General features: G+C 63.4%; 782 protein-coding genes, 5 tRNA genes, 2 other RNA genes and 13 pseudogenes (2 of these 802 running past the window's edge). 422 read left to right on the top strand and 380 right to left on the bottom strand.

Annotated features, from left to right (window positions below; genetic code table 11):
• Window positions 1-135 carry the beginning of a hypothetical protein gene (locus tag IPL79_09895; GenBank protein ID MBK9071298.1) on the bottom strand. 3,585 nt of this gene lie to the left of the window's left edge, so 135 of the gene's 3,720 nt are visible here — the first part of the coding sequence; its start codon is at window positions 133-135; the stop codon falls past the left edge of the window.
• A gap of 581 nt (window positions 136-716) precedes the next feature.
• Between IPL79_09895 and IPL79_09890 the strand changes: the two genes are divergently transcribed.
• Together IPL79_09890 and IPL79_09885 are read left to right on the top strand one after the other, a co-directional pair.
• A complete protein-coding gene (locus IPL79_09890) occupies window positions 717-1,184 on the top strand; it encodes a hypothetical protein (GenBank protein MBK9071297.1) in 468 nt (155 codons plus the stop codon).
• Window positions 1,185-1,322: 138 nt separating this feature from the next.
• Window positions 1,323-1,745 (top strand): hypothetical protein, encoded by a 423-nt coding sequence (locus IPL79_09885; protein MBK9071296.1) that lies wholly within the window; start codon window positions 1,323-1,325, stop codon window positions 1,743-1,745.
• Here the strand turns inward: IPL79_09885 and hflX are convergent.
• The 4 genes from hflX to IPL79_09865 form a co-directional block, all read right to left on the bottom strand.
• Window positions 1,742-3,070: a GTPase HflX gene (gene hflX, locus IPL79_09880; GenBank protein ID MBK9071295.1), complete on the bottom strand. Its 1,329-nt coding sequence runs from the start codon at window positions 3,068-3,070 to the stop codon at window positions 1,742-1,744. The two genes, IPL79_09885 and hflX, sit on opposite strands and share 4 nt — an antisense overlap.
• A 212-nt stretch (window positions 3,071-3,282) precedes the next feature.
• Window positions 3,283-3,543 carry a hypothetical protein gene (locus tag IPL79_09875; protein ID MBK9071294.1) on the bottom strand — a complete coding sequence of 87 codons (261 nt, stop codon included), beginning with the start codon at window positions 3,541-3,543 and terminating at the stop codon, window positions 3,283-3,285.
• Window positions 3,528-4,988, bottom strand: a complete 1,461-nt coding sequence (locus IPL79_09870) for a transposase (protein MBK9071293.1) — start codon at window positions 4,986-4,988, stop codon at window positions 3,528-3,530. The genes IPL79_09875 and IPL79_09870 overlap by 16 nt, the downstream gene beginning before the upstream one ends.
• 57 nt (window positions 4,989-5,045) lie before the next feature.
• Window positions 5,046-5,525: a hypothetical protein gene (locus IPL79_09865; protein ID MBK9071292.1), complete on the bottom strand. Its 480-nt coding sequence runs from the start codon at window positions 5,523-5,525 to the stop codon at window positions 5,046-5,048.
• Window positions 5,526-6,355: 830 nt separating this feature from the next.
• Here IPL79_09865 and IPL79_09860 point away from each other — a divergent pair.
• Both IPL79_09860 and IPL79_09855 read left to right on the top strand, forming a co-directional pair.
• A complete protein-coding gene (locus IPL79_09860; protein ID MBK9071291.1) occupies window positions 6,356-6,802 on the top strand; it encodes an IS5 family transposase in 447 nt (148 codons plus the stop codon).
• The gene (locus tag IPL79_09855) at window positions 6,697-7,104 is read left to right on the top strand and encodes an IS5 family transposase (protein MBK9071290.1); all 408 of its coding nucleotides are present in this window, start codon (window positions 6,697-6,699) and stop codon (window positions 7,102-7,104) included. Before IPL79_09860 ends, IPL79_09855 begins: the two co-directional genes overlap by 106 nt.
• 279 nt (window positions 7,105-7,383) lie before the next feature.
• Here IPL79_09855 and IPL79_09850 read toward each other — a convergent pair whose 3' ends face one another.
• The gene (locus IPL79_09850) at window positions 7,384-8,763 is read right to left on the bottom strand and encodes a phenylacetate--CoA ligase family protein (protein MBK9071289.1); all 1,380 of its coding nucleotides are present in this window, start codon (window positions 8,761-8,763) and stop codon (window positions 7,384-7,386) included.
• A gap of 4 nt (window positions 8,764-8,767) precedes the next feature.
• On the opposite strand from IPL79_09850, the gene IPL79_09845 reads away from it, so the two are divergent.
• The 7 genes from IPL79_09845 to IPL79_09815 all read left to right on the top strand — a co-directional run bounded on the left by IPL79_09845 (window position 8,768) and on the right by IPL79_09815 (window position 17,036).
• Window positions 8,768-9,895 carry a hypothetical protein gene (locus IPL79_09845; GenBank protein ID MBK9071288.1) on the top strand — a complete coding sequence of 376 codons (1,128 nt, stop codon included), beginning with the start codon at window positions 8,768-8,770 and terminating at the stop codon, window positions 9,893-9,895.
• A 124-nt stretch (window positions 9,896-10,019) separates the two neighbouring features.
• A complete protein-coding gene (locus IPL79_09840) occupies window positions 10,020-11,576 on the top strand; it encodes a serine/threonine protein kinase (GenBank protein ID MBK9071287.1) in 1,557 nt (518 codons plus the stop codon).
• A 20-nt stretch (window positions 11,577-11,596) separates the two neighbouring features.
• Window positions 11,597-12,586 (top strand): GTP-binding protein, encoded by a 990-nt coding sequence (locus IPL79_09835; protein ID MBK9071286.1) that lies wholly within the window; start codon window positions 11,597-11,599, stop codon window positions 12,584-12,586.
• Window positions 12,583-13,134: an FHA domain-containing protein gene (locus tag IPL79_09830; protein ID MBK9071285.1), complete on the top strand. Its 552-nt coding sequence runs from the start codon at window positions 12,583-12,585 to the stop codon at window positions 13,132-13,134. Before IPL79_09835 ends, IPL79_09830 begins: the two co-directional genes overlap by 4 nt.
• Window positions 13,127-14,263: a hypothetical protein gene (locus IPL79_09825; protein MBK9071284.1), complete on the top strand. Its 1,137-nt coding sequence runs from the start codon at window positions 13,127-13,129 to the stop codon at window positions 14,261-14,263. Before IPL79_09830 ends, IPL79_09825 begins: the two co-directional genes overlap by 8 nt.
• A gap of 64 nt (window positions 14,264-14,327) precedes the next feature.
• Window positions 14,328-16,244: a signal peptide peptidase SppA gene (sppA, locus tag IPL79_09820; protein ID MBK9071283.1), complete on the top strand. Its 1,917-nt coding sequence runs from the start codon at window positions 14,328-14,330 to the stop codon at window positions 16,242-16,244.
• A gap of 9 nt (window positions 16,245-16,253) precedes the next feature.
• Window positions 16,254-17,036, top strand: coding sequence for a thymidylate synthase (locus IPL79_09815; protein MBK9071282.1), 783 nt, complete (start codon window positions 16,254-16,256; stop codon window positions 17,034-17,036).
• Here the strand turns inward: IPL79_09815 and IPL79_09810 are convergent.
• Window positions 17,014-17,628: a dihydrofolate reductase gene (locus IPL79_09810; GenBank protein ID MBK9071281.1), complete on the bottom strand. Its 615-nt coding sequence runs from the start codon at window positions 17,626-17,628 to the stop codon at window positions 17,014-17,016. The two genes, IPL79_09815 and IPL79_09810, sit on opposite strands and share 23 nt — an antisense overlap.
• 149 nt (window positions 17,629-17,777) lie before the next feature.
• Between IPL79_09810 and IPL79_09805 the strand changes: the two genes are divergently transcribed.
• Together IPL79_09805 and IPL79_09800 are read left to right on the top strand one after the other, a co-directional pair.
• Window positions 17,778-18,965, top strand: coding sequence for a hypothetical protein (locus tag IPL79_09805; protein MBK9071280.1), 1,188 nt, complete (start codon window positions 17,778-17,780; stop codon window positions 18,963-18,965).
• Between the two features lie 125 nt (window positions 18,966-19,090).
• The gene (locus tag IPL79_09800; GenBank protein ID MBK9071279.1) at window positions 19,091-20,215 is read left to right on the top strand and encodes a hypothetical protein; all 1,125 of its coding nucleotides are present in this window, start codon (window positions 19,091-19,093) and stop codon (window positions 20,213-20,215) included.
• A gap of 18 nt (window positions 20,216-20,233) precedes the next feature.
• On the opposite strand, the gene IPL79_09795 is transcribed toward IPL79_09800, so the two are convergent.
• Window positions 20,234-26,455, bottom strand: coding sequence for an Ig-like domain-containing protein (locus IPL79_09795; GenBank protein ID MBK9071278.1), 6,222 nt, complete (start codon window positions 26,453-26,455; stop codon window positions 20,234-20,236).
• 125 nt (window positions 26,456-26,580) lie between these two features.
• Window positions 26,581-27,201 carry a hypothetical protein gene (locus IPL79_09790; protein MBK9071277.1) on the bottom strand — a complete coding sequence of 207 codons (621 nt, stop codon included), beginning with the start codon at window positions 27,199-27,201 and terminating at the stop codon, window positions 26,581-26,583.
• 306 nt (window positions 27,202-27,507) lie between these two features.
• Between IPL79_09790 and IPL79_09785 the strand changes: the two genes are divergently transcribed.
• The 7 genes from IPL79_09785 (at window position 27,508) to IPL79_09755 (ending at window position 39,196) form a co-directional block, all read left to right on the top strand.
• Window positions 27,508-28,491: an AAA family ATPase gene (locus tag IPL79_09785; protein ID MBK9071276.1), complete on the top strand. Its 984-nt coding sequence runs from the start codon at window positions 27,508-27,510 to the stop codon at window positions 28,489-28,491.
• Window positions 28,492-28,505: 14 nt separating this feature from the next.
• Window positions 28,506-29,510 carry a DUF58 domain-containing protein gene (locus IPL79_09780; protein MBK9071275.1) on the top strand — a complete coding sequence of 335 codons (1,005 nt, stop codon included), beginning with the start codon at window positions 28,506-28,508 and terminating at the stop codon, window positions 29,508-29,510.
• Between the two features lie 65 nt (window positions 29,511-29,575).
• On the top strand, window positions 29,576-30,571 hold the full coding sequence (locus tag IPL79_09775) for a hypothetical protein (protein MBK9071274.1): 996 nt from the start codon (window positions 29,576-29,578) through the stop codon (window positions 30,569-30,571).
• On the top strand, window positions 30,568-31,608 hold the full coding sequence (locus IPL79_09770; protein ID MBK9071273.1) for a VWA domain-containing protein: 1,041 nt from the start codon (window positions 30,568-30,570) through the stop codon (window positions 31,606-31,608). The genes IPL79_09775 and IPL79_09770 overlap by 4 nt, the downstream gene beginning before the upstream one ends.
• Entirely contained in the window at window positions 31,605-34,961 is a 3,357-nt protein-coding gene (locus IPL79_09765) for a VWA domain-containing protein (GenBank protein MBK9071272.1), read from the top strand. Before IPL79_09770 ends, IPL79_09765 begins: the two co-directional genes overlap by 4 nt.
• Window positions 34,962-34,970: 9 nt before the next feature.
• Window positions 34,971-37,544 (top strand): BatD family protein, encoded by a 2,574-nt coding sequence (locus IPL79_09760; GenBank protein MBK9071271.1) that lies wholly within the window; start codon window positions 34,971-34,973, stop codon window positions 37,542-37,544.
• An 80-nt stretch (window positions 37,545-37,624) separates the two neighbouring features.
• A complete protein-coding gene (locus tag IPL79_09755) occupies window positions 37,625-39,196 on the top strand; it encodes an MCE family protein (GenBank protein ID MBK9071270.1) in 1,572 nt (523 codons plus the stop codon).
• Between the two features lie 220 nt (window positions 39,197-39,416).
• Here IPL79_09755 and IPL79_09750 read toward each other — a convergent pair whose 3' ends face one another.
• The 6 genes from IPL79_09750 to IPL79_09725 all read right to left on the bottom strand — a co-directional run bounded on the left by IPL79_09750 (window position 39,417) and on the right by IPL79_09725 (window position 48,580).
• Entirely contained in the window at window positions 39,417-41,867 is a 2,451-nt protein-coding gene (locus IPL79_09750) for a serine/threonine protein kinase (protein MBK9071269.1), read from the bottom strand.
• Window positions 41,868-41,910: 43 nt separating this feature from the next.
• Window positions 41,911-44,016 carry a Flp pilus assembly complex ATPase component TadA gene (gene tadA / locus IPL79_09745; protein ID MBK9071268.1) on the bottom strand — a complete coding sequence of 702 codons (2,106 nt, stop codon included), beginning with the start codon at window positions 44,014-44,016 and terminating at the stop codon, window positions 41,911-41,913.
• 64 nt (window positions 44,017-44,080) lie between these two features.
• Complete coding sequence (locus tag IPL79_09740; protein MBK9071267.1) at window positions 44,081-44,989, bottom strand: tRNA threonylcarbamoyladenosine dehydratase; 909 nt, start codon at window positions 44,987-44,989, stop codon at window positions 44,081-44,083.
• Window positions 44,990-45,192: 203 nt separating this feature from the next.
• The gene (locus tag IPL79_09735) at window positions 45,193-45,606 is read right to left on the bottom strand and encodes a zinc ribbon domain-containing protein (protein ID MBK9071266.1); all 414 of its coding nucleotides are present in this window, start codon (window positions 45,604-45,606) and stop codon (window positions 45,193-45,195) included.
• 626 nt (window positions 45,607-46,232) lie between these two features.
• Window positions 46,233-47,543, bottom strand: coding sequence for an ATP-binding protein (locus IPL79_09730; GenBank protein ID MBK9071265.1), 1,311 nt, complete (start codon window positions 47,541-47,543; stop codon window positions 46,233-46,235).
• A 182-nt stretch (window positions 47,544-47,725) separates the two neighbouring features.
• Window positions 47,726-48,580 carry a TatD family hydrolase gene (locus IPL79_09725; protein MBK9071264.1) on the bottom strand — a complete coding sequence of 285 codons (855 nt, stop codon included), beginning with the start codon at window positions 48,578-48,580 and terminating at the stop codon, window positions 47,726-47,728.
• A 26-nt stretch (window positions 48,581-48,606) separates the two neighbouring features.
• On the opposite strand from IPL79_09725, the gene IPL79_09720 reads away from it, so the two are divergent.
• The 3 genes from IPL79_09720 to IPL79_09710 all read left to right on the top strand — a co-directional run bounded on the left by IPL79_09720 (window position 48,607) and on the right by IPL79_09710 (window position 53,315).
• Window positions 48,607-49,362, top strand: coding sequence for a hypothetical protein (locus tag IPL79_09720; protein MBK9071263.1), 756 nt, complete (start codon window positions 48,607-48,609; stop codon window positions 49,360-49,362).
• Entirely contained in the window at window positions 49,347-50,912 is a 1,566-nt protein-coding gene (locus IPL79_09715; protein ID MBK9071262.1) for an NAD(P)/FAD-dependent oxidoreductase, read from the top strand. Before IPL79_09720 ends, IPL79_09715 begins: the two co-directional genes overlap by 16 nt.
• 207 nt (window positions 50,913-51,119) lie before the next feature.
• Window positions 51,120-53,315, top strand: coding sequence for a hypothetical protein (locus IPL79_09710; protein MBK9071261.1), 2,196 nt, complete (start codon window positions 51,120-51,122; stop codon window positions 53,313-53,315).
• A 21-nt stretch (window positions 53,316-53,336) separates the two neighbouring features.
• Here IPL79_09710 and serA read toward each other — a convergent pair whose 3' ends face one another.
• On the bottom strand, window positions 53,337-54,572 hold the full coding sequence (gene serA, locus IPL79_09705) for a phosphoglycerate dehydrogenase (protein MBK9071260.1): 1,236 nt from the start codon (window positions 54,570-54,572) through the stop codon (window positions 53,337-53,339).
• Between the two features lie 50 nt (window positions 54,573-54,622).
• Complete coding sequence (locus IPL79_09700; protein MBK9071259.1) at window positions 54,623-54,973, bottom strand: hypothetical protein; 351 nt, start codon at window positions 54,971-54,973, stop codon at window positions 54,623-54,625.
• Between the two features lie 234 nt (window positions 54,974-55,207).
• Here IPL79_09700 and IPL79_09695 point away from each other — a divergent pair, with 234 nt between their 5' ends.
• A complete protein-coding gene (locus IPL79_09695; protein MBK9071258.1) occupies window positions 55,208-56,041 on the top strand; it encodes a M23 family metallopeptidase in 834 nt (277 codons plus the stop codon).
• 925 nt (window positions 56,042-56,966) lie between these two features.
• On the top strand, window positions 56,967-58,541 hold the full coding sequence (locus IPL79_09690; protein MBK9071257.1) for an MMPL family transporter: 1,575 nt from the start codon (window positions 56,967-56,969) through the stop codon (window positions 58,539-58,541).
• On the opposite strand, the gene IPL79_09685 is transcribed toward IPL79_09690, so the two are convergent.
• A complete protein-coding gene (locus IPL79_09685; GenBank protein MBK9071256.1) occupies window positions 58,511-59,392 on the bottom strand; it encodes a 3-hydroxyacyl-CoA dehydrogenase family protein in 882 nt (293 codons plus the stop codon). The two genes, IPL79_09690 and IPL79_09685, sit on opposite strands and share 31 nt — an antisense overlap.
• 103 nt (window positions 59,393-59,495) lie before the next feature.
• On the opposite strand from IPL79_09685, the gene IPL79_09680 reads away from it, so the two are divergent.
• Both IPL79_09680 and IPL79_09675 read left to right on the top strand, forming a co-directional pair.
• A complete protein-coding gene (locus IPL79_09680) occupies window positions 59,496-61,130 on the top strand; it encodes an FAD-binding oxidoreductase (GenBank protein ID MBK9071255.1) in 1,635 nt (544 codons plus the stop codon).
• On the top strand, window positions 61,127-62,413 hold the full coding sequence (locus tag IPL79_09675; GenBank protein ID MBK9071254.1) for an FAD-binding oxidoreductase: 1,287 nt from the start codon (window positions 61,127-61,129) through the stop codon (window positions 62,411-62,413). Before IPL79_09680 ends, IPL79_09675 begins: the two co-directional genes overlap by 4 nt.
• A 7-nt stretch (window positions 62,414-62,420) precedes the next feature.
• On the opposite strand, the gene IPL79_09670 is transcribed toward IPL79_09675, so the two are convergent.
• From IPL79_09670 to IPL79_09625, 10 genes are read right to left on the bottom strand one after another with little or no spacing between them, the layout of a single operon-like run.
• The gene (locus tag IPL79_09670) at window positions 62,421-63,128 is read right to left on the bottom strand and encodes a penicillin-insensitive murein endopeptidase (GenBank protein MBK9071253.1); all 708 of its coding nucleotides are present in this window, start codon (window positions 63,126-63,128) and stop codon (window positions 62,421-62,423) included.
• Window positions 63,129-63,162: 34 nt separating this feature from the next.
• On the bottom strand, window positions 63,163-64,215 hold the full coding sequence (locus IPL79_09665) for an aminopeptidase (GenBank protein ID MBK9071252.1): 1,053 nt from the start codon (window positions 64,213-64,215) through the stop codon (window positions 63,163-63,165).
• Entirely contained in the window at window positions 64,212-64,622 is a 411-nt protein-coding gene (locus IPL79_09660; protein MBK9071251.1) for an HIT family protein, read from the bottom strand. The genes IPL79_09665 and IPL79_09660 overlap by 4 nt, the downstream gene beginning before the upstream one ends.
• 33 nt (window positions 64,623-64,655) lie before the next feature.
• A complete protein-coding gene (locus IPL79_09655) occupies window positions 64,656-65,564 on the bottom strand; it encodes an acyl-CoA desaturase (protein ID MBK9071250.1) in 909 nt (302 codons plus the stop codon).
• 49 nt (window positions 65,565-65,613) lie between these two features.
• Window positions 65,614-66,243 (bottom strand): hypothetical protein, encoded by a 630-nt coding sequence (locus tag IPL79_09650; protein MBK9071249.1) that lies wholly within the window; start codon window positions 66,241-66,243, stop codon window positions 65,614-65,616.
• A complete protein-coding gene (locus IPL79_09645) occupies window positions 66,240-66,761 on the bottom strand; it encodes an EVE domain-containing protein (GenBank protein ID MBK9071248.1) in 522 nt (173 codons plus the stop codon). The genes IPL79_09650 and IPL79_09645 overlap by 4 nt, the downstream gene beginning before the upstream one ends.
• A 35-nt stretch (window positions 66,762-66,796) precedes the next feature.
• Window positions 66,797-67,612, bottom strand: coding sequence for a phosphatase (locus IPL79_09640; GenBank protein ID MBK9071247.1), 816 nt, complete (start codon window positions 67,610-67,612; stop codon window positions 66,797-66,799).
• A gap of 31 nt (window positions 67,613-67,643) precedes the next feature.
• Window positions 67,644-68,885: an ABC transporter permease gene (locus IPL79_09635; GenBank protein MBK9071246.1), complete on the bottom strand. Its 1,242-nt coding sequence runs from the start codon at window positions 68,883-68,885 to the stop codon at window positions 67,644-67,646.
• A complete protein-coding gene (locus IPL79_09630) occupies window positions 68,878-69,885 on the bottom strand; it encodes an ATP-binding cassette domain-containing protein (protein ID MBK9071245.1) in 1,008 nt (335 codons plus the stop codon). Before IPL79_09630 ends, IPL79_09635 begins: the two co-directional genes overlap by 8 nt.
• On the bottom strand, window positions 69,882-70,829 hold the full coding sequence (locus IPL79_09625; GenBank protein ID MBK9071244.1) for an aspartate carbamoyltransferase catalytic subunit: 948 nt from the start codon (window positions 70,827-70,829) through the stop codon (window positions 69,882-69,884). The genes IPL79_09630 and IPL79_09625 overlap by 4 nt, the downstream gene beginning before the upstream one ends.
• Window positions 70,830-70,854: 25 nt before the next feature.
• Between IPL79_09625 and IPL79_09620 the strand changes: the two genes are divergently transcribed.
• The gene (locus IPL79_09620; protein ID MBK9071243.1) at window positions 70,855-71,832 is read left to right on the top strand and encodes a serine/threonine protein kinase; all 978 of its coding nucleotides are present in this window, start codon (window positions 70,855-70,857) and stop codon (window positions 71,830-71,832) included.
• A 28-nt stretch (window positions 71,833-71,860) separates the two neighbouring features.
• On the opposite strand, the gene IPL79_09615 is transcribed toward IPL79_09620, so the two are convergent.
• From IPL79_09615 to IPL79_09600, 4 genes are all read right to left on the bottom strand, one after another.
• Window positions 71,861-73,306, bottom strand: coding sequence for a cytochrome P450 (locus IPL79_09615; GenBank protein ID MBK9071242.1), 1,446 nt, complete (start codon window positions 73,304-73,306; stop codon window positions 71,861-71,863).
• Window positions 73,307-73,401: 95 nt separating this feature from the next.
• Window positions 73,402-74,331 carry a hypothetical protein gene (locus tag IPL79_09610; protein ID MBK9071241.1) on the bottom strand — a complete coding sequence of 310 codons (930 nt, stop codon included), beginning with the start codon at window positions 74,329-74,331 and terminating at the stop codon, window positions 73,402-73,404.
• A gap of 200 nt (window positions 74,332-74,531) precedes the next feature.
• Window positions 74,532-76,496, bottom strand: a complete 1,965-nt coding sequence (locus IPL79_09605) for a carboxypeptidase regulatory-like domain-containing protein (GenBank protein MBK9071240.1) — start codon at window positions 76,494-76,496, stop codon at window positions 74,532-74,534.
• A gap of 10 nt (window positions 76,497-76,506) precedes the next feature.
• Window positions 76,507-77,394, bottom strand: a complete 888-nt coding sequence (locus IPL79_09600; protein MBK9071239.1) for an enoyl-[acyl-carrier-protein] reductase — start codon at window positions 77,392-77,394, stop codon at window positions 76,507-76,509.
• A gap of 192 nt (window positions 77,395-77,586) precedes the next feature.
• On the opposite strand from IPL79_09600, the gene IPL79_09595 reads away from it, so the two are divergent.
• Window positions 77,587-78,339, top strand: a complete 753-nt coding sequence (locus IPL79_09595) for a DUF2262 domain-containing protein (GenBank protein ID MBK9071238.1) — start codon at window positions 77,587-77,589, stop codon at window positions 78,337-78,339.
• Window positions 78,340-79,085: 746 nt separating this feature from the next.
• The gene (locus IPL79_09590; GenBank protein ID MBK9071237.1) at window positions 79,086-79,811 is read left to right on the top strand and encodes a hypothetical protein; all 726 of its coding nucleotides are present in this window, start codon (window positions 79,086-79,088) and stop codon (window positions 79,809-79,811) included.
• Between the two features lie 161 nt (window positions 79,812-79,972).
• Here the strand turns inward: IPL79_09590 and IPL79_09585 are convergent, their stop codons facing one another.
• The 12 genes from IPL79_09585 to IPL79_09530 form a co-directional block, all read right to left on the bottom strand.
• A complete protein-coding gene (locus tag IPL79_09585; protein MBK9071236.1) occupies window positions 79,973-81,379 on the bottom strand; it encodes an ABC transporter permease in 1,407 nt (468 codons plus the stop codon).
• Window positions 81,380-81,383: 4 nt separating this feature from the next.
• Entirely contained in the window at window positions 81,384-82,436 is a 1,053-nt protein-coding gene (locus IPL79_09580) for a helix-hairpin-helix domain-containing protein (protein MBK9071235.1), read from the bottom strand.
• A complete protein-coding gene (locus tag IPL79_09575) occupies window positions 82,433-83,359 on the bottom strand; it encodes a hypothetical protein (GenBank protein MBK9071234.1) in 927 nt (308 codons plus the stop codon). Before IPL79_09575 ends, IPL79_09580 begins: the two co-directional genes overlap by 4 nt.
• A gap of 1 nt (window position 83,360) precedes the next feature.
• A complete protein-coding gene (locus tag IPL79_09570) occupies window positions 83,361-84,296 on the bottom strand; it encodes a hypothetical protein (GenBank protein MBK9071233.1) in 936 nt (311 codons plus the stop codon).
• A 30-nt stretch (window positions 84,297-84,326) separates the two neighbouring features.
• Complete coding sequence (locus IPL79_09565) at window positions 84,327-85,880, bottom strand: hypothetical protein (GenBank protein MBK9071232.1); 1,554 nt, start codon at window positions 85,878-85,880, stop codon at window positions 84,327-84,329.
• Window positions 85,877-86,992, bottom strand: a complete 1,116-nt coding sequence (locus tag IPL79_09560) for a hypothetical protein (GenBank protein ID MBK9071231.1) — start codon at window positions 86,990-86,992, stop codon at window positions 85,877-85,879. Before IPL79_09560 ends, IPL79_09565 begins: the two co-directional genes overlap by 4 nt.
• Before the next feature lie 67 nt (window positions 86,993-87,059).
• Window positions 87,060-88,880: a glutamate mutase L gene (locus tag IPL79_09555; GenBank protein ID MBK9071230.1), complete on the bottom strand. Its 1,821-nt coding sequence runs from the start codon at window positions 88,878-88,880 to the stop codon at window positions 87,060-87,062.
• A 92-nt stretch (window positions 88,881-88,972) separates the two neighbouring features.
• Entirely contained in the window at window positions 88,973-89,314 is a 342-nt protein-coding gene (locus IPL79_09550; protein ID MBK9071229.1) for a PilZ domain-containing protein, read from the bottom strand.
• A 76-nt stretch (window positions 89,315-89,390) separates the two neighbouring features.
• Window positions 89,391-90,020 (bottom strand): CPBP family intramembrane metalloprotease, encoded by a 630-nt coding sequence (locus IPL79_09545; protein ID MBK9071228.1) that lies wholly within the window; start codon window positions 90,018-90,020, stop codon window positions 89,391-89,393.
• A gap of 5 nt (window positions 90,021-90,025) precedes the next feature.
• Window positions 90,026-91,024, bottom strand: a complete 999-nt coding sequence (locus tag IPL79_09540) for an NAD(P)H-binding protein (protein MBK9071227.1) — start codon at window positions 91,022-91,024, stop codon at window positions 90,026-90,028.
• 21 nt (window positions 91,025-91,045) lie between these two features.
• Complete coding sequence (locus IPL79_09535) at window positions 91,046-91,336, bottom strand: hypothetical protein (protein ID MBK9071226.1); 291 nt, start codon at window positions 91,334-91,336, stop codon at window positions 91,046-91,048.
• Window position 91,337: 1 nt separating this feature from the next.
• Window positions 91,338-91,772, bottom strand: coding sequence for a hypothetical protein (locus IPL79_09530; GenBank protein ID MBK9071225.1), 435 nt, complete (start codon window positions 91,770-91,772; stop codon window positions 91,338-91,340).
• Between the two features lie 92 nt (window positions 91,773-91,864).
• Between IPL79_09530 and IPL79_09525 the strand changes: the two genes are divergently transcribed.
• Window positions 91,865-92,863 carry a hypothetical protein gene (locus tag IPL79_09525; protein ID MBK9071224.1) on the top strand — a complete coding sequence of 333 codons (999 nt, stop codon included), beginning with the start codon at window positions 91,865-91,867 and terminating at the stop codon, window positions 92,861-92,863.
• Window positions 92,863-93,390, top strand: a complete 528-nt coding sequence (msrA, locus tag IPL79_09520; GenBank protein ID MBK9071223.1) for a peptide-methionine (S)-S-oxide reductase MsrA — start codon at window positions 92,863-92,865, stop codon at window positions 93,388-93,390. Before IPL79_09525 ends, msrA begins: the two co-directional genes overlap by 1 nt.
• A 20-nt stretch (window positions 93,391-93,410) precedes the next feature.
• Here the strand turns inward: msrA and IPL79_09515 are convergent, their stop codons facing one another.
• The 3 genes from IPL79_09515 to IPL79_09505 form a co-directional block, all read right to left on the bottom strand.
• Complete coding sequence (locus IPL79_09515; GenBank protein ID MBK9071222.1) at window positions 93,411-94,430, bottom strand: zinc-binding dehydrogenase; 1,020 nt, start codon at window positions 94,428-94,430, stop codon at window positions 93,411-93,413.
• Window positions 94,431-94,465: 35 nt separating this feature from the next.
• The gene (locus tag IPL79_09510; GenBank protein MBK9071221.1) at window positions 94,466-95,626 is read right to left on the bottom strand and encodes a 1-acyl-sn-glycerol-3-phosphate acyltransferase; all 1,161 of its coding nucleotides are present in this window, start codon (window positions 95,624-95,626) and stop codon (window positions 94,466-94,468) included.
• Between the two features lie 73 nt (window positions 95,627-95,699).
• Complete coding sequence (locus IPL79_09505) at window positions 95,700-96,071, bottom strand: hypothetical protein (GenBank protein MBK9071220.1); 372 nt, start codon at window positions 96,069-96,071, stop codon at window positions 95,700-95,702.
• Window positions 96,072-96,383: 312 nt separating this feature from the next.
• Here IPL79_09505 and IPL79_09500 point away from each other — a divergent pair, with 312 nt between their 5' ends.
• The 11 genes from IPL79_09500 (at window position 96,384) to IPL79_09450 (ending at window position 110,225) form a co-directional block, all read left to right on the top strand.
• Complete coding sequence (locus tag IPL79_09500) at window positions 96,384-97,025, top strand: cytochrome c3 family protein (GenBank protein ID MBK9071219.1); 642 nt, start codon at window positions 96,384-96,386, stop codon at window positions 97,023-97,025.
• 49 nt (window positions 97,026-97,074) lie between these two features.
• Window positions 97,075-100,179: a Fe-S-cluster-containing hydrogenase gene (locus IPL79_09495; GenBank protein ID MBK9071218.1), complete on the top strand. Its 3,105-nt coding sequence runs from the start codon at window positions 97,075-97,077 to the stop codon at window positions 100,177-100,179.
• A 12-nt stretch (window positions 100,180-100,191) separates the two neighbouring features.
• Window positions 100,192-101,592, top strand: coding sequence for a polysulfide reductase NrfD (gene nrfD / locus IPL79_09490; GenBank protein MBK9071217.1), 1,401 nt, complete (start codon window positions 100,192-100,194; stop codon window positions 101,590-101,592).
• Window positions 101,593-101,613: 21 nt separating this feature from the next.
• Complete coding sequence (locus IPL79_09485) at window positions 101,614-102,876, top strand: DUF3341 domain-containing protein (protein ID MBK9071216.1); 1,263 nt, start codon at window positions 101,614-101,616, stop codon at window positions 102,874-102,876.
• A 21-nt stretch (window positions 102,877-102,897) separates the two neighbouring features.
• Complete coding sequence (locus IPL79_09480) at window positions 102,898-104,169, top strand: hypothetical protein (protein ID MBK9071215.1); 1,272 nt, start codon at window positions 102,898-102,900, stop codon at window positions 104,167-104,169.
• Window positions 104,170-104,191: 22 nt separating this feature from the next.
• Window positions 104,192-104,773, top strand: coding sequence for a hypothetical protein (locus IPL79_09475; GenBank protein ID MBK9071214.1), 582 nt, complete (start codon window positions 104,192-104,194; stop codon window positions 104,771-104,773).
• Entirely contained in the window at window positions 104,757-105,662 is a 906-nt protein-coding gene (locus IPL79_09470; GenBank protein MBK9071213.1) for a hypothetical protein, read from the top strand. Before IPL79_09475 ends, IPL79_09470 begins: the two co-directional genes overlap by 17 nt.
• The gene (coxB, locus tag IPL79_09465; protein ID MBK9071212.1) at window positions 105,659-106,858 is read left to right on the top strand and encodes a cytochrome c oxidase subunit II; all 1,200 of its coding nucleotides are present in this window, start codon (window positions 105,659-105,661) and stop codon (window positions 106,856-106,858) included. The genes IPL79_09470 and coxB overlap by 4 nt, the downstream gene beginning before the upstream one ends.
• A 10-nt stretch (window positions 106,859-106,868) precedes the next feature.
• On the top strand, window positions 106,869-108,539 hold the full coding sequence (locus IPL79_09460; GenBank protein ID MBK9071211.1) for a cbb3-type cytochrome c oxidase subunit I: 1,671 nt from the start codon (window positions 106,869-106,871) through the stop codon (window positions 108,537-108,539).
• Window positions 108,540-108,605: 66 nt separating this feature from the next.
• On the top strand, window positions 108,606-109,022 hold the full coding sequence (locus IPL79_09455; protein MBK9071210.1) for a cytochrome C oxidase subunit IV family protein: 417 nt from the start codon (window positions 108,606-108,608) through the stop codon (window positions 109,020-109,022).
• A gap of 135 nt (window positions 109,023-109,157) precedes the next feature.
• Complete coding sequence (locus tag IPL79_09450) at window positions 109,158-110,225, top strand: hypothetical protein (GenBank protein MBK9071209.1); 1,068 nt, start codon at window positions 109,158-109,160, stop codon at window positions 110,223-110,225.
• A gap of 28 nt (window positions 110,226-110,253) precedes the next feature.
• Here the strand turns inward: IPL79_09450 and IPL79_09445 are convergent, their stop codons facing one another.
• A complete protein-coding gene (locus IPL79_09445) occupies window positions 110,254-110,535 on the bottom strand; it encodes an oxidative damage protection protein (GenBank protein ID MBK9071208.1) in 282 nt (93 codons plus the stop codon).
• A 126-nt stretch (window positions 110,536-110,661) separates the two neighbouring features.
• Here IPL79_09445 and IPL79_09440 point away from each other — a divergent pair, with 126 nt between their 5' ends.
• The gene (locus tag IPL79_09440; protein ID MBK9071207.1) at window positions 110,662-111,339 is read left to right on the top strand and encodes a MotA/TolQ/ExbB proton channel family protein; all 678 of its coding nucleotides are present in this window, start codon (window positions 110,662-110,664) and stop codon (window positions 111,337-111,339) included.
• Window positions 111,340-111,343: 4 nt separating this feature from the next.
• Window positions 111,344-111,841 carry a biopolymer transporter ExbD gene (locus IPL79_09435; protein ID MBK9071206.1) on the top strand — a complete coding sequence of 166 codons (498 nt, stop codon included), beginning with the start codon at window positions 111,344-111,346 and terminating at the stop codon, window positions 111,839-111,841.
• Here the strand turns inward: IPL79_09435 and IPL79_09430 are convergent.
• From IPL79_09430 to IPL79_09420, 3 genes are read right to left on the bottom strand one after another with little or no spacing between them, the layout of a single operon-like run.
• Complete coding sequence (locus IPL79_09430) at window positions 111,838-112,332, bottom strand: DUF393 domain-containing protein (GenBank protein MBK9071205.1); 495 nt, start codon at window positions 112,330-112,332, stop codon at window positions 111,838-111,840. The genes IPL79_09435 and IPL79_09430 overlap by 4 nt on opposite strands.
• 1 nt (window position 112,333) lies before the next feature.
• Complete coding sequence (locus IPL79_09425) at window positions 112,334-113,128, bottom strand: DUF2071 domain-containing protein (GenBank protein MBK9071204.1); 795 nt, start codon at window positions 113,126-113,128, stop codon at window positions 112,334-112,336.
• A 19-nt stretch (window positions 113,129-113,147) separates the two neighbouring features.
• A complete protein-coding gene (locus IPL79_09420) occupies window positions 113,148-113,582 on the bottom strand; it encodes a hypothetical protein (GenBank protein ID MBK9071203.1) in 435 nt (144 codons plus the stop codon).
• Window positions 113,583-113,729: 147 nt separating this feature from the next.
• On the opposite strand from IPL79_09420, the gene IPL79_09415 reads away from it, so the two are divergent.
• Window positions 113,730-114,317 (top strand): hypothetical protein, encoded by a 588-nt coding sequence (locus tag IPL79_09415; protein ID MBK9071202.1) that lies wholly within the window; start codon window positions 113,730-113,732, stop codon window positions 114,315-114,317.
• Between the two features lie 210 nt (window positions 114,318-114,527).
• On the opposite strand, the gene IPL79_09410 is transcribed toward IPL79_09415, so the two are convergent.
• Window positions 114,528-116,474, bottom strand: coding sequence for a sigma 54-interacting transcriptional regulator (locus tag IPL79_09410; protein MBK9071201.1), 1,947 nt, complete (start codon window positions 116,472-116,474; stop codon window positions 114,528-114,530).
• 97 nt (window positions 116,475-116,571) lie between these two features.
• Between IPL79_09410 and IPL79_09405 the strand changes: the two genes are divergently transcribed.
• Window positions 116,572-117,120 carry a hypothetical protein gene (locus IPL79_09405; protein ID MBK9071200.1) on the top strand — a complete coding sequence of 183 codons (549 nt, stop codon included), beginning with the start codon at window positions 116,572-116,574 and terminating at the stop codon, window positions 117,118-117,120.
• Between the two features lie 20 nt (window positions 117,121-117,140).
• On the opposite strand, the gene IPL79_09400 is transcribed toward IPL79_09405, so the two are convergent.
• Together IPL79_09400 and pyrE are read right to left on the bottom strand one after the other, a co-directional pair.
• Window positions 117,141-117,797: a hypothetical protein gene (locus IPL79_09400; GenBank protein ID MBK9071199.1), complete on the bottom strand. Its 657-nt coding sequence runs from the start codon at window positions 117,795-117,797 to the stop codon at window positions 117,141-117,143.
• A gap of 67 nt (window positions 117,798-117,864) precedes the next feature.
• On the bottom strand, window positions 117,865-118,431 hold the full coding sequence (pyrE, locus tag IPL79_09395) for an orotate phosphoribosyltransferase (GenBank protein MBK9071198.1): 567 nt from the start codon (window positions 118,429-118,431) through the stop codon (window positions 117,865-117,867).
• A gap of 338 nt (window positions 118,432-118,769) precedes the next feature.
• On the opposite strand from pyrE, the gene IPL79_09390 reads away from it, so the two are divergent.
• A complete protein-coding gene (locus tag IPL79_09390; protein MBK9071197.1) occupies window positions 118,770-119,891 on the top strand; it encodes a glutamate--cysteine ligase in 1,122 nt (373 codons plus the stop codon).
• A 14-nt stretch (window positions 119,892-119,905) separates the two neighbouring features.
• On the opposite strand, the gene IPL79_09385 is transcribed toward IPL79_09390, so the two are convergent.
• The gene (locus IPL79_09385) at window positions 119,906-120,202 is read right to left on the bottom strand and encodes a carboxypeptidase regulatory-like domain-containing protein (protein ID MBK9071196.1); all 297 of its coding nucleotides are present in this window, start codon (window positions 120,200-120,202) and stop codon (window positions 119,906-119,908) included.
• 182 nt (window positions 120,203-120,384) lie between these two features.
• On the bottom strand, window positions 120,385-120,882 hold the full coding sequence (locus tag IPL79_09380; protein MBK9071195.1) for a hypothetical protein: 498 nt from the start codon (window positions 120,880-120,882) through the stop codon (window positions 120,385-120,387).
• Window positions 120,883-121,078: 196 nt separating this feature from the next.
• Between IPL79_09380 and IPL79_09375 the strand changes: the two genes are divergently transcribed.
• Entirely contained in the window at window positions 121,079-121,327 is a 249-nt protein-coding gene (locus tag IPL79_09375; protein ID MBK9071194.1) for a hypothetical protein, read from the top strand.
• 7 nt (window positions 121,328-121,334) lie between these two features.
• Here the strand turns inward: IPL79_09375 and IPL79_09370 are convergent, their stop codons facing one another.
• From IPL79_09370 to hpt, 3 genes are read right to left on the bottom strand one after another with little or no spacing between them, the layout of a single operon-like run.
• Window positions 121,335-123,248, bottom strand: coding sequence for a carboxypeptidase regulatory-like domain-containing protein (locus IPL79_09370; GenBank protein ID MBK9071193.1), 1,914 nt, complete (start codon window positions 123,246-123,248; stop codon window positions 121,335-121,337).
• A gap of 18 nt (window positions 123,249-123,266) precedes the next feature.
• Window positions 123,267-124,283: a sensor domain-containing diguanylate cyclase gene (locus IPL79_09365; protein ID MBK9071192.1), complete on the bottom strand. Its 1,017-nt coding sequence runs from the start codon at window positions 124,281-124,283 to the stop codon at window positions 123,267-123,269.
• 18 nt (window positions 124,284-124,301) lie between these two features.
• A complete protein-coding gene (gene hpt, locus IPL79_09360) occupies window positions 124,302-124,880 on the bottom strand; it encodes a hypoxanthine phosphoribosyltransferase (GenBank protein ID MBK9071191.1) in 579 nt (192 codons plus the stop codon).
• A gap of 131 nt (window positions 124,881-125,011) precedes the next feature.
• Between hpt and IPL79_09355 the strand changes: the two genes are divergently transcribed.
• The gene (locus IPL79_09355; protein ID MBK9071190.1) at window positions 125,012-126,523 is read left to right on the top strand and encodes an HAD-IG family 5'-nucleotidase; all 1,512 of its coding nucleotides are present in this window, start codon (window positions 125,012-125,014) and stop codon (window positions 126,521-126,523) included.
• 15 nt (window positions 126,524-126,538) lie between these two features.
• Here IPL79_09355 and IPL79_09350 read toward each other — a convergent pair whose 3' ends face one another.
• Window positions 126,539-126,721 (bottom strand): hypothetical protein, encoded by a 183-nt coding sequence (locus IPL79_09350; protein MBK9071189.1) that lies wholly within the window; start codon window positions 126,719-126,721, stop codon window positions 126,539-126,541.
• Window positions 126,722-126,796: 75 nt separating this feature from the next.
• On the opposite strand from IPL79_09350, the gene IPL79_09345 reads away from it, so the two are divergent.
• From IPL79_09345 to alaS, 3 genes are all read left to right on the top strand, one after another.
• Complete coding sequence (locus IPL79_09345) at window positions 126,797-127,990, top strand: type IV pilus twitching motility protein PilT (GenBank protein MBK9071188.1); 1,194 nt, start codon at window positions 126,797-126,799, stop codon at window positions 127,988-127,990.
• Window positions 127,991-128,076: 86 nt separating this feature from the next.
• Complete coding sequence (locus IPL79_09340) at window positions 128,077-129,573, top strand: hypothetical protein (protein MBK9071187.1); 1,497 nt, start codon at window positions 128,077-128,079, stop codon at window positions 129,571-129,573.
• Between the two features lie 85 nt (window positions 129,574-129,658).
• A complete protein-coding gene (gene alaS, locus IPL79_09335) occupies window positions 129,659-132,313 on the top strand; it encodes an alanine--tRNA ligase (GenBank protein MBK9071186.1) in 2,655 nt (884 codons plus the stop codon).
• A gap of 20 nt (window positions 132,314-132,333) precedes the next feature.
• Here the strand turns inward: alaS and IPL79_09330 are convergent, their stop codons facing one another.
• On the bottom strand, window positions 132,334-133,977 hold the full coding sequence (locus IPL79_09330; protein ID MBK9071185.1) for a hypothetical protein: 1,644 nt from the start codon (window positions 133,975-133,977) through the stop codon (window positions 132,334-132,336).
• A gap of 41 nt (window positions 133,978-134,018) precedes the next feature.
• On the opposite strand from IPL79_09330, the gene IPL79_09325 reads away from it, so the two are divergent.
• On the top strand, window positions 134,019-134,582 hold the full coding sequence (locus tag IPL79_09325) for a hypothetical protein (GenBank protein ID MBK9071184.1): 564 nt from the start codon (window positions 134,019-134,021) through the stop codon (window positions 134,580-134,582).
• A gap of 67 nt (window positions 134,583-134,649) precedes the next feature.
• Window positions 134,650-135,714 carry a beta-ketoacyl-ACP synthase 3 gene (locus IPL79_09320; protein ID MBK9071183.1) on the top strand — a complete coding sequence of 355 codons (1,065 nt, stop codon included), beginning with the start codon at window positions 134,650-134,652 and terminating at the stop codon, window positions 135,712-135,714.
• A 16-nt stretch (window positions 135,715-135,730) separates the two neighbouring features.
• Here the strand turns inward: IPL79_09320 and IPL79_09315 are convergent, their stop codons facing one another.
• Together IPL79_09315 and IPL79_09310 are read right to left on the bottom strand one after the other, a co-directional pair.
• Window positions 135,731-136,627 carry a helix-hairpin-helix domain-containing protein gene (locus IPL79_09315; protein ID MBK9071182.1) on the bottom strand — a complete coding sequence of 299 codons (897 nt, stop codon included), beginning with the start codon at window positions 136,625-136,627 and terminating at the stop codon, window positions 135,731-135,733.
• A gap of 386 nt (window positions 136,628-137,013) precedes the next feature.
• Window positions 137,014-137,814, bottom strand: a complete 801-nt coding sequence (locus IPL79_09310; GenBank protein ID MBK9071181.1) for a hypothetical protein — start codon at window positions 137,812-137,814, stop codon at window positions 137,014-137,016.
• Between the two features lie 330 nt (window positions 137,815-138,144).
• Here IPL79_09310 and IPL79_09305 point away from each other — a divergent pair, with 330 nt between their 5' ends.
• From IPL79_09305 to IPL79_09295, 3 genes are all read left to right on the top strand, one after another.
• Entirely contained in the window at window positions 138,145-139,677 is a 1,533-nt protein-coding gene (locus tag IPL79_09305) for an outer membrane protein transport protein (GenBank protein MBK9071180.1), read from the top strand.
• A gap of 73 nt (window positions 139,678-139,750) precedes the next feature.
• On the top strand, window positions 139,751-140,935 hold the full coding sequence (locus IPL79_09300) for a hypothetical protein (GenBank protein MBK9071179.1): 1,185 nt from the start codon (window positions 139,751-139,753) through the stop codon (window positions 140,933-140,935).
• A 127-nt stretch (window positions 140,936-141,062) separates the two neighbouring features.
• The gene (locus tag IPL79_09295; GenBank protein MBK9071178.1) at window positions 141,063-141,779 is read left to right on the top strand and encodes a type II secretion system protein; all 717 of its coding nucleotides are present in this window, start codon (window positions 141,063-141,065) and stop codon (window positions 141,777-141,779) included.
• A gap of 14 nt (window positions 141,780-141,793) precedes the next feature.
• Here the strand turns inward: IPL79_09295 and murJ are convergent, their stop codons facing one another.
• The gene (murJ, locus tag IPL79_09290; GenBank protein MBK9071177.1) at window positions 141,794-143,368 is read right to left on the bottom strand and encodes a murein biosynthesis integral membrane protein MurJ; all 1,575 of its coding nucleotides are present in this window, start codon (window positions 143,366-143,368) and stop codon (window positions 141,794-141,796) included.
• Window positions 143,365-143,961: a hypothetical protein gene (locus tag IPL79_09285; GenBank protein ID MBK9071176.1), complete on the bottom strand. Its 597-nt coding sequence runs from the start codon at window positions 143,959-143,961 to the stop codon at window positions 143,365-143,367. Before IPL79_09285 ends, murJ begins: the two co-directional genes overlap by 4 nt.
• A 153-nt stretch (window positions 143,962-144,114) precedes the next feature.
• Between IPL79_09285 and lexA the strand changes: the two genes are divergently transcribed.
• The 8 genes from lexA to IPL79_09245 all read left to right on the top strand — a co-directional run bounded on the left by lexA (window position 144,115) and on the right by IPL79_09245 (window position 153,749).
• Window positions 144,115-144,825: a transcriptional repressor LexA gene (gene lexA, locus IPL79_09280; protein ID MBK9071175.1), complete on the top strand. Its 711-nt coding sequence runs from the start codon at window positions 144,115-144,117 to the stop codon at window positions 144,823-144,825.
• 160 nt (window positions 144,826-144,985) lie between these two features.
• Window positions 144,986-147,190, top strand: coding sequence for a hypothetical protein (locus IPL79_09275; GenBank protein MBK9071174.1), 2,205 nt, complete (start codon window positions 144,986-144,988; stop codon window positions 147,188-147,190).
• 214 nt (window positions 147,191-147,404) lie between these two features.
• Window positions 147,405-147,932, top strand: a complete 528-nt coding sequence (locus tag IPL79_09270) for a thioredoxin family protein (protein MBK9071173.1) — start codon at window positions 147,405-147,407, stop codon at window positions 147,930-147,932.
• Between the two features lie 397 nt (window positions 147,933-148,329).
• Window positions 148,330-149,520, top strand: a complete 1,191-nt coding sequence (locus tag IPL79_09265) for a serpin family protein (GenBank protein ID MBK9071172.1) — start codon at window positions 148,330-148,332, stop codon at window positions 149,518-149,520.
• Window positions 149,521-149,591: 71 nt separating this feature from the next.
• Window positions 149,592-151,244: a SpoIID/LytB domain-containing protein gene (locus IPL79_09260; GenBank protein ID MBK9071171.1), complete on the top strand. Its 1,653-nt coding sequence runs from the start codon at window positions 149,592-149,594 to the stop codon at window positions 151,242-151,244.
• A gap of 40 nt (window positions 151,245-151,284) precedes the next feature.
• Window positions 151,285-152,904, top strand: coding sequence for a hypothetical protein (locus tag IPL79_09255; protein MBK9071170.1), 1,620 nt, complete (start codon window positions 151,285-151,287; stop codon window positions 152,902-152,904).
• A gap of 103 nt (window positions 152,905-153,007) precedes the next feature.
• A tRNA-Leu gene (locus IPL79_09250) sits at window positions 153,008-153,088 on the top strand.
• Window positions 153,089-153,122: 34 nt separating this feature from the next.
• Entirely contained in the window at window positions 153,123-153,749 is a 627-nt protein-coding gene (locus tag IPL79_09245; protein MBK9071169.1) for a CPBP family intramembrane metalloprotease, read from the top strand.
• A gap of 9 nt (window positions 153,750-153,758) precedes the next feature.
• Here the strand turns inward: IPL79_09245 and IPL79_09240 are convergent, their stop codons facing one another.
• The 4 genes from IPL79_09240 to IPL79_09225 are packed head-to-tail and all read right to left on the bottom strand — an operon-like array spanning window position 153,759 to window position 157,810.
• Entirely contained in the window at window positions 153,759-154,781 is a 1,023-nt protein-coding gene (locus tag IPL79_09240) for a sigma 54-interacting transcriptional regulator (protein MBK9071168.1), read from the bottom strand.
• The gene (locus IPL79_09235) at window positions 154,774-155,898 is read right to left on the bottom strand and encodes a PAS domain S-box protein (GenBank protein MBK9071167.1); all 1,125 of its coding nucleotides are present in this window, start codon (window positions 155,896-155,898) and stop codon (window positions 154,774-154,776) included. The genes IPL79_09240 and IPL79_09235 overlap by 8 nt, the downstream gene beginning before the upstream one ends.
• Window positions 155,899-155,908: 10 nt before the next feature.
• Window positions 155,909-156,430: an asparaginase gene (locus tag IPL79_09230; GenBank protein ID MBK9071166.1), complete on the bottom strand. Its 522-nt coding sequence runs from the start codon at window positions 156,428-156,430 to the stop codon at window positions 155,909-155,911.
• Window positions 156,431-156,457: 27 nt separating this feature from the next.
• Window positions 156,458-157,810, bottom strand: coding sequence for a protein kinase (locus IPL79_09225; protein MBK9071165.1), 1,353 nt, complete (start codon window positions 157,808-157,810; stop codon window positions 156,458-156,460).
• A gap of 78 nt (window positions 157,811-157,888) precedes the next feature.
• Between IPL79_09225 and IPL79_09220 the strand changes: the two genes are divergently transcribed.
• From IPL79_09220 to IPL79_09200, 5 genes are all read left to right on the top strand, one after another.
• Window positions 157,889-158,539, top strand: a complete 651-nt coding sequence (locus IPL79_09220; protein MBK9071164.1) for a hypothetical protein — start codon at window positions 157,889-157,891, stop codon at window positions 158,537-158,539.
• On the top strand, window positions 158,530-160,035 hold the full coding sequence (locus IPL79_09215; GenBank protein ID MBK9071163.1) for an SDR family oxidoreductase: 1,506 nt from the start codon (window positions 158,530-158,532) through the stop codon (window positions 160,033-160,035). Before IPL79_09220 ends, IPL79_09215 begins: the two co-directional genes overlap by 10 nt.
• Window positions 160,036-160,045: 10 nt before the next feature.
• The gene (locus IPL79_09210) at window positions 160,046-161,260 is read left to right on the top strand and encodes an OmpA family protein (GenBank protein MBK9071162.1); all 1,215 of its coding nucleotides are present in this window, start codon (window positions 160,046-160,048) and stop codon (window positions 161,258-161,260) included.
• Window positions 161,261-161,754: 494 nt separating this feature from the next.
• Window positions 161,755-163,278 (top strand): BamA/TamA family outer membrane protein, encoded by a 1,524-nt coding sequence (locus IPL79_09205; GenBank protein MBK9071161.1) that lies wholly within the window; start codon window positions 161,755-161,757, stop codon window positions 163,276-163,278.
• Window positions 163,278-167,846, top strand: a complete 4,569-nt coding sequence (locus IPL79_09200; GenBank protein MBK9071160.1) for a translocation/assembly module TamB domain-containing protein — start codon at window positions 163,278-163,280, stop codon at window positions 167,844-167,846. The genes IPL79_09205 and IPL79_09200 overlap by 1 nt, the downstream gene beginning before the upstream one ends.
• Window positions 167,847-168,176: 330 nt before the next feature.
• Here IPL79_09200 and IPL79_09195 read toward each other — a convergent pair whose 3' ends face one another.
• On the bottom strand, window positions 168,177-169,208 hold the full coding sequence (locus IPL79_09195) for an IS30 family transposase (GenBank protein ID MBK9071159.1): 1,032 nt from the start codon (window positions 169,206-169,208) through the stop codon (window positions 168,177-168,179).
• Between the two features lie 342 nt (window positions 169,209-169,550).
• On the opposite strand from IPL79_09195, the gene IPL79_09190 reads away from it, so the two are divergent.
• On the top strand, window positions 169,551-170,108 hold the full coding sequence (locus IPL79_09190) for a transposase (GenBank protein MBK9071158.1): 558 nt from the start codon (window positions 169,551-169,553) through the stop codon (window positions 170,106-170,108).
• Between the two features lie 102 nt (window positions 170,109-170,210).
• On the opposite strand, the gene IPL79_09185 is transcribed toward IPL79_09190, so the two are convergent.
• Window positions 170,211-170,843, bottom strand: a complete 633-nt coding sequence (locus IPL79_09185; protein MBK9071157.1) for a uracil-DNA glycosylase family protein — start codon at window positions 170,841-170,843, stop codon at window positions 170,211-170,213.
• Between the two features lie 186 nt (window positions 170,844-171,029).
• On the opposite strand from IPL79_09185, the gene IPL79_09180 reads away from it, so the two are divergent.
• The 5 genes from IPL79_09180 (at window position 171,030) to IPL79_09160 (ending at window position 175,737) form a co-directional block, all read left to right on the top strand.
• Complete coding sequence (locus IPL79_09180; protein ID MBK9071156.1) at window positions 171,030-172,466, top strand: hypothetical protein; 1,437 nt, start codon at window positions 171,030-171,032, stop codon at window positions 172,464-172,466.
• A gap of 19 nt (window positions 172,467-172,485) precedes the next feature.
• Window positions 172,486-172,953 (top strand): GNAT family N-acetyltransferase, encoded by a 468-nt coding sequence (locus IPL79_09175; protein MBK9071155.1) that lies wholly within the window; start codon window positions 172,486-172,488, stop codon window positions 172,951-172,953.
• An 84-nt stretch (window positions 172,954-173,037) separates the two neighbouring features.
• Entirely contained in the window at window positions 173,038-173,640 is a 603-nt protein-coding gene (locus IPL79_09170) for a sigma-70 family RNA polymerase sigma factor (protein ID MBK9071154.1), read from the top strand.
• A 244-nt stretch (window positions 173,641-173,884) separates the two neighbouring features.
• Window positions 173,885-175,090: a FecR domain-containing protein gene (locus IPL79_09165; protein MBK9071153.1), complete on the top strand. Its 1,206-nt coding sequence runs from the start codon at window positions 173,885-173,887 to the stop codon at window positions 175,088-175,090.
• Window positions 175,091-175,257: 167 nt separating this feature from the next.
• The gene (locus tag IPL79_09160; GenBank protein ID MBK9071152.1) at window positions 175,258-175,737 is read left to right on the top strand and encodes a hypothetical protein; all 480 of its coding nucleotides are present in this window, start codon (window positions 175,258-175,260) and stop codon (window positions 175,735-175,737) included.
• Between the two features lie 57 nt (window positions 175,738-175,794).
• Here the strand turns inward: IPL79_09160 and IPL79_09155 are convergent, their stop codons facing one another.
• Window positions 175,795-176,490 (bottom strand): hypothetical protein, encoded by a 696-nt coding sequence (locus IPL79_09155; protein ID MBK9071151.1) that lies wholly within the window; start codon window positions 176,488-176,490, stop codon window positions 175,795-175,797.
• Between the two features lie 102 nt (window positions 176,491-176,592).
• On the opposite strand from IPL79_09155, the gene IPL79_09150 reads away from it, so the two are divergent.
• Together IPL79_09150 and IPL79_09145 are read left to right on the top strand one after the other, a co-directional pair.
• Window positions 176,593-176,895: a DUF4234 domain-containing protein gene (locus tag IPL79_09150; protein ID MBK9071150.1), complete on the top strand. Its 303-nt coding sequence runs from the start codon at window positions 176,593-176,595 to the stop codon at window positions 176,893-176,895.
• A 321-nt stretch (window positions 176,896-177,216) separates the two neighbouring features.
• Window positions 177,217-178,221, top strand: a complete 1,005-nt coding sequence (locus IPL79_09145) for a hypothetical protein (GenBank protein ID MBK9071149.1) — start codon at window positions 177,217-177,219, stop codon at window positions 178,219-178,221.
• Here the strand turns inward: IPL79_09145 and IPL79_09140 are convergent.
• Together IPL79_09140 and gloB are read right to left on the bottom strand one after the other, a co-directional pair.
• On the bottom strand, window positions 178,202-179,353 hold the full coding sequence (locus IPL79_09140) for a hypothetical protein (protein MBK9071148.1): 1,152 nt from the start codon (window positions 179,351-179,353) through the stop codon (window positions 178,202-178,204). The two genes, IPL79_09145 and IPL79_09140, sit on opposite strands and share 20 nt — an antisense overlap.
• Window positions 179,354-179,765: 412 nt before the next feature.
• Window positions 179,766-180,608: a hydroxyacylglutathione hydrolase gene (gene gloB, locus IPL79_09135; protein MBK9071147.1), complete on the bottom strand. Its 843-nt coding sequence runs from the start codon at window positions 180,606-180,608 to the stop codon at window positions 179,766-179,768.
• A gap of 58 nt (window positions 180,609-180,666) precedes the next feature.
• Here gloB and IPL79_09130 point away from each other — a divergent pair, with 58 nt between their 5' ends.
• Both IPL79_09130 and IPL79_09125 read left to right on the top strand, forming a co-directional pair.
• Window positions 180,667-181,419 (top strand): ABC transporter ATP-binding protein, encoded by a 753-nt coding sequence (locus IPL79_09130; GenBank protein MBK9071146.1) that lies wholly within the window; start codon window positions 180,667-180,669, stop codon window positions 181,417-181,419.
• A gap of 5 nt (window positions 181,420-181,424) precedes the next feature.
• On the top strand, window positions 181,425-182,528 hold the full coding sequence (locus tag IPL79_09125) for an ABC transporter permease (protein MBK9071145.1): 1,104 nt from the start codon (window positions 181,425-181,427) through the stop codon (window positions 182,526-182,528).
• On the opposite strand, the gene IPL79_09120 is transcribed toward IPL79_09125, so the two are convergent.
• The gene (locus tag IPL79_09120; protein MBK9071144.1) at window positions 182,525-183,151 is read right to left on the bottom strand and encodes an adenylate kinase; all 627 of its coding nucleotides are present in this window, start codon (window positions 183,149-183,151) and stop codon (window positions 182,525-182,527) included. The genes IPL79_09125 and IPL79_09120 overlap by 4 nt on opposite strands.
• 58 nt (window positions 183,152-183,209) lie before the next feature.
• Window positions 183,210-184,061: a zf-TFIIB domain-containing protein gene (locus IPL79_09115; protein MBK9071143.1), complete on the bottom strand. Its 852-nt coding sequence runs from the start codon at window positions 184,059-184,061 to the stop codon at window positions 183,210-183,212.
• A gap of 53 nt (window positions 184,062-184,114) precedes the next feature.
• Between IPL79_09115 and pruA the strand changes: the two are divergent.
• Window positions 184,115-185,739 (top strand): annotated as a pseudogene (pruA, locus tag IPL79_09110) (L-glutamate gamma-semialdehyde dehydrogenase).
• 27 nt (window positions 185,740-185,766) lie between these two features.
• Here pruA and IPL79_09105 read toward each other — a convergent pair.
• On the bottom strand, window positions 185,767-186,459 hold the full coding sequence (locus tag IPL79_09105; GenBank protein MBK9071142.1) for a hypothetical protein: 693 nt from the start codon (window positions 186,457-186,459) through the stop codon (window positions 185,767-185,769).
• 182 nt (window positions 186,460-186,641) lie between these two features.
• On the opposite strand from IPL79_09105, the pseudogene IPL79_09100 reads away from it, so the two are divergent.
• Window positions 186,642-187,123 (top strand): annotated as a pseudogene (locus tag IPL79_09100) (NAD(P)H-dependent oxidoreductase).
• A 15-nt stretch (window positions 187,124-187,138) separates the two neighbouring features.
• On the opposite strand, the gene IPL79_09095 reads toward IPL79_09100, so the two are convergent.
• On the bottom strand, window positions 187,139-188,068 hold the full coding sequence (locus IPL79_09095) for a hypothetical protein (protein ID MBK9071141.1): 930 nt from the start codon (window positions 188,066-188,068) through the stop codon (window positions 187,139-187,141).
• A 170-nt stretch (window positions 188,069-188,238) separates the two neighbouring features.
• Between IPL79_09095 and IPL79_09090 the strand changes: the two genes are divergently transcribed.
• The 3 genes from IPL79_09090 to IPL79_09080 are packed head-to-tail and all read left to right on the top strand — an operon-like array spanning window position 188,239 to window position 191,028.
• Entirely contained in the window at window positions 188,239-189,264 is a 1,026-nt protein-coding gene (locus tag IPL79_09090) for a hypothetical protein (GenBank protein ID MBK9071140.1), read from the top strand.
• Window positions 189,257-189,871 (top strand): type II secretion system protein, encoded by a 615-nt coding sequence (locus IPL79_09085; protein MBK9071139.1) that lies wholly within the window; start codon window positions 189,257-189,259, stop codon window positions 189,869-189,871. The genes IPL79_09090 and IPL79_09085 overlap by 8 nt, the downstream gene beginning before the upstream one ends.
• A 59-nt stretch (window positions 189,872-189,930) precedes the next feature.
• Complete coding sequence (locus IPL79_09080) at window positions 189,931-191,028, top strand: 23S rRNA (adenine(2503)-C(2))-methyltransferase RlmN (protein ID MBK9071138.1); 1,098 nt, start codon at window positions 189,931-189,933, stop codon at window positions 191,026-191,028.
• 61 nt (window positions 191,029-191,089) lie between these two features.
• Here the strand turns inward: IPL79_09080 and IPL79_09075 are convergent, their stop codons facing one another.
• The gene (locus IPL79_09075; GenBank protein MBK9071137.1) at window positions 191,090-191,752 is read right to left on the bottom strand and encodes a hypothetical protein; all 663 of its coding nucleotides are present in this window, start codon (window positions 191,750-191,752) and stop codon (window positions 191,090-191,092) included.
• A gap of 68 nt (window positions 191,753-191,820) precedes the next feature.
• Here IPL79_09075 and IPL79_09070 point away from each other — a divergent pair, with 68 nt between their 5' ends.
• Window positions 191,821-192,474 carry a glutathione S-transferase family protein gene (locus IPL79_09070; GenBank protein MBK9071136.1) on the top strand — a complete coding sequence of 218 codons (654 nt, stop codon included), beginning with the start codon at window positions 191,821-191,823 and terminating at the stop codon, window positions 192,472-192,474.
• A gap of 7 nt (window positions 192,475-192,481) precedes the next feature.
• Here the strand turns inward: IPL79_09070 and IPL79_09065 are convergent, their stop codons facing one another.
• On the bottom strand, window positions 192,482-192,838 hold the full coding sequence (locus IPL79_09065; GenBank protein ID MBK9071135.1) for a 4a-hydroxytetrahydrobiopterin dehydratase: 357 nt from the start codon (window positions 192,836-192,838) through the stop codon (window positions 192,482-192,484).
• 68 nt (window positions 192,839-192,906) lie between these two features.
• Here IPL79_09065 and IPL79_09060 point away from each other — a divergent pair, with 68 nt between their 5' ends.
• Window positions 192,907-193,839, top strand: a complete 933-nt coding sequence (locus IPL79_09060; GenBank protein ID MBK9071134.1) for a DMT family transporter — start codon at window positions 192,907-192,909, stop codon at window positions 193,837-193,839.
• Here the strand turns inward: IPL79_09060 and IPL79_09055 are convergent.
• A complete protein-coding gene (locus IPL79_09055; GenBank protein MBK9071133.1) occupies window positions 193,790-194,971 on the bottom strand; it encodes a VWA domain-containing protein in 1,182 nt (393 codons plus the stop codon). The genes IPL79_09060 and IPL79_09055 overlap by 50 nt on opposite strands.
• A 259-nt stretch (window positions 194,972-195,230) precedes the next feature.
• Between IPL79_09055 and IPL79_09050 the strand changes: the two genes are divergently transcribed.
• The 5 genes from IPL79_09050 (at window position 195,231) to IPL79_09030 (ending at window position 202,215) form a co-directional block, all read left to right on the top strand.
• On the top strand, window positions 195,231-195,848 hold the full coding sequence (locus tag IPL79_09050) for a hypothetical protein (protein ID MBK9071132.1): 618 nt from the start codon (window positions 195,231-195,233) through the stop codon (window positions 195,846-195,848).
• Between the two features lie 17 nt (window positions 195,849-195,865).
• Window positions 195,866-196,018, top strand: coding sequence for a hypothetical protein (locus IPL79_09045; GenBank protein MBK9071131.1), 153 nt, complete (start codon window positions 195,866-195,868; stop codon window positions 196,016-196,018).
• Between the two features lie 41 nt (window positions 196,019-196,059).
• On the top strand, window positions 196,060-198,117 hold the full coding sequence (locus IPL79_09040; protein MBK9071130.1) for a cobalamin-dependent protein: 2,058 nt from the start codon (window positions 196,060-196,062) through the stop codon (window positions 198,115-198,117).
• Window positions 198,114-199,052 (top strand): methylmalonyl Co-A mutase-associated GTPase MeaB, encoded by a 939-nt coding sequence (locus IPL79_09035; protein ID MBK9071129.1) that lies wholly within the window; start codon window positions 198,114-198,116, stop codon window positions 199,050-199,052. The genes IPL79_09040 and IPL79_09035 overlap by 4 nt, the downstream gene beginning before the upstream one ends.
• Window positions 199,053-199,197: 145 nt before the next feature.
• The gene (locus IPL79_09030; GenBank protein ID MBK9071128.1) at window positions 199,198-202,215 is read left to right on the top strand and encodes a DUF349 domain-containing protein; all 3,018 of its coding nucleotides are present in this window, start codon (window positions 199,198-199,200) and stop codon (window positions 202,213-202,215) included.
• On the opposite strand, the gene IPL79_09025 is transcribed toward IPL79_09030, so the two are convergent.
• From IPL79_09025 to IPL79_09005, 5 genes are all read right to left on the bottom strand, one after another.
• Window positions 202,212-202,448, bottom strand: coding sequence for a hypothetical protein (locus IPL79_09025; protein MBK9071127.1), 237 nt, complete (start codon window positions 202,446-202,448; stop codon window positions 202,212-202,214). The genes IPL79_09030 and IPL79_09025 overlap by 4 nt on opposite strands.
• Before the next feature lie 705 nt (window positions 202,449-203,153).
• Entirely contained in the window at window positions 203,154-203,912 is a 759-nt protein-coding gene (locus IPL79_09020) for an MBL fold metallo-hydrolase (protein ID MBK9071126.1), read from the bottom strand.
• 125 nt (window positions 203,913-204,037) lie between these two features.
• On the bottom strand, window positions 204,038-204,991 hold the full coding sequence (locus IPL79_09015; protein ID MBK9071125.1) for an SRPBCC domain-containing protein: 954 nt from the start codon (window positions 204,989-204,991) through the stop codon (window positions 204,038-204,040).
• A complete protein-coding gene (locus IPL79_09010; GenBank protein ID MBK9071124.1) occupies window positions 204,975-205,310 on the bottom strand; it encodes a winged helix-turn-helix transcriptional regulator in 336 nt (111 codons plus the stop codon). The genes IPL79_09015 and IPL79_09010 overlap by 17 nt, the downstream gene beginning before the upstream one ends.
• A gap of 59 nt (window positions 205,311-205,369) precedes the next feature.
• The gene (locus tag IPL79_09005) at window positions 205,370-206,035 is read right to left on the bottom strand and encodes a hypothetical protein (GenBank protein MBK9071123.1); all 666 of its coding nucleotides are present in this window, start codon (window positions 206,033-206,035) and stop codon (window positions 205,370-205,372) included.
• Window positions 206,036-206,162: 127 nt separating this feature from the next.
• Between IPL79_09005 and IPL79_09000 the strand changes: the two genes are divergently transcribed.
• Entirely contained in the window at window positions 206,163-207,647 is a 1,485-nt protein-coding gene (locus IPL79_09000) for a hypothetical protein (GenBank protein ID MBK9071122.1), read from the top strand.
• A gap of 37 nt (window positions 207,648-207,684) precedes the next feature.
• A complete protein-coding gene (locus tag IPL79_08995) occupies window positions 207,685-208,155 on the top strand; it encodes a universal stress protein (GenBank protein MBK9071121.1) in 471 nt (156 codons plus the stop codon).
• A 19-nt stretch (window positions 208,156-208,174) separates the two neighbouring features.
• Here the strand turns inward: IPL79_08995 and IPL79_08990 are convergent, their stop codons facing one another.
• Both IPL79_08990 and IPL79_08985 read right to left on the bottom strand, forming a co-directional pair.
• A complete protein-coding gene (locus IPL79_08990; protein ID MBK9071120.1) occupies window positions 208,175-208,711 on the bottom strand; it encodes a manganese efflux pump in 537 nt (178 codons plus the stop codon).
• Entirely contained in the window at window positions 208,708-209,262 is a 555-nt protein-coding gene (locus tag IPL79_08985) for a CopD family protein (protein ID MBK9071119.1), read from the bottom strand. Before IPL79_08985 ends, IPL79_08990 begins: the two co-directional genes overlap by 4 nt.
• Before the next feature lie 188 nt (window positions 209,263-209,450).
• Here IPL79_08985 and IPL79_08980 point away from each other — a divergent pair, with 188 nt between their 5' ends.
• On the top strand, window positions 209,451-210,704 hold the full coding sequence (locus tag IPL79_08980; protein MBK9071118.1) for a TolC family protein: 1,254 nt from the start codon (window positions 209,451-209,453) through the stop codon (window positions 210,702-210,704).
• A gap of 27 nt (window positions 210,705-210,731) precedes the next feature.
• On the top strand, window positions 210,732-212,036 hold the full coding sequence (locus IPL79_08975; protein ID MBK9071117.1) for a copper oxidase: 1,305 nt from the start codon (window positions 210,732-210,734) through the stop codon (window positions 212,034-212,036).
• Between the two features lie 22 nt (window positions 212,037-212,058).
• Here IPL79_08975 and IPL79_08970 read toward each other — a convergent pair whose 3' ends face one another.
• Both IPL79_08970 and IPL79_08965 read right to left on the bottom strand, forming a co-directional pair.
• The gene (locus tag IPL79_08970; protein ID MBK9071116.1) at window positions 212,059-213,930 is read right to left on the bottom strand and encodes an ATP-binding cassette domain-containing protein; all 1,872 of its coding nucleotides are present in this window, start codon (window positions 213,928-213,930) and stop codon (window positions 212,059-212,061) included.
• A 66-nt stretch (window positions 213,931-213,996) separates the two neighbouring features.
• Window positions 213,997-215,634 (bottom strand): IgGFc-binding protein, encoded by a 1,638-nt coding sequence (locus IPL79_08965; GenBank protein ID MBK9071115.1) that lies wholly within the window; start codon window positions 215,632-215,634, stop codon window positions 213,997-213,999.
• Between the two features lie 126 nt (window positions 215,635-215,760).
• On the opposite strand from IPL79_08965, the gene IPL79_08960 reads away from it, so the two are divergent.
• Together IPL79_08960 and IPL79_08955 are read left to right on the top strand one after the other, a co-directional pair.
• Window positions 215,761-217,386, top strand: a complete 1,626-nt coding sequence (locus tag IPL79_08960; protein MBK9071114.1) for an ABC-F family ATP-binding cassette domain-containing protein — start codon at window positions 215,761-215,763, stop codon at window positions 217,384-217,386.
• A gap of 777 nt (window positions 217,387-218,163) precedes the next feature.
• Window positions 218,164-219,345, top strand: a complete 1,182-nt coding sequence (locus IPL79_08955; protein ID MBK9071113.1) for a multidrug effflux MFS transporter — start codon at window positions 218,164-218,166, stop codon at window positions 219,343-219,345.
• Here IPL79_08955 and IPL79_08950 read toward each other — a convergent pair.
• The 5 genes from IPL79_08950 to IPL79_08930 form a co-directional block, all read right to left on the bottom strand.
• Window positions 219,317-222,463 carry a thrombospondin type 3 repeat-containing protein gene (locus IPL79_08950; protein MBK9071112.1) on the bottom strand — a complete coding sequence of 1,049 codons (3,147 nt, stop codon included), beginning with the start codon at window positions 222,461-222,463 and terminating at the stop codon, window positions 219,317-219,319. The genes IPL79_08955 and IPL79_08950 overlap by 29 nt on opposite strands.
• Complete coding sequence (locus tag IPL79_08945; GenBank protein ID MBK9071111.1) at window positions 222,376-222,819, bottom strand: hypothetical protein; 444 nt, start codon at window positions 222,817-222,819, stop codon at window positions 222,376-222,378. Before IPL79_08945 ends, IPL79_08950 begins: the two co-directional genes overlap by 88 nt.
• A gap of 230 nt (window positions 222,820-223,049) precedes the next feature.
• Window positions 223,050-223,757, bottom strand: coding sequence for a YebC/PmpR family DNA-binding transcriptional regulator (locus tag IPL79_08940; protein MBK9071110.1), 708 nt, complete (start codon window positions 223,755-223,757; stop codon window positions 223,050-223,052).
• Between the two features lie 93 nt (window positions 223,758-223,850).
• Window positions 223,851-224,069 carry a hypothetical protein gene (locus IPL79_08935; protein ID MBK9071109.1) on the bottom strand — a complete coding sequence of 73 codons (219 nt, stop codon included), beginning with the start codon at window positions 224,067-224,069 and terminating at the stop codon, window positions 223,851-223,853.
• Between the two features lie 10 nt (window positions 224,070-224,079).
• Window positions 224,080-224,301, bottom strand: coding sequence for a hypothetical protein (locus IPL79_08930; GenBank protein MBK9071108.1), 222 nt, complete (start codon window positions 224,299-224,301; stop codon window positions 224,080-224,082).
• 82 nt (window positions 224,302-224,383) lie between these two features.
• On the opposite strand from IPL79_08930, the gene IPL79_08925 reads away from it, so the two are divergent.
• On the top strand, window positions 224,384-224,692 hold the full coding sequence (locus tag IPL79_08925) for a hypothetical protein (protein MBK9071107.1): 309 nt from the start codon (window positions 224,384-224,386) through the stop codon (window positions 224,690-224,692).
• On the opposite strand, the gene IPL79_08920 is transcribed toward IPL79_08925, so the two are convergent.
• Together IPL79_08920 and IPL79_08915 are read right to left on the bottom strand one after the other, a co-directional pair.
• Entirely contained in the window at window positions 224,664-225,494 is an 831-nt protein-coding gene (locus tag IPL79_08920) for a CHAD domain-containing protein (GenBank protein ID MBK9071106.1), read from the bottom strand. The genes IPL79_08925 and IPL79_08920 overlap by 29 nt on opposite strands.
• A gap of 18 nt (window positions 225,495-225,512) precedes the next feature.
• On the bottom strand, window positions 225,513-226,697 hold the full coding sequence (locus tag IPL79_08915; GenBank protein MBK9071105.1) for a class I SAM-dependent rRNA methyltransferase: 1,185 nt from the start codon (window positions 226,695-226,697) through the stop codon (window positions 225,513-225,515).
• A gap of 174 nt (window positions 226,698-226,871) precedes the next feature.
• Here IPL79_08915 and IPL79_08910 point away from each other — a divergent pair, with 174 nt between their 5' ends.
• Both IPL79_08910 and IPL79_08905 read left to right on the top strand, forming a co-directional pair.
• Window positions 226,872-228,512, top strand: a complete 1,641-nt coding sequence (locus tag IPL79_08910) for a serine/threonine protein kinase (protein MBK9071104.1) — start codon at window positions 226,872-226,874, stop codon at window positions 228,510-228,512.
• Window positions 228,513-228,516: 4 nt separating this feature from the next.
• The gene (locus IPL79_08905; GenBank protein ID MBK9071103.1) at window positions 228,517-229,119 is read left to right on the top strand and encodes a hypothetical protein; all 603 of its coding nucleotides are present in this window, start codon (window positions 228,517-228,519) and stop codon (window positions 229,117-229,119) included.
• A gap of 27 nt (window positions 229,120-229,146) precedes the next feature.
• Here the strand turns inward: IPL79_08905 and IPL79_08900 are convergent, their stop codons facing one another.
• The 6 genes from IPL79_08900 to IPL79_08875 all read right to left on the bottom strand — a co-directional run bounded on the left by IPL79_08900 (window position 229,147) and on the right by IPL79_08875 (window position 235,450).
• Entirely contained in the window at window positions 229,147-229,833 is a 687-nt protein-coding gene (locus tag IPL79_08900; protein ID MBK9071102.1) for a hypothetical protein, read from the bottom strand.
• A 3-nt stretch (window positions 229,834-229,836) separates the two neighbouring features.
• Entirely contained in the window at window positions 229,837-230,025 is a 189-nt protein-coding gene (locus IPL79_08895) for a hypothetical protein (protein MBK9071101.1), read from the bottom strand.
• Between the two features lie 5 nt (window positions 230,026-230,030).
• The gene (locus tag IPL79_08890; protein MBK9071100.1) at window positions 230,031-231,551 is read right to left on the bottom strand and encodes a hypothetical protein; all 1,521 of its coding nucleotides are present in this window, start codon (window positions 231,549-231,551) and stop codon (window positions 230,031-230,033) included.
• Between the two features lie 78 nt (window positions 231,552-231,629).
• On the bottom strand, window positions 231,630-232,187 hold the full coding sequence (locus tag IPL79_08885; protein MBK9071099.1) for a hypothetical protein: 558 nt from the start codon (window positions 232,185-232,187) through the stop codon (window positions 231,630-231,632).
• A 34-nt stretch (window positions 232,188-232,221) separates the two neighbouring features.
• Window positions 232,222-233,799 carry a hypothetical protein gene (locus tag IPL79_08880; protein ID MBK9071098.1) on the bottom strand — a complete coding sequence of 526 codons (1,578 nt, stop codon included), beginning with the start codon at window positions 233,797-233,799 and terminating at the stop codon, window positions 232,222-232,224.
• A 178-nt stretch (window positions 233,800-233,977) separates the two neighbouring features.
• Window positions 233,978-235,450 carry a hypothetical protein gene (locus tag IPL79_08875; protein ID MBK9071097.1) on the bottom strand — a complete coding sequence of 491 codons (1,473 nt, stop codon included), beginning with the start codon at window positions 235,448-235,450 and terminating at the stop codon, window positions 233,978-233,980.
• Between the two features lie 332 nt (window positions 235,451-235,782).
• Between IPL79_08875 and IPL79_08870 the strand changes: the two genes are divergently transcribed.
• Window positions 235,783-236,664 (top strand): pre-peptidase C-terminal domain-containing protein, encoded by an 882-nt coding sequence (locus IPL79_08870; GenBank protein MBK9071096.1) that lies wholly within the window; start codon window positions 235,783-235,785, stop codon window positions 236,662-236,664.
• 306 nt (window positions 236,665-236,970) lie between these two features.
• Window positions 236,971-238,134: pseudogene (locus tag IPL79_08865) on the top strand (DEAD/DEAH box helicase).
• 676 nt (window positions 238,135-238,810) lie between these two features.
• Here the strand turns inward: IPL79_08865 and IPL79_08860 are convergent.
• Together IPL79_08860 and IPL79_08855 are read right to left on the bottom strand one after the other, a co-directional pair.
• Window positions 238,811-239,299 (bottom strand): hypothetical protein, encoded by a 489-nt coding sequence (locus tag IPL79_08860; GenBank protein ID MBK9071095.1) that lies wholly within the window; start codon window positions 239,297-239,299, stop codon window positions 238,811-238,813.
• Window positions 239,300-240,035: 736 nt separating this feature from the next.
• Window positions 240,036-240,929, bottom strand: a complete 894-nt coding sequence (locus tag IPL79_08855; GenBank protein MBK9071094.1) for a hypothetical protein — start codon at window positions 240,927-240,929, stop codon at window positions 240,036-240,038.
• 990 nt (window positions 240,930-241,919) lie between these two features.
• On the opposite strand from IPL79_08855, the gene IPL79_08850 reads away from it, so the two are divergent.
• Entirely contained in the window at window positions 241,920-242,522 is a 603-nt protein-coding gene (locus IPL79_08850; GenBank protein ID MBK9071093.1) for a hypothetical protein, read from the top strand.
• Between the two features lie 19 nt (window positions 242,523-242,541).
• Here IPL79_08850 and IPL79_08845 read toward each other — a convergent pair whose 3' ends face one another.
• Both IPL79_08845 and IPL79_08840 read right to left on the bottom strand, forming a co-directional pair.
• Window positions 242,542-242,760, bottom strand: coding sequence for a hypothetical protein (locus tag IPL79_08845; GenBank protein MBK9071092.1), 219 nt, complete (start codon window positions 242,758-242,760; stop codon window positions 242,542-242,544).
• Window positions 242,761-243,462: 702 nt separating this feature from the next.
• Window positions 243,463-244,254, bottom strand: coding sequence for a hypothetical protein (locus tag IPL79_08840; protein ID MBK9071091.1), 792 nt, complete (start codon window positions 244,252-244,254; stop codon window positions 243,463-243,465).
• A gap of 167 nt (window positions 244,255-244,421) precedes the next feature.
• On the opposite strand from IPL79_08840, the gene IPL79_08835 reads away from it, so the two are divergent.
• A complete protein-coding gene (locus IPL79_08835; protein MBK9071090.1) occupies window positions 244,422-245,492 on the top strand; it encodes an MBL fold metallo-hydrolase in 1,071 nt (356 codons plus the stop codon).
• Between the two features lie 22 nt (window positions 245,493-245,514).
• Here the strand turns inward: IPL79_08835 and IPL79_08830 are convergent, their stop codons facing one another.
• From IPL79_08830 to IPL79_08805, 6 genes are all read right to left on the bottom strand, one after another.
• Window positions 245,515-246,264, bottom strand: coding sequence for a hypothetical protein (locus IPL79_08830; protein ID MBK9071089.1), 750 nt, complete (start codon window positions 246,262-246,264; stop codon window positions 245,515-245,517).
• Between the two features lie 209 nt (window positions 246,265-246,473).
• Window positions 246,474-247,274, bottom strand: coding sequence for a 1-acyl-sn-glycerol-3-phosphate acyltransferase (locus IPL79_08825; protein ID MBK9071088.1), 801 nt, complete (start codon window positions 247,272-247,274; stop codon window positions 246,474-246,476).
• A 5-nt stretch (window positions 247,275-247,279) separates the two neighbouring features.
• Complete coding sequence (gene argG, locus IPL79_08820) at window positions 247,280-248,644, bottom strand: argininosuccinate synthase (GenBank protein MBK9071087.1); 1,365 nt, start codon at window positions 248,642-248,644, stop codon at window positions 247,280-247,282.
• Entirely contained in the window at window positions 248,641-250,263 is a 1,623-nt protein-coding gene (locus IPL79_08815; protein MBK9071086.1) for a neutral/alkaline non-lysosomal ceramidase N-terminal domain-containing protein, read from the bottom strand. Before IPL79_08815 ends, argG begins: the two co-directional genes overlap by 4 nt.
• A gap of 52 nt (window positions 250,264-250,315) precedes the next feature.
• Entirely contained in the window at window positions 250,316-251,536 is a 1,221-nt protein-coding gene (locus tag IPL79_08810) for an NADP-dependent isocitrate dehydrogenase (GenBank protein ID MBK9071085.1), read from the bottom strand.
• 78 nt (window positions 251,537-251,614) lie between these two features.
• Window positions 251,615-252,235: a hypothetical protein gene (locus IPL79_08805; GenBank protein MBK9071084.1), complete on the bottom strand. Its 621-nt coding sequence runs from the start codon at window positions 252,233-252,235 to the stop codon at window positions 251,615-251,617.
• Between the two features lie 166 nt (window positions 252,236-252,401).
• On the opposite strand from IPL79_08805, the gene IPL79_08800 reads away from it, so the two are divergent.
• The 4 genes from IPL79_08800 to IPL79_08785 all read left to right on the top strand — a co-directional run bounded on the left by IPL79_08800 (window position 252,402) and on the right by IPL79_08785 (window position 258,242).
• Window positions 252,402-253,079 carry a hypothetical protein gene (locus IPL79_08800; protein MBK9071083.1) on the top strand — a complete coding sequence of 226 codons (678 nt, stop codon included), beginning with the start codon at window positions 252,402-252,404 and terminating at the stop codon, window positions 253,077-253,079.
• Between the two features lie 208 nt (window positions 253,080-253,287).
• Complete coding sequence (locus IPL79_08795; protein MBK9071082.1) at window positions 253,288-256,824, top strand: hypothetical protein; 3,537 nt, start codon at window positions 253,288-253,290, stop codon at window positions 256,822-256,824.
• A 125-nt stretch (window positions 256,825-256,949) separates the two neighbouring features.
• A complete protein-coding gene (locus IPL79_08790; GenBank protein ID MBK9071081.1) occupies window positions 256,950-257,948 on the top strand; it encodes a trypsin-like serine protease in 999 nt (332 codons plus the stop codon).
• A gap of 102 nt (window positions 257,949-258,050) precedes the next feature.
• Window positions 258,051-258,242, top strand: coding sequence for a hypothetical protein (locus IPL79_08785; GenBank protein MBK9071080.1), 192 nt, complete (start codon window positions 258,051-258,053; stop codon window positions 258,240-258,242).
• Between the two features lie 404 nt (window positions 258,243-258,646).
• Here the strand turns inward: IPL79_08785 and ssrA are convergent.
• Window positions 258,647-258,999, bottom strand: a transfer-messenger RNA (tmRNA) gene (gene ssrA, locus IPL79_08780).
• Between the two features lie 138 nt (window positions 259,000-259,137).
• Here ssrA and IPL79_08775 point away from each other — a divergent pair.
• Window positions 259,138-260,862: a hypothetical protein gene (locus IPL79_08775; GenBank protein ID MBK9071079.1), complete on the top strand. Its 1,725-nt coding sequence runs from the start codon at window positions 259,138-259,140 to the stop codon at window positions 260,860-260,862.
• Here IPL79_08775 and IPL79_08770 read toward each other — a convergent pair.
• Window positions 260,855-262,057, bottom strand: a complete 1,203-nt coding sequence (locus tag IPL79_08770) for a hypothetical protein (protein MBK9071078.1) — start codon at window positions 262,055-262,057, stop codon at window positions 260,855-260,857. The two genes, IPL79_08775 and IPL79_08770, sit on opposite strands and share 8 nt — an antisense overlap.
• Before the next feature lie 182 nt (window positions 262,058-262,239).
• Here IPL79_08770 and IPL79_08765 point away from each other — a divergent pair, with 182 nt between their 5' ends.
• Together IPL79_08765 and IPL79_08760 are read left to right on the top strand one after the other, a co-directional pair.
• Window positions 262,240-262,614 carry a hypothetical protein gene (locus tag IPL79_08765; GenBank protein ID MBK9071077.1) on the top strand — a complete coding sequence of 125 codons (375 nt, stop codon included), beginning with the start codon at window positions 262,240-262,242 and terminating at the stop codon, window positions 262,612-262,614.
• A 177-nt stretch (window positions 262,615-262,791) separates the two neighbouring features.
• On the top strand, window positions 262,792-263,496 hold the full coding sequence (locus tag IPL79_08760; GenBank protein MBK9071076.1) for a hypothetical protein: 705 nt from the start codon (window positions 262,792-262,794) through the stop codon (window positions 263,494-263,496).
• Between the two features lie 11 nt (window positions 263,497-263,507).
• Here the strand turns inward: IPL79_08760 and IPL79_08755 are convergent, their stop codons facing one another.
• Window positions 263,508-264,140 (bottom strand): ComF family protein, encoded by a 633-nt coding sequence (locus tag IPL79_08755; protein MBK9071075.1) that lies wholly within the window; start codon window positions 264,138-264,140, stop codon window positions 263,508-263,510.
• 63 nt (window positions 264,141-264,203) lie between these two features.
• Between IPL79_08755 and smpB the strand changes: the two genes are divergently transcribed.
• A complete protein-coding gene (gene smpB, locus IPL79_08750; protein ID MBK9071074.1) occupies window positions 264,204-264,683 on the top strand; it encodes an SsrA-binding protein SmpB in 480 nt (159 codons plus the stop codon).
• Window positions 264,684-264,694: 11 nt separating this feature from the next.
• On the opposite strand, the gene IPL79_08745 is transcribed toward smpB, so the two are convergent.
• From IPL79_08745 to IPL79_08720, 6 genes are read right to left on the bottom strand one after another with little or no spacing between them, the layout of a single operon-like run.
• Complete coding sequence (locus IPL79_08745) at window positions 264,695-265,129, bottom strand: 23S rRNA (pseudouridine(1915)-N(3))-methyltransferase RlmH (GenBank protein MBK9071073.1); 435 nt, start codon at window positions 265,127-265,129, stop codon at window positions 264,695-264,697.
• The gene (gene rsfS, locus IPL79_08740) at window positions 265,126-265,932 is read right to left on the bottom strand and encodes a ribosome silencing factor (GenBank protein ID MBK9071072.1); all 807 of its coding nucleotides are present in this window, start codon (window positions 265,930-265,932) and stop codon (window positions 265,126-265,128) included. The genes IPL79_08745 and rsfS overlap by 4 nt, the downstream gene beginning before the upstream one ends.
• Before the next feature lie 35 nt (window positions 265,933-265,967).
• Window positions 265,968-267,224 (bottom strand): glutamate-5-semialdehyde dehydrogenase, encoded by a 1,257-nt coding sequence (locus tag IPL79_08735; GenBank protein MBK9071071.1) that lies wholly within the window; start codon window positions 267,222-267,224, stop codon window positions 265,968-265,970.
• A 5-nt stretch (window positions 267,225-267,229) separates the two neighbouring features.
• Window positions 267,230-268,021, bottom strand: coding sequence for a glutamate 5-kinase (gene proB, locus IPL79_08730; GenBank protein ID MBK9071070.1), 792 nt, complete (start codon window positions 268,019-268,021; stop codon window positions 267,230-267,232).
• A complete protein-coding gene (locus IPL79_08725; protein ID MBK9071069.1) occupies window positions 268,014-268,781 on the bottom strand; it encodes a hypothetical protein in 768 nt (255 codons plus the stop codon). The genes proB and IPL79_08725 overlap by 8 nt, the downstream gene beginning before the upstream one ends.
• 27 nt (window positions 268,782-268,808) lie before the next feature.
• Window positions 268,809-269,729: a hypothetical protein gene (locus tag IPL79_08720; protein MBK9071068.1), complete on the bottom strand. Its 921-nt coding sequence runs from the start codon at window positions 269,727-269,729 to the stop codon at window positions 268,809-268,811.
• Between the two features lie 64 nt (window positions 269,730-269,793).
• On the opposite strand from IPL79_08720, the gene IPL79_08715 reads away from it, so the two are divergent.
• From IPL79_08715 to IPL79_08705, 3 genes are read left to right on the top strand one after another with little or no spacing between them, the layout of a single operon-like run.
• Entirely contained in the window at window positions 269,794-270,720 is a 927-nt protein-coding gene (locus IPL79_08715) for a prepilin peptidase (protein MBK9071067.1), read from the top strand.
• A gap of 6 nt (window positions 270,721-270,726) precedes the next feature.
• On the top strand, window positions 270,727-271,995 hold the full coding sequence (locus tag IPL79_08710) for a hypothetical protein (protein ID MBK9071066.1): 1,269 nt from the start codon (window positions 270,727-270,729) through the stop codon (window positions 271,993-271,995).
• Window positions 271,992-273,536: an Hsp70 family protein gene (locus tag IPL79_08705; protein ID MBK9071065.1), complete on the top strand. Its 1,545-nt coding sequence runs from the start codon at window positions 271,992-271,994 to the stop codon at window positions 273,534-273,536. The genes IPL79_08710 and IPL79_08705 overlap by 4 nt, the downstream gene beginning before the upstream one ends.
• On the opposite strand, the gene IPL79_08700 is transcribed toward IPL79_08705, so the two are convergent.
• The 3 genes from IPL79_08700 to IPL79_08690 are packed head-to-tail and all read right to left on the bottom strand — an operon-like array spanning window position 273,484 to window position 277,018.
• Window positions 273,484-274,884 carry a phosphomannomutase/phosphoglucomutase gene (locus tag IPL79_08700; protein ID MBK9071064.1) on the bottom strand — a complete coding sequence of 467 codons (1,401 nt, stop codon included), beginning with the start codon at window positions 274,882-274,884 and terminating at the stop codon, window positions 273,484-273,486. The genes IPL79_08705 and IPL79_08700 overlap by 53 nt on opposite strands.
• 18 nt (window positions 274,885-274,902) lie before the next feature.
• A complete protein-coding gene (locus tag IPL79_08695; GenBank protein MBK9071063.1) occupies window positions 274,903-275,991 on the bottom strand; it encodes a mannose-1-phosphate guanylyltransferase in 1,089 nt (362 codons plus the stop codon).
• 52 nt (window positions 275,992-276,043) lie between these two features.
• Complete coding sequence (locus tag IPL79_08690) at window positions 276,044-277,018, bottom strand: hypothetical protein (GenBank protein MBK9071062.1); 975 nt, start codon at window positions 277,016-277,018, stop codon at window positions 276,044-276,046.
• 216 nt (window positions 277,019-277,234) lie between these two features.
• On the opposite strand from IPL79_08690, the gene IPL79_08685 reads away from it, so the two are divergent.
• Complete coding sequence (locus tag IPL79_08685; GenBank protein MBK9071061.1) at window positions 277,235-279,925, top strand: carboxypeptidase regulatory-like domain-containing protein; 2,691 nt, start codon at window positions 277,235-277,237, stop codon at window positions 279,923-279,925.
• A 186-nt stretch (window positions 279,926-280,111) separates the two neighbouring features.
• Here the strand turns inward: IPL79_08685 and IPL79_08680 are convergent, their stop codons facing one another.
• Window positions 280,112-281,260, bottom strand: a complete 1,149-nt coding sequence (locus IPL79_08680) for an ATP-binding protein (protein MBK9071060.1) — start codon at window positions 281,258-281,260, stop codon at window positions 280,112-280,114.
• A gap of 618 nt (window positions 281,261-281,878) precedes the next feature.
• Here IPL79_08680 and IPL79_08675 point away from each other — a divergent pair.
• Window positions 281,879-281,968: pseudogene (locus IPL79_08675) on the top strand (prepilin-type N-terminal cleavage/methylation domain-containing protein).
• A gap of 581 nt (window positions 281,969-282,549) precedes the next feature.
• Here IPL79_08675 and IPL79_08670 read toward each other — a convergent pair.
• The 3 genes from IPL79_08670 to IPL79_08660 form a co-directional block, all read right to left on the bottom strand.
• Entirely contained in the window at window positions 282,550-283,131 is a 582-nt protein-coding gene (locus tag IPL79_08670) for a hypothetical protein (GenBank protein ID MBK9071059.1), read from the bottom strand.
• Window positions 283,132-283,490: 359 nt separating this feature from the next.
• Window positions 283,491-283,823, bottom strand: a complete 333-nt coding sequence (locus IPL79_08665) for a hypothetical protein (GenBank protein MBK9071058.1) — start codon at window positions 283,821-283,823, stop codon at window positions 283,491-283,493.
• A 240-nt stretch (window positions 283,824-284,063) separates the two neighbouring features.
• Window positions 284,064-284,978, bottom strand: a complete 915-nt coding sequence (locus IPL79_08660) for a branched-chain amino acid transaminase (protein ID MBK9071057.1) — start codon at window positions 284,976-284,978, stop codon at window positions 284,064-284,066.
• A gap of 172 nt (window positions 284,979-285,150) precedes the next feature.
• Here IPL79_08660 and dnaJ point away from each other — a divergent pair, with 172 nt between their 5' ends.
• Together dnaJ and IPL79_08650 are read left to right on the top strand one after the other, a co-directional pair.
• Window positions 285,151-286,254 (top strand): molecular chaperone DnaJ, encoded by a 1,104-nt coding sequence (dnaJ, locus tag IPL79_08655; GenBank protein ID MBK9071056.1) that lies wholly within the window; start codon window positions 285,151-285,153, stop codon window positions 286,252-286,254.
• 3 nt (window positions 286,255-286,257) lie between these two features.
• Window positions 286,258-287,142 (top strand): alpha-ketoglutarate-dependent dioxygenase AlkB, encoded by an 885-nt coding sequence (locus IPL79_08650; GenBank protein MBK9071055.1) that lies wholly within the window; start codon window positions 286,258-286,260, stop codon window positions 287,140-287,142.
• On the opposite strand, the gene IPL79_08645 is transcribed toward IPL79_08650, so the two are convergent.
• From IPL79_08645 to xseB, 4 genes are all read right to left on the bottom strand, one after another.
• Window positions 287,139-288,038: a hypothetical protein gene (locus IPL79_08645; protein ID MBK9071054.1), complete on the bottom strand. Its 900-nt coding sequence runs from the start codon at window positions 288,036-288,038 to the stop codon at window positions 287,139-287,141. The genes IPL79_08650 and IPL79_08645 overlap by 4 nt on opposite strands.
• Window positions 288,039-288,147: 109 nt before the next feature.
• A complete protein-coding gene (locus tag IPL79_08640) occupies window positions 288,148-290,580 on the bottom strand; it encodes a transglycosylase SLT domain-containing protein (GenBank protein ID MBK9071053.1) in 2,433 nt (810 codons plus the stop codon).
• Between the two features lie 28 nt (window positions 290,581-290,608).
• Window positions 290,609-291,445: a polyprenyl synthetase family protein gene (locus IPL79_08635; protein ID MBK9071052.1), complete on the bottom strand. Its 837-nt coding sequence runs from the start codon at window positions 291,443-291,445 to the stop codon at window positions 290,609-290,611.
• Window positions 291,446-291,447: 2 nt separating this feature from the next.
• Window positions 291,448-291,741 carry an exodeoxyribonuclease VII small subunit gene (gene xseB, locus IPL79_08630; GenBank protein ID MBK9071051.1) on the bottom strand — a complete coding sequence of 98 codons (294 nt, stop codon included), beginning with the start codon at window positions 291,739-291,741 and terminating at the stop codon, window positions 291,448-291,450.
• Between the two features lie 104 nt (window positions 291,742-291,845).
• Here xseB and IPL79_08625 point away from each other — a divergent pair, with 104 nt between their 5' ends.
• From IPL79_08625 to IPL79_08615, 3 genes are all read left to right on the top strand, one after another.
• Entirely contained in the window at window positions 291,846-292,361 is a 516-nt protein-coding gene (locus IPL79_08625; protein ID MBK9071050.1) for a transcriptional repressor, read from the top strand.
• 177 nt (window positions 292,362-292,538) lie between these two features.
• The gene (locus IPL79_08620) at window positions 292,539-293,867 is read left to right on the top strand and encodes a VWA domain-containing protein (GenBank protein MBK9071049.1); all 1,329 of its coding nucleotides are present in this window, start codon (window positions 292,539-292,541) and stop codon (window positions 293,865-293,867) included.
• A gap of 9 nt (window positions 293,868-293,876) precedes the next feature.
• Entirely contained in the window at window positions 293,877-295,214 is a 1,338-nt protein-coding gene (locus IPL79_08615) for a VWA domain-containing protein (GenBank protein ID MBK9071048.1), read from the top strand.
• A 70-nt stretch (window positions 295,215-295,284) separates the two neighbouring features.
• On the opposite strand, the gene IPL79_08610 is transcribed toward IPL79_08615, so the two are convergent.
• Window positions 295,285-295,689, bottom strand: coding sequence for a hypothetical protein (locus IPL79_08610; GenBank protein MBK9071047.1), 405 nt, complete (start codon window positions 295,687-295,689; stop codon window positions 295,285-295,287).
• 21 nt (window positions 295,690-295,710) lie between these two features.
• Entirely contained in the window at window positions 295,711-296,475 is a 765-nt protein-coding gene (locus IPL79_08605) for a Stp1/IreP family PP2C-type Ser/Thr phosphatase (GenBank protein ID MBK9071046.1), read from the bottom strand.
• Between the two features lie 135 nt (window positions 296,476-296,610).
• On the opposite strand from IPL79_08605, the gene IPL79_08600 reads away from it, so the two are divergent.
• The 7 genes from IPL79_08600 (at window position 296,611) to radA (ending at window position 306,656) form a co-directional block, all read left to right on the top strand.
• Complete coding sequence (locus IPL79_08600) at window positions 296,611-297,894, top strand: CinA family nicotinamide mononucleotide deamidase-related protein (GenBank protein ID MBK9071045.1); 1,284 nt, start codon at window positions 296,611-296,613, stop codon at window positions 297,892-297,894.
• Between the two features lie 21 nt (window positions 297,895-297,915).
• Window positions 297,916-298,608, top strand: coding sequence for a hypothetical protein (locus tag IPL79_08595; protein MBK9071044.1), 693 nt, complete (start codon window positions 297,916-297,918; stop codon window positions 298,606-298,608).
• Window positions 298,609-298,678: 70 nt separating this feature from the next.
• The gene (gene recA, locus IPL79_08590; protein ID MBK9071043.1) at window positions 298,679-299,854 is read left to right on the top strand and encodes a recombinase RecA; all 1,176 of its coding nucleotides are present in this window, start codon (window positions 298,679-298,681) and stop codon (window positions 299,852-299,854) included.
• A 340-nt stretch (window positions 299,855-300,194) separates the two neighbouring features.
• The gene (locus IPL79_08585; GenBank protein MBK9071042.1) at window positions 300,195-301,064 is read left to right on the top strand and encodes an Ig-like domain-containing protein; all 870 of its coding nucleotides are present in this window, start codon (window positions 300,195-300,197) and stop codon (window positions 301,062-301,064) included.
• Window positions 301,065-301,085: 21 nt separating this feature from the next.
• Window positions 301,086-304,298 (top strand): TonB-dependent receptor, encoded by a 3,213-nt coding sequence (locus tag IPL79_08580; protein ID MBK9071041.1) that lies wholly within the window; start codon window positions 301,086-301,088, stop codon window positions 304,296-304,298.
• Window positions 304,299-304,406: 108 nt separating this feature from the next.
• Window positions 304,407-305,246 carry a tetratricopeptide repeat protein gene (locus tag IPL79_08575; GenBank protein MBK9071040.1) on the top strand — a complete coding sequence of 280 codons (840 nt, stop codon included), beginning with the start codon at window positions 304,407-304,409 and terminating at the stop codon, window positions 305,244-305,246.
• A 33-nt stretch (window positions 305,247-305,279) separates the two neighbouring features.
• Window positions 305,280-306,656: a DNA repair protein RadA gene (gene radA / locus IPL79_08570; protein ID MBK9071039.1), complete on the top strand. Its 1,377-nt coding sequence runs from the start codon at window positions 305,280-305,282 to the stop codon at window positions 306,654-306,656.
• Window positions 306,657-307,042: 386 nt separating this feature from the next.
• On the opposite strand, the gene ttcA is transcribed toward radA, so the two are convergent.
• Together ttcA and IPL79_08560 are read right to left on the bottom strand one after the other, a co-directional pair.
• Window positions 307,043-307,912 (bottom strand): tRNA 2-thiocytidine(32) synthetase TtcA, encoded by an 870-nt coding sequence (ttcA, locus tag IPL79_08565; protein MBK9071038.1) that lies wholly within the window; start codon window positions 307,910-307,912, stop codon window positions 307,043-307,045.
• A 123-nt stretch (window positions 307,913-308,035) separates the two neighbouring features.
• Window positions 308,036-309,193, bottom strand: a complete 1,158-nt coding sequence (locus tag IPL79_08560; protein ID MBK9071037.1) for a hypothetical protein — start codon at window positions 309,191-309,193, stop codon at window positions 308,036-308,038.
• A 353-nt stretch (window positions 309,194-309,546) separates the two neighbouring features.
• Between IPL79_08560 and IPL79_08555 the strand changes: the two genes are divergently transcribed.
• From IPL79_08555 to IPL79_08535, 5 genes are all read left to right on the top strand, one after another.
• Window positions 309,547-309,972, top strand: a complete 426-nt coding sequence (locus IPL79_08555; protein MBK9071036.1) for a hypothetical protein — start codon at window positions 309,547-309,549, stop codon at window positions 309,970-309,972.
• Window positions 309,973-309,992: 20 nt separating this feature from the next.
• Window positions 309,993-310,418 carry a hypothetical protein gene (locus tag IPL79_08550; protein MBK9071035.1) on the top strand — a complete coding sequence of 142 codons (426 nt, stop codon included), beginning with the start codon at window positions 309,993-309,995 and terminating at the stop codon, window positions 310,416-310,418.
• 125 nt (window positions 310,419-310,543) lie between these two features.
• Window positions 310,544-311,803: an MFS transporter gene (locus IPL79_08545; protein MBK9071034.1), complete on the top strand. Its 1,260-nt coding sequence runs from the start codon at window positions 310,544-310,546 to the stop codon at window positions 311,801-311,803.
• Window positions 311,804-311,824: 21 nt separating this feature from the next.
• Window positions 311,825-312,967: a cysteine desulfurase gene (locus tag IPL79_08540; protein ID MBK9071033.1), complete on the top strand. Its 1,143-nt coding sequence runs from the start codon at window positions 311,825-311,827 to the stop codon at window positions 312,965-312,967.
• Window positions 312,968-313,100: 133 nt separating this feature from the next.
• Window positions 313,101-314,219, top strand: a complete 1,119-nt coding sequence (locus tag IPL79_08535; GenBank protein ID MBK9071032.1) for a HAMP domain-containing histidine kinase — start codon at window positions 313,101-313,103, stop codon at window positions 314,217-314,219.
• On the opposite strand, the gene IPL79_08530 is transcribed toward IPL79_08535, so the two are convergent.
• The 7 genes from IPL79_08530 to IPL79_08500 all read right to left on the bottom strand — a co-directional run bounded on the left by IPL79_08530 (window position 314,216) and on the right by IPL79_08500 (window position 320,186).
• The gene (locus IPL79_08530) at window positions 314,216-315,460 is read right to left on the bottom strand and encodes a hypothetical protein (GenBank protein MBK9071031.1); all 1,245 of its coding nucleotides are present in this window, start codon (window positions 315,458-315,460) and stop codon (window positions 314,216-314,218) included. The genes IPL79_08535 and IPL79_08530 overlap by 4 nt on opposite strands.
• Window positions 315,461-315,836: 376 nt before the next feature.
• Entirely contained in the window at window positions 315,837-316,808 is a 972-nt protein-coding gene (locus IPL79_08525) for a nucleoside hydrolase (protein MBK9071030.1), read from the bottom strand.
• 84 nt (window positions 316,809-316,892) lie between these two features.
• Entirely contained in the window at window positions 316,893-317,570 is a 678-nt protein-coding gene (locus IPL79_08520) for a hypothetical protein (protein MBK9071029.1), read from the bottom strand.
• Window positions 317,560-318,099: a hypothetical protein gene (locus IPL79_08515; protein MBK9071028.1), complete on the bottom strand. Its 540-nt coding sequence runs from the start codon at window positions 318,097-318,099 to the stop codon at window positions 317,560-317,562. The genes IPL79_08520 and IPL79_08515 overlap by 11 nt, the downstream gene beginning before the upstream one ends.
• A 125-nt stretch (window positions 318,100-318,224) precedes the next feature.
• The gene (locus tag IPL79_08510; GenBank protein ID MBK9071027.1) at window positions 318,225-318,497 is read right to left on the bottom strand and encodes a hypothetical protein; all 273 of its coding nucleotides are present in this window, start codon (window positions 318,495-318,497) and stop codon (window positions 318,225-318,227) included.
• Window positions 318,498-318,657: 160 nt separating this feature from the next.
• Window positions 318,658-319,050 carry a hypothetical protein gene (locus tag IPL79_08505; GenBank protein ID MBK9071026.1) on the bottom strand — a complete coding sequence of 131 codons (393 nt, stop codon included), beginning with the start codon at window positions 319,048-319,050 and terminating at the stop codon, window positions 318,658-318,660.
• Window positions 319,051-319,259: 209 nt separating this feature from the next.
• Window positions 319,260-320,186: a hypothetical protein gene (locus tag IPL79_08500; GenBank protein MBK9071025.1), complete on the bottom strand. Its 927-nt coding sequence runs from the start codon at window positions 320,184-320,186 to the stop codon at window positions 319,260-319,262.
• A gap of 244 nt (window positions 320,187-320,430) precedes the next feature.
• On the opposite strand from IPL79_08500, the gene IPL79_08495 reads away from it, so the two are divergent.
• Window positions 320,431-320,589 carry a hypothetical protein gene (locus IPL79_08495; GenBank protein MBK9071024.1) on the top strand — a complete coding sequence of 53 codons (159 nt, stop codon included), beginning with the start codon at window positions 320,431-320,433 and terminating at the stop codon, window positions 320,587-320,589.
• Window positions 320,590-320,722: 133 nt separating this feature from the next.
• Here the strand turns inward: IPL79_08495 and IPL79_08490 are convergent, their stop codons facing one another.
• On the bottom strand, window positions 320,723-323,101 hold the full coding sequence (locus IPL79_08490; GenBank protein MBK9071023.1) for a glutamine--tRNA ligase/YqeY domain fusion protein: 2,379 nt from the start codon (window positions 323,099-323,101) through the stop codon (window positions 320,723-320,725).
• A 107-nt stretch (window positions 323,102-323,208) separates the two neighbouring features.
• Between IPL79_08490 and IPL79_08485 the strand changes: the two genes are divergently transcribed.
• Together IPL79_08485 and IPL79_08480 are read left to right on the top strand one after the other, a co-directional pair.
• A complete protein-coding gene (locus tag IPL79_08485) occupies window positions 323,209-324,423 on the top strand; it encodes an efflux RND transporter periplasmic adaptor subunit (protein MBK9071022.1) in 1,215 nt (404 codons plus the stop codon).
• Window positions 324,420-327,541 (top strand): annotated as a pseudogene (locus tag IPL79_08480) (efflux RND transporter permease subunit). Before IPL79_08485 ends, IPL79_08480 begins: the two are co-directional and overlap by 4 nt.
• Here IPL79_08480 and IPL79_08475 read toward each other — a convergent pair.
• The gene (locus tag IPL79_08475) at window positions 327,538-328,623 is read right to left on the bottom strand and encodes an NADH:flavin oxidoreductase (GenBank protein ID MBK9071021.1); all 1,086 of its coding nucleotides are present in this window, start codon (window positions 328,621-328,623) and stop codon (window positions 327,538-327,540) included. The pseudogene IPL79_08480 and the gene IPL79_08475 sit on opposite strands and share 4 nt — an antisense overlap.
• Window positions 328,624-328,679: 56 nt before the next feature.
• On the opposite strand from IPL79_08475, the gene IPL79_08470 reads away from it, so the two are divergent.
• A complete protein-coding gene (locus tag IPL79_08470) occupies window positions 328,680-329,909 on the top strand; it encodes an LL-diaminopimelate aminotransferase (protein ID MBK9071020.1) in 1,230 nt (409 codons plus the stop codon).
• A 59-nt stretch (window positions 329,910-329,968) separates the two neighbouring features.
• Window positions 329,969-330,568 carry a hypothetical protein gene (locus IPL79_08465; GenBank protein MBK9071019.1) on the top strand — a complete coding sequence of 200 codons (600 nt, stop codon included), beginning with the start codon at window positions 329,969-329,971 and terminating at the stop codon, window positions 330,566-330,568.
• A 27-nt stretch (window positions 330,569-330,595) separates the two neighbouring features.
• On the opposite strand, the gene IPL79_08460 is transcribed toward IPL79_08465, so the two are convergent.
• Window positions 330,596-331,096, bottom strand: a complete 501-nt coding sequence (locus tag IPL79_08460) for a hypothetical protein (protein ID MBK9071018.1) — start codon at window positions 331,094-331,096, stop codon at window positions 330,596-330,598.
• Window positions 331,097-331,108: 12 nt separating this feature from the next.
• Window positions 331,109-332,938: a M2 family metallopeptidase gene (locus IPL79_08455; protein ID MBK9071017.1), complete on the bottom strand. Its 1,830-nt coding sequence runs from the start codon at window positions 332,936-332,938 to the stop codon at window positions 331,109-331,111.
• 128 nt (window positions 332,939-333,066) lie between these two features.
• On the opposite strand from IPL79_08455, the gene IPL79_08450 reads away from it, so the two are divergent.
• From IPL79_08450 to IPL79_08440, 3 genes are read left to right on the top strand one after another with little or no spacing between them, the layout of a single operon-like run.
• Window positions 333,067-334,311 (top strand): hypothetical protein, encoded by a 1,245-nt coding sequence (locus tag IPL79_08450; protein ID MBK9071016.1) that lies wholly within the window; start codon window positions 333,067-333,069, stop codon window positions 334,309-334,311.
• A 10-nt stretch (window positions 334,312-334,321) separates the two neighbouring features.
• Complete coding sequence (locus IPL79_08445; GenBank protein MBK9071015.1) at window positions 334,322-335,245, top strand: ABC transporter ATP-binding protein; 924 nt, start codon at window positions 334,322-334,324, stop codon at window positions 335,243-335,245.
• On the top strand, window positions 335,242-336,114 hold the full coding sequence (locus tag IPL79_08440; protein MBK9071014.1) for an ABC transporter permease subunit: 873 nt from the start codon (window positions 335,242-335,244) through the stop codon (window positions 336,112-336,114). The genes IPL79_08445 and IPL79_08440 overlap by 4 nt, the downstream gene beginning before the upstream one ends.
• Here IPL79_08440 and rsgA read toward each other — a convergent pair.
• Window positions 336,065-336,958, bottom strand: coding sequence for a GTPase RsgA (rsgA, locus tag IPL79_08435; protein ID MBK9071013.1), 894 nt, complete (start codon window positions 336,956-336,958; stop codon window positions 336,065-336,067). The two genes, IPL79_08440 and rsgA, sit on opposite strands and share 50 nt — an antisense overlap.
• The gene (locus IPL79_08430) at window positions 336,948-337,775 is read right to left on the bottom strand and encodes a thioredoxin domain-containing protein (GenBank protein MBK9071012.1); all 828 of its coding nucleotides are present in this window, start codon (window positions 337,773-337,775) and stop codon (window positions 336,948-336,950) included. Before IPL79_08430 ends, rsgA begins: the two co-directional genes overlap by 11 nt.
• A 69-nt stretch (window positions 337,776-337,844) precedes the next feature.
• Here IPL79_08430 and IPL79_08425 point away from each other — a divergent pair, with 69 nt between their 5' ends.
• From IPL79_08425 to IPL79_08415, 3 genes are all read left to right on the top strand, one after another.
• On the top strand, window positions 337,845-338,705 hold the full coding sequence (locus IPL79_08425; GenBank protein ID MBK9071011.1) for a DUF3108 domain-containing protein: 861 nt from the start codon (window positions 337,845-337,847) through the stop codon (window positions 338,703-338,705).
• A gap of 200 nt (window positions 338,706-338,905) precedes the next feature.
• Window positions 338,906-340,432 carry a thiol-activated cytolysin family protein gene (locus tag IPL79_08420; GenBank protein MBK9071010.1) on the top strand — a complete coding sequence of 509 codons (1,527 nt, stop codon included), beginning with the start codon at window positions 338,906-338,908 and terminating at the stop codon, window positions 340,430-340,432.
• 169 nt (window positions 340,433-340,601) lie between these two features.
• On the top strand, window positions 340,602-342,170 hold the full coding sequence (locus IPL79_08415; protein ID MBK9071009.1) for a thiol-activated cytolysin family protein: 1,569 nt from the start codon (window positions 340,602-340,604) through the stop codon (window positions 342,168-342,170).
• Between the two features lie 17 nt (window positions 342,171-342,187).
• On the opposite strand, the gene IPL79_08410 is transcribed toward IPL79_08415, so the two are convergent.
• On the bottom strand, window positions 342,188-343,516 hold the full coding sequence (locus tag IPL79_08410; GenBank protein MBK9071008.1) for a hypothetical protein: 1,329 nt from the start codon (window positions 343,514-343,516) through the stop codon (window positions 342,188-342,190).
• Window positions 343,517-343,537: 21 nt separating this feature from the next.
• Between IPL79_08410 and IPL79_08405 the strand changes: the two genes are divergently transcribed.
• Complete coding sequence (locus IPL79_08405; GenBank protein ID MBK9071007.1) at window positions 343,538-344,107, top strand: hypothetical protein; 570 nt, start codon at window positions 343,538-343,540, stop codon at window positions 344,105-344,107.
• Here IPL79_08405 and IPL79_08400 read toward each other — a convergent pair.
• On the bottom strand, window positions 344,079-345,368 hold the full coding sequence (locus IPL79_08400; GenBank protein MBK9071006.1) for an SH3 domain-containing protein: 1,290 nt from the start codon (window positions 345,366-345,368) through the stop codon (window positions 344,079-344,081). The genes IPL79_08405 and IPL79_08400 overlap by 29 nt on opposite strands.
• A gap of 160 nt (window positions 345,369-345,528) precedes the next feature.
• On the opposite strand from IPL79_08400, the gene IPL79_08395 reads away from it, so the two are divergent.
• A complete protein-coding gene (locus tag IPL79_08395; protein MBK9071005.1) occupies window positions 345,529-346,431 on the top strand; it encodes a hypothetical protein in 903 nt (300 codons plus the stop codon).
• 43 nt (window positions 346,432-346,474) lie between these two features.
• Here IPL79_08395 and IPL79_08390 read toward each other — a convergent pair whose 3' ends face one another.
• Both IPL79_08390 and IPL79_08385 read right to left on the bottom strand, forming a co-directional pair.
• Window positions 346,475-346,783, bottom strand: a complete 309-nt coding sequence (locus IPL79_08390) for a type II toxin-antitoxin system RelE/ParE family toxin (GenBank protein ID MBK9071004.1) — start codon at window positions 346,781-346,783, stop codon at window positions 346,475-346,477.
• Entirely contained in the window at window positions 346,780-347,010 is a 231-nt protein-coding gene (locus IPL79_08385) for an addiction module protein (protein ID MBK9071003.1), read from the bottom strand. The genes IPL79_08390 and IPL79_08385 overlap by 4 nt, the downstream gene beginning before the upstream one ends.
• A 209-nt stretch (window positions 347,011-347,219) precedes the next feature.
• Between IPL79_08385 and IPL79_08380 the strand changes: the two genes are divergently transcribed.
• The 3 genes from IPL79_08380 to IPL79_08370 all read left to right on the top strand — a co-directional run bounded on the left by IPL79_08380 (window position 347,220) and on the right by IPL79_08370 (window position 349,609).
• Window positions 347,220-348,422 (top strand): hypothetical protein, encoded by a 1,203-nt coding sequence (locus tag IPL79_08380; GenBank protein MBK9071002.1) that lies wholly within the window; start codon window positions 347,220-347,222, stop codon window positions 348,420-348,422.
• Window positions 348,423-348,510: 88 nt separating this feature from the next.
• On the top strand, window positions 348,511-349,164 hold the full coding sequence (locus tag IPL79_08375; protein MBK9071001.1) for a hypothetical protein: 654 nt from the start codon (window positions 348,511-348,513) through the stop codon (window positions 349,162-349,164).
• A 7-nt stretch (window positions 349,165-349,171) separates the two neighbouring features.
• Window positions 349,172-349,609, top strand: coding sequence for a hypothetical protein (locus tag IPL79_08370; protein MBK9071000.1), 438 nt, complete (start codon window positions 349,172-349,174; stop codon window positions 349,607-349,609).
• Between the two features lie 442 nt (window positions 349,610-350,051).
• Here IPL79_08370 and IPL79_08365 read toward each other — a convergent pair whose 3' ends face one another.
• From IPL79_08365 to IPL79_08350, 4 genes are read right to left on the bottom strand one after another with little or no spacing between them, the layout of a single operon-like run.
• On the bottom strand, window positions 350,052-350,753 hold the full coding sequence (locus IPL79_08365) for a CPBP family intramembrane metalloprotease (protein MBK9070999.1): 702 nt from the start codon (window positions 350,751-350,753) through the stop codon (window positions 350,052-350,054).
• A gap of 11 nt (window positions 350,754-350,764) precedes the next feature.
• A complete protein-coding gene (locus tag IPL79_08360) occupies window positions 350,765-353,941 on the bottom strand; it encodes an AAA family ATPase (GenBank protein MBK9070998.1) in 3,177 nt (1,058 codons plus the stop codon).
• Window positions 353,938-355,146, bottom strand: a complete 1,209-nt coding sequence (locus IPL79_08355) for a serine/threonine protein kinase (protein MBK9070997.1) — start codon at window positions 355,144-355,146, stop codon at window positions 353,938-353,940. The genes IPL79_08360 and IPL79_08355 overlap by 4 nt, the downstream gene beginning before the upstream one ends.
• A gap of 17 nt (window positions 355,147-355,163) precedes the next feature.
• Window positions 355,164-355,835, bottom strand: coding sequence for a hypothetical protein (locus IPL79_08350; GenBank protein MBK9070996.1), 672 nt, complete (start codon window positions 355,833-355,835; stop codon window positions 355,164-355,166).
• Between the two features lie 193 nt (window positions 355,836-356,028).
• On the opposite strand from IPL79_08350, the gene IPL79_08345 reads away from it, so the two are divergent.
• The gene (locus tag IPL79_08345; GenBank protein ID MBK9070995.1) at window positions 356,029-356,967 is read left to right on the top strand and encodes a 3'-5' exonuclease; all 939 of its coding nucleotides are present in this window, start codon (window positions 356,029-356,031) and stop codon (window positions 356,965-356,967) included.
• 41 nt (window positions 356,968-357,008) lie between these two features.
• Window positions 357,009-358,136: a 23S rRNA (adenine(2503)-C(2))-methyltransferase RlmN gene (gene rlmN, locus IPL79_08340; protein ID MBK9070994.1), complete on the top strand. Its 1,128-nt coding sequence runs from the start codon at window positions 357,009-357,011 to the stop codon at window positions 358,134-358,136.
• Here rlmN and IPL79_08335 read toward each other — a convergent pair.
• The 3 genes from IPL79_08335 to IPL79_08325 all read right to left on the bottom strand — a co-directional run bounded on the left by IPL79_08335 (window position 358,133) and on the right by IPL79_08325 (window position 363,777).
• Window positions 358,133-360,211, bottom strand: a complete 2,079-nt coding sequence (locus IPL79_08335; protein ID MBK9070993.1) for a gliding motility protein — start codon at window positions 360,209-360,211, stop codon at window positions 358,133-358,135. The two genes, rlmN and IPL79_08335, sit on opposite strands and share 4 nt — an antisense overlap.
• Window positions 360,212-360,248: 37 nt before the next feature.
• Complete coding sequence (gene ndk / locus IPL79_08330) at window positions 360,249-360,680, bottom strand: nucleoside-diphosphate kinase (GenBank protein ID MBK9070992.1); 432 nt, start codon at window positions 360,678-360,680, stop codon at window positions 360,249-360,251.
• 115 nt (window positions 360,681-360,795) lie between these two features.
• Window positions 360,796-363,777 (bottom strand): protein kinase, encoded by a 2,982-nt coding sequence (locus IPL79_08325; GenBank protein MBK9070991.1) that lies wholly within the window; start codon window positions 363,775-363,777, stop codon window positions 360,796-360,798.
• Between the two features lie 149 nt (window positions 363,778-363,926).
• On the opposite strand from IPL79_08325, the gene IPL79_08320 reads away from it, so the two are divergent.
• Entirely contained in the window at window positions 363,927-364,946 is a 1,020-nt protein-coding gene (locus tag IPL79_08320; protein MBK9070990.1) for a hypothetical protein, read from the top strand.
• Between the two features lie 11 nt (window positions 364,947-364,957).
• On the opposite strand, the gene IPL79_08315 is transcribed toward IPL79_08320, so the two are convergent.
• Complete coding sequence (locus tag IPL79_08315) at window positions 364,958-365,560, bottom strand: hypothetical protein (GenBank protein ID MBK9070989.1); 603 nt, start codon at window positions 365,558-365,560, stop codon at window positions 364,958-364,960.
• Window positions 365,561-365,630: 70 nt separating this feature from the next.
• On the opposite strand from IPL79_08315, the gene IPL79_08310 reads away from it, so the two are divergent.
• The 6 genes from IPL79_08310 (at window position 365,631) to IPL79_08285 (ending at window position 371,450) form a co-directional block, all read left to right on the top strand.
• Window positions 365,631-367,679, top strand: coding sequence for a S9 family peptidase (locus IPL79_08310; protein ID MBK9070988.1), 2,049 nt, complete (start codon window positions 365,631-365,633; stop codon window positions 367,677-367,679).
• A gap of 57 nt (window positions 367,680-367,736) precedes the next feature.
• Window positions 367,737-368,960, top strand: coding sequence for a hypothetical protein (locus tag IPL79_08305; protein MBK9070987.1), 1,224 nt, complete (start codon window positions 367,737-367,739; stop codon window positions 368,958-368,960).
• A gap of 45 nt (window positions 368,961-369,005) precedes the next feature.
• Window positions 369,006-369,182 carry a hypothetical protein gene (locus IPL79_08300; protein ID MBK9070986.1) on the top strand — a complete coding sequence of 59 codons (177 nt, stop codon included), beginning with the start codon at window positions 369,006-369,008 and terminating at the stop codon, window positions 369,180-369,182.
• 106 nt (window positions 369,183-369,288) lie between these two features.
• Window positions 369,289-369,849, top strand: a complete 561-nt coding sequence (locus tag IPL79_08295; GenBank protein MBK9070985.1) for a hypothetical protein — start codon at window positions 369,289-369,291, stop codon at window positions 369,847-369,849.
• 9 nt (window positions 369,850-369,858) lie between these two features.
• Window positions 369,859-370,374: a hypothetical protein gene (locus IPL79_08290; GenBank protein ID MBK9070984.1), complete on the top strand. Its 516-nt coding sequence runs from the start codon at window positions 369,859-369,861 to the stop codon at window positions 370,372-370,374.
• A 128-nt stretch (window positions 370,375-370,502) separates the two neighbouring features.
• Window positions 370,503-371,450, top strand: a complete 948-nt coding sequence (locus IPL79_08285; GenBank protein ID MBK9070983.1) for a malate dehydrogenase — start codon at window positions 370,503-370,505, stop codon at window positions 371,448-371,450.
• A gap of 625 nt (window positions 371,451-372,075) precedes the next feature.
• Here the strand turns inward: IPL79_08285 and IPL79_08280 are convergent.
• Window positions 372,076-372,885: a hypothetical protein gene (locus tag IPL79_08280; protein MBK9070982.1), complete on the bottom strand. Its 810-nt coding sequence runs from the start codon at window positions 372,883-372,885 to the stop codon at window positions 372,076-372,078.
• A 27-nt stretch (window positions 372,886-372,912) separates the two neighbouring features.
• On the opposite strand from IPL79_08280, the gene IPL79_08275 reads away from it, so the two are divergent.
• The gene (locus IPL79_08275; GenBank protein MBK9070981.1) at window positions 372,913-374,517 is read left to right on the top strand and encodes a serine/threonine protein kinase; all 1,605 of its coding nucleotides are present in this window, start codon (window positions 372,913-372,915) and stop codon (window positions 374,515-374,517) included.
• A 63-nt stretch (window positions 374,518-374,580) separates the two neighbouring features.
• Here the strand turns inward: IPL79_08275 and IPL79_08270 are convergent, their stop codons facing one another.
• From IPL79_08270 to sucC, 3 genes are all read right to left on the bottom strand, one after another.
• Window positions 374,581-374,901 carry an HNH endonuclease gene (locus IPL79_08270; GenBank protein MBK9070980.1) on the bottom strand — a complete coding sequence of 107 codons (321 nt, stop codon included), beginning with the start codon at window positions 374,899-374,901 and terminating at the stop codon, window positions 374,581-374,583.
• A gap of 160 nt (window positions 374,902-375,061) precedes the next feature.
• Complete coding sequence (gene sucD, locus IPL79_08265) at window positions 375,062-375,949, bottom strand: succinate--CoA ligase subunit alpha (GenBank protein MBK9070979.1); 888 nt, start codon at window positions 375,947-375,949, stop codon at window positions 375,062-375,064.
• Window positions 375,946-377,118, bottom strand: coding sequence for an ADP-forming succinate--CoA ligase subunit beta (gene sucC, locus IPL79_08260; GenBank protein ID MBK9070978.1), 1,173 nt, complete (start codon window positions 377,116-377,118; stop codon window positions 375,946-375,948). The genes sucD and sucC overlap by 4 nt, the downstream gene beginning before the upstream one ends.
• A gap of 221 nt (window positions 377,119-377,339) precedes the next feature.
• Here sucC and IPL79_08255 point away from each other — a divergent pair, with 221 nt between their 5' ends.
• The 5 genes from IPL79_08255 (at window position 377,340) to IPL79_08235 (ending at window position 382,873) form a co-directional block, all read left to right on the top strand.
• Window positions 377,340-379,196, top strand: coding sequence for a GNAT family N-acetyltransferase (locus tag IPL79_08255; protein MBK9070977.1), 1,857 nt, complete (start codon window positions 377,340-377,342; stop codon window positions 379,194-379,196).
• Between the two features lie 19 nt (window positions 379,197-379,215).
• Window positions 379,216-380,031 carry an inositol monophosphatase gene (locus IPL79_08250; protein ID MBK9070976.1) on the top strand — a complete coding sequence of 272 codons (816 nt, stop codon included), beginning with the start codon at window positions 379,216-379,218 and terminating at the stop codon, window positions 380,029-380,031.
• A 5-nt stretch (window positions 380,032-380,036) separates the two neighbouring features.
• Window positions 380,037-380,636, top strand: a complete 600-nt coding sequence (locus IPL79_08245) for a molybdenum cofactor guanylyltransferase (GenBank protein MBK9070975.1) — start codon at window positions 380,037-380,039, stop codon at window positions 380,634-380,636.
• Between the two features lie 79 nt (window positions 380,637-380,715).
• Window positions 380,716-381,798, top strand: a complete 1,083-nt coding sequence (dusB, locus tag IPL79_08240) for a tRNA dihydrouridine synthase DusB (protein MBK9070974.1) — start codon at window positions 380,716-380,718, stop codon at window positions 381,796-381,798.
• Window positions 381,799-381,817: 19 nt separating this feature from the next.
• Window positions 381,818-382,873 (top strand): sigma-54-dependent Fis family transcriptional regulator, encoded by a 1,056-nt coding sequence (locus IPL79_08235; GenBank protein ID MBK9070973.1) that lies wholly within the window; start codon window positions 381,818-381,820, stop codon window positions 382,871-382,873.
• A gap of 22 nt (window positions 382,874-382,895) precedes the next feature.
• Here IPL79_08235 and IPL79_08230 read toward each other — a convergent pair whose 3' ends face one another.
• Window positions 382,896-383,381 (bottom strand): FixH family protein, encoded by a 486-nt coding sequence (locus IPL79_08230; GenBank protein ID MBK9070972.1) that lies wholly within the window; start codon window positions 383,379-383,381, stop codon window positions 382,896-382,898.
• 37 nt (window positions 383,382-383,418) lie between these two features.
• Here IPL79_08230 and IPL79_08225 point away from each other — a divergent pair, with 37 nt between their 5' ends.
• The gene (locus IPL79_08225) at window positions 383,419-383,778 is read left to right on the top strand and encodes an alcohol dehydrogenase catalytic domain-containing protein (protein ID MBK9070971.1); all 360 of its coding nucleotides are present in this window, start codon (window positions 383,419-383,421) and stop codon (window positions 383,776-383,778) included.
• Window positions 383,667-384,434 carry a zinc-binding dehydrogenase gene (locus IPL79_08220; GenBank protein ID MBK9070970.1) on the top strand — a complete coding sequence of 256 codons (768 nt, stop codon included), beginning with the start codon at window positions 383,667-383,669 and terminating at the stop codon, window positions 384,432-384,434. Before IPL79_08225 ends, IPL79_08220 begins: the two co-directional genes overlap by 112 nt.
• On the opposite strand, the gene IPL79_08215 is transcribed toward IPL79_08220, so the two are convergent.
• Window positions 384,431-384,832: an aspartate 1-decarboxylase gene (locus IPL79_08215; protein ID MBK9070969.1), complete on the bottom strand. Its 402-nt coding sequence runs from the start codon at window positions 384,830-384,832 to the stop codon at window positions 384,431-384,433. The two genes, IPL79_08220 and IPL79_08215, sit on opposite strands and share 4 nt — an antisense overlap.
• 186 nt (window positions 384,833-385,018) lie before the next feature.
• Window positions 385,019-385,756 (bottom strand): carboxypeptidase regulatory-like domain-containing protein, encoded by a 738-nt coding sequence (locus tag IPL79_08210; protein MBK9070968.1) that lies wholly within the window; start codon window positions 385,754-385,756, stop codon window positions 385,019-385,021.
• An 83-nt stretch (window positions 385,757-385,839) separates the two neighbouring features.
• Between IPL79_08210 and IPL79_08205 the strand changes: the two genes are divergently transcribed.
• The 4 genes from IPL79_08205 to IPL79_08190 all read left to right on the top strand — a co-directional run bounded on the left by IPL79_08205 (window position 385,840) and on the right by IPL79_08190 (window position 390,303).
• Window positions 385,840-386,415 (top strand): hypothetical protein, encoded by a 576-nt coding sequence (locus IPL79_08205; protein ID MBK9070967.1) that lies wholly within the window; start codon window positions 385,840-385,842, stop codon window positions 386,413-386,415.
• Between the two features lie 54 nt (window positions 386,416-386,469).
• Window positions 386,470-387,747, top strand: a complete 1,278-nt coding sequence (locus IPL79_08200) for a flotillin family protein (GenBank protein MBK9070966.1) — start codon at window positions 386,470-386,472, stop codon at window positions 387,745-387,747.
• Window positions 387,747-389,003, top strand: a complete 1,257-nt coding sequence (locus tag IPL79_08195; protein ID MBK9070965.1) for a flotillin family protein — start codon at window positions 387,747-387,749, stop codon at window positions 389,001-389,003. Before IPL79_08200 ends, IPL79_08195 begins: the two co-directional genes overlap by 1 nt.
• A 163-nt stretch (window positions 389,004-389,166) precedes the next feature.
• The gene (locus tag IPL79_08190) at window positions 389,167-390,303 is read left to right on the top strand and encodes a Fic family protein (protein MBK9070964.1); all 1,137 of its coding nucleotides are present in this window, start codon (window positions 389,167-389,169) and stop codon (window positions 390,301-390,303) included.
• A 28-nt stretch (window positions 390,304-390,331) separates the two neighbouring features.
• Here IPL79_08190 and IPL79_08185 read toward each other — a convergent pair whose 3' ends face one another.
• The 9 genes from IPL79_08185 to IPL79_08145 form a co-directional block, all read right to left on the bottom strand.
• Window positions 390,332-390,913, bottom strand: a complete 582-nt coding sequence (locus IPL79_08185; protein MBK9070963.1) for a hypothetical protein — start codon at window positions 390,911-390,913, stop codon at window positions 390,332-390,334.
• 187 nt (window positions 390,914-391,100) lie between these two features.
• A complete protein-coding gene (locus IPL79_08180; GenBank protein MBK9070962.1) occupies window positions 391,101-391,724 on the bottom strand; it encodes a hypothetical protein in 624 nt (207 codons plus the stop codon).
• Between the two features lie 363 nt (window positions 391,725-392,087).
• Window positions 392,088-392,384: a hypothetical protein gene (locus IPL79_08175; protein ID MBK9070961.1), complete on the bottom strand. Its 297-nt coding sequence runs from the start codon at window positions 392,382-392,384 to the stop codon at window positions 392,088-392,090.
• A gap of 175 nt (window positions 392,385-392,559) precedes the next feature.
• Entirely contained in the window at window positions 392,560-393,522 is a 963-nt protein-coding gene (locus IPL79_08170) for a hypothetical protein (GenBank protein ID MBK9070960.1), read from the bottom strand.
• Between the two features lie 189 nt (window positions 393,523-393,711).
• Window positions 393,712-394,812 (bottom strand): YkgJ family cysteine cluster protein, encoded by a 1,101-nt coding sequence (locus tag IPL79_08165; GenBank protein ID MBK9070959.1) that lies wholly within the window; start codon window positions 394,810-394,812, stop codon window positions 393,712-393,714.
• 207 nt (window positions 394,813-395,019) lie between these two features.
• Window positions 395,020-396,552 (bottom strand): mechanosensitive ion channel family protein, encoded by a 1,533-nt coding sequence (locus tag IPL79_08160; GenBank protein MBK9070958.1) that lies wholly within the window; start codon window positions 396,550-396,552, stop codon window positions 395,020-395,022.
• 270 nt (window positions 396,553-396,822) lie between these two features.
• Window positions 396,823-398,208 (bottom strand): hypothetical protein, encoded by a 1,386-nt coding sequence (locus tag IPL79_08155; protein MBK9070957.1) that lies wholly within the window; start codon window positions 398,206-398,208, stop codon window positions 396,823-396,825.
• Window positions 398,209-398,235: 27 nt separating this feature from the next.
• Entirely contained in the window at window positions 398,236-399,666 is a 1,431-nt protein-coding gene (locus tag IPL79_08150; protein ID MBK9070956.1) for a sigma-54-dependent Fis family transcriptional regulator, read from the bottom strand.
• Complete coding sequence (locus IPL79_08145; GenBank protein ID MBK9070955.1) at window positions 399,663-401,792, bottom strand: hypothetical protein; 2,130 nt, start codon at window positions 401,790-401,792, stop codon at window positions 399,663-399,665. The genes IPL79_08150 and IPL79_08145 overlap by 4 nt, the downstream gene beginning before the upstream one ends.
• A gap of 85 nt (window positions 401,793-401,877) precedes the next feature.
• On the opposite strand from IPL79_08145, the gene IPL79_08140 reads away from it, so the two are divergent.
• The 7 genes from IPL79_08140 (at window position 401,878) to IPL79_08110 (ending at window position 410,684) form a co-directional block, all read left to right on the top strand.
• On the top strand, window positions 401,878-403,386 hold the full coding sequence (locus IPL79_08140) for a helix-turn-helix domain-containing protein (protein ID MBK9070954.1): 1,509 nt from the start codon (window positions 401,878-401,880) through the stop codon (window positions 403,384-403,386).
• A 133-nt stretch (window positions 403,387-403,519) separates the two neighbouring features.
• Window positions 403,520-403,774, top strand: a complete 255-nt coding sequence (locus IPL79_08135) for a hypothetical protein (protein MBK9070953.1) — start codon at window positions 403,520-403,522, stop codon at window positions 403,772-403,774.
• The gene (locus tag IPL79_08130; protein ID MBK9070952.1) at window positions 403,771-404,754 is read left to right on the top strand and encodes an RluA family pseudouridine synthase; all 984 of its coding nucleotides are present in this window, start codon (window positions 403,771-403,773) and stop codon (window positions 404,752-404,754) included. The genes IPL79_08135 and IPL79_08130 overlap by 4 nt, the downstream gene beginning before the upstream one ends.
• Window positions 404,751-405,428 (top strand): hypothetical protein, encoded by a 678-nt coding sequence (locus IPL79_08125; protein MBK9070951.1) that lies wholly within the window; start codon window positions 404,751-404,753, stop codon window positions 405,426-405,428. Before IPL79_08130 ends, IPL79_08125 begins: the two co-directional genes overlap by 4 nt.
• A gap of 43 nt (window positions 405,429-405,471) precedes the next feature.
• Window positions 405,472-406,206 carry a guanylate kinase gene (gene gmk / locus IPL79_08120; protein MBK9070950.1) on the top strand — a complete coding sequence of 245 codons (735 nt, stop codon included), beginning with the start codon at window positions 405,472-405,474 and terminating at the stop codon, window positions 406,204-406,206.
• A gap of 32 nt (window positions 406,207-406,238) precedes the next feature.
• Entirely contained in the window at window positions 406,239-408,413 is a 2,175-nt protein-coding gene (locus IPL79_08115; GenBank protein ID MBK9070949.1) for a bifunctional (p)ppGpp synthetase/guanosine-3',5'-bis(diphosphate) 3'-pyrophosphohydrolase, read from the top strand.
• Between the two features lie 411 nt (window positions 408,414-408,824).
• Window positions 408,825-410,684 (top strand): serine/threonine protein kinase, encoded by a 1,860-nt coding sequence (locus IPL79_08110; GenBank protein MBK9070948.1) that lies wholly within the window; start codon window positions 408,825-408,827, stop codon window positions 410,682-410,684.
• Window positions 410,685-410,694: 10 nt separating this feature from the next.
• On the opposite strand, the gene IPL79_08105 is transcribed toward IPL79_08110, so the two are convergent.
• Together IPL79_08105 and IPL79_08100 are read right to left on the bottom strand one after the other, a co-directional pair.
• Window positions 410,695-411,591, bottom strand: coding sequence for an alcohol dehydrogenase catalytic domain-containing protein (locus tag IPL79_08105; GenBank protein MBK9070947.1), 897 nt, complete (start codon window positions 411,589-411,591; stop codon window positions 410,695-410,697).
• A gap of 35 nt (window positions 411,592-411,626) precedes the next feature.
• Window positions 411,627-412,106, bottom strand: coding sequence for a hypothetical protein (locus tag IPL79_08100; GenBank protein ID MBK9070946.1), 480 nt, complete (start codon window positions 412,104-412,106; stop codon window positions 411,627-411,629).
• 65 nt (window positions 412,107-412,171) lie between these two features.
• Here IPL79_08100 and pgeF point away from each other — a divergent pair, with 65 nt between their 5' ends.
• The 4 genes from pgeF to IPL79_08080 all read left to right on the top strand — a co-directional run bounded on the left by pgeF (window position 412,172) and on the right by IPL79_08080 (window position 417,257).
• Window positions 412,172-412,981: a peptidoglycan editing factor PgeF gene (pgeF, locus tag IPL79_08095; GenBank protein MBK9070945.1), complete on the top strand. Its 810-nt coding sequence runs from the start codon at window positions 412,172-412,174 to the stop codon at window positions 412,979-412,981.
• A 43-nt stretch (window positions 412,982-413,024) separates the two neighbouring features.
• The gene (locus IPL79_08090; protein ID MBK9070944.1) at window positions 413,025-413,732 is read left to right on the top strand and encodes a peptidylprolyl isomerase; all 708 of its coding nucleotides are present in this window, start codon (window positions 413,025-413,027) and stop codon (window positions 413,730-413,732) included.
• Window positions 413,733-413,795: 63 nt separating this feature from the next.
• Window positions 413,796-414,542, top strand: a complete 747-nt coding sequence (locus tag IPL79_08085; GenBank protein ID MBK9070943.1) for a peptidylprolyl isomerase — start codon at window positions 413,796-413,798, stop codon at window positions 414,540-414,542.
• Window positions 414,543-414,548: 6 nt separating this feature from the next.
• Window positions 414,549-417,257 (top strand): HAMP domain-containing protein, encoded by a 2,709-nt coding sequence (locus IPL79_08080; protein ID MBK9070942.1) that lies wholly within the window; start codon window positions 414,549-414,551, stop codon window positions 417,255-417,257.
• Here the strand turns inward: IPL79_08080 and IPL79_08075 are convergent.
• Window positions 417,247-418,764, bottom strand: a complete 1,518-nt coding sequence (locus IPL79_08075) for a proprotein convertase P-domain-containing protein (GenBank protein ID MBK9070941.1) — start codon at window positions 418,762-418,764, stop codon at window positions 417,247-417,249. The genes IPL79_08080 and IPL79_08075 overlap by 11 nt on opposite strands.
• A gap of 194 nt (window positions 418,765-418,958) precedes the next feature.
• On the opposite strand from IPL79_08075, the gene IPL79_08070 reads away from it, so the two are divergent.
• From IPL79_08070 to gspN, 14 genes are all read left to right on the top strand, one after another.
• A complete protein-coding gene (locus IPL79_08070) occupies window positions 418,959-420,515 on the top strand; it encodes a sigma-54-dependent Fis family transcriptional regulator (protein ID MBK9070940.1) in 1,557 nt (518 codons plus the stop codon).
• A complete protein-coding gene (locus tag IPL79_08065) occupies window positions 420,512-421,408 on the top strand; it encodes a hypothetical protein (GenBank protein MBK9070939.1) in 897 nt (298 codons plus the stop codon). Before IPL79_08070 ends, IPL79_08065 begins: the two co-directional genes overlap by 4 nt.
• Window positions 421,409-421,652: 244 nt before the next feature.
• On the top strand, window positions 421,653-421,913 hold the full coding sequence (locus IPL79_08060; protein MBK9070938.1) for a hypothetical protein: 261 nt from the start codon (window positions 421,653-421,655) through the stop codon (window positions 421,911-421,913).
• Between the two features lie 10 nt (window positions 421,914-421,923).
• Window positions 421,924-424,449 carry a type II secretion system secretin GspD gene (gspD, locus tag IPL79_08055; GenBank protein MBK9070937.1) on the top strand — a complete coding sequence of 842 codons (2,526 nt, stop codon included), beginning with the start codon at window positions 421,924-421,926 and terminating at the stop codon, window positions 424,447-424,449.
• On the top strand, window positions 424,446-426,218 hold the full coding sequence (gspE, locus tag IPL79_08050; protein MBK9070936.1) for a type II secretion system ATPase GspE: 1,773 nt from the start codon (window positions 424,446-424,448) through the stop codon (window positions 426,216-426,218). The genes gspD and gspE overlap by 4 nt, the downstream gene beginning before the upstream one ends.
• Before the next feature lie 5 nt (window positions 426,219-426,223).
• Entirely contained in the window at window positions 426,224-427,468 is a 1,245-nt protein-coding gene (locus tag IPL79_08045) for a type II secretion system F family protein (protein ID MBK9070935.1), read from the top strand.
• Between the two features lie 19 nt (window positions 427,469-427,487).
• Window positions 427,488-427,946, top strand: a complete 459-nt coding sequence (locus tag IPL79_08040) for a prepilin-type N-terminal cleavage/methylation domain-containing protein (GenBank protein MBK9070934.1) — start codon at window positions 427,488-427,490, stop codon at window positions 427,944-427,946.
• A gap of 15 nt (window positions 427,947-427,961) precedes the next feature.
• Window positions 427,962-428,750, top strand: coding sequence for a type II secretion system protein (locus IPL79_08035; GenBank protein MBK9070933.1), 789 nt, complete (start codon window positions 427,962-427,964; stop codon window positions 428,748-428,750).
• Entirely contained in the window at window positions 428,747-429,460 is a 714-nt protein-coding gene (locus tag IPL79_08030; GenBank protein ID MBK9070932.1) for a prepilin-type N-terminal cleavage/methylation domain-containing protein, read from the top strand. Before IPL79_08035 ends, IPL79_08030 begins: the two co-directional genes overlap by 4 nt.
• Entirely contained in the window at window positions 429,457-430,161 is a 705-nt protein-coding gene (locus IPL79_08025) for a prepilin-type N-terminal cleavage/methylation domain-containing protein (protein ID MBK9070931.1), read from the top strand. Before IPL79_08030 ends, IPL79_08025 begins: the two co-directional genes overlap by 4 nt.
• Entirely contained in the window at window positions 430,158-431,576 is a 1,419-nt protein-coding gene (locus tag IPL79_08020) for a general secretion pathway protein GspK (protein MBK9070930.1), read from the top strand. Before IPL79_08025 ends, IPL79_08020 begins: the two co-directional genes overlap by 4 nt.
• A gap of 3 nt (window positions 431,577-431,579) precedes the next feature.
• On the top strand, window positions 431,580-433,094 hold the full coding sequence (locus IPL79_08015) for a hypothetical protein (GenBank protein MBK9070929.1): 1,515 nt from the start codon (window positions 431,580-431,582) through the stop codon (window positions 433,092-433,094).
• Between the two features lie 3 nt (window positions 433,095-433,097).
• The gene (locus IPL79_08010) at window positions 433,098-433,685 is read left to right on the top strand and encodes a type II secretion system protein M (GenBank protein ID MBK9070928.1); all 588 of its coding nucleotides are present in this window, start codon (window positions 433,098-433,100) and stop codon (window positions 433,683-433,685) included.
• 35 nt (window positions 433,686-433,720) lie between these two features.
• Complete coding sequence (gspN, locus tag IPL79_08005; GenBank protein MBK9070927.1) at window positions 433,721-434,998, top strand: type II secretion system protein GspN; 1,278 nt, start codon at window positions 433,721-433,723, stop codon at window positions 434,996-434,998.
• Here gspN and IPL79_08000 read toward each other — a convergent pair.
• Window positions 434,961-435,401 carry an MGMT family protein gene (locus IPL79_08000; GenBank protein MBK9070926.1) on the bottom strand — a complete coding sequence of 147 codons (441 nt, stop codon included), beginning with the start codon at window positions 435,399-435,401 and terminating at the stop codon, window positions 434,961-434,963. The genes gspN and IPL79_08000 overlap by 38 nt on opposite strands.
• Window positions 435,402-435,426: 25 nt before the next feature.
• Between IPL79_08000 and IPL79_07995 the strand changes: the two genes are divergently transcribed.
• The gene (locus IPL79_07995) at window positions 435,427-436,104 is read left to right on the top strand and encodes a molybdenum cofactor biosynthesis protein MoaE (GenBank protein ID MBK9070925.1); all 678 of its coding nucleotides are present in this window, start codon (window positions 435,427-435,429) and stop codon (window positions 436,102-436,104) included.
• Here IPL79_07995 and IPL79_07990 read toward each other — a convergent pair whose 3' ends face one another.
• Together IPL79_07990 and aspS are read right to left on the bottom strand one after the other, a co-directional pair.
• Entirely contained in the window at window positions 436,105-436,710 is a 606-nt protein-coding gene (locus tag IPL79_07990) for a response regulator transcription factor (GenBank protein ID MBK9070924.1), read from the bottom strand.
• A gap of 78 nt (window positions 436,711-436,788) precedes the next feature.
• A complete protein-coding gene (aspS, locus tag IPL79_07985; protein MBK9070923.1) occupies window positions 436,789-438,585 on the bottom strand; it encodes an aspartate--tRNA ligase in 1,797 nt (598 codons plus the stop codon).
• Window positions 438,586-438,863: 278 nt separating this feature from the next.
• Here aspS and IPL79_07980 point away from each other — a divergent pair, with 278 nt between their 5' ends.
• From IPL79_07980 to IPL79_07840, 29 genes are all read left to right on the top strand, one after another.
• Entirely contained in the window at window positions 438,864-439,628 is a 765-nt protein-coding gene (locus IPL79_07980; GenBank protein MBK9070922.1) for a hypothetical protein, read from the top strand.
• Between the two features lie 150 nt (window positions 439,629-439,778).
• Window positions 439,779-440,498, top strand: coding sequence for a DUF4255 domain-containing protein (locus tag IPL79_07975; protein MBK9070921.1), 720 nt, complete (start codon window positions 439,779-439,781; stop codon window positions 440,496-440,498).
• An 86-nt stretch (window positions 440,499-440,584) separates the two neighbouring features.
• Window positions 440,585-441,799 (top strand): phage tail sheath family protein, encoded by a 1,215-nt coding sequence (locus IPL79_07970; GenBank protein MBK9070920.1) that lies wholly within the window; start codon window positions 440,585-440,587, stop codon window positions 441,797-441,799.
• A gap of 89 nt (window positions 441,800-441,888) precedes the next feature.
• Window positions 441,889-442,785 carry a phage tail protein gene (locus tag IPL79_07965; GenBank protein ID MBK9070919.1) on the top strand — a complete coding sequence of 299 codons (897 nt, stop codon included), beginning with the start codon at window positions 441,889-441,891 and terminating at the stop codon, window positions 442,783-442,785.
• A 16-nt stretch (window positions 442,786-442,801) separates the two neighbouring features.
• Window positions 442,802-443,227: a phage tail assembly protein gene (locus IPL79_07960; GenBank protein MBK9070918.1), complete on the top strand. Its 426-nt coding sequence runs from the start codon at window positions 442,802-442,804 to the stop codon at window positions 443,225-443,227.
• A gap of 11 nt (window positions 443,228-443,238) precedes the next feature.
• Window positions 443,239-443,403: a hypothetical protein gene (locus IPL79_07955; GenBank protein ID MBK9070917.1), complete on the top strand. Its 165-nt coding sequence runs from the start codon at window positions 443,239-443,241 to the stop codon at window positions 443,401-443,403.
• 19 nt (window positions 443,404-443,422) lie between these two features.
• Entirely contained in the window at window positions 443,423-445,183 is a 1,761-nt protein-coding gene (locus IPL79_07950; GenBank protein MBK9070916.1) for a phage tail sheath family protein, read from the top strand.
• 21 nt (window positions 445,184-445,204) lie between these two features.
• A complete protein-coding gene (locus tag IPL79_07945) occupies window positions 445,205-445,771 on the top strand; it encodes a phage tail protein (GenBank protein ID MBK9070915.1) in 567 nt (188 codons plus the stop codon).
• 19 nt (window positions 445,772-445,790) lie between these two features.
• Window positions 445,791-448,700, top strand: coding sequence for a hypothetical protein (locus IPL79_07940; protein MBK9070914.1), 2,910 nt, complete (start codon window positions 445,791-445,793; stop codon window positions 448,698-448,700).
• Complete coding sequence (locus tag IPL79_07935; GenBank protein MBK9070913.1) at window positions 448,700-449,275, top strand: hypothetical protein; 576 nt, start codon at window positions 448,700-448,702, stop codon at window positions 449,273-449,275. Before IPL79_07940 ends, IPL79_07935 begins: the two co-directional genes overlap by 1 nt.
• Window positions 449,276-449,281: 6 nt before the next feature.
• The gene (locus IPL79_07930) at window positions 449,282-450,349 is read left to right on the top strand and encodes a hypothetical protein (GenBank protein ID MBK9070912.1); all 1,068 of its coding nucleotides are present in this window, start codon (window positions 449,282-449,284) and stop codon (window positions 450,347-450,349) included.
• Entirely contained in the window at window positions 450,346-451,014 is a 669-nt protein-coding gene (locus IPL79_07925) for a hypothetical protein (protein MBK9070911.1), read from the top strand. The genes IPL79_07930 and IPL79_07925 overlap by 4 nt, the downstream gene beginning before the upstream one ends.
• Window positions 451,011-451,736, top strand: a complete 726-nt coding sequence (locus IPL79_07920; GenBank protein ID MBK9070910.1) for a hypothetical protein — start codon at window positions 451,011-451,013, stop codon at window positions 451,734-451,736. The genes IPL79_07925 and IPL79_07920 overlap by 4 nt, the downstream gene beginning before the upstream one ends.
• A 100-nt stretch (window positions 451,737-451,836) precedes the next feature.
• Window positions 451,837-452,028: a hypothetical protein gene (locus IPL79_07915; GenBank protein ID MBK9070909.1), complete on the top strand. Its 192-nt coding sequence runs from the start codon at window positions 451,837-451,839 to the stop codon at window positions 452,026-452,028.
• The gene (locus tag IPL79_07910) at window positions 452,025-452,429 is read left to right on the top strand and encodes a GPW/gp25 family protein (GenBank protein MBK9070908.1); all 405 of its coding nucleotides are present in this window, start codon (window positions 452,025-452,027) and stop codon (window positions 452,427-452,429) included. Before IPL79_07915 ends, IPL79_07910 begins: the two co-directional genes overlap by 4 nt.
• Window positions 452,426-455,437, top strand: coding sequence for a putative baseplate assembly protein (locus IPL79_07905; GenBank protein ID MBK9070907.1), 3,012 nt, complete (start codon window positions 452,426-452,428; stop codon window positions 455,435-455,437). The genes IPL79_07910 and IPL79_07905 overlap by 4 nt, the downstream gene beginning before the upstream one ends.
• Window positions 455,434-456,339: a phage tail protein I gene (locus IPL79_07900; GenBank protein ID MBK9070906.1), complete on the top strand. Its 906-nt coding sequence runs from the start codon at window positions 455,434-455,436 to the stop codon at window positions 456,337-456,339. The genes IPL79_07905 and IPL79_07900 overlap by 4 nt, the downstream gene beginning before the upstream one ends.
• Window positions 456,336-457,238, top strand: coding sequence for a hypothetical protein (locus IPL79_07895; GenBank protein ID MBK9070905.1), 903 nt, complete (start codon window positions 456,336-456,338; stop codon window positions 457,236-457,238). The genes IPL79_07900 and IPL79_07895 overlap by 4 nt, the downstream gene beginning before the upstream one ends.
• Window positions 457,239-457,243: 5 nt before the next feature.
• Window positions 457,244-457,861, top strand: a complete 618-nt coding sequence (locus IPL79_07890) for a hypothetical protein (protein MBK9070904.1) — start codon at window positions 457,244-457,246, stop codon at window positions 457,859-457,861.
• 53 nt (window positions 457,862-457,914) lie between these two features.
• Window positions 457,915-458,604: an FHA domain-containing protein gene (locus tag IPL79_07885; protein MBK9070903.1), complete on the top strand. Its 690-nt coding sequence runs from the start codon at window positions 457,915-457,917 to the stop codon at window positions 458,602-458,604.
• The gene (locus IPL79_07880; protein ID MBK9070902.1) at window positions 458,601-460,079 is read left to right on the top strand and encodes an FHA domain-containing protein; all 1,479 of its coding nucleotides are present in this window, start codon (window positions 458,601-458,603) and stop codon (window positions 460,077-460,079) included. The genes IPL79_07885 and IPL79_07880 overlap by 4 nt, the downstream gene beginning before the upstream one ends.
• A 110-nt stretch (window positions 460,080-460,189) precedes the next feature.
• A complete protein-coding gene (locus tag IPL79_07875) occupies window positions 460,190-462,112 on the top strand; it encodes an FHA domain-containing protein (GenBank protein MBK9070901.1) in 1,923 nt (640 codons plus the stop codon).
• Window positions 462,113-462,201: 89 nt separating this feature from the next.
• Window positions 462,202-463,713, top strand: a complete 1,512-nt coding sequence (locus IPL79_07870; protein ID MBK9070900.1) for an AAA family ATPase — start codon at window positions 462,202-462,204, stop codon at window positions 463,711-463,713.
• On the top strand, window positions 463,713-464,120 hold the full coding sequence (locus tag IPL79_07865; protein MBK9070899.1) for a DUF1257 domain-containing protein: 408 nt from the start codon (window positions 463,713-463,715) through the stop codon (window positions 464,118-464,120). The genes IPL79_07870 and IPL79_07865 overlap by 1 nt, the downstream gene beginning before the upstream one ends.
• On the top strand, window positions 464,120-464,335 hold the full coding sequence (locus IPL79_07860) for a DUF2997 domain-containing protein (GenBank protein MBK9070898.1): 216 nt from the start codon (window positions 464,120-464,122) through the stop codon (window positions 464,333-464,335). The genes IPL79_07865 and IPL79_07860 overlap by 1 nt, the downstream gene beginning before the upstream one ends.
• A gap of 73 nt (window positions 464,336-464,408) precedes the next feature.
• On the top strand, window positions 464,409-464,969 hold the full coding sequence (locus IPL79_07855) for a DUF4157 domain-containing protein (GenBank protein ID MBK9070897.1): 561 nt from the start codon (window positions 464,409-464,411) through the stop codon (window positions 464,967-464,969).
• The gene (locus tag IPL79_07850; protein MBK9070896.1) at window positions 464,969-465,640 is read left to right on the top strand and encodes a pentapeptide repeat-containing protein; all 672 of its coding nucleotides are present in this window, start codon (window positions 464,969-464,971) and stop codon (window positions 465,638-465,640) included. The genes IPL79_07855 and IPL79_07850 overlap by 1 nt, the downstream gene beginning before the upstream one ends.
• Window positions 465,641-465,654: 14 nt before the next feature.
• Window positions 465,655-466,176 carry a hypothetical protein gene (locus tag IPL79_07845; protein ID MBK9070895.1) on the top strand — a complete coding sequence of 174 codons (522 nt, stop codon included), beginning with the start codon at window positions 465,655-465,657 and terminating at the stop codon, window positions 466,174-466,176.
• Window positions 466,176-466,610, top strand: coding sequence for a tetratricopeptide repeat protein (locus IPL79_07840; protein ID MBK9070894.1), 435 nt, complete (start codon window positions 466,176-466,178; stop codon window positions 466,608-466,610). The genes IPL79_07845 and IPL79_07840 overlap by 1 nt, the downstream gene beginning before the upstream one ends.
• Before the next feature lie 162 nt (window positions 466,611-466,772).
• On the opposite strand, the gene IPL79_07835 is transcribed toward IPL79_07840, so the two are convergent.
• From IPL79_07835 to IPL79_07800, 8 genes are all read right to left on the bottom strand, one after another.
• Window positions 466,773-467,522 carry a serine/threonine-protein phosphatase gene (locus IPL79_07835; protein MBK9070893.1) on the bottom strand — a complete coding sequence of 250 codons (750 nt, stop codon included), beginning with the start codon at window positions 467,520-467,522 and terminating at the stop codon, window positions 466,773-466,775.
• Window positions 467,519-468,088: a hypothetical protein gene (locus IPL79_07830; GenBank protein ID MBK9070892.1), complete on the bottom strand. Its 570-nt coding sequence runs from the start codon at window positions 468,086-468,088 to the stop codon at window positions 467,519-467,521. Before IPL79_07830 ends, IPL79_07835 begins: the two co-directional genes overlap by 4 nt.
• Window positions 468,085-469,332, bottom strand: a complete 1,248-nt coding sequence (locus IPL79_07825) for a protein kinase (GenBank protein ID MBK9070891.1) — start codon at window positions 469,330-469,332, stop codon at window positions 468,085-468,087. The genes IPL79_07830 and IPL79_07825 overlap by 4 nt, the downstream gene beginning before the upstream one ends.
• Window positions 469,329-470,366, bottom strand: coding sequence for a hypothetical protein (locus tag IPL79_07820; protein MBK9070890.1), 1,038 nt, complete (start codon window positions 470,364-470,366; stop codon window positions 469,329-469,331). The genes IPL79_07825 and IPL79_07820 overlap by 4 nt, the downstream gene beginning before the upstream one ends.
• Window positions 470,367-470,440: 74 nt before the next feature.
• On the bottom strand, window positions 470,441-471,520 hold the full coding sequence (locus tag IPL79_07815; GenBank protein MBK9070889.1) for a hypothetical protein: 1,080 nt from the start codon (window positions 471,518-471,520) through the stop codon (window positions 470,441-470,443).
• A gap of 6 nt (window positions 471,521-471,526) precedes the next feature.
• Window positions 471,527-472,765: a tRNA epoxyqueuosine(34) reductase QueG gene (queG, locus tag IPL79_07810; GenBank protein MBK9070888.1), complete on the bottom strand. Its 1,239-nt coding sequence runs from the start codon at window positions 472,763-472,765 to the stop codon at window positions 471,527-471,529.
• The gene (locus IPL79_07805) at window positions 472,725-473,939 is read right to left on the bottom strand and encodes a KamA family radical SAM protein (GenBank protein ID MBK9070887.1); all 1,215 of its coding nucleotides are present in this window, start codon (window positions 473,937-473,939) and stop codon (window positions 472,725-472,727) included. Before IPL79_07805 ends, queG begins: the two co-directional genes overlap by 41 nt.
• Before the next feature lie 27 nt (window positions 473,940-473,966).
• Complete coding sequence (locus IPL79_07800; GenBank protein MBK9070886.1) at window positions 473,967-474,470, bottom strand: NUDIX domain-containing protein; 504 nt, start codon at window positions 474,468-474,470, stop codon at window positions 473,967-473,969.
• Between IPL79_07800 and IPL79_07795 the strand changes: the two genes are divergently transcribed.
• Window positions 474,471-475,451 carry a hypothetical protein gene (locus IPL79_07795; GenBank protein MBK9070885.1) on the top strand — a complete coding sequence of 327 codons (981 nt, stop codon included), beginning with the start codon at window positions 474,471-474,473 and terminating at the stop codon, window positions 475,449-475,451.
• Between the two features lie 218 nt (window positions 475,452-475,669).
• On the opposite strand, the gene IPL79_07790 is transcribed toward IPL79_07795, so the two are convergent.
• The 4 genes from IPL79_07790 to IPL79_07775 all read right to left on the bottom strand — a co-directional run bounded on the left by IPL79_07790 (window position 475,670) and on the right by IPL79_07775 (window position 479,401).
• Window positions 475,670-476,218: a CoA pyrophosphatase gene (locus IPL79_07790; protein ID MBK9070884.1), complete on the bottom strand. Its 549-nt coding sequence runs from the start codon at window positions 476,216-476,218 to the stop codon at window positions 475,670-475,672.
• Window positions 476,219-476,270: 52 nt separating this feature from the next.
• Entirely contained in the window at window positions 476,271-477,680 is a 1,410-nt protein-coding gene (locus tag IPL79_07785; GenBank protein ID MBK9070883.1) for an FAD-binding protein, read from the bottom strand.
• Between the two features lie 60 nt (window positions 477,681-477,740).
• A complete protein-coding gene (erpA, locus tag IPL79_07780; protein ID MBK9070882.1) occupies window positions 477,741-478,160 on the bottom strand; it encodes an iron-sulfur cluster insertion protein ErpA in 420 nt (139 codons plus the stop codon).
• Between the two features lie 65 nt (window positions 478,161-478,225).
• The gene (locus IPL79_07775; protein MBK9070881.1) at window positions 478,226-479,401 is read right to left on the bottom strand and encodes a trypsin-like serine protease; all 1,176 of its coding nucleotides are present in this window, start codon (window positions 479,399-479,401) and stop codon (window positions 478,226-478,228) included.
• A 176-nt stretch (window positions 479,402-479,577) separates the two neighbouring features.
• On the opposite strand from IPL79_07775, the gene IPL79_07770 reads away from it, so the two are divergent.
• The 5 genes from IPL79_07770 to IPL79_07750 all read left to right on the top strand — a co-directional run bounded on the left by IPL79_07770 (window position 479,578) and on the right by IPL79_07750 (window position 487,620).
• Window positions 479,578-481,671 carry a hypothetical protein gene (locus tag IPL79_07770; protein MBK9070880.1) on the top strand — a complete coding sequence of 698 codons (2,094 nt, stop codon included), beginning with the start codon at window positions 479,578-479,580 and terminating at the stop codon, window positions 481,669-481,671.
• 21 nt (window positions 481,672-481,692) lie between these two features.
• Entirely contained in the window at window positions 481,693-482,868 is a 1,176-nt protein-coding gene (moeB, locus tag IPL79_07765; GenBank protein MBK9070879.1) for a molybdopterin-synthase adenylyltransferase MoeB, read from the top strand.
• 34 nt (window positions 482,869-482,902) lie between these two features.
• On the top strand, window positions 482,903-484,351 hold the full coding sequence (locus IPL79_07760; protein MBK9070878.1) for a protein kinase: 1,449 nt from the start codon (window positions 482,903-482,905) through the stop codon (window positions 484,349-484,351).
• Window positions 484,352-484,353: 2 nt separating this feature from the next.
• Window positions 484,354-485,922, top strand: a complete 1,569-nt coding sequence (locus IPL79_07755) for an HDIG domain-containing protein (GenBank protein ID MBK9070877.1) — start codon at window positions 484,354-484,356, stop codon at window positions 485,920-485,922.
• Window positions 485,923-486,129: 207 nt separating this feature from the next.
• Window positions 486,130-487,620, top strand: a complete 1,491-nt coding sequence (locus IPL79_07750; GenBank protein MBK9070876.1) for an aspartate aminotransferase family protein — start codon at window positions 486,130-486,132, stop codon at window positions 487,618-487,620.
• 2 nt (window positions 487,621-487,622) lie between these two features.
• On the opposite strand, the gene def is transcribed toward IPL79_07750, so the two are convergent.
• On the bottom strand, window positions 487,623-488,147 hold the full coding sequence (gene def / locus IPL79_07745; GenBank protein ID MBK9070875.1) for a peptide deformylase: 525 nt from the start codon (window positions 488,145-488,147) through the stop codon (window positions 487,623-487,625).
• 111 nt (window positions 488,148-488,258) lie between these two features.
• Here def and ribA point away from each other — a divergent pair, with 111 nt between their 5' ends.
• The 4 genes from ribA to IPL79_07725 all read left to right on the top strand — a co-directional run bounded on the left by ribA (window position 488,259) and on the right by IPL79_07725 (window position 492,777).
• Window positions 488,259-488,900 (top strand): GTP cyclohydrolase II, encoded by a 642-nt coding sequence (gene ribA, locus IPL79_07740; GenBank protein ID MBK9070874.1) that lies wholly within the window; start codon window positions 488,259-488,261, stop codon window positions 488,898-488,900.
• Window positions 488,897-489,997: an Mrp/NBP35 family ATP-binding protein gene (locus IPL79_07735; GenBank protein MBK9070873.1), complete on the top strand. Its 1,101-nt coding sequence runs from the start codon at window positions 488,897-488,899 to the stop codon at window positions 489,995-489,997. Before ribA ends, IPL79_07735 begins: the two co-directional genes overlap by 4 nt.
• Window positions 489,998-490,076: 79 nt before the next feature.
• A complete protein-coding gene (locus IPL79_07730) occupies window positions 490,077-492,041 on the top strand; it encodes a hypothetical protein (GenBank protein MBK9070872.1) in 1,965 nt (654 codons plus the stop codon).
• Window positions 492,042-492,060: 19 nt separating this feature from the next.
• Complete coding sequence (locus tag IPL79_07725; protein MBK9070871.1) at window positions 492,061-492,777, top strand: hypothetical protein; 717 nt, start codon at window positions 492,061-492,063, stop codon at window positions 492,775-492,777.
• Between the two features lie 9 nt (window positions 492,778-492,786).
• On the opposite strand, the gene IPL79_07720 is transcribed toward IPL79_07725, so the two are convergent.
• Genes IPL79_07720 through IPL79_07710 form a run of 3 tightly spaced genes read right to left on the bottom strand, consistent with a single transcriptional unit; the run spans window position 492,787 to window position 495,920 of the window.
• A complete protein-coding gene (locus IPL79_07720) occupies window positions 492,787-494,217 on the bottom strand; it encodes a hypothetical protein (protein MBK9070870.1) in 1,431 nt (476 codons plus the stop codon).
• A 45-nt stretch (window positions 494,218-494,262) separates the two neighbouring features.
• The gene (locus IPL79_07715; GenBank protein ID MBK9070869.1) at window positions 494,263-494,652 is read right to left on the bottom strand and encodes a hypothetical protein; all 390 of its coding nucleotides are present in this window, start codon (window positions 494,650-494,652) and stop codon (window positions 494,263-494,265) included.
• A 44-nt stretch (window positions 494,653-494,696) separates the two neighbouring features.
• On the bottom strand, window positions 494,697-495,920 hold the full coding sequence (locus tag IPL79_07710; protein ID MBK9070868.1) for a TIGR02266 family protein: 1,224 nt from the start codon (window positions 495,918-495,920) through the stop codon (window positions 494,697-494,699).
• A gap of 121 nt (window positions 495,921-496,041) precedes the next feature.
• Between IPL79_07710 and ggt the strand changes: the two genes are divergently transcribed.
• The 3 genes from ggt (at window position 496,042) to IPL79_07695 (ending at window position 501,060) form a co-directional block, all read left to right on the top strand.
• The gene (gene ggt, locus IPL79_07705; protein ID MBK9070867.1) at window positions 496,042-497,748 is read left to right on the top strand and encodes a gamma-glutamyltransferase; all 1,707 of its coding nucleotides are present in this window, start codon (window positions 496,042-496,044) and stop codon (window positions 497,746-497,748) included.
• Window positions 497,749-497,796: 48 nt separating this feature from the next.
• Complete coding sequence (locus IPL79_07700; GenBank protein MBK9070866.1) at window positions 497,797-499,329, top strand: acetyl-CoA carboxylase biotin carboxylase subunit; 1,533 nt, start codon at window positions 497,797-497,799, stop codon at window positions 499,327-499,329.
• Between the two features lie 117 nt (window positions 499,330-499,446).
• Window positions 499,447-501,060 (top strand): CTP synthase, encoded by a 1,614-nt coding sequence (locus tag IPL79_07695; GenBank protein ID MBK9070865.1) that lies wholly within the window; start codon window positions 499,447-499,449, stop codon window positions 501,058-501,060.
• Window positions 501,061-501,671: 611 nt separating this feature from the next.
• On the opposite strand, the gene IPL79_07690 is transcribed toward IPL79_07695, so the two are convergent.
• The 3 genes from IPL79_07690 to IPL79_07680 all read right to left on the bottom strand — a co-directional run bounded on the left by IPL79_07690 (window position 501,672) and on the right by IPL79_07680 (window position 503,472).
• A complete protein-coding gene (locus IPL79_07690) occupies window positions 501,672-502,601 on the bottom strand; it encodes a hypothetical protein (GenBank protein MBK9070864.1) in 930 nt (309 codons plus the stop codon).
• 231 nt (window positions 502,602-502,832) lie between these two features.
• On the bottom strand, window positions 502,833-503,213 hold the full coding sequence (locus tag IPL79_07685) for a HigA family addiction module antidote protein (protein ID MBK9070863.1): 381 nt from the start codon (window positions 503,211-503,213) through the stop codon (window positions 502,833-502,835).
• The gene (locus tag IPL79_07680) at window positions 503,188-503,472 is read right to left on the bottom strand and encodes a type II toxin-antitoxin system RelE/ParE family toxin (GenBank protein MBK9070862.1); all 285 of its coding nucleotides are present in this window, start codon (window positions 503,470-503,472) and stop codon (window positions 503,188-503,190) included. The genes IPL79_07685 and IPL79_07680 overlap by 26 nt, the downstream gene beginning before the upstream one ends.
• Before the next feature lie 339 nt (window positions 503,473-503,811).
• Here IPL79_07680 and IPL79_07675 point away from each other — a divergent pair, with 339 nt between their 5' ends.
• From IPL79_07675 to IPL79_07660, 4 genes are all read left to right on the top strand, one after another.
• Window positions 503,812-504,936, top strand: a complete 1,125-nt coding sequence (locus IPL79_07675) for a hypothetical protein (GenBank protein MBK9070861.1) — start codon at window positions 503,812-503,814, stop codon at window positions 504,934-504,936.
• A 211-nt stretch (window positions 504,937-505,147) separates the two neighbouring features.
• On the top strand, window positions 505,148-506,011 hold the full coding sequence (locus IPL79_07670) for a hypothetical protein (protein ID MBK9070860.1): 864 nt from the start codon (window positions 505,148-505,150) through the stop codon (window positions 506,009-506,011).
• 86 nt (window positions 506,012-506,097) lie between these two features.
• Complete coding sequence (locus tag IPL79_07665; GenBank protein ID MBK9070859.1) at window positions 506,098-506,571, top strand: hypothetical protein; 474 nt, start codon at window positions 506,098-506,100, stop codon at window positions 506,569-506,571.
• Complete coding sequence (locus IPL79_07660; GenBank protein MBK9070858.1) at window positions 506,568-506,768, top strand: hypothetical protein; 201 nt, start codon at window positions 506,568-506,570, stop codon at window positions 506,766-506,768. Before IPL79_07665 ends, IPL79_07660 begins: the two co-directional genes overlap by 4 nt.
• Before the next feature lie 27 nt (window positions 506,769-506,795).
• Here IPL79_07660 and IPL79_07655 read toward each other — a convergent pair whose 3' ends face one another.
• The 3 genes from IPL79_07655 to IPL79_07645 all read right to left on the bottom strand — a co-directional run bounded on the left by IPL79_07655 (window position 506,796) and on the right by IPL79_07645 (window position 508,762).
• Window positions 506,796-507,587 carry a trypsin-like serine protease gene (locus IPL79_07655; protein ID MBK9070857.1) on the bottom strand — a complete coding sequence of 264 codons (792 nt, stop codon included), beginning with the start codon at window positions 507,585-507,587 and terminating at the stop codon, window positions 506,796-506,798.
• A gap of 19 nt (window positions 507,588-507,606) precedes the next feature.
• The gene (locus tag IPL79_07650; protein ID MBK9070856.1) at window positions 507,607-508,266 is read right to left on the bottom strand and encodes a hypothetical protein; all 660 of its coding nucleotides are present in this window, start codon (window positions 508,264-508,266) and stop codon (window positions 507,607-507,609) included.
• Between the two features lie 295 nt (window positions 508,267-508,561).
• On the bottom strand, window positions 508,562-508,762 hold the full coding sequence (locus tag IPL79_07645; GenBank protein ID MBK9070855.1) for a hypothetical protein: 201 nt from the start codon (window positions 508,760-508,762) through the stop codon (window positions 508,562-508,564).
• 328 nt (window positions 508,763-509,090) lie between these two features.
• On the opposite strand from IPL79_07645, the gene rpoN reads away from it, so the two are divergent.
• The 8 genes from rpoN (at window position 509,091) to IPL79_07605 (ending at window position 518,615) form a co-directional block, all read left to right on the top strand.
• Window positions 509,091-510,572 carry an RNA polymerase factor sigma-54 gene (gene rpoN, locus IPL79_07640; GenBank protein MBK9070854.1) on the top strand — a complete coding sequence of 494 codons (1,482 nt, stop codon included), beginning with the start codon at window positions 509,091-509,093 and terminating at the stop codon, window positions 510,570-510,572.
• 291 nt (window positions 510,573-510,863) lie between these two features.
• Complete coding sequence (gene raiA, locus IPL79_07635) at window positions 510,864-511,202, top strand: ribosome-associated translation inhibitor RaiA (protein MBK9070853.1); 339 nt, start codon at window positions 510,864-510,866, stop codon at window positions 511,200-511,202.
• A gap of 90 nt (window positions 511,203-511,292) precedes the next feature.
• On the top strand, window positions 511,293-511,754 hold the full coding sequence (locus IPL79_07630; protein ID MBK9070852.1) for a PTS sugar transporter subunit IIA: 462 nt from the start codon (window positions 511,293-511,295) through the stop codon (window positions 511,752-511,754).
• A 7-nt stretch (window positions 511,755-511,761) separates the two neighbouring features.
• Window positions 511,762-512,724, top strand: coding sequence for an HPr(Ser) kinase/phosphatase (gene hprK, locus IPL79_07625; protein MBK9070851.1), 963 nt, complete (start codon window positions 511,762-511,764; stop codon window positions 512,722-512,724).
• 2 nt (window positions 512,725-512,726) lie between these two features.
• Entirely contained in the window at window positions 512,727-513,566 is an 840-nt protein-coding gene (gene rapZ / locus IPL79_07620) for an RNase adapter RapZ (protein MBK9070850.1), read from the top strand.
• 18 nt (window positions 513,567-513,584) lie between these two features.
• Window positions 513,585-513,923 (top strand): HPr family phosphocarrier protein, encoded by a 339-nt coding sequence (locus tag IPL79_07615; GenBank protein MBK9070849.1) that lies wholly within the window; start codon window positions 513,585-513,587, stop codon window positions 513,921-513,923.
• Entirely contained in the window at window positions 513,920-515,683 is a 1,764-nt protein-coding gene (gene ptsP / locus IPL79_07610; GenBank protein MBK9070848.1) for a phosphoenolpyruvate--protein phosphotransferase, read from the top strand. Before IPL79_07615 ends, ptsP begins: the two co-directional genes overlap by 4 nt.
• Before the next feature lies 1 nt (window position 515,684).
• Window positions 515,685-518,615, top strand: a complete 2,931-nt coding sequence (locus tag IPL79_07605; protein ID MBK9070847.1) for a PD40 domain-containing protein — start codon at window positions 515,685-515,687, stop codon at window positions 518,613-518,615.
• Here IPL79_07605 and IPL79_07600 read toward each other — a convergent pair.
• Both IPL79_07600 and IPL79_07595 read right to left on the bottom strand, forming a co-directional pair.
• A complete protein-coding gene (locus tag IPL79_07600; GenBank protein ID MBK9070846.1) occupies window positions 518,578-519,627 on the bottom strand; it encodes a GTP-binding protein in 1,050 nt (349 codons plus the stop codon). The genes IPL79_07605 and IPL79_07600 overlap by 38 nt on opposite strands.
• Window positions 519,628-519,645: 18 nt before the next feature.
• A complete protein-coding gene (locus IPL79_07595) occupies window positions 519,646-520,293 on the bottom strand; it encodes a redoxin domain-containing protein (GenBank protein MBK9070845.1) in 648 nt (215 codons plus the stop codon).
• Between the two features lie 39 nt (window positions 520,294-520,332).
• Here IPL79_07595 and IPL79_07590 point away from each other — a divergent pair, with 39 nt between their 5' ends.
• Window positions 520,333-521,562 carry a hypothetical protein gene (locus tag IPL79_07590; GenBank protein MBK9070844.1) on the top strand — a complete coding sequence of 410 codons (1,230 nt, stop codon included), beginning with the start codon at window positions 520,333-520,335 and terminating at the stop codon, window positions 521,560-521,562.
• Here IPL79_07590 and IPL79_07585 read toward each other — a convergent pair.
• Genes IPL79_07585 through IPL79_07575 form a run of 3 tightly spaced genes read right to left on the bottom strand, consistent with a single transcriptional unit; the run spans window position 521,459 to window position 524,626 of the window.
• Entirely contained in the window at window positions 521,459-522,727 is a 1,269-nt protein-coding gene (locus IPL79_07585) for a hypothetical protein (GenBank protein MBK9070843.1), read from the bottom strand. The genes IPL79_07590 and IPL79_07585 overlap by 104 nt on opposite strands.
• Window positions 522,711-523,676, bottom strand: a complete 966-nt coding sequence (locus IPL79_07580; GenBank protein MBK9070842.1) for a TraB/GumN family protein — start codon at window positions 523,674-523,676, stop codon at window positions 522,711-522,713. The genes IPL79_07585 and IPL79_07580 overlap by 17 nt, the downstream gene beginning before the upstream one ends.
• Window positions 523,673-524,626, bottom strand: coding sequence for a TraB/GumN family protein (locus tag IPL79_07575; GenBank protein ID MBK9070841.1), 954 nt, complete (start codon window positions 524,624-524,626; stop codon window positions 523,673-523,675). Before IPL79_07575 ends, IPL79_07580 begins: the two co-directional genes overlap by 4 nt.
• A gap of 95 nt (window positions 524,627-524,721) precedes the next feature.
• On the opposite strand from IPL79_07575, the gene IPL79_07570 reads away from it, so the two are divergent.
• Window positions 524,722-526,518 (top strand): 5'-nucleotidase C-terminal domain-containing protein, encoded by a 1,797-nt coding sequence (locus IPL79_07570; protein ID MBK9070840.1) that lies wholly within the window; start codon window positions 524,722-524,724, stop codon window positions 526,516-526,518.
• On the top strand, window positions 526,511-527,854 hold the full coding sequence (locus tag IPL79_07565; GenBank protein ID MBK9070839.1) for a 3-deoxy-7-phosphoheptulonate synthase class II: 1,344 nt from the start codon (window positions 526,511-526,513) through the stop codon (window positions 527,852-527,854). The genes IPL79_07570 and IPL79_07565 overlap by 8 nt, the downstream gene beginning before the upstream one ends.
• A gap of 205 nt (window positions 527,855-528,059) precedes the next feature.
• Here IPL79_07565 and kynA read toward each other — a convergent pair whose 3' ends face one another.
• The 4 genes from kynA to IPL79_07545 form a co-directional block, all read right to left on the bottom strand.
• Window positions 528,060-528,839 (bottom strand): tryptophan 2,3-dioxygenase, encoded by a 780-nt coding sequence (gene kynA / locus IPL79_07560; GenBank protein ID MBK9070838.1) that lies wholly within the window; start codon window positions 528,837-528,839, stop codon window positions 528,060-528,062.
• A gap of 34 nt (window positions 528,840-528,873) precedes the next feature.
• A complete protein-coding gene (locus IPL79_07555) occupies window positions 528,874-530,640 on the bottom strand; it encodes a M3 family oligoendopeptidase (GenBank protein ID MBK9070837.1) in 1,767 nt (588 codons plus the stop codon).
• A 380-nt stretch (window positions 530,641-531,020) separates the two neighbouring features.
• Window positions 531,021-531,338 carry a hypothetical protein gene (locus tag IPL79_07550; GenBank protein MBK9070836.1) on the bottom strand — a complete coding sequence of 106 codons (318 nt, stop codon included), beginning with the start codon at window positions 531,336-531,338 and terminating at the stop codon, window positions 531,021-531,023.
• A gap of 775 nt (window positions 531,339-532,113) precedes the next feature.
• A complete protein-coding gene (locus IPL79_07545; GenBank protein ID MBK9070835.1) occupies window positions 532,114-533,124 on the bottom strand; it encodes a hypothetical protein in 1,011 nt (336 codons plus the stop codon).
• Window positions 533,125-533,695: 571 nt separating this feature from the next.
• Here IPL79_07545 and IPL79_07540 point away from each other — a divergent pair.
• A complete protein-coding gene (locus IPL79_07540; protein MBK9070834.1) occupies window positions 533,696-534,175 on the top strand; it encodes a hypothetical protein in 480 nt (159 codons plus the stop codon).
• A 499-nt stretch (window positions 534,176-534,674) separates the two neighbouring features.
• Here IPL79_07540 and IPL79_07535 read toward each other — a convergent pair whose 3' ends face one another.
• On the bottom strand, window positions 534,675-535,328 hold the full coding sequence (locus tag IPL79_07535; GenBank protein MBK9070833.1) for a hypothetical protein: 654 nt from the start codon (window positions 535,326-535,328) through the stop codon (window positions 534,675-534,677).
• A gap of 162 nt (window positions 535,329-535,490) precedes the next feature.
• On the opposite strand from IPL79_07535, the pseudogene IPL79_07530 reads away from it, so the two are divergent.
• Window positions 535,491-535,859, top strand: a pseudogene (locus IPL79_07530) (kinase/pyrophosphorylase).
• An 88-nt stretch (window positions 535,860-535,947) separates the two neighbouring features.
• Here IPL79_07530 and IPL79_07525 read toward each other — a convergent pair.
• The 6 genes from IPL79_07525 to IPL79_07500 form a co-directional block, all read right to left on the bottom strand.
• Complete coding sequence (locus IPL79_07525) at window positions 535,948-537,288, bottom strand: hypothetical protein (protein ID MBK9070832.1); 1,341 nt, start codon at window positions 537,286-537,288, stop codon at window positions 535,948-535,950.
• A 94-nt stretch (window positions 537,289-537,382) separates the two neighbouring features.
• On the bottom strand, window positions 537,383-537,700 hold the full coding sequence (locus IPL79_07520) for a hypothetical protein (GenBank protein MBK9070831.1): 318 nt from the start codon (window positions 537,698-537,700) through the stop codon (window positions 537,383-537,385).
• 8 nt (window positions 537,701-537,708) lie between these two features.
• Complete coding sequence (locus IPL79_07515) at window positions 537,709-538,074, bottom strand: DUF4340 domain-containing protein (GenBank protein ID MBK9070830.1); 366 nt, start codon at window positions 538,072-538,074, stop codon at window positions 537,709-537,711.
• Between the two features lie 491 nt (window positions 538,075-538,565).
• Window positions 538,566-538,943 (bottom strand): hypothetical protein, encoded by a 378-nt coding sequence (locus tag IPL79_07510; protein MBK9070829.1) that lies wholly within the window; start codon window positions 538,941-538,943, stop codon window positions 538,566-538,568.
• Entirely contained in the window at window positions 538,940-539,104 is a 165-nt protein-coding gene (locus tag IPL79_07505; protein MBK9070828.1) for a hypothetical protein, read from the bottom strand. Before IPL79_07505 ends, IPL79_07510 begins: the two co-directional genes overlap by 4 nt.
• Before the next feature lie 93 nt (window positions 539,105-539,197).
• Entirely contained in the window at window positions 539,198-539,827 is a 630-nt protein-coding gene (locus IPL79_07500; protein ID MBK9070827.1) for a GNAT family N-acetyltransferase, read from the bottom strand.
• A gap of 98 nt (window positions 539,828-539,925) precedes the next feature.
• On the opposite strand from IPL79_07500, the pseudogene IPL79_07495 reads away from it, so the two are divergent.
• Both IPL79_07495 and IPL79_07490 read left to right on the top strand, forming a co-directional pair.
• A pseudogene (locus IPL79_07495) lies at window positions 539,926-540,186 on the top strand (SDR family NAD(P)-dependent oxidoreductase).
• 17 nt (window positions 540,187-540,203) lie between these two features.
• Complete coding sequence (locus IPL79_07490; GenBank protein ID MBK9070826.1) at window positions 540,204-540,854, top strand: SDR family NAD(P)-dependent oxidoreductase; 651 nt, start codon at window positions 540,204-540,206, stop codon at window positions 540,852-540,854.
• On the opposite strand, the gene IPL79_07485 is transcribed toward IPL79_07490, so the two are convergent.
• Together IPL79_07485 and pyk are read right to left on the bottom strand one after the other, a co-directional pair.
• Window positions 540,835-542,028 (bottom strand): MFS transporter, encoded by a 1,194-nt coding sequence (locus tag IPL79_07485; GenBank protein ID MBK9070825.1) that lies wholly within the window; start codon window positions 542,026-542,028, stop codon window positions 540,835-540,837. The two genes, IPL79_07490 and IPL79_07485, sit on opposite strands and share 20 nt — an antisense overlap.
• A gap of 99 nt (window positions 542,029-542,127) precedes the next feature.
• Complete coding sequence (gene pyk, locus IPL79_07480) at window positions 542,128-543,543, bottom strand: pyruvate kinase (GenBank protein ID MBK9070824.1); 1,416 nt, start codon at window positions 543,541-543,543, stop codon at window positions 542,128-542,130.
• Between the two features lie 105 nt (window positions 543,544-543,648).
• On the opposite strand from pyk, the gene IPL79_07475 reads away from it, so the two are divergent.
• Genes IPL79_07475 through IPL79_07465 form a run of 3 tightly spaced genes read left to right on the top strand, consistent with a single transcriptional unit; the run spans window position 543,649 to window position 548,478 of the window.
• Window positions 543,649-545,505, top strand: coding sequence for a bifunctional metallophosphatase/5'-nucleotidase (locus IPL79_07475; GenBank protein MBK9070823.1), 1,857 nt, complete (start codon window positions 543,649-543,651; stop codon window positions 545,503-545,505).
• 8 nt (window positions 545,506-545,513) lie between these two features.
• Window positions 545,514-546,683 (top strand): hypothetical protein, encoded by a 1,170-nt coding sequence (locus IPL79_07470; protein ID MBK9070822.1) that lies wholly within the window; start codon window positions 545,514-545,516, stop codon window positions 546,681-546,683.
• A gap of 7 nt (window positions 546,684-546,690) precedes the next feature.
• Window positions 546,691-548,478 carry a hypothetical protein gene (locus tag IPL79_07465; GenBank protein MBK9070821.1) on the top strand — a complete coding sequence of 596 codons (1,788 nt, stop codon included), beginning with the start codon at window positions 546,691-546,693 and terminating at the stop codon, window positions 548,476-548,478.
• A gap of 252 nt (window positions 548,479-548,730) precedes the next feature.
• Here IPL79_07465 and IPL79_07460 read toward each other — a convergent pair whose 3' ends face one another.
• From IPL79_07460 to IPL79_07410, 11 genes and pseudogenes are all read right to left on the bottom strand, one after another.
• A complete protein-coding gene (locus tag IPL79_07460) occupies window positions 548,731-549,531 on the bottom strand; it encodes a transposase (GenBank protein MBK9070820.1) in 801 nt (266 codons plus the stop codon).
• 671 nt (window positions 549,532-550,202) lie between these two features.
• Complete coding sequence (locus tag IPL79_07455; protein MBK9070819.1) at window positions 550,203-550,643, bottom strand: hypothetical protein; 441 nt, start codon at window positions 550,641-550,643, stop codon at window positions 550,203-550,205.
• 261 nt (window positions 550,644-550,904) lie between these two features.
• Window positions 550,905-551,690, bottom strand: a complete 786-nt coding sequence (truA, locus tag IPL79_07450) for a tRNA pseudouridine(38-40) synthase TruA (protein MBK9070818.1) — start codon at window positions 551,688-551,690, stop codon at window positions 550,905-550,907.
• 19 nt (window positions 551,691-551,709) lie between these two features.
• Window positions 551,710-553,854 (bottom strand): hypothetical protein, encoded by a 2,145-nt coding sequence (locus tag IPL79_07445; GenBank protein MBK9070817.1) that lies wholly within the window; start codon window positions 553,852-553,854, stop codon window positions 551,710-551,712.
• A 150-nt stretch (window positions 553,855-554,004) separates the two neighbouring features.
• Entirely contained in the window at window positions 554,005-556,179 is a 2,175-nt protein-coding gene (locus IPL79_07440; GenBank protein MBK9070816.1) for a DUF3488 domain-containing protein, read from the bottom strand.
• The gene (locus IPL79_07435) at window positions 556,179-557,321 is read right to left on the bottom strand and encodes a DUF58 domain-containing protein (protein MBK9070815.1); all 1,143 of its coding nucleotides are present in this window, start codon (window positions 557,319-557,321) and stop codon (window positions 556,179-556,181) included. Before IPL79_07435 ends, IPL79_07440 begins: the two co-directional genes overlap by 1 nt.
• Before the next feature lie 17 nt (window positions 557,322-557,338).
• On the bottom strand, window positions 557,339-558,367 hold the full coding sequence (locus tag IPL79_07430) for a MoxR family ATPase (protein ID MBK9070814.1): 1,029 nt from the start codon (window positions 558,365-558,367) through the stop codon (window positions 557,339-557,341).
• A gap of 92 nt (window positions 558,368-558,459) precedes the next feature.
• A complete protein-coding gene (locus tag IPL79_07425; GenBank protein ID MBK9070813.1) occupies window positions 558,460-559,194 on the bottom strand; it encodes a Bax inhibitor-1/YccA family protein in 735 nt (244 codons plus the stop codon).
• Between the two features lie 73 nt (window positions 559,195-559,267).
• Window positions 559,268-560,232, bottom strand: a pseudogene (locus tag IPL79_07420) (electron transfer flavoprotein subunit alpha/FixB family protein).
• Window positions 560,233-560,257: 25 nt separating this feature from the next.
• Window positions 560,258-561,073 (bottom strand): electron transfer flavoprotein subunit beta/FixA family protein, encoded by an 816-nt coding sequence (locus IPL79_07415; protein ID MBK9070812.1) that lies wholly within the window; start codon window positions 561,071-561,073, stop codon window positions 560,258-560,260.
• Between the two features lie 2 nt (window positions 561,074-561,075).
• Entirely contained in the window at window positions 561,076-561,753 is a 678-nt protein-coding gene (locus IPL79_07410) for a TetR/AcrR family transcriptional regulator (protein ID MBK9070811.1), read from the bottom strand.
• Between the two features lie 132 nt (window positions 561,754-561,885).
• Here IPL79_07410 and IPL79_07405 point away from each other — a divergent pair, with 132 nt between their 5' ends.
• Window positions 561,886-562,848, top strand: a complete 963-nt coding sequence (locus tag IPL79_07405) for a thioredoxin domain-containing protein (GenBank protein ID MBK9070810.1) — start codon at window positions 561,886-561,888, stop codon at window positions 562,846-562,848.
• Between the two features lie 49 nt (window positions 562,849-562,897).
• On the opposite strand, the gene prfA is transcribed toward IPL79_07405, so the two are convergent.
• From prfA to IPL79_07355, 10 genes are all read right to left on the bottom strand, one after another.
• On the bottom strand, window positions 562,898-563,989 hold the full coding sequence (gene prfA, locus IPL79_07400; protein ID MBK9070809.1) for a peptide chain release factor 1: 1,092 nt from the start codon (window positions 563,987-563,989) through the stop codon (window positions 562,898-562,900).
• Between the two features lie 75 nt (window positions 563,990-564,064).
• On the bottom strand, window positions 564,065-564,277 hold the full coding sequence (gene rpmE / locus IPL79_07395; GenBank protein ID MBK9070808.1) for a 50S ribosomal protein L31: 213 nt from the start codon (window positions 564,275-564,277) through the stop codon (window positions 564,065-564,067).
• A 126-nt stretch (window positions 564,278-564,403) separates the two neighbouring features.
• The gene (locus IPL79_07390) at window positions 564,404-565,732 is read right to left on the bottom strand and encodes a hypothetical protein (protein ID MBK9070807.1); all 1,329 of its coding nucleotides are present in this window, start codon (window positions 565,730-565,732) and stop codon (window positions 564,404-564,406) included.
• A 105-nt stretch (window positions 565,733-565,837) separates the two neighbouring features.
• On the bottom strand, window positions 565,838-566,575 hold the full coding sequence (dapB, locus tag IPL79_07385) for a 4-hydroxy-tetrahydrodipicolinate reductase (GenBank protein MBK9070806.1): 738 nt from the start codon (window positions 566,573-566,575) through the stop codon (window positions 565,838-565,840).
• Window positions 566,572-567,453, bottom strand: a complete 882-nt coding sequence (locus IPL79_07380; GenBank protein MBK9070805.1) for a 4-hydroxy-tetrahydrodipicolinate synthase — start codon at window positions 567,451-567,453, stop codon at window positions 566,572-566,574. Before IPL79_07380 ends, dapB begins: the two co-directional genes overlap by 4 nt.
• A gap of 51 nt (window positions 567,454-567,504) precedes the next feature.
• Complete coding sequence (locus IPL79_07375) at window positions 567,505-567,789, bottom strand: riboflavin kinase (GenBank protein MBK9070804.1); 285 nt, start codon at window positions 567,787-567,789, stop codon at window positions 567,505-567,507.
• Between the two features lie 39 nt (window positions 567,790-567,828).
• Window positions 567,829-568,491, bottom strand: coding sequence for an adenylyltransferase/cytidyltransferase family protein (locus tag IPL79_07370; GenBank protein ID MBK9070803.1), 663 nt, complete (start codon window positions 568,489-568,491; stop codon window positions 567,829-567,831).
• Between the two features lie 29 nt (window positions 568,492-568,520).
• Window positions 568,521-569,309: a hypothetical protein gene (locus IPL79_07365; protein ID MBK9070802.1), complete on the bottom strand. Its 789-nt coding sequence runs from the start codon at window positions 569,307-569,309 to the stop codon at window positions 568,521-568,523.
• 225 nt (window positions 569,310-569,534) lie between these two features.
• A complete protein-coding gene (locus tag IPL79_07360) occupies window positions 569,535-570,875 on the bottom strand; it encodes a Glu/Leu/Phe/Val dehydrogenase (protein MBK9070801.1) in 1,341 nt (446 codons plus the stop codon).
• Between the two features lie 56 nt (window positions 570,876-570,931).
• A complete protein-coding gene (locus tag IPL79_07355) occupies window positions 570,932-571,273 on the bottom strand; it encodes a DUF3306 domain-containing protein (protein ID MBK9070800.1) in 342 nt (113 codons plus the stop codon).
• A gap of 6 nt (window positions 571,274-571,279) precedes the next feature.
• On the opposite strand from IPL79_07355, the gene IPL79_07350 reads away from it, so the two are divergent.
• From IPL79_07350 to IPL79_07340, 3 genes are all read left to right on the top strand, one after another.
• A complete protein-coding gene (locus tag IPL79_07350; protein MBK9070799.1) occupies window positions 571,280-572,323 on the top strand; it encodes an RsmB/NOP family class I SAM-dependent RNA methyltransferase in 1,044 nt (347 codons plus the stop codon).
• Window positions 572,324-572,356: 33 nt separating this feature from the next.
• Window positions 572,357-574,084, top strand: coding sequence for a GNAT family N-acetyltransferase (locus IPL79_07345; protein ID MBK9070798.1), 1,728 nt, complete (start codon window positions 572,357-572,359; stop codon window positions 574,082-574,084).
• 100 nt (window positions 574,085-574,184) lie between these two features.
• The gene (locus IPL79_07340) at window positions 574,185-576,641 is read left to right on the top strand and encodes a helix-hairpin-helix domain-containing protein (GenBank protein MBK9070797.1); all 2,457 of its coding nucleotides are present in this window, start codon (window positions 574,185-574,187) and stop codon (window positions 576,639-576,641) included.
• Between the two features lie 21 nt (window positions 576,642-576,662).
• Here the strand turns inward: IPL79_07340 and IPL79_07335 are convergent, their stop codons facing one another.
• Window positions 576,663-577,307, bottom strand: a complete 645-nt coding sequence (locus IPL79_07335; GenBank protein MBK9070796.1) for a hypothetical protein — start codon at window positions 577,305-577,307, stop codon at window positions 576,663-576,665.
• A 73-nt stretch (window positions 577,308-577,380) separates the two neighbouring features.
• Here IPL79_07335 and udk point away from each other — a divergent pair, with 73 nt between their 5' ends.
• A complete protein-coding gene (udk, locus tag IPL79_07330) occupies window positions 577,381-577,992 on the top strand; it encodes a uridine kinase (GenBank protein ID MBK9070795.1) in 612 nt (203 codons plus the stop codon).
• On the top strand, window positions 577,989-578,723 hold the full coding sequence (locus IPL79_07325) for an RNA methyltransferase (protein MBK9070794.1): 735 nt from the start codon (window positions 577,989-577,991) through the stop codon (window positions 578,721-578,723). Before udk ends, IPL79_07325 begins: the two co-directional genes overlap by 4 nt.
• 8 nt (window positions 578,724-578,731) lie before the next feature.
• Here the strand turns inward: IPL79_07325 and IPL79_07320 are convergent, their stop codons facing one another.
• Window positions 578,732-579,151: a hypothetical protein gene (locus tag IPL79_07320; GenBank protein MBK9070793.1), complete on the bottom strand. Its 420-nt coding sequence runs from the start codon at window positions 579,149-579,151 to the stop codon at window positions 578,732-578,734.
• Window positions 579,152-579,257: 106 nt separating this feature from the next.
• On the opposite strand from IPL79_07320, the gene IPL79_07315 reads away from it, so the two are divergent.
• The gene (locus IPL79_07315; GenBank protein ID MBK9070792.1) at window positions 579,258-580,223 is read left to right on the top strand and encodes a class I SAM-dependent methyltransferase; all 966 of its coding nucleotides are present in this window, start codon (window positions 579,258-579,260) and stop codon (window positions 580,221-580,223) included.
• Here the strand turns inward: IPL79_07315 and IPL79_07310 are convergent.
• Window positions 580,220-581,155, bottom strand: coding sequence for a 1-acyl-sn-glycerol-3-phosphate acyltransferase (locus IPL79_07310; GenBank protein ID MBK9070791.1), 936 nt, complete (start codon window positions 581,153-581,155; stop codon window positions 580,220-580,222). The two genes, IPL79_07315 and IPL79_07310, sit on opposite strands and share 4 nt — an antisense overlap.
• Window positions 581,156-581,324: 169 nt before the next feature.
• On the opposite strand from IPL79_07310, the gene IPL79_07305 reads away from it, so the two are divergent.
• From IPL79_07305 to IPL79_07275, 7 genes are all read left to right on the top strand, one after another.
• Entirely contained in the window at window positions 581,325-581,822 is a 498-nt protein-coding gene (locus IPL79_07305; GenBank protein ID MBK9070790.1) for an NAD(P)H-dependent oxidoreductase subunit E, read from the top strand.
• Window positions 581,819-583,177 carry an NADH-quinone oxidoreductase subunit NuoF gene (nuoF, locus tag IPL79_07300; GenBank protein MBK9070789.1) on the top strand — a complete coding sequence of 453 codons (1,359 nt, stop codon included), beginning with the start codon at window positions 581,819-581,821 and terminating at the stop codon, window positions 583,175-583,177. The genes IPL79_07305 and nuoF overlap by 4 nt, the downstream gene beginning before the upstream one ends.
• The gene (locus IPL79_07295; protein MBK9070788.1) at window positions 583,174-583,962 is read left to right on the top strand and encodes an NADH-quinone oxidoreductase subunit J; all 789 of its coding nucleotides are present in this window, start codon (window positions 583,174-583,176) and stop codon (window positions 583,960-583,962) included. The genes nuoF and IPL79_07295 overlap by 4 nt, the downstream gene beginning before the upstream one ends.
• 17 nt (window positions 583,963-583,979) lie before the next feature.
• The gene (gene nuoK, locus IPL79_07290) at window positions 583,980-584,279 is read left to right on the top strand and encodes an NADH-quinone oxidoreductase subunit NuoK (GenBank protein ID MBK9070787.1); all 300 of its coding nucleotides are present in this window, start codon (window positions 583,980-583,982) and stop codon (window positions 584,277-584,279) included.
• Window positions 584,280-584,286: 7 nt separating this feature from the next.
• Complete coding sequence (nuoL, locus tag IPL79_07285; GenBank protein MBK9070786.1) at window positions 584,287-586,593, top strand: NADH-quinone oxidoreductase subunit L; 2,307 nt, start codon at window positions 584,287-584,289, stop codon at window positions 586,591-586,593.
• A gap of 3 nt (window positions 586,594-586,596) precedes the next feature.
• A complete protein-coding gene (locus tag IPL79_07280; GenBank protein ID MBK9070785.1) occupies window positions 586,597-588,219 on the top strand; it encodes an NADH-quinone oxidoreductase subunit M in 1,623 nt (540 codons plus the stop codon).
• A gap of 115 nt (window positions 588,220-588,334) precedes the next feature.
• Window positions 588,335-589,672: an NADH-quinone oxidoreductase subunit N gene (locus tag IPL79_07275; GenBank protein MBK9070784.1), complete on the top strand. Its 1,338-nt coding sequence runs from the start codon at window positions 588,335-588,337 to the stop codon at window positions 589,670-589,672.
• A gap of 15 nt (window positions 589,673-589,687) precedes the next feature.
• Here the strand turns inward: IPL79_07275 and IPL79_07270 are convergent, their stop codons facing one another.
• From IPL79_07270 to IPL79_07250, 5 genes are all read right to left on the bottom strand, one after another.
• Window positions 589,688-590,167, bottom strand: coding sequence for an EF-hand domain-containing protein (locus IPL79_07270; GenBank protein ID MBK9070783.1), 480 nt, complete (start codon window positions 590,165-590,167; stop codon window positions 589,688-589,690).
• Between the two features lie 119 nt (window positions 590,168-590,286).
• A complete protein-coding gene (locus IPL79_07265) occupies window positions 590,287-590,835 on the bottom strand; it encodes a hypothetical protein (protein MBK9070782.1) in 549 nt (182 codons plus the stop codon).
• Between the two features lie 166 nt (window positions 590,836-591,001).
• The gene (locus IPL79_07260; protein ID MBK9070781.1) at window positions 591,002-591,331 is read right to left on the bottom strand and encodes a hypothetical protein; all 330 of its coding nucleotides are present in this window, start codon (window positions 591,329-591,331) and stop codon (window positions 591,002-591,004) included.
• A gap of 3 nt (window positions 591,332-591,334) precedes the next feature.
• Window positions 591,335-592,396: a hypothetical protein gene (locus tag IPL79_07255; GenBank protein MBK9070780.1), complete on the bottom strand. Its 1,062-nt coding sequence runs from the start codon at window positions 592,394-592,396 to the stop codon at window positions 591,335-591,337.
• Window positions 592,397-592,457: 61 nt separating this feature from the next.
• Window positions 592,458-593,090 (bottom strand): hypothetical protein, encoded by a 633-nt coding sequence (locus IPL79_07250; GenBank protein ID MBK9070779.1) that lies wholly within the window; start codon window positions 593,088-593,090, stop codon window positions 592,458-592,460.
• A gap of 362 nt (window positions 593,091-593,452) precedes the next feature.
• Here IPL79_07250 and IPL79_07245 point away from each other — a divergent pair, with 362 nt between their 5' ends.
• Entirely contained in the window at window positions 593,453-593,995 is a 543-nt protein-coding gene (locus tag IPL79_07245; GenBank protein ID MBK9070778.1) for a GNAT family N-acetyltransferase, read from the top strand.
• Here IPL79_07245 and IPL79_07240 read toward each other — a convergent pair.
• Both IPL79_07240 and IPL79_07235 read right to left on the bottom strand, forming a co-directional pair.
• Window positions 593,992-594,711 carry a response regulator gene (locus tag IPL79_07240; GenBank protein ID MBK9070777.1) on the bottom strand — a complete coding sequence of 240 codons (720 nt, stop codon included), beginning with the start codon at window positions 594,709-594,711 and terminating at the stop codon, window positions 593,992-593,994. The two genes, IPL79_07245 and IPL79_07240, sit on opposite strands and share 4 nt — an antisense overlap.
• The gene (locus IPL79_07235) at window positions 594,708-596,126 is read right to left on the bottom strand and encodes a HAMP domain-containing protein (protein MBK9070776.1); all 1,419 of its coding nucleotides are present in this window, start codon (window positions 596,124-596,126) and stop codon (window positions 594,708-594,710) included. The genes IPL79_07240 and IPL79_07235 overlap by 4 nt, the downstream gene beginning before the upstream one ends.
• A gap of 777 nt (window positions 596,127-596,903) precedes the next feature.
• Between IPL79_07235 and IPL79_07230 the strand changes: the two genes are divergently transcribed.
• On the top strand, window positions 596,904-597,761 hold the full coding sequence (locus IPL79_07230; protein MBK9070775.1) for a transposase: 858 nt from the start codon (window positions 596,904-596,906) through the stop codon (window positions 597,759-597,761).
• A gap of 1,011 nt (window positions 597,762-598,772) precedes the next feature.
• Here the strand turns inward: IPL79_07230 and IPL79_07225 are convergent.
• Together IPL79_07225 and IPL79_07220 are read right to left on the bottom strand one after the other, a co-directional pair.
• Window positions 598,773-599,159 carry a hypothetical protein gene (locus tag IPL79_07225; protein MBK9070774.1) on the bottom strand — a complete coding sequence of 129 codons (387 nt, stop codon included), beginning with the start codon at window positions 599,157-599,159 and terminating at the stop codon, window positions 598,773-598,775.
• Window positions 599,160-599,424: 265 nt separating this feature from the next.
• Window positions 599,425-599,958, bottom strand: a complete 534-nt coding sequence (locus tag IPL79_07220) for an aspartyl protease family protein (GenBank protein ID MBK9070773.1) — start codon at window positions 599,956-599,958, stop codon at window positions 599,425-599,427.
• Between the two features lie 275 nt (window positions 599,959-600,233).
• Between IPL79_07220 and IPL79_07215 the strand changes: the two genes are divergently transcribed.
• Window positions 600,234-600,530, top strand: a complete 297-nt coding sequence (locus IPL79_07215; GenBank protein MBK9070772.1) for a hypothetical protein — start codon at window positions 600,234-600,236, stop codon at window positions 600,528-600,530.
• 544 nt (window positions 600,531-601,074) lie between these two features.
• Here IPL79_07215 and IPL79_07210 read toward each other — a convergent pair.
• Both IPL79_07210 and typA read right to left on the bottom strand, forming a co-directional pair.
• Complete coding sequence (locus IPL79_07210; GenBank protein MBK9070771.1) at window positions 601,075-601,599, bottom strand: hypothetical protein; 525 nt, start codon at window positions 601,597-601,599, stop codon at window positions 601,075-601,077.
• Between the two features lie 101 nt (window positions 601,600-601,700).
• Window positions 601,701-603,563, bottom strand: a complete 1,863-nt coding sequence (gene typA, locus IPL79_07205) for a translational GTPase TypA (GenBank protein ID MBK9070770.1) — start codon at window positions 603,561-603,563, stop codon at window positions 601,701-601,703.
• A 131-nt stretch (window positions 603,564-603,694) separates the two neighbouring features.
• Between typA and IPL79_07200 the strand changes: the two genes are divergently transcribed.
• The 4 genes from IPL79_07200 to rnpB all read left to right on the top strand — a co-directional run bounded on the left by IPL79_07200 (window position 603,695) and on the right by rnpB (window position 607,739).
• Complete coding sequence (locus tag IPL79_07200) at window positions 603,695-604,885, top strand: hypothetical protein (protein MBK9070769.1); 1,191 nt, start codon at window positions 603,695-603,697, stop codon at window positions 604,883-604,885.
• A 446-nt stretch (window positions 604,886-605,331) separates the two neighbouring features.
• Window positions 605,332-606,525, top strand: coding sequence for a hypothetical protein (locus IPL79_07195; protein ID MBK9070768.1), 1,194 nt, complete (start codon window positions 605,332-605,334; stop codon window positions 606,523-606,525).
• A 174-nt stretch (window positions 606,526-606,699) separates the two neighbouring features.
• A complete protein-coding gene (locus tag IPL79_07190; GenBank protein MBK9070767.1) occupies window positions 606,700-607,284 on the top strand; it encodes a hypothetical protein in 585 nt (194 codons plus the stop codon).
• 96 nt (window positions 607,285-607,380) lie between these two features.
• An RNA gene (rnpB, locus tag IPL79_07185) (RNase P RNA component class A) lies at window positions 607,381-607,739 on the top strand.
• Window positions 607,740-607,765: 26 nt separating this feature from the next.
• Here rnpB and IPL79_07180 read toward each other — a convergent pair.
• The gene (locus tag IPL79_07180; GenBank protein ID MBK9070766.1) at window positions 607,766-608,491 is read right to left on the bottom strand and encodes a hypothetical protein; all 726 of its coding nucleotides are present in this window, start codon (window positions 608,489-608,491) and stop codon (window positions 607,766-607,768) included.
• A 129-nt stretch (window positions 608,492-608,620) separates the two neighbouring features.
• Between IPL79_07180 and IPL79_07175 the strand changes: the two genes are divergently transcribed.
• Window positions 608,621-608,693: transfer RNA gene (locus tag IPL79_07175), tRNA-Ile, on the top strand.
• A 104-nt stretch (window positions 608,694-608,797) separates the two neighbouring features.
• Complete coding sequence (locus IPL79_07170; protein MBK9070765.1) at window positions 608,798-609,553, top strand: hypothetical protein; 756 nt, start codon at window positions 608,798-608,800, stop codon at window positions 609,551-609,553.
• Between the two features lie 11 nt (window positions 609,554-609,564).
• On the opposite strand, the gene IPL79_07165 is transcribed toward IPL79_07170, so the two are convergent.
• The 3 genes from IPL79_07165 to dnaG all read right to left on the bottom strand — a co-directional run bounded on the left by IPL79_07165 (window position 609,565) and on the right by dnaG (window position 614,701).
• Window positions 609,565-610,497, bottom strand: a complete 933-nt coding sequence (locus IPL79_07165) for a hypothetical protein (GenBank protein ID MBK9070764.1) — start codon at window positions 610,495-610,497, stop codon at window positions 609,565-609,567.
• Window positions 610,498-610,745: 248 nt separating this feature from the next.
• Window positions 610,746-612,953: an RNA polymerase sigma factor RpoD gene (gene rpoD / locus IPL79_07160; GenBank protein ID MBK9070763.1), complete on the bottom strand. Its 2,208-nt coding sequence runs from the start codon at window positions 612,951-612,953 to the stop codon at window positions 610,746-610,748.
• A gap of 2 nt (window positions 612,954-612,955) precedes the next feature.
• Window positions 612,956-614,701 carry a DNA primase gene (gene dnaG / locus IPL79_07155; protein MBK9070762.1) on the bottom strand — a complete coding sequence of 582 codons (1,746 nt, stop codon included), beginning with the start codon at window positions 614,699-614,701 and terminating at the stop codon, window positions 612,956-612,958.
• 144 nt (window positions 614,702-614,845) lie between these two features.
• On the opposite strand from dnaG, the gene IPL79_07150 reads away from it, so the two are divergent.
• Window positions 614,846-615,013 carry a hypothetical protein gene (locus tag IPL79_07150; GenBank protein MBK9070761.1) on the top strand — a complete coding sequence of 56 codons (168 nt, stop codon included), beginning with the start codon at window positions 614,846-614,848 and terminating at the stop codon, window positions 615,011-615,013.
• Between the two features lie 20 nt (window positions 615,014-615,033).
• Here the strand turns inward: IPL79_07150 and IPL79_07145 are convergent, their stop codons facing one another.
• Both IPL79_07145 and IPL79_07140 read right to left on the bottom strand, forming a co-directional pair.
• A complete protein-coding gene (locus IPL79_07145) occupies window positions 615,034-616,530 on the bottom strand; it encodes a hypothetical protein (GenBank protein MBK9070760.1) in 1,497 nt (498 codons plus the stop codon).
• 202 nt (window positions 616,531-616,732) lie between these two features.
• The gene (locus IPL79_07140; protein ID MBK9070759.1) at window positions 616,733-617,800 is read right to left on the bottom strand and encodes a class I fructose-bisphosphate aldolase; all 1,068 of its coding nucleotides are present in this window, start codon (window positions 617,798-617,800) and stop codon (window positions 616,733-616,735) included.
• A 158-nt stretch (window positions 617,801-617,958) separates the two neighbouring features.
• On the opposite strand from IPL79_07140, the gene IPL79_07135 reads away from it, so the two are divergent.
• The 5 genes from IPL79_07135 to IPL79_07115 are packed head-to-tail and all read left to right on the top strand — an operon-like array spanning window position 617,959 to window position 623,058.
• The gene (locus tag IPL79_07135; GenBank protein ID MBK9070758.1) at window positions 617,959-618,816 is read left to right on the top strand and encodes a hypothetical protein; all 858 of its coding nucleotides are present in this window, start codon (window positions 617,959-617,961) and stop codon (window positions 618,814-618,816) included.
• A gap of 41 nt (window positions 618,817-618,857) precedes the next feature.
• Window positions 618,858-620,633 carry a hypothetical protein gene (locus IPL79_07130; protein ID MBK9070757.1) on the top strand — a complete coding sequence of 592 codons (1,776 nt, stop codon included), beginning with the start codon at window positions 618,858-618,860 and terminating at the stop codon, window positions 620,631-620,633.
• A 32-nt stretch (window positions 620,634-620,665) separates the two neighbouring features.
• Complete coding sequence (locus IPL79_07125; GenBank protein MBK9070756.1) at window positions 620,666-621,382, top strand: CPBP family intramembrane metalloprotease; 717 nt, start codon at window positions 620,666-620,668, stop codon at window positions 621,380-621,382.
• Between the two features lie 25 nt (window positions 621,383-621,407).
• Window positions 621,408-622,265 carry a carboxylating nicotinate-nucleotide diphosphorylase gene (nadC, locus tag IPL79_07120; protein MBK9070755.1) on the top strand — a complete coding sequence of 286 codons (858 nt, stop codon included), beginning with the start codon at window positions 621,408-621,410 and terminating at the stop codon, window positions 622,263-622,265.
• Between the two features lie 4 nt (window positions 622,266-622,269).
• Window positions 622,270-623,058 (top strand): biotin--[acetyl-CoA-carboxylase] ligase, encoded by a 789-nt coding sequence (locus IPL79_07115; protein MBK9070754.1) that lies wholly within the window; start codon window positions 622,270-622,272, stop codon window positions 623,056-623,058.
• Here the strand turns inward: IPL79_07115 and IPL79_07110 are convergent.
• Entirely contained in the window at window positions 623,024-623,866 is an 843-nt protein-coding gene (locus tag IPL79_07110) for a FadR family transcriptional regulator (protein MBK9070753.1), read from the bottom strand. The two genes, IPL79_07115 and IPL79_07110, sit on opposite strands and share 35 nt — an antisense overlap.
• Window positions 623,867-624,012: 146 nt before the next feature.
• Here IPL79_07110 and IPL79_07105 point away from each other — a divergent pair, with 146 nt between their 5' ends.
• Entirely contained in the window at window positions 624,013-625,398 is a 1,386-nt protein-coding gene (locus IPL79_07105) for a phosphoesterase (protein MBK9070752.1), read from the top strand.
• Window positions 625,399-625,575: 177 nt separating this feature from the next.
• On the opposite strand, the gene IPL79_07100 is transcribed toward IPL79_07105, so the two are convergent.
• Both IPL79_07100 and IPL79_07095 read right to left on the bottom strand, forming a co-directional pair.
• Window positions 625,576-628,416 (bottom strand): valine--tRNA ligase, encoded by a 2,841-nt coding sequence (locus IPL79_07100; GenBank protein MBK9070751.1) that lies wholly within the window; start codon window positions 628,414-628,416, stop codon window positions 625,576-625,578.
• Window positions 628,417-628,506: 90 nt separating this feature from the next.
• A complete protein-coding gene (locus tag IPL79_07095) occupies window positions 628,507-629,754 on the bottom strand; it encodes a response regulator (GenBank protein ID MBK9070750.1) in 1,248 nt (415 codons plus the stop codon).
• A gap of 211 nt (window positions 629,755-629,965) precedes the next feature.
• Here IPL79_07095 and argS point away from each other — a divergent pair, with 211 nt between their 5' ends.
• Window positions 629,966-631,687, top strand: coding sequence for an arginine--tRNA ligase (argS, locus tag IPL79_07090; protein ID MBK9070749.1), 1,722 nt, complete (start codon window positions 629,966-629,968; stop codon window positions 631,685-631,687).
• On the opposite strand, the gene IPL79_07085 is transcribed toward argS, so the two are convergent.
• Genes IPL79_07085 through IPL79_07070 form a run of 4 tightly spaced genes read right to left on the bottom strand, consistent with a single transcriptional unit; the run spans window position 631,649 to window position 636,185 of the window.
• Entirely contained in the window at window positions 631,649-632,533 is an 885-nt protein-coding gene (locus IPL79_07085) for an ABC transporter permease (GenBank protein MBK9070748.1), read from the bottom strand. The two genes, argS and IPL79_07085, sit on opposite strands and share 39 nt — an antisense overlap.
• Window positions 632,526-633,548, bottom strand: coding sequence for an ABC transporter permease (locus tag IPL79_07080; GenBank protein ID MBK9070747.1), 1,023 nt, complete (start codon window positions 633,546-633,548; stop codon window positions 632,526-632,528). The genes IPL79_07085 and IPL79_07080 overlap by 8 nt, the downstream gene beginning before the upstream one ends.
• Window positions 633,541-635,121, bottom strand: a complete 1,581-nt coding sequence (locus tag IPL79_07075; GenBank protein MBK9070746.1) for an ATP-binding cassette domain-containing protein — start codon at window positions 635,119-635,121, stop codon at window positions 633,541-633,543. Before IPL79_07075 ends, IPL79_07080 begins: the two co-directional genes overlap by 8 nt.
• On the bottom strand, window positions 635,121-636,185 hold the full coding sequence (locus tag IPL79_07070; GenBank protein ID MBK9070745.1) for a BMP family ABC transporter substrate-binding protein: 1,065 nt from the start codon (window positions 636,183-636,185) through the stop codon (window positions 635,121-635,123). The genes IPL79_07075 and IPL79_07070 overlap by 1 nt, the downstream gene beginning before the upstream one ends.
• A 66-nt stretch (window positions 636,186-636,251) precedes the next feature.
• Between IPL79_07070 and IPL79_07065 the strand changes: the two are divergent.
• Window positions 636,252-637,285 (top strand): annotated as a pseudogene (locus IPL79_07065) (SPFH domain-containing protein).
• Between the two features lie 62 nt (window positions 637,286-637,347).
• Window positions 637,348-638,055: a methyltransferase domain-containing protein gene (locus IPL79_07060; protein MBK9070744.1), complete on the top strand. Its 708-nt coding sequence runs from the start codon at window positions 637,348-637,350 to the stop codon at window positions 638,053-638,055.
• Window positions 638,056-638,065: 10 nt separating this feature from the next.
• On the opposite strand, the gene IPL79_07055 is transcribed toward IPL79_07060, so the two are convergent.
• The 3 genes and pseudogenes from IPL79_07055 to IPL79_07045 all read right to left on the bottom strand — a co-directional run bounded on the left by IPL79_07055 (window position 638,066) and on the right by IPL79_07045 (window position 641,869).
• Entirely contained in the window at window positions 638,066-639,547 is a 1,482-nt protein-coding gene (locus tag IPL79_07055) for a sigma 54-interacting transcriptional regulator (protein MBK9070743.1), read from the bottom strand.
• 244 nt (window positions 639,548-639,791) lie between these two features.
• A pseudogene (nhaA, locus tag IPL79_07050) lies at window positions 639,792-641,140 on the bottom strand (Na+/H+ antiporter NhaA).
• 162 nt (window positions 641,141-641,302) lie between these two features.
• Window positions 641,303-641,869 (bottom strand): isochorismatase family protein, encoded by a 567-nt coding sequence (locus tag IPL79_07045; GenBank protein ID MBK9070742.1) that lies wholly within the window; start codon window positions 641,867-641,869, stop codon window positions 641,303-641,305.
• Window positions 641,870-641,878: 9 nt separating this feature from the next.
• Between IPL79_07045 and IPL79_07040 the strand changes: the two are divergent.
• A pseudogene (locus tag IPL79_07040) lies at window positions 641,879-642,551 on the top strand (DTW domain-containing protein).
• 166 nt (window positions 642,552-642,717) lie between these two features.
• Window positions 642,718-643,392: a transposase gene (locus tag IPL79_07035; protein MBK9070741.1), complete on the top strand. Its 675-nt coding sequence runs from the start codon at window positions 642,718-642,720 to the stop codon at window positions 643,390-643,392.
• Between the two features lie 38 nt (window positions 643,393-643,430).
• On the opposite strand, the gene IPL79_07030 is transcribed toward IPL79_07035, so the two are convergent.
• Entirely contained in the window at window positions 643,431-643,916 is a 486-nt protein-coding gene (locus IPL79_07030) for a peptidylprolyl isomerase (GenBank protein MBK9070740.1), read from the bottom strand.
• Window positions 643,917-644,069: 153 nt separating this feature from the next.
• Between IPL79_07030 and IPL79_07025 the strand changes: the two genes are divergently transcribed.
• On the top strand, window positions 644,070-644,423 hold the full coding sequence (locus IPL79_07025) for a hypothetical protein (GenBank protein MBK9070739.1): 354 nt from the start codon (window positions 644,070-644,072) through the stop codon (window positions 644,421-644,423).
• A 20-nt stretch (window positions 644,424-644,443) separates the two neighbouring features.
• On the opposite strand, the gene IPL79_07020 is transcribed toward IPL79_07025, so the two are convergent.
• Window positions 644,444-645,016: a hypothetical protein gene (locus IPL79_07020; GenBank protein MBK9070738.1), complete on the bottom strand. Its 573-nt coding sequence runs from the start codon at window positions 645,014-645,016 to the stop codon at window positions 644,444-644,446.
• Between the two features lie 56 nt (window positions 645,017-645,072).
• Between IPL79_07020 and IPL79_07015 the strand changes: the two genes are divergently transcribed.
• Complete coding sequence (locus IPL79_07015; GenBank protein ID MBK9070737.1) at window positions 645,073-645,345, top strand: hypothetical protein; 273 nt, start codon at window positions 645,073-645,075, stop codon at window positions 645,343-645,345.
• Between the two features lie 234 nt (window positions 645,346-645,579).
• Here the strand turns inward: IPL79_07015 and IPL79_07010 are convergent, their stop codons facing one another.
• On the bottom strand, window positions 645,580-646,089 hold the full coding sequence (locus IPL79_07010; protein ID MBK9070736.1) for a pilin: 510 nt from the start codon (window positions 646,087-646,089) through the stop codon (window positions 645,580-645,582).
• A gap of 409 nt (window positions 646,090-646,498) precedes the next feature.
• Here IPL79_07010 and IPL79_07005 point away from each other — a divergent pair, with 409 nt between their 5' ends.
• The gene (locus IPL79_07005) at window positions 646,499-647,242 is read left to right on the top strand and encodes a hypothetical protein (protein ID MBK9070735.1); all 744 of its coding nucleotides are present in this window, start codon (window positions 646,499-646,501) and stop codon (window positions 647,240-647,242) included.
• Here IPL79_07005 and IPL79_07000 read toward each other — a convergent pair.
• Window positions 647,180-648,562: a sigma-54-dependent Fis family transcriptional regulator gene (locus IPL79_07000; protein ID MBK9070734.1), complete on the bottom strand. Its 1,383-nt coding sequence runs from the start codon at window positions 648,560-648,562 to the stop codon at window positions 647,180-647,182. The two genes, IPL79_07005 and IPL79_07000, sit on opposite strands and share 63 nt — an antisense overlap.
• A 64-nt stretch (window positions 648,563-648,626) precedes the next feature.
• On the opposite strand from IPL79_07000, the gene IPL79_06995 reads away from it, so the two are divergent.
• The 9 genes from IPL79_06995 to IPL79_06955 all read left to right on the top strand — a co-directional run bounded on the left by IPL79_06995 (window position 648,627) and on the right by IPL79_06955 (window position 660,131).
• Window positions 648,627-649,253 (top strand): hypothetical protein, encoded by a 627-nt coding sequence (locus IPL79_06995; protein ID MBK9070733.1) that lies wholly within the window; start codon window positions 648,627-648,629, stop codon window positions 649,251-649,253.
• Between the two features lie 184 nt (window positions 649,254-649,437).
• Window positions 649,438-650,274, top strand: a complete 837-nt coding sequence (locus tag IPL79_06990; protein MBK9070732.1) for a tetratricopeptide repeat protein — start codon at window positions 649,438-649,440, stop codon at window positions 650,272-650,274.
• A 12-nt stretch (window positions 650,275-650,286) separates the two neighbouring features.
• Window positions 650,287-651,036 carry a hypothetical protein gene (locus IPL79_06985; GenBank protein ID MBK9070731.1) on the top strand — a complete coding sequence of 250 codons (750 nt, stop codon included), beginning with the start codon at window positions 650,287-650,289 and terminating at the stop codon, window positions 651,034-651,036.
• A gap of 92 nt (window positions 651,037-651,128) precedes the next feature.
• Window positions 651,129-651,812, top strand: coding sequence for a MotA/TolQ/ExbB proton channel family protein (locus IPL79_06980; GenBank protein ID MBK9070730.1), 684 nt, complete (start codon window positions 651,129-651,131; stop codon window positions 651,810-651,812).
• Between the two features lies 1 nt (window position 651,813).
• A complete protein-coding gene (locus IPL79_06975; GenBank protein ID MBK9070729.1) occupies window positions 651,814-652,287 on the top strand; it encodes a biopolymer transporter ExbD in 474 nt (157 codons plus the stop codon).
• Window positions 652,288-652,310: 23 nt separating this feature from the next.
• On the top strand, window positions 652,311-652,787 hold the full coding sequence (locus IPL79_06970) for a biopolymer transporter ExbD (GenBank protein ID MBK9070728.1): 477 nt from the start codon (window positions 652,311-652,313) through the stop codon (window positions 652,785-652,787).
• A gap of 296 nt (window positions 652,788-653,083) precedes the next feature.
• On the top strand, window positions 653,084-654,328 hold the full coding sequence (locus IPL79_06965; protein ID MBK9070727.1) for an Ig-like domain-containing protein: 1,245 nt from the start codon (window positions 653,084-653,086) through the stop codon (window positions 654,326-654,328).
• A 12-nt stretch (window positions 654,329-654,340) separates the two neighbouring features.
• The gene (locus tag IPL79_06960) at window positions 654,341-657,715 is read left to right on the top strand and encodes a TonB-dependent receptor (protein ID MBK9070726.1); all 3,375 of its coding nucleotides are present in this window, start codon (window positions 654,341-654,343) and stop codon (window positions 657,713-657,715) included.
• A gap of 139 nt (window positions 657,716-657,854) precedes the next feature.
• Window positions 657,855-660,131, top strand: coding sequence for a UvrD-helicase domain-containing protein (locus IPL79_06955; protein MBK9070725.1), 2,277 nt, complete (start codon window positions 657,855-657,857; stop codon window positions 660,129-660,131).
• Between the two features lie 5 nt (window positions 660,132-660,136).
• Here IPL79_06955 and IPL79_06950 read toward each other — a convergent pair whose 3' ends face one another.
• From IPL79_06950 to IPL79_06935, 4 genes are all read right to left on the bottom strand, one after another.
• Window positions 660,137-663,121, bottom strand: a complete 2,985-nt coding sequence (locus IPL79_06950; protein MBK9070724.1) for a winged helix-turn-helix domain-containing protein — start codon at window positions 663,119-663,121, stop codon at window positions 660,137-660,139.
• On the bottom strand, window positions 663,099-664,508 hold the full coding sequence (locus IPL79_06945; GenBank protein MBK9070723.1) for a FliI/YscN family ATPase: 1,410 nt from the start codon (window positions 664,506-664,508) through the stop codon (window positions 663,099-663,101). The genes IPL79_06950 and IPL79_06945 overlap by 23 nt, the downstream gene beginning before the upstream one ends.
• A 122-nt stretch (window positions 664,509-664,630) precedes the next feature.
• Window positions 664,631-665,386: a hypothetical protein gene (locus IPL79_06940; GenBank protein MBK9070722.1), complete on the bottom strand. Its 756-nt coding sequence runs from the start codon at window positions 665,384-665,386 to the stop codon at window positions 664,631-664,633.
• 31 nt (window positions 665,387-665,417) lie between these two features.
• Window positions 665,418-667,001: an AMP-binding protein gene (locus IPL79_06935; protein MBK9070721.1), complete on the bottom strand. Its 1,584-nt coding sequence runs from the start codon at window positions 666,999-667,001 to the stop codon at window positions 665,418-665,420.
• Between the two features lie 37 nt (window positions 667,002-667,038).
• Here IPL79_06935 and rsmD point away from each other — a divergent pair, with 37 nt between their 5' ends.
• The 5 genes from rsmD to IPL79_06910 are packed head-to-tail and all read left to right on the top strand — an operon-like array spanning window position 667,039 to window position 670,299.
• Entirely contained in the window at window positions 667,039-667,587 is a 549-nt protein-coding gene (rsmD, locus tag IPL79_06930; protein MBK9070720.1) for a 16S rRNA (guanine(966)-N(2))-methyltransferase RsmD, read from the top strand.
• On the top strand, window positions 667,584-668,093 hold the full coding sequence (gene coaD, locus IPL79_06925; GenBank protein MBK9070719.1) for a pantetheine-phosphate adenylyltransferase: 510 nt from the start codon (window positions 667,584-667,586) through the stop codon (window positions 668,091-668,093). Before rsmD ends, coaD begins: the two co-directional genes overlap by 4 nt.
• 21 nt (window positions 668,094-668,114) lie before the next feature.
• On the top strand, window positions 668,115-669,332 hold the full coding sequence (locus tag IPL79_06920) for a pyridoxal phosphate-dependent aminotransferase (GenBank protein ID MBK9070718.1): 1,218 nt from the start codon (window positions 668,115-668,117) through the stop codon (window positions 669,330-669,332).
• Window positions 669,329-670,003, top strand: coding sequence for a hypothetical protein (locus IPL79_06915; GenBank protein MBK9070717.1), 675 nt, complete (start codon window positions 669,329-669,331; stop codon window positions 670,001-670,003). The genes IPL79_06920 and IPL79_06915 overlap by 4 nt, the downstream gene beginning before the upstream one ends.
• Window positions 670,004-670,035: 32 nt before the next feature.
• Window positions 670,036-670,299 carry a DUF1844 domain-containing protein gene (locus IPL79_06910; GenBank protein ID MBK9070716.1) on the top strand — a complete coding sequence of 88 codons (264 nt, stop codon included), beginning with the start codon at window positions 670,036-670,038 and terminating at the stop codon, window positions 670,297-670,299.
• Here the strand turns inward: IPL79_06910 and IPL79_06905 are convergent.
• From IPL79_06905 to IPL79_06870, 8 genes are all read right to left on the bottom strand, one after another.
• Window positions 670,243-671,208: a hypothetical protein gene (locus tag IPL79_06905; GenBank protein ID MBK9070715.1), complete on the bottom strand. Its 966-nt coding sequence runs from the start codon at window positions 671,206-671,208 to the stop codon at window positions 670,243-670,245. The genes IPL79_06910 and IPL79_06905 overlap by 57 nt on opposite strands.
• Before the next feature lie 93 nt (window positions 671,209-671,301).
• A complete protein-coding gene (locus IPL79_06900) occupies window positions 671,302-671,643 on the bottom strand; it encodes a PilZ domain-containing protein (GenBank protein ID MBK9070714.1) in 342 nt (113 codons plus the stop codon).
• Window positions 671,644-671,700: 57 nt separating this feature from the next.
• Complete coding sequence (locus IPL79_06895) at window positions 671,701-672,456, bottom strand: peptidylprolyl isomerase (GenBank protein ID MBK9070713.1); 756 nt, start codon at window positions 672,454-672,456, stop codon at window positions 671,701-671,703.
• Window positions 672,422-672,709, bottom strand: a complete 288-nt coding sequence (locus tag IPL79_06890) for a hypothetical protein (GenBank protein ID MBK9070712.1) — start codon at window positions 672,707-672,709, stop codon at window positions 672,422-672,424. Before IPL79_06890 ends, IPL79_06895 begins: the two co-directional genes overlap by 35 nt.
• A gap of 83 nt (window positions 672,710-672,792) precedes the next feature.
• Complete coding sequence (locus IPL79_06885) at window positions 672,793-673,803, bottom strand: peptidylprolyl isomerase (protein ID MBK9070711.1); 1,011 nt, start codon at window positions 673,801-673,803, stop codon at window positions 672,793-672,795.
• Complete coding sequence (locus tag IPL79_06880) at window positions 673,800-677,318, bottom strand: transcription-repair coupling factor (GenBank protein MBK9070710.1); 3,519 nt, start codon at window positions 677,316-677,318, stop codon at window positions 673,800-673,802. The genes IPL79_06885 and IPL79_06880 overlap by 4 nt, the downstream gene beginning before the upstream one ends.
• Window positions 677,319-677,322: 4 nt before the next feature.
• On the bottom strand, window positions 677,323-678,138 hold the full coding sequence (locus tag IPL79_06875) for a hypothetical protein (GenBank protein ID MBK9070709.1): 816 nt from the start codon (window positions 678,136-678,138) through the stop codon (window positions 677,323-677,325).
• Window positions 678,135-678,458, bottom strand: a complete 324-nt coding sequence (locus tag IPL79_06870; protein ID MBK9070708.1) for an AAA family ATPase — start codon at window positions 678,456-678,458, stop codon at window positions 678,135-678,137. The genes IPL79_06875 and IPL79_06870 overlap by 4 nt, the downstream gene beginning before the upstream one ends.
• A gap of 45 nt (window positions 678,459-678,503) precedes the next feature.
• Between IPL79_06870 and IPL79_06865 the strand changes: the two genes are divergently transcribed.
• Window positions 678,504-679,013 (top strand): hypothetical protein, encoded by a 510-nt coding sequence (locus tag IPL79_06865; protein ID MBK9070707.1) that lies wholly within the window; start codon window positions 678,504-678,506, stop codon window positions 679,011-679,013.
• A 66-nt stretch (window positions 679,014-679,079) separates the two neighbouring features.
• On the opposite strand, the gene IPL79_06860 is transcribed toward IPL79_06865, so the two are convergent.
• Window positions 679,080-681,236, bottom strand: a complete 2,157-nt coding sequence (locus IPL79_06860) for a beta-propeller domain-containing protein (GenBank protein ID MBK9070706.1) — start codon at window positions 681,234-681,236, stop codon at window positions 679,080-679,082.
• A gap of 161 nt (window positions 681,237-681,397) precedes the next feature.
• Between IPL79_06860 and IPL79_06855 the strand changes: the two genes are divergently transcribed.
• Together IPL79_06855 and IPL79_06850 are read left to right on the top strand one after the other, a co-directional pair.
• The gene (locus IPL79_06855) at window positions 681,398-681,937 is read left to right on the top strand and encodes an inorganic diphosphatase (protein MBK9070705.1); all 540 of its coding nucleotides are present in this window, start codon (window positions 681,398-681,400) and stop codon (window positions 681,935-681,937) included.
• The gene (locus IPL79_06850) at window positions 681,937-683,232 is read left to right on the top strand and encodes an insulinase family protein (protein ID MBK9070704.1); all 1,296 of its coding nucleotides are present in this window, start codon (window positions 681,937-681,939) and stop codon (window positions 683,230-683,232) included. The genes IPL79_06855 and IPL79_06850 overlap by 1 nt, the downstream gene beginning before the upstream one ends.
• Before the next feature lie 7 nt (window positions 683,233-683,239).
• Here IPL79_06850 and IPL79_06845 read toward each other — a convergent pair whose 3' ends face one another.
• Entirely contained in the window at window positions 683,240-684,571 is a 1,332-nt protein-coding gene (locus IPL79_06845) for a peptidase M1 (GenBank protein ID MBK9070703.1), read from the bottom strand.
• On the bottom strand, window positions 684,555-685,493 hold the full coding sequence (grxD, locus tag IPL79_06840; protein ID MBK9070702.1) for a Grx4 family monothiol glutaredoxin: 939 nt from the start codon (window positions 685,491-685,493) through the stop codon (window positions 684,555-684,557). The genes IPL79_06845 and grxD overlap by 17 nt, the downstream gene beginning before the upstream one ends.
• Here grxD and IPL79_06835 point away from each other — a divergent pair.
• Window positions 685,492-686,688: an N-acetyltransferase gene (locus IPL79_06835; protein ID MBK9070701.1), complete on the top strand. Its 1,197-nt coding sequence runs from the start codon at window positions 685,492-685,494 to the stop codon at window positions 686,686-686,688. The genes grxD and IPL79_06835 overlap by 2 nt on opposite strands.
• 86 nt (window positions 686,689-686,774) lie before the next feature.
• A complete protein-coding gene (locus IPL79_06830; protein ID MBK9070700.1) occupies window positions 686,775-687,959 on the top strand; it encodes a class I SAM-dependent methyltransferase in 1,185 nt (394 codons plus the stop codon).
• Here the strand turns inward: IPL79_06830 and IPL79_06825 are convergent.
• Window positions 687,940-689,031 (bottom strand): trypsin-like serine protease, encoded by a 1,092-nt coding sequence (locus IPL79_06825; GenBank protein ID MBK9070699.1) that lies wholly within the window; start codon window positions 689,029-689,031, stop codon window positions 687,940-687,942. The two genes, IPL79_06830 and IPL79_06825, sit on opposite strands and share 20 nt — an antisense overlap.
• Window positions 689,032-689,239: 208 nt before the next feature.
• Here IPL79_06825 and IPL79_06820 point away from each other — a divergent pair, with 208 nt between their 5' ends.
• Entirely contained in the window at window positions 689,240-691,138 is a 1,899-nt protein-coding gene (locus IPL79_06820) for a long-chain fatty acid--CoA ligase (GenBank protein ID MBK9070698.1), read from the top strand.
• 480 nt (window positions 691,139-691,618) lie between these two features.
• On the opposite strand, the gene IPL79_06815 is transcribed toward IPL79_06820, so the two are convergent.
• Together IPL79_06815 and IPL79_06810 are read right to left on the bottom strand one after the other, a co-directional pair.
• On the bottom strand, window positions 691,619-693,226 hold the full coding sequence (locus IPL79_06815; protein ID MBK9070697.1) for a response regulator: 1,608 nt from the start codon (window positions 693,224-693,226) through the stop codon (window positions 691,619-691,621).
• Window positions 693,227-693,233: 7 nt separating this feature from the next.
• Window positions 693,234-694,109: a hypothetical protein gene (locus tag IPL79_06810; protein ID MBK9070696.1), complete on the bottom strand. Its 876-nt coding sequence runs from the start codon at window positions 694,107-694,109 to the stop codon at window positions 693,234-693,236.
• Window positions 694,110-694,158: 49 nt separating this feature from the next.
• On the opposite strand from IPL79_06810, the gene IPL79_06805 reads away from it, so the two are divergent.
• From IPL79_06805 to IPL79_06775, 7 genes are all read left to right on the top strand, one after another.
• Entirely contained in the window at window positions 694,159-694,926 is a 768-nt protein-coding gene (locus IPL79_06805; GenBank protein MBK9070695.1) for a type III pantothenate kinase, read from the top strand.
• 24 nt (window positions 694,927-694,950) lie between these two features.
• A complete protein-coding gene (locus tag IPL79_06800) occupies window positions 694,951-696,141 on the top strand; it encodes a hypothetical protein (GenBank protein MBK9070694.1) in 1,191 nt (396 codons plus the stop codon).
• A 34-nt stretch (window positions 696,142-696,175) separates the two neighbouring features.
• Window positions 696,176-697,255 carry a TlpA family protein disulfide reductase gene (locus IPL79_06795; protein ID MBK9070693.1) on the top strand — a complete coding sequence of 360 codons (1,080 nt, stop codon included), beginning with the start codon at window positions 696,176-696,178 and terminating at the stop codon, window positions 697,253-697,255.
• A 292-nt stretch (window positions 697,256-697,547) separates the two neighbouring features.
• Window positions 697,548-698,669 (top strand): hypothetical protein, encoded by a 1,122-nt coding sequence (locus IPL79_06790; GenBank protein MBK9070692.1) that lies wholly within the window; start codon window positions 697,548-697,550, stop codon window positions 698,667-698,669.
• The gene (locus IPL79_06785) at window positions 698,666-699,967 is read left to right on the top strand and encodes an MFS transporter (protein ID MBK9070691.1); all 1,302 of its coding nucleotides are present in this window, start codon (window positions 698,666-698,668) and stop codon (window positions 699,965-699,967) included. The genes IPL79_06790 and IPL79_06785 overlap by 4 nt, the downstream gene beginning before the upstream one ends.
• A gap of 95 nt (window positions 699,968-700,062) precedes the next feature.
• The gene (gene rimO / locus IPL79_06780) at window positions 700,063-701,487 is read left to right on the top strand and encodes a 30S ribosomal protein S12 methylthiotransferase RimO (GenBank protein MBK9070690.1); all 1,425 of its coding nucleotides are present in this window, start codon (window positions 700,063-700,065) and stop codon (window positions 701,485-701,487) included.
• Between the two features lie 338 nt (window positions 701,488-701,825).
• Window positions 701,826-702,074 carry a hypothetical protein gene (locus IPL79_06775; GenBank protein MBK9070689.1) on the top strand — a complete coding sequence of 83 codons (249 nt, stop codon included), beginning with the start codon at window positions 701,826-701,828 and terminating at the stop codon, window positions 702,072-702,074.
• Window positions 702,075-702,327: 253 nt separating this feature from the next.
• On the opposite strand, the gene IPL79_06770 is transcribed toward IPL79_06775, so the two are convergent.
• The 7 genes from IPL79_06770 to IPL79_06740 are packed head-to-tail and all read right to left on the bottom strand — an operon-like array spanning window position 702,328 to window position 708,015.
• Window positions 702,328-703,083 (bottom strand): ABC transporter permease, encoded by a 756-nt coding sequence (locus IPL79_06770; protein ID MBK9070688.1) that lies wholly within the window; start codon window positions 703,081-703,083, stop codon window positions 702,328-702,330.
• Between the two features lie 2 nt (window positions 703,084-703,085).
• Window positions 703,086-704,027, bottom strand: coding sequence for an ABC transporter ATP-binding protein (locus tag IPL79_06765; protein MBK9070687.1), 942 nt, complete (start codon window positions 704,025-704,027; stop codon window positions 703,086-703,088).
• A gap of 2 nt (window positions 704,028-704,029) precedes the next feature.
• Window positions 704,030-704,557 carry an ABC transporter permease subunit gene (locus tag IPL79_06760; GenBank protein MBK9070686.1) on the bottom strand — a complete coding sequence of 176 codons (528 nt, stop codon included), beginning with the start codon at window positions 704,555-704,557 and terminating at the stop codon, window positions 704,030-704,032.
• Window positions 704,544-704,966: a hypothetical protein gene (locus IPL79_06755; protein MBK9070685.1), complete on the bottom strand. Its 423-nt coding sequence runs from the start codon at window positions 704,964-704,966 to the stop codon at window positions 704,544-704,546. The genes IPL79_06760 and IPL79_06755 overlap by 14 nt, the downstream gene beginning before the upstream one ends.
• Window positions 704,963-705,940 (bottom strand): ABC transporter ATP-binding protein, encoded by a 978-nt coding sequence (locus IPL79_06750; GenBank protein ID MBK9070684.1) that lies wholly within the window; start codon window positions 705,938-705,940, stop codon window positions 704,963-704,965. Before IPL79_06750 ends, IPL79_06755 begins: the two co-directional genes overlap by 4 nt.
• A gap of 9 nt (window positions 705,941-705,949) precedes the next feature.
• Complete coding sequence (locus IPL79_06745) at window positions 705,950-706,351, bottom strand: septal ring lytic transglycosylase RlpA family protein (protein ID MBK9070683.1); 402 nt, start codon at window positions 706,349-706,351, stop codon at window positions 705,950-705,952.
• Between the two features lie 14 nt (window positions 706,352-706,365).
• On the bottom strand, window positions 706,366-708,015 hold the full coding sequence (locus tag IPL79_06740) for a hypothetical protein (protein ID MBK9070682.1): 1,650 nt from the start codon (window positions 708,013-708,015) through the stop codon (window positions 706,366-706,368).
• Window positions 708,016-708,181: 166 nt separating this feature from the next.
• Here IPL79_06740 and rpsP point away from each other — a divergent pair, with 166 nt between their 5' ends.
• The 6 genes from rpsP (at window position 708,182) to IPL79_06710 (ending at window position 711,321) form a co-directional block, all read left to right on the top strand.
• The gene (gene rpsP / locus IPL79_06735) at window positions 708,182-708,433 is read left to right on the top strand and encodes a 30S ribosomal protein S16 (GenBank protein MBK9070681.1); all 252 of its coding nucleotides are present in this window, start codon (window positions 708,182-708,184) and stop codon (window positions 708,431-708,433) included.
• Between the two features lie 7 nt (window positions 708,434-708,440).
• Entirely contained in the window at window positions 708,441-708,692 is a 252-nt protein-coding gene (locus tag IPL79_06730; protein ID MBK9070680.1) for a KH domain-containing protein, read from the top strand.
• Between the two features lie 11 nt (window positions 708,693-708,703).
• Complete coding sequence (gene rimM / locus IPL79_06725; GenBank protein ID MBK9070679.1) at window positions 708,704-709,243, top strand: 16S rRNA processing protein RimM; 540 nt, start codon at window positions 708,704-708,706, stop codon at window positions 709,241-709,243.
• Window positions 709,240-710,325, top strand: coding sequence for a tRNA (guanosine(37)-N1)-methyltransferase TrmD (gene trmD, locus IPL79_06720; GenBank protein ID MBK9070678.1), 1,086 nt, complete (start codon window positions 709,240-709,242; stop codon window positions 710,323-710,325). The genes rimM and trmD overlap by 4 nt, the downstream gene beginning before the upstream one ends.
• A gap of 115 nt (window positions 710,326-710,440) precedes the next feature.
• Window positions 710,441-710,854 (top strand): 50S ribosomal protein L19, encoded by a 414-nt coding sequence (gene rplS / locus IPL79_06715; protein ID MBK9070677.1) that lies wholly within the window; start codon window positions 710,441-710,443, stop codon window positions 710,852-710,854.
• A gap of 74 nt (window positions 710,855-710,928) precedes the next feature.
• Window positions 710,929-711,321, top strand: coding sequence for a YraN family protein (locus IPL79_06710; protein ID MBK9070676.1), 393 nt, complete (start codon window positions 710,929-710,931; stop codon window positions 711,319-711,321).
• Between the two features lie 16 nt (window positions 711,322-711,337).
• Here IPL79_06710 and IPL79_06705 read toward each other — a convergent pair whose 3' ends face one another.
• Window positions 711,338-711,802, bottom strand: a complete 465-nt coding sequence (locus IPL79_06705) for a hypothetical protein (protein ID MBK9070675.1) — start codon at window positions 711,800-711,802, stop codon at window positions 711,338-711,340.
• A gap of 313 nt (window positions 711,803-712,115) precedes the next feature.
• Here IPL79_06705 and IPL79_06700 point away from each other — a divergent pair, with 313 nt between their 5' ends.
• The 9 genes from IPL79_06700 (at window position 712,116) to IPL79_06660 (ending at window position 734,918) form a co-directional block, all read left to right on the top strand.
• Entirely contained in the window at window positions 712,116-713,783 is a 1,668-nt protein-coding gene (locus tag IPL79_06700; GenBank protein MBK9070674.1) for a hypothetical protein, read from the top strand.
• Window positions 713,784-713,837: 54 nt separating this feature from the next.
• Window positions 713,838-715,664: a tetratricopeptide repeat protein gene (locus tag IPL79_06695; GenBank protein MBK9070673.1), complete on the top strand. Its 1,827-nt coding sequence runs from the start codon at window positions 713,838-713,840 to the stop codon at window positions 715,662-715,664.
• On the top strand, window positions 715,591-717,276 hold the full coding sequence (locus tag IPL79_06690) for a hypothetical protein (GenBank protein ID MBK9070672.1): 1,686 nt from the start codon (window positions 715,591-715,593) through the stop codon (window positions 717,274-717,276). The genes IPL79_06695 and IPL79_06690 overlap by 74 nt, the downstream gene beginning before the upstream one ends.
• 33 nt (window positions 717,277-717,309) lie before the next feature.
• Window positions 717,310-717,630: a hypothetical protein gene (locus IPL79_06685; GenBank protein ID MBK9070671.1), complete on the top strand. Its 321-nt coding sequence runs from the start codon at window positions 717,310-717,312 to the stop codon at window positions 717,628-717,630.
• Entirely contained in the window at window positions 717,609-718,604 is a 996-nt protein-coding gene (locus IPL79_06680) for a tetratricopeptide repeat protein (GenBank protein MBK9070670.1), read from the top strand. The genes IPL79_06685 and IPL79_06680 overlap by 22 nt, the downstream gene beginning before the upstream one ends.
• 54 nt (window positions 718,605-718,658) lie before the next feature.
• The gene (locus IPL79_06675; GenBank protein ID MBK9070669.1) at window positions 718,659-718,913 is read left to right on the top strand and encodes a hypothetical protein; all 255 of its coding nucleotides are present in this window, start codon (window positions 718,659-718,661) and stop codon (window positions 718,911-718,913) included.
• Between the two features lie 689 nt (window positions 718,914-719,602).
• A complete protein-coding gene (locus tag IPL79_06670; protein ID MBK9070668.1) occupies window positions 719,603-721,756 on the top strand; it encodes an AgmX/PglI C-terminal domain-containing protein in 2,154 nt (717 codons plus the stop codon).
• Window positions 721,757-722,023: 267 nt separating this feature from the next.
• Window positions 722,024-722,974, top strand: a complete 951-nt coding sequence (locus IPL79_06665; protein MBK9070667.1) for a tetratricopeptide repeat protein — start codon at window positions 722,024-722,026, stop codon at window positions 722,972-722,974.
• 3,202 nt (window positions 722,975-726,176) lie between these two features.
• Complete coding sequence (locus tag IPL79_06660) at window positions 726,177-734,918, top strand: tetratricopeptide repeat protein (GenBank protein ID MBK9070666.1); 8,742 nt, start codon at window positions 726,177-726,179, stop codon at window positions 734,916-734,918.
• A gap of 394 nt (window positions 734,919-735,312) precedes the next feature.
• On the opposite strand, the gene IPL79_06655 is transcribed toward IPL79_06660, so the two are convergent.
• The gene (locus tag IPL79_06655) at window positions 735,313-736,926 is read right to left on the bottom strand and encodes an FHA domain-containing protein (protein MBK9070665.1); all 1,614 of its coding nucleotides are present in this window, start codon (window positions 736,924-736,926) and stop codon (window positions 735,313-735,315) included.
• Window positions 736,927-736,986: 60 nt separating this feature from the next.
• Window positions 736,987-737,067 (bottom strand) — tRNA-Leu (locus IPL79_06650).
• Between the two features lie 258 nt (window positions 737,068-737,325).
• Here IPL79_06650 and IPL79_06645 point away from each other — a divergent pair.
• Window positions 737,326-738,087 (top strand): sulfite exporter TauE/SafE family protein, encoded by a 762-nt coding sequence (locus IPL79_06645; protein MBK9070664.1) that lies wholly within the window; start codon window positions 737,326-737,328, stop codon window positions 738,085-738,087.
• Window positions 738,088-738,089: 2 nt separating this feature from the next.
• On the opposite strand, the gene IPL79_06640 is transcribed toward IPL79_06645, so the two are convergent.
• Both IPL79_06640 and IPL79_06635 read right to left on the bottom strand, forming a co-directional pair.
• Window positions 738,090-739,817, bottom strand: coding sequence for a protein kinase (locus tag IPL79_06640; GenBank protein ID MBK9070663.1), 1,728 nt, complete (start codon window positions 739,815-739,817; stop codon window positions 738,090-738,092).
• Between the two features lie 26 nt (window positions 739,818-739,843).
• Window positions 739,844-739,916: transfer RNA gene (locus IPL79_06635), tRNA-Phe, on the bottom strand.
• Between the two features lie 154 nt (window positions 739,917-740,070).
• Between IPL79_06635 and IPL79_06630 the strand changes: the two genes are divergently transcribed.
• Window positions 740,071-741,828, top strand: a complete 1,758-nt coding sequence (locus tag IPL79_06630; GenBank protein ID MBK9070662.1) for an ABC transporter ATP-binding protein — start codon at window positions 740,071-740,073, stop codon at window positions 741,826-741,828.
• Here IPL79_06630 and IPL79_06625 read toward each other — a convergent pair.
• Window positions 741,807-742,673 carry an SAM-dependent methyltransferase gene (locus IPL79_06625; protein MBK9070661.1) on the bottom strand — a complete coding sequence of 289 codons (867 nt, stop codon included), beginning with the start codon at window positions 742,671-742,673 and terminating at the stop codon, window positions 741,807-741,809. The two genes, IPL79_06630 and IPL79_06625, sit on opposite strands and share 22 nt — an antisense overlap.
• A 68-nt stretch (window positions 742,674-742,741) precedes the next feature.
• Here IPL79_06625 and IPL79_06620 point away from each other — a divergent pair, with 68 nt between their 5' ends.
• Both IPL79_06620 and IPL79_06615 read left to right on the top strand, forming a co-directional pair.
• Window positions 742,742-743,764 (top strand): NAD-dependent isocitrate dehydrogenase, encoded by a 1,023-nt coding sequence (locus IPL79_06620; GenBank protein ID MBK9070660.1) that lies wholly within the window; start codon window positions 742,742-742,744, stop codon window positions 743,762-743,764.
• A gap of 3 nt (window positions 743,765-743,767) precedes the next feature.
• Window positions 743,768-745,003 (top strand): PQQ-dependent sugar dehydrogenase, encoded by a 1,236-nt coding sequence (locus IPL79_06615; GenBank protein ID MBK9070659.1) that lies wholly within the window; start codon window positions 743,768-743,770, stop codon window positions 745,001-745,003.
• Here IPL79_06615 and lon read toward each other — a convergent pair.
• From lon to IPL79_06590, 5 genes and pseudogenes are all read right to left on the bottom strand, one after another.
• Window positions 744,993-747,485: an endopeptidase La gene (lon, locus tag IPL79_06610; GenBank protein ID MBK9070658.1), complete on the bottom strand. Its 2,493-nt coding sequence runs from the start codon at window positions 747,483-747,485 to the stop codon at window positions 744,993-744,995. The two genes, IPL79_06615 and lon, sit on opposite strands and share 11 nt — an antisense overlap.
• Entirely contained in the window at window positions 747,482-748,294 is an 813-nt protein-coding gene (locus tag IPL79_06605; protein ID MBK9070657.1) for a J domain-containing protein, read from the bottom strand. The genes lon and IPL79_06605 overlap by 4 nt, the downstream gene beginning before the upstream one ends.
• Window positions 748,291-750,915: pseudogene (clpB, locus tag IPL79_06600) on the bottom strand (ATP-dependent chaperone ClpB). Before clpB ends, IPL79_06605 begins: the two are co-directional and overlap by 4 nt.
• A gap of 110 nt (window positions 750,916-751,025) precedes the next feature.
• Complete coding sequence (locus IPL79_06595) at window positions 751,026-751,958, bottom strand: hypothetical protein (protein ID MBK9070656.1); 933 nt, start codon at window positions 751,956-751,958, stop codon at window positions 751,026-751,028.
• Between the two features lie 219 nt (window positions 751,959-752,177).
• On the bottom strand, window positions 752,178-753,893 hold the full coding sequence (locus tag IPL79_06590; GenBank protein MBK9070655.1) for a peptidyl-prolyl cis-trans isomerase: 1,716 nt from the start codon (window positions 753,891-753,893) through the stop codon (window positions 752,178-752,180).
• A 216-nt stretch (window positions 753,894-754,109) separates the two neighbouring features.
• Between IPL79_06590 and IPL79_06585 the strand changes: the two genes are divergently transcribed.
• From IPL79_06585 to rodA, 6 genes are read left to right on the top strand one after another with little or no spacing between them, the layout of a single operon-like run.
• Window positions 754,110-755,123: a rod shape-determining protein gene (locus IPL79_06585; protein MBK9070654.1), complete on the top strand. Its 1,014-nt coding sequence runs from the start codon at window positions 754,110-754,112 to the stop codon at window positions 755,121-755,123.
• Between the two features lie 6 nt (window positions 755,124-755,129).
• The gene (locus IPL79_06580; protein MBK9070653.1) at window positions 755,130-755,777 is read left to right on the top strand and encodes a rod shape-determining protein MreC; all 648 of its coding nucleotides are present in this window, start codon (window positions 755,130-755,132) and stop codon (window positions 755,775-755,777) included.
• A complete protein-coding gene (locus IPL79_06575) occupies window positions 755,764-756,051 on the top strand; it encodes a rod shape-determining protein MreC (protein MBK9070652.1) in 288 nt (95 codons plus the stop codon). The genes IPL79_06580 and IPL79_06575 overlap by 14 nt, the downstream gene beginning before the upstream one ends.
• The gene (locus IPL79_06570) at window positions 756,052-756,597 is read left to right on the top strand and encodes a hypothetical protein (GenBank protein MBK9070651.1); all 546 of its coding nucleotides are present in this window, start codon (window positions 756,052-756,054) and stop codon (window positions 756,595-756,597) included.
• On the top strand, window positions 756,597-758,468 hold the full coding sequence (gene mrdA / locus IPL79_06565; GenBank protein MBK9070650.1) for a penicillin-binding protein 2: 1,872 nt from the start codon (window positions 756,597-756,599) through the stop codon (window positions 758,466-758,468). The genes IPL79_06570 and mrdA overlap by 1 nt, the downstream gene beginning before the upstream one ends.
• A complete protein-coding gene (gene rodA, locus IPL79_06560; GenBank protein ID MBK9070649.1) occupies window positions 758,465-759,571 on the top strand; it encodes a rod shape-determining protein RodA in 1,107 nt (368 codons plus the stop codon). Before mrdA ends, rodA begins: the two co-directional genes overlap by 4 nt.
• 421 nt (window positions 759,572-759,992) lie before the next feature.
• Here the strand turns inward: rodA and trxA are convergent, their stop codons facing one another.
• Window positions 759,993-760,322, bottom strand: a complete 330-nt coding sequence (gene trxA, locus IPL79_06555; protein MBK9070648.1) for a thioredoxin — start codon at window positions 760,320-760,322, stop codon at window positions 759,993-759,995.
• A gap of 149 nt (window positions 760,323-760,471) precedes the next feature.
• Between trxA and IPL79_06550 the strand changes: the two genes are divergently transcribed.
• The 8 genes from IPL79_06550 (at window position 760,472) to topA (ending at window position 769,991) form a co-directional block, all read left to right on the top strand.
• Complete coding sequence (locus tag IPL79_06550) at window positions 760,472-760,768, top strand: hypothetical protein (protein ID MBK9070647.1); 297 nt, start codon at window positions 760,472-760,474, stop codon at window positions 760,766-760,768.
• A gap of 27 nt (window positions 760,769-760,795) precedes the next feature.
• Complete coding sequence (locus tag IPL79_06545) at window positions 760,796-761,626, top strand: hypothetical protein (GenBank protein MBK9070646.1); 831 nt, start codon at window positions 760,796-760,798, stop codon at window positions 761,624-761,626.
• On the top strand, window positions 761,623-762,999 hold the full coding sequence (locus IPL79_06540; protein ID MBK9070645.1) for a glutamyl-tRNA reductase: 1,377 nt from the start codon (window positions 761,623-761,625) through the stop codon (window positions 762,997-762,999). Before IPL79_06545 ends, IPL79_06540 begins: the two co-directional genes overlap by 4 nt.
• Entirely contained in the window at window positions 762,996-763,880 is an 885-nt protein-coding gene (gene hemC, locus IPL79_06535) for a hydroxymethylbilane synthase (protein MBK9070644.1), read from the top strand. The genes IPL79_06540 and hemC overlap by 4 nt, the downstream gene beginning before the upstream one ends.
• 96 nt (window positions 763,881-763,976) lie before the next feature.
• On the top strand, window positions 763,977-765,044 hold the full coding sequence (gene ybgF / locus IPL79_06530) for a tol-pal system protein YbgF (GenBank protein MBK9070643.1): 1,068 nt from the start codon (window positions 763,977-763,979) through the stop codon (window positions 765,042-765,044).
• Entirely contained in the window at window positions 765,041-766,285 is a 1,245-nt protein-coding gene (locus IPL79_06525) for a LysM peptidoglycan-binding domain-containing protein (GenBank protein MBK9070642.1), read from the top strand. Before ybgF ends, IPL79_06525 begins: the two co-directional genes overlap by 4 nt.
• 141 nt (window positions 766,286-766,426) lie before the next feature.
• On the top strand, window positions 766,427-767,368 hold the full coding sequence (locus IPL79_06520) for a DNA-processing protein DprA (GenBank protein MBK9070641.1): 942 nt from the start codon (window positions 766,427-766,429) through the stop codon (window positions 767,366-767,368).
• Window positions 767,358-769,991 (top strand): type I DNA topoisomerase, encoded by a 2,634-nt coding sequence (gene topA, locus IPL79_06515; protein MBK9070640.1) that lies wholly within the window; start codon window positions 767,358-767,360, stop codon window positions 769,989-769,991. The genes IPL79_06520 and topA overlap by 11 nt, the downstream gene beginning before the upstream one ends.
• 23 nt (window positions 769,992-770,014) lie before the next feature.
• On the opposite strand, the gene IPL79_06510 is transcribed toward topA, so the two are convergent.
• A complete protein-coding gene (locus IPL79_06510; GenBank protein MBK9070639.1) occupies window positions 770,015-770,785 on the bottom strand; it encodes a hypothetical protein in 771 nt (256 codons plus the stop codon).
• A gap of 122 nt (window positions 770,786-770,907) precedes the next feature.
• Between IPL79_06510 and IPL79_06505 the strand changes: the two genes are divergently transcribed.
• The 6 genes from IPL79_06505 (at window position 770,908) to IPL79_06480 (ending at window position 776,950) form a co-directional block, all read left to right on the top strand.
• A complete protein-coding gene (locus IPL79_06505) occupies window positions 770,908-771,399 on the top strand; it encodes a CAP domain-containing protein (protein ID MBK9070638.1) in 492 nt (163 codons plus the stop codon).
• A 2-nt stretch (window positions 771,400-771,401) separates the two neighbouring features.
• The gene (gene trmFO / locus IPL79_06500) at window positions 771,402-772,841 is read left to right on the top strand and encodes a methylenetetrahydrofolate--tRNA-(uracil(54)-C(5))-methyltransferase (FADH(2)-oxidizing) TrmFO (protein ID MBK9070637.1); all 1,440 of its coding nucleotides are present in this window, start codon (window positions 771,402-771,404) and stop codon (window positions 772,839-772,841) included.
• Window positions 772,842-772,887: 46 nt separating this feature from the next.
• Complete coding sequence (locus tag IPL79_06495; GenBank protein ID MBK9070636.1) at window positions 772,888-773,961, top strand: tyrosine recombinase XerC; 1,074 nt, start codon at window positions 772,888-772,890, stop codon at window positions 773,959-773,961.
• A complete protein-coding gene (gene hslV, locus IPL79_06490; GenBank protein MBK9070635.1) occupies window positions 773,906-774,454 on the top strand; it encodes an ATP-dependent protease subunit HslV in 549 nt (182 codons plus the stop codon). Before IPL79_06495 ends, hslV begins: the two co-directional genes overlap by 56 nt.
• Complete coding sequence (gene hslU, locus IPL79_06485; GenBank protein ID MBK9070634.1) at window positions 774,447-775,814, top strand: ATP-dependent protease ATPase subunit HslU; 1,368 nt, start codon at window positions 774,447-774,449, stop codon at window positions 775,812-775,814. Before hslV ends, hslU begins: the two co-directional genes overlap by 8 nt.
• A 341-nt stretch (window positions 775,815-776,155) precedes the next feature.
• On the top strand, window positions 776,156-776,950 hold the full coding sequence (locus IPL79_06480; GenBank protein MBK9070633.1) for a hypothetical protein: 795 nt from the start codon (window positions 776,156-776,158) through the stop codon (window positions 776,948-776,950).
• On the opposite strand, the gene IPL79_06475 is transcribed toward IPL79_06480, so the two are convergent.
• The gene (locus tag IPL79_06475) at window positions 776,947-777,540 is read right to left on the bottom strand and encodes a hypothetical protein (protein MBK9070632.1); all 594 of its coding nucleotides are present in this window, start codon (window positions 777,538-777,540) and stop codon (window positions 776,947-776,949) included. The genes IPL79_06480 and IPL79_06475 overlap by 4 nt on opposite strands.
• 176 nt (window positions 777,541-777,716) lie before the next feature.
• Between IPL79_06475 and IPL79_06470 the strand changes: the two genes are divergently transcribed.
• Together IPL79_06470 and IPL79_06465 are read left to right on the top strand one after the other, a co-directional pair.
• A complete protein-coding gene (locus tag IPL79_06470; GenBank protein ID MBK9070631.1) occupies window positions 777,717-779,183 on the top strand; it encodes a hypothetical protein in 1,467 nt (488 codons plus the stop codon).
• Between the two features lie 28 nt (window positions 779,184-779,211).
• The gene (locus IPL79_06465; GenBank protein ID MBK9070630.1) at window positions 779,212-781,011 is read left to right on the top strand and encodes a DEAD/DEAH box helicase; all 1,800 of its coding nucleotides are present in this window, start codon (window positions 779,212-779,214) and stop codon (window positions 781,009-781,011) included.
• A gap of 16 nt (window positions 781,012-781,027) precedes the next feature.
• On the opposite strand, the gene IPL79_06460 is transcribed toward IPL79_06465, so the two are convergent.
• Window positions 781,028-781,306, bottom strand: coding sequence for a GlsB/YeaQ/YmgE family stress response membrane protein (locus IPL79_06460; GenBank protein ID MBK9070629.1), 279 nt, complete (start codon window positions 781,304-781,306; stop codon window positions 781,028-781,030).
• A 78-nt stretch (window positions 781,307-781,384) separates the two neighbouring features.
• Window positions 781,385-782,185 (bottom strand): hypothetical protein, encoded by an 801-nt coding sequence (locus tag IPL79_06455; protein ID MBK9070628.1) that lies wholly within the window; start codon window positions 782,183-782,185, stop codon window positions 781,385-781,387.
• A 163-nt stretch (window positions 782,186-782,348) separates the two neighbouring features.
• On the opposite strand from IPL79_06455, the gene IPL79_06450 reads away from it, so the two are divergent.
• The 3 genes from IPL79_06450 to IPL79_06440 all read left to right on the top strand — a co-directional run bounded on the left by IPL79_06450 (window position 782,349) and on the right by IPL79_06440 (window position 784,508).
• Entirely contained in the window at window positions 782,349-782,498 is a 150-nt protein-coding gene (locus IPL79_06450) for a hypothetical protein (protein MBK9070627.1), read from the top strand.
• A 31-nt stretch (window positions 782,499-782,529) separates the two neighbouring features.
• Window positions 782,530-783,714 (top strand): sigma-54-dependent Fis family transcriptional regulator, encoded by a 1,185-nt coding sequence (locus tag IPL79_06445; GenBank protein MBK9070626.1) that lies wholly within the window; start codon window positions 782,530-782,532, stop codon window positions 783,712-783,714.
• A gap of 146 nt (window positions 783,715-783,860) precedes the next feature.
• Window positions 783,861-784,508: a response regulator gene (locus tag IPL79_06440; GenBank protein MBK9070625.1), complete on the top strand. Its 648-nt coding sequence runs from the start codon at window positions 783,861-783,863 to the stop codon at window positions 784,506-784,508.
• A gap of 72 nt (window positions 784,509-784,580) precedes the next feature.
• Here the strand turns inward: IPL79_06440 and IPL79_06435 are convergent, their stop codons facing one another.
• A complete protein-coding gene (locus IPL79_06435) occupies window positions 784,581-784,847 on the bottom strand; it encodes a hypothetical protein (protein ID MBK9070624.1) in 267 nt (88 codons plus the stop codon).
• 217 nt (window positions 784,848-785,064) lie between these two features.
• On the opposite strand from IPL79_06435, the gene IPL79_06430 reads away from it, so the two are divergent.
• The 8 genes from IPL79_06430 to IPL79_06395 all read left to right on the top strand — a co-directional run bounded on the left by IPL79_06430 (window position 785,065) and on the right by IPL79_06395 (window position 793,521).
• The gene (locus tag IPL79_06430) at window positions 785,065-785,322 is read left to right on the top strand and encodes a hypothetical protein (GenBank protein MBK9070623.1); all 258 of its coding nucleotides are present in this window, start codon (window positions 785,065-785,067) and stop codon (window positions 785,320-785,322) included.
• A gap of 16 nt (window positions 785,323-785,338) precedes the next feature.
• Window positions 785,339-786,562, top strand: coding sequence for an aspartate aminotransferase family protein (locus IPL79_06425; GenBank protein MBK9070622.1), 1,224 nt, complete (start codon window positions 785,339-785,341; stop codon window positions 786,560-786,562).
• Complete coding sequence (gene argF / locus IPL79_06420) at window positions 786,559-787,491, top strand: ornithine carbamoyltransferase (GenBank protein MBK9070621.1); 933 nt, start codon at window positions 786,559-786,561, stop codon at window positions 787,489-787,491. The genes IPL79_06425 and argF overlap by 4 nt, the downstream gene beginning before the upstream one ends.
• A 53-nt stretch (window positions 787,492-787,544) precedes the next feature.
• On the top strand, window positions 787,545-788,840 hold the full coding sequence (locus tag IPL79_06415) for a DnaJ domain-containing protein (GenBank protein ID MBK9070620.1): 1,296 nt from the start codon (window positions 787,545-787,547) through the stop codon (window positions 788,838-788,840).
• 111 nt (window positions 788,841-788,951) lie between these two features.
• The gene (gene dnaK / locus IPL79_06410; protein MBK9070619.1) at window positions 788,952-790,787 is read left to right on the top strand and encodes a molecular chaperone DnaK; all 1,836 of its coding nucleotides are present in this window, start codon (window positions 788,952-788,954) and stop codon (window positions 790,785-790,787) included.
• Window positions 790,788-790,790: 3 nt separating this feature from the next.
• Entirely contained in the window at window positions 790,791-791,912 is a 1,122-nt protein-coding gene (locus IPL79_06405; GenBank protein ID MBK9070618.1) for a tetratricopeptide repeat protein, read from the top strand.
• On the top strand, window positions 791,903-792,454 hold the full coding sequence (locus IPL79_06400; protein MBK9070617.1) for a hypothetical protein: 552 nt from the start codon (window positions 791,903-791,905) through the stop codon (window positions 792,452-792,454). Before IPL79_06405 ends, IPL79_06400 begins: the two co-directional genes overlap by 10 nt.
• A gap of 128 nt (window positions 792,455-792,582) precedes the next feature.
• Window positions 792,583-793,521 carry a sugar kinase gene (locus IPL79_06395; GenBank protein MBK9070616.1) on the top strand — a complete coding sequence of 313 codons (939 nt, stop codon included), beginning with the start codon at window positions 792,583-792,585 and terminating at the stop codon, window positions 793,519-793,521.
• Between the two features lie 4 nt (window positions 793,522-793,525).
• Here the strand turns inward: IPL79_06395 and IPL79_06390 are convergent, their stop codons facing one another.
• From IPL79_06390 to IPL79_06375, 4 genes are read right to left on the bottom strand one after another with little or no spacing between them, the layout of a single operon-like run.
• A complete protein-coding gene (locus tag IPL79_06390; GenBank protein ID MBK9070615.1) occupies window positions 793,526-794,425 on the bottom strand; it encodes a hypothetical protein in 900 nt (299 codons plus the stop codon).
• The gene (locus tag IPL79_06385) at window positions 794,422-794,928 is read right to left on the bottom strand and encodes a hypothetical protein (GenBank protein MBK9070614.1); all 507 of its coding nucleotides are present in this window, start codon (window positions 794,926-794,928) and stop codon (window positions 794,422-794,424) included. The genes IPL79_06390 and IPL79_06385 overlap by 4 nt, the downstream gene beginning before the upstream one ends.
• A complete protein-coding gene (locus IPL79_06380) occupies window positions 794,909-795,325 on the bottom strand; it encodes a hypothetical protein (protein MBK9070613.1) in 417 nt (138 codons plus the stop codon). Before IPL79_06380 ends, IPL79_06385 begins: the two co-directional genes overlap by 20 nt.
• Window positions 795,229-796,452 carry a hypothetical protein gene (locus IPL79_06375; GenBank protein MBK9070612.1) on the bottom strand — a complete coding sequence of 408 codons (1,224 nt, stop codon included), beginning with the start codon at window positions 796,450-796,452 and terminating at the stop codon, window positions 795,229-795,231. The genes IPL79_06380 and IPL79_06375 overlap by 97 nt, the downstream gene beginning before the upstream one ends.
• Before the next feature lie 92 nt (window positions 796,453-796,544).
• On the opposite strand from IPL79_06375, the gene tsaE reads away from it, so the two are divergent.
• The 4 genes from tsaE (at window position 796,545) to IPL79_06355 (ending at window position 801,356) form a co-directional block, all read left to right on the top strand.
• Entirely contained in the window at window positions 796,545-797,060 is a 516-nt protein-coding gene (gene tsaE / locus IPL79_06370) for a tRNA (adenosine(37)-N6)-threonylcarbamoyltransferase complex ATPase subunit type 1 TsaE (GenBank protein ID MBK9070611.1), read from the top strand.
• Window positions 797,057-798,640, top strand: a complete 1,584-nt coding sequence (locus IPL79_06365; protein ID MBK9070610.1) for a thioredoxin domain-containing protein — start codon at window positions 797,057-797,059, stop codon at window positions 798,638-798,640. The genes tsaE and IPL79_06365 overlap by 4 nt, the downstream gene beginning before the upstream one ends.
• Window positions 798,641-798,645: 5 nt before the next feature.
• Complete coding sequence (locus IPL79_06360) at window positions 798,646-800,037, top strand: FAD-dependent oxidoreductase (GenBank protein MBK9070609.1); 1,392 nt, start codon at window positions 798,646-798,648, stop codon at window positions 800,035-800,037.
• A gap of 86 nt (window positions 800,038-800,123) precedes the next feature.
• Window positions 800,124-801,356: a hypothetical protein gene (locus IPL79_06355; GenBank protein MBK9070608.1), complete on the top strand. Its 1,233-nt coding sequence runs from the start codon at window positions 800,124-800,126 to the stop codon at window positions 801,354-801,356.
• A gap of 322 nt (window positions 801,357-801,678) precedes the next feature.
• Here IPL79_06355 and IPL79_06350 read toward each other — a convergent pair whose 3' ends face one another.
• Both IPL79_06350 and IPL79_06345 read right to left on the bottom strand, forming a co-directional pair.
• On the bottom strand, window positions 801,679-802,140 hold the full coding sequence (locus IPL79_06350; protein MBK9070607.1) for a GatB/YqeY domain-containing protein: 462 nt from the start codon (window positions 802,138-802,140) through the stop codon (window positions 801,679-801,681).
• 38 nt (window positions 802,141-802,178) lie between these two features.
• A complete protein-coding gene (locus IPL79_06345) occupies window positions 802,179-803,579 on the bottom strand; it encodes a response regulator (GenBank protein MBK9070606.1) in 1,401 nt (466 codons plus the stop codon).
• Between the two features lie 216 nt (window positions 803,580-803,795).
• On the opposite strand from IPL79_06345, the gene IPL79_06340 reads away from it, so the two are divergent.
• Together IPL79_06340 and sppA (IPL79_06335) are read left to right on the top strand one after the other, a co-directional pair.
• Entirely contained in the window at window positions 803,796-806,789 is a 2,994-nt protein-coding gene (locus IPL79_06340) for a serine/threonine protein kinase (GenBank protein ID MBK9070605.1), read from the top strand.
• Between the two features lie 96 nt (window positions 806,790-806,885).
• Window positions 806,886-809,453, top strand: a complete 2,568-nt coding sequence (sppA, locus tag IPL79_06335; GenBank protein MBK9070604.1) for a signal peptide peptidase SppA — start codon at window positions 806,886-806,888, stop codon at window positions 809,451-809,453.
• A gap of 6 nt (window positions 809,454-809,459) precedes the next feature.
• On the opposite strand, the gene IPL79_06330 is transcribed toward sppA (IPL79_06335), so the two are convergent.
• Window positions 809,460-809,705: a hypothetical protein gene (locus IPL79_06330; GenBank protein ID MBK9070603.1), complete on the bottom strand. Its 246-nt coding sequence runs from the start codon at window positions 809,703-809,705 to the stop codon at window positions 809,460-809,462.
• 9 nt (window positions 809,706-809,714) lie between these two features.
• Window positions 809,715-810,908, bottom strand: a complete 1,194-nt coding sequence (locus IPL79_06325) for an RluA family pseudouridine synthase (GenBank protein ID MBK9070602.1) — start codon at window positions 810,906-810,908, stop codon at window positions 809,715-809,717.
• A gap of 67 nt (window positions 810,909-810,975) precedes the next feature.
• Between IPL79_06325 and IPL79_06320 the strand changes: the two genes are divergently transcribed.
• Together IPL79_06320 and IPL79_06315 are read left to right on the top strand one after the other, a co-directional pair.
• Window positions 810,976-812,454, top strand: a complete 1,479-nt coding sequence (locus tag IPL79_06320) for a sigma 54-interacting transcriptional regulator (GenBank protein ID MBK9070601.1) — start codon at window positions 810,976-810,978, stop codon at window positions 812,452-812,454.
• Between the two features lie 31 nt (window positions 812,455-812,485).
• Window positions 812,486-813,472 (top strand): metallophosphoesterase, encoded by a 987-nt coding sequence (locus IPL79_06315; GenBank protein MBK9070600.1) that lies wholly within the window; start codon window positions 812,486-812,488, stop codon window positions 813,470-813,472.
• A gap of 212 nt (window positions 813,473-813,684) precedes the next feature.
• On the opposite strand, the gene IPL79_06310 is transcribed toward IPL79_06315, so the two are convergent.
• The gene (locus tag IPL79_06310; protein MBK9070599.1) at window positions 813,685-814,410 is read right to left on the bottom strand and encodes a CDP-alcohol phosphatidyltransferase family protein; all 726 of its coding nucleotides are present in this window, start codon (window positions 814,408-814,410) and stop codon (window positions 813,685-813,687) included.
• A gap of 175 nt (window positions 814,411-814,585) precedes the next feature.
• Here IPL79_06310 and IPL79_06305 point away from each other — a divergent pair, with 175 nt between their 5' ends.
• A complete protein-coding gene (locus IPL79_06305) occupies window positions 814,586-819,511 on the top strand; it encodes a tetratricopeptide repeat protein (GenBank protein MBK9070598.1) in 4,926 nt (1,641 codons plus the stop codon).
• 5 nt (window positions 819,512-819,516) lie between these two features.
• A complete protein-coding gene (locus IPL79_06300) occupies window positions 819,517-820,437 on the top strand; it encodes an SUMF1/EgtB/PvdO family nonheme iron enzyme (GenBank protein ID MBK9070597.1) in 921 nt (306 codons plus the stop codon).
• Window positions 820,438-820,883: 446 nt separating this feature from the next.
• Here the strand turns inward: IPL79_06300 and IPL79_06295 are convergent, their stop codons facing one another.
• From IPL79_06295 to IPL79_06270, 6 genes are all read right to left on the bottom strand, one after another.
• Window positions 820,884-821,195 carry a hypothetical protein gene (locus IPL79_06295; protein MBK9070596.1) on the bottom strand — a complete coding sequence of 104 codons (312 nt, stop codon included), beginning with the start codon at window positions 821,193-821,195 and terminating at the stop codon, window positions 820,884-820,886.
• 4 nt (window positions 821,196-821,199) lie between these two features.
• The gene (gene orn, locus IPL79_06290) at window positions 821,200-821,775 is read right to left on the bottom strand and encodes an oligoribonuclease (GenBank protein MBK9070595.1); all 576 of its coding nucleotides are present in this window, start codon (window positions 821,773-821,775) and stop codon (window positions 821,200-821,202) included.
• Between the two features lie 23 nt (window positions 821,776-821,798).
• Window positions 821,799-822,983, bottom strand: coding sequence for a class I SAM-dependent rRNA methyltransferase (locus tag IPL79_06285; GenBank protein MBK9070594.1), 1,185 nt, complete (start codon window positions 822,981-822,983; stop codon window positions 821,799-821,801).
• Window positions 822,984-823,014: 31 nt separating this feature from the next.
• Window positions 823,015-823,842 (bottom strand): hypothetical protein, encoded by an 828-nt coding sequence (locus tag IPL79_06280; GenBank protein MBK9070593.1) that lies wholly within the window; start codon window positions 823,840-823,842, stop codon window positions 823,015-823,017.
• Between the two features lie 92 nt (window positions 823,843-823,934).
• Window positions 823,935-825,938, bottom strand: a complete 2,004-nt coding sequence (locus tag IPL79_06275) for a RecQ family ATP-dependent DNA helicase (GenBank protein MBK9070592.1) — start codon at window positions 825,936-825,938, stop codon at window positions 823,935-823,937.
• Window positions 825,939-826,103: 165 nt separating this feature from the next.
• Entirely contained in the window at window positions 826,104-826,601 is a 498-nt protein-coding gene (locus IPL79_06270; protein MBK9070591.1) for an SET domain-containing protein-lysine N-methyltransferase, read from the bottom strand.
• Between the two features lie 77 nt (window positions 826,602-826,678).
• On the opposite strand from IPL79_06270, the gene IPL79_06265 reads away from it, so the two are divergent.
• The 3 genes from IPL79_06265 to IPL79_06255 all read left to right on the top strand — a co-directional run bounded on the left by IPL79_06265 (window position 826,679) and on the right by IPL79_06255 (window position 829,314).
• A complete protein-coding gene (locus tag IPL79_06265; protein ID MBK9070590.1) occupies window positions 826,679-827,761 on the top strand; it encodes a 6-phosphofructokinase in 1,083 nt (360 codons plus the stop codon).
• A gap of 58 nt (window positions 827,762-827,819) precedes the next feature.
• Window positions 827,820-828,455 (top strand): hypothetical protein, encoded by a 636-nt coding sequence (locus IPL79_06260; GenBank protein ID MBK9070589.1) that lies wholly within the window; start codon window positions 827,820-827,822, stop codon window positions 828,453-828,455.
• Between the two features lie 277 nt (window positions 828,456-828,732).
• Complete coding sequence (locus tag IPL79_06255) at window positions 828,733-829,314, top strand: hypothetical protein (GenBank protein ID MBK9070588.1); 582 nt, start codon at window positions 828,733-828,735, stop codon at window positions 829,312-829,314.
• A 31-nt stretch (window positions 829,315-829,345) separates the two neighbouring features.
• Here IPL79_06255 and IPL79_06250 read toward each other — a convergent pair whose 3' ends face one another.
• Together IPL79_06250 and IPL79_06245 are read right to left on the bottom strand one after the other, a co-directional pair.
• The gene (locus IPL79_06250; protein ID MBK9070587.1) at window positions 829,346-830,287 is read right to left on the bottom strand and encodes a hypothetical protein; all 942 of its coding nucleotides are present in this window, start codon (window positions 830,285-830,287) and stop codon (window positions 829,346-829,348) included.
• A gap of 209 nt (window positions 830,288-830,496) precedes the next feature.
• Complete coding sequence (locus tag IPL79_06245) at window positions 830,497-831,138, bottom strand: DUF2807 domain-containing protein (protein MBK9070586.1); 642 nt, start codon at window positions 831,136-831,138, stop codon at window positions 830,497-830,499.
• A 243-nt stretch (window positions 831,139-831,381) separates the two neighbouring features.
• On the opposite strand from IPL79_06245, the gene IPL79_06240 reads away from it, so the two are divergent.
• Window positions 831,382-832,191, top strand: coding sequence for a trypsin-like serine protease (locus IPL79_06240; GenBank protein MBK9070585.1), 810 nt, complete (start codon window positions 831,382-831,384; stop codon window positions 832,189-832,191).
• Window positions 832,192-832,247: 56 nt separating this feature from the next.
• On the opposite strand, the gene IPL79_06235 is transcribed toward IPL79_06240, so the two are convergent.
• On the bottom strand, window positions 832,248-833,192 hold the full coding sequence (locus IPL79_06235; protein MBK9070584.1) for a hypothetical protein: 945 nt from the start codon (window positions 833,190-833,192) through the stop codon (window positions 832,248-832,250).
• A gap of 198 nt (window positions 833,193-833,390) precedes the next feature.
• Here IPL79_06235 and IPL79_06230 point away from each other — a divergent pair, with 198 nt between their 5' ends.
• Window positions 833,391-834,251 carry a hypothetical protein gene (locus IPL79_06230; GenBank protein ID MBK9070583.1) on the top strand — a complete coding sequence of 287 codons (861 nt, stop codon included), beginning with the start codon at window positions 833,391-833,393 and terminating at the stop codon, window positions 834,249-834,251.
• A gap of 110 nt (window positions 834,252-834,361) precedes the next feature.
• On the opposite strand, the gene IPL79_06225 is transcribed toward IPL79_06230, so the two are convergent.
• From IPL79_06225 to IPL79_06215, 3 genes are read right to left on the bottom strand one after another with little or no spacing between them, the layout of a single operon-like run.
• Window positions 834,362-836,797 carry a response regulator gene (locus IPL79_06225; protein MBK9070582.1) on the bottom strand — a complete coding sequence of 812 codons (2,436 nt, stop codon included), beginning with the start codon at window positions 836,795-836,797 and terminating at the stop codon, window positions 834,362-834,364.
• A gap of 12 nt (window positions 836,798-836,809) precedes the next feature.
• Window positions 836,810-838,630 (bottom strand): ABC transporter ATP-binding protein, encoded by a 1,821-nt coding sequence (locus tag IPL79_06220; GenBank protein ID MBK9070581.1) that lies wholly within the window; start codon window positions 838,628-838,630, stop codon window positions 836,810-836,812.
• Window positions 838,627-840,471 (bottom strand): ABC transporter ATP-binding protein, encoded by a 1,845-nt coding sequence (locus IPL79_06215; GenBank protein MBK9070580.1) that lies wholly within the window; start codon window positions 840,469-840,471, stop codon window positions 838,627-838,629. The genes IPL79_06220 and IPL79_06215 overlap by 4 nt, the downstream gene beginning before the upstream one ends.
• A gap of 141 nt (window positions 840,472-840,612) precedes the next feature.
• On the opposite strand from IPL79_06215, the gene IPL79_06210 reads away from it, so the two are divergent.
• Window positions 840,613-851,946, top strand: a complete 11,334-nt coding sequence (locus IPL79_06210; protein MBK9070579.1) for a tetratricopeptide repeat protein — start codon at window positions 840,613-840,615, stop codon at window positions 851,944-851,946.
• 9 nt (window positions 851,947-851,955) lie between these two features.
• Here IPL79_06210 and IPL79_06205 read toward each other — a convergent pair whose 3' ends face one another.
• On the bottom strand, window positions 851,956-852,999 hold the full coding sequence (locus tag IPL79_06205; protein MBK9070578.1) for a hypothetical protein: 1,044 nt from the start codon (window positions 852,997-852,999) through the stop codon (window positions 851,956-851,958).
• Between the two features lie 67 nt (window positions 853,000-853,066).
• Here IPL79_06205 and queA point away from each other — a divergent pair, with 67 nt between their 5' ends.
• Both queA and IPL79_06195 read left to right on the top strand, forming a co-directional pair.
• The gene (gene queA / locus IPL79_06200) at window positions 853,067-854,173 is read left to right on the top strand and encodes a tRNA preQ1(34) S-adenosylmethionine ribosyltransferase-isomerase QueA (protein MBK9070577.1); all 1,107 of its coding nucleotides are present in this window, start codon (window positions 853,067-853,069) and stop codon (window positions 854,171-854,173) included.
• 53 nt (window positions 854,174-854,226) lie between these two features.
• Complete coding sequence (locus IPL79_06195; GenBank protein ID MBK9070576.1) at window positions 854,227-854,928, top strand: hypothetical protein; 702 nt, start codon at window positions 854,227-854,229, stop codon at window positions 854,926-854,928.
• A 4-nt stretch (window positions 854,929-854,932) separates the two neighbouring features.
• On the opposite strand, the gene IPL79_06190 is transcribed toward IPL79_06195, so the two are convergent.
• From IPL79_06190 to IPL79_06180, 3 genes are read right to left on the bottom strand one after another with little or no spacing between them, the layout of a single operon-like run.
• Window positions 854,933-856,531: a methylmalonyl-CoA mutase gene (locus tag IPL79_06190; GenBank protein MBK9070575.1), complete on the bottom strand. Its 1,599-nt coding sequence runs from the start codon at window positions 856,529-856,531 to the stop codon at window positions 854,933-854,935.
• On the bottom strand, window positions 856,528-857,208 hold the full coding sequence (locus tag IPL79_06185; GenBank protein MBK9070574.1) for a CoA transferase subunit B: 681 nt from the start codon (window positions 857,206-857,208) through the stop codon (window positions 856,528-856,530). The genes IPL79_06190 and IPL79_06185 overlap by 4 nt, the downstream gene beginning before the upstream one ends.
• 52 nt (window positions 857,209-857,260) lie before the next feature.
• Window positions 857,261-857,959 (bottom strand): CoA transferase subunit A, encoded by a 699-nt coding sequence (locus IPL79_06180; protein ID MBK9070573.1) that lies wholly within the window; start codon window positions 857,957-857,959, stop codon window positions 857,261-857,263.
• Window positions 857,960-858,076: 117 nt separating this feature from the next.
• Between IPL79_06180 and IPL79_06175 the strand changes: the two genes are divergently transcribed.
• The 3 genes from IPL79_06175 to IPL79_06165 all read left to right on the top strand — a co-directional run bounded on the left by IPL79_06175 (window position 858,077) and on the right by IPL79_06165 (window position 860,131).
• Window positions 858,077-858,715 (top strand): TRAM domain-containing protein, encoded by a 639-nt coding sequence (locus IPL79_06175; protein MBK9070572.1) that lies wholly within the window; start codon window positions 858,077-858,079, stop codon window positions 858,713-858,715.
• A complete protein-coding gene (locus tag IPL79_06170; GenBank protein MBK9070571.1) occupies window positions 858,667-859,311 on the top strand; it encodes a hypothetical protein in 645 nt (214 codons plus the stop codon). The genes IPL79_06175 and IPL79_06170 overlap by 49 nt, the downstream gene beginning before the upstream one ends.
• Before the next feature lie 64 nt (window positions 859,312-859,375).
• The gene (locus IPL79_06165) at window positions 859,376-860,131 is read left to right on the top strand and encodes a hypothetical protein (protein MBK9070570.1); all 756 of its coding nucleotides are present in this window, start codon (window positions 859,376-859,378) and stop codon (window positions 860,129-860,131) included.
• 216 nt (window positions 860,132-860,347) lie between these two features.
• On the opposite strand, the gene IPL79_06160 is transcribed toward IPL79_06165, so the two are convergent.
• From IPL79_06160 to IPL79_06140, 5 genes are all read right to left on the bottom strand, one after another.
• Entirely contained in the window at window positions 860,348-861,298 is a 951-nt protein-coding gene (locus tag IPL79_06160; protein MBK9070569.1) for a hypothetical protein, read from the bottom strand.
• A gap of 5 nt (window positions 861,299-861,303) precedes the next feature.
• On the bottom strand, window positions 861,304-862,239 hold the full coding sequence (locus IPL79_06155) for a hypothetical protein (GenBank protein MBK9070568.1): 936 nt from the start codon (window positions 862,237-862,239) through the stop codon (window positions 861,304-861,306).
• A 133-nt stretch (window positions 862,240-862,372) separates the two neighbouring features.
• Window positions 862,373-862,519 (bottom strand): hypothetical protein, encoded by a 147-nt coding sequence (locus IPL79_06150; protein ID MBK9070567.1) that lies wholly within the window; start codon window positions 862,517-862,519, stop codon window positions 862,373-862,375.
• Window positions 862,520-862,633: 114 nt separating this feature from the next.
• Window positions 862,634-862,939 carry a hypothetical protein gene (locus IPL79_06145; protein ID MBK9070566.1) on the bottom strand — a complete coding sequence of 102 codons (306 nt, stop codon included), beginning with the start codon at window positions 862,937-862,939 and terminating at the stop codon, window positions 862,634-862,636.
• Between the two features lie 239 nt (window positions 862,940-863,178).
• Window positions 863,179-863,322: a hypothetical protein gene (locus tag IPL79_06140; GenBank protein MBK9070565.1), complete on the bottom strand. Its 144-nt coding sequence runs from the start codon at window positions 863,320-863,322 to the stop codon at window positions 863,179-863,181.
• Window positions 863,323-864,387: 1,065 nt separating this feature from the next.
• Between IPL79_06140 and IPL79_06135 the strand changes: the two genes are divergently transcribed.
• The 3 genes from IPL79_06135 to IPL79_06125 all read left to right on the top strand — a co-directional run bounded on the left by IPL79_06135 (window position 864,388) and on the right by IPL79_06125 (window position 867,106).
• Entirely contained in the window at window positions 864,388-864,543 is a 156-nt protein-coding gene (locus IPL79_06135) for a hypothetical protein (protein MBK9070564.1), read from the top strand.
• 244 nt (window positions 864,544-864,787) lie between these two features.
• Window positions 864,788-865,243, top strand: coding sequence for a hypothetical protein (locus IPL79_06130; protein MBK9070563.1), 456 nt, complete (start codon window positions 864,788-864,790; stop codon window positions 865,241-865,243).
• A 99-nt stretch (window positions 865,244-865,342) separates the two neighbouring features.
• Window positions 865,343-867,106, top strand: a complete 1,764-nt coding sequence (locus tag IPL79_06125; protein ID MBK9070562.1) for a hypothetical protein — start codon at window positions 865,343-865,345, stop codon at window positions 867,104-867,106.
• A 418-nt stretch (window positions 867,107-867,524) separates the two neighbouring features.
• Here the strand turns inward: IPL79_06125 and IPL79_06120 are convergent.
• Window positions 867,525-868,321 (bottom strand): annotated as a pseudogene (locus IPL79_06120) (transposase).
• Window positions 868,322-868,951: 630 nt separating this feature from the next.
• Here IPL79_06120 and IPL79_06115 point away from each other — a divergent pair.
• Entirely contained in the window at window positions 868,952-870,118 is a 1,167-nt protein-coding gene (locus IPL79_06115; protein MBK9070561.1) for a DUF692 family protein, read from the top strand.
• A 5-nt stretch (window positions 870,119-870,123) separates the two neighbouring features.
• Here the strand turns inward: IPL79_06115 and IPL79_06110 are convergent, their stop codons facing one another.
• The 7 genes from IPL79_06110 to IPL79_06080 form a co-directional block, all read right to left on the bottom strand.
• A complete protein-coding gene (locus IPL79_06110) occupies window positions 870,124-870,483 on the bottom strand; it encodes a hypothetical protein (GenBank protein MBK9070560.1) in 360 nt (119 codons plus the stop codon).
• Window positions 870,484-870,631: 148 nt separating this feature from the next.
• A complete protein-coding gene (locus tag IPL79_06105; protein MBK9070559.1) occupies window positions 870,632-870,970 on the bottom strand; it encodes a DUF5615 family PIN-like protein in 339 nt (112 codons plus the stop codon).
• A complete protein-coding gene (locus IPL79_06100) occupies window positions 870,967-871,194 on the bottom strand; it encodes a DUF433 domain-containing protein (GenBank protein ID MBK9070558.1) in 228 nt (75 codons plus the stop codon). Before IPL79_06100 ends, IPL79_06105 begins: the two co-directional genes overlap by 4 nt.
• Window positions 871,195-871,237: 43 nt before the next feature.
• A complete protein-coding gene (locus IPL79_06095; GenBank protein ID MBK9070557.1) occupies window positions 871,238-871,450 on the bottom strand; it encodes a hypothetical protein in 213 nt (70 codons plus the stop codon).
• A gap of 243 nt (window positions 871,451-871,693) precedes the next feature.
• Entirely contained in the window at window positions 871,694-872,059 is a 366-nt protein-coding gene (locus IPL79_06090) for a hypothetical protein (GenBank protein ID MBK9070556.1), read from the bottom strand.
• Between the two features lie 644 nt (window positions 872,060-872,703).
• Window positions 872,704-873,174: a hypothetical protein gene (locus IPL79_06085; protein MBK9070555.1), complete on the bottom strand. Its 471-nt coding sequence runs from the start codon at window positions 873,172-873,174 to the stop codon at window positions 872,704-872,706.
• Between the two features lie 33 nt (window positions 873,175-873,207).
• Entirely contained in the window at window positions 873,208-874,590 is a 1,383-nt protein-coding gene (locus tag IPL79_06080; GenBank protein MBK9070554.1) for an amidohydrolase family protein, read from the bottom strand.
• Between the two features lie 82 nt (window positions 874,591-874,672).
• On the opposite strand from IPL79_06080, the gene holA reads away from it, so the two are divergent.
• Window positions 874,673-875,671, top strand: coding sequence for a DNA polymerase III subunit delta (holA, locus tag IPL79_06075; protein MBK9070553.1), 999 nt, complete (start codon window positions 874,673-874,675; stop codon window positions 875,669-875,671).
• A 36-nt stretch (window positions 875,672-875,707) separates the two neighbouring features.
• On the opposite strand, the gene rpsT is transcribed toward holA, so the two are convergent.
• Together rpsT and mazG are read right to left on the bottom strand one after the other, a co-directional pair.
• Entirely contained in the window at window positions 875,708-875,962 is a 255-nt protein-coding gene (gene rpsT, locus IPL79_06070; GenBank protein MBK9070552.1) for a 30S ribosomal protein S20, read from the bottom strand.
• A 384-nt stretch (window positions 875,963-876,346) separates the two neighbouring features.
• A complete protein-coding gene (gene mazG, locus IPL79_06065) occupies window positions 876,347-877,189 on the bottom strand; it encodes a nucleoside triphosphate pyrophosphohydrolase (protein MBK9070551.1) in 843 nt (280 codons plus the stop codon).
• Window positions 877,190-877,239: 50 nt separating this feature from the next.
• Between mazG and IPL79_06060 the strand changes: the two genes are divergently transcribed.
• From IPL79_06060 to ybeY, 3 genes are read left to right on the top strand one after another with little or no spacing between them, the layout of a single operon-like run.
• Window positions 877,240-878,256 (top strand): PhoH family protein, encoded by a 1,017-nt coding sequence (locus tag IPL79_06060; protein MBK9070550.1) that lies wholly within the window; start codon window positions 877,240-877,242, stop codon window positions 878,254-878,256.
• A gap of 14 nt (window positions 878,257-878,270) precedes the next feature.
• Window positions 878,271-879,830, top strand: a complete 1,560-nt coding sequence (locus tag IPL79_06055; protein MBK9070549.1) for a GAF domain-containing protein — start codon at window positions 878,271-878,273, stop codon at window positions 879,828-879,830.
• A 5-nt stretch (window positions 879,831-879,835) separates the two neighbouring features.
• Window positions 879,836-880,315, top strand: coding sequence for an rRNA maturation RNase YbeY (gene ybeY, locus IPL79_06050; GenBank protein ID MBK9070548.1), 480 nt, complete (start codon window positions 879,836-879,838; stop codon window positions 880,313-880,315).
• Window positions 880,316-880,431: 116 nt separating this feature from the next.
• Here the strand turns inward: ybeY and hutI are convergent, their stop codons facing one another.
• From hutI to hutH, 7 genes are all read right to left on the bottom strand, one after another.
• On the bottom strand, window positions 880,432-881,685 hold the full coding sequence (gene hutI, locus IPL79_06045) for an imidazolonepropionase (protein MBK9070547.1): 1,254 nt from the start codon (window positions 881,683-881,685) through the stop codon (window positions 880,432-880,434).
• Window positions 881,686-881,748: 63 nt separating this feature from the next.
• Window positions 881,749-882,261, bottom strand: coding sequence for a hypothetical protein (locus IPL79_06040; protein ID MBK9070546.1), 513 nt, complete (start codon window positions 882,259-882,261; stop codon window positions 881,749-881,751).
• Window positions 882,262-882,488: 227 nt separating this feature from the next.
• Entirely contained in the window at window positions 882,489-883,313 is an 825-nt protein-coding gene (locus IPL79_06035) for a hypothetical protein (GenBank protein ID MBK9070545.1), read from the bottom strand.
• The gene (locus IPL79_06030) at window positions 883,310-884,725 is read right to left on the bottom strand and encodes a hypothetical protein (GenBank protein ID MBK9070544.1); all 1,416 of its coding nucleotides are present in this window, start codon (window positions 884,723-884,725) and stop codon (window positions 883,310-883,312) included. The genes IPL79_06035 and IPL79_06030 overlap by 4 nt, the downstream gene beginning before the upstream one ends.
• Window positions 884,726-884,756: 31 nt before the next feature.
• Window positions 884,757-886,451, bottom strand: coding sequence for a urocanate hydratase (gene hutU, locus IPL79_06025; GenBank protein ID MBK9070543.1), 1,695 nt, complete (start codon window positions 886,449-886,451; stop codon window positions 884,757-884,759).
• 263 nt (window positions 886,452-886,714) lie between these two features.
• Window positions 886,715-888,685 carry a hypothetical protein gene (locus IPL79_06020; protein MBK9070542.1) on the bottom strand — a complete coding sequence of 657 codons (1,971 nt, stop codon included), beginning with the start codon at window positions 888,683-888,685 and terminating at the stop codon, window positions 886,715-886,717.
• Between the two features lie 69 nt (window positions 888,686-888,754).
• Window positions 888,755-890,299, bottom strand: coding sequence for a histidine ammonia-lyase (gene hutH, locus IPL79_06015; GenBank protein MBK9070541.1), 1,545 nt, complete (start codon window positions 890,297-890,299; stop codon window positions 888,755-888,757).
• A 123-nt stretch (window positions 890,300-890,422) separates the two neighbouring features.
• Here hutH and IPL79_06010 point away from each other — a divergent pair, with 123 nt between their 5' ends.
• From IPL79_06010 to IPL79_05995, 4 genes are all read left to right on the top strand, one after another.
• The gene (locus IPL79_06010; protein MBK9070540.1) at window positions 890,423-895,315 is read left to right on the top strand and encodes a hypothetical protein; all 4,893 of its coding nucleotides are present in this window, start codon (window positions 890,423-890,425) and stop codon (window positions 895,313-895,315) included.
• On the top strand, window positions 895,312-900,453 hold the full coding sequence (locus IPL79_06005) for a hypothetical protein (protein MBK9070539.1): 5,142 nt from the start codon (window positions 895,312-895,314) through the stop codon (window positions 900,451-900,453). The genes IPL79_06010 and IPL79_06005 overlap by 4 nt, the downstream gene beginning before the upstream one ends.
• Window positions 900,443-900,670: a hypothetical protein gene (locus IPL79_06000; GenBank protein MBK9070538.1), complete on the top strand. Its 228-nt coding sequence runs from the start codon at window positions 900,443-900,445 to the stop codon at window positions 900,668-900,670. Before IPL79_06005 ends, IPL79_06000 begins: the two co-directional genes overlap by 11 nt.
• 103 nt (window positions 900,671-900,773) lie before the next feature.
• Window positions 900,774-902,327 (top strand): serine/threonine protein kinase, encoded by a 1,554-nt coding sequence (locus IPL79_05995; GenBank protein ID MBK9070537.1) that lies wholly within the window; start codon window positions 900,774-900,776, stop codon window positions 902,325-902,327.
• A gap of 8 nt (window positions 902,328-902,335) precedes the next feature.
• Here IPL79_05995 and IPL79_05990 read toward each other — a convergent pair whose 3' ends face one another.
• Complete coding sequence (locus IPL79_05990; protein MBK9070536.1) at window positions 902,336-902,620, bottom strand: hypothetical protein; 285 nt, start codon at window positions 902,618-902,620, stop codon at window positions 902,336-902,338.
• A 181-nt stretch (window positions 902,621-902,801) separates the two neighbouring features.
• Between IPL79_05990 and IPL79_05985 the strand changes: the two genes are divergently transcribed.
• Window positions 902,802-904,313 (top strand): YXWGXW repeat-containing protein, encoded by a 1,512-nt coding sequence (locus tag IPL79_05985; GenBank protein MBK9070535.1) that lies wholly within the window; start codon window positions 902,802-902,804, stop codon window positions 904,311-904,313.
• A gap of 357 nt (window positions 904,314-904,670) precedes the next feature.
• Window positions 904,671-905,330 carry a hypothetical protein gene (locus IPL79_05980; GenBank protein ID MBK9070534.1) on the top strand — a complete coding sequence of 220 codons (660 nt, stop codon included), beginning with the start codon at window positions 904,671-904,673 and terminating at the stop codon, window positions 905,328-905,330.
• A gap of 85 nt (window positions 905,331-905,415) precedes the next feature.
• Here the strand turns inward: IPL79_05980 and IPL79_05975 are convergent, their stop codons facing one another.
• The 3 genes from IPL79_05975 to IPL79_05965 all read right to left on the bottom strand — a co-directional run bounded on the left by IPL79_05975 (window position 905,416) and on the right by IPL79_05965 (window position 906,983).
• A complete protein-coding gene (locus IPL79_05975; protein MBK9070533.1) occupies window positions 905,416-906,153 on the bottom strand; it encodes a FadR family transcriptional regulator in 738 nt (245 codons plus the stop codon).
• A gap of 300 nt (window positions 906,154-906,453) precedes the next feature.
• Window positions 906,454-906,732 (bottom strand): hypothetical protein, encoded by a 279-nt coding sequence (locus IPL79_05970; GenBank protein MBK9070532.1) that lies wholly within the window; start codon window positions 906,730-906,732, stop codon window positions 906,454-906,456.
• Window positions 906,690-906,983, bottom strand: coding sequence for an FKBP-type peptidyl-prolyl cis-trans isomerase (locus IPL79_05965; GenBank protein ID MBK9070531.1), 294 nt, complete (start codon window positions 906,981-906,983; stop codon window positions 906,690-906,692). Before IPL79_05965 ends, IPL79_05970 begins: the two co-directional genes overlap by 43 nt.
• Before the next feature lie 712 nt (window positions 906,984-907,695).
• Here IPL79_05965 and IPL79_05960 point away from each other — a divergent pair.
• Together IPL79_05960 and IPL79_05955 are read left to right on the top strand one after the other, a co-directional pair.
• Entirely contained in the window at window positions 907,696-908,679 is a 984-nt protein-coding gene (locus IPL79_05960; protein ID MBK9070530.1) for a SagB family peptide dehydrogenase, read from the top strand.
• A gap of 10 nt (window positions 908,680-908,689) precedes the next feature.
• Window positions 908,690-911,044: a YcaO-like family protein gene (locus IPL79_05955; GenBank protein MBK9070529.1), complete on the top strand. Its 2,355-nt coding sequence runs from the start codon at window positions 908,690-908,692 to the stop codon at window positions 911,042-911,044.
• A 1,005-nt stretch (window positions 911,045-912,049) separates the two neighbouring features.
• Here IPL79_05955 and IPL79_05950 read toward each other — a convergent pair.
• Window positions 912,050-912,235, bottom strand: a complete 186-nt coding sequence (locus tag IPL79_05950; protein MBK9070528.1) for a transposase — start codon at window positions 912,233-912,235, stop codon at window positions 912,050-912,052.
• Window positions 912,236-912,624: 389 nt separating this feature from the next.
• Window positions 912,625-912,706 (bottom strand) — tRNA-Leu (locus IPL79_05945).
• A gap of 105 nt (window positions 912,707-912,811) precedes the next feature.
• Between IPL79_05945 and IPL79_05940 the strand changes: the two genes are divergently transcribed.
• Window positions 912,812-913,258, top strand: a complete 447-nt coding sequence (locus IPL79_05940; protein MBK9070527.1) for a hypothetical protein — start codon at window positions 912,812-912,814, stop codon at window positions 913,256-913,258.
• A 5-nt stretch (window positions 913,259-913,263) separates the two neighbouring features.
• Here IPL79_05940 and IPL79_05935 read toward each other — a convergent pair whose 3' ends face one another.
• From IPL79_05935 to rlmD, 4 genes are all read right to left on the bottom strand, one after another.
• Window positions 913,264-913,584 (bottom strand): hypothetical protein, encoded by a 321-nt coding sequence (locus tag IPL79_05935; GenBank protein ID MBK9070526.1) that lies wholly within the window; start codon window positions 913,582-913,584, stop codon window positions 913,264-913,266.
• A 107-nt stretch (window positions 913,585-913,691) separates the two neighbouring features.
• On the bottom strand, window positions 913,692-914,354 hold the full coding sequence (locus tag IPL79_05930) for a hypothetical protein (protein ID MBK9070525.1): 663 nt from the start codon (window positions 914,352-914,354) through the stop codon (window positions 913,692-913,694).
• Between the two features lie 78 nt (window positions 914,355-914,432).
• Window positions 914,433-914,867 carry an aminoacyl-tRNA hydrolase gene (gene arfB, locus IPL79_05925; GenBank protein ID MBK9070524.1) on the bottom strand — a complete coding sequence of 145 codons (435 nt, stop codon included), beginning with the start codon at window positions 914,865-914,867 and terminating at the stop codon, window positions 914,433-914,435.
• 50 nt (window positions 914,868-914,917) lie between these two features.
• A complete protein-coding gene (gene rlmD, locus IPL79_05920; GenBank protein ID MBK9070523.1) occupies window positions 914,918-916,180 on the bottom strand; it encodes a 23S rRNA (uracil(1939)-C(5))-methyltransferase RlmD in 1,263 nt (420 codons plus the stop codon).
• Between rlmD and mnmA the strand changes: the two genes are divergently transcribed.
• The gene (gene mnmA, locus IPL79_05915) at window positions 916,142-917,515 is read left to right on the top strand and encodes a tRNA 2-thiouridine(34) synthase MnmA (GenBank protein MBK9070522.1); all 1,374 of its coding nucleotides are present in this window, start codon (window positions 916,142-916,144) and stop codon (window positions 917,513-917,515) included. The two genes, rlmD and mnmA, sit on opposite strands and share 39 nt — an antisense overlap.
• Before the next feature lie 26 nt (window positions 917,516-917,541).
• Complete coding sequence (gene rnc / locus IPL79_05910) at window positions 917,542-918,192, top strand: ribonuclease III (GenBank protein ID MBK9070521.1); 651 nt, start codon at window positions 917,542-917,544, stop codon at window positions 918,190-918,192.
• 13 nt (window positions 918,193-918,205) lie between these two features.
• Here the strand turns inward: rnc and IPL79_05905 are convergent, their stop codons facing one another.
• The gene (locus IPL79_05905) at window positions 918,206-919,888 is read right to left on the bottom strand and encodes a hypothetical protein (protein MBK9070520.1); all 1,683 of its coding nucleotides are present in this window, start codon (window positions 919,886-919,888) and stop codon (window positions 918,206-918,208) included.
• A gap of 83 nt (window positions 919,889-919,971) precedes the next feature.
• Window positions 919,972-920,706 (bottom strand): hypothetical protein, encoded by a 735-nt coding sequence (locus tag IPL79_05900; protein MBK9070519.1) that lies wholly within the window; start codon window positions 920,704-920,706, stop codon window positions 919,972-919,974.
• A gap of 312 nt (window positions 920,707-921,018) precedes the next feature.
• Between IPL79_05900 and tilS the strand changes: the two genes are divergently transcribed.
• Together tilS and ftsH are read left to right on the top strand one after the other, a co-directional pair.
• The gene (tilS, locus tag IPL79_05895) at window positions 921,019-922,269 is read left to right on the top strand and encodes a tRNA lysidine(34) synthetase TilS (protein ID MBK9070518.1); all 1,251 of its coding nucleotides are present in this window, start codon (window positions 921,019-921,021) and stop codon (window positions 922,267-922,269) included.
• A gap of 55 nt (window positions 922,270-922,324) precedes the next feature.
• On the top strand, window positions 922,325-922,746 hold the 5' portion of the coding sequence (ftsH, locus tag IPL79_05890) for an ATP-dependent zinc metalloprotease FtsH (GenBank protein ID MBK9070517.1). 1,522 nt of this gene lie beyond the right edge of the window; the window shows 422 of its 1,944 coding nt (coding positions 1-422); it begins with the start codon at window positions 922,325-922,327; its stop codon lies off the right edge, out of view.

The raw sequence follows: 922,746 nt of genomic DNA, 5'->3' as shown, positions 1-922,746 counted from the left end.
ACTTATCGGCGCGGGGCAAGTGACAGTAGGGTTGACGTCAAGAAAACTAACGAAGAAGTTTCCTGTAAACCAGTTTGCCTCAAATAGCAGCGTCGGCGAGACGACAAGCTTTTGCTCGCTAGGCTCGGTCAACACCGATTCGGATTCTGACGCGCAGGCCCCAAGCGATACGAGCAACGCGGCGCTGCACGCTACCATCGATTGGAGAAAGAACGTTTTTCGAGACTTGTGATCCACCATTGCGCGTAGGGTCGCCCAATGCCGCGGCCGAATCAACGGGGATAGGAAATTTCAGGCGGAAAAGGCGGAGGGTGGCAAAGGCCGCGCGGGGCAGGCAAGGTGCCAGATGCCGGGGTGCGGGTGATTTAAAGCCTTCAGAGCACTGATATTGGTGCGGCGGCAAGCGGCGAGCGAACCGAGGACAACGATCGGGATTTCATGCGCATGGCGATAGCTAATGCAGATTCCGGGCCGTCGCTTTGCCTACGTAAAATCAGCCACTTGCCCGCAATGTACGGGCCAAATGGGAACGCGACTCACCACTGGGTGGTCATGCGGTCCCGGCCTACGTCGGGCCAATGAACGGCCGCCGAATCAACCTGCAGCCCCTCAGATTTCTATGCCAGTCGGTGAGCCTTCCGCGGAAATTCGGGATCGCGACGCGGCTGGGCTGAACAAGGCGCGACCCCATTGTTGGACTGCAATCGGTGGAAATTATGTCGGATTTGTTAATCTCAGCCGCATTTGTTGGTCTGCATCCGCAATTTGGTATGGCGCTTGCTCTGCGGCCAGGTATGTCGCGCACCAGATCTCTTGTCCTGCTCACCGCACTCATGCTCGTTCTCGGCGCCTGTGATCCGGCCGACGACACCTCCCCCGCCGGGCCAACGCCACCCGGCCCCGCACCGACCGCCCCAACCCGAACCTATGTCGGCTATCGCTACGTGAACACCTTAGCGACGGGTCAGGTATGCGAAGACCTCTTAGAAAACGGCATCAATTGCACCCAATGGTTGCTGCTCGATGAGGCAGGCCGCGCGGAGATCATGGTGGCGGATATCATTAATACCGGCACCTGGTTGGATCAAGCGGACACCATCGAAACGACGTGGCCAAACCCCGGGGACGTCGTCCCATCGATCGTCTTCACCAAAGTCGAGGAGACTCCCGATCTGGGGGGATAGGAAATTTCAGGCGGAAAAGGCGGAGGGTGGCAAAGGCCGCGCGGGGCAGGCAAGGTGCCAGATGCCGGGGTGCGGGTGATTTAAAGCCTTCAGAGCACTGATATTGAATGCGGCGACGTCTGGCATGTGGTGGTGGCCATGGACAAGGGCCAGGTCATCAAGGTCCAGTGCAAGCAGTGCCAGGGCTATCACCGCTACAAGCCGCTCAAGGCCGCCGAGCGCGGCACCGTGGGCCCAAGCCGCCGCCGCACAGAAATCGACGCCGAAGGCAACATCGTGCCCATCGCCAAGGCGCCCAAAGAGCCGCGTGCCAAATCTGCCACCGGCGCCAAGCCGCTGGCCAACGCGCCCATGGTGAAGGCCGACATCAACAAGCCCTCCCGCACGTACAAGCCGCGCGAACTCTTTGCCGTGGGCGACCGCATTGACCACCCAACGTTTGGCCTCGGCGTCGTCGAGCTGCTGCCCTCCCCGGGCAAGATGCAGGTGTTCTTCCCCAGCGGGCGCAAGCTGCTGGTTTGCGGGCTGCCAGGCAGCGCGGTCTCAGCTGCAGTAAACTAGCTCGCGTCTCTTTCGGCTCCCGCCCGCAGCTGCGCAATCACCGCGGGCTTGGCAGCAATTGTGGCGGTGACGGTCTCGCCCCAGTCTTCGTCGAGCACGCGGATGTGGCGGCGGAGCTTGGCAAGCAGGCCCTGCTGATCGTAGGACATCTCCAGGCGCGCGGTTTGCAGCTGCGCGTCGAAGAAGGCAATGAGCCGCTCGCGGAGCAGCTTGCCATCGGCCGCCGCATGCGCGCTGATTGCCATGGCGTCAGGGAATTCGGCACGCAGCGCCAAGCGCTCCTCAGGCGACACCATGTCTATCTTGTTGAGCACTAGCCAGGTGGGCGTGGCGGCCTCGCCCAGGTCGGCAATCATCTGGCGCGTCACCGCCAATTGGCCGCGCAGATCGCTGTCGGCGGCGTCCACCACAATGATGAGCAACGACGCGCCGTGGATTTCGTCTAGCGTCGAATGAAACGACGAGATGAGCGCATGCGGCAGGCGCTTGATAAAGCCCACGGTGTCCGAGAGCAAGACGGCCGGCGAAGTCGGTGGCGCAAGTTGCCGCGTGGTGGTCCCCAACGTCGCAAAGAGCTTGTCCTCCACCAGGACCTCGCTGCCGGTGAGCAAGCGCATGAGCGACGACTTGCCGGCGTTGGTGTAGCCAATGAGCGCGGCGGTGAAGGTCTCGGCGCGCTGCTTGCGCCGTGTGGCATCGCCCACGTGCAGGGCGTCTAGCTCCCGCCGCAGCTGCTGGATGCGGTCGCGCACGCGCTGCTTCATCAGCGCCACATTGGAATTGCCGCGCGAGGCTCGCCCGCCGCCGCCCTCGCGATCGCCCATGTTCTCGTCGTCGCGAATATGCGGCAGGTCGTATTGCTGGCGCGCCAGCTCCACCTCCAGGCGCGCGCGCTTGGATTGGGCGCGGCGCTCGAACACCCGCAGAATGACGTTGGTGCGGTCCCACACCTCGGCGCCGGTGGCCTGCTGCAAATGGCGCAGCTGGCCGGGGCTGAGGTCGTCATCCACCACCACCAAGTTGACGCGCGCCGCATGCGGATCAGGCTGCCCTGGCTTAGGCCTGGTCTTCGGCGGCCCGCGATGGATTTCACCGCTGCCGCCTGTCAGCGCCGCGAGGTCGCGCAGCTTGCCCGCGCCCAAATAGGTGGCAACGCCACCGCCCGTTGGCCTCTTTTGCACAAGCTGGTGGCTGGGCGCAATACCCAGCCCGCGCAGCAAATGCGCCAGCTCCTCCATAGAGCGCGTGGTTTCTTGTTCGGTGATATCTGGGCCATGAACCGCGATGAGCGCGGCTCGATACACGTTAAAATGAGAATTTGTCATAGGCAACCTCCGTGAGATGAGGGATCACCGGGCCACCGCGCGCATGCGCCTGAACTGCTGCCACGCCGTCGCGCAAACTCGCAAACGGACGCAGCCAAAGTAGATCAAGCGAATTCAACGCGCGATATGCGCCCGGCATTCCCTGAAAATGGGGAATGAGGGAACAGAAATTAACGCAAGCGTTGAAATGCGATCTTCACAGTGACTTCAAGCTACGCGATTCCCCAATACTCGTCAACGGGGGGGATAGGAAATTTCAGGCGGAAAAGGCGGAGGGTGGCAAAGGCCGAGCGGGGCTGGCAAGGTGCCAGATGCCGGGGGGCGGGTGATTTAAAGCCTTCAGTGCACTGATATTGCTGGAAAATCAGGTCGTTTTCACGGCAGCGGACGCAGGTCGGCACGGCGGCCAGGGAGCGAGCTGGCTGCGGCGTTTGAATCTCGGTCACAAAAAATTCAGCTACGGCGATGGCCATGCCCACCCGGGCGCTGGCGGCGGGGCGCGAGCTGGCGGTGGGGAGGGTGCTACCTCGTGCAGGCCGAGATGGCTCAGAATCTTGGCGATGACGTCGGGGTCGATGATCTCGGCAATGACGCGGATCTTGCCGGGGCAGGAGGGCCGCTGACAGCGCGTGAGGTCTTCGGCAAAGACGCGGGCCAGAAGCTGTGCCCACCGATAGCGCGCGGGAGCGGTGTTGCGTGAGGGCTTTGGCTGGGTCGGCTCGACACGCGGAGCGTCGGCAGCTTTCGCTGCGAGTGCGGCAATCTCATTGCGAAAGGCATGCCGTGGCGCAAACACGCCAAAGAAGCGCAGCATGTGGACGCGGGGCGGCGGCATGAGCGCGGCGAGCCGGCGCAAAAATGCCACGGGCGGCAAAACCACGTGAGTTTGGCCGGTGTGGCTGGGGCGGCGCAGTTCATAGGCGACCTTGCCGCTGGGTGTTTGCGTTAGCCGCGATGAAGCCAAAGGCGGTCGGGCACCATAGCGCAGCAAGCGCTCGAGGCGGTCGCGCTTGTTCGCGGGTATCGCCTTACTAATGTGGAGCGAGATGCCGCCAACGTACGCGGCATCCGTCTGCGGGCGAGCGAGCGGTCGTTTCGCATCGGGGCTGTCGCCGGCATCAAACACAAGTTGGCGCGGCATGGCCTCGGCGAGCGATGCGCTCAGCGCGGCTTGTACATCTGCTGCATCGGCATCCGCGGCGAGCTCGGCCAGCGGTCCTCGCTGCGGCGCGCGCTCGAAGAGCCGATGCACGCGGATGGCCATGCGATGCGCGAGGTGCGCCAGGTCCCCGGGCGATGGCGGTGGGATTGGAATTTGCACGAGCTGGCCGCCATCGGCGCGCATAAACACCACGTCCGGCACGATAGCGTGAACATGTGGGTGCAGATTGAGCGATGAGCCAAAGCGCTGCACGAAGGCGATAGCGCCGGGTTGCGGTGACGTCACGTTCATGCGGCGGGCAATGCGGCGCTGATAATTGAACACTTCTTGCATCAGCGCGGTGAGGACCGCGGAGAGCACGGCGGGCTGCGAGGCCATGGCCAACCGAAACCTGTGGGGCACGACAATGGTCCACTGCCGATAGGGCGCCGGCGGCAAGATGCGGTCGACCAAGTGCGCGGCGGCTTCGCTCATGCGGCGGGTCTGACAAGCAGGGCAGACGCCGCGGCGCTTGCAGGAGAACGCGACCAAGGCTTCATCGCCGCACGCATCGCAGCGCACGCGGACAAAGCCGTGAGCGAGCAGACCGCAGCGCAGATACGCGCGAAACGTTTTTTCGATGTGGCGCGGATAGCCATAAGGGAAGCGCTCATCGGCGTCGCGCAGCAAGGCGGGCAGATGCTCACTGACTACGGCGTGGAGCACCGTGGTTTCTGGCCTGCGGCGGTGATAGTGCGGGGCGCGAGCCAACGACATCGCGACGCTGCCAACGCAGCGGGCGTGCCAACGAAGACGCGCAACGCTGGCGCGGGATTAGGGAAGCGCATAGCCCGTGTCCTGGCCAGATAGCCCATTGCCTGCACAAAGTGACCGCGTCAAGCCAGCCCGCCGTAGTTCAGCGAAGGCCGCCATCGCCTCACCGTCACCGCCAAGCGCTGTATGGCACCCATCATGGCGCACGTACACGAGCGCATTGCGGACTTCCTTTGGCACGCAGAGTCGCCGCGCGGAGTAGCGGCCGCGCCACACCTTGCCGTCGCGACCCAGCTCGCGATTGACGGCCTTCGCGATGCGAAAGGCGCCACGGCTAGCGTCGTGCTGGCCGCGGCTGGCGCAGATTGGGCACGCCGGGCGCTGGACCTTCATCGAACTATGCAGCGGATGCGCGGCATTATGCGATGGACGCCGCAGATGCGACACCATCGCTACCTCGCCGTTGGGCTTGCGCCCCGCGCCCGGGCGCTTACCCCCGCGTCGCGATCCATCTTTTGCCTTGCGATGCGGCGTGCCCACGGTCAGCTGAAGCTGCGCCCCTAAAGTGCCGTTCCGTTTGGATTTGACACCGTGCATTGATTTGGCATTAACGCAAAAATCGGGCGCCAAGGGCTATAAGAATCAACAGGGGTACAAACCGGCTACACAGCTGACACCACGGGCCCTCGTCACTTAAGCTTCCGGCCAGGACCGGGGACGCGGCAGCACAATTCTCAGACTTAGTTCCGATCAGTTATCAACTACGCACCGTTGGCCGAAGGGGTTACGACGATTGCGAGCGGAGCGTTCTTCGCAGTTGCGCAGGGTTGGCGATGGAGCGCCGGGGCGCTGGCCATTTGAAGCCGCACCCGGCGCCTACACGAACAATTTCACGCGTGAATGAGGGATGTGGCCGCCGAGCGCAGTGATGGCGTGCATGGCATTGACCACGGTTGCGTACGGGGCCAACAGCGCGTCCACCGTCACCTTCTCATGGTTGACAAACCTGTACGCGGCCTCCAGGTCTGCGGGGGCAAGCTCTCCGGCAGGCTGGCGACAACATCGAAGGAAGCGACAACGGCGGCGAGCCGGTTAACAGATCAGCATGATTGCGCTCCAGGCCGCTTGGCCCGGGCGCATGGGCCGCAAAAGATGTGATGGATCATGAGCCGTCTGGCTGTAACGAGGCTCGCGCGTGCATGGGTTGGCGCGGCCTTTCTCTGACGAAACACAAGCGCACGATTCCAGCATTCGGACACTAGGGGGCGTCCCTAGTTTTTGCATGCGGAAACCTCGATCATTTCGATCGGTTACGTGAAAGCATGTGGCGCGGCTTGTCCGCGCTACTGAGCATGTGATCCAACCAAGGCATGCGACGGCATGCTTTAACAGACGAGCAGTGGGCGCGCTTGGTCGCGGTCATACCCAAGCAGCAGCGTGGGCCAAGCGCCAAAATCGGCGACCGACAGTTCGTAGATGCGGTGCTCTTTCGCGCCAAGACAGGCCTGCCGTGGCGTGATCTGCCCGAGCGCTTCGGGCCGTGGAAAAGCGTCTACAATCGCTTCAACAACTGGGCTAAGCGCGGTTATTGGAAACTCATCTTTAAGGCGCTGCAGGTTCGTGTCGATAAATCCGGATCTATTGTTGATGGCAGTAACGTCCGCGCCCACCAAGATGCCGCGGGTGGAAAAGGGGGCCCGAATTCAACTGTTTGGGTCGTAGTCGAGGCGGCTTCTCCACCAAGATCCACGCGATCACCGACGGCGGGGGCCGGCCGCTCCACGTCACGCTCACGCCCGGCCAGCGCCACGAAATGACCGCCGCCATGGAGCTGCTCGACTATGCTCAGGGCGCAGCGCTCCTCGGCGACACGGGCTACGACTCCGACGCGTTCGTCGCTGAAGTCAGAGCGCGGGACATGCGGCCCGTGATTGCCGCGCTTCCGGTACGCACGCGGCGGCGTCGACTTGATCGCCACGCCTACGCCAGTCGGTACCTCGTCGAATGCTGTTTTCACGGCCTTAAGCGGTTTCGTGCCGTCGCCAGCCGCTACGAGAAATCCGCCCGTAACTACCTCGCGCTGGTCGAACTCGCCTGTGCCTGGAGGTGGCTAACCTAGGCCGCGCATCGCCTGCGTGGGCCACCTACCGGCAGGTGGCGCACGTTTCTTCCGCGAGCATAGATTGCAGGGCGGTGTGACTAGCACCGAGGGATGTGGATACCACAGCGGTCTCGCAGCGCCCGGGAGGGTGCTATCTGCGAGCAGGAAGACATGTGCGCTCACCTGCCGGTCCGCTTGCGCGGCCCACATATCGGACAAGCACTTCGCGCCATGGCAAATCACGCATGGGCCACGCTCAAAAACTAGGGACACCCCCTAGCGTGTCCGCGTTTCTGTTTAGCGCTCGACGACGACGAGGCGCAGCTTGCCGGCCTTGGTTAATTCGATGTCGTCGACGTAAGCGACGTCGAGCGTGGTGGCGGGCAGGTATTGCGCGCAGAACGCCTGAGCGATGGCGGTGAGCTCGGGCGCAGGCGGCGAAGTCATCGGCACGACGCGCAGGCAGACGCTGCCATCGCGGCGCTGCACGACCTGAAATTGCTTGGCATAGGGTTGCAGCTTGACGAACAAGATGGAAAACAACAGCCCACTGACCGGGTTGCCGTGGCCGTCATGCAGGGTCTCGGTGACGCGACCCTCAACGCTTCCAAGGCGCCGCAGTTGCCGGCCGCACGCGCAGGTGGCATCGCCATAGGGGCTCGCCACCGCCATGTCGCCGGTGGCGTAGCGCAGCATGGGATTGGCGAGATTATGCAAATCGGTGACTACGACCTCGCCGGCCTCGCCGGGCGCGGCGGCGCGCCACGCGTCGCCCTGACGGACCAAGATCTCGGTGATTATATTTTCCATCGCGAGGTGCATGCCGTCGTGCTGCTCGCACTCGCCGCCAATGAGCATGACCTCGCGGCAGCCATAGGTCTCAAACACGCCGGGCCCAAAGGCAGCGGCGATGGTGGCGCGGTCATGTGGCCACAGCCGCTCGGCCGCGCAGATGATGGGAATGTCGTCCCAGGCGCGGGCGTCGTGCGCCGCGACAAATTTGGCGAGTGCCACCGCGGCTTGCGTATAAGCGACGATGACCTCGGGGCGCGCTCGCTTGATCGTGGCGACGACCTCGGCCAAGGCGGCGTCGCTGCGCGGGGTGCTGTCGACATAAAGGTCGCGCTTGAAGCGATGATCGATCGCCATCTTGAGGCGCTGCGCCGGTGCGACCTGGCTGCCGAGCATGCCCCAATAGTGCATCGCCTTGTTGCCGACGCGGTAGCCGGCCCAGCCATAGGCGCGCCAACGCATGGCATCGCGAAAATGGCGCGATTCCTCGTTGTACGCCACCTTCATCGGTTCGCCGGTGGTGCCGCTGCTGGCTTTTTGCACCGCAATGCGCGGCGGCACCTCGCTGGTGCGCGCGTGAAAAGACGTGCGCGCTAGCTGACGCTCAAGCACCGGCAGGCGTGCCAGCCACGCCAAGGAATCGACGTGCGTGGCGGCCAACCCATGGCTGGCCGCGAGCTCGCGATAATGCGGCGTATGGGCAAACGCATGGCGCACCAGCCGCCGCAACAGGCCGAGCTGATACGCCTCAAGCTGCGCCAAGGGCCACCATTGGCTCTCGTCTAGGAAGCGCATCAGCGCGACCGTGGGGCGACCGCGCAAGTGTTCAAAGGCGGGGAACAAGACGCCCGAGAGCAAGCGTGCGTAGGCGTCGCGGTTTCCCATTGCGATGGTTCCAGCGTATCATGGGCCGCGCATGCGATGGCCACCGCTTCCCCGCAACCTGCATCAATGGCTCGGCGGCGCGTTGGCGGCGAAGTGGCGGCGCGCCCGCGCACGGCATGTGCCGGTGCGCCACGTGCTGTTTTGCCTGTGCGATCACTATGAGCCGCTGTGGGGCGGTGTCGATGAGGCGCGCGGCCAGGCTCGCGTTAATGCGTGGGTGGAGCGCTACCCAGAGTTCGCGGCGGTCCATCGCGACGTCAACGGGCGCGCGCCGCGCCACAGCTTTTTCTTTCCCGGCGATGAGTATCGGCCGGCGTTTATGGAAGGCTTGGCGTCGCTGGCGCGACGAGGCCTCGGGGAGATCGAGGTGCACCTGCACCACGACGGCGACACGCGCGAGACCTTGCGCGAAACGTTTCGTCAGCATCTGGCGGCGTTCGCCAAACATGGCGCGTTACCGGTCGTCGCGGGGCAGCCGCGCTGGTCATTTATCCATGGCAATTGGAGCCTGGCCAACAGCCGTCCCGATCGCAAGTGGTGTGGCGTCGACGACGAATTGACGCTGCTGCATGAGCTGGGGTGCTACGCCGACTTTACGTTTCCGTCGGCGCCAGACCCATGTCAGCCGCCGCTGGTCAATGCGATCTATTGGCCGGCGGGCGATCTAACCAAGGCGCGCGCGGCCGATCATGGCGTGCATGCGCGGGTGGGCGTGCGCTACGACGATCGCCTGCTGCTAATCACGGGGCCGCTGGCGCTGGCGCGCAAGGGCGCGCGGAACCTGCGGATCGAAAACGGCGCGATCACCGGCCGCGATCCGGCAACCGCGCAGCGCGTGGCGACGTGGCTCGATCAAGGCATCTGCGTCACCGGCCGCGAAGAATGGTTGTTCGTCAAGGTCCACACCCATGGCGCGATCGAGGCGACCGCTGACTCGCTGCTCGGCAGCGGTGGGCATGCCCTGCACACCGCCTTGCGCCAGGCCTGCCAGGCGCGGGGCTGGGAGCTACACTACGTCGCCGCGCGCGAAATGTTTAACGTCGCCGTCGCCGCCATGGAAGGTCGCGCCGGCGCGCCGTCGCAATGGTTTGACTACTTGATTCCACCGGCGCCAATCGTCTCGGGCGGTTAGCGCGAGCGGCTGGACACACATGTGAGACACGCGCACGCCAAGGCCCACGTGCTCGGTTTAAGCTGACATGCGATGCGGCGCTAAGGCGCTATCGCGGCCGCACTCGCGCGGCCTATAATTATCGATGGTGGGCTCGCCTGGCGCTTTCGGTCTCGATCGCGACGCGATTGGCGATTTTGAGCTGATCGCCAAGCTCGCCACGGGCGGCATGGCCGAGATTTTTCTCGCGCGGCGCCGCGGCGGTGCCCCAGGCGCGGGTGGGCTCTTCGTAATCAAGCGCATCCTCGCGCATCTCGCCGATGACGAGCACTTTATTCAAATGTTTCGCGATGAGGCCGAGCTCGCCAGCCGCATCGTGCATCCCAACGTCTGCCGCGTCTATGGCCTGGATTGCGATCGCGGTGCGTGGTTTATGGTGATGGAGTATCTCCATGGGATGCCGCTGTCGCGCATTATGTCGCTGCAGTCACGGCTAGCCAAGCCGTTCCCGCCGAGCGTGCTGACGGCGCTGCTGGCGCAAGCGTGTGAGGGCCTCGGCTTTGCCCACGAGCTTGCTGATGCCGCGGGCCAGCCGCTCGGGCTCGTGCATCGCGACATCTCGCCGCCCAATCTCTACGTAACAGCGAGCGGTGCGGTGAAGGTCCTCGACTTTGGCATTGCCAAGGCTAAGACCTCAAGCACGCACACGCGCACCGGCACCATTAAGGGCAAGAACGCCTACATGTCACCCGAGCAGATCCTCGGGCTGCCGCTCGATCGGCGCAGCGACGTATTCGCGCTCGGCGCGGTGATGTGGGAGCTGGTGACGTTGCGACGCCTGTTTCATCGCGACGCGGATTTCGCGACCTTCAAGGCGATCACCGAGCAGCCGATTCCCGACGTGCGGCAATGGTGCCCGAGCACGTCGCCCGCGGTGGCGGAGGTCGTGGCCAAAGCGCTCGCCCGCGATCCCGCGGATCGGTTTGAGACGTGCGCTGCCTTTGCCGCGGCATTTGAGGCGGCGGCGGGTGAGGCGCCGCGTCCGGCGATCCTCGCCGAGCTGCTCGCGACTTCGTTTGCGGATGAGATGGCGATCAAGGACCGCATCGTCGCCGAGGTGGATCACGAGCGCGCCCGGCCAACCTTTCAGGCAGCGGCGCAGGCCGCGTTTGCCGCCGAGTTCGGCAATGTGCGGCCGGCGCGCGTCAGCGGCAGCGATGTGGCCGCGATGCCATCGCCGGAATTAATCGATCTTCGTGGGCCATCGCGTCGCCGCGCGCAGCGGTGGATTGGCGGTGGCCTAGCGGCGATCGCGCTGTGTGTTGTCTACGCCCTGTTTGTTGCGCAGCGCTCGCCGGGCGACGCGGTCGCAGGACAGCCTACGATCGGCGAAGCCGCCGGTGCCAAGTCCGCGCTCGGCGCCGCAAAAGACGCCACGCCTGCGCCGCCGCGCGCACGCGCCTTGCCGGCGCGCGATGAGATTGAGGCGCTCAGCAAGTTCGGATTTTGGTCGTTTTCGGCGCCGGGCAAGGCCGTGGTGTACATCGACGGCAAGCGCGTCGGCGAGGCGCCCTTTGTCCGCTTCGCCCTAACGCCGGGTTTTCATGACGTCCGCGTGGTGGGACCGGGGGGCAAATCGGGGTCGTTTCGCATCGCGATCTATGGCGGCCAAGAAACGCTCACCCCGACGTGGTCGTGGTAGCGGCGGAGTATAGTCCCGCCATGGTGCCAGTTTTTTTGGTGACCGGCTTTTTGGGGGCTGGCAAGACGTCGCTGCTCAACCAATTCCTAGCGCGGCGCCAGCGAGCGGGCGAGCCCGCCACGCGCGTCGCCTTGGTGGTCAATGAACTCGGGGCCGTGGGCATTGATGGCAGCTTGCTGCCCGATGCCATGTCGCGACAAATTGAGCTGCCCGGCGGCTGCATTTGTTGCACCCTTAATGAGTCGTTCGACAAGACGCTGCTCGGGTTGATCGAGGCCTATCCCGATCTCGAGGCAATCATCGTTGAGACGACGGGCGTCGCCGAGCCCTTGCCCATTATCTGGTCGTGCGAGAAGTCGCCCCTCGCCGAGGCCGTGCGCTTGGCCGCCGTGATCACGGTCGTCGATGCCGAGAACATCTTGACGTCCTTCGCCGCGAGCCCGGCCGCGGAATCGCAAATCGTCTCGGCGGATGTCTTGCTGGTTACCAAGCACGAGCTGGTGCCCGCGGCGCAGCTGGGGCAGGTCATGGCAAAGCTCGCCGACCTCGCCCCGCATGTGCTCGTGCTTTCGCCCGCGCGCGATGAGCTGGGCGCTTGGCTGGCCAGCTTCGTCGCCTCGGAACCGCTAGCAAGCGCCGCCGGAGGCCATCGCCCGACCGGCGCGGGTCATCATCACGCCGACGACGGAGCGCCGCATCCACACGGCTTGGTCGCGCATGCGTATGATCTGCCCGCCTTGGTCGACCTTGAGGCGCTCTGCGATGCCATCGACGAATTGGGCGCCGGCTATGTCCGCATCAAGGGCCTCGCCTACGGCATCGATCGACGCACCGGTAGCGAGGTCGCGCACGGCGCCGTGTTTCACCGCGTCGGCCGCCGCGTTTCGATCGAGCCGTTTGGCGGCGCCATCGAGCCGCGCATGGTGGTGATCGGCGCTCACGTCGACGATGCGGAAATCCAAGCGTGCCTTGCGCAGGCTCGCTGGCCTCGTGATACGGTAGCCCCGTGAAGCTCGACGGCGTGGATGGGCGTGGCACCTGCCAATTTGGCGACTTGTTGCGGGCGGTTGGCCGTGGCGAGACGCTGTTTGTGCCGCTGCTCGTCGAAACGGTGCCACCCGAGGTCACCGAGCGCACGGGCGTTACCGGCGGCCAGTTCGTAACCGGGGCGAGCACAGGGATCGATACGCCCGGCAATTGGTTAGCCGGGCTCTCCGCAGAGCTTGGTACGTGCGTCACGATCTTGCTTGGGCCCAATCGCCCGTTTGCCGCGCCGGAGACCTCGCTAACCATCGGTCGCGCCGACGGGATGGACATCCAGCTACCGAGTCATCGCGTCAGCAAGCGCCACGCCTCGCTGATGGTGCGCAGCCTCAAGCGCACGTATGCGGTCATCGACCATCACTCAAAGAACGGTACCTATATCAATGGGGAACGCATCCCCGCGGAGACCGAAATTCCGGTCTGGGCTGGCGCCTACGTGACGTTTGCCGACGCGGTGTACTTGTTCCTCGATCCGTCGACGGTCAAGCGTATCGCCCAGGTGAGCAATGACTAGGCACCTGGCATGGGGCCTAGCCCTTGTCTTCGTCGTGGCCCTTGCCGCGGGTTGTGGTAGCGCCGAGGTCGAAGTGCGGCCCGACCAAGGCGGCGACTACAATCGCACCGAGCTCTATGACGCGATCGCGGTCTTTGCGGCCGCAGGCCGCACGCCTGAAGCATATTGGAAAATGGCGCAGCAGCTCCGGATGCTGCGGGCCGGTATGGACGAACAAGTTGCCAATGAAACCGAGCGACGCTTGGTCGTTTTGGCACTCGAGCCGGTGGCGCAATACCTCGATGTGCCGTGGTCGACGCGGGCACAGCAGCTAGCCACCACGGTGTGGTCGGTCGGCCTGGCGCCCAGTCTGGCGCGAGAAAGCCCTGATGGCCGTTATGACAGCCAAGCCGACGGCCTGGCGCCAAAAGTCGTCAATGGTGCCGTCGAGGGGGCGAGCGCGTATTTGCTGCGCCTTTGTGCCGACGTCTTGCCTAACGAATGCAAATATATCGTGCCGGAGTATCAAAACGCCATCGTCGGCGCGCTCGCGGCGCGGCGGTTTACCGAGCGCGTGCGGGCGGCCGTTTCGGCCTGCCGAGAGTGTGGCGATCCGGCGTGGCGGCGGTTTGTCGAGCGATGGGAAGCGATCGATCGCCAATTCACCGGCGAGCTGCGCCAGATCAGCCGATGGGCCGATCCGCGGCGGTGGCCGCTTGCGGGTGACAAATCGGAGCCGTGGGAAGGGCACCCGACGGTCGAGCTCGACGAGCACGGCGATACGATGGTCGAGGGCGCCGCGGTTACCGACGTCCGCGTCGCCTTGGCTCAGGCCAAGCCGAAGTATCCCGAGTTGGCCGTGCATCTCTTGCCGTCGGCCACGGTGGCGCAGTTCGATCGCCTGCGAGCGCACGCCAAGCGGGCGGGGTATCGCGAACTCGCAGTGGTGGTGCGCAGCGCCAGCTATCCCTGGGCCAAGCGTGTGTATCGCTTGCCAACCGGCGGTGCGCTTGGCCGCGATTTGCGCCCCATCGATAGCGTTCAGCTCATGTTGCGGCGCATGGATCCGACGATCCTCGCCAATCCGCGCGAGACCTCATCGCAAATGCCTCCCCCCGCGCCAGCGGACGCCCAGCCGAGCTCGCGGTAGCGGCGTCGACGTGGACGGACGACCGCGGCGGCAACGCGTCGTAAAGGTGCTACAACCGCGATCTATGGGCAAATGGACCGCTTGGATTAGCATGAGCTTGGTGAGCGCGCTCGCGCTTGGTTGCAAAGGTGGCGACGGCGACAAGGTAGATCCTTGGAGCACACCGCCCAAAGGGGGCGCGGCGGCGGGCAAGGCGTCCGCCAATGGCGAGGGCGACACGCTCGACACCGAGAACCTCCAAGCGATGTTGGAAAAACTCGGCAAGGCAATCGAGCAGCCAGGACCCTACGAGGCGCCGAAAGCGTCTGCTAGTCAGGACGATAGCAAACCCTACGTCGCCTTGATGTCGCTCGACGGCGGCGTCGCGGAGCTCGAAACCTATTCGTGGAGCGGCGCGTCCGGCGCGTCGTTGCGCGAGATGCGCACGCGCTTGGCATCGCTCGGCGGCGACGCCAACGTGACGGCTGTGTTGCTGCGCATGTCGGCGCTCGACATCAGCCTGGCCGATGCGCAGGAGCTGCGCGAAACCATGCTGGCCGTGCGCAAGGCGGGCAAGCCCATCCACTGCCATGCCGAGCGCCTGAGCAATGCCGAGTATGTCGTGGCAACCGCTTGTGAATCGATTGCGCTCGCGCCGCTAGGCGAGTTAGCGATTCCCGGGCCCCTGACCATGCCGATTCACTTTAAGGGCCTGCTCGATCGGCTCGGCGTCACCGCCGACTTTTTGCATGTCGGGGCATACAAGGGCGCCGCCGAACCGCTGACGAGGCGCGAGCCGTCTCCCGAAATGCGCGAGACGCTGGGCGAGATCGTCGGCTCGGCGCATGCGTGGATGGTCGCGACGATCAGCAGCGATCGCAAGCTGCCGCCTGAGGCGGTGGTCGCGGCGATCGATCAGGCGCTGTTTGGCGCCGAGGAGGCGCAGGCGGCAAAACTCATCGACAGCGTGGCGAGCTTTGAAGCCTGGCGCGACGGCCACGGCGCGTGGAAGTCGGTGCCATGGCGGGTCGAGAACTCGCTGCATAGCGCGATGAAGCTCATGACGTTTCTTGGCATCGTGCCCTCGTCGCGGCCCACCGCGCCGCACGTGGCGCTGGTATATGCGGTCGGCAATATCGCCGATGGCGCGGGCGACGGCGTGCTCGGCGCGCGCGAAGGCATCTACTCGCATACGTTGGTCTCGGCGCTGCGCGTGCTCACCGACGACGACAACGTCAAGGCCGTGGTCCTGCGCATCGATTCCGGTGGTGGCAGCGCGCAGGCCTCGGAACTGATTTGGCATCAGCTCAGCGCGCTGGCCGGCAAAAAGCCGCTGGTGGTGTCGATGAGCGATTATGCCGCCTCGGGCGGCTATTATATCGCGGCGCCGGCGGCGCGTATTTTTGCGCTGCCGACGACGCTGACGGGCTCGATTGGCGTGGTGGGCGGCAAGCTGGCACCGGGCAAGGCCTTGGCCAAGCTCGGCATCGACACCTATGCCATCGGCAAGGGCAAGCGCGCGGGCATCTATAGCTCGCTGGCGCCGTGGACGGCCGACGAGAAAAGCGCGATCGAGGCGAGCATGAAGCGCGTCTATCAGGCTTTCGTCGGACGCGTCGCGCAGGGGCGTGGCAAGACCGCCGCGCAGGTCGAGCCGCTGGCCCAAGGCCGCGTGTGGACGGGCGGCGCAGCGCTAGCCAACGGCCTCATCGACGAACACGGCGGGCTCGATGCGGCGATCGCGTTTGCGCAAGAAAAAAGCGGCGTCGCGCCGAGCGTGCCGCTTGAGGTGTATCCGCCCGAGCCAACGCTGCGCGACGTGGTGGTGTCGATGGGCGGCGTGACGGAGGGCCTAGTCGGCGAGCTCGTCAAGGCGGGCGTCGGCGACCTGGCGACCAATGCCGGGCTGCCGCGCGCGATGACCAAGACGTTGCTCGCGTATGTGACGTCGTTTGCGACGACGCATGTTCAGACCGTTGTCATCTTGCCGCAGATTCACTAGGCTGGCGGGATGCAGGGCTATCTAGATCTGGTGCGCCACGTGCTCGAGCATGGCGAGCCGCGCGGCGATCGCACCGGGACGGGCACGCTGTCCGTGTTCGGCGCGCAGACGCGTTACGACTTGCGGCAAGGGTTTCCGCTCGTCACCACCAAGAAGGTGCTCTTCCCCGCGGTGGTGCGCGAGCTCTTGTGGTTTCTCCGCGGCCACACCAACATTCATCAGGACGACCTCACCAAGCACACGCCGATCTGGGACGCGTGGGCCGATGAAAATGGCGATTTAGGGCCCATCTACGGCGCGCAATGGCGAAATTGGGGGGGCACTGGCATCGACCAAATCGCTCAGGTTGTGGCGCAAATTAGGCGCGATCCGACCTCGCGCCGCTTAATTGTCTCGGCGTGGAACGTCGCCGACTTGCCCAAGATGAAGCTGCCGCCATGCCACGCCTTTTTTCAATTTTATGTCGCGGGCGAGCGGCTCGACTGCCAGCTCTATCAGCGCTCGGCCGATATCGCGCTCGGGGTCCCATTTAACATCGCGAGCTACGCGCTGCTGACGCACATGATCGCGCAGGAGTGCGGGCTAACCCCAGGCTTTTTTGTTCACACCATGGGCGATGCGCATATCTACGCCAATCACGTCGAAGGCCTCAAAGTTCAGCTGGCGCGCGAGCCGCTGCCGCTGCCGACGCTGCGTCTCGCCGCCAAGCCCTTGCTTGAACTGCAATTTGAAGACGTGGTGCTCGAAAATTATCAGCACCACCCGTTCATCAAATTTGCGGTTGCGGTGTAGTCGCTACCGCGCGCATCAGCCGCGAGATGCGAAAGCGCACGTCGCCCTCGCTGTGCGACTGCGCCGGCCAACCCAGATCGGGCACAAAGTCCGGCAGCGCGACGAGCGTCGTATCGCAGTCATATGTTGCGTCGATTTCGGTGAGGTAGATGTGTTGGCAGCGCGGGTGCGTGACGGCCTCGGCGTAAATCTGGCCGCCACCAACGACAAAGATTTGGTCACACGTTGGAAGCCCCGCGGCCTTGGCGAGCGCATCAGGCAGCGAGGTGGCGGCGAGGGTGCCCGGGGGTAACAATTGAGGCTGCCGCGAAATCACCACGTTGTGGCGCCGCGGCAAGGGCCGATACTTGTCGGGCAACGACGCCCACGTCTTGCGGCCCATGATGACCGCGTTCATGCGGCCAGGCGAGGCCGTCGTGGTCAGGCGCGCGAAGTGTTGCAAATCACCCTTAAGCGGTGGCCACGGCAAATCGCCATGACGGCCAATGCCTCGCGCGGCGTCCATTGCCACCACGCAGGCGAAGTCGCGCGGCGCGGAAGCCTCGCCGGCAGCGGTGGTGACGCGGGTGGCGGAGGTCTGCGGCTTGCTCACGACCAAGCTGTATCACACCGCCACGACGGCGCCTTATGTAAGTAAACCTGCGCCGCAGGGGGACCTCGGTGCACCATGTTGCAAGCACGGGGCGTGCAGCGTTCGTTCCCCCTAGATCTTGACCTTAATTCGGCAGACCATATGGGCGTATGAAACATATTCTTGTTGTTACCTGCGCCTTGTTGATCGGGCTGATGGCCGCATGCACCAGCGGCGGCGGTAGCAGCGGGCCGCCGAGCGGACCCTGCACCGACGGCCAAATTCAGTGCGAGGGCCGCGAGCTGCAAACCTGCAGCGGCGGTGCTTTTGCCACCACCGAGGTCTGCGACTTCGCGTGCGCGGCGGATCTAGGTCGATGCGCCGAGTGCGATCCGGGCGTCGGCACCGGCTGTGATGGCAACGACATTGTTGGCTGCAGCGCCGACGGCACGCTGGGCGAGGTGATTTCGACTTGCAATGCCGAACAGCAATGCGTCGCCGGCGTTTGCAGCGACGAGTGCACCGCCGATGGCGTCGACCTGATCTATGTCGTCGACGACAACAACGCAATCTACAGCTTTGACCCGCGCAAAATTACCCAAGGGCAAGCCGCCGCGTTCACCGAGCTTGGCGACCTAAACTGCAATGCCCCCGGACCGGCCGTCCAGGGTTGGAACGGCGGCGTCACGCCGTTCTCGATGGCCGTGGATCGCGACGCCGTGGCCAAGGTGCTGTTTACGAACGGCCACATCTACAACGTGACTACCACGCAGGGTGCCGTCACCTGCGCCGACTCAGGCTATACGCCGCTGCAAGGCGGCGATGCCTTTCGCGTCTTCGGCATGGGCTATGTCTCCGACGTCGCCGGCGGCGATACGGAAACGATGTTCGTTTCGGGCTCAATGCACGTGCAGGGCCTAGATTGCGCGAACTCAAGCTATTGCGGCACGCTTGGCAGCGTCAATGCTAGCAACACGCTCGCGTCGATCGGCCAGATGCCCGCCGCGCAACAAGAGCCCGAGCTGACCGGCGATGGCAATGGCCAACTCTGGGCCTTCTTTCCCGGCGCGTCGGCGGCGTCGGTCAAGCCAATCGACAAGACCAATGCCGCCGGTGGCACCTCGATCGACATTCCGGGCGGTCTAGGTGGGACCGCGCAAGCGTGGGCGTTTGCGCATTGGGGCGGTAAGTTCTACATTTTTGTGACCATCAACACAGGCGGTGGCGGCACCAACTCCAAGGTCTTGGTGTTGACCAAGGCGGGCGCCGTGACCACGGCATTTGAAAATCTGCCGATGAAGCTGGTCGGCGCCGGCGTATCGACGTGTGCGCCGGTCGTCGAACCGCCGATTAGCTAGCCTCCTGGTTTGAGGCGCGGTCAGGCCTAGCTATCAGCCTCGCGCGCGCGCGAATTTGCCTTGCGCGGGCGCGATGGGTGCGTTAAACGGCAGGCGCGGCGCCAACGCCGCAGCAAGGTCTTGTCATGACTACATTTTCATTTCGACGTGTCGCGCCCGCGGCGACCCTCGCGTGGCTCTTGGCCTCGGCGTGCGGGCCAACCTCAAGCCTCGGCGATCCGTGCACAGGTGAGGCCTCGCGCTGCAACGGCAGCAGCTACCAGCTGTGTCAAAACGACGTCTTCGTCACCGTGCAAGAGTGCGGCGGCCAATGCGTCGAGGGCTTTGGCTGCGGCGACTGCAACCCCGCGGTGGCGACCGCGTGTTCGGGCAATGACGTCGTGGAATGCAACGCCGACGGCTCGCTCGGCGAAACGGTGACGACCTGCACCGGGGGCCTGGTGTGCAACGGCGGCCAGTGCAGCGACTCGTGCACCGCGAACGGCACCAGCCTGATCTATGTCGTCGACACCGAGTACAACTTGCTGAGCTTTAACCCGGCGCTGATCGGCAGCGGCGACGATCCGTTTTCGCTCATTGGCGAGCTGAATTGTCCCGGCGCCAGCTTTTTCGATACGCCATTTTCGATGTCGGTCGATCGCGATGGCATGGCTTGGATCTTGTACTCGAACGGCTCGCTCTATACGGCGTCGACCCAGGACGCGTCGTGTGCGAGCGCGGGCGTCGCGAGCATCAGCGGCTTTGATCTGTTTGGGATGGGCTTTGCCACCGACGGCTTTGGCACCGATACCGAGTCGCTTTGGCTGGCGAGTTCGATCGAAGACGGCGGTTGCTGCGGCGAGCTTGGGTACATTCGCAATAACACCATGACGCGGGTGAGCAGCATAAGCGCCAATGCCGAGCGTTCGCCCGAGCTGACCGGCACCGGCGAAGGTGAACTGTTTGCATTCTTCCCCGATACGGGTAGCGCTTTTGTGCAGCAGCTATCCAAGACCAACGGCTTGCTCACAGGCACCAAGTACAATATTGGCAGCCTCGGCAACGGCACCGTCGGCGCCTGGGCCTTTGCGCAATGGGGCGGCAAGTTCTACATCTTTGTATCGCTGGTCGACGACTTCGGCTTTCCAATCGAGAGCCTGGTCGGCGAGCTCGATGCGGAGACCAATACCTATGATCAGGTGCTATCTGACACGGGCTACAATGTCGTCGGCGCCGGCGTTTCGACCTGCGCGCCGGTCGGCCCGAGCTGAGGGCCCGCCGGCAGGGCGCTACTTCACGGTAACGATGTCGCTGCCGCTGCGGCCAAAGGTTTCCGGGCTGTACATCTCCTCGGCCTTGGTCGGCGGCACGATGAAGCGGCCTGGCGTGGTGGCGCGCGCGACGTAGGTGTATTCGTGGACGCCGTCCCACAGCAGCGAGGTGAAGGCCTCGACGCGTTCGTCGCGCATGTTTTGGTGCTCGTACCAGGTGCGCGACCACCACCAGTAACCACCGCCTCCGCCCTTGCTACTTGCGCCGGCGGCCGCGTCTTGCGGAATGGGGCCGGTCACCGCGAGCGCGGGATTCATGGCCTCGAGGCCCGCCGGGAGCGGATCGACCAGCGCCACGTGGTAGCGGCGATTTTCGGCGACCATGGTCAGCCGTACACGGATGCGCGCGCCGGCCTTCATGGTCCACGTGCCGTCGGCCTCGTGCACCACGTCGCCCGCGTTATCTGCGCCTTCATAGCTGCGCAGCACGGTGAAGCCGTAGTCGGCGGGAAAGAGCTTGAGGTCGGCCGGCGCATAGCGCATGCCGATGCGGTAGTACATGCGGCCGGCGCCGTCTTTCTGCAAGATCAAGTTGCCCTTGCCCGTGCCGCCACCGAGCTCTGACACTGCGAGCATCGGCACCATAAATTGGTGACGCTTGGTCTCGCGGCCGCGAAAGGCCATCTCGCCGGCGTACTGGTCGGCCAGCCACGCGCGGGCGACAAAGTTAGGCGTGATGTTCTCGTAGGTGTGAAAGTACTTATCGAGCGCCAGCAAGATCAGCGAGTTTTCTTGCGTGTTGCCCCAGCGGCCTTTCTTTTGGTGGGCGAGGAGGCCCATCACCAGCTTGGGAATGAGCTCGCTGTCTTTTTGCGCGGCAATCAGCGATTCCAAGATCACGCCATCGACGCGGCGCTCGGACGCCAAGAGCAAATAGCCGCCGTCGCTGTAGCTTGTGGTGAAGTTCGCGGCGCCTGCGGTCTCGCTGACGCGATTGCCGAGAAACTTGATGAGGCTCGCCTGCTCGGTGGCCGCATCGCGCTGCGCGGCAAACACGCCGAGCAGCCAGCCAATGGATTCCATCGACATGTTTTCGAGCTTGCCGGCCTCGCGCAAGATGCCCTTGGCCTTGGCGACGTCGCGGTCGCCGTTTAGCATGCGGATATAGAGGGCGTAGCTTGAGATGGTCCAGCGAATTTGCGGGCCGTAATAGTGCGGGTAGTAGCGCTCGATGTCTTTTAGGTAGCGCATGGTGCGATCCAGCATGCCGGCGGGCACCGCGTAGCCTTTTAGCTTGGCGCGCACCAGCGCATTGGCGACGTGCACCGTGTTGTACGGCCACGACTCATAGCCGCGGCGCCAAAACGGAAAGCCGCCTTCGCTATTTTGGATCGACGCGAGCAGTTCCAGGTCGCGCGCGATGCGGGCCTCAAGCTCGGCCTTGCGAGGCAGCCCTTCGGCCTTGAATTCTGTCAGCACATCGCGCAGGGCGACGATGCTGAGCATGCGCGAGGCCATTTGCTCGCTGCATTCGAACGGATAGGTGACCAAGTAGATAAACGCATCGGTGAGCGCTTGCAGCTGCGTCGACGAGGTTTCGACCTCGAGGCCGCCAAATTGCGTGACGACCTTGCCCGGCAGGGCGACGGGCTGGGTAATCGCACCCTTGTCAATGACGCCATAGGTGGCAAAGGCCTCGGTGGTTGCGGGCGTCCACACCGGGAGTGACAGCTCGGCGGCATCGCTGGCACTGCCGGCGGCGCCGACGATTTGCATGCGCGCGGTGCCGGCCATCTGCGCTTCCATCGGAAAGCGCACCTCGACGCGGTCGTTTGCTGGCACGGTGACTTGGCGGCCACCGCCGTCGGTGAGTTTGGCGTTGGTCGAGCGCATGGCGAGCTTGACCGTCATCGCGGCGTCGGTTTGGTTTTGCAGCACCACCGGCATCTCAAAGCGGTCGCCGAAGTTTAGAAAGCGCGGTGCCGAAGGGCGCACCATCAGCGGCAGACGCGCGGTGAGATTGCTCTCGCCCTTGCCAAACTGTTTGCCGCCGGCGACGGCAATCGCCACGACGCGATAGCGGGTGAGGTTGTCCGGCATCTTGACGGTGAGCGTCGCCTTGCCGCTGGCGTCGGTTTGCAGCGTCGGCGAGAACGCGGCCAGCGGGTTAAAATCGGTGCGCACGGCGATGGCGGTCTGTGGGCTGTTTTCACTGTCGAAAAAGCCATCGCTAACTTTTTCCAGCCTGTCTTCCTGGCGCTGACGCTTCGGCGCCTCATTCTTGGCCGCTAGTCCCGGTGCGGGCGGCGCCGCCGCCGACGGGCGGCGATCCATCGTCTCTGCGATAGCGCCGCCGACGGCCATATCGCTGCGCTCCATGGTTTTCATCGCGTCCGCTTCCGCTCCGGATTGTGCCAATGCGCCAACGTCGGGCTTGGCAAGCTTCACCCATGCGCGCAAATACGTATCGGCGACACCGCTGTCGCGCCCCGTGTAAAACGTATCGAGCGGATTTGGATGCGTGTAACCCGAGAGCGCCAGCACGGATTCATCAACAACCATAAGGGCCACTTCGGCGGCGGGCACGCTCTTGCCTGCCGCGTCGGTGACATGCACCGCAAAGGTCGCCTTGTCGCCAGGGCTCACTTTGCTCGCTGCCGGTGTGACTTTCACACCAAGCGTGCGCTGCTTCTTGGAAATCGTAAGATTGAGCTCGCCGCGGGCAAAGGCCGGGCGCTTAGGCAAATCGGCCTTGGGCTGGCCGTCATCGCCGAGGCGAGGCGCGGCGCCCACCAAATCAACCGTAGCGTAGAAGTTTGGCACATAGCCTTCGACTACCGGAATGCTCAGCGTGGTCGTGGCCTCCTTCATGGTGAAGCGGCGGACGTCGACCAGGCCGCTGCGGCGAATGCTCAGCACGCCCTCGGCTGGATAAAACGGCGCCTGCACCAAGATCTTCACCGTATCGCCGGCGGCGTATTCCTTCTTGTCAGGAATGAGCTGAACTTGTTCTTGCTCAACCTCGCGCGCTGGAATCACACTGCCGCCGCTGACCCACACCGTAAGCTCGGTCAGGCTTGGCCGACCGCGGTCGTCGGTGATCACCGCCGAGATGCGATATTGCCCGCCGTTTTTGGTGGTGAACGAACATGCGCTTGCGCCGTCTTTGGTGGTGACGCTGCACGATTGAGCGTCTTTCTCGACCTCTTCGTATTTGCCCTTTTTATAGGTCCAGTCCAGACGCACCGCTTTGACGTCAAAGGTGCGGCCCGGCGCGAATTTGCCGTCGATGTCGACGCCAATCACGTCGAGCTCGATGGGCTGTCCCTTTTCGAGAAACGTTCGCTTGGTTTTTAGGCCGACGTAAAGCGAGCTTGGATGCACCAGCAACGACGTGCTCGCGCCCCAGCTTTGCCGATTGACATCGGTGACATTCGCGGCCGCGGTGACGCTGTAAGGCAGCGCTGGGTTGGCCGAGACAAAGTCGAGCTTGAGCGTATGCTCGCCCGACGCATTGGTGGTGCCTTTGTGGTTCCACGAAGCCGTCTCGCCGGTAGGGCGCGAGCGGCCGCCGTAGCCGCGGGTGTGGCCTTCGTAGCCGTAGAAGCCCCACCACGGCACCCACTTGCCAAACGAGTATTCATCGCGGTTTGGCGGCGTGTAGCTGCTTTGCTGCGCGGTGACGTACCAATTAGTTTCGGCATTCACCAGGCCGCCGCCGGCGTAGTAGCTCGCCTTGACCGTCGCCGTGGAAGACGACGCCAAAATGTGCGGCCCGGCGCTCGCCGACGCGCTGACTTCGTATTCGGGGCGGCGAAATTCTTGGATCTGAAAGCTGTGCTGCGCCGAGCTGCTCTCGCGGCCACTCGCGGAAAATTGCACATAAGCATGTCCGAGGTTCGGCGTCTTGGGCAGCGTAAAGCCGACATCAAAGCCGCCAAGCGGCGAGATGGTGCCGGTGCCTTTGGCAATTTCGTTGCCGGTAGAATCATGCGCGGTGTAGCTGATGGTGCTAAGCGCGCCGTCAATGCCAGCGACGTCGCCACCCTTGTCATAGCCAACCCGGCGTAGCCAACCCTTGATTTTAACTTCTTCGCCGGGGCGATACATTTGGCGGTCGTCGGCGAGGTACCACTGGATCGAGCTGCCGCGGCTGCGCTTAACCCAGGTCGCGTAGTCGTTCCAATAGTCGCCCGAGGCGATAAAGGCGGTGTCGGCGCCGCTTTGCGCAACGACGTAGTCTTTGCCAGGTGCCGCCGCGGGCAGCGTGATTTTCGCCATGCCGTCGGCACCGGTGGTGGCGGCGACGCCGCTTGGCATCAGGCGCAGCGCGACGCCGCTCACCGGCGAGCCGTCTTGCAGCTTGGTCACCCACGCCGACATGACATCTTGGTCGACAGCGGCATCAAGCGCCAGCTTGGTCGATTGCACCCACGCAACAGCGGCTGGTGCGGGGTAAGTCTCGGTCCACGGCGAGGGCTCGGCGTAGACGATGACATGGCCGAGGCCGCCCTTGAGCGCGCGGCTGAGATCGATCGGCGTTTCTTTGAGCTGATCGATGTCGCCGCGCACGTCGACGGCAAACTCGGGCAGCGCGGTGCCTGGAAAATCCTTGGTGCCGCTGCGCCAGCGTTCTTGGCTGGCCTTAAGAAAGGCGTTGTAGTCCTTGGGCTCTACCTTCCACAGGCGAACCTTGACCTGCCTGTAGTTGCTGGTGAAGACGCCAAACGTCGGCGTCTTGGCGACGGGGTCGAGCACGATCATGCCATCGGCGCCATAGAAGGTCGGGCTCGACTTGCCGACTGAGAACGTCTTCTCAATGTCGCTGCCGAGCGTCTGTTCAAACTGGTCGCGCAGCTTGCCGCTGATCTTGACCGTGTACTTGGTATTGGGCTTGGTGATGCCTTGCAAGGTGACGTGGCGGTAGCTCGCGACGATTTTCAGGTCGTCGATGGCCGGCGAAACCGTCACCCAGGACTCATCAAATAGCTCCTCGTCGAGCTGGTTGTTAAAGCGAAACGAAAACTGCATACCGGGCCGACAATCGTCGCGCCAACCGCATTGGGCCTCCTCTAGCTTTAGCGCGTGGAACGTTTCGTAGGATTCGCTAAGGTCAGACGGCGTCTTGTTCGGCCCTTCCGCGCCGCGCGCACCAGCCTTGACGACAATGGCAATTGACGTGGCGGCGGGCAAAATCTCGGCAGGGCGCACCGCGATCCACCAACCGTCTTTCTTGGCGTCCTTGGCCTGCGCGACCATGGCCGCGATGGTTTCGTGCTTGGCAATTTCCTCGTCGGTCATGAGCTGCGCCGCGATGGCGCCGCCGGCATTGGCAAAACCGCCGCCGCTGGCCTTAAACCCGAGGTATTCGAGCATGGCGCGCTGGTCGATTTTTTGGTTGAACTGCAAGAACACGCCTTCGTCGCGGCGTGAGGGTCGGCCGACGTAATAGGTCTCAATCGCGAGCGTTGGCGTCGTGAAGGAAAACCCCTCGGCCTTGGCCAAGACACCCCCCGTGGCGCTCTTGGTGCCTGCGGGAATCTCGACCTTGTACGTGGTGCTCATGGGAAAACGCACGTCGGGGTCAAACATCAGCGTCTTGGTGCCAAGCCACCGCCATTTGCCGGCAGGCGTCGGTGTCAGGGTTACCGGGACGGTCTTGGCCGCGTCGTCTTGCGACGTGATCGCGACCATTGGTTGTGAAAAGGTAACGGTCAGGTTTGGCGCGACCGGCACCTCGCCTTGCGGCGCAAAGCGCACGACCGAAAGCGCGCCGGTTTCCACCACGGGGGCGGTCGCCGATGACGGCGGCGGTGGAAACGCGGTTTTGATCGTTTCGCCGGTGCGCGGCGGCGGTACCGGGCCTTGCCGCAAGGCAAAGGCCTGAACGTCGGCGGCATCGGTCACAATTGGCTTTGTGCGCGCGAGCAAGGCCTCGGTGTCGCGATCTGACAGCTTGGCCGCCGCCGGGCGCGCGATGGCTTCGCCGGCCTCGGCGCCGAGCGTGCCGTCCGAAAGCCGAATGACCATGCCCGGCTTGTCGCTCGCGACATAGGCCATCTCGCCGGCGCCGGTGCCGGCCCCCGCCGTCACTGGGCGCGACGTCGTCTTGCTATTGCAACCGGCGATCATGGCAGCCGCGATGGTGGCGGCGACCAGGCGGTGCCCGAGGCTATGGACGATGCGGTGGTGGACTAGCCGGGGGCGGGGCGTCGTGTTGGGTGGCGTGGTGGTGGGCATTTGGCGGGGCTCCTTGGCCGCCATTCTAGGCCGGCCGCTACCACGCTGAAACGCGTGGGGCGGATATTCGATCTGGCAGCCCGGTTCGATGACGAAATTCTCGCCATTTGCCGCCGTTCGCGCGTTTAGCTGTTTGGCGCCGGGCATGCCGCGGCCGTGGCGCCGGTCAGTTGGTGGGTCGTGTCGTTGGCGCTGCCGGGTAAGCCGGTCGAAAGGGTAATCGCAAGCGATCCATCCGCCTCGATTTCGCCTCTGATTTCGCATGGGGCTGCGGCGTCGTCGCAGGTCAAATAGACGAAGTAGGGATACGCGTAGGGGTCGTCGCCATCGGCATAGGCATTAAATAGATCGACGCTGCCGCTGACTGCGCGCGCGGGGGTAATTGTTTCGCTTTCAATGGTCCCTCGCACGAACGCGACATTTTGGGCGGTGCAGCCGCCACCGCACCCCTGGGCTTGCGGCGCTTCATGATCCATGCCTCGGCCTTCGCCGCGAACCACGTGATTTACAATGCAGCCGTCTTGTAGTGAATCATCAACCGATAAATCCTCGCAAATTGACAGTTGGATTCCCTGCGGCGTACCTTCATCCCACACCCGCGCGATCGCCAGCATCGCCTCTGCGTCGGCCTCGGCTGTGTACTGGTAGGTGCTCTCGCTGCAGGCACAGGCGAGGGCGAGCAGCCAAAGCGCCCGCGGCGTGCGTGGGATGTTAGCTAGCGAACTCGTGCTATTGGTAGGCATCATTGTTAGGCGCAAATGCAAGTTGAATGCCATTGGGGTTCTTAGGCGTCGTGGTCGCTCGTCCGGCACCGCCAGCCCTTTCAGCCCTGCGCCAGTCCGCCGGGGCGATCAAGGTATCGCGGCTTGATACATGGGGTGGCATGAATGTCAGAGTTTTCAGGCCTTGGTGCAAGGCTGTCCACGCGAAGGGGCGCGACGTACCGCTGCGGAAATCGCTAAAAATAACGGCCATGTGGGAATACGCCGCGGCGCGGGTGCGGTTTGGCGCGGGCGGGAGTAAAAAACCACTACCTCGGGAGCGAAATAGGCATGTCAGATCAACTCAGTGAACAGGTAGCGTCGATGCAGGCTCGGTTTGCCGGGCTGAAGGCCGAAATTGGCAAGGTGTTGGTGGGCCAGGACGACATGGTGCATCGCCTGTTGCTGGGCTTGCTCGCGGGCGGCCACGTGCTGCTCGAGGGCGTGCCGGGCCTCGCCAAGACGCTGGTCATCAAGACGCTCGCCGACGCGCTCGACGGTGATTTTTCGCGCATTCAGTTTACGCCGGACATGCTGCCGGGCGACGTCGTCGGCACCCAGGTGTTTAATCCGCGCGAGGGCAATTACTCGGTGAAAAAAGGTCCGGTGTTTGCCAATCTCGTGCTCGCCGACGAAATCAACCGCGCGCCGGCCAAGGTGCAATCGGCCTTGCTAGAAGCGATGCAAGAGCGGCAATGCACCATTGGCGATCAAACGTTTGCCTTGCCGCAGCCGTTCATGGTGCTGGCGACGCAAAATCCAATCGAGCAAGAGGGGACGTATCCGCTGCCCGAGGCGCAGCTGGATCGCTTTATGATCAAGGTGCGCGTCGGCTATCCGAGCAAAGATGAAGAAGTCAAGATCATCGATCGCATGGCGGGGGCGATGGCCGAGCCGAGCGCGAGCAAGATCATGACGCTCGCCGACGTGCTGGCGGCGCGCCAGGTGGCGACGCACGTGTTTGTCGATGACAAGGTCAAGCGCTATGCCGTCGAGTTAGTGGCCGCGACGCGCGATCCGAAGGCCAATGGTTGTGCCTCGCTCGCCTCGCTCATCGATAACGGTGCCTCGGTGCGCGGCTCGATCAATCTCATCAAGGTGGCCAAGGCGCACGCGCTGCTCGCCGGGCGCAGCTACATTAGCCCGCACGACGTCAAGACCGTGGCGCCCGATGTGCTGCGCCACCGCGTGATGGTGAGCTATGAGGCCGAAGCGCAAGGCAAGACCAGCGATGTCGTGGTGGCCCAAATCCTCGAAAACGTGGCCGTACCCTAAAGTGTAGGGCATTTATGCTCAGCCAAGAACTCCTCGCGCAGGTTAGGCGCCTGCAAGTCATCACGCGTCGGCAGGTTGCCAGCGTGATGGGTGGCGCCTACCTTTCCGTGTTTCGCGGCCGCGGCATGGAGTTTGACGAGGTGAGGCCGTATGTGCCCGGCGACGACGTGCGCAGCATCGACTGGAATGTCACGGCGCGCACCGGCGAGCCGCACGTCAAGCGCTACGTCGAAGAGCGCGAAATGACAATTATGCTCGTGGTCGATGTCAGCTCGTCGCTCGAGTTTGGCTCGGGGCAAAAGAGCAAGCGCGAGGCGGCGGCGGAAGTGGCCGCGATGTTGGCGATGGCGGCGAGTGCCAATGGCGACAAGACCGGCTTGGTCATGTTTCATGGCCAGGCCGAGCAGTTCATTCCGCCGCGCAAGGGCGAAAAGCACGCGCTACGGGTGATTCGCGAGGTGCTCGCGCCCGAGGCGTCGCTGGCTAAATCGATGGCGCTGCCCGCCGCGGCTGGTCAAGCGGCGGCAGCCAACGCGCGCCAATCTAGTTGGTGGCGCCGCCTGTGGGCCGCGTTGGTCGCGAGGCGTCGCCACGCCCCTGCGTCACGCGGCACCGACATCGCGGCCGCGCTGGAGTTTTGTCGCCGCGTCTTGCCGCGCAAGACCGTGATGTTCGTCATCTCAGATTTTTTTGATGAAGATTACTTGCAGGTGTTGGCGCACGCCAATCAGAAACACGACGTGGTTGGGGTGTGGCTGACCGATCCGCGTGAACAAACCATGCCGGCGCTCGGCCTGTTGGCGTTGCAGGACGCCGAATCGGGGCAGGTGGCGCTGGTAGATACGGCGGGCGCCGATTTCGCGAGCACGTATGCGGCGGGTGCGGCGGCGGCGCGGGCGCGCTTGATCGACGCGTGGAGGGCGCGCGGCATCGATCTGTTTGAGGTATCGGCGGGCGCCTCGGTGGTTGATCCCTTGCTGAGGTTTTTTCGCCAACGCGCGCAGCGGAGGCGGCGATGAGGCGCGCGCTGCGGCCAATGCCTGCCGCGACGCAGGCAGCGCTGATGACAGTCTTGGCGTTAGTTGTGAGCGCCGGGTGTCGTGAGTCGGCGCCGACGGCATCACCGAAGGCGATGCCGGTCGTCCCTGCCGACGCGATCAGCAAGGCCGTGGAGAATGGCCCGGTCAAGGCGGTGGTCTCGGTGTGGCCTGCGGCGCCGAGCGTGCTCGATCTGATCTACTTGCATGTCGAAGTCACCTCGGCCACGGGCACGCAGGCCACGCTCGAGCTTGAGACCGAGCTGCTCACGGCATTTTGGCAAGACACCTGGCAGCAAGCGACGGCGACGCGCGCGGACGGCACGACGATACAAACCAAAGTCGCGGGGCTCTATGCCGAATTTGCGGGCAAACAACGCATCCCGTCCTTTCGCGTCGCCTATGTCGATGCGGGTGGCGAGGCGCACGAGCTGCTCACCGAGGAAATCTCGCTCACGGTGGCGCCGCCGCCCGAGGACGCCGCCACCGCCAGCATGCAGCCGGCGCCCGGCAATTTGGATCCGGCGCGCGGCGCATGGCCGTGGTGGGCGTGGGTTGTCGTGGGGACCTTGGCCATAGCAAGCGCATGGCTGGCTTGGCGAGCTGTTGCCGCCGCGCGATCGGCAAGGGCACGGGAGGCGCAGATCAGCGCCTACGATGCCGCGCGCGCGCGTTTGAGCGAGTTGATTGCCCGCGGCGCCCCTGATGGGCAGGACCTCGCCGTCCTCGACGCATGGTATGTCGAGCTGTCGGCCATCGTGCGCCTATACATCGAGCAACGCTTTGGCCTCCGCGCGCCGGAACTCACCTCCGAAGAATTTTTGGTAGTCGCCAAGGAGTCGGAGGCGCTCGCCGGGCCGCAGCGGACGCAGCTCGCCGCCTTTCTTGAGGCCTGCGACCGCGTGAAGTTTGCCGGCTATCACCCGACCAGCGATGAGTCGCTGGGCAACTTTGCCCTTGCAGAGCGATTTATCGAAGGCACAGCGAGCGGCATCGAGGCGACCTTGACCGTTACCTCACCGGCCACGGAGGGCACGCCATGAGCCCTTCGTGGTGGTCGCAATTGTCATGGGCGCAGCCGTGGGCTCTCTTGCTGCTGCTGCTCGTCGCGCCGACGTGGTGGTGGGCGAGGCGTCATGCGGCGACCATGGTGTTTTCGTCGCTCACGCTATTGCCGAAGCAGACGCGCTCATGGCGCACCCGCTTGGCGTGGGTGCCAGCGAGCCTGTTGGCCTTGGCCTGCGCCGCCTGGGTCATCGCGCTCGCGGGCCCACGCGTGGGCAAGCGCAACTCGTTGGTGCGCGCCGACGGTATCGCCATCATGATGGTGGTCGACATTTCATCGTCCATGCTGGCGCTCGATCTTTCAGACGAAGGTGGCGAGAAAACCCGCCTAGATGCCATCAAGGGGGTGTTTAGGCGCTTCGTGCTCGGCGATGGCGAGCTCGCTGGGCGCCGCGACGACGCGATCGGGCTGGTGAGCTTTGCCGCCTACGCCGATACCAGGAGCCCGCTGACGCTCGACCACGGCAATCTCTTGAGCGCGCTCGATGGCACCGAACTCGTGGAGCCTGGGTCGGAAGAAGACGGCACCGCGATTGGTGACGGCTTGGCGCTCGGCCTGCAGCGCTTGCAACAATCGCCCGCGAAATCCAAGGTCGTGGTGCTGCTAACCGATGGCGAAAACAACGCCGGCGAGCAAGACCCACGCGCGGTCGCCGAGATCGCCGCGGGCCTTGGCATAAAGGTCTATACCATTGGCGCGGGCACCAATGGTCGCGCCCCCGTGCGCGTCGGAGGTGGACCACAATCTGAGCTGGTGTATCGCCGCGTGCAGATCGATGAAGAGCTGTTACAAGCCGTGGCGAGCAAGACGGGAGGTCAATACTTCCGGGCAACCAACAGCGCCGGGCTGCACGACATTTACGCGACGATCGACCGTCTCGAGAAGACGCGCATGGCCCAGGAGCGCTTTCTTGAGTACCGCTATTTTTTCGAGCCGCTGGTGCTGCTTGGGCTCATCGCCGTCGCGCTGGGGTTTGCGCTGCGCTGGTCGCTGCTACGGAGGTATCCCGAATGAATGGCCTGCTAGATATCTCGTTTGCCGAGGTCGCACGCATCCATCTCTTGTGGCCTGTGGCGCTGATCATCATGGCACTGGGATGGCTCGAGCGTCGTGGCGAGGCCGGCATGGATGCCGTGCTGTCGCCCACGATGCAAGCCAGGTTGGTGGTGGGGCCTGCGCGTAACCAGCGGCGATGGCGCTTGGCGCTGTTGACGCTGGCAATGGTGGCGGCGGTGTTTGCGTTGATGCGGCCGCAAGCCGCGGCGCAGCCAACCACCGAGGCCATCGCGGCGCATAGCGCCGACGTGATGATCGTGCTCGATGTATCGAAATCGATGCTCGCCGAGGACGTCACGCCCAATCGCCTCACGCGTGCGAAGGCCGACATCGCGCGGCTCGCGACGCGCCTGGCCGGGGCGCGACTTGGCTTGGTCGTATTTGCGGGGCGCGCCGCCGTTGCGTGCCCGCTGACGATTGATGACGCGTTTTTTCGCTTTGTCTTACGCGACGTCGATACCAATTCGGTGGCACGAGGTGGCACCCGCATCGGCGAGGCGTTGCGCGTGGCAACGAAGGCGTTTCCGCCGGGCCTCGGCGCCAAGCTGGTCGTGCTTATTACCGACGGCGAAGATCAAGATTCGTATCCGCTGGAGGCCGCCAAAGAGGCCGCCGCGGCCGGCGTGCGCGTGATCGCGGTCGGGCTCGGCAGTGAGGAGGGCAGCCAGATCGTCATGACCGACGCGACCACCGGCGCCAAGACGGTGATGTTGCACGACGGCGTACCGGTCATCTCGCGCATCGACGGTAAAATGTTGCAACAGCTCGCGGAGGCAACCAATGGCGCGTTCGTGCCGGCGAAGACGGCGGCGATCGATTTGGAGTCGATCGTCTCTGAGCACGTCGTGCCCATGCTGCGCGACGAGGTGGTCAAACACACGCGCACGGCGCATCGGCCCTTATATGGATGGTTTGTGCTGGTCGCCCTGGCGGCGTTGCTCGGCGCGGTGTGGGTGGGCTCGCGCATCCCCGCGATGCGGCCAGGGCTAACGCCTGCGGCAAACAAGCTGATCGCGGCAAGCCTGGCGGTAATGCTGCTTGGCTGTGCCAGCGAGGACGCCGCGCGCGTGACATATAATGAAGGGGTCGCCGCCTTGGCCGCCGGCAAGCTCGACGAAGCGGAGGCCGCCTTCACCACCGCGCGCAGCGATGCCGGCGCCGATGCGGAGCTGCGATTTAACGCCGCCTTCAACCTCGCCGCCGTCGCGGTCGCGCGCGCCGAGGCGGCAGCCGCGGCGACGCCGCCGAAACTTGAAGAGGCAATCAGCCAGCTCAAGGCGGCCGAGGGATGGCTCTATAGCGCGCGGTCGTTGCGGCCTGCGCATGCGGCGACGGCAGAGAACTTGCGGGCGGTCAAGACGCGATCGATCGCGCTGATCGAACAGCTTAACGCCGGCAAGCATGGCCTCGAGGCGCGCCTCGACGCGGCGATCGCGGCGCAGCGAGGGCTCCGCGATGCCGCGCGCGAGCTGCACGCGCACGTGCTGACGGCGGGTACGGCGGCAGATCCGATGCAGCTCGCGCCCGAGGGCGCAAAGCTCGCCTTGTCGCAACAGGCGCTGCTTGCGGAGGCTGGGGTCGTCTCAGACATGGCCGCTAGTGAGATCGAGTCGCTCTCGCAAGCAGGTGGCGCGGCCGGCACAAATGGCGGCGGCGAGGATGGCGGCGCGCAGGCCGCGCGCCTCGCGCAACTACAGGCGCTCGACCAATATATCGCGTTGGCGCGCTCGGCCATGGTCGACGCCCGGCGCCTGGCACAGCAAGTTCGCACCGAGCTGGCGGCTTCGCGTAGCGCCGATGCCCTTGAGCACCTCAAGCGCGCGCGCGAACAATTAATGGATCCCATCGCCGTGATGCAAGCGATCGCCGGCGAGCAGGTTGAAACGCTTACGCTTACCGCGCAAAAACCCACCGGCGAGGCGCCGGCGTGGGCTACTGACGCCTTGCTACGCGCGCAGCAGACACAGCTGACGTCGCGTTTGCGGCAAGTCCAGGCGCCGCTAATCGCGGCAGTGGAGGCCGCGCCGTCCGCGCCGACAACGCCAGCCTCCGGTGAGGAAGCGGCGCAGGCACAAGCTCGCGCCAAGCTGCTTGCCAAGGTTGCGAAGGCCCTGCCGCATATCGCCAGCGCGCTTGGACATATGGAAAACGCCGACGTGCAGCTCGCCGCTAAGGCGTGGACGGCGGGGGCCGCGGCGCAAGAGCTAGCGCTCGCGGAGCTTTCGCAGGCGATGGAACAATTTGCCGATGCGCGCCAGATGATCGACATGGCGTGGCAGAGCCAGCAGATGGTGGGACAGGCGTTGCTAGCGCCGACCGTCTCGGCGCAGTTGGCCAGGCACGTGCGCGAGGCTGTCGGTCGAAACGGGGCACGGCTGGTCATGCTGGAGGCCTTGCTCGCCGAGCTCAAAGCCAGTGAACTAGCGACCGCGGCGCAGGCCCCACAGGCCGCACAGGCAGCGCCACCCACGGGCGATGATCCGAGCGCGGCGATCGAGGCTCGATTTGCCAAGGCCGAGACGCTGCGCCTCGAGGCGGCGGCGGCGACGGCGGCACTGAAATCCGCCATGGCGCGCGGCGATAAGACGGCTCAGGCGAGGGAGGCCACACGCGCGCTGACGGCGCTCACCGAGCTGCGCACGCTGTTTTATACGCTGATCGAACATCTCAAGCAGCTCGCCGCCGACCAAGCGCAAACCCGCGACGACACGACGGCGGCGGGCGATGCCTTAGACGATCGAGCGGCGCGGCTTGCGTCGCCGTTGGCTGGGCAAGAGACCCACCAGGCCATGGCCGATGCGATCGCTACCGCGCTTGCCGAGGCCGCCGATGCGGCCGCGGGCGCGCCGCCGCCGGCCGACGCCAGCAACGCTGGACCCAGCGCAGAACAACTTCGCGGAGCGGCGCAAGAGGTTGCGATCGCCAAGGCGCGCATGCAAACCGCCATCACGACGCTGCAGGCTGCCATTGGCCAAGCGAGCGTCGCCTCGGTCGACGTAGCGCCGACGTTACAAGAGCAGGCGACGGCGCTCGAGCACCTGCGTAAGGCGATCGAGATCCTTGAGCCACCGTCGCAGGACGAGCCTAAAGAGCAAAAGCAAGACAAGCAAGCTCAGCAGCCGCAACCGCAAGCCGGCCAAGATCAACCAAAAGATCAAGCGAGCGGGCAGGCATCCGGCGCCAAACCCGATGACAAAAAACCAACCCAACCGCCAACTGGCAATGCCTTGCAGCGTGCTCAAGAACGCGAGGCCGAACGCCGCCGCAATCAGCCACGCGCACGCCCGCAGCCGGTGGAGAAAGACTGGTAGGGTATGGGCGTGCGAACGCTGACAATCCTCAGCCGTGTCGGCTTGCTCGCGCTGACGGTGGCGTGCTTGCTCGCCGTGTCGGCTCGGCCCGCGTTGGCGCAAGGCGAGCCCGAGCCCGAGGTGGCGCTCCGCCTCGCCGGCAACGGCGCCTACGTCGGCATGCCGTTCGTGCTCGTCGCCTCGGTGACCGGTTTCGATGACAAAAATGCGCCGCCACAACCACCACTGTCGCTGCCGGGCGCCACGGTGAAACCAACCGGCGTTGCGACGAGCGGCGCTCAAAGCGTTAGCATTACGATCAACGGCCGCCGCACGATTCGGCAGGAGACGATTCTCTCCTATACCTACGAGATCACCGCGAGCAAGGCCGGCGCGCTGACGATTCCGCCCATGACATTTGCCGCGGGTGGCAAGCGCGCGCGTTCGCAACCCGCGCGCTTGGTGGTGGAGCGCATTCCCACCAGCCGGTCGATGCAACTACGCAGCCAGGTGCCTGCGCGCACGGTTTATGTCGGTGAGGCGATCGCGATCGACTATGAATGGAGCATCACCGAGAATATCGATCCAACGCGCTTCGAGGTGCCGTTGCTCGGCATGACCGACACCTTGGCGGTGTCGGCGCCAAAAGTTGACAACGCCGAGGTCAAGCTGCCGATCACCAGCGGCGCTAACGAATTGGTGGTGGGGGCCACCAGCGAACGCGCCGGCCGCGGCCAGACCTATAAATTTACCTTGCTGGTGACGCCGCTGAAGGCGGGCACCATTGCGCTGCCGCCGGCGTTTGTGCTCGGACGCTCGGCCTTTGGCTCGTTTGGATTCGGCGAATCAGAGCTATCGCGCGCCGACGATGAAGCGCAAACCCTCACCGTCAAGGAGCTGCCCTTGACGGGCCGCCCCGCGAGCTTTCACGGCGCCGTTGGCTCTGCCTTTGCATTCGGGGTGCGCGCCAGCCGCTCGGTTGTTGCGCTCGGCGAACCCATGGAACTCGAGGTGACGATCAAGAGTGACACGCGGCTCGATACGACCACGCTTGGGTCGTTGGTTGGACCCGACGCCCTGCCGCCCACGATGTTTGCGAGCGAGCCGGGTGCGCCGGTAGGCGAGTTAGCCCCGGATGGCAAGACCAAGACATTTCGCGTTCCGGTGCAGGTGATCGGCCCAGCGATAGAGATCCCGGCGATTGCCTTCGCTTACTTTGATCCCGCGACCGCATCTTATAAGACCATCAAGAGCGAGCCCATCGCGCTGGCGGTGCGCGGCACCGAATTAGTGGGCGCGGCGCAGGTCACGCGCACCGCGGCGGCGGGTAACGATGGCGGCAAAACCGCGCAGGGTGGCTCGATCGTGGCTAATCTCACGGCGTTAGTGGGCGTAGATTTGGCGCTCAGCGGCGACGCCGAGGCGCGCCGCCCCGTCGACGCCTGGCGGCAATGGTTTTGGCCGCTGCTCGTGGTCTTGTACGTCGTCCCCGTGCTCATCTTTTTTGCTGGCTGGTGGCTGATGCGCTCACGGAGCGCCCGGCAGGCCAGCAGCGTGCGCGCCACGCATCGGCGCGAGCTGCTCGCACGGCTCGCCGCGGCGGTGGCCTTGCCGGCTCGCGATGCCGCGCCTGGCTTGGCGGCGGCGTTGCGCACCTATGCACAGCATGGCGGCGCCGACGCGCTGCGCCCTGAGGTCCTACAACGTCTCGAGGTCGAGGCGTTTGCGCCCAGCAGCGCGCAGCATCCGCTGGCGCCGACGCTTTTGTCCGAAATCCGTACGATGATTGAAACCATGGATCGCGCGACGCTGGCGTCAGGGCCGCGCCTTGCCGCAACGGGCCTTGCGTTCGTGCTTGGCGCGGCCGCGCTGGCGCCGGTGGGCGCATGGGCGGGGGCACCGGCCGGCGATGGTCGCGCCGCCTATCAAGCGGCCTTGCAAGCCCCACAGGGCACCGCGAGGCAGGCGGCGTTTGCGCGCGCCGAAGCGCAATTGGCCGCCGCCGCCGCCCGCTCGCCCAGCGCACCGGCCTATACGGACTGGGGCAATGCCGCGCTCGGTGCCGGCCAGATCGGGCGCGCCGTGCTTGCGTACCGCCGCGCGCTACACCTTGATCGCAGCTACGCGCGGGCGCTTCGCAATCTGCAGTGGGTGCGTCGTCACGTTGGTGGCGAAGCACAATCTGCCACCACGGCGACCCAGACCCTATTTTTCTTTCACAGTTGGTCGCGCGAGGCGCGCTTGCTGGCATCCGGGCTGTGGTTTGCAATGCTCGTGTTGGTGCTTACGCCCGGTGTTGGGCGCCGCTTGCGCGCGGCGAGGCCGCTCGCCGCCGCGGTCGCCGCGGTGGCGTGGGTGGCGCTCGCCGGATCGCTACTACTGGAGCGCGGCGGCGGCGACGAGGTGGTGATTGTTGTGCCAACGTCGCTGCATGCGGCCGACGGCGAGAACTCGCCATTGGTCCTGCCCGCGCCGCTTGCCGCGGGGAGCGAGGCGAAAGTGCTCGAAGATCGCGGTACTTGGCAAAAAATTGAGCTGTCTCAGGGTGCGGTCGGCTGGGTTGGCGCCGCCAGCGCCGAGCGCATCGCGCCGGCACCGCGTTAGCCGCGCGCGGCCTCAAATTGGCCTGGAATTGGCCGGCCTGGGGGTTTGGAGATTATTGCGGGCGCGGGTAGCATGCCCCGGTGGAGCTCGCCAAAGTCATTCGGCTTGCCACGATCGCGCTGATCGTCGGAGGCATCGCCTGGTGGGGCAAGAGCAAGGTCGATAGCCGTTCGGTGAGCGGGTCATTTGCGACCTACGCCTATTTCCGCGACGGGTCGCGCCTGCCAATTGGTTCCAAGGTGCTCGTGGCGGGCATTCAGGTCGGGCGCATCGAAGAACTCAGCATCGAGGGCAGCCTGTCGCGCGTCGACATGGCGCTGACGCCGGGGGTCGCGCTGTATTCCGATGCCGTTGCGCACAAGCGCACGTCGTCGGCGCTGGGCGATAACTATCTCGAAATCTTTCCCGGCGGTCCCGACGTCGACGGCGTGATGCCCGAGGGTGTACGCAGGCTGCGCTCCGGTGAGCAGGTGAGCCGCGTGGTTGAGGCGGCCTCGCCCGAGAAGATGATGCGCTCGATCGACGACGGCTTGCCGCTCATCGATCAACGCCTTGCCGCGATGAATGACACCTTGCGCGTTGGGCGCACGCTCATCCAAGGCCCGGTGACCGGCAAGCTCGGCGAATTTGAGGCGTATCTCAATCGCGGCGCCTGGGATGGCGCTATCGTCGCCGCCGCCACGGGCGTGACCAAATTTGATGCGTGGACCGAGGACGTCGCGCGCGGCACGGCCGGGATGGCCGACACGCTGCTACCCAAGCTCGACAAGTTTAACGGCAGCCTGGTGCAGCTAACGAAGGACATGCAGGCCGGTCGCGTCACGATCACGACCTCGCTCGGCGAATTTCGCACCAAGCTAAATCAGGTCGATCCGTATATCGAAAAGGCGGGCCGTGTGGTGGGTGGCCTAAATGGCGAGCGCGGCGACGCCGACCAAGGCATGCTCGGCAAGCTCATCAACAAGGGCGATCTCGGCGAGACGCTTGATGACGGCGCACGCGCCGTGGCCAAGGGCATCGGCAGCGTCACCAAGATGCAGGTGTTGCTCGGCCTGCGCGGCGAAATCGACATGCGCAGCACGCTGTCGCGGCAATACATCACCTTGGAATTCGGGCCGCGCAATGGCTACTTCTACGCTTTCGAGGCCCTGGCTGGCTCCTACGGCGAAACGCCCGTCGCGACGCTCACCAACGATGGCACCAGCACCAGGTGGGTCGAGACGGCGGAAATCTCCAATGGGCTTCGCTTCTCGGCGCAGTGGGGCAAACGCTTTCGCTGGTTCTCGTATCGCGTCGGCATCAAGGAGTCACAGCTCGGCGTCGGCATCGATGGCGATTTTTTTCGCAGCCGCCTCAAGCTGAGCGCCGATGCCACGTTGCACGACTACAAGGCCGGCTTTCGCGGGCGCTTCAGCGCCGCGTTTGAGATCTACCGCAACCTCTATTTTTGGGCGGGCGTTGACGACGCCTTCAACCCGCCGAGCTCGCTGACGATTGCCCCTTATCCCGGCGGCCGCGACGCTCACCCTGGTGCGCTCGATCGCGTGTATTTTGGCCGCGACATCTTCATCGGCCTCTCGGTGGTCTTCCGCGACGAAGACCTGCGCACGTTTTTGCCTCTCTACGGCGGCGTCGCAACTGGGTTCCTCTAGCAGCCGGATCGCAGAACAAAAGGGCCAAAAATACGGACAACAGAACGCAGTGGGTGGAGGCGGACACGCTAGTGTCAGAATGCTGGAATCGTATGCTTGTGTTTCGTCAGAGCCAGGCCGCACCAACCGCTGCACGCGCGATGAGGCAGGCGCAGCCGTCTGGCTGTAACGAGGCTCGCGAAGCCGTACACCGAAAGATTCCCACTCAATGCGTTTCTGTTTAGAGCAGGAGCTCGGTCGAGGCCGACGCCATGACCGGGTCGGTCACCGGCGTCACCTTGACCGCGCCGCGCGTCACGCTGCCGACCGCGTCGAGGATGCTGGCGATGGGTTCGCGCATTTCTTCGGCGCTCTGCCAGCGCGCATTTGGCGAGAACGCCAGGCCGCGCATCACCGCATCGTTGAGCAAGTCAGGCAGCGCGGGGACATACTCGTTGGGCGGCTTGGGCGCCGCATGGCGCTCCATGCCCTCAAATGGCATGTGGCCGGTAAAGAGCTCATACATCGTTACCGCGACCGAAAACAGATCGGTGCGGGCATCGACCAGTTCGCCACGCAATTGCTCCGGGGCCATGTATTGCGGCGTCCCGGCGATCATCGACTGCTGGCGGCCCGAGTCGATTGATTTGGCGAGGCCAAAATCCATCAGCTTGACCAGGCCGTCGTCCGTTCGCATGAAGTTTGCCGGCTTGATATCGCGGTGGATGATGCGGCGCGAATGCGCGTAGGCGAGCGCGGTCAGCACCTGCGTCGCGATGTTAAGCCCTTCCACGATCGTCAGCCCATTGGGATCGGTCATCAGGCTCTCGACCGAGCGCCCCGCGACGAACTCCATGCAAAGGAAGGCGCGGCCATCGAGGACGCCGACGTCGTGGATGGTGACGATGTTGGGGTGGTTGAGCGCGGCTACCGCGCGGCCTTCCCGCTGGAACATGTCGCGCACCTCGGCGATGGCGCTCATCTCGCTCGAGAGAAACTTGAGGGCAACCTCGCGGTCGAGCACGGTGTCGTACCCGCGATAGACAATGGCCATGCCGCCGCGCCCTAGCTCGCCGCGCAATTCGTAGCGGCCGCCGCCTTCTTCGGCCTTGCCCAGCCGCGTCCGCTTGTCGCCAATTGCTTGTTCCCACACGCGCACTTCTTCAGCGCGCTTCCAGGCATCGCGATAGCCCGGCGAGGCGTCCTCGACCGCATCAAAGGCCTTGGCCGCATCGGCCCAATTGCCACCCGCCATGTGTGCGAGGCCCAGGCGATAGTAAACCTCGATGTTACCGAGATCGCATTCGCGTCCGCCGGTGAAGCGCATCAGGGTGTCAATCGACGCGCCTTGGCGGGCCGCCTGAACCGCGGCGTCAAAAGCCAGGTCGAGCTCGAGCTTGCTGATTTCTAGGCCGACGCCCTCTTTGATGACGGTCTTTACCGAGGTGCCGGTGTGGGAGATTGCGATCGCGCCAAAATCGAGGCTATTGGCGCGCCGGAGCTGCGCCGCGGCCGCCTGCGCGACTTGGTCGGCGAGCATTTGCAGCTGTTCAGCAGAGAGCAGCGTGAGAGCATCGGCGCCTGCGCCCGAGCCTTGCCCCGCGGCGGCCGACGCCGAGGCACCGGTCCATCCCGCCCCCGTGCCCGCACCGCCACCGCGGCCGACACCCGTTTGCACCATGCGCGCAAGATCTTTGATGCGAACCACGGTCTCCTTGTAGCCAGGCACCGCTTGTTCGATCTGGTGATAAATCTCTAGTGCGCGCACTTGCTCACTGAGCGCATTGAGCAGTTGAGCCAGGCGGTAAAACAACTCGACGGTGTCTGGCCCCATGCCGCGCCGCTGGGTTTCTTCTTCGAGAAACGTTTGCGCCTGCGGCGGCGACAGGTGTTCGATGCGGTCGATATAGGCTTCAGGTTGCTTGGCGCCGCGCGCGATGCCAATCCAGGTCGCGGCGGCTTGCTCGGTTTCGCCGGCTTGCTCAAATAGCTCGGCGGCCCGTTCGTGGTGGCCAAGCTGCGCCAGGATGGGCGCGGCCTGGCCTGGCTTGCCGAGCACGTTTACGTAGAGATGAACCGCTTCTTCATACAGCCCGGCTTCGTTGTAGATGCCGGCCGCCACCGACATTTCGCCTTCCGCGAGCAGGGCATCGGCGGCGCGCCGCGCCAACGCTTGCAGCTGCGCGCGGGCGGCCTCGCTCTGATCGCGCTTGGCGGCCAGGGCGCGAAACTCGGTCTCGAGGGTGCGACCGTTGCTATGGGCCATGGCACTCTTGGCCTCGGCGGCGATGTGCGTTGGAGACTTGGCGCTGAGCTCGGTCACTTTTTGACCCATCCCTGCGCGCTCGTAGTAGCTGATCGCCTTGGCCGTAGCGCCCGCACGTTCGAAAAGTTCGGCCGCTTGGCGGTAGTCGCCCAGGCGTGCTGACATGGCCGCCGCGTTTTCAGGCTGCTGCGCGCGCAAGTAGTAGTCGCGCGCTAGCTCAAGCAGTCCCGCATTGGCGGCGGCGGTGGCGGCGCGACCAAAGTTGCCGTCGCGGACGTAGCGCTGCACATCGCCGGGCACTCGCTGCGGCTTTGCGGGGCCCTTGGCCCTCGGGGTGAGCACGCGGCGAAGGATGAGCACGGCGATGATGACCACAACGAGTGCCGCACCGCCAAGGCCAATGGGAGAGAGTAGAAGTTCCTTCATAGGTGAATTGGCTTTTGCTATGGGTGAGGCGACGTGGGCGGTGTTACGCGACGACGAGGAGCGCCTCGGTTGGCGTGAGCAATTGGCGTGACATCAAGAAAGAGGCGTAGCGGCGAAACGGCATCAAGGCGCCGCTCTCGGCGGCGACATTTTCAATTTCCGCCAGCGGCGCATTGGTCATGATAAGCGCGCGCAGTTGGTCGGTGGGCGACAGCAACTCGATGACGGCAACGCGGCCGCTGTAGCCGGTTTGGCCGCAGTCGGCGCAGCCCGTCGCGCGCGGCAGCGGGATCGCGGCCGCCTTTTCCACGAGCCCGCGCGCGGCAAGTGATTCTAGCAAAAGCGGTGGTGGCACTTCCGAGGTGACGCACTTTTGGCACAGCTTGCGCGCCAAGCGCTGCACCAGCACAGATCCGAGGGCTTGCGCAATGAGTGGTCGCGAGCAGCCAAGCTGTTCCAGGCGTTGAATCACGCCAATCGCGTTATTGGCGTGCAGCGAGGTGAACAGCAAGTGGCCGGTCATCGCAGCCTCAAGCGCGAGCTGCGCGGTTTCCGGATCTCGCGATTCGCCGACCATGATGATGTCGGGGTCTTGCCGCAGCATGGCGCGCAGGACGCGTCCGAACGTCAGATCGGCGACGTGGTTGACCTGGGTTTGGGTAATGCCCTGCAAGCGATACTCGATCGGATCTTCGACGGTTACGATCGACGTGTCCGCGCGCATGCGCTTGCGTTCGCCCAGTGCGGCGTAAAGAGTTGAACTCTTGCCGGAGCCGGTTGGTCCCGCGATAATAATCGCCCCATACGGTCGATTGATGGAATTGCGAAAACTCGCCAGCGCATTGGCGTCGGCGATGATCGCCTCAAGCGGCCTCGATACCGAGCTCGCCTCGAACATACGCATGACGATCTTCTCGCCGCGGCTGGCTGGGAGCGTGGAAATCCGCGCATCCACTTCGCGCTTGCCGATGCGCATGCCAATGCGGCCGTCTTGCGGCAAGCGGCGCTCGGTGATGTCTAGGCCCGCCAGCACTTTGAAGCGCGCGACGAGGCTCTTGCCAAACGACGCCGGGACAAATTGATCCCAGTCTTGCAAGGCGCCGGAGGTGCGAAAACGCACCCGCACGCCGGTGCCATCTGTCTCGATGTGCACATCAGACGCCCCAACGTTAAGCGCGCCCGCGATAATCTTGCTGGCGAGCTGCACGACCTCATCACCGATGACGCCAACGGCATTCTTGGCCTCGCGCTCGGAATCTGCGATGTCGTACTGGATGGTGTCCGGGTTGGTAAGGTCGGCGCCACGTGCCTTAGGGGGGCCCGCTTCGATGCGAAATCGGACGATGGTCTCGTTAAAGTCTTCCAGGCCTATCGCCATCACGCGGATGTCGACGTTTGACAGCACGCGCTTGATCTCGCCCAGCGAGGCCTGATTGTACGGATCGACCATGCCGAGCAACATGTTGCGACCTCGCAGCTCAAGCGGCAGCATGCGGTGCTGGTGGATCAGCTTGCTGGGCACCAGGCTTATGAGTTTTTGATCGACCGGGTAGCTGGCGATGCGACAAAAGGTGATGCCATCGGCGTGGGCGGCCGCCGCGGGCGGTGGCGCGCTGATCTGCAGATCGAGCAGAGGCGCGTCGGCGGCGGCGCCGGTGGCCCCGGGCGCCCCCTGGCCGCGAATATTGGCAACCGACGCCATGACGACGCGCGTCGCGAGCCGCTTGGCGATGGCGGCCGCAAACGGCGCCACCTTGGCGAGCATTTGCGCGAGCAGATCTTTGTTGAGCAAGACGACGATACATTTTTGATCGGCGACGACTTCGGTCGCCTGGGCGGTACCAAGGACGGCGCCTACCTCACCAAAGCTATCGCCGACGCGAATTTCTTCGAGCACCGTGGAGGCGCCGGAGATCGCGTTGACCGAGCGGACCGCCAATTTGCCGGCGTAGACGATGCCAAGCAGCGGCTCGGCCGAGCCGGCGCGCGAGACGATGGTGCCGCCGTCGACCTCAATTGCCTCGACGTGCGGCGCGATGCGGTCGACGACCTGCCGATCGCAGGCCTTAAACAGCGCCGAGCTCGCCAAGAAATCGGCAATGGCTGTTGGTTCCAGCGCGCCGCGTCGTCCCGCCCCTAAGTCTGCCATGCGGCTAAATCATCGCATTGCCAGCAAATTCTCGGCAACACTCGCTCGCACGCAAATGGTGCGCCTACGTTGCGCCTAATGTAGGCAAGTCGCCTTTGACGCCGGGCGCATGGGCAGCATGGGCATGATCATGCGGAAGGTGCGCGGGGCGCACGGCAACGTCGGCGGTGAGCGTCTTGACGACCACGCTCGCGGCCACCATTCCAAACACCGAGGTTACATAAGCGACCGAGCCATCGATGCGGTGCTTGTGATCGCAGTCGTTGAGGCCGTTGGTGCCGCCGGGGCACACGCAGCGAAAGACGCCGTCATCATACGCCAGCCATTGCGGCTCGGCGGGTACTTCTTCGGAATAGACAACCGGCAAGCCGACAAAGCGGGAGGCGTCGAGGTCATGGTTGCGCCGCAAGTACTTGCGGAGATGGCGCGCGAGCGGACACATCTTGGTCGCCGAGAGGTCGGCGACGCGCACCATGGTGGGATCGACCTTGGCGGCCGCGCCCATCGACGACACGATGCGAATGTTTTGCCGCAGGCAGGTCACGATCAAGTGCATCTTGGCCGTGACGTTGTCGATGGCGTCGATCACCATGTCGGGCTCGGGCGTAAGCAGTCGCGCCGAGGACTTCTCATTGTAGAACTCAACCCGCGTTTCGATCACCGCGTCGGGATTAATGAGGCGCAAGCGCTCGGCCATGACCTCCACCTTGGGCTTGCCCAGCGTGCCCTTCATCGCATGCAGCTGGCGATTGACGTTGGTAACGCAAATGCGATCAAAGTCGACCAAGGTGATTCGCCCAATCCCGGTGCGGACCAGCGACTCCGCGGCAAATGAGCCAACGCCACCGACGCCAAAAATAACGACGTGCGAGGCGGCCAGGCGGTCGATCGCGGGCTCTCCGAGCAAGCGTCCGGCGCGGTCAAAACGGCGATGCATGGCGGTACGTATAGCCGCGACGAATAGGTGGCGCAATCCCCAAGTTCTCGGCTGGTTTGCTGCGAGTGATTTGACTTCATACGTGGTAAGGGGCGCGCAGGGCTGGCTGGGTGCAAAATGTCACCTATGTTCCGGGTTGCACACCCACTTTTCGGGTTCTCACAGATTTTGAGCACTTGTCCGAGGCGCGATCGTTCGGTTCGAGACCGCCGCGGGCACGAGCCTTCTCATAACCGAATCTAAAGCTTGAGGCCGCTCGGTACTTCGAACGTGTGACCGCACTGGTGGCTGGAACACTTGCCGATTTTTGGCAGTAGCAAGAAGACCAGCCCAAGCGGAAACAAAAAGATCGCGCCCGCCAGATAGAGCCCGCGATATTTTGACGAGGACTCCGATCCGCATCGCGGACAGCCAAGAACGGGAGCAATTTGAACTTGTGGTCGTAGGGCACCGCTGGGGAAAGTAAGTGTGGCTCCCGCCGCAGGAGCAAATGGACGTCCGCAATTGGGACACGCCTTGGCAGAAATACTGACGTTGTTCCCGCAGTCAGGACACTTGACAACGGGAGGTGCTGCCGGACGCCCGCAATGAGGGCATGCAGCGGCTGAAGTACTGACCGTTTTTCCACAGTCGACGCAGTTAGACACGGCCATACGAGAAGAGTAGCCCGAGTTACAATTTCGGGGGAACGAGCAGTGACGGATATACGTGCAGGAGGATAGGATATTTCAGGCCTAATTGGCGGAGGCCTGCACGGCAGCAGATGGAGACATCTTCAGTCGATTGCGGATGCTGCCGATTTTCGTCCTCGGCGGCTTTAAATTCCCCGTGATCCGGCATCTTGCACTCCTGCCAGCCCTCCGCCCCTCTTGCCTCCCACCGCAATTACCGTCTGAAGTTTCCTATCCCCGCTCGCTAGCTTCACAAGCGAGATGCGACAGCGCGCCTACTCTGATTTCACCCACTCATCTGCAGAAGTCAGAAGTCCCCACAGAAGTCCGGACCCTGGTTGAACACATTTAGCTCTTTTGCAAATACTGTCGCCAAAATATCCTCGCACGTGCGTATGTCGGCAGTGCGCCGAGCCATCTAAGCGGGGTAGTTGCGGGCAAATTTAGAACTCGTGCCGTGTCCCAGATGTTATGAGCCAGGCTGCGCCGGGATGACGTCCGAGGCGGGGCGCGAGGAGTGGAGTTTGGTGGTTCCAAACGACCGACGAGCAACGCAGGCATCGGGCGTTAGACCTAGCAGGGGGGCTCATGTTATCTGGGACACGGCACTAGCCCTGCAATGCCCAGCGATAAAACGGCACGACCTCAATGTGATGGCGATTGTCTTTTAATTGATCTGTTTCGTACGCCGTTACCACCGTGAGCTTGGCCTTGGGCCATTTCTTTGCGGCGTCCCATAGCGGTTTGAGTTCACGAGCACGGGTTGTCTCGTCGGCGATGGACCAGGCAACTTGCATCAGTGCGCTTGGTTCGCCGTCACTCCCGATAATAAAATCAATTTCACCTCGACCAAAATCACCGTAAAACGGCTGATGACCACGACGGCGAAGTTCTATATAGACCAAGGTTTCCAGCGCAAGCCCACGATCGAAATGTCCGGGCGCGGTGTTGGCATTCACAAAGCCAGGATCAATGCTGTAGCACTTCTTTGGATTCACCTGTTGCTTGCGTACTGAATCCGAAAAAATGGGTACGAAGAAAAAACAATAAGCGTCCTGCAGGTACGCGACGTAGTCATGCAAGGTGTTTTTTCCAACCTCGATGTGCTGCGATGCCATGTCTCGAGACATTTTATTGATGCTTACCTTGCGGCCCGATGCTCTAAGTAGCTGCCTAACAAAGGTGCGCAATGCGTTGGGGTTGGAAACCGAGTGTCGCTCAATGACGTCGCGCATCAGCGTTACATCAAGATATTCTCGCAAAACCTTAGACCATGTAAGGTCAGGCAAGGTGACGACTTCAGGAAAACCGCCACGCACCACGTAGCGCTCAAACAGCGATTCGAGTTCTGATTGCGCGCGCTTGGTGACCGGCCAGTTGGCTGGCACTGAATGCGCGGTATGCCGCAAGGTTTCCCGCAGTGAAAATGGCCAGACTTCGGTCGCTAAGCTGCGGCCACGCAGACTGGTTGAAATCTCGGTGGAAAGTAATTTTGCAGAACTGCCGGTTACGGTTACATCAATAAGTGGCGACTCGATCAACTCACGTAGCGCGCGTTCCCACCGCTGAATTTGCTGAATCTCATCTAAGAACAGATAAAGCTTGGCTGTCCTCATCTGCGGAAACTGCTTGCGCCACGCCTCCACCAATGCCAACAAATCGCGACCCGTAAAATCTTCAAACGCAATGTTGTCAAAGTTGAACAAGGCGATCTGTTCTCGCGTTGCACCGCCCTTGGCCATCTTGCCATATGCGCGCTGCATGAGCAGACTGCTCTTGCCGGTTCGGCGCATGCCAAGCAGCACAGTTGCCTTGCCTCGAACCACAGGGATTTCCAGATCGCGCGCAGTTCCCTCCAAAAGTGGAACCGCCGCAGATTCAACAACGAGCTGTAGAAGGGAATCAGCGCTGGTTGACATTGTCTCTCCGTGAAAGACGATACTGGCACAAACCGTCTTCGCAAGGAAGACAATTTGTGGATGGCAAATGGTAGGCGGAAACTGCGGCGGATGGCAGGGGCCGGGCAGGGCTGGCGGACCGCGAGCCAGGCAGCCGGGATGCATCGGGGGCGCGAACGAGCGAGTTACCCATTCGGTGGCCCTCAGGGCGTGCGAGTCGGTATCGGCATTGGAGTTAACGCCGGAAACAGACGGAGCGCGTTTGCGGTCGTGGCAGCGACGAGGTCCGCGTCGGGCAAGCCGCGCGCCTGCGCGATCGCCGCGGCAATGAGTGGCAGGAAGGCCGGCTCGTTGCGGCCCGGTCGCCGCGGCGTCGGCGTTTGATCGGGCGCGTCGGTCTCGAGCAATAACCGGTCGAGCGGCACCGCCTGCGCCACGCGGCGCGGCTTATGCGCGCGCTCATAGGTCACCGGGCCTGCCAACGAAATGTGCAGGCCCAGCTCGAGATACGTTGGCAGCAGGTCCTCGCCACCACTATAGGAATGCATGACACCGCCGCATTCCCACACCTTTTCCTCGCGCAGCACGCGCGGCGCGAGGTGGTGGGCGCGCAGCACATGAATGATGACGGGCAGGCGCACCGCACGCGCGACGCGAACGTGCGCGCGCAGCAGCTCGATTTGGGCGTCCATGTCCGCGGTGCCGCCGTCGAGCCCGGTTTCCCCGAGCGCGATGACGGGAATAAGCGCGGCGGGGCGCTGTTGAGCTAGCACCATGCGGTCATGCAACTCATCGGCGGTCAGGCGGTCGCACGCCGCCAACCCGGGAACGAGCTGCGGATGAATGCCAAGGCCGCAGCCAAGCGCGAGCCCGGGGCGTTCGCCGTCGCTTGCGTGGCTCGCGTGCCCAGACGGCCACTGCAGCAACGCCGCCCAGGTCGCCGGCATCAGCGCGGGAACCACGATGCCGGTGACGCCCGCGGCCACCGCGCGATCGAGCACCTCGCCGCGATCGTCGCCAAACGCATCGACATCGAGATGGCAATGCGTATCAATCATGCGTCCTATGATACATTGGAGCCCTTATGAAGCCAGCGGCGTTTAATCGCATCTTCCTGCCATGTGGCGTTGTCCTGCGCGTCGGGTTGGTGGCCGTCGTGACGCTGCTCGTTGGCGCCTCTTGTGCGAAACCCCAGGCGACGCGCGGCGCGGCCTCATCGCCTGCCTCGTCTGCTACGGGCGCCTACGAGTTTTCGCTGAGCACTTACCAGCCAGGGCAGCGAATTGCCACCATGCTTTCGCGCGAAACGGCGCGTGACCTTATCTCCGGCACGGGGGAATCTCGCACCGACCGCGCGTCGTTTTCGGCGAAGTGTGAACACGAGCTCGTCGCGCTCAGTGGCGCGCAAATCACCAAATTTGACGTGCAGTGCAAGGACGTCAACGGGGAGGCCAGCGACCAAACGCTAACGGGCACCTGGACGCTCGCCGACGGCCTGCAAGTGGAATCATCCAACATGGGTTGGCAACTTAGAGACAACACGCGGCCAGCCGTGCTGTACGTCTCGCCACGCGCGCTGGAGTCGTTGTTTGGCGGCGTGTGGCAGCCGGGCACGACGCGGCAGGTGCCTAGCAGCCGCCAGTTATGGCAGCTTATCTCGCCCGAGCTGAGCGACGTGCGCGATTTCAGGTGCCGTCGTCCTCGACACCCGCACCGGTTGGCCATCGCGTCTCACGGTCCAGGCCGATTCAAAGCAGGACATGGCCAAGGTGTCGCTGAAGGTCGAAAAAACCATTACACCGCAGCCGTAAGGCGCCATTTCGCATGGACCCGTCGTTAGAAATTGAATGCGAGCTCGAGCTCGCCGAGCCCGACAGCGAGCAGCATCTACGCGCCAAGGTCGCGCGCAAGCTCGGCATCCCACTCGATCAGGTGCCCCGCCTCGAGGTCAAGCGTCGCGCCATCGACGCGCGGCGCGGTCACGTACGGTTTCATCTCACGCTCGGCGCGCTAGAAGATTCATCGTTGCCAATGGGCGGCGCGTTGCCTCGCGCCGTCTCGGGTGACCCAGTCGTCATCATCGGCGGCGGCCCGGCGGGACTATTTTGCGCCTATGAATTGGCGCGCCAAGGCATCGCCTCGATCGTGCTTGATCGCGGCAAGCAGGTGCAGGCGCGGCGCCGCGACCTAAAGGGCCTGACGCAACACGGCGTGATTAATCCCGACAGCAATTATTGTTTTGGCGAGGGCGGGGCCGGCACGTATTCCGACGGCAAGCTTTACACGCGCTCGCACAAGCGCGGCGATGTGCGCGACGTCATGGAGACGTTGTTTCTGCATGGCGCCCCCGCGGACATCCTGGTCGACGCGCGGCCGCACATCGGCAGCAACCGGCTGCCCAAGGTGATCACCGCGCTGCGCGAGCGGCTCGAGGCCTGCGGCGTGCAATTTCGCTTCGAGGCCAAGGTCGCCAGCATCGCCGTCCATGCCGCCACCCGCGCAGTGCAAGGCGTCATGGTCGCTAGCGGCGAAACGCTCGCCGCCAGCCGCGTCGTGGTCGCCACCGGCCACTCCGCGCGCGACGTCTTTGACATTATGCTCGCCATCGGCGCGGCCTGCGAGGCCAAGCCATTTGCGCTCGGCGTGCGCATCGAGCACCCGCAGCCGCTCATCGATCAAATCCAATACGGCCGTGCGGCGGGCCATCCCAAGCTGCGCGCGGCGCCGTACAAGCTCGTGCATACGCCGCCGGGCGATCGCGGCGTGTTCTCATTTTGCATGTGCCCAGGCGGGTGGATCGTGCCGGCCGCCACCGAAACCGATGGCCTGGTGGTCAATGGTATGAGCCTGTCGCGCCGCGATTCGCCGTTTGCCAATTCAGGCCTCGTGGTGTCGGTCGAGCGGCAAGACTTTGCGACGGCGGGGCTGGGCGACGGCGTGCTCGCCGGCGTGGAGCTGCAGCGCATGCTCGAGCGCGCGGCACTGATCGCAGGCGGCGGCATGATCAAGGCGCCCGCTACGCGCGTCACCGATTTTCTCGCCGGGCGCGCTTCTACCACCTTGCCGCGCTCAAGCTACGAGCCAGGCCTCACCGCGACCAACATCGCCGACGTGCTCGCCGCGACGCGTCTGCCCATCGCCGACAAGCTCCGCCACGCGCTGCACATCTTCGGCAAACAAATGCGCGGCTACGTGACGGAAGAAGCTGTGCTCGTCGGCGTCGAATCGCGAACCTCTTGCCCGGTCCGCGTGCTGCGCGATGCCGAGTCACTGCAAAGCCCTACCGTTGCCGGGCTCTATCCATGCGGCGAGGGCGCCGGTTATGCCGGTGGCATCGTCAGCGCCGCGCTCGACGGCGTGCGCGTTGCGCATAGACTCTCACGGGGTTAGATCGAGCGCGGGTGGGGTTGCATGGCCCCAGCTTGGGAGTTGGCAGGATCGCAGGCAGCGTTGGGTTGGTGCCCTAGCGCGTGCAAGCGCCGATGCTTCACCTGGCACGCCATGTGCAAAGTACAGCTCCAGCCGTCGCAAACGCCGCGGCGCGACTAGCCCTCAAGAACACGTATGCCGCTCGCTCAGCCCCTCTCACCATTGGCAATGTTGGCAACGGCCGTGGTCTGCGCAGCGCTGGTCATGCCAGTCGTAGCCGTGGACCTCGGCCACGCGTCGCCCAAGGCCAAGCCGACTAGCACGCGTGGTCAGCCGCAAACGCGCAAGACCAAGACCTATAGCGCCTCCGTTGAAAAGCGCGAACTCGTCTTGCCGGCCGAAGCCTTCGACGCGGCCAAATCGAAATTTCGCGGCGCCGAGCGGCATGCACAGGGCAAGACCATCGAGGTGACCGAAACAAATGGCAGCGTCGTGCGACGTACCGAAGTCGATAGCCCGATTAAAGACGCAACGTTCACGCGCACGATCACCACGCTCAAGCTAGAGCCCACTGGGCATGGCAAAGGCAGCAAGCGCACCGAGCCTGCCAAGGCGGCAGATCCGTACAAGCGGCCGTGGACCAAGCGGCAGGCCAAATTCTTGGTCTCAGACCAAGTCCTGGGGCCAACACTAGATTTCGACGCCGGCACCGCAGAAGTGAAATTGTGGTGGCCCGACGCCGAGCAGGTCGAGCTACATCTCATCGACAGTGGCAAGAAACTGCGCATGATACCCGGCCGCGATGGCGTGTGGTCGGTCGCCGCGGGCGCGCCCGCGCAGCTCACGGGACAGCGCTATGAGTTTATCCTCGACGGCAGCAGGCCCATCGCAGACCCGTATGGCCACGCGCAAACTGGCGATGCCGGCCCCTCGCGCTTCGTCGATCTGCGCTATCGCTGGAACGATCAAGGCTTCTTGCCGCCCAAGGCTCCGAGCGATTGGGTGATCGCGGAGCTCCACGTTGGCGATGAGACTAACCACGGGTCGGCGCCTGTGCCGGCCGCGCTGCGCGGCACCTTCAAGGGCATGGCCCACCCGGCGGTCGTGAAATACTACAAAGACCTCGGCGTCAACGCCATCCAGCTCTTGCCGATCATGCAATCCGTTGAAGGCAAGCATTGGGGCTACATGACCAGCGGCTATTTTGCGGCCGCGGAGCGCTACGGGACGCCAGCGGATTTTCAGCACCTCGTCGACGAGTACCACAAGGCTGGCATCGCGGTGATGATGGACGTCGTCTACAACCACACGGCGACCCAGGCGCCACAATTTGGCATGTTCGACGGCAACTACCACTATCGCCGCACGGCCGACGGCCAGTACGCCAACGGAGCCGGCGTCGGCAACGAAACTGCCACCGAGAACCCGATGGTGCGCAAGCTTATTCTCGACTCCAAGCGCTATTGGCGCGAACATTTTCACGTCGATGGCTTTCGCGACGACCTCGCGGCGATGATCGATCGCGGCACGATCCGCAGGGCGTCGCGGTTGTACGTCCGCAGTGACGACAGCCTCAGCGGCACACCAGGCCGCAAGGCGCCCGCGCGTCGCCCCGGCAGTCGCAAGGCGCTGGCCACCGGCGAGCCGTGGTCGGCAGATGGCCGCACGCAGTGGCAGGCGGGCGACGGCCTCCCCATCTCATCGTGGGATGACTCCTTCCGCGAGGCCGCGCGCGCCTTCGTGCTCGGCCACGGCAACCTCGATCAGATTCGCACCGTGGTGGCGGGCAACGTCCGGCCCTTTGGCATCGGCGCCACGCCCGCGGCCACCATGAAATATATCGAGAGCCACGACGAGGAAACGGTGGGCGATTTGGTTGGCCCGGGTGGTGCGGCCCGCGCGCGGTTGGCGCTCGGCTTGCTCGCTATCACGCAAGGTCCCGTGATGATCGGGCAGGCCCAAGAAATAATGCGCAGCAAAGACGGCCCGCCCAACCTCTACGACAATCCAATTCGCGGCCAGAAAAAATGGGCCGCCATCAAGACGCAGGCGACCGAATTCTCCTTCACGGCTGGCATGCTGAAATTTCGCGCCACCACGCCGTATTTTCGCTACAACCAGCCGCTCACCTCACGCGACGTCACGTGGTTGACGCCGAAGCAGGGCACGCGCAATACCTGGTTTGGCTTTGAAATCAAGGCGCCCGCCGATGCCGTGCCTCCCACGGGTGGTGGCGCCTGGCCCAATGTCATCGTGCTAGCCAACTCCGAGGAGACCGAGTGGGCGCACTTTGATTTGCCTGCGGGCGAGTGGAAGGTGGTCACCGATGGCGTGCGCGTCGATGCGATCGCGGGCGTCGCGCCGGCGGCTGCCGGCGATTACCGCGTGCCGCCGAAATCGTTGGTGATGCTGATGCAACGCTGAACGCGCGCTCACACTCGCGTCTCAATACAAAATGCGTGTCTTGATATTCGTCGGGAGCGCGGCGATTTGCGCCCGCACCTGATCGGACACATTGTGCTCGAGATCCATCGCGAGGTAGCCGATGTCGCTATTGGTGGCGAGCACCTGCGAGCGAATGTTGGCGCCGAGGTCAGACACGATCTTGTTGATCGCCCCCAGCACGCCGGGCACGTTGCGGTGCACGTTTAAGATGCGATGCGCGCCTTGGCTTGGCGGCAACTCGACCTGCGGAAAGTTAACCGCGCCGGCGGTGTGGCCCGCGTTGATAAAGCCGAGCAGCGACGCGCTCACCTCGAGGCCAATCGCGGCCTGCGCCTCTTCGGTAGAGCCGCCAACATGCGGCGTCAAAATAACATTGGGCAGGCCGCGCAGTGGGCTTTCAAAGGTTTCGGCGTTGGTCTCGGGCTCCTTGGGATAGACATCGACCGCCGCGCCGGCGAGGTGGCCCCGCGTCAGCGCCGCCGCCAACGCGTCGATATCGACTACCGTGCCGCGGCTCGCGTTGAGCAAGTAGCCGCCTGGCTTCATCGCGGCGAGCTCGGCCGCGCCGATCATGCGATGGGTCTGCGGCGTCTCGGGTACGTGCAGCGTCACAAAGTCGCTTTGCCCCAGCACCTCGGCCAACGTATCGGCGTGGCGCACATTTCCCAGTGGGAGGCGCTTGGCAATGTCGTAGTAGACGACGCGCATGCCGAAGGCTTCGGCCAGCACGCCTACCTGGCCGCCAATGTGCCCGTAGCCGATGATGCCAAGCGTCTTACCGCGAATCTCGTAGCAGCCCGCGGAAACCTTTTTCCACTCGCCGCGGTGGACCTCGGCGTTGCGGTCGCCTAGTTGGCGGGCGAGCGCGACGATCTCTGCCAAGATCAGCTCCGCGACGCTGCGCGTGTTCGAGAAGGGCGCGTTGAACGCCGGCACGCCGTGCATCGCCGCGGCCGCCAGGTCGATCTGATTGGTGCCGATACAAAACGCGCCAATCGAAAGCAGGCGCGGCGCGGCGGCGAGCACGGCGGGGGTGACCTGCGTCTTGCTGCGAATGCCGAGCACGTGGACGTCAGTAATGGCTTCGCACAACGAGGCCTCGCTCAGCGCGCCTTTGATCGCCTTGACGGAAAAACCTTCGCGCTCAAAAGCCGCTTGGGCCGAGGCGTGGATATTTTCGAGCAGCAAGATCTGAATTTGCGACTTAGGAAAAGAGGTGGCCGGGCGACTCGTCACGGCGCATGATTGCCAAAAGCGGCGTCGTCGTCCACCGCGCCTTCCGGCTTTCACACGCCGGGTGAGGGTGACAACGCCACCTTATGGCGGCTCAACGCCGCGCTGACCGACGCGATGACTGCGGCGCCGATCAAGGCGAGCGCGCCCCAACCGGCATGGCCCGAGGTCAGCGATGGTGCCAGGCTCAGAAATGCGATGGTCGTCGTAAGTGCGACGGCGGCTGCGGCCCACGTCCATCGGTTAATGAGCGTCGAGTTACGGCCTGCGGCGGCGGCGGCGGCAACCGCGATACATCCCAGGGCAAGCAGGTAGGCGGACAAGTCGACGGCCGCCGCGAGGCGGAGCCAAAGGTCGCTGGGCTCAAGCCATCGATGGTTTGACTCGATGCATGGCGACTCCAAGCAATGCAAAGTTTTACTAGGTAAAATTCTGATATTTTCTAAGTTCCACCAGCTCAGCGAGACAACCGCAAATACGCTGGACAAAGCCCCTAGCAACCCAAGTACAATAATTATCGCGCGGCGAATTGGTCGCATTACTGAACACTTAGAGCCGGAATGTCATTCATGCTATCGATTGGGGACATATTTGGGTTGATCTCGCGCGGGATGGGTAAGACACTGCCCGCTATCGCCATGAAGGTAACTCACATACTGGTAGGCATTTCACTAGCGGCTTGTCTGACGCCGCGTGGGCTGCTGGCTGAAAATCCCGGTGAGCGAGTGGCGATTTCGCGCACCACCATCCGTCACGGTAGTTCGGTCGATGGAATCCAAGATTCTGAAAAGAAAGACAAAATTCCTGGATCTGGCACGCCTTCGCAAGCCGATTCGTGGCGCGTCGCTGACCTTAAGCCGCTCTCGCTAACCCCGGTTCCTGGGGTCGAAAGTTCGGGTTATGGGTGGCGTCAGGACCCGGTTCGCCGACGCAAAGTTAAGTTTCACAAGGGTCGCGACTATCGCGCACCTAAGGGCACGCCTGTCTACGCAGCCGGTGCCGGCACGGTGGTTTTCGCCGGACGTCAAACCGGCTATGGCCGCGTCATATATGTCGACCATGGCGACGGGCTCTCCACCCGGTACGCCCACCTAAGTGCGTTTGACGCCAAAAAAGGCAGCCGGGTTGCCGCTGGCGACCAGATCGGTAAGGTCGGTGCCACCGGGCGCGCGACCGGCAACCACCTTCATTTCGAAGTCCGGATTGACGGCCGGGCGATTGATCCCGTGATCGCCCTGCGCATCGCCGGGCTGCAACGCACGGAGCCCGACCAGGCCAATAAGCTCGTGGTGGAGCTGGCCCCCGACGTTCAGGGCGACCTCGAAGACGAGCACTCACCTCCGCCGACGGCGCGGCGTGGACGTGCGGCGGCCAAAGCGGCATCGCACCGCCCCGCGCGCAAGGCGAATTTGACGTCGCGCTCGGACAAGCGCAAGGCGACGGCTGGCGGCAGTGGCGCGCGCGTTTGGTAAGATCAGGCCGTTAACGGCTGTTTGGGATTAAATCGCGTGCACGAACGTCGAGCAAGATTGGTTGCGCGCTACTTGGCATGGTCGGTGCCGCGTTGGCGCTGGTTCGTCGCGGGCAGCCTCGGCCTTTTGCTCGGCGCGCTGTATCTCGTCGCGTTTCGCCTGCCGATCCGCGCCGATCTCTCGTACTTGCTGCCACCCAACGCGCCATCAGTGGTCGCGCTGCGGGCGATCGAGGCGCGCCTGGTGCAACAAGAGGGCGCCTACATCGTCATCCAAGCCGCTTCGCCGCAGGCGCGCGCGGAGGCCACCGAGGCGGCCTTGGCAGCGGTTCGCCGCGTCGACCCGGCGTTGGTCGCGGCGGTCTATGCCGACGACCTTGAGCTGCGGCAATTTATCGAGGCGCATGGGCCGCTCTACGTGCCGCTGGCCAACCTGATCGAAATTCGCGATGTCTTGCGCGAAAAAATCAATGCGGCCAAGCTCAAGGCCAATCCGTTATTTATCGATCTCGCCGACGACCTCGGCGATGCCGAGGGTGGCGAGGCGGCGGCGCTTGAGGCGCGCATCAGCGCGCTCAAGGAACGACAAGCCGAGGCATCTAAGAAATTGGCGTCATCATCCTATGTGAGTGCCGACGGGCTGACGGGCTACATCGCCGTCCTGCCGACGTTCGGCAAGACAGACCCACAGCGAGGCAAGCAACTGGTGACGGCGCTGCAGGCTATTTGTGATCGGGTCGCCAGCCCGCAGGTAAAGCTTGGCCGCAGTGGCGGGCTCGTCAATGGCGTGCTCGAGCAGGCGGTCTTGTTGCGCGGCATGGTGATGTCCGGGGCCATTACGGGGCTGCTCGTCGCGTTGTGCCTCATCTGGTTTTTTGCGCAGCGTCCGCCTATTTGCCGTCTTATCCGCGGTGTTGATCTGGGCCGTGATTCTGTCGCAAGGTGCGGCCTCGCTCACCGTCGGCTACCTCAACGGGGCGACGGCGTTTCTGGGGTCGATCATTGCGGGCAACGGCGTCAATTTCGGCGTCGTCTTGTTGGGGCGTTTTGTCGACGAGGCGCGCCGCGGTGATGTCGACATCCAGCGCGCCATGCAGGCTGCCATGACCCTGACGATCGGCCCCACCATGGTGGCCTCGCTCGGCGCCTCGATCGCGTATGGATCGCTCGCCGCGACGAGCTTTCGCGGCTTCGCCGATTTCGCGGTCATCGGCGCGGTGGGCATGCTCATCTGCTGGATCGCGACGTACATGCTCTTGCCTGCGCTCGTGGTGCGGTTCGCCACCTTGCCCAAGCAAACGCCGAAAGAGCCGGCCTTGGCGCGTTTTTTGGCGCGGGGTACCTCACTGCTCTCGCTGCGCGCCACGATCGCCGTGGTGGCGGGGTTGGCGCTTGGCGGAGGCTTGCTCGCGTGGCGCTACATCGCCAACGATCCCTTTGAGTATCGCTTGCAGAAAATGCGGGGCATTGGCGAGGACACGCTCCGCGCGCGCGCGCTCATGCAGGAGCTAGAGGCTGCCCTTGGCCGCAATTTCGCCGGCCAGTCGTTTATCGTCGCCGATTCAATCGATCAGGTCTTGCCGATCGTCACCGGGCTCGAACAGATCGACGCGGGCAAGCCCGACGCCGAACGCTTGCTCGGTCCAGTTACCTCGCTGTATTCGGTGCTGCCGCGCGACCAGGTGGCGAAGCTGGCGCTGATCGAAGAGATTCGCACCATCATTTCACCCGCGGTGCTGGCCGAGCTCCCCGATAGCGAGCGCGCCTCGCTGGAGGCCCTCCGCCCCGCCGCAGACCTCGCCGCGCTGGAGCCGCGGGACCTGCCTGCCAGCATTCAGGCTAGCCTGCGTGAACGCGACGGTCGTGTCGGGCTTGTGCTCGCGGTCCAGCCCTATCGCGAAATCGGCGACTGGGATGGCCACACGCTGCTTGCCTATGCCAACGCGATTAGGTCGGTCAAGTTGCCTGACGGCAGCCCTGTCGCGGCGTCTGGCGCCGCGGTAATTCTGGCCGACATCTTAGATACCCTTCGCCGCGATGCCCCGCGCGTGGCGCTGTTGGCCACGGCCTTGGTGATGGTGATGTTGCTCGGCGTGGTCGGGTTTAATCGCCGCGCCGTGGCGGTGCTCGTCTCGACCATGCTCGGCTCGCTCCTGCTCATCGCGATTTGCGCGCTGGCAGGCTTTCGCATCACCTTTCTCGATTTCGTCGTCTTGCCGATGACGCTCGGGCTGGGCATCGACTACGGCATCAACTTGGCGACGCAGCGCGATGACGGCGCGCCCGACGACACATTAATATCCACGGCCGGCGCCGCGGTCTTTGTGTGCTCGCTGACCACAATCATCGGTTATGGCTCGCTGCTGGTAAGTGACAACCAGTCCATCCGCGGCTTTGGCGTGCTCTCGCTGCTTGGCGAGCTGTGTTGCCTCTTGGTATCACTCTTGGTCGTCCCGGCGGTCATTCGCACTTATGCGCGGCGGCCGTCGACCCAGCGGTAAAAGCCCCGGCCGCTCTTTTTGCCGAGGTGTCCCTGCGCGACTAAATCGCGTAGCACCTGCGGCGGCGTGAAGGCGGGCCCTAGCGTCGTCGTGAGGTAGTCGGCAATGCCGAGGCGCACGTCGAGTCCCACCAAATCGGTAAGCTCAAGCGGCCCCATCGGGTGGCCGTAGCCGAGCTTCATCGCGGTGTCGATGTCGCCGGCCGAGGCGACACCTTGCTCCACCATGCGCATGGCCTCGAGCCCGATGACAAGGCCGAGGCGACTGGAGGCAAAGCCAGGGCTATCGGTGACCACGATGGCCGTTTTGTCCATCGCGCTCGCCCACGCGGTCGCGCGCGCTACCGCCTCGGCCGCGACCTTGGCGTGCGTCACCACCTCAACCAACTTCATGATGTGGACGGGATTAAAAAAATGCATGCCGAGCAGGCGCTCAGGACGCGCCAGCGGCCCCGCAATGGCGGCGATTGACAACGACGACGTATTGGTCGCCAGCAGTGTGCTGGGGGCGACGTACCCCTCAACCTCGGCCAAGACACGTTGCTTGAGCGCTAGCTCCTCGGGAATCGCCTCGACCACGGCATCGGCGCCCTGGCACGCGGCGGCCAAGTCGCTCTCCAAATGCAGCCGCGATAACGTCGCCTCACGCGCCTCTGCGGTGACCTTGCCAAGCCCCACGCCCTTGTCCAGCGCTGCGGTGATTGCCGCGTGCGCGCTTGCCAGCGCGGCTGGCGCTTGATCGTACAAATATACCGTCGCGCCCGCGCTCGCGGCTACCTGCGCGATGCCGCGCCCCATCGTACCGGTGCCGATCACCGCAACTCGCTTCATGGTCGTCGTCGTCGCCGTCATGCCGGCAGGCTAACACGAGGGCGAAGGCGCCTTTTGAACGTGATCTCAAACTTTGCAGGCAAATGCCAGGCGCGTGATTTGTGCTAGGCTACAGCCGCGCAACATGCCCGCCTCGGCCCAGCCCAACTTCACAGCATTGCGGCGCGAGCTCGAGGCGATCTGTGGCCCGCGCTGGGTGTCGAGCACCGATGCTGATCGACGGGTCTATGGCCGCGACATGTGGCCGAGGTTGTTGCTTGAACAAGGCGAGGGCCACCGGCTCGCGCGCTTACCGCATCTCGTGGTGTGGCCGGCATCGACGCGAGAGGTGGCGCAAATCATCAAGGTGGCGTTGGCCGCGAGCGTGCCGATCATTCCTTACGGCGGTGGTTCAGGGGTGTGCGGCGGCGTGGTGCCGGTGAACGGCGGCATCACGGTTGACGTCAAACGCATGGACAGGGTGCATCGCATCGACGACGACGAGCTTGTCGTGTCGGCGGACGCAGGCATCAATGGGGAGCGGCTCGAACGCAGCATCGCGCGGCGGGGTTTTACGCTGGGGCATTTTCCGTCGTCTATTTATTGTTCGACGCTTGGTGGCTGGCTGGCCACGCGCGCCGCGGGTCAGCTCTCGACCAAGTACGGCAAGATCGAAGACCGCGTGCTCGGGTTGACCGTCGTCACGGGGCGCGGCGACGTGATCGAGACCGACGGCTTACAGCGCGCCACGCGTGGCCCCAACTGGAACCACCTCTTGCTGGGCAGCGAGGGCACGCTGGGCATCATTACGTCGGCGCGCCTGCGCTTGGCCCCGGCGCCACAGCTACGCGTCTACCGCGGCTTTAGTTTCGCGAGCGTCTCGCAAGGGACGGAGGCAATCCGCACGCTCATGCAGGCAGGTTTTAGACCCGCCGTCGTGCGCCTTTACGACGACGCCGATACATTTTTGGGATCGGTGTCGCTTGGCCACAAGCATGCTGATGCGGGGCCTGGGGCGGTGGTCGCGCCAGATGCCGACGTGCACATGCAAGCTCAACCCCAACTGGCTGGCAAACCCAGCTTGGCGGCGCGCTTGCTCGCCACCGCGCTGGCGCATCCAAAGCTCGCCAATGCCGCCGTCGCGGGCGCGGCGAAGTTTTCGCGCGGCGGCAGCTGCAAATGCATCATCGGGTTTGAGGGCGCGGCCGCGCGCACCGAGGTTGAGGCGCGGCTTGGCATCGCGCATCTCATGGCCGCGGGCGCCGTTGATCGCGGCGAGGCGCCCGGCCTGCACTGGCTGGCGCATCGCTACGCCGTCTCCTACAAGATGTCGCCAATCTTTGTCCAGGGCGCGTTTGTCGACACGATGGAGGTTGCGTCAACCTGGGACCGCCTGCTGCCGATGTATCACGCGGTGACCGCGGCCCTGGGCAAGCACGCCCTCGTGATGGCGCATTTTTCGCACGCGTATCACGAGGGTTGTTCGATCTACTTTACGTTCACCGCGCGCGCTGCCTCGCGCGAGGCCTCGCTCGCGCGTTACGACGCGATTTGGCGCGATGGCATCGCCGCGGCGCAGGCCGCAGGTGGCACGATGAGCCATCACCATGGCGTTGGCTTGCTCAAGAGCGCGCACTTGGCAGGTGAATATCGCCAGGCCATGGCGGTGCTTGGCGCGGTCAAGCAGACCTTTGACCCCGCGGGGATCATGAATCCCGGCAAGCATGACACCCAGGCCAGCATCGCTTCCTTGCCCAGGCCACACGGAGCTGGCTTATGACCCCGACGGCTCCCCCTAATTCGCTGCAGCCCGAGCTCGCCGCCATCGTCGGCGCGGCGAACGTACAACCTCGCGACGCGCAATGGGTGGTCCAGCCCGGCGGCGAGCAAGAGGTGGTCGAGCTGGTGCGATTTGCCTTTTCGCGCCGCCTGCAAATCGTGCCGCTGGGCGCACGCACCCACTTTGGGATGGCGGGCAGCCCCGTCATTGCCCTTGAGCTGGCGCGCATGCAGGCGGTGCTTGAGCTCGATCCGGTCAGCATGCTGGTGCGCGCGCAGGCCGGCCTCACCGGTGTCGGGCTCGAGCGCTTATTGCTCGCGCGCGGCCTCTCGATTGGTGATTATCCGCCCGCGGTGTTGCGCTCATCGCTTGGCGGCATGGTCAGCGTGCGCACGCCGGGCAAGTCGTCGATGCGGCATGGCTTCTTCGAAGACGCCGTGCTCGCCTTGTCCTATGTTCTTTCCGACGGTCGGTTGGTGCATGCGGATCCGGTGCCTCGTCGCGCCGCGGGGCCAGATCCGTTGCGCGCCGTCTGCGGCAGCGAAGGCACCTTGGCGGTGGTGACCTCGGTAACGTTGCGCGTGCATCACCGGCCCGAGAAGCGCCTCTTCGTTGCCTACCGGCTGCCGACCTTGCAGGCCGCGGTGTCGGCGGTGTACCTGGCGCTGCGCGAGGAAATCGCGCCGAGCGGGCTGCGCCTCTACGATGCACAAGAGGCCGCGGTTCACTTCGGCGACGGTACCGTGGCCGACGGCGAATGCCTCATGGTCATGACCGCTTCGGGCAGCCTCGAGATGGCAACGTGCGATTGTGAGCTCATGGCCAGCGCCGTGATCGCCAACGGTGGTGGTGCGGCCAATGCCGCCCACGCCGAGCTATGGTGGAAACGCCTCTACGCCAATGAGCCAACGCCGGTCGCGGCGCCGACGCTGCAAATCACCGCTTCGCCGCGTCGGATCGAGCCGGTGTACCAGGCGGTGCGCGCGGCAGCGGGCGACGTCCTGCCGCGCATTCACGTGTCGCGCTTTGACGCCAACGGCGCCATTTTGTTCGTGTCGTTTGGGCCGCAGGCGCCGGCCGATGTGCGCCCCCGCGTGCTCGCCGCCGCGGCCGCGGCGGGTGGCGTCTTGCTGGGCGCGCTGCCCGATCATCTTGCGACCTACAGCAACGCCTTGGGCACGGCCCTCGATCCGCGCCACGTCTTCTATCCCGCGCTCGCCAGCGCGCTGGGCGCCGGCAAGCAAGCCGATCACGCCGACGCCGACGTGCCGACGAGCGTGTAGGCCCCACCTACTCGCAAAAATAATCGGCTTCGTGACAGGCAAAGCGAATGTGAAAATGGTCGAGATGGCCGGGCACGTGGCGCACGATCGCGCCGGGCGCGCCGATGCCGCGCGGATACTGGAAAGTCTCGTACAACACCTGGTGCGGCACGCCGATCGACTCGCCATATTCAAACAGCCACTGCTGCACCTGATAATCGACAAACACGGTGGCGACGCCGCCGTTTTGGTCGCGCAGCGAAAGGAATTGCCACAGTAACTCCCACGTCAGCTGGAGATCGAGGCTTGCCTTGGTCGCCGCCACGAAGTCTTGCGGATAATTGCTTGGCCGCGCCGCATAGTAGAATCCGAGATCAATGTCGCGCCCCGTCTGATGCGAGCGGTGCAACGTAATTTTTGTGCCGCTCCGCACCGACAGGTCGCCAACCGCCAGGGTATGGGCGAGGGGCCGCGAGGCGTGCATATTGGCGAGCGCGCGTTGCACGAGCGCCACGGTGGACGGTGTGCCCCACGTGCGCTCGGGGCGCCGGATCGTAAAACCTGGCCCAGGGGCGAGGCGCACGGCCCCCGGCCCAAGCTCGCCAAACCATGGCGCACCGACGCTTGCCGGCAAGGTGGCCGCCGGCGACGAGAGTGCCGATTCGGCGGGCATCGCGATCACCGCCACGGCCATGGCAAGCCAGGCCGAGGTGGTCAGGACGCGAGAAGCCGCCATGGCTTTAGAATATCACCCCGGCACGCCATGGGCGCTATTTTTTCCCGCACAGCGCCACCAGGCGGGTAGCGACAGGTGCGAGGTCTTCCTGCATGCTCGTCTTAAAATCGCGCTTGCGTAGGCGCTTTGACGCGCGCAAGAGCGCCGGCACGGTGCCACAGGCCGTCAGCGCCGCGGCAAATTGCTCTTGCCCGCCCTTATAGAGCCGCACCTCAATAAGCGACGCGTTGTTGGGGCGTCGTTGCAGGCGCAGATCGGCGACCAGGGCATCAATAATTTTTTCCTTCTTGGCCAATTTATCCGTGCGTGATGCCGTGCCCGCGTAGAGCGCCGCGAGCTCCTTGTATGTCGCCATCAGGCGCTGCACTCGGGTTTCGCGCCACACCTCGTCGGCGAGAAATTCCGCAACCAGCGGGTTACCTTCGCCGTGCTTGGCGTTGAAGTATTGGATGGTAAGGGCATCGCCGATGAACTCAGCAAAGCTTTCGTTGAAAAACATCTGGTCGTGAATCAGCACCGTGGCGTGGACGGACTCGTGAAAGATCACATTGGCGAGGTCGACTAGGCTCGACGGCCCGCTGGTCAGCATCGCCGAGGTGACCGGGTCGGGGAACCAGCCGCCCGTAGAGTAGGCGGCCGCCGGGCGGACAAACACGTCGTAGCCCTTGGCGCGCATTTCTTTTTGGTAGATCAAAGCTTCATCGAGATCAAACCAGCCCAAGCCCGTAAAGCATCCGGCGATGGGAAAACAAAACCGCCGGCTCTTGAAGCTAAGCGGGTCCGCGGCGCCGACGAACCAAACCGTGGCCTCGGGCGCGACCTCGACATAGTCGAGATATTGTCGCTTGATGCGCAGGCCCGCCTTGCGGCCAAAGGTCTTAAGCTCGTCCAGCTCGGCCAGCAGCTCGCGGGTGGAAAGCGGCACGTCCGGGTCGTAGAGAATTTCGTCGATAGGGCGAGCTCGCGTCAGCAGATCAAACTGGCCGCTGCTCGCTTGCATGAGATAGCGCGACGTCAGGCATCCGCTCCAGGTCAGCAAGTTGCTGACCACCGCAGCCAGCCATAGCGCATGGCGTGGCGTCATCACGCTAACCCGGTGCGAATTTTATTTGCCATGGCGTCGGCGTCGCTGATGGCGCCGGGGCGCCAGTTCAGCGCTAACCCACGGCCATCCTCGTACTTGGGAATGATATGGAAGTGCACGTGGAACACGGCTTGGTGCGCACCGGCGCCATTGTTTTGTAACAAGTTGTAGGCGCGCACGCCGGTAGCTTCCATGATCGCGCGGGCAAGCTTTGGCAGCACGCGGCCAATCGCGGCGGCCGACTCGTCCGAAAGCGCATCGATAGTGGCCGCGGCCTCCTTGGGGATCACGAGCGTATGGCCCGGCGAAAGCGGATTGATGTCGAGAAATGCGAGCACGTGCGCGTCTTCATAGACGCGGTGGCACGGAATCTCGCCGCGCAAGATCTTGTCAAACACGGTTTCGGCCATGGACCGCAGCTTAGGGCCCGGCGCCTCGCGATGTCAACGCCCGGGCTTGCGTTCGCCGCGCACGATGTGGGCAGGCACCGGATGTAGGTGGTGCACCAGGCGCGTTAAGCTAAGCACACGTAGCGCGTAGTACGTCACATCGATCTCCCACCAACGAAAGCCCTGGCGGGTCGAGACCTGGTAATGGTGGTGGTTGTTGTGCCACCCCTCGCCGTGCGTGATGATGGCGAGCAGCAGGTTGTTGCGCGAGTCATCGCCCGTTGCGTAGCGCTGCCGACCAAACACGTGCGACAGCGAGTTGATCGTAAACGTGCCATGCCAATTGAGCACGATGGGGACCGCCCACGCCCAAACCAGGCCGTTAAAGCCGCCGAGCCAAAAGGTCGCCGCCGCATAGGCCAGGCCCGGCAGCACCCAGTATTTGTTGAGCCACACCAGCTCGGGAAAGGTCGCCAAGTCTTTGACCTTGGATAGATCCGTCTCGTCGAAGTCGGTGCTCAAGATCCAGCCCATGTGGGCCCACCAAAACCCGCTTTGCCGCACCGAATGCAGATCGCCCTTGGTGTCGCTGGCCTTGTGGTGATGGCGGTGATGCGCGGCCCACCACAGCGCACCTTTCTGCAGGGTGGCTTGCGCCCCGAGCGCCAGCACGAGCTGCACCGCGCGTGAGGCCTTGTAGGTGCGATGGGCGAAATAGCGGTGGTAGCCGCCGGTGACAAAGAACATCGCCACCGCATACACGAGCGCCGTCATCGCGAGATTGCCCCACCGCCAGCCATCCTGCGCAATGGTGATGATCGGGCCGACCACCGCCAGGGCGTGCAGCAGCCAATAGGGCAGCGCGAGCGGCTTGAAATAGGTGATGTACCAAGGCAGCGCGCGCGCCTTGGGAACGACCTCTTCGTAGTCTATGGGCTCGGCGAGCGTCGCAGACGGCAGCATGGCGCAGGTGTAGCACGAGGCGCCGCGAGGCGGCAGCTGCCGCTGCATGCTAGGCGTCGTTGATGCACAGCCACGTCACTGTGATTTCGTCCAGTTGTCGGCCATCGATGCGCCCTGCGACGATATCGCTCAGCTTTTGCCATCCGGGCGGAAGCGCCGCGCACGCCTCGCTGGCGCCCAGCGATGCCGCGGCGAAAATGTCGGTGGGGCGTGTCGGCGTCGGCGCAAACGGCGGCGGGGTGGCGCTCACCCACACCACATGTGATCCGCCGCGCGGCGTCACCAACTCAGGCGCATCGCCGACGTGCATGACGACATCGGCGGCCATGACGTCGCGATACCGCACGGCGCGCGGCGGCGGCGCGATGGTCGGAGCTGTCGCGGCGTCGCTGCGGGTAGCGACGACGCGGACGTCGCGCGGGTGAAACACCGCCGCGAACCCGGCAACCGAGGCCGCGAGGTTTGCGCCCGCCCACGCCTCATGATCCCAATAAAGCCCAAGCGAATGCGGCGACGAGGCCGCCAAAAACTTCGAGGCAACGACGGCATAGGCCCAGGCAGGCGCGACGGAGGCGGCGTGCCAGTGCCCGGCGGCGGCAACGAGCGCGACCTCGGCGGCGTGGATCGCGGCCAAGGCATCGCGGGCCTCGGGCGACGCCGGCGCGGCGGTCGCGGTCATCGCGCGCTCCGCGGCCGCGCCATCGCGGCGGACGGGCGGGCGCTTGTGCTAGCCTGGGCCAGCGAACATATAATCCGAAACTCGGACGAACTGACCGGCTGCACCGAGAGGCGACTTCCCTTTTGCAGCAGGACCATGCCCGCGAGGCCAGGCACGTGGCGCAGCGCCGCCAGCTCCAGCACCTGCGGAAACTGCGCGACGAACTCGACCTCGACGCAATGCCAACGCGGCGCCGCGGGGGTGCTCTTGCCGTCATAGTAGGGGCTTTGGGGATCGAACTGCGTCGCATCGACCACGCCAACCTTCGCAATGCGCGCCAGGCCCGCGATGCCGGTGGGCTTGGCATTGCTGTGATAGATGAGGACGTCGTCGCCCACGCGCATTAGATCGCGCATGTAATTGCGCGCCAGGTAGTTGCGCACGCCGGTCCATGGCTCGCGCTTTACGCGCGCCAAATCGGCGATGCCAAAAGCCTCGGGCTCAGATTTCATCAGCCAATGTTGGCGCCGTGTGGCCATGGCGCCACGCTAGCATGCCAGGCGCTGTCGGCGCACTAGCCGCGGCCAAGCCACGCCAGCAGCGGCCGTGCGACCTCATCGTCGAGGATGATGCCGAGGTTGCCGTCGTGGGCGGTGTGCCGGTCGCTGCCGGCGGTGCAGACCAGGCCGAGCGAGGCGCCCATCTCGGCAAAGCGTTGGCGTTCGCTTGGGCCGTAGCTGCCATAATATGCCTCGATGCCGGTGAGGCCTTCGTCCTTGTTGGCGCGCAGCAGGCTTTCCGCCGCGGCGCCATGCAAGTGTGGATGCGCGAGGGACATCTTGGCGCCCGCCGCGCGGCCTAGCGCCAGGCCTTCGGCCAAGGGCAGGCGGTGGCTCTGCACGTCAAAGGGGCCGCCGTCGTGGAGATAGCGCGTAAAGGCATCCTTGAACGAGGTGGCGTAGCCGGCCTTGATCATCGCCCGCGCCAGGTCGGGGCGGCCAACCGTCCGCTCACCGGCCTCGTTGATAATCCGCTCGACGTCGATCTTGAGCCCGGCGGCGGCGATCTTCTCGCCCATCTTGCGCAGGCGATCGCGGCGGGCGAGCTTGGCGTCGGCGAAATAGGCCTCGAGCACGTCCCAGTTGTCGCCGGTGTCGTAGGCGAGCACGTGAACGCTCGCGTCGTCGGCGTGGCATGAAATCTCCACGCCGCGCAGCACGCTGACCGTGGAACCGGCGAGATAGGCCGACAGCTCAGCGATGCCGCTGGTGGTGTCGTGGTCGGTCAGGCTCAGCAGCGACACCTGTGACGTCTTGGCGACCCCGGCCACCACGGCGGGCGCGTCAGTCCCGTCGGAGCGGGTAGAGTGGCAGTGCAGGTCGATGCGCATGGAAAAGATCCATTGGGTGGATCCTTCCAGGTTAGCCGTATCTGATCCATCGCGCAAGCTCGCGCAGCGTGGGACGCTTGCCGTACATCAGAATACCTACCCGATAGATGCGCGCGGCGAGCCACACCACGCCGGCCATGGAGAGCGCCAAGATGCCCAGCGACAGCGCGAGCTGGGCGGGCGTAGCGCCGCCGAGCAAATAGCGCATCGGCATCAAGATTGGCGACGAGAACGGGATGGTCGTCAGCACCTGCGCACCCACACCGCGCGGATCGTTGGTGATGACGCTAAAACACGCGACGGGTATGACCAGCAGCATGATGAGGGGCGCTTGAGCCTGCTGTGACTCCTGATCACTCGACACCATGGCGCCCACCGCGGCGTGCAGGGCGGCGTAAAAGAAGTAGCCGAGTAAAAAGTAGGCGAGGATAACCGCGACGTCGAGGCCGCCGATCGCGGGAATGTTGAAAGCTCCGGCGCCCTTGATGCCAAACCAGCCGAGAATGGTGCCACGGCCGTGCATGACCGCCAGCGCCATGCCCAGCCACACCGATATCTGCACCAGGCCGACCGCGCCGACGCCGAGGATTTTGCCGAGCAGCAGCGAGTGAGGCTTGGCGGCGGCCACCAGCAGCTCGACGACACGGCTGGTCTTCTCTTGCACTATGCTGCGCAGCACATTGGCGCAATAAAGCACGATCGCCATGTAGAGGATAAACATCACCGCGTAACCTACGAAAAACGCCGCCGCCCCAGAGGTCTCCTTCTTGTCGCCGGTGGTGTGCTCCGCTGTAAAATTCACGTCCCTTAGCACGCTGGCGAGCTTGTCATCGGGGACGCCCACCTTGCGACCTCGCTCTTCTAGTACCGCGCTTACCACCACCTTTTGCAGGTCGCCCACGACCTTTTGGTTGGTGCCATTGTCGCCGCGATACGAAATGGGACCGAGGTCGGTCGCATCGGTCGCTATTTCTAGGACGCCATCAATTTCTTCGTCGGCAATGCGCTTCATCCACGTTGCCGTCGTGGTGTCGGAGGGGATGACCTCGGTTTTCCAGCCGACTAGTTTCTTTGCAATGGGTTCGCCGAGCTTGCCGGAGTGGTCGATAATCTGCAGCCGCACGTCCTTGCCGCCGCTGCTGGCGATCAGCGCCGGCACCAAGATCATGGCCAACATGCCGACGGGGCCGAGCAGGGTGCCGATGATGAACCACTTGGTGCGTACGCGCTCGAGAAACTCGCGGCGCGCGATGACGAGCCATTCGCTACGCATGGGTCGCTCCAGCGCTCGGGTTGCGCGCGGCCACGGCCGCTTGGGCCTCGCCGACGCGGTCGACGAAAATTTCATGCAGGCTTGGGGTGAGCGCCTCAAAGCGGCGCAAATTCGCACCGCTCGCCACCAACGCCTGCAGCAAGCCCGAGATGCTCGCGCCCGCGGCGAGCTCGGCATAAAGGTCAGCCGCATCGCCTTGCCGCGGCGGTCGCGTGCGGCCAACCAGCGTTGTATTTTGCAGCACCGCCTGTGCCGTGGCTTGGTCGCCCGGCGTGGCAAAGGCGAGCGCCACTTGCGTATCGGCCGACGCCGCGCGCTTGATCTCCGCCAGGCCACCCGCAAGCACCACCTCGCCACGCGCGATAATGCAGACGTCGTCACAGATTTTTTCGGCCTGCTCCATTTGATGGGTCGAGAAAATCACGGTGTGGCCTTTTTGCTTTTGCTCGGTCACAACTTGTTGCAACACGTCGGCATTTATCGGGTCAAGCCCGCTCCACGGTTCGTCCAAGATTAGCAGTTGCGGCTCGTGAATCACGGCGCAGGCAAACTGCACCTTTTGCTGCATGCCCTTGGAGAGGTCCTGCACCATGTTGCGCGCCCATTGCGCAAGCCCCAGGCGATCGAGCCACGCCAGCGCGCGGCGCTTAGCCTCGCCGGCGCCCAAGCCGCGCAGCTCGGCCATAAACGCGATCATTTCGGCGACCTTCATCTTGGGGTAGAGCCCGCGCTCCTCGGGCAAATAGCCGATGAGCTTGCTCGCCGCGCGGCCAGGCCGCAGCTTGCCCAAAATCGTAATTTCGCCGCTATCGGGCGCAATGATGTCGTTGACCATGCGCAGCGTGGTCGACTTGCCTGCGCCGTTAGGCCCCAGGATGCCGTAGATGCTGCCGGCGGGCACGGTAAACGAGACGTCGCGAACCGCGACGTGATTGCCGTAGCGCTTGCTGATCGCCGCGATGTGCAGCGCCGTGCCGGCCTTGCCTTGGGCCGCGCTCATGACGGCTCCCCTAACAGCGTTTGCAAGATAGCCATGCGCATCGCGACGCCCATCGAGACTTGTTCCAAGATCACCGAGCGCGCGCTGTCGGCGATATCGGCGGTGAGTTCGACGCCGCGGTTGACCGGCCCCGGATGCATGATGATGGCGTCGGGCTTGGCAAACGCCATGGCGCGCGCGGAAATGCCGAATTGCGCGGCATAGGCGGCGGCGCTGGCGATGCGCGGCGATTGGCCAATGCGCTCGGTTTGCACGCGCAGCGCCATCACGACGTCAGCGCCGGCGAGCGCATCTTGCAGGCTGTAGTGCAACGTGGCGCGGCGCTGGCCGTCGACCACGCCGAGCTCGTCGATGCCCGCCGGCATCAGCGAATGCGGCGCGCACAGGCGCACCTGGCAGCCGAGCTTGGTCAGGCAAAGCACGTTCGAGCGCGCGACGCGCGAGTGCTGGATATCGCCGACAATCGCGACGATGAGGCCCTCAAGCTCGCCCTTATGCGCCGCGATGGTCGCGGCATCGAGCAGGGCCTGGCTTGGATGTTCGTGTTGGCCGTCGCCGGCGTTGATGATGGCGCACTGCAGATGGCGCGAGAGCAGGTGCGCGGTGCCGCTCTTGGCATGTCGTACCACAATGGCATCCGGCGCCATCGCCTCGAGGTTGAGCGCGGTGTCCATCATCGTCTCGCCCTTGGCCGTCGAAGAGGCGGTGGTGGCAATGGAAATGACATCGGCGCCAAGCCGCCGCGCGGCGATCTCAAACGAGGTGCGCGTGCGCGTCGAGTTCTCGAAAAACAGCGTGATGATGGTTTTGCCTGCCAGCGTGCTTTGGCGCGGCGGCGCGTGCGGCGCGGCGTAGCTCGCCGCCAATTGCAGCAGGCTCAAAATTTGTTGTCGTGAAAGGGCTTCAATGCCTAACAGGTGGCTCAAGCGGGTGGCATCGCCCATGGCCTATAGCGGTAACATACCCGGCTTGCCCTGTCCACGCGGCGACCTCCGCTTCGTCTTGGTGTATCGTGCCGCGATGGAAGACGCCTGGGTTGGCCGCCAGCTCGATCGATTTTCGATCGCACGGCTTATCGGCCGGGGCGCCATGGCCGACGTTTACCAAGCGACCGATCCGCTCGCGACCGACGGCGGGCCAGTGGCAATTAAAATCTTGCGGCAATCGCTCGCCAAGCGCCAAGAGATCGCCGAGCGCTTTCGCCGCGAGGCCGAGGCGCAGGCCAAGGTGACTCATCGCAACGTCGCGGCGCTCAAGGGCAGCGGCACCACCCCTAGCGGGCAGCCTTATCTGGTGCTCGAACTCCTGCGCGGGCGATCGCTGCGCGGGCTCATCAAGACCAGTGGCCCCATCGAAACCGGGCGCGCGCTTGCGTATATTTTGCAAGCCCTGCGCGGCTTGGCCGCGGTCCACGCCGAGGGCATCTTGCATCGCGATCTCAAGCCCGCGAATATCATGCTGGAAGATGCCAATGGCCTTAGTGCGGGTGCACGCGCGGGCACGGGTGGCGGTGGCGCAAGTGCGGGCTCCGGCGCGATCGAACGCGTGGTCCTGATCGACTTTGGCTTTGCCGTGCTTGAGGGCGCGACCAAGCTCACGCAGGTCGGGCACGTCGTCGGCAGCCTGCAATATCTCGCGCCCGAACGCTTGCGCGGCGAGGTTGGTGATGCGCGCTCTGACCTCTACTCGCTCGGCATCGTGCTGTTTGAGGCGCTGGCGGGCGTGCCGCCGTATGTCGCCGATTCCGATTTTGATCTGGTCGATCAACAATTGCACGCGCCCGTGCCCGAGGTGTCGTCGCGCAACCCGCGCGCCAAGGTGAGCGAGCCACTCCTCGAACTCATCGATCGCGCGCTGGCCAAGAAGCCCGAGCATCGCTTTCGCTCGGCAGAGGATATGGCGGCCTCCGTCGTCGCCTTGCAAAACGGCGTATTTCGCGCCAAATAGCGGTTGGGTCGCGCGGACGCGGCCAGCCCTAAGGCGTTGCTCTTCGCGTGAGCCGAACCGGAATGCCGTTGGTGGGGCGCAGGGTCGCCGCAGCCAACGGCTCATCGCGCGCGACGCTGTCAAAACGCCACGTGCGCAGCAGCTCGGCGAGCACGAGCTGAGCCTCCATATAGGCAAAGTGATTGCCAATGCAGATGCGCGGCCCGGCGCCGAAGGGCAGGTAGGCATAGCGGTGACGCGCGGCCTCTTGCTCGGGTAAAAATCTGTCAGGGTCGAACTGCTCGGGATTTGGCCACAGCGACGGCTTGTGATGCAGCGCAAACGGCGAAATCAGCACGTTGGTGCGCGCGGGCAGCTCGTAGCCTCCGAGCGTCAGCGGCATCGTGGTGTCGCGACCTATGATGTAAACCGGCGGATAGATGCGCAGGGCCTCGCGAAACACGCGCAGGCAGAGGCCCAGCCGCGGCAGGTCAGCCAGCGTCGGCGGGCCGGCAAGCGCATCGACCTCGGCTTGCACGCGCTGATACCACGCGGGATTTTGCATGAGCAGATAGATTGCCCACGCCAAGCCCGCCGCCGTGGTTTCGTGGCCGGCGACAAAGAGGGTGAGGATTTCGTCGCGCACCTGCTTGTCCGGCATCGCCTGGCCGTCTTCATCGCGCGCATCGAGAATGCGCGATAAGAGGTCGTGTTTGCCAGGGGTTGCCCGGCGATCCGCGATCATTTTGGCGACGCGGCGATCGAGCACGGCGATGGCCTGACGCAGCTTGGTGCCTTCGTCGCCTGGAATCCATAGCGGGCTCTCGAGGCGCCGCGCGCCACGCAGCAGCCACTGCGCCGCGCGCTCACTTTGTGGCGCCACCGCGCGCGCCGCCATCCACGCCATCATGCGTGCATAGGCGTGCGCAATAATGAGCGGACCGCCTTGGATGTTGCCGGTCCAGTCGAGCGCCACGGTGAGCGCATGCCCAAGCTCGTCGGCCTCGCTGATGGTGTCGGCGTCAAAGAGCGTCTTGCCGGCGACGCTCATCGCGATGTTGGTGGTTTCGTGGTGCAGCGCGAGTTGCTGGCCATCCTGCCACGTGGCGGTGGCCAGCCGCGCGCAGTCGGTCATGGCGGAGGCGTAGGCCTCGAGCGCCCTCGGCGTAAACAGCGGGGCCATCAGCTTGCGCTGCTTGCGCCACAGCTCGCCATTGGCGCTAAACAAGCCCTCGCCGGCGAGCGGATAGAGGCTAAAGCGCAGCATGAAGGCCTTCTCGATGTGCGCGACCTTGTCGACCAGCGCCTCGCCGATGACGCTCGGATCGTTAACGACTATCGTGTGCGCGCCAGGAAACGGCGTCTTGAGGCGAAACATTGGCTCAGGCCGCGCGGCGAGCCGGCGCAGCGCATTTAGCCGGTCGCTGCGAAAGTCTTGGTTGTGGCCCCAAAAGCCTTCGCCGCCTGGCGCCAAGGCCATGTCATCAAACTTCATGGTGCCAGCGTACCGGCGACCGCAGGCGGTGCCAATGCCTGGGTACACTTGCTATCGCTGCCTACCACGGCCTGCGGCGAATGGCCGCGAGACGCTTAGGTCCAGACCGCGTCGATCGTGATGCCGAGCAAATTGCCATCGGCGTCTTTGCCAAAAATTACGATCGTGTACGTGCCCGCATCTTCGCGCAAGGAACCATCGGCATTGGCGGGGCCAATGATCGCACCGCGTACCGACGTGAGCTCGTAGGCGATCAGCCCGGCAATTTCTTCCCACGCCGCCGCGCTAGCCGGGTCGTTGTTGTCCTGGGAAAGCTCGATGGCATCTTCGAGAAACCACAACGCCTTGCTCTTGCTCCAGAATTGGAACGCTTGGTTGGGGCCAAGGTACCCGCCCTCCTTGAGCACCTTCGTGAACTTTAGGCGCGTGATGTTGCCGCTAAAGGGCGCTTCGAACAGGCGCGCGGTTGCATCGCCCTCGGATATGTAGTTGGCCTTGGCCGCGAGGCGCGCCAGCTCGCTGGGGAGGTAGCTCGCAAAGCCATAAAACGTCGTGGTGTCATTGAGATGCACTGCCAAGCTGCCGCCGGCGCCGTCGTTGTTGTCGTGATAATAGGCGGCTAGTGGCGAGAGGTCGATGCTCAGCTCGTCGACCACCAAGAAGTCGCACGAAGCCTCACCGTCAGCCACCGTGGTTAGGTAAAGGTCAACCGCATCGGGGCCGCCAACGGTGGGCTCGCTCGAACCATTCCAGCACAGGCGGTAGTCGGCCTTGGCGCAACCGCCGTACTCGACGGTTGCCAGCAAGGTGTCGCCGTCGAGGGACGTTTCGTTCACCAGGATGCGAGGCGGCAGCGCGCCGAACTCGGCCGGGCTGCACGGCTCGATGGCCACGGGGGTTGCCGCAGCCTTATCGGTTGCCGAATCGGTGCCGTCTTCTTGTCCACCGGGGGCAAGGCATCCAAAAAGGGCGCCACTGGCCACCCACGTCGCCGCTACAAGACTTGTTCTGCTAGCTAATTTCATGTCCGTATTCTCCTCTGACGCGACGCGCTGCAAGGAGCGGACCAAGGCGCAGGGAGCTCGAAGCGAAATTGTGGTCAAGGTATTACATTTGCAAATATGTAATATTTATTATTAAAAGTGAGATCTGTGTCGAGTGTTTAAGCGGCGCGCCAAGAGCGCCATGTGGCTACGCCGGTTGCGGCGGCTACGCGAGTCGCCGCTTATTTCGGCGATAGCGCGATCGTGCCGGCGTCGGTCGTCTCGCCGTGGCGGATGGTGGCGGTGAAGGTGGCGGGCCGCATGCCGGTAACGCCTACCTCAAACTCGTGTTTGCCGGCGGGTACTCCGGCGAGCAGGGTTTCCCCTTGGAGGTTGGTGCCGCAGCTATTTGCGAGCGTCGGCGGGCGAGGCTTTTTGCGCCTTACCTCCTCGGTTGGCGTTGTTACGCACACCCCGGTGGTAGTGATCGGCAGGCCATTAGGGCCACGCACGACAACTCGCACGCTGCCCGCTTGCGGCAAGGTGAGCACCACGTCTGAGGTCCCGGTCTTGGCATTGGCTTTGGCGCTTGGTTTGCGTTCAGACGTAAACGCCGCGTCGATCGCGGTTACGACATACTCGCCGGGCAGCAGGCCGCCGATCACAAATTCGCCATCGGCGTTGGTGATGGTCGTCGGCGGCCCCATTATCGCGAGCATGGACTTAAGCGCAATCGGCTCTGTGCTTGCATAGCTCGCGCTCACTTGTGCGCCATCGGCTGGCGTGCCGTCTGGCTGCAGCACGCGGCCCGCAAGCTGCGAGGTCGCAGTCTCGATGAGGCGTAACTCGACCGCTGGAGTCTCCTCGCGCAAGAAGTCTACGTCAACGACGTTGGAAACGTGCGCTCCGAACGACGCCACAACGCCAAACCCGCCTTCTTGAAGGGCCGACAGAGAAATCGCAAACGCACCAAGCTCGTCGGTCGCGACGACGCCGACATACGGAGCTGGCAAATAGGCGCCCTTAAACATCGAAGCAAACGGCGCGTATTCGGCAGGCGCTGCGCCCAGACCCGCACCCATATCGTCCAACTTGATGCCTAATCGTACCAGCGCGCCGACAACTGGCTCGCCGCGTTCATTGCGCACCGTGCCACGGATGACGCGATTCGGTGCAAGCACAATCTTGTATGGCTTCTCCGCCGTCCCGTCACCTTCGCCAGCAGTGGTTCCCGTGCCGAAGTCGGGGTGTCTAGCGACAATTTGCTTCTCGAGAGCGGCAGGGACTCCACCTTTTATCGTTCCAATAGTCGCCGCGGGAATCGCAAATTTCCCCGCGCTATCACTATACGTCTCGCACGGAAAGTCGACGAATCGCGAAATGCATACCTTTGGCGCCGCCGCCCCGCTGCGCTGCAGCACCACGCCGTGCACCGAGTCGCTGGCGACCAGCTCGACGGTTATCTGATCGCGCAAGCGCGGCCCGCGGGAAAATGCCAGCAAGCTGCTCGCATAGCCGGTCGCGGTAACATTGTATTGGCCAAATCCGAACGGCATCCCGCGCACAAGGGCTTTGCCAGCGGCGTCGGTTTCCGCCGTAATCGAGAAGGCTTGCTCAGCGGTGCGACCGGCCTCGATCGTCGTCATTGAAATTTTGGCGCCCGCGATGGGCTCTTTGGTGCCGTGGACTATTACCAGAAACTCAAGCTCCGCACCGGGATGAACGACGAGCGTCACCGGCTCAGACGTGGCGGTGAGCAGTAGCGACATCGGACCCGCAACCCCCGCCTCGCCGCGCGCATAGAGGCGATACAATTGCGCGATTAGGCCTTCGAAAACAAACGAGCCGTCGTCCTCGGTGATTGCCGTGCGTCGCGGAAAGCCGCTTAGCGCGACTTCGATGCCCGGCACGGGGGCCTCCTTGGCGTCGATGACGCGGCCTTCTAGGCGCAACGTCCCGATTGGATCCACGGGTTCGTATTGCAGGCCTGTGCTGGTGGCGCCGCCGACCGGTCCGCCGCTGCCACGCTTTTTACTCGCGGCGGGTTGGGTCGACGACGACCGCGTCCCATCAGACGTCGTGGTTGCCGCGCGCTCGCGCGTGGCCGGGAAAAACGTGCGCCGCACAAACAGCCCGGCGCCCACCATCAAGGCGATTAGCGCGACGGCACGGATCACCCGTTGCTGAAGGCGCCGCTTCCTTGCCATGTCGGCCGCGTTATTTGTCAATGCCCATTCCCATAATCGAATAACCCTTGTCGACGTGCACGACTTCGCCGGTTATGCCGCTGGCTAGCGGGCTGCATAGAAATGCGGCCGCCGTGCCGACCTCGCGCGCGGTGAGCGAATCGGGCAGGGGGCTGTTCTTGCCGACGTAGTCGATAATCTGCGCCACGGCGCCAATGGCGCTGGCGGCGCGCGACGCATATGGCCCCGCCGAAATGCAGTTGACGCGGTGGCCGTACTGCCTGCCTGCCTCAAAAGCGAGTGTCCGAGTATCGGACTGCAGCGCCGCCTTGGCCGCCGACATGCCGCCGCCATAGCCAGGAATCACGCGGTCCGCCGCGAGATACGACAACGACAAGAAAGCGCCGCCGCGCTTCATCAGCGGTGAGAACTGCTTGACCATCGACACTAGCGAATAGCTCGACGCGCTCATCGCCGCCAGATAGCCAGCGCGGCTGGTCGCCATCAGCGGCTTTTTGACCTCAGGGCCATTGGCGAGGCTGTGCACAACAATATCGACGCCGCCCGGGCCAAAGTCTTTCAGCATCGCTTCGGCGACGCCGGCGATGGTGAAATCGCCGAGGTCGCGATAACGCCGGTTATCGAGCAGCGCTTGCGGCACGATGTCCCAATTATCAAAATCCGCATCGAGCGGATAAATTTTCTCGAAGCTCAGCTTGCTGCCGTCGGGCATCGCGAGCGACTCATCCATCTTGCGCTCGAGCAGCGTCTTAAACAGGCTGAGCGCCGGCGGCCACGTGCCGACGCAAATCGTCGCCCCCGCCTCGGCGAGCGCCTTGGCGATCGCAAAGCCAAACCCACCGTCATCTGCCACGCCCGCGACCAGCGCGCGCTTCCCTTTAAGATTGATTCCAAGCATGCCTTAGGCATCCCGCACCTGGCCCGCAAACACAACCCGTTGCGGCAGCGATGCGCTGCCCGAGTTTTTAAGCCATTGAGCGCACCTTCACTATGAGATGCTGGAACAATTATCGCGTGTGACGGTGTTCCAACATCGGCCAAATAGCCTCGGTGGGGCCTTGCCACTGACCGAGGCCGCTGAGAGGATTGAATGGTGAAAACAAAAGGGAAGGTCGTTGCTATCGAGGGTGTTGCAGATCTCGACCGTGGAGGAGGCGCGGTGAAGGAAGGGCGCCATTGGAGGGGCGTTGTTTTTCTTCGCCCCTGGCGCATATTGCCAGATGGTGATTCGTCCAAGGCGCTGTTGCGCGTGTTGTTGCCACCGCACTTGAATTCAGGCGATGCCGTTCGCTCCTCCAAGAGGCTAACAACAGGCAAGACCTACCGGTTTTCCGCCACCCTGCAACCTCGCCGACCGAATAGACTGATCACTTCAGAATTGACCGGACGGTTTGTGCGGGTTCAAGGGAGCAGTGGTCTCGGGAGAGCTGACAAAACTGTGTCTGCAACAATTCGACTGAAGGATCCGGTGCTAGGCGCACTCATTCGCCGGGCACGCACTCAAACGTATGAAGGTCGCCTGAAACTGTATGGGCGAACCGTTAGCCTTCTTGTCGACGAGGATGCCATTGCGGGGGCCTCGGCACTCTTCGCAAAAACAAGTCTGAGGTTCGCCGAAGTGCCCAAGTTCATAGCAAAAAAAATGCTTCGACTTGCAAACGAGACTTGGCTCGACAAGCCGATCTCTGAAAACGAATTTCTTCGGCGGCTGAAGCCAACGGAAGTTCGAGTTGATTCGAAGTCGGTTTGCTTGGACTTCTCGTGTGGTGAGATATTTGGCGATCACGGTCTTGTCGTTAAGTTGACGGGTCGTGGGGGAATCCGCGACGTACAATTGCAATAGTAGATATCTAGGGTCACTCTCAGCTCCCGATTAGCCTGTCATCCTTGGGGGGACTCACGGGGGTAGATTCCCTATTGCTTTCAATTATATGCAGACCAAAGAGCGGAATTTCCATTGCCGCGGTCTGCGTGTGCGGTTCAAATCCATCGGGACCAGCAATGCCCACGTCGTCTTTGGCGTTGACGAGGGCTTGAGGTGCGTAAAGCCACGTCGTGTGTACGCGTTAGCGCGGGCAGCACTTGGCTTGCGATGGAGCGCCGGGGCGCTGGCCATTTAAAGCCGCGCCCGGCGCAATGAAACGATGAGGAGCGTCCCTGATCGCTCACACTTTCTTTACTGGCGTCGGTGAAATTTTCTACGAACGAAACAATGCGCCGGCCGCGGCCAAAAGAACGGCCAGCGGCCCGGCGCCACATGGTGGTCCTCCTAAGGAATTTCATCCTGGTCACAATATTCAGATGACCATTACTAAGGTCGCCCTATTCAATGAACGGCGACGCCTCTCCAAATCCGCCAACCGAAGCCCCACTATCGTGAGCACGCTGGCAATGGTGCGATGCGCTGCCCGGGAAGACCTAGCCGGGGGCCGCAAGATAGTCGGCCCGAAGACAAGTGATCCCATCGTCTGAGCCTGCGGTGGGGCAGGTTGTCCTCAGCTCGCCAGAGCTCAGCGGCGCTGCGCTAGCGTTGATCAGCACTTACGCCTGCCAATTGGGCTGGCACGGGTGATGCATTATGTCAGGTTTATGTCGAAAAACCTAATTGTCGCAATAGTTGTGGCCCTCGCGACCGGGCCTATAGGCATGGCCAATGCTGCCAAGCGCACGTCCCCTGCTACGTCGGTGCGACCAGCGGCAGCCCAGGGCGCCTCCACCGTGAGCGCGCGTGGCAAGCGGGGCCTGCTCAGCGCCAAAAAGCGGCAATCTAAGCAGGCTTCCAACGTCTCGCTCGGCGGCGCGCTCTCGCCGCTTGGCGCGGCCGATCACCCGCTACAAATCGAAGCTGACCTCCATGCCGCCGACAGCGTCGAAAACCCGCACGAGCGCCGCCAAGCCATAGCCAAGGCCAAGGGGGCCATAGCCGCCTACGATGCCAAACATCCTGGGCGAACGTGGGCGCGCGGCCTCGAAGCCGATAACGTCAAGCAAGTCTTCACGACCGCTATGGCGGAAGGCCAGGCGACCAAAGTCTTTCGATCAGCAAGAACAATGGTAATCGCGGCCACCTTGAACGTCGTGGCCGCGGCGATTGGCCTTTCCATTGGGCATGATCTCGTCGACGTTGGCCAGGCTGACGTTACCGGCTTGAACGCCATCATGTTAGTGGCCGGGTACGGCAACGCGACCATGGCGACGTATCTCGCGCGCGAATACAAGCAGGCAAAGACCAAGCTCGCTGGCGCCATTGATGCGAGCTCTCGAGCCTTCGTTAGGTTCGCCGAGTTCAACAATCTAATTAGCCGCACCAAGTAGGGCGGACTAGGGCGGACTAGGGTCACTCTCAGCTCCCAATTTGCCTGCAATTATCAGATGTTGGATCCGGTGCTGCGTAGTCACGTTCTCTGCAACGTGATCACGCAGTAGCCTAACTAACCAGTGGAAATAGCGTTTGAATTTCGGGCCGAGAGTGACCCCTAGTCGTAGCGCAGGCCGTCGACGGGCTGCATGCGGGCGGCGCGCAGCGAGGGCAGCAACGTCGCAAGCCAGCTGATGATCATCGTGATGCCGGCGACCAGCAGCACTTCCATCGGGATAACTCGTATAGGCAGGCGGTCGATCATGTAGACCGCCGGATCGAGGCGGAAACCAAATGACGAGATGAGCCAGGACGTGAGCAGCCCGAGGCCAACGCCGAGGGTGGTGCCAATCACGCCAATCGCGCTGCCGACGATGAGGAAGACGTCGCCGATGCGGCGGTCGGTGGCGCCCATGGATTTGAGCATCGAGACCTCGCGGCTTTTTTGCGTGACCATGGTGGCGAGCGCGGCGATCATGTTGAACGCGGCGACGATGACGATCACCGTCATCACGATCATCATGACAATTTTTTGCGTGCGTACCGCCTTAAATAGCGGGCGATTAAGCTCGAACCAATCCTTGACGTCGAAGTCAAAGCCGCGGTCGAGTTCTCGCAGCGCGCGGCGCAGCTTGTCGCCGACCCGCTTGGCCTCGTCGACGTCGCGCACCTTAAGCTCCACGCCCGTGACCAGGTTGCCGCGCGCCAGCAGCGCTTGGCCTTCGTGCAGCCCGACGTACATGAGGCGCTTGTCGTATTCTTCAAAGCCCGAGTAAAAAATGCCTGCCACCCGGTAGCTGCGGGTACGGGGTGTCGGCACCCGCAAGTTGCTCGCCTCGAGCTCACTCGCCGCCACGGGAATGACAACGCGGATATCGGAACCCACCTCGACCCCGAGCTTTTTAGCGAGCTCTTGCCCAATGATAATCGGCGCGGCGACGCCGGGCGCGGCTGGCTTTTCTCCGGCGGCGAGGTCGGCCACCTTGCCCTTGACCATGTGGCGATCGAGATCGAGCGTTTCAGCGGCCCGCGCCGGGTCGATGCCCTTGATCGCGACGCCTGAAATCTTGCCGCGGCCGTTGGTGACCAGCATTTCGGTGAAAACAAACGGCTGCACGCCGACCACCTGCGGATCGATGTTGCGCGCGATGCGCTCGACCTGCTCGTAGTCGACAAAGTCGGGGCGCTGCACGATCACGTGCGCATTGACGCCGAGCACCTTGTCGCGAAACTGTTGTTCGAAGCCCGTGGTGACCGCCATCACCGTAGTGAGCGCCGCCACGCCAAAGACCACCCCCAGCATCGCGACGCTGGTGAAGACGGTGAACAAGGCAAGCAGCGCCGTCACGATGGCGCTGGCGCTGGCAATAAACACCATGATGGCGGTCGTCTGGCCGCCGATGTCGTTTAGCAGCAGCAAGCTGAGGACCACCGCCACGGCGAGGCTGACGATCGAGGATCGTGCCATCGCGCGGTCGCCGCTGCCGTAGAGGTAGCGCTTGCCTATAAACGACGCGTACGTCATGGCCCTAGGCCTTGGCCTGCCGACGTTCCCAGAACGCGATGCCGGCGACGATGATCAAGATCGAGATGATCGCCACGATCGGGCTATTTACCTGCGCCGCATCTTGCGGCATCGCAAATGATTCACCCATCACGGTCTTGGCGCGACCAATGGCCAACGCGATGCGGCCCTGCACGGTGAAGCCAAAGCTGGCGCCAAAGCCAATCATCAAGATCCACACGCCAAAGCGCGAATAGCCGCCGATCAGGCCCTTGTGCGCAAACGAGTAATAGAAATAGAGCAGGGTGGCCAGCGTGCCGAGCAGCAGCAGCACGTTAGAAAACACGCCAAACCAGTTGACCTGGCGGTCCGCGACGCCGGCCTTGGCGTCGAGGCCAACTAGTTGGCCGCGCTTAACGCTCAGCACCTCGCGCTCATCGGCCGAGAGCGAGGCGCGCGTCATGGCGTCGCCAACGTCCTTAAATGGGGTCACCTTGCGTTCGTCGACGAGCTTGGCGGCGGTAACCGGCGTCATGCCTGGCAGCGCGCCCAGCGCCTCGGCACTCGCGGTGTTGAGATTCATTTTTTCGACATAGAGCGGCCGGCTCGCCTGGCCAAGCTGCTTGCCGAGGTCGCTTTGCACCAGCGCGTTGATCTGTAAGCCCGCGTAAAGGCCAACGACCAGTGCCAGCGGATAACGGCCGATCCAACTGTGCTTGCGCGAAAGCGCCTTCGTAAACATCAGCGCGATGAGCAGCAGCGGCACCAGCTTCCACCACCCCGACGAAAACCACGGCTCATAGTTTTGGCCGGCGAGCAGCTTGTCCCACATCGACATCAGGCCCGCGCCCTTTTCGCCCTCGCCAAAGCCAAATTGGTGCATGAGCGGGACCACGAGCTTTTCCTTAAGGCCATCGTGATACTGCTGCACGATCACGTAGCCGAGCGAGACGCCAATAAACAGGTGCTCGGCAAATTTGTAGAAAGGGTTGTCTTTGTAGAGATACGACAAAATACAGATCGTAAGAAAAATTGCGATCCAGTAACCAATCACGTCCATGGTAGCTAGCGGCGTCATGCGGCCCCCTTGGGTTGTGGCACGGCGCGCCCGGATGCGCGGCGCGCGCGTCGCCCAACAAAATAGATGATGTTGCCGAGGATGATCGCGAGCACGACGACCATGTGGCCAAAGTTGAGGACGTCGGCGCCCTTGATCGCCGAGCCATTGCGGCCTACCAGCACCTCGTATTCGGCGGCCGACACCAGGCCGCCCACGACGCCGAGCAATTGGCCCGATTGATAATACGGCGCCAGGTCGGTCAGCAGGACGGCGGTGCAAGAGGCGATCATCTTGAGGCCGTAGCGCGCCTGCACGTACTGCACATATTCTTTGGCACCAGGCGAGCCAGCCGAGATCAAAATCGACAGCTTGAAGTCTTTGAGCGCCTTGATGCCGCTCATAAAAGGAATGTTGTCGAGCAGCGTGCCGTCGTTGGCGCGGCCGTCGAACGTTTTGCGCAGATCCGCGCCCATGTTCGCGATGGTCGCGGTCTTGCCTTCGCGAAATCCAAGATACACGTAGTCGACATTTTTCTTATAGACGCGATCTTTGGCGCCCTTGTAGCTCTTGTCGCCTTCGGGAATAAGCTGCGTTTCCAGGCCGGAGCGAATCCAACTCTCCACTAGTGGCGGCGCCGAATACCACGTGGTCGCGATCACGATCTTAACGTTCTTGCGCTTGAGGTGGAGCATGACCGCTTTATAGAAAGGCTCCAGTTCGGGTGTCGACGCTGGGTCGAGATCCAGCGAGAGAAACACCACGTCATTTTCTTTGAGCGCCTCAACCTGCGAATAGGCGGCGCGTACCATCGGGGTGGGCACCACAGGGATCCCGCACGGCCGCAAGAGCGGCAGCACGATGGCAAACCCCATGATGAGAAATAGCCAGCGGCGGTCAAACGCAGCGAGCCGCGTCGTCCAATCGGGTGAAGCGTTTGCCATGTTAGCCTTCTCCCAGGTGCGAACGCTCGAGGCCTAGGATAATGCGCAAGCCGGTGGCAATGCCGCCAATGGCCGCGCCCATCATGATGGCGCGCCGGCCCGAGTTGCTGGGGATTTCGATGATCCAATTGGCAATATCGGGGAGCGAATCCGAAATAAGGCGACCAAATGGCGCCATGCCGACGAGAATGAAGATGGCCGAGCCGAGCAGCAAGGCCGCCTCGGTGTTGCGGGCGCGAAAGGCGCGGAATGCCGCCGACACGACAAAAAATGCCAAGAGCGCAAACATGGTCGAGTTGCACGGGGCAAACACGTAATCGTAGAGCCACGTTTTTACCCGGCCATCCTTGCCCCATTGCATCGATGGCACGGCACGCACCGCGGCGCGCTCACCGGCAGCCAGCACGACGGTGCTGCTGGGCGCGGAATAGCCGATAGCCCGGCGCGAGAACCCAAGCGCATACTCGCCAGCCGGCACCGCTAGGGTTACCGCCTCGCCGCGCGTCAACGCCTGCGCATCGCCGCCCAGTTCCTTAAGGTAGTCAGGTGAAAGCGCGCGGCCGTTGACCGTCACCTCGACCCCAGGCTCGGTATCGATTACCAGCGCCGAGGTCGCGCTCGCGGTCTTTTGCACCACCGGCGCATCGTCCTTGCCACGCAGGGCTTCCCAGCTCACGCCGGCAAGCAACATGGCCGAGGCGGCAACCAGCATGACAACTTTATATTGCCAGTCTTCCTCGCGGCGACGAATCTTGGGCCACGACACCTGGAACACGTTGATGGCGCCGAGCACGAATGCCGCCGCGCCTAGGATGGCGGCGTAGTCGAGGATTTCTTTCATCAACTCTTTGGCGTGGTAGTGCGGCACGTAGAATTCTACGAGCGCATACATGCCGATGAGGCAGCCGATGATGATGGGAAGCGTTTTCTTCAGCATAGGAGGTTTCTAGGTTAAAGATGGCGCGAATCAGCTCGGCATGAGCCATTTGGGAAGGTTGGCGGTCGGGGTGTCATAGGAGCGCTCGGCGGGTGGCTTGCGCGATTCTTTGATCGCATGCCATGTGGCGAGCCCCGCCGAGACGACGATGAGCACAAATGCCACGGCCTTGACCACGTCGCCAGCCTTGAGCTGCGCGAGCAGCGAGGGTTCACGCGAAAGATACGCCGACGTGGCGTAAAGCTCTTCGCCGATCAACGTGTAGTCGCAGGCCGCAATGAAAAACGGCAACTGGGTGAATTCTGCGGTGCCGGCAATTTGAATGGCTCCCGTGATAAAGCCGGTTTCGGCGAGCAGCAGCGATTCGGCGTAGAATTTGCCAAAGTAGATGTTGGTCGCGGGCTTGTCGCGCAAGATCATGCCGTTGAGCGCGGCGGCAAAGGCAAACTGTTCTGACGTCACGAAAAAGACGTTTTCAGGGCGGTGCGCATCGAGCCGGCCGGCGTTGGCATAGCCTTGGCGGACGATTTCTTCGGCCACGACCATGGTCAGCGGATACGTATTGCCCACCTTGATGTCGGTGTCATAGGTGGCGGTCATTTCGGCCACGTGGCCTAAGATGAGCAGCGACGCGATGGTTTGGATGTCTTGAATTTCTTCAAGGCCCGTGACGTAGAGCACCGGGCGTCCCATTTCCGTCGAGCGCCCGATAGCGTCTTCGATGGCATCGATCGCGGCGATGCGCCGCACGAACAAGTCGGCGCCGCGCTGACGCGCGATGCGCACAAAGACCAAAAACGCCACGGCGACGAGTGCGATGATGGCGAGATAAAACCACCGCCCAACATGAAACCAGGTAGGGGCAGGCACCATCGTCGCGGTCTGTACGGCGAACTCGGGAAATTTGGTGACCGATCCTTCAAGCGGACCTGGCTCAACGGGGGCCACCACATAGACATAGCGGTGATCGGGATTGATTTCATCGACGATGGTCTCGGGCTCAAACTGGCCGCCGGCGTCGGCAATGCGTAGCAGCGTCCATACGCCGTAGCGATTGCCCTCGACCAGGGCATGCTGCGGATCGAGCAGCATCAAATCACCGCTCGCCGCGGCCTCGTCTGCGGCTGGAGCCGCCTCAGCCTCAACCGCCATCGGCTGCCCAATCGGCGGCGGCGGCGATGGCGTCGCGGTTTCCGTCGAAGGAAAGGCGCCGCGCAAAAATGCCGCGCTCAGCGCCGGAACGCCGTCCTTGCCCGCGATATACCCCAGGCGCGATGCCTGCGCGGGTTCGCCGGGCCACGCGACGCGGCGAAATACTAGCACCTTGCCCGGTGCCGGCGGATGGCAGCGCGCCCACGTCAGCGAGAGATGTCGGCCGTCATCGTTGCCGGGCGAGCCGGTTTCGAGCACCCAGCGCACTGGCTGGCTGGCGCGCTCCTCTGCGGTTTGCTTTTTCTGCGCCATGGCGCAGTCGACTTTAATTTCTGCCGCGGTCGGCGGCGCCTTGGGTTGCTTGCACGCGCCAAGCGCGGTGGCGGCGAGCGCTGCTAACAGCAAATGCGTGCCAGTACGTTGACGACTCATTGCTCAATGACCTCCACGTTGGCGCGCGGCAAGATGGCCTTCTCGCCGCCAAAGTCCACCTCCAGCACGCGCACCTTGGTTTCCGACGGCATCGTCGTGAGTGCCGAGGGCAGGGCAGATATCTTTCCGATGCGGCCAAAATACGGCGCGCGGATACAGCGCACGTCGACGCCAATACTTAACCCCAGCGCCGCCGCTGCCGCCACGCCAACCCCTTGCTCGCGATGCGGCACGACGATTTCTGGCCGAATCACGCCGGCGCGAATTTGCGTCGCGCCGTTGACGGAAGCGACTTGCCCCGACAGGCTGGTCAATAATTCAAAGGTAGCCGTCGCCATCGCGATGTCGCCAAAGCCCTCGGTAACCACCAGCGTGGTCGGCAGCGCCTCGGTGCCGGTGATGGCAACGCCAACGTCGTAGCCGAGGATTTCTTTGACGTCTTGGTAGGCAAAGCCGCCAACCACAATCGCCGCGGCGCCGACCTCCATCGCCTTGCGATAGCCGGCAAGCGTTAAGCGGCCGCCGCCGATGAGGACCTTGCCCTTGTGCTCGGCGGTGAGGTCCGCGGCATCAAGCGTTTGCGACGGGGTCCTGGCCACCACGGCAATCGTGCCGGTCACCTCACCGGCGAGGCCAAAAATGCCCTGCACCAACGCGGCCTGCGTTTCAATGACCACGCCGGCGTTGGGAATCACTTCCACCACTGTGCCGTCGACATAGGCGCTAACTTGCACCGGCACCGGCGGCTCGCGCAGCATCGCCATGCCGGTAATCGCCGAGACCGACTCGAGCGTGCCGGTGACTGACGCAGGCACCTCGGTTTTAAACATCCCAAAAAAACTGCTGCTGCGCGCGATACATTCGCCCTTGGCAATCGCCTCGCCTGGCTTTTTGGTCAGCCGCGTCGCCACCTCGTCGGGCATCACCCCGAGCGCGGTCGAGAGGTTCATTAGCGCCACCTTGCCCGGCAAGTTGGTCTGCGCGATAATGTCCGAAGACCGGACAGCTTGTCCGACCGCGGCGAGCACCGTTCCCGGGAGCGGTAACTGCCGCAGCTTGCGCACGGTGGCCTTGCGAGTCACCGTCAGGCCGGGCGTATAGGCGTCGCTCATCGTCGCGGCAGAATACACACAAGATTAATCAAAGCAACGCCTTAGGGGCCCTTACGCGGGATACGCCTTACGCGGGATACATCGAGAGCGCGCTCGCCCAGCGCTGGGAGGCCGCAACTCGCGCCGCGTGTTCTTGCGGGACCACCATCGGACGGCGTCCGCGCGCATCAAAGACCAAGCCGCAGGCGCCACCGCGCAGCGCGCGCACGATGGCCTCGCCGGGGCCGCCGCCGATATCGACGCCGCGCGCCGGCGACAACGTGGCCTGCACGGTTTCTCCGTCGCCCAGCGGCAACATCTTGAGATCTCCCTCGCGCAAGGATTCGCGCTTGCTGCTGCCATCGGCATAGCGCAACTCAACCTGCAGCACGTCGCCGCCGCGCCCGCCCACTGGCGCGACGCAGGTACCCAGGCGCACCATGCAGTCCTTCTCAAAGACCTCGGTAGCCGCGGCGGGATGCACCGTCGACAGCACGCCGAGATGCGGCATCATGAAGATCGAGTCCACCGCGATCTCGGTGACGCCCTCGACGGCGAACGCATCGATCATCATCATCATGCTTTGCTCGCGGCGCGGCGCATGCGACAGCACGCCGCCCGAGCCAACCAGCAAGTCAAGCTTCATCATGTTCACCAGCGAATTGGAATCGCCGTCCTCAAACGCCGAGCTAATCCCAGTGGCGCGCTGCGCCCCGCGCAACTTAACCGCGAATTGGCGATGCTGGATAAACGACAACCGCAACGCCTCACGCGCGATGGCCTGCTCAATCTTGAGCTCGTCGAGCGTCTGCGGAATGGTGGTGGGGCGGATCATCTTGTTGCCGATGCGATCGCGCAGCTCGGCCTCGTTGAGGTCAAATGGTACCCAGCGCTGGATGTTGCTGATGCCGGCCTCGGCGAGCACATTGGAGATGGAATAGCTCATGCCGAGGTTGGCCGAGACGGTGCGGTTAAACGTGCCGTCGAACACGGAAAAAACGTCCGTCGTGGCGCCGCCGATGTCGACGCCGACCACGTTGATGCGCTCGCGCTCGGCGAGGGTTTGGATCATCAGGCCCATGGCGCCAGGCGTTGGCATAATCGGCACCGCGGTCCACGTCATCAGCTTGCCGTAGCCCGGCGCCTGCGCCATGACGTGCTCCATGAACACCTCGTGGATGGCGTCACGCGCCGGCGCCAAATGCTCTTCTTCCAGCGTTGGCCTCACGTTTTCGACAAATTGCAGCGCAACACGGCCGCCCAAGATGCCTTCAATTTCGCCGTGCAGGTCGTGGTTGCCGGCGTAGATCACGGGTAGGTCAAAACCTTGGCCTAAGCGTGGCCTTGGCTCAGCGGCGCGCAGCATTTCGGCGACGCCGACCACATGCTTGCGCGTGCCGCCGTCGGTGCCGCCCGCAAACAAGATCATGTCGGGCCGCAGCTGGCGAATCTTCTCAATCTTCTCGTGAACTTGCCGCTTGTCGTTAGTGGCAATCGTGTCCATGACGATCGCTCCGGCACCGAGCGCCGCGCGCGCCGCGCTCTCCGCCGTCATCTTTTTAACCACGCCGGTTACGATCATCTGCAGGCCCCCGCCCGCCGACGACGTTGAAATATAAATGTCGCAGCCGTCATCGCCGGTTTGCGGCGTGATGATGCGGTCTTTGCCGTCTTGCTGCGCCAAAAATTTGCGGCCGCGCAATTCCTGAATTTCGCGCACGGCGTTGATCACTCCGCGCGTGACGTCCTCGACCGGCGCTTCGACCGTGGTCGGCGCCTCGCCGCGCCCGGTGAGGCGATACTCGCCGGCCTCGTTGCGTTCAATGAGAATCGCCTTCGTCGTGGTCGACCCGCAATCCGTCGCAATGACGCTGCGAATCTTGGAAGGGTCGATTTGTGGATAGGTCATATGCCCGTGCGGATCCGCCATGCGGCGAACCTAGCACAGCAAGTCGGGGGCGTAGCGATTGGCACGCCGCGGCCGGGGCCTTCACATGTCGCTTATGAACGGGCGCTGGTCGCCGGCAACGTCGCCAAATAGTGGCTCACGGCCTCGGCCTCGTGCTGATGCAGGCCATCGAATTGCACGCCAACGCCGGTCGGCGAGGTCCAGCGCACGGTGACCCACGTCTTGATGCGTACGGGCTCGGGCTTCTCGATCAAAAACGACAACTCAAAGCGCGCGCCCACCACGAGCGTGAGCGGTGGCGGCGCATTCCACTCGAAGAGCGCGCCAGCCTGTGACAAGTTGAGCACGTTACCTGGCACGGCAGATCGCAGCAGCGACGCCGTCGCGGGTAATTGGATCGCAAAGCGTACAAAGGCACGAGGCTTGAAGATCACCTAATTATGGTACGTGGGGTCCCGCCCCCGGCAAACGGTCGTGGCCAATTTTCTCGCAGGCGAGGTTGCCGCCGGGCTAATTGGTTTGCAGCGGCCACAGCACAAGCGCGCCGAGGTCCCAGATGACATGGGCGAGCATCGCGACCACTAGGGAGCCCGTCGCCAACCGCAGCGCGCCCCAAATCAGGCCGCACCCAAACGCGCAGGCGACGAGCAAGGCGCTGCCAAGCGGCACGGTGGTCAGCGCATAAACGCCAGCCGACAACGCCACGCGCGCCAATGGCGCGCTACGCGCAGGCGAGTCGCGCTGGCCCGCGGTTGCGGGTTCAAGCGCGACGCCGCGAAAAACAAATTCCTCGGTCGCGGCAACCACCACGATAAGGCACGTCATCGTCGCCGTGGCGTAGCCGCTCACGTGCAGCGCGGCAAACAACGACGACGTGGCCTCTGCTAGCGCCGGCCACACCTGCACGAGCACGCGATACCCGACGTGCGTCGCCCCTGCCATCGCCAGCCCAAGTGCGCAACCTAGCGCGACGTGGGGCCAGGTAACTCGCAGCATCGCCCGCGTGCGCGCATCGCGCCACGTCGCGAACGCCGCAAACGTGACGCCCACAACGGCAAATTGCCACCAGGCGCCGTAAGCGCGCAAGGCGACAAAGCACGCGGTCCACGCGAACACGGCCACGCCAATTGGCAGGGTCATGGGCGTCACGATTGCGATGCCTCGCCGTGGCGACCAGCCAGCGCGCGCTCCCACGCCGCCGCCACCCGCGACAGCCGCCGGGTCGATCTCGGCCGGGTTGCCTCGCTCGCAAACGCGCGCGTTGCCGCCTGCGCAAACGTCAGCCGCGTGGTGTGGCCGATGAGGTCCCAATAGCGCGCATCACGCGGCAGGATGTCGTTCGTAAGCCCCATCACCAGCTCGCGTGCCAACGCAAAATCGGTGCTCGTTACCAGGCGCAGCCATAGCGCCGAAAGCCGTGGTGTCAGCAGCGGTACCTCAAGCGCATGGATCTTGCGGCCCGCGAGCGCCGCGATTTGCTGCAGGATTTCGCGGCCGCTGAGGGTTTCGGGGCCGGGGATATCAAACCACTCGCTATACGCGAGCGGCACGTCCGCCGCGCGGCACAACGCGACGATCACGTCGTCGAGCGCGACGGGGCAGGTGCGCGAGCGGAGCCAGCGCGGCAACACCATCGCCGGCAGGCGCATGGCTAGGTCGCGCACGATTTGCCACGACGCGCTGCCATCGCCAACGATCATTGACGCGCGCAGCTCGACCACGGGCACGCGCCCGGCGCGCAGCACCTCGCCAACCTCCATGCGGCTGCGCAGGTGTTCCGACGGCGCGCCGGCCGGCATCGGGCCGCCGAGATAGACCAGCCGCCGCACGCCGGCCGCCGCCGCCGCCTCGGCAAAGGCACTCGCCGCGGCGCGATCGCGCGCGGCATAGTCGGCGCCGTGCTCGCCCATGCTGTGCACGAGGAAGTAGGCGACGTCGATGCCTCGCAGGGCGGGCGCCAACGTCGATGGCAGCTCGACGTCGCACACACGCCACAAGATCCCTGCCGCATCAGGCGACGGTCGCGGTCGCCGGCTCGCCGCCACCACGGTGTGGCCGGCCGCAGCCAGCGCCGGGAGCAGCGCACTGCCAACAAAGCCCGTGGCGCCTGTCACCAAGATCGTTAGGGGTGTCGGCACGGGCATGCCCACACCGTAGCTCGTCGATTACGCGCGCGCCTCAAGCCGGCGCAGCAAAAGCTCGAGCGAGCCACGCCGCTCCAAGATCGCCTGGGCCAGGTCCCAACGCACCGGATCGCTCCAGATCGCGGTGACGATGGGACGAAAGAACAACATCAGCTGCGACGTCGCCTGCTCCAGGGGCTTTACCGATTCGACAAAAAAAATGGCCGCCGTGGTCAGCCGCCGCTGCGCAATGCCGTCGGCGAGCTGGTCGAGCAGGGCGCGTTCGTCTTCGCTGAGGCCCGCCTCAAGCTGGTCGATGGTCGCTTCAGCCATGTTAGGGTTGTAGCGCAGGTGGCGCGGCGTGCGCGCGCAAGCGTCGAACAATCTCATCGCGCGGCCCGCCATCAAAGTAGATCATCAACCCGCGCATCCGATCGAGCGGATGGGGCCGCGCAAACGGCGAAATGAGCGCGGCCTGCGGCCCGATCACCAGCCGCCTAATCTGCGCCCACGATCGCCTGCGTCGCCGGCCCCAGCGGCGCTCACGCACGCCTTCGCCATCGAGTTGATAATGCGTGGGCAGCCAAAAGCTCGCCGTGGACGCCAACAAGATCGCGATCGCAAGCCCACACAGGAAAAACGATTGCAGCGCGACCAGCACCGCGTAGGCCGCAAACAGCGTGATCGCGATCAGCAGCGCGACGTGATGTGGGCGTCGGCGCGCCGGGTGCGCCGTCCACGCGAGCTCGCTGGCATCGGGCGCGTTCACGCGCGCAGCCTAGCATGCCGGACCGCGCCGGCGCGGTCGATATCTCGCCTCGGCGCCCCACGCGCGAAGGTTTCGACATATAATGGCCGTCCATGGATGCCCGCCCATATCTTGCCGCTTGGGTAAGCCTGCTCGTCATGCTGCCAGGCATCGAGGCCTCGGCCGATCGCAACGATATTATCCTCTCGCGCTTTGGCACCCAGCAGATCGACGGCGCCGACGTCGTCACTGGCATCTTGGGCCACAACCACGAATTTCGCGCGTTTGCCTCGGAGCTGGGCATGGTCCTCGCGCCGCGCGTCTTGCACGGCGCCGATACCACGGGTTTTGGCGGCTTTGAGTTTACGGTCGATGCGGGCCAAACCTCGATCTCGCACGACAAGAGCTATTGGCGCGTGCTCGAAAGCAGCACCAATCCCGGCGCGGGTGATGGCTCCTCCCACGGCGCGTCGCAGCTACGCACGGTCGGTCTGTTTGCCCGCAAGGGGCTGTGGTTTCCCGCGCCTGGCGCCGAGATTGGGCTAGGTGGGGTGCACGTGCAAAATTCGGGCATGTACGCCGGGCAGGCCTATCTCAAGTTCGCGCTCTACGAGGGCTTTCACGACTCGCCGGTGCCGTCCATCGCGCTTCGCCTCGCGGGCTCGCGGCTTTACGGCGCCCAAGATCTCGATCTCACCGTGGGCGCGATCGATGTCACGATCTCCAAGCACCTCGGCATCGCCGGCACGTTTCGCGTCGACCCGTATTTTAATTACGGCTTGGTCTTTATCGTGCCGCGCTCACAGGTGCTCGAGGGCACGCCGAATATCGATCCTCTCGATCCTGGCTCGGACGCCGACAACAATTTGAACTTCGTGTTGCGCGATCAAAACGCCATCGTGCGGCAGCGCGCTGAGTTTGGCCTGCGCTTCGAGTTGGCGCGATTTACCGCCACGGCCGCGGTGGATTACGCGCCGCAAGGGCGTTCGCGGGACAACGCGCCGTCGACCAATGCGGTGTGCACCGCGGTGCCCACCACCAACGCTTGCGATAGCGTCGACGCCTCGGCCAGCCAAGTCAGCGTCTTTATCTCGGCGGGCATCGCGCTCTGATGAGCACGTCCGGGCAACCACCCACGCTGACGCCAGCCGCGCGTGAGATCGCGCTGCTCGCCGGCGGCTGCTTTTGGGGCATGGAGGAACTCTTGCGCCGCATCGAGGGCGTCGTCCAAACCGACGTTGGCTATACGGGCGGCACCGTGGCCAATCCAACCTACGAGGTGGTGCGCACCGGTCGCTCAGGCCACGCCGAGGCCGTGCGCATCGAATTCGATCCGAGCCGGCTGACCTTTAGCGACCTGCTGGAACGGTGGTTTTTTCGCATGCACGATCCGACGACGCCCGATCGGCAAGGCAACGACGTCGGCTCGCAGTATCGCTCGGCCATCTTTTATCTCTCGGAGGCGCAACGCCTCGCGGCGCACGACGTGATCGCGCGCGTGAACGCCGCCGGGCGCTGGCCTGCACCGATCGCAACGCAGGTCGTCGCCGCGGGCCCCTTTACGCCCGCCGAGCCTTATCATCAGGATTACTTGCAGAAGCATCCCGACGGCTACTCCTGTCACTTCATGCGCGACTGAGCGGCGCGCTTGGGGCAACCCTAGCTCGGCGCGTCGGCATCCCACTGCAGCAGCACCTTGCCCGTGGTTTGCTTGTGCGCCAGCATGTCGAGCGCGGCGTCGACGTCTCGCCACGGCACCACCGCCCCAATGTGCGGCCGGATGTCGCCCGCCGCAAATTCGCTAAACGCCGCGGTCAGGCGCTTCAAGCTCGCCTCGTCGCGCATCACCGTCAAAACGTTGAGCGCAAAAATACCGGTGCTGGTGCCAAAGAGCTTAAGCACCGAGGCGCGCGGCGTCTGCAGCGCCATCCACACCAGCCGCGCCATGCTGCGCTTGCCATCGACGATCGCCGAGCCCATGCCGATGCACACGATGCGGCCGCCAATGGCGAGCCGTCCACTTTGGCGCTTGATCGAGGCGCCGCCCGCGGCGTTCAAGATCACGTCAAAGCGGTCGATGCTGGCATCCGCGTCGAATTCAGCGTGCGTGTACGCCGTGGCGCCCAGCGCCTCGATGAAGGCCTTCTTGCTCGGCGACGTGGTGAGCCCAACCACCGTGGCCCCTTGCGCAACGGCCAGCTTGGTTGCGATGACGCCAACGCCACCGGTGGCGGCATCCAGCAGCACCCGATCGCCGCGGCGCACCCGCGCCATCTCGCCAAACGCCATGTGGGCCGTGAAAAAACTGACCGGCAACGCGGCGCCCTCCCTCAGGGTGAGGTGTGCCGGCAGCGGAAACACGTTGGCCGCGGGGAGGGTCGCGCGGGAGGTATAGCCACCGAAGTAGGTGCCCGCCATCACGCGATCACCAACCGCGAACCCCGTAACGCCCTCGCCCACGGCGGCGATGGTCCCGCTGAGCTCATATCCTGGCACAAACGGCATCGGCGGCGCATCTTGATACATGCCCAGCCGCATCACGACATCGGCGAAATTAACGCCAGAGTACGCGACGGCGATCTCCACCTCACCTCGGCCCGGCGGCCGCGGTGGCGTGGCGGTGGCTACGAGCACGCGATCGAAGCCGTGCTTTTGTAAGACGAGGCTTGAATGGTTCATGGTCAATTTTTCTGTCGGGGTCGCCAAGGGCGTGGCTACGCTCGGTTCGCCTCGACCCAGTTATCCATCGCCGTCCAGTGCTGGTTTAGCAGCACCTCTCGCGCCGCGTGATCGGCAGGGATGTCGGATGCGGCGACGCGCCAGTACTTGATCTTGATGCGCTTTTGATACAGGCCACCGCGAATAAAGTCCTCCAGCTGCGCCGAGTCCTCAAACCCCGTGTGGGCACAGAAGAGCAAATCGGCGTGGGGTGCGGCATCGATCAGCGCGTGCGTGCCGGCGGGGCGAAACGGCAAGACGTGGCGCAATGCGGCGGCGGCCGCGGCGGCCTCGGGATGCTTACCCGCGAGCTTGGCGACGATGTGGGCTTGCTTGGCGGGCGTAAAGCGCGTGCCCTCGGGAAAAAACAGCACGGTCTCATTGCGGCCAAGCCCGCGCGCGAGCTTGGCGATGTTTTCGAGCTCGTGCGCCAGCGTGCCGGCGCCGCGGCGCACAAAGGCCACGGGCCGACAATGGCCAATGCTGTCCACGGGCGGCGAATATAGCAGCTCGTGCTTGAGCACGATGCGGAAGCCGATGTCTTGTCCCCAGCCAAGCACCGCGATCGGCACGATCGTGTCGATGATCGACGAATGGCGCGAGAGCAATAAGGTTGGGCCGTGCTTGGCGAGATGCGCGCCCTCGATCTCAAACGACATGTCGTAGATCCATGCCAACGCGCTAACGTTGGCGCGCGACCAGCCGCCTAAGATCTTATGATTCCACGCGGCAAAGGCGCGGCTCGCCAGCCCAAAGCCACACAGCAGCCACGCGCCGTAAAGCACGAGCATGCCAAGGAGCTGGCCAACCAGCACGACGGCGAGGATGGCCCAAAAGCGAGCGATCAGTTGCGGCTTGCCGCGAAGCACGTCGATCGCAACCCCCATCGGCACGATGGCCGCGCCGGCGACGAGCCATAGCGCGGTCACCAGGATGAGTCCTGGAATCGTGATCGCGCGCCGCGCGAGCTTGCTTATCAATGGTTCGCGGCGGATCGCGTCTTCAAACGTGGCAGTTTGCGTCGGGGAGCTAGCCAGCGTCCCGCGAGCCGTCCGACCTGGCGCCGCGGCAGGTTGCCTCGCAGGATAGCCAATCGGGGTAGCCCCAGCCGCCGTAGAAGCTCGCTCAGATCTAGCTAGACCGTCAGAATGCGGCATGGATAGGAGACGTAGCCCAAATTGTCGCGGGTGTGGCAAACAATCGCATGCGGCGCCGACAATCAGCGCATAACTATTTGAATTTAGATAGAATATTGGTCGCGTGCTGGCGGATCTTGTCGCGCTTGCGCAAGCCACCAGGCGTCGCACCAGGCGCTAGTTCCGCCGCTGCAGGCGACCGTCCGCGAATGAGGTTCGGCAACGATCTCATCGAGCCGGCCAATTGCAGCGCTACATTAAGAAGGCTTGAACCGCGGGCCTCAATTGCCACGTTTTCGCCAGAAATCAAATCCTCCATGGCCCCGCGCGCGATGGTCCGCGAGCCATCGCTGCGAATTTCCACCATCACCCGCGCAATCACCGGCGGCTCGCTCCCGGGTGTGTATTCGCTCACGACCTGGGTGGGCACTGGCACTGGGCTCAGCGTTGGCTTGCGCGTCGACATCCCGCGAACGTACGTCAACTTTGCTCGCGGTTGTGCGGTGATTTGTCGCGTTAGGCGTCGCCGCGCGAGCCGCACCGTCGTTAAGGCGGCGACCTGCGCCGATCTGCCGCATCCTAAACTGCTGCAATCACTGTAAGAACCCACTCGCAATGGGGCGTGACTATGCTCGGGACACGGCGACCAATCCGCGGGAGAAAAACGCCCGCGATCGCGCCCTATTTGTGGCTAATACCTTGCGAATACAGACATTTTTGTGGAGTGTCATGTCGCTAATCCTCAGCCAAAACCTCGCTTCTTAGGTAGGTGTATTTCATGTCGCGGTTCATCTTTCCAGAGTGGACAGAAACCTTCAAAAAATGGGTGCGAATTCTCGTACTTGGCGCGCCCGTGTACCTTGTGGCGCTCGTCGCGTACGGCGTCACGCCCGAGGCGATTCGCATCGGCTACATGCCCGAGCAGCCCGTACCTTATAGTCATGCGCTGCATGCCGGTGAGCTTGGGCTAGATTGTCGGTATTGCCACAATACCGTCGATAAGTCGGCCAAGGCGTCGGTGCCACCCGCGGCGACGTGCATGAACTGCCACAACAGTGTGCGCAAGGATAGCCCCAAGCTAACCGCCATTCGCACCGCCTTTGCCACCGGCGAGCCGGTCGCGTGGGTCCGCGTGCACGACGTGCCCGACTACGCCTATTTTAATCACTCCGCGCACGTCACCCGCGGCGTCGGCTGCGAAACATGCCACGGCCGCGTCGATCAGATGGTGGAGGTCTACCAGGCCAAGGCGCTGACCATGGCGTGGTGTCTCGACTGCCATCGCAACCCCGAGCCAAACCTGCGCAAGCCAGAAAACGTCACGCTGATGGGCTACACGCCCGCGCCGGGCGAGAGCGCCATGGTGCGTTCGCAGCTCAACATCAATCCACCGCAAAACTGCTCGACCTGTCATCGCTAGCCCGACCAAAACGGCAGCGAACTTCTAATGCATACGTAAGGAACCTGTCATGGAACAGCCCAAACAGTGGAAAAGCTTAACCGAGTTGGAGCGCGACGGTGCGCTGCCAGCAAGCGACGAATTCCCCACCCATGGCGGCGAGACCAGCGATCCGCTGTCACGTCGCAATTTCTTTCAACTCATGGGCGCGAGCATGGCGCTTGCCGGCGTCGCCGGCCCAGGCTGCAAGCGTTACGAAAAAGAATTCATCGTGCCCTTGGCGCGCCGCCCTGAAGACCAGGTGCCTGGCACCACGCAACGCTATGCCTCGGCGTTTGACCTCGCGGGCGCCACCGAGCCGTTGGTCGTCACGACCTATGAGGGCCGCCCTATCAAGATAGGTGGCAACGACACTCATCCGTTTGCGGCGGGTGGCGTGAATTCAGCCACCAAGTCGCACGCGGGCACCAGCGCCTTTGCGCAGGCCAGCGTGCTCAACCTTTATGATCCCGACCGCTCGAACTCGGCCCGCAACGCGGGCAAAGGCGCGACGCTTGGCGATTTCAAGCTATGGCTGGGCGAAAACCGCGCGGCGCTGATGGCCGGTGGCGCCAAGGTGCGCGTGCTCGCCGAGGCCAGCTCATCGCCCACCGTCGCGGCGATGAAAAAGCAGCTGACCGAGCAAATGGTCGGCGCCATCTGGCACGAGTACGAGCCGCTCTCACTCGACAACGAGCGCATGGGCACCAAGCTGGCGTTTGGCCGCCCACTGCGCGCCATGCTCCACCTCGACAAGGCCAAGTCCATCATCACGCTTGATGCGGATCTCTTTGGCGAGCACCCCGCCTCGGTGCGCTACAGCCGAGACTTTGCGCGTTCGCGTAATCCTGACAACTCGTCGCTTGGCAACGGCCAAATGAATCGGCTGTGGTCGGTCGAGAGCGCCTTCACCAATACGGGCGCGATGGCGGACCATCGCTTGGCGCTGCGTTCGGAACTTGTCTTGCCATTTCTCATGGCGCTCGATGCCTTGCTTATTGGTGGCTCGGCGCCAAATGCCGGCTTTCTCAAAGAGCAAAAAGTGTCGCAGTTTCTCACCGTGCTGGTCGAGGAATTGCGTGAGCAGCGCGGCCACGCCGTGCTCGCAGCGGGTCGGAGGCAGTCGCCCGACGTGCATGCGTTGGTGGCAAAGATCAATGCCGCGATCGCCGCGCCTGGAGCCACGCTGTCGTATTTCGAAGACCCCGAGCCCGATCGCGTCTCGCATGCGCAGTCGATCGCCCAGCTCGTCGCCGACATCGGCACCGGCCAGGTCGAAACCTTGCTCATCCTTGGCGGCAACCCGGTGTACAATGCCCCGGTTGATCTTGATTTCGCGGCCGCCCTGGCCAAGGTCAAGACCTCGATTCATCTCTCCGAATACTTCGACGAAACGTCGAGCAAGACCACGTGGCACGTGCCGCGCGCTAACTACCTAGAGGCGTGGGGCGACGCCCGCACGTGGGACGGCACCTACACCTTGGCGCAGCCGATGATCCAGCCGCTATACAGCGGGCTCTCGGTTGCCGAATTCATTTCGCTCATGCTGGGCAAAGAAGAAGGCGGCATGGCATTGGTGCAGACCACCTTTGTCGCGATCGCGGGGCCTCTTGGCACCTGGCGCCAGGCGATTCACGACGGCTTTGTCGGCGGCACCGCGTATGCGCACGTGCAAGACGCCTCGGTGGTGGCGTTCGCGCCCGCGCCGCTCACCGAGACCCAGCTCGCCGATAGCGTGCTCGCCGGTGGCAAGGTCGAGGTGACGTTTGTCGCCTCGTCAAATACGTACGATGGCCGCTTTGCCAACAACGGCTGGCTGCAAGAGTCGCCGGATTTCCTCACCAAGGTGACGTGGGACAACTACGCGCTCGTCGGCCCGTCGACGGCCAAGGAACTTGGCATCAAGAACGACACCCTCATTAAGGTGACGGTCGACGGTCGCGAACTCGAGATCGCGGCGTACACGATGCCCGGCCAAGCCCGCTCAAGCATTGCACTCGTGCTCGGCGGCGGCCGCACCATGGCCGGCGTCGTCGGCGGCAACGGCAAGAAGGCAGTCGGTTTTAATACCTACGCCCTTCGCGCCAGCAACGCGCTCAATACCGTGGTCGGCGCTAGCGTCACGGCCACCGGCAAGGCATTCGAACTCGCTAACGTGCAAGAGCACTGGGATTTGCGCAATGGGTTTGATGACGCCCGCGGCAAGAAGATGGGCGAAGATATCGGCGTCGCGCAGTTCGTGCCAGATCTGGCGCGCGAGGCCACGCTCGCCGAATTCCAAAAGCCCGACTACTCCGCCGAACATGATGTCGGATATTTTAGTCATCCCGATCGCGGTACGTCGCCGTTTAGCGAGCACCAATACGAAGGCTATGCCTGGGGCATGTCGGTGGACCTCAACACCTGCACCGGCTGCAACGCCTGCGTCATCGCCTGCCAGTCTGAAAACAACGTGCCGGTGGTGGGCAAGGACCAAGTCAAGCGCGATCGCGAGATGCACTGGTTTCGCATCGATCGCTACTTCCAAGGCCCCGCCGACGATCCGCAAATTGTACATCAGCCGCTCGGCTGTCAGCATTGCGAGAACGCGCCGTGCGAGCAAGTCTGTCCGGTTGGCGCCACCATCCATTCCGATGAGGGCCTCAACGACATGTCGTACAATCGCTGCGTCGGCACGCGCTATTGCATGAACAACTGCACCTACCGCGTGCGGCGCTTCAACTACCTCGAGTGGCACAAGGAATTTCAAGAGGCGCGCAATAACGTGCGCAAGCTGCTGTTTAATCCCGAGGTCACGGTGCGTTCGCGCGGCGTCATGGAGAAGTGCACGTATTGCGTGCAACGCATTCAGGCCGCCAAGATCACGTCGAAGAACGCGCGCCGCAAGGTGCAAGACGGCGACATCGTCACCGCCTGCCAGGCGGCGTGCCCGTCGGAGTCGATCGTGTTTGGCGACATCAACGACAAGGCCAGCCGCGTCTCGAAGCTCATCGCGGATCGCCGCGCCTACGAGCTGCTCGGCCACATGAACAACAAGCCGCGCACGCGCTACCTCGCGCGCCTGCGCAACCCACACCCAAAACTCGCCGCGGCCGCCAGCGGTGCCGCCGGCCACGCGCCCGCCGCACACCACTAAGGGGAACCAGCCATGACAACTGCTGAAGCAACAATCCAAAACGCCGACGACGGCCACGGTGGCGGCCACGACCACGGTGATGTGCGCCCCGCGTTTGCGAAGCTCACCACCGATGTCGCCAACCTCGCGTTTTCGCCCAAGCCGGGCAAGTGGTGGTACATCGCCATGGCCATCTCGCTCGCCATGCTCGGCGTGCTGGTGGCGTCGATCGTCTACGTGGTAACGGTTGGTATCGGCGTGTGGGGTAACTCCAACCCCGTCGGTTGGGCGTTTGACATCACCAACTTCGTGTTTTGGGTTGGCATCGGCCACGCCGGCACGCTGATTTCCGCCGTGCTGTACTTGCTGCGACAAGATTGGCGCACCAGCATCAACCGCGCCGCCGAGGCGATGACCATCTTCGCGGTCGCCTGCGCCGGCATCTTTCCGCTGCTGCACACCGGCCGCCCATGGTTTGCCTACTGGATGCTGCCGCATCCCAATGACATGTACATGTGGCCGCAATTTCGTTCGCCGCTGATGTGGGACGTCTTCGCCATTTCCACCTATGCGACGACGTCGATCCTGTTTTGGTTTATGGGCATGGTGCCGGACTTCGCGACCTTCCGCGATCGCGCGACGCAAAAGTGGCAGCAGGTGTTCTATGGCATCCTATCGCTCGGCTGGCGCGGGTCGGCGCGGCAGTGGCACCGCTATGAGCGCGCCTATCTCATCCTCGCCGCGCTGGCGACGCCGCTGGTGCTTTCGGTGCACTCGGTCGTCTCCTTTGACTTCGCCACCGCCCAACTCGCGGGTTGGCACACCACGATTTTGCCGCCGTACTTTGTGGCCGGCGCCATCTTCTCGGGCTTTGCCATGGTGCTCACGCTCATGGTGCCGGCGCGCTACCTGTTTGGCCTGCACCACATCATCAAGCAGGCCCACATCGAGGTGATGTGCAAGATCTGTATGGCCACCGGCATGATGGTCGGCGGCGCCTACGGCATCGAGCTCTTCATCGCCTGGTACAGCCAAAACCCACAGGAGCAATACACGTTCCTTAACCGCGCCATGGGCACCTCGGCGATTGGCTACATCACGATGGTGTCGTGTAACGTCATCGCCCCGCAGCTGTTTTGGTTCAAAAAGTTCCGCACCAATCCGTGGCTCATCGTTGGCGTTTGCATCCTGGTCAACATCGGCATGTGGTTCGAGCGCTACGTCATCATCGTCTCGACGCTGCAGCGCACCGCGAATATCCCTTCCGCGTGGGGTACCTTTAAGCCGACGCTGATCGATATCTCGACCTTGGTCGGCAGCTTTGGCCTGTTTTTTACCTTGTTCTTGTTGTTCTTGCGCTTCTTCCCCGCCATCGCGATGGCCGAAGTCAAGGCGACCCTGCCAGAGGCTCACGCTGGCAAGGACCACCACTAACGTATGGGCGTGGAGCTTGCTATGACCAATACATCTAACGAAACAACATCGAACGCTGCGGCTGGCGGCCAAGGCGAGCTTTATGGCGTCCTCGCCGAGTTCGCGACGCCTGGCGCGCTAATCAAGGCGGCCAAAAAGGTGCGCGACGCCGGCTATCAGGGGTTTGATTGCTACAGCCCGTTTCCGGTGCACGGCATCGATGAGGCCATGGGCATCAAGCGCACCATCCTGCCGCTCATCGTCTTTGGCGGTGGCCTCACCGGCTTGGGGCTTGGCCTCTTGCTGCAGTGGTGGACCAATGCCTACGACTGGAAGTGGATCGTCGCCGGCAAGCCGTTCTTTTCGATTCCCGCCAACATCCCGGTGGCGTTCGAGACGACGATCTTGATGTCGGTCTTCTCGGCCTTCTTTGGCATGTGGATTCTCAACAAGCTGCCGCAGGTGTGGCACCCGCTGTTTCGCATGGGCCGCTTTGTGCGCGCCACCGACGACAGCTTCTTCCTCGCCATCGAGGCGGCGGACGCCAAGTTTTCGCGCGAAGAGACGGCGGCCTTGCTTGCCGGCGCCGGCGCGCTGCAGGTCGAGGAGTGCTTCAAAGATCCCGACCCGGAAACCCGCCAGGTCCCCAAGTGGATCTACGCCGTCATCGCGACCTCCATCGCGTTTTCGCTGGTGCCTTTTGCCCTGATCGCCAAGGCACGCAACTCCACCTCGCGCGAGCCGCACTACCACGTCATCTCGGATATGGATTTTCAGCAAAAGGTTAAGTCGGACGCCCAGTTCGACCTGTTTGGCGACACGCGTGGCAACCGCGGCGCGATCGCCGGCACCGTCGCGCGCGGCGCGGCCAACGCGGATGAAGCCTACTACGCCGGCCTCCAAGCCTCGCCCGACGGCAGCAAGCAGTGGCTGCTCGGGCTGCCGAGCCAGGTGGCGCCGAGTGCCGACACGCTGCAACGCGGTCGCGATCAATACAACATCTACTGCGCGCCGTGCCATGGCTTTGATGGGCAAGGCAATGGCGCCATTCCGCAGCGCGCTGCCGCGCTCGGTGGCGCCTGGGCCGCGCGCAACCTCGTCGCCGCCGACAGCGTCGTGATCAAGATGCCAAACGGCCAGCTCTACAACACCATCTCCAATGGCTTCAACACCATGGCCGGTTACAAGGAGCAAATTGCGGTCGCCGATCGCTGGGCCATCGTGCTTTACACCCGCGCGCTGCAACGCGCCGCCAACGCGTCGCAAGGCGACGTGCCCCCCGCTCAACTTTCGCAGCTTCCCTAGACCAAGGATGGAATTTTAGTCATGGCGTCCAAAGCGACTCTTCCAGAAACAGAAAACATCCAGGCGGGCGCGTTCGGCAAGAGCCTGACGCGCGCGGGGTACATCGGCGGCATCGTGCTGCTCGCCATCTCGCTGCTGCTGGGCAATGCCGCCGGCGATAACCTCAAGCGCTTCTTCTTCGCCTACCTCATTGGCTGGTCGTTTATTTGGACCATCGCCATTGGCGCGCTGTTCTTTGTCATCATCCATCACTTGACGCGCGCGCGGTGGAGCGTCGTCGTGCGGCGCGTTGCCGAGGCGATTACCATTACCTTTCCGGTGCTTGGCGTACTCGGGCTGGCGTTCATCATCCCGGTGGTTGCGGGCTATGACGACCTCTATTACTGGGCGCACCACGACGCGCACCTCAGCCACCACATTCACGGCAAGCTCGGGTGGCTCGATCCGACCTTCTTTGCGGCGCGCTACGTGCTGTACTTTGCCCTCTATTCGTTCATCGCCTACTACTTCGCCAAGCGCTCGCGGCTGCAAGACGAAACCGGCGATGAACAGCTTTCGGAAACCATGCGCGTCGCTTCGGGCCCGATGGTCATTCTGTTTGCGCTCACCACCATCTTCGCCGGCTTTGACATCTTGATGTCGATGCAGCCCGCCTGGTACTCGACGATTTACAGCGTCAACATCTTTGGCGGCGGCATGATCGGCTCGTACGCCACGTTGACGCTGCTCTCGATGGCGCTACAGCGCGCCGGTCGCGTACAAACGTCGATCACCACCGAGCACTATCACGACCTGGGTAAGATGCTGTTTGCCTTTACCTTCTTCTGGGCCTACACCGCGTTTTCGCAGTTCATGCTGCAGTGGTACGCCAACATCCCCGAAGAAACCATTTTCTACATCTACCGCTGGTACAACAACTGGAACGTCGTCTCGATGCTGCTCTTGGTTGGGCACTGGGCGTTGCCATTTTTGTTCTTGCTGTCGCGCTGGACCAAGCGCGTGCTGCCGTCGCTGGCCTTCTTCGCCGCGTGGCAGCTCGTGTTTCACTGGCTCGATCTGTATTGGAATATCATGCCCAACTACACGTGGCCGGTGGCAAACGGCGTCGTCACGGGGCCGCTCACCGGCGATCCTGCGGCCTACACCGTCGGGTTTACGGCGGTCGATGTCACCACGTGGTTTGCCCTGATGGCGCTGTTTGTTGGCGCCATTGGCACCGCGCTTGGCAAGGGCAAGTTGGTGCCGGTCAAAGACCCGCGCCTTGGCATCTGCCTGGCACACGAGAATTTCTAACGACACCGACTAGGAGACCGTCATGTCAGCAGGCGCTCACAAACAAGAAGACAAGCTCAACAACGTCACCATCGTCGCCGTCGGCATTTGCGGCGCCGTGCTGGTGTACGTCTCCATCGTCGCCTTGCAGGCGTTTCACGCCCATGACACGGCTAGCGCCGACAAGCAGGCGCTGTACGGTGGTCAACGCGCGTTTTACGATACCGTGCGGGCGCAGCAAGAAGCGCCGCTGGCATCGTATAACCGCAAGCCTGGTGCCGCTGGGGCGCCCGATGTCTTTCAAATTCCCGTGACGGAAGCGATGAAGCTCGTGGCCACTGAGGCCGCGGTCGATGCGTCTAATCTGGTGCCGAGCGTCGGTCGTTCGGACGTAGCCACGGTGCAAACAGTTTACGGCCGCCCGCAACCTCTGACCGCGGCTGCCCTAGTTGCCGCCCCAGCCGCCGCCCCAGCGGTAGCCCCATCTCTGACGCCGGCACCTGAGGTTGCAACGCCCGCGCCCGCTAAGCCGGCCGTGGTTAAGCCGGCTGTGGTTAAGCCGGCCGCCGTCAAGCCAGCGCCAGCGCCTGCGCCGGCTCCAGGAGGCGATGCGCCAACGCCATAAATACGCGTCGCTGGCGATCTACGCCGCGTTCGCCGTTACGCTTGGCAGCCATGCCTCGGCGAACGCCGAAGGTGCGACAAGTTTTGGCGATTACACCGAGGCCGCGCCCAAGGAAATGAACGGCATCGGCATCACCGAGCGCGTCGGCGCCGCGCTGCCGCAAGGGCTGCGCTTTCGCGACCACACCGGCGCCGTGCGCACGGTGGGCGACGTGTTTGTCGGCAACATCCCGACCATCTTGACGTTCAATTACACAACCTGCCCGCAGCTGTGCAGCATGCAGCTCACGGGGTTGGCAAAATCCATTGCGGCGACCAAACTCACTCCTGGCCAGCAGTTTCAGGTGGTCACCGTCATCATCGAGGCAAAAGAGACTGTCGCCCGCGCGGTGGAAACGCGGCAGCGCTACATCGACATGGTGACGGCGCAGGCACCAGAGGTTGGCACGGCCCTCGGCAGCGCCTGGACCTTACTGCTCGCGGAAACCCCCGGCGAAGACGCCGCCATCAAGGCGCTCGCCGCCGCGGTTGGCTTTGGCTACAAGTGGCTGCCCGAGCGTGCCGAGTTTGGCCACGCCGCGGCCGCCATTCTAATCACGCCACGCGGCGCGGTGTCGCGCTATCTCGGTGGCATTCAATTTCCCGATGCGCTGCTCGATACCTCGCTCTATGCCGCCGCTGCCGGACAGTCATCCGAGGCCGCGGGCATGTTCATGCGCTGCTTTATGTACGAGAAACACGAGGGCGCGCAAAAGGTGGCGACGTCGGTGATGCGGTGGGGCACGTTCGCGTTTGTCGTGGTGTTTATCGCCGGACTGATCGGTTTTACATTTTGGCGCAACCTTCGCGGGGTGCGCACGCAACACGAAATCTGGAGCAAGTTACAATGAAGCTTGGTAAGGCATTAAACCTCACGTTTCGCGGCGCGCTCGCGTTCGCCGTCCTATTGGCGTTGGCGACGCCAGCCTTGGCACAACCTGCCGCGCCGGCCGCCGCTACGCCAGCCGCCGCGCCGACCGCTGCGCCGACCGCTGCACCGGTCGCGGCCGCGCCAGCGGCAGCCGTTGCGCCTGCGCCGGCGGGCTCGCCGGCGGCAGTGGATGCTTGGTATGAACAGCTGGCCAAGCAACCGTGGGCACAACACGATTCATACTGGATGCCGCCGCTGATTAACTCGGCGGGCGATGGCGCCGACACCATGTTTTACGCGGTGCTCGCGCTGTCGATCTTCTTCTTCGTCGCGATCACGGCGGCCACGGTCTACATGGTGATTAAGTATCGCCATCGTCCAGGCCACAAGGCCGAGCCGTCGCCCTCGCACAGCGACACCCTCGAGATCACGTGGACCGTCATTCCGACGATCATCGTGGTGTTCCTCTTTGTCTTTGGCTGGCGTGGCTACATGAAAATGATGGCGGTGCCGCAGAACACGCAGAACTCGCTGGAGATTCAGGTAGAGGCGTACAAGTGGGGCTGGAGCTTCTTGCATAGCAATGGCACCTCAGACTCCATCTTGCATGTCCCCGTCGAGACGCCGGTGCGCCTGGTGATGAAGTCTAAAGACGTCATCCACAGCTTCTGGGTGCCGGCGTTTCGCACCAAGCAAGACGTCCTGCCGCATCGCTTTACCTATCTGTTCTTTCACGCCAACAAGCCCGGCGTCTACCGCCTATACTGCACCGAGTATTGCGGCAAGGACCACTCGCAGATGAAGCGCGTAGTGGTGGTGCATGAGCCAGGTGGCTATGAGCGTTACCTCGCCGACAGCAACAAGCCACCCGACACCGCCGACGGGCTGCGCGCCTTGGGCGAGAAGCTGTATGCCAAGAAGGGCTGCAACTCCTGCCACTCGATCGACGGCTCGCGCATCGTTGGGCCATCGTTTAAGGGGATCTGGGACGGCGACGTCGCCTTTGCCGACGGCTCCGCGGGCAAGGTTGACGAAAACTACATCACCGAATCGATCCTCAATCCCAATGCCAAGGCCCGCGCCGGCTACCCGGCGGGGGGCATGTCGTCGTTTGCCGGCTTGCTCAAAGAGTATGAAATCCGCGGCCTCATCGAATACATCAAGAGCCTGAAGTAGGAGCACTCCCATGGCATCAACTACCTTACCGGCCGACGCCGGCGCGACCACAACCGAGCCCAACTACATCGACGCCAGCAAGGGCCTCAAGAGCTGGCTGTTTACGCTCGATCACAAGCGCATCGGCCTGATGTATCTCTACGCCATCTTGTTCGCGTTGCTGCTCGGCGGCGCTTTTGCGCTCATGGTGCGCGCCGAGCTGTTCTTCCCCGGGCAGCAGTTGTTTACGCAAGATCAGTACAATCAGATCTTTACGCTGCACGGCGCGGTCATGGTGTTCTTGGTCATCATCCCCGGCATTCCGGCCGCCCTCGGCAACATTATTTTGCCGGTCCAGCTCGGCGCGCCTGATGTGGCGTTTCCTAAGTTAAATTTGACGTCGTTCTATCTGTGGTGCGCCGGCGCGCTGTGCCTGCTCCTCTCCATTGCCATCAAGGCCGTCGATACTGGCTGGACGCTGTACACCCCATACAGCACCACCACGCAGACCGCGGTTATTCCGGCGGTGCTCGGCGCCTTCTTGCTCGGCTTTAGCTCGATCTTCACCGGCATGAACTTTCTCGTCACGGTTCATAAGTTTCGCCCCAAGGGCATGGGCTGGTTTCAAATGCCGCTTAATGTGTGGGCGCTGTATTCCACGGCGCTCATTCAGGTGTTGGCAACGCCGGTGCTCGCCATCACGTTGTTTCTGCTGTTCTTTGAGCGCCTCATTGGCATCGGCATCTTTAATCCCGACCTCGGCGGAGATCCGGTGCTGTTTCAGCACTTCTTCTGGTTCTATTCGCACCCCGCCGTCTACATCATGATCATTCCGGCCATGGGCGTGGTGTCGGAGATCATCACCACCTTTACCCGCAAACCCATCTTCGGCTATCGCTTCATCGCCTACTCGTCGATCTCGCTGGCCTTGCTCTCATTCTTCGTTTGGGGCCACCACCTGTTTGTCTCGGGGCAATCGCGCTTGGCGACGATGGTGTTCTCGGCGCTCACGTTTACGGTCGGCATCCCTTCGGCGATTAAGGTGTTTAACTGGCTGGCGACGCTTTATAAGGGCGATATTCGCCTGCAGGCGCCGATGCTTTACGTGTTGTCGTTCTTGCTGCTATTTACCATCGGCGGCCTCACCGGCCTCTTCCTCGGCATCCTGTCGGTCGACGTCCACCTGCACGACACCTATTTCGTCGTCGCGCACTTTCACTACGTCATGATGGGGTCGACGCTGGTCGCCTTCCTTGGCGCGGTGCACTATTGGTGGCCGAAGATCTCCGGCCGCATGTACCCCGAGCGCCTGGCGCAGTGGTGCGCGTGGTTTGTCTTCATCGGCTTTAACCTGACGTTTATGCCGCAGTTCATCATGGGCGCGCGTGGCATGGCGCGTCGCTATTGGGACTACGACCCCGAGTTCACGCTGTATCACCAGCTGTCGTCGATTGGCGCGTTTATCCTGGGCGTCTCGATGTTCATCCAGGTCGTCTATTTGCTGCGGTCGTGGAAGCACGGCAAAAAGGCCCCCGGCAACCCATGGGGCGGCAGCACGCTTGAGTGGCAAACCCAAGTAACGCCGCCGACCACCTTCAACTTTACCGCGCAGCCCGTGCTGCACGAGCTGTATAATTACGACGATATGGTGTTTGACGAGGCGACACAAAACTGGGTGCGGCAACACCCCGAGCGCCCGTAGCTTGCAGCCGGTCACTTCACTTTCTCACCATTATCCGATCAGCCATCGAACTCGCGGAGACAGCCCATGAGCGCAACACACGCAGCACCCACTACCGACACCTCTCACGCCGCCGACGACGCGCACGACCATCACGGCATCGCGCATGTCGCGTCGCTGAGCATGCTGGTCAAGACGTGGGTCTTCTTGATGTTTCTCACCGTGATCACGGTGCTGGCGACCAAGGTCGACTTTGGCCCATCGATGAATCTTGCGGTGGCGATGGCCATCGCGGCGGTGAAGGCGACGTTGGTCGTGCTTTATTTCATGCATCTTCGTTACGACAAGATCTTTCACTCGGTGCTGTTTGTTGGCGCCCTCTTGGCCTCGGCGCTGTTTGTCGGCTTTGCCTTGATGGACGCGGGGCAATACCAGCAGTCGGTGGTGTGGGATCCCGAGGCGGTGCCGGCTGCGCCGTACGGACCGCGACCAACCGCACAATAGGCTTTGGCTCAGCCGGACGGGCGCCCCCAGGGAAGGGCTGCACGCGCTGCGGGTCGCAGATCGACGCGGGGTGGGTTTTTTGCTAGAATTGGGCTAGATCTAATCGTCCCGCCGCACGTTGAACCTAGTGACCCGATGAGCAACCACCGCGATTCCGACCGAGACCTTGGGGCAGGCGACCGCCTGGCCGCCGAGGACGCGGACGTGCGCTTGGATGCCCGCTTGCGCCAACGTCTGGCTGCGAGCGCCCAGTATGTGCCGGCGCCGTCAGAGGCCATGCTCGCGGCTCTTCGGGAGGCTGCGCGCCAGCAAGCCGCCACGGCTTCAACCGGTGGCATCATGGGATGGCTGGGCACTCGGCCACGCCATATGTGGGCGGCCATAGGCTCAGTCGCCGTCGCCAGCGCAGCGGTTGCGGGGCTGGTCATGCTGCAGAAGTCCGATCATGGTGTCGACCGCCAGGCGTCGGCCATGCTGGAAGACAGGCGGGAAATTCGCGAGATGGCCCCTGCGGCCGCCTCGCCGCCACCGTCGGTGGCCGGCGCTCCCGTGGACCAGTTAGGCACTAAGGATTCCGCGCGTCGGCAGGCCGACAAGGCGATGCAGGACGCGGATGACCAGGCGCTCGCTGGCAAAAGCAAACTAGTCAAGAAAGAGGCGTCGGCGGATGAGCGCCTGGCCGCGATGAAGCCCGATCGAGCCAGCGAGGCTTCAAAGTTTGCGGTCGCCCCGGCGGCGGAGTTGGAGCAAGATCAAGACGGCTACAAGGGCCTGCGCAATAATGCCTCGGAAGGCAAGGTTGGCTCCGCGGCGGGCTCGGCGTCATTTGACGATAGCGCCGTGCAGGGGTCCGATGCCGCGCCCACAAAAAAGTTCGCTGAGCCCCGGCCTCGTGCGGTCGCTTCGGCGCCGTCTATGGATGAGAAGGCCACGGCAGAGCGGGCGGATGTCGTCACTGCAACTGACAGTGTCACGAGCGCCCCACCTTCAACCCTCAAGGCACCAAAGCCGCTGCCGGTCGACGTCGCTGCGCTGGCCAAGGCGGGGCGCTGCAGCGACGCAAGCAAGGCAGCCACGGCGAGGCGCAAGAGCGATGCGGGCTACACCGCGCAGCAGGTGGAGCAAGACATGGCACCGTGTAGCAAGGCTGAGCAAAAAAAGGCGCCATCGAAAGCCACGGCCGCACCGACGAGTAAAAAGTAAGCGTAGGCCCTCGCGCCGCTCAGCTCAGCTAGTGCGAGTGCGCGGGTGGCACGTAGCCGGCCGGCATAATGGTCGCGCCGCCGCCAAATAAGAACTGCTCACATTGCTCTTTGAGCATGTCATGCGATTTTTTTGAGGTGAGGTCGAGGCGATATTCGTTGACGATTTTTTTGCTGTGCTCGATCCACTCCTGCCACGCGGGTTGGGAGATCTGCTCGTAGATGCGCTGGCCGAGCGCATCGGCAAACGGCTTGTAGGCCAGGCCAGGGAGTTCGGCGCCTAATTTGGCGCATTGGACCATTCTTGACATGGCGGTAATTGAGCAGGACTTGGCCGCCTTGGCAAGCAACCAAATCGGCAACCGCACGGTCCAACCCGGTATGGGCAGTCGGCGCGGGGGCCGCAAAAACAGGGCGGCCGTGGGCCAGGCCACGGCATGCGTAGTACAGTGGAGACCCTTATGAGCTCGTTTCTAAATTTGATGAATCATGGCGGCGGCTCGATGTGGGTCATCGCGGTGTTTTCGGTGGTCGCGATCGCGGTCGCGATCGAGCGCGCGCTGTCGCAATACCAGTTTATCGCCCGCGCTAAGCTCCTGGCCAGCAACGTCAATCAGGCCCTGGCCAAGGGCTCCACCGCGGATGGTCGGTCGGCCTGCGAGCGCAGCATCTCGCCGCTGGCGGATGTCTTCTTGGTCGGCTTTGCCAAGGTCGGCAAGCATCGCGACGAATTCGTGTGGGCGGCAGTGCATCGCGAGCGGCAGCGCCTGGTGGCGGGGCTACGCGCCAAGCTGTGGGTGCTAGGCACCATCGGGGCGACGGCGCCGTTTGTTGGGCTATTTGGCACCGTGGTTGGCATTATGGATGCCATGCGCCTCTTTGAGGGCGATGTGTCCAAGGTGCTCGGCCCCATCTCGCAGGCTCTGGTGGTGACCGCGGCGGGTATTCTGGTCGCCGTAGAGGCCGTAATTTTATACAACTACTTCGGCCAGCGCGCGGCAAAGGCGGCCGCGGAAACCAAGTTGCTCGCGGATGAATTTCTCGAGACGCTGATTGAAGCGAACGGTGGGGCGCAGGGCGGGGCGGCCGCCGACAGCGCCGGAGCGAAGGCGTAAGTCTATGGCGATGGGCAACCTGCCAGGGCAAGGCGCTGATGAGGGCGACGGCGATGAAGGCGATGGCGGCGTATTTGCCGAAATCAACATCACGCCGCTCACCGACGTGTTTCTCGTCTTGGTCATCATCTTTATGATCGCCGCCTTCGCGGTGCAAAAAGAGGCGGACAAGGCGCAAGAGGCTTTGATCGAGCAGACCGAGCGCGAGCAAAAATCGGGGCTCAAGGTCACTCTGCCCGCGGGCGCGGCGCAAGAGCTCAGCCCTGCCGATGCGTCGATCACGGTCACCATCGCGCTCTCGGGCGCCATTATGGTCGGGCAACAAGTCGTCGCCGACGCCGAGCTCGATGCGATGCTGCAGGCGGCCTACGTCAAAGATGCGACGACGCAGGTGGTGCTGCTTGCCGACAAGGGCGTACCGCATGGCCGCGTCGTTGGCCTCATGGAGCGCGCCAAGGCGGTGGGGCTGACGCGGTTGGCGATTGCGACCTCGCCGAACTAGTTTTCGTGCTCGATAGTCGCGAATTCGTCGTCGCGCATCTCGGTGGCGCGTTCGGCAGCGGTGGGCAGCGGGCAGGTGGGCAACTCGCCAAACCAGCGATACCGCCGCTTGGCAATAAACTGATACGCCCAGTCACGCACCGGACGCGGCACGACATATCCAATGACAAACGCGCGCCAAGGCCATGGCAAGAGGCGCGCAATCTTCAGCGCCGCGGTCGATTGGCTGTAGAGGCGTTGCGCGGGGGTGCCGTAGTTTGTAACCACGTAAATGGTGGTTGGCGCGCTTCCCGCCGCCGTAGCCGGCGCGCCCAGCGATGCTAAAAATCGCGTTGCGCGGGGCCCCCCGAGCGTGGCAAACCTAAACACCCCCGCGCGATCGCGCCTACGAATAAAGCGCACCGCGCCGTTACAGAGCACGCAGACGCCGTCGAACAAGACGATGTGCTTGCCGGTGGCGCCGGCGGTGTGTAAAGGGCCCGCTTCGCTCATATCAGGTGTTTTCGGCTGTGACGGCGCGCAGCGGCCACACCACCACATCCAGGTGGCGGGCAAAGTGCAGCAGTGGCGGGCGGTCAGGCAGCATGATGCCGCTGGCCAGGCCCATTTCGTTACATTCGATTTCTGCCTCGGCTCGCTGCAGGGGCCACGGCTCGTGATGGATTTCACCGATATAAGCTTGGCCTCGCTCGTCGACCGTATAGAGGCTGTAGCGTTCGGTTAGCCAGTGTTCGAGCGTGCCGGGATTGGCAAGGTAGGGCGCCCCGGTTGGACGATATGTGCTGGCAAAGCGCGCTGGTGCCGCCTGCCGATGGGTGCGGGTTGAGCGGTAGTTGATTTGCTCGCCGTCCAGGTCACATGTCATCTCGGCATTAAAATAGGGCAACTTAAAGAATGTGCGCGCCGCCCACACGGCGAGCGCGTTGGCCGCCTCGAGGCTAAAAAAATAGACCCCCGGCTTTGGATTTCGCGGTTCTCGCGAGCGCACATAGGTGCGAACATTTAGCTCAGGAAACGCCGAAATCCACGGCAGGCTTGGCACGCCCCGCGGCCGCACCCCCGTCATGCGAAATGGCACGACTGCCACCCAGGCCACCCCATCGAACAGATCTAGCTCAAGCGCTGGAGGGACCAGCGCGCGCATCGCATCGACTGGCACCGGCCAATGCATGAACAGCAGGTCCCGCCACTGCTGCTGCATGATCCACGGTCCGGCGGGGAGCGGCCACGGACGATGGTCTAGGCGTCCCGTAGGGTCTTGGAATTTGGCAGGGCGACTCGGCGGCATGACGGCTTCTTCGTATTGATCAATTTGCCAGGAATGCCGCCGCCAAATGGACCAACCCAAGCCAGGCAAACCCCGCCATGATCCAACGGTCCCCCCGCCGCTTGCCAAGATATAGCTGGCTGCCCGCGCGCACAAACCACCAACCCGCAAGCCACACCAAGAGCAGCCGACCTGGCGCCGTCCCCAGCCAATACATGGCCAATAGATCAGCCACGCCGATGCTCACCAGCGTGTAGCTGGCGGCGTGATTCATCACCCAGGCAATGCCATGCACGTCACGACGCGTGGTGGCATGCCGGATAGGGCCTAACCGAAACGGCTTTAGGGGCGCACCCTGCTTGGGAATGGCCTGCTCAAAATCGAGCAGGATGGGAAAGAAAAAATGGGCAATCCCAAGGGTTAACGTGAACACGCCACAGATCGCCATTGCCACCGGCCAAAGCCAACTGTTCATCGTGGCCAACGATAGCACTCTCAAATGCGCGTTACGTTCGACGCCCCATGAAACGACACGGTACGCTCCGTTCTGCCGACAAGCGAAAAGGGGTTGCAATTGGGGCGGCATTTGCACTATAGGCCGTGTCACAGAGGGAATAAGACAATGGCAAACAAGGTCGTAAAAGGCATCGGTGGGTTGGTTGGCGTCGTGGTTGTGGTGGTCTCCATCGTTCGTGACGAACGTACTAGTGAGAAAACCGATAGCAGGTTAAGCGAGGCGCAGGGCATGCTGGCGCAGATGGAGGCCTGCAAGAGCTTGGTCTGCTTCGTGACTGCTGATCGGGACTGGGACGCGATGGTCGATCGAGTTGGCACCTTAGAAGTAGACAAATCGCAGAGCGACGCACTTGATGCGGTGAACGCGCGCCATTCGAAAGTTATGGAGCTCGCGACGGCGCCCATTAGCGGCCAATTCGATAAGGCGAGTGCGGCGGTGGATGCCGTGGCAGCGCTCGAACAAGTGGAGGGCGATGGCAAACAGGCCAAGGCGCTGCGCACCGAAGGGGAGGCCGCGGTGAAAGCTGCTTGTGAGGCCCTAAACACGTACGCCGCGAACGAGGGCTATGACCACAAGGACTTCGTCGAGGGCTTGACCGCGTTTTTGGAAAATAATGACAACGGACAAGAAAGTGCGGAGATGAAGGCGAGCGTCGCCGCTTATCGCGACGTCGCGCAGCGCTGTGCCAGCTAGGGCGAAGCAAGATCGCGTAGAAACAGATCCTAAATGGCGGAGAACAGAACGCGGACACGCTAGTGTCCGAATGCTGGAATCGTACGCTTGTGTTTCGTCATAGAAAGGCCGCGCCAACCCATGCACTCGCGATGCCGAGGCGCAGCCGTCTGGCTGTAACGAGGCTCGCGAAGCCGTACACCGAAAGGTCCCCACGCAATGCGTTTCTGTTTAGATGCCAAACTTGGCGAGCTTCTTGTGCAGGCCCTCGCGCGTGATGCCGAGCGTCGCGGCAGTGCGGGTCTTGTTGTTGTCGTGTTTGCGCAGGGCCTCGGTTAAGAGCCAACGCTCGACCTGATCCATTTGCTCTTTGAGCGTGCCCTCGCCGGCGGGCGTGCGGGTGGCGGCCGCGTCGACGGAGCGCAGCTTGGGCGAGAGCATGCCGATATCAATCGGTTGCTGCGGCTCGGCGCCAATCACGACGCGTTGGATTTCATTTTCGAGCTCGCGAATATTGCCCGGCCAGTGATAGTGCTGCAGCGCGAGCAGGGCTTCGGGCGTAAAGCCGTCGACGACGACGCGCATCTCATCGCAGAAGCGGCGTAAGAAATGAGCGGCGAGCAGCGGGATGTCTTCGCGGCGTTCGCGCAGTGGTGGCAGGCGAATCGGAAATACCATCAGGCGATAAAAGAGGTCCTGGCGAAAGCGCCCGGCGTCGACCTCGGCCTGCAGGTCGCGGTTGGTGGCGCAAATGATGCGGACGTCGATGGCCTTTTCTTCGACGGCGCCGACCGCGCGGATGGTGCCTTCTTGCAGCACGCGTAGCAGCTTGGCCTGCAGTGGCTGCGGCATCTCGCCTATTTCGTCGAGAAACATGGTGCCGCCGTGGGCGAGCTCAAAGAGCCCCTTCTTGTCGCTGTCGGCGCTGGTGAAGGCGCCGCGCTTGTGGCCGAATAACTCGGATTCCAGCAGGTGCTCGGGCAGGGTCGCGCAGTTTTGCGCGACAAACATCTTGTCGCGGCGAACTGATTGGTAATGCACGGCGCTTGCGATGAGTTCTTTACCGGTGCCAGTCTCGCCTTCGATGCACACGGTGGCGCGCGTATTAATGACGCGCTCGAGCTGGCTGAGCACCGCCTTCATCGACGCGGCCTCGCCGATGATCTGGGTGAACTCCGCCTTGTGCGCGCGCTGCTTGAGGTAGCTGTTTTCGCCGCGAGCCTGGTCGGCGGCGCGCGTCACCTGGGCGAACAGGCGCGCGTTGTCGATGGCGAGCGCGGCCTGGCTGGCGATCAGCAGCATGACCTCGAGGTCGTTTTCGAGGAACATGCCCGACGAGCGGTTGTCGACCTGCACCACGCCGATGATGTCCTCGCCGCGCCACAGCGGCACTGCGATGGTCGATTGGATGTTGGCAGCCAAGATCGATTGCGATGCGGAGAGTTCCTGCGCCGCGTTGGCGAGCAGCAGGCCGGCGCGGTCGGCTAGCACGCGTCGCAAGACGCTGCGGCTGGCGCGCACGTCGCTCGCCGCCAAGGCTTGCCCATCGCGTTGCGTCGCGGTGGCAATGACGTATTTGTCGCGATCGACCTCGGCGCGCAGCAGGATGGTGACATGGGTCGCGCGCGGCAGCAGCTCGAAGATGGCCTCGGCGGTTGTCGCGAGGGTAGCGCCCTCGTCGACACGGGCCGAAAGGCGCTGCAGCGCTTTGTACACCCGCAGCGCCGACACGGGATCGTGCTCAAGCTGGGTGGCGACTGACGGCAGGTCGCCGATGGCGCGCTTGGCGATAATGTGCTCGGTGCCGGCGCCATCGCTGCCCGCCTCGGCGTCGTCGCTGGTTTCGCTGCGCTGCGAAACGCGGACGCGGAGCATGACGGGTTGCTTGAGTGATCCTAGCACCAGCACGTCACCATGCTCGATCACGCATTCGAAATTACGCGTCGCATCGATGGCGATGCGGTGCCCGGCGCGCTCGAGCGCCGAGCCATTGGTCGAGCGCAGATCGCGATAGATGTGGGTGTTGCCCTCACGGCGAATCGTGCCGTGCTCGCTTGAGAGATGTACGTTATCGAGCGCGATGGTGTTGGCCGCGGCCCGCCCGATGGTGATGGGCGTCTCGCGACACTCGAAGACCGCTTGAGTCGCCGTCCCGTGAAGAACTTCTAGCACCAGCACAGACGTGGGCGCATGGTACCCGGTATCGGCAGCGGCGCGAGAGTCTTAGCGGCAACTTCCGGTTTCGCCGCAGCAAAAATCACGCTAGATTGGGGCTATGGCGAAGAAACGCGGCGCAAATCGGGCGAGCGCCGCTGCCGCCACGAGCCCGACGCCGCCTCGAGCACGCCGCCCCTCTGCCGAGACGCAGGATGCGTTAGCGGCTGCCGCAGGCGCGCTGGCGCCGACGCCGGACGGGCCAACAACCGAGACATCGGCGGCCCTCGCCGCGGCCTCGCCTCGCCACCGTTCGGCGAGCGGCGAATTTGCCGTCGTGCCCGGGCCTGAGCGGTCGCGTGCGCCGTCCGATGCGCCCGCGCTGGTGGCACCGGTTGTGCCCGATGGCGCCATGCAACCCACCAGCGTCAGCTCGAGCACCATCATCGTGCAAAATGCGGCCATGGTCGGCGCGCGCCCGAGCATGCCGGCGCCGCGAGCTGTGACCGCGGTTCCCGTTGCCGCGCCATCGTCGTCGGCCTCCGATAGCTTTAGCGATTTGGATGAGGCTTTTTTCTCGAGTGACGTCAGTGATCAAACGCTGACGATCGAGCGCGAGCGTGGCGAGCTGGCCGCCAAGCCGTGGTGGCGCCGGCTGCTGGGTTGGTAAGCGCGCGCCCTGCGCGTCGTTCAATAGTATTTAGAGACGGTCTCGCCATTGCGCCACGTCATCTCGATGGCGCCGCGCACGCCGTACACACGCAACGTAAGCGCCGCTCGCTCAGGCGCTAGCAAGCCCTGGTTGGGAAAGCGAACCTTGTAGGCCGTCGAGAAGTCGCCATGGGCGGGAAACTCGGCGCGAATCACATAGTCGGGGCGTTTGTCGCGTTCGATGGCGATCGGGGCCACGATTTCGCCATTGTCGCCGACCATCGAGACGGTCCACGGCGATTTTTCCATGCGATGCAGGATGTTTTCGGCGCGGTCCCAGGTGCTCACGAGGATCGAAAACTCGACGAACTCTTCGCTGCGTTTTTGCATCGCGGCGACTTTGGCGTCGCGGGTGTCTAGGCTCGGCGAGGCGAAGGCAAATTCGCGACGCAGCGACGCGGTGGCCCACTCGGGGCTGCGCAGCGTCGCATAGACCTCGATGATTTGTTGATAGTCGGCGGTAACTAGGCCGTGCCGCGTCCACGCCCGCGTCACCAGCTCGTAGCTTTTCTTTACCTTTTTGAGCTTGATGGATTCGGGTGGCGGCGATGCCACCGTGGTCGAGAACGAGATGGGGGGCGTTTTGCCACAGCCCACCACCGCGATCAGGCAGGCCAGGGGGCGGCACCAAGGCATCGACGGAAACGCAGCTTCATCGCGTAAGTTTAAAGGGCTTTAGCGGGCCGCGCATCAAATGGCGGCGCTATTTGGCCAGGAAATCGGTGCGGCGAAACAGTGCGTGCAGCGGCGCATGAGCCTCAATTGCCTCACGGCCGCCCTCCATGCGGTCGACAATCGTTAGCACGCAGGCGACGCGGTAGCCGGCCTCGGCGACGCGCTGCACCGCCGTGATAGATGCAGCGCCCGTGGTGACCACGTCCTCGACGACCGCGACATCGCAGCCTGGCGCGATGCGAGCGGCGCGCTCCAGCCATTGCCCGGTGCCGTGCCCCTTGGCTTCCTTGCGGACATAGAAGGCATGCAGCGGGCGGCCGCCGACGAAGCTCATGGTGGCGATAGCGGACGCAATGGGATCGGCTCCCATGGTAAGGCCGCCGATGGCGGTGACCGTCGGCGCGACCTCGGCCAGCATAGTCGACAGCAGCTGACCAATGAGCACGTGGCCTTCTGCATCGAGCGTGACCTGCTTGCAGTCGATATAGAAATTCGATTTTTTGCCAGACGACAGCGTAACCTCACGCTCGGCAAACGCGTATTGCCGCAAGAGCGCCAGGAGACGGTCCTTCTGCGTGGCCGGTGTGTCAATCATGTGGCGAACCTATCACGGCAGGCGGGCCTGCCGGTTGAGGTGACATGCTGGTTGACGTGCCCTGGCCCCCACCGTACGTTGCCGCCAAGGTCCACCCGTGCACATCGTCAACGAGTCAGAGCATGTCCCCGTCACCTCAGCCCGCGAGCTCACCGCGTATTTCGCGACGGGCAACAAGCCGGCGGCCGCGTGGCGCATCGGCACCGAGCACGAGTTGATCGGCGTGAGGCGCGATGGCAGCGGCGGGCCCTCGCATGCGCCTGGCTATGACGGCCCACATGGCATTGGCGCCGTGTTGGCTGCATTTGCCGCGCGCGGCTGGACGCCCATTATCGAAGATGGCCACCATTGCGCTAAGCTCGGGCGCGTCGCAGATAACGATCGAGCCGGGTGGGCAGCTCGAGCTCGCGGGGCCGCCCGTGGCCAAAGATGCGGAATTCGCGGAGCTGCTCGCTAGCTACGCCAAGGTGTTGCGGCAGATTTCGGCAGAGCATGGCATCGCGTGGCTGCGCGCTGGGTTTCGTCCATGGGGCGCGCGCGGCGACGTGCCGTGGATGCCCAAGGCGCGTTACGCGGTGATGCGCGATTACATGCCCAAAGTGGGCAGCCGCGGCCTCGACATGATGCTGCGCACCGCAACGGTGCAGGTCAACCTCGATTTTTCCGACGAGCAGGACGCCGCCGAGAAAATGCGCTGCGCGTTTTCGATCGCGCCGGTGCTGACGGCGCTCTATGCCAATAGCTCGGTGGTGGAGGGCCGTGCGGGCGGCTTTGCCAGCGTGCGGGCGCATATCTGGCGCGATACCGATCGCGCGCGCACCGGCTTGTTGCCGTTTGTGTTTGAGCGCGACGATATCTTCACGGCGTACGCCGAATGGGCACTCGACGTCCCGATGTATTTCATTTATCGCGGTGGCTATCGCGACGTCGGCAACATGTCATTTCGCCGCTTCATGGCCGAAGGGCACGGGGGCGAGCGCGCGACGCAGGCCGATTGGGCGCTGCATCTCTCGACGCTATTTCCGGAGACGCGCCTTAAAAAATACATCGAAATCCGTAGCTGCGACTGTGGCTCGCTGCCGATGATTGCCGCGTTGGCGCCGCTTGCGCGTGGGCTGCTTTACGATGCCGGGGCTCGCAAAGCTGCCACGGCCTTGCTGGCACCGCTGACGTTAGCTCAGCGCGACGCGCTACTCGATGACGTGGCCGTGCAGGGCCTTGCGACCAAGTTGCCGCATCGCAGCGGCACGCTGCACGACGTGGCGCGCGACTTGCTTGCCATCGCGCGCACTGGCCTCGCCGCACTCGACGCGTCCGCCGTGGGGCTGTTGTGGCCACTCGAAGGCATCGTGCAATCCGGCAAAACCCAAGCCGACTTCCAACTCGGCGTCTTTGCCACCACCGGCGAATACGAAGACCTCGTGCGCAAGCTAGAGCACCCCGAGCTGTCGCCGCTGTAAGCGCCGTACGCGCGCTACGTGCACGCCAACTCAAACGAAAGCACGGCGGTTCCATTGTGTGCGGGCTGCGCATCGATGGAAGTGCATCCATCCATGGTTATCACAATCGGCCTCAACTCGCATTGATTAACCGATGGCGAGCATTGCTCAACGGAGAGCTCGAAAGCACCATCGCTGGCCGTTACAACCGATCGGCACGCGGTCCCGCCAACGTCACAACGGTTGCCATCATCACACGTCGTCACGGTTGCGCCCGCAATCGGCGCGCCCGATGAGTCGCGCACAATACCGCGAACTTGTTCGTCAAACACGCACTCCCCCACATCCACCAATTACGAAAGCGGTGAGAACGCCTATAAAAATCAAGATACGCACCTGCCATTGGTAGCGTGGTGACCTCAATGCTGTCAACGCATATACTTTCGCGGACAGTGAGTTGACCGTGACATGCTTCACAGCCGCGCATTACACCTGCGAAAGCGACCCTGCTCGACTATTGTGCGCTAGCGCGGCGCTGAACTGACTCCTTAATTTCCGCGTCAATGATTTCGATGCCATCGACAGCGAACTTAAACCCCACCAAGGAGGCTATGATCGCGAAGCCAACTAGAAAGGGTTCGTTCAATTGAAGCGCGGTTTCAATCGACCCGCCCGCGAGCCCACCGAGAAAAGCGCCGACCAGCATTTGGGCAACACCTGACAGGCGGTTCAAGACGACCTTAAAGGCCGGTCTGCTCCTCGAGGTCCGCTGCACCGCCGTTCGCTTGCTTGCTGGCACCTCCAGCGGCTTCACCGCGGCGTTGGCTTTGGCCGTCGGAGACAGCAAGTTGTTGCGACGTGGCTTACCGGCATGTACCGGTCGTGCAAACGACTTTCCGACCGCACGATCTCGTTGCGCGTTGCTGGGTTGCCGAGTCGCGTGACTGGTTGCTGGAGTGGCAATATTTACCAGCAGGAGGGCTGCGATTAAGGAACTCTCAATAATTTTCATGCCCAAGACAAGTGCAATCCCTGGGCCATGCGCCGAGCCCCATTTGGCATGGGTAAACGCTACCTACCGGCCCAGTCCCGCCAAGGCCCGGGCGTCTAGGAGCGTAGGTAGCGGGCCCCTTGCCCCAGGCTAAGGGGCCCCTACACCCTTAGCTGGCGTATTTGCGATGATCACTGCGCTTGGCTAGACTCTGCGCATGCGAGCCCTATTTTTTCTGTTTCTAATGGTTGGCGTTGGGGTGTTAGTGTTCCGCGCCCTCGCGGGCGGTGCCAGCAGAATAGTAAAGGACGCCGCGGCCAAAGGGTTCGACGTCATTTCGTGCGAAATCGATGCCAGATACGGCGCCGGCACGTATCTAGTGAAAGTGCGCAACAACGGTGCCGAGGAACTCTACAACGTCTCGCAGCGCCCATTTTCAACGCTGCAATGGGTACGGCTACCATAGGGTTTTCTCAGTCTTTGCTCTCTAGCACGTGAACGCCCGTGTCAACCACCTCTCCGGCGCGTGTTACCACTACCGGAAACGTCGCGGTAATAGGGCCAGCTGAAACAAGCTGCGCCTCATACGTGCCCACCGCCACGCCATCCAAGCGCACCTTGCCTTCGCTGTTTTTTGTTGATATGCCGGGCGTTCTTCGGGGCGTCGTTGACGTTGAGGTCAGGATTAGCATGACCGATTTCGCCACTGGCAACCCGTTTGCCTGATGTGCCGTTGCAATCACTGATCCCCATGCCGGCAATCGAATCTCCACGTTGGTCGCCCCTGCGACAGCGATGACCCTCGCCGATGGATGACGGCGCCCCGTGGAACTCGCATCCCATGCCGTAAGCTCATACTTCTCTGCTTCGAGGCCGGTTAGCTGAAACACGCCCTCCGCATCGGTTAGGGCCGTGGCCGGGCCTCGCAGTACACTTGCGTCTTCAGTTGTTCGTTGCACATACGCTAAGCGGGAACTTATCTGCGCGCCCTCTGCGGGCTCGCCGCTGGCCAAGAATACCCGGCCGCGTATCGCCGACGTGGCACCGTCTAGCATGCGCAGCTCGACGGGCGCGGGCGCCTCATCGCTGGCATCAATCTTCACCGCGGTTGAGGTGTACTCGCCATTGAAAGCAATCAGAGTGCACCCCACCTTGCTTGGCACGAGCAGCGTAAACTGTCCTTGCTCGTCGCTTGCTACCACCCCACCAACTGGCATCGTGCTATCGGGATGCTCGACTGGTTGAATGCCAAGGCGGACTAAGGCATTAGCGACGGGCTCACCGCCGCTCTGCAGGACCACCCCGCTGACGCGACGATACGGCGGCAACCGCACTACGTAGGGTTCGGACGTTGTCCCTTTGCCCTCGGGTTTGGCGGGGTAGCCCCAACCCCACTGAGGATGAGTGACAAAGAATAAATATGCATACTTAGTACGATTCACCTCAGGCGCAATCGAGAAGGTCCCAGCTGCATCGGTCGTAGCCTGGCACGGCACATCCGGCCAGCGCTTCACACACGCATCCGCTACGGGAACGCCGTCGGCCTGCAGCACCAGGCCGTGAACGAGCGCCGCAGGATCGATCACCACGTCGATTTCATGGCGTAGGGCCGGCACCCTGGTGAAGTCAAAACCCGAGCTCGCATAGCCGTCGGCCGATACCGTGTAGCGGATCGTGACATGTGGCAGCCGGCTGAACATCGCTTGCCCTGTCGCGTCCGTTAGCGCGGCGATCTCAAAGGCAGGTGAGTCTGCGCCTAGCAGCGCCTCATACGCCGACAAGGCGACCGTGGCATTTGCCACCGGAGCGCCTTGCGTCGTCTTTACCCAGAACACTAGCTCACCGCCCGCCTGCAGCACCAAGGTGATAGATTCCGTGCGCTCGGTTAGTTGAAACCACAAGGGCCCGGCCGACCCAGCGTCGCCTCGGGCATACAAGCGATAGAGCTGTGGGATGAGTTCGTCGAAATAGAACGAGCCGTCGGGCTCCGTGAGCGTCGTGCGCCTGGGTACGCCGCTGATGAATACATCTATGCCACCGACCCCTTTCCCGTTGGCGTCGACAACCCGGCCCTCCAGGCGAAGCTGGCCGATGGGATCGACGTCATCAAAGACAAATAGCCCAATCGCGGAGCCGTGCTGCTCCTGCAGGCTGCGGCGCATGGCGGCTAGCGCATCGACGCCCGTGCCAATTCGCCGCCCGCGCCACGGGCTCGCCTTGACCTTGGTGGGGCCTGCATCGATCGCCGCCGTCGTGGCATTTGACGCCAAACCGCAAGATAAGCGCACCATCAACAGGCCGAGTGCGGCCGCCGAAACCACAAACACCCAAAGCGCGACCCGTCCGCGCGCCGGCGTCTTGCCCTTCGTCGTTGACTCATCAGCCACGCCGCGAGCCTACACCAACTACGCGGCTTGCTCGACGCGGTTGCGGCCGCGGGCCTTGGCGGCATAGAGCGCGGCGTCGGCGCGCTTGATGAGCTCGGCGGCGGTCTCGCTAGCATCGATGGTGCGCAGCGTGGCGACGCCGACGGAGACGCGCACGGAAAGCTCGAGGCGCTCGTCGGCGTGGGTAATGACGATCGGTGACTCTTCGACACGTACGCGCATGCGCTCACCTACCTCGAGGCCGCTGGCGGCATCGGCACGCGGCAGCACGACGAGGAATTCTTCGCCGCCGTAGCGAATGAGCAAGTCGCCGCCACGCGTGGCAGATTTTAAGCGGCGCGAGACCTCCGCAAGCACGACGTCACCGACGTCGTGGCCAAAGCGGTCGTTGATCGATTTAAAATGATCGACGTCGACCATGGCCACCGACAAGCCTTGTTTGCGGCTACGCGCGGCATCGATTTCGATAGGCAGTTGTTGGCCGAGAAACTCGCGGTTGTACGCGCCGGTCAGCGCATCGGTTACCGCGACGCGGTGCAAGCGCACGTTTTCAAGGTCAAGCGCGATGGTCGCGGCGATGAAGCCTAAGATCTCCGCGTCCTCGCCAGAAAACACCGCCGCGCGCGAAGCGGTGACCGTGATCACGCCCACGCGATCGCCGCGCGAGATCAGCGGTACGCACAAAAGTGATAGGATTGGCGTGCGGGAGCCGTCGCGGCGGACAAACCTGGTGTCGTAGCGAACGTCCGGAATGAGCGCGGTCTCGCCGGTCTCGAGCACCCAGCCGGCGACGCCTTCGCCGACGGCAAACGACAGCTGCGCGACGCGCTCGGTGCGCAAGCCATACGCGGCCTTGACCAGCAGGCGCTGGCGCGACGCATCGAGCAGCATGACGGAGCAGGCGTCGGCCGAGATGAGCCCGCACGTTAGCTCCGAAATGCGCGTTAAGATGCGCTCGGGTTCGAGCCCCGAGCCAATGGTCTTGCCAATCTCGAAGAGAACCTTGGGGAGTTGCTTGTCGCGCGTGGTGGTCATGTTGGCTCCGGGGCACGCTTAGGCGTTGGGGACGTAACCGATATATGGCAGATTGCGCCAAAGCTGGGCCGCATCGAGGCCGTAGCCGACCACGAATTTGTTCGGAATCGTAAAGCCGAGATAGTCGATCTTGATGTCGCGCTCGGCGCGCTCGGGCTTGTGTAGCAGCGACGCCAAGCGCACGCTGGCTGGCCGCCTGGTCGCGAGATTTTGCATGAGATAGTGCACCGTGTGGCCGGTGTCGACGATATCCTCGACGATGATGACGTGTTTGCCTTCGATGGAGCGCGTCAGGTCGTGCGTGATTTGCACAACGCCGGTGGACTCGGTGGCATCGCCATATGAGGCGATGCTGATGAAGTCGACGTAGACGGGCAGCGCAATGTGCCGCACCAAATCCGCCATAAACAAAAACGACCCCTTGAGCACGCCGATCACGATGACCTCCTTGGCGACGACGAGCTCGCCGTAGTCCTTGGTAATTTGTGCGCCGAGCTCGGCAACCCGGGTGGCGATTTGCGCGGTCGAAATTAGTTCTATAAATGGGTCATGTTGGCGGTTAAATGACGGCGGGAGCGCGACGGTCGTCTGGGCCATGGCGCGCAAGCTACGCCGTGGGTCTGACGTCGGTTCGGGGCCGGCCACGCCCGGGTGTAAGTCCATGAAGGTCGCCGCTTTCTGGGTTGGCGCCGCTGCGGCGTGGCCAGGCTAGCTGCTACCATTTTGCCATGGCTCCTATTATGCCCGACGCCGACGCGGCGGCGGCCTTACTGCTCGGCGATAGCGACATCGAATTCGATATCTCGCGGCGCCGGCGGATCTTTTGCAATCGCAACCTGCGCATGGATTCGATCGACATGGTCGGCTTCGACATGGACTACACGATCGCGCTCTACCATCAAGATCGCCTCGAGGCGCTGTCGATTCAGCTCACGCTCGACAACATGATCAAGATCTACGGCTACCCCGAGGCGATTCGCGGGCTGACGTATGACCCGTCGTGGGCCATCCGCGGCATCGTCGTCGACCGCGAGCTGGGCAATATTTTCAAGATGGACCGCCACGCGCATGTCGGGCGGTGCTTTCACGGCTTTCGCAAGCTCACGCGCGACGAGCGCAAAACGGTCTATCGCAACGAGAAGATCAACCTCTCGGCGGATCGCTACGAATGGATCGATACGCTGTTTGGCCTCCCCGAGGCCGTCATGTACGCGACGCTGGTCGATTGGTATGACACCTCGGCGACGGCGGTCGACTACAGCAAGCTGTTTAGCGACATCCGCGCCTCGATCGATCTCGCGCATCGCGATGACTCGCTCAAGACCATCATCAAGGCCGATCTCGCGTCGTATATCATGAAGGACGATCAGCTGGCGGAGACGCTGCACAAGCTGCGCAGCTCGGGCAAAAAGCTTTTTTTGCTCACGAATTCGCTCTACGACTACACCGACGCCGTGATGTCGTATTTGCTAAACGGCGCGATCAGCGGCTATTCGAGCTGGCGCCAGTATTTCGACCTGGTGATCGTTGGCGGCGCCAAGCCGCTGTTCTTTAGCCAACAGCGCCCGTTTTCGCAGATCGACCTCGCGACCGGCCAGCCGCTGCCCGATGAGGTCAAGGGCTTTATGCGCGACAAGGTCTACCAAGGCGGCAGTTCGGCGCAGCTCGAAGAATTCACCCGCGTTAGCGGCGATCGCGTGCTCTACATCGGCGACCACATCTACGGCGATATCCTGCGCCTGCGCAAGCAGCACAACTGGCGCACCGCCATGGTCTTGCAAGAGCTCGATCGCGAGGTCGCCGTCGCGGAAAGGTTTGAGGGGCCGATTCGCGACCTCGAGCTGCTCGATCGCCGCCGCCGCAACCTGGAGTCCGAAATGGATTTTCAGACCCTGCGCTACAAGCGCATCGTCCGCACGCTTGAGGATACCTCCGTGCTCTCGCTGCCAACCGTGACGCGGCTTGAAGACACGCGCAAGCAACTCAAAATATCAATCGATCGCCTGCGCGAACGCATGGAAATCATGGCCGAGGAAGTGGTGTCGCTGCAGACCATGATCGAGCGCGGCTACAACCCTCATTGGGGTTCATGCCTGCGCGAGGCCAATGACAACAGCCGCTTTGGCGAGCAGGTCAACGACTACGCCGATATCTACACCGCGCGCGTCTCGAACTTTGTCTTCTACTCGCCGCTGCGGTATTTTCGCGCACCGCGGCGGCTTATGCCGCACGAGGTGTGAGCGTCGGCGTTCCCGTTAGCGGCTGAGCCAGAGCAGCGCGCCTGCCGTCACCAAGGCGACGTCGAGCGAGAGCAAGGCGATCACCCAGCCAGACAACGGCGCGGCGCGTGACGCGCGATCAAGTTGGCTGTAGGTGCGTGTCGCCGAGTCTTCGCCGTGGCTCGTCGCGCGCTTGCCCATTGCGTTTACAAGTACCATACCTACATCGCCACACCCAAGATAGCAGGCGGCAGATTTGCAACCGCAAACGGGCTGGCGGTACCATTTTGTTAGATGAGCCAATTACTCGATCGCGTGCTCGGCGCCGCCAGGCAGCTCGGCGCATCGGACGTCCACCTCAAGGCGGGCATGCCGCCAATTTTTCGCATCAAGGGCGACCTGCGCACGGTGCGCGACGTGCCGGCGCTGACGCGCGAGGCGATCGCGACGTTTGCCGTGCACATGATGAACGACAAGCAGCGCGCCGATTTTGAGACCAACCTCGACATCGACATGGCCTATGGCACGCCCGATGGCGTGCGCTATCGCGTCAACCTCTTCCAGCAGCGCGGCACCGTCGGCATGGTCATGCGGCTCATCCCGCCCGAGGTGCCGAGCTTTGAGAACCTCCACCTCTCCAAGACCATCTTGGGGCTCGCCGACCAGCATCGCGGCGTCGTGCTCGTCACCGGCGCTACCGGCTCCGGCAAGTCGACCACGCTGGCGGCGATGATCGACTACATTAATACGCGCTATGCGTATCACATCGTGACCTGCGAAGACCCCATCGAGTACACGTTCAAGGACAAGCGCAGCGTCATCAATCAGCGCGAGGTGGGCTTTGACACCATGTCGTTTGCGCGGGCCCTGCGCGCCGCCCTGCGGCAAGACCCCGACGTCATCTTGGTCGGCGAAATGCGAGATTTTGAGACCACCCAGATTGCGCTCACCGCGGCGGAAACTGGTCACTTGGTGCTTTCTACGCTGCACACGGTGGATGCCACCGAAACCATCACGCGGATTATCTCGATGTTCCCGTCGCACCAACAATCTCAGGCCCGCTTGGCGCTTGGCGCCGTCCTGCGCGGCGTCATCTCGCAACGCCTCGTGCCCCGCGCCGATGGCAAGGGCATGGTGCCCGCGGTTGAGATCATGGTGACCACCGAGCGCATCCGCGAAATGATCGAAGACCCGATGCGCACCCGCGAGATCAATGACGCAATTAAAGAAGGCATGCACCCCTACGGCATGATCAGCTTCGATCAGAGCCTGGCGGAATTGGTGAAGAACCGCCTCGTGACGTACGAAGAAGCGGTGAAGAACTCGACCAGTCCATCGGACTTCGCGCTGCTCTTTCGCGGCGTTCAGGGCGGTACGACCGGCGGCAACAGCAATGCCGGTGGCAGCGGCTGGAGCGGCGGCGACGACCAAGGCGGCGGCGAGCACGGCGGCAAGGACGAGTTCGAAATCGATCGCTTTGGAAAGTAAATATGGCAGCAACACAGGCACAACGGAGCAGGCTCTCGACGGGGGTGGCCACGGCCCTTCTGCTTTTCTTAATGTGCCACGCCTCTTTGGCCGCCGCCGGGCGCCGCTTGGTGCTGATGCCCTTGTCGGGACCCGCGGGCGACACGTTTACCGACCAGGTCGCGGACATCGTCGAACCAGGCAATACGCTGATCGACGCCGCAAAGTGGAAGCGCGACGGCGGCACCGGCGCTAACACGCCTGAGCAACTTCGCAAGGTTGCGACCAAGGCGCGCGTCGATGGCGTCATCAGTGGATCGGTGCAGCGCCGCGGCATGGGCTATTCGCTGATGATTCGCGTGCGCGAGACGGCGACCGGCGAGACGCTTAAGACGATCAACGTGACGACCGCGACGACGACCTTCTCGGCCGACGAAGAAAAACGTGTGCGCGCCGGGCTGCTCGGGGCCATAGGCGACATGCGCGCGATTCGCGACGGAGGGGGCGACGAAGAAGCCGCGCGCGACGAAGCGCCGCCTCGGCGCGAGCGTGATCGAGACGTCGACCGCGATGACCGCGATGACCGCGATGACCGCGATGACCGTGACGCACGCGAGGACCGCGATGCGCGCGAGGACAGGGATGCCAAACGCGCCGCCAAGAAACGACCCGCCCGCGACGAAGTCGACGAAGAAGACGCCGCCCAGGAGGACGAGGCCCCGCGGTCGCGCAGCAAGTCCCGTCGCGAGCGTGATCTCGATGCCGACGATGAGCCGTCCACGCCGCTGCCACCGGACAAGCGCGATCAGCTGCTCGTCATTCGCGGCGGCCTTGGCGCCTCCTTGCGCCGCCTGCAATTCACCACCGATCCGCTGCTCGCCGACCAACCACAAGGGTATCTCGGCTTTCCGGTGGTGATGGTCGGCGCGCAAATGGAGCTATTTCCCACCGCGAAATCTCACACGATGGCGCCCAAGCTGCGGCGCATTGGCCTGCTCGCCTCGTATGATCGGGTGCTGAAGATCGAGTCGCGCGTGAGTTATCGCGATGACGGTGGCGCCGAGCGCTCGGTGCCCGTCCCCACCAAGCAGGAGTCGTTTGCCATCGGCGGCGCGTATCGTTGGTTGGTCGGCAAGGCGCAAACTGGGCCGGTGGTGCAGGCGCAGCTGCGCTACAATCAGCTCAAGTTTGTCTTCGACACCAGTACGCTTGCGGCGCTGCCCGGCGACGTCCGCTTTGACGTGCCTAGCGTGACCTATAAATACCTCGATCCCGGCATGGGGCTGCGCCTGCCGATTGGTGAGAGCACCAAGTTTATCGTCGATGGGCGGGTGTTCATCATGATGAGCACCGGCGACTTGCAGCGCGAAGATCAGTATGGCGCGACCAAGGTGCTGGGCTTTGACTTCGATGCCGCCTTTGACTTTCTGGCGACCAAAAAGGTCTATATCCGCGCAGGGTTTCGCTACAGCCGCTTTTCCCACACCTTTGGTGGCAACGGCGAGCTGTCGAACAATCGCGACAATGACCCCACCGACATCGACGTCAGCGGGGCGCGCGACAATTTCATGTCGGGTTATCTGCAATCGGGCTTCAACTTTTAGGCCGCGTCAGCTGGCAGAGGTTGAGCGCAATTCAGCCCGGATGGCGCCGCCTATGGGGTGGCGAATTTGGTAGGGTGCGCCGGTGATGAAGGCAGCCGACGTTAGGCGTACATTTCTCGAGTTTTTCGCGAGCCACGGCCACGAGCAGGTCGCCTCGAGCGCGCTGGTGCCGAGTAACGATCCGACGTTGCTGTTTACCAACGCAGGGATGGTGCAGTTCAAGGACGTCTTCACCGGCGTCGAGCACCGCGCCTATAAGCGCGCGACGACGTCGCAAAAATGCCTGCGCGCCGGCGGCAAACACAACGACCTCGATGAAGTCGGCAAGACCCCGCGGCATCACACCTTTTTTGAAATGCTCGGCAACTTTTCGTTTGGCGATTACTTCAAGGAAGAGGCGATCGCTTGGGCGTGGACGCTGCTGACCGACAAGCTCGGCATCGACACCTCGCGCATGTGCATCACCGTGTTTGGCGGCGAGCCGTCGCTGGGGCTGGGCCCCGACGACGAAGCGCGCGCGATGTGGAAGCGCGTCACCGGCTTTAGCGACGAGCGCATCATTGGCCTTGGCATGAAAGACAATTTTTGGATGATGGGCGACGTCGGGCCCATGGGTCCGTGCTCGGAGCTGCATTATTTTCAGGACGGCGCGGTGCCCGCATGGCCGACCACCGATCCGGCGTCGTGGAAGGGCTGGCTTGAGATCTGGAACCTGGTGTTCATGCAATTTGAACGCAAGGTGGCGGGCGGGCCGCTGCTCGCGCTGCCGGCGCCGTCGATCGACACCGGCGCGGGGCTTGAGCGCGTCACCAGCGTGCTGCAGGGCAAGCCGTCGAACTACGACACCGACCTATTTTTGCCGATCTTGCACGATGCGGCCGCCTTGGCGCGCGTCACGTATGGTGGCGACCTAACCACCGACACCTCGCTGCGGGTGATTGCCGACCACGCGCGGGCGACGGCGTTTCTAATCGCCGATGGCGTGTTTCCCGACAAGACCGGGCGCGAATACGTGCTGCGCCGCATCTTTCGCCGCGCGGTACGCCACGGCAAGCTGCTCGGCATCACCGAGCCTTTCATGCATCGCGTGTGCGAGCGCGTGATCGTCGAGATGAGCGGCCAGTTTCCCGAGCTGACCGAGCGCAAGCAAACCATCGTCGAGGTCGCGCTCGAAGAAGAAAAGCGATTTCGCGCTACGCTCGATCGCGGCCTGGATTTGCTCGAGACTGAATTTGGCCGCATGCGCGGCAAGGGCGAGACTAAGGTGCCAGGCAAGGCCGTCTTTACGCTGTACGACACGTTTGGCTTTCCACAAGATCTCACCGAGATCATCGCCGAGGAACGCGGCTTTGGCGTCGACCGCGCCGGCTTTGACGCCGAGCTGGCGGCGGCGCGCGAGCGTTCGCGCTTTACCGGCTCGGATCAAGAGGCGGTCTCGGGCGTGTTCAAGGCGATCGCCAACGACGTGCCGGCAACTAAGTTCACCGGCTATGACGAGCTGACGGGCACCGGTTCGCTTAAGGCAATCGTGGTCGACGGCAAGCAAGTGGCCGCCGCGAAGCTCGGCGCCGAGGTGGCGCTGGTGTTTGACCAAACGCCATTTTACGCCGAGTCGGGCGGGCAGGCCGGCGATCAGGGCGAACTCACCACCGCGGCCGGCGCGCGCGTGCGCATCGAAGACACCAAGAAGCCTACGGGCGACATGTTCGTACTCTTTGGCGAGGTAATTGCCGGCGAACTCGCCGTGGGCGACGCCGTGCAATTTGCCGTCGACGCCGACAAGCGGGCGCAGACGCGCGCAAATCACTCTGCGACGCATTTGCTTAACCATGCGCTGCGCACGGTGCTGGGCAGCCACGTCGCGCAAAAAGGATCGCTCGTCTCGGCCGACCGCCTGCGTTTTGACTTTGCCCACTTTTCGCCGATGACCGACGATCAGCTGCGTGAGGTCGAAGCCCTGGTGAATCGACAGATTCGCGGCAACGTCGACTCGGTGGTTGAAGTTCTCAAGATCGACGACGCCAAGAAAAAAGGCGCGGTGGCGATGTTTGGCGAGAAATATGGCGACGTCGTGCGCGTCGTGCACATTGGCAGCGAGTCGCTGGAGTTCTGCGGCGGCACGCACGTGGCGCGCGCCGGCGACATTGGCCTGCTTAAGATCATCAGCGAGGCTGGCATCGCGCAAGGCGTACGGCGCATCGAGGCGGTCACGGGCGTCGGCGCGCTCGACTACGTGCGGCGGCTCGAGGTCGAGCTCGACGCCGCGGGCGAAAAGCTCAAGGCGGGCAAGTTCGAGGTCGCGGCCAAGGTCGCGCGCCTCATGGACAGCATGAAGGCGACGGACAAGGAGCTCGAGAAGCTCAAGGCCAAGCTCGCCGGCGGTGGCGGTCGCGATCTGTTGCAAGACGCGGTGGTCATCGGCGGCATCAAGACACTGATCGCCACCATCGACACCGATGACGCCAAGGTGCTGCGCGAAACCGGCCTCGCGTTGCGCGACAAGATCGGCTCGGGCGCCGTGTTTTTGGCCGCGCCAGGCGATGGCAAGGTGTCGCTGTTTACCGTCGTCACCGCGGACCTGGTTGCCAAGGTGCACGCCGGGCAGTGGCTGTCTGCGGCGGCCACGGCGCTCGGCGGCAAGGGCGGCGGCAAGGCCGACATGGCACAAGGTGGTGGCGCGGACGTCGCCAAGCTGCCGCAGGCGCTGGACGCCGCGCGCGCCTGGATAACTGCCCTTTAGGTCGCGCCGGTCGCGGTGCGTTAGCGCGTGATCAAGCGCAAGCCCGGGCACGGTGCGCTCGGCAAGGGCCGCGCGATTTGCGTCGCGCACAAGAGTGCATTGGGCGTGGTGCGGCCGCCGAACACGTCGAGCCACCACAGGCTGGCAAAGCTGCCCGAGCGCAGCAATGTTGCCAGGCCCGCGTCGGTAAAGGCGTTGTGCGCGAGATCTAAGTAGCGCAGCGAAAAAAATCCGTATGTGGCGGCGAGGGTGCGGGCCGCGGCGTCGTCGAGGCCGCAGCCGGCCAGGCGCAACTCGCTAAGGTTCGCCGCGATCGGCGCGCGCGAAAAGGCGGCGAGGGCCTCGCCGTGCAGCGGGTTCTGCCCGAGATCGAGCACGGCGGGGCGCAGCCAACGCGCGCGCGCCAGCACGGCAAGCTTTTTGCCATCGACGCCCGCCATGCGGAGAGTGAGCGCTTGCAGGCCAAAGGCGGCGCGCGCCGCCGCAAGCAGCGCGACCGCCTCGTCGCTCAGCACCGCGCCGACCAACTCCAATTCGCGAAGTCGCGGCAGTTGCGCGCTCTCGATCATGGCGGTCGCCGCGCGCGCCGTCATGCTCGTACTGGCATGCAACGCAAACGAGCGCATGGCGCTAACGTCAAGCTGCTTCCACAGGGCGATGTGAACGTCCGGGGCTAGCGAGGGCACCGTAATCGTCAGCCGCTGCATGCCAGGAAAGCTCACCGAATGCGTCAAAGCCGCGACCTGCGCCAGCGAAAGCGAGACGACGTCAACGTGTAGCTCCCGCAGCAAGGGCAGCGGCCGCGCGCGCAGCACGTGCCACTCGCGATCGCTCACGCGCAGGCGCGTCATCTTGGTCAGCAGGGCGGCAGGGGCGCCGATACCCACCTCCGTCGCCTCATCATCGCGTTCATCGGCAACTTGAAATTCAATGAGGGCGGGCAGCCTGGCTTGCCATCGCAACGCTAGCGCGCTGGAGGAGGTCAGCCCTTTCACTGCCGCCAAGGTCGGCAGGCGCGAGGTGGACAGCAGCTCATCGCAGGCCGGCGAGACATATAACCGAGACAGCCGGGTGGTCGTCGCGTTGCCAAGGCTTGCGAGCCATCCGCAGGCCCCCGCCGCCGCCGCCGGGCGCGTCGTGGCATGAATGCGATACTCGACAACGCCGCGCAACTCGGGCTTGTCGAGCAGGGGCGCGAGGCTTACCGGCTTGCCGACACGAGCCACCAAGTCGTCGTCGATGATGATGTGGTCGACATAGCCGAGCAGCCAGCGCTCACTCGCGGTAAATGCGCTGCCCTGCGCGACCTTGACCGCAAGCTCGCGAGGAAGCGCGAGGCCAACGCGACCATGGCGGTCCCGCCGCCGTTTCACGCAGGCGTCGAGCGCCGCGGTGAGGCCTGCCCGCTGCGATGGCGACACGTCCGCGAGTTCGGCGAACCAGGCGACGTGACCAACCTCGTTTACGCTGCGCTCGCACCAGTACGTGAAGGCCTGGACGTCGAGCTCCCATGGCGTTTCATCATCGCCACCCGTGGTGATGAGCCTTGGCCCGGCGGCGGGCGACGCCAGCGACGGCCCGTGCGGCGAGGCGACGGCACCATTTTCGGGCGTGGCGAGGGCGAGGCCCAAGGCGAGCGCGGCGAAGGGCAAGAGGCGTCGCATGCACGTACACGGTAGCCGTAAACCATGTAGAATATCAATTAATGGCTGCGGCGAGCGTCAAGTTGCGATTGCACTACGAATCCCTGGAGGTGTTCGTCGACGAGTTCGCGCTGTTTGTCGCGCGCGCGGGGATGTTCTTGCCGACCAATTCCGCGGCGGCCGTTGGCGACGAGGTAAAATTCGAGGTTCGCCTGGCCAACGATTTTCCAGCGCTGATTGGCGTTGGCACCGTGCAATGGCATCGCCCGGCGACGAGCGCGCCAAGGCTCCCGGCCGGCATAGGCGTGCGCTTTTCACGCATGACGCGCGAGAGCCGCGATGTGGTGATGAGCCTGCTAACCAAGCGCCTCGAGAAAGGCTTCGTCGATGGGCCCGATGGCCTGCCGCAATTGCCGTTGCATGTACCCGTGCTGGTGCCGGCTGCAATCCCCGCACCGCGCGACAGCGGGGGCGTCGCGATCGGCGATGAAACGGTCATTGCCAAGCCAAATGATCGTTGGGGCGAGTTTGCCTCGATAGCGCAGCGCGTCGATGTGGAAGCCGCGCTACGGCGCGCGCGCGAGCTCTGCGGCGACCTCGGCGAAGCCGACCTAGACTCGCTTTAGTCCACGCCCAACCGACTTGGCGCCGGCACACGTAGCAATTGCGTGGTCGCTGCGGTACCTAGCAGCCATGCTGGCAAGCAAGATCCTAGGCATTGGCTCGTTTGTGCCCGACAATGTCGTGACCAACGACGACCTACGCTATCTCAACCACAAGCACGAGCGCCAGGCCGAGCCGGTCACCGACACCAACGATCAGTGGATCCAAGACCGCAGCGGCATCAAGGAACGCCGCTTCGTCGCCCCCGGCAGCGGCATGGCGACCAGCGATTTGGCGCTGGCGGCCTGCCAGGCCGCGCTCGCGGATGCCGGCGTCGCGGCGACCGACATCGACTGCATCATCTTCGGCACGCTGTCGCCCGACATCCATTTTCCGGGCGCAGGCGTGTTTCTGCAGCAAAAGCTCGGCATCGCCGGCCCCGATAAGAAAAACTGCCCTTGCTACGACATTCGCCAGCAGTGCTCGGCCTTTATCTATGGCATGCAAATGGCCGACGCGTTTATCCGCGCCGGCATCTATAAGAAGATCTTACTGGTTGGCGCCGAACTGCACAGCCACTCGCTCGACTACTCGACGCGCGGCCGCGACGTGCTGGTGCTCTTTGGCGACGGCGCGGGCGCGATGGTGATCGGCGCCGATGAAGACGCCAAGGCCGGCGAGGGCATTACCTATACCAAGGTGCACGCCGACGGCTCGGGCGCGATGAGCCTCTACATGAAAATCTTCGACATCAAGAAGCTGCCGTATGTCGATTATGACGCCAGCGACCGCGAGACCAACATCGATTTGTATCCGCGCATGGATGGCAAGCGGGTGTTTCTCAATGCCGTGCGCAACATGAACCTCTCGGCCCAGGCCGCGCTGCGGGACACCGGCCTTACCTGGAACGACATCACGTGGTTCGTGCCCCACCAGGCGAATCTGCGCATCAACCAAAAGGTGGTCGAGATCGCCGGCATCCCGCCCGAGAAGGCGCTCAACACCATCGAGTGGTACGGCAACACCACCGCCGCCACCGTGCCGCTGACCATCGACTACTGGCGCAAGCAAGGCAAAATCAAAAAAGGCGATCGCATCCTGTCGACCGTTTTCGGTTCTGGCTATACGTGGGGCTCGGCAATTTTCACGGTGTGATGCGAAATTGGCTCGGCTATCGAAACGTGCGGCAAGGGCCAAGGGTGGTGAAGGTGGCGGCCGCGCGCTCGACGCCCTCAGCTAGCAATACGGTTTTCGAATTGGGGCTGTGGTTGATCCACTTGCTGGCCGTGGTGAAATCACCTTCGGTAGGCGTCCCGTGCGCCTCGCCATCAATGCCAAAGCGCCAGCCGAAGACCTCGTAGCCGTCGGGAAACAGCGTGCCAGCCTGCGCCGCGACGAGGTAAACGGCATCGATCGGGTCGCCAATCCAACACGGCTGACGCATGCCGCCGCTTTGAGCACCATGTTGCAAATGAGCGAGGTCGTAAAAGCTGGTTGCGCGCAAGGTATAGGCAACGTCGTCCTCGCTGCGGCCCTCTGCTTCAAGCTGGGTCTTGAGTTGCGCGTAAAAATCGGCGTGCGAGTAGTCGTCGTTGAGCCACATGTGGGGCCGCAGGGCAGCGGCTTCGGGCGGCAGGTCGTCCTCCAGCCAGCTTGAAAATGGGTAGTAAAAAACCCTCGAAACGGTGGGTATGCGAAGCGACGTGGGAAAGAGGCGCTCCCGCGTGACGTAGGTAAGCAGCTCGCCGATGGCGGTTGCGCCAACGCGCTCTACCTTGTCGAGGGCTTGCAGCGACGTAAACGGGCCATTGGCGATCCGCGCCGCCTCGATGTTCGTGGCAGCTTTTTTGCTCAAGCCCGCGGCGAAGAGCTCATCCGCCGTATAGGTATTGGCAATCTGTAAGAGGGCAAGGACGTCGGGCGCATCGTTCTCGAGACCAATCGCGAGCACGCCTTTGTCGCCATCTTCGACGTCCTCGGCACCTGGGTCGTCGGCCTGAACACAGGCCAGGGTGCCAAAGGCTAGGATGGTGGAGAGGCTTGCGAGTAATAGGTTGGGTTGCTTCATGGCAGACGGTAAATGCACGCGGCGTGCCACGGATGGCCCGTGGCATGCGCCTGGTGACATCGACGACCTTAAGCGCGGCGGCGCCGCTGCCGTAGGCGCCACAATGCGTCACCTGATCCGCCCTTAACTCAACGCTGGGGTGCAGCGACCTCGGCCGAAGCAGCGAGCTTATTGCAGCGGCTCTTTTTTCGCGGTGTAGGGTCGCAGTGTAGGGTCACTCTCGCCTCCCGATTCGGCCGCAATTGCCAGATGTTCGATCCGGTGCTGCGTAGTCAGGTTTACTTGAACGTGATCACGCAGTAGCAAGGGTAACCACTTGCAATGGCTTTTGAATTTCGGGCCGAGAGTGACCCCAATATCGATAGCGAGGCAGCGGCCATGCCGACCTAGTCGATGCCTGGGCCCGCGAGGCGGCCGGCGACCATCGGGCGATAGCGCAGCGCCGTTTCATCGGTGCCTTGGTAAACCACGGAGGTGGTGGTGCTCCACGCCCAGCCCATAATAGCGCCGCTGAGGTGGTCGGCATAGATGATGATTTCGCCGGCGCCGATGCCGGCGTCGTGAGAAAAATTCGCGTCCGCCTTCCAACGCGAATCTGAGGCTCCATGCGGCGACGAGGTCGCATCGTGGATGGCGACGATCCAGCGGTCCGCGACGGGGACGCCGGGAATGTTGGTCGCGACAGTGGCCGTGTCCAGCCACAGCGAGTCGACGATCATGGTGTGGCCCGTGGTAGTGCCGGTGCTCGAGAGGTACTCGCTGGCGAGAATGTCGCCACCCGCAATGTCATAGATCGAATATTGTTCGACAAGGCTAAAGGTGCCGGCGGTGTTTTGATAGGTCGCGCCGTTTTCGATGGCGTCGTTCCATTGCTTGGAAGTCGGCGCCGATGATCCGGTGAGCGCGCGCATCACGGTGGTGGTGAGCGTGGGATACGTCGCGCGCACAACAAGCGCGGCGTAGCCACCGCAGACCGCGGCGGCGGTGACCAGGCCGCCCGCATCAACCGATACCTTTGACGGCGAGGCATACGCATTCGTCGCCGGCGTGACGTTCATTTCCCAGGCATTGGCTTGGTCGACAATCGCGCTGCTTGCCGTCGCGGCGCTCGTGAACGCGCCAAAGAGGGCGCCCGCGATTGGCAGGCTTGCGCGGCGGGCACGGGCGGTAAGGGGATGCGTTGTCATGGTGTAGACCATTGCACGTAGCGTGCCGTGGGCGCGCGCGCGGTTCGTGGTTCCGAAGGCGCCCAGCGCGGCCCATAGGGGCGGGATGACGGCGGCGTGGCGTCGCACGCCAGGGGCGCCGTCGTAGCAATGGGTGGGACAGCCCTATACACCGCGCCGCTTGCCGCGATTTCTAGCCAAGGCTGGCTACCCTGGTGGCCGCCGGCTGTCGCCATCATTTCGTTTGCCAGATCGCCGCACGCAGAGTAACTGTGCCGCAACGAAATGGAACAACAGCTCAGGCACGCCAGCTGCGCAGGGCCCACCCCTTGGTTCGCGTGCGTTGTCGTTGTGACGCTGCTAGTCGCCAATGGCGGGCTCGCTTACGCTGGCGGCTTATACGTCACGGGCTTTGGCCCCGCCGCGCAGGCACAAGCAGGCGCGTATGTCGCCACCGCCGATGATGCGATGGCGGTATTTACCAATCCCGCGGGGCTGGCCACGCAACGTGGCACCACCTTGCAAGTTGGCAGCAGCCTCATCGACTATTCGTTGGCGTTCACCCGGCGCGGTGCTTACGACGAGGTGGCTGGCCAAACCCTGCCGTGGGAAGGGCGCGCCTATGCGACGATGCGCAACACAACGACGCCGGAGGTTGGGCTAGGCAGCTGGCAGGCGGTGCCTATGTTTGCGGTTGCGTCTGACTTGCTGCTGCCGTCGCGCCGCCTCGTGCTTGGGCTAGCCATGGCCGCGCCGGCGGCGTACCCGGGCCGCAACATGGGCGACGACTATGTGATCGACGATCCGAATACGCCGCCGCCGCCGAATCGCTACGACACCGTGGCGCAAGATGCCGCCGTTATTTTGCCATCGATCGCGGTAGGCTATCGCGTCACCAATGCGCTACGCCTCGGCGCGAGGTTTTCGTGGGGCTATGGCGAAATCTCGTCGACGCTCTACGCGTGGACGATGCCGACGCCGAACTATCAAGAGTGGATCGGCAACGAGGCGACGATTGCGGTCGCAGGCAAAGACAACTTCGTGCCACAGGTGGCCTTCGGCGCGCATTATCGCGTGTCGCCGCACGTCGAGGTCGCCGCGATGTGGCAATCTCGTGCGCAGCTCAACGCGCGCGGCGAGGCGCAGGCGACGCTCAGCAAAGATCTAAAGATCATCGGCATCACGCCGGAGATCGTGCCGGTTGCCGATGCGGCCGCGCGCTGCGCCCCGGGCGGCACACGGGAGGCGCTGAAGACCTGCATCGATTTCGCGTTGCCGATGACCGCCGAGGTAGGCGGTCGCTACATCTGGCGCTCGGCGCGCGGGCAGGAGCGCGGCAGCCTTGAGGCCGACGTGCGCTGGGAGGCGTGGAGCCGTGCCTCGGACTTTGAGGTCGTCGTCGATGCGCAGGCCCTTGGCATTGCGCTGCAAGATGTCGCGGTTCGCCACGGCTTTGTCGACGTGTGGTCGTTGCGCCTTGGCGGCAACGTGCGCGTGCCCGTGGGACGCTCGCATCTCGGGCTGCGAGGCGGCATCGCGCGTGACACGGCGGCGGCGAGGCCGGGCTGGGAACGCGTAGATATTGATGGTGCGGCGCGCACGAGCGTGGCTGGTGGCTTTACGTGGCAGCTCGCCGGCGTGCAACTCGAACTCGGCGCCGGCTACATCTTCGAGGGCACGCGCGACGTCGGCGGCGCATGTAATCCGACCCTTGGCGACCCTGGTTGTCGCGATGGCGCACAAACGGCGTGGGGGCAGCGAAGTCAACCCGATCCGGTTAACCCGCTGCGACCAAGCGTCGAACAATTTGAGTCGCCCTTTAACAGCGGCCGCTACGTATCTCACTATGTGCTCGCGATGGCGGGCGTCTCCGCGCGCTTCTAGCGGCCCTGCAGCGTCGACGTGCCGCAGAGATTCCATGCTTGAGCCGGGGTGGTGAAGATCGTACCCTTCGCCGATGAGCTCGCGATGCCGCACTATAGCATTAAGTCTGACATGTGTTGCCGCGGTCGCGCTGACGGCTTGCGAGGAAGTAAGCCTGGACCAGGATACCGACCCGCCCAATACCATCATTACGTCGCAGCACGGCGCGACCAGTGCCTTTGCCGATATAGAAGTAGCGTTCGACAGCTCCGAGCCCGGGGTGTTTCAATGCAGCGTTGACGGCGCCGAGTTTACGACGTGCACCAGCCCGCATAGCGTAACTGGGTTAGCTGATGGCGCGCACACCTTCGCGGTGCGTGCGGTAGATGAGTCCGGCAACGTCGACCCGACGCCTGCCGAGCTGCAATGGACTATTAACACCAGCGATGCGGCGCTCGAATTTACGACCGCGCCGGCGGCCGAGACCAATCAAGCCGTCGCCACGCTGGCGTTTGCGACCAACCGCGCCGCGTCGTTTCTTTGTTATCTCGACGACGTGCTCGTCGCCTGCGCGCCCGACGCTGACAACCTTGGCGGCACCTTTACCAGCCTAGCCCTCGCTGATGGCGACCACGAATTCCGCGTCGACGCGACGTTGACGGGTAGCGGCGAAGAGCTGTCTAACTCGGCGGCGTGGATGCTCGATGCAACCGGCCCGGTGGTCACCTTCATCTCGCCCACCAACAACGGTGCGACGAAGGCGGCGCAGGTAACCGTGAATTACCAAGTAAATGAGGCGGCCACACTCACCTGCGCCAAGAACAGCGTCGCGGTGCCGTGTGGCACGGTGCCCACCTTGCCCGGCTCGGTCTCCACCAACCTCGGCGCACTGGCCGAAGCTAGCAGCGTGTCATTTAAAGTGACTGCGCAGGACGTGCTCGGCAATGTCACTAACAGCACGGTGGTGTTTGCGGTCGATCGGACGGCGCCTGACCTAGCGTTTGGCACGGAAACCACCCATACCATTCCGTTTTCCGCCGATGAATCGGTCACCTTCTCGTGCACGCTGATTGAGTTGCCCAACTCAATCGTCGTTTCTGACGTCCCATGCAACACGGTTGACACGCCGAGCACGACAGGGATCTGGAGCAAGAATCTCCCGCCCAACTCCTACCAACTTGACGTCGACGCGTTTGATCGCGCCGGCAACGCCGCCACGACGATCTCACGCATTTTTTGCGGCTCGCAGACGCTGCTGCCTTGCAATTTAATGCAGTGACACGCTCCTTGCGTAGGCCAGCAGGAACACATGTAGGGCGGTGGCCGATATGTGTGGCACGAACAATCTTCGCAGACCTCTCAAACGAGGATGCCTTAATTCTGCGCTGGGTTATCATTAACTCGCTATGCCCGATGTCACGCACCAAGCTGGGTTCACCCTCACCGAGTTGCTTGTCACCGTGGCCGTCGTCGGCGGGCTCTCGCTGATGGCGATTAGTTTCGGCGGCACGCCCAATTTTTCTAGGGAGGCGCGCGACACCATGGTCGACGCCGTATCGCAAGCGCACCGTATGCGCAGCGCCGCCACCAGCTTCGACGCACAAAATGCCGGCTATCCTCCGGATGTGCGCGGGCGGATTCGAATCGAGGTGCGGTATTGCGGTAGCAACCCGCCGGACGGCATCACGTGCAACGACCAGTGGACGCCGTATTTTGCGGTAATTACCGAGCTGCTCAAGCCAGGCGGCAACCCTGCCTTTGAACGATGGCGCGAGGGCTACCTCCAGATGTCGCCAATTGAGTGTGAGGGTGAAGGGTGTCGAGATGGCTTGGCCCAGCTATACGCGCGCAAGTCGTTTGATATTACGCGCGGCGTGACGTGCCAAGGTCCTCCTGATGACAATCCCATGTATTGCGACACCGCGTTTACCCAGGCGGAGGGATTCTCGAAGTTGATGTGGATGGGCGGGCCGGCAGAGGCGATGGAGATTTGGTGCTATCACAATGGTACCTGCGACCCAGTTACCTACTATTTCCATAACATCGGCGGCAGGCCCGAGCTGCATCGCATTGCCGTCTCGATGACCGGGTCGATCCACGTCAGCGACAACTGGGGAAACTGAGCGACGACGACGTGTTAGTCACCACGACGACGCAGGCGCGTCGTAATTTGTTCGAACTCGGGGACCTTGAAGATGGCCGCGAGCACGCCATACGTGAGGCCGCCGAGCGCGACGGGGATGAGCACGTGCAGCACTTGATGCCAAAGCTTGGCGCCGCCAAGCGTCGCGTCGAGTAGATAATATGATCCAAGCGCCATCGCGCCCATGACGGCGGCCATCGCGAGGATTTTTAGCGCATAGGCCGCTAGCTCGCGGTGCGCCAGGCCGGCGATTCGACGACAAAAAAACGCGTACAAGATAGCCACGTTGAGCAAGGCGGCGATCGCGGTGCCAAGCGCGAGCACCTTGTAGCCGTAGGCGTGATAGAGCAGCGAATTGACCGCGATGTTGCCGGCGACGGCGGCCAGCGAGGCGATGACCGCAAAGCGCGGCGTGCCGACCGCGTAAAACGCAGGCGCCAGCACCTTGACCGCGGCGTACGCGACCAAGCCGACCGCGTAATATCTAAGCGCCAGCGCGGTGGCGGCGGTGTCGCTCGCCAAGAAGCGCCCGTGCTCGTAGATGAGTCGAATGATCGGTTCGTCGAGCAGCACCAGCCCGATGGTCGAGGGCACGGTGAGAAACAGCACCAGGCGCAGGCCGCTTTGCGCGTTGGCCGCCAGACGCGGCAGGTCGGCATCCGCGGCCGCGGCGGCAAAGCGCGCGGTCGCAACCGTGGCGATGGCGACGCCAAACACGCCGATGGGCAACTGCAAGAAGCGAAACGCAAATTCCAGCCACGACACCGCGCCGGGCTCGTGCGAGGCAAACGACGTGTTGACAAAAACGTTGACCTGCACCGCGGCGACCGACAGCACGGCGGGCGCCATGGTCCACGCGATGCGATGCATGCCTTCGCCGCGCAGGCGCAAATCAAGGCGCAGCCGGGGGCGCCAGCCAAGCCGCCACAGCGGTTGCAATTGCACCAGCAGCTGCACCGCGCCGCCGAGGAGCACCGCGATGGCCCACCCAAGCGCCAGCGTCCTGCCGCCGGTTTGCGTCGCCCACAGCAAAAGCCCCGCGAGCACGGCGACGACGTTAAACAGCGCCGGCGCGATGGCGGGCGCGACAAAGCGCTCCTGCGAATTAAGCATGCCCATCGCGACGGCGGCCATCGAGATGAAGAAGAGAAATGGCAGCATGACGCGCGTGAGCAGCACGGTGAGTTCGAGCTTGCCCGGCGTATCGGCATAGGCACCCGCCATCAGCGTCACCAACTCGGGCGCAAAAAAGAGGCCCAGCGCGATCAGCAAGCACGAAACGGCGGCGAGGGTGCCAAAAACGGTGTTGCCTAGCTCGTACGCGGCCGGGCGCCCGTCGTGGCGCAACGTCTTGGTGAAGACCGGGACGAACGCGCTAGACAACGCGCCTTCGGCGAAGAGATCGCGCAGCAAGTTTGGAATGCGAAAGGCGACCTTGAACGCGTCGCTGACATGCCCGGCGCCAAAAAGCGCGGCAAACGCTTGCTCGCGCAAGAGGCCGAGCAGGCGCGACAACATCGTCGCCGCGGAGACGAGCGCGGCGCTGCGGCCCATGCTGCGTTCGCTCATCGGACATCCGTTGCAGGCGTTAGCAGCACCGCAAGGTCGCCCGCGATGCGCACCAGCTCGGCGTCGCCGGAGGTACGAAAGGACTCGATAATGCCCGAGCTGGTGGCGGCGTTACGTTGGCTCTCGCTGGAGGCCGCGAGCCCGAGCGCGACCTCGGCGGCTAGGACGCGGACGTCGTTGCGGCGTTGCGGGTTGGTGGCAAGCACGCCATACATCGCAATCCATTCGTCGAGCTCGGCGTCTAGCACCTCGGCGGTCTCGAGCTCCGCGGCGGCGAGTTCGCGTGCAATGCTGCGCGCCGAAAGCGCCGCCGTGGTGGCGACGTGATGATCCCAATGGCCGGCGGCACGGCCAAGCGCTGACAAGAGCGCGTGGCGATCGATGGCTGAGGGCGCGGCCCAAATAGCTGGCAGGCCGGGCGGGTCGGCGTCGATCGCGGGTCGCAAGGCCGCGGCGGTTAGCATGCTCCCCTGGGCCTGCACGGCCGCCAAGTCACCCGCATCATATGCAGCAGTTAGGCGGCTACTTGAGTTATCACTGCTCGCAAGTACGCCGAGCGCGGCGCCAACTAGCAGCGTAACTATTCGAAACACGTAGGTAAATTGCCCTACGCAGGCGCTGGTCGCAACATTTTGTCCAAACTAACGATCGCCCCACGCCAGCTGATGAACACATAAGATCTCGATTAAATTGACAGCATGCGTGCTTGTTCAGTACCGTCTTTCTGTTCAGGGCAGGAGGCATACATGGCTGAAGCGATGACCGATAGGCAGAAGCAAATTCTCGACTTCATTTCGAGCTCGATTACGGAGCGCGGGTATCCCCCGACGCTGCGTGAGATTGGGACCCATTTTGGGATTCGTTCGACCAACGGGGTGAACGACCACCTCAAGGCGCTCGAGAAAAAAGGCCACTTGCGCCGCGAAGACCTCAAGTCGAGGGCGATGCGGCCAGTCGTCGACGTGGCGCCGCTGCGTCGAGCTGCACGCGGCACCATCCTGCCATTTGGCGTTTTTGGTGATGGCAACGAGGCGAGTGCCGAGCCCGCCAATGACCTCAGCGACGAATTCTGCGAAATCCACATTATGGGGCGCGTGGCCGCCGGGGCGCCAATTCTGGCCGTCGAAAACGTGCAAGACACCGTGCGCGTCGATCGCACGCTGGTCGGCAATCACCGCGACGTCTTTGGCCTGCGCATCGTCGGCGAGTCGATGATTGAAGACGGCATTTTCGACGGCGATTATGTGTTCGTCAAAAAGACGCAAACCGCGAGCCGCGGCGAAATCGTCGTCGCGATGATCGAAGGCGAAGCCACCGTGAAGCGCTACTATCCCGAAGGTGACTACATTCGGTTTCAGCCCGCCAACTCGAACATGCAGCCCATCATGGTGCGGCGCGCTGAGTTCAAGGCGGTTGACATCATTGGCGTCGTGGTCGGCGTCTACCGCAAGCTGTAACGCTGGCAGGGGGCCCGCCGCGGCGGTTGCCTGGAAAATCAAATTGTTTCGATAGGTTCCGCCTCGCGCGGGAGACTTGTCGCTTGTTGCGGGGCGACAAGTTTGCTACCTCTGATAGGTGCCACGGCTGCTAGCGAAGCGATTCGCCGCAAAAGCGGCCATGGTCTCGCTTACCCTGCACGCGGTGGTTGGCGTCGCCTACGTAGCGACGCGCGAGCCGCCGGCGCCAAGGCTGCAGTTGCAGCTGCTTGGCAATGGCAAGGGCGAAGTGTTGGTGAGGCGAAGCAGCGGCGCGATCATGGTCTGCCAGGGCGGAAGCTGCGAGTGGGATTTGGCCGCCGGCGAGACGGTGACGATGACGGCGACGCCAGATCGAGCCTCGGTATTTGGCGGCTACCTCGCGCCCAGACGGCGCACCTGGCTGGCGCGCTTGCTAGATGAGCTGTCGCCGGTGGCGGAGTGCTATAGCGAGCGCGCGTGGGCGTCGACGGGCGCTTCGCCGCGCGACGTGACGGCGTGCAAATTTACGGTGCCGGCGCGAGCCTCGGCAACCTTGGTCGTCAAGTTCGCCAAGCGGCCCACGGAGCAGGAAGTGGCGATCGTAAATGTCGATGTCGCCGACGTAGCGCTGCCGCGCGAACAAGATCGCTTGGCGCAAAAAAAGCAGAAAGACAAGAAGTTGCTCGCGCCGCCGCCCGCACTCGTCAAGCCGCCCGAGAAAAAAATACCCGTGCTGGCGCTGATCGTGCCGCCACCACCCCCGCCCGATCAAGCGCCACCGCCGCCACCTCCACCCATGCCCGAAAATATGCGCATGGTCGAGTTGCCGCCCGACAACAAGGTCGAGGTCGCGCCCGAAGACGCGACGCACCTCTCGGATGAAAATCGCGACGTCAAAGAGGAGACGCGCGCTACAGATACGAATTTGTCCCGCGAGTCTAAAGGGGCGGTCGCGGCGAGCACGCCGTCGGCTGATACCACGTCGCCCGACGTTGGTGGGGCCGAGGAGGTAATCGCCGAGCTCGCGACGCGCGAGACGATTACCGATCGCGGCCGCGAAACGACGCTGGGCGAAACGCGCGGCGAGAGCAGCGAGCGCGCGGGCGAAGAGGGCGAAAACGGCCAGCAGGGCCAGGGCTCGCTTTCCAAGGGCCTTATGGCCATGCGCGGCATTTCGGGGCGCGGCTCGATTACTACCACAGGCGAGGCGGGCGATGGCCGCCGACGTGGCACGCCGGGTCGCCGAGGCTTGCGCATCGAAGGGCTAGATCAATACGAACGCATCGTCGGCAAAGAGGTCGCCGAAAAAGAGCGACTGGTCGCCACGCAGAAACAGTCGCAAAAAAAGGGACGGTTCACGCAAACCAGCGAGGCCATTCGCTCGGCGCTCGACAATTTCACGCCTGAGATAAAGCCCGGCAATCAGACCGCGCTCAAGACCAAGGCGCACCCGTTTGCGGTTTACGTCGCGCGTATGCACCGGCGCATCCACGCGGTGTGGGGCTTTGGTTTTCTGCGCGAGCTCGATCGCCGGCCCGACAGCGATCCGATGAACAAGGAATCGCTGTATGTTGAGCTCGAGCTTTCGATTAATCCCGATGGCAGCCTGGAGAAATTTGGCGTCGTCAGGACCTCGGGCGTCACCGCCTTTGATGTCGCGGCGCTGCATACGCTGTACGAGCTAGCGCCCTTTGACGTCACGCCGCGCGCGATTCGCTCGAAAGACAATCGCGTGCATTTGCGCTGGGGCTTTGCCCGCGATTGGCGCGCCTGCGGCACGTTTAATACGCAAACCTATATTCTGACCGAGGTGCCGCGCGGTAGCACCGTGGCCGCAGATACCGGCCGCGAGTCGTCGGCGGCCGAAAAGGTATTTTACGGCGCGATCCCCGACGATCCGGAATCGCACGAGGGTCATGGCCATGCGGGCGACGGCGGTGGTGTTGGTGCCGGAGGCGAAGGGGCGGCGGCGCCTGGTGCCGCTACAGGCGCGAGCAAGTCGCCGCAATTGCAAAAAGCCGAGGCGGCAAGCACGGCGTGGCTTGCGGCGTTGCGCGCGCGCGATGTGGCGGGGCTCGTCGCCAACACCGCGACGCCATTCGCCGTTGGCGTGCAATTGCAGGCGACGACCAAGGCGGGGCTCGAGGCCTTCTACAACACCATGTTGCGCGAGCTCGATCCGCTAACCAACCACCAGCTGTTTAGCGCCAGCGACTACGAAAAGCTGGTGTCGACCGACAGGCGCGAGAGCAAGGTACCTCCCGATGGCTATGTGCTGGTCGTCGAGACGCGCGGCGCCCGCTTTGCCGTATTGTTTGTGCCCGGGCTCTCGGGCGCCTATCGCGCCGCGCAGATGACGCAATAAGCGTTGGGGTCACTCCCTGCCCTAAATCCCATAGGCATTTCCAGTAGTTGGCTACGCTACTGCGTGATCACGTTCACGCGAAAGGTGACTACGCACCACCTGATCTAACATGTTGTAATTCAAGCGTTATCTGGAGCCGGGAGTGACCCTGTACAAGAGGGGCTAGTCGGACATCAGTTGTGCTCTTTTGGCGCGAGTTTGCTAGCCTGCGACGATGCGTGGGTTGCAATTGAAAGCGACGGCCAAGAAGCTCATTGGGTGCATGTTGGCGCTATCGTTCATGACCGCGTGTCGAAGCAAAAGTGGTGACACAACGCTGACGCCACGCGAAGAGGCGACGGCGGTCGACAAGCCAGCGGTCGTAGCACCGTCCGTCGACGCAGGTGAGCCTGCCCCGCCCGATATCGCGGCGGTGGGCGTCGCGGGCACCAAGCGGGAGATCGTGCCGGTCGCCGGCAAATTCACCGTGATCGATTTTTGGGCGCCGTGGTGCGAGCCGTGTAAGGCGATTTCGGCGGGGCTCATCGACCTCGCGACCGCGCATGACATCGCGGTGCGCAAGGTGGAAATCGAAGACGTCGACGACCCCGTCGCCATAACGCATCTAACGCCGCGCGGCTTTGGCGTGCCGCACCTCAAAGTTTACGATGCGCGTGGCAGGCTGCTCGGCGAAAAATCGGGCGCGGCGTCGGAGCTCTTGCCGTGGGTGGCGGCATTGCTGCCGCCCAGCCGCGCGCGTTAGCCCTGCGCTGATTTTGAAAAGACGTTTCTTGATCGGCCCAACCCTGGGCCAAGTGACCTTAATTGGCGCCGCGAGCGGCTTATCTGCCGAAGAAACTCATGAGAGAGCCCGTGCGAATATCTGATGAGCCCATCAGTTTTCTGAGGCCCGGCGCGGTTGAGGTTGCTACTGCGGTGGGAGATGGAGGCGCCTGTGCGCTGGCACGATGATTGCTTTTGTCGCTGACATGCAAAACAGAATTCGATTTAAGCCTAGTTTCACCACGCGTCGACACCTCGGCGCCTCCGCACTCGCCGCGATGGCATTGAGCGCTGTGGCTTGCGGCGCGTCTAGCACGCAGCCTAACGGCCCAAACGAGGTGCGTTCAGAAAAACCCTTTGAGCCTAACCGCGCCAATGTGACGTCGGACGATCTCAAGGCGCTGTGGCAGGCGCAGCTCGCCGCCGCGATCGATGTCTACGGCGCGGTCGCGGGCGACAAGGCCCTACAAGAAAATTTTGCCTACTCGCCGGCGTCGGTATCGCTCGCCTTGGCGATGACGAGCGCGGGGGCTTCTGGCGACGCGCTGGCGCACATTGAGGCAACCATGGGCTTTCCCGCGCAAGGCGCGCTGCATGACCTTATGGCGGAAAGCACCGGCGCGCTGCTCGAGATGAATCATGAGCCGCTGTTTCCCGGCCAGGAAGGCGAAGTCGATGGCCAGCAGGTCAACGTGGTGAACTCGCTTTGGCCACAGGAAGGGCTCGAGTTCAAGGCGCCATTTCTCGACGAGATGAGCATGTCGTACGATACCGGCGTCTATCCAGTAGACTACTTCGGTGCTACCGAGGCGGCGCGTCAGTCAATTAATGGCTGGGTCGGCGATCAAACAAATGATTTGATTCCCGAGCTGATTCCGTCGGGCATCCTCTCCGAAGACACCCAATTGACACTAGTCAATGCGGTGTATCTCAAAGCGCCATGGGCCAGCACGTTTGACGCGGCGTTGACGTCTGACGGCGTATTTTTCGGGCAATCAACTGCGGGCGCGGTGCAGCGCACGGTGCCCTATATGCGCGGCACATCCGCCGTTAGCACGGCGATCGTGGACGCTGGAGAACTTGGCACCTTGCAAGTCGTCGAGATCCCGTATGGCCATGGCGATCTATCGTTTGTTGTCGTGATGCCTGCGTGCGCTAACGGCGAGGATTGCGAGTCCGCGACGCTGCCGCCGGTGCCCGCCAGCGCGTTGCCACAGGCGCTCGCCGCGCAGCTGCAACAAACCGGCGTCTCGCTGTCGCTGCCGAAGTTTGAGATTCGCAGCGCCGTGAAGCTACGCGAAGCCTTTGAAGCGCTCGGCATGACCGCGCCGTTCAATGGCGGCATAGATCGCATTGCCGACCAAGAATTTGTGGTGGCGGAAATTGTCCACGAGGCCTTCGTCACCATCGACGAAAAGGGCACCGAGGCTGCGGCGGCCACAGCCGTGGTATTCGAACCGACCGGTGTGCCAGAAACGCTCGTGATTAATCGCGCGTTTTGGTTCGTGATCCGCGACAATGCCTTGGGAATTCCGCTGTTTATTGGCTTTGTCGCCGACCCTAGCTGACGGGCAGGCCGCCCCCGCCGTGGCGCCGGCAAAAAGGTTGCCGCAGGGGCTCGCCCCGCATACGGTTGGGCATGGGAACTCGCCGGTGGTCGCTCCTGGTAGCTGGCGCGTTGGCGCTGGCGACACCGGCCCGCCTGCGCGCGGACGAAATTACCGCGACCGACAAGTTGCGGATGCTGTATTCCAGTCGCTTTAATTTTAGCGACGAGGGCGTGCCGGTCATCACCATCGAGATTGCCAGCGGCGACAAGACGGCGACGCTTTCCGCGCCCGGCGGCCTGCGCATCTTGCCCGACGGCGCCGGCGGCAGCCGCCTCGAGAACCGCAAGGCGCTCGCGGTCACGGTGCGCGCGCAAGACACCTCGGCATCGATTGTCGACTGGTGGACCGTGGTTGCAACGCTAGAGGCCGGCGACGAGATGGGCCTTGGCAAGGCGATGGCGGCCTGGCAGGCGCGCGGCTTGGCGCCAAAATCGTTCGAGACCGGCACCATCGTCTCGGTGCAGGGTGAGGTTATCGATACGCGCCGCATTGTGGTGGCGGTGTCGCCGGTGCGCGAGGCTTCGTTGCAGGCGCGCGTTGCCGCCGACGTCAGCAAAAAATTTGGCGTGACGACCTCGGCTTACCAAGAGCTTGTGAAGCGCCCGGGCGGCGAAATCGTCGCCTCGCTCGGCGATGCCGAAATCACCAACGGCTCGATTCTTTGGTTCGAGCCGGTGCGCGACGGCGAGACGATTGCGGTGGCTAACGTCAAGGTTGGGCACGGCGGCTCGCAGCTCACCAGCCGCCGCGAAACTCGCCGTTATTGGGGCCGCATTTTTGTCACGGTGGGGCACGACGGTAGCCTCGTCGTCGTCAACGCAGTGCCCGAGGACAAGCTGCTCGCGGGCATCGTGCCCGCCGAGATGTTCGCCGACGCGCCGCTCGCCGCACTCGAGGCGCAAGCGATCGCCGCGCGCACCGATCTGCTCGACAAGGTCACACGCCGCAGCAGCGTCGATCCGTTCTTGCTGTGTTCGACCCAGGCGTGTCAGGTCTATGCCGGCGCCGGCCACGAAACCGCGCAGGCAACGCAAGCGGTGGCCAACACGCGCGGCATGGTCATGCTGCGCAATGGCGGCGGCCTCGTCGACGCGCGCTATAGTTCAAGTTGCGGTGGCCATGGCGAACACAACGACACCATTTGGGGCGGCGCGGCCGATCCGTCGCTGCGCGGCGGCTTTGACGTTGCGAGCAGGCCGGCCGCTGGCGTCGGCGACGTCGCCGCATTTTTAAAGCGCGGCGATACGACGTCTTGGTGCGCCCGCGGCAGCCGCGGCAAGGAACATGTGCGGTGGAGCAAGACGTTTGCCGCCGCCGAGCTCTCGAAGATGGTCGCCGCGAAGTACCCACAGGTCGGCGCGGTGCGCAAGCTCGAGCCCCTCGAGCGCGGCGTTTCCGGGCGCCTAAGGCGCCTGCGCGTCGTCGGCGAAGGCGGCAGCGCCATCGTCGAGGGCGATCTAACCATCCGCCGCCTGTTCGGTGGGCTCAAGTCATCGCTCTTTGTCGTCGCCGTCACGGGACCTGCCGCTGCGCCACAAACCTTCACGTTTAACGGCGCCGGCTTTGGCCACGGCGTTGGCATGTGTCAGGTCGGCGCCTCGGCCATGGCAGAGGCCGGCAAGACCCACCAAGAGATCTTGTCGCATTACTACCGCGGCATGCACTTGCACCGGCTCTATTAGGCTGTTGCAGCGGTTGTGACCGTGTGGTAGCCCCGCGGCCATGAAGCATTCAAAGCGGTTGTTGGCGGTGGTGGGTTTATGCGCGATGGCGCTGGCGTGGGGGGCCTGCGAGAAGGCGCCGCGCAAGCTGGCGACGAGCACGACCATGCCGTCGCAGGTGCTCGCGGTGGCCTCGGTCGCCTCGCTCGATCAGTCGCTCGCCGGCATCGCCGCGTTTGCCAATGAGCTTAAGCCTGGCGTCGGCGGCATGATCAGCAGCCCGATGGTGGCAATGGGTTTGGCGAAGGGCGCCGGCGCGATGTCCCTAATGGGTGTGGCGTGGGACAAGCCGCTGCACGCAGTCGTGGTGCATCAGGTGGGTGCGCCCCCGGCGATCGTGCTGGTGCTCACGGCTGCCGACGCCAAGGCGCTGCGCGAAGGCGCCGGCACCGACGTGTTGGTCACCATGAACGGCAGCACCGCGCTGGTCGGCCGCAAGGCGCCGCTCGAGTTGGTCGCCCCGTGGGTGTGGGGCAAGTTGACGGTGGACGCCGCGCCTGCCGAGCTTACGGTGACCGGTTACATGGGAAATGTGAACGCCGCGTTCGGCAAGCAGATCGAAGCAGGCATTGCGCAAATGGAGGCCGTGTTGCCGGCAGAGCAAAAGCAAATTGCGGGCATGTACCGCGGCATGTGGGAGGCGTTGGTCGCCGACTCGGACGCGGTGTTTATGAGTGCCAGCGCCTCGGCTGCCGATGCGACGTGGGTGATGGGCATCAATGCCAAGGCCGGGAGCAAGCTCGCCGCGCTCGCTGCCGCGCAGAAGCCCAACGATTTCTCGCTGCTGCGCAAAGTACCGGGCCGCGGCGCGAGCTCGTTTATGGTGGGCTCGATGGCGATGGGACCGTATAGCGACGTATTTATGGAATACGTCAAGTCGATGTCTCCGGGCATGTCCGCGTGGATGCCCGTCATGGAGGCGATGATGAAACAGGATGACATGCAGTTTGCGGGCACGTTTACGACGGTTACTAACATGCAGGCGCTGATCAGCGTGGGCGATGAAAAAACCGCGGCGGAGGTGCTAGGAAAAATGCAGGCAGCGCTTGCGAGCGCGCCCAGCATGTCGACGAGCGGGCTTATCGTGAAGTACGACAACGTGCGCCAGAGCACGGTCAGCGGCGTCGGCGTAATGAGCTACGATCAACACATGGAAGTCGATCCAGCGTCGCCGCAAGCGGCCGTGCTCAAGGGCAACCCCATGATCGATATGATGGGTAAGTCGAGCTTTTCCGGTGCCGCGGTTGGTGAGTATATGGTGACCGCGATTTCACCGATCGGTCAGCCATCGAGCATCGCCGCGAGCATTGCGGCGGTCACGGCAACCGATGGCGATGCCAAACCGTTTGCCCCTGAAATCGAAGCGATGCTGGCGCGCGGCCGTGACCGTAAGGAATCGTTTGTGATGGCTTACGACCTCACGGCCTTTGTGCCGATGATGCTGGCGGCGGGCGGCGCGCCCGCACCTGCGGCAGAGATGCCCGGCCCCTTTGCGCCAATTGAAATCGGCTTCGGCGCATCGGGCGGCGCCATCCAAATGCGCTTCTCGGCGACGAGCGCCAGCGCCAAGGCCACGATGGCCGCCTTTGGCGCGATGGGCGCGAATCGTCCAACCCCTTGATCTAGGTTCACTATTTCATCAGCGGCCGCGGGATCTACCGCCGCAGGCCTTGACGATTCGACACCAAATCGACTACCTAACGACTTCAACGCAAGTTGACCCTGCGCGGGTGGCGGAATGGTAGACGCGCTAGCTTGAGGTGCTAGTGGGTAACACTGTGGGGGTTCGAGTCCCCCCTCGCGCACAACCAAACTTGGATACGGGTAAATCGGCACGTCATGCATCGGCCGCAGCTGCCACAGCAACATCCGCATAGCGCGCCGACCTCGCGGATGACCGCGGTGGTTGCGTTTTACGCCGGCGTTGCCATCTTGGGCGTGATCATTGCCGCAGCTGGCGGCAGCGCGGACGTCTATCGCGTCGGCGCGCCCCGCGGCACGGCGTGGCTCGTGGCCTCGCCGCTCATCGGCGTGGCAATTGGCCTTGTGCTGGTTGCCGCCTCGCAGTTTGCCACCGCGCGGTGGCAGCGGTTGCAGGGGTTGCGCGATGGCTTTCGCGATGTGCTTGGTCCCTTGCGTCATCGCGATATTGTCATGCTCGCCGTGAGCAGCAGCTTGGCGGAGGAAATTTTGTTCCGCGGTGCGCTGTTGCCGTGGCTGGGGCTTGGTTGGCAGGCGGCCCTGTTTGGCCTGCTGCACATCGGCCCCGACCGGCGCTTCTGGATCTGGACCGTCATGGCCACCGCCATGGGCCTCGTGCTCGGCGCGCTAACCTTGTGGGTGGGCGACATTGGCGCCGCCATCGCCGCGCACTTCGTAGTGAACTATCTCAATCTGCGCTTCATCGCCGCGACGCCGGCGCAGCCATCCTTGCGGCCGCCCACCCACCCGCTGCCGGATGCGTAGGGCAGCGAACTACGCAATCGCGGTGCGAATATAGGCGCGCAGCTCGGGCAGATTGCCCGGCCAGCGATGGCGCTGCAATTTTTCGAGCAGCTTGCCGTGGCGGCTCGACTGCGCAAATACCGCAGGGTCCATTTGCAAGCTGGTGACGACCTCGTCGAGCAGCAGCGGCAAGTCCTCGATGCGATCGCGCACCGGGGGCATCACCAGCGTTTGCTGCGACAGTTGGCGATAAAACGATCCGCGCATGCGGCCGGCGTTGACCTCTTGCCCAAGCGGGCGCGTGGTGGTGGCGATGACCCGCGTCTGCGCCGCCTCAATCAAATGCGACACCATTTTTTGCTGTTCGAGCGATAAGAGCTCGACGTTGGCTAGCACCAACGTGCCACCCGGCGCCGACGCCAACCCGGTGCCGTTGGCCGTGGCATTCACCTCGTCGCTGAGCCGGCCGCAATCGATGACGCGCACCGGGCCGGTCTTTACCGCCGAATTTGCATGAATGGCCATGGCCGCGGCTTCCTTGCCGGTGCCGATTTCGCCCTCGAGGAGCACGGGGCGCAGATTCTGTGACGCGATATCGAGCGAAAAAAAGACCCGGCGCATGACGAGGCTGATGCCGCGCAATGGCCCAAACTTGGCCGCCGCGGAAACCTCGAGCGTGAGCCAGCCATGCTCGCCGGAAAACCGTAGGCGGGCGTTGCCCAGCGCAATCACCGCGCCTTCGTGCAGCAGACAGCGCTCGACCCACACGCCATCGACCAGCGTGCCGTTGCGACTGCCCAGATCCATCGCGCGCACCGTGCCGTTGGCCTGCACCACGAGCTCACAGTGGTAGCGCGACACCGTCCCGTCGGTCAGCCGCAAATCGCAGCCATCGCCGGTGCCAATCACGACCCGGCCGCTGGTGGCGGTATAGTCGACGCCGGCATCCGCGCCTTCCGAGACCTCGAGATAGACGCGCCGGATTTGAAGTTTTTCACCGCCGCCAGTGCCAGTGTTGGTGAGCGGGGCGAGCAGCGAGATTTCGTCAGGCATCCGCGGCGGACGGTAGCACATTTGCAGGGGCGACGCGAAACGCTAGCTTGGTTTGAACACCACCTGGCGGCGCGCTGCTGGCATAGACGTAGCCGCCGGTTTGTTCAACCAGGCCGCGCGCGACCGCGAGGCCGGTGCCCTCGGCGGAGCGCCCCGTGGGCATGAAGGGCTGAAATACGTGGACCAGCTCGGTATCAGTGAGCGACGGTCCATTGTCGCTAACCGCCAAGACGATAAAATCCCCCTCGCGGTACATGCGCACGCCTACCTCGCGTCGGGCCTCGGGCAAGCCACCGTCGCCCGCCGCAAATAGCAGCGCGTTAAATACCGCCTGGCCGACCCGGCTTGGCTCCCCGATGACATCGATGGGCGCGGCGAGGAGGTCCGAGGTTACCGAGGCTCGCGCCAAGATGTTGGGCTCAAGCAGCGCCAGCGCGGTTTGCACGACGCGCACTAAGCAGCACGTCGTCGCTTCGACGGGGTGCATGCCGGTGAGTTCGCCCACCTTCTGCACGGTATCGATCACGCGCGACAGGCCGTGATCGATCTGGGCGAGCAAGGTGCGCAACTGGTCGCGCGAGGTGTCGTCGCCGACATCGAGCGCGCGCTGGATGCGGCCGATGTTGAGCTGGACGTAGGTCAGCGGGTTGAAGACCTCATGCGCCAGCCCGCTGGCGATGTTGGCAATGAGCTGGCGACGATCCGCCTCAATAAAGCGGAGCTGCTGCTTGTTCTCCGCGCTGATGTCGCGCGTCCATGAGAAAATGAGCGTGTCCTCGGCGCGTTGCTGAACGACGAAAGAGACTTCGACGGGAATCCGATGGCCAAGCTTGTGCTGCACCACCATCGCCACCACGCCCGCTTGCGCTTGGCCCGTCGAGGCCTCGTGCATCAGCTTGCCCACGCGCCCGCGATCGCTCGGCATGACCGTGCCGAGCATGGGCAGGCTCATCATTTCGGCTGGGGTATAGCCCGTGAGGGCGGCGCCCGCTCGATTGACGAACCACCGCGTGGTGACCCCCGCCTTGATCTGAAACACCATCAGCGCGAACTCAAAGCTATCGAACGCTTGCAGCAACTCGTCGAGGTAGTGGCTTGGATGGACCGTATTTGGCATTAGGGGCGCCTCATGGTGCCTTGACGAAGGTGCCGAGTTGCTTGTCCTTGGTGACCCCAGGAAAGGCGAGCACGCGGTTGTGCATGCAAACGTAGACGCCTGGGGACAAGAGCTGCACCGCGAGCAACGCCTCGGTGAGGTTTTGCAGCGCGTCGGTGGTGCGCAGCTCATAGGGCCGCATCGCGCCAGTTAGCACCATCGGCACGCGCGGACCGCCGGCGCCGGCAGCCACCTCGTGCACGCGTTCGCCGCTCTGCGCGAGCCGATCGGTGCCGTGCACGATCACCACGCCATCGCAGGTTTGTGAGAGCCGTGTCGCCGTGTCGGCGATGAGCTGATGGTCCGCGGCAGACATCTCGAGGCTATCCTTGTTCATGAGGGCGTGGCGCTCGATCGCGACGCCGCGCAGCTCGAGCGAGGCCAACATCACATCGAGCACGGAGAGGTGATTTGCCAGCACCCCCGATAGCTCGTCATAGGTCTTCTCGATGGTGCCGCCGGTCGAGATCAGCGCAATGCGTTTTTGTTTCATGGCGGCGACCTTAAGCGTACACCGGTTTCAGTTAAGCAACGTATAGGCGATCGCGAATCCCGTGAAGATGCCGCCACAGATGGCGAGGCCGCGCCAGCAAAGGCGCGCCATCGCACCCGGTGGCTTGTGGCGCGCGATGATGGTTGCGCCCGGTACGTTGGCGGGCAGTGGGCGAGGCGCGGCTGCCTTGCGTGCCGGCGAGGGTGGTATCACTGGTGGTGCGAGCGAACGTGGCGCGGCCGCCAGCGCCACCGGCGTGGGGACGACCATTGCTACCGTCACCGCGGGCGTCGCAAGAGAGGCGCCTGCGGCCGACATGATGCTCGCGATATCCATGCGCACGGTGGCGCACGCGCTCTCATTGGCTGGCGGCGTTTTAGCCAACATCGTGATGGCCGTGGTGATCTTGCGCGGGGGCGACACGTCATCAAGGCTGGCAAGCCAGGTAGCAACCTGCGCCTGCGACGTGGCCATGTCGCGCTGACGCCGCAAGTGTTCGATGGCGGCACTCATCGCCGCGGCCGTGGCCCAACGCTCGTCGGGGTTTTTCGCCAACGCCTTGGCGATGATCGCGTCAAACTCGGGCGAGATTCCCTGGTTGACGAGCGAGGGCGGGTTCCACTTCTTAATGCGTTGAATCGTCTCCACGTCCGACGCCGCGGCGAACAGCGGGCGCGCGGTGAGCATTTCGTAGGCCATGATGCCGGCGCCAAACAAATCGACGCGGTGATCGACGCGGCCGGCCATCGCCTCGGGCGCCATGTAAGCGAACTTGCCCTTGATCTTGCCGCTGGTGGTCATAAACATGCTCGCGGTGGCCTTGGCGACGCCAAAATCGATGAGCTTGGCCATGCCGTCAAACCCGACGAGCACGTTGGCCGGCGAGACATCGCGGTGCGTGATGCCAAGCGGCGTGCCGGCGCTATCGGTAATCGTGTGCGCGTAGTCGAGCGCATCGACGATCTGCGACAAGAGGTGCAGCGCGATCGCCGGCGGCATGGTTTGACGACGTTCGGCGAGGCGAACCAAGATGCGACGCAGGTCGATGCCGGTCACCAATTCCATCGCGATGTAGTAGGTGCCGGCGACGCAGCCAAGGTCAAACGTCTTGGCGATGCCCGGATGGTTGAGATGGCTCGCCAGCTTGCCTTCGCGGATGAGTGCGGCGGTGAAGTCTGGGTGTGCCGCAAGATTTTGCAGTACGCGCTTGAGCGCGATGCGCTGGACAAAGCCGTAGGCGCCCTGTCGAACCGCTTCGTCGACGGTCGATGTCCCGCCCGAGCCTAGGTGTCTTGTCACCACGTATGGCCCAAAGACCTCACCATCGACGCCTTGCTCCTCTTGTAACCAATTGAATTTATGTAGATTTGGAGCGGCCATACGGGTAATTGGAGCTATTGCAAACAGTATGCCGTGAACAAATTGGTGCAGATCTCCGGCCGGTGTTATCAATTCTGTATGCGTCCGATATCCTTCGCATTGCTCCTCGCGATGATGGCGGCCAGCACCACCGCGGGGTGCTACGACAATGTTGCGACGGAATTTCCGGCGGGCCTTGAGCCGCTCGAAGAGAATGTCGCCCCGACCCAAACCGGCGCGACCTATAGCGAAACGTTGGCGCTGGTCGAGGGCGACGACGACTATATGTGGGTCCACGGCCGCGGCTATGTCAACGCGCCCGCGGCCCGGGTGTGGGCCGCGCTCAAGAACCCCGAGACCATGGTCGGCGGCTGTGCCGTTGACAGCTATAGCATCACGCCCGACGTTGAACCGGCCTATGAGTTTAGCTTCGAGGCGCACTACGTGCGCAACGAGATCATCACGGTCGAATGGCAAAACAATTTTCGCTACGGCACCATCGAAGGCGTCGCCGAGACGCCAGAGTTTGCGCTCATTCGCTATCAGAAAACCTTCGGCAATGAGGTCATCTCCCTCATCGAGGGCTCGGTGCAGCTACATCAGCTCTCGGCCGACGTCACCGAGCTGCAATACATCGAGCATCTCAGCGCCATCCGCGCGACCACGGGCGACATGAAAGCCTCGATGAAGCAGCGCTTTGCCAAGGCGCTCGCCGAGGCGCACGACGAGCCGTTGCCTGTATGTCCGTAGCTGATGCGCCTGCGTCGCTCGCGGCGAGGGCGCTGGCCCTGCTCGAACAGCTCGCGGACGATCCGCAGGCGTTGGTCGCGCTAAACGAGGCCGAGCGCGCGCGCTTGCTGACGGTGTGTGGCCAGCTGTCGCGCCCAGCCAAGCATGAGCGCAAGGCCTTTGTCAAAGCGCAAGCGCGCGCGAGGCGGCAGCAAAAGCGCGCGGCCGATGGCGTGCTGCTGGCGAAGGTGGGTATTCGCGAGTTGCGCGCCTTGCCGGTTTACACCCCGACGTTGCCCGAAGGTGGCTTGTTGGGGGAGCCCGTGCCGGCACCCACGGCGCTCGCCGACGTCGGTGATCAGGTCGATGGCGACGATGACGTCGCGGCCGAGGCGATGCGGCTGGCGGCTGCCCGCATGTGCTACGTGTGCAAGGCCCGCTTTGATGCGTTGCACCACTTCTACGACTCGATGTGTGCGGCGTGCGCGGCGCTCAACTGGGAGAAACGCCACCAGACGTGCGATCTGACGGGGCGCTATGCCATCGTTACCGGCGCGCGGGTGAAGATCGGTTATTACATCGCGCTTAAGCTCTTGCGCGCGGGCTGCCACGTGGTGGTGGTGACGCGCTTTGCGCGCGATGCCGCCGCGCGCTACAGCGCCGAGCCCGATTTCGCGCAATTTGCCGCGCGGCTGCAGGTGCACGGCGTTGACCTGCGCCATACGCCAAGCGTCGAGCACTTTGCGGCGACCATGTTGCAAACGCTGCCGCGTCTCGACTTGCTGATCAACAATGCGTGTCAGACCGTGCGGCGGCCGAGCGGCTTCTACGATCATCTCGTGGCTGATGAACAGGCGGCGTGGTTGGCGTTGCCGGCGGCGCAGCAGGGTGTGCTGGCGACGTGGCATGACGCGCAGGCAGCGGCGGCCTTGTCGCAGGTACCCATGTTGCCCGAGGATGCCTTGCGCGGCGATCATCTTTTTCCGGCCGGCCGCCGCGATGCCGACCTGCAGCAGGTCGACCTGCGCGAATTCAATAGCTGGCGGATGCGGCTACACGAGGTGCCCACCAACGAGCTGATCGAGGTCCAGCTCGTCAACGCGATCGCGCCGTTCGTGCTCAACGCGCGGCTCAAGCCTTTGATGATGCAGGTGCCCACCCGCGATGCCCACATCGTGAATGTCTCGGCGATGGAGGGGCAGTTCTATCGCAAATGGAAGACCGACAAGCATCCGCATACCAACATGGCCAAGGCGGCGCTCAACATGCTCACCCGCACCTCGGCGGCCGACTACGTCCGCGACGGCATCTATATGAACGCCGTCGATACCGGGTGGGTGACCGACGAGGATCCGGTGCATCTGGCGGCACGCAAGCAACACGAGCATGGGTTTCATCCACCGCTTGATATCGTCGACGGGGCCGCGCGCGTGCTGGACCCGGCGTTTGTTGGCTACAACACCGGGCACCACGTGTGGGGCAAATTCTTGAAAGATTATCGCGCGGTGCCGTGGTAGGTTGGCGACGATGAAAAAGACGTTTTGCGCCGCCCGGGTCGCCATCGGGCTCGTGGCCATGCTCGCGATCTCAAGTGACGTGGTGGCCGAAGGCAAGGCCGCGACGCCGACCTCGCCGCCGCCCGCGATCGACAAAAAGATCGACCTCGGTTTGTTTTTTGGGGCTAGAATATTCTCCGACGACGCGGCGCTGGGAGCGTTTGACCCCGCCGTGCCGCCGCTTGCGCCGACAGCGGTCATAAGCCCGCGCGTAACCTGGCGCATCATGCGCTCGCTGTGGATCGAAGGCGAGCTGCCCATCGCCCCGACCACCACCAAGGAACGCGACGTCAAGGTGTTTTGGTTTGCGCCGCGGGCGCTCGCGACCTGGAACACCGGTGGCAAGGGCGTGCGCGGCTTGGTGAGCCTGGGCGTCGACATGCCGACGTCGCTATCGGCGGCGCGCGGCATTTTTGGCTCTGAGGTATCAGTGTCGGGCGTCGCTGGGCTGGGCGTCGCTTGGTCGCGCGACCGCCTGACGTTCCGGCTCGATGCGCGGCACTTGCTCACCTTGGCGCGAGAACCAGACGCGGTGACCAGCGAGTGGGAATTCGTGGTCGGCTTTAGCTATAGGTTGGTTAAAAAAACAACCGCACCACCTCCGGCGCCGATCGCTGCCGACACCGATGGCGACGGCGTGGTCGATGCAGACGATCAGTGCCCGCGCGGCAAAGAAGATCAAGACGCCCATGAAGATGGCGATGGCTGCCCCGATATTGACGACGACGGCGATGGCGTGCTCGACGACATCGACAAGTGCAAGAGCATCGCTGAAAACCTCAATGGCTTTGAGGATGAAGACGGCTGCCCAGATGTCCTGCCGAGCGAATTCGAGCTAGTGATGGGGCCCATCGAGGGCATCTCCTTCACGCGCGGCAGCGATGAGGTTACGGTCAAGTCGCGCCGTCTCGACGCCATTGCGGCCATCATGGCAAAGTATCCCAGCGCGCGGATTCGCCTCGTAGGCTACGTCTCCGCCGAAGAGGTATCGCGCACGGATGACGAGCCCGATGTTGCCGCCGCCGAGAAGCTTGGGCGCGCGCGAGCCGAGGCCGTCCGCGCCGAACTTCAAGTGCGCGGCGTCGCGGGTACCCGCATGCGCCTTGACAGCAAGGGTGGCGAACAGGCCGCCGGCGACGAGCCGGCTACCCCGCGGCAGGTTGCCTTGCAAATGGACGACCAGTAAGCCGTCTAGGAACAGAAGGCGGCACGGTTTTTGCTGTACTCACTCAGCGACGGACGAATGCCTTACTCCCCTACGCCACGAAGCCGGACGCCGGGATGCATCACCGTGCCTCAACGCTCAGTGTGGCGTCGGTGCTGTGGCGTAACCGTATTCATGCTGGTTTTACTTTCGGGCGCTTGCAGCAAATCGCGCGCCAAGACAACTCCTGGGCCACGAGTTGTCACCATCGAGCGCGTAACGATTCGCGGGGCAGAAGGCAAAGGTCTCAGTCTAAAGCGGTCACCGATGCTAAGCGGGCTGGCGCTCGAACGTTCGCGACGGGAAGGCGAGTCGTTTGAGCGCTACCTGCTCTCCGTCGATGCCGAGCGCCTTCGCGGCTACTATGTCCGCCACGGTTTTTTCGCGCACAAGTTCGAGGCAATGTTGAACGCACTGGACGATCGGTTGACGTATTCTTTGACGTCACGGAAGGGCCACGCGCCACGCTCGCCCGCGTGGAAATTGCGGGCGTGCCTGCTGACGCGGGGCTCTCGGTGGCGGAGATTCGCGAGCTGATTCCCCAGCGCGACGGCGAGACCTTTGACTACGAGGCGTTCGAGCTGGCAAAGCCACGCATCGTCGAGGCCATGCGGCGGGCAGGCTATGCCTTCGCCAAACTCGAAGCCTCGGTGGCTGCCGACGTTGTGCTCGATCATGCCATTATTAGGCTGGAGCTCACGCCGGGCCTTTTATGCAGATTTGGCGATGTCGTCCTGAGGGGGTTTGGCGGCAAGTTGGGTCGCGCCGCCCGTGCCCGCGTGCCCATCCAAACCGGCGAGCGATACTCCAGCGCGAAACTCGCCGAGGCCCAGGTCAATCTCTACGACATGAATCGGTTTTCGCAGATTCGGATCGAGCCAGATCTCTCGGTCGAGCGCGAGGAAATCCCGATTGTCATCACGGTGACACGGGCGACGCGGCGCGAATTGCGGCTAGGTGGCGGGTTTGGGGTCGACCCTACCTCGTATGAAATCCGCGGCCGTTCGACCTACAATATCACCGGGTCGCCATGGACGTTGACTAACACGCGTTTAGAGTTCCGGCCCGCCTTGGTTCGCCTGCGAGACAGTGGCCAGATCGAGCCGCGCATCGAAGCGATCGCTGGCCTCGACCGCATCGATCTGTTTCGCCCCCTCATTAAAGGCGAGATGGAGACGGCATTCACCTATCGAACGGTTGAGGCGTATACCAGCGTCGGGCCGCGGCTCCGGCTCGCGCTGCGTGCGCCGCTGCTGCGCCGCCTTGTCCACGGCGAGCTGGGCTGGCAATTGGAAATTCTCAAGTTCCGAGATATCAGCCCGGCCATCGACGAGGCGCTGCAAACCGTCTTGGGCCTGGATGTGCTTAACCGGGTGGGCGCCTACTTCCAAGCGCTCGTGGTGGATTTACGCGATAGCCCGGTTGCGCCAACGCGTGGTGGCTACGCTGAAATCAGAATAGAGGAGGGCACCGCCGCCGCGGGCGGAGCGTTTGACTATGTGCGCATCGTGCCCGACGTGCGCGGCTACGTCCCGATGGGCGCCATGGTCCTGGCGGCGCGTCTGAGAGTTGGCGCCTTTTTTGGCGATATCCCCGTGGCCAGCCGCTTTTTTGGCGGCGGCGCGAGCGGCCAACGCGGCTTTCCGGAACGGCGTCTGTCGCCGTCCGCTTCGAACACCGTTGATGGCGAGGCCGTCTCCGTCATTTATGGTGGTGGCGCGCTTTTTGAAGTTGGAGGAGAGGTGCGCTCCCCACTCGGCTCCATTCGCGGACTTGACCTTGGCGGCGTTCTCTTTCTCGATGGCGCCGACGTGACCGAACGGATTGGGGCAATCGATATCGGCAATTTGCATTGGGCAATCGGCGCGGGCTTGCGCGTACCAACCATTATCGGCGCCATTCGGCTCGACGTTGGGTATCGGCTAAACCGCGTTGGCATCGGCGAGCCATATCCTGGCCACCGCTTCGCCTTCCACCTCAATATAGGCGAGGCCTTCTAATGCAGGTCATTGTGCCGCGGTCCTCGCCGAAGCCTGCGCGATCGCGCTGGCGTGGGGGGCTGCGCTGGCTCGGTCGCGGCGTCGCCATCTTGCTTGGCTTGGTCATCGTGCTCCTCGCCGTGGTTTTGGTGGCGATTCATACCGCGTGGGGACGCGAGCAATTGCGCGCCAGGGCCGAGCTAATTGCCCAAGACTTTTTTGTCGGCAAGGTGCGGCTCGGCAACGTTGAAGGCAGCATTTTTACCCGGCTCGTCGTGCGCGATATCTCCATTGACGATGCGCATGGGGAGCAGGCGGTCGCGATCGCCGAGGCTTCCTTTGATATTGCTTCATCCGGGCTTCTCACCGGCGACGTTCTCATCAGTGAATTGATCATCCGCGGCGCGAAGGTAACCGCCAGGCAACGTGCAGACGGGATAAATCTTGCCGGGTTGCTGCGCCCCCAGGATGAACCCAGCGCGTGGGACGTGCGACTTGACAAGATCAGCATTGATGACAGCCGCGCCGAGTTCCACGGGCAGGGCGCCGACGAGGTCATGCACCTCGACGACCTCGCCGGGACAGCGAATGCCTCAGTCAAAGCTAATGGTCCTATTCAGGCGCGCCTGCATGTAGCTGCCAGCTGGCGCGAACGCGCAGTGCCGCTGCAAATTTCAGGCGATGTGAGGGTGGTCGATGAGATCGTGTCGATGACGGAATTGACCGCATCGGTGGACCAGATTGTGGTCACCGCCACAGACGTCCATATGAACGTCAATGCGCCTCGGATCAGCGGCCAGGTCTCTATGGTAGCGCCAGCAAGCTCGGTGCTCCGCGTCGTCCCAACCTTGGTGCTCCCGGGCGATGTGCGGCTTCAGCTTGAGCTGAAACCGGGCGAACATATTATCGCGGCCATCAAGGCCTCGGTCGGCAGCGAGTCCATGAGCGGCGAGGCGACGATCGACCCAGATGCGATGCGGCTGCGCGGCGAATTTCGCACGACAGACCTTAATGCCCAGGCGCTATTGCAGTCGACGCCACCCACCGCGATTACGGCGACGATGAAGGTCGACCTTGGACTAGATGACGCGCTCGAGGGTGCGCGAGCCATCGTCGGCAACGTCAAGATCGACGGCACCGGGCGCTACGGCGAGGGCTACGTCAATGAAGCTAGCCTCGACCTCGACGTGGAGATTGCCAACGGCAGCGCCGACGTCGTGCTCGCCGCCAGCGCCCCGGGCGACACCAAGGCACGCTTTGAGGGCGTCATTGATTTTGATGACGCCAAGGTCCTTCGGCTAACCAAGGGGCGCCTCGTCGCCTCGACGGCACAAATCGATCGCGCCTATGGCGGCCTGCCGCAGGTGCGAGGCGCGTTGTCGGCGGACCTCGCCCTGGCGGGCACGCTCGCACCAGGTATGCCGTCGCTTAGCGTGGCGGGCCAACTGCGCGGCGCTCGCCTGCGCTACGCCACCACGGCCGTCGCCAACGCAAGCGTAGCCATCGAGGCAAGCGGCCTGCCCGCTGCACCCAAGGGTGACGCCCGCCTGGTTGCGACCGGCGTCTCGATTGGATCAGACGTCATCGGCGTGTTCTCGCTTAAGGCCAACGCGACAACGGATGGCCGCATTGCCGTGACAGCGCGCTCTGGTGGCAGCAGCGAGCGATGGAACCTCGATCTAGACGCCACGGTCGACGTAAACCCAGCCAAGGTTGAGGTGCGCATCGGCCCGCACGACCTGCGTTTGCGCGGCGTACGGTGGCAGGGGCAGGGCGGGCAAATTACGGTGCTGCCTAAGGCGCAGCACGTACTCGTGACGAATTTTAGAACAGGCATCGCCGAGGGCACCGTGCTCGCAAATGCTAACTATCATTATGGTGGACGTCGGCAAGGCACCGTCGCTGGCGACGTAAACATCAAGGGCGTCGATCTTGCGCAGATCGACCAAATGCTGGGGTTGGGCGGCAGGCTCACCGGCCTCGCCAACTTGAATGGCGAGCTTCGGCAAGTCCCTGGCGGCATGTCCGGCAGCGTCACCGGCACCATCGACGAGCTGCGCGTAACGGCTGATGCGCCACCGGTCAAGATTGAACTCGAGGCCGCGATTTCACCTCGCAAGATCCGCATCGAAGGTTCCTTGCGAGGCGACGAACTGGGCCGAGTTGCCATGATGATGGATGTCCGCGCCCCGGCACGCGTCACCGATGTCGAGGCGTGGCGGCGCATCGAAGGACGTGATCTAACTGGCGGCACCTTTACGATCGAAGCCTTGGACCTCGCCGTGCTCGCGACCATGCTTGGCCTTGAGGTCGATCCAACGCCTCTACCCACCACCCAACCAGGCGGGCGCATCGATGGCTCGTTGACCCTATCGCCGCTCGGCAGCAGCGGTACGCTCCGCGCTCACAACGTCACCGGCCACGCGCTGCTACCGGGGCCTCTCGACGTCGAGGCGACGCTGACGTCTAGCATGGGCCCCAATGCGCGGCCCGTGCTCGCGATTGATGCGAAGGCACACGTTGCCACCGTTGGCACCGGACGGATCGAGGCCAGCGTCGAATTGCCGGCGCGGCCGCTCGATCTAGACGCCTGGCTGGCGCTTGATGGCAGCGCGCTCCGGGGCGCGACGCTTAGTGCTAACGGCATCGTGCTCGACGCCGCCCTTGCGCGTCGGCTTGGCATGCGTAACCCGTGGGCTGGTAAAATGAATGTGGCCATCGAGCTTGCGCCTGCGCTTGCAGGTGCCACCGCAAAGCTGGAACTGGTTGGGCTGCACGGTGGCCCGCTGCTAACCCCCGTCTCTGCAACCTTAGTGGCAACGTTCGACAAACGCGTAGGCCTGACGGCGCAGCTCACGTCGGCGCTGCAAGGGGGGCAGCCCTTGCTGTCGGCCAAGGCCGAAATGAAGCTACCCGCAAGCCTTATCGCCAACTGGCGCGCCATCACGCCGGACATGATCATGAAGTCGCCCCTCTCTGGTACGGCGGAGATGATCGCCGTCCCTGCCGGGGCCCTAGCCAAAGCGTTCGGACGCCCTGGACGCTTGGGCGGCACGGTTTCATTTGCGGCCACGCTCGGAGGCACCGCGAAACGGCCCATCGCGGACGCCACCTTGACGCTCAAAGATATCGGCAACAGGCGCCGGGGGATTGCCGAGCTTATCGCAACCCTTCACTACGGCGATGGCGCAACCACGCTGGACGTGGTCAGCAGCCAGGACCATGGCGGCACGCTCAAGCTGGCCGCGCAGGCGCCGCAAGACGATTGGGAAGCAGCCTCTGTCCAAGTGGTTGCGGCCGACTTTGATCTTGAACCGCTCACCAGGCTTGGCCCATCGTCGATGATCGGCATATCCGGGAGGCTCGACGCGGATGTGCAGGTAGCTGGCCTCGACCGACGTACGACGGCGATGGCCGGCAGCCTTCGCCTGCGCGAGGGCGAGTTGTCGATTCATGCGCTTATAGGCACCTTGCGAGACGCCAACGTCTTGTTAACCGCCAAAGATGGCCAAGTCGTTTTCGAGGCCGAAGGGCGCATTGGCAGCGGGCGCGTAACCCTGAAAGGCAAGGGTGCCTTTGAGGGCATTTTGCCAAACACCGCCCAGGCCGATCTTAAGGTTGTCAACGTTCAGATCGTCAACGAGATCCAGCCCATCCTTAGCGGCAAGGTGCGCCTTGAGGTAAAGCGCGACGGGGCCTTGTGGCGCGCGACGACCACGGTGACCGACGCCAAGGTCGTGGTGCCTGAGCGCACGGGGCAAGAACTACATCCAATTGGGGTGCCTGCCGACGTCGTCTTTATTGAGAACGGTCGGCCCGCACCCGCCGCAACCGCACCATCACCCGGGTTTGCCGCCATAATTGGCGAACGGCCGCTGCGCCCGTATTTAATCGCCAAGGTGGTGCTTAAGGCTGTGCGCGTGCAAACCGAGGAATATCGCGGCGAGGTGGGTGGCACCTTGACCACCGAGGTGGGGGACGAAGCTATTTGGATCCACGGCGCCGTCGAGAGCAATCAAAGCGACGTCACGCTCTTTGACCGCCGCTACCGCACGGTGCGCGCCGCGGTGCGCTTTGATGGCTCGCTCGATCCCATCTTAGATATTGAACTTGTGCATGAGTTCCCCGATCTGGCGCTTCATATGATGGTCACCGGGCGGCTCAGCAAACCCACGTTGAGGCTGCGCTCCGATCCTTCGACCTACAGCGAGGGCCAGCTGTTTGGCATTTTGCTCGGTGGCCGGCCAGGCGCGGACCCTGGCCGCGGCCTGCGCGATGCGGCTACCGCGCTAACGTCATCGTTCTTGTCGCAGAAGGTCACAGGCTATCTCGACCCTTACTTACCCATTGATATCGACGTCCTCACCTACGAGGCCGCCACCGGCGATTCCACCGCCGCGGTGACGATTGGCAAATGGATCACCTCACGCCTGTTCGTGGCGTATCGCCAGCGCGTCGAGTCGCGGGTCGACGAAAACGGCGGCGAGGCGCAACTTGAATACTGGCTCGGCCGCCGCCTCATGCTCGACGGCGTCGTCGGCGACAGCGGCGTCCATGGCGTAGATCTGCTGTGGACCAAGCGCTGGTAATCAATTCGAGGGAGCTCGTGTTCAAGGTTCCCAGCGTCCCGGGTAACAACCACGATGGCCATGCGCCGGCCGCGGCCTGTAAGGAGCCGGCGGCCCGGCGCGACATGAACCATCTTGAGCAGTCCAACTGTCGTGCGATGGAGCGCCGGGGCGCTGGCCATGTAGAGCCGGGCCCGGCGCCTACTCGACAACACCCATCGAAATAAACGGAAACCCCATCCATGCGCCGGCCGCGGCCTGTAAGGAGCCGGCGGCCCGGCGCGACAAGGATGTAAACAGAATAACAATTTGTTTGTAATATTGGAATGATTTGTACTAAGATAGCCCTATTCAATGGATGCGGCCGGTTTCAATACCGAAACGCATTAAGTCTCCCGTCATCAAATTCAGCTCCTGATTGAAGAATACCTCGTGGGGCACGCGGTAGTCGAGGATCTTCCGAGGACGGAAGTTGAGCGCATGCTCTAGCGCCTCCGGCATGTAGCGCTGGATTTGGTCTAAATCGGCACCCTTGGGCAAATACTGCCTGATCAGCCCGTTGGCATTTTCTATGCTGCCGCGCTGCCACGGTGCCGCAGGTTCAGTGAAAAAAATTGGAATGCCAAGCTTGGTTTGAAGCTTGGCGTCTCGTTGAAACTCGGCACCGTTGTCATTGGTCATCGTCTTTGTAACGCCTTGATGCGGTCTGAGCGCCTTGACCGTTGCCTCTGCGACTTCCGCGGATCCGACACGGAGCACATGTTCTACAAGCAGGTATCGCGACTTGCGGTCAATGATCGTTAGCAGCGCTGAGTGACCGCGCTTGCCGAGTAGGAGATCGCGCTCCCAGTGCCCGGTTTCGGTGCGCTTATTCGCCGCCTGTGGTCGGTCCTTGATCCAGTTCTTGCGGGCGCGTGTTCGTTCTGACATACGGCTTTTCCTGAAGCGGTGGTGTTTGTATCCGTGCCAGCGAAGACAGTAGCGAAGTCGCTTGCTCTCCGCATATGGCAAGGCATTGTCACGGAGTACGTGCTGATAAATCGTTTCATGGCTCACCTGTACCGCGAGTTCTGAAGCGAGTCGCCCCGCGATCTGTTCTGGACTCCATCCGAGCCTGAGCTTTTGCTCGACCAATTGCGCGAGTTCACCCTGGATTTTGCGGCTGGCGGCACCCTTGGCAACGCGTCGGCGCTGCGTCATCTGCGCGGCTCGCCGTGCGAGATACTGGCGCGGCTCAGCAGGGATGACGTTGCGCTGCAATTCCCTCGATATCGTTGATGGGGAACGGCCAAGGGCGCGAGCTATGGCTGCCTGTGATTCACGATTTTTAGCCATCGCTTGGATTTGGTATCGTTCGTCCAACGTCAGATGTCGCCAGGTCATAATTTCCTCCCCTTGACCACAAAGGAGGGTAAAGGACGACCGCGCTTAACGACCAGATTTTGGACGAACCAGCGGACCCAATTGGGTCGAACATCCTGATCGTTGCATTTCGGATCTGAACTTGGCGCGAAATTGTCTCAAACTGCGTCTACTCGCCGCCCGCGCCGCGTTCATGAACAGCTATCCATTCGCAAACCCGCGCGCGACGGCAGTCGCCGCGGCGGCGCGCGGCCGGGCTCTGGCCCCAAACCAAAGAGCCGCCTGCGCCCGACGCCTCATCGCGCGCGGCCTTTGCATAACCCTGCGCATCCGGTCCACGTTACGCTTCGGGTCGCAAAGGACGTGCCGTCGCTGCGTCGTGCTGATCTATTTGCCGCCCTTCGCCATAGCATTGCCGCCACCAACCAAAGCGAATGCCCGCGCCTAGGTGACCGCACCTTTCGCATCGTCGAATTCTCGGTACAGACTAATCACGTACACCTAGTTATTGAGGCTGAAGATAAGCGAACCCTGCGCGCAGGCATCACGAGCTTGGTGACCCGCGGCGCGCGCGCGATCAACAAAGCCCTTGGCCGCCGCAGATGGCGGGTGTGGGGCACCCGAGCATTTGCCCGCGCACTGACCGTGCCTCGCGATGTGCGCAACACGCTGGTGTATGTGCTTATGAATCGCGCCAACCACGTAGTCAAAGGTCACGGCCCATCGCCGCGTGCTTCCGTCGTCAGCATCGACCAATGCTCGTCGGCGCCCTATTTCAACGGCTTTGCACGCGCGACCGACGACGAGGCCAGGTGGCAAGCCGCAACGCGTGCGCCGTCGCCGGTCCACGCGGCGCAAACGTGGTTGCTGACCACGGGCTGGCGGCGCCATGGCTTGGTGCCCCGCCGACCCTTCCGCTAGGCCTATTTTTCACGAGCGAAGTTCGAGAACTGCCCGGGCGTCTATCTCACTCCCAGCTCTGAGATAGGTGAAAGCTTCGCAAGTGCACCGACTAGCTCATTGTCAGCATTTATCCGCTAGCAAGCCGCGCAGTACGGCTATGTCTGCGAGTTGGGCCGCCGCGCTTCGGCTGATACGCCCCAGCCTGCCAGGGTGAAACAAGGGCAGCAGCTGCCGCCCATACCACGGCACCGGCTTGCCAGCGTGATCCGCGAGCTTGCGCAGGCCGTGTTTCTCAATTAGGCGCACGGCCGACAGCGCCTTAAGGCCGAACGTTGCGACGACGCGGGGCTGCACGTCATCAATGAGTCTTTGCAGCCACGGACTGCACGCGCGCATGAGCTTACCTGTCACCGGGTGGCGCTGGTCGCGGGCCTTGGGCAGACACAAGACGGCGTTGGTAAAGAGGACATCGGTGGTGGTGAGCGCCACCGAGGCAAGCAACTCGCGTGCGAAATTTCCGGTCGGGTCAGACTCGATGTCATAGGTGAGGTAGCCCTTGCCCTCAACGAACGTATCGTCGAAATTTGGCGCCTCTGCCACCACGAGCACGCCGCTTGGACAATTGAGGTGCCTATCGAACAGCGGGCGTGCCCAGGTGTCGTTATGTTTGTAGATGGCGCCGCCATCCTGGCAGCGCGTACAAGCCTGCGCTTCGTCGCGATAGGCCAAGAGGGGCGGCTTGGTAGCGTGCACACCCAAACGTATCACGCGGGCCGCCGCCATTCATCTGAGGCTATGATGTACCGGTCACGTTGCCGCGTGCGACCCTGGTCGCGGGGCGCCATCAGATGTTAGCCGGCCCGCGCCACACCGGAAGGCCGATGCTGATAATGATGACGCATGCAAAGGCACCATGGCCTAGATACGATTCGCTGCGGGGTGATCTTCGTCCTGGGTTCGGTTTTGGCCTGTGCCTCTCGGCAAAACACCAACCGCGTTCCCTACCAAACGAATCAGTTTTTAAGCCCCGCGTTTACATGCGCGATGCCGCGGCAGGAATATTTGAACGTCGAAGATCTAGCCGCGCCATTTGAGCAATACGTCGCACCTATATTTGTCGCCCCGCAAGCACCTGGCGCAACAGCACTGCTCGACCTGCGTGCCGAGCATGTTTGCAAGCTTAAGACAGCGTTTGAGCTTCCCCATGTACCAGCCAAGCGCGGCATCGAGGTGTTGTACGCCGTATTAACGGCGACAACTGATTCATTGACGACTGCGAAATGTGAGGAGATTGCTACTCTGGCGTGGTCGCGTACCTCGCCGCCGGCATTGCCACAATTTGACTACGCAAACTGCGCGAGACTAGACGATGCACGCGTCTTGGCCGCGGAGACCATCGGCGCCAGAAGCCTCATCGAGCAGGAACCGATTTGGTCGTGGGTTGTGCAGGCCAACCTGCGTACCTGGGCCACTTCCGGCGCTGACAGCCATTGGCTTAGAGGCGAGCATTTGGATGCCCATGTGTTAGCCGCGCTTCATCCCTACCTCCACGTAATATTGAGGCAACGCCTAGACGGAGCGAGTGCAGACGAACCAGATGCGGGGTGGCTCGAGGCGCAAGGCGTACTGATAACGTGGATCCGGACGGCGTCCTCAGTCAAATCGCACGGCATTGCCGATATACATGGTCTCAAGCTGCTTCGAGGCCGGCTTCTCACAACCCTGCAATTGGCCAAGGTCGCGGGGCTGGAGCATGAAGCCATGTCGTTGATTGCAGCCTTTGCAGAGGTGCCCGCGGGCAGCACGCTCCAATCAGCCAACTCTGTAGCGAGCCATCTGCGCGGGCATCAGCTTCCTTACGAACTCTGCAATGAGCCGAGTAACTACGACGTAGATTTGTACATGATTCAGCATCTGATCCTGCGGCTGTCGGTATTGGACGTCGGGACAGCCGGCCTGCTTAAACGCGAGGTATGCGCCGATGCTGAGTTGTTCAGGGCATTTCTCACCCTGGCAAATCTTGGCAAAGGGGAGCACAGGCTCATCCATCCTGCGATGGAAGTGCTCAAGGCACATGGTGCGGTGCTCGCGGCGACGACCTTCGCCGCGCACGAAAACGTTGATCTGGCTGCCATGTCGACAAGCCTGATTGCAAGCGCGGCCCGGCAAGGCATCCCCGCCACGGACGTGAGGCGCGCGATTGTTGAGAGCTACCTCGTTGTCATTCGCAAGGATGTCCACCGCGAATGGATAGAGGACTTGCAACTACGCGGCATGCCGATGCAACCGCCCCCGCGCTACACACACTCACCGCTCGACCATGGACTTTGCACGGCTCTATTCGCGCTTGGCAGGAGCAGCAATCTATGCGAATAACCCACTGAGACGAATTTTCATGAACTACCGCGAAGCATTGCTGTCCGATATACCTGGCATGTCTGCGGTTCGACTATCGGTGCGGGAAAACCGGTTGAGCTCACCCAGCCTGGTCACCGAACACGAGTACGCCGACCACCTCACGTCCAAGGGCAAAGGCTGGGTTGCCGAAAATGAGCATGGCGTCATTGTTGGCATTGCGATCGTCGACCTGCAAAGCCACAGCGTTTGGGCCATGTTTGTTCACCCGGATTTTGAAGGCAAAGGTATCGGAAAAACCCTCCATCGTATGATGCTGGATTTCTATTTTGCAAAAACAGATCAACCGCTCTATCTCGGAACTGATGCAAACACCCGCGCTGAACGTTTTTACAGATTGCAAGGCTGGCGTGAGGTTGGCCTCTATGCAAATGGCGAGGTGAAATTCGAGATGTCAACAGAGCAGTTAGCAGTTAGCAGTCAGCAGTTAGCAGTTAGCGATGCGTAGGTCGCGAGCTGGCGCGCAACTGGTGGCTTTGCGGATATTCTCGCAACGAACGCAATTTAGCTGGAACTTTCGGCGCCCTATGCCGTGAAAGACCATGTGAACGGATATGCCGCTCAACTCCGAAAACCGGCCAATGAGGAATTGGATCAGGTAACGTTGCGCCGCGCGCAGCGCGGGGAGCCGGCAGCAGGGCGGACGTTCGTCAAAACCTATGAGCGGCGTGTGTTTTCCGTGATCAGCCGGATGCTGGGACCTCGACGGAAGCACGCTGCCGAAGATTTGGCCCAGGAGACATTTATGCGCGCGTTTGCGGCGCTGCCTAGGTTTGACCATACCAAAGCCGCCAAGCTATCAACGTGGCTCTTGACTATTGCTGTACGCATTACCTTGGATGAGCTTGCGCGTGCTAACCAGGGCCGGACAGCATCTGATGTTGAGGCTGAGGATCAAACGGCCACGGTCGTGGAGCAACGCCACAGTCGGGACGTCGCCGTGCGTATCCGCGCCGCGGTCGAAGCACTTCCAGTCCACCAACGCGCGGTGGTGGTACTGCGCGAATTCGAAGAGATGTCCTACGAGGAGGTTGCCGTGGCGCTATCGCTGGACGTCGGCACGGTTCGCTCGAGACTGTCGCGAGCGCGCGAGACGCTGCGTCTTTCCTTACGTGAGGTTTACCATGACCGATGATACGCGCCAATTGCCACCGGAAGCACCCGACGAGTGGACGCCTGAGGAGCGCGAAGCCATCGAGGGCGCGTGGGATGTCGTTGAGCCGCCCGCCTCATTTGCTGACCGCCTTGCAAATCCGCAACTAGCAAGGCGCCAAACAGCCGCTACCAATAGCCGCATGGCGTCCGTAAACCACATCGTCGAACCTTCGCGCAAGCACGCCACGCGCTTGGCGCTAGCCAGTATGGGCCTAGTGGCGTTTGTGGCGGCCGCCGCGCTATGGCTACGGCCAAGAACGACCAACAATGGTGTTTACTCGTCACCTGTCATTGCTGCCGCCGATCGCCAAAGCGTGGAGATGGCGGGCCGTGCGGTGGCCGTGCTCGAACCTGCGGCACGCCTGTCGTGGTCAAATAGTGGCAAAGCCATTGTCGTCAAACAAACCGCTGGCTCGGTGTTTTATCGAGTGAACAGCGGCAATCCATTTGTTGTTAAAACCCCCGAAGGCGACGTCGTCGTGCACGGAACTTGTTTTCGCATTGAGGTGCTACCTATGAATAATACCGTTAAATTAGCAATCTCGGCCGGTATAGGCGCAGCCGTTGCCAGCGCTGTTCTAGTAACGGTTTACGAAGGAAACGTTGCCGTGGAGCACGCAGGCAAAACCGAAATTGTTGCCGCCGGCGAGCAAATGCGAATCGGCGGCAATGCTGCCAAGATGGCCCTTGGCCCGCGGCCAATTCCAACGAGCAGCAACGCGATGACGCCCGAATTAGTCGCCGCGCTTGCACCGCCGCGCGCAGGAGCAACCGTAGCGGAACTACTCCACCGCGACGAACTATTACGCGGCTACGCGGTCAGCCTCGACCAAAAGGTCGCCGCGCTTGAAAAGGAAGTCAAAGACAAGCCGTGGGGGCCTCCCGCAGCGGGCGGCAAACAACCGTGGGATTTCTCCCCGGCAGATTGGCGGGAATTGTCCAAGCAGTGCGGATTGTATTTAGATGTGCCGGAACTCACGATTCCGGTTCATCAAATAGAAGCCAATAAAGCCGAGCAGCTAGGGCTATCGCTCGATGAGGTCAAGCTTGTCAACGCCGCGCTAAAGCGCAATGTGGAGCCGCTCATTGCTGAAATTCGCGCACTATATGTCGAGGTAACCGGTGATGAGCAAGGCGCCGACGCGCTAGACCCACAGAGCATGGAACGCGAGCTAGAACAAAAAGCTGGCCCCGAGGCAGCGGAGGCGAGAAAGCGTATCGCCCTCGAGAAAGCCGGTGATCTGACGCCCCCGGCCGATAGTAAAAACCGTCCTCCAATCGAACGATACTACCGCCGGATCGCTTACGTCGCGGACCATATTGAAGCCGACCTCGCTGCGATCATCGGTGCCGAACGAGCGCGCGAGTTTCGCGCAAATAGCGCGCTTTTTAAGATGATCATGGGCTGCCCCGACGAAGGCGACCAGTAGCGCTGCGCCTGGCGCTGCCGGGGCATTTTGGCTGCGCTGATGGCGCAGTTTCGATGCCCCGACGCACAAGACACTCATCAGAAGCAGCGGAAAGCGAAAAGGCAGGATTGTTGGCAAGAAATAACGATTGGCGTGAATAAACTCGCCATGATAGGAGTCGAGACAACATGTCTTTCCATATCCGAAATCGAAAATCCCTAAGCTCTGGCATCGCGGCCTTGCTCATCGTCGTTGGTCTTTGCGCTGGGTTGGCGCAGGCCCAACCGGCACCCCCGCCGGCCATGCCCCCTGTGTCGGTGCCGACTGCGGTTCAGTGCTACGAATTGGCAGCGACCAAGGGGCAGTTCCCCCGCACCCCAACCGAGTTGTGCGTCGAGCAGCCCAGCCACGGTGCCTATGTCTTGACCATCCGCCAAGGGCTGCCTATGAACCGCGTCACCTTGGTTCAGTATAGTGCCTCGCTGCTATTGCGTGCGCGTTGCATCGATTGCAACAAGGACATCTTTGGCAGCGCGATGGATTCGGCCGAGGGCAATCTGCTCAAGATTAAGTTCAACGGCGTGGTGAACGTGAAAGCCAGCAGTGAGACCGGAACGGTCACGGTGGCTGGCGCAAAATTCTACTATCGCAAAGCGACAACCCCGTAAGCGGCGAGCGTTCGTTCACCCCGCAAAAGCAAGGGCCAGGCGCGCGATTGGGCGAATCTACGAAAACACGTCGGCGAGGCTGTTTGGGTTGGCGCCCTCTTTTTGCTCGCGCAGCATGACGTAGCTGGCTACCGCATGCAGCGCCGAGAACGCCATGCAGCCAATGACAACGGCCATTGCCGCCAAGACGTCGTAGGGCGGTGGCAAGTAGACGAACAGTCGATTGGCCGCCAGCGTCATGCCGCCGAACAACACGAGGTTGGCGAAAAAGCATGTCGCCCGATATCCCTTGGTAAGCACCGCCGAACGCGACAGGCTCTCCACGACCCCAACATCCTCGAAGACGACGACGGGAATAACCACGTACAAGAGCGCCGCAATGAGCAGCGCGGGGATCACATAGGTCGCCAAGGCGGATCCCAAGATGAGCACTAGCAAAATGGTGGCGCCAAGCACCCGCCAAAGCGACGCCAAGCCATGCCGGACGCTGGCGCCTACGGAGGCATGTTGATTCGCCATGAAGTACGCCACCGCATGGGTTGATAGCGAGGTCATTACCAACATCCCGGCCAACGACAAGCCGGCGAATATCATCAAGCTCGCCAGGGTCGCGTCCCCGGCGCGCGCCGTCGCCGCCCCATAGGCGATGGCCGGCACAAACGAAATGCCCGTCAGCAAGGCGACCATCCCTGGCCGCTGCACGACCAGCATCGCGGCCATGCGTGCCGCGCCGAGTGGGGTTACGGTTCGCATCGCAGTGGATTATTCGCGCAAGACCAGCCAAGGCGTAATAGCGTGCGACAGGTTTGTTTTCGGCTTTTCTTTTCGCCGTACCTATGCGAGAAGCGCTCAATTATGAAAAATCGCTCCATCGGCTTAATGATTCTTTATACGTTTTTGACGTTCGGCATCTATGGCATCTACTGGTACGTCTCCACCAAGACTGAAATGGTCGAGCTCGGCGCAGAAATTCCAACCGCCTGGTTGCTAATCGTACCTATCGCCAACATCTATTGGATCTGGAAATGGGCGGGTGGCGTCGAGCATGTGACCAAGGGCAAGATGTCCCAGGTAATCGCCTTTATTCTGGTCGCGCTGCTAAGCATTGTAGGCGTTGTCATCGTTCAATTAGAACTCAACAAGCAAGCCACGGCCTAAGCATGCGTTCGCGAAAAAACATTGCATCCCACAGAAATCAGGTGCAAGGCTCACCAACAGTCGCCTAGTCACATGCTATTGGCCCTGCTAAGGCCATAGGCTCGACGAAGTTGACGTTGGCCAACAGAAGTAGTTTTGGAGCTGCAGCAGGCACACATGACTTTGCCCAATGTTTCTGCCGCAAATCTTAATCTGATTGTCGATCGGATTGTAGGACATGCGGAGGCTCAAGCGACCGCCGCGGAAGAGGTGCCTGCGAATTGCCTGGCCGAGTTGGGGTTGGTGTTAATGGCGCGTCACCAAGACCCATACGCACCTGCGGTGGGTCGTGGCCGTGATGCCGCAATCCGCACGCTCAACGCTGAAGATGCCAACGGAAACTTTTTTGGAGGCACGGTGGGCGCCGCATGGCTCTTGACGCAGTTTGCAGCGCATGCGCCCTCGGCGACGGCAGCCGCCGCGCTTGCTGAGTTTGACCAGGTTTTGTTTGAGTCGGTTGCGGACGTAACCATTGCTTCGCCGCCACCAATCGGTTTATGGGATGGCGTGGCCGGTTGGCTAACGTATGCGCTAGCGCGACGTCACGACGCGCTGCTCGATATGCTTTGTGATCTGCTCGCCAGGCTCGCGGTGGCGGGCGAGCAACGTGGCACGCGTTACTGGGCTGAATACCAGCCATCGAGTGGGCGCGCCGTCGAGGTGGGCCTTGGTCACGGGGCCGGCGCCTTGCTCGTAGGGTTAGCCCAATTGTCAACGCGTGTGCCTGCGCGCGCGGACGCGAAAACACTGCTCGCCGACGCCACGCGATGGCTGCTCGGACGCATCCGCCCTGGTGGGCATTCGTGTTTTGGCTGGTTCGAGTATGAAGGTGAGTCGCAAAGTCTTATCAAGACCGACGCTGGGTGGGCACATGGCGATGCCGGTGTCGGCCTTGCGCTCTACGCCGCCGCCACCGCGCTTGGAGACCGCGCATGGCAGGCACAAGCTATCGAGGTGGCGTTGCGCAGCACCCAGCGCCCTATGGCCGACTACATTCAGGAACCAAACGTCACAATTTCGCACGGCGCTGCGGGGCTGTTGCACATCTACCACCAGCTCTATCGCGCGACTGGGCGCGACGAATTTGCCCTCGCTGCCGGCCGCTGGCTATCCTGGTGCATCGACCAATACTCAGCCGCCGCACCTGAGTTACCGCCACCACCTGCCAAAGGGTGGGGCTTCTCCTTCGTCGGTGGGCACCTCGGCGTCGCCGCCGTGCTGATCTCACTTACCCAAGCGGAGCCGCCGCCGTGGACGGACTACATCGCTACCACGATGAATCGATGATAGGTGCTGCGGGGAAATCGCAGATCAGCAATCGATCCCAATTGGGGACATCGCTGCTAATCGCCGCGAGCAACGCTAGCCCAGTGCCAACAGTCCCTGAGAGAAAGTTTGGATACCCTTTCCATGTTTCCTTGCCTTCGGCGCATATAAAGCTCGTCGCAAAGCCGCCAATGTCTGACTCGCTGACGTCGGCGTGCGCATGCCGCTGCGACAAAGTCCGAGTCATCCAGGCCACGGCGGTATCGCGCAGCACAAGATCTCCAGAGGCTTGGTAGAGCCTGTTGAACATGTGAGCTATCCCTGCCGTTCCGTGACATAAGCCAACGTCGTTTAGTGGGCTGCGCTGCAGCGAATTCCGAGCGCAACGCGCGGCTACATCGTGCAGCGCCTCGGCCTTGCCACCAGCATGAGCGACGGCCGCAGCAAGTGCGGCAACTGACCCAGCTGCGCCGCGACACCATACAGGTTCAATCGGCGATTCGGCGGCCAACCGGGTCCGCCATTGCGCTGTTGTCCACGCCAACGCGCTGTCAAAAAGCTCTCGCGCAGTTGGCGAAGCGTATTTCGTGCCGCACAGCCGCCCGAGAAATCCAACGGCGCCTACCACACCGTGCGACACGCAAACAGCCGTTTCTCGGTGTTCACCTTTTGATTCTAAGGCATGCCGCGGCCACGTTGTGTGATTCAGGCCGTCGTGCTGGGCGAGCCGCTCGAGGTGCGAGACGATATGCGCAAGCGCTATCGCGCTCGCCGACGCCGAAGGCGGGGCTGCCCCAGACACGTCAGTTTCCGTTGCATCCCGAGGCTTCAGCCGGTCTAAGAGATAGATGCCTTGGCCAGCCAACCCGCTGATGAGATCGTACCCATGCGACGGCGCTGCGCGCAGGGTTTGTTCTAGCAATTCATCCATGGTTTGTAAGTAGTTGGCGGCGTCCGCGGGCGCGACGTGGTTTAAGACCCAAGCAGGCATAAGCCAACCATGGAGGCCATCTGCTTGCCGCCGTGCCTCGCCGTGGGCGGCGTCGTTTACCAGCGCGGTCAGCGCTCGATCATAGGCGGCGTGCGACTCATTATCGCTCAGCACCTCGGTTGCATACGCCCAGAACAAGACCTCTTCGCAAGGGCGAAGCACGCCAACGTTGGTCTCTCGCGGTACGCGGGCAAGGTCACGCGCAATCGCCCTCAGAGCGTCGAGCGCGCGGGCTGCACGATCGCCTTCAAGAATAGGATGCCACGCGTAAGCGTCCATCAGTTTATAAACAGCGGAGGCAGCGCCAGCCGCGACTATTCTCTATGGACTTTGCACGGGTATTTACCGTCGCCGCCTTCATTTCGAGTGCCGTCATAGTGGTAGCGATCAGTGGCAGGCGGAGGACAGGTCCACTTGGTAGGCCCGCAAGGCGAGGCGGTAGACTCGGCTGCGCCGCTGGCAGTGTTCAAGTCTTCGACGGTGACGCGCTTCAAGATGAGACGTTTAGTTGGGATCTTCATGGGTCCTAGAAGTAACTGACATATTTAAGCAAGTCAACTGCTAGTTTGGCGACCTAGAACGTGTCCTTCCAAGTGCGCAGCGCTGCGAAAACGGCGGTGGCCGACGTCGCAGAGGTCACCTCCGCGGCACCGGCATGCTGCATGGCGACGCGCGCCACGGCTGGCTCGGCACAGCGCAAAAATGGGTTGGTCGAGCGTTCGAGCGCGATGGTGCTCGGCGTAGACCAGCTACCGCTGTCGCGCAACGTCGCCGTTGCGTCGGCTCGCTCGGCCACCGCCGTATTGGTAGCCTCGACCGCCAACGCAAAGCGAAGATTGTTCGCCGTGTATTCGTGACCAAAGTAGACGCTCGTGGTCGGCGGCAGCGCGGCGAGCGCCATCAACGACGCATGAAAGACCTCGGCGGTGCCTTCGAAACGGCGGCCGCAGCCGGCGCCAAACAGCGTGTCGCCTGTGAATACGGCAGCCCCCGCGCCCGCACGGCTTGCGTGCACGTAGTAGCTGACCGCACCTAAGGTATGGCCCGGGTTGAAAATCACTTCGACATTCAGCTCGCCAAACGCGAAGCGCTGGCCGGTCGTAGCAAGCAAGAGGCGCGAGGGCTCCACCTCGATTGCGCGCGCGCATCCCGCGTCGCGACGCGACAAGGCCACCCAATCAACTTCGTGGATGCGCAGCGCGGCGTTGGGCCATTGCTGCAAGAGGGCGGCAATGCCCGCCGTGTGATCGGCATGATGATGCGTCGCCCAGATTTCGCGCAGGGATAGGCCGAGCTCGCGGCAGCGCGTCGTGATGATGTCCGCCTGGGCGGGGTCGACGACCGCGGCTCCTCCATGGCTGGTGCCGACGAGATAGGCGAAATTATCCGAGAGCTGCGGCACCACCACGATCGACATGCGCGCTTTGTAGCATGGCGAGGTATCGCCGCCGTGGGGTGGCTGCTATGCATGTGGCGTGAGCGAGGTAGCAGCCCCACCAGCGTTGCTTGTGGTTGAGGCCGTGAGCCGTCAGTTTGGCGCGCGCACCGCCGTCGCCGCGGTGTCGCTTTTGGCGCGCCCTGGAGAAATCGTTGGCCTGCTCGGCCCCAATGGCGCAGGCAAGACCACGCTCATATCTATGATCTGCGGCGTCTTGCCGCCAACCAACGGCCGCATCGCGATTGGCGGTTTTGACGTCGCCCAGCAGCCCGCAGAGGCCAAGCAGCGGCTCGGCATGGTGCCGCAAGAACTCGCGATCTACGAAGAACTATCGAGCCTGCAAAACCTCGCGTATTTCGCCTCGATGTATCGCGACGTGGCTGACTTGCCCGCCGCGATGCAGCGCGCGCTTGGCATCGCCGGCTTATGGGATCGCCGCCACGATCGCGTCAGCACGTTCAGCGGCGGCATGAAGCGTCGCCTCAACGTCGCCTGCGCCTTGGTGCATGCGCCGCCGTTGGTGGTGCTCGATGAGCCAACTGTTGGCATCGACCCACAGAGCCGCGCCTTTATTTTTGATGCGCTCACCGCCCTGCGCGCCGCAGGCACCTGCATCCTCTACACCAGCCATTACATGGAAGAGGTCGAGGCACTGTGCGATCGCGTCGCCATTATGGATCACGGCGCGCTCATTGCCGAGGGCACGGTGACCGAGCTGCGCCTGGCGCATACGGCCGCCTCGCTTGAGGGCGTGTTCCTACAGCTTACCGGTCGAACCTTGCGAGAGTGAGCCACATGTCGCGCCCCAGCCTTATTAAAGCCAGCCTGATAAAGGAATCGACTTTGCTGTGGCGCGATCGCGGCGCACTGCTCTCGCTGTTTGCGCTGCCCATTGTGTTCATGGCGGTGTTTGGCGCGATCTTTAAATTCGGTCCCAGCGATGCGGGGCGGCCCAGGGCCAAGCCGTCCTTGGTGTGGTCGTGTGACGGGGCGCAGCCCGCCAACCTGGCCTGCGGCCTGCTAGAGCGCATTTTAGGCGCGGAGCTGACCTTGGTTGCCACGCCCGCCGCCGCCGCACGCGAGGCCGTGGCCTCGGGTAAAGCGCCCTTTGCGCTCATCGTGCCCGACGGCTTCACCGGCCATAACGGCATGACCGCCGAGCTGGTAGTGGGCGCCGAGGTTGACGCTGCCGAGCGTGCGGTGATGGAATTTGGGGTGCGCAAGCTGTTCTTGCGGCTGGCGATTGGCGCGAGCGCCGCCGACGAGCTTGTTGCGGTCACGCGGTTAACTAGCACCGCGCCCGCGATTTCTTCGTTTCAGGTCACCGTGCCGGGCAACGGCGTGCTGTTTGGCTTCTTCCTCTCGCTAACGCTGGCGCTATCGTTTGTCGCCGAACGGCGCAGCGGCACGTGGCGGCGTTTGCGTGCCGCGCCGGTGTCGCTGGGCTGGTTGCTCACCGCCAAGCTGGCGCCGTACTTCGTCGTCGGCGTGCTGCAGTTTGGTTTTTTCTTCGCCATCGGCATCGCGGTGTTCGGCATGAAGGTAGCCGGCAGCCTGTGGGCGCTGCTGCTCATGGTGCTCGCCATTGTTGCTTGCGCGGTGGCGTTTGGATTTTTTATCGCCTCGCTGGGCGGCAGCGAAAAGCAGGTCGGCAGCCTGGGCTCGATGGGCATCTTGGTGATGGCGCTGCTCGGCGGATGCATGGTGCCGCGCATGGTGATGCCGCCGCTGATGCAAACCGTTGGCCTCTTTGTGCCACATGGCTGGGCGCTCGATGGGCTGACGTCGGTCATCGTCCACGGTGGCGGCGTGGCTGAGGTGGCCAAGCCAAGCTTGGTGTTGCTCGCGATCGCAACCATCCTGGCCACCATCGCCGCGCGGCGGCTGCAGCGCCTTTAGGCCAGCGCGGCGGTAATACGCGCGGTCACGTCATCGGGGTTACCCACGCCGTCGACGCGGCGTAAGAGACCCGCCGCTTCGTAATAAGGCACAATCGGCGCCGTGTCCGAATGGTATTTTTGCAGGCGCGCCGTCACGGCCTGCACCGTGTCGTCGCTGCGATGCACCAAGCGCGCGGCGAGGTCGGCCGGGGGCGGGCTGAACGTTAGATGATAGATGGTGCCGGTCTCCGGGTCGGTGCGACGCCCGGTGATGCGTTCGACGATCAGGCTGTCGGGCACCTCGATTAACACCACCGCGTCCAAGGCAATACCGGCCTGCCGCATGGCGGTGCCCAGCGCCGCGGCTTGTGGTTCGGTGCGCGGAAAGCCATCGAGCATAAAACCGCTGCGGCAATCCGGCTTGGCGATGCGTTCTAAGATCATGCCAATGACGACCTCATCGGGCACCAATTTGCCGGCCTTCATAAAGGTATCGGCTTGAACGCCCATGGCGGTGCCCTCCTTGACCGCCGCGCGCAGCATATCGCCGCTCGAGATATGCGGGATCTTAAATGAGTTGATCAGACGAGCGGCTTGCGTGCCTTTACCCGCGCCGGGCGGGCCAACCAAGATGAGGCGCATATCGCCCGCGACGTTACAGGCGCCATGCGCCGATCGCAAGGCGGCGCGCCGAAGTCACCTACGAAAGTAGGCTCTTTAGGATGTCGGCAATGTCGCCCAGTGATGGGCCGCGCGCCTGCGAGTTGCGCGTGTAGCCAACGTCGGCGGGCAGCGCGGCGAGTCGCCTCGCTTCTTCGGCTTGCCGCGTTATGTTTTGCTTCTCGCGCTCGAGGCGGCGCTTGGCCGCTTGCTCAAGCCCGCCGGTTTGCACGAAATCGACCATGCGTGGCAGCTCGCCGCTGTCAAACCAGGTGCCGTGGGTGCGGCAGACGTCGACGATGATGCGCGCGCCGTCGGCGAATTGCGTGCGATTCATCATGGTCTTGCAATCGGGGCAGGGGATGTAGAGCTTGCCGCCCGGCGGCACGGTTGGTGCCGGTGCGTCGCCGCGCGGCAGCGCGCCCAAGATGGCGTCGGCCCGCGCCTGTTCGCGGTCCTGCAAGATTTGCTCGATGGCGCTGCGGTCGACGAAAATGCCGTGGCAGCGCTCGCATTGTTCGAGGCAGACATCGCCGACCAACAACGCCGCGAGCTTTGGCGTCACGCAACGCGGGCATTGCCGCGCCGCGTGAGTGCCCGCGTGCGGTGCGAGCTCCGCGGCGTCGGCGCCGCAGTGGTTGCAAAAATTTGTCCCAAGGAATAGCCGCGCGAAACACCGCGGACACGCCTTGAGCATTAGCGGCGCGCGGCAAAACGAGCACCCGATCGCATTTTGCGGTACGGCGCCGTGGCAGGTGGGGCATCGCAGCACGCCCGCGGGCGGCTTGGTGGGCACATCGAGCGAGGTGCCGCACTTGCACGCAACGCGCTCACCCGCCACATAGGACGACACATCGTGCCGCAGATGGCAGGATGTGCACGCAATCCACATATGCAAAGTGTACACGAAATTCCCAACCCGCGCAGACGGTGGTATGCCAAGACATGATTAGCGGCGTGGTTTCGGTCCCTTTGCCCACCAACGACCCTGTGCGCGGTTATGCCCCCGGCTCGCCCGAACGCGCCGCGCTGCAGGCCGAGCTGGCGCGGCAAAGCGCGGAGGTGCTCGAGGTGCCCGCGATCATCGGCGGGGAGCGGGTGCAGACCGGTCGCTTTGTCGACGTGGTTATGCCGCATCGACATCGCCATGTCATCGCGCGCGCGCATGGGGCCGACGACGATGTCGTCGGGCGTGCGATAGCCGCCTCGCTCGAGGCACGGCGGCATTGGGGCGCCTTGGCCTGGGAAGATCGCGCGGCGGTGTTCTTGCGCGCCGCCGAGCTGCTGCAGACCAAATGGCGCTACGTCATCAATGCCTCGACCATGCTCGGTCAAAGCAAGACCTGCCATCAGGCCGAAATAGACGCAGCCTGCGAGCTGATCGATTTTTGGCGCTTCAATGTCCACTTCATGCAGGAGCTCTATCGCTGGCAACCGGCGGCGGCCCCGGGCATGTGGAACCAATTTGATCTGCGGCCGCTTGAAGGCTTTGTCTACGCGCTGACGCCGTTTAACTTTACGGCGATTGCCGCCAACCTGCCCACCGCGCCGGCGCTGATGGGCAACACCGTGGTGTGGAAGCCTTCCGATAGCCAGCTGCATGCGGCCTATCTGACCTATCAATTGCTCGAAGAGGCCGGCTTGCCGCCCGGTGTGATCAACTTAGTTCCCGGCGACGGCGCCGCCATTTCGCGCCAAGTGCTCGCGCACCCAGAATTCTGTGCGCTCAATTTTACCGGCTCAACCGCGGTGTTTAAGAGCCTGTGGAAAGACGTCGCCAGCCACCTCGATGGCTATCGCAATTTTCCGCGGCTCGTCGGCGAGACCGGCGGCAAGGATTTTATCGTTGCGCATGCGTCGGCCAATCCGCAGGCCTTGGCCACGGCCATCCTGCGCGGCGGCTTTGAGTATCAAGGACAAAAGTGCTCGGCGGCGTCGCGGGTGTATGTCGCCGCCTCCGTGTGGCGGGCGATGAAGGAGCAACTCATCGGACAGACCGAAAGCCTCAAGGTCGGCGACGTCGCCGACTTTTCCAATTTCATGGGCGCGGTGATTAATCGGCCAGCCTTTACCCGTCATGCCGCCGCCATCGCGGCGGCGCGCACCACGCGCGGCATGTCGGTCTTGGCCGGCGGCCAGTGCGACGATGCCGAGGGCTATTTTGTGCGGCCGACGCTGCTGCTCACCGAAGATCCTGGTGTGCCGCATATGCACACCGAATTTTTTGGGCCCATCGTAACCATCCATGTTTATCCCGATCACGCGTGGACCGAGGTGCTCGAACTCGTCGACCGCACCTCGCCTTATGCGCTCACCGGCGCGGTGTTCGCCACCGAGGCCCACGCCATCGCCGAGGCGCGCGCAGCGGCTCGCTTTAGCGCGGGCAATTTTATATCAACGACAAGCCGACCGGCGCGGTGGTTGGGCAGCAGCCCTTTGGCGGCGCGCGCGCGTCTGGCACCGATGACAAGGCCGGCGCCCCAACCAACCTGCTTCGCTTCGTCGCGCCTCGCACGATCAAGGAGACCTTCGTCCCGCCGACCGACTGGCGCTATCCGTATTTGGGCTAGCGCAGCTAGTGCTGAGCGATGCGCGCGTTAGTCCACCAGCGAGTCGCAGTCAAATGGATCAGCTTCCGCGTCGCCGGAAATCACCACAAACCCCTGCGCGGTGATGGAAGACGTGCCGATGAGGGGCGCACCCATCGTCGGATGGCGACCTAGCTGCAGGCCAACCTGCACGGGGTCGGTGCTTTGGTTCTCGCCCGACAACGTGGCTTCGGTGCCTTCCACGGTCGCCGTCGCGGTAATGGTCGTGCCGGTGCGCGTCAGGCGCAGCGAGCCCGCTTGCAAGTCGGTTGCATTAAAGACGGGATCCTGTTTGTCACCAACGGCGACGCCCAGCCCCGTAAAGTCGACTTCTCCCAGCGGCAAGAGGGTGCCAATGCCGGCCACCGCAAGCGCCTCGCCATCGAGCCCAATCGTCGCTTGGGCAAAGCCGCCTTCGACGAGGCTCGCCGGATCAAAGTCAAACCGAATATCGAAGTCGCCGCTTAGCGTCTGCGCCACAGCAACCGCGCTAAACGCGTCGGCGTTGGGCGCTGTGAGCACAAGCTCGCCGCCTGCAATGACTGCCGTGGCATCCGCATCGCCGTTGGTGACGGTCCATATTTCGTCACAGGCGGGCGGTGTTCCATCAGGCGGCGGCACCACCTCATCATTGCCACCACCGCAGGCCATACTCGCCCACATCGCCATGCCAAACCCAAGCCTTGTGAAAATTTGTTTCATCGCCGCCTCCGCGCAGATCGTAACCCTAGCGCGCCGGCGCGCGCAAATGTGGCGAAGCAAAACCTTGCTAGCCGACGCGGCCATGCAACAATGCTGAGGTGACAATTTCGATCCTCGGCATTTGTGGCAGCCTGCGTCAGGCGTCGATCAACCGCGCGCTGCTGCGCGAACTGGCGGCGGTGATGCCAGAGAGCGCGACGCTTTCGCTCTATGAAGGCGCCGGTGCGGGCATCGGAGATTTGCCGCTGTTTAGCAGTGATATCGCACAAGATCCGGCTCCCGTCGCAGCGCTCGCGCGTGCGCTGGCCGCGGCAGATGCCGTGATCTTCGCCACGCCGGAATATAATTTCAGCATTCCCGGCGCGCTAAAAAATGCCATCGACTGGATGTCGCGTGGGCCTGCCTCGCCGCTAAAAAAAAGCCCGTTGGGATGATTGGCTCGTCGGTTGGCATGAGCGGCTCGCTGCGCGCCCAAACGCATCTGCGGCAGATCATGGTCTATTTCGATGCCCCAACCTTGGCGCAACCCGAGGTGCTCGTGGCGCGGGCACATGAGAAATTCGACACCGCCGGCAACCTGACCGATGAAGCGACTCGTGCCCATCTGCGGCTATTTGGGGCGACCTTCATGCAATTTGTTAAGCATCATCGCGCGATGCCGTAGGGCGTCGCGTTCCCGTTAGCACCCACACCCGTCGTAGTCGCTTGGCGCATAGAATTCGCTGAGCGCCTCAAAGCGCACGGTGCCGGTGCCGTGATCCGCAAACGCAAACGTCGGGGTGCGTTCGTCCGCCTGTGCGTAGCGCAACCGCACGTGGGCAACGCCGGGTTGCTGAACGATTTCCCAAGCGACAAAGAGCGCGCCGCCGAAGTCGCCGCACGAGCCATCGCGCGCCATGCTCAGCATCAGGAACGTGCGGTCGCCTACCTCGACTTGCTGCACCAGCGGCGCGTCATCCCACAGCGTCGTGGCGGCCAGGCGGCGCGCCTCGCCTTCGTCATAGGTCTGTGGGTTCGTATAGATGAATTGATTCTGAATCCGTTGAAAGGCGTCGACCTGTGGCAAGGCCGCAAGGGCGACGTCGCGCCACGACTCGCTCGCCACGCGTGGCGTCGCGGCGATGCGCGCGGGCTCGGCCGCGAGCTGCGCCACCACCGCACCTTGGCAAGCGTCGTCCGCTAGCTCGGCGGTCAGGTAGACCCCGCCATTGCCCTTGCTGCGCTCCCACACCTCCATTGGCGAAAACTCCTCGCCGTCGCCATCGACAAAATTAAACCAGCCATACAGCGCGAGCGCGGCGACCTTGGTTTCGCAACGCGAACCATCGGCGGCATACAATACGACGCCTTGGTGCAGCCAGGCCTTCGCGGCGTCGGTTTGCAAGAACGCGGGGTCAACCGCGCGGCGAACCACCATAGGCGACGTCTCGTCAACCGTGCGCGCTGGGCCCACGGCGGCGGCCACCTCGCTGCCGTCGATTAGAATCGACGGCGCGCCGTCGACGTAAACCACCTGCTTGCGCGGTGAGTTCTCCGCGGGCGCCCACACGGGCGTCGATGAGGCAGGGGCAATAACAATGAGGGAGAGGAGGGCAAAACTTGGCAGCATAATTCACCTGCACCTATGTAAATGCAGCCCATGTGCCACTCGCAACCATTTGATTTTACTCAGTTCAAGTATGCTTGTGGGCGCGCAGCCACGGCATGTGTGGGCACCCGGACGCGCCAAACGCATAACCGAGCTGGTGGCTTCAAACCCTTAGCAGTACAACCGCATCAATGCCTAACGCGCGCGCTGTTCTCGTTGCCCAGGCGACCTCGCACGTCGCCGATATGCTCGCCATCTCGCTGCAGCACACGGCCGCGCATGCCGCGGTCGTTGTCTACGATACTCAATGTGAGCTCGCGGCGATCATGGCGCAGGCCTATCATGCAGCGCTGCCCGACGCCGCACATCTCTCGTTTGATGACGCCGCGCCGGCGGAGCTGCTCGCCGCCTTTGCCGCCTTGCACGTCGGTGACCTCGTGGTGCTCGTGCAATCGACCAGCTTTCGCATCGAGTCGTTTCGCATCCGCGTCGAGCTCTACAAGCGCGGCATCAAGGTCATCGAGCACGCCAACCTCGCGCGCATGGCGCCCGACGAGGTTGCCATCTATATCGATGCCTTGGCCTATGATGCCACCTACTATCGCGGCGTTGGCAGCGCCCTCAAAGCGAAGCTCGACGCCGGCCAGCGCGTCGTGGTGCAGGGAGGCGGCGCCACGCTTACGTACGACGGCGGCTTCGAGGCCGCCAAGCTAAACACCGGCGATTATTCGGCCACCAATAATATTGGCAGCATGTTTCCAATCGGCGAAGTCTTTACGGAGGCACGCGATCTGGAACAGGTGTCAGGCCGCGTGATGATCTATGCCTTTGCCGACCTGGAGTTTTTTATGCACGCCGCATCGCCGCCGATCGCGCTTATCATCGAGCGCGGTCGCGTCGTCGGCGCCGAAAACTCAACGCCTGCCTTTGACGAGGTGCTGCGCACGATCGCACTGGGAGAGGGCGGCGAGGTCTGGGTGCGCGAGCTCGGCATGGGCCTTAACCGCAGCTTCTCACGCGAACGCATGGTGCGCGACGTCGGCGCCTTTGAGCGCGTATGCGGCGTGCACCTGTCGCTCGGCGCCAAGCACGGAGTTTACAAAAAGCCAGGCATGCGCCACAAGGATGCGCACTACCACGTCGACGTGTTTCCCATCACCGAACGCGTCGCGATCGACGACACCGTCGTGTTTACCAACGGAGGCTGGCATGCGTAGCTGCCGGCGCAAGCCCCGAGAACGAGGCTTCACGCTCATCGAGCTCATGATCGTCGTGGCTATTATCGGCATCCTGGCTGCGGTCGCGATCCAGGCCTTCATGGACACCATGCGCAAGGCCAAGTCGGCGGAGTTCGAGCTGCTGCTAGGGGCCCTTGGCAAGACCACCAAGACGAGCTTTGTCACCGATAGCAGCTTCCCGCTGGTCGCCGGCCGCCAGCACCCCGCGGGCTCGGCCTGCGGCAAGACCCGTAACGTACATGCCGCCGGTGACTGGGCGCCCGTCGGCGCGGCCGCGGTGGCCTGGACGACGCTTGATTTTCGCATCGACGATACCTTCTACGCCAACTATAGTTACTCTCCCCTGGTCGCTGATTCGGTTGCGTTGGCGAGTCTGCGCGGCGCGGCCTTGGCGTTAGGAGCGGCGAGCGTCGTGCCGTCCCCGCAAAACGTACCGACGCCCGTTGCTGCGGTTGCCGGCTCCTTCGTCGCCGAGGCGGTCTATAACGTAGACTGTGATGGTCAGTGGGGTTCGCTGCAGCTCGTCGGTGAGAGCCTGGGTGGCCTGCCAACGCAGCGCCTTAACAAGGCCGGCGCGGCCGATTAGCGCTGGCCTTTTTCGATTGTTGCGGAGTCGGGTCCGGGTGCGTGCTAGGGTGCGTCGCCTTGCTGCCGGTCTTGCCCCAGGTACCCGCTACGACGTCCGCTGCGACGCTGCCGCTGCTGGGCATGCCATTGGCGGCGCTGGCCGACGCGCTGCAAAGCCGCACCCGCGCCTTGGCGGCCTTGCGCGCCCTGCATGAGGTCTCGGCGACGCCTCCCCCGAGCGCCGTGCCCGAGGTGCTAGCCGGCGTCGGGGCCGCGGCCTGGCGCGAGGCCCGTGTGCAATTTCACGTGCCGGCGTGGCGCGTCGTCAACCGGCAGGTTGCCACCGACGGCACGCAAAAATTTGCCATCGCCTTTGGCGCAGGCGCGCGCGATGATCAAGCGGTCGAGACGGTATGGATCCCAGGCGACGGGCGCGAGACGGTGTGCGTCTCAAGCCAAGCTGGCTGCACGCGTGCGTGTAAATTTTGCGCCACCGCCGAGCTCGGCTTTGGCCGCAACCTAACCGCCGATGAAATCGTATTGCAGTATCTCATCGCCGCACATCACGCGCCGCGCGCGCCGCGCAACGTGGTGTTCATGGGCATGGGCGAGCCAATGGATAACCTAGACAACGTGCTCGCGGCGATCGCGGTGCTCACCGGCACGCCGTCGCCGAGCCTGCGCGCCGAGCACATTACGGTCTCGACTTCCGGCATTGGCACTGGCATGGTGCGCTTTCTCCGCGACAGCCGCGCGAGCTTTGCGCTGTCGCTCAACGGCACCACCGACGAACAACGCGGCCGCATCATGCCGCAGACCAAGAAGTGGCCGCTCGCCGAGCTCATGGCCATCATGCGCGCCGATGCCGCAGCGCATCCGTGGCGCCGCTATTTTATGGAATACGTCATGCTCGCCGGGCACAACGACAGCGACGCCGACGCCGATCGTCTGCCCGCGCTGCTCGCGGGCTTGCCGGCGCACCTCAACCTCATTCCGCACAACGCCTTCCCCGGCAGCACGCTGACGCCGTCCGCCCCCGCCGTCGTCACCCGCTTCCGCGATCGCCTCCACGCCCACGGCCTGCGCGCCATCATCCGCACCCCACGTGGCAGGGACATCGCCGCCGCCTGCGGCCAGCTCGCCCGGGGTCACTCCCGCACCCCAGAAATCGTTTAGTTGCGGTAGGTTAGCGGTCGTACTGCGTAGTTACCAAATTCGTCGCAACCACCGCGCGCGCTCATACGCAGCATTGCTCGCCGGTCCACGCGTGGCCGTCGGTTTCGCAGGCTGCCTGATCGACGTCACCACAAGTCGTTGCATCCGCAACGCAGCACAGCTCGCCGGTCCATTCCTCGCCGGCGTCGCCGCATTCGTCCATGGTGCCAGCCGCGCAGACCGTCGCCTCTTCGACGCAGCACAGCGTGCCCGTCCAGTGCTCGCCCACGCTGCCACACTCGGCGGGCGTGCCATCAACGCAAACCACAGCGTCGACGACGCAGCAGTAGGCGCCGGTCCAGCTCTCATAGGCGCCATCGCACTCGTTGCTCGTGCCGCCGGCGCACATCGAAACGCCCGTCACGCAGCAGGTTGTGCCATCCCAGGTTTCATCGATGCCAACACATTCGTCGGCGCTGCCGTCGTAGCAGAGCTTGCCCGCGTCGAGGCAATTGATGTCGCAGCCGCAATTGGCGTCGCAGGCGTCGGTCGCATCGCAGGCGCAGCCCCGCCCGCCTGGGTCGACGACGCAGAGGTTGTCCTCGTCGTCACAGACCAGGCCCGCATCGCAACCGCCGCCCGCCGTGCATGCGCAGGCGGCGCTGCCAACCTCACACGGCACGCTGCCAGGGCTGTCGCTTTTGCTGCAGCCCGCGGTCGCTGCGGCGGCAAGCGCCAGGATCACAAGCAAGGATATATGCGGCACCTCCTGACCATGGCACAAGTTTCGATGCCGTGATAGATCGAGGCGCCATGACACCTACGACGCCGGCGCGCTTTGAATTGCATTGGGCACCGAGGTCGCGCGCGGCACGCATTCTTTGGCTGATGGAAGAAAGCGGCGCGCCCTATGAACTCGTGCCCTACGACCTGCAGGCAGGCACGCACAAGGCCCCTTCTTATTTGGCCCTTAACCCGCACGGCAAAGTGCCAACGCTCGTCGATCGCGCCGCACCGGGGAGCGCGGCGCCTGTCGTGATCAACGAAAGCGCGGCGATTTGCGCCTATGTCGCCGACATGCTGCCGCAAAGCGGCTTGGCACCGGCGGTCGGCACGGCTGCACGCGGCGCGTATTATCAATGGCTAATCTACAGCGTCGCCGCGCTCGAACCTGCCTTCGCCGATGTCGCGTTTGCGCGCCAGACCGAACCACCCCGCAGCGCCCTGGGTTGGCCTGCGTTTGCCGACGTGATGGCACGCCTGGAGGCTTCGCTCGCCACCGGGCCTTATTTGCTCGGGGACGCGTTTTCCACCGCCGATATCATGATCGGCTCAAGCCTGGCGTGGTTTGTTAGCTGGGGCAAGGCCACTGCGGGCCCCAACGTGGCGCGCTATTTGGAACTGTTGTTGGCGCGCCCGGCCAAGCTGCGGGCGAACGAAATTGAGCACGCGCGCGTCGCGCGTTAGCAATCACCTATGCGACGAGCAAGGCGTCGACCTTCGCGGCAAAAATAAAATCGTTGCCCGTCAAGCCGCCGGTGGTGTGCGTCCAGATGGTAACCGTTACGCGGCCCCAGGCGATCAAAAGCACGGGGTGATGGTTCACCTGCTCGGCCAGGGTCGCGACGCGCACCGCTAGCGCCATCGCCTCCACAAAATTGGGAGTCGAGATGGTGATCGTCAGGCGGTTGCCGGCGTCGCCGCCAGCATCGGCCGCAACCACCCGCCACGCCGGCGCGATGAGCCGCTGGTACTTGGCAATTTCCGCCGACGCAAGCGGCGGCGTGCCCGCGGGCACCGCAGCGAGGTCGCGATCTGCGAGGCCGCTCATCGCGAAAGGGTAGCATGATTGCCCGCGCTCGGCGCCCGCAGACTCCGCATGCCGCGTATAACGAGGCCGTGGCAAAGACCTCGCGGCTCGTCTTGGCATACGTCGTGTGCTGCGCCATCTGGGGCACTACGTGGTATGCCGTGCGCGTTACCATGGGCGAGGGTGGCTTTGCGCCCATTGTCAGCGCGACCTACCGCTTCTCGCTAGCGGCGTTGATCCTCGCCGGCCTGGTATGGCTCGGCCGCTTGCGTCCCCTGCCTGCGTCGCCGCGCATCTGGGCGTGGCTCGCACTCGCCGGCGTGCTCGACGCGATCGGGTATGCGCTGGTGTATCTCGGCGAGGAGCACATTCCGGGCGGCCTCGCGGCGGTCCTGTTTGCCTGCCAACCGCTCATTCTCGCGGCGGTGATGCAGGTGATTCGCTTCGAGCCCACCCGGCCTATAGATCTAATCGCCGCCCTCATCTCGCTTGCCGGCGTTGGCATCATTTTTTCCGATCAGCTCGATATCTCGGCGCAGCAAGGCATAGGCGTCGCGATGGTGCTCGCCTCGGCGCTGGCCGCGACGCTCTACGCCGTGGTCATGAAGCGCCACGCCGCGGGCATTCATCCCATCGCGTCCACCGCGGTCTTTATTGGCGTCACCGCGATCTCGCTATGGCTGGTCGTGCTCGCAACCGGCGGGCCATCTTGGCCTTCGCCGCTGCGCACCACCGCGCTGGCCGCCGTGCTGTACTTGGCGGTGTTTGGCACCGTGATTGCGTTCGCGACCTATTTTTGGCTGGTGCAGCGCGTCTCGCTCGCCACCACCAGCACCACCGTATTTGTCATCACTATTATCGCGCTCGGTGTCGATGCGCTCTTTGAGCGCCAAGATTTTTTCGCGCCCAAGACGTGGTTTGGTATTGGCGTGGTGTTCCTCGGGCTAGCGGCGAAATTTTCGATGCTGTGGCTTACGAAATCGCAACCACCGCGTCGCATGGAAAATCCGCCGACAACGTAGCGGTCGGCGTGCTGAGAAAGGTCTCACAGGCGGCGCCTACGAGCTGAAGCGTCTGAGCGTCGAGCACCGTCCAATCGGTGCCATGCGTCAGCGTGGTGCCGTTAAGTTGCACCGTGCCGGCAGAGGCGGCGGCCGGGTCGACGCTGCCTTGCAGCGTGAGGTCACAGCTGCGCGTGCTGCCGAGCAAGGCGGTCAGGTCGTCGACGAGGTCGGCGGTGCTGCTCGAGACGGCATAGTCGGCCTTCGTCGCGCCATCTGGCGGCAGGCCTTGGCCGGCATTCGCAAAGCGCTGCAGATTGGCGGCGGCGACTTGATTGCTAACGCCGAGCACAAGCGTGGTGATGCCGGCGGCGTGCGCGGCCTGAACCGACGCGACGGTCAGCGAGCCGTTGGTCTCATAGGTATTGCCTTGGCAGGGCAGGGTCGGCTCGCCGTCGGTGACAAGCAAGATGTATTTCGGCGAGTCGGTCGGCGGCGGATTGCTGGAAAATTGTGCGACCGCTTGGTCCACGGCGAGCGCGGTTGGCGTGCCGCCGTTTGGCGCCGTGCCGTTGATAAGCGCGGTGATGGCGTCGCCATTGGCAATGCTGCGCGTCGCGGTCAGGCCGCTGTGGCATTCGCTCGCGTTTGCCTGGTAATAGTAGAGCTGCGCACCAAAATAGACGCCATTTTGCAGGACGTTGATGAGGCCCGTGGTTGGGGCAATGAGCGCGGTCTTAATCGCATCCCACCGCGATTGGCCGGCGGGTGGATTTTGGTTATTGCCCGAGAAGTCCCATTTCATCGAACCGCTGCGGTCGATGACCAATTCGATCGAAGGCACAATAGAGGTCACGTTGAGCGCGATGGATGCGCATGAGCCAGGTTGGCAGCTGCCATCGGGCGCGCAGGTCGCGCCCTCGCCGCACTCGTTGCTGCCGGGCGTACAGTCGGCGGTGCACTCGCCCGTGCTAGCGCCGCAATACGTGCCATCGCTGCAGTCCGTGGGCAAGGTGCATGGTTGGCCGCAGCTATCGGGGGCGAACTCGCTATCGCAAACGCCTGCTGACTTGCTGGGACAACCCGCAAGCACCACCAAGCAGGCCGCAACGCTGGCGAGAGTGATCATGTTGAGCAGGGCGCGGTTCATCATCTTGAGGAGGTAGAATGCATAAGGCATGCCAAGCGAGGTGGGCTCGCGATGGCATGTCGCCCCCCGGAGGTCGAGGTCTACGCCCCGCTCCTGGGCTGGTGAGCCCTCCCGCTCGGGGCATGCGCCCCCAGCCACGGGGGAAAAATGGGGTCTGCATCCCCATGGTTTGGCGCTTGCCTACATTGTCCCGGTGTCGCGCGCCCGGCTACCATTTGCGGCGCGCGCTCGCGCTGTCTTTACCATCTAGAAGGAGTATTCCGTGATTCGTACCATAGCAACGGTATCTGTTTTGTCGGCCGTCTTTGTTGCCGCCACGCCCCTCGCCCACGCCGAGCTGCCGATGGGCCTCAAGTGCGAAAAGGGCATCAAAATTGTCGGCGCAGAAATTGGTGCCGAGGGCAAATACACCGTGCAAAAAGGCATGGTGAAAGACGAGCACTCGGCGATTCTCGACCTCAAAACCGCCAAGGCCGTCGATGGCTGCCACTTCACCGGCATCACGCCCGGCCAACTAGTGATCGTTCGTTACAGTGGCGAGCAAATTGGCGACAACGAGGTGCAGTGTATAGACCAGAATAACGGCAATGCGCCGGTTACGTTTCCAAAATCTATTTATACGGTGCGCTATTCGCGCGTCTCGCAGTGGATGCTGATGCCATACTGCCCTGATGGAAAGTCGCCGGTTCCGGGCTTTCCATGCTCCAAGAAAAACACCCAGAGCGAGCGCTCCACCGAGTACCAAGATACGATCTTAAAGTGGAAAGACAAAAAGGTAACGACAGCAAAGACAAGGACAAGCTCCACCTCGTCGACCTACGGTTTGACCCAGCGTATAAAAACAGCATCCCCTCTAACGCCAAGCTATTTTGCGCGCTGATCAATCGCGATGGCAACGTGATTATTGCCGGCACGGCGCAATACCCAGAGGTCGCGGCCGATGCGCCCAAGGAATCCGACGCGCGCACGCGGTCGCGCGAGGCTAAGCCAGATCCTAAGGCTGAGGCCGCGGCGAAAGAAAAAGCCGAACAGGCCGACGAAGCCGAGTAATCGGCAGGCACGCCCAAGCGCGCCGCGTTATACTTTGCAGCGTGACCACGTCCAAGCGCGACGATGCCCGCGCAGCCCATTTGCTGCTTGATAGCGACGGCGCGCCAACCCGCGATGAGCCGTGGGTGTTTCGCACCTATGGCGGGCACTCAAGCGCCGCCGCGACCAACGCGCTCATGCGCGAGGGCCTGGCGCGCGGGCAGACCGGCCTCTCCATCGCCTTCGATCTGCCGACGCAATGTGGCTACTCGTCGGATCACCCGATGGCACGCGCGGAGGTCGGCAAGGTGGGGGTGCCGATTAACTCGCTCGACGACATGCACGCCATGTTCGCCGACGTGCCCCTGGGCGAGATGAACACCTCGATGACGATTAACGGCACCGCCATGTGGTTGCTTGCGCTGTACGTGGCGATGGCGCAGGAGCGCGGCGTCGACGTGGCGAGCCTGCGCGGCACGACGCAGAACGACATCATGAAGGAGTATCTCGCGCGCGGGACGTACGTGTTTCCGCCGGCCGCGTCGATGCGGCTCATCGCGGAGACCTACGAATACTGCGCGGCGCACGTGCCGCTGTGGAACCCAAGCAATATTTGCAGCTATCACTTGCAGGAGGCCGGCGCGACGCCGGCGCAAGAGATCGCGTTTGCCCTGGCCAATGCGCTGCAGGTGCTCGATGGCATTGCCGCGCGCGGCGCGCTTGCCGGCGAGGATTTTCAGCGCTGCATCGGCCGCATGAGTTTTTTTGTCAACGCCGGAATTCGCTTCGTCGAAGAGATGTGCAAGCTGCGCGCCTTTGCCGAGCTATGGGATGAGCTGCTGCAAGCGCGTTATGGCGTCACCAACCCCAAGTTTCGCCTGTTTCGTTACGGCGTGCAGGTGAATTCGCTTGGGCTCACCGCGGCGCAACCTGAAAACAATGCGTGGCGGATCGCGTTTGAAACCCTGGCGGTGACATTGTCGCGCAAGGCTCGTTGTCGCGCGTTGCAGCTGCCGGCGTGGAATGAGGCGCTGTCGCTGCCGCGGCCGTGGGATCAGCAGTGGGCCTTGCGCCTGCAACAGATCTTGGCGCTAGAGACGGATCTCCTCGAGTATCCCGATTTGTTCGAGGGATCGGTCGTGGTGGAGAGCAAGACCGCGGCGCTCAGAGAGGAAGCGCGCGCGCTGCTGGGTGACGTCTTGCGCGACGGTGGCGCCTTGGCGGCGCTCGAAACCGGCGCCATGAAGCAGGCGCTAGTTGGGGCCATGGCACAGCGAATGGGCCGCATTGCCAGCGGGCAGCAGGTCGTCGTTGGCGTCAACCGGTACCAAGAGGCGCTTTCATCGCCGCTGGTCGATGAACGCGATGGGGGGCGCTTTGTCGTGGACGAGGCGACGGTCGCGCAAGCCACCGCACAGCTGGCTCGGACCCGTACGGCGCGAGACGAAGGGCGGGTGCAGGCGGCCTTGACGCAGCTCGTGGCGGCTGCAGCGTCGGCCGAGCAGGCGCAGGCCAAGGCAAGCCAGGCAATCATGCTGGCGTCGATCGAGTGCGCCAAGGCGCGCGTGACCACGGGCGAGTGGGCCGACGCCTTGCGCGGCGTCTTTGGCGAGTATCGCGCGAACACCGGTGTCGACGGCGCGCGACTTGTCTTGCAGGACGATCAAGTGGCGGCGTTGCGCGCGCGCAGCGCGGCGATCGCGGCGGCGCGTGGGCGGCGGCCACGCCTCGTCGTCGGCAAGCCGGGGCTCGATGGCCACTCCAACGGCGCCGAAATGATTGCCGTGGCCGCGCGCGAAGCTGGTTTTGACGTCATCTACGCCGGCATTCGGGTGGCGCCCGCCGAGCTGGCGCAGGCGTATATCGACGAGGATGCCGACATTCTCGGCATTTCATTGCTTTCGGGCAGTCACCTAGAACTAGTGCGTGAGCTCGCGACCACGCTGTCGGCGCGCGGGTGCCACGACGCGTGCCTGGTGGTGGGCGGGATTGTTCCAGCGAGCGATTTGCCGGCGCTGGCGCAGCTCGGCGTCCGCCGCGTCTTTGGCGGGGACGACTATCAGCTCGGCACGATTATGCACGAGCTGCTCGCGCTCGTGGAAGCGGGCAGCGCCGCGTGACCTCGCCTGCGGTCGTTTTGGCGCAAGGCGACGCCGCGCTCGCAGGCGATCGCGCGGCCATCGCGAAGTTGACGTCGCTGTTTGAGCGCGACGATGCGGCCGCGTTGGCGCTGATGGCGGCCGCGGTGGCGCATGTGCGAACGCGACGCCCCGACGCCGCGGCGCGAATCATCGCGCTCACCGGCGCTCCGGGCGTCGGAAAATCGAGCCTGGTCGCGGCCATGCTAGCGGCGCGCGCGGGCACCGCGCAGGCCACGCGGCGCGTTGCGATTTTGGCGATCGATCCTGCCAGCCAGCGATCGGGTGGCGCCTTGCTCGGCGATCGGGCGCGCGCGATGGCGGCGTCGGCCGCAGCCGGGGTGTTCTTTCGCAGCCAAAGCACCCAGGGCGTGCTCGGCGGCATTGCGGATGCAACGCCGAGCGTGGTGCGGCTGTGGGCGTATCTTTTCGACGTAATCATCATCGAGACGGTGGGCGTCGGCCAAAACGAGGCCGACGTCACCGAGCTCGCCGCGCAGACGTGGTTGGTGCTGCAGCCTGGCGCTGGCGACCAGTTGCAGTATCTCAAGGCGGGGCTCATGGAGCAGGTGCAGCGCTTTGTCGTCAACAAGGGCGACTTGCCCGGCGCCGCGCAGGCCGCGGCGCAGCTGCGTGCGGCAGTGATGACCGCGGGGGCGTCGGCGGCTGACGCGCTTGACGTCGTTAGCAGCCGCACCGGCCGCGGCGTGGAGGCGCTATGGCGACATCTCGACCCCGTCTCGCGAACCGCGGCGTCTGCGCTGGAGGCGATGGTGCTCGCGCGGCGTTGCCAGCGCGAACTCGGCCGTGGTGCCGAGGCGCTTTTGCAGCGTCATGGCGGCGCTGCCGCATGGGCGGCGAGCGCGGGGGGCGCCGAGGCGGCTTGGTTAGCTCATCTCGCGGCAAAATCCGGCTGAGTGGAAATCGCGAGAATTGCCTGATGGACGCGGTATGTGGCCCTAATTGGCGGTTTTGCAGGTCCCGCAAATAGCTGGCCAAGGCGTTGAGAAAAACGGTCGAACATGGTGAAGTCCCTGGTCTATCTCCCAGCAAAGAGGAACCATGGGACTCGCCGACTTTTTTCGCCCGAAATACAAACACAGCGACAGCTCAATCCGCCGCGCCGCGGTGCAAGAGCTAACCAGCGACGATGCCGACGTGCTGGTGCAGATCGCTAAAACCGATCAAGACGCTGCGATCCGCAAGCTCGCGATTGAGCGCCTCGACAAGCCGCGCCTCCTCGCCGACATCGCGAGCGCGCAAACCGACAAGGCCGTGCGCGAGCTGGCGACCTCCAAGGCCGCCGATCTATGGGTAACGCAAGCGTGTGCGGCCGACGACTCCGCCACCGAGGCCCTGCACACCCTGATTTCCATGGGCCAGGAGTCCGCGTTGATCGCCGTCGCCTTGCGTGCCACGAATCCCGCGCTGCGCGGGCAAGCCTTCGCCGCCATTTCCTCCCCTAAGGCCTTGGCCGAACTCGCGAAATCGGCTGCGCCGCTGGAACGACGAACCGCCGCCGTGGCGCAACTCACCGATGTCGCGGCCTTGCGCGCCATCGCGATGGAGGCAGATCGCGAGATCGGCAGCGCCGCCGTCGACAAGCTCGCTGATGCCGAGGCGCTGGAAGCCGTTGCCACTAAGGCCAAGAACAAACAAGTGCGTGGGCGCGCGCGCAAGATCTTGACTGATCGCGGGGAACAGCAACGCGCGGCGTCTTCGTCCGACGACACCGCGCGGCGCGCCCACGCCGAGGCGTCGCAGTTGGTTAAGCAAGCTGAGGAACTCGCCGAGCGATTTGATTTTGCGGTGGCAGGCGAGGAACTCGCGGCGCTTGGCGACGCTTGGCAGCCCGTAGCAAATGTCGATGGCGCGCTGAAAGCTCGCTGGGAAAAAGCGGGCAAGCGCTTCGCAGATCGCGCGGCCATGGCCGACGGCACGCGCAGGCCGGCGCGGCGCGCAAACACCAATACGGCGCCGTCGCCTAGTGACGACGCCGAACGCAATCTCGCCGTTATCAGCGGCGTCGACGACCTATCGTCGGTCGCCGATCGCGAGGCCGAACGCGCCGCGCATCGCGAGCATCGCCTCGCCGCCGCTAGCGAAAAGGCGCGCAAGGCCAAAGAGGCCGAGGAACGCGCCGACCACCTGGCCACCGCGCTGCGCGCCATGCTCGGCGATCTGGAAGCGTTAGCTGATTCATCGGACCTAAAGCAAATCGACCGCGCGCTGACCGATGCGGCCAAGGCGTTTGAAAAAGTCGGCGATGCCGCCGCGGACGAGCGCGAGGCGCTGCGTACCCGTTATGGCAAGATTCGCGGCCAGCTCGTGGTGCGCGTGCGCGACATGCGCGAGTCGCTCGAGTGGGAGCGCCTGCACAACGTGCCCAAGCAAGAGGCGCTCATCGCCGAGGCGTTGGCGCTTTCAACAGCCGAACTTGGCGAGGGGGATTTGCGCCAGCTCGGCAATAAGCTCAAGGAGCTGCAAGCGCGGTGGAAGGTCGTCGGCGCGGTGCCCAAGAGCAAGGCCGACGAATTGTGGGGCCGCTTCAAGGCTGCCTCCGATCAGGTCTATGAGCGCGTCAAGGGCGAGCGTGGCAAGGAGCAAGAGCGCTTTGCCGTTCACGCCGCCAAGAAAGAAGAACTCATCACCAAGGCCGAGGCGTTGGCGGAGAGCACCGAATGGAGCACAACGTCGGAGGCCTTTCGCCAATTGCAGGCGGAATGGAAGGCGTCGGGCCACGTGCCCAAGCAGCAAGGCGACGAGCTGTGGCGACGATTTCGCGCCGCGTGCGATCGCTTCTTTGATGCGCGCAAGCCGGTGGTTGAGGCGGAGCGCGCCGATCAAGATCGCGCCGCCCAGGCGCGCGAGCAGTTGTGCCTTAAGATGGAGAGCCTCGTCGCGGCCGCGCCGGTGGACGACAGCTGGGGCAAAACGATCGGCCAATTCAAGGATTTGCAAACCGCGTGGAAAGACACCGGCCGCGTGCCAGGGCGCCAGGCCGCGGCTTTGTGGAATCGGTTTAAGGCGGCGGGCGATGCGCTCTTTGCCAAGCGCGACGGCGCACGCGATGCCGAGGCACTTGCGTCCCAGGCCGAGCTGACCGAGTTGGCGGCGCAGGTTAGCGCGGCGCTTGCGGCCAGCGAAGGCGTTGGCGGGCTTACGCTCGCCGTGCGCGCCAAGGTCGCCGATTTGGCCGAGCGCGAGATTCGCCCAGATGCGGCGCTCCGCGCGCAGCTAGACCAATTGGTGCTGCACGCCATGCAAACCGATCCTGTCGGCCTGCGCGGCAGCGACCTCGACCCCGAGGTGATGAAGAAGGCGCGGACGTCGCTCATTGCCAGCGTGCGATCGCTCTTGCCTAAGGCCTCGCCAACGTTACGCGGCGACGAAACCTCGGCGCAAATCGCGGACATCTTGCGCCAAGCCATCGCGCAAAATGCGCTCGGTATTCGGCAAGACCACCGCTCACCCAATGAGGCGGCGGACGACTTTGTCGCGCAGTGGCGCGAACTCGGACCAACCATCGACAGCGACGGCACCGCCGCGCAGCGCGAGTTTGATGAGGTTATCGCCTCCTTGCGCGCGCTCGACGACGGACGCCACGCCGACCGCGAGGGTGGCGAGCGATCGCCGCGCGAGCCGCGCGAAGGCCGCGAAAACCGTGACGGTCGCCGCGATCGCAACGACCGAGGCGATCGCAACGATCGCGGACCGCGCGATGGTAACCGCGGTGAGCGCGCGGCGCGCCCTGCGCCGGTGGTGCCTGCTGCGGCCGTTGTCGCGGCGCCTGCAGCCGCCGCCGTTGCCACCGCGCCAGCCGCAGCGGCGCCCGTTGCTGCGGCGCCCGTCACCCCCGCACCGGCCGCCGAACTTACGGCGCCGGTGTTGCCCGACGTGATCGAACCGGTCGCGGCCATCGCGCCGCCGCGCGCGGCGCGTCCAACCCCGGCCTTTATGTTCGACGCGGTCGACGATGGTTGGGACGATGCGGCTAAGCCGACGCCAGGCGATTCCGCTCCTACCGCCGGCGAAATGGCCGGCGATGGCGCCGTCCCCGACGACTCCGATGCCGACTAGCCGACGCGGTCGACGACGCCTTTGACGCCTTGTTTTTTTGAACAGTGCGCGCAGCAGAAGAATTTCCCGTCGGCTTCGATGCCGTGGCCAAGGATTCTGCAGCCGCAGTGGTCGCAGGTGGGAGCCAAGACGTGAGCGGCACATTCAAAGGAATCAAACACGAACGTGCGGTCGTTCATCGTGACCTCAAAAACCTTGTCATAGTTGTTGCCGCAGCCGTGACACATTTTCATCGTTGCGCACCTTGAGCGTCAAATGCCAGTTGGCCCGGCTGACCTGACGCGTGCGACCGTCCAATAACTACATTTGGGTCGGTCGCGGGATTGCCGGTGCCGGGTGGGTCGCCGATAGGGTTTGGCATGGGTTCGCCGGGCTGCGAAGGCCGGGGTGGCGGATCCACCTGCGGGATCGGCTGTGGAACGGGCTGCATAGGAGGTTGTATCTCGGGCTCGCCCTGTGGCGTCGGGGATGGAACGGGCGCTCCAGGCGTCACCGCGAGACGTGACCACCCCGTTCTGTCTACGAGCAGCTGCTTGTAGCGCCGGCTGGTTTCGAGATTTACGATCGTGAACTCCATGGCAATGCTCCTTGGTAACGTGATGTGTGTGATTCCTAATTATGATTTGCAGCGTGTCTTGTCGGACGCGTCTGCGACGGTTCGATGCCGTGTGTTCTTTCGCGGTGCGGTCTTGCGGTTGCGATGGCGTCGCTGCCTTTAGTCGATGGCGCGTGGCATGCTCATGGTTCTGCAATAAGCGTGCGCAGCTCGAACGTAGGTGGGTCAAGCTCGCCGAGCACAAGGTAGGGCGCGCGGGTGACACACTGGGCGCTTGCGCCCGATTCGGACGCCTAAAAACTGGGCTGGTGGGGAGCAGGGGGCAATGGTCTCGCCGTGCCGATAGCCAGCATAGTGCCTGGGCATCTCGACCTCGCGGTATTTAGCCGAAGAAGGGCCAGTGTTCGCTGCCGGTTAGCAGCGCACGCATTTCAGCGCAGCGAGCCGGCACGTCTTTAGAGAGCGGCGCTCGATGCCCTGGGCAGACGTGTTCGATCGGCAGCTCTAAGCACTTGCGCATGGACTGCCGCGCATCCTGGAGGTTTAGCGTAACGGAGCGCGCCATAAACCTCAGGTTGCCGCCAATGACCGCGAGGGCATCGCCTGCAAAGAGCACGCGTTCGGGTTCGTAGAAAAAACTTACGTGGCCTTTGGTGTGACCGGGCGTGGCAATGACCATGACATCTTCTTCGATCTGATCGCCGTCATTGACAAGCACGTCGGCTTTGACGGCTCTTGGCGTCGCCTCGCCAAGCAACCCTTTGAGCAGCACTAGCGGGCCAAACTCTGGCACCCGCGCCGCCAACCATCCGCGAACGCCGCCAGAGGCCGTCGTCCGCAGCAGTTCAGGTTCATCGCCAGCGTGATAATAAATTTTTGCCGATGCTTGTTCCTGGACAACCTGCGCGCCTGCCGCGTGATCGTTGTGCCAATGTGTAACCAACACCGCCGCAACATCCTTGATCGTCGCGTCAAACGCCCGCGCGAGGGCGTCCCTTACGTCTTGCGCCGATGAGTCCATGCCGGCGTCAACCATGACAATTTGTCCGTTGGCCCGTCGGACGAGATACGAGCACGTGAGATAGGACCGGCGCCGAAAGCACCAAACACTCGGCGTGACCTGGAACACCTGCAGCTTCATGCCGGGCGTTTGTATCACGTATTGAACGGTGGCTAGCTGCAGCGCAAGCAGCCCAAAGGCCTACCGCGCACCATCATCGATGGTGGTGAAGGTTGAATTGGGTGTGCGTGGCGCCCCGACCGGCCTTACGTGGCGAGCTCTGCTACCATTTCGCCGAGCTGATGTAACGTCTGCGTCCAGCCTGCATGCGCACCGCGCGTCGACTCGTCGTCACGCGAGTATACTTGGTGCCCCGAGAGCGTGGTCTTGCCATCGCGCTCGACCAAGGTCACGGTGGTGGTTACTTCCAGCCCGCCATGGATGCGCGCGACGTAGACAATGCGCTCGTTGGGGATCACTTCGGTGAACGTCGCAACCATGGGGAACTCCATGCCGTCGGGCGTGCGCATGGTGACGTTGAAGGCGCCGCCCGGGCGCAGATCGACCTCGCAAGCAGGCGTGGTCAACGGCGCCGGCGTAAACCAGCGCGCGACGTACTCAGCCTTGCTCCAGGCTTTGAAGACGAGATGCTTGGGCGCATCGAACACGCGGCTAATGCGAAATTGCGGCGTCGCGCGCACGGCAACCATCAGCTCATCGAGTTGTTCATACGTCTGGTTCATGCCTTCTTCCATGCCACTGGCCAGCGCGCCGTCTAACGCTGCTTTGTTTGGATACACCTCGCGTGCCGAGACGGTGGTGAATTCGCCTTGCTCGATGAAGGCGATGGTCAACGTCGCCTCGCCCGGCACGCCCTCGAAGCGCTGGGTGTAGACCAAGCGGGTGGGGCGCTCGATTTCGAGATAGGTGCCGCTAAACGCATAGCGCTCGGTTTCGCCGCGGCCAATGACGTAGCGATACGTCCCCTGCGGCCGGACATCGCCAACGCACTCGACCATGCGCACGCCGCGCTGAGCAGGAGCCCACCACAGCTTGACGAATTCCGGCTGCGTCCACGCATCAAACACGTGGTGTGCCTTAGCGTGGAAGGTGCGGTCGATGGCCAGCTCGGTGTCTGAAATTCGGCGCAGGCTGGAGGTGCGTAGGCCCGACAAAGGCGCTTGGGTGGTGGTGGCGGTGGATTCATTTTTTGCGGGCATTGGTTTTCTCCTTGGCTTTGAGTTCTTGGACAACGACGTCGAGGGCATCCATGCGCTCGTCCCAGATGCGGCGATAGCGCTCCAGCCAATCGTTCATTTCGCGAAGTGGCTCGGCGCGCAGCGCGTACAGGCGCTGTTGCGCGCGGGCCTCCACGTCTACGAGATGTGCCTCCTTAAGGATGCGCAGATGCTTTGAGACCTGCGGCTGGCGCAGGCGCAACGCGGTGCCGATGGCGCCAACCCCGCGCGGGCCGTTGCGCAAATACTCGACGATGCGAAAGCGATTTGGCTCGGCGAGCGCCGACAGGGTTGCGAGCATGAATTTATATTCCCATAAGGGAATATGCCAGTCAAGGAATATACTGCGACAGTGCGCGCCTACATGCGCGGTTGTTTGCGCCGTGCACGTTCGATAAGCCACGTGACGACCGGCATCAGCGCAATGGCCGGCAGGACGTAAAAAATGGGATCGTCCCACGCCGCGCCGCGCGGGCGATAGACTCCGCCATGAGCCAGACATGCCGCGAGGTAGATCGCCATGATGCCGACGCCGCACCCTCGCCACAGGCCAAGCTCGATGAGCGGCGTCTCCCGCGCGCGCGCCGATGAGCTGGCCGCGAGATGCGCTAGCCGCGGCGCGTCCCATATCAACAACGCCACGGTGGCCAACCACATGCCGCTGGCGACGATGGCCGTGGGATAGACCTGTGTGCTCCAACAAAACGCGACGATGGCGGTGAGCATGGGCAAGGCAATCACGGCACCGAGCAGCGCCCACGTTTGCGTCAGCAGCAGCGTCGCCGCGACAAGCTGCACCACGCCCACAAACTCATAGAACCAGCCGGTGGCGAAAAATGCGTGCAAAAAATCGTGAAATCGCCCGACGTTGGTCGGCTCGGTAAATGGCTGGCCGAGCACTTTTTTGATCGCCGCGGGTAGAAACGCAAAGCCAATTAGCAGGCGCAGGTTGGCGGCCAAGAGGTGCAGGCCGCGCCTGCCGCGCAGCCTCTCAAGCCCGTCGAGCAGTCGCGCGAGGTCCCTCATGCCTGGCCCCCGGTGGCTGCTTGGTCACGCACGCGCAGACCTTCTCACATTATAAGGGCCCTGGGTGCGGAGAGATGGCACGTGCGTGGATCGGCGAGAAATAAAAGTGGGGCGCGTAAGAGCGTGCATGAGAAACAATTTGGTTAGCGTCGCCGCGGGCGTCTTCATCATCGTATTTGCCACCGTTGGTTGCGCGACGGGGGCCGTCGGTGCTGAGGGCCTTGATGCGACAGATGCGCCGGCACCTGTGCACGCGCCCGCTGACTGCGAAGGCCTGCCGTGCGACGCGGTCTATGTCGATGCGTTGCACGGCGACGACGCCGCGGCGGGGACGCGCGACGCCCCCAAGCGCAGCATTCAATGGGGCATCGCGGTGGCGGCCTTGCAAGGCAAGGTCGTTTTCGTACGCGCGGGCGACTACCATGGAGCGGTCATTATGGAGAGCGGCGTCGATGTCTACGGCGGGTTCGATGTGTCGTGGCAGCGAGGCGGCGATGCCACAGCGCGAACATTATTAATTGGCGCCTCCCCGGCCGTTTTATTCGAGGATTTGGCGTTACCGACGCTGCTCGATGGCATCAGCGTTCGCAGCCTCAACGCCACGGCGCCGGGCGCTAGCTCGATCGGGATCGCGATTTCGTCGGCCCAAGCGCGTTTGCGCGATGTCAATGTCATCGCCGGCAGGGGCGCCGACGGCAGGGCCGGGGCAGCGGGCGCGCAAGGCACCGCGGGCGGGATGGGGGGAAAGGGCAAGCCAGGTTGCGAACACTCCGGCTCGCCGGTTTGTGGGTTTTGCTTGCAGCCCACGGGTGGCCTCGGCGGCGCTTCGAGTTGTGGTCGCAAGGGCGGCGTGGGTGGCTGGCCCGCAGTCGGTAGTTCGAGCGGAGGCAGCGGAGGCAATGGCCTTGTTGCGACCGTTGGTGGCGTCGGCGGCGCGTATAGCGGAAATGGCGGGTCTGGGCGACATGGGGCAGCGGGTGCTGATGGCGTTGGTGGGATAGCCGGCGCTGCCATCGGCACATTTTCGGCGTGGCAATACGTGCCGGCCCGCGGTGGCAATGGCGGGCAAGGCAATCCCGGCCACGGCGGCGGCGGCGGTGGCGGAGGGGGTGGTGGCGACTATTTGTGCGATAGCTTTGGATCGTCGGGCGGCGGCGGTGGTGGCGGCGGCTGTGCCGGCACGGGTGGCGTTGGCGGCGGCGGCGGTGGCGGATCGTTTGGCATTGTCATTAGTGAGGCCGAGGTATGGATGGATCGCGTTTCGATCGCCGCTCATGATGGAGGCAAGGGAGGCAACGGTGGCGTCGCGGGCACCGGTGGCGCGGGCGGCCAAGGCGGTGCGGGCGGCGTCTACGGCGGATCGAGCAGCCAAGACGACGCGGGAATGGGTGGGGCCGGAGGGCGGGGCGGCAATGGTGGTCGCGGCGGCCACGGCGGTGGCGGCGGAGGTGGCCCTTCGGTGGCGTTGGCCTGCCTTGCCAATGCACTGCTAACGCCACATCAGCTCGTGCTAGCCGCGGGTAGCGGCGGCGTTGGAGGGGACGCTTACTTGGGCGCGGCGGCCGGACAATCTGGGTTTGTGGGGCAATCGTGGCAATGCCCCTCGTTTTGACCGCGCATGCCGCGACGAGTTACGCTACGGTAGCTCGGTGTATAAGCACGTTCTTGCCGCGATCGACGTCGTCGAAGACGTGCAGCCAGCCTTAGATGAAGCGCTGCGGCTCTGCGTTGCGGCTGGCGCCAGGCTTGCCGTCGTGCACGTGGTGACGCCGTATCAATATCCATCGCAATGGATGGGCCCTGCCTTGCAACTCTTGCCGCAATACCGCGAGCAGGTAGCGGCGTGGATGAGCAACACGGAAAAACAAGTACGGGCGCTGGTCGAGACGCAGCAGCAGGTCGTTGGCTATGCGGGCGAGATCGAAGTCATTGTGCGCCAGGGGCCGGCGGCGGATGGCATCGCCGATTGCGTTGCGCAAGGGCACTACGATTTGCTGGTGATGGCGGCGCACGCGCGGCGCGGCCTGGGTCGGGCGCTGCTTGGTTCGGTGACAGACGCTATTTTAAGGCGGGTTGAGATTCCGGTGTTGGTGGTGCGTGCGCGTGCCAAGCACGCCTAGTGCCAAGGCAGTAGCCCCGTTAGATCACCCCGCGCACCGCGATAATCACGAGCAACCCTGCGCCGACGTAGCGGACGGCGCGGCCAAAGCGCGCAAACAGCGCGGCGCCGGCAAAAAAAGCCGCGGCGCAGCCAATAAATGTGACGCCGCCAATTAAGGCGGCGGCGGGCAGCGGGTCAAAGCCAAGCGCGGGAAAGGTCGCGCCCGCCACAAGAGCATCAATGCTGGTGGCGATCGCGATGATGAAATATTTCGCGACGGTCGGGGCCGGACCGGCAACAACGTCGCCATCGTCGCCATCGTCGCCACGCGCGAGGCGCCACGCCAAGATGAGAAAGACCGCGGCGGCAAGATAGTTGGTCCATGTCGCCAATGAGGTCGCGAACCCGCCGAGCCAAGCGCCTAGCAGCGGCATTAGCCCCTGGGCCAACCCCGTCGCACCTGCGAGGATCATGCCGTGGCGAAGCTGGCGAGTTTGCGAGCCGATGACCGCGGCGACAAGCACCGCATCGGCGGCGAGCGCAACCGCGAGCATCCACAGCGACGGGTCCATCATGGCGCGGCAGGGGGGCGACGCAGCGCGCGGGAGATGCGCACCGCCAGCATAATAAGCACCGCAAACGCGGCGACGCCGAGCACGCCCCACACCCAATCAAATGCCGACTTGAGCACCACGAGAAACACGATGGCGACCAAGAGAATCGTGGCGACCTCGTTCCACAACCGCAATTGGAACGACGTCAGGCGAAAGCGTCCCGCGGCGAGCGCGGTGCGCAAGCGGCCACAGATGATGTGGTAGCCAAGCAACACGGCGACAAAGCCGAGCTTGACGTGCATCCAGCCAAAATCGAGCCAGGCGCGCTGCAGGTGAAGCATCAGCAAGCCGCTGCCGATGGTGAGCAGCATCGCGGGCATCATGATGACCTGCCAAAGCAGGCGTTCCATGAGGACAAATTGGCTGGAGAGCACGGAGGCCTCGGCTGGCGCGCGGCGCTGCGCCTCGGTGTGATATATGAACAATCGCGGCAGATAAAAAAGTCCCGCAAACCAACTGACCACAAAGATGATGTGGACGGCTTTGACGTGGCCGTAGTAGGCGGCGAGCATGAGGCGGCGACTATACCGCACATTACATTGTCAAGGCGTCGGCTGTGTGCTCGACTGCCGCGGTGAGGCGATCGCTTACGTGGGTTATCGGCTTGATAGTTGCTGGCGGTGGTTGCGCGCACGGCTCGGCACGGCAATCGGCCCCATTGCGCGCTGAGTTCCGCGATGCGGTTGGTGCGGAGCTGCCGATGACCTTGCTGAAACAGGCCGAGGTGGACGCCATGCTCGAAGCACCGCTCACCCTGGCTGCGGCGCAAACGCTTGCTCTCGGCAACCATCGCGAGATCGCCAAGCAATGGGCGCTCGTGGCCTCGTCGCGCGGCATGGCGATGGATGCGTGGAAGCCGGCGGCGCTTAGCCTGCATGGCACGTATCACCCTGGATCCGCGGAACGCTTTGAGATCGACATCATGCAAGATCTAACGTCGCTGATCGGCGCGCCCGCACGCCATGGCGAGGCGCGGGCTGGCCTGCGCGGCGCACAGTTGGCGCTGCTCAGCGCGGCCTATGAGGTGCTGCGCGAGGCGAGCTGGGCATATTACGAGGCCCAGGCGGCGAAAACCTCACTGGCGCTGGCGCGCGAGGCGCTTGACGCGGCGGCGGCAGGCGCGACCTTGGCGCAGCGTCTGCGCGACGCCGGCAATATCACCGAGTTATTTTTGCTGCAGGCCAAGGATGCCCACGAGGCAATGCGGCAGGTGGTCTGGCAACGCGAAACACAGGTCGCTATTGCGAGCGCGGCGCTCGCCCGTGCGTTGGGGGTGCGGCAAGGAACACGTCTGACGCTCGGTAGTGATGCACTTGAGCTGCCCAAGGCTGCGCCCGATTTGCAGGCTCTGCCTGATCAAGCTGCGAAGGCCAACTTGCGCGTGCGCGGCGCGGTGGCCCGGGCCGATGCAGCGACCAGCGCGCGCTCAGCGTCGAGCGTGAGGCAATGGCTGCCATCGCTCGGCGTCGGCGTATCCGCGTCCTATGGCGACGAGGGTTGGGAGCTCGGCCCCGCGGCGGCGATTTCGTTGCCCTTATTTGGCCAGGGTCGCGGTGCGCGGCAGGTCGCCAATGCCGCGATGCGCGTGGCCGGATTTGATGTGGAGCTCGCGGCCAGTGAGTTGGCGGCCGCGGTCGCCGCTGCGCAGGCGCGGGTCGCGTCGGCGCATGCGCGGGCGCGCCATCTCGCGACCGTCATGGTGCCGCTGCGCGAACAAACCTTGGCGGCGGCGGTGCTGCAATACAACGCGATGGCGCAAGGCCCATTCGAGTTGCTCATGGCGCGGCAGCGCACGCTTGAGGCGCAGCTGATGCTCATCGACGTCAGCAAAGAATTTTGGCAAGCCATCGCAGATGTCGAGGCGCTGCGACGCGGCCATGTGCCCAACGGCGCGGCAGCCGCGGCGCCCGCCGCGCCGATCGGCGATCAAGCAGCCGCAGCGGCGAGTCACTAAGCAGATGCTTGTAGAAAGGCGGGCCCCATGAAATTAACCAGACGAGAATTAGTAGGCGGTGGCTTGTTTGTCGGGGCGACGCTTGCGGCGCGGCAAGCGGGGGCGCAGACCCAGGGCACGCAGGCACTAACGTCTTCGCAGGCGCCCGCGTCACCGCCAATGGCTTCCTCGGTAGGGCGCGGCGAACGAGGCCTCGTGGTGCCCAACGGCGCGCTGCTGCCTAGCTCGCGCAAACGCGATGCGCGGGTGTTTCATCTGATCGCCGAGGAATTCGATCACGAAATCATGAAGGGCCTCGTGATCAAGGCGTGGGGCTTCAATGGCCACACGCCGGGCCCAGTCATCGAGGGCATCGTCGGCGAGCGCGTGGTGATCTATGTCAGCAACAAGCTGCCGGCGCCGACCTCGGTGCACTGGCATGGCCTCGTGCTTCCAAGTGGCATGGATGGCGTCGCCGGGCTGCATCAGCGCCGCATCGCGCCGGGCCAGACCTTTCGCTACGAGTTCGTCCTCGATCGCGCGGGCACCTTTATGTATCACTCGCAGTGCGATGAGATGACGCAGATTGCGCTTGGGATGGTTGGCATGCTCATCGTGCGGCCGCGCGGCGACCGCGGCGCCGATCGCGAATACAGCCTGATGTCGCACGAATGGAAGATCTTGCCTGGCGCGGCACGCCCCGACCCCAGCGCCATGAGCGACTTCAACGTGCTCACGTTCAACGGCAAGGCCTTTCCCGCTACCGAGCCGCTGCACGCCGAGTTGGGCGAGACCGTGCGCATCCACCTCGGCAACATGGGGCCGATGGATCACCACTCCATTCATATTCACGGCACGTGGTTTGACGTCGTCGCGACCGATGGCGGCGTGGTGCCGCGCAGCGCCCGCGTGCCCGAGACCACCACGTTGCTGCCGGTGGGTGCAACTCGCACCATTGAATTTGTCGCGCGCGCGCCGGGCGATTGGCCGCTGCATTGTCATATGACCCACCACGCGATGAACCAGATGGGGCATGGCTCGCCCAACATGGTGGGTGTCGATACCCGCGGCGTCGGCGGCCAGATCATGCGTCACGCGCCTGGCTATATGCCAATGGGGCAGACCGGCATGTGGGACATGGCCGAAATGGAAATGCCCGTCCCCGCCAACTCGGTCGCGATGCGAGGCGGGCTTGGCCCCCACGGCATCATCGACATGGGCGGCATGTTCACCGTAATTAAGGTGCGGCGCCAGGGAGATACGTTCGACGGCTGGTATCCTCATGGTGGAGATGCCACCGCACGCGAGGCCAGCGCCGCAGACCTCGCCGCTGATGGCATCGTGCTAAAATGAAAATGGCCGCGCCGTCGCTACCCTACATTGGCTCGGCGGCAGCTACGTCGGCTAGCTCTTGCCACCGCGCGTAGAGGTGTTCGACCTCGCGGCGCGCCGCCTCGAGCCCGGTGGTCAACTTGGCAATCTCGCCGCGGCGCGTGCGATGCGTCTCGGGATCGTTGAGCACCGCCTCGGCGTCGGTGACCGCGGTTTCGGCGGCCAAGATGGTCGCCTCCATGGCGGCGAGCTCGGCACGCTCTTTGAACGTCAGCTTGCGTGGGCGATCTTTGGTGGCGCGGCCGCGACTTGCGCCGCTGGCGGTTGATGTGGTGCCGGCCGTGTTGCCGGCCAACGCCGCCGCTTGTTCGCCCTTGCGCTTCTCGGCATAGCTCGTGTAGCTGCCCTCGTAGAACTCGGCGTACCCATCGCCTTCTAGCGCTAAGATGCCGGTGACGACGCGATCGAGAAACCAGCGGTCGTGCGACACAATCAGCGCGCAGCCCGGAAAGTTGATCAGCGCGTCTTCGAGCGCGCCGAGGGTGACGATATCCAGGTCGTTGGTGGGTTCGTCGAGCACCAGCACGTTGCCGCCGCGGCGCAGCAGCTTGGCGAGCTGGACGCGATTGCGCTCTCCGCCCGATAGCTGGCCCACCCGCGTCATGCCCGAAGGGTCCGGAAAGAGCATCATCTTGAGAAACGTCCGCACGTGCACCCGCTCGTCGGGCAGCTCCACGTAGTCGCTGCCATCGGCGACTTCTTGCAGCACCGTGGCGTTGTCGTCGAGCGCGCTGCGCGATTGGTCCATGTAGGCGATCTGCGTATTTTGCCCCAGCTTGACCGTGCCGGCATCCGGCGGCAGCTCGCCCAAGATGGTGCGAATGAGCGTGGTCTTGCCGACGCCATTGGGGCCGACGATGCCAATGCGGTCACCTGGCTTCATCGTCAGCGTCAGGTTGCTAAACAGGCGTTTGTCGCCGTGCGACTTAGTGACGCCTTTGAGTTCGATAATGGTGCCTCCTAGGCGCGGACCGGGCGGCAGCCGCAGCGCCAGCTTGCGCGTCGCCTCATCGGGCGAGGGGGCGGCGGCCAGCGCGTCGTCAAAGCGCTCGATCCGCGCCTTGGCCTTGGTGCCGCGCGCCTGCGGGGCACGCCGGATCCACTCGATTTCGCGGCGCACAAACATCGAGCGCTCGTGCTCGTGTTGGCTGGCGACCGTGTGGCGCTCTGCCTGCTTAAACAAAAACTCAGTGTAATCACCGGGGTAGTTATAGGAAACGCCGTGCTCGATCTCGACGATGCGGCTCGCCACCCGATCGAGAAAATACCGATCGTGCGTCACCAAGAGCAGCGCGCCAGCAAAACCGGTTAGGTGTTGCTCGAGCCACTCGATCGTCTGCATGTCGAGGTGGTTGGTCGGTTCGTCCAGGCACAGCACATCGGGCGCGCACAGCAGCGCGGCGCCTAGGGCGACCCGGCGTCGCTCCCCAATCGAAGTGGAATCAATGCGCGTGTTCATCGGCGGCATCGCCATCCTCGAGTGGATCGACGCGATGTCGTGTGCCGCGGCGCCGCTGCCATCCAGCACGCTTTGCACGGTCGCCTCGCTGGCAAACGCAGGCTCCTGCGCGACGTAACGCACGACCAGGCCCTTGCGCCACGTAATCACGCCATCATCAGGCTCCATCGCCTCGCGTTCGGCGGTGCTCATCGGCGCGCCACCGGGCAGGGCGCTCGCCTGCTCAGCACCGCCGATCGCGCACACCAACATGCGCAGCAGGGTGGATTTACCGCTGCCGTTGGCGCCAATCAGCGCCACACGCTCGCGCTCGGCGATCGCAAACGAGACGCCCTTAAGCAACTGCCTGGTGCCGAAGCGCTTGGTGACGCCTTGCACGGTTAGGATCGTCGACATAAGGCGGTGGCATTACCACAGATTTGTGCGGACGGGCTGTCGCGAGGCGCTGTCTAAGCGCCGGACCTACTCGACGGCAACGGGCTCGAGGTCGAGACCGCCGGGATACCAATAGCTGGTGTAGTCGCCATAGCCATAGACGCTGATGCCGAATTTCTCGCTCGAGGTCATTTCATGATTGCCGTCGCCGCTGTTGTCGAGCGCGACGCGCGCGACCGCCCAACCCGTGGCGCCTACGGGTTCAAATCCGACCACTGGCAAACCATCGAGCAGCACCGACGCGCCGGTGGGTGCCACGACATTGACGTAGTTGGTGGCGTAGTTGACCGGTGCGTGAAAAAGGTAGTCGTTACGCCACTGCTCGATTGGCGCCGCAAGCGCCATCGCCGGATCACCAGTGCCAACCAGATCGGCGCCAAGCATGTATTGCATCACTAGGATGGGCTTGTTGCTCGTGATTTCAACATCTCGATCGGTCTGAAATTCGATAAATTCGCCGGCTTGGTCGAGTTGCGTCGCCGCCCCTACGATCGCCGGCGCATAACTTATTTCGGTATCGTCTTCGACCGCGACGACGCGCACGATATAGGGCGCCGCGACGCTGAGGGCCTGTGGCGAGGTGGTAACGTAGGCGTCGCGCAGCGTATTGACCGGGAATAGCACTTCCTCAATATGATCGCAGGCGGTGATGTTCATCGGGATGTTGGTGCAGTTATGGCCCCCGATGACCTGCACGGGCTTGTCCGCGGTAACGCGCGTACCCGTGAGGTCTCCGGTCGTGCCGCTCGCGGTGCTGGCCGAGAGTAGCTGCAGCAACTCGCCACGCTGCAGGGTGCGCGTAAAAGATTCCCCAGGGCTGCCAAAGGGGGTGGCATAGGCCGTCGTCGAAATCGTGACCTTGGTGTCGTCTTGCGCCGCGGTGATCGCGACTAAGCCGCCAAAGCCGGACCATGTCGGCCACGCGGCGACCATGTAGTCGCGCCCAAGCGCATTGCGCGGCAGCAGCAACGACGCATCGTTGGTGTACGAATAGCTGGTCCCGCTGAAGTAGTCGAGTGGGTTGAACTGGTAGGCGACGACCGGCTGATCGGAGCGCAGCCGATAGACCGCGTCTTGCTCCATCGGCAGGCGCCTGACCTCGACGCCTCGCGCCGCGAGCACAAAGGCATCTGGGCTGCCGCCGCCGACGCGTTCGAGGCGGATATTCGCGTCGGTATCGCCAGCGTTGGCAACGATCACGCCGAAGGTAAAGTCACCAAACAAAAGGGTGTTGTCGGTGATCGTCGGATAGTACTCGCACCCGACGTAGCTGGCGCCGAGGCTCGTCAGCGAGCAATCGCCTCCGCAACGGCCCGCCGCGGTGTCACAGGCCATGCCCTGCACCGGGTCGCATTCGTTGTCGTCAAAACCGCTGCCGTCGGCGCGGCAAATGTGCTCGACGCCGCCATCGCATGAACTTTGGAAGGGCGTGCACACCGTGCAGCCGATATCCGTGACACAGCCAAATTCGCAGCTTTCGTACTTTACCCACGTGTCTTGCTGGCAGGTATAGACGGCCTGGCCTTCGCCGTCGGGAAAACAGCCGATGGCGCCTTGGTCACAGCCGCTTGGAATCGTGCCGGGCGCCGGGTTGGTTGGCCCGCAACCGCAAACCAGCAAGCCCACAACCCACGCCAACACGACCTTGCCTTGAATGCTTCTCATTTCGGCGGACCCTAGCGGGCCGGCCCCGGCGGCTCAACGCAATTCGACACCACGGGCACCCTGTTTTGCGGCAGATCTACGTGAAGGGGAATCACTAGGTTGGTCGTTGTGTGCTAAGAGACGCCGGTGATCGCATTTTCCAGCGTCAGCAAACAGTACGGGGGGCAAATCCTCTTTACCGATGCCTCGTTTCAATTCAACGCCGGCGAGAAAATTGGCTTGGTCGGCGCCAATGGGGCCGGCAAGAGCACGGTGTTTCGCATGATCGTCGGCGCCGAGGCGCCAGACGATGGCGTGGTCGAGCGACCCAAGAAGCTGACCATCGGCTATTTTCGCCAGGACGTCGGCGAGATGGCCGGCAAGACCATCTTGGAAGAGGCCATCTTTGGCGCTGGCGAGGTTGCCGAACTCGGCGAAAAGTTGGCGCAGCTCACCGCGCGCATGGAGGCCGCGGGCGACGACCTCGAGCAGGTGATCGAGCAGTTCTCCGACGTGCAGGCGCACTATCAGGCGCTCGGTGGCTACGAGCTCGAGAGCAATGCACAAACCATCTTGCATGGCCTTGGCTTTGCGCAGGCGCAGCTCGGCAACGACGTAGGTACGCTCTCGGGCGGATGGAAGATGCGCGTCGCGCTGGCTAAGATCTTGCTCGCCAAGCCCGAGGTGCTGCTGCTCGATGAGCCGACCAACTACCTCGATATTGAATCCATCTTGTGGCTGGAGGATTTCCTCAAGGCTTACGACGGCTGCGTGGTGATGACGTGCCACGATCGCGATATCATGAATCGCGTCGTCAAGAAGATCGTCGAGATCGACGGCGGCGAGATTCGCGTCTATACCGGCAACTACGATTTCTACGAGGCGCAGCGCGCGCAAGAAGTGGTGCAGCGCGAGGCGGCCTACGCCCGCCAACAATCCATGCTCGCCAAGGAGAGCCGCTTCATCGAGCGCTTTGCCGCCCACGCCGCCAAGTCGGCGCAGGTGCAGTCGCGGGTCAAGCGCCTCGATAAGATCGAAAAGGTTGAGCCGCCGCGTCGGCTCATCGAAAAGTCTTTTGAGTTTCGCACCCCGCCGCGTTCGGGCGATGACGTGATTCGCCTCGCCGCCGTCACCAAGCGCTATGGCGAGCGCGTGGTGCACAACGCCTTTACCATGACCGTGCAGCGCAAAGAGCGCTGGGCGATCATGGGCGAAAACGGCGCCGGCAAGACCACGTTGCTCAAGATGATGGCCGGCAAAGTAGCGCCCGACGCGGGCGTGGCCGAACTCGGCGCGGCGGTGACGATGGGCTATTACGCGCAAAACGTGATGGAAGAAATGTCGTCAGATCGCACGGTCTTTGAGGAGCTGCAAGAGCATGCCCCGGCTGCCAACATTGGCACCATCCGCAACCTCGCCGGCGCCTTTGGCTTCCACGGCGACGACGTGCAAAAGCCGGTGCGCGTGCTCTCCGGCGGCGAAAAGGCTAGGGTGGCGCTCGCCAAGATTCTCTACGACGCGCCTAATCTGCTCGTGCTCGACGAACCGACCAACCATTTGGACATCGTCACCAAGCGCGCCCTCGTCAACGCGCTCAAGGAATACGAAGGCACGCTAGTCTTCGTCTCCCACGACCGGCAGTTCCTGCGCGCCCTCTGCACCAAGGTCCTCGAACTAACCTCCGCCGGCCCCCGCATCTACCCCGGCACCTACGACGAATACGTCACCTCCACCGGCCGCGAAGCCCCTGGCATGCGCGCGAATATCGCTTAAGCAGGGTCACTCCAAGGTGCCTTTTTCGGTGTAATTTCGATGAGCTAGCATGGCTACTGCGTAGTCACTGTTGGTGTACGCACTCACGCACCACCTGTCATGACTAACCGCAATGTACATTGTATTTCTGGGCGAGAGTGCCCGCGCCATCTCAAGTCATTCTCTATATAAAACGGAATCGGCGCGGGTGCTCAATCATGGTGAACCGAAAAAAACAGAGTGGTTTCATTGAAAGTGTCAAACGCATTTCGCCCCGTCGGATTGTCTCGTTACCCTTGAGTAAACTGTTTGACGAATCGGGAAACGATCTCCCCGCGATAGCAATGGGCTCAATAAAAAAGAGGAATGTTGCTAGCAGGATAAGCGCAGCTTCTTGTCAACTTGTTGTTGCTCGTCTGAACTGTTCGCTTCAATTCGTACCACCGAAAGATTCTGAAAAGTTTTGGCGAGAGATAGAGGATCATGTCGCAGAAGATCCTGATGCAGGGTTCGAACTCGATGCCTACCCCAACGCAACGGTATACGTTGCCACGGAATGGGAAGCACCAGAGACGGGAAAACGGTACATCGTTTTCGAGGTACACCACTGAATGCGAATGAAGGGTCACTCTCGGCCCAAAATTCCTCGGCTATTTCAACTGGTTAACTACGCTACTGCGTTATTACGTTCAAGCGATAGTGACTACGCAGCACCGGATCTAACAAACGGTAATCACAGGCTAATTGGGAGCCTGGAGTGACCCTAGTATTATGCACGCGGCCGAACTATAAGGCTGCATGGCGAAAGGCGTATCGCCGCACTGGGGGCTCGCGCTGCTGCTCGGCATGCTGGCGGCGTTTGCGCCGCTGTCTATCGACATGTATTTGCCGGCCTTGCCGGCCATAGCTCGCGACCTGCAGGCCAGCCGCGCCAACACCGAGCTCACGCTGGCGGCCTTTTTCATCGGGCTGGCGGCGGCGCAGCTGGTGTGGGGACCCATTTCGGATCGCGTGGGGCGGCGGCGCCCGGTTTTATGGGGTCTGGGTCTCTATGTACTCGCCTCGATCGGCTGCGCACTGGCGCGAGATGTCTACGCCTTGATGGGCTTGCGCATCTTGCAGGCTTGCGGCGGGGCAGCGGGCATTGTCGTGGCGCGGGCGCTCGTGCGCGATCTATACAGCGGGCGCGACATCGCTAAGATGCTTTCCATGCAGATGCTTGTCATGGGCGCCGCGCCGATGTTGGCCCCGTTGCTGGGCAGCGCAGTGCTCGGCGTCGCCGGTTGGCGCGCGGTGTTTGCGGTGCTCGCGGGCATCGGTTCCACCTGCGCCGTGGTGGTGTGGCGCTATCTTCCCGAGACGCACCAGGCCGCGACGGATCAGTTCGAGCGCCCGAGTGTGTGGACTCATTTTCGAGCCTTGCTCGCCGATCGCCAATACGTCCGCTATGCGCTCGCCTCCTCGCTGGTCTCGGCGGGGCTTTTTGCCTACGTCACCTCGTCGTCGTTTATTTTTGTCAACGGCCATCACCTGGCGCCGGCGGCGTTTGCCGTGCTCTTCGGCACCAATGCCGCCGGCATGATTGCGGTGTCGCAACTCAACATTCGCTGGCTTGCCGCGCATCCACCAGCGCGCCTGCTGCGCCGCGCGATGCTGGCCTACACCACCGCGGGGGCCGCGATCTGCGCCGCCGCCTGGCTGCGGCCAGAATCGGTCGCGCTGCTCGCCGCCGCCACCTTTGCCATGCTGGCGCCCATCGGCGCCGTTGGCAGCAACGCTGCCGCGCTTGCCCTTGAGCACCATCGCGAGCGAGCAGGCCAGGCCTCAGCGCTCATGGGCACGCTGCAATTTACGTTGTCGGCGGCGGTGTCCGCCATCGTCGGCGCAGCCAGCGACGGCACGGCGCGCGCGCTGGGCATCGCCGTGCTGACCTGCGGCCTGCTGGCGCTGCTTACGGCAGGTTCGCCGCGCCAGGCGTGATGTTCACCGTGGTGACCCAATCGACGTTGTCATCCCCGGAGTCGGCGCCGTTGGTGATGCGCGCCAGCGAGCGGGCAGGGTCGCCGTTGTCGCCGGCAGGCGTCGCGGTGCCGGCAACCAGCGAAACCGGCGCCGCAAAGCCAGTGATGGTCGCGGAGGTGAGGCTGCCTTCATACGACAGGGCGTCGACCAAGGTCTGCGTGGAGGTATCGATCAGCGCGACGCCGTCGGGCGCGCCATTTTGGATAAAGTCGCCCGAGGCGATGATCGACAGCGCGCCGCCCGCGGCGACCGTGCTGTTGTGAATGAGCAAGTAGCCGCCCGCAGGCAACGTCGCGCCCGCATCGGCGAGCGCGAAGCGGTTGTATTCGAGGCCGTTGGCGCCGTTGACCAGGACCACCGCGAGGTTGGCCAACGCCACGTCGCCGCTGGTGCCGTTGTAAATCTCAATAAACGACGCCCCATCGGGCGATGACACCTGGTCGTAGTCGATCTCGTTGATCACCAGGCCGGTCGCACCGGCGCTGACGTTGACCGTGGCTTGCAAGCTAACGCCATCAAGCGTCGCGGTAATTACGGTGCCCGCGCCCGAGGTATCGGTATAGGCGAACGTCGCCGTGCTTTGGCCTGCGGGCACGACGACCGTGGCAGGCAGGGTGCCGCTCACCGGCGTTTGCGACAGCGCAACCACGTGCTCGGCGCCGTCGGCATAGTTCAGCGTCACTGTCAGCGTGACGGTGCCGCCAGCCGCGATCGTCGAGGTCGCGGGCGAGAGGCCCGTAAGGAACGCCGGGCCCGTCGGCAGGGTCGCCACCACATCGGCGGCGCCGCGCGGCTCAAGCTTGGAGTTGCCGTTGCGAAACGCCAGCACGCCGGTGATCGCGTCGTAGCCTTGGCCTAGCGCAGGAAATGGCGAGGTTAGATAAAGAAAGTCATTGATGCGCAAGCCGCCACCGACCACGAATTCGTTGGCCGGCGCGCTATCGCCGCTGCCCAGCGGAGGTGCGATGTCGGTCACGGCGACATCAACCACCGAGACGATCGTGCCCTCGAGCTGCGCCGCACGCGCGCCGCCTGTTGCGACCTCAGCGGGCGTCACGGCAATGGCTGGTGCGAGCGCTTGGCCGCTGCTTAGCACCGTCACGCCGGTGACATTTTGCAGTTGGCGTTGACCAAAGAAGTCGGCCACCGTCGCCGACGACATGACGACGAGGTCGCCAACCGCGAGCGCATGGGTACCGTTGTCGAACACAAAAATGCCGGAGTAGTCTTCGCCGGCATATCCCGCGTCGCTCGACCGTACTTGCAGGTTGAAACCACGCGTGCCGCGCGCGGTAACCACCGCCGCCGGCAAGGCCACCGCCGCGCCAACCGCGACGGTGCCGTTCTTGATCGCGTAGATCGTCGAGCCGCAGGCCTGGCTGCCTGGATTGGCTTGGTTCGGGCACGCATCGCAGAGGTCGCCCTTGCCATCACTATCGGCGTCGGCTTGGTCGGCGTTGGCAAGCTCTGGGCAGTTATCCGCCGCATTGAGCACGCCATCGCCGTCGCTGTCATTTGGGTTAATCGACGAGCAGCTGGTGGTGTCGGCGTTGAGCGGGCAGACGTCGCAGACGTCGCCTTCGCCGTCGGCGTCGAAGTCGCCTTGCGCGCCGTTGTCGACCGGGCGAATTGGATTAAAGACGTTCGGGCAGTTGTCGGCGTCATTGCCGAGGCCGTCACCGTCGAGGTCGCTTGCGGACACGATGCCGGTGTAGGTCGTCGAGCCGTTCACCGAGACCTCGCGTTGCGGCGAGCAGCTCGGCTCATTGTCCGGCGCGCCGCAGAAAAAGATTGGGTACGAGCTGGCATTGGCGGCCTGCAGCGCCGCCAGCGACTTGCCGGCCTCGCTTTGCGCGCAGAGTTGCTTGGCCTCGCCGCACACCTCGATGGCGTCGCAATCGCTCGCGCTGGCGGCGACGACGTCGGCCTCGCCGTATAAGATTTTTCCGCCGCGCATCACCAGCGCCGTGGCCTCGGGCTTGGCAAAGATGGCGGCGCCAAAGTTAGAAAACTCGCCAGCCGCAAAGATCGCGATATCGGCCTGCTTGCCGACGGCTAGCACGCCGGTGACGTCGTCGATGCCCGACGCCATCGCGGCATTCACCGTGACCATCTTCCACAGGTCGCGGTGTGAAAAATAGCCGCCATAGTAGGTGTCGTTGAGATCGGCGGCGCACTGCAGCTCGCGTTGCAAGTTGTACGAGCCGGTTAGCACCCAGTCGGTGCCAATGGTCAGCAGGGTGCCGAGGCGCGCAGCCTGGGTGACCTGCGCGGTGTCGCCATACAGGGTGATATTCGAGCGCGGTGACCAAATCAGCGCGGTGCCGTCGGCAGCCATCTGGCCGTAGTCATTGGCGCGCAGGCCAATGCTATGGATGAAGGCGCTTTGCGGGACCACCAAGTCGCTGCTCAGGCCCGGTGCCGCGGTGTCGTACGAGCCGCTGGCGAGGCAAAGAAACTCGTTGCGCGCCTCGTTGTCGATGCCTTCGGAGACGTGCGGGAAATATGCGTCGTCATTGGCGATAGTGCTCGAGGTATCGGCGTCGCCGCCGTAGTTGCAATCGCTGGTGCGCATCGTGCCGCCGGAGTCGTCGAGCGGAAACGTTTCGAAGTTCACCGGCTTTTGCCCAAGGCCTTCTTGCGCGCTGGCGACATCTAGATTGCGCAGAAACCCCGTCGCGCTGCCCGAACCCACCGTTGAGGTGGCACCGCCAAACAAAAAGCGCAGCTCGCCCCATCGCACTTGGTCCGCGCTTGCGCTGCCAGACGCCGGAATCTTGGTATGTCCGCGAGCGCCGCGGCGCCAGTCGTGGCGGTGTTCGTAACGCTCACCGGTATCGGTGTAGGGGCTGTTTTGCGCGTAGGTAATATGGTCGTGCGTGTTGATCAGGCCCGGCGAAATCGCGGCGCCAGGGCAGGTGATGACCGTGGCCGCACCCGCCTGATCGCCGCAATCGCAGCCGACGCACTCAATGAGGCCGGTCGTGCCTACGAGCACGTGGCCGCCAGCCAACACGCCATCGGGGCCAAGCACGTTGCCAACGAGCAAGCGTTTGCCGTTGGGCGAGGCGGGCACCGTAGTATCGCAGGTGCCGCTTTGCGCGGCGGGCAAGTCGCGACACTGCGTAATCTCGGCGCCGGTGTTGCATTGCGAGGTGTCAAACGCGCAGTCGGCATCGCATCCCAGCGCGCCCGATTCAAAACCTTGGCTTGCACAAGTATTGCCAGCGAGGTCGGCGCCGTCGCAGGCTTCGCCGGTTTGCGCTTGGCTATCGCCACACGTCGGCGAAAAATCGGCGTGGTGCACACGTTGCTGCAGGCATCGTCATTCACGGCGTTGCCGTCGTCGCAGACCTCGCCGCTTTCGAGCTGGCCGTTGCCGCATATTTGCGACGACGACTGGCTGCAGCCGCTGGCAATCAAGCCCCCCATCAGCAGCGCAAACAACCAAATGGAAGAGGCAGCGTGGGCAGGCGTTTTAAATGTGGGCACGGCGGCGTTCTAGCCCGTGGCTACTGCACTTGCACCAAAAAAATTCCGTTCACGCGGCAATGTCGTAGATCCCGACAATTGTTGCAAAATTGTCACGCGGCGAGCCCACGCGCCCAGTGACGCAATTGGCATAAATCCGCGCGGGGCGGCTAGCGCGCACCCCGCCGTTACTAGGCTAGGCCGACGTAGATATCTTGCACGTCATCGTCTTCGTCGAGCGCCTCGAGAAACGCGACGACCTCGGCCTTGGCCGCCTCGTCGAGCGTCACTGGGTTCTTCGCGCGCCAGGCAATCTTGGCAGTGGTCACCACCCAGCCAAGTGCAGTGAGGCCTTTGCTCACGAGATCGACGTCGGTCGGCTCGCTAAAGAAGCGCGTCGCGCCGTCGTCGGCGGCTTCCAAATCTTGCGCGCCGGCCTCAATCGCCGCGGCATCGGCATCGCCGCCGGCCTGCGCGTCGGGTCCCGGCGAGGCCTCAATCATGCCAAGCCGATCGAAATCCCACGCGACCGCGCCCGCCGAACCGAGCTGGCCCTTGCGAAACAAGGTGCGAATGTTGCCGGCGGTGCGATTGCGATTATCGGTAAGGCAATTGACGATCACCGGCACGCGGTGCGGCGTAAAGCCCTCGTACTCGACAGTCTCGAAGTTGGCAGCGTCGTCGAGCTGACCCGAGCCCTTCTTGATCGCGCGATCAATCGTGTCGCGCGGCATCGATTGCTTCTTGGCATTTTCCACCGCGGCGCGCAGCCGCGGGTTGCCGCCGAGGTCCGCGCCGCCCTTGGCCGCGATAATAATTTCGCGTGCGAGCTTGGTGAAGATGCGCCCACGCGCGGCTGCGGTTTCTGATTTACCTGCGATTTTCCATCCGGCGCCCATGGCCCGTTACTATCGCAAAACCGCCGTCGATGGTAGCTTTGCCGCCATGTCTAGCCGGCCGCCCGAGCCCTCTGCCGCCGCCGCCGGGGGCAATCAGCCCGTGCCGCTGCAGCGCGACGCGACGCGGCTTAAGGTGGTGCACCAGCAGCGCGTCACCCGCTTTGGCGATGCCGAGGTTGCGCCCGAGTTTGTCGCCGCGGGCTTGGCACCGAGCGTGCTCGGGTCGGCCTCATCTGGCTGGCAGCGCTTGCTTGAGACCGAGTACGAATCGGTGGTGATCGCAGGCTTTATGACGTCGGCTTTGGCGCGCATCGGGGCACCGCTAGATTTGGTCGGCGCGTTTGGCCGCGTCGTCGAAGACGAGATTCGCCACGTCGATCTGTGCGCGCAGATGGTCGAGACCTTCGGCGGCAAGGCGACCGTGCCGCGCGGCGACGTGCCGCCGTTTCCGGTCAATGCGGCGCGCCCTGGCGATCCAACCGGGCGCGAAGCCGAGTTTGAGATCATCGCCGGCATGGTGGGTTTCTTCTGCGTCTTCGAGCATCTTTCTGGGCTGGTGTTTCGTCAGGCCATTGATGCCGCTGAGGTGCCCAAGGCCAAGTGGGCGCTGTCAGAAATCTTTCGCGATGAAGCCTTCCACGGCGCCTTTGGCTTTGAAACTGCCAAAATACTATGTACCGCGTTGGGACGACGATCGCCGTTCGCGCCTCGCCGACCGCGTGCGCGCCGACATCGCCCGCTTCGAGGCGCGCCTGCGCGACGCCGAGCTTGCCTCGCGCCAGCTCGCCCCCGAGCTGCAAGTTCTCGAGCGTCTCGGCCTGCTTTCGAGCGAGACGCTACTCGCCACATTTTATCACGGCGTCGCGCACGAGCTGGTGCCGCGCCTCGCCGAGCTGGGCGTGCCAATTAGCGTGACGCCGGCACCGCTTGTTTAGTCAGCTGTTGCTTGCCTAAGACGTTTAGTTCCTTCCGGTACCTGCCGCACTGGCGTCGCCACCGTTGCAATAACGTTGTTCCTGCCGCGCGAAGTTCGGGGGACCACTTAGACGTCAGGAGATCGGCTTTGAGGCGTTGCGCGGCAATCAGGTGATCGTGCCAGTCACCTAGCTTATCGATGAGCTCTTCGAGTTCGCGGTCGGTGGCGCGCGCGCCCGGATCGAAATGTAAATAATGCGTGGTCAATTTTCGATTGGCTTCATCGTCTTTGAGCGCTTTTCGCAGGTCGTGGAGTTCTTCCGCGCTGCATCTGCCGATCGCCGCGAGACATTGGTCAATGCGCGTCTGCATGGCCAAAAAATAGCGATCCAGACGCTGTGGGGTGCAGCGCGCTTCAGCTGGCCCAAGCCGCGCCGCAAGCCGTTTCCATGGGAGCAATTTCGTTGTGCGCGCCATCGCCCGAAACCCGCCGCGGGCGACCGCGTATTGCTGCTGAAGATGTCGCGAGTATTGCTGCACAAAGGCCGGGTCCGCCTTGGTGTCGCTCGCCAGCAGGCGTAGTTGCAGCTGGAGCTCTCGAACCAACCCGCCTTGCGCAAACACGCGTCGGTACCGCACGTACATTTTTTTATACGGAAAATCCGGGTCAACCGCTCGTAACAAGCGGAGCGCGGCGCGCAGCTTCTTGAGGTCGACCCGCAGCCGGTGCAGCGATTCCTGCTCGCACCGGTGGGATAAACGCTCCACCCGTTGGGCGATGTCCTCGCAACGGTCGTGCAAATGCTCGAGGAGGGCGCTCATGGGTCAACCCGTCTTGGCCTACGTCACCGCGAAAAGCGCGGTTTGTAAGTAGCGGTCCCACGGCTGCACCGGCACCGTCGGATAATCCGGCGGCAGGCCACCTTGTTCGAGCAGCGCGCACCAGCGGCCGCTGCGCTCGAGGCCCTTGCTCGCCAGTTTAACTAGCGAGCCAAGCTCGTGCGTGTTGGCGGCGATCCACAGCAGGCCATGCGGCGACATCGCTTTAGCCGCGCTCGCGATCAGCGCGGGATAGTCCTTGGCCAAGGTCCATGGGTTGGCACCGCGCGCAGGCGAAAACGTCGGCGGATCGATCAAGATGAGGTCGTAGGTCTCGCGGTCGCGATTGGCGCGCGCCAAAAACCGCGCGGCATCGCCGGTCTCAAAGCGCCAGCGCTTGTCGGTGTCTTTATAGCCCGAGCGCGCGAAGTTGCCCTGCGCCCAGTCGTTGACGCCCTGCGAGGTGTCGACGCTAACGACGCTCGCCGCACCGGCTCGTGCGCACGCGACGCTAAGCGCGCCGGTATACGAAAACAAATTAAGCACGCGCTTGCCGCCGGCAAAACGCGCCAGCCCCGCGCGTTGCTCGCGCATGTCGGTAAACAGGCCGACATTTAGCCCGCCCATGGGGTGGATCTCAAAGCGCACGCCGCGCTCAAGCGCCTCGTAGCGCTCGGGAGGCGCCTTGCCGACCACGCGCTGCTCGGATTCGCTGGCGCCACCGCGCAGGCGCGTCTTGATCACCACGCCGCTGCATTTCGCAAAACCGCGCACCGCGTCCGCGACCACGTCGGCAAGTGGCAAGAGCGCATCGGCATAGACGTAGAGCACTGCCCAATCGCCGAGCACGTCGCACGACATGCCAGGCAGTCGATCGCCAGCGCCGTGAAATAGGCGATAGCACTCGCCGGCCGTAAGCAAGCCAAGCCGGTCGCGCCGCTTGGTGGCATCTTCTATGCGGGACGCCAAGAGGCCGCCGTCGATCTTGGTGAAGCCATCGGCGGTCTGCAAAAACACGCGAAGGAGCTTGTTGTCTGGATCGGCGATGGCCGCACCAAATTCAGTGCCCGACTCGTTCGTGAGGCGCACGGACGTGCCGGCGGGCACGCCGTCGCCACCCGGCACGCGCGCCAAGTCGATATCGCGCCCGCCGCTGGCGACAAAGGCAATGACTTCGGCGCCCACCGCCAGCTTGATGTCAGCCACGACAGGTCCTCGAATTTATAGCGTTTGCCTGACGATGCACGGGCGCTTGGTAACACTTAGCCATACATGGAGCAAGCGGCAACCCCAGCGGGCAGCCGTGCGGCAACGGTTGAGCCCTGGGCGGGTCCGTGCGTAACATTGCGTTCGGTTAAGCGGCAGACGTACAATAAACAGGTGGGGGACGTGCGCTTTGGGCCATACGTCTTGCTGGAGCGCGTAAGCGTCGGCGGGATGGCCGAGGTATTTCGCGCCCGCCGCGCCAGCGAAGGCAGCAGCGGCAAGCTGCTCGCGGTCAAGCGCATCCTGCCGTCCATGATCGAAGACGACGCGTTTCGTCTCATGTTTACCGACGAGGCCAACATCTCGGGCCAGCTCGTCCACCGCAACATCGCGCGCATCTACGAAAATGGCACGGCAGATAGCTATCCGTATATCGCGATGGAGTACGTGTGGGGCAAGGATCTGCTGCAGATCCAGAATCGCTTTCGCCGCCTGCGCCAGCGCATGCCCGTCGCCATGGCGTGTCACATCGCGATCAAGATGTGTGAGGCGCTCGACTATGCGCATCGCAAGCTCGATGCCAAGGGCAAGCCGATGCTCATCGTGCACCGTGACTGCACGCCACAAAATGTAATTGTCTCGTACAAGGGTGAGGTCAAGCTCGTCGACTTTGGCATCGCCAAGGCCGCCGAGCGCCTGACCATGACCGCGGCCGGCGACGTCAAGGGCAAGCTGAGCTACCTCGCGCCCGAGCAGGTGGCGGGCGCGCCGCTCGATCGCCGCGTCGACGTGTACGGCGCGGGGGTTGTCTTGTTTGAGTTATTGATTGGCGATCGTTTGATCTCGGCCAACTCCGAGGTCGAGCTGATGGCCAAGGCGCGCGCCGGCATCCTGCCAAGGCCGCGCGAGGTAATGCCGGATTTGCCCGCAGCACTTGAGGACATCATTCTCACCGCGGTCGCGCGCGATCCCGCGAAGCGCTACGGCTGGTGCAGCGAGCTGCGCAACGCGCTGGTGGCGTTTCTCAGCGAAACGGGCCAAGCCTTTGACAGCGACGATCTATCGATTTGGCTCAAGGGCGCATTTGCGCAAGAGATCATGGCGGAGTCGCAAGATCTCGAGACGCTGCCGACGTTTGAGGGGCAGCTTGGGCCGTCAGAATTTGATGATCATACCGTCGCGGATGTTGCAGGCGCTGGGCCCTTGGGCCTCGCTGTCGGCAAGGCGCCGCTGGTAAAGGAGTTTGCGGTTGCGGCCGCCAGTGGCACGGCATCACGCCGCATGGCGGCGACCATTCCACGTGCCGAGGTCGGTGCGCGCAGCGCTGCGTCGTCGCACCCACCGCAGCTAGGTGGCGTCGGCGAGGTCGCGAGCGTGCCGGCGTCGCCAACCATGGTCTTGCCTCGCATCACTGGCGCTCCACCCGTAGGCGAGGCGACGTCTGCCCAGGACGAAGCCACGCGCATGGCAGCTGCGCCCATGGCCGCGGGCTCGGTGACTAACGCCACGCGCGCGGCCCCCGCTGCCGCCAGCGTGGCCACGCCGGAAGAGGGCGACGAGCTGGAGGAAACGGCGGCGCGTATTGCGGTGGTCGTCGCGCCGATGGAGCAGGCGGCGCCCACACACGCGGCGAGCGCAGCCAAGCCAGCCGTGGCGCCCACGCTGGTGCGGCGTTCCGCCTCCATCGCGCCCGCCGTCACCGCGACGGTAAAAATGACTCAGGCGGCGCCTCGGCGCGGGCTGTGGCTTGGTGTCGCTATTGGCGTCGCGATTGCCGCGATCGTCTTGCTGGTGCTAGCAATAATGTTAGCGTAGGCGGATGAAAGCCATCGCCCTCGGGCTCGGAATCGCCCTCGTGACCCTAATTGCGGTTGCTTCCCGCGCCAGCGCCAGCGAAGACGACGCGGCGCCAGCGGCGGTCGAGGCCGAGGCCAGCGCGACGGTCGGCGATCCAACGTATTGGAGCAAGGCGCTGCCCCTCCACCCCAAGGTGGTCCACATTCCGATCGCACTTTGCATCGTCATGCCGTTGGTGGTGTTGGCGACGTTGCTTGGTTTTGCGCGCGGCTGGTTTTCGCCTGGCGTGTGGGCGCTCGCCGTGATGTTGCAGGCCATTCAGCTTGGCGGCGCGGTGATGGCCTTGCAAACCGGCGAAGACGACGAGAAAGTGATCGAGGGCTATGCCAGCGACGAGGCCATCCATCGCCACGAAGAAGCCGCCGAACGCTTTACGTTTGCCACCGGTGGCACGCTGGCGCTGCTCGCCGCGACGTGGGCGTTGAGAAATCGCCGCCGCGTGGCGCTGGGGCTGGCCGCGGCCTCGTTGATCGGCACCGCCGGGGTTGCCTATGCGGGCTATGTGGTCGGCGATGCGGGCGGCCGCCTGGTCTACATCTCTGGCGCGGCCGACGCGCACAAGTAGCACCGCATCGCGGCCAAGGGCCTGCGATTACTTGCCGCCGAGCAGCGCTTTTTCCCAGTCCCAGGCGCGCTTTGCAAACATGCCGCCGGTAAAGGCGTCGAGCGTCGCCGTCATCTCGTCGAGGCGCGTCAGCGTGTAAAACATGTCTTCATCGGAGCCGCCTTCGGAGAGAAAAATGCCCGCCAGCATCCGACGCCGCGAGAAATAAAGCGTCGTAACCTCGCGGATGAGATTTTCCTCCAGCGTGATGAGCGACTTGGCGTCGAGCGCTTCGGAGCTAAATACCAAGCGGCTTAGGTCCCAGCGCCCGGTGATATTCCAAGAGACTTCATCGTTGGTGGTCTCCTGGCGTTCTTTGTAATTGTTTGGGTTGGGGTTGGCGTCGGTGCCTGGCAACACGGGAAAGAGCCCGTCCTTGGTGTTTTGAAAGTTGTTGCCCAGGGTGTTTGTGAAATTTACCGTGATGTCGGGGACCAAGCCCTTGAGGCGCGCGTTCTTCGCCATGCCCAAGATGCGCGCGGGCTCGAGCTTATAAAACCGCAAGGCCGCGGTTTGCACTTCCTTGATGGTTGGCTCGGCCTTTACGGTCTTGATGAGCTCCCCCATGGCGCCGCTGCCGGCACCCGCGGCGCCGCCGCCAGCGGGTTGCGCTGCGGCCGCGGCCGCGAGCATCGCCGAGATGAGACAGGAAAAAAGGGTCGAGATTTGCTTCATACGTTACTCCTTAAAAACCACGCCGCGGCCGTCAGGTGAGATGTCCGTGACCACTTGGGTGCCCGTAAACGTTTCGAGATAAGACGCCAATTCTTCGAGGCGCCACCGCCACAAGAGCTCCAATTTTGGATCGGCCGGTGGCTGCTGCAACGCCTTTACCAAATCGGCGGCCGCGCGGTAGTTTTCGCGCACCGATGTCAGCACCTTTCGCGCTGGTCGCGAATCCCGGTGTCGATCATCGAAAAGGCGTTGTTGGAGCGTTTGCCCCACTTGCTAAATAGAATGTGGGAAAAGTCCCACTCGATCATGACCTTCCACTGCACCCGGCTCGTGCCATCGTCGGCGAGCTGGCGAAAGCTCACGGGAAAGGTTGGGTCGTTCATCACCATGTAGCGGCTCGTCGAATGGTTGCCGACTTCTACTTCAAGGGTAGGCAGGTACTCGGTGCCGCCGAGGCGCTTGGGGGGATAAATCTTGTAGTAGGCAATGGTTTGTCGCTCAAGCGTTGGCAGGTCGATGCGCAGGCGTGGCGGCTTGGTCGGCGTCCCGGGTTTGCGTGGCACCGGGGCCCCTAACGAAAAAATCGCGCCCTGCGTAAGCATCCACGCGCGCTCGGCATTGCCCTGGAGCGACACAATCGGATCCTTGCCCGACGTGCCAAAGAGCGTTATCTCTTTGCCCGCCGCCGTGCGTAGGAGTAACTCGTCGGTCGTTGCGAGCAGGACGCCGCCGCCCTGCCACGGCACGATACCGACCACGTTGCGCTCGGTGAGAATGTGTAACGGCTCGGGAGCCGGAGGTGCTTCGGGGTCGGCAGGTGGCGCCGCCTCGCCTTCCTTGGCCGGAATTGGCGCGATCCACGCGCCGTCCGTGGTGGCGAGGTACAACATGCCACCCACCACGGCCATCTGGTTAATGTCGCCGTCGATCGCGGTAATCGATTCGAAGCTTTCGCCGGCGTCGTTTGACACCATAAGCTCACCGTAGGCGGCGATATACAGTTGGGTATCGCTGGTCCACAGGAACTGGTTGATGACCAAATCCTGCATGGTCTGCACGCGTGGGTGCGAAAACGTGGCGCCGCCATTGCGCGAGATCATGAGCCCTCGATCCGTCGAGGCCAGGATGTGCTTGGGATTGTTCGGGTTGACCGTGACGGCGATACCCCATTCGTCTTTGTCGCTGGGGTAAAAATTGCTCGGACCATGGATGCGCTTCCACGTGCGGCGCGAGGCGTCGCTGCCGTAGATGCCACCAGCCCCGGCGAGAAACATTGGGCCGTCGCCCGCCGGCAGCGCGATGTTGCTGAACTGCGGAAAAAACTGCGGCACACCCATCCAAGCAAACCAGCGCACCGGCGGAATGCCATTTTGCATATTGTGCATGAGCAAGTAGCTCGACATTTCGCGGTCGGGCGACGCGTTGTCGCCTCGGCTGTCCGACAAAATGGCGCGGCCGCCGCCGGTGCCGCGCAGCGTGATGGGATCGAGCGTTCGCGCCTGCGCCGCCTGGGCGTCATCGACGCGGTAGCCGCCGTCGTGCGACCACATGACGTGGCCGTCGCGCGTGACCACGGCGACCCGCCGGCTGTCGCGTTGATCGACCACCATGGCATTGTAGGGACCCGGATGAAATTGCGCGGTGATATTGGTCAGGGTGGGGCGATCGCTTGGCGGTTGCGGCTGCGCCCCCGCCGCGGGCGAAGAGCGCCACAACAAGCAGCAAGGCGAGGCGAGTGGCGGACGTCATGACCCGGGCGTATCCTAAGGCAATTGGTGGCAAAACTGCAGCGCGAGTTAGGGATTTCGCAGGGCTTCGAACGCATCGATGTCGATGGCCTCGGCGCCGGTGTTGAGCACGCGGACGAACCGCGCGTCGGTGAGCTCAAGGCGCGCGAGGTCGAACTCCAGCGTCTCGCTGTTCATCACGCCAATTTCGTCGTAGGTGGCGCCATCGACGCTGACTTGCACGATCGCGCCGCCGCCCTCGGGCACCGTCGCCCACAGCTTTAGCTCCGGCGACGCGTCAACGCCGCGCTCGATCATGCTGCTGCACAGAAAGGCAATCTCGACAAAGCCGCCGGCGACCAGCACGTATGCGACCTCGTCGGGCTCGCCAAGCAGGTCGGTGGGCCCGCACGTCCCAAGTTCATCGCACAGGGGCATCATGTCGCCACAGTCTTGCTCGCCGTCGCCCTCGTCATAGGCGATGACGGCCGAGGCAAAGGCTGGCGCAAGCGGCGCCGCATCTTGACTCGGCGTTGGGATCGGTTGGGATTCGCACCCGGCCAGCGCAAACAGCACCACCAGGGCTACGCTGCGAGACGGCCCGCGAAATAGCCAACGCTCGTTCATCGCGTCGAACTATTTCACGATCGGGCGCCGGCAGCTAGCAACCCAAGTAGCAAACCGGCTCCGGGAGGGACGGCTTCACCTCGGCGCAGGAGGTGCCTTGACCGAGGCCAATGCCCCATTGGTAGTCGGCAATCTCGACCTCGGCGACGACATGTGGCTCGCCGCACAAGTCAAATTCAATGACGGACGCCGGATGGCTCCACCGCGTCACCTGGCGAAACCAGATGCCGTACATGTTAGGTATAATGTCGTTGATGCTCGCGTTGGTGATGCTCCTGGTCGAGGAAACGTCATAGAATTCGCTGACGCCCTCGCTGCCACCCTGGGTGACCCCAATGGTGGTGGTAAGGGTTTCCGCGCCGCCGTCGGAGCGATCGTTACCGCCCGTGGTCGACCAATTTTCCGAGCCGCCATCGTGGCCGCCCCATGTCTTGCCATAGCTTACTTCGGCGTGGACGGTGACTGACCCGGGCGCGAGACCGCCACCAATCGTCCCCGAGCCGCCGAGGCTGCCGCCAAGATTTTCGCTCCAGTTACCGCCCCAGTTATGGTCGCCACCGCCACTAAAGCCGGTGTTGGAGCCGTTGCGCCAGTCGGTGGTCGTGGAGGTCTGGTCGGATTTTTCAGACGACCAGTTGGAGTCCCATCGATATTGAACCTGACGGGTGCGCGTCTCAGACTGGGTTTCCTCATAGCGGACGTTGCTGCCGTTGAGGCCGCCTGCCATACAACCGGAGACGGGCACGGCTTGTTCAATTTGTGCCAAGCGCGGCTCGCCGCTTGGAATAAAGGCCAACGGGCGATGCACCGGAATTGGGTACACCACGGTGATCGACTTATTATCGTCATCGATCGCGGTCAGGCGGACCTCGGCGATATACATGGTCGCGTCATCGGGCACCGGCGCCAGCACGAGCTGACGATTATCGCCGAGCAACGCCATCGAGCTGTTGCCGATGCTACCGGTCATGGGCACGACGATGGTGCGGCCGCCGCTGGCCACGCCGGGCTCGCCGCTTATGTTGATCGACAGCGTCCGCGCCGGGAAATCAAGCGTGGCCGCGGTCATCTCATAGGCGTAGCCGCCCAAGATGCGCATGCTCGGCTTGGCGCACTGATATTCGGCGACCACGGGCTCGAGGCCGTACAGGACGATCGAGGGCAATACGGTCAGGGTGACCTCGAGCGGCGCGCCAACGATTTCAGCGCCATCTTTCTTCACGTTCACCGGCGTTACGGTGCCGCGGAAGGTGCCAAGGTCGTCGCCGTCTGGCGCGAAGGGCACTTGATAGTGGCCAAAGAACGGCCACGAAACCTCATTTTCGGTGGTGCGCGCGGTGCGCACGTCGTAGGCGGCTACGTCGTAGTCGGCGAGCGAGCCCTCAAAGACGCCGTCAAAGCGCATGATGGTGCGGCCATCCTTGGGGTCGAGAAACTTCTCCCCGACAAAGCTAAGCTTGTGCCCGACCTGGATCGACGAATCCGAGAGGCCCAGCAGCACTGGGGCGTCTTCGGCGTCATTGACCCCATCGCTACAGCCCAGGGCGGCGGCGGCAAAGGCGGCCAAGAGCAGTCCGCGTGAGGTTGTGGTCTGAAGGACAGATTTACACATTGTATGAAGAGACATTGCACGAAACATGCCACGGGGTTGCGCGTTGCCAGATTCGTGATGGCTTCCTAAGCCCTCGTAAATAGTATGTTTTTGTTGCGGCGATGGACGTAAAAATTGACGTTGGCTCGCCAACCTGGGGCGAAACCATCGTCGTCACCCCCATCGGGGTCAGTTGGCCTCAGCAGCCGCTGTAACAAACTGGTTCTTCGAGCGTGGTTTCGACGTCGACGCAGTCGGTGCCTTGACCAAGGCTAACCGCCCATTGGTAGTCCGCAATCTCGACCTCGGCGACCATGTGGGGATTGCCGCAAAGGTCGTACTCGACAACGGCGGCGGGGTGCGACCAGCGCGTGACTTGACGGAACCAAACGCCGAACATGCTTGGAATGATATCTGCGGTTACCGCGCTGGTGATGCTTTTGGTGGACGACACGTCGTAGAACTCGCTGACGCCCTCGCTGCCGCCTTGGCGGGTGCTTAGGGTGGAGGAATCTGACGTGCTGCCGCCATCGCGACGATCGGTGCCGCCGGTGTCGGACCAGTTCTGCGAGCCGCCGTCGTGGCCGCCCCAGGTCTTGCCGTAGCTAGCCTCGATGTGCGCCGAGACGCTGCCAGGCGCAAGCCCGCCACCGATGGTGCCTGAGGTGCCGCCGCTGACGCCGGCGTTTTCGCTCCAGTTGCCGCCCCAGTTGTGGTCGCCGCCGTTGCTAAAGCCTGTGTTGGTGCCATTGCTCCAATCGGTGGTTTCGGTGGTTTGCGTCGACTTATCGGTCGACCAATCGCTGTTCCAATTGTATTGGATTTGCCGCTGCCGGGTCTCTGACTGGGTTTCTTCATAGCGCACGTTTTGGCCATTAATGCCGCCGGCCATGCAGCCCGAGACGGGCACGGCTTGCTCAATTTGCGCTAACCGGGGCTCGCCATTTGGGATGAAGGCGAGCGGGCGAATCACGGGGAGGGGATAAACCACCTGAATGGCGTCGTTGTCGGCATTCTTCGCGGTCACGCGGATGGACGCGATATAGGTGGTGGCATCGGCCGGAACTGGCGCGAGCGTAAACTCGCGATCCTTGCCAAACCCGGCGACCGAGCCACCATTCGCGGCGGAGACCATGGGGGCCTTGAGCGTGCGGCCGATCGACGTGCCGCCTGGTTCGCCGGTGATATTCACCGAGAGGTTATCCGCTGCAAATCCGATCGTCGCTGCTTCGATTTCATAGGCATAGCCGCCGAGCATGCGCAGGCTGGGCTTGTCGCATTCCGCGCCACTCGCCATCGCGGTGGGTTGCATGCGGTGCAAGATAATGGAGGGTTCGACGGTCAGCACGACGGAGAGTGGTTCGCCGACGATTTCCGTACCGTCCTTGAGCACATTGATAGGGGTGACGGTGCCCTTGAACGTACCGATCTCATCGCCGGTGGGCACAAACGGCACGCGGTAGTGGCCAAAGAAGGGCCACGACGCCTCATTGGCGGCGGTGCGCGAGGTCTTGACGTCGAGCTCGGTCACATCGTAGTCGGCATTGGTGCCATGGAAGACGCCATTAAATTGCATGTACGTGCGGCCCTTGGCGACGTCGATAAACTTTTCGCCAACAAAGTTGAGCGGATGGCCAACCTGAATCGATGACGTCGAAAGCCCGAGCAGCACGGGCGCGTCTTCCGCGACCTCGAAGCATCGCTGCAGCCAACCAGGGCCGCAGCGGCTAACAGGGCCAAACAGCTTGAATGGATGGTGGAATAGATCGAACGCATGCTGGGAGGTAATGCACGAAGCGCGCCAAGGCGCGGTAGGCCAGTGGCCGGCTGGCGGCGGCACTATCTGGAGCGCTCCCCAGGGGTTTTTGCGAATGCGCGGCTACTTGAGTGGGGCTGCCAGGAGCAAGTGGGGACTTCCGACCGCAGTTGCGGCGCCCCACGGCGCTGCGGGGCGGCCCCGATGCCTGGCCGTGGGATGGCATGCTTTGTGCTTAGTACCGGGTCATGCTGGAACTGGTCTCATTGCGCTCCACCCTAAATAAGGCGGCCACGGCCGCATTGTGCGTTGGGCTGCTCGTGGGCTGCAAGGCAGATGCCCCTGGTAGCAAGACGGCGACGCCCGTGACCGATCCAGATTTGGCGCCCCCGCGCGCTGAAACGGCAACCGAGACGCCGCTCAATACCGTGGTCATTCAGGGCACCGCGGTGTCGCGCAAGGTGTTGCTGCGCGCCAATGGCAGCGGCCTGTCGCAAGTCGTCGCAACCGATTTTGATGGCATCTTCTGCGCCGAGTTTCCGCTCGACGACGAGGCGAGCGATACCTATGCGGTCTATGCCGTCGATGATGATGGCGAAATCTCACGCCCCACCACGCTGACCGTGGCCCAGGTCGCCGCGGCGCCGCAGCCCGAGGTCACCGCGTGCAACGATGCGCCCATTTGCAAAGAAGAGGAGGTCTGCGAAGGCGACCTCGACGCCGATTGCGATGGCAATAAGGGCGCATGCGACACCGATTGCAATGGCTGCAGCGATGACTACTTTGAGCCCAACGATGCGCCGTTCTCGCCGCCCCAAGTGACGCCTGGCACCTACGCGCTCGATGTTTGTCCGTGCAACATGGACTACTTCACCATCCCTATGGTGAAAAACCAAACCTACACGGTCACGGTCACTTTCGATAAGACCGCCATCGATCTCGACCTGTATTTTTGGACTCAGGCCAACGCTGAGGCGCAGAACACCACGTACGCTGCCAAATCGGTGAGCACGGCGGCGACCGAGACGTTTACGTACAAGGCGACCGCAGATGGCAACTATGTGCTCAAGGTCCACGTGTTTGACGGCACGCTGGGCAACGAGGCCCCGTACACCCTCAAAATCCAGTAGCCGGGGCAGCGCCGCAGCGGCCACTCTGAGGCGGCTCCGGGAAACCGCCGCGGCACGGCAAATCCGCTCTCGCGGTGATTTTGCTTCATTCCAAAACAATCCATCGCAATTGGGCGGCCCAGTGCATTGGCACAGACAAGGTGAGCCAAGCGACAGCGGTTCAGCCGCAGGGATGTGTTCGTGGCACAAGGCAAAAAACGCGAGTTTATTGGGATAAGTGAGTGTTTTTTAACGACGTGCCACGGACAGAGACCCAGGCTGATGGTTCACCTTGTTTGTGCCAATGCACTAGTGTAGGAGTCGCCCATGCCATTTTTAGGGGTGCATCCCAGCCTGCTTCGGGCCCTCGCCGATCGCGGCATTAACTCGCCGACGCCGGTGCAGCAGGCCATCATGGATGTGCCTAGTCCGGCGCAGGACCTGCTCGTCTCGGCGCAGACCGGCTCAGGTAAGACGGTGGCGTTTGGCCTGGCGATGGCCGGCACGCTGCTCGGCGAGCACGAACGCATCCCGCCCGGCGCGGCGACCGAGGGCCCCTTGGCGCTCATCATTACGCCAACCCGCGAGCTGGCGATGCAGGTCGCGACCGAGCTGTCGTGGCTCTACTCCCACACGGCGATAAACTTTACGGTGTGCGTCGGCGGCACCAGCGTGCGCACCGAGCAAATCGCCTTGCACCGCAAGCCACATATTGTGGTCGGCACGCCAGGTCGCCTCAACGATCATCTCGAAAAGGCGGCCCTCAAGCTCGGCAACATCCGCGCCGTGGTGCTCGACGAAGCCGACGAAATGCTCGACATGGGCTTTCGCGACGAGCTCGAGGCGCTGCTCAAGGCCACGCCGAAGGAACGGCGCACGCTGATGTTTTCCGCGACGATTCCCAAGGGCATCGCGCTCTTGGCCAAGAAGTTTCAGAACAACGCGTTTCGCATCGAGGCCACCACTGGCGCCGCGGGCCACGCCGACATCGAACATATTGCCATGCCCATTGGCGATCGCGACCGCGTGCAGGCGGTCGTCAATATCTTGCGCTACTACGATGCGCCGTGCACGTTGGTGTTCTGCGCCACGCGCGACGGCGTGACCAGGCTTGGCGACGAGCTTTCCAATCGCGGCTTTGGCGTGGTGACGGTGTCGGGCGAGCTATCGCAGCGCGAGCGCACGGCGGCCTTGCAAGCGTTGCGCGATGGGCGCGCGCGCATCTGCGTCGCGACCGACGTCGCCGCCCGCGGGCTTGATTTGCCATCGCTGGACCTCGTGATTCACGCCGACGTGCCGCAAAACCGCGAGGCGCTGGTGCATCGCAGCGGCCGCACCGGACGCGCCGGACGCCAGGGCACTTCGGTGCTGCTGGTGCCGCGCAATCGCGCTGGGTTTGCCGAGCGCGTGCTGGCGACGCGGCAGGAGCCGCTTAAGTTTGGCCCGGTGCCGACCGCCGCGATGATTCGCGAAAAAGACGATGCGCGCATTTTCGCGGGCCTCGCCGAAGAAGTCGCCGCGGTGACGCCAACGGCCAAGACGTCTGCGGCGGCGCTGCTCAAGCTGCACGGCGCCGAGGACTTGGTGGCCGTGCTCGTGGCGAGCCGCTACAAGCAAATGCCGCAGGTGCAAGACGTCGCCGGTGGGGCTGGCGCAGGCAAGGGCCGCGCGCAGGGTCCGATGAGCCGCGACCGCGAGCCGATGGGTCGCGATGCGCGCAGCCCACGCGACGATCGCGGGCCCGGCCGCGCCATGACGCGCATTGCAGGCGCAGGCGGCGAGGGCGATCGCCCGATTCGCGGCGCGCGGCAAGCCTTTGATGCGCGGCAGGCGCGCGATGCCCGCAGCTCAGGCCCACGCGCCGAGCCAAGCGGCGATGCGCCGGTGTTCTCGGTCAACGTCGGCCGCTTTCAAAAGGCCGACCCGCGCTGGATCATCCCGCTGCTGTGTCGCCGCGGTGGCATTACCAAGGACGACATCGGCAGCATCGACGTTGGCGCGCGCGAGACCCGCGTCACCATCGCGCCGCAAGTCGCGAGCCTGTTCGCAACGCGGGTCAAAGTGCCAGATACGCGCGATCCGCACATTCGCATCGTGCCTATCGGCGCGTAGCCGCTCGTCGCGCCAGGCTTATCCAGTCAGGGCATATAGGTTGGCGCGCGCAAGCCTAACTGACAGATTTTTTTGTCGCATCGGCTGCAATCGAAAGCTCGATCTTGCCGGTAACGATGAAATACAACAGGCCGAACGCGCCATATAGCAAGGGTTTGTCTACGGACGCCGGCAGCGACGACATCGCAATAAGCAAAGGGCTCGTCAGGAGCGCTAACTTGATCGTGCCGTACACTCCACCGACGACGAATATATTGACTTTCATGATCGCACGCTCGAGCGAGGTGAGTTGCTTCGCGGCTACGTTGCGCGGCGCAGATGCAGATGCGGTTCGCGTGGCATGAGCGGCAACGCCGACCGGATTTCTCATGCGGATCGAATCCTTTCTAAGGGTCCCGGTGCCGATGGCCTTGCCTCGTATGGCCAGGCGTTTGGTCAGCACAGGTGTGCTTTTGCGGTTTCGGGCCTCGGCGGTTCCAGCCGCAACCGAGCTTGCGAGCGCAGCAATGATACAGAGCGAGGATACAAAGCTAGAAAGGCTCATGGTGAAGGAAGCTTGTGCAACTGGCGTGCCGGATGTCTTCGCACCGCTAGCAAATCTAGTTCGTCTTTAATATCGCATATATGTCAGTTTTATTGAAAAAATTCCATCTCGGAAGGTTCGCGGGTTCTGGCCAATGGGGTTGCCAGGCTGTGGCGCATTGGCCCCAGCGGCGCGGCCACAATTATAGACGGCATCGACGTCATAGCCGAGCTTGCTTAGCTTGAAGGCGACATACGCCCAGCCTTGGCCTTCGGGGACGTGCACGGAGACTTGTTTGAAGGCTTCGTAGTCATGTTCAATTTCGGCCGTGGCATCTTCGTGGCGCCAGAGGTGCCACTTGTCGGGTGCTGCGAGTATCTCTTATTGTTGGCGCTTGGGCGGCTTCTTATGCAAGTGCCGCAAGCCTCGCGTAAGGCGCGCACGTGGTGATTTTCTCGCCGTCGCCGATGAGTGGCTCAACGAACTCGACAAGAAATTTGTCCAAAGGGCCAAAGGGCAGACCCTGGTTGGCAAAAGCGAACACCTGCTGCGGCCAATTGATGGCCGTGCCAATGCATCAGCCCCGGCGGTCAGCGAGCGGTCTGCCAGCGATATCCAAGGCCAACCCACGCTCAAGTCCCCGCAGAAACACCTCGCATCTGCCTCCTGCATGACCCGCGGCCGCAACCGTCCCTTGCCGCTTGTAGAGTCAGCGGTGCCAATCGAGTGCTACGTCACTGGGTCGCGAGGATCGCCGCTATAAATATGCACCAACGTCAACGTTCAGAAACCGCCTCAGCCAATACGTGCCTAGTGGAAACGGAATCGGGACGAATGCGGCCATCGCATCAAGTGCGCGCCGGTACTGCACGAGAAAGTACTTGGTCTGTAGCAGGGTCTCAATCCGTCGCCATTTGTCACGCGCGGCAAGTTGAGGGCTCATTTTCCGCCTCGCAGCAACGGACTTTGGCGCTTCTCGCCACGACTGCGCCAGCACGGCCTTTCGTCCCAGCACGCCGCGCTGCGTTTGGCGCCGAATCGCGAGCACCGTTGCTTCCACCTCGGCGACCGCTTCAACGACTCTTGTCGCAACGTCTGAGATCGTCCCCAGATTCGCGGGCATGACGAGCGGCAGAGAAACGGAACTCGGCATCTCTCCGTTCGGATTGAAGAAATATCGTGGTCGTTTGGCGGTCATCGGCTCATCGCGCACCAAGGCTCTGTACCCATTGACCCCGGGCCACTGGTGCGCTCGCTCCACAAGGAAATCCTTGACCGGATTCGTCGCGGCGTAGACGATTTTCGCAATAATATCGTCTGCGTCTAATAGCCGTACGGCACTTGCTTTCGCTGAGTCCCAAAAATTCTCCCACCTTCGCCGCCGCAGATTCTGGCACTTCGCAAGCAGCCTGTGAAAATGCTCCATGAACTCCGGCAATCGACCGTCGTGATCATGGACGATCGTGTGGTGGTGATTCGACATCGCACAAGTAAATACGACATCGATATTCGTTCGCTGGGCCGCCACCGCCAAACAATAAACAATCGCATTGTTGGTAGCGTCGTCGGGGCGCAGCAGAAACTGACGCTGCGTGCAGCGCCTAGTTACCAGGTAGGTTCGGTTGGCAATGACTTCGCGTGGTCTGGTCATGCCTCCTGACTACGCAGATGGCGCTGCGATTCTGCTGAAAATCCTCGACGTTCCCTCGGTGCGACATAGTCGTGGGACTGCCTGCAATATACGCGGCGGCCGAAAAATCATTGCGTACGTAATCGCAAAATTTCAACCAGGGTCCGGATTTGGTCCGGATTTTGTAATCGCAAAATTTCAACCAGGGTCCGGATTTTGATTTTGGCAACCAGGGTCTGGATCTTGACCAGGGTCAGGATTTGGATTTTGACAACCTGTCCGGCCCCAAAGGGGGGCGGATATCAAACGCTTAGGAATCGGCTCGCTCATCGTGCGCTTGCTTCCGATCGCGAGACTGTCAAATTATTTACAAACTCGTTAAGTTGCCGTGCGCGCGCAAAGGTTGCGGTTGAACGCCTGACCCGACGTTGCTAGCGTCCGGCCCGAAATGAAAAAAATCAGTCGCAAGCTACAGTTTAAATCTATTCCAACCGCTATACTTTCCTCTGCCGCTGGTGGGCACGAGTCGACGCTCTCGCCGTGTGGCCCTTCGAAATGGCGCTGCTACTATACCCACCAGGACTGCGATCCGGGTGATGAAACCTTGTCTGGTAATGTTTCGTGCTTCTGTCCTGAGGCGCCCGGCATCACCATTGCCTCGGCGTGTTGCACTTCCCAAATCGGGTGTTAGTGACCTGCCTGGCGTTTTGATGTCAACGGTTCTAGCCCATCGCCGGTAGTTGGCGATGGTCATGCCAAAAGGCGGCCCCTGGTTGGCAATAGCGAACACCTGTCCGGGCCATGGGTGCCGAGTGGAAACGGGACGGGAACGCATGCGGCCATCGCATCAAGCGCACGGCGGTACTGCAGAAGAGAGATTCGCGGGCATGACGAGCGGCAAGGAGGATACGCATGCCACCCCGCCCCGAGGACAAGTGTCCCCACGTTGCGGCGTCGGCAGATGTCCGGCAATGCGGCGTGCTGGCACGGTGATTGCTTAGCTTTTACCGCATGGCTCGCCTCTCCCCGCTAACCGCACTCCCCGTAGCCGTTTCGCTGTCGCTGGCTACGGCCTGCATGACTACTGTGCCTGCCAGCGAGGAGCAAGAAGGCGCTAGTGACAAGGCGTATACAACCTATGTCTGGGAGTTTGACGACCTTGCCGAGCAACGGATCGCAGGCGAATCCACCGAGCAAGCCGTCGCGCGCTATTGTGCTACCGATCATCATCCCCGCATTGTCCAGGCCACGATCTTCAACATGACCCCCGGCGCGGCGGAGTACGAACTTGGCCCCGGCGACGCCATCAGCCTCTTCATGGTGGGCTGCTGGGATGGCCAGCAATCCTACGCCGGGACCTTCTACGGAACGTATCGGGTTGAGGGCGAAACGCTGTGGCTAACCGGCAATCTCAGCGCCTCAGAAACTGATATGTGGGGCACCCGAACGTCGGCCCAGGAAAGCAATGCCGCGTTCCAACTAGACTATGTCGCGTTCGATGATCTGCTCGAAGACGTCTACTTCGATATGAAACCGCCCGCGGCGCATTATGCGACCTCGGCGCTGGTCTCGACGTTATTCCCCGCCACCTTGGTGGTGCGGTCAGCGCCGTAGTGCCGCGAGAGTCAGATACTCAGTGCGGAGCGTAGCCTGAGCACAAAGGCATGGCCCGCGATTTCGCATGTGACCTCTTGGCGTAAGCCTTAGGCTGGCGCAGCCGACGCGCGTGGACGAGCCACGCCTTGCGCGTCGCTGGCACCTCGATCTCGATGCTGACGCCATCGACCATCACGCGCACCAACGTCGGCGGCACTAGCATCGCAGCCCGAGCCGGCGCATGCATCGCCGTCAAATCACCTGCTAGAGGGCGTCGGCTGAACGGGTTCCTAACCAGCATCGCCTAGATAAAGATCCATCGTCCCGCGCCTCGTGGTTGCTGGCGTCGTTGCGTCCTCGGGACTTGGAACCACCAAACCTCTGCGGGGCGCCTAGCCAGCCACCGCGATGCATCAGGACGTTTGTCTCTTTCTCTAGGCGATACTGGTTAGTTCTCATCCTGGCCAACCTTGGGCTTGGCCATCGGGGCGATCCGGGCATAACCATTTTGTAGGGCCACACGGCGAACAAGTCGACTCTGCACCCCCGGCGGTCGCAGCAGCTCCTGCGGCGGGGGCAAGCGCTTCGGTCGCGATGGATTTGAATTGGAGTTTGCGACTAATTTGTTTCTTCATTTCGGGCCGGACGCTAACAACGTCAAGCAAGGCGTTCAACCGCAACCTTTGCGCGCGCACAGCAACGTAACGAGTTTGTTAAATATTTGACAGTCTTGCGATTGCAAGCAAGCGCACGATGAGCGCGCCGATTCATAAGCATTTGATATCCGCCCCCCCCTTTTGGGGCCGGACAGGTCGCAACTCGCAACGAAGCGCCCAGCGTTCAATACAATCCCGACAGAAAACGCCGTGGAAAAAAGTTGGGCCTGCCCTGACTGGATACGCTGGGCGCGGCGAATATCAGCTGCTCAGCGCAAAGCATTGCGCGAGCGCACGGCCCGCTACAAGATTTCCGCAATGACGTGGTCGGTGTAGCGCGCCAAGATCTTCCACACCAGCCAATTGCCGCCTTCGTCTTCGAGCACCCACGGCGTGTACGCGTACAGCGAGGCGGTGGCATGGCTGGCGGGCACGACGGTGTCGGGGTCGAGCGTGTCGCCAGGCTGCCCCATGACAAACAGACCATCGCCGCTTTGCGAACGCAAGTACCATTTCTCAAGCGTGGTGGCGGCGCATTCGAGTTGTTTGTCGAGGCCGCGATACGCCTCGTTGCACGCCTGGCCGTCGGGGCAGCCGCAGCCAAACGCGAAATCGACGCGATTGCCACCGGGATTCTCGGTGGGGGCGACGAGCGATTGCTCGACCTGCATGCGGGCAATGAGCACGATGGGGTTAAGGTCATGCGCGACTGCAATGTCGACCAAAACATCCGCGAGGCGCGCCTGACCGAGCGTGGCATCGGCCATCCACGACCGCGTGCCGTAGGGCGTCACCTCAAAGAACGCCTGTACCTCGTCGGCACCGATAAAGCTCGACGCCGAGAAGTAGGCGTCGGTGATGATAAGGTTTTTGTCAAAGGTTGCCGGGATGCCAGGCTGCAGCTCACCTTGTTCATCGCCGGGCGGGCCTGGTTGCGGCCCAGGCTGCGGCGACGCCTCAAGCGAGTTTGGCGCGCAGCCCGTGGCGAGCGCCGTCGCCGCCAGCGCAAGGCCAACACCTAGTGCCTTGGCACAGATGAGATGAGCCAAGCATTCGCGATTCAGACGCTGGGATGGTTTCGTGGGGCGAGGCATAAAAATGCGAGTTTATTGGAATAAGTGAGCATTTTTTAACGACGCCCCACGGAAGCAGACCAAGTCTGATGGCTCATCGCATCTGTGCCAAGGCACTAGGCAAATCGCGAGGTGGCCGCGCGCTGGAGATGTCTTGCCGAAAACAACCGCTGCCATATAGTAGAGCGATGGAATCTAGCGCCCAAGTGCCCGTCCTGCCTAGCGAGGTGCGCAATTTACGCGGTGAGCGAATTCTCGCCTCGCCGCAGTTTCGCGATGGGGCATTTCGCAACACCTTGTTTGAAGCGGCGTCAATGCCGCGGCCGCCTTGGTCGGTAATGAAACAGTTTATGTTCGATCGCTCGGTGCAGCGCGTGCCGGTGCGGCCGATCTCGACGCACGATCCGCGGCCGGGTTGGGCCCAGGCAGCAGACACCGGCCTGCGCACCACCTGGCTTGGCCACAGCACCGTGCTCATTGAGCTCGGTAAGACGGTCGTGCTGACCGATCCAGTGTGGGGCCTGCGCGCCTCGCCGATGTCGTTCATGGGACCGAAGCGCTTCTTTGCCGCCCCGGTGGCAATAGAGAATTTGCCGCGCGTCGACGTGGTGCTCATCTCGCACGATCACTACGATCATCTTTGCAAGGCCTCGGTGCTCGCGCTCGCGAAGCGCGATGTCATCTTTGTGACGTCGCTTGGGGTTGGCGCGCGGCTCGAGCGCTGGGGCATCGCCGCGGCGAACATCGTCGAGCTCGACTGGGGTGAGCAGTGGAGCGGGCGGGGCGTCACCTTGTGTGCAGAGCCGGCGCAACATTTTTCCGGGCGCACATTTCGCGATCGCAACAGCACGCTTTGGGCCTCGTGGGTGATCAAGGGCGAGCGTCATCAAGTGTTTTTTAGCGGCGACACGGGCCTGACGCCACAATTTGCCGACGTGCGTCGCAAGCATGGCGCGTTTGACGTCGTCATGCTCGAAATTGGCGCCTATCACGAAGCATGGGGCAGCATCCATATGGGACCGCACAAGGCGCTGCAAGCCTTTGACATGCTCGGCGGCGGCACGCTGTTGCCGGTGCATTGGGGCACGTTTAATTTGGGCCTGCACGCGTGGGATGAGCCCATCGTCGATATCGTCGCCGCCGCGCCGCAGCTCGCGGGCGCCGTGATTACGCCCCCGGTCGGCCATGTGCTCGAACCGATTTCGCAGCAGGCGCAAGACGCTGCCGCAGGACGCACCAACCACCAAGCGTGGTGGTGATGGCGCTCGCGGCGCACCATCTCTACCTTGGTTCGTTGCTCTCCCACGAACCATACATGGGATTTGGCAGCACGATGTATTTCTCGCCAAACGCCGCGAGGCCTTCGGGGGCGTCAAAGCGCATATCCTGCGTCAGATCCGGAAAGTCTTTGATGTTGTCGCCAATAAATAGTTTTACGGCTAACGCGGGCACGCCTGGCGCGGCGGTTCCGGCGGCAACCTTGGCAAAGCGCGCTTCCTTCTCAGAACTTGTGCCTTTGCACAACACGACGTCAAACGCGATGTCCTGCGCGGCTAGGTTGTCCTTCGTCGCCGTGCACACCGCGTTATTGCGATTGGTAACGAGTGCTACGTATCCACCCGCTGCCCTTACGGCCTGCGTAAATGCCGCCGCCCCTGGGACGGCGGTAGCTTCGCGTCGCAGCACCCATTTGCGCCACGCCGTTGCGCTATAGCCAAGCCCGAGGCGCTCGATCTCAAACTGGCTATTGTCGAGCGTGGTCTCGTCGACGTCCAAAATTACGCCCCATGGCTGGGTCGGCTCCGTCGCGGCGTGCGCGGCTACCTTGGCCGTCGCAAGCGCATATGCCTGCGTCGTCGCCGCGACGTATTCCGCCGAATTGCGCAGCCAATGAATTTGCAGCGGCGGCTCGCCCGCCTTGTCGCGGTCCCGCGCCTCGTCGGCCGCCTGTTGGCGCTCATCGGAATCATCGCCTATTGGGTCTGAGTCCGGCGCTGGCGTGGCGCCAAGGCAGGCGCTCGTGCTTGCCACCAGGGCCAGCCAAAAAACGGCTGCGCCGCGGGAACGTAGTTGGCGGCTAGCTAGGCAATGCAGCGTCATGCCGGGGTCAGCAAGCAAGAATGACGCCATCCGCCATCGCGGAAAACTAGGGCCGCGATGGCGCGCGTCGCTGGCGCCTGGAGTTGCCGGTGGCAAGGTGAGTGGCGATTTTGGCATCAAGCCGGCGCCGGCTGGAGGCGCTACGCGGCGAGTTCGCGCGCGAACAACTGATACATGTCTTCGGCGCGCGCACCAATTTGCTCTGTCGTGAACTCCGTGGTGTCGACCTCGGGCAAGACGTCAAGCACGACCAGCCCTGGGTCGGCGACGATCTTGCCCATGGGCTGGCACGAGCGCGCGCCACGCACCACGATGGGGAGCATGGGCGCCTTGGTGGCAACCGCGAGGTGAAAGGCGCCTTTCTTGAAACGCCCCAGCTCCTCGGTTTTGGAGCGGGTGCCTTCGGGTGAGAGCATGACCGAGCACTGGTTCGCCTGCATGTAGGCCGCGACCTTGGCCATCGAGCGCTTGGCGGACTCGAGGTTTTGGCGGTCGATGGTTTGCAGGCGATAGGCAAAGACCCCGAGGCCAATAAACGGCACCCACAACATTTCGCGTTTTACGATCACCACGCAGCGCTTGGGCATGATGGCGGTGAAGAAAAACACGTCGAGCTGGCTGGTGTGATTAAAGATGAGGATTTGCGAGCGCGTCTCATCGATGCGGTGGGCGTTGTCCACCCGCAGGTCGATGCCCTGCAGCCACAGCACCGTGCGACCGACGACGCGCGCAACGAGATGAAAATATCGATCGGAACGATAACGAAACGTCAAAAGCGTCAGGGTCGTGGCAACCGTTAGGAACACCGCGAGAAAACCCCACCCCAGCGCAATCGCGACGACGGCGCGCAGCGCTCGCCACACGCCTCGCGGCGGATTTGGGTAGGCACCGGCGGGGCGCGCGTGACTGACTGAATCGGCTTGGCTTATTTCAGAATACATATGCCTTACTTGCCTTTCGCGGCCTCGCTGGTCAGCAGCCGATCGAGCGCGCTGGCGTCGGCGGAGGCGCCCTGGCCGAGCTGCCGCGTGCTCGCCAAATGGTGCAGCAACATGGCGCGATTATCGGCGACCGACAGATTTTGCAGCTCGAGCGCGCCAATGCGATCTTCGGGCGTAAAGGCGGGCTCCTCGACACGCTCCATCGACAGCTTCTCCGGCGCATACGCCATATAGTCGGCGCGCGTGTCGAGCAAGGTGTAGTCGTCGCCGCGCCGCAATTCCAGCGTCACCTCGCCGGTGATGCTTGGCGCAACCCAACGCATGAGTGAATCTTTTAGCATCATTGCCTCGGGGTCGTACCACTTGCCTTCGTACAGCAAGCGTCCCAGGCGGCGGCCGAGCGAGAAATATTGGTCGATCGTATTTTCATTGTGGATCGCCGACACCAGCCGCTCGTAGGCGAGGTGCAGCAGCGCCATGCCCGGCGCCTCGTAAATGCCGCGACTCTTGGCATCGATGACGCGGTTCTCGATTTGATCGCTCATGCCAAGGCCGTGGCGGCCGCCGATTTCGTTTGCCTTGCGAAATAGTTCGAAGGCGCTCGCATAGCGCGTGCCACTGAGCGCGACGGGCCAGCCTTGTTCGAAGGTAACGGTAACGGTTTCGGCGACGATCGCCACCTCAGGCTTCCAAAAGGCCACGCCCATAATTGGATCGACGATCTTGATGCCGCGATCGAGGCGCTCGAGGTCTTTGGCCTCGTGCGTCGCGCCGAGCACGTTGGCATCGGTGGAGTACGCCTTTTCGGTGGCGGCCTTTTGCGGCTTACCCTTACGCTCGAGATATTGGCTCATCTCGGTGCGGCCACCAAACGCCGAGACAAAGGCCTGATCGAGCCACGGCTTGTAGATCTTTAGCTGAGGGTTGACGAGCAGCCCATATCGATAGAAGCGCTGAATGTCGTTGCCCTTGTGGGTCGAGCCATCGCCAAACACGTTGACGCCATCGGCCGCCATGGCGCGAATAATCGCGGTGGTCGTGACCGCGCGGCCCAGCGGCGTGGTGTTGAAATAGGTCTTGCCGCCGCTGCGCAAGTGAAAGGCGCCGCACGCAATCGCGACTAGACCTTCGTGCACCATGCTGTCGCGGCAGTCGACGAGCTGCGCGGCCACGGCGCCGTGCGCCAATGCGATGGGCGGGATATCGGCGGCATTGGCTTCATCGGGTTGCGCTAGATCGGCGGTATAGGCGTGCACCTGCATGCCCATTTCGGCCAGCCACGCCACCGCGCAGCGGGTGTCGAGGCCACCGGAAAACGCAATGCCGAGCTTGGTGCCTTGCGGGGGAAGGGCGCGATAAATACGGCTCATTGCGCGGCGTGCATATCACGAATCTCGCGGCGGGAAATCGGCTGATTTGCGATCTTGCGCGCGAGCTGGCGGAAGGCGGTCAGGTACGCCGGCAGCGTCCATTTGCCAAGGTGCGTGCTGGCGCCTTCATACGCCTGCGCTTCGTATTCTTCCGGCGTCGTGACGTAGCCGGCGTAGTTGTTGGCGTAACCGGCGAAGATCACGTGCGTCACGCCAAGCGCCTGCAGCTCGCGCCCGACGACTTGTCGCACCCGGCGGCCGGCGACGGTGGTGAACTCACCAGGGGCGGCGGCAATTGCGACGTTGCCAATGACGACGAGCTGCACGGGCAGCACGTGGGGCGTCCATGGCGCGGCATTTTTGTGTTCTAGGTCGCGAATCTCGCTGACAACGCGTTGCACGCGCGCGGGCAGCGGCAGGCGCGGCAAGCGCGAGGTCTGGCCGATGCCCAAGAGGCGTCCGCGCGTTGCTTCGAGCCAGGTGATTTTTGGCGCCTGCACGTCGGCCTCGTCACGGTTGCCAAGACGCCGCAGCTTGATAAGCGCGCGTTGCGCAGGCAGCAGCCACAGCGGCAAGCCGGGGCCTTCTTCGGTGCCTAGGAACATCGCCATACCGATTTCGCCCGGCGCGGTGTGCCGTGATTGGCCGTCGGCCAGGTCAGCGTCAGCGGTGGCGCAAGCCATGTCGATTTCTTGATATGCAGAGGCAATCGCGCCGACCACCGGCGCCCCGCCGCGCCGCACAATTTCGATCGCCTTGGCGCCCTGTAAGCTGCCGTTATAACGCGCACTCTGATCGTCGTCGGCAAACTTGCCTCGCGCCAAGGGCACGCGCGGATGGCGCCAGTTGTTTGGCGTGACGTCGCCGGCGGCGCCTTGGGCAAAGGCCGCGACGCCGCCGAGCTCCGCCTCGGCTAGCTGCGCGGCATAGCCCTTGTTGTCAAAATGCAAGGCCGTGTTGTCACTGTGAATGCTCGTGGCGTGCACGGCAAACCAAGAAAATACGCCACTCACCTGCCCATCTGCAGCCGTTGCCACGGGTGTCGCCCACAGCGCGCGCATCGTGCGATCGAGCGCTAGCCGCGGATCGTCCGTCGAGGTGACGTCGTGGTTGCGCGCGTACGCGGCAAGGCGGCGATTAAATGCGACGTCGGCGTCTAGCTCGAAGGCCGCCTCGCCGTATCGTAGCTCGCTCGGCACGGCGGCGGCGGCGGCCGCGGCGATGGAAGCCACAATGCCGGCAACGATTGCTTGCAAGACCTCGGGCCAAAAACCCGGAATGGTCGCATTGTAAAACGGCGACTCCGAATAACCGCCCGGGCCGCTATGCGTATGCTGCGCGGTCAGCACGACGTTTTGCTCGGATAGCCCAAGCGTCGCGTGCGACGTCGCGAGTTCGGCCATGACGGCGCGGTGAATCGATTTGCTGATAAAACATAAGTCCGCGACCACAATCACCACGGCGCCCCTGCCGTCGTGCACGAACATCGCGCGCGCCCACAGCGGCGTCTGCGCGCTGTGCGCGATGTTGCCGATTTGGCCAAAGCCCATCATGCCCATGCCACGCGAAGGGGGCGTTATATCGGCCCGGCCAAAGCCGATTTCAAATGGCGTCTGCACGCCGCGACTGTAGTCGGCCCGCGGCCCAAAGTCTCGACAAATATGTCAGGTGCTACCAGCTCGCCATCTTGGTTTTTAGATTCTGGTCGAGCACGTCGAGAAAGGCCTCGGTGGTCAGCCACGGCGTGGTCTTGCTGATGAGGGTCGCGAGATCCTTGGTCATTTTGCCCGACTCGACGGTTTCGACGCATACTTGCTCGAGCGCGTCGGCAAAGCGCACCACATCGGGCGTATTGTCAAATTGGCCGCGATACTTGAGGCCCTGCGTCCACGCGAAGATCGACGCGATCGGATTGGTCGACGTCGGGTTTCCTTTTTGATGCTCGCGATAGTGGCGCGTTACCGTGCCGTGGGCCGCCTCAGCTTCGACGGTCTTGCCATCGGGCGTCAGCAGCACCGACGTCATCAGGCCCAGCGAGCCAAAGCCTTGCGCGACGGTGTCGGACTGCACGTCGCCGTCGTAGTTCTTGCACGCCCACACAAAGCCGCCGTCCCACTTCAGCGCCGAGGCCACCATGTCGTCGATGAGGCGGTGCTCATAGACGATGCCGGCCGCCTTAAACTTATCCGCGTATTCTTCGTCGAACACTTTCTGAAAGAGATCTTTGAAGCGGCCGTCGTATTTCTTGAGGATCGTGTTTTTGGTCGACAGATAGACCGGCCATTTTCGCTGCAGGCCGTAGGTGAACGAGCTGCGGGCAAAGCCGATGATCGAGTCGTCGAGGTTGTACATGCCCATGGCGACGCCGGCCGTCGTAAAGTCGAACACCTTGTGTTCGATCGGCTTGCCGCCATCTTTGGGGGTAAAGGTCATGGTGAGCGTGCCGGCGCCAGGCACGAGGAAATCGGTGGCGCGGTATTGGTCGCCAAAGGCGTGGCGGCCGATGACAATCGGCTTGGTCCAGCCAGGCACCAGGCGCGGCACGTTCTTGCACACGATAGGCTCGCGAAAAATGGTGCCGCCGACGATGTTGCGGATGGTGCCGTTGGGCGACTTCCACATCTCCTTGAGCTTAAATTCCTCGACCCGCGCCTCGTCGGGCGTAATCGTCGCGCACTTGACGGCGACGCCAAACTCTTTGGTCGCCATCGCCGAGTCGACCGTGACCTTGTCGTTCGTCGCGTCGCGGTGCTCAATGCCGAGATCGAAGTATTTTAGATCAATGTCGAGATACGGCAGGATCAGTTTGTCCTTGATGAATTTCCAGATGATGCGGGTCATCTCGTCGCCGTCCATCTCGACGACGGGATTTTTTACCTTGATTTTCGCCATGGCCGCTTGTACCGCAAGCTCGCTTTGCTGACCAGCGCGTGGCGAGGTTCATCGCGACAATTTGAGGCGCCGCACCGCCTATTGTGGGCGCGCAAATTCGACGAGGTCAGGATCGTACTGCGGAAATCGCGCGGCCAAGAGCTCGTCGACGCGGTCGAGCATGAACCACGTCCCGAGCGCCGTAGGGTGGAGGTCATCGTCGTTCATCAGCAAGGTGGTAGGCACGCTGCTGCCATCAGGGAGTGTAACCGGTTCGCCTGAGCGCAGCAGCGCCGACCATTCCGAGAGCGGTACGATGAGTACGCCCTCGCGGCCATCTGCCCATGCGATTAAGTGGTCGTGGATCGCCTCAATTTGTTCATCCGATAGCAAGTAGCCGCCGCCGGCATCGAGCTGCGGCATGTCGCCCACGACGATCATGCGCGTGCCATCGTCGAGCGCCTCGAGCGCGGTGAGTCCGTATTGGATCGTCGATAAAGGCGCGCCCGATGAGTAGCCGAGCCAAAATAGGTAGTCGATTGCAATGACCAATTCGGCCTTGGTTTGCGCCATCGTCGCGGCCTGTGTCTGCGCGTTCTCGATGGGGTCCAAATAGAAATACGCGTCCGCGAGCGCAGTAATCTTGGCGTCCGGGAGCGCCGTATGCCAGGCGTCGCTTACCGCCCATCCCTGGTATCCAAACGACACGCTTGCGCCCATGACGCCTAAGTGGAATGGCTCAATCGGGATGGGTTCGTCTGAGGTCGCTGGCTCTCCGCAGGCCGAAGCCGCAACTAGGAGTGCTATGCCAAACCAGCTTGGCGCAGTATTACCGGGACCTGAAAATGCTTGCATGGCGCGTCGTGAGGGCACCCTAGCACATTGCATGCGTAAGTCGATCGGCGTAAATTCGCAGGTCGTGGCGAGTTCCAAGCCTTATGAAGGTCAGCCCGCGCTGGCGCTTGACGGCGAGCCAGACGTCGCCATGGGCGAGGTTGCGCAACTGCCTGCGATTGAGCGCGAGGCGCTTGCGGCGCGATTGCAGCGGCGCGAGATAGAGGAGGTCGCCTTGGAGCGCAGCGCTAAGGAACGTTTCGCGGTGCAGATGCTGGAGGCGGTGGTCGAGATCGAAGATGTGCGAGGCGATCAGCTTGACCCGCCCTTGGCCCAGCCCAAACCGCATAGTTTCGATATCGCGAACGCGGTGAATCGTCTCAATGCAAACGCAAAGGCCGAATCGTTGGGGCGTTGCGGAACCTATGTTCGACTCGCCTTGCAAGCCGGCGGCGTTGACGTAAGTGGCCATCCCGTTGCCGGAGCAAATTATGGGCCTTTTTTGCTGGCGCGCGACTTCGTACGGATCAGCGGTGACGACTTTGTGGCGGGCGATATCGCGGTGATGCGCGCCTTCCGTGGCCGGCGCAAGAACCACCCGTATGGGCATGTCCAGATGTTCAATGGTGAGCAATGGGTGTCTGACTTTAGGCAATGCAACTTTTGGCCCGGCCCAGATTATCGAGAGTCGCAGCCACCCTACGCCGTGTATCGATTTCCACACGGGTGACCGGGGCAGGCGAGAAGGCTAGCGCGCCTGGCATACGGCTTGCTTATCCTTTGGTGAGAGCCGACGAGCGTTGTCGGTTTTGCATCGGGATATCAACAGGTTAACGACAGGGGGCAGTATGAGCGAGGAGAAAACACGGCTGGCTGGGAACACTACCTGGGGGGGCGCGACCTCGGTTTTTGAACCTTTTTCCCCATCGGTTTGCGGCATGTTGTTGCTCGCGCTGGCTGGTTGCACCGGGGCCGCGGATGACATCGAGCGCGAAAGCAATGCGCTGGGCGCGACCTGTTCCATTCCCGCGATGTCGGCAGGGCCCGCCTCATCGGCTGCCTCGACCGCGACCCCCGACGTGCAGCCTGGTGGTGGCGAGGCGTACGGCGATATCTTGGGGCAGGGGCTCGGGGCCAATTGCAGCGAAAATTTTACCAACATCAACCACTGCGCGAACCGCGACAATCCTCCGGCGCCAAGCATCGACCGCAGCCTGAGCACGACCTTGTTTGGCTACCAAGATGGCAAGGCAGCCGGCTATCCCGAAGAAGGCGGCGAACACGGCACGGCCGGGCATGAAAACTATCGCCCCGCGGCTGGCGACGCGCAAATCATGCCCTTTGCGCGCTCGAGCAACGATGCGCGCCTCTTGCTCGATGGCAGCTATGGCGGCTGGCCAAAGCTGGCGCTGCTACGTCCAGAAAATGTCGGCTACGATCTGACGGTTGCCAGCGCCAGCCAAACGCCCTTGTCGCGCGAAGTCGCCGAGCTGCACGGCCTCACCTGGTTTAATCCCATCGATACCAGCTATGTGGTCGATGGCGCGGATCCAGAGGTCTGGAATCTAATTAGCTCCGCGCCCAATACGCTGCACAGCACGATGTGCGAGAATTCAAGCGATCAAACCGACACCGAGCATCGCTCGCCGTATGCCTGCAAGGCCAGCTATGGCGCGGTTGCGTATGGCAGGCTCGATGCGCCCGCGGGAGAACATATTGGCCTATGCTATGACTTCACGTTGGTCTCGGGCGTAGCGCGAACCGAGCGAAAATCTGGCCCGATGCCAGCGCACTGGGAGCTGCGCTCGGCACCGGTAACCGTCTTTGTGCGCACCCCTTATACGACGAGTGCAGGCGAACCCATCGGCGACGGCCTGCCACATAGCTGGGTGTATCCGCAGCGCGCCTCGCGTGGCCTCGTGCCCAATGACGAGGGCGTGGTAACCATGCCGGACTTTGCGCCATATGATATTGGCTACCTATTTCCGTGGAATCAATTTGGCTCGGGCAGCGTCGATCTCAAACGCCTGGCGCTTGGGCCTTCGGTGGCGGTGCAGCGCGACGGCGGCGTCGTCGATGTGCCGACCGATTGTTACCTAGCGCCCGGCGCGCCCAATGAAGAGGGCGAACCGTGGTGCGCCTTCTTGTGGGATCAGCGGCGATCGAGTGAGTTTTACCTCGACCTTGATCAGAACGGTGTCGTCGAAGCCGACAAGAGCAAGCTCACCTCGTGGGATGGCCGCGGCAAGTACACGTTGTTTGAGGCGACGACCGAGGGCACCGGCCGCTTGCTCATGATCAATTTCAACGCCGGGCTGCTCTACAGCGTGCAATCGACCACGACACCCTGCGCCGCCGACGGCTTCTCGGTGTGGCGGCCGCTTAGCTCAATGCCCATAGATCCCGCCGCCGCGGAATTCCCGCTGGCGGGGAGCACTGGAGGCCAGCCATTTCGCGATCCAAGCGGCGCCGCGATGCCCTTTGGCTCGCTGCATCGTTTCGCCTACCAGTGGCTCGATCGCGCCGGCAAGCATTTAATCTTAGCGATGATGAATGAGCAGCGCGATGCCTACAAGCCCACCGCGATCGAGCGCGTGTTCGTGCGCGGGCAAGACGTTGGGCGCCCCAATCCACCGGCATCCGCCGAGACGGATGAGGTCGAGCGCAACCGCATGGGCCTAAACTCGCGCGCCGGGCATGAGCTCGCGGTGATTGGTGCGTGGACGGGTGGCAAGTTTGTAACCCTCGACAATGGGCTAAACCTCTCCGACTTTGGCGGCCGCGGCACCTTTGGGCCGGATGGAAATTTTTATACGCACAAGTATACGCTCGATCTCTATCGCGATAAATCGATTGCGTTCATCCCCAAGGGCGTCTCCGGCGTGCAATCGCCCGAGCATCGCCTTGGGCTATTCGATGCGCTGCGCCCCACCATGCCCTTTGACGTGGTGTGGGCGGTTAGCAGCAACAACCATCGTAACAGCGAGATCGTCTTTGACGACTACCATGCGAAGAACGCGTTGGTCGTCGCGCACATGAATGCGCCGATGACCTTCAAGTACAATACGTCCTCCGGAGGCAGCGCGCGCCCAGCAGATCCGGTGTTGCTAGATGGCTTCGTAGCGACCGGCGACCCAGCGTCTACGACCCCAGGCTATAAGCTGGGCAAGGGCGATGCCGTGGTTCGCGCCCGCCTGCAAAACGCGGCCGGCAACTCGCCGGTGTCGTCGCTGCGCTTGTTAGGCGGCGCGCGGGTCGAGCCGGTGGCGCTCGGTGGCGTGCTTGGCAAAGGCGTCTACCTCGACGGCCACAACGATTTTATCGACATCGGCGGCTACTACGGCACCCAGATGCCTCGCGATTATTACGCCGGCATTTGGGTGGATCTGCGCGACGTCGAAAAAGAGCCGAAGGATCGCGTGTTGTTCTATTTCGCCGACGATTCGTATATTGGTTTCGCCAAGGATGGCGCAAGCTGGAAGCTTACGGCGCACAGCGGTAGCGCACGCAAATCGCTGGCGCTGGGCGCGTTGCTGAAATCAAACGCGTACCATCACGTTGGCGTCATGTCGTATATGGAGGGTGGCTCGCGCGTGCTGGAAATCTTGATCGATGGCAATCGCATCGGAACGCTGACCTTTGCGGGCGATAAATTTAGCTTGCAGGCGACCCATGTAGGCAGCGCGTCGCGGCTAACCATCGGTTCGCCGTATAAGCAGACGCGCTCGTTTTGGGATTGGCTATTTGGTCGCGTCGGACGACGCGGCGCGCTCGGCGCGTGGGTCGACGAGTTTCGCTTGTACCGCCTCGATAGCGGCGAGATGAGCCCAGATAGCTATTTCGCTGAGGTGGCCTGCAACCAGGCCCTCGGCACCCTGGTCTTGGCGCAGGGCGAGCTGCCCGCCGCGCTCACCGGCAAGGTTAGCGCGTTGCGCGACGCCACGGGCGAGACGCCGGCGCGCCTGTGCGAGCAATTGCAGTTTACCTCTCACGGCGACCCCACCGATTTGCCGCGGCAGGTTGGCCGCGGCGCCATTTGCGTCGATAAGGTCCATCGCAACGCGAACGACCCGCGTTGTCTGCGCGGCCAGCTCCACCAATTGCCGACGCCCGTCGCTGAGTTGGCTCGCGTCGACGAACAAGAAAACAAATTTTGCACCAGTTGCCATGTCGAGGCGCCGCGCGCCGCGAAGGGACTCGGCATGAACGCGCTGGTGGAAGGCGATGTCGCGCGCTGGCTTGATCGCCGTCGGCAGCCGATGAATCCACCCGCGACGCTGGCGCTGCCAGGCAATATTTGCGCGCCCGACGCGCCGCTGCGCGATACGTGGTACGGCTTGTTTGCGACATGGGGCCAGTCGCCAGCCCCGAGCGTGTTTGCGACAGATTTCGTGACCGATGGCCAGATACCGGTGGCCGACGGCGGCGTCTTGCCGCAGTACATGCCGCCGTTTGTCGGTAGCGCCGCACCTTAGCGCATCGCCTGGGGGAATACACATCAGATCGGGGTGTGGGCTCCCAGGGCGGCCGTCGCAAGTAGTTGTTTGTGCGGCGTTTGAAGCGGTAGCGCTTGGCATGTTGCTTGCTGCTTAGCCCTTGTATGAAACCTGTAATCGCGATCGCGTTTGCCGTCATCGGCGCCACGGGTTGCATGTCCGACGAACCAGTCGTTGGCACCGAGCGCACCAACGGCGAGATCGTCGGTGGCGTCGCGGCCCAACTCGGTCAATATCCGACCGTCGCCGCGCTAAAGCTGCAGACGCCAAACGGCACCGGGCTGTGCACGGCGACGCTAATCGCCCCCAACGTCCTGCTCACGGCCAAGCACTGCACCGTTGGCCGCGACGTTTCACAAATCACCGCAGTCTTTGACCAGCTGGATGCGTTTGGCACCGGTGGCATCACCGCCACGATCGCAGAAAAAGTCGAACACCCGGGCTGGAGCAGCAACAACCTCGGCGGCGGCAAAGACCTCGCGCTGTTGCGTTTGACGACGCCGCTTACCGATCGCACGCCGACCGCGATTAACACCGACGCAACCAATAGCGCCACCGGCGTGCAAGTCACGATGGCCGGCTTCGGGCGGCGCAATCCAAATGTTCAAAATGATTCTGGCCTGCTCTATGTGCTCACGGGCAAGCCTTACGCGGCGTGTAGCAACTTCGGCCTGGGTGGCAGCGAGGGTGCGCTAGCTTGCTATAGCCAGGCGGCGCCCAATGCTAGCGGCAAATGCAATGGCGACAGCGGCGGCCCCTCGTTCGCGACGGTAGGCGGCGTGCAAAAAGTGGTTGGCGTCACCTCGTTTGGCGATGCCAGCTGCACCGGCTATGGCGCCGATATTCAAGTTGATGCCGAGCTCGCTTTTTTGCAGCCCGTGCTGACTAACTGGGCCTTGCCAGGCAACCCACCACCCGGTGGCAATCCTCCAGCCGAACCACCCGGCCAAGCGCCTGGCGATGATGAGGCCGTGCCAGAAGAAGGCACCGCATCAGCCATTGGCGGCCAGGCCGCCGGCGGTTGCTCGGCCGGGGCCGTGCCTTCTGCGGGTGGCGCGCTGGTGATGCTGCTCGCGCTTGCGTGGCGCCGCCGTCGCGGCTAACGCGCATGGGACGCCCGAAGTGGGGCAAGCGCGGCTAGCAGAGCACATGTGAGCCCTAACCTGCCTTGCGCCCTACACGGTGCGCCATGGGATTATTAGCTCATGACGCTCTTAAAAATCGCCTTGCTTTCCCTCGCGCTATCGGCCTGTATCTCCGAAGGCACCGCTCCTGACGAACCAACGCCCGACGACGAGAAGGCCGCCGACCTGCGTTCGCAATGCACGGCCATTGGCGAAACTATTCAATCCACCGACTCGACGTTCTCCGTCACCTGCGGCCCCGACGACGTCTAGTCGCGTTGCATCGCAACACCAGAGGACACCAGCCTCGCGAAGCGAGGCGCAGTGGAATCGCCGTCAGGGGAGTCGCAGCGCGCAGCGCTCGATCTCCCGGCGCTGGGCGCGGCCCAGCCGCGTTGCGAAGCAACGCTAGAGGCCAAAGCATTTTTGAAAAAAAATGCGGAGTGGAATCGCCATCAGGGGAGTCGCAGCGCGAAGCGCTCGATCTCCCGGCTCGGGTGTAACCCGAGCGCGTTGCGAAGCAACGCTAGAGGCCACAAGCATTTTTGAAAAAAATGCGCAGTGGAATCGCCATCAGGGGAGTCGCAGCGCGAAGCGCTCGATCTCCCGGCTCGGGTGTAACCCGAGCGCGTTGCGAAGCAACGCTAGAGGCCACAAGCATTTTTGAAAAAAATGCGCAGTGGAATCGCCGGGAGTCGAACCCGGGTCCGAAGATCCTTCTTCCTAAGCATCTACGCGTGTGTCCACTGTTTCTTTTTTAACCCCAGGTCGTCGGTAGGTGGCGACCTCTACCCGAGGCGATGCAGCGAAGTCTTAGTCACGGTGTCACTGCCATCCACCGTGAAGCGGTCTGATTATTTCAATGTTCGCCGGCTCCAGACGGAAGCTAGCGGCATTGTCGCTGGCAATTAAGCAGCGAGGGCAACAGCGTTATCGTTCGCAGTTACACGTTTGCCCATTTTTACGTGGCCTTGGGCGCCACGACGCGCAGCCTAGACGTCTATATCCCCGTCGAAGCCGTTACGATCCCAGATTGTCAAAGACCAGGCCAATGTGGGGCTGCACGGCGGTGGCGTCAAGGGCCATTTCACGTTAGTCGCCTCCGCGTGGCTGGGTGTCGGATAAGACGCACGTTGGGTTCGCCGCGTCGGCGACGTAAACTAGCCCGATGCCCCAACCGTATCTCGTCCATCTAGCCTTCCTGCTGGGTAGCGTGGTCGCTTGCGCCGCCAAGCCTGATACTGCGCCGCCGCCTCCGCCAGGCGATCCAACCTTAGAGGTACGGCTTGCCAGCGCGAGCTTTCAGGTGATCGATGGCGCCGCCACGGGCGCCGCAATTACGGTTGTCGCCATCGCACCTGATGGCAGCGAAACCGACGTCACCGCCGAGGTCTCGCTGGTCGCCGAGCCCGCCGGCATTGGCGCCATTGCGGCGCAGACGTTGTTGCCCACCGGCGACATTGCCGGTGCTGGTCGCGTCGTCGCGTTTGACGGCACGCGCAGCGCCTCGGCCGCCTTTGAGGTCTATGTCAGCAAGACCCTGCCGGGCGATGTCTCTCCGACCGATGCCGGTCTCTTTGGCGTCGCCACCCCGGGAAGCGGCACCGCGATTGCGCTTAACTATCCGCCGGCAGGCGCGCTCATTCCGCCCAACCTTGGCGAGATGGACGTCCACTGGACGGACGGCAGCGCGAGCAATCTTTTTGAGATTTCGCTCACCGGCACCTATGTCAACATCAAGGCGTATGTCGCAGGCGCGAGCGCAACGCACTGGCATACCTTGGCCGCCGAGCATTGGGCCCTCGTCGCTAGCGGGGCGCGTGGGCAGGAGCTGACGATTGCCGTGCGTGGGCTTCACACCGCCGCGCCGAGCACCTTTGCCGCCGGCGAGCTCGCCGTGCGCATCGCCTCGCAAGAGGTCCTTGGTGGCGTGTATTTCTGGAACGCCACCGCCGGCGCGATCATGCGCCACGACATGGCGACGCCCGATCTCGCGCCAACGCGTTTTTATCCACCGGTCGGTCAGACGGGTTGCGTCGGCTGTCACGCCATCTCCCGCGACGGCACGCTGGTGGCGTATCGCCAAGAAGGCGGCAACCTCAACTACGGCAATGTTGTCGCCGCCGACACCTTGACCCGCACGTTGACGCTCAACACGCAACAATGGAACTTTGCGGCGATTCATCCCAACAACAACGATATGTTCACGACGACCACCAACGGCCTGCATCTCACCGATCTCGCGACCGGCGTGGTGACGGCGCTCTATGGCGCCTCACGCATCTCGCACCCCGAGGTGAGCGCCGATGGTCAGACCGTCGTCGCCACGGCCCTGTCGTCGGGGGACGAAGTGTGGGCCGCCGAGGGACGCATCGTTGCGTTTGCCTATGACGACGTCGCCAAGACCGTCGCCGCCCCGACCACGCTAGCGGATCCTGCCGGCGCGACGTTTGCATACTATCCGTCCATTTCGCCAGACAACGAATGGGTGCTCTATAACCAGGCGACGAGCGGCTCTAGCTATGACAACCCCAACGCCGAGCTGTGGATCACCAGGCTTGATGGCAGTGGCGTGCCGATCCATCTCACGCAGGCGGACGCGCCAAGCACGACCTATAATTCGTGGCCCAAGTGGACGCCGTTCGCCGGGACCGAGCCAACCCTTGAGGGTGCGACCGAGCCCGTCATGTGGTTTACGGTGTCCTCGCGCCGCGCCTTTGGCGTGCGCTCGACCGCGCCGCAAAAGCCGCAGCTATGGTTGGTGCCGTTCTACCCCGATCGCGCCGCCGCGGGACAACCGGCCTCGGCGCCGCCGATTCGGCTGCCCTTTCAAGCGCTCGGTCAGGGCAATCACATTGCGCAATGGACCGAACAAATCGTCGGCGTCAATTAGCTCGCGCCGGCTTGGAGATCACGACGTCTGACAGAAAGGGCACAAAGATCGTCTTGGAGAGGTTGAATTTGACGCGACACGCGCCAAGGTCGACCGCGTCGGCGACGACATTTTCTAAGCCGCCGACATTGGGGTTAGTGATCACGCTCAGCGTCGCCGCGTTGAACGGCGCAAAGTAGATCCGGTCATCGAAGCCAAGCGCAATGCCCGAGGCGAGGACCGCCATATCGACATTGACGCCAGTCAACACATCGTGTTGGCGAAGGCGGTCGGCTTGCCACGCAAACCCGCCGGTTGAACTGAACGGGACGTAGAGCGTGTTGCCATCGGGGGAAAATTCGAGCGAATACCCCTGCGCGGTGTGCACTTGCGTCCACGCCGACGTCACCAAGCCCGTCGCGCGATCAAAGTTTGCCCACCACGAGCCAGCCGGCGACTCGGTGGCGATCGCGATACGCGTGCCAGCCCGGTTAAACCGAATCGTGCCGCGGCTGGCGGCGGTCACCGTTAGCGGCAGGTCGCTCTGCACCGGCGTCACGCCCGCAACGGTCGCATTCACGATGTGGCGTGCATCGAGCTTGCTGCCATTAAATACCACCAACCAAAAGCCCAGCGTGCCGTCCTCAATGCCGCCAATGGCTTCGCCTGTGCCGGTCGCCACCTCGACCGTGGTGGCAAGCACGCTGTCGCTCGTGGTGCTGATGCGGGTGGCAAACACCTTCGTAGTGTCGTTGGCAAACACGAACATTTCATCCGTCGAGCCTGGCACCGGAATAAATACGCCGGTCTCGGTCGCCGTCGGATCGCCACCGGCGTCGCTGATAATCTCGACGCCGGCCGCGTTTCGCACCGAGATGCCGTTGGTGTAGTACTGCAACTCGCCGGTCGTTGGGTGGCTCCACGTCGAGCTGCCCTCAAAGGCGTCGATGGCCGCGGGGCAGGTGACGACCGGGGAGGCGCCGCGAAAGTCGAGGAAGAAATTTCCCGCGTACCAATTGGCTTCAAATGTGCGAGAGGTCGGGTCCCCGCCCGGGGGGCCATCTGGCGGCGCGTCGGTGGGTGCATCGGGAGCTGGGCCAGCACCGGGGTCAGCGGCGCAGGCCATCGCCGCGAGGAGCGCAGCCAGGAGGGCGGCCAGCACGAGCTGGCGGCTCGCGGTGGCACCGGGACAACGTCGGGCGGGGAGAGTCGTCACGCGACGAATGTACCGAAATTCGGGCGCTCGTAGGGCGCGGCGGGCGCAACGTTCGTGCCCCCGCGACGAGGTGTGGGCGGTGTAGGTCTTAAGCGCTAGTTACATAAGCGAGGTGCACGCCGCTTGGCGCCACTGAATCAAATTGTGCGCTCGTCGCGATCTGGCGCATACTTTAGTTCTGGATGTCTAAGCCGATTTGGGAGCTTGAGCCCGACGAGTTAAATCAGGAGTTAGCTCGCCCGGGTCAACGCACGCCGCGCGTCAGCGATGCGGCGCGCTTGACGGCAGGCCTTGCCACGCTGGCAACCAGCGATAGTGGCGTACAAGCCGATGCGTCCAGCGAATTCGATGATGCGGGCGATACGCAAGATTCGCCCAATGCGTGGAAAGAGCAGCTCGAGGAATCAGTCGCCGAGGGCGATCAAACCATCGTCGCGAGCCCTTCGACCGCGGCGCTGGCAGGGGCTGGCGCCGCGTTCTCGCCACCGACCGCGCAAATTTCACGCGCCGAGCTTGAGGCGCTGCGCTCTGAACTGACACGCAACACCAAAAAATAAGGTGTCGGCCGGGCTTAACCCTGCGCGGCGATGACTTAGGGCCGAGGCTCGCGGCGCGCCCGCTACCTGACACCACATGTAGGAACCATCGTGCCGCTCGGCGTGCCATTAAGCCGGCGGCGCAATCGCGCTATTTGCGTTGCGCTTGCACCACGACCGGTGCAGAATTTAATGTGGATGGCAAAGCCAATTTGGGAGTTAGAGCCAGACGGGATTGATGCGGAGCTAAAACGCGCGCAGCAAGCTCATCGGGAGCGCACCCAGGCCGGGCCCGCTATGCCAAGCGCTCGCGTCGCGCCGCCCGTGCCAGCCGAGCCCTCGTCGTTTGCATCAGGCACCAATCGCGCGCGGACGCCAGGTCGCGTTAGTCCGCTGCCCGCGCCACCGATCGCCGATCTCGAGCTTGAGGCGGACTTTTCTGAGCTAGGGGGCGACCAAGATTTTGCGAGCGCGGAATTCGAAGGTGTGGCGCCCACGGCAGAAACCCCCGCTCACTTGCTGCAGCAACTAAAGCAACAGACGACGGCCGCTGCGGCCAAGGTGAAGCAACAAACGAACGCCGAGCCTGCTAAGAGCGCCACGCGTGCTCGCCAACCCGCGATCACCCCAGCCTTGCCTGTGAGCGCGAATCCAGCTCGTCCCGATCCACATAGCAAAAGCACGGCGCCCATGATCGCTAAGGCGGGTCGCCCCGCAAGCCCGCCGATCGTTGCCAAGAGCAGTCATCCGGCATCGGCGCCGGCTCCACTGCCCGCGTCGCAAACGGCACCCAAGCCAGATCCCGATCCGAGGTTAACGCCCAAGCCAGCCGCACCCGTCTCGACGTCCTACAGCGTGGTGCGGAAAAACAGCGTGCTCTTTCCACCCAAAAAAGACGAATAGCCTCTTCGCGCCTATTGGTTTATCGCCGCGGCAAAACCAACAACGTCGCGCGCGCCCGCCGCAAGACAAGCCGTCGCGCATGCGCGCATGGTGGCCCCCGTCGAGATTACGTCATCAAAAAGCAGCACGCGCGCGCCCGCTAAGCGGTTCGACGCGGCAAAGGCCCCGCGCAGGTTACGCAGGCGAGCCTCGCGCCCGAGCCCAGCTTGTGGCGCGCGATGGCGGGTGCGGCGGAGCAGCCCAGGTGAAAGTCTGCACGCCGATGGCTTATCGAGGGAAAGCTCAAGCAAGAGCGCGGCGTGCACCACGCCTCGTCGCAGCGCGCGCCAAAATGGCATTGGCACTGGGATGAGGCACGTTGGCTCGGTGGTGGCGATGAACGCGGCTAACGGCGCGCGGATTTGCCGCGCGATGGCGTATCCGCACGGCAGCTGCCTAAAATATTTAAAGCGCTCGATCGCCAGCGCCAACTGGCCGCCGTACTGCCATGGGCTGCTAACCGCCACGAGCTCCTCAAGGCGCACAACCGCGCGCGCGCCTGGCTCAAACGAAAGCAGGCACTCGGCACAAAAACCGGCGGCGGCGGGGCAGGGCGCCTGACACGTGCAACAGCGCGGTGGAAGTAGGCGGTCAAATAGCTTCATCACATGGTGCCTTATCGGGCGGCCGCGGGCGTTGTTGCGGATTATTTGGTAGGGTGCGCCGGTATGGCGGACGCCAAGGCCAACCCGATCAAGGTGATCGCGACCAATCGCGCCGCGTCTCACGACTATCATATTCACGAGCGCGTCGAGGCGGGCTTGGTGTTGCTAGGCTCCGAGGTGAAAAGCCTGCGCGAGGCCAAGGCGACGCTCACCGATGGCTGGGCGGAGATTCGGGGCGGTGAGGCCTGGCTGGTTGGGCTGCAGATCAACGAGTACAAGTGGGCCAATCGCTACAATCACGATCCGCGGCGTATGCGCAAGCTGCTGCTAAACAAGCAGGAGATCAAGCGGTTGTTTGAAAAGACGCAAATTCGCGGCTACACGCTAATTCCACTGCAGCTCTATTTCAAGGGCGCGCGGGTGAAGGTCGAGCTGGCATTGGTCACCAACAAGAAAGAATACGATAAGCGGCAGTCCAAGCGAGCCGCCGATGACAAGCGCGAGATCGATCGCGCCATCAGCGAGCGCAAGCGCAAGGTCTAAGGCAGCGCGCACTAGCCCTCGCGATGATATGGCAGGCCGCGATTGATCGAAAATCCGCGGTAGAGCTGCTCCATCACCAAGACGCGCACCAGGCGATGCGCCATGGTCAGCCGCCCAAATGAAAGCAAGCGCTTGGCCTTGGCGCGCAGCACCTCGCTATGCCCGTCGGCGCCACCAATCGCGAAGACGACGGGCGCGCCACCACCATGCGAGGCCTCGGCGCCGAGGATATCGCCTGCAAATTGCACGCTGCTCAGCAGGTCGCCGCGTTCGTCCCACGCATAAAGGTGGCACCGCGGCGGCAGCGCGGCGAGCAGCTTGGCCTCACTCGCGGCCTCTAGAATGTCGAGCTGGCAAAAGGGCCGCAGGCGCTTTTGATACTCGGCTTCGGCCGCCGCGAGATAGGCCTCTTTGAGCTTGCCCACCACCGCGACGGTGATTTTCAAGCGTAGGCCTCGGCGGCGCCCAAGCGGGCATCCGGCGGCACCTCAATCGCGACGCGTGGCGCATCGTTCCACAGGCTTTCCAGGTCGTAGTGTTCGCGCGATGGGTGATGAAACACGTCGACGATGAAGTCGCCGAAATCGATGAGGGTCCACGCGCGCGCGTCGGTGCGTTCCTTGCTTAAATGGCGCACGCCGGCGTCGCGCAGGCCCGCAACCACACCGTCGGCGATGGCATCGACCTGTCGATCCGAACGCCCCGAGAGCAGCAAGCGATAATTGGTGTACGAACATAGGTCGCGCAAATCGAGCAGGGTGGGCTCGACGGCCTTTTTTTCAAGCGCCAGCTTCAGCGCGGCGAGCGCGCCGTCGAGACCTTCGGTTGAACGCGTATCGGCCGGAGCGGATTTGGGGCGAGTCCCCGCGCCGCGTGAAACGGGCGAATTGGAACGCTTGGGCACCGCTTGACGCAGGGTAGCGGAGGCGCCCGCTTTGCTCAAACCAGAGCTCGCCGTGCGCGGTGTCGCCGATTTTGTGGCCGGCGACCGTTGGGCGGAGGCGTTGGCCTTCGCTTTTGGAGCGACGATCGCTGCCGCGCGCGTTGGCTGGGCCTTGCCCTTAGTCTTGGCTTTCGTAGGCGCCTTTGACTTCGCCGCCGCGCTGCGCGCAGGCTTCGTTTTTACGGTGGCCTTGGTTTTGCTCGTCCCCGTAGGCTTCTTGGCCGCGAGGCGCGATTTAGCTTTGGCAACCGGCTTGCGGTTGCTGGCAGCCTTAGAGGTGGTCTTCTTTGCGCTAGCTTTCTTCATTCGCTTGGGTGTTCCTTTACCAGATTTAGGCGGCTTTAGGCTCGAACGTGGCCGGTACCTCGGACAACAAATTTGGTGGTTGTTAAGCCTTCCGCGCCCATCGGCCCGTAGGCGTGTAGGCGCGTCGTCGAAATGCCGATCTCGGCGCCCAGCCCGAGTTCGCCGCCGTCGGCAAAGCGGGTGGAGGCGTTGTGCATCACCGTCGAGGAGGGTACGCGGGCAATAAATTGCGCCGCAACCTCAGCATCGGCGGTAATGATGCTTTCGGTGTGGTTTGAGCCGTGCGCGGCGATATGCGCGATGGCCGCATCGACGCCATCGACGACCTTCATGGCGACGATGAGGTCGAGGTATTCCGCGTCCCAATCCTCGGCGCTCGCGGGGACCACGGCGCCTCCTCCAAGCGCCCTCGTCGCAGCATCGCCGCGAATCTCGACGCCATGATGTCGCAGCGCCGCGACCAAGCGCGGTACCGCCGTGGCCGCAATGGCCTGGTCAACCAGGATCGTTTCGATCGCGTTGCATACCCCGGGGCGCTGCACCTTGCCGTTGATGGCGATCGCCTCGGCCATGGCGAGATCGGCGCGGCGCTCGACGAACAGGTGGCAGACGCCTTTGTAGTGCTTGATCACTGGGATGCGCGAATGCTCCGCAACAAAGCGAATCAAGGCCTCGCCGCCGCGCGGAATCACGAGGTCGATCAGGTCGTCTTGCAATAGCAGCGTCTGCATCGCCGCGTGCTCGCCCCATGGAAACACCGTCACGGCCGCCGGTGGCAGCCCGGCGGCGGCGGCAAGGCCTTGCGCCAAGCAGTTGGCGAGGGCGCGATTGGTATGGGCCGCCTCCTTGCCGCCACGCAGGATGCAAGCGTTGCCGGCTTTTAGACACAGCGCCGCGGCGTCGGTCGTGACATTGGGCCGCGACTCGAAAATCATCGCGATGACGCCAAGCGGGATGCGCATGCGCGCGATGCGCAGGCCGTCGGCTCGGGTTTGCTCGTGCTCAAGACGGCCAACTAGAGCCGGCATGTCGGCGACGCTGCGCATGGCGTCGGCCATGGCCGCAAGCCGCGGAGGCGAAAGCGTGAGCCGATCGATCATCGCCGCGGACAACTGCGCGGCTTGCGCGGCCGCGACATCGATTGCGTTCTGCGCCAAGATGCTGGCGGCCTGATCGGTGAGCGCGGTGGCGGCAGCTCGCGTCGCCTGATTGCGTGCGTCCTCGCTGGCCGCGCCGACGATGCGGGCGGCATCGCGTGCGGCCACGGCCAGGCGCCTAACGTCATCGGCCATCGTGGTCACGCGCTGGCTCCAGGCGGTAAAAATAGGGTGCCAACGTCTTCGCCTGCCAGCACGCGCGTGAGCACGTTGGCATCGCGCCCGGGTGCGACCACGGCCGCGATGCCGCTCGTCGTCACCAGGCGCGCCGACATCACTTTGGATGCCATGCCGCCACGGCCCACGCCATCGTCGGCGCCGCTGCCGGCGACGGGCGCGGCCTGTTGATCGATATCCGTAACCACCGGCATCCGGTTGCCCGCGGCATCCCACACGCCATCGACATCGGTCAGGATCACGAGTAGGTCAGCCGAAATAAAATTGCACACCAGCGCCGCAAGCTGATCGTTGTCACCAAACTTGATCTCCTCGGTGGCCACGGTATCGTTTTCGTTGACGATCGGCACCACGCCGTGATCGAGCAACCAGCGAAACGTCGCGCGCGCATTCTCCAGGCGGGCGCCATCCTCGACATCGGCGTGCGTAAGCAGCACCTGGCCGATGAGGGTTTGGTGCGCGGCAAACGCATGCTCCCATTGCTGCATCAGGCGGCTTTGGCCAATCGCCGCCGCGGCTTGCAAGGCCGCCAATTCGCTTGGCCGCTGCGGCGTGGCCAAGGCGCGCAAGCCGAGCGCGATGGCGCCGGAGCTAACGATCACGACCTCGACCCCGGTCTTTAGCAGGCCGACGACTTGATCGGCGATCATCGCCGGGCGCGCGGCAGGACTTTCCGCGAGCAGGCGACTGCCAATCTTTACGACGACGCGCCGGCAGGTCCGCAACGCCGCGCGCGCCTCTTGACCGTTACTCATCGCGCTTCCATCGTACACGGAAGCTGTCTTGAAGAAAGCGTTCGAAGGTTTCCTTGTAGCCCGTCAGGTGCTGCGACGTCGCCCCCAGCATGCGCATGAGGCGGCCCTGGGTCTGTAAGATCTCCGCGGTCTCGGCGTCAAGCGGCTCAAAATCGACCACCTCTGGCACCACGGCGGCGTGCCCATCGTCGGCGACGTCAGCTGGCGCGCGGCCACGACGTGGCAGCTTGCGCAGCGCCTCGCCGAGCATGTCGCCGCGGCGCTGCAGCGCGGCCTTTAGGCTGGCCTTGGCGCTCTTCATGATTTGGGGCGGCACGTCCGCGATCGTCACGCCAACCGTGTCGTGGATTCGTTGCGCCAGCGCCCCGTGAATGGCGACGCCGGTGTGGAGGTCGGCGCAATAGGTTTCAAACAACAGCAGCCGGGCAAACAAGTCGGCGGCGTCCGCGGCCATGATGGGCAAGGCGGCCCAGCGCGCGGCGCGGCCGACAAGCGGTAGCCTGGTAAACGCGAGGCGCTTTCCGCCCCACGGCAATTGCGTTGGGGTCACACGGCTCAAGATTTCCATTGCCTCGGGTGGCACCACGATCGCGTGGCGCGCGGCGATGGCGCTCAGTGCGCGCTTAAGGAGGCGGGTACGCGCTTGGCGTGCGAGCCACTCGACCGGCACCTGGGTCGCAATCGCCGTCGCAATCGCATAGGCGACGTGGTGATTACTCGGCGCCTCATCTGGCCGTTTCTCAAGTGCCGAGCTAGCCATCAAATTCACTCTAGCAAATTTAGCGCCCTAAAGTCCGTTTAGCAGGGTCTTGGCGTCATCTACTTCGCGCAGGCGTTGCGGCGTCGCGACGACGTCGCTCGCGGCAGGCGGCGCCAACTCCACCGGGCCTAAGGCAACGCGGTGGCGTGCGGCGAGCTTCATCGCAATCGGCTTGCCGTCGCGCAAAAATTGCAGCGTCGCCACGAGTTCGCCATCGAGCACGACGCCGGTGAGGCCGTCGATCACGGCATAACCGGCGATTTCTTGGACGGTGATAGACTCGCGCCATTTCCGTTGTACGAGGGCTTCGGTCGCCACCTTGGTCGTCGCCGCCTTGCCAAGTTCGACTCTCAGCGCGTCGCGGCCCAGGTGCTTGCTCGCCTCGCCCGCCGAAACCGTCAGCCCCCCTGCCACAGGCTCAAGGTGGTCCGCGAAGCTCGTGAGCCAGGTGGCAAGGAGGTCGCTGGCCTCGCCGTCCTGCGCCACGCGTTGGTGCCATTTGGCATAGCGCGGGCGAAGATAGAGTTGGTCGCCGAGCGATATTACCTCGCGGCCCAAGTCGGCCGAATTGTGATCGATGGCGTGATAGTCGCCGTTGGCCGCCACGCGTAACGTCACCTCGTTGGTGAGGGTTTCGCTGCCGCCTGGTGTCCCAGACGACGTCTCGATCGTTGACGTTAGTGTTGCCGTAAAGGGGCCCAAGGCGCCGGCCTGCAGCCGTGCCGCACGCAAATAGGCGCCAAGCGTCGTCGGCGACTTGGTGGCCTCGGCGAGCGTGAGCGAGGCCCCCGTGCTTGCCGGTGCCACCAAGCCCGGCACATCGAGCTTGTCGTGGCTCGAACAGGCCGCAAGCGCCGTGCATGCGAGGGCGGCGAGCGCGGCAAGCGTGCCCAGGTGGACCCGTCCGAACATGGGCGAGGCCGCAGGTCGGCGGGCAAATTCCTTCATATATAGTGTGTATCGTTGGCGCGGGGCCGCCGTCAATTACGCGCCTGTGCGATAATTTCCGGGCATGGATTGGGAGCTCCTTTCAGCGCTGCGTGGCAGTTGGGGCACGTATGCCTTTGTCGCGTGGTTTGGCGCCCTGTGGGGGAGCTTTGCCAACGTCTGCATCTACCGCCTGCCTCCCAGCGAGGAGTTTCCCAATGGACGCTCGGTCGTGTATCCGCCCTCGCATTGCTTCGTGTGCAAAAAGCACGTCGTCTGGTACGACAACGTGCCGGTGCTGAGCTACCTGTGGTTGCGCGGCAAGTGCCGCTTCTGCAAGACCCAGTTTTCCGCGCGCTACGTGCTGGTTGAGGCCTTGACCGGCCTGCTCTTTGCGCTGGCGTGGTGGACCGCGGTCGATGTCGGCGCTCTCGACGAGGCGATGCCGACGCGCATGGTGCGCTTTGGCATTCTCGCCGCGTTCTCATTCGTCATGGTCGTCGTGATCTTCATCGATCTCGATCACCAGCTCATTCTCGACAAGGTGACGTATCCGGCGATTCCCGTTTTTTATGGGCTGGGCCTGCTCTTGCCGGGGCAGCACTGGGCGGATGGCCTGATCGGCGCCGCCGTTGGCTACCTATTTGTCATGATCATCGCCGAATCGTATCGCCTGCTACGCGGCCGCGCCGGGATGGGCTACGGCGATGCCAAGCTGCTTGCGGTCATCGGCGCGTGGCTTGGCTACGAGGGTGTCTACGCCGGTCTCTTCGGCGGTGCCTTGCTGGGCGCGGTCATCGTCTTGTTCGCCCTCGGCGTGCGCCGACTGTTTATGCGTCGCCCGGCCGCGCTCGCCGTCGCACAGGCCGATACAGCTAGCGCGAAGCCGCCCACCCCAGCGCCCTCCCTGGGCGCTATGGCTGTGCCATTTGGCCCATTTATCGCGGCAGCGGCCCTGTTCTACGCTTTCGTCTCGCCGCACTATTTGATCTCGTTTAGCCTGCCTTGGTAACTCCCGATGATTTCCGTCAGGTTGCTTAGAATTCGCTGTACGTCGTGGGACCAGGTCGCGGCGTTTTACACGCGCAAACTGCGCAAGCAGCGCTTCTTGTCGCTGCGCGTGCCGTTTGCCGCCGAGCCCGACGTGCCGGTGACAGTTGGCCTAGAACTGCCCACCGGCGTCGTGGTTGCGCTCGACGGCGTGGTGCGCGCAGTGACGCTGCACGCCGACAACCCACATCCCATGGTCGAGCTCGAGCTTACCGGTGATATCGCGGCGCAGGTTGAGCGGCTGCAAGAGATGGTGGCGGCCGCCGCAAAATCCACCGCGACCGATGCGTCGCAGGCGGCGCTTGATCAGATCGACCAGATCAACCAGATCGACCGCGTCGAGCCCGAGACCGAGCAGGCGCGCGAATCCGAATCCGAACCCAAACCCGAAGCCGACCCCGCGGTTGCGCCGCGAGCCGAGACGTCTGGCGTGGTGGTGGTGCCCGATGCCCATATTGTTGACCACGGCGACGCCAGCGCCGCGATCGCGATCTCGCGCCGCCTCTCGGTGCGCTCGCTCGATCATCGGCTCGCCGCGCTGCGCGATATGTCGGTGGCGCAGGTGCTGGGCATCGCGAGCGACGCCACCTACGAACAGGCCGTCGCCGCGCGGCTGCGCCTGCGACGAGAGTTTGGCGTCGTCTATAATCGGCCCGCCCAGGCCGCCTTTCGCCAGGTGAATGAAGAAATCCTAATCCTCGTCGAGCGCGCGTTTACGCAATTCGTGCTTGGGCTCGGCGACGCCGCGGCGCACCGGCTGCGCAACTATCGCGTGCTCGTCGAGCAGGGGTCGTACTTTCTCGGCGCCGGCCCAGATCGCTCCGACGTCGAAATTCCGTCCACGCCCTCGCTCGACGTCGATGCGCTGTTTGGCGACATGTCACAGGTGATGGGCGACGATGCCAGCCGCGAGGTCGCGATTTCCGGCCAGCGCAATCCGACCAATGAGGCCTTGTCGAAATCGCGACGCCTGCTGGCGACCGGCGAGGCCGAAACGGCGCGCACCTTGCTTACCGCGGCCCTGCGCGAAGATCCCAAGAGCCGTGCGCTGCGAGCCCTGTTTCACGTCGCGGGCGCGGTGCTGGCGCTGCAAGCCGGCAATGGCGCGCAGGCCATCTCGCAGCTCGAGACCGCGACGCTCTACGACGAATCCTGTCGTGAGGCTAAATCGCTGCTCGACATCATCGCAGCGCGCACCACGGTCGACGACTCCCAGCTGACGAGGTTGTTCCAATGAGCGCGCTGGTGATCGATTTAGGCGCGCGCTTTGCGCGGGTCGCGTATCGCAAGCAGGATGGCGAATTTGCCTTGCTGACCACCCCCACCGGCGCGACGATCTCCAGCCTCGTCGAGTTTGGCGACGGCGAGCAGGCGGTGCGCGTCGGCAATGTGCTGGGTTTTTGCGCGGGGCAGGTCGAAGGCCAAGACGAGCGTTGGTTTGGCGGCAATGGCACCCTCGACGTTGAATCGGCAGGGGTTGGCGATTTGCGGATCTCGCTGAGCAACAAGAACGCGCCGATCTCATTTCTCATGGCGTGCCTGTTTCATCACATCAAAGAGCTGGCCCAGATCGCGCCGGACTATGACGAGGACGGCCCGGGCGAGGTGGTTCTTGTCGTGCCGTGGTGGCTTGACGCTGCCGGGCGGCGCGCGCTGGTCGAGGGTGCCGCCGCGGTCGGACTCACCACCGTGCGTTTGGTGACGGCGGGCATGGCGCTGGCGCTGGCGTGTGAGACCCAACCCGTGGCTACGGGCGACGAACCATCGGCGGTACGCCACGTCGTCGTGTGTGACCTTGGCACGTCGCGCTCCGATTTCGCGATCCTGCGGGTGAGCCGCGACGGCTACGACGTGCTCGCGGTGGCCAGCGAAGATGTATGTGGCGCCGCGCAAAGCGAGCTGGTGGTGCATCAGCTAACGCGCGAGCTCTTGCATGCCCACGGCGTCACGCTGGGCGCCGATTGGCAGACTCGCGCCCGCCTGTTTGACGAAGCGGAGCGCGTACGTTTGGCTCTGCTTACCGAGGTCGAGACCGAGGTTGCGCTCAATCAGTTCATGCCGGCCCATGCGCGGCGAGGTGATCACGGCGGCGGAGAGGCGGGCGTGATCCGAATGATTCGCCGCGATGAGTATCAGCTCTGGGCCGCGCCCTTAGTGCGACGCCTCGACGTGGCCTGCGGCGATTTGCTGTCACAGGTGATGTTGCCCGCTAATTCGATTGATGCGGTGTGGGTAAGCGGCAGCTTTGCGACCATGGGTGGCGTCACCGAGCGCCTGGCGCAGCTTTTTGGCAAGGAGCCGCAACTCGTGGCATCGGCCGAGGCGGCCGTGATCGGGGCGGCGCGGCTGTTTGACGATGTACCGCCCACGGTGATCGAAGTCGCCGGGTCGGCCATCGCGCTCAAGACCGGCAGCGATGCGCCGCACTGGATGATCGCGTCCGATGTTGGCTTGCCGTGGCGGGAAAATCGCATCATCACCGGCGTCCAGGGCGAGCCCGACGTGGTGTTCGAGGTGTGGGCCGGCGACGCTTACAGCGACGGGCGCTGCATCGGGCGCTATTTGGCCAATCTCAGCACCGACGTCGCGACCGCCAAGCCCTTGCTGTTGGTCGATCTCACCTTAGACATCGACGGCCAGCTCCGCTTGCTCGCCCGCGATTTGCTCTCGGGCGACCGGGTGCCGCTGCGCTCGGTACAGGACATGGTCTCCGATCGGGTGGCGATCAAGGAGCTGCTGCAGCGCACGTTTGCAACAGCCGATGAGCCTTCGCCGTAAGCCGTGCAAGCTGCGCCTCGCTGGCCGCCTCGCAGCGCATCACGATGAAGGCGCCGGTGTTCGACGCCCGCAACAAGAGCCATCCACCATCGATGCTGGCGCGCACGCCGTCGATCGACGTGATGGCCGTGACCTCCGGGTCGCTAGCGAGCGCGTCGCGACAGCGCGCGATGAGCGCGAATTTACCGGCCTCGTCGCAAGGCAGCCGCAGCTCTGGGGTGGTGAAGGTGGTTGGCAGCGCCGCCGCGAGCTGCGCGAGCGATGCCGAACCTTGCGACAACATCTCGAGCACGCGCGCGCCGGCATACACGCCATCGTCAAAGCCGAGGTAGCGGTGCGCAAAAAATATGTGGCCCGACATCTCGCCCGCGAGGTGGGCGCCGGTTTGTTGCATCCGCTGCTTGATGCGCGAATGCCCCACCGCCCACATCTCGACCTGGCCGCCCGCCGCCGTCAGCGCGTCAAACATGGTTTGCGAGCACTTCACCTCGCCAATAAATCTGGCGCCGGGCACCTCGCGCAATAACTGCTGCCCGAGCAAAATCATCAGCTGGTCGCCCCACAGAATGCGGCCCGTGTTGTCGACGACGCCCAGGCGGTCGCCATCGCCGTCAAACGCTAACCCGACCTCGGCTCCCTCAGCGCGCACGCGCGCGATCAACGCCTCCAAGTTTTCGGCGACGCTGGGATCTGGGTGATGATTGGGAAATGCGCCGTTGGGTTCGATGAACTGCCCGACCACCTCAAAACCCAGGCGCCGGTATAGCGTTTCAGCGATCGGGCCCGCCATGCCATTGCCGCCGTCGATCACGACCTTGCAACGCCGCGGTCCAAGACGAAGCGAGCTGGTCGCATTGCTAAGGTAGGCGTCGGTAAGGTCAACCACCCGTTGCCGACCGACCGCAGGTGCGTGCGTCGATGCCGCGGCAAGCGCCACGGTCTGCGCGGCAAGTTCGGTTAGCTGCGCGTCGAAAAATGGCTCGCCAAAGGCGACAAATTTAAAGCCATTCTCATCCGCAGGGTTGTGACTCCCCGTGATCATCACGGCCGCCGCGGCGCGCAGGTGATGGCCGGCAAAATAGACTAGCGGCGTCGCGACCTCGCCGACGTCGATGACGTCACAGGCGCCGAGCGCGCCCCTGGCAAACGCGGCCGCCAACCGCGGAGAGCTGGAACGGCAGTCGCGACCAATGACGATCACGGGCCTACCTGTCGCGGCGATGGCGCGCGGATCGGCGGCAATGACGCGCGCAAACGCGAGCCCCATCGCCTGCACGTCGGCATCGGCGAAATCGCGCGCGGCGTGCCCGCGCACGTCGTATTGCCTGAAAACGTGAGGGTTTATCATGGCGGGTCATATTTCGCGTCAGGCGTCTTTACCGCGCGGCGCGCCGCGCGACCCGGCAAACGCATCGGCCACGGCGCGCACCTCTTGCGCGCTCGCCTTGCTGGCGACCAGCAGCTTGCGATCGACCAAGGCCACGATTAGGCCGTGACAGCCCACCAACGCCACCTCGAGCTCGCGATCGCAATACACGAGGTTGTCGTGCGCGTCGTGAAATACCGCTGGGTGACGCGACGCATTGCCGTGGTCGTCGCGCGGCAAAAGCTCCGCCACCGCGTCCCAGGCGCCTAAATCGCTCCAGCCAAAACGCCCGACTAGGGCCACGATGTGCGCCGTCTTTTCCATGACCGCATAGTCTAGCGACGTATGCGGCAGCGCCGCGAACGCCGCCGCCAGCGCCGCCTCATCGTCGGCAGTTCGCGGCGTACGTGCGCACGCCTCGCGAAGCGCGGCAAGCGCGGGACCAGCATCAGGGTTGCATGCCGCCAGCTCGCGCCACAGCGTCGTCGCACGCGCGAAGAACATGCCGCTGTTCCACAAGGTGTTGCCAGCGAGCACATACGCTTGTGCCTGCTGTGGACTCGGCTTTTCGCGAAAGGCCGCGATGTCCAAGGCGGCGCCCTGCGGCGAGCCGTCTGCCAAGCCGGCACGCAATTCAAGATAGCCAAAGCCTGTATGTGGCCCTGTGGGCTCAATGCCGATCGTTGCGATGACGTCCAGCGCCGCCGCCACGTCGTAGGCCTTCGCGACCACGTCACCAAAGGCAACCGCATCGGTGACCACGTGATCGGAAGGATAGATGCCGATGATGGCCTCGGGGGATTGGTGCAGCACGTCGGCTACCGCGAGCGCGACGGCGGCAAACGTGTTGCGCGCGCTTGGCTCAACGATTACGCGCGCCCGCGGCACCTCGCGCGCCACGGCCTCGGCGTATCCCGATGGCGTCACCACGCAAATTTCGTGCACGGCGGGGGCGACTCGCTCCGCGGTCTTGGCCAAGAGCGACGCGCCGCCATGCAGCGCCAAAAATTGCTTGGGGTGCGCCGGCGTGCTGGCGGGCCAAAGCCTGGCGCCACCGCCGCCCGCTAACAAAATGGCCACCCGTTGCATGGGTGGCCAGCTTACCATGCGCGCTTAGGCGCCAATGGGATGCGCGCGCGCCTTAGTTGATGGCGGCTTCAACCGTCGAAAAGCCGAGCGCCACCGACGAGCCAACGCCTTCGATGTCGTCGGAGATGATGGTCTCGAGCAGGCCTTGCAGGTCGGCGGTCAGCTCGACCACGCATGCGTCGGTGGGGGCAGCGATCGTCGACACCGAAGCGCCGGTCGAGCCGTTGGTGCAATGGCAATGCACGCCCTTATCTGGAGCGTCGTCTGGCAAGTCAGAAGATTCGCAGTCGCGCGTGATAATCGCTTGCAGCGTGTCGACAATGCCTGGGAAGGTCTTGGTGTCGCGGTCTTCGATAGTCAGCACGCCGCCGATGATGCCGCTGGTGATGCCGGTCGCCGATATACCCGAGAGCTTGACGCGCGCGCCGCTGAGCGGGATCGGTACTGCCACGCCGGCTTCGATCGAAATCACAACATTAAGCGTGATGTCTTGATCGGCGCCGCCTTCGAACACGCCGCTCACAATTTTACCAGCGAGTTGGGCGCTCTCATCATCCGAATCAAACGAGCCCGAACCATCGAGGTGCTGGCCACAGGTCGCAGGCTCATTTGGGTCAGTGCAAGGCGCTGGCGAGGGATTAGAGCCGGTTGCAAGGGTAAAGCCCGCGCCTGAGGCCGTGGTGAAGTCTGGGGTCTGGAACGCGACCAAATAGATCGAGCTGCCTTCCAGAATCGCGCCATTGGTCGCCGTCTCAAGGACGTCGATCGACTGACCGGTCGACTGCACCAAGATGCCCAGCGCGTTGGCGAGGACGTTGTCATTGACGCCGTCGTCGTTGAAGTCGAACACCTTAAAGTTGTTGTCGGAGGTTGGCAGCTGCAGGCCATCGATCACCGAGTCATAAACGGTGCCGGTTGGGGTGGGGACATCCGGCCCGCTGTCGCCGCCGCACGAAAACAGCGAGAGGCTCGAGACCAGGGCGGCGCCGGTCAGCGTGGAGCGTGAAAGTAGTGAGGTAATTTTCATGAATCGTTCTCCTAAAGAATACTGACAAAAAGGCAGTGGGCAGATTTAACCCGCGATTGGGCCTGGGGACAAGCTACACGCACCAACTTTAAAGTTCCGTGATTCGCGTCATAGCGCGGTGCGTTATGCGGCGGCTATGCGACGGGCTGTCGCAAAATATGCCTTCCAGCACCGCGGCGATTTGCGACCGCTGACCAATCTCACTATGGTCGCGCCATGAATCGAACGGTATTGGTTGGTGGTGCGCTTGTCTTGATCCTCGCGATTGGTGCATGGGTGTTTCTTGGGCGTCCGGCAGCACCAACGACCTCGAGCAAGCAGGCGCCGGTTTCGTCCGCGCCCGCCAAGCAGAGCGCGCCCGCGCCGGCGAGCGATGCCGCACAAAACGCGGAGCGCTTCCTGCTCGAGGACGATCCTCTTGGCGCCTTGCGCCTCGAAGGTCGCGTCGTGAGCGGGCCCGACGACCAGCCCGTGCCCGGCGCCATCGTCGCCTTGCGCAGCCAACCGCCCCGAACCGCGGTGGCCGAAGACGATGGTTCGTTTGTTTTCGAGGGCCTTGTGGCACGGCAATATCAGGTTGTTGCCCGCAGCCCGCAGGGCGTCGCCGGTCCGGTTAACGTGCGCCTCACTGCGACCACCGAGCCAGTCACGCTGGTGCTGCGCGCGGCGAGCACGCTTGAAATCACCGTCACCGATACCACCGGCGTCGCGATTGCCGGTGCCGACATTTCCTTGCGCGATATCGACGTTCAGGCCGCGGTCACCGATGCGCGCGGCCAGGCCTCGGTGACGCCAGTCGTTGAGGGCATGTATCAATTGGTCGTGATGGCCAATGGCTATGCGCGCAGTTCGCGGTTGGTGCGCGTCACGGGCGCCTTAGCGCAGGCCAGCGTGCAACTTGGCAAGGGCGTGTCGATTAGCGGCACTGTGGTAAGCGCTGACGGCGCGCCCGTGAGCGAGGCGCGCGTGACCTACAGCGGCGCGTCGGATTGGGGCATGCAGGGCGATGAGCGCTACGACGCGGTCGCCACGGATGCGGCGGGGAAGTTTACGCTTCCCGCGATGCCGGCGGGCAGCTATCGCTTGATGGCGCGTCATCAGGCGTTCTCGCCCGCGACCAGCCAATTGGTTACCGTGGCGTCCGACGATGTCACCGGCGTCGCGTTGATCTTGCAAGCCGGCGCGACAATTTCTGGCGTTGTTGTCGACGGTGGTGATGCGCCTATCGCCGGCGCGCGCGTTCGCCTTGCCGCGGATGTCGAAGGCGCGATGTTCGAGATGCCGCGGCAGGCCTATACCGCCGCCGATGGCTCGTTTGTCTTTAAGAGCGTTGCGCGCCGGCGCCACAATGCGTTGGCGATCGCGGATGTCGGTGCATCGGACGTGCAGGCCGTTGACACCGCGGCCGGCGATGTCGCCAATCTGAAAATCGCCTTGAGCGTTACCGGCGCGATTGCTGGGGTCGTCGTCGACACCGTAGGTGAACCGGTTGAAGGCGCCCAGGTCACGGTGTTTCCCGATCTATCCACGCGCACCACGGCCGGCTTTGAGCTGATGCAGCTCCGCGGCGCGACGCGAGAAGTCGCCGACGTCGCGGGCCGGTTTTCGGTGACAGGGCTGGCGCCGGGCAGCTACCAAGTGCGCGCCGTGCGCAGTCAATACGCTGGTCGCGAGCGCGGTTTTGGCGAGGGCATCACCGTCGAGGTTGGCACCATGGACGTGCGTGTTGTCTTGCCGCCCGAAGCAACCGTGAAGGGCAAGCTCGCGCTCGCCGATGGCAGCGCGCCGGGCCCATTTAGCGTCGACTTCGGCATGGCGACCGAGGCGTTTGCGAACAAAGACGGCGCGTTCGAGCTCAGCGGCCTGACGCCGCGCGACTACAAGCTGCAGTTTCGCGGCACCGCGTTTGATTTGAAAATCGTCGGCGCTACCTTGGTCGCTGGCAAGACGCTCGATCTGGGCACCATCACGGTCGCGCGCGGGCGGCGCCTTAGCGGCCGCGTGCTTCAGGGTGGCGTGCCAGTTCCGGGCGCCACGGTCTTTGTCGGCAACACGCTGTTTGGCTCGGGATCATCTGCCAAAGCCGAATTTGGCATGATGACGCGCGGCATGCGCGACACCACCACCAACGACAAGGGCGAATTTTCGGTGTCGGGTGTTGGGCTTGGGTCGGTCTCAATACTCGCCGAACACGCCGAGCGCGGCCGCAGCCTGCCGATTGAGCTGCGCGTCGGCGATCCGCGCGAAGGCGCGCTGACCATCGACATCTTGCCGTTTGGCGCGCTAGTCGGCATTGTCCGCAAGGACGGCAAGGTGGCCGAAAACGTGTTTGTCAGCGCGCAGTCCGTCACCGCGCCCGACGCGATGTTCAACGTCGCCTCGGGCCCGGACGGCACCTACCGCTTCGACAAGCTCGCGCCCGATACGTACAAGGTCTCCGCCGCGCTCGGCATGCCGATGACTGGGATGCAGTTTTTCTCCAAGACCATCGCGGTGAAGAGCGGTGGCACGGCCACCCTCGATATCGAGGTCGCCAAGGGCACGCTGACCCTTACCGCCGAGCTCTCGGCGCCCTCGGGCAAGGTCGGCGCCGCGCTGCTGTATTTGATTGGCGGCACCATCGCAGCCAAGAACGGTGCAGACCTCGCCCGCATGTCGGCCGATTTGCCAAGCGGCTACTCATCGTTTGCGATTTACATGGGCAAGGCCAAGACCTTTGGCGAGCTCACCGCCGGCACGTACACGCTATGCGCCATGCCATACCCCATCGACCTCGCGCCGATGGACACCATGGCCTACGGCGAGCGCCACGGCGACGACATGCCGGTGTTTTGCAAGACGCAAGCAATCGACGCCAACCGCACCGTGACGTTGTCGGTGACGCCGCCAGCGCTGCTGCCGGATTGAGCATAGGGTCACTCTCGCCCCCCGATTGGGCTGTAATTACAAGATATTAGATCCGGTGCTGCGTGATCACGTTCGCTTGATCGTGATCACGCAGTAGCGTAGCTAACTATTCGCAATATCGATGGATTTTCGGGCCGAGAGTGACCCTTGCGCCCTAAGGGCACGCGAACTCCACAGCAAGCACGGCTAGTTAATGATCTCGTCACGCCAAAGCGCGGCGAGAAACGAAGCCACCGGCAAAATTTCAATCCCGTCAGCTGTGACCCTCGCCACGCGTTCCGTAGCGACGACGATGGCGCGCTTAAAGGTAACTTCTTCTCGCAACGCGCGCAGCCCGCGCAAGTCGTTGTCGCTGACATGGGCGCTGCTCTTGACCTCCACGGCGACGCTATCGCCAATGACGAAATCCACCTCAAAACCCGAGCGACTTCGCCAATAGGTAAGTTGTTCATCGCGCCTGCGATAGTCCAAGTAGGCCCGCAGCTCGATGGCTAGCTGATGCTCGAGCGCCGTGCCAAAGGCGACCGACCGCGCTTCGATCTGCGGCACGCGCGCGAGCGCGTTGGCAACGCCGACATCAAAAAAATAGAACTTCGCCGTGGCCACGGGCTTGCGCTTCACCGTCCGTTGGTAAGCCGGCACCATATGGCCAACTAAGGTGTCTACCAAGATCTGATAATGTTCGCGCACCGTGCGCGCGGGGACGCCGGCATCATTGGCAACGGCGGTGAAATTCAACTGCTGGCCGCTGCATAGCCCGGTCACCTCGAGAAAGCGCGAGAAGCCCTCGACAGAGCGCGCCAGGCCTTCGGCGCGGATTTCTTCTTGCAAGTAGGTCCCCACGTAAGCTTTGAGATCTTGATAGTAGTCAGGGGAGTCAAAAATTGCCGGTAGGCCACCGCGCGTGAGGCGTTGCACGATATCGGCTTGGGGCAGTTCGGCAAAAATCAGGGGATGTAGCGTCGTCACCCATGCGCGACCGCCAAGTAGATTGGTGCCACCACGTCGCAATTTGCTGGCGCTTGAACCGGTTAGCACAACCCTCAAAGAGGCATTGCGATCGATGAGCAATTGAACCTCATCGAGCAAGGCCGGCATTTTTTGAATCTCGTCGATGATGAGGCGAGTTTGTCCCGGCGGCAGTGCTTCACGGAGCCATTCTGGTCGCGTCGCCAGCGTTCGAAAGGTGTCGGCTTCGAGCAGATCGATGTAGGTCGCTTCCGGAAGTTGCTGGCGCAGCAGGGTACTTTTCCCAGTTTGCCGAGGGCCAAGTAAAAACAGTGACTTACGACTCAAAAGGTCGCGAATCGGCAATGTTCGCTCGTAGAGGCTCATGGCTAATCTGCAACAAATACTATCATATTTTATATGGCTTTGAATAATTTCATGAAATTCCGCATAAGACATGCTGAATTTCAGAAAAGCGGGGGTCACAGGCAATTGACGTCAACCGCACCGTGACGTTGTCGGTGACGCCGCCGGCGTTGTTGCCGGACTAGCGCGTTCTTATGGCGGGCGCCGGGGCACTGGCCTCTTACGGGGCCGTGCCCGGTGCCATATTTCCGATGGTATTGACGAAACCAATGTAAATGAACACAGTAAACTTCGTTGTGCGCTCCGATCGTCGCACCAAGGCAGCTAAGTGCTGTGCGCCGGGCGCGAACCCCTGGTGAGTTCGTAGTAACAGGGTCACTCTCGCCTCCCGATTGGGCTGTAATTACAAGATATTAGATCCGGTACTGCGTGATCACGTTCGCTTGATCGTGATCACGCAGTAGCGTAGCTAACTATTCAAAATATCAATGGGTTTTGGGGCCGAGAGTGACCCTTGGGTTCGGCCTTTGGCAGATGCATTGTGCTTTATTATAGCTCGTGGGAAAATTAGTAAGGTCGAGTCGAGGGAGAGCACATATGCCAAGCAATGAACCCTGTAGTCATCGACTACCTCGGCATCTGCCAACCCAGCACGGTTTTACCCTTATCGAGCTGATGATCGTGGTCGCCATCATCGGCATCTTGGCCTCCATCGCGATTCCGGCGTTCATGGATTATATGCGTAAGGGCAAAGCGGCCGAATTTGAGCTGCAGTTAGGCGCCGTCGCGAAAGGTGCAAGGACCTCCTTTGTCACGCAATCGGGGTATCCGCCGCTTGCGGCTGATGCGAATCCCGGCGTTACAGCATGCGGCAAGGCCAAGAATAGGCACGCCGCGAGTGACTGGCTACTCGCCGATGCGGATTGGGCAGGTCAGCTTGATTTCCACATCGCGGACGACTTCTACGGTAGCTACGCCTATACGCCGATGGACGGGGTATTGGATATGGCGCCAGCGCCCTTGGGCGCCGCAACCTTCACGCCGCCGCTTGCAGACCAGGCGCCCGGCGTAAACGCACTGAGCTTTGCGACCGCCGTCACCTACGATCTCGATTGTGATGGCGATCTCGGCATGCTGTTTGTGCTGGGCTGGTCACAAGGGGGCGCGCCCGCGCAATACCTAGATAAGTCGCTTGCGAGCGAATAGCCGCCGGCGCGTCAGCTAGCGCACTTTGCCGCCGCGGCAACCCGTGGGCCGACCGCTACGCTAACCGTCGAACATCAGCTTCGTGCGCTGACACTCGGCAACCGCTATGGGCGTGCAGCGGCCTCGCCCGGTGTCGCTGCGGCCTGACCCTTGGCCCCCGCGACGTCCCCATCGTCTTCACCAAAAATGAGAGCGCTCAGAGGGCTAAACATACCGTTGATAAAAAATGCCCCCATGCCAAGACTAGAGCCGTTCTCGCCGCCGAATATCATTAACGCCAAGCTGGAAACCCCAATCATTATGTGAACCGCCAAGGCGACCCTACCGGCGAGCTTTCGTCGCGCCTGCTCGGGCTTGGCGACGGCCTGCTTATTGATAACTCTTGTCTCGGGCGAACCAGTCTTAGCCTTCGCCTTGGCAAGGCCAGGTTGGTTGGATTTTTTCTTTAAGGCCAGGGTTTTTGCACGACGATCGTGTTGGCGGCCGACTTCGAGTCGAGGTTTTGCCCCGTCGCCTGGCTGGGACGTGGACCGAGCCGCTTGCGCCGCCGGAGGCAGGAAAATGGTGCCTGCGAGCGCCGCGAGGATGATAAGCACAGAACATTGGGTTTTCATGCCATTGGGCTTTTGCAATAGTCGATCCAAGATACGGCTCGCCAAGAATCGCAACAATCCGCTACGTTGCATGGGTGCCTTGTCGCGTTATGGGGCGCAGCGAGTACAGGTGAGGCCGACTGTCTCCACGTTAACTAGCCGCTTGCGACCGTTACCCCGCTGGAGCTAAACCTGTTTCCAAACGGCGGGTGGCGCACGTTTCTTCCGCGAGCATAGATTGCAGGTCAGCGGTGTTTCCACCGAGCGCGGTGGATACCACAAGCGTCTCGCACGACCCCGGAGGGGTGTGATCTGCGAGCAGAAAGATACGTGCGTCAACCTGCCAGTCAGCGTGCCCGTCCCGCACGCCGAACGGCTTATTCACCCCGGGCAATCACGCCAAGGCCGCCCTCGAAAAATTAGGGACACCCCCTAAGGGTGGCCTTCATCATTTACGGCGATTCTTCTATTAGAAATTCGTCGAGATTTTCATATATTTGAGCGATTGGCCAAGCAGCTTCAGTCTCCTTGGCGTAAGTCAGATGGATTAGTGCGATTTTCGGTAAATTCGAATCGATCAGATATAAGACATCGTCGCTATCGATACGCGTGGCGATCTTGTTCAGCTTCATTCCCGACAAAATATGATTCTTAGGCAATTGCGGGGCGCTATTGAGTCCCAAGACTTTCCTCGAGCAAATTGACCATTGGGATGAGACCCTCCACTGTCGGCTGAACTTTTCGCGTCCAAAACCGACTTGAGCCAACTGCTCGGCCAACCGCATGGGCTAACGATAAGAGATTCAAGCCCAAAATTGCAAGAGCCATCTGGTGGACGACGTGTTGTCGCCAACTTCAACGTCTGCCCGACGAAGAAAACAGGCAGCGATGGAAACTTAGGCGGAAATGGTGGATTTCGGGCAGCTTAGGAGCGCGCGCGTTGCGAAATGCCGGATTCCGGCAGTATCACGGCTATCCGACGTGCTCGGTTAGCTATTCACAATCCGCTTCTCGCGAGCAGCAGCCTAGCAGTACGCCAGCCACGCGTCGTGCTTGGCGTCGCCGCCCTTGACGATGGAAAAGTATTGTTCTTGCAGATTGCGCGTGATGGCGCCGACGTTCAGCGCGCGATGGTCGATCTCGCGCACCGGCGTAATCTCGGCGGCGGTGCCGGTGAGAAATACTTCGTCGGCGGTGTAAAGCTCGTCGCGCGCGATGAGTTCCTCGCGCACTTCGATGCCTTTTTCACGCAGCAGCGAGATGGCGGTGTCGCGCGTGATGCCGGCAAGGATGGCGGCGCCCAGCGGCGGCGTGCGCACGACGCCGTTCTTAACCATAAAGATATTCTCACCGGTGCCCTCGGCGACCGAGCCTTGCGGGTCGAGCATCAGCGCCTCGTCAAACCCTGACTTCAGCGCCATGCGTTTAGCGAGCACCGACGTGACGTATTGACCGCAGATTTTGCCCTTGTTCATAATCGAATTGCCGTTGCCGCGGGTGTAGCCCGAGATCATGCAGCGGATGCCGTTTTTGATCCCCGCTTCGCCGAGGTAGGAACCCCACTCGAAGTTGGCGACCATGACGCGCACCGGCGGCTCAAACGAGCCAAGGCCCAGCGCGCCGGAGCCCAAGTAAACCAGCGGGCGCAGGTACGTGCTTGGCAGCTTGTTGACCCGCACGACATCGATGCAAGCTTGCATGACCTGCTCGCGCGTAAACGGCACCTCGATGGTGCAGATTTTGCAACTTTCAAACAGGCGGTCGATATGCTCGCGGAGGCGAAAAATCGCGCTGCGTCCGTCGGCGCGCTGGTAGGCGCGAATGCCTTCGAAGGCGCCGACGCCGTAGTGCAGCGTGTGCGCCAACATGTGGTCGCTGGCGTCGTCCCAGGGCACGAGGTGGCCGTCGAGCCAGATCTTCTCCAACTTGTTAATGCCCATGTTCCCTGGTTACCAATGGATGGGGCTATTTGCAAGCCAAGCGGAGCCAGCGATCCCGTGCACAATCGCCCGCATGTGCGCGATTTTTTGCAAAAATCGGATGAATGCTAGCCTGTGTCTTGACACCTGCCCACGCGAGAATTACCTAGCTTCCTACTGCGGCGGTGCCTACATGCGAGATCTTTACGAAGTCCTGGGTGTAAGTCGCGAGGCGTCTGCGTCCGAAATGAAGAAGGCGTACTACAAGCTCGCCAAGCAATATCATCCGGATCACAACCCCAACGACGCCGTCGCCGAAGAGAAATTTAAAGAGGCGGCCAACGCCTATCAGGTGCTGTCGGATGACGACAAGCGCGCGCGCTACGATCGCTTTGGCTTTGACGGCCTGCGCGAAGGCCCTGGTGGTGGCCCCGGCTTTTCGAACGTCGAAGACATTTTTTCTGCCTTCGGCGACATGTTCGGAGATTTGTTTGGTCGTGGCGGTGGCGGACGGCGCTCCGCGCGCGGCGCAGATCTGAAGGTGGAAGTTTCGCTCACGTTTGCCGAAGCAGTGTGGGGCGTCACCAAGGACGTCGAAATCGGTCGCCAGGTCGCGTGCGGCACGTGCACGGGTACTGGCGCCAAAGCCGGCACCAAGCCCGAAGCCTGCGGCGCGTGCGGTGGGCGCGGGCAAGTCATGCATGCGCAAGGGTTTTTCATGGTGCAGACCACGTGTCCCAAGTGTCGCGGCGCGGGCAAGCTCATCAAGTCGCCGTGCGATGACTGCAAAGGGCGCGGCGCGACGGCGGAAACGTCGACACTTTCGATCACCATTCCCGCGGGCATCGACAACGGCCAAACCTTGCGGCTCGCCGGCAAGGGAGAGGCCTCGTTGCGCGGCGGCGAAGCTGGCCACTTATATGTCGAGGTCGCGGTCGCACCCGACGATCGGTTTCGCCGCGAAGAAGACAACATTCTCACCGAGGTCGCGCTGCCAATAACCGTTGCCTGCCTGGGTGGAGAGATCGAAATTGACACGCTCGACGACAACTGCACCGGGACCACCAAGATCGACGTCAAGCCGGGGACGCAGCCAGGCGACGTCATCGCGCGGCGCGGCCAAGGCATTCCGCGCCTGGGCGGTCACGGCCGCGGCGAGCACGTGGTCCAATTTACGGTGGCGGTGCCGACCAAGCTAACCGCCAAACAAGAAGAGCTCCTGCGCCAGCTCGCCAGCGAGATGGGCGAAGAGCCGAGCGCCAAGCGCGGCCTTTTTGGCAAGCGCAAGAGCAAATAGGACATGCGTCGCGGCCCGGTGGCTCCGCAGCGAGGCGCGCGTCGCGCGGCGGGCGAGCCGCGCGGCTATTTATATTTGCCTGACTATGTCAGCGCCGCCGAACGCGCCGACGTGCTCGCGTGGCTGGCGACGCTGCATCCAATTTGGGAGATGCGTTATCCAACCAGTCGGCCGCCGCCAGTCGGCAAGCAACAACGTCCGCTGCTGCGCCCGGTGTATTGGCTGGGCAATTGGCAGTTCGCGTGTTTGGACTATTACCATCCGCCAAAGGGCATCGCCAATCGCTGCGTCGCGGCCGAGCCGTATCCCAAGGTGCTTGCGGCCATTGTCGCGCGCGCCGAGGCCTTGGTGCGCGCCAAGCTGGCGCCAAGCGATATTCCACCGCAGTGGCATCTCAACACGTGTCTGGTCAATTTCTATGGCAACCGCGAGGTGACCGACGCGGCGGGCAAGCAAAAGTGGGTCGACTCTGCGCGCGTAGGCGAGCATCGCGACTTTGAGCCGGGGCCGGTGGTGTCGCTATCGTTTGGCGAGCGCGCGCTTTTGCAATTTATCCCGCATGGCCGCCACGTCAATCCCGCGCCGGTCAAGCAAGAGTGGCTCGCCGACCGCTCGCTGCAGGTGTTTGGCGGCAGCTATTGGAAAGACGAAACGTTGCACCGCGTGCAGCGCGTCGAAACCAAAACCAAGAACTTGCTAGGGCCCGCCATTGACGGCTTCGCCACCCGCCGCATCAACTTTACCTTCCGCTACGTGCCTGTCGCCCACGTGGTGCCTTACGCCAAATTGTCGCCGCAAGCGCGCCACGACGTGCACGCCTACATGCAGCAGCTCGCGACGCACTCGCAATTTTTCGCCGCGGCGCTGCGGGCGGCGCCCGATCGCTAATTCATCTTCGCGCGGCGGGCGAGCGCGTCCATGACGTCTTCTTCGAACTCGATCGGCGGCATGAATTCGTAGCTGTCGGCAGATTCCGCAATCGGCAGCGTGACAATGGTGCCGCGGCGGCACCAATAGAGATTCGGCGAGACGCTGCCAGGGCCGTTGGCGTGCATGACGGTGACAATCGGCAGCATGGCGGCGATGAGATCGTTCATCCCCGTGGCGCCAAGCGCGTGCCAAAGCAGGGTGTGGCGGTTGGGGACCGCCGCCACCACGCCGAGGTCATTGTCGGTGTCGGCAAAGTCGCCAATGAGCAGCAGCTGGGTTGCGGTGAAAAAGCTCTCGCCCGTCATTGCGGTCAGCGGCACGTTGTCGATGTCAACCGTCTCAACCGCGCCGCGCTCGGTCTGCCGCACGTTGGCCAGCGCGGTAAACCACAGGTCGTCAACGTTGGTCGCGCCCGCCGCCACCCATGCCGAGACGGCGCTGATGGGCACGGTCACCACGTTGTTTGGCAAGTCAAAGCACAGCACCGCGACCAGATCGTCGGTGACGTCGCGCACCAGATAGTCGCTGCGATCGCTCTCCATCGAATCGCGCGGATAGACGCGAAGCTTGAGCAAGGGGCGCGCCGCGGCAAGGTCGTTGCAGAGGCGATGGAACAGCTCTTGCTCGTCTTGAATGCGCAGCAGCACGTCGAAATGTTCGCTGATGACTCCTGCCAGCTCATCGGCCGGGGCGGCGGCGCATTTTTGCGCGAGATTAAGCAGCAGCAAGGGCGAGGGCTCGTCGCCGACCCACACCGCCCACACCGTGCCTTGGTCGAGGCGGTAGTCGATCTCGCGATCGGTGAGCTCGCGCTCGACGGTGGCGATGAACGCCTCCCATTGCTCGACCGACATAAACGACGCCCACGAGGGCTTGGTCCATGGATCGGGGGCGTGCACTGCCTTTAATAGTCGCAACGTGGCGCCGCCCTGTCAACGCGGCGGCGGCGAAAGCCACCCGCGGCTATTTAGCCAACAGCTCCCGCGGAATCGCGTTCGCAATGACAGGCACACGTTGCTCATACAACCACGCATACACAAAATAGGTGGCGAGCACGCGCTTGGAATACAGCCGCGTCTCATCGGTAACGATGCTCTCGATAAATTCATCCGTTGCCATCGTGCCGCGCAGCTTAAGCGCGCGCCGCACCGCCCCCTCGCCGGCATTATAGGATGCTGGGATTAGCGCCTCAAAGCGGTTCCAATAGGTAAACAAGAATCCCAGAAAACGCGAGCCAATGGTGACATTGGTCGTCGGATCCTGCAACGCCTCGCGCGATACCGTGAGGCCCGTGCCTTTGGCAAAGCGCGTCGCAGTGGGGATGATCATTTGCGTTAGCCCAATCGCATTGGCAAACGATTCGAGATCAGGGGTAAACGCACTCTCCTCGCGGACGATGGCGATTTGCATCGCGAAGGGAACATTGTTTCTGGTGGCGTGTTCGCGCAGCAACTCGCCAAACGCCAGCGGATAGGCTACCTGCCAATACGCTCGCCAGGTGGCATCTGGCCAAAACCGCTTGTAATCGAGCGTATGCCAGCGGCTGGGCCAATGCGAGGTGCTGTAGCGCTCCGCGCGATCATAAAGAAATGCGATCGCCCACAGCTTGGCAAGCTTCGCCGCGTCTTCTACTTGTTTTCGGTCTGGCGGCGGCAAAAGGCCCAGCGCGCGCAATTCTGCCTCTGCCTCGGTACCAAGCCCCAGACGCAAGAAGCCTAGCGCGCGCGCAAAGCCAGGCGTTTCCCACTCAGGTTGTGCCGCAAACGTCGGCGTCGGCGCCGGCGAGGCGAGGTCAAAGCGCAGTGGTGCCAAGGTGGCTTCCACCAGCGCCGGATCGAGCTCGCGCAGGCGATTGAGCGAAATCAGCGCGTAATACGACAGCGGGTAGGTGCTAACGGCGAGCCGCCATTGCGTCACCGCGCGTTCGCGGTCGCCTTTGGCCGCAAACGCGCGTCCCAACCAATACTGCGCCTGGCCTTCGCCCCACGCATTTTGATCGATCGGCATGGCGACGATTTGTTGCTGCCACCACGCGATGGCGTCGTCGATGCGACCTTGTTGCCAGGCGCGAAAGCCAAGCCGCCACAGCGCCTCGGCGCGCATGTCGCCGGCAGGAAACTGCTTGGGAATCGCGGCCAGCGTCGCTTCGATCTTGGCTTCGTCGCCAAGCAGCGACCACGCCTCGGCCTCGCGCAGCCACGCGTCATCGGTGAGCGTGTTGCTCGGGTCAATCACCTTGGTCTGCGCGAACATCGCCGCGGCTTCGGCCGCCTTGCCCAAGATGTTGTACGAGCGCCCGGTTTGATAGGCGCTGCGCATCCAAAGGTCTTTGTCGCCCACTGCCTTGCACGCCTCGATCGCTTGCAAGAACGCCGGCACCGCGAGCTCGCGCTTGCGCTCCTTGTACCAGCTCTGCCCCAAGTGATAGCCAGCGCGGCAGCGATCGGCGCCGCTGAGCGCACCCGTGGCGAGCGCCGCCGCAAACGCCCCGGCCGCCTGCGGATTGCGCATGGCCGCAAAAAGCGCCATGCCGCGCGTCATATGTTCGCTGGCGCTCAGCGGCTGCGACGCCAACGCGGGCGACGTTTGTTTCAGCAGCTCAAACGCTTGGCCACCCCATTTGGAGAGCGGCTCGGCGATCCATAGTTGTCGTAGCAGCGGGCCTGCTTCGTCTCGCCCCGTCGCCGTGCCCTCCTTGACCAGCGCTTCTGCCAGACGCAAGCGTGCCTCGCCGCGCCGAATGCCGCTGGGGCGATCGGTTAGGTAAGCGCGATACACCGCCACCGTCGCCGCGGGCTTGCCTTCGCCGCGCACTACGTCGGCGGCTAGCAATGCCGCATCGGCACCGACGATCGAGCCCGCATCGATGGTCAGCGCCACCGTCCGTGCGCGCGCGTGCTCGCCGGCAAAGTACAGCGCTCGCGCTTGTTGATAGCGCAGCCAATCCGCCAGCGCTGGGGTTTGCGTTACCGCCGCGGCAAAGGCGACCGCCGCCGCATCCCAGCGCGCGAGCCCGGCTTCGCAAAGCCCGAGCAAGATATTCGAATGGTTGTGCGCCTCAAAGTTACTTTTCTTTTCCGAGCGGCCTTGGAGCGCCAGGATTATCTCGCGCGCGGATTTGTAGTCCCCCCGGCGATATGCTTGGTAGGCTGGCGCCCAATCGCCCGTGAAATACGGCGCCGCGGCGTCAAGCGAAAATGGTGCGGCGTGGACTGCCGGCTCGTCGTGCGCGGGCGGTATCAAGGCCGGCGACGCTGCGGTGGGCGCCGTTGACGTCGCAGGACGAGGCGCATCATGGCGCGCGCACGAAGGCGTCGCGCACGCACCCATCGTTGCCAGCCAGCCAATGATGGGAAGCCCGTTGCGGAGCCAGGTTCGCGCGGTTGACCACATCATCGCAGCGTACAACAACGCGCGCGGCTTTTCATTCCAGGGCGCGCGCCCACGCCGCCATCGCGGCGAGCTGGCCGCCAGGCGCCACGGCCTGGGCGTGGCCCCACGCCAGCTCGGCATGCCGCTTCATTTCGCGGCGCGCGAGCTCGGCGAGGTGCGTATGCTCACCGTCATCGAGATCATCGGCATATTGAAAGGCGAGGCCAAACGCCATGCCAAAGGCCTCAAGGCGCGCGCAGGTGGCAGGCGCGGCATCGGCGCAGATGCCACCGAGCGCGGCGGCGGCCGCAAACAGCGCGCCAGTTTTTTTTTCGTGCATCGACTGCAGCGCGTCTGGAGAGATTGGCAGCTGCGCGCGCTGCGCGACTAGATCGATCGCCTGACCGGCGAGCAAGTGGCCTGGTCCGCTCAGGCGCGCCAGCGTCGCGATTGCCTCGCCGGCGCGGGTGGGTAGCGTCGCCAACAAGCCAAACGCCTCGGTCAAAAGGCCGTCGCCGGCTAATATGGCCGTGGCCTCGTCAAACGCGATGTGCAGGGTGGGGCGCCCACGTCGCTCGACGTCGTCGTCCATCGCAGGCAGATCGTCATGGACCAAGGTGTATGCGTGCAAGCACTCGATGGCGGCGGCCGCGGCGTCCGCTTGCGCAAGGTTGCCGCCGAGGTCGACACAGCTCGCCATCAGCATGGCCGGGCGCAAGCGTTTGCCGGGGCCGAGCGCGGCGTAGCGCATCGCTTCGATGAGGCGCCCGTGATCGGTGGAGGGCGGCTGAAGATGGCGGGCCAGCACCTGTTCGACGCGATCGGCACAACGTGTGATCCACGCCTGCGCTTGCACTGGCGCGGCAGCAACGGCAAACGTCGAGGCCACGCTTAGGCGCCTTGCCGATCGCCGTCGTCGTCTTCCTCATCGCTAGCCGCCGCCAGTGGCGCGGTGGCGCCGCCTGGTCCCACGAGCAATTCAATGCGTTTCTCCGCGGCGTGCAGCAGGTCGTGGCCACGGCGGGTCAAGGCGACCCCACGTTCATAAGACGCGAGCGACTCCTCCAGCGTAAGCTCGCCACGCTCAAGTTGGCCCACGACCACGCGTAGCTGCTCGAGTACTTGATCAAATGACGCCTCGTCGCCGGGGGTGTCTCGTTTTTCGTTGGGCTTGCGCGCTGCCATCCGCCGACTATACAGGAGAATTTGGCCAAACCTGGACCCGTAATTGAATCCCGTGCATCTTGAAATGCATTGACAAACCAAAGGCTTCGGGGAAAAGTGAAAAAATGACTGAGGAGGCGTCGGAGTTTCGCAGTAGCGACGCTGCAGAGCTAAAACGCCGCTGGGTGGCGTACTTGGCCGCGCACAAGCTCAACACGACGTCGCAGCGCGAGGTCATCGTGGACCTGTTTTTTCGCACGACGGATCACGTTTCGATCGACGAATTATTGGCCAAGGTGCGGCGGCGCAATCGCAAGGTCGGCTACGCCACGGTGTATCGCACGCTCAAGCTGCTCGTTGAGTGTGGCCTCGCGGTCGAGCGGCAGTTCAGCGACGGGCACGCGCGCTATGAAGTGGCGGGCGAACACCATGATCACTTTATCTGCACCAAGTGCAGCCTGATCTTGGAATTTGAAGATCCGGAAATCGAGCGGCTGCAGGAGCGCATCGCCGAAAAACTCGGCGGTTTTTCTGTCTCCAGGCATCGCCACGAACTCTATGGTCTGTGCGCCAAGGCGCGCGGTATTGAGGCTGGGCATTGCCCCAACGAATTGGTTTCAATTCGGCCGAACGCTGGTTGATGCGTACGCGGACTGGCCAGCGTGGTCAGTCCGGCCACGCGGCCAGCTACTGGACAAATGATCTTGAAATAATATTGAACCGTTAGCCTTGGCGCGTTTTTTGCTGAGTGCGGCGTCATGATGAGGGATCAATTAGTTAGTGAACGTCGTTTCGGAAAACGATCTTTGGGAACAGTCGTGCTGTCAGCGCTTAGCATTGCGGGTGTCATCGCCGCAGTACCGCGCGATGCGGCAGCTGACCCCACGGTATGCGTGCCGTCGCGCGCGATGGTTGTCCTCGACAAGTCGAGTTCGATGGTAACGGGCTCCATCGGCGGCACGACCAAATGGAGTATCGCCGCGACCGCTATCTCGCAAGTCCTGGGAACTTACGAACAAAACGTAGAGTTTGGCTTGGTGACCTTTCCCCGGCCAAACCAGTGCGGGCCGGGGCAGCAGGACGTCGCGCCGGCACTCGGCAACCAGGCGGCGATCGCCGAGGTGTTGCAAGCGCCGCCGCCAGATGCCGGCAACTGGACGCCAATGGCGCAGACGCTGCAAGCGGCCGCCAACCTGCCTACGTGGGAGGAGACGGCGGCACCCAAATATGTGATTTTGATCTCAGATGGTTGGCAGTGGTGCTCTCCCTACGACCCGGCAACTCGATTTGCCGGCGAGCAAGGCATTGTCGACCTAAATGCCAAGGGGATTAAGACGTTCGTGGTCGGATTTGGCGCCGCGGTCGATGCGCTTGCGTTGGGGCGGATGGCGGTGTTGGCCGGCAGCCATACCAGCGGCTGCGACGTCACGGCCACCGATCCGAGCAACCCTGACGTTTGTTATTATCAGGCCGACAACCTGGCGCAGTTGCAGGCCGCCTTGGCGGAGATCGTCGGCACCGTCGCGACCGACGAGATCTGCGATGGTCTCGACAACGATTGCGATGGTGAGGTCGACGAGAACCTAAGCCGCGATTGCGCGACCGCGTGCGGAGGCGGCAGCGAAACCTGCGAAAATGGCACGTGGGGCGCGTGCGATGCGCCGCAGCCCGGCGCGGACATTTGCGACGGCCTCGACAATGACTGCGATGGCGCGATCGACCCGGGATGCGAATGCGTCGATGGCGATGCGCGCACGTGCGGCGAAGATACCACCGAGGGTGTCTGCCAGCCGGGGACACAGCTGTGCGAAGGCGGCGTGTGGGGCGCCTGCGAAGGCCTCGTCGTGCCTGGCGAGGAAACCTGCGATAACCTCGACAACGATTGCGATGGCGACGTGGACGAGGAGACGCCTTCGCCGTCGCTCGCGCTTTGGCTGACCGGCCGCGACGGGCTCATCTGTGACCCCGGGCAGATTTGCATCGACGGCACCTGCGTCACCCCCACCGATCCGACCGGCTCACCGTTTGATGAGACCGGGGCTAAGGTATCGTCCTGCGCCTGCCGCGGTGGCGGCGGGCCGGGCGACTTAGCCGCATTTGGCCTCATTGGTGCAATTCTATTCCTGCGCCGTCGCCGTTCGGCGTAGACTTAGTGGGTGTCTCGCTACTGGTTGGCTTCCACGTCGCTCGCCGTGGCGTTGCTGTTTGACGTAACGACTGCGGAGGCGGGTGTCGAGTGCAGTCCACCCACGGTCGTGATTGTGCTCGATAAATCGAGTTCGATGATCACGGGGAGCATCGACGACGTCGCCAAGTGGGACGTCGCGCGCCAGGCCATAAATGGCGTGCTGGCGACCTATGAAGCCGATGCGCGATTTGGCCTGATGACCTTTCCATCGCCGAACAAATGCGGTGCTGGCAAGATGGTAATCGCCCCCGCGCAAGGTCGTGCCGCCGCCATCGCGGACGCGCTCGTCGCGCCCCCGCCGACCGCGGGCAATTGGACGCCGATCGCGGAGTCGCTCGAGGCCCTGGCAGATTCCAATGCGTTTGAGGGCGCCACGGGGGGCAAATACGCGATCTTGATAACGGATGGGTGGCAATGGTGTTCACCCTACGATCCGGACGCACGCTTTGCTGGCGATGCCGCGGTGACCGCTTTGAACGCGCAAGGCGTCGCGACCTTTATCATCGGCTTTGGCGAAAGCGTCGATACCTTGGCCATGACCAGCATGGCGCTCATCGCGGGGACGGCGCACCTAGACTGCAACGTCAACGCCGAGCTGCCCTCGGACGACAACCTCTGCTATGAGCAGGTCAACAGCGGCGGCGACCTTGCCGAGGTGCTCGATCGCCTCATCGTCGAGGTCGCCGGAACGGAGATTTGCGATGGCCGCGACAATGATTGCAACGGCCAGATCGACGAGGACCTCGTGCGCGCTTGCGCGTCGGCCTGCGGCGCCGGCAGCGAGAGCTGCACCGACGGTCAATGGGTTGCCTGTACGGCGCAGGCGCCCGCATTTGAGGGATGCGATGGCCTAGACAATGATTGCAATGGCGCCATTGATGAGGGCTGTCCGTGTGATGCGGATGAAGACCCCGTGAGCTGCGGCATCTCGCCGCGCGGCACCTGCGAGCTCGGGTTACAAGCCTGCACCTCGCAAGGCATCCTCTCCGGATGCCAAGGCGATGTTGGGCCACAGCTTGAGGTGTGCGATGGCCTCGACAATGATTGCGATGGCTCGACTGATGAGTACGACGTCAGCATCATCGGCAGCACCATTAATCCGCCACTATGCGACGAAGGCTACGTGTGCCAAGCCGGTACGTGCCAAGAAGGGAGCGCCACCTTGCCGGACGACAAGGAATATTTTGAAAGCGGAAATGTCGGGGGTTGCGCGTGCAATGCTAATGGTGTTGGTGCGGGTGGCCTGGCCGCGCTGCTAATTTTGTGGCTGGCGCCGTGCTTAGTTTTGTGTCGCCGCCGCCGCTAGCCTAACAAACTCAGCCCGCTCGCTGGGCGGAAAAAAACGAAGCCTGCACTTGCCGTTCGCGGCAGGGACGTCAGCCAGGCCAAGCAAGGCCGGCGTTTCCCAGGTCATGCGGGCCCCCTCCGACGTTTTGGGCCCCCAGCGTGGTGCGCAACCAACCTTGCACTGGCTCGGGTTTGCATGCCGCAAGGGTTAGCTGCAATTCGATGAGCGGCGCATCCGGCGTGTTGGTTGCGAAATAGAGATCGACCGTCGCACTTTGGCCCGCAATGGTGGCGGGCCGCTGTCCGAAGCAATAGACGCCGGCCTTGCCGTTAGCAAACGTTGTCGGCACGCAGCGACCAGATGCATCTTTGAGCGTCGTCTTGCCGATCGTCCACTCGCCGAAGTGGGCTACGCCCTTGCCAGCCTCTTTGCAAGCTGGAAGCAAGGCCAACAGGGCAAAGCAGCTGGCCAGCACACGATCGAAATTGGGCATAGCCCACTATCTAGCGGATTGCTAATCGAAGCAATGGATGAGGAGCGTGGTCACGTTGTCGGTGCCGCCTGCGCGGTTGGCCGCATCGACCAGCTCCGCGACCATGCGATCGAGCACGTCGTCTTTGGTCGAAATCTCGGCGATCTTGGCGTCGGGCACCATGCCCGTTAGGCCATCGGAACACAGCAGATACAAGTCGCCAATTTCGATGTCGTGGGCGCGAATATCTACCTGCACCGTCTCGCGCATGCCAAGCGCCCTGGTGATCACATTCTTATGCGGGAAGTTGCGCTCTTCCTCTTCCGTCATGTCAGGCTTAGCTTCTTTGTAGTCCTCGAGCAGGGAATGGTCGCGGGTTAGTTGGGTGATCTCGCCGCGCCGCACGCGGTAGGCGCGTGAATCGCCAACGTGGCCGACATAGATCTTGTCGCCGGCAACCAAGCAGCACACGAGCGTGGTGCCCATGCCTTTATAACGAATATCGCGCGTCGAGGTCTCATAGATGCGCAGGTTGGCGAGCTTGATTGAACACACCAAGCGATTCTCGGTGTAGGTCAGCGAGCGGTCCATCTTGTACGGCCACGTCGAGTCATCATCGGCCCCCGTGCGCTGATAAAATTCGCCGATGGTTTCGGTGGCTAACTTGGAGGCGACTTCGCCCGAGGCGTGGCCGCCCATGCCGTCGGCAACCAAGAACAAGCGCTCCTCTTCGTTGAGCGAGAAGTAGTCCTCGTTGTGGGCACGCTTCATTCCAACGTCAGTCTTGGCGGCGTAACGAATTTTCATAACAGGGCGTGTCCGGTGCTGGTCGGCCAGCTTGAGGCATCATGATAAAGAACAAGTCCAAGTCGCGTCAACTAACGGCGGATCCGTTTGCGGCCCCGTGATGTTTTAAGGGGGAAATCGCGCTATAGCCGCCGCATGCGAGCTGAGATCGTGACGATTGGCGACGAGATCTGCCGCGGCGAGATTGTGGATACGAACGCGGCGTGGTTGAGCGCCGCCTTGTGGGAGCTGGGCATCGAGGTACCGTGGCGCGTCACCTGTCGCGACGACGCGCCCGATATCGCACTCGCGCTGACCGCCGCCGCGTCGCGGGCCGAGCTGGTGCTGTGCACAGGCGGCCTCGGCCCGACCGAGGACGATCTTACGGTCGACGTGGTTTGCGGCCTGCTTGGCTGTGAGGCGGTGATCGACGAGCCCGCGGCCGAGCAGATGCGGCGGCGCTTCGCCGGCACAACCCGCGCGACACACCCCTTAATGTTGCGGCAGGTCAGGCGGCCTGCGGGGGCCGCGGCCTGGCGCAACAACGTTGGCCTCGCACCAGGCTTTGAGTTTGCCCACGGCGGCGCGGCCATTTTCTGCTTTCCCGGCGTGCCGCGCGAGATGATTGATATCTTCGAGGGCGGCGTGCGGGCGCGCATAAGCGAGCTATGCGCGCGCGTAAGATCGCCGGGCGATCACATCGTCGAGCGTCGCGTGTTTCGCGCCTTTGGGCTGGGTGAGTCTCAGGTCTCGGCGCGATGTCGCGACATTGCGCCGGCCTTGGCAAAAACGAGCGTGCACTATCAGGTCAAATTTCCCGAAACGTTGGTGAAATTTGTGCGCCGCGCCGGGGGCGATGCCGAGTCCGATGCCGCTGACGGCGAGCTCGATCGCCGCGTGACAGCGGCGCTAGGCCCCTGGTGCTACGGCACCGGCGACGAGGCGTTGCCCGCGCTCTGTGCGCGCCTGCTGCGCGAAGGCGGCATTTCCGTCGCCACCGCCGAATCGTGCACCGGTGGCCTGCTGGCCGCGCTCCTGACCGACGCGCCTGGCGCCTCGACTTTTTTTCCCGGCGGCGTGACGACGTACGCTGATCGCGAAAAAACAAGGTTGCTCCAGGTCAGCTCGGAATTGCTCGGCGAGCACGGCGCGGTGAGCGAGGCGTGTGTTACGCAAATGGCGAGCGCGGCGCGCGCGCAGTTTGCGACGTCGTTGGCACTCGCCGTCTCCGGCATTGCCGGGCCGGGTGGCGGCAGCGCCGCAAAACCCGTGGGGACGGTTTGGCTCGCGTTGGCGCATGATGCCGGCATAACGACGCGGTCGATTTGGTTTCCCGGCGCGCGTGATCAAGTGCGGCTGCTGGCGGCGTGGTGGGGCCTGCGCATGATCGTCGCGCACATTCGCGGTGAAGTGCTCGTTACGGGCACGCCCACCTCGTAAGTTTGGTGCTAGGGTTTTGCCATGACCGAGACAGTTGGCGCCGTTCGCGGCGTGGTATCCATCTCGCTGCCGGCGGCTTTGTGTTCCAATCTTGGGGCCTTGGCCGACAGCATGTCGCGGCGCGCCCCGGGGCTTGGGCTCGAGCTCGCGTGGATGGCACCCTCCTCGTATCATGTGTGCTTGGCCTACCTCGGTTGGTTTCGTCCCGAAGCCGCCGTGGCAGTCGATGACGTGATGCGGTCAATCGCCGCCGAAACCCAACCTTTCGACCTTACCGTGCGCGGGATTCGTCCTAACGCCAGCGGCGATGCCGCTACCGCGATCGTTGTGGGCGTCGCGTCATCGCCACAACTGCAGCGCTTAGCTAGTGCCTTGGCCACCCAGCTCGGCGGACTCGGCTTTCAGGTGCCCGCCGCGCCGGCCTTTGACGTCGTCATCGCACGTGCCAAACGCCCCAGCTCGCTGGGTCCGCTGTGCGTCACGCACGGCGACGACACCTTTCCAGTAGTACCTGTGCAAATGATCAATTTGATAAATACAGAAGTTAAATCAAATGGTTACGAGTTCGATGTGATCAAAAAACGCATCCTAGGGATCCCCCACGAAGTTGCCAAACGTCAGACGGTACCTGTACAAACGAGCATGTACGATGCAGCGCTATCAACAGATGACGGTTGGGCACCGGGCGACCGGCACCAAGAAGCCATCGATTGACAGAGCCACCGCGTACACAAACTCATAATCAGTAAACGGTACGTAAGAGGAGATCGCAATGGCAATAGGGATGACACCAACCACGAAAGAAGCAGCAACCGCCGCCGGCAATGCGCGCGACAAGGCCATTGATGTGGCCTTGGGCGCCATTGAAAAACAATTCGGCAAGGGCGCGATCATGCGCCTTGGCAAAGATTCCGTCGAACGTGAAGTTCAAGTGATCCCAACCGGCTCGCTGGGGCTAGACATCGCGCTTGGCGTTGGTGGCTTACCGCGTGGTCGGATCGTCGAGATCTACGGCCCAGAGTCGAGCGGTAAAACCACGCTAACGTTGCACGCGATTGCCGAAGCGCAAAAGCGCGGCGGCGTGTGCGCCTTTATCGACGCCGAGCACGCGCTGGATATCGGCTATGCCAAAAAGCTTGGCGTGAAAACCGAAGAGCTCTTGGTATCGCAGCCAGACTACGGCGAACAGGCACTCGAAATTGCCGACATGTTGGTGCGCTCCAACGCGGTCGATCTCGTGGTGGTCGACTCCGTGGCCGCGCTAACTCCTAAGGCCGAGCTCGAAGGCGAAATGGGCGATTCGCACATGGGCCTGCAGGCGCGCCTCATGAGCCAGGCGCTGCGCAAGCTCACCGGCGCCATTTCCAAATCGCGCACGATGGTCATCTTCATCAACCAAATTCGTTCCAAAATCGGCGTGATGTTTGGCAGCCCCGAAACCACCACGGGTGGCAACGCGCTGAAGTTCTATTGCTCGGTGCGCCTCGATATCCGGCGCATTGGGGCGATTAAGAAGGACGAAGACGTCATCGGCAGCCGCACGCGGGTCAAGGTGGTTAAGAACAAGCTGGCGCCACCATTTAAGGAGGTCGAGTTCGATATCCTTTACGGCCACGGTATCTCGCGCGAGGGCGACCTCATCGATCTCGCCGTCGAGGCCAATATCATCGACAAGAGCGGCGCGTGGCTGTCCTATGGCCCCGAGCGCATCGGTCAGGGCCGCGATAACGCCAAGCAGTTCCTTATAGAACACCCGGACATGTACAACGAGATCGAGGGCAAGGTGCTGCTTCACTATAACGTGCGTCGCATCGGCATCGACGGCCCGCCAGCCGTGGTCACCGCACCAACGGATGACACGAAGGCGATGAAGCCTGCTACGGCGGCGCCGGCAGCCTCGTCGTCAGCAGCTGCGGCTAGCAAGCCCTTACCGCCGCCGGCGAAGCGCCCAAACGCGTAACGGTCGGCGCAAGTTAGTTACGTAAGCGTTTACCTGTCCACCACGGCGAGCGCCGCTGATTTTCGCAGCGAGTGTCGCTCTTGGCCAAAAATTTGCGATTGTGTAAGTACCGTTACTACACTGAATAAGAGAGATCACTTTGAAAACAAACGGCCCGAGGCATTGCGGGCAAGTAGTTTCAGATGGTTACATTACGCAAGTTCAAGCTACAGGAGGGTTTAACGAGATGAAGACTAACTTTGGTGCGTTTAGGTTGCCTGCAGCAGCGCTATTACTTAGTGCGGTTGCCTGCAGCAGCCCAGATCTTAAAACATCGCTTCGGGCCGAAGGGCCGCCGGAAGTGCTAGCGGTCATTGTGCGCGACCCCGATTGGTGGTGGGGCGCGACCTATTGCCGCGAAGATGACGAAAACGTGCCAGATGAGTTTTGCAACTTTCTGCGAAACGATGACGGCGGTTTCGACCTCTTCGCTGTTGCGCAGGCCGAAGTTCCACAATTCATCGTGGTGTTTGACGAGCTGCTCGACACCAGCATTGAAACGCTGACGCAAGTCGGCGGCGAAGATACCACTGAGACGGATGACGACATCTACCAAGGCAGCCTCGCTGGCAGCCTGCCGTTCGATGTTACCTGCGGCCCGGGCAACACGCCGATCGCATACGATGGTTACTACGTGCCAAACGGCAATGCCTTCACCTATCCACCTGGCCCTTCGCTGGTGATCGAACCACTCGACGTGATTCCGGCTGGCGAAACGTGCCAAATCACGCTCAAGAGCGGCGTGGTCCTCGACAAGAGCGGCGAAACGGTGCCGTCTGATCAACTTGGCCCCTACGACGTACCGGTCGTTGGCCTCGAATTCTACGGCTTTGACCCGCCACCAAACGATCCCGACGAAAATGACGTCATCCTCCCGACTGAAGTTACGCCTGACGTCGCGGTCTATCTGTTGTTTAACAACTACATGGATGGTGCCGCGCTCAATGAAGTCGACGGTTCGTTCGTCGATAGCGCGCTCAACGAAATTTCGCTAACGCCGAGTGCGGATGGCACGGCGATCGTGCTGACGCCCGACGCGCCGTTAATGGTCGGCGAAACATATACGCTCACACTCAATGCAGGCTCGGTGTTTTACGATCTCGGCGGCGGCTCGCTGACGATCGAAGAAAACCAGGTTTTGCAAATCACCGTTGTGGCGGCTGAGGAATAGGGAGAAGCCATGATGAACACCATGAAAAAAATATTACTGTCTAGCGCGCTAGCAGCCTCAGGGTTGCTAGTGCTCGGCACCATTGCCAATCAAGAAGCCTTTGCCCAATCCAGCACGACGGGTGCGCTTCGCGGCGTAATTCGCGACGGCGCGAATGGCAAGCCACTCGCGGGCGCGACGGTCGTTATTTCATCGACCGCGCTGCAAGGCGATAGCTATCATATTACCGAGGATAACGGTGCCTACATCGGCGATAACCTACCGCCGGGCATCTACCTGGTCACCGTCTACTACAACGAAGCCGAGTTTTCGCGGACCGGCATTGAGGTGCAGGTAGGTAAGTTGGCGATCGTCAACTTCCGCATCGATACCACCAAAGGCGAAGGCGAGAAAATCATCATCGCCGGCACGACGCCGCTGATCGATCTTGGCTCGTCCAAGACCGGTTCGACGATCTCCGAAGAGTTCACGACTAACATTCCAGTTGGCCGTACCTTTGCGTCGGTGCTCGACACCGCGGGCGGTTCGCAGGGCGACAGCTATGGTCAGTCGTTCTATGGCTCGACGTCGGTGGAAAGCACGTACGTCGTTGAAGGCCTCAACACCACGGACACCGCTTACGGCGGCATTTCGACGAACCTCCCAAGCGAGTTTATCGATGAAACCGAAGTGATCACAGGCGGTTACGCCGCTGAGTTCGGCCGTTCTACGGGTGGCGCGATCAACGTCGTCACCAAGCGCGGCAGTAACGAGTTCAAGGGCTCGGTCTTTGGTTACTTCACGCCGGGCTCGCTGCAAGCAGAAGCCACTGAAATTCGCCGCGAGGGCTCATCGATCGGTATTGAATCCGATCTGAAGTATCGCTGGGATCTGGGCGCCGAAATTGGCGGTCCGATTATCAAAGACAAGCTGTGGTTTCACGTCGGCCTTAACCCATCCTTCGTCAATGACGACGTGCGCCGCACGCTGTCGAGCTATACCGACGAAAATAACGACGGCATCAACGACGTCGATACCGACACCGGGTTTTCGGTCCTCGAAGAAGTCGGCGCAACTCGCACGCCGGTGACGTCCCAGACGTACTACTACACGAGCAAAATTAGCGCGGCGATCTCGGAAGATCATCAAGCGCAGTTGTCGCTGTTCGGTAATCCAAGCTCGACAAAAAACAACTATCGCACGACGGGCGCCGAGTCATCCCGCTTGCAAACCGTGGCCAGTGGTTCCTTTGACACTTCATTTAAATGGAACTCGTCGTTTGGCGAGGGCAAGACGCAAGTCGAAGCGGTGCTCGGCTACCACAAGGCGGGCCCTTCGCAAGACCCGCGCAGCTCGGCGCAGGACATTCCGCAAATCCAGTTCAACTCACAATCGGTCTCGCTTGAGCGCTATGAGCAGTTCGAAGACGCCTACTCGGACCGTTGCACCGATGGCGGCCCGAATGATGACTACTCGGAAATCGTTAACTGCCCAACGTCACGCTACAACGTCGGTGGCCTAGGCTACATCGAAAGCGCTGCCAATGATCGCTTCTCGGCCGTGGCGACGGTCAGCCAGCGCCTCGAGGCGGCGGGGACCCACACGTTCAAGCTCGGTCTCGACTATGAGCAAACGATCTACGACGCGACGCGCGGCTATACTGGCAGCGAGCGCTATACCCAGCTGACCAACGGCAATTGGCGTCAAGACACCTTCCTCGAGCTCGACACGGCCGGCGATGTGCCGTGCGGCATCGACGCTGACGAGGATGGCATCCTGGACCAAACTTGCTCGATCTCTGACAGCGTCGCTGCGGCGACCAAGAGCGCAGGCATCGCGGCGTTTTTGCAAGATTCCTGGCAGATCACCCCAGGCCTGTCGTTTAACCCCGGCATTCGCTGGGAGCAGCAAACTGGCTTTGTCGCCGAATCGCTGGTCGGCAACGCCACGCCTGAAGGCGAAATCATTCCCGAAAAGGCCTTCGAGATCAAAAATATGATTTCGCCGCGGATCGGTCTCGTCTATGACCCAACCGAAGAAGGCAAGTCCAAGTTCTTTGCGCACTGGGGCCGCTTCTACGAAGCGGTGCCGCTCGACATCAACGTCCGCGCCTTCGGCGGTGAGCTTCAGCAGCAAAGCAACATTACGGCGGCCGATTGCGCGGGTGCATCTGACCCAACCGACCCAACCCCAGATTTTACGGGTTGTGACGCCGTGTATCAGCGTACCCTTGGCGGTGCCATCACGTATGTTTCGCCAGGCATGAAGGGTCAGTACCTCAATGAAGTTGTGCTCGGCGGCGAATACGAAGTCGCGCCTGACTTCAAGATGGGCCTCACCTACGTTCATCGCTCCCTGCCACGCGTTATCGAAGACATCTCGACCGACGGCGGCTTCAACTACCTCATCACCAACCCTGGTGAAAACTTTGACGACGCAGCCGCGGATCTCGACGAGCAGGCTGCCGAGCTCGAAGCCAATGGCGAAACCGTCTTGGCCGAACTCTATGCCTTCCGCGCCGACTTGCTGCGCGGCGTGAAGAAGTTTGACAAGCCCGTCCGTAACTACGACGCCCTGCAAATTACGGCGCAGCGCCGCTTTTCGAAGGACTCGTTGCTGCTCGCGACCTATACCTTCTCGCGTAACGTCGGTAACTTCCCGGGTCTGTATTCAACCGAAACCGACCAGCTCGACCCGAACCTCACCTCGCTGTATGACTTGCCAGATCTCATGGCGAACCGTTACGGTGAGCTTGGCCTGAGCCGCCCACATAGCCTTAAGCTGGACGGCTTCTATCGCTTCGACCTCAAAGAGTCCGGCGCGGTGACGCTCGGCAGCAGCTTCCGCGCGCAATCGGGCATCCCGCAAAACACGCTGGGCAGCCACATCTTTTACGGCAGCTCGGAAGCCTTTATTCTGCCACGTGGTACCGAAGCCCGGAACCCAACGGTGTGGTCGGCCGACCTGAAAATCCAATACGGCCGCAAGATCAACAAGCGCACCGGCGTCGAAGTCTTTGCCGACATCTTCAACGTGTTTGACATCCAAACCGCGACAGAAACTGACGATACCTACACGTTTGACTCGATCAATCCGATCGTCGATGGCGATGCGAGTGACCTTGTCCATGCCAAGTCGCTTGACGGCGATGGCCAGCAAGCGAGCCTGACGCCGCTGCTCAACCCGAACTTCAAGAATGCGACGGACCGACAGGCACCACGTATCTTCCGCTTCGGTGTTCGCGTGACGTTCTAGTCGACGGTTTATTCAAATAGATCGTGTGATCGCAGGGCCAGTGGGTAGAACCACTGGCCTTTTTGTTTTTACGACGCGGCGCTCGGAGAAATGAGCTAGCATCGCTGCATGCGGTCCAGCCTTAGCCTAGTCGTTGTTGCACTCATGTTGCTGGTGGCGCCACAGTCGCTGGCCGCGGATGCCGGGGCCTACTACAAAAAGGGCATCGCCTTGCGCGCGGAGAAGCGCGATGGCGAAGCAGTCGCCGCCTTTGAAGCGGCCATCGCGAGCGACCCGAGGCACATTGGGGCGTGGGTGGCCCTCGGCGGCATGCACAAGGCGGCCAAAGAGTTTACCAAGGCCGTGGCCGCGTATCAAAAGGCCGTGGACCTAGAGCCCAAGAAGGCCGACCACTGGGAGAGGCTTGGCATGGCGCAACACATGGCGGGGCAGGCGGGGCCAGCAATCGTCTCGATGCAGCGGGCGCTGACGCTTGAGCCGAAAAATGCGCTCGGTTGGAGCTCGCTGGGCGTCATGAAGCGCAAGCAGGGCGATCTAAAAGGCGCCATTACCGCGCTCGAGGCGGCGACCAAGCATGACGCGGGAGTCGCAGAGTATTGGGGCAATCTCGGCATCGCGTATCGTGGCGCCAAGCGCTACGCCGACGCCGAGAAGGCGCAGCGCAAGGCAATCGCACTCGACCCAAAGGTGGCCGATTATCATTTTAACCTGGGCGTGGCTCTGCGATGGCAGAAGCGAACGGACGATGCCATCGTCGCCTATGCGAAGGCGGTCGAGCTGGACAAGGGCCTGGCAGCAGCGTGGTTTGATTTGGGCGCGATGTATCAGGCGGCCAAGCGCTATGACGACGCAATTGCGGCGTATACGGCCTATTTAAAGCTCGTCGAGGGCAAAAACGCCGCCGATGAGGCCGAGGCCAAAAAGCGCCTTGAAGCGCTCGCAGAGTAAAAGGTTCGTCAGAGGGGCGCCGTATAACGGTGCATGGCGAAGGTGAAACCGGCGGCGGCCAAGACGGTGTACCGCTGCGACAACTGCGGGCACGCCGAGACCAAGTGGATGGGGCGGTGCCCGGGCTGTAACGAGTGGAATAGCCTAATAGAGGAGGCGGCAAGGTCGGGCCGCCGGACCGAGGAGGCGGCACTGGCCGCGCCCGTTTCGGTAAGCGATGTTGCGGACGATTCGGCTTCGCCTAGGTTGCTCACCGGCATCGCGGAGGTCGATCGCGTGCTCGGCGGTGGCGTGGTGCCGGGCTCGCTCGTGCTGCTAGGCGGCGACCCGGGGGTCGGCAAGTCGACGCTGCTTTCACAATTAATGGGCGGGCTGGCGGCGCGTTATAGCGGCAAGGGTGCGCCGGTTTTGTATGTGACCGCTGAAGAGTCGACCGCGCAAGCGGCGCTGCGGCTGCGGCGCTTGGGCGTGGCGCATGCGGCGGTGCACATCATGGCCGAGACCGACCTCGAGGCCATTTTGCACCACGCGGCCAAGCTGCAACCGGTGTTGGTGGCAATTGATTCGATTCAAACCATCGCGACGAGCACGCTCGACTCGGTGCCGGGGTCGTTGGCGCAGGTCCGCGAGTGCACCGGGCGGCTGATGCAGTTCGCCAAGCAGCGCAATATCGCCACGGTGCTGGTTGGGCATGTCACCAAAGACGGCAATCTCGCCGGGCCCAAGACGCTCGAGCACATGGTGGATGTGGTGTTGCAGTTTGAGTCAGACCACGGCGCGATGTATCGAATTTTGCGGGCGCATAAAAATCGCTTTGGCTCGACGCAGGAGATTGGCGTGTTTGAGATGCGCAGTACTGGTCTGGCGGAGGTCGCCAATCCGTCGGCGCTGTTGCTCGCGGAGCGGCCCAAGGGGGCGCCGGGCAGCGTGGTGGTGGGCGCGGTCGACGGCACGCGGCCGCTGCTGGTAGAAGTTCAGGCCTTGGTCGCGCCGCCGGCGGCCGGGTTTGGGCGGCGCACCGTGTCGGGTGTGGATCCAAATCGCGTGGCGTTATTGTTGGCCGTGCTGGCGCAACGCGCAAATTGCGATGTGCTGTCGCAGGATGTGTTTGTGAATGTGGCCGGCGGCATTCGGTTGACGGACCCCTCGAGCGACTTGGCTATCGCCTGCGCAATTGCGTCGTCGGCGCGCGGCCGGGCCATTGATGCCGCGACACTAGTATTTGGTGAAGTTGGACTTGCCGGCGAGATTCGCGCCGTGCCGTTTGCCGAGGCCCGGCTTGCCGAGGCGGCCAAGCTAGGTTTTAGGCGCTGCATCTTGCCAAAGCAGAATGCGGCGAATCTGGTCGAAAAGGTCGATCTAGAGCTGTTTGCGACCGATCGATTGCAGACGGCGATTGCGGCGCTGTAGCCGCGGCGCGCGCGCTGACCGGCAGGTGGACGCGTTGACCGGCCGGTGGACGCACGTTTCTTCCTGCTCGCAGACAGATTGTTGACCGGCAGGTCGGCGCACGTGTCTTCCTGCTCGCAGATAGATGGAGGACCGGCAGGTGGGCGCACGTGTCTTCCTGCTCGCAGATAGCGACCCTCCCGGGCGGCGCGAGACGGCTGTGGTATCCACCTCCCTCGGTGCCACGACTACCGCTGTGCAATCTATGCTCGCGGAAGAAACGTGCGCCACCTGCCGGTAGGGTAGTGCGCCGTGTTGGTGGTGAACTGCCAACCGCGCCGACGGCTCATCCGCTAATGCGTGCTACGACAAACTAGGGACACCCCGTCATCGGCCAAGTTTATGCGTTAGAGCACGCGGAGCTTGGTTTGGCCTTGTGACGTGATCACGGGCAAGGCCGCGGCATGTTGGGGTCGCGGCGGCTTTTCGTTGTTTGGTTGAATGCTGGGGTCGCGCGCCGCCCAGGCACGCAGGACGTCGGCGTCGAGCAGGTGAGTGGGGCGCACGTTGGTGAGCGCGTGCAGCATGACGTTGCGCACGTTGGGGATGGTGGCTTCGAGCTGCGCTAGCAGCGCGGTCATTTGCTCGCGCTTGAGGCCCTCCTGCGAGCCGCAAAGGTTGCACGGGATAATGGGGTAGTGCTCGCCGGCGGCGAAGCTGGCGATATCGGCCTCGGCGCACGTGATGAGCGGGCGGATTACGTCGAAGCGGTCGTCATCGGTGCGGTATTTGGCGGGCATCGCTTGCAGCTTGCCGCTGTAGAAGAGGTTGAGTAGAAATGTTTCGAGCGAGTCGTCGCGGTGGTGACCGAGCGCAATCTTGTTGCAGCCTAGGCGCTCAGCGGCGGTGTAGAGAATGCCGCGACGCAGGCGCGAGCACATGGAGCAATAGGTTTGCGCACTGGTGAGGTGGGTGGTGACCACCGAGTAGGTGTCTTCGCGTAGGATCTCATATGGCCAGCCGGTGGCCTCCATGTATCGGACGAACGTGCTGCCGTCGTAGCCGGGCTGCACTTGGTCGAGATGCACCGCGACGAGTTCGACCTTGAACGGCAGCCGCGGTACTAGTTGCGTGAGAATGTGAAACAGCGTGTAGCTATCTTTGCCGCCCGACATGGCGACCATGATTTTGTCGCCGGCGGCGAGCAGGTCAAAGTCGATGGAGGCCTGCCGCACCTGATTGTAGAGCTGCAGCTGCAAGCGTTGGTGGGCGTCCATGGGCGGGCGGATACTAGGCGCGACGTCCGCCTTGCTCAAGTTCAAAGACGTATTGCACCTCGCAGACCGTCATATTTTTGCCCGCGGCTCGGGCTCGTGTCCCCGGGCGAGTCCGGAGCAGCTTTAGGGGGCCGCAGAGCTGCGGGAGACATACAGTTGGCGTCCCGCGGCAATGGCGGGGTCGGAGACGGCGACGGCATCGCTCCACCAGTATAATTCCTGATTATCCGCGAGCGGCGGTGCCCACGTGGCAAAGGCCGCGAAGTCTGGGGACCGGACCGCGGTCTGAGAGTCGTCTTGCGGCCAGGCCGAGCTGACGCTAATGCCATGGTGCTGATCCGATAAGCCAAAAATCTGAATGGATGCCGTATACCATCCTTCCCATGACGCACGCGGCGTAAACGAAAATGACACGCCCCCTTGGTCTACTTGTGGCGCGGGAGCATTCCATGCGGCAGGAAGGGTCGGGCTAAATACGTCCGCCCTATCGACTAAGTGCTGCACATAGCGGAGGTTGGTTTCGGAGGTCAGCTCAGTCGCGTCGAGCTCCATCAGGTCGCCTGGCTGGCGAAAGGCAGCGGGCGGCACGGCAATGCCAGCGGCGTCTGCGGGGCCAAAGGTATCCAGTTCGAAAAACGTGGAGCCGCTATAAAATCGCGTGAGCCCGACCTCCATGCTCGGCGCGATGAGGTCGCTCGCAACCTGGATGAACTCCGGTGCCACCGCGGTCGCCGCGTTAATGAGCACGTCGGCTTGCGCGGGGACGACGGGCTGTCTAGTAAATCCCAGGACGGCGCGTGGTTTGACTTGCCATAGAACGCCCATGATCTCAGCTTGGCTAAGCGTCAATAATTGCGTCGGCTGCGCCTCGGTAAAGGACGTGCCATTGGCGACGAATTCTTGATTGGCCTGAAGGCCGGTGATGGTGACCGAGGTGTTGGGGGTCAATACGTTGCATCCCGCAAAATGAAGCTCGTTGCCGTCGTCGATCGTGAGAAATCGCGTACTGGTCCGCACGCCCAGGCGCGTATCTTGATCGTAGCGGCAAGCGAAGGCGACGCCATAGGCGTGCGTCGTCGGTGCGAAGGTCGCTTGATTGTTGGCAAGCGCGACGGGTTGCCATGTGCCGTCGGCGCTGGTGACCAGCAGCACGGCTTGGCTGCTTGAGGTGCCGGTGGTAACGGTGATTGTGGGCGGTGGCGCGTGATCGTCGGTGCCGATGCAACCCGCAAAAAGTAGGGTGATGGCGGCGAGGGGATATTTTTTGTGTGGTTTCTTCATGCAGGGCAGCTTCGAGCACAGCATGCAAGTGGTCTACGTCGGCGGAATAACAAGCGCTAACCGGGCGGCGACCAAGGTCTGACATGATCTGACATGTCGCCTGCCCTGAGAACCTTGCCGCGTCTGGTGCCAACCTCGGTCCCTAGAGGCATAGCGGCACAAACCCCAAGGATGCGGGGTTTCAAGTTGGTGCTCGCCAAGTAGACGACCGCGGCCCTTTGACACATGGTGGGGGACGGGCTTGCTTGTTCGTAATTAAGCGATTACTCACTTCTTATGAAGAACCTAGGCTGGGCTGAGCGTTTGGCAGGCGCGACCGCGTTGACTGGCGCGCGCGTTGGGGCAGGTAGCCGATGAAGTCTGGCCGTTACAACGTTGGCGTTGGCCTGCTTGTGATGGCGGGCTTTATGTTCTACGGCTTTCTGCTCATCTACCTGCGCGACTTCGCGCCGGACAAGGTCGCCTGGGCCGCCGGCTACGGTGAGGGGCGACACTTCGAGGCGCGGCTGGCCCACGTCCACGGGAACTTGTTTGCGTTGCTCAATTTGGCGCTGGGATTTGTCCTGGTGCGGCTGGGGTCGGCGAGCGACAAGGCGCGGCAGACGGCGGCGGCGCTTGGCCTCGCGGGCCTGCTGATGCCGATTGGTATTCTTGCGGAACTCTACCTTGGGATGTCGCCGATCCTGGTGCTGCTCGGCGCCGTCGCGATGACGTCGTCGGTGGTGCTGGCGGGCGTGCTGGCGCTGAAGCATTGGCGTGAGGAACGGAGCGGGATATGAGCGATTCGTCAACGGCGGCAATGGCAATCTCAATTCCAGACACCGGTCGGCCACGGCGCGGGGTTGCGCGCTGGCTCCTAGGCGGGCTGGCGGTCGCGTTTGGCGTAGCGACGCTGGTCGAGGGCGGCGGCGTGCTGTTTGGCAGCGCGCAGGCCCGCGCGGCGGCGGGCAACGTCGTGCCGTTTGTGTTGTGGTTTAATTTCGCGGCGGGATTTATCTATATTGTTGGCGGCCTCGCGACGTTGCGGCGGCGCCCGGTGGCAATTTGGATCGCGCGCGCGCTTGCGGCGGCCACGCTGGTGGTCTTTGCCGCCTTCGCGGTGCATGTGCTCACCGGCGGCGCGCACGAGCCGCGCACGGTAGTCGCCATGACGCTGCGCTCGGCCTTTTGGGTGGCCCAGGCGTTGCTGCTGCCGCGAATAGGGTCACTCTCGGCTCCCAAATAGCCTTTAATTGCTGGATGTTAGATCCGGTACTGCGTAGTCACGTTCGCTTGAATGTGATCACGCAGTAGCGTAGTTAACCACTTATAATAGTTGTTGAATTTCGGGCCGAGAGTGACCCTCTATTTATGAGCAATATTCGCCTCGGGCTCCGTGAGAACCTCGCCCAGTTCTCGCTGCTGGTGGTGGTCAATGCATTTGTTGGCGCGATGGTTGGTATGGAGCGGACGATCTTGCCGCCGATCGCGGCGCAGGAGTTTGGCCTCGAGGCCAAGACCGCGGTGCTCTCGTTTATCGTCGTGTTTGTCATCACCACTGCGCTGACGCATTCTCTCGCCGGGCGATTGTCTGATCGGTTTGGTCGCAAGCACGTGCTCATCGGCGGCTGGCTGGTCGCGGTGCCGGTGCCGTTCCTGTTGATGTGGGCGCCGACGTGGTCGTGGGTGCTGTTTGCCAACGCGCTGCTTGGCGTAAGCCAAGGGCTGACGTGGTCGACGACGGTGATGATGAAGATCGATCTTGCCGGGCCGGCTAAGCGCGGCCTCGCCATGGGCTTTAACGAATTCGCCGGGTATTTCGCGGTGGCGATGAGCGCGCTCGCGACCGGGTTTATTGCCGCACGCTATGGCCTGCGGCCCGAGCCATTTTATCTCGGAGTTGGCTTTGTCGCCATTGGGCTTACGCTCTCGGTGTTTGCCGTGCGCGAAACCAAGCATCATGTGGCGACCGAGGCGCGGCTGCACGGCGATGGGGAAATCGCGGAGCAGCTGCCGTCGCAGCGCGAGATTTTTTGGCGGACGTCGGTCGGCGACAAAAACTTGTCGAGCATCAGCCAGGCCGGCCTGGTCAACAACCTCAACGACGGCATGGCGTGGGGCTTGTTTCCGTTGTTCTTCGCCGCGGCCCGCATGGATCTCGCGCAGATCGGCACGCTCGCCGCCATCTATCCCGCGACGTGGGGTATGGCGCAGCTCGTGACCGGCGCGTGGTCAGATCGGGTGGGCCGCAAGTGGCTCATCGCCGGTGGCGTGTGGGTGCAGGCGGTCGGCATTGCGCTAGTGGTGCTAGCGCAGGGTTATTGGGGCTTTGCGGCCGGCGCGGTGCTGCTCGGGCTTGGCACCGCGATGGTGTATCCTACGCTGCTCGCAGCAATTGGCGACGTGGCGCATCCGGCGTGGCGCGCTTCGGCGGTGGGCGTGTACCGCCTGTGGCGCGATCTGGGCTACGCCATCGGCGCGTTGCTCGCGGGGCTCATCGCCGATGCGTTTGGTCTGCCCGCCGCGATGTGGGCGATTGCTGCGCTCACCTTTGTTTCAGGCGTGGTGGTGGCGGTACGCATGGCCGAGACGATGCGGTTGGCCCCGGCGCTTGTGCCTCCTGGCAATTGACACTTAGATTGTGACGACCTCATGCATCCAGCCGATCCAATCTATCTCGATCACAACGCAACGACGCCGGTGCTGCCCAAGGTGGTCGACGCGATGATGCCGTATTTGCGCGAGCATTTTGGCAATCCGTCGAGCGGGCATGCGTATGGCTCGCGGACGCGGCAGGCGATGGCGGAGGCGCGCGCGCAGGTAGCCGCGCTGCTTAGTTGCGACGACGACGAGGTGATTTTTACCTCCGGTGGCACCGAGGCCAACAATTTGGCAATTCGCGGCGTGGCCGAGGCGAGCGGCGCGCGCTCCCAAATTGTCACCACGTCGATCGAGCATCCGGCGACGGCGCGACCTTGTGAGTGGTTGGCGCAGTACGGCTGGCGCGTGACCCGCGTTGCGGTCGACGTCGACGGCGTCGCGAGCGTAGGTGAAGCGCGCGCGGCGATTGATCACGACACCGCGCTTGTCACGGTGATGCATTCGAACAACGAAACCGGCGTCTTGCAGCCGGTGCACGAGCTCTCGGCGGTGGCGCACGCGGCCGGCGCGCTGATGCACACCGACGCCGCGCAGTCGCTGGGCAAGGTGGCAGTCAGCGTGCGCGAGCTGGGCGTGGATTTGCTGTCAGTCGCCGGCCACAAGTTGTGCGCACCCAAGGGCGTTGGCGCGCTCTATGTGAAGCGCGGCACGCCGATCGCACCATTTGTGCTTGGCGCAGGTCACGAGCGCGGCTTGCGTCCTGGCACAGAGAACGTTGCTTTTATCGTCGGCCTTGGCGCGGCCTGCGCAGCGCTCGGGCACGATCTAGACGCCGCGGCGCTGCGGGTGCGCGCGCTGCGCGACGAGTTGTGGATGCGGCTCGCCGCCGACGTGCCCGGGCTTGCGCTCAATGGCCACCGCGAGCTGCGGCTGCCCAACACGCTCAACGTGCGCTTTCCGCGCGTCACCGGTGAGGCAGTGCTCGCGGGCGCGCCCGAGCTCGCGGCGTCGACCGGCTCGGCCTGCCACGACGGCCACGATCGCGCCTCTGGGGTCATCCTCGCCATGGGCGTCGCGCCAGCGGCCGCGCTAGGCTCGGTGCGCCTGACGCTTGGCCGCAGCACCACGGTCGACGACATTGCGCGCGCCGCCGTCGCCCTGGGGCGCTCTTGGCGGCGCCTTTCGGGTGGTTAGGGGGCGGGAGATGGCGCTGTCTCAGCCGAAATGAGGTCATTCGCACAGACGCCAATGGTGCGCCTCAGTAACGCTCGAAATCGCGCTGCCGGTTGCGCGGACTTGACGCCACGGGGGGTGGTAGTACTGGCCCGTGCCACCCAACCAACCCCCTCCGGCAGCCGAGCGCAATCAGACCGACGAAAGCCTGCGGGTTGAGCGCGAGGTGGCGGATCAGGCGCTCGGTGACGAGCAGTCGGGCATCGACGAGTTGGCGGACGCGGTGATTACGCGCGCGCGGCTGCGGGCTGACCAGGTGTTGGCGGCGGCACGCGCCAAGTCCGACCGTCGGACGGGGCAGGGTGCGCCTGGTGCGGGATTGCCGAGCGCGACCGACATCGCGAGCGCGCGCGCCGATGAAGATCGGGTGGTGCGCAAGGAGCGCGCCGCGGCGGACAATGCCGTCAGCGGCGAGCGCGCCGAGCAGAGCTCCTTGCTCTCCTTGGAGCGCAAGATGACCGATGACGATCTGTCGCGGGAGCGCCATCGCGCTGACGCAGCGCTTGCGGTGCGCGATGAATTTCTCGGCATCGTCAGCCATGATCTGCGCAACATGCTGAATTCGATCATGCTGTCGGCGACCCTCATCGAAGAGGGCGCGGGTCGCGAGCCAGCGGCGCAATTAGTTCAGCATGCCCAGCGCATTCGGCGCGGCGGCGCGCGGATGAACCGCTTGGTTGGTGACCTCATCGACGTCGCCAGCATCCAGGCCGGCGCGCTCGCGGTTACGTGTGAGCGCACCGATGCCGCCTTGGTCGTGGCCGAGGCGATCGAGACCTTTCAGGTGCAGGCCACCGGCAATGGCGTTTCGCTGCAGGCCGAGCTCATCGCGCCGCTCACCGAGTGTGCCTTTGATCCCGCGCGGATCTTGCAGGTACTGAGCAATCTGCTCAGCAACGCGCTTAAGTTTTCAGCGCGCGGCGGCAAGGTTGTCGTGCGCGCCGAGCGACGTGGCGCGGAGCTAACCATGACCGTGGCAGACACGGGCGCGGGCATTCCCGCCGACAAACTCGAGATCATCTTTGAGCGTTTTCTCCAGCTAAAAGGCAACGATCGGCGCGGCCTTGGGCTTGGCCTATACATTTCAAAGTGCATCGTTCAGGGCCACGGCGGCCGCATCTGGGCGGAGAGTCACCTCGGCGCCGGCAGCAAGTTTTTCTTTACGCTGCCGCAGCCGCCAATTGAAGCCGCGCCCTCCGCGCGTGGGAACTAGCGACTAATTCGTGGGTGTCGCGTTGGACGCCGCCGTCGCGCAAATGCGTAAGCACCCAACACGACAATGATGACATAGGGCATGTCGCGTTGTCGGCTTGCCGCGCAGCCTACGCTTGATTCCGGTGGCGGCTCGCCGACGCGAAACTCGTAGCCAAATGTAGCTTCCGCGTCGCGTGTGTCGGCAATCGCCGCAACGACCAGCCACGCTTGCGCTTCATCGGGGCCGAGGTATGCGTTGATGTGCCCCATCCCGTCGATGATGGGCACCTCGGTATAGGTTGGCTGACCTCCGATCATGCGAACCAAGGTCGGCCGCCACTCGACGGCTAGCGGTGCTTCCTGCATCCGAAGTGCGATGACGAGTTCACCATCGCTTGGGCGAGCGAGCTCGATTAGATTGTGGCCAAAGGCGCGGACCTCAGAGCCTGCTCGAACTGAGGCCCAACCCGTCCCTTGGGCGTCGATGCTGGCATCCGCCCGCAATCTATCTGGGTAAGCGGCCTCCCACTCTTGGACCGTACTAGCGATGGTGGGGCCATTGACCATATCCCAGTGGACTGTGTGCGCGGCGAACTCGCCATAGAGGTCGGACGCTTCATCGGCTCTCGCCGCGACTTGTCCTAAAACCACGCGCAACGCATCGTCGTCTATTTTACCTTGTTCCCAGGTGTCGATCACAATCTGGCGGTCGCGCTTAGTGTCCGTCAAGTACTTAAGAAAGACCGACGCGCCGTATTGGTGGTTTCCCGCAAGTGCATCGTCGCCCCACGGATCGCCCATATAAAAAATGGGGAGATCCTCTGTCAGGGCGTAAACGCCAACGAAAAAGTAGCTAAGCGGATCGTCAGGAAAGACTTCCTGGGTGGCCCAATCCGCAGACGCTTCCCAAAACCACCAGCTATGTGCTTCCTCGAAGCCGCCTAGTGAAATTTGAAAATCGTGATACAGCTCGTGGGCGATGATGCCTCTAACCCAATCGTTGCCCGAGTCGAATGCGGCGATGTTCATCACAAAGTATGGATAGCCTTCGTCATCCGATGCGGCATAGCCCCCTGGATTGTCGTCTTCGATGGCAGGGGTGTCGGTCGCATTTGAGATGTAGACGTTCATGCGATACGTGTCGCTGCCATAGGGCGCGGAGTGGCCAAACTCTTCGGTGTAAATCGCCCAAGAACGTTCAAGCTCATCGAGAACGAATTGCGCCTGGGTCTCGGTGACCGGCGCCGCTTGCCAGCGCAAGGTGAAGTTTGGCGACGTGCGTATTCGGTACCTTTCGCCGAATGCATCACGGCTTGTCTTGGCTTGGGGCCCACCTAGTTCCCGTGGCTCCGGTGCTCGATCCCGCGGTGGTCGACGAAAGGTAGCGATTCGCTCCGGCGTTGAACACCACGGGCTAGCCAGGGCTAGCTGGGGTGCGGCGATGGAAATTGCGACAAGCGCCGCAGCGAAGAAATCCATGGCGCCATCGTGAGGTCGCTCCGAGTCTTTCGTGTCGAGTATCCGATAACAGCCACTGTGGCAAATTGCGAGTTAAGGTAGCAAGCGCCCGGCTTAGTATGAGGGCACGCCTAATTCCAAAAGGGCCGATGAGTTTGATTCGAAGCGGGCCGGCAAGCTAGAAAGTCCTCAGCAGGGCGGCCTTGCCGTCGGCGGCGAAGGCGTCGCAGTAGCGCACAGACGGGCCACCAAAGTCCGGGCTAACCATGACGCGGAGCACGGGTTCTTTGCGCTGCTTGAATGACTCGTCGGGGCCGTAGTCGAGGCGCAGGGGGACGTCGCGGCAGGTGATGAGGTCGTGGTGGGCGTCGTCGGCGTAGGCGGTGACAAAGAGATCGAACGGGAAAAAGCCGTCGATGCCGACGAGGGTGCTGACCGCGGTGAGCCAGTCTTCGCTGTGGCGGGCGAGATAGGCGCCGGCGGTGCCTTGTGCGGCAACGGCGGCGAGGTCTGGCTCGGTGATGATGAACTGCGTCGTCAGCTCGGTGGGAATTAGCGTGATTGGCACGTCAAGCTCGACGAGCTCTTCGACCGCAGCGGCATCGCCTTCGACGTTGCTGTCGGGAAAGATGATGTCATCGGGGCCAAAGCTGGGGTTGAAGTCGGCGCGGCGGCCGCCGAGGATGACCAGTTCTTGCACGTTCGCCGCGAGCTCGGGCGCGGCGCGCAGCGCGGTGGCGACGTTGGTGAGGCGGCCCATGGTGAGCAGCGTCAGTGGGCCTTGGCGGAGGGCGGCGACTAGGGCATCGGAGGCAGCGGTGGGGGCGCGGTCTTGCGCCGAGCTGGCGCCGACGTAAAGCGGCACGCTGCGTGGTGCGAGCTGCTCGAGCAGGCGGGTAGTGGCGAACTCTTGATGCGCCATGTCGTCGGTATTGCCATGCACCAGGCTGATGCCGACAATAGACGCCGGATAGCGCCGCAACGCATAGGCGATCGCCCAGGCATCGTCGACGTCGTGCAGCGGCAGCTCAATGGCGACATCGGCGTCGATCCACACCGGGCCGGTGGCGCGGCTGGGCAATGGCGCGGCGTCGTTGCAGGCGAGGGTGAGGGCGCTAAGCAGCGTTGCGATGTGGGCGGCGTGGCGCATGGGTTGACGGGCGGCTTTCGTTACGAAGATAGGCACATCATGTTGCCAGGTGGTTCAGCTTGGCGCGTTTAGTTTGGATCCGCGTCAGGTAGCAGTTTGTAGCAGGCGGAAGTCTTGGGCGGCTTGCCATGCGGTGGCAAAAGCGCAAGACGCGCGCCGCGCGACATCGGCCACGGAGAGGTCGGGCGCTTGCTCGAGCACGGTCCACACGTCGGCGCGAAACGAGGGGCCCATTAAGACGCGATTGCGATAGCCGGCGTGGCGGCGGACCATGGCATTGGGCTGCAGCACGTCGGCGGGCCGATCGCGCAGCGTGCCACCTGGCACGCGGAGTGGCGAGTTGGCGAAGCGCTCGTCCTCGCCGTGGCGTTTGATTTGGAACGACGTGCCCGTCGGCAGCAAGTCGATCGGCGCGCCGTCGTGGGCATGGATGAGGCGCACGAACCGGCGATCTTGCTTGAGCCACGTCGCGATTGCGGCCCAAAAGGCCTGGACGCGTGCAGATGGGTGCTGGTTCACGAGGCGCACCAGCCGATCGGCGTTGACGTGCGCGCTGTGGATTCCGAGCCACGTCGTCAGCACCGCGAGCACGCGGAAATCGCTGTCGTCCATGCCAACAGCCGACGCATAGACGAGCGTGCTCTCGATATCGGCATTTTTTCGAGGCGTGCTTGCGAAGTTCATGCCGATACCCACCATACGCGCCGTGAGCTCCGCGGCCGAAGGCTTGGGCTCGGGGGTGGCTGCGCGACTAAACGCCATGGCCGAGCCTTTGAGCGAGATCGGCGAGCGTTGCGCTTACATGCGGGGGCCATTGCGCATGGCCATCCTGTTGGTCGAGCCACGGCCGCAATATCGCCAATTCGTCCGCCTTGGGCGCCATCGCCACGCAGTCCTGCAGATCTGTGCCGCGATCGCAGAGCGCAAATAATTTACTAGCAAGGAGGTCGACTCTTCCAAGCGTCTGCAGCACGAGCGCCTGGCCGTGGAAGATGGGCTGTAAACGTTCACGCCATCCCGAGGGCAGGACGTTGCTCAGTTGGAGTGGTTCGTTGTTGAACCACTCATCCATAAGGTCGATGCCCGCCTTTCGCTGGATCTTCGCAAAGTCGAGCGCGGCCGCAGCAATTGATGGCGGTAGCTCAGGCAGGAGAATGTCGAAATCTCGTGTCGGCCGATCAATGAGGCCAAGTAGCCCAAGCGCTGATCCACCGATAACGATAGCCTCGAAGCGCAGCCCGAGCGTTTGCAGATGACGATCGAAGGCTTCGATGGTGGGGCGGGGCAGCATGGCTGTTCTCTTGTAGTATCGGTTAATCCGATACCAGCATACATCGCTCTGTGTAGCACGGTCAAGTCTTAGCGCCAGTAGGGCCGGCTAAGCAGGGAAACCCTGCACCGGTAGCCTGCTTTCGGCTACGCCAGCAGCAAGGCGAGCGGGCCGGCAAGCAGTTGGTTTAGCGTCGCCGGGTCGGCGCGGCCGCCGGATTTTTTTACCACTTGCCCGATGAAGAAGCCTTGCAGCGGGAAAGGAAATTTCAGGCGGAAATGGCGGTGGGTGACACGAGCCGCAGAGGGCTGGCTGAGTTGCAACGTGCCGGATCGCGGGGGATTTAAAGCCTTCAGATCACTGATATTGGCGAGCTCCAACCCATTGGGGTCACGTACCACTCCGAATATGCTTTTGATACTGTTCGGTTACAGGCCAAAGTGCTTGATTTCGATCGGCCCGGAAATCCAGCACGTTGCCTTGCAGTAGCTTGCGATCACTAGGGAATTGCGACTAGTACGTGACCCTCTAGGGTCGCAAGGTTTGGACCGAAAAACAGACGCCGTCGTATGCCTCGCGCTACGCGTCACCAAGATCAAGCTGAACCACGAAATCAGTTGCGACCTCGCCCAGCGTTCCGCTGAGCGTAAAGCCACCGTCGATGATGGTCCCCGGCGGCAGCTCGCCTCGCGCAAGCTCGCCCGGTGCGATGAGCACGGCCCCGCCCCGTCCAAATGGATCATCGAATTCAATCGGCTCGGCGCAATCGTTTTTTAAGGTTACAGCCGTGGTGAGGCCACACCCCGTGGTGGTGATGACCACATCGTAGACCCCGAAACAACTCGGCACCGTGCTTTCGACGACCGCCGGCTCATGGATGCAGCCGCAGCCAACCAGTACTGAACTTGTTCCGGTGCCCGCCGAAAGGAAGCATAGCGAAGCGATGATTGGAACCTTGTACGAGTTACGCATGCCTCGGTCGACTGCAAGCTTTGAGCCAACCGTGACGCGCCTCAGGATGGCTGGACGACGGCTCGTCACTGACCGAAACCATAGACCCATGTGTCGGTGGTGGGGGTGCCGTCGGCGTAACCGGCATATAGGACAACCGTCTTGTTGCTCGTATCGTACGCCATCGAATGCCACCATCTTGCCGATGGCCCCGCGGTCACGGTCTGTGTTCAGCCAGTTCCATCCCATTCCCAGGTGTCTTGCATGCCTCGTTGATCGTCGGTCCAGCTAAAACCTCCGAACATCACCACCCGGTGGCGATGCTCGTCATAGACCATCGCATGCCATTGGCGTGCAGCTGGCCCGTTGCCTGAGGTTGGGATTTGAGTCCACGCCGAACCATCCCATTCCCACGTGTCGCCGAACGCAGACGCCCCATCGGATCCGCCAAAAAGCACGATCTTGCCGCGCGCCCCGTCATAGGCCATCGCGGCATATTCATGGCCTGGTGGGCCGACGGTCGCCTGGCTCGTCCAGCTGGCGCCATCCCATTCCCACGTATCGTGCAGCCGCCCTTGTTGGTTGCTAAAGCCGCCGTACATCACGATTTTTTGGCGAGCCACGTCGTACGCCATCGCGTGGTGTTGCCGCCCGGGAGGGCCGACCTCGGCGGCCAACGTCCATCCCGACCCATTCCACGTCCAAGTATCGCCGCGCCAATCGACGTCAAATCCGCCAAACAGCACCACCTGTTCGCGCGCGCCATCGTAGGCCATTGCGTGATTGGCGCGTCCCGACGGCCCCGTCGTCGCAACGGTTGACCACGCTGCGCCGTCCCACGTGGAAGTCTCGCGATCGATGGGCGGCTCGCCACCGCCACCGAAGCGCACCACCTTTTCGCGCGCCGCATCGAATGCCATCGCCGAGGCGCCTAAGGCGCTTGGTCCCGAACTCGCCACGTTAAGCCAAACTGGCGTCTCGGTTTCGCATAGCTGCGAGCAGCCGTCGTCCGATGCTAGGTTTTCATCATCGCACTGCTCACCGACGTCAACGATGCCGTCACCACAAGTGCCGTCGGCAGCCGGTTGCGCCGCTGGGCAGCCCATGAACGCAAGTACGCCCGCGACAATGATGGCGTACGTCCCTTTGTGCTGCATGGCGCGCTGCTATGCAACCCAGGGTCCAAGAGCGCGGCGCTGATACACGTGTCCGTCGCCGCTTCATGGCGATCTTGCTATGTGACCGCGTGGATACAATACGACATCAGTGTCCGAACTCAATCTCAGTGATCTGAAGGCTTTAAATCGCCCGCACCCCGGCATCTGGCACCTTGCCAGCCCCGCTCGGCCTTTGCCACCCGCCGCAATTTTCGCCTGAAATTTCCTATCCCCTGAGTCTATTTTGAACCTTTGCGCCAACACCAAGACCGTCGGCAGCATGGTCCACGGCGCACGCGTCGCCGCGCTCTGCCAAGACCACGCCATCGATTGGCTCCTCACCTCCGACCGCGATTTCAGCCGCTTTACCGGCTTAAAAACCAAGAACTCCTTGGTGGCATAGCGCTGATGCGAAGGGGCTCACAGAATCTACGCGCGCGAGCGCTCGTTTCTGCCGGCTACTTTGCAAATCTGTCAACCAGGGGCCGGATTTCCTGCAACAGTAAAGGCAGCGAGCGGGCGGTTGCGCATGCGCATTACGCCAGCAGCGAGGCGAGCGGGCCGGCGAGCAGTTGGTTTAGCGTCGCTGGATCGGCGCGGCCGCCGGATTTTTTGACCACTTGGCCGATGAAAAAGCCGAGCAGCGCGGTCTTGCCGCCGAGCAAGGCGGCAGCCTTGTCGGCGTTTTCGGCAAGCGCCTCTTTGAGCCAGGCGGCGATTTGCTCGTTGGTCACGGCGACGTCGAGGCCGCGCGCCTTGACGATATCGGCTGGGTTGCCGCCCTCGTTGACGAGCACGGCGAAGACATCTTTGGCGGCTTGGTTGTTGAGCTTGCCGGCTTCGACGAGGTCGACCAGGCTGGCGAGCGCGGTGGGCGTTAGCTTGATTTCAGACAGCTCGCGCTCGCCGCGTTCGCGCGTGAGTTGATTGACTAGCCAGCTCGCGACGCTGCCGTGGTGGTTGGTCTTGCTCGCGGCGTCGACAAAGAGCTGCGCCAGCGGTAATTCGCCAGAGAGCACATCGGCGTCGGCCGCGGTCAAGCCGTATTCGGATTGCATGCGTTCAAAGGCCGCCTTGAGCTCAGGCGAACGTTCGCGCGCCTCGGCGCGAAATTCGGCCGGCGATTTGCTCTTGGGGCGCGTCTTGTTTTTGACGTTCTCGCTCTTGGCAGCGGACGGGGCGGCCGCGGTCTTATCGGTCGCGGCGTCGGCTTGCCAAGTGTCGCGCAACGACACGATGCGATTGAAAATCAGCGCGTCGGGTTTTGAGCCCGGTAGGGCACTCGTGTCGCCGCTGGTCAGCTTGTTGGGCACGTCGATGCAAAAAAAGCCGAGGCGTTCGAATTGAAAGCGGCCTTCCGTGGCGCCGGCGAGGCTGCTCTCGACGCGGGCGCCGGTCGTGGTCGCAAGCGACGCGGGGTTTAAGTGCTTTAAGAAGTCGCCATCGCCTTCGTCGGGGCTCTTGGCGGAAAACAAGCGGTCGTAGAGACGCACCTCGGCGGGCACAGAGTGCTTAGCCGACACCCAGTGAATGACGCCGGAGACCTTGCGGCCATCGGCGACGGGCTTGCCGTGCAGCGATTCGGGATGGTGTTCGCAACGCAGGCCCACCACGTTGCCAGAGGCGTCTTTAACGACGTCGGTGCAGGTAATCGCATAGCCGTAGCGCAGGCGCACGGTGCGGCCGGGGGCGAGGCGTTTAAAATCTGCCTCTGGCGTTTCCATGAAATCGTCGCGCTCGATCAACACCTCGCGGGTAAAGCCGACATTGCGGCTGCCCGGTTTGCCGATGTCTTCGGGGAAGCTAGGCGCGTCGAACCACTCGCTGGCATCGGCGGCAACCGTGGTCAGTTCAACCGGAAGCGGACTCAACACCGCCAGCACGCGCGGCGCATTTTGATTTAGGTCGTCGCGCACACAAAACTCGAGCTTGCCGATGTCGACCACCGAGTTATTTTTGGCGACGCCGATCATGTCGCAAAACGCGCGCAGGGCGGCCGCCGAATAGCCGCGGCGGCGCATGCCGGCAATGGTGGGCATGCGCGGGTCATCCCAGCCCGACACGACGCCGGTCTTGACCAGCTGCAAGAGCTTGCGCTTGGACATGACGGTGTAGTCAATGTTAAGGCGCGCAAACTCGTATTGCCGCGGCTTACAAGGCACGCCGGTGTGCTCGATCACCCAGTCGTAGAGCTCGCGGTTGTTTTCAAACTCAAGCGTGCAGATGGAATGCGTGATGCCTTCGATCGCGTCTTCCAGCGGATGCGCATAGTCGTACATGGGGTAGATGCACCACGCGTCGCCGGTGCGGTAGTGGTGCTCGTGGCGGATGCGATAGAGCAGCGGGTCGCGCATCTTCATGTTGGCGGCGGCCAGATCGATCTTGGCGCGCAGCACGCGGGCACTGTCTTTGAATTCGCCGGCGCGCATGCGCGAAAAGAGGTCGAGGTTTTCCGCGACGTTGCGGTCGCGCCACGGGCTTGGCTTGCCGGGCTCAGTGAGCGAGCCGCGATAGACGCGAATGTCTTCTTCGTTCAAATCGCATACGTACGCCTTGCCCGCGCGAATAAGCGCCACCGCGAGCTCGTACATTTGCTCGAAGTAGTCCGCCGAAAACAGCACCTTGCTCGGTTCAAATCCAAGCCAGCGCACGTCGCGCTCGATGGCGTGCGCGTACTCGATGTCTTCCTTGGTCGGGTTGGTGTCGTCAAAGCGCAGATTGCAGGTGCCGCCATATTGCTTCGCGAGGCCAAAATTGAGGCAGATCGACTTGGCGTGGCCGATGTGAAGGTAGCCATTGGGCTCTGGCGGAAAGCGCGTCGCAATGGCCTTGTGCTTGCCCGAGGCGAGATCGGCATCGATGATGTCGCGGATAAAGTCGTTGCGTTCGCGGCTGGGGGTGCCCTCGGCGGTCATAGGGCGGGAATGTAGCGGTTTTGCGCAGGGTTGTCGCGCCGTGGGATAGCGCTCGAAGGCCGCGGCGAGGCGCTTTTGACCGCTTGTGCCTTGGCAAGCCGGGCATCGTGCCGCAAAACATTACGGTGACGACCTCCGCGCCCGCTGCTCCTATAGACATGCCGACGCGTCCCGCCTGGAAACGGCCCTGGGTGGTGGTGGTGCTCGTCGCGGCCATCGCCGCGGCCTGGTGGTGGAGCACCCGCGGGGCGGCGCCGGTGGCGCGGGGCGGTGGACCGGTGCCGGTGGTTGTCGAGACCGTGGCGCTGCGCGATGTCCCGACGCTGGCGCGGAGCATTGGCACTGTGACGCCGCTGGCGCACGTGTCGGTCAGGCCGCAGGTCGATGGCGTGCTCGCCGCGGTGTACTTTAAAGAGGGCGAAATGGTGACGGCAGGCCAGCGGCTCGCCAAGATCGACGACCGGACGCTGGTGGCGCGGTTGGCGCAGGCGCGGGCGGAACGGGCTAGCGGCGAGGCGCAGCTCGTCGCGGCACAGGCGGAGCTGACGCGCATGAGCAGCCTGGCGTCACAAGACTTGGTGGCGGCGCAGGCGCTCGACGATGCCAAGGCGCGCGCCGGGCAGCTAAGCGCCGCGGTTGCCGCCAGCGAGGCGGCGGTGGTGGCGGGCGAGGTGGCGCTCTCGTATGCGCAGATCAAGAGTCCGATTTCCGGACGCGTGGGACTGCGCAAGCGCGACGCTGGCAACGTGGTGAGGGCTGGCGTCGACGAGCTGGTGGCGGTGACGCAGCTCGCGCCCATCTCGGTGATGTTTGCGCTGCCCCAGTCGTACCTGGCGCAAGTGGCTCGGTTGCGCGATGGTGCGGGGGCTGCGGCCATTGTCGTCGCCTACGATCAAGACGGCCTGGCGCCGCTGGCTACGGGCTCGCTGACCGTGGTCGACAATGCGGTCGATGCGGCGACGGGCACCATCGCCATGCGCGCGACCTTCGACAATGCCGACGGCGCGCTGTGGCCGGGGCAGTTCGTCACGATCTCGCTACAAACGGCGCCTGGTGCCGGGGTTGTTGCGATTGCGGCCAAGGCGGTGAGGCAAGGCGCCCAAGGCCCATTCGTGTTTCGCGTCATCGACGGCAAGGCGGCGCAGACCCCCATTACCGTGGCGCACGAAGATGGCGCAGTCGCCGTGATTGCCAGTGGTCTGGAGGCAGGTGATGTAATCATCGTCGATGGTCATTCGCGCGTGAAGCCTGGGTCCCCCGTGCGGGTTGCGGAGGGTGCTGCCGCTGCCGCCAAGCCCGACACCGCAAAGGACGCTAAATGAGCGAGCCCGCGCGCGGCGGCTGGCTGTCGCGCGCCTGCATCGAACGCCCGGTGGCCACCACGTTGCTCGCGCTCGGGGTGTGCATGCTCGGCGTGTTTGCCTTGCCGCGGCTCGCGGTATCGCCGTTGCCCGAGGCGGAGTTCCCGACCATTCAAATCAACGCGAATCTCCTGGCGCGAGCGCCGAGACCATGGCATCCGCGGTGGCGACGCCGCTCGAAGTTCAGCTCAGCTCGGTGGCGGGCATCTCGGAGATGTCGTCGACGAGTGCGCTGGGCACCACGACCATCACGGTGCAGTTCGTGCTCGACAAATCGCTCGATACCGCCGCGCAGGAGGTGCAGGCCGCGATCAATGCCGCCTCCGGGCGCCTGCCGAGCGACATGCCGAGCCTGCCGACCTGGCGGAAGGTAAATCCCGGCGATAGCCCGATCACCGTGCTCAGCGTTTACTCCGAGGTGCTGTCGCTGACCGAGCTCACCGACGTCATCGAATCGCGGCTGGTGCGGCAACTCAGCCAGCTTGAGGGCGTCGCGGACATGTGGGTCGCGGGCGCGCGCAAGCCCGCGCTGCGGGTGGCGGCGCGGCCGGCGCAGCTCGCGGCGTATGGGCTCACGCTCGCCGACATTCGCGTCGCCATGCAGGGCGCCAACACCAACCAGGCCAAGGGCGCGATCTATGGCGACACGCGGACGTCGAGCATCGCGACCAATGATCAGCTCTTTGACCCCGCCGCGTATCGCGACCTCATCGTCGCCTACAAAGGCGGCGCGCCGGTGCGGCTGGGCGACGTCGCCAAGGTCGATCTGGGCGCCGAAAACGACTACGTCGCCGCGTGGCAAAACGGCAAGGCGGGGCTCTTGCTCATCATTCGCCGCCAGCCCGGCGCCAATATCGTGGCAACGGCCGATCGCATTTTAGCGGCGGTGCCGCAGCTGCTCGAGACGCTGCCAGCGGGCATCGAGGTCAAGGTTTTTAACGATCGCACGCGGACGATTCGCGCCTCGCTGAGCGAGGTTGGGCTAACGCTGGTGCTCACGGTGATGCTCGTCGTCATCATCATGGGGCTGTTCTTGCGCCAGGTGTCGGCGACCTTGGTGGTGGGCGCGGTCTTGCTGCTATCGCTGATCGCCACCGTGGGCGTGATGTACTTGCTCGGCTACAGCCTCAATAATCTTACGCTGGTCGCGCTGATCATCGCGGTTGGCTTTGTCGTCGACGACGCCATCGTGGTGGTGGAAAATATCCACCGCCACCTCGAGCTGGGCGCGTCGCGGCGCGAGGCAGCCTTGCGCGGGGCGAGCGAGGTTGGCTTTACCGTCATGTCGATCAGCGTGTCGTTGGTGGCGGCCTTCATTCCGCTGCTCTTTATGGGCGGCGTCATTGGGCGGCTATTTCGCGAATTCTCGCTAGTGGTGGCAATCGCCGTTATGCTTTCGGTGCTCGCCGCGCTCACCGTGGCGCCGATGTTGGCGTCGCAGTTCATGAAGGCGCATAAGCGCGAGGGAGGCAGCCGAGCCGGCGAAGATGCTGGTAGGGCTGCCGCCTCGGGCACCGATGCCGTCAGCCGACTCATCGCCTGGTATGGCCGCCGCCTGACCTGGGTGCTGGCGCATCCGCGCATCGCTATGCTGTCGTTTTTTGCGGCGATCGGCGTCGCGGTGTGGGGCTACGTCACCATGCCCAAAGGGTTTTTTCCGGTGCAAGACACCGCATTTATTATGGGCACGACGCAGGCGGCCCAGGACATCTCGTTTGCCGACATGACCAAGAAGCACGAGGAATTGGCCAAGGTGGTGGCCGCAGAGCCGGGCGTCATGGGATTTGCGCATTCAGTCGGCGCGACCGCCGGCAGCCAGACCATGTCCAATGGGCGGTTTTTTATCGTGCTCAAAGATCGCGTCGATCGCGACGCGTCGGTCGAGGAGTTCATCGATCGGCTGCGGCCCAAGGTGGCGCAGATTCCCGGCATTTCGCTGTTTCTGCGCGCCGCGCAAGACATCAACCTCGGTGGCATGGCCTCGCGCACGCAATACGCCTATGTGCTGCGCAGTACCAGCAGCGAGGCGCTCGCCGAGTGGGCGGGCAAGATCACGCAGGCGCTGCAGCAGATGCCGCAGCTCACCGACGTGTCGAACGACTTGCAGCTCGGCGCCGGCGTCACGCGGCTGGAGATCGATCGCGCGGCGGCGGCGCGCTTTGGCATTTCGGTGCGCGAGATCGGGCAGATGCTCTACGACGCGTTTGGCCAGCGGCAGGTTAGCGAATACCAGACCGAGGTGAATCAATATAAGATCATCCTCGAGATCGATCCGGCGTGGCGCGGCAAGGTAGAGAGCCTGGCCTTCTTTCATCTCCGCTCGCCGCGCACCGGCGAGATGGTGCCGCTCACGGCACTGGCCAAGGTGCTGCCGCCTACCACCGGGCCACAGTCCATTAGCCATGTTGGGATGTTTCCGGCGGTGACAATTTCATTCAATCTCGCCGCCAAGGTGGCGCTGGGCGATGCGGTCGATGCCATTACCGCCAAAAACGAAGCGCTGGGCGTGCCCGCCAGCATTACCGGCCGCTTCTCCGGATCGGCGCAGGCCTTTGCCGATTCGATGGCGACGCAGCCGCTGCTGATTCTGCTGGCGCTAATTGCCGTTTATATCGTGCTTGGCGTGCTCTATGAGAGTTTCGTCCATCCGCTGACCATCTTGTCGACGCTGCCGTCGGCGGGGGTGGGCGCCATCCTCATGTTGCGCGGGTTTGGCTACGATTTTTCGATCATGGCGCTGATCGGCATCATCATGCTGATCGGCATCGTCAAGAAAAACGGCATCATGATGGTGGACTTTGCGATCGAGGCGCAGCGCGGCGGCCTTTCGGCGCGCGACGCTATTTACCAGGCCGCGCTGGTGCGCTTTCGCCCCATCATGATGACGACGTTGGCGGCGCTGCTCGCGGCGATCCCGCTGATGATTGGTTTTGGCACCGGGGCCGAGCTGCGCCAGCCGCTGGGCTTTGCCGTAGTCGGCGGCCTGCTGGTGAGCCAGGTGCTCACGCTGCTCACGACGCCGGTGATTTATCTGTATCTCGAGCGGTTTCGCCGCACCGCCGCGTCGGTTGTTGGTTAAGTTGCCGCGTCGAGAAGGCCAGGGAAGCGCCCGAGGTAGTCGGCAAAGACCTCGCTCACCGCGATGTCGGCTATCTTGGATCGCGGGTAGGGCGGCCGCGTCGGTGCCTCGCCGCGAGCTGCAACAACATTTGGCCACGCTGGGTTCAAGATCGCCGCGCGTCCGATCGCCACGGCGGTGGCGCCTTGGTCGACTAGAAATTGTGCGTCTTCGACGGTCCACACGCCACCCGCGGCGACAATTCCGACGTTGGCCGGCAGCGCCTTGCGAAAGATGGAGACCGTGTGCTGCCCCGGGCGCTTGGCGCTTAGATCGCGGCCGGTCCACAACGACAAATGGATGATGTCGGCACCGTCTTCATTGAGCCATTGTGCGACTTGGATCGACTCGTCCAAATCTAGGCCTTGCACGGTTGTCCAATTTTCCGGGGAAAGGCGTACGGCAACGGAAAATGCCGGCCCCGTCGCCTGTCGAATGCCGCGCGCGATGGTGCGCAGCAGGCGGGCGCGCCCCGCTAAATCGCCGCCCCACTGGTCGCTGCGCTTGTTGTACGCGGTGGACAAAAATTGCGTCAGCAAATAGCCATGCGCGCCGTGAATCTCAACGCCGTCAAAGCCCGCACGTTGACAGCGTTTCGCGCCGTCGATGAACGCGTCGGTGATGCGTACGATGTCAGCCTCACCGCCGGCGCGGTGTGGAAAGAACCCCTTGGCGTCAAACTCGCTGGCGCTCCACGGCTCGCTGCCCGTCACGTCGGCCGGCGCGCGGGCGCCGCCGTGAAAGAGTTGCACCGTCGCCATTGCACCTGCATCGTGCACGGCCTGCGCGAGCGTCGTCAGCCCAGGTAGGCAGGCATCGTCGTGCACGCCGATGCTGCCGGCCCAGCCCTTGCCGTCTTGCGCAACAAAGGCGGCGCAGGTCTCAATCAGCGCAAAGCCGCCGCGCGCGCGCATGGCCAAAAAATCGATTTCGCGTTGGTGCAAGGTGCCGTCGGCATTGCTCTGGCAATTGGTGAGCGGGGCCAGAGCGAGGCGGTTGCGCAGCGCGAGGCGGCCAAGCTGTACGGGGGCGAGCAGATCCATGCCACTACGCTACGTCGCGCCACCAAAATCGGCAAGCCGTGGGGTAGATTGCGGCCATGAGTCGCGTCAACGACAACTATGCCAAGCTCAAGGCTGGCTACCTATTTCCCGAAATCGGCCGCCGCGTGCGCGAGTTCGCCGCGAGTCACCCCGAGGCCACGGTGATTCGCCTCGGCATTGGCGATGTCACCGAGCCAATCGTGCCGGCGATCGCCAAGGCGATGCACGCGGCCGTTGATGAAATGACCGTACGCGAGACCTTTCGCGGCTACGGTCCAGAGCAGGGCTACGATTTTTTGGTGAACGAAATTATCGCGCACGACTATGCGGCGCGCGGCGTGACGCTTGCTGCCGATGAGATTTTTGTCAGCGACGGCTCCAAGTGCGATAGCGGCAACTTACAAGAGTTGTTCGCCGGCAATGCGGTGATTGCGGTGACCGACCCCGTCTATCCGGTCTATGTCGACTCCAACGTCATGGCTGGCCGCACCGGGCCTCTCGGCGAATCCGGCCACTACGATGGGTTGGTCTATTTGTCATGCACTGCGGCCAATGGCTTTGTGCCCGCGCCACCCACAGCCAAGATAGACGTGGTTTATTTGTGCTCGCCAAATAATCCGACCGGCGCGGTGATGACGCGGGCGCATTTGCAAGCGTGGGTGAGCTGGGCGCGGGCCAACGACGTGCTGATTGTATTTGACGCGGCGTACGAGGCGTACATCCAAGATCCCTCGCTGCCGCGGTCAATCTATGAAATCGAGGGCGCCAAAGAATGCGCCATCGAGATGCGCAGCTTCTCCAAGCGCGCAGGCTTCACGGGCTTGCGCTGTGGCTTTATCGTGGTGCCCAAGGCGCTCGTTGGCAAAAGCGCCGGTGGCGACAAGGTCTCGTATAACGCGATGTGGCTGCGACGCCACACCACTAAGTTTAACGGCGCGTCGTATATCATTCAACGCGGCGCGGCCGCGGTTTATTCGGCTGATGGCGCCGCCCAGACGGGGGCTCAGATCGCATTCTATATGGAGAACGCCGCCATCATGCGCAAGGCGCTATCCGCGGCGGGCCTGCAAGTCTTCGGCGGGCAGCATGCGCCCTATTTGTGGATTTCGACACCCAGTGACATGGCCTCGTGGGCATTTTTTGATCACTTGCTGCACAAGGCCCACGTGGTCGGCACGCCCGGCGCAGGCTTTGGCCCGGCGGGCGAGGGCTATCTGCGCCTCTCAGCCTACAATTCGCGAGACAACGTCGAGCAGGCCTTGGCGCGCATTGCCCGCGTGCTCTAAGACGCCGCCTATCTGTTTGTCGACTGTGCCTTGGCACGGGACGTGAATAACTCTCTCCCATGACCATCAAGACCTTGGGCCTCGCCTGCTTCGTCGTCGCGATATCAGCTGCTTATGCGGCCGCTGGTGGGCACGCCAAACCCCAGCCGACGGCAAAAGCTGGGGCCAGCACGTACAAGTCTCATGTCAAAACCGTCGATCGCAAGGGGGCCGTTACCGAGGTAAAGACCAAGGGGATGTTAGGCGCCGACGGCAAGCCGGCGCGCGAGGTCGAAACCCGGACCGACGCCGGCGGCACATCGAAAACGTTTCGCTTCGGCGCGGCTGCTGGCGGGTTTCGCGTCGAAGCCACCACGCATACCAATGCGGCTGGTGAGGCTTCGCGCGTGACCAAGACGCGCGTCGGCAAGCGCGGCGCAATCTATCGCGTGACGTCGGCGGGCGCCGGCGGCAAGACTACCGTGCACTACGTTGCCGCGCCGCTGAAGTTCCCCTCAACCATCGTGGCCGACCTGGTTAGCGAAATTAAAAGCGGACAATTTGCGAACTTCGAGTTTGTCGACCGCGCGGGCAAGCTGCAGCGCGTAGTGCTGATGGGCGGGCTCGCCGCCGACGTGCTCGCCAGTCGCCTCAAGGCCGTCGGCTTTGGCATGCAATAGGTGGCCTCGCGAGCGCGGTGTCCAGTCCTAGGCCACCTCGCCTGAGCGAATTGGCCACGCCTGTGGCCCAATCACCAGCGCGAATTGGTCGTGTTCGCCCCGCAGGTGCTCAGCCAGGGTTTGCTGTGCGCCGCTCAAGAATCGCGCCCACAACGTGCCGCCGCGGACGCGGGCGTAGATTTGGGCGCCGTCGGGCGTGGTCAGCGAGGCGCTCGCCAAGTGCTCCTCGGATTCGTCGTCGAGGCGGATGATGGGCGCGTCATGCTCGACGCGAAACGACACCACCCGCAGCGGCGCGTCTTCGACGTCGACGTAGGCATATCGCGACTCATCCAGCCGCACGATATAGCGGCCGTCGTCGCGGCGCGCTAGCCAACGCAGCAGCGCCAGTTGCAGGCGTCGGTGTTCGACTAAGCCATCTTGATGCCAAAACCGGCCTTGCCGATCGAGGCGAAGGCCAATGCTGCGCCACTGCTCAAATTGTTCGGGCGTGACGTGGGCGACAAGACCAAGGGCATCGGCGGTCATGCCGCCAGCATACTACCAGCCGCAGGTTTGGCCCTGATTTTGTTCTTTCAGCCAGCCCATGAGCGGCGCGAAGTAATCGATGACGGCGGTCGCATCCATCTCACGCGAGCCGGTGAGCTCGAACAGTGCGTCTTGCCAAGGCTTTGACGCGCCGAGCGCGAGCATGGACTTGAGCGCGTCGCCGGCCGCCTTGTTGCCGTAAATCGAGCATTCGTGCAGCGGGCCCTTAAAGCCGGCCTTCTCGCACAGCGCGCGGTGAAATTGAAATTGCAAAATCACGGCCAGGAAGTAACGCATATACGGCGTATTGCCCGGCACGTGGTATTTGGCGCCTGGGTCGAAATCTGTCGCGGCGCGCGCCACCGGGGGCACAATCCCTTGGTATTTCAGACGCAGTTCCCACCAATGCGCATTGAATTCTTCGGGCCCCACGGCGCCGGAAAATACGTCCCAGCGCCATTTGTCGACCAATAGACCAAATGGAATAAATGAGATCTTATCGAGCGCGACGCGCATCTGTTGATTGAGCACGGCCTTGTCATTTTTCTTCGCCTCGCCGAGGAGCCCGATCTTGGCTAGATAGTCCGGTGTCATCGAGAGCGCGATGGCATCGCCGATGGCCTCGTGAAAGCCGTCATTGGCGCCGTTCTGGAACAGCATCGGCAGCTTGTAGTAATAGTGAAAGTAGTAGTTGTGTCCGAGCTCGTGATGGATCGTGGTCAGATCTTCGTGGTTTGGCTTGATGCACATCTTAATGCGCAGGTCGTCGTTATAGCCAACATCCCACGCGCTGGCGTGGCACACGGCCTCTTTGCCCGCGGGCTTAACAAACATCGATCGCTCCCAAAACGACGCCGGCAGCGGGTCCATGCCGAGCGAGACAAAGAAGCCCTCGGCCGTCTGCACCATCTTTTTGTGGTCCCACCCAAGCTTCTTGATCGCCGGGGTCACGTCGACCGCCGCGGCGCCGCGAAATGGCTCGAGTTCGGGATAGATGTTGGACCAATCCTGCGCCCACATGTTGCCGAGCAGGTGTGCCGGCATAGGGCCGGTCTTGCCGACCACCGCGTCACCATACTTATCGTTGAGCTTGCGGCGGGCGTAGCAATGCACCTCCTTGTAAAGCGGTTGCACCTGCATCCACAGGCGGTCGACCTCCTGCGCGAACTCCGCGGGCGGCATGTCGTAGCCTGAGCGCCACATCTCGCCTAAGTCTTTATAGCCAACGCCCTCGGCGCCGATGTTGGCGAGCTGCACAAAGCGCGGATACATTGCGCCAATCGCGCGCCCGGTGGTGTCGTGCCAGCCCTGCCACGCCGCGAGCAGCTCGGCGGGCTTGCGCGATGACGACATTACATCTTCGAGCTGGCCCAGATCTCGGCAGGTTTCCTTGCCGGCCTTGTCGGTGACGCAGGCTTTGCTCTTGCCGTACGTGCCGTCCATCTTGGCGGATATCGTCGCGAGCTCTTCGGCGAGCGTTGCATCTTCAGGCGCAGGCATGCCGGCGATGCGCAGCAGCGTGAGCTGGCGCGCGATGGCCGGGCTTAGCCCGGGGGTGGCAGCGAAGCGACGCGCATCGAGAATTGATCTTGTGAGGTAGGTGCTGACCTCGGTGCCAATCTTGGCGGCCGCGGCTTCGTGCGCATCGGTAATGTCGGTCTGCTTGGTCCATTCGGCTTGCGCTTGCAACACCCAAAGTCGGCGCAGCTCGGCATCGGTGGAAGCTACGAACGCCTCGGCCTCGGCGGCAAGTTTCAGTTTATCGATCGAGGCGGTATCCACCGGGTCGTACGGCTTGGCATTGCGCTTTGGACCGCAGCTAAGCGCGAAGGCAAGTCCCATGGCGACGATGAGTCCGAAAAATCCTCTTTGCTTCATCGGCAAAACCTATGCCCGGCATGCCGCATCTGCAAGGCACGGGGCGCCGTTTGAGGCTTGCCCTAGCGCGTTTGTTGCCGCTATAAGCCGGTGTGTCTCGGTTTGTGCGGCGTATTACCGAGTTGCGGCCGCTTGATGCCTCGCCTATGCCCGAGGCGCTCGCCGCCGCGGTTGTCATTCCTTGTTGCGACGAGCCTGATTTGCCCGCGACCTTGAAGGCGCTGCTGGCGTGCGAGCTGTCACCGGGCGTCGCGGTTGAAATACTCGTGGTCGTCAACGAGTCGACCGACGCGCCGCCCGCCGTGGTGGCGCAGAACCTCGCGACGATGGGCGAACTCGAGGCGTTGCGCGAGGAGCTCGCCGTGCGCGCTGGTGCCTGGCGGCTTTTTGCTATCCATGCGCCCGCGCTGCCACCAAAGCAAGCCGGCGTCGGCATGGCGCGACGGCTGGGCATGGATGAGGCGGCGCGTCGGTTTTTGCTAGCTGGGCGACCGCGCGGCGTCATCTGTAGCCTCGACGCCGATGCGTTAGTGACACCCAACTATATCGCCGAGGTGTTGCGGCACTTTGCGACGCATCCGGCGCTCGACGCCGTCTCGATCTACTTTGAGCATCCGCTAGGCGGCGCACTGCGACCCGAGCACGACGACGCGATTATCGACTACGAGCTACACCTGCGCTATTGGGTGCAGGGCTTGCGCTGGGCCGGGTGCCCGTGGGCCTTCCAAACCGTGGGCTCGGCGTTTGCCGTGCGCGCCATGGCGTATATCGAACAGGGCGGCATGAGCGAGCGCCAGGCCGGCGAGGATTTCTATTTCCTACACAAATTCTCGGTGCGGGGCGTGCTCGGCGATTTGACAACCACGACGGTGTATCCCTCGCCGCGGGTTTCGACGCGGACGCCGTTTGGCACCGGGCAGGCGGTCGCGCAGGCCGTGGCGGGACAGGGCACCGCCACCTATGCCTGGTCGACGTTGCAAGAAATTGCCGCGCTCATCGGCGTGCTGCCACGCCTGCGCGCCGATGCCGAGGCGTGGCGTGGCTTGGCCGGCCCGCTGACGACGTTTCTCGCCGACCACGATTTCGCGGCGGTCGTCGCCGAGGCGGCGCGGCAGACCAGCTCGCCCGCCGCCATGACCCGACGCTTGCTGCAATGGTTCACGCCATTTCGCGCCATGAAATATGCCCACGCCGCGCGCGCCGGTGGTGCGTTCGACATGCCGCCGCGCGCCGGTGCCCACGCGCTGCTGACCGCGATGGGCCAAGCCCCCGCGGCAGACGCGCGCGGGCTCCTTACCCAGTTGCGAAGCCTGGCCAAGGCCGGCCGCGGGAGCTAGGCTGCGAGCAATGGCCGCGCTCGGAGCTCCTTTACTTGCCGTAGGTGGACTTAGCAAGCGCTTCGGTCGTGGCGCCCACGCGCGCGAGGCCGTGCGCGATGTGGCGTTCACCGTGCGCCGCGGCGATGTCTACGGCCTGATCGGTCCCAACGGCGCCGGCAAGTCGACGCTGCTGCGCATGATTATGGGGCTGATTCGACCGTCGGCAGGCGAGGTGACGCTGCACGGGGAGCCGATGACGGCGGCGTCGCGCCAGCGCATTGGCGCAGCCATCGAGTATCCATCGTTTTACGGCTACCTTTCGGCGCGCGAGAACATCTCCATGCTTGGCGCGGTGAGCGACACCTCGATTACCGACGCCGACATCGCCCGTGCGCTCGCCCGCGTCGGCCTTTCGGCGCGCGCCGACGAACCGACGCGCCATTTTTCGCAAGGCATGAAGCAGCGCCTTGCCATCGCGTTGGCGCTCGTTGCCTCGCCGGATCTTATCATTCTCGACGAGCCGACCAATGGCCTCGATCCGCATGGCATCCGCGATTTGCGTCGCCTCATTCGCTCGCTCGCCCATGATGACGGCCTCACAATCTTGCTTTCGAGTCACCTCTTGGTCGAGGTCGAGCAGCTATGCAATCGCGCGCTCGTGATGCATGGCGGCAAGACGGTTTGGGAAGGCGAGGTGGCTGGCCTCGTGGCGGCGGAGGCCACCTTGGTGCTTCATTCGGCCTCGCCCGACGCCGGGGCCGCGTTGAGCGAGCTCGGCGTCGCGTTTGACGCCGAGGGCGGCAGCTACACCATGCGCGGCGTCCACGACCCCTCAAGGCTCGTCGCCGCGTTGGTGGCGCGCGGCATATTGATTGAGGCGCTGGTGCCTCAGGCCCCAACCCTCGAGTCATTGTTCTTTTCGTTGCTCGGCGCGGAGGCCACCCCAACATGAGCACGCCGTCGATCGCACGCCTGGTGCGCTGGGAGCTGTTCAAGTTGGCGCGGCGGCCGGCGTCGTACATTGGCATCGTGCTGTGCCTGGTCTTCGTCGGCCTCGTGCTCGGCGGCTATCTTAAAAATGATTTCCGCATGCTGAAGAAATATGGCGGGCTGGTCGATCCGCGCTCGTTTGTTACGGCGGCGTCGTTCGTGAGCTTTACGCTCAATATTGCGTTTTTCGCCATGCTGCCGGTGATCGCCGCGACCCTGGCGAGCGGGCAGTTTGCCGGCGAGGCCAAGGACGGCACGCTGCGGGCGTGGATGATGCGGCCGATCTCGCGCCCGCGCATCGCGACGGCCAAGTGGCTGGCGACGTTTATCTGGCTGCTGATGATCGTGCTGTTTCTCGCGGTGCTTGCCTATGTCGTAGGGCTGGTGGCGCTCGGAGACGGCAACATGGTGGTGTTTGTGTGGCAATTTCGCGAGCAGGGCATTTGGTTTATCGCCTCGCCGGATTGGCTGTATTGCCTGCTCGCCATCGTGCTCGTGAGCACGCTTTCGATGATGGTCTTGGTGTCTTTCTCGCTGTTTGTGTCGGCGCTCGTCGACAACCCGATGGTGGCGCTCGCGGCGTCGCTCGGGCTATTTTTTATCTCCTCGGTGATGGCGCAGCTGCCGCCTGAGGTTTTTGGCGAGGCGTTGCGGCAATGGCTGCCGACGACGCATATGAATCTGTGGCACGAGATGTATCGCGTGTTTCGCGTCGGCGGCGGCGCGGATTGGCAGCGGCTGTGGGTCGATGCGGCCTGGTGTGCCGGCTACATCGGGCTCTTTACCGGCGCGATGTACGTGGTGTTTTGGCGCCGCGACGTAGTGGCTTAGAGCTGGGGCCCGCGGCTTGCTCGTCGCCCGCGCGGATTGCTAACTCGGCTTCGGTGCGTACGTGGCGCCAGCCAGGCGAGTCGATCACGCAGGTGCTGGGCGCGACGTCCACGGTCAGCGGCACGAGGCGGCGTGCCGTCGTGGTGTGGCGGCCCTCACCACCGTGCGTGAGCTGTGCGGTTCGGTGCGCGCCGCCACCTATCAAGGCATTGAGCAGGCTCGATTTGCCGGCGCCCGAGTCGCCAACTAGCAGCGTCGTCTTGCCGCCAAGCGCGGCCCGTACCTCGGCGAGGCCCGCGCCATCGACATTGCAGATCGCAAGCTCGTCGCCCTGGCGCGGCGGCGTGGCGAGATCGATCTTGGTAAATGCAACGCGCGAAGGCACGCCGCTCTCGGCGGCCACCGCCGCGTATTGATCGACACGTTGCCTCACCGCCACGCCATCGCTCGCGGCAATAATTAACACGAGGTCGATATTGGCGGCGATGAGCTGCAGCTCCTTGCTCGGGCGCGCTCGTCGCAGCAGCGCGCGCCGCGGCAAGGCGTGGCTGATGGCCGCAAATTCGCCGCTGCCATCCTCGTCGAGCAGGACCCAATCGCCCACCACGGGGAATCCCGGCGTCTCTTGCGCCGTCGCGCTATCGCGCATGCGCAGCTTGCCGGCGACGCGGCCGAGGCGTTCGCCGCTTTCGCAGGCTAGGGTGTAAATGCCGCGATGCTCGCTAATGATGCGCGCGACGTGAGGCCAGGGCCATCCCGCCGCGGTCATGGCGGCGTGGTCCGGCGCGGCGAGGCCCCAGGTGATGAGCCAGGGGGGCGCCGTCGTGTCGCTCTTATTCGTCAAATGGGCCAGGCACCGAGGTCTTGCCTTTTTCGATCACGGTTTTCTGATAGTAATCCGCCGGCGCGATACCGCTGGCGTCGACGATTTTGATTTCTTCTTCAATCGCGGCCTTGAGCTGTGGAAAAGGCGCGGGCCCCGTCGGCTTGCCGTTGACATAGACTGAAGGCGTTCCGGTTACGCCGACGTCGCGCAGGCCTTCGCCGCTGGTAAGCCACGCCTGACAAGCTGGGCTCGCCACGTCGGCCTTGTATTTGGCCATATCGAGCTTCAGCGTCGCGGCTAGCTTTTCCAGCTCAGGCGCCGTCGACTTTTCAGCGATCGCCTTGCCTTCGGAGGTAAAAATGCTGGCAAAAATCGCCAGGCTCATGTCATGAAACTTTTCTTGCTTGCTCGCGGCGCAAGCGGCCAACGCCGGTGGCAGCGCGGGCTCGCCGTGGATGACGAGGTGTTTGTAGACAAAGCGAACATCGTTTGGAAACGCCGCCTTGACTTGATTAATGACCGGGGCGAACTGCCAGCAATAGGGGCACAAAAATTCGAACGTCTCGACAATGGTTACCTTGGCGTTTGCCGGGCCTTCGACGATGTCAGCCGCGCCAATCGGCAGTTTGTAGACGTCTTTTGGATTTGGCCGCCCCGGCCCCATCGCCTGCGACAACACCTCGATGATTTTGTCGACGCGTTTTTCCATTTTGACGAGGCGCGCCTCTAGCGCCGCGGTGTCGCCACCCGTCGCTGACTTCTTTTCGCACGCGGTGACGCATGCGATGGCTGTGATGATGGCGACAAGCGTAAATGTGGGCCTTAGGCTCTTCATGTGCGGCATAGTAGCTGGCCCGGCTACGAGCGCAAGGTGGTGCGCGCGCTTTAGGTGCTACAGTAAAGCATGCTCGCGGCCTCGAAGACGGTGTGCGCGACGATCGTCGCGGCGGCGATCGCCGTCGTAAGTTGCGCCAAGCCCGCGGCCTCGCCGAGGTGGCGCGACGAGCCCCTGGCCGAGTTGCCGATGCCTGCGCTCACGGCGCGCATGCTCCTCACCGAGGTGGCGCAGTATCGCGTCACGGTGGCCGGCCTGGAGCTGGCGCGGTTTGAGTATGCGCAGACGCTGCAACACGGCTGGTTTGCGATTTCGGGGTTGACCGTGCCGGACGGCGTGGGAGGCTTGTTTAGCCAATTGCGCAGCGAATTCACGTCGTCGGTGAAAATCGTCGCCGGGCGCGCGCAGCCCGCCGAGTTTCGCGCGCAAGAAGTAACTGGCTTAGGTACGCCGCAGCAAGAGGTGGTCGTCGTGACGTATCGTGAGGCCGGGGCGCGTGTCGAGGTCACGCGGGCTCCTGCGCCGGCCATCGTAGCGCAGCAAGCGCTGGCAACGCCGCAAGCGTTTGACCTCGGGACCTTTCTCTTTGCGATCCGCTGGCTCGAGTTGCCCGTGGGCGGGCAGGTGACGGCGGATGTGTTTCGCGGCGAGCACGCGTGGCGAGCGCAGCTAACGGGGGCCGGCACCGAGATCGTGCATACCGAGATCGGAAATTTTCGCGCGCGGCGGTTTGAGGGCCGGTCTCGTCGCCTCGATCGAATGGGCGCACTCGCCGCATCGCCGGTCGAACGCACCTACGCGCTATGGATCAGCGACGACGCAGACCGCGTGTTGCTGAAGCTGCGCGGCGAGAGCGATTTGGGGGCCGTCGAAATGGAGCTGGTAAGCTATCTGCAGCCGCGCAAGGGCGGCGGCATGGCCGGGCTGTAGTCATTTGCCAGCCATGTAGGTTTTTGGCGCCGAGGGCGTCAGACCGCATGAACCCTTCATTTTGCGGGGTAGAAATCGAGATGTGGTGGGGCATCTTGTTCCCACGTGGGCCGCTGCACCTCAGGCGACGGGGCTAGCCTGGCGTATTGCGTTGTAACCAGACGGCGAATCTTGGCACCAATGCTGCATTAAGCCACTACATGCAAAACCTCAAACGAGTTTCGCGGGCATCTCTTGGCTTGGCATCGGCCTTCGCATTGACGGCCTGCGTTGACAACGATCCAATCGGCTCGTACCTGCGCGATCTGCCTTATTTCCCAACGGACGACGCCAAGGCCAAGACCCAAGTGGGCGATGAGACGGAGGCCCCGGAGGGTGAGTATATCTGCACGACCCAGCGTTTTTCAGAAACCGGACAATTTGACAAGATCGTCGCCTACGCGGCGAATTCGGAGTCGCTCTGGCCTGGCGCTATCGTCGGCGGTGACTCCATTGTGAGTGGCCTATTTCGCCAGGAAGTGCTCCCGCGCGCACCGCTCACCATCTCGGTGGGACTAGAAAATCTTGATGGTTCTAAGTCGGCGACCATGAAATCGCCGAGCCTATCGGCCTCCCGCGAGGCGGTTGGCAAGATCTTGTCGTCTGAACTCTCGGGTTCTACGCCGGCGATGATCGATTTTCAGATGGAGCAAGTCCATTCCGCCGAGCAATTGTCGCTCGCCCTCGACGCCAGCGTGAGCTGGGGCACCGGCGAGGTCGAGGTTGGCTTTGATTTCAACAAACAAGAGGTGAAGAGCCGCTACCTGGTTAAGTATGTGCAATCGTATTACACCCTCGATGTCGACGAACCGGTGAGTGGCAGCGCGTTTTTGGCGTCATCGGTGGACCTCGACACCATCAAAGAGCGTTTCAATGCCAGCAATATTCCGCTCTATGTGTCGTCGATCACGTACGGCCGCATGGTCATCTTTACCCTGGAATCAAATCAGTCGTCTGAGGAAATTGGTGCGGCGTTGTCGGCGGCCTTCTCGGCCGGCGTGACGGATATCGACATCGAGATGTCGGTTGAGCACAAGCAATTGCTCGAGACCAGCACCATCCACGCCGTCGTCATTGGTGGCAATGGCGGTCAGGCCACCGAGGCCGTGTATGGCATCGAAGGCATCAAGCAGTTCATCTCGGAGGGCGGCAACTACTCCAAAGAGTCCCCAGGTGCCCCGATTGCCTACAAGCTCAAGCACCTCGGTGATAACACGCCGGCGCGCATGTCGCTGACCACGGAATATGACGCCAAGACGTGCGTGCGCGTGACCTCGACCTACGCGGTGCGCCTCAAGAACTTCCAGGTCGCCAGCGCTGGCAACGAAGACAGCCTTGAAATCTACGGCAACTGCTGGGTGAGCGCCGGCGGCCAAAAGACCACGCTTTGGAGCAAGGGTAGCGGCAGCTGGGTCGAAATCGGGCAGGGCAACTTCTTCCCGTCGGGCCAAAGCGCCAACCTCGGCGAGGCGATCATCTCCATCACTCCTGAGATTGGCGAGGAAATTTCGTTCGGCTGCAACCTCGGCGAACACGATGGCTTCCTCGATGGCGATGAGAAGTTTAGCGGCTCGCGAGCCCTGCCGTACGGCACCTCAGGCTGGGGCGGCGAGCAAATCGTGGCGGTGGTCGGCGGCAACGGCTACCACGTCGACGCGAAATTCGTGATGGAACCTGTTTACCAGTAAGCCGCGCGACGCCTGCGAGCCGACTAGTGGTCGGGAACGCGACATCGATGGGACCAGCTAGCTGGGGACTTGCAGCCCGACTGAGGCGCGCAGTCCCCGCAATAACTTAATGATTTTTCAATAAATTCAACTAGATAAGTTTGGCACCTGGCGTGCAAGGAACTACCACATGAGCAATAAAATCTGTCCCTGGGTAAGCAGCCGCGTGGTTACTACCGCCGCCGGTGTGGCCATTTTGGCCATGACGGCCGCCGCCGGGCCGGGTTGTGCCAATACAAACTCCGAAGCCGATGCCATCGACGCATATATCGACGGCCTGCCCTATCTCCCGGCCGATCCGAAGTCGCCCGCGACGCCGTCTGGGGACGCGTCGACAGAGCTTGACGGCGATTACCAATGCCGCACCGAGAAGTACAGCGAGACCGGCCAATACGATCAAATCGTCGCCTATGCCGCCAACTCGGAGTCTATGTGGCCCGGCGCCTTAGTCGCCGGCGATTCGGTTTACAGCGGGCTCTTCTCGCAGGTCGTGATGGCGCGCCGTCCCATGACGGTGTCGGTCAGCCTCGCCAACCTCGATGGCGCGAAATCCGCCCGCATCGAGGCGCCATCGCTGTCGACGATGCGCGATGCGGTTGGACGCATCTTGGAGGCGGATGTGACCGGGGCGACCCCAGCCCAAATTGATTTTCAGCTCGACGAGGTCCATTCGCGCGATCAGCTCTCGATTGCGCTCGATGCCAGCGTCGATTGGGGCACGGGCTCGGTCGAGGCGGGCTTTGACTTCAACAAAGAACATGTTAAGAGCCGCTACCTGCTAAAATTCGTGCAGGCCTACTACACGATCGATATCGACGAACCGTCGACCCCTAGCGCGGTGCTGTCATCGACGGTGACGCTCGCCGACGTGGAGGCGGCCTTTACGCCGCAGAATCCACCGCTCATGGTTTCCTCGGTGACGTATGGGCGCATGGTGGTGTTCACCCTGGAGTCAGAGAAGTCGTCGACCGAAATCGCCGCGGCCCTCAGCGTTGCTTTTAACTCTGGGACACAAATTGGTGTCGATCTCACGTTGGCTCAGAAGCACGCGCTTGAGGAGAGCCGCATCCACGCCTTTGTCCTCGGTGGCAGTGGCGACAGCGCGGTGCAGGCCGTCTCAGGCATCGAGGGCATCAAGCAGTTCATCGCCGAGGGCGGCAACTACTCCAAGCAATCACCTGGGGCGCCGATCTCGTACAAGCTCAAGCATCTCAAGGACAACTCGTCGGCGCGCATGTCGGTCACGACCGACTACGACGTCAAGATCTGCGACAGGATCTCTGATCGCTATAGCGTGCGCCTGAAATCGATCACGGTGCTCGATGAGAGCGACAGCGGCAGCGGCCTCGAGCTCTACGGCTCGGCGTCGGCGACAGGTGTTGGCGCGGCGGTCACGCTGTGGAACCTCGGCGCGGGCCAGGCGGTGAAGCTCGACGAATACGACTCGTATCCGGCGACGCCTTCGCTCACGTCGTTTCTCGGCGAGGCCGCGATTAATGTCGTGCCGCAACTCGGCAACAATATCGTTATCAACGTCAACCTCAGAGAGAAGGACGGTTGGAGCGGCGATGACAACGTCAAGGGCACGCTAACCTTGCCGTTTGGCGGTGCCTCGGGCTGGTCCGGCGAATTCGACGTCATGGCGTCGGGCGGCGGCAACCTGGTTAAGGCCGTGGTCGTCCTCGCGCCGATTCTGTAAGGACCACCGCCGCGCGCTTACCACGACAGCGTTGCGAGCGCCGACATGGTTTCGTAGACAATCGGCCCGCTGCCATCGGCCGCGAGGTGAGCGCCCAGCTCGGCGACGATGCCGCGTAGCCGCGAGATGTCGGTGCTTCCCGGTCCCGAGGTGGTTGCGGGATGAAAGCCAAATACGAACGTCTTGGGCGTGGTGAGCGCCTCGCCGGGCCAATTGGCCTGCAAGATGTCCACCATCTCGGTGACCGAGACGTAGTCGACCATGATGGCGTTATCTGGCACTTCGAGAATATCGAGCGTCGGCGCGGTGGCGAGGGCGGGGTCCGCGGCGCTTGGATAATACGGTTGGCTGACGTCGTCGATCGGCCCCCAATGCTCCTCGTTCCAGCGGTAGAGTTCGCCGTTTAAAACGCCGTCCCATTCTTCCATGCGCGCCCAATTCAGCGCGCTGCTGTCGACGACATAGCCGCGGCTCGCGAGGGCGGCGATGGTCTCAGCGCCCGCCGTCCAACCGCCGGCGCGAAAGCTCGTTGGTTTGCCCAGCCCGGCGTCCTCAAAGAGCTGATCCGCCGCGTCGAGCAGCGTCGCGAACGAGGCCTGGTCGTAAGCCGCGACATTGATGGTGTAGCCCGTGGTGTCGCCGCCCGCATACACCGTTGATTGGTCGGTAATGCAGGTAAGCCCTGCGTGGGTGACGAAGTGGCAATACGGATGAATGTGCAGCGCTACCTCGTCGCCCAGCGCGGCCTGCGCCGCGAGCCACGCGGTCAGCGTGGCGACGCGCTCCGGAGCTAACTCGGGATCAGTAAACGTATATGGCCCCACGAAATGCGTGATTTTCAGCGCGGGATTCTCGGCGCGCAAGGTGTCTTGGGCCGCCAGCGTGCCATCACCTGGGTCGCTAAAATCCCAGTCGGTGGCGAGCAGCGCATAAAGCGGGTGGCTGCGATGCAGCGTCACGTCGGCGAAGGCAACGCCGCGGCCATCGGCGGCCAGGCGGAGTCGGTGCGCGCCGGGCGTGGCGTCAACGCCAAGGGCGGCCAACGAGCCCCGCAGCACGTAGACGCCTTCCGCATACGTGAGGCGCACGCCGGGCGCATCATCCAGCCAGGCGTCGACGAATTTTGTCCCCGCGGGCACCCACACGGTGACGTCGAGCTCATCGTGGCCCTCGGTTAGCGCATTGCCGATGAGGTACCACGAGCGCCCGCCGACGACGAAGCGATCATCTGGTTCGACGGTGGCCGGTGCGGCCACGGCCGGGCCGGGCGTGCCGGCGCACCCCACCCACGCCGCGCTAGCGGCTGATACGACGCAGGCAAGCAATGCGCGGCGGATGGCTGTCATACGCGTTTGTTACGAGATGTCGTGACCAGGCACAATGATAATGTTACGCGATCGCTCGCACTCGCCGCGCTCGGCGCCCTAGCGGCCACCGCGTTGGTTGCCTGCGCACCACCGGTTGGCGTGCTCGTGCGCCATCGCACACCCGCCCTCGTGGCCAGTGATCTGGGCAAGCATCGCCTGTGCCTGGAGGACCGCGATCCGGTGTCGGGCATCGAGGCGTATCAGCCCTGTCGTTCGGTTGGCTCGCGAGATTTCGTGCAATGGGCCACCGCGAGCTACGATCAAGCGGAAATGCTCGTTGCGGTCGATCGCTACGAGCGCTGGATCGATGAGCCCAAGGCACTGACGCGTTGGAATACGCTGGTGGAGCGCGCCATCGACGTCTACGGCTCACCGACGGAGGCCAGCCGCGAGCGCGCGACTTCATGGCAGCTGGTGCCGCCGAGCGCGCTTTATTGGTCGGCGCATCAAGTAGGCGCGTCGGTGGTCGTGCTGGCCTATCTTACGCCAACCGCGCCACATCACGCGCACATTGTCGAGGTGGTCGGCTTTGACGCACGCACTAAAATTGCGCGGCCACGCCAGCGGTGATCGTATTCCATGAGTCCGTCCGCGTCGCCGCCGTGGCGCCATGGCCGCGTGTGGAGTCAGGCGCCGCGCCACTCCAATTGCTGGTGCGGCGGCTAAGCCCGTACCGTCCAAACAGTTGCATGCGCGCGAGCTGATAAGTGCCGCCCACGTGGAGGTCAAATCCACCTGCGCTCGCGAACAAGCCGTCTTCGAGCCCTGCGGTCTGGCGACGCGAGCCAGCCAAGAGCAGCCCGGCGCCAAGCTCGGCGCCAATAACCTCGGTTAGGTGTGGCAGCCGTGCGGTCGCTGCGAGCACGGCGCCAGAGAAAATCTCGGTGGGGAGCTTGGCGAGATTGGCTTGCAAGTCTTCAACATTGCTGATGGAGAATTTCTCAAAACGAAAGCCAAGCTGCGCCCCGAGGACAAACTTGCCGGCAACAGTCTCTGCCGTGGCCGCCGCCGTTATGGTGTGCATGGAAAACGGAATGTTGACGGTCGTGGTGCCATCGCTGAAGGCAACGCCCGGGGCGGCGCGGGCAAGCGCGTAGTCAAGCCGCGCGCCGACCGCGAGCTTATCGCTGGTGGCATAGCGCCCGGCGGCCCCGGCGCCCACCGCGATCGCCGAGCTGCCAAGGCTATACGCCGCAAGCGTCCCGGTGCCATTTGAGCTAAAGGCGGAGCTCAGCGACGCAAACCCAAGGCCCGCGTTTGCGTCGAAGGCAAGCGCGCCCTTGCGCGGCAAGAGGCGACGCAGACGCGACGGCGGGGGCTCGCTGCACGCATCATAGTCCTCGATGCTCTCGGCGGCGTCTTCGCAGGCCTCTCGCGACCATGGGGCCGCTTCGTCGCGCTCGGACTCAGCGCCGTCGCCACCATCGCCACCCGAGTCATCGGCGGCGTCACGGCGCATGCGTGGCGGGGCGTCCGGCACCACATCGGCGCCGACGCGATCGGATTTTTGAGTCCACCCCGAATCGCGGCCGCGGTCGACAGACGGTCGCCGCCGCGTATTGCGGGGCACGACGTCGCCATCGACGCTCGAGCGCGTAATCCAGCCGACGATGCGGTCTTTGCCGGGCGCCCTGACCTTGAGCCAGCGCCCGCTGCGCCCGAGCACGGTCAACTCGTCGTCGGCTGCGACCTCGCCTACGACCTTCGACGACTCGCCTGGTTTTTCATGCAGCTTGGCGGCCTGGTTGGCAGTCACGCGATCGGCGGCCGCGGCGCCGGGCCATGCGGCCACGACCAGGACCATTACCAACAGGCCGAGCGCCGTCGCCATTAATCGCCTGGGAAACTGGCACGCCACATGTCCAGTGTAGCGCGGCAGCCATTGCCGGCGCTACCTCGTGCCTTGAGATGTCGCGGCGATAGGCGAGTTGTGCGGATTCTTTGCCCCATTCATCCCACACTTGCGTATACTTTCGCGTGGGCGTGCCGGGATGCTAAATCGTCAATCCGTAACCATTGCGCGCTATGCGGTCCAGTTTGATGCGCCCGACTCGGTCAACTACGTCCGCAAGGTCGATGGCGGCTTTGTCGACGCCACCCAAGGCGCCGATGCCTCGAGCCACTCGCTGCTCGGCATGAAGCAGCTCACCGGTGTCGACGTCAAGCCCATAGATCTAACGTTCGGTGCGGCGAGCGCCAAGGGCCTCATTGCGTGGATTCAAGCCTCGTGGCTCGCCCGCACCAGCCTGCCGCGCAATGGCCACATCTTGTACGCCGACAACAACTTTAATGTCATCTTTGAACACCGCTTCTACGATGCGCTGATCCAAGAAACCACGTTTCCCGCGCTCGATACCAGCTCCAAAGAGGCCAACTACATCAAGGTGAAGCTGCAACCGCGCGACACCGAGTTCTTGCGCACGCCCACCGTCACCGCGCTGCATCCCTCGGCGCCGAAAAATCAGTCCGAATTTCGGACGAACCAATTTCGCTTCGGCATCGATGGCATGGCGCTGTCGCACGTCTACAAGATCTCCGAGTTCAGCATCAAGCAGCAGGTCAAGGCCTTCCGCTATGGCAGCGAGCGCCTCGCCGAGTTCACGCCGACCAAGCTCGAGTTTCCCGATCTGCGCATCAGCATGTCGCTGCAATACGCCGACCCCATCTTGGCCTGGTACGAGCACGCCATGAAGCGCGGCTTGCGCGACGACGTCAACGAACGCACCGGCTTCATTGAGCTGCTAAACCCCATGGGCAAGCCCATCTTGCGCATCGGCCTGCTCGGCATGGGCCTAAAGTCGGTGAACATTGGCTCCAGCGACGCCGGCTCTGATACCGTGCGGCGCCTTGAGTTCACCGTCTACACCACGTCGATGCTGCTCGAGCATCTATAACTCGTACGTGGGGAGCTCCGCGCAAGGGATCTCATCGTGTTTGTCAGCGAGCATCTTGCCTGCGCCAGTATCCAGGCTGACGGCGCGTATGCGCGATGGCAAGTACGAGAATATGGTCGGCCTCGATCGAGAATATGATGGCGTAGGGAAACTGCTTGACCAGCGCTGACCGGACGGTCGGTTCCGAGGGTAGGCAGCGGAAGCTCAGGGGCGATGTGGCGATGGCGCTCATGGCGTCGGCGATGCAAGCACGAAATCGCACCCCTGTCCCATCGCTATGCGAGTCGTACCAATGAGCAGTCTCTCGCAGCTCTTGCTCCGCGCTTGCGAGGAAGCGCAACTGGAAGGTCATTTATGCATAGTTGTACGTAGTCGCGCGCTAACATCTTCCCACGTAGATGCCTCGGTTCCAGAGGCACGGTGGTCCGCCAGCCGCTGCTGGGCAAGCGCTGCCCACGCAACCTGCCATGACTCGGATGCGGTGGGGGTGACGCTATCTAACAAGTCCGCCGCTAGCTCGACGCGTTCTTGCTCAGATAGCAGGAGCGCTTGCTGCCGAAGTTTCGCGAGGGGGCTCATCGGTTGATTTTATACGCAAGCCCGAGGCGTATCCATTGCAAAAGATAGGACCGCGCTACTCCCGCCGGCGGCACACAAATTGGTGGCTGCAAGCCGGGGACAAAAGTCCTATGTGCGGGGTCGTGGCCCCATTTGCCGCCCAGGCCGTTGTTCAACTGTCTGAATCAAAAGGGTTAATTGTTGGCGCGGCGTTTGCTTAGTTGAGTCGCATGCGCACAACCCCTAATTCTCGTTTGATCGCAATCACCGCCGTCTGCCTTGGCGCGTCGCTGGCGGCGGGTTGTGGCGAAACCGACGTTTGCGCCGCCGCCGCCGCGCACGTCAATACCTGCTTTGGCGAGGAGGTCTGGGACGCGGGCGCAAGCTGCGATCCATCATTGGCCGAGCAATTGCTTGCCATCCCATGTGAAGACCTAGCTCTCGGCGCCGATCGCGATAAGGGCACCGAGCTGTGTGCCGATCAAGGCGACCGCTGTTTGCCGCTCGACATCAGCCATCCCGGCTATTGGCTCGATGCCACCAACGAAGTCGCCATCGGCGGGCGGTTCGTGCCCTTGCTCGACAAGCAGTGGTACCGCGAAAAGGCTGCGCTCGCCGCATCCTACGGCGTCGACCCGTATTACTGGATGGCCTTTTCCTTGGAAGAATACGGCGGCTATCGCCTTGGTCCCGACCACACCGCAACTTCGGAAGATCGCGGCCTCGCGCACCTCGCGGTGGGGCGTAAGTTTGTGCAAGAAAATGGCGCCGCAGGCATTCTGGTTGGCGACGTGATTTACTCGGGCTTTATTTTCCAGGCCGCGATTCAATCCAAATTGAAACAAGCCGGCGTGCCGAAGCAAGACGCGATAGGCTTTAATGGCGAAGAGTTCTCGGCCTATTTTTGCCACCAGCAAACCTCGGTCTGCACCCAAGACGTATTGGATCGGCAGTCGTTTATCATGCTCAAGGCCTTCCAAGACAAGGTGCTGAAAGACGAGAAGCGCGTCTATTGGTGGGAAAACGACACCCGCGAAGGGTACGAAGGCAAGAAACGACTGCGTTACCGAGCCCGCACCACCGATGAGCCAACAAGCGTTGGCTACGGTATGCAAGGCGTACACGGCTATGGCAACCTGCCATACCTGTACCGCTCCGGGGAATACGGCGAGGGCACGCTGGTTAGGTACGTCGCGAGTACCCAGACCTTGGTGCCAGCTTATGCCGGCAACTCGGGCATTACCGGCGCCAACCACCCCATCTACGGCATGACGCTGCTGCACTACATTAACGTGTTTGCCGCAGACGAGCGCTTTGACGACTTGATCCCAGCGGACGCCGCCACGCCAATAAAAACGCGCGTGCTTGAAAGCGTCGCGACGGGCAGCGGCCTCTACGGCGTTCAGCCCGAATCGGCGCCGACCGACGATTAGTTGAGGGGGGCTCCGGTGGGGACAACCGACCCCAAATGGGGCGGCATGGGATTTGCTTTAATCTCTTCCTATGCAACACCATGTGCGAATGGCGGCCGCGATTTCCTTAGGCGTGGCTATGGCGCTGGCGGGGCCTGCCGCGGCGAGGCCTGCGAACACGACGAAGGCCACCAAGCCGACCAAGGCGGCTCATCGCGCGGCCATCGACATGGGCTCGTCCTCGTTCAAGATGCTGGTCACCGACAAACGCGGCGCAGTCGTCCATGATGAAAAAATCACGGTCGGCCTGGGGGCTGGCGCGGCGCAACACGCCTTGCTGTTGGCACCCAAGACCAAGCTCGCTAAAGAAACCCTCGCCCGATTTATCGACATCGCGGCGAAATTTGGCATCGCGCCCGAACAAATCGCCGTCATCGCCACGGCGGCGGTCCGCAATGCCAAAGGCCCGCAAAGCGCCGCGACCCGCAAGCAGCAGATGCTCACCGGGCGCACGTTCATGTCCACGCATGTCCGCGGCGAGCTCGGGCTGGTGCGCGCCAAGGTGCTGGCGGGCAGGCAGGAGGCCTTGCTCGGCTTTCAGGGCGCGCTCATCGGCCTTGGCGTCGATGACGCCACGCGGGTGGCCGTCTTAGATACCGGCGGCGGCTCGCACCAGCTCACCATTGGCACCCGCGCGCATCGAGGCCGAGGGCTCAACGCAGGTAGGCTCCAATACCGTCGCCGAACGGGTGTTCATAAATGACAACGGCATGCCGCTAACGACGATCAGCGCCTCACAGTTTGCCGCTGCCGACATCAAGCTCGCGTTGCTGGTACCGAACTTGCCAGTTGCTGACGCCAAGCTAACGGGCACGCCGTTGGCAGCGATTGGCGGCACCGCGAAATATCTCGCCGCGTACTTTGGCGCCACGCGCGTCAGCAAGCGCCAGCTCGACGACCTTCGCCACGCCTTGGGCCGCCTCGAGCAACCCGCGCGCGTCAAGGCCGTGGTCAAGGACGTGGCGGGCAAGCCGTTTGGCGCCGCCCAACTCGAGAGCCTTGGACTGCACGGGGCAGGCGATCAAGACAGCACCGTGGCCAAGCTCCCGGCCAAGATCTCGCTGCTCATGCGCCTGATGGATCTTGCCGGCGTCGACAGCCTGAGCCTCTCGCCCACCGACGCGCGCCACGCGTTAGTTAGGCCGTAGTGTCTATCGCCGGCCCGAGAATAGGCAAGGTAGTGACGCGCAGTTGAGCCCCTAAAGCCGGAGCTTCATCGCCTCATGCGGTCACAGACGAAGGCCGGCGAAATGCTCGCAGCCGCAGCTGTCTGCGATGGCGCGTCGGGGCGCTGGCCAGTTGACGCCGCGCCCGGCGCCTATTCGACGCGAGCTAACGGTGTGAGCGAGCAGCTTCGCGATAATTTTGCCATGAACTTCACTAACGTCGCCCTATTCGATCAAATGTGCAGTCGCGACGATAAAGCCCCCGCCGTGTCGCGCGCTGCCCATCTTGCTTAGATCGGTTCGCCCATGCGCCGGCCGCGGCCCCAAAAAAGGCCAGCGCCCCGGCGCGACATAGTTGAAGATCGAACACGTGGTCCTGCGACTGTATTGGCGTGTTCCCAAAAGCTCGCGCGCGGCGGGCGCGTCACAATACCATCACCAGCACGTCGTACATGGCGTGGGCGTAAACGGCGTGGGCGAGCGAGCGCCACCAAAAGATGGCGCCAAAGAGCAGCCCAGCGACGAAGCGGAACATGAAGGCGTGCAGTGAAAACGCCTCGCCGAGCGCGCCGATATGGTGGGCGGCGGCAAACAAGGCGGCGGAGCAGACGAAGGCCGCGGCAATCGCGAGTGGCTGGCGCACGCCGAAATGGCGCAGCAGGGTCGCAAGGCCAGCGAGCAGCAGCAGGCGAAACACCAGCTCCTCATGCACGCCGGCGCCGATCGCCAAGATGAGATTTTCCGCCGCCGCCGTGATCCCGAGCCCAACCGCGCCCAGCGCGAGATGAATCACCGCCGCCATCGAGCTGGCGTAGATGGCGCATTCAAGCAACAGCATGGCCATGACCCGAAAGGCAAAGGGGTGCGCGCCTCGGCGGCGCCAAAGCCAGGCGACAAACAACAACGCCACAACGAAGTGAATAGTGACGTAGAGCAGAGGATCACCGCCACACAATCGCAGGGTCAGGCGCGTGACTAGATCCGCGCCGTTCATATGCGAGGTAAAGAGCACGCCAAGCTCATAGATAAACAGCAGCGGTGCGATCAGCACCAGGCTCAGGCCGACGTCGCCTTGTCCCGTAAGCCACCCAGGCGACTTCTGCGGCCGTTGTCTAGTCTTGGCCATTGTGCAGCGCCTTAGATGGGAGCTTCAATCGCGCCGGCGAGCGCCGTCGCGGCGAGGCTCGCACGCAGTTGCTCGCTGGCGAGCCGCCCCAGCTTGGCCTGCAAGATGCTGCGCGCCGAGGCGCCAAATTCGCGCGCGCGCGCCACGTCGCCAATGGCATGGGCGGCGCGACGACACAGCCAATAGGCAAGCTCCAGGCCCTCGAGGTGCGCGGCCCTGCCGATGGCGCCCGCGACGCCGGCGAGGTGGCCTTCAACAATGGCGGCATCGGCGCGGCCGGCGAGCAGGGGATGCAGCGCCGCGAGCAACGCCCCGACGGCATGGCCAAACACGATGCCAGACGGCATGGGCATCGCGATGGCGTCCGCAAGCGCGGTACGCACGTGGTCCCGCGCCTGCGCTAGATCGATTCCAAGCTCGGCCTGGCACAGCGCCAACCACAGCCGTGCGCGCACGGCCTGCGCCATGTCGCCAGTGATCTTGCTTTGCGCGACCGCCGAGGCGAGACGCGCGTGCGCTGTGGGTTGATCGTTTTGCAGATATGAGATTTCGCCGAAGGCCAACGCAATCTCGACCAGGCCGCGATGAAATTGAATCTGTTCGCAAAGGCGCGTGCCGCGCTCGAGACATTTTTCGGCGCGCTCAAAATCGCCGAGCCGGGCATAGGCTTGGCCGAGGTTATTGAGTTCAACCGCCATGCCAAAGCGATTGCCCAGGCTCTGGTCGATGCGCAGCGCCAGCTTGTACTGTGCGATCGCGTCTTCGTGCTCGCCGAGCGCGCCTAGCGAAATCGCCAGATTGCACAGCGACTTGGCCTCGAGCCGCTGCTGCCCGAGGCCGCGATAAATCACCACCGCTTCGGCAAATTGCTCGCTCGCGCGCTCCAGCTCACCGCGCTGCGAGAGAATCATCCCGAGCCCATTGAGGATGGCACCTCGCTGCGCCATCGTCGCGGCAGCGCGTGGCGTCCCGTCGGTTCCCCCTTTAGCGCCATCGCATAGCGCGAGCGCGGCCTCGGCGAGTGCTTGCGCCTTGGTGAGGTCGCCGGTGGCGCGGTGCACGGCGGCCGACAACCGCATCGCGTCGGCGCGAAGCAACGCCAAGCCGCCGGCTTCGGCGGCGGCGAGTGCCGCGGCCAGCGCGCGCGCGGCCTTGCCGTAGCGATGCACGTCGAAATAAAATTGCGCGACTGCGGTGTGCGCCATCGCCAGCTTGTCGGCGTGACCCAAGAGCTCTGCCTCGCGCACCATGGCCCCAAGCTCGCGCAGCTGATCCTTAATTTGCCCCACCCGGCGCAGGCTTTCCTGGCGGCCCTTGTGCGCCAAAAATCGCACCTCGTGATGCCCCTGGTCGGCAAGGCGCAGCATGCGGCCGTAAAGGCGCTGCGCATCGATGTTGCCGCCCATGTGCAGCGCATGGCTGGCCGCCTGGGCATAGCGTTGCACGGCGCCGACATAGTCTCCCGCTAGCTCAAGGTGACGCGCGATCACGCCATCGTCTTGGCCAGCGCGATACGCGGCCTGCATGAGGAGAAAGCTGGCGGCCTGGCGATGAAACCGCGCGCGTTGCTCGGGCGGGATGAGGCCATACGCGACCGACATCACCATGTCGTTGACGAAGCGCAGCTCGCCCGCATGGCTGCGCTTGGTCAAGAGCCCATGCTCGACGAGCACCGTTAGATCCGCCTCGGCCGCGCGCCCGGTGATCGCGGCGACGGTGCCCGCCTCGACGTTGCGGCCCAAGATCGCGCTCGCAAATAGCGTTTCGCGCACCGCGGCGTCGAGCCCATCAAAGCGCGCCGCCAGCAGCGTTTCGATGGAGCTCGGCATCGGCACCTGCGTGCCGCGCTTAACCCACGCCAGCCGGCCGGTGGTGCTGTCGCTGCCGGCGGTGGTCGTGTGCGCGAGCACGCCCTGCTGGGTGAGGGCCTCGATTGATTCGCGAATAAAATACGGATTACCGCCGGTGCGCGCAAAGACCTCGCCCGCGAGCCGCGAAATGTCTTCGCCGGGCGTGAAGAACTCGTCGAGATAGGCGCGGCGTTGCGCATCGTCGAGCTCGCCCAAATGGATGATCTGCGAGTGATTGTTGGCATTGCGCAGCGCCTGCGTGATGCGCTGGTCGGCGCGCGCGGTGCCGATGCCGAAGACCTGGCGCTGGGTGTGTACTGCCAGCAGCGCGGCAAACATGTCGAGCGTCTCCTGGTCTGCCCAATGCATGTCCTCCAAGATGACGATGAGAGGCCGCTCGGGCTGGAACTGCTGTTCGACGCGCAGCAGGAGCTGAAATAGGCGATGCCGGCGCTCTTGCGCATCAATGCCGAGCTCGTCGCTGGGGGCAGACGGCAACGCGCCACCGACGAGCATCGCCAGCATCTGCGCGCTGCCGCGGGCCTCGCGCGATTGCTCTTGGCCGGCGAATACCAGTGGCACCGCGCGCTCAATGCGGCGCACCACCTCGGCCGAACTGGCGCCATCGGCGAGCGCCAAGAATTCCCGCGCCAGGTCAGCAAAGAGCCCATACGGCGTCATCGAGGTCGACGGCTGCGCGCCGGCGCGGATGATCGTGGCTTCATTGGGCGCGAGCGTGGCGAGGAAGGCATTGACCAGCGTGCGCTTGCCGATGCCGGTCTCGCCGACCACGCCCACCATGCGTTTCTGCCGCGAAATCAGCACGTCGCGGTAGGTGTCGCGCAGGCTCTTGAGTTCCATCTCGCGCCCCACCATGCGCGCGCCGGCGCTGCGTTGGCGTTGCCGTTCGGCGCGCTCTTTGCGGCCGCGCAGCAAATAAACGCGGGCGGTCTGGCCCTCGCCAAGCTCGCGCGGCAGCGGCGCGGTGGCGAGCGGCTCGAACAACCACTCATCGCGTGCGCTTTGGTAGGCAAGCCCGCCGACCACGATCTCAGCGCCGTGGGCGCGATCGGCGAGCGAGCCGGCAAACGAGCTGGTGGTGCCGTCGAGCTCGAAGCGCCAGCTCAGCTCGCTGCGAATCACCGTCGCGTTGCCGCGTTGCACGCCCACCGCCAGCCGCAGCTCGGGCATGTTTTCGATCGCGATGCCGTCGAGCGCATCGACCAGGGCCAGCGCCAGGCGCATGGCCCGCCCGGGGTCGTCTTCGCTTGCGACCGGGACGCCGACCACGGCACGCAACATGAAGCGCCCGTCGACGAAGCCGGCCTGATCGATCATCGCCTCATGCTTGAAAACGATATCCTTGGCGGTGGTGACGAATTGCTCAACAAATCGGCCCGCGCGCTCGGCGCCGACGCGTTGGGCAAACGCCGCAAAATCCGGCAGCCGCCCTCGACGACGAACACGTGCTTACGCTCGCGCGATTCGCGGCGCAGCGAGGCGCCCTCCATGCCGAGCGAGCCGGTGGCGTCATGCGTGCCGCCGGCGGGGGGCAGCGGGCCGGCGTCCATCGGGGGCATACCCGAGGTGCGGCGCCGGGGCAGCGGGGCCTCGCGTGCCACGTCGGGTTTTGGAATGATGCGCGCGAGGTAGGCCGCGAGCGTCGTCGATTCAATGAGCTCCCCGGTGTGACGGCTATGTTCGAGCGCAAAGCGCCGCAAATCCGCGCCCATCTCGCGCGCGGCTTGGTAACGCCCATCGGGGCGCTGATGGACCGCGCGCAGCAAGATGTCCTGCAGCGCGGTCGGAATGCTCGGATTGGCCTCGCCGGGCGGGCGAAAGGTCGCGGTCTTGACCTGCTGCAGCACCTGGCGGCCGCGGCCGGGGTACATCGGGCGTCCGGTCAGCATCTCGTAGAGGCAGATGCCGTTGGCAAATACGTCGGTGCGCACATCGACCATCTCGCCGCGCGCCTGCTCCGGCGACATATACGCGTACTTGCCTTTCACCGTGCCTGGCTCTTCGTGCATGTCGCGTGCCCGCGCGATGCCGAAGTCGACGATCTTCACCCCGCCGTCCCACGACAGCAGAATATTTTGCGGCGAGATGTCGCGGTGGACGATGCCAAAGGGTTCGTTGTTGTCGCCGACGCGCCGGTGCGCATAGTCCAGGCCCTTGCTGATCTGCTCGGCAATATAGGCGGCGATGTTGGCGGGGATGGTTTGCTTGTGCGCGGCGCACGCCTGCATCAGCTTGAGCAAGTCGATGCCGTCGACAAACTCCATCGCGAGAAAGTAGGTGTCGCCCTCTTTACCAAAGTCAAACACTTGAATGACGTTGGGGTGATTGAGGCGCAGGGCGATGCGCGCCTCGTCGATGAACATGGCAACGAACTGCGGCGATTGCGCGTACGTCGGGTGAATCTTTTTAATGACCAGCTCTTTGGCCAGGCCCTGTGCCACCGCGGTGCGCGCTAAAAACACCTCGGCCATGCCACCGCTGCCAATCTTGCGCAGCAGCGAATATTTGCCAAAGGTCTCCATAAAATGCGGGCGCGGCGTTACAGCGGTGTGATCACGAGATTGTCAAAGCGAGTCGGAGCTTGCCAGTTGCCAAACCCAAAATATTCATGGCCCGCGCCGGCGAGCGGGGCGGCGTCGACAAAGCGCAAAAAGGGCTCGGGCGCGGCGTCCAAAAACCACGAGATCGTGGCGCCGACGCGCTCGATGGTGAACTTGTAGGGCACCCCTGGCGCCACCTTGACGTCGGCGCGCTGGGCGAGTTGCCCGCCGTGCTCGTCGCCTTTGGCGATCATCGAATTGCTGTTATTCCAGCCGCCAAAGATGACGACGTAGCCGGTCGAGGTATAGGCGCCGCCATCCTCGTCAAAGGCAAGGCCATCGCCAAACAGCTCGACCTTGATGTCGGCCGCCGCGGTTTCAGCCGTCGCGGTAAACGCGATGCGGACGTCGCGCGGTAGCTTTTTGCGCAGCCACAGCGGATGATTTTGCGCGCCCCTGGCCACCAGCGCGCCGCCGGATACCGCGAACCCGCCACCGCTCTGAAAGTAGTCGCTGCCAATGGAGGCGCGGTCGAAGGTATCGGTCCACTCGGTCGCAATCGGCGGTGGGTCTTTTACGCGGCAGCCAGTGGCCGTGCTGACCACGCCGCACGCGATGGCGATGCCACCAAGTGCACAGGCAGGCGCGGCACCACAAGCGATGAAACCCACGCGTGAATCGTACTCGGATCGGGCGCCATTCTGCAGCTCTCAATCAATGATTCCGATCTGTTAGCGCGGGCCGCGGGCGAGGGCGAGGCGTAGGTGCTTGTAGCCGATCCCGAGATCGCACGGTAATGCCGAAAAGCTAAGTGATCTCGGTAACTAGCAAGGTGTCAGAGGGGGCGCTTAGAGTTGGATCATCGTGGCAACTACACAGGGCAGTTTGTTTGATGGAGTGTCGGCACCGGTGCCGGCGGTTGCCGCACCGCGGTTTGTGCCCACGGCGACAGGCAGCGGCCCGGTCACAGGAGCAGAGATGGGCGAGGCGGCAGCGCAACAAAACGTCATCGTGTTCGACGTCGAGACCACCGGCACCGATCGCAAGCGCGATCAAATTATCGAGCTTTGCATGCAGTTCGGTATGGACGGCGAGGGCGGCCAAAAAACCTGGCGCTTTTTGCCGACGGTCGAGATGTCGCCCGGCGCGCAAGCCGTGCACGGCATTTCGATGGCCGATCTAAAAGACTGTCCTCCGTTTGCCGCGGTGGTCGATGAGATCCTGCAGGTGTTTGCGCAGGCGGGCGTCATCGTCGGCTACAACGTCGCCTTTGATATCGACATGTTTCAGAGCGAGCTCGAGCGCGCGGGGCGACCGCCGCTCGATATCTCCACCAAGCTCGTCGTCGATCCATTTCGCCTATGGCAACAGTGCGAGCCGCGCAGCTTGCAGCATGCGCACAAACGCTTTGTCGGCACCGCGTTCGAATCGGCGCACTCGGCAACCGCCGACGTCGCGGCTACCGGTCGGGTACTCAGCGGCATGTTGGCGGCGTTTGGGCTGCAGGAAAAGGGCTGGGAGGAAGTCGCCGATGTGTGCGATCCAACCCGTCAGCGCTGCATCGGGCCTAGCCGCCACTTTATGTGGAACGAGCAGGGCGTGGTGACCATTGCCTTTGGTAAACACGCGGGCACCCCCGTCGCGTCCATGGTGAAGGGCGAGGGAGCCGGGTACTTGCGCTGGGTTCAAGGTCGCGATTTTCCAGGGCATGTGGTCGATATCGCTGAGGCGGCCTTAGCGATGAGCGCAGACGCCTTTGTCGACTGGGTGGTGGCGCGCTACGGCCCGCCGCCAACTGTTTGAAATTCATTGCAGATTGGGTGGAGGCATGATACCCGGGCGCGATGTCTGCCGCCGCAACCGAGTCCACGCCCGCGCAGGTAGATCTGCGCGCGCTGACCTTGGATGAAACCGCGGCGCTGGTCTCGGGCCGGCTAGGCTGGCCAGCGTTTCGCGCCGGGCAGATTTGGCAATGGGTGCACGGCCGCGGCGTCACCTCGATCGAGCAAATGACCAACCTCAGCAAGGTTGCGCGCGATCAGCTCGCCGCCGTGGCGACGCTGGGCACGCTGCGCGTCGACATCGTGCAGACCTCGCGCGACGGCACGCGCAAGCTGAGGCTGGTCACGAGCGATGGTCAATTCATCGAGTCGGTGCTCATTCCCGACGGCGACAAGACCACGCAATGCATCTCGTCGCAGGTCGGTTGCGCCATGGATTGTCAGTTCTGCGCCACCGCGAAGATGGGCCTGATTCGCAACCTCAGTGCCGGCGAGATCGTCGACCAAGTGTATCGCGCGCGGGCCTTGCTCGCCGAGGTCGAGCCGGGCCGGCGGATCTCGAACATCGTTTATATGGGCATGGGCGAGCCGCTGCACAATTACGATCAGGTGCTGAAGTCGCTCGAGATTTTGCATCACGACTTAGGCGCCGGACTCTCGTATCGCCGCATGACGGTGTCGACCTCGGGCTTGGTGCCGCGCATCGAGAAGCTGGGGCAAGAGGGCGCCATTCGGCCAAATCTGGCGATCTCGCTCAACGCGTCTGACAACGACACGCGCGACGAGGTGATGCCGGTCAACAAGAAATACAAGATCGAGGCGTTGCTCGCCGCGCTGCGCGCTTATCCGCTCGAGCACCGCCGGCGCATTACGTTTGAATACGTGCTCCTCGGCGGCGTCAACGACACGTTGGCCGACGCCGCGCGCCTGGCGCAGCTCTTGCGCGGCATGCCGTGCAAGGTAAATCTCATCCCGTGGAACCCGCATCCCGGTGCGCGCTACGAAAAGCCGACCGCCGCCGCCGTCGCCGCGTTTCAGGCCGAGTGCAAGCGCCGCGGCCTGCCGACGTATTTGCGAGCAACGCGAGGCGACGACATCGACGCTGCGTGCGGTCAGCTCGCCAATCGCCAAGCCGACGGCAGCACGTTGGTGCCGTTGCGCGTCGCGCGCCGCATCGCCGCGCAGGCCTAGGCTGCCGGTCGCGATCGAGGCGGCAAGAAAAAGCGCAGCGGATGGCGCACAAAGTAGCGCAGCACGGCGCCCGGCAGCGCGGTCCATTCGCCGCGCGGCACGTCGCGAGCACGCAGCGCTACCAGCAAGGCGAGCACAAAGCTGACGCCAAAGTTGAGCAGGCCTATGCAGCCAATGCCAATCGCCGCCGCCACCCCCTGCGGCATCGTAACCCCATCAAAGCCGAGTGAGCCCACGGCCAAGGCCAAGGAGCCAGACGACAACGTGACGTGGCGAACGTCGATTGGCAACCCGACAAATTTTGCAAACACCGGCGTCATGCCAAGCAACACGCCAAGCGAGACGCTGCCGCCAAAGCCGGCGGCTTGCCGCTCCACGAAATCCGCCACGGCCTGCATGCGGCGACGGCCGACGCGACGACCCACGCGGTGGTGGGCCAGGGCCTCGGGGATGCGGCGAAACACGATCGCGTTTTCAAACCATCCGGAAAACAGGCTTGAACACCACAACAAGACGCCGGTAAATGCGGCAAACCACAGCGTACCGCTTTGCGTGGGGTGGAAGGAGGCGATGGTGTACTGGGCCGAACGGGCGTCGAGAAATGGCCGGCCCGTAAGATGCAAGTGGGCGGCATCAAAGCCAAACGCGACGATGACGACGAGCGTGATGTTGCCAACCGCCGCGGCGAACTGCGAACGGCTGATCTGGGCGATGAGTTCGACGAGGCCCGACGTGCGCGCGTGGCCGCTGGCCTCGCGCAACGTGCCGGCCAAGGCAGCCGCGGTCATCGAAGGTTGCTTGGTGGCGAGGGTGAAGCCCGCGAGCTGAATCGCAATGAAGCTCAGGGCGTAGAGCAGTGACGAGGCTACGCCGTCGATGAACGGCGGCAGCTGCGCCCACTTAATGAAAAACTTGGTGATCGCCGTGCCGGCGGTCAAAACGCCACCGCCCCCAGCGGAGGCCAGCATCTTCCAGTATTCGGTGCGGGTGGTGGTGACATAGTGCTCGCCGGTCTTGCCCGCACGCTCAATGACCTTGCGCGCGAGCAGGCGAAAGTTATCGGCAAGCAGGCTGCGAAACGAGCGCTCGCCTTGCAAGCCGCTCGTGAGCTGGCCAACCAAGCGCACAACCACCGCCTCAGAAACCGCTTGCGGGTGGGTGGCAAAGGGCAGCAACGCCTCCATACGCGCCAGGCCGCGCTCAATCGTATCGAGCGAATAGACGAGATCCACGCTGACGCCGGCGTCTTCGAGCGAGACGCCTATCTCGGCGAGTTGGCCCCGGCACGCCGCTATCTCGTCGGGTAGATCGATCAACGAAGCGCGCGCGAGGCGCAGAAAAGGCGAGGCGGAGATGCCTGCCTGAGTTACCGGCGTGCGGGCGCGAATATCTTCCGCAAGCCCCAGCGCCGCGAGGCGGGCGGCGAGCAGATACACCGCGTCGCGTGCATCGGTGCTTGGCTGCGCCATCAGCTCAAGCGCACGTGCGAGGCGAAACCACACCGGGCCCGCGATCGCGACGAGGTCCTCGAGCTCGAGATTGTCGTCATCGAGAATGCGAAAGCCGAGCGCCGCCAAGTTCTGGGCATCGGGCGGCTGCGGCAACCAACGTCGCGCCAGACGGTCGGAGGTCTCGGCAACCAGGCCGCGGTCGTTTGGCAACCCCACCTCCGCAAACAGCGAGATGGCGTTGGAGCGCGCGAGCACGGCGCCAAGACACGCCCGCGCGAGATCGCCCGCGGCAGGCAAAAGCTCTAGGCAGCGCGTCAACAGCTCAAGGCGACACAGTTGTTGGCGGCCTAGCTTGCTGCCCAGCTCGCCGGGCAAGGCCATGACATCGGTCTCCCGCACCTCAGGGCCGTCAACGATAAAGCGACCTAGCTGCTCAAGCGCCCTCAGCTGGTCGTCGGGTTCGGAGGGCGAGCTTGGGGATGCGGCCACTGGAGGCGTGGTCGGCGCACAGCCCGCGATGAGTCCGCGCACCACGGCAACCACGGGTTGGTCGCGCACGCCCATCGCGGCGGCGAATTCGCCCTGCGTTGGCAGGCCAGGCGTATGGGGAGATGGTTCGAGCATAGCGCCATCGCGCACTATGCCACAAAATCAAAGCGAGTTAGCGCTCGAGGGTTGCTAGTTCGGCCGCCGAGAAGAAGAATGAAATCTCTTGCTTAGCGGTGTCTGCGGCGTCAGAGCCGTGCGCGGCGTTGCGCTCGATGCCGTCGCCGAACTCGGCGCGAATCGTGCCCTTGTCGGCGTTCGCCGGGTTGGTGGCGCCCATGATTTCGCGGTTCTTAAGCACGGCGTTGTCGCCTTCGAGCACCTGCACGACCACGGGGCCTTCGGTCATGAATTTCACGAGGTCATTGTAAAACGGGCGCTCGCGGTGAACGGCGTAGAAAGCCTTGGCTTGCTCGGTCGACAAGCGGACCATTTTTTGGCCAACGATGCGCAGGCCACCGGCCTCAAGCTTTTGGATGATGCCGCCAATAACATTCTTGGCGACGGCGTCGGGTTTGATAATGGAGAGCGTGCGTTCTTTGGCCATGTGAATATCCTCTACTGCGGCTATTACGCCAGCAGGGCGGCTTTTGCAAGCAGGAGGCGCCGGCGGGCTCATCTGAGCGCCGCAAACCTGGGGGCGCGCAATAAAACGGGCAGCCCTACAACTCGGTCTTGATAGTGGTCTTGCCGCCGTCAGCTTTGAGTTTTAGCCGGCGCTTGGCCTCGGCCTCGCCGGCTTCGGCCTTCTTCTTCGCGACTTCTGCGGCAACTCGCGCCTTCTCGGCCTGGACCTCGGAGGCCTTGGCCTTGGCCAGGGCGGTCTTCAGCTGCAAATTGGCCGTTTCCAACTGGTCCCGCGTCATGGCGGTAGTTGCCTGGCTTTGGGTGGCGACAGCGTCGGCGGCGAGCGCCTTCTGTTCGGCCTCCTGCCGCTCGCGCTCCTTTAGCTCCGCGATGCCCAATTGCTTTTGGGCCGCGGCCTCGGCCTCTTTGGCGCGTACGGCCTCGGTCTTGGCAAGCGCGGCTTGCGCCACCGCCTCGGTCTTGGCGCTGCGAATGGTCACCAGCGCACCCGCCCCGACGATGATGATGCCGATCAAGATGGCAAACCCAATTGCCACCAGCGAGCGCTTGCGCCGCGTCGCCTGGCGGTGGCCGCGTTGCGCCGCAAGCAAAAATTCGCGCTCGTGCGGCGGCAGGTCGCCTTGATAGCGCTCGAGAAATTTCCCGGCCTCGACGGCCATCTCGCTGCGCCACACCAGATCTGCCGCCTTGCCGCGCAGCAGCCATTGCTTGGTCGCATTGCGCACCTCGGCGAGGTAGGCGGCGTTTTCCTTGCCCTCCTCGATCCATCGCGTCAGCGTTGGCCAGCGCGTGATCAGCGCCTCGTGCACGATTTCTACGGTAGCGCCGTGATCGTCACCCTCGACGTGCAGCAGCCGCGCTTCGACGAGCTTGCCAAGCACGAGTTCGGCCTCGCTGGTGTCGGCGGTTAGCGCATGCAGCTCGCCGCGCTCGACGATGGCGCGCGTGCCATCGGTGGTCACCAGGCGCAAGAGCATCGCCTGCGCCAGGCGGCGCGCCGAGGTGGGCAACGACGCCACCACCTTGTCGGCATGTTGCGCAAAGGCGCCAGCGACGCCGCCGATCGCCTCGTAGCTCGCGCTCGTGATCATCTTCGCCGTGCGATCGCGCCGTTCCCACAGCTGTGCCGCCGCGAATTGCAACAGCGGCAAGGCGCCGGCGCTGGTGGCAAGCGATCGCACCATGTCGTCGGCGATGGCAGGCGTTTCAAAGCGATAGCCCGCAAGCTCGGCCGGCGCGACGATGGCTTCGCGCAGGCCAACCGCGTCGGGCGGCGAGAGAAAGAACAGGCCGCGCGTCAGCTCGTCGAGGAACAACCGGTTCTCCGACGCGCGGTCCAGGAAGTCTGAGCGCATCGACAAGATCACGCGCACCGGCGCGCCAGCGTCGTCAGCCGCGCCGCACAAGGCGAGCACGAACGCGTGGCGCTCGACCTCGTTGGCCACCAGCGTATAGGTCTCCTCAAATTGGTCGACAACCAAGACGACGCGTCCCCGCTTGGCCCGAGCGTGCGCTCGCAACAGGGCGCCCAGGTAGCCCGGTTCGCTCGCGAGCTTGTCCGTGATCGCCGCGATCTTGGCTTCCGCGCTCGTGCCCGGTGGCACGGAAATCATGCCCTCCACCGCCTGGGCCAACGCGAGCAGCGGACGGCGCCCCGGCCGGATCACCAGGGATTGCCAGGCCGCATCGTCGCTCTTGAGCGCCGGAATGATGCCGGCCTGCACGAATGACGACTTGCCGTTGCCGGACGGGCCGACGACGGCCATGAGCGGATGAGCCTGGAGAAAGCCAAGCCCGGCGCGCACCTCGGCGGTGCGTCCAAAAAACTGCGCGGCGTCGCGCTCGTGAAAGGCGGCGAGGCCGCGATAGGGCTCGTCATCGACCGCAACCGCGCGGCCCATGGCTTCGGCGAGAAAGGCCTCGAGCGCCGCCTGCAACTCGCCAGCGGTGGCAAAGCGCGCCGTCTTGGGCTTGGCGAGACACCTATCAACCAACCGCACAAATGATTTCGGTTGGTCGGGTGCCGCTTGCGCCAGCGACGGCAGCGGCGTTGCGATATCGAGCATCGCGCGCCGCAGCGCCTCGCCGGTCGGCGTGCCCAGCGGATGGCGGCCGGTGATCGCGCGAAAGAGAATGATCCCAACCGCGTAAAGATCGCTCTGAAAGTCGACGGCATCGGCGCCCCACTGTTCGGGCGACATATAGGGCAGGGTGCCAACCGCGTTGCCGTCGTTGCTAAGCGTGTGATAGGTGTGCTCGTCGAGTTCGGACCCGAGTTCGGCTTTTGCGGGCAAGGTCGCGGGCGTGGCGCCCGCCTCGGCAAATAGCTTGGCGATGCCGAAGTCGAGGACCTTGACCGTGCCGCTGGTCGTGACAAAAATATTTCCGGGTTTGAGGTCGCGGTGAACAATGCCGTGGTCGTGGGCTCGTCCGAGCGCGCGCACCACGGGCAACATGAGTTCTACCGCGCGCCTCGCCGTCAGCTGTTCGGCGCGCAGGATGTCGGTAAGCGTCTGGCCCTCGAGATACTCGAGCACCATGTACGGCGAGGCGTGATACTCCCCAACCTCATAGATGACGACGATGTTTTCATGGGTGCACTGCGCCGTCGTGCGCGCCTCGACGAGAAATCGGCTGGTCAAGCGTTCGTCGACATTGAGCAAGAACTTGAGCGCGACGCGCCGGCCAAGCTTGGTGTCGCGGGCGAGATGGACGCGCCCCATGCCACCGCGGGCGATCTCGCGGATGACCTCAAATCGATCGATGATGGTCCCCGGTGCAAACTCATCAGGTGGCTCGGCCGCCGCACGCGGTGGAATGCGACCGGGCATGCGGATCGCTGCGGTCGCGGTCTGCGGGCTTGACGGCGCCGAGCGCTCCGCACCCGGCATGGATCGTTGGCTCGGCGTGGGCGACGTGGCTGGGCGTGGTTGCAGCTGTGGCGGCGTCGCCGCGGCGGACACCGTCGGCGGACGCGGAGGTGCGCCCGCCACAGACGGCGCTCGTGGGGGCGAGCCGGGCGGTGGCCCAGCGTCAATTTGCGTTTTATCCTTCACAGCCGCTTTTTTTATTATGCGGCGCCTATGGCGAGTTCTCAATGTGGGTTAGGGCTGACATTTCGGGATAGCCTGCGCGCGGTGAAGCGGCGGCGCGCGATGGCACCGGGCCTGGTATCCTTGGTTCGAACAGCGCTATCATTGTCGGCGTGAAGCAGTTGATCCTCGCGCTGGTTGCAAGTTCATTGGCGCTGGTGGGCTGGGATGGGCCTGCGGCCGCCACGGCTCAGCCTCGGCCATGGGAGGCCGCGACGGAGGAGCAGCGCGCGCGTGCGCGCGCCTTGGTGGCACGTGCCGATGAGCAATACAATGACGCCTCGGTAAGTCGCGCCGTCGAGCTCTATCTCGAGGCCCTGGCGATTTGGGACCACCCGGCCATTCACGCGCCGCTAGCGATTGCCTACAACGAACTCGATAAGCCGGTCGAGGCGTACGAACACATGCAGGCCGCCTTCGCCTTTGGCAGCGAGCCACTCGGCAGCAATCACGAGGTCGCGCAAAAGCGCTTCGAGATGATTAAGAAGAAGATCGGCACCATCGAGATCAAGAACACGACCGCGGGTGCCGAGATCAAGCTCAATGGCGACGTCGTGCTAACGGATGCGGGCGTCGCCACCAAGATCGCACGCGCCGGTCAGCGCCATATCGTCACCGCGACGCGCAAGGGCATGCAAACGCTGACCCGTGAGCCAGACGTGGTAGGCAACGAAACCGTTGCCGTGGTGATCACGATGCAGCCGATTCAGCCCAAGTACGTGCGTCGCTACAAAAAGACGTGGGTGCCGTATACGGTCGCGGCCGCGGGGGTCGTGGTCGCGGGCTTTGGAGGGCTTTTGTACGCGCAGGCGCTCGGCGATAAACAACAATTTAACGATCTCTACGGCGCGACGTGCCCCACAGGCTGTGCGCGGGCGCAGTGGGACGATCGCAATCCGCTGTTGTCAGACCTCGACGCGTCAATGAAGCGTCAGAGCGCGCTGGGGATCGCGGGCTTTGCGGTCGGCGGCGCGCTGACGGCGACCGGAATCACGTTGCTCATTCTAAATAAGCCGCGCGCGGTTTGGCCCGATGAGGCCGCCCCGGGCGCGCCCGCTGCGCCAGCGCGACTGTCGGTGGTGCCAATCATCGGCCGCGACCTCACGGGCCTCGCGACGACGTGGTCGTTCTAGCTTCGTTGTGGCTAGCGCGTGGCGTCGAGTGACGCGCAATGCGTTGCATAAACGTGGCCGGCCGCCGCGAGGTTGTTTTCGTAGCTGACGTCGAAGTCAAAGGCCACCAGCCGCGGGTTGGCCATGGAGATGGCGGTTGGCTCGATGGCGATCGACGTCGCGCTCGACGGCGCCAAGACCTCGGTAAGGTCGCCCGCGAAATCTAACAAGCTGCTGGTAATGCCATCGGCCGCGCTGAGATCGTCGCGATTTGCGAAGACCGGCAGGCCGGCAATGATGAGCGTTTGCGCCGGCGTTGCCGAAGCCTCGGACGGGCAGCCATCATCACCGCCGCGATACAGCTCGAGGTATAAGGTTTGATTGCCGCCATCGGTCGTCACGCCAAAATAGGCACGATCGAAGGCAACGCTAAGCGTCGTGTTGCTCGCGTCCGCGTCGAGGATGGCGCAATTGCCATCGCAAGTGGCCAGGCTCGGAGGCTGCGTCACCGGCGGTGGCGCATCGGGCGGGGGCGCCGCGGCAGGGTCGTCGCTGGCGCAGCCCGCAGGCAAACCCACCACAATGGCGATCAAGAGGCTCGCGACCGTTTCGGTCGGCGTGAAAAAGCGACGCATCCGCCGAGGCTACACCACGTCGAGCGGCGTGCAACGTGATCTTGCGCGCGGCTTGCGCTATCAAGGTCGCATGCAGAAAACTTGTGGTGCTTTGGCTGTTGCCGTGGGGTTGATCGTGGCAGGAGGCGCGGCGTGCGCGCGTACCCAGCCCAACGCCGCGCCGGCGCCAGCCACTTCGGCCACCAGCGCTACGGCTGCCGCGACCCCCGCGCCCGAGGCAGTTGCAGCTCCCGCGACGTACGAGGGCCTTGGTGCCGACAGCGTGCTTGCCGCGCGTGTCGCTGAGTTCGCGCCGCCGCCAGTTGACCCCGCCGTGGCTGAACCCATCAGCGCCATGCTAGACGTTGCCAGCGCCGAGGGCGGCGTGGTGACCGAAGACGGCAAGCGCATGTTCTTTAATTGGCGAATCACGGGCGTCTCGCAGGTATGGCGGCAGGACGGACCTCTGGCCTATCCGATCCAGCTCACGGGTGGTCGTGGCGCGACAACCATTAGGGCGCTTAGCCCCGATGGCTCGTTTCTGGTCGTCGCTCGCGATTTTGATGGCCAAGAAAATCCGGGGCTTTATCTGCTCGCGCCAACAGGTGGGCCGATGACCAAGTTGTTTCATAAGCCCGGCGTACAGGCCTTTCTCGATTTTGTTAGCGATGACGGGCGCTATATTTACTATCGCACCAATGAGGCGCGCCGAGATGCCTTTGCGCTCCATCGCTTCGATCGACAAACCGGCGCCACCGACGCCGTGCTCACTGAGCCAGGCTTGTGGGCGGTGCAAGACTATCGCGGCGACGAGGTGCTGCTTGAAAAAACCATCGGCAATACGCACAATGAGATCTGGCGGCTTAATCTGCGCGACAAATCAATGCTGCCCGTGCTTGGGCAGGATGCGACGTCGGAGTGGACGGTGAGGTTCGGCGCGGCGGCAGGGCAGTATCTCGTGCTCACCGATCACGAGTCTGAATTCACGCGACTTTGGGCGTACCACGCCGGGCAGCCCCGTCGCCGCCTCTCGCCTGATGTGCGCTTCGACGTCTCGAGCTTCTCGATCGATCACCTGCGCAAGCGAGTTTACTACGTCACCAACGAAGCAGGCTTTAGTCGGCTCGCCATGCTCGATGCGGCGACGCTGCGGCCTATGCGCGTGCCTGCGCTGCCTGCCCACGAAAACGCCTGGGGTGGCGGCACCACGCGTAACGGTCGTTTTTCGGCATTTAGCTACGATGGCGCACGCAGCCCGGCGGCGACGGTCATCCACGATTGGCGCACCGGAAAATCCGTAGCGTGGCGCACGCCGAGCCTGCCCGAAGTAAATGCCGACGCCTTGGTCGCGCCAACGCTCGAAAGCTACCCCGCACGCGACGGCACGCCTATTCCGATGTTTGTTTATCGCCCGGCTACGTGCGCGAAAGGCGACGGCACGCCATGTCCGGTGGTGGTGCATTTTCATGGCGGCCCCGAATCTCAAACGCGTGCCGGATTTTCTGCGTTCGCGCAAGTGTTCGCCCGCGCCGGGTTTATCTTGGTCCAGCCCAACGTGCGTGGCAGCACTGGCTATGGCAAGGCCTGGCTTGACGCCGACAACGGCGCAAGGCGGCTCGCGGTCGTGACCGACATCGAGGATTGCGCGCGCTATCTCCGCACGGCCTGGCGGCAGGGCGGCGTGGCGCCCAAGCTCGGCGTTTATGGCTCGAGCTATGGCGGGTTTTCCACCATGTTCGCGATGACCTATTTTGCCGGCAGCTACGATGCCGGCGTTGCGAGCGTCGGCATCTCGAATTGGCAGACGTTTCTCAAGAACACCGCGCCGTATCGCCGCGCGCTGCGCATCTCCGAGTACGGCGATCCCGTCAAGGATGAGGTGGCGTTGCGCGAGCTGTCGCCGATCACCCATGCGACCAAGCTGCGAGCGCCCTTGCTGCTGCTGCAAGGCGTCAACGACCCACGTGTGCCGGTCGGCGAAGCGTTGCAGTTCTACGATGCGGTGCGCGCGGCAGGCCAGCCCGGCGCCGAGGTGGCGCTCATCTTGTTCGCTGACGAAGGTCACGGCGCGGGCAAGAAAGACAACCAGGTTATCTCGTTGGCCCATACCCTCGCGTTTTTTAAGCGGCATCTGCAATAGGAGCTGAGCGCTCCCGCGGCGGCCAAGCCTTAACGCAAACGTGATACGGTTGGCCTGATGTCGAGCCAGCTCGTTGTTGCCTACGTCGTCGCGGCCTCGCTGACGTCACTCGGCTGCGCGACGGCGCAAAGCTCCGCAGGCGGCGAAGATGCCGCGACCGATGCGGTAAATGATGCGCCGCTGCCGGCGGATTGCGCAACTCGCCCCGCGGGATGGCAACTGCTTGAACCAGGCTTTGTTGCCGACGCCGACCCCGAAACCGATGTCGTGCGTGCGATGCTCCTGGCTCATCCAGGTGGCGATGTTTCGTTTGTCGCGACCGAAGGCGATAACGCCGTCGTGCGCTCCTATGCCGGCGGCCAATGGTCCACGCTCGGCAACGTCGTCAATGTCAATGCGGGCAACACCCCGGCCTATGCCGGCTATCTTGCGCGAACTGCCGCAGGCGATCTCGTCCTCTCCGCGGTGGAATTTGGCGGCGTCGATGGCACGGGTGTGTATGTGTTTCGCCTAGAAGGCGAAACGTGGACGCCAATTGGCGCTGAACTCAGCACTGCCAGCGCCTCGGTCGCGGGGGCGCCGCTCGTAGTCTTCGGCGAGCAAGTGAACGTCTTGTGGTCGCAGTATTTCGACAGCGAAACCATTGGCAAGAGCCGCATTAATGGCAAGCGGTGGGAGGGCAGCGCGTGGAGTTCGCTCGACCCGCCGCTCGGGCAAATCGCGGGGCCAGGCGCGTCGGCGATTTCGCCACATGCCGCGATCGACGGCGATGGCCGCATCTATCTCGTGTTTGCCGAAAGCAGCCAAAGCTATATTCGCTACCGCGATCAAAATGATGCCACCTGGCAGACGCTGGGCACGGGCATCATCGGCAGCGGCGCCTTTGATCCGCGGGTGGCGCTCGCGGATGACGGCACCATCTATGTTGCATACAGCAAGTCGGATGTGGAGAGTGGTTCTGCCATTGTCGTGGTTGAGCGTTACAACGGCAGCGCATTTCAGGAAGTCGTAAGCATTAATGAAGCGGCGGGCCATGCCAATATCAAGGGCCTCGTCGCGACCGGTGGCCGCGTCATCGTCGCGTGGGTCGAGGGCAATGATCCGACCCGCGCAGTCTATGTCGCCGATGTCGCCGCTGCGTCGGTGGAGGTGCTTGGTGGCGCGCAAGGCAGCGGCGTCGTCGAGGCCTCGCTCGCCGTAGACGCCTGTGGTGACGCCGTGGTTGCCTATACCAGTGGCGCCAGCGGTGCGCGCGTGGTCCGCGTCGTTCGGCATCACTAGATGACAAGGTTTGCGCGCTAGGGCGCAATCTGGCACGCTTGGGCCATGCCAATATGCAAAGCCTGCGGCGACGAGGTCGCCGCGCTCAAGACGATCAAGGTCGATGGGAAAGCAAAAAAGCTGTGCGAGGAATGCATCGATCGCGCGCGCGAACAAGCCGAGATAGCCGAGGCGAGTGAATCAGTGATTCAAGGCATGATGGGCTATAAGGGCCGTCGCTAAGCCCAGCCACGCCTCGTAATGTTGCGAGATTGTTGCGCACCCGACCTCGCGCCTTGCTGGAAACCGCGTCGGCAATGCGGTAGGTTTAAGGCAACGAGGAGGAGGCATGGCTATGCGACCCAACATTCTGCAGTTTGCCACGGTGTTCGCCGCGGTTGCTTGCGTGGGCTTGGTGGTCGGGCTGTTGGGGGGCTGCGAGGGCCGCGGCCCGCGTACCTCGAGTAAGGTCGCGCCGGGGCTAATCGTGGTCGATCCAGCAATTTGTGCCCGCCTGGTTTCCAGCCAATTTGGCGATACATATTTTCCTGGGATGGCGCGAACCACCAAGGCGACGAAAATTACGCCCGACGTCGTTGCCTGCGACATCCAATACGCGACGCCGAGCAAGGTTCCCTCGTCCACCACCGCGCGCATCGAATTGCTGTGTGGTGCCAAGATTACCGATGACGGGGCGCTCGCGGCGGCCAGGCAGCAATACCGTTCACTTGGCATTGCGGTGCCATCACTTGGAAAATTGGCCTATGCCTTTGGGCCCGGCGATCTGCAATTTTGGGACGACGACAGCACGTGCAGCGTGCGGATCTACGCCGCGCACCTAAGCGAGTCGTACGTCGACGCCGCGCGGGCGCTCGCCTCGGAGCTCGGCCCACATGCCGCCGTTCGCTAACAGGCCGCGATGATGGGCACCGTGTTGCTGCGATCGCATACGCGCTGGCTTGGCGTTCTCTTCGTCGTTGCTGGCTTGGCGCGCGATGTCAGGGCCGACCAAGCGGACGTTACGCACGCGGTCGCCGCGACGTTGTGGTGGTGTGCCGGCGTTGGCACCACGGATGGCGGGTCGTTTGAGTCCCAGTGTTTTACGGCCTACGGCGATTGCCTCGCGTATCGCGATCAGGTCACGCCACACGAGCGGCTCGAGATTGCCGCGTGCGCGTCGCAGCCGCGCGCGTGGGTAGTGGCGATGCCGCCCGCGCGTGGTGTAGGGACTGCGGCTGCCGTGTATGAGGCGCGGCAGACGCGGCAAGAATGCCGAGCATATCGCCGTGCCTTGCTCGCCAGCGTGGGCGCCAAGCATCTGCGCGTTTCGCCGTGCCGTGCTCAGCGGCCACGGCAGGCGCGAGGACGCAATGCGGCGACCTTGCGCATGCAGCGCGCCGCCGCGTCGCACGCCGGCGCCGCCTCCGCGCCGTGAGCCGGGCCCGAGATTGGCTTTGGACGGTACAAAAATGGGTGCGCCCCTGTGGCGTCGGCGCGGGGCCGGCGCTATTGAGTGGTAGCTCGGCGCCTTGGTGCCATTCTCGTCAATAAAGGAAATTACACATGATCAAACGCCCAAAAATCGCAATCATTGGTGCCGGCGGCAACGTCGGCGCGGCCGTCGCCCAATGGGCCGTGCAAAAAGAGCTCGGCGAGCTGGTGCTCATCGACCTTAAGGCGACCGCCGCCGAAGGCCGCGCGCTCGATCTCACCCAATGTGGCGCGTGGGAAGGCTTTAACAGCGCCGGCTTTGTCGCCACCGACAAGCCCGAAGCCATGAAAGACGCCGACGTCGTCGTGATGACCGCCGGCGTGCCGCGCAAGCCCGGCCAATCGCGCGAAGAGCTAATTGGCATCAACGCCGGCATCGTGCGCGACATCTGCAAGAACATTAAAACCCACGCGCCCAACGCGATTTTGATCGTCGTGTCAAATCCGCTCGACGCCATGGTCTACGTCGCCAAGCAAGTGACCGGCTTTCCACGCGAGCGCGTGATCGGCTCGGCCGGCGTGCTCGACAGCGCCCGCTTTCGCACCTATCTCGCCATGGCCGCCGGCGTCAGCGTCGAAGACGTGCAGGCCATCGTGCTTGGCGCTCACACCGACAAAGACATGGTGCCCATCATCTCCACCGCGATGATCGGCAACGTGCCGGTCGGCAAATTCTTGTCGGCCGAAAAACTAAACGAAGTGGTCGAGAACACCAAGAAGGGCGGGGCGACCCTCACCGCGCTCATCGGCACCTCGGCGTGGCTTGCGCCTGGCGCCGGCACCTGCCTCATGGTGGAAGCCATCGTGCGCAACCAAGGCCGCGTGCTGCCATGCTCGGTCGAGCTCAAGGGCGAATTTGGCGTCAGCGACGCGTTCGTCGGCGTACCAGTGAAGCTCTCGGCCAAGGGCGCCGAGGCGATCTATGAATTCGAATTGTCCGCCGGCGAAAAAGACGCCTTCGGCAAATCCGTCGCCGCCAACGTCGAGCTCATGGGCATCGCCAAGGGCTTTTTGGTTTAGCCTGCCCCAAATGGCCTGCGCTGCGGAGCTCTTTCGGAAGCCAAGCGCAACAGCAAAAATCGCTTCGTTCGCCATCGTAGCATCCTCATTAGCCAAGCATCGCATCGCACGTGAGGCTTAATGGCCCCAGCTGGCGAATCGCCACGGAGTCAAGTGCGCCTTTTAGGCCCGTTGCAGCAGGCACGCTGCTGGCATCAATTTTGAATAATGATCCCTTCATGTCTACATTTGCATCAAAATGGCTCGTCCACGCTCTTGTCGCGACCACCTGTCTAATTGCGCACGCCGGGTCAGGCAAACGCGCCGCCACCGGGGCGCCTCAGATTCAGCCCGATAAATCCCCGAAGACGCAATCAGTGGTCCGGCGTGGCTCCGTGAAGAAGCCAAAAGCACCGGGCGCGTCGGCCAAAGGCAAAACCGTTACTCGTTGGTATAGCCAATGGTCGCGGCCCGTTGGCGCTCCGACCTCGCGCGAAATTGCCCCAGCGGTCGCTCCGGCCAAAGGCAAAACCGTCACTCGTTGGTATAGCCAATGGTCGCGGCCCGTTGCCGATTGAAGGCTCCGAGCGGTGCATACGCCTGCAGGGAGCTAGCGTATGAGCATCAGTCATTTGAGGGAGACGCGCTAACGTGAGGCAACCGCATCACACGGCGTACCGAGATTGCCAGGATAAACGCCGAGCTCGCTGTAAATCATGGCGGCATTTTCCTCCACCGGCACGATGACGAGCTTGGTGGCCTTCTTGCGCGCGATCCATGAGGCCTCGGTGGCGCCGCTGATTAGGCGCAAGTCGCCGCCTTTGGTGGAGTAAATCTCGCCCTCGGAGTCGGAGACGACATTGGTCATCTTGAGCGCCTTCATCCCGCCCTTGGGGCCGCGGAAGATGCGATAGCCCTTGCCGCCATGTTCCTCGCGCAGCCGGTCGATGTATACATAGACACCCTTGTCATCGCGCGCCAAAAAATGCGCTTGCCGCGTCCAGAAACGCGACACGAACTTTGCCGACGCCAAGAGCTTGTCGCTGTCTGCGGCGGCCATCAGCGTCCATTCCTCGGTCGCCTTGCCACAGCGCAGCGTAATCTTGCCGCTTTCTTTCTCGCGCGTAATGCGACCACCATCGGCTAGCCCAATCGCCGCGCGTGGCGACCAAAATCCAATGGACCAGCTGGTCTCGCCAGATGCATGCCGATTGAACATGCGTTGTTGATAAAAGGTCGTGCCGTCGAGGCTGTAAAACATGAGGTCATCGTCGATGTTGTTGGGCACGACGATAATTCCCAGCATCGGGTGCGTCAGCCATCGAAAGTTTTTCTTGACGCTGCTGACATCGACGGGCGTCGGCGCAGGATCGGCTAGGGTGGCTTGTGGTGCCGCAGAAGAGGCTGCCAAAAAACACAGCAGCACGGGCCAAAAGGCACGGGGAGGTTTTTTCATGGTGCCTAATTGTATACCATGCACGCCATGGTCACCACCTCAGCGACGGCGCTCGGCGCCACCATTGGTGGCACCTACAAGCTCGAGGCGTTGCTCGGTCAAGGCGGCATGGGCGCGGTGTATCGCGCCAGCCACATCCGGTTGCCCAACAAGTACGTTGCGATCAAATTTTTGCATGCCACGGCGGTCAACGCGGAGACCTTGGCGCGCTTTCGCCGCGAGGCCGAAATCGCGTCGCGTATTGGGCACCCCAACATCGTGCGGGTCGATGACGTCAATGAAATGCCGGATGGCACGCCGTATCTCGTGCTTGAATATTTGCAAGGCGAAACCCTTGCGCATTTGCTGGCGCGAGGCCCGCTTGACGTCGCAACGACCACCATCATTCTAAAGCAGGTGGGGTCGGCCCTGCGTGCGGCGCATCAACACAACATCGTCCATCGCGATCTCAAGCCCGACAATATCTTCCTCGTCGCCCCCGAGGCCGACGACGCGACCGGGCAGGTGCTGTGCAAGGTGCTCGATTTTGGCATTTCCAAAATTCGCGGCTCGCAGACCGTTAAGACGCAAGACGCCGCCGTGCTGGGCACCCCGCAGTACATGTCGCCTGAGCAAGCCAACGGCGAGCACGACCTCGTCGACGAGCGCACCGACGTCTTTGCGCTTGGCGCCATCGCCTACGAAATGCTCGCGGGGCGGCCAGCCTTTGAAGGCCGGTCGATTCCCGAGGTGATGTACAAAGTAGTATTTGTCGAGCCGACGTCACTCTCCGAGCTGGTGCCAAGCTGTGCCGGCCGAATTGAGCTGGCAATCGCAGGCGCGCTCACGAAAGATCGCAATCAGCGCACGCCGAGCGTGGCGGCCTTTCTCGAGGCCTTTGCCGGCGCTGCGGTGCTGACGGCTAGCGGCTCGCCCGCGGCATCGCTGGGGCCGGTTGATTCCATGGCGATGACGATGGCAGCCGGGGCGACAGTCCCACCAGTGCGCCGCGAAGTTGCGGTGTCGACGCTGGCAGCAGAGCCAAGCACCGTGCGCACGCGCGCCTCGCGACGCGGCCCTCTGCTCTTCGCGCTTGGCGTGTTTTTCGCGGCGGGGGTGGGGGGATTTTTGCTGCTAAGCAAAAAAGGCGAGCCGGGTTCGACGGCGCTAGTTCTTCCGGCGCAACCATCGGTTGATGCGAGCAGCGCGCCGGCACCTGATGCGGCCATCGCGGTGGCCGTCGATGGAGCTCCTGTCGTCGATGCAACGTTGCCCCTCGTGCTTGATGCCTCCACGCCGCAGCCCAGGCCCGCCGCCCCACCGGTTGCAGGGCCGCCAAAAGTGACCCAGCCGGGGCCACCGCCATCACCCAACGCGACGCCTCAAGCGTCGCCCGAGCCCGGTGATTCCACATCGTCCGGCGGCAGCGCGCTGGCGTTGGCCAAGGCTGGCGACCTGCCCGCAGCGGTCAAGGCGGCCAATCGCGAACTGATGGGCAGCGGCGATATGAGCGGCGCCCATGCCGTGCTCGCGATGGACGCCTGCGTGAAATCCGATCTCGAATCATTCCATCGCCATCTGCGTCAAATCAAAAAACTGCGCCAGAAGCGGTCAGCAATTGCATTTTGCACACGTCACGGCATCGAGCCGTAATCCGGAATGTCTGCTTTCAGGTTATGGTTGCCTCCTGTGGAGGTCGGCCCCAATTTGCCGCGGTCAAGCCATTGATGCAGACTGTATACGCTTCTTGATCTCCGCAATCGATAGCACCTTGTTGCGGCCGAGATGCACGACGCGGTGGCAGTTGGCGCAGAGGATGGCGAGATCACTCAGCTTCGTCCGAACCTGCCTTGCGGTTGAGGCCAGCGGCTTTAGATGGTGAACCTCCGCGTAGTCGATGCCGTAGATTTTCGCAAAGTCGAACCCGCACACTTCGCAGGCGACCGATTTGCATTTTTGCCTGGCCTCGGCGATCTTCTGATCGCGCAGTGCGCGTTCGCGTACCGGCAGGTGGGCGCACGTTTCTTCCGCGAGCATAAATTGCAGGGCAGTGTTGGTGGCACCGAGGGATGTGGATACCACAGCCGTCTCGCGGCGCCCCAGAGGGTCGCTATCTGCGAGCAGGAAGACACGTGCGCCCACCTGCCGTCAGCGCGACTCAAGGAGGATTCGGTGCGCCCAACGCGCGGGCTTGCAACTAGTGCTTCAGCAGCTTGGCCAAGGTGACGCCCATCTCAGCAGGCGTCGACGCGACGGCAATGCCGGCAGATTTCATGGCGTCGATTTTCGCGGCCGCCGTGCCCTTGCCGCCGGAGATAATTGCACCGGCGTGGCCCATGCGTTTGCCCGGAGGGGCAGTTTGGCCGGCGATGAAGCCCGCGACCGGCTTTTTCACGTTGTGCTTGATGAAGTCCGCGGCCTCTTCTTCCGACGAGCCGCCAATTTCGCCGATCATAAAGATCGACGTCGTCTTGGGGTCTTCGTTAAAGAGCTTGATGCACTCGAGGAAATCGAGGCCCTTGACCGGATCGCCGCCGATGCCGATCGCGGTCGATTGCCCGAGGCCGAGCGCGGAGAGCTGATGCACCACTTCGTACGTCAGGGTGCCTGAGCGCGACACCACGCCGACGCTGCCAGGCTTGTGAATGTAGCCGGGCATGATGCCAATCTTGCATTCGCCAGGCGTAATCACGCCAGGGCAGTTGGGCCCGACGGTAATGACATCGGGGTAGTCCGACGCGAGCACGGTCTTGACCTTGAGCATGTCGTGCGCGGGAATGCCCTCGGTAATCGTAATGATGAGCTTGATGCCGGCCGCGGCCGCTTCCAAGATTGCATCGGCAGCCGCTGGTGGTGGCACATAAATGACCGTCGTGTTGGCGCCGGCTTTTTCGACCGCTTCGCGACAGCTATCAAACATCGGCACGGTTTCTAAGCCCGCGACCTTGGCGCCGCCTTTGCCAGGCGTGACGCCCGCGACCACCTTGGTGCCGTACTCGACCATTTGCTTGGCGTGAAACGCACCGGCCGAGCCAGACATGCCTTGCACCACGAGGCGCGTGTGATTTCCAACTAGAACACTCATTTGGCCAACTCCACTGCTTTTTTCGCGCCATCGGCCATGTCAGCCGCGGCGATAATGTTGAGACCCGACTCCGCGAGCATTTTCTTGCCGATTTCGACATTGGTGCCTTCGAGGCGCACGACCAGCGGGACCTTGAGGCCGACTTCCTTCACCGCGGCAATCACGCCCTCGGCGATGGTGTCGCATTTCATGATGCCGCCAAAGATGTTGACGAAGATCGCCTTGACGTTTTTGTCGGCGGTAATGATCTTGAACGCGGCCGCGACCTTCTCGGCCGTGGCGCCACCGCCGACGTCCAAGAAGTTCGCCGGCGAGCCGCCATAGAATTGGCAGATATCCATGGTGCCCATCGCCAGGCCCGCGCCATTGACCATGCAGCCGATGGTGCCGTCGAGCTTGATGAACGACAAATCCCACTTCTTGGCTTCGAGCTCCGCGGGGTCTTCTTCGGATGGGTCGCGCCAGGCCTCAATGTCGGCGTGGCGATACATCGCGTTGTCGTCGAAGTTGATCTTGGCGTCGAGCGCCAGCACGCGGCCATCGGTGGTGGTGATGAGCGGGTTGATCTCCAGCAGCGAGCAGTCCATCTCCATGTAGCACTTGGTCAGCGCTTGCATGAATTTGCCGAGCTCTTTGGCCGCGGCGCCCTTCATGCCGAGCTTGGCCGCGAGGTCGCGCGACTGGTGGTCTTGCCAGCCAACGCCCGGATGCACCGCTAGCTTGAAGATTTTCTCGGGGTGCTTTTCCGCGACCTCTTCGATGTCCATGCCGCCTTCGCGCGACGCCATCACAATGACGCGGCCGATCGAGCGATCGAGCAACATCGACAAATAGTATTCGTGCTCAATTGGCAACCCTTGCTCGATCAGCAGGCGCTGCACCTTCTTGCCCTCGGGGCCGGTTTGCGGCGTAACCAGCTGCATGCCGAAGATCGCCTTCACCGCGGCCTCAGCATCGGCGCGCGTCTTGGCGACTTTTACGCCGCCGCCCTTGCCGCGACCACCAGCATGGATCTGCGCCTTGACCACGACCACATCGGTCTTGGCCTCCGCCTGCACCTTGGGGATCGCGGCGAGCGCTTCTTCTACGTTCATGGCGGCGATGCCGTAGGGCACGGGCACGCCATACTTGCGAAATAGCTCTTTGCCTTGATACTCATGGATTTTCATGGACGGTCCTTTGCGGTAAAGCGGCGCATTGATAGCGCCTGCCTCGCGGGTTTGCAAGGCGCGGCGCACCTCCACGCGAGGTCGCACGCGTCGCGCATCGCAGGTTGCAGATCACGCCGCGCAGCGCGCACATCGGCGCATATCTTGGCACATGCGCGCCTGCTCGATAGCAGGCCCTAGGTCTTTACGCGGTACAGCCCAACGACTAAGGTCAGTTCGCCGTGAAGCTTCATTTTATAGGCATCGGCGGGACCGGCATGGGCGCGGTCGCCGGCCTGGCCAAGGCCGCGGGGCACGAAGTTCGGGGTTCCGACACGGCGGTATATCCGCCCATGAGCGAGCAGCTCGCCGCGCTTGGCATTCCGGTGTTCGAAGGCTACGCGGCCGCCAATCTCGCATGGCAACCCGATGCGGTCGTCGTAGGCAATGCGCATGGCAAGACGCACGTCGAGGTGGTCGAGGCCGAGCGCCTCGGCATCCGCTTGACCTCCTTTCCCGAGGTGCTCGGTGGTGAATTCCTCGCGGCACGCCATGCCATTGTGGTGGCCGGCACGCACGGCAAAACCACGACGACATCGGTGATTGCGCACATCTTGACCGAGGCCGGGCGCGACCCGGGTTGCTTTGTCGGCGGGGTGCCAATCTTGCAGGGCCAGGGCTGGCGCCTGGGCAGCGGCAAGGAGTTCGTCGTCGAGGGCGACGAATACGACACCGCCTTTTTGATAAGGGCTCAAAGTTTTTTCCACTATCACCCGCAGACCGCGATCGTGACGTCGATCGAGCTCGATCACGTCGACATCTTCGCCTCGCTCGAGGCGGTCAAGGCCGCCTTTACGCGCTTCGTCCACCTGATCCCCGAGGACGGCACGCTGCTGGTGGCCCACGACAGCGAGACCGCCTTGGAAGTCGCGCGCGACGCCGACTGCAAGATCGAAAGCTACGCGGTCGTCGATGCCGTAGGCCCCGATGCGAGCGCGAGCCGGCCTATTGGCGTGACCTGGCTCGCCACCAATCTTGAGCAGCTCAAGTCGAGCCGCGTCGCGTTTGATTTGTATCGCCTCGGCGAAAAACAGGAGCGGTTCGAGACCCTGCTCACGGGCAACCACAATATCGCCAACTGCGTCGCGGCGATCGCGGTGTGCCTCAATCGAGGCCTCACCGTGGCCGAGGTCAAGCGCGGCTTGGCGACGTTTGCCGGCGTGCGCCGTCGCCAGGAGTTGCGCGGCATTGCCAGCGGCGTGCACGTGTTTGACGACTACGCGCATCACCCAACCGCGGTGCGCGAGACCTTGCGCGCCATGCGCCAACGCTTTGGCGCGCGCCGCTTGATCGCCGCGTACGAGCCGCGCTCCGCGACCTCGCGGCGAAATATTTTTCAAGACGACATGGTAGATGCCTTTGCCCTGGCCGATGAAGTCGTTATTTGGCAACCGTTTGACACCAGCAAAATTCCCGAGGCCGAGCGCTTTGATCCCGAGGTGCTGGCGCACGGCCTGTATGCGCGCGGCGTCAAGGCGTCGTACCTGCCGCAAATCGACGCCTTGGTGCAGCATATCGCCGATAGCGCCGGCCCGGGCGACGTCGTCGTCGCGTGCTCGTCGGGTGGGTTTGGCGGGTTTTTCGACAAGCTGCTCGACGCCTTGGGCGATGCGGTGTTGCCGGCCCGCGCGGGCGATATGGTCGCGGTGCGAGGCCTGCTCGCCGCGGTCGACATGTGGACCACCTATGCGCGTGATGAAGATGCCAGCTCGTTTTTCGTGCTGCGCAATGAGAGCGGCATCGTCGCGTCGGTGGCGTTAGACGTCTACGGCGAGGAGGCCGTCCTGCGCGCGCTGGTGGTGAGCCAGACCTGGCGAGGCAACGGCTATGGTTGGATGTTAGCGGATACCGCGGTGAGCCACGCCCGCTTTCGCGGCGTGCGCCGCATCTATCTCATGACCGAGCACGCCAGCGATTTTTTTGCTTCCAAGGTTGGATTTCGCGTCGTCGACCGTTCGACCGTCGCCAACGTCGTGGCGCAGAGCGCGACCTTTCGCGCCAAGAGCGACGCCTCGGTGGCGATGCGGCTGGACCTCTAGCGTGGATCGTCGCTAGCCTATGGACCAGTCGCTTCCCAGCTTGCTCGCGCATGCCCGCGCCGCCGCGCGGGTGGCCGCGGAGGGCATTGGCTCGACGCCGCCGATTGCGATCGCCACTAAGACCACGTTGTCAGATCTGGTTACCGAATTTGACGTGCTTGCCGAACAGCTCATCCGCGCCGAGCTGGCGGTGCGAACCCCCGATGTCGCAGTGGTGGGCGAGGAGGGCGGTGGCGAACTGGCCGACCTCTATTGGTCGGTGGACCCGATCGACGGCACCGTAAATTTTGCGCATGGCGTGCCTATCTGGGCGGTTTCTATCGGCCTTGTCAGGGAAGGTCAGCCGGTGGCAGGGGTCGTGCTGGCCCCGGCCCTAGGGCAGGAGTTTTACGCCGCGCAGGGCCTTGGTGCCTTCTTGGTTGTGAGCAAGGGCGGCGCCGCTAGCGAGGCGCCGCGTCGGCTACAGGTGAGCCGCACGCCGCAGCTAGGGACATCGCTGCTTGCCTCGGGCTTTCCCTACGATCTTCGCGACCCGGCCACCAACAACTTCCGCCAGTGGGAGGCGATGCATCGCGCGTCGCACGCCTGCCGGAGGCTCGGCGCGGCGTCGCTCGACGTTTGTTATGTTGCGGCCGGCTGGTTTGACGGCTTTTGGGAGCTCGATTTGCACCCGTGGGACGTCGCGGCGGCAAGCATCGTGCTCGCCGAGGCGGGCGGGCGCCTAAGCGAACACGACGGTGGCGCCAACTGGCTACTGTCTGGCGACGTGGTGGCGAGCAATGGCCACCTCCACGACGAGCTGTTGGCGGCGCTCGCCGCGACGCGCCGAGGCTAAGCCATATGGTCATCGGCTGCATCCTCGGCGGCGGCGACGCGACGCGATTTGGCGGCATCGACAAGCTCGCGCTCCAGATCGAGGGCAGCTCGATCTGCCAGCGGCTGCTTGCCGCGCTGGCACCCGTGGTTGACGAGGTCGTGGTGGCTACCGGAGCCGCCGGTCGCGCGCGCCTGGATTCGGTGCCATCTCACGTCCGCATCGTCCACGACGCCGCGCCTGGCCTTGGCCCGCTCGCCGGCCTCGCGGCGGCATTTTCGCAATCCTCGGCGACGGCCGTGGTGCTCGTGGGCGGCGACATGCCATTCATCACCACGCCCGTGCTGCGGCGGTTGCTCGCCGCGTATCGCGCGGGCCACGATGGCGCGGCATTTAGCGTAAATGGCCGCTTAGAGCCACTTTTGGCGGTGTATGGCCGCGCCCTTTTGCCGCACGTAAGCGACCTGCTAGCGCGCGGATCGCGGCGCATGAGCGACGTCCTTGAAAAGTCAATGGGGAACGTTTGCGTGCTAACCGAAAACGACTTAGCAAGCGTTGATGAACATTTCCGTTGCCTGACAAATCTAAACTCGGCTCACGATGTCGCGCGCATCCGGAGCACGTAAAAAAATTCGCCCTTAAGGCGCGCGGATCGGCAAGTTCTCACTTTCCTCTCGCAGAGAAATCGGTAGATTCCGATCCCCCATGCGCGTCGGCCCTCTGACTATCGATCCCGCGGTGCTTTTGGCACCGATGGCCTCGGTAACCGACCTGCCATTTCGCACCGTGTGTGAAGAGTTCGGTGTCGGCCTTACCATCACGGAGTTTTTAAGCGCCAAGGCGTTGCAGCTCGGCGACAACAAGACCACGAAAAAACTAACTGCCAGCTTGGGCGGTCGCCCATTTGGTGTGCAAATTTTTGGACGCGAGGAAGCAGCGATGTTCGCGGCGGCGCAAGTCGCGGTCGGCATTGGCGCCTCGCTCGTCGATATCAACATGGGGTGCCCGGCCAAGCGCGTCGTCGCCGGCGAGTGCGGTTCGGCGCTGATGCGCGAGCCCGAGGTTGCGCAGGCGCTGGTGCGCGCGGTCGTTGCCGCGGTGCCGGCCCATGTGCCGGTCACGGTTAAACACCGCGCAGGCTGGGACGCGACCCACCTCAACGCGCCAGAATTCGCTTGCGCCTTGGTCGAGGCCGGCGCGCAGATGATTACGGTGCATGGGCGCACCCGGTCGCAGGGGTTTGGCGGGCGCAGCGACCACGCCATCATCGCCAAGGTGCGCGATGCCTTGCCCGCGCATATCCCGGTGGTGGCCAATGGCGACGTCGTCGACATCGAGGGGTACCTTCGCATCAAGGAAAACACCGGCGCCGACGCGGTCATGATTGGCCGCGGCGCCATGGGTAACCCTTGGTTTTTCCGCCGGCTCAAGGCGCTGGCGGCAGGCCATGCCGACCCGGGCCCGCCGACGCTGGAAGAACGCCTGGAGGCGCTGGAGCGCCACGTTGGGCTTATCGCGGAGCTCAAGGCTGGGCCGCGCGCGCTGCACGAAGTGCGCAAGGCCTGTGCGTGGTACGCCCGCGGCCTCTATGGCTGTAATGCCTTTCGCGTCGCCGTATGGGACACCAAGGACCTAGCCCTGCTGCTCCCCATGTCGCGCGACTATTTTTCACAACTTCTTGAGCGGCGATCGCGCCTCGGGCTAGCGCCAGAGGCAGATCGCTTGGAAATCAACGCGGTGATGGATGCCGCAGGGGACGACAGCGCCTTCGCCATGGCGAGCGCGTAGACAAAAAGGGGGATGCGACGTGCAACGCAATAAGAAAGACGCCCGACATTTTTTGGTAGCCGATAGCGCGCCGATGAAGGCCGTGGTCGCGGCCATCGAAGCGTTTGGCGCGGGCGACGAGCCAGTCTTAATTTGCGGCGAACACGGCACGGGCCGCGAACTCGTGGCGCGGGTGCTGCACGACACCAGCGCGCGCAAGACGCGGCGCTTTCTCGCGGTGCGCCCAACCTTTGTCGCGGAGTCAGAAGACGGCGCCGCGGTGACGCCAGAAGACATCGCCGCCGAGGCCGCCTTTGCCACCGCCGCGGGCGGCACCTTGCTCATTAAAGACATCAGCGATTTGTCGGCGGCGGCACAGCGCACGGTCAAGCGGGTGTTGCGGCGCGCGGCGGGCGATGGGCGCCCCGACGTCCGGCTGGTAGCGTCTGCCGATGCCGACCTCGAAGTGGCGGTCAATGGCAAGATGCTTGGCCGCGACCTCTACGACTCGCTCAGCCGCCAGCTCATCGAATTGCCGCCTTTGCGACAGCGCACCGAAGACATTCCCCAGCTCGTCGAGCGCTGGCTGAATCACTACGCGTCGGAAATAGGCCGCGGCTCGATGAAGGTCGCAACGCGGGCGCACCAACGCCTGATGTCGTATCCGTGGCCTGGCAACGTCGGCGAGCTTAAAAATATCGTGCGTCGCCTCGCGGCGCGGGTTTCCGGCGCCAGGGTAGAGGCCGGCGACATCGAAACGGTGCTGCCGGCCATTGCCGAGCGCGTGCCGCTTGAGGACATGTCGTTTGAAGACATGGTCAAGGCCAAGTTGTCGGGCTTTATGCGCCGCATGGATGGCTATCCCGTGACGGACCTCTACGAGAAAATCCTTGAGCGCGTCGAGCGACCGCTTTTTGACCTGGTGATGGAGCAAACCGCCGGCAATCAGGTGAAGGCGGCGGAGATCTTAGGCGTCAATCGCAACACGCTGCGCCGCCGTCTGGCCGTATTTGGCATGCGCACCAAGCGTGCCGGCAAGCGCGCCCGCGTCGAGGCCGCGCTTGATATCGTTAAAGCCACGGGCTCGGGCCAGTAGTGGCACGCCCAGGCGCAGAGCTTCAGCTCGGAATGCAAAAGCGAAAGACGACGCTGTCGGTGACGTCGCCGACGCTGGCGCTTAGCGTGATTTCCCACAGCCCGGGCATGAACATGTTCACCGGCTCAAGCGTGTAGTCGCCTGTCGCTGCACCTGGCGTCACCTCGGTGATCGTTGGCGTGCCATGGCCGTGGTCGGGCATAAAGGGCGTGACGTCGAAGTCATCTGCAGTGACCGGCGTGCCGTCCTGCGCTAGCTCCACGGTCCACGTGTTGTCGTTGCGAGCAGGTGGGGAGGGCGTCGCCTCTACGATGGTAAACGTTAACCCCGCTTCGCCCGTCTTGCTCAGGCCGGGCTCATACACGTCGTCGCGCGTCTCGAGATCGCAATCAACCGTATTCGAGTGGCCGTGCTCGTCGCTGCCGCAGGCTGCGAGCGCGAGGCTGGTGGCTGCGGTTGCGACCAAGCCCGTCATGGCCCACGCGTGAAAATTGTAGGTGTGCCTCATAAGTGCCTAAAGTGTATTCCACTATAGTCGGGCCGCAATGAAAGTTATTGAGTATCGCGGCAAGGGCGACGAGAGCGTCATCGCGGTGGGCGAGCGACCGACGCCGCAACCGGAGAGGTTGGGCGCAGGCATGGCGCGCGTGCGCGTGCAGGCGGTGGGGCTTAACCGCGCGGATCTGTTGCAGCGCAAAGGCCAGTATCCGGCGCCGGCGGGGTATCCGCCCGACATACCCGGGCTCGAATTCGCTGGCGTCATCGATGCGCTTGGCCCCGCAGGGGAGGACATTTGTCGCGCTGGGCGGTCGGCGATCGCGTGCTGGCGATCACGGGTGGCGGCGCGATGGCCGAGCATGTCGTCATCGCGCAGGACGAACTCGTCGCGGTGCCGGTTGGCATGAGCGCGGCTGAGGCCGCATCTATCCCGGAGGCCTTCGTGACGGCATGGGACGCCATCATCGTGCAAGGTCGCATGGCGCGCGGCGACGCCGTGCTCATTCACGCCGCCGCCAGCGGCGTCGGCATGGCCGCGGTAGCCATCGTGCAGGCCTTTGGCGGCCACGCCATTGCGACGACGCGCTCGGCGGCCAAGGCGGAGGTGGTGCGCCGCTATGCCCCAACGGCCACGGTGATCGTCGCGCAAGACAAGGCGAGCTTTGCCGCCGAGGTGATGGCGGCGGCGCCTGGTGGCGTTGCGGTCGTGCTCGATTGCGTCGGCGCGGCGTATTTCGACGACAACGTCAGCGTGCTCGCCCCTGGCGGGCGGTGGTTGCTCATCGGCTTTCTCGGCGGCTCGCGCAAAGAGATTTCACTTGTGCCTTTGCTTATGAAAAAGCTTTCGCTCATTGGTTCAACCTTGCGCTCGCGAGGGTCCGCGGAGCGTGCGGCGACGGCTGCCGCGTTTGCGCGCGAGGTGATGCCGCTCTTCGCGTCGGGGGCCATCGCCCTGCCGCCTCTGGTCGTCCGGCCCATCGACGAGCTGGCCGCCGCGCAGGCCGAGATGGAGCGCAATCTTACCGTTGGCAAGACCGTGCTAACAATGTGGCAACAGAGTTAGACTGCGTTGAGGCGACGCTTGGGACCGGCGACTTCTTCGCCAATTGCCTTCATGCGATTCTTCGCGTCGACAAAGACGCAGGTCGGCTGCCACGCCTGCGCAGCCTCGGCCTCGACCTCGGCGAACGTTGCAATGATGACCTTGTCGCCTGGCGCCGCATGGTGGGCGGCGGCGCCATTGATGCAAATGACGCCGCTGTTCTCGTCGCCGCGCAGGGCATAGGTTTGCAACCGCGTGCCGCGCGTGACGTTCCAGATGTGAACCTGCTCGTGCTCTAGAATGCCGGCCGCATCGAGGAGCTCACCGCTGATGGTAACGCTCCCCTCGTATTCGAGGTCGGCATGGGTGACGGTGGCGCGATGGATTTTTGCCTTAAACATGTGTAAGCGGTGCGACATTTTTCCTCCAGTCCCAGCCGCGGAGCGGTCTAGGCCTTTGTACAAATAGCGTGTAGCCAATTCTGCGCGCCGTCAATATCCAAGTTGGCTGGCGATCTCAAGCGCCTAGGGGTGACTTTGCCCCGCCGCCGGATGGCCTCCCGACCGCGGTGGCCACCTCGGTTGCCAGGGGCCAGGAGCCCAGCGCTAGCGTTTGGTGGTGCCCGGCACCTCGATGCGAAACGGCACCACGGTGACTTCCCCTGGGCTGACCGCGATCCCGCCCTTGCGTTGCTCTAGGGAGCCGCGCCGTACCTCAGTGTAGTAGGCGCTTAGTTCGTAGATGCCCGACTGCAGGGGCGGCGAGAGGGCGCGGCCCTGCGCGTCGGTTTGCAGCAAGATGGGCTCGCTGAGTTGCGCCGCCGACAAGAAGACGGTTACTTGCGCCAGCCGCTGCGCCTCGCCCGCGCTCTCGACGACGATTTCGAGCTTGCCGGTGGTGCCGCGGCCGTCGCCGAGGCGATATCGGGCAAGCGGTTGCTTGGTTAGCTCGTCATACGTCATTGCAATGTCGCCATCAAAGCCGAGATCAAATGCGACATCGACGGGCGTCATGCGACCTCGCTCGACGGCGATCCCCGACACCGTTATCCGCTGCGCGGCATAAGTCGCGGAGAGGGTGTACGTCCCGGGCGTCAACTCGCCGCGCTCAAACGAGCCGCGGCCGTCAAGCGAAAGGGCAGGGGCCGCACCCAGCGCCAGAGGGGCCAGCTCCACGCGCGCCACGGGCAAGGCTTCCCCGCTCGACTTGTCGCGCACCAAGCCGAATATGCCGCCGGTGGTCGGCCCTCGCGCGTGTTGGCGCGCGGCACAGCCGTTGCCAACGGCGCACGCGAGCAGCGAGATCAACGACGGCAGTGCCAGCAGCAAACGCAGATGAGCCATGCCGCGGCTGTAGCACCGGCGGCGCCCAATTACTGCGGCGCGGCACTTGCGCCACCCTCGGCATCGCCGCCACACTGCCCGCCATGTTGTATCTGTACTTGGTGTGCGCGGGGTTTGCGGGGACCTTCATCGCATTTACCCTCGCCACGGGCGGCGAAGGCGGCGCTGGTGACGATCTCGGGCACGACGCGGATGGTGGCGACGACGCGCATGCCAGCCACGCCTCGGTGCTGCCGGATTCATCGTTTTCATGGCTGCCGATCACGTCGCTGCGCTTTTGGACCTTTGCCCTCGCGTTTTTTGGGCTCACCGGCGCGATTCTCACCTGGCTCGGCAACACCGGCACCGTGGTGACCTTGCTGCTCGCGGTCGTCGTCGCGTGGGTGGTAGGGGTGATGGCGTCGTGGGTCAGCTATGTGCTCGGCGTGCGCGAATCGACCAGCCAAGTTTCCGATACGGACCTCGAAGGCGCTTCGGCCACCGTCATTGTTGCCTTTGGCAAGGGTGCCACGGGCAAGGTGCGCATCGAGTCCAAGGGGCGCGTGTTTGACGTGCTCGCGCTCACCGACGACGATGTCGCCTTGGCCGAAGGCGCGCAGGTCTTGGTCATTTCCGTCGCTAACGGCACAGCCACGGTATCGCCGATGTCGGTTAGCTAGGCGCGTAATCAGTAACGGGGAGAGGCAACAAGTGAGGGAGTCGTCGTGAATCAAATGGGAACCATGTTTGAAACGTTGATCGGGGCGGTGGTGCTGGCCGTTGGCGCGATCGTGATCCTAAGTTGGATCTTTCGCAGCTTTCTGTCGATTTGTCGGCCCAATGAGATTTTGATCTTCTCGGGGCGGAGGCATCGGCTGCCCGACGGCCGCGACGTCGGCTTTCGCGTCGTCGCCGGTGGCCGCGGCTTTCGCATCCCCATCGTCGAAAAAGTCGACCGCATGGACGTCTCGCTGATTTCGGTGCCGATGCAGGTGCAAGGGGCTTATTCTGAAGGCGGCATTCCGCTCACGGTACACGCGGTTGCCAACGTCAAGGTCTCGACCAATCCCAGGATTGTCGGCAACGCCATCGAGCGCTTCCTGGGCGTGCCCACCCGCGAAATCGGTCGCGTCGCCAAAGAAACCATGGAAGGCCATCTGCGCGGCGTGATCGCGTCGATGACCCCGGAAGAGGTCAACGAAGATCGCCTCAAGTTTTCGCGCCAGCTCGAGCTGCAAGCCGAGCCGGATTTGCAAAAGCTGGGGCTGGCGCTTGATACCCTGAAGATCCAACACGTCGCCGACGAGCGCAACTACCTCGAAAGCATCGGCCGCCAACGCATCGCCGAGGTCTTGCGCGTCGCCGAGGTCGCCGAGAGCGATGCCATGCGCGCGGCCGCGGAGGCAGAGGCTGCGGCAACGGCGCGCGGCAAGGTCGCCCATACCAACGCCGAGGCGGCCATCGCGCAAAAGAAAAACGAGCTGCGGCAGATTCAAGCCGAGCTCAATGGCACCGCGCAGTCGGAAATCGAAAAGGCCAAGGCCGCCGGTGAGCAAGCGCGCGCCGAGGCCGAGCTGGAGCTGCAAAAAATCCGCGGCCAGCTCGAAACCTTGCGCCTCGAGGCCGACGTGACAATTCCGGCGGAGACGGCGCGCATCGTGCAAGAGATCAATGCCGCCGGCGACGCCGCGCCGATTGCCGCCAACGGCGAGGCCATGGCCGCCTCGCTTGAGCTGGTGTCGCAGGCGTGGCGCGAGAGCGGCGGCAAGGCGATGGAAATGTTCGTGCTGCAAAATCTCGACACGCTCTTTGCCGAGGTCACGCAGGCCGCGCAACGCATTTCGGTTGATGAGGTCAATCTCATGGACAGCGGCGACGGCAAGATGTTGGCGGCTTATGCCTCGGCGTATCCAGCCGCGGTGGCCGCGCTGTTGCGTGAAGTTTCGAGCACCATTGGCGTGGATATCCCCGCGCTCATTGCGGGACGCCGCGCGCCAGGAGGGCTGTCATGATGACAACAACGGTCGTAATTCTCGCCCTCATCGCCTTCGCGGTGATCGCCGCCTTCGTCATCGTGACGCGGATGCTGTTCATCTGCCCACCCAACGAGGTGCTGATCTTCTCGGGGACGCATCGCCGCATCTCGTCGTCGGATGGCCGCGTGGTGGGCTATCGCCTGGTGCAGGGCGGGCGCGGGGTGCGCATTCCGCTGTTCGAGGTCGTCGATCGCATGAACCTTACCAACATGGTGATCGACCTGCGCGTCTCGGGTGCGTACTCCAAGGGCGGCATTCCGCTCAACGTGCAGGGCGTCGCCAACGTCAAGATTTCTAGTCAGACCACCCAGCTCGCCAACGCGATCGAGCGCTTCTTGGGGCGCAAACGCGAAGACATCATGAACGTCGCGCGCGAGACGCTCGAGGGCAATCTGCGCGGCGTGCTCGCCATGCTGACGCCTGAAGAAGTAAACACCGATCGTGAAAAATTTGCCCAGGCGTTGCTGCACGAGGCCGATACCGATCTCGGTCGCTTAGGACTCGAGCTCGACACGCTCAAGGTGCAATCGGTTTCAGACGACAAGGGCTATCTCGAGTCGCTGGGGCGCCGCCAAACCGCCGAACTAATCAAACGCTCGCGCATCTCCGAGGCCGACAATAAAGCGCTTTCGGCCGAGCGCGCCGCCGAGAACTTGCGCACGCAAGAGCTGGCCAAGGTCGACGCCGAAATCTTGCAGTGGCGAGCCTATGCCGCGGGTCTCATCCTCGACGCCCAAACCGGCAAAGAGGCGCTCATCGCCGAGGCGCGGGGCGCGGTGCAAGCGCTGGTCGCCAAGTCGATCGCCGAGGTCGAGGTGCAACGGGCGCGCCTCGAGCAAGTTCGCTACCAGCTTATCGCCGACGAGGTGCGTCCGGCCGAGGCGCGGCGCGCACGCAAGATCGCTGAGGCCCATGGCGCCGCGGCAACGCTGAAAGAAGAAGGCCGCGCTAGCGCGGACGCCATTCGCAGCCTCGGCGCGACGTGGGTAAAGAACGGCGAAAACGCGCGGCAAATCTTTGTGGCGCAAAAGCTAACGCCACTCGTGCGCGCGCTGATGAGCACCGTCGGCAAGATCGAGGTCAACAAGCTCTCGCTCATCGACCGCAACCTGTCGCAGGGTGGCGGTGGCGGCAACGCGGCCGTCAACGCCGCAACGTTTGCCGAGCAGCTCAAGCAAACCACCGGCGTCGATCTGGTGGCAATGGCGACCAATCGCACTAAGCCCACGTGAGCTGCTGGCTCGCCGGGTGCCGCAAGTGAAGCTTGCCAAGGGCCATAACTTCACTTATTATAATAACTGAGGTTATTGTATAGCGGTGCCTTCAGATAAGAAACCAAAGAAAGTGCCGCATGCTCGCTGGCCGAGCCTCGCCTTCGAGGTTGTGCGTTGGCAAATGCGTGAATCTTCGGCGCTATCTCGCCGCGAGCAGCTAAGGCATGACGGCCCATACAGGGCCGCGATTGTGCCGCTGATTGCGAAGGTTCGGCCGCTATTGCCCAGTGAACTCGTGACCCTGGTCGAAACGGCATCGGCTGAGGTTGCACGGTTCGATGAACAGATGGGTGGCGAACTCGCGCCGTTCTCGTCTATCTTGCTACGCAGCGAATCTGCGGCGAGTTCGCGCATCGAAAATCTAACCGCTTCGGCGCGAGCCATTGCCGAGGCAGAGCTAGGTACGTCTGGCCGCAAGCACGCGGCGGAAATTGTAGCGAATACCCGCACGATGACGGCGGCGTTGGCGCTGGCAGACGATATTCGTGCCTCCTCGATTTTGGCGATGCATCACGCCTTGATGCACGCGTCCGATCCAGTCAGCGCCGGGCGGTGGCGCACCGAACAGGTATGGATCGGTGGTGGGCACGCAGGGCCACATCTAGCGACGTTTGTCCCCCCACAGCACGCCCGCGTCGCCTCGGCGATCGATGACTTGGTGGCGTTTATTAGGCGCGACGATCTGCCGGTGCTTGCACACGCGGCGCTGGCGCATGCACAGTTTGAAACGATTCATCCCTTCACCGATGGCAACGGGCGCACTGGCCGAGCCTTGGTGCAGGCGATGCTGCGACACGGGCGACTTACCCGCAGCGTTACGGTGCCGGTTTCGGCGGGCTTGCTGGCTAATACTCAGGCCTACTTTGATGCCCTGACCAAGTATCGCGCAGGCGATCCGGGCGCGATCGTCAGGCTGTTCGCGCATGCCGCGTTCCGCGCCGTCGACAATGGACGCTCGCTCGTCACCGAACTGCGAAGGCTGCGCGCGCAGTGGCAGCAAACGGTGCACGCGCGCCGCGATTCGTCGGCGTGGCGCGTAGCTGACCTGCTCCTGCGCCGCCCCGTCGTCAACGCCCGCCTTGTTGCAGATGAACTCGAACTCGCCGTGGGCAACGTGCACCGCTATGTCAAACCGCTACTCGATGGTGGCGTCCTCATTGAATCAAGTGATGCTAAACGCAACCAAGTGTGGCGCGCGCCCGACGTGCTCGCCGCCCTCGATGCGTTTGCCGCGCGTACGGGCAGGCGCACGCCATGAGCCCGCGGCAACGGCAATACGCGATGGGCTATTCGAATACGCCTTCGCCGTTGGTTTCGATGCTGCCATTGATTGTGCAGGTGCCGGCGTCAACGCAGCTATGCAAGACATAGTTGACGAAGGTCGCGCGGACGACGCCGGTTTGCGGGTTATACGCGTGCATGGTGACGCTGCCGGTATTTGCGGGCGGTGAGCCGCCAAACCAGCAGTGGTTGCCAAATAGCTCGTAGGTTGGACTTGTCGCCGCAATAATTTGTCGGCTGCCGCTGCCATTCCAGTTCTCTGGGTTTGGCACCGAGCCTAAATGCCCACTGGGCAGCTCCCATTGAATGCTGCCGATGAGCGAAAATGGGCTATCACTTTCAGTAAAGGCTACGCCGAAGTTGCCATTTTCGTTGACGACCGCGCGACCTTGCAAGGTTGCGCAGGTCGCCGTCAGCGTCGAAGCGAGTGCGTTTGCAGGGGTGCCATCGCCAATTGGGCCATCAGTTGGGGGCTCATCACCTGGCACCGGAGGGCCGGGCAAGATGGGGTCGTTTTCACCGGCGTCACTGCCGCAGGCTACAACAATAGTCAGACATAAAAAGCATGCCAAATCGGAGGTGCGCACGCCGCAACCTCTATCACGACGCAGCCATGTGTAGATGTTTTTTTAGCGGGCTCGGGTCATTGGCCAACGCCGCGTCCGACAGGGCCCTTGACGCACCGCGGGTTTCAGCGTCGAAAGCATTTTTTTGATTTTGGCGCGGTAGACCCTAAACGCCAACATAGTCATCGGCGCGGCCTCGATGCAAGCTCTAATACTCAACCCCGAAAAACATGCCGGGGACTATGCCTTCGAGAATGTAGGAGCCTGGGATGAAGATGGACAACGGGCCCGTGAATTCGTCGTCGTTTGCGCCTAGTTCGCTAAGGTCGGGGCTTGCGGCCAACCAAGCAATATTGAGCCCAACCACAATTGCCAAGCGGAGGTCCTCGGCGAAGGGCTTGCGAAACCTGAGCCCTGTGTCGAGCCACCAATAGGTCCCGTTCGGTGGCGTAACCGAACCGGTCGGCGGGTGGCCAAATTGGTGATTGACGCTGCCGCCGGCATAGAAGCGCAACACGAAGCAGTTGTTGTCGCGGATGCTTTGGCAGCCCAGGGTCAGGGTGCGCGCAGAAAGTAACACGCCAAGCCCTGGTCCTGTGCTGGCATAACCGAGTCCCGGTTCCACGACCAGCACTCGATTGTTTGTTAAAGGCACTAGCGCACGCGCCGAAAAAAATCCGCCCGGCCCACCGAGGCCAAACTCGGCGCGGGCACCAACGGCAGGCATAGGCCGTGCGTCGGCTGCGGCCGCGGGCGGCGAGATAAGCCAGGTGACCATCGCTAGGCTCATGGTCACCATGCTAGGGCTGGTCCAGCGGAGTTTGGCGTTCATGCAGAAATCATACGTGCGACGGCCGCCGGAAGTATGGGGCCAAACTGGCAATTGTCGGCAATGGCTCGCTCGACCATGTAGACGGCGACACAAGTGTGACGTCGCGAATGGGTTGTATGGCGGGAGCGTTACATATTCCAACCTTCGAACTAATGGTCGCGCAAAAAACGTCGTCGTACACTTACACCAGGGTCACTCTCGCCTCCCGATTAGCCTTTGATTGCCAGATGTTAGATCCGGTGCTGCGTAGTCACGTTGGCTTAAACGTGATCACGCAGTAGCGCAGTTAACCGCTTGAAACTACCGTTGAATTTCGGGTGGGGAGTGACCCCCGACCTCCGTGAGTATGCAGGAGGCACCTCGCTACTCTCTGATTGTAATGTCCACGTACTGGTTGTTAATGCTGAAATACGGGGAGATGAACGGCTCTAAACGAAGGCCCTTGCCCAGTTGCAGCGCGGCGTCCAATTGTTTGCCATACGACACGATGTATACGTAATAGTCGTATCCGAAATGCACTTCGCATTGGTCTGACGTCAGCTTGGCCCACGCAAGCTCTCTCAGGATTTGCCTGGCGATTTCACCCGCATGTTCTAAATCAACGACTTGTCCCTCATGGAAGGTGCACGCGGCACCTTGGACAATTTCGAGCTCTCGCACCGTTAGCGAGGCAGCTCCCAGCGCGCGGCATATGGAGACTATAGCCGTTATGAACATGTCTTCGACAATCGAATACTCCTCAAGGTTGGTTAGCGTTCCAACATCCGAGAAGCTTGTCCACGTTCTGGTTTGAGGTGAGGACTCGGTCAGTGCCGCATCCCAATATTTCGAAAGTCTATAAGAGCAGATCATCTGGAAGATCGCCTGTGCAAACGCGCGCGTTAAGACGGCACGATGGCCTAACTGTTTCTCCCCTGCGAGTGCCGGTTGCCTTGGTAATTTCTTCGATGCTGTGGGTGTAGTGTTTTTTGTTGGGATGGAAATTTATTTGTTCCAAGCTCTTGGCCGCCAGCAGCGGGTGCATGTTCCCATCTTTGCAGTCCCGGAAATTGATCGATTTGAGTTGTCGCATCGTCGGCGCGAATTCTAGCGAATCTAGGACGTCGACAAAAAGTTCGCGGATGCATTCGTTGTTGGTTAGAAACGACAAATCGGAAAGCGCTTTGCATTTCTCAAGGTGCAATTGGCTGAGCCTTGGTAACTCCGACAAAGCGGATGCATCTATCAGTTTTGAGCCATGTGTCACATCGACGCGCTTAAGTTTTTTCAAGCTTGCAACCCCGGTTAAGGAAGTGAAAGCCCCTCCCGTCAGTCGTAGCCTTTTCAAGGCATTGAGTTCGGAGAGCCGGTCACAGTTTGGATGGCTGAAAGAATGCACAAGAAGGTCTTCTAGGTTGTTGAGCGCGCCTATGTTCTTTACGTTGTCGTTATATTTGAAATGCAGCGCTTCTAACTGCGTCATTTTCGAGAAGTCCATTTTAAAGCTTTTGTCTTGAAACGAAAATCGCCTTAGATTTGGAATTGTGTATATATCTTCTATTTTGTCCGTCTCAATTTTGACGTGTTCTGAAATTTGAAGCTCTTTTATTGCTGCGCAGCCCCGCAATTCTTCGGTGTTTAAGCGGAAGGTGTCGAGGCCCTTGGGGCTATCGAAGCCGTATTCGGAATACGAATTGAGCGGGCAAATATAGATCCAGTCGAGGTCGTGATTTATTGCGTACTGGATCCCTTCCTTAAGAAAAAGCGGGTCAACCGATATTCGGTTAGAGTAAATTGTAGATACTTCGAACTGTTTCATGCCGGGATGAAAATGGTAGTCCAAGACCGCCGAACAACACTAGGGTCACTCTCGCCCCCCGATTAGCATTTAATTTCCAGATGGTAGATCCGGTGCTGCGTAGTCACGTTGGCTTAAACGTGATCACGCAGTAGCGCAGTTAACCGCTTGAAATTACCGTTGAATTTCGGGTAGGGAGTGACCCCGATCCTACAGCGAAAAGCCGAGGCGGCGGCGGGCGGTGAGGCAGTGGTCGGAGCCGGCGGTAAAGGCGCGGCAGGTGGCGGGGCGATCGTCGTAGACGATGCAGGCAACGTCGGTTTCGCGACGGAGGCCGGCCTGAGCGGCAGCCTGATCGAGATTGCCGCCCTGCAGCGCGGCGCAATGGTCGCCGTCGCGCTTAATTTCCCACGCAAGCTCGCTCTTGACGATGAGGCTCGGGTGCTTGCGCACGAATGGATCGCGCTTGCCGACATAGACGGCGCCGTACGCCGCGCGACAACAGGCGCCGCATTGTTGGCAGGGCAGGGCGGCTTCGAAGCGTTCGCAGGCCGCCCACGCGTCGTCGATCTTGTTGCCATCAGCTTGGCGACAGCGCGTCGCCTTGCGGCCGGGGCCGCCCTCGTAGCGCCACGCGCAGCCACCGCAGCGCAGCGCCGGCGATGCGTGGTTAGGATGAAGCGTGACCGTGGTTGGACCGTCGACAAACGCGGGATGCGCGGCAATCTCCTCGGCCGGCGTCACGCCGCTCCACATCGAGTCCGGGTCGTTGGCGACGCCCACGCTGTTGACCGCCGTCGCCAAGGCCTGCGTCGCGCGTAGCGCCGCCATCAGCGGCACCGCAAACGGCGCCTTGTCGGCGCGCGCCAAGCCTTCAATGGCCAGGCGCACCGACATATCTTGCCGATCAGCCAAGACATCAGCCGGCAGGCCCTTCCAAAACGTCTCGCGAAAATCCGTGGTCGGCGCAAACAGCGCGGCGAGGCCAAAGCGGCGGGTTAGCACCGCTTGCAGGCGCAGGCAGGCGTGCTCGCGCCAGAAATCGGTTTCGCTTTCGTTATTCAGGCCCCAGTCGGCGCGGCGGTGGGCGTCATCGCCCTGCACCAACCAGTGACAGATTTCGTGAAAGATCATCTGCCCCAGGCTGTCGTCGGCGTCGAGCTCGGCGTCGATCGCTAAACGTAGCGTGCCGGCGCCATCGGTGGCGGCATAGGCGTCCGACGTGCGCACCACGGTCAGGCCGAGCGCTGCGGACGCGCGCAGCCAAATCTCGCTTAGTGGGTCGCGGTAACGTTGGGTAATCGTGCGCACGCTGGTTGCCTATACAGAAACGCATTGCGTGGGGATCTTGCGGTGTACGGCTTCGCGAGCCTCGTTACAGCCAGACGGCTGCGCCTCGGCATCGCTGCAGGCGTGCACCCCAATCTCCTCCACCCACTGCGTTCTGTTCTCCGCCATTTTGGATCTTAAATTATGCGTTACTGGTGAGTTCTCCGCAACGCGCGGGGAGGGCCCGGCCTACGGCTCGTCGTGGATAGCAAAGAAATCGCGAATGCGGCCAAGAAAATCGCTCTTGGTGGAGGCGCGGCGCGCTTTTTGTTCGCCCACGAGGCCATCGCGCGCGGCATCGAGCGCCACCTTGCGGTCGGCAAACAGCTCGGCGATCAGCTCCGCGATGCTGGGGTGATCGCGAATGATCCGCTCGAAGCTCTCGCGCCGCAGCCGGTAGCAGTCGAGATTTTCCAGCGCAATTACCGAGGCCGAACGCGGCTCGCCGGTCATCAGCGACATCTCGCCAAAAAACTGCCCAGGCACCAGCGTCGCCACGTCGCGTGCCTTGCCCTTGGCGCCGATGCGCACCACCGCGCGCCCCGAGACGATCATAAATAGGCCATCGTCGATTTCGCCTTCGCGCGCGATCGCCTCGCCGCGAACAAACGCCGCGGGTCGCAGGTCACGCGCAAGCTGCTCAAGGATGGGGGCCTCGAGCTTGGAAAAGATCTCGGTGCGCTGCAGCACCGCGAGCCGCTCGGCATAGCCCGCTGCCTGCCGCGCAGCCACGCGCTCGTCGGTGTCCTGGCTGAGCGACAGCGCTTGCGCGGGAATCGCCGGGGCGATCTCGGCTCGAGCGAGGGCATAAAGCACGCGCACGCGCACGTCGCTATCGGGTGGGTCGTCGCTCGCGAGGTCCGTGATCCAATAGCGCACGCAATACTGGGCAAAGCTATCGCGAATCGCGATCAGCAAGACATGGGGCGCCGGCTCGGTCGCCATGTTTGGTACAGGGTCCACTAGCAGCGCGCGGCTCACCGCATCGATCACCGTGCCGGGCGGGGTGCGAAAATCTACTTGGAAGTCGATCTGACGCCGCAGCTTCACCGGTTGCCCGACGCGTTTGCCGAGCACGGTGACCTGGCTCTTCATCAACATCGAGTTGGGGATGATGATGGTCTCCCACGCGCGCGTCTCGATCGCGACATAGCGCCATCGGATTTCGACCACGCGGCCCTGCGGCTGGCCTGGCCCCATGGAAATCCAATCGCCCACGGCCACCGAGGCGTCCATCTGCAGCGCCAGCCCGCCCATGATGTTGCCGAGGGTGTCTTGCAGGGCAAAGCCGATCACCGCGGTTATCACCGCGCTGGTGGTGATGAGGCCGGTGACCGAAAACCCGGCGCGCTTGCTGGTATAGACCAACATGACCGCGATCGCGACGGCCATGATGATGTCGACCAAGATGCGCGGTGGGTAAATGCCAAAGCGCGGCAGCAGCAAGCGAAAAACCGACGCGATGATCGCGATCGCGATGCCGCTGGATGATAGCGCCAGCGCGACGAAGCCAAGCGTGCGCTCGGGGGCATGGCTGCCTTGCCAGATCGCGAGCGCCACCGCGGCGACATGCACCAGCGTAATACCCGCTAGCAGGCGCACGGTTTCCTTGTTGCTTGCTGGCGAGAGGCGCCCGATCACCATCGTTGCGGCGAAAAACGCCAAGAGCTCATACGTGTGCAACGCAACGGCCGCATGAATAAACGCATCAAACCACGGCATAGGGACTCCCGTGGCGAGTATCGACCCAGTAGTGCTTGGTCGCAACCGTTGTGCACCGTTATGGGCCGGCCGGGTCGTACAATCTAAGATCCGAAGTGGCGGAGAACAGAACGCAGTGGGTGGAGGCGGACACGCTAGTGTCCGAATGCTGGAATCGTATGCTTATGTTTCGTCAGAGCCAGGCCGCGCCAACTTGTGCGCGCGCATGCGGCAGGCGCGGCCGTACACCACATCTATTACTGTCTCCGGCCCCACTCAATGCGATTCTGTCTAAAACGTGCCGCGGGCTTCGACGAAAAGGCCAAGCCCGGTGCCGCCTTCGGCGCGGTAGCGGTGCCCAATCAGGTCGACTCGGCTTGCATAAGCAGGATTGACCTCAGAGGTGTTGGGCGTGACGACGGTGTTGTCGTTGGCCTCGCAACCGGTGGAGGCATCTTGGCAGGTCGGCAGATCGACGCCGGCATCGGCAAACGTAATGAAGTGATTGGTGCTGCGCGACATGCGGCCGCGCAGGCCAAGCGAGAAGCGCCGGCTAAAGGTCGCGTGCACGGCCGCCGTGCCCTGCAGCTCGAGATAATTTTCGATGTAGCTAACGCCGGGGTGGGACAGTGCCTGCACGCCCGAGGTGGATGGGTCGGCATCCAGCCGCAACGGCCCGCTGGCGTCCGCGTCGCCCGCATAGGCCAGCACTTCCCACAGCTCCGAATAGCCGCGGCCTTCAAAGTGCGAGACGATCGATCCGCCGAGTTCAAAGTCGTAGCGCTGGCCGCGAGGCGAAAAGCCACCCTTGACGCCGAAGTCGACGCCTACGAGCTGCTGTTTCTGGCTGTTGCGCGCGCCAAAGCCTGGGTCTGAAAACAGCGAGTCAGAGCGATTGCCAAGCGGCGCCTGATACCACAATTGCCAATACGGCGTGAACGCGCCGTAGCGCTGGCTCACGGCGGTGCGAAAGCGAATGTCGTGCGTGCCGGTGCCTACGGCGGTGTTGCCATCTGGCGCGGCACGCGAAAAACTCGCGGTCTCGCCGATAGGTACCAGCCAGTCCATGCCCAAGGTCCACGTCGGTCGCTGCCAGTCGTGGTCGTGGCGCGTCGCGCCCTGCCGCATCGCAACCCAGCCGACCCCGAGCTCGAGTTGATCAATCCCGCTGCGCGGGGCGCCGGCAAAGAGCAAATCACCGGTGGTGCCGCCACCGCTGGCCGCATCAAAGCCGTCGGCCGGCAGAAACTCGTCGGCCACGGTCGTGTTGTCTCCAGGCGCCTGCGCCGTCGGGCGAGAAATGGTCCGGGAATCGGACAAAGTAATCGGCAGCGCGGCGGTCAGCCAGAAGTCACCCGGAAGCCCAAGCGAGATCGCCGCGGTGAGCTGTTGGACGACGCGCGTCGACTCTAGGTCAAAGACGGTAGGCAAGGCGTCTTGCAGGCTGCCATTGCCGCCAATCTGTTCGCGGTAGATATCGGCCTTCCAGGTATGTTGGCTAAACGAAACGGTGCCTTGCAGCTGGCCCGGGGCAGGCGGCGCGGTCTGCGCCCATTGCGACGTATCCGCGACGGCACTGTGCGCAACCGTCAGCCCGAGCAGCGCCACAACCAGGCCGACGCGCAACGCTGGCCGCCCTTGCCGCTGCTGCGATCGTAAAAGGGTGCGGCTCGCCATTGGCGATACGATAGCCCAGTTCGCCGCCTATTCGCCAGTTGTGTCGCGAATTCGCAGGCCCAAATCTTTCATTTTGAGCTGCAAACTCTTGCGGCTGATGCGCAAAAGTTTCGCGGCTTGGGTGACGTTGCCGCCCGTTTCTTCGAGCGCCTTGCCAATAAATTCTCGCTCGACGCGGGCGGCCTCGGCGCGGACAAAATCCTTGAGCGACGCATCACCCGAAAGCTCGCCGCTGGCATGCTCATGCGGCAGGGGCACCGGCACGGCATGTTGCTCGTGCGCGGTAACCTCGGCGGGCAAGTCGGCGGCGTCAATCTCATCGCCGTTGCAAAACAACATGGTCCGCTCGAGCACGTTTTCGAGTTCGCGGATATTGCCGGGCCAGTGGTAGGCGGTCAACGTCGCCATCGCCGCGTCGGTGACGCCGCGCACGCTCTTCTTGAGGCGTTCGTTGAACTTGTCAATGATGTGGGGCACTAGCAGCGTGAGGTCGCTGCGGCGCTGACGCAAGGGTGCCAAGTGCAGGGGCACCACGTTAAGCCGGTAGAAGAGATCTTCGCGAAAATTGCCGCGCGCGATTTCTTGGTCGAGCTCGCGATTGGTCGCGGTGACCAGCCGTACGTCGACCTTAATGGTTTTGAGGCCGCCCACGCGCTCAAATTCGCTTTCTTGGATGGCGCGCAGCAGCTTGACCTGCATCTCCACCGGGATTTCGCCAATTTCGTCGAGAAACAACGTGCCCTCGTGGGCCAGCTCGAAGCGCCCCGGCTTGGCGGTGGTTGCGCCGGTGAAGGCGCCGCGCTCATAGCCAAACAACTCGGACTCCATGAGATTCTTAGGAATGGCGGCGCAGTTGATCTTGATAAACGGCCCCTTGGCGCGGCCTGAGCTTTCATGCAGCGCGCGCGCTACCAGCTCCTTGCCGGTGCCGGACTCGCCGGTAATGAGCACGGTCGACGGCGTATCGGCGACGCGCTCAATGATGTCGTAGACGGCGCCTATCTCGGCGCTGGTGCCGACCAGGCCATAGCGACCGATGCCGCGGCTTGCGTTGGCACCGGAGATGACGGTGCGAACGTGGCCGCGCGCGAGCCTTGCATGAGCCACCGCCTTGCCGACGACGACGCGAATTTGCTCGGTGTCGAAGGGCTTTTCGACATAGTCAAACGCCCCGACCTTCATCGCCTCCACCGCCTGCGCGACCGAGCCGTAGGCGGTCATCAAGATCACGGGGACGTGCGGGTGTTGCTTGCTGCACGCGGCCAGCACGTCCATGCCGCCGCGGCTTGGCATGCGCAAATCGCTGATGACGACATCGACGTCACCGAGCATGGCAATTGCCGCGTCGCCATCGGCGGCTTGGTGCACCTCGTGGCCATCGCGCTTGAGCAGCGCGGTGAGCACCCGCCGCAAATTGGGTTCGTCGTCGGCGACGAGGATCTTGACGGCGTCGCTCATGGTGTTTCGGCCCTTCTCTCGGGCGACGTCGCCGCCTCGGCTTGCGTCTGCCCTGCGGGCAGCAATACCGAGAACGTCGCGCCGCGTCCAACGTTTGAGGAAACTTCGATCGTCCCGCCGTGTTGGCTGACGATGCGTTGGGCGATCGCCAGCCCCAGGCCCGAGCCCGTTTGCTTGGTCGTGAAAAATGGAATGAACAGGTTGTCCATGCGTTCCTTGGGGATGCCGGCGCCGGTATCGACAAAGCGCACCTCGCAGAAGCGGCCAAAGCCTTGGCGCGAGCGATTACGCCGGTGCGTCGAGATGGTCAGGGTGCCGCCTTGCGGCATGGCCTGCAGCGCATTGAGCCCCAGGTTAAGAAACACCTGCACCAAGGCCTCGGCATCGCCATCGACGAACGAAAGAATCTCGTCGAGCTCGACGTCAATCGCGCAGTTGCGGTGCTCCTCGGCCTGCGCAAGCAGCTGCGCGGTTTTTTTAACCACGGCATTGAGCGCAACATATTGGTGGGTAGCGGCGTTGGAATGATCAACGCGGGCATAGTCTAAGAAGCGCGTCACGACGTTGTTTAGGCGGTTCACCTCTTCGACGATGACGCCAAGAAATTCCTGGCTTTCGCCGCCGAGCCGCAGATCGGGTTGGCTCATCAAGAGCTGCGTTGCGCCCTTGATGGCACCGAGCGGATTGCGGATTTCATGGGCGAGGCCGGCCGCCATCGCGCCCAAGGCGGCCAGACGCTCGCGCGCCTTGAGCTGTTCAAACGCGCGGCTCGCCTCCAGCACGCGTGCGGCTTGGCGCGCCAAGCCTTGCAGCGCCGCGATGTCGTCTTCGTCAAACGCGGCGACGGCGCGCGCATCGCGGCCGGCGAGAAAGCCAAACACGATCGGCTCGACGTCGGCGCCGGGGTCGGGGTAGCCGACAAACCCCACCGCAATCGTCGCGCCCAGCTCCCCAAGCACCAGCTCGGCGGCCTTGCTCCCGCGCTCGTCGGTGGCGCCTCGGCGCGCATATCGTGGGGCCGGCTCGGTATTGATGACGCCCACCTTGAGCCGATCGGTAAGTTCGCGCAGGCGCCCGGCATCCAGCGTTGGCGAAGCTGCCTCGCCAATGGAGGCGATGCATTCAAAGCTGTTGCCATCCGGCGCAATGAGGTAGAGGTAGGCATCGGTGAAGCGGCCGGACTCCTCGAGCGCATCCATGAGCCGTCCCGCGAGCGTTGGCAGATCGCTGGTCGCAATCCAATCGCCGCGCCGGAAATCGAGAAACGTGCGCAGCGGCTTGCGCTGCCGCAACAGCCAGCGCGCCACGTTCGCCTCGAGTGAGCTGCGGATCGGCTCAAAGACGATGAGGATGACAAACGACGCGGTGAGCGCGTTGAGCAAGAACAGGCCCTCTTGGCCGCTGCCAACCCACGCCAACAAGACGCCGTACACGATCGAGAGCAGCACGACCAAGATGCCGAGCACCGCCATCTTGCCGAGCAGCTCGTTGAGATCGATGAGCCGCGAGCGAAACATCGTTTGCGCAAGAAAGTACAAGTACAAGACCGCGAGCACGTTGCCGACCGTGGGCCAGCCGACGCCAAGGCGCGGCAGCACATCGGAGAGCGCGAACGTCGTGGTGATGAAGCCACCCAGCGTGAGGTAACGCAGGCGGGCGCGCTCGGCCTGGCGCGTGCTGCGGCGGTATTGCTGAAACAGCATGCCGACGCACAGGTACAGCGCGCCATAGACGTAGACCGCAAACGGAATCTGAAACCACAGTTGGTCATGGAGGTGCACCCCGACCTGCGAGTAGATCAACGCGAGCAACACCAGGGCGGTCGCGATGAGCGTCAGCTGCGGGCGGCGGTACGTCGCGCCGATAGATGGCTGCGCGAGAAACGCCGAGAAAAAACCAATCGCCATCGGCGGAATCGCCGCGGCCGGCCACAGGACTAACCAGTGCCAAAGCGGGTCGCTGCTGGTGGCCGCCAAGGCGGTGCAGAGCTGCCATGCCGCGAGCGTGAGCGAGAACGCCGCAAACCACCCGTTGGTGCGGTCGCGGCGGTTGCGCAGCCACACCGTAACCCCGATCGCGAGGATGAGCAGGGCCGCAAGAAGGGCGGAGACTGCTTGTGGATTCACGGACTTACGCTAGCACGAATTCGCCCCTGGGATGCCTTCGTGGCGTGGGCTTGTGGAGCGCGCGGGCTCTTAGTAAGGTGCCGCCGTGAGCGCATCCGCCGGGCCCAAAATCGTCGCATTTGGCGGCGGCAAAGGCGGTATTGGCAAGAGCCTCGCGGCCGCCAACGTCGCGATGAATTTGGCGGCCATGGGCAAGGATGTCGTGCTCGTCGATGCGGCGTTTGGCGGACCTACGCTGCATGCCTTTACCGGCGTCGCCAAGCTCGCGCGATCGCTGGGCGACTACGTGCGCGCCCCATCGGTGGAGGTGCTGGCCGGCTCGCGCTGTGCGACGCCGCTGCCGACGATGACGCTCATCTCGGCCGCCGGCGATCGCGACAGCGTCCGCATGCCCGCCACCGGCCTCGCGAGCAAATTTATCGGCGACCTGCGCCAACTTGAATGTGAATGGGTGGTCCTTGATCTAGCGTCGGGGTGTGCGCCGTTCACGCTCGAACTTTTTATTCGCGCCGATATTCCGGTGGCGCTGGCGATTCCGGATCAGGCCTCGGTCGAGCAGCTCTTCACGTTCTTGCGGGCGGCGTTCACGCAGCGCCTGGCCATGATGTCGATCTCCGCCTCGCTGCCCAGCAATGACTTGGCGGCGCCGCTCGATCTGTATTTGCATGCGCTGGGGGACAAGCAGGTCACGGCGCATGCGCTGGGCCAGGCAATGCTTGGGTTCGTGCCGCACTTAGTCGTCAATTCGGCGCGCTCCAAGGCCGACATGGAGCTCGGTCGCGCGGTGGCCTCGGCGGGGCATCGTCGCCTTGGGCTGCCCATCGACTACCTCGCCAATCTCGAATACGACGAAGCGGTGTGGGCCGCGACGCGTCGTCGCCGTCCCGTCATTCTTGAGTTTCCAGAGTCGCGCGCCGCCAAGGGCTTTGAGAAAACCGCGCGCTCGCTCCTCACCGTACGACCGCCGCGCCTCGATGGTGCCGTGCTGCCAAGTGACAACCACTACGATCTGCTCGAGGTCCACCCGACCGCAAGCTTTGAGGATATCCGCCGCGCCAATCGCCGCATGCGCGACATCTACTCGCCCGACTCCATCGCGATCGCCGGCCTCTACGATCCCGCGACGCTTGAGGCGGCACACCGCCGGTTTGATCTCGCTTACACAACGCTGATGGATGCCGTGCGGCGCCGCGAGTACGATTTAGCGCTGTATCCCGACGGGCCGCCGTCCCAACTTGGCGCGCCCCTGCTCACGCCGCATTCGATCCCATCCACCACGGCGGCGCCGCCGCGGCATATCCGCGAAACCAGGCCACCCATGCCGCCGCTTGCGGCCGACACGAGCTTTGATGGGGCCTTGCTCAAACACATCCGCGAGGCCTTTGGCCTCACGCTGCGCGAGCTGTCGGAGCGCTCTAAAATCGGCATGCAATATCTTGAAGCGCTGGAGGCTGATGCCTTCGATAAGTTGCCGGCGCCGGTGTACGTCAAGGGTTTCCTTGGCGAGTACGCGCGGCTCTTTGGCCTCGACGCGGCGCGGGTGCGCGCCACTTATGTTGGTCGCCTCGAGCCAGCGGCCGCCGAGGCCGAGTAATCACCGTGTAGGTTGCGGTCGCACGTCTCCAACCGCGCGCGTCGACTCGGCGCGGATTGGGTGGATTGGCAGGGCGCGTCTCTTGACCCCATGCGCCCCAGGCTGTCACCATTTCTATATGGCACCGTCGCTCATCACAGATCCTAAGCGGGCGCGCCAGCTTGCGCGCGCGATCGCCTCCGACCTAACCCTGTATCACGAGGCGAAAATCCTCGATGGCATCACCAACGACAACCTCTTTACCGTGCTCGCCGACGAGATCAACGAAGGCCGCGAGCTGTTTCGCACCCGCGTCGCGGCGGATCTTGTTGCGCAGCACTTCTATGACAAGGCCATTGTCGACGTGCTGGTAAAATCCAAAGGGCACGTCAAGTCCAAGATCTGGTGAACACGCCCGTCGACGTCGACGAAGAAGAAGACGGCGGCGAGCTGCTGACCGTCGTGGTAGACGACGCGGGTGCCGGGCAGCGACTCGACGCGGTCATCGCCGCCACCACGGTGCTCTCGCGCGTCGCGGCGCAGCGCCTGATTGAAGAAGGACGGGTCGAGCTGGACGGCATGGTCGTTACCAAGCAGGCCACTAAGCCGAAGCTTGGGCAGGCAATTCTAATCCAGGTGCCCGCCGCGGCGCCAACCGAGATTCTCGCCGAGGCGTTGCCGCTTACCATCTTGTTTGAAGATGAGCATCTCATCGTCATCGACAAGGCCGCGGGCATGGTGGTGCATCCCGCGCCAGGACATATTTCGGGCACGTTGGTAAACGCCTTGCTGCATCATTGCCACGATCTCAGCGGCATCGGCGGCGAGCTGCGCCCGGGCATCGTGCACCGCCTCGACAAGGACACCAGCGGCGTCATGGTCGCTAGCAAGCATGATGCGGTGCACATTGCCTTGTCCGAGTTGTTTGCCCACAAAAATCTAACCCGCGAATATCTGGCGCTATGTGCGCCCGCACCCAAACTCGCCCGGGGCCGCATCGAAACGCTTTACGGCCGGCATCACGGCGATCGCAAGCGCTTTACCTCGAAGGTCAAGGTTGGCAAGACCGCGGTGACCAACTACGAGGTCGAGGCCCGTTATCCCATCGGCGCGGCGCAGGTGCGCTGCAAGCTCGACACCGGACGCACCCACCAAATTCGCGTCCACCTCACGGAATTTGGCTCGCCGCTCCTGGGCGACCCGGTGTACGGCAACCAGCCCAAGCACCCGGGCCTGCGTGCCATTGGCCAGGCGCTGGGGCGGCAGGCCTTGCACGCCACCAAGCTTGCGTTTGTGCACCCCATCACCGGTGAAGCGCTGACCTTTACCACCGAACCGCCCGCGGATTATTTGGCGGCGCGGCAGGCGCTGCAAGAGGTGGCTGCGTGACCCAGGCTCCCATGCTCAGCATGACTGGCTTTGGCCGCGCGACGAAGACCGTTGGCGCGTGGACCGTGCTCATCGAGATCAGGTCGGTAAATCATCGCGGGCTTGACGTGCGCATTCGCATGCCGTCCGGTGCGGGGAGCCTGGCCATCGAGGAGGCCTTGCGACAAGCCGTCGCGGCCCGTGTTAAGCGCGGCGCGGTGACGCTCGCGGTTCACGTCACACCAAATCCGGGGCTTGCGACGGCGCCCTCGCAAGATATCGCGCATGAAGTTGAGGTTGCGGCGCAATACCTAGCTGCATTGCAGGCCAAAGCCCATGCGCTCGCCTGCGCGCCCCCCGCGCTGGATGTCGTGTGGGCGGCAATCCATGCGTCGCCTCGCCAGGGTGCCGGCGGCCACGGTACCGCCATGTCGTTTAGCGGCGGCGCCGACGGGGCCGCCTTGTCCGCGGCCATTTCCGAGGTAGCAGTGGCGGCCCTGGCGGAGCTACTCGAGGCGCGGCGGCGCGAGGGCCTGACAATTGGCGACGATCTCGCGAGCCTGTGCGACAAGCTGCGCGAACGGCTCGCCGCAATTGCCGGCATGGCCGCGGTTGCGCCGGCGCGCGCCGCGGCACAGCTTGCCAATAAAATCCATCTATTGGCTGGGGGTGGTCGCCGCAAAAGCCGAGCTTGATCGCATACGCGAGCAAGTTCAAAATGTAGAATAGGCGGTGCATATGCGCGGCAAGCTCGTGATCGTATCGTCACCGTCCGGTGCCGGCAAAACCACGCTTACCCGGCGCTTGCTCGCCGAATTCGATACCATCGATTTTTCCGTGTCGTACACCACCCGCCCGCAGCGCCCCGGCGAGGTCAACGGCATCGACTATCATTTTGTCGAGACCGCCGTATTTGAACAAATGGCCCAGCACGGTGAGTTTGCCGAGCACGCCTTGGTCCACGGCAATCGTTATGGCACCGCGCGCGCGCCGATCGAGGCCGCGCTGACGCGTGGTCGCGATGTCATCTTTGACGTCGACTGGCAAGGCGGCGCCTCGCTATCGGCGCAGTGGCCACAAGAATCGGTCAAGATCTTCATCTTGCCGCCCAGCCTGGCGGCCCTGGCCGAGCGGCTGCATCGCCGCGCCACCGATAGCCAAGAGGTCATCACCCGCCGCCTGCACAAGGCGCTCGAAGAGCTTGGCCATTTTCGCGAGTACAGTCATCTGATCGTCAATGACGACTTGGAGCGCGCTTACGGCTTGCTCAAGGCGGTCTATGTCACCGCGCGCTATGGCGCCCCACCCGCAACCGATGATGGCCTCGCCGCGGGCGCCAATCCGTCGCGCCACGAGCATTGCAGCGTGCCCTTGGCGGTGCGCCGGCAGCTCGCGGCCGTCGTTTTGCAAAATCCCGCGCAGGCTGCCACCGACCACGCGCTAGGCCTGCTCGCCGCGGGCGCTTCATGGTAAGCTCGCAGGCTTAGGGGCACGTTCGTAGCTATATGCAAACGATTCAGGCGCTGATCGACAAGGTGGCCGCGTACTATCCCGGCGTCGACCGGGAGTTGCTCGCCCGCGTCTACGAATTTGCCGTTAAATCGCACCACGGGCAGACGCGCAAATCCGGCGAGGCGTACGTCACGCACCCGCTGTCGGTCGCCTTTCTCATCGCCGACCTCGGGCTTGACGTCGCGTCGATCTGCGCCGGCCTTTTGCACGATGCCGTCGAGGACACGCCCGCAACGCTTGAGCAGCTGACCGAGCTCTTCGGCAAGGAAATCGCCTTTCTGGTCGACGGGGTTACCAAGCTTGGCAAGCTGCCGTATTCAACACGCGAGGAGCAGCAGGCCGAGAACTTTCGCAAGATGTTGCTCGCCATGGCGCGCGACATCCGCGTGATCTTGGTGAAGCTATGTGATCGCCTCGACAACATGCGCTCGCTCGAGCATCTCGATTCACAGAAGCAAGAGCGCATCGCGGCGGAGACCATGCAGATCTATGCGCCGCTCTCCAATCGCCTCGGCATCCAATGGGTGAAGGTCGAGCTTGAAGACTATGCCTTTCGCTACCTGTATCCCGGCGAGTTCGAGAAGCTAAACGCCGACGTGGCCAAGACCAGCGAGGAACGCCAGGCCCACATTGTCGAAGTCGAACAACTGATCGCCGCGGAGATGAGCGCCAATGGCGTCAAGTGCGAGGTGAGCGGCCGCGCCAAGCATTTGTGGTCGACCTGGCAAAAGATGAAGCGCACCGGCCGCCCCTACAGCGAGATTCACGACTCGGTCGGCTTTCGTATCATCACGGATGACATCAACCATTGCTATCAGGCGCTCGGCGTCGCGCATCAGGCGTGGACGCCGATTCCTGGGCGGTTTAAGGACTACATCGCGCTGCCCAAGCCCAATCTCTACCAATCGCTGCACACCGCGGTGATCGCGCCCAGCGGCGAGCGCGTCGAGATCCAGATTCGCACCCGCGACATGCACGAGGCGGCCGAGGCCGGCATCGCGGCGCACTGGAAATATAAAGAGGGCAAGCCCAACATCACCGCCGATGACCAAAAGTTCGCGTGGCTGCGCCAGATGATGGAGACCCACACCGAGCTGCGCGACCCGACCGAATTTCTCGAGTCGGTGAAGCTCGACTTATTTGGCGACGAGGTCTTCGTGTTTACGCCTAATGGCGATGTCAAGTCGTTGCCCAAGGGGGCATGCCCCATCGATTTTGCCTACGCCATTCACTCCAACATCGGCGATCGCTGCTCCGGCGCCCGCGTAAATGGCATGATCGTTCCCTTGCGCTATCAGCTGCGCAACGGCGACACCGTCGAGATCATTACCAGCCCCACCCAGCGCCCGAACAAGGACTGGCTCAAGATCGTCAAGACCGCCAAGGCGCGAACCAAGGTGAGGTATCTGCTCCGCCAAGAGCAGCGAGATCGCGCGCTGTCGCTGGGCGAGGACTTGCTGGAAAAGGCGCTGCGCAAGGAAGACGCCTCGATTGGCAAGCTGACGCGCTCTGGCGAACTCGAAGAGCTTGCCAAGACCAACTTCCGATGCGCCGACATCAACGAGCTCATCTTGCAGGTCGGCTACGGCAAGGTAACGCCCGCAGGCGTGGTCGAGGCCTGGAAGGCCCGCGGCGACCACGGCGCGCGTGCCACGGTGGTGGCCCAGCGCGGTGAGGCGATGGTGCAAAACCTCATCCGCAAGGTGACGCGCCGGCAAAACAACAGCGGCGTCTTGGTCGCGGGTTCGAGCGACATCCTGGTCCGTTTTGCCAAATGCTGCACGCCGCTGCCTGGCGATCAGATCGTCGGCTTCATCACGCGGGGACGCGGCGTTACGGTGCACCGACGCGAATGTGACCAGGCGCTCGATATCGATCCCGAGCGGCGCGTCGAGGTCGATTGGGATGGCACGTCATCGGTGCAGCACGAAATTGGGATCCAAGTGCTATGCGCCGACAAGCCGGGCTTGCTGGCAAATATTTCGCAGTGCTTTACCGATCAAAGCGTGAATATTAGCCAGGCGCACTGTCGCACCATGGAGGATGGCCGCGCGGTCAATACATTTAACGCGAGCGTCAAAGACCTCGAGCAGCTCAAGGCCGTCATTCGCGCGCTTTCGCGCATCAAGGGCGTTTATTCCGTTGATCGCGTGGCGTCGAACGAATAAGAAATGTGGGGCGTGGGCGCGAGGCGTTGCCGTCCGCGCGCGCGGATGACTAAGCAGCTTTTGGTGCCGGCTTGCCGGGTTCACCAAGCGCGGCGAACAGCTCGACGCTGCTGAGCGTGGAGTGCTTGGCCGACGCATTTTTTCGCTTGCGTCCCATGTTCTTGTGACGGGTTTTGCGACGATTTTCCGAAGAGGCGGTATTTGATGCCATGGGAGTGCTCCGCGATAGAGTGGGGGAGAGACTTAGCCTCCACGGGGGTTGGTGTCAACCGGTCGCTAGGGCAATCGGCCGGTTTGCCCCTGCGTTTGGGCAAAAAAGGAGGCCCCGCCCTACACGGCCGCCGCCAGCGGCTGGGGCGCCCACCTTGAGACGATGCATCGAGCCGCAGCCACGTGGCGCAAGCAGTTGAAATGACGAGTTCTTTAGGGCTACGATCACAGCTTGATGAGGGGACGATCATGAAGGCCTGTCCGGTCTGCAAGCAGCAATACGACGGCTCGGCCAAGTTCTGCGCAATTGACGGCTCGCCACTCGTCGAAAAAGCACAGGCGCCTGCGCAGGCCGCGTCGCCTTCGGCCGCGCTACCCGCGATAGGGGTACCAGCCATTGCTATGTCCGCCGTCCTCTCTGCGCCGGTCGCGGTGGCCGGCGAGGTGCTGGGCGGCCGTTTCGTCGTCGGCGCGGCACTGCGCACCGGCCGCACCGGCGAGTTGCTTCGTGGCAGGGATGATCAGACCGGGGCACAGGTCGCCATTAAACGCGTCGCGCCCCATGTTGTCGCCCACCCTCAGGTTGCGGCGCGCGTCGATCGGGAGCTTGGGGTATTAGGCGCGATGCATGCCATCGGCAGCGCGCGCGTGCTGGCATCCGGACGAGCCTCCGATCGCCTGTGGGTCGCGACCGAATGGATCGAAGATGGCAAGTCGCTCGACGCGGTCATTGCGACGCGTGGACCGCTGCCGCTGCCCGAGGCGCTCGCGATCACCGTACAGGTCGGCGAGGCGCTGCTCGAGGCCGGTAAGCTAGGCATCGTGCATCGCGACCTTGCGCCGAAAAATGTGCTCATCAGCGCCGGCCAAGTAAAACTTATCAACTGGGCGCTGCCGGTGGCGGTGCACGAAAAAGTCGCGGGCGTGCCGACGTTTGTCTCGCCCGAACACGTCGAAGGTCGCCTGGTCGACCAGCGCAGCAACATCTATAGCTTGGCGGCCTTATTTTACTTTGCGGTCACGGGTCAGCCGCCGTTTGCGGGCAACACCGAATCGGTTCACCGCGCGCACGTGACCGCCGCGCTGCCCGTGTTGTCGGCGCGCGCGAGCACACCGACGGCGCTCGACCCCATTATCGCCAAGGCGATGGATAAGAGCGCCTCGCGACGTTACATGACGCTGCGCCAGTTCCTCGATGAACTCGTCGCCGCGGCCAAGGCGCCCGCCATTTCGGAAAGCACCACGCTGGGCGCGCCGGCGCTCGTAGCGCCTAGGCTGCCCGATGTGGGGCCAGGGCTCGCGGCTGCGCCGGTGGCCGCCGCGCCCGTTATCGGTTCGCCGTTTGCGCGCAGTGGCGCCGCTGAACTCGGCCAGACGCTGGTCGGCGTAATTGGCGGCACCGACGTGAATGCTCGCACCAAGCAAGTTGATGCCGTAGATCCCGCGCTGCTGCGTTCGCTGCAGCAACCCTCAGCTGCCATCGCCGTGCCCAACGTTGTCGTGGAGTCGTCTTCGGCGCCAATCCCGTTGGTGCAGGCCGCCATCGCCCCACCGGCAGCCGTCGCGCCGGCGCTTGTCGCACCTGCGGCGGTGCCGGTTGCTGCCCCTGCGCCCGTGCTTGCGCCGGCAATTGCACCGGCAATAGCACCAATGGCTGCGCCCCCGATTGCCGCCGAGTCGGCATCGCGTGCGGCGGACGTCGACGCCGACGGCAAGCCAAAATTTCGCGAGACGCTGTGGTTTAAAAAAGGTGAGCTCGACGCGCTCTCAGCGCAGCAGGCCTCCGGCAGCGAAACCAAGATCGATTCGTTGCCGATCGAAGACCGCTACAACGACGACGGCACGCTCTCGGGTGGCGATGCGGCGCGCTACAGCTTGCGCACCGGCGGCGGCACCGGCGCGGGCGTGCGGACCCCGCGCGCGACCGATGGTCGGCGGCTCGGCACCATGTCCGAGGATGAGCTGGTGAGCGAGCTCAAAGGCGGTCGAGGCAAGTGGATCGCGATTGGGGTCGGCGTTTGCATCGCGCTCGTTATCGTAATCGTCCTGTTTGCGCTGTAGCGCCCGTCGTTTACATCCAGCCGTCGCTCAGCGCCAAGCCCAGCACATCCGGCAACAGGTCGGGATGGCCATCAGCGATAAAGACGAGGCTTGCGCAGGCCTCCATGAGGTCGCCCACGCAAAGCGTCGGCGCCGCCGCCCGCTTCGCGACGCTGACGATGGTGGCCAGTGGATTCGCGAGCGCGGCGGCCACCGCAAAATAGTGCGGGTCCGCGACAAATAAACGCCACGGCTGCGCGCCCGCATCTGCCGCCTGAGCGAGGGCGGCCAGCTCACGTTGCACGCGCGGTGATAGCGGCTGTCGGTCGTCGTCGCAGGCAATATGTGACCACGTGGTCGTGGGCGCGGAGGCCTTCGCGGTGCCTGCGTAAATGGTTGCGACATGCGCGCCCTTGCTCGCCAACACGCGGCACAACCACCACGCGAGGGGCGCGTCGCCGAGCACGACGCATATATCGCGTGGGCCGACATTGCCGTAGGCGTACATCGTATAGGCATGCAGCGCTTCGCCGCCAAGGCGCGCCAACTCAGGGCGCAATTCGCATGCGGCGGGCAGCGGCGTGAGCCAGCGGCCGGCGACGCGCAGGTGGCGCGGCAGGCCCGCGGCGTGGACCGCCAGCGATGAGCGCGCGGCGCAAACAAACACCCCGCCGCGGCGGCAGGTTTCGCATTCACCACAGGGAAACAAGGCCGGGACCAGGACCGACTTGCCCAGCCATTCGCCAGCTACCTTGCCGGTGGCGATTACCACACCGCAAGCAGCCCGCGCCTCGGCGGACGCGGTCGCGGAGACGTCATATGCACAGATCTCGACTACGACGTCGGTCTCCGCGACCTCGGTGAGTTCGCCGCTCGCCGCTGGATGGTTGCTCGGCAGCGACAACCTGGTTGGACCATCTGTCGACATGCCCGTGGTGTAACCGCGCGGCGCGGGCTACGCAATCATTTGCGCGGCTTGAGGTCGTCGAGTTGTGCTTGCGCCACGGTGCCAGCCACGGTGGCATCTGGATCGTCGATCTCGAGGTCCAGGGCATTTGGCGGCGCCGCCGTGACCGCGCCAAAGGCGAGCGTGTGCTCATAGGCGGAGTACGTGGGGACCTGCGGTGCTGCTAAAGCGGGCGGCGGCGCGAGTTCGTCGTCGCCCATCAGGGTGATGCCGTCGGGATCGACGTCGCTGGCCCCATCAGGTCCATCCGCCGCAGGTGGCGCTGGCTCGATGTTCACCGCGCTAAACGTGCTAGTTCGCCGCGTCGCGGGGCTAATCGGTGGATGATACGCCGGTGCGGCGAAATTGGTTGGCGCGTCTGCCTCGTAGGCATCAGGCGCAGGCGGCGCAACGTCGGCGAAACGGGCGCTAACCGCGAGACCTTGGCGACGGCGCCAGGCGACCAACGCGGTAAGCAGATCTTGATAGGGAATCACCCCAAAATTGTAACACGGCCAATCCGGTGCCGAGATAGGTGCCTTCAATTTGTGTATAACGCCGGGTGTCGTTTCGGCGGTCGTTATTTATAGGTCAGCCCTTATCCCACATCGCGTGGGGCGCGGCGGCGACGGTGGGTACGCGGTCATTCACGGTTTTCCCGAGCGCACCGGTGGCGTTTCGGTGGGCGCGCGCCTCGCTGAATATGGGGGTGCGGTGGGGCGACGACGCCGCGGCGGTGGCCATCAACCGACGCCTGGTGGCCGAGCACGCCGGATTTGACGTCGAGCAGCTTCAAGTTACTAAGCATGTCCACGGCACCAACGTCTGGCGTGTCGGCGAAGCCATCAGCGAGCCCGCGGAGTACGATGGGCTCGTCACCGATCAGGTCGGCCCGGTGCTCGGTGCGTTCGCCGCCGACTGCATGCCGGTGGTGTTTGCGGATCCGGTGGCCGGCGTCGTGGCGGCGTGCCATGCCGGGTGGCGCGGCACCGTGCTGGGCATCGCGCCACGCGTCATCGCGCGCATGGCCGAGCTCGGCGCGCACCCGGGGGATGTCTGTGCCGCCATTGGGCCATCGATCGGACCGTGTTGTTTCGAGGTTGGCGATGAGGTGGTCGACGCGTTTCATCAGGCGTTTGGCAACGTGCCGGGGTTGGTCGTCGCGGGCCCCCGCAAGCCGCACATAGATCTGCGGTTGGCATTCGCGGTCGCCTTGCACCGTGCCGGCGTGCGAATGGCGCAGATCGACGCACAACCGCCGTGTACGCGATGCCACCCCGAGCGGTTTTTTAGCTATCGGCGCGATGGCCAAGCGGGCGGGGTGCATATGGGGTATATCGCCATGACGGCCTCGCACGAGGCCACGGAGTAAGCGCATGAAACCACCTGTTCATCGAATGTTGCTCGCCCTTGCGATGGGGGCCTTGAGCACCGGATGCGGGCCAACTAGGTCGGCAGCACCGCAAGCCAGCGTGGCGGAGACGGCGCCCGTCGCCCCGGGTGACGAAGCTCCCGTCGTCGCGGCAACCGCCCCTGTCACCGACGAAGTGCGGCCGCCGCATGCCGACGATCTTGCGGTGTATACGGCGAAGCTTGCAGGCGCCGGCGCCTTGCGCGCGACGATCGAAACCTCGATGGGCTCGATTCGTTGTCGCCTCCTAAGCGATGAGGCGCCATTGGCGGTGGCCAATTTCGTCGGCTTGGCCACGGGCCAGAAAGCGTGGCGTCGCGGCGGCAGCGGCGAGATTGTTAGGGAGCGCCCATTTTATGATGGGCTAATCTTTCACCGCGTGATTCCGGGTTTCATGATCCAAGGCGGCGATCAAAACGGCAACGGCTCGGGTGATGGCGGCTACAAGTTCGCCAACGAACGGCACCCGAGCGCCAAACACGACGCGGCGGGCATTCTCTCCATGGCCAACGCCGGCCCCGATACCAACGGCACGCAATTCTTCATCACCGACGATGCCAATCCGCGCTTGGACGGCGGCTACACGGTATTTGGTCGCTGCCAGGACGCCGACGTCATCAGCCGTATCGCGCGCGTGCCGACGAGCCGCGGCGACAAGCCGCAAGACGATGTGGTCATCTATTCGGTAAAAATCGATCGCATGGCGTTTTAGTCGGCGCGCGAAAACCGCGGCCCGCGCTTGCGCGGACATGTAGAGCGCGACATGCTCGCCGCCATGACCAACGCGGTTTCCCTGTTCCTAGCGTGCGCCTTGCTGGCCCTTGCGGCCTGCGATCACAAACCCCAGCCAGCAAAAAAGCATGCTGAGCCGGCCGCACCCGCACCGACCGCCGCACCGGCCGAGGCAGCGCCAGCCCCCACGCCCGCGGTGACCGTTGCCGCGCCAACGGCCGCAGATCTGGCGACCTACACCAGCGACCTAACCGGCACCGGCCCGCTGACGGCGACAATTACCACCTCAATGGGCGCGATCCACTGCGAACTTTTTGGCGATAAGCGCCCAGTCACCGTCGCCAATTTTGTCGGCTTGGCAACCGGCAAAAAAGCCTGGATGAGCCCGACGGGCGGCGTCGTGCAAGGCAAGCCCTTCTACAATGGCCTGATTTTTCACCGCGTTATTCCGACGTTTATGATCCAGGGCGGCGACCCGCAAGGCAATGGTAATGGTGGCCCCGGCTATGATTTTGACAACGAAAGGGAGCCTGCGCTCACGCACACCGCGGGTGCGCTGGCGATGGCCAATGCGGGTCCTGACACCAACGGTTCGCAGTTCTACATTACCGAGGCGCCGCGGCCGCAGCTTGACGGCGGCAACTACGTCGTCTTTGGTCAGTGCCGCGAGCTCGATATCGTCAAGGCGATCGCGCGGGTGCCGCGCAACGAGTCTGACCGCCCAAATGACGCGGTGACGATCTCGTCGATCGAAATCTCGCGTGGCGCGCCTGCGCCAACCAAACGCTAGCGCCATATGACGGCGCCGCGGCAGTCGTGGGTCTCACGGCTTTTTAGCCGGCAGCGCAACCAATTGCTGTTCGCGCTGGTGTGGTTTGCGGTCGAATGTCTTTTGGTGCTCGCGCCGGTCTCCAGCGCGTTTGAGTTGTCAGCGGTGGCCGATGCCTCGGCAATGCGGTTGGCGGTTATGGCCGCCATCGTGTTTGGCGCCGCAGCGTGGTGGGCGGCGGCACGGTTGCATCGGCCCATCGTCACGGTGGCGGCCGCGCGCGATCGCGGCGAAGCGATCGCCGACGAGCTGACCAAGACCGCGTTTTTTGCCGCCTTGCGCCTGCCGCTGCGTCAGCTGCTGTTGCGCACCGCGGTGTGGGTGGCCTGGGCGACGGCGGTGGCGGTCATCCTCTACACGCGCGGCATTTGGGTGCGCGAGCGCGCCACGGCCTTCGTCGCGATGACCGGCATGTTTGCCTTGGTCGCCGCCTCGCTGCGCAGCATGACGGTTTCGCGCCTCATGGCCGCGGTCAGGCGTGAGTGGTTTGATCGCGACGTGACCGCAAGCTTCGTCGCGGTGTCGTGGCGCGCCTTTGCCTTGATCGCCGCCTGGGTGACGAGCGGCGTCATGTTGGCGCAAGCGGGCTTTCTCTATTTTTTCGTGCCGATGCCGCACGATCGATTTTTGATGTTGCAGGGCATGCTCATCTCGATCGTCGTGATCGTCGCGGCGCTGTGGGCTTTGCTCGCCCGCCGCCACGCCCGCAGCCTGCACCTGTTCGCGACGCGGCTCCTGGCCGGCGAGACGGCGCGAACCGATGCGTTGGCGTTTTATCGCGATGCCCAGTGGCTGCCGTATCAGCTCGCGCGCAACAGCGCGCTCTTGTGGGTCGTCGCGATCGCCGCGGCGCTGGTTGCCAATCGCGCGCGCCATAGCGTGGCGCTGGACGACGCGGTGATCATCGCGATCGCGCAGTTCATGATCGTGCTTGGCGGCATCTTGTATGAGCTCTTGCTCTATCGCGCGACGCTGAGCATCTTGGTCGTGCGCATCCTCGCTCGTGGCCGAGTCGCGCTGCGGGAGGTGCCGCCCTCGTTATCGCTGCCAGCCAAGCTGCTCTATACCTTTGGTGGCGTGGTGGTGCTGGCCTGCGGGATGGCGACCATCTGGGGCCTGCTGCAATACAAGAGCATGTCGACCGAGGCCGTGGCGCAACAGTCGCGCCTGGGCATGGCCTGGCTGCGCAGCGCCGTGCAGGCCGAGCTGGTCGATGATGCCTCGCCGCCAACCGCGGCCAAGGTGCGCGCCGCCGTGCAAGGCCTCGCCAGCGTTAGCTCCGCCGAGGTGATCTACTTCGTCCCTGCCAGCGTCAGCGCCGACGACGCCATCTTAACCCTAACCACCAGCGGAGAGCCACCGCCGGCGTTGCCGTGGTACCTCATCGCCTCGCTGCATGCCGAGGCCGATCATGGCGTGCGCCTGGCGCTCGCCGGCCTTGATGGTCGCGCGGGTCGTATGAAGGTTCGGTGGCACGACGCCGAATATGATGTCGGCGCCGTGGCGATGTTCTATCCCACCTATTATGGGCGGGGCAGCCTACCGGTGCGGCCGATCAAGCAGCTCTTCGTCTTTTTTGTCATCTTGTTGGTGGTGTGTGGTGGCGTGGTCGCGCTTAGCACCAGCCAGTTTACCAACAACATCCGCGCGCTCGAGCGGCGCGCCAACGAGATGGCGCGAGGGTCGCTGACCGAACCCGTGTTGGCCTCGGGCGAGGGCGATGAGATCGGCAGCCTCACGCTGGCGCTCGAAGAGATGCGGCGTGCCTTGCGCGATCGGATTCGCTCGACCGAGGAGATCAATTTCGATCTCGAGCGCGCGGTGCAATCGCGCACCAGCGATCTGGCGGGCAAGAATCGCCAGCTTGCCGACGCCCTAGACAAGCTCACGAGCACGCAAGATCAATTAGTGCGCTCCGAGAAAATGGCCTCTATCGGCCAGCTCGTGGCCGGCATCGCGCACGAGATCAATAACCCCGTCAACGCCATCGTCAATACCGTGGCGCCGCTGCAAGACGTGCTGCAAGACGTCGCGCAGGCGGCACCCGGCGCGGCGGCCTTGGTCGAGGAGCTCGCCGCCATGGTCCGTGTGATCGAGCGCGGTGCGCAACGCACCAAGGCGATCGTCGGCGCGCTGCATAACTATTCGAGGACCGACGAAGAGAGCATCGTGAGCTTCGACCTAAATCGCAGCCTTGACGATTCGCTTGAGCTCTTGCGCCACTTGCTGCGCGATCAGATCACGGTGGTGCGGCGGCTCGGTGCCGTGGGCAAGATCCAAGGCCATGCCGGTCAGATCAATCAGATCTTCATGAACCTCATGACCAATGCCGCGCAGGCCATTGCCGGGCGCGACGACGCCACGCTGACCGTGACCAGCGAGGCTGATGACGCGCAGGTGATCGTGCGCATCGCCGACAATGGCCCGGGCATACCTGCCGCCATCCTGCCGCGCATTTGGGATCCCTTCTTCACGACCAAGGACGTCGGCGAGGGCACGGGCCTTGGGCTGTCCATCGTTCATCAGCTCGTGGAGCGCCACGGCGGCACGATCGAGGTCCAGACCGCAACCGCGCAGACGGCCGCTGCGGGCGCCCCTACCGGCACCGCCTTTGTGGTCACGCTGCCTCGCGATGCGCGCCCGGTCATGGCCGCAAAGCCAGCGGTTACTGGGTGACGACTTCGAGCCGCCAGCTTACCAAGGTGCCGGTGTCGTAGGCCGCCGTATCGGCGACGTGCAAGGTCCATGTGCCGCTCAGCGCCGCGCCATTGAAGTCACTCACGTCGTAGGTCGCGATCAGATTGTCTTGGTAGCTGCCCGTGCGGTCATGCAACACCGTCTGCAGGCCGTTGTGTTCGAGCCATACCTTGAGGTCGCCTCGATACGGATGGGCAATATTCACGCTTACCGAAAGCGAGGCGATGGCGCCGGCGTCCGCCGCCGTAAGCCCGTTGCTTACGCCTGTCGCGTTGTTGTCGGGAATCGCCAAGGACGCCACGGCGTCGTAGGCGAAGGTATTTTCGCTGGCTTGGCAGCTCGCGTGGTTTGTACACGCGTCGTCATCGCAATCGGTCGCGCCGTTGTGGTTGTTGTCCGCGCCGTCGTCGCAGACCTCGACCAGGGGTGCGAGCACGGGAATATCGCTTACGTAGGCCGAGGCATACTCGTTGATGTAGCGCATTGAGATGTAGCCATAACCATCGCCGTGCGCGTTGTTGACGCCAAAGCTGCCGGTGCCCCAGCTGTTCTTAAAGATGTAGAAGCCCTTCTCGGTGATGGGGTTGCCCTCCGCGTCGAGGAGGGGATTGCCGTCTTTGTCACGCGCCGCAACTTCAAGATTGTCGTCCCAGCCAACCAAGAGAATGGAATGGCCGGCGCGCTTTTCCAGCGAGGCCTCTTCGTCTTCGGCATTTGGATAGGTCACATAGCCAAGCCGCCAATACTCGCTATTGACGGGCAACGTCGACAGCCGGTGATTCCACGCCTGATAAAAGAAGGTCATGCCAATCACCACGCCGGTGCCCTTGGTGGTGATGTGCGCCTTGATTGAGTTGGTGTTCAGCCAACGCCCCGCGGGCAGCTTGAACTTCGGCGCCTGCTTTACCTCGTCGGATGGGTGGCCATTGGTGTAGCAGAGCGTTGGTTGCTCATCGGTGCCATCACAGGCAGGGTCGTTTGCGACGCCCCACTGAAATTTCTCATAAGGCCACACCGCCTCGGTGACGATGCCGAAGCGCGAAATCGCCTTTAAATTTTGATCGCTATTGCTCCCCGAGGTGTTGGGAAACGAATTTTGTTCGAACTTGGCCGACCACTGCAGATACTGCTCAGAAAAGTCTGGATTGGTGATGTTGCCTTGCTTGATATACAAATGCTCCATCAGCGCCACCGCCGAGAAAATGGAGCACACGCCGCGGCTGCCTTGGCTTTTAACCGGCGATTGGCTTGCGAGCAGCGCGGTCGAAATCGCGGGATACACCGCATTGGACTTGTTCTCGTCGGCCAGCTCGCTCTTGGCTGGCGCACCTTCAAAAAGTGGGTCATGCGCCGAGACCGGGAATTCATCGTCGTAGGGGGTCGCCTGCCGAGCTGGTTCGGTGCATGCCGTCGCGAGGACGAGGGTCAAAGCGCGGCCGCGGCAGCTAAACGATGGGCAACCAGGGAGAGGTGAACCTTTTTTCATGTGCGGTTATGTATGTAAACCGGCGTTGAAAAGCAAAAAGGATTCGACGGCGCTTCACAGATGGATTGACAAATTGGCAAGGCACGCCCACAGGTGCTTGCCTTTGTGTCGGAATCGATTCGCGTAAGTTATGCAACTTACTGATTTCAAAGGAAAGAATTGTGGCATGAGACCTGCTACGTTGTGCGTACATGATGTGGGCCATTCGCGCGCTTCGCCAACCCGATGGGCCAACCCGCGGCGCCGGGTCGGCATCGAATTCAATTGCAAACGCCCCCCAACAAGTCGAGTCCATTAACGACGAGCCGGCAGATGCCTCCGGCCGAGGTCCTGAGGAAACCCGAGACACCAGCGGCCTTGCGGTGCTGATCGTCGACGACGAGCCTTCTATCGTCGACTCGCTCGATCGCACGCTGCGGCGCGAGGGCTTTACCGTCGTCACAGCGCCGCATGCCCAGCGCGCGCTGGAGATTTTGCGCACGCAACCCATCGCCGTCGTTATCAGCGATCTGATGATGCCCGGCATGACGGGGCTCGAGCTGCTGCGCGCCAGCAAGGCGATCGCGCCACAAACCGAGTTTGTCGTGATGACCGCGTTTGGCACCGTCGAGACCGCGGTCGACGCGATGAAAGAGGGCGCGTACGATTTCGTCACCAAGCCGATCAAGCGGGCCCACGTCATCCGCATCATCCGCAACGCGATGGATAAGCAGTCGTTGGTGATGGAAAACCGCGCGCTGCGGGCGCAACTGGCGGCGCGCGATCATCGCGCGATGATCGGTTCGTCATTGCCGTGGCGGCAGTGCACCGAAACCGCGTCCCAGGCGGCGCAAAGCGACGCCTCCGTGCTCTTGCTTGGCGAGAGCGGCACTGGCAAGGAACTCCTGGCGCGTGCGATCCACGATCAAAGTCGCCGGGCCAGCGGCCCCTTTGTCGCCATCAACTGCGCCGCGATTCCCGAGTCGATCTTAGAGGCCGAATTATTTGGCTACGAGAAGGGCGCCTTCACCGGCGCGACGACGCGGCGCGAGGGCCGCTTTGAGGCGGCAAACGGCGGGACGCTGTTTCTCGACGAAATCGGAGAGATTCCCAAACACGTGCAGGTCAAGCTGCTCCGCGTGCTGCAAGAAGGCGAGGTCGAGCCGCTTGGGGCCAGCGGCAAGCCGCGGCGCATCGATATCCGCCTGGTTGCGGCGACCAACGTCAACCTGGCGCAGGAGGTCAAGGCCGGGCGCTTCCGCGAAGATTTATACTATCGGCTGCACGTGATTCCACTCGCGCTGCCGTCCTTGCGCGATCGCCGCGGCGACATTCCGTTGCTCGCGGCCCACTTCGTTCAGCTTTACGCCGCCAAGAATGGCCGCGCCGCGCTCGGCATTTCGCCCGCGGCGATGCAAAAGCTCGTCGACTACCACTGGCCGGGCAACGTCCGCGAGCTCGAAAACACGATGGAGCGCGCGGTCGTGTTGTCGCGCACCGACATCGTCGAGGCCGAGATTCTCCCGGCCGAAGTTCGCGGCGCGGCGCCCTCCGCGGGGGCCTTGAGCTTTCATTTGGGCACGCCTCTGGCCGAGATCGAGATGGCCGTGATCAACGAAACATTGCGCCATACCCGCGGCGACAAAAAAGCCGCGGCGGGGCTGCTCGGCATTGCGACCCGTACTATCTATCGTCGCCTCGAAGAGGGCGCGGCCGCTGAGCTAGGCGAGCTCGCCGCCGTGGGTGACCGCGAAGAGGAAATCGCGCCATGATCCAAGAATTTTTGCGTCGCCATTTTTGGGTGGTCACGGCATTTACCGTGCTCACCTGTGCCTATTTTGCCGCACGCATGACCGGCAGCCTCGTCGCCGCCAAGTATCTGGCGGATCCGAAGGCTTCGCCTAAGCTGGCGGTGATCATCGAGCCCGAGGCGCCGGCCGTGCGCAGCAAAGACGGCGGCAGCATCGTCGCGCGCCACATGTTTTGTTCGGCTTGTTCGCCGGTCGAAACCGCGGCGGCGGGGCCAGGTGGGGAAACCTCGCTGCCCTTGGTGCTGATCGCGACCAACGTTGGCAGCGTTCCAGAATACTCGTTCGCGACGGTCTTGAACACCGCGACCTTGCATCAGGGCTTTTATGCGGTCGGCGACACCATCCCTGGCGCGGGACCGATCGACCACATCTACTACAAATATCTCGAGTTCCAAAATGCGGGTCGCGTCGAGAAGTTGATGCTGCTCAGCGATGCCGCGCCGGCGTCGACGCCTATCGTGAGCGCGGCGGTGACCGCGCCCCCGGCCGATGACCTTGCGGCCGCGCTCGACCAAGGCGTCAAAAAAATCAACGACTCGACCTATGAAATTTCACGCGCGCTCGTCGATCAAATCCTCGCCAATCCCTTTGGCCTGCAAAAGGACGCCAAGGTGCAACCTGCCGTCGTCAAGGGCAAGCCGGTCGGGCTGCGGCTCTACTCGGTCAAGCCCAGCGGCGTCTACGGCAAGATCGGCCTCGTCTCGGGCGACGTGATCAACAGCGTCAACGGCTTTGACCTCACCAGCGCCGAGCAGGGGCTTGAGGCCTACTCCAAGCTCAAGCAAGCCACCAACCTCGAACTCGTCATCACCCGGCGCGGCCAGTCCGTGACCATGCGTTACTCCATTCGGTAAGCAGAGCACCTATGCGCCCTTCCTCCTACCAAGTTCTACCTTCATCGCCGCGGCGCTCGCCTCGGTGATATTGTTCGGCTTGTCGCAACCGATGGCCATGGCTCAGCGACAGGGTGAGCAAGAAGGTCGCGCGTGTGACGCCCTGGTATTGTCGGCGCCAAAGACAGGCGTTAAAAAAATTAGCGACACACAATACGAAATTTCCCGAGCGTTGTTCGCGCAACTCTTGGTTAGGTCGGAGTGTGTGCAGCAGGTCTGCAAAGTGCAACCTGCCGTCGTCAAGGGCAAGCCGGTCGGGCTGCGGCTCTACTCGGTCAAGCCCAGCGGCGTCTACGGCAAAATCGGCCTTGTCTCAGGCGACGTCATCAACAGCGTCAACGGCTTTGACCTCACCAGCGCCGAGCAGGGGCTTGAGGCCTACTCCAAGCTCAAGCAAGCCACCAACCTCGAACTCGTCATCACCCGGCGCGGCCAGTCCGTGACCATGCGTTACTCCATTCGTTAAATGAGTTGATATGAATCATCAAACGCCACTACGTACCTCCATCAACGCGAGCCTGCTCTGCGTGGTCATTACCCTGGGCGGCGCGTTGCCAGCCGCCGCGCAACCAGGTGGCCGCACTTCGCCGACTCGCCCGCCTGGCGCGGGTGGCCGCGCGGAAAAGCAAGCGCTCGATGCCGCGGAGAAACCTGTGGTGTCGCAACCCTCGACGGCATCGTCGCCGACCGGCGGCTCGTCGACCAGCAGCGCTGCGCTGACGCCTGCAGTGGGTGAGGATGAAACGCTCTATAGCTGCAAAAAAGCCAAGGGCTCGATCACGATCTCGTTTAAGCCCGAGAGCGAGCTCAAAGACCTCATCACGTGGGCGATGAGTTTTACCTGTAAGAACTTCATCTACGAGGCCGGCATTCTCGCGCGCTCCAAGAAGGTGACGATCATTTCGCCGCTCAAGATGAGCCCGCAAGACGCCTACCGCGTGTTTTTGTTGTCGTTGTCATCGATGGGCCTCACCGTCGTGCCCAAGGGCAACGTGCTTCGCATCGTCGAGGCGGCGCAAGCTAAAGGCGAAACCCTGCCCATTTTTCGCAAGGGCACGCCCGGCAACTCTGACGAGGTGGTGCGCGCAATTATGCGGCCGACCCATATCGGCGTCAGCGCGCTGAGCGACGCCATCTCGGTGGTAAAATCGAGCGTTGGTGACATCAAGGTCTTGCCCGACGCCGGCGCCATCATCGTCACCGATTACGCCAGCCACATTCGCGACATGGCGAGCATTGCGCGCGAGATCGATCGCCCGTCGGCGAGCAATGGCATTTACACCATGCGGATCAATAACGGCGACGTCAAAGACATCGTCGCCAAGCTCAACGAAATTCTCGGCCCAAGCCCCGCGGCAGGTGCGGCCGGTGCGGCTGGCGGGCGTGGCACCGCGACGCGCGGCGGCGGCGCCGAGCAGTTTTCGGTGGGAGATGTCGAGACGGCGTTGCCAACCAAGATCTTGGCCGACGAGCGCACCAACACACTCATCCTCGTCACAAATGACGCCGGTTATCACCGCGTGCGCGGCCTGGTGCAACGTCTCGATGTCGCCTTGCCATCCGATGGCACCGGCTCGGTTCACGTCTACAGCGTCAAGCACGGCAATGCCGAAGATCTGGCGACAACGATTAAGAGCGCGCTAACCGGCCAGTCCCAGCCAAGCCGTCGTTCCGGCACCACGACGCCCGCAACGAGTACTGCCGGGCCCCAACGCAATGTGCCGGTCCAGGCGCCCACGCCCGCGGCCGCTGGCGGCGATGGCGCGGCCTTCGAAGGGCAAGTTCAAGTCACCCACGATTCGCCGACCAACTCGCTCGTGGTCGTCGCCTCTGAGCGCGACTACATGTCACTGCGGCGCGTGCTCGACAAGCTCGATACACCGCGGCGGCAGGTTTACATCGAGGCCGTGATCATGGAGGTCTCGGTGGGTAGCGGCCGTGATCTCGGCACCTCATTTCACGGTGGCCTCCCAACCGGCAGCGGTAACGACTCGTTGGTATTGGGCGGCCTGCAGGCGGGCAGCGTCAAATCGATTCAGCCATCGAGCCTGGCGTCGGCATCGGGATTGATTGGAGGCATCATTGGTCCGCTGCTACCCGAATCGGAAAAATTGCTGGGCACCAGCATTCCCTCGTTTGGCGTGTTGGTGCAGGCGCTCGGCACCACCAAAAACGCCAATCTCTTGTCATCGCCACAGCTGCTCACCGTCGACAATGAGCCCGCCGAATGGAAGGTCGGCTCCAATATTCCCTATGTCGGCAGCATCACCTTTGGCGGGGCTGGCACGGGTGCTACCTCGCCATTTGGGTCTGGACAGCAGAATGTACAACGACAACCGCTCACCCTCGAGATGAAGGTCACGCCACATATCAGCGCCGATGAGAGCGTACGCCTCGAGGTGGAAATCAATATCAGCGATCAAATTGGCGAGACCTCGATTGGCGGGCTGCCGCAGCCGATTTGGAGCGAGCGAAAGCTCAAGAACGTGGTCAACGTCAACGACCGTTCGCCTGCGGTGCTAAGTGGCTTCATCTCGGAAAAAACCATCTATTCAGATTCAAAGGTGCCCTTGCTCGGCGACATCCCGATCCTCGGCTATCTATTTAAGGTTTCGTCCAAAAAGAAGGAAAAAACCAACCTGCTCGTGGTGTTGACGCCTTACATCGTCACGTCTGACGCCGACCTGCGCGAAATCTATCGCCGCAAGATGGAGGAACGCACGGAATTCTTGCGCCAGTTCGGATCATTTCAAAAAATGAAGTACATGCCCAAGGCCGATTACGGCCGCAAGCGCGGCCTGATCGAAGAGATGAATCGCACCGTGCAAGAGGTCGAGCGCGAAGATGCCGTGATCCGCGCGTTTGAGACCCAGCAGCTCAATATCCCTGATGGCGCCATTCAATACGACACGTCGCCGGTCGAGGGCGACGTCGAACTCGAAGGCGCCGCGGCTACGCCCACGCCCACGCCGGGCAAGCCAACCGAGGCACCCAAGCCATGAGCGCCGCCTTGTCTTTCATCAAGCGCTTGCGGCTCGGCGAGCTGCTGCGTCAGCGCGGCGTGGTGAGCGATGAGCAGATTGAAAAAGCGCTGCAGCGGCAGATCGACGACGGCGGCCGCCTCGGCGAAATCCTAACCAGGCAGCGCGCCGTTTCTGAGGAGCAATTGGCCGCGGCGCTCGCCGAGCAGGCGTCGTTCGGCTTTTGGGAAGACTTGCCAAAGCCTGAAGATATTCCGGTGGAGCTGCTCGAGCGCGTGCCGGTTGGCTTTGCCAAGCAGCATCAGTGTTTAGTGCTCGGGCGCGCGCCCACCGGCCGCGTCATGGTGGTGGTGGCGGATCCGTACGCCATCGAAGCCATCGACGACGTGCAAGTACTGCTCAAGGGCAATGTCGATGCCTACGTTGGCGTGCCGTCGAAAATCGTCGATCTCATCAACCGCGCCTACTCGCGGGTAAAGCAATCGGCCGATCTAGAGCACAAAAAGGGCGAGGAAGGCGACGACGAATTTTCCGGCGACGCCGACGAGCTGGTTGACATCTTGGATGCCAACGACGAGGCGCCGATCATTCGCTGGGTCAACTCGCTGATGTTTCATGCGGTCAAAGACCGAGCCTCTGACATCCACATCGAGCCGGGCGAGAAAGACGTGGTCGTGCGCTACCGCGTCGACGGCAACCTGCGCGAATCCAAGCGCGTCAGCCGGCAGTTTTTGGCGTCGATCATCGCGCGCGTCAAGATCATGTCAGGGCTCAACATTGCCGAGAAGCGGCTGCCGCAAGATGGCCGCATTCGCCGCAAGATCGCCGGCAAAGACGTCGACATGCGGGTAGCGACAGTGCCCACCGCCACCGGCGAGCGGGTCACCATTCGTTTGCTCGATCGCAGCTCGGTGCTGCTTGGCCTCGCCGACGTCGGCATGGCGAGCGACATCTTGGTCGACATGCGCGCCATCATCACGCGCCCGCACGGCATCTTGCTCGTCACCGGCCCGACCGGTTCGGGTAAAACCACCACGCTGTATGCGTGTTTGTCCGAAATCAACGCGCCGGATACCAACATTCTCACGGTCGAGGATCCGGTCGAGTACCAGCTCGAAGGCATCTCGCAGACGCAGGTAAACACCAAGATCGATCTTACGTTTGCCTCGGGGCTGCGCTCGTTCTTGCGCCACGATCCCGACGTCATCATGGTCGGCGAAATTCGCGACAAAGAAACCGCTGAAATTGCGATCACGGCGTCGCTCACCGGCCACTTCGTGTTTTCGACGATTCACACCAATGACGCCGCTGGTGGCATCACGCGTCTCATCGACATGGGCATTGAGCCCTTCTTGGTTGCGTCGTCGCTCGTTGGGCTTCTCGCTCAACGCTTGGTGCGGCGCCCGTGCATCGAATGCGCCCAGGCGATTAAGCCTAGCGCTGAGGCCTTGCGCGAGCTTGGCCTGGATGCCGACAAATTCTATCGCGGCGGCTATCAGTTCGCCGAGGTCAAGGGGCAACGTAAAATGGCGCCTGGCACCATGTTGCGCGCGGTTGGCTGTCCAAGCTGCTCGGGGCTTGGCTACCGCGGCCGGACCGGCATTTACGAATTGCTCATGATCGACGAGACCGTGCGTCGTCTGGCCTTGGAAAAATCTGACGCCTCGAAGATTCGCAATGCGGCGATTGCCGCGGGCATGGTGTCGCTACGGCTCGATGGCGCGCGTAAATGCGCCATGGGCCTCACCACCCCCGAAGAAGTCCTACTTGCGACGGCGGAGGCTGACTAAAACTAATGCCGGTTTTTGCATACAAAGGAGTTGCTACCGGCGGCAAGGCCGTCAGTGGCACGCGCGACGCGGAGACGCCCAAGGTATTGCGGCAACTCATGCGCAAAGAGGGCATCGTCGTCACCGACGTCAGCGAGTCCAAGGGCGCGCACGTCGCCGGCGCCGGCAAGGGGCTTAACAAAGATGTCGACCTCGGCGGCATCTTTGGTGGCGTCAGCGCCGCCGAGCGCGCGGAGTTTGTCCGCAACATGAGCATCTTGCTGCGCGCGGGTATCTCGCTTGCCACCGCGCTGCAAATTCAGGTCGAGCAGGCCGACAACCTGCGCTTTAAGACGCCGCTCGCCGAAATCCGCACCATGGTCAACGAGGGTCGCTCGTTTGCCGATGCGATGGCCAAGCATCCGAAAATCTTTAACGAACTATCGGTTTCGATGGTTCGCGCCGGGGAAACCGCCGGCAACTTGGATGAGGTCTTATCGCGCCTGGCGGACTTTGAGGAGAGTTCGATTAAGCTTAAGAGCAAGGTGCAGAGCGCGATGATCTATCCGACGATCATGATGATCGTCGCGATCTTGATCGTCGGCATCTTGATGATCAAGGTCGTGCCGCAGCTGACATTTCAGCTCAAGAGCCAAGGCAAGACCTTGCCGTGGAACACCAAGCTCATCGTGTGGATGTCTAATACCGCGCAGCACTACTGGCTGCCCATCCTCATCGGCATGGGCGTGGCGGTCTACGCGTTTACGCGCTGGGTGAAGTCGCCCGAAGGCCGCAAAAAATTCGATGCCTTTGTGCTCAAACTCCCCAAGCTGTCGTCGCTGTCGCGGCAGATCAACGCCGCGCGTTTTTCGCGCACCATGGCCACCATGATGCGTGCTGGCGTGCCTATGCTGCGTGGGCTTGAAATTTCCAAGCAAGTGCTCAGCAACATGGTGCTGCGCGACACCATCGATGTCGCCAAGCAAGCCGTGACCGAAGGCGATGCGCTCGCCACCACGCTGCGGCGCAGCGCGCAATTTCCCGGCACCATGGTCAAGATGATCGAGGTCGGCGAGCAGTCGGGCCAGCTCGAAGAGATGCTGCAGAAGGTCGCCGAAAACTACGAAGGCGAGGTCGATCGCCAACTGACCAAGTTTACCGCCATGCTCGAGCCGCTGATGATCGTGGCGATGAGCATGATGGTCGGCTTTATCGTGATCTCAATCCTTACGCCACTGATGGACCTCGGCCAAATCGGCGGCAAGAAATAGCAACGACAGGAGAAATGTTATGAGTGAGCAAAACAACACCATCGAATTAAACGAGCAATCTGCGGCGCAGGCGGTATCACCGCTGGCGCGCCAGCAGGGCATGACGCTCATCGAAATCCTCATCGTCGTCGGGCTTATCGCCTTGGTGATGGGCCTGGTCATCGGCCCGCGCTTGTTTTCGAGCCAAGATAGCTCGCAGCGCGGCATTGCTAAGATCGCCGTTGATGACATCGCCGGCCAAACCTATCTTGCGTGGCGCGCCGCCAATCCAGGCAAACAATGTCCAGGGTCAATCAACGACCTCGCGCCGTATCGCGGCGGCAGCAACGCGAAGGATCCGTGGGGTGCCGACTTCGCAATCTATTGTGGCCCAACAGCCCCCTCGGGTTGCAAGGGCATGTGCGCGGCCTCCAACGGGCCCGATGGCAAGCCGAACACCGAAGACGACATTAAGTCGTGGGGCGAGGGAGCCCAATAGCTCCGCGAGTTCGCCATGGCCACCGCAACTTCTTCCTCGTTTGCACCGCATCTGGCGCCGTACCAGCGCCAGCGCGGCATGACGTTGCTTGAAATCCTATTGGTGGTTGGCCTGATGGTCCTCATCATGAGTGTCGGCATTGGCGTGTTTTACGACACCGGCAAATCGGCGCTCGCCGATGACGCACGCCTGATTCGCCAATTTGCCAAGCAGGCACAGCTCATGGCGACGCAGAGCGGGCAAGTACATCGCCTGCAATTTTCATTTGAGCAGAATGCCTACCAGATCGAGGTCTGCCAGACCGGCGCGCCCGAGATGAGCGAAGGTGATGAGCAGTCGGCAACGCTGCTGCGCGAGGCGATGCAAAAGCTCGGTAGCCTGCCGCCCGAGTGGCAGCAGCCGACCGATGCATATTCGGCGGCGGCGCGCGCGGCGGCGCTTGCCGGCCTTTCGACCGATGCGCTGAACTGTCGTCCGGCCGATGGTCAGGGGCTCAGCAAATCGAGCAACGCCGAGGGCTTGCGCGCGCGCCTCTCGGCCGACCGCGGCGTCAAGTTGGCGACCATTCACCTCGGCTCGCGGCGCGACGCCTTTACCGAGGGCTTGGCAGGTATTCGCTTTTATCCCATCGGTGGCGCCGACAAGGCAATCATCGAGCTTGCGCTGCGCGATGACGCCAAACAGGTGTTTTCGCTGGTCGTCAATGGCTTCACCGGCCAGGTCGATATCTTGGACGAGGCAATTGCCCGCCCCGACGACATCTTGTTTCGCGACGCCGAAGGCAAGACGGTGGAGCCGCAATGAAGGCTGGGGCCCGCCAACAAGGCTTCACCCTCATCGAGGTGCTCATTGCGCTTGGCATCTTGGCGATCGGCCTGATCGCCGTGGTTAGCCAAAGCTCGGGCGCGATGTATACCTCGCTCGAATCGCGCATGACGGTGATTTCCACAGATCTCGCGCGCGGCAAGATGCTCGACCTCGAAGAGCAAATCTTAAAAGATGGGTTTGGCGAAACCGATCAGGAGTTCTCGGGCGATTTTGGCGAGCAGGGCTACGAAGACATCAAATGGCTGGCCAAGATCGAGACCGTCGAAATGCCCGACTTCTCGGCGCTGCAGGCCAACGCGCAGACGCAAGTCAAGGCGGCTAATGATGCGCAGGCCGAGGCTGCCGTCAGCGGCCAAGGCGGCCTAACCGCGGCGGCGTTTGAAGAATCGCAGCTCGGCAGCCTGCTGTCGCTGATGGGCGGCGGCAGCGCGGCTGATGCCGCCACCGGCGCGCTAGTTGGGCAAAACTTTACGATCTTCCAAGAGGTGCTCAAGGCGACCATTCGCCGCGTGACGCTAACCGTGACCTTTAAGGTGCTCGACGACGAACGCACGCTGCCGGTGGTGTTGTTCATGACCGACGCGGCCGCGATGAAAAAAGTGATCGGCGAGCTCGGCGCGACGCCACCAGCTGAGCCGGCCGAGCCCGCCACGCCAACCACTCGTGCCCCACCGAGGCGGCTATGACCACCTCCACCAAAAGCAGACGGCAGCACGCCGGCGTGTCAGAAGCGGGCATGACCTTGCTCGAGCTCATGCTGGCGATCGGCGTGCTCGTGCTCATGATGGGGCTGGCATGGGGCATTCTGACGCGCACCAGCCAAAATGCCGATTACTTTTCGAGCTATGAACAGCGCACGCAAGAGATCCGTAGCGCCATGGCGCGCGTCGTCGCGGATTTTGAGGCGGCATATTTGTCGTCTAATGAAGACCAGACGCTAACCGATCGGCGCACCATGTTTGTCGCGGTCGGCAGCGGCACGGTGCCTGAGATTCGGTTTTCGACCTTGGGCCACACGCCCTCATCGCCCGAGGCCAACGAGGCTGAGCAGACGCTAATTTCTTATAGCGCCGCGCGCGATCCAAACGACGCCGGCAAGACCAACTGGCTGCGCCGCGAGACCCGGCGCCTCGCCAACAAGAATTGGCGCGAACTGCCCGGGGTGGCGGAGGTGCTGTTGCCCGACGTCGAAGAAGTTAAGTTCTCGTTTTGGAACGCCGCCGAACAAAAGTGGACCGATCGCTGGGACTCAACCGCGGAGTCCGAGCGCGGCAAGTTGCCGACGCGGGTAAAAATCGACGTGTCTTACAAAAACCGCGAAGGCGACGTCGTCAAGCTCCAGACCCAGGCCCGCATCTTGATGCAAGAAATGGTCAAGGGGCTATGAGGTCGCCGCTATCGCCTGCTCAGCGCAGCCAGCACGCGACCACGCTGCAGCAAGGTTTTGCCATTCCCGCGGTGCTCACGGTGATCGCGCTCGGCGTCGCCATGGTCACCGAGGTGCGCACCAACGCCACCGTCGATGGCCTCGGCGCCGCGAATTATCGCGATCAAATGCGCGCCAGCTTCCTCGCGCGCTCGGCACTCAATATCGGCGACGTCATCATCCGCCTGCAGGGCCGCTTTGACAACGTCAAGGAACTCTCCGACATGGGCATCCGCATCACCGATTTTGCGGGGCTCTTCATGGACATTTTTGGCGGCGATCCAGCGACGCGCATTGGCGCCATCGGCTTTGCCGACGCCAAGGGCCTGGGCGCGGACGACGGCACGTTTGGCGCCACCATCATCGCCGAAGACACCAAGCTCAACGTCAACTGCGCCGCCGGCAGCAATCGCGACGCCGCCAAGGCCATCTACACCGCGCTGCAAAGCCAATATTTCGACCTCGTGTACAACCCGGTATTTGAAGCCGCTGATGGCGAAGGCTGGAATCGAACGCGCGAGCGCCAGACCGACGCCATCTTCGACTATATCGACAAAGATAGCTTCGAGTGGTCGCAACCTGGCAATGCCGAATCCTATGGCTACCAAAGCCTGCCCGATGCCTATGAGCCCAAGAACAACTATCTCGACACCATTGGCGAAATCCGCCTCGCGCGCGGAGTCGACGCCAGGTTCTGGACCCTTTTTGGCCATTTGTTTACGGTCTACGGCGACTGCAAGATTAATTTGCGCAGCCAGCTCTCGGCCGAAATGATTCGGACGCTGATCACCATCTCGGCCAAGAACCAAGATGATCCAATCTTGCGCGATCCGATCCGCCTTTACGCGCTCGCGCAGTTTGTCGTCAAGGCGCGCGAATTTGGCGTTTCTACGGCTACGGTGCAGGAGTTCGCCGATCTGGTGAAGAGCCCTAAGGATGCCCTGGGAGGCCTCGCCGACGCCGGCGGGGGCGCAAACGGCACCGCCGCGCCGAGCGGGGCGCAAACGCCTAGCTTTGTTCCCGAGGCTGGCATCGAGCTAGACCTCACCAAGCTCGGGCAGATCGCCGTGTCTGGCCCTACACGCGTCTATCGCATTTCGGCGTACGGCACCGTCCTGCGCGGCTATCGCGAGCCAACGCCAGCGGAGGCGATTGAACAAGCGGCGGCGCGCCAAGATGCCGCGGAGAAGGCGACGGCGAGCGGGCAGGACCCGCAGCGTGCGGCCAAGCAAGTCGCCGCGGCGCAACAGCCCGATGCATTTCTTGGCCCAATCAAACGCACGATCACGGCGGTGTGGGACACTAAATTTGTGCCGCAAAACAGTCGCAACACCGAGGCCGGCAATGGCGCCTACGTTTACCTGTTGGAGCAGTAACCTATGTCCGAAATCGTTTTTGCCGTAGAAGTCACCTCAAGCGCCGTCTGCATTGCGGTAGGCACGCAGGGACTGCGCGGCGCAAAAGTCGAACGCCTGGTGGTACGCGACCTGCCCCTGCCCACGCCACCATCGGCCGCCGCCGCAACCGTCGATGCCGATGCCGAATTGCAGGCCAGAGCCAAGCCGGTGCTGGCCGCGATGATTGCCGAGCTCGGCCTACGCGGCCACGCCGGCGCGTTCGTGGTCCCCGATCGCGACGTCTTCACCCGCTTGTTGACCTTTCCGTTTGCGCCGCTTCGCCGGGCGGAAATGAGCGCCGCGGTAGGGGGCGAACTCGAAGGCATGTTGCCACTCGAGCTAGATGAACTAGTTTTTTCATTCGATGTCTTGCCCAGGGCGACGGCCGCGGGCGACGATGGCGCGCGCGTTTTGGCGCAAGCCATTCCGCTCCGCGACGCACGCGGGTGGCTCGATTTCGCCGACGCCTGTGGCTTCACCGCCATCACCTTGCTGTCGCCGCTCGGCGCGCTCGCCGAGGTGGCGGCCGGACGACCCAAGACGGCAGCCCCGGCAGTCTTGATCCATCTAGAAAGCGATCGAACGGACGTTGCGGTGTTAGCGGGCAGCAAATTGCTGTTCGCGCGCAGCATCGGCCGTGGCGCCGATGACGTCGTGCGCTGGCGGCAGGCTGGCGCGGGAGGCGCGGCGCAGGCCGCCTTTGACGAGGCGGGCCTCGCGCTTTGGCTGCGCGATGTTCAGCAAAGCATTCAGGCAAGCCACGACAAGCTCGGCGTGGTGCCTACCATGGCGGTATTTTCGGGACAGGCCGCGGGGGCGCTAGGGCAGGTCGCCGGCGCGCATCTCGGCGTGCCGGTCGGCGGGTTGGCGGAGATCATGGATACCGCGGCGGCGCCCGCGGGGACCGCCGATCACATCACGGTCGTTGCCGCGGCGCTCTCTCGCGGTCGCGACAAGCCAACATTTGATTTACGCCAAGGCGTGCTGGCCATCGCGGGCGACATGTCGTTCATGCGCGCCAAGGCGTCGGTGCTCGCAGCCAGCGCTGCCGCCATCTTGTTATTTGCGGCGGCCGCTGGCTGGGCCGCGTACCACAAGCAAAACAAGGCGTATGCCACGCTCAGCGCGCGCGTAAAAAGCGAAAGCATCGAGCTGTTCGGCAGCGCCAAAGATGCAAAAACCGTCGTGGATGAAGCTGGAGGGGCGCTGACCGCAGTGGTCTCCCCGGTGCCCAAGATGACGGCGTACGATATCTTCGTCGAGATCAACGACAAATTGCCCGGCAAGGACAAAGTGACGCTCGACGTGACCTCGCTTGAAATATCCGCCGACAAGATCTCGCTGCGAGGCAGTGCCAAGACGTCTGATGAGATTGATCTTATCGATAGCGCGCTGAAGGCGATTAGCTGTTTTTCCGAACCCTCACGCGGCCAGACGCAAACCGGACCCAAGGGCGAGAAGACCTTTCAGCTCGCCTATAAACAAACGTGCATGTGATGTATGGCAAATCTAAGCAATAAACTCGAAGCGTATTGGGAAGGCCTGTCAGCGCGCGAGCGCCGCACCATGGTGCTCGGTGGCCTTGGGGCCGTCGCCGTCCTCGTCTTGTACTTCGGCTTGGCGGTGTACGATGGCCTCGTCGCCTTGGATGGCAAAAACCAGGAAATGCGCCGGGCCCTGGCGGCGATGCAATCGGTGCGCGCGCAGGGCGGCCTTAAAGATACCAGCGCGGCGCCGACGCTCTTGCCCGACGCGGTCAAGCTCGAGAGTTATCTCGACAACGCCGCGCAAAAGACCGGTGTCACCATCCCGGCGTTTACCCCTCGTCCTGAAACCCGACGCGATGGCGTCGTGATTCACACCATGACCATCGAGCCGCGCGGCCTTACGATCGCACAGGCGCGCGATCTGCTGCGCACCATCGAACAAGACAATCGCACGGTGGCGGTGACCAACCTCACGATGAATCGAAATTTCAAGGATGAGGGCAACGTGGATCTTAAGATCGAAGTTTCCGCCTACGCCCTCGATGTGCCCGCCGCGGCGGCGCCTGCAGATGGCGGCGCGGTTGCAGGGAGAGCGCCATGAGCGAGAGTGGGGCAGGGCCGCGCGTACGTTGGCGCATGTGGCTGCTATGGGGCGCGGTGGCGGTCATCTCGATGGTCTTTTTTCTGCAGTGGACCTTTCCTTATGATCGCGTGAAGGACCGCGTCGTTGACGCGCTTTCCGCCAAATATAACGTCACCGTTGGCTCGGTGCATCGCGGCTTTTTGCCGGGGCGGATGAGCCTGCGCAAGGTTGCGTTAGAATCGCGCCCGAGCAAGGTCGGCGAAGTACCCCGCGTCATCTTCATCGACCGCATAGATCTGCAAGTCGGCATGTTCGCCGCGATCACCGGCAACCTCGACCTTGGCTTTGACGTCGCGATGGGCGGAGGTACGATCGAAGGCAACGTCGAACTGAGCAAGGCGGCGGTCGAGGTTACGCTCGATGGCCGGGGCGTGCCGATGGTCAGCGTGCCAGGCCTTGCGGAGGCGGTTGGCCTGCCCGTCGGAGGCAAGCTCAATACGAAGGTCGCGTTGCACATGCCGTATACGACCAAGGGAAAACGCGCCATCGACATTCCCAAGATGTCCGGTGTCATAACCCTTGCGTGCGTTGTGGGGTGCACGGTTGGCGACGGCGTCGCGCGCGTTAAGCCAGGTGCTAACGCCAACAGCAAGAACGCCATCTTTGGTGCCGACGGCATCGTCGTGCCACAGCTGACCATCAATTCGTTCTCGCTGGCGCTGGCCTTTGACAAGGGCCACGCCAAGGTGAAGTCATTCGAGCTGGTCTCTGCCGACGGCGATGCGGATATCGAGCTGGATATTGCGCTCGCGCCGGAATTTCCAGCGTCGGAGGTAAAGGGCTGCATCAAGTTTAAGCTGTCGCCCGAGCTTAAGGCGCGCGAAGAAAAGTTCGGCAACATCCAAGCGTTTATCGGTACGCCGATCGACAAGGAGGGCTACAACAACATTGAATTGTTTCGCACGGTGCGTCAGATGGGACGTCGCCCCGCCGAGGCTTGCAGCGCAGCCAGCCTAGACGACGACGATCGCGACGCCCCCCAAACGCAACCCACGCGCCCGCCGGTACGCCCGGACCTGCCGCTATCTGCGCAAGACGCGGCCGCGGCGCCACTACAACCTATCGTGCCCGCGGATGCGCCCGTTGCACCGGCTATCGTGCCCGATGCCCCAACGATTGGCGCGGCCACCGACGCGCCCCGCATCGATCCGGCGGCCATGACCGCAGACGACGCCGAGGCCATGCGCCGACGCGTGATGGAGGCCGCCGATCGCGCTGAGTCACCACCACCGGCTAGCGTCGACGCGCCGCCGGCTGACTACGTGCAATAGTCGGGCGTCGGCGCGCTGGCGTTTTTTTCTTGGTTGCGGCTACTGCCTTTGCGGCGAGGCCAAACACGCTGAGGTCAATCATGTCGCGCTGATCAAAGCGCACGCCCTCTTTTTCTAGCAGGCCCTTGGCGATGGCTGCGCCGATGGGGTCGAGAATCGAAATCCTGCCCCACGCGCCGCGTTTGCCGATGACGCGATGCCATGGCACGGCGACGCCAAGGCTGCCCGCGGCCTTCAGCGCCGTGGCCGCGACGCGCGCGCCGCGCGGAAACCCCGCGAGCTCGCCAATCTGGCCGTACGTGGCAACGCGCCCTTTGGGCACCGCAAGCACCACGCGGTAGATGGCGGCAAAATTCGGTGGTAGCTCGCCCCGGCGATGACCGGCATAGCTTGCGGACGACATCGCGTCACGTTACGACATGCTCGGCATGCGCGTCCACATCTTATATTTCGCCGCGGTAAAGGAGCGCCTGCGTCGCGACGGCGACGTCATCGAGTTACCGCCCGGCGCCAACGTGGCCGCCGCCCTGGCGCAGCTCGCCGCGGCCGAGCCGCTGCTAACCGCCATGCTGCCCGCGTGCCGCGTTGCGGTGAATCGCGCATTTGTCGAGGCTACCGCCACGCTTGCCGATGGCGACGAGCTCGCGCTCATTCCGCCCGTCGCAGGCGGCACCGACGCGGCCGCGAGCCCGCACCACGTCGCCTTGTGCCACGTGCCCCTATCGGTCGATCGCTGTGTGCAGGCGGTCGCCGCCGCCGGCGCCGGCGCTACGGTTGTTTTCATCGGGCACGTCCGCGATCAAAACCGCGGTAACCGCATCGTCGCGCTCGACTATTCGGCGTATGAGCCCATGGCACTGGAAGTAATGCGGCGCCTTTGCGACGCCGTCGCGGCGACCGCGCCAAACCTCCGACTCGCGGTCGAGCACCGCGTCGGGTCACTTGCCATTGGCGACGTGGCCGTCGTCATTGCCACTTCAGCGCCGCATCGTGCCGAGGCCTTTGCGGCCTGCCGAGAACTCATCGAGCGCCTCAAGCAAGACGTCCCGATCTGGAAAAAAGAATTTGGCGAGGCCGGCGAAGAATGGCTCGGCATGGGCCCGTAGTTACAAATTTACCAAGCCGCGGCGCACCGCCTCGACGACGGCTTCAGTGCGCGAGGTTGCGCCCAGCTTGCCCATCACGCCGGTGACGTGGAATTTGGCGGTATGGTCACTGATGCCAAGCCTCGCTGCGATGAGCTTGTTGGACATGCCCTCGGCCAAGAGCTCCACGACCTGCGATTCGCGATCTGTTAGATCGACACTCCCGGACCTGGGCTTTGCCTCGGTTTGCAACGCGGTGTAGCTCGCAATGTCGGGATCGAGCACGGTTAGGCCCATAGCCGCGGCTTGCAGCGCGGCGACGATGCCATTGCCGAGGTGTTCGCGCAGCAAAACGCCCCGGGCGCGGCCTCGCAGCGCCTCTTGCGCCAGCGATGCATCATCCAGGACCACCACGACGGGTACATCCATATGCTCAAGCCGCGCCAAGCGCTTGGCGACCAGCTCATGCCCGTGGCCTGGATCCCATAAAAAAACCTCGGCGCGCCCTGGCTCAACCACCGTCAGCTCGATCGAGCCAAGGAGCGGTAAAAGTTCCGCCCGCCCGGCTGGCTCATCGGCCACCACGGCGACGCGGATAGGGCCGGTGGCCTTCCGCGTAAGGGCCATTGTAGGGTTGTAGGTCATGCCGACAACGTGGCCACGACTCGCGTGGTCGTCAAGGGCAAATTGCCGCCCCGCGCGGGCCTACTTGGCGGCCGCGATTTCTGGTTTTACCGCAATAAATAGCTCGTCGAGCTGCTTTTTAAGTACGGGCGTCGGGCATTCCGTCATCAGATCCGCGCCTTTTTGCGTCTTTGGAAACGCGATGATATCGCGCAAGCTCGTCGCACCCGCCATTAACATCGTGAGCCGGTCAAGTCCGAGCGCCAGCCCGCCGTGTGGTGGTGGGCCATATTTGAAGGCCTCCAGCAAGAAGCCGAATTTTTGCTGCGCATCGGCGTCGCTGATGCCTAACGCGCGAAACACGCGCGCCTGCAAGTCCGGTCGATGGATTCGGATCGAGCCGCCGCCAACTTCCATGCCATTGAGCACCAAATCGTAGGCGCGCGCCAACACCTTGCCTGGCGCCTCTTCTAGCAGCGCCTCATCTTCGACGCGTGGCGAAGTAAACGGGTGATGCGCCGCCGCGACGCCGCCGGTTTCCTCGTCGATCTCAAACAGCGGTGGATCGACCAGCCACATGAATTGATACTCTTGCTTGCGCGTCATCTCGAGCTTTTCGCCGATGTGGAGGCGAATGGCGCCCAGGCACGTGTTGGCGACCTTGGCGCGATCCGCGACAAACAACAGGACATCGCCATCGCCCGCGCCCGCGATCTTGTTGACCCCCAGGCGCGCCTCGTCGCTCATATTTTTGGCAAAGGGCGCTTGCCACGACCCATCGGCGGCGACGCGCGCAAACGCGACGCCCTTGACGCCATAGGGCTTAGCAAATTCGGTGAGCGAATCAAGCATCGAGCGGGTCAGGCGGTCGCCGCCGGGCACGCGCAAGCATTTGACGATGCCGCCCGCCGCGATGGCGCCTTCAAACACGCGAAAGCCGCACACCGTCGTCGGGGCCGTGACGTCGCACAGCTCAAGGTCCAGTCGCAAATCTGGCTTGTCGACACCGTATTTGTCCATGGCCTCGGCGTAAGTCATGCGGCGCAGCGGCAGCTTCACCTCGACGCCGAGCACATCGCGCCAAAGCCCCGCGACCATGCCCTCGACGCAGGTTTGCAGCGTGACCTCATCGACGAACGACATCTCGAGATCGATTTGCGTGAACTCCGGCTGCCGGTCAAGCCGCAGGTCCTCATCGCGGAAACAACGCACGATCTGGAAATATCGATCACAACCGCCGACCATCAGGAGTTGCTTGAAAATCTGAGGCGACTCGGCGAGCGCATAAAAGCTTCCGGCGTTAAGGCGTGAGGGAACTAAGAAATTGCGCGCCCCGCCGGGCGTGTACTTCACCATGAAGGGCGTCTCGATCTCGAGAAACCCCTCATCGCTGAGGTAGCGGCGGACGCCTTGGGAAATCTGCGAGCGCATCAACATGTTGCGTTGCATGATGGGCCGGCGCAGATCGAGATAGTGATACTTCAGGCGCAGCGCTTCATTGGTCTCGACGTCGTCTTCAATGGCAAAGGGTGGGGTCTCGGCCTTCGAAAATACGTCGAGCCCGCTTGCCCATACCTCGATCGCGCCGGTGGCGAGCTTGTTATTGGCGTTGCCGCCGCGGGCGCGCACCTCGCCGACGATGCCAACGCACCATTCGTTGCGCAGCTCACCCGCGCCGGCGAGCACGTCGGGAGCAAAGCTGGGATCAAACACCACCTGCGTGACGCCGCTGCGGTCGCGGAGATCGACAAAGAGACAGCCGCCGTGATCGCGATACGATTCAACCCAGCCGGTAAGCACGACGCGCTGGCCGACGTCGGTGGCGCGGAGATCGCCACAACGATGCGTACGACGGTGAGCAGCTAAAAACGAGGTCATCGCAGTAAGGTAGCGATTCAACACGGGCTCGTCACTTATGTAGCGATGAATTGCGCGACAATTTGCGCGTCCGGCTGGCACAGGCGAGTTGTCCGGATTTGCAAATAAATTGAGATAAGCGCATGCGCCCGCAAAAAGATCCCCGGGATCTGGGGCATAAATTTGATCCATCCCAAGGCTGGTTGCTACGATTTTTAAATCAAGGAACAGTTCGCCGCGCATCACCACGCGGCGATACCTCGGCCGCCCCCGCAACCATGTTGAGACTATCGGATTCCATGTTTGCGCCCGTCGTGGCGACGCCATCAGCGTTGTCGCTAGCGGTGCCGAGTGATGGCGCCGTCGAGTCCGCGGCCGCTGGCTTGGCGCAGCGAATTCGCGCGCATTTGCGGCAGGCCACCATCACCGTGGCGTTGACCGATAATCGCTACACCATGATCTCGGTGCGCCGCAGCAAGCTGCCCGGTCGGTACGGCGCGCGGGCCCACTACGACGTGCGCATGCACAGCATGTTCATTTCCGCACCGCCGCAGCTAACCCGGGCGCTCGCCCACTATATCGCCAAGGGTGATCGCGCCTCCTCGCGCGCGCTGGGGCAGTACATCGACGCGCATGTTCCGGCCAAGGCTGTTCGGCGGGTCGCCAGCGTGCCCGTGGTGACGGCCGGCGACGTGCATGATTTGGCGGCCATCTATAACGACTTAAACAGCCAGTACTTTGGCGGCGCGATCGAGGCTACGATTACGTGGGGCCCACGTATTTCGAGGCCCAAGCGCCGCCAGAGCATCAAGCTGGGCAGCTATGCGCTTGAGGATCGCGTCATCCGCATCCACCGCGTCCTCGATCGCGATACGGTGCCTCACTACGTCGTCGCATGGGTGGTCTACCATGAGATGCTGCACCAGAAGCACGACTTCAGGCGCCGCGGCAGTCGTCGCGAATTTCACACGCCTGAGTTCTTGCGCGACGAGGCGAAGTTCGCGTTTTTTACGCAGGCCAAGGCGTGGGAGAAAGCGCATATTTTGCAGCTGCTCGACGGCTAGGCGAATGCGGGTCGCGGGTTTGGCGCCACGCGTCAAACGGTGGCATGTCGTTAAATGTCGCACGTCGCGTTTGTGTGACAATACGCCCGGCGGCGCTTGTTTTGGCGAGGCCACTTGCGCCAGGATCGCTGCGCGTTTCGACGCCGCCACATGAGCACGCCGCAGCACCACATTATTAAGGACACGACTGCGACGATGTCGCGGCTGCTCCAAGATGAGCTGCGCAAGAGTGGCTACAAGCGCGTGAACATTATTGACCAGGCGCCCAAGCCCGATGCCATCGAAGGCAAGTTGCCCGCGGTCTCGGTCTACCTCTACCAGCTCGTTGTCGACCCCGACGCCTTTCCGTCGGGCCCAACGAGCGAAGTCATCGAGGTGCAGCAGGCGGATGGCAGCAAACGCGAAATGATGCGGCGACGTCGGACCTGGGTTCGGCTCGACTATCTCGTTTCGGCGTGGGCACAAACCCCCGAGGATGAGCAAATCCTCCTCGGCCTGGTGATTCGCATTTTGGCCGACAACGTCAGCATGCCTCGCGCGTTGTTGCGCGGCGATTCGTTCGATGACGACTTTGAGTTGGAAGTGATCTTAAGCGGCGGCCGCCTCGACGAAGGCACGCTGTCGCGGTTTTGGGGCGCGCTCAATCAGCCCATTCGCCCCTCGGTGCAGGTCTATACCCACGTGCCGATCATCCCAGAAACGATGAGCGGCTTCGAGCGCGTGCGCGAACGCATCATCGACTTCCGCAACGGGCAAGCGCCAAACGGTGGGCTCGAGCGCTTTCCGTCGCCCGATCCGAGGTCTATCGCCGGCAAGGCGCTAGCAGATAAAGCAAATCCACCCGCGACCAAACAAGGCGGCAAGCGATGAACGCGGCGGCCGTCGCCCACCCACAGCACACCACGAGAGGCCGGCGCGCATGTCGTCCCTCGTGTAGGCAAGAGGAGAACTAACAAATGGCTACAAGTTACTTAAGTCCAGGTATCTATGTTGAAGAAGTTGATCGCGGCAGCAAGCCCATCGAAGCGGTGGGCACCAACACCGTCGGGTTTCTTGGCGAATCCGCCAAGGGGCCGCTCAACGAAGCGGTGCTCGTCACCAATTGGTCGCAGTTCGTCAAGACGTTCGGCGATTTCAAGGAATGCTCCGAGCACCTCGCGCACGCGGTCTATGGCTTCTTCAACAACGGCGGCTCGCGCTGCTTTATCGTCAACGTTGGCACCGCGGACAGCGCCGCGCAACAACATCGCCAGGCCCAAGCCGCCGCCAAAAAAGAAGGCGACGAAAAGGCCACGGCGACGCCACCACCTAATCGCGACGCCGCGTTTATCGGCCGCGATGCGGGCCCGGGCCAACGCAGCGGACTTAAGTGCTTCGACGAGGTCGATGATATCGCCCTCATTGCCGCGCCCGGCGTGACCTCGCAGGCCGTGCAAGACGCGATCCTTTCGCACTGCGAAACTCGCAAGGATCGCTTCGCCATTCTCGATGCCCCCGAGACCATCAACGGCGGCGTCGACAAGCTGCCGCGCCCGCGCGACTCGAAATACGGCGCCTATTACTTCCCGTGGATTCAGGTTTACGATCCGGAAAAGGGCAACGTCTTCGTGCCGCCTTCGGGCCACCTAGCCGGCGTCTATTCGCGTACCGACTCCGAGCGCGGCGTTCACAAGGCGCCTGCCAATGAGCTGGTTCGCGGCGCGCTTGGCCTGAAATACAACGTCTCCAAGGGCGAGCAAGACCTGCTCAATCCCAAGGGCATCAACGTCATTCGCTTCCTCAACGGCGGCATCCGCGTATGGGGCGCCCGCACGCTGTCAAGCGACCCATCGTGGCGCTACGTCAACGTTCGTCGCCTCTTCATCATGGTCGAGACCTCGGTCGAGCGCGCCACGCAATGGGTGGTCTTCGAGCCCAACGACCATCGCCTTTGGAAGCGCGTCCAGCGCACGCTAACGTCGTTTCTCACCTTGTTGTGGCGCAATGGCGCCCTCATGGGCACGGCGCCTGAGCAGGCGTTTTACGTCAAGTGCGACGAAGAGACCAACCCGGCCGAGGTGGTCGACGCCGGGCAACTGGTTGTTGAGATCGGGTTGGCGCCAGTCAAGCCCGCAGAATTCGTTATTTTCCGCATCGGCCAGATGGCATCCGGCGCGGGAGTAGAGGAATAATTCCTCAACGTTAGGAGGGGCGGCTTGCGGGGCGCCCCTTCTGCCCAATTTTTAAGTTACCTTTCCAGCGAATTTTTGAGGAGACAACCATGTCGAAGCTAATGTCGTATACCGGTGGCAAATACATGCTGCAAATTGGCGGTGAAAACTGCGGGTTTGTGAAGTCAGTGGATGGCGGCGCGCAAAAAGCCAACGTCGCTGAAATTCAGGATTCGGGGTCGCACCTGACTACCAAGCACATTTCGACGGTGGAATACACGCCGTTCAAAGCCACCATCGGCATTTCCGAGGGTGCTCCGATGTACAAGTGGATTCGTTCGTCTTTTGGCAATGATCCGCAGGCCCGCGATGGCGCGATTACCATCGCGACCCAAGATTTTAAGGCGCGCGAAGAAATCACCTTTCTTGGCGCCTATGTCTCTGAGTTCAAGCTGCCCAAGCTCGACTCCTCGTCCAAAGAAACCGGCTTTTGTGAAATTGGTTGGGAAGCCAGCAACGTCGCCATCACCAAGGGCGGCGGCCAGGTCATCAAGGCGCCGGTTAATACCAAGCAAAAGGCGTTCTCGGTTTCCAACTTCCGTTTGGAGATCGACGGCCTCGAGACCACCACGGTCAAGTCGGTCGACGCGATCACGTTTACGCAGAAGCTGGTGAAGGAATACAGCGGCGAGCTGAAGTTTCCGGTCATCGTGCCCGGGCGTTGCTCGTTCTCAAATTTGAAGGTTACGCTGTCGCACGCCGAAATCGAATCGTGGGAGCAGTGGGCCAAGTCGTGGTTCTCGGGTCAAAGCACCGAGCCGCACGAAAAGAGCGGGTCGATCACGCTGCTTTCCCACGATCTCAAGACCGAGTTGGCGCGCATCAATCTCTTTCATATCGGGCTGGTCTCGCTAACGCGCAAGGGCTCGAGCAATAACGACGACGCCATCAAGACCTTCGACGCCGAGTGCTACCTCGAGCGCGCCGAATTCGAAGCCGTGGGCTAGGCGCTAAGTCGAACTCATGGCGACCGAACGCATCAAGACCGAGTTTGCTTTCAGGCTGCCGCGCGGCTATGTCGACGCGGAGGGCAATGTCCACCGCGATGGCGTGATGCGCCTCGCGACCGCGCGCGACGAAATCATTCCGCTGCAAGACTATCGGGTGCAGAACAATCGAGCCTATCTCGTTATTGTTTTGCTTTCGCGCGTGATCAGCAAGCTGGGCAAGCTCGACATCATTACCATCGAGGTGGTCGAAAACCTTTTTTCGACCGACCTCGCATATCTTCAGGAATTTTACCGCAAGATCAACGAAGAGGCCGGGGCGCCCAAGCACCACATCGCATGCACCGCGTGCGGCCACGAGTTAGATGTAGATATGGTCTCTGGCCTTGTGCTAGGCGCGGGCAGCGCCGAAGGAGGAAGTGGCCAGTCTGGCCCGGGGTAGCCTTGGCGGCCGTGGCTACCTATCCGCGGGAGCAGCTCTACCAGGAAATGGCGTACGTCGCGTACCACTTTCACTGGTCCATGGATGAGATTCTCGACATGGAACATAGCGAGCGCCACACCTGGCTCCGTGAAATCGCCCGCATCAATCGCGAAATCAACGAAGCTCGCAGCTAGCAGATTTGGATAGAAGCATATGGCCGCCTCTTTCACCGATTCCTTCCGTTCGCCCGGGGTTTATTTTGACACCGTGGCGCGTGCCGCACCCAGCGGGCTTGCGATCGCCGACACGCGCGTCGCGGGCTTTGTTGGGCTGACGCAGCGAGGGCCCGTGGGCGTGCCGATCAAGGTGTCGTCGTTTGACGAATTTGGTGCCTTGTTTGGTGGCCGCGATGACGCCTACACGGCACAGGCGGTGCACAGCTATTTTCGCCAGGGCGGCTCGGCGTGTTACGTCGTGCGCACGGCACATCGCGCGGGGGGCGGCGCGGCTGATGGCGAAGCGCTCGAACCATGCGCCGCGGCCCACCACACGCTGCTCGATGGGCTCGGCAAACCGACCTTGCACATCGCCGCGAACAGCGAGGGCACCTGGGGCAACAACGTGTGGATTCGGGTGGAGCGCCAGACAACCATTTCGGCGCTGCTCACGCGCGATCTTGAGCTTGGGGTCGGCGCCGCCAGCGTGGCGTCGACACGTGGGTTTGAGGTTGGTCAGATGGTGCGCGTCCATGATCGCGAGCACCAAGACTTTATCGTGGTGACGGCGGTGGGCGATCGCGAAATCCGCTGGAGCGCACAAACCCCCTTGCAGCGCGGCTATCGCGCCAGCGCGCCAACCCAGCTCGAGGTGCATGAGTTTGAGATCGAGGTCATCCTGCGCGATGAGCGCGAGCTTTTTCGCCATTTGCAGATGAGCCCGCTGTCGCGCCACTACGCGCCCAAGGTGATCGCGGCAAGGTCGCGTTACATCGCGGTGAGCGACGCGCAATCGGTGTCATCGGTGCCGCATCAGTGGCCGGTGCCAATGCCGCCGCAGCGCCTCGACGGTGGCCGCAACGGCGATGTCGTGACACCCGAAGATTTTATTGGTTGGGATCACGGCCCCGCCGACTCGTCGGGCCTATTGGCGCTGGGGCGGCACGCCGAAGTTGCCTTGCTCGCGGCGCCAGATGCGGCGCGCCTCTATGAGCAGGAGCCGGGTCCGCTCGGCGAGATCAAGCTTGGCCAGGTTCAAGAACAAATGGTGCGCTTGTGCGAGCAAACCTCTGATCGGTTTGCGATCCTCGATTTGCCGCGCACCAAAGATGTCGAGCAGGTGCGACGCTTGCGGCGTCGGCTCGACTCGTCGTACGCGGCCTACTATTTTCCGTGGCTGAAGTACGACGGCGAAGGGCTAGCTTCCACCTGGGTGCCGCCAAGCACCGTCATGGCTGGCGTGTTTGCCGGGGCCGAGGCGCGCGTAGGGGTGCACCAGGCGCCAGCCAACGTCGAGTTGGCCGGTGTGTCCGATATGTCGGTTTATTTGTCCGAAGATCATCTCACGCAGCTCGGCTCCGAGGGGATCAACACCTTTCGCAGCCAAAGGGGCATCCGCCCTTGGGGGTCGCGCACCGCGTCAAGCGATCCGGATTGGGTACATATTACATCGCGGCGGTTATTTATCATGTTGCGGCGAGCGCTCGATCAGGGATTTAGCTGGGTGCCCTTCGAGCCAAATAAGCCTACGACATGGCAGGTGATTAGGCTTCAAGCCGAGAGTTTTCTCGAGTCTTTGTGGCAAAAGGGCATGCTCGTGGGGGCCTCGCCCAGCGAAGCGTTTTTCGTGCAATGCGACGGGGAAACCAACGCCGCCGACGTCGTTGCCGCGGGTCGGTTGGTTTGCGAAATAGGCGTTGCGCCAGTAGCCCCAGCCGAGTTTATGATGGTCTCGCTCGTCCAAGAAATGGCGACCTAGCGTGGAACGGAAGATATCTACATGAGTGGAACAAAGGGCGAGCCCGTCAAGGCATCACCGGACCAAGGGCCGACGGCGGAGCGGCGCGATCCGCTGCCCGGATTTGTCTTCAAGGTGACGTTCACCGAAGTGCCATTTGCGGGCGAACTATTTTTCCGCTCGGTGTCCGGCATCGGCTACGACATCAAGACCGAAGACACGCGGGAAGGTGGCGGCGGTTCCAATGGCAAGCGCTTGCCAGGGCCCGTGACGTGGTCCAATTTATCGTTTAAGCGCGGCTTCACCCAAGACCCGCGGCTGCTCGAATGGTGCAACGCGTGGGCGAATCGTCTCAGCGGCCAGATGGCACGGACGGATGGCACCATCGCCTTGGTGCCAATGGATCCCGCGCTCAGGGACAAGCCGATCTATTCGTGGAAGTTTAAGCGCGCCTTCCCGGCGAAGTTGTCGCTCTCAGAATTTGATGCGTCCAAGAGCGACATCGTGATCGAAAGCTTAGATTTGGCGCACGAGGGCCTGGAGCTTGAAGTTAGCGCGTCGAAGGCCTTGTCGCCGGCCGGCCCATCGGGCGGGCCCGGCGCACCGTAACTGCCAACGTTGATTCTCCATGCCATCGCTTACCGCCACTACGCCGATGTTGCCCAAGGGCACGGCCGCGGCGTTGAACTTCTCGACGGCATCACAACCGGCCGCCACGTTCGCCGAGCGCATCGCTCATCGCTACCTTGGGGCCGGTCCATCCGTCGCCGGTGTGGCTGAGGCTCCATGGCGAGCGCGCCTAGCGCCCGAGATTGCGTGGATCTTTCCGCGCGCCTGGTATCTACAGCCCGCGGCGCAGCGGCTGGCAGTGCCGAGATGGTTTCGCGACGCGACCAGCGATGCGCCTCTCGAAGATCATGGAATTGCGTTGCGCGCGGCGATGGAGATGCCCGTGGTTGGGGCGGGCGGTGCGGCAACTGCGGCGCACCAGTCATCCGCGCCGGCAGGGCCCGCAGAACACGAGTTGGCGCGCGCATGGGCGTCAACGTTTGAGCGTTTCGAGGGCATTGAAGGCTTTGAAGGGCCGCAAGGCCACATGCCGTCGCAAGCAAGCGGTCGTTTGTCAGCTGCCTCTAACAACGCGGCGCCCGCGTTGGCTGCGCGCGGCGAGCCGTGGTTGCCGAAAGCAGTTTCGGCTCTTGCAGCTCGCTCGCCCATGGGGCTGGTCCACCTTGCGTGGAGCGACGCCATCCTGACGCAAATGGTCGGCGCACCGAACGCCTCCTCGCCGCCGCTGATGCGCGCGCCGCGCGGTGTCGACGAACTCTCGTTTGTTGCCCGGCCGCCGCGGCCGCTGCGCCGCGAGCTCGCCAGCCGCCCTGACCTAGTTAATGTGGCGCCGCCGCCGCGTACGCCAGTGTTCGCAGACGACGACGAAATTTCAGACGATGTCTTCGCCGCGATCGCTCGCCCCACCAGCGCCTTGCCACCTCAGCCCGCAACTCCTTTCGAGCGTGGTGCGCGCGCTGACCTCGTGACGCGTTCGGCCTCGATCCTCGGCGACGACGCGAAGGTGGCGCGTGTTGATGCGCGGGCAGATGCTGGGGACGTGGGGCACATGACTGCGCCACCGGCATTTGGCGACTTGTTCGCGGCGTCAATGGCGGCGCTCGTTCACGGTGCATCGGGCGCGCCAATGGGCGTTCGAATCCGCTTGGCTGACGCGCAGGCTGCTCACGCGGCGCCGCATTGGTTTTCGAGCGGTGAAGTCGACGCGGCGGTGCGCGCACCTGCCGATTCGCCACGGCGTGGCGACGCGCTCGGCGTGGCGGGCGGTCCTTCGCGCCAGGTGCCGCTGATGCCGCAGCTTGCCACCATCGCGGGCAGCGCGCGAGCGGCTGCCGGGGCGCGCCAAGGCGCGCTCTACGACGTCGAAGCACGAGCGTGGGCGGGACCTGTCGCGGCCGAGAACAGCAACGAAGCCACCGCAGGCCCCTCGGCCTTGCCAGCGTCTGCTGGCGATCTTGGCGGGGGCAGTTATGCGCGCCATGCACCTGGCGCGCGTGGCTATGCCGCCGCCCTGCAAGCGACCGAGCTCGCCCTCGGCGTGGCGTATTTGTCGATGCAGTTTGTTACCCCGGGGGAAGCCGCCGTCGCACGTGCCATGCAACTTGCGCCCGCGCTATGGACCTCGGGCGTGACGTTGGCCGCCGCAGGTGGAGATGCCGTGGCGGCGCGCTGGTCGGCGCTTGAACAAATGGCGTTGGTGTCACCAGCGCGCGCGCGGGCGCCGGAACGCTCATTGCGCCTGCCTCGCGGCGTTTACGCATGGCCAGCTGCCGCGACAGCGCAATGGCAACAAGCCGCGGCGGCAGATGACGCCGCAGGCGATGAGCATCAACAGCAACCCGAGTTACGTCGTGCCTTCGCCGCGGTGTGGGGCGAGGCGGCGGTGCGCGAACGCATGGCGGCGCAAACGCACGCAAGCGCGGCTCAAGCTGGCCTGCAACCGAGTGATGGCGCCGGCGTCGCGCGGTGGGTGCCAGGCGAATTTTCGCGGACGGCGGCCGTGGCTGCGGCTACCTCTCGCGGCGCGGTGCATGGCGCAACTAGCGGCGCGGCGCCGGGCGCGATGCCGCTCGTGCAATCGTTTCGAAATGCCGCGGCACCACGCGAGGGGATCGCGGGTGCGGCGTCCACAACCGCAGCTGAGCGCGCACCGCTGCAGGCGTGGCCCGCGAATTCCGAGCTATCGCAACCAACCGCCTACGCAGGCGATGCCGCCTCGCGCATGCTTGTCGCGCTGACGGCCGGCGTGCCGCGCGATGCCTTGCCGGCGTCGGTATTGACGTGGGTCGCGCAGCTTGAGGTCGCGGTTGCCAACGAGCAGCGCGCCGCAAGTCCGGCCGGGCAGGCGCCCGGGATGCCTGCGCTGGCCTTGGCGGGACACGGTCGCGCCTCGGAGGCACACGCAACGTCGAATTTAGCGCACGCGCGCGAGGCCCAACAACTGGCGCGCGCCGAGCAAGTGGCAGAGCTGGCTGACCTGCGCAGCACCTATGTCGTGGCGGGGCCAGCTTCGGGTCAAGCCGCGCGCGGGGGCGCCGAAAGGTTGCGCGCCGAAATTTCGTCGCTGCGTCCGAGCGAAATCGCGGCGCTGTTGCAAGCAGCGGGGCCGACGCCCTCGGGCAGCAGTGGCACCAGCAGCGCGAATGTATTTGGCGGCGCCAGCGTCGCGCTGCCAGCCCAATGGTCCGACGGCGCCGCGGCGAGCTTGGCCGCGGGCATGGCACCTGCCTTGGCTGGCGACACGACGAGCACGGAACCCTCGTTGTATGAAATGACCATGATCGCCGCGCTCAATCAAGCGGCGCCGACTGCATTGGCCGCACGTGCCGCGCATGAACCTGTGCCAGCTCACCTCGACGCTGCGGGCCCGGCCCACGTTGCCCTTGATGTCGAGGCAGAGGCCCAGGCGGTGCTACGAGAGGTGCTGCATTTAATTCACGCGCTGCGCGATCGCAATGGAGATTTCTGATGCCCGGTTCACCCTCACAAACCACCCCGCTCACGCTCATCAGGATGACCTACGTCAAAGACCAAGGCTGGAAGCATGACGATGCCAACACCGTCGCGGTGCCAGTGAATCCGTCCGACTTGACGTTTTCCACCTCGCTGCCGACGGCCTCCGCGCAATCCGCGACGGCCAGCACCGCGCAGTCGCCGGCGGGCCATGTCACCCGTAGCCTCTCGCTGAGCCTCTTGCTCGACGCCTACGAAGATTTTTACAAACAACCCGACGAGGCCAACGGCATCTACGAAAAATATGTGAAGCGCCTCGAGGCGTTGACCTCACGCGACGCCAGCGGCATCGCGCCCGTGGTCTTGCTGACGTGGAATAACAAGCGGTTTATTAAGGTCGGCCAAGAGCAAGAGAAAGCAAAATTTGTCGACTCGCAGGACAACTCTGCCAGCTCGTTTTTTGCCACGGTGGCCTCGTTCTCGGTGAAGTACAGCCTCTTTCACAGCGATGGGACGCCGCTGCGCGGCACGGTGACGATGTCGCTCACCGAGGCGAACATGGCCGATCCCGCCCAGGCGAAAGGAAAATGAGTCGTCGTGCCTGAGCTCCGCGTCGAGTATCCCGGCCTGACCCTGCACGACGTGCAGAGCATCGTCATCGAGCGCGACCTCGATCAGCCTGACGTGGCAACGATCTCGGTACACGACAGCCGCGCCTCGATTGGCAAGGCCATCCATCTCGGCGATACGCTCAAGATCTTTGGCGTGCCGCCGGGTGCGGATGGCGAGGAGGCGCTGCTATTTTCCGGGGAGTTGCTCGGCCTTGAATACCAAAGCCAACACAGCACGTTGATGGTCCAGCTCCGAGCGTTTGGTATGCTGCACAGGTTGGCGCGGCGCCGCATCGCCGCATCGATACCCATTGATGATGGCGAAAAGCAGCTGAAGGCCCTCATCGAAGAGTTCATCAAGGGCACCGATGTTAAGGTGGGCAAGGTCGCCAGCGGCACGGTCCAGGTCTCACGTTATGCCCACTTGCAGACCCCGCTGGATATCCTGGGTGCCATGGCCCACGAGGCCGGCTGCGCGATGTGGATCGACGACCAAACCAAGGACAGCCGCGACCAGCTGGTGTTTGAGCAGGTGCCGCTCAGTGGTTCGCCAGCGCTGACGTTTGTCCCCAAGCGCGACATGAAAGGGTTTCCTTATCAGACGGCGCGGGCTGAGGTGTCGCTGGTGCGGCTGCCGTCCTCCGTCGAGGTGCGAGGGTGGAATTCGAAAGATCAAAAAGCGATCGTCGGCACCGCCAAGGCAAAAGACGTCGCCAGCGGGTGCAAAGTTGAGTTTCCTATTAAGGCGGGCGAAAATCCGGTGTTGCTTAGCGAGGCCGACTTGCTCGCCGACGGCGATGCCGAGGCCCGCGCCAAAAATGTCATGGCGCGCGCGGCGAGGCAGGCCGCCAGCGCCGAAGTGGTGCTCGATACGCTGCCGCCGCAAGGCACCGGCCTTGGACTTGCGGTGACGCTTGCGATGCACGACCAGGGCGAGGATCCCATGAATGGGAGCTACTTCGTTCGCGGCGTGCGCATAAGCCAACGCGCGGGCGGCGTCATGTCGTCGACGATCAAGCTCAGCCGTCACGTAGTGCCCAAGGATCCTGCATGAGCCTGACCCCGGGCTTGCTCGTCGGCGTAGTGGAGGACACCAACGATCCCGAAGGCCTGGGACGGGTCAAGGTCTTGATCGAAGGCGTCGTCGCGGAGTCGCTAGGTTGGCTGCCCATGCGGACATTTGGTGCGGGTGCCGAGGCGGGGCTCTATACGCCGCCGCAGCCTGGCGATCAGGTGGCGCTCGCTCGCTTGCGCGGCGCCGCCGCGGCCTATGTGGTGCTGGGCGGCGTGTGGTCGGCCGCGATGACGCCGCCCGAAACAAATGAGGGCGAGGACAACGTCTTTCGCGGTTTTCGCAGCCGCTCCGCGCAGCGCCTAACCTTTGACGACTCAGGCAAGGCCAAGCTGGTGTTTGTGACCGCAGGGGGGACCGGTGCGTTTGGCATGGGCGCCTTTGCCAAGGACGGCAGCGGCGACAACGCGGTGGAGTTGCCGCGCAATAATCTCGTCGGCGACAAGGGCGTCGCGCTGGCTGGCAAAGAAGCAGTGGAGTTGCGCGCACCGGATGGTAAAATTTCCATAAAGGCCAAGGAGATTACGGTGTGGGCCATGCAAAAGCACACCGCCTCTGGCAAGTCGGCCGCGGTTGAAGCGACGCAAACCAAGCTTGCCGCCATGGGTGCGCTGATGCTCGGCGGCTCGACGGTGGGGTCAAAGTGAAGGGACCCGCGGCCTTCATGGCGCCGCGGCCGCAGGCAACTGGCGCGCGCCTTCACGGCACCTTCGTCGGCAAGGTGATCGACAACGCGCCAGGCGGCGCCACGCCGCATCTTGTAGAGCTGATGATTCCCGCGCTCGATGCGTCGCTCGCCATGCCACTGGCGCGCGTGCTAACGCCGTTTGCCGCGGCCGGGGCCGGTTACGTTTGGTGGCCGGCGGTGGACGAGCAGGTGCTGGTGACCTTTATCGACGGCCGCGTCGAAATGCCTGTGGTGATTGGCAGCTTGTGGCACCCCGAAAATAAGCCGCCCGAGCCCGCGGCAGATGCGCCAAAACACGCGGTGCTCCGCACCAAAGGCGGCCTGCGGCTCATTTTTGACGACGACGCGGAGCGCATCGTGCTGGTCCATTCTGATGGCGAGACCGCGCTCTTGCTTGACGACAAAACGGTCATTTTGCAGAGCAAGAAAGACATTGCCATCGAAGCCGCGGCTGGCGTCGTTGGGATTGCCGCCAAGGAAGTTGCGGTGAGTGGCGCCGACGCCGTGGTTTATAAGGGCACGACCTCGGCCACGGTGGCGGGCGCCAAGACCACCATTGGCGGCGGTGGCCTTGCCTTGTCGGGGATGCTGCAACTCAATCCCGCCGGGGCGGCAGCGCTTTCGCCGGCGACCCCCAAGGGCGTGGTTTCGCCGGTTTCGCCAGGCAAACTCAAAAAATAGCGCGCCCGCGCCGCAAAAAACCGCTAACCCTGCAAGATCTTGCTGATTATCGGTCCATTCGATTGCGGCCAACAAACGCCAATTACTATGATTCGCGCGCGTGGCAGAGCCGACCAACCCAGAGGACGAAGTGATTTGGCTTGGCGTGCTCGACGAGCTCGTAGCAGGTCGCGGCGCTGACGTGCCCTGTCCGTTTTGCGGCGCGCGGCCGCTTTTGGTCACGCGCGAGGGTGCGCTGACGCGGGTGTCGTGTAGCGGCTGCAAGCGCTTCATCGAAGGGCAGCTCGGATGAGCGATGACCGCCAGCGCCTAGGCAAGGGGTGGCGGTTCCCGGTCAGCCTGCAGCTCGCGGGCGGCGTCGGCGTGTCCGCCTTTGAGGCAAACGTGCGCGAGTCGATCTTCGTCATCTTGGGGACCGCGCCCGGCGAGCGCGTCGGGCGCCCCGAATTTGGCTGCATGATTCACGATCTTATGTTTGCGCCGAATAACGCGGCCACGGCCGCGCTGGCGAAGTATTACTGCGAGACCGCCATCGCGAAGTTTGAACCGCGCGTCCGCGCCGTGGCCATCGCCGCGAGCCCCAGCAGCAGCGAACCCAATCGCCTCGACATCAAGGTGGCGTACGTGCTTGCCGACGAATCGACGCCGCGCAACCTCGTCTATCCCTTCTACTTGCAGGAAAGCGCGTCATGATACCTTCCCCAAAACTAGACGACCGAGACTACGCGGATCTGCTGGCCGAGGCGTTGCGGCTGATTCCGCGCTATGCGCCGGAGTGGACCAACCACAACCCGTCGGATCCTGGCATCACGCTGCTCGAGCTGTCGGCGTGGATGGCCGACACGCTGCTTAAGCGCGTCAACAAGACGCCTGACAAGAATTACGTCGCCTTGCTCAACCTGCTCGGCATCTCGCTGCAGCGCGCCAAGCCCGCGCGCACGCTGCTGCAGTTTGCGTTGGCGCCCGGCGCGGCCAAGCAATTGGTGCCCCGCGGGACGCTCGCCTCGACGCCGCACCTCGCCGACCAGGAGCCGGTGGTCTTTGAAACCGTCGAAGACGTCGTGCTGACGAGTTGTCGTCCCGATCGCCTGGTGAGCTACTACAAAGATAGCTATGCCGATCATCGCCAGGCCATCGACGCCGACGGCGGGCAAGGCTTTCCCGCGTTCGCCGGGGCTACGCGCGTCGATCGCTACCTCTACGTGGGCGATCCGCGCTTCGCCAACACCGGCGACGCTTCGCAACTGCGCGTGCTCATCGCGGCGCCGGAGACGGGCCACCGCGATCTCGCGCGGCTCTTGCAATGGGAGTTTTTCAACGGCCAACGTTGGACCGCGTTGCGCCCGGCAGGTGTTGATGTCGAACGCGGCGAGGTGGTCTTTGCCGGCCCGCTAAGCATCGAGCCGACGGTGGTGTTTGATCGCGAGGAGCGGTGGCTGCGCGGGCGCCTGGCCGAAGCGCCGGCTCACCCGCAGGAAACCGAAATGGACACGGTCTCGTGCCGCGTCGAGGTAAGCGGCGAGGGCATCGCGCCGACGAAGGCGCTGATCAGCAGCGAGGCAGGTGCGTTTGTCCCGGTCGAACTGTCGCGCCACTTCTCACCGTTTGGGCGCCAGCCCAGTGCCGATGCGGCCTTCTACGTTACGAGCGACGAGCTGCTCGCCGTGCCGTCGGCCTATGTGACGTTTGAATTTACGCTCGCCGACCAGTCGGCCTTTCCCGCCCCTGGCCCAAGCGATGACCTGGTCGTCGCGTGGGAATATTTTGACGGCAAAAAATGGCAATACCTAGGGCGCACCAGCACGCGCGGCCTCTTGCCTGGCGCCGGCGACGAGTTTGGCTTCCACGACGAGAGCCGCGGGCTGTCGCGTTCGGGCGTGCTGAGCTTCCGCAGACCCGCCGACATGGAGCCGGTCGACGTCGGCGGGGCGGTACATCGCTGGCTGCGCGCGCGCATCGAAAAGGGCGGGTTTGGCGAGCAAGGCAATTACTCGTTGGTTGGCGAGCAATGGGTCTACAAAGACGATAAGCCGCTGCGGCCACCAATGTTTCGCAGCATCAGCGTCCGCTACCGCGAAGACTATCAATATGCCAAGCACGTCGTGGCGTACAACGATTTTCGCTTCACGGACGTTTCGGAGCGGGCGCGGCAGCAATACGCGGTGTTTCAACCGTTCACGGTCGAGCGTGAGCAATCGCCAAGCCTTTACCTTGGGTTCACCAGCAAGCCACCAAACGATCCACAATCCCTGTATTTCGAGGTGGCCGCCAAGGCCGGTGGTTTCATCGATGAGGCCGGGCCCTCGGACCCGGAATTTGGCGACTACTTGCAGCTTGCCGCGGCGACCGTAGTGCCCGACCAGCGCTTGCAGTGGGAGATATTTAACGGCAAGGAATGGGCCGCGTTGGCGGTTAATGACCAAACCCGCAACTTGACGACCTCGGGGTTTTGGCAATTTTTGCCGCCATCTGAGTGGGCACCAAGCGAGCGGTTTGGTGACCAGCGTTACTGGTTGCGCGTGCGGCTCGAAATGGGCGGCTACGTGACGGGGCCAACCGTCGTACGGCTGCTGACCAATTCGGTGGCGGCCGAGAATTCGATCACGGTTGAGCACGAGGTGCTCGGCTCATCCAATGGGCGACCGTTGCAGGAATTCGCGTTGGCGCGCGGGCCGGTCATCGGCACCGTGGTGCTAGAGGTCAAAGAGCGCGAGCGGCCGTCCGATGTCGAATTGGCGGGGCTGGCACCCGACGCCTATCGGCAGATTGCCACGGGCGCCGAAGCGGGCCACTGGGTGGCATGGACACAGGTTGACGATTTTTTGGCCTCAGGGCCCACCAGCCGCCATTTCATCGTTGACGATGCGAGCAACACGCTGCGATTTGGCGACGGTCGTCGCGGCATGGTGCCGCCCGAGGGTCGCGACAACCTCGTCGCACGGCGATATCACGTCGGCGGCGGCGGGGGTGGCAATGTCAATCGCGGCACCATCACCTCCATGTATCGCGCCATCGCCTATGTGCAAGCGGTGCGCAATCCCATTGCCGCCACCGGCGGGGCAAATCGCGAGACGCTCGAAGCGGCCAAGCTGCGCGCGCCGTATGTGATTCGAAGTCGAGATCGCGCGGTGACGGCCGAGGATTTCGAGATGTTAGCCTTGCGCGGCTCGATGTCGCTGGCGCGGGCTAAATGCGTCGCCGATACCACGCATCAGGGCGTGGTGCGGTTGGTGGTGGTGCCTCAGCTCGATGCGGGCGCAGAGCTGGCCACCCACCTGCTGCCCTCACCCGAAGTGGTGCGCTCGGTGGGGCGCTATCTCGACGAACGCCGCCTGGTCGGCACCTTGCTCGAGGTCGTGCCGCCGCGCTATCGCGATGTGTCGGTGCGCATCGCGCTCTTACGCCGCGGCGTTGGCGTCTCCGAGCGCTTGCGCGTTGACATCGAGCGCTTAGTGCGACGCCTGCTGCATCCGCTGCACGGCGGCAAGGACGGCGCCGGCTGGGAGTTCGGCCGGCCAATCGTCAAGTCCGAGCTCATTCACCTCGTCGAGGGCCTGCCCGGCGTTGATCGCGTCGACGGCATCACGTTGATCGACGACACGCGCCGCGCGGGCGTCGAGCACGTCTCACTGGCTGACGACGAATTGCCCTTCGTGGTTTCCGTCGACGTGACAGAGAAAGTGCGGAGCGACGTCGAATGACCTCGGACATGGTCAAGGTGCCCGATCTAACGCAGGTGCCGCTGGCGACGGCGACGATCATCTTGGCGCAGGCGGGCCTGGGTGCGCCTGAGGTGTTGTTTAGCGAGAGTTACGAGGACAAGGATATTGTTCTGCAGCAAGCGCCGGCCCGCGGGCACATTGCCACGCGAGGCACCGCGGTCACGGTGTGGGTGGCGCGCCGCGGCTACGTGCAGTATCTGCCGGCCATCTATCGCCGCTCCGACGCCGTCGGCAAGAATCTCGTGCGCGATCTGTGCTTTCTGCTCGAGCACATGTTCGGGTCGATCGAAGACGTCATCGATCGAGAGGCCTCGTTTTTTGATCCCGAGGCTTGCCCCGAGGAATTCTTGCCGTACCTGGCGCAGTGGACCGCCTTTGCCCTCGATCTCGAGTGGCCGCTGGAGCGCAAGCGCCGGCTGGTGCGCCACGCCGTGACCCTGTTTCGCCTGCGCGGCACCGCCAAGGGCATGCGCCTGTTCATCAAGCTGTTCTGCGGCCACGAGCCGACGATCATCGAGAATGAATGGCCGTTCGCTGGCTTTCGCGTCGAGTCCGACGCGCGCATCGGCGTGGACTCGATGATTCTTCCGCCCATTGATCGCGCTAGGTGCTTCATCGTGCGCATGCCGGTGGCCTTTAGCGAATTAAGCCTCGACATGGTCGTGCGCATCCACCACGTGATCGCGCTCGAGAAGCCGGCCCACGCGGTGTATTGCCTGCGCTTTGCGGACGATGACAAGCGACCAAACGTACAAGAATTGATGCCAATCGGCGTGGGAATGGGGATCGGCGTCTATGACGAACCGACCAACGATGGGCTCGGCGGTGAAGCCAAGCCCACCCGCAAGACGAAGTCCAAGCCAACGAGGAGCGCGCAATGAGCGAACAACACGGTTTTAAACGCATCAATTTTTTCAAGGGGTTTCTCACCACCGAGAAAGATTGGAACGATGCGGAGCAGTATCACATCGAAAAGCGCCAGCTCCACGCGCGCAGCCTGCATGCGCCCGGCGTGGTGGCCGGCGTCGGCGGCGATCTGAAAGTCATCGCGCGGGCGCGCGGCGACATGTCCGTCGAGGTGCAAAGCGGCTACGCCGTCGATGGCCAAGGCCGCGACCTGTATGTGCCCGAGCCCGTGATCAAGACAATTAACCCGGATGACTACAAGTTGCCGCAGACCGTCTACCTCGTCTTGCGCTACTACGAAGAGTTTAGCGACTTCATCGCCTACAAGGAAAATCTCGACTACAAGGGCCACCGGCGGGTGCTTGAGTCGTGCAAGGTTGAGTTGTCGCAGACCGAGCCCGACGCCCAGCGAGAGGTCGAGCTGGCGCGGATCACCTTGGAAAAAGGCATGACGCGCGTGCGCGATGCGCGCGACGCCAGCGATCCTCGTCCCGGCGAACTCGATCTGCGATTCGCCCCGCGCGCCGGCGTCGCAGGCTCCTGGCTGGCCCCCGCTACCAAACAGAAATTCGCTGCCACGATTACCTTCTTGCGCAAGTGCGCCACCGAGTTCGCGCGACGTGGCGTGCACGGCGCGCGCGATGCGAGCGCGACGGCAAACGCGGTGCTGGTCGCCTGCCTCGCCGAAAGCGTCGACTTGCGCAACGCCTTTGGGCTCTTCGAGCTGTTGCTCGATGCGCAGGGCGAGCTCGTCTTTGATATCGATGCCAACCACGGCGAGATCGCGCAGAAGCGTGAATTGCCGAATACCGCCGCGCGCTCGAGCTGCTGCGCGGCGGGCTTGGCGAGGGCCAGCGCGATGCGGCGAGCCTAACCACGATGCTCGCCTATCAGGCGCGTGCATCTGATGCGGCATGGGCGGCCTTGGGAGAAAAGCCGGTGGCCCAGGCGCCGCGTGCGGAGGACAAGCCCAAGGCCCTCTCGCTCGACGATTGGGAGTCCATCAAGTCGCTGCCCACGCTCAAGGAAACGCTTGACGTCGGCGGCGTCAATTGGGTCATGGTCGATCAACTTGATATTTTAGCCAAGGATTCCGAAGCGCGTCACCAATTTGCGATCAAGGAAGCCAAAGATAGCTATCGCTCGCGGCAGCGGCTTAAGTATCCCGATGGCACGGTCGTCGAGGACACGGGGCGCGCCCACGTCGGTGGTTGGGCAGAATACAAGCTGCTCAATCTCCAGCCGGGGCGTCCCGTCGTCATTTTGCGTCGCATGGACTATGTCTACGGCGACTACGAGCTCGACTTTCAGGTGAACGGCAAGTCGGTCGCGGTCAGCAGCTGCACCGGGACCGATCGCGTGAATCGCTGGCGCAACTGGCCGGTGCTGATCCCGGCCGAGGTAGTGACCGAGTCGACCTTGCTGGTGCGGCAGCTATCCCTGACGGCGGGCCGCGACGTCAACATGTTTCAGATCTGGGCCTATCAGCCCAAATAGGCCGCGATTAGCGCGCCGCCCTAACTCCATGTAGACTAGTCGCGGACCTCTTCATGATCCTGAAGTATCTCGAACCAATATTGGCGCCGTTTCGCGAGTTGCGAAACCGGATTGTCGGGGTCAAGACCACCAAGGGCAACATGGTTGCCGAGGCCAAATACGTGCGCACCCTCGGCAAGGCGGGCAAGCAGGAGCTCGCCGAGGCCAAGCAGCAAGCGGGCGCGGTTCATGGCAAGGTGCAGAGCGCGCGAGGGAGGGCAGCAGGCATGGCAGGCAAAGGACAGACGTCGCAGGGCGTCATGATCGTCAAGGGGGCGTGGTTTTGGAAGAAGGCGGTCTGCCCGACCTGCGGCAAGGGGTATCCGCCGCAGACCTCGGTGTGCAGCGCATGCGCGGCGCCGAGCAAGACCCAGGCGTTTGCGGTCGACGTTGCCGGCGGTGGCGGCACGACCCAATTGCTCGGATGGGTGGTCCCGCTGCAGGGGCCGCAACGCGGCGAGCTGTTCGCGCTGTCTCCTAAAACCTTGGTCGGTACGGATCCTGAGTGCGACGTCGTTTTGCATGACAAGTTCATGTCGGCGCAGCACGCCGAGATAAAGGTCGAGGGCGGGGCGTGGATCGTCGCTGACCTCGGATCGACCAATGGCACCTATGTCAATGATAAGCGCGTTGACCGCCAAGAGTTGATTGATAACGATTTTGTCAAGTTTGGTTCCTCCTTGGTAAAGTTCAAGACGTTATGAACGCGGCGCGCTTTTTATCAATTTGTCTTGGCCTTGGGCTGCTGCTCGCGGCGCGCAACACCGTGGCCGCGCCGCAGGTGCGGCTAAAGCTGCAGATGCCCGACGAAATGCTCGACGCCAAGGCGGATACCACGCCGGTCATTACCGCGACGGTGATCGGGCTGCTCCCAGGCGTGGTCTCCGAGAAGGTAGCGTTGGTTCAGACGGACCTTGCCAAGCCGGTCACGCTGCCGGCCCAAGTTGTAAAAAAATATGTCGAAGGCAGCGAGACCCTTGCGCTCATTGTCCTCATCCAGGGCCAGGAGATCCGGATGGGGAACGAAAGCTACGCCGAGACCGAGGAAGATAAGTACGCCGGCGTCTTGGCCAAGCTGCCCCAGGCCTTTGAAGCCCTCGGCGGCATCGCGCCCAAAGGCTCGGTCGGGGGCATCGTGGTTTATGGCCAGGGTGCGGAGCTAAAGCTCCCCTTGGGCGACATCGCGGGGCTGACCGCCGACAAGCTCGGTAGCCAACGCGACTACCAGGGCAAGACGAGCCGCGATTTTGTCGCCGGCGTGCAAGAGGCGGTCTCGGTCTTGATGAATGCGAGCGCCAGTCGCCGCGTGCTCTTGGTGATTGGCGATGGCGCCGATACCAACCCCGAGACGGCCCGCGCCCAGCTCGCCGAGTTGCGCAAAAAAGCCGAAGGCTCACGCATTGAGCTGATCGCCGTGCACTTTGCCAATGAGGGCCTCGAGGGCGATCCGGCGCTGCTGCGCGTGCTCACCCCCAACGTCAAACGCGTCGCGGCCATGGATGGCCTGGCGACCGCGGTGCGCAATGCGGCCGACGACATCGGCGCGCGATTCTATGTCACCTTCTCCGCCTACGACGCCAAGACCAAGCGCGGCCTCGTGTTCGACGGGCTGGAGCACGAGTTCATGCTGCGGCTCGATCAAGAAGAGCTCGAGGCAGGCGGGCTGACCTTGCCGGCTTGGTCGTTTGACAAAAAGCGCCCCTTTCGCTGGTGGTTGTGGGCGGGCATTGGTGGCGGCGCGTTAGTGGTGTTCTTGCTGCTGCTCGCCTTGCTGCGGCGTGGACGCGCGCCGGCGCCGATTGCGGTCGCCGCACCGGTGGCCGACAGCGGCGGCGCCATGAAGACGGTTATGATTGGCGCAGGCGGCGATGAGTCTGGCTATCCCATCGTCGGCTGGCTGGTGCCGCTTAATGGAGCGCATCAATATCAGTCGTTTCGTTTGGAGTCGGGGCTGACCAAGCTTGGCACCGGGCCGGACAGTCACATCGGCTTGGGCGACACCTACATGAGCACCGAGCATTGCAAGATCCATTGCTCACCGACGGGCTTCATCTTGCAAGACGACAGCTCGACCAACGGAACCTTCGTCAATGATCAGCGCGTGGCGCGCCACGAATTGGTCGACAATGACGTGATCACGGTTGGCCGCACGCGCCTCAAATTCAAGTCGATCAACTAGTCGCCGTACCCCGCCTACATACATGTAGGTAAGCGGTCAAAAGCGGCGCAGCGAATTGGCGGCTTGCGGCTTGGGTGCGCCCTCCATTGTTCGCTACCATTAATCCACGAATGAGCACGCGCGTCGTATTCCGTGATAGCCGCGGCAGAGAAGGGGTTCTAGAGGTTACGCCCGATCAGGTGGTCACGATAGGTCGCGGCCTTGACTGCTCGATTCGCACCGATGATGGCATGGTGTCTCGGCTCCATGCGGTGATCAAGTTCGAGGCCACGGGTTGGTTCATCGACGACAAGGGCAGCGCCAACGGCACGACGGTGAACCAGGTAAAGGTTGCCAAGCAAGCGCTGCACCACCGCGACATCATCCAATGCGGTTCACTCGCCTTGCGCTTTCTCGACGAACCCGAGGCCCCCGTCGCGGGCGCGCGGCAGCCGAGGGTTTCCGCGTCGCCCGTCCCTGGAGGCGTGCCACCGCCGCCGCCTGCGCCGCCCGCGCCACCCGTCGCGGCATTGGCTGCGATTGCCGCGCCGTCGGTGCCCCCCGGTCGGCCCAAACGCGCCACGGCGCAGCAGGTGGGCGGCGAGTCGGTGCCGCCACCCATGCGTGAAGCCTCGCTTCCCTTTGGGGGCCCGCCGCCACGGCTTTCGGGGCGCATCCCTTCCATTGTGGTCGAGGATGGCTATGAACGCTCGGCGCCGGTGGATCTTGAAGCCACGGCCGCGCCACCATCGCCCGCCCTTGGAGATATTTTAGGCAAACCATCCTCGACGCGCGAGGCCTTACAAGACAAGTATGATCGCGAGGTCGCCGACGCCAAGCGCCTCCGCGCCGAGATCGCGACGTTGCGCGAGCGCGCCGACGACCTGCGGCTCCAACTGGCGGATCGCGACGAGCGCTTGCGCGCGGAGCAGCACGTCGCCGAAGAGCTGCGCAGCGACGCTGACCAGGCCAAGGCCGCGGCCGCGGCCGCGGGCAAGAGCGAGCAAATGATCAAGGAAACGCTCGACGCGCATGAGCGCGCGGCCAAGCGGGCCTTAGAAGACCTCGCCGCCGCGCGCAGCGAAATCGATGGCATGCGGGCGCAGCTGGGCGAGGCGAGGCGTGCCAAGGATGAGGGCTACAACGAAGTCAACGAACAAGTCCGCGAGATCGAGCGCCTGCGCGCGGTGATCGGCGAGCAAGAGCGCATGCTCGAAGAGCGGCGCATCGCGCTCGTTACCCTCGAAAGCACGCTGCAAGAGCAGCGCGCCGATAAGGACAAGCAGCTCGCAGCGTTCTCCAAGCAACGCGCCGAGCTCGCGGCGGCCGCGGAACACGTAAATGCTTCGGCCGAGCAGATCGAGCGCCTTACCCAAGAAAATGCCAAGCTCTCGCAGTTGGCCGCCGAGCTGTCGCGCAAGAACGCGAGCAGCGGCAACGATGACAGCGGCTATGGCGAAATCGTCGCCCGGCTGAGCGAAGAGCTGCGCGGCCTGCGCATGTCACATAGCACCATGGAACAGGCGCACGGCGCCTTGATGCGCGAACTCGACGCCGCGACGACGCAGGTCAACGAGGCGCGCCGCGAGCAGCTCGCGTGGCAGGAGGTAAGGCAGCAGCTCGAGCAACAGCTCATCGCCGCCAATGGCCAGGCGCAAGTACTCGAGCAAGAAATGCTCATGGCGCGGGCAGCCACCGCGGGGGCCGCGAGCGACGAAATCGAGGCGCTGCGGCAAAAAGTGCGCGACGCGCTCGCGCGCGCTGACGCGGCTGAGGCCAAGCTTGGCGACGCCTTTGGCGAGGACGCGTCGCCGACCGGCGTCTTTGGCACCCCAGCCAACATGGCCATGGTGGCGCGCGTCATGGAGGCAATCGAGGCCGTCAACGATGCCCTTAGCGAGCTGCGCAACCAAGCGCGCGTGGTGGCGATGGAGCTCGGCGACGGCGGCGACGCGGCGGTTGCATCGGAGTCGGCGACGGCGATGATCGAAACCGTCGAGACGGTGAAGGGTGCGCTGCGCGATCTGCGGCAGAGCGTCGAGGAGGCCCCGTGAATCCGCTCGTCAAGCGCAGCTCTAAGGCAGAGCTGGAAGATCTCATCCGCGCGCGTTATTCGCTGGTCTACGTCACTTCGCACGAAGAAATGCGGGTCGAGGAAAGCTTGCGCACCTTGTGCGTCGAACGCGAAATGCGCTGCGAGATTTGGTCGCTCACCGAGGGCATGCGCGTGGTGGCAAATGGCAGCGGCGCGCGCGATATCAAGGATCCGCTCAAGGCGCTCGACCACGTGGCGCGCGCCGAGGGCCGCGCGCTATTTATCCTGCGCGACTTCCACCCGTTTTTCAAAGAACCCGCGGTCGTGCGCAAGCTGCGCGATCTGGCAACCGAGCTGCGCAAAACCAAAAAAAGCGTGATCCTGCTCTCGCCGGTGTGCAAGTTGCCGCCTGAGCTCGAAAAATCGGTATCGGCGATCGTCGATTGGGAGCTGCCAACCCGCGGAGAGATTGAGGCCTGCGCGCGCAGCCTCCTCCCCAACACGCCGGTTGCCACGCGGCAGCTCGTCGAGGCCGACGCGAGCTACATGGAGCGCGTCGTCGAATCCGCGCTGGGGCTGACCTTGGTCGAGGCCGAAAACGTCTTTGCCAAGTCGATGGTGCGCACCCATACGTTCGACCTTGAAACGATTCTCGACGAGAAGAAGCAAATTATTCGCAAGAGCGGCCTGCTCGAGTACTACGAGCACCGCGAAGAGTTCTCCGATATTGGCGGGATGGATAACCTCAAGGAGTGGCTGGTGAAGCGTCGCCACGCCTTTTCGTCGCGCGCGCGCGATTTTGGCCTGCCGTTGCCCAAGGGCATCTTGCTCATTGGCGTGCCCGGCACCGGCAAGTCGCTTACGGCCAAGGCCGTGGGGGCGCTGTGGCAGATGCCGCTCCTCCGCCTTGATGTCGGCAAGGTGTTCGCGGGCCTGGTTGGCTCATCAGAAGAAAATATTCGCAACGTGATCAAGACGGCCGAGGCCATCGCGCCGGCGGTCCTTTGGATTGATGAGCTGGAGAAGGGCTTTTCGGGCACCGGCTCGTCGGGGCAATCCGATGGCGGCACTACCTCGCGCGTGTTCGGCTCGTTTATTACGTGGCTGCAGGAAAAGACGTCGCCCGTGTTCGTGATCGCGACGGCCAACAACGTGGCGCAGTTGCCGCCCGAGTTGCTGCGCAAAGGGCGCTTCGACGAGATCTTTTTCTGCGACTTGCCGGGACGCGATGATCGCCGCCAAATCATCGACATTCATCTGCGCAAAAAGAATCGCGACCCAAGCCAGTTCGATCTGGAAAAGCTTGTCGACCTCGCCACCGACTTCTCGGGCGCCGAGCTTGAGCAGGCGGTGATCTCAGCCTTGTACGATGCCTTCGATACCGGCGAAGACTTAACCACCGCGCGGATGGAAAAATCGCTGCGCGAGCTCGTGCCGTTGGCCGTGACTATGCGCGAGCAAATCGACGGCATGCGCGAATGGTCGCGCACCCGCGCGCGCCCGGCGTCGACCAAGGTCGGCGCCTCCGGCGGCAAAGGCTGGATGTCGCAATACGGTGGCAAGCCTTCCGGCGGCGAGCCGACACCGTCTGAAGGAGGCGAGCGCAAGCTCGAGCTTTAATGAGTCATTTCACCAAATGCGAATTAAAGATTACCAACCGCGAGGCGCTCAAGCTTGCGCTGGCTGATCTGGGTCATGTCTTTGCCGAGGCGGAGGCTGGGCAGCAGGTCGTCGTGCGCGGCTATCGCGGCGATACGCTCAAGGCCGCGATGTCGATTAACCTTGGCCAGTACGATGTTGGCGTCCTCGACAACGGCAATGGCACCTATGAGTTGACGGCGGATTGGTGGGGCGTCGAAACCACCCGCGGCATCTCCGAGAAAGAATTCCGCGACACGGTCAGCCAGCGCTACCAGTATCACAACGTCAAGATGGCGTGCGATGCGCAAGGCTACCAGCTCGAGGAAGAGGTGAACGAGGAGGACGGTTCGATCCGCCTCGTCGTGAGAAAGTGGGTTAGCGAATAATGCGCAAACAGGACTTGGAAATCACGATCTCGCCGACGGGCGAGGTGGCGTTCGTCGTCAAGGGCATGGCCGGCAAAGGGTGCCTTGCGGAGACCAAGTTTCTCGAGGCGGCGTTGGGAGGCGGCGTGACGTCGCGCGAAATGACGAGCGAGTACTACGGCGCAGGCGCCGGGGCCACGCAAGAGGCCGCGATCGTCGCCGGCGAAGACGAGTAGGCGGCCGCTGAGAGGCAGTTGGGGCGGCAATTCGCGCCCACTTCCCAGGCAAAACCTCGTATAGTGAAGAGGCATGGCCGATCGCGCGCTCGACGACGAGGTGGAGGAGCTGACCGAGGATATCGCTCGGCGGTGGGCACCCGAACGTCTTGGCCGCATGGTGGCGTCGCGTGCGGGCGGCGGCGAAGCGTTGCCATGGCATCTGCGCCAGCGCTTCGAAAGCGACCTTGGCGTCGACCTGGCACACGTGCGCGTGTTTCGCGGTGAGTTTGCGCAGCATGTTGCCAAGGAGCGGGGCGCCGACGCGCTTACCGTGGGCGATACAGGCATGGTGCTGCTCGGCCAGCAGGCGGCCAGCGCCGGCGGTTCGGTATTTGCGCAGCGCGTGCTCGCGCATGAAGTGGCGCACGTTGCGCAAGGCGCGAAGGGCTTGTTCGCCCGCGGCCCGGTCTCTGCGCCCGCCGATCAGCAAACGCTAGAGGTAGAGGCGCATCGCTATGAGGCGCAATTTGTCGACGACAAGGCGCCATCGCCGCCGAGCCAATTGCGCGAGCAAGTGCGAAGGCGCGTGCGCGACATGGTGCAGGCGTGGTTGGCGAGCGAGCATGATCGCCGCGGGTTGGGCGAGGGGTAATGGCCGACGATGGCATCATCGAATCGCGGCCGCAGTTTGAGCGCCTCTTAGCTGGCCGCGCCCTGCAGGGACGACAGGTGCGCAGCGTGGCGATGTCGCGCGGCACCTGGCACGGCGCCTGCCTCACCGAGGTGAGCTTTGAACGCTGCGCGCTGGATGGGATCGACACCGATGCCTGCGAGTTCTTGCAGAGCACATGGCATCAAGTTGATTTGCGGCAGGCGCGGTTGGCAGATGTTTACGCCGTGCGTTGCCAGTGGCGCCTGTGCGACGCCACGGAGCTTGCGCTCGCGCAGGCCCTGCTGGTGGACTGCGAGTTTGACGAGTCGCGCCTGAGCAAAGCGAGCTTTGATGGCGCCACCTTACGGCGATGTCGCTTTACGCGCAGCGAGCTCGCCTCGGCGACGTTTCGCGGCGCCCGCCTCATCCAGACCACGTTTCTTGGCTATCAAGCCGGCATCGAATCGCTGACGCGCGTCGATTTTGCCGGCGCCTTTCTCAGCCATGTATCTCTCGCGGGAGCCAATCTCTATGCCGCCAACTTCGCCGGCGCCACCTTGCTGGGGTGTGACCTCTCGGGGGCGAATTTATGTGGCGCAAATTTGCAGGGCGCGCGGTTTGTCGGCTGCCAGCTGCACGGCCTCGAGCTCGACCACGCTACGATCATCTGACCTGTGAAAATCCCATGACCAAGCCACATTCTCTCTTGGAGTTGCAAGCGTCGCTGGCGCAGGCCCTCTCATCCCTAGGACGCGACGAGTTGGCGGAGATTTTGACCGCCGTCTTAGAAGCCTACGTCGTCGAGCGCGCGCCGCGCTTCGACGGGCCGGCCGGCGGACGTAGCCTCGCGGATTTGGCGACCTTGCCGTTTGCGCAACTGGTTACCGAATTGCAAATGTCGTGCGCGCAGCCCGAACTGGCGGCGTTGCGCGTCGAGGGCGTGAACGTGCAGGTCCGCGTCGGGGGGCAGTGGGTGCCCTTGGCCGCGCCGACGCCAAATTTGGCGGCGCCCGCGGTGCCGGTGCCGGTCGTGCCGGTCGCGATCGCCGCGCCGAGGGCCGCCGCCGCGGCGCCGACCGCCACGCCAACACCAGGTCCGATCGCCGCCTCGCCCGCGCCCTCGGCCAGCGAAAAAGCCGACACCAAGGACTCGCCGTCGAGCGAGGCCGGCGCGGGCGACAGATTTAGCCTATTGGAGCTCGATTAGTGGCTATTGCCGCCAAGCGATACCTTGATCGAGGCCTGGCCGCGCTGCGCAGCGGTGACCATGCGACGGCGGTTGAGGCGTTGACGTCGGCTGGCCAGCTGGTGCCAGCCTACGCCCCGGTGAGCCAATGGCTCGTCGTCGCGCACGCGCGTGCCGGTGCGCTAAATGAAGCGGTCGCGGTGGCGCAACAAGCCCTCGCGCGCGCGCCAGGGCAGCGCGATGCGATGTGGCTGTGGCTGCTGCTCGCGGAGGCCCTGCTCGCCGCGGGCCGCGTCAGGCCGGCGGCCGAGGCCTATGATCAAGTCGCGGCCATGCTCGCTGCCGACGCGCAAGCCGACGTGCGCGTGCGCCTGGCGATGGGGCGCGCGAGGATCGCCGCGGCGCAGCGGCAATGGCCGGCCGTAGTTGACGCGCTGCTTGGTCGTGCGCGCTAACCGGCAGGTGGGCGCACGTTTCTTCCGCGAGCATAGATTGCAGGGCGGTGTTCGTGGCACCGGGGGATGTGGATACCACAGCCGTCTCGCTGCGCCCCGGAGGGTCGCTATCTGCGAGCAGGAAGACACGTGCGACCACCTGCCGGTAGGGCAGCGTACCGGCTAGCGCACCGCGATAAGGACGACGGTAATATTGTCGCGGCCGCCGGCGTCATTGGCCATGTCGACGAGCCGGCCACCCATGTCGCCTAAGTGGCGATTGCGGCGCATCACGTTGGCGATGTGATCGTCGCCTACTAAATCCGTTAGGCCATCGCTGCACAAGAGATAGATATCGCCTACGTCGACCGGCATGCTGCGATGTTCGACGTCGCAGGTCAGCGACAGCCCGAGCGCGCGGACGATCATATTTGATTGCGCCTCGCCCATCGTGCCGCGTAAATCGGGACGCTCTTGGTAGAGATTGTGCAGCGAATGGTCGCGCGTTAGCTGCGTGAGCTGCTGCTGGCGGAACAGATACGCGCGCGAGTCGCCGCAGTGGCAGATGTGAAAGACGTCGTCTTCGAGCCGCAGGCCGACGCCGGTGGTGCCCATGCCCTTGCAGGCGGGATCGATTTGGCTGCGCGTAAACACGGCCTCATTGGCGCGCTCCATGGCGCGGCGCAGGGGCTCGGTCTTGCCGCTGCTGGGCGTACGCACGATCGTGCTGGCGATCACCTTGGTGGCGATATGCGAGGCGACGTCACCCGCCGCGTGGCCGCCCATGCCATCGCACACCACGAACGCGCCAAAATCTTCATCGACCCAAAAGGCGTCCTCGTTATGATCGCGCGCGACGCCCACATCGGTCAGCGCAACGCATTCCAGGCGGTGACGCGCCAGCACCTCGCGAAAACGGAAATCGGTCGTCATCGGCGATCCTTGCCAAGCGTAGCCCAATTGGCACCGGCAAACCATTGCCGGATGGCCGCGATGTCGTCAGGCAGTTGCCACGGCGAAGGGCACGGCGCGGCTCGCCAGTTGGTCGCCATCATCGACGCCGCGGTGAACTCCACGGGCCGCAGCGCCTCGCGCAAGGCCTCATCAACCTCAAACGCGATTTCGACCTGACGAACCGGCCGATGCAGGTCGCGCAGCAGCGCCTGCGGCACCGCCGTTCCAAGCGCCGCCCGGATCTCTTCAGCGACCTCCCACGTCCGCTCGCTGGCTTCGTCGACCTCAGCGAAGCGGCAGCCGACCGGCGTAAACGCCGGCGGCGACATTGGCCGCAGATAGCTCATGCGATCGGCGGCGAGAGGCTGCCCGAGCAAGCGCGCGAGCAAGGCCGGCACAATGTCGGCTGGTTGGAAGCCTGCGCGTGGCGTCGCGGCGACCGCTGGCATCGCCTCGCCTGCACCTGCCGCCGCCGCACGACGTTTTGCGCCCACGCGCGCGACCACCTCATGTGCCCGCAGGTCTTGATCGTCGGTCGTCGTCATAGAGCCAAGAAGAGTTTCACCGCAACAAACGCGATGACGCCGATCGAGATGCCGAGCAGCACCAACAAGACCCCGTCTTTTTTGCGGCCTGCTCCGCGGGACTCGGCTGGTGATCGTGGGGACGCGGGCGACATAGGCATGGGCGCTGAGAGCACGGCGGTGCGTCCTCGGGGGCCGCGGGCATGATCGGCGGCGGCGGCGGCGGCGGCGGCCGGCGCGGCGAGCGAGGCCACGAGCGTCTTCGCGCCGGGCGGCAGGGCGACCGGCATGGGCGCTTGACCTGGCGCGTCCGCGCGCGCGGCGCCACCTTCAACCGCGGTGGCTACCATCGTTGGCTGCGCCGGACCCAGGCGCGGTGCGCTCGCCCTCGGCGGCGGCGCACTCAGCTCGCCCTGACGGTCCAGCGCTTCTTCGCACGCGCGCATCATCGCGCCGGCGTGGCCAAAACGTTGCGAGGGCTCCTTTTGTAAGGCGCAATAAATAATGTCGGCCAAGGGCGTGGCGACCGAGGCGTCCAAGGGCGGCACTGGTTGGCGAAGCTGCATCGTTAAGACGTCGCGCGGATCGGCGGCGGTAAATGGCAGGCGGCCGGTCGCCATCTCATAGGCCAAGATGCCGAGCGAATAAAGGTCGCTGCGCGGATCAAGCGGCAGGCCGCGACACTGCTCCGGGGACATGTATTGCGGGGTCCCCAGCACCAGCCCCGCGCGTGTCTTGACGCCGCCCTCGTGGAGCAACTTGGCAACCGAAAAGTCGAGGACCTTGACGTAGTCGGCCGCGCCGCCCATCTGCAGCAAGAACACGTTGTCCGCCTTGATGTCGCGATGAATAATGCCCAGCCCATGTGCCTCCGCTAACGACGCACACGCTTGCAGCAAGATCTTTAAGACGCGCGGCGCGGCGAAGGCGCCCTCGCGCAGCATGTGGCGCACGCTGTGGCCTTCGAGCAGTTCCATCACCATGAACAACGCGCCGTCGCTGGTTTGGCCGACGTCATAGACGCGAATGGTGTTGGGATGCACCAGGCGCGCCGACGTCATCGCTTCGTCGCGAAAGCGCTGCACCCACTCCGGGTCATCGGCCGCGACGGCGTTTAGCATTTTTACCGCGACCCTGCGCCCCATCGCGCGCTGCTCGGCCTCGTACACCACCCCGGTGCCACCAGCGCCAAGCCGGCGCACGAGGGTGTAGCGGCCGTCGATGACCGAGCCGAGGCGTGGATCAGACGGGGTTGCAGCGGTCATTGCGGTTCGCTGATCTCAACTTCTTTGTAGCGATTGACGGTGTCGACGCTGACCTTAACCTTGGCGACGGCATCGCGTTTGGTGACGCGGATGACGACGAATTCGCCTTTGTCGACCGGCTTGCCGTCGGCGCGCAGCAAGGTGCCACGCCAGCCGGTGGCGATGCCCTTGTCGCTGCCGCGATTCACGGTGATCAACGTGCCGCCGGAGGTGGCTTGCACATTAATGATGCGCGCCTTCATGACGATGCGAAAGCCATCGCAATTTGGGTTGCCGGGGTCTTTGGCGCCCGGCGTGCAGGCCGGCCACAGATCTTTGGTGCAGGAGCGGACGCGGCGATCTGGCGGGTTAGGACAAGGCATCGACGCTTGGCACGCCGGCAGCGAGGCATCGGGCGGGGAGGGGCAGACGCCCTGACAGCCTGGCCATTTTGGGTCAGCTGGCATCGGACAAACGAAGGCGCACGCCGGGTTTTTCATGTCGAACGACGACGCATCGCAGGGCTTGGGCGGCAACGGCAGCGCCGGCAAGCGCGGCGGTTCTGGGATGGGCCCGAGCGCCAGCGCAGTGTTTCGATCGTCATATTCGGCAGTCAGGACGTACTCGCCGGCATCGCCGCGCTTGGCGGCATAGATCTGCACGTAATACGTTCCCTGCGCATTTTCGATGGCAAACTTTTTGCTGGTGCGGCCGCTGCCAGGCTTGGGCTTGGCGCCACCGACGGGGTGGAACCACTGGTCATAGACCTCAAACGCGAGGTCGAGGCCCGGGCGCGGCGATTTCCACCGCAGCTTGAGCTCAAGCACGCCGGCCTTGCCTTCGGGCAACACAATTTTTTTCCAATCGACGCGGTCGCCACCGGGATAGGTGACGATGCCCTTGCTGCGCCCCTCGCCGTTCTCGAGCTCGAGTGCCTGCGCGCCCTTGACCTTGCCGTCGGGCCCGGTATTGCCATCTTGCGCCACGTTATGCGCGCACGCGGCGAGGCCTGTGGCGACACAGGCGAATACGAAACCTCGAATGAACGCCGACATGTGGCTCATGTTACCGCGCCCGGGTAAGCGGTCGCAGCACCCGCGGGCCGCAAAGTGCCCGGTGGGCGTCGGCCTTACGGCTTGAGGGTAACTTTGCTGACGCCCGATAGGTCGCTGGCAGAGGCCTTAACGATCGCCTTGCACGTGCGTGGCGCGCAGCTTGCGAGGGAAAAGGCGCCCTGCTTGACCCCTGCAACATGGCCGGCGACGCCCGGAGCTAGGCCGTGATCGACCCCGCGATTGATGGTGATTTCGGTGCCGCCGGCGACGACGCTGACGTTGATAATACGCGCCGAGGTAGGCACGCCGGGGGCATCTTGGTCGCTGCTGGCAGCGTCGGGTTTCTCGGCTTTGTCGGGCTTCTCAGGTTTGTCCCGGCGCGGGGCCTTTGTGTCCGGTTTTCGGATATGAGGTTCGCGGGTGGATTTGCTGGCGGGGCTGTCGTCGGTCACCGGCACCAGCGGCAGGGGTGGTAGCAGCGCAACCTCAGCCACCATGAGCGCATCACTCCCCGACGCCGACGGGCCTGGTCCTGAGGCAAATTTTCCGATTACTTCAACGGTGGCTTCGTCGAGCCGGCGGCTAACAAATAGGTGGAGCAAGTGTTTGCCTGGCGCCAAATGCTCAAACGTGTAGCTGCGCGGTCCCGCTGGGTCCACGGCCGTGGCGACGGCGTCGCTTGGCTCCTCGTCGGCATCGGTGACGAACCCATCTTCGTCTGCCTCGTCGGCATCGCGCGCCGGCCTCCGCGTTGCCTCATCGGCGGCCATGGCGACTTCCTGTTCCGCGAGCAGTCGCATCAGCGAGGGGTCGTAGAGCTCAACGCCAACCACGACCTCGCCGCCGCTGGTCGCAAACGTCTCAACCGCCAGCGTTAGCGATCCGCTCGCGGGCACGTCGATGGCCAGCCATTTGGCACGCGCGCGTTTGGGGTAGCTAAGCCGAAGCTCGCCCGCCAAGCGGCCGCGCGCGTCGATTTTAAGGGCGCTTGGTTTCGCCCACGGCCGGGTCGGACCAGCCGGGCTGGTGCCTACCGCGTAGCCCGCATGTGACGGCGGCTTTTTGGTGCAGCCAAGCCCTAGCACCAAGGCGACGGCAGGCCCCAGGGTGGGCATCAAGGTAGACACAAAAGACGCGACGCGGGCAGGGCGCATGGACCACTACATCATAGCACGGATCGCGCGCGCCTCGAGGTCCCACGCCTGTTGCTCCTGCGGGGTCGCGATCATTTGTTGTGCGGCCACAAGCGCGCGCAGCGCCAGCGCCGGCTCACATGCCGCTTGTGCCGCAAGTCGCGCCATCGCCCAATATGCGTGCGTGCGCACCAGGGCGTGAGCGTGCAGGCACAACGTCGCCACGGCGGGCACCGCGCGGGCGTCGCCCGTGTTGCCCAGCGCAAGCGCCACGTTGCGCAAAAACTGGTTGCGCGAGACGCGTGCCATCGACGTTCCGTGCACGAGGCGCTTGTACGCGCTGGTCGAGATGGTCGCGAGTGTCCGTAAATCGGACGTCTCGTTCGGGGCGTCGGCGTGGCGCACCAGCATGGCATCGGGCGGCGCCGCGCGGCGCCTCGCCTGGTTAAACGGGCATGCATCCTGGCACAGATCGCAACCAAACACCCACTGTCCCATCAGCGGGCGCAACTCGCGCGGCACGTCGGCGCGCAGCTCGATGGTGAGATACGAAATGCAGCGGCGCGCATCGAGCTGGTAGGGCCCGGTGAAGGCGCCCGTCGGGCAGGCATCGAGGCAGGCGGTGCACGCGCCGCAGCGCGGGCCGAGCGCGGGCTGCGCGATGATTGCCGCCGCGTCGATGAGCAGCACCCCGAGCAAGAGGTTCGAGCCGGTGCCCGGTGCGATGAGCATGGTGTTCTTGCCGACAAAGCCAAGCCCTGCGGCGGCGGCGGCGTCGCGCTCGAGCACGGGTGCCGAGTCGACACAGGCGCGGCCCGCGATGGCGGTGCCGGCTGCCGCATTGACCGCTGCCAGCAGCGCCGTCAGGCGTTCCTTAAACACCCAATGATAGTCGTGCCCCGTAGCGTAGCGCGCGATACGCGCGGTGAGCGCCTGCGCCGGCACGACGTGGCGATCGTAGGGCAGCGCCGCGACGATCGCCGTTTGCGCGGACGGCATCAGCCTCGTCGCATCGGCGCGCGACTCGCGCTGCAACGGCTCAGCCAGGTAGTGCATCTCGCCGTGGTGGGCGCGCGCAAGCCACGCCTCGTAGTGCGCAAACGTCGTGGGCCGCGCAATTGACACGGCGCCAAGGCGCGCAAAGCCCAAGCTCGGCGCGATCGAGGCAAAGTGCTCGCCGAGCGCGATCGCCGCGGTCGCATTGGCCTCGCCGGCCGCAGCTGCCTCAGGCGTCGTCGCGTTCGCTGGCGCCTTCGCGGTCGTCATCGGCGTCCATTCCGGAAAAAAAGATTTCGTCGTACGGCACCTGGGCATCGCGCTGCAACGGCTCTGGGAATGCGATGCGCTCGCCACGATAGTTTTCGACCACGACCGTCGAATCGCCCTGCTCGACGATGTAGTTGGGAATAATCGGCACCTTGCCGCCGCCGCCGGGCGCATCCAGCACCAGGTGTGGCACGCCCATGCCGGTCATGAAGCCGCGCAGGCCGCGATAGAGCGCCTGCGACGTCGCCACCGTGGTGCGCAAATGATCGGTGCCGATGACGGTGTCGCCGTGAAATAGATAATAAGGGCGCACGCGCATGCGCAAGAGCCCGCGCATCAGCGCGCGCAGGCTGCGCACGGAGGAGTTGATGCCCCGCAACACGACGGCCTGATTGCCAACCGGTATACCCGCGTCAACCAGCCGCTCGCAGGCGGCCTTGGCCAGCGGCGTCAGCTCCTTGGCGTGGTTGAAGTGGGTGTTGACGTAGACGGGATGATACTTGCGCAGCATGGCGCAGAGCTCGTCGTCGATGCGCATGGGGCAGACCACGGGCATGCGCGTACCAATGCGAATGAAATCCAGGTGAGGTATTGCCGCGAGCTTTTGCAAGATCGATTCGAGCTTCGCGGTTGGCAACAAGAAGGGATCGCCACCCGAGATCAGCACGTCGCGGATACGGCGCGTCTTGGCGATGTATGCAATGCCGGCATCAATGTCGCTTGCGGTCGGCGGCGTCTCGCCTGCTACTAGGCGGCGCCGATTGCAGTGGCGGCAATAGATGCCGCAGCGATCGACCACCAGCAGCAGCGCGCGATCGGGATACTTGTGCACCACCGAGGGTGCCGGCATGTGCGCGTCCTCCCCGAGCGGATCGCGTAGCTCCTCGTCGCGGATTTCCAACTCGGCCATGCGCGGCAGCGCCTGCATGCGGATCGGGCAGCTGGGATTGGTGCGGTCCATCAGGCTGGCGTAATATGGCGTGACGCCGACCTTAAATAGGTGCGCCGAAGCCGCCAGCGCGTCGCGCTCGGCGCTGGTAACGTCGATAAACGAGGCGAGCTCATCAGCTCGTTGCATCATGTTGCGCAGCTGCCAACGCCAGTCCGACCAGTCGGCAGCCGCGACCAGCGCTGGATGCCGGGGTGGCGCCGGAGGGGTTGCGAGCGGCAGCACGGGCGCGTCGTACCGTGGATTGGCGGCTTACCCAAGGTTTGGTCGCGACAAAGCGCGCGCGGCCAGCTCGCGCAGGCCCTCCGTGCACGGGCGATGCGAGAGGTCAGCGAGCGCGACAAAGGCGGCGGCCGCCGCGTCGCTGCCGGCCTGCGGGATGCGCTGGCGCTGCAACGTCGCGGCGTGTGCAATAATAACGTAGTGGTACGGGCCGGTGGCTGCCTCGCCGCAGCGCTCGACGACCTCAAGCACGGCGCCGCACCGCACCTCGCAGGCGGTTTCCTCGCGCACTTCGCGGGCGACGGCGGCAGCCAAGGTTTCGCCTGGCATCACCTTGCCACCGGGTACCGACCACAAGCCTTCGCCGGGCGGACGACCGCGGCGCACGACGAGCAGGCGCTGCTCGGCATCAAACACAAAGGCGCTAACCGCGAGCCGGGGCGCGATCAGCTCGGCGCCCAAATTGCGGATGTCGACGGCACGAGCTGTGGTGCTAGGGGGTGAGGCCGTGCTACGCCGAGAGCGGGTACCCATATGAAGCGTTTGTACACACCGCCACCAACGTCGCGCCACCGCGCCGCGGCGCGAAGATGGGCTATCACCGTCGCAATTTGCCTGGGGACCACCGGGCTGGGGGGCCTAGGCTGCGCCGCTAAAAAACGCGATACCGCGGCGGCCAAGCTGTCGGCCTACGACGCTGATTTTGCGATCGTCTTTTCCGAGGTCATTGCCGTCGTCGATAAATTCTATCCGCAGTATGACGATGACCCCGTGCGCGGCGTGATCAAGACCGCGTGGCATCAGGTCAGCCACAACGCGAGCATGGACGACCCGAATTCGGCGCAGGTACGCGCGCGCGCCAGCGGCAGTTCCAATGCCGCCGCCACCTCGTCCGCGTTTGGCAATCAGGTGACCGGCATGCAAAAGCGGTTTTTCGTCCGCTTCGACATCAAGATCGTTGCGCCGCGGCCGTTTGAAATAACCATCATCCCCCATGCTGCCGAATGGGAGGCCGGCAATGCGGTGCCAAGCGAGATGAAGAGCAACAACATTCCCTCGTGGTTGCCGGGACGCACCGATGCGCTGCGCATGCAGATCTATCGCAGGTTGCGCAAGCACGCCGTGCGCAAGGCGGATCGCCAGACGGCCGAGGCGCCAAAGGAAGATCCAATCGCGACCGAGGCCGAGGCCTTGGCGTTAGGCGCACTCCCCGATGACGCTGAGGTCGTGGTGCGAAAGGTGTATGCGGCGGCGCTGGCGCGCGACGCCGCCAGCATGCGAGCCCACATGGCCGACGATTTTGCGTGGGATGCACGCTCGACGCCGAGCGCGGATACCGCCGTGGTGGTGTGGCAGGCCGACACGGCGGCCATGGATGCGCTTGAGCGCGCCATTGGCGATGGCTGCGCGGTCGCTGGTGCCGAGATTCGCTGCCACGACGCCGTGTTCGCCAAGCTTGGCATGACGTGGAAATTTATCTCATTCTTGCCCGCGCCGCCGCCAGCGGCTCGCTAACCGGCAGGTCGGCGCACGTGTCTTCCTGCTCGCAGATAGATGGGTGAACGGCAGGTGCGCGCACGTGTCTTCCTGCTCGCAGATAGCGACCCTCCGGGGTAGCGCGAGACGGCTGTGGTATCCACAGCCCTCGGTGCTACGACCACCGCCCTGCAATCTATGCTCGCGGAAGAAACGTGCGCGCACCTGCCGGTAAGACTTTGCGCCTAGGGGAGCCGCTACGATGTGACGAGCTGCGCGACTTGTTCGAGTATGCGCGCGGTTGCGCCCCAGATCCGATGGCCCTGCCAGTGATAGGCGCGCATCTGATAGGTGACGCCGCGATACTCCCGTTCGCCGAGGAATTCAGCGGCGGCGTGGTCGGCAAACAGCGACACCGGGGCCCAAAAATAGCTCGCGACTTCGCGCGCGTCGGGCGCAAAGGGATGCGGCGAAAAGGCACACAGCACCGGCGTGATGCAATAGCCCGCCGGGGTTGGCACGTCGTCGAGCAGGCCGAGCACGTCAATGGTTGTCGTCGGCACGCCGAGCTCTTCGAAGGCCTCGCGTTGTGCGGTGGCGCCGAGCGAGCCATCCCCTGGGTGCACGCCGCCGCCGGGCAGCGCGATTTGGCCGGAGTGGGTTGGCGCGTCGGCGGGACGCACGATCAGCGGCACCCATAGTTGGCGCGTGATCCCTGCTTGTTCCGCGAGCAGGATCGCAACCGCCGATGGCCGCAGCTCGGGCTCTACCAGGCAGCGCCGCGTGCGCGCCGCGAGCTGCGACACGAGCGCATCATGGGGGGCAAAGCGGTGCAACGAGGCCGGCGGCGTCACGTGCTTACTCCGTGCATGCCGAACGGCGCGCCGGCAAGATCTTGCCTGGGTTGAGCAGCTCGCGCGGATCCCACATGCGCTTCCATTGCCTTTGCCATTCCAGCACGCGCTCAGGTTGCTCAAGGCCCATGTAGTCGCGCTTAGCGGTGCCAATGCCGTGCTCGCCCGACAGCGTGCCGCGCAGCGCGATGGTTTCTTCGAACAGCCGCCGCGTCACGAGGTCGAGATGGGCGCGCAGCGTTGGATCGTTCGGATCGCCGTTCGATAGAATATTGGCGTGCAGGTTGCCGTCGCCGGCGTGGCCAAATACCGCAATGTCGACCTTGTGCTCGGCACCAAGCGCCTCGATGCGCGCCAGCATCTCGACGATCGCGCCACGCGGCACGCAGATGTCTTCGTTGATCTTGATGCGATAGGCCTCTTTGAGCGAGCTCGAGATGAGGCGGCGGGCCTCCCACAGCGCGCGGCGGTCGGCCGGCTCGCTGGCAATGGCAACATCGAGCGCGCCGAGCTCATCGCAGCGCGTGCCGATCTGCTCGATCTCAAATTCGACCGTCTGCGGCGAGCCGTCGACCTCAAGCAACACAACTGCGCCGGCGCCCGCTGGGAAGCGATATCGCGCCTTGCCGCGAACGTGGTCAATCGACGCGCGATCGGCGAGTTCGAGCACGGCGGGCCGAATGCCTGCGCGCAACAATTGCTGAATGCAGGCGCCCGCGGCCCTAACGTCGGCAAACACGGCGAGCGCGGTAGCCTGCGCCGGCGGTTTTGGAATCAGCTTGACCGTCAGCTCGGTAATGACGCCAAACGTCCCCTCGCTGCCGACAAAGCCCGCCACTAAGTCATAGCCGGTGACGCCCTTGGCGGTGCGGCGGCCAATGCGCAGGCGTTCGCCGCCCATGAGCGCGACCTCCATGCCGAGCATGTATTCGCGCGTCACGCCGTACTTGAACGCACGCGGCCCGCCCGAGTTGGTCGCGGCGTTGCCGCCGATCGAGCAATACTCGAGCGACGCTGGGTCGGGCGGGTAGAACATGCCCTGCGCCTCGACCGCGTCTTGCAGCTGGCCCGTGATGACGCCGGGCTCAACCACGGCGAGCAGGTCGTCGTTGTTGATCTCAAGCACCCGCCCCATGCGTTCGGTCGACAGCACGACGCCGCCCGCGATCGGCAAGCAGCCGCCCGTCATGCCGCTGCCCGCACCGCGCGGGGTGACCGGCACGCCGTGTGCTTGGCATAGCCGCAGCACCAGCGCCGCCTGCTCAGCCGATTCGACCAGCACCGCGCAATCGGGCGGAAAAAACTCTGGCAGCGGCGACTCGTCGCGGCAAAAGTCCTCGAAGCGCTCATCCGTGCGCGTGATGACGCGCGCCGATCCGAGTTCCTGGGCGAGCAGCTCTGCGATGTCAGCCACGGCGCATGATAGCACCAACGCGGCAAGCGTGGGGCAGCGGGCCTCGCGGCGCCGGAAAAGTCAGACGCTAAAGCTTGAGCCGCAGCCACACGTCGACTTGACGTTGGGGTTTTGGAACTTAAAGCCTTGGCCTTGCAGGCCTTCGACATAGTCGACCTCGGTGCCGGCGAGATACATCAGGCTCATCTCGTCGATGGTGCATTTGACGCCTGAGATTTCGACCACGCGGTCGACCTCGGTCGCATCATCAAAATACAGGTCGTAAGAAAAACCGGCGCAGCCGCCACCGACGACGCGCAGGCGCAGCGCGAGCGTATCCTCGATGCCTTCGGCCTGGCGAATCTCGTGGACCTTGCTCGCCGCAATCGGCGTAAACCGAACAACAGCATCAATGCCTTCGTCGCCGACATCGCGCGCACCAGCGGCAGCTTCACCAGCGATCGGCGCCGTCAGGGACGCCGCATTTGTTTGAGTATTCATAGCCTTGCCAGTCTAGCCGAAATGCTGGGCAAGTCCACAGGCAACCGCAGCCCATGGCCGCCCCCCTAGCAAGATCGAACAGTTGGCGCGCGCCGCGGCCGCAGCAAGGCAAGGCCGGCCACTGCCACTATCAGCCAGCCCGTCGGCCCGCCCGCGCCCGCATCGCTCTGGCAACCGCAGCCGCTCCCGCTCTGCGCCTCGACCACGGTCACGGCGCCTGCGGCGTCAACAAACCGCGTCGGCTTGCTGGCATCGATCACGCGGACGACAAACGCATCCGCGCCGAGATAGCCGGGGTTCGAGGTGTACCTCGGCAGCTGGCCGGCAGAGACCTCCAGCGTGCCGTATTGCGGTGGCGTAATTACCTCGTAGTTGTGGGCCTGGCCGCCGGGGTCGTTGGCGGCAATAGCCACCGTGGTGGCCTCGCCTGACTCTGCGGTGAAGGCGGCGATCGTTGGCATGGTCGGTCGTTCCAAGGTTTCAGAAGAGAGGCTCGCGATCCAGTTGGTCAGCACGTCGGCGCGGACATAGATGCCGCCTTGGCCGCAGGGCGTTTGGCCGATCCACGCGCCGCGCGACGTCACGCCGGCGAGATATTCGCCGTAGGCCGTCACCAAAAATAGTGGCCCGCCGGAATCGCCGTAGCACGTATCGATGCCACCACCGCCGGCAATGAGCTCCTTGCCCGTAACCTCGCAGCCGAGATCTAGATTGGCACACGTCGGATCTGAGATGGTTGTGGTCGCCTGTTGCAGGGTATCGACATAATTGTTTCCGCCAGCGTCAATCGCGCCAAAGCCAACCAGCGCGGCCGACGCGCTTGCCTGAATGTCCGCCGCGCTCCAGCCAGCGGCGATGGGGTGCGGCGGCGTGGTTGCGTCGCTAGCCAATACCAACAGCATGACATCAAGGCCCGAGGGCTCGAGGACCTGGTCGCTGACGTCGATCGTTTCGCCGTCGCCGGGGCGCGACAGCTTGTTGGCGCCGATGATCACACGCGACAAATCGCTGTCTTGGCAATGCCCCGCGGTTAGCACGAGATTGGGCGCCACCAAGGTGCCGGTGCATTGTACGCCGCCGCCGATGACGACGCCCGCCACCGCGGGCCAGCGGCCAAGCGCGGCGTTTTCGCCACCAACCACCGCCGCCGGCGCGTTTTCATCGGCGCTGACCAGCGGCATCAGCAAGAGCATTGGGGCGACGAGCGCGAGCACTCGTCCACAGGCATGCCGGTTATTCATGCCCGCTACCATGCCATTGGTGTGGGCGGTTTCCCATGCAAAAAAGCCTGTCTCGCCGGATCGGCGAATCGATCGCTCGCGGCGTAGGTAGCGGCCACGGGCCTAACCGACCCCACCTGGGCGCGGCGCGGCTCGCGAGCGCGACAGCGTACACATCGCGTGGTACCAAATAAGGCATGACGTCGCGGCGACTGGCTCTGTTGGCATGGTGGGTGGCCTGCGCCGGGGTGGCAGGTGCCACCGGCTGCAAGTCACCGCCGCCCGCCATGCAAATTATCGTGCCGCCGGCGCGCGCCGGCGCGATGGAGCCCTATGTCGCGCTGCTGCCGAGTCAGCTCGATGCCGCGCTAACGGTGCGCGAGCAGCCTGACTTGGCGCTGGGCGAAAGCGCGTCGCGAACGCAAATTGCCGTCGTCATCGACGATGCGATGTGCGCCGAATGTTTTCGCTTGCGCGAGGCGCCGGGCGGCTTTGTCGTTGAAGCCAGCGATAGCCTCGGCGCGCAATACGGCGTCTCGGCGCTGCTCGAAGCCATGGGCGTGCGGTTTTTCCATCCGCATCAAACGTTTGTGCCGGCGACGTTGGCGGTGCCTGACGCGGCAATCTTGGATCGCGTTGAATCGCCGCAAGTGGCGCGGCGCGGCGTGCACCTGCATATCTTGCACCCGACAGAAGCGTATTTTGATTTTTGGGAGCCCGGTGACGAAAACCTAGCCGACGCGGCGCGCACGCTTGATTGGCTGGTGAAAAACCGCGCCAACTTTGTCACCTGGCCGCTGCTCGACGACATGTTCGCCAACGCGGCCCAAGGGCCGTCGCCTCGCCTGGCACATCAGCGGCAGTTGCTGACGTTGGCGCACGCGCGTGGCCTGCGCGTCGGCGCGGGGCTGCAAGTCTTTGGTGCGAGCAACCTGCAACATGCGTACGACTTGGTGGAGGCCGACGAGGCGCCGGCCGAGGCAATCCCGGCGCGCCTGGCGCCGCTTGCCGAGCTGCCCTACGACAGCCTTCAGCTCTCGTTTGGCGAATTTTTCAGCGAGGAGCCATCGGCGTTTATCGCGGCGGTGGAGCAAACCTATGACGCCGTGCAGGCGGCTTGGCCCAGCGCCGAGGTGACCGCGAGCATCCACGTCGGCAATTTCGAGGACACGCGCGTCATCTATGAAGAAGAGAGCCTGCTCTATTATTTTTTGGTCAAGTTCGCGGCGCGCCCGATCGTGCCGTGGATGCACTCCGTGATGTACTACGGGCTTTTTGGCGATGCCGGCGGCGCCTACAATCACGAGACGTTTGCCGAACACCGCGCGTACTTGCTCGAACGCCTCGCGCTGGGCGAGCCCGCAGGCTACTTTCCCGAGACCGCGTATTGGGTCGCGTTTGACAACTCGATCCCGCAATACCTGCCGCTGTACATGCGGGCGCGCTACGACGATTTGGCGAGCCTTGCGACGGCGGCAGCCCAAGGCGGCCACGCCGGCCTGCAAGACCACGTGATCTTTTCCAGCGGTTGGGAGTGGGGCTATTGGCAAAACGATTGGGCCGCGCTGCGCATGGGGTGGGCGTTGCCGGCTTCGTACGAGGCGCTGCTCGGCGACATGTTTGCGCCCCTGGGCGTAGCAGGGCAGGCCGCTGCCAGCTTGGTCGCCGAGCTCACCGAGCTGCAGCAGGGCGCGCATATTGATCAGCGCCTCGCGCCGTATCTCGCGAGCCAGGACGTTACGTTTGCCGCCGGCTACGCCCTTGGCGTGTGGTCGCAACCGCGCCGCCCTGACCTCGAAGAGATCATCGACGCGACCCCAGAGGTGAGGGCGCAGTTTGCCGCGGACGTGCTGACGCCGCTTGCGGCGTTCGCCGATGAGTTGGCGGTGTTGGCCACGCAGGCGAACGCCCCTGCCTTCGCGAACTCGGCCGCCACGCCGTTCATCGCCGAGCTAATCGACGGCGTCGAGATCGCGGCGACGCGCGCGGCCTTTGCCCACGCGCTGTGGCTCGCCGCAGCCTCAAGCGGGGCACCCGACGCGCGCGATGCGGCGTTGGCGGAAGTCGACGCGCAGCTCGCCGCGGCGGAGTTGGTTGTTAGGCGCCGACATGCCGCCCTGATGGAGCCCTCGCCCAGCACCATTCTCGCGCGCAGCATCTCCACCTCGTTGCTGTATCAGTATGGTTATTTGCGCGAGGCGGACACGCTATGCTTCTGGCATCGTGAACGCGCGCAGCTACGTAACGCGATGCTTGGCGAGACCACCGCGGTGCCCGCCTGTGTCCTCTAATCCATATTACCGCTATCCGCCATGACAAATTTCCAGGCTCTAATCCAAGGCGTCAAGTCGGACATCGCGGAGGCGGACGTCGCCGAGGTCAAGTCGCGGCTGGAGGGTGGGGTGGCGCCAACGCTCATCGACGTGCGCGAGCAAGATGAGCACAGCCAAGGCAGCATCAAAAACGCGACGTGGATTGCGCGCGGATTATTAGAGCTGCGCATCGAGGCCGCGGTGCCCGACAAGACCACGCCGATCGTCGTTTACTGCGCCGGCGGGGTGCGCTCGGCGTTGGCGGCGCGATCGCTGCGTGAACTCGGCTACGCGCATGTCACCTCGATGAGCGGCGGCTTTGCCGCGTGGAAGGCCGCCGGTTACGCCTGGGTGACGCCGACCGGGCTGACCGCGCTCACTGGCGAGCAAGCACGCCGTTATGCGCGGCATACGCGGCTGCCCGAAATCGGCGTCGACGGCCAAATTGGGCTGCTGGCGAGCAAGGTGCTGTGCGTTGGCGCCGGTGGCCTTGGCTCGCCCTCGGCCATGTACTTGGCCGCCGCCGGCATCGGCACCCTTGGCCTCGTCGACGACGACGTGGTCGATGAATCGAATCTGCAGCGCCAGATCATGCACAGCCAGGGCCGCGTCGGCATGGCCAAGGTCACCAGCGCCGAGGTAACGTTGCGCGGCCTCAACCCCGACCTCAAGGTGTTGCCATTTCGCACCCGCCTGGCCCGCGACAATGCGCTCGAAATCATGGCCGCCTTCGACGTCATCGTCGACGGCTCCGACAATTTTCAAACTCGCTATCTCATCAACGACGCCGCGCTGCGCCTGGGCAAGCCGGTGGTCCACGCCTCCATCTATCGCTTCGAGGGCCAGCTCAGCGTGTTTTCAGCGCAAGGCGCGCCGTGCTATCGCTGCCTGTTTCCACAGCCGCCGCCACGCGATGCTGCGCCTTCGTGCGCCGAGGCCGGCGTGCTCGGCGTGCTGCCCGGCGTCATGGGCGTGTTGCAAGCGACCGAGGTTATCAAGCTCATCTTAGGGCTGGGTCACACCCTGGCCGGGCGCTTGCTCGTTTACGACGCCTTGCAAACCTCGTTTCGCGAGCTGCGGCTGGCTGCCAATCCTGCCTGTCCTACATGTGCGCCAGGCGTCGATCGCCGCAACATCGAGCTTATTGATTACGCACAGTTTTGCGCCGGCGGCTGAGCCGCCACCGGCATGCGTGCGATAATAATGGGGCGTGCCCATCGGAATCGGCGATAGCCTCGGCAACTACAAGATTGTCTCCCGACTCGGCAATGGCGGCATGGGGGCGGTGTATCTCGCCGAACACCCGGTTATCGGCAAGCGCGTCGCGGTCAAGGTAATTCACAAAGACCTCGCGGCCAGTCGCGATGTCATCGCGCGATTTTTTCAGGAGGCGCGCGCCGTCACGGCGATTGGCCATGAGCACATCGTCGAGGCCCATGACTTTGGCCAGGCGCCAGATGGCGAGTATTTCTACGTCATGGAGTACTTGCAGGGCGAGACGTTGGCCGCCCTGATGGTTGCGCAACGCCAGGTTGAGCTGAGCCGCGCGTGCAAGATCGCCATTCAGATCGCAGGCGCCTTGGGCGCGGCGCACGAGCGCGGCATCATGCATCGCGATCTCAAGCCCGACAACGTCATGCTGATCGATCGCCGCGGTGATCGCGACTATGTCAAGCTGCTCGATTTTGGGCTCGCCAAGTTCTTCGATGGCAACACCACCGGGCTGACCGCGGTTGGCTCCGTGGTCGGCACGCCGCAATACATGTCCCCCGAGGCGTGTCAGTCGCAAAAACAGGTCGATCATCGCACCGATATTTACGCGTTGGGGGTCCTGCTCTTTCAGATGGTCTCGGGGCGCCTGCCATTTCATTCGCCGGACACGGCAACGCTGCTGCGGATGCAGGTGTTTGATCCGCCGCCGCTGGTACGCGCGTTTGCGCCGCACGTCCCGCCCGCGCTTGAGCGGGTCATTGCATGCTGTCTTGCGAAATCGCCCGCCGAACGCTTTGCGTCCATGCGCGAGTTGGCCGCCGCGCTCGTGCCCTTTACGATGGCCGCGGCGCGCCCCCCGAGCACGACGATGCCACCGCCGCTGCCTACCGGCGCAGGCGGGCTCAGTGGCGCCACCTTGTCACGGGCCGCCGCGCCGCAAGTTCGCGTCGCGTCGCCGACCGCCATTTCCGCGTCGGCACTTGAATCGGTGGCGTCCGAGCGCGGCCTGGTTACGATGACGCACGCGCGCCGGCGCACCACCGGCGGCGAAGCGCGACCTAGCGCGGCACCGCCTCGTCGCCGCGGACGCAAGCGGGTGATCGCCGGCTGGCTGTTTTTTTTGCTTTTCGGCGGCGCGGCTGGCGGCTTGTTTTGGCAGCTTCAGGGCCTGCGCGCGCGCAACCTCGCCGCCGTGGCGCGTCCGCTCGCCGACCCTCCCAGCGCCAACTTGCATGTGGTGACGCAGCCCAGCGGCCTGCGCACCATGGTGGATGGCAAGGAGGTGGGACGTTCGCCGCTGGTAATTAACGCCGAGGTTGGCGCGACGATCACGCTCACGTTTGAGGGCGAGCAATTGCCCGCCGGCGTAAACGCGCGGCGCATCGTCCACGTGACCGCGGATCAGGCGCTTCATCTTGTTATTGCGCCAGACATCAGCGATGGTTAGCCATGGTCTGGATTGCTTTTTTGGTCGCCCTGGCGCTGGGCGCTGGGCTTGCCGTTTGGCTCCTAGGCATCACGGCGGCGCAGCAGCGCGACGCCGTCGTGGCTGAGGCCGCAGCCAAGGTTGAACTCGATATGCAGCGCCAGCGGCTAGAAATCGTCGCGCTCGCCAGCGCCCAAGTCGCCGAGGCGCAGGCGGAGGCGTTGCAACGTCGCACCCAAAGCATGGAAGAGATTAGCGCGGCGCACGAGCGGATGAGCGTGCTCGCAGGCCAGGCCGAAGGCGCGCGGACGGACGTTGCGGCCATGCTCGCGGAAGCCGAACGACGTGCGGAAATCGTCGCGGCCCACACGCGCGAGGTCACGTCGCTGGACGACAGTGCGCGTGGCATTAATCAAGACGCCGAGGCCAAGCTGGCTCAGGCGCTGGCCGTGCTCGAGGCCCGTGGCAACGTGCAGCGCGACGCCATCGTCAAGACGCTGCAGCGTGGATGGGTTACCGATGCCGCGGCGCAGGCGCAGGCCGCGATGCGCAAGCTTGAAGCCAACATGGCCGACCCTGAATACGATCGCCACGCCACCCGGCTGCTCGAGATCGCGTCGAGCCGCTATCAAAATCACTTTCTCACCGAGCGTAATGTGTCCAACCTGCGCGTCGGCGGCGACATCGTCGCCTTGGCCCTCGCCAATGACGGCGCCATTCACCAGGCGTTAGAGCAAGTCTGCGGCATTACGCTCATTCTCAACGACGACCACACGGCGTTTCGCATGGAAGGCCTGGACGGGGTCGGCCGCGAGGTGGCGCGGCGCGGCTTTGCGCGCCTAGCCAAGCCCGAGCTGGTCGAGGCCATCGTTAAAAATCCCACCGAGTGGGCGACCAAGCTGCGCGCCAACCTCGAACAAGAAATCAACACGCTCGGGCGCAAGGCCTTTCACCTGCTCGGCATTGAGCGCGCTCACCCAGAAATCGTGGGGTTGGTCGGCGCGCTCAATTATCGCACCAGCTATACGCAGAATCAGTGGCTGCACGCGGTCGAGTCGTCGTTTCTTGCCGGCATGATGGCGGCCGAACTTGGGCTCGACGAAAAACTGGCCAGGCGGGCGACGTTGATGCACGACATCGGCAAGGCGCTGACCCATAAGATCGAAGGTTCGCATGCGGTCATCGGTGCCGACATCGCGCGCAGGCTTGGCGAGACGGAGTTGGTCGCCAACGCCATCGGCTCACACCACGCTGACGAGCCGGCAAACTCGTCGTACGCCTACTTAGTTGCCGCCGCCGATGCCATGAGTGGGGCGAGGCCCGGCGCGCGGCGCGAGCAACAAGAGGGCTTCTCGGGTCGCGTCGAAGATCTCGAGCGCATCGCGGCGTCGTATCGCGGCGTCGAGTATGCGCACGCGGTTCACGGCGGCCGCGAGCTGCGCGTCTATGTCGACAATCGCGACATCGGGGATGCCGACGTCATGCAGCTCTCAACCGATATTGCCGCCCAGGTTTCAGACGAATTGACGTTCCCCGGTCAGATCAAGGTCACCGTGATTCGCGCCTATGAGGCCGTCGCGGTCGCCAGCTAGCCCGGCTTTGGGTACGCGGCGTTGCGCGACGGCTTAAGCGCCGCGGCCGGCCCCTTAAATTACCTGACATAATGATATATAACTCCTAAGGGTAACGCGCGCTTAGTCTGCCACGCGGCGGGCACGCAGGAATCTTGGTGACCCGCCACGCGCGGCTCGTGCTAGCGTGCGCGGGTGTCTGAATCATTGAATGCTCCAGAGCGCACGGTGCGCACCTTGCCGCTGACGGGGCGGCCTCACGATGAGTTGTTAGGCGAGCTCAAGGCCTTGGGGGCCGCCGATGTCAATTGGCGCGACGGCCGCGTGTTTAGCCTGGTCTATCACGCTGGCGACGCGCATTCGGCATTTCTCAAGCAGGCGCACAACCTCTTTTTTTCGGAAAACGCGCTCAACCCGATGGCCTTTGCGTCGCTGCGGCGCATGGAATCCGACGTCGTGCGTATGGCGGCCAACCTATTTCATGGCGACGACAACGTCGTCGGCACCATGACGTCGGGTGGCACCGAGAGCCTGCTCTTGGCGGTCAAGGCGGCGCGCGAGCGTGCGCGCAAACATTCGCCCTGGATTCGTCGCCCCGAGATGGTGGTGCCCACGACGGCACACGTGGCGTTTGACAAGGCGGGCTATTACTTTGGCGTGCGCGTGCGGCGCGTGGCCGTCGACGGGACGGACTTTCGCGCCGACGTCCGCGCAATGACGCGCGCGATCAATGCCCGCACCATCTTATTGGTCGCCTCGGCGCCGCAATACGCGCACGGCGTGGTCGATCCAATCGCCGAGCTCTCGGACGTGGCGCTGGCGCATAAGCTGCCGCTGCACGTCGACGCGTGCGTTGGCGGCTTTATCTTGCCGTTTCTCGAGCGCCTCGGCCACGCCGTGCCGCGTTGGGATTTTCGCGTACCGGGCGTCACCAGCATTTCGGCTGACTTGCATAAATACGGCTACACCGCCAAGGGTGCCTCGACCTTGCTGTTTCGCGACATGAGCTACCTGCGGCACCAGTTTTTCGTCTCGGTCGACAACCCCTCCGGCGTGTATGCCTCGCCTGGCGTCGCGGGAACACGCGGTGGTGGCGCCATCGCCGCGGCGTGGGCTGGCCTACAGGCCATGGGCGAGGAGGGCTACCTCCGCCACGCCAAGTTGGCGCTCGATGCCGCCACCGCCTTGCGGCGTGGCCTCGGTGAGATTGCGGGCATCGCCTTATGCGGCGCGCCTCACGCGACCATCGTTACGTGGCGCAGCACCGATCCTGCGCTGGACCTCTTCGCCGTCGCCGATCAGCTGCAAGCCAAGGGCTGGTACGTCGATCGCCAGCAGCATCCCACCAGCATCCACCTCACCGTCACCTCCAACCACGCCGCCATCGTCGAGGACTATTTGCGAGACGCGCGTGAGGCGGTGGCGCATGTGAGGGCGCATCCGGAATTAAAAAGCGAAGGCAGCGCCGCCATGTACGGCATGATGGCCAAGGTGCCGGCGCGCTTCTTGGTCAAGGACGCGGTGCTCAAGGCGCTTGAGGGCATGTACAGCAGCACCTCCAAGGCGCCCGACATGGCCTCGCCCGGCGACGGCGCGGTGGACCGCTTTCTCAACCGCCATCGCGCCAAGGTTGGCGAGGTGCTCGACGGGCTCGAGCAACTCCGCGCCAAGGTCGCGATCGCGCGCAATCCGCGCCGCTGGTTTCGCGGAGAGCCGTAGCGCTAGCCCTCGGCGCGTTCGCGGTCGAGCCGCAGCAACTTCTTCTTCATCATCTGCTTCTTGAGCGGACCGGCATAGTCGGCGAGCGTCTTGCCGGTGAGGTGATCGTTTTCATGCAACATGCAGCGCGCGAGCAGGCCTTCGCCTTCCATTTCAAACAGCTCCCCCTGCAAGTTCATGGCACGCAGCCGGGCCCGCACCGGGCGGTCGATTTTGATATAGATTTTGGGAAACGAAAGGCAGCCCTCTTCGACCTCTTCGGTTTCTTCGCTCACCCACATTACTTCTGGGTTAATGAACGCCACCGGGTCGTCGGCTTGGGTCTTGCCTGCGAGCTCCGCCTCGACCAAGAACATGCGCGTCGGGTCGCCGATCTGAATGGCCGCGATGCCGAGGCCTCGCTCGGCGAACATGGTTTCCTTAAGATCGTTGTACAGCGCGCGCACCTCGTCGGTGATCGCCGTCACCGCGCGCGTGGGCTGGGTAAGCCGCGGATCCGGCCAATAGACGACGTCCCTCACTGCCATGCATGCAACGTAGGGCGCGCGGGGGCCTCTGTCAACGCGGATTCGGGCGTCGCGCCTGCGGCGCCTGCTATCACCATGTGCCGGGTTGACAACCCTGCGCCTTAGGGTCATATCTGCGCCGTGACCTCAGGCCTTCTGCGCTATGCTCAAAGCAGCCTGCCCGTGCCCGCTGGCGTGTTTACGCTGTACGTGTATCGCACTGGGCAGGCGCGCACGCTAGGCCAGTCGGCGGTCGGCGGCGGCATCGACGGCGAGCAAGAGCACGTTGCCATGGTCATGGGCGACCTTGGCGGGGCCGCCCCAGTGCTGGCGCGTGTTCACTCGGCATGTTTCACTGGCGAGGTGCTGCACTCCTTGCGCTGCGATTGCCGCGCGCAGCTCGACGAAGCCCTGGCCCGCATCGCCGCCGAAGGCCGCGGCGTGCTGGTCTACTTGGTGCAAGAGGGCCGCGGCATCGGCCTTGGCAACAAGGTGCGCGCCTATGCCCTGCAAGATCAGGGCAAGGATACCGTCGACGCCAACGTCGAGCTTGGGTTCGACGCGGACGCGCGCGACTATGAGCTCGCCGCCGCCATCTTGCGCGACCTCGGCGTGCGCGCGGTACGCCTGATGACCAACAACCCCGCCAAGATTTCAGGCCTGCAGGCCGCCGGCATCGACGTCGCCGGCCATCAGGCCCATTGGGTCGCTGCCTCGGCGGAGAGCCAAGCCTACCTCGATGTCAAGAAAGCCAAGATGGGTCACATTAAATGAGCCAGCCACATGTAACCGACGTCACCGTCAAGCAAGCGCTTGGCAGCGTGATCGATCCAATTTTTGAACACGACATCGTAAGCTACCGGATTCTTAAAAGCTTCGTCGTGGAGGGGCGCGATGTCACCGTGCGACTGGAGATTCCAACCCACGCCTATCCAGTCGCCGCGCGGCGCGAGCTGTCGCAACGCATCGAGACCGCCCTTACGCAAGCGGGGGCCGGCAAGGTCACGGTTATCCCGGAGGTCGTTACCGCCTACGTGCCAGCGCCCAGCGATAAGGCGATTCTCAAGGGCCCCAAGAACATCATCGCGGTGGCCGCGGGCAAGGGCGGCGTTGGCAAATCCACGGTGTCGACCAATCTGGCGCTGTCGTTGGCGCGCATGGGTGCCAGCGTTGGCCTCCTCGATGCCGACGTCTTTGGCCCGTCGATTCCCACCATGCTTGGACCCGCCGAGGTGTCGCCGGGCACCACCGAAGACAAAAAAATAATTCCCGCGATTCACCACGGCATCAAGGTCATCTCGGTCGGCTTCTTTGTGGATCGCTCAGAGGCGGTGGTCTGGCGTGGCCCGATGGTGCATCGCCTGTTGCAGCAGTTCTTGGGCGACGTGGTGTGGGGTGACCTTGACTACCTGATTTGCGATTTGCCGCCCGGCACCGGCGATGTCCAGCTCTCGCTATCGCAGCTAATCCCTATCACGGGAGCGGTCATGGTGACGACGCCGCAAGAAGTCTCCATCGTCGATGTGGTCAAGGGCATCGCAATGTTCGAAAAGGTCGAAATCCCTATCTTGGGGCTGGTTGAAAACATGTCGTACTACGACTGTCCCGCCTGCGGCCATCACGACGAGATTTTCTCACACGGCGGTGGCAAACGGCTGGCGGCCGAAATTGGCGCGGATTTCTTTGGCGAAATTCCGATCGACACCCGCATCCGCTTTGGCGGCGACGCGGGCATTCCCATCGTCGTCGCCAATCCCGACTCGGCGCAGTCCTTGCGATTTGCTGATATCGCCCAGAAAACTGCGATCAAGATCGCGCGCGCGGTCCTGAGCAAGCCCAAGAAGGCCGCCCGCCTCGCCGTGATTCGGTAGGCCCGGGTTCGGCGACCCAGCGCTAAGCTGTGGCGCCAGCCACGCCAAGGGGGGAGGGCCTCGTGCTAGGGTTTGCCGCATGAGCAAGCGTTTATTGTTCGCGGCGATGGCGGCGTGCCTCGCGGCCGGTTGTGACGGAGCCTCTGAACCGGCGAACCCATGCAGCCTCTTTAGCGATGGCAGCCCCGGCACGTGCTTGTCGCCGTGGCCGTCACTGGAATATTTGGCTGAGGATCGCGACACCGCGACGGGCTTTCATATCGACATAAACTCCGGCGCGATGCCGGTAAATTACGACAACGTCGCCGCTGATTCTTCCCCATTTGCGCTCTATGATGGCTTCGCGCCGACGGGTCCGATCTTAGTGGGATTCGCGTCGGGCGTGTCCGCCGAAGGCCTTATTGGCCCCGACGACATCGCGCAGTCGGTTGCACCAGGCGCGTCGATCTTGCTGCTTGATCTGGAGACTGGGCAGCGACTGCCGTATTTTGCCGAGCCCGACGCTGGTGCCTCGTCGGCGCGCGAACAGCTGCTCATTATCAGGCCGGTTACGCGCTTGCCGGCCGCGAGCCGCATGCTCGTGGTGATTACCTCCCAGGTGCGCGCGGCCGATGGCAGCGCCTTGGTAAGGCCGCCCGCCTTTGACGCCCTGGTGCGCGGGGCCTCATTTGACCATCCGGCCTTTGCGCGCATGCAGGCGCATTTTCCCGCGTGGCACGACGCCATTGATGCGCAGGCCGTTGCGATGAGCGAGGTTGTCTTGGCGTGGGAGTTCGTCACCGCCTCCGATGAGATGCTCACGCGCGACCTTACGGTGATGAGCGGGCTGGCGCTTAACTACCTACAAGACCTCTCGGCCTCGCAGGGGTTTGAGGTGGTGGAGGAGACGCCACTAGACGACGGCGTCAAGCACTTGCTCTTCGGGTCGTTTGATTCGGCGAACTTTTTGTCGGGCGAAGACAGGCTCGAAGCCTCCGTGCTCGTGCGCGACGATGCGGGGGCGCCAACCTTGCAAGGGGCGCGTGAGGCCAGCCTGGTCGTCATCGTGCCCAAGTGCATTGATACCGCGCCGGCCCAATTGCCCGTGATCATGCTCGGGCACGGGGTCTTCGGCGCCGCCGCGGGGTTTCTCGAGGATCGCCTGTTCCAGAGCGTCGCCGAGCGTTATTGCGTGATCCTGGTGGCGACCGACTACAACGGCCTCGCCGAGCGGCAGATTCCGCTGGTGCCGCTGATCGTCAACGATCTCAATCGCACGCCGGCGATCACCGATAAGATTCCGCAGGGTGTGATCGATTTTATCGCGCTCGAACACTTGGTGCGCGGCAATCTTGGCACCTCGCCCTATCTGCAGCGCGACAACGCATCGATGATTGATACGTCGCAAGTCTACTACCTTGGTGGATCGCTCGGCGGCACCATGGGGCATGTCTTCATGGCCTACGATCCGCACGTCATGCGCGCGACGCTGGGCGTCGCCGGCGGCATGTGGTCGATGCTGCTGGAGCGCAGCAATGCGTGGATCTTGCTGCAAGGCACGGCGCGCGCCGCCTACGCGACGCAATTTGAGTATCAATTGCTCATCGCGCTGCTTGGCCTGCGGATCGAACCCTATGATTCGGCGACCACCGCGCAGCGCGTCCTGGCCGACCCCATGCCGGGCGTCCCGGCCAAACAGATCTTGCTCTATGAGGCGGTCGGCGACGCGCTCGTGTCCAACTACGTCACCGAGAGCATGGCGCGCACCATGGGCCTGGCGACGCTGGCACCCGCGACGCGCCCGGTCTACGACATCGAGGCCACCGCGGGCCCGCTGACCAGCGCCTTCATGGCGTATGACGAGGCGCCGACGCCGCTGCCATCGCTGCAGAATATCCCGCCGTCCGACGACAACGGCACCCACGGCGGCATTCATGGTTGGGCGGCGCTGCTCGATCAAATCGAAGAGTTCACCATGCAAGGTGTCATCAATAACTACTGCACGGCCGACGGCTTGCCGGCGCCTTGCCTGTGCGCCACCGGCGCGTGCGGTAGCAAGCAATAGCGGCGGATCGGACCCGGCAATGGAAGCATGGCTCTATATCGTTGGCGGCGGCACGCTGCTGTATTTTGGCGCCGAATGGTTCGTCGCCGGCGCGTCGGCGATCGCGCTGGCGTTGAAGATTCCCCAGCTCATCGTCGGCCTCACGGTGGTCGCCTACGGCACCTCGGCGCCCGAGATCGTGGTCGGCATAAGCGCCGCGGCGTCGGGCCACGGCGCGGTCGCGCTTGCGTTGGGCGCGGCGGTAACCGGCGCGGCCGCCGACGTCGCGGGTGCGCCCGCGTCCTCCGCGAGCCTGGGCCGATCGGCGCTCATCGCGATCGGGGGCCTGGCCATCTTGCTGGTCGGCGGCTCGATCTTTATCGACGGCGCGGTGGCGATCGCAAAGTCACTCGGCGTCGGCGATCGCGTGATTGGCCTGACCATAGTCGCGATTGGCACCTCGCTGCCCGAGCTCATCACCAGCCTGGTGGCGGCGCGCAAGGGCTTCGCCGACATCGCGGTCGGCAACGTCATCGGTTCAAATATCTTCAACGTCTTGCTGTGCCTGGGCAGCGCGGGCCTGGTCGGCACGATCGCGATGCCGATAGCGGAGCTAGCCTTTGACCTTGGCATGCTCGTGCTCATGACGAGCCTGGCGGCCTTGTTCATTCGCAGCGAGCGCACCATCTCGCGCGGCGAGGGCGCCATCGCGCTTGGCTTGTACGTCGCCTACACGCTGGCGACGCTGCTCCGCTAAGGCTGCGAGCTACGACAGCTTCTGCAGCAGTTGCTGCGCGGCAATGAGCGACGGGTCGACGCTCAGCGCCTCGCGCAGGTGAAAGCGTGCGCTGTCGGCATCGTTGTCGGCGGCGCAGAGCAGCGCGAGCGCCAGCATCGCGCGCGGCCACGGGCGGATGCCCGCCATGACCGCCTCGGCCGAGGCGCGCGCGACACGTGCGGCCTCGACGCGGTCGCCACCGCCGGCGAGTTGGACGCGATAGCGCGCCCACGCCAACGTGGTCTCATACTCGGGATGGCCGGGATGGTAGCGACACGCCGCGGCGAGGTCGCCCACGGCGCGATGAATATCCCCCGCGGCCATCGCCTGTTGGCCACGCGCCGCGGCGTCGCTTCCCATATGCACGGTCTGTGGATCGACGACCCAGGTGCTCTTGAGCTGCGCCTGGCGCGCGGCGACCCAATCGTTGTAGCGCCCGCGATCGGCCATGTCGGTGAGGACGGCGCGCGCCTTTTGGGCGAGCTGCCACATGGCCTCGACGTGCTTGCCGACGTCGCCAAGATCAAACGTGGCGAGCACCTGCGGCGAGTAGCGGCGGGCGACCAAGGCATACGCGATCTCAATGTCCTTGGGCTCGGCCGCGGGCGTCACCTCAAGCACGTCAAAAAATGTGCTGCCCTCCAGCCGCGCCATGCGCGCGCGCAGGTGGTCGCGAATATGCGCCAAGGCCCGCCGCCGCGGCGTCGCGCGGTCGATCGGATCGGGCGTGAGGGTGATCGCGCCGACCGAGGCCAACACCCACAGGAGGCGCGCGGCGTGCCACGCATCGATGGGGCCCTTCTTCAGCAATTGCTGCACGGTGAAGGTGCCATCGAGGTGGGCACAGAATTGCACCTCGGGGATTTGCAACGCGCGCTTCTGCCGCAACATCGCCAGCACGTCGGTTGAGGTGCCATAGTGATAGGTATGCCAACGCAGCGCGCCGCGCACGAGTTCGAGATCGGCCGTGCCTTGCGCCGCGACGATCTGCGCCGCGTCATCTTCCGGGGTCGCCGCGGCAGTCAAGCCGAGCGCGGCGCGAGCCAGGCCGCGGGTCATCGCCGCCGCGAAGCGCAGACGCGCCGCCTCGCCGACGATCTGCGCTAACTGCGTCGCCGCGACGTCGCTGCGTGCGTAGGCGATCCGCGCCGCCTTGGCCTTGGCCTCGTTATCGCCGCGCATGCCACAGGCCACCAGGCCTGGGGTGGGGTCAATCGTGCGCCAGCTCGAGAGCGTTGCCTCGAGCCTGGGGCCCAACGTATCGATATCGATGAGCACGACGTCGTAGTCGCCGTGCGATCGCACGACGGGCCCCGCCGCGGCCGTCGCATCCCAGATCGCTTCGATCTCGAGCGCTTCCAAGGATTCTTGGAGTTGCAGGCTCAGGCCAACATCGGCAAACGCAAGCAGGACGCGCACGACCCTAATTCTAACATGCGGTCGCGAAGCGAGGGCGGCCGGAGGCTACGGGTTTATCCACGTCGGTTTTTGATCTTTGGTTGTCGGCGCTGGCTGTGGGGCGGGCGCGGGGGGCACCGTCGGCGTCGTCGCTGGCGCTGTCGTCGCGGGAGGTGTTGTCGTGGGTGGTGTGGGAGCGGGCGCTGGCTGTGGCGTCGGGGCCGGTGGCGTCGTCGCTGGAGTCGTCGCCGGAGTTGTCGCCGGAGTTGTCGCCGGGTCCGTTGCGGGGCTGGTCACAGCAGGATCGCTGGCCGGGGCCACCGTCGGCGTGGTTGGTGGCGCGATCGGTTTGGCCACCGCGACGGGCCGGCGACGAGGCACGCGCGGCGCCGGCAACGGCCGCGTTGGCACGGCGACGAGCGAGGCGACGACGGTTTCGCCAGCCTTGACGCGCACAGAGGCATCGCGAAAGCCGGGCGCGGAGACCGTGGCCGAAAGCTCTATGTCGCGTGGCGCCTGAACGGCAAAGGGTGCGGGGCCGCTAATGTTGGGGCCGATCGAGGCCGGAGGAGCAACAAGCGTGACTTGCGCACCGGGCGCACTGGCGCTGATGATTGTCTCGACAAGCGCTGGCGCGACGACGGGGGCTCGACCTGCGTTGGCGCCGGCGTGGGTTCAATGGGGGCGGGCGTCGGCGCGGCAGAGATGGTTTCTTGCTCAGGCACGGCTGGCTCATCTGCCGTACGTAGCCCGGGCAGCACCAGCAGCACAAACGCCGCTGCGGCCGCCACGACGCCAACTGCGATGGCCGCATATAGGCCGCCTCGCCGCTTCGGCATCGCCGCGCTGCTGCCAACGGGTTGCGCGGCAAGAATTGACGCCGTCGACGGTCGTTGCACCGCGACGGTATGCACGTCGGAATGCGTCGATGACGATGACGCCCCACCTGGAAACATCGGCGCTGCCATCGCCACCGTCGGCTCCTCGGCGCCACGTTCATCAAAGCTCGCGTCCATTAGGTCAGACACCGTAAGCGCGTCGGTGCGTTCACCCACCATGCCGATGCCAGGCCGGGTCGGCTGTGACAGCAGCTCCGAGGCCGCGGCCGCTCGCCCAATGTCGCTGTCGGCGAGCTGGCGCTGAATCTCTGAGACGGGTCGCACCTTGGTGGATTGCGCTGGCTCGTCGCTGAAATCGTCGATGGCATCGTGCTGGCCCGTTGGCGCGGCCGCGCGCTGGATCGTGCGATCATCGTCGGCATGGTCGACTTCGTCGGCAACGGTCGCGGCATAGCGCCCGACCGCATGCGGTTGCGTCTGCGCCGTGTTCTCTTTGGTCGCGTCGTCAAAGCTGACCGGTGGGCTCGACATCACCTGGCTTGGCCGGCCCTTGTGCGCGAGCACGCGGTCGAGCACGAGCTGGCTGCCGTCGTTGAGGCGATCAAAGCGCACGCCCATGCCGCTGACCGCGGTCGGGCGGTTGGGATCGCTTTCGCGAATCCACACCACCGTGCCATCGCCCCCCATCAAGGAGGTGGCGTCGCGCAGCTGAAATTCAAAGCGCAACGTGGTGCCAACCGTCAGTGGCGTCTTGGTTCGAATAAAAATGCCGCCATGCGAGATGTCGCCGGCATAGCGCTGCACAAACTCGTCGACCGAGCCGCTCTTGAACTTAATCTTAAGCGTAACGGGTGCACGCCTAGAGGGAGTGTTTGCAGGTTCCACGCCCGTTTATTGTAACAGGATCGCGCGTTACAAGCATGCGGCGCGCCGAGTTGCTGCCACCATGTAGGTATAGCTCCCACGAGGTTGCGGCTCCATGGCTAGCCCGCGTACGCTGCGCCGCATGCCCAGGCAGACATCGATAAACCTTAGGGTAGCCGTAGCGCTGTGCGCGTTGTGGTTGCAGGTAAAGCCCTCCTGGTCCGCCTCGCATCCGCCGATCACGGGGCGTGCCGGCGTGGTCGCGGCCGATGACGAGCGCGCGTCGCGTCTGGCGGCGGGCATCTTAGAGCGCGGCGGCACCGCGATTGACGCGGCGATCACGGCGGCGCTCGCGGTTGGTGTCGTTAACCCACAATCATCGGGGCTTGGCGGCGGCGGCTTTGCGGTGGTCTACATCGCGGCGACGGGGCGCTTTTATGCGTTTGATTTTCGCGAAACTGGGCCAGCCGCGATCTCGGCGGCCTTGTTTTTTGAAAACGGCGCGCTCCACCCCACGCGCTCGCAGCTCGGTGGCCTGGCAGTCGGCGTTCCCGGCGAGCTCGCGGGCTTGATTGCCTTACATCGCGAATTTGGCGTCTTGCCGTGGCGCGATTTGGTGTTGCCGGTCGCACGCCTGGCGGATCGGTTTGACGTTGGCTGGCATGCCGCGCGCGCGGTTGCCGACGCGGGCACGCCCTATGCGGCCGCATTCGCGCATTGGCAGCAGGGTGGGGTCGTCGGTAGGCCGGCGCTCGCCAAGACCTTGCGCGCGCTGGCGAGCAACCCAATGGCTATGTATCGCGGTCCGCTGGCGCGCGAGTTGGCCGCCTCTGTCGTCGCGGCGGGCGGTGTCATTACCGAAAAAGATCTTGCAGATTATTCCATCGTGACGCGCACGCCGCTGCAGGGACAGTGGCGCGGCCTGCGCGTCGTCACCATGCCGCTGCCGTCGTCGGGCGGCGTGGTGTTGCTTAGTTCACTTGGCACGATTGCGGCGAGCGGCCTCGATCTCGCGAAATTCGGCGCCGGCTCGGCCACCGCGTTTCACGTCATCGCCGAGGTGCTCAAGCATGGCTTTGCGGATCGCAGCCGCTACCTCGGCGATAGCGCGGCTTCCGCGACGTTTCTCGCCGAGATGCTGCAGCCCGCGCGGCTGGCGCGGATGGCAAAGCGCATCGATCTAAAGCGTACGCAACCCATCGCGAGCTATGGCCAAGGGCCGGCGGCTGGGCGTGGCCTGCCCGAGGATCGCGGCACCAGCCATCTTTGCGTCGTTGACGCCGCGGGCAATGCGATCGCGCTCACCACCACGGTCAACGGATATTTTGGAAGCGGCATCGTTACGCCATCGGGCATCGTGCTCAACAATCAGATCGACGATTTCACGATCGAAGCTGGCACGGCCAATCTCTATGGCTTGGTGCAGAGCGAGCTGAACTTGGTGGCGCCGGGCAAGCGCCCCTTGTCGTCGATGACGCCGACCTTGATCGCAGATGACAAGGGCATCGTCGGCTGCGTCGGCGGTTCGGGCGGGCCCAACATTATTTCGGCAACGTTGCAGGTGCTTCTTAATGGGCTTTGGTTCGGCATGGATGCCGAGGCCGCGGTAAGCGCGCCGCGCATTCATCATCAATGGGCGCCGGAGACGCTGCGGGTCGACCGCGACGTCGCGCCTGAGGTAGCCGATGCCCTGCGCGCCAAGGGGCACAAGCTCGCTGGCGCGCCGTACGGCCAGGTGCAGGCGATTTTTATTCGCAATGGCCTCATGGAGGCCGCCAGCGACCCGCGCAAGGGCGGCAGGGCGGCGGCGGCTAGGCCGGGCAGCAAGCCAAAAACGCGCCGGCCGTAGGGTCGTGCAACCTGTTCACGCGCGGGCCCTTAGGGTAGTGTCCGCGCCGTGGCAATTTCTCGAGTCTTAGTCGCCAATCGCGGGGAAATCGCGGTTCGCATCATGCGCACCTGCAAAGAGCGCAATATCGAAACCGTCGCGGTCTATAGCGATGTCGATCGCAAGTCACCGCACGTGCTCCTCGCGGACTACGCCGTGCAGCTGGGTGGCGCGGCGGCGCGCGAAAGCTATCTGCGCATGGACGCGATCTTGGAAGCCTGCAAGCGCACCGGCGCCGACGCGGTTCATCCTGGCTACGGCTTTCTCAGCGAAAACGAAGAGTTTGCGCGCGCGTGCGCGGCGGCGGGCATCATTTTTCTTGGGCCATCGCCCGAGGCCATTTACGCCATGGGCTCCAAGACCGAGGCGCGCAAGACGGTGATGGCAGCGGGTACGCCGGTGGTGCCCGGCGACAACGGGCCGCAAGGCAATGGCTTTGCCTCGGCTGAGCAGGCCGTCGCTTCGGCGAACAAGATCGGCTACCCGGTGTTGCTCAAGGCCGCAGCCGGCGGCGGCGGCAAGGGCATGCGGCTGGTGAACAATGCGGCCGACTTGCCCGCAGCCTTCGACGGCGCGCGCCGCGAAGCCAAAGCCGCTTTTGGCGACGACACCGTGTATCTCGAAAAAGCAGTCCTCGCGCCGCGGCACATCGAGATCCAAGTATTTGGCGACAGGCACGGCAACATTATTTTCCTCGGTGAGCGCGATTGCTCGATCCAGCGCCGCCACCAAAAGGTCATCGAAGAGGCGCCGTCGCCTGCGGTCAGCGACACGCTGCGGCAGGCCATGGGCAAGGCCGCGGTGGCCGCCGCCAAGGCCGTGAGCTACGTCGGCGCTGGCACCTGCGAATTCTTGCTCAGCCCGGACGGCGAGTTTTATTTCTTAGAAATGAACACGCGCCTGCAAGTCGAACACCCGGTGACCGAAATGATTTTCGGCGTCGACTTGGTCGGCTGGCAGCTCGACGTGGCTGAAGGCAAACCCTTGCCGACGCAGGCCGAGGTCGATGCGATGCGGCGCGGCCACGCGATTGAGTGCCGCATCTATGCCGAAGATTCCGTAAAGTTTTTACCATCGCCTGGCACGATAACCGGCCTGCGCGTGCCAGATGGCCCGTGGGTGCGCAACGACAGCGGCTGCTACGAAGGCAGCGAAATTTCGACTCACTACGACCCGATGATTTCAAAACTCATCGTGTGGGGCGCCGATCGCGCGGCGGCGGGGGCGCGTATGCGGCGCGCGCTTGACGAATACGACGTGCGCGGCATCGACACCAACTTGGCGTTTCATCGCCAGTGCATCCGGCACCCCGGCTTTGTCGAGGGCAAATACGACACCGGGTTTATCGGGCGTCACCACGCGGAGCTGCAGCCCGCTGCCGCCCCAGGCCTTGCGCTCGATGCGGCGCTGATTGCCGCAGCCCTGGCAGGTGCGGGCAAGCCAGGCGCCCCCGCTTCAAACGGACGAGCTGCCGCGGCGGCGATGTCAAGTGGTGCGGCGACCGATTGGTCTAACTGGCGCCGCGCGAATTTGCCGCGCTAGCCTAGGCATAGCGGTCTCTGCCAGCAGTAGCGAACCGGGTAGGGTGATCTGAATCAGGTCTAGCGTCGATCGCGCTTGCACGCGCTGCGCGAGGCCGGTAGAGCTTGCTTCCGACCTATGGCGAATCAAACCAAGTTCGTATTTGTGACAGGCGGGGTGGTGTCATCGTTGGGCAAGGGGATGGTCTCGGCCACCATTGGCGCCCTGATGGAAAATCGCGGTTTGCGCGTCGCCAACATGAAGCTGGATCCGTACATCAACGTCGATCCGGGCACGATGAATCCAACGCAGCACGGCGAGGTGTTTGTCACCGACGACGGCGCCGAAACCGATCTCGACCTTGGCCACTACGAACGTTTCGTCTCGGCGCGCATGTCGCGGCTCAACAACATCACGACCGGGCAGGTTTACAGCACGGTCATCGGCAAGGAGCGCCGCGGCGAATACCTCGGCTCGACGGTGCAGGTCATTCCGCACATCACCGATGAAATCAAGTCGCGCGTGCTGCGCTGCGCCGAAGGCCTCGACATTCTCATCGTCGAAATCGGCGGCACGGTCGGCGATATCGAGTCGCTGCCGTTTCTCGAGGCCGTGCGTCAACTTCGCGTCGAACTCGGCTTTCAGAACACCGTCTCGGTCCACGTCACGCTGGTGCCTTACATCGCCGCGGCGGGCGAATTCAAGACCAAGCCCACCCAGCACTCGGTGCAAAAGCTACGCGAGATCGGCATCGTCGCCGACATCTTGGTTTGCCGCTGCGGCACCAAGCTCAAGGAAGACCTCACGCGCAAGCTCGCCATGTTCTGCAACGTCTCGGCCGACGCGGTGTTCGAGTCGATCGACGTCGACACGGTCTATCAATTGCCGCTGCTCTTTGCGCAGCAAGGGCTCGACGACAAGCTGTGCAAGCTGCTCAATATCTGGACGCGCGCGTCGCAGCTGGGGCCATGGGAAGAAGTCGTGCGGCGAGTGCACAATCCCAAGCGCACGGTGCGCATTGGCTTTGTCGGCAAGTACGTGCAGCTGGTCGAATCGTACAAGAGCCTCAATGAGGCGCTGATTCACGCCGGCATCTTCCACGAATGCAAGGTGGATATTCGGCACCTGGACTCCGAGCTCATCGAGACCGAAGGTGCGGCCGCCATCCTAAAAGACGTCGACGGTATCTTGGTCGCCCCGGGCTTTGGCTCGCGCGGCACCGAGGGCAAGATCTTGGCCGTGCAGTACGCTCGCGAAAACAAGATCCCATTTTTTGGCATTTGCCTCGGCATGCAAATGGCCGTGGTCGAGTTCGCGCGCAACGTATGCGGCCTCGCCGGCGCCAACTCTACCGAGATGGCACCGCAAACGCCGCATCCCGTGGTCGACATCATGCACGACCAACGCGGCCTTGCCGACAAGGGCGCGACCATGCGCCTCGGCGCCTATCCCTGCGTGCTCAAGGCCGGCAGCAAGGCCGCCGATATTTACGGCACGAGCGAAATTTCCGAGCGCCATCGCCACCGCTGGGAAGTCAACAACAACTACCGCGACGCGCTCGAGCGCCACGGCATGGTGCTCTCGGGCCTCTCGCCAGATGGCCGCCTCGTGGAAATGGTCGAGCTGCCGCAGCACCCGCACTTCGTCGCCTGCCAATTTCACCCCGAATTCAAATCGCGCCCCACGGCGCCACATCCGCTGTTCGCCCGCTTCGTTAAAGCCTCCGCCGACCGCGTCGTTGCTGCCAAATAAGGTCTCTCGCGCAGGCGCGGCGTGTTCGCGGTGACCGGCAGGTGGGCGCACGTGTCTTCCTGATCGCAGATAGATGGAGGACCGGCAGGTGGGCGCACGTATCTTCCTGCTCGCAGATAGCGACCCTCCCGGGCGAAGCGAGACGGCTGTGGTATCCACATCCGTCGGTGCCACGAACACCGCCCTGCAATCTATGCTCGCGGAAGAAACGATGCGCCACCTGCCGGTAGGGTAGTGCGCGCTGGCGTGTTCGTAGTGGACCGGCAGGTGGGCGCACGTGTCTTCCTGCTCGCAGATAGCGACCCTTCGGGGTCGTGCGAGACGGCTGTGGTATCCACATCCGTCGGTGCCACCAAACACCGCCCTGCAATCTATGCTCGCGGAAGAAACGATGCGCCACCTGCCGGTAGGCCTGCTCGCCGTGGATGCGCACCGCTAACGGTTTGCTTGAGCACACCGAGGCTCATGCCGGCCGACGGCGCGACTGTCCAACCTACGCGCCTTCCGCGTCGCCACGGCGCATTGAGCCGCGTGCCGAGGCATGGAGAGGCCCGCGAAAGGATGCCGGGGCCGCGCGTGCCGTAATTGTCTGCCGCTTTATACGGACGCCTCTATTTTATGAGATCAAACACCGGCGCTACATCGCTATCGGTTAGTTTTCCCTGAGCCTGGCGCCGCGCCAAGTGGGTTAGTTTAGAAATCGCCAGCGAATAACGACTCAGGCGGCTGTCGGTGCCCAGGGTCTCGAGTTTCTTTATGAACTTTTCGAGGTCTTGGCCGCTGACCTTGCGAAAATCAACCCACAACTTTCCTGATGCCGGCTCGTACCCCGCCGATGGGGTCTCATCTTCTTCTACCATCATATTCACATCATACGTGGGTTGCGATATTGCAAACCAGGTGACTCGCTTGGCAACGGTGCCTTCGGCATCGTCGACTTCGATCAACGAGGTATCATCGTGAATTTCGACTACTAAGTCCCCTATGCGGCTAAAATGGCGTCGGCTCTGTGCGAATCGCTTGGTCTGGCCGAAGTTGTCTTTTCTAAGTATTGCCTCTGTCTCGGTCGAATGGGACCGCATCAGCCTTGGGTGCAGATGATTATTTATTGTGCCCTCATTGCTTTCCGGCGGTTGCTCCCAGTCGCGGGCGGCAACGGCTAGAGTCCTCCGTTTTGTGAGCGTGACGCTGCTGGTGCGAGTGTCCACATCATGTAATGCGTAAAATTCTCTTCTTTGCACAGGAGCATTCGTATCTTTGCTGTGTACGGTTAAGCCTCCATCGATTTGCCAAAGTGATCCTGCGAGCCCACCGCGATCGGTTGGGCCGATATACACTCTCGGATCGGTTTCCAACCGTTCTATGACTTCGAGTCTGTCGGGGAGCGCTTTTAAAACTTTTGTTTTAAATTGCTTCGCGGAAACGGGGCGTTTGGCTGCCGTTTTGACGGGCGCGATTTTTAGTTTGTCCGCTGCCGTCTCAGAGTGCACGAAGGCCCCGACCACTAATGTCAGTGCAATGCCAAAGGTTAATTGCTTCATTTTGTAGTTAATTAGCAAAGATGGTGCCAACACTATCGGCTTGCAGATGTCCCTTCCATTCTGCACGGATAGTCATAACTAACTAATATCGCGACAGATCCGCTGATGGTCCTGGCGGATTCCAGCGACAGCCGAACGCATTTGTTGGCTCGTCTGCATGCCTTGTGATGACACACGACCCCAGTTGCCACGCTTAGCCCTGCTCGAGGGCGCCGCCGCGCATGTCCATTGCTACGCCGCCTTGAGCGCACTTGGCCTGCGCCCGGGCTTTGCGGGCGCAAACTTCTTGGACGTCGCGGCGACGACCTTGCCCAGCGCGGCCGTAACCCGCTTGTCAGCGAGTGCTCGCCGCAGATCGTGGAGGCGCTGGAGATTGAGCCAGAAATCCGGCGTCATCCCGAAGAACTTGCCAAACAGCAGCGCAGATTCCACGGTGATGTTCCGTTTGCCGTTGGCTATGAGCGTCACGTAGTTGGGCGCCTTGCCGATGGCTTTTGCCATGGCATAAGGCGTGACGCCCATGGGCAGCAAAAACTCCTCCGTGAGAATGACCCCGGGGTGAATAGCCGGGCCTCCGTATGCCGGCCTAGTGATAGTCGACGATTTCGACATTGACTGCTCCTCTCTTAGCTTGGTCCCAAATAAAGCAAATACGATACTGGTCGTTGATGCGAATTGAATGCTGGCCCGCGCGATCGCCCACCAAGGCTTCCAGCCTATTTCCCGGTGGTATGCGCAAGTCAGCCAGCTCTCCCGCGGCATCGATCATCAATAGTTTCTTACGGGCTAACGTCGCGATGGCCTCAAGTCTTTTGACGCGCTTGCCTGCCCAAATGTCGGCAGATCCCGCATTTTTGAAACTAATGATCACGCTAGTAAATATGTATCAGAATAGTATATTTTGCAACTGAAATCGCGCAGCGTGACGCCCGTCACCTCGCTGCCCGCGGACAATCCGGTCCGGCCTTTTCCGTGGGTGGGTAAATGCCGGACGCCCGCAGCATCAGCACTTCGTCGTCCGCAACGTCACCCCGGATTCAAATCGCGCCCCACTGCGCCGCATCCGCTGTTTGCTCGCCTTGTCAAAGCCTCCGCCGACCGCGTCGCCGCCGCAAGTTGAGTCGCCCGCCGACGCGTGCGACGCCCCACGATGAGACGTTTGGGCCGCGCATTTAGGGAACCACCACCCGGCGATGGTGTCATGCGTCGCATGGGTCTGCATTTGGCTAGGTGGCTTAGCTGGTTCCTGGCATTCTTGATGGTCGGCCTTGCTCCTCTTGCGCGACTTGGCGCCGAGCCGCCCAGTGAGGTGCCGGTGCAGCTATTCGTCACCTCCGAGCGTCCGCTCATTCAGCGCGCGGATGATGGCAGTTGGGAGGTGACGCTGGGCCGTGTTTTCCCTGGCGCTCAAGTAACATTGATCAAGCGCGATGGCGCGAGGTCGGTGGTGAGCACGGATATGTTTATGACCAGGGTCCGTGGCGCAAATGGGACCAGCATGGTTCCGCTACAGATTTGGATCGATACCGAGGCCCTACGTGCGGTGCCCGTGGCGCTGGCGCCTTATCAATTCCCACCAGGGCGAGCGGTGCTGCACCCAAAGCGGGACGTAAGAGCGCACGCCTACGGAGAAGGCGGCATAGATGTATCATGCGGTCCGGCGGTCATCGTCGAACGAAAAGACCACGAGGTAAGGCTAACGTCGTACCAGCGCGGCTTCGAAATTTCCGGATGGACCAGCGACATCGAACGCGTATTTGGTGACCCCATGGGATGCTATCCACAACACGATCAAGAGTCGGTGCCTTCCATCGGCCGCGGCGAACAGAGTCAGGCGTTACGTCCGGTCGTGCTCGTCCCCATGCGCAAGTTACTTAAGAAACCAATTTGGTGGCTCGTTGAATCCCACATGAGCCAGGCTGGCAAGCCACAATTTGTCTGCGAGAAGTACGGGTTAACCGACAATGTGCTCGCTAGCAGTGATGCATTTGGTGAGAAGGTCTACGCGTACGGCGTCAGTGGCCTCGACGATATCGATAGCTCAAGCTTTACTCTCTGGGGCCCCAATAATTTTGGCAGTGCCATGACGTTTAGTCCCGTCGGCTTCGAAGCGACCAAGATCTACTTTGGAGCTGAGACGCCACAGGTGACGTTATGTAGGAAAAACGAAACGTGCTCGCGTCAGCACGTCGAGTTCAACCCATCAACCTCTCACGTTTGGTTTCGCGCGCAGGCGACGTGTCGCCAGGCGGCGCGTGCCGCAATGCGAGCCGTAGAAGCAGCAGGGCCGAGGGAACTCCGGGCACTAAAGGTATCAATACCTTTGCAAGACTAGCCCTGGTTTGGCGCCTTGCCGACTTTTGCCATGGCATAAGGCGTGAAGCCCTCGGCAGCAAAAAACGTCTCCGTTAAACTGCCCCTGGCACGGGTCCTTAGCCAGCCTGACGAACCAAGAGTTACGTGCAACGGCAGTGACTTGTTTAGCGAAATGGGCAAGGGTGGGCGCTAGGATGCGCGGCGAACAGAGCAAGGAGGCTCACTGGGTCGTGAGGGTCGGTTTCGCGCTGATCGCGCTTGGCGGGTGTAGCTATCGCCGTGCCGTAAAAATTGAGGCGCCGGTCGCCGAGGCTCAAAGGCTCGTCGTGGAGGAGAGTAAGGCGCGCGGCTACTACGCGGGCGTGAAGGGGAACAAGGTCGCTATTCGCGGCGTCAGCAAATACAATCCGGGCTACCGCGTCGAGTTCGAGGCCGAGGTGACGCCCACCGAGGGTGGATCGTATGTAGAGTTGTCTTCCGGGCCTCCCGACAACCATACCCATAACGTGTTTCCCGACCATCCGGAGCGCTCGTATAGCGATTGGATAGGATTTGACCTAGTCGTTGGCGATCGGCCGGCGACGTTGGCGCCTTACTTTCAATACACTGCCGGGCCCGAGCTGCACGGTTCGGGCACAGACCACGGCGCTACGTTTGGCGGCTTCCTCGCCTTTCGCGTCATGGCGCGCGGCGCCGCGACGAGCAACATCTCCCAGCGCAGGCTTGCTTGGGTCAACGTGGGCGCCGACTGCGATGTGACCGAATCAGATTGTCGGGCGTGGCTTGGGCTTACGTATGGCCATCATCGCTGGATGAAGCTCGCCAGCCACACCATCAAGACGAGCCCGGTCTTCCACTATCAGTTGGCGTTTGCGATGGCGCCCTGGCGCTCCTCAAATAGAGCATCCCTCATCCTAGTTGCACCCGCGTCGACGTTTGGGTTGGTTTCTGAAGTGAGTTGGAATTTATCTGGCACACGCGACACGACCTGGGCCTTGGGGTTTCGCATCCCGCTGCCGTTTTCGCTCGGCGGCGGTGGCGGTGGTCGCGGCGGGGGCGCGTTTGGAAATGGCCCAGGCTTTTTGAGCCGCTGATCCGCAGGTTAAATACAATTGTAACGCGATATGCGTGCCCGCATCGCAGCGACGCCATCGACGCCGAAAATGCGCTATCATGACGCGTGTTTGCCAAGCAGTTATTCGACGCGCTAGCCGCGGCTGACGTCCGCTACTGCGTCGTCGGCGGCGTTGCCGTGAACCTGCATGGCATCCCGCGAATGACCTATGATATCGACATCATGGTCGAGATGTCGGCCACCAATCTCGCGGCCTGCGCCGCGGCCATGAAGACGCTCGGGTTGATGTCGCGCCTGCCGATTCGTTTGGAGGATGCGGCTGATGCCTCGACCGCAACAGCGTGGGAGGATGAGCGCAACCTAATCGCCGCTACCTTTGTTGACCCAGCAAACCCGCTGCGCGAAGTCGATGTGCTCACAGCGCCATCGCTGGACCCAAGTGGCGTCGTGGCGCGCGCCACCGCGCTTGCCGGGGGGATTTATGTTGCAACCATTCCCGATCTTATTAGACTTAAAGAGCGGGCAGGTCGCCGGCAAGATCTTGCCGATATCGCCCATCTCAAACGGCTGCTACCATGACGACCAAACCAACTCACGAAAAGGCCGATGACTTGCCAGGCTTCACCTATGAAGTATCGGCCGAGCAAATGGCGCGCTTTGCGACGGCCACCATAGAGCAGCGCCTGCAATGGTTAGAAGACATGAAGCAGTGGTCGTGGGACAATGCCAGCGCAGAGGCCCGTGCGTCCTGGGCGGCGCTGCGGGCTAGGAAATAGGCTCAAAAGGCCCGTCGCAAAATTTCGCTACTTTGTCCGCGCGGCCAGCAATGCCACGGTTTCATCAATCCACGGTCGCCAGCTCGGGATCGAGACGGCATGGGTCGAGGTACAACCGGCATACACATACGAAATGATGCCTACTTGAACGGTCTTGCCTTCTTCCTCCCTCAGCAAGGCGCCTCCGGAATCGCCTTGGCATCCGTCGGTGATACCGGGCGCGGACGGCTCGATGTGAATCACATGCTCATCCACGCTCTCAACGATGACCGCTTTCTGGCGCTTGATGCCGGCATCTAGGCCGCCTGCCGAGGTGATGCCATAGCCCACGATTTCGACCGTGTCCTTTGGTTGGGGATTGCCCACGGCGAGGGGCATCACGGCAATGTCACTCAGGGGTGCGTCGAGCTCAAGTACCATAACGTCGAATTGGAAATTTGGAATTGTCTCTACGTCGGGCACATAACTTGGGTGCATTTCTGAGTCGACGACGCTGCGAGTGAAACGCGTGCCGTCCGCTGACTCAACGACAAAGGAACCAGCCGCTCGATAGCAATGCGCCGCGCTCAGCACATATGACGGCGCGATGAGCACGGCGGAGCATTCGCTAAATAGCGAGGTGAGTTGCCCGACGGCGGGATGGGCTTTGGTCGGTGCGCCGCCATTTTTGTTGTCGCCTTGATCGTCAGCTAACGACGTCTCATCGAGGTCCATGAAACACCCAGTTAATGCCGCGGCGACGAAAATGAGCGCGCTTGACGCACCGGCCAACGCCGCAGTTCGGTTAAGCAAGCGCGGCGACAGCATCGGTCCCTTCACTTCCTTTTCGCCAATTGGCCTATTTGATCGTTGACAGCATGGTCTCGGCGACGGTCGCGAGCTCTTGTCGTGCCGGTGATTGCTTCAGGCTGGCGACGAGCTTCTCAAGCGCGGGTTTAATCGAGCTCGCGGGATAGAGGTGCAGGTTAGACTTCATGCCCGTTATTTTTCCGTCGGCAGACACCGTCGCCGTGAGGAAGGCGCCTTTGGCGGTTAGTTGGTACTGCGTGTCGCCGTGGTCATGTTTCGTCACGGTCAGCATCACGCTGCGGCCGAGCGGCTTCACCAGCTTACGGCGCGTCGAGGTGCCGTTGACGCTGCCAGGTTCGCTCGAGCTCTTAATCTCGTGGGTTAAGGTCTGTCCATTGGCTTTTGTGTATGTCACATCAAGCTCCGTGAGCCGGCCTCGGAGCGACCAGCGCTTTGACTCTTTCTTGGTCACCGTCGCACCCGTCGACGTCTCAATGGAGGTCAATAAGTTGATCCCCGGAATCACCGCTTCGTACAAAGAGACCTTGCCACTATCGATTGTGCGCGTGGCGAAGCCTTGATCGCCGCCACCAAACAAATCTTTTAGGATCCCCTTGATTGGTGAAACGCCAACTGGAGGTTGGAAGGTTGTGGTTGTTTTTTTGCCATCACCGGCAGTTGTTATGCTCGTGCGCTCTTTGCGACCCATGACCTTGGTGCGGGTCTCTACCCTGTAAGGCTGCGAGCTAAGCGAAACATCCAAGAACTTTGAAGAGTTCTTTTGCGCTCTTGTTCTCACCGCCTTGGCGGGGCCGTTGGCATGCGCCGCTTGGAGGACACCGTCGGCCGCGCTGGCATACAGCCCAAACACGACTAGCAGATGGAGCTTCATTTTGTGGCGCATGGCGCCTAATGGAGCAAATCTCGTGCCGGTGCGGGGCGCGCTCAACTAGCTGGAAACTCGAACTACCGGTTGTCCAGCCTGGCGACAAATGGCCCCTCCTTTAAGGGGTCTCGTTGAAGGTCCACGCTGCATCACTGGTGACAGGCAGGCGGAGGGTGGCACGACCGACCTCGTGGCCCGACGTTGTTTTGAAGTCGATGACAAGCGCGCCTTCGTTTTCGTACAAGCTCGAATCGATGTCGGTTGGCTCAGGCGAGGATGGTTTGGGTGAAACCGCGCAGTTGCCAGACGGCGTAAACACGGCGTACTGGGTATGCGTTACGACCCCATCATGTGGTGCAAGCCGAGGGCACCGCAACTGTCGTGCGCCACTATATAAATCGCGCGTGCCCGGCTCCGTGTACGTTGCGTCGCCTACGAAACCGATCGGCTAGATGATTGGGATTGTTCGAAACGAGGTCGAAAAAAATTCCCCGCGCCAACGTAGGTGTAGCGCAATGTCACACATCGTTTTGAGCCGGCTTGAGCAATGAGCTGACGCTCCCACCTTTACAGTCGCTATTGGCGCCACCTAAACTGGTATTACCCTTGCATAGCGGCAGCGCTCGCAGGGCATCGAGGGAGTTGGCATGGGTTTAGAACTGCGGCAAGAACTGAGGCTCTCGCAACAGCTGGTGATGACACCGCAGCTACAGCAGGCTATTCGCCTGCTGCAATTGTCGCGCGCCGAAATGGCCGACATGTTGCAAGACGAGCTGCTCGAAAACCCAATCCTCTCTGACGACTTTGACGATGAAAACACGCGCGCACGCGACGCGGACGGGCTCGCCGAGGGCTCGCTTGAGCACGTCGAGCGCGCCGGCAACACCGAAACGCCGATGGAGGCCGACTCCGGCGCGACGCTAGAGGTAAAGGGTGACGCGACGGCCGTCAATGAAGTCGACTGGGAGTCATATCTCGACGACTACCAAAGCGGGCCTTCATCGGGTCCGGGGATTCGCTTTGACTCCGACGAGATGCCTTCGCTGGAGGCAACGCTTACCAAGCCGCCGTCGCTGTATGACCATCTCGCCTGGCAGCTCAAGATGTCGCCGCTAAGCGACGCCGAAAAAGAGCTAGGCGTCGCGATCATCGGCAATATCGACGGCGACGGCTACTTCAAAGATCCACCGCTGCATGAGCTCGCGAGCGAGCATGGCATCGACCTCGATACCGCCGAAAAGGTGCTCGAGACGTTGCAGACGTTTGAGCCGGTTGGCGTAGCCGCGCGCAGTTTGGCGGAGTGCCTGCTGATCCAAGCCATCCACATCGGCCAAGATGACGAGATCGTCGTCAAGATGATCAAGTCGCACATGGGCAACCTTGAGCGCAAGAACTACCCGGCCATTGCCAGGGACCTCAAGCAACCGCTCGATGAAATCTACGAGGCCGCCAAAGTGATCTTGGAGTTCAACCCGCGGCCAGGGCGCGAATATTCAAGCGATGATACCCACTACGTCACGCCGGATGTCTACATCCACAAGGTGGGCGATAAATACTTTGTTGTGCCCAATGACGACGGCTTGCCCAAGCTGAAGATCTCCGGCTTTTACAAGGCCGCGCTGGGCAACACGCAGGCGTCGAAGGACTACGTCGCCGACCGGCTTCGCGCCGCGCAATGGCTCATTCGCTCGATTCAGCAGCGCCAGCGCACCATCGTCCGCGTCGCCGAGGCAATTCTAAAATTTCAGCGCGAGTTTTTCGAGCACGGTGTCACGCACCTCAAGCCCCTCATCTTGCGCGACATCGCCGATGACATCGGCATGCACGAATCAACCGTGTCGCGGGTGACCACCAACAAATATGTGCACACGCCGCAGGGGATCTTCGAGCTCAAATTCTTCTTCAGCTCGGGCATCGCGCGTACCAACGGCGAAGACGTCGCGGCCGCCGCGGTCAAGAATAAGCTCTCACATCTCATCGAAGGCGAAGATCCTAAGAAGCCGCACTCGGACCAGAAGCTGGTCGAGCTGCTTAAAAAGGCCGGCATCGACATCGCGCGCCGGACGGTGGCCAAATACCGCGAACAGCTCGGCAAACCGTCGTCATCGCAGCGCAAGCGCGTTTTCTAGCGCGGGGAAGGGCTGTAGTTTACTACCCGGGCGCGCAATTGCCAGCGACCTAGTAAAATTTGACGTGCGCCATTGTCGCACGTCGTGACGCGGTGCCCCGTTGCATTTCTAGCCAGTTAAACCGCGCTGCCCGGGGTGCGACAAAGGTCGCCGACTTAAATTGTAACTGATAGCGACTTTTAGGTAGTGACACCCATCTCAAGGCGCTACGCTGAAGTTACGCACGGCGTGTTACGACAGCGAAACATTTTGCTCGGCGCACGTCGTCGCACCAAACCAATGGAGGACCGTATGCAATTTTCCGTTACGTTTCGTCACATGAACTCCACCGAAGCGCTAAAAACCTACGCGCGGGAACGCATGGACCGCGTGCGCAAGTATCTGCCAGACCCGATCGGCTGCCATGTCGTGCTGAGTACCGAGCGCCATCTGCACCGCGTTGATGTCACCTTTACGATGCACAACGGCGACGCCATCAGCGCCAACGAGGTTACCGAAAATATGTATTCGGCGATTGATCTCGTCATTGCCAAGGTCGAACGCCAGGTTCGCACCAAGAAAGGCAAGCAGCAGGAGCATCGAACCCGCGGCACCATACCCGCCGACGGCCCAACGCCTCAGGTCGCTTAGCGCGACCCGCTCCGGCGCCCGCGTTTTTTGCCGGATTTTAGGTGACCGCAGGGCTATGCCCCGATCGTTCGATGGTAGCGTTCGGGCGGCATGAAAATTGTCGACCTCATACGCCGCGACACGATCGTGCCCGCGCTTGCCTCCGTGACAAAACCGGAGATCCTGCGCGAGCTTGCGCGTTGCGTGGCGAAGGTGGCGCCGACCGTCGATGAGGAGACGCTTTGGCGGGTCTTGTCGGAGCGCGAGCAGCTCGGTTCGACCGCGATCGGCGACGGCGTGGCGATCCCGCACGGCAAGCTGCGCAATGTCCACGACGTCGTCGCCTGCCTCGGGCGCGCGCCGGCAGGCGTCGACTTTGATTCGGTCGACGGGCAGCCGACCTATCTTTTTTTCGTGCTCATCGCCCCCGAAACGTCGACGACGGCCCATCTAAAGGCCGTGGCGCGGATTAGCCGCGTCTTTAAAGACGAGGCGTTTCGCCTGCGCCTGCGCCACGCGCCGGATGCCGCCGCCATGTATCAGGTGATCGCCGAAGAGGATGCCAAGCACTAAAGGGCCCATGGATCGCAGCATCGCCGTTGAACGCCTTCTCGCCACCGACGTAGAACTCGGCCTGCAAGTCGTCGCGGGTACCGGGGGCTTGGGTCGGCAGATCTCGGCGCCGCGGATCCAAAAGCCCGGCCTTGCGCTGACCGGCTGGCCCGAGCAATTGCATGACGCGCGCGTGCTCATCATCGGCGGCACCGAAATTGAGTATATGGCCGCCCAGGCCGACGAGGCCCGCGAGCGCGGCATCGAGACGATTCTCGCCAGCCAGCCCGCCTGCGTCGTGGTGTGCCGCGGGCTGGTGCCACCGGCTCAGCTGCAAGTCGCTTGCGAACGCAACGAGGTGCCGCTGCTCGTGTCTGCGCTTGCCACCGCCGATTTCATCGCGCGCGTTTCGTGGTGGCTGCAAGACGAGATGGCGGTGCAGAGCGCGATCCACGGCGTGCTGGTGGACGTCCTGGGGCTCGGCGTCTTGCTGCTTGGCAAGAGCGGCATCGGCAAAAGCGAAACCGCGCTGGATCTGGTGATGCGCGGCCACCGGCTCGTCGCCGACGATGTGGTGGCGCTGCGACAAAAAGGCGCCGTCGTGATTGGCGCGGGCGCGCCGCTTATTCGCCACCACATGGAGATCCGCGGCATCGGCATCATCAACATCAAGGACTTGTTTGGCGTCAACGCGGTCCGCGAAAACAAAAAAATCGAGCTCGTGGTCGAACTCGTCGAGTGGGACGATCAGGAAGATTACGAGCGCCTCGGCGTCGATGTCACCTACCTCGATTTATTGACCGTGCAAATTCCAAGCTTGCGCCTGCCGGTACGACCAGGCCGCAACATGGCCAGCATCATCGAGGTGGCCGCGCGCAACCAATTGCTCAAGATGGTTCACCACGATTCAGCCAAGATTTTTCACGATAAACTGCGCAACGCCCTGCATGCCGTCAGCGGCGACCACGTCGATATCGATGCCGCGGAATAGCCATGCAGGTCGTCATCGTCACCGGACTATCAGGCGCAGGCAAGAGCACGGCGTTGCGCGCGCTGGAGGACACCGAGTTCTATTGCGTCGATAACATCCCGCTGCCACTCGTCGATGCCTTGGTCGAGCGCCTCGCCAACGAAGGCGAGTTCGCCAAGCTCGCCGTAGCCATTGATGGCCGCCAGCGGCGACACCTGCCAGAGTGGGAGCTGGCGCTCGGGCGCTTGCGGGCCCAAGGCCATCGGCTCGAGGTAATGTTTCTCGAGGCGAGCGAAGAGGCGTTGCTCCGCCGCTTCTCCGAAACCAGGCGCCGTCATCCGCTCTCGGGCGAGGACTTGCCACACGGCGTGCGCCTTGATCGCGAGCTGCTTGCGCCGCTGCGCGATCAGGCGATCGTGGTCGACACAAGCAATCTCAACGCGCACCAGCTCAAGGCGATTATTCAGGATCATTTTGGCGGTGATGGCAAGCTGGCGGTCACCTTCGTCTCGTTTGGCTTCAAGCACGGCTTGCCGGTGGATTTCAATTTGGTCTTTGACGTCCGCTTTCTCCCCAATCCCTTTTTTGAGCCAACGCTTACCGAAAAAGACGGCCGCGATCGCGAGGTGGCGGACTATGTGCTCGGCTCGGAGGCTGGCGCCGAGCTGGTCGACCACATCGAGCGCCTGCTGCGGTTTTCGTTGCCGCAATTTCAGCGCGAGGGCAAGCTCTACGTCACCACCGCCATCGGCTGCACCGGTGGTCGCCACCGGTCGGTGGCGATTGTCGAGGAATTGCGCCGCCGCCTAGGCGGTCAATGGGATATCCTGCTGCGGCATCGCGACATTGATCGAGGGGCATGAGGGCGCGAAGGAAACACTATGGGCAAGGCAAATGGGGATATCGAACAGGGTGCGGGGCAGGCGGAAGCCGACGTGGACGCGGATGGCTCCGTCAAGCGAACCATGCGCATCGTCAATGAGCTAGGCCTGCATGCGCGCGCGGCCACCAAGTTCGTCCAGCTTGCGAGCAAGCACCCCTGTGACGTTTGGGTGGGTAAGGACGGCAATGAGGTCAACGGCAAGAGCATCATGGGCGTGCTCATGCTGGTCGCCGCCAAGGATACGTCGATCACCGTCCGCGCGCGCGGGCCGCAAGCGCGCGAGGTGGTTGAGGCCTTGGCGCAACTCGTCGCCGATCGCTTTGGCGAGGACAAATGAGCACGCGCGACGAATCTCGCCACGAAATCCGCCGCGAGGGCGTCGCGGTTTCATCCGGCATCGGGATTGGTCGCGCCTATTTGGTCGGGCGAGATACGCTCAACACGCCGAAGCATCACATCAGCGACGACGAGTGCGAAGATGAGGTGGCGCGGCTGCGGCGCGCGATCGCGACCGCGGATAAGCAGCTCGCGACCATCAAGAAGAAGCTAGCCTCCGAGAACGACTACCACATCATCTCCGCGCATCAGCTTATGCTGCACGATGAGCACTTGGCCGACGCCGCAGAGTCGTTTATCCGCACCGACAAGATTTGCGCCGAATGGGCGTTGCGGCGCGCCGCCGACGCGGTGCGCGTGGTCTTTGAGGCGATCGAAGACGAGTATTTTCGTGAGCGCAAGAGCGACATAGATTTTGTCTGCGAGCGCGTGCTGCGCGTCTTGCTCGGGCGCGACGTCGGCCCGATCAATCCCAACCCTGACGCCGTGGTGGTGGCCTATGACCTATCGCCGGCGGACACGGCGCAGCTGCACAAATCGGCGATCGCGGGGCTCTTGACCGACGCCGGCGGGCGCACCTCGCATACTGCGATCATCGCGCGGGCGCACGAAATTCCCGCCGTCGTTGGCCTCGAAGATGCGAGCGAACTCATCGAAACCGATGATCTGATCATCGTCGACGGCACCAGCGGCGTGGTGATCATCAATCCTACGCCGGCCACGGTTTCGGTGTATCGCGAGCTGCAACGCAAGGAGGCGGCCGACGACGCCGCGCTGCTTTCCAATCGCACGCTGCCAGCCACCACGAAGGACGGCGTGGCGGTGAATCTGTTTGCCAACATTGATGGCCCCGACGAGGTCGACGCCTCGTTGGCCTATGGCGCGCGCGGGGTTGGCCTGACCCGCACCGAATATCTTTTTATGACCGCCGGGTCGATGCCAAGCGAAGAAGATCACTATCAGTCGGCGGCAGATATCATCGCTCGCATGGGCGGCCTGCCGGTGACCTTGCGTACCTTTGACCTTGGGTCGGACAAGCTGTCGCGGTTTCTCGACGCCTCGCTGGAGGAGGCCAACCCCGCGCTTGGGCTGCGTTCGATTCGCATGTGTCTATCTGACATGGGCATGCCCGAATTTCGCAAGCAGTTGCGCGGCCTGTTGCGCGCCACCAGCCACGGCAACACGCGCCTGATGTTTCCCATGATTTCTGGGGTCGAAGAGTTGCGGGCCGCCAAAGCGGTGCTCGCGAGCGTTAAGGCCGAGCTCGCGGCTGAAGGCATAGCGTTTGATCCCGCGGTCAAGGTGGGCATCATGGTTGAGATGCCCGCCGCGGTCTTGGTTGCCGATCAGCTAGCGCGCGAGTGCGATTTTTTCTCGATCGGCACCAACGATCTGATTCAGTACACCATGGCCGTCGATCGCGTGAACGAGCTGGTGTCGTATCTATACGAGCCGCTGCATCCCGCGATCCTGCGCCTAATTAAGATGACCGCCGACGCCGCGCGCGCTGGCGGCATACCGGTTACGCTGTGCGGCGAAATGGCAGGCGATCCCATGCTGGCGCCGGTCTTGCTGGGGCTGGGCCTTACCGACCTTTCGATGAGCGGCGTCGCCATTCCGGAGGTCAAGAGCATCGTGCGCCAGCTTGCGATGCGCGACTTAAGGGCGCTGGGCGACCGCGTGCTTGGGTTGGCCTCGGCCGTGGATGTGCGTCAAGCGGTGGTCGATGAGCTAGCGCGGCTCGGCGTCCAGTGGAGCTAGCGTGCGTCCCAGCCTCATCTTCGCGCTGCTAGTCAGTTTGGCCGCGAGCGTGCTCGCCCACGACGCGGCGGCGCGGCCGCTGGCATCGTGGTTTGCGCGCCGCCACGACTATCGCACCATTGAGACTAAGCATTTTATCATCCACTTTGACGCGCGCTTGCTCGCCGTGGCGCGGCGCGTGGCAACCGTGGCCGAGCACGCGCGCCCAAGGGTAGACGCCGAGCTGGGCCATAGCCCGCGCGCCCGAACCCACATCGTGGTGCGTGACGAGACCGATAGCGCCAATGGTTTTGCCTTTGCCGTGCCTCGCAACGCCATCACGGTGTACGCCACGGCGCCGACGACCGATTCCGATTTGGCGGACTACGACGACTGGCTTTATTTGCTGGTGGCTCATGAGTACAGCCACGTCGTGCACCTCGACATGCAGAGCGGCCTGCCGCGCGCATTCAATGCGGTGTTTGGCAAGCGCTGGGCCCCTAATCAAATTGCACCGCGGTGGATCATCGAGGGCATCGCGACCTACCTTGAGTCGCGGCTCACCTCGGCCGGACGCATGCGCAATAGCCGCTTCCTGATGTACCTGCGCACGGCGACGCTGGCTGGGCGGACGCTTCGCCTCGACGAGTTGTCGGGGGCGCCCGCGCGGTTTCCGCGTGGCACCGGGGCGTACCTGTACGGCGCGCATTTTCTTCACTACATCTTTACCTCGCACGGCAGCGGCGCGCTAGCCGAGATGACCCACGCCTACGCGGACGGCGTCATCCCGTTTGGCCTCAATACGAGCATCGTCGCCGCGACGGGCCGCGACTTTGGCGCGTGGTATCGCCAGTGGCTGGGATTTCTTGCCGGCAAGAGCGCGCTGGAGGCCGAGGCCGTGCGGCGCCAGGGCCTCGTCGAAGGCGTCAATCTAACCGACGACGGCGAATTCTATGGCCAGCCTCAATACGACGAGGCGGGTGACACGCTGTATTTTGTCGGCACCGACGGCTATAGCGAACAGCGCATATTTGCGCGCACGATCGCGCCCGGCTCCGGCTTGGCGCAGGTTACGCCGGTGATGCGCGCTGATGAGGTGACCGGCTTTGATGTGCGCGGCGCCGAGCTTGTGTTCGATCTTACGCGCCAGCACGACGTCGACTACTATTTTCAAGACCTCCACGCGCGGCCCGTAAACGGCGGTGCGCTGACGCGCCTGACCAAGGGCCTGCGCGCGCGCGACCCGGCATTTTCACCCGATGGCACGCAGCTCGCCGTGACCCTAGGCGGCGCCGACCAGGCCGATATCGCCTTGCTCGAACGCCGTGGCGCCTCGCCTCACCCGCGCATCGTGTTCGCCGCGGGCGCGCACGAGGTGGCGAGCAAGCCGGCATGGTCGCCCGATGGTACGCGGCTCGCCTTTAGCCTGTGGAAGGTCGGGGGCGTGCGCGATATCTATGTTGTGGAGGTGGCAAGTGGTGCCATCGTCCGCCAGCTCACGGCCGATCGCGCGCAAGACCTCGATCCGGTGTGGTCGCCCGATGGCGCGCATATCTACTTCGCCAGCGATCGCAGCGGCATCTACAATCTCTACGCCTATCGTTGGGAGGACGCCACGCTGTGGCAGGTGACCAACGTCGTGGGTGGAGCATTTGCGCCCACGGTGCATCCAGGCGGCGGCAAGCTCGCCTATCAGGGCTTCGTTGGCGAGGGCTACGACGTCTTCGAGTTGCCGCTGCAGCCCGAGACGTTCCGGCCCGCGCCGCCATATATCGATGCCCGCCCTGAGGCGACGTTGGCGCGCGATGGCGAGGTGGCGATGAGTCGCCCCACGGCCTACCGCCCGCTCGCCACCCTGGCGCCGCAAAATTGGCGTTTGGAGGTGCTCGGCGGCAATCTGAGCCAGCAGCTCAATATAGCCACCGACGGCAGCGACGTCGCCGGCATGCACGCCTTCGTGCTCGGCGCCACGGTCGATCTGTCCGACGGCCGCGCCTCGGTGGCGGCGTCGTACAACAACCGCGTGTGGAAGCTGCCATTCTTTCTCGCGGCCAGCCGGCGCCACATCGTGCGCGACGAGGTCCCATTTTTTGATGCCACGTATGCTTATGAACAAGAAGCAGTCGGCGGGCGCGCGGGATGGTCGGTGCCCTTTGACAATCCCGCCTATGTCTCGTGGAGCCTTGGCTTTGACTACGCGGTAGATTGGGTGCGGCTGACCGCTGGTGGTGGCCCAACTCTCGATCCGCAAACACCGGTGCCGCCGCGCGTGCCCGAGGCGTCGCGCGTTGCCAGCCTTGGCGTGCGCGGCTCCGTTGGCAACGTGCGCGGCGATCGGATGACGATCGGGCCGCAACGTGGCGCCGATGCCAGCGTGGCGTTTCGCGTCGAGGATCCGGTGGTTGGTTCGCACGGCTCGTCGGCGAGCGTATCGTGGCTGGCGCGGTGGTACGTGGAATTGCCGTGGGGCCAGACCCCCGCGCTGGCGCTGCGGCTCGCCGGCGCGGTGCGTTTGCAGCAAGGCGATGCGACCCCGTACGCGCTTGGGTCCGTACCTGAGCAAGATCTAATCGCCGCCATCCTCGATCAGTCTCGGGTCAGCTCCAGCGGGTATCTGCGCGGCTATCAGCCACGTGCCTTGGCCGGCAAGCAATTTCACTTGCTCAACGCCGAGTATCGCCAGCGGCTCCTCGATGTTGAGCGGGGCGTGGCGACGCTGCCGGTCTATGTGCGGCGGTTGCACGGCGCGTTGCTCGTCGATGCCGGCGCGATTTTGCAGGCGCCAGGCGATCCGCCCTGGCAGGAGTCCATCGGGGTTGGCGTTGGCGCGGCCGTGAGGCTCGACACCCTCTGGGGGTATGGCCTGCCTGTGACCATCGAAACCGGCATCGCCCGCGGGCTGACCAGCCTTGGCGTCACCGAGACGTGGGTGTCGTTGACGGGCTCGCTCTAAGATCGGCGCCCGCTCGACAGGCGTAGAGCTGGCGCATGACTGCCGCATCGTCGAAATCGCCAATCAAGACGAATTCGCTGCGAGCGGGTGCGAGGGATGCGGCAGAGGAGGGATCCGGAAAGGTAATGCCGAGGTAAGCGCCAGCTTTTTCAATAAAGCCAAGGCGAGGCTCGCCGGCCAGCGCGATAAAGCCTTTGACACGGGCGAGTGAATCGCCAAGTGCCGCGAGGATCTCGAGGACATGCGCCGCGACCAAGGGCGCCGGGTCGGCAAAGACCATGGCATGCAATTGGCCATGATGGTGGCGATGCGATGTTGCGGTCGCTGCCGCCTGCGCGTTGTCATGCGTCGCCAAGCTCATCCGCACCGCGGGCGCCAAGGGCCGCGTTGCCAGCAGCCAATGGCAGAGATTCATCGCGCCGGCGTCGTCGTCGGGAAAGCTCGCGATTTCGGCGTGGGGGGCGTGCGCGATGATGCCGGCGCGCGCTCCGCTCAGCGTCAGCTCGCTCGCGCGGTCTAGCTTGGTCAGCAAGACGCGGTCGCTCGCGTTCAATTGTTCGCGCGCCTCGTCGCGGGCCGCCATCGTGGCGGCACCCACCTCGGCATCGACGACGGAAATAATGCCGGCGATGGCAATGCCGTCGCGGACGTCGGCGCGCACGGCGGCGAGGCCTTCGATGATGGCCATGGGCTGGGCGATGCCCGTGGTCTCGAGCACGAGATAGTCGGGCCGCGTCCGCGTGACAATATCGGCGATGCCATCCCAGAGGTCGTTGCGGATGTCGAGCTTGCAACAAAGACAGCCGCCGGCAAGCTCGAGGATATCGCCGCCGCGACGCAAGATCAGCTTGCCGTCGATGGCGATGCGACCGAGCTCGTTGACGAGCACGGCGATGCGCTTGCCGTGCGGCGCCGAAAGCAGGCGATTGAGCGTGGTTGTCTTGCCCGCGCCAAGCCAACCGGTGAGAATCGTAAAGGGTAGTGGCGTCGCCAGGGAGCTTGCGTGAGACATGGTGCCGCCTGGCGCGCCCTAGGCCTCATCGATCAGCGCTTGCAGACAGGTCTGCGCGATGCTCGATTCCCAATCGCGATACGAGACATAGTGGTAACGAATCACGCCTTTGGCGTCGATGACGAAGGTTTCCGGCCAACCGGTTACGCCCCACGCCGCGCCAATGGGGCCAATCACTTGGTCGGCCGCCGGCGCGTCGAGGAAGACCTCAAACGGGGCGCCCTGTGGAAACAACGCCCGCACATCGTCCCAGCTTTCATTGCCGGCAAGCGTAAGGACCGCGAGCTCGTCGGCATCGGCGCCTCGGGCCATGCGAGAAAGGCCGGGCTTTTCCTGTTTGCACGTCTTGCACGACGCCTCCCAGAAATTGACCACGACGACCTTGCCTCGGAAATCTGACAATTTTACCTGCTTGCCGTCATACCGGTTAAATAACGCCTCTGGCGCCGCTACCGGCAACGCGCCCAGCTTGGGGTTGACCGCTTGTGAGCGCATGCCGGTGCAGGCCGCACGCGTTTCCCGTGAGGCGGCGGGGTTTACCATCCAGATGTAAAGGCCAACCAACACGCTGGCCGTGGCCAAGACGACGGCCAGCGCGACCAGCTGCGGTGGGCTTGGCACGGTCGTGGTCGATGGCCTGCCCGCGGGGGTTTCAGAGGTGCCCATAACTACCAGTGTAGCTCGTTTTGGGCTAACCTGAAACTCGTGGCGCTGGTCGGTGAATTTGCGACGTTTTCGCTTGAGGATCTCATCGATTGGGCGACGCGACGCGGCGTCGTGGCGTCGGTACGGTTTCGCTGCCTCGACCCAATTCGGCTGCCAACGACGTTCGGGCGCGCGGGCACGGCCGGCGAGCAATATGACCAAGGCTCGCTGATCGACGACCGCGAGTTAACCTTGTTTTTGAGCCACGGCATGCTCGTCGGTGCCGGCTCGTCATCGCCGCAAGAGCAGCTCGGTGGCATCTTGGCGGCGTCGGGGCTACTCGGCGATGAAGCGAAGTTTCATGCCGAGGAGATGCAGCAACAGTCAACGCTAGGTCTTGGAAAAATTCTTGAGCTGTCGCACGCGGTGCCCGAGGCGACGATCGTCGAGGTGGTGAGCACCAAGATGTTCGAAACGGTGAGCGAGCTGCTGAGCTGGCAGAACGCGGCATTTACGGTCACCCGGGTGCAGGCGCATCACGTCGGCGTGCCCGTCGAGTTGCCGCTCGACGACGTGTGGCGCTTTGCCCTGGAAAAGTCCGATTCGTGGCGGCGCTTGCGCGCGCTGGTGCCACACGACGAATTGCGTTTCTTTGCCCCCGGTGCCGCGCCGCCGGCGATCCTTGGCAACGCTGACCTGCACGACATTTGGGTCAATGCGGTGGGCGGGCGCTCGGCAGGGGAATTGGCGGCACGGCGCCTCGGGCAGAAGACCGCGGTCTATACGCGCCTCGCCGATTTGCTGGAGGCCGGGCATTTGCAGTACGACAAGCGCCGCACGCCACGCAGCGACTCGGCCGCCGAGTTTGCCTCCGGCGCGCTGTCGCGGCTGCGGCTCGGCATGCTCGATGATGCCGTGAAATTGCTGCAACGGGCGCGAGCCCTCGATCCCAAGGATGCCATCGTCGTGCAGGCCGAGCAGGCGCTCGAGCGCGCGGGCCACATGGTGGCGGCGCTCGATATCATGCGAACGATTCGCATACCAGTGCAGTCGGGCGCGGCGCCAAGCGGGTTATCTGACGCCGAAGATCGCATGTATCGCCGCATCGACGGCGTGTGGGACGTGATGTCCTTGGTGCGCAATAGCCAGCTGCGCGAAGGCGATGCGGTGGCCGCTTTAGCCAAGCTCATTCATCGCGGCTTCGTGGCCTGGAAGACGCCATCGCCAGGTCAAACACCAAGTCCCCTTGAGGCGGACCTTGGGACGGATCTTCAAGCACCAGCCCAATAAGCACAGGTTGTGCCGGCACCTCGGCAAAGGCCGGATCGATCGAAATCCAGCCGTGCGTGGCGCGCACGACCAGCCAGCGGTGGCGAATGAGGCGGCTGCTTGCCGCCTCCAAACGCCACCCCGTCGCATAGCGAAAGGCGATGCGACGCTGCGCCAGATCGGCGCCGAGTTGTGCGCTCATGGCGCGGCAATCCCCAAGCCCCGTCCCGAGCTGCAGCGAGGGCGCCAACTGTTTGTGCAACGCCGCCATCATCGTGGTCAACACGCGCGGGGTGGTCGCGACTTCGCCGGGTAGGAGCGGCAAGGCAGCGGCAGGCAACGGCGACGGCGTTAGGGTGACGTTCACCCAGTATCCGTCCGCCGTGACGGCCTCGCGTTGGCCGGGAAACCGCATGGCGGCTAGTGCTGGCGACTGCGGGCGATGGCGCGCGGGGACGAGCACGCCATCGGCTACACGCTGCGCCTTGACCGCGGTGAGCGCGAGCAAATCCGGCGGCGTCCACGCGACCTGCGCCAGGTGCGCCGTCGTTTTTTGCGCCGTCGCGCCGTCGCTGCTGGTAACGACGTCGGGCAATTGGCCGGCGCTACCAGTAACCGTGCTTGTCAGCTCGCCCCACGGGTGATGCCAGGTGATGCGCCACGCGGTGCCCACGCTGGCGCTTTGCGGCACGCGCTCGATTCCCGCTGCAAGCCGCAGCCCCTCATACGCCGGGTCAATGCCGCATGCGGGCGCAGACTGCCCCATCGCAAGCCACGTCGCGGCGAAGACCGCGGGGATGCAGGACACCGCATCGATGTCCGGCATGAGCGGCCGAGTGGAGGTCGCGCCACCCATTGCCGTCGTCACCTCGCCTGACCAACGGCCGTCCGCAAACGTCGCGTCGTAGATGGCGTGAAAGTCGACGGGGGCCCCGGCACGCGTGAAGGCGACACGCTCCTCGCGGCGCATCGTCACGCCATGCGCCTGTGCGTCCATCGTTTCATGCGCATAGCCAATTTTTTCGCCGTGCAGCGCGAGCTCGTACCACGCGTCGCTCGCGATGGCCCCCGTTTGGGCCGCGTCCGCCGTAGAGCTCAGCGGCGCGGCCGCGTGACGGACAGGGGGGGCGTTGCAAGCGGTGACCGCGCCGAGGCAGCCTAGCAACGCTTTATTGACTACGCTCAACCGTCCAGCCCTTGGCCTGCAGCAGCTCGACGACACTGCCAGGCCCAAGCAGGTGCAGCGCGCCAACGGCGACAAAGGTTGGGCCTTTGGCCGCGGCCGCCTCGATGCCTGGGATCCATGCCGCGTTGCGCGTCAGCAAGAGATCTTTCATCATGGCGTCCTGCTCGGCCGGCGTGACGCCCATGAGCGCCGCCTGTTTGGTGTCCTTGGAAAGCGCGAGCAGCCCTACGTCGTCACCGGCGCGATACAGCGCGAGCAGCTCCTGGTTGCTCTGCTTCATCGTTTCGACGTGATCGAGCATGGCAATCAGCGTCTTGGCGGTAATCCATTTTTCTAGCAGCGCGAGCTGCGACGCCGCGCTCTCGAGAAAAATCACCTCGGCCCCAGCGGTGCGGGCGGCCTGGATTAACTTCATATCCATAAATCCGGTCTGCGGCAGCCCTTGCATTTGGACCAGCGTGGCGGCCATGGCGGGGCGCAGCATGTTGGCACCGGCGGCCTGTTGCTTACCCACGACGGCCTCGAACTTGGCAAAGGCCTCGGCGCCGAGGTCGTCCCTCAGCGTCTTGCCATCCTTGCGCAGCACGACGCCGAGCAAGGTTGGGTCATTGATATCGGCCTCGACGACGAGTTGTTTGGACGCCGCAAAGGGCTGCATGACCGACGGTGGCAAGGCCTCAACGTTGACCCCCAAATGCATGGTGCCGAGCAAATAGACGGTTTGCGTGTCTTTTTTAGCGGTGTAGAAAAAGGGGCGGGTCAGCGCTGGCTCCGCGGGCGCGGCAGGCTCGGCCGTGGGCGTCGCGGTTGCCGCCGACCCCGGCGCCTTACTAGCCCACGGATCGTCAGCCGAGGGCTTGGCTGTTTGTTCCTTGCCGCGACAGGCGGCCAGCAGGGACAGCGCAAGCACCGTCGCCGCGCCTAAGCGGCTGCGAGTCGGGCGCTTCATTGACGCTCCACCTTCCAGCCGCGCGCCTCGAGCATCTTAACCACGCTCTTGTCGCCGACGAGGTGCATGGCACCTACCGCGATAAAGGCGGGCCCGACGGCGGCTAATTTCTCGATCGGCGCGATCCACGATTGATTGCGCTGCTCGAGCATTTCAAATTCCATTTGCGTTGCATCTTTTTCGGTCATGCCCATCGAGGCCGCGCTGCTATCATCTTCGGCAATCGCGAGCAATGCGGCCTCATCGCCGGCGCGATACGCGGCGACCAAGCCATCATTGACGGACTTGAGTTTGCCGACGTTGTCGATCATGGCCGCGACGACGCCCGCGGTCATCCATTTTTCCAGCAATCGCATCTGCAGCGAGCCTTCTTCCAGATAGGCCAGTGGCTTGCTGCTCTTGTTGGCGCGCTCGATGACGCCAATATCGACGCCAGGGGTGATCTCAAGGCCATGCATTTGCACACGCATGGTCGCGACAAAGGTCTTAAAGCGCGTTAGCCCCATGGCCTCTTTTTCACCAAGTAGCGCAACTAGCTTGCCCCACGTCGCGGGCCCAAGCTCGTCCTGCAAGGTACGCTTGTCCTTGCGCAGCATGCTTGCCATCAGGCCCAGATCTTGGATGTTGGCCTCGATTGCGACTTGCTTACTCACGGCAAACGCTTCCCACACCGAGGCGGGCAATTCGTCGGCCGAGACGCCCATGTGGATGGTGCCGAGTAGGTGTACGGTTTGATCGCCCTTGGTGGCCGTCCAGAAAAGCGGCTTGGCCACGGTTGCGATTGCGGTTGGGGCAGGGGCCGTCGCCGTTCGATCGACGTCGGTAATGGCCACGCCAACCGGCGGGACGCTGGGTGCCGAGGTGGTGCTTGGCTTGGCGCATGCGGCGCCGGCGACCAGGGCCAAGAGCAGGGAAGGAAGGGTTGTGGCCACGAGGCGTCTGCGTTGCATGTGGGCACGCTAGCAGGCCGCCCGTGGTGGCGCAAGCGACGCAAATGTGACGCGCCCACCAACCCCGCCAACGGGCAGTCAGGTACACTGCCGCGGTGAAGATTTTACTTCAAAATGCCGCTGTCGCCGCGCGCACGTCAAGCCCCTTGCATGTAGCCAAGGGCTTGGTAATGGCCGCAACTCTCCTCGCGGCTTGCCATGGGGCGCCAAAGCCGTTGCCGGCGACATCGCCGCGCACCAATGGCGTGACCGCGGAGGCCAAAACCATCACCGTCGTTGGCATTAATGACGTTCACGGCGCCATCGATCGCTTGCCGCTGCTCCTTGGCTACGTCGAACACCTGCGCGCCATGAGGCGAGCCGATAAGGGTGATGTGGTGTTGGTTGACGCCGGCGATATTTTTCAGGGCACCTTGGAGTCAAACCTCGGCGAAGGGCAGGTCGTCGTCGACGCCTACAACGTCATGGGCGTCGATGCCGCGACCCTCGGCAACCACGAATTCGATTTTGGCCCGGTGGGGCCCAAGGTGACCCCCGCGTCGCCCGACGACGACGCGCGCGGCGCGATCAAGGCGCGCATGGCGCAAGCCAAGTTTCCGTTTGTCTCGGCCAATATCGTCGACAAGGCAAGCGGTGAGGCGGTGTCGTGGCCTGGGCTTGCGCCGTCGGTGATCGTCGAGAAAAGCGGCGTCAAGATTGGCTTCATCGGCATTGCCACCGAGTCAACGCCATATACGACGATGCCCGCCAACTTCGCCGACGTCGCGATTTCGGATCCGGCCGAGGCCATCGTCGCTCAGGCCGCCGCGCTGCGCGCGCGCGGCGCCGTCGTGCTGGTGGTGCTCGCCCACATGGGCAGCTCATGCAAGGATCTGCATTCGCCGCACAACCACGCCTCGTGCGACAACGATGGCGAACTGGTCAAGGTGGTGAAGCGCCTGCCCGCAGGGGTCGTTGACGTCATCGTTGGCGGCCATACCCATGCCGGCATGGCGCACTGGATTAACGACATCGCGGTGATCGAATCGTTCGCCTCGGGGCGCGCCTTTGGCCGCGTCGACGTCCGCGTCAGCGGCGACAAGGTCACGGGCGTGAAAATCTTTCCGCCCCACGACCTCTGCGCCGGCGACAAGGCGGCGAACGACAACAAGCCGAGCTGCATTTCGGGTTGGTATGACGGCACACCGATTGCCTCCGATGCGCGCATTATCGATGTGATCGCACCCGCCACCCGCGACGCGAAGACGCTGCGCGGCACGCCGGTTGGGGTTGTGCTCGCCGATCAGTTTACTCGCAGCTACGGCAATGAATCGCCGCTGGGCAACTTGTTCGCTGAGCTCATGCTGACCATGGTGCCCAAGGCCAACGCCGCGCTCACCAACGCCGGCGGCGTGCGCGCCGAGCTGCCCGCGGGCGAGCTGACCTACGGTGCGCTCTATGAAGCCAACCCGTTTGATAATCGCGTGACCGTCGTGATGCTCAATGGCGCCCAGCTCAAAAAACTTGTTCGCGGCAACCTGACGCGCAAGAGCGGCACATACCTTTGGGCTGGCTTTAGCACGGAGGCGACCTGCCAACGCGGCGAACTCGCGCTCACCCTGCGCTGGCCGACCGGCAAGGTGGTGGGCGACACCGATCCGGTTCGCCTGGTGACGAGCGATTTTCTTGCGAGCGGCAGCGTGTTTAAGCGGCTCAATCTGCCGGAGGACCATGTCGTGATGACCGACAAGATTATTCGCGAAGAGATGGTGGCCGCCCTCAAACGCAAGGGCGGCACGCTGAGCGCGAAGCAATATTTTGATCCAAAAAAACCGCGGATGTCTTTGCCGATGCCGCGGCCCGTAAAATGCGGCGCCGACGTCGTAGAAAAAGGAACCGAACTCGATGACTGATAAGCCTTCGTGGACCCCGATTTCCTGGCAGGCGCGCCCTGCGGCGCAGCAGCCGACGTATCGCGATGCCGGTGCGCTGGCCGAGGTTGTGCGCACGATGGGCGAATTGCCACCGCTGGTGACGTCGTGGGAGGTCGAGGCCTTGAAGCGCGAAATTGCCCGGGCCGCGGCAGGCGAGAGCTTTGTCTTGCAGGGCGGCGACTGCGCCGAGAGTTTTGCGCAGTGCAAGTCGACGCCGATTGCCGCGACCCTTAAGATCTTGCTGCAGATGAGCCTAATCTTGGTGCATGGCTCGCGCAAGCCCGTGGTTCGCATCGGCCGTTTTGCAGGGCAGTATGCCAAGCCCCGGTCGTCTGACAGTGAAACTAAAGACGGCGTGACGCTGCCGGCCTACCGCGGCGACTTGGTCAATGAAGAGGCGTTTACGCCGCAGGCACGCGAGCCGGACCCCATGCTGCTGCTCCGCGGCTATGAGCGTTCAGCCTTGACGCTAAATTTTGTCCGTGGCCTCACCGCGGGAGGCTTTGCCGACCTGCAGCACCCCGAAAACTGGAATCTCGCGTTTGCGGCCAATTCGCCTTATGCGCAGACCTACGCCCGCATCGTCGCCTCCATTCGCGACGCGCTGGCCTTTGTCAACGCGGTCAGTGGGGTGAACGCGCAAGTGCTCGAGCGCGCCGATTTCTACACGTCGCACGAGGGCCTCTTGCTGTGGTACGAGCAGGCGCAAACCCGCAGCGTGCCGCGGCGCGATGGTTGGTACAATTTGTCGACACATATGCCGTGGATTGGCATGCGCACGGCGCAGCTGGACGGCGCGCATGTCGAGTTTCATCGCGGCATCGCCAATCCGCTCGGCATAAAGCTTGGGCCCGCGATGACGCGCGATTGGTTGCTTGGGTTGCTCGACGTGCTCAACCCGACCAACGAGGCCGGGCGCATCGTACTTATCGCGCGCATGGGTGCGGGCAATGTGCAGCAGGGCCTGCCGCCGCTAATCGAGACCGTGCAGCAGGCGGGGCGCAACGTGCTGTGGATGAGCGATCCAATGCACGGCAATACCGAAACCACGCCGCAGGGCCACAAGACGCGGCGCTTTGACAATATTTTGTCGGAGCTCAAGGATAGCTTTGCCATCCACGCCAAGCTCGGGTCGCGCCTTGGCGGCGTACACTTTGAACTCACCGGCGAAAACGTCACCGAGTGCATCGGCGGCGCCGGCGGCCTGGCCGAGGGCGATCTGCACCGCGCCTATAAGAGTCGCGTCGATCCGCGCCTTAACTACGAGCAAGCGCTCGAAATGGCGATGTTGCTCGCCGAGCATGTGCGCGGGTAGATGGTGGACCGGCAGGTGGGCGCACGTGTCTTCCTGCTCGCAGATAGCAGCCGTCCGGGGCACAGCGAGGCGGCTGTGGTATCCACATCCCTCGGTGCCACAAACACCGCCCTGCAATCTATGCTCGCGGAAGAAACGTGCGCCCACCTGCCGGTAAGTTTGCTCGCGGAAGAAACGTGCGCCACCTGCCGGTAGGTGTGCGCGCCTAGAGCGACGTGCGCAGCGACCAGATTTCAGGGAAGAGCACCACGTCGAGCATTTTGCGCAGATAGCTGACGCCGCTTGTGCCGCCAGTGCCGCGCTTAAAGCCGATGACGCGCTCGACGGTGGTGACGTGGCGAAAGCGCCACAGGCGAAAGGCGTCTTCCAAGTCCGTCAGCTCTTCGCCGAGCTGGTAGAGGTCCCAATAGCGCGCGGTGTCGCGATAGACGGCAAGCCACGCCTGTTCAACCTCGGGCGAGGCGGCATACGGCGTGGTCCAGTCGCGCGCGGTATGCGACGCCGGCACCGCGATGCCGCGACGGGCGAGCAGGCGCAGAGCCTCGTCGTACAGCGAGGGCGCCGCAAAGGCGGCCTGCACCATGGCGAGCAAATCGGCATGGTGCGCGTGCGGCGCCAACATGGCGGCGTTCTTGTTGCCGAGCGCAAACTCGATGCAGCGGTACTGCGCGCTCTGAAAGCCGCTGGAATTGGCGAGATATGGGCGAATCGCGCTGTACTCGGGCGGCGTCATGGTGGCCAGCACGTCCCACGCGTGCACCAATTGCTCCATGATCTTGCTAACCCGCGCCAGCATCTTAAAGGCCGCGCCGAGGTCGTCGGCCGCGACGCGCGCCATGGCCGCGCGCAGCTCGTGCAACATGAGCTTCATCCACAGCTCGCTGGTTTGATGCTGCACGATAAACAACATCTCGTTGTGATCGGGCGAGCGCGGGTGTTGCGCGCTTAAGATCTCATCGAGATGCAAGTAGTCGCCATAGCTCATCGCCTGGCTAAAGTCGGTCACAGGCGTGTCGGAATTAGTTGCCACAGTACGCCTCCAGCTCGCGTTCGATAAGGTCGATTGCAGAGTGCCAAAACGCCGGCGTTGTTAGATCAATACCCAGCGTCTCCTTCGCGACCACCTCAGCTGGCGCCCTGCCGGTGGCGCGCAGCATCTTGATGTAGTCGGGAATGAAGCTAGGCCCCTGCGCCGCAAAGCGCGCGTAGAGCCCCTTGGAGAACAAATAGCCGAACGTGTAGGGGAAATTGTAAAACGAAAGGTCGGGAATATAAAAATGCAGTTTGGACGCCCAAAACAGCGGATCGAGGCCGTCTTCTCCCAGCGTGTCTCCATAGTTTTTGCGCTGAGCGTCGGACATCAGCGCCTTGGTCTGCGCCACCGAAAGCTCACCACTCGCGCGTTGGCGATAGAATTCGCACTCGAAATCAAAGCGCACCGGGATGTTGAGCATAAACGCGCTGCAGGCCTCGAGCCGAGTATCGATCATGGCCTCGCGCGCCGCGGGTGAAAGCTCGCCAGAGGCTAGCAGCGCGTCGCATACCAGCTCTTCGGCAAAGGTCGACGCGGTCTCGGCGAGCGTCATTGGGTATTGCGTCGCCCAGTATGGCTGGTCGCGCATCACCCAATTGTGAAATGAGTGGCCGAGCTCGTGCGCCAGCGTCTGCACGTCGCCCAGCGCGCCGTGATACGTCATGAAGATGCGCGTGGTTTGGTTAAGCGGAAAACCCGTGCAGTAGCCGCCGGGCCGCTTGCCATCGCGGGTTTGCCAGTCGACCCAGCGTTCGCGCTGTGCCGTCTGCGCCATGCTGGCTAGCTCGGGCACGCGCGCAAACGCCTGGTGAATGCGCTGCCACGCGCCTTCAATAGGCAAACGCTCGGCGCCGGGCTGAGGCAGCGCCGCCATGAGGTCCCAGAAACCAAGCTTGGCGAGGCCGAGCTTTTTTGCCTTGGCCGTGAGGTAGCGCCGCGGCACGTCTTGCCGGTCGCGCACCGCGCCCATCATGGCTTCTAGGGTGGCGCGCGCGATGCCGGCACCGTGCAGCGCCGGCGCCAAGAAATCGTCGATGCCGCGCCGCTTGTACAGCGTCAGCCGTGTGCCGGCGATGGCGTTAAGCGCCGCGTTGCACGACTCGGCAACCGAGTCCCACGCCGCATTGCTGCCGTCGAAGGCGGCACGCCGTGTGGCTGGGTCGGCGTCTTCGAGAAACGTCCGCGTCATCGCCACGGGTTGCCGCGTCGCCTTGCCGCCGGTGACCATCTCAAACGTCAGCGAGCCCGAAATTCGATCGTAGAGCCGGCTCCAACCCGTCAACGAGCTTGGCGACAGATCGGCTGCGAGGCCCTCAAGCGCCGGTGCCATGGTTTGCCCCGCCTTCTGCCAGGCGCGCTTCACGTAATAGGCGACAGGGGCTAGCTCGGGCCGCGCGAGCATGGTGGCGAGCTCGTCGGCGGGCAACGCCACCAGCGCGCAGCGCACGTCGATCCAGCATTTCTCTAACAAAACGCCAAGCGCATCGACCTGGGCACTCGCCGCAACCGCCGGCGGGTTGGTGCCCTGCGAACACAAACAGCCCACATACGAGCGCGCTTGCTCGAGCCGCGCCTCAAGGTCTTGCAGCGTCACCAACGCCTGCGCGGTTTGCGCGGCCGTTGCCGCCTGCGGCACACTCAACGCGCCGAGGTCGCGGCGCAAGGCGTCGATAAAGCCGTTATAGGCGGGCGAGTCGAGCCCCGGGAAAAACGGCGTCAGGTCCCAATCGCCGGCATGGTCTGCGGTGTTCATGCCAACGACGCTACCACCAGGGCCGCAAGCAAGGCAGTAGCCGCGCGCGTGCGAAAGACGCGTTGCCTCCACGACCGGTCGTGGCAAGTTACATGTACATAAGGTGGCACCTGCTGTCTCAACGCAGTACCCATTCAAATGGGTGAGGCCTCTGAGATGCCCGAGTCCCGCTTCGGTGACGTTGGGGAGCCTGAGGTCGAGCGTCGTCAGCTGCGCGAGCCCGCAAGGGGGATCAGGCAAGGAATTTTAAGGGGGGAATTGCGGCTGGTCGCGGTGGCCGAGCAGGTCAGCAGGGTTGCAACGTGCCGGATCGCGCGGAATTTGAAGCCTTCAGCGCACTGATAGATTTTAGAATGTGACCGTCGTGCAGGCAGAAGGCCCTACGGGCGTGCCTGTTTGACGCTATCGGCGATGCCGATGCCAGTCTTGAGACCGCCGATTACCGCCGTAAGGCCCGTAACGATAGAGGATGCCGAGAAGAACAGCATGCCGATCGATTCGGATAAATATCGGCCACCCTCTACTGCTGCGAAATCGCCCGCCACGACGGCGCTCAGATAGGCGGCTGTCCCAGCAAAGACCGTAATGCCTAAGTCACGCGCGATAGAGCGAGTTGATCGCTTTTGCTTGGTCGTTGCGTCCTGGATGCTTCGGGTCGCCGTCGAGGGTTTTGCGACGGGCTTCTTCGTGAGTCGCATCCTGCCTTAGAGCCTGGATGAGGGTTGACGATCTACATTTCCGGTTGCGCTGCGGCTCGATGCGGAAAATTTACCAGCACCTGCCTTGATCGCCGTGCTACGTCCCGCTGGGGCACCTCGTTTCTGAGCATAGCTCGGGGTCGCGATAGTGATGCCGATCAGCATCGTCGAAAGTGTAAGCCACGTCATTGAGGTTCGCGTTGGGTTCATCATCGTTGCATACCGAATGCAATACCGATGCCATTTCGCAATGGGTAGCCGTTGCCCGTGGATCGCCTTGCCGTCCCGTGGCCATGGGCGTGCACGTCGATGTCACTGGCACGGCTGGGGTGTTGAGGCCTCACTTTGCACCGCGGTTTCGTGGCGCCAGTAGCAGGTGACACGCGCCCCTGCAGAATCCAGATTTTGCTAATCGGGCGGGCGTGATGCGAGAATTTCCTCGCCCTCGCCGTTGGTGGCTTCAAGCCAGTCGCGATGCGTAATGTTCGAAACCAAGCGCGCTTGAGGTTGTCAGTGGCAAGTCACTCAACTTCTTGGCTGCCGGCGGGGCCTCCGACGCATCACCGACCGCCAACATCATCGATACCTGGCCAATCTCAGTGATCCGATGGCTTCCAAACCCTCAGGTTCGGCACGGCATACGCCACCAGCCATGCTCGGCCACTGCATCCAGCGTCGCCGCTGCTGACGTCGGCCGTGGTTCGAGCCATAACCGCCGCCGGCTTCCGCAAAACCATCCCTATTGTATTGAGTAGGAGGTCTTAACTTGACCGGCCTAAAACCCGTCGACGCGAATCAGCTTGCCATTGTCGGGCTCACTGGACTCAATTACATAAAGGCTTCCGGCATAATAGTCGAGCGCTTGGGTCAGCGTCCCCAGTGTAGGTACAGACTGTCGTGTTGTGGCACAATTGATCGCGCTGCAGACTGAAACACCCGAGGGGCGGGTTACCCACGCCATCTTGCCGACGCCGGCTTCGATTAGGCTCTCATTTGATTCAGACCCGGTTACCAGCGGCACAAACGTGTCTTTGCAATCGGTAATTTCACACGCGCTGAGCTGCCCGGCGGAAGCCATCATCATCGTACCCTCATGAAGCAGCAAAGACTGTAGGCCGATCACCAGCGGTTCGCTGCCCAACAAATTTGTAGGCGGCGTCACACAACCGGTCAGCGGGCAGCGGAAAACCCCCGCGACTTCTGGCGGCACCCCATAACGGGTAAAATAGACGTCTTGATCTGTTGCCAAGATCCCTCGGCAATCACCTGGATCTTGCACGATCACCTCAGGCGCTTGCCCGATTCGCAGCCGCAACAATTTAGCCGACGTGGCATCGGCAATGTACACATCGTCACCGCGTACATGCAGCGCGGTTGTATGCAGCGCTTGCTCCAGCAGCGGCTCGACGCTGCTGCAAGCTGGCAAGGCGCAACGAAACACCCCGGCATTGGTGGTCCAAATCAAGTGCGCGTCGGTGTGGGCCAACTGGCGCAACGGCTGATTTGGCACCAGCGGCGCCAGCGTCCCTGCACAATCCACCAGCTCGCAGCGGTCGATGCGATCGGCGATTTGATCCCCGATAAACGCATAGCCATCCGCCACCGCCAAGTTCACGGGCCCGAGGAGGTTTTCGGCCAAGGTGACACTCTCCAAGGGAGGCAATGGTTCGGCATCCAAGGGCGCATCGAGCATGGGAGCGTCCGTCGGGCCATCAGGTGCCGCCGATGAACCCGAACACGCCACCAACACAACCCCTGCCCATATCGTATAAATAAAGTGTTTCACTCAGGCATCATGCAAAAAACAATTTTTAGATACAAACAAAATACAAAACCGAGCCAACTCGAATGGCGCTCACGTGGTTGGGCCGCCCCCATATCCGTGGCGACTAGGGTCACTCTCGGCTCCCGATTAGCCTGTAATTGCCGGATGTTAGATCCGGTGCTGCGTAGTCACGTTCGCTTGTGCCGATCCACGCAGTAGCGCAGTCAACCACCTAAATATTGATGGGATTTCGGGCCGAGAGTGACCCTTGCGGCCGTTGCAACTCAGCCAGCCCCCTGCGGCTCTTATCACCCACCGCCATTTCGGCCTGAAATTTCCTATCCCCACAGACGTCGCATCTGCGCCGCGCCTGGGGACTTTCGACCCCGCCTCCATCTCGTTTTGGTTTGAACGCGGAACCAATGGAACATGCAGATGACCGAGACTACTTGTTCCGGGGCTGGCCTCGGAAACCCAACACAACATCCAATATCTACTTATGTTGCCGGTGGCGACCCTGGTGTTCACTTAGAAATTGCCGGTGCTGACGATTTCTCTGCTGCGTGTGCCTGAATCTAATTAGGCTGGCCGCATGCAAATCCATCTTCAGTTGTTGTTAGCCCTTGGCGTTTCTTCAGGTTTCAGCTACGCAGGTTCGTGCGGAAGCGGTGGAGGATCAGAACCAGATTCTCCAGACATCTGGAGTAATGATGTCCTTTCCATATCCAAGGCACAGGCAGCCGATCAATCACTAGGGAAATACTGGCGCGCCGACAGCATCGATTGTCTGTTTGGCGGCGCAGATGGAGGTTTTTACAATGGCGGCGCCCAGGTCCGGGATACGTTTCTGATTCCGACGAACTTGGACCAGGCGTTCGAGGATAACGATTGGTACTCGTGGTTTGGCGCCGCGTACCTTAAATGGACATGGGATGACACCGAGGGGCGCACGTGTGTTCTAAAATTCCACGACCCAGGCAATGTCCTATGTTCGCCGGATGCCGCTGGTTGGTGTCAGCGTTCCATGTGGGTGCGAGAAGTGTCCCTGGTCAATATTCAGCCCATCGAATAGCTGATGCCGGTACAAACGTCAGGCCAACGTCCGCACCTCTGCTGCGCGATCGCCTTGGCGGGTTTTCGCGGCGGCGATAAATGCCGTAACATCTTTGGCGACTAGGGTCACTCTTGGCGACTAGGGTCACTCTCGGCTTCCGATTAGCCTGTAATTGCCGGATGTTAGATCCGGTACTGCGTAGTCACGTTCGCTTGGATGTGATCACGCAGTAGCGTAGCTAACCGCTCAAAATATTGATGGGATTTGGGGCCGAGAGTGACCCTTGCGGCCAAAAATCTTGCCTGCGAGCGACCCGGTGGCGGCGGCCTTGAGGATAGGAAATTTTAGGCGGAAATCGGGGAGGGTGGAGGGGCCGAGCGGGGCAGGCTGGGTTCAGGATGCCGACTCCGGGGGATTTAGAGCCCTCAGGTCACTGACTTTGACGTTCGGTCTGAGACACGCTAGGGTCCGCCACAGTCGAGGCGCTCGCCTAACCAGAGTTCGGACACCGTTGCGTCTACGCCGTCACCGCGCGCCCAGGCGCGAAGTTCTTCTTGCGTCGGCCCCTCGCCATGGTCGCCGTCGGCGGACTCTGCCGATGACGAATGCATGACGTGTACCGACTACCCTTGCGCCGGCATTCGACTAGCGGCTCTTCGTCGTCGAACCACTTGCAGGACAAGCCACGATCGAGCACCTCGGCGAGTGTGGACGAGGTGCTGACATCGTCGGGCGTTACGACTCGCGCGGCGTGGTTGGAGGCAACCAACTTGACCATTGCCTTGCCAACGATACTTATCGTGAACGGCCCAACTACAAGGTTGCGCACGGGCTTGCGCTTCGCCGTTACGCACTCAGGATCTTCGGTCTCGACCTGAAACGGCGCAAGCGCCGCGCCGACGATCGACGCGTCCGCGTGGTCACCGGCAGACAATCCATGGATGCCATTGCGACCGAGGCGAATCACGGGCCAGTTGGCATCGACACTTGGTGCAGCGTCGGGCGTGGCCGAGAGTGTGTCGGTGATGGGTTCCGGTGATGGCAACGTGGCCGGCGACTCACCAGACCTGTCGGCGACGAGCACTTCGGAGCCCACCGCTGAAGTGGGGCGCGACTGAGTCGAGCTACAGGCAACCACGAGGCTTGCGAGCGAAATGCGAACTATCGACATGACCCCTAAATGCCTGACATCCAGCGACTGTGCAACCCGGAACATGAGGATAGGAAATTTTAGGAGGAAATCGGGGAGGGTGGCAGGGGCCGAGCCGGGCAGGCGGGGTTCAGGATGCCGACTCCGGGGGATTTGGAGCCCTCAGATCACTGACTTTGGTGGGTATCTCGCGCACGTCGAAAACCCCCACTATCTACGTACCTAGCGCAACGCGGCCTGAAGGTCGCAAACGTGCCGTTGGTCCTCGGCATCGATCCACCCGAAGAGTTGGTGCAGTGCGATGATCGCCGCGTGTTCGGGCTCATCATTAACCGCGATACCCTGTCGCGCATTCGCCAGGCGCGCCTCAAACATCTCGGCATGCCAGAGGACGCCAGCTATGGCACGCGGCAGCACATCGAATCGGAAATTAGCTTTGCGCGCGATATCTTTCGCAAGCACCACACCTGGCCGGTGATCGACGTTACGAACCGCGCCATCGAAGAGACCGCGGCGGACATCATGCGGATCTACAATTCGCGCATGGCCTAAATGGCCCGGAAGACACGTGCACCCGCCAGCCAGCCGCCGCTCCACGATGCTCCAGAGGTGCCCTATCCGCGAGCGCGCGGTCGGGAAATTACTCGCTCATATCAAGGAACATGCCGCTGATGCGAATGCGTTTTTCGGGCGGCAGGCCGCTGACATTGCCTTCTCTGTCGACAAAGCGCCAGTCGACATCTGGCTCTTGGCGCATATCGCGGTAGCCGTCGGACACATCGGTTTCGATGAGCTCGATATGTGGGCAACCCGACTGATTACAGGTATCCGAGCTCGTCGCCGAAAACGTGGGCTCGATGTCGCCGAGGGAGGCGGGCATGGTTGGCACGTGCAACGAGGTTCGCTCGGGCGAGCCAATAAATGTCCACGTGAAATAGGTGGGCGCTTCGTCTGGGCCCGTGGTCCAAAAGAGCATTGCGCGAAATGCATCGGCGGCCGCACCAGGGATTTGCTCGCTCCAGCTCAGCGTCTTGTCTTCGAAACTGTACAGCGGCCACGATAACATCGGCAGCGCCATGGCAGGGTAGCTGTTGTCGTAGCGATTGGCCGTGCGTTGTTCGCGAATAATCTGATCGCTAGCGTTGCTGCGATGCAGTTCGATCAAGACATTGGAACCATCGCCGCCATCCTGCGACGGGATATCGATGGTAACCGCGTTGGGCTCGGTATCTAGATCGTCGAGGCCATAGCCTCGCCCCATCTTAAAGCCATCTTCGGTGGCATTCCACAGCGCCGAAATGTAGTTAAGGCCGGCAGGGAGCTGCGTCAGCGCAACGGTATAGGTGCCGCCGGGCAGCCAGGTTGCGCCGGTTAGGTCAATCGTGCCACCCGCGGCAAACGTGTGGCCGCTTGAGTAGATGCTATAGGCACTGATTGGAAAATCTTGCGCCAACGCGAACACCGAAAACTCACCATCCTGGCAAAATCCGAGAAATTCAATGTCGCCCGAGGTGCTGCTGCCGATGTCTTCTTCGCCGCACTTGGTGTGAATAATATAATGATCGTTGTTGCCTGGCCCCACCGGCAGCAAGACTTCCATCGAGCCGACATAGTTCCAGTCGCGGCCCGCCTTGCGCCCCATGACGAGCTCATCGCCCGGCTCGATTTCAAAGATGGTGGTTAGGTCGTAGGAGTTGTCGTAGGGCCGGACGACAGTAATTGATCCGCCGGTGGGCACCTCTTCGACGGTGGCAATGCCATCGTCATTGGTGATAAGGGTCTCGAGGTAGCCGCCATCGGCATCGTTCACCACCACGCTGATGCCTGGCAGTGGCCCGTTGCCGACGACATCCAGCACCAACACCGTGGCGGGACCGTCAGGCGGGGGTGGCGGCGGCGGTACGGGTGGCAATTGCTTTTCGACAGGCGTGCAGGCGAGCAGCCAAATCGCGAGGGCGGGTAGGTACGAGCGCGCGGACATGCGGCATTGTAACGCAGTCGTGGGGCGCGCGGTATGATCGTACCCACGACCAGGCCCAAAGGCTGCCGGACCACGGTTTGGATAGAGAGCTCAACTAGATCGGCCAGTTGCTCGCGGGCAACGAACACTGCGTCAGGGCGCCCCTGAGCGCGCACCCAATATTTTTGCCAACCGCAACGACGTCGTACGTTTGTGGGGCGCTTTGTTCGGTGGCAAAGATGCGCACCACGGCTTTGGTGCCTTCGGTGGGCGCAGGCATCATTGGGTCGGCGGGACCGACGGCCGTAATATTGGCGGCGCGGTTGGGCAGTTGGCGGATTAGATCTGCGTCGAGCGCTCCACCGGCGGGCGCCACCACCGGCACGCCCCCCAAAAGCAGCGCCCAGTCGCCACCGCCGCGATCAAGCGCCACGTGCCACTCTAGTTGACGACCTCGACCGCCTTCATCGCAATGGGCGCGTGTTGCGCATAGGTTTTTTGCATCCAACCCGCCGGGTCGCCGGCCACGCTCCACGGCGTAATGCGAGAGCTCTCGTAGATTTCAGGCCGGCCGCCCAGCCGCACCGCGGCGGTTTGCCCGGTGGTCAGCCCTATGTAGATGGTTTGCTGCCGCCCACCCATGGTCACGGTGAGCTTGCGATCGTATTCGTTGTCGGCAACGTGCAACTCCGCCTGCCGTTTTAGATCTGACGTGATGGGCACGCTCGCCTCGGCGTCGATGAGCGCCGCCACCAGCGTCGCGATCTTGGCCGGATCGACCGGTTGATTGTAATGCGACGCAATCACCCATGCCTGGCCTTGCTTGGTAACGGTTACCGCGGGACCCGGCAGCGTGGTTGGAACGCCATCTTTGAGAGGATAGGAAATTTTAGGCGGAAGTCGGGGAGGGTGGAGGGGCCGAGCGGGGCAGGCTGGGTTCAGGATACCGACTCCGGGGGATTTAGAGCCCTCAGATCACTGACTTTGCTGGAAAATTAGGCCGTTTGGACGTCGGCGGACGCAGGCCGGCGCGGCGGCCAGGCGCGAGCTGGCTGCGGCGGTTGAAACGTCGGTCACGGAAACCAGGGCTACGGTGACGCCCATGCCCAGCCAGGTGCAGGCGGCGGGGCGCGGCCTGGCGGTGGGGCGGTCGCCGCCTTGTGCAGGCCGAGATGCGAGAGAATTTTGGAGCTGACGTCGGGGTCGATGATTTCGGTAATGACTCTGAACTTGCCGGCGCAACCTGGCCGCTGGCAGCGCGTGAGGTCGGCGGGAAACACGCGGGCGAGCAGCTGCGGCTATCCCGCCTGCAGAATCGCGTGCGCAGCGCGGCGAGCGACGTCACCGCGACGGGCGAGCCCGCCGACGAGCGCCCGCATGTGCGGCAGCGCGGCCTGCATGGCGCCCTGAAAATCGGCCTCGATAGCCTGCTCGGACATATCCAAATACGGGTCGAGAATAAACAATTGGCCGCGCGCTAGGTCGAGGTAGGTGAGCTTGGTCGTAAGCGGCATGCTCGCACCGCAAGCGGCGCAGGTCGCCTCCTGAAACGTGCCGGCTAAGATGTCGTCACGAACATGCGGATGGCGCGTTACGTTGAGCGCGATCGCAACTCTCGCCGTAAACGGTGCCGCGCATCGCACGCATGCATACGATCGCTCGACGAACGTGCTCATTTCATCGTGCCCGACCAGTTGGTATCGCCGGGTACGAAGTCTGAGCCCATTGCCACCAGCGGGTCGATGAGCGGCGGTCGCGTTGCTGCCTCGTCGTCGGCCACCTTCGCCGTTGCCCCCGAAACGGCGGCATGGTCCTTGATCGACGAATTCGCCCGCACCCCAACCGAGTATGCGCCCGCGCGGGGGCCAATTTCAAGCGTGCGCCCAACAGCGGTCGCAACCAACGAAGATTTAAGGGCGCGAAGATCCGGCTACATCGACTTGGGGTCGAACTGGGCCGCCAGTTGGGCAAAGGCGCCGTGGCCGGTGGCGCGCAACTCGGGCGTTAAGGTCGCCATGCCGCAGCGGAATTTGAAGGCGTCTTCGTGCAGCTGGTTGTGGAAATACGTGAGGTGCAGCGATGGCCCAAACGCGCCGCTGATGTCGAAAGCGGTGACGTAGAACCCCGCGCCGAGCTTGGCAAGCAGGATCGCGTTATTGCACGGCGCGTGCTCGCTGCTCACGGTGTCAAAGCCGAGCTCGCGGGTATAGGCGAGGGTGCTTTGCACAATTTGCTGATAGATGCCGCGGCGTCGCATGTCGGCGCGCACCACCGTGTTCCACATACGATAATTGCCGGGTCGGCTAAATTCGCCGCAAAACTGCGCCACCACCTCGCCACCAAGACGCACCAACGTAAAATCGCGAAGGGGCGAGGGCGGCCACAGCGGCAGCTCCGCCGGCGGCTGGCGGCTAAAGCGAAAAAACACCTCGGGCGGAAAGTGCGAGCTGAGCTCGCGTTCAAAGGTGGCCCAATACGTCTCCATTGAAACGCGCTCAAGCTGATAGTTGGCGGCAAGCGGTGCAAAGTTGCGATCAAAGCAAGCCAGGGCATTTTGCATGCAGTTAGCATAACCATAAACGCAGGGCCGTGCGCGACTTAGCTGGGCAACCTCGTAACGTCGCGTGCGCTGTAAGCATCGCCATGCTACGACCAGGCATGTTCAATCGCCTGCTCGACGCCAGCATCGTCGCATCGTTTGATCGGCGTGGCTACGAGCGCCATGCCAAGGACTTTGTCCCCGGCGAGCTCGAGGTCGATCTCACGGGCAAGCACGCGCTCGTGACCGGTGCCACCGCCGGGATTGGCCTAGCGGCTGCGACGGCGCTGGCAAGGCTCGGCGCGCAGGTTTGGCTCCTGGCGCGCGACGCGGGGCGCGGCGAGGCGGCATGCGACGCCATCGTCGCCGCGGGCGCTCGCGTGCGGCCAAGGTGCTCTTGTGCGACATCGCCTCGCGCGCCTCCGTGCGCGCCGCCGCGGCTGCGTGGTGCGGCGAGCCCATTGATATTTTGGTGCACAACGCTGGCCTCATGCCGAGCCAGCGAATTGAAACGAGCGACGGCCTTGAGCTTTGCTGGGCCACCCACGTCGCCGGGCCGCACCTGTTGACCACGTTGCTCGCGCCGTTCCTTGCGCGCGCAAGCGGCGCGCGGGTCATCTGGGTGTCATCCGGCGGCATGTATTTCAAGAAGCTGCGGCTAGATGATAGTCAATGGCGGGCGCGCCCCTACAACGGCACCAATGCCTATGCCGAGACCAAGCGCGCGCAGCAGGTGCTGGCCGAGCTGTGGGCCGAAAAATTAAAAGCCTCGTCGACGACCGTCGTGCATTGCATGCATCCTGGCTGGGTCGACACCGCCGGGGTGCGCGACGCCATGCCTGGCTTTTACCGCCGCATGCATGCAAACTTGCGTACGCCAGCGCAGGGCGCCGATACCATCGTGTGGTTAGCCGCAAGTGTGCGAGCCGCTGCCTCTTCCGGAAAATTCTGGTTTGATCGCGTCGCGCGATCGCCTTATCTCTTGCCATTTACCCGCGAGTCGGCCGCTGCTCGCGACGCGCTATGGGCTATGGCGTCGGCTGCTTGACATAGGATAGGCATAGCATCGCGCCACCGCCCGCCACCGCTGCCATTACCAAGGTCCATGCCATGAGCTGGCCATGGCCGATGAGAAATCCCCCGAGCGGCGGCGCGAGCGCCATCGCAATCGAGCCGAGCGACTGCGAGACGCCCATCACGGCGCCTTGCTCATGCGCGCCGCTTGCCTTGCTCAAAAGGCTGGTTACCGCGGGCCTAAGCACGCCGTTGCCGAATGACGAAATCGTCGCCACCACCAAGATCCAGGTGATCGAGACGCCAAAATCGAGCAAGGCGTAGGCAACCGCGCTGGCGACAAACCCTGCGATGATCAGCTTGCGTTCGCCAAACGCTTTGACGAGTCGGCCGATTAAGCCGCCTTGCAAAATGATGCCCAGCAGCCCAGTGTAAGCCAAAAGCAGACCGACCTCGTTGGCGCCCCACGGCCGGCTAATCGCGTCGACGATGACCGTGTACTGGCGCTCGGCGAAAAGCGCAAAGTTACTGACGAACAGCGAGAACGAAAACTGAAACACGAAAAATAGCACGAGGAGCACGGCGAGCTCCTTGCGTGCGAAGTAGCTGGCAAAGCCGCGCAAGTCGAACACGCTCGCGCGGCGACCGGGGGCAGGGGCGGCGAGCGCGCCGTCGGCCGTCGTGGCGACGGGCTCGGCGGCCGGGGCCTGCGACGGCGGCAGGTCATTGGTTAGCAGCGTCGCGGTGCAAATAATACTTAAGGCGCTAAGTGCCGCCGCCACCACAAATGGTGCATGCAGCCCATACGCCGCGGCGATCTTCCCCGACATTAAGGGCCCGAATAAAAAACCGATGCCAAAGGCGACGCCGATCACGCCAAAGGCCTTGGCGCGGTTTTCTGGCGTCGTATGGTCCGAAACATAGGCCTGCGCGATCGACAAATTCCCCGCCGTCGCGCCGTCGAGCATGCGGCCGAGAAACACCAGCCACAGGCTATTGGCCAGCGCCAGCATGATGAAGCCCAGGCAGGTGCCGAGCTGGCTGATGAGCAAGATCTTGCGGCGGCCATGCGTATCCGACCATCGTCCGAGAATCGGACTCGAGACCAGCGAGCAGGCGGCGTAAACCGACACCAGCAGCGTCGCCACCAGCGGGCTGGCGCCAAAGTGCTCAGCATAATATGCGAGCAGGGGGATGACGATCGTCATGCCGAGCACATCGACCAAAACGATTAAGAAAATCGGCAAGAGGGGAGAGCGGTTGCGCACGCCCGCCGACCTTAGCCTGTTTTGCCACAAAGCGCTGCGTTACGGCATGCGATGCAGCTTGAGCAGATTGCTCGTCGCGCCCGAGCCGACTGGGACGCCCATGGTAATCACCACCAAATCGCCGCTCTTGGCGAGATGACGGCTCGTCAACTCTTGCTCGATCTGATCGGTCAGCTCGTCGATAGAGGCGCACGACGGAATCAGCACCGGGGTGACGCCCCACACCAGCGCGAGGCGGCGAAATTGCAGCTCGCTCGAGGTCATGGCGATGATGGCAGCCTGCGGGCGGTATTCGCTGAGCAGCCGCGCTGCGCCGCCGCTGTTGGTGACAACGACGATCGTCTTGGCCTTCATCTCTTTGGCCGAGATGGCCGCCGCATGGGCGATGGCGTGCGCCGAGACCGCCAGCTCAATCTCCGGCGGCGACAGATATTGTTGATAGTACGATGAGCTTTCGATCTCGCGCACGATGCGGTCCATCGTGGCGACGGCCTGTACCGGGTATTGTCCCGAGGCCGTCTCGCCCGACAACATAACGGCATCTGAGCCATCGAGCACCGCGTTCGCAACGTCGGAGGCCTCGGCGCGGGTAGGCCGCGGCGCCGAAATCATCGATTCGAGCATCTGCGTCGCCGTGATCACGAGCTTGCCCTTTTTATTGGTCAACTCGATGAGCTGTTTTTGCACCAGCGGCACCTTTTCGGGGCCCAGCTCCACGCCCAGATCGCCGCGCGCCACCATGATGCCATCGGCAACGTCGACAATGGCGGGCAGCCGCTCGAGCGCCTGCGGCTTTTCGATCTTGGCGATGACCGGGATGCGCAGCCCATCGACGGTGAGCAATTGCTTGCACTCGATCACGTCGTCCGCCGTGCGGACAAACGACAACGCAACGTAGTCGACGGCATGGCGCAGCGCGAAGCCAATGTCGAGCCGATCTTTTTCCGACAGCGCGGGCGCCGAGACATCGACGCCTGGAAGGTTAATGCCCTTGTTGTTCTTGAGCACGCCGCCCACCTCAACAATGGTGGTGACGTCGGTCGCCGTGACGTCGGTGACGCGCAGCGCGAGATATCCATCGTCAAGCAAGATCTGATCGCCCGGGCGCACGTCGCGCGGCAACGCGGTAAAGCTCGTCGACACCACGTTGTTGTCGCCAACCACGTCGGCGCGCGTCGTGACCGTAAAGGTCTGCCCGCGCACAAGCTCGGTGCTGCCGGTGCCAAACCGGCCAATTCGAATCTTTGGCCCTTGCAAGTCTAAAAGCACCGCGACCGACCGATTTCGCTTGGCCGCTTCGGCGCGCACGGTAGCAAGCAATTTCGCGTGATGCTCGTGCGATCCATGCGAGAAATTGAGCCGCGCGGCATCCATCCCGGCATCGATAAGTGCGCCAATTTGCTCAGGTGTTTCCGAGGAGGGCCCCAGCGTGCAAACAATTTTCGCTCTGCGCATCTTGGCGCAGTAAACCACAATCAGATCGCACGTGGAAGGGTGCGCACATAATGTCACGTGGGCGCGCTTGATTTGCGTCAGACGGGTCGTCTATAGCTCGCCGCAATGCTGCGCTACACCCAAGTGTTTCCCGTGGCGATGGCGTTGGTGGTCGGCGCGGCCGCTTGTACGGTTGAGCGCACGCCGCCCAATTTAGTTGGGCAGGATATTCGCCTTACGTTCATCCACACCTCGGATATTCATTCACGCCTGTTTCCGTATTTTCAGGTGCCAACGCGCTTTGATCGCGACTACGGCCTGCTCGAGCAAAACGGCCCATTCGGCGGCGTCGCGCGCATGGCCACCATCGCTAAGCGTATCCGTCGCGACTCGGCCCGCAGCCTGTGGCTTGATTCGGGCGACTGCTTTCAAGGCGCGCCGGTCTTTAACATGTTCAAGGGCGAGGCCGAATTGCGCGCGCTGTCGCAGGCCGGCATGGACGCCGCCGTCATTGGCAATCACGAGTTTGATCTGGGCTCGAACAACCTGTTTGAGCAAATGGACAATTGGGCGCGCTTTCCCATGCTCGCGGCGAACTATATCTTTGACGATCCGCCCAACCCGGATATGCGGTCGCTCAAAGACATCGTCCGGCCGTATCAAATTTTCGATCTCGACGGCGTCAAGGTTGGCGTCATCGGCATGGCCAACTGGTCATCTATGACCGGCATCTTTGAGGGCGGCAATTCGCTAGGACTGCGCCCGCTCGATGATGCCCAAGTCGTAAACCACTACGTCGCGCTCCTGCGACCGGTGGTCGATGTCGTCGTCCTAGTGTCGCACCTTGGCCTGGATGAAGACGAGGGCCTGGCGGCGAGCGAGGTCGAAGATCAAAACGAGGTCCTGCCGCTAGCGGGCGTGGATTTGATCCTCGGCGGCCACCTGCATATTGTCACGAACCCGCCTAAACTGGTGCCAAACGACGAATTTGGCAACCAAACCGTGTTGGTGCACTCGGGCGCCTTTGCCAAATATGTTGGGCGTCTCGACGTCGTGGTGCGCATTGGCGAAAACAATGCCGAACCGACCAAGCGCAGCCGCATCACGGCCGTGAGCTACGAAAACATCCCCGTCGATGCGACGATTCCCGATGACCCGGAAGTCGCCGACATCTTGTGGCCCTACTCGGTGGCGATCAACCGTGACTTTGACCTCGATGGCGTCTTTGCCTTCGTCAATCCGCCCGAGCAAACCAAGGTTGTGCGCAACGATACCAGCGGCGGCGATTCGCAACTAGGCAATCTCGTCGCGCGCTCGATGCAAACCCGCTCTGGCGTCGAGGCGGAGTTTGCGCTCACCAATTCGCTCGGCATTCGCGCCGATTTCGAACGCGGGCCGCTCACCGTCGAGCAGATGTTCAACGTCTTTCCGTTCGAGAACACCATCACGGTCATGTATCTCTCGGGGTCAGAAATCCAGGAAATGCTCGATTTTGTCTCGCGCAAGTCGTCCGAGCGTGGCTGCCGCACCCAGGCGCAGGTGGCAGGCATTTGGTTTGACATGGTGTGCCGCGGCACCTGCCCCGATCCAAACCCAACCGACGACTACGTGCCGTCGGCCTGTGCGCGCAATGTCTATCTCGGCGAAAACTGCCGCGCCACGCCGGACGGCCCCATCGACACCAGCATCTGTCGCCCCGTCTTGCCAACCGGCCTCTACCGCGTCGCGGTCAACGATTACATCGCCAAAGGCGGCTCGGGGTTTGACATGCTCAAGCGCAATACGTCCAAGCAAGACACCGGCATTTCGCTGCGCGATGCGCTGGTCGTCTACCTTCGTTCGCTGGCCAAGTGCACCGCGGACGTAATCGATTTTACCGACATTGATGAGATGCGCACGGTCGTCGAACGATTTGGCAGTATTCCGTGTCTGAATGAGACCGTCGAGGCCCATGAGGGCCGGATTAATCCGGTGTTCGAATGAGGACGTCCATGCAACGACTCGTAGTTAACTGTTTGCTGGCGAGCGGAGGGCTGCTCTCGTTCAGCCTTCTAGGCGCCTGCACCGAGGTTTTGCCACCGCTGGTGGGCACCTCATCGCTCAAGGTCACGGTCACCGATCCGGTGGATTTGGGTACGCCCGAGCAGCGCTTGGCGCCGCTGACCTCGGTGTCGATCTCGTTAGAAGCCTATGGGCATGACGGCGCCCTCGATACTGGTTTTTCCGGTGCCATCGACCTCTACTCGCAGTTTCTCGGCACGCTGACGCCCAAGCGCGGCACGGTGCCGCTCGCCCAAATTGAGATGACCGCCGGCGTCGCGGGCCCGATTACCGTCGAGCTGCCACAAGTGTTTGGGCCGACCTTTATTTGGGCCGAACACGCGCAAGGCGATGACGCCACCTGGGCCACCGGCACCTCGCCCGTGATGTGGTTTGAAGACCCGTTTACGCGCGATCTGCAGCGGCCCGTCGACGAAGACGCGCTCAATGCGCTCGAGACCTCGCCGCTGGCCAACAAGCAAGTGCGCGTCTCGGGTTCGCGCTTTGGCGCCAGCGGCCGGCTGGTCGTGACCGGGGTCTATACGCAGGGCTACACCGTCTCCGACGTGCAATGCCAAGACGATGATGGCACGCCGCCGTGCATCGCTGGCGATTACGATCACATGTACGTCTTTACGTTTAGTCGCCCGCGCGATGAAGATGGCGAATCGATCGCGCGCGGTCAATTCATCGATGGCTTTGGCGGGTCGGTGCAGGACTTCAATGGCCTCACGGAACTCAGCTTCCCGCAGACCTTTGCGAGTGACCGCAGCGTCAATGAGGCGCGCGTGCCACCGCCGGCCACGGTGGCGCCGGCGTGGTTCACCGATACCATTCTATTTGAGCGGCAAGAGGCCGGCCTCATCGAGGTGGTTGACGCCATGGTTTGTCCGCTCGACGACAACTGGCTCGGCTACAAGCAGTGGAAGCTCGACGTCGGCCTTGGCTGCGGCAGCAGCGTGGTCAATGTCATAAGCACCGGCATCATCGAAATCGACCCGACGGTGCTGGCGGGCACCACGGTGGCGCGCGTGGTGGGCACGTTGCGCCCGGTCAATATTGGCACATTTAACGTTTGGATCATTTTCCCGCGCGATGCGGGTGACGTCGTAACGAACTAGGTGATGTATGCAAGCACAAGCCGTCCGAATTCTTAACGCCTGCCTCTTGGCGGTCATGTTGCTACCCGCGGTGGCCTTCGCACAACCGCGAGGTGCCGCGCCCGCGCCGGCAGCGCCCGCGCTGTCGCCTGAGCAGGTGCAGGCCCTTGTTGACGACGCCGTTGCCAAGGCACTCGCTGCGGCAGAGGCTAAGGCCGCCGAGGAAGCTACCTCGACCGCAGCGGCCGATGCCGAGGCAAAGCGTCAAGCCGAAGCGGATCTCACCGCGCGCGTCGAAGCCAAAACCGTTGAGGTGCTCAAGGCGGCGCTCGAAGGCCACAAGGCCGAAACCAAAGAAGCATCGCATTTGCGCGGCGAGAACGGCTTTATGGACGTTCGGCTCAACTTCACCCTGACCAATGAAAACCTGCTCGCCAAGCCGGGCGAGACCATCCCGAGCGTGCCGGGTTGGCGCTTTGGTCGCCCAAATTCGCTAGGCACCTTATTCTTTGACAACTACGACACGCGCTTCTCGGGCTACGAGACGCTGTCGCATGCGGTGATGTACCGCAACTATTCGAAAGACAAGCTCGAAGTCGACGCCGCCTTCGTGCTGCGGATTAACGAGCTCACCGAGCGCCGCATCGATTTTTCTGATGCCGGCTCGTACATCGCCGTGAGCTGGTACAAAGACCCAACCCGCAAGGACCCGACGCGCCTCAGCCTGACCGCTTTTCCAATCTCGGCCGACCGCTTCCGCCTTGGCTACAGCTACCGCCTGTCATGGGGCGGCAGCGAGGAATACCGCCGCAGCTCGCAGGCCGTGCCGGGCGTCAAGCTGCAATATGACACCAAAGACGCCTACGCCTTTATCGGCGCCAAGAGCGCGGTCGTGCTCGACAGCGCGACGGCCGAGCAAGTCTCGGTGCTCGGATTTCTCGGTGGCGCCGGCTACGACGTCTCGGACATGATTCGCGTCGAGGTCAATGGCGGCTACTTTAATCGCGGCTCCAACGAACTCGAAGACGTCAACACAGAGGACGTCGAGCTGTTCGGCGGCTCCGTGCAAATCTCGGCCCACGACGGCATGCCGGTTTCTTCGTCCATTGACTACAAGCTGTATAAGAACGACTCCGAGCGCGTCGGCCGCCTATTTCAGAAGACCAAGTATAAGCCGGGCCTTTCCTGGCTGGCGATGGGCGAGGCGACGCTGCTCGGCCAGACGCTCAAAGACCCTGAGGCCAGTGGCTCGACCAAGATCCAGTGGGGCCGCGCCGGCGACGTCAACATCCGCGTCATGCAAGACCGCATCCGCTTCCGCGCCGATCTGCAGTACCGCGATCTCGCGTACATCCTGCACTCGGTGCCGTCGCTGCCGACCTATTCCGACTTTCCAGTCGCCTACGACATCACGCCCAATTACTTCGCCGCCCTCGGCGTCGACAAAAACTGGAACGATAAGTACACCGCCGGCATCGTGCTCGGCATCGAGATGCCGGCGACGCTCACCTCGCCAACGGGCATCCCCGGCGACACCGCCGCCACCGGCGAGTCGACCGCGGTCATTCGCAACAGTGGCGGCCAGACGCTGATTACCATCCTGCCCGCGGGCAAGAGCGCGGTGCCGCAGTTCGCCGGCAAGCTCTCGGGCCAGATCGACTTCGGCGACGTTTTCTCGACTTTGCTCGATGTCTACTTTAGCCACGACCCCAACCAAACCCGGCTCGCGCGCGACGACGCCGAGTCGACGTTTCGCTACGAGTTCGGCGAGTTCAATCAGCTGGGCGTCAACCTCACGCTGCAAGCCAAGTTCTAGACAGAACGCGGACACGCTAGTGTCCGAATGCTGGAATCGTACGCTTGTGGTTCGTCAGAGCCAAGCCGCGACAACCCAAGCGCGCTCGATGCGGCAGGCGCAGCCGTCCGGCTCATAACAGATCACATCTCGGATCGCCCTTGGGCGGTGGCGCTGAGGTTCCAGCCATCGCTTAGCGCCAGTTGGCGCGCCTGCGCCGCCGCGGCCCGGCACGTTGAAGGCAACACGGATCAGTCACAAGCAGACCACTACCTACCCGCGCGGCCCATCGCGCCGCGGATCAATGAGGCCGTGCCGGCGCCATCCGGTGGTGAGAAGCCAGGTCGCCGCCGGCGCGACGGGAGGATCGTGCCGCGGCGCCGTTTCAGCCACCCGAAGTGTTGCCTTACATGTCGGCGAGAAGCCTTTAAACCACGCCGCTGAGGTGCAACGCACATCAACTAGCACCCGCGTGCTCGTTTGGCCGCGTCCAGCAGCAACGCGGTCGGGCTTGTGCTTAATGCTGTTAAGCAATACGTACACGAGCGCGTTGCGGACTTCCTTGGGCACAGTGAGGCGACGCGCGTAGTAGCGGTCGCGCCAGACCTTTTCGTCGCGACCCAGAACCCGCTTGATGGCAAGCGCGATGCGAATTGCCAGGCTTGCCATGCCGCGGGACATCGCGTGCTTGTCGGCCGCTTCTACCAACAAATGAACATGCGTGTCTTGGATCGAAAATTCAGTGATGCGAAACGCGCCGCGGCTGGCTTCGCCCTGCTGCATAGCGTGAACTTGACGCATGGCGTGCGTGATAACGCGAACCAGGCGTGGCTGTCGGAGGCTAGGCACATCTTGCAGCGCCTTCATCGAAATGTGCAGCGGATGCGCGGCCTTATGCAGTGGGCGCAGTGCGTGCGATACCCCCGCCACGTCGCCTTTGGGCTTGCGACCGGCGCCTAAACGCTTGCCGCCGCGGCGCGAGCCGTCCTTGGCCTTGCGATGGGGCGTGCCAACGGCCAGCGCGAGTTGAGTGCGCGACTTGTGTTTTCTAGTAGATTTGGCGCCGCCCTCCATTGATTAGGCATTAGTATGCAATTTGCGCGACTGACGCAACTGAAATCGAAAAGGGTAAAATAAATTGACGCCCCCCCATCAGCGCCCGGCCCGGGGAATCGTCAACTAAGCTCCTGGCCAGGGCAGGGGACCCAGCAGCACAATTGTCCGACCTGCTTTTTATCACTTAGCAGCCATGTTCCATTGTACGACGTGGTCGCAACGATAGCGACCGGCGCGATCTTCGCAGCTGCGCTGGTTTTGCGATGGAGCGCCGGGGCGCTGGCTATGAACTGCCGCGCCCGGCGCCTACACGTCCAGTCTCGCACGTGAATGAGGGATTTTGAGCTCAGCGTTGGGCACCTCGAGGGCACGCTGAGGCGCATACGTCTGGTTTCTCATTGTTGACAAACCGGTACGCGGCCTCCAGGTCTGCGGGGGCAAACTCTCCGGCGGGCTATCGACAACATCTAAGGCAGGACAGCGGCGGCGAGCCGGCTAACAGATCAGCATGATTGCGCGCCAGGTCGCTTGGGCCCCAAAAGATGTGATGGATCATGAGCCAGACGGATGCGCCTCGGCATCGCTGCAGGCGTGCACCGGCATTTGTAATCTTGACTCCGCCACCCACTGCGTTCTGTCCAAGGCCGCAAATAGCCGCAGCAGTGCGCGCTACGTGTTCGGATCAGAGCCTACCAATTACCCCAAATGATGAGGCGGCATTTGTCAGGCGATTTCCCTAGCAAGTTTATTACACCGCGTACGGCAAGAATGAAGGTTGCCCATTCTCGCTCGTCGGGATCGTCAAACACAGATGGCGTGGAAGTTAAGATTGCTTCCTCTACTTCGTTCCAATAGGCATGTGTGGGGTCTAGTCTGGCTCCCTCTATTCCATCTCCCTCATTGAAGTCGCTGATGGTTAATGGTGTGGCATTGACTGGAACGCCGCGGCGGGCAAACAAACCTCCGGCCGAATGTTTGGCTAGACCAAATAGCCGCTCGCTAAAGCCTCCGCCGCTGAGACTAAAGGCTGAGAGCGAAATGACGGTAAGCCATGCGTGCTCTTCGGTTATCGCTTCTTTTTGGCTATCGAGATAAGTAACCTCTATCCATCCATCTACGTCGTAGGGCATTGAACGACCGTAAGCGCGTCTCTGTAACGGGTCAAGCTCTTGCATCTACCGAGCCGTCACGATCTGCTTAACCACCGCATCCGCGCCATCCCAGCCAGAAGATCACAGCAGCAGTGCGCTACATGTTCGGATCAGAGCGTTTCGCGAAGGCACGTTGGCACCATAAATAGACAAGCGCTTCGCCCTGAGCGCAAGGCGTCGTGAGCAGAGCGAACAGCCGTAGCGATGAGACGAAGCATGTAGTCGCGCGCCGCGGACTACCTAGGTGATCGCGCGGCGCTCGCGCGGGACGTAGGGCCTGGCGCCGCTGTAGAAGACCTGCATGAGCGATAGGCCATCGGGGGGCGCGGTTTGGCCGGCCTGCGTGCGGTCCTTGCTGGCGATGATGGCGGCGACGTCGGTCTGTTCGGCGCGGCCCAGGCCAATATCGACCAGCGTGCCAACGACGATGCGCACCATGTTGCGCAAAAACGCGTTGCCGTGGATGTCAAACTGCAAGAGGTTGGGGTCGACCTGCGCCGCCGTGACGCTAAAGATCTCGCGCACCGGCGTCGCCGCGTCGCAGCCGATGGCGCGAAACGCCGAGAAGTCGTGGGTGCCGACGAAGGCCGGCAGCGCGCGCGCGATGGCGCCAAGGTCAATCGGCCGGTCGACATGCCACATGCGGCCATGGCTAAACGGGCTGCGATCATGGCGCGTCAGCACCTGGTAGCGATAGTGCTTGGCAGTCGCTGAGTAGCGCGGGTGCCAGTCGTCGGCGGCCGGCGAAACCTCGACGAGCGCAATCGACGGGGGCAGCGCCGCGTTGGTGGCACGCCGCAGGCCGAGGTCTGGGATCGTGTTGTCGATCTCGCACACCGCGACCTGGCCGTGCGCATGCACGCCGGCATCGGTGCGCGAGGCGCCAACCACGGTGACGGCGTGGCCGACCACCTCGCCCAGGCAGCGCTCCAAGTGCCCCTGCACGGTTGGGCCGTTTTGTTGGCGCTGCCAGCCACAGAGCGCGCTGCCGTCGTATTCGATAACTAGCTTGACGCGCCGGATCATGGGTGAACGCGTCGCCCGCCTAAAATTCGAAGTCGACGCCGGCAAACCACGTCGTATCGCCGACCGACAGCTTTTTCTCGCTGCCAAAGCCATCGACCTTGCCGCCTTGGATCTCGGCATAGAGGCCGGCATGCTGCGTGCCCGATTCGCGCATCGACTGCATCGCATCTTTGTCGATCCAATCGAGCCGTAGGGAGATGCCGACCGCGCCGACCACGCCCAGGCTGGCCCCAAGCGCCTTGTCGTCGGCGCCTTCGATGCGTGCAACGTCGCCGTTTGGCGCCTTGATCCACCACAGGTAGTAGGCCACGCCGCCGCGGGCATAGGGCACCAAGGGAATCTTCCACTGCTCGTGCAGTTGCGTCAGGCGATAGGAGACGCCGATCGACATCGGCATGAGGCGAAACGAATTTGAGTCTGAGCTCGCCCTGGGCCGATCTGGATCTGTTGGTGATGACCCCTGGCGCCAGGCATTGGCGGTGGTACTAAAAAAACCGATGTTGCCGGCGATGGCTACATGGCCGGCGCGCCGAAAGATTATGCGCTCGACGTCGAGCACCGGCATCACGCCGCCCGTGCCAAACATGGATTCGTAGGGTCCGGGCTCGTCGCCCAGCTGGGCGTCGATGCCGGGGACGTACGGCCCGACCTTCAGCCCTACGCGCCACGTGACGGGATCGATGCTCGGATCGTCGTAATCCTCGCTGCCTTCGTCGCTTGCCCAATAGGGCTCGTTGTTGGACTGCGCAAAGGCAGGGCTTGCCGCCAGCGCGAGAATAAGTACGCCAAGTGCCACGGCAGGCCGTAGCAGCCGAACCTTAAGACGCTGCCACGTCGCGGCGGTTAGGTAGTTGCGCGCCAACCATGGCAGCGCGGCTAGCAAGACGCACAACCATCCCAGCCAGTGCCACAGCAGGGCCATGGCCACCAAGGGCAAAAGCGCCACGCCAAGCAGCACCTGTACGGCTGGCTGGCTGGCCCAGCTAGCCTTGCCAAAGGCCGCGTAGTACCGGGCGGTGAGCCAGCGCCCCAAGGCCGTGCTGGCAAGCGTTTCATCACGGAAGGCGCGTAGACCATTAGCAATACCGCCATCCCCGCCATAGACCTGCGCGATCAAGCAAACGCCGCCTTCTACGCCCGAGCCTCGATCATGCAAATCTTCCCAAAAATCCGTCGCAGGCACCGGCGTCACCGCATCGGTGACATAAACGCCTGCGGCATTGCCTGCCTTGTCGATCGCAACCAGCGCGACTTGGTAAGCCACGCCGTTCTCCAGTTTTTCAATGCGCATGGAGGTCGCGGATGCGGTCGCGGTGCCGCAGACGTGGGTTTCTTTGAGTTGCGCCAGCGCCTCCACCGGCGGCGGGACCGGGTCGGGTTCCTCGTCGCCCAGCGTCACCGCGGTGAGCCCAACCTCATTGAGATTGAGCTCGCAAAGGCTGCGGACGGTCGTGAACTCAGCCGCTGGTGCCGTAGCGAACGCCGCATCGCCGTCCGGTTTTACGCACAATGCTTGATAGATATGGATGTCCTCGAAGCGCTCGGTGGGCGCCGTCCACGACAATTCGATCGCCGACTCGGCGCCTTGCGCGGCCGTCAACGTAGGGATGGGCGGGGGCTGTGAATCGGTGGTGATGGTGGCCGACGAGGCATAGTCGATCGATCCATCGGCGTCGCTGTCGACCAGGACCCAGATGCCGCTGTTTTGCACGTCGTCTGAGCAGGTGGCTTCCGTGGGCTCCATCAGGCGAAACAGCGAGAGCTCTTTGACTACCGATTCAAGCGCGAGCGTGTCGATGTCGGCGATGCCTGCGTCGTCGTCGCGCGAACACGTCGTCGCGCGTTGGTCATTATTATCGCATTCGCTGCCGTACCAAATTTCCGCCGGGCGATTGAGGTCGCTGGTCGATCCCTCAAGCTTGAGCTCAATCCCAAACGTCTTTTCCTCGCCCGCGTCGCTCTGGCCACAGACGCAGTGCGCCTTGTTAAAATACCGCGCCGTGGCGTCGTCATCGGTAGGGATTTCAAGGTCGCCGCCGCCCTCTCGAATCAAGATCTGCTCAAAGACGACCTCGCCGCCATTGGGCAAGGGGTCGCCCGTCGCGATGCTCGTCGCAAGCACGGTCAGCGCGGCAATGAATGACGAGATTTTAACTGTTGTCATGGCGTGCCTCGTAGGGATTGCACGCCTCGTGCCAAGCCCAGCATGGCTGCTGGTGTAGCATGCCGCTTTTGCGAGCCGCAACTTACGCTGGGTTTGTTGCGGTGAAACCCACCGACTCGCCAAAATGGCAAGAGCGCCACGCTTGGGCTGTCACTTTGGCCGCGCGGCTGCCTCGGCGATTCGCCGCAGCGATTCGGCTTCGAGCTGCCTGGTGGCATCTCGAACCGGTTGCGCTGCGGCCGCCTGGCTGCCCCACTGGGCGGCGTAGTAGGGTATCAGCACCGCCTCGGTAAATGGATGCCACGACGGGTCGCGCGCGCCCACCTGACCCAGGAATTCGCGGGGCGTGGTCGCGGGTGAGCGCGCATGCCCATGCGACGCCAGCGCGCGTTCGACGCGAGCAAAAAGCGTAGCGATCTCCCCCAGCGGTCGCATAGGCGTCGAGTCTGACGGTGTCTTCCGCCAGCGCCAAAACGCCCACGCCGCGCCCAAGAGGCCCAGCGGCAAGACGATAAGGTACCAGCGCGCAGCCAGCCACCCAAGCGCGGCATTGATCGCCGATTTTACGGCGGCGAGCGCGCCAGCGATGCCACGGACCACGCTGCGAATGAGCCCCATTTGACGCCCAAGGCTATATTCAATCACCCATTGCGACCACGCAAAGCGCAGGCTGTCCATCATCCGGCGCAGCTTGTCCAAGGGGCCGCTGGCGCCACGCCCCATCAGATCCGCGGCGCCGGTCGCGGTGGCGTCGAACGTAACCCATCCAGCCTCGCCCAAATACACCTCAGCCCATGAGTGGGCATCGCCGGCGCGGACGGCGATGTAGTTGTCGTACTCGTTCCATTCGCCGCCAAGAAAGCCGTTGACCTGGCGCGTGTAAAGCCCGACCTCACGGCCGAGAATTACAAACGCCGAGGCGAAGTATTCGCAGTGACCCGCCTTGCGCTCGAATAAAAAATAATCAATCGGCTCGAGGCCGCCGGGGTCCTTAAGCTCGAGCGAATAGCTGAGATTGCCGCGTAACCAGTCGCGCAGGCGTTCCGCCTTCTCGTAGTCGGTGGCCGCGTCGCCGACAATCGTGCGCGCAAGGTCGCGCGTGCGGGTGGTGATTTCGCTCGGGATTTGCCGATAGGCCTCAAAGCGCGGCGAGGCGGTCTGCACGCGGCCTTGCGCAATGAGCGACGCGCGCGACGGCTCTTCGATGCGCGAATAGGCGACGTAGGTGAACGCCTCGCGGCGGTCGAAGCGAAATTCATCGTTGCGTTCGCTAAAGCGCCTGCCGGCGCGTGGTGGGGGGACCGGGTATTCGACGGCGACAGGCATGGAGGCGCCAAAGAGCACGTTGGTGTCCAGCGGTTCCAGCCAGATTTCCTGCCGCACTAAGTCGCTCCGCGGCACGCCGCTAAAGGCGGCAAGCGTGCGCCGCAGGCGGCCTGGGCCCGCGCTCGTTGCCGTGGCATCGGTGCTTGGCGCCACCGGCGAGCGGGTCCACTGGCCCATGCTGTAGTGATCGAGCGCGGCCCCGCGCCAGCGCAAGTACGGCGCGGAGCGACCCTGATACGGCGCATCGACCTTGACGCGCATGACGATGGTTTGATCGCGCTTGAGCGTGCCGTGGCCGCCCAATTGCACGCCGTCCGAAAACCCCACCATGCTCACGGATTGCTGCTGGCGGCCGGCAAACCCGACGCCAACCCGCGGAATGGACAAAAACAGCAACACGGTGGCGGCAAATACCGCCAACGAAACCAGCCCGGTGCTGAGAAAAAATCGGCGATCGACGAGGCGACGCGACGACAAGATGCGCTCGGTGGCGAGCTGGCGCGCCGCTGGCTGCGCGTGGCCGGTCAGGATGTTTTCTTCGACGTCGCGTCGCAAATGCAGCAACGTAAACGCCCACGTCGAGGTGATAACGAACACCGCGAAGCACGCCGCAAATAACACGCCCGTGTTGAGCACGGAGGCGGCGATGAGCATGGCCACCGAGAGGAAGACGAGCTGCCCCCAGTCGCGATTGGTGCGGCGCTGACAGGCTTTGGCGACCGCGAGGAACACGATCAGCATCGTGCCGCCGCCGAGCAAATCGCCGCGGGCGACGACGAGCAGTAGGGCATACGTCAGCGCGATCATGGACGCTACCGTCCACGCCGTTTGGTGGCGCGCCAGGTCAAATCGAGGCGGCTCCATCCACCAAGACGCGATGAGGCCAAGGGTGCCGAGCACCGCGGTGAGCGGATCGACCGCGCCACCGCCAATGAGCGCGACAAACGCCGCGCCAAGCATGACATAGGTGGTGAGCTTATGGGCCGCCGCGAACTGCATTAGACCTCGACCACCATGGCTTCGGGCCGCGCACCCCCGATGGCCAATTTGGGGCGCACAAAGACCCGCGCGCCGCTTGGCAATTTAGACGCCGCAAACGGCGTCGCCGCGTCGACCAATGGGGCGAGCGCAAGTGCTCGCAACACGGCCGCGGTGTGCGCGCGCCCCCCGCCTGGGGGAACCGCCAGGCCGCGGCCAATCACCTCGACGAGATACCCGCGGTCGAGATAGAACGCCGCGAGGCTCGCCGCATAGCTAATCGCACGCTCATAAGCCAGCCGGCATGCCAGGCCGCTGGGCGAGTGGTTGGCGACGAGCGCGCGCGCCTCGTCGGTCACGCCATGCTCGACATAGATCGACGTTTGGTGGGCCTGCTCTTGCTCGCGTTCGCGCACCATGTAGCGCCCCATCTTCGCCGTCGAGCTCCAGTGAATCGACCGCCGGTCATCGCCGAGGCGCTGCTCGCGGATGCCATAAAATTCGCCGTCGCGCCCAATCTTTGATGCCGAGGTCTCGCCGCGGCGGGTGGGGCGTGGCGGCAGCGCGCGCACCTGCACGCGCGCGGGCAAGACCATGATCTGCTCAGGCAGTGCGATGATGCGAGTCTTGTGAAAAAAACCAAACGGAAAGCGCGTCGCAAGGCGCACGCCGCTGATATGGTGCAGGCCGCGCTGGGTAAAAATGTGGCTGTACGTGAGCGTCTGCGCCCCCGCCGCCGCGATGCGCAGCACGTAGCAGCGCTTGTCGAGCGCCGCCCCATCAACGACGTCGGTGACTTCCAGCGAATAGGCCGCGCGCGAGCCATGGCGATTATGCGCGGTCAGCTCGATCACGACCGGCTCGCCGGCAAACACCATGCTTGGCAGGCGGCGCTCGATCTCAACATCGCGCAAGGCCCATTCGGACAGCACGCCTGAGGCAACAATAAAAGATAGCAGCCAGCCGACCAGCAAGTAGAGCAGGTTGTTGCCGGTATTGATCGCCGCGATGCCGATGGCGATGGCCAAAAACGTGATCCATTTGCCTTCGCGCGTAAACGTCAGCTGGCGCAGCGCGGTTGGGCTGGCGATCCATGCCTGCAAGCGGCGCCACCGCGAAGGCGATGCCTCAGGCATGGCAAGGGAGGGAGCGGCAGCGAGCATCGCGATGGTTAACGGCCTCAGGTCGGAACGACGACGCGCGCCAGGATATCGTCGATGGCGCGGGCACACTCGGCGCGCTGGGTGCCGCCGCCATCGTACATGCCGCGCAGGCTGATGCGGTGGGCCAGCGCCGGTTGGGCAAGCTGCTTGAAGTCATCGGGCACGCAGTACGTTCGGCCTTCGCAGAGCGCTAGCGCTTGCGCGACACGAAACCACGCCAGCGCGCCACGCGTCGACACCCCCACCGCGATCGATGGGTGCCGGCGCGTCTCCTCGACCACGTTCATCGCATAATCGAGAATGCGCTCGTCGACCGCCACGGCCTCAACAGCGTCTTGCAGGCTGAGCACGGTCGCCAAATCGAGGGCGGGCTCGAGGCGCGCCACCGGATCGGCATTGGTGCGCTCGCGCAGCACCTCGCGCTCAATCGCGCGATCGGGATAGCCGAGCTGGATGCGCAGCAAAAAGCGGTCGAGCTGCGATTCCGGCAGCGGGTAGGTGCCAAATTGCTCGGAGGGGTTTTGCGTCGCTAGCACCATAAAGGGCTGTGCGAGGTCGTAGGTCTCGTCGTCGACGCTGACCTTGCCCTCGCTCATCGCCTCGAGCAAGGCCGACTGGGTGCGCGGCGTGGTGCGATTGATCTCGTCGGCGAGCACGATGTTGGCAAACAGCGGCCCGCGCTTAAACTCAAACTTGCGGTCGCCCGCGTCGTAGATGTTGACGCCGATGATGTCGGATGGCAGCAAATCGCTGGTGAACTGAATACGGCGAAAGGCGCCGCCGACGCTGCGCGCCAGCGCGCGGCCCAGCGTCGTCTTGCCAACGCCGGGAATGTCTTCGATGAGCAAGTGGCCACGCGCGAGCAGCGCCGCCACCGCAAGGCGGATGGGGCGCTCCTTGCCGCGAATCACTAGGCCAATGCTCTGCTCGAGCTTGCCGATGGCGGCGGTGAGGGTGGCTTGCTCGGCCTTGGCGCTCGCGGCGGTCAGGTCTCGCGACGGGCGGGGCAGGGGGTCACGCGTTGAGGCGGGTGCGGTGGCGGCCATCGCAAATAGTATAGCCAGTTTGCCGCAGATGGCTCGCCTAGCTATCCAACGAAATGATGTAGGTGGCTTCCCGCCACCAGGTCGACTAGGGCCTAGCGGCGGGATTCCATGAGCAGCCGCAGCACATACCAAAACAGCGTCGCGATGGTCGAAAACAGCATGAGCGCCGCGGCGACATGGTGATTGGTCGGGAACGTCTGCATCACCATGCTGGTCTGAAACAGGATGTACCCCGCCATCAGCGCGACCATGGCGCCAGAAAACAGCGTGCCGAGGTTGAACCCAAAGATCAGGGACAAAATGATGATGCCGAGCGCGGCAAAGCTCAGCACGGTGAGCACACCGCGCATGAACGAAAAGTCCTTCTTGGTGATGAAGACGATACTGGTCAGCCCGACGAACACAACGCCAGTGATGCCGGCGGCCTGCATGATGGTTGTCTGCGGGTCGAAGTTGCCCGATTTGGTCCCCATCGCAATCGCGATCCATAACATTGGCTGCACGATGAGTGACTGGGCCACGACGAAGAGGGCAAGACCTGCCAGCTGCACGCCCTGCGACGTGTTGGAGCGCGCCATGCGTTCGGCCGCATAGCCTACGGCCATAAAGGCACCCATCACGAGCAGCCACGACCAGCGGCCACCCATGGCCATCTGCGACCAGCTCAGCGATAGCTCCGGCGTCAGCGTCATCATGCCAGCTGTAAGCCCGACCCATCCCAGCAAGGCGATGCCGAGCACGGTGTAGGTGCGGCGCAAAAAGGCCGTGCGCTCGCTAGAACTAGCTAGCGCCGCGACATCGCCACGAGCGGATTCAAAGTGTTGCATGGAGGCAAGCTAGCACCCGCCACCCGCATGCACAAGCAGGCGCCCAGGCGCCGGCTATTTGGCCCGTGGGGCGCTACTTACCCTTGAGCTTCTTGATCTCGGCGATGAGCTCGGGAACGGCCTTCTCCCACGACGCCACCAGGCCGTAATCGGCGACGCCAAAGATTGGCTCGTCCTTGTTCTTGTTGATTGCGACGATGGTCTTGGAGCCCTTCATACCCGCGAGATGTTGCACGGCACCGGAGATCGCGACCGCGATATACAGCTTGGGCGCGACGATCTTGCCGGTTTGGCCAACCTGCCAGTCGGCGGGCACCATGCCCGCATCAGTCGCGGCGCGCGACGCGCCCATGGCGCCGCCGAGCAAATCGGCGAGCTCTTCAAGCACTTTGAAATTGTCGCCCGATTTCATGCCGCGACCGCCGGACACCACCACCGACGCGTCAGTGAGTTGTGGCCGCTCGCTCTTTTGCGACTCGACTCGCTCGACCTTAGCGCCGAGCGCGCCTCCGGCGGGAGCAGTTGCGGTGACAATCGTCCCCACGCTCGCGAGCGCGGCCGCGGGTTCAAACTCTGATTGGCGAACTGTCACGCAGACGATGGGCGTGCTGACCTCCACCGTCGCATATGCATTGCCGGCATACACCGGACGAATGAATTGGTTCTTGCCCGTGCATTTCGATACTTCCGACGCCATGCCCGCCGTAAGCGCGGCGGCCGCGCGCGGCATGAAATCTTTGCCAATGGACGTCGCGGTGGCCGATACGAGCGTGGCCTCGTGCGCGCGCACCAGCTGCGCCACCACCGGCGCAAACGTTTCGGCTTGATACGGCTCCAGCGCGGGGTCATCGACCACCACGACCTTGGGCGCGAACGTCGCGGCGTGCGCGCAGCCGCGGCGGCGCCCTTACCGATGAGCGCTATGATGACTTCCCCGCCATGGCCGCCGGCGGCTTGGCGAGCGAGCGCGAGATTGGCCAGTGCCGAGGGCCGCATCGCGGCGCCTTCAAATTCGCAGATTGCTAAGACATTTCCCATGGCAATAATCCTTTCAAGGGCCGCCCTAAAGCGCCTTAGCCTCTTCAACGAGTTTTTTCACCAGCGTCGCGACGTCGGGCACAATTTGGCCCGCCGTACGAGGCGGCGGCAGGGTGACAGTGGTTTCTTTCACCATGGGCGTCGCAGTGGTGTAGTCGGCCAATGCCTTGACCTCGAGCGGCTTTTTCTTGGCGTCCATCTGACCCTTCATCGACGGTATGCGCGGCTCGTCGTGGTAGGTGAACGAATCCGGCGTCACGCCGTTCTTGACCGACTTGGGCGCGACGATGCGCAGGTCGACCGTTACGACCGACGGAAAGCCGACGCGCTTGTATTCGACGCCGGCGTCGACCTCACGGCCTACTAGCAACGATGCCTTGTCGGCGGCCAGCTCGATATTGCCGGCGAAGGTCGCCTGCGGCAGCCCGAGCACGCCCGCGAGCAACTGGCCAACCTGGCCGGCATCGCCATCAACGGCTTGCTTGCCCATGAGCACCAAGTCGGGTTTTTCTTGCGCGTAGATCGCCGCGAGCACGCTCATAACGACGTGCGCATCTAGCGAGGCATCGACGGCCTCGACGCGAATCGCGCGGTCGGCGCCCATGGCCAGCGCGCGGCGCAGTTGCGTGCCGGCGTCTTCGCCGCCAATGGTGACGACGACGATCTCGCCTTCCTTGGCCTTGGTCTCGCCATTTTCCAAAAGGCGCAGCGCGGTTTCCAGCGCGTATTCGTCGAACGGATTGATGATCCAATTGGCGGCCGAGAGGTCGATGACGTTGTCCTTCACCTTGGTCTTGAGCGCCGGATCGGGCACACGTTTAATGGGAACTAGTATCTTCACGTTTATTTCCTCCGCAGAAGGCCTTGTAGCACGAAGGCAACCGCCGACTCGGCCGTCTGCCCCAACTCAAACTTCGTTCGGCTCGGCTTACCATGCCCAGGTCCGCCTGGCTCGCTGGTTTCGGGCAACAACAGCCACGCCAGCGCAAGCTCGTCTAGCATGCCAAAGATCATGCGCGCCAGCAGGGGCGCGGTGCCCGAGGTGACAAACTCGCCTTGCTCTTGGCCGCGCGCGATGATGCCGCTGATGATGCGCAATAACTCGGCAAACGGGCCCGCCGAGTATTCCTTCATAAACTTGGAGCTTTGGCGCAGCTCGATGGTAAGGACTTCGGCCACCGCGGGCTGGTCTTGCACCAGCTTTAGATACGTGCGAATGAGGGCCGCCATTTGCTCGGACGGATCGCGGTAGGGCGCGATGGCCTGCGTAAGCACCGCATTGACGTGGTCGACCCGCGACTCAAACAGTGAAATCAGCAGGTCGTCCTTGTTCTTGAAATAGAGATAGATCGTGCCATCGGCGACGTTCGCCTCTTTTGCGATTTCACTGACCTTGGCGGCGAAAAACCCCGAACGCGCAAACACCTTCTCAGCCGCCACCAAGATACGGCTGCGCTTTTCCGCCTGCTTATCGTTAGGCGCCTCTTCCGGCGGAGGTTGCGGCGATGAATGAGCCGTCATTCAGTCGGAACCTAGCCGAATTGACACAGCTCGTCAATTGGCGCTGTCCATCTTGCCGCCGCCGCCTAAAGATCCCGAAACAGCCGCGATCAATTGCGGAATAGCGCGATGTCGCATACACGTTTAGTACCTATGAAGCTCTCTGCGCGCTTGCTGTCCGCGGCCCTAACCATCGTGCTTTGCCCCGTCTTGGTTGCGGCCTCCTGCAAAAAGAAGGAGCCAGAGGGGCCCACGGCAGACCCCCGCGAGGTGATGGCGGCTGCCGATAAATCGTCCCCCACCACCACCCCGGCAGCAACCGCCAAGGCTGCCACCGTCGATACGACGGCCGTGCCGGGCGTCGACACGAGCAAGCTGGCGACCGCGCAAGCGACGCTGTTTTTCAAGCTGGTCGATTCCTTGCAATCGCCGTGCGGCAAGGCCCACAGCCTGCGCACCAGCATCACCACCGATGCTAGCTGCATCCGCGCGCCGTTTGCCGGCAAGTATCTCGTCGCCCTCATCGAAGAGGGCGCGACCGAGGAGCAGGCCAAGGCCGAGTTCGAAAATCACTACCAAAACCCGCGCAAGAATTACACGTTTTCGCTGACGCCACCGCTGCAGGGCCCCGCGGGCGCACCGCTTGTACTAGTTGAGTTTTTTGACTACGCCTGCCCGCATTGCGCGCGGTTCTCGCCGATTCTCGACGACGCGATCAAGGCCTTGGGCGGCAAGGCGGTGCTCTACTACAAGAACTTCCCCCTCAAGCACAACGCCGACTCGCCCATGGCCGCACGCGCCGCGCTTGCGGCCGATGCGCAAGGCCGCTTTTCCGAGATGCACAAGATGCTGTTTGCCTCGGTGGGCAAGCACAAGCGCGCCGACGTGCTGGGCTACGCCAAGTCGCTTGGGCTTAATCTCGCCAAGTTCGAGAAAGACCTCGACGCTGCTGCGGCCCGCGTGGAGGCCGACAAGGGCGAGGGCACGGCCGCCGAAGTTGACGGGACGCCGCGTCTCTACATCAACGGCAAATCGTACGACGGCCCGATGCATCCGATGTTTCTCCAGCTGTGGCTGCAGGAAGAGCTCGCCGTGCTCGAAGCCGCCAAGAAGTAGGTACCAAGAAGGCGCTTGCACGCGCGCCGCCCGTCCTGGCTAGCGCGCGCTAGCCATTAGCTTGAGACTCAAGCGCCGCGGCCTGGTCGTGCGCGCGCAGCGCATCGATGATATCCCCAATATGCCCGTCCATGACGGTTGGCAGGTTGTGCTTGGTTAGGCCTATGCGGTGGTCCGTGCAGCGGTCCTGCGGGAAGTTGTAGGTCCGAATTTTCTCAGAGCGGTCGCCCGAGCCAACCTGTGACTTGCGCATGCTGCTTTCCTCGGCCTGGCGCGCCGCCTGCTGGGCATCGAGGATGCGCGAGCGGAGCACCTTCATGCCCTTGAGCTTGTTCTTGTGCTGCGAGCGCTCGTCTTGCATGGCCACCTGGATGCCGGTGGGAATATGCGTGATGCGCACCGCGGAGTCTGTGGTGTTGACCGATTGCCCGCCGGCGCCGCTGGAGCGATACACGTCGATGCGCAGATCCTTGTCTTCGATCTTTAGATCGACCTCCTCGACCTCCGGCAGGACCGCCACCGTGGCGGCGGAGGTATGGATGCGGCCTTGGGTTTCGGTCGCAGGCACGCGCTGCACGCGGTGCACGCCCGACTCGAACTTGAGCTTGGCGTAGACGTCCTTGCCCTCGATGAACATGACGATTTCCTTGTAGCCGCCCGAGCTGCCCTCGCTGGCGCTCATCAGCTCGACCTTCCAGCCGTTGCGCTCGGCAAACCGCGTGTACATGCGAAACAAGTCGCCCGCAAAAATCGCCGCCTCGTCGCCCCCGGTGCCGCCGCGAATTTCGAGGATCGTGTTTTTGGAGTCGTTGGGGTCCTTGGGTAGGAGCAGGATTTGGATCTCGCTGCCAAGCGCGGCGCGGGCCCCTTCGAGCTGCGCCAGGTCCTCACGCGCCATGTCCCGCAGCTCGGGATCGGTTTCGGTATCGATCATCCCACGCGCCTGCGCGATGTCGCGCTGCATCTTGTCGTAGCGGCGCCACGCCTCGACGATGGGCGAGAGCTCGGCGTGCTCCTTGGAGAGCGCCATGAACTTAGCGCGCTGGCCAATGATTTCGTGATCGGTTAGCAGCGCTCCCACCTCGTCGAGCCGACGAGAGAGCGATTCCATCTTGTCTATGAACCCACGTTGTTCGAGCATACGACTGGTTCCGCGGGCCTGCGGCCATGCGGCATGCTGTGTCTTGAGCGAGACGCCGTTGGCGCCTCAGGATAATTAAGCCGAGGCCTTCTTGCCGTACTTCTTGTTGAAGCGATCGATGCGGCCTGCGGAGTCCATCAGCTTTTGCTTGCCGGTGAAAAACGGGTGGCACTGCGAGCAGATGTCGATCGAGAAATCTGGACGCGTCGAGAACGTGTTGTGCACGTGGCCGCAAGCGCAGGAAATCTTAACCGGTCGATAATGTGGGTGGGCGACTGATGCTTTCATGACATACCTCGTTTCCGAAACTCGGGATTCGGGTGAGCGGCAGTGTCTATCAGGTTTTCGTTAAAAGCGAAAGCGCCAGGCTGCAAAGTGCACGCCTGGCGCTTAAGTAGCTAAAATTAAATAGCTTTAGTTAATTATTTCGCCCTCACAAGCGACGGGTTCGCCACAGCGGCCGGACGGACCGCAGGTGCCCTCGGCGCAGTGCGAATCGGAATCGCAGAAGGCGCCGTTTTCGCCGGGTTTGACGCAGACGGGGTCAGGTGAGTTGATAATTTCGTTCGAACAAAAGAGGCCGAGGTTGCAGTCTCCAAAACCAGGTCCCCCGGAGGTCAGCGCAATAAAGCCGCATGGATCGCCCTCGCTGCCTGGATTTTGGCAGGTCGCCGGGTCGCCCTTATCGGGACCAAACCGGCAGGTCAAGAAGAGGCCACAAGGCGAGCCAAACAGGCGTGGGGAAAGCTCATCGCACTCATCGCCAACGTCTGCGAAGCCGGACATCGCAGTACATTCGCCGAGATTTGAGCCGACCTCGTAGACGCAGCCCAGGCCACCGCCGCAAAGCTCGATACAGTTGGCGCCCGCCGTGTCGGGGAGTTCACAGGTACCGGTCAAGGCATTTTCGGTGGCGGGAATGCAGATAAATTCATTGCCGTCGCATAGGTCGCCGGGATTATCGCAGGCGTCACCTTCCGCCGCGACATCGATCGCCTGACACGCGCCGATGCCGCCTGCGGCGACGGAACCCGTGATGCACTCAAAGCCGTCATCGCAGCTGCTATCGCCATAGCATGGTTCGCCCAGGGTGCCGGTTTCGCAGGTGTCATTGATGCAGTAGCTGCCATTGCCACAAGACGCGCTGGCGCAGGAAGCGCCATCGGCGGCGTACGCGGCGCATTCGCCGAGCGGTTCGCAGGTGGTGCCGCTGCCTTCGACGCTGTCGTCGCAGTAAAACCCGTCGCCGCATTCATTGTCGGCCGAGCATGGGTCGCCTGCGCCGCCTTGGCCAACCAAGATATTTTCGCAGGCGTCGCCATAGACGTCTTCACCGATAAAGAGATCCAGGCAGGTCGCATTGAGGACGCCGTTGAGACAGGCCGTCGCCGCGGCGCTATCAAACTCGCTGCGTCCGGCGTCGATGGCTTCCTTGCCGTCCGCGACCTGCTGATAGCTGATGCCACCCAGCGGGAAGTAGCCAGGCACGACGTCGGCGCACGAGTTGTCGCCTACGTTGCCGAGCCCGCATGAAAGTAGCTTTTCGCATAGCGCGGTCTGAAAGCAGTCGGGAAATTCGTCAGGGTTGTCGATGGTCTCGCACGGGCCTGGTGGCGGCGGTGGCGGCGGTGGTGGATCTGGGTCGTCAACCGGTGGTTCATCGCTGCCTCCACACGCGACGCCAACGGCGCCAAACGCCAAGCCCACACAACATGCCAATACTAAACTTTGCAAACGTTTCATGATCCGGAACTCCCCTTGTAGAAAATAGGTGTGCGGCGATTCTACGGGGAGCGTTTTGCGTGAGGCAACGCGGGGCCCGGCGTAATTTACAAATTCGCGCGGTACTTATGTAGGTAGAGATACGACGTCGGCCATGGTGTAACGCCCCGCGGGACGTCCACATAGCCACGCGGCTGCCGCGACGGCACCTCGTGCAAAGATCCGGCGATCGGTCGCGCGATGTGAGAGTTCGATCCGTTCGCCGTCGCCGAGCAGCATCACGGTGTGCTCACCTATGACGTCGCCGCCGCGCACCGCCGCAATGGCGATTTCTTGGGCAGGACGCGGGCCAACCAGGCCGTGACGCTCGGCGGTGATGGCCGTGCTTGGCCAGTGGCGCGCCTCGGCGATCGCCGCGCCCAGGGCAAGCGCGGTCCCCGAGGGCGCGTCGCGTTTGTGACGATGATGAGCTTCCACGATTTCCGCGTCCCACGTCGGGAGTGAGGCGGCCGCCCGCGCCGCGAGCGCCAGCAGCGTGTTGACGCCCAGGGAAAAATTGGCGGTGACGAGCACGGGCACCTTTGCCGCCAGCCGCTCGATGGCGGTAAGCGCTTCCACGTCGAGCCCGGTTGTGCCGATCACGGCGGCACAGCCATGCGCCGCCGCGGCCTGCGCCGTGGCAAGGGTGCCCGCAGGTGATGACACGTCGATATACACATCGACGGAAGCTAAGACGTCGGCGAGGTTTGCGGCGTCGCGTCCGATACTCGCCGCACACACTAACGGCGCAGTCTCACCGCGCAGCACCTCGGCGATCGCCAGGCCCATGCGACCGCTGCCGCCGATGATGGCGACGCGTTTCATCGCAATTCCAGGCGCCCGAGCTCGGCGGCAAGCTTGCTGGCGAGCTCGCTGGTCGCCGGCACAAGCGGCAGGCGGAGTTCATTGGCGAGGCGGCCGACATGGGCGAGGGCGGCCTTAACCGGGGCAGGGCTAGTCTCCGCAAAAAGCAGCGAAATCAGCGTATGCAGCTCGAGGTGCAAGGCCGCGGCTTGTTGCATGCGGCCCGCGTGTGCGTGGTCCCACATCTGCGCCATCTTGGCAGGCGCGATGTTGGACACCACGGAGATGACGCCGTGGCCGCCGATCGCATAGAGCGGAAACGTCGTCGCGTCATCGCCTGCCAACACGGTTAAGCGCGAGCCGACGAGGAGCAAAAGCTCGGTGTAGCGGCTGAGCTGTCCGGTTGCGTCCTTGATGCCGACGATGTTGTCGATCGAGGCCAGCCGCTGCACCGTCGCGGGCAGCAAATCGCATGCGGTGCGCGACGGCACGTTGTAGAGCAAGATTGGAAGTTTGGTCGACGCCGCGATCGCCTCATAGTGGCGAAAGAGACCCTCCTGGCTCGGTTTGTTATAGTAAGGCGTTACGTGCAAGAGCCCATTGGCACCGACGTCGGCCGCGCGCTGTGAGAGCTCGATCGCCTCTGCGGTCGCATTGGCGCCCGCCCCGGCGATAACCGGCACCCGGCCCGCCGCGGTGCGCACAACGTTGGCCACGACCTCGACATGCTCCTCAACGCTAAGCGTCGCCGATTCGCCGGTCGTGCCGACGGCGACGATGCCGTCGATGCCGGCCTCGATCTGCCAGTTGACGAGTTGCTCTAAGGCCGGCAGGTCGACGCGACCATTTCGAAATGGCGTGACGATGGCGGTGTGGCAGCCTCTAAATAGCGTTGGCATGGGGGTCCTTTTGGCGCGAGCGGGTTTTACCAGACAACGCTGACGCCCGCGTTAAAATTCCTGGGTGGTCGCGGCCTGGGCTAGGAGCGCTTGGCTGGCGCGCAGATCGAGGTGCATTTGCGCGACCAGCGCCGCGGCTGAGTCGAATTTTGCCTCGGCGCGCAAAAACCCCCAGAAGCAGACTTCGACGTCGGCACCGTAGAGGTCACCCTCCCACCCAATGACGTGCACCTCGAGCACCGGGTGAGCCAGATCGGCAAACGTTGGATTCAGGCCTAGGCTGGCCACGGCGTGGCGCGCATCTGCTTGTTCATTGCCCTCGCCGCGGATGCGCAACGTGCAGGCATAGACGCCATTGCGCAGGGGCAGCGCGCGCTACCGCGACATTTGCGGTGGAAACCCAAGCGTGCGTCCGCGTTGCTTGCCGGTAACCACCTCGCCGGTGACGCAGTAACGCCGCCCGAGACACTTGCTGGCGGCGGCGAGTTCGCCACGCCCCAGGTGGCCGCGAATCCGCGTGGAGGAGATGGCGGCGTCGGCGTCGGCAATGGGCGCGACCACGATCACCTCGAGCCCGCGCGCCTCGCCGTCAGCCATGAGCGTGTGGGCGTTGCCGCTGCGCCCGGCGCCATACGTGAAGTCGTAGCCGACGACCACCGCGCGCGCGCCGAGTGACGCTATTAATACGTCATCGAGAAAGGCCATCGCGCTCAGGCTCGCAAACGCGGACGTGAACGGCTCGATCACGACCACGTCGGCGCCATGCCGCGTGAGCAACTCCGCTTTTTGGGAGGCATCGTAGAGCGCGATGGGCGCCCGCGATGGGGCCAACACCTGCGCCGGGTGCGGATCAAAGGTATAGGCCACGACGCGGCCAGAGATTTGTTCGGCGAGCTGCCGCGCCCGCGCGAGCAATGCTTGGTGGCCGAGATGTACGCCATCAAAATTGCCGAGCACGACGACGACTGGCGCGGCGGTGGCAAAGGCCGCTGATCCGTGCACAACGCGCGGGCTAGCGCTGGCGGTCTGGCCGGACATACCGCGCGGTATACAGGATCAGCGAGAAATCACAACAGGCGTGGGACCCACGCAAAAGCAGTCGCCGCGAACGTCAGGGCGAGCCATAGCGCGATGCGATGGCTGGGCCGCTGAGGCCGCGTCGCCAGCCACCCGATTGCGAGATTGGCGGTAATGATTGCCGTAAACGCCCACGGCCAGCTGACGCGCCAGGGCGCCGCCCACGGCAACGGCGTTAAAAGAAGCAGCGTCGCGCCAACCAAAGCGCTCGCTCCTGGCGCATGCATGGCCGCAACGGCGACGCCGCCAACGGCTAACACCATGGTGAACGCGCCGAACACGTCGAGCAGTGCCTCAAGCGCCGCCAACGTCGGCATTGGCGGAACGCCCGCTAGCGGGGGCCACCCCGGCCAATGCGTATCGCCCAGCGCGACTAAGCCAAGCGCGCCAAGCAACAAAAATGTTGAGGCGCCCCAACGATACACAACCGACGCGTGCTGCGTTTTCCAGGTCGCCCATCCCAGGCAGGCAAGGGCGATCGGCGCCAACGAGGGCGCTGCCAACGCGGTCAGCGCGGCCGTACCGCCCAGCGTTGCCCACCATAAGCGCGGCCGGCGCGCCGCTTCGGCGGCGAGCTGACGTTCGGCCAACAGCGCGATGCCAAGCGAGGCTATGGCAACCACCGGCCGCGGCGGGACGGTCCACCCAAGCTGCGCGGCGGCGACGGCGCCAGTCGCCGCGAGCGCACCAAACACGGGCCAGGTCGGCCACCCAAAATGCAACGCCAGCACGCGGGCCCACAGCAAAGCAATCGCCGCGACGAGTAGGAGATGGATCACCAGAAACGCACTATCTAAGATCGAAAAGGGCGGAAAACAGAACGCGGACACGCAAGTGTCCGAATGCTGGAATCGTACACTTGTGTTTCGTCACAGAAAGGCCGCGCAAACCCGTGCACGCCTGCAGCGATGCCGAGGCGCAGCCGTCTGGCTGTAACGAGGCTCGCGAAGCCGTACACCGCATCTATTATTGTCTCCGGCCCACCCAATGCGTTTCTGTTTAGGCTATGGGAAAATGCCGCGCTCGCGATAGCACAGCTCAAGGCGCTCGAGCCCGATCGCATAGGAGGCGGTGCGCCAGTCCGTCTTGTGGCTGGCGGCGTAGCGCTTGACGTTGTGATAGGTCTGCTTCATCCGCTTTTCGAGGCGGTCGAGCACGTCGTCTTCTTCCCATTGTTCGGCGCGCTTGTTTTGCAGCCACTCGTAATACGAAACGATCACGCCGCCCGAATTGCACAGAATGTCGGGAATGATATCGACGCCTTTGCCGACCAAGTAGTCTTCGGCTTCGGGATACGTCGGGCCGTTGGCGCCCTCGACGACGACCTTGGCCTTGAGCGCCTTGGCTTCTTTGAGGCCAATTTCAAGCTCCAGCGCCGCGGGCACAAAGATTTGCGCATCGAGGCCAAAAAATTCGTCTCGCGTGATCTTGGCGCCATTTTTATAGCCGGCAACCGAGCCCGTCGCGGCGAGGTGCTCGCCAAGCTTATGCGCATTGAGGCCCTCGGGATTGGCGATGTAGCCGCCGGCATCGCCGACGCCGATCACCACGGCGCCCATTTTAGAGAGCAGTCGCGCGGTATAGCTGCCGACGTTGCCAAAGCCTTGGATGATAATAGGACAACCGTCGAGATTGACGTGCTTGTCGGCGGCCCACTCGGTGATGCAGTGCACGACGCCTTGCCCGGTGGCTTGGCGGCGACCGCGGCTGCCGCCCGAGGTGACGCTCTTGCCTGTGACCACGCCGCGCACCGAATTTTTTTCGTGCTGGCCGACGATGTTCATATACGTATCCATCATCCACACCATGGTCTGCTCGTTGGTGCCGACGTCGGGTGCGGGAATGTCCCATTCCGGGCCGATGTTGCTGCCCAGCGCGGCGGTGAAGCGCCGCGTGACGCGCTCGAGCTCGACCTGCGAGTGCTCGCGAGGATTGAGCTTGATGCCGCCCTTGCCGCCGCCAAACGGAATTTCGTGCAGCGCCGATTTATAGGTCATCCACGACGCGAGCGCCTTCATCTCGTCGAGGTTGGCTTCGTGGTGGTAGCGCATCCCGCCCTTGAACGGCCCGAGGATGTTGTTGTGCTGGACGCGGTAGCCCTTGAACATCTTGAACTTGCCATCGTCCATGCGGACGGGAAAGTTCACGATGATCTCGTTCTTGGGTTGGGCGAGAATCTCGACCACGTCGGGGTCGAGCTTGATAAGCTTCATTGCCTTATCAATTTGATGGGTGGCAACGTCAAAGAGGTTGCCTCTATCTTTAAGGCTGGTGGCCTCGTCGGTGGGCCCCGCGGAAGCCCCGGTATTGCCGGCCGTAGTGGTTGCCTTTGTCTCTATGCTCATGTGATCCTCGTTAGGCGTCGGAAACTGCGGCAAACTTGCCACAGTCTGTGCGGGATTCAATGGCCGATCGAGTGAAAGACACGAGCAAATCTGACATTGCGTATGACCGCCGCATCGCGCAGGCGCTTATTGATGCGCTTTGTCATAAAACAAGTGGAACTTCGCCTGACCGACGGCTTGCGCTTCTGCTTGAGCTTTGGCAGCGCACGCGGCTTGACTGGGGCTTCGTCACCGATCGCCTCGCGGTGACCTTTCGCGAGCACGCGTGGCTGGGGTCCCACGATCGGCGCTTTGTCGCGGAAACCTTGTTTGGCTTGGTGCGGGGGCTGCGGCGGCTTGACGCGGCCTTGGCGGCGGCGGTCCCATCGTCGCAAAAACGATCGCTGACCGACGGGCATCGCCTGGTGGCGTTGTGGCTGGAGGAGGCGCTCATCGACGAGGCCGAGGCCGCGCGCTTTGATCCCGCCGTGGCGTGGGCCAGCGTGCGCCAGTTCGCCGCGTCGCTGCAGCGCGCCCCGCTGCGCGAGCAAGTGGCCGTCGGCCAGTCCATGCCAGATTGGCTCGCCGCGCGGCTGCTTGCTGATTGGGGGGACGAGGCGATCTCGTTGGCTCAGGCCTTGTCGTCACGTGCCCCGATGACGATTCGATCAAATCTCTTGCGCGCGCCTAAGGCCACGCTGATCGAGCTGTTGGCGGAACAGGGCCTTGAGGTCGCGGCGGGTCGCTACAGCGATACGGCGCTGCAGCTGAGCAGTCGCATCAATCTCTTTGGCATCGAGGCCTTCAAGGAAGGCTACTTCGAGGCGCAAGACGAAGGCAGCCAACTGCTGGCAGATCTTACGTATGTCGCGGCGGGTCCCAAGCCCAAACTTATCGTCGATTACTGCGCGGGCGCTGGCGGCAAGACGCTGGCGTTGGCCGCGCGCATGAGCAACAAGGGACGACTGGTCTCGACGGATATTGACGATCGCAAGCTGCAGCAGCTCAAGAAGCGCGCACGCCGCGCGCGGGTGTCGAACCACCAGGCGATTGCGATCTCGGCCGACGCGTGGCCTGATGAGCTCCATCGCCTGGTCGGCACGGCGGACGGTGTGCTGGTCGATGCGCCGTGTTCCGGCACCGGGGCCCTGCGGCGCAATCCCGAGGCCAAGTGGCGGATGCAAGAGCGCGATATTGCCGAGTTTGTCGCCAAGCAGCGGCAGATCGCGCGCAAGGCGGCGGCGTTGGTGCGGCCGGGCGGCGTCCTCGTTTACGCCACGTGTTCGGTGCTTGCCGCCGAAAACGCGGAACAGGCGCGCGCGCTCGCTGGCGAGCTCCCCGGGTTTGCCGCAGAGCCCGTTACCGGTGTGGACGCGGCGCTGATCGACGCCCATGGACATTTCGTGACCGCGCCACATCGTACCGGCACCGACGGATTTTTTGCCGCCGTCTTTCGCCGCCGCGCATAAACGCGGTGTTGCCGATCATGCTATGAAGCGTGCGTGCACGAACTAAAAACGAGCGTGCTGAATGAGGTCGAGGCGTTGCGACCTTGGCTGCCGCAGTGGCAGGCCCTCGCCGTGGCGGGTGGACAGTTTTTTGTTAGCCCAACGTGGCTCCTGCCGTGGTGGGAGGCGTTTGGCGCCGCCCTGCGCGGACAACTGGCCGTCATCATTGTAGTCGAAGGCGAGACCTTGGTCGGCCTGGCGCCGCTCTACCTGCGCAAGTCACACGTCGCCTTGCTTGAGGTCACTGAGGTGCGCTTGCTCGGCGATGCCGGGCCGCGACCCGCCGGCTTAGATTTTCTGGCCGCGGCCGATAAAAAAGATCGCGTCGGCGCCTTGCTGGCGCTGGCCATGCGGCAACAACTTGGCGATTGGGATGTGATCGACCTCGCGCCGCTCGCGGATCCGTCGCCGACGCGGGCGCAGCTTTTATCGCGCTTGGCGGCGGCGGGGTTACCAATGGAGTCAAGCGCCGCCGCGGGTTCCGCTTATCGGGTCGCCTTATCGTTGCTTGATCCGAACTTGGCGGCCAACAACCTCGCCGAATTGTCGCCGGCTTATGCGCTGCGCGTCGAAGACAACATCGACGTCATCTTGCGCAGCATCAGCGCCCTAGGACGCCTAAGCCGCTTGGAGTGGGCCGAACGCGATGAGACCAGCCCACTTGGCGATCCCGAGTCGGCAGCGCTGCTGGGCACCGTCATGACCGAGCGCGCGCGCGACGGCGCCGCGTGGTGCGTGCGCGTTGATGACGCCGCGGGCGAAGCGGTAGCGGTCGCTCTAATGCTCGACGACGGCGAGCGCAGCACGATGGTGGCGGCCGCGGTCGATCCCCATGATCGCGCTGATTTGTCGGCGCAGCTGATTCGCGGCGTTGCGGCGGCAGCCGCGGCGCGCGGGCGCGGTTCGCTTGACGTCATGTCGATGGCCGCCGAGACCGCGTTGCCGACCTTGCCGCTGGTGAAGCGCAGTCCCGTGGCCGTGCGGATTTGGAATCGCGGGGCGGCGGCTTCGCTGCATCGCACCTATGCTGGCGTAAGGCGCGGCGCCAAGGTTGCGCGCGAGGCCCCGTTGGTCGCGGCCGCGCAGGCCCGCGCGGCATGGAGCAAGATTCGCGAGGTCGCTTCGCACGTGGCCGCCGCGCAGCGCTATGAGCTCATGCGTGGCCAGTTGTGGACGCGCGGCATCACGGCCCATGGCTTTGATATGGCGTGGATGACGGAGCTGGATTGGGGTGCCATGACCGATCTCGAGCGCACCGACATGTTGGTGCCGCTTGGGCTCAACGAAGCACAAGTGGCGGATTTCTTTGCACGAGGCGACCAGGCATTCATCGCGCGCCGCGATCGCAAGACGGCAGGCATCGTGTGGGTGTCGCGCGGCCGTATCCGCATGCCCGAGCTGGGACGTGACGTATCGCTTGGGAAGTACGATTGTATCGTGCACAACGTATTCGTCGCGCCGGCGTTTCGCGGGCAATCCATCGCCCCGGCCTTGCTCGATCTGCTAGCAGGTGAGTTGCGGCAGCTTGATCTTTATCGATCGTGGTCGCTGGTTCCGGCCAACCACGCCGCGCCGCTGCGCGCCTTCCGCAAGGCGGGCTTTACGCCGGTATGCGACGTCACGGTCGCGCGGCTCGGCCGCATTAGCATCAGCCCGCCCGACCCAGAAGCCAAGGAGCTGCTTGGTTTGACGCGGCCGCGCGGTGACACCAACGATGCCTAACGGCCCTTTGCCGGCTTAGGCCTGCCATTCAAGGCGCCTCCCGCATTGTGTCGGCGCGCGACTGCCGCTACGTTTCGATGCCCGTTTCACCGGGCAGGCCATGGAACCACAGTCAACCCCAAATACGTCCTCCGCACCCGCCGACAACCCCACCGCAGCGGACCCCTCGGCTTCCGCTTCGGTTTCGGTTACAACGTCGGCCGAGCCTCCACCCGAAAAATCGATTTCGCAGCAACTCGCGACGGCCGTGGGTGGCTCACTGCCCGCCGTAGAGGCTGCGCTTGCGCTGCTTGCGGCGGGGTACGCGCCATCATTTATCGCACGGCATCGCAAGGCGCAAACCAAGGGCCTGCGTACCGCTGACTTGGTGCGCCTTGCCAACATGCATCGCTATGTCGAGGCTCTCACCGCGCAGCGCGCCGAGGCCTTGCGCGTGCTCAGCGCGGGGGGCAACGGGGCTGCCGAGCTGGCGCGCGAACTTGCCTTGGCGACCTCGCGCTTTGACATCGCCGACATCGTCGCGGAGCACCGCGGTGGCGCGACGGGGGCAGGGGGATCGCTCGCCGATCGGCGCGAGGTGCGGCAGGCCGTACGGCAGTTGGTGTGGCAGCGCGGCAACGTGGTGGTGCGCGCGAGCGAGACCGCGAAGGCGGGGGCGGCCGGCGAAATGCCGCATACCTACGAACAATTTTTTGAGCTCAGCGAAAAAGTCTCGCTCATTCCCGCCAATCGTTATCTCGCCATTTGCCGTGGCGAGGCTGAGGGCGCGCTGATCGTCGGCATTGACGTCGACGGTGCACAGATCGCGAATTTGCTGAAAACCTTCGTCGACGCCGCCGCGCCGTCGGCGGGCGACGCCGGGGTGGTCGAAGCGGCGCAAGCCGCGCTCGTGGCGATGGCGACCTCCGACGTGCGCTCGGAGCTGCGCGAGCGCAGCGAGAGCACCTCAATCGACGGGCTCGGCGAACACCTGCGGAAATTGCTGACCGCGCCGCCGCTCGGGCCACGGCCTGTGGTCGCCCTCGCACCGCGCTTGTCCGCCGCCAGCGATGGCGTCGCGCTTGATGAAACCGGGCGGCTGGTGGCGACGTTTGCCTTGCCTGCGGAGCAGGATGAGGCCGCGCTCGCCGGCTTCATCGCGTTTTGCAACGCCCAGCGCGCCGCCGTCGTCGCGATTGGCAACGGGCCGGGCGGCATGGAGCTCTACGTTAAGTTGCGCAAGCACGCCCGGGCCAATGCGCTTGCCAGCCCACCTGTGGTTTTGGTCGAAGACGCCGCGAGCACCGAGTACGGCACGTCAGACTTAGCGCGCCGCGAGCTGGCGCACGTTGATCTATCGCTGCGCCCCGCGGTGTGGCTGGCGCGTCGCATGCAGGATCCTCTGGTCGAGCTGGTTAAGGTCGAGCCGCTGCTCCTCGCCGGGCCAGCCGATCATCCCGGCCGCACGGCGGCAGGCTTGGTGGCGCATTTGGAATTGGTCATGACCGAGGCGGTGACCGAGGTCGGCGTCGATCTCAACACGGCCACCGCGGAGCAACTCACATATATTGTTGGCCTCGGCCAGCAACACGCCGCGGATATCGTTGCGCACCGCAACGTCGTCGGCGGATTTCGTCGGCGCGACGAGCTGATGCAGGTCGCGGGCATGACCCCGCTCGCATATGAGCAAGCGGCCTCGTTTCTGCGTATTGTTGGCGGTAGCGAGCCGCTCGACCAAACCCGGCTGCACCCCGCGCAATATGATGCCGCGCGCGCGGTGGCCGAGCAGCTTGGCGCGACGGTGCCGGAATTGCTCGGACAGCGCGAGCGCCTCGCGGCGGTTGATTTGGCCACGCTCGTGACACCCGAGCGCAGTCGCGGCTTGGTGGCATGGCTCCTGGGGGAGCTCGGATCGCCGTGGCGCGATCGGCGAGCGGCGTTTAAGGCGCCCAAGCGCCGCGATGACGTCGTCGATATTCACGATCTAACTCCGGGGATGGTCATCGAGGGCGTGGTGGCGAGCGTCGCGCCATTTGGCCTGTTCATCGACCTCGGCATCTACCAGGACGGGCTGGTGCACATTTCGCAAATCCTCAAGCAATTTGGGCGTGAGGCCGCGCGGGTTGCCGTCGTTGGTCATCCACTGCGCGTGACCGTGGTCGAGGTCGATATTCCGCGCAAACGCATCTCGCTGTTGCCCGCGCCTCCCGAGCCGCGCGCCGCGCGAAACTCGCCGCGCGGGGCAAGGCCCGCCGCGCCGCCGCGCATCGCGCAAAAACAGGCGGAGCCCTCGCCGCAGCTGCTGGCGGCGTTGGCCAAGCCGGTACCGGGGCCAAGGCCAGCGGCGCCGGCCCGATCAGCCCGCGGCGCAGATGCGCCTCGGCCGCGAGCGCCCCATACCGGCGGCGACCGCGCCAGGCCATCCGCGGGCGCAGGTGCAGGCGCGGGTGCAAGCTCGCGGCGCGGCGCTGCGCGCCCGCATCAAGTTGAAGAGGCTCAGGTCGAAGCGCGTCCGGGCTTTGGCCTCTCTGGGTTCACCAACAGTCCGTTTGCCAAGCTCGCGGAATTGAAAAAATAGCGCGCTTGCGTGCCGTGGGGGTTACCTTGCAAGCGGTGGCACGATCGTGCCGCCCGCGGGCGCAATGCCATGGCCGAGCGCATATCGCGTCAGATCAGAGTTGTTTCGCAGGCCGAGCTTCTTGAGCAGCTGACCGCGATGCGTGTCGACGGTCTTGATGCTAATCGCGAGCAGGGCCGCAATCTCTCGATTGGTCATGCCCGTGGCGAGGTGACCGAGCACCTGGGACTCTCGCCGCGAGAGGCGCCTTGCGTGGATTGGGTGCGCGGGCGAGGTCGCTTGCGACAACAGGCGCGCGATGACGCCGGCCACTGATCCATCGTGCCCGTCGGCCACGGCGATGCGACGCTGATCCTGATCGCGGGCGTGCAGCGCGATGCGGACGGTGGGCACGGCATCTACTTGCGCCAGGAGTTCGGGGGAGAGGCTCGCGTACAGGTCGGCATCGACAACGGCGCCACCGATGCCCGCACGCAAGTGGACGGCCAGCGCGGGCGCATCTGAAACGACGTCGACGCTGACGAACGCCTGGCTGGCGAGCAGGCTGACGCGCAACGCATCGGTTGCTAGAGACGGTGCCGACAACAAGATGAGTCGCATGCTCGCGCAGCGACTATAACCCGTAAGCCCTTGAATGTCCGTGGATCGGCTCGCCAACCTCGACATGGCCTCCGCGGTGGCTTTCCAAACACCAGGGCGTATGAGATAGCCCCGCACCGTGAGCCAACGCGCTGTTAGCCTGATTGTCGGCATTGCTGGGGGGACCGGCTCGGGCAAGACGACGATCGCGCAAAAGTTGGCGGCCGCGATTCCCCCTGGGCGCTGCAGCCTCATCGAGCACGACGCCTATTATCGCCAATTGGCCCATCTCTCCGAGGCGGAGCGCGCCGCGGTTAATTTTGATCATCCCAGCGCGCTGGAAACCGAGCTGCTCGCGGCACATCTCGTGAGCCTACGCGCCGGGCGCGACATCGATGCGCCCATCTACGACTACGTTGCGCACACGCGCAGCAGCAAGACGCGGCGCATCGAGCCATGCCCCATCATTATCGTCGAGGGCATTTTAGTGTTTGCAGAACCGCAGCTGCGCGAGCTCTTCGACATGAAGATCTTTGTCGACACCGACGCCGATATTCGCCTCATGCGGCGCATCCGCCGCGACATCGAGCAGCGCGGGCGCACGTTCGCTGCCATTCGCGATCAGTATTATTCTACCGTGCGGCCGATGCACCTCGAGTTTGTCGAGCCTTCGAAACGCTTCGCTGATCTCATCATCCCCGAGGGCGGGGATAACCGCGTCGCCCTTGAGCTATTGCTCGGGCGCTTCGCGCACGTCGCGTTCGGACCATGAACCTCATCCTCGCGACCGCCGCCGAGCTAGATGCCCGCGGCCGGGTGTGGCTTTGCGATCGCCGCGCCGATCATATCAAGGCCATGCTCGCACCGGTGATCGGGCGTGGCTACGAGATGGGCCTCGTCGGCGGCTCGATCGGGCAGGGCGTCGTGACGCAACTTGACGCGCGAGGGGTGGAACTAGAATTTCGCGCCACCGGGCCGAGTCGCGCGCCGCTGCCGCTGCACTTGGTGGTTGCGCTGCCGCGGCCAAAAGTCGCGGCACGCATCCTCGAGGCCGCAACCACATTTGGCGTGCGCTCCATAACCCTCATAAACAGCTGGCGCGTCGATAAAAGCTATTTCGCATCGCCGCTGGTCGCGCCGCCGGCTATTGAGGCCGCGCTATGGCGCGGCGCCGAGCAGGGCAAAATTACCCACCTGCCAACGGTCACGATCGTTAACCGATTCATGGCCTTCATCGAATCAGCCCCGGCCGCGGGCCTTGCGATGATCTGTCATCCCGGCGCGCCGCTCACCATGCGCAACGCGTGCACCGAGGCCGTCGGCCAGCCAATTTCAGCAACCGCGCCGGCGGTCGTCGTCATCGGCCCCGAAGGCGGCTTCATCGATCGAGAGCTGCAGACATTTGCCGACCGCGGCTTTGTTCAAGTTGGCCTATCGGCCGCCACGCTGCGCTGTGAGCAGGCTGTCTGTGCGGCGCTCTCTCAGTTTGAGAGTGCGCGTTAGCTTCTAGATCAGTATGGCGCCGCGTTGGGCGCAGGTGGTGGCGGTGGTGGGTAGGCAGCCGCTGGTGCAGGTGCTGGCGCGCCCGCGCCACGGCACGCGTACTCGACGCGCCACTCGACTTTGTCGGACGTTGAGGTGACCGTTTGCGAGCGCGCGGTGGCGCCGCCGCGGCGGTCGTCGCGAACGGCGGTGGCTTGGTCTTGCACGGTTTCCGAACCAACGACCGCTTCGCCTTCGGAAATGACGTCATAGTTGCCAGGGCCGCAATGCGACGACATTTGCCTGTGGGCGTCTTCCATGGCTTTTGCGCGGTCGCCTTCCAGCGCGATGACGCCGCCGTATTGGGTGCGGCTGACGGTGCGCGCGGCGCCGCACGCCGTGAGCGCGGCAATGGCGAGGACTAGGAGCAGAGATGAGATGTTCTTCATGGTGGTACCCTTTGTTGCGGACGTGGGCGCATACTACACATTGACCGGGGCGAACCACAACCACCGATTGCTGGCGTCGTAGTGGAAAAACGAGTACCTACGGGCCATGTCGGAGGACCGCCGTCAGGCCCAGGCGACGATGTTTGCCAATCGCCTGGCCAAAAATACGACGCGGCTGCGGGCGTGGCTTGGGCGCGAACACATCGCGTGTTACCGGCTGTATGACCGCGACATCCCGGAAATTCCGTTGTCGGTCGATGTGCTCGGCGACGCGGTGGTCATCGCCGATAGCCGCCTGCGCGACCAGGGCACCCCCGAGGCGGAGGCGTGGCTGCAGGCCATGTGCGACGTGGTCGTCGCGGCGACGGGGGTGACGCGCGCCATGATCTATATCAAGCAGCGCCGCCCGATGAAAGATCGGCGCGCGGCGGGGGCCCAGTATCAAAAAAATGAGGCCGAGGAGCGCTGGCATTTAGCACGCGAAGGCGGCCATGGATTTTGGCTTAACCTCACCAACTATCTCGATACCGGCCTTTTCCTCGATCACCGGGTGACGCGCGGGCTGGTCGCGCAGGAGGCCGCGGGCAAAAGCCTGCTCAACCTGTTTTGCTATACCGGCGCCTTCTCGGTGCACGCCGCGGGGCAGGGCGCGGCTAAAACCCTTTCGATCGACATGTCCAACACCTACCTCGAGTGGGCGGCGCGCAATTTTAAGCAAAACCGCATGGACCTGGGCGCGCATCGCCTGCATCGCGCCGACGTCCTGGCGTGGCTAGCGTCGCCCGGCAGCGAGCAATTCGACGTCGCAATCGTCGATCCGCCGACGTTTTCAAACTCCAAGAAGATGACGCAAGAATTCGATGTCTTGCGCGATCACCCGACGATCCTGCGCCAGGTGTTTACGCGCATGCGGCCCGGCGGCGTGGTGTGGTTTTCGACAAACCATCGCCAGTTTCAGCTTCTGCCGGCGTTGGCCGACGAGTTCGCCGTGGTCGAGATGACGGCCAAGACGATTCCACCCGATTTTGTCCATTCCAAACCCCACAAGTCGTACCGCTTAACACAGCGCTAGCGATCGCGCACGGCCAAGGATTTGCTGCGCTGCCAAAGCGCGCTGGCGGCGTGGGGCACGGGATGATTTGCCAGCCACGCCGGGTCGTCGTCGGAAATTTCGCCGGCGGCACAGGCCGCGCGCAGCTCGCGCTCACGAGGCATGAGCGCCTCAACGTGCGCCATGAAGCGATCCGCGGCGCGCTTCTGCAGCGTTAGGCGCGGTGGTTTGGCGCGCAAGTCTTCGTAGTCAATCGGCTTACCAAAAACTAAAATGATGGGGCGAAGGTGGCGGCCGTCAGCGCTCCGCGTGGACTTGAGCTCGCCAAGCAGATCATTGCTAAGCCCGGCGCTAAACACCGGTAGCACGGTGGCGCCGGATTGCAGCGCGATCTTGCCGACGCCAGGTTGCGCCGGCAGCAAGACATAAGGGTCGGCGCCGCGGCTGCGCGTGCCCTCGGGATGGATGCCGACAACGTGGCCAGGTTGTTTGAGCGAAGCGGTGAGGTAATCGACCGCCGCGTTGTTATACGCCGCCTTGCTCGTCTCGCGAAAAATGGGCGGATACATCGCGCCGCCACCGAGGCCCATGTTGACCAGCGTGCCGATGGGCGAGTCGTAGAAAAAACGAGATCTCACGGGGAAGGAAAACGTCTGCGTCCACGCGATATCGCGGTGGACCATGGCGAGCAAGATGGCAAATAGGTCGAAGAAGGTCCGATGGTTTGAGACGATGATGACGCCGCCATGCGGCTTATATGAGGTTAATTCATCAAGGCCGTCCACGAGGATTCGTCGCCCTAAAACCTCGAACGCGAGTCGGTAGGTAAGGCCTCGAAGGAGCAAAAATTGCAACCGCTGGCCGGCGCTGGTGCCGTTGGCCGCCGATCCGAGGCGGTGTGCCAAGTGTTCCCACCCGCGCAGCCTCGAATCATCATTTTGATCGCTGTCCACGCTGCTTCACTATGCCGCAGCGGGCGAGCGCCTTCGAGCGCTTTGGAGGTCGATTGGACGGTCCGCTGAAACATTTCACCGAGGGCGGATCTCGGCGGGCCGCCTTATTGACGCACCTGGGGCGTGCTCGTATTGTCCGCCCGCCGACCAGACGAGAGGCAAGTATACGATGTCACTACAGTTCTCAGCCGACGGGCGCAAAAAAATCGAGACGCTTTGCACGCGTTATCCCTCCAAGCGGCCCGTCGTAATCGCGGCGCTCCATCTCGCGCAGAAGGAATTCGGCCATCTCTCCGATGACGCTCTGCGCTTGGTGGCGACCACGCTCGACCTGCCTTATCCGCATGTGTACGGCGTCGCGACGTTCTACACGATGTATCGGCGCGAGCCCGCGGGCAAAAACATCGTGCGGGTTTGCACCAATATTTCGTGCATGTTGCGCGGTGGCTACGACGTGATGGCCGCCTTCACCAAGAAGCTGGGCCTGCAGGAAGGCGAATCAAACGCCGAATTCTCGCTGGTCGAGGAAGAATGCATCGCGGCCTGCGCCAACGCGCCGGCGGTGGTGTGCGGCACCAAATATTTTCTCGACGTTACGCCGGAGCAAGTCGGCGACATCGTCGAATTCCTCAAGAAAAATCCGCACTCCGAAGGAGACGTGGCATGACCGCTGGCAACGACGCGCCCAAAATTATTACGTCGCGCTGGGGCGACGAGGCGGCCAAGACCATCGCGCGCTACGAAGCGCTAGGCGGCTACAAGGCGCTGCGCAAGGCGCTTACCATGAAGCCTGCCGACATCACGGCCGAGGTGAAGGCCTCCAATTTGCGCGGCCGCGGCGGCGCGGGCTTTGCGACTGGCGTTAAGTGGGGGTTTATTCCCGCCGGATCCAAAGACGTGCATCTGGTTTGCAACGCCGATGAATCCGAGCCGGGCACCTGCAAAGACCGCGAGCTGATGTACTGGGATCCGCACCTGCTGATAGAGGGCATGGTGATTGCCGCCTTCGCGCTTGGCGCCAAACACAACTACATCTACATCCGCGGCGAGATGATGCGCGAATTTGCGGTGCTGCAGGTCGCGGTCAAAGAGGCCTACGACAAAGGCTACCTCGGCACCAACGTGCTCGGCAGCGGCTTTGAATGTCACCTCACGGTGCATCGCGGCGCCGGCGCGTACATTTGCGGCGAAGAAACCGCGCTGCTCAATTCGCTCGAAGGCGAGCGCGGCCAGCCGCGCCTTAAGCCGCCCTTTCCGGCGGTCAAGGGCCTGTTTGGCAACCCCACCATCGTCAACAACGTCGAGACGCTGGCGAATGTGCCGTGCATCGTCGACAAGGGCTCGGCGTATTTCGCCGGCATCGGCATCGGACGTTCGGGTGGTACGCGCACGCTGTGCGTGTCGGGCCACGTCAACAAGCCCGGCGTCTACGAAGTGCCCATGGGCATGACGTTTCGCCAGCTCATCGATGATGTCTGCGGCGGGGTGTGGAAAGGCCGCAAGGTCAAGGCCGTGATTCCCGGCGGTTCATCGATGCCGCCGCTCGACGCCAGTGAGCTCGACGTGCCGATGGAGTTCGATGCACTACTGACTGACGAACGCATCAAGCCGGTCGAGGTTTCGCCGGGTAAATTGTTTGATATGGGCGGCGGCCGCGCGCTGCGCTCGATGGCTGGCTCGGGAGGCATTGTCGTCATGGACGACGCCACCGACATCCCGATGGCGGTATGGCGCATCATGAAATTTTACGCGCATGAATCCTGCGGCCAGTGCACGCCTTGTCGCGAAGGCACCGGCTGGATGGTGCAGGTGGCCAAGCGCGTCGCGCACGGCGAGGGCAAGGCGGGCGATGTCGAATTGCTCGCCAGCATCGCGGACGCGATCGCGGGCAATACCATTTGTGCGCTGGGCGAGGCGGCGGCGTGGCCAATGCTTGGCTTTCTCACCAAATACCGCGGCGAATTTGAGGCCAAGGTTGCAAAGGCAGTTGCGGCGGCAGGCACGGCAGGAGCAGCGGCATGAAAGCGATTCTAATGTTCCTACTTGTTGCGCTGGTCGGTCTGGCCGCGGCGCATGCCCAGCCTGGTCACGAAGGTCACGCGCATGCGTTGGCCGGCCAGCCCCATCCAGGCGCGCCGGCAGCGGATGCGGCACGCGATTGGGTGTACGCTGCGGGATTCGCTCCGGCGCCCATCGAAGCCCAACCCCTGCGCAACGCGCAAGACCCCAACTCTACCGCGCCTATCGACAAGAAGACGAGCTCAGGCAAGGGCATGGCGCTCTTGTTTTGGGCATTCGCGCTCGTCGTCATCGGCGGCGGCGTGTTTGTCATCACGCGGCGCAACATGGTGGTCGCCGTCATGGGCATGGTGGCAACGTTCTTTGCCATCGCCGCGCTCTACATGATGCTCTACGCCACGTTCCTCTCGATCATTCAAATCATGGTCTACGCCGGCGCCATCATGGTGCTGTTCGTATTCGTCATCATGGTGCTCAATCGCCCCGAAGACGAGCCGTGGGCGCCGCAGGACGTGCTTGGCAAGGCGCTTGCGGCCGCCGCCATCTTGTTCTTGTTCGTGCGGCTCGCTGGTGCCGTATGGGGCACCAAGACGCCGGATGCGTCGCTGGTCGCGCCGAGCGTAACGCCGCAAGGCTACGAGTGGGGCTCGACCGCGGCGGTCGGCCACGAGCTATTCACGAATTATCTCTTTCCATTTGAGGCGGTCTCGATCTTGCTGCTGATCGCCGTCGTCGGCGCAATCGCGGTGGCCAGGCCGCCTGCCAAGGCCGAGGAGGGCACGCCATGAGCGACCTGCTGTTTAATATCGGCTACGGCCATTTTCTCGTGTTGTCGGCGCTGCTGTTTTGCATTGGCATCGCCGGCGTACTCTTTCGCCGCAACGCGCTCATCGTGCTGATGAGCGTCGAGCTCATGCTCAACGCCGGCAATATCGCCATGCTCGCGTTCTCCCGCATGCATGCCGATACCAGCGGCCAAACCTTTGCGCTCATGGTCATCGCGGTCGCGGCCGCCGAGGTCGCCGTTGGCCTGGCGATCGTCGTCGCGGTGTTCCGAGGCCGACGCGACGTCAACATCGACCATCTCAATGCGATGAGAAACTAGAGGGATTATGGGGAACTCATTGCTTTGGATCCCGCTGCTGCCGCTGCTTGGCGCGCTGATCAACCTAACCATCGGCAAGCGCCTCGGGCGCACCGCCGTCCACTTCATCGCGATTGCGGTGGTGGCGGCATCGTTTTTTGTCGTCCTCTCGCAGGTGCTCGGACCCTTGCGCGACGCATTTGCGGCCCATCTCGCCGGCGATACCCAGGGCGTGCTCGAGCTCAAAGAGGTCGTCTACACATGGATGGAAATCGGCCGCTTCAAGATCGAGCTGGCGCTGCGGCTCGACACGTTGTCGGCCGTGATGACGCTTATCATTACGTTTGTCGGCACGCTGATTCACATCTACTCCACCGGCTACATGGCGCACGAGCCGCGTTACGCCGCGTACTTTGGCTATCTCAACCTGTTCATGGCCTCCATGCTCATCTTGGTGCTCGGCGCCAACGTGCCGGTCATGTTTATCGGCTGGGAAGGCGTAGGGCTATGCTCGTTTTTGCTCATTGGCTTTTGGTTCGAGAACGAAAGCTACGCCAACGCCGGCCGCAAGGCCTTTGTCGTCAACCGCATCGGCGACTTCGCCTTTCTCCTCGGCATGTTTTTGCTCTACCTCGCAACCAAGGACCTCGGCCTGGCGCAGAGCCTCGACTTTGCCGATTTGCGCAGCGCCGGCGCGGTGACCGCGTATCAGCAAACGTGGTGGGGCGGTGAAAACCTCGCCACCGCCGCGGGCATTTTGCTGTTCATCGGCGCGTGCGGTAAGTCGGCGCAAATCCCACTTTACGTGTGGTTGCCCGACGCGATGGCGGGCCCAACCCCAGTTTCTGCGCTCATCCACGCCGCCACCATGGTCACCGCCGGCATCTACATGATTTGCCGTCTGTCATGGCTGTTCGCGGCGTCGCCGGTCGCGCTCATGGTGGTGTCCACCATCGGCATGGCTACGGCGCTTGCGGCCGCGTTCATGGCGTTTGCACAAACCGACCTCAAGAAGGTGCTGGCGTATTCGACCGTGTCGCAGCTCGGCTTTATGTTCGTCGCGGCTGGCACCGGCAATTGGGTCGCCGCGATCTTTCACGTCGGCACCCACGCCTTTTTCAAGGCCGGGCTTTTTCTCGGCGCGGGCTCCGTCATGCACGCCATGAGCGGCTCGGGCGACATCATGACAATGGGCGGCCTGCGCAAGCGGCTGCCAATCACGCACCTGTGTTTTGTCATCTACTGCCTGGCGATCGCTGGCTTTCCGCTGACCTCGGGGTTTTTCTCGAAAGATGAAATTCTTGCCGGCGCGTGGGCGGCTCACCTCGAAGGTTGGCCCGCTTGGTACGGCAAGATGCTGTGGGGCGGCCTAACGCTGGCCGCGCTCGGCACCGCGTTTTACATGTGGCGCCTCTACTTCTTGGTGTTTGCTGGCAAGTGCCGCGCCGACGAAGAGACCAAGGCTCACATCCACGAATCGCCGGCTTCCATGACCGGTCCGCTGCTGGTGCTGGCGGCGCTGTCGCTGTTCGCCGGCTTTATTGGGCTGCCGCATCTTCACGCGCTTGAAGACATCCCCGGCATTTTTCATGGCATTTCAAGCTGGCTCGATCCCGCGGTGAAGGCCGGCGTGGTCGGTCACAATTCGGACGGCACGACCTACGCGCTGTTGGCGATCGCCAGCGGCGTTGGGCTGCTGGGCATCTTCTTGGCGTGGCGCATGTACGGCAAGGGGCCGTCGCCTGCCGCCGAGAAATTTGCCAATGGCGCTGGCGCACGCGCCTACGACCTTTCCAAAAATAAGCTTTATGTCGATGAGTTTTACGAAGCCACCATCGTGCGGCCGTTTCGCGCGCTCGCGCGCGGCACGTTTGAAATTGTGGATCGCTTTGTCATCGATCTGGTTGCGGTCACCGGCGTTGGCGTCATCGCCAAGGGTGCCGGCGCCGGCGTACGATGGCTACAAAACGGTCAGGTGCAGCGCTACCTCCTAGCGGTGGTGGTCGGCGGGGCCGCGATGTTTTTTATCGCCACCCGCCACGACCGCCCGACGTTTTCGTATCACGCCGAGGGCGAATTTTTGGTGCTGCAGGCGGAGCCCGGCAACGGCCTAGCTGAGGTCGGCAATGTGTATCGCTGGGACACCAACAGCGACGGCGTCGTCGATGTCGAGTCGCCCAGCCCGCGCTTGGTTGTGCGCCCCGGCGATGTCAGCGCCGATATCACCATGTGGATCGTTGCGCCCTCCACGGGTTCCACGCACAAGGTGACGCGCACGGTGCGTCAGCCGGCCGCCGAGGGCGCAAAGCCCGTCGGCATGCTTGGAGGGGAGTAGGTCATGGACGGTTCGTTTTTGTTGCCGCTGCTAATCGGCTTGCCGGTGGTCGGCGCACTGCTCGTCATGGTTTCGCCAAAGGGTGAGGGCGGCCTGGCGCGCATGCTGGGCCTTTCGTTTTCACTCATTACATTTCTTGTCTCGCTTGGCGTCTTCGCCTACTTCCGCGCCAACCTGGGCGGGATGCAGCTGGTGTTTGACACCGTGTGGGTTAGCTCGCTCGGCATCCACTTCAAGACGGGCATCGACGGCATCTCGCTGTGGCTGCTCATTCTCACCACATTCATGACGCCTCTCACCCTATTCGCGGCCAAGGGCTCAATCGACAAGCACGTGCGCGAATTCGTCGCCGCCATGCTGCTGCTCGAGGCTGGCATGATTGGCTCGTTCGTCGCGCTCGACTTGTTCGTGTTCTACGTCTTCTACGAGATCATGCTGGTGCCGATGTACCTGCTCATCGGCATTTGGGGCGGTCAGCGCCGCATTTACGCGTCGATCAAGTTTTTCGTCTTCACCATGGTTGGCTCGCTGCTCATGCTGGCGGCCATCATCTTTCTTTACGTCACGCATGGCCAGGTCACCGGCACATACACGTCGGATCTCGAGGCGCTTTCTAACCTCATCCTGCCGCATCAGGCGCAGGTGTGGTGTTTTGCGGCTTTTGCCTTGGCGTTCGCCATCAAGATTCCGCTGTTTCCGGTGCACACGTGGTTGCCCGATGCCCACGTCGAGGCGCCAACCCCGGGCTCGGTCATTTTGGCCGGCGTCATGCTCAAGTTTGGCATCTACGGTTTTCTCCGCTTCGCCATGCCGCTGTTTCCGGCTGGCGCCGCGGAGCTGGCGCCCTACATCGCCGTGCTCGCGGTGATAGGTATCGTCTATGGCGCGCTGGTGGCGTTCTCACAGGATGATGTCAAAAAAATCGTCGCCTATTCCTCGGTGTCGCACCTTGGCTTCTGCGCGCTCGGGCTCTTTGCCATGACGCTCACGGGCATCCAGGGCTCCATCTTTGCGATGTTGTCGCACGGCCTTACCACCGGCGGCCTGTTTCTCGGTATTGGCGTGCTCTATGAGCGCCGCCATACCCGACGGCTCGCGGAATACGGCGGTATCTGGAAGCAAATGCCGATTTTCGCCGGGCTCTATCTCATTGTCACCATGGGCTCGGCTGGTCTGCCGGCGACGTCGGGCTTTATCGGCGAATTTCTCACCATCTTTGGCACCTTTACCGCTAGCAACTTTCCCGGCAACTATTCGATTCCAAATCCGATGCTGCTCGGCGCCTTCGCGGCCACCGGCGTGATTCTCGGCGCCATCTACTTGCTCTACATGTTTCAGAAAGTGTTTTTCGGCAAGCTCGACGTCGCCAAGAACGGCGGCCTCAAAGACCTTAATGGCCGCGAGCTCGCGGTGTTTGTGATTCTCTGCGTCGGCATCATCGGCATGGGCGTGGCGCCGCACCGCATCCTCAAGAGCATGGAGCCTTCGGTGCAAACCTTCGTTCGCAACTTCGGACGGGGCGTCAGCGAGCCCGATGGCCCGGCACGGCTTTACGGCACGCCGGTGCCTAGCCAGCCGCGCGCCGCCAAGACCGCGCCGGTCGCACAATTAGGAGTCGGCCAATGATGACGTTTCAGCTCTCAGATTTGGGCTATATCGCGCCGCTGATCATTGCGGTCGTGGCCGGCATTTTTCTCATCCTCGCCGAGGCGATGTTCAAGGGAAAAATCACGCCTCGCTGATGGGTCTTACCGTCGCCAGCGCGCTGGTCGTCGCCGTGACCGCGCTTGTCCACTACAACAACATCGGTGACCGCGAGGTGGTGCTGTTTAACGGCATGCTGGTCGCCGACAAGCTTGGCTATTTATTTTCCGCGTTGGCGGCGTTCGCCGTCGCCATCGTCGCGCTCATCGCCGGGCCGCACCAGCGCACGCACGCGTGGGAAAACGGCGAATTCTTTGGCATCTTGCTGCTGTCCTCCACCGGCATCATCATGTTGGCGCACGCCGGCGACCTGATGACCATCTTCTTGGGGATCGAGACGCTTTCCATCGCCGTGTACGTGTTAACCGCGCTGCGAAAAAAATCGGCGCGCGGCAACGAGGCGGCGATGAAGTACTTCCTCATGGGCGCCTTTGCCACCGGCATCTTGGTCTACGGCATGGCGCTGCTCTATGGCGCCGCGGGCACGACCAACCTTGCCGCCATGGCCGAGCGCTTGGTGGCGACGCCAAACCTGCCGCTCACCGTAGCGGGCGCGTTTCTCGTCGTGATCGCCTTTGGCTTTAAGATCGCCGCGGTGCCGTTTCACATGTGGGCGCCAGATGCCTATGAGGGCGCGCCAACGCCGGTTACCGCGTTTATGGCGGCGGCGGTCAAGGCCGCGGCCGTGGTCGCGATGATTCGCGTCTTTGGCACCGCGCTCGGCGGCGAGGTCTTGCCGTTCGGCACCCTAGGGTGGGCGAGCCCACTCGTCATCATGGCGGCGCTTACCATGACGGCCGGGAACCTCGCGGCGCTGAAGCAAAACAACATCAAGCGCCTGCTGGCTTACTCGTCGATTTCTCACGCCGGCGTCATCTTGGTTGGCGTGACCGCGATGGCCTGGGCTCGGCCTCGGCGATTTCGTCGTTGGTTTTATGTGATGGCCTACGGCCTCACCACGCTGGGCGCGTTTGCCGTGGTCGCCTATATCGGCAGCAAAGACCGCGAGCGCCTGCTGCTCGATGACTGGGCCGGCCTGGCCACCTCGCATCCTGGCGCCGCCTTGGCCATGACTATTTGCATGCTGTCGCTGGGCGGGATTCCCCCCACCGCCGGCTTCATGGGCAAGTTCCAGATCTTCAAGTCGGCGATGGAGGTCTATGACGGCCAGCTGCTCTGGCTGGTCATCCTCGGCATCCTCAACTCGGCGGTCAGCATCTATTACTACCTCAAGGTTGTCACCGCGATGTACTTCAAGCCGGTGGCGCAGCCCGTTGGCGAGCTACATGCGCCAAGCCAGGCCTTTGTCATCGCGCTATGCGCGGTGCTCGTGATGGCGATGGGCCTGCTGCCATCTTTCTGGATGGGCCTTTAAGAGGGCAGTGAGACGCTAAGCGCCGGGGCGTGCGCCCTGGTCGCCCGGGCCGTGTTTGACGCCGCGACCGCCTTTGCCGCCGTGATGGCCCTTGCCGCCGCGCTGACCTCTTTGCGGCGCGTGCTTGACGAATTCCTCGCGCGAGATGGCGCCGTTCTTATCGGCATCCATGAGGTCAAAGTGCTCTCCACGGCGCTCCATGTGCTTCTGCTTGCGCGCTTCGTGGGCGGCCGTGAGCTCGGCCACCGTTAGCATGCCGTCGGAATTGGCGTCGAGCTGATCGAAGTGTTTGGCAAAACGGCCCGCGACCGCGGCCTCGGCCTTGCTGATGACGCCGTCCCGGTTCGTGTCGAGCTTGGCAAATTTCTCGGCGGGCGTCATGCGACCTTTTTGCGGTCCGGTTGGCGCCGCGCCGCCTTTGGCACCTTGTCCTGGCTGGGCCATGGCGACCGATGCAGAGGTGAGGATCGAGACAAGCAATACGAGTTTTTTCATCTGGTTTCTCCTGGTTGGCATCGAGGAACGAGCTCGATACACCCAGCATGCCGCGCGACTGTGCAGTGGGTTTGCAGCCATTATGGAGAAATTGCGAAGCCTGTAAGCGCATGGTTTTATTAAATAAAACCGTCATCATCATCGTCGTCGTCGCCGAAAAGAAAATCAAATAGGTCCAGTCGGAACTTCCGCTTTTGCCCATGCATGGGGCTCCAGGTTGAGAGATCTGGGATGGCATCCTCATGCGGCGATGCTGATGACCCCACGCTTATGGGCTCCCGCATGGTGCGCAAGGTTTGCCTGTAGGCTCGAGATTCGCGGTAGGCATAAAAGGCAACGGCAACGCAAAATACCGTCGCAACGGCGAAGCGGGGCGCCAGGTTAATGCCATCGTCAGCATCAATAGCCAGCGCCGTGATCGTCGCGGCAATGAACAGTAGGCCGATCAAGCAGAACATTTTTAAGGTCGAGCGCGCGAGCCGAAATCGTCGCTTGACCTGGTCGCGGCTTAGATGGTCGCCGATATCAGAAGCACCCTGATGGGCCTGAATTTGCGATAGGGTGCCACAGGGCCCGCATCGAAGTCCTTTGCCGGTAAGGTCGGCTCGTTCCTTGGGTAGTGATTTGCCGCAATACGCACAGACAACTTGCTCGCTAGGGCTGGTCATGTCGATGCTGGGGAACATATACCAAACGGCGTCGCTTATGGTGCGTTATGCTTGCGCGCGGCAAGGGCCAGCAACGAGTCGACGGGTGATAACGCGCTGACAACGAATGTGCCCGCGGGGCAAAGCAACTCGACAATGTCGCGGTCGTAGCTAATTTACCTGCCTGCTAAGGCGTATCGACAAAGCCCTGGTGCTCAAAAACATCCCAAAGTTCAACGCGCTTGCCGGCCCTTTGCAGGGTGAGCAGGAATTGAACTCGGTCGTCATCAAATATGAGCCGGATGTCCTCAAGCCGCCCGGCGCCATGTTCGTCCTGGTAACGCGCACTAAAGGTCAACATCCGCGCATAGACCGCCGTCATGAAGCGTAGCTCGAATAGGGAAGACAGCGCGCTGCGTTTATAGATTTGCGTGCTCCGTAATAACTCGCGTGGTGAAATAGAGGCCGTAAGCTTGCGCTCTGACCGCGCACCAAGCCTCGCCAGCAACGCCTCCATCTGCTAAACGAGCTGTGACTTGGCGAGCTCGAGACTTGCGTCGTCGGGCGTCCACGACCTGGCGCCCGCCCGCCCCAAGCGGCCACGAAACGTTTGCGTTGCCTTGCCAGCTTCCTTGCGGACCCGCTTACCACCGGCGCCGGGCGTCAGGCCAAAATCGATGGTGCCCGCCGGCGTTGTGACCCGCAGGCTAAAATGTTCTAGCCCTTCACCATCTGGAAAAAAGCTGTCGATCGAAATTGCTTGGCGAAAGCTACCAGTTTCGGCATGCGCCTCGCCCCTGGCGACGAGCTGATACTTAAAGAATACTTCGTAGCGCGCGCCAGGCGGCAAGGAATTGATCCCGCCGCGCAACGCCAGCCGCAGCCGGCCCGCGGCCTGCGGATGCGTTGCATGCCGCGGCTCGAAGTCAATCCGGGCGCTCACCACTTCGTGATTGAGATAGGGCGCGACCTGTATGGGCACCGTGACCTCCGCGCGATCGCCGCTTTCCGCGGTCGCACTACGCGCGATGGCGGTGGCGTGCCCTTCAGCTACGACGATGCTCGTGGTGGCGCTAGATCGCGCTTTGCGCCCACGGCTGGGCGCCTGCCGCCGCTCGATGACGAGCACTTGCCCCGCCGCGATCGGCTCGGCCACCTCAAGGTGGTGCGTCATGCCAAGCGGCACGTCGCTGGCCTCGCCGCGCACCGGCACACGCGTGCCGCGCATGGCGCGCCGCAAGCGCCCAGGCGTCAAGCGTCCATCGCGCGCCGCGTCCCACGAGATGCCTTCCGTTCGCACCTTGTGGACCTCGTACGTCACGCTGCCACAATCATCGCAGGCACTCTCAGCGTCGTGCGAGATGCCCAGCACGTTGATGGTCCGTTGCGCCGCAGGCGCCTCGGCGCCTAGGTCGAGCGCCCCAACTGGCTTGGCGAGCGTGAAATTGGGCACCAGCGTCGCGCGGGTGGTTACGGCGGCCTTCGCCTTCATCGAGCCTGGACGCTGCGCCCATGATGAAACAGGCGACGCCGCTAGCATGGCCGCCGCAAGCGTCGAAACGATCAAACCGAAGTGCTTCATTGGATGGCTGCTTGCGAGGGATATGGTTTCGATATGCAAGACCTAAGGCAAATCGCGCGGCCTACGTCGCGGAGGCGACAGCTTCCTGTTTCGCCGCCATGGCGTCGTGCTTGAGGCCCTGCAACATGACGCGAACGTTGACGATGGCGCCCGCGAGAAAGCCGCCCGCGAAACCAACCCAGCCGCCGAGATCCGAGGCAGCCTGCAAGTTGTCGCTGCCAGCATCCACAGAGGCGATGCCGAGGCCGAGTGCAATGAAAGGACTTAGAACCGTGGCCGAAACCAAGCCGACGACGATGCCGGACAACGTGCCTACCACGCCTGTTTGGGCAATCCCTAAGACCGACATCCCCAGGTACTTCGCGCCTAGCAAGGTGAGCTTGCCCACTCGCTTGGCAATTGCTTTTAGACCGCGCCCGGCTTGAGGGTTGGCGGCGGCGGCGCCTGGCTTGCGTGCCTTAGCGCTTGGCTTGGCAGCCTCAGCCTGGCTGGCTGCAGGCTTGGCGGTGGTCAGCTTAGCAGGAGTCACGTTATTTTTGAGGCGCCCCGACGTGGCTGCTGGCTTTTCGTAGGAGCCGACCGACGCGCTGACGCCGCCCCTCGGCTTAGGCCTGCTGCCCGCGGCCTCAGCCACCCGCGGCATGGCGGCTATTGAGTAGACGATGCAAATAATGGCGGCGCAAAGCTTTTCCATGCTTTGCGGTAAACAGCAACATGCATGCCAGCGCTAGCGCCGGCCGCAGCGCGGTGCCAACCCTGCGGCTGCGCCGTGCCGCATGCCTCGCGTGCGGTGCGTGGGGCTTGCTGCCCCCGGAACGTGGCAAGGCGCGTTGCCGCCAAAAAACGCCTGGCCTTGTGTTGTGCGCACGCGCGCTAACCGCGGCAAGCTTGCGCCGCCAACCTAAGAGTTGTCCACACGCACGGTATCTGGCGCGCCAGCCGCGGCTCAGGCTCAATGGAGCGTATATAGTTCGGTCGTCGGTAACCACGCCCGTGTCCGCTGCCAAATTGAATACCATGCGACCCCGTAGCAACCTTATCCTTGAAACTGATCGGATGTGGCTGGTCAACTGTGACCTGGTTATCCTCGAGCACCTCTTCGCAGGCGAGGCGAAGCTTGGTGACTACCTGGGCATTGAGATTCCTTCCAAATGGACCGAATTTGGCGAGCCCGCGTTTCGCTGGACCTGGGACGCCTTGCACCGGCATCCGGGCACCGAACGCTACTGGTCATACCTGCCGGTCTTGAAGTCCGAAAATATGCTAGTTGGATCGTGTGGCTTCAAGGGCCCACCGACCGCGGCAGGCGTGGTGGAGCTTGGCTACGAAATCGCCGAAGCCTATCGCGGGCGAGGCTTGGCGACCGAGGCCGTGCACGCACTCGTGCAGCAAGCCTTCGCCGAGGCAAGCGTGGTGAAAGTGCAAGCGCACACCTTGGCTGAGGCAAATGCATCCAACCATATCCTGCAAAAATGTGGCTTTGATTTCGCGGGGGAGATTACCGACCCTGACGACGGCGTGCTGTGGAAATGGGACATTGGGCGCGAGCGTCAGGGCGAAAATCGCGGCAAGCAAGCGCGGTCGCATTCTGCCGGCTAGCTGGCAGAAGTGTCCGCGGATTCGCGCAGCCGATAGCCGACGCCGTACACCGATTCGATGACGTCGGCGTCCTCGCGGACGTCGGTGAGTTTTTTGCGAAGGTTCTTGATGTGGCTGTCCATCGTGCGGTCGGTGACGATGCGGTCGTCGTCGTAGACCTGTGCCATCAATTGTTTGCGGCTAAAGACGCGGCCGGGCGTCGCCGCCAGCACCCACAGCAGGCGAAACTCTACCGGGGTCACGTCCAGCCGCTTGCCATCGAGCGTGAGCTCAAAGCGAGCGCGGTTGAGGACCAGGCCAACGGCAGGGGTTAGTTCGTCGGCGCCCGTCGTCGCGGCGGCCGCCACGGGCACCGGCTTTGCGAGTCGCCGCATAATTGCCGAGATGCGCGCCACCACCTCGCGCGGGCTATAGGGCTTGCAAATGTAGTCGTCGGCGCCGAGTTCAAGCCCGAGAATGCGGTCGATTTCTTCGACGCGCGCGGTTAAGAAGATAATGGGCACGCTTGAGAACGCGCGAATCTCGCGGCAGATTGCCAGTCCATCTTTGTTTGGCAACATGACGTCGAGCAGGATGATGTCCGGCGGATGCTGCCGAACATGCGGCACCACGAGCGCCCCATCGTGCAGCATGTCGGCGTGATGGCCGACCGTGACCAAGTAATCGCGCAGCACGCTGGCGAGCTTGGGCTCGTCTTCGACGATCAAGACATTCACGTTTGCGCTCCCTTGCGCGTTGGCAAGACCATCGCGATACCGAGGCCGCCGCGCGGCGAGGCAAAGGCGCTAATGCTGCCGCCATGGCGCAACGCTATCGCCTTGCACAGCGCGAGGCCAATGCCGCTGCCGCCGTGTTGTCGCGAGCGGTCGCCCTCGGCCGTAGCGGCCTGGCTTTTGTAGTAACGCTCAAACAAGCGGGGTAGGGCAGCGGCCGGCACGCCTGGCCCGCTGTCCTCAATCGTCAAGCGCACGGTATCGGCCTCGCGCGCAAGCGCCAGCCACACCTCGCAGCCTTCGGCCGCATAGCGGACGGTGTTCTGCAAGAGATTGGTCAGCACGCGCTCAAGCTGCGCCGCGTCGCCTTGGACATCGACGTTCGCCTGCAGATCCTCGCGGTGAACGTGCAGCCGCCGCGCCGCGAGCGCCGTGGCGAAGCGGTCGATGGTTTTGCTTGCCAATCCAGATAGGTCGACGGGCCGTGTTTCCATCGGCAACTCGCCGACGTCGGCGAGCGCCAACATGCGAATGTCATCGACCAGCCGCGCCAGCCCCGCGACCTCGCCTCGCAGCGACTCCGCGGCGGCGGGCGACCACGGCCGCACGCCATCTTGCAGCGCCTCCAGCTCGCCTTGCAAGATCGCCAGCGGCGTCCGCAATTCGTGCGCGAGGTCCGCCATCAGGCTTTGCCGCGACGCCTGTTGCGCGGCGAGCGCGGCGGCCAGGGTATTGACGTCATTGGCGAGCTGGCCGAGTTCGTCGTTCGACGTTTTCGCGATGGCCACGCCGTAGTTACCGCTCGCCAGCGTCCTAGTTGCCGCTGCCATGTCGCGCACCGGCGAAAGCATGTTGCGAGCCAATAGCCAGGCGATCGCGGCCGCACCTAGCAAGGAAATCGCCAGCATGCTCCAAATGAGGCGACGTTGCGCCCCCGCAAATTGGCTGTCGGCGGCGTCGATGTTAGACGCGGGAAAGGCGATCGCAACCGTGCCGACTGTCGCACCCGCGACGACAATGGGTGCACGCGGCGCGGCATCGGGCAGGTTGCGTCGCCCAACGATGACCTCGCCCGAGGCGTCGTAGAGCGCCGCCGCCAGCCGCCCGGGGCCGCGCGCTCGCCCCAGCGGGCCAGCGGGCGCCGCGCCGCCGCCGTCGGGCTCAAGTTCGCCGCGCAGGATCGGTTGCAACAAACGGCGCCACATCCGCCGGTCCTGCGTCAGGCGCTGCCAACTGCCAAATTCGGCGTAGTGGTCGCCCAAGGCCGACGCCACGGCCTCCAAGGCCGCCCGCTGGCGAGTTGTCACGTAGGCATCAAACCCGCGATCAAACGAGCGCACCGTCGCCACCGCCGTAAAAATCGCCAGCGCGACACACGGCGCCGCAACCGCTATAAAAAGTTTTGTCGCCAGCCGCACGCTGCCTCCATGGTACAGGTTTCTCGGCGCGACGCTACGCCTGGCCCGTCCCGTCCCCGGCGCTAGTTGCCGTGACCGAACCGCCGCTTTCTCTCCGGTCACGCCCACCCATGCGCCGGCCACGGCCCCCAAAAGGCCAGTGGCCCGGCGCGACATGGATCGCGTTTTTGAAGATCTTCAATTTAGTAGGGCCATCCTAAACGGTTGCCTTGCTGCCCAAGTCGCGCCGGGGCGCTGGCCATTTGGAGCCGCGCCCGGCGCCTGGGCAATCAACCAAACGTAAAACTACGCATCACAAGGGGTTGAACGCCGATACAGGTCAACTGTGCGCCGGACACGGTCCATTTAGAGGCCAGTGGCCCGGCGCGACATGGATCGCGCTCTTCAAAAACCTCAATTGAATAGGTCCATCCTAAACGGTTGTCTTGCTGCCCACGTCGCGCCGGGGCGCTGGCCATTTGGAGCCGCGCCCGGCGCCTGGGCAATCAACCAAACGAAAAAACTACGCATCACAAGGGGTTGAACGTCGATTCAGCCCAACTGTGCGCCGGCCACGGCCCCTCAAATAAGGCCAGTGGCTCGGCGCTCTTGCGATCACTAGAGCAACAAATGCCCCGTCGTCGTGCCTTCATCGCCGCTTTCCCTCTGAGTACCGCGATCCTTGCGCCGGCCACGGCCCCTCAAAAGGCCAGTGGCCCGGCGCGACATGATGAAAACACATAAAATCACATTCCCGCGACAATTTTACTTCAATTTATATTAAGATGGCCCTATTCAATGAACGCAAAATCCTCCCCTGGTGCCGGCAAGCCATCGCGACGCCGGCGCGCCGTGCATGGCCAGCTGTCGCTACGCAAGCCCGCACGCGACGGCAGCCGTCGCGGCGGGGCGCGGCCGGGCTCGGGACCCAAGCCAAAACCAGGGCTTCGCCCGACGCCGCACCGCGCGCGTACGGTGCACAGCGCAGGCCACCCGGTGCATGTCACGTTGCGCGTGCGCGATGACGTGCCGTCCTTGCGCCGGCCGGACCTCTTTGCGTGGGTTCGCCATAGCATTGCGGCCACCAACCAAAGCGAATGCCCGCGGCTAGGCGACCGATCATTTCGCATCGTTGAATTCTCGGTTCAGACCAATCACGTGCATTTAATCATCGAAGCCCAAGACAAGCGGACACTGCGCTCTGGCATCACCAGCCTGGTGACGCGCGCGGCGCGGGCGATTAACAAGGCGCTAGGTCGCCAAGGCCGCCGCGTGTGGAGCCAACGGGCCTTCACGCGCACTCTCACGGTGCCGCGCGAGGTGCGCAACGCGCTGGTCTACGTGCTGATGAATCACGCCAAACACGCCGCACGTGGGCAAGCGCGCTCTGAGCATCCGCGACATAAACGCCACACGCGATCGACGGGCTTGACTACGCACGTCTCCGCGCTCCAAGGCAATAACGTTGGCGTCGACCCATGCTCGTCGGCACCGTATTTCAACGGCTTTGTCCGCTCGCCGGATGACGAAGCCCACTGGCACGCCGCAACCCGGCAGCCCTCACCCGTGCACGCCGCCCAAACCTGGCTGCTCACGACTGGGTGGCGCCGCCATGGGCTGCTGCCGCGCGCCGCGCCGTTTGACAGAATCGCTTAGACCGTCGTGCGTATACCTCGGTCCAGAGTAACGCCGCCCTGCAATGGGGCACGGCGGTAACGCGCATACGTGCCGTTGCTCACGGCTTTGATTCGGCGCTAATCGAGCAGCACCGAGCTGGCTTCACGTTCCATTTTTGAAAACGTGACCCTTGGCGGTTATAACGTGAAGCTCACCCTTTTGTTTTACAGGTAGTCGAAGTATCGGACCCACCACGTAGTTCCTTTCAGGTGGGGATTGGCACCGGTATATTCGGTGTCAAGAACTTCTGCGGGTACATATGTATAACCATGCTTTGATATGAATTCGACGATGCGTGACGCGAACGCAGGATCCACGTTAGTTAAGTTCAAAATCGAGAAGAGTTTGCCAAAGCAAGAAAACCGAATGCTTACGGTGGTGGAGTAAAGCCCCGCGAAATACGAAGCATCTTCAATATACTCATCAAGTTCGAAGACCTCACCGCTCTCGTACTGAAGCAAAGGCATAAGAGCTCGGATGCTACCCAGCTCCTTAGCAACCTCGAATCCCCGCGGCGACTCGCAGCGAACGGAATCATCAACCGATAGAAGAAACCTTTCAACGGCCTGGTCCACTTGAAGTTGTTATCACTGTCCTCGGTGACCACACAAGAGAAGCGGGTATAACCACTGTGCCCTTTTTTTGGGCGAGGTTTTAACGCGGTTCACGCTCGTGTCTGCCGCCACCGTTGCAAATCTATCAACCTGGGCCCTGATTTTGGCAACCCCAACCTGCAACGTGGGGCCGGACTTAAAAAAATAAAGGGTATCTCTTGTCCGATACTATGTAGTCGTCGGCGAGGTGCTTCCAACATGACTTTCGCTGTTCTGTCGCTTAGGGGGCGTCCGTCTGGTGATCCAGCACATATCTAAAAGCGGAATGAGGGATCTGAATTGGCACGAATGGGATCGATCACATAGGCGACGTTATGGATGCTGCGGCATTGGATCCTGATCTGATAAATTCGATCACTTGCCGAGATGTGATCTGTCATGAGGCGTCCGTCCCATCCTCGTCACGGTTCTGCTCTTGTGCCCATCGGATGCGCTCACCAATTGAAAATCCGAGGTACGCCCAAACGGCAAACAGCGCGTAAAGAGGTAACCCAATGACAAAGAGCATGGGTGCCTTGGCTAGCTTGTCGGGGAATAGGGAAAATAGCGCCCACCCTGCGTTCACCAGCAATGCAAATACGACGATGGAGAGGATTCGGTCCCGACGGCCGAGCTGGTGGTAACGTAAGCCCGCAGTGAGGCCAGCTGATAATGGCAACAAGAACTTTGTTATTTTACCGACTAGCGCAACATATAAGGAAGGTAGAAGTGCCTGCAGCCCGGCGATCATCAATATCGTAAGGGCTACATAGGCCGCGAGCATGGTCGCAGTGCATCGCAATTGCAGATTAGTCACAGTGGCTCCTTAACATCGGATATTTGCCGCGTCTATGCAGATTTGGCACTCGTGCGTTAGATTCCATCGCTCTGCTATATGGCAGCGGTTGTTTTCGTTGGATACGGAAATTTGTATTGCCCTCGAACTTGGGGGCGGATTTTCGGGATCTTGATTTTGACAACCTGTCCACGCGTCGAGCGAGCCGCAAGGGTGTGTTGAAGAAATTGGGGCGTGGCCGACAAGCCAAACGCTAGAGCTTCCACGGCGTAAGCACAACCTTGTCGCCTCTGGCCGCTGGCTGCAGCCGCCACAGCGCATTGAAGCCGAGCACGAGCTCCGCCTGATTGGCCAGCGTGTCGATCACGATGACGTCAACGTTTTTTAGGACCAGGTCGCCAAGCCGCAACTCGGGCACGGTAGCCAGCGGGCCGCGCACTAGCTCGCCAAGCGCCAGGCCTTCCAATTGGGTTTCCGTGAGGGCAAGGCCCAGCTCGAGCGCCTTATCTATCGTTATGGCGGAGGTGCCGGCTTTTTCATCGATTTGCGCCATGAGCTTGTGGGTGCCTATTACGACGCGGCCAAATTTTCCTGGCTTGTTTGCGACCGGACCAATGGTCGCGCTGGTGCCAACAGCGTACTCGCTGCACGTCTTGCCAAAAAGTATCGCTTGATAGGCGCGGTAAGAATTTTGGTCAAGCTGGCCATGCTGGACCTTGAGGAAGTAGTTCATGGCAAAGAGCGCATCGCACGCATGGGCGGATTTCTCGGCAACCTCCACCAGCATGCCCACAGAAAGGTTAGCGCGGCCCCTATCGCCCATGTTTGCGATGGCTTGACGGAAATCCGCGACCGCCGCCGCCAAATTGGCTTGATGCAACACTTCGGCGCGCCACCACCAAAAGTCAGAGTCCGCGGGATTGCTGGCGATAAGCGCGCTGCCGGTGGCGATGGCTGCGTCAAATTGCTGCAGCGCTTTTGCGAGCCCATTTTACGCCACGTGAGCACACCTGGTGCGCCGCAACTCGGTTTCCATTGCTCCACCACCGCGATGGCCTCCTCGTGACGGCCAATGGCTTGGTACTGGTCGACGACGGCGAGCGCCTCCTGGTAGTCGCATGGATTGGCCGCGAGGTTGCGCTTGGCGATGCGCAGGTCCCCAGGCTCCGCCGCCATGCGGGCTTCTGCGGCCGCCTTGGCCTTTTGGCTGGCTTCGAGGGCGTCGCTGCGCAGCTTGCCATATATGCCCAGCGCGATGATGCCGGCCACGCCGACCACGCCAATGGTGAGCAACAGGCGTTGGCGCCCCCGCTTGGACGCGACATAGCAAGCCCCGCAGGTGCGCGCTATGCCAAATGAAAGGCACGGCTGACAAAACTGCTTGTGACAGGTTTGACAGGGACCAAACGCCGGCTGCATTGAGTGGATTGCGCAGGTGGCCATGGGCCGGCCATATCAATGCAGGCTGGTATTGCCAAGAGATTTTATCGGTTTCCCGACCCGGCTTCCCGACCCGGGTTTGCAGATTTGCAAAGTAGACAGACGAAACGAGTGCACGCGTGCTTAGATCTGCTTGGGCCTGCGGAAACATTGGTTTCCGCTCAACCCGGGGCCGTATTTCCACGGCACTTTCAGCAAGCCGCCGTTCTAGGTAGTCGCTTTGGCGCCAGGTTCACCTAGCGAGCCTTGGGGCTCGCAATTCCACCGGGTTGGGCCACAGGGCGACGCCGTTGATTCAACTGCGCAGGCGTAATAGCTTCCGGCGGCGCCTTGGATTGCGTGCAACTCCGAGATGGCCAGCCGACGCAAACTTAACTTTTTATCTTTTTTCATGTGCGGAGGAACATCGCAAATCGGCGCACGGATTGTCAACCTGTGAGCTCCGTGACCAGCGATTGCATGTCTACCTACCCCCTAGTAGGCCAGCAATAAATGCACCTGCGAGTACCAGAATGAACACCCATAGCCACAACTTGGCCTTCGATTTGGGGGGCGTAAGGGTGCCATGCGGCTGGTCTAGCGCAAGGCCCTTAAGTTGAAGCAGCGCCGTCAGTCGATTCATGCTACCCGCGTAAATGATGTCCAACACCTGTGATGGAGCATCCGCGGCAACGGCTTCGCGAAACCGTTCGAGGTCGGCCTCGTCGTCGAAATCATCTTCGGCACCCGGGTAGAAAAAATAGCCAGGCTCCCAGGTTTGTTGCGTGCCTTCGATGGCGCCAAAAGGGCCATCGGCGGCTTCCATGCGCCGTAGCAGCTCACCATTGCTCCAGTGCTCAATGATTTCACACGAGGCCGTCGTTTGGATTGCAAATGACAGCACGTCGCAAGCCAGGTCACGCGAAAGCGCACGCGCGTACGTCGGCATGCCGAGATGTCCCAGTCTTGGCTCATGAACAATGAGCATGCGCTTGGCAACGTTGTGCACGACAATGCCGTACCGAGTCAGAACCTCGGGTGCGCGGCTTGTGTCGCTTGTCTCAATGATGGAACAAATACACGTGGCCATTCCTGGGCCCTTTTAAATTCTCAGTCTTCTAGCACCGCGGCAGGCTTCTTCTCGAAGCGCTTGCGCTCGTTGTGGTCGAGGATGGCCTTGCGCAGGCGCAGCGACTTGGGCGTCACTTCCACCAGCTCGTCGTCGTTGATGAACTCGAGCGCGTATTCGAGCGACATCGGCTTTGGTGGCACCAAGATGAGCTTTTCATCGGCGGCCGTGGTGCGGATGTTGTTGAGCTTCTTGGCCTTGTTGGGATTAACCACCAAGTCGTTGTCGCGGGCATGGATGCCGACGATCATGCCACCGTAATTCGGCACGCCTGGGCCGACAAACATGACGCCGCGCTCTTGCAAGCTAAACAGCGCGTAGGCATTGGACTCGCCAGGGTCTTGCGAGATCAGCACGCCGTTGGCGCGGGTGCGGATCGGGCCTCCCCACGGGCCGTACTCGAGAAACTGCGTGTAGAGCACGCCGGTGCCGCGGGTGTCGGTCATGAACTGCGAGCGATAGCCAATGAGGCCGCGCGCTGGAATCTTGTATTCAAGCCGGGTGCGGCCCGTGCTCGATGGCCGCATGTCTTGCATGATGCCCAAGCGGCGGCCGAGCTCTTCGATGACGGCGCCTTGATAGGTCTCTTCAAGATCGATGGTTGCGAGCTCATACGGCTCAAGCAGCGAGCCGTCCGCGGCGGTCTGCGTAATGACGCGTGGCTGCGAAACACACAGCTCATAGCCTTCGCGGCGCATGGTTTCAATGAGCACCGAGAGATGCAGCTCGCCACGACCCGAAACGCGAAAGGCCGAGCCCGAGTCTTCGGCCTCTTCGACGCGCAAGGCGACGTTGCTCTTGATCTCGCGCATCAGGCGATCGCGGATGTTGCGCGAGGTGACGTACTTGCCTTCTTTGCCGGCAAACGGGCCGTCATTGACCCGAAAGGTCATGGTGATGGTCGGCGCGTCGACGGTGAGCAACGGCAGAATGCGCGGGTTCTGGATCGACGTAATGGTCTCGCCAACATTGAGCTCGCTCATGCCGGTGATGGCGACGATGTCACCTGCCACGGCCTCGGCGAGCTCAAAGCGCTTGAGGCCTTGAAAGCCCAGCACCTTTTGCACGCGGAATTCTTCTTTTTTGCCATCGCGGTGCGCCAGCAACACGCGATCGCCAACCTTGGTCTTGCCCGAGCGCACGCGGCCGATGGCCATAAAGCCCAGGAAATCGTCGTAGTCGAGGGTGGCGACTTGCATGCAGAGATCGCTGTGGCCGTCGGCGGTCGGCGGCGGCACCTTGTCGATAATGAGGTCGAGCAGGGGCCCGAGGTCTTTTTGCTCGTCGCCGAGCTTGTTGATCGCCCAGCCTTGGCGGCCCGAGGCGTAGATCACCGGGAAGTCGAGTTGTTTTTCTGACGCGCCCAGCGCAACGAAGAGGTCGAACACGCCATCGACCGTCGCCTCGGGCTCGACGCCCGTGCGATCGATCTTGTTGACGACGAGAATAGGCGCCAGGCCCATCTCAAACGCCTTTTGCGTCACGAACCGCGTTTGTGGCATTGGACCTTCATAGGCATCGACCACCAAGAGCACGCAGTCGACCATGCCGAGCACGCGCTCAACTTCACCGCCGAAGTCGGCGTGGCCCGGGGTGTCGACGAGATTGATGCGGACGCCTTTCCAGGTGACCGAGGTGCACTTCGACAAGATCGTAATCCCGCGCTCGCGCTCAAGGTCGTTGGAGTCCATGGCGCGCTCCGACACCACTTCGCCGGTGCGAAAGTTGCCGGCCTGCTTGAGGAGGCCATCGACCAACGTGGTCTTGCCATGATCGACGTGTGCGATGATGGCAATATTGCGGAAGGCGGGGCTTGAAGACGAATCAGGCGAAGTTTGGGTCATGCGAGTTCCGAGGACGTGGGAGGCTCGCCCTATACCAGTCTTTCTGGAGTTTTACAACGCGGCGCATTGTTCCATCATGTTCGCTAGTTAGAGATATTGCTTGGTGTGGACAAGCGCGGCAGGATGCCGTCGTGGGGCTTCCAGCAATCAAGGCAGCCGCGCGGATCCTGGGGGTTGCCGCGCTCCTGTGCGCCTTGATACCCGGTTGCCGTGACGGGGCACCACCCATCCCTCCAAAGCAAGACGCGGGCGCCGCGTCGGTACCGGCGACCTCTCCCGGGTTGGGCGAGGCGTCGCCGCTGGCGGCGAGCGCGGGGCCGCTCATGCCAGCCAACGCACCGCCCGCGTTGTGGCGATCGTTGTCGCGGCGGCTAGGGCTGGTGATCATACGTGGCCCTTTCGGCGGCGACACCCTGCTCGGGTACGATGCCGCGACGGCGCGCTTTGTCCGAATTTCGGATGAAATGCCGGCGCTGCTTGTCGCCGCGATCGTCGACGGCCCCGCACCGGTCGTCGTGTATGTCCGCGCCCCGCGCACCGGGATCGTCGTTGGCCGCATCGTGCTGGCGACTGGCGAGCGCCATGAAATTGAGCTTGGCCACGCCGACCGTGTGGAACTTGGCGCATCGCGGATCGAGCCCGACGGCGACGAGGCGCTGATGATTTGGATCGCAAGCCGTACAGGTTCACGCGAACGCTTGGCCGTGGCGCAATGGTCAGAGCGAAAGCTGGTGACGCCTCCGGCAGCGACGCGCGCGACGCTTGCTGGCGCGTCGCCGCTGTGGGTGATCGCCGGCGGCGCGCCCGATGTCGTCGCCACGATGCAGCGTGGCGGCGGGGCAGTGGCCGACGTCGAAGTCGATTGGGACCAGTGGGGCACCGCGAGCGCGCTGCGCTTGCCGAAACTCGCGCGCGTCCTCCCCATGCAGCGCTTTGCCGATGCGCGTGGCATGGCGTGGTCGCCCGACAAACGGTGGCTGCTGTTGGCGCAGTGGTCGCACGAAATTTGCGAGGCCCATGCGGTCGCGACCCTGGCCCTGTTCGATACGCTCACCGAGACAACACTAGATGTGGGGCCGCTGGCGCCGAGCGGCCGCTATGGTTGGCTTGGCAACAACGTATTCATCATGGAGTCGGACGGTGGCGGCCGCTTGCTGCAACTCGGCACCGGCCTCGATATCAACGGCAATGTCCCATCGCCGCGCGAACTTGGACAGTGGCGAGATCTGCGCTGGCCCATCCGCTGGCGCGCCGCGGATTGCGGGGGAGAAACACTAGGGTCACTCCAGGCGCCAGATTGGCTTGTGATTACCAGTTGTTAGATCCGGTACTGCGTAGTCACTTTCGCTAGAACGTGATCACGCAGTAGCCTAGTTAACTATCTGAAACGGCTATGGAATTTCGACCCGGGAGTGACCCTTCCCCAACGGGTATACGATCCAGCTATTTCGCGTCGAGCCAGGGCTCAAGGAAGTTTGGAGCGGACGCAGCGACGGCAATGGTGGTATTTCGATGGTTGACAAGCGAACCATGTTGCATGGGGAAAGTCCGCACCAGGCCTGCGACCGCGCCGGCTATCCAACGGCTGCCCGCCAGCGAACCTACCGCTATCGCGTTGGGCCTGATCTCGTGCCGCGCTATTACGGCTTTCGCTGGCGCAAGGCGTTGGTGAAATGCGCCCAGCGTAGCGGGTGAGTTTGCCCCGCATTGGTAGTCGGTTGCAAAACTGTCGTAGCGGGCAACCATCGCTTTCGTGTATAGGGGCGCCATGAAAAAATTTGCGTGTTCGTGGCCGCAGGCCAACCGGCAAGCCATGCTGAGCTTGCTCATCGCACCCTTGGCATTGGCCGGTGCGATAGGCATGTCCACAGGCTGCAAGGATAAGCGGCCACAGGCGTCGGAAAACATCAATATTCCAGCCGAGCCCAGTCCAACCGGGAGTCCGACTCCCCCAGTGCCCACGGCTGACACGGCCGCAACCAATCCCGCGGTCGCACCGGCGACGGGCAAGGTCATCTTGTCTGTGAACGCAGACTTCGACGGCAAACCTGGTGACGAAAAAATCGAACTCCGCGCCGATGGTGCGCTAACCGCGGGGGCCCTGGCCGGCACGGCCGAGGCCTCCAAAGCTAGTGAGTACTGGATGGGCAAGCAAGCCAGTCTGACGGTTGTCGTGCTCGACACCCAAAAGGGAATCAAAGGAATTTTGCTGGGACTTCCAGTCGACGAGGAAGAAGATCCGCCCAACTATTTTCAGCTCTTCGTCGCGCAAGGGGACTCGTTAGTTCGCGTGTTTAGCGGCGTGGTCTCTTCCTATGGCCCCGGGGCCATCAAATTCGCCGGCGATGGAACGCTTCGCTATGTCGAGGACGGCTGGGCCGCTTGCCATCGCGCGAAAATGCCGGAGAAAAAGTCAGTAGCGCTTCAGGAGGTGATCTTCCAGCCAGACCATACCGGCCAATTCAAAGAAGCAACACGAGCTAATACCAAGGCAACCCAAGTTTGCGACGAGCTCGCCGCCTGCCCATTTGTCGACGTCGTGACGGCGGACGGCGGCCAAGTTCGCATGGGCGAGATTTTGCGCAACGTGCGGGGCAAGCAAGCCTATGCGCTGCAAACGCTGGCACTCGGGCGCAGCGCCGTCGTCAATGGTGCGGTTACCGTTCGCCTTAGCGAGGAAAAACGCGAGGTGACGCTGCTTGACGAAGTCTACATTGTGGTCGACGACGCGATCATTCGTCCGACGTCGTGTCGGCACGCGTCTCGCGCCAGCGACGATGCCTCTGACGTTCCGGCCTATTGCATCGCGGACCACGTGCCCTTCCGTATGTACGAGCACGACGTGCTCACCTTAACGTTTGCTGTTCCAGTTGATGCGGCCAACACAGCCCCGACGTTGCATGCCCGCGGTTACTACATCCCGACCCCAACGGGCCGCACGACTAGGGCGCAGGCCAAGTAGCAGAAGAACGACGAGCGCGGCTCCTGAATCACGGGGCCGTACGTTGCCACCTAAAGGTCCGCGATTTGCGAGTCCGCCTGTCGCTAGATGTCCGACGCGCGTGCGGCCCCAGAGCCCGCTAATCGCGCGCAGCTCGCTTGACTAGCGGCGCGCGGCCACCTGACAATTGAATTTGTGAAAAAAATAGCCACACCAAAGCGTTCAAAACTCCTTCCGTGCCTGGGAGGCCTTGCCGGGCTAATGCTCGGCGTCGCGATGCTGGTTGGATGCCCGAATGCGGGCCCCGAGACTGCCTGCAGTGACGGGCTTGATAATGACAAGAATGGTGCCATTGACTGCAATGACGTCAGTTGCCAAAACCTTGCCATATGCGCCGCCGAGGACTGCACGGTGGTGGGCGATGAAGATGGCGACGGGCAAGCAGACTGCAACGATTCCGATTGCAGCCAAGACGAGGCTTGTCAGGCTGCCGGGGAGGCGAATTGCACCAACGCCATTGACGATGATGAAGACGGCGACACCGACTGTGACGATACCGATTGCGCGGCAGACGCGATCTGCCAGGCTCCACCGCAAGAGAACTGCAGCAATGGCATCGACGACGACAACAACACCGCCATCGATTGCGATGACCCATTTTGCACCGGCAGCCCGTTTTGCGCCGTCGAGCTATGCGACGATTTCATCGACAACGACTTCGACAGCATGATCGATTGCGCCGACCCCGACTGTGCTGGCGTGCCGATTTGCCAGCAATAACCGACGCGTGCGCGGCGCGCCGGGGCCGTGAGAATGATTCGCTAGCCTAAGCTTCCCTCCCGTCCTGCTCTGGGGTAGAGAAGGGCGTGTCTCAGTTGAGATTGACAGGTAATCGCTGGCGTGGCGCGTGGCAACACGCGCGGCGCGGGAGGAAAGTCCGAGCTTCATAGGACAGGGTGCTGGCTAACGGCCAGTCGGGGCGACCCGCAGGAAAGTGCCACAGAAAACAAACCGCCTAGCAACTGGTAAGGGTGAAACGGTGCGGTAAGAGCGCACCGCCTCATTGGCGACAATGGGGGCATGGCAAACCCCACTCGAAGCAAGACCAGACAGGGGCCGCGTGGTCCGCGCAATGACTCCGGGTTGGTCGCTCGAGCCCTCGGCAACGAAGGGCCTAGATGAATGGTTACCACCGGGCAACCGGCACAGAACTCGGCTTACGGCGATCTCAACTGAGACACACTTTTTTAAGGTAGCAGCACTACGTTGCCGACGGCTGCTCGAGCATTTCTTTGCGATAGATCATGCGGCGGCAGCGCGGGCAAGATTCGATGCTTTCCATGCGGGCGACAATGTTCGCGAGTTGCGGGGGAATCCCCATGTGACAGCCACGGCACGTCGCCTTCTCGATCGCTGCCATCGCCGTGCCCTTGCGCGAGGCGATGTCTGAATATGTCTTGAGCAAGTCGGCCGGCACTTGTGAGCGCAGCGCGTCGCGCGCGGCCAGGCTTTCGGTCATTTCCTCGCGGAGCTTGGCGATCTTGGCGTTGATCTCGGCTTCTTCGTCGGCGATTTGCGCCTTGAGGGCTTCGATGTCTTTGGTGCGTTGCGCGGTCAGCGCGGCCGAGGCCATCGAGGCCTCCGCCATCTTGCGCAGCTCGGCGTCGCGATCAGAAATCGACTTGCGCTTGAAATCGATTTCGCGCGTGGCCGCCGCGTACTCTTTGGTGTTGCGCGAGGCGTTGAGCTTGGCGCGCGCCTGCCCGAGTGCCTCGTTTTCGCGGGCGATGAGCGCGGATTGCTCGGCCTTCCACTTGTCGTGTTCGGCGAGCCGCGCGGTTTCGGCGGCGAGGCCGGCCTCGAGGCGGGCGATGTCGCGCTTGGTCGGTTCGATGTTGGCAGGCAGGGCGGCGATGGTGGCTTCGTAATCGCGAATGCCGGCATCGATGGTTTGGAGCTGGAGTAGCAGTTTTAGTTGGTCCTTCACGCTGGGCCATGCATACACCAAACCCTCGCAGCTGTGGGCGATTTTGCCCCTTGCCGCGGAAATTGACGTTCAGGCAAAACAGGGTGGGGCGGTTGCAACCACGGCGAGCCACAGGTAGATTTGCCCAACGGGCCTATAGCTCAGTGGTTAGAGCAGCCGGCTCATAACCGGTCGGTCCCAGGTTCAAGTCCTGGTGGGCCCACGTAAGAATCCTGCGCAGGCGCGATGGTGACGCCCGTCATAGCGCCGTTTGGTTTCCGTCTTTTGCCAGCTGAAATCGCGAAGGGCGATGGTACGGTTCTGGCCATGCTAAGCAGAAACATTTCCAGAATCGGTATTTTAGCGATTATCTCGGCTTTCGTCTTAGGATCCGCCAGCGCGCGCAAAAACGACCCCAATGCGGTCGGCGGTCGCGGTGGTGCTGGCGGACCAGCCATGGCGACGCCCCCGGCACCCCAAGCGATGCCCCCTGAATACGCCTACGGCTTTTGGGAATCGAGTTTTGGCGCGGTGCGCATCGATCGCGACACGCGCGTGGCGATGCCCGAGGCCGTCACCGGCACCTGGACGTACAATCGCGGCGGCGAATACGTCACCGGCTATTTCGCGGGCACGCTGCGCGGCACGGTGCTCGAATTTAGCTGGACCGAGCCTTTGCAGCCGCCGTTGACCGGCACCGGCTTTATCGCGTTTGACAGCGCCGGCACCTCGTTCTCCGGCTCCTGGGCAACCAGCAACCGCGACCGCAGCGGCACCTGGACCGGCTGGCGCGGCCAGCAGCAAGCCGCCCCAGCTCCCGTCGCGCCACCGCCCGCTCCGAACGACCCAGCGGCAGCGCCCCTACCACCGCCGGTCGAACCCGCAGCGCCAGTCGCGCCAGTGGCGCCAGCGCAGCCAGCGTCGCCGTATCCGCCCCAGCCGCAAGCACCGACCTACTATCCTGCGCCTGCGGCTCCTGCGCCCGCTCAGCCGCAGCCACCGACGTACTATCCGTACCCAGCCCCGCCAGCCCCGGCCCAACCGCAGCCACCCTCCGGCGCCCCCGGCGCCCCAAACACCTAATTAATAGCGTGCTAGTTATCCGTCTCTGTGGGTGTCGCGAATTCGACCTCGCAGGACCGAAACAGCCCCGACGATGCCAGCGAATTTGCGGCTTCCACGACAACGGCACCCGCTGAAGCATCGAATGCAATTTCGGAAGGCGGATTATACCGTCCGCCGAACCGCGCTGCGAGCAATTCACCCTGGCCATAGTCCTTCATCACCTCTGTGTTGGGAGAGACATGGATTTTTGTCCCAACGGCATACGCATCGCGATAATTGTCGCCATGGACGACGATCGGTCCCGCGGACTGAACCCACGCATGGCCTCTGAGGGCCGCTAGCGCCGCGAGGCCACTCTTTGGTAGCGCGTGCGGCGCACGCAGCAACAATTTGGTGCCGACCGGACGGCTAAGGCTCAGCTTTGCATATGGCTTGCTGGGCACAGAATCCCAATCCACCTCGACGAGTTGCCACGTGGCCAACGCCGGCAACGCCAATAACGTCGCGGCTGCGGTCGCGGGCGTGAAGCGCCGATTTGTCGCTTTATCATAGTCCTGTAACAGCACGAGTACGTCGCGCGGGCGTGTCGAATAGGCCACCGGCATACCGTTGGGGTCCGTGAACCATGGGTCATTTTTTCGTCGGAGATATAGCTGATGGAAATACTGTGTCGCGGGCATGTTCTTGCGACGGATCCCAAGAAAACCTTTTGCTGCTACCGCAACGTCTACGGTGCCCGTTGTTGGCCCCATCACTTTGTACATGCGCTCGGTGCCATACGTTACGTACGAGGCCACTTGACCATTTACCGTCACCTTTGCACCCATTACTGGGTGGCCATCAGCATCAAACACGTGGAAAAGAAACGGCTGTGAAAGAGGTTGGGATTGCGGCTCAGCACTTGCTACGCCAACCCACGACAAGCAACACAAAATCGCCAATGCCTTGAGACCTCTCGTCACCGCGAAAGCCTATCGCAAGACCCGTAGCGCTCATCCTTAATTGTTTGCATTGAATAGTCACGCGTAGCTAACGCGGGATTTTGCGTCCAGTTTGGCGCACGCCTGCAGCCAGCCTGAGGCGCGACCGTAGTTGAACGAGCGATTTTGCGTTCAGCGAGGCCGCGCTCCCGCAGCGATGCCGAGGCGCAGCCGTCTGGCTGTAACGAGGCTCGCGAGGAAGCACGCCTCGATCAACGCAAAAGAGCCGTTCAACCCTCGACGAAGGCTTTGAGGCGCTTTGAACGCGACGGATGTCGAAGCTTGCGGAGTGCTTTGGCTTCGATTTGGCGGATGCGTTCGCGGGTGACTTCAAAGTCCTGCCCGACTTCTTCGAGCGTATGGTCGCTCTTCTCGCCGATGCCAAAGCGCATCCGCAGCACTTTCTCTTCGCGCGGCGTCAACGTCGCGAGCACCTTGCGGGTTTGTTCGGCGAGGTTCACCGAGATCACAGCCTCGCTGGGCGAGATGATGCTCTTGTCCTCGATGAAGTCGCCGAGATGCGAGTCTTCCTCTTCGCCAATTGGCGTTTCGAGCGAGATGGGCTCCTTGGCAATCTTGAGCACCTTGCGCACCTTGTCGAGCGGCAACTCCATGCGCTCGGCAATCTCTTCCGGCGTCGGCTCGCGGCCGAGCTCTTGCAACAAGTAGCGCGTGGTGCGCACCAGCTTGTTGATCGTCTCGATCATGTGCACCGGGATCCGGATGGTGCGCGCCTGGTCGGCAATCGCCCGCGTAATCGCCTGGCGAATCCACCACGTGGCATACGTCGAGAATTTATAGCCGCGCTTGTATTCGAACTTGTCGACGGCCTTCATCAGGCCGATGTTGCCCTCTTGGATGAGGTCCAAGAACTGCAGGCCGCGGTTGGTGTATTTCTTGGCAATGGACACCACGAGGCGAAGGTTGGCCTCGACCAGCTCGCTCTTGGCCTTCTCGGCCATGTACTTGCCTTCGGATAGGTCGCGGTACGTGACGCGCAAATCGGTGGCGTTGGTGCGCGCCTCTTCCTCGATCTGCGAAATCTTGCGCTGCGCGCTCTTGATGGTCTCTTCCATCTCCTCGAAGTCGGCGACGGTCAGCAGGGTCTTCTTGCCAATCGCGCGCGCCTTCTCTGGGCTGGCCTTCATCTCGCGCAGGGACTTGCGGATTTCGGCGGCATCCATGCCAACGCGGCGCTCGCACTCTTCAACCTCGACCATGGCCTTGTCGACCTTGATCTTGAGGTTCTCGAGCTGCAGCACGATGGCATCAACCGTCGGCTTGGAGAGGCGCAGGTCCGACAGCGCGTCGAACATCTCGGCGTGCAGGCCGTCGAGCTCTTCCTTGCACTTTTTCTTTTTGCCTTCGGTAAGGCCTTTTTCTTCGAGGCGCTCGTAAACTTTCTCGCACTCTTTTTGCAGGCGCTTGACCTTGTCGATGACCTTGCACACGCGCTCGACGTAGAACTGCTCGTTGAACTCGGCCTCGTCTTCGTCGATGTCTTTGATGACGTCTTTGACGCGAATCTTGCCGCGGCGCAGGCGCTCGCCAATTTCGATGAGCTCTTCCACCGCGAGCGAGGAATTGAGCACCGCTTGCAGCATGCGGCGCTCGCCATCTTCAATGCGCTTGGCGATTTCGACTTCGCCTTCGCGGGTGAGCAGCGAGACCGAGCCCATCTTGCGCAGGTACATGCGCACGGGGTCGCTGGTACGCGCGGCCGCGTTTTCGTCTTCTTCGGTTTCGGCTTCGCCTTCTTCGCGCTCTTTGTCGAGGTCGAGCGGCTTGGCGGCATCGACATCGGCGCGGCGGCCGCCAGCGGCTTCGACCACCTCGATGCCTTGGTCGCCCAGGGCCGAGAGCCAGTTTTCGATTTGATCTTGGCCGACGAGATCGTCGGGCATGTGGTCGTTGACTTCGTCATAGGTGACAAAGCCCTTGGTCTTGCCGAGTTCGATCAGCTTGTTTTGGCTGGCGTCGGTTGGACCCGCCTTGACCTTGCCGCCTTTTTGCTCGGCGGCCATCGCCGCCTCTTCGGCTTCGCGCGCGGCATTTCGCTTTTTCGGCTTGCCAACGTCTTCGTCGAGATCCGCGTCAAAATCGGGCTCGGGTGCGCCGTCGAATTCGAAATCGTTTTCATCGCGGGCGGGCTTGGTCGCGGCTTTTTTGCCCTTGCCGATCGGGGCTAGCGCCTTTTGCCCTTTGGCTGGTTTGATAGCGGGCGCCATGGCGACCTTCGCGGGTGCCTTGGCTTTCACTGCGGGCGCAGGCGCTTTGGCGGGGAGGCCGGCTTTTGGCGCGCCCGGCTTGGCACTCTTGGCAGGGGTTTTGTCGACCTTGGCGGCCACCTTGCTGGGCTTGCCCGCGGGTTTGCTCGCGGCTTTGCCGGCCTTCGCGTTCTTCGCGGGTGGTTTTGCCTTTGCCTTTGCTTTTGCCATGATTAATCAACCTGCTTTCGGAGCGACACGATTTGTTCTGCCAATTCGCGCACCAAGGCGTGTTGCCCTTGGCGCTGCGCTTCTACCAGACGCGCCTGGAGCCGCGTCGCTTCACTCGTCTTGTAGCGCTGCTTGAGCGCAGATGCCATAAGCCCTAGCCGGTGCTCGGGCGCGGCCTCTTGGCGGTATTTCCCGGATAACACAACGGCGACGCTCATGGGAGGAAGGAGGGCTTGGGCCACGTCTTCGACGCGCTGACCCGCCTGCAACTGCGAATACATGTCGCGAAGCCGCGGGTCCGTCAAGAGCGAAACGGCCTCATTCGCAATTAATGACCCCACGAGGGGCGAATGGTCGCTAAGTAACGCGAAAAGCTCAAGTTCTTCGGTATTTGGCAGGCCGATCTCGGGCGCATTTGGAGCCGCCCGTGGGCCAGGCTGGCTCGGCGTAAATTGCGGTGCCGAGGCGCGCCGCACCGCGCGCTCGATAACGCCCGAGGGCACCCGCAGCGCGGTCGCAATCGTGCCGATAATTAGGTCGCGCTTGGTGAGGTTGGTGACGCGCGCAATGAGCGCTGCGGCCTGGTCGATCGCCGCCGCGTTGCCGTCGGCGGTGCCGCCACTTTGCGCCCACAGCTCCAGGGCGAAGTATTCAATCCCGGCCTGCGCCTTGTCGACGAGGCCTGCCAGCGCCGTCGGTCCCGCCTGGCGCACCAAGGCGTCGGGATCCATCCCGTCCGGCATCCGTACAACTCGTATGGCGACGTCGGCCTCGACGCAGGTCGCGATGGCCGACATGGTCGCCTTGCGGCCCGCGTTGTCGCCGTCATAGCAAATAATGATTTCATCGGTAATGCGATGTAGCGCGGTTACCTGCTCGGCCGTCAGCGCCGTGCCAAGCGGCGCGACGGTCTCGACGAAGCCGGCCTGGTGCAGGCTGATCACGTCGAAGTTGCCCTCGACCACCAGCGCACGCTTTTTGCTCGCGATGCCTTCGCGCGCCTGCCCAAGCCCAAAGAGGAGTCGCGACTTTTTGTAGACGCTGCTTTCGGGGCTGTTGATATACTTGGCGGGCGGCGGCTGCGAGGCATCGGCGTCCGCCTTGCCAATAAAGCGACCCGAAAATCCAACGACGTCGCCCCCCGGCACGATCACCGGGCACATCAGGCGCTCGCGAAAGCGGTCATAGTGGCCGCCTCGCTCGCGCGTGCCCACGAGCCCGAGCTCCGTCGCCAGCGGCATGGCCGCGCCTGCGGCCGCGAGCTTGTCGACAAGATAGGTCCACTGATTGGGTGCATACCCAAGCGCGAATTTTTGCGCGATCTCTTCGTTCGTGCCACGCGAGGCCAGATAGGCTCGTGCCGCGGTGGCGCGCGCGTCGGCGAGGGCTTCGACGAACACTTGCGTGGCCAGGCGATTGAGCTCGAGCATGCCCGCGCGTTGCGATTTTTGCGGGGCGCCGCCGACGTCGTTGCTGGCAGGCAGCGTCACGCCCGTCAAGGCCGCAAGCTGCTCGGCGGCCTCGTGAAAGGACTTGCCAAGAAACTCCATGAGAAAGGTAAAGGCATCACCTTTTTTGTGACAGCCAAAGCAGTAAAAGAACCCCTTGTCGGGCGTGACGTGAAACGACGGCGAGCGCTCGCCGTGGAAGGGACACAGGCCCTTGAAGCTGCGGCCCGCCTTGCGCAGCTGCACGTGCTGGCCGATGATCGCGACGATATCGCTCTTGGCGCGTATCTCGGCAATCACGTCGTCGGGGATCATATGGGGGCGGGCGGGTATAGCGGATCTGGGCGTGAAGCGAAATCTGATTTGGGCGCCCATTGCGACCGCCCGCAGCCGCGGATGGCCCCTGTCATTGACCTAGCTGGCGCGCTTTGGCATGGTCTGCGCATGGCCAATCCGCCCGACGTTCGCCGCAAGCATCGCCACGATTTGGGTCATGAGGACCACGGCGCCAAGCTCGCGGCTGGCACGACGCGTGGCTTGCAAATGCTCTTGGCAACGTGGTTGGTGGCGACCGCGGTGTTGGTCATTTGGGCGATGATCGACGCGGCCTAGCGCGCTCAGCCGCGGTGGTTTTAGCGCTGGGCGGCGCGGAACATGCGCGCAAAGCCGCCCGCCGTCGCCTCGGCGATCTGCTGCAGCACGGTCAGCGCATCGGCGAGCGAGGCGGTGCCTTGAATGTAATAAAGGCAGACGCTTTGCCCACCAATCTGCACGGGACACGCCGCGGCCTCAAAGGGCGGCAGCGTCGCGAGCGCGAGCCAAAGGCGTTCATCGACAAACGCAGGCGCGTCGTTCGCCGGCACGAGGGTCGCGATATCGCCGCATTGGTGCGCCGTGGACAGCAACGACGGTTCCTGAAGATCCACCGCGACTTGATCGAGTCCCTTCAGGTCTGACTCCCCGGCGATGCCTTTCCAGCCAATGGCAAAATGTTCGCGAACGACAAAGAGCACGGCGGTTTCGATGGCGGCCGGGGAGAAGCGGGCAAGCGCGCTAAGTGCCAACTCGGCGATCCGCTCGCGACTTTGCGCGCGGCGGATCGCGCGCAGAAAATGCTCGAGCGTTTCGAGCTCTTGATCTGCCGGATCGCTGGGCAGCGCGCGTGCGAGCCGCCGGACATCCATGCGTCCCAGCGTGGAGCTCGACAAATCGCCGGCAAGCGAGGCCTCACGCGCCTGAGCTTGTTCAGCCTCAGGGGTGAGGTCGAGCTCAAGTGGAGCTGCGGCGGCGTGAGCCAGTGGCGATTCAAGGTGCGGCGCGGCCGCCTCTGGAGGCGAGGGCTCCGTGGCAAGTTCCAGGGCCTCAGCTGCGAGCGGCAGCTCGGGCTCGCTGGCTGCCTGGGGTACCGGAGCCTCGACTTGTTGGGTGGGGATGGTCGGCTCGGGCTCGGCGTCCTGCGCTGGCGGCAACACCGGCTCGTCCAGTTCCAGGCGCTCCGAGACGGTGCGCACAAAGCGCCGCTGCAGGCTAGGCGCGAGAATATTGCCGGCCTCGGCCGACACTTCAAACGAACCGATGCGCTCGGGAACGCCTTCGAGCGAGGACGCGGTTGCCGCTGGTGGCGGTGGTGGGAACAGCACTTCGGTGCGGCTGCCTGGCTCCTCCAGGGCGGATTCCAGCTCCGCTTCGGCTTGCGGGATTGGCAAATGGCTGCCCGATTGGCGGCGGACGCGGAGGTAACGGCTGGTTCTCGCCACGCCATAGCAGCGCTCGAGGTAGAAGCGCAGGCGCAATTCCCCAGCGATCGCCAAGATAATCTGCGACACCTCGCAGCCAAGGTACACCGCGAGCCGCTCCATCACATCGACCGCAAGCGGGCCTGGCGTCGCGACGGCGATGCGGCTGGTGCCATCGGCCAGGTAGCCAATGGGCACCGCCATATGCATGGCCGCAAATTCAGGCGGCAAGCGTTCCTGTACCTCGACATCGCAGCGCTCGAAGTGGGGCGATAGCGCGGGCACCATGTCGTGGAGCTGCGCTAATGCCGTCGCGAGTTCGTCAAGGGTGACAAAGTCTAGGTCGACGAGGTTGGTGCCTAGACGACCACCGTAGAGCACTTGGGCGCGCAATGCTTCATCTAGCTGGGCGGGAGTAATGACTCCGGCGTCTAGTAGTAATTGTCCCAGCCGTGACACCACATAAATGGTAGCAACCTTAGCTAAGGTTCACCAAACCACAGCCGCCTCATTCTCTGTCGCGACGCGTCCTGCCCACACCTGCGCACATGCCGCGCCGGCGCCGAAAGGGCGGCTCATCAGCCAAGGCGCCCTGCTAAGCAATCGTAACATCTCGACACAAATAGACGTCCTGGATCGCGTTGAGCAGCTCGACGCCTGACCGCAGCGGCCGCTGAAATGCCTTGCGCCCAGAAATTAGGCCCATGCCGCCGGCGCGCTTATTGATCACCGCGGTTGCGACGGCATCTTGCAGGTCATTGGTGCCCGAGGCGCCGCCACTGTTAATGAGGCCGATGCGCCCCATGTAGCAGTTGGCGACTTGATAGCGCGTCTGGTCGATCACATGGGAGCTTGTAAGGTCGCTGTACACGCTCTTGTGCGTCTTGCCAAAGCCCTTAAGCGCAGGGTCGTTGTACCCGCCGTTGCCCTCGGGCAGCTTCTGCTTGATGATATCCGCCGAAATCGTCACGCCGAGGTGATTGGCCTGGCCTTCAAGGTCGGCCGATACGTTGTGATCTGCTTGCGCCGTCTTAAAAGCGTTGTTGCGCACGTAACACCAAAGCACGGTGAACATGCCAAGCGATTTTGCCTCGGCAAAGGCCTCAGCGACCTCGAGCAACTGGCGGCGCGATTCGCTCGATCCCCAGTAGACCGTGGCGCCAACGCCCAGCGCGCCCATGTCGTAGCACTGGCGCACGCGGCCATACATCGTCTGGTCGTGCGTGTTTGGATACGAGAGCAGCTCGTTGTGGTTGATCTTGACGATCAGCGGAATGCGATGCGCCCATTTGCGCGCAATAATGCCAAGCCCGCCGAACGTCGACGCCACCGCGTTGCAGCCACCTTCATACGCAAGTTGCACGACGCTCTCGGGATCAAACATCGGCAGATTGGGCGCGAACGAGGCGGCCGCGGAGTGCTCGATGCCTTGATCGACCGGCAAGATCGATAGATAGCCGGTGCCGCCTAGGCGTCCGGTGTTGAACATATGTTGCAGCGACACCAGCACACGCGGTGGACGGTCGCTTTGCACCAAAACCTCATCGATGTAGCGGGGGCCTGGCAGGTGAAGCGCGGCCTTATCTATGGTCTTGCACTGGTGATCGAGCAGGCCCTCGTGGCTGCCCAGCAAGGTGCGGATTTGGTCGACAGAACGTGACATATGGCTCCTCGTCGCAATGTACCGACAATGAGACTTAGAGCGCAAGTCGTGCTGCGACGCGTTACCGAGTGATCTTCGCCTCGCCCCCCAGTCGCCATACGCGCGCGCGCCGGTTGCATCTGCGCGGCGATGCCGCTACCACTGCACCCGAGGCCACAATGAAGACGAAAAACACGCTGATGCAATGTAATGTCCTGGCACTGTCTTTGGGCGCCGCGCTCGCAATGGGTTGCGGTGGCGACGACGATCCGCCGCCGGCCGCGCTCGCGCCACCGCTGGCGGTTGATGACGGAACCATCGACTTGTCGTGCCTAAACACGGCGTCGGAAGATGTGCCATACGCCGACAGTTTCACGCTGGCCGGTTTGACCTATGAGCTGGGCGTCGCAGGCGGCCCGGCCATCGCCGATGCCTCGATTACGGTGTATTCGGGCACGGACTTTGACACCGCGCTGGCGACTCAAACCGCCAATGGCGACGGCGAGTTCGAGGTCACCATCCCCGCCGGCGAGACCCGCATCAGCTACAAGCTAGAAGCCGACGACCACCTCGCCACGTTTTCGCTTGGCAACTATTACAGCGACACGGCCAACGCCGAAGACCGCGTACCAGGTGCGTCGCTTACGATCGCCAACGCGCTCCCATCGTTTGTTCAAGTCACGCGCACGCCAGGCACCGGGGTGCTCGCCGGCACGGCGCTTGACTGCAACGGCGCTCCCGTCATGAACGCGTTCGCGCGGGTCAGCACGACTTCGGGCAGCGATTCGCCCGTCAGCGGCGCCTTGGTGTTTTATGTCAACACGGTGCCCGTTACGACCTTGTCGGCGACGAACCGCTCGGGTGAGTTTGCGATCCTCGAGATCCCTGATTCCTCGACCAATGTCTACATCCAAGTGTGGGGCTACCTCACGCAGGCCGATGCCGATGCCGACGAGAAAACCCTCATTGGCGAGGTCGCGACCCCCGTGTTGGCTGATTCAGTCATCACGGCCGGCGTCGACGTGCTTCGCGACTAATAACATTCGTTAACATTCGTAACGTTGGGTGAGGGTTTGTGATGAATCGACATGGATTGATCAATTGCGGTGGTGCGGCGGCCCTGGTGGCGCTGCTTGGCTGGTCGGCATCGGCGATGGCAGATGCGTCAGAAATAACGTGGGCGTCGGAAGGCTACTTCCGCACGCGCACCGTCAAGCTGACGAATTTGGCGCCGGAGGACCGACAAGAAATGATGTATCTGCCGGCCGGCGAGACCGTCGTCGTGCCGGAAATTCGCAAGACGTCGTACATCATGAGCCGGTTTCGCCTGATGCCGTCGGTTTCGTACGGCAAGATCGCGAAGTTCTCGATGCAGATGGATGGCATCGACGACGTGCTATGGGGCGACAACAATGGTGTCGCCTCGTCGCCGCTGTTTGCCACCGATGGCTCCAATCAGTACTTTTTGGGGCAGCACTATCTCTACGGCGGCGATGAGTCGCCGACCATCGCGGTTAAGCGCGCTTGGCTCGAATTTCAGATCCCGGTTGGCGTGGTGCGCATTGGGCGCATGCCGTCGCATTGGGGCATGGGGCTCTTGGCCAATGGTGGCGGCAGCGGCCACCTCGACGCCACGACGCCGGCTGGCAAGCCCGCTCGACGTATTGGCGATCACTTCACCTCGGAAGACTTTGGCGACAAACATTTCGGCTCGACCGCTGATAGGATCCTGTTTGTCACCAAGCCACTGAGCATCTACAAGACGATCACCAAGCAAGCCGACACGTCGTCGAATTTTGTCATGGGCTACGCCTTTGACGTGCTCAGCGAATCGCCATGGCTGCTCAACGAAGGGTACGAACGGCGGTTTCGCCCGCTTGGGCAACAGGGTTATATTTCGCGCGGCGCCAACGATGACGTCAAGCAGCACGTCTTCCTCGCGGTCTACAATGATCCGGACTGGGAGCAGGTGCGTTACACCGACGAGCTGCGCGTCGGTTTCTACGGCGTCTATCGGACCGCCGAGCAGAGCTCGCAGAAACCCTCCGCGCTCGATCCAGATCAAACCTGTGGCAGCTTTGAAGGCGAGGACTTCCCTTGCATCGACACCGGCTCCAAGGTGTGGATCGCCGACATCTGGTGGAAAATTCGCTACGGCACGTGGTTTACCGAGGGCGAGCTCTACAAGATCGGCGGCACCACCTTTGGCGGCGTCCCGTTCCCTGGGCAAAATAACAAGAAGAAGGCCGATATTCGCGCCGGCGTCGCGCGCTTTGGCTACGTGTCTGATGAACTCGATGGCCTGCTCGAGCTGGGGCACGCTTCGGGCGATGACTCGCTCGCCGACGAAGATCTGCGGCAGCGCGCCATTCATCCCGACTTCAACGTTGGGATGATCTTGTTCGAAGAAACGCTGCGCGAGCACTCGGCGCGCACCTACGGCGTGCCGCTGGCGTCTGAAACGGCACCGCAGGGCGCCTATGGCTTCTTCTCGCAGGGCGGCGTGATCAATGCGAACTACCTCTTCCCCAAGGTGCGCTATCGCCCGCAAATGGCGATCACGAAGTCCCTGGGCCTTGAGGTCGTGGGTGGCGTCCTGATGGCGTGGGCCGACAAGCTGGGCTCGACGGCCTCGCTGTTCTATGCCTGCGCCGCGGTGTGTGGCCCAGGCCAGACCGCTTCGAAATATCTCGGCACCGAGTTCGATCTCGCGGTGCGCACCACCTTTGCCAACGGCCATATGCGGCTCGGGCTCGAGACGGCATATCTTCGCTTTGGCGAGGCGCTCAAGAGCCAGCTGCCGAACGCCGACAGCTCGTACACCGTGCAAACCAGCTTCATGTTCTTGTGGTAGCCGGCCCGCGACAAGCCTGGTTGATATTTGGCGTGACCTTCGTGGTCATGCTGATGCTGGTGCGGATCAATGTGCAGATTCCTGCGGTGGGGCATCTCGGCAGCGCCGGCATCGCCTTATGGTTTTTGTTGGTGCCGGACGTTATCGCCGCACGCCACGGGCTGACGCTGTTTGATTGGGGGCTGCACCTACACGGCCTACGGTCCGCGCTGGGTTGGAGCGCCGTTTATGCCGCCGTCATCACGCCGATCTTCATCGTCGCGTTTGTCGGGTTTTACGAAGTCGTGTGCCAGGCGCCGGGCCTGGCCGAGCTTGCGCCGCGCGGCATGTGCGGGGCCTATCTTGGCATCGACGGCGCACATTGGCCCGTGCTGCCTGATCGCTTCGGCGAGTTTGTCTTGGTGCAGCTCTTGGTGGTTGCCCTCCCCGAAGAGTTGTTTTTTCGCGGCATGATGTTGGGGCTGCTCGGCACGTCGCCAGCGGGTGCGGGCGTGCCAGTGGCAGCGCCGCCGCGTTTGTCGCGGACGGTGGCCGGCGTCCCCTTGGACCGCGCCATCTGGCTGTCGTCGCTCATGTTCGCGTTGGTGCATTTGCCCAAGGACGGCGATCCACGCGCGCTGGCGACGTTTTTCCCGGCGTTGGCATTTGCCTGGCTGCGGGTGAAAACCGGTAGCCTGGTGGCGCCCATCTTGGCGCATGCGTATTCGAACATTCTGGTGCGCCTGCTTGAGCTATCCTTGCTGCGTTGACGCGCGCCGTGGTACCTCTTCTCGCATGGTAATTGCACACGGGCTCGCCGCCTTGCCGGCGGTGCAGCGCTTGGTCGAGCTGGCAATCGACGAAGACCTCGGGCGCGGCGATGTCACCTCGGCCGCGACCGTCGGCGCCAGCGAGCAGGCCGCGACGGCGCATCTCGTGGCGCGGCAACCCCTTACATTTTTTGGCGCGGACTTGGTGGCGTACGTCTTTTCGCGCATCGATCCGTCGTTGCACGTGACGCTGCATGTCGCGGACGGCGCTCGGCTAAGCCGCGGCGACAAGGTCGCAACCATCGTCGGCGGCGCGCGCGGCATCCTTGAGGCCGAGCGCACCGCGCTCAATTTTGCGCAACGGCTCTCCGGCGTGGCCACCAGCGCCAGCGCTTATGCCGCGGCGGTGGCGGGCACGGCGTCGCGCGTCGTCGACACCCGCAAGACGACCCCAGGCTATCGCGCGCTCGAAAAAGCCGCCGTGGTCGCCGGCGGCTGCGGCAATCATCGTGCCGATTTGGGATCGGGCATCCTCATCAAAGACAATCATATCGCGGCGTGCGGCGGCGTAACGGCGGCGCTTAGCAAGGCCAAGGCGCACGCGCCGCATACGCTGCGGATCGAGATCGAGGTTGATTCGCTAGCGATGTTGGATGAGGCGCTGGCATGCGGCGTCGACACCGTGTTGCTCGACAATTTTTCGCCGGACATGGTACGGCAAGCGGTGCCGCGGTGCCGTCAGGCTGGCGTGCGCGTCGAGGTGTCGGGCGGCGTGACGCTCGCCTCGGTGCGAGACTTTGCCGAGGCGGGTGCGGATTATATTTCGGTTGGCGCGCTGACGCACTCGGCGGCGGCGGTCGATCTAGCGCTGGATTTTGCGTAGCCCGATGTCGGCGGCCTCGCGCGCGCCTTGGCTTGGGCTTCGCACGATCGAGCTGGCGACGTGCGAATCAACCAACGATGAAGCCGCTCGGCTGGCGGCGAACGGCGCGGCGCACGGCACGGTGGTGACGGCGTTGCGGCAAGCCCGCGGTCGCGGGCGCCAGGGCAGGGTATGGCAGGCGCCCGCCAGCGAGGGCGTGTTCTGGTCGTGCGTGTTGCGACCGGCACTCGCCCCGGCCGCCGCAGCGGGGCTAACGTTGGCGGCCGGCGTGGCGGCGTGTGAGGCGGTTCGCGCCTGTGGCGTGGCCGCAACGCTGAAGTGGCCCAACGACGTCGTGGTCGTCGATGCGGGCGTTGTCGCCAAGCTAGGCGGCATTCTCACTGAATCGGTGACCCGAGGCAGCGCGCTCGAATATGTCGTGGTCGGCATTGGCCTCAATGTCACGAACGCACCGGTGGTGGAGGGGGCACGCACGACCAGTATTCACCAGGCAGGTGGCCGGGGGAGTCGGGCCGAGGTCGTGGCGCGGCTTAGGGGCTCGCTCGAGCAGTGGCTTGATCGTTATCTCGAGGAGGGAATGGCCGCCATCTCGCCAACGTGGCAGGCGATGGCTGAACGGCGGTGTGAATTGCGGGTGGGCACCGGGCAGGCCGCGCGGGTTGCCGAGCTAGTTGGGTTGGCCGACGACGGTGCGCTGATGGTTGCCATCGATGGTGTGACGACGACCATCCGCGCCGGTGAGGTCGAACTCGGCCGGGTTACCGCTTTGGGCGACGCGACGCCGTTGCCGTAACCTTGCGCGGGGCCGCGGCGGCACTCCCACGCTTGGGCTTGGCCGCGGCCGCCGTCGTCTTGATAGCGGACTTGCCGAGCGAGAGCCCGGTAAACTCAGGCAGGTTGTTGGAGGCCAACTTGGCCGCCGCGAGCACCCGTGGCACGTACCACTGATAGTACGCCAGCACCATCTGCTTGGCCTCGGCGCCCTTGCGCTTCTTGATCATCTCAATGAGCTGGGTGAGGCCCATCGCAAACTCGGCATTATTGGGCCGCGACACCGCGAGGACTTCAATCAGCGCGCCGATGACTTCGGCGTTCCACAGCCCCAGCACCTCAAAGATGCGGTTCTTGCTGGCCTTGGCGACCGTGCGATAGAAGGCGGGATACGCCAGCTGCGTCTCTGCGACGGTCTTGCACCCGGCGAGCACTGGCAACATCTTTTCGATCGCACGAAAATCGGCCTCGGTGCCGCGCTGGGCCGCGAGCAGGTACATCTCCGACTCGACGATCGCCTGGGTCTCAAGGAGCGACCCGAGCAGCTCGATATCGATGCGGTTGGGCGCGGGCGCCAGCATGGCGGCCAAGACGCCTGGGCTCGACGAACTCAGCGGGTCCATGACCTCGGTGCCGCGCCGTTTGATCGGGCGTACGAGGTTGTTGACCTCGAGCGTCTTCATGGCTTCGCGCACGACCTGGCGATTAACGCCGAAGGTAATGGCCAATTGTTCCTCCTTGGGGAGGATCCCGCCAACCGCAACGTCCCCGCGCACGATGGCGTGGATCAGCTCATGCGCGACAATATCAGCCTTGCGACGGAATGACATTTCAAGTGTTTATGCCAGGCGCCGCGCAGTATCAAGCGGCGGTGCCTTAGACTCGGCGGGCACGGCCTGGCAGATCGGTCATTTTGGCGCATATGTAAGACAATAGATGATTTGTTAGCGCCCCCCCAGCGCGCTAAGGTGGCCACATGCGACGCCGTCAAGCTCTCAAATCGATGGGTATGTTGGCGGGCTCGGCCGGCCTATCGCGGTATCTCCTTGGCTGCGGCGATAATCGGCCGGCAAACGATCGCATGGTCGTCGTCGCGCTGATGATGGAAAATCGAAGCTATGACCATATGATGGGCGCGCGCAGCCTGCTCGAAGGCAAGCCCGGTGATGGCATCACGGCTGGCATGACCAACCCCTCGGCGAGCGACGAAGTGGTGCCGCTGTACGCACCCGACTTGACCGAGTTGTGCGTGGTCGACCCGCCGCATGGTTGGGACTCATGCCACGCCCAGTGGAACGGCGGCCTCAATGACGGCTTTCTGCGCGAGCACCAAGCGCGTCATCCAGGCGACCTCAGCGCCATGCAGTACCTGGCGCGCAACGAGCAGCCTATCAGCTGGGCGCTCGCGGACGGCGGCGCGTCTTGTGACCGTTGGTTTTCCTCGGTGATGGGGCCTACCTGGCCAAATCGCTGGCACTGGCTCGCTGGCACGTCCCACGGCGTCAAGTCGAACGCCATGCCACAGATCGATGGCGATGCCCGAACCGTATTTCATCAGCTCGGCGACGTAGGGATTGAGGCGCGTCTGTATTATGGCGACGTTCCGTTTTTTCCCTTGCTCGGCAACGGCGTGGGCAGCACGCTCGACTTGTCGTCGCTGCTTCGCCCCATTAGTGAATTTTTTGCCGATGCCGCGGCAGGGCAATTGCCGCCCGTGGTCTACATCGATCCGCCGTTTTCGTTCGCCGATGATCACCCGCCGCACCACCCGATGTTGGGCCAGCAATACATCGAGAGCATCTACCTGGCCTTGGCCAACTCGCCGCATGCGCGCAATTTCTTGCTGGTCACCACGTACGACGAACACGGCGGATTTTTTGATCACGTGCCCCCGCCAACCACCGTCGATGATTGGGCTGCCGAGGGCTTTGATCAGCTAGGCTTTCGCGTGCCTGGGTTGCTCGCAGGCTCGTACGTGAAGCCCGGCTACTTGTCATCGGTGGTGCGCGACCACACGTCCATGTTGCGCCATCTCTCGCTGACCTTTGGCCTCGGCGACCTCACCACGCGCGCGGCCGCGGCGGAGCCGCTCGTCGACTGCATCGATGTGGATCGATGGGAGGCGCATGATCCCTTGCCGCCGCTCGACTTGCCGAGCCTAAACATCGAGGATTGGATGATCGACGAGGTGTGCGGCAACGCGTCGGCCAGGCGTGTGCACGACGTCTTGCGGGCGGCGGATGCGCACCCCGAATTGGTCGGCCGCTGGGACAAACGCCACGAACGACGCCAAATCGCGCGCGATATTCGCGCCCAGGTGGCCCGCCTGCGCGGCCGCGTTAAGCAGTTCGCGGTGCCGTAAGGGCCGCTAGGCCTTAGTTCGCGTGATCTTGAGCCAAGCACCAGCGGTTCAGACGCCGGGATGCTTTCGTGGGGAGAGGCATAAAAATGTGAGTTTATTGGAATAAGTGAGCATTTTTTAACGACGCCCCACGGAAGCAGACCAAGTCTGATGGCTCAAGATCACGCGAACTAAGGCCTAGGCGAGGGAGGCAATCGCGTCGACGAAGCGCTGCCGCTTGGCTTGCTCGTCGGCTAGCCGCGCGCGCTGCTCGGCCACCACGTCTTCAGGCGCCTTGGCGAGAAAATCCGCGTTCTCGAGCTTGCGCTGCAGCCCGGTGATGTCTTTTTCGACCTTGCCAATCTCTTTGCTAATGCGTTGGCGTTCGGCGGCGACGTCGATGAGGCCCTCGATGGGCATGACGATGGTGATGTTGGCGCCGACCGCGGTCCGCCCCGCTTGCCCCGAGGCGGGCGCGGTTTCGGCGATCGTGAGGGTGGCCCGCGCGGCGCGCGCAATGATGGCGCGCGTGCGCTCTAGCTCGTCGCGCGTCGCCGCATGGTCGCTCACCACCGTCGCCGCAACCGGCTGCGCTGGCGATATGCCAAACGTGGCGCGCAGCATGCGAATGGCCACGGTCACGTCTTGCGCCGTGCGCATGATGCGCTCGGCTTCTTCGTCGACCAGCTGGGCCTGCGCCTTGGGATAGAGCGTCACCATCAACGAATTTGGCAGCCCAGATGGTTTGGGTAATTGCCGCCAGATCTCTTCGGTCACAAAGGGCGTGAAGGGATGTAGTAGGCGCAGCGTTTGCTCGAGCACGGTGGCCAGCACGCCCTGCGTGGTGTGGCGCGCGGCGATGGCAACATCGCTCGGCGTCTCGCCCTCCACTTGGCGCAGCGCTGGCTTGGCAATCTCAATGTACCAGTCGCATAGCTCGTACCAAACAAACTGATACAGCGCGCTCGCCGCGTCGGCAAAGCGATAGCCCTCGAGCGCGACGTCGACCTCGGTGCTGACCCGCTGCAGGCGAGATAAAATCCACCGATCACCCAGCGTCATCGCCGCGCGCGCCTTGGCGTCGGCGAGCTGGTTTGCGAAGCGGTCGGCGTCGTGGTCGGCGAGGTTCATCAGCGCAAAGCGCGACGCGTTCCACAGCTTATTGATAAAGTTGCGATAGCCTTCGACGCGATCGAGCGAGAGGCGAATATAGCGTCCCGAGGTGTTTAGCGCCGCCAGGGTAAAGCGCAGCGAGTCCGAGCCCATAGCGGTGATGCCCTTGGGAAAATTCTTGCGCAGGGCTTTTACCGCCGCCTCGGGCACGTTGTCGGCCTCGGCGCGGGCGAGCATGGCTTCGAGCGTGCTGCCGGCGATGACGTCGATGGGGTCGAGCACATTGCCCTTGGTCTTGGACATCTTGTCGCCGTGTTCGTCGGTGACGATCGACGTCAGGTAGACGGTGCGAAACGGCACCTTGCCGGTGAAGTGCAGGCCCATCATCATCATGCGGGCGACCCAGAAAAAGATGATGTCGGGTCCCGTGACCAGCACGTTGTTGGGATAGAAGGCCGCCAGCGCCTTGCCCTTTTCGGGCCAGCCAAGCGTAGAGAACGGCCAAAGCGCCGAGGAGAACCAAGTGTCGAGAATGTCCTCATCTTGCCGCACCTTGGCGCTGCCACAAGCCGGGCACGCGGTCGGATCGTCGCGCAGCACCGCGATGTGCTGACAGCCGTCGCAGTACCAAGCTGGGATGCGGTGGCCCCACCAAAGCTGGCGCGAGATGCACCAATCTTTAATATTGGTCATCCAGTGCATGTAGGTCTTGGTCCACAGCTCGGGAATGAACTTGGTCTTGCCCGATTCCACGGCCTCGATCGCCGGCGCCGCCAGCGATTCGGTCTTGACGAACCATTGTTCCATTAACATTGGTTCGACCACCGCACCCGAGCGTTCCGAACGCCCGCGCGGAACGGTGTGGTCTTTGATCACGCCGAGCAGTTCGGCTGCCTCGAGCGCGGCGACGACGGCCGCCCGCGCGGCTTCCACCGACATCCCGACATAGGCTGCCGGCGCCGGCGCGCAGATCTTGCCCTTGGCGTCGATGATCTGGATGATCTCGAGGCCGCAGCGCTGCGCGCATTCGAAGTCGTTAAAGTCGTGTGCGGGGGTTACTTTTACCGCGCCCGAGCCAAATTCCGGATCGACGAAGGTGTCGCCCACAATTGGAATTTCGCGGCCGGTGAGCGGCAACGCGATGCGCTTGCCAATGAGGTGTTTATAGCGCTCGTCGTCGGGGTGAACCGCCACGCCGGTGTCGCCGAGCATGGTTTCGGGGCGCGTCGTTGCCACCACGAGATGCTCGGAGCTGCCGACGATGGGGTAGCGCAGCTCCCACATATGGCCGGCCTCTTCGACGGTGTTGACCTCAAGATCCGACACCACCGTCTCTGACACGGGATCCCAATTGATCATGCGCTTGGCGCGATAGATGAGGCCCTCCTCAAACAGGCGCACGAAGGCTTCACGCACCGCCTTGTTTGATTGCTCATCCATGGTGAAGCGCTCACGCGGCCAGTCGAGCGAAAAGCCCATGGTCTTTTCTTGCGCGCCGATGCGGTTGCCAGACTTTTCGCGCCACGCCCACGCGCGCTTCATGAATTCGTCGCGGCCAAGATCAAAGCGCGTCTTGTTTTCGCGCCGGCGTAGGTCTTTCTCGAGCAGGTGATGCACGGCGATGCTGGCGTGATCGGTGCCGGGCATCCACATCGCATTGTAGCCCTGCATGCGCCGCCAGCGGATCAGCGTGTCTTGCAGCGTTGAGCCTAGCGCGTGCCCCATGTGCAGCGAGCCGGTTACATTGGGCGGCGGCAGCGTGATGGCGTACGGCACCGTCGGGCTCTGCTCGTCGGCGTGAAACAGCCCGTGCTCCAACCAAAATTGCAGCCAGCGCGGTTCGACGTCGGCGGGATTGTATTGCTTGGAAAGCGCAGTGGTCGCGGTGCCTTGGTCTTCAGGCTCTAGTGGTTCCAGCTCGGACATTTGCGGGACCATAACACCAGCCGCCAGCAAGTGCGAGTGATGGTGGGCCGCGGCGCGGCAGGCGCGCGGCCACAAAAGCGACGCCGCCGCTTACGATCGCTTCGTCAGCGCTTCGAGATTTTCGCGCACGATGCGTTCGGCGAGCTCAGGCACGACTTCCCACACGATGCGCTCGACGACTTCGGTCGAGAGCTTAAGCAGCGCCAGCAACTCGGGGCTGCCGGCGGCAAGCCCTGAGGCTTCGGCGAGGCGGGCCGCCATTTTCGCGAGCGTTTGGTCGACGAGGGCCGAGCGCTTGGTCGGGGTGCCGCCAACCATCGGCGCGCGGCCGATGCCGCTTTGCGAAGGCGCGCGCGCTGGGGGCGTGATGGCAGGTGCCGCGGCTGGCGCCGGGGCATTGGTTGGCGCGCGCGCAGGAATGGGCGCGGCTCCCGAACCCAACTGCGTCGTAGGGATTCGCGGCGAGCCAACGGCGGCCAACGCATCTGCGGGATTAACGGGTGCAGAGATTGGCGGCGACATGGCCGGCTGATTGGTGCCGGGCCGTGCGAACTGCGCGCCACCGGCGGCTGGCGCGACGCCAAGCCCAGTGGAAGCTGGACGGGCAGGCACCGTATTGGGAGACATCGGCGTCGATGGACGCGGTGCGGGTCGCCCCGCCCCAAAGCCAGCATCTGCCGCTGGCACAGCCGCGGAGAGCCCGGATGGTGCACGGCCGACGGCTACGTTAGGCGACGGCGCAAGACTTGGTCCAAGCGGCTGGGCTTGCGCGGTGCCTTGCGCACCCGGTGGGCGTACGCCGGGCATGCCCATCATGGTTGCCGAGCGAGGCGGCATAGCGCTAGCCGGAACTTGGCCGGTGAGGGTGCCTGGATTGAAGGCGTTGGCTGCGGCCGGCGGGGCCGCGGCTGGCATGGCAGCCGATGCCGTCGCGGGGCGACCGCCAAGCTTGGCCGTGCCGCTGGTTGCGACCTTTTGCAAAATCTCACCGAGCTTGTCGATGAGCTGCGTCGAATCCCATGGCTTAGCCAACGTGCCATCGGCCGCGACTTGCGTGCCTCGCGATGGATCATAAGCCGCCGTGTTGCCGCAAAGAATCACCACGGGTACATCTGCGAGCGCTGGATCTGATTTGAGATCCTGGCACAGGTCGTAGCCCGTCTTCCCAGGCATGTGCGCATCCGCGAGCACGACGCTTGGCTTTTGGCTTCTAGCTTGCGCAAGCGCCGCTTCCGCCGACGTTGCGCCAACGAATGAAAATTCGGTGCCGCGAAACGTTATATCTGCCACTTGCTGCATCGTGGCGCTGTCATCGACAAACAGAACGGTTTTGCTCATATGTTCGTCCCAGGTCCCCTCTTATGTGAGTACCATGTCGCTTGCAAAGGGGTCAATTCGGCGCGCCCGTAAACCAGCAAGTTGCTTATAGAAACCGGCCTCAAATCGGGGAAAGCGAACTTGCCGCACAAGCGCATACATCGCGCGCGCCACGGTGTTCACCGAGATCGAGCATTGCGCATCCAATCGCGGCGTTGTAGCTAGGCAGCCGATGTCCCAGTACACCCCGTTTCACGAAAAGGCGTTGCGCACGGCCGCCGAGGAGACCGGGCAACCGGCGGCCTCGTTTGCGGTTTCGGCGCCACCCAAGCCGGAGATGGGCGATCTCGCGGTCGGTTGCTTTGCGGCCGCCAAGGCGCTTGGCCGTTCGCCGGTGGAAATTGCCAAAGATGTCGCGGCCGCGTTCGTTCCCAGCGACGAATTGGCCAGCGCGACAGCGGCGGGGCCTTTTGTCAATTTCCGCGTGGCGCGGCCGGCCGTATTTGCCTGGCTTGCCGACGGCGTGTTTGCAAGGCGGGCGCTGACGCCGGCCAACGTTGGCGCGGGCCAGACGGTTTGCATCGACTACTCGTCGCCAAATATTTCTAAGCACCTCGCGTATCACCATATTCGGTCGACCGTCATTGGCCAGGCCTTGGCGCAGATGCACCGTGCCCTCGGGTATCGCGTGGTCGGCATCAATCACCTCGGTGATTGGGGGACCACCCACGGCATGTTGCTCGCCGCCCACGAAAAATGGGGCGAGCCATCACCGCTCGATATAACCGCGCTAAACGACCTCTACGTGCGGTTTCGCGCGGCGATGAAGGAGGATCCGGCGCTCGAGCAAAAGGCGCGCGCGTGGTTTCATCGCCTTGAGGCGGGCGACCCCGCCGCGCGCGCGACGTGGCAGCGATTTCGCGACGTGTCATGGGCCGAATTTCAGTCGGTCTACGACATGCTGGGCATTGTCTTTGACGAGGTGCGCGGCGAGAGCGCCTATGAGGCCGCGATGCCCGGCGTCATCGACATGCTGGCGCAAAAGCAGCTCACCAGCGAGAGCGAAGGCGCGCTGGTGGTGCAAATTCCAGGCGAGCAAACGCCGCTGCTGCTTAAAACCAAGGATGGCACGACGCTCTACGCGACGCGCGACATCGCGGCGGCGATGTATCGCTGGGAGACCTATCAATTCACGCGCTCGCTGTATGTGGTGGATCGAGGGCAGGGCTTGCACTTCAAGCAGCTCTTTGCGGTGCTTGGCATGGCCGGGTTTGAGTGGGCGAGTCGCTGCGAGCACGTGCCCTTTGGGCTGGTGCGCATCGGTGGCAAGAAGACCGGCACGCGCGCTGGCAACGTGGTGCTGCTTAAAGATGTATTTAATGAAGCGACCGACGAGGTCGCCGCCAAGATTCGCGAGGGAGCGGGTGGCGGTGCGATGACGCCGGCGCAGATCGCCGAGGTGGCGCAAATGGTTGGCATTGGTGGCGTCGTCTTCGCCACCTTGGTGAGTCAGCGCGACAAGGACGTCGATTTTGTGCTCGAGAAGGTGCTGTCGCTCGACGGGGACTCGGGGCCGTATCTGCAATATAGCCACGCGCGCTGTGCGTCGATCCTGCGCAAGGGCGGCGTGGCGGCAAGCGAGCTGCCAGCGGCAAATCTCGCGCTGCTGACTCATGACGCTGAATGGGCGGTGGCGCGACGGCTGCTCGATTTTGGCGACACCGTCGTGCGTGCGGCCGCGGCGTGCGAGCCGCATACGATCTGCCACTATCTGCTCAATCTAGCCGGCGATTTTTCGCGGTGGTACACGCTTGGTAATGGCGACGCCTCGCTGCGCGTGATCTGCGACGACGCCGATTTGCGGCTGGCGCGCTTGGCGCTGGTAGCAATGGTGGGCCATGCCCTCGCCGAAGGGTTACGCCTCATCGGGCTTGGCGCGCCGGACCAGATGTAGCTTATTGGCGCTTCGTCGCGCCGGCCAAAAACCAAGTACTAACAGAACCGCGACATGCGGCAACACCACGAGGAATTCTTTGACGCCGGGCAGGGTGTGCATTTGTAGCCGACTCCCAAGCGATTCAAGCGCGGCAAAGGCGAGGCACCACAGCGCGATGCGGCGCGGCTGCCAATTGCCCAAGATCACCGCGGCCATTGCGACATAGCCGCGACCCCCGCTCATATCGGATACGAATTTGCCGAGCGACAGGGAAAGCGCGGCGCCGCCGAGCGCGGCAAAATAACAAGATAGCAGCATCGCTTGCCAACGCACGGCCAGCGGCGAGAGGCCAAGCTGCGCCAGGCTGGCCGGACGCCCGCCTGCCGCGCGCAAGCGCATGCCAAAGGGGGTCGACGCGAAGATCCACGGCAGCGCAAAGGCGCCGAGCGCGAGCATGTAAAATAGCGGATTCTCGGCGAGCGAGGCGAGGCGAGGGCCCTGCGGCGAGTTGGCGGTCGTGCCATAGAGCACGTGTAGCAAATAGCGCGTGATGCCCGCGGCGAACATGTTGAGGCCAATGCCAACAAGCACCTGATCTGCGGCAAGGCGTATGCAAAGCCAACCCTGCAACGCGGTCAAGGCCATCACCGCGCAGAGGGCGGCGCCGGTGCCAACCGCGGGCGAGCCGGTGGCGTGAGCGGCGGTCGCCGCGGCAAACGCGCCGATGAGTAGCTTGCCTTCGAGCGCGACGTCGATGGTGCCTGACGCCTCATTGATGCCGCCGCAGAGGGCGGCGCCAAGGTATGGCATTGCGACCCGCAGCAGCTGCGCCGCGATGACCGCAAACAGCGCCAGATCAAGCATCGCTCGCCTCCGTCTGCTGCCTGATTGACGCGGCGGCGAGCGCGAGCACGAGCATGGCAATCGACGTCTCAATGATTTCCTTGGGCACCAAGCGTGAAGCCAGCAGGCCGCCATGGAGCAAGGCGCCAAATACGATGGCGCTGGCAACGAGGCCGGGGATGGTGCGGCCACCGAGCAGCGCGACGGCAATGCCAAGCATGCCCATGCCTGCGCCCATTTGTGCCTCGAAGGCGTGCTTGTAGCCGCCCACGTAGTGCAACGCGCCAAGCCCCGCGGCAGCACCTGCCCACGCCATGGCCAGGCACGTGGTTTTGACGATCCCGATGCCGGCGGCGGCAGCAACGGTGCGTCGCTGCCCGAGCAGCCGTATCTCGAAGCCTAGCTTGGTGCGATGCATGACGTACCCCGATGCGATGGCGAGCACAAGCGCCACCAACGCGCTGACGTTGGCTTGACTTTGCCCAAGGCCCAAGCTTGGCATCCACGTCGCCGCCTGCGTCGTCTCACTCCGCAATGCGACGCCGACAAACAAGAAGTGGTGGCCGAGCGCCATGATGCCCGCCAAGACGACGGCGTTGAGCGCGATGGCGACGACGATTTCGTTGGCGCCGCGGGACGCCTTCATGGCGCCGATGATCGCACCGATGGCGGCGCCCGCGAGCGCCGCACCGGTTATCGCGGTCGCGAGCGCCAGCCAGGGTGGTAGGCCGCTTGCGCCGAGCACGGCATAGGTCACGCATCCCGCGGCAAGTTGCGCTTCGGCACCGAGGTTGAGCAGGCCCGCGTGGCGCGCGATCCACACCGCCAGGCCGGTGCACAAGAGCGGCGTCGCCTTGGCAATGACTTGACCAAGGCCGTACCACGACAGCCATGGCTCGATGAGGACGATCTGCCACACCGACGCCGGCGATACTTGCGCTAGCAGTATGAGGAGGCTGCCGAGCAGCAAGGCGGCGGCAATTGCGATCGCGAAATGCCACGCGCGTGTGCGGTCGACGACGGCTTGCTCAGCCATGACGGACCGCCTCACTGCCTGTGGTCATGAGCTCGCCGAGCCTCTGTTTGGAGGCTCCCGAGGCCTGTAGCAGGCGCCCGCGCTCGAGCACGACGAGGCGATGGCAACGCGACAGCAGCTCGTCGACGTCGGCTGAAATAATGGCGATGGCAACGCCACGCTCGGCAAGCGCGTAAAGGTGTCGCCATATCAGCGCCGCTGCGCGCAAGTCGACGCCGCGCGTGGGGTGGGCGCAGACAACCGCCGTTAACCGCGGCACCCCCAGCTCTCGGCCCATGTAGAATTTTTGTTGATTGCCCCCCGACAGCGCGCCGAGCGTGAGGGCGTCAGCCGGCGTGACGTCGGCCTCGGCGACGATACGCGTGGCCTCCCGTGCCGCCGCGGCGCGCGGCAAGGCGTGACCGACAAACAGGTCGTAGCGGCCAATCATCGCGTTTTGCGGCAGCGACCACCCCTCGATCACCCCATCGCGGTGGCGGTCGCCGCTAATAACCACAAGGCCCGCCTGCCGACGCGCGCGCGGTGAGAGCGCCGCAAGGTCACGCCGTTCCTGCGATGGCGCGGCGAGCGCAAACGCCCGCGCGTTTGCCTGATGAACCCATTTCGTCGGCGCGGTGCCGGCGAGCATGTCGAGCAACTCTTGCTGTCCGTTGCCCTCAACGCCCGCGATCCCGACGACTTCGCCGCGCACCATCTTTAGACTTAGGCCACCATGCGCAGCGGCGTGACGATGCCACGGTCCTACCGCTAGGCCGTCAATTTCGAGCGCGACGTCGCGCGCCGCAGGTGGCGGCGGCGGCGAGCCCGCGCCGAGGATATCCCCCATCATCGCGTGAGTGATGCGCTGAGTGTCGCGCACGTCCTCCCCTGCGTACGTCGCGACGGTGCGGCCCTTGCGCAATACGGTCACGGTATCGGCGACGTCGGCGACCTCGCTGAGGCGGTGGGTCACCAGCACGATGGACGTGGTAGCTGCGAGCCCGCGCAGCTTGGCAAACAAGGCATCGGTTTCCAGCGGCGAAAGCAGCGCGGTGGGTTCATCTAACAAGAGCAACGTGGCGCCGCGCCAAAGCGCGAGCACGATCTCGGCGCGTTGCCGCTCGCCAAGCGCGAGTGCCCCGCATGGCACGTCGACCGCGCATGCGAGCCCACTGGCGTCGCGGACTTGGTCAAGCTCGCGGCGAAGGCGCCGCTTCGCATCTGACCCCAGGCGCCGATGCCATGGCAGCTTACGTGGCGTCATGAGCGCGTGTTCCACGAGCGACAGGCCAGCAATGAGCGAGCCGTGCTGCGCGACCACGGCAACGCCGTGAGCTGAGGCCTGCGCAATGCCGTACGTCGCGGCGTCGTAGCGGGCACCGCCAATTTCGAGGTGTCCCGCCGTCGCGGGCAAGGTGCCGGCGGCGATGTGGCACAGCGTGCTCTTGCCCGCGCCGTTTTCGCCGACCAGGGCGCAAATGCCGCCACGAGGCACGGTGAGCGTCGCGTCGGCAAGCGCAACGTGCGCGCCATATGACTTGCTGACGACGGCGCGCAAAGCCGGCGTAGCATCGGCGTTGGTGGGCGCGGGCATCAACGTGGCTCCGTTGGAACGATGATATCGCCGCGCTCGATGGCGGCGCGTAGCGACTCGATTTGCGCGCGCATCGGCGGCGTCAGCGTTGCCAAATTGCGCGAATCCATGACCAACCCGACGCCATTTTCGGCGAGGCCCAACTCGCGCATGCCGGTCTGCAGCACGCCGGCCTTACCCTGTGCCACCAGCGTAAATACCGCCTCGTCGATGCGCTTGATCATGCTGGTGAGCACGCAACACGGCGCCAGCTCGTACTGGTCGGAGTCGACGCCAATGCCAAGTGCCTGCCGTTCCTTGACCGCAGCGAGCACGCCATCTCCCGTTTTGCCAGATGCGTGAAAAATGACGTCGGCGTCGCGATCGAGTTGCGCGAGCGCCAACTCATAGCCGGTGGCTGGATCGGCAAATGCCTTGGGTTCAGCGCCCGCATACGCCGATAGCACCCGACACGTAGGGCAGACGTGGTGCACGCCCGCGGCAAACCCAGCCTCGAATTTTCGGATGAGCGGGATGCGCATGCCGCCGACAAAGCCGACGACGCGGGTCTTGCTGGCGAGTCCCGCGGCGACGCCGACCAAAAAGCTGCCGTCTTGTTCGCGAAACGTCAGGCCTAGCAAATTAGGTAGGGGCGCCGCTGCGTCGCTAGGTGAAAAGTCGACCCCCGCGAACTGGATCCGCGGATACTGCGCCGCGAGCCGCTCCAAATCGCTGCTAAAGATAAAGCCGACGCCGATCACCAAATCAAAGCCGGCCGCCGCAAATTGCCGCAAGGCGGTTTCGCGATCGCTGCCATCGCCGGGTTCGATGGTCTGGACAAACACCCCGAGCTCGGCTTCGGCGCGCATCACGCCACGCCAAGCGGATTCATTGAACGATTTGTCATCCTTGCCGCCGACGTCAAAGACTAGGCCAATCTTGCGCTGCCCGACGCGGCCTGCCTTTGCCGGAAACGCCACGTGGCCGACCAGCAGAACGACGGCGTGTGCCGCGATGAGCCCTGCCAAAATGGCGAGCGCGCGCGGGCGCTTCCCCCCCGCCGTGGCCTCTGGTTGCCCGCCGATCGTCACCCGGTAGCTAATACCCCAAGGCGGCGTTGTGTGATAGCCTGCCGGGGCAAGGAGACACTCATGGGCATCATGGATTTTATTAAGGGCGGGGTCAAAGAACTAGCGATCGCGCGGCCAGATGGCGCGAAACATTTCTGGGTCTACAAGCACCCCGATCAAACCATCCCAATGAAGTCGCAGCTCACCGTCGACAGCGACGAAATGGCGCTGTTTTTCAAGGATGGCAAGCTCGAAGGCAGCTTAGGGCCTGGGCGTCACACGCTCGAAACGTCAAATATTCCTTTCCTGAGCAATTTTATCGATTCGTTCACCGGCGGCAACGTCTTTATTGCCGAGGTGTATTTCGTCAATACGCGCGAACACCCCGAAATTAAATTCGGCACCAGCATTGGCGACATCCAAGATCCGCAGACGCAATTGCGCGTCCGCCTCATGGTTCATGGCGAGTTCTCGGCCAAGGTCATCGACCCGGCGAAATTTTTGATCGGCCTGGTCGGCCAACGCATGGCCGAAAATGAAGCCTTCATCGGCTGGTTTAAGAGCCAAGTCCAGAAGTCCATGAAGGACCACATTGCCGAGCTGATCGTCAAGGAGAGCTGGCCCCTGCTCAAGGTGTCTTCGGGCGCCTATACCAAGGAAATCGAGCAATTCGTACTCGGCTCGGTGCGGCCTGACATCGATGCTTATGGCGTCGAGATCATCCGTTTTGGCGATTTCACCATTTCGCTCGATCAAGAAGACAAGGTGCGCCTCGACAAGCTGGTCGAACGCGCCGCGTACATCAATATGAGCGGCGGCATGGCCGGTTATCAACAGTTGGCGCAGGCCGAAATGATGATGGGCGCTGCCGAGGGCATGAAGCAGGGCGGCGGTGGCGGCGCGCTCGACGGCGCCGGCATCGGCATGGGCTTTGCCATGGCCGGCCAGATGGCGGGCATGATGAACCAATCCAACGTCGCCAAGCCTGGCGCCGCACCGCCGCGGCGGCCGAGGCCGCCGGCGAATCAAAAGATCAAATCATGGCGTTGCTGAAGCAACTCGGCGAGCTCAAGGCCGCGGGGATTCTCAGCGAGGCGGAATTCGAAGCCAAAAGAAAGACCTGCTCGCGCGCTTATAGCGTCACGTTGTTGCGCGACGCGCGACCCGGCGTTGCCACATGGATAATCGCAGCTACTACGACGAATTTGCCGCGGGGTACGAAAGCGAGCGCAGCGGTGCCTACCACCGCATGCTCGACGACCTCGAGGTGGAGCTCGTCGCGCGCTACGGCACTGGGCGCGACGTGCTCGAGGTCGGTTGCGGCACGGGGCTGTTGCTCGGCCGCATCGGCGCCTTTGCGGCGACGGCGGTCGGCGTCGATCTATCGCCTGGGATGCTCGCCAAGGCCAGGGCGCGCGGACTTGAGGTGCGTGAGGGCAATGCGACCGCGCTGCCATTTGCGGATCAGAGCTTCGACGTCGTGTGCGCGTTTAAGGTCTTGGCGCATGTGCAAGATATTGAGCGTGCGCTCGCGGAGTGTGCGCGGGTGGTGCGACCGGGCGGGTGGGTGCTCGCCGAGTTCTATAATAAACACTCGCTGCGTTGGCTGGTAAAGCGGCTTAAGCCCGCGACCGCCATCTCGCAGCGCGTCGACGATGAGGCGGTGTATACCCGCTATGATACGCCGCAGGAAATTGCGGCCTACCTCCCACCCTCGTTGCAATGGGTCACGTCGCGCGGCGTGCGAATTTTTACGCCGGCAGCCAGCGCGATGCGGCTGCCGCTGGTGGGGGGATGGCTGCGCGAGGTCGAAGGCCGCTGCGCCGATCTTCCCATCGCGCGCGAGCTCGCCGGTTTTTATATCGCGTGCTGCCAGCGCGTGTAGCTCGCGCCGGCTATCGCTTAAGCTGCGGCGCGAGGATGCCGAGCTGGCGCGCACGGCTGATAAACGTCGATTTTGGCATGCCCATCAGGCGCGCGGCGCCGCGCAAGGACGTATTGGCCTCAAGCGCAGCGATCATGCGATCGCGCAGCTGCTGCTGATACGCGGCATAGCTTTGCGCTTGCAAGCGCCGCACCTCGCCGTGCTGGCCGAGATACTCGACATCGCGCGGATCTATCTCCACATAGCCGTCGTCCGGTGTCGCGGTAGCTGTCGGCGCGAGCTGCTCATCGGAGGTGTCGAAGGCGGGCCTATGAGGGACGGCGGTGGCATCCGCAATGCGAGGCGCGCGCCGGCGCATGGGTGGATAATAGGGCCTCAGCTCGACTTGTTGCGGCACGAGCAAGGCCGTCTGCGGCGGCGCAGATGGTTCGAAAAAGTCGCTCGGAAGCAACACCTCGCCACCCAAGTTGACGGCGCGAGTGACCGCATGCCGCAGCTCGCGCACGTTGCCGGGCCACGTATAGCGCAGCAGCTCGTCGCGCGCGGCCGCGCTGACGCCGCGCTCGCCAAACTCGCCGCGCAGTTGCGATAAGTAATATTCCACCAGCACCATGATGTCTTCCGGGCGTTGCCGCAGGGGTGGTAAGTTGATGGTGACCGTCGCGAGGCGATGGTAGAGATCCATGCGGACGCGGCTCTCTGCGTCGCGGCCTAGGTTTAACCGATTCGTCGCGGCGACGACGCGCACGTTCACGGCCATGTCGTGCGCCGCGCCCACTTTGCGAATGACGCCGGTTTCGAGCGCACGCAGCAAGGCGGGTTGTTGCAGCAGGGGCAATTCGCCGAGTTCGTCGAGAAAGAGCGTGCCCTGGTGGGCGCATTCGAAGTAGCCGCTGCGGTCGGCACTGGCGCCGGTGAAGCTGCCCTTCTGGTGGCCAAACAATTCCGACGCAATGAGCTCGCTGGGAATCGCGCCACAATTCACCGCCACAAACGGCCCGGCGGCGCGCGGCGAGGCATCGTGGATCATCTTGGCAAAGAGCTCTTTGCCCGTGCCGGTCTCGCCGATGAGCAGCACGTTGCAGCTGCTGCCGGCGATCTTCAGCGCCGTGGCGACGCTGCGGCGAAATGATTCGCTTTGGCCTATCAGCCCCGCCACCGCAGGCGCGCCGCTGGCGGAGTCATCCGCGAGCGCGACCAAGCGAGTCGTGCCCAGGCCAACCAGTGTGCCGACGCGGAGCTCGGCGCCCTCGACGCGATAGCCGTTGACGAACGTGCCGTTGGCGGATTCCCGATCGCGAATAAACCAGCGTTCGCCGACGCGCTCGATGACGCAATGAAGCTTGGATACGTATGGATCGCTTAAGGTGATATCGCAGCTCGGTTGCGACCCGAGCACCAGGCGGTTGCGCAGGTGTAGCGGTATGTATTGCCCGGTGTTGGTGTTGCGAAACCCAGCCACCCGCGCGGTGGTGGTTTGCGCTAAGCGCATCGTCGACTCCGCGCGGGCATGCCCTGGCCGGGCACTGACGGCCTGTCCGTCCACTTCGGTCGCTGCTGCAAATTGATTGCTAATCCCCATGAATACCTCCGCCCACATTGTGATGGAGCGGGAAGAGGGAGGGATCTCCTATAGCGGGCTTGTCGCGGTGTCAGTGACGCCGTCGTAACAAATTGATTCGCAAAGGGAAAAACAACGCCGCGCGCGTCACGCTTACAAACGGCGCCCCGCGTCCCTAAGCGTCGGTCGCGGTTTCCGCTTCAAGCGACGTGGCGGCAGCGTCTGTGGGCAGCGCGCTCGGTAAGATCAAGCGCCCCGCGAGAAGGCCCAGCACCGCGGCGCAGCCCGAGCCGCACAGCACAGCGAGCTTGGCGGTTTCGAGCAAGGCCCCGGGGGGAAACGCGAGCTGCGCAAGAAACAGCGCCATCGTAAAACCCACGCCTGCCACCATGCCAACAACGGCAGCGTGCGACCACTTCACACCACGTGGCAAGGCCACGACACCGGTCGCGGCCATCGCGCGCGTCAGCAGCATGATGCCGACCGGCTTGCCAATCGCCAGCCCCAGCGCAATGCCCCAAAATACGCGTGAGCCGGCGGCGTCAAAGGTTGCGCTTCCCAGCGGCACGCCAGCATTTGCCAACGCAAAGATTGGCATGATGCCGTAAGCGACCCAACCGTGCAGCGCGGTGGTCAGGCGGTCTACGGGCGAAATTGCTTCGCGGCTCGCCACCGTCAGCGCCGCCAGTTCTTCTTCTACCTCAACCTCGCGCGCGCTAGCCTCCGCGGCGGGGACCACTAAGTCTGGGGTATGCAACGTCGTCAGCCTGTCAACCGATGCCTTGGCCTGAGCGACAAAGCCCGCTGTGCCGTACCACGCCGTCACGGGCGTGAGCAGACCGGCGATTACGCCGGCCAGTGTTGGATGCACGCCGCCGACATACAACCCGGCCCACATGACAACGCCAGGCGCGACGTAGGCCCACGCATTGCGCACGCCAAGCCGCTTGAACAACACCATCATCAGCAGGCCGCCGCTCGCCGCTATGAACCCAGCCTGTGAGATGTCAGTCGCGTAGAAGACGGCGATGACGACGATGGCGATCACGTCGTCAATGACGGCGAGCGCCAGCAGCAAGATACGCAGCGCCGGCGCAACGCGCGCGCCAAGCAGCGTCATAATGCCGACGGCAAACGCGATGTCGGTCGCCATCGGCACAGCCCAACCGCGGATGGTTTCGTGGCCCCAGTTTATGCTCGCGTAGATTATCGCCGGCAGCAGGACGCCGCCTAGTGCCGCGAAAATCGGTAAGGCGGCGCGGCTGGCCGTGCTCAGCTCGCCCTCATGCATTTCGCGGCGAATTTCTAAGCCGACCACGAAGAAGAAGATGGCCATTAAGCCATCGTTGAGGCGATCGCTGCTGCGAGAATTAACAAGATGCCGCTGGCCGCCTCGATTTGGAGAAAGCGGTCGATCGGCGCTACGGCGCGTCGCAATAACGCGCGCCCCGGTTTCCAGGCGCCCGGCGGCGTCGGCGCTATAGAGGGGTGCGGGGCGCGAGGGGTAGGCTTTGAAGTCGACATGGGTGCTCCGGCAGCTGGTTGCGTCGCGCCCATGCGGCGAAACGCGGATGGCGGCCCGACCATCCAACTCCTGCCGTGCACTCGCATCGGCACCCTTTAACGATCACGCTAACAAAGCCGCGCAGGCGACGCAACCGCGCGCTCGCGATAGCACGCGAGCGCCTAACGAATCAGCCGCGACAACTCTTTGAACTCCGGGGTGCCCGCGCGCCCGAGCCAGTCAAACAAAATGGTCTCGGTGCCAGCCACCACGCCGCCCGCGCTCTTTGCCAGCTCAAGGCCTGTGCGCCAGTTGGCTTTGCGTCGCGACGCCACCGCATCGCTGGCGATATGCGTTTGCAGGCCGCGCGCGCGCAAATCGCGCACGGTTTGCCACACGCAGATGTGCGTCTCCATGCCGGCGCAAATCCATTGGTCGCGCGCACCGAGCGTTGGATAAATATCGGCAAACGCTGGAGCCTGCACCGCCGAGAACTCGACTTTGCTAAACATGGTCGCCTTGGCGTCGCGCAGCGCCGCGGCTAATTCGGGCACCGTGGCGCCAAGGCCCTGTGGGTATTGCTCGCTGGCGACGATGGGTATGCCAAGCCGCGCGCTCGCCGTGATCAGCGTGAGGGTTTGCTTGATCACCGCCGCGGTAATCTCGCTCGGCATCGCCGGCGCGAGCTTTTCTTGAATGTCGATGACGAGCAGGACGGACCGCGACGGCTCCAAGCGTTCAAGTTTCATCCTCGCACTATGCCACGAATTTACGGCGCGGGCAGGGCGGCGTGCTATACGCGCCACGTGAGCCGCCGCGACAACGCCGACCGCCGCTGCGTGCGCTGCCGCATGCTCGACGATGGTTGTGTGTGCGCGCTCATCCCGTCGCCGCCGCTGGTCACGCAAACGCGGCTGTTGCTAGTGACACACTACCGCGAAGATCGCCGCCCAACTAACACCGGCCGCCTCGCGACGGAGTGTCTCGCCAACTCCGAGGTTTACGTGCGCGGGCATCGCGCGGACTCGCCCGCCGCCATGCCGCCGCCAACCATAAGTAGCGCCACGCGTCCGCTCTTGCTCTATCCCGCCGACGACGCCACCGAGCTTGTGCCCAGCGATGGTCGACGGCGACGTCCCCGTCACGCTCATCGTGCCCGATGGCTCGTGGCGCCAAGCCTCCAAGGTGCGTGCGCGCGAACCGTGGCTCGCCGGCGTCCGCTGCGTCACGCTGCCCGCCGGCGCACCGACCGCCTATCACCTCCGCCACGAACCCAAGGCCGGCGGCCTCGCCACCATGGAAGCCATCGCCCGCGCCCTGGGCATCCTCGAAGGCCCGCACATCCAAACCGCCCTCGAACTTGTCTTCTCCGCCATGGTCGCCGCCACCCTCCGGACTCGGGGTCACTCCACCACCGATTTAATCCCATAATTACATATGGTTAATCTATGTGCTGCGTAGTCACCTGCTGACGCAACGGCGACCACCGTCAATGAGCCGTCTTGGTCCCCGTGCCTGACGTATCACCGAGGCGTCGCCGCAGGGCGCAACAAATCGTCGCCTCCGTCGATAACATTGCATGGCCAGAAAGCCGCGGATGTTCGTTCCGCACCTACCTCACCACGTCGTCATCCGCGGAAATAACCGCCGTAGGCTGTTTTCCAGCCGCCTGGACTACGAAACCTTCTTGCGTTTTTTGCATCAAGCGCTCGATAAAACTGGATGCGCACTCAACGCGCTTTCGATCTTGACCAATCACGTTCACCTGCTGTTGACACCCTCGACGGAGCTCGCGCTGCCCGCATGCATCAAGTTGGCTTCGCAGCGTTACGCCCACTTTCGAAATATGCGGCGCGGTGCCACGGGCAAGCTGTACGAGCAAAGATATTTCTGCAAACTAGTCGATACCGAGCGCTATCTTGCATGTGTCACTGCCTACATCGACGCAAACCCACGTGCAGCCGGACTAGTTACCTGGCACGGTGCGGCCTATCCATTTACAACCCTGCATCTCCATCAAGGCCGGGCGGATGCCGGTGCGATCAGCCCGCAGATTTGGACGCCATCGGCCTGGTATGTTGCGCTCGGTCGCAGCGATGACGAACGCGCGATGAGCTATGCCCAAGTTGCTGAACGTTACGCGCTTGAGGCGCTGAGTATCCCCAATATCGAGGCGTGGCAGCGGCCAGTCTCAAATCTCACCTATGTTGCGGGTTGCGCACCTTCGCAGCGCCAGCGGTTTGAGCGGCCGGATGGGACAACAGCGTTGTGATCACGCAGTGGCCATGGTAAATATCTGAAATTGTTTGGTTATTTCGCCCATGGAGTGACCCCTAGGTGGGAGGTGCGGGCGAGGACGTCGTCGTGGATGGTGACGGTGGTGCCGGCGGCGGCGGCGAGGCTGCGGACCCAGGTGACGAAGTGTTGGCGCTGGAGCTCGGGGAAGATGTCGGTGAGGATTTTCGATTTTGGCGTGGTTTCCTCGGGCCAGATGGTATCGAGCAAGACGATGTCCCAGCCCCACTTGGTGCGGAAAGGGGCGGAGACCGTGCCAGGTTTTTTCATGGTGAACAGCACGTCGCCAAAGGTGAGGTCGAGTTGCCCACGCTGGGTTAGCTCACCGCGGTAGGTTTCAAGCTGAGCTTCGGCGACGCCCCAGGCGGGGTCGGCTTTGTCGACGAGCTGCTTAAACTCGATGCCGACGACATCGTCGCGTCCGGCGAAAGCGGCATGAATTCGGGCCATCGCATCTTTGGCCTTGGCATCTTCGATCATGGCGGAGGTGCCGCCACTCACCTTGATGCGCAGATAGCGATAGCGGCGGAATTCGGGGCGCTTGAGGCCATGGTTGGCGTCTTGGCCAAAGCGGCGCCGGATTTTTCAAATGCAGGTCGACGGCCTTTGCTGGCAGATCTGCAATCGTCTTGACCGTAGCGTTGAAAAACGTTCTTGCGCGGCGGCCGCCAGCGCTGCGTGCAAGGCAGCCTCTGCCTCGGCGGCCCAGATGGTGCGCGCACGTCGCCGCCTGCCGGTGATGGCTGCGCGTTGTATTCGCGCATGGCCGCTTGCGCCAACAACTCGGTCTCGATGCACGCTTGCAAGGCCGCGGCGGCGGAGCCCGCCCACGTTTGCGCGGCGACGCACGAGGCGAGCACGGGCTGCCCATTTACAACCGCAACGGCGGTGTCGGTTTCGCTGGGCACTTGCTGCAGCGCCAGCGTTTGGGATGTCGCCGCGCGCGCGCGCTTCCGGCGCTGGCTGATTGCAGGCAGCGCTCAGGCTGGCGCAAAGCATGGCAACTAGCGAATAGGCTGAAGGTACCCTCATGGCGCGGCCTCCCAATACAGCGGCGGCAAAGGCGGCATCGCAGCTTGGTGCGCGGACGCGGTTGCAAGGCTCGCCGGGTCGAGCGTTGGCTCAGGTGCGCCGCGCAGCAGCAGGCTGTCTGCTAAAGGCACCTGCGGCAACGCCGCCTTCCACTGCCGCTCGGTCTGTGCCTGATTGATCTCATATTCATAAGCCAAGGCATCGGCCGAGGTCGCCGATAGGTCGGCGAGGCGCTTAGCGAACTTGTCGCGCTCTTCTTTGGTGGTTGCCAGGGCCAGCATTTCGCGAAGGTTCTCCCGCGCGCGCTCGTGCTGGCCCATAGAAGTACGGATGTGCGCGGCGAGAGTGGCTAGCTTTTTGGGCGCCCCGGGCTGCCGCACCGCGCGCTCGAGCAACATGGCGCCGCGCTCTTTCCATGCGCGATCTTCAATGGGGTTATCGCTCTTTAGATCTACCAGGTAAATCTGCCCAGCCTGCTGGAGGATGCGCCATTCATTGGGCATGCGGGCAATACCGCGCTCGAGAAACTCAATTGCAGTCTTGTAAGCGATTTGCGGCGCGCCCGCCATCCGTCGAACTCATCGGCGAACTCCGCCGCCGCCGGCATCCATTCAAACGCTGGTACATGCAATGGGTCGCACGCCACGATGGCGTCGGCCATGCCAGCGACATCGGCCAGGGTCTCTCCGCGACCGCCCAGGAGGGCGAGGCCGCGCGTGTACAAAATATCGGCGCACATTTCGCGGTATCCGAGCGACATGAGCTGGGCGGCGACCGGCGCAGGAATGCTGGGCTTGGCCCGATTTTTCCCGTGCCGCACGCCGAGAAACGCCTGCGCAGTGCCGACACCGAGCAATGCAGCCAGACATGTGGCCACCGCGCTCCATCGTCGGCGTAACAAATTCCTATTCACAGCCACGGCTGCGATTTTACGCGCCCTCGCTAACAAAATCTTTAAGAGCCCAATTTTTTTGCTAACGAATGAACGCAAAAAAGCCGCCCATGGGGCGGCTGGCATTGCTCATTCGTTATGAGTAGTTCTACTTAGTCACCCGCTGCGGCCTTGTTCAGCGAGACCGTTGGCGAACCAGTGGTTGACGCTCCGATCAACTGGAGCGAACCAAGGTCGGCATCACAATCGACATCGTATGTTGCAACGGCTTGAAAAAAACGAGCATTGAGGACCGCAGTTCCTGAAGTCGCAGTACCGCCAGAAAACGCTGGGACGGTGCCGGTTGGTGAATGCTGCGAAGCGCGGCGGCGGTCGGCAGTTGGTACAGTACTGGCCGTAGTGGGCATCGGTGATGACAAAGTCAGAGCCTGCCAGCCTCTGAGCCTGCAACAACGCTCCAAGCACCAGCGCCAGCGGCATACTGGTTTTTGGCGTTGGCCGCAGGGCGTGGCCCGCTGGTTGAATGCCCGTGTCGAGCCCTGGGTACGCCGACTCGGTCACAAAACCGGTCTTCGCGCCTTTGCCAATGGCGTTGAGCTGGAGCTCAAATTCCGCCGACTTGCCTTTGCGCATGTAATCCATAAACGCCGGAATAGCGACGGCGGCCAAGATGCCGATAATCGCGACGACGATCATGAGTTCGATGAGCGTAAAGCCACCTTCTTTGTTCTTGTTTAGTTTGCTAAGCATTTTGTATTTCCCCTTTTAGATTGTTACTTCCCCGAATTGGGCGACGTGAAGGGTATAAGCAACCTACGTGCCAGGCAAGAAATTGGCTAACTGGCTGATGAGAGGCCCGCAAATGCCGCGCCGACTTATTTAAGTGACGCGACTGGCAGCAAAAAACGGCACCGCTGCCAAAAAACGGCACTTCGCGCGGCGCGCGATGGAGGCTGGATGTAGGACAGCGTGGGTGCGAACCGCGCGCGCCCGTCGCGCCAGCGCGCCACGGCCTCTACATTGTAAGACCGCGCATGGCGCCATGGAATTGAGCTAGCATAGAGCCATGCCACATGTTCGCCATCAGCTCCAATCAGGGAGGTTGCGTCAGCCCTTCGCGGCCCGTCATCATCGCTAACCTAACGAGGCGGGTTTTACCCTGGTTGAACTTCTCGTCGTCGTCGTCTTGATCGGCATTCTCGCCGCGGTCGCGGTGCCGATGTTCTCTGGCACCTCAAACAAGGCCAAGATGAACGCCGAAACCAACGCGATTCTCACCGACATCCGCACGCGGCAGGAACAATATGCCGTGGAGATGGGGCGCTATTTCACCACCGCCGATACCATGGGCGTGCCGCAGGCCAACCTCAACGGCACCAAGGGCCCGTGGCAGACCGCTGGCGTTACCAGCTGGGCGCCGCTTAAGGTCGCGCCGAGCATCACCGATGTCGCCTGCACCTATATGACGCGCGGCGGGGGCCGGGCACGTTTTCGGCCATTGCCACCACCAAGCCGTTTGACCACATTCCCAACACGGCGCCGGCGAGCCAGAATTGGTATGTCGTCGTCGCGCTGTGCGACGACAATCGCAACGCGACGGCGCCAGAATACATTTACTACGGCACGAGCTGGAGCTCGGGCACGACGCGCGCCAAATACGTCCCGTAAGCGCAAACCTGCCGCGCGGCGCCCTACGCCTGGTCGCCGCCGTCATCGCCACCGCTCGGACGCGCCGGGCGATTGCCGGGAATCGTCGATTCGCCAGGGCCGGGCGCATGCTCAAGGTCTTCGCCCTTATCAAGCCCAAGCTTGTCTAAGCGATAACGCAGCGAGCGAAAGCTCACGCCAAGCAGCGCCGCGGCGCGTTTGCGGACGCCGCCGGTTTTTTCCAGCGCGCGCGTGACCCAGCCGCGCTCAAAATCGGCGAGCAGGCGGTCGAGGTCGACACCGTCGGCGGGAAATTCATCGCTGGCCGCCCCGCCGGACCAACCGCGCCGCCCGTTGCCAGCGAAAACTGCCCCGACAAGTCTGCCGGCGAAATCGCCGCGCGCAGATGCGGCAACACATCGGCGTCCCTCGTCGGCCCGCTCGACAAGGCGACCGCTCGCTCGATAATGTTTTCCAGCTCGCGGGCATTGCCGGGAAAATCGTAGGCCTCGAGCAGCCGCATCGCCTCGGGCGTGATGCCGCGAATTTGCTTTTCTTGCTCCGCGCCGAAACGCCGCATGAAATTGTCGACCAAAAGCGGCACGTCTTCGCGGCGCTGGCGCAGCGGCGGCAAGCGCACTTCAATCACATTGAGCCGGTAATAAAGATCGCTGCGAAACGCGCCTCGCGCCACCTCGGCCTCGAGCTCGCGGTTAGTCGCCGCCACCACGCGCACGTCGATTTCGCTTTCCTCGGCCGAGCCGACCGGCTTGATGCGCCGCTCTTGCAGCGCGCGCAACAGCTTTACTTGCAGGCTAAGGCCGAGTTCGCCAATTTCGTCGAGAAACAGCGTGCCGCCGTTGGCCTGCTTAAACAAACCCACCTTGTCTTGGTGCGCGCCGGTGAACGAACCTTTAACGTGGCCGAACAGCTCGGATTCCATCAACTCTTCGGGAATCGCGCCGCAGTTCACCGCGACAAAGGTGCCGGCCTGGCGATTGCTTTCCGAATGCAGCGCGCGCGCCACCAGCTCCTTGCCGGTGCCGCTCTCGCCGGTAATGAGCACGTTGGTCTTGGTCGAGTGAATCTTGGTAATCAGCTCGAACACCTTGTGCATGGCGCGGCTCTTGCCAAGCAGGCGCCCTAGGCGCACCTTGCCCTCGACCTTTTCCTTGAGCGCCGCGTTTTGCAGCATCAGCCCGCGCTTCTCCATCACCCGGCCAATGACCGCGTTGATCTCGTCGATCTTAAACGGCTTGGTTAGGTAGTCATAAGCGCCGAGCTTCATCGCGGCGATCGCGGTGTCGGCGGTGGCGAATGCCGTCACCAAGATCACCTCGCTCGCGATATTCGCGGCCTTCATTGCAGTGAGCAGGCCGATGCCATCGAGCTTGCCGGGCATGCGCAAATCGGTAACGACGACGTCGGGGTGCTCCGCGGCCTCGGTTTGGCTAAGTTTCTCGAAGGCCTTATCGGCCGACTCACAGAGCACGACGTCATGGCCAGCGCGGCGCAAGCAAATCGACAAAAACTCGCGCATGGACTGTTCGTCGTCCACCACCCAAACTTGGCCCATGCCATAAATGATAACTCATCGCGCGCGCGTTGCGTCGCCCGCCCGCGCTTTGTAGGGTAGGGCCATGGCAGATAGCTCAAACGTTGCGCGCCGGCTTATCATCGGCATCGCGCTCGCCGGCGTCGCCATCATCGCTTGGTGGCTGCTGCGCGCGCGCGCTGGCGATGGGCCGTCGTCGTCGCGCACGTCGCCGAGCGCCGGCGTCGCGCAACGCGCAACCGGCACCGATCGCCTCGACCCCGGCGCCACCGCGATTAAGGATGGTGAGCCACCGCCGGTGCTCGTCACCAAGAGCGGCGCGATCGTGCAAGACCGCACCACGCATGGCGTGCGCGATGTCCCGGATCCGATCCCGCCGGGCACCGAATTTGATCTCAAGGGCGTCGCGACGCCAACCGGCGCTGCGCTCGGCACGGCGATGTTGCCCGTGCTCGCGCAATGCACAAGCGAGCTGCCCCGCGAGGCGCGCGGCTCCAATGCCCTGGTGCAACCCGCGTTCGTGGTGCAAGTGGCGAGCGGCCAGCTCACGGTCACGGATGTTTCGTTTTCCACCCGCGACATTGCAGATTCGGCGCGTGGCGCGTTCACCGAGTGCATGCGCCGAGGCGCGGTCGGCACGACCATGCCGGCGCCCGGCGAGGCCGATCTCGATCGATATCTAATTCATATCCCGATGCGGCTCCCCAAGTAGCCACTCTATTCGCCGTGTCACCTTGTCGCCCCAGGTCTCGATGGTGTTAGCGCGCGCTAGCGCATACTGGCTTGTCGCAAGCCGATAAATGCTACATAAAGACACCAGAAAGTCGTTGATGCACCGCACTCCTTTCCCTATAGTCCGACCCCCAATGGCGGCTTATGTACGATGGCAATCGCTAGTGGCAGTCGCGTTGGTGCTTGCTATGGCACCAGCGGCAGGCGGCTGTAAGGAATACTCCGCGCGCAGCAAGGTCAAAGAGGCCACCACGCTGCACGATGAGCAAAAATACAAAGAGGCCGAGGCGCTGCTCGACCAGGCCATCGCGGCGTCGCCCGACCTGGAAATCGCGCATTTCAACCTCGGCATGGTTTGCTACAAGCAGTTTCGCCCCGGCGACACCACGCCGGAAAACAAGGCGATGGCCGATAAGGCCGCCAAACACCTGCAGTTTTACCTAGACCGCCACCCCAGCGAAAACCAAATTCGCACCATCATCACCAAGCTGTGGACCGGCGTTGGCGACTACGACAAGGCGATTGCCTATTGGGAAAAAGAACACGCCGCCGCGCCGCAAAGCCGCGAAATCCTCAGCAAGCTGGGGGCGATTAACTTCGAGGCCGGGCGCTATGAAGCGGCCGTGGGCTGGTTTGCCAAAGAGGCCGACATTGCACCCGATAATGGCAAGGTGTCCGCCTATCTAATGATAGGTCGGATGGCCAAGGCGCGGTTGCGGGACATCGCCAAGGTGGTTGGCGACGAGCGCATCGCCAACGCCGACCTGGCGCTGGGCTACCTCATTGCCGGCACCCAAATTGAGCCTAAAAATGTCGAACTTGTCGGGACCTTGGGCAACTTGTACGCCTTCCGGGGCGCCTCCCACGGCCCCTCCTGGGCCATGGCCATCGACGTCGCCGAGTCAGAGATCTATATGGGGCGCTGGCGCGTTCTATTTGGTGAGGCAGCCAAAGCCGCCAAGGCGGCGGAAGCGGCCGCCGCTGCCAAGCCAACGCCCTAACTGGAGGAACGCATGTTCGAAAACTACGACCGAGGCCTAACCTACAAACGCCGCAAAGAATTTGTCGTGCCAGGGATTATCATCGCGATTTTATCGCTGACGATTGTCCAGGTCCGCTCGGTGTGGTCGATTGCCAAGCTGCCAATGCCTCGCAGCGGCATCGACGTCGACGCCATCCCGGCCAGCGATCCGCCGCCGCCGCCACCACCCAAGGGCGGCGCCAAGCCCAAAACCGAAGTGGTCCCGACGGTCAAGAAAATCAAAGTCGAAACCCCGGTGCAACCGGTGCTCAAGAAGGCCGAACCGGAAAAATCGCTCGATACCCCCGAAGATGCCGGCGAAGCCGATGGCGTCGAGGGCGGCGTTGAAGGCGGCGTCGCCGGTGGCGTGGTTGGCGGCGTGGTCGGCGGAACCGGCGTGGCGGCGGTCGCACCACCGCCCGTGCCAACCCAACAAACCGTGCCCCCCACCGCGTTTAAGGCGAACCGCATCTCGGGCAACGAACAAATTCAGCCCGACGACATGACCAAGCTCGAGATTTCGCGCTCCGGCAAGAGCCGCCTAATCGCCAGCGTCAAGGTCTGCGTCGATGCCAGCGGCAATGTTTCTTCGGCAACCAAAGTTGGCGGCGGCACCGGGTTTGCCTCCTATGACAGCAAAATCCTCGGCGAAGTGCGAAAGTGGCGGTATCGGGCGTTTTTGGTCAACGGCAAGGCCGTGCCAACGTGCTCGGTGGTGCAGTTTATTTACATGCAAAAGTAGGGCCCTGCGGCCTTGCGGCGGCAACGCGTAACATATTGGACTTGCAGTTTTCTTTACCAGATTTTATATAGCCACTTCTTGAAAGGTTAGCCATGGATTTCAATCTCGTCGAACTAGTCAAACACATGAGTGTGCCGGTGATTCTCACCAACATCTTCATGATCGTGATGGGGCTGTTTGCGCTCTATATTATTTTTGAGCGCTACGCGACCTTCAAAAAAGCGACGACCGAGAACGTTGGCTACGTGCATGCCCTGCGCGCCGCCTTGTCGAGCCGCAACATGGACGCCGCGCTGCAACAGGCGCAGGCGCACACCAAGAGCCCGATTGCGCGGGTCATGGAAGGCGCGCTCAAGGCCGTCAAGTCGGGCCAAGCGGCGCAGGCCAAGTACGGCCCTAACGACGTCGGCGAATTTGACGTCATCGACGCGCTCAACCGCACCCTCGACCGCATCAAGGAACGCGAAACCCTCAACCTGCGCAAGGGCCTGGGCGGTCTCGGCACCGTCGCCACCATTACGCCGTTCGTCGGATTGTTCGGCACCGTGCTCGGTATTATCAACGCCTTCGGTCTGCTCAAGGGCGGCGGCACCATCGACACCGTCGGTCCGGCCATCGCCGAAGCGCTCCTATCGACAGCCGTGGGTCTCCTCGTCGCTATTATCGCGGCGATTTACTTTAACTTGTATACGACCAAGGTCGAAAGCATCGCGGTTGACATGAACGACGTCTCGTCGGAATTTGTCGACTTCGTGCTGCTCGAAGGACGGGCGTAACATGGCCGGGCGTCGGCTGCCAAAAAAGCCAAAGGTCGATGCGGTTCGCAACGACATCAACGTCACGCCGCTGGTCGACGTGGTGCTGGTGTTGCTCATCATCTTTATGGTGATCGCGCCGATGATGGCCCGCGGCCGCGACATTGCCGACCTGCCCAAGACCAAGTTTCACTCACAAGAAAAAGACCAGCAGCAGCCCGTGGTGGCGCTCGATGCCGACGGCAACATCTGGTTTGACAAAGAGATGTTAAGCGACAAGGGCGCGGCGAAAAAGCTGACACCGGCGGTCGAAAAAGACCTCCGCGACCGCATCCAGCGCGCCTGGGACACCTCGCAGGTCGAAGCGGGCAAGGGGCGGGTCTTCGTGAAGGCCTCCAGCTCGCTGCCCTATAACCAAGTCTATCCGCTCATCATTGCGCTCAAAGACATGCCCAACGTGTCGTTTGATATCGCGACCGCCGAAGAGCTCAAGTAGCTAGCACGTAGAAGGAGATACCCATGGGCATGAACACAGGTGGAGGCAGTGGCGGCATACGCACCGAGATTAATGTGACGCCGCTCGTCGACGTCGTGCTCGTGCTCCTCATTATCTTTCTCGTGACCATGCCAATCATGATGAAGCGCATCACCGTCCAGGTGCCGCGCAAGCTCGACGACAACGAGATCCTGGCCACCAACAACAAGCAATTGACCGTGCTGGTGAAGGAAAACTCCGAGGTCATTTTTAACGACGGCGATAGCGAGCGCACCTTTAAGCTTGGCGATTTAGCGACGACCATGAGGCCGATCTTGGATGGCCTTAAGGGAGACAAGGTGGTGTTTGTCGATGCGGATGACAACGTCCCTTGGGGGCAGGTTACCGGTGCCATGGACACCCTGCGCAGCATGGCGAGCGACCCCAACAATCGCGACGAAATTAAGATCGCGATCAAGGTCAAAGAGCCGACTGACGGCACGGCGCCCGCGGCGCCATAGATTTCGGTAGCGCGCGGCCAGGACCGTAGCAAAACGCAACACTTTGCCGTGGTGACCGCTCACTCCAATCCGGAGCGCGGTTCAGCCGAGCAGATCGCTCCCTGGGCGCGCTTCAAAGGTGCTGCCTTAGGTACGCAGCGCGTTAGCAGGGGTTAGGCGTAAATGCTCATGTTTGTGCGCGATTTCGCTAGTGTCGGCTCTGCAACAAGAGGGTGACACAAACTTCCCGAAGGCTTGACTTATCAGGCGGCTGCCAAGTACAAGCCCAGGGTTTACACGGAGCGCAAGAGGAACCAATGAATCAACGAATGCCAAATCTTACGGTGGCGAGTGTTGCACTTGCCATGGCGTGCGGCGCAGCGAGCTGCTCTGACCTGTCGAGCCCAACCGAATTGCGGCCGGAAGGTCCGCCGATGATTCGCCAAGTCTACATCACCGAGGCCGTGCCCGTGGGCAATGCCTTCGTGAACCGTCGCGCGCAGCTCGCGTTTGGCGACCACTTTCTAAAGATTGGCTGCGACTCCGACGAGGACGCGATCGAATGCGACAACCGCACCGGCGAGAACGCCACGGCCGATGCCTCGCAGGCCATTCGCGTCGTGTTCGATGAGCTGCTTATCGGCAACGCGCTCGAAGAAATCGCGTGCGCTGGCATCGTCGACGAAGACAACTACGACAGCGTGCCGCTCGGCGCCACCCCGGACGACATCGCCCGCTGCGCCGGCAAGCCCGACGAGATCAAGGCCACGTGCCAAGGCGAATACGCGGTATGCGTCGGCTCAGACCCCGCCAATCCCGTCGGCATCCTCGACGACAACGACGATTTTGCCGCAGATACGCGTCAGTTCATTACGAGCGCCGTCACGATCACGTGCGATGGCATCGAGGTCCCGCTCGACAGCATCGGCAGCTATTACTATCCGTCCGGCAACCAGCAGCCACCCTCGTTCGGGGCGGACATTACGTCGAGCATTCTCTCGATGGGCCCTGCGCTCGTGCTGCGCCCCTCGCTCGGCTTGCCGACGGATGCAACCTGCACCTTTGCCTTCGACGAAACCGTCACGGATAAGCAGGGCGAGCTGCCATGCGCGGCCGACGTGTTTGAAACCTATGATGAATTCCTCGTCGACGCCGGCGCGGCGCCGAACACCAATGAATGGCTAGAGCAAGACTTTTCGTGTTCAAGCCCAGATAACCTCGGCGAAATCTCGTTTAGCACCGACGTTTGGCGCGTGAGCAACCAGTCGGTGCTCAACAACGCGACCGGTGTGGCGCGCAACATCACGATTTCGCTCACGCTCACCATCGCTCCAGATCCCGACACGCTCGCCGCGGGCGTGACGTTGCGCGAGGTCGGCGGCGCCGATGTCGCGGTGACGATCACCCCCAACGCCACCGAGCCGCGCACGTTCTTGGTCGATCCAAACGCCACGCTCGACGCGACCGAAGAATACGAACTCGTGTTCGACTCCGATCTTAAAAACATTTTTGGCCAGTCGTTCGTTGGCCCGTTCAGCCTCACCTTCACCACGGCCAACTAACAGGAGCAGACCATGACATTTAGAAATATCTTATCTGCTATCTCGCTCGGCGCGGCCACCCTGGCGCTCGCGTCCGCCGTCACGCCGCATGCCGCGTACGCGCAAAGCAGCACGACCGGTGGCCTCATGGGCGTCATCAAAGACGAAACCGGCGCGCCGCTTGACGGCGTCACGGTGACGGCGGTTTCGGGCAGCAACATCACGGAGACCGCGATCACCGAGAACGGCGGTTCCTTCCGCCTGACCGGCCTCGTGCCTGGCACCTACCTGGTCACCTTGTACTTCGGCGAATCCGCCGTGGAAGTGCGCGACGTTAAGATTGGCGTCAATAAGACCACGCCGCTCTATCGCACCATCAACACCAAGGCGAGCGAAGTCATCGTGGTGCAGTCGTCGGGGCAACTGGTTGACGTCACGTCGACCAACCAAGGCATCACCATCGACAAGAACTACTACACTAAGATTCCGGTGCCTGGTCGCGACTTTGAGTCGACGCTTGGGGCCGCCGCTGGCTCGCAGGGCGACGGCGTGGGCGTCTCATTCTCGGGTTCGTCCTCGCTCGAAAACCAATACGTCGTCGACGGCGTCAACACGACCGGCCTGCAATTTGGCACGGTTGGCAGCCCCGTCATCAACGAATTCATCGAAGAAATCGAAGTGATCACAGGTGGCTATAACGCCGAGTATGGCCGCGCCACGGGCGGCGTCGTCAACGTCGTCACCAAGACCGGCACCAACGAGTTCGCGGGCTCGGTGTTTGGTTACATCTCGCCTGGCTTTCTCGTCGCCGACGCCGAGCGCGTGCCGAGCCAGGTCAACTCCATTCAGCCGCGCACCGACCTAAACTTTCAAGGTGATTTCGGCTTTGAAGTGGGCGGCCCCATCATCAAGGACAAAGCATGGTTCTACGTCGGCGTCGTGCCGAGCTACTCGCTCGTCGACGTCAATCGCGCGGTCTATCGCCGTACCGACTGCCGCGCGACCAACGACGACGGCACCCTGTCCGCTTGCGAATTCGACCAGACCACGGGCAAGGCGCTCAACCAAGACGGCGCGTTCGACCGCGATCCGGACACCGGCTTCTTCTTGACCGAGGTCGTTGAAGAGAAGGTCGTGCAGCGCGACTCGCTGTCGTTTAACCTGCTCGGCAAGGTGAACTTTGCGCCCAAGCCAGAGCACCAGGGCCAGATCTCGGTCATCGCGCTGCCAGGCAAGGCCGAGGGCGGCACCGTGCTTGGCAAGGTCGAAGACATGACCGTCGACATCAAGCAGCTGACCATGGATATCGGCGGCAAGTGGACGTCCAAGTTCAACAATGACAAGACCGAGGTCCAAGTTGGCGCGGGGTATCACTTTGCGTCGACCAACGTCTCGGCGCGCGATAAGACGCTCAATTTGCAGCCCCAGCAGATTCTCCGCGAAGGTACCCTCGGCAACTGGATCGAGCTGGGCAACGAATCAGGTTTGGTCAAGGCTGGCTGTGAAGATGGCACCGCCGATGACCCATACGAACTTATCGCCAACTGCCCGGTTACCGAGCGGGCGTTTTATGCCTTTGGTGGCCCAGGCACCTACGGCACCGAGTCCGAGTCGCGCCTAGCCATCAAGGGCGACGTCACGCACCGGCTCAATTTCAAGGGCAACCATGAAATCAAGCTCGGCGGCGACTACGAAGACAATACGCTGACCAGCCTGCGCCTGTTCTCGGGCGGCGCGTACTTGGAAAACGTCGTGGGCAGTTACGTCATCGTCAATCGTTGGGTGCAGCTCAAGCCGGAAAACTCAACCGACACGCGCTTTGATAATACTTGCGTTGATTCCGGCCGCGTCGACATCTTTGGCAACCCGGTCTCGTTTGAGTGCGACTTCCTCAGCGGCGTTGCGGGCTCGAAGGGCACCACGGTCGAGAGCCGCACGGTCAACTACTCGGGCTATCTGCGTGACTCGTGGCAAATCAAGCCAAACCTCACGCTCAACGTCGGCATGCGCTATGAGTCGCAGGCGCTGCGCTACGCGGATGAATTGCAAGGCACTATTGACGCGTTTACCAAGCGTCAGCTCGGCAAGAACGCCATGGAGCTCAACAACCTGTGGGCGCCACGCGTTGGCCTCATCTGGGACTGGACCAAGGAAGGCAAGTCCAAGCTGTTTGCCAACTGGGGCCGTTTTTACGAGGCGATTCCGCTGCGTATCAACTTCCGCTCGTTCGGCGGTGAGTCTTCGTATCGGCAAATCTTTGGGGTGACCGGCGGCGGCAATTCGTGCGGCGCGACCGACCCACTAATTGGTGGCCCCAACGGCACGGGCTGCTTAGTGGATGAAAATGCCACGGCGGATCAGGCACAGCTCATTGGCGCCGCCGGCGTCTATGTGGCACCTGGCATCAAGCCGCAGTACCTCGACGAACTCGTCTTGGGCGTTGAATACGAACTCGTCGACGACCTCAAGGTCGGCGTGACGCTGCAAAATCGCCGCCTCGGTCGCGTCATCGAAGACGTCTCGACGGACGGCGCGGATACGTACATCATCGCCAACCCGGGCGAGTGGAGCCAGGCCGAGGAAGATAAGGTCCTCGCGCAGCTCGCGGCCGCCGGCACGCCCGAAGAAGTCGAGCGCCTCGAGAAGGAGCTTGCCCTCTATCGCGGCATCCGCCTGTTCGATAAGCCGACCCGCGACTACAACGCGCTGCAATTTACCGTGACGCGTCGCTTTTCCAAGGCGTTCTACATGCAGGGCAGCTACACGTACGCGCAGCACCGCGGCAACTTCCCTGGCCTCATCTCCTACGACAACGGCCAGGTCGACCCCAACATCTCGTCGCAGTACGATCTCATTGAGCTGCTCGGCAACCGCGTTGGCGCCTTGCCGCTCGATCGGCCGCACTACATCAAGATCGACGGCTACTACACCCACGACATGAAGAAAGCCGGCGAACTAACCTTTGGCGTGCGGGCGCGCGCGCTTTCGGGCGTGCCGGTCGAGGCGATTGGTGGTCACCACCTTTATGGCCCGGCCGAATCGTTCTTGCTCCCGCGGGGCGCCATGGGGCGAACGTCGTTTGTTCACGGCGTCGATCTCAAGCTTGCCTATGGGCGCAGCCTGTCGCGCGGCATGAAGCTCGAGGTGTTTGGCGACGTGTTCAACGTCTACAATCGCCAAGAGCAGGGTTCGGTTGACGAGATCTATACGGACGGGTCGGAGCGCAACAACTTTGCCAATCCGATCATCGGCGGCAGCTATGAAGATTTGATCTGGCTCAAGGCGCTCGACGACAACGGCAAGGAGCCTGGCAGTCCAGTGCCGGTAATTCGCAACAAGAACTTCGGTCGCACTACCAGCCGCGGCGCGCCGTTGTCGGTGCGGTTTGGCGTCCGCCTTTCCTTTTAGTATACCGAACGCTACTTTAGCCTACACAGAACGCACTTGGCTGGAGTAGATTTCGGTGCACGCCTGCAGCGAGGGAGGGCGCATACGCTTTGGTATGTAACCGACCAAGCGAAGCCGTACACCGAAAGATGCCCAGCCAATGCGTTCCTGTTTAAACCCTGAGCAAGACGCGGCGGTCCATCATGTCGACGGTCCGCTGCTCGTGCTCGCGGGCGCTGGTACCGGCAAGACGCGGGTGCTGGTGTCGCGCGTGGCACACTTGGTCGATACGGGGGTGCCACCCTCGGAAATCTTGGCGGTGACGTTTACCAACAAGGCAGCGCGCGAGATGAAGGAGCGCCTGTCGCGGCAGCTGGGCGCGCGCGCGGGGCGGATTTGGATTGGAACGTTTCACGCCATTTGCGCGCGGCTGTTGCGCGAGCTGGCGCCGCTGGTGGGGCTCACTCAGACGTTCACCATTTTTGATGTCGATGACCAGACCAAGCTGCTCGGGCGCTTGCTCAAGGAGCTCGGCCTCGCCGAGACCCACACCACCAAGAGCGTGCTATGGGCGATGGATCGCATCCAGAGCACGGGCGGTGACCCAGCGACGTTGGTCACCGGCGAGCCCATGGATGAGGCGCTGCATCTTGCCTGTCCGGCGTATCAGGCCGCCCTGTTGCGGGAGAACGCGACGGATTTTCATGGCCTCTTGGCGCACGTGCTGCGGCTGCTAGACTCCCCCGCTGGGGAATCCTTGCGGACGCGGTTTCGCTACGTCTTGGTCGACGAGTTCCAGGACACCAATCGGGTGCAGTTTGGGCTCGTCGCCGGCTTTGCGGCCGCGACGCGAAATTTGATGGTGGTGGGTGACGACGACCAGTCGATTTATGCGTGGCGCGGCGCAGACCCACGCAATATTTTGGACTTTGATCGCGCATACCACGGCGCGACGGTGATTCGCCTCGAACAAAACTATCGCTCGACCAGCGTGGTGCTGCAGGCGGCCAACGCGGTGATCGAAAAGAATGTTGATCGCCACGGCAAGCGGCTGTGGACGGCGCATGAGGGCGGCGAGCCGCTCGAGGTGGTCGAGGCCGGCGATGAGCGCACCGAGGCCCGGCTGATCGCGACGGAGATCGCGCGCATTGTGCAGGCTGGCCGATCGCTGGCGGATATCGCGATCTTATATCGCACCAATGCGCAGTCGCGCGTGCTCGAGGAGCAGCTGCGTGAGCGTCGGATTGCGGCGGTGGTGGTCGGTGGCATGTCTTTTTTTGAGCGCAAGGAGGTCAAGGACGCGATGGCCTATGTGCGCATGCTGACCAATCCGAGCACCGACCTGTGCTGCGAGCGCATCATTAATGTGCCGGCGCGCGGCATTGGCGACACCACCATCGAGCGGGTGCGGGCGTTTGCGCGCGCGGAAGGCACGAGCCTGCTTGAGGCGGCGCGGCGGATTGCGCAGGGGCTCGGCGCAGGACTAACGCCGGCGACGCGGCGCAAGGTGGCGGCCTTTGTCGCGACCATCGACGAGCTGGCGGCGGCGGCGCAGCCAGGTGCGTCGGTGGCCGAGGTGATGATTCAGGTGATCGAGCGCTCGGGGCTGCGCGCGGCGCTAGAGGCCACGGGCGAGGAGGGCATCGATCGCGTGCGCAACCTCGCCGAACTGGTGACCATGGCGTCGGATTTTGATGAAGACACCGGCGGTGAAGGCACGCTTTCGGAGTTTGACGAGCGCTGTTCGCTCTATGCGCCGGCCGACAAGGAGGGCGCCGAGGACGAAGACGCGGTTACGTTGATGACCATCCACGCCGCCAAGGGCCTCGAGTTTGCGGTGGTGTTTATGTCGGGCATGGAGGATGGGCTGTTTCCAAGCCTGCGCGGGCGTGAGGGTGTCTCGGACGTGCTGGAACTCGAAGAGGAGCGACGGCTGGCGTATGTCGCGATCACGCGCGCCAAGGAGCGCTTGGTGATGACGCATGCGCGGACGCGGCGGGTGTGGGGCAGCATCATGTTTCAAGAGCGCTCGCGCTTTATCGACGACATTCCCGACGCGTGCTTTGGCGAGGGCGGCAGGCGCGCGCGCAAGGGCACGATGATCGACGGTGGTCAGCGGCTCGCGCCGGTGATGGCGCGTGGCCTCGGCATGCCGCGCCAGGGTGGCGGCGCGGCGCGCACGCGCACCTACGACGAATACGATCAACGCGACGTCTTCGAAGAGCCGGTGTTTAACGCGGCCGGCGGGACGTCGCGACCCGGCGGGCAGGGCGAGGGCGGGGCCTTTGTGGTGGGCGGGCTGGTCGAGCACCAGATGTTTGGCCAGGGGCGCGTGCTGTCGGTGGAAGGCAAAGGCGACAAGCAAAAGATCTTGGTGCAGTTCGCGCGCATTGGCACCAAGCACGTGCTGTCGCGGTTTTTGCAGGCCAGCAAATAGGCGGATCAGCCCCGAGAGACGAAGAGGTAGTCGTCGGGCGGCGTGAAGGTGTAGCCGGTTTCGTCGCCGCGCAGCCATTTGGGGCCCGTCTCGCCGAGCAGCTTGCGCAGCCGCATGATGTTGGTGAAGATGGCGGCGTCGTGGCGCAGCGGGTGATAGTCGACCTCCCACACGAAGCGGACGATCTCTTCTTTTGAGATTGGCGTGCCGGGCCGGTCACAAAAGAGGAAGAGCAGCTTTTTCAGCAGGCTGCGCCGACGCAAATCGGCGATGAGTTCGCCACCGATCCACACCTCGTCACGCGTGCCGTCGACGACCAACGCGCGCTCGCGATAGCGCAACATGTCGGGACCGGCGGCCGCGAGATGCGTGCGCTCGCCGCGGGCATTGATCACTTCGACGGCGTTTTGCCGCCCAAGGCCGAGCTGGGCCGCAAAGGAGCGCGCCGCCGACAGGGCCTCGGTCGACATGGTGATCGCAAACGTGGTTTCGGGGCTAAGCGCGATCGGGCTGCCCGCGAGCGATTCGTAGGCGGCGTGGCCGACCAAGCGTTCGACGACGAGGCCAACGCTGCCTGCGAGCTCGAAGGCGTCGCGCGCATAGGTCATGGCGGTCTTGGTGTCGCCGGCATCGCGCCGCGTCGAGGCAAGGACAAAGAGGCCATGACATCGCGCCTGCACCACACCGGTGGCGGCGGCATCGCGCACGGCGCGGCTTGCCGCGGCCTCGGCCTGCACCGTGTCGGCGCGTAGAAACAAGATGCGCGCGAGGACCGCGAAGGACTTGGCGCAAAGCGCCTTGGCGCCGCGGCGCTCGGACTCGGTGGCGGCGCGCGTCGCCAGCGCGAACGCTTCGGTGTTGTTGCCCAGCGTCATGAGGTGGTCGGCGCGTGCGATCCAATCAGAAATGTCATCGGCAGGCGAGGCTGAGGTTGGCGTGCCCGCCAGCCTCGCATTGGTATCGGCTAGCCAGCGTTCGGCGCGCCGCCGCATGCCAAAAGGCAAGAGCCGCGTCGCGACGGCGGCCTGCAGCCGAATCTGCGCTTCGGCGAGGCGCCACTCCAGGCGCAACACGCGCCCGATGATCGCGTGCGCCATGGTTTGGCAAACCTGGCCCAGATCGCCCAGTTGGCGCATGCCAAGGCTGCGGCCGAGCTCGACGGCTTGGGTTAACTCGCCGCGCAGCAGGTAGGTATCGGCAAGTTCGCCGTCAGACAACATCGCGCCGAGCTCGTCGCCGTGGCGCCGACGTGCACGGCTGACCTCACGCAATAGGCCCACCGCGGCATCGGTATCGCCGCGGCCGCGCGCCAAGACCGCGCGCAACGTGAGCACGGTCAGGCGGGCATCGGCATAGTGGAGCAGGCGCTGGTCGCCATCGATGCGCGCGGTCTCTTCCGCGGCCTCGAGCAAGAGGCCTTCGCCGAGCAGGCAGCGCGCATACAGACAATCGAGCTCAAAGCCGAGCGCGCCGCCGTCCTCCCCAGGCCCTTGCATGATCGCGAGCGCGCCCCGCGCGCGAGTGACGTGGTGGCGCGCCGCAGAGAAGTCACCAAGGGCCATGGCGTCCTCGGCGTTGGTTGTCTCAAGCAAGGCCGCGACCAGGGGGGCTTGCGACGTTGGGGCGGGCAGGGCGACCGGACTGCCAAGTCGGCTTAGGCGCCGCAGCAGGCGCCAGCTACGGGCGCCTTGCGGTGAATTGCGCCAGCTCTCATCGTGCCAAGCCGCCGCGATGAGGGCATAGGCGGCGGCGAGGTTGCCGCGCGCGATCTCGACCGAGGCGCGCAGTGGCAGCGAAATTTGCGAGGCGTCGCCGAGGAGCTCGAGCATTGCGCCGGCCTCTCCGATGCGGCCCTCGCGCACCGCGATGTCGAGCTTGGTCGCGCGGAGCACGGGCGCCGTGGCCTGGCCGATCGCCGAGATAATTTCATCGAGTTCAACCGAGGCACCCAGCGTCAAGATGGCGCCCGCATGGTGCGTCACGTCCGCAATGGCCTGATCGATCTCGCCTTGGCGCAGGCGTAGCACGGTGCGTTCGCGCAGCCGCTCCACGGCATCAAACGGGGCGCACATGTCGGCGGTATCTTCGGCGGCGAGCTGCGCAACCACGCGCGCGCTGGTGGCATCGAGAAGATCGGCTGGTAGGTCGGCGAGCAGCATTTCGCCAAAGCGATCAGGGATTGCCACGCTGCCGCGTTCGTCGATGTCGATCCACTGATAGCGATCGAGCGCGCACAAGACATCGAAGGCGCCCAGCGGGGCGACGAGCGCGCCCAAGGTTGCCATCGTCATGGGCTCGCGCCATGTAGCCAACGCGGCGAGCACGGTGCGCTCGGGCCCGGTCAGCGCATGCAGCTGGTGGCGAGGCTTGTCGCACAGCAGCTCGCCCAGGGCGAGCCGTAGGCGCTCGGGCATGCCGAGCGCGGCGGCGTACGCGGTGGCGAACGCCTCGCGGATGGTCGGGGCCGCGGCAGTCTTGTGGCGCTCGAGCCACGCCTGCCACGCGGCCTGCGCCTCCTCGCGGGGCATCGCGCCGAGCTGCATCGAGGCGACGTAGCGCGGCATGTCGGCGCGCGGCGACGCGTCGCGCGCGGCGATGACGACGCGACCCATCCAGGTTGGATCTGGCGCCAGCTGCTCAATGATCGCCTCGAGCGCACCCGCCGGCAAGCGATGCGCCGCCTCGATGACGATGAGCAGCTCCTCGCTCTGCATCTTGGCCGAGAGGCCATAACGTCCGGTGCCGATGTGGCGACACACGCGAGATAGTACGGCGTCGGCGGACTGTCCCGGCGCGACGGCACACACCACATGCGCGATTGGCGAGGCCCGCAGCATCGCCGCGAGCAAGCTCGATTTGCCGATGCCGCTGGCGCCATGTAACAGCGTCAAGGGGCTGGCGGCGATGCAGTCTCGCAACGCAAGCAGCTCTTTTTGTCGACCCACAAATGGTGTGGGGAGCAGCAGGCTAGCCGACTGGGGGGATGCCACGCGTAGTCATATCATGAAGACCTGGCGGGCCGACCAACGATTTTAGCGCTGCCAAAAGATGCGGCAAATTTGAGGGTGGCGGCGGGGTCGACCCGGCGAGTGGCTGTTGCAGAAACGCGTCGATCTGCGGCATGCGGGCGAGCGCCCGGTCGAGCGTTGGGTTTTGCCCCGGCACAATGGCCCCCATGGCGATGAGGTCGCGATGCTCCTCATAGATGGCGAGCAATTGGCGCAGGCTGGCCGCGGCGGCCGCGTGCTCGGGGGTGACGACGCTGGCCATCACGCGCGAAACGCTTTGAATGAGCGAAATGGCGGGGAAATGCCCACGCGTGAAGAGCCGTGGATCGAGCACGATGTGGCCATCTAGGAGCGAACGCACCTCATCGGCGATAGGCTCATCGAAGTCGCCCCCCGCGACCAAGACCGTATAGATGGCGGTGATCGAGCCGACCGCGGCGGGCCCCGCGCGTTCGATGAGGCGAGGCAGCACGGAAAAGACGCTCGGCGGATAGCCGTGTCGAGTCGGGGGCTCGCCGGCCGCAAGGCCTACTTCGCGCTGCGCCCGCGCGACGCGCGTGATCGAATCGACCAGCAGCAGCACGCGCTTACCGCGGTCTCGAAACCATTCGGCGGTCGCGGTTGCGACCTCGGCAGCGCGCACGCGCACCAAGCTCGGGGCGTCGCTGGTGGCGCAGACGACGATGGTGCGGTGGCGCGCGTGGGCGAGGACGCGGTCGGTAAACTCGCGCACCTCGCGTCCGCGTTCGCCGACCAGGCACAGCACGACGACGTCGGCGCCGAGCTCTTGCTCATCGCCGGTGCTCGCCAGTTGCGCTAAGAGCGTCGACTTGCCGTGCCCCGCGCCGGCGAACAGCCCGATGCGTTGCCCTTCGCCCAGCGCGACGCAGCTATCGATGGCGCGGATGCCGGTGGCCAGGCGCTGTGTGATGGGCGCGCGCGCGAGCGCCGGCGGCGCGGCTCGACTCACCGCCCACAAGGGTTCGTCAATAGGGGGGCCGCCGTCGATGGCGTCGCCAAGGCCGTTGATCACGCGACCGAGCAGCGAGGGGCCACAAGGAAATTGCATTGGCGCACCGGTTCGCCACACGGCCGCTCTAGGTGCCAAATGCAACGCATCGCCCAGGGGCATCAAGATCGCTGCGCCGTCGCGAAAGCCGACCACCTCGGCGAGCATCGGGGGACCACCTAGTCGCGCGATCTTGACGATCTCGCCAAGGGCGGCATCAGCGAGCTCGGCGCGAAGGACCAGGCCAACGGCCTCCGACACGGACCCATGCGGCGTAGGCGCGGTTGCGGCTCGCGCGGCATCGCTTCGGCTGGAGGCTGACGCATGCGTGGCAGCCTCGTGTTCAGCGGCGGCGCGCAGCTCCTCGGCCTGACGGCGAGCGGCATCTATGATCTCGGTGGCGGTGAGACTTGCCTGCCGCACGATTTCGGCGGCCTGGCGTTCGGCGGTCCAAACTTGCTCCTCAACCACCCGACCCTGCGTCACGGTAGCAACGGTATCATGGACCGCGGCAAGCGATGGGCGAGTCGCGCGCGTTGTGCCCGTAACATCGGCAAGGGCGCCAGCATGCGTACCGCCACCTCGAGCAGCCGCTTGGGCGACGCGCAGGCATGAAAGGCGCGCAGCGCGCCCCGCCGAGTGGTTGGCCAAGGTAGCGCCGCAGCTGGCTCGCCGCGGCCGAGCCGGTGCCCGGCATGGTGCAGGGTTTGGTGGTCGCGCGCTTCTGCCATTACGTCGGCCATGGCGGGCAGTAAACCCGGGTGTGCCGCCGCCGCATCGGCGAGGTGCCGTGCGGCATCTCGGGCGAGCGCGTCTTGAACCTCGTGCCACGGGCCGTCCGTGTAACGAGCCAGCCAGCCCGCTGTCTCGTCAAGGATCGCGCCAGGCGCAAAGGCCACTGCCGCGGCGCGAATGGCCCACGCCCGCAACGGCTCAGGCGGGGTGGTGGCCTGCTCGTGGCCCAACGCGAGCGCCAGCACGCGCGGCTCGATGAGTTCGCCCAGATGCTCGCGCCACGACGGATCGAGCTGCGCCACATACCGCGCGATCGGCGGGGCGGCAATGTCGGCGAGCAGGCGCGCAAGCAATTGGGCGCGCGCTGGTTTGCCGGCCGGCACCGCCCCCGCAAAAGCCGCGATGGCCGCGCGATACGGTGCCGCGAGGGCGACCGGCGGCGCCTGCCCCGTCATTTGGGCTAGCGCCCACCACAGTCCTGGCGCGCCGGGCGTCGCGTTCATAGCATCACGTCACGGTTGCGTGGTCGCGACCTCACAATGGCGTCAGCGTCTCGACGCGCCGGCGTTTGGTCGATTTCAGTTTGTAACGCAGCAATTTTCCGGTGGCACCACGCGGCAAGGCGTCGACGTATTCGATCCACCGCGGGTATTTGTAAGGCGCGAGATGATGCTTGACGTGCTGGCGCAGCTGCTCGGATAAATCGTCCGAGGCCGCAAACCCGACGTTAAGCACGACGAAGGCGAGCGGCTTGAGCAGGCCGTCGTCGCCGGTGGAGCCGATGACGGCACATTCCCACACCGCGTCGTGAGCGCCCAGCACCCGCTCGATCTCAAACGGGGCGACCCACTTGCCGCCGACCTTGAACCAATCGTCGACGCGACCACAGTAGTGGTAGTTGCCGAGGTCGTCGCGAAAGCAACGGTCGGTGGTGGTCAGCCATTCATTGCCGCTTACCGCGTGGAGCTTGTGCTGACGCCAGTAGCCCGGCGCCATCGACATGCTTTGCACCTCGAGCGTGCCGATCTCGTTGGTGCCGACCGGGCGATCGAGTTCGTTGACGATTTGCGTTTGGACGCCTTCGGCGGGTTTGCCGCTGACGCCAGCCTGATCGCGATCGCACGACGCGTCCGCGATGAGCAAGGGGTGAAACATCTCGCTGATGCTAAAGCTAACCAGCAACGGCGTGCCGAGCTGCGCCCTCACCGCCGACGCAAGCCGATCGGGCATGGCCTCGCCCGTGGCGACCGCGAGCCGTACGCCGCTGAGAAAGGCCTCCCACCCATTGGCAATGGCATCGCGCACCAGCTGGCTAAACAGGGATGGCGTCGACCAGATCACGGTGGGCGCATCGCGCTGCACCAGCAGACGAATCGTATCGCTCTTGGCTTGCTCCGTGATGAGACGCAGGTGCGCGCCGACCGACAACGGCACGAGCATGCCCGCCCATTGACCGACGGCGGTGCAAAGCCGAAATGTCGACAGCAACGTATCGCTTGCGAGCGGGGCCAACGGGCCGCGCCGCGCGAGCTCACAGCCGGAAATGATGGATTGATGGCTGTGAGCCACCGCGCGTTGGTCCGGATCGTCGTGACGGCCGTAGATAAGCAGGCACAGCGCATCGGGGCTGCTTTCATGCGCGTGCAGCCGTGGGGTGGCGCCGGCGAGCAAGGCCGTGAGCTGCTCATCGTCAACGCCGGTGCGGCCGAGGCTAAGCACGTGCCGCAGCTTGGGCAGCTGGGCGCGAATTTGTTCGATCGTTTGTTCGGTCGCGACGTCGACGAAGATCGCCACCGCGCCGGCGTTTTGCAAATCAGCCGTCGCGTCGTGCGCACGCGCGAGCTCGGAGATGGGGACAGCCACCGCGCCCGCGTGCCAAATGCCAAGCAGCGTCGCGACCGTCGCATGGGTGTCGCGCATCATCAGGCCGACGCGATCGCCGGGCACGACCCCCAACGAGGCGAGCACCGCCGAGGTGCGTTGCACCTGGTCGACCAACCCCTCGCGGCTGATGCTCGAGACATCGTCGGTGATGGCGGGCCGGGCATCGCCGGGAAGTGGCTTGGCCTGCAGGTGGGCCAAGAGCCAGCCAGCGACGTTCATGGGGCGTGTCGACATCTCCGACATACTAGGAAGAATATGGTAGGCATGCAACATGCGCATTGTCGCCGGCATCTGGGGTGGGCGCCCCATTCGGGCGCCTGGCGGCGGGCAAACGCGCCCCACCTCGGAAAAAGTGCGCGAGGCGATTTTCGCGATTCTCGGGCCACCAGGCCCCCAAACGAGGGTTTTAGACTTGTATTGTGGCTCGGGCGCCCTTGGGCTAGAGGCGTTGTCTCGCGGTGCTGGCGCGGCAACCCTGGTAGATCGCGCGCCCGCCGCGATTAGCGTGGCGCGCGCCAACGCGGCGCTCCTGGGTGCGAGGCCTGAGGTGGTCATCGCCGACGTGGCGTCGTTTTTGCTCAAATCCCAGGCTTGCTGGGAGTGGATTTTTCTCGATCCGCCCTATCGCACCGACGATGTGGCGCGGGCGTTTGCCGCGCTGCGCCCGGGGCACCTTGCGCCGGCGGGCGTCGTCATCGTCGAGCACGAATCGCGTCAGCAATTGCCCGAAGGCAACGCGTTTTTGGTAAAAAAAGATACGCGGCGTTACGGCGACACCGCCATTTCGTTTTTTCGACCACATGCAATGGGGGCACCATGACACCAAGACCAAATGCCGTGTACCCCGGGACCTTTGACCCGATGACCAATGGCCACGTCGACATCCTGCGACGCGCGCTCGACGTGTTTGAACGCATCACGGTCGCCATCGCCACCAATCCGCGCAAGGAGCCGATGTTCTCGTTGCAGGAGCGCATCGATTTCATCCGCGCGGCATCGCCGGCGTTCGCCGGACGCCTCGAATTCGCCACGGTTGATGGCTTGTTGGTCCATTTTTGTCAGCAGCAGGGCGCGAACGTCATCGTCCGCGGCCTGCGCGCGATGGCCGACTTCGAGTATGAATTTCAGCTCGCGCACATGAATCGGCGGTTGGCCCCCGGCATCGATACCGTGTTTTTCATGACCGACGAACGCAATCACTACGTGAGCTCATCGTTGGTCAAAGAGGTCGCGAGTTTCGGTGGCGACGTGTCGGGGCTGGTGCCGCCTGCGGTCGCCGCGGCCTTGGCCGCACGGCTCGGCGCGCCGGCACATAAGGCACCGTAAGCGCCCGGCCAGAAAGTAAGCATGCAACCAAATCTAAAAACGTCTTCGCGCCTCGATCCCATCAAGCCTTCCATTACCTTGGCCGTCACGGCCAAAGCTGCCAAGCTCAAGGCGGCGGGCGTCGACGTCATTAGCTTTGGCGCCGGCGAGCCAGACTTCGATACGCCCGAGCATATTAAGCAGGCGGCGAGGGTGGGCCTCGACAAGGGTGTGGGCAAGTACACCGATGTCGCGGGGCTGGTGGCGCTGCGCGAAGCCGTCGCCAAGGAGCTTAGTTCGGTGCACGGCGTCGAGCTGACGGCGGCCAATATCGAGGTCTCAACCGGCGCCAAGCACAGCCTCTACAACGTGTTTATGGCGCTGCTCGACCCCGGCGATGAGGTGCTCATCCCCGCGCCGTATTGGGTGTCGTATCCCGACATGGTGACGCTAGCTGGCGGCGTGCCGGTCATCGTGCCATCGACCGCGGCTGACGATTTTGTGGTCAGCGCCGCGGCGATCGAAAAGGCGATCACACCGCGCACGCGCATGCTGGTGATCAATACGCCCAACAATCCAAGCGGCGCGGTGATTGGCGCGGCGCAGATGGCGGCCATTGCCGAGGTGGTGGTGCGGCACAACCTGTTGGTTGTCTCCGACGACATCTATCGCTCGCTCGTCTACGGCGATGCCCAGTATGTGTCGATCGCGCGGCAATCGCCCGAGGCCGCGGCGCGAACGATTTTAGTCGATGGCCTGTCGAAGGCCTATGCGATGACCGGTTGGCGCATAGGCTACACGGCGGCGCCAGTGTCGGTGATTGCGGCGATGAACAAGCTGCAAGGCCAGTCGACGTCGAACCCAACCCATATCGCGCAAGTTGCGGCGATTGCCGCGCTGACGGGGCCGCAGGCCTGCGTGGAGACCATGCGGCGCGCGTTTGACGAGCGGCGCCTTGAAATGGTGAAGCTGCTGCGCGCCATTCCTGAGGTCGCTTGCCGCGAGCCCAAGGGCGCCTTCTATGCGTTTCCTGACGTTTCGGCGTATCTCGGGCGCAAGACGCCAGAGGGGCGCGTGCTCGCCGATGACGTCGCGCTGTGCGATTGGTTGGTTGAGACCGGCCACGTCGCCATCGTTCCGGGCTCGGGGTTTGGCGCGCCGGGCCACGTACGCTTGTCGTATGCGTGTTCGATCGAACAAATTCGCGCCGGCATCGCGCGCCTGGCGTCGCATCTGGCCACGTTGACGAAGGTCGCATGAGCGCATCGCTGGTCGCGCTTGGCATGGCCATTGGCGTTTCGCATGCATTTGAGCCCGATCACCTGGCGGCGGTCTCGACCATGGTCACCAATGAAAAACGGCCGTGGCGCGCGCTTGGCCTTGGCATGAGCTGGGGGCTCGGACATGCGGCCGCGCTCTTTGCGGTGATGGTGGCGATTTGGGTCTTTGGTTGGCACGCGCCCGCCGCTCTCGAAGGGTGGCTCGAAGGCGCCGTCGGCGTGATGTTGATCGCGCTTGGCGTTGGGAACGTATTGCGTGCGCGTCGCGCTATGGCGGCAGGGCCGCGATTTGAACACGCGCACGGTAGGCGAAGGCACGCGCACACGGGCGAGCAGGGTCACGTCCACGTCGGCGCGATGGCCTTGGCGTCGCGCTCGCTGATGATTGGCATGTTGCACGGCCTCGCGGGTTCCGGCGGGCTTGCCGTGCTAGTTGCGACCAAGGCCTCGACGCCTGGCGGCGCACTTGCTTATGCCTCGGCCTTTGGCGTGGGCGCTATGGTGAGCATGGGCGTCGCTACCATGTTGGTGTGCTTCGGGCTCGATCGTCTCGCCGCCTGGCGGGCGCCCCTTGGACGCGCGACGATCGCGCTATCGGGGGCCATCGCCATCGCCATCGGCAGCTGGTGGACGTATCGCGCGGTGATGTGACGTCGGCGGCCAAACCGGCTATCATGCCGGGCATGACAGCTGCTTCCGACATGGGTCCCGTCGATTTTTCGATGCACATCGTCTCGCTTGGCTCGTCGGCGATGGTTTCCATGGGCAAGGTCCCAGCGCCCGCGGGCGAGGAAATCGCCAAGGATTTACACACGGCGCGTTTTCTCATCGACGTGCTGGCGATGCTTCAGACCAAGACCAAGGGCAACCTGACCGAAAATGAAGACGCGCTATTGCAGCGGCTGCTCCACGACCTGCGGGTCGCGTTCCTCGACGCTGCCAAGTAGCGCGTCGTCGGCGCGCTCCTGCGCGGCCCACGTCGCCAACACCCGCGCGGCATGGCGTCGTTTGCGCCACCAGGCCAAGACCAAGAGCAGGCACACGAGGACCCAAAACAGGCTCGACAGTAGCGCCACGGGCAGCAAAAAATAGCGCGTCGATAAAGACGCCTGCCATTGTTCAAACAGCGTCGAGAGCGGCGCGCCAAAGTTGGCGACGGCGGCCTCGTCGCCGGTTTTGCCGGCAGCCAGGGCGGCGACAAAGCGACGGAACGGCCACGGGTCGCCGTCGTCGTCCTGGTCTTCGTAGCGGCCGCGCTCAGCTAGATACGTGACAAAATCGTAGCTCTGCGCATAAGCGCGCCCCGCGGTGACGTGATGCGCGCGAAAGGTGGCGTCGAGTTGGTGCAGCGGCGTCGCATTGTCAAACCAGGCGATGCCGGCAAGCGTGGTCATGTGCGCCCAATTATCGCTGGTCGAATAGAGCGCGGCGAAGCCCTCGTGTAGCCAGCGTGGCGCGCGTTCGCGTAAGGCGCTATCGAGCGCGGCATGGGCAACCTCGTGGGCGACCGTGTCTAAGTAGGGCAGGGCTGCCCCGTTGCGGGTCAGCGCGACGGCCACAATATTAGTTCCGGAAAATGAAACACCGGAGGCCCACTCGGGCACGCGCCAACCTGGGGGGGCCGCCGCGGCCAAATCGGAAGCGTCCACGACCAGCCTTAGCTCAAGGGTTGCCGGGGGGGCGAGCGTTGGTTGGTCGGCGGCGATGCGCGCGAGCGTAGTCTGCGCGACCTTGGCGATCTGCGCCCGCTCGCGCCACCGGTCTGCCGGTGCGTTGATGACGACCGCAGTTGGTGAGGCCAAGGCGGCGGGCGCGCCCACGGCCCATAGCGAGATCGCGAGCAAGAGACGCAGCACCTGGCGAATGTAACCACGATTGGTGGCGAGGTAAGTGATGCTTGCCTGCCCAATCGCCCAGGCCCGGTCACGGCAGCGTCGGTCAACCACAGGCTACGTCGTTGCCGCGTCGGGTGGAAGCAGCGCGAGATACTTGCCCAGCGCAAAGGCCTCCTTTGCGCGCAGGCCGTCGAACTGCACGCCGACGCCATTCTCGGCCGTCCAACGCACGGTGACCGTGGTCGCGATGCCAATGGGTTCGGGAGCCGGCACCAAAAAAGTCAGCTCGAAGCGCAGCCCCATCCCGAGTCGATTGGAAGGTGGCGCCGTCCATACCAACAACGCACCTCCAACCGACAGGTTTTGCAGCCGGCCCGCGATGGCCGCGCCGTCGATCGTCGCGGTCGCCGCGAGCTCTAAGCTAAAGCGCTGATGGGAACGCGGCTGATGTGACACACCATCATGGTACGTGGGGTTTGCGCCTGCGTCCAGGCGATGAGTGGGTAGGGCGGCCTACTTTATGTCGATGTAGGCGTCGCGACGCAGCTCTTCAATCCATTCGCTGGTCTTCTTTTCTACCTCGCGCCGCCACATGTCATTCTTGATCGAGACCTTGACTTGGTCATAGTCGCCGGCGGCCGACGTCTTCTTGTCGTTTACCCGCAGGAGATGAAATCCTTGCGGGCCCGCGACTGGGTCGCTGGTTTCGCCAACCTTCATCTCAAAGACGATCGAGTCCCACGCCAGGGTGCCGCGTTCAAACCAGCCTAGCTCGCCGCCGGACGCCTTGGTGGCGGCATCGTCGGAGGTCTCGGCGGCCACGGTTTTGAAGGGCTCACCCGCGTCGAGCCGTTTCTTGATCGCAACGGCCTTGGCCTTGGCAACCTCGCGTTCGCTCACGGTGGCATTTTCGGCGACCGCGACCAGAATGTGGGCGACGAATACGGCGGCCACTGAATCGGCGCGCCGTGCCATCTGGTCGTAGCGCGCGCGGACGTCCGCCTCCGTGATATCAATTTTTGGTTTTACCTGTTGGTTGATGGCGCGATAGCGCAGCAGCTGTTTACGTGTGTCGTTGCGAAAGCCCGCCATGGACTGGCCTTGCTTGCGCAGCTCGTCTTCGAGCGCGGCGTCATCGAGCTCGTATTGGGTTTTGATGTCGGCGATGTGCGCGTCGATTTCGGCGGGGTCGACATCGAGTTCGGCCTTATCGGCGGCCTGCAAAATGAGCTCTTCATTGACCATGTCGTCGAGCACCCGCGCGCGCATGGCCTCCGAGCGCCTCGTGTCTTCGCTGGCGGCCTCCTCGCCGCTCGCAAGGAGAGAGGCGCGTCTGCAGATCGCTCTGCAGGATGATGCTGTTGTTGACGACCGCGACGATGCGATCGAGCAGGATGCGCTTGCTGGCAGCCTTGGCCTTGGGTGGTGGCTGCGCCGCGGCGGTTTGAGGTGGTGCCTGCGATACCAGGCTCGCCGCCGCAAAAGCCCCGGCCAACAGCATCGATAACCTCGCGTGATTCATGGCCATGGTGTAGCGCTTTGACCTCCAAACAGCAACCAAGGTTGCCCGTACCGGGTAGCCAAAAGGCGGCTCTCAGCAGGCGATCACGGCGTGGCCAATGGAGGGGTGGCCGGCAGCTTACCCGTCACGGGCGTAGCGGTCGATGGCGGCGAGAGCACGACCTTGCCTAGCGCGGCCTGGTCGATCTCGATTTTGGCGCCAGCACGCAAACCTTCCACGAGCTCCTGCCGCGCGGCCAACCGTTTTTCATCGTAGACGCGGTAGCGCACCTCCTGTTTGACCTCGGTCAGCTCCTTTTGTCGGGCTGGGCGGCGATCGGTCAGGCGCAAGATCCAATACTCGGCGTCACCGGTTTTAATCGGGTCGCTGATTGAACCAACGGCCGGCAGCGCAAAGGCGGCGGCCACCACCGCTGCGGGGAGGTCCGTGTTGGCCTGGGTGAAATATCGCAGGTCGCCGCGGCGTTGCTTGCTTTCCGCGTGCAGCGACATTTCATCGACGAGCTTGGCGAAGGCTTCATTAGTAGCCTGCGCCGGCTCGCGTGCCAGCGTGGTGGCCGCGTCGCCTTGCGCCTTGGTCGCGAGCACCAACGCCGAGGCGCGCACCTCCGGGACCGTAATAAACGCCTCGAGGTGCGCCTGGTAATAGGTGGCTATCTCGTCATCAGTGATCGTCTCAGGCAGGACGACATCGTCAAACTTGCTGCGCACGAGCAACTCGGCCAGCGCCTTCTTCGTTGCAAGGACAACCTGCGGGTCCTTGTCGAGGCCACGGCGCACCGCCTCTTGCGCGAGGATTTCGAACCGGACCATGGCCTCGAGAAATTCTCGCTTTTGCTCGGCCGAGGTATAGCGGGTGCGAATGTACGGCGACTGCGCGGCGAGCTGTTCGTTTAGTTCACCGACTGTGATGACCTCGGAGCCGACGGTCGCCAGCACCTCGTCGTCCCCGGCGGGCGCGGTATTGATGGCCTTGGTGGCGGTGACGGGCCCTGGGGCGTCGTCTTTGCAGCTGCTGCCGACGACCGCGCAGGCCAAGGCAAATCCAGCTAGGCCGGCCAAGCTGGCAAGGCGGTACATGCTCGTTGGGGTCACGCCGGCAATTCTAGCAAGGCTTGCCGCGCCTGCCCAAGCGGATCGTCGCCCGATAATGGCAGGGTGAAGCGGCCATCGGCCGTCCGTTTCCACGGCGGCGGCGGGGTGGGCGGAGGGGAATCGTGCGGGCTGCTCGCTGCCGCATAGGCAATCGCCAGGCGCTTTGCCGAAACATCGACAAGGCCTATGCGCCGGTCTCGTGCGAGCGCGCGCGCTTGCATGAGCTGGCCGAGCGCTACCGCCGGCGCAGGCAAGACGCCGAAGCGATCGACGGTTTCGTCGAGCAACTCTTGCACTTCGGCCCCACTGGCCGCCGTGGCAAGCCTACGATAGAGGTCTAGGCGTTGGCCGACATCGGGCAGATAGTCATCCGGCAAAAAACAGGGAATGTCGGTGGTAACGTCTGGATCGAGCGCCGAGGCCAAGGGCTCGCCGCGCAGCTCGGCGACCGCTTCCTCGAGCAGCCGGACGTACGCATCAAAGCCAACCGCGGCGATCGCACCCGATTGCTTGGGGCCAAACAGCTCGCCGCCACCGCGCTGCTCGAGATCCGCCGCCGCAATGTGAAAGCCCGCGCCCAGATCGGAGTGTCGTTCGAGCGTTTCGAGGCGCTTGCGAGCCTGTTCGGTTAGTTGGCCGGTGGGCGGCACCAGCAGGTAGCATTGGGCTTTTTGATCAGATCGGCCAATGCGCCCACGCAGCTGGTAGAGCTGCGCTAGCCCAAAGCGGTCGGCGCGCGCGACAAACATGGTGTTGGCACGCGGAATGTCGATGCCCGATTCGATGATCGACGTCGCGCACAAGATATCGAACTCACCCTGGATAAAGCCGACCATGGTGCGCTCGAGCGCTTCGCTGGTGAGTTGGCCGTGCGCCACCGCGATGCGCGCCTCGGGCACCAGCACCTGGAGGTAGGCTTGCCACGCCTCGATGCCGCGATCGAAGGGTTCGCCGGCGAGGGTTGGCGCGCCTTTGGGGCTCGGCTTCGCGGCCGCACTCGCGCCAGCGCTGCTCCTTGCATCGATGTGGGGCGCCACCCAAAACACTTGGCCACCTCGCGCCAGCTCGCGGCGAATGGCATCGCGAATGAGCGCCGGGTCGGGCTGTGCGATATAGGTGCGAATGGCCTGCCGCGTCTCCGGCGGCGTCGCGATGATCGACATATCGCGCAAACCGGCCAAGGCGACGTGCAAGGTGCGCGGGATGGGCGTCGCCGTTAGGGTCAACACGTCGACATAGGTGCGCAAGCGCTTGAGCTTTTCCTTGTGCTCGACGCCAAAGCGCTGTTCCTCGTCGATGACGACCAGGCCGAGGCGCGGAAATCGCACGTCGGCCGACAACATGCGATGCGTGCCGACGACGATGTCGATGGCGCCGGTGGCGATGCCGGCGACGACCTCATCTTGTTGGCGCTTGGACTGAAACCGCGACAGCTTCGCGATGGTGACCGGCACGGCTGCGAAGCGCTCGGTGATCGTGCGCATGTGTTGCTCGACCAGGACCGTGGTTGGCGCGAGCAGGGCGACTTGTTTGCCATCGGTCGCGGCGCGGCAAATGGCGCGCAGCGCGACCTCCGTTTTGCCGTAGCCGACGTCGCCGTAGATCAAGCGGTCCATCGGCCGTGGCCGCTCCATGTCGGCCAAGACGGCGTCGATGGCGGTCTGTTGATCGGGCGTTGGTTGATACGGGAAGGCGTCCTCAAAGCTGCGAAATAGATCGTCCGCAGGGCCAAACGCATGCCCCGCCAGCGCCGCCCGCTGCGCGTAAAGCTGCAGCAGCTCTTCGGCCAGTGCGCGAACTTGCAGCGACGCCTTGTGCCTCGACTTGGCCCAAGTTTCGCCGCCGAGTTTGTCGAGCTTGGGCGGTGAGGCGTCGGCGCCGACGTAGCGTTCGACCTCAGAAATGCGATACACGGGCAGGTAGACGCTGCCGTTGGCATAGACGAGGTGGAGAAAATCGGTCGGTGGCGCGCCATCACCCAGCGGCAAGTTGACCAGGCCCTGGTAACGCCCCACGCCGTGCACGCGGTGCACGAGGTAGCTGCCGGCGGCCAGCCCAAGAAAGGAATCGATGCGACCGCGCAAGGCGCGCGCCGCCGCCCCTCCGTCGCGCCGCGCGCGCGTCGGTCGCTTGTCGCCCAGCGCATCTTGCGCGGTGACGACGACGAGGCCATCGCGCGGCGAGCTAAACCCCTCTTCGATCGGGCCAACGTGCGCCGCGGCGATGCCCGTGGGTGCCGAACCGGCCGTCGCGTCGGCCACCAGCCCACGCAAGCGCTCGAGCCGACTGGTGCTTTCGCCGACCAGCATGACCTCCGCGCCCAACGTCCGCCACGTTTGCGCCTGCGCCTGCCACGTTGCCGCCAGCGACCCCTGCGTGCGCGCGCCAATCATCGCGCGGCGAAACGCCGATAGGTCGTCGACCGCGGCCGCCAGCACCGGACGTTTGTCGCCCACCAGCATAAAGGGTTCGATCGCCACGCCCGCGCGAGCGCGCCACGCCTGCCACCACGCCTCGTCGGCGACGTGCGCGAGCGGTGGAAAGGCCAGATGCCCGGAGGCGACACGCTCCTGGTGCTCTGCATGCAGGTTCGCTAGCCTGCGCTCAATGGCCGCGGCGCAGGCCTGTTCGTCGACGATGGCCAAGCGCGCGCGCGGGGGCAGATGTGAGGCGACCTCGGTGAGGCTGGCGTGGTACGCGGGCAGCAGGGCGTGGTTGCCAACGAACCCTGGATCTTCCTCGATGAGCCTCACGAGCTCGCGCGTCTTGCGGGATGGAAACACCATCGCATCCGCCAATTCATAGAGGCGCGCCTTCACGCCGTCCGCGTCGGTAACGATCGCCTCGCGCGCCGGGCTTAGCGTGGCCTGGGTTAGCGTCGCAACGGTGCGTTGCGTGAGCGGATCAAAGGTGCGCAGCGACTCGACCTCGTCGCCGAAAAACTCAACCCGCAGCGGCCGCGTAGAGGTTGGCGCAAAGATATCGACGATGCCGCCGCGCACGGCAAACGTGCCGACATCGTCAACGACGGCGGCGCGCTGGTAGCCGCCGCTCGCGAGTCGCGCAATTAATTGATCGCGGCTAAGCGTCTCGCCAACCGCCAGCGTGGCGCATTGCGCGGCCAGCGCGGCCGGGGTAAGCGTCTTGTGCACCAGCGTCGTCGTATCGAGCACGACAATGTCGCCAGCCACCGCTTTGCCAGCGGCTGCTAGGGCGGCCATGAAGGCCGCATCATCACCGGGATGGGGTGCCATCTCCAGGTAGGGCGAGCCGCTGGGGGCACATAGCGCAATCACCGCGCCGGGTGCCGACGCCGCCTTTGCGACGCCCTGCCACCACTCAATATGCGCCGCCAAGCGCAGCGCCTCATCACGCGTCGCGCACACGATGACGATCGGTGTCTCGGCCGCGCTCGCGAGCTGGGCGCAAATGAACGGCACGTACGAGGCGATGGCCCCGGTGATGACGCTAGGCACCGGCGGCCACTGCCATCTCGTAGGGCGAGGCGTTGTCATAGACCTAAGCCGCGACGAGTTGCGCCGCCACGTCGGCGAGCGCGGCGACGTCGTGGATGTCGCGCGCGGCGGCGGGCACCTGTCGCATCGGCACGCCAAGCTCGCGCTCGACCGCCGCGAGCGCCTGCTGATCAGCCAGCGCCAGGGCCTCCATGTTGGTATACGCCTGCCACAACGAGCTGGTCGCGCGCGTCGCCGCGTCGACGCTATAGCCTGCCTGCATCGCGACGTCGTGGATGGCGGCCTTCACCGCGTCGGGCGCCCCCGAGAGCGCCTGCGGCTGATGCACGCGATTGGCGATCATTCCGATGATGGTCACCTGGTGGGCGACCAGGCGCGCCGCCAATTGCCGGCTCTCGGCGAGCGCGTACGGCTCGGGGCTGGAAACCACGATGACCCCGACGTCGGGGCGTCGCAGCAGCGCATACGTCGACGTCGCTTTTTCGCGAAAGCCGCCGAGCACGTCGTGAAATTCGGTGATGAACACCGCGAGGTCTTCGAGAAAGCGGTTGCCGACAAAGCGCGCCAGGCGCGACAAGACAAACGCGCCCGAGCGCCCGAGGACCGAAAACCCACTGCCACTTCCTGGGCGCAGCTTGCGAAACCACTCGATCGCCGGTGAGTCGATAAATTCGCCGAGCTTGGCAGGTGCGTCGAGAAAATCCACCGCGTGGCGGCTCGGCGGCGTGTCGACGATGATGAGGTCGTATTGGCGCTTTTCCGCCAACTCTTGCAAGGTCGACATTGCCGCATACTCGTGCGCACCAGCCAGGCTTTGCGAGAGCTGGGCATAGATGGGATTGGCAAAAATTCGCGTCACGGCCTCGGGATTCTTGGCAAAGCGCCGCACGACGTCGTCAAACGCTTTTTCTGGTCGAGCATCATCGCCCACAATTCACCACCGGGCGCCGGCGCGATGAGCGCGGGATCGACCAGCCGGGGCTCGTGACCGAGCGCCTCGAGCCCAAGCGAATCGGCTAGGCGTTTGGCGGGATCAATCGTGACGACCAAGACGCGGCGGCCAGCGCGCGCCGCAGCGAGGCCGAGCGCCGCCGAGGACGTGGTCTTGCCAACGCCGCCCGGGCCAACGCACAGCAAGATCGCGCGTGATGTCACCGCCTCGGCAAGAAAAGACGCCACCCCAGCTGGCTACCATGCGCCATGTGGCTGGGGTAGGATGCGGCCATGAAAAAGGAGCTCACGGCGGTCATCGGCGACGTCGAGGTACCCGTGAGTGTGACGCCCGTTGCGGGCGATTTGTTGCGGGTTGCGGTGGCCGATCGCACGTATGACGTCGACGCCGTGATGATTCGTCCCGGGCAATGGTCGTTGCGACTTGGCGATCGCGCGTTCGTGGTTGACCTTGAGGCGCGCCGTGGCAGCACGTTGGTCGTCAGCGGCCTTGTCCATGCGCTGGTAAGCATGGAAGGCACGCATCAACGCCGGCTGGCGGCGAAGTCAGCAGGCGGGCAGGCCGCCAAGGGCGAGCGCGTGCTGGCGCCAATTGCCGGCAAGGTCGTGAAGATCTTGCACGAGGTGGGCACCGTCGTTGCCCCTGGCGCCGGCGTCATTGTGCTGGAGGCCATGAAAATGGAAAACGAGATCGCCAGCGAGCGGGGCGGCACCATCGCCGCGATTCGCGTTGCCGCCGGCCAATCGGTTGAAACCGGTGAGCTGCTCCTCGAGTTGACCTGACAATTGATACAAAAAAACCGCCATGTGGCGGTTGTGGGGTCGTCGCCCCGCTAAGGCTTGCAGGCGCTAGAGTGGAAGCGGCTCGTCACCGCCACCACCGCCATCATCGCCGCCCATGCCGCCGCCGCCATAGCAGTAGCCCGATTCATCGTACTGGGGCTGCGGTGCTAGCTCTTGCGACGTCATCAGCTGCAGGTCACTGGTGCGGCTCACGGTAATGACGCGACCAGAAATGCCGTAGATATAATCGCCCATAAAGATCGTGCGGCGGACGCCAGGCGACCAATAGCACGGCGACGTCGCGTAGTAAGGCGAGTGGTCGATCGTGCCCTTGATCGACAGGCCAGCCTGCTCGTCGACATTGAGCAAGACAAGTTCGCTTATGTATTCATAGGTGTAGTAGTCGGCATAGCCGTCATTGTCGTTGTCGGGGCCTTCGCTATATTTGGCGCCCTCGAGCGGCACGGAAAGCAATTTCTTGGGCGCAAAATATTGGAACGCCTTATGGTCCCATTGCGCCTCGCTGTAGCCGTACCAGGAAGGGTCGAGCGCAAGGCTTTGTAGATCGGTGCGAACCGGGTTGCTGAAGTCGCTGACGTTAAACAGCGACACGGTGGTATTCCACCAATCGGCGCCCGCCTCATCGCCGCCGACGCCAATCGACAGCAGCGCGTCGTCCGAGATTGGGTGTAGGTAGGTGGAGACGCCAGGGATTTCGAGCTCGCCCGCGATGGTCGGCAGGAACGGGTTGGACATGTCGATCGTAAACAGCGGGTCGGTTTGCTCAAACGTCACGAGGTAGGCCCTTTCGTCGAGAAACCGCGCGGAGAAGATCTGCTCACCCGGGGCGATGCCGCCGAGATGGCCAACGGTTACGAGCTCGTTATCTTGCAGCGCGAGCACCGTGATGTGCGACTCCGGCGTCGTGGGTTCTTGCTGCCACCATCGGCCAAAGACGCCGGTCGACGTCGCGACGCGAATCTTGCCCTCGTGTTCGTCAAGCGAAAATTGGTTGATCAAGTAGCCATCGACGCGACCCGAGCCGAGGTAATTGGTATGGCCGGGCGTGGAAATGTCGAACGCGTGGATGTTGAGCGTGTCTTGCTGCTCGCCATTTTCGTAGAAATACCACCAGTCGAACGCAAAGTCGGCGAGCACCAAGGTGTCTTTGGACGCGTAGAAGGTGCCGTAGTTGGAGACGATGTGATCTTGGTCGATGGCCTCAGGGCTCGTCAACTCGAACGAGTAGATGCTCGAAACGCCGTAGCCCGCGCTGTTGGTGGGGCTGGAAAATTGGCGACACACCGACTCGGTGATCGGCGCGCGTGCGTAGGTCTCGCCGTCTTTGGTGTAGCGGCTTGGAACCAGGCTCGCGAGCGGCATGGCGATGATCGCGGCGTGGACCGCGGCGCGAGTGGCCGCGATGTCCTCGCCATTTTCATAATAATAGTTCCACAAGTTCCAAATCGGGTAGGCATTAAGCGTCGAGAACGTGGCCAGGCGTACGGCGTCATCAATACGACGCGACATTTGCAGGTCGCCATCGAGATAGAACTCGTCGGTGACTACGGGGGCGTTGCGATTGCTCACATCAACGATCGTGACCTTGGTCAGCGCGTAGTACGTTGGCGCCCAATTGCCGTCGTCGTCGGTGGTGCCGGCGAGATCGCGCAGCGGGTTGCCCGCCTCGAGGTCGTAGGTGTAGACGCTCGAGAACACGGCGGCCGTGTCGCCGTTGATAAGGAGCTGGCTCGGGTAGCCTTCGATTGGCAGCGTCGCCTCGTCGACGAGCTCGCCGAACTGCGGCACGCCCATGATGCGCAGGCCGGGCGCGTGCGCATCGGTCACCAGCGTGTAAATGTGGTAGCCGTCGGTTTTGACGAAGTCACCTTCATCGACGCCGTCTTCTTGGTTGTTGGTGCCTGAATAGTCACTGCCCTCGACGCGGGCGTCGCCGCTGGCATCATTGCCGCCGCTCGGGGGCGACGACGGGTCGGCCTCGGGCTGGGGAAACCAATTGTTGCCATAGGTGCTGTCGAGCAGCGCATCGGCGTGGGCGATGAGCTGCGACTTGAGGTCGGCCTCGAGCTCGCTGCACGATTGGTACTGCACCAAGGCGGTGCGCCGAGGCGAGGTGGACGGCCTGTCGTCAGCGCAGCCCCAAAGCAGGGAGGCGGCCGACGCGACCAAGGGCGCGATCAGTGAACGTCGTGATTTCATCATAGGCTTGGACCCAACTGCATGCACGGTGCCAATGTAGGCGGTAATTCAGGGCTTGAAAAGTCAATATGTTACCCCCGGGGCAGCCCGGGAAAGCGGCCACCTCGCCACAGAAAACTGACGCCGGGGGGCCTGGGGCCTCAGAAATTCGCGAAACTGCGCCCATGCATCCACTTCATGATATCGCCCTGCCAGCCGCGCTCGGCGAGGGGTTCCCCTCGGTGATTGAGATTCCGCAAGGCAGCCGGCTGAAGTACGAGCTTCACAAAGAGACCGGGCTGCTCATGCTTGACCGCGTGTTGTACTCGGCCGTGCACTATCCGTGCAACTACGGCTTTATCCCGCGCACGCACGGTGGCGACGGCGATCCACTCGACGTGCTGGTCCTCATGCAAGAGCCCGTCGTGCCCCTGACGATCGTGCGGGCGCGTGCGATTGGCGGCATACGCATGCGCGATGACAAGGGCGAGGACGACAAGATCCTCGCGGTGGCGCTCGATGATCCAGCGTACAACCACTATCGAGACATTTCGCAGCTACCGCCGCATGTGGTGCGTGAGCTGGATCGGTTTTTTCGCGACTACAAGTTGCTCGAGGGCAAGGAATCCGTGGTCGATGCGCCTTATGGGCCCGCCGAGGCGGTGCGGGTCATCGAGGCCGCGATCGAGGGCTATCACGTCTTGATGGGCCGCAAGCCCGCGTGATGCTGGCGACCAACCCGATCGTCGAGAAGCAGCGCGATGGGCGCTGGCGGCTGCAGCATCATGAGTGGGTCATGCCGTGCGGGCTGCGCGTCATGTGCGCGCCCGATCTCAGCGTGCGCAACGTCGCCGTCTCGGTCTACTACCACGTCGGCGCCAGCGATGAGGCCACGCCCCGCAGCGGGCAGGCCCACCTCTTTGAACACGTGTTCAAGAATTCGGCGCACGTGCCGCGACATCACTATGAGATCTTGCGCGACGCCGGCGCCAAGGTTGCCAATGCTGCCACGAGCTACGACTACACGATGTACTATGAGGTCGTGCCGCATACCCAGGTGGCGCTCGCGCTGTGGCTCGAGAGCGATCGCATGGGCTATTGGGCCGAGGCGATGACGACCGAGCGTTTGAGCGCGCAACAGCAGGTGGTGCAGAGCGAACGCGCCAAGCGCTACGAAATGACCGCATATGGTCCGGAAAACCTCGCCGCGAATCGCTTGATGTTTCCCGCGGGCACGCCGCTCGCGGAATCCGTGATCGGTGCGGTGGCGGATATCGCGTCGACGACGCTTGACGATTTACGGGCCCACTATCGCCGGTGGTACGTCCCTGCCAATGCGACGTTATGCGTGGCTGGAGGCATGTCGCTGGATGAAACCCGGAGGCTCGTCGACGCGTATTTTGGCAGCTTTCCGGCGAGCTCGCCACCGGTGCGCGCGGCCTCGCAGCTGCCGGCTCACACCGCCGCCACTGTTGAGGTAGGTGACAACTTGGCGTCGCATCGCCGGCTGCGCTGGATGTGGCGCGTGCCCTCCATGCCGTCGCGTCAGGCCGCGGCGCTCGATGCGTTTGCCGCCATTTGGTCGCGGCGCGGCACCGGCGATCTCTGGCAGCAGCTCTTGTATCATGCGCCGCAGGCGCAAGCGATTTCGGTGGCAACCCACAGCCATCGCACGACCGGCGAATTTCACATCGTGGTTGATTTGCAAGCGCATGCCGACGCGGCGGCGGTCGCCGACATCGTGCGCCAAAGCATGGCGCGCGCGCGGCTAGGCGTGGGCGACGGCGATCTGCGCCGGCTCGAAGAACGGCGCGAGGCTAGATTTTTGCGCTCGCTCGAGCAGCCGAGCGCGCGTGGCGACTTGCTGCAACACTCGGTGCTGCGCCATGGCAGCGGCGACGGTTATTTGACCGATTGGGCGCTACGGCAAGGCCTAACACCCGCGGACGTAAGGGATGCTGTGGCCGGCCTTCTATCGTGGGACCGGGCGCTGATGGTCGCGACGACGCCAACCCGATGAGCTGCCGCTATGGACACGGCGCGATGGCGGGAATTTCGAGGTCGCGTAGCCACGCCTGCGCACACGTCGATGGATCGTAGCCGGTGGTGGTCTCAATATGGTCAAGCATGTCCTGCATGCGCGCGGCCTGCCCGACGTGGGCCTGATAAAATGACGCGAGCGCTTGGTCGACAACCTCGGCGCCAAGCCGGTCTGCCAGGCCCTTGTAAAAAAATGCGCCGCGCATGTAAGGCGCACCCGTATATAGCCCATCATTCAAAATATCGATCTGGTTGCAGCCCGTCGCCCATTCCACGAGCCACACCGGATCGCCACGCCCGCGATAATAGTCGAGCTCGTTGGCGTATTCGGCCCACACCTCGGCCGCCCGCTTGGCGCCCCGTACCTGCTCGATGGCGCGCGCCGCGAGGTAGCTCACGGTGCCCTCTGACAGCACGAAATCCTCCCAGCAGGCCACGCGCACGCCATTGCCAAACCAGCCATGTGCCGCCTCATGAACGTGCGTGACCTCGTCACCCGCCGCCGATTCCGCGACGTGCCACAGCGGATGATGCTCCATGCCGCCGTACGCACCATCGCCCCAGCGGACGATGACCGAGCCGACGCGATCGCCGAATACATACGCGCCCAGCGTGGATTCCAGCCACTCAAAACTGTCGACCAGGGACACGGTGCCCTCCATCGTGGCGGTCGCGTGCGCCGCGCGATGCCAGGCCAAGACGTGGGTGCCATGCGAGGTCGTGCCGAGCTCGGTCTCGACGTATTGGTCGATGGCAAACGAGAGCATGTACGACGGCGCGGCCTGCGCGACCTGACTTGGGTGCACCGCGACGTCGCCCGCGCTCACGCCCGAGACCGCCAGCGCAAACGTCATGCCGTCATGCGGATCAGAGACGCAAGGAAAGACGTTGCCGCAGAAATAGGGCCACGTAAAAAGATAGCCTCGCTCGTCGGCGCCATCGAAGTTGCCGTGGGCTTGATAGTCGTATGAGATTTCAAACGCGCGCGCGGGGCTGTCGCTATTGTCGATGATGATCGCTTGTTCGCCGTACGTAAACGCGAGCGGCACGCCATCGGCGGTCACGCCGTGCACGACAAGATCGCCGGTCTCCAGCATCAGCGGCGCGACGGGCGGCGACGTTAGCGTTACCGTCGCGACCCCGGACTTGCCCTCGAGATCCAGGGCGACGTCGGTGTGCTCCACGTCGCGCTCGGCGCGCGCGACGACGCCCGCGGCGTTGTCGCAGGCAGGGCAGGCGCCGACAAGGAGGCCCAAGGCGATCGCCAGCACGCGGCCGTCGCGCCGCCGCGGGGACGACGACTTAATATCTCGGAACACTCGCGTCAATCTCTCGCGACCACGCGTCGATGCCGCCAGCCATGTTGATGACGTTCTTGAAACCCTTGGCCAAGAAATGATTGGCAGCGTTCTGGCTGCGCCCGCCGTGGTGGCAATGAAAGGCGATCAGCGTGTCCTTGGGCAGCCCCTCGATGTGGGCCATGGCAGGCTCATCGAGCAGCTTGGCGCCCAAGGTCGCCGTCTGCTGCTCCGCCGGCGTGCGGACGTCGAACCACTCCGTAAGCTCGCCGCTCGCTAGCATCGCCTTAATTTCCTTGGGCGTCGCCTGCCGAACCTGCGCAGGTCGATTGGGATTGTCGATCTTAAAGCCTTCGCCCCCCGCGGTTTTGACAAAGTCGATCGTCAGCCCTTGGCCTCGCGTCGCCGACGCGCGGTCGGTCTGAAACGGCAACGCGCCGACGGTAAATGCCAACGCGCCCGCGTCGGCTGGCCCAACATCGAGCGCATGCTCGAACGTGCCGTCGATGGTCAAGTGAATCACATCGCCAGGTTCGCCATCCGCCAACGCCGAAGCCAGCACCTCGGCCGCGGCGGCGGTGATCGTGAGCTGAGGCGGCGAGACGGCCACCATCGACGCGCCCACCAAGCGAGCCAGCTCGCCGCTTTCGTGCATTTGCTTGACGATGTCGCTGCCGCCGACGAACTCGCCCTTAACGTACAGCTGAGGAATTGTTGGCCAGTCGGCGTAGTCCTTGATGCCCTGGCGGATTTCTCCGTCGGCGAGCACGTTGACAGTGGTGTACTTTGGCACCAGGGTGTTGAGGATGCCGACCACCGCCGACGAGAAGCCGCATTGCGGAAACGAGCGCGAGCCCTTCATGAAGAGCACCACGTCGTCGGACTTGACCAACGTCTCGATGCGCTCGCGCAGTTGTGGTGATAATTGATTCGAAGTCGTCATGGATAGCCGTTCGTCTACCACAGTGGCATCCCCGCCGCATGCCATTTCGGTGCGCATCACGACCGAGCTGGGGGACGTCCCGGCGGCGGGGTGGGACGCGCTCGACCACGGCCCGTCACCGTTTTTGCGCTACGGTTTCTTGCGCGCGCTGCACGCCTCAGGATCGGTGGGACCTGGCAGCGGCTGGCACCCGTTTTATCTCGTCGCCTACGATGGCGAGGCGGTGGTCGGCGGCGTCGCCGCCTACGCGAAATCGCATAGCTATGGCGAATACATCTTCGATTTTGCGTGGGCAAACGCCGCGCATGAGGCGGGCCTACGCTACTACCCCAAGCTGGTCATCGCCGCCCCCATGACGCCGGCAACGGGTCGCCGAATTTTGCTGGCATCAAGCGGTGGTGCCGCGGTGCGCGAGGCGACCCAGCGCGCGCTGATCAGCGCGGTACAGACGTTGGCCCGCGAGCTCGGCGTCTCGTCGACGCATTGGCTATTTTGCACCGCCGACGAGCAAGCGATGCTGGGGACGCACGGCTTCGCCGCACGAAGCAGCTTTCAGTTTCATTGGCATAATCGCGGCTACGCGACCTTTGGCGATTTCCTAGGTGCCCTGCAGTCGCGTAAGCGGAAAAATCTGCAAAAGGAGCGTGCGCGCGCGGCCGAGGCGTTTGACGAGTTGGTGTGGCGCCGGGGCGATGAGCTAACGCCACCCGAGTTGGCGGCGATGGATCGGTTTTATCGCCGCACGACCGACGAACACGGGGGGCGTGATTACCTGCGGCCCGGGTTCTTTGATGAGCTCGCGCGCCACCTGCCACAAGAGATGTGGATGCTGCAGGCGCGCAAGCACGGCGCGTCGATCGCGGGCGTTTTGTTTCTGCAGGGGCCAGGCGGGCTCTATGGTCGGTATTGGGGCGCCGACGTCGACTCGCCGTTTCTCCATTTTGAGGTGGCTTACTATGCGGGCATCGAACGCGCGATTGCGCTCGGATTGCCGCTGTTTGAAGCCGGCGCCCAAGGCGAGCACAAGCTGCTGCGCGGCTTTGACCCCTCGCCGACGTATTCCTCGCATTGGCTGGCCCACCCTGGCCTTGCGCGTGCCGTGGCCGACGCCTTGCCGCGCGAGGCGCAGGCCGTGGCTGATACCATGACCGAGCTGGCGCTGGCGCTGCCGTATCGCCGCGATGGCCAGGGTTGAGCCACCACCCAGGCGGGGCCGTGGCAGCCGCCGGCGGCCTGAAGGGCGGCATTGACGCGCCCGCCAATTCCACGTAAAGGCAGGGGATGTCCACGAGGGTCAGGTACCAGCGCTATCAACTTGGCAAGCATGCGCTGGCATCGCTGCAGGGAGGGCATCCGTGGGTGTTTCGCAAGCACATGAGCTCGGCAGCCGACGCACTCGCGGACGGCCAATGGCTGCGCCTTGTCGACGGCGCCAACAAGGTGGTTGGCTACGGCGTGTTTGCGGCGGCGGGCGCCGTGGCGATCGCCAAGTTTGCCACTGGCACCAAGACGCCCACCGCAGATGCCTGGCGCGGCGTCCTTGAGACCACGCTCGCGCGCCGTGCGACGTTGGTCAAGAAGACCAATGCCTATCGCCTGGTTGCCGGTGATGCCGATGGCGTGCCTGGCGTTGTGATCGATCGCTACGACGACACGTTGGTGCTGCAGACGTACCAGCCAGGGACGGCCGGCCTTGGGCGGTGGATGGCAATGCAGCTCGCGCAATCAATGCAGCTGCCAAACGTCGTCTGGCGCGTGCCGCAGCGCAAGCTCGCCGCCGTCGCCGACGAGGCGAGCGACATCGCAACGCAGCCGCGCCTCTTGCAAGGACGGCCGCCTGCCGTGGTAGCGATTCGCGAGGGCCGGCTTAGCCTTGCCGTTGACGTCCTGGGCGGTCAAAAGTCGGGCGCCTTTCTCGATCTGCGCGGGCTGCGCCGCGAGGTGGCCAATCTCCCGCTCACCGGTGCCCGCGTGCTGAACTTGTTTTCGTTCACAGGCATGACTGGCGCCGCGGCCGCCTTGGCGGGCGCCGCCGAGGTGACCAACGTCGATCGCTCGGCGGCCAGCTTGGCGTTTGGCGACGCCCACCACTCGCCGGTTGGCACGAACTTCAAAAGCGTCGAGGCCGACATTTTTTCATGGCTGCCCAAGCAGGCGACGCGTGACCAATATCAGCTCGTCATCGTCGATCCTCCCAGCCTCACCAGCCGCCAAGCGCAACTCGACAGCGCGCTGCGCGCCTATCAATTGCTCATCAGCAAGGCCGCCGCGCTGGTGGCGCCCGGCGGCTATCTCATCACCTGTTCATGCACCTCGCGCGTGCCACGAGGCCAGTTCGTTCAGCTCGCGGGTGGGCTTTTGCGCGAAGAATTCCATTTGCGCCACAATCTCCAACAAGAACCGGATCATCCGGCGAGCTTTAGCGAGATGGACTATCTCAAAGTCCTTATCTGGCAGCGCAAATAGCGCGCGCGCCGCGTCGGCGTCGCATCGTCCATGCCACCGCACCAAGGGCCAAGAGCAGCGCGCCTGTAGGCGAACGATCATCACCACTTGCACTGCAGCCAGACGCCAGCGCCGAGCCGGCCTTGGCCGCGGCCGTGAGCTCCGCGTTCTTGGGTGGCACGCAATCGCCCTCGATGCAGAAATCGCCCATCTTGCAGTCGGCGGCCTCGCTGCACACCTGACAGTCGAGGTCGATGATGCCTTGGTCATCACATGAGTTATCGCAGACGCCATCTTGCGCGCAGGCCAGGCGATTGCCGAGCTCGGCCTGCAAGAAGTCATTCACCGACGCCATCTGGACGCCGACGCCGAGCTCGCGGCAGCCGTCACCACGGCCAAAGGCGATGAACCCAACCAGCGATCGGCCGTGGGGGCCGGCGCGAAAAATCGGGCCGCCGCTGTCGCCGTCGCAAACACCATCGCCGTCGTCCTCGCGAAAACAAATGTAGTGCTGCGCCGGCAAATCCGCCGACCCGCAGGCGCTGCTCGCCTCCTCGTAGTAGTGCATCACGCCGAGCGAGTTGGCGTCGGCCGGATCCGTGCGACCAAAGCCAACCTGCAACAAGCTCTCGCCAACGGTGGCGAGCTCGCCTGCAATGGCGGCGCTGCGGCGGTCGGTCATGGCCTCGGCCAAGGTGATGATGGCGAGGTCAAACCGCGCGTCCTGGGCGTTGGCGCTGTAGCTCGGGTGGACGGCGAGCTGGGTGGCAGCCACGACCTTTGACGGCAGGCGCATATCAACCGTATCAAAATAGACCGCAACGTCGGCGGGCGTCGTGCCGCTGACGCAGTGGGCGGCAGTTAGCACGGCTTCGGACGCAACCAAGGTGCCGCTGCAAATGCGGCCGGTCGCGCGATTGTAGATGAGTGCAACTTCTGGAAACTGGTCGGCCGTTGCGAGCGCGCCCCCGACGATCGCAAGCTCGCTGCGCTCGCTAATTGGCGCGGGCGACGGCGAGGCGCAGCCGGTGGCTACGGCCCACAGGGCAAGGCTCGCCGAGGCGCAGGCATATTGGCTGGTCAGGAGACGCACACAGCAAGAGTTTGCAACCGCTATGCCAAGCGCCAGCCGCGCGCCGGCGGGCGATCTGTGGCGAGGGGGTCCCATCTGGGGCCTATTAGACCCAGCCCGCGGCACAGCGAGCCGGGGCCAGCAAACCACTAATTCCCTTGTCATTCCGCGGGCCCCCGCGGTTGCGTTTGGCAAACGGTTCCGCCCATACTTCCGCGCAATCTCGCCCATGTTGAGGGCGCGGCGACCTGCATGCCAGACCAAGCGGAGGACCCTAGTGCAAATTTACAAAGCCACCGAGCCACTCATCCGTACCTCGACCTCGATCCCGCAGATTTTTCTGGCGCGGATTGCGCGCACCCCCAACCACGAGGCGTTTCGTTTCCCGGTCAAAGATACGTGGCAGTCGCTCACCTGGAAGCAAGCCGGCGAGCGCATCTTAGACCTGGCCGGAGGACTTTTGGCCATCGGCGTGCACCGCGAAGACCGCATCGCGATTGTTTCGTCGACGCGGGCAGAGTGGGTCTTTGCCGATACCGCCATCCTTTGCGCGGGCGGCGCGACGACCACCATCTATCCCTCTAGCATGGCCGATGAATGCGCCTATATCATTCACGATTCCGGCTCGAGATTTTGTTTTGCCGAGGACCACAGCCAGCTCGATAAGCTGCGCGAGCAACGAGGCAACATGCCTCAGCTCGAGCGCGTGTTCCTCATCGATGGCGACGTAGCGCCGGCTGATGCCGATTGGGTACAGTCCGTAGCGCAGCTGCAAAAAGACGGCGCCGCATGGCGAGCCGCTAACCCCGACCGCATCGCGGCCATTGCCGCGGAAACCCTCGGCACCCATTTGGCAACCTTGATCTACACCTCGGGTACGACCGGGCGGCCCAAGGGCGTCCGCCTCAATCACGAGTGCTGGGCCTATGAGGCCGACGCGATTCACACGCTGCAAATCATTCGCGAAGATGACGTGCAATACCTCTGGCTGCCGCTGGCGCATTCATTTGGCAAGGTCCTCACGGGCGCGCACCTTATCACTGGGCATTGCTGCGCGATCGACGGCCGCATTCCCAAGCTCATCGACAATTTGGCCGTCGTGCGGCCGACGTTTATGGCCGCCGCGCCGCGCATTTTTGAAAAAGTCTACAACAAGGTGATCTCAGGCGCCAAAGAGGGCGGTGCGATCAAATGGAAGATCTTCCGCTGGGCCATCGCGGCCGGCAAAGAAGGCTCGGCGTTGCGGCAAAAGGGCCTCGTGCCTAGCGGGCTGCTCGCGTTCAAGCTGCGCATCGCCGACAAGCTGGTGTTTTCCAAGCTCAAGAATCGGTTTGGCGGCAAGCTGCGCTTCTTTATTTCGGGCTCGGCACCGCTGTCACGCGAGATTGCGGAGTTTTTCCACGCCTGCGATATTCTCATTCTCGAGGGCTACGGGCTTACCGAGACCAGCGCGGCGGCGTTCGTGAACCGGCCTGCCGCCTACAAGTTTGGCCTCGTCGGCACGCCGCTGCCCGGCACCGAGATGCGGCTGGCGCCCGAAGACAACGAAATTCTCGTGCGCGGCCCCAACGTCATGTCCGGGTATCACAACCTGCCCGAGCAAACCCGCGAGGTGCTCTCCGACGACGGCTGGCTCCGTACCGGCGACATCGGCGAGGTCGATGCCGATGGCTTTCTGCACATCACCGACCGCAAGAAAGACCTCATCAAGACCTCGGGTGGCAAGTACATCGCGCCGCAAAACATCGAGGGCAAGCTCAAGACCATCTCGCCTTATATCGGTCAAGTGGTCGTGCACGGCGACAAGCGAAACTTCTGCAGCGCCTTGCTCACGCTCGACGAAGAGGCGATTCGCAAGTGGGCCACCGACAATGGCATTGCGGCGACGACCTATGCCGAGATCGTCGGCTCGCCGCAAGCCACGGCCCTGGTGCAGGAGGCCATCGACGAGCTCAACAGTGGCCTCGCCAAATACGAGACGATCAAGAAATTTGCCATCCTGCCGCGTGACTTCACCATCGAAGAAGGTGAGCTCACGCCGAGCCTGAAGGTCAAACGCAAGTTCGGCGAAAAGAAGTACGCGGCCATGCTCGACAAAATGTACGAAGGCGCGCTCGCCGACGCGTAGTGCGGCGGCGCGCTAGACACGCTGACCGGCAGGTGAGCGCACATGTCTTCCTGCTCGCAGATAGTAAGTGGACCGGCAGGTGGGCGCACGTGTCTTCCTGCTCGCAGATAGCGACCCTCCGGGGTACAGCGAGAGTGCTGTGGTATCCACCTCCCTCGGTGCCACGAACACCGCCCTGCAATCTATGCTCGCGGAAGAAACGTGCGCCACCTGCCGGTAGGCTTGCGCTGCAGAAACGCAAAACAGAAGCGGTGTGCGGCACATGTTCGGATCAGAGCGTTTCGCGAAGGCACAATGGCTTCGATAGTTGGCGCAGCATGCCCTCCTGAGCGCAAGGCGTCGTGAGCAGAGCGAACAGCCGTAGCTCTGAGACGAAGCATGTGATCGCGCGCCGCGCACCACCGAAGCATGTGATCGCGCGCCGCGCACCACCGAAGCATGTGCTCGCGCGCCGCACACCGTTTGCTTTACCTGTTTGCCCTAACGAGGTAGTTCGCTGGTCTGGCCGCGGGCAATCATCTCGGTCCGGTAGCGCTCGATGGCGTGCAAAAACAGCTCGGTGATTTCGGGATCGAATTGGCTGCCCGCGCAGCGCTCCATCTCGCCTATCGCGATTTCGTGGGAGAGGGCCCTCCGATACGCGCGGTCGGTGGTCATGGCGTCGTAGGCGTCGGCGATCGCGACGATGCGCCCGAGCAGCGGGATATCGTGGCCGCGCAGGCCCCGAGGATAGCCGTCGCCGTCAAAGCGCTCGTGGTGGCACCAACAGCCATCTATCAGGCCGTGCAGACAGGGCACGGAATCAAGAATGCGCTTGCCCTTTTCGGGATGGGTGCGAAACACCTTCACTTCATCTGGCGACAACTTGCCCGGCTTATTGAGCATGTCGTAGCGAATGCCAATCTTGCCGATATCGTGCATCAGCCCTGACTGCACGATGTCACGCACCTCGGTCTCGGTCAGCGTTAGGCCACGCCCGATCAGCTCGGCATACGTGGCGACGCGCTCGGAGTGGCCCCGCGTGTAAAGATCTGACTCTTCCAAGGCCTGGGCGAACCCGGCGACGGTCTGCTGAAAATTTTCTTCGAGGCTAAGATTGGCTCGCCGCAGGTGCGAATTGGTCCGCTCGAGGTCGCAGTAGAGGCGTACGCTTTCGATCGCGGTCGCTGCGCGCGAGGCGAGCACCGAGAGCATTTTACGATGGCCTTCATTGAAGGCCTTGCCGCGCGTCATCGAGATGACGTTGAGAATGCCAAACACCGTGCCGCCCGACTGCAGCGGCACCGAGAGAAACGAGTGCATATCGGCAAAAGCCGAGGCGTCGCTGACAAATTGGCCGATCTTGCTGCCGTGCTGCAGCACGGGGCGGCCTTGCGCAAACTGGGCCAGCAGCGGATTTAGCGCCACCGAGGGAATCCCCTTGGTCGTTGCGACGTGGCGGCGGGCGGTCGTCTTGCGCAGCTCTTCCTCGAAGACGTCGGTGGTTGGGTTGCGCAGCCACAGCGTGGCAATATCGGCGTCGACCTCGTCGATGGCGGCATCAAGAATCACCGCCAGGATGTGGTTGATGTCGCGCGAAACCGAGATCGCCTCGGAAACCTTGTAGATGGTGAGCGCCTCGCGCAGCCGGATATTTTCGGCTTGCAGCTGTTGGCGATGCAGGCCGCGCTGCACGACGTGAATGACCTCTTCGACCTTAAACGGCTTTAGAATGTAGTCGTAGGCGCCTTTTTTCATCGCCTCGATCGCCGTCTCGACGGTGCCATAGCCCGTCATCATCACGGTGAGCACGCCGAGTTTTTGCTCGGTGACTTTTTCAAGCAACTCCAGGCCCGAGATCTTCGGCATCTTGAGATCGGTGATCAGCATGTCGTAGGGCCGCATGCGCAGCTCCGTGAGCGCGGCGCTGCCATCCTCCACGGTGCGCACGTTGTAGCCCTCTAAGGTGAGAAACTCCGCGAGGATTTCGCGGATCATCTTTTCGTCGTCGACGATCAAGATGCGCGCGCCGGTAGGTCCGGACTCGGCCGGATCGCTTGCGCTCGGGATCGCTCCCGTCGCGTCGCTGGCCTGCGCGTCTTGCGACATGTCTGCCCTAGGGCGTGGTCGTCGTGGTAGTGGTCGTCGTCGTGGCCTGGCCCTCTGGTGCAGGCGACGGTGCTGGTGCTGGCGCTGGTGCAGGCGCTGGTGCAGGCGCTGCAACTGCCGCAGGGGCCGGCGCCGCCATCGGGACTGCCATCGGCACGGCCATTGGGTCGTCGTGCACGATTGGTTTACCCGTGAGGTCATCGGCAGCGGCCTGCGCCTTCAACCATGCTTCGCGCTTGGCGGTCGCGCCGCGCATGGCTTTGTCGGCGCTGGTCCGGGCCGACGTCGCGCGCTTGGCACGGGTGGCTTCTTGCGTCTCAAAATTTCCAACTAGAAATCCCTTGGGCGCAATATTGTTTGCCGCGGCGACGCGAGCCTTGGCGAGCTCAAACTGCGCCTCGCGCCAATAGACGGTTTCTTCTTCGGCGCGCAGGCTGGTCTTGAGGGCGTCGCGGTACGTCGCCAGGTAAAGCCGATGGGCCTCGGCGGCCTTGGTCTGCGCCGTTGCCTTGCGCACCTCGCGCTCGGCATCGTTCATCCGCGTCGTGTCGGCCGAGGCATCAGCATCCTTTTTAAGCCGCACGGCTGAGCGCTCCGCCAGCTTGGCGGCGTCGCGGTCATTCTTGGCAATTTCAGCCGACGTTCGCGCCGTGGCGTACTTGGCGGCCACGCCATCGCGCTGCATCTTGGCGGTCGTCCACACCGACTGCGTGTCGATCACTTGCTGTTTTTGCTCAACGGCGACGCCGGCAATAAACGACTCTTCGAGACGCCTCGACAAGGGGGCTGGCCCCGAGGCCTTGCTGCCGCAGCCGACAAGGCCGCCGACCAAGGTTAGCGCGACGGACAAAAACACAATCGTAGATAAACTCGCTCGTTTCATGGTGGCCGGAGCCTACTACGCCCGCGCGTTGCACGCTACATTGTGGGGAATGAGTCTCTTGGCCATAGATGTCGGGAATACGAATACGGTTCTCGGGCTGTTTAGCGACGGCCAGCTGGTCGCGCACTGGCGGGTGGAGACCAACGCCAAGCGCACCAGCGACGAGTATGCGGTGCTGCTCAAGTCGTTTCTTGAATTGGGAGGCTTTGCGGCAAAAACGATCTCCGCCGGGATCATCGCTTCCGTGGTGCCACCGGCGTTATTTGCCCTCGAAAAGCTATTTTCCAAGCACCTAGGCGTCACCGCGCTCATCGTGGGGCCGGGGATTAAGACCGGGATGCCGGTGCTCTACGAAAATCCACGAGAGGTTGGAGCGGATCGAATTGTCAATGCCGTCGCGGCCTATGAAGAGCTGCATCAAGGTTGCATTATCGTCGATTTTGGCACCGCGACCACATGGGACTTGGTTACACCCAAGGGCGAGTATGTCGGTGGCGTGATCGCGCCCGGGGTCCAAATCAGTGCCGAGGCGCTTTATCAGGCCGCCGCCAAGCTGCCTCGCGTCGAGCTGTCGCGCCCCGCCAAGGTCGTCGGCCGCAACACCGTGGCCTCGATGCAGTCGGGGTTGGTATATGGCTACGCCGGCATGGTTGATGCCTTGGTCGACCGCATTCGCGCCGAGATTGATTTTCCCGCGGTCTGCATCGCCACCGGTGGCCTTGCTGGCCTTGTGGCGCTGGAAAGCCGCTGCATCGAGCGAACCGACGATTTGCTCACACTTAAGGGGCTCAAGATTCTCTACGATCGCAATCAATAAGCGAAATTTGCTACACTGGCCGCGATGTCCCTGCCACACCTGCCTCTGCCCGTGACGTCCTTGTCGCCGGCGGTTCAAAAGGCGCTTGCCCCAGGGCCGGGTCGCATGATGGCGGCGCGCGGCATGATGCCGTTTGCCAGCTTGGCTGACTCCGCCAACTCGCTCTACATGCTCGCGCTCGACCCCGATCAGGTGATTGCCAAGAGCGCGCGCGAAACCGCCGCCGGGCTGCCGGAGAAATTGCTGACCGGCCTGGTCGCGCAGACTGATGTCGACCCCTGCGTGCTCGACTGGTTTGCCCCTTTTACCAAGGGCAAGGCCTCGGCCTTTGAGGCGCTGGTCCTAAATCCCCTCTGCGCCGATGCCACGATTGCCGAGCTGGCTCGACTTTGTGATGGCAAGCAGGTCGACCTGATCGCGCAAAATGAACAACGCTTGTTGCGGCATCCCGACGTGATCGCGGGCATGTACCTAAATCCCAAAGCGCGGATGTCGACCGTCGAGCGCGCCGTCGAATTGGCGGTGCGCAATGGCGTGCGCGTCGACGGCCTCGCCGCGTGGGATGAGATTTCGCGTGCGCTCGCTGGCGCTGATGCACCTAAACCCACCGAGGGCGCCATCGTCGAGGCCGACGCGCAGGATCAGCTCTTTGCCGCCGTCACCGACGAGATGGCGCGGATGGATGACTCGGCGCTTACCGCGGGCGATCCCGACGCCGCCATGGCCTTGATTGGCGAAGGCGAAATCGAAGAGGCCCCCGATGCAGATCCTAGCGCCGTCGCTGATGAAGGAGATCAGCGCATCCCGATTAATCTGATGACCATTCCGATGAAGTTGCGACTCGCCTCGCTCGGCAACGCGTTCGCCCGCGCGCAACTGGTGCGCGATCCGATCAAGCTGGTCGCCATGGCAACCATCAAGTCTGGTGGCGTTACCGATATGGAGGCCGCAAAATACGCCGGCAACTCGGCGCTTAACGAAGACGTGATTCGATACATCACCAACAAGCGCGAATGGACGCGCCTGTATCGGATCAAGTTTAACCTCGTGCTCAACCCCAAGACGCCAACAGGTGATGCGTTGCGCTTTTTGCAGCACCTACGCGATAAGGACATGCGCACGGTTGCCAAATCCAAAGGCGTGCCCTCGACGATCGCCTTGACCGCTCGCAACGTGATCGCCTCCAAGGCCACCGGCGGCAAAAAGAAAAAATAGCCATGGTCGACGGGGCCAGGCATGCTAGAAGGCCATGATGAGCGATGGGCGTTTACGCCAGGTCGTAGACGTGTGGGCGGCGGCGCTTGGCCGGCCGGTGCGCCTGCTGGCGGCGTCGGATGAGCCATCGATCGGCGCCGCGATTCATCGCAGCTTCTCCTGGTTGCTGGTCGCGATTGTTGTCGCAGTTGCGCTACCCGACGTGGTGCTCGCGGGCTGGCTAGCGGTGAACTCCGGCGCGGTGCTCGGCCTGCACGCGTTGCTGCGGTTCTTGCAAGAGGCGCTCGGCGCGACGTTTATCGCCTACGTCGTGGCGTGGGGCGTGCTGTGGTTGACCGCGCGCGCGCCGATGCGGGCCTCGGCGGCGGTCGCGGCGCAAGTCGTCGCCATGCCAGTTGGGATCGCGACCATCGCGCAGGGAATTTTTCGCGCCGTGGCGCCCGCGGCCTGGCCGACCCATGACACCTGGATCAAGGGCATGGTGATGCCACTGCAATTGCTCGCGCTGATTTGGGCCGTCGTCTTGCTGGGAGCGGCCATCGTGATCCGACGGCGTGAGCCTGCCATCCCGCCCGCGCTACCAACGGCGCGTATCGGCGGCCACATCTTGATCTCGCTCGTCGCTGTGGCCACCATCACACAAGGATGGCAGTTGTGGAGCCGACGCGGCTTGCTCTCGACGGCCGCGCAATTCGATGCCATCGGCGATTTAGCGACGGTTGCCGCCGACGGCGCGCTGGGGCCAATCGTATCGCGGTTAACCGAAGAGGCTCGCCCCCGCGGACGCTTCAAGGTTGTTGAGGTGTGGGCCACGTGGTGTGGCCCGTGTCGGGCCTCGCTGCCACATGTCGCCGCATTTGCCTCTGCGCAGCAAGACGTTTCGATCGTCCTGGTGAATATCGATGATCCGCGCGAGGCCCGCCGGCTGCTTGGCGACGCGGCCCCGCCGAATCTATGGCTGACGTTCGACACCGCTCAATTCGCCGAGCGCCTAGGCGCCTCGACCCTGCCGACGTTCGCGGTGTACGACCAGGGAGGACATCTCGTCGACCAATGGGCCGGCTTTGACTACGCCCGCATGATGCGCGGCGTTTCGCCCGCGCCCACACGCTAGCTCGCGGCAAAGCATGTTACATCTATAAGGGTGTCTGCCTCGATTGCCGCTACCGCCTGTGCAACGTGTCGACGCTTTCTGCGGCTGGCGGAGTCGCACTGGCTCTGCTCGGTGGCGGCCTGCAACACCGGGCGCGCGCCGCTGCGATTTTGCTGTCAAAAATGCTGGGACAACCACGTACCGATCGCGCGTCATCGCCGCGCCTCATGTATAGAAGTACATCCGGAACTGGCCGCGGACGGCGCTTCGGTGTCGCTAAGCAAGTAGCGCGGGTGCGTGTTAGAATTTCGTAGTGCGGTTGCGAACATGCATCGTTGCTGAGGGCATCGTCGCCGGGGGCGCCGTGCTCGCGGTGATCTTGATCGCCGTGCACGAGCCGACGCCACAAGCGTCGCAACCCCTGCGATCCGCCAGCTCGCCGGCTGCGGATGCCGCCACGGCGCGCCTTCCGGAGGGGGTGCCGATCGTTGCGCGGGCGCCCGCATCAACACCGCCCGCAGTGCCCGAACCCGTCGTGCTCGAAGCCGCGCCGCCATCGGTCGAGACATCCTCAGGTCCCTTTTCCCAGGCTGGCGATAACGAGCTATTGCGCCCGCTGCGCGATGAAGCCGTCGTGACGTGGAAGACCAACACTGGCGGTACCTCGCTATCGCTGCGCGTAGAGTTTGCCAGCGGGGCGCGCGCGGCATTTAAGCCCGAACAGATCCACGGCGGGTCAACGCCGCGGCGCGAGATCGCCGCGTATCGCCTCGACCGCTTGCTCGGCCTCGGGCGCGTGCCGCCCGCCGTTGGCCGCAGCTTTTCGCGCGACGAATTTGTGGCCAAGGCCGCCTCACCGGCCGATCGCGCGCGGTTTGATGAAGAGGCCATCGCGGTCGATGGCACCATCCGGGGCGAGCTGTCGTGGTGGGTGCCCGTGCTCGTGAGTCCGCTCGTCAATGGCTACCCGTTCGACGAGACCGAAGGCATCATGACCTGGCGCAAGATGCTCTTGCCCTCAGCTGAGGTCCCCGAGCCGCAGCGCCTCTTGCTGGCGCAGCTAAGCGATCTAACCGCATTTGATTTTCTCGTCGGCAACGTCGATCGTTGGACCGGTGGCAATCTCAAAGGCAACAAGGCGCAGACGCAGCTCTATTTCCTCGACAACACCATGGCGTTTTCCCCCGACGCTGGCACCGGCCGCACGCTCGGCTACTTGCAGCGCGTCGGCAAATTCTCGCGCCGCCTGGTGGCGCGGCTGCGTGGCCTCACGGGCGAAGAAATCGTGGCGGCCTTGCAAGACCCGGCGCCATTCGACTATTTGCTAAGCAACGATGAAATCGCCGGCATCTTGCGGCGGCGCGACGTCTTCATCGGCTATGTCGACGATCTCATCGCCAAGCACGGCGAGGCCAAGGTGCTGGCATTTCCATGAGCGAGGTGTCGGGGGTGGCGGCGGATCATCGCTTAACCGCGCAGCTGCGGCGCTACTACGCGTTTCGCACCTTGGCGACGTCGTACCTCTGGGAGCCGATTTTCGTCATCTTCATGATGGCGCGCGGCCTCGGGTTTGCCGAGATCATGTGGCTCTCGGTGCTCTACAGCGCGACGATCATTGTCGTCGATGTGCCAACCGGCGTGTTCGCCGATCGCGTCGGCCGCAGGCCCTCGATGATGCTCGGCGCGGCCACCCTCGCGGTCGCGGCCATCGTCGCCGCCCTAGGCACCAGCGTGGCGTGGTTTGCGGTGGCCGAGGTGCTCCTCGCCATTTCGCTGGCGCTGTGCTCGGGCGCGGACTCGGCATATCTCTATGACGAGCTTGCCGCCGCCGGGCGCAAGGCCGAGTACGTCCAGGCCGAGTCGCGCGCCAGCAGCTTCCACCTCTTTGGCACCGCCGCGGCCTTGGTCGTCGGCGGCGCGCTGGCGCAATGGCACATGGTGCTGCCGTATGTCGCCACGGCGCTCACCGCGCTCGTCGCCGTATGGCTCGCGGCTGGCCTGCCCGAGACGCCGCGTCGTCGGCAGCCGCAACTCATGCTCGTCACCGGGGGTGACGCGACACGCCCCAGCGCACGGGGCGCAAGCGCCGGAAGCATCGCGGCACACTTGCGCCTCGCGCTCGCCGACGTCCGCGCCAATCGCCGCCTCATCTGGCTGCTCGGCTGTTCGGCCGTGGCCTTTGTCCTGGTGCTCGCGGGGCGCTATCTCTATCAACCGTTGCTCGTCGCACGCGGACTGACGCCCTTGACCATCGGCGCCATCTTGGCCGCGGCGCACGTGCTCGCGGGCGTCGTCGCCTGGAACGGTGCACGCCTGCGTCGCCGCCTGTCCGAAGAGCATCTGCTGTGGAGCGTGCTCGCGATGTTGGCGCTCAGCTTTGCCTTGTTCAACCAAACCCACGGCCTGCGGGTGGTCGGGCTAGTCGCCATCCAGGCGATCGCCAAGGGCATGTACTCGCCGCTGATCAAGCCCATGCTCAATCGCGAAATCGCCGCCTCCGAGCGCCGCGCCACCTTGCTCTCGCTCGAAAGCATCGCGCGCCGCCTCGCGATGGGCGTGTTTTCGCCGATCGTCGGCTACTGGGGCGCGCAGGCATCGACCTATGTCTGCGGCGTCATCGGCTTTGTCGGCATCGCCTTGCTCGCGGCTTACTATGCGCGGCCGGGGACGAATGCGGGTGAGTCGGACGTCACCGCAGCCGAGGCGGCCAGCGCTCGCCAACGCGTTTCGTAGTCGATTCGCGCAGTAAAACATAGCCATATCAATGGGTTGTAGCGCGCTAAAGGCGTCGTTGACATCGGCAGTGCGTGAGGCCAGACTGCGCGCCCATGGCTGCCGCGACACCTTCTACCCCTGCCTCTAATACCGCCGCCGGCACGCCCCAACGCGTCTATTTCATCTCGCTTGGTTGCCCGAAAAACCAGGTCGACAGCGAGGTCATGCTCGGCGAGGTGTCGCAGCACGGCCATACCATCGCCGACACCGCGGAAGACGCCGACGTCATCGTCGTCAACACCTGCGCCTTCATCGACGCCGCCAAAGAAGAGAGCATCGACACCATCCTCGAGATGGCCGAACACAAAAAGCACGGCGGCCAAAAACTCGTCGTCACCGGCTGCCTGGCACAGCGCTACGCCGCCGACATCGCCAAGGACATTCCCGAAATCGATCACATCTTAGGCTCGGCGGATTTTTCGGCCATCGCCTCCATCATTGGCCCGGGCGCGCCAACGCCGGCCACCGCCAAACCCGCCGCCAAGGGCAAAGGCCGCCGCCAGCTGCCGGTCATCAAGGTCTCGGAGACGCCCGCGTATATCTACGACGCCACCACGCCGCGCGTGCGCATCGGCAAGGGGCACACCGCCTACGTCAAAATCGCCGAGGGCTGCGACCGCCCGTGTTCGTTCTGTATTATTCCAAAACTGCGCGGCCCACAGCGCAGCCGCAGCATCGAAGATATCGCGCGCGAAGTAACGCAGCTCGCGGGGCAGGGCGTTAAAGAAATCAACCTCATCGCGCAAGACCTCACGCGCTACGGCTGGGATCTCGAGGGCCGGCCAACGCTGGCGCAGCTGCTCGCCGCCATCGCGCACACGGACGGCATTGAGTGGATTCGTCTGCACTACACGTTTCCCAGCGCGTTTAGCGACGAACTCATCGACATCATCGCCAAAGAGCCCAAGATCGCCAAATACATCGATGTGCCGCTGCAGCACATCAGCGACGACATGCTCAAGATCATGCGCCGCGGCCACTCCAGCCGCGTCACGCGCGCCCTGGTGCAAACCCTGCGCGAGCGCATTCCGGGCGTCGTCATCCGCACCACGTTTATTGTCGGCCATCCCGGCGAAACCGACGCCTCGTTCGAAGAGCTCTACAACTTCGTCAAAGAGGCCGAGTTCGACCACATGGGCGCGTTTACCTACTCGGTCGAGCCTGGCACCCATGCCGCCGAGTTGCCGGACCAGGTCGCGCCAAAGATCATGCTAGCGCGTCAAGAACGCCTCATGGAGCTGCAGCGGCAAATCAGCCTGCGCAAAAACGAGGCGCGCGTCGGTCAAGAAATGGACATCCTCATCGAGGGCGTCTCGGACGAGTCCGAGTACTTGCTGCAAGGCCGCTGGTACGGCCAGGCGCCCGGCATCGACGGCACGGTCTACGTCGCCGACGGCACCGCCAACCCAGGCGACCTCGTGCGCGCCCGCGTCACGCAAGGCAGCGACTACGATCTGGCCGTTACCATGGAATTGTGACGATTGCGTAGCTGCGCAGGATGGTGAGTAGAGACGGCAACGACGGACGCGGGCTTCTGGCAATTCAGGTGGCCGTTCTGTTCGCGGGTGAGATCGCGTCGCTGCTGTGGCAAAAATCATAGCCAATGCTGCCGCCAACTTCGTACGTTGCTCATATGCAATCACAACTTTGGCGCGCGATGTCTTTCGTAGTTGGACTCATAGCGACCACCGCGGGTACTCACACCGGGTACGCTACGCCGCGAGCGAGACCAGCGCTAGCACCACCGTCAGCCACCGCGCCGTCTCCGGCCGCAGCTCCTGTCCCCTCTCGCACTCGATCAAGGCTGTCGTTCGCGATGACGTTTCCCGAGATCGCCATGTTGCGGCGCGGCAACGGCGAGCGCACCGACCAGGCGTTGATGTTTGACTTTGCGGCCGGAGCCTCGCTGCGAGTCGCCGAGCGCTGGCATCTCAGCTCGCAACTCGGCCTAAATCTTTTCGGCGCGCATGTCATCGCCCGGGCCTCGGTCGCGCCGTCATTTGGCCTGCGCCCGTTCATCGGCGTGCGCTACATGGTGCTCCCCGATCAGCGTTTGCGTCGATGATTCGGCCGAATGTCCGCTTGAGGCGGCCTCCGATTCGGCGGTGTCCGGTGGCGCTGGATTTGGGCCCGCTGCCGAAGTCGGAATTAGCTTCGCCATCCGGGGGCGAAAAAAAGGAACCTTGTTGCTATCTGCGTCGTATATGGCAGCTCACCTAACTGGTCGCACGGAGGAAAACACCGAGGTGCCCTTTAGCGGTCTCTACGATGGCCTCGTTTTTTCGCTCGGAATGATTAACGGTCAGTAGCCGCCAGCGTTATTCAAGCTTCTGACTGCGCCGAACGATAAAGTACCAAAACACCACGAGCATGATGGCACCCACGACGAGGCTGGTTGGCAACGAGGTCGAGATCGGTACGATGCTGTCCTCGTGCACGCCCATCACCGTGCGCGCTTGAAACTGCAGCGATAGATAGCGGATGCTCGTCGGGATGCCGCCGATCACATTGTCGACAAACAACAAGTAAAACAAGCTAAACCCCGTGGCGTGCTTAGGTGTAATCGTCGCCACAAGCGCACAGGCGACGGACAGCATGAACGCCGCCACAGCACCGCCTGCCACCAACGGGGCAAGTTCCGTGGCGCCGCCGCCGCGCGAGGCCGCCATGCTGGTGCTCGCTAGCACGCTGAGGAAAAACACCAGAAACAAAAACGGCGCATAGGCCAGCAGCTTGCCTAGAATAAAGGAGGTTCGCGGAATGGGGCGCGACCACAGATAGGCATACGTCTTTTTTTCGACCTCTTCGCCGACCGAGCCCGCCACGAGCAGCGGCGTAAAGATACTCAGCAGCGTGATCGCGGAGGCCACCGCGGTTTCGGCGGCATGACGCGATTCAGAGATGCGTGCCAGCAGCACCGGCAGGGCGCCGCACGCCGCGAGGATCCACCACAGATTGCCGCGAAACAGCAACTTGAGGTTTAGCTTGGCCAGCAGCCACGTCGCGCCTGGCAGCGACAGCGTCGACGTCGAGTTTTGGGCGATAGGCGAGGCAGGGGCGGTCATATCGGTCATGGTTAATTCTCCGCGCTGCTGGTGCGCCCAGCGGTTAGGTATTCAAAAACGGCTGCGAGGTTGTTGTCGAGCGATGTCAGCGACGATACGTCGAGGCCGTGCTCGGCAATTGCCTGGCCAAAGAGGTCATAGCAGGCGTTGGGATCGCGGGTCTCGACTAACACCGCGCCAGCCTCGAATTGCAGGCGCACCACGTGCGGCGCGCTTGCGAACAGCGCCGCCACGGTGCGCGGCTCGCGGCATTCAAGGCGAATGCGATGCGGCCGCTTGTCGATGAGTTGGCGGATCGCGCCAATATCCCCCTCGGCGAGCACCTGGCCCTGATAGAGCACCAAGATGCGGTTGGTAAGCGCCTCGATTTCAGTTAGCACGTGCGTCGACACCACCACCGTTGCGCCCGCCGCGGCCAACGCGCGCACCTGATTCAAGATATCAATGCGCGCCATCGGGTCGACGCCGGTCAGCGGCTCGTCGAGCAATAAAAATTTCGGCGCATGCACCATCGCGCCGGCCAACTTAGTCCGCTGCTTCATGCCTTTCGAAAAGCCCTTGACCTGGCGATTCATTGCGGCCTCAAGCCCTGTGGCCACCAGCGCCTCGCGCGCCGCAGCCCCTGCGCGATGCGAGGCAATCCCCGCGAGCTGGCCGAGCACGGTAACCAGCTCAAGCGCGGTTAACTGGTCAAAGGTGTTTTCGTGCTCGGGTGCATAGCCAATTTGCCGTCGCACCTCGGCGCTGTGAAAGGGCGAGCCGCCGCAAACCTCCAGCGTGCCGCGCGACGGCGCAATCAGGCCCGCCAGCATTTTCATAAATGTCGACTTGCCCGCGCCGTTGGGCCCCAAAAGCCCGATAATGCCCCCCTCGCATTTCCAATCGATATTGGAGCAGCCCAGGACCTGGCCGTACCATTTTGAGAGCTGCTTGGCCTCAGCGATAATCGTCATGGTTACGCGCCTCCAATGCCGTGCGCGTTGGCCTGCTTGACGCGCCAATAGGCAAGCCCCAGAAATAGCGCGGCCTGGCCTATCAGCGAAGCAATCGCCGCGACGACCAACGTAGGCGAGCTCTTGACCATTTCGCCGCCGGGTAGGGCGATGAGGCGAAACCACGCATCCGCCAAGATCTTGATGCTCGACACCGGATGCAGTGGACGCAGATCTAATTCCATGCCGGCGCCAATCGCAATGATGATCGGCAGCGCCACGAGGTAGTACACGGCCCACAAAATCATCGCGGTGCGGCGTTTGCCTGCGATGGCCGAAATACCGAGTGGCATCGCGGCAAAGGCCACGGTGACCATGAGGCCAATTGCCATCGCCTTGGGCAGCATGTCCCAATTGGCACGGATTGCCGCTAAATCGGCCAGAAAACCTAGGCGCATGATTGACAGCAAGGTGACGCTGGCCAGATACAGCGCCGCCTGCAGCAGCCAGACGCCCATGAACTTGCCGAAGACATAGTCAAACGGCCGCACCGGCCGCGCGAAATAAAAAGGTAAACGCGCCGCTTTCGCGATCAGCGGCGATCGCCGGCGCCGCAATCGTGATGCCGGCAATGACGCAAATTTGCGCCAGCCACACAAAGCTCCACGACAGCATCACGTCCATCGACATGCTCGACATCTCGCCGGCCGGCACCTGCTGCGCGATATACATCGCGATGCCAAAGCCAACGGTCATGCAAATCGCCATGCCGAGCACCGGCTTGTACCGCTTCCAACCCTTCCACGCGTCGCGGATCTGCTGCGCCGCGATCACTTGCCAGCGCTTGCCCTGCGCTTGACGCACGCCAACGTAACGCTGGTAACCGAGATCGAAAATCGAGCCGGTCGCGGGCGCATCCGCCACTTTGCCGCCGCTCGTCACATCGGATTGTACGCTCATGCTCCCGCTCCCTGCCGCGCGTCTTGCTCGCTCGCGGCGCCAATGACCCGCAAAAACGCTTGCTCCATCGATTCGCGCTCAAGCTCAACGCTGCGCACTTGCACCCGCGCCGCGCCCGCAATCGCAAACAAATCGCGCACCGCCAACTTGCTGCCCAAGATCGTGACCAGGGCCGTCGCCGAGACGCCGGTGGCCTGAGCGCCCGCCGCGTTTAGTGCGTCCACCAACGCCGGCGCCGTATCGCGCACCGTTACCTGGTACGCAGAACCCGCGCTGCGCGACTGCTTAAGCTCGGCAATCGTCCCCGTATAGCGAATCGCGCCCTGGTGCATAATCACTACGCGATCGCACACGCGCTCAATGTCGCTCAAGATATGCGTCGACAGCACCACCGTGCAGCCGCGCTTCTCAGGCATCTCGGCCACCAAGTCCAGCATCTCCTCGCGCGACCGCGGATCGAGCCCGTTAGTGGGCTCATCCAAAATCAAAAGCTCAGGGTCATGCACCAACGCCTGCGCCAGCTTCACACGCTGCTTCATGCCCGTCGAGTAATCCTCCAGCGGCGCATAGCGCTTCTCGCCCAGCCCCGCGTAATAGAGCGCCGCATGCGATCGCTGCAGCGCCTCAGTGCTTGGCAGGCCCGATAGCTCCGCCGCATAGCGGCACAACTCCACCGCCGACAGCCCGGTCAAAAACGACTCGTGCTCCGGCATATAGCCCACGCGGTCGCGAATCGCCGCGCCGTCCGTCTTGGGCGACAAACCAAACACCGTTGCTTCGCCGTCAAACTCGAGCAGCCCGAGCAACGCCTTAATCAGCGTCGACTTACCCGCGCCGTTGGGCCCGAGCAGCCCCACCACGCGCCCGCCAATCTCGCCGGTCACGCCGCGCAGCGCCTGCACCTTGCCAAATGTCTTGCGCACGTCGCGCAGCGCAATCGGCGCGCCCGCAACCCCACTATCATGTCCAGTCATCGCGCAAACCTAGCGCGGTGCAGCCACAACTTCGAGCGTCACCGTGGCAATTCCCTGGGCGATCATCCCCAGCGCGTCGGCGGCAGCTTGCGATAGATCGATAATCCGGCTGCCATTGCCAAACGGCCCACGGTCGTTAATCCGCACCACTACCGACCGGCCATTGCCGACATGGGTCACCCGCACGCGGGTGCCAAATCGCAGCGTGCGGTGCGCCGCCGTCATCGCATGCATGTCAAAGCGTTCACCCGAGGCCGTCTTGCGCCCATGAAACCGCTTGCCGTAGTAGCTCGCCTTGCCGGTCACGGCATCGCCGACTTCAGCGCTGCGTGGAAAATTACCCGGTCGCGCCGTGCGACCAGCCGCACAACCGCCGACGATTAATCCAAGCAACAGCAACAGTGCGAGCAGCTGGGCCCATCGAATCACTTCGGACAACCCTTGCCAATCGCCGCGCCCGCTTTGGCCAAACCCGCCGCACGCAGCTGCCGCCCAGTCGGTCCCTCGCCGAGTGCTTGCCGCGCCGCCGCGCCGTGGCCCTCGCCCAGAATATCGCGCAAATACGCCGAACGCTCAAACGTGTCCGAATGCTCCGGGGTGTGGCATTGCCCGGCGCAAAGGTCTTCGGCCGGCGCTCGCATTGTGGCCTTGCCACCACCCGCCGCGACATGCAGCGAGCCGGGGCCATGACACGTTTCGCATTGCACGTCGCGCAGAACTTCGTTCGCCGCCAGCGTCGAGCCGCCTGGCTGCATCCACCCGGTCACGTGGCACGACACGCAGTCGTATTGAAACTGCTTGCCTACCTTCTCAATCGTCTCCCACGCTTGCGCATGCCGCGTCGTCTTCCAAAATTCCATCGCCGGCTTGTGGCAATTCGCGCAGGCCTCGCTGCCGACAAAGACCGCTTGCCCCTTCGCCACCGGCACCGGCGGCGCCGCCGCGGCCTCGGCGAGGTTGGCCTTGCCTGTCTCTTGATCAAACGCCACCTTCGCCGCAACCATCGCGCCGTCGCACGCCAACGCTTTGCTAATAGGCATCAAGTCAAACGTGAAATAGCTGCCGCTCGCCGGCACCTGCAGCGGGGCCGCTTGCAACGTCGCCCGCTGCGCGCGATGCGCCGCCAACTCGGCTTCCTTGCGCGCGACAAACGCCGCATCCGCGCTCGCATCGGTACGAAACGCCGCAAGCTGGGCCGTAATCGTCGCAATCTCCTTGTCGAGCGCCACCAACGCCACCTCCACCGCGCCCGGCCCAATCGCATCGGCCAGGCCATCGCCTGCGCGCAGCGTGATGTCGAACCTCACCAGGGTTTGCCCCTTGGCCGCCGGAAACACCGTCCACGCGGTGCCAAGCCGCTCCGGGCGTCGGCTGATTTTTTCCGGCTCTGGCGCCGCTTCGCCCAGCCCCACGATCGCAATGTCGACGCGCGTTGCCGCCGTCAGCGCGCGTTGCGCATCTTTCATCGTCGGCGCCTGCAGCAACACCACCACCAACTCCGCACCCGCCGCGCGCGCCGCCTGCGCGTGCTCGCTCATCGCCGCCGCAGGATCGGGCAGGGCAGCGGCGCTGGCCAGCGCGCCTGGATGCACCACGCTCACCACGCCAAGCTTGTGCCCCGCCACCTCGACCAGTTTCCACGGCTTGGTCTCAACCCCCGGCACCGTCGCATTGCTCAGCCGCGGCAGCCGCACGCCGTCCGTGCCGAAAGCCAGGTCCGCCTCGCCGAGCGCCACCGCATCGACACGCAGCGTCTGCTCATATATAGATGCAATCAACTCGGCCTTGAGCTTCGCGCTCGCCTGCAAGTGCGTCGGCACCTCGGCGCCCGCATACAAGGTCGACCCCGCGTCCACCATCATCACCGGCCCCGCTGCGCGCGCGTCGCCGACCACTTTGACCGTGCGAGCCATGTCGCCCCACGGATCGGTGGTGCAGCCGCACGGCTCAATTTCACCGCGCAAATCCGCTAGCGCAAACAACGTAAACGTCGGCCGCGTCCCATCAGCTCCGCCAGCTCCGCCCGTCGTCCTCGTTGACTTAGGTTCACAGCCGCCGCACGCGCCAATTAGCACGCAGATCACTGCGATCGCACCTGCCGCAATCGCACTAACACCCGGGAAACAAAGGGCCTTTACCCCCTCGGCGCGCATTCGCATACCCATCTGTGTAGCACGCTTGACTCCCTGTGTCTCCGCAAGTAGATTGCGCCACCTTTCAAGAGGTTCACCCAGAGGAAGTATGGCAGTTGTCCTTCGATTCGCCCGTGGCGGCAAGAAAAAAGTAGCATTTTACCGCATCGTTGCGACCGAGAAATCGAATCCGCGCGACGGTAAGTTCATTGAACTGCTAGGCACCTACGATCCGCGCAACAAAGCGCTTCGCCTCAACGGCGAACGCTATGAGCGTTGGGTCAGCGTAGGCGCCCAGCCGTCCGGCACGCTTGCAGCGATCGTTCGCCGCGAAAAGCGCACCGCCGCGAAGGCAGCGTAGTAGCTCCATGAGCGAAACCACGCCCGACCTCGCCGAGCTCATTCGCTTCGTCGCGCAAAACCTGGTCGATACACCCGACCAAGTGAGCGTTGCCGTCGTCGACGAGCGCAACGCGAGCGTCTACGAACTCGAAGTCGCCGATGACGACCTCGGCAAGATTATTGGCAAAGGCGGCAAGACCGCACGCGCCATCCGCACCGTCGCGCTCGCCGCGGCACCTGATGCGAAAAAACGCATCATGGTCGAAATCCTCGAGTAGGGAAGGGCCCCATGGGCGCTTCATCTCCGTCCGGCGCTAGCGGTATTGATCACCGCATAGCAATTGGCTACGTCGCCGGCGTGCACGGCGTGCGCGGCGAAATCCTCGCGCGCACCGACGATCCGTCGTCCGACGTGCTTGAGCATCTCGAGACGCTTTTTATCGGCACCCGCAGCTTCACGGTTGCGCAGGCGCGGCCGACTCCCAAGGGCGTGCTTTTGCGCCTCGAAGGCGTGGTCACCCGCAATGAAGCCGAAACCTTGCGCAGCCAACCCATCTCGGCTCACCGAGACGACCTCATCGAAGACGAAGACGACGTGCTGTTGCAAGACATGATCGGCTGCCGCGTCCTCGCCAGCGATGGCGCGGCGTGGGGCGAGGTCGTCGGCATTGAATGGGGCTTGCAAGATCGCCTCATCATCGAGGACGACGAATTTGAGCGCCAAGTGCCCGTCGTCGACGAATTAGTCGTCGACGTCGATCTCGACGCGCGGCAAATAACGGTCGCCTGCGGCGATGACTGGCCCAAGTCCCCGCGGCGGCACGCATGACCGCGGCGGCATCGCCAACCGCCAAGCGCTTTACTGTCGTCACGATTCATCCCGAAATGATCGAGTCGCCGTTTGCGGCCGGCGTGGTCGGGCGCGCCGCGACCGCAGGCCTCATTTCGCTATCAGCCGTCAATCCACGCGATTTTACCGACGATAAGCATCGGCGCGTCGACGACATACCATACGGCGGCGGCCCAGGCATGGTGATGAAATATCAACCGCTCGCGGCGACCATGCGGCACTTGCAAGCCGCCGACGCCGCCTCGTCACCGCCCGCGCGCCGCATCCTGCTCTCGCCAAGCGGCACGCCGTTTTCGCAAGCACGCGCCCGCGCGCTTACGCAGCACGATCATCTCATCTTGGTGTGCGGCCGCTACGAAGGCATCGACCAGCGCTTCATCGACAACTTCATCGACGAAGAACTCAGCCTCGGCGACTACGTGCTCTCTGGTGGCGAACTCGCGGCCATGGTCGTCATCGACGCGGTCGCGCGCCTCCTGCCCGGCGTGCTCGGCGACGACGCCTCTTCCGACGACGAATCGTTTTCCGCCGGCCTGCTCGAATACCCGCAATATACTCGCCCCCCGCTCATCGATGACCTGCCCGTGCCCGAGGTGTTGCAATCGGGCCACCACGGGCAAGTTTCAGCCTGGCGCCATGAGCAGGCCATGCGGCGCACCGCGACCCGTCGCCCCGAGCTGTGGCGGGCATTTCGCGAGCCCGCCGCCGCGGTTAAAAAATGGCCACCCGGCCTGCGCCTGGCCGAGCGCCTCTATCTCTGCGTTGCCACGCCAGCCGACCTCGCGCTTGGCCAAGAAATCGGCGCCTCGTTTGGCCTGCCCGCGTCACATGTCTTGCTCAAGGCTGACCTCGCCGCCGACCTGGCCCGGCTCACCTCGCTACACGGCGACGAACCGGCCGTGCATGAGCTAACCCACCACGATGCCGCCGCCTTGGCCGAGCTAGGGCGCCAGGCCTTCCTGCGCCCCTCCCAGGCAGTGGTCCTCACCTTGCCCGCGGCATCCTTCGCCACGCTCGCCGTGCTCGCCCTGGGTCACCTTCTTGGCCCACCTAACCCATGAAAATATCAGCCAAATTCCTGGCGCGCGGCACCGCGAGAATGCAGCGAATACCGGGCATTGTGCTTGACGCCTGCCCGCTGATTTGGCACAACGCACACCCTTTCAGAGGTCTCCTATGAGCGCGCATTCAATTCTTCAAGCCATCGACAAAGCCAATCGCCGCACCGAAAACCAGCTGCCTGATTTTCGCGCCGGAGACTCGGTGAAAGTTTGGGTCAAGATTCGCGAAGGCGAAAAAACCCGCTCGCAAGCGTTCGAAGGCGTTTGCATTCGCCGCGCGCTGCAAGGCGCGCGTTCCACCTTCACCGTGCGCAAGATTTCGTACGGCGTTGGCGTCGAGCGTATTTTCCCTGACCATTCGCCCAACATCGACAAGGTCGAAGTGATGCAGCGCGGCCAAGTCCGTCGCGCGCGTCTGTTCTACTTGCGCGATCTCAGCGGCAAGGCGGCTCGCATCAAAGAGCGCGAGAACACCCACACCAAAGACAAAAAAGCTGCCGCGGCTGCGCCGGCTGCCGCCGCGGAATAAGCTGCGCGGCCTTCGCGCCGAGCGCTTCGTGATATTCGCGCCAGAATCGGCAGCGGTCACGCGTATGACGCAACATGGTCGCGCGCCCGACGCAAACAACTCATCAAAAAGGGCAGGCCGTCGAAGCCTACGTTGCCAGCTGGCTGGGCTCCCAGGGCTACACCATCGTGCAGCGCAACTTCCGCTGTCGTCTCGGTGAACTCGATATTATCGCGGAGCACGGCGACTACCTAGTCTTCGTTGAGGTGCGCTCCCGCGGCAGCGGTCGCTATGGCGCGGCGGTCCACGCCATCTCGCCCGGCAAGGCGGCGCAGGTGGCCAAGGTGGCGGCCTGCTACCTCGCGTATCATGGCGGACCCTGGGCAAGCCGCCCCAAGCGCTTCGATGTTGTCGCGGTTACGTCCGGCGTGCCGACGCTACTGCAAGACGCGTTTCGCCTCGGCGAGCAGCGCTATCGCTACCAATGACTCGCGGGGCGGGGCGCTAGCAAAGCGGGTAAGCGGCGTTGCCTTCGCGGCCTTCGAGATTGCAACACGCGTTGTCAGCATTGGCGGCGTCGCAGGCGGCGGGGGTAGGAATCGGGCCTTCATCTGGCACCACAATGTAGTCTTTGCAGACGCACAATTTTTCGCAGCAGTACGGCCCTACCGTAACGGCGACCGCGCAGACAAACTCGGAGTTGCATGGGCTTTCTGGGACCTTGGCGCAATCATCGTCCGTGTCGCAAACCGCGCTACACATGCCCTTGGTGCCGGAGCCGCCTGGTTGACCTTCGACGGGAATCTGCAAGCACGTTCGCGTCACGCAATCGAGTGACGGCGACGAGACAACGGCGGCACCCGCGGGTGGGTCTTCGCCGATATCGCAAAGGCGGCCGACCGGCTCGCCTTTGTCGCAACCGCCAGCAGCGAGCAACACGCCGAGCACGAGGCCGGCAAACGAGTACATTGAACGGGGATTGGCGGAAGCAGCGTATCGGCGCATGTAGGTTCTCCTGCGACACGAAGGCCGCTGGGTAAAGAAGGGCATTGTAAAAGGTTGGGTGTGCAAGTCAAGCACAGAGGTCGGCGACCACGATCTCTTGGTTCATTTCATCAGCGAACGCGGCGCCTGACGATCTACGCATTTTGCGTACGCAACGCCGCCGGTAGATCTCACCCAAGGAACTCGTCTCGTACGCATCAAACTCTGGCCGGTCAGCAACCTTTAGGACCTTTGCCTTGACATGAATCACATACTCCAATCATCATTCCGCCACCTTATGAACGTACCTACGCGCTTGGTCACCAAAATGGGACATTTCTGCAAGGCGGCATGCCTTTCGCTCAGCATGCTCGGCATGGCCGGGGTTGCGCAGGCGCAGCCCGAGGTCGAGCTGGAGGCCGTGGATGCCAGCGCTGCGCCGGCGTCAAAAACGCTCGAGCGCGGCCTGAAATTTTTCAAAGATCGCGACTACTACTCGGCATCGATCGAACTCAAAAAAGTTGTCGACGGCAAGTCCGGCGACGACGACTTCGGCAAGCAAAAAGCCGAGTACTACCTGGGCCGCACCATGTACGACCTCAAGTTGTACGCCGGCGCGCTGGCCTACTTCGACCGCATCGTCGAAGCCGGCGACGCCCATGCCTTCCACGGCGCAACGCTGAAGTACCTGGCGCGGCTCGCTAAGGCGCTGCCTGAAACCGCCGGCATCTACACCCGTATCGGCACGTACTCGGAAACCGCCTTCGAGTCGCCGGCGCTCGAAGACGTCCGCGACGAACTCATCTACCTACAAGGCCGCCACTTTTATCGCAAAGGCGACGTCGACAAGGCGCTCGAAATGTTTGGCCGCGTGCGCGAAGACAGCGTGGTTTGGCTGCGTGCGAAGTTCTTCCAAGGCGTAACCCTGGCGGCGCGCAAATTCGACGGCCCCGCGGCCCTCGAAGCCTTTCAAAGCATTCTCGTCGTCGGCGAAGAGCGTGGCGCGTTTATCTCGTCGGTGCGTAAGCGCCTTAAGGGCGCGGATGCCAAGGAATGGTCGGAAGCTGCCATCAACAAGGAAATCACCCAGTTTGTCGAGCTGACCAATCTCCAGCTCGGCCGCGTATTTTACTCGGTGCGGGACTACGACAAGGCGATCAAATACTTCGAGAAAATTCCGCAAATCTCCATCGACTGGCCGCTCGCGCTGTTCGAGGCCTCGTGGGCCTACTTCATGAAAAACATGAACGACAAGGCGCTTGGCAACATCCATTCGCTTGGCGCCCCGTACTTCGAAAATGAGTTCTTCCCCGAAGCAACCATCTTACGCGCCGTCATCTACTATCAATACTGCCTGTATGACCGCGCGCTTGAGGCTGTGGCCGACTACAACGACAAGTACGGCCCGCTCAAGAAAAATCTCATCGAGATCGCTGGCAAGTACGAAGACCAAGCCGACTTCTACGCCTACATCGGCAAGGTGCGCGCCGGCAAAGGTGGCATCGACAAGCCGACCGAGCGCCTCTTGCTTTCGGCCTTGCGCGATCGCACGGTCGCCAAGTCGTTTGAATGGGTCGACGAACTCGACCGCGAACTAAAAGCCATCGACCGCGCCGATAAATCGTGGCAGTCAACCGCAATTGCCACCGAGGTGCAGCAAGAACTCGAAGTGCAGAAGTCGCTTGCGGAGGCCTCGGCCGGCAAGCTATCGCGCACGCGGATCGACAGCCTGATTGCCGAGCTCTCCGAGCTGTCCTTGCAAGGCACGCGGATTCGCATCGAAGTGCTCGGCGCTCAGGCTGGTGCCGTCACCGGCGAAGCCCGCGAAGAGCTCGTCGCCGGCGCTACCCGTAGCCCGAAAATTGAAATCGACGACGAACACTTCGCGTGGAAATTTCGCGGCGAGTATTGGCGCGACGAGCTGGGCTACTACCGCTTTCGCATCGAATCCAAGTGCAAAAAATAGCCTGCACGCGCTGTTTGCCCTCCCATCTAGATCTGCAACGCATCTGAGGATTACATGAAACTCAACCAATTCCGCATCGCCGTTGCCTCTGCTGCCACGTGGGTAACCATGGCCAGCGCGGTCGCGCAGCCGACGACCAAGACTGAACGCACCCAGACCGTCGAGGTAAAGGTCCGCGAGACCAAGAAAGCCAAGCCCGTCGTCAAGCAAGCCGCCGACAAGGCGGCCGGCCCGAGCATCACGGCTGACCAAATTCTTGCTGCGCAAGATAAGGTGGGCACCCTGCGTCGCGACCAGTTGGCCTTGCTCACCGCGCTGATCAAAGACACGCCCGACGGCGACCCTTCCAAGCCCGAATTGATTTTTCAGCTCGGCGAACTCTATTCGAGGTTAGCCACGTTCAACCGCTTGCGTTGGAACGAAATGGAAATCAAGGCCGATGGCGCCAAGGGCAGCGATCAGGCCAAGTTCCGCAAGGAGGCCGCGGCGTTTAAAGAGCAGTACAAAAAGGATCTGACCGACGCGGTGAAGGTCTTCGCCGCGATGATCAAAAACCCCAAGTACAAGAACTTCAAGCAAATGGACCGCGCGCTGTTCTACCTGGCCGACACCCTCAAGGGCGCCGGCAAGATGGATAACGCCCGCGAGATTTTGCAGAAGCTCATCATGGAGTACCCGACCTCACCATTTGTGCCCGAGGCATTCTTGGCCTTTGGCGACTACTACTTTGAGCAAGGCGAAATGGAAAACGCCGGCAAGTTCTACGAGAAGGTCCTCGAGTTTAAGTCGTCCAAGGTCTGGACCTACGCCAAATACAAAACCGGCTGGGTGTTCCTAAACCAAAAAGAAGACCAAAAAGCCGGCGCCGTGTTTCTCGAGGTCGTCGAGAAAACCAACGGCGACAAATCCAAGGCGCTGCTGCACAAGGCCGCCAAAAAAGACTTTGTCGTTGCCTACGCCAAGTTCGGCAAGACCGAACTCGCATTTAAGACCTTTGAGCGCATGGATAAAGCCTACGCCTTTGACGGCCTCAAGCTCCTCGCCGACCTCTACATGGCCGACGGCGCTGGCAAGCGCGCCATCTACACCTTTCGCGAACTCATCGGCATGGCGCCAAAAGACCCGATGGTCTGCGTCTGGCAATACAACATCACCCGCGCCATGCTGACCGAGGGCAATCGCGGCCAACAAGTCGAAGAGCTCGAAAAACTGGTCAAGCTCTACGGCTTTGCCAAGAGCAACAAGCTGCTTCCGGCCACCGAGCAGGAGGAATGCCGCGACAACGCCGCGGTGTTCTCGCTGGAGATGGCGACCGGCTGGCACAACGAATTCACCAAGACGAAAAATCCCGAGTCGCTGCAATACGCCGACAAGACCTACAAGGTTTACCTCGACGTCTTTCCAGATGCCGCCGACTACCCGATGACCCAGTACGACTACGCCAACCTCTTGTGGGATCGAGCGGTGCGGGAGCCAAATGCGCGTCTCAAGGCCGAGCTATGGGGTCGCGCTGGCGAAGCCTTCGGCGCTTCGTTCGCCTCAAGCTGCACCACCGGCAAACCAAAAATCGCCGACGACCAATGCGAAGACGCCGCCTGGGCGCAAATCGAGGGCTATTCCAATTCCAAGACCGCTGATCCTCGCGGCACCACCACCAGGGGCGACTCCGGCTTTAAGATCGGCAAGGTCGAAGCGATTCCGGCCGCCGACCAGAAAATCCTTGACGCGGCCGAGCGCTACACCAAGTTCGTCAAGAAGCCAAAGCCAGGCCAAATGGCCAAGACCCTGTTTCTGCAAGCCGAGACGTATGCCCGCTTTGGTCATTGGGACAAGGCGCTGCCACTATTTAAGAAGATGCTCACCGACCATCGCAGCCCATGAAACAGCTATCTTCGCCGCCAACATTTCGTTGGTCTATTACGAAGACGCGGCAGAATTTGCACAAGGCACGGCGCTATGCGACGAACTCGGCAAGGACAAGGCGTTCCTAGAGCGCGACGAATACGTCAAGCAGCGCTGTGACCGCATGGTCTACGTCGGCCTCAACGACCGCGCAAAAAAATGCGAACTGGCCGCCGACAAGAGCGGCAACTTCGACCAATACGTCGAGTGCGGCAACTTGTTTCGCGACGTCTACGACGCTGACCCAGAAGCCAAAGAAGCCGACAAGCTGCTGTGGAACGCCGGTATTCAGTATGAAAAGGGCAAAGCCATCGGTCTCGCCATCGCCGCGTTTTCGCAGCTGCACAAAGACTTCCTTGGCAAGAAGTCCGAGTGGGCGCAAAAAGCCATTCGCAAGATGGGCGAGAACTACGCCGCCATCGCCTGGTATGACAAGGCCTCGGAGCAGTACGAACTCTATGCGCAGAAGTACGCGGGTGAGGCCGACGCCAAAGCCGCGCTCAACGACGCCGTCTTCTTCCGCAAGGGCATCGGCGACGACAGCAAGGCCATCGAAAATACCAACGACTACGCCAAGCGCTTTGGCGCCAAGAACCCCAAGGAGGCCGCCTCCGCGTTCTTTAGCATCTACTCCATCTACGAAAAACAAGGCAACAAGGACAAGGTCATCTCGCACTTGCGCGAGTACATCGGCAAGTGGGGCAGCAAGGGCACCACGGACCTAACCGTAATCGCCTACGGCAAGATTGGCGACATCTATTGGAACGACTCGTGCTCGGTTCCAACCGTCGACGGCACCTGCGCCAAGGTCCAGCGCTCGCGCGCGCTGGCTTCCGCTAGCAAAAAGAAAAAGAAGAAGAAGGGTGCCTTGCCTCAGCGCTGCACCGAAAGCGGCGGCGCTCAAATTGATATCGTCGCGAGAGACCCACGCAAGTTGAAGGACGCGGTTAGCGCGTATTCGCAGGCGATTGCCGCGTACGACCGCGTCAATGGCAAGACCGGTGGCGACGAGGCCTCGGCGCGTTTTTATTACGCCCGCGCCAAGATCGCGCTGGCCGACATCGACTACGAAAAGTCGCTGGCTATTAAGTTTCCAAACATGGAGTTTAGCGACGCCGCTGGCGAAGCCAAGGCTGTTACGAAACTCAAAGACTGGAAGGCCGCGCGCGAAAAGGCAACGGCTTCGGCGATCGGACTCTACAAGGACGCCGTCCAATCACGCGACCCATTTAATGCGATCGCGGCGGTTGCGCGCATTGCCCAAATTAAGCTCGCACTCTCGGATGCGCTCTTTACCGCACAGATCCCGCCATACTACGCCAAGGGCGGCGAAGACGCGGTCTATGCCTATTGTGACTTCCTCGACAAGATGGCCGCGGACGCCAAATTTGTCGAAGAGGCGACGACGGAACTGGCTAAGTGTCTCGAAACGTCGCGCGAGCTCGGCTTCTTTAACAATTGGTCGGCCATCTGCGAACGCGAGCTCGGCCAGCTCAAGCCTAATGACTACCCAACCGCGTCGGAGATTCGCAGCGAATCCGGCAATGTTGCGCCCGTTGTGGCCGGCGAAGCCGCCGTGCTCAAGCTCTAACCGCGTCACCCCAAGACCAATAGGGATACCGATATGAAACGAATTATTGCACTCTCCATCATTGCGGCGGCCATGACCGCGGCTTGCTCCAAGAAGTCGACAACGTCAGGTCCGGACGGTTCATCGGCCGGAGGAGCGCCGCTTAAGCCAGGCGACGCGCCGCCCGTCGGGCCTGTCATTTCGAAAAACGCCCGCGAAGATTATCTCAAGGCTGCCGAGTACTATGCGGCGCAAGAAAAGCCGGTTGGGGCGATTCGGCGTGTAAATCGGCTGCCGGTAAATTTGAAGACGCCGGCAAGGAACATAAAGACGTCGCGCCAATCGCATTTTACATGCAAGGCCGCAGCTACATGAGCTGCGGCATGCTTGGCGACGCGGAGAAGGCGTTTCGCGCCTCGCTCGGTCGCGATAGCACCTACGTGCACTCGGTCTCGGGCCTCGGCGAAGTTGCCTACGCCAAGGGCAACCTAACCGAGGCGCGGTCGCAGTGGGAAAAGGCGCTGTCGGTCGACGGCCGCCTGCCTGGCGCGCATATTAATATTGCCACGCTCGATCTGGCGCAGCTCAAAAAATTGCAGAGCGGCACCCCGGCGTGGAAAACGCTGGAAAAATCCATTCGCGATCACCTCTCGCTCGCGCTCGCCGTGGATAACGGCAATATCCAAGCCTACACCGTCTATGCCTTGGTCTACATGGAAGGCGTTGAAGGCAACAAGAACCGCCTCGACCTCGCTAAGCTCTTGCTCGACGAGGGCCTCAAGGCTTCGAAAGCCTACGCGCCTTTGCATAACGCGTTCGGCCTCTATTACATGAAGAAGAACCTCATCAGTGGCGCGCTGACGTCGTTTATGGCCGCGGTCGAACTCGACGGCAAGTTCGCTGAGGCGCGCCTCAACGCGGGCCTTATCCAAGTGAGCTCGCGCCGCTATGCCGACGCTAAGACGCAGCTGGGCGAAGTGGTAAAGCTTCAGCCTAAAAACTACGATGCGTGGATTGGCCTTGGCATCGCGCAGCGCGGCCTTAACGAACTCGGTGACGCCGAAAGCAGCTACAAAAAGGCTAAGGAAATTGACGGCTCGCGCGGCGAGGCTGCCTTTAACCTGGGCGTGCTCTACAAAGATTTTTACGGCGCCAAGGAGGCCACCGACCTCAAGAAGGGCAAGGAGTACTTCAGCAAAGCCCGCGAATTTTTTGCGGATGCTCAGTCCAAGCTCAAGGACGCCAAAGACCGCGAAGAGGCCAAGCAAAACGTGACCGACTGCGAAAAACTGGTGGCCAGCTACGAAGAGCAAATCAAGATTCAGGCCGCCGCGCCGGCCGGCAGCTGATTTTTGTTCGCCCGCCGACGTCTGGTGCTACGCTCTAGTCCTTAGGAGAACTCTATGAAGACTCTTTTCACCTTCGCCATTGCGCTTTCGTTTCTCGGCCTCGCCGGCGGCACGGCTTCGGCTCAGCCCAAGCCGGCCAAGCCCGCTAAAGTCAAAGAGTATGACTTTTCCAAAGACACCATCGAAGGCGATATTCTTCGCCCTGACGGCACCGACGTCACCGTGCTTTCGGGCATGAAGCACTCGAGCCTCATCAAGATCCGTCAGCACTTCATCCCCGAAATCCTCAAATCCGCCGAAGACCTATAGCCGTTCGCTGGCTTGGGTGTAATTCGCCGTACATCCTCGCGAGCCTCGTTACAGCCAGACGGCTGCGCCTCGGCATCGCTGCGGGTGTGCGGCGAATTCCCCTCCAAGCCAGCAAACGGCTAGCGACGCGCTGATCGCGCCGTACGTCCTCGGCGCCTTTCGTCATGGACAGACGTCCACTCATCAGGCCGCCTGCGGGCGTGCGACGCGCTGAGCGCAATATCCCTCAAGACCTGGGCGGGTGTGCGACGAATTCCATCCCAACCCAGCAAACAGCTCGCTCCGCGCTGAGCGCAATATTCCTCAAGACCTGGGCGCTCGTGGGACGGTTATTTTTAATGGGCCGCCAGGCCAACGAACGGCTAGCGACTAGCTGAGCGCGGGTAGCCCTCAAGACCAGGGGCGGGCCTCAGCAGGGCGCGACTCGCAAGACCAGCGCGGGCGTGGCGAAAATAAATATAAAAATTTTGGGAACCGGGGGCGAAGGCGGGTGTCCTACCCCGTGGAATGCTCAAGTCTAAGGCTCATGCGTGGCGATTTGCTACACCGGTTTGTCCGGTTGTGGCGATTGGATACGAAGCGCCTTCGTCGATGCAGGCCAAGTCCGTGCGTTTATTGGACATTCGTGGCGGATCGGCAGCGCGCCACGTTTTAATTCGCAGTAGAGTTGCCGCAACACGAGGATTGCCATGTCAGGTGTAAATTTTACGTTTCGTTTATTCCAAGGAACCGAGCTGCTCCGCGAGGAAAAGCTGGCGCTGCCGGTGATCAAGATCGGCAAGCTGTCTTCGTCGCATCTGCGCCTCGATGACGACAATGTTAGCCGCATGCACGCCGTCATCGAGGTCACCGGCCCCGACGACGTCAGCATCATCGACCTTGGGTCGGCCACGGGCACCTTTGTCAATGGCGAAAAGGTCAACAAGGCCAAGATCAAGTCGGGCGATCAACTCACCATCGGCGGCACGCGCATCGAAGTGGCCTTTGCGGTAGGCGAGGTGGCCCGGTCCCATACCTCGTCGATTCCCGTGCCTTCGGCGCCGGCTCCTTTTGCTCAGCAAGCTGCACCTGCGCCGTTTGCGGCCCCCAGCATGCCGGCCCCTGGGCGACCAGCCGCCGCGCCATATGCGGCCGCACCCATTGGCGGTCCAGCGGCTTACGCCGGCGATATCGATGAACCCGGTGCCTCGGCTGTCGAAGTCGCGGCCATGCTCGATCAGTCAGTCGTTTCGGTGAAGCACCTCATGGAGCCCAAAGGCGGCCATGTCACCTCGGCGACCAAGGGGTTCTTTGCCCTCGGCGCGCTGCTCCTGCTCGCGTCGACGGTGTCGTTTGTCATCGCCGTCCGCAACGCCTCGTACAACGCGGCCAAGCACGACGAATGGGTTAACGTGCTCAAGCGACCCGAGTTCGCGTTTCGCCCAAAAATGGTGAGCCGCGCCTACGATGCCGTGGCGCTTTCGGGCCTCATCGGTGGCCTGTCGCTTTGCATCATCGCGCTGGCGCGAATTCGCCGCGAGCGTCGCACGCCGTTTTTTCGCATCGGCAGCGCGCCTGGCGTGGAATTCTCCACCACGCATGCGCCAGGAAACGAGTTTTTACTCGTGGGCCCAAGCGGCAACGATTTTGTCTTTAACTATGCGCAAGGCATGGATGGCGAGTTGGTCGTTAACGGCCAAAGCACGCCACTCGCCGAAGCCGCAGGGCGGGGTAGGCCGTCGAGCAGCCAGCCGGGGGCGACGGAAATGGCGATTCCCGACAAGGGCCGCATTCGCGCCAAGCTTGGCAACATCACGTACATCGTCACCGCCGTTGGTAAGCCAAAAGAGTATCCGGTGCCGTTTTGGGCCTCGCTCGATGGGTCGTTTCTCACCTATGCGGGCGTGACGTTTCTCGCCTTCTTTGGCTTCATCGGCATCTTGTATCAGGTGGCTCCTCCAGGCGAAGGCATCGACGCCGACATGGGGCTCGACGATAGCGGCCTGGCCTCGGCGCGCAACAACGCCAAGGACGACCCTATGCAAGAAGAGCCGCCACCGGAAGAAAATGCCGATGACGAAGAAGCCGGCGGCACGGGCACGCGCATGGCGCTCGATGAAGGCAAAATGGGCAAGAAGGACTCTTCGCGCGCTGAAGGCCAATTTAAGATGGCCAAGAACAGCGATGAGGAAGTCATCGCGCGTCAGGCGTCAGAGTCTGCCGCCTCCGGTGGCGCCATCGGCGCGGCCTTCGCGTCTACCGGCGGTTCGGTATTCGCTTCTTTAACTGGTACCGGCGATATCACCTCGGGTCTCGACGACGTCGATATCCAAGGTGGCCTGCTCGGCGACGCGCCTGGCGAAATGGCTGGTGGCTTTGGCTTTGGCCAATCGGGCTTTGGCCCGGGCGGCGGCGGCACGGGCTGGGGCACGGTGGGTCTTGGCAACCAAGGCCGCATTGGCCACGGCTCGGGCACAGGTAGCGGATACGGCACCGGTAGCGGTCGCGGCGGTGGCCGGGCGCGCTCCTCGGTGGTGCCAGAGCCGCGCCTCGGCACGCCGGACGTCGGCGGCGACCTCGACCCAGCGACGATTCGTCGCTACATCCGCCGCAACATAGAAAAAATTCGCTCCTGCTACGAGCGCCAATTGCTCGCCAAGCCGACCCTGCAGGGCACGGTGATCGCGCAGTTCTTTATTAGCCCGACTGGCACCGTGACCACCTCAACCGCGAGCGGCCTCGACGGCGCCGTGGCGAGTTGCGTCGCTGGCGTGATCAAGAACATCGAGTTTCCAAAGCCAAAAGGCGGCGGGGGTGTGCAGGTCAAATCGTATCCCTTTGAATTCCGCCCTTCAGGCGGCTGATCGCGCAGCGGGTCTTTTGCGCCCATTTCGGCGTGCTTCCTCGCGAGCTTCGTTGCGTACCTAAAGTACGCGCCTCAGCATCGCTGCGGGAGCGCGCCAAACTGGACGCAAAATCCCTCGCTGCTGGGAGCGCGACCAAGGCGTGCGCCGAACTATCCACTAAACGAACTAACACCCTTTGGGGGCGGGCGGAGGGTCAAATTTGAAGTTGGTAAGTAACGCGCCGAGGGCTTGAGCGGGCGGGGCACTTGTCGTAGCGTTGGCGCGATGAAATCTTCACGATTAGCTACCTATGCGCTTTTGGGCGCATTTGCTGTTTTGGGCGCTTGTAGCAGCCCAGGCACCAAGCAGTCCATTGAGCACCAAAATCGCGGCGCCAAGGCGTTTAAGGCCGCCAATTTTGACAATGCAGCGCAAGAATACAAAGAGGCCGCGCGCCTTGACCCGGCAAACCACCTGGCGTGGTTTGGGCTTGGTCTCTCCTACCTAAAGCGAGACAGCTTTAAAGAGTCGGCGGATGCCTTGGCGCAGGCTACCAAGTTGCTCGGGAACAACGCCGTGTATGCCGAGAAATACGGCATCGCGCTATATCGAGCCGCCGAGGCGGGGGCGCGCGAGTCACAGGCCCGTGCCGCTGCCAAACAGCCAAACGAAATCGAACTCGACTATAGCAAGGTCGATTTTGGCAAGGCCACGGATCAGTTGGCGGCCGCGATTAAGCTAGAGCCAAAGCTTGTCGACGCGACGTATTTTTTAAGTCGAGCCTATTTGTATCAGGGCAAGGAAAAGGAGGCCGCCGAGCTGGCAACCACGGCCATTACGCTGGATCCATCGGATTACGCGCCCTACGTCACCCTCGCGAATTTGTACCTTAAATGGGACTACGTCGACGAGGCGATCGCGGTCGCCGAGGCGGGGGCCAAGGCTGTCGACGACGCGCTGGACCGCAGCGAAGTAAGTTTCCTGCTCGGCCTCGGAAAACAGCGCAAGGGCGATGTCGAGGGCGCCATTGCGGCCTACACGGCCGCGATTGAAGACCGTAAAGACAACAATCGAGCCCGCTTTCAGCGCGGGCAGCTCCTGTTTCAAAAAGCCGACTACAAAAAAGCCAAGGAAGACCTCGAAGTCTACGCGAAGGCTGCGGGCAAATCGGCCATGTACGAGAAGTCCGTGGCGCAACGCCTTATCGGCGAGATCATGAGCAAGGGCATTCAATAGCCCCCATAATCGCTTCGATAGGCCGTTACATAGAACCTGTCTCACCTGTGACTACATAGCGCGGAAAACTCGGCTCTCCGGGCGATCTGCGGGCCCGCAAATGCGGGTGGCTGCGATTGGCATGTTATAAATATTATTGCCTAATCGGAACATCCGCCCTGTGCCTTGCCTGATGGCCACACCCACCACCGCCGACCAAATCCAGCGTCGCAACCGCCTTGGATTAATGGGCAGCTTTCGGCTCGGCATCGACCGCGTTGTTAACCACGAGGATACGCCATGGACATCCGTATGACCTTCCGCGACCAGCTTCGCTCTTCTCAAGACTGGAATGAGGCGCTTGATCAAATCGAGCGAGACCTCGACGCGCTTGACGACAAGGCCAAGCAGTCGGACTCGCTGTTTGAGCTCGCGCAGCTAGCCGAGGCCGTGTGCGCCGAGCGCGAGCGACCGTTGGCGCTATATCAAAAGGCGTGGAAGCAACACCCCGAGAATCGCAAGGCGCTGCGGCGCGCGCGCGAGCTGTATGCCGAACTCGGGCGCCTCGACATGGTCGCCAAGGTCGGCGAGCTCGAATTAAAACAAAGCCCCGATGATCTCGAGCTAGCAGGATTTGTCGGCGAGGCCATGCTCGATGCGGGCGCGGTTGATAAGGCACGGGTGCAACTTGAGCGCGCGGCCGCGGCATCAGGGGTGGCGCGGCGCGTCGCCGATGCGTGGGCTGCGCTTAGCGTTGACGCCGCGCAGGCGCCGCAAGAAATCGAGCGTTTGGTAAGAGAGGCTTCGGCCAGCGAGGCTGACACCGCCGCCGGTTCGCTGCTGCGCGCGGTGCGCATCGTGCGGCTGCAAGACGCAGACGACGACCGCATCATGCCCCTGCTCGACCAAGTCTTGGCGCTTGCGCCCAACGAGCCCTCGGCCAATTTTCTGCAAGAAACCATCTTGACCGGTCGCGAAGACTGGCAGGCGCTCGAGGCGCTGCATCACAAGCGCCTGGCCGCCACGGGCGAGCATGACCGCGCCGTCCTCGCGCAACGCCTCGCGCTGCAATGGCTGCAACGCTACAAGCAACGCGACATCAGCGCGCGCTTTTTTGCGCTCGCGCTGCGCCTGGCCGGTGCCAATGGCACCAACCCGCTTGGCACCGCCGTCGGTGGTCTGGCGTTTCTCCGACAGCTCGCCGACGAATCTGGTGATTATGTCGACTTTCTTGAGTTGACGGATTTGCTGTTGCCAAAGCTAGGCACCGACGCCCAACTTTTAATTGCCGAGCAAGCCGGGGTCGTGGCGTGGCGCCGCGCAAATCGGCCTGCCGATGCCGAGCGGTATTTTCAGCGCGTCGTTGCGATCGATCCAGCCTCGGCGCTCGCCAAGGCCTTTGCCGACGACCCAGCGCGCGCTGCGGTTGCGCCGGCGGCCGCCGCAAGCGTTGAAACGCACGCCACTGGCACGACGCCTCCGGCCGTCGCGAGCGGTTCGGTGACAAATCTTCCCGCCTCCGACGCCGGCGATGCGTTTGACGTGCCTGCGGATGCCAAGCCGCTGGTTGATAAGGCCGTGGCTGCGACGGGCGCGCCCGACAAAGGCGTGTCGGCGTGGAAAGATGCGATTTCAAAGTTTCCAGGCGCGGTGGCGATTCGCCGCCAGTACGCCGCGCATTTAACCGCGAATGCCATGTGGCCGCAGCTCGTCGACGCGCTCAAGGACGAAGAAGCCAAGGCCGCGCCGGGCGCCAGCGAGAAGGCCCGCGTGTGGCGAGAACTCGCCGAGGCCTATACCAAGCTTGGCAACGAGACCCAGGCGATGATGGCGATGGCGACGTCGCTGAGCCACGATCCGCTGCAGATGGCGCTGTACGACCAGTTAGCTGCGATCTACGAAAATAAGAAGCGGTGGCAAGATCTGGTCAAGTTGCTCGGCGAGCGCGCGGAGCGTGCCCCCTCGGATGGGGAAAAGGTCGAGCTCTACAGCAAGATTGCCACGTTGTGGCTGGAGCGGTTTTCCAATCAAGCCGAGGCCATTCGCGCGCTCGAGAAAGTGCTTGAACTTGAGCCCGCCAACGCCAGCGCCATCGAGCAGCTACTTGGCATCTACGAGAAGCGCCGCGAGTGGGAAAAGCTGATCAAGCTTAAAGAAAACGAAATCATGAACGCGCCGTTTGCGAGCCGTGGGGCGCTCGTGCTCGACGTTGCGCGCATGGCAAATACGAAGGTGAAAAAGCCTGAGATCTGCCAATATTGGTGGGAAAAAACGCTCGAGTTCGACGCCGCCAACGACGAGGCGCTCACGGAACTTGGCAAGATCTACGAGCGCAACCGCGAATGGAGCAAGCTCGCCGATGTGCTGGAGCGGCAGGCCGATCAGCTGCCCGACGCAAAAGCGCGGATCGAGGCGTATCAGCGCCTAGGCATCCTCTACATGGAAAAGATCGAGGGCAACGATCGCGCCGCCGATCTTGCGATTGATGCCTGGCAAAAACTGCTGGCGCTCGATGAAAATCATCGGCGAGCCCAGGATTCGCTCAAGAAGCTCTATATTGGCGCGGGACGCTGGACCGAGCTTGAGGCGCTTTACCGCGATCGCGGCAAGCTCGACGAGTATGTTCGCACCGTGCTTGAGCGCGAGGTAGACGCGGGACCAGAGGGGCAACGCGTCACGGTTGGCCTGCGCGTCGCGGAGCTGTATCGCGATGAACTCGCCAAGCCCGATCGGGCCCTGCGGGCGTTTGAAAAGGTATTGCAGCTCGATCCGCAAAACCTCGCCGCCGCCGAGGCGCTGATTCCACTTTTTGAGGCTGCCAAGGACCCTAAGCGGTTGGTGTCCGTGCTCGAAATCCAGCTCGCGCAAACCGGCGATGCGTTCGCGCGCGCCGAACGCATGCGCGTGCTCGCCGAGCTATCGGAAGATAAGCTGCGCGACAAGGGCGCCGCCCTGGCGTGGTGGCTCAAGGCCCACCGCGACGCACCGCGCGATAGCGCCCTATGGCAACACCTGGACCGTTTGGCGCAAGAGACGGGCGCCTACGCAGAGCTGGCCGACGCCTACGAGGCTACGCTTAAGAGCGAAGGTAACAGCCGCGATACGCTGCCCATTCTCGAAACCCTGGCCCGCCTGGTCGAGCAAGAGCTGGGCGATTTAGACCGCGCGCTCGCGCTGAATCGCGCCATCTTGGAGATCGAAGATTCGCATGATGCCGCGCTCGATGCGCTGGACCGCCTTTTTGGTAGCCAAGGGGCAATTTGGCGATCTCAAGCAAGTCTATGCGCGCAAGCTCGAGCTAACGAGCGAGCCCGAGGCGCGGATCGCGATCCTCAGCAAGTTGGGCTTGCTCTTTGAAAACGAAGTCAAAGACGACGCCGAGGCCATCAAGGCGTATTTGTCGATTACCGACATGGCGCCCGACGACAAGGGCGCCTTGGCAGCCCTTGCGCGCTTGTATGAGCGCGGCGAAAAGTGGCAGGAACTCGCCGATGTGCTGCAGCGGCAGATGGTCGTCATCGGCCTCGAAGATGATCGCGCGGCGCATCTCGAACTGCGTCGCAAGCTCGCCGAGACGCGTGATCTCAGGCTGGGCCAAGCCGCCTCCGCCATAGAAGTCTATCGCGATATGCTTGATGTCGATCCCGGCAACACCGCGGCAAGGGCCGCGCTGGAGCGCAAGCTCGATGACAAGGAACATCGCGGCGTCGCGGCCGCCGTGCTCGAGCCCATCTACGAACAAACCGCGGATTGGGCCCAGCTCGTCTTGGTGCAAGAAATCAAGGTAGCGGCCGAGGCGGACCCCTCGACGCGGGCGGCGCTGCTGTTGCGTATTGGCGAATTGTATCGCCTGCGGCTAGGCAATGCGGAAAAGGCGGCCGACGCCTATGGCCGTTGTCTCGAGCAAGAACCTGGCAATGAAGTCGCGCAGCAAGAGCTCGAGTCGTTGGCAGATTTGCTCGACGGCGGCTGGGAGAGTTATGCGGCGCTGCTTGAGAAATCGCTGAAGTCCGATGAACTCGACGCGGTCCAGACCCATCAAATGGCGCTCAAGCTCGGTGAGGCCTATTTGCATCGCCTCGGCAAGATCGATCGTGCCGTCGAGGCCTACCAACGCGCGCTGACCGTCGAGCCCGACGACGAACGCGCCTTGGCGGCGCTGGAATCGATTTTTGCCAGCCAGGAGCGTTATCCGGAACTCCTCGATGTCTATCGTCGCAAGGCGGACATCGTCGCGACCGATGCCGAGCGGCTCGATGTCTTGTTTAAGATCGCCGAGATCCAGGACCAAATGCTGGGGCAGCGCGACGAGGCAATCGCGGCCTATGGCGAAGTGCTGGCGCAGGATGCGGACAATTTGGTTGCCTTGCGGGCGCTCGATCGCCTGTTTGAGGGCGGGGGACGTTGGCAAGATTTGGGTGACAATCTCACGCGGCAGCTAACCATCGTCGAAGACGATGCGCAGCGCGTGCCGTTGCTGGTGCGCCTGGCCCACGTGCGGGAAACGCGACTTGGTGAACAGGCCGCCGCGGTTGAGACCTATCGCCAAGCCCTCGATACCGATGCCGGCAACGTCGAGGCCATCATGGCCTTGCAGCGACTCGGCCAGCAGGCTGAGTTCGAGCTAGCCGTGGCTAATATTCTTGAGCCGCTTTATCGCGACCAAGGCGATGCGACCAAGCAGATTGGTGCGCTCGAGATCATCGTCAGGCATTCATTCGATCCGGCGCAGAAACTCGCCTTGCTTCACCAGATCGCCGAATTGCACGAAATCGCGCTTAGCGACATGAAGGCGGCATTTGCCGCCCATGCCCGGGCGCTAGCCGAAGATCCGCAAGACGCGGTCACACTTGCCCAGCTGGAGCGGCTCGCCATCGGGCTAGGCGATCCACAAGCGCTGGTCACGTTGTATCTCGAGGCCGCGACCGCCGCCGCCGATGACGAACTGCGCATTGGCTTGCGCTACCGCGCGGCGCGCGTGCAAGAAGAGGCTATCGGCGATGCGCAGGCCGCGGTTGCGACCCTCGAAGAGGTACTTAAAGTGGACCCTTCGCAAGAGATCGCGGCGACGCGCATTCAAGCGATCTGGCAGATGACGGGCAATTCGGCGGGCTTGGTGGACATTCTGCGCCGCCGCAGCGACGTCGCCGCCGACACGGCGTCCAAGCAGGAATTTCTCTATCGCGCCGCGCAGCTTCAGGAAGAAGTGCTCGCCGACCAAGAGGCCGCCATCGCGACGTATCAGCACATCCTAACGATCGACGATGCTGACGAGACGGCCCTGGCCGCGCTCGAGCGGCTGTTTATTCGGCTGGAGCGCTGGAGCCAGCTCAAAGACGTCTATGCCAAGCGTGCCGATCTGGCCGCCGACCCCGAAGAGAAGAAGCGAACGCTCTACGTCCTGGGGCAGGTCTACGATCGCGAGCTCGGCAATACAGCTAAGGCCATCGAAACGTACCAACAAATCTTGGACGTCGATGCCACCGAGGTGCCCGCGATTCAGGCGCTCGATCGCCTGCTTGGGCAGGCCGAACGTTGGTACGACCTGCTTGGCAACCTTGAGCGTCAGATCAAGCTATCGGGCAATGATCAAGAAACGGTGGCGCTCACCTACCGCGTCGGCCTGTTATGGCAGACGCATCTTGGCGACACCAACCGTGCAGTCGAGACCTATCGCGGGGCCCTCGCGCTTGATCCGTATCACCCAGAAACCCTTGCAGCCCTTGACGGGCTGCTTCGTGGCAGCGCGGAACCCCTGGCGGCGGCCAAAGTTCTCGAGCCGATTTATGAGGCCTCGGGACAATGGGCTCAGTTGGCCGCGGTGTTTGAAATCATGGTGGCGCAGACCGAAGAACCGGCCGAGCGGGTCGGCTTCTTGCATCGACTGGCGCATCTCCAGGAGGCTCAGCTAACAAATCCGGACGCGGCGTATGAGGCTTACGGCCGAGCGCTCGCGGACGACCGCAGCAACGAACTAACCATAGGTCATCTTGAGCGCTTGTCGGACCAGCTCGGCAAATGGCCACAGACGGGGGCGTTGTACCTCGCGCAGGTTGAGTCGGCGGGCGAGCCAAGCAAGCAAGTTGAAGTCCTGTTGCGCGCAGCGCGGGTGTTCCAGCAAGAAACTGGTGACTTGCAGGCCGCGATTGCGAGCCATACCCGGGTGTTGGCGATTGAGCCCGAGCAGGCCGTGTCGCTGGAGGCACTCGACGACCTATATTCGCACACGCAGCAATGGGCCGAGCTTGGCGGCATCCTGCGCACGCGGGCTCGCCTCTCAAGCGACGAAAACGACGCGGCCTTGTACCAGTTTCGCTTGGGGCAGACCCTTGAGCACGCCCTGGGCGATGCCCGAGGCGCGATCGATGTCTATCGCGAGGTGCTGTTCGCGATGCCGACCCATGCCCCGACGATCGCGGCGCTGGAAAGCCTATTTGCGGGCAACCAACACCAATCTGAGGTGATCGCGATTCTTGAACCACTTTACGAGCAGGCCGGCGAGTTCGAAAAACTGCATGCCGTATATCAGGCGCAGTTGGCGGCGCAGGTCGCCCCACGTGAGCGCTTGGCCATGTTGCAGCGCCTGGCGGAGCTAGCCGAGTCGAGGCTGGCCGATCCGGGGCGCGCCTTCCAATGGTGGGCGCAAGCGCTCATCGAAGATCCATCATCAGAGTTGGCGTCGGAGCAACTCGAACGCTTCGCGGGCGACCTTGGCGCGTGGGACCATCTCGCCGCTTCGTATCAGCAGGCGCTTGATGAGAATGCCTCGCTCGAGCGCACGATCGTTCGCGACGTGCTGATCAAGCGTGGACGCGTGCTTGAAGAGGAAATCGGCGACGTCGCGGGTGCGGTCGATGCCTACCTGCGCGTGTTGCAGCTCGCGCCAGAAGATGAGGCGGCCCTGCTAGCCCTCGATCGCTTGTATCTCGCGGCGGGCATGTATGACGAGCTCGTCGAAGTGCTGCGGCGGCGCGTCGCGCTGGCCGATGATCCAGACCAGCGCAATGAGCTCTTGTTTCGCCGTGGCGAAATCTATGCATCGGTGCTTGGTGATCTCGATGCCGCGCTTGGGGCTTACCGCGCCGTGCTAGAGGGCGACAGCCGCAACCGCAAGGCGCTCGAAGCTGAGGAAGAGATTTATTTTCGCCGAGAAGAATGGGCCAAGCTTTACGCCACCTACGAAAAATTGGTCGATGTAGCCGCCGGCGACGACGAACTATCAGGCGTTTACGCACGCATGGCGCGGGTTGCGGCAGATGCGCTGGGCCAAGATGATCATGCCGTCGACCTTTGGCGTCGCGTGGCTGATATCCGGGGGGAAGACGCCGAGACCCTCGGCGCGGTCGCCGAAATTTACGAACGCAATGGCCAATGGGAGCCATACGTCGAGACCCTGGAACGCCAAGTCGCGATCACCCCCGACGAGCGCGAGCAGATTGCGCTTTATAAATCGATGGGGCGCATCTGGGCGAGCCAGCTCGCGCGGCCGCGCAACGCCATCGATGCGTGGCTGGCGGCAGATCGCATTAATCCTGTCGATGGCGAGACGTTGACGGCGCTTTGCGAGCTATATCAAAACACCCAAGCCTGGGACGAGCTCAGCAGCAGCTTGCGCCGGCTGATTGCGGTCTCAGTCGACTCGCAATCGTTTTCAGATGAAGTCCTCATCGCCCAGTACAGCCAGCTCGGTGAGCTCGAAGGTGATGTGCTTGGCCGCGTTGACGACGCCATCGAGGCGTGGCAACAGGTGTTGCATCTCGATCCGCGCAACGAAGCCGCGATCACGGCGCTCGAAGCGCTCTATACCCGCGAGGCACGCTGGGACGGCGTTGTCGAGATCCTGCAACAGCGGGCGCAGCTCGCCAGCGACCCTGACATGCGCGCCGAACACCTGCTCCAGGCGGGCGCTATTTGGGAAGAAAAGGTCGGCAATCTCGCGAATGCGGCGCAGCTGTTTGAATTGGTACATCAAGAGGCGCCCGCCAATCTCTTGGCGAGCGAACGCCTCGAATCGATCTATCGCAGCCAGTATCGCTGGAGCGAGCTCGTCGAGGTGTTTCTTACCCGTGGCGAATTTCTCGCCGACGACGCGCAACGAATCGCGTTGTTTCACGAAACCGCGCGGATCTATGAAACCGAGCTCGGCGATCAGGAATCCGCCTTCTTGGTGCTGCAGGCCGCCTTCAAGCTAGACTATGCAAACGAAACCACCTCGCGCGAGCTAGAACGGCTTGCCGGCGCAACCGGCAAGTGGGCCGAGCTGCTGACTGAGTACACCGAGCAGGTGCGTACGCTGGAGGTCGAAAACCGCGTTGCTGCGGCGGAGCTTTGGGTCAAGATCGGTCGCTGGTACAGCGAGCATCTCTCGCACGTCGACTACGCGATGCACTCGGTGCAAGAGGCCCTGCGGATCGATCCGGGCCATCCCGGGGCCTTAGTGGCCTTGGCCGATCTGCAGCGTCGCCGTGGCATGTGGCGCGAGCTGCAAGACACGCTCAATCGGCATATTGCCGTCGAGCAAGACGTCGCCGCGCGCACCGAATTGTCGTTACAACTCGCCGAATTGTGGGAAGGCCAGCTGCAGGACCCGCAACAAGCGCTATATGCCTATCAGCAGGCCTTGTCGGCCGATCCAGAAAATCGCGGCGCGCTGAGCTCCTTGGAACGGCTGTATCGCCGCGCCGAGGCGTGGGATGCGTTGATCGATGTCTTGTACCGTCGCGCGGCCGTCGAAAGCGATCCGGAAGAGGCCACCCGCGTGCGCATCGAAATTGGCCAGGTCTACGACCAGCGGGTCGGGGCCTACCAGCAAGCGATTGAGGCCTATCGCAGAGTCCTCGAAATTGACGCCGCCAACCTGACCGCGCTGCGCTCGTTGGAAGAACTCTACGACAAGACCAATCAACCACAGCCCTATCTCGAAGTGCTGGAGCTGCAGCTCGACGTGTCGCCTACCGATAGCGAGCGCGTCGCGCTTTATGGCCGCATGGCCGCGGCTTGGGAGGAGCGGTATGCCAAGCTCGATCGCGCCGCCGATTGCTACGAAAAGATTGTGGCGCTCGACCCGCGCAATGCCGCGGCCTTCCGCGAGCTCGAACGACTGTACTATCAGTCTGGGAAATGGGACGCCCTGGTCGAGACGTACCGCAACCATATCCCCGCCACGGCCGACATCGCGTCGCGGATTGATCTGTATTGCGCCATGGGTGGCTTGTACGAGGCCCAACTCGACAACCCCGACCGCGCGCTCGAGGCCTACAACGAGGCCCTAACGCTTAGGCAGGATGAGCCGCGGGCGCTTGATGCGCTGGGACGTCTTTATGAACGGATTGGCGACTGGCATCGCGCCGTTGAGGCCCAAAGCGCCTACGTGCGCATCGTCGACGATGTGCGGACGCAATCCGAATTGTACCGCCGCATGGGGACGATTCTGCATCAGCAGATCAAGGACCCTGAGGCGGCGGAGTCGCACCTGTTGCACGCCCTTACCCTTGACCCGGCCAATGCCGCGGCGATGGAAGCCTTGGTCGCGATGTATCGCGAGCGCGGAGATTGGCTCAAGGCCGCGCAGATGATGGTCCGCGCCGAGGCGGCAATGCCGGTGCCGACCGATAAGGTGCGTCTGCTCTATGGCGCCGCCGTAATCTACGAGCAGCGGTTGGCCCATGCCGATCACGCCAAGCAACTCTACGCAGCGGTGATCGCGCTCGATCCCGAACACGTCGAAGCGGGGCGGCCATTGGCGCGCCTGTACTTTGAAGCCCAAGAATGGGCGGCGCTCGCGCCGGTCGTCGAAATGCTCGTGCGCAAATTGGGGGATGGCGGCGCCGATGGGCAGGAGCTCAATGAGCTGTATTACCAGGCAGGCCGCGCCGCCGATGAGACCGGTGACTTGCGTCGGGCCGGGGCCTATTACAAGGCGGCCTATGATCTCGACCCGACCTACCTGCCTACGCTCATCAGCCGCGCCGATTTGCTCTATAAGATGCAAGATTGGGACGGCGCGGGCAAGCTCTACCAGACCTTGCTAGTGCAGCAGCGGGACGTCACCAGCAACGCCGACGTGGTGCGTACCTATTTCCGCTTAGGCATGGTTCGGCAGCATCTAGGTGAGCGCAAAAAGGCGCACAACATGTTCGAGAAGGCGTTGGAAATCGATCCGACCCATCGCGATACGTTGCTCGCCATGGTCGCCTTGCAAGAACAGCAAGAGGAGTGGGAATCGGTCGTACACGCCAAACGCGGCCTGTTGGCAACGGCCTCCGAAAAGGAGCGCGTCGCCTTGCTCGGTGAAATCGGCGAAATCTACAAGGAGAAGCTGGCGAATCCGCAGAAAGCCATCGCCTCATTTACCGAGGCCCTCGATTTCGCGCCTAACGATCACTCGCTCTTGCAGCGCTTGCTCGATCTCTACGTCGATACCCAGCAATGGAAAAAAGCCGTGGAGACGATTGTGCGGTTTACCGAGATCGAAAAAGAGCCGGTGTCGCGCGGTCAGTACTTCCTGGCCTCGGCCAATATTTTTCGCGATAAGTTGCAGTCAATTGACGAGGCCGTGGACCACTACAACCTCGCGCTCGACAACTTCTTCGAAGATCCTGCCAAGCTCTCGGCACAGATGTTGCCCAAGGCGCTTAAGGCCTTTGCAGAGATTGACAAGCTGCAGACCACCAAACGCGCGTGGAAGGATCAGGAACGCAGCTATCGCAACATGCTCAAGCGCATCGACAAGCCAGGCGTGGATCCCGCGACCTACAACAAGCTGCGGGTCGATCTGCTTCATGCACTGGGCGAGGTCTACCGCTCGCGGCTCAAGCATTACCAGAGCGCGGTCGGCGCCTTTGAGCTGGCGCAGCAGCTCGATCCCGACAATGCGGCGCGCGCCGAGATCTTGGCGGAGTTGTATCTGACGGCGGGGTCTGAGTACGCCGACAAGGCCGTCGACCAGCACGTGCGCATGCTCAATGCCGAGCCCTTTAAGTACGATAGCTACAAGGCGCTCTACAAGATCTATTCAGAGACGCAGCAGTACGACAAGCAGTGGTGCATTAGCGCCACCTTGGCGTTTCTTAAAAAGGCCGACCCCCACGAGCTCGAGTTTTACGAGCAGTATAAGCCGCGCGGGCTCGCAAAGGCGGCGAGCGCGATGAATACGGAATCGTGGGGCCGCATGGTGCCCGAGCAGGAAAATCGCTATATCTCGGCCATCTTCGCGGCGGTCTACCAAGGCGTCGCGGCGATGAAGGCGTATCCGCACAAGGACCTCGGGCTCAAGCGCAAGGACAAGCGCGACGTGCGGACCGATCAGCTCATGCTGTCGCGGGCGCTCTACTACGCCGCCCAGGCCTTGGGCGTGCCGCTGCCCGAAGTATTTGTGCTTGAGGATAACAAGCCGGCGGAAATTCAGCTCGCGAATTTTATCGATAAGACCGAGTTGTGTCCGGCCTTTGTGGTCAGGCCACAGTTGTTTCAAGGCAAGTCGGAGAAGGAGTTGGCCTTTGCGGCCGCGCGACGGCTCACCTTTATGCGGCCCGAGTACTATTTGAAGCTGCTGTTGCCAACCAATACCGAGCTTAAGGTGGCGCTGTATTCGGCGATCGCCTTGGTCAAGCGCGACATCCCGGTGCCGACCGACGTAGCTCCGTTAGTCGCGCAATACTTGCCAGAGATGCAGCAACGCATCACGCCGCAAATGGCTGAGCAACTTGCCCAGGTCGTGCGGTCGTTTCTAAGCCATGAATCCAAGGTTAACCTGGCGGAGTGGGGCCAGGCTGCCGAGGCCGTGTCGCAGCGTGCGGGCTTCGTCTTGTGTGGCGACCTCGAGGTGGCGGCTAAGCTCATTTCGGCCGACCCGTCAGCCGGCGGCCAGAACGCGGTCAAGGAGCGCATCAAAGAGCTCATCTTGTTCTCCATCGGCGAGAACTACTTCGCGGTGCGCAAGCAAATGGGCATCACCATCGGTTAAGCGGTTTTGGCGACCGGGCACCAAGGACATCACTACACTTGGAGTTACCGGCCGGTTGGAGCACGTGTCTTCCTGCTCGCAGATAGTGCGGGTGGACCGGCAGGTGGGCGCACGTGTCTTCCTGCTCGCAGATAGATTGTGGACCGGCAGGTGGCGCACGTGTCTTCCTGCTCGCAGATAGATGGAGGACCGGCAGGTGGACGCACGTGTCTTCCTGCTCGCAGATAGCGACCCTCCGGGGCATGGCGAGACGGCTGTGGTATCCACATCCTTCGGTGCCACGAACACCGCCCTGCAATCTATGCTCGCGGAAGAAACGTGCGCCACCTACCGGTAGGACTTTGCGCCGTGGAGGTACAGCGCAGCTGACACCGCGCCTGATTAGGGGCACCCCTTACGCCTTGGTGACTTCGCCCCACGCGCCGCCTGCGGCGCTGCGGAGCCCGACGACGCGAAAGACCTGAAGCTCTTCGGCTTTGCCTTTGACGCGCACGGGTGGGAGCGGCATGGCGTCGATGTATTCGGCGACATGGGAATAGGTTGCTTCCGAGATGATGATTTCGCCGGCCTTGGCGAGATTGACCAAGCGCGAGGCGACGTTCATGGCGTCGCCAATCGCGGTATATTGCAAGGCCCTTGTCGAGCCAATCGCGCCGGTAATGACGGTGCCCGTATTGATGCCAATGCCGATGCGAATGGGCTCGAGGTTCTCCGCGGCGCGCGTCCGATTGAATTCATCGAGCCCTTGCATCATGGCAACCGCGCAGAGCACGGACTTGAGCGGCGCGTTTTCAATGGCGATGGGCGCACCAAAAAGGCCGATGATCTCATCGCCGACAAATTTGTCCAAGGTGCCGGAGTAGCGGAACAGAATATCCACCATGATCTCGAAGTATTCGTTGAGGGTGGTGACGACTTCTTGCGGCGGCGTGCCGTCCGACATGGTGGTGAACCCTCGAATGTCGGAAAAGAGCATGGTGATTTCGGAGAGGCGGCCGCCCTTTTCGATGACGAGCTCGCCCTTGACGACTTGCTCGACGACCGATGGCGGGATGAGTCGCGAGATCTGCGCCCGTGTTTGGGCCTCCTGCTCGATGCGCTGGGCGAGCCGCGCATTCTGGATCGCAATCGCGGCCTGCGAGGCCATGCCGGTGCAAATCTGCAGGTCTTTCTCGGTAAACGCGTTGGAGGCAAACAGCGAGTCGAGATGGATGAGGCCCAGCAACTCGTCGCGCACCAGCAAGGGCAGGGTCATGGTCGACCGGATGCCCTGCATAATGATGCTGTGCGCGGCGGCAAACCTCGAATCGACGGTGGCATCAGAGGATAAGACGGCGGCGCGGTTGCCGATGACCTCGGACAGCACCGTCCGCGAAAGCACGATGTCGTTGTCGGATTTGCCCGACTTGGTCTTCACGTACTGCGGCACCGGGTCGCCGTGTTCATTCATGAACAAGATCGCGCCGCGGTCGGCCCCCACCAGTTCGATGGCCTGGTCGAGAATTTTTGGCAAGAGGCGTTCGAGGTCGAGCTCGGCGCCGACCGCACGGGCGAGCTGGTGGCCCATGCGCAAGCGCTCGTAGTCGCGGCGCAGGATGCGTTCATCCTGCACCTCTTTTTCAGGCAAGAAGTCGCCGGCATCGGCGCTGATCCGGTTGCGGATGTGGCTCGCCGCGACGCCGGCGGAGATGGTGACCTTGCTCAGCGGCGGCGGTGGCGGCGAGGCTTGCTGCACGAAGATAAGGGTCGTCGACCCCATCGTGATTTCATCGCCGTCGCAGAGGATGCGATCGGCGACGCGCTCGCCGCGAAAAAAGGTGCCGTTGAGCGACTTGAGGTCACGCAGCAGGAAGCGACCGTCGGGCAACGATTGGATGTGCGCGTGCTCTTTGGAGATGATGCGATCGAGGACTTGGATGGTGTTGTCGGGGTGACGCCCGATCGAATTGAAAGGCTTGAGCTCATGCTCCTGCCGCTCATTGCCCGCTACAACGATCAGTCTTGCCATGCCCATTGCCATCGTACCTGTGAACGAATGGACCGTAAACGCATGTGCCGAGATGTCTTGTGCGAAAGGGGGGACTCGAACCCCCACAGTGTTACCCACTGGCTTCTGAGACCAGCGCGTCTACCATTCCGCCACTTTCGCTAAGGTGGGGCAGTGTATGCAGCGGCGGTCAATAGTCAAGCGCGCCAGGCCGCTCACGGAGAAGCGGCGTCCTGGCAGCGGCTAGGCGCGCGATTGGCCGGGGTCGGCATTCTTGAGGCGCGTAATGGCAGGGTCGCGGTGTAGCAGCATCACGGCTAGCACGAAGGTGAGAAGAATCAGCATGTCTTACCGTAGTGCAAGGCCAATGCCGCGCCAGGCCAGTTCATAACATATTGAAATTACTTTGTTTTGGAGCCGATGGCTGGTAGGATTCTGCCACCTCCCATGGTTGAAATCTCGACATTGCTCATCTTGGGGGCAATCATCGCGACCTCCAATGCCATCCAGACGATGACTGGGTTTGGCAGCATTGTCATCGCCCTAACCCTCGGCTCCTTTTGGCTGCCAGTGGCGGAGCTCAAGATCGTGCTCATGGTGTTGGCGTTGCCCCTGTGCGCCATCCCGCTCGTACGCCACGCGGACCAGGTAGACCGCGAGCTGCTGCGGAGACGCATCGCGCCGCTGATGGGGCTGGGGTTGGTGGTTGGCACCGTGGTCGCGCCGTTCATCTCGGCCGCGCAGCTGCAGCTCATCCTGGGCGCGATGGTGCTGACCTTGGCCCTTCGCGATCTGCTCAGCTTGACCGGTATCTGGCCGAGCAAGCCCGTGGTGGCGTTGTTGCCGGCGTGGATGCTCGGCGCCGGCGTGGTACAGGGCATTCTAGCCTCGGGCGGTCCGCTCTTGGTCCGCGCGCTTGCGACGGTGCACATGGATCGCAGTCGGTTCCGCACCACGTTGCTAGCGGTTTGGCTGGTGTGCAATGTCATCGTGCTAGCCGTCGATGCGGCGCAAGGCCACGTCACCACGCATCTGCTTTTGGTGGCGGCGTGTCTTAGCCCGTCTGTACTGATTGGCATTTTTATTGGCGAAAAATTGCACGACAAGGTGAGCCAGCGGCAGTTTGAATTCGTAGTACAGGCGGGGCTCGTCGTCTCGGGGCTCGCCTTGCTCGCAAGGTAGCGCTATTTGACCTGGGACAGAAAGCGCACCGCGGATTGGGCATCCGCCGCAAGACACTTGTTGCCTTTGGCGGCGGCGGCGGCGCGCAACGGCGCCGCGGCTTGCTTGTCGCCAAGCGCACGCAGTTTGGCAATGGCCGTCTTGCGCTCGGCGCAGCTTGGGAGGAGCTGCAGGTCTTGCAGATACGATCCCACCCAATCGACGCGGGGGGCCAACGAGTGTTTTTCTAGGCTAAGCCGTGTGAGCTGTCGCAGGCGGGCATCGGGGGCGAGGGCGGCACCGAGGAGTTGCTCGCTTGCGCGCGCGTCGTCAAGCACTTCGACGCCAAACCACCAAGCGGCGAGCTTAGTGGCGGCGTCTGGCTCTGTCTCCATTGCGGCTAGATTCGCGCGCAGCGTCGGCTCGTCGCGAAGCAGCGGCTCGAGCTCAATCGCCCGGCGGTAGGCTTTTAGCGCGCCCTTATAATCACGGTTGGACGCGAGGGCGTGGCCGAGCTGCGCCTGCGCGAGCGGATCTTCGTTGGCTGCCTTGCTTTGCTTAACCGTGGCGATCGCCGCATTGGGATTGCCGCGCTCAAGCTGGGCCGCGGCCTTGCCGGCGGCGGAATCGGGGGTTGGCGTCGGCAGCCCCGGTTTGCGCGGGACAAAAAACCATCCCAGCGCCGCGAGGCTCAGGGCCACAAGCAGCGCCAGGCCGAGGCGTTTTCTTACGGTCCAGCGGCGGGGCCGAACGTTGGCAAAATCGGCAATCTCGGTTTCTAATTGCTCGATCGCCTCGAGATACGCGGCAGCTGACGCATAGCGAACGTTGGGTCGTTTTTCGAGGCCGCGCCGAATCAGGGCGTCGAGCTCGACTAATGCGGCAGGTGCTACCGGATCGGACTGGGTTGCAAAGAATTGGTCGCGGGTGGCGTGCAGCGGCGGCGGCGGCCGATTGGCGTGCATGCCCATGAGATCCAGCTTGTCGTCCGAAACAAACGGCGGGGCGCCAGCCAACATTTCGTAGGCAACGACCGAGGCCGAATAGAGGTCGCTGCGCGCATCGGCAGGCTCGCCCATGGCTTGTTCTGGCGACATGTACACCGGCGTGCCAAAGGCAATGCCGGCCTGGGTCAGGTTGACATCGGTGGTTGTGGTGGGGCCGACTAGTTTGGCGATGCCAAAATCGACGATCTTGGCGAAGGCGTCATCGTGCCCCTGGCGAACCACGAAGACATTGGCGGGCTTGACGTCGCGGTGCACGATCCCCATGTGGTGGGCGTGGGCCAGGCCGCGCAAGATGTGCTTTAAGATGTGGAGCGCGCGACCCGGCTCAAGCGGGCCGTGATGGAGAAGTTCGGTGAGCGGCTTGCCGTCCAAATACTCCATGACAAGATAGAGCGAGCCGTCGGCGAGTTGGCCAAAATCGCTGACGTCGACGCAGTTGGGGTGGCTGATGCGCCCGATCGCAAGCGCCTCGCGCTCAAAACGCGCGCGCACTTCAGGCAAGGCCGCGAGCGGGCCGTGGAGCAGCTTGATTGCCACCGGTCTTGCGATCGCAATGTGTTCGGCGCGGTAAACCACGCCCATGCCGCCTTCACCCAGCACGCCTTCAACGCGATAGCGGTTGTCGATAATGTCGCCGGGGCTGATGTGCCGCTCGCCCGAAGCCGATGGCGCCCGCCCAAGCTCGGCGGTGGCGTCAAGCTCTTCCTGCGGTGGCTTCGTGCCGTCGGTCGCCTCGGCTGCCATCTAAATCGATGATAGCGCAGGTAGGGTGCCCGGGGACGGAATCGAACCGCCGACACGAGGATTTTCAGTCCTCTGCTCTACCGACTGAGCTACCCGGGCTGGGATTAGGGCGAGAAAACTACACACGCCGCCTGCGCTTGTAAACCAGGCGCCGCATGTTTTGCGGGCGCAGATTCTCGAATTTGCAGGCTGCTTGCCGCGCCGCACGGGCTGGCTACTTGCCCGGGGTGCGGCCATCGGGCAGGTTGGGCGGATGCATCCACTTTGGCGCCTCTGGCGGTATGCGACGCGGTACCGCGCCAAGATCAACGTCGCGGTGATCTTCACCGTGCTCAACAAGCTATTTGATGTCTTGCCCGAGGTGTTAATTGGGGTTGCCGTCGACGTGGTGGTGCGCCAGGAGGCGTCATGGCTTGCGCAATTTGGCATCGTCGATTCGATGTCACAGCTCTACCTGCTGGCAGCACTAACCGTCGCCGTGTGGGTCAGCGAAAGCGCGTGTGAATACTGGTACGAGGTGGCGTGGCGCAACCTCGCGCAGGCCTTGCAGCACGATCTGCGGATGGACGTCTATCGCCACGTGCAGGGCCTTGATTTGCAGTATTTCGAGGACAAACAAACCGGCGCGCTGTTGTCGGTGATTGGCGAGGACATCAATCAGCTCGAGCGCTTCGTCAATAATGGCATTTCGCAGATTATCCAAGTCGTTGTCGGCACGTTGCTATGTGGGTTAGCCTTTGTGATTCTCGCGCCGCAAACCGCGGTGTGGGCGCTATTGCCGATTCCCGCTATTATCGTCGGCGCCTATTGGTTTCAGGCCCGGTTGCGGACGCGCTACGGCGCCGTGCGCGAGGCCGCCGCGGCGCTGAGCGGCGTGGTCAATAACAACCTTAGCGGCGTCGCGACGATTCGCGCCTTTGGCCGCGAGGCGCATGAGGATGCGCGCATTGCGGCCTATAGCAACGCCTATCAGACCGCTAATCGCGACGCGATCACCCTGGCGAGCGCCATCACCCCGGTTATTCGCATGGCGATCATGGCGGGCTTTGTCGCGACGTTGCTGGTTGGCGGCCACTTGACGCTGCAGGGCAAGATGGCGGTGGGCGCGTACTCGGTGTTTGTCTTTTTAACCCAACGCTTGCTGTGGCCGCTAACGCGCCTGGCGGAGGTTACCGACATGTACAATCGCTCGGTCGCGGCCATCGGGCGCGCCTTTGCCTTGCTCGATGCACCGCTGGTCATGCCGAGAGGCACGGCGGTGGTAGGGCCTTTGGCGCAAGGCGATCTCACTTTTGAGGCCGTGGACTTTGCCTACGATGCCGCCGCGCCGGTGCTGCGCGGCGTTTCGCTACGCGTCGCGGCGGGGCAGACGGTCGGCCTCGTCGGCGGCACGGGATCGGGCAAGAGCACGATGATGAAGCTGCTCATGAAGTTCTATGCGCCGACCGCGGGCCAGATCACCCTGAGCGGCGCCTCGCTGGCGACGCTGGCGGACGCCGAGGTGCGCGAGGCCATTGGTTATGTTGGGCAAGACGTCTTCCTGATCGACGAGACCATCGCCGAAAACATCCGCTATGGGCGGCTGGCGGCCACGGAGGCCGAGGTCGAAGCGGCGGCGCGCGCCGCGGAGGCGCACGATTTTATCACCGCGCTGCCCGCCGGCTACCAAACCAAGGTGGGCGAACGCGGCCAGCGCCTCTCGGGCGGCCAACGACAACGCATCGCCTTGGCGCGCGCGCTGGTGCGCAATCCGGCCATCTTGATTTTGGATGAGGCGACCAGCGCAGTAGACAATGAGACCGAGGCGGCGATCGCACGCTCGCTCGGGCGTATTACGCAGGGGCGTACAACCTTGATCGTTGCGCACCGGCTTTCTACCGTGCGGCGTGCCGATGTCATCTGTGTGCTCGAGGGCGGCGCCATCGTCGAACAGGGCACCCACGATGCGCTCGTGGCGCTCGGTGGCACCTATGCGTCGCTATGGCGGCTTCAGACGATGGGCGCGGCCTGAGGCGCAGGCGGAGCTTGAGGCGGCGGCAGTGCGCGCACCAGCGCCGGCTCGACGCCGGTCGCGGTGAGGAGTTCGCGTAGCTGCGCGGCCGCCTTGGCGTTGTGGCCTTGCACGCGCTTGGCCAAGATGAGCTCATTCTTTAGCGAATGCTCCCACCCCGCGAGCTCGGTGACCGTCACTTGATAGCCGTTTGCTTCGAGCACCAACGCGCGAATTACATTCGTCAGATGCGAGCCGAATTCGCGGCGGTGCCAGGCGTGGTCTGCCAGCGAAGCCATCGCGGGCGTGGCCTTGGCGGTTTTTAGGAGCTGCGCGACCTCGGCCTGGCAGCATGGCACCACCGCAATGTAGTCGGCGCGCTTTTGCAGCGCCAAGACCAGCGCGTCGTCGGTGGCGGTATCGCAGGCATGCAGCGCGGTAACGAGCTGCACGCGCTCGGGCAGGGCCGCGCCGGCCTGCGCGATGGTGGCGGCCACCGAGGTGAAGCGGTCAAAGCCGTAGGTATTGGCGCGTTCGCGTGCGGCGGTGGACAGCTCGGGGCGCGACTCAATCGATAGCAAGCTGCCCTTGGCCGCCGGCGCGAGCACCGCGGCATAGAGCAGAAAGCCGAGGTAGCTCTTGCCTGCGCCGCAATCCACGACCGTCGGCGCTGCGTGGCGCTGCAGCAGGTCGGTCAAGGCTGGGCGGAGCAGGCCGATCAAGTGCTGGATCTGCTTGAGCTTGCGCCGCGCGTCCGCGTTGAGGTGCCCCTCGCGGGTCAGCAAGTGCAAATCTTGCAACAAGGGCCGCGGAAACTCGGGTGGAATTTCCGCGGCCAAATCTGGCTTGCCAACGCGTGCTCGCATCTGCGGCGTATACATTAGTTTGCGGCGTTTGCGTGCCAATACGTGGGGGCGTGCGCTATGGTGCGCGAGTGAATTACCCCGAAAAACCAACGGTTACGCTGATCGAAGGCAATGGCATCGGCCCGGAAATTGCGGCGGCTACCCTCAAGATGATCGACGCCGCCGGGGGCAGCGTTGCGTGGGATAGGCAATTGGCCGGCACGACCGCAGTCGAGCAAGTAGGCGACCCCTTGCCCCAGGCGACGCTCGACTCCATTAAGCAGCACCAGCTTGCGCTCAAGGGCCCGCTCGCGACGCCGATTGGCGGCGGCTACCGCTCGGTCAATGTGACCTTGCGGCAGCATTTTGATCTCTTCGCCAACGTGCGGCCAGCGTTGTCTATTCCAGGCGTGCCGTCGCGCTTTTCCGGTATCGACATCGTGCTGGTGCGCGAAAACACCGAAGATTTGTACGCCGGCATTGAGCACTACGTCGACGCGCGCCGCACCGCCGCCGAATCGATTGCGATCATCACCAAGTTCGCCTCGGAGCGCGTCATCCGTTACGCATTTGACTACGCCCGCCGCCACGGCCGCAAAAAAATCACCTTGGTGCACAAAGCAAATATCATGAAGCTCTCCAATGGGCTTTTTCTAGACACCGGCCGCGAGGTCGCTAAGGACTTTGCAGATATTGTCTTTGACGACATGATCGTCGACGCCACCGCGATGAAGCTCGTGACCCAGCCCGAGCGGTTTGACATGATCGTCACCATGAACCTCTTTGGCGATATCTTGTCAGACCTGACCGCTGGGCTCATCGGCGGCCTTGGCGTCGCGCCGGCTGCCAACATCGGCGATGGCGGCTGCGCCATGTTCGAGGCTGTCCACGGCACCGCGCCCGATATCGTCGGCAAGGGTATTGCCAACCCCACGGGCCTTGCGATGTCCGCAGTGATGCTGCTTGAGCACGTGGGCCAGACCGCGGCCGCCGCGCGCATGAAGCGCGGCCTGCTCCGCGCGCTGGGCGACGATGCCACGCGCACCGCGGACCTCGGCGGAAAGGCCAACACCGTGCAATTTACCGACGGCGTCATCCGCTACATGGAGTAACCAATGATTCGAATTGTAATGATCGTAGGCTTGGCCGGCGCGGCCTGTAGATCCTCATCAACCGAGCCCGCGCGCACAGCAGCAGATGCGACGCCGGTGACCGTGCCACAACCACCGCCCCTGCTGGCCCCTGAAGAGCCGCTCGCCAGCAGTATCCAAACAATTCATTTGGTGCCACTGCTAGGCGGTCTCTCGCAGCCCGTGGCGGTCATCGCGCTGCCAACTTATAAGCACGGCTACCTCATCGTTGAAAAAGGTGGGCTGCTTCGCCTCGCGGTTGGCGAATCGCCGCGGCTCGCCGCAAAGCCGGTGCTCGATCTTACCGCGCTGGTCAGCAAGGGCACGGAGCAAGGGCTACTGGGCTTGGCGCTGCATCCGAAATTCGCCAAAAATCGCAAGTTGTACGTAAACTTCACCGATCTTGAGGGCGCGACCAAGGTGTGGGAACTAACCGCCAATCGCGACGCCACAGCCATCGATCTCGCCTCAAAACGCGAACTGCTCTCCATCGAACAACCCTACGAGAACCACAATGGCGGGCACCTTGTATTTGGACCTGAAGGAGACTTGTACGTTGGCACCGGAGATGGTGGCGCTGCTGGCGATCCTCACGGCAATGCTCAGAATTCGGCTAGCTTACTCGGCAAGCTGCTGCGTCTCGATGTCGATGGCCCGATCGCCGCGCCCGCTATAGTCGCCCGCGGCCTGCGCAATCCGTGGCGCTTTGATTTCGATCCGGGCACCCAGATGTGGTTTATCGCTGACGTCGGGCAGAATCGCTACGAGAGCATTTATGCCGTTGCGCATGAGAGCCTTCAAGGCGCCAATTTTGGCTGGAACATCGCCGAGGGCCGCCACTGCTTTCTGACGCCGCAATGCGACCTATCTGGGTTTGTTGCGCCGTTAACAGACTATTCGCATGCGGAAGGGTGTTCGGTGTCGGGCGGCGTCGCGTTCACGTCGCGTTACTATCCCAGCCATGGTGGCGGCCATCCAATCTTTTTTTACGCCGATTTCTGCAAGCCGTTGCTGCGAAGCTTGACGTGGGATAGCAAGTGGCCACGATGGCACCATTTGGACTGGAGTGGGTGGCTCGCTTCGCAGGCAACGGTGCCGGCCAACATCGTCGCCTTCGGAAAGTCATCGACTGGCGAGCTGCTCATCCTCTCGCTTGATGGCACGATTTATCAGATGAGCTATCGGATGCCGCAGCCTGCGGCGCCGCAGCCTACGACGTAGGCAGACCCTGGGTCGAAGCCTTGGGCGTGGTCACCGGCGGCGGAATCATGCCGCCACTGGTCGCGGTCGTCGCCGGCGCATCGCCGAGCACTAAGGCTAGCGCCTCATCGACCTTGCTGATGAAACGAATTTCCATGGTGGTGGTGACTTCGGCCGGCAGGTCGAGCGTGTCGTTGCGATTTTTCTCGGGCAGCAGCACGATCTTGCAGCCGGCGCGGTGGGCGCCGAGCAGCTTTTCTTTAATGCCGCCAACCGGCATGACGCGGCCGCGGAGGTCGATTTCCCCCGTGAGCGCAATGTCGTGGCGAATCGGGCGCTTGGTGAGCACCGAGACCACGGCGCAGGTAAGCGCGACGCCCGCCGAAGGGCCATCCTTCTTAATCCCGCCCTGCGGCAAGTGAATATGAATATCCGAGGCGAGGATTTGGTCGTGATCGATGCCAAGGCGCACCGAGTTGCTGCGCACCCATGACACCGCCGCGGTGGCCGATTCCTTCATGACGTCGCCCAGCTGGCCGGTAAGGCGAAGCTCGCCCTTGCCCTTGTAGATGCGAGCCTCGATTGGCAGCACTTCGCCGCCAACTGGGGTCCACGCCAGGCCCATGACGCGGCCAACTTCGGGCGCCAAGAGAATGCTGTCCTTGGTGTACTTGACCGGCCCAAGCGCGCGCTCAATGCGTTCGTGATCGACGGTTACCGCGTCCGTTTTATCGCTTGCAATATCGACGGCTGCCGAGCGGCACACGCTCGCAAGCTCGCGCTCGAGATTGCGCACGCCGGCTTCGCGAGTATAGCCGTGAATAATTTCGAGCAAGGACTCATCGGGAAATGCGACCCGGCCGTTGTCTAAGCCATGTTCGCCAATCTGTTTGGCGACTAGGTGGTTCTTGGCAATCGCGAGTTTCTCGAGCGACGTGTAGCCCGCGAGTTCGACCAGCTCCATGCGGTCAAACAGCGGCCCTGGAATGGATTCGAGATTGTTCGCCGTCGCCAAAAACATCACCCGCGACAGGTCGACAGGCACTTCGACGTAGTGATCGACGAACTCGCCGTTTTGCTCGGGGTCGAGCACTTCGAGCATGGCCGACGATGGATCGCCGCGCATATCCGACGACATCTTGTCGATTTCGTCGAGCACGAACACCGGATTCATCGAGCCAGCCTTTTTAAGGCCCGCGACAATGCGGCCGGGCAGGGCGCCAATATAGGTGCGGCGATGGCCGCGGACTTCGGCTTCGTCACGCACGCCGCCGAGCGAGATGCGCACATACTTGCGGCCCAGCGCCGTGGCGATCGAGCGGCCAAGCGAGGTCTTGCCGACGCCAGGCGGGCCCGCGAGCAGCAAGATTGGGCCTTGCTTGTCGGGCTTGAGCTTGCGCACCGCGATGAACTCGAGGATGCGTTTTTTAACCTTGTCGAGGCCCGAGTGCTCGACTTCGAGCAGCGCGCGGGCGGCCGGCACGTCGATGCGATCGTCGGTATAGGTGCCCCATGGGATGTCGAGCAAGGTCTCGACGTAGGTGTTGGCGATGTTGTATTCCGGCGACGCGCTCGGCATCATCGACATGCGCGAGAGCTGCTTGCGGGCGGCGGCGCGCGCCTCTGGCGACATCTTGGAGTCGTCGACGCGCTTGCGCAATTCGTCGATTTCGGCGTTGTCATCGGCCTCGCCGAGTTCTTCCTGAATTTGCCGCGCGCGGTCGCGCAGCACGCGCTCGCGCTGCGTCTTGGCGATTTCGCCTTCCAGCTCGGCGCCGAGGTCGGCCTTGATGCGCAGCACGGTGGCGCGGCGCTCAAATTCCGGCAGCAGCTTTTGCAAGCGCAACGCGGGGTCTAGTTCGCACAGTAAAAACGTTTGATCATCGCGCTCGAGCTCAACAAATTGGCTGGCGAGGTCGGCGATTTCGCTAGCGTCTGTCAGCGCCGCGATGGAGGCCGGGTCGAGCTTGCCCAGCCGCGGCTCCTTGCTTTCCTTCTTCTCTCCCTTGTCCGATTTTTCGCTGCTGCGCTCTTCCTTGCCTTCGCGCTTCTCGCCTTTGGCTTCGGCTTCGTCGGTGGAAATCACCACGAGGTGGGCGCGCGCGCTGGCCGCCAACTTGGCAAGCTCGGCTTCAGGCAGGCTGGAGGTGATGGCCGGCACCGACACATCGGCGACCAAGAACGGCTCGCCGGCGACGACGTTTTCAATGCGCACCCGATCTTGAAACTTAACAATGGCCGTGAGGCGGTTGGGGCCGTGGCGGAGCACTTGAACCACATGCGCGCGCACGCCGATGTCGAGCAGGTCCTTAGCGCCGGGCTCGCGCACCGATGGATTTTTTTGCGGAATGACGACGATAAAACCGTCGTCCTTGGACGCCGATTCAATGGCGCGAATTGAGGCCTCGCGGCCGATTTCGAGGGGCGCGACGGTCCCCGGGAGATGCACTTCCGTGCGCAGGGGGAGGACCGGGTATTGGCCAGTTTGGTTCGCTTTGGTCATGGTTCGCCTTTGGTAGTCGGTCCTTTAGCTTTGGCGCCCGCAAGGTGGCGCGTCAACTGCTCCAAAAGGCGGTTGCCTTCTTCGTCGAGCTTGGCCGGTACATCTATGTGAATTGTGACGTAATGATCGCCTGTTTGGCCACGTGCATCGGCCATTCCTTTGCCCCGCAGCCGCAGTTTTTTCCCGCTCGATGTGCCAGGTGGGATCTTGACCGTGACGCGGCTTTCCAGCGTTGGGATGTCGGCATTGCAGCCGAGCAGCGCCTTATCAAAGCGAATCCGCACGTCGCTGTGCACGTCGTTGCCCTCCACACGCAGCATGCTGCCATCGACGGCCTTGGTTTGACGCGGTGCGCTTGCGCGTCCTGTGCTATACGAAGTCGATTCATCCTCCTGTCCAAACGGCCAGTTGGGTGGATCTATGTGCATATCCGACCGTCGTCCCGTCGTCCGCCGGGTGCTGCCGCCGCTCGACGCCGCGCCGCCGAACATGGACGCAAACAGATCGCCAATATCGACACCCGCGCCGGCGCCACCCGGTGAGCGCCGTGCACCGCCACCGAACGGATCACGGCCGCCACCGGCGCGAATTTGATCGTACTGCGCGCGCTGTTTGGCGTCGGACAAGACTTCCCACGCTGCGGAGACGTCTTTGAAGCGCGACTCTTTGCGCTTGTCGCCGCCCGTGGCATCGGGATGGAACTCCTTGGCCAGCTTGCGATACGCCTTTTTAATTTCGTCGGCCGTGGCCGATGGGCTGACCCCGAGTGCCTTGTAGTAGTCTATCCGGGGGTCAAAAGAAATTGTCATGCAACCGCACCTCTAGCTTGGGGTTCTCGTGCAAATGTTAGCGCATCGCCGTCGCGATTGACGTCGGCGACGATCTTATCTCCGCGCGTAAACTCGCCTTGTAGCAGTTTTTCAGCCAGCGGGTCGACGACGCTGCGCGAGATGGTGCGCTTGAGCGGCCGGGCGCCGTAGGTAGGGTCGTAGCCTTGGTCGCCAAGCCAGGCACGCGCCGCCGCGCTGAGCTCGAGCGTGATTTCGCGCTCGGCGAGGCGTTTCTGCACGTGCTGCAGCTGGATGCCGACGATGGCGTCGAGCTGACCGCGACCCAAGGCATGGAATATGATGACGTCGTCGATGCGATTGAGAAACTCAGGGCGAAACGTTTTCTGCAACTCGGCGGTGACCTTGGCGAATGCGGCCTTGGAGATGGTGCCGTCCGCGGAAGCGTCGCCATCGAGCAAATGATGCGAGCCGACGTTGGATGTCATGATCAGCACGGTGTTCTTAAAATCTACGGTGCGGCCTTGGCCGTCAGTGAGCCGCCCGTCGTCGAGCACCTGGAGCAAGATCGTCCACACGTCGGGATGTGCTTTTTCGATTTCGTCGAGCAGCACCACGGAATAGGGGCGACGGCGAATCGCCTCGGTGAGCTGGCCGCCTTGATCGTAGCCAACGTAGCCTGGAGGCGCGCCAACCAGGCGCGAGACGCTGTGCTTCTCCTGATATTCGCTCATGTCGATGCGAACCATCGAGTTTTCGTCGTCGAATAGGAAATTGGCGAGGCTGCGCGCCAACTCGGTCTTGCCGACGCCGGTGGGGCCGAGAAAGAGGAAGGAGCCAATTGGCTTGTTTGGATCGGACATGCCGGCGCGCGAGCGGCGCACCGCCTTGGCGACCGCGGTGACGGCCTCTTCTTGGCCGACCACGCGCTGGCGCAGCCGGCTCTCCATTTGCAGCAAGCGTTCGGCATCGCCTTCGAGCATTTTTTCGACGGGAATGCCGGTCCATTTGGCCACCACAAACGCAATGTCTTCTTCGGTGACCTCTTCGCGCAAGAAGCCGCCACCGCGCTGGGCCATGGCGGTGAGCCGCTCGGTTTCGCCGGCGAGTTGCTTCTCAAGCGTTGGTACCTGGCCAAAGCGCACCTCGGAGGCCTTGTCAAAGTCGCCGCTGCGTTGCAGGCGGTCGGCTTCGCTGCGCGCCGCCTCAAGCGCCGCCTTAAGCTCTCGCGTCTTGGCGATCGCGTCGCGCTCTTGCTGCCAGGTGGCGCGCATGGTTTGCGCGCTTTCGCGCAGTTCGGCGATTTCGCGGTCGAGCAGGGTTAGCCGCTCGCGATTGGCCTTGTCGTCGTCGCGATGCAGCGCGGCGCGCTCGACTTGTAGCGTCGTGATCTTGCGTTCGAGCGTGTCGATCGGGGTTGGCAGCGATTCGATCTCCATCTTGAGCCGCGACGCCGCCTCGTCGACGAGATCGATTGCCTTGTCGGGCAGCTGGCGCGATGGAATGTAGCGGTGCGACAGGCGCGCCGCGGCAATAAGCGCCGCATCGCGAATGCGAATGCCGTGGTGGACTTCGTACTTATCTTTGATACCGCGCAAGATCGCGATGGTGTCACCCACCGACGGCTCATCAATAAACACCGATTGAAAGCGGCGCTCGAGCGCCTTGTCTTTCTCGATGTGTTTGCGAAATTCATCCAGCGTGGTGGCGCCGATGCAGCGCAGCTCGCCACGCGCGAGCGCGGGCTTGAGCAAGTTTGCGGCGTCAGTTGCGCCTTCGGCGGCGCCCGCGCCGACCAGCGTATGCAGCTCGTCGATAAAGAGGATGATGCCGCCCTCGGCGCTGGCGATTTCGCGCAGCACCGACTTAAGGCGCTCTTCGAACTCGCCGCGGTATTTCGCGCCGGCGATCAGCGCGCCGAGGTCGAGCGAGAGCAGGCGCTTGCCGCGCAGCGACTCCGGCACATCGCCGCTGGCAATGCGCAGCGCGATGCCTTCGGCCACCGCCGTCTTGCCAACGCCCGCCTCGCCAACCAGCACTGGGTTATTCTTGCTGCGGCGGCTTAAGATCTGAATGGTGCGGCGAATCTCTTCGTCGCGACCAATCACCGGATCGAGCTTGTCTTGCTGCGCCAGCTTGGTGAGGTCGCGCGTGTACTTGTCGAGCGCCTCGTATTTTTCTTCGGCCTCGCGGTCGGTGACGCGCTCGTTGCCGCGGACCGCCTTGAGCGCCGCCATGGCGGAGTCGCGGGTGGCGCCGCGCATGCGCAGCGCTTCGCCAACGGGACCTCGCTCATCGATGAGCGCCAGCCACATGTGCTCAGACGAAACAAAGTCGTCTTTAAAGGTGGTCGCTAGCTTTTCTGCCGCCTCCTACACCTCGCGCAGTCGGCGAGACACGCCGACGTCGAAGGCGCCCGACACTCTGGGTTGCTTGGCAGGCAGGCCGTCCATGTCGCCGGCAACGGCCTCGGGATCGACACCGAGACGCTCGAACAGCCGTCCCACCAGGTCGCCTTCTTGCGCCAAGAGCGCCAGGAGCAGGTGCTCCGGCTGCAGCTCGCTTTGGCCCTTTTTCTGAGCCAAGTCGCGCGCATCGGCGAGGGCCTCTTGGGCCTTGATGGTTAGTTTGTCCGTTCTCATGTGTGTCAAACTAACCACGGTCTGGGCCCTGTCAATCGATCTTGGCGAGACAGATCGACGCTGGCCGGCTTTTGGGCGCTGTGCGCCGCTACTGGCCTATCGCGGCGGCGTTAAAAAATGATGTCGCCGGACTCGTAGCGCTTGCGCAGCTGCTCGGCCTTCTTTTTTTCAACGGCGGTTTCGGCTTCCATGCCCGGCATGACGTCGGCGGGGAAGTCGAGCACTTTTTGCACCAGCTCTTTAAACAGGGCTTCGTCGAGCTTCTTGGTGGCGTAGTTTTCCGCAATCAGCGTGTACGTCGCAGGGTAGGTTGGCGCGGCCTTGAGCGACGCCTGGAAGTGCTTGTACGACTTGTCCAGATCGCCGCCCGCAAACGCCGGCGCGATGGCGTAGAACGCGCCCCAGTAACGATCGGGCGCGCCGTAAAAAAAGCTGTTGTCGAGGTCGGTGACGCGGGTCATGAGCTTCACCACGCGGTCTTTATATTTCAGCACCACCGAAATGTCGTCGTGCGCATTGGCCCACTTGCCGAGGTTGGTGGCGTACCAGTACATCAGGCCGACGCCGTCTTTGCCGACCGCTGTGGCGGTATCGCCGACGTCGATGCCTAGGCGCATCTTCTTCTCGACGTCCGGCGAGAGCGCTTGCAAGCCGCGCAAGGCGGCGCCATAGCCGCGCTCGTAGGTGGCGAGAAATTCGGTTTCTTTGGTGGCGCGCTCAAAGAACAGGTGGCCATCCGCGAGCAAATAGAGCGCGCGCGCCAACTTTTCATAAGTTTGGTAGTCGTCGTCTTTTTTGGCAACGGCCTCGGTGTACTTGGCGATGGCCAGCTCCAGTTGGGCGCGATCGGCGCGCAGCGCAAACGCCGCGTCGCCGTCTTTGACGAGCTGGCCGTGCGCTTCGAGGTCGGCGCCGGTCAGCGTAATGCGCGTGACGCCGGCACCCGCGTTTGGTTTGGCACACCCGGACAGCGCAAGCGCCAGACATGCCAACGTGGCCAGGGAAATTGAAATAGCGCGCCTAAAGGTTGAACCTTGATACATAGAATCCTCCGCGCGCAAGGCTATGTCGCGCGTGCCGACAAGATCAACCAAACAGAACCGCATTGAGTGGGACCGGAGACAATAATCGCCCGGTGTACGGCTTCGCCTGCCGCATCGCGCGTCCATGGGTTGGCGTGGCCTGGCTCTCACGAAACACAAGCTTACGATTCCAGCATTCGGACACTAGCGTGTCCGCGTTCTGTTCTCCGGGGCCAGGGGCTAAAAATAGTCGCAGGGCGAAAACGGCGGCAGGGTTTCCGTGGTGTCGTCTTGCAACATTTGGTTGTTGACGGAGATGTCGCGCGCCGCGGTCGCCTGCTCACAGCGTTCGCGCAGCAGGGTCGAGGCTTGTTGGCGGCCGCGCTCATCGGCAATGCTGCTGGCGAGGGTTTCGGCATTGGCGGCCAACGCGGTCTCTTCCACCGTGGAACGCCCGATGAGGCGCACCACGACAAAGTCGTCGTCCGCGGCGAAGACCTTGGCCGCCGCCGTACCAGGCGTGAGGTCGGCAAAGGCCGCCCTTGCCAACGCCTGCGACGCGCCAAAGCCTTCGAGGCCCTTGCCGGAGCGCTTGATCATGACTTGCGAATCAAGCACCGGTACGACAGGGGTGTGCAACGACGGCAGCGTCTCCGTCACTGGCCGCATGGGGTCGGCGGCGGTGGCGGCCGCTGGGGCCGGTTGATCGGCTGGTGTTAACACCGTTGCGGATTGCGCGAGCGTCAGCCCCAGGTCGAACTCGGTGCGGCCCATCAAGGGTTCTTTCTTCGCAAACAGCACGTCGATCGCTTTGCCGCCCGCGATTGCCGTCGCGGCCTCGATCGCCGCCTTGCGCGCGGCCTCCTGGCCCCAGACTTGGCGCGCGATTTCTTCGGCGAGTTCGCCCTTCACCTGTTCAAACGAAAGGTCGCCATTGCGCGCGGCTTCGACGGTGATGACGTAGTAGGCCTCGGCGTCCTCAAAGATTTCAGAAACGTCGCCGGGGCCAAGCGTGGCGACCGCGGCATTAAGCGCATCGGTGGCCAGCATGGGCGTGGCCACCTCGCGCCAGCCTAAGCTGCCACCTGCCGCCTTGGCGGCGGCATCGACGGCGACGGCGGCGACGACCTGCGCGAAGGTTTTTTGTTTGGCAACAACCGACGCGCGAGCGGCGTCGATCTGCGCCTTGCTGGCCGCCGCGTCCCCGCCCTTGGCGACGCGCAGCTCGCGAATTTTTTTCATGGCAGGTGTCGCGGTAAACGACGCCTTGCGGGCTTCGTACGCCTCTTTGACGCGGGCTTCGTGGGTCGCCATAAAGCGCGCGAGATCCGCCTCGGTGAGGGTCAGCGCCGCGCCATACTCGGCCGCGCGGAAGCGAACGTAGTCGAGGTTTACGTAGCTATTTTGCGCGGTGTAGAGCGCGCGGGCTTCGTCCATGGCGACCATGCCAAACTGCAGCTCGGCGTCGGCAATATGCGCGAGGAGTTCACGCTTTTGTTGGCTACGATAGTTGCCGATGCCGCCGAAGTTTTCGGCAATGCGCGTAAGCGCTTCATATGAAAAATGCTTGCCGCCGGCGCCGTCGACGAGCGCCACCTGGCCCGACACGAGCGCGCCACCGAAATAGAGTTGGCCGGCCGCAATGCTGGCATCAGCGGCCGCGTCGTTGACGCGATAGCCGCGTTCGTCGGCGAGGTCCGCGAGCAATTCGCGGCGCACCAAGTTCGCCATCGCGTTGCGCGCGCGTCCTTGGCCATCGGTCAGCCCCCAAGCGAAACGCCAGTCGTTCATGCTTAGGTCTTGGCCGTTAATGCGACCCACCTGCTGGGTGCCGCTGCAGCCCTGGCCGGTCGCAATTGATTGCGGCCCGAAGCTGATGATGAACACCACGATCAGGATGCCAAAGATGAGGTAAACAAAAATAGAATTAGCGCGTTGGCGCGACTTAATAGACATGGGAGCGGCGCATCCTACTGGCGGAGGCGTGCGTCCGCAAGCGGGGGAACACGGCCCGATTTTCCCCTTGCCCTTCATTGTTGTTGGTGGTACCCCCCGGCAGCCTACGTTGCGCGACCCTGATGCAAGTTCAGCCCGCGTGGCCTAGGGGCCAAGAGAGCCGTCCCGGGTTTGAGTCAGCGAGGAGTATCTATGTTGTTTGATTGGGTCTACGGCATGTTTTCCAATGACCTCGCGATCGATCTCGGCACCGCTAATACCCTGACGTTTGTCAAAGGGCGCGGCATCGTCGCCAACGAACCGAGCGTGGTCGCAGTGCAGATGGCGGGCCCCAACGGCCCCAAGAAAGTCTTAGCGGTTGGCCACGAGGCCAAGGCCATGCTGGGCCGGACGCCTGGCAATATCGTGGCGATTCGCCCGATGAAGGACGGCGTGATTGCCGACTTCGAAGTGACCGAAGCGATGCTGCGCTATTTTATTCAGAAGGCGCATCATCGCCGCACGTTGGTGAGACCTCGCGTCATCGTCTGCGTGCCGTCGGGCATCACCGAAGTTGAAAAGCGCGCGGTGCGCGACTCGGCCTTGGCAGCGTCGGCGCGCGAAGTGTATTTGATCGAAGAGCCGATGGCGGCGGCAATCGGCGGTGGGCTGCCGATCACCGAGGCCTCGGGTAATATGATCGTGGACATCGGCGGCGGCACGACCGAGGTCGCCGTGATTGCCTTGGCGGGGGTGGTACTTACGAAGTCCATTCGCGTCGCGGGCGACAAAATGGACGAAGCCATCGTGCAATACGTCAAGCGCAAGTACAACTTGCTCATCGGCGAGCGCACGGCTGAGATCATCAAGAAGGAAATTGGCTCGGCGTATCCGCTCGATGAGCCGCTAACGGTTGAAGTGAAGGGCCGCGATCTGGTCGCCGGCGTACCGAAGACCTTGGTGGTGAACTCCGATGAAATTCGCGAAGCCTTGCAAGAGCCGGTCAACGCCATCGTCGACGCGGTGCGCTCGGTGCTTGAGCGGACGCCGCCGGAGTTGTCGGCGGATATCGTCGACAAGGGCGTGGTGCTTTCAGGCGGCGGCGCGCTGCTAAAAAATCTCGACGTGCTGCTGCGCGAAGAAACCGGCCTGCCGGTGATGGTTTGCGAAAATCCTCACCTCGCGGTGGTGCTTGGCACGGGCCGCGTGCTTGACGAGTTAGAGCTGCTCCGCGAGATCGCGCTCAAATAGGCCTGCATGACTTGGCTGCGCGCGTATCGCTTGGCCTTGCTGCTGGTGATTGGCCTCTTGCCGTTGCTCGTGCTGCGCGCCAACTTGCGACGCCATGAGCCAGGCGCGGTCGACGCGACGATGTTGCGCATCACCGCGCCGCTGCAGCGGGTGGTCACGTGGGCCGCCGAGGGCGTCCAGTACGTGTGGTTTGGTTACATCAACCTCGTCGACACGGAGACCGAAAATCGCGAGCTGCGCGGCGAGAATCGCCGCCTGCACGGCGAAGTGACCTTGCTGCGCGAGCGCGTTGCCGATACGGCGCGGCTAGAAGGCTTGCTCGCGTTTACGGCTACGGCGCCATCGCCGAGGGTGGGCGCGCGCGTGGTGGCCTCAACGATGGATGCGCGCCAGCGCGTCGTCCGCATCTACATCGATCGCGGCGCGGCGGACGTACGCGTCGGCATGCCCGTGATCGCGGTAGGCGGCGTCGTCGGGCGTGTAGCGCGCGTGCTGCAAGACTACGCGGATGTTATGCTGATTTCAGATCCGAACTCGGCGCTTGACGTCGTGTTGCCGCGCACGCAGGGCCGCGGCATCTTGCGGGGCGGTGGGGCCGAGGGGCGTTATGTGTCAGCTGCATTGGATGGAGACCGATGCCATGGCCAGTGGTGACAAGCCGTTAGCGGGCGGCGCGGCGGCGAGCCAAGCGCCGCAAGTAGGCGACGAGGTGTTGACGTCGGGCTTTGGTGGGGTGTTTCCCGCCGGCCTCAGCGTCGGGCGCGTCGTGGCCGTGACGCGTCGCCCTTACAGCATGTTCCACGAGGTGCACGTCGCGCCGGTGGTGGATTTTACCGCGTTGCGCGTTGTCTCGGTGGTGTTAGCGCAGCCGCTCATCCAAGCCGAAGAGGCGCCAACACGCACGCCGTTCGTGCCAAAGGCCTTATAGATGCGGGTCGCAAGCTTGGTCATCGCGGGATACCTGCTCGCCGTCATCGTCAGCGCCTGTTGGCCGCTACTGCCGTATCCCATGGCGTTTGCGACCGCCTTCTCGCCAAGTCTCGCCGCCCTGACCGCGACCTACCTTGGTTTTTCAAGTCGCGACGGCCTTGTTGCCGCCGTGCTTGGCAGCGTCGTTGCGGCGTATCTCATAGATATCGCCGGCGGCGGGATTGTGGCGATTTCATGCACCCCGGCGGCGGCCGTGGCGCTCATGTGCGGGGTCATCCGTGGCCGCTTCACGCTGCGGCGGCCGTGGATGATCGCCATGGTTTGCATGGCGACCGTCCTGAGTTTTTACGGGGTGCAAGGCGTCTTGCTGGCGCTGCTGCAACCCGCCAAGGCGATGGCGATCTGGCCGATGGCGTCGATCGTGGGCATTGCCGTAACGTCGGCGCTGATGGCGCCGCTGGCCTTTGCGGTCTTCCGCCGCGTCGATGCCGCCTTATCGCGCACGGTCCGCGATCGCGACGCGGTCCTGGAGGGACGTCTTTAATGCTGGAGGGATGGCGCGCGTCCGGATCGCCGGCCTTGCCGATCTTGGCGGCGAGACTGCGCTATCTGTTGGTGGTCGTGGGCCTGGGCTTTCTGGTCTTGCTGGGGCGCTTATGGCAGCTGCAAATCATTCGCGGCGATCGCTATCGCGAGCAAACCGTCTCCAACGTGGTGGAGCGCAGCCACATCGCCTCGCTGCGCGGTAAGATTCTCGATCGCAAGGGGCGGCCCCTTGCCGAGAATCGCCCGGCATTTAACATCTACGTCCAGACCAAGGCGTTCACCCCCGAGCTGGCCCAGGCGCTCGAAACGACGCTCGGGCTGTCGGCTCACGAGATGGAGCTAATGAGCGAACGGATCGAACGCGCGCGGGGGCGCAAGCAATTTCGCCAATACCAACGCGTGCTGGAAGATCAGGGCCGCGATCGCGCGACGTTGGTGGACGAGTCGCTACGCTATCGTTTCGCGGGCATCGAGGTGCGCACCGAGCCGCAGCGCCATTATCCAAGCGGCGCGTTGGCGGCGCATGTGCTTGGCTACATGAGCCAGATGTCGGCGGGGGAGCTGCAGCGGCTGGAGGCCGACGGCTATGAGGCCGACGAAACCATCGGCCGTTTCGGCCTGGAGCTGGAGTGGGAGGCCTATCTGCGCGGCAAGAAGGGGCTTGAGCTCTTCGCCGAGGATGCGCACCACAATCGCCTCGACGACATGACGGCGGCGCGGTTCATCGGCGGCCCGATGCGAGTCGAGCCGATCGCAGGTCACAACCTGGTCAGCACGATCGATATCGATCTGCAGCGCGTCGCCGAGGCCGCGGTGGCTAAGCATGAGGTGGCCGCCGTCGTGGTGGTCGAGGTCGCGACCGGCAAGCTGCTGGCGGTGGTGTCCAAGCCGGCCTTTGATCCCAACGTCATGAGCGGCAGGCTGTCGGCTGCGGATTCGGCGCTGCTGATGAGCAACCCGCATGCGCCGTTTCTCGACAAGGCGTTGCGCGCGACCTATCCGCCGGGTTCGGTATTTAAGTTTGTCACCGGCATCGCGGCGCTCGAAGAGGGGCGCACCCGCGCCGACGAGCACATCAACTGCCCAGGGAGCTATACCCTCGGACGGACGTCGTTTCGCTGCACGCACGTGCATGGCAAGGTCGACATGCAGGAGGCCATCGCCCAGTCCTGCAACGTCTATTTTTATAACCTCGCCGAGCGCATGGGGCTGGATCCGATCGTCGGCGTCGCCCACCGGTTTGGCTTTGGCATGCCGACGGGCCTCGGCCTTAACGGCGACGGCGGCGGACGGGTGCCGACGCGTACCTGGTATAAAAATCGCGGCGGCTATTCCGCGGGCAAGGCGACCAACGCGTCGATTGGCCAAGGCGACGTCGAGGTGACGGTGCTGCAGGTCGCGATGGCGTATGCGGCGCTCGCCAATGGCGGCACGCTCTACGTCCCGCAGATCGTCGACCGCGTCGAGTCGGTGGCCGGACAGGTGGTCATGCAGTATCAGCCGCGCATCGCGCGCGTCGTCAAGGTGGCGCCCTCGGTGCTGTCGCTGATGACCCGCGGCATGGTCGACGTCGTGGCGCGCGATGAGGGCACGGCCTTTGCCGCGGTCCGCTCGAACGTGGTGGCGATCGCGGGCAAGACTGGCACCGCGCAGGTCGTTCGGCTGTCCGCCGATCGAGGGCGCAGCTTGCCTGCGGGCTGGCATCGCTCCAAAGAGCACGCGTGGTTCGCCGGCTGGGCGCCCGCGGGCGCGCCGGAAATCGCAATCGCGGTGCTCATTGAGCACGGCGGCACCGGCGGCACCGTCGCGGGGCCGGTCGTTAAGAGCGTTATCGAACAATATTTTAAGGAAGTGAAACGCGGGCCATGAGTCGCCTGGGCTTTGCCTTGCGCGCCGAGCGGCGGCGGTTTGATCAGCTCGACTGGCCGCTGGTGGTGACCATGTTGTTCATCGTTGGCGTTGGCCTGCTCAATCTTTACAGCGCCATCCACGGCACCAAGCACGCCGCCAAATTCGATCAGCAACTCATGTTTGTCACCATGGGCGTGGTGTTGTTTGGGTTGGTCGCCGCCATCGACTATCACCTGTGGATTCGCTTGGCGTGGTGGGGCATCGGCGGGGTGCTGCTGTTGCTGATTGTCGTGGCGTTGATGGGCACGAGGTCCGAGGCCAAGGGCTCGTCGCGGTGGCTGATGGTTGGAGGCTATGGCATCCAACCCTCCGAATTTGCCAAGCTGGCGATCATCATTGCTTTGGCGCGGGTGTCCGAGCAGCTAGGCAACACCACGCCGCAACGCTACGCGTACATCGCCCTCGCCATGGCGCCCGTAGGGTTCATCGCGATTCAGCCCGACCTTGGGACGGCCTCCATTTGCGCGCTGGTGGCGACCTCGGTGGGGCTCTTGGTCTTGCGCGATATTCGCCCCATCTTGCTGATTTGGCTGCCGCTGCTGATCGTGGCGCCATTTAAGTGGGACAGCCTGCACCGCTATCAACAAAACCGCATCATGGTGTTTCTAGATCCTTCACTCGATCCGCATGGCATCGGGTGGCAGTTGCGCCAATCCAAGCTCGGAATTGGCTCGGGACAGCTAGTTGGCAAGGGCTATCTCGAAGGGACGCAGAATCGCTTCGACTTTTTGCCGGAGCACTGGACCGATTTTCCCTTCGCGGTGTGGGCCGAGGAATGGGGATTTCTCGGCTCGGCCGGGCTGGTGCTAGCGTTCGCGCTCTTGGTTTACTGGTGCCTGAGCCTGGCGTTTCGCGCCCGCGATAAGGGCGGCGCCATCATCTGTGTTGGCGTCGCGGCCCTGGTGTTTTGGCATGCCATCATTAACATCGCCATGGTGATTGGGATGGCCCCGGTGGTCGGCGTGACCTTGCCGTTCATTAGCTATGGCGGCAGTTCGCTGCTCACCTTTTTTATCGCGCTGGGGCTTGCCGCCTCCGTCGGCCTTCGCAAACACGGCTAGCGCGGCGCGGATCTTTTGCGCTGATCGCGGCGTACGTCCTCGGCGGCTTCGTTGCGACCACATCGGTCGCGCCTCAGCACGCCTGCGGGCGTGCGCCGCGCTGAGCGCAAAATCTCTCGCGCCTTCGGCGCATTTCTAACAACCAGCAATGTAGGCGTTTGGCAGGGCGATTCGTAAGCGCGCGCAGCCTTCCGGCAGGTGGCGCACGTTTCTTCCGCGAGCGTAGATTGCAGGGCGGTCTGGATGGCACTGCCGGTGGTGGATACCACCGCCGTCTCGCAGGGCCCGGGAGGGGCGCTATCCGCGAGCAGGAAGACACGTGCGCCACCTGCCGGCCAGCATGCGCGTCACAAACGCCAGACGACCACTTCGCGCTAGAGCAAATTACGCCTGGACTACGCTCAAAAACTAGGGACGCCCCCTAAAGATGCTTGGCGAGTTCGGCTTCGAGCTTGCTCTTGGGCACGACGCCGACGACTTGGCCGACGACGTTGCCGCCCTTGAAGATGAGCAGCGTCGGGATGTTGCGAACTTGGTAGGTTTGGGCGGCGATCTGATGGTTATCGATATCCATCTTGGCGATTTTGGCGCGCCCCTTGTACTCGTCGGCGAGCGCATCGACCATGGGGGCGATTTGGCGGCAGGGGCCGCACCACACCGCCCAAAAGTCGACCAGTGTAGGCAACTCGGACTTGAGCACCTCATTCTCGAAATTTGCGTCGGTCAATTCAACGATGTTTTGCGAAGCCATGCGGGTCCTTTCGGCATCCCGGCCTCTGGCCGCGGATGGTGTTCATTATGTAGTGCGCCCCGGGTCGCCGCGCAAGGCGCAACCCAAACATTGCCTATGCGCCACGGTTGCCCTACAATGGTAGGAGTTTCGCGCGCTTCGGAGGACACGTGCCCAAAATTTTTATCTCGGTAGACGCTCTTGAAGAAAAAACCGCGTCCGGCGTCGCGGCCGTCAGTGGCGAGATCGTCACCTTTGTCGAGCTCGACAAGACGGCCTACCTTTCGCCCGCCGTGTATTTTTCGCGCGTCGCCGGTGGCGACCCGGACGTGCTGCGGCTGGTGGGGCGCGTGAAGTCGGAGGTCGAGCTGCGTGCGCTCGGCGCCGATCATCAGGCGAACTCGGTCATCATTGGCGAAACCGCTTACGACGTGGTTGAGGGCTTTGTCGGCAAAGTTCTAAGCTAGGCAAAGGCGGTCACCATCGTTATGCGCGTGTTGTCGGTCCCGGCGTCGTTTGCCTGCTATGCGGCGCTGGCGGCTTATGCCGTGGCGGCGCTGGGGTTTGTATTTGTCTCGTGGATGCGGCGCGATGCCGCCTCCTCCGAAGGCGTCGTCACACGCGGCTTGCGGCTGGCGCGAGGCGCGTTCTATGTCGCGGTGCTGGCGCATGCCGTCGACATCGCGTGGCGCGGGGTGCTTCACGTCCATCCGGCGCAGACGAGCCGCGAGGCCCTTGGCTTTGCGGTGTGGTTGGCCGCGTTAGGGTTTGCCGGATGGTCGCGGCGGCATCGCTGGGCGGTCCCTGGCATCGCCGTGTCGCTCACGGCCATGGCCTTGCTGTCGATCGCGCGTTTTTCCCCGCCTGGTGCCAGCGTCGAGGGCCTTTCTTTTATAGGCCGCATGCACGTCTCGCTCGCCACGGTCGCGGTGGCGCTCTATGGCCTTGCGGGCACCGCGGCCGCCTTGTATTTGCGCGAGGCGGCGTTGCTCAAACAAAAACGCGTCGGCGAGCTGACCGCCTCAAGCGGCGGCGCGTCGGTGTTATCCCTGGAGCGTCTGGCGTCAAACTTGTTGCTCGCGGCCGGCGGGGTGCTGCTGGCCGCCTTGGTGCTGGGCGTGATGTGGCAGCGCGAGCTCGATGTCTCGTGGCTGCGCCTCGAGGCGGCGCTGGCGTGGGCGGCGTGGCTGATAACCGCGGGCAGCGTGGCGCTTGAGGCCGCGGGCCGCTTGCGACCAAGCCGCAAGGCGCAGGCAACCGTGGTGTCGAGCCTGCTGGCGTTGGCCATCTTGGTTGCCTACGTGGTGCAGCGAGTGCACGCATGACGGCGCAGCCGTTCGTGGTCAGCATTTCGTGGCGTCACGCGCCGCTTGAACTGCGCGAGCAGTTCGCGCTAACCGAGGCTGACGTCGCGTCGCTCTTGCAACAGCTTGCGGGCACACCTTCGGTTGCCGAGGCAATGGTGATTTCCACCTGCAATCGCGTTGAAGTGTACGGCGTGACGGCGCCTGCCGTCGATGGGCTAGCGGCGAGCGCCGCGGCGTGGGAGGCCTTGCTCGGCGCCTCACGCATCGTGACGACCTCGCGCGCGGCCGCCGAGGCGGCGGTGGTGCGCTTGCATGGCGAGGCCGCGGTGGGCCATTTGTTTCGCGTCGTGTGTTCGATCGAGTCGTTGGTCATCGGTGAGACTCAAATCATGGGCCAAGTTCGACAGGCCACCATCGTCGCGCGGCGGCACCAGATGATAGGTGCCAGGCTCGATGGTTTGTTGCAGGCGGCGCTCTTGCTGGCGCGGCGCGTGCGTCGCGAGACGGCGCTCGGGCAGGGTTCGGCCAGCGTGGCGTCGGTCGCGGTGCAGCTTGCGCAGCGCGTTTTTGGCGAGCTCGCTGGCCACCGCGTGCTCATGCGTGGGGCCGGTAAAATGTCGCGCTTGGCGGCGCGGCATCTGCGCGCCGCGGGCGCTACCTCGGTGACGGTTGCCAATCGTTCGCGGGCGCGCGCCGACTCGCTGGCGATGCAGTGGGGGGCCACTGCCGTGCCGTGGGAGGGGCTCGCCGCGGCCTTGGTCGACGCTGACGTCGTCGTCTCATCGACAGGCGCGACGACGCCAGTCCTGACTCGCGAGCTGATGAAGCGCGTCGGCAAGCAGCGGCGCTACCGCCCGCTCGTCATCATCGACATCGCGGTGCCGCGCGATGCCGCCCCAGCCGTGAGCGAGATCGACGGCATGTATCTGTTTGACATCGACGATCTTGAGCGGGTGGTGGCGTCCACCATGCAGGCGCGGCAGGCCGCGGCCGACGTCGCGAGCTTGCTCGTAGAAGCCGAGGTGCGTCGCTATCTCGCCCAGGCGCCCGCGCCCGCCAAGCGCACCGCGCAGGGCAAGCGGCCCGGCCCGGCCCCAATCGGGGTGGTTGCGGCGGAGCTGACGGCGCACGTCAACGACATCGTGCAACGCGAATTAGCCGTGGCGCAGCGGCGGCTCGCGGGCAGGCAGCCCGCAAAATCAGACCCCGTCGCGAGCGCCGAACTACAGCGGGCGCTCCGCCGCGTGGCGCAAAAATTCTTGCATCAGCCGCTGACGGCGCTCAAGTTCTCAGGCGCCGACGAGCGCGCGCAGCTGACCGCCGCGGCCCAGGCGTTATTTGGGCTCGCAGGTGGCGACGGCGACGTATCCGACGAAAGCGAAGCCTCATGAAGTTAACCATCGCCACGCGTGGCAGCGAGCTTGCATTATGGCAAGCGAGGCACGTGCAACAGCGCCTCACGATTCACCGGCCGACGTTGCAGTGCGAGCTCTTGGTCATTAAGACGACGGGCGACAAAATTCTCGACATCCCGCTCGCCGACATTGGCGGCAAGGCGCTCTTTGTCAAAGAGATTGAACAAGCGTTGCTCGATGGCGCCGCCGATATCGCGGTGCACAGCATGAAGGATGTGCCCGCCGAGCTTGCGCCGGGGCTCATGCTTGCGGCGATCACCTCGCGCGAGGTGCCCAACGATGCGCTGCTGTCACATTTCGCGGGCGGCGTCGCCGGGCTGCCGCAAGGCGCGCTGGTGGGCACGGCGAGCGTGCGTAGGCAGTGTCAGCTCGCGGCCCTGCGCCCGGACCTCACGTTTGCGCTCCTGCGCGGCAACGTGCCCACGCGCGTTGCGAAATGGCAGGGCGGCGAATTTGCCGCGATTGTGTTGGCCGCGGCAGGCCTGACGCGGCTAGGCCTGTCGCATCACATTAGCGAGCTGCTGCCGATCGACGCCTTTTTGCCGGCCGCGGGGCAGGGCGTGCTCGGCATTGAAACACGCGACGATGCGCCCGCGGTCGCAAAGCTCGCGATCGCGGCGCTGCATGACGCGGTGCAGGCGCCGTGCACGGTGGCCGAGCGGAGCTTTCTCCTGGCGATAGGCGGTTCATGTCGCACGCCGATTGGCGCCTACGCGGACTACCAAGGCGTTGCCTTGCGCCTGCGCGCGATGAAAGGCGAGCTAGGTGGTGCCACCACGCGTGTCGAGGTTGTAGGCGCGCCAGCTGATGCCGAGGCAATTGGCCAAAGCGCCGCACGCCAGCTCGCGGCTATGTAACTGCTTCAATAACTACGTCATGGTGCGCGTGCCCTGGTCGCGCACAAACGGTGAACCTTTTTTGCAAGTCACCGCAAAGCAGCCTACCATTATTTTGTGGTGCGAAATGCTAGAGCCTTGTTCTGCGCGCTTGTGGCGTTCGTAGCCATGTCGTGCGCCGCGCCGTCGAAGTCGCTGCGCAAAGAAAACACCGTGCTCGCACGCGAAGTCGAAACCCTGCGGGCGGATCGCCGCAGCAGCGAGCGCAAGCTGCGCGAGCTGCGCGCGGAAATGCTGCACGAGCGCGAGCGCAGGCCGCTGGCCCCTGCACCCAAGGCGGCCGGCACGTCATACGTTGCCACGCCGCTCGCGGACGACTCGGTCACCATTAGCAACGTGGCGCCCGACGAGCGCGTAATCGATGTCCTCGATGATGGCACAGAGATCGTCTATGCCGGCGACGCCGCCAAGGGCACATCGGTGACGCTGTCGGGCGATGCGTTAGCGCAAGCGCCAAGAGGCACCGCCAAGGTTGCGGTTGCACCGATCTCTGCCACGCCGAGCAAGCCGGCACCGCTGCCGAAGGTTGCCGCGGTGGTGGCTGCCGCAACGCCCGCGACCCCGGTTGCGCCACTGGCCGTAATGCCGACCACCGAGGTCCCTGTGGTGATCGCCGCAAGCGCGCCCGCACCACGCAAGCGTGCCGCGCCGATCGTCGCCAATTGGCCAAGCGATCCGGCGCTTTGGTATCAGGCGGCCTTGGGAGAACTAAAACAGGGCCGCCACGATGCGGCCGTCGAAGGCCTAGCCGCCCTGATCACAAAGCATCCAAGCCACGAGTTTGCCGACAATGCGCAATACTGGATTGGCGAGGCGTTCTACGATCGTCGTCAGTTCGAGCCGGCGCTCGTGGCCTTTCAGACCACCATTGCGCGCTATCCAAAAGGCAACAAGTCGGCGGACGCCACGCTCAAAGCGGGGCTTTGCATGGCTAGCCTGGGCGACGCCGCACGCGCCGCGGAATACTTGCGGCGCGTCATAAGCCTTTATCCCACCAGCGATAGCGCCGCCATTGCGCGCGAGCGCCTGCACAAGCTGATGTCGACGACGCCGGCGACCGTGGCGTCGTCCAAGGCAACGCCACCGGCCGCGTCACCACCCGCAACGTCTGTGAGGATCCCGTGAAAACACTGCGAATCGCATCTTTTAGCCTCGCCCTTGCCGCTTTGCCAGGCGTGGCGCTGGCGCAAATCCAACCGGTCACGCCCGGCGTGCCCGCCACGCCGCCGGCCGCCCCTGCCGCGCCCCCGCCCGCAGCACCGAGACCCATCGTAATTCCCATCGGCGCCGACGGCCTGCCTATCTTGCAAGCCGCGCCAGAGGCGGACTCGGGCTTTTTTTACGATGATGAGGTGACCGGCGATCAGCCCGAGCAAGAAGTGCATGAGGGGCAAACGCCTGACGTGCATGTTGTTCGCACCGGCGATACGCTGTGGGATATCTGCGGCTATTATTTTAATGACTCATGGCAGTGGCCCAAGGTGTGGGGCTACAACGCGCAAATTAAAGACGCCCATTGGATCTATCCCGGCGACGCGGTGCGGCTGTTGCCGGAAGGCGCGAGCGGCGCGGCGACCACGGCGAGCGGCACCACGGCGGCAAAGCCAACCGGCGCGACCAGCGACAGCGACGTCGATGCCATGGCGGCGGCAACGCCCGGGCTGCCAGCCAAAAAGTTTTCGGTCACCTTGCGCCAGACGGCCTTTGTTAGCGAAGAGGCGCTTAAGACCTCAATGACCATCACGGGCTCAAACGACGACAAGACGTTGATGGTGAGCAATGATGAGGTGTACATCAAGTATGACGCAGCCGAGCCGCCGACGGTTGGCAAGGTGTACAGCATCTTCGAAGTCGCCAAGCGGGTGAAGCACCCGGGGACGGGCAAGCAAGCGGGCGCCTACGTCACGCTGCTCGGTGACGTTGAGATCACGAGCGTTCGGCAAGATAAATTCGCGCGCGGCTATCTGCGGCGGACCACGGGCGCGATCGAACGCGGCGCCAAGATCGGGCCGCTCGCGCGCCAGTTCAAGACGATCGACCCGGTCGCCGCCAAGACGGACCTACAAGGCGTCATCGTCGCTATGTTTAGCCAGAACGAACTCATCGGGTCTGGCGACGTCGTGTTTCTCGACGTAGGGGCGGACGCTGGGCTTGAAGTCGGCAATCGCATGTACGTGATTCGCCGCGGCGACATGCTACGCACGAGCCTGGACCACGCCGGCATCAATGACAAACGCTATCCCGCGCGCATTTTAGGCGAGCTTGTGGTGGTCGAAACTGGCAAGACCTTTGCGGTCGCGGTGGTCACGCTGACGATGGAAGAGCTGGGGGTCAGCGACATCGTCGTTACCCAAACCGGACAATAGTTCAGATATTCGACAGCCGCCGTGCAGTGAATGAATTCGCAATATATTCAATAGGTTGGGCTGATGTGCCGCCTTGAATTGCAGATCGCGTGCCCGCCAAACACTTGACGAGGCGCGCCCTGGCCATTATTTGCTGTGACGGTGAACCCCGTCGCAATCTCGCACATTATATATGATGCAGCCGCGTCATATCCCGCGAAGCTGCGGCGCCTAACGCCGCCGCCACGCACGCTGTGGCTGCGCGGGACCCTTGAGAATTTCAACGCAATATCGAAGGCTTATCGCAAAATTGCGATCGTCGGTTCGCGCGCGGCGCTAACCGCGGATAGCGCCAAGGCCTCGCTGTTGGCGGCCCACGTCGCCAGCTTGGGCGGGGTGGTTGTCTCCGGCGGCGCGCTTGGCATTGACGCCGCGGCGCATCGCGGGGCCCTCTCTTGCGGTGGGGCAACCTGCGTGGTGCTTGGCTGCGGCATTGATATTACCTACCCTGATCGCCACGCCGCCCTGTTCGACGCCATCGCGGTACGCGGCGCAGTGTTGTCGCAATTTGCGCCAGGCGTGACGCCGAAGCGAGGCACCTTTGTTAGGCGCAACGCCACCATCGCGGCCTTGGTCGACGCCGTCGTCATCGTCGGTGCGTCGCTGCGGTCGGGCGCGCTTCATACTGTCGCCGCGGCCCATGAGCTAGGCGTGCCGGTGATGGCGATGCCGGGTGCCCCTGGCTGTGATCGGCTGATTGCCACCGGGAAGGCCATTTCGATTCAAGATGGCGACGAGCTAGATGTCGTCTGTGACGGCAACTACGTGCTGCATACGATGCCGACGCAGGCCGAGACGCCGATGGAGGTGAACGAGGGCGCCGTGCTGGCGGCGTTTCAAGATGCCACCCCGCGCGACGAAGCCTGGATCATCGCCGCGGCAGGGCTGGCGGAAGAGGTCGTGGCGCGCGCGCTGGTGGCGCTGGAGCTACAGCAATTAATCGAGATGGTGGCGCCGTCCAAGTATCGGCGCGTGCATAAGCAAGTGATACGAGCGGTTCCAAGGCCTGCGGGCCAGCAAGTGAGACGTTGTCATGGCGACTAATGAAACTGCGAACAAACCCAAGCGAAAGCTAGTCGCCGTTAAGGTGGACGAGCTCGCCGTGGCGGCGACGCCAACGCCCGAGGCTGCGACGCCAAAGGCCAAGGCCAAGAAACCCGCAGCCAAGGCCAAGGTGAGCAAGGCCAAGGCGACGGCAAAGCCAGTGGCTGCGTCCGATCAGGCGGCGGCGACGGCGACACCAGCCCCAAAGGCGGCCAAGGGCGGCAAGTTCGGCAAAGGGCGCAAGAAGCCCGCACCCGAAGTTGACGAGCACGACGACGACTTTGGCAAGAAGGCGCCCGCGCGCAAGAAAAAAGTCGTCCCGGGTTCAGCGTTGGTCGTGGTTGAATCACCGGCCAAGGCCAAGACCATTGGCAAGTACCTTGGGGCCGGCTACATCGTTAAAGCCAGCGTCGGTCACGTTCGCGATTTGCCGAAGTCCAAGACCGGCGTCGACGTCGAAAATGGCTTTGAGCCCGAATACGTGGTGATGGACGGCAAGAAAAAGGTGGTTGCCGAGTTGCGCCGCGCCGCCCGCGATGTCGAGACCGTCTATCTCGCAAGCGATCCGGATCGCGAAGGGGAGGCGATCGCATGGCACATCGCGGAAGAGATGAAGGGGATCAACGACAATATCCGCCGCGTCCTCATCAACGAAATTACCAAAAAGGGCGTGACGCTCGCGCTCTCGAAGCCCGGCGACATCGATATGCATAAGACCGACGCGCAGCAAGCGCGGCGCATCTTGGACCGCCTCGTGGGTTATGAAATCAGCCCTATCTTGTGGAACAAGGTGCAGCGCGGCTTGTCGGCGGGGCGCGTGCAATCCGTCGCGGTGCGACTCGTATGCGAGCGCGATGCCGAAATTGCGGCGTTTTTACCGCAAGAGTATTGGTCGGTGGACTGCACGGTGGAGGCGGCCACCCCGCCGCCGTTTGAGGCGCGTATTTGGCGCTGGCTTGGCGAAAAGGCCGAGCCAAAAACCAGCGCCGAGGCCGAGGCCATCGCCACGGAATTGCGCGGTGGCACGGCGCAGGTAACGTCGGTCGACAAGAAAGAGCGCAAGCGCAAGGCGCAGCCGCCCTTCATCACGTCCAAGTTGCAGCAAGATGCGGCGCGCAAGCTCCGCTATTCGGCCAAGCGCACCATGGCGCTGGCGCAGCGCTTGTATGAAGGCGTCGAGCTTGGGGTCGAGGGGCCGATTGGTCTTATCACGTATATGCGGACCGACTCGACGCGGGTCTCTGACGACGCGTTGGCGGCCGTGCGCACGTACATCGGCGAGACCTATGGCGTCGACTATTTGCCGGAGCAGCCGCTGCAGTACAAGCAGGGCGGGCGGGCGCAAGACGCCCACGAGGCCATCCGGCCTACCATGATGGAGTGGCCGCCTGAGCGCGTGCGCGAGGCGCTGGCCGCCAACCCCGAGGGCGCCGAGCTGACCAAGATCTACACGCTTATCTGGCAGCGCTTCGTCGCCTCGCAGATGACCTCGGCCGTCTACGATCAGACCACCATCGACATCACGCGCGGCCGCGCCATCGTGCGCGCCACCGGCCAGATTTTGAAATTTGCGGGTTACACGCGCGTTTATGAGGTGGCCGAAACCGACGACGCCAAGGCCGAAGGCGCCGAAAACGCCGATCGCTTGTTGCCGTCGCTCTCCGAAGGCGATGCCGTGACGTTGACCGTGGTGCGCCCCGAACAGCACTTCACCCAGCCGCCGCCGCGCTTCACGGAAGCCTCGCTGGTTAAGGAGCTTGAGGAGTGCGGCATCGGTCGTCCGTCGACCTACGCGGCGATTATGTCGACGATCGTGGATCGCGGCTATGTGGAAAAACGCGAGAACCGCTTCTTCCCCACCGAGCTCGGCATCTTAGTCAACGGCCTCTTGGTCGAGTCGTTCCCCGAAATCGTAAGCGTCGATTTTACCGCGAAGATGGAGGCCGACCTCGATGCCGTCGAAGATGGCAGCCGCGACTGGCGGGCGCTGCTCGGCGAGTTCTACGCGCCGTTTAAGATCAACCTCGACCAGGCCAAGATCAGCATGCGCGACGTGAAGCGCGAAGAAATTGCCACCGATTTTCTGTGCGAAAAGTGCGGCAAGAACATGGTGATCAAGTGGGGGCGCAACGGGTCGTTCTTGGCCTGCCAGGGCTACCCCGAGTGCCGCACCACCAAGGAAGTGGTGAAAAACCTCGATGGCACCTACGAAATCGTGCCCGAGGCCACCACCGATGAGGTGTGCGAAAATTGCGGCGCGCCGATGGCAATCAAGCGCGGACGTTTTGGCACGTTCTTGGCGTGCACCAAGTATCCCGATTGTAAGACCACCAAGCCGATTTCGCTCGGCGTAAAATGTCCGCGCGAAGGCTGCGGCGGTCAAGTGGTCGAGAAACGCAGCCGGCGCGGCAAGCCATTTTTTGGCTGTTCGTTCTGGAGCAAGACGCAGTGCGATTTTGTTAGCTGGGATCGGCCGATTCCGCAGCCGTGTCCGGTGTGCGCGGCGAAGTTTCTGGTTAAAAAAGAAAACAAGCGCAGCACGATGCTTCGCTGCATGACCTGCGACTGGAAATCCGCCGAGGGCGAGGCTGAAGAGGGCGAAGAGGCCACGCCGGCCGCTTAGGCGGCAGCGTCGTGGCCGCGCGGTTAGCGACCCTGGTACCAAATAGCCAAGCGCAGCAGCAGCGTGCGGCGGTCCCAGGTCGCGCCGCGGCCAAATAGGTTGTCAAAGCGAAATTCGGCGCCGAGGTCGACGTGCTTAGCGGCGCGGTAGTTGACACCGACGCCGACCGGTATTTCCACCGTGTCCGAAAAGTTTGAGAGCGGTCCCTGCCACGCGAACGTCAGCAGCGCGGTGAGCTCGTCGCTGTGTTGCCAGCCGACGGTGAAAGGCAACATGAGGCGATCCGCGACGCGATCGCGCCCAATGACGCCGAGGTACATCTCCGGCGTAAACACCACGCCGACATCGCGCGTGTGAACTCGTAGGGCCAATCCGCCGCGCAGCCCGGCGCCAAAGGGATCATGGGTTGAAGGCACCGCGATGGCGCCGATGGCGGCGAGTCCGAGGTAGGGGCCGGTGGCAAGATGATATAGCGCCGCGACGCGCACATCGCTGTAGCCCTTACATGGCGCGGCGACGCAGATGCCGCGATCGTGCAGCAGCGCCAGCGTGAGGTCGGGGCGGTAGCCTACATACAGATCGGGCGCGATAAAGATGGGCTCGCCGGCGGCACGTCGCGTCAGCGAAATGCCCAGGGTGTCGCCGGCAACGCGTACCATGTCGCGCGGCACAAGCAGCGGCTGATCGACCCACCGGGTCGGCCACGTCACCCGTTTGCGCTTATGCTTGTCGGCGGCGGCCGGCGCCGCGAGCAAGAGAAGGCAAACGATTACACACCAGCGCCGTGTCCACATGAGCGATAGTGTACGGCAAGTCGGATATGTCGGGCGTGTAACGTCGTGCAAAACGGCTGCGCCCGCGATACACTTCGGGAATGGCAGTGACGCGCTTGGTAGTAACCATGATTGCGGTGGCGATGTTGCCCGCTTGCGAGTGGCCATCGGCGGGCGGACCGGAGCCCGTGCCGAGCAACGCGTATTGCCAAGATGTCGCCGCGTGGCCCTCGGTGGCTAGCGGCATGGAAGAAGACGTCTTTGCGCTCGTCAATGCGCGCCGCGCCGAGGGTGGAACTTGCGGCGGCGAGGCCTTTGGGCCGTCGGCGCCATTGGCTTACAACGGCGCGCTGATCTGTGCGGCGCGCAAGCACAGCAAAGATATGGTCACGCGTGGCTATTTTAGTCACAACAGCCCCGATGGCGATGGTCCCGGTGAACGCGCCGCGGCGGCGGGCTTTGAGTCGGCCTATGTCGGCGAGAACATCGCGGCGGGCCAGCAAACTCCGGACCATGTCATGTCGTCGTGGATGGACAGTCCCGGGCATTGCTCGAACATCTTGAATTCGCCCTACAACGTCATCGGCATCGGCGTGGTGGATGCCCACTGGACCCAAGTGTTTGGCCAGCAATAGCGATGGCAACCTGGCATCCCGATGTGGTGGTGGTTGGCGGCGGGCTGGCCGGCAGCGAGGCGGCGTGGCAGCTCGCGAACTGCGGGCTAAAGGTAGCCTTGGTCGAGAGCAAGCCGGGGAGCACCTCGCCGGCGCATCAGACGCCACTTCTATGCGAACTGGTGTGCAGCAATTCGTTTCGCTCGGATGAGGCGGGCACGCCGCCAGGCACGCTCAAGCGCGAGCTGCGGGCGGCGGGCTCCTTGGTGTTGGCGGCGGCCGATATCCATAAGGTGCCTGCGGGCTCGGCCTTGGCGATCGAACGCTTTGGCTTTGGCCGCGAGGTCACGCTGCGGCTGGCGATGCATCCCAATATTCGGATCGAGCGCCGCGTGCTCGGTGCCTTCCCCAGCGTGCCGACGATCATGTGTACGGGCCCGCTGACGCACGGCCCGCTGGCGCGCGAAATGATGCGGGCGCTGGGCGGCGACAAGATGTATTTCTATGATGCGATCGCCCCGATCGTCGCGGCCGATTCCATCGACTGGGACCACGCCTTTCGCGCGTCGCGGTGGGACAAGCATACGGATATGAAGCCTGGCGAGGCGGACGGCGCGCAGGAGCGCGCGGGCGATGTCGCGGCGGAGCCGGCGGGTGACTATGTTAATTGCCCGTTGTCCAAGGACGAATATATTGCGTTGGTAGAGGCAATTTCGACCGGCCGCACGGTGACGCCCAAGCGCTTTGAGCAAGAAAAATATTTCGAAGGCTGTTTGCCAATCGAGGTGATGGCGGGGCGAGGGCTCGACGTGCTGCGGTTTGGCCCGATGCGACCGATTGGGCTGACCGACCCGAAAACCGGACGACGCCCGTATGCGGTGGTGCAGCTGCGGCCCGAGAATCGCTATCAGACCGCCTATAACCTCGTCGGGTATCAAACGCGCCTGGCGTATCCGGAACAGGCGCGCGTCTTTTCGATCATCCCGGCGCTGCGCCAGGCAGAGTTCGTGCGGTATGGCTCGATTCACCGCAATACGTATATCGATGCGCCGCGCCTGCTTGGGCCGCGGTTTGAGTTGAGGACAACGCCTAATGTACGTTTTGCGGGGCTACTTACCGGCGTCGAAGGCTATATCGAATCGACCGCACTCGGGCTGCTGTCGGCGTGGCTCACCGCCGCCGAGCTGCTCGGGGTGGTCTTGCCGATGCCACCGCCAACGACGTTCTTGGGCGCGTTGTATGGCCACGTCACCCGGCAGCGCAATCCCGAGGACAAGCACGACCGGTTCGTGCCGACAAATGTCAACTTCAGCTTGATGCCGCCCCTGGCGGACGATCGCTTTAAGAAAGACAAGGCGGGGCGCAAGGCGGCGATGGCCCAGCGCGCCGCGGATGATTTGCAGACGTGGCTGGCCGCGGTGCCGCGCGTGTTTGCCGGTGCCGCCGCCGCGCTGGCGCGATAACCGCACAAACGTGCGCGCCGCGATCGCGCGTGTTAGCATGGCGGGCGTGACGGCTACGCTTTCCTGGGACGCGGCGGCAGATGCCTTTGCGCGCTATCTCGGCGTCGAGCGCAATTACGCCAAAGGGACCACTGAGGTCTATTTGCGCGACGTCATGGCGCTCGGGCAATTTTACGCCGAGAAGCACGGCGGCGAGCCGTTGCTGGCGTGGCTCGATGGCCCGCGAATTCGCGGCTACTTGGCGTCGCTGCACGGTCACAACGACGCCGCGACGGTGGCGCGCAAGCTGTCGAGCATTCGCGCATTTTGCCGGTACCTCGCCAAGCGCGGCGTGCTGGCGGATAATCCTGCCGCGGCGCTCGTGGCGCCCAAGCGCCGGCGTGGCCTGCCGCGCGCGCTGGATATCGATGATGCGTTTGCCTTGGTCGAGGCGCCGCCGCAGCGAGGCGGCCCGCGCGGCACGCCGTTTATCGCCGCACGTGACGTCGCGCTGCTCGAAACGCTTTACGGCACGGGGCTGCGGGTGTCGGAATGTTGCGCGCTGCAGGTGACCGACATCGACAGAACGCGCGCCACGCTGTGGATGATTTCGGTGCATCGCGGCAAGGGTGGCAAGAGCCGCGTCGTGCCACTGCATGAAACCGCCCAGCGCGCGGTGGCGGCGTATCTGCGCCTGCGCGGGGAGCTGACGACGCCTGGCAAGGGCCCGCTGTTTATTGGCGAGGGCGGGGGGGGGATGAATTCGCGCGCGGTGCAGCGGTTGGTCGCGGCGTACGGCCTCGCGGTGGGCGTGGCGGCGCGGACCACGCCGCACATGTTGCGGCACTCGTTCGCCACCCATTTGCTCGATGGCGGGGTGGATCTACGCGCGATCCAAGAATTGCTCGGTCACGCCAGCCTGGGTTCCACCCAAATCTATACCAAGGTTTCGCTCGAGCATTTACAGAGTGTTTACGACCAGGCGCATCCCAAGGCGCGGCGGGGGGCGCGTGGCACGCAGGCAGCCGTCGGCGCGCCCCTAGAGCAGTCGACATTGGTGCCGCAGGATGCTACCCCAGAGCGCAATGACGCTGCCCAAGATTCGCTCAACCACCGTGCTGGCCGTTCGGCGCGGCGATAACGTCGTCATCGGCGCCGACGGCCAGGTCTCGTTTGGCAACACGATCATGAAGGCCACCGCCAAGAAGGTGCGGCGCATCGGCGACGACAAGGTGTTGGTCGGCTTTGCCGGCTCGGCGGCCGATGGCATGACGCTGGTCGACCGCCTCGACACCAAGCTGCGCGAGCTGCGCGGCAATCTGCGGCGCGCCGCGGTGGAGCTCGCCAAGGACTGGCGCAGCGATCGCGCCTTGCGCAAGCTCGAGGCCATGTTGGTCGTCGCCGATCGCGAGGTGCTTTATGTGGTTTCTGGCGCCGGCGACGTGATCGAACCCGATGATGGCGTGTGCGCCATTGGCTCGGGTGGGCCGTATGCGTTGGCCGCGGCGCGCGCCTTGGTGCAAAAGACCACGTTGTCACCGCGCGAAACCGTCGAGACCGCGCTTGGCATCGCCGGCGATATTTGCGTGTTTACCAATCGCAATCTGGTAATCGAGGAGCTCGGCCATGCGTGATACCGACAACCAAACGCCGCAAGACATCGTCGACGAACTCGATCGCTACGTCGTCGGCCAAGCCAACGCCAAGCGCGCGGTGGCCGTGGCGCTGCGCAATCGCTGGCGCCGGCAACAGGTGGTCGGCGACTTGCGCGACGAAATAGCGCCCAAGAACATTATTCTCATGGGCCCCACCGGCGTCGGCAAGACCGAAATCGCGCGGCGGCTGGCCAAGCTGGCGCGGGCGCCGTTTCTCAAGGTCGAGGCGTCGAAGTTTACCGAAGTTGGCTACGTCGGGCGCGACGTCGATTCGATCGTGCGCGACTTGGTGGAGATTGCGGTCAAGCTGGTGCGCGATGAGGAGGCGATTCGGCTCCAGGCCAAGGCGCGCGAGCTGGGCGAGGAGCGCTTGCTCGATGCCTTGTTGCCGCCGGCCGCCACGGCAGGCGGGGGTGGCCATGGCTTTGCCGATCGCGCGGCGCCGGCGGACTCGCCGACGCGCGAGAAGCTGCGCACCATGCTGCGAGATGGCAAGCTCGATGAGCGCGAGGTCGAGATCGACGTCATGGACGATGCGCCGCCGATGATGCAGCTCTTTGGCGGGGCCGGCGCCCCGCAAGGTGGCGACGTCGACCTTGGCGGCCTGCAGAATTTGCTCGGGCAGTTTGGCAAGAAGACCAAGCGGCGCAAGCTCAAGGTGCCCGAGGCGTGGAACGTGCTGGCGGACCAAGAGGGCGACAAGCTTATCGATCAAGAATCGGTCGCGCGCGAGGCCGTACGCCGTGCCGAGCAAACGGGCATCGTCTTTCTCGATGAGATCGACAAGATCGCCAGCTCGCGCGATCGCGGTGGCGCCGACATCTCGCGAGAAGGCGTGCAACGCGACCTGTTGCCGATCATCGAAGGCTCTTCGGTGACCACCAAATACGGCACGGTCAAGACCGATCACGTGTTGTTCATAGCGGCCGGCGCATTTCACGTCAGCAAGCCAAGCGATTTAATCCCCGAGCTGCAAGGGCGCTTTCCGATCCGCGTCGAGCTCGAGCCGTTGACGTCCAACGACTTTGTGCGCATCTTGACCGAGCCCAAGAACGCGTTGACCAAACAATACGCGGCCTTGCTCGCGGTCGACGGCGTGACGATTGAGTGGACGGCCGAGGCGGTGGCCACGTTGGCGTCGATTGCGGCCGATATCAACACGCGCACGCAAAACATCGGTGCGCGCCGGCTGCACACCGTGCTCGAACGCCTGCTCGACGACCTCATGTTCAATGCGCCGGCGATTGGCCGCCAAACCATCCCGCTGACCGCGGCGTATGTGCAGGAGCGCCTGGGGCCGCTGCTCGTCGACGAAGACCTTGCGAGCTACATCCTGTAGCGATCGCGGCGCCAGGCCGACGCGCGGGCCGCAAGCAGATCCGGTCGTGGTTCCGCCAACATTACTCGTGTAGGCGAAGCTGCGGCGATCTCGATTGGCCAATTAGCGCTTCCGGTCGCTTTCGAACAGGCGCCGGGCGCGGCTCCAAATAGCCAGCGCCCCGGCGCTCCATCGAAAAACCATCGCAGCTGCGATACCTCCCCGATTTGGGTCAAACAATCGTGCTGTCGCGTCCCCCGGCCCCGGGTTTTATAGACCCGGGCCGGGGGCGTGGAGGCGGTTTGAATTTTTATTGATTCTTGTTGCCTCAATTGGGCGACTGATGTACTATCGCCGAATCAATGAACGTCGTCAGATCCCGGAAAGCCGTAAAATCGCGTGCTCAGCTCGCGCTCGCTGTTGGCACGCCGCATCGCAAGGCGAAAGATGGCTCGCGCCGCGGCGGCAAGCGGGCGGGGGCTGGTCGCAAACCAAAGGGAGAGTTGGCGATGGTGTCGCACGCGAGGCGTCCGCCGCATAAGGCTGCGCATCCGCTGCACATTTCGATGAAGGCCCTGCCAGATGTTCCTAATCTCCGTCAGCCGCGGCTCGTACGCGTCATCACGAACGCTATGCGCCAAGTCCGCGTCAAGCAGCAGGCTGATGCCAGCCCTGGCTCGTTTCGGATCGCCGAATTTTCGATCCAGGATACCCATGTGCACTTGCTGGCCGAGGCGACCGACCAGCGCGCAATGTCGAGCGGCATGGCAAGCCTGGCGATTCGCATTGCGCTTGCCATCAAGCTCGTGCTTGGTCGCGACGACAAGGTGTGGCGCGACCGCTACTACGCGCGGCGACTCACGGTGCCCAAGGAAGTGCGAAATGCGCTCGTGTATGTGCTGCTTAACAGCGTCAAGCACAAGCCTGACCGGCTTGCGGCAGGGCGTCGGCAAACGAGCACGCGGGTGCTGGTCGATGTTCGTTGCACCTCGGCGGCGTGGTTCAAAGGTTTCGCACCAACCTGCGAGGCGGCGTTGCGGGTGGCCGGCGCCGCGCCGCACGATGCACCGGTCGCGCCCGCGACGACGTGGCTGCTCACTGCCGGATGGCGCCGGCACGGCCTTATTGATCCGCGATGTGACAGTCCGCGCAGTTAGACGCGGCGGCCGACAAACAGCACGTGGCGCGCGCGGGTGCCGGGGCGCGTCGCGACGCTTTCGGCGGTGACAGTAAAGCCGGCGGCGGCAAACACGTTTTCAAATTGGCGATCAGGGCCGGCCGACCAGATGACCAGAGTGCCGCGGGGCCGAAGCAGATTGCGCAAGGCAGCAAGGCCGCGCGCTTGATATAGATACGCGTTAGTGGCATGCGACATTGCGACCGGGCCGTTGTCGACATCGAGCAAGATGGCATCGAAGCGGTCGGTGGTGGCGGCAATATAGGCCACAAGGTCGCTGGCGACGACGGTGACGCGCGCGTCGCTTAAGGGCGACGCCGCGAGATGGGCGAGGGGGCCGCGATTCCACGCAATGACCGCCTCGCTAATCTCGACCACGGTGACGGCATCGCTTGGCGCGAGCGCGTCGAGAGTGGCGCGCAGCGTAAAGCCAAGGCCGAGTCCGCCCACCAACACGCGTCGGCCGCCGGGCGTCGCGGCTGGCGAGAGGTTGGGCGCCGTCCCGGGCGCCGAGCTGCCCAGCGCGACGCGCGCCATTGCCTCTTCCGAGCCGTGCGCCAGGCTCGACATGAGCTCTTGCCCGCCGACGCGAATGACGTAGACGCCGTCGCGTTCCTGCAAGACCAGCGGCTTGCCAGCGGCGGGCACCCACGTGTCGACGGTGATCCACGGCTTCACCTGGCGGCTATAACATGCGCCGCGGTGGCGTAGGCCAAAGGCGGCTTACGTAGTAAGCCATAGGCCTCTTGGCCGAACCGATCTTACCTAGCGCGCGGCGGTTGCTCTCTGGGCAATTTGATGCCGCGACCATCGAGCGCGGCGCCGTGCATGTCGCGGCGGGCCGCGTGGTGATGGTCAAGCCCTTGCCGTGGCCGGTCGTGGCGCGCATCAGCGACGGTCGGGGGTTGGTAGTGACAGTCAACTATGACGCCGGCGGGCGCTACTTTCGCGGGCAATGCATGTGCGAGACAGGCGAAGACTGTGAGCACGTCGCGGCGGTGGCGCTGACGGCACTGTCGATGGAGCAGGCGCAGCGGGAGGCAACACAGGCACACGCGACGCAGGCGGTCGCGGCGGCGTGGTTGGCGGAGGTTGGGCAGTTGGCGCTCGCCAACGTGGCCGAGCCGTCGACCCTCATCACCGGCCTGACCGAGCCTGCGCTTGCGCCGCGCATGGTCGCGTATGTGCTAAGTCGGCGCGATGGCGAATTTAGCCTGGCCTTCATGCAATGCCAGCCGTTGCGCAAGGGTGGCCTGGGGCCCGCCGCGCCGCTGCTGCGCCAGGGCGGTGCCTCGCCGGATTTGCCGGCGTGGGTAAGTGACGAAGAGGCCAGCCGCATCGCGGTGTTGCGCGCGGTCGCGCGCGCGGTGCCGCATGCCCAGGCGGTGCGCATTGATCGCATCGGGCCAGAGCAATGGCAGCAGCTTTGCGCGGCGCGCCAGCTATTTTGGCAGACCACGCAATCGCCGCCGCTCACGTATGGCGGCGCTCAGCGCGAGACGTTGCGGTGGGTGCCCATTGATGCGGGCGCGACCTTGCATCGGCTTGGGCTCGCTGGCGAGCGCGCGGCGTGGCTGATCGTGCCTACGCGAGACGGCCATTATCTCGATATCCAGGCGCATGTGTTGGGCCCGCTCGACCTCGGCGTATCGGGCGCCGTGGTGCAGCGACTGATCGCAGGGCCACCGGTCCCCACCGCGATGCTCGCGACCGCCATGCACAGCGTGCGCGCCTTGGTGCCTGCCGACGCGGCGGGGGGTGCGTCACTGCCAGCACCCGCGATGCGCGCCAGGATGGTCGCCGAGCTAAACAAGCCGCACGCCTCCCCGGGCGTTCGCAACGCGAAAAAATACGGCGGCGGCAATGCGACCATCGATCTCCGTGGCGAGGCGATCTATGGCGACGACGTAGTTGCCTTGGCACAATGGGACGCGGCGGGGCAGATAACGCGCGACATGGCGCATGAAGGGCGCCTTTTGCAGCAACTGACCGCCTGGCAAATGCGCCTGCCCCATCGCGGGGTGCCAAGCTCCAGCCTCGATCTCTTGGCCGATGCGCGCTTTGTCGTCGACGTCGTCGTGCCCGCCTTGCGCGACGCCGGTTGGGAGTGCGTGCTGGCCGAGAACTTTCCGTTTGAGGCGCCCTTGGTCGAGGTGCAGTGGCATCAGGCGCTGAGGCCCATCGGCGAGGGCCACGGATTGGTTTGCGCTTGAGCTCGGCGTTACCATTGCTGGGCGCACGGTGCCGCTGCTGCCAATTTTGCTGCAGGCAATTACGAGCGGTCAGTTAGCCATCGCGACCGGGGGCGAGGCGGCGCCGATCACTGCAGGCATTAACCTGCGCCTACCTGAGGGCGATATGGTCTATGTGCCGCCCGATCGCCTGCAGCGTTGGTTGCGTCCGCTGGTCGAATTGCGCCTCGCCGGCCTCTCTAAGGGTGGCGAGCTGCGGCTGCCACGCATCGTCGCGGCGCAGCTGGAATTTGATCCGCCGCAGGATGACGAGCTGGTGCCGCGGCCGCGCCAGGAGCGCGCAGAGGCGCCGCTCACGGCGATGCGCACGCAGCTGGAGGCGTTGCTGCAATTAACGCCGCGTCGAGAAAGCGATCGTTTTCTCGGGACGCTTCGATCGTATCAGCGCCTCGGCGTGGCATGGCTTTGGGCACTGCACGACGCGCATCTCGGCGGCATCTTGGCTGATGAGATGGGGCTAGGCAAGACCATCCAAGTGCTTGCCTTTCTCGAGATGCTTCACGCCGATGCTCGCGCAGAGACATTGGCGGACCAGGTCGCTATGCCATCGCTCGTGGTTGCGCCGCGCAGCGTGGTCGAAAACTGGTACGCCGAGACCATGCGGTTCGCGCCGCAGCTGCGCCCGCTGCTGCACCTGGGCAAAGATCGCCACGCCGAGTCGGGCGCGCTCGCCGAGGCGCCGTTGGTGCTCACTAGCTATCAGACGCTGCTGCGCGATCTCGAGGTGTTTGAGGCGGTCCGCTGGCGCACCATCATGTTCGATGAGGCGCAGCAGCTCAAAAACGCCGACTCGCAATTGCGCAAGGCCGCCGCGAGGCTGGTCGCACAAAGTCGGTTTTGTCTCACCGGTACGCCCATCGAAAATCATCTTGGTGAGCTTTGGTCGCAGGCCGATCTCGTGGTGCCGGGGCTGTTTGGCCGGCTGGCTTCATTCAACGCCGTCTTTCGCCGCTCGATCGAAAAGCACGGCAATCATGAGCGGCTGGCGATGTTACGCCAGCGCCTTGCGCCGTTTCTGCTGCGCCGTCGCAAGGCAGACGTCGAGTTCGACCTCCCGCCCAAGACCGAAATTGTCGAACGCATTGAGCTCGATACCGCGCAGCGCGATCTCTACGAAACCCTGCGGCTTAAGCTCGACGACCAGGTGCAGCGGACGCTGCGACTCAAGAACATCGGCGGCGCGCCGATTGAGGTGCTCGATGCCTTGCTCAAGTTACGCCAGTGTTGCTGTGACCCACGGTTGATTGCGCTTCCTGAGGCCCGCCGCGTCACCAGCTCGGCCAAGCTCGAACGCCTGTGCGACATGCTGGAGCAACTCGCCGACAGCGGGCGCAAGACCCTAGTGTTCTCGCAGTTTGCCTCGATGCTGGCCCTGATTGAGGCTGAAGTTCAGCGTCGCGGCATCTCGTACAGCATGCTCACCGGCGCCACGCGCGATCGCGCGAAGGCGATCGCGGCGTTTCAGACCGGCGAAGCCGCGGTGTTTCTGATCAGCCTCAAGGCGGGCGGCGTGGGCCTAAACCTAACCGCGGCAGATACGGTGATCCACTACGATCCGTGGTGGAACCCCGCGGCGCAGGCCCAGGCCACCGATCGCGCCCACCGAATTGGCCAGACCAAGCCGCTAACGGTTTATAAGCTGGTGGCGCGCGGCACCTTGGAAGAGGCCATATGCGCGCTGCAAGCGGAGAAGCAACAGCTAACCGATGCGGCGCTGGTCGGCGGCGGCTTTACCAGCCTGCGTGCGGAGGACCTCAGCGCGCTGCTACAGCAAGCCGAGGCGTTGTAACCTGTAAACGCTTCACTCAATCCCGCAGCCGCGTCGATGTTCTTGACCCCGACCCGCGATTGATTGCGCGAACCAAGATCAGCAGCAACGCCGCGCCAATGAAGGCGACGAAGATGACGCCAGCGAGGCCACCCGGTGCGCGCCAGCCGGCGGCAGAAAACACCCAGCCGCCGATGAAGGCGCCGGCGATGCCGGTCACGATGTCACCGATGATGCCGTAGCCCGGGCCACCGACGACGATGGAGGCGAGAACGCCGGCGACGAGACCAACAATAATCCAAGTAAGTATTTCCATGATAAGTTCCTATCTATCTGTGAGCATAAAAAAAGCTGCCTGGCGTAGGCAGCAGAGGAGTTGAACACGCGACTTGGCTCACCACATAACGGTGAAGCCGACGTTAAAGCGCACGGCGCCGGTTAGCGCAACCAACGTGACATCCGTTTCGCCTGGCGCGACTTGGACGTCGGTCGAGAGCGTCGTGTATTGGTAGGCGAGCGAAGGCGTTAAGACGCCCGAGCGGCCGATCATGATGTTGGCGCCGAGGCGTGGGGCAACGGCGAAGCCGGTTCCTAGGCCGCTCACATGCGAGGCGCCGGTGCCAAGACCAATGAAGCCAAACGTCGAGCGATTAAACGGGACGTGATAGCTCGGCTCGAGCAGGGCAGTCCAAAACGTCGACGACGAGTCGCCGGTGTCAATGTAGTTAACGGCTAGGATAGCGGACATCTCGAAGTTGTCGGCCAAAAACCAACCAATCGTCGGGGACACATTCATCTGGGTGTAATCCGAGGCAAAGGTGAAGCCGGCGGAGCCGCCGAGCTCAAGCACGCCAGCGCGGCCGTAGCCAATGAGGCCGCCGACGCCTGCCTGGCTGATAACGCCGCCGGAGGCCGTGATGCCTGGCGAGGCAACCTCTGGCTGTTCGTCGTGGTCAGACTGTGGTGCTGGCAGGGCATCGTCGCCGGTAGCCGAGGCTGGGGTGGGCTCGTCGGTTTTGCCTGGCGTTGGGTCAGCCGTTGGCTGAGCGCTGGCGAGGCTTGCCGCGAAAATGAGTGAGGTGAAAACAAGGGTGGTTTTGTAAATGGTATGCATAGTAGAGCGATCTCCTGTGAAGTGCCGCGACATGCGGCGTTGCGCCAACTTGGGGTGAAATCCCCTGGCTTTGGTCAACATGACCTTGGCCTTGTGCAAGAGCCGGGCCGCTCCGCGAAAACAGCTCGCCATGGGGTCTTGGGCGCCAACCACAGGGGTTTGAGCCCATGCCCCTTAGCGCTGCAATGCCTTGTATGTGCGCACTCGCCCACGCGGGCGTCTTCGCACGTGCTAGGTTGCGCCGATGGCCAACCGAATACTTGTGGTGGACGACGAGCCCGACGAAGCAATGGCCGTGCGCGACTTGCTCGTGCGCTACGGCTACGATGTGCAACATCGGCTAGATGGTGCCGCCGCGCTTGAGGCCATTGAGGAGAGCCCCCGACGAATTTGATGCCGTGCTCTCAGACAATCACATGGTTGGCATGAGCGGCCTGGAACTCTGCGTCGAGCTGCATGCGCGGCATCCGTCGCTGCCCGTCATTGTGTTGACGGGCCAGCAGAGCATTGAGGTAGCGGTCGCGGCGCTGCGAGCGGGCGCTTATGATTTTGTTACTAAGCCTTTGATCGTCGATGCGGTCATCGCGGCCGTCAAGCGCGCGTCGGAATGGCGCCGCCAGCGTGCGGATTTATCCCGGCTACGGCAAGAGGTCGACGCGGTACGTCCCATTGATGGGCTCATCGGGGAGAGCCCTGCGATTCGCCGCGTCTCTGAACTGATCCGCCGCGTCGCCCAGAGCGATGCCACGGTGCTTATCACCGGCGAGAGCGGTACCGGCAAAGAACTCGTAGCCCGCGCGATCCATGCCGCCGGCCCTCGCGTCGATAAGCCATTTGCGGCGCTTAACTGCGGCGCGGTGCCAGAGCAGCTCCTCGAGAGCGAACTCTTTGGCCACGTCAAAGGCGCCTTTACCGATGCGCGACGCGACCGCGCGGGCCTATTTGTTCAAGCCGGCGACGGCACGGTGTTCCTCGACGAAATCGGCGAAATGCCGCTGGCGATGCAAGTCAAGCTGCTGCGCGTCTTGCAAGAGCGCGTGGTAAGGCCCGTTGGCAGCGACGTCGACGTGCCGTTTGTCGCGCGCGTCGTATGCGCCACAAATCGCGATCTGGAGACGGACGTGGTCGAGGGGCGGTTTCGCGAGGACTTGTACTATCGGGTTAATGTGGTTCAGGTCGAGGTGCCGCCGCTGCGCGAGCGCGCCGGCGACGTGCTCATGTTGGCGCAGCACATTCTCAACAAGATTGCCGGGCGCACGGGCCGCCAGATCGCGGGCTTTGAGCCCGAGGCTGCGCGTAAGCTCTTGGCCTACGATTGGCCGGGCAATGTGCGTGAACTTGAAAATACGATTGAGCGGGCGGTGGCCCTAACCCAGCACGTCGAAATTTCCAGCGCCGATTTGCCGAGCAAGGTTTGTGACTACAAACCAAATCACCTCACGATTGCCGGCGATGACACGAGCGAGCTTATGACGCTCGCGGAATTGCAGGGCCGCTATGTTCAGCGGGTGTTGGCGACGGTAGGTGGCAACAAGTCCAAGGCCGCCAAGATCCTCGGCATCGATCGCCGTTCACTCTATCGCCGCCTCGAAGAAGTGCCTGCGGCCTAAGGCACAGGCTTCAGGCCGCATTGGGCGCTAGGGCTCAGGGTGGGCGGAACCGTCCACGAATCCCTGCTGCCACGGCGTGATCGTAGGCCCCAGCCGGGGTTTGCTGCGCGCGCGATGTGGCACGCGACGTGCAACGTCTGGCGACTATGTCAAAACAAATTCTTGTCCTGGCAACGGCGGCCATGCTGCCGATTGCGCTCCACGGCGCCGCCAGTGCCGAACCGAATTACGAAAGAAATGGCGCAACGTTTGGCGCGAGCTTTGGCTTCCAGGCGATTTCTGATCTTGGCGCCGGCATCGAGCTAGCGGCCAGGCATCGCGATGCGAGCGCCTTGCGCGGCCTGGTTGACGAATTGGATCGGTTTCTCAAAGGCCGCGCGGCCGCCACGCCTGCGCTGGCGACGGCGATCGCTCCCGTGGCGGTGGCCACCGCGGTCGCGCGCGCCATCGTGCTCATTGACGATGACGATGATCTTCGCGAGCTCTTTGTCGACGTGCTGATGCGCCGCGGCCACCATGTCAAGTCGGCGCGCAGCGGCCTCGACGGCGTCGCCTTGATTATTGCCGAAAGACCAGATGTCGCGATCATCGACATCAGCCTGCCGGACATCGACGGCTACGAGGTGGCGCGACGCGCGCGCGCGGCCGTTGCGCACGAGGTACATCTCGTCGCCATGACCGGGCATGGCCAAGAAAGCGATCGGCTTGCCGCGCTGGCGGCCGGCTTTGATGCTCACATGACCAAGCCGATCGACATGGCGCTGGTTGAGGCCATGCTGCAGGGCGATATTTGAACCGCGGGTCGGCTTGGGGTACAGTGCGCCGTGGCGGCCGAGCTCGTTGTCGTTAAGATAGGAGGCGCGAGCTTAGAGACGCCGCAACTGCGCGATCAGTTTTGTCGCGACGTGGCCGCATGCGCGCGAGCCGGGGCGCACCTCGTGGTCGCTCACGGTGGTGGCAAGCAGATTTCGACCCTGCTGGCCGAGCTCGGCATCGAGCCCGTGTTTCGCGACGGCCAGCGTGTGACCGATGAGCGAACGCTCGACGTCGCCGCCATGGTGCTGTGCGGTCAAATCGGCCCGGCGCTGGTCCGCGGCATTGCCGCCGCCGGTGGGCGCGCCATTGGCCTGCATGGAGGTGACGGTGCGCTTTGCCGCGGTCGTGTGACCTCGGGCGCCCTTGGCCTGGTCGCGGACGAAATGACGTTTGACGTGGCTATTATCCGCCAGCTGATGCCGGCCTACATTCCCGTGGTCTCGAGCATTGCGTTGGCGGCCGACGGCACGCCGCTCAACGTCAATGCCGATGTCTTTGCGGCGGAGTTGGCGATCGCGGCTTGCCGCCGATCGCTTGTTGCTGCTCACCGATACCCCGGGCGTGCTAGGCGAAGACGGCAAGGTCATCGAACGCCTGAGCGCGCCCCGGGCAAGCGAGCTCATGGCTACCGGCACTATTTCAGGTGGCATGATCCCCAAGGTTGAATTTGCGTTATCGGCGATGCGGCGCGGCGTCGCGAACGTTGCCATTCTCGATGGCCGTGAGCCAGGCGCGCTCGCGGCGGCGCTGCAGGGGCGCGCGGCGGGCACCATAGTATCTAAGTACGCGTAAGGCGTTGTGAGGCATCATGAACCAAACAGAAATTATTGAACTAGCCGGTCGCGTGCTCATCAGGAATTATCGCCAGCAGCCCGTGGTGATGCAGCGCGGGGAGGGCGCCTATTTGTGGGATGCCGCGGGCAAGCGCTATCTCGATATGACCGCAGGCATCGCGGTGTGCGCCCTTGGGCATGCCCATCCGGGACTCACCGCGGCGCTGCGCCAGCAAGCTGGTGAGCTGCTGCACGTCTCCAACTTGTACTTTAATGCGCCGCAGGTGTTGGCGGCCGACGCCATCGTGCGCCACAGCTTTGCCGATCGGGTCTTTTTTTGCAATTCCGGCGCCGAGGCCAACGAGGCCGCGCTCAAGCTAGCCCGGCGCTATCAAAGCGAGGTAGCGGGCCAGCCGGCGAGGATCAAAATCGTCGCGACCAATGGCGCGTTTCACGGCCGCTCCATCGGCACGGTCTCGATTACCGGCCAGGTCAAGTATCGCGATGGCTTTGGGCCGCTCTTTGGTCCCGTCGAATTTATCAACTACGGCGACGTGGCGGCCGCCGAGCGCGCGCTTAGCGCCGCCGATGCCTGCGCGATCATTGTCGAGCCCGTGCAGGCCGAAGGCGGGGTAGTTGTCGCGCCACCCGGCTACCTCGCCGCCTTGCGCGCGATCTGCGATCGCACCGGCACGCTGCTGATTTTTGACGAGGTGCAGACCGGCATGGGGCGCACCGGCACGTGGTTTGGTTATCAAGCCGACAACGTGGCGCCAGACGTCATGACGCTGGCCAAGGGCCTGGGCGGCGGCGTGCCGATCGGCGCGATCGCGGCCAGCGAACGTGCGGCGCGTGGCCTGGCGCTGGGCGAAAATGGCATCGTGCCGCATGCGACAACCTTTGGCGGCAACCCGTTGGCCTGCGCCGCGGCCGTCGCGGTATTTAACATTATAGAAGGCGAGGGCCTGCTCGCGAACGCCGCGGCTATGGGGGCGTATCTCGGCGAACGCCTGAGCGAACTCGCGGGGAAATTTCCTGGCCTCGTTACGGAGGCGCGCGGCCGAGGACTGCTGCGTGGCCTGGTCGTGACGGTGCCGCCGGCTACGATTACGGCGGCGTGTCGCGAGCGTGGGCTCTTGCTCTCAATGGCCGGCAGCAACGTGGTGCGCTTCGTGCCGCCGCTCATTATTACGCGCGCCCAGATCGATGACGCGCTAGTCATCTTGACCGCGGTGCTAGCGGAGGTGCACGTAGCATGAGCCGGGCCGCCCCCAAACACTTTCTCACGCTGAGCGATATCCCGCGCAGCGACTGGCCGCAGGTCTTGGCCAAGGCCCAGACGTATCTCGCCACGCGCGGCGATCACGAACGCCCCTTGGCCGGCAAAAGCGTTGTGCTGATTTTTGAGAAGGCCTTGATGCGCACCCGCCTATCGTTTGAGATCGGCGTCCACGAGCTCGGCGGCTATCCCGTCGTGCTTGGCAAGCACGATACCCAGCTCGGGCGCGGCGAACCCATTGCCGACACCGCGCGGGTCATTTCGCGCTATGCGCATGGCTGCGGCATCCGCACGTTTGGTCACGAGCGCGTCGAGGAATTTGCGCGCCACAGCACCATTCCGGTCATCAACATGTTGACCGACGATCACCACCCCTGCCAGCTCGCGGCGGACTTGCTGACGGTGTTGCAGGCAAAGGGCGACCTCACCGCGCCGAAGTACGCGTGGGTGGGCGATGGCAATAACATGGCGCATTCGTGGATCGAGGCGGCGGGGGTGTTTGGCTTGCATTTGGTGCTGGCGTGTCCTGAGGGCTATCGGCCAAAGCCAGCCATCTTGGCGGCGGCGCAGGCGGCGCAAGCCGCCTTGGGTCGCGGCAGCATCTCTATGGTCGCCTCGCCAAAAGCCGCCGTGGCGGGCGCCGACGTCATCTCGACCGACGTTTGGACCTCGATGGGGCAGGAGGCCGAGACGGCCGCGCGGGCCAAGGCGTTTGCGGGCTATCTCATCGATGAGCCATTGTTGCGCACGGCGGCGCCGGACGCCATGGTGCTGCATTGCCTGCCCGCGCATCGAGGCGAGGAAATTGCCGCCGAGGTCATTGATGGCAAACAGTCCCACGTGTGGGACCAAGCCGAGATGCGCCTACATGCGCAAAAAGCCATACTTTGGTATTTGATGTCTTCGTAGCGAAGGCGACTTGCACCCCAGCGCCCTAGCCTGGGTATAATAGACGAGCATTCATGGCAGCTGTGCCCGCAGAAATCCCCGGCATCGGCGCGACGTCGCTTAGGCTCGTTCCCAATCCGGTATTTAATCCGATGGAGGCAACGCCCGCGCTGTCGAGCCAGGATTTTTACGTGCTGTCGCGCTTCGATGGCACGACGACGTTGAAAGATCTGATCTTGATGACGGGTTTTCCCGCCGACGAGTCGATTGCGATCATTTTGAAGCTGCGCCAGATGAGGGCGATCTTGTTGCCGGGAGAAGTCGCCTCGGCCTCCACGACGATGCCTCCGCCAAATGCGCCGCGCACGGCCACGCCGGCGGCGTCCAGGCCGCGCACCGCGACGCCTGCGGCGGCGGTACCGCGCACGGCGACGCCTGCGGCGGCGGTGCCTCGCACGGCGACGCCATCGGTCGCCTCATCGTCAACCCCATCGGTCCCGCGCACCGCCACCGCCAAGGGCGTGCACGTCAGTCGCACCGTCAGCACCAACATGCCGCGCTCGGCGCTGCCGTCGGCCGATCTGCCCATCGCGAAGTTTGACACCCCCACCATGCGTGGGCCTGAGCTGCCAAACACCACCATCCCGCCCGCCGAGGGCGAGCCGTGGACGGCCAAGGAACTCGCAGCGTTTCGCGAACCCAATGAGCTGTCGATGGAGCAGCGCGCGCTTATCCTGCGCTACCTGCGGCTGGTTGGCCAAGGCAATCGCTTCGCGCTCTTGGGCGTTGCGCCCGACGCGAGCAAGCAAGATATCAAGCGCGCGTTTTTTAGGCTCTCCAAGGAGCTGCATCCTGATCGCTACTACGGCAAACAACTTGGCGAGTTCGCGACTCATCTAAGCGTCGTCTTCGTCGCGATCTCGCGCGCCTATGAAGGGCCCGCGGGCAGCGGGGCGTTGGCGCAGGGCACCACCTCGGGCGCGGCGCAAAGCGCAAGCGAGCATGCCGCCGAGCTTTACGAGCGTGCCTGCCAAACCGAGATCGCAGGCGATGCCGCGGGCGCGCTTAACTTATTTCGCGCCGCCGTGCGCCTGACGCCGACCGCAAAATACCTGCGCCGCGCCGCCATGTGCGCGCTGACCGCCGGGCAGGTCGCGTCGGCCGAGGAGTTTGCGCGCAAGGGCGTCGCCGTCGATCCCGCGGACGTTTCGATGCAGCGTTTGCTGGCGCAGGCCTTTCGCGATGGCGGCAAGCTCGCCGAGGCCGAAGAGGTGCTGGTGATGGCGATGGCCATGCGCAGCGAGAACGACGTGCTCGGCGGCGAGCTGCGCAACGATCTGCAGCAGGTGCAGCGCCTCCTAAATAGCTAATCGGGTATATATGTACGCCTCGCACCTACGCGCGGGTGAGCGCGCTCGCTCGCCGAATATCGGCGCAAAACTAGCGCAGCCCGTACTAATCGGGTGACAATACTATCCGGCATGGCTGGCGAGAAAGTGATTGGGATTGACCTTGGGACCACCAACTCCTGCGTGGCGATTGTGGAAGACGGCGTGCCGTCGGTCATCCCCAATCGAGGAGGCTACAAGACCACGCCTTCGATGGTGGCCATCGCCGAGAATGGCAAACGCCTGGTTGGCCACATCGCCAAGCGTCAGGCCATTACCAATGCGGAAAACACCGTTTATGCCGCCAAACGCCTGATTGGACGCAAATGGGGGTCCGCCGCGGTGCGCACCTCCCTGGAGACGTCGCCCTATCGCATCGTCGAGGGACCGCACGATGACGTCCGCATCATGATGCGCGACCAAGTCTTCTCAGTGCCGGAAATCTCCGCCTACATCTTACAAGAGATGAAGATGATCAGCGAAGAGTACCTCGGCGAGCCGGTCGAAAAAGCCGTAATTACGGTGCCGGCGTACTTCAACGATGGGCAACGCCAGGCGACCAAAGACGCCGGCCGCATCGCCGGCCTCGACGTGATTCGCATCATCAACGAGCCAACCGCGGCCGCGCTGGCCTACGGCTTTGGCCGCGACATCGAACGCAAGATTGCGGTCTACGATCTTGGCGGTGGCACGTTTGATATTTCGATTTTGGAGATCGGCAGCGGTGTCTTCGAGGTGGTCTCCACCGCGGGCGATACGTTTCTTGGTGGCGAGGATTTTGACCGTCGCATCATCGATTGGCTGGTCGAGAGCTTCTACACCCAACACCAGATTGATCTGCGCAAAGACAAGATGGCCTTGCAGCGGCTCAAGGACGTCGCCGAAAAAGCCAAATGCGAGCTCTCGGGGGTGCGCGAGACGGAAATCAATCTGCCGTTTATTATTTCGACCGGCCGCAACGAGGCGCTGCATCTGCAGACCGTGCTGACGCGCGACAAGCTCGAAGAGTTGACCGCCGATCTGGTCGATCGCACGATGGACACGGTGGCCAAGACGCTCGAAGAGGCCGAGCTTTCGCGCGAGGACATCGGCGAGGTGATCTTGGTGGGTGGCATGACCCGGATGCCGCGGGTGCAGGAGCGCGTCGCCCAATTCTTTGGCCGTGAGCCAAGCAAGGGCGTGCACCCCGACGAGGTGGTGGCGCTTGGCGCCGCGATCCAGGGCGCGGCGCTAACCAGCGAGCGCAACGACATCTTGCTCATCGACGTGACGCCGCATTCGCTCGGCATCATGATCGTCGGCGGCTATTTTTACAAATTGATCGAACAGAACTCCAAGGTGCCCACGCATGCCGAGCACATCTTCACCACGGTCAAAGACAACCAAACCTCGGTGAAGATTCTCGTCTTGCAGGGCGAGAATGAGCGGGCCGAGGAAAACGAACTGCTCGGCGAATTTGTCTTAAATGGCCTCCGCCGCGCGCCCAAGGGTGAGGTTGAGGTCAAGGTGACGTTCGCCATCTCGGCCGAAGGCATCGTCAGCGTTGCGGCGCAAGACATGGAAACTGGCCTCGAGCAGTCCATCACCGTGACCGCGACCAGCGGCCTCACCGAGGACGAGCTGCGCAAGATGATCGACGCCAACCAAGATTACATGGTTGAGGTGCGCTCGACCCAGGAGTTTGACAAGGCTCGGCACGCCGCCGAGCGCGCGGTTGACGAGATTGAGCAGCTATATCCCGCGGTATCGGAGGCAATTTCGACGTCAGACCACGGCCAAGAGGCCATGAAAAAGGCACGCGCCAACATCGATCGCGCCAAGGCCGCGATAGCCGCCAAGGATTTGGCGGCGCTCACCGATGTCACAGAAACCTTGCAGCGCACGCTGAACATGTTCCGCGGCGTTGTTTCAAAGACCCGCGCGGGGTGATGAGTGGCGCGTCGCGCAGCTAGCTCATCCTCTTCCGACGGCGGCCCAGTTGATGAGCTGATCGCCGCCGGGCTAGACATGTACGCGCGGGGCGACGTCGATGGGGCGTTGGCGGTGTGGCAAGAAGCCTTGGCCTTGGCACCAGGCGACTCGCGCGCGATGGGCTACGTCGATTACGTCGTTAGCAACTATCAGGTGTTGCGCAAGCCGACCGTCGCCGAGGCGAGCTCGGATGGCATGGAGTTCGCCGACGAAACCAGCAACGCCGGGTTGGCGGTTGACGGCATGGGGACCAACTATCAACGCACGACCGTCGACGACGGCTGGTTTCTCGATGACGACATGGGCGCCGGTTACGCGGCCGTCGTCGATCCGCGTGGCGCGGCGTCGCCGTCAGAGCCCCCACCGCCGCTGCCCGAAGAAAATGAATTTCTCGCGCCGAGCGCCACGGTCGACGCCCCAGGCGTCGCCCGGCAGCTAGCGCAACATGCGCCCGCGGGCGAGGGCGGTAACCTAGATGCCGGCGGAGGCAGCATCACCGTGCCGCCTCCTACCCGCGAGCGGCCTGCCGTATTTCCCGAAGCCAGCGATGAAGACGCGGCGATGCTCGAGGCAAGGCTGCGCGGCGCGCGCCACACCCTTGCGCCCGGTAGCGTGCCACCCGTGGCCGAGATCATGCGCAGCCTGCGGCCGCGCCTGCATGCCGATGAGGTCGAATCGCCCGACCGTTTTTCGCGGCCCACGGCGCCACCCATGTCAGCCACGCTCGAGGCAACCGCCGCGGCACTCCTAGCGCCAAGCGATGATCCCCTGATCGGCGACACGACCGCGGAAGTGCAGTACGCGCCGGAGCCGGTCGAAGATTTTCCCACCGGGCCGATGTCGATGCCGCTCCCCAAGCCGCGCTCCCCGAGCCTTCGCCGACCGCGCGCTTTGACGCCGTCGTTGGGAGCACGCCTGACTTTGGCGAGCCCGCCGAGATGGATTTTGGCGACTTTGATCGCATACATCACCACCGCATGGATCTCGACGCGTCGGCCGAGCCACCGCCCCCCGCGCCCGATCGCTCGATTCCCCGCCCTGGGTCGCACGATGCCGATCTTGGCGACTACGAGATGGAGCTAGAGCTAGCGCCCGGCATGGCCTTGCAGCCCGCGTTTGTCGAGCCTACCTACGGCAAGGCGGGCTCGGCCAAACGCGCGTTTCCCGATCCAGCGCTGGGCGAGGACGAAGATTTCTTTGGCGCCCCGGGCCTGACCGAGGCGCCCGCCGCTGGAGGCCACGCCCGAGGCTGCGGACCTCACGCCCTTACGGGCGCTGCTTGCCGCCCTCGCGCGCGCGACCGCGCATCTCACCAGCGACGCGAGCGCGCGCGCGAACGTGTGACCTGGCTGCTTGCGCGCTCGAAGACGGAGTACGCTTCCGGGCAACGCCGAGCTCGCCATTTGGCGGCCGACGCGGCCTTTCGAGAATCACCCGATAGCGCCACCGCGCAAAAGCTCATCTACGGCGAGGCCACGCGCCTGCAAGCCATGTTTAGCGATTACCTCCGGCTCGCCGCAGCGCGTGCCCAGCGTCGCGCTCAGCATGGAAACCGTGATGGCCAAATCCATCGATCCGCGGGCGGCCTTCTTGTTGTCGCGCATCGATGGCATGTCAACGTTTGAGGAGATCATTGATATTTCGGGGATGGCGCAGCTGGAGGCGTTGCGCCACCTGGCGTGGTTCGTTGCCGATGGCGTAATTGTCAGTAAATAGCGGCGCAATTGGCCGCGGGATTTGGTAAGGCAGGGGCATGTTTGGTCCCTCGGCAAATCAAAAACTTCTCGTCGTCGGTTCGGTCGCGTTTGATGACATTGACGGTCCGTTTGGCTGGCATCGCGATCAGCTCGGCGGCTCGGCGTCGTTCATCGCGCGCTCGGCGGCGTATTTTACAGGGCAGGCGTCGGTCGTCGCGGTGGTCGGCGAGGCCTTTCCGCAGGCGCATCTCGATAGCCTTGCCGCCGCGGGCGTCGATGTCTCGGGCATCGAGAAGAAGGCCGGCGACACGTTTCATTGGGTCGGGCGTTATTCGTCGGACCTCGCCTCGCGCGAGACGCTCGACACGCGGCTTGGCGTGTTCGCCGATTTTGCGCCCAAGCTGCATCCGCAACACATCGATGCCCAATTAGTATTCTTAGGCAATATCCATCCTGCCCTCCAGCTCGAGGTAGTACGCCAGGTAAAGCAGCCACGCTTCGTCGCCGCCGATTCGATGAATTTCTGGATCAGCGGCCAGCGCGAGCAGTTGGTCGCCTTGCTCGGCAAGGTCCACGCGCTGCTCATCAACGATGAAGAGGCACGTCAGCTCGCCGGTGAGCATAATCTGCGCAAGGCCGCGAGCGCCATCCTTGGGATGGGACCCTCGTCCGTTATCATCAAGCGCGGCGATGCAGGCGCGTTGCTCTTTCACCGCGACGGCACCTTTGCGATGCCGGCCTTGGTGCTCGACGATGTCAAAGACCCCACCGGCGCGGGCGACAGCTTCGCCGGCGGTTTCATGGGCTACCTGGCCTACACCGGCAAAGACGATCTCGCTACGATGCGGCGCGCGATGGTCGTTGGCAGCGTCATGGCGAGCTTTGCGGTTCAGCAATTTAGCGTCGCCGGCCTCGTAGGTCTCAACGCCGAAGCCGTCCGGTCGCGCGTGCATCAGTTTTCCGAGCTGATGCGCTTTGACGGCGTCGAGCTTTAACTGACTACGCACTTGCGGAGGCCGGCGCCGGCGCCTCGGCCACCACGCGCAGCGCGTCGGCCTGGCCTGCCATCATCGCCAGCTTAATAAAGTGTCGCGAGCCGCTGGTTGCGGTGCGCAAAAACCAAAGCACCAGCGCGCCCTTGACGCCGAGCATCGGCTTGTCAAACGAGATCGCCATATAGGCACCGGCGACGAGCAGCATGGCGAGCCAGCCGGTTAGGGCGTGCAACAGCAGGCGCGGCCGCGCGAAAACAATGGAGAGGCCGAGCGCGAAACTTGCCCAGGCGCGCCGCGGGGCCCCAGCAGGCGCGGCGTCCAGCAAGACCGAGGCGAGCGCGGTCGCGGTGTCGATGAGCAGCGCGGCCGCCAGCGCCGGCGCAGCGCCAAGCAAGAGATACCCAGACCATGCGAGCAGCGAGGTTGTCTGCGCCAATGGGTGCTGCACCAGGCTGATGCCAATGCCCAGCAGCGGCAGAATAATTGAGCTGTAGAGAATCCACGACATGAGGCCAAGGCGCGCATAAGACCAAAAATTTGAAGCACCGCCGCGGGCAAAGGCCTCCATGGTGCGGGTGCGGTCGTCGGGCTGTTCGGCAAATACGCGGAGCACGCCGCCGCGAAGAAACCACGAGAGCGCCACCCACAGCATGGCCGCAGCCAGGGGCACCCACAGGATGCCGCGAAACACGTCGAGATGCGCGACCAGGAGATGGGCCCACGCCGTTACGTCGCCGTCGATGGCTGCGTCGAAGTAAGGCCGCCGCGAGAATGCCGCCGCGAGCATTTGCGCCGCGACAAAGCCCGCGCCACTCGCAATGAGCAGCTGAATGAGAAACGTCGCCAGCACCACGCCTGCGTAGCCCCACGCCGTGCTCAGCCCGCGACGCCACAGCTCGATCATAGCCCGACCACCTGCATGAGCGTCTGGGTCCAATGTGCCGTCCGCGCCCCCGCGCGCGCCGAGGCCGCCATATCGGGCGCCATGCGAATTTGCGTCGCGAGCACATTCGTATGGAGCGAAAGCACCTGCTCGGGATCGAGGACCACCTCGCGCAGCGGCACCGAGCGTCGGAATGAAAACCGATGCCAGGCCGGCACGCCGTTGTTCATGGGCGGCGCCCACGTGTTGCGAAATGCCGAGCCATCGGCAAAGCGAAACTCGACCACGATGGGCGTCCACACCGCGGCGCTTGCGACGACCGTGACGTCACACGCCCACGCGCCCTGATGGGGTGCCTTGGTGGCGTCAATCGTTTCGCGCGCCTCGCCCACGCCAAAGACCCCGCGCGCGGCGTGAGCCTCGCGGCAGTGGGCGCTGCGAATGCTCACCTCAAAGGGGTCGGTCGTGCTTAGGCTCGTGCGAAATCCCGCGGCCGTGGGGCCATCAACATAGCCCGCGAGCATGGTAAAAATTCGTCCGCGGTTGGATGCGCGAACGCGGCGTGCGCCGCCCACGCCGCCAAAAATGCCATGATGCGCGCGCGGCCAACGTGGCGCTCGAGCGTGGCAAACGCGAGGGCCGTTTTTTGGTAGGCGCCGCGGCCGTAGTCGTCGGTATCGGCGTAGGCGCTGGCGGCGGCCCAGGCCGGGGTTGCCTGCGACGTGCCCGCCTCGGCGCTCGCGAGCGCGCGGTACATGGCAAGCGCGCCGGCGCTGCTGCCGTGCCAACCACCCCGCTGCCGCTCGCGCCATAGAGCTCATCCATCACAATGGTGTCGAGCCAATCATTAATGCCTTCGTCAAGCCACGGCGACGTCGTTTCGTTGGTCGCGATGAGCCCGCCGAACCAATTGTGCGCCACCTCGTGGATCGTGACAAATTCGGGGAAGCGCACGCCGCGGAACGAAAAGGCGAATCACCAGCGGTGGTGACGAACGTCGGATATTCCATGCCCGCGATCGCGCTCATGGCGGGCGGCGGATCGACCACGGTCATGGACGCCCATGGATATGGATAGAGCTCGCGGCTAAGGACCTCGATGGTGCCAATGGCCGCGCGCAGATGGCGCGCCGCGAAGGGCGCTTGGGGGCCGCGATGCACGACGCGGACCAAGACCTGTTTGCCTTCGACCGTGGCGTGGCCAAGCGTTTCCTCAAGCCACGGATCGGCGACCCAGGCGAAGTCGTGCACCATGTCGGCGACGAAGCGTAACTTATGTTCCCCGCCATCAACCAATGCCTGCGCGAGCATGCCGGTCGCAAACACGCGGTAGGTCGAGGGCACATGCAAGGTGACGTCGTAGCTCGCGAAGTCGGCGAAGAATTCGGCGTTGCGATGAAACGGCGGGCAATGCCAACGGTCCCCCGTATCGGCGAGCAGGCGCTTGCCGAGCTTAGGGTACCACTGGGCGACGAGGTGAAAGGCATCGACAAAGCCGGTGCGCGCCATCGCCTCTGGCAGCTGCGCGACGAAGTCGAGCTCCATGGTGAGCATACCGCCAGGTGGTACCGGCTCGGGCAAGGTCAGCGAGAGCACGGTCTCATCGGGACCAACAAACCGCGCCGCCGCCCGATGTTCGCCGCCGTCGATGCGGATGCTGCTCACTTCGATCCATCCCCATTGCGTGGGCGCAAAGGGCGTGCCGTGCGCGGCGGCCTCTTGCATAAAGACCGACGCCTCGTTCTTAAACGCATTGAGATAGAGGTGAAATGGGACCTCGGTAAGGTCGCTGGTGCCGCGATTCTCAAACACCACCACCTCGGTCGCCGTGAGGCGGTGGGTCGATGGATCGAGCCGCGCGTCAATGGCGTACGTCGCCACGCGCTGCGACGGGTGTAACGTGACCCCGTCGCGCATCGGCGATTGTCCGGGTGCGAGATCCGGCACGGGCACGGCGCGAGGGACGAGATCGTCGTGACCCGAGGCGCCGCAGGCGGCGACGCTAAACCACGTCAACAAGCCCGCCAGCCGCAGCCTAAATGACGTCACCCGAAGGTCATACTTGTTGTCGCTGCCTGGTGCAAGCCAAGTGGCAGGGCCGCCAAAGCCGCGCCAGCAGATTGTGCTAGGGTGGCGGCGCAATGAGTTCGCCGTCGATCACCTTGGCGTCGCTGGCGGCGGTGGAGGCCTGCGCGAGGGCGCTGGCGCCCTATTTACGCCATGGCGATGTGGTGCTGCTGCGTGGGGACGTAGGCGTCGGCAAGACCACGTGGGTGCAGGCCCTGGCGACGGCGCTCGGCATCGCGGGGCCGGTTACGAGCCCGACCTTTGCATTGATCCAGGGCTACGAAGACGGATCGTTGCCGCTGTGGCACGCCGATCTCTATCGCATCGAGCGCGCCGCTGAAGTCGCCAATTTGGGGCTCGATGACATCGCCGGCGAGCGCGGGGTGCTGTGCGTCGAGTGGCCGCAGCTGTGGCTCTCGAGCTGGCCGCACGAGGCGTGGCTGGCTCATCTCGATCTTTCGTGGTCGTGTGACGAAGCGGGCGTGCGAACCGTGCGAATTGGCGGTCGCGGCGAGCGCGGCGAGGCGCTAGCACATGCCTGGTTGCAAGAACTGTCACGCGCGGCGCCAGCAGAAGGAGCAGCTTTATGATCAGCCATCGAATCGTTGGGATCGCGCTAGCCGTGTGCGTTACGCTTTGTGCCTCGCTCGCCGACGCCGCGCCACCGCAGGCCCCGGACGTTGCGCGCTACAACGTCTCGCTAGGGGTCTTGCCTGCCAAGGGGCCGGCAGATGCGCCGATCACAATTGTCGAATGGAGCGACTTTGCGTGTCGATATTGCCAGCTTGTGCGCGACCAGTTGGCTGCGCTCGAGCACGCATACCCGATGCAGTTGCGATGGGTGTATCGCCAGTTTCCGCTCGACGACGACAATTCGCTCTTGCAAGAGGCGGTGATCGCGGCGGCGGCGCAAGGCGCGTTCTGGGCCATGAGCGATCGCTTATTTAGCTGGCAGGGGCGCGTCACGCGCGGTGACTTGCTTGCGCTCGCCCGCGAACTCGGCCTCGATGCGTTGGCGTTCGACGCCGCGTTGGCAACGCATGCGCATCGCGAAGCGGTGCTGACCGATATGGAAGGGGCCCTTGCGCTCGGCGTGGCGGGGACGCCCGCTTTTTTTATCAATGGGCGGCCGGTTTTTGGCAACCAGCCGTTGTCGGCCTTTGTGACCATCATCGAGGAAGAGCTGGCGGCGTCGCGGCGCCTCGCCGCGAGCGGCGTCGCGACTGCCGATCAATATCAGTGGCTCATGGCGCGCGCTTCGGCGGGGCCGATCGTCGCCGATGCCGCTTCGCCAGGGCCGACGGCCGCGCCGGCTCGCGGCATCGTGGCGCCGCCGCAACTCATTGCCGGCACCGCGCCGCCATCGCGGCGGTGGGGGGCGGCCAACCCCAGCGTGCACATCGTGATGTGGAGCGACCTGGAATGTAGTTTTTGCGCCCGGCAGCTGCCGACCTTGCTGCGCGTAGCGGGTGAGTATCCCGGCGACGTCGCGGTGTCGTATCGGCACTTTCCGTTGGCGATGCACGCAGCGGCCTCGCTCGCCGCGCAAGCCAGTGAGGCCGCGGCCGCTCAAGGCAAGTTTTGGCCGTTTGCGATCCACCTCTTGGCGAGCAAGGATCGGCCCGAGCCCCGGCAGCTCATGGCAGCGGCACGCGCCGTCGGCCTCGACCTGATCGCGTTTGAGCGTGCGCTGGGGCGCGGCACGCACAAGGCCCTTGTGGACGATGAGCTCGCGATCGCGCGCACGCTAGGGCTGTCGGGCACGCCCGCGCTTATCATAAATGGCACGCTCTACGACGGCGCGCTCGATGACGTCCCGTTGCGGAAGGCGATCGAGCTGGCGCGTACGCGCACGGCCTTGGCGACGGGCATGTCGCGCGCCGACGCCGTGATGCTCGCATCCATCGATGGTCGCGCCTCGCCCTTAGACGATCCAACCTCATTCATTGGTGCGGTGCGCTCGCCCGTGGGCACCGGGCGGCTGCGCGCCCTCGTCGCCGCCTGTCACCGTGGCGACGTGTCGGCAATGGTCCAGCGCCTTGCCAGCCTCGCCACGGGCAGCCTGGCGCCTACCTCGCGCGAGCTGGCACGATGGCAGACGTGGTGTGAGCGCACCGCTAACGTCTCGCTGCGCACGGGCGACACCAAGCGCGTGGAGCGCGCGCCGTGACGTCGGTGGAGGAGGCCTTTGACCTCGTCGTGATCGGGGGCGGCTCGGGCGGCGTGCGCGCCGCGCGTATCGCGGCGACGCATGGCGCGCGCGTCGCGATCGTCGAAAAATCGCGGTGGGGCGGCACCTGCGTCGTGCGCGGCTGCATCCCGAAAAAATTGTTTGTTTACGCCGCGCAGGCGCGCGAAGCGCTAGCGCTGGCAGCCTCATTCGGCCACCAGATCGAGCATCGCGGCCACGACTTTGCGGCGTTGCGCGACGCGGTCGCCGGCGAGGTTACCCGCCTCTCGGGGCTTTATCGCGGCAATTTGGCGCGCGCGGGCGTGGTGTTATTTGAAGGCGAGGCCGCGTGCGTCGACGCGCATACCGTGGCAGTGCGCACGGGGGCTGGTGAGCGGCGACTTCGCGGCGAAAAACTACTGCTCGCGGTCGGCGGCGTGCCGCGTCGGCTCGCGGTGCCCGGCGGCGAACTCATCGACGTGTCCGACGACTTTTTTACCTTGCGCGAGCGTCCCGCCCATGCGGTGGTCATTGGCGCGGGGTTTATTGCCGCCGAATTTGCCAGCGTGCTCATTGCGCTTGGCGGCCGGGTCACCATGGTGGTGCGCGGCGGCCGAGGCTTGCCTGGCTTTGACGACGACGTGGCGACGCGCGTGTTTGCGGGGCTTGCCGCGCGTGGCGTCGACATCCGCTGGCACACCGAGGTGGCCGCGGTCGAAAAAAACGCCGCGGGACTGCGCGTTACAACCAAGGCATCGGCAGGGACCGATGGGGCAGGCGCCGGTGAGCTCACGTGTACGTGGATTTGCGCCGCCATCGGGCGCGATCCGAATCTTGACGGGTTGGGCCTTGCATCACTGGGCGTCGCGTTGGGACCGCAGGGCCACATCGTCGTCGATGAGTGGTCGCAGACCTCGGTGCCAGGCGTGTTTGCGGTCGGTGATTGCACCGGCCGCGTGCAGCTAACGCCAGCGGCGATCCGCGAGGGCCACGCGTTTGCCGACTCGCAGTTTGGTGGTCCGCGGCGCCCGCTTCGCCACGGCGTCGTGCCCAGTGCCGTGTTTTCGCTGCCGCAGGCCGCGGGCGTCGGCCTTACCGAAGCCGAGGCGCGGTCGCAATTTGGTGCGGCTTGCGGGATATATCAAACCGAATTTCGCGCGCTACAATCAGCGCTGCTCCCGGCTGACGCCGCATTTGATCGCATCTTTATGAAGTTGGTGGTGCAAGGCGAGGCCGAGATCGTCGTTGGTGCGCACATGGTCGGCGACGGCGCAGCCGAAATCATTCAGATGGCGGGGATCGCCGTCACCGCGGGCCTGACCAAGGCCGACTTTGACGCCACCTTAGCCCTCCATCCAACCGCGGCAGAAGAGTTCGTGTTGCTGAAAAAGCAATAACTTCAGTTAGTTACCTATTTATAACGACATATAGGCCAAAGTGTGCTATACACTGAACGTCAGGGCAGTATGTTAAGGAAACTGATATGCGAATTGCCTGTCTTCATCTCCCGGGTTTTGCTCTTCAGGCGCAGCTGCGAGGCGCGCTAGACACGTCGCTGCGCGCTGAGCCAGTGGCAGTCGTCGGCGCTTCATCGCGGCGCGATACCGGCGGCGCCAACTGGGTGATTGGCATGTCGCGCGCGGCGGCTGATGCCGGCGTCGTTATGGGCCAGTCGGTGTTTGTCGCCCGCGCGGCGTGCCCCACGCTTCGCGTGCTGGAGGCCGAGCCTGCAGCGTGGCAGGAGTCGCTGCAGGCGATTGCCGAGGCGCTACTCGGGATTTCCGATTGTGTTGATATTGTCGGGCGCCCGCGCGCCGAAGGCCATGACGTATTTGCCCACGTTCCCGCGCGCATGCGCGGCGATGTATTTGGGCGCAAGGTAGCGCAGGTGCTGCAAGCGCTCGGGCTGCGCGCAAAAATTGGCATAGCCGATGATCGCTTTACCGCCTGGGCCGCCGCCGGCAGCGCGCCGCTCGGCGAGACCGTTTCCGTGCCTCGTGGCGGTGCCGCCGCGTTTTTAGCGCCGCGCCCTTTGGCCCTCCTTGGGCTAGGGCCCGAAGTGCTTGGGATGTTGGCCGCAGGCCGCGTAACGACGCTCGGTGCTTTTGCCGCCTTGCCGCCGCCGTCGACGGCCCACGCCGCGGTGGCGGGTGGCTGGGATGCCGACCTGCAGGCGTTGGCGCGGGGCGACGGCAGCGCTCGCCTGCATCCTTTTGTGCCGCATGCGGCCATCGCCGAGGCGGCGTCGGTTGAGCTAGGTGGTGCCGCGAGCAGCGATGCCAGCGACGTCCTCGACTACGCGCGGTGCGTGGTTGCGCGCATGAAGGCACGGCTTGAAGGCCGCAGCGACTTGCCGGTTGCGTTTGTGGTTGAAGGCGTCGCCGGCAACGATGCGCGGCGCATTGAGATTCCGCGCGCACATGCCAACGACGCGCAGGGGGCACCCGATGACGCCGTGGATCGCGCCTTCCCGTCGGTTGAGCAGGCGGTGGCACATGCGCTACGTCGCGCCTCGCGATGTGTCGTGCGCGCCGAGTTTGGCGGCATTGATGCCACCACGCCCGCCGCCAACGACGCGGCCGCGCCACTCATCGAGGCCATTGGCGACGTCAATTTTGCCAGCGCCGGCGCACAACCCCACGCCCATCGGCGCACGCGCCGCGGCAAGCATCGCAGCCGCACCGCGCAAATCGAATTGTTTTCCGACATAGCATAAAGCGTGTCCCGCACGCGGCGCGCGACCACATGCTTCGTTTCAGAGCTACGGCTGTTCGCTCTGCTCACGACGCCTTGCGCTCAGGACGGCACGATGGACTTAATAAACGGGGCCATCGTGCCTTCGCGAAACGCTCTGATCCGAACATGTGTCGCGCACCGCTCGTCAGCGCGGTGGGTGGCACATCTTCCTTGCGGCGCCGTCGAGAGGCTCTATAGCGTACCGAATGACGGCGTGCGGCTGCTTGTGCCGAGCGCCAGGCGTCGCGAGCAGAGCGAGCAGCCGTGGCGCCAGCAAGGAAGGATGGGTCGCCCGCCGCGTCTTAGGCGAGCAATTCGTCGGCGATTTTTTTGACAAGGTTGACGTCAGCGCGATCGCCAAATTGTTTTTTGAGCATGCCGATGATGCGGCCGGCTTGCTTGGGGTCTTTGGCCGGCAAGGTGGCGACGGCGGCGGCGACGGCGGCGCGCACCTCGGCCTCGCTCATTTCTTGCGGCAGCCACTTTTTGCACCACTCGATCTCAAACTCAAGCTCCGCGACTTGCGCCTTGCCGCTCTCGCCCGCGGCGGCAAAATCGCCGCGCGCCTTTTCCATGGCCTTTTTATAAGCGCCGATCACGTCGAGCACGAGCTCGTCGGTGATTTCGGCGCGCTCGCTGCCCGAGGTCGACTTCTCCATGATGCGGGTGTTGATCATGCGAATGATGCTCGAGGTCGGCGCATCCTTGGCCTTCATCGCCGTAAGCAGCTGGGCTTTTAATTCATCTTGAAGCTTGGACGCCATGGCGCTTCATACCATGGAAGGGCCCTCGCCGGGTCGCCCTAGGTTACGGCGATTGGGCGGATCCTGCGCCGTATCAGCCGCAAGGCCGCGAGGCGCGTCAGCAAGCGCGCGGCGCTAAACGCCACCAAGTTGGTCTTGGCGATGATATCGCGCACGGTATGGCGACCGTCGATGAGGTCGAGCGTCGTCTGCTCGTCGCGGCTAAGCCGCCCCGTGCCCATGCGCCCAACCGCTTCGTCATTCTTGACGAACACGGCGTCAAAATCGTCGATGGTCTGTTCGATGAGGTGCCACTCGTCGACGCGGCGATAGCCTTCCATCAAGAGGCCCTCGATATCCAGGCGCAGGTTGGCGCCGCGCGCCGTGACCTCGATTGCGGGCAAGGGGCGAAAGCGCAGCTCGCCGCGTGAAAACCGCAAGGCCTCATAGATGAGCTCACTAGTTTGGCGCGCGAGGCACGCCCGCACGTCGACCTCTTTTACCAGCCCCTTGGCCACCAGCGACTCGCCCAGCCGCCCATGCTCCGGGGCAAGCGCGGCGACGTGGGCCTCGAGCGCCGCTTGCTCGATGAGGCCAGCTTGCACGAGAAAGCGCCCGAGGACGAATTCCTCGCGCACGCCGCGCGCAATGGCCGATTGCACCCAGCCGCGCTCGAGAAAAATGCTGATGGTTGTCGGCGCGGCCTGACCACGCTGCAAGATCTCAATGACCCCGGTTTGCCCTTGGCTGGCCATCAGGCTGAGCAGATCGCTGAGCGCGAATTTCTCGAGGTCGACGATCATGGCCGCGTTTTGCGCGGTCAGCGGCAGGGTGGCGAGCAAGTCCTTGACCGCGCTGTCGGCATAGACGATGTCGGTCGCCGCCGCGGTGAGCGTGGCTGGCGCCGTGGTACGCGGGTGGGCCGCAGCCTCCCTCGCGCTGAGGCCAGTGTCCTCGGGAATCAAGTATTTCGCGCTAAGGACCTCCTCAAGCTGCGCCTGCACCACCCCGACGGCTTGTTCATGCGCGCGAGCCTGCGCGCTGGGGTCCTCGGAAGGCAAGACCGGCTGCGTGTGGCTCTCTTGCGGACGTTGATATTTTTCGAGCGCCGCGGCGATGGTCGCCACGAGCGCCTCGGGCGCGAATGGCTTGGCGACGTAATCGACGATGCCCATGGTGCGCACGAAGCGCGCACCCACTTGATCGCCGCGACCGCTCATCAAAATGACGGGCGTGTGGCGCAACTGGTCATCGACCGCCAGCTCCCTGCAAAATTGATAGCCGTTGAGCTTGGGCATGATGAAATCGACCAAGATTAGATCCGGCAGGCGGGCGCGCGCGACGGCCAGGCCCTCTTCGCCATCGGCGGCCGAAATTGCCTCATAGCCGGCGCGCGCAAGCGCGATCTCGATGACGCGCACGAGCGTTGGATTGTCATCGACAATGAGGATCAAACTCATGCGGCACAAAAAGCATACACAACGGGAACCACCCGCGCGGCGAAGTGCGCGACGATTATGACTTTTCGCCCGGGATCCGCGTTGGCTGACGCAAAAGCTTGGTCACCAAAAACGGGCATGTTAGGCTCGGAGCCGCATATGGGGAGTGATCTGCGAGATAACTACCCGAGAAGATTCGGGAAGTACCACTTGCTTAGTCCGCTGGCGCAAGGGGGCATGGGCGCGCTGTACTTGGCCGTCACCGGCGATCGCGGGCTCGAGCGATTGCTTGCGATTAAGACCGTGCTGCCACACCTCGCCGATAGCGAATACATGGCGCGTTTTCGCGACGAAGCCAAGGTAGTCGTCAAGCTCTCGCACGGCAACTTGGTGCCGGTGTTCGATGCCGGCCAGGTGAGCGGCGAGCTTTTTCTGGCGATGGATTTTGTCGAAGGCCGCGACCTGCGCGCCGTGTGGAATCGCTGCGCCAAAAAACAAGTCGCGTTTCCGGTCGATGTCGCGGTCTACCTGGTCAAGGAGCTCTGCCGCGGCCTGCACTACGCGCATACGTTTCCCGATTTGGCGCTGGTGCATCGCGATATTTCGCCGCCCAACATCTTGGTGTCGTTTAGCGGCGAGGTCAAGCTGACGGATTTCGGGCTGGCCTCGTCGTCGCTCAAGATGGAAAAAACCGCGCCTGGAATTATCTACGGCAAGGTCGCGTACATGTCACCCGAGCAGGCGCGCGGCGAAAAGCTCGATGGTCGCTCTGATCAGTATGCGCTGGCGATTGTGCTGTGGGAGCTGCTCACGGGCCGCCAACTCTTTCCGCCGGGCAAAGACCAACCGCAAGACTTAATCAACCGCTCCAAGAACCCTGGCGTGACGCCGCCGTCTCAGCGCGCCTCGCGCGTGCCCAAGGACCTCGACGCCATCTGCCTGCGCGCGCTTGCGCCCAGCCGCGACGAACGCTACGAGTCGTGTGATCAGTTTCGTCAGGCGCTGCAAACCTGGCTGGCCGTCCACGCACCCACGACCGATGCGGTGCGCGTTAGTGGCTTTTTGCACGACCTCTTTGACGCGGATATTGCCGATGACCGCGCCAACCGCGCCGCGCTCATTAATCGCCTACAGACGCGCGCGATGACGTTGCCGCCCACCGATGAATTGCGACAAATCTTGCAGCGTGGCGGTGCGGACGGGGCAGACGAGCCAGGAGGGCGTTCGCCAGGACGCCGCGCATCTGATCGTGGCGACCTCGGCAACGATCGCAGGCAAGCCTTTACGCGCCGCGGCTCAAGCGATGATGGGCTGTTGCCGCCGGCGACGGATGGGAATTTGGCGTTAGACGCCAGCGATGCCGATCCTCAAGATCTCGCCGGCGTGGTGCTGGAGGGCCGCTATCGCATCGATCGCCTGATCGGCGAGGGCGGCATGGGCATGGTGTACTTGGGCGAGCATATGCAGATCGGCCGCAAGGTCGCGATCAAGGTGCTGCACCAGAGCTATAGCCGGATGCCCGAATTGCTCGAACGATTTCGCCGTGAGGCGCGCGCGGCGTCGCGCATCGGCCACCCCAATATTGTCGATATTACCGATTCAGGCAATACGCCGGGCGGCTCGGCGTACTTTGTCATGGAGTATCTCGACGGCGTCGAGCTTGCGCAGGAGCTCGAGCGCCAGGGCGCCTTGTCGCTGCAGCGGGCCGCGCATATCGGCATTTCGGTATGCCGGGCGCTCGCGGCGGCGCACGCGGTCGGCATCATTCATCGCGACCTCAAACCCGAAAATATTTTCTTGCTTAAAAAAGACGGCGGCCCGGACGTGGTCAAGGTGCTCGACTTTGGCATCGCCAAGACCGCCGAGGCCGAAGAGGTCCGCGAACGTCGCCTTACCAGCCCGGGCATGACGATGGGCACGCCGGAGTATATGGCGCCAGAGCAGGCGGCCGGCAAGCTGGCGGATGTCCGCTCGGATATCTATTCGGTGGGCGCGGTGCTCTACGAAATGTTAACCGGCGTGCCGCCCTATTACGGCGAAAATTTCCTCGAGATTCTTACCAAAAAAGCGACCGTCGATCCGCAGCCAACCGTAGCGCTGCGCAAGTCAATCCCCGCCAGCGTCGATGCCTTGGTCATGCGCGCGATGGCGCGCGATCCAAGCGCGCGGCAGCAAACCATGGCAGAGCTCGAGGCAGATTTAGCGCGCGTGGTCGCCGAAGAGCAGGCCGCGTTTGCGCTGGCTCCTACCGGTGAGCGGCGGCGCTTGTCTAGCCTGCCGCCCATGCTCTCTCCGTCCGCGGCTGAGTCCGTGGGGCAAGCCGCCTTCGTGTCGCCGCTTACGCCGACCTTGCCGTTTTCGCCCTTTGACTCCCACCAAGGCCTCGCCAGCGCCGTAGATGTTGCGAACGTTTCGTCACCTTCTCATAGTGGGCTGGTGACGCCGATGGAAGGCAGCCATTCGAGCGTGCCCTACACCGACGCCGTCGTGCGGGTGAAGCCGTCGTCTTGGACCACGCTCGCGGGCATCGTGCTCGGCGCATCGGTTATTGCGATCTTGGGGATCTTGCTTTACGCGGCAGCCGGCGAGCGCAATGGTGGCGATGCCAAGGCCGCGGCGCAGGCGGAAATGTTGATGACGGGCAAGCAGGCTACGTTGCCCGTGCCAAGCCCCGCGCCACCCGTTGCGATCGAAGCCGCGCCTGTGAGCGCCCAGGTGCCGCCTATGGCCGGCGCGGCGACGCAGGCCGATGCGGCCGCCCCGCCGCCGGCACCTAGTAGCGACGTTACCTCTCGCGACAGCAGCAACGAACGCGGCACCCCAAAGTCACGGCCATCGACGCGCAAAGAAACCGTGCGCGTTGCGACGCCAAAGCGATCCGACGACGCGGTGAAATTACTTGACCGGGCGGACAAGCTCGCGAGCCAAGGCGAAACCGCGACGGCCCGCGTCTACTACGATGCGGTGCTCGATTCTAACATGCTGGCGGGGCGCGCCTATCTCGGGCTAGGTCGGCTTGAACTTGCGGCCAATCCCAAGAAGGCGGCGGCGCTATTTGAGAAGGCCGCGGCCAAAGGCGCGTCGGTCGACGCCAATCGCCTGTTGGCGCCCTTGTATGAAAAGCTCGGCGAGCCGCGCAAGGCGGCCGAACGCTACGAATGGTTGATGGAGTCTGACCCCAAGCGCAAGGCCGAGTGGAGCCGCGCGTTGAGTCGCCTGCGCGCCCGCTAGCGGCGTTGGCTGGCTCGCGATGGGCCGTGCCCAGAGCAATGGGCGCCGTCGCCATGGCGCGATGGCGACGGCATCTGTTACACCGCGGCCTAATCCATGCAGCAAACTTGCCAGCGTCATCACCGTTTTTTTCGCATGCCGCACCCACGGCACCTGACGCCCATTATCGTGCTGACCGCGTTCATCGGAATTGCATCGCCGCAAGCGGCGAGCGCACAAGCCGAAACCTATGCCACTGAGCCTACGCTGGGCGTGGAGTCCGAGCGCCTCACGCTAAGTGGCCAATTCGATGCGCAGGCGGCGACGCAAAATCCTGGCGGCTTGGCGCTCCTGCGCGGTGGCAACACGGTGCTCACCTACGAAGGTGCCGCTGAGTCGCAGGCGACGGCCGCAGGATGGGGCGCGGGCTTGTTTGTCGCGTCGGCCCCGCGACGGTTTTGGGCGGGCAGCGCCGTGGCAACGGGGCTTGAGTTCATACGACCCACCGCTGGGCGCGTCACGCCCTCCGTCGGGACTCCGTTGCGCCTCACCAACGCGCTGGCCGTGCCGCTTGGCGCGACGGCGGGACTGGGTGTGGCGTGGCATCACTATTGTGACCGCGGCCCCTTGGGTGGGCTGGATACCTTCACGCTCGGCCTAGCGGCACGGCTGGGGAGGCATGTCTCGTTTGGCGCGGTGCTCCGCGACGCCAATGCGCCAATCGTCCAGGGCGCAGAGGTGCAGCGGCGTTACGAGCTGGAGGCAACCATGCGGCCTTGGCGTGACGCGCGCATGGAGGTGCGGCTGGGCGGCCGCGTTGGCGAGGTGCGCGGTGACGTGGGCGCCTGGGCAGGCGCGGCGGTGCGCGTTGCGCCCGGCGTGACGTTGAACGCCACGGCCTTGACACGGCAGGCATTTGTTATCGACGGCGAGGGAGGTGAGCGCAAGACCCGCGACGTTGAGGGTTGGCTTGGGCTTAGCATCGCCGCCGGGAAAACCGTGATGTCGACCTGGGGCGGCCTTGGCAGGCGAGGGCAGGCGAACGGCTTTCGCGGCGCGGGTGGATCGATCGCTATTTTTGCGTCGCCGAGGGCAAGTCAGGTGCGGCATCCACCTCGGCTTGAGCGCGTCGTACTGCGCGGGGCGATGACGGATCGCACCTTGCGTGAAACCGTGGATCGGTTGACGTGGTTGGCGCGGCAAGACAACGTAAAGGTCGTAACGCTCGCCATCGATGATCTCGCCGCGGGTTGGGCGACCATGCGCGAGCTGCGCCTGGCGGTGGCGCAATTAGCGGCAACCAAGCAAGTCTACGCCTACCTCGTGGGCGCCGGCATGCGCGAGTACTACGTCGCGTCGGCGGCATCAAAGGTTTATGTCGATCCGGCCGGTGGGCTGCGTCTGCTTGGCGTCGCCTCGGCGAGCGTGTTCGTCCGCGATTTCATTGAGCAGCTGGGAGGCCAGGCGGAATTCGAAAAAATTGCCGAATATAAGAGCGCGCCCGAGATGTTTACTGAAATGGGACCAACCCCGGCCGCGCAGGCCATGCGCGACGAGCTGGTCGGCGAGCTGTTTGATGTCCTCGTAAAGGACGTGGCGCGCTCGCGACGCCTCAGCGAGGAGGCCGCGCGCGACGCGCTCGTTGGTGGCCCGTATGCGCCGGTCTCCGAGAAGCTCGCCCCGCTTATCGACGGCGTGGCGACGCCTGCTGAACTCAGCGAGATCATATCCAAGGGCCATCCAGGGGTGCGCGTTGGCCGCAACCAGCCGCCCGAGCCCGAGACGTGGAGTTCGCCCGTGATTGGTCTCGTCTATATCGATGGCGACATCGTCGACGGCGCCTCGCGCGAAACCCCGCTGATTGGGCGTCGCGCCGTGGGCAGCAAGACCGTCGTTGCGGCGCTGAGTGAACTTGCCGCCAATCGGCGCGTGCAGGCCGTGGTGATTCGCATCAACACGCCCGGCGGCTCGGCCTTGGCATCTGAACTCATCTCGCGAAAAATCTCAGAGGTCGCGGCGCACAAGCCCGTGTTCTGTTCGCTCGGTGATGTGGCGGCCTCAGGTGGCTATTTCGCGGCCGCCGCGTGCTCGCGCGTGTTTGCGTCGCCCAATACGATCACGGGGTCGATAGGCATCTTTGCCGGCAAGTTCAATTTCGCGTCGGGGTTGGCGCGCCTGGGCATCGCGGTCCACGTCAGCAAGCGTGGTGACCGCGCCGACATGGATGGGTTCGCGCGCGCCCGTACCGAAGAAGAGCAGGCGCTAGTACGTGAGCAGCTCCGCTACTATTACGGGCGGTTTGTCGACACCGTCGCCAAGGGGCGCGGGCTCACCACGGCGCAGGTCGACGCCACGGGACGGGGGCTGGTGATAAGCGGCCGTCGCGCCTTGGCCGTTGGCCTGGTCGATGAGCTTGGCACCTTCGCCGACGCCATTGCGGCGGCGCGCGCGCAGGCTGGCATCGCGGAGGCCGACGAGGTGCAACTGATTTCGCTACCGCGACGACAACGCGGCCTGCTGCAATTGGTCAGCCGTTTCATAACGGCGCAGGCGTCGCTCGAGCCGTCGTCGACGTCGCAGCTGCCGCCCTACGTACGTGAGGCGCTTGAGGCGATCCCAACCTCGCTCTTGCTAGAGCCGGGCACCGTGCAAGCGCGGCTGCCCTTTGTCCTCATGTGGCCTTAATATCCCCTAGCCGCCACTTGGAGAGGTTGCGGGTGCGCTCGTCGGCGTCGCTGCAGGCGCCGACGGCCACGTCGAGCGCATCCCCGGTACTTGCTCGCGCGGAAAGGCCGCGGGTGGCGGTGGTGGCGGCGGGTCGTCCCACATCAGATAGCCAATGACGACATTGACGATGCCGATCACGATCATGCCGCCGAGCACCGTCAGCCATTGCCGTCGATTCGCGCGTGAAAAGAGGCGTTCGTCGGCCGGCACGTCCGCACCTTAGCCCAATTTCAAGGCGGGCGCACGACCGGTCTTGCGCTCGAACAGCTCGCGAATGTCGGCAGGCAAGGGCGCGAACACGCGCATCACGCCGCCGCGTGGGTGCGGAAAGGCGATCGTCGCCGCGTGCAGCGCGTGGCGCGGCAGCTCCAGCGCGGCGAGCATGTCGTCGGTCAGGCCGTCGTCGCAGTAGCTGGTAAAGACGTCATCGCCATGCGCATACAGCTTGTCGCCAATAATTGGATAACCGGCGTGCGCCAGGTGCGCGCGCAGCTGATGTTGGCGACCGGTAATCGGCGCGCATTGCACCAGGGCACAGCCGCCGCCAGGGCCGGGCGCCGCATCGAGCACCCGCACCTCGGTTTGCGAGGGTAGGCCGCCGTCGCCCACCACCATCTTAAGATGCGCCAGGCGCACGCTCTCGCGCGACGTCGCCAGCCGCAGCGGCGCATCGATGCGAAACGCCGAGCCTGCCGCCGACGGCCATGGCGGCACCCCGGCGACGAGCGCGATGTAGCGCTTTTGCACCCGCTTGTGCAGAAAGGCATTCTTGACTACGCGGGCGGCGTCTTTGTGTTTGGCCACCACGACGATGCCCGACGTCTCGCGATCGAGGCGATGACAAATTTGCATCGGCACGTGCGGATAGCGCTCGAGCAGCACGCGCGTAAGCGTATTAAAATAGAACTTGGCGCTCGCGTGCATGGGCAGGCCTGCCGGCTTGTCGACGACCATGACGTCATCGTCCTCGTCGAGCACGGCGAAGTCGCGCGGGCACGGTGGCTCGGCGCGCGCCTGCCGGCGAATGACCCATTGCTCCCCTTGGGCCACCGGCGTGTGCGCCTTCCACGTCCGATCGGGTGCCGCGCTGCGCACCAGCGTCGTGCGCACGACCTGTTGGATCTTCGTGCGCGACAGCCGCGGAATCATGCGCTGCAGGTAGTGATCGAGACGATAGCCATGGAATTCTTGTGCGACAATAAATCTCCGCTCAACGATGCGCGGCTGGCCGTCGGCATCGAGATGGGACGCGTGCCCCATGTCGGCCCCGGCATCGAGATCGTCAGCCAGCTCGTCAGCCAGATCGGCCGGTAGATCGTCCTGGGCGAGTGGCAAGCATTGCCCCCAATTGGCCGAAACAACGCGATCGGCGGGGATCCGCTTGGTCGTCTGGTTTGCGTCGACAGTGGCCATTTTCGCTACATATAGTGCGGATCAAGCGGTTTGCGTGAAAAATTGCTGGTACATTTTCCGCGGTCGCATGAAGAAATTCCCCGATACCATCGCCCCTACCAAGGTTACCAGCGACGGCCTCACCATCTCGCTGCGGCGGTGCCGGCTTCGCCTCGTCGCGGATCCCACTAAGCAGTGGGATTTCGAGAACGAGGAGGTTCGCCTCGGCGCCATGGACGACAACGACATCGTCCTAACCGACGAGACCGTGTCGCGCTACCACGCGAAAATTATTCAAGAACACAACGGCTACGTCCTCGTGGACAACCGTTCCACCAACGGCAGTTTTGTCGATGGCGTGCGCGTTCGCGAAGCCTTTCTGCGGCCAGGCGCTCGCATTGCCATTGGCCAAGCCGAGCTCGATTTTGAAGCCATCGAAGAGACCGTCGCCATCGCGCCCTCGCGCCAAAGCAAGTTCGGGCGGCTGGTCGGCCGCCATCCGCGCATGCAACGCATGTACGGCATCATCGAGAAAATCGCCAAGACGCCTACGACGGTCATCATCGAGGGTGAAACCGGCACCGGCAAAGAAGTCGTGGCGCAGACCATTCACGACCTCTCGCCGCGCAAAGATCAGGGCCTGGTGGTGTTTGACTGCTCGGCGGTGCCGCCCAACCTTATCGAAAGCGAGTTGTTTGGGCATGAGAAGGGCAGCTTCACGGGGGCCATGGTGACGCGCCAGGGGCTCTTTGAACAGGCCGATGGCGGCACGCTTTTCTTGGACGAACTCGGCGAGCTGCCGCTGGATCTGCAACCGAAATTGCTTCGGGCGTTGGAGCAACGTGAAGTGCGTCGCGTCGGCGGAGCCAAACCGATCAAGGTCGACGTCCGTATCATTGCCGCAACCAACCGCAATCTCGAAGAGGAAGTCAAGGCCGGGCGGTTTCGGCAAGATTTGTATTTCCGCCTTAGCGTCGTCAAGCTAGATCTGCCGCCGCTGCGTGAGCGCCGGGAAGACATCCCCTTGCTGGTCGAGCACTTCTTAAAGATCCAAAAAGAACGCCATGGCGCCGATCTCAAGGTCACGCGCTTTGACGCCTCGGCCTTGGCGGCGCTGGCGGCGTACAATTGGCCCGGCAACGTCCGCGAACTGGTAAACGCCGTCGAGCGCACCATGTCATTTTCCGAAGGCGACACCGTCACCGTCGCCGACCTGCCGGACAACGTGCGCGACGCGAAGGGCGGCAGCCATCCAGGCGTTAAGCCTTTAGCGACCAAGCTCACGCCGTCGGTGCCGCTGCAAGGCGTCTCCGATGTCGTGGGTACGGTGTCGGTCAACGATCCACACCCTGGCGAAGAATTCACGGGCGCCGGCGTCACCTTCAAAGATGCCAAGGAGCGTTGGGTTGCCGCCTTTGAGCGCGATTACATCGCCAGCCTGCTCAAGCGACACAATGGCAACATTTCGCACGCCTCGCGCGAGAGCGACATCGACCGCAAGTATTTCCGCAAGCTGATGAAGAAGTACGACATCGTCGCCAACGACAACGATACCGACGACGAATAGCCAACAGCTATTCGCGCTCAGTTGGAGTTTGATGAAGCTACGGCGATTTAGCCTATTTGCTGCAATTAGCTGGTCGCTGGTGGGCTTGTGGTTTTTTACGGCCGGCAGCGCCTGCCAAAAAACGACCGACAAACCCGTCGAGCCCACGCTGGCCGCGGTCGCGGATGCCGCGCCGCTGCCGCTTGCGGGTGCGTGCGAGCAGGCCGTGGCGCCAATCACCAGCACTAGCAAAGGCCGCGTCGTGGCGCTTGGCGATGTGCATGGCGATCTGCGCGCAGCTCAGGCGGCCCTCACGTTGGCGGGCGTTGTCGATGCGAGCGGCGCGTGGCGCGGCGGCACCACCACGGTCGTACAGACCGGCGATATCCTCGATCGCGGGGACCAAGAGCAAGCGATCATCGATTGGTTCGAGGCGCTCGAGGCGCAGGCGTCGGCGGCAGGCGGCGCTTTTATTTGGCTGGTGGGCAATCACGAAGCGATGAACGCCGCCGGCGACGTTCGCTATGTCACGCCGGGCGGCTTTGACGATTTTGGTGGGCCTGCAGCGCGCGCCGCGGCGTTTTCGCCGGGCGGTGCTTACGCCCGGGTGATGGCCGGGCAGCGCGTCGTCGCCATCGTCGACGGCATCGCGTTTTCGCATGCGGGCATCAACGAGACCTGGGCCGATCAGGTTGCGCAACTTAATAGCGAAACGGTTTGCTGGCTCGCCGCGGCGAGCCCCAACCAGCGGCCCCCAGCAGGCTTGGTTGCGCAAGATGGCCCGGTGTGGACGCGCGAGTTTGGTGGCGCCGCGGTGGATTGCGCCGCGGTCGCGCGTGCGCTTGCGCGCCTAGGTGCGTCGCGCATGGTCGTCGGGCATACGGTGCAGGCCGGTGGCATCAACAGCACGTGCGACGGCGCCGTGTGGCGCATCGACGCCGGCATGTCGGCGCACTACGGCGGCGTGCCACAAGCTGTGGAATTCGTCGCCGGTGCACCCCCGCGCATCATCGTCGCCGCTACAACCACCGCCAACTAGGGGCGCGTCCCTTCAGCGGCGCGCTATCGTACCGGCAGGTGGGCGCACGTGTCTTCCTGCTCGCAGATAGCACTCCTCCGGGGCATGGCGAGACGGCTGTGGTATCCACATCCGTCGGTGCCACGAACACCGCCCTGCAATCTATGCTCGCGGAAGAAACGTGCGCCCACCTGCCGGTCAGCGCGCTCAAGCCCAGCGCCCACCTGCCGGTTCTAGCCAAAGCGTCGCAGCATGCCGAGCGCGGTCTTGCCAACGTAGAGCGCGCAGGCGCCGCCGTAAACCCATAAATATAAGTCAAGCCGTGCGGCAAGCGCGAGCAACCAAATGTACTGCGGATAGTGAATCACCTGGCGCCCAAGCCACTCGGCCGCAAAGCGAATGGCGCCAAGCACGCCGTGCGCCGGTGCGAGCGTCGCGGGGTCGCCCTCGGGCGTCCACGTCGACGGCGCCAGGGTGATCTCGGTGCGCCTCAAAAACGTCGTCATCGCGGTCCCGGTCGCGACACAAAGGCCGCCGACGCAACCGAGCAAGAGCCAGTGCGCGGCGCCATCGCGCAGCCACATATGAACTGCCACGCTGACATAGATCAGCGTCGCCTTGAGCTCATCCATCAGGTAGTCGAGCAGGTGGCCCGCCGGCGACGCGATGGCGCGCCAACGCGCCAATTGTCCGTCGGCGCAATCTAGGACAAATGAGGCCAAAAACAGCAGCGCAAATCCCCACGCCGGCAACGCCCAAAGCGGGCCGATCGCCAGGTAGGTCGCCGCGACAATACACAGCAGCGCGGAGGCGAGCGTCAGCTGGTTTGGCGTCACCCGCGTCTCGGCCACGCGCGCGACTAACACCGCCGCCAATGGCCGCGCCACCCACTCGGTGAAACTATTGATATCTACTCGCTTTTTGCTGCGCTGGTAGACCTCAAATACCGTCGGAGCCATGCCGACGGCAACGCTACCATGCAGCGCGCCGGTCCAGCCCGCACGGCGGCTGCATTTGCCGCCAAAACCATGCGCCTTCTGTCAGGCGAAATGTGCCAGCGAGGCCGCCAATTCGCTTGCCGCTCCCAGCGCCAGCAAGTAGGTTCCCCGAACCCTTTTGAAAGGGGGGTTTAGGATGCCAGAGCACACAATCCCCAGTCACTTACTTGAACAACTTCGCAGCGGCAAAGCCATCTTGGTGGTCGGGTCCGGCGTGGGGCTTCCGTCGTGGAAGCAACTGCTTGAAACCATGACCCAAACGCTGTCGTCTCGCGGCCGCGAAGGCGACGACGCCGCGGTCAAAGATCTCGAGAAATTGCTGCACAAGGGCAGCCTCGTGCGCGCGCTTGGATTCTTGGCGCGTCAGCTGGGCGAAGATGCCTGCGACAAACTCGTCGAGGCGACATGGAAAACCCCTGGCGAATTGCCGCCGGTGGCCACGTTGCTCGCGCAGCTGCCCTTTCGCCATGTGTGGACGACCTTTCCCGGCGACTTGCTCGAGCGGGCGTGGGTGCAGGCCAGCCCCGGCACGTGGCCCGAGCCGCGCGTGCATACCTATCGCGATGTCAGTGAGCTCTCGCCGCGCCGCCGCGCGCTGGTCAAGCTGCTCGGCAATTTTGACAACTACGTCGTGACGCCAAAGTCGGTTCGCCGCGCGCTGTCGCATGCGGTCGATCTGCGCGACTATGCGCGGCCGTACTACGTCGATGGCACGCTCGTCTTTGTCGGGTTTCGCCATGGCGATCCTGATTTGGCGGCGTTGCTTGATCGCGTGCTGTCGTCGTTCGAGCACCCGCAAGGCACCCACTATTTTCTCGGCGCCGGGGTTGGACCTGTCACCGTCGACGAACTCAAGGCCGAACATCACATCGAGGTCATCTCGCTCGACGGCAAGGCCGGCGGCGAAGACTCGAGCAAGAGCCTCACGGTGTGGCTTGAGCGCCTCATCGCGGCGACTAAAGAAGCCGGCATCTCGCTGTCATCGTCGCAGCCCGAGGCGGGCGATCTCGATGGCTGGCTAGAGCTGTATCACGAGGGCGATCCGGACGCGCGCGACGCGTTGGTTGGGCTTGAGGCCGCGGCGCGCCGCGGCGCTGATCACGAAAAACTAACGGCGATTTTGCTGGCCAAGGCCGAGTTAGCGTCCGAAGACGGCAAGCGCGCCGAGGCACTGTGTGAGCTAGCGGGCATCTATGAGGCAAATCTGGCCGATACGCGCCGTGCCTTTGACTGCTGGACCACGGCCATCCATATCAACCCGGGCGATGAGGCGGTCATCGGCAATGCCGAACGCCTCGCCGCGGTGGTGGGCGGTTGGAGCGAGCTTGCGGCGGAGGGCGTCGAGCTTGCCACCGAAATAAAAGACCCGTCGTTGGCCGCCATGTGGTGGTCGCGTCTGGGCGGTTACTATCTCGAAAAACTCGACCGCTACGACTACGCCGCGACCTCGCTGCGACGCGCGATCGAGCTCGATCCGTCGCGCGAAGATGCGCACGCGCGCTGGTGCGAGCTGCTGCGTCGCCAACAAAAATGGGTTGAATTGGCTGATGCCATTTCGGCACGTGCCGAAATAATTTCCGACGACAGCAAGAAGGCCGATCTGTTCTTGTCGCTCGGCGACCTCTGCGAAAACCAACTCGCCTCGACGTCGCGCGCGATCGCGGCCTACGATGCCGCGCTTTCGTGGGAGCAGGGCAGCGCCGAGGCCTTGGCCGCGTTGACGCGTCTTTATCGTCGCGATGAAAAATGGGGCAACCTCGCCAAGTCTCTCGAGCAGCTCGCCGTCGTCGTCGAACAATCTGGCGATGCGGCTCAGGCCAGCACGCTGCGCCGTGAGATCAGCAGCCTGCGCGTCGAAAAACTTGGCGACCTGGAAGGCGCCATCACCAAGCATGAAGAAACCTTGCGCAGCAAGCCCGACGACGTCGGGACGCTGACCTCGCTGGAAGAGCTGTATGACAAGACCGGGCGCAGCAGCGACTATCTGCGCGTGCTCGAGCGCTTGGCCAAGATCGGCACCGACGTCGAAAAGCTACGCCGCCTGCGCCGCCTGGCCAGCGAGCTCGAAGATCGCGATGGCGAGCTCGACCGCGCCGTCTCGGCATGGGACCAGATTATCGCGCTCGACCCCAAGGGCGACGACAGCTACCGCGGGCTGGCGCGGCTCTATCAGCGCAACGAAAAGTGGTACGAACTCATCGCGGTCTATGAGCGGCACATCGCCGCACAAAAGACGCCCAGCGAGCGCGTGTCGCTCTTTCTCGATATGGCCAAGGTCTACGAGAACGAGCTGTCTGATCCGCACCGCGCGCTCGAGGCGTATCAAAACGCGCTGGCGCTTGACCGCCAGGAACGTGCGGCCGCCGAAGCCGTGGCACGGCTGTATCAGCGCATCGAGTCGTGGGACCGCGCGGTCGACGCGCTGGAGCAAATCGCCGCGACCTCGGGTGAGCTAGGTGTTGGCTCGTGGGCCGATGCCGCGCGGATTTCGCATGAGCACCTGGACGACAAGGCGCGCGCCGAGCGCAATTTCGAACACGCTTTGGCGCTCGCCCCGACGCACTTGCCGTCGCTGCGCGGCCTGGCAAATTTGTACGAGGCCAGCGGGCGTTGGTCGCTCGCGGTCGATACGTGGCTGCGCGCCGAACAATCGGCCTCGGCGCGCACCGAGCGGGTGGCGCACCTCTCGCAGGCGGCTAATCTCTTGCAAGACAAGCTGCAAGACGGCCACCGCGCCATGAATATCCGCGAGCGCATCCTCAAGGTCGACCCGGAAAACCTCGACGTCGCGGGCCATGTCGTCGACCTCTATCTCGAAAAAGACCGCTTCGAAGACGCCGCGCCGGTGCTCGAAATGATCGTGCGCCGCAGCGCGCAGCCGGCGGGCGAGGGCAGCGAACTCGATCAACCCGTCGCGCTCGATCGCTTTGATCGCGCGCGCCGTCACGCTCAGCTTGGCAAGTGCTACGACGAGCTGCATCGCAGCGAAAAGGCCGCCGAACACTATCGCCACGCGGTCGAGCTCGACTCCGAACAAGTCGAGGCCGCGCTGGGGCTCGCCAATGCCTTGCTCGAGCAAGCCGACGCGCGCACCGCGTCTGGCCCGGAGCAGGCGGCGGGCCTGTATGCGGAAGTGGACAAGCGCTATCGCGAGATTCTCGCGCGCCATCGTACCGCCTTGGCCGACAGCCAGGTTGCGGAGATTTGGCTGCGCCTGGGCCGCGTCAGCGATGCCCTTGGCGACGAGAAAAAAGCCGAGGCGTCATTTCGCCGCGCGCTCGAACGTGACCCGACCCACGCCGCCACGTGGCAGGCCATGTCTGATCTTGCGCAGCGGCGCAGCGATTGGAAGGGCGTCATCGAGGCTCAGCGCGCGCTGCTCGCCAACGAAGAGCCGGCAGAGCAAATGCGCCGCCTCGAGCAAATCGGCGATATCGCGCGGCACAAGCAAAACGACGTCGCGGCGGCGCTCGGCGCCTATCGCGAGGCCTTGGCCATCAGGCAAAACGATACGGGCCTGCTCAACAAGCTGCTCGAGGTTTACACCGAGAAGTCCGATTGGCGCCGCGCCGTCGACGCGCTCGACGCGCTCGCGATGGCCGAGGCCAGTCCGATCCGGCGCTCTAAGTTCCGCTATGCGGCGGCGGTGATCGCGCGCGATGAGTTGCGCGACGCCGAGCTGGCGATCGAGCGCTTTAGCGCGGCGCTCGACGATGAGCCCGGGCACCCCAAGGCCTTTGAGGCCTCGGAGAAATTGATGATCGATCGCCAGGACTGGAAGGGGCTGGCGCGTGGCTATCGCAAGGTGCTCAAGCGCCTTGGCGACGAGGCCTCGGTCGAAAAGCAAAGCGAGCTATGGTCTAAGCTAGCGGACGTCTGCCTTGATCACCTCGGTGACAATGACTCCGCCATGGCGGCGCTTGAGGTCTGTGTTGATCTGCAGCCGACCGCCGCCAAGCGGCGCGAGCAACTCGCCGAGCTCTACTTGGGCGCCGGCGCCGACAAGCGACCCGACGCAATCGCCGAGCTGCAAGCCCTGCTCGCGATGAATCCCGACCGCGTCGAAATCTATAAGACGCTGTCGAGCCTGTATCGCGAGACGGGCGAGATCGATAAGGCGTGGTGTGTTGCCGCCGCCTTGGTGTTCCTCGGCGCAGCCTCACCCGAGGAGACGGCTTTTTATCAGAAGCACCGGCCAACCCAGTTGGCGACGTCGACGCGGCGCCTCACCGAGGAGCTGTGGCAAAAATCGGTATGGCATGCGCGCGAAGACCGCCATGTCAGCGCGATCTTGGCGGCGGTGTCACCACACCTGGTGGCCAAGCAGGCGCAGGCGCCTAGCGCGTTTGGCCTTGATGCCACGCAGCGTCTCGAAGGCGAAGACGGCCTCTACAAGATGGTAAAATACGGCGCCAGCGTGCTGGGGCTCGATAACACGCCGCAAGTGTGGAAAAACCACGAAGAGGGCGTGCGCTATGCCAACACCATCGGCGTCGGCGATCAGCAAAATCGCGCGATTCCTTCGATCTTGATCTCGACCACCATTCGCGACGAACGCGAAATCTTGTTTGAGATCGGCAAGCGCCTGGCGTATTTGCGCCCCGAGCGGCTCGCGGCGCTATCTATGCCGAGCGCGCCTGTGCTCGAGTCGGCGCTGATTTCCGCGCTCATCGCGGCCGGCACGCAGGCGCTGACGACAACCGGCCAAGAAGTTGGTGCCGTGGACGGCAATCGCCAGCTCTCAAGCGAGCTACAAAAGTCGCTGCCCGAACCGGTGTTGGCGCACGTCGCGACCATTGGCCACCGCCTCTCTGGGCGGCTCGGCAACGGGCTGGTCACGGGTTGGCGCACGGGCACGGACATGACGGCCAATCGCGCCGGGCTGGTGCTTAGTGGCGACCTTGAGGCCGCCGCGCGCGTGGTGGCCCGCGAGACGGGCTCGCTGTCAAGCCTGGGCCCCAAGGAGCGCCTCCGCGATCTGCTCGCCTACTCGGTCTCCGAGGAGTACTTCGCGGTGCGTCGTTACCTCGGGCTTGAAGTCGCCGAGCGCGCGCGCGCGTAGGTATCATGCGGCATCGCCTCATCGTGGTCGTGCTTGCGCTCGCCGCGGTATCGGCGGGGCGGCCGGCCGATCGCGCAGGCGGGCGTCGCGGCGGCATGGTGACCGTGCCGCGGGGTGCGTATCTGGTTGGCCTGACCGAGCCGGAAATGCTCGAGGCCGCGGCGGAGTGCGAGGCCGCCACCGAGGCGCAGGTGTGTTTGGCCTATGCGGCGCTGCTAGCGCAGATGCCGGTGCGCACAGCGGTGGTTTCGACCTTTCAGCTCGATCGCTTCGAGGTGACGCGCGGGCAATACGGCGCCTGCGCGGCGGCGGGACATTGTGCCTCTCGGCCGTTGTGGTTGCCGGTGCCGCCAACGTGGGGGCAGGCGCACCCCATGACCTACGTCACCTGGTTCGATGCCCAGGCGTATTGTCAGGCCCAGGGTGGACGCTTGCCGACGGAGACCGAGTGGGAAATCGCGGCGCGTGGCAACGGCGCGCGTCGCTGGCCTTGGGGCGAGCAGGCCGATGGCTCGCGTTTCAATCACGGCGCGGTCCTGCGCGGCGCCTTTGCGGCGGTGCTCGGGCAAAAGGAGAATTTCAACGTGACGAGCGCTCCCGATGCGCGCGACGGCCAGGCGGACCTAGCGCCCGTCGGTACGTTTGCGCTCGGCGCCGGGCCGTTTGGCACCTACGATCAAGCCGGCAACGCCGCCGAATGGGTGTTTGATGCCTGGGTAGAAGAGGGCTACGTTGGCCTCGCCGCCATCAACCCGCAGCGCGACGTCGGCATCGGCGGTCTGCGCGTGATTCGCGGCGGCTCCTGGCTGCAGCCCGAGTATCTCGGCCAAGGAGGCTTGCGCGATCCGCACAACGGCTTTGGCATTTACGACGCCGCCATGGCGCGCGTCGACGTGGGCTTTCGCTGCGCGCGCAGCGGGCGCTAACCATGCTTCGTCCAGGGCGACAGTCAGCGGCGCGCGAGCACATGCTTCGTCTCATCGGGGCGGCAGTACGCGGCGCGCGACCACATGCTTCATTTCATCGCTACGGCTGTTCGCTCTGCTCACGACGCCTTGCGCTCAGGAGGGTACTACCTGCCAAATGGCTGGAGCCAACGTGCCTTCGCGAAACGCTCTGAAACGAACATGTGTCGCACACCGCTTCTGCGCTGGGCTTCCACGGCGCAAAAACTTACCGGCAGGTAGCGCACGTTTCTTCCGCGAGCATAGATTGCAGGGCGGTGTTCGTGGCCCCGAGGGATGTGGATACCACAGGCATCTCGTCATGCCCCGGAGGGTCGCTATCTGCGAGCAGGAAGACACGTGCGCCCACCTGCCGGTCAGCGCGGATACGCCGCTCCGGCGAGCAGGAAGACATGTGCGCCGACCTGCTAGTTACCGTCGGCGGTCGCATCCGAGGCCGCATCAGCGGCGCCGTCACTCGTCGCGTCGCTGGCCGCATCGTCCGCGCCATCGCTGGCGCCGTCTTGTGGCAGCATGGCGTCGGGCTCAAACGAGGCATCGGGGTCGATGTCGGCGCTGTCTTGGCACGTATCCGTGGCCTTGTTGCATACGAGGCCTGATTTGCAATCCGAGTCGATCTGACAGCGACTGCCTTCGCCTTCTTTGCAGGCCATCAGGCCGCAAGCGAGCAGGACCAATAAAACGGCGCCGCGCATCATTACCATATGACCTAGTAACATGAATTTAGGTTGCCTCGACGGGGGCGGGGCCGCGAAAAAGCGCGCCGCGGTAGTACCGCAGCTCTTCGATCGAGTCGCGAACGTCTTGCAACGCGCGATGGGCCTCGCCCTTGGGTGGCATGGCGGCCAGGGTTTCGGGGTACCACCGCCGCGCCAATTCCTTGATGGTCGAGACGTCGACCATGCGGTAGTGCAAGCGTGCATCAAGCGTTGGCATATAGCGGCGGATAAACCTTCGATCTTGGTGGATCGAGTTGCCGGCCAACACCGGGCGATCGGTGCCTGGAACATGCGCGTTGATGGCCGCCACGATCGCGGCTTCGGCGGCCGCGACGTCGATCGTGCTGGCCGCCACCCGCGCCACCAAGCCCGAGGCCGTATGGGTGCGCGTGTTCCATTCGTCCATGCCCGCGAGCACTTCGGCGCTCTGGTGGATGACGAGCTCGGGGCCTTCGGCGATGACCTTGAGCTGGGCGTCGGTCAAGATCATCGCCGCCTCGAGGATGCGCTCCTTGGCGGCATCGAGGCCGCTCATCTCCATATCCATCCAGACCAGTACGCCGCTCATGGCAGTCGTCATACCAAAATCGCGCGGATGCGGCCCTATTGCGGGTGACAGATCCCACGCGCAAACTTGAGATAGTCGCCCTCAATGAAGCCCGGCGACACCGGGTGATCGCTGCCGGCGCCGCCCTGCCGGGTGAGGCGCCAGGTGATGCCGGCGTCGTGGGCCGCCGCGCCGAGCATGTCTAAGAAGGCATCGCGCCGCACGTGGCTTGAGCACGAGGCGCTGGCGAAAATGCCGCCCGGCGTCACCGAGCGCATGGCCAGCGCGTTGAGTTCGCGGTAGGCCGCCAGCCCCGCCGCCAGGCCGCGCTCGCTGGGGGCAAACGATGGCGGGTCGACGATGACCAGGTCCCAGGTGCGGCCTTGCGCGCGCGCCTGCTTGAGGTAGGCGAAGGCGTCGGCGGCATGCGCCCGCACGCTCGTCCGAACACCGGATAGTTCCGCGTTGGCCAACGTCGCGCGCGTCGCGGGCGCGGCGATATCAACGCTGTCGACGCTGCTGGCGCCGCCGAGCGCGGCGTGGATGGAAAAGCCGCCGGTATAGGCAAAGAGGTTCAGCACTGAGAGGCCCGCGGCGATGCCGCCGATGTCGAAGCGGTTGGTGCGCTGGTCGAGAAAGAAACCGGTTTTTTGTCCATGCACCAGGTCGACCTCAAAGCGCGCGCTACCTTCATAGAGCGGCACCATCGCCGGCGGCGTGCCATGTGGCGTGCGCGCCTTGGCTCCGACGCGCCGCAGCCAGGCGCCCCGCACGCCCCGCGGCGCCAAGAGGGCGTCTAGGGCTGGCAGATAGGGCCGCCAAAACGCTTCGGCGCCTTCGCCGTCAAAGACGATGGCGAGGGCGCAGTCATATTGGTCGATGACTAGCCCCGGGCAGCCGTCGGCCTCGCCGTGGACCAGGCGCCTGCTATTGGTTTGCGAAAGGTCGGGCGCGACGTCGCGGCGGGCGATACATCGCGCGAGGCGATCGCTCATGCCGGCCATCGTGATGGGCGCGTCGCCGACGGCCAGGACGCGCGCGGCAATGGGGCAATCGCGATCGACATAGGCTGAGGCAACGACGCCTTTTTCATCGATGAGCTGCACCACCTGGCCGCTCGCCACACCTGCGGGCAACGCAATGGCGCGATTGAAAACCCACGGATGGCCAAGCTCGATTTGGCTGCGCAGCGGCTTGGTTAAGCGCGCGCGTGGCGTGACCGAAAGCGGGGCGGCTGCCACTAGAGTTGTGATCGCAACACGTGCGCGACGGTTATGGATTCGCCGCGGCTGGCGGCGCGGGAGGCACAGGCGGTGCGGGCGGCGATGGCGGCACCGGCGTCGCGGTGGCCGTTGCCGGCGTCGGCGGCGTCAGGCGACGTTGATAGGCATGGCCATACGAATTTTGCACTTTGACCAGGCCGGTGCCGCGCGCAAACCACAACGTGCTAATCGCCTGGCGCATATCGAAGGGCTTTTCGCTGCCCTTGGCGATCACCTTGCCAGTGGTGTCGAGGGCGAGCTTCGTCGTGTCGTAGGTGGTGTCGACGATGATGAGTTTCTCATCGCCTTCGCTGATCCAGCGCCGGGTTAGCTCGAGCGCGCCGCTGCCGAGGTCGCTGCCTTTGACATGGGCGGGCCTTCGATAGGTGGCTTTGAGGTCGTCGCTCCACTCGGCGGCAAATTTGGCGCGCGCGCCCGCGCCGGTGGTTTGCAGCGTCACGCCAGGTCGAACCACATCGGCGAGTTCGATGCCAAAGGCGCCGCCTGGCTCACCCGAGAACAAGAAGCTCTTGGGGTCGACAACGATGCCAGCTTTTTCGCAGGTCACCGTGGTCGGCACGACGACCTTGTCGAAGGTCTCTTCCAAGGTCACGCGGGCGCCGCCGGTGGCGGTGGTTTGCACGTCGGTGACCTTGATGGCGATATCTTTAGGCTGGCGAGGCGTGATTTGGCCCGCGACGGGGGTCACCGTGATGACGGAGAGCGTCGGCTCGAAATACCAAACCTTGCCGGTTTCGACCGGCAGAAACGCGCCACAGGCGGCGGGGTTGGCGGCAGCGTGCTGGGCGCCTGCGAAGGCACAGCATGTTGCAATCATTACAGCAATTGGCATCGCGCGCATGCCGGCGTTTTACGACGCCGGGGTTGGCCATGCAAGGGCAAAGTCTGGCTTGTTCGGCGCAGCCCAGGTCAGGATAGCTTGGCTAAAAAGCGCGCCTTGAGGAGCTTTTCGCCGTGGCCAGGGAAGAAGGCGCAGGCGGTGTCGCCAATCATCCGCACCACTTCGCCATCGCCCCACGTCGCGTGGCGCACGAGGTCGCCTTTTTCGATGCCAACGCTGCCAGGTGTCACCTTGGCGCGTTCGATCTTAAGCGCGCGGCCGCGGCCGACGAAGGTGCGCGATGGGCGAGCCTGAAATTCGCTGGTTGGGCGCGACTCAGGCCGTGCCGCACCGGCAGGCGCGTCGCCCAGCCGAGCTGGCGCGGCAGGTTCTGGCGGTGCGACAGGGCGGGTCACCCCGGTGGCAAAACAATTGTCGCACGCGCCGCACGGCGCACCATGCGGGTAGCCAAAGTACGAAACGATGAGGCGATTGCGGCACAAGTGTGATTGCGCGTAGCGCAGCATCGACGCCAGGCGCGCACGATCTTGGACGCGCTTCTGCTCGTAGCGGGCAGTCGCCTGCGCTAATTCGTCAAAGGTGGGTGGCCGGGTGGTGAGCGCAATAAATTGGGCGCCCGGCATTTCCTTGCACACGCCAATGTCTTTAAGAAACGAAAGCACGACACGTGCCTTTTTTGCGGGCGTGTCTGACTTCTCGGCGATCGCCTTGAGCTCGACGGCGCCGCTGCCTTGTGCCTGCAGCGCGATGAGCGCCTCGGCAACTGATAGCGTTTGCTCCGGCGTTGGGTAGCGACCGCCCAGAAAGAAACTCTGGATGCGCTTGTCTTCGGGTTGATACAGCAAGACGCAGCTCGCGGGCTGGCCATCGCGTCCGGCGCGGCCCGCTTCTTGGTAGTAGCTCTCGAGCGAGCCGGGAAAGTTGTAGTGAATGACAAACCGAATATCGGGCTTGTCGACGCCTAACCCAAACGCATTGGTCGCGACCATGATCCGCGGGGTGCTATGCTCCATGAACATCGACTGCGCGAGCTCGCGGTCCTTGGCGCGCATGCGCCCGTGGTAGCGGCCACACGGTACGCCATTGAGCGCCAAGAAATCCGCGAGCGCGTCGACCGCCTTGACCGTGGCGGCATAGATAATGCCCGTGCCTTCGGTGTGCTTGGCGATCAGCCGCATGAGCAGCGCCTGCTTCTTGCGCTCGCTGGTGGCGCGAAAGACATAGTAGTTGAGGTTGGGCCGATGCAGCCCGATGTCGATAACGGCGGCGCTGGGCATGCCAAGTTGCGCCAGGATGTCATCCTTGACCTTGGGCGGCGCGGTCGCGGTGAGCGCTAGCACGGGGGGGCTGCCGAGCGCCTTGACCGCTTCGCCCAGGCCAAGATACGCGGGCCTGAAATCGTGGCCCCACTGCGAAATGCAATGGGCCTCGTCGACGACGAACAAGGCGACCTTCACGCTCGCCAGGCGTTGGCGAAATTTCGCATCCGCGAGGCGCTCGGGCGTGACGTACGCAATGCATGGCCTATTTTCAGAGAGGCGGGCTAGCGCGACCGATTCATCGCGCGGCGACAGGGTCGAGTCGAGGCGCAGCACCTGCATACCAAGTTGATCGAGCTTGTCGTACTGATCCTTCATGAGCGCGATTAGCGGCGACACGACGAGGGTGACGCCCGCCAGCTCGAGCGCCGGCAACTGGTAGCATAGTGATTTGCCGGCCCCGGTTGGCATGAGCGCCAACGTGTCGACGCCGGCGAGGACATTGCGAATGGTAATGGCCTGGCCGGGGCGAAAGGCCGTAATCCCAAACCACTTACCCGCCAGCGCGAGCAAGCGGGCGTCAATGTTCGCCAGCTCGGCGGCGGCAAGTTCAGCGACGGCCGCAGCGGAAAGCGGCTCGCGCAGCGTCGCCTCATCGTCGTCGCCAAGGGGTGGCGTGGCCGTCGACGTGGGGATGTTTCGCAACGGTGCGGTGCGCTCGGTATCCGCGTCGCCTGCCGCGAGGGCAATGCCGCTGCTAGCGTCCGCAGATTGCGACGCTTCGGCTGCCTGAAGAAGTGACCGATTGGTCATCTGAAGCACAGTCGCAAAAGTGCGAAGCCCCGCGCAAGCAAAAACGGCACGGCGCGCGCGCTGAACGACGGGGGTGGAGATCATCGCAACCTATCGCGATGATTGAGAAAGTTTGTGGGCGAATATTACAGCGGTAGTGCGCGCCAACGGCCAACTGCGTGGCCACTAACGAAATTGCGGCGCGAGAAACGCCCGCAGGGCGGCAGGAACTTCGGCTAGCTCCTCGGGCGATGGATCGACGATGACGCCTCGGCACTGAGGGCTGCCGCAATAGCAGCGTTCGGCGACGGCGCCCGCGAACGCATAGTCATACGTCAACTCTTCGCCCGCGGCGATGTCGCGGGTGGCAAGCCACCACGCGCGAATGGTTTTCGTTTCTGCGGTCCATGAAGAATCGATTTCGGTGTTGGGATCGCAAGAGTGATTGATCCATCGCGTCTGGTCGACGAGATCGTAGTAGAGCGGCGGGCCTTCCTCGCCGGCAGCCGTGGCTTCGTAACCGGGCAGGATCAAGGCATAGGTGTCGTCGAATTCGTCGTGGTCGCGATACAAGACGCCGTCGCCATACACGAGGACCTCACCTTTTTTAAACGCGCGCAGCGTCACCATGCCGTAGCCATGGATGTTGGACGGTTGGATACGGAGGGCTTCTAATCCAGGCATGTGGCCCTAGTTCGCAAATCCATCTGATAAAGGCAAGGCGCGCGCCCGCCAATAGGTAAGTTGTGCAATTATTCGGCATGAGCAAACGGATTGGCATCCTGACGGGCGGCGGTGATTGCCCGGGCCTCAACGGCGTGATTCGCGCCGCGACGCTCAATGCGCGCATGACCTACGGCTACGAAGTGGTCGGCATTCGCAATGGCTTTGAGGGGCTCTACGAGGAACAGTATGTCGAGCTCAATGAGCGCATTGTCGCGCAGCTCTTGCCGCGCGGCGGCACCATGCTGGGGTCGTCTAATCGCGCCAATCCCTTCGCCTATCCCGTGAAGTTGCCTGATGGGCGCATCGAGATTCACGACGTTTCGAAAAAGTGTCTGGAGAGCCTAGAGAGCCTGGCGCTGGAGGGCCTGATCGTGGTTGGCGGCGATGGCACGATGTCGTTTGCCAACAAATTTATCGCCCAGGGCGCCAAGATCGTCGGCGTGCCCAAGACCATCGACAATGATCTTGAGGCAACCGATACCACGGTCGGCTTTCAGACCGCGGTGGAAGTCGTGGTCGAGGCGCTCGAGCGCCTGCACACCACCGCCGAGAGCCACCAGCGAATTATAGTTGTCGAGGTGATGGGGCGGTATGCGGGGTGGATCGCGCTGACCGCGGGCGTCGCGGGCGCGGCGCATGTCGTGCTCATCCCCGAGATCGAATACGACATCGAGAAGGTCATCGCGTCGTGTCAGCAGCGGCAGGCGCGCGGCATCACGTATAGCATTGTGGTGGTGGCCGAGGGCGCCAAGCCCAAAGGCGGCGGGCTGTCGGTGGTGACGGCAGGCGATGCGACCAAACAAGAGAAACTCGGTGGCGCGGCGGAGTCGCTGGCCGCCAAGCTTGCCGCGGGCAGCGAATTCGAAGTGCGCACCGTGGTGCTTGGCCACGTGCAACGCGGTGGCAGCCCGTGCGCTTTTGATCGCGAACTCGCCACGCGCTTTGGCGTCAAGGCGGTCGACCTCGTCGCACAAGGCAAGTTCGGCACCGTCGCCGCCATCGAAAATGGCACGCTGGTCGCCAAGCCGATCGAAAAAGCGATTGCCAAGCTAAAGCTCGTTAACCCAAACGGCGAGCTCGTACGCACCGCGCGCGCGGTCGGCATCGAGCTCGGTTAGGGGCAATGCCGATAAATATTGATCGAAAACATACGGACCTGTGGCATGGTCGCCATCTATGCGAAACGCACTAGCCATTGTTGTCATCGCGCTATCGGCTTGCTCCGAAAAAGGCGCCACACCAGATAACCGCAAGCCTGCCGCGCCCACCGCGGCGGCCCAGCCCCCCGAAGCGAACCAGCCTCCCGCGCCTGGCCGTGACGCACCGCCTATACCTACATCCGTAGATGTCTCGAGCATTGACCGGGCTCAGTACCGCGCCATCGGCTCCAATTCAGGAAGCCAAGAAGTCACGCTAACGCTCAACGTGAAATCCGGCGAGGTAAGCTTCCGCAGCGAAATGATTTCTGACTCGCATGCTGGTCGATCTGACGTGCTTAAAACCGCGGAGGGTGTGCTCGACGCGCAGGAGCTCGCCCGCTTCGTTAGCGCGATGACCCCTGCGATGCTGTCGCAGCTCGACAAAGATTGCGCGCAAGCGCCACCCGGACCAGACGGTATTTATATGGAGCTCGTCCGCGGCGATGCCACGAAACAGTACTGGTGCAAAAACGAGGACGGCAAAGAATTAGCGGACGTGTTGGCTTTCGGCAAGGCCGTCGATGCCTTCGAAGCCGAGCTGCAAACGGCGGAGAAGACCAAGCGCTTCAAGCTCGAAGTTCGCGATCGGTCAAACAGCAAGCCGCAGCTGTAGCAGCGCTGCGGCAGAATCCGTAGGCCGCGTCACTCCCACCGCGGTACCGTGGCGGGGCGCGGCGCTCAAATTTCTTGCGACGGCGGTGGCCCGGCGAGCCTGCGCCTCGTCGCTACGTAGCGCAGGGGCGGCGCGCTTGAGAGAACTCGTGGCACTGCAAAGTTCGAGAAGGGGCGGTCAGGTTGCCGAATTGCCGTAGACCCTCACGCATTTTTTTAAGGACAAGCGCAGGGCCTAGGTTTATAAGCCGGCGTCCACCGTCTACCGAGGAGCGCGTATGTTGCAAAAATCTTGTCTGATTATTTCTACGGCCATTTTGAGTTTGGCAGGTGCCTGCAAGCAATCCCAGCCGGCCTCCGAGACCAAGACCAAACCCTCAGCGACCGTAGACCTAACGGCCAAGGCGGCTGAGGATTCGGGCAAGGCGCCAGCGGCGATTGGCGTGGCCGACACGGCAGCGGCAGCCAAACCCAGCGCCGCCGCGCCGACACCAGCCAAGTTGCCATCAAAAGGCATGTACCGCATGATTGATCCCATCGATGGTGGCGAGGGCTACGCCTACATTATTGAGATTCAGGGCCCCGAGACCGCACCCAAGGTGTTTTGGTGGACAGAAGGCGATGCCAATTCCATCACGCAGCTCGAGCTTTCGGCAGGCGCGCCTGGCGCACTGCAAACCAACGGCACGTGCTACGCCGACGACGGCAGCGTCGTAAAAGACGTCGTGCTCATTACCGCCTTGCCCAATGGCAATATTTTGTACCATCCCAAGGCGCCGCTTAATGAGGCGGGCGGCAAGTGTCAGTACACGCCTGGCACCGGCCTAACCTTTGGCGAGTATGAACGCTTTAAGCTCTAGGCGTTAAAGCCGTTAGATACCGGCTTGACGGCTACGGCGTTGGCGCGAACGTCATCGAGAATTCAAACGCCTCGGCGTTCGGGGTGGCAATGGCGGCGAGCGCTTTGCTTATTTCTTTGACTGGCGCGGTGCCGCGCATCAGCTGCCATGATGGCTGCCCCTGGAAGGCCCACAGCCCGCTCGGCCCTGCGACCGCACGTTCGCCAACCTTGGTGCAGTTCTGCATCGCGTAGGCGATAGGCGTATCGGGGGTTTCACCTGAACCACTGAACTCGGTGCCTTGCGCAATCCACCAACCACCACCCAACGTTGTCGAGGTCAAATCGCCATAATTGGCTCCATTGTCATTAAATAGTTTGACGGCAGGTGTGCCGCCCGTTTGACAGCTCGCGGTTTGAGCCGGTGAGTCCGGTCCTGCCGCCGCAAAACTCACTTGCAGCGCGGCATCCTGGACCGCGACAAACGTAGCCGTAGGTTTGCGCGCGGCCGGCGCCTTACGCACCATCACGGCCTTGCTGCCGTCGATGCGGACATACGTCAGGTCGATGCATGGGTCGGCGTCGCCTTCGTAGCCCCAAATGCAACGCCCCACCCAGAGCTGCCCGTCCTGAGTTGCGACGTAGTCATCGAGGCGATACCACGGCACTGAATTGTCAGCGTCCGGCGATTTTTTGACGAGCCAGGTTTTCTTGGCTGGTAATTTGCCGCGCTTGGTCAGGCCTGCAGCGTCGATCGAGATCCAGGCGTCTTCTCCGATGCACCAAACCTCATTCTGATTGCGCCAAACACATCGCTGAGCGCCTGTAAGCTCGATGCGAGGTGAAAGGGCGATGCCATCCTCGGACGTGGTCGCCATGACCGCCGCGTCCGGGCCCTGCACAAATATCGTCGAAGCCGGCAGCGTGGACGTAGGCGCGACCTCCGCGATAGGCGCCGGCCCCGCGGGCGTGGCGACGGGTGGAGCTGTCGGCAAAGATGTCGGGGTAGGGGCACCCGAATCAGGCGTTGCCTGGGTTGGTTTACTTTTGCATCCCGCCGTCATCACCGTTATGAAGAAGAGCGCGCTGGCCGCAAGGTGCCGACGCGAGCCTGACGATTGGTTGTTTTTGTTGCTATGCATTGCACGCGTTTATCGCAGTGCGACCATAAAATCCACTGCTGTTTGGGCGCCGTCGCGGCTCGCTAGTCAAGCCGTGTGACGCTGCCCGATCCAGTCACAGTCGAGGCGACGTCGTTAACTGGCCCCCGATAGCGAAGCGAGCCAGAGCCGCTGATGTTCGCGACCAAACGCGTCGTGGCGGCAATCTCTACGGTGCCAGAGCCGCTAATCGCAACGTCGGCGTTGGCGGCGGTAAAGCCTCGACCACTAACATCCCCAGAGCCAGAGATAACAAGGCTCACAGCATCCGCTGCGCCGGAAATTTCAAGATGCCCTGAGCCAGACAGCTGAATCTTGAGCGCCTTCGCCCGCACGTTCTGCACGACGGCGCGTCCCGATCCCGTAATCTCAAGTGCCGAGAGCGCGGGCATGACAATGCTGACGCGCAGCGGCAGCTTGGTGCGGTAGCTGCCTTGGGTCGAAATCTGCAAGGCGCCGCCTACGACGGTGGTGCGCACCAAGGGCACGAGGTTTTCGTCGCCGCTAACCGTCACCGTAAAAGCCTCGCCAAACGCAACCTGGGCCTCGATGGAGCCCGCCAGCTCAATCGCTGAGAAATTGGCGACGTCACGTGCTTCGGTCTTGGCAACGCCATTGCCCGTAACCATGTCGCACGCCGCTACAGAATGGGCGCAAAGCGCAACGGCAATGAGTACATGCTTCATCGCGCCATCATAGGCTAGCGCAATTAGGCAGTTCAATACTGGGTGGCACTTCGTCAAAGGTTCATTGCAGCGCAATGGCGACTCGCGTAGCCAGCATGAAATGGTGGGGCTGCGACGTTTGCCCGCTAGCGATCAGCCGTGCAATTTGTTTTTGGCTTCGTTAGGCACGTTTTGTGGTACCGGGTCAGTCGGAGGCTCTCCATGCGTAAGCGACACGGTGTATCGACCATAATCTTAAGTGGCATGTTGGCAATCGGTTGCTTGGATGCCGCGCCCTCGGAACGAGATGGCGATGAGGACGCGGACAAGATTGCTGGCGGCAGATTGGCCAAGCCAAATGAGTTTCCGAGCGTCGTTGCGTTCATTCGAAAGAACTATCGCGGCCCTGATTGCACGGGCACGCTGATCGCGCCACAAACCGTTTTAACGGCGGCGCATTGCGTTGACCTCGCGAATCCAAAAAATTTGCTAGTTGCGACCGGCAGCGTCGACCCGTTCCGAGAAGCCTCGGTGGACTACGAGGTTGACCGCATCCTGATTCATCCAAGCTTTGACCTTTCAACGTTCGAAGGCGAGCGCTTTGACGTGGCGCTGGTCTACCTCAAAGAGCCGGCCGTCGATGTGCCTTTGATGGAATTAAATCGCGCTGACGCCGCCGCAGGCCTGGGCGCCAAAATTGTCCATGCTGGCTTTGGCGCGGTGCTCGCGGAAGACGCCGCGACCGCGGGCGCGTTGCGGACGATTACCCAAAAGGCCAAGGGTTGTGACACCGTCGAAGATTACATGTACGCGGACGCCCCTGGCAGCGAAGCAATTGACGAAGTGCCCGACGACAAGTACGTCTGTCATGTTGAACGGAGAGATATCGGCATTCGCGCGGGCGATAGCGGCGGCCCCGGCATGATACGCAAGTCACGCACGCGGCTCGTCCAGGTTAGCGTTCATCATGCGCTTGCGCCGACCGATGGGACGCCTAGCTATACCTATGACGTGCGGCTCTCGGCACACATGGCGTGGATCGACGAGCACATCGACCCGCCCGCCGAACAATAAACTAGAAAGGTCAATTACGGGTGGCAAAGGGCGACCGTCATGCCACCGTCTCGGATTTACTGTTCGAGAACAACTTGCGTGCCGTTAGTTTGGTCCCAGGTTAAGGTCCCGCGCTCGAAGCCCTGCTCGTAGACACCTGGCCGAATTTCGTATTCGTCTTCGATGGGTGGTCCAAGTACCGTGAAGAGCGGCTGCGGTGCGGAGAGCTTGTGGGGCGCGGCGTAGGCCATTTTGAACCCGTGCTTGACGATATAGCTCTTTCCCCGCGCGACATTCGCGACGAGCCAGCCATCGCCAAATTTGAGCGCACCACCGGTAAAGCGGACCGCCACGCTGTTGTCTACCAGAAACGGACCCATCAATTTGTCTACCGTAAGCGTAGGATCGGATCGGACCCGATCGCCTATCAAGCGCGCCCACCAACCGCCTGCCGGATCGTAAAGACTGGTTGCGTCGCCAGCCGCCGAAAACAAGATGTTGCCTTTGTTGACGTCGATCTCAACGCCGGGCAAGGCGGCGCGCGCGGCATGCTGCACCGCTTCTATCTCAGAGCTTGCGCGGATCTGGGCCTCGCTCGATAACGTATCAAAATGAACTCCTTCGCCTAGTTCTTGCAGCATCGCGAACCGCCCCGACCGCCTATGTTTAGGCAACAGATGTTTGTAAGCGGCAAAGGATGAAGCCTCCCGCAAGCCATCAATCACGAAAATATTCATGTCGCGGAAAAACGTCCGCATTCTCGGATCTTCGGTGGGCATCAAATTGCCCGACGAGATAATCGGCTTGATTCGCTTGTAAACCCAACGTTTGTTTTCGGTCCCCTGCGGTTTTAGTAGATACGCGTCCGCCGTCCACCCAGACCGCTTCCACTCATACCCTCGGCGCGCTACGGCTGCATCCGTGCGGCTAACGGGCTTGACCCTTGCCGCGCCGTCACCGCGCGCAACGTTCACAGGGCCTACGGATGCGACGATCGCGGTGAGTATAGAAAGCGTCAGCAAGCGCATAGCGTCAACTACCTGTGCAAGCCGGATGCCACGCCGCCCTCGGCACGCTAAGCCGCCGCAACTCGATGATGCCGTGTCGCGCGCGCCCCAGCGGTCTGAGGTTCGTTGTCGCCAGCCCAAGGCGTTTTTACGAAGCAGCGCACGGCCGCGGCAGGGGCCCCAAGTGGCATACCATTTGCTTAGCTTGACCGCATGTGGAGCCCAAAACTCAGTGCCATGCTTGCGAGGGCCGCCGGCATTTCCCTCATATGTAGCCTTTGGAGCACCGCTGCGGTCGCCAGACCCAAGTGGACCACCACCCGCGCAGAATTGCGCCGCGGCGCCATGGGGGCGGCTGATGGTTCGGCTCACGCTAGCTATGCTGGCGTAAGGAAGCGCTTGGTTACGCAACGCAACGGCAAGGTGGTCCAGGCCGTAACCAAGGTCGACCGTCACACCGTGGATCATGAGGTGGCGGCGTACGCGCTGAGCTTGGCTGCTGGCTTTGACTTCGTGCCGCCAACGTCGGTAACCCCTAGCGCCGAGGGCGGGGCCAAGATGATGCGGCAAGCGTTCGTCCAAGGCGACATGTCGCCCACCTATGAAATCATGGCTGACAGCTTTTTTGCCGATGTGCCGCAGCTTATCCGCCTCAACGTCTTTGACTACCTGATTCAAAACCCTGATCGCCACGCGTGGAATTGGTTGGTGCAAACCAACGATGGCGAGAAGTCGCTCGTCGCCATCGACCATAGCTACAACACCTTTCCCGATGCCGGGAGCGACGGGGTCCCAGCCTACGGCCAGCTGCGCATGAAGCTGAGCGGCGGCCACGCCATCGACGAAGGTAATCGCCAGTTCATCGAACGCATCTCGCCGCGACGCGTGGCGGTATCGCTGCGAGCGGCAGGGCTACCGCGCGCCAAGGTGCAGGGCGTGCTGCAACGGCTAGAATATCTCAAGCAGGCGTTCCCATCGCTGGCCTCGGGCGCAACCGCGAACACGTCAACCTCGCTGGCCAGTCTTAATCCGGCCGCGCAGGCGCGCATTGCGGCGGCGTTAGCGGGCCTCTAGCCGACGGCGCCATCGTTTTCACCACTGGTGATGAGCGGTCTTTGCAATTGGGAGAAAGGCAAACCGACTTGGCGTCGTGAAACGGATGCTTGCGCCGATGGCGGATGCGCCTACTGCGCGGTCGGGCGGCGGTGTGCCAGGAGCGGCTCGCCATCGCGGACGTAGGCAGAGCCGTTAATCGCTTTTGCAATCGACTTGCCGGTGGCGGCGGCGGTGGCGAGGTTGGCGAAGGAATCCACGGCGGAGAGCGAGACGGCGGCGATCGACACGCTTATGGTTTGGAACTTGCGCATGACGCCCCAGCGGTCTTTGGTTTCGATGTAGCCGCGGGCGCGATCTTCTTTGTTGTAGTAGAGCGGGATGACGTGATCGAAGCGCTCGCAGATGGCGATGCATAACTCATCAGCGCGCGCGGCGTCGCAGAGAAAAACAAAATCGTCGCCGGCGATGTGGCCGACGAAATCGCCGGGGCTGCCATGGCGCGAGACCATGTCGCGAATGAGGTCGGCGGTCTGGCGGATGACGCCGTCGGCCTTGGCGTAGCCGTAATAGTCGTTGTAGGCCTTTAAGTTGTCGAGATCGAGATAGCAACACACGGTTTGGCGCGTGGTGTCGGTGAGTCGGCGGTCGACCTCGGCCTCGATCGCGTCGGCGCCCGGGAGTTGCGTGGTGGGCGAGGCGCCAATCTCGCGCGTCTTGCGCTCGATGCATTTGCCGACGCGTGCGGTGAGCTCGGCGGCGTCGAACGGCTTAACGATATAGTCCTCGGCGCCGAAGCGAAAGGCCCGCACCTTGTCGGCGGTTTCGCTGCGCGCGGAGACAAACACCAACGTGGTGAGGCTGAGCACCGGATCGGCGTGGATGCGCTCGGCGAGGCCAAAGCCGTCAATGCCCGGCATGATGACGTCGAGCAGGATGACGTCGGGGCGGAAGCGCCGCGCCTCGGCAATTGCCAGCTCGGGCTTGGCGACGTCGCGCACCGCGTAGCCGTGGCTAGACAGCACCTCGCGGCAGATCGCGCGTGCGGCGTCGTCGTCGTCGACGATGAGAATGCGCGGCGCCTCGGCCTGCGCCGATTCGCGTAGCAAGCGTTCGCACGTCTCGCGAAACTCGGTCGGTCGCAACGGCAGCTGCAAGATGTCCTTGGCGCCCGCAAGCAACATGTCGCCACCCGTGGGCCCATCGACGATGGCGAGAATTGCCGATTTGCGCGTGTCCGGGTCGTGATCGAACGTTGAGATTAACGCGGTGGCGCTGTCGACCATGGCGGCGACGATGATCAGGGCGTGGCGTTCATGACGGGCCGTGGCCAGCGCCGATTCCGCATCGTGCGCGACGTCGACCTTGTGCCCCGCCGCCATGAGCATGCCCTTGGTGAGATAGGCGCGGTGGCGATCATCGTCGACGATGAGCACGCGCGCGGTTTCGGCGCCTGCCTGGACATGCGTGGCGAGCGAGGCTTGCGCCTTGGTCGGGCGCGCCGGCAGGGTGAGAATAAACTTGGTGCCGCTTTCGCTCGAGTCGACCCAGATTCGCCCGCCGTGGGCTTCGACGATGGCGCGCGAGATGCCGAGGCCCAGGCCCGTGCCGGCGACGCGGCGGGCGGCGGCGCCGGTTTCGAAGATGCGTTCGCGCTCGGCGGCGGGAATGGGTTCACCCGCGTTGGCCACCGAAACGCCGACGGCATCGGCGACCACGGGCGGTCCAAACACATCAATGCTAATGCGGCCGCCGCGCGGCGCGAACTTGATCGCGTTAGATAGCAGATTCCCCAGCACTTGCGACAACTGGCCCGGATCGCCGTGAATCGGCAGCGAATGCGCCGCAAGCTCGACATCGACGCGCACCTCTTTGTTGGCGGCAACGTCGCGGAACCGGCTGACCACGTCTTTTGCCAGGTGCGCGAGGTCCATCGCGATCGGCACCAGCGTGATTTGGGCCGGCGGCGTGCGCGTCTGTTCGGACAACGTGTCGAGCAGCTGCGTCATCTTGTTGGCGGCAATCTTCGCCATATCGAGGTATTGTAATTGCTTGGGCGAGAGCTCGCCGGCATAGCCCGAGGTGACGAGTTCGATGGCACCGGCGATCGAAGTTAGCGGCGAGCGCAGGTCGTGGGCGAGCTCCGAGGCGACCTCGGCACGCTTGCGTTCGATGGCACGCACCGAGGTATCGATGGCGCGCAAGACGATGATGGCGCCATCGATGGTGCCGTCGGTTGAAGGCGCGCGCACCACGTCGGCATCGGTGGCGGCGCGCGCGGCCGCTTCACTCGTCCGCGAGACGACCGCGCCTTGAAATGGCGTGACGACCGATTCAAAGCGCACGCCATTGATGGCAACCTCTTCCCGGATCTCGCCGGCCGAGGCCACGAGCTCTTGCGGATAGAAGCTAAAACGCTCCTTGAGCACCGTGGTCGTGACCGCGGTCTGCGGCTCGACGCCAAAGATGCGCCGCGCGGCAAGGTTCATCCAAACGTGCGGCTCTGCCGCCTCGACGACCAAAACGCCGTCGGACATCAGCTCTAGGGCACGGAGCAACGCGCTCACGCCGTCAGTTTCTCATGCGGGCGCGGGCAATGAAACCGTTTTGGCGGCAAACGACCGCTGCAGCGCCGCAAAGGCGCCGCCGGCCGCGACCAGCTCGTCGTAGGTGCCGCGCTCGACGATCTCGCCGCGTTGCATGACGAGCACCAGGTCGGCGCGCGCGATGGTGCTTAGGCGGTGGGCGATGATGATGCTGGTTTGCTGCCGCGCCAAGGCCGCGAGCCCGCGTTCAATCGCCTGCTCGGCCTCGGGGTCGATGTGGGCGGTTGCCTCGTCGAGCACGAGCACGTCGCTTTGGCGCACCAAGGCCCTGGCGAAGGCGACGATTTGGCGTTCGCCCGCGGAGAGATTGCCGCCGCGCTCGTCAATAGGTGAATCGAGCGACAGCCCTCGCGCCGCGAATAAGGCTTGGGCGCCAAGGGTCGCGAGCGCGGCGGCGATGGCGTCGTCCGCGATGTCGGCGCCTAGCGCGATGTTTTCGCGCAACGTCCCCGCGATAAAGAACGCATCTTGCGAAATCACCGAGATGCGGCGGCGTAGGTCGCCACCCGCGATCGACGTGATATCCCGCCCGCCGAGGTAGATGTGGCCGGCGTCGCATTCGTAAAGGCGGGTCAGCAGCTTGATAATCGTCGACTTGCCGCTGCCAGTGGCCCCGACGATCGCGATGGTCTGCTTGGGCGCCACCGTGAGGCTGACGTCGCGCAAGATGGGCTCACCGTCGCGGTAGCCAAACCCGACGTGGCTAAATTCGATGTGGGCGCCGGGCTCGGGAGGCGTTTGGGCGGGCGCGGGCGCGGCGATGACCGGCGCATCGGGCTCGTGGTGGGTGAGCAATTGGCGCAGGCGCTCGAGCGCGGCGGTGGCGCTCTGCAAGACGGTGTACTTGGCCGAGAGGTCGCGGATGGGCATAAAGAACTTGCCGCAATACTCGATAAACAGGATCACCACGCCGACGGTGGCGATGGTGGAATGGTCGACGCGCAGCGCCAGCGCGATCCACACGCCGACGGCGGCGATCGCCAGCACGCCGATCATTTCGACCACGGCATACATCACCGAGTCGGCGCGGATCGAGTCGAGGTAGGCATCGCGATGGCCGGCATTGAGAACGTCAAATTCGGCGGTGGCGGCGGGCCCCCGGCCCAAGGTCTGCACGATGCGAATGCCGGCGAGGTGCTCGTAGGCATGCCCATTCATCGCGGCGATGCGTTGCCGGATCGCGCGAAAGGAGCCGCGCATCGCGTTGCGCGCATAAGCCACGACCCAATACAGAAAAGGAAACGTCGCGAGCACGACCAGGCTCAGGCGGAAATCGATCGTAAACATGATGACCAGGATGCCGATCATGCGCACGGTGTCGGCGAAGATCGTGACCACGCCTTGGGCGAACATCTCGTTGATGTTCTCGATGTCGCTGGTGATGCGGGTGGTCAGGCGCCCGACCGCGACGCGATCGAAAAACGAGGCGCGCTGCCGCATGATGTGGTCGTAGGCGGCGAGCCGCAGATCGTGCATGGTGCGCTGGCCGAGCAGCTGGACCGTCCATTGCTCGAAATACGAGCTGATGCCCTGCAGCACCACGAGGGCGGCAAACAGCATGAGCAGGCGCGCCAGCCCCTCAGGCTTGCCTGCGGCAATATGGTCGACAAACGCCAGCTTGACGATGTAGGGCTGCGCGAGCTCGAAGGCGACGGTGAGCGGCACCAGCAGCCAGTTGAGAAATAGGAGGCGGGCGTGGGGCCGGATAAACGGCACCAGCTGGCGCAGCAGCGCCGCATCCGGTGGGGCATTGCTGGCCGCGAACACGTCGCCGGCGGGGGTGTCGCGACTCATGACGGCTCCTGGGCGCTGACATGCGGGCCATACAGCGAAAAAAATAGGCCGCCTTGCGCGAGCAACGCTTGCGGCGTGCCGACCTCAGCGACCTTGCCGCGATCGAGCACATAAACGCGGTGCGCGCGGGCGATGACGTTGGGCCGATGCGAAACCAAGATGGTGGTGGTGTTCGCCACCCAGGCGTCGAGGGCCTCCAAGATCGACGCTTCGGTCTTGGCATCGACCGACGACAGCGAATCGTCCAAGATGAGCAGGCTAGGCTTGCGAATCAGGGCGCGCGCCAAGGCGACGCGTTGGCGTTGACCGCCCGAAAGCGTGATGCCGCGCTCGCCGACGACGGTCCGCAGGCCCTGTGGCATCGCCGCAAGATCGGGCGTGAGGCCGGCCGCATGCGCCGCGGCCTCGATCGCCGTGACATTTTCCGGATCGGCGAGCGCGCTTTGCGCCATGGCGGTGGTGCGGGGGTCGAGCTGGTCGAGCTCCTGCAGCGAATGCCCCGCGAGCGCCGAGCCGCGCCCCAGCCCAAACGCAATGTTGTCGCCGACGGTGGTCGAGAATAAAAAGGCATCTTGCTGCGCGTAGCCAATGGCACGGCGGGTAGCGAGTGCGGCCGCGGAGGTCATGTCGGTGCCCAGCACAAAGACGCGCTGGCTTGGCAGCTCAATCAGGCCGCAAATCGCGTCGCACAGGGTACTCTTGCCGCTGCCGGTGGGGCCAACAATGGCGATGATTTCGCCGCGTGCCGCATGCAGCGTGACGTCGGTGAGTAGGGCATGACCGTTGATGGTGACGGTTAGGTGATCGATCGCAACCGCGTCCGCATGGCGCGCACTATCAGGCGTCACCTCGGCGGCCCCAGTTGGCGCCGGCGCGTTGGCCGCAAGCGCCGCAGTCTTGGGCAGACGACGCAACATCGCCTCGATGCGAAGCCAACTCGCCTGGCCGCGTTGCCACAGCGAAAGCATCCACCCAAGCGCTAGCGTCGGCCATACCAGGCGCGCCAGCAGCGCCGAGAACTCGACGAGATCGCCCACGCTCAGCTTGCCCTCGATGGCCTTGAGGCCGCCGTACCACAACACCGCCAACGTGCCGAGGGATCCCAAGGCGGCAAGCGTTGGCCCCAACGTGCCGCGGATGCGCGCGAGCCGCATATTGGCGTGGCGAAGGTCTTCCGAGCATTGCGCGACCGCCGCGCGCCGATGCGGCCCCGCGCCATAGGAGCGCAGCACCGCAATGCCACCGAAGTCTTCCTGCAGCGCATTGGCGAGCTGCGCCAGTTTTTTCTGGGTTGCCTGAGAGGCGCGAAAAATATGCTTGCCAAAGGCGCGTCCTACCAACACGATGGCCGGGTAGGGGATGATGCTGAGCAGCGTCAGCCACGGATCGATGCGCACCATCATGATGAGCACCGTGGCAAAGGCAAAGATCGTATTGGCGACGTTCAAGACGCCCGCGCCCCACAGCGCCCGCACGGTCTGCATGTCGCTCGAGAGCGCCGTCATGGCTTCGCCGGTGCCGCCGCGATAGTACGCGGGCTCCAGTGTTAGCAGGTGCGAAAATAATTCGCCCCGCAGATCGTATTCCGCCGCCCGCGCGGCGTTGAAAATCAAGAGCCGCGACCCGATTCGTGTGATGGCGGTGGCGATCGCGTAGGCCGAGAGCCAGAGACAGTGGGTGGCGACGGCGTCCGCCTGGCCGGCACGCAGCGCCTCGACCATGCGGCCCAGGGCCAACGGGATGCCAAGATAGAGGGCGTTGGTGGCCAGCAGCAGCGCCGTGCCCGATATGAACGCCCACCGATGCGGCACGATGTATGTCCAAGGTGAACGGGCAGACACGCGCCATATCTACTCGCGCCCTCGGCGGTGCACAAGTACATGTAGGTGGATTGCAGGCCATGGCGCCTAATGGTTCGCGGTGAATGCCAGGCTCGGGCGTTGTCGGTCGCGCACGCGGCGGCTACCATGGAGGCACCAAACATGGCTGACCTTGCGTCCCTGCTTGCGTTACTGGATCGAGACGCAGACGAGCAAACGCTGTGGGGCGAGCTTGCGGTCGCGCTTGCCGAGGCGCCCGCGGTAGAGGCCATCGCCGTGGCGCAGCGCTTGTGTGATCGCGGCGCCTGGCAAGCCGCGGTGCGATGGCTGGCCTTGGTTGAGGAGTCGTTGGCGGCGCGAGGCGAAGCCTCGCAGGGGCATCGCGCGGGCGTGTTGGCGGAGCAAGCGCGCGTGGCCTTTGACGAAGGCTGCGACGTCGCGGGCGCACAACGGGCGCTAGGCGTCGCGGCGACCTTGGGCCCTTCGGAGCGTGCGGCCGAGGTGGCTGCCCACATCGCCGACGCAAGGCAGCGCGCCGAAGAGTCGATGCAAGGCGAGGCCGAGGCGCTGACGGCGACGCCAGAGGGACGGCGTGGGCGCGATGGCGAGGCAAGCAGCCGTGCGGTTGCGCTGACGCGGCTTGCCGAATCCGCCATGCGATTTTTTATTGACGACGAGCGCATCGAAGGCTGGCTAGGGGAGGCCGTGGCCCTCGCGCCGAAAACGCGACGCGCCTGGCGTGCACGCGAGCGCCTGGCCATGTTGCGCGGCGATCAGGGTGCGCGGGCGGCGGTGTTGCAGGAGTCACTCGCCGCCTGTGCCGACGTCGACGAGCGCAAAAGACTCTACATGGAATTAGTCCGTGCCTTTGCGCTGCTTGGCGAGGCAAGCCGTGCCGACGAATGCGCCGCCAGCGTGCTGGCGCTCGATCCCGCGCATCCCAGCGCGCTGGCGCACCTCGCCGACCGCTACAAGGCCGGGCAAAATTGGAGCGGCCTCGTGGTGCTGCTGCAATCGGCGCTCAAGGTGCGGCCAGGCGATCGCCTCGAAATGGAGCTTAGCCGCGAACTCGGCGACGTCTTGTGGCAGCGCGTCGGCGACCTCGCCGCGGCGGAGGAGAGCTTTACGCGGGTGCGGCGTGGCAATCCCGCCGATGCGACGATGTTGGAATTTTTTCGAGCCCTTTTGGCGAGCCGTCAAGAGGTGGGAAAGTTTGCCAGCTTTCTGCGCCAGGCCGAGCGGCACGTGCTCGCGCAGAGCCCGCCGGATACCGCGCGCGCGCGCGCCTTGGCGCTCGATGCGGCACGTACGATCGAGGCGAGCGCGCCGGCCGACGCCGCGATCGAGGCGTGGAAGCACGTGGCGCGAGCGGACGCGGCCTCGGCGGAGGCCAAGGCGGCCTTGCGCCGACTGTATGAGGCGAGCGGCAAGTGGAATGCCTTGCTCGAGATCTGGAAGGAAGAGCTCGAGCGCTTGCCGCCTGACGACGTGGCGGCACGCACCGGCATCTTGATGCAGATCGCGGCGATCTATCGCGATCGCCTCAAGCTCGACGTCATGGTGGTTAACACCTACGTCGCCATCCTCAAGCTGGATCCCGCGTCGCGCTCGGTCATGCAATTGCTCGCGGATAAATATCGCGCGCTCGGGCGGTGGAATGATCTCATCGCCTTGCTTGGCCGGCTGGCGGAGTCGTCCGAACTCGCCGTGGATGAACGGTGTGAGGTGTTGCGCGAGATTGCGACCCTGTGGTGCGATCGCTTCAGCAATTTCGCGCAGGCGGTGCGGCCGCTCGAGCGCATCTTGGAGTTAAGGCCCGGCGATCGCGATGCCTTGCAGCGGCTTAAAGAGTTGCACCTTCGGCGACGTCAATGGCGACCGTATCTCGACGTGCTGGCGCTGGAGCTCGCCGAGCTCGACGGCCAGGCCAAATACGACGGCCTGCTCGAATTGGCGCGCGTGGCGGCCGAGAAGCAAGGCGATGCGGCGCTTGCGGCCGCGACCTATGAACAATGCCTCGCCATCGAAGGGGTGGTGCCTACCGACGCGCTGGCGGCCCTGGCGACTTTGTGGGAGCGCGAGCGTAACTGGGCTCGGCTCGCCGACGTGTTGGGGCGTCAGGCGCATGCCGCCACGTCGCCCGAGCGGCGTGTCGCGGCGCTAGAAAAACTTGGCGCCACGTATCAAGACCGGCTGGGCGATCAAGCCCGTGCGGTGGAGGCCTATCAGGCGATCCTCGCGCTCGACCCAGGGCATGCCAAGGCGATGCGGATCCTGCGCGAACTTTATGCCTCGACGCGGCAATACGATCGGTTAGAGGCGCTCTACGCCGCCGCCGGCCAGAGCGACGAATTAGTCGACGTGCTGCTGGGCGCAGCGGATCGCACCGAAGACGAAAACGAACGCTTGCAGCTCGCGACGCGGGCGGCCGAGTTAGCCAGCGGCAGCGCGACCGACGGCAAGGAGCGCGCGATGCGTGCGTGGGAGCGCGTCTTCGCCAGCTCGCCGTCTCATCGCCGCGCGGCGCTGGCGCTGCGAGACCACTATCTCCGCACCGATAAATGGTCAAGGCTGCTGCCGGTGCTCGAGGCGTTGCTTGCGACGGACGACGAGGGCGACGCGAGGCACGCGCGCCTGCTCGAGATTCGCGCGCTGTGCGAACAACGCCTCGGCTCAAAGGCCTTGGCGTTTGCGTGGACGTTGCGTGCCCTGTGGGCGGACCCCAGCCAAGCGGCGTTGCGTGCCGACGCGGCTCGCCTCGCGCATGAGCCCGAGCAAGTGGTGGAATTGTTGCAGCTGTTAGATGAGGCGATGGAAAAACACCGCCCATCCGCCGCCGCAGCCCTTGCCATCATCGGTGAGCAGGCCAAGCTGGCGGCGCAACGTCTCCATGATCCCGCGCTGGCGCGGGGGTACCAGTTGCGCGTCCTGGCGCTTGACCCTGGCAATGCGCAAGCGCAAGCCCAGCTCGAAGAGCTCGCGCTATCGCTTGGCGACTATGCAGGCCTGCTCGCGTTGTACCGCCAACGGGTGGAGCGAGCCGAAAGCGCCGCCGCCAAATGCGAGCTGCTGTTTAGAATTGCCGCGATGGAAGAGGAACGCCTGGGCGACGTGCCCGCGGCCATCGCCACGTATCAAGCCATCGTCGCCGTGGATCAGACCTCAGTGCGCGCCTTTCGCCAACTGGCCAAATTGCATGCCGGCCGCAAGTCGTGGCGAGGCGTCCTCGACGCGCTCACCGGCGAGCTTGCGACGGCGTCGTCGCCTGAGAGCGAGCTCGATTTGCTCAGCCGCATGGGCCAGCTCCATGAGGCACAGCTGGCGGCGCCGCAAGACGCCTTCCCGCTGTACTGGCGCGCCTGGCAGGTGGCGCTGCGCGTGGGCCTGCCCAAGACGGGCCTATTGGGGTTGCTCGAGACCTATCTTCAAGTGCCTGCCAAGCGCAACGCCTTGGCATCAGGCGATCGCTTGGCCTTGGCAGAGGCCTTGCTGCCTTTGCTGGAACAACGTCGTGATGGCGAACGCATTGCCTCGGCGCTGGAAATTATCCGCGAGGAATCAAACGATGCCGAGCAACGTCAGGCGATCGATGCGCGCCTGGTATCGCTCTATGGCGGCGTGCTCGCCAACCACGACGCGGCTTGGGACAGCGCGCGCCGCGTCGTCGAGGCAAGGCCCTTTGATCGCGAGGCCCGCGCCGTCTTGGCAGAGTTGGCCAGCCGGCAAGCGCGTCACCCGCAGTATGCCGCGGTACTTGCGGCGTTGCTGGCCGGCGCCGCGGAGCCCAGCGGCCCAGACAAGCGCGTGCACGCGCCGTTGCGAGCGCTCGCCACCGAATTGGCCCATGTGTGCGAAGATCCGCTAGGCGACCTCGCGGGCGCCGAAAGTGCGTGGCTGACGGTGCTTGGATTCGAGCGCGACGCGCGCGATGCGTTCGATGCGTTGGCGCGCATGTATCACGCGGCCGAGCGATGGGATGAGTTGTGCGACTTGCTCAATCGTCGCATTGAGGCCGTGGTCGAGGACGCCGATCGCATCCAGACCTTGCAGGCGCTCGCGGCGGTGGAAGAAGAGCGACGCCATCAATGGTCGCACGCGGCCGACGCCTATCTGCGCCTGCTCGAAATCGACGCCGAAGCGCCGACGGCCTATCGCGCCCTCGAGCGCCTCTATACGACCCACGAACAGTGGCGCGCGGCCGAGGAGTTGTTAGCGCGCGAGACGCCACACCTTACCGGCAAAGAACAGCTGGCGGTGTTGGTGCGTCGGATCGAGCTAAAGGCGACGCGGCTGCAAGATGCCGCGGCGGCGCTGACGCTGGCCGAGGAGGTGTTGGCGCGAAATCGTCAAGAAAAAACGGTGCGAGACCTCGTCGCGCGGCTGCTCGAGGACCCGCAGGTCAGGGTGCGTGCGGCGGCCTTGCTAGCGCCCATCTACGAGGCCGAGCGTCGCTACAAAGAACTCGTTGGCGTGTTGCGCATCGCGGTCGAGCACCAGCCCCCTGGGCCGAGCAGGTGCGCGCTCTATCTCAAGATCGCCGAGGCCGAGGAGCACGGGCTTGGCGCACCCAACGCGGCCTTTGCGTCCTATCGCGAAGCGTTGCTTGCCGATGCCAGCTCGGAGGTGGCGAGGCTGGCCGTGCAACGTGTCGGCGCGCAGCTGAGCAAATGGGGCGAGCTGGCCTCGCTTTGGCAACTCGTAGCGGCCGACGCGACGACCGATCATGAGTTGCGCCTGCGCTACCTCGTGGAGCTGGCGCGGATGCTCGAGCTGCGCCTGGGGCAACCGGCGCGCGCGTTGGTCGCGTACGAGTCGATCGTCTCGTTGGCGGGCACCTCCGCCCCGCACGTGCGCGACGCGTTGCTCGAGATCGTTCGGTTGCAAGGCACAGCGGCCTCGCCCGAGACCTTGGCCTCGCTGCACCATCAGCTCGCAAATGTCGCCGATAGCGCGGCCGGTCGCATCGATCATTGGCAACGCGCCGCCCACTACGAGCGAGCGGGTGGCCAGCCCGAGCGCGCGATCGCGACGTGGCGCTACGTGCTCGCCGAGGCGCCCACGCGCCAAGAGGCCTATGTCGCCCTCGAAGACCTGTTGGTGGCCGCGGCGGATTGGCCGGCGTTGGCGGCGCTGTTGCGGCAACGGCTCGATGCGGGCGGGGTAGGCGTGCCGCAGGCAGCCTTGCTAACCCGTTTGGCGCAAGTCTATGAGCAACACCTCGGCGATGCCGATCAGGCGATCGCGACCTATCAAGAGCTAATCGAACGCGATCCCGATGATGCCGCGTCGATGGTCGAGCTCGCACGCTTATTCGAAGCGCAGAGGCGCTACTTCGATCTCGTGGACATCCTTGAGCGCCGCGTCAGCATGTTGCGCGAGAAGAGCGCGCCCGAGGCGGGCGTGGCGCAGCTCAGCGCTGACATCGCGTCCCTGCTGGCGGACAAATTGGGTCGCGACGTCGAGGCGCTGGAACGCTGGACCATGCTGCTTGCCAGCCCAACCGGCCGCGAACGCGCCGAGCTGGCGCTGGAGGCCATGCTTGCGCGCCCCGAGCTAACGGCCGCCGTTGCCGACGTGCTGTGGCCGCACTATCTTGCCAGCGCGCAATGGAGCCGTGTGGTGCGCCTCGGCGAAACGCTAGCTGCCACGGATCATCTCAAGACCAAGCTGGCGCGGCTGGGCCAAGTGGCGCGCGTGTATGAGGACCGCCTCGGCGATCGCGAGCGCGCGTTTGCCGCACGGGTTGAGGCGCTTAAGGCCGCGGTCGGCGAACCTGAGATTATGCTCGAGATCAACGAGACCGAGCGCCTCGCGGGGCTGCTCGGCAAGGAAGACGCACTGATCGAGCTGTATCAAGACATCGCGCCGCGGGTGCTTGATGGCGAGATTGGACGGCGCCTGTATTTAGACATCGCCGAGCTGGCGCAGGCGCTGCGGCAGGATCTCGCGCTGGCCGAGGCAAGCTATCGCAGCGTGCTCGCGACGCACCCCGACGACAAGATGGTGCTCGGCGCGCTCGAGGTGATGTACCGGGAACGCGACGACGTCCCGGCGCTCCTCGCCATTCTCGCGCGCAAGACGGAGCTAAGTGGCGGCGAGCCTTCCGAGCTGCTGCGGCTGTGGGTGGAGATGGCACGCCTCTACGCGACCCGCGCGCACGATCAGGCCGCCGCGATCGAGGCGTGGCAGCAGGTCTTGCTGCTTGAGCCAACGCATCGCGAGGCGCTGGCGGCCTTGGCGGCGCTCTATGCGGGCAGCGAGCGCTGGCACGATCGGCGCGAGGTGCTGCTGCGGCAACTCGCCACCACGCGCGACCACGCGGCGCAAGTCTCGTTCTGTCTCAGCCTAGGCCAGCTCGCGCGCGACCACCTCGATGACGGCGAGGCGGCGATCATGCACTTCGATGCCGCCATGGACCTCGATCCAAATAATCAGGTCGCGCTCGCGGCGCTCGAGCAGTATCTCGATCATCCCACGTTTGGCCACGAGGCCGCAGCGGCGGTAGAGCCGCGGTATGTCGCGCGCCAGCAATGGCCGCAATTGGTCAAGGTGTATGAGATTCGCCTGCGCGCGGCCGCGGGCCCCGCGGAGCGCAACGCCCTGCATCGCCAGATCGCGCGCCTGCACGAAGACCAACTCGAGGATCTCGAGGGCGCCGCGCAATGGTACGCGCGCGTGCTGCGCGACGAACCCCACGATGACGCGACCCACGGCGAGCTCGAGCGCATCGTGCAATTTCTTGGGGCGTGGCCGCTCTTGGCGACGACATATCAGCAGATCCTTGATGAGCTGGGCAGCGAGAGTGCGCGGGTTCGGGCCTATGCCTGGGCGCTTACGCAGGTGCTCGATGCGCGCTTGCATGAGCCGCTGCAGGCCTTGCAGGCCGCGCGACGCGCCCTTGAATGCGACGATGATGGCGACCCGACGGACGCGCAGATCGTCGCCTACCTCGAGCGCATGCTTGACAGCAGCGGGCTGCACGCGGCGTTGGCAGAATTTTACCGCGAATTGCTCGGCGGCATGGGCAACAAGGGCGCGCCGCTGCCGGCGGCATATCTCGAGCTGGCGCACAAGCTCGCTCTTCGCTGCGAGCGCGCGCTAGGCGATGCGGACGGCGCGATCGAGGTGTATCGGGATATGCTTGCCATCGCGCACGATGCCGGCGACGATGCGGCGTGGGAGCGTGCCGCCGATGAACTGCAGCGGCTGCTCGACGTGCGTCAGCGCTGGGATGAGCTGGTCGATCTAACCGAGCAACGCATCGCGCGCCTGGCGGGCGACATTAAAGAGTCGTCGCATCGATTGACGCTGGCGGGCCTGCTCGAAGCCAGAATGGGCGACCTCTCGGCGGCGGTCGATCAGTACGAAATCGTGCTGGCATCGGAGGTCGGCGGCGAACGCGCCGTCGCTGCGCTTGAGCGTCTGGTGATGCAGGATGCGGTGCGGGAGCGCATCCTGGCCATCCTTGAGCCGCTTTACCGGGGGCGCGATTGGTGGCAAAAGCTCGTCATCATCCTCGATTCAAAGCTCGCGTACATCGCCGATCCGCACGAGCAATTCGAAACGCTGGCCGAGGTGGCGACGTTGCACGAGCAGCGCGGCGGCGACGTCGGCTTTGCGTTAAACGCATGGGCACGTGCCTGGCAGCTCGACGTCGACAGCACGCAGGCAGGCGATGCCGTGTTGCGGTTGGGGCAGGCGCTGGCCGAATGGCCGTTGGTCGTGAACGCGCTGCATCGCGCCAAGGAGAACGCCAGCGATCCAGATCGTCGCGCGTTTTATGGCGCGGAGTATGCGGCCGTGGTCGAGACACAGCTCGGCGATCTCGCGGCGGCCTTGCAGGCGTGGCGCGCGGTACGCGATGTCGCCTCCGATGCCACGGAGGCAAATTTGCAGATCGAGCGCCTGTTGCTCAAGACCTCGCAGCCGCTTGAAGTTGCCAAGGAATGGGAGCGCCGCGCGCTCGATGCCGATGGCGACGAACGCGAGATCTTGCTTAGCCGCCTCGCCAATCTCTACGAGGACGTGCTGCACGACCACGCCGGCGCCATTCGCACCCATGAGACGTTGCTCGAACAATTGCCAGGCCATGCCGCGTCGCTCGACGCCCTCGAGCGCCTGTACGATGCCGCGGGGGCCGCCGCAGAACTCGCGCGCGTGCTCGCGATGAAGCTCAACTACGCCGACGGTGATGGCGATGAGCTGCGGCGCTTGCGGTTTGCCTTGGCCGCCGTCTATGAGCGCCGGCTTGGCGATCAGGCCACGGCGGTCGAGGTATACGAGCAGGCGCTGGGGGTGGATGCGCGGGATATCGAGGTGCTCGCCGAGCTGCGGCGTCTCTATGCACAGCGCGAAATGTGGCCCGAACTCGTCGACACGCTTGAGCGCCTGGTAGAGGCGCTGCCGGACGCCGCGACGGCGCGCGCGGAGGCGCTGACCGAGGCGGGCGATATTGCCGACGCCAAGCTGCGTGAAACCGAGCGCGCGGTGGGGCTCTATTTGGCGGCGCTGGCACAGGCACCGTCGCATCCGGCGGCGCGCGCCGCGTTGTTTAAGAAGGCCATGACCGACGAACAGTCTGCCTCGGTCATTGCGACGCTGCTGGCCTTGCACCGTGACGAAGGCAACCTTGAGGCGGTGGAGGCCTTGCTCTCGCGCAACGTCTCGCTTGCACGCGAAGGCGTCGAGGGCCTCGATGTCGCGGCGGCCACCGCGGCGCTTGCGGCGTTCCATGAAACCGAGCGGCACCAGCCCGCGCAGGCATATCAGGTGTGGCGCGGTGCCTTGGCGCACGAGTTAACGTGGCGCGCCGCCATGGCTCAGGTGGAACGCCTCGCGCTTGGCTTGGGTAACTGGGCGCAAGTCGCGGGTGACGTGCGGCAGGTATTGGCGTCGCCGCTGCCACCCGAGGTCGACTACGGCTTATCCATCTGGCTGGCTGGCATCGCCGAAGAACGGACCGGCGATCTCTTGGGTGCGGCGAACGCGCTCGAGCGGGCGCTGCTCTTGGCGCCTGAGCCGACGTCCGTGCTTGCCGCGCTCGAACGCGTGCTGGCGGGGGCGCAGGCGTGGCCACGCTATCTTGAGGTAGTCCGCCGGCAGGCGGATTTGGCCGAAGATGACGCGCAACGCGCGGACCTGTTTTTTCGCTTGGGTGAGGTTTCGGCGCAGATGCGCGGCGACTTGGATGCGGCGGTGGGCTGGTATCGCGAGGCCCTGGCGTCAGATCCATCGCATACGCCGACGTCGCAAGCGCTGGAGCATCTCGTCGCCACGGGACGCGGTCCGGTGGATGAGATCGTCGAGCTGCTGGAACGCTTGTTTCGCGAACGCCAGGCCTGGCCTAAGCTGCACCACGTGTTAGCGCAGCGCGTGGCGCAAACCGCCGATCGCGCCGGGCGCGCCGAGCTGTATCGCGACATGTATGAAATTGCGTCGGCGCATCTGGCCGACCCGCTGGCGGCGCTTGATGCGGCGGGGGGCTGGCTCGCCGAGGCCCCCGACGAGCCCGATGCCCTGGCAGCGGTCGAACAACTGGCCGATCAAACCGGGCGCTGGGCGGAGCTGGCGGCGCGCCTCGATGGCGTCGCCGCAGCGACCGACGACGTCGCGCGGCGCAACTTGCTCTATCTCCGCATTGGCGGGGTGCTACGCGATAAGCTGGGTGACGGCGCGCGGGCGGCCGCCGCGTATCGCAACGTCCTTGCGAGCGAACCGCGGCATGTCGACGCGCTGCGCGCCCTCATCGGCGTGTATCACCAGGCGCGCCAGGCGCAGCTAGAGGCCGAGACATGCCTGCAGCTCGCGCCGGTCCTCGACGATCTCGACGAACGCCGCGCTATGCTGATCCGGGCCGCGGAGCTGTGGATGGGCCTAGATCAAGGCGACGCGGCGCTGGCGGCGTGGATGGCCGTCTTGGCGACCGACCCCTACGATGTGGCGGCGTTGGGACAAAGCGCGCGCTTGCTCGCGCAGCTCGGGCGACATGCCGAACATGCCGCAATGCTGCGACGTGCGATCGACGCGACGTCTGACGACACGGCGCGCGCCGCGCTGCTCGAACAGCTCGCCGCGGTGTGGCAGGCCCATCTCGGTGACGGCGCGCCGGTGGTTGCCGCTTGGCAGGAGCGCGTGGCGCTGAGGCCGGATCTTGCGAGCTTGCGCGCGCTTGAAGCGGCGCAACGACGCCTGGGCGACGTCGAGGGCGCCATCGAAACCATCAGGCACATCGTCGACGTCACGCCGGGTCCGGCGCGGCGCGATGAGTGGGGCAGGTTGGCGGCGCAGTTGCGCCAGGCCGGGCGGCCAGACGACGCCGCCGAGGCGTATGTTGCCGCGCTCGCGCTCGATCCAACGTGGATTGTCGGGCTAGATGCCTTGGCCGCCTTGTGGCACGCACCAGACGACGCAGAGCGCTTGGCCGCGCAATGGGAGCGCGCCGCGATGGCAAGCGCCGAGCGCGGTGATCTTGTCAACGAGGTCGCGCATCGCGCCGCGCAAGTCGAGGCGTTGCTCGCGGGTGGGCTCGCCCGCGAGGCGCGGGCGCCATTGCAGGCCATCTTGGCCAAGGCGCCGCAACACACGCAAGCGCAGCTCCAGCTCGCCAAGATCGCGGCGCTCGAAAACGATTGGGCCACAGTCGGTGGTCTGGTCGAGCAGCTACTCACGGCAAACCTGCCGCCGCCGCAGCAGGCGGAGCTGTGCGTGATGCAGGCGCGTCTCGCGCTGCAACGCGATGATCTTGGATCGGCGCGGCAGTGGTACGAGCGCGCGGTTGCTGCGGACGCCAACCACCGGCCCGCGATTAAATGGCTCTACGAAGACGCGCTGGGTCGCGGTGACGGCGAGCAGGCCAATACGTGGCTGCTGCGACTGCTCGGCGTCGAAGACGACGCGTCGCGCGAAGCGCTAGTACAAACCTGGTGGAGCGGTCAGCAGCCGGGCGTCGTGCCGGCGCACGTGCTGGAGATGGTGCCGTATGTGCGCGAGGTCGCGCGCCGGCGCCCGCGCGATAGCAGTTGGTCCTTTGTTGTCGCCGATTGTGAGATCGGCGCGGGGTTGGTCGACGAGGCGCAAGCGCGCCTGCTCGAGGTTGCGGATTTGGCCAAGGGGCAGCGGCGCAACCGCGACCACGCGCGCGCCAAGGAGCGCTTGGCGGGGCTCGCGATGCGGCGCGGTGAGGTCGCCACGGCGCAAGGCCTTTATGAAGAGGCACTTAAGCTGCAACCCGGCGATCCGGCCACGATGGCGGCGCTCGGCGCGCTTTACTTTGAGCATCGCGATTGGGAGAACGCGCGCCGCATGTATCGCGCCTTGGTCTTGCAACCGCTTGATGCCAGCAGCGGCGTCAGCAAGGGCGATGTCTACTGGGCGCTCGGCGCCATCCATCTCGAACTGGGCGAGGCGCGCCAGGCGCGCGGCATGTTCCAGCGCGGGCTCGAGCTTGAGCCGCAGCATGAACGCCTCCGCGCGGGGCTTGCCGCGACCCCGGCGTAGCAGGGCTGGCTAGCGCGGCGGAAAACACAGGCGCAGGGCGTGGCTTGCGGGAGTGGCGAGTTCGGCAAACGGTAGCCGCGTTAAGCGGATTAAGGGGACGCGGGCGCCCGCCTGGCACGTAGGCGCACGTTGCGCGACGACGGCAATGGCGGCGCTGACTAGGTCACTCGGCCAGCGTTCGCTGAGGGTCGCAAGGATCATGCGCTCGGTGTCTGGGTGCGGGTCGAGCGCCAAAGCGCGCAAAAGTTCGAGCGCCAGCGCGTGCGCAATGTCGTTGCCCGAGGCTGTGCTTCGCCAGGAGGAGAATTGGCGCAGCAGCAACCGGCGCTCCGCTTCAGTGAGCGGCGTGGGCGTGCGGCTCATTAGGTCGCTGACCCGTGTTATCGCGGCGATGCGCACAGAGGTGGCGACTTTGCGGGTTTGCGCGATCCCGATGAGGGCGGCGAGCGGGCTAGCGCCACCGCGCTGCGCCTCACATTCCACCACGGGGATGGCGGCGGCCTGCACTAGATGGTGGTCATCGCGCGCGAGCCTATCGCGCACGACCGCTTGCCCCGCGCGGTGATCGCAACGACGCGCCAGCACCGCAACCGCGGTGGCGCGGGCACGGCTGGCGCGCAGGCTGGCGGCGTGCTTGGCGAGCTGCGCAAGGTCGAGGTCGCTCCAGGCTTCGTGTTCGTCGACCGTCTCGGCGAGATAGCTCGCGGCCCCCACGCTCGTCGCCAGATCATCGCCTAGCAGCATTTGCACCAACACGGCATGCCCACTCGGATTGGCGCCCGCGCTGCGCGCCGCACGCTGCATTAACGCCGAGCGCTCGGGACGAGACGAGGCGACCAGCGATGGCCACGCCCGCAAGAGTTCGTCGCTCCCCCCGCGGCGAAACAGCGCCCCAATGCCAAGGCTGGCGTCAGGATATGGCGCGGCAAGTGCCGCCGCCAACACCTCTTGGGCCGCGGCGGGCGGAGGATCTGCGCGGGCGACGACGGCGTAAGGCCAGAGCAGTCCCGTTGCCAAAAATGCCGATGCTACGCGCCATGCCGCCGATGCCATGGTGGCATCGTAGCAAACCGGCGAGCCGCCAGCCTTAGCCTCGCCAGGGATTGCATCTGCCCGCCGCATGCGCTACCTCGCCGGCGTGCAGCTGCGCACGGACTACGAATTTGATCTGCCGCCTGGCCAGATTGCGCAGCATCCGCCGCCAGAGCGCGGCAGGTCGCGGCTGCTCGATATGTCGTCGTCGCCGCCGCGCGATCTTATGTTTGACGACGTCGTCGACCTCATCCCCAACGACGCGGTGCTCATCGTCAATGACACCCGCGTGCTCAAGGCGCGCCTGCTAGGCCAGCGGCCAACGGGCGGCGCGCTCGAGCTCTTGTTGCTGCATGCCCTTGAGGTGACCCCCGATGGTGAAATCTGGCGTGCGCTGGCCAAGGCGCGGCGCCCGCTGCGCAAGGGCCAGGTCATGCAGCTCGCCGCGGGCGACCGGGCGGCGACGCTCGAATTTGTCAGCGATCGCCACGACGACGGCACCATCGACGTGCGGCTGCCGTCGCCCGCCTTGCCATTTATCGAGGCGTGGGGCGCCTTGCCACTGCCACCCTATATTGAGCGCGCCGCGGCCGACGACGACGACGCTCGCTATCAAACCGTGTTTGCCAGAGCCCCCGGCGCCGTCGCCGCGCCTACCGCGGGGCTGCATTTTACGCCGGCGCTACTGGCTCGCCTTGAGGCGCGCGGCATTGCGCGGGCGAGCGTCACCTTGCACGTCGGGCTTGGCACCTTTAGCCCGATGCGCGCGCTGGCACTGGCCGATCACGTTATGCACCGCGAGCGCTATGAGGTTCCCGCGGCCACCGCCGAGCTCATCGCCAGCGGTCGTCCAATCGTCGCCGTCGGCACCACCGTCATGCGCACGCTTGAGGCGGCCGCTACCTCGCCCAAGCGCGTTGCCTCCGGGCCCGGCGATACTGATCTGTTTCTATATCCGGGCAAGCCAGGCCTGCGCTTTTGGGCGGTCGATGCGCTGATTACGAATTTTCATCTCGCGCAATCGACGTTGCTGATGCTGGTGTGTGCGTATGCAGGGTATGAGCGCACGCTGGAGGCGTATCGACTGGCGGTTGGGCGTGGCTACCGGTTTTTTAGCTACGGCGACGCGATGTACGTCACGCCCGATGCGGTTTGGCACGCGGGCCTGACCACGCAACGCATGCATATCCGCTAGCCGGCGTGCGGTAAGTCGCTTGCGCTTTGAGGCGGTTATGCGATCATTAGCGGATGGTATCTCTTCGTTGCCTTTTCGCTGTAGCTGCGAGCGCGCTGGTTGGCTGTGGTTCGCTCATTGATCCCAACGTCGCCGCGATTGACCTGACGCTGTCGTCGCAAGAATTCGCGGTCGACATTGATGCGCTCGGCATAGGGGACGTTAGCGCCGTTGCCGCCACACCCTGCTCGGGCCAGCCCGATGCTTGCAGCCAAGCGGCGTCGCTGGCGTGCCCTGACGGCGCGTGCACCGCCACGTGTAACGCGGTCTCTGAGACCTGCGATGTTGCCATCAAGGTCGTGTTGTCGCGGACAATCGACCTGCAGGCGGAGCGCCCGGAGCTGGCCTCGATTGATGCCAACGCCTTTGTCAGCGTGGAAATTGAACGGCTGCAGTATCAGATCGCCGACAATACGCTCACCGTCGCGACGCCCGAGTTTAGCATGTACTCGGCGCCGGTCACGGTGATGGATCCCGATGATCCGGCTGCCGGGTTTGTCGCCTCGATGCCATCGGCGGCGCCGATGGAAGTTGTGCCGATTACCGACATGACGACCGATAGCGCGGGCTTAGCGCATCTTTCAGACGCCATGATCGACTTCAAAACCCCCTTTGCGATCCTCGTCGCCGGTGAGATCCTGGTTAACTCGCAGACGGCCGTGCCCAGCGGCACCGCCTCGGTGCGGGTGCTGATCACGGCGTCGGCGAGTCTCTAGCCACCTACAGCGATCGCTGGGGCTGATATGTGCCAAACACGTCGCGCATGACGTCGGCGATTTCGCCTACCGTTGCCGACGCCTTAACAGACGCGAGCAGCGCCGGCATGACGTTCTGTGAGCCTTGGGCACAGCTGCGCAGGTCGGCCAAGGCGGCGCGGTGGGCGTCGCTATTGCGCCCTGCGCGCAGCGCGGCGAGGCGGGCGACTTGCTGCGTTTCTAGGTCCGGGTCAAGGCTGGCCACCGGCATCTCGGTTTCGTCGTCGATGACAAAGTCATTGACCCCAACGACGATGCGTTCGCGGCTTTCCACGGCGCGTTGGTGCTCGTAGGCGCGGCGCTCTATTTCGCGCGGCTGAAACCCCTGTTCGATCGCCGCGACGGCGCCGCCAAGCTGCGCAATCTTATCGAGATAGGCCTGCGCGCGCGCCTCGATTTCATTGGTCATCGCCTCGACGGCATAAGACCCCGCCAACGGGTCGACGAAATCGGCCACGCCCGATTCATGCGCGATGACCTGTTGCGTGCGCAAGGCGAGGGTGGCTGCCTCAGGCGTTGGCAGGCCGAGCGCCTCGTCATACGAATTGGTGTGAAGTGATTGGGTGCCGCCTAGGACCGCGGCGAGCGCCTGGATCGTAACCCGCGCGACGTTGGTGAGCGGCTGTTGCGCCTGCAGCGTAACGCCCGCAGTTTGGGTGTGAAAGCGCAACATCTGGCTCTTGGCGTTTTTGGCGCCAAAGGTGTCGCGCATGATGCGCGCCCACATGCGGCGGGCGGCACGAAACTTGGAGACCTCCTCGATGAAGTTATTGTGGCCGTTAAAAAAGAACGAAAGGCGCGGCGCGAAGTCGTCGACGGCCAGCCCGCCGCGCACCGCCGCCTCGACATAGGCCATGCCGTTGGCCAGCGTGAAGGCGACTTCTTGCACCGCATCGGCGCCGGCCTCGCGAATGTGATAGCCGCTGATCGAGACCGTGTTCCAATTTGGTACCTCGTGGCTGCAAAATGTGAACACATCGGTGATGAGGCGCATCGAGCCCGACGGCGGATAAATATAGGTGCCGCGCGCGATGTATTCCTTGAGAATATCGTTTTGGATGGTGCCGCGCAGCTCACTACGTGGCACGCCGCGCTCATCGCCGACGGCGACATACAGCGCGAGCAGCGTCGCCGCCGTAGCGTTAATTGTCATTGAGGTCGAGACCTGATCGAGCGGCAGGCCGTCGAGGAGCACCCGCATGTCTTCGAGGGAATCGATCGCCACGCCGACGCGGCCGACCTCGCCGCGTGCCATAGGATGATCCGAGTCGCGGCCCATTTGCGTCGGCAGGTCAAAGGCGACCGAGAGGCCCTTGCCGCCTTGCGCGAGCAAATACTTGTAGCGCTGGTTTGACTCGGCCGCGGTGCCAAAGCCGGCGTATTGCCGCATCGTCCATAGCTGCCCGCGATACATCGAAGGCTGCACGCCGCGGGTAAATGGATACGCGCCAGGCGCTCCAAGCGCCGCCTGCGTGGCGGACGCGTCGCCGAGGTCGCCCGGGCCATACGCCTCTTTGATGGCAATATCCGCGTGGGTGGCGAATGACGCCTTGCGCTGCTTCATGCACGCACCGTCGCGTCGCCGACGTCGATCTCGGGCACGTGACTAGGCACAATCAGCCGGCCTTCCGTGGCAGCGACCAAATCGGTTACGCTGACGCCTGGTGCCCGCTCGCGCAGCATGAGGCCATCTGGCGTGACGTCCATGACCGCAAGATCGGTGCAGATGACGTGGACGCAGCGCACGCCGGTGAGCGGCAGCGTGCACGCCGGCAACACCTTGGACACGCCGTCTTTGGTGGTGTGCTCCATCATGACGATCACGCGCTTGCTGCCGGCCACGAGGTCCATGGCGCCGCCCATGCCCTTGACCATCTTGCCGGGAATCATCCAGTTGGCGAGGTCGCCGTGTTCGGAGACCTCCATCGCGCCGAGCACGCTGACGTCGACGTGGCGGCCGCGAATCATCGCAAACGATTCGGCCGAATCAAAAAACGCCGAGCCAGGGATCGCCGTAATCGTTTGCTTGCCGGCATTGATGAGGTCGGGGTCTTCGTCGCCCTCATAGGGAAACGGCCCGATGCCGAGCATGCCGTTTTCCGACTGCAAGATGACGTCGATGCCGGCGGGGATGTAATTGGCAACCAAGGTCGGCATGCCGATGCCGAGGTTGACGTAGTTGCCATCGCGCAATTCGCGGGCGACGCGCATGGCAATTTGTTCACGGGTTAAGCGGATCATGGGGCCTCGTTGCGTGGGTGCGGGCTTGGAGCGATAACAGAAGACACGGGGGCTACGCGCGTTTGCGCACGGTGCGCTGTTCGATCGGCTTTTCGTAGTGTTTGCCGACAAAGATGCGCTGGACATAAATCGACGGCGTGTGGATTTGGTTGGGGTCAAGCTCACCGACCTCTACCAGCTCTTCCACCTCGGCGATGGTGATCTTGCCGGCGGCGGCGGCGAGCGGGTTGAAGTTGCGCGCGGTGTGGCGATAGATAAGGTTGCCCCAGCGGTCGCCCTTCCACGCCTTGACGATGGCGAAGTCGCCGCGCAGCGCAGTCTCCATGACGCAATGTACGCCGCCGAGATCGCGCGTTTCCTTGCCCTCGGCGACCTTGGTGCCAAAGCCCGTCGGGGTGAAAAACGCCTCAATGCCGGCCCCCCCGGCGCGAATCCGCTCGGCAAGCGTACCCTGTGGGCAGAGCTCAACCTCGAGCTGGCCGGATAAGAACTGCTTCTCAAAGATTTTGTTCTCGCCGACATACGACGCGATCATCTTTTTAACCTGGCCCTGCGCCAGCAGCACGCCGAGGCCCTTGTCGGTGGTGCCGCAGTTGTTGGCGATGATGGTCAGGCCCTTGGTGCCCTTGCGCGCCAGCTCCAAAATGCAGTTTTCGGGGTTGCCCGAGAGGCCAAAACCGCCTGCGATGATGGTCGCATGGTCGTGGACATCGGCGAGGGCGTGGGCGGCGTCGGCGCAGACTTTGTTCATGCCGCGCGACCATAGTGGCGACGCCAGCGGCAGGCAACAAGCGCCGCGGGCAATTGCGTTGGCAAGCGGCCTGTGTAGTATCGCCCAGGCTATTTTGGCGGGTGCGGCAAAGAAGACATGAAGCAGCGGCGAGCGGATATTTTGGTCGAAATCGACCGCTTGGCGTACGGCGGCGATGGCGTGGGGCGAGATGGCAGCGGCCGCGTCGTGTTCGTGCCGCACACTGCGCCCGGCGACGCCGTCCGCGTCATCGTGCATCAAGAAAGCGCCCGCTTTGCCAAGGCCAAGCTCACCAGCATCGTCACACCCGGCACGGCGCGAGTGAAGCCGCCATGCCCCTATGTGAACACGTGCGGCGGTTGCACCTGGCAGCACGTCAGTTATGAAGCGCAGGCCGAGGCCAAGCTCTCCGCCGCGTCGTTTGCGCTGCGCCGCTTTGTCGCCGCGGGCACGGCCATTGAGTGGGTTGGCATGAAGCAAGTGACCGCGTGGCGGCGGCGCGCGCGGTTTCACTTTCGGCGCACCGAGGAAACGTTTTATTTTGGCTTCTTCGCGCCTCAAACCCATCGCGTGGTCGATATTTCGGCCTGCCTGCAGCTCACGCCGGCGCTGTCGCAGCTCATGGGGGGCCTTCGCGAGCGACTCGTGGGGGGCCGCCCGGCAGCGGCGATGTCGCGGTGCTTGAAGGCAGCGCAGGGCAGCTGCACGTGGCAATTTCCGGCGTGCCCGACCGCGAGGTGTTGGCTTCGATCTTAGCGCTGCCCGGCGTGGTCGGCGTCACGGGCTATGGCGCAGGCGGCGACGTCGTGCTTGGCCAAGCTCAGGTCGAACTCGATCCCGGTGTGTTTAGCAGCGCGCGCGATTTTGCCCAGGCCGGCCGCGAGGCCAATGAGGCGATGCGCGCCGCGGTGCTGCGTGCCGCGGGCCCAGGGGAGGGCCGTCCCTTATTAGAATTGTACGCCGGGGCAGGCAATTTCAGCTTGCCCCTGACAAACGCCGGATGGCGCGTCGTGGCCAACGATCTAGTGCGCCCCGGGGCGGCACTGAAAGGCGTCGACTTTGTCGCGCAGGATGCGGTTGAATGCGTCGAGGCCCTGGTAGCGCAGGGCCGAACCTTTGGCACCGTCGTGCTCGATCCGCCCCGTGCCGGCGCACTTGCCGTGGTCGAGCAGTTGCACGCGCTTGGCGCCGCCAAGGTGATCTACGTCTCCTGCGACGTGATGACGCTGGCACGCGATGCCGCGGTGTTGCTCGGAAGCGGCTTCACCCTGCCGCAGGTGGTCGCCATCGACGCCATGCCGCAGACCTCACATTTTGAGGTGGTCGCGACCTTTGCGCGCAGCGAAGGTTAGTTGTCGTTTGGCGGCGCCTGCAACTCCGTGTTGCGGTTGCGGCGCTTCGTGGCATGATGGCGCCATGAAACGGCTCGTCGGTACGGTTCTGGCCTTTGCGATTACTGCGAGCGCGGCGTGCGCCGGCGGTCCGGACGAGTTGGTGCCACCGCCACCCCCGCCGGATGCACCGGTTGACGCGCCGATCGATAGCCCCATAGATGCCCCGTCAGATGCGCCCGACGGCGCCACGGTGATTGCCCCCTATGACCCAGATGGGCTCCCAGATATCGTGCTTGCCGAAGCGCGCATGCGCGACTCGTGGTTTGTCAGCTCCGAGTTCTTTACCGACGAGGCGTGCGAGCTCGTCGAGGAGTGCATCGGCGGCACGGGGCTGCGGCGGCTGCTCCGCTTTGACACCGCTACCGGCAATGCAGGCGCGCGCGATATCACCTTGGGGCCGGTGCCACCCGACGGCGTCTCGGAGGGCATCTATGCATGGTCGGCCTGTCATGGCCACCACCACATGACGGGTTACGCCGACTACAAGGTGGTCGGGGGCGGCGGCATCGTCGCCAACGGCCACAAGCAGGCGTTTTGCCTGATGGACATCAAGCATATCGACGGCTCGTCGATACCTGGCTTTGGCTATCACTGCGGCAACCAAGGCATTTCACGCGGCTGGGAAGACGTCTACGGCGCCGGCCTGCCTTGCCAATGGGTCGACATCACCGACGTGACACCGGGCACCTACACGCTGCAAATTTCGATCAACGACGAAAAGCAAATCGAAGAGATGAACTACGAAAACAATTCGGTGACCTTCGAAGTCACGTTTTAGTCTAAGCGTGGTTCTTTAGGCACCGGGCGCGGTTGCAAAGGGCCAGCGCCCCGGCGCTCCTTCTTCTACCCACGCCGTTCTTGGGGGATAGGAAATTTAAGGCGAAAATTGCGATGGGTGGTACGAGCCGGGCAAGGGCTTGCCTGGAAGTCTAACCGAACACCGCGGATAGGTCGAGGGGACGCACGGGCGCGACCCACGCACCCTTAACGTGACTTATGCGTCGTTGCAATAGGCATACGTCAACGTCTCACACGAGCATCCCGACGCGTCACACGTGCAGTCGGTGCCGGCATAAATCGGTTGGCATGACGAGGCGCTCTCGCACGCTGCTTGGCCAAGCGATCCACACGCCGGCGATTCGCACGCGGCTAGCGGGATACAGTAACCGGTCCAGCAGTCATTGGCGATGCCAGGTAACGTGCCTGATGGACATGCGGGCTGCACCATTTCGCACAACACCGTGCCATAGCAATTGCCCGGCAGCGGTGGTGGCTCTGTGGGAACGCAGCGGCCATAGCAAACCTCCGGGCACCCCTGCTCCCCGCCGCACCCCGGAGGCGACAAACATTCGGTATCTGCGGTGCAGTCAAAGCCTTCGCCGCAGTCCTGGTCGCCGTAGCAACCTTGCTCGGCTTGCTCAGCGCGGCACGCCGCAAACTGGTGCAGCGGCGGTGGAACCGGCTCGTTCTCCGTTTTCTGCGCGAAATCGCTATAGATCGGACTGCAGTCGTCGCGCATCGTGCAAGGCTCGGCGACCAACGACTCACAAGGCTGCATGGACGATAAATAGTTTTCGGCTGTTGCCCAGCAACCCCAAAATGTCGGATCAACGAGGACATCTTCGGGGCCCATATACTGTTCGTAAGCCGCCTGGCATCCGCTGGTCGCGGCGCATGTAAGTTCATCGAGGGCTTCGCATTGCGAATAGCAAGCCGCCCATGGGAATTGCGAATAGGGGGCCGGCTCCTCAGCTCCAACCAGCGTGTCACCATCACAAGACGTTGGCCCATAGCCGCCGTGCTGGTCACACTCGCCCGTATACGGGTTGCGCGTTGGCGCCGCCAAATCAACGATCGCCTCACATTTGTTGCCCTCAAAGATGCAGCCGCTCAATGACGAAATAGCCGCCAGCGATAGCACGAAATTTTTCACATTGGTTCTCACGATGATCATCCTTCCAAATCGCTGGTGCAACCCCAGTATTTGTACATGCAATCTTCCGTAGGGAGACATTGCTGATAGAGCGGCGCGCAGTCGGGTCTCGCAATACAGGAGGCTTCCCCTGAGACGGCCTCACACATTGGCGCTGGTTCACACGCTGACACAGGGATGCAGTAACCGGACCAGCAACCAAAGGCTATGCCTGGCAGCGTTTCGCCAGGACATGCTGGCGGCGCAGCATTGCAAACTACATCGCCATAGCATGTGCCTGGCTCATCGCCATTGGCAATACACGCTGGCTGGCAGTCCGGCGGCGTCGCCTCGTCTTCAAAACACACCTCGCCATTAGGATCGATCAATTCGCAATGCGTGCCGACGTTGCATAAAACGTTGGCGCACGAAAGCGGCGGCACGTAGGTATCCGCGCTGCAGCTATCAAATGCGGTGGCAAGATCCCAGTTGCCTTGTTCATCTGGGAAGACTTCTAGAGTGACGTAGTTGGGATTGCATTCCGAGCTCCCGGAACACATGGATGCATCGAGTTGGTCACATGACACCAATCCCTCCCAGGCCAGCGAATAGTTGATCTCCCAACATCCCCAGAATGAACCATCTATATAAGCTGTCTGACAGCTGCCGTTCGCGTCGCAGTCGGCTTCACCTAGTTGTTCACACACCGTGCCACATGCCGCCCAAGCTTGCATTGGCGCCGTTGGCGGCATAGGCCCACCAGGCCCACCGGTTTGCGGTCCCATGTTGCAATCCCATTCATTTCTGTTTTCGCAGCTACCCGTTTCCGGATTGCGTTCGGGCGCATAAGCGATATCCGGACATGGCGGAGGGGCCGTAACGTCCTCCGTTGGCACAAGACAGGCCCCAAGCGCCACCACCACGAGACCCAACACGAACCGCATGTAGACGCGACTAGCTAGCGATTTACTCATTTGGCCCAACCATGCAACGGCGAGGCCACCGCTGCCAACCGTCTTTCTCATTAGTTACGTGCGATACGTCTCAGAAATCTGAGAGTGCGATACGTAAAACTGAGCGATAATCAGCACTAAGGTGGATGCTCGCTTACTTAGCCGCTGGCGTGCCGCCCGCCAACAACACATCTCGCATCTGCAAAGCGCGCTCAACCGCGGCAAGCATGGCGACGGTAATGGTCTCGCGCCACACCCGCGTCACCACATCTAAAATGACTTCGCGCTCACCAACCGCCAAGCGCGAGCTGCGTCGCGATCACATCAAACATGTCGGCGCGAAAATCGTTGCACTCGCCCTCCGACAAGGCCAAGCGCTCGTCGCGCAAGCGCAGCCACCGCGTGCTTAGCTCCGTCACGAGGCCTTGCCCTCATCTGCGCTAAACGCAAACATCGTTAGCGTCGGCCGCTTGGTTTGCGAGCGCGCCTGCGCCTCGATCACCGCGTACTCATCGCGCACCAGGGCAATGGTCTCGAGCGCGCTGGTCGCTAATTCGCGCATGAGGCGAAACGAGGCCGCGGTCAACGCCATGGGCAGCTCATTATCTGAGACATGCAGCGGCAGGTTCTGGCGCATGCGGAGGCCATGCATCATCACGCTTAAGTGCTCGACAGCCTGGGTCGTGCGATGCCACAGCTCGGCCATAATCGCGCGCTCCATCGGGCGCTCGCTAAAATCTTCACCGCAACGATCGAGGGATCGACGCCGGTCGCAATCTCGCACTTGCTCTGGGCATACGCGCGAACGTCGCGTGGCGTCGCCACAAGCTTGCTCTGCAGCGTGCTAACGATGGGCTGCGCGTCTGCTGACAACGGCGGCTCGGGCTTGGGGACCACGGTGCGCCACACCTGGGTTTGCACGTCAGAAAACGTGTGCGAGGCCGACCGCTCGCGCCGCCGCTAACGCTGTGCCGCCACTTGATCCTGCAGCTCGCGCAACTCATACGCCAGCATCGTCGCGATCTGGCCATTCGCCGCGACGAAGCACCGCAAGACCACGTCGAGCACCATGGTCTTGCCTATGGTGTCCGAGGTGCCAGCCATGATTGCCGCCTCGGCCGTCGCCGCGGCTTCTGCGAGGAATCCGACTAAGTCTTCGATGGGGGATAGGAAATTTTAGGCGGAAATCGGGGAGGGTGGCAGGCGCCGGGCCGGGGCTGGCGGGGTTCAAAATGCCGACTCCGGGGGGATTTGAAGCCCTCAGATAGCTGAGATTGGAGCGCTTGCGAAATTACCGGCGAGCCATGGGGCAATCCGGCGCGCCCTTTGAGCCGCACGAGCTGTTTCTAAAAGAGATGCCGCTTTACTAGCGGCTTGTGTACCGTGTTGTCAGAAGTCGCCCCATGAAGGGACGCCCTGGTCGTAAACTCGACTCAAGGCAAGAAATCCGGGTGTGTTTCCGGTGCACCTATTCACCGCACTGGCAGGCGGTGATGCGAGCGAATTCTGCCGTTTCGGCTGATGTTGTGAGTGTCTATCTGAGTTATGGATGGGCCAATTATTCGGAATGAGTTTTTTTACATTGAAACATAGTAGAGATCGCCATACGTAAATACTTGAAAAAATTAGTATAAAATATAGTGATTCTGAAAATTTCCAATCAGCGGCAGTTTTCAACCTCCGGTGAAATATATTCATTGATTGGTCCAATCAATTCTTGTTGACGAGACATGACTGTAAATCGTACAAGCAGCGTTAGTTATGAAAAACCAAACGCGTAAAAAATTGTCCCTCACTCGTCTAAAGATTCAGGACCTCTCTATTGCTGTTGGCGCCGGCGAACCTGCTGGTGAACAAATTTTTTGCAATAGTTGCCGGTCAGCGGTGTGCACCTTTCCTACCTACAACTGTGAAGACTCAAATACTCCATGGTGAACGTATCGTTGAGGGAGTGACGACTGCCCTTGGGGGATACGAAATAGCCACGTTCCGCCATTTGAGGCTTCATGTTGGCTTTCGCAACCGTGTAATGCATGGTTGCAATTGGGCCAAATTTGCTGGCGACATACCTTAAGCCGCACACGCCTCGATCGTGAATTCCAGGGCTTACGGTTGGCGGGCAACGCATGATGTCTTGGCTATTTTGCCAATAAACTATAATGTCGCGGCATGACCTCGCCCGCGTTTCCAAGCGCCGAGGCCAACACGGCTCATCTTCAGACCACGTCGAATGATCAGATCGACGCCATTCTGACGCGGCTGCAGGGGCGCAAAGACGCGTGGGTGGCAACGCCCATTGGCGAGCGGATTTCCCTTCGGGGATAGGAAATTTTAGGCGGAAATCGGGGAGGGAGGCAGGCGCCGAGCAGGGCTGGCGGGGTTCAAAATGCCGACTCCGGGGGGATTTGAAGCCCTCAGATAGCTGAGATTGATGTGGGGCGATTTTGCCTGAGGCTGACAAAGCCAGCGAGGTGCCTGAGGGGCTGCCGCTAGTGGTGGTGAAGACGACCACCGACGAAAAAAATTGCCACTCCTCGCCGGCCCGACTCGCATAGCGATCGATCGCGGCGTGTCGTGGGTGCGCGTGCTGCCGTTTTTGCAGCGGCTCAAGGCGACAGGCGTAAAGCCCGTGTTTCTCACAGGCTACCGCGATGAGGCGCGCGCGTTCTTGCCGACCGACGTCATTTCCGACAAGCCGCCGATTACCATCGACGTAAATCGAGGTGGCGATTTTTGCGTTAGCCCGTCCAATGGTTTTTATGACATCCCTGTTTCGATCGGCGCGCCGTCAAAAGGTGAAAATATTGAAAGCGTGTGCATCCAAACCGACATGGTTTCGATTAGCCGCGCCAACGTGCGCGAATCGATGCGCGAGGCGATCAAGCAATATGGCGTCTACGAAGTGATGATTCGCATGGACGAGCAGGCGGCCTGGCTCGACATGGTCAAGGCGGTCGACGGCGTGCGCACCCGCTGCGGTAAGACGGCGATGAAGGCCGCGGTCGCCGGCGTTTTAGCGAGATGAGACGCGTTAACGGATTGTAATATATAGCGAATTAAGCCAGAATATATTGGTCGGACGAATTTGTTTGACTGGCCGGACCTCATGCGTTAGGCAAATGCCATGAGTAACCGCCTCCTTGTTGCCTGTGCGTTATCGCTGCTCGCTGCGTGTGGTCCGGATCCTTTGGATGGCCCAACGCCAATTTCCTATGATGGCCCCGACAGCGACGGCGACACGCTGACCGATGCCGAAGAAGGCACCGGCGATTTTGATGGCGACGGCACGCCCAACGCACAAGATCTTGACAGCGATAACGATGGCTACTCTGATGCGGAGGAAGCAGGCGATGCGAATCCGAGCACGCCTTCGGTCGACACCGATGGCGATGGATCAAGTGACCCGTTCGATCTCGACAGCGATGCCGATGGGCTCTCCGACGCACGCGAGTTTGAGCTCGGCACAGGGCGCACAACGCAGGACACCGATGGCGACGGCTACTCGGATCTCGTCGAAGTCACCTTGCACGAACAGTGCGTCATCGCACCCAGCGATTGCAACGGTGATCCGGACCCGCTGGACGCCAGCGTCGGCGTATCCGACGAGGATTTCGTGTTCATCTTGCCCTACGAGGTCGCGCCACAAACTAAGTCACTGACGTTTGCCACCAACGTGTCGCGTGCCGACGTTCAATTTAGCATGGACACCACCGCATCGATGGAAGATGAAATCAGCGCGCTCAAGAGCGGTCTGCAATCCATCATTACCCAAATTTCCGCACCGGATATTGGCATACCGGATGTCGCATTTGGCGTGTCGGGCTTTGAAGACATGCCAATGAGTCCATACGGCGGCTTGGTAGATCTACCCTTTCGCCTTCACCAGCGCATCACCACCAGCGCGAGCGAGGCGCAGGCCGGCGTGGGGGCGCTCAACTTGGGTCAAGGAGCTGACTACCCAGAATCGGGATGGGAGGCCTTGTATCAAATTGCGACCGGCGCCGGCTTAGGTAGCTGGGTGACCGTGTTTGAGCCGCTTTCCGGCTACGTGCCGGCCAAGCATGGCCTGCTCGGTGGCGTCGGGTTTCGCGAAGCGGCGTTGCCAATCGTGGTTCAAATCGGCGACGCGGCGTGGCATCACTCGGGTAGCTCTACGGTGCAATGCGACGACGTATCGTTGTCGTATGTAGGAATTGCCGGCGCAGCGAGTCGTGTCGCCACCAAGGCGGCGCTGACCGCCAAGGGGATTCGCGTCGTAGGCATTGACTCCAATCGATTCTCAAGTGGCGCTCCGTGCGGACCTCACACTGACATGCGCGACGTCGCCAGCGCAACAGGCGCCATCGCGCAACCTAACGCGTGGAACGACCCATACTTTGGCGGCCGGCCTGCCGGTTGCAGTAACGCACAGTGCTGCACTGGGCTAAACGGCGTCGGCCAGGCGCCTACGTCGCTCGGCTGCCCGTTGGTGTTCGAAGTGTCCCCCAGCGGCGGTGGCGATTTTGTCCGCCAAATTGTGCAGGCCGTGCGCGTGCTCGTCAACTATGCGGTCCTCGACCTGTCGTCGCAGCCGCGTAGTACGCCACAGCCCACATTGGAGGGCAATCTGATCGATCCGTCGGATTTTATTTCGTCGATTACCCCGCTCGCGATTTCGCCCGCACCGCCAGGCGGTATGCAGGTCGATTCCAGCGGCCAAATTATGTTGCAGGTGCAGCCCGGCGTAGAGGCGACATTTGAAGTGGTCGCGCAAAATACCATTGTGCCCGGCGCAGCCGAGGCCCAAGTATTTGTGCTCCAGCTTGTCGTGCTAAGTGATGCGGTCGCGGTGCTCGATACGCGCCAGGTTGTCATCATTGTGCCGCCCAATGGCACGCTGATTTTTTAGGAAGGCGACTAAGTTATCTCGGCAAATGTGCCGTTGGTGACAGCGCGGGGCGCAAAGCCTCGCTAGTATCGCGCCATGAAAATCTCCCCTCGGACGCGGCGGACACGTGTCCCGGTCGCGCGCGTGTTAATTCCTATCGCCGTTGCCGCTGCCTTGAGCGTGGGCGCCGGCACGACGCTGTGTTGCCACGATGAAACGCGCACCGTCGCCATGATGGACTTTGACGGGGATAGGAAATTTTAGGCGGAAATCGGGGAGGGAAGCAGGCGCCGAGCAGGGCTGGCGGGGTTCAAAATGCCGACTCCGGGGGGATTTGAAGCCCTCAGATAGCTGAGATTGGAGCGCTTGCGAAATTGCCGGCGAGCCATGGGGCAATCCGGCGCGCCTGACCTGCCTGGCTTTTTGATGCCAATCGTTTCTAGAAATTTGCCGCCAATGCCATTGGTTGTTGTTCGATCGTTTTGTGCTTGAACGCATGAGGCGTCAAGTAGCCCAGACTCGAATGTGGTCGAACGGTGTTGTAGTGGATGCGCCAGGCCTCGATGAGCACGCGCGCTTCGACCCGATTGCGAAACCATTCGAGATTGAGGCACTCGTCGCGAAAGCGACCATTGAAGCCTTCATCGGCCCCATGTTGCCATGGCTTTCCGGGGTCGACAAAAGGCCAGGTCAATCTGCTCGCTGTCTGTCCACTCGGCGGTGCCGTGCGCGATGAATTCCGGGCCATTGTCGCAGCGGATGTGGCGCGGGGCGCCGTGAAGGCTCACGAGCCTGTTCGTGGGTAGGTCGCTGATAATTCGCGCAGCTTGGCGATCGCCGGCGCGTCCAGCACCGCACGCTGCGCTTGGTACGCAAATACCGCTCGCGTCATGCCAAGCAGCGCGCACGCGCGACGCTGCGACAATCCGCGTGCCTGGGCGGCCGCGACCTGGCAGCGGCGCGCGGGTGCGCCTGCCACTTTTTTTGGTTGAACTCCTTTAGGATGTCAATCTCGAGCAGTCGATCGGCCAGCAACTTCTTGAGCTTTGCATTCTCCGTTTCGAGCTGCCGCGGGCGTTTGACATCGTCGGCGGCCGCGCCGCCAAAGCGCTGTCGCCACGCGTAAATCGTCGCCTCGCTCACCCCGTGGCGTTTAGCCACCGTGGCAATTGGGTGCTGGTCGGCCTCCCGCGGAATCGTTACCATCTTCTCTTCGCTAAATTTGTTCTTCCTCATCCCGGCTCTCCTGGCTGGGCATCAGTGTCAACTTTCTAGGAATTTATGGCCTCTTTTCTGCCAGGCAGGTCAGGCGCGGCGTTGCTCGATTTTCTAGCGCGCGCGTGAATGCCGTACATCTCGAAAATCTGAGGCCTGGCTCCGAAATTCTGTGGCCTCGCGTCAGAACCTAACGGTTAACTGGCAGATATCATGTAATTTATCGGTGCACCCACATGGCAACCGATGTGGCACATAACTTGCTCTAGCTACCCGCATGCTGAAAAACAAGAACCTTAGATATAATTTTGCAATTGCCGCTATCTTGTCTCTCGGTGCCGCGTGCGCCTCTGAGTCAAACGAATCAAACCAGCAAAATCTGGAAAACTCGGGGGAGGGCGAATGCCTAACCGACGCCGACTGTGGCGAGGGCCAGCAATGTATAGAATCGGCGATACCATGCGAACTTGATGCCGAGGTTTGCATCCAGATCGTTACTACCGAGTGCGTAGACATTGCGGACCCGGCGCCAACCGACCCAAGCGAACCAACAGATCCAACGGAACCGCCCGAGCCAACGGACCCGACCGATCCAACGGACCCGCCCGAGCCAACCCCAGATAACTGCCCAGGCTGCGGCTTAGGCTGAACATGATTGACGCCGCGGCGGCAAGGCCGAACTCGCGGCAGATTAAGGTTGGGCTGACGCTCATGCCTAGCAAGGATTGGCTGGTCGCCGCCAAACCCTTGCTCATTGGAAATTACGTCGAGGCGCTGGAATGGAGTTGGGATGTCGAAACAACTCAGCCCCCGTGGGCGCTCGGCCTGATCGAATATTTTGCGGGCCAAGGCGCTCTCTATGGCCACGGCGTGATGTATTCGGCATTTTCGGCCGAATTTGAGCCACGGCAACAAGCCGCGCTCGAGAAGACCGCGACGCTGCGCCAACTCGCCTCCGCGGTGCACATTACCGAGCACGTCGGGTTTTCCACTATCAAGGGCATGCTGCGTGGTGCACCGCTGCCGTCGCCGCCCTGCCGCGCTTCGGTGCAAACGGCGCGCGATCAGCTCGGCCGCATCGCCGATGCCGTTGGACGTCCGGTCGGCGTGGAAAATCTAGCCCTCGCGATTTCCATGGATGATGTCGCGTTGCAAGGCGACATGATCGAGGAAATACTAGTCGCAAGCGACGCGCCATTTGTTTTGGATTTGCACAATCTCTACTGCCAAGCGATTAATTTTTCGATCCCGGCCGAACAACTGCTGCGCGCCTTGCCACTGCACCGGGTGCGCGAAATTCACGTCTCGGGCGGTCGCATGCACGCGGTCGCCGGTGGCGCCACTAAGCGGCGCGACACCCACGACCAGCTGGTGCCAGAGGACGTGTGGACCATGCTTCGGCAATGTCTGCCGCAATGCCCGCGCGTTGAGGTGGTATTTTTAGAACGACTCGCTGGCACCTTGCAAGGCCAGGCGGACGAGCTGTTTCTCGATTTTCAGCGCATGAAGCGCGAAGTCGATACGTTTCTCACCGCTTCAAGTGATCTCCATGCTGGGCGCGAATTCGGCGACGAGGCTCGCGTGACCCGGCAACCCTTGCCCCACCCCAGTGAGGCGCACGAGCTAGCCGCTTACCAACAGGCGTTTGTAGGGCTGCTGCGCAAGCTCCCTTCCGTTGTCACGGCGCACCATGCGTCCGAGCTGCGAACGGCACTTGCCGCCGCGACGCCATCGTTTGCTGGCTACGCTATTTCCATCAACGACGACATGCTAATCATTGCCCACGCGGCGTTTTCGCGCTGGCACAAGGTATTTTAGCTGCGCTAAGATGGTTTATGAGCATGCTGCAAGCATGGCAATTGCGCGCGCACTTGCGCTTGCGCCGCCGCCGAAAGCGTAGCGGTGAGGAGCCCATCGCCCGCGGCTTTCTCACCAAGCACCTCGCCCCAAGGCGTCACAATCATCGAATGGCCGTAGGTGACGCGCTTTGAATTGTGCTGGCCCCATTGCGCCGCGGCCACGACGTAGCATTGGTGAGGATAGGAAATTCGGGGCCTAAAATGGCGGAGGGTGAAAGGCGCAGGGCCGGGGCTGGCGGGGTTCAGAATGCCGACTCCGGGGGGATTTGAAGCCCTCAGATAGCTGAGATTGATCAAGGGACGTTCATAAACGCCGACAAGCAGCGCCCAATGTCGATGAACATCCCCCGTGGAGGGTGTGGTCGATCTAGGAGCGGGTTCCCGTCCCTATCTAATTAGGCGTGCAAGACCACCTGCGTGGTGGTGTTTTTCACGTTGCCGAATCGTGTTGGGATGCGAATGTTTCGCCAATTCAGCGCGGTCGCAGCACCAACATGCTCGCTTCTGCGTCGTCGTGGAAGGCTTGGAGCTGCGCGAGATTATCGATTAGGAGGGTAGCAATAGCGCGTGTCGCAGCGTTGCCGACGGCCAGCCAGATGACCTTAGGTGGATGGCCGAACAGCGAACTCAGTTGTCGAAAGTCACTATCTTTCGAGGCAATCACATATCCATGGTGCTTGGCGTAGTCCCAAATTTCCACGTCAGCGGCACCGCGCAAGCGTAGCGTTTCAACGTGGTCAGCCTGTAAGGATTGTGAGCCCAACAAGGGCACAAGCGACGGACTTATATTTTCATCAAGCAAAAGTTTCACGCCGCCTCGGGGTTGGCGAGGCGACGTTCTCGCGCCGCCGCAAACGCCAACGCCGCGCGGATGTCGTCGCGTATGAGTGATGGGAAATCTGCAAGGATCTGATCTTCGCTCATCCCCCCCGCGAGGTACTCGAGAATATCGAAGACCGCGATGCGGGTTCCCTTAATGCACGGCTTGCCGCTTCGAACTGAAGGAACAATCGAAATCCGGTCTTCCCAGCGCATGCCTCATCGTAGCAGCCATGATCCCCGCGCTTCAAGCATCAATTCAGCCGCGTCCCCGCCCGGTCAAATTCGGCGAAGTCGCGATCGCCAGGCGGGTTAGCCCCACCGCCTTGGGGCGCTCCATGAGGCCGACGACGCGGCCATGCGGCACGCCCTTGTCGGCGAGTAGCACCACCTGCGTGGTGGCATCTTTCACGGAGGCCGCCTGTAGCATGGCATCGAGCTCGGCATCGGACACGACTTGCTGTCCGATCATGACGGCGCCAGATAGCGCGATGGTAATGGTGATCGACGGGGATAGGAAATTTCAGGCGGAAATAGCGGTGGGTGGTACGAGCCGAGGGGCAGCCAGGTTGCAAGATGCCGGATCACGGGGCTTTAAAGCCTTCAGATGACTGATATTGATTTGCATCTCGATGCGTTCCACCCCCGATGCCTGGCGCGACTACGTGTCCGGGACCGGCGATTTGCACAGCGAAGAATAGCTAACAGCCACGGGTTAGTTTTTCATGCCAAGCGGTCCGCTCGCGCCAAACAAGACCCCAATCGCGTCCCAGCTGGCGTCGAAGGCCGCTCGGTCCTTGTCGATAATACGAAGTTGGTAGCTGTCTTCCACTGCGCATCGACCGCCTGACCAGCGCATCGAGAGGTAACGCTCGTTCATGTGCATCATCAGCGAGCCATCCGTGGGGCGATACGCAACCGGCGCCGTGCCGGCGTGACCGATGAGCGCCGCGTATATTAGATCAAACTTTGCGTTCGGCACGCGCCAGCACACCGCCTCGCTGCAGCTGCCGGTTTCCGCCACGAGTTCGACGCGGTCGAACCGACGGCCGGTCGGCATGGGGTGGGTGCTGGCCAGCATGACTGAGATTGTGAAGTCGGCGGGGCGCGTGGCTGGCAGACTCGGACAGGTGAGTTCAGTAACTGCGGTTGTCGGGGTGGCTCCCGGTGTGGCGGCGACGAGTGCGTCAGTAGGCTCGGCTTCCGGAGCGGCGAGTGCTGGCACCGAGTGTTGTGGCGAGCGCGTCTCGCTCGCGTGCGCAGGTCTTGTCGCGGGCGGGGACGCACCGGCCCCGCCACCGCAACTCGCGGTCAACAGCGAGGCCAGGAGGCTGACGGCTGGCAGGCGCACCCTGTTGGACGTTTGCAACGTTCTCGCCTGCGTTTCAACCATGAGTCGTCATATCCGGCGGCACCGCGCCGCGCCAGGTGAAACAGCACGCACCGAATCTCTTTTGTCCGCACTAGCGCAGCGCGTTATCGCCGACTACATTGGCGAGCATGTCTGAAGGGGGGATGGGGCTAGGAAATTTTAGGCGGAAATCGGGGAGGGTGGCAGCGGCGGAGCCGGGCTGGCGGGGTTCAGAATGCCGACTCCGGGGAGGTTTGAAGCCCTCAGATAGCTAATCGCTACGCTGAAATTTTCTCTTCAACTAAACAAAGATAGCCCTTTTCAATCAAACGCGCCGCGCCGTTAAGCACCGCCCTGGCGCCTTGATGCGCGCCCTAGCTTGCGCTGTCTTGCGCGCCGCCGGTGTGCGACGCGATGGCATCGATGATGCGGCGCTGGTCGGCCTCGCCGGCGAACCAATCGCGAGGATACAAATAAGCCCGTTCGCCGGTTTCAATGACTAGCGTCGGGGCCGCCTTGTTCCATGGCGAGGCATGACGGAGCAGATACGCCGCCGTGAGGGAGCTGGTGGGAAGCGTCGCTTGAGGGCCGCGAGATGAGCGCGCGGGTAGCTGGGTCTGTGCCGGCCCAACCACGAGCGCCGCAGCGCCAGTGGCCGTGGTGTAGATCCACCAAACGGCATGGTATGCGCCCCAGGCGAGCAGGCCGTAGCCCGCCCATTGCCCGAGGGTGTTGGTCTTGATCACGAGAAATGCGCCAAGCGCCAACCCCACCAACGCGGAGATGCCATGGCGCAGCTGCGACGTACTAAGCTTGACGCTAACGGTCTCGGCGGCACTCGACATGAGGGGCAACGTGCCACGAATTCGCGGCAGCGTCTACGGCTGCCAGGTCGCGGTTAGCTCGCTAACCCGGGCGCGAATCTCGGCGAGGTCGACGTTCACCAAGGCGCGGTCCCGAACCACCACGTCGCCGTCGACCACGACGTCCGTGATGGCGCGCGAGGCCAGCGCGTAGACGACGTTCTTGGCCAGTGCCTGCGCCGGCCACAGGCTGGGGTCGCCAAGGTCCACCGCCACCACGTCGCAGCGCATGCCAGGCGTGAGCAGCCCCACTGGCAAACGCAGCACGTTGGCGGCGCGGCGCGTGCCGAGCGCCAAGCATTGCTCGGCGGTCATCGCCTGGCCGTCGGTCGCGGCGACTTTTTGCAAGAGGCCGCACATGCGCATCTCGTCGAACACGCTGACGCGATTATTCGAACAGCCGCCGTCGGTGCCAAGCCCCACTGGCACGCGCAGGCGCAGCAAATGCGGAATATTGGTGATGCCATCGCCGAGAAACATATTGGAGCCGGGGCAGTAAGCTAGGCTGCCACCGCGCGCCGCGAGCAGTTCGCGCTCGCCCTCGTCGAACCAACACGCATGCACGGCAATCATGCGCGCAACGTCGACGTTCATGGCCGCCACCGCGTGCATCGGGCGCTGGCCATAGCGCGCCACCGCGGCGTCGACTTGATAGCTCTCCTCGGCGAGGTGGATGTGCCACGGCACGCCGAGCTCGCCGGCCACCGCGCTGCCCATTTCGATCATGCCCTGCGACGCGCCGTGCAGGCTGTGTGGCGCGACGTGCACCTGCGTGCGCAGGCGTTCGTTATCGTGCCATTGTTTATGCAACGCGCGTGCATTATCTGCGGCCGCGCCAATCGTCTCGCGATAAATCGCGGGTGCACCGTCCCAATCGTAAAAACACCGCGCGAGCACGGCGCGGATGCCGAGCCGCTGTGCCGCGCGCAGCACCGCATCGACGCGCTCGTTGTCGCCGCCATTGATATAAAAGAAATCGCAGACGCTGGTTACTCCGTGCAGCAGCATCTCGCCAAAGGCGAGCAGGGCACCAGTTTCAATGTCTCGCGCCGAGAGCCCCGGCGAAAAGCGATACAGCGCGCGATCGCGCCATTGCAAAAATGGCAGGTCATCGCCAATGCCGCGCAGCAGCGACTGAAAGCTGTGATTGTGCGTATTGACCGTGCCGGGCAGCATGGCCTTGTCGCGCCAGGAAAGGCGCACGGCGTCTACCGCGCGCGGGTCGGCGTCGATTTCGGCGGGCGCGCCTACCGCGACAATCACGCCATCCACCGCCAACAGCGACGTTGGCGCGAGGCGCACGTCGGTCTGCGTGCCATCACTGCCCACGACGCAGGCGTCGGCGTCGATGCGCAAGGTTTGGCCGGGTAGGGCTGTCGTGGCGGCGGCTGCAGGCACGCGGCAAGGGAAGCAAATTCACGGCAGCCGCGCAAGGCGCTAGCGGCCACACCGCGCGCACAGATCCGGTGTATGGTGCGCCATGGCAACGTGGCCGCCGGCCAGCATCATCGTGTCGGACCAGCCGCTGCTTGTGCAGCGCGCACTGGTGGAGGTGCGCGCCTTGGTGCCGACCTCGCTTGCAGGCTTCAACGTCGATGTCGTCGAGGGCAAGCCTACCGCCGCCCGCATCATTGGCCTAGCGCAGACCATGCCCATGATGTCGCCGCTGCGCGTGGTGCTGGTGCGCGATATCACCGCTATGTCCGCCGACGAACTCGCCAAGCTGGCGCCTTATTTCGCCGCACCGGTCGACACCACCGTGCTGGTCGCGGTCGCCACAAAGGTCGACAAGCGACTGAAATTTTGGCAAACGGCCGACAAAAATAAATGGATCATCGAGCTCAAGGCGCCCCGGCAACTGCAGCCTTGGCTAGAAGCCGAGGCGAAGGCGCAGGGTATTGCGCTTGCGCCGCGCACCGCCGCCCGCCTCATCGAAATCATCGGCGACGACTTGGCACGCCTCGCGGGCGTGTTGCAGCAACTGGCGCTCTATGCCGGCCAGGGCGCGGTGACGCCGGCGCATGTCGAGGCCCTCGTCGCGACGACGCGCGAGAGCACCGTCTTTGAGCTAACCGATGCGCTTGGCCAGCGCGACTTGCCCGCCGTACTCGCCGCGCTGCGCGCGCTTGCCGATCAGCGCGAGTCCGCGATTGGCGTGCTCGCCATGGTGACGCGGTTCGCGCGCCAGGTAATTAAGGCACAGGAGCTGCTCGCGCGCGGCGCTCCACGCGGCGACTTCCCCGGTCAGCTAGGCGTGCCGCCCTTTGCCGTCGACAAGCTGGTCGACGCGGCAAAACGTCTGCGTCTGCCGCCCACCGTGATGGTCGAACTCGCAGCCACCGATGCCGCGCTCAAGGGCGGCGACGTCGGCGATGGCTTTATCTCGGCCGGTCAAATGAAGGCGCTCGGTCGCCAAGACGGCGAGGAAGTCGCGTTGTTGCGAATGGCCCGCGCGTTGATGAACGCGCCAGCGCGGTAGGGTTGCGCGGACGGCAAAGCCGCCGTGCGGTAAAGATTACTCGCGGCCGCGAACGGAGAGGCGCGAAACATAGCGCGACGCGGTGTTGCGCTTGAGCAGGCCCTTGGTAACGGCCTTGTCGATGATAGCGATCGCGGCCTTAGTCGCATTGACGGCGTCCGTCGCCTTGTCATCAATGGCGGCGCGCGCGGCTTTAACGGCCGTGCGCAGCGTGCTCATCGCGTTGCGATTGCGGATGCGGTGTTTCTTAGATTGTCGGTCGGCTTTAGCGGCTGAAGCGTGATTGGCCATGGTTTAGTTCTCTCTGGTACGAACGACGAGTCGCCTTGGGGCGGGCTGGCCGTGGGACGCCGTAGGTAGCGCGGCCCAGCCTAGGTGTCAAGCGCAGCTAGTGCCTTGGCACAGGTGTTATGAGCCAGTCTGCGCCGGGATGACGTCCGAGGCCAAGGCGCGAGGAGGGCGTTTGGTGGGTCCAAACAACCGACGAGCAACGCCGGCATTCGGGCGTCAGCCCAAGCAGGGTGGCTCATGTTATCTGTGCCAAGGCACTAGGTCTGGTGGCTAGTCCGGGCGCCATTTGAACGGCTCGCTGTGGATAATCTGCGGCAAACTAGGGGTTCATGTCGCACAATGTCAGACGCCCGTAAGCTGGGAGGTAGATTGCACAAAAAAGGGTCAACGTTTTGACACTTTCTGCGCCGCTTTGGCCTCGTTCCAAAGCGCATCCATTTCCGCCAAATTTGAATCCGCTGGGCGGAGATTTTTCGCTGCCAGCCGATCTTCTATGTATTCAAATCGCTTTGAAAAACGCGTCCCGGCGTCGAGTAGCGCGGTCTCGGCATCGACGTCAAATTTTCGAGCTAAGTTCACAACCGCAAAAAGTAAGTCGCCTATCTCGTGATGAAGTGCCTTGGCATCGGCGGTCACCGCCGCCGCAGCGACTTCGCCGGCCTCTTCGGTGACCTTATCTAATGAGCCGCGCCAGTCAGGCCAATCAAAGCCAACCTTGCTCGCCTTTTTGCTTAGTTTTTGCGCGCGCAGCAGCGCCGGGCCACTTGGCACACCGGCCAACGTACGCGGCGCGTGCGCTGACTCGCCTGGTGCCGCCGTGGCCGCCGGGCCGGCGGTCGCCTTCTCGCGTGCCTTAATGTCGTCCCACTGCGCGAGCACCTCAGCGGGCGTGAGGGCCTGGGCGTCGGCAGCTGCCGCGGTGAACACATGGGGATGGCGGCGCACCAGCTTGTCGCAAATCCCCGCGACCACGCCATCGATGTCAAAGGCGCCGGCGCGTTGGCGCAGCGCGGCCTGAAACACCACCTGCATCAGCAAGTCGCCAAGTTCCTCGCAGTGATTCGTGGCATCGCCTGGTCCCATCGCGTCGAGCACCTCATAGGTTTCCTCGACTAAAAACGGACGCAAGGTTTCGAGCGTTTGCTCGCGATCCCACGGGCAGCCATCTGGCGCCAGCAGGCGGTCCATGATTTCGCATAATCTGCTCAGCGATTGCCCGCGCGTCATGAGCCTGCGTGTATCATGGAGCCGGAACTCGTTCTATGGCCGCCATCTCAATGCGTCGCGAAAAGGTCTCGTTTGCCGACGCCGAGGCGTTGCAGGCGCTGTGCGGCAGCGGCAACGCGCGCCTCAAGCTCATCGAGCGCACGCTCGGGGTGGCGCTCCACATGCGCGGCAACGAAATCACCGTCGAGGCGCCGGCGGACAAGGTCGACGCGATCAAAGACGCGCTTGAGCATTTGTATCGCCTAGCGCTAAAGGGCCAGCCGCTCGCCACCGACGATATTATTCGCGCCTTGGGCAACGTCGGCGGCGTCACCGGCGAGGCAGCGGCGCCGGGGGGCGCAGGTGGCCGCGGCGAGACCATTCTGATTCCGCGGTCAGGGCGACCTATCGTTGCCAAGGGGCCATCGCAGCAGCGCTACGTCGAGCTGGTGCGCGAAAACGACATGGTGTTTGCCACCGGCCCGGCGGGCACCGGCAAGACGTATCTCGCGGTTGCGGTCGCCATTCGCGCCTTGCTCGATCAACACGTACGCCGCGTCGTGTTGACGCGGCCGGCGGTGGAGGCGGGCGAGCGGCTCGGTTTTTTACCGGGCACGCTCGAAGAAAAAGTGAATCCGTACGTGCGGCCACTGCTCGATGCCCTCGGCGACATGCTCGATCCGGAAAAGGCGCAGCGTTTCTTGGCCGACGGCACCATCGAGATCGCGCCGCTGGCGTTTATGCGAGGCCGCACGCTCAACGACAGCTTTGTCATCTTAGATGAGGCGCAAAACACCACGCCCGAACAAATGAAGATGTTCCTTACGCGTCTGGGCTTTGGCTCCAAGGCGGTCGTCACCGGCGACATCACGCAAACCGATTTGCCGCGTGGCCAATTATCCGGTCTGCGCGATGCCTTGCACCTGGTGCGCGATATTCGCGGCATTGGTCATGTGCAGTTTGGCGATGCCGATGTCGTGAGGCATCCACTGGTCGCCTCGCTGATTCGCGCCTATGACGCGCGCGATCGCCAGCGCAGCGAAGAGCGCCACGGGCCGCTGGCGGCAAAGGTACCAGCCAGCGAGTAGGAGAAGGGGCCGTCATGACCGCAAAATCTACCGATAGCTTTGCGACCGTGAAAGCCGTGGCGCACGAGCGCGAGTTGGTGCCGGTGCTGGAGCAAGTGCTGCAGCGGGCGCGCGCCGCGACGTTTGCCGATGCGGGCTCTATTTTTGTCGTGGAGGGCGAGCGCGAGGCGCGCAAGCTGCGCTTTGCGGTGGCGCAAAACGATTCGCGCGAGGTCGCGGTGGCAGGGATGCTGCTGCCCTTGACCGAGACGTCGGTGGTCGGCGCCTGTGCGCTGCGGCAGACCGTGATCGCGATCGACGATCTTTATCAACTGGACGCGCCGGGGCAGGGCAACAATCCGTGGGGCTTTCACCACGATCGTTCGTTTGACACGCGCAACAATTATCAAACGCGCTCGATGCTCGCCGTGCCGATGATCTCGGCGCGCGGCGAAACCATTGGCGTCATTCAGCTCATTAATCGCAAGGCGTCGGGCGTCGACGGCTTGGTTGGTGAGGCCGCATTTAGTCGCGATGTTAGGCCCTTTTCTGCCGATGATATTGCGGTCGCCTCCGCGTTGGCCGACCAGGCGGGGCTCGCGCTCGAGAACACCTTGCTCTATAGCGAGGTCCAGTCGCTGTTTCGCGGCTTTGTCCAGGCCTGCGTCAAGGCGATCGAAGCGCGGGACCCAACCACCTCGGGCCACTCCGAGCGCGTCGCCTTGCTGACGGTCGGCCTGGCTAAGGCCGTGAGCGCGCAAACCACGGGCGCGTTGGCCGAGGTGGAGTTCTCGACCGACATGCTGGTCGAGCTCGAGTACGCCGCGCTCTTGCATGACTTTGGCAAGGTCGGCGTGCGCGAGCACATCTTGACCAAGGCCAAGAAGCTGTTTCCGCATGAGCTGGCGGCGGTCAAGCTCAAGCTGGACCTCTTGCTGCGGCAGTACGAGCTCGACACCCTCAAGCGCCTGTGGCATCAGCGCGATGGCCGCGGCGTCGCCGAAGCGCTGGCTGGCGATGCCGAATTCCGCGAATCCAAGGCCGAGCTGATGCGCATCTGGGAGGCCGTGGTCGCGGCTAATGAGCCAAATCTCTTGCCGCAGGCCGTCGCCGACACCCTGTCGCACCTGGGAAATCGCACCATCTCATTATCTGACGATTCGTCGTTGCCGTTGCTTACGCCGGGCGAGCTCGGCGCGCTCTCCGTGTCCAAAGGGTCGCTCACCGATGCCGAGCGCGACGAGATCAACTCGCATGTCGTGCACTCGTATGAATTCTTAAAGATCATCCCGTGGAGCAAGGCGCTGCGCGGCGTGCCGGCGCTGGCGGTGGGTCATCACGAAAAAATCAACGGCACCGGGTATCCGTTTGGCCTGGTCGGCGACGCGATTCCTGTGGGCTCGCGCATGATGGCGGTGTGCGATATTTTTGATGCACTGACCGCGAGTGACCGCCCGTACAAAAAAGCGGTGCCGCTAGAGAAGGCGCTGGCTATTTTACGCGACGAGGCGACGCGGCAAGCGATCGATCGCGAGTTGTTGTCGGCGTTTGTCGACGGCGAGGTTTGGCGCTGCCTCGGTGGCGGGCAGGGCTAAATCTGGTGATTTCCTTCATCGTCGATGCCAGCGTGCGAACGATGCTGCGCCCCGGCGAAGCGCAGCGGCTGCGGCGAACCTGCGCGCGCATGGTTTCGGCAGCGGCGCTGGCGGCAGCGCAGGGGGCGTGCGAGGCGTCGTTTCGCCTCACCGACGAGGCGACGATTTGGCAGCTCAATCGCGACTATCGCGCCAAGGATAAGCCGACCGACGTCCTCGCCTTCGCCGTGCGCGAGGGAGTTGGCGGCCATCTCGTGGGTGGCGAGCTCGGTGACGTGATCATATGCCTGCCGATTGCCAAGGCGCAGGCCAAGGCGCGCTCGCGCGGCGGCTTTTTGCACGAGGTCGAGCACTTAGCCGCACACGGCCTCTGCCATCTGCTCGGCTACGATCATCCAACCGCGCGCGCCGAGGCCAAGATGAACGCGCGCATGGCGCTGCTCTTGACATCCGCACGTGCCGAAGGTCGCATACGCGCGGCCTAGGATCAGGGTCACTCTTGACCCGAAATTCAACTGCTATTTCAGGTGGTTAACTACCGTACTGCGTGATCACGTTCGAGCAAACGTGACAACGCAGCACCTGGTCTAATATCTTGAAATTAATGGATAATTGGGGGGCGAGAGTGACCCTGGTGTCCGTACAACGTAGGCTTTAGGTCGCCGCAGCGATACGGTACTTCTTCCGGCGATTGGCATGGCCACACGGCGAGGTCGGCGCGGGCGCCCACGGCGAGCGTGCCGCGATCGGCAAGGCCCAGCGCGGCCGCGGCGTGCGCGGTGACGCCAAGCCAGGTCTCGGCGAGTGTTAGTTTAAAGTGGCTCATCGCCAGCCACATGTTGAGAGATAGCGATTGGGTCGGGCTGGTGCCGGGATTGAAGTCGGTGGCAATCGCAAACTTGACGCCGGCGTCGCGCAGCATGGCAACGGGCGGCGGCGCCTGGCCGAGCGCAATGCAGGCGCTTGGCAGCATGACGGCGATGACGCCACGCTCCGCCATCGCGCGCGCGGCGCTAGCGTCTACGTGTTCAAGGTGATCAGCCGAGCGCGCGCCGAGTTCGGCCAGCAGCGCCGCGCCGCCGAGTTCGGCAAATTGCCCGACGTGGCCGCGCACGCCAAGCCCCGCATCGCTCGCCGCGCGCCAGATGCGCTGCGCCTCATCGCACGTGAAGGCGCCCTGGTCGCAATAGACATCGACGCTGGTGGCGAGGCGTTGCCGTGCCACCTCGGGGATGAGCTCATTGCAAAACGCGGCGACATACGCCTCGCGCGCCGATGCGCCTCCGGCCACGACCTCGGGCGGCACGATGTGCGCGAGCAGGGTCGGGACCAACGTCGGCTTGGCCACGGCCGCGGCCTTGGCGATGATGCGCAGCAATCGCAATTCGCCGGCGATGGAGAGATCGTAGCCGCTCTTCACTTCGAGCGTGCCGACGCCACCCGCCCACGCATGGTCAGCGCGGGCGACGAGCGAGGCGAGGAGCAATTCGTCGCTCGCCTGCCGCGTCGCGCGCAGGGTCGCCGCTATGCCGCCGCCAGCCGCGGCAATTTCCGCGTAGCTCGCCCCGGCAGTGCGCCGAGCGAATTCCTCGGCACGCCAGCCGGCGAAGATGGCGTGCGTGTGGCAGTCCACGAGCGCCGGCGTCACCAAGCGGCCCCCAACGTCGATATACTCGACAACCTCGCCACTGCCGCGCAACGCCTCGATTTGAAACGCGGGCGGACACGCCGCCTGCGGGCCGATCCACGCGATGGCGCCGCCCTGCGCAACGATCACTGCGTCGTCAATGAGTTCTAGCTGGCCGCCCGGTGCGAGCCCGGTGAGCGCGCGGGCGCCTTCGATTCTGCGAATCATGCCAGCACTATCGCAGGCGGCCTGCGCGAAGGCAAATCGCTGCCGGCCCTGGGCCAACGCCGTTTACTCGGCGGGCGCGTCGTCGCCAAACAGTTCGGGGCATAGCTCGGCCACCACGGCGCAAGCGGCAGGTTGTGAAAGATCGAGGCCTTCTGACTCGGCGTCGGCGCAGGTAAAGCTCGCGACGTCTTCTAGGATATCGCCATAGCCATTCTGGCAAGCCTGCATCTGGGCGACGGTGGCTTCGCAATCGGCAAAATCGGCGAGTTCTCCGGCCGTTGGCGGCTCACAGGTTTCCAGCTCCACATCGCTGTCAGCGACGCAGTCTGCGAGCGCTTCCTCGGTGCACGCCTCGGCCTCTAGCAAGTTAATGAAGCAGCCGAGCTTCTTGCCGCCTTCGATCTGCGTCGTAGAGAGCTGGTAGCTTTCGCACATCTCGACGATTTCGTCGGCGGTCAGCGACGAGATGGTACGCGAGCCATCGATGCCGTCGCCGTCGTTGTTGCACCCTGCGACCGAGATCGCCGCGCTAAGGATTAGATACGAGAAGGGACTAATTTTAATGTGTTTGATCATCGGGCCAGCGTAAGAGCAACCGGCGTGCCAATTGGCGTGAATGCGCGTCGGGTCGCCGCCTTCATCAAGACCTCAGCGCGGTGTGTCCTGGCGTTAACACGCTGGGTGTGAGGGCTATCGCGTCGTGGCCTATCGGCCTGACATGGAGAGGCGAGTACGCAGCGGGCATTAATTTGAGTTAAGGCGAGTGGCCTTCAACTTAAGCACCAAGCGCCTTTGCGCGCTTGCTAGCGGTCGCCGAATAAATCGGCTTCGCCGGCGGCGTTGAGATCTGCACAGGTAAACCCGGCGTCGACGCGCACCATGGTAAAGGAGTTGCCGTTCTCGTTGAGGACGACGGGCGAGTCCGAATCGAATAGCGAATTCGAAGCGCCGATGGTCACCTGATCGTAGGCGTCGACGTCGACCAGACCCTCGATGCGATTGGTACCGACGGTGTCGGCGACCCACGATGCGACCAGCCGCTGCACGATATAGAGCTTCTGCGCGCCAAGGCCGGTGACTTGCAAGTTCACCGTTATGCCGGGCAGTCCGTCGTTATCTTGGTCTTGCACGCGCGCGTCACTGGCCGTGGTTGGCAGCGCGTCCGTCGCGGGGTTGACCAGCACGGCGCCCTGGATGCTTGGCGGCGGCGTCAAAGTGAGCGCGCCGTCGACGAGCGCGCCGGTGGCGACCTCGCTAGGCATGCTAGCGATGTACGCCGGTATTAGCGACGGCGTGGCGAGCGAACTCGACGACTCAAGCACGATGTCGCAAAGGTCATCCGTGCCGGTGCGGGCGGTGCCATCGGCGGTGACCGTAAGCTTGGAGAATGAAATCGATGTTGTCGTCACCACGCCGACCACGGGCACTTGCGCGTTGGCGGAGTAAATGCGTCGCATCGCCCACGAGCCGATGGCATCGCCGCCGGTTGGATTGTCGGGAATCGGGTTGGTCACGGGCGGCGCGTCAGGCGCAGCCGGCGCGTCATCGGTGGTGCCGCAGGCGGCGGACATGGTGGTCGCTGCCAGCGTGAGCGCGAGAAAAAACTTGGTGGTTTTGATGTGTTTCATGGGGTCACCGTAATGGTTAGCGCTAGGGCGCCGATCCATCCGCCCACGGTATACCCCGGAAAGCCGGGATTGTTGGTCTGAAGACCCGCCGAAGCGGCGATCGGATCGTTGCTAATATCGATGCTATCGGGGTACTCGTCGACCAGGGCCGCTAGGTCTTTGGTTTCGCGGCGATGGCGCACGCGGTGGGCGGCCAGCCCGAGCGAGGCGACCACCTTGCCGCGAGCCATGACGCGGGTGACCGCAGTGCCTATGATCACGCGGTCGGCGTCGGCGTGGTTTTCGCGGCCTACCTGTGCCGGCACCGGGGAGCGAACATAGCGCACGCCGGCGTCGATGGTGCTTCCCAGGGCCTGCGCCGTAGCGTGCGCGCCGAGCTCCCAACTATTGCGAAAGGGGATGAGTGGCGCCTCGCCGTGTTGGTCGCGAAAATCGGCGCCGCGACGCATAACGCCTTCGGCCGCGAACGTGAGGTTGCCTTGCGCATAGCGCAGTCCGAGCGCGCCGCGCAACGGTTGCGAGTCGAGGTCGTAGCGGAGATCTTGCGACGAAAGCGCGATGGGATTGTCGGAGGGGGCCCACAGGCGAATCTGCGTCGCGCCGCGGACTTTTTGCGCGCTGCGCAGGCGCAACGAGCCGAGGACGGCAAGCGACGGCGTAAGGTCGTATTGCGCGCTCGCCACCGGCACCACCGAAGGCGCAAGCGCCAGCGTGGTATTGCTATCGTTGACTGCGGGCTCGAGTGCATTGGGCACATAGACGCTCGCCGTGGGTGCGGCGCCGACAAGCAATTGCGCGCCCAGCCCCAACGACAGCGCCGGCGTGACGGCAAACCCAGCGCCAAACGCGATCACTGAAGTGTTGCGATCGTCTTGCAGCAGCGCCAAGTGCACCGAGTTAGAAAAATACGCCTCGCGCTCGTCGGCATAAAAGGTCGACGGCGCGATTTGCGACGCGATGGGCACCGCGAGCACGACGCCCACGCTGGCCCAGTCAGCAACGCGGCGCACGTTGGTGATGACGAGCATGAGTTCTTCGTCGAGGTTGGTGGTGCGGCTGCCGGTTGGCAAATCCGCGGTGGCGAGCGCCGTCAGTCGAACATTGGGATCGCTCGCCCGCGCGCTATAAATGCTGTCGTCGATGTCATAGCCCGCGGGACGCGCATGGCGCTTCACCAAGTTGCCGCCGCCCGACGCGATAATGCTAATGCTGAGCTGGTCGGCCAGGCGAACCAGCATCGCTGGCGCGTTGAGGGTTGCGCCGCTCGGCGTCGTCGCCGTTGCAATCGGCACTGCCTGCCCAACGTCGCGCGCATCGAGGCCAATTAGGTCGGCGGGGCTAGCGGACAATGGTGATGGCGCCCAGTGTGTGATCGCAGCTGCCGCGACGGTCGATATCAGGAGGCGTTGCATTGGCTGCATATAGGCAGCGGTTTACCACACGTCACCGCCGCAGCGGGATCGCGACGCCCTTGGTGGTGGCGGTGGCAATGGCCTCGTCGTAGCCGGCGTCGGCGTGGCGGATGACGCCCATGCCGGGGTCGCAGGTGAGCACGCGCGACAGGCAGCGATCTTGGCGCTCGGTACCGTCGGCCACGATCACCATGCCGGCGTGCAGCGAGTAACCAATGCCGACGCCGCCGCCGTGGTGAAATGACACCCATGAGGCGCCCGCGGCGGTATTGACCAGCGCGTTGAGAATGGCCCAGTCGGCAATGGCGTCGGAGCCGTCTTTCATCGCCTCGGTTTCGCGGTTGGGTGACGCGACCGAGCCGCAGTCGAGATGGTCGCGGCCAATCACAATGGGTGCCTTGACCTTGCCGGTGCGCACGAGGTCGTTAAATAAAAGCCCCGCCTGCTCGCGCTCGCCATAGCCAAGCCAACAGATACGCGCCGGCAGCCCTTGGAACGCCACGCGCTCCTTGGCAAAGCCAAGCCAGGTCTGCAGGCCGGCGTTGTTTGGCAGCAGCGCGGCGAGCGCGGCATCGGTGACCGCGATGTCGGCAGGATCGCCCGACAGCGCGGCCCAGCGAAACGGCCCGCGGCCTTCGCAAAATTGCGAGCGAATATAAGCGGGGACAAAGCCGGGGTAATCAAAGGCGTTGCTGACGCCGGCGATTTGCGCCTGCGCACGCAAGTTGTTGCCGTAATCAAAGACGTGGGCGCCTTTGGCTTTAAGCGCCAACATCGACGTGACGTGGTTAGCCATGCTCGCGCGGGCGCGGGCGACGTAGTCGGTGGGATTGCTGGTGCGCAGCTCAGCCGCCTCTGCCAGCGTCAATCCCTGCGGAATGTAGCCAACTAGCGGATCGTGCGCCGAGGTCTGATCGGTAACAAGATCCGGCACGACGCCGCGCCTGACGACGTCCGCGAGCACGTCGGCCGCATTGCCGCACAGGCCAATCGAGCGCGCCTCGCCGCGCCCACAATAGGTATCAACCCGGCGCAGCGCGTCGTCGAGCGAGTCGGCGACCTCGTCGAGATAACGCGTCTCAAGGCGGCGCTGGATGCGCCACGGATCAATTTCAATATTGAGGCTCACGCCGCCGGCGAGCGTGACCGCGAGCGGTTGCGCGCCGCCCATGCCGCCAAGCCCCGCGGTGAGCACCCACTTGCCGCGCAGCGTGGCGCCTTCGCCGTAGTGCACCTTCGCCGCCGCCGCGAAGGTTTCATACGTGCCCTGCAAAATCCCTTGCGTGCCGATGTAGATCCACGAGCCCGCGGTCATCTGGCCGTACATGGTGAGGCCCTGCGCCTCGAGCGCGCGAAACGTCTCCCAATTTGCCCAATGCGGCACGAGGTTGGAGTTGGCAATGAGCACGCGCGGCGCTTCGTCGTGAGTGCGAAAAACGCCGACCGCGCGGCCCGATTGCACCAGCAGCGTGTGATCGTTTGGCAGCGCGCGCAGCTCGCGGCTGATAATGTCAAAGTCGCGCCACGAGCGCGCCGCCTTGCCGGTGCCGCCGTAAACCACCAGATCGTCGGGGCGTTCGGCGACGTCGGGATCGAGGTTGTTGTGCAGCATGCGCAGCGCGGCCTCTTGCACCCAGCCTTGGCATGACAGGGCGCTTCCGTGCGCGGCCTTCACCTTGCGCGGCTGGCTATCGAGAAACGCGTCCGGCGGCGTCGGCGTGGTCATCGCAGGTTTATAGCCGACCTGCGGCATGTACGAAAGGAGGCGCCTAAGCGCGGCACGCGAATTCGTTTGCTTTCGGTTTTGCGCGCGTTGACAGGCGCGGTCATCGCGCGCTAGCCTATTAATTCGCTGGCCCCATCGTCTAGCGGTCTAGGACACTGGCCCTCAAGCCGGGAACTTGAGTTCGAATCTCTCTGGGGTCACAAACGTGAGTTGCGCGGTTTCGTCATAGCCGACGGCGCTATAGCGGATCGCACGCCCTGCCTCTAATCACACGCGCCGGTGGCGCAAAGGCATGGGCCTTGGCAATGATTGGCAATGACGCCGGTGGCAAAGAACTCCGCCATTTGCCGCCATGCGGCGGGCTGGGTGCGCGTCGCGTAGTGCGCGTTGGTATCGGGCGCCGGGATATTGGTGGCTGGCGGCGGCGCGGCTCCATTATCATAGATGGCCATGGCGCTGGCGCCGGCACCTTGGCCATCCGCTAGCTCGGAGAGCCCCCATGGCGTCGCGGGCGATGGCGTCAAAACGGGTATATTCATCGTTCGCGCCTGCCACTCGGTTGCGAGGTTGGGCAGCTGGTCGTCGCCGAGCGCCATGTGCAGTAGAATCTGCTTGGGGCCATGGCCAAATGCCGTGCCGGCCAAGACGTCGTTGGCGACGCCCGCGGTCTCGCTGCGATCCCAGCGCTGTTGCAGCAAGTTGATGATGAGCGTGCGATCGAGCGCGCTTGGATAGGCGCCCGCCATGAGATCTCGATACGCCGGCCAATCGGTTGAGCGCTCAAGGATCAATGAAAAATTGCCGCCGCCTACGCCAAGCACCGCGCGCGAAATAAATGGGTTGTAAGCAACGGCTGCGGTGCCGAGCACATGGCCCTGCGAAAGCCCGTAAAAGTACATTTTGCTCGGGTCGACGAAAGAGATGTTGGGCGTCGCTGCATCGTTGTCATGATCGTGGGCAAAAAGCGTGGCCGGCCACACCTCCTTGGCGATGTGAGTCAACGCGATTGGATTCACGATGCCTTGGGTCAGGACATCGAACACGGCGTCCCCAAGGCCAATGTTATTGAGCGTGATCGCGACCGAGGCAATGTCGCGCGTTGACATGCCACGCCAATCGGTCGCAACGACGACCATGCACAGCGCGGGCGCGGTGGCGCGCATCGCCGAGGCACGCGCCTCAGAGGCGAGGCCCATGAGTCCGTGGCCAAATACGATGATGCCGACCGGTGCCTTGGCGGTTTTTGCGCAGGTTGGCACCACCGCCGTAAATGGGATGCGGTACATGCCGCCGTACGCCGGTGTATTGTCGGTCCCGCGTGCAAGCACGGTGGTTTGGTCGAAGGCGCCGCCATTGGTTAAAAATAGTGGCGCATCGAACCAGCCATCTACGATTAGGTCAAGTGGTGGTTCGGTGGCAAAGGTTTCGGTAATTTCGTAGGTCTGGGGCGTGCTCGCGAGCGCCGCCAGCGCTTGATCGCGCGCCGACAAGAGATCGCGGCGCACGAAGTCGTCTGAGGCCACCGTAAAATCCCACGCTAGCAGGAGTTCATCTTTGGGGATGCCAGTGGCTACGACGGCGTCGATGGTGGTTTGCAGCTGCGCCGCATAGGCTGCGGTCAGGGTGCCACCGGCGTCGACATCGCCGGCGAGCACGGCCTCAAACGCCGTTGATCGCGGCAGTGGCGCCCCCGTATCATCGCGCAGCGAGCGCCTCAGCGCCACCGCGTACCGATGACCGGGCGTGAGTCGTTGGGATGGGCGGATGAGCAGGGCGCGCTCGGCGGCGCTGGGGGCCCCGGCATCCACCTCGGCGAAATGCATCACGCGTTGGCCTGTGGTGAGATCGAGTAAAGTTGTGGGACTGGCATCGGTGATGCTGGCATCCATGTTGTCGTGGCCAATGAGGCCTAGGGAACTAACGCCTTGGCTAAACGACATGACCATCGGCGCGGCGGCAGAAAACCCATCGGCGCGGTTCCACGACGCGGGGTTGGTCGCCTCGCCGAGCAAGGTCGTGGGGAGAACCTCGGCGGAGAGGGCTAAGCGTTTGCCGGTGGCCGTCGCGGCATCGCCAGTTTCAAAATAGGATGACGGCCAGGGCGTTAGGCAGTGATTCTCCGCGAGCGGATTGCAAGCGGGGTTCGTCGTCGGTGGCGCGCCGTCACATGCGCCTGAAAACAGCGCGGCGATAAAGACGCCGGTACTGAGCAGATTGGCCAAAAGACACCACATGGCGCCACGGTAGCGCAGGTTTCAGCAATAGTTAATATGCCGAACAAGTATCTTGCATGTCAGACATATTTAAGAATTCAAGGAGCCCTGTGCCGCCTCGAGCAAGCTGCCATCGCGCATAAGTTGCTTGATCGCTACAATATCGGTCGCGATCACGCGGTCGGTAAACATCGGCGGCACGCGGCCGCGAATCACCGCATGCACGGCCTCCAGCGGCGCGGTGCTGCGCAGCGGGCGCCGGAGGTCTAGGCCTTGCGCGGCGACGAGCAGCTCAATAGCCAGCCCTGTTTCGACGTGATCGCATACTTGGGCAAACTTGAGCGCGGCGGCGGCGCCCATCGACACGTGATCTTCGCGGCTCGCCGACGAAGGAATGGAATCGACCGAGGCAGGGTGGGCGAGAATCTTGTTTTCGCTGACCAGCGCGGCGGCGGTGACCTGCGCAATCATAAAGCCGGAGTTCAGGCCGCTCTGGGGCGCCAAAAAGGGCGGTAACCCGCTAGAGAGCTGCGGATTGACTAGTTGCTCGACGCGCCGCTCGCTGATATTCGCGAGCTCGGCCACGGCGATGGTCGCTGCGTCAAGCGCGATGGCCACGGGCTGGCCGTGAAAATTGCCGCCGGAGATCATTTCGCCGCTGCCGTCAGCATTTACAAATACCAGTGGGTTGTCGGTCGAGCTGCCTGCCTCGGTGGTGAGCACGCCCGTGGCATACGCCAGCATGTCGCGCGACGCGCCGTGCACCTGCGGCATGCAGCGCAGCGAATACGGATCTTGCACCTTGCCGCATTCGACATGCGCGGCAGCCAGGGGGCTATCGGCGAGCAACGCGCGCAAATGCGCGCCGACCACAACTTGTCCGGAATGCGGACGAGCTGCTACGACGCGCGCGTCAAAGGCGCGCACCGTGCCCATCAGCGCCTCAAGCGACATCGCGCCGGCGATATCGGCGAGCTCACATAGGGCGAGTGCATCGTGCAGCGCCAGCGCGCCGACCGCGGTCATAAGCTGGGTGCCATTGAGCAGGGTCAGGCCTTCCTTAGCAGCAAGTTGCAGCGGGGCAAGGCCCGACTTGGCGAGGGCGGCGACGGCCGGCATAGTGACGCCACCCAATTGCGCCTCGCCTTCGCCGATCATCGCGAGCGCGAGGTGCGCCAGCGGTGCGAGATCGCCCGAGGCGCCGACGGAGCCCCGGCGCGGGATCAGCGGATGCACGCCGCGATTGAGCATGGCGACGAGCAGCTCGCACACTAAGGGCCGCGCGCCGCTGCGACCCGTGGCCAACACCGCGGCACGTAGCAACATCATGGCGCGAGTTACGTCGGTCGGCAGCGGCTCGCCGACGCCTGCCGCATGCGAACGCACGAGGTTTTGTTGCAAGGCGACCAGATCGGCGGCGTTGATGCGCACCTCGGCTAAGGCACCAAAGCCCGTGTTGACGCCGTAAACGGCCTCCGCCGCATCGCCGCCCGCGACGATGTCGTCGATCAGCCTCCGCGAGGCGATCATGCGCGCCGTAGCGTCACCGGCAATTTCGACGGGTGCGTTGTGGCGCGCCACGCGTGCGATCTCAGCCAAGCTAAGTGAGTCACGACCCAAGATGAACGCACGCACCGCGGCACCCTAGCACAGGGCGCAGGTCGCATGCATGCCCACACGTAGGCCTGTCGCATGGCAAACAAAAGCGCGCCGCGCGCATAGCTCCTGCTTTCGATCCTCGCGATAATAAACAAGTCTATGGCCAACGACGGACGTACGTCCAAGCCGCCTCCGTTTCGTCCGCGACCACCCGCGCGCGATTCCGAGCCAGCGTTGGTCGCGCCCAAGCAGGCCATGTCAAACAGCGCCCAGCGCGCGGCCGTGGAAGATGACGATCAAGCCGATCTGCTCGCACCCAAAGCGGCGGTGGGGCCGGGTGGCTTTGCGGCCGGAGCGGAATTTGAGCAACCGTTGCCCGCGCTGGAACCTGCGCCTGAGCAACCGCTCGCGGCGGCGGCGGAAACCACATGGGATCTCACGTTTGATGCGCCGACCATTCTCGAACACCTCATCACCGACCCGTCGCATCAACTGCTTGAGCGCCGCGCCGAGGAAATGCTGGCCGAGCTCGACCGCGCGTCGTCCGCCGATGAAATCGCCATGTTGGCGTATGAATTGGGCGAGCTCTACGAGCGCTGGCTGGTCGATGAGGCGCGCGCGATCAAGTCGTATGGCCGCGCGTTGGCCGCGGAATCGCGCTTTGCGCCCAATCTGTGGGCGATCCGCCGCTTGTTCTATCGCCGCGGGTTGTGGGCGAATTTGCAGAAGCTCATCGATGCCGAGCTAGCGCACGCCGAACGGGTCGAACGCCGTGCCGAGCTCTTGCTCGAACGCGGCATCGTTTGTGAACGCCAAGGCCTGACGGCGGACGCGGCGGACGCGGCGGCCGCGTATCGCGCGTGCGCAGATTTAGCGGAGGCGCCGCTGAGCGCCTTGCTGCACCTCGAGCGCGTTGCGTTGCCGTCCATGTCAGCGCAGGAGCGGGTCGCGCTGTGGACCGAGCTTGCGCACGAATGCGGCGTGCCCGGTCGCCGCGTCGCGTACTGGACCGACGTTGCGCACGCGATGCTTGCGATGGCGGACGGCGATGGCGCCGCGCCGTCGCGCGCGAACGCCGCGCGCGACGCCTTCGACTATCTCGGCGCGCAGGTAGCGGCCGCCGACCAGGACGCCGATGGCATCGCCCGTCTCGCGGTTCGGTTGGCCGAGCTTTCAGGCGATGCCGGACGGCTGGCGCAAGCGTTGGGCGCGCGGGCCAAGACATTGCAGGCCGCGCTCGCAAGCACGACCGGCGATGCGTCTGGCCGTCCCACCGAGCTGGCCGCCGTCCGTCGTCGCCAGGCGCAGCTCGCGCAGGCGCAAGGCGAGCACGGTCAGGCGTGGGACTACTTGCAACAAGCCCTCGCGCTGGCACCCACCGAATTGCTGCTGCTCGAGGAGCTGTCGGTCGCCGCCGAGCGCACGGGCAAGTATGCCGAACTTGCCGACGTCATGGCGTCGTGGCAGGCGTCGGAATCCGATCCGGGCAAGCTGCTTGCGCTTGGCCTGCGGCGCGTCGACGCGTTGATTCGCGGCGGCAAGATAGATCAAGCGAGCGAGCTGCTGGCCTCGTTAGACTCCAGTGGCATCGCGCCAAGCGGCGCGGCGACGATCGCCTTGTTGCGCGAGCGTGAGGCTCTCCTGGCTGGCGACGACGCGTTGGCCGCGCGCGCCCAGGCACGCCTTGGCCACATCTTGGCGAGCGAGTTTAATGACGGCCAGGCGGCGGCCTTTATGTGGACCTGCGCCGCCGAAACGCTTGAACGCGCGAGCGAGCCTGGCGATGGGCACGAGGCGTTGGGGTGGCTTAGGCAAGCCGTTGCGGCGGCACCGGGTTACATGCCTGCGATTTTGCGCGCCCTTGAGCTGTATGCGCGCACGTCGGCGTATCTCGACGGCGCTGCGTTTTGTCGCGCCATGGCCGAGACGCCTGCCACAGGCGAAGGTCATGCGCCAGCGCACGTTCGTTTCTTGCGCGAGCGACAGTGTGAGTTTTTGCGGCTCGCTGGCGAAGAAGCGCAGGCGCGCCAGCTGCTGGGCGAGATTGCCAAGGCCAGCGAGCCGGGCGATCCCGTGCGCCTGGCGTACGATGTCGCCCTCGAGCTCGCGGGGCAGGCCGATGATCGCTTGGAGTGGCTCGCGGTGCTGGCAAAATCCGAGCCCGCGGCGGCGCGTCGCATGGATGCCTGCCTCGCCGCGGCGCGTGTGTGTGAACGGCGCGGCGCGTGGCGCACCTCGCTGGCGTGGTGCGAGCAGGCGATTAGCCATGCGGCGGCCGCGGGCGATGCCTCGCCGACGTATGCGCTCACCTTGGCGATGGCACGTCGACATGAGCTGTGGCAGGACGTCTATCGCCTGCAACGCGAGCGCATGCCGTTGCTCGATGGCGACGAGGCGCGCGCGGCGCAGCTTGAGTGCGCGTGGGTGCTGGAATTTCATCTCGGCGATCCCGAGCGCGCCTTTCGCGAGTACGGCCACACCCTGTTGCGGTTTCCCGGCGATGCCGCGGCGGTTGGTGGCGCCATGCGCACCGGCCTGGCGTCGCTTGAGCTGTTGTCGGCGGCCGAATGCGCGCAGCTGCGCGAGCTAGCGGGGCGCGATCCGATCCTGCTTGCCAACTGGGCGCAGGCGATGAGCAATCGCGATGCGGCCGCGGCGCGCGAGGCCTTTGCGTTGGCCGCCGACGCCGCGCCCGCCGAGGGCGTGGATCCCGGCGCGCCGCGCTTTGCCGCGCAGCGATGGTGGATGCTCGCGTCAGACTCGGCCGAGCGCACCGCCGCCATGGCGCGGCTGGCGATGTTATCGGCGCCCGGCGATGCGGCGGCAAGCCTCGGCGAGGCGCAGGCGTGGCTGGGCCTCGCGCGGGCGCCAGAGCTGGCGACGTTTTCGGCGAGCATCGACGAGGCGGCGCGCCATGCGCACGCCCCAACGCAGCGGCTCGCGCTTGGCACGAGCAAGGCCTTCATTATCGCAAGGCAGGGCGACGCCGATGCCACCGCGCGCGCGTTTCACGACGCCTCGCGTGCGGCCGAGGTCGAACCCGGCGTGTGGGCAGCCTCAACCCATGTTCGCGCGGCCTTGGCCGTGGTTGAAGATAGCCTTAGCAAGTCCCAGGCGCGCCTCGATCACGCACGCCGAGCCGCGCCGCACCGTGCCGATATCCAAGTATTGGCCGCCGACTTGATGGGCGTGAGCGTTTCCGCCGCGGCGCCGACCGACGCGCCGAGTGCGGCAACCATCGATCATCTGATGAGCCGAGCGGATCTCTTGGAGCAGCGGATGGCGCTGGCCGCCGATTCGGCATCGCAACATGCCTGGCGCCTAGATCGCGCCGAAGCCCTTGAATCGGCTGGGCGCGTCGCGGATGCCATGGCCGAGGTGCAAGCGGTCTTGCGCGACCGGCGCAGCGACATTCGCGCGCTTGAGGCGATGCGGCGGCTCGGCCTGATGACAGGACGGCGAGATCTTCAGGCCGCGGCGGCGTTTGAGCTGGCGACGTTTTTGCGCCAACCCGCCGCGCGCGCGGCGTTGTGGCGGCAGGCGGCGGCGCTATGGGATACCGAGGGCGCGGACGATACGTCGCTAAGCAAGGCGACGCTCGCCTATAAGCGGTTGATCATCGACGACCCCGATGCGGCGGAATTTGCGCGCCTGACCGAGCTCCTGCGCGAGTTTGGCGAATATGACGAGCTCGTCGATGCGCTGTCACAAGGGATTTCGCACCTCCGCCATCGCATGAATCAACTGGCGCAGGTCGGCGAGGCGGCGGCCGATCGCGAGGCGGGCCTTATCGCGGCGCCGCTCGCTGACACGTTGTGCGAGCGTGCGCGCTACTATTGGCACCTTGGCGACAATGCGCGCGCCTTGGCGGACTTGCGGCAGGCGCTCGCGCTGGCGCCAACGCACGCCGAGGCGCAGCTCGCCTACGACGTCGCCAACGCGCGGCAAACGCAACACGTCGCCGCCATGGCGAGGCATGCCGCCGAGGTCTCGGGCGTGCATGAATTGGCAAGCGTGCGCGGGACGCCGCGGGTGACGGGCCCGGCCAAGACGCTCGTCGACCGCATGGACGAGGCGCGGGCACAGCTCGCATCGCATCCGCATCGCATGGCCTTGTATGAGGAATTGCTCGCCTTATCGCGCCTCGGGGGCGATCTGTTGCTCGCCAGTCGCTGCGAGAGCGTGCTGCGCTGTCTGAGCAGCAAGGCCGATCCGGCGCCGCCGTTGCCGGCGCGGTTTCCGCCGCTGATCGCCCTCGTGCACGACGTCGATGTGCCCGCGGTCGCGTCCCCACTGACCAACATCTGGCAGGCCTTGGCGCCGACGTTTTTGCAGGCGGGCGATGCCGAGCGTCGCGAGCGCTACAACAAGGCGGCGGGCCCCGAGGTGTCCATGAAGCAGCTCGCCCAGCAATGGCCGGTGCTCGCCTCGGCGGTGGCGGCGACCCAGCGCAGCGTCCGCGTATTTGTCACGCGCGATCATCCTGGCGTGTGTCGGGTCGTCGACGGCGCGCCGATTCATTTATACGTCAGCGAAGATGTTGCACGTTGTGTCCGAAGTTCGGACATTGCGCGTTGTGCGGGCGCGCTCGCCCTGTCGGCGGCGCAGCTGGGCTCGGCCGTCACCTCGGTGCCGGCGGACGTAGCGGGCTGGATCGAGGCGGCGGCCATTACCATGGCGGTGCCGGCGGCAACGCGCCACGCGTGGCTTGATGTCCATGGCGTCGCAAGCGCGGTGGATGCCCGCGTGACGCAACTTTCGTCTAGCATTAGCGAGGCGCAGACGGCGCTGCTCGACGCCGCGTTCGCCAAGCTGGCAACGCTGCCGGGCGATGAACAGATGCAGCTCAGCCAATGGCAAGGCGGCCTGGCCGAGGTGGCGCTGCGCATCGCGCTGGTGACAACAGGCGATCTGGCCGGCGTGCTCGAAGGTTTTGACATTACCGCGGCAACGCTGCAAGAAGACCCCGTTGCGCGGCGCTTGCTGCCGTGGTTTGTTAGCGCGCAATTTTCCGAGCTGTGGAAGCAGCGGCATATGGAGACGTCGCTATGAGCGAAGGCAAGCCCCTCGACGGCCGCGAGGCGCTAGGCGCGGATGCGGAGAGCGTCGACGAATCCGCCTTGATCACCGCGCGCGGCGAGGACGTCTTCGCCGCGCTGTCGGAAACCGATCTCGAACGCGAGCTGTCGGCCTGGGACGAGGAGTTCGATTCGCTCGTCGACGGCGCCAAGAGCGCGGACAACGCCGCGATTTCCATGGACGACGTTAGCGACGACGCCTCAACGCTGGAGGTCGATCTCGAACGACTAACGATGGCGCAGCTCGCGCGTCTCGGCGAGGTGGAGCGTGAGTCGCTGTTTGGCGAGTCGACGGCGGTCGATGCCGAGGCCATAGACGAAGAGGATATCGTCAACGAAGTGCCGGGTGTTGCCGAGGTGGCCGCCGCTGCCGACGTGGCCGCCGTTGTCGAGGTTCCCGCGGCTATCGACGTCGTCGCCGTTGCCGACGTGCGGGCGGATGTCGCGACCGCCTTGGCAGAACTCGGAGCGCCCCTACCGCTCGAAGCGGGCGACGACGACGACGATTTCTACGCTGAACTGGAGATTGAAACCGAGGCGTATGCGCTTAGCGGTGAATGGTCGACCCATGTCATAACGCGCGAAGGCGGGGCCACTGGCCTCGCCACTGCGGTCAGGCCCGAGCCTTGCGGCACCGCGCCCGCTCCGCTGCCCACGCCGGCGGTGGTGCCCGTGCCGGTAGCTGAGGCGGCCCAGCTCGTGCCCTCGCCGAGCTTGGCCGACGAAGAGCTCCTCCCCGCGGTGAGTCGCCGACGAACGACCCAAATGCCGCCAGGCGCGGGCGCCGGGCTGACGTACTTGGGTTCAAAGCCGATCGCGCCGCCGGTGCGCAGGCGCGTGCGCGATGCGCTGCCACGGCTCGTGCTCGATGATTTAGGCGCGGTGCCCAAAACGCTTGCGCACCCGGCATGCGATCTCGAAGAAGATGCCGCGCGGCTGCTCATGACGTATGAACAGGAACTCTCACATTCGGCCGATCCGGCGCGCGTGCTGCTGCTGCGCGGCGAGGCCGGGCGCTTAGCGCTGCGGGTTGGCGATGCCGAGCGCGCCAAGCTGCATTTTGAATCGTCGCTTTTGCGCGACCCAAATTCCTTGGTGGCGCTGCGCGGGCTGCGCGCGGTGGCGCGCGTGATGGGGCAGTGGCGCGAGGCGGTCGCCTATTGTGAGGCTGAGCTTGAGCTCGTCAGCGCGCAGGAACGCGCCGCCGTTGCCATGCTGCGCATCTATTATTTAATTGTTTCGGGCGAGCAGGATCTCGCACGGGTGGCGGTTGGCGAGTTTGTGGAGGAGCATCCTGGCGACGTGGCGGCGGCGCTGCTCGAGGCCGAGCTCGCCTTCGTCGACGGGCGCGCGGACGAACTCTTCGCCGTGCTGGGCCGCGTCTCGCAAAGCACCGTCGATCTGCCGTTGGCGGCGTGGGCGCGCAAGCTCGCGGCTTGCGGCACGCTCGATGCGCAGCCCGCGCGCGCGCTTGCGGCGCTGAGCACCGCCGCGTCGTCGGCCGAACAGGGTGATCCAGGCGCCGCCTTATTGCGCATCGAGGCGGCGGCGTTGCTCGGCGACCACGCGCGCGTCGTTGAGGAGTTGCGACGCTTGGCAGAAATTTCAGCCGGCAGCGATCCAACGTTTGCCGCCGCGCTCGCCTGCCACGCTGCCGAGCTGGCATCGCGCCACGTCTCGACGGCAGCCCAGCAGACGATGGCGGCGATGGCGCTCGCCTTGGCGCCGGCGTCGCCGTTTGTTGCCAATTGCGCGGCCGCGCTGATTGGAAGTGCCGGCGCAGAGACGACCGTCACACAGGCGGTCTATGCCTTGGCCGCACTGGATGACCCGCGTCATCGCGCGTATGTCGCGCAGCTCGCCTTGCGCGCCGGCATCGCCTCGTCGTCCGACGCCGATGCCACCCATGTCGGGCCGTTGTCGCAACACACCGAGCCGATTGCACCGCGTTGGTCGACCCAACTAGGCAGCGAGCAACAGGCCGCGCTGGCATTTTGGCAGGGCGCGCCTGAGGTGCTAGGCAAGGGCGATGCCGCCTACGATGCGCTGCAACGTCACCGCGGCGGCGCCACCGACTTGCCGCTTGGTGAACCTCGTAGCTATGCGTCATGGCTTGGCGCTATTGCCAAGTTGGGAGCCGGGCCGGCCGCCTCGTCGCATCGACAACTCTGGGAGGCGATACACGATGAGGCCGCCACCGCGTCGTGGTCGCTGTGGTGGCAGCGCGCCCGCGCCGTGGTGTGGTTGGAGCGCGACGGGCAGGTCGCGACGCGCGAGCGCACATCGTTGACGGCGCAAGCGGCACCCTATGCGCGCATGCTTCAGGTCGCTGCCGGCGCGGCCGACTCGCCGGCTCGGCCACGCACGGTGCTCGCCGACGCGGGCGGCCAGGATGGGTTTGTCGTCGCCTTGCGCGCCGCCGATGAGGCCTTGCGCGCAGGCGATCCAACAACCACGTTTGCCTCGCTCGCACGCGCGTTGGCAGGAAGGCCGGGCCATCCGTTTGCCTTGGCGACCTTGGCCCACGCCGCCGCCCTAGCCGACGGCACGCAGGTTGCTTTGCCGGTGGTGGCGGAGGTGCGGCGACACGCGGAGGGCTTCGCGGGGGCGAACGCCGGGCCCGCGTTTGAGCTGCTTGCGGAGGTGCTCATCGAAATTGTCCGAGATCCGGTCGGCGCGTTGGCCGCGCACGAGGCGGCGATTCTCGCGAAATCTGCCAGCCACGCGAGTTGGCGCGGGGTGGAGGTGGCGTATCTCGTCGCGGGCCGCGGCGGCGATGCGTGGTTGCTTCGCCAAGAAATGCTCAAGGAGGCTGGGCTGGGCGACGATGGCACCGCCGTCCTGCTCGATACGATCGCGATGGGCGAGCGCGACAATAAACCAGATGCCGAGATGTTGCCGCTGTATCGCCAGATCGCCGCGATCGCCGATATCACGCAGCCAGGCACCGGTCGCGCCCTCCTGCTGCTCGAGTCAATGTTGCGTCGGCAGGGCTCGTCGCGCGAGCTCGCCGATATCTCAGTGCGCATCTCGCAAGTCTTTGGTGGCGAGCCCATGCTCGGCGCGGCGTTCCTTACCCGCAGCGCCGAGACGCTGCTCGATCTGGGCGAGTATCAGCTCGCCACGGCGCATTTTCGCAACGCGCTGGCGACGGTGCCACTATATCGCGCCGCGGCCACGGGTTGGCTGCGCGCCGCCATCTTGCAAGGCAACTGGGACGATGCAGGCGAGGCCGCGCGTTGCGAGGCGGTGGCCGTGCGTGACGCCGTCGCGGCCGCGCACGCCTGGCACCTCGCCGCGGTCATCGAGATGGATCGCAAGGCAGCACCCGATTTATCGGCGGCGCATAAATTGCTGCGCGCCGCGTACGCCCACGCGCCGCGCAATCGCGACGTCGGCGTGCGCTTAATGGCGATCCTCGCGGCGCAGGGCGATGATGACAAGCGCGCGGCTTTTTGGGCCGAGCACGTCGCGCACGAGCAAAACCCCGCGATGGTCGCGACGCTGCATCGCGAGCTCGCGCGCCACCATGACGGCCTTGCCCAGCCCGAGGCGCGCCTGCAGGCGACCGCGCATTGGGAGGCATTGCGGGCGATTGCACCCAACGATCTCGAGGCCCTGCGACGGCTCACCGACATTTATTGGGCGGGCGAGCAGCTCGATGACTGCGCCAAGATTCTTGCCGTGCGCGTCCGCGTGGAGGTCGAGCCTCACACGCGGGCACAGCTCTTTCGCCGACTGGGTGAGCTCTATACGACCGCTCGACCCGACGCGGTCTTGGCGCTACGCGCCTGGCGCGAGGCCTTGGTGTTCGCTCCGAGCGATGTCCACGTGCTCGAGCAAATCGCGGTCGCGGCACAGGCGGCCGGCGACCCCTCGATTGGGCTCGCCGCATGCGAACGGTGGCTCAAGGCGTCGCCGTCACCGCTGATGCAGGCGCGGTGCTTGCGCTATATGGGGCAGTTGCTGCTCGCCGCGGGTGATCCCAAACGCGCGGAACGCGCCCTGGTTGCCGCGCTCGATCGCAATCCGACCGACGCGGAGGCGCTCGCGGCGCTGGTTGGTTACTTCGACCAGCGCGGCGATGCGGGCGCCGCCAAGGTTCGTCTGGACCGCGTCGCGCATGCGCTGCGCAACCTGGCCTTGACCCAGCCAACCGTCGCGGGGCTGCTCGCGTTGGCGCGGGTCCACCAGGCGCGCGAGGGGGTGGGCGCCGAAGGCGCATGGCTGGAAGCGGCCTTTGCGCGCCAGCTCGTTGGCTATTTCGAAGGCGGCGATGCGGCGCCGGTGGAAGATACCAGCGTCGGCCTGGTGCCCGAGCTGTTGCCAACCTTGTTTCCGCAAGGCATGAGCGGCGAGCTGCGCCACATCTTTAGCGCCTCAGGGGACCGCCTCGCCAAGCATATTGGGACCGATCTGCGGGTGTTTGGCGTTTCCCGCGGCGATCGCCTGACCAGTCAAGATCCGGCGGCGCAGCGGCTTGGCGACGCTGCCGAGCGCGGCGGCTTTGCGGAGGTCGACATCTATGTCAGCGACACCTTGCCGCTGGCGTGCATCCCCGTGCTCACCTCGCCGTTGGTGCTTATTGTCGGACGCCAGTTGCTGTCGCAGCCACGCCAATTGCGCGCAGCCGCCGCGGCCGCACTCTTTCTCGCGCAGACCAAGCTGGCCTTGGCGATGACGCTCGCACCGGAGCCGTTTTCCCAATTACTCGCCAGCCTGCTCCATGTCTTTCAAGACGTCGTCGTCGGTGGGCACGAGGCGCGCGCGATCGAGCGCGAGTCGCAAAAATTGCGACGCTTGCTGCCGTCGGCCTTGCTTGCCGAGCTGCGCCCATTTGGCCTCGCGATCGATCCGAGCATCTGCGCCGGCACGGGCTTTCGCGATCAGGCGCTCGTCGCGGCCTATCGCGCCGCGCTGCTCGCGTGCGGCGACCTCGGCGCGGTGGTCGACGTCATGCTGGGTGGCCGGCCCGCAGATCCGCTGACCGCCCTGGCCAATCCCGCGGTGCGCGAGGTGGTGCGGTTTGCCCTCTCTGATGACGTGGCTCAGTTTGGCGCTGCAATCGGTCGCGCGACAAAAATGACGATTCCGCCGCCCCTTGTGGGATAATGGCGGCCATGCCAACCCCGACGGAGAGGGCGCGCATAACGATGGCGACGCGCCGGGTCGCTTGATGGATGGCGGCGCCGCGAGGCCATTTTTGGAACGAGCCGAACTTGCCGGCGAAGGCCCAGGCGTCTTCTGTGACGACGAGTATGGCTATTTAAGGCAGATCTTGCCGTCGCCGCTCGCCGCCGATCCGTCGCCGCGACCTCCATGCAGCTAAGTGCGCGGGGTGAACGCACGGGCGGGATTTGCCTACATTGTGGCTACGCTCGCTGTGGCGGCGCGGCGCGTCGCACGCCGCAAGTCATGGTACATTTAGATGCGTGACGGTCGATGAGAAAAAGACCCAGTTGGGCATGCCCAACGCGGCTGGGCCCGGTGCCTCAGGCGATGCGAGCAGCGGCCGCGCGGCGGCGGCGGCGGCGGCGCAGGCCGCGGTGCACAGCTACCTGCCGGGCGTTGCCGTTGACGATCCGCTGCTCGGGCAAACGCTGGTCGGCAAATATTACGTCGAGAAAAAACTCGGCGAAGGCGGCATGGGCGCGGTCTACCTCTGCCAACACGTGCTCCTCGAAAAAGCGGTGGCGCTTAAGGTGCTCCACGGCGAGTTTGCGCGCAAGCCTGAGCTGGTGCAGCGCTTCATGCAAGAGGCGCGCGCCGCTTCGAAAATCCGCCACGAAAACGTCATCGACATCTCGGACTTCGGCGCGACGTCCGACGGCATCGTGTTTTTTGCCATGGAGCTCTTGTCGGGCCACGACCTGCATCATGAGGTTGGGCGCGCCAAGGTCGACGGCACCTATCTGCCGTGGGATCGCTCGCTTTCGATCTTTTTGCAAGTTTGCTCGGCGTTGGCGGCGGCGCACAAACAAGGGATTGTGCATCGCGATCTCAAACCCGAAAATATTTATGTCGTTGAGCGCAACGGGCGCAACGATTGGGTCAAGCTGCTCGATTTTGGCATCGCCAAGCTGACCGAGCTCGGCGAGGGCGAGAAAAAACTTACGCGCACCGGCATGCTGTTTGGCACGCCGGAGTACATGGCGCCCGAGCAGGCGCGCGGCGAGCAAATCGATCATCGCGTCGACGTCTACGCGATGGGTTGCATCTTGCACCAGCTGGTAACCTCGCGGGTGCCGTTTGAATCTGACAATTACATGGGCGTGTTAACGCAGCACCTAACCTCACCGCCACCGCCCGTCTCGCCGGCCGCGCTTGCCGGCTCGGGCGCGCCACCGGCCATCGCTGGCGTCATCGCCAAGGCGCTCGCAAAAGACCGCGATCAGCGGTATTCGACGATCGTCGAATTGGCGCAGGCGGTACGCGCGGCGGCGGGACTGGCTCCAGAAGATGAGCATGGCACCATGTTTCATTCGTCGACTGGCATGACAGGAGTCGGCGGTGGACCGTCCGGCGGTTATCACGGCGCGCGCCCGGCGACGGCGGTAGAGCCGAGAGGCGGCGAGGGCAGGGTGGGCCAAAAATCCAAGTTGCCCTTGGTGGTCGCGGTTGCGGTGGCGCTGATCGCCGTCGCCGCGATCGCGTTTATGGCGTTATCGCCTGAGGCGCCGCAAGACGCCGCCGTTGGACCCGCGTTGCCGCCAACGCCGGCAGCTGCGGCTGATGTGGCACCTGTGGCAACTCAACCACCGCCCGTCGTGGCGCCGTCCGTGGCGCCGGATGCGGCGCTCGCGCCAATTTCCGATGCCGCGCCGAGTACCGTCCCAGATGCCACGCCAGTAGCAGTGCCTCCTAGCACGCCGAAAAAGCCACCGGGCAAACCGAACAAGCCAAAACCGACGCCGGCTTCCGACGACGGCTTGATTGAGCTTAAGCAGGCGCCGTTGACGGATTCGCCGCCTGCGTCCGCGCCGTAGCCTGCTAGTTAGTGCCCCGTCATGCAATCGTGGATTTTTTGCGCCGCGGCCGTGGTCGGACGACCGGTGGCGCCGTCGCATTGAAAGTTGGCTTCGAAGCACCGGGCCTCGCGGTCGACTGACTCGGTCTCGGCATAGGCGGGTTCAACCCGCGGCAGCTCGGCTAGGCATTGCGCGCGCGCCGCCTCGTCGGTCAGGCCGTTGCAGCAGGCAACCGAGGCCTTCTCGTAGCGCTTGTAGGCGCCCTTGTATTTGGGCTTACCGCACGCGGCCAGCGCTGTGAAACATAGCAACAGGGGGAGTGTGAAGCGGAGGCGACAGAAGCGGTCCATACATTTCCTTTTCGCGGGTAACCGCCCGAACATCCGTGATGGCTGGTAGGGCATGGCTAGCTACAATGCGAATTTGGGGCCAAGCATGTGCGCTGCTGTGCCAGCGCGCTGCGTGGCACATGCCTTGCTATCTCTAGCGAGCATGCAGTACAGCGTCATTGGTTTGGTCGCGGTCGTTATTGGTTGCTTTGGTTCGGCAGGATGTGGCGCGCGCTATCGCGGCACGCTGGCCAAGGTCAGCACAGCGGAGGGGCAAATCGGCGTCGTCGGCCATCAGCCATCGGCGGCGATCGCCGTGCCGTCCGGGGCAACGATTCGGCGTGAGCTAAGCGCAACCATCAATGTGCCGCGCGCGATGGTCGTCGACTACGTCGCCACCTGCGATGGTCAGACGATGCCCGGCAGGGTGGGGCAGCCGTGGGAAGAGTTCTACGCGCAGGCCTTGGCGCACGAACAAGCCAAATGGGATGAAGCCTTTGCCAAGGCGCAAAAAGAGGCGGCGGAGGCGAAGGCCGATGGCGAGGTCCGCGTGCAGGCAGGGCCGATCTCCGGGCGAGTCAGCGTGGACGCCGTTATCTCGCTGCAGCCTGGCTTGCCACCAAGGCCCACGGCGTTGCCGCCGCACATCACCGGCGCAACGACGCACAACGTTGCCTTCCCGGTGGCGCCGACGCCGATGCACGCCTGCACGTTTGAAGTGAACACAAATGATGTCGGCGCGCGCAGCGGCATCTGGGGTGCGTTTGCGATCGCCGCGACGATCGATAGCGCGCCCAACCCTGGCGCGAAGGCCAATACGTTTCGCGGTGAGCTGGTCGCCTCGCTCGAGGCGCAGGGCGCGAGGACGCGGCCGCGCGTTGTGGTCGCACCGCCGCCGCGCGTGGTGATCGCGCCGCCGGTTGTAATTGCGCCGCCGAAAGTTGTGGTGACGCCGCCGCGCGTTGTAGTCGCGCCACCGCCGCGCCGGGTGGTGCCAGCGGCAGGGATCGAAATAAATGTTGGCGCATCGATCAAGCCCGATCCAGTGCAGCTACGTTTGGAGTGGGAGCGGGGGCGCGATCTCGCAGTGCGCGATTGGCGGATCGGCTCCATGAGCTGGATCATCGCCGCCGGGGCCGACACGGGCCTGCGCGCGCGGCAACGGGCCGAGCGCGAGAGTTTGCGTGCACGGCAGCTAGCCGAACGCGAACGCCTGCGTGCCCAGCGAACGGCCGAGCTTGAGGCGTATGCGCGTGGGGTAGCCAGCGCGCGAATTGATTTCCGCGCGAGCGCCGAGGCTTATGTGCGCCGCAGCGGTGCCCGCGACAGGCCAGGGCGACCCGCTAACATTGAAGAGCTCGTGCCGCCCGCGCCATCGGCACAGTCGGAGTGGCATGGCGGCAGTTGGGCGTTCAACGAGGCGGCGTGGCGCTGGGAATGGCGCCCCGGCACGTGGAAGCTCTCGGTCGCCAAGACGGTAAGCGCGGTGCTCGACGTCGCGGGCCAGGTCACGGCGCCCGCGCCACCCGCGGCGCGCGTCGAAGTCGTCACCGCGCCACCATCGGCCGGCGCCGCGTGGGTCCGCGGCACGTGGGTGTGGCGCGATGGCCAGTGGCACTGGTCGGCGGGCTATTGGGTGCAGGCGCACGCCGGCGTGCGCGTCGAGCTTCGTTAATCTGAATTGAGTTTTCGCCTCGTCACCGATCTCGAATTGCCAACCTGCGATTTTGGTATCGCAGTGGGCTGGTCACGAAGTTTCGCCCTGAGCTTGCAGGCTTGCTCGCGAAGCACATTGATGCGCGCGCTGGCGCGTGCGCACGCCGCCGACATGTTGTTGTGCAGACGCATCACACTGGGCCACGCACCTGTGAACTGATGTTCCTGCAACACGCAGCGAAGCGCGCTTGAACAATACACCGCGCGGCTTCGGCGCCTGCGCGCGCGAGGATGAGTGCGGGCGTGTACTTCCGTGACGTACTGGCGCGCATCTTGCTTTGGTTAGTGAACACCGTCCCACACCTAAGGAAACAACATGAAGCACCAACACTCCCTCACTCTCGCAACCATCACCACGGCAGGCATGCTCACGGCGTGCGTCAACATGTCGACGCTGCAGACCGCGCGCACGTTAAAGCCAGGCCAGTGGGAGGCAACCGTTGGCGGCGGCTACTATGAGAGCCCAGACCTAAATGAAGCCGTTGAAGAAGTGGCCGATACGGAAGTCGATCGCATCGCCTCGGCCTATTCCGAGCTAACACTTCGCCGCGGCATTACCGAAAACATCGACCTCGGCCTCAAGGCGACGCTGCCCGGCACCGGCGTCATCGACGGCAAGTATCAGTTCATCGATGCTGGCGGCTTGGCGGTCGCGGCGGGCGTTGGGCTTGGCTATCTGTCGCTCGAAAGCGGCACCGGCGATGAGACCTCAGAATCGACGATCTTTGAAACCCATGGCACGGTCTACGCCAGCTACGACGTCGCACCGTGGTTTGCGATCTATGCCGCGCCCAAATACATTGGCCGCTTTTATGGCGGCGAGTCGTCGGGCACCTCGCACATGGTCGGCGCGACCGGCGGCGTCAAGCTCGGGGGGCGCGTTGGGCTCTATCTCGAGACCTCCCACATGACCGCGCTCAACGCCGACGACTTCACCGCGGCGCAATTCAACGGCTCGCTTTTCTTTGGCTTTTAGCTAACAGGCATGCCGCGCGGCGCAGTTAGAAATCCGACGCAGGGCTTGGAGCGTAAGCCAATGTGGGCAAACAAGAGGCTTCGGATTACGCCGGCGGCAAGAGGCGTATCGGCGCGCCGGGTCTGGTCATCATCTTGGCCACCATCTCGGCGCCGTGCCGCAGGAATCGATCTTCGATGGCAACGGCCTTGGCAACGTCGTGCGCGGCGATGGCATCGATGAGCTCTCGATGATACTCGTAGATGCTCACGTGGTCGGCGACAAATAGTTGCAGCACGGTCGCAAATGATTTGGTGATGTCGCGAATGGTGTTGACGAGCAAGACGAAAATTGTGTTGTCAGCACCCTGGGCGATGGCGCCACGCAGATCAAAGTCGTAGTTGTGCAAGGCAATGCCGGTAGACGTCGTGGCAAGCTCGGCGATTTCGCGCATCTTTGCTACCTGTTCGTCTGTGGCTCGCATGGCCGCTAGCCGTACGATCTCGCGTCCCGTCAGCAGCCGGAATTCAACCATGTCGCGCAGCAGGTCGGTCCGATTTGGCATGGCGTGCGCCAGCAGAATTGGAATGACATCCACGCGGCCGTTGGTAACAAAGTCGCAAACCCTGGTGCCGTCGCCCTGGCGAATGGAAACAATGCCGAGTGCCTCGAGCCGCTTGATGCCCTCGCGCACGCTTGAGCGATGCACCCCCAGGGATTCTGAAAGGTCTCGCTCGGTTGGCAGCTTGCTGCCGGTTGGATATTTGCCGCCGAAGATCAGCGAAAGCAGATGCTTTTCAACGCCGTCTGCTACTTTTTTACGATCGGGTTGCGCTTGCGCCACGGCGCCGACCATAGCGGCAAGCGAGGGCTTGCGGTAGCGGGCCTGGCTTTAACTTTGGTCTTTGGTGCGACAACTTGTTAGCGCGATCACCGAAACTGCCGCTCCCTGGCGCGTCATCATACAAGCTTGGTGCGCGCCCAACGACGTCCGGCATACACGCCTTGACTTGGAAGCAGCCTATCCACGGCGTTTAACGGTGGGAGCTTGGTCAATGGTCGCACCCGTTCTACGAACGCCAAACGCAGATTCTTTCTTCTAGTTACTATATTTGTCTAAATTCGCTCAATCAGGGTCCGGACTTCAGAGGGTCCGGACTTCAGACTTTATATGATGCCCACCGGGCCCATGAATGTGCCCGTGCACCGGTTCATTTGGGCCAGCCGTCCTCACGCTCTCGACGTTACCGGTGAAGAACAAATTCATACCTGCCATAGGGTGATTTAGGTCGAGCGTGACCACGGTTTCGCCAATTGAATTAACCATGGCGCGCACCATGTTGCCCTGTGGATCGCGCAGCGGCAGCACATTGCCAACCGTCAACAAGGCATCAGGTACTTTGCCATTTGGATCGGTAGACATGGTTTTTCTGCCTCAAAGATGGCGCCTTCATCGTACTCGCCATAGGCCTCCGCCGCGGCGACAGCAAAGGCAAACCTGTCGCCCGTCTTAAGGCCGGCAAGATTGGTTTCAAACGTTGGGATCATCGACCCGTTGCCTAAGATAAACCCGAGCGGCGCGTCGCCCTTGGTTGCCTCGACCACGCCGCCATCCGCGGTGCCTTCGGTGAGGGTGTAATGCACGGTTACCACGCAGTTTGGCTGAATTTGCATGGCGCGTTCGTCACCCGACTGAGCCCAGGCTGTGAAGGCACCGCTGTGCCTGACTTCGTGGTCGGAAGGCGAAGGCACCGGGGCCCAAGTTTGTTGGCGCGACTCGAACGATCTGGCCTGCAATTAAGCCAATATATATTAAGTAATACATTTTGGACGGTCCAATTTGTATGATAATTGGCCAGGTTTTCAGGTGACTCATCTGTCTTTTGTGTTGTTTAAATATCCGTAATTATATTATTATTTGCGATTCATTATCTCTGGTGAGGTTTTTGCATTTTTAAAATTTTTAATTGGTCCAATCATTTATTCTTGACTGGCTTTATCGACTAGTCGTACCAACCAGCCAATCATGAAAAACGAGAAACGAAAAAAGCTGTCGCTGTCCCGCTTGAAAATTGAAAAGCTGTCACAGGTCCGAGGCGCTGAAGATACTGGTGGCGCAGGTCACATGTGTAACAGCTGCAATACGGCCTTTTGCGAAACGTGGCGTTGTGGCTACACAGATTGGTCGACATGTTACTGTGTGTGGAACTGATGTTGTCGCTCGTCAAGGAGATGACACATACAGACCGCGATCTCGTAGCACGCGCCAATTTGATGCGACCCCATACATCGCCGCGGTGTGGGTAACAGTTACGGCCCGGCGCTTCATGCATGGCAGACCGTTTCTATATTGAGGCCCGCACCGGCAGGTGTTAGCGTCGCCGAGGTGCCCGACAAGCTACAACTAAATCCCAATACGGTCGTGCGTTGGTCGGGCGAACGGCTGGTCATATCGTGCCTATTAAATGGTGACGTGCTCGCCGTTGACGATCCAAGTATTTGTGAAATTTTGCATGCCTTTGCCGTCGCGCGACCGCGAGCTGGCCTCGACATGGAAGGGATGAGCCCAGACGAAGTTCTCGAAGTCGTCGACCACTTGTATGAAATGCAAATTCTTCGCTCGGTTGATGCAACGTCATCGCCGTGGGAACTCCACGACGCCTTGTTTCATAGTACGAGTCGCAACGGCATGCGCAAGTTAAACGACGCGTCGGCCACGCTCGCGATCGCACCGCCCATCGGCGGCGCAACCATAGTACTTCCGCAGCCAATTGACGGCCTTTCGATGGCGCTGGGAGACGCGCTTGCGTCGAGGCAATGCGTCCGCGACTATCGCGGCACGGAAATAGCGCTGTCACAGCTTTCCGCGCTGTTTTACTACGCAATGCGCAATACGCGTGAAATTGTCGATCAAAGCGGCGCCGTGTCTAAGGTGCAGCGACCATACCCGTCTGGTGGCGCCGCGCACTCGTTGGAGGTGTACGCGGCGGTCACCCACGCGGCCATTGAGACGGTTCCAACAGGGCTCTATCACTATTGCCCGAAACGGCATGTGCTTGAACAAACGTCGTCTCCAGAAGCCGACGTACATGCGGTCCTGAAGCGCGCCCAAGGCGCAATGGGCGCCGCTGCTCCACCGCCCATTGTGCTCGTCATTACCAGTCGGTTTGCCCGCGTCGCCGAAGGCTATCGCGGCGGCGCCTATTCGCTGGTCGCCAAAGAAGTCGGCTGCTTGATGCAAACCGTGCAATTGACCGCAACCGCGCTGGGTCTTGGCAGTTGTCCGCTAGGCGTCGGGGTGCCCTTGCCAACGGCAGATCTTGAGCTTGAACCAACGGTTGGCGAAATAGCCATTGGACTTCCGAAATGAGCCAAGCACCATGATTAAACCAAGCGATACGTTACGCATGATTTCTGGCATCGATGTCGTCGCCAACGAACAAGGTGCGTGCCTGGTCTACGACGGCCGCGGCATTACGAGCATCGGTGCCATAGATGCTGACTCCTTGCGAAGCATTATTGATGCGGTAAAACTTGGAGGCACCGTCACGGCGATAGTCGGTCGCCTTACCGAAGAGTTTGATCCGGACGAACTCATCGAAGCGCTCGACGCGTTAGTGGGGACAGTGTTTGAGCTGGCAAATGCAGGCGACGCGCCCGCCCATCGAGTTGCCGAGCCTGCCGCCGGCAACGTCGTGGTAATCGGCAATGCCGCGCTTGGACACGGCATCGCGGACTATTTGACCGCAAAGGGCACGACGGCGGCGTTTGTCGATGTCGGCACCATTGCCCTCGCCGAGGTGGAGGCCCACGATCAACTTCAACTCGTTTACACGGACAACCAAGCGTCAGCGATTGCCACGACAGCTCGAACCACCGCCGCACAGCTCGCCTCCATCGTCGCGGGCCGAACGCTTGTCATCGCGTGCTTAGAAAATACAACCAATGCGGCGCTGCTAATGGTGAATCAAGCATGTCTGGCCGCTGGCGTACCGGTGCTGTTTATTCAGCCTAAGCGCAGCGACGTGGTGGTTGGCCCGTTTGTCCTGCCGTGGCGAACACCCTGTCTGGGTTGCGCCATTTTAAGCAGCGACTTTCGCTTTGATCCGCAGCAGGGCATTGGCGTCATGGCGCTGATGTCGCTTGCCAGCCCTCACACAGCGGAAGCCGCGACGATTTCAGCGGTAGCATCTGTGGTGCAAATGCAATTGCAGAGCTTTTTTTCCGGGGCATCGCCATCCACCAGCAGCGAACTGCATCGCATCTCAAATTCCGGCCCGCTTACCTCGACCAAGTTTTCGCCTTCTACGTATTGTCCTGCCTGCTTCGGCATGAATCGCGGTGGGTTGGGTTCCGCACAAGACGCGAAATCGCCTCCGACATTGTTGGGGTTTAGTGACCACGCCGGCATCGAGGTCGGAGGCGGCGTTAGAACCGTCGGGCTCGCCGAGGCAGAACAGCGCGCCCACGCCGCATTTGCTGCGTTAGGCGTAAATGTTAAGTATGTTCATGATTCCCCACCAGCCCGCCTGGTCGCCTCGCATCCGCTGCTTCGCGACCTACATTTTATTCGCCTAGACGGTCAACCGCGCTTTGCCGCCGATGCGCGCGTGTTGCGTCGTCAGGCCAGCAGCCGCGCCATCGGCAAGGGCTTAACGCGTCAGCACGCTTGGTGCTCGGCCGCCTACGAGTGGTTCGAAGACCTGTATTGCTTTTACAACGGCGGCACCAAGGTGATTCGCGCCTCGTACCAAGACGTAAAAGCCCACGCCATCGACATGGAGTTTTTCGCGGAAGGGTTGTTGCCGCACTTCGACGGCCATCATCAAGAACGCTTTAACAGCCTAGCGCCCATTGATTGGGTGTGGGGGCGCGACTTGGTCAGCAACCGCGCCATTTTGTTGCCGGCTGCCAACATCTACCTGACCACGGATTTTCAAGTTGCCGGCGGCCGCCTCGCCTTGCCCAAGCGAGGATCATCGGGGATTGCCGCCGGGTGCAGCTTAGAAGACGCGGTACTCGAAGGCCTGATGGAGGTCGTTGAGCACGACGCGTGGTTTTCCGCGCTGGCGACCAGCATAGCGTGCCCATCGCTCGATCTAACCACGGTAACCGACGCCGACTCGCTGAAACTGATCGAGGTGCTCAGAGCTTCGGGGTACGACCTGGTCGTGCGCAACCTCACCAGCGACCTCGGGATTGCCGTGCTGGAAGCGCACCTCACGTCGCGAAATGACTTTACGCAGTATCACGCGGGCGGCCGTGGCTGTCATTTGGATCCGGTCATTGCGTTGCGTCGTGCGCTCACCGAGGCCTTTCAATGCCTTTGTGGATACGCGAGCGGGACGGGAACAGACATGTTCACCGGCCGTGGCAGCCTCATCAATAGCTACGTCGAACGCAGCTTGATGTCTAATCGCATTAGCGGCACATGCCGTTGGCAAGACGTACCCGATTGTCAGCCGGCGTCGCGCCGCGTGGCGGAATACGTCGCGGTTTGTGTCAACAAACTTAAAGCTGCCATTCCACGAGCTAATATTTGCTATTACCAATTCCCCAGCCCGAGCGAGCACGGCATTTTCGTGACCAACGCCTTTGTCTCGGGCGTGTTTGACCAAATTGGCCAACCCGCGCATCTACCCGAGCGCCTGCTCAACTACCGGCGATGCATGGGGCAAGCCGGCGCGCGGTTTGAGCCGCACGAGCTGTTCTTGAAAGAGATGCCGCTCTATTAGCGGCTAGTGCCATGCTCTTCAATCGCGGTTGGGTGCCATGTTTTGCCAATGATTGCAGGACGATTATGGCCGAACAGGAAACAGCGCGGCTCTAGGTGGATAGGAAATTTCAGGCGGAAATGGTGGCTGGTGGCAGGTGCCGAGCAGGGCAGGAGGGTTTCAACGCGCCGGAACACGGGGGATTTGAAGCCTTCAGATCACTGATAGATATGCCGCAGGCTAACTGCCCCATGCCGCGAATGGCGCTACCCGATGCGGCCAGCTCGAAGCCAGGGCTTTGGGTGCCTGTGCAACAAACGCGTTCTCGACCCGCAAATAGATAAGCGAGTGCTCAGAGCCCCTCTGGATACTCCTAACATTGGATTAGGGAGAGACCTGCCAATATAGACTTCGACCTCCGTCGCGGTATGAACAATTGTAGCTCGCGCGGGCCCTGAGCTGATGGGACTCGCGCATAACGTCCTGACGTGCGGCAGGTCACGGGTGTCCTTTGCGCGACACGATTTTAATTGCAAGAGTGGTTGGACCAATTTATGTATGGCGGCATGAAGCATCTCGCCCTCCTTGTTGCGTTGACCTTAGGACATTTCAGTTGCGATCGGAGCCCAACCGCTGAGGAGTTGGCCCCCAATGCTACCTGCGAAGCGTGCCTCGACGACGGCGGGACATGGCAACCTCAGACGCCCCCAACAACAAGCTGCACCCTAAACTGCGCCTATCAAGATGGTGCATGTTTTCGCGAAAGCTGTCCCGGCGAGTGCAAGGTCGGTAACTGCGCTCACTGTTTTTCCCAGTCAGACTGTGTAGCCGCCCAATGTGTCTTTTATTGGCAAAATGAGATCTCTGGTTGTCGCGAACCGTAGGCTAACCGATCTCTGGCCATGCGTTGGGTTTGATCCAGTTTGGTGGCCACCAACGATGAGGAGAACGTATGATTTAGCGAATGTTCAGGCGGATAGGACATTTCAGGCGGAAATGGCGCCTGCCACCCTCCCCGATTTCCGCCTATAATTTCGTATCCCCTGAGGCGCTTAAGTTCGGAGGTTTCCAAGCCGCCGTATTCGCACGCCACGCGTAATACGTTGCGGTCGAGATATTGTGCTGCCGCAGCACGTCCGCCACGGGCACGCCGCCAGCCGCCTCTTTCAGAATATCCGCGAATTGCACTTCGCTAAATCGACTCCGCTTCATGATGCCATCCTATCCGTTTCCAGTTTTGGGTGGCATCACTTTAGGGGATGATGACCGCCCCACTGCGACATTACCGCCACGCGAAGTTGGACCTATGTAACGAAATCGCAGTGGGGCTGGCGAAGGACTCGCCTCGCGCTGCGCGCTCGAGTCCCGCGCGGTGCCACGCACCGCCGGCGCGCAAAGCGTGCCGCAGCCCCACTGCGACATTACCGCTACGCGAAGTTGGACCTATGTAACGAAATCGCAGTGGGGCTGGCGAAGGACTCGCCTCGCGCTGCGCGCTCGAGTCCCGCGCGGTGCCACGCACCGCCGGCGCGCAAAGCGTGCCGCAGCCCCACTGCGACATTACCGCTACGCGAAGTTGGACCTATGTAACGAAATCGCAGTGGGGCTGGCGGGACTCGAACCCGCACGGCTATTAACCCGAGGATTTTAAGTCCTCTACGTCTACCATTCCGTCACAGCCCCGGTTCGGCGATAAACCGACCGCCTTAGTGAGTGCCAGAAAGCGCGGCAAAAGAAAACCGACGAATTATAAAATCGCCCGGGGTTCCAATATGTTATAGGGCCGCAGTGTCGGCCGATCCCGCAAGCACGAGGGCCTCGCGGCCGTGGCCGGCGCGACCGCCGATGTCGACGCGGCGCCGCGTCATCGCCACGCTCGGCATGGTCGTCGCTCTGACCTGGCTGGCGCAGACGCTGTGTCGCCAGCAGGCCGCACAACAGGTCGAGCTCGTGCTCGCCTTTGGCGATCGCGCGTTAGCGTGGCGCGACGTCCGCGTCGATATCATGCGCGGCACCGACCTCATGGCGTGGTCATCGCAAACCTTTGCTGAAGGCACGGCCAAGCGCGAAACAACCTTTAAGACCAGCCTGCCCGCGGGCGATTACACCTTTGAAATCGTCGCGACCACGCGCGAGGGGCAGGTGGTACGCGAAACTCGCCGCGGCACCATCGGCGAGGCGACGCGTCTCACCATTGATCTCAGTGCAAGCGCCGCAACGCGCGGCAGCGACTAAGACCGTTAGGGCTCCGGCTTGGCGTACGCGGTAACGTAGCGCACGATGTGCTCGCGCTGCGTCGCCGACAACTTGGAGCGTTCGGCCATGTCATCGACATGAACCGGCCACTCGCTCGCTGTAAAATCCGCAGGCGCGATCGCCAAGTGACATGAGCTGCACTTGGCTATATACGCCTCGCGCCCGGCCTGCAGCTCGGCGAGCGGCACGTCGGCCTGCTGCGCCCACGCCAGCGTCGGCGTGGGCAACACGGATTTGGCGCACCCACCCCAGAGCGCCATCATGGCGAGGGCTGCGAGCAAACTGCTTGATACGTGCCATTTCATGCCCGCTATCTCCGTTTACAAGCCAATCGCAATAATGGTGCGCGCTGAAAAGTCCTTGGCCTCATCGTTAAGGCCAAAGCCCGCGGTGGCCGCGATCCAAATTTCGCTCAGGGCGCAAAGCTCACCGCCGGCCCAGCGTACAGTTCGGTCGTGCGCGCCTCGCTGTCGAAGGGTTCTTCCATCGCGCCCCAGGTCTCGCCGCCGAGCTTCCATTTTGGCGACGCTTCGTAGGTCACGCCGAGCGCCCAGCCGGGCTCAAACTCAGTTTCGGTGGTGCCACCATCGGGCCCGCTGGCCTGCGTAAAGACAAACTCGGGGATAAGATTGACCGCCAACGTCACCTTGCCAACGTCTTTGGCCAAGACAAGCTTGGGCTCAAGCTTCCACGACGACCCCGCGTACGGGCGAATCAATTCAAAGTACGCGAGGACATCGACCGGGTTGATGCCGCGCTCGCTAAAGCGATACCGCGTGCGCAACTTAGTCGCCGAATACGACAGCGCCCCGCCACTGGGCTGCGAGTACACTTGATAGATCGAAATATCCCAGCGATTGGTAAGGCCGTATTCGATTTCGACTTGCTGCTCAATCGAGCGCGTGCTGGCCTGTTGGATGTCGGTTTGCTGCTGCGTCAGATAGTACTCAAGCTCGAGCGCGTCCTCGGCCTGGGTAACGTACTCATAGGTCCGGGTAAACGCGCGGCGGTCGGCCTGCGCGGAGGCGGCGAGGCTAAGGCCTAGCGCCGCCAAGAAAATGATAATCGTTTTCATAAATCACATATAGCGTGACGAAATCAGGCTGTCAACCCAGGCTGTCAACCAGGGGAGAAGGGGCAATGCGCCGCCCCGCTAGTCGTCGTTGCCGCGGCCCTGGCGGCCGCTTTTGATGTCGGCGCGGGATTTCTTTGCGGTGAGCCTTCGCTCATTGGAGCCGCGGGTCGGCTTGGTCGCCTTGCGCGGCTTGGGGCGTACCAGGGCCGTGCGCAGCATGGCGGCGAGCTTGGCCAAGGCATCGGCTTTATTGCGCGACTGGTCGCGGTGCTCTTCGCAGGCAACCAGCAGGTCGCCCTCCACCGTGAGCTTGGAGCCGAGCTTGTCGCGCAGCCAATAGCGATCGACCGTGGTGACCGCCTCCGAGTAGCGCAGGCTCCAGCGCACGATCACCTTGCTCGACGTTTTGTTGACGTGCTGACCACCTGGCCCACCCGAGCGCGCGGCGCGAATCTCGAGCTCGCTCGCCGGAATGGTGATGCGTTCGTTGACGACGAGATCACCGGCGGCCATGGCTAAGCATAACGCAAATTGGCGCGGCGGGGTCGGGCGCGCCAAGCTCGCTAGCGCCGCCGCAGGCAGACGATGGTTTCGACTTGCGAGGTGCCGGGCATGAGATCAAAGGGCTGCACCGATGTGGTCTCAAACGCGGCCGCCAGCGCCGCGACGTCGCGGCCCAGCGATTCGGGCCCGCAGCTAATGTAGACGATGTGGCGCGTTTGCGAGGCGAGCAGCCACGCCACCAGCGCCGGCGTCAGGCCCTTGCGCGGCGGGTTCACGATCACCGCGCCGGCATCGCGCGGCACGTCCGCCATCGCGTCGTCGACATTCGCCGCCTGTGCAACGATTGGTAGCTCGTTTGCCGCTGCCGCCGCCGCCAGCGCCGCCACGGCGCCGGGATGGACCTCAACCGCGTAGACGCGCAACCCCACGCGCGCGGCGGCAAACGAAAAGCCGCCAAGCCCGGCGTATAAATCGACGACGTCGTAGGCCGCGCCAGCGGCGGGCGCCGCCTTCGCCATTTTCCCCAGCGCCGTCGCGACGTAGCCATACATCGCATCGGCCTGCGCGCGGTTGACCTGAAAAAATTCGCTGGCGCCGACCTCGACCTCAACCCCGGCGACGTGATCGCGCAGGCTGCGCTCACCGGCGAGCACCAACTCGCGCGCCTCGGGCGGCGCAATGCTCGCATTCCTCCGATCGTTAAACAGCGCGACGACGCCGCGTACGGCGGGATGCTTGGCGATCGACGTCGCCACCGCGCGCAGCGCCTCGTCGCGCACCTGCGACGTCACGACCAACGTTACGAGCACATCGCCCAAGGCATTGGCGCGCACCACGACATAGCGAAACTCGCCGTCGCCGCTCGCCTCGCGATAAGGCGCCAGGCCCAGGACCGTCGCCGCGCCGCGCACCCACGCCGCGACCTCGTCGAGCACCGGCGCTACCACCGCGCAGCCCGCGGTGTCGATTACATCGTGGGTTCGCGGCGCATACGCGCCAAGCACTAAACGCTGCGCGTCGCCCGCCACCACATACTTCGCTTTGTTTCGATAACCCCATTGCGCGGGCGAGGGCCTGACCGCCGCGACCTGATTCATCGGCACGCCGAGCGCCTGCGCCACCCGCCGCCGCTTCCACACCAGCTGCTCGTCGTAGGCTAGGTGTTGCCACACGCAGCCGCCGCAAGCACCAAACGCCGGGCATCGCGGCGTCACGCGGTCGTCGCTGGGCTCGCCCTGCGGCGCGATTACGCGTGCCCACGCGGTGCCATTATGCGGGCTGCGATGCTCAATTGCGACCTCGGCGCGCTCACCGGGAAGCATGCCAAGTACCTTGATTTCCTTTGGAATCGCCTCATCGCCGGCGCCCGCTTCGGGGCGCGCGACGCCATAGCCGGCCGCATCGAGCTCCACCACCTGCAGCGACAAACGGTTGTCTTTCATGCCGAGTTCTGGCACCTGTATCGCATCGTGAGCGCGCTTCGTCCACTTCCAACGCCCGGTGACGGGCTCGTCGTGATCGCGCTCTCGGGCGGGGTCGACAGCGCCGTGGCCGCCGCGATGCTGGTCGAGCAGGGCCATCGCGTCGTCGGCATGACGATGCGGCTCTACAATGCGCAAGGCACGCAGGCCAGCTCGGGCGGGCGCTGCTGCGGCCCGCGCGACATGGAAGATGCGCGTCGCGTCGCGGCCCATCTCGGCATTCCGTTTTATGTCGTCGATCTCGAACAAGAATTCACCACGGCGGTGGTCGACGAGTTCGTCGAGGCCTATCTCGCCGGCGAGACGCCCAATCCGTGCGTGAAGTGCAACCAACACATTAAGTTTACGCCGCTGCTGCGCCACGCGCGCGCGATGGGCGCCGACGTCATTGCCACTGGCCATTATGCCAACATCGCGCCGGTTGATGAATCCGGCGCGCTCGGGCTGTTTCGCGGCAAGGATGCGGCCAAAGACCAAAGCTATTTTCTCTTCTCGATGCCTCCGGACGAACTCGCCAGCGTGTGGTTTCCGCTCGGCGATACCACCAAAGAAATGGTGCGGGTCAAGGCGGCGGCGTATGGCCTGCCCAATGCGATCAAGCCGGAGTCGCAAGAAATCTGCTTCGTGCCCGATGGCGACTACGCCGGCTTTGTCAGCAAGCACGCGTCGCGACGCGGGCGCTCGCTACCCGTCGCAGGCCAAATCGTGCGCACCGATGGCACCGTGGTTGGCACGCATCAAGGCGTGCACAACTATACGGTGGGCCAACATCGCGGCCTGGGCAATCTCACCACCAAAGATCGCTTGTACGTCACCGGCCTGCGGCCACAAGAGGGCACCGTTATCGTCGGCACCCCCGCCGAGGCGTCGTCAGATACCTTGTATTTGCGCGATATGCGCTGGCTGGGCCCTGTGCCCGCCGGCGCGACGCAGGATGGCTTTGACGCGCATATTCAGATTCGCCATCGCGGCACGCCGTATCCCGTGCGCGTCACGCTTCACGGCAGCGGCGCGCGCGCGGTCGTGCTCGGCGCGCAAAGCGAACACGTCATCGGCGCGCCAGGACAGGCGGCGGTCTTGTTCGCCGGTGATCGCGTCGTGGGCGGCGGCTGGCTGACCACGAGCAAGCTCGATCGCGATCTTGCGCCGGGCGCTGGCGCCGGTGCCGCGGCGTGAGCGAGATCGCGCTAACCGAGCTGGCAATGCGGCTAGGCCACGCGTTTGCACAGCCGGAGTTGCTGGCGCAGGCCCTGACGCATTCGTCGGCGGTTAACGAGCAGGGCGGCAGCTCGAATGAGCGGCTCGAGTTTCTCGGCGACGCGGTGCTCGGCCTGGTTGTCGCGCAACGCCTGTTCTCGCAGTTTCCTGGCGCGCCGGAGGGCGTGCTGTCGCGGCTGCGCGCCTCGGTGATTAACGAGGCGGCGTTGGCGGCGGTTGCGCGTGGGCTTGGGCTCGGCGCACAGCTCGTGCTCGGCCGCGGCGAGGAGCGCGATGGCGGGCGCGACAAAGACGCCTTGCTCGCCGATGCAGTGGAGGCGTTGTTTGGCGCCGTCTATCTCGACGCAGGCATGGCCGCGGCGACCACGATGATCGAGCGCCTGCTCGCGGCGTCGCTGGCGGCGCTCTCGGCTGCATCGACGCGCGATGCGAAGACGCAACTACAAGAGCGCGTGCAGGCAAGCGAGCGCTGCACGCCGGCGTATGAGCTGGTATCACAAGAGGGCCCGCCTCATGCGCGCGTGTTCGTCGTCGCGGTTAGTTGGCACGGTCGCGAGCACGGGCGCGGCGCAGGCAAGTCAAAGAAAGCCGCGGAACACGCCGCGGCGATCGCCGCGCTGGCAACGCTAACTTAATACGGTGCCGTCGCTACCTGGCGGCGATGCGCACGCCGCTGATAAATTGCGGATCAAGCGATGGCGCCGACAACACGCCATCGGCAATTTCGGCGCAGTAGCGCAAAATCAGCGCATCGAGAAACGGCGACGGGTCAAGGCCTAGGCGCTGCCACAGCGGTTTTAGCGCAGCGGCGGCGGCGGACTCCGCGATATGCGGAATCCCCGCCTCGTATTTGGCCTTGAGCGCGGCAAAGTCGGCGATGTCGAGCGGCGTCGCCGACGGCGTGGCGTCGCCAAGCAACGCGCGGACTACGGCCGTGCGCGCATAGTCGTCGAGCATCACCTCGCCGGTGGCGCGCTGTTGCAAATCGGCGCCGAGGCCCTCGGCGATGCGAATGCGCAGCGCGATGATGGCGAGCGCTTGCGCTGCGGCGCTGACGTCGGCCAGCGATGAGAAAGGGCGCACGCCGGCCGCGGGCGGCGTATCGAGGTCTTTGGGCATCCACGGCCGCGCGCCTGAGAGCGCCGCTAAGATGCGATGCGTGCCGTCGTCGGCAAGTTTGGCGCCGGGCACCAAGGCACGCGCATACTTGGCCACCGCGACGCTGACCGAGAAGCCGACGCGATGCAGGCGCATCAGCGAAATTGAGCCCAGCGCCGCGACTGCGCGCTCGAGGTTGCCGCCACTGACATGCTCAAGGCCCAGCGACAACGTGGCAAACGCGTAGCGCGCGGCGCGGGTCACGGCATCGCTATCGCCCAGCCGCACGCGCGCCGCCGACAGCAGCTTGTTGACCAGCAGGGCGGACGCCGCCTCGAAATGTGCTGCCTCGCCGGGCCGCTCGTGGAGCAGCGAGGCGAGCGCCTTGCCGTAAAAATTGGCGCCGCGCAGTTCTTGCCGCGCCAACTCGGGCAGCGAGTGCGTGACGTCGTTGGCATCGCCGTCGCCTTCGCCCGCAATCGCCGCGTCAATGATTTCGCGCGAGTTCTCGCCGATCTTGACCGACGCGGGTTCGAGCACGCGAAACAGCTCAAGCGCCTCGTAGTAATCGGCAAAGCCGAGGTCGGCCATACGACCCGAACGCCAGCGATAGGCATAGTCCTCGAGCTCCGCAGGCGGCTCGGAACGCGCGCACGTAGTCGTATGGCGCGCGAGGTTGGAATCGCCGCGATACAAATCCTCAATGAGTCTGCGCACGAGGCGATTGTGCGTGTCATCGCCGAGCAGCTTGATGCAAAAAAATGTATCGACCGTAAACAAAAGCTCCGCATCGTCGCTGTCGTCCGGCTCTTCCCCGAGCGATAGGTCATAGATAAACGTATGCCGCTGCAGCAAGAGCGCGCGCATCTCGGTGTCGAGCGCCTCCCACACTGCCGTGACTTTTTCCGGGCCAACTTCAATAATGGCGCCAAGCCACGGCGTAATCGTCGCCATGGTCAGCTCGTGGCGGTCCCACGCGTCGATGTCGATGCAACCGCGCAATTGCTTGGGCGTCGCGAGCTCGATGAGCTCCTGGGTGTCGCCAAAACCAACCTGGGTGACAATTTCGTAGAGCTGCGGCACGGGCAGCGCCGCAACCGCAGCCGCTGGATTTGCGGCCTCAAACAGCGCGTTCATGCGCCCTGCCGCGGAGGGCGCCGAAATGGCGGCGCTACTGGGTCGCGCAAGCGGCGTGGTCGACGACGATGCTGGTTTGTCTGTGTTGTCTGTCATGAGGCCTTACGCTCCACCTAGTAGCACAGGCCATGGCAGAATCACCACTAGCAACACCTCTCCCGCGGATTAACAGACCACCATCAGCCGTCGGCAAGAACCAGGTCGCTTAGCCGCGCGATGTAATCGAGTTGTGCTGGCGTAATCGGATCCATCGATTCATGGATATCAACCCTGACGCAATGCCCCCTGCGCGTTGACCACGCGGAGGCCCACGTCAACACGCGCGCGGCGCCCGTGCCTTGAAAGCAGGAACGCACAAAGGTCGCGCCATGAGGCAGCTGCACCGTCGCGAATTCAACCTCGCCGCTTGTGTTTATTTCCCGGATGTCAGTCTCATTGCACGGTCCGGGAAACGCCTGGACTGCAATGTGTCCTGCAAACGCAGTTGGCGGCGTTTTGCCCAAAATCGGCGTCGAATCTTTCTCGTAGGCAAGGTACGGAAGATGCCGCAGCAACGACGTTGGCCGCTTCACAAGCGCACCGGGGCGTGGGACACGCATGCTGGCGCAAAGTTGGAAGGCGCGCTCGACCTCGGCTTCGCGCAGCAACTTGCCTTCGCAGGTTGCGCCGCGGACATAGCCCACCACTGTGTTGATGCCGTCGCGAATGTAGTGCACCGTCTCGTTGCCGGTTGCACGTGAAATTTGATGGACGGGCGTGCGGCCGAAGGTGGGCGGTGTGGCGCTAAACTCTGGGTTATATGCCGAGCCGCTCCATGTGATATCGACGCGAACGCCGTTGCTCCGGACGTAGATGACGGGGTGCCCGTATGCGAGGCGATCGAGCTCCACCGTGGCGTCAGCGGGTAGGGCCATGCTGACCAATATGGTCTCGTGCTGTAGTGTTTTACGGGCTTCCCCTGGGGATGCTTCAACCTCGGGCCAAACGTCATCCGAAAGCACGAACGCAGCGGGGGCGAGTGGGGCAGGCGGCGGTTCGGAGCCCGTCGTGGTCGCAGGGGGCCGTCCGCACGCCACAAGCGACCAAAGAACCGAGCAGGTTGCCGCGCGCCATTTCATGTCGGCGAGCTTAACGATGATCGCCATTCTCGTCCAGCGGTCGGCCGAACCGGTGGAGGTCGTGCTTCCATAGCCGACGCGGCCTACGCTTTGGGGTATAACCGCCCGGTGACCCGCGCCGCCGATCAGCTCACGCGTGCGCTTAGGCGAGCATTAGCGGGGGCGACGCCCGGCGGGCTGGCGGCGGAAGCGCGCATCGGCGTCGCGTGCTCGGGCGGTGCCGACTCGCTGGCGCTTGCGCACGTCGCGCACGGGATATGGGGCGACCGCGTCGTCGTCTTGCATATTGATCACGGCTTGCAAGCTGGCAGCGCCGAGGTTGGCGCGCGCGTAGCAGCCTGGGCCGCATCGCTGGGAATGCACGCGTTGGTGCGCGAGATTGTGGTCGAGCGCAACGGCTCGCTGGAGGCTGCGGCGCGCAAGGCGCGCTATGCGGCGCTGGCGCAGCTGCAGGCCGAACTCGGGCTGGCTTGGGTAATGACCGCGCATACCGAGCGCGACGTTGCCGAGACTGTGCTCATGAGGCTGCTGCGCGGCACTGATCTCGCGGGCCTGCGCACCATCGCGCCTCGGCGTGGCATTTACCTTCGCCCATGGCTCGCTATGCCGCGCGCTGCGGTTGAGGCGTATGTCAAAGCGCACGCGCTGCCGGTGTGGGATGACCCCATGAACGAGGATCGCGCCATGCTGCGGCCGCGCCTGCGCCTCGACATCATGCCGATGCTCGCGCGCGAGCAGCCGAGCGTGGTGGCATCGCTCGCCGCGGTGTCGCGGCAACTAGACGCTTGGTATCGCGCTGCGCGTCCGCTGCGCCGCCATTGGTGGCAGCGCGTCGTCGCGCCGGGCGGCGAGCTCGACGCGCAGCAACTCAGGTTAACGCCGCCAGCGCTTGCGCGCTGGGTGGTGGCGCGTTGGCTGCGTCGCGCTTCGGGCCACGGCGCGACGCGGCGGCACCGCGAGGCGGTGCTTGCCATGTGCGCCAGTGACGAAACCAAACAACTCAATGTCGCCGGCGGCGTCGTCCGCAAGGAGTTCTCGACAATCGCCTTTATCGCTGACGCGACGCTGGTGCCCCCGGCCGACGCGAGTCGCGCGGCAGCTCCGCCATTTGCCCCGCCCGCGGGATACGCGTGGCGTCACTGGCGAGCTGGCGACAAAATGCGTCCGCTGCGTTTGCGTGGCCGCTCGGGCAAGCTCTCTGATTTGTTTGCGCAGGCGAGAGTGCCCGCGTCGCGTCGCGCCAGCGCCTGGGTGCTGGTTAACCAGCAATCGCGCGAAATCGCTTGGGCCGAGCATGTGGGCGCAGCCTTTGATGCCCCCGTGGGTCCCCAAAATGTGACATCCAGGCCAAACGGTTAGGCTTTCAGGCCACCTGCGGGTGCGCACCTAGGGGGTGCGTGCTACTGTTTTTCTCGTGCGTCAGTCCCATAAAACCATCCTGGTTTGGATCATTGCAGCCCTCATTTTTGTGAGCGTCTACAGCATGTTCACGGATCAGTCGAGCAAGCAAAAAGAGCTCGACGTGGTCGCGTTTCGCGCCTTGCTAAGCGACAAGACGGCGGCCGCGAACATCCAACAAATCCAAGTCGAGCCGCGCGGGCGTAACGATGCGAAGTACGTTATTTCCTATAAGGACAACACCGCCAAGGCGATCACCTACGGCGAGTTTCCGGAAAACCTGCCGCAGCTCATTGCCGCGGCCAACATTCCTTATTCGGTGAAAGCCAAGGAAGAGTCGAGCTTCTGGCCACAGCTGCTGCTGTCGTGGCTGCCGATGTTGTTCTTGTTTGGCATCTTCTTCTTTTTCTTGCGCCAGATGCAGTCTGGCGGCGGCAA

Source organism: Myxococcales bacterium (genome assembly GCA_016716835.1).
GTDB lineage: Bacteria > Myxococcota_A > Polyangia > Haliangiales > Haliangiaceae > JADJUW01.
This window is presented reverse-complemented; position numbering and strand designations above follow the sequence as displayed.

What these genes read in the sequence shown, in the direction of transcription:
- IPL79_09890 (MBK9071297.1), top strand. Translation starts at nt 717, where the DNA reads ATGTCGGATTTGTTAATCTCAGCCGCATTTGTTGGTCTGCATCCGCAA.
- IPL79_09885 (MBK9071296.1), top strand. Translation starts at nt 1,323, where the DNA reads ATGGACAAGGGCCAGGTCATCAAGGTCCAGTGCAAGCAGTGCCAGGGC.
- hflX (MBK9071295.1), bottom strand. Translation starts at nt 3,070, where the DNA reads ATGACAAATTCTCATTTTAACGTGTATCGAGCCGCGCTCATCGCGGTT.
- IPL79_09875 (MBK9071294.1), bottom strand. Translation starts at nt 3,543, where the DNA reads ATGGCCATCGCCGTAGCTGAATTTTTTGTGACCGAGATTCAAACGCCG.
- IPL79_09870 (MBK9071293.1), bottom strand. Translation starts at nt 4,988, where the DNA reads ATGTCGTTGGCTCGCGCCCCGCACTATCACCGCCGCAGGCCAGAAACC.
- IPL79_09860 (MBK9071291.1), top strand. Translation starts at nt 6,356, where the DNA reads ATGCGACGGCATGCTTTAACAGACGAGCAGTGGGCGCGCTTGGTCGCG.
- IPL79_09850 (MBK9071289.1), bottom strand. Translation starts at nt 8,763, where the DNA reads ATGGGAAACCGCGACGCCTACGCACGCTTGCTCTCGGGCGTCTTGTTC.
- IPL79_09845 (MBK9071288.1), top strand. Translation starts at nt 8,768, where the DNA reads ATGGTTCCAGCGTATCATGGGCCGCGCATGCGATGGCCACCGCTTCCC.
- IPL79_09840 (MBK9071287.1), top strand. Translation starts at nt 10,020, where the DNA reads ATGGTGGGCTCGCCTGGCGCTTTCGGTCTCGATCGCGACGCGATTGGC.
- IPL79_09835 (MBK9071286.1), top strand. Translation starts at nt 11,597, where the DNA reads ATGGTGCCAGTTTTTTTGGTGACCGGCTTTTTGGGGGCTGGCAAGACG.
- IPL79_09825 (MBK9071284.1), top strand. Translation starts at nt 13,127, where the DNA reads ATGACTAGGCACCTGGCATGGGGCCTAGCCCTTGTCTTCGTCGTGGCC.
- sppA (MBK9071283.1), top strand. Translation starts at nt 14,328, where the DNA reads ATGGGCAAATGGACCGCTTGGATTAGCATGAGCTTGGTGAGCGCGCTC.
- IPL79_09815 (MBK9071282.1), top strand. Translation starts at nt 16,254, where the DNA reads ATGCAGGGCTATCTAGATCTGGTGCGCCACGTGCTCGAGCATGGCGAG.
- IPL79_09805 (MBK9071280.1), top strand. Translation starts at nt 17,778, where the DNA reads ATGAAACATATTCTTGTTGTTACCTGCGCCTTGTTGATCGGGCTGATG.
- IPL79_09800 (MBK9071279.1), top strand. Translation starts at nt 19,091, where the DNA reads ATGACTACATTTTCATTTCGACGTGTCGCGCCCGCGGCGACCCTCGCG.
- IPL79_09795 (MBK9071278.1), bottom strand. Translation starts at nt 26,455, where the DNA reads ATGCCCACCACCACGCCACCCAACACGACGCCCCGCCCCCGGCTAGTC.
- IPL79_09790 (MBK9071277.1), bottom strand. Translation starts at nt 27,201, where the DNA reads ATGATGCCTACCAATAGCACGAGTTCGCTAGCTAACATCCCACGCACG.
- IPL79_09785 (MBK9071276.1), top strand. Translation starts at nt 27,508, where the DNA reads ATGTCAGATCAACTCAGTGAACAGGTAGCGTCGATGCAGGCTCGGTTT.
- IPL79_09780 (MBK9071275.1), top strand. Translation starts at nt 28,506, where the DNA reads ATGCTCAGCCAAGAACTCCTCGCGCAGGTTAGGCGCCTGCAAGTCATC.
- IPL79_09770 (MBK9071273.1), top strand. Translation starts at nt 30,568, where the DNA reads ATGAGCCCTTCGTGGTGGTCGCAATTGTCATGGGCGCAGCCGTGGGCT.
- IPL79_09765 (MBK9071272.1), top strand. Translation starts at nt 31,605, where the DNA reads ATGAATGGCCTGCTAGATATCTCGTTTGCCGAGGTCGCACGCATCCAT.
- IPL79_09750 (MBK9071269.1), bottom strand. Translation starts at nt 41,867, where the DNA reads ATGAAGGAACTTCTACTCTCTCCCATTGGCCTTGGCGGTGCGGCACTC.
- tadA (MBK9071268.1), bottom strand. Translation starts at nt 44,016, where the DNA reads ATGGCAGACTTAGGGGCGGGACGACGCGGCGCGCTGGAACCAACAGCC.
- IPL79_09735 (MBK9071266.1), bottom strand. Translation starts at nt 45,606, where the DNA reads ATGGCCGTGTCTAACTGCGTCGACTGTGGAAAAACGGTCAGTACTTCA.
- IPL79_09730 (MBK9071265.1), bottom strand. Translation starts at nt 47,543, where the DNA reads ATGTCAACCAGCGCTGATTCCCTTCTACAGCTCGTTGTTGAATCTGCG.
- IPL79_09725 (MBK9071264.1), bottom strand. Translation starts at nt 48,580, where the DNA reads ATGATTGATACGCATTGCCATCTCGATGTCGATGCGTTTGGCGACGAT.
- IPL79_09720 (MBK9071263.1), top strand. Translation starts at nt 48,607, where the DNA reads ATGAAGCCAGCGGCGTTTAATCGCATCTTCCTGCCATGTGGCGTTGTC.
- IPL79_09715 (MBK9071262.1), top strand. Translation starts at nt 49,347, where the DNA reads ATGGACCCGTCGTTAGAAATTGAATGCGAGCTCGAGCTCGCCGAGCCC.
- IPL79_09710 (MBK9071261.1), top strand. Translation starts at nt 51,120, where the DNA reads ATGTTGGCAACGGCCGTGGTCTGCGCAGCGCTGGTCATGCCAGTCGTA.
- IPL79_09695 (MBK9071258.1), top strand. Translation starts at nt 55,208, where the DNA reads ATGAAGGTAACTCACATACTGGTAGGCATTTCACTAGCGGCTTGTCTG.
- IPL79_09685 (MBK9071256.1), bottom strand. Translation starts at nt 59,392, where the DNA reads ATGACGGCGACGACGACGACCATGAAGCGAGTTGCGGTGATCGGCACC.
- IPL79_09680 (MBK9071255.1), top strand. Translation starts at nt 59,496, where the DNA reads ATGCCCGCCTCGGCCCAGCCCAACTTCACAGCATTGCGGCGCGAGCTC.
- IPL79_09675 (MBK9071254.1), top strand. Translation starts at nt 61,127, where the DNA reads ATGACCCCGACGGCTCCCCCTAATTCGCTGCAGCCCGAGCTCGCCGCC.
- IPL79_09670 (MBK9071253.1), bottom strand. Translation starts at nt 63,128, where the DNA reads ATGGCGGCTTCTCGCGTCCTGACCACCTCGGCCTGGCTTGCCATGGCC.
- IPL79_09660 (MBK9071251.1), bottom strand. Translation starts at nt 64,622, where the DNA reads ATGGCCGAAACCGTGTTTGACAAGATCTTGCGCGGCGAGATTCCGTGC.
- IPL79_09655 (MBK9071250.1), bottom strand. Translation starts at nt 65,564, where the DNA reads ATGCTGCCGTCTGCGACGCTCGCCGAGCCCATAGACTACGAAGAGGTC.
- IPL79_09650 (MBK9071249.1), bottom strand. Translation starts at nt 66,243, where the DNA reads ATGACCGCGACCGCCGCGCCGGCGTCGCCCGAGGCCCGCGATGCCTTG.
- IPL79_09645 (MBK9071248.1), bottom strand. Translation starts at nt 66,761, where the DNA reads ATGGCCACACGGCGCCAACATTGGCTGATGAAATCTGAGCCCGAGGCT.
- IPL79_09640 (MBK9071247.1), bottom strand. Translation starts at nt 67,612, where the DNA reads ATGCGCATCGACCTGCACTGCCACTCTACCCGCTCCGACGGGACTGAC.
- IPL79_09635 (MBK9071246.1), bottom strand. Translation starts at nt 68,885, where the DNA reads ATGCGTAGCGAATGGCTCGTCATCGCGCGCCGCGAGTTTCTCGAGCGC.
- IPL79_09630 (MBK9071245.1), bottom strand. Translation starts at nt 69,885, where the DNA reads ATGAGCGCGGCCCAAGGCAAGGCCGGCACGGCGCTGCACATCGCGGCG.
- IPL79_09625 (MBK9071244.1), bottom strand. Translation starts at nt 70,829, where the DNA reads ATGGGCGATGCCACCCGCTTGAGCCACCTGTTAGGCATTGAAGCCCTT.
- IPL79_09615 (MBK9071242.1), bottom strand. Translation starts at nt 73,306, where the DNA reads ATGAAGTTTGATGACATGGCCTTGGCGCCAGGCGGCGAAGGCTTTTGG.
- IPL79_09610 (MBK9071241.1), bottom strand. Translation starts at nt 74,331, where the DNA reads ATGAAATTAGCTAGCAGAACAAGTCTTGTAGCGGCGACGTGGGTGGCC.
- IPL79_09605 (MBK9071240.1), bottom strand. Translation starts at nt 76,496, where the DNA reads ATGGCAAGGAAGCGGCGCCTTCAGCAACGGGTGATCCGTGCCGTCGCG.
- IPL79_09600 (MBK9071239.1), bottom strand. Translation starts at nt 77,394, where the DNA reads ATGCTTGGAATCAATCTTAAAGGGAAGCGCGCGCTGGTCGCGGGCGTG.
- IPL79_09595 (MBK9071238.1), top strand. Translation starts at nt 77,587, where the DNA reads ATGGTGAAAACAAAAGGGAAGGTCGTTGCTATCGAGGGTGTTGCAGAT.
- IPL79_09590 (MBK9071237.1), top strand. Translation starts at nt 79,086, where the DNA reads ATGTCGAAAAACCTAATTGTCGCAATAGTTGTGGCCCTCGCGACCGGG.
- IPL79_09585 (MBK9071236.1), bottom strand. Translation starts at nt 81,379, where the DNA reads ATGACGTACGCGTCGTTTATAGGCAAGCGCTACCTCTACGGCAGCGGC.
- IPL79_09580 (MBK9071235.1), bottom strand. Translation starts at nt 82,436, where the DNA reads ATGACGCCGCTAGCTACCATGGACGTGATTGGTTACTGGATCGCAATT.
- IPL79_09575 (MBK9071234.1), bottom strand. Translation starts at nt 83,359, where the DNA reads ATGGCAAACGCTTCACCCGATTGGACGACGCGGCTCGCTGCGTTTGAC.
- IPL79_09570 (MBK9071233.1), bottom strand. Translation starts at nt 84,296, where the DNA reads ATGCTGAAGAAAACGCTTCCCATCATCATCGGCTGCCTCATCGGCATG.
- IPL79_09565 (MBK9071232.1), bottom strand. Translation starts at nt 85,880, where the DNA reads ATGAGTCGTCAACGTACTGGCACGCATTTGCTGTTAGCAGCGCTCGCC.
- IPL79_09560 (MBK9071231.1), bottom strand. Translation starts at nt 86,992, where the DNA reads ATGAGCGACGCCTATACGCCCGGCCTGACGGTGACTCGCAAGGCCACC.
- IPL79_09555 (MBK9071230.1), bottom strand. Translation starts at nt 88,880, where the DNA reads ATGACCTATCCACAAATCGACCCTTCCAAGATTCGCAGCGTCATTGCG.
- IPL79_09545 (MBK9071228.1), bottom strand. Translation starts at nt 90,020, where the DNA reads ATGACCCTGCCAATTGGCGTGGCCGTGTTCGCGTGGACCGCGTGCTTT.
- IPL79_09540 (MBK9071227.1), bottom strand. Translation starts at nt 91,024, where the DNA reads ATGCCCGTGCCGACACCCCTAACGATCTTGGTGACAGGCGCCACGGGC.
- IPL79_09535 (MBK9071226.1), bottom strand. Translation starts at nt 91,336, where the DNA reads ATGGCTGAAGCGACCATCGACCAGCTTGAGGCGGGCCTCAGCGAAGAC.
- IPL79_09525 (MBK9071224.1), top strand. Translation starts at nt 91,865, where the DNA reads ATGGATGCCCGCCCATATCTTGCCGCTTGGGTAAGCCTGCTCGTCATG.
- msrA (MBK9071223.1), top strand. Translation starts at nt 92,863, where the DNA reads ATGAGCACGTCCGGGCAACCACCCACGCTGACGCCAGCCGCGCGTGAG.
- IPL79_09515 (MBK9071222.1), bottom strand. Translation starts at nt 94,430, where the DNA reads ATGAACCATTCAAGCCTCGTCTTACAAAAGCACGGCTTCGATCGCGTG.
- IPL79_09510 (MBK9071221.1), bottom strand. Translation starts at nt 95,626, where the DNA reads ATGCCGCATTCTGACGGTCTAGCTAGATCTGAGCGAGCTTCTACGGCG.
- IPL79_09505 (MBK9071220.1), bottom strand. Translation starts at nt 96,071, where the DNA reads ATGTCGACGCGCAAGCCAACGCTGAGCCCAGTGCCAGTGCCCACCCAG.
- IPL79_09500 (MBK9071219.1), top strand. Translation starts at nt 96,384, where the DNA reads ATGTCGCGGTTCATCTTTCCAGAGTGGACAGAAACCTTCAAAAAATGG.
- IPL79_09495 (MBK9071218.1), top strand. Translation starts at nt 97,075, where the DNA reads ATGGAACAGCCCAAACAGTGGAAAAGCTTAACCGAGTTGGAGCGCGAC.
- nrfD (MBK9071217.1), top strand. Translation starts at nt 100,192, where the DNA reads ATGACAACTGCTGAAGCAACAATCCAAAACGCCGACGACGGCCACGGT.
- IPL79_09485 (MBK9071216.1), top strand. Translation starts at nt 101,614, where the DNA reads ATGACCAATACATCTAACGAAACAACATCGAACGCTGCGGCTGGCGGC.
- IPL79_09480 (MBK9071215.1), top strand. Translation starts at nt 102,898, where the DNA reads ATGGCGTCCAAAGCGACTCTTCCAGAAACAGAAAACATCCAGGCGGGC.
- IPL79_09475 (MBK9071214.1), top strand. Translation starts at nt 104,192, where the DNA reads ATGTCAGCAGGCGCTCACAAACAAGAAGACAAGCTCAACAACGTCACC.
- IPL79_09470 (MBK9071213.1), top strand. Translation starts at nt 104,757, where the DNA reads ATGCGCCAACGCCATAAATACGCGTCGCTGGCGATCTACGCCGCGTTC.
- coxB (MBK9071212.1), top strand. Translation starts at nt 105,659, where the DNA reads ATGAAGCTTGGTAAGGCATTAAACCTCACGTTTCGCGGCGCGCTCGCG.
- IPL79_09460 (MBK9071211.1), top strand. Translation starts at nt 106,869, where the DNA reads ATGGCATCAACTACCTTACCGGCCGACGCCGGCGCGACCACAACCGAG.
- IPL79_09455 (MBK9071210.1), top strand. Translation starts at nt 108,606, where the DNA reads ATGAGCGCAACACACGCAGCACCCACTACCGACACCTCTCACGCCGCC.
- IPL79_09450 (MBK9071209.1), top strand. Translation starts at nt 109,158, where the DNA reads ATGAGCAACCACCGCGATTCCGACCGAGACCTTGGGGCAGGCGACCGC.
- IPL79_09445 (MBK9071208.1), bottom strand. Translation starts at nt 110,535, where the DNA reads ATGTCAAGAATGGTCCAATGCGCCAAATTAGGCGCCGAACTCCCTGGC.
- IPL79_09440 (MBK9071207.1), top strand. Translation starts at nt 110,662, where the DNA reads ATGCGTAGTACAGTGGAGACCCTTATGAGCTCGTTTCTAAATTTGATG.
- IPL79_09435 (MBK9071206.1), top strand. Translation starts at nt 111,344, where the DNA reads ATGGCGATGGGCAACCTGCCAGGGCAAGGCGCTGATGAGGGCGACGGC.
- IPL79_09430 (MBK9071205.1), bottom strand. Translation starts at nt 112,332, where the DNA reads ATGAGCGAAGCGGGCCCTTTACACACCGCCGGCGCCACCGGCAAGCAC.
- IPL79_09425 (MBK9071204.1), bottom strand. Translation starts at nt 113,128, where the DNA reads ATGCCGCCGAGTCGCCCTGCCAAATTCCAAGACCCTACGGGACGCCTA.
- IPL79_09420 (MBK9071203.1), bottom strand. Translation starts at nt 113,582, where the DNA reads ATGAACAGTTGGCTTTGGCCGGTGGCAATGGCGATCTGTGGCGTGTTC.
- IPL79_09415 (MBK9071202.1), top strand. Translation starts at nt 113,730, where the DNA reads ATGGCAAACAAGGTCGTAAAAGGCATCGGTGGGTTGGTTGGCGTCGTG.
- IPL79_09405 (MBK9071200.1), top strand. Translation starts at nt 116,572, where the DNA reads ATGGCGAAGAAACGCGGCGCAAATCGGGCGAGCGCCGCTGCCGCCACG.
- IPL79_09400 (MBK9071199.1), bottom strand. Translation starts at nt 117,797, where the DNA reads ATGCCTTGGTGCCGCCCCCTGGCCTGCCTGATCGCGGTGGTGGGCTGT.
- pyrE (MBK9071198.1), bottom strand. Translation starts at nt 118,431, where the DNA reads ATGATTGACACACCGGCCACGCAGAAGGACCGTCTCCTGGCGCTCTTG.
- IPL79_09390 (MBK9071197.1), top strand. Translation starts at nt 118,770, where the DNA reads ATGGCCACCATTGCGCTAAGCTCGGGCGCGTCGCAGATAACGATCGAG.
- IPL79_09380 (MBK9071195.1), bottom strand. Translation starts at nt 120,882, where the DNA reads ATGAAAATTATTGAGAGTTCCTTAATCGCAGCCCTCCTGCTGGTAAAT.
- IPL79_09375 (MBK9071194.1), top strand. Translation starts at nt 121,079, where the DNA reads ATGCGAGCCCTATTTTTTCTGTTTCTAATGGTTGGCGTTGGGGTGTTA.
- IPL79_09365 (MBK9071192.1), bottom strand. Translation starts at nt 124,283, where the DNA reads ATGACCACCACGCGCGACAAGCAACTCCCCAAGGTTCTCTTCGAGATT.
- hpt (MBK9071191.1), bottom strand. Translation starts at nt 124,880, where the DNA reads ATGGCCCAGACGACCGTCGCGCTCCCGCCGTCATTTAACCGCCAACAT.
- IPL79_09355 (MBK9071190.1), top strand. Translation starts at nt 125,012, where the DNA reads ATGGCTCCTATTATGCCCGACGCCGACGCGGCGGCGGCCTTACTGCTC.
- IPL79_09350 (MBK9071189.1), bottom strand. Translation starts at nt 126,721, where the DNA reads ATGGTACTTGTAAACGCAATGGGCAAGCGCGCGACGAGCCACGGCGAA.
- IPL79_09345 (MBK9071188.1), top strand. Translation starts at nt 126,797, where the DNA reads ATGAGCCAATTACTCGATCGCGTGCTCGGCGCCGCCAGGCAGCTCGGC.
- alaS (MBK9071186.1), top strand. Translation starts at nt 129,659, where the DNA reads ATGAAGGCAGCCGACGTTAGGCGTACATTTCTCGAGTTTTTCGCGAGC.
- IPL79_09330 (MBK9071185.1), bottom strand. Translation starts at nt 133,977, where the DNA reads ATGCGACGCCTCTTGCCCTTCGCCGCGCTCGCCTTGGGCCTCGCCCTC.
- IPL79_09325 (MBK9071184.1), top strand. Translation starts at nt 134,019, where the DNA reads ATGGCTGCGGCGAGCGTCAAGTTGCGATTGCACTACGAATCCCTGGAG.
- IPL79_09320 (MBK9071183.1), top strand. Translation starts at nt 134,650, where the DNA reads ATGCTGGCAAGCAAGATCCTAGGCATTGGCTCGTTTGTGCCCGACAAT.
- IPL79_09315 (MBK9071182.1), bottom strand. Translation starts at nt 136,627, where the DNA reads ATGAAGCAACCCAACCTATTACTCGCAAGCCTCTCCACCATCCTAGCC.
- IPL79_09310 (MBK9071181.1), bottom strand. Translation starts at nt 137,814, where the DNA reads ATGACAACGCATCCCCTTACCGCCCGTGCCCGCCGCGCAAGCCTGCCA.
- IPL79_09300 (MBK9071179.1), top strand. Translation starts at nt 139,751, where the DNA reads ATGAGCTCGCGATGCCGCACTATAGCATTAAGTCTGACATGTGTTGCC.
- IPL79_09295 (MBK9071178.1), top strand. Translation starts at nt 141,063, where the DNA reads ATGCCCGATGTCACGCACCAAGCTGGGTTCACCCTCACCGAGTTGCTT.
- murJ (MBK9071177.1), bottom strand. Translation starts at nt 143,368, where the DNA reads ATGAGCGAACGCAGCATGGGCCGCAGCGCCGCGCTCGTCTCCGCGGCG.
- lexA (MBK9071175.1), top strand. Translation starts at nt 144,115, where the DNA reads ATGGCTGAAGCGATGACCGATAGGCAGAAGCAAATTCTCGACTTCATT.
- IPL79_09275 (MBK9071174.1), top strand. Translation starts at nt 144,986, where the DNA reads ATGGTCTCGCTTACCCTGCACGCGGTGGTTGGCGTCGCCTACGTAGCG.
- IPL79_09270 (MBK9071173.1), top strand. Translation starts at nt 147,405, where the DNA reads ATGCGTGGGTTGCAATTGAAAGCGACGGCCAAGAAGCTCATTGGGTGC.
- IPL79_09260 (MBK9071171.1), top strand. Translation starts at nt 149,592, where the DNA reads ATGGGAACTCGCCGGTGGTCGCTCCTGGTAGCTGGCGCGTTGGCGCTG.
- IPL79_09255 (MBK9071170.1), top strand. Translation starts at nt 151,285, where the DNA reads ATGAAGCATTCAAAGCGGTTGTTGGCGGTGGTGGGTTTATGCGCGATG.
- IPL79_09245 (MBK9071169.1), top strand. Translation starts at nt 153,123, where the DNA reads ATGCATCGGCCGCAGCTGCCACAGCAACATCCGCATAGCGCGCCGACC.
- IPL79_09240 (MBK9071168.1), bottom strand. Translation starts at nt 154,781, where the DNA reads ATGCCTGACGAAATCTCGCTGCTCGCCCCGCTCACCAACACTGGCACT.
- IPL79_09235 (MBK9071167.1), bottom strand. Translation starts at nt 155,898, where the DNA reads ATGCCAAATACGGTCCATCCAAGCCACTACCTCGACGAGTTGCTGCAA.
- IPL79_09230 (MBK9071166.1), bottom strand. Translation starts at nt 156,430, where the DNA reads ATGAAACAAAAACGCATTGCGCTGATCTCGACCGGCGGCACCATCGAG.
- IPL79_09225 (MBK9071165.1), bottom strand. Translation starts at nt 157,810, where the DNA reads ATGGCCGCTCCAAATCTACATAAATTCAATTGGTTACAAGAGGAGCAA.
- IPL79_09220 (MBK9071164.1), top strand. Translation starts at nt 157,889, where the DNA reads ATGCGTCCGATATCCTTCGCATTGCTCCTCGCGATGATGGCGGCCAGC.
- IPL79_09215 (MBK9071163.1), top strand. Translation starts at nt 158,530, where the DNA reads ATGTCCGTAGCTGATGCGCCTGCGTCGCTCGCGGCGAGGGCGCTGGCC.
- IPL79_09210 (MBK9071162.1), top strand. Translation starts at nt 160,046, where the DNA reads ATGAAAAAGACGTTTTGCGCCGCCCGGGTCGCCATCGGGCTCGTGGCC.
- IPL79_09200 (MBK9071160.1), top strand. Translation starts at nt 163,278, where the DNA reads ATGCAGGTCATTGTGCCGCGGTCCTCGCCGAAGCCTGCGCGATCGCGC.
- IPL79_09195 (MBK9071159.1), bottom strand. Translation starts at nt 169,208, where the DNA reads ATGACCTGGCGACATCTGACGTTGGACGAACGATACCAAATCCAAGCG.
- IPL79_09175 (MBK9071155.1), top strand. Translation starts at nt 172,486, where the DNA reads ATGAACTACCGCGAAGCATTGCTGTCCGATATACCTGGCATGTCTGCG.
- IPL79_09160 (MBK9071152.1), top strand. Translation starts at nt 175,258, where the DNA reads ATGTCTTTCCATATCCGAAATCGAAAATCCCTAAGCTCTGGCATCGCG.
- IPL79_09155 (MBK9071151.1), bottom strand. Translation starts at nt 176,490, where the DNA reads ATGCGAACCGTAACCCCACTCGGCGCGGCACGCATGGCCGCGATGCTG.
- IPL79_09150 (MBK9071150.1), top strand. Translation starts at nt 176,593, where the DNA reads ATGAAAAATCGCTCCATCGGCTTAATGATTCTTTATACGTTTTTGACG.
- gloB (MBK9071147.1), bottom strand. Translation starts at nt 180,608, where the DNA reads ATGTCGATCGTGGTGGTGCCGCAGCTCTCGGATAATTTCGCCTATCTC.
- IPL79_09125 (MBK9071145.1), top strand. Translation starts at nt 181,425, where the DNA reads ATGTCGCGCCCCAGCCTTATTAAAGCCAGCCTGATAAAGGAATCGACT.
- IPL79_09120 (MBK9071144.1), bottom strand. Translation starts at nt 183,151, where the DNA reads ATGCGCCTCATCTTGGTTGGCCCGCCCGGCGCGGGTAAAGGCACGCAA.
- IPL79_09115 (MBK9071143.1), bottom strand. Translation starts at nt 184,061, where the DNA reads ATGTGGATTGCGTGCACATCCTGCCATCTGCGGCACGATGTGTCGTCC.
- IPL79_09105 (MBK9071142.1), bottom strand. Translation starts at nt 186,459, where the DNA reads ATGAAACAAATTTTCACAAGGCTTGGGTTTGGCATGGCGATGTGGGCG.
- IPL79_09095 (MBK9071141.1), bottom strand. Translation starts at nt 188,068, where the DNA reads ATGCTGCCAAGTTTTGCCCTCCTCTCCCTCATTGTTATTGCCCCTGCC.
- IPL79_09090 (MBK9071140.1), top strand. Translation starts at nt 188,239, where the DNA reads ATGCCTAACGCGCGCGCTGTTCTCGTTGCCCAGGCGACCTCGCACGTC.
- IPL79_09085 (MBK9071139.1), top strand. Translation starts at nt 189,257, where the DNA reads ATGCGTAGCTGCCGGCGCAAGCCCCGAGAACGAGGCTTCACGCTCATC.
- IPL79_09070 (MBK9071136.1), top strand. Translation starts at nt 191,821, where the DNA reads ATGACACCTACGACGCCGGCGCGCTTTGAATTGCATTGGGCACCGAGG.
- IPL79_09065 (MBK9071135.1), bottom strand. Translation starts at nt 192,838, where the DNA reads ATGAGCGGCCTCGCAGATCGCGACCTCGCTGCGGTGCCCGCGGGCACG.
- IPL79_09055 (MBK9071133.1), bottom strand. Translation starts at nt 194,971, where the DNA reads ATGATGAACCGCGCCCTGCTCAACATGATCACTCTCGCCAGCGTTGCG.
- IPL79_09030 (MBK9071128.1), top strand. Translation starts at nt 199,198, where the DNA reads ATGGGACTCGCCGACTTTTTTCGCCCGAAATACAAACACAGCGACAGC.
- IPL79_09025 (MBK9071127.1), bottom strand. Translation starts at nt 202,448, where the DNA reads ATGAAAATGTGTCACGGCTGCGGCAACAACTATGACAAGGTTTTTGAG.
- IPL79_09020 (MBK9071126.1), bottom strand. Translation starts at nt 203,912, where the DNA reads ATGAAGCTGCAGGTGTTCCAGGTCACGCCGAGTGTTTGGTGCTTTCGG.
- IPL79_09015 (MBK9071125.1), bottom strand. Translation starts at nt 204,991, where the DNA reads ATGCCCGCAAAAAATGAATCCACCGCCACCACCACCCAAGCGCCTTTG.
- IPL79_09010 (MBK9071124.1), bottom strand. Translation starts at nt 205,310, where the DNA reads ATGCTCGCAACCCTGTCGGCGCTCGCCGAGCCAAATCGCTTTCGCATC.
- IPL79_09005 (MBK9071123.1), bottom strand. Translation starts at nt 206,035, where the DNA reads ATGAGGGACCTCGCGCGACTGCTCGACGGGCTTGAGAGGCTGCGCGGC.
- IPL79_09000 (MBK9071122.1), top strand. Translation starts at nt 206,163, where the DNA reads ATGAGAAACAATTTGGTTAGCGTCGCCGCGGGCGTCTTCATCATCGTA.
- IPL79_08990 (MBK9071120.1), bottom strand. Translation starts at nt 208,711, where the DNA reads ATGATGGACCCGTCGCTGTGGATGCTCGCGGTTGCGCTCGCCGCCGAT.
- IPL79_08985 (MBK9071119.1), bottom strand. Translation starts at nt 209,262, where the DNA reads ATGCTCGCCGCCTACTACGGCCACGTCAAAGCCGTCCACATCATCTTT.
- IPL79_08980 (MBK9071118.1), top strand. Translation starts at nt 209,451, where the DNA reads ATGACCTTGCTGAAACAGGCCGAGGTGGACGCCATGCTCGAAGCACCG.
- IPL79_08975 (MBK9071117.1), top strand. Translation starts at nt 210,732, where the DNA reads ATGAAATTAACCAGACGAGAATTAGTAGGCGGTGGCTTGTTTGTCGGG.
- IPL79_08970 (MBK9071116.1), bottom strand. Translation starts at nt 213,930, where the DNA reads ATGTCGACGATCCTAACCGTGCAAGGCGTCACCAAGCGCTTCGGCACC.
- IPL79_08965 (MBK9071115.1), bottom strand. Translation starts at nt 215,634, where the DNA reads ATGAGAAGCATTCAAGGCAAGGTCGTGTTGGCGTGGGTTGTGGGCTTG.
- IPL79_08955 (MBK9071113.1), top strand. Translation starts at nt 218,164, where the DNA reads ATGGCGAAAGGCGTATCGCCGCACTGGGGGCTCGCGCTGCTGCTCGGC.
- IPL79_08945 (MBK9071111.1), bottom strand. Translation starts at nt 222,819, where the DNA reads ATGGGGGGCTTGATTGCCAGCGGCTGCAGCCAGTCGTCGTCGCAAATA.
- IPL79_08940 (MBK9071110.1), bottom strand. Translation starts at nt 223,757, where the DNA reads ATGGGCGCCGGATGGAAAATCGCAGGTAAATCAGAAACCGCAGCCGCG.
- IPL79_08935 (MBK9071109.1), bottom strand. Translation starts at nt 224,069, where the DNA reads ATGCGCGCCAAAGCCGACGTCATAAAGCCTGCGATCACCACCGATTCG.
- IPL79_08930 (MBK9071108.1), bottom strand. Translation starts at nt 224,301, where the DNA reads ATGCTCGAAGACGCAGAAGAAACCCACCATGCCGGCGATGATCTCAAA.
- IPL79_08925 (MBK9071107.1), top strand. Translation starts at nt 224,384, where the DNA reads ATGAAGCCTTCCACGGCGCCTTTGGCTTTGAAACTGCCAAAATACTAT.
- IPL79_08920 (MBK9071106.1), bottom strand. Translation starts at nt 225,494, where the DNA reads ATGAGCGCCCTCCTCGAGCATTTGCACGACCGTTGCGAGGACATCGCC.
- IPL79_08905 (MBK9071103.1), top strand. Translation starts at nt 228,517, where the DNA reads ATGAAAGCCATCGCCCTCGGGCTCGGAATCGCCCTCGTGACCCTAATT.
- IPL79_08900 (MBK9071102.1), bottom strand. Translation starts at nt 229,833, where the DNA reads ATGAAGCAAATCTCGACCCTTTTTTCCTGTCTCATCTCGGCGATGCTC.
- IPL79_08885 (MBK9071099.1), bottom strand. Translation starts at nt 232,187, where the DNA reads ATGAACGAGCGTTGGCTATTTCGCGGGCCGTCTCGCAGCGTAGCCCTG.
- IPL79_08880 (MBK9071098.1), bottom strand. Translation starts at nt 233,799, where the DNA reads ATGTGTAAATCTGTCCTTCAGACCACAACCTCACGCGGACTGCTCTTG.
- IPL79_08870 (MBK9071096.1), top strand. Translation starts at nt 235,783, where the DNA reads ATGCTGGAACTGGTCTCATTGCGCTCCACCCTAAATAAGGCGGCCACG.
- IPL79_08860 (MBK9071095.1), bottom strand. Translation starts at nt 239,299, where the DNA reads ATGAGCCTTTCTAGCTTTGTATCCTCGCTCTGTATCATTGCTGCGCTC.
- IPL79_08855 (MBK9071094.1), bottom strand. Translation starts at nt 240,929, where the DNA reads ATGACCAGACCACGCGAAGTCATTGCCAACCGAACCTACCTGGTAACT.
- IPL79_08850 (MBK9071093.1), top strand. Translation starts at nt 241,920, where the DNA reads ATGGCTCGCCTCTCCCCGCTAACCGCACTCCCCGTAGCCGTTTCGCTG.
- IPL79_08840 (MBK9071091.1), bottom strand. Translation starts at nt 244,254, where the DNA reads ATGCCTCGCCCCACGAAACCATCCCAGCGTCTGAATCGCGAATGCTTG.
- IPL79_08835 (MBK9071090.1), top strand. Translation starts at nt 244,422, where the DNA reads ATGGAATCTAGCGCCCAAGTGCCCGTCCTGCCTAGCGAGGTGCGCAAT.
- IPL79_08825 (MBK9071088.1), bottom strand. Translation starts at nt 247,274, where the DNA reads ATGTATTCTGAAATAAGCCAAGCCGATTCAGTCAGTCACGCGCGCCCC.
- argG (MBK9071087.1), bottom strand. Translation starts at nt 248,644, where the DNA reads ATGAGCCGTATTTATCGCGCCCTTCCCCCGCAAGGCACCAAGCTCGGC.
- IPL79_08810 (MBK9071085.1), bottom strand. Translation starts at nt 251,536, where the DNA reads ATGGCGAAAATCAAGGTAAAAAATCCCGTCGTCGAGATGGACGGCGAC.
- IPL79_08805 (MBK9071084.1), bottom strand. Translation starts at nt 252,235, where the DNA reads ATGGGCGCAAGCGTGTCGTTTGGATACCAGGGATGGGCGGTAAGCGAC.
- IPL79_08800 (MBK9071083.1), top strand. Translation starts at nt 252,402, where the DNA reads ATGCGTAAGTCGATCGGCGTAAATTCGCAGGTCGTGGCGAGTTCCAAG.
- IPL79_08795 (MBK9071082.1), top strand. Translation starts at nt 253,288, where the DNA reads ATGTTGTTGCTCGCGCTGGCTGGTTGCACCGGGGCCGCGGATGACATC.
- IPL79_08790 (MBK9071081.1), top strand. Translation starts at nt 256,950, where the DNA reads ATGAAACCTGTAATCGCGATCGCGTTTGCCGTCATCGGCGCCACGGGT.
- IPL79_08785 (MBK9071080.1), top strand. Translation starts at nt 258,051, where the DNA reads ATGACGCTCTTAAAAATCGCCTTGCTTTCCCTCGCGCTATCGGCCTGT.
- IPL79_08775 (MBK9071079.1), top strand. Translation starts at nt 259,138, where the DNA reads ATGCCCCAACCGTATCTCGTCCATCTAGCCTTCCTGCTGGGTAGCGTG.
- IPL79_08765 (MBK9071077.1), top strand. Translation starts at nt 262,240, where the DNA reads ATGTCTAAGCCGATTTGGGAGCTTGAGCCCGACGAGTTAAATCAGGAG.
- IPL79_08760 (MBK9071076.1), top strand. Translation starts at nt 262,792, where the DNA reads ATGGCAAAGCCAATTTGGGAGTTAGAGCCAGACGGGATTGATGCGGAG.
- IPL79_08755 (MBK9071075.1), bottom strand. Translation starts at nt 264,140, where the DNA reads ATGAAGCTATTTGACCGCCTACTTCCACCGCGCTGTTGCACGTGTCAG.
- smpB (MBK9071074.1), top strand. Translation starts at nt 264,204, where the DNA reads ATGGCGGACGCCAAGGCCAACCCGATCAAGGTGATCGCGACCAATCGC.
- rsfS (MBK9071072.1), bottom strand. Translation starts at nt 265,932, where the DNA reads ATGAAGAAAGCTAGCGCAAAGAAGACCACCTCTAAGGCTGCCAGCAAC.
- IPL79_08735 (MBK9071071.1), bottom strand. Translation starts at nt 267,224, where the DNA reads ATGGCCGATGACGTTAGGCGCCTGGCCGTGGCCGCACGCGATGCCGCC.
- proB (MBK9071070.1), bottom strand. Translation starts at nt 268,021, where the DNA reads ATGAGTAACGGTCAAGAGGCGCGCGCGGCGTTGCGGACCTGCCGGCGC.
- IPL79_08725 (MBK9071069.1), bottom strand. Translation starts at nt 268,781, where the DNA reads ATGGCTAGCTCGGCACTTGAGAAACGGCCAGATGAGGCGCCGAGTAAT.
- IPL79_08720 (MBK9071068.1), bottom strand. Translation starts at nt 269,729, where the DNA reads ATGAAGGAATTTGCCCGCCGACCTGCGGCCTCGCCCATGTTCGGACGG.
- IPL79_08715 (MBK9071067.1), top strand. Translation starts at nt 269,794, where the DNA reads ATGGATTGGGAGCTCCTTTCAGCGCTGCGTGGCAGTTGGGGCACGTAT.
- IPL79_08710 (MBK9071066.1), top strand. Translation starts at nt 270,727, where the DNA reads ATGATTTCCGTCAGGTTGCTTAGAATTCGCTGTACGTCGTGGGACCAG.
- IPL79_08705 (MBK9071065.1), top strand. Translation starts at nt 271,992, where the DNA reads ATGAGCGCGCTGGTGATCGATTTAGGCGCGCGCTTTGCGCGGGTCGCG.
- IPL79_08700 (MBK9071064.1), bottom strand. Translation starts at nt 274,884, where the DNA reads ATGATAAACCCTCACGTTTTCAGGCAATACGACGTGCGCGGGCACGCC.
- IPL79_08695 (MBK9071063.1), bottom strand. Translation starts at nt 275,991, where the DNA reads ATGCAACGGGTGGCCATTTTGTTAGCGGGCGGCGGTGGCGCCAGGCTT.
- IPL79_08690 (MBK9071062.1), bottom strand. Translation starts at nt 277,018, where the DNA reads ATGAAAATTACCTCACTACTTTCACGCTCCACGCTGACCGGCGCCGCC.
- IPL79_08685 (MBK9071061.1), top strand. Translation starts at nt 277,235, where the DNA reads ATGAATCGAACGGTATTGGTTGGTGGTGCGCTTGTCTTGATCCTCGCG.
- IPL79_08680 (MBK9071060.1), bottom strand. Translation starts at nt 281,260, where the DNA reads ATGAGCCTCTACGAGCGAACATTGCCGATTCGCGACCTTTTGAGTCGT.
- IPL79_08670 (MBK9071059.1), bottom strand. Translation starts at nt 283,131, where the DNA reads ATGCAACGTAGCGGATTGTTGCGATTCTTGGCGAGCCGTATCTTGGAT.
- IPL79_08665 (MBK9071058.1), bottom strand. Translation starts at nt 283,823, where the DNA reads ATGCGGTTGGCCGAGCAGTTGGCTCAAGTCGGTTTTGGACGCGAAAAG.
- IPL79_08660 (MBK9071057.1), bottom strand. Translation starts at nt 284,978, where the DNA reads ATGGGCATTAACAAGTTGGAGAAGATCTGGCTCGACGGCCACCTCGTG.
- dnaJ (MBK9071056.1), top strand. Translation starts at nt 285,151, where the DNA reads ATGCGAGATCTTTACGAAGTCCTGGGTGTAAGTCGCGAGGCGTCTGCG.
- IPL79_08650 (MBK9071055.1), top strand. Translation starts at nt 286,258, where the DNA reads ATGCGTCGCGGCCCGGTGGCTCCGCAGCGAGGCGCGCGTCGCGCGGCG.
- IPL79_08645 (MBK9071054.1), bottom strand. Translation starts at nt 288,038, where the DNA reads ATGTCGGTCGAGCAATGGGAGGCGTTCATCGCCACCGTCGAGCGCGAG.
- IPL79_08640 (MBK9071053.1), bottom strand. Translation starts at nt 290,580, where the DNA reads ATGATGTGGTCAACCGCGCGAACCTGGCTCCGCAACGGGCTTCCCATC.
- xseB (MBK9071051.1), bottom strand. Translation starts at nt 291,741, where the DNA reads ATGGCAGCGCGCAAGCCCAACGAAAAACGAGACACCCCCGGCGACGAG.
- IPL79_08625 (MBK9071050.1), top strand. Translation starts at nt 291,846, where the DNA reads ATGACTGAGGAGGCGTCGGAGTTTCGCAGTAGCGACGCTGCAGAGCTA.
- IPL79_08610 (MBK9071047.1), bottom strand. Translation starts at nt 295,689, where the DNA reads ATGCCCAATTTCGATCGTGTGCTGGCCAGCTGCTTTGCCCTGTTGGCC.
- IPL79_08605 (MBK9071046.1), bottom strand. Translation starts at nt 296,475, where the DNA reads ATGAAAATTCGTTACGCCGCCAAGACTGACGTTGGAATGAAGCGTGCC.
- IPL79_08600 (MBK9071045.1), top strand. Translation starts at nt 296,611, where the DNA reads ATGCGAGCTGAGATCGTGACGATTGGCGACGAGATCTGCCGCGGCGAG.
- IPL79_08595 (MBK9071044.1), top strand. Translation starts at nt 297,916, where the DNA reads ATGACCGAGACAGTTGGCGCCGTTCGCGGCGTGGTATCCATCTCGCTG.
- recA (MBK9071043.1), top strand. Translation starts at nt 298,679, where the DNA reads ATGACACCAACCACGAAAGAAGCAGCAACCGCCGCCGGCAATGCGCGC.
- IPL79_08580 (MBK9071041.1), top strand. Translation starts at nt 301,086, where the DNA reads ATGAAAAAAATATTACTGTCTAGCGCGCTAGCAGCCTCAGGGTTGCTA.
- IPL79_08575 (MBK9071040.1), top strand. Translation starts at nt 304,407, where the DNA reads ATGCGGTCCAGCCTTAGCCTAGTCGTTGTTGCACTCATGTTGCTGGTG.
- radA (MBK9071039.1), top strand. Translation starts at nt 305,280, where the DNA reads ATGGCGAAGGTGAAACCGGCGGCGGCCAAGACGGTGTACCGCTGCGAC.
- ttcA (MBK9071038.1), bottom strand. Translation starts at nt 307,912, where the DNA reads ATGGACGCCCACCAACGCTTGCAGCTGCAGCTCTACAATCAGGTGCGG.
- IPL79_08560 (MBK9071037.1), bottom strand. Translation starts at nt 309,193, where the DNA reads ATGAAGAAACCACACAAAAAATATCCCCTCGCCGCCATCACCCTACTT.
- IPL79_08555 (MBK9071036.1), top strand. Translation starts at nt 309,547, where the DNA reads ATGAAGTCTGGCCGTTACAACGTTGGCGTTGGCCTGCTTGTGATGGCG.
- IPL79_08550 (MBK9071035.1), top strand. Translation starts at nt 309,993, where the DNA reads ATGGCAATCTCAATTCCAGACACCGGTCGGCCACGGCGCGGGGTTGCG.
- IPL79_08545 (MBK9071034.1), top strand. Translation starts at nt 310,544, where the DNA reads ATGAGCAATATTCGCCTCGGGCTCCGTGAGAACCTCGCCCAGTTCTCG.
- IPL79_08540 (MBK9071033.1), top strand. Translation starts at nt 311,825, where the DNA reads ATGCATCCAGCCGATCCAATCTATCTCGATCACAACGCAACGACGCCG.
- IPL79_08525 (MBK9071030.1), bottom strand. Translation starts at nt 316,808, where the DNA reads ATGCGCCACGCCGCCCACATCGCAACGCTGCTTAGCGCCCTCACCCTC.
- IPL79_08520 (MBK9071029.1), bottom strand. Translation starts at nt 317,570, where the DNA reads ATGGCGTTTAGTCGCGCAGCCACCCCCGAGCCCAAGCCTTCGGCCGCG.
- IPL79_08515 (MBK9071028.1), bottom strand. Translation starts at nt 318,099, where the DNA reads ATGCTGCCCCGCCCCACCATCGAAGCCTTCGATCGTCATCTGCAAACG.
- IPL79_08505 (MBK9071026.1), bottom strand. Translation starts at nt 319,050, where the DNA reads ATGCGTAACTCGTACAAGGTTCCAATCATCGCTTCGCTATGCTTCCTT.
- IPL79_08500 (MBK9071025.1), bottom strand. Translation starts at nt 320,186, where the DNA reads ATGCAGCACAAAGGGACGTACGCCATCATTGTCGCGGGCGTACTTGCG.
- IPL79_08490 (MBK9071023.1), bottom strand. Translation starts at nt 323,101, where the DNA reads ATGACCGCCGAGGGCACCCCCAGCCGCGAACGCAACGACTTTATCCGC.
- IPL79_08475 (MBK9071021.1), bottom strand. Translation starts at nt 328,623, where the DNA reads ATGGATCTGCTCGCCCCCGTACAGCTTGGCCGCCTCGCGCTGCGCAAC.
- IPL79_08470 (MBK9071020.1), top strand. Translation starts at nt 328,680, where the DNA reads ATGAGTCGCGTCAACGACAACTATGCCAAGCTCAAGGCTGGCTACCTA.
- IPL79_08465 (MBK9071019.1), top strand. Translation starts at nt 329,969, where the DNA reads ATGACCATCAAGACCTTGGGCCTCGCCTGCTTCGTCGTCGCGATATCA.
- IPL79_08460 (MBK9071018.1), bottom strand. Translation starts at nt 331,096, where the DNA reads ATGACCGCCGATGCCCTTGGTCTTGTCGCCCACGTCACGCCCGAACAA.
- IPL79_08455 (MBK9071017.1), bottom strand. Translation starts at nt 332,938, where the DNA reads ATGGGACTTGCCTTCGCGCTTAGCTGCGGTCCAAAGCGCAATGCCAAG.
- IPL79_08445 (MBK9071015.1), top strand. Translation starts at nt 334,322, where the DNA reads ATGGCCGCGCTCGGAGCTCCTTTACTTGCCGTAGGTGGACTTAGCAAG.
- IPL79_08440 (MBK9071014.1), top strand. Translation starts at nt 335,242, where the DNA reads ATGAGCACGCCGTCGATCGCACGCCTGGTGCGCTGGGAGCTGTTCAAG.
- IPL79_08430 (MBK9071012.1), bottom strand. Translation starts at nt 337,775, where the DNA reads ATGAAGAGCCTAAGGCCCACATTTACGCTTGTCGCCATCATCACAGCC.
- IPL79_08425 (MBK9071011.1), top strand. Translation starts at nt 337,845, where the DNA reads ATGCTCGCGGCCTCGAAGACGGTGTGCGCGACGATCGTCGCGGCGGCG.
- IPL79_08420 (MBK9071010.1), top strand. Translation starts at nt 338,906, where the DNA reads ATGCAAAACCTCAAACGAGTTTCGCGGGCATCTCTTGGCTTGGCATCG.
- IPL79_08415 (MBK9071009.1), top strand. Translation starts at nt 340,602, where the DNA reads ATGAGCAATAAAATCTGTCCCTGGGTAAGCAGCCGCGTGGTTACTACC.
- IPL79_08410 (MBK9071008.1), bottom strand. Translation starts at nt 343,516, where the DNA reads ATGACAGCCATCCGCCGCGCATTGCTTGCCTGCGTCGTATCAGCCGCT.
- IPL79_08400 (MBK9071006.1), bottom strand. Translation starts at nt 345,368, where the DNA reads ATGGCGACGGCGCTCGGCCTGTTGGTAATGGTCCTGGTCGTGGCCGCA.
- IPL79_08395 (MBK9071005.1), top strand. Translation starts at nt 345,529, where the DNA reads ATGCTAAATCGTCAATCCGTAACCATTGCGCGCTATGCGGTCCAGTTT.
- IPL79_08390 (MBK9071004.1), bottom strand. Translation starts at nt 346,783, where the DNA reads ATGACCTTCCAGTTGCGCTTCCTCGCAAGCGCGGAGCAAGAGCTGCGA.
- IPL79_08385 (MBK9071003.1), bottom strand. Translation starts at nt 347,010, where the DNA reads ATGAGCCCCCTCGCGAAACTTCGGCAGCAAGCGCTCCTGCTATCTGAG.
- IPL79_08380 (MBK9071002.1), top strand. Translation starts at nt 347,220, where the DNA reads ATGCGCACAACCCCTAATTCTCGTTTGATCGCAATCACCGCCGTCTGC.
- IPL79_08375 (MBK9071001.1), top strand. Translation starts at nt 348,511, where the DNA reads ATGGCGGCCGCGATTTCCTTAGGCGTGGCTATGGCGCTGGCGGGGCCT.
- IPL79_08370 (MBK9071000.1), top strand. Translation starts at nt 349,172, where the DNA reads ATGCCGCTAACGACGATCAGCGCCTCACAGTTTGCCGCTGCCGACATC.
- IPL79_08365 (MBK9070999.1), bottom strand. Translation starts at nt 350,753, where the DNA reads ATGGCCAAGACTAGACAACGGCCGCAGAAGTCGCCTGGGTGGCTTACG.
- IPL79_08360 (MBK9070998.1), bottom strand. Translation starts at nt 353,941, where the DNA reads ATGATCGATCAGGCCGGCTTCGTCGACGGGCGCTTCATGTTGCGTGCC.
- IPL79_08355 (MBK9070997.1), bottom strand. Translation starts at nt 355,146, where the DNA reads ATGGAGACCTTTGGCAAATATTCGCTGCTGCGCAAGATTGGCAGCGGT.
- rlmN (MBK9070994.1), top strand. Translation starts at nt 357,009, where the DNA reads ATGTCTGCCGCCGCAACCGAGTCCACGCCCGCGCAGGTAGATCTGCGC.
- IPL79_08335 (MBK9070993.1), bottom strand. Translation starts at nt 360,211, where the DNA reads ATGCTCGAACCATCTCCCCATACGCCTGGCCTGCCAACGCAGGGCGAA.
- ndk (MBK9070992.1), bottom strand. Translation starts at nt 360,680, where the DNA reads ATGGCCAAAGAACGCACGCTCTCCATTATCAAACCCGACGCCGTCGCC.
- IPL79_08315 (MBK9070989.1), bottom strand. Translation starts at nt 365,560, where the DNA reads ATGCGTCGCTTTTTCACGCCGACCGAAACGGTCGCGAGCCTCTTGATC.
- IPL79_08310 (MBK9070988.1), top strand. Translation starts at nt 365,631, where the DNA reads ATGCAGAAAACTTGTGGTGCTTTGGCTGTTGCCGTGGGGTTGATCGTG.
- IPL79_08305 (MBK9070987.1), top strand. Translation starts at nt 367,737, where the DNA reads ATGTCGAGCCAGCTCGTTGTTGCCTACGTCGTCGCGGCCTCGCTGACG.
- IPL79_08300 (MBK9070986.1), top strand. Translation starts at nt 369,006, where the DNA reads ATGCCAATATGCAAAGCCTGCGGCGACGAGGTCGCCGCGCTCAAGACG.
- IPL79_08295 (MBK9070985.1), top strand. Translation starts at nt 369,289, where the DNA reads ATGGCTATGCGACCCAACATTCTGCAGTTTGCCACGGTGTTCGCCGCG.
- IPL79_08290 (MBK9070984.1), top strand. Translation starts at nt 369,859, where the DNA reads ATGATGGGCACCGTGTTGCTGCGATCGCATACGCGCTGGCTTGGCGTT.
- IPL79_08285 (MBK9070983.1), top strand. Translation starts at nt 370,503, where the DNA reads ATGATCAAACGCCCAAAAATCGCAATCATTGGTGCCGGCGGCAACGTC.
- IPL79_08280 (MBK9070982.1), bottom strand. Translation starts at nt 372,885, where the DNA reads ATGAAAAAACCTCCCCGTGCCTTTTGGCCCGTGCTGCTGTGTTTTTTG.
- IPL79_08275 (MBK9070981.1), top strand. Translation starts at nt 372,913, where the DNA reads ATGGTCACCACCTCAGCGACGGCGCTCGGCGCCACCATTGGTGGCACC.
- IPL79_08270 (MBK9070980.1), bottom strand. Translation starts at nt 374,901, where the DNA reads ATGCTCGCGGAAGAAACGTGCGCCCACCTGCCGGTACGCGAACGCGCA.
- sucD (MBK9070979.1), bottom strand. Translation starts at nt 375,949, where the DNA reads ATGAGTGTTCTAGTTGGAAATCACACGCGCCTCGTGGTGCAAGGCATG.
- sucC (MBK9070978.1), bottom strand. Translation starts at nt 377,118, where the DNA reads ATGAAAATCCATGAGTATCAAGGCAAAGAGCTATTTCGCAAGTATGGC.
- IPL79_08250 (MBK9070976.1), top strand. Translation starts at nt 379,216, where the DNA reads ATGGACCAGTCGCTTCCCAGCTTGCTCGCGCATGCCCGCGCCGCCGCG.
- IPL79_08245 (MBK9070975.1), top strand. Translation starts at nt 380,037, where the DNA reads ATGGTCATCGGCTGCATCCTCGGCGGCGGCGACGCGACGCGATTTGGC.
- dusB (MBK9070974.1), top strand. Translation starts at nt 380,716, where the DNA reads ATGCGCGTCGGCCCTCTGACTATCGATCCCGCGGTGCTTTTGGCACCG.
- IPL79_08230 (MBK9070972.1), bottom strand. Translation starts at nt 383,381, where the DNA reads ATGAGGCACACCTACAATTTTCACGCGTGGGCCATGACGGGCTTGGTC.
- IPL79_08225 (MBK9070971.1), top strand. Translation starts at nt 383,419, where the DNA reads ATGAAAGTTATTGAGTATCGCGGCAAGGGCGACGAGAGCGTCATCGCG.
- IPL79_08215 (MBK9070969.1), bottom strand. Translation starts at nt 384,832, where the DNA reads ATGTCGCACCGCTTACACATGTTTAAGGCAAAAATCCATCGCGCCACC.
- IPL79_08210 (MBK9070968.1), bottom strand. Translation starts at nt 385,756, where the DNA reads ATGGCTCATCTGCGTTTGCTGCTGGCACTGCCGTCGTTGATCTCGCTG.
- IPL79_08205 (MBK9070967.1), top strand. Translation starts at nt 385,840, where the DNA reads ATGTTGTATCTGTACTTGGTGTGCGCGGGGTTTGCGGGGACCTTCATC.
- IPL79_08200 (MBK9070966.1), top strand. Translation starts at nt 386,470, where the DNA reads ATGGGAACCATGTTTGAAACGTTGATCGGGGCGGTGGTGCTGGCCGTT.
- IPL79_08195 (MBK9070965.1), top strand. Translation starts at nt 387,747, where the DNA reads ATGACAACAACGGTCGTAATTCTCGCCCTCATCGCCTTCGCGGTGATC.
- IPL79_08190 (MBK9070964.1), top strand. Translation starts at nt 389,167, where the DNA reads ATGCGTGAATCTTCGGCGCTATCTCGCCGCGAGCAGCTAAGGCATGAC.
- IPL79_08180 (MBK9070962.1), bottom strand. Translation starts at nt 391,724, where the DNA reads ATGAACGCCAAACTCCGCTGGACCAGCCCTAGCATGGTGACCATGAGC.
- IPL79_08170 (MBK9070960.1), bottom strand. Translation starts at nt 393,522, where the DNA reads ATGAAACAGTTCGAAGTATCTACAATTTACTCTAACCGAATATCGGTT.
- IPL79_08160 (MBK9070958.1), bottom strand. Translation starts at nt 396,552, where the DNA reads ATGCCGTGGTTTGATGCGTTTATTCATGCGGCCGTTGCGTTGCACACG.
- IPL79_08155 (MBK9070957.1), bottom strand. Translation starts at nt 398,208, where the DNA reads ATGGCGAGCCGCACCCTTTTACGATCGCAGCAGCGGCAAGGGCGGCCA.
- IPL79_08150 (MBK9070956.1), bottom strand. Translation starts at nt 399,666, where the DNA reads ATGAGCGACGCCGTCAAGATCCTCGTCGCCGACGACGAACCCAATTTG.
- gmk (MBK9070950.1), top strand. Translation starts at nt 405,472, where the DNA reads ATGCGCGGCAAGCTCGTGATCGTATCGTCACCGTCCGGTGCCGGCAAA.
- IPL79_08115 (MBK9070949.1), top strand. Translation starts at nt 406,239, where the DNA reads ATGCAAACGATTCAGGCGCTGATCGACAAGGTGGCCGCGTACTATCCC.
- IPL79_08110 (MBK9070948.1), top strand. Translation starts at nt 408,825, where the DNA reads ATGACGAGTTCTTTAGGGCTACGATCACAGCTTGATGAGGGGACGATC.
- IPL79_08105 (MBK9070947.1), bottom strand. Translation starts at nt 411,591, where the DNA reads ATGTCGACAGATGGTCCAACCAGGTTGTCGCTGCCGAGCAACCATCCA.
- IPL79_08090 (MBK9070944.1), top strand. Translation starts at nt 413,025, where the DNA reads ATGGGGGCCTTGAGCACCGGATGCGGGCCAACTAGGTCGGCAGCACCG.
- IPL79_08085 (MBK9070943.1), top strand. Translation starts at nt 413,796, where the DNA reads ATGACCAACGCGGTTTCCCTGTTCCTAGCGTGCGCCTTGCTGGCCCTT.
- IPL79_08080 (MBK9070942.1), top strand. Translation starts at nt 414,549, where the DNA reads ATGACGGCGCCGCGGCAGTCGTGGGTCTCACGGCTTTTTAGCCGGCAG.
- IPL79_08075 (MBK9070941.1), bottom strand. Translation starts at nt 418,764, where the DNA reads ATGAAAAAAGGTTCACCTCTCCCTGGTTGCCCATCGTTTAGCTGCCGC.
- IPL79_08070 (MBK9070940.1), top strand. Translation starts at nt 418,959, where the DNA reads ATGTGGGCCATTCGCGCGCTTCGCCAACCCGATGGGCCAACCCGCGGC.
- IPL79_08065 (MBK9070939.1), top strand. Translation starts at nt 420,512, where the DNA reads ATGATCCAAGAATTTTTGCGTCGCCATTTTTGGGTGGTCACGGCATTT.
- gspD (MBK9070937.1), top strand. Translation starts at nt 421,924, where the DNA reads ATGAATCATCAAACGCCACTACGTACCTCCATCAACGCGAGCCTGCTC.
- gspE (MBK9070936.1), top strand. Translation starts at nt 424,446, where the DNA reads ATGAGCGCCGCCTTGTCTTTCATCAAGCGCTTGCGGCTCGGCGAGCTG.
- IPL79_08045 (MBK9070935.1), top strand. Translation starts at nt 426,224, where the DNA reads ATGCCGGTTTTTGCATACAAAGGAGTTGCTACCGGCGGCAAGGCCGTC.
- IPL79_08040 (MBK9070934.1), top strand. Translation starts at nt 427,488, where the DNA reads ATGAGTGAGCAAAACAACACCATCGAATTAAACGAGCAATCTGCGGCG.
- IPL79_08035 (MBK9070933.1), top strand. Translation starts at nt 427,962, where the DNA reads ATGGCCACCGCAACTTCTTCCTCGTTTGCACCGCATCTGGCGCCGTAC.
- IPL79_08030 (MBK9070932.1), top strand. Translation starts at nt 428,747, where the DNA reads ATGAAGGCTGGGGCCCGCCAACAAGGCTTCACCCTCATCGAGGTGCTC.
- IPL79_08025 (MBK9070931.1), top strand. Translation starts at nt 429,457, where the DNA reads ATGACCACCTCCACCAAAAGCAGACGGCAGCACGCCGGCGTGTCAGAA.
- IPL79_08020 (MBK9070930.1), top strand. Translation starts at nt 430,158, where the DNA reads ATGAGGTCGCCGCTATCGCCTGCTCAGCGCAGCCAGCACGCGACCACG.
- IPL79_08015 (MBK9070929.1), top strand. Translation starts at nt 431,580, where the DNA reads ATGTCCGAAATCGTTTTTGCCGTAGAAGTCACCTCAAGCGCCGTCTGC.
- IPL79_08010 (MBK9070928.1), top strand. Translation starts at nt 433,098, where the DNA reads ATGGCAAATCTAAGCAATAAACTCGAAGCGTATTGGGAAGGCCTGTCA.
- gspN (MBK9070927.1), top strand. Translation starts at nt 433,721, where the DNA reads ATGTGGCTGCTATGGGGCGCGGTGGCGGTCATCTCGATGGTCTTTTTT.
- IPL79_08000 (MBK9070926.1), bottom strand. Translation starts at nt 435,401, where the DNA reads ATGTCGTCCGCAAGCTATGCCGGTCATCGCCGGGGCGAGCTACCACCG.
- IPL79_07995 (MBK9070925.1), top strand. Translation starts at nt 435,427, where the DNA reads ATGCGCGTCCACATCTTATATTTCGCCGCGGTAAAGGAGCGCCTGCGT.
- IPL79_07990 (MBK9070924.1), bottom strand. Translation starts at nt 436,710, where the DNA reads ATGGCCCTTACGCGGAAGGCCACCGGCCCTATCCGCGTCGCCGTGGTG.
- aspS (MBK9070923.1), bottom strand. Translation starts at nt 438,585, where the DNA reads ATGACCTCGTTTTTAGCTGCTCACCGTCGTACGCATCGTTGTGGCGAT.
- IPL79_07980 (MBK9070922.1), top strand. Translation starts at nt 438,864, where the DNA reads ATGTTTGCGCCCGTCGTGGCGACGCCATCAGCGTTGTCGCTAGCGGTG.
- IPL79_07975 (MBK9070921.1), top strand. Translation starts at nt 439,779, where the DNA reads ATGAGCACGCCGCAGCACCACATTATTAAGGACACGACTGCGACGATG.
- IPL79_07970 (MBK9070920.1), top strand. Translation starts at nt 440,585, where the DNA reads ATGGCTACAAGTTACTTAAGTCCAGGTATCTATGTTGAAGAAGTTGAT.
- IPL79_07965 (MBK9070919.1), top strand. Translation starts at nt 441,889, where the DNA reads ATGTCGAAGCTAATGTCGTATACCGGTGGCAAATACATGCTGCAAATT.
- IPL79_07960 (MBK9070918.1), top strand. Translation starts at nt 442,802, where the DNA reads ATGGCGACCGAACGCATCAAGACCGAGTTTGCTTTCAGGCTGCCGCGC.
- IPL79_07950 (MBK9070916.1), top strand. Translation starts at nt 443,423, where the DNA reads ATGGCCGCCTCTTTCACCGATTCCTTCCGTTCGCCCGGGGTTTATTTT.
- IPL79_07945 (MBK9070915.1), top strand. Translation starts at nt 445,205, where the DNA reads ATGAGTGGAACAAAGGGCGAGCCCGTCAAGGCATCACCGGACCAAGGG.
- IPL79_07940 (MBK9070914.1), top strand. Translation starts at nt 445,791, where the DNA reads ATGCCATCGCTTACCGCCACTACGCCGATGTTGCCCAAGGGCACGGCC.
- IPL79_07935 (MBK9070913.1), top strand. Translation starts at nt 448,700, where the DNA reads ATGCCCGGTTCACCCTCACAAACCACCCCGCTCACGCTCATCAGGATG.
- IPL79_07925 (MBK9070911.1), top strand. Translation starts at nt 450,346, where the DNA reads ATGAGCCTGACCCCGGGCTTGCTCGTCGGCGTAGTGGAGGACACCAAC.
- IPL79_07910 (MBK9070908.1), top strand. Translation starts at nt 452,025, where the DNA reads ATGAGCGATGACCGCCAGCGCCTAGGCAAGGGGTGGCGGTTCCCGGTC.
- IPL79_07905 (MBK9070907.1), top strand. Translation starts at nt 452,426, where the DNA reads ATGATACCTTCCCCAAAACTAGACGACCGAGACTACGCGGATCTGCTG.
- IPL79_07900 (MBK9070906.1), top strand. Translation starts at nt 455,434, where the DNA reads ATGACCTCGGACATGGTCAAGGTGCCCGATCTAACGCAGGTGCCGCTG.
- IPL79_07895 (MBK9070905.1), top strand. Translation starts at nt 456,336, where the DNA reads ATGAGCGAACAACACGGTTTTAAACGCATCAATTTTTTCAAGGGGTTT.
- IPL79_07890 (MBK9070904.1), top strand. Translation starts at nt 457,244, where the DNA reads ATGCTCGCCTATCAGGCGCGTGCATCTGATGCGGCATGGGCGGCCTTG.
- IPL79_07885 (MBK9070903.1), top strand. Translation starts at nt 457,915, where the DNA reads ATGATCCTGAAGTATCTCGAACCAATATTGGCGCCGTTTCGCGAGTTG.
- IPL79_07880 (MBK9070902.1), top strand. Translation starts at nt 458,601, where the DNA reads ATGAACGCGGCGCGCTTTTTATCAATTTGTCTTGGCCTTGGGCTGCTG.
- IPL79_07875 (MBK9070901.1), top strand. Translation starts at nt 460,190, where the DNA reads ATGAGCACGCGCGTCGTATTCCGTGATAGCCGCGGCAGAGAAGGGGTT.
- IPL79_07870 (MBK9070900.1), top strand. Translation starts at nt 462,202, where the DNA reads ATGCGGGTCGAGGAAAGCTTGCGCACCTTGTGCGTCGAACGCGAAATG.
- IPL79_07865 (MBK9070899.1), top strand. Translation starts at nt 463,713, where the DNA reads ATGAGTCATTTCACCAAATGCGAATTAAAGATTACCAACCGCGAGGCG.
- IPL79_07860 (MBK9070898.1), top strand. Translation starts at nt 464,120, where the DNA reads ATGCGCAAACAGGACTTGGAAATCACGATCTCGCCGACGGGCGAGGTG.
- IPL79_07855 (MBK9070897.1), top strand. Translation starts at nt 464,409, where the DNA reads ATGGCCGATCGCGCGCTCGACGACGAGGTGGAGGAGCTGACCGAGGAT.
- IPL79_07850 (MBK9070896.1), top strand. Translation starts at nt 464,969, where the DNA reads ATGGCCGACGATGGCATCATCGAATCGCGGCCGCAGTTTGAGCGCCTC.
- IPL79_07845 (MBK9070895.1), top strand. Translation starts at nt 465,655, where the DNA reads ATGACCAAGCCACATTCTCTCTTGGAGTTGCAAGCGTCGCTGGCGCAG.
- IPL79_07835 (MBK9070893.1), bottom strand. Translation starts at nt 467,522, where the DNA reads ATGACGACCGATTTCCGTTTTCGCGAGGTGCTGGCGCGTCACCGCCTG.
- IPL79_07830 (MBK9070892.1), bottom strand. Translation starts at nt 468,088, where the DNA reads ATGACGACGACCGACGATCAAGACCTGCGGGCACATGAGGTGGTCGCG.
- IPL79_07825 (MBK9070891.1), bottom strand. Translation starts at nt 469,332, where the DNA reads ATGACCGCTGCAACCCCGTCTGATCCACGCCTCGGCTCGGTCATCGAC.
- IPL79_07820 (MBK9070890.1), bottom strand. Translation starts at nt 470,366, where the DNA reads ATGTCGGCGTTCATTCGAGGTTTCGTATTCGCCTGTGTCGCCACAGGC.
- IPL79_07815 (MBK9070889.1), bottom strand. Translation starts at nt 471,520, where the DNA reads ATGCGCCCTGCCCGCGTCGCGTCTTTTGTGTCTACCTTGATGCCCACC.
- queG (MBK9070888.1), bottom strand. Translation starts at nt 472,765, where the DNA reads ATGACGACCGCGAAGGCGCCAGCGAACGCGACGACGCCTGAGGCAGCT.
- IPL79_07800 (MBK9070886.1), bottom strand. Translation starts at nt 474,470, where the DNA reads ATGGGTACCCGCTCTCGGCGTAGCACGGCCTCACCCCCTAGCACCACA.
- IPL79_07795 (MBK9070885.1), top strand. Translation starts at nt 474,471, where the DNA reads ATGAAGCGTTTGTACACACCGCCACCAACGTCGCGCCACCGCGCCGCG.
- erpA (MBK9070882.1), bottom strand. Translation starts at nt 478,160, where the DNA reads ATGAATACTCAAACAAATGCGGCGTCCCTGACGGCGCCGATCGCTGGT.
- IPL79_07775 (MBK9070881.1), bottom strand. Translation starts at nt 479,401, where the DNA reads ATGAATAACCGGCATGCCTGTGGACGAGTGCTCGCGCTCGTCGCCCCA.
- IPL79_07770 (MBK9070880.1), top strand. Translation starts at nt 479,578, where the DNA reads ATGACGTCGCGGCGACTGGCTCTGTTGGCATGGTGGGTGGCCTGCGCC.
- moeB (MBK9070879.1), top strand. Translation starts at nt 481,693, where the DNA reads ATGACAAATTTCCAGGCTCTAATCCAAGGCGTCAAGTCGGACATCGCG.
- IPL79_07755 (MBK9070877.1), top strand. Translation starts at nt 484,354, where the DNA reads ATGGTCTGGATTGCTTTTTTGGTCGCCCTGGCGCTGGGCGCTGGGCTT.
- def (MBK9070875.1), bottom strand. Translation starts at nt 488,147, where the DNA reads ATGGCAGTGAGGGACGTCGTCTATTGGCCGGATCCGCGGCTTACCCAG.
- IPL79_07735 (MBK9070873.1), top strand. Translation starts at nt 488,897, where the DNA reads ATGAGCCAGCCACATGTAACCGACGTCACCGTCAAGCAAGCGCTTGGC.
- IPL79_07730 (MBK9070872.1), top strand. Translation starts at nt 490,077, where the DNA reads ATGAGCAAGCGTTTATTGTTCGCGGCGATGGCGGCGTGCCTCGCGGCC.
- IPL79_07725 (MBK9070871.1), top strand. Translation starts at nt 492,061, where the DNA reads ATGGAAGCATGGCTCTATATCGTTGGCGGCGGCACGCTGCTGTATTTT.
- ggt (MBK9070867.1), top strand. Translation starts at nt 496,042, where the DNA reads ATGCCCAGGCAGACATCGATAAACCTTAGGGTAGCCGTAGCGCTGTGC.
- IPL79_07695 (MBK9070865.1), top strand. Translation starts at nt 499,447, where the DNA reads ATGGCGAATCAAACCAAGTTCGTATTTGTGACAGGCGGGGTGGTGTCA.
- IPL79_07690 (MBK9070864.1), bottom strand. Translation starts at nt 502,601, where the DNA reads ATGAAGCAATTAACCTTTGGCATTGCACTGACATTAGTGGTCGGGGCC.
- IPL79_07685 (MBK9070863.1), bottom strand. Translation starts at nt 503,213, where the DNA reads ATGTCGAAATCGTCGACTATCACTAGGCCGGCATACGGAGGCCCGGCT.
- IPL79_07675 (MBK9070861.1), top strand. Translation starts at nt 503,812, where the DNA reads ATGGGTCTGCATTTGGCTAGGTGGCTTAGCTGGTTCCTGGCATTCTTG.
- IPL79_07660 (MBK9070858.1), top strand. Translation starts at nt 506,568, where the DNA reads ATGACGACCAAACCAACTCACGAAAAGGCCGATGACTTGCCAGGCTTC.
- IPL79_07650 (MBK9070856.1), bottom strand. Translation starts at nt 508,266, where the DNA reads ATGGGTCGCAAAGAGCGCACGAGCATAACAACTGCCGGTGATGGCAAA.
- rpoN (MBK9070854.1), top strand. Translation starts at nt 509,091, where the DNA reads ATGGGTTTAGAACTGCGGCAAGAACTGAGGCTCTCGCAACAGCTGGTG.
- raiA (MBK9070853.1), top strand. Translation starts at nt 510,864, where the DNA reads ATGCAATTTTCCGTTACGTTTCGTCACATGAACTCCACCGAAGCGCTA.
- IPL79_07630 (MBK9070852.1), top strand. Translation starts at nt 511,293, where the DNA reads ATGAAAATTGTCGACCTCATACGCCGCGACACGATCGTGCCCGCGCTT.
- hprK (MBK9070851.1), top strand. Translation starts at nt 511,762, where the DNA reads ATGGATCGCAGCATCGCCGTTGAACGCCTTCTCGCCACCGACGTAGAA.
- rapZ (MBK9070850.1), top strand. Translation starts at nt 512,727, where the DNA reads ATGCAGGTCGTCATCGTCACCGGACTATCAGGCGCAGGCAAGAGCACG.
- IPL79_07615 (MBK9070849.1), top strand. Translation starts at nt 513,585, where the DNA reads ATGGGCAAGGCAAATGGGGATATCGAACAGGGTGCGGGGCAGGCGGAA.
- ptsP (MBK9070848.1), top strand. Translation starts at nt 513,920, where the DNA reads ATGAGCACGCGCGACGAATCTCGCCACGAAATCCGCCGCGAGGGCGTC.
- IPL79_07600 (MBK9070846.1), bottom strand. Translation starts at nt 519,627, where the DNA reads ATGTCTCACGCAAGCTCCCTGGCGACGCCACTACCCTTTACGATTCTC.
- IPL79_07595 (MBK9070845.1), bottom strand. Translation starts at nt 520,293, where the DNA reads ATGGGCACCTCTGAAACCCCCGCGGGCAGGCCATCGACCACGACCGTG.
- IPL79_07580 (MBK9070842.1), bottom strand. Translation starts at nt 523,676, where the DNA reads ATGAAGCGCCCGACTCGCAGCCGCTTAGGCGCGGCGACGGTGCTTGCG.
- IPL79_07575 (MBK9070841.1), bottom strand. Translation starts at nt 524,626, where the DNA reads ATGCAACGCAGACGCCTCGTGGCCACAACCCTTCCTTCCCTGCTCTTG.
- IPL79_07565 (MBK9070839.1), top strand. Translation starts at nt 526,511, where the DNA reads ATGACTGATAAGCCTTCGTGGACCCCGATTTCCTGGCAGGCGCGCCCT.
- kynA (MBK9070838.1), bottom strand. Translation starts at nt 528,839, where the DNA reads ATGAGCTATGGCGACTACTTGCATCTCGATGAGATCTTAAGCGCGCAA.
- IPL79_07555 (MBK9070837.1), bottom strand. Translation starts at nt 530,640, where the DNA reads ATGAACACCGCAGACCATGCCGGCGATTGGGACCTGACGCCGTTTTTC.
- IPL79_07550 (MBK9070836.1), bottom strand. Translation starts at nt 531,338, where the DNA reads ATGCGACTCACGAAGAAGCCCGTCGCAAAACCCTCGACGGCGACCCGA.
- IPL79_07540 (MBK9070834.1), top strand. Translation starts at nt 533,696, where the DNA reads ATGCAAATCCATCTTCAGTTGTTGTTAGCCCTTGGCGTTTCTTCAGGT.
- IPL79_07535 (MBK9070833.1), bottom strand. Translation starts at nt 535,328, where the DNA reads ATGTCGATAGTTCGCATTTCGCTCGCAAGCCTCGTGGTTGCCTGTAGC.
- IPL79_07525 (MBK9070832.1), bottom strand. Translation starts at nt 537,288, where the DNA reads ATGTCCGCGCGCTCGTACCTACCCGCCCTCGCGATTTGGCTGCTCGCC.
- IPL79_07510 (MBK9070829.1), bottom strand. Translation starts at nt 538,943, where the DNA reads ATGAGCACGTTCGTCGAGCGATCGTATGCATGCGTGCGATGCGCGGCA.
- IPL79_07500 (MBK9070827.1), bottom strand. Translation starts at nt 539,827, where the DNA reads ATGCAAAATGCCCTGGCTTGCTTTGATCGCAACTTTGCACCGCTTGCC.
- IPL79_07485 (MBK9070825.1), bottom strand. Translation starts at nt 542,028, where the DNA reads ATGACGATCGTCATCCCCCTGCTCGCATATTATGCTGAGCACTTTGGC.
- pyk (MBK9070824.1), bottom strand. Translation starts at nt 543,543, where the DNA reads ATGCGCAGAGCGAAAATTGTTTGCACGCTGGGGCCCTCCTCGGAAACA.
- IPL79_07475 (MBK9070823.1), top strand. Translation starts at nt 543,649, where the DNA reads ATGCTGCGCTACACCCAAGTGTTTCCCGTGGCGATGGCGTTGGTGGTC.
- IPL79_07470 (MBK9070822.1), top strand. Translation starts at nt 545,514, where the DNA reads ATGCAACGACTCGTAGTTAACTGTTTGCTGGCGAGCGGAGGGCTGCTC.
- IPL79_07465 (MBK9070821.1), top strand. Translation starts at nt 546,691, where the DNA reads ATGCAAGCACAAGCCGTCCGAATTCTTAACGCCTGCCTCTTGGCGGTC.
- IPL79_07460 (MBK9070820.1), bottom strand. Translation starts at nt 549,531, where the DNA reads ATGGAGGGCGGCGCCAAATCTACTAGAAAACACAAGTCGCGCACTCAA.
- IPL79_07455 (MBK9070819.1), bottom strand. Translation starts at nt 550,643, where the DNA reads ATGCCCTACGACGTAGATGGATGGATAGAGGTTACTTATCTCGATAGC.
- truA (MBK9070818.1), bottom strand. Translation starts at nt 551,690, where the DNA reads ATGATCCGGCGCGTCAAGCTAGTTATCGAATACGACGGCAGCGCGCTC.
- IPL79_07445 (MBK9070817.1), bottom strand. Translation starts at nt 553,854, where the DNA reads ATGACAACAGTTAAAATCTCGTCATTCATTGCCGCGCTGACCGTGCTT.
- IPL79_07440 (MBK9070816.1), bottom strand. Translation starts at nt 556,179, where the DNA reads ATGCAGTTCGCGGCGGCCCATAAGCTCACCACCTATGTCATGCTTGGC.
- IPL79_07435 (MBK9070815.1), bottom strand. Translation starts at nt 557,321, where the DNA reads ATGCTCGCTGCCGCTCCCTCCCTTGCCATGCCTGAGGCATCGCCTTCG.
- IPL79_07430 (MBK9070814.1), bottom strand. Translation starts at nt 558,367, where the DNA reads ATGGCCGCCACCGCACCCGCCTCAACGCGTGACCCCCTGCCCCGCCCG.
- IPL79_07425 (MBK9070813.1), bottom strand. Translation starts at nt 559,194, where the DNA reads ATGCAACACTTTGAATCCGCTCGTGGCGATGTCGCGGCGCTAGCTAGT.
- IPL79_07410 (MBK9070811.1), bottom strand. Translation starts at nt 561,753, where the DNA reads ATGACGGCTCATTCATCGCCGCAACCTCCGCCGGAAGAGGCGCCTAAC.
- IPL79_07405 (MBK9070810.1), top strand. Translation starts at nt 561,886, where the DNA reads ATGAAGCTCTCTGCGCGCTTGCTGTCCGCGGCCCTAACCATCGTGCTT.
- prfA (MBK9070809.1), bottom strand. Translation starts at nt 563,989, where the DNA reads ATGCTCGAACAACGTGGGTTCATAGACAAGATGGAATCGCTCTCTCGT.
- rpmE (MBK9070808.1), bottom strand. Translation starts at nt 564,277, where the DNA reads ATGAAAGCATCAGTCGCCCACCCACATTATCGACCGGTTAAGATTTCC.
- IPL79_07390 (MBK9070807.1), bottom strand. Translation starts at nt 565,732, where the DNA reads ATGAAACGTTTGCAAAGTTTAGTATTGGCATGTTGTGTGGGCTTGGCG.
- dapB (MBK9070806.1), bottom strand. Translation starts at nt 566,575, where the DNA reads ATGAAACGCGTCGCCATCATCGGCGGCAGCGGTCGCATGGGCCTGGCG.
- IPL79_07380 (MBK9070805.1), bottom strand. Translation starts at nt 567,453, where the DNA reads ATGCCAACGCTATTTAGAGGCTGCCACACCGCCATCGTCACGCCATTT.
- IPL79_07370 (MBK9070803.1), bottom strand. Translation starts at nt 568,491, where the DNA reads ATGTCCGGCCAGACCGCCAGCGCTAGCCCGCGCGTTGTGCACGGATCA.
- IPL79_07360 (MBK9070801.1), bottom strand. Translation starts at nt 570,875, where the DNA reads ATGAGCATAGAGACAAAGGCAACCACTACGGCCGGCAATACCGGGGCT.
- IPL79_07355 (MBK9070800.1), bottom strand. Translation starts at nt 571,273, where the DNA reads ATGCCCGTCGGTCAGCGATCGTTTTTGCGACGATGGGACCGCCGCCGC.
- IPL79_07340 (MBK9070797.1), top strand. Translation starts at nt 574,185, where the DNA reads ATGGAACCACAGTCAACCCCAAATACGTCCTCCGCACCCGCCGACAAC.
- IPL79_07335 (MBK9070796.1), bottom strand. Translation starts at nt 577,307, where the DNA reads ATGTCGAGGTTGGCGAGCCGATCCACGGACATTCAAGGGCTTACGGGT.
- IPL79_07325 (MBK9070794.1), top strand. Translation starts at nt 577,989, where the DNA reads ATGAACCTCATCCTCGCGACCGCCGCCGAGCTAGATGCCCGCGGCCGG.
- IPL79_07320 (MBK9070793.1), bottom strand. Translation starts at nt 579,151, where the DNA reads ATGAAGAACATCTCATCTCTGCTCCTAGTCCTCGCCATTGCCGCGCTC.
- IPL79_07315 (MBK9070792.1), top strand. Translation starts at nt 579,258, where the DNA reads ATGTCGGAGGACCGCCGTCAGGCCCAGGCGACGATGTTTGCCAATCGC.
- IPL79_07305 (MBK9070790.1), top strand. Translation starts at nt 581,325, where the DNA reads ATGTCACTACAGTTCTCAGCCGACGGGCGCAAAAAAATCGAGACGCTT.
- nuoF (MBK9070789.1), top strand. Translation starts at nt 581,819, where the DNA reads ATGACCGCTGGCAACGACGCGCCCAAAATTATTACGTCGCGCTGGGGC.
- IPL79_07295 (MBK9070788.1), top strand. Translation starts at nt 583,174, where the DNA reads ATGAAAGCGATTCTAATGTTCCTACTTGTTGCGCTGGTCGGTCTGGCC.
- nuoL (MBK9070786.1), top strand. Translation starts at nt 584,287, where the DNA reads ATGGGGAACTCATTGCTTTGGATCCCGCTGCTGCCGCTGCTTGGCGCG.
- IPL79_07280 (MBK9070785.1), top strand. Translation starts at nt 586,597, where the DNA reads ATGGACGGTTCGTTTTTGTTGCCGCTGCTAATCGGCTTGCCGGTGGTC.
- IPL79_07275 (MBK9070784.1), top strand. Translation starts at nt 588,335, where the DNA reads ATGGGTCTTACCGTCGCCAGCGCGCTGGTCGTCGCCGTGACCGCGCTT.
- IPL79_07270 (MBK9070783.1), bottom strand. Translation starts at nt 590,167, where the DNA reads ATGAAAAAACTCGTATTGCTTGTCTCGATCCTCACCTCTGCATCGGTC.
- IPL79_07265 (MBK9070782.1), bottom strand. Translation starts at nt 590,835, where the DNA reads ATGACCAGCCCTAGCGAGCAAGTTGTCTGTGCGTATTGCGGCAAATCA.
- IPL79_07260 (MBK9070781.1), bottom strand. Translation starts at nt 591,331, where the DNA reads ATGGAGGCGTTGCTGGCGAGGCTTGGTGCGCGGTCAGAGCGCAAGCTT.
- IPL79_07255 (MBK9070780.1), bottom strand. Translation starts at nt 592,396, where the DNA reads ATGAAGCACTTCGGTTTGATCGTTTCGACGCTTGCGGCGGCCATGCTA.
- IPL79_07250 (MBK9070779.1), bottom strand. Translation starts at nt 593,090, where the DNA reads ATGGAAAAGCTTTGCGCCGCCATTATTTGCATCGTCTACTCAATAGCC.
- IPL79_07245 (MBK9070778.1), top strand. Translation starts at nt 593,453, where the DNA reads ATGTGGCTGGTCAACTGTGACCTGGTTATCCTCGAGCACCTCTTCGCA.
- IPL79_07230 (MBK9070775.1), top strand. Translation starts at nt 596,904, where the DNA reads ATGAACGCAAAATCCTCCCCTGGTGCCGGCAAGCCATCGCGACGCCGG.
- IPL79_07225 (MBK9070774.1), bottom strand. Translation starts at nt 599,159, where the DNA reads ATGCTCGCGGCCTATGTAGCCCTTACGATATTGATGATCGCCGGGCTG.
- IPL79_07220 (MBK9070773.1), bottom strand. Translation starts at nt 599,958, where the DNA reads ATGCTGGTGGAGGTTGCCGAGAAATCCGCCCATGCGTGCGATGCGCTC.
- typA (MBK9070770.1), bottom strand. Translation starts at nt 603,563, where the DNA reads ATGACCCAAACTTCGCCTGATTCGTCTTCAAGCCCCGCCTTCCGCAAT.
- IPL79_07195 (MBK9070768.1), top strand. Translation starts at nt 605,332, where the DNA reads ATGAAAAAATTTGCGTGTTCGTGGCCGCAGGCCAACCGGCAAGCCATG.
- IPL79_07170 (MBK9070765.1), top strand. Translation starts at nt 608,798, where the DNA reads ATGCTAAGCAGAAACATTTCCAGAATCGGTATTTTAGCGATTATCTCG.
- rpoD (MBK9070763.1), bottom strand. Translation starts at nt 612,953, where the DNA reads ATGGCAAAAGCAAAGGCAAAGGCAAAACCACCCGCGAAGAACGCGAAG.
- IPL79_07150 (MBK9070761.1), top strand. Translation starts at nt 614,846, where the DNA reads ATGGCCAATCCGCCCGACGTTCGCCGCAAGCATCGCCACGATTTGGGT.
- IPL79_07140 (MBK9070759.1), bottom strand. Translation starts at nt 617,800, where the DNA reads ATGTCACGTTCTGTCGACCAAATCCGCACCTTGCTGGGCAGCCACGAG.
- IPL79_07135 (MBK9070758.1), top strand. Translation starts at nt 617,959, where the DNA reads ATGAAGACGAAAAACACGCTGATGCAATGTAATGTCCTGGCACTGTCT.
- IPL79_07130 (MBK9070757.1), top strand. Translation starts at nt 618,858, where the DNA reads ATGAATCGACATGGATTGATCAATTGCGGTGGTGCGGCGGCCCTGGTG.
- nadC (MBK9070755.1), top strand. Translation starts at nt 621,408, where the DNA reads ATGGTAATTGCACACGGGCTCGCCGCCTTGCCGGCGGTGCAGCGCTTG.
- IPL79_07115 (MBK9070754.1), top strand. Translation starts at nt 622,270, where the DNA reads ATGTCGGCGGCCTCGCGCGCGCCTTGGCTTGGGCTTCGCACGATCGAG.
- IPL79_07110 (MBK9070753.1), bottom strand. Translation starts at nt 623,866, where the DNA reads ATGTCATTCCGTCGCAAGGCTGATATTGTCGCGCATGAGCTGATCCAC.
- IPL79_07105 (MBK9070752.1), top strand. Translation starts at nt 624,013, where the DNA reads ATGCGACGCCGTCAAGCTCTCAAATCGATGGGTATGTTGGCGGGCTCG.
- IPL79_07100 (MBK9070751.1), bottom strand. Translation starts at nt 628,416, where the DNA reads ATGTCCGAGCTGGAACCACTAGAGCCTGAAGACCAAGGCACCGCGACC.
- IPL79_07095 (MBK9070750.1), bottom strand. Translation starts at nt 629,754, where the DNA reads ATGAGCAAAACCGTTCTGTTTGTCGATGACAGCGCCACGATGCAGCAA.
- argS (MBK9070749.1), top strand. Translation starts at nt 629,966, where the DNA reads ATGTCCCAGTACACCCCGTTTCACGAAAAGGCGTTGCGCACGGCCGCC.
- IPL79_07085 (MBK9070748.1), bottom strand. Translation starts at nt 632,533, where the DNA reads ATGCTTGATCTGGCGCTGTTTGCGGTCATCGCGGCGCAGCTGCTGCGG.
- IPL79_07080 (MBK9070747.1), bottom strand. Translation starts at nt 633,548, where the DNA reads ATGGCTGAGCAAGCCGTCGTCGACCGCACACGCGCGTGGCATTTCGCG.
- IPL79_07075 (MBK9070746.1), bottom strand. Translation starts at nt 635,121, where the DNA reads ATGCCCGCGCCCACCAACGCCGATGCTACGCCGGCTTTGCGCGCCGTC.
- IPL79_07060 (MBK9070744.1), top strand. Translation starts at nt 637,348, where the DNA reads ATGGATAATCGCAGCTACTACGACGAATTTGCCGCGGGGTACGAAAGC.
- IPL79_07055 (MBK9070743.1), bottom strand. Translation starts at nt 639,547, where the DNA reads ATGCGCTTAGCGCAAACCACCACCGCGCGGGTGGCTGGGTTTCGCAAC.
- IPL79_07045 (MBK9070742.1), bottom strand. Translation starts at nt 641,869, where the DNA reads ATGAAACTTGAACGCTTGGAGCCGTCGCGGTCCGTCCTGCTCGTCATC.
- IPL79_07035 (MBK9070741.1), top strand. Translation starts at nt 642,718, where the DNA reads ATGTTCGTTCCGCACCTACCTCACCACGTCGTCATCCGCGGAAATAAC.
- IPL79_07020 (MBK9070738.1), bottom strand. Translation starts at nt 645,016, where the DNA reads ATGGCGGGCGCGCCGCAAATCGCTTACAAGACTGCAATTGAGTTTCTC.
- IPL79_07015 (MBK9070737.1), top strand. Translation starts at nt 645,073, where the DNA reads ATGCAATGGGTCGCACGCCACGATGGCGTCGGCCATGCCAGCGACATC.
- IPL79_07010 (MBK9070736.1), bottom strand. Translation starts at nt 646,089, where the DNA reads ATGCTTAGCAAACTAAACAAGAACAAAGAAGGTGGCTTTACGCTCATC.
- IPL79_07000 (MBK9070734.1), bottom strand. Translation starts at nt 648,562, where the DNA reads ATGGGCCAAGTTTGGGTGGTGGACGACGAACAGTCCATGCGCGAGTTT.
- IPL79_06995 (MBK9070733.1), top strand. Translation starts at nt 648,627, where the DNA reads ATGGCAGATAGCTCAAACGTTGCGCGCCGGCTTATCATCGGCATCGCG.
- IPL79_06985 (MBK9070731.1), top strand. Translation starts at nt 650,287, where the DNA reads ATGTTCGAAAACTACGACCGAGGCCTAACCTACAAACGCCGCAAAGAA.
- IPL79_06980 (MBK9070730.1), top strand. Translation starts at nt 651,129, where the DNA reads ATGGATTTCAATCTCGTCGAACTAGTCAAACACATGAGTGTGCCGGTG.
- IPL79_06975 (MBK9070729.1), top strand. Translation starts at nt 651,814, where the DNA reads ATGGCCGGGCGTCGGCTGCCAAAAAAGCCAAAGGTCGATGCGGTTCGC.
- IPL79_06970 (MBK9070728.1), top strand. Translation starts at nt 652,311, where the DNA reads ATGGGCATGAACACAGGTGGAGGCAGTGGCGGCATACGCACCGAGATT.
- IPL79_06965 (MBK9070727.1), top strand. Translation starts at nt 653,084, where the DNA reads ATGAATCAACGAATGCCAAATCTTACGGTGGCGAGTGTTGCACTTGCC.
- IPL79_06960 (MBK9070726.1), top strand. Translation starts at nt 654,341, where the DNA reads ATGACATTTAGAAATATCTTATCTGCTATCTCGCTCGGCGCGGCCACC.
- IPL79_06955 (MBK9070725.1), top strand. Translation starts at nt 657,855, where the DNA reads ATGCGTTCCTGTTTAAACCCTGAGCAAGACGCGGCGGTCCATCATGTC.
- IPL79_06940 (MBK9070722.1), bottom strand. Translation starts at nt 665,386, where the DNA reads ATGAACGCGACGCCCGGCGCGCCAGGACTGTGGTGGGCGCTAGCCCAA.
- IPL79_06935 (MBK9070721.1), bottom strand. Translation starts at nt 667,001, where the DNA reads ATGTCGACACGCCCCATGAACGTCGCTGGCTGGCTCTTGGCCCACCTG.
- rsmD (MBK9070720.1), top strand. Translation starts at nt 667,039, where the DNA reads ATGCGCATTGTCGCCGGCATCTGGGGTGGGCGCCCCATTCGGGCGCCT.
- coaD (MBK9070719.1), top strand. Translation starts at nt 667,584, where the DNA reads ATGACACCAAGACCAAATGCCGTGTACCCCGGGACCTTTGACCCGATG.
- IPL79_06920 (MBK9070718.1), top strand. Translation starts at nt 668,115, where the DNA reads ATGCAACCAAATCTAAAAACGTCTTCGCGCCTCGATCCCATCAAGCCT.
- IPL79_06915 (MBK9070717.1), top strand. Translation starts at nt 669,329, where the DNA reads ATGAGCGCATCGCTGGTCGCGCTTGGCATGGCCATTGGCGTTTCGCAT.
- IPL79_06910 (MBK9070716.1), top strand. Translation starts at nt 670,036, where the DNA reads ATGACAGCTGCTTCCGACATGGGTCCCGTCGATTTTTCGATGCACATC.
- IPL79_06895 (MBK9070713.1), bottom strand. Translation starts at nt 672,456, where the DNA reads ATGCGCGCGCGGGTGCTCGACGACATGGTCAATGAAGAGCTCATTTTG.
- IPL79_06890 (MBK9070712.1), bottom strand. Translation starts at nt 672,709, where the DNA reads ATGAATCACGCGAGGTTATCGATGCTGTTGGCCGGGGCTTTTGCGGCG.
- IPL79_06880 (MBK9070710.1), bottom strand. Translation starts at nt 677,318, where the DNA reads ATGACAACGCCTCGCCCTACGAGATGGCAGTGGCCGCCGGTGCCTAGC.
- IPL79_06865 (MBK9070707.1), top strand. Translation starts at nt 678,504, where the DNA reads ATGAAAAAGGAGCTCACGGCGGTCATCGGCGACGTCGAGGTACCCGTG.
- IPL79_06860 (MBK9070706.1), bottom strand. Translation starts at nt 681,236, where the DNA reads ATGATGAAATCACGACGTTCACTGATCGCGCCCTTGGTCGCGTCGGCC.
- IPL79_06855 (MBK9070705.1), top strand. Translation starts at nt 681,398, where the DNA reads ATGCATCCACTTCATGATATCGCCCTGCCAGCCGCGCTCGGCGAGGGG.
- IPL79_06850 (MBK9070704.1), top strand. Translation starts at nt 681,937, where the DNA reads ATGCTGGCGACCAACCCGATCGTCGAGAAGCAGCGCGATGGGCGCTGG.
- IPL79_06835 (MBK9070701.1), top strand. Translation starts at nt 685,492, where the DNA reads ATGGATAGCCGTTCGTCTACCACAGTGGCATCCCCGCCGCATGCCATT.
- grxD (MBK9070702.1), bottom strand. Translation starts at nt 685,493, where the DNA reads ATGACGACTTCGAATCAATTATCACCACAACTGCGCGAGCGCATCGAG.
- IPL79_06830 (MBK9070700.1), top strand. Translation starts at nt 686,775, where the DNA reads ATGTCCACGAGGGTCAGGTACCAGCGCTATCAACTTGGCAAGCATGCG.
- IPL79_06820 (MBK9070698.1), top strand. Translation starts at nt 689,240, where the DNA reads ATGTTGAGGGCGCGGCGACCTGCATGCCAGACCAAGCGGAGGACCCTA.
- IPL79_06815 (MBK9070697.1), bottom strand. Translation starts at nt 693,226, where the DNA reads ATGTCGCAAGACGCGCAGGCCAGCGACGCGACGGGAGCGATCCCGAGC.
- IPL79_06810 (MBK9070696.1), bottom strand. Translation starts at nt 694,109, where the DNA reads ATGAAACGAGCGAGTTTATCTACGATTGTGTTTTTGTCCGTCGCGCTA.
- IPL79_06805 (MBK9070695.1), top strand. Translation starts at nt 694,159, where the DNA reads ATGAGTCTCTTGGCCATAGATGTCGGGAATACGAATACGGTTCTCGGG.
- IPL79_06800 (MBK9070694.1), top strand. Translation starts at nt 694,951, where the DNA reads ATGTCCCTGCCACACCTGCCTCTGCCCGTGACGTCCTTGTCGCCGGCG.
- IPL79_06795 (MBK9070693.1), top strand. Translation starts at nt 696,176, where the DNA reads ATGATGAGCGATGGGCGTTTACGCCAGGTCGTAGACGTGTGGGCGGCG.
- IPL79_06785 (MBK9070691.1), top strand. Translation starts at nt 698,666, where the DNA reads ATGAGCGAGGTGTCGGGGGTGGCGGCGGATCATCGCTTAACCGCGCAG.
- rimO (MBK9070690.1), top strand. Translation starts at nt 700,063, where the DNA reads ATGGCTGCCGCGACACCTTCTACCCCTGCCTCTAATACCGCCGCCGGC.
- IPL79_06775 (MBK9070689.1), top strand. Translation starts at nt 701,826, where the DNA reads ATGACGTTTCCCGAGATCGCCATGTTGCGGCGCGGCAACGGCGAGCGC.
- IPL79_06770 (MBK9070688.1), bottom strand. Translation starts at nt 703,083, where the DNA reads ATGACCGATATGACCGCCCCTGCCTCGCCTATCGCCCAAAACTCGACG.
- IPL79_06765 (MBK9070687.1), bottom strand. Translation starts at nt 704,027, where the DNA reads ATGACGATTATCGCTGAGGCCAAGCAGCTCTCAAAATGGTACGGCCAG.
- IPL79_06755 (MBK9070685.1), bottom strand. Translation starts at nt 704,966, where the DNA reads ATGAGCGTACAATCCGATGTGACGAGCGGCGGCAAAGTGGCGGATGCG.
- IPL79_06750 (MBK9070684.1), bottom strand. Translation starts at nt 705,940, where the DNA reads ATGACTGGACATGATAGTGGGGTTGCGGGCGCGCCGATTGCGCTGCGC.
- rpsP (MBK9070681.1), top strand. Translation starts at nt 708,182, where the DNA reads ATGGCAGTTGTCCTTCGATTCGCCCGTGGCGGCAAGAAAAAAGTAGCA.
- IPL79_06730 (MBK9070680.1), top strand. Translation starts at nt 708,441, where the DNA reads ATGAGCGAAACCACGCCCGACCTCGCCGAGCTCATTCGCTTCGTCGCG.
- rimM (MBK9070679.1), top strand. Translation starts at nt 708,704, where the DNA reads ATGGGCGCTTCATCTCCGTCCGGCGCTAGCGGTATTGATCACCGCATA.
- trmD (MBK9070678.1), top strand. Translation starts at nt 709,240, where the DNA reads ATGACCGCGGCGGCATCGCCAACCGCCAAGCGCTTTACTGTCGTCACG.
- rplS (MBK9070677.1), top strand. Translation starts at nt 710,441, where the DNA reads ATGAGCGCGCATTCAATTCTTCAAGCCATCGACAAAGCCAATCGCCGC.
- IPL79_06710 (MBK9070676.1), top strand. Translation starts at nt 710,929, where the DNA reads ATGGTCGCGCGCCCGACGCAAACAACTCATCAAAAAGGGCAGGCCGTC.
- IPL79_06705 (MBK9070675.1), bottom strand. Translation starts at nt 711,802, where the DNA reads ATGTACTCGTTTGCCGGCCTCGTGCTCGGCGTGTTGCTCGCTGCTGGC.
- IPL79_06700 (MBK9070674.1), top strand. Translation starts at nt 712,116, where the DNA reads ATGAACGTACCTACGCGCTTGGTCACCAAAATGGGACATTTCTGCAAG.
- IPL79_06695 (MBK9070673.1), top strand. Translation starts at nt 713,838, where the DNA reads ATGAAACTCAACCAATTCCGCATCGCCGTTGCCTCTGCTGCCACGTGG.
- IPL79_06690 (MBK9070672.1), top strand. Translation starts at nt 715,591, where the DNA reads ATGCCCGCTTTGGTCATTGGGACAAGGCGCTGCCACTATTTAAGAAGA.
- IPL79_06685 (MBK9070671.1), top strand. Translation starts at nt 717,310, where the DNA reads ATGAAACGAATTATTGCACTCTCCATCATTGCGGCGGCCATGACCGCG.
- IPL79_06680 (MBK9070670.1), top strand. Translation starts at nt 717,609, where the DNA reads ATGCAAGGCCGCAGCTACATGAGCTGCGGCATGCTTGGCGACGCGGAG.
- IPL79_06675 (MBK9070669.1), top strand. Translation starts at nt 718,659, where the DNA reads ATGAAGACTCTTTTCACCTTCGCCATTGCGCTTTCGTTTCTCGGCCTC.
- IPL79_06670 (MBK9070668.1), top strand. Translation starts at nt 719,603, where the DNA reads ATGTCAGGTGTAAATTTTACGTTTCGTTTATTCCAAGGAACCGAGCTG.
- IPL79_06665 (MBK9070667.1), top strand. Translation starts at nt 722,024, where the DNA reads ATGAAATCTTCACGATTAGCTACCTATGCGCTTTTGGGCGCATTTGCT.
- IPL79_06660 (MBK9070666.1), top strand. Translation starts at nt 726,177, where the DNA reads ATGCGCTGGACCGCCTTTTTGGTAGCCAAGGGGCAATTTGGCGATCTC.
- IPL79_06655 (MBK9070665.1), bottom strand. Translation starts at nt 736,926, where the DNA reads ATGGCAAGACTGATCGTTGTAGCGGGCAATGAGCGGCAGGAGCATGAG.
- IPL79_06645 (MBK9070664.1), top strand. Translation starts at nt 737,326, where the DNA reads ATGGCTGGTAGGATTCTGCCACCTCCCATGGTTGAAATCTCGACATTG.
- IPL79_06640 (MBK9070663.1), bottom strand. Translation starts at nt 739,817, where the DNA reads ATGGCAGCCGAGGCGACCGACGGCACGAAGCCACCGCAGGAAGAGCTT.
- IPL79_06630 (MBK9070662.1), top strand. Translation starts at nt 740,071, where the DNA reads ATGCATCCACTTTGGCGCCTCTGGCGGTATGCGACGCGGTACCGCGCC.
- IPL79_06625 (MBK9070661.1), bottom strand. Translation starts at nt 742,673, where the DNA reads ATGCGAGCACGCGTTGGCAAGCCAGATTTGGCCGCGGAAATTCCACCC.
- IPL79_06615 (MBK9070659.1), top strand. Translation starts at nt 743,768, where the DNA reads ATGATTCGAATTGTAATGATCGTAGGCTTGGCCGGCGCGGCCTGTAGA.
- lon (MBK9070658.1), bottom strand. Translation starts at nt 747,485, where the DNA reads ATGACCAAAGCGAACCAAACTGGCCAATACCCGGTCCTCCCCCTGCGC.
- IPL79_06605 (MBK9070657.1), bottom strand. Translation starts at nt 748,294, where the DNA reads ATGACAATTTCTTTTGACCCCCGGATAGACTACTACAAGGCACTCGGG.
- IPL79_06595 (MBK9070656.1), bottom strand. Translation starts at nt 751,958, where the DNA reads ATGTATCAAGGTTCAACCTTTAGGCGCGCTATTTCAATTTCCCTGGCC.
- IPL79_06590 (MBK9070655.1), bottom strand. Translation starts at nt 753,893, where the DNA reads ATGTCTATTAAGTCGCGCCAACGCGCTAATTCTATTTTTGTTTACCTC.
- IPL79_06585 (MBK9070654.1), top strand. Translation starts at nt 754,110, where the DNA reads ATGTTTTCCAATGACCTCGCGATCGATCTCGGCACCGCTAATACCCTG.
- IPL79_06580 (MBK9070653.1), top strand. Translation starts at nt 755,130, where the DNA reads ATGACTTGGCTGCGCGCGTATCGCTTGGCCTTGCTGCTGGTGATTGGC.
- IPL79_06575 (MBK9070652.1), top strand. Translation starts at nt 755,764, where the DNA reads ATGGCCAGTGGTGACAAGCCGTTAGCGGGCGGCGCGGCGGCGAGCCAA.
- IPL79_06570 (MBK9070651.1), top strand. Translation starts at nt 756,052, where the DNA reads ATGCGGGTCGCAAGCTTGGTCATCGCGGGATACCTGCTCGCCGTCATC.
- mrdA (MBK9070650.1), top strand. Translation starts at nt 756,597, where the DNA reads ATGCTGGAGGGATGGCGCGCGTCCGGATCGCCGGCCTTGCCGATCTTG.
- rodA (MBK9070649.1), top strand. Translation starts at nt 758,465, where the DNA reads ATGAGTCGCCTGGGCTTTGCCTTGCGCGCCGAGCGGCGGCGGTTTGAT.
- trxA (MBK9070648.1), bottom strand. Translation starts at nt 760,322, where the DNA reads ATGGCTTCGCAAAACATCGTTGAATTGACCGACGCAAATTTCGAGAAT.
- IPL79_06540 (MBK9070645.1), top strand. Translation starts at nt 761,623, where the DNA reads ATGACGGCGCAGCCGTTCGTGGTCAGCATTTCGTGGCGTCACGCGCCG.
- hemC (MBK9070644.1), top strand. Translation starts at nt 762,996, where the DNA reads ATGAAGTTAACCATCGCCACGCGTGGCAGCGAGCTTGCATTATGGCAA.
- topA (MBK9070640.1), top strand. Translation starts at nt 767,358, where the DNA reads ATGGCGACTAATGAAACTGCGAACAAACCCAAGCGAAAGCTAGTCGCC.
- IPL79_06510 (MBK9070639.1), bottom strand. Translation starts at nt 770,785, where the DNA reads ATGTGGACACGGCGCTGGTGTGTAATCGTTTGCCTTCTCTTGCTCGCG.
- IPL79_06505 (MBK9070638.1), top strand. Translation starts at nt 770,908, where the DNA reads ATGTTGCCCGCTTGCGAGTGGCCATCGGCGGGCGGACCGGAGCCCGTG.
- trmFO (MBK9070637.1), top strand. Translation starts at nt 771,402, where the DNA reads ATGGCAACCTGGCATCCCGATGTGGTGGTGGTTGGCGGCGGGCTGGCC.
- hslV (MBK9070635.1), top strand. Translation starts at nt 773,906, where the DNA reads ATGACGCTGCCCAAGATTCGCTCAACCACCGTGCTGGCCGTTCGGCGC.
- hslU (MBK9070634.1), top strand. Translation starts at nt 774,447, where the DNA reads ATGCGTGATACCGACAACCAAACGCCGCAAGACATCGTCGACGAACTC.
- IPL79_06480 (MBK9070633.1), top strand. Translation starts at nt 776,156, where the DNA reads ATGAACGTCGTCAGATCCCGGAAAGCCGTAAAATCGCGTGCTCAGCTC.
- IPL79_06475 (MBK9070632.1), bottom strand. Translation starts at nt 777,540, where the DNA reads ATGTCGAGCCTGGCGCACGGCTCGGAAGAGGCAATGGCGCGCGTCGCG.
- IPL79_06460 (MBK9070629.1), bottom strand. Translation starts at nt 781,306, where the DNA reads ATGGAAATACTTACTTGGATTATTGTTGGTCTCGTCGCCGGCGTTCTC.
- IPL79_06455 (MBK9070628.1), bottom strand. Translation starts at nt 782,185, where the DNA reads ATGTTGACCAAAGCCAGGGGATTTCACCCCAAGTTGGCGCAACGCCGC.
- IPL79_06450 (MBK9070627.1), top strand. Translation starts at nt 782,349, where the DNA reads ATGGCCAACCGAATACTTGTGGTGGACGACGAGCCCGACGAAGCAATG.
- IPL79_06445 (MBK9070626.1), top strand. Translation starts at nt 782,530, where the DNA reads ATGAGCGGCCTGGAACTCTGCGTCGAGCTGCATGCGCGGCATCCGTCG.
- IPL79_06440 (MBK9070625.1), top strand. Translation starts at nt 783,861, where the DNA reads ATGTCAAAACAAATTCTTGTCCTGGCAACGGCGGCCATGCTGCCGATT.
- IPL79_06435 (MBK9070624.1), bottom strand. Translation starts at nt 784,847, where the DNA reads ATGCAGGCCAATGGCGCGCCCACCGGCGGCGGCAATGCCGCGGACCAG.
- IPL79_06425 (MBK9070622.1), top strand. Translation starts at nt 785,339, where the DNA reads ATGAACCAAACAGAAATTATTGAACTAGCCGGTCGCGTGCTCATCAGG.
- argF (MBK9070621.1), top strand. Translation starts at nt 786,559, where the DNA reads ATGAGCCGGGCCGCCCCCAAACACTTTCTCACGCTGAGCGATATCCCG.
- IPL79_06415 (MBK9070620.1), top strand. Translation starts at nt 787,545, where the DNA reads ATGGCAGCTGTGCCCGCAGAAATCCCCGGCATCGGCGCGACGTCGCTT.
- dnaK (MBK9070619.1), top strand. Translation starts at nt 788,952, where the DNA reads ATGGCTGGCGAGAAAGTGATTGGGATTGACCTTGGGACCACCAACTCC.
- IPL79_06400 (MBK9070617.1), top strand. Translation starts at nt 791,903, where the DNA reads ATGGAGCTAGAGCTAGCGCCCGGCATGGCCTTGCAGCCCGCGTTTGTC.
- IPL79_06395 (MBK9070616.1), top strand. Translation starts at nt 792,583, where the DNA reads ATGTTTGGTCCCTCGGCAAATCAAAAACTTCTCGTCGTCGGTTCGGTC.
- IPL79_06390 (MBK9070615.1), bottom strand. Translation starts at nt 794,425, where the DNA reads ATGATCGAGCTGTGGCGTCGCGGGCTGAGCACGGCGTGGGGCTACGCA.
- IPL79_06385 (MBK9070614.1), bottom strand. Translation starts at nt 794,928, where the DNA reads ATGCTCGCGGGCTATGTTGATGGCCCCACGGCCGCGGGATTTCGCACG.
- tsaE (MBK9070611.1), top strand. Translation starts at nt 796,545, where the DNA reads ATGAGTTCGCCGTCGATCACCTTGGCGTCGCTGGCGGCGGTGGAGGCC.
- IPL79_06365 (MBK9070610.1), top strand. Translation starts at nt 797,057, where the DNA reads ATGATCAGCCATCGAATCGTTGGGATCGCGCTAGCCGTGTGCGTTACG.
- IPL79_06355 (MBK9070608.1), top strand. Translation starts at nt 800,124, where the DNA reads ATGCGAATTGCCTGTCTTCATCTCCCGGGTTTTGCTCTTCAGGCGCAG.
- IPL79_06350 (MBK9070607.1), bottom strand. Translation starts at nt 802,140, where the DNA reads ATGGCGTCCAAGCTTCAAGATGAATTAAAAGCCCAGCTGCTTACGGCG.
- IPL79_06345 (MBK9070606.1), bottom strand. Translation starts at nt 803,579, where the DNA reads ATGAGTTTGATCCTCATTGTCGATGACAATCCAACGCTCGTGCGCGTC.
- IPL79_06340 (MBK9070605.1), top strand. Translation starts at nt 803,796, where the DNA reads ATGGGCGCGCTGTACTTGGCCGTCACCGGCGATCGCGGGCTCGAGCGA.
- sppA (MBK9070604.1), top strand. Translation starts at nt 806,886, where the DNA reads ATGCAGCAAACTTGCCAGCGTCATCACCGTTTTTTTCGCATGCCGCAC.
- IPL79_06325 (MBK9070602.1), bottom strand. Translation starts at nt 810,908, where the DNA reads ATGGCCACTGTCGACGCAAACCAGACGACCAAGCGGATCCCCGCCGAT.
- IPL79_06320 (MBK9070601.1), top strand. Translation starts at nt 810,976, where the DNA reads ATGAAGAAATTCCCCGATACCATCGCCCCTACCAAGGTTACCAGCGAC.
- IPL79_06315 (MBK9070600.1), top strand. Translation starts at nt 812,486, where the DNA reads ATGAAGCTACGGCGATTTAGCCTATTTGCTGCAATTAGCTGGTCGCTG.
- IPL79_06310 (MBK9070599.1), bottom strand. Translation starts at nt 814,410, where the DNA reads ATGGCTCCGACGGTATTTGAGGTCTACCAGCGCAGCAAAAAGCGAGTA.
- IPL79_06305 (MBK9070598.1), top strand. Translation starts at nt 814,586, where the DNA reads ATGCCAGAGCACACAATCCCCAGTCACTTACTTGAACAACTTCGCAGC.
- IPL79_06300 (MBK9070597.1), top strand. Translation starts at nt 819,517, where the DNA reads ATGCGGCATCGCCTCATCGTGGTCGTGCTTGCGCTCGCCGCGGTATCG.
- IPL79_06295 (MBK9070596.1), bottom strand. Translation starts at nt 821,195, where the DNA reads ATGTTACTAGGTCATATGGTAATGATGCGCGGCGCCGTTTTATTGGTC.
- orn (MBK9070595.1), bottom strand. Translation starts at nt 821,775, where the DNA reads ATGACGACTGCCATGAGCGGCGTACTGGTCTGGATGGATATGGAGATG.
- IPL79_06280 (MBK9070593.1), bottom strand. Translation starts at nt 823,842, where the DNA reads ATGATTGCAACATGCTGTGCCTTCGCAGGCGCCCAGCACGCTGCCGCC.
- IPL79_06275 (MBK9070592.1), bottom strand. Translation starts at nt 825,938, where the DNA reads ATGACCAATCGGTCACTTCTTCAGGCAGCCGAAGCGTCGCAATCTGCG.
- IPL79_06270 (MBK9070591.1), bottom strand. Translation starts at nt 826,601, where the DNA reads ATGCCTGGATTAGAAGCCCTCCGTATCCAACCGTCCAACATCCATGGC.
- IPL79_06265 (MBK9070590.1), top strand. Translation starts at nt 826,679, where the DNA reads ATGAGCAAACGGATTGGCATCCTGACGGGCGGCGGTGATTGCCCGGGC.
- IPL79_06260 (MBK9070589.1), top strand. Translation starts at nt 827,820, where the DNA reads ATGCGAAACGCACTAGCCATTGTTGTCATCGCGCTATCGGCTTGCTCC.
- IPL79_06255 (MBK9070588.1), top strand. Translation starts at nt 828,733, where the DNA reads ATGTTGCAAAAATCTTGTCTGATTATTTCTACGGCCATTTTGAGTTTG.
- IPL79_06245 (MBK9070586.1), bottom strand. Translation starts at nt 831,138, where the DNA reads ATGAAGCATGTACTCATTGCCGTTGCGCTTTGCGCCCATTCTGTAGCG.
- IPL79_06240 (MBK9070585.1), top strand. Translation starts at nt 831,382, where the DNA reads ATGTTGGCAATCGGTTGCTTGGATGCCGCGCCCTCGGAACGAGATGGC.
- IPL79_06230 (MBK9070583.1), top strand. Translation starts at nt 833,391, where the DNA reads ATGTGGAGCCCAAAACTCAGTGCCATGCTTGCGAGGGCCGCCGGCATT.
- IPL79_06220 (MBK9070581.1), bottom strand. Translation starts at nt 838,630, where the DNA reads ATGAGTCGCGACACCCCCGCCGGCGACGTGTTCGCGGCCAGCAATGCC.
- IPL79_06210 (MBK9070579.1), top strand. Translation starts at nt 840,613, where the DNA reads ATGGCTGACCTTGCGTCCCTGCTTGCGTTACTGGATCGAGACGCAGAC.
- IPL79_06205 (MBK9070578.1), bottom strand. Translation starts at nt 852,999, where the DNA reads ATGGCATCGGCGGCATGGCGCGTAGCATCGGCATTTTTGGCAACGGGA.
- queA (MBK9070577.1), top strand. Translation starts at nt 853,067, where the DNA reads ATGCGCTACCTCGCCGGCGTGCAGCTGCGCACGGACTACGAATTTGAT.
- IPL79_06195 (MBK9070576.1), top strand. Translation starts at nt 854,227, where the DNA reads ATGGTATCTCTTCGTTGCCTTTTCGCTGTAGCTGCGAGCGCGCTGGTT.
- IPL79_06190 (MBK9070575.1), bottom strand. Translation starts at nt 856,531, where the DNA reads ATGAAGCAGCGCAAGGCGTCATTCGCCACCCACGCGGATATTGCCATC.
- IPL79_06185 (MBK9070574.1), bottom strand. Translation starts at nt 857,208, where the DNA reads ATGATCCGCTTAACCCGTGAACAAATTGCCATGCGCGTCGCCCGCGAA.
- IPL79_06180 (MBK9070573.1), bottom strand. Translation starts at nt 857,959, where the DNA reads ATGAACAAAGTCTGCGCCGACGCCGCCCACGCCCTCGCCGATGTCCAC.
- IPL79_06175 (MBK9070572.1), top strand. Translation starts at nt 858,077, where the DNA reads ATGAAGCAGCGGCGAGCGGATATTTTGGTCGAAATCGACCGCTTGGCG.
- IPL79_06165 (MBK9070570.1), top strand. Translation starts at nt 859,376, where the DNA reads ATGAAACGGCTCGTCGGTACGGTTCTGGCCTTTGCGATTACTGCGAGC.
- IPL79_06155 (MBK9070568.1), bottom strand. Translation starts at nt 862,239, where the DNA reads ATGAGTAAATCGCTAGCTAGTCGCGTCTACATGCGGTTCGTGTTGGGT.
- IPL79_06145 (MBK9070566.1), bottom strand. Translation starts at nt 862,939, where the DNA reads ATGGAGCGCGCGATTATGGCCGAGCTGTGGCATCGCACGACCCAGGCT.
- IPL79_06140 (MBK9070565.1), bottom strand. Translation starts at nt 863,322, where the DNA reads ATGGCTGGCACCTCGGACACCATAGGCAAGACCATGGTGCTCGACGTG.
- IPL79_06135 (MBK9070564.1), top strand. Translation starts at nt 864,388, where the DNA reads ATGACCTCGCCCGCGTTTCCAAGCGCCGAGGCCAACACGGCTCATCTT.
- IPL79_06125 (MBK9070562.1), top strand. Translation starts at nt 865,343, where the DNA reads ATGAGTAACCGCCTCCTTGTTGCCTGTGCGTTATCGCTGCTCGCTGCG.
- IPL79_06115 (MBK9070561.1), top strand. Translation starts at nt 868,952, where the DNA reads ATGATTGACGCCGCGGCGGCAAGGCCGAACTCGCGGCAGATTAAGGTT.
- IPL79_06100 (MBK9070558.1), bottom strand. Translation starts at nt 871,194, where the DNA reads ATGCGCTGGGAAGACCGGATTTCGATTGTTCCTTCAGTTCGAAGCGGC.
- IPL79_06095 (MBK9070557.1), bottom strand. Translation starts at nt 871,450, where the DNA reads ATGATCGGACAGCAAGTCGTGTCCGATGCCGAGCTCGATGCCATGCTA.
- IPL79_06090 (MBK9070556.1), bottom strand. Translation starts at nt 872,059, where the DNA reads ATGCTGGCCAGCACCCACCCCATGCCGACCGGCCGTCGGTTCGACCGC.
- IPL79_06085 (MBK9070555.1), bottom strand. Translation starts at nt 873,174, where the DNA reads ATGTCGAGTGCCGCCGAGACCGTTAGCGTCAAGCTTAGTACGTCGCAG.
- holA (MBK9070553.1), top strand. Translation starts at nt 874,673, where the DNA reads ATGGCAACGTGGCCGCCGGCCAGCATCATCGTGTCGGACCAGCCGCTG.
- rpsT (MBK9070552.1), bottom strand. Translation starts at nt 875,962, where the DNA reads ATGGCCAATCACGCTTCAGCCGCTAAAGCCGACCGACAATCTAAGAAA.
- mazG (MBK9070551.1), bottom strand. Translation starts at nt 877,189, where the DNA reads ATGACGCGCGGGCAATCGCTGAGCAGATTATGCGAAATCATGGACCGC.
- IPL79_06060 (MBK9070550.1), top strand. Translation starts at nt 877,240, where the DNA reads ATGCGTCGCGAAAAGGTCTCGTTTGCCGACGCCGAGGCGTTGCAGGCG.
- IPL79_06055 (MBK9070549.1), top strand. Translation starts at nt 878,271, where the DNA reads ATGACCGCAAAATCTACCGATAGCTTTGCGACCGTGAAAGCCGTGGCG.
- hutI (MBK9070547.1), bottom strand. Translation starts at nt 881,685, where the DNA reads ATGATTCGCAGAATCGAAGGCGCCCGCGCGCTCACCGGGCTCGCACCG.
- IPL79_06040 (MBK9070546.1), bottom strand. Translation starts at nt 882,261, where the DNA reads ATGATCAAACACATTAAAATTAGTCCCTTCTCGTATCTAATCCTTAGC.
- IPL79_06035 (MBK9070545.1), bottom strand. Translation starts at nt 883,313, where the DNA reads ATGAAACACATCAAAACCACCAAGTTTTTTCTCGCGCTCACGCTGGCA.
- IPL79_06030 (MBK9070544.1), bottom strand. Translation starts at nt 884,725, where the DNA reads ATGCAACGCCTCCTGATATCGACCGTCGCGGCAGCTGCGATCACACAC.
- hutU (MBK9070543.1), bottom strand. Translation starts at nt 886,451, where the DNA reads ATGACCACGCCGACGCCGCCGGACGCGTTTCTCGATAGCCAGCCGCGC.
- IPL79_06020 (MBK9070542.1), bottom strand. Translation starts at nt 888,685, where the DNA reads ATGTGGTGTCTTTTGGCCAATCTGCTCAGTACCGGCGTCTTTATCGCC.
- IPL79_06010 (MBK9070540.1), top strand. Translation starts at nt 890,423, where the DNA reads ATGGCCAACGACGGACGTACGTCCAAGCCGCCTCCGTTTCGTCCGCGA.
- IPL79_06005 (MBK9070539.1), top strand. Translation starts at nt 895,312, where the DNA reads ATGAGCGAAGGCAAGCCCCTCGACGGCCGCGAGGCGCTAGGCGCGGAT.
- IPL79_05985 (MBK9070535.1), top strand. Translation starts at nt 902,802, where the DNA reads ATGCAGTACAGCGTCATTGGTTTGGTCGCGGTCGTTATTGGTTGCTTT.
- IPL79_05980 (MBK9070534.1), top strand. Translation starts at nt 904,671, where the DNA reads ATGAAGCACCAACACTCCCTCACTCTCGCAACCATCACCACGGCAGGC.
- IPL79_05970 (MBK9070532.1), bottom strand. Translation starts at nt 906,732, where the DNA reads ATGTCTACCGATCCAAATGGCAAAGTACCTGATGCCTTGTTGACGGTT.
- IPL79_05965 (MBK9070531.1), bottom strand. Translation starts at nt 906,983, where the DNA reads ATGCAAATTCAGCCAAACTGCGTGGTAACCGTGCATTACACCCTCACC.
- IPL79_05955 (MBK9070529.1), top strand. Translation starts at nt 908,690, where the DNA reads ATGATTAAACCAAGCGATACGTTACGCATGATTTCTGGCATCGATGTC.
- IPL79_05950 (MBK9070528.1), bottom strand. Translation starts at nt 912,235, where the DNA reads ATGAAGCGGAGTCGATTTAGCGAAGTGCAATTCGCGGATATTCTGAAA.
- IPL79_05935 (MBK9070526.1), bottom strand. Translation starts at nt 913,584, where the DNA reads ATGAAATGGCACGTATCAAGCAGTTTGCTCGCAGCCCTCGCCATGATG.
- IPL79_05930 (MBK9070525.1), bottom strand. Translation starts at nt 914,354, where the DNA reads ATGAAAACGATTATCATTTTCTTGGCGGCGCTAGGCCTTAGCCTCGCC.
- arfB (MBK9070524.1), bottom strand. Translation starts at nt 914,867, where the DNA reads ATGGCCGCCGGTGATCTCGTCGTCAACGAACGCATCACCATTCCGGCG.
- mnmA (MBK9070522.1), top strand. Translation starts at nt 916,142, where the DNA reads ATGCTCAATTGCGACCTCGGCGCGCTCACCGGGAAGCATGCCAAGTAC.
- rlmD (MBK9070523.1), bottom strand. Translation starts at nt 916,180, where the DNA reads ATGCTTCCCGGTGAGCGCGCCGAGGTCGCAATTGAGCATCGCAGCCCG.
- rnc (MBK9070521.1), top strand. Translation starts at nt 917,542, where the DNA reads ATGCGGCTAGGCCACGCGTTTGCACAGCCGGAGTTGCTGGCGCAGGCC.
- IPL79_05905 (MBK9070520.1), bottom strand. Translation starts at nt 919,888, where the DNA reads ATGACAGACAACACAGACAAACCAGCATCGTCGTCGACCACGCCGCTT.
- IPL79_05900 (MBK9070519.1), bottom strand. Translation starts at nt 920,706, where the DNA reads ATGGCCCTACCCGCTGACGCCACGGTGGAGCTCGATCGCCTCGCATAC.